This window comes from Aestuariivirga sp. (genome assembly GCF_047600585.1).
Taxonomy (GTDB): Bacteria; Pseudomonadota; Alphaproteobacteria; order Rhizobiales; family Aestuariivirgaceae; genus Aestuariivirga.
The window spans coordinates 3,154,875-3,902,500 of the sequence record NZ_JASGKP010000001.1 but is presented as its reverse complement, the minus strand read 5'-3'; the positions used below and the strand labels follow the sequence as shown (position 1 = coordinate 3,902,500).

At 63.6% G+C, this 747,626-nt stretch carries 714 protein-coding genes, 8 tRNA genes, 13 pseudogenes and 1 riboswitch (2 of these 736 cut by a window edge); of the genes and pseudogenes, 347 read left to right on the top strand and 388 right to left on the bottom strand.

All coding sequences use genetic code 11. The features are described 5' to 3' along the window. Positions 1 to 714, top strand: the 3' end of a protein-coding gene (locus QM801_RS19195) for a M23 family metallopeptidase (RefSeq protein ID WP_415020812.1). The gene continues 924 nt to the left of window position 1, outside the view; the window shows 714 of its 1,638 coding nt (coding positions 925-1,638); its start codon lies beyond the left edge, outside the window; the stop codon is at positions 712 to 714. A gap of 107 nt (positions 715 to 821) precedes the next feature. On the opposite strand, the gene QM801_RS19190 is transcribed toward QM801_RS19195, so the two are convergent. Next, positions 822 to 1,187 (bottom strand): MmcQ/YjbR family DNA-binding protein, encoded by a 366-nt coding sequence (locus tag QM801_RS19190; RefSeq protein ID WP_415020811.1) that lies wholly within the window; start codon positions 1,185 to 1,187, stop codon positions 822 to 824. 76 nt (positions 1,188 to 1,263) lie between these two features. Between QM801_RS19190 and QM801_RS19185 the strand changes: the two genes are divergently transcribed. Then, entirely contained in the window at positions 1,264 to 2,010 is a 747-nt protein-coding gene (locus QM801_RS19185; protein ID WP_415020810.1) for a hypothetical protein, read from the top strand. Here QM801_RS19185 and clpB read toward each other — a convergent pair. After that, positions 2,007 to 4,625 carry an ATP-dependent chaperone ClpB gene (clpB, locus tag QM801_RS19180; RefSeq protein WP_415020809.1) on the bottom strand — a complete coding sequence of 873 codons (2,619 nt, stop codon included), beginning with the start codon at positions 4,623 to 4,625 and terminating at the stop codon, positions 2,007 to 2,009. The genes QM801_RS19185 and clpB overlap by 4 nt on opposite strands. 213 nt (positions 4,626 to 4,838) lie before the next feature. On the opposite strand from clpB, the gene QM801_RS19175 reads away from it, so the two are divergent. After that, a complete protein-coding gene (locus tag QM801_RS19175) occupies positions 4,839 to 5,648 on the top strand; it encodes a formate/nitrite transporter family protein (RefSeq protein ID WP_415020808.1) in 810 nt (269 codons plus the stop codon). Between the two features lie 15 nt (positions 5,649 to 5,663). On the opposite strand, the gene QM801_RS19170 is transcribed toward QM801_RS19175, so the two are convergent. The 5 genes from QM801_RS19170 to QM801_RS19150 form a co-directional block, all read right to left on the bottom strand. Then, positions 5,664 to 6,554, bottom strand: a complete 891-nt coding sequence (locus QM801_RS19170) for a DUF4167 domain-containing protein (protein WP_415020807.1) — start codon at positions 6,552 to 6,554, stop codon at positions 5,664 to 5,666. 328 nt (positions 6,555 to 6,882) lie between these two features. Further along, positions 6,883 to 7,728, bottom strand: a complete 846-nt coding sequence (prmC, locus tag QM801_RS19165) for a peptide chain release factor N(5)-glutamine methyltransferase (RefSeq protein WP_415020806.1) — start codon at positions 7,726 to 7,728, stop codon at positions 6,883 to 6,885. Next, positions 7,715 to 8,791, bottom strand: a complete 1,077-nt coding sequence (gene prfA / locus QM801_RS19160; RefSeq protein WP_415020805.1) for a peptide chain release factor 1 — start codon at positions 8,789 to 8,791, stop codon at positions 7,715 to 7,717. The genes prmC and prfA overlap by 14 nt, the downstream gene beginning before the upstream one ends. A gap of 18 nt (positions 8,792 to 8,809) precedes the next feature. Then, positions 8,810 to 9,259 carry a D-aminoacyl-tRNA deacylase gene (gene dtd, locus QM801_RS19155; protein ID WP_415020804.1) on the bottom strand — a complete coding sequence of 150 codons (450 nt, stop codon included), beginning with the start codon at positions 9,257 to 9,259 and terminating at the stop codon, positions 8,810 to 8,812. Between the two features lie 13 nt (positions 9,260 to 9,272). Then, on the bottom strand, positions 9,273 to 10,481 hold the full coding sequence (locus QM801_RS19150) for a helix-turn-helix domain-containing protein (RefSeq protein WP_415020803.1): 1,209 nt from the start codon (positions 10,479 to 10,481) through the stop codon (positions 9,273 to 9,275). A gap of 194 nt (positions 10,482 to 10,675) precedes the next feature. Here QM801_RS19150 and QM801_RS19145 point away from each other — a divergent pair, with 194 nt between their 5' ends. Further along, a complete protein-coding gene (locus tag QM801_RS19145; RefSeq protein WP_415020802.1) occupies positions 10,676 to 11,107 on the top strand; it encodes a host attachment protein in 432 nt (143 codons plus the stop codon). 128 nt (positions 11,108 to 11,235) lie between these two features. On the opposite strand, the gene ptsP is transcribed toward QM801_RS19145, so the two are convergent. After that, positions 11,236 to 13,500 carry a phosphoenolpyruvate--protein phosphotransferase gene (ptsP, locus tag QM801_RS19140; RefSeq protein ID WP_415020801.1) on the bottom strand — a complete coding sequence of 755 codons (2,265 nt, stop codon included), beginning with the start codon at positions 13,498 to 13,500 and terminating at the stop codon, positions 11,236 to 11,238. A gap of 134 nt (positions 13,501 to 13,634) precedes the next feature. After that, a complete protein-coding gene (locus tag QM801_RS19135; RefSeq protein WP_415020800.1) occupies positions 13,635 to 14,888 on the bottom strand; it encodes an aspartate kinase in 1,254 nt (417 codons plus the stop codon). Positions 14,889 to 15,060: 172 nt separating this feature from the next. Here QM801_RS19135 and ubiG point away from each other — a divergent pair, with 172 nt between their 5' ends. Together ubiG and QM801_RS19125 are read left to right on the top strand one after the other, a co-directional pair. Beyond that, a complete protein-coding gene (ubiG, locus tag QM801_RS19130; RefSeq protein WP_415020799.1) occupies positions 15,061 to 15,843 on the top strand; it encodes a bifunctional 2-polyprenyl-6-hydroxyphenol methylase/3-demethylubiquinol 3-O-methyltransferase UbiG in 783 nt (260 codons plus the stop codon). Between the two features lie 66 nt (positions 15,844 to 15,909). Next, on the top strand, positions 15,910 to 16,710 hold the full coding sequence (locus tag QM801_RS19125; RefSeq protein WP_415020798.1) for a DUF305 domain-containing protein: 801 nt from the start codon (positions 15,910 to 15,912) through the stop codon (positions 16,708 to 16,710). Positions 16,711 to 16,768: 58 nt separating this feature from the next. Here the strand turns inward: QM801_RS19125 and QM801_RS19120 are convergent, their stop codons facing one another. Genes QM801_RS19120 through QM801_RS19100 form a run of 5 tightly spaced genes read right to left on the bottom strand, consistent with a single transcriptional unit; the run spans position 16,769 to position 19,124 of the window. Then, positions 16,769 to 17,212: a DUF1178 family protein gene (locus QM801_RS19120; RefSeq protein ID WP_415020797.1), complete on the bottom strand. Its 444-nt coding sequence runs from the start codon at positions 17,210 to 17,212 to the stop codon at positions 16,769 to 16,771. Positions 17,213 to 17,233: 21 nt separating this feature from the next. Further along, the gene (locus QM801_RS19115; protein ID WP_415020796.1) at positions 17,234 to 18,052 is read right to left on the bottom strand and encodes a carbon-nitrogen hydrolase family protein; all 819 of its coding nucleotides are present in this window, start codon (positions 18,050 to 18,052) and stop codon (positions 17,234 to 17,236) included. Next, on the bottom strand, positions 18,052 to 18,309 hold the full coding sequence (grxC, locus tag QM801_RS19110; RefSeq protein WP_415020795.1) for a glutaredoxin 3: 258 nt from the start codon (positions 18,307 to 18,309) through the stop codon (positions 18,052 to 18,054). Before grxC ends, QM801_RS19115 begins: the two co-directional genes overlap by 1 nt. A gap of 13 nt (positions 18,310 to 18,322) precedes the next feature. Beyond that, entirely contained in the window at positions 18,323 to 18,934 is a 612-nt protein-coding gene (locus tag QM801_RS19105; RefSeq protein WP_415020794.1) for a ComF family protein, read from the bottom strand. Positions 18,935 to 18,938: 4 nt separating this feature from the next. Beyond that, positions 18,939 to 19,124 (bottom strand): double zinc ribbon domain-containing protein, encoded by a 186-nt coding sequence (locus QM801_RS19100; protein ID WP_415020793.1) that lies wholly within the window; start codon positions 19,122 to 19,124, stop codon positions 18,939 to 18,941. On the opposite strand from QM801_RS19100, the gene QM801_RS19095 reads away from it, so the two are divergent. Then, entirely contained in the window at positions 19,123 to 19,968 is an 846-nt protein-coding gene (locus tag QM801_RS19095) for an SAM-dependent methyltransferase (RefSeq protein ID WP_415020792.1), read from the top strand. The two genes, QM801_RS19100 and QM801_RS19095, sit on opposite strands and share 2 nt — an antisense overlap. Here the strand turns inward: QM801_RS19095 and cobT are convergent. From cobT to QM801_RS19080, 3 genes are all read right to left on the bottom strand, one after another. Continuing rightward, on the bottom strand, positions 19,965 to 21,866 hold the full coding sequence (gene cobT / locus QM801_RS19090) for a cobaltochelatase subunit CobT (RefSeq protein ID WP_415020791.1): 1,902 nt from the start codon (positions 21,864 to 21,866) through the stop codon (positions 19,965 to 19,967). The two genes, QM801_RS19095 and cobT, sit on opposite strands and share 4 nt — an antisense overlap. A 14-nt stretch (positions 21,867 to 21,880) precedes the next feature. Further along, positions 21,881 to 22,873, bottom strand: a complete 993-nt coding sequence (gene cobS, locus QM801_RS19085) for a cobaltochelatase subunit CobS (protein WP_415020790.1) — start codon at positions 22,871 to 22,873, stop codon at positions 21,881 to 21,883. Between the two features lie 114 nt (positions 22,874 to 22,987). Beyond that, complete coding sequence (locus tag QM801_RS19080; RefSeq protein ID WP_415020789.1) at positions 22,988 to 23,587, bottom strand: J domain-containing protein; 600 nt, start codon at positions 23,585 to 23,587, stop codon at positions 22,988 to 22,990. A gap of 190 nt (positions 23,588 to 23,777) precedes the next feature. Between QM801_RS19080 and QM801_RS19075 the strand changes: the two genes are divergently transcribed. After that, entirely contained in the window at positions 23,778 to 24,023 is a 246-nt protein-coding gene (locus QM801_RS19075; protein ID WP_415020788.1) for a BolA family protein, read from the top strand. Here the strand turns inward: QM801_RS19075 and QM801_RS19070 are convergent. The 3 genes from QM801_RS19070 to QM801_RS19060 are packed head-to-tail and all read right to left on the bottom strand — an operon-like array spanning position 24,020 to position 27,047. After that, positions 24,020 to 25,318, bottom strand: a complete 1,299-nt coding sequence (locus tag QM801_RS19070) for an HlyC/CorC family transporter (protein WP_415020787.1) — start codon at positions 25,316 to 25,318, stop codon at positions 24,020 to 24,022. The two genes, QM801_RS19075 and QM801_RS19070, sit on opposite strands and share 4 nt — an antisense overlap. Continuing rightward, the gene (gene aroB, locus QM801_RS19065) at positions 25,315 to 26,436 is read right to left on the bottom strand and encodes a 3-dehydroquinate synthase (RefSeq protein ID WP_415020786.1); all 1,122 of its coding nucleotides are present in this window, start codon (positions 26,434 to 26,436) and stop codon (positions 25,315 to 25,317) included. The genes QM801_RS19070 and aroB overlap by 4 nt, the downstream gene beginning before the upstream one ends. Continuing rightward, on the bottom strand, positions 26,433 to 27,047 hold the full coding sequence (locus QM801_RS19060) for a shikimate kinase (protein ID WP_415020785.1): 615 nt from the start codon (positions 27,045 to 27,047) through the stop codon (positions 26,433 to 26,435). The genes aroB and QM801_RS19060 overlap by 4 nt, the downstream gene beginning before the upstream one ends. 149 nt (positions 27,048 to 27,196) lie before the next feature. Between QM801_RS19060 and QM801_RS19055 the strand changes: the two genes are divergently transcribed. Genes QM801_RS19055 through QM801_RS19045 form a run of 3 tightly spaced genes read left to right on the top strand, consistent with a single transcriptional unit; the run spans position 27,197 to position 29,295 of the window. After that, positions 27,197 to 27,343: a hypothetical protein gene (locus QM801_RS19055; protein WP_415020784.1), complete on the top strand. Its 147-nt coding sequence runs from the start codon at positions 27,197 to 27,199 to the stop codon at positions 27,341 to 27,343. Then, entirely contained in the window at positions 27,321 to 28,286 is a 966-nt protein-coding gene (locus QM801_RS19050) for a tyrosine recombinase (RefSeq protein ID WP_415020783.1), read from the top strand. The genes QM801_RS19055 and QM801_RS19050 overlap by 23 nt, the downstream gene beginning before the upstream one ends. Positions 28,287 to 28,341: 55 nt before the next feature. Next, positions 28,342 to 29,295 (top strand): acetyl-CoA carboxylase carboxyltransferase subunit alpha, encoded by a 954-nt coding sequence (locus tag QM801_RS19045; RefSeq protein WP_415020782.1) that lies wholly within the window; start codon positions 28,342 to 28,344, stop codon positions 29,293 to 29,295. Positions 29,296 to 29,307: 12 nt separating this feature from the next. Here QM801_RS19045 and QM801_RS19040 read toward each other — a convergent pair whose 3' ends face one another. Beyond that, positions 29,308 to 29,478 (bottom strand): Flp family type IVb pilin, encoded by a 171-nt coding sequence (locus QM801_RS19040; protein WP_415020781.1) that lies wholly within the window; start codon positions 29,476 to 29,478, stop codon positions 29,308 to 29,310. Positions 29,479 to 29,582: 104 nt separating this feature from the next. After that, the gene (locus QM801_RS19035) at positions 29,583 to 29,894 is read right to left on the bottom strand and encodes a Flp family type IVb pilin (RefSeq protein ID WP_415020780.1); all 312 of its coding nucleotides are present in this window, start codon (positions 29,892 to 29,894) and stop codon (positions 29,583 to 29,585) included. On the opposite strand from QM801_RS19035, the gene QM801_RS19030 reads away from it, so the two are divergent. Beyond that, the gene (locus QM801_RS19030; protein WP_415020779.1) at positions 29,887 to 31,374 is read left to right on the top strand and encodes a multicopper oxidase family protein; all 1,488 of its coding nucleotides are present in this window, start codon (positions 29,887 to 29,889) and stop codon (positions 31,372 to 31,374) included. The two genes, QM801_RS19035 and QM801_RS19030, sit on opposite strands and share 8 nt — an antisense overlap. On the opposite strand, the gene QM801_RS19025 is transcribed toward QM801_RS19030, so the two are convergent. Continuing rightward, the gene (locus tag QM801_RS19025; protein ID WP_415020778.1) at positions 31,359 to 32,051 is read right to left on the bottom strand and encodes an alpha/beta fold hydrolase; all 693 of its coding nucleotides are present in this window, start codon (positions 32,049 to 32,051) and stop codon (positions 31,359 to 31,361) included. The genes QM801_RS19030 and QM801_RS19025 overlap by 16 nt on opposite strands. A gap of 92 nt (positions 32,052 to 32,143) precedes the next feature. On the opposite strand from QM801_RS19025, the gene QM801_RS19020 reads away from it, so the two are divergent. Both QM801_RS19020 and QM801_RS19015 read left to right on the top strand, forming a co-directional pair. Continuing rightward, complete coding sequence (locus tag QM801_RS19020; RefSeq protein ID WP_415020777.1) at positions 32,144 to 33,136, top strand: hypothetical protein; 993 nt, start codon at positions 32,144 to 32,146, stop codon at positions 33,134 to 33,136. Beyond that, positions 33,136 to 34,128, top strand: a complete 993-nt coding sequence (locus tag QM801_RS19015; protein WP_415020776.1) for a carbohydrate kinase family protein — start codon at positions 33,136 to 33,138, stop codon at positions 34,126 to 34,128. Before QM801_RS19020 ends, QM801_RS19015 begins: the two co-directional genes overlap by 1 nt. A gap of 109 nt (positions 34,129 to 34,237) precedes the next feature. On the opposite strand, the gene QM801_RS19010 is transcribed toward QM801_RS19015, so the two are convergent. The 10 genes and pseudogenes from QM801_RS19010 to rimP form a co-directional block, all read right to left on the bottom strand. Beyond that, positions 34,238 to 34,636: a lysozyme inhibitor LprI family protein gene (locus QM801_RS19010; RefSeq protein ID WP_415020775.1), complete on the bottom strand. Its 399-nt coding sequence runs from the start codon at positions 34,634 to 34,636 to the stop codon at positions 34,238 to 34,240. Positions 34,637 to 34,888: 252 nt separating this feature from the next. After that, a pseudogene (pnp, locus tag QM801_RS19005) lies at positions 34,889 to 37,049 on the bottom strand (polyribonucleotide nucleotidyltransferase). A 240-nt stretch (positions 37,050 to 37,289) separates the two neighbouring features. Continuing rightward, positions 37,290 to 37,559, bottom strand: a complete 270-nt coding sequence (gene rpsO, locus QM801_RS19000; protein ID WP_415020774.1) for a 30S ribosomal protein S15 — start codon at positions 37,557 to 37,559, stop codon at positions 37,290 to 37,292. Positions 37,560 to 37,581: 22 nt separating this feature from the next. Continuing rightward, positions 37,582 to 38,598 (bottom strand): tRNA pseudouridine(55) synthase TruB, encoded by a 1,017-nt coding sequence (truB, locus tag QM801_RS18995; RefSeq protein WP_415020773.1) that lies wholly within the window; start codon positions 38,596 to 38,598, stop codon positions 37,582 to 37,584. After that, positions 38,599 to 38,982, bottom strand: a complete 384-nt coding sequence (gene rbfA / locus QM801_RS18990; protein ID WP_415020772.1) for a 30S ribosome-binding factor RbfA — start codon at positions 38,980 to 38,982, stop codon at positions 38,599 to 38,601. It lies immediately after the preceding gene. A gap of 109 nt (positions 38,983 to 39,091) precedes the next feature. Then, a complete protein-coding gene (gene fosX / locus QM801_RS18985) occupies positions 39,092 to 39,502 on the bottom strand; it encodes a FosX/FosE/FosI family fosfomycin resistance hydrolase (RefSeq protein ID WP_415020771.1) in 411 nt (136 codons plus the stop codon). 290 nt (positions 39,503 to 39,792) lie between these two features. Then, positions 39,793 to 42,387: a translation initiation factor IF-2 gene (infB, locus tag QM801_RS18980; protein WP_415020770.1), complete on the bottom strand. Its 2,595-nt coding sequence runs from the start codon at positions 42,385 to 42,387 to the stop codon at positions 39,793 to 39,795. Beyond that, entirely contained in the window at positions 42,384 to 43,001 is a 618-nt protein-coding gene (locus QM801_RS18975) for an RNA-binding protein (protein ID WP_415020952.1), read from the bottom strand. The genes infB and QM801_RS18975 overlap by 4 nt, the downstream gene beginning before the upstream one ends. Positions 43,002 to 43,018: 17 nt before the next feature. Further along, positions 43,019 to 44,623: a transcription termination factor NusA gene (gene nusA / locus QM801_RS18970; RefSeq protein ID WP_415020769.1), complete on the bottom strand. Its 1,605-nt coding sequence runs from the start codon at positions 44,621 to 44,623 to the stop codon at positions 43,019 to 43,021. After that, on the bottom strand, positions 44,616 to 45,251 hold the full coding sequence (rimP, locus tag QM801_RS18965; protein WP_415020768.1) for a ribosome maturation factor RimP: 636 nt from the start codon (positions 45,249 to 45,251) through the stop codon (positions 44,616 to 44,618). Before rimP ends, nusA begins: the two co-directional genes overlap by 8 nt. Positions 45,252 to 45,570: 319 nt before the next feature. Between rimP and QM801_RS18960 the strand changes: the two genes are divergently transcribed. After that, positions 45,571 to 45,759 (top strand): hypothetical protein, encoded by a 189-nt coding sequence (locus QM801_RS18960; protein ID WP_415020767.1) that lies wholly within the window; start codon positions 45,571 to 45,573, stop codon positions 45,757 to 45,759. A 76-nt stretch (positions 45,760 to 45,835) separates the two neighbouring features. Here QM801_RS18960 and QM801_RS18955 read toward each other — a convergent pair whose 3' ends face one another. Further along, positions 45,836 to 46,585, bottom strand: coding sequence for a sulfite exporter TauE/SafE family protein (locus QM801_RS18955; protein ID WP_415020766.1), 750 nt, complete (start codon positions 46,583 to 46,585; stop codon positions 45,836 to 45,838). 134 nt (positions 46,586 to 46,719) lie between these two features. Between QM801_RS18955 and QM801_RS18950 the strand changes: the two genes are divergently transcribed. Further along, the gene (locus QM801_RS18950; protein ID WP_415020765.1) at positions 46,720 to 48,546 is read left to right on the top strand and encodes an FAD-dependent oxidoreductase; all 1,827 of its coding nucleotides are present in this window, start codon (positions 46,720 to 46,722) and stop codon (positions 48,544 to 48,546) included. Here the strand turns inward: QM801_RS18950 and QM801_RS18945 are convergent. The 8 genes from QM801_RS18945 to speB (QM801_RS18910) form a co-directional block, all read right to left on the bottom strand. After that, positions 48,543 to 48,947 carry an NUDIX hydrolase gene (locus tag QM801_RS18945; protein WP_415020764.1) on the bottom strand — a complete coding sequence of 135 codons (405 nt, stop codon included), beginning with the start codon at positions 48,945 to 48,947 and terminating at the stop codon, positions 48,543 to 48,545. The genes QM801_RS18950 and QM801_RS18945 overlap by 4 nt on opposite strands. Positions 48,948 to 48,952: 5 nt before the next feature. Beyond that, a complete protein-coding gene (locus QM801_RS18940; RefSeq protein WP_415020763.1) occupies positions 48,953 to 49,954 on the bottom strand; it encodes an inorganic phosphate transporter in 1,002 nt (333 codons plus the stop codon). A gap of 13 nt (positions 49,955 to 49,967) precedes the next feature. Next, a complete protein-coding gene (locus tag QM801_RS18935; RefSeq protein ID WP_415020762.1) occupies positions 49,968 to 50,612 on the bottom strand; it encodes a DUF47 domain-containing protein in 645 nt (214 codons plus the stop codon). A gap of 81 nt (positions 50,613 to 50,693) precedes the next feature. Beyond that, positions 50,694 to 51,347: a tRNA (guanine(46)-N(7))-methyltransferase TrmB gene (trmB, locus tag QM801_RS18930; protein WP_415020761.1), complete on the bottom strand. Its 654-nt coding sequence runs from the start codon at positions 51,345 to 51,347 to the stop codon at positions 50,694 to 50,696. Next, entirely contained in the window at positions 51,344 to 52,534 is a 1,191-nt protein-coding gene (gene metK / locus QM801_RS18925) for a methionine adenosyltransferase (protein WP_415020760.1), read from the bottom strand. The genes trmB and metK overlap by 4 nt, the downstream gene beginning before the upstream one ends. A 154-nt stretch (positions 52,535 to 52,688) precedes the next feature. Further along, entirely contained in the window at positions 52,689 to 53,102 is a 414-nt protein-coding gene (locus QM801_RS18920; RefSeq protein ID WP_415020759.1) for a helix-turn-helix domain-containing protein, read from the bottom strand. Positions 53,103 to 53,302: 200 nt separating this feature from the next. Continuing rightward, positions 53,303 to 54,838 carry an apolipoprotein N-acyltransferase gene (lnt, locus tag QM801_RS18915; protein WP_415020758.1) on the bottom strand — a complete coding sequence of 512 codons (1,536 nt, stop codon included), beginning with the start codon at positions 54,836 to 54,838 and terminating at the stop codon, positions 53,303 to 53,305. Between the two features lie 193 nt (positions 54,839 to 55,031). Continuing rightward, positions 55,032 to 55,988 carry an agmatinase gene (gene speB, locus QM801_RS18910; protein ID WP_415020757.1) on the bottom strand — a complete coding sequence of 319 codons (957 nt, stop codon included), beginning with the start codon at positions 55,986 to 55,988 and terminating at the stop codon, positions 55,032 to 55,034. Positions 55,989 to 56,130: 142 nt separating this feature from the next. Here speB (QM801_RS18910) and QM801_RS18905 point away from each other — a divergent pair, with 142 nt between their 5' ends. The 12 genes and pseudogenes from QM801_RS18905 to cysN all read left to right on the top strand — a co-directional run bounded on the left by QM801_RS18905 (position 56,131) and on the right by cysN (position 73,852). Then, positions 56,131 to 57,249 (top strand): NAD(P)/FAD-dependent oxidoreductase, encoded by a 1,119-nt coding sequence (locus QM801_RS18905; RefSeq protein ID WP_415020756.1) that lies wholly within the window; start codon positions 56,131 to 56,133, stop codon positions 57,247 to 57,249. Further along, positions 57,246 to 58,817 (top strand): 5-guanidino-2-oxopentanoate decarboxylase, encoded by a 1,572-nt coding sequence (locus QM801_RS18900; RefSeq protein ID WP_415020755.1) that lies wholly within the window; start codon positions 57,246 to 57,248, stop codon positions 58,815 to 58,817. The genes QM801_RS18905 and QM801_RS18900 overlap by 4 nt, the downstream gene beginning before the upstream one ends. Continuing rightward, a complete protein-coding gene (locus QM801_RS18895; protein WP_415020754.1) occupies positions 58,817 to 59,485 on the top strand; it encodes an HAD family hydrolase in 669 nt (222 codons plus the stop codon). Before QM801_RS18900 ends, QM801_RS18895 begins: the two co-directional genes overlap by 1 nt. A gap of 73 nt (positions 59,486 to 59,558) precedes the next feature. After that, positions 59,559 to 63,032 (top strand): acyl-[ACP]--phospholipid O-acyltransferase, encoded by a 3,474-nt coding sequence (locus tag QM801_RS18890; protein WP_415020753.1) that lies wholly within the window; start codon positions 59,559 to 59,561, stop codon positions 63,030 to 63,032. Positions 63,033 to 63,090: 58 nt separating this feature from the next. Continuing rightward, positions 63,091 to 64,263 carry a pyridoxal phosphate-dependent aminotransferase gene (locus tag QM801_RS18885; protein WP_415020752.1) on the top strand — a complete coding sequence of 391 codons (1,173 nt, stop codon included), beginning with the start codon at positions 63,091 to 63,093 and terminating at the stop codon, positions 64,261 to 64,263. A gap of 89 nt (positions 64,264 to 64,352) precedes the next feature. Continuing rightward, positions 64,353 to 65,786 carry a histidine--tRNA ligase gene (gene hisS, locus QM801_RS18880; protein ID WP_415020751.1) on the top strand — a complete coding sequence of 478 codons (1,434 nt, stop codon included), beginning with the start codon at positions 64,353 to 64,355 and terminating at the stop codon, positions 65,784 to 65,786. Between the two features lie 2 nt (positions 65,787 to 65,788). Further along, positions 65,789 to 66,928, top strand: a complete 1,140-nt coding sequence (locus QM801_RS18875; RefSeq protein WP_415020750.1) for an ATP phosphoribosyltransferase regulatory subunit — start codon at positions 65,789 to 65,791, stop codon at positions 66,926 to 66,928. After that, on the top strand, positions 66,925 to 67,620 hold the full coding sequence (gene hisG, locus QM801_RS18870) for an ATP phosphoribosyltransferase (RefSeq protein WP_415020749.1): 696 nt from the start codon (positions 66,925 to 66,927) through the stop codon (positions 67,618 to 67,620). The genes QM801_RS18875 and hisG overlap by 4 nt, the downstream gene beginning before the upstream one ends. 297 nt (positions 67,621 to 67,917) lie before the next feature. After that, positions 67,918 to 69,138, top strand: a pseudogene (locus QM801_RS18865) (SulP family inorganic anion transporter); the annotation flags it as partial. A 93-nt stretch (positions 69,139 to 69,231) separates the two neighbouring features. Further along, positions 69,232 to 70,737: a lytic murein transglycosylase gene (locus QM801_RS18860; protein WP_415020748.1), complete on the top strand. Its 1,506-nt coding sequence runs from the start codon at positions 69,232 to 69,234 to the stop codon at positions 70,735 to 70,737. A 239-nt stretch (positions 70,738 to 70,976) separates the two neighbouring features. Further along, a complete protein-coding gene (gene cysD, locus QM801_RS18855) occupies positions 70,977 to 71,954 on the top strand; it encodes a sulfate adenylyltransferase subunit CysD (RefSeq protein ID WP_415020951.1) in 978 nt (325 codons plus the stop codon). After that, the gene (cysN, locus tag QM801_RS18850) at positions 71,954 to 73,852 is read left to right on the top strand and encodes a sulfate adenylyltransferase subunit CysN (RefSeq protein WP_415020747.1); all 1,899 of its coding nucleotides are present in this window, start codon (positions 71,954 to 71,956) and stop codon (positions 73,850 to 73,852) included. Before cysD ends, cysN begins: the two co-directional genes overlap by 1 nt. Before the next feature lie 71 nt (positions 73,853 to 73,923). Here the strand turns inward: cysN and QM801_RS18845 are convergent, their stop codons facing one another. From QM801_RS18845 to QM801_RS18825, 5 genes are all read right to left on the bottom strand, one after another. After that, positions 73,924 to 74,958 (bottom strand): extracellular solute-binding protein, encoded by a 1,035-nt coding sequence (locus QM801_RS18845; RefSeq protein ID WP_415020746.1) that lies wholly within the window; start codon positions 74,956 to 74,958, stop codon positions 73,924 to 73,926. Positions 74,959 to 74,980: 22 nt separating this feature from the next. Beyond that, a complete protein-coding gene (locus tag QM801_RS18840; RefSeq protein ID WP_415020745.1) occupies positions 74,981 to 75,790 on the bottom strand; it encodes an ABC transporter permease in 810 nt (269 codons plus the stop codon). Then, positions 75,780 to 76,706 carry an ABC transporter permease gene (locus QM801_RS18835; RefSeq protein ID WP_415020744.1) on the bottom strand — a complete coding sequence of 309 codons (927 nt, stop codon included), beginning with the start codon at positions 76,704 to 76,706 and terminating at the stop codon, positions 75,780 to 75,782. Before QM801_RS18835 ends, QM801_RS18840 begins: the two co-directional genes overlap by 11 nt. A 2-nt stretch (positions 76,707 to 76,708) precedes the next feature. Beyond that, a complete protein-coding gene (locus QM801_RS18830) occupies positions 76,709 to 77,806 on the bottom strand; it encodes an ABC transporter ATP-binding protein (RefSeq protein WP_415020743.1) in 1,098 nt (365 codons plus the stop codon). Positions 77,807 to 77,921: 115 nt separating this feature from the next. Further along, positions 77,922 to 78,665, bottom strand: coding sequence for an SDR family oxidoreductase (locus QM801_RS18825; protein WP_415020742.1), 744 nt, complete (start codon positions 78,663 to 78,665; stop codon positions 77,922 to 77,924). A 66-nt stretch (positions 78,666 to 78,731) separates the two neighbouring features. Between QM801_RS18825 and QM801_RS18820 the strand changes: the two genes are divergently transcribed. After that, positions 78,732 to 80,171, top strand: coding sequence for an amidase (locus QM801_RS18820; RefSeq protein WP_415020741.1), 1,440 nt, complete (start codon positions 78,732 to 78,734; stop codon positions 80,169 to 80,171). A gap of 105 nt (positions 80,172 to 80,276) precedes the next feature. On the opposite strand, the gene aguB is transcribed toward QM801_RS18820, so the two are convergent. The 3 genes from aguB to QM801_RS18805 are packed head-to-tail and all read right to left on the bottom strand — an operon-like array spanning position 80,277 to position 84,254. Then, complete coding sequence (gene aguB, locus QM801_RS18815) at positions 80,277 to 81,167, bottom strand: N-carbamoylputrescine amidase (RefSeq protein WP_415020740.1); 891 nt, start codon at positions 81,165 to 81,167, stop codon at positions 80,277 to 80,279. Continuing rightward, entirely contained in the window at positions 81,164 to 83,233 is a 2,070-nt protein-coding gene (locus tag QM801_RS18810; protein ID WP_415020739.1) for an FAD-dependent oxidoreductase, read from the bottom strand. Before QM801_RS18810 ends, aguB begins: the two co-directional genes overlap by 4 nt. After that, entirely contained in the window at positions 83,226 to 84,254 is a 1,029-nt protein-coding gene (locus tag QM801_RS18805) for a histone deacetylase family protein (protein ID WP_415020738.1), read from the bottom strand. The genes QM801_RS18810 and QM801_RS18805 overlap by 8 nt, the downstream gene beginning before the upstream one ends. A gap of 102 nt (positions 84,255 to 84,356) precedes the next feature. Between QM801_RS18805 and QM801_RS18800 the strand changes: the two genes are divergently transcribed. Then, positions 84,357 to 85,694, top strand: coding sequence for an NAD(P)/FAD-dependent oxidoreductase (locus QM801_RS18800; protein ID WP_415020737.1), 1,338 nt, complete (start codon positions 84,357 to 84,359; stop codon positions 85,692 to 85,694). Between the two features lie 287 nt (positions 85,695 to 85,981). Here the strand turns inward: QM801_RS18800 and QM801_RS18795 are convergent. The 4 genes and pseudogenes from QM801_RS18795 to QM801_RS18780 all read right to left on the bottom strand — a co-directional run. Further along, positions 85,982 to 86,326: pseudogene (locus QM801_RS18795) on the bottom strand (RidA family protein); the annotation flags it as partial. A gap of 31 nt (positions 86,327 to 86,357) precedes the next feature. After that, positions 86,358 to 87,821: a M20/M25/M40 family metallo-hydrolase gene (locus QM801_RS18790; protein WP_415020736.1), complete on the bottom strand. Its 1,464-nt coding sequence runs from the start codon at positions 87,819 to 87,821 to the stop codon at positions 86,358 to 86,360. 2 nt (positions 87,822 to 87,823) lie between these two features. Further along, the gene (locus QM801_RS18785; RefSeq protein ID WP_415020735.1) at positions 87,824 to 89,077 is read right to left on the bottom strand and encodes a M20 family metallo-hydrolase; all 1,254 of its coding nucleotides are present in this window, start codon (positions 89,075 to 89,077) and stop codon (positions 87,824 to 87,826) included. 103 nt (positions 89,078 to 89,180) lie between these two features. Then, entirely contained in the window at positions 89,181 to 90,245 is a 1,065-nt protein-coding gene (locus QM801_RS18780; protein WP_415020734.1) for an aldo/keto reductase, read from the bottom strand. 107 nt (positions 90,246 to 90,352) lie between these two features. On the opposite strand from QM801_RS18780, the gene QM801_RS18775 reads away from it, so the two are divergent. Then, complete coding sequence (locus tag QM801_RS18775) at positions 90,353 to 91,000, top strand: cyclic nucleotide-binding domain-containing protein (RefSeq protein WP_415020733.1); 648 nt, start codon at positions 90,353 to 90,355, stop codon at positions 90,998 to 91,000. Between the two features lie 16 nt (positions 91,001 to 91,016). Here QM801_RS18775 and QM801_RS18770 read toward each other — a convergent pair whose 3' ends face one another. After that, the gene (locus QM801_RS18770; protein WP_415020732.1) at positions 91,017 to 91,217 is read right to left on the bottom strand and encodes a DUF3329 domain-containing protein; all 201 of its coding nucleotides are present in this window, start codon (positions 91,215 to 91,217) and stop codon (positions 91,017 to 91,019) included. A gap of 108 nt (positions 91,218 to 91,325) precedes the next feature. On the opposite strand from QM801_RS18770, the gene QM801_RS18765 reads away from it, so the two are divergent. The 3 genes from QM801_RS18765 to QM801_RS18755 all read left to right on the top strand — a co-directional run bounded on the left by QM801_RS18765 (position 91,326) and on the right by QM801_RS18755 (position 92,828). After that, a complete protein-coding gene (locus tag QM801_RS18765) occupies positions 91,326 to 92,000 on the top strand; it encodes a dienelactone hydrolase family protein (RefSeq protein WP_415020731.1) in 675 nt (224 codons plus the stop codon). Between the two features lie 67 nt (positions 92,001 to 92,067). Beyond that, the gene (locus QM801_RS18760; protein WP_415020730.1) at positions 92,068 to 92,427 is read left to right on the top strand and encodes a c-type cytochrome; all 360 of its coding nucleotides are present in this window, start codon (positions 92,068 to 92,070) and stop codon (positions 92,425 to 92,427) included. Further along, on the top strand, positions 92,424 to 92,828 hold the full coding sequence (locus QM801_RS18755; RefSeq protein WP_415020729.1) for a c-type cytochrome: 405 nt from the start codon (positions 92,424 to 92,426) through the stop codon (positions 92,826 to 92,828). The genes QM801_RS18760 and QM801_RS18755 overlap by 4 nt, the downstream gene beginning before the upstream one ends. On the opposite strand, the gene QM801_RS18750 is transcribed toward QM801_RS18755, so the two are convergent. The 4 genes from QM801_RS18750 to QM801_RS18735 all read right to left on the bottom strand — a co-directional run bounded on the left by QM801_RS18750 (position 92,804) and on the right by QM801_RS18735 (position 98,037). Further along, a complete protein-coding gene (locus tag QM801_RS18750) occupies positions 92,804 to 93,514 on the bottom strand; it encodes a gamma-glutamylcyclotransferase (RefSeq protein WP_415020728.1) in 711 nt (236 codons plus the stop codon). The two genes, QM801_RS18755 and QM801_RS18750, sit on opposite strands and share 25 nt — an antisense overlap. Then, on the bottom strand, positions 93,511 to 94,587 hold the full coding sequence (locus tag QM801_RS18745) for a DUF4432 family protein (protein WP_415020727.1): 1,077 nt from the start codon (positions 94,585 to 94,587) through the stop codon (positions 93,511 to 93,513). The genes QM801_RS18750 and QM801_RS18745 overlap by 4 nt, the downstream gene beginning before the upstream one ends. Before the next feature lie 84 nt (positions 94,588 to 94,671). Continuing rightward, on the bottom strand, positions 94,672 to 95,964 hold the full coding sequence (gene rhaI, locus QM801_RS18740) for an L-rhamnose catabolism isomerase (protein ID WP_415020726.1): 1,293 nt from the start codon (positions 95,962 to 95,964) through the stop codon (positions 94,672 to 94,674). A 6-nt stretch (positions 95,965 to 95,970) separates the two neighbouring features. Next, positions 95,971 to 98,037, bottom strand: a complete 2,067-nt coding sequence (locus tag QM801_RS18735; RefSeq protein ID WP_415020725.1) for a bifunctional rhamnulose-1-phosphate aldolase/short-chain dehydrogenase — start codon at positions 98,035 to 98,037, stop codon at positions 95,971 to 95,973. A gap of 86 nt (positions 98,038 to 98,123) precedes the next feature. Here QM801_RS18735 and QM801_RS18730 point away from each other — a divergent pair, with 86 nt between their 5' ends. Together QM801_RS18730 and QM801_RS18725 are read left to right on the top strand one after the other, a co-directional pair. Beyond that, positions 98,124 to 98,987: a DeoR/GlpR family DNA-binding transcription regulator gene (locus QM801_RS18730; RefSeq protein ID WP_415020724.1), complete on the top strand. Its 864-nt coding sequence runs from the start codon at positions 98,124 to 98,126 to the stop codon at positions 98,985 to 98,987. 118 nt (positions 98,988 to 99,105) lie between these two features. Next, entirely contained in the window at positions 99,106 to 99,552 is a 447-nt protein-coding gene (locus QM801_RS18725; RefSeq protein WP_415020723.1) for a potassium channel family protein, read from the top strand. 12 nt (positions 99,553 to 99,564) lie between these two features. On the opposite strand, the gene QM801_RS18720 is transcribed toward QM801_RS18725, so the two are convergent. The 7 genes from QM801_RS18720 to QM801_RS18690 all read right to left on the bottom strand — a co-directional run bounded on the left by QM801_RS18720 (position 99,565) and on the right by QM801_RS18690 (position 105,433). Next, complete coding sequence (locus QM801_RS18720) at positions 99,565 to 99,858, bottom strand: Dabb family protein (protein WP_415020722.1); 294 nt, start codon at positions 99,856 to 99,858, stop codon at positions 99,565 to 99,567. A gap of 4 nt (positions 99,859 to 99,862) precedes the next feature. After that, positions 99,863 to 100,165, bottom strand: a complete 303-nt coding sequence (locus QM801_RS18715; RefSeq protein WP_415020721.1) for a Dabb family protein — start codon at positions 100,163 to 100,165, stop codon at positions 99,863 to 99,865. Further along, entirely contained in the window at positions 100,162 to 101,610 is a 1,449-nt protein-coding gene (gene hydA, locus QM801_RS18710) for a dihydropyrimidinase (RefSeq protein ID WP_415020720.1), read from the bottom strand. The genes QM801_RS18715 and hydA overlap by 4 nt, the downstream gene beginning before the upstream one ends. 242 nt (positions 101,611 to 101,852) lie before the next feature. Then, positions 101,853 to 102,848, bottom strand: coding sequence for an ABC transporter substrate-binding protein (locus QM801_RS18705; RefSeq protein WP_415020719.1), 996 nt, complete (start codon positions 102,846 to 102,848; stop codon positions 101,853 to 101,855). A gap of 51 nt (positions 102,849 to 102,899) precedes the next feature. Further along, on the bottom strand, positions 102,900 to 103,664 hold the full coding sequence (locus tag QM801_RS18700) for an ABC transporter permease (protein ID WP_415020718.1): 765 nt from the start codon (positions 103,662 to 103,664) through the stop codon (positions 102,900 to 102,902). Beyond that, positions 103,661 to 104,530 carry an ABC transporter permease gene (locus tag QM801_RS18695; RefSeq protein ID WP_415020717.1) on the bottom strand — a complete coding sequence of 290 codons (870 nt, stop codon included), beginning with the start codon at positions 104,528 to 104,530 and terminating at the stop codon, positions 103,661 to 103,663. The genes QM801_RS18700 and QM801_RS18695 overlap by 4 nt, the downstream gene beginning before the upstream one ends. 129 nt (positions 104,531 to 104,659) lie before the next feature. Continuing rightward, positions 104,660 to 105,433 (bottom strand): ABC transporter ATP-binding protein, encoded by a 774-nt coding sequence (locus tag QM801_RS18690; protein ID WP_415020716.1) that lies wholly within the window; start codon positions 105,431 to 105,433, stop codon positions 104,660 to 104,662. A gap of 85 nt (positions 105,434 to 105,518) precedes the next feature. Here QM801_RS18690 and QM801_RS18685 point away from each other — a divergent pair, with 85 nt between their 5' ends. Together QM801_RS18685 and QM801_RS18680 are read left to right on the top strand one after the other, a co-directional pair. Beyond that, positions 105,519 to 106,145: a TetR family transcriptional regulator C-terminal domain-containing protein gene (locus QM801_RS18685; RefSeq protein ID WP_415020715.1), complete on the top strand. Its 627-nt coding sequence runs from the start codon at positions 105,519 to 105,521 to the stop codon at positions 106,143 to 106,145. A 65-nt stretch (positions 106,146 to 106,210) separates the two neighbouring features. Next, a complete protein-coding gene (locus tag QM801_RS18680; RefSeq protein WP_415020714.1) occupies positions 106,211 to 106,990 on the top strand; it encodes a formyl transferase in 780 nt (259 codons plus the stop codon). Here QM801_RS18680 and QM801_RS18675 read toward each other — a convergent pair. Continuing rightward, positions 106,983 to 107,801 carry a polyphosphate kinase 2 family protein gene (locus QM801_RS18675; RefSeq protein ID WP_415020713.1) on the bottom strand — a complete coding sequence of 273 codons (819 nt, stop codon included), beginning with the start codon at positions 107,799 to 107,801 and terminating at the stop codon, positions 106,983 to 106,985. The two genes, QM801_RS18680 and QM801_RS18675, sit on opposite strands and share 8 nt — an antisense overlap. Before the next feature lie 143 nt (positions 107,802 to 107,944). On the opposite strand from QM801_RS18675, the gene QM801_RS18670 reads away from it, so the two are divergent. The 6 genes from QM801_RS18670 to iolB all read left to right on the top strand — a co-directional run bounded on the left by QM801_RS18670 (position 107,945) and on the right by iolB (position 115,888). Continuing rightward, positions 107,945 to 108,670 (top strand): TIGR00730 family Rossman fold protein, encoded by a 726-nt coding sequence (locus tag QM801_RS18670; protein WP_415020950.1) that lies wholly within the window; start codon positions 107,945 to 107,947, stop codon positions 108,668 to 108,670. Further along, entirely contained in the window at positions 108,670 to 110,331 is a 1,662-nt protein-coding gene (locus QM801_RS18665) for an MBL fold metallo-hydrolase (RefSeq protein ID WP_415020712.1), read from the top strand. The genes QM801_RS18670 and QM801_RS18665 overlap by 1 nt, the downstream gene beginning before the upstream one ends. 60 nt (positions 110,332 to 110,391) lie before the next feature. Beyond that, a complete protein-coding gene (locus tag QM801_RS18660) occupies positions 110,392 to 111,219 on the top strand; it encodes a MurR/RpiR family transcriptional regulator (protein ID WP_415020711.1) in 828 nt (275 codons plus the stop codon). Between the two features lie 77 nt (positions 111,220 to 111,296). Continuing rightward, positions 111,297 to 113,207, top strand: coding sequence for a bifunctional 5-dehydro-2-deoxygluconokinase/5-dehydro-2-deoxyphosphogluconate aldolase (locus QM801_RS18655; protein WP_415020710.1), 1,911 nt, complete (start codon positions 111,297 to 111,299; stop codon positions 113,205 to 113,207). A 12-nt stretch (positions 113,208 to 113,219) separates the two neighbouring features. Further along, positions 113,220 to 115,073 (top strand): 3D-(3,5/4)-trihydroxycyclohexane-1,2-dione acylhydrolase (decyclizing), encoded by a 1,854-nt coding sequence (gene iolD / locus QM801_RS18650; RefSeq protein ID WP_415020709.1) that lies wholly within the window; start codon positions 113,220 to 113,222, stop codon positions 115,071 to 115,073. A gap of 14 nt (positions 115,074 to 115,087) precedes the next feature. Further along, positions 115,088 to 115,888 (top strand): 5-deoxy-glucuronate isomerase, encoded by an 801-nt coding sequence (gene iolB / locus QM801_RS18645; protein ID WP_415020708.1) that lies wholly within the window; start codon positions 115,088 to 115,090, stop codon positions 115,886 to 115,888. A gap of 104 nt (positions 115,889 to 115,992) precedes the next feature. Here iolB and QM801_RS18640 read toward each other — a convergent pair whose 3' ends face one another. From QM801_RS18640 to QM801_RS18585, 12 genes are all read right to left on the bottom strand, one after another. Then, positions 115,993 to 116,763 (bottom strand): TIGR01459 family HAD-type hydrolase, encoded by a 771-nt coding sequence (locus QM801_RS18640; RefSeq protein ID WP_415020707.1) that lies wholly within the window; start codon positions 116,761 to 116,763, stop codon positions 115,993 to 115,995. After that, positions 116,753 to 118,021, bottom strand: coding sequence for an FGGY-family carbohydrate kinase (locus QM801_RS18635; RefSeq protein ID WP_415020706.1), 1,269 nt, complete (start codon positions 118,019 to 118,021; stop codon positions 116,753 to 116,755). The genes QM801_RS18640 and QM801_RS18635 overlap by 11 nt, the downstream gene beginning before the upstream one ends. A gap of 36 nt (positions 118,022 to 118,057) precedes the next feature. Continuing rightward, positions 118,058 to 119,074: a sugar-binding transcriptional regulator gene (locus tag QM801_RS18630; protein WP_415020705.1), complete on the bottom strand. Its 1,017-nt coding sequence runs from the start codon at positions 119,072 to 119,074 to the stop codon at positions 118,058 to 118,060. Between the two features lie 5 nt (positions 119,075 to 119,079). Next, positions 119,080 to 120,138, bottom strand: a complete 1,059-nt coding sequence (locus tag QM801_RS18625; RefSeq protein WP_415020704.1) for a hypothetical protein — start codon at positions 120,136 to 120,138, stop codon at positions 119,080 to 119,082. Beyond that, positions 120,135 to 121,187 carry an ABC transporter ATP-binding protein gene (locus QM801_RS18620; RefSeq protein WP_415020703.1) on the bottom strand — a complete coding sequence of 351 codons (1,053 nt, stop codon included), beginning with the start codon at positions 121,185 to 121,187 and terminating at the stop codon, positions 120,135 to 120,137. The genes QM801_RS18625 and QM801_RS18620 overlap by 4 nt, the downstream gene beginning before the upstream one ends. Positions 121,188 to 121,199: 12 nt before the next feature. After that, complete coding sequence (locus QM801_RS18615) at positions 121,200 to 122,558, bottom strand: iron-containing alcohol dehydrogenase (RefSeq protein ID WP_415020702.1); 1,359 nt, start codon at positions 122,556 to 122,558, stop codon at positions 121,200 to 121,202. Continuing rightward, entirely contained in the window at positions 122,558 to 124,081 is a 1,524-nt protein-coding gene (locus QM801_RS18610) for a xylulokinase (RefSeq protein WP_415020701.1), read from the bottom strand. The genes QM801_RS18615 and QM801_RS18610 overlap by 1 nt, the downstream gene beginning before the upstream one ends. Before the next feature lie 165 nt (positions 124,082 to 124,246). Further along, positions 124,247 to 125,761, bottom strand: a complete 1,515-nt coding sequence (locus QM801_RS18605) for an ABC transporter substrate-binding protein (RefSeq protein WP_415020700.1) — start codon at positions 125,759 to 125,761, stop codon at positions 124,247 to 124,249. 56 nt (positions 125,762 to 125,817) lie between these two features. Beyond that, positions 125,818 to 126,726 carry a carbohydrate ABC transporter permease gene (locus QM801_RS18600; RefSeq protein ID WP_415020699.1) on the bottom strand — a complete coding sequence of 303 codons (909 nt, stop codon included), beginning with the start codon at positions 126,724 to 126,726 and terminating at the stop codon, positions 125,818 to 125,820. Next, the gene (locus QM801_RS18595; RefSeq protein WP_415020698.1) at positions 126,726 to 127,538 is read right to left on the bottom strand and encodes a carbohydrate ABC transporter permease; all 813 of its coding nucleotides are present in this window, start codon (positions 127,536 to 127,538) and stop codon (positions 126,726 to 126,728) included. The genes QM801_RS18600 and QM801_RS18595 overlap by 1 nt, the downstream gene beginning before the upstream one ends. 293 nt (positions 127,539 to 127,831) lie before the next feature. Further along, positions 127,832 to 128,032 (bottom strand): hypothetical protein, encoded by a 201-nt coding sequence (locus QM801_RS18590; protein WP_415020697.1) that lies wholly within the window; start codon positions 128,030 to 128,032, stop codon positions 127,832 to 127,834. Between the two features lie 76 nt (positions 128,033 to 128,108). Next, positions 128,109 to 128,612, bottom strand: coding sequence for a class II aldolase/adducin family protein (locus tag QM801_RS18585; RefSeq protein WP_415020696.1), 504 nt, complete (start codon positions 128,610 to 128,612; stop codon positions 128,109 to 128,111). An 81-nt stretch (positions 128,613 to 128,693) separates the two neighbouring features. Here QM801_RS18585 and QM801_RS18580 point away from each other — a divergent pair, with 81 nt between their 5' ends. The 4 genes from QM801_RS18580 (at position 128,694) to QM801_RS18565 (ending at position 131,712) form a co-directional block, all read left to right on the top strand. Then, the gene (locus QM801_RS18580; RefSeq protein WP_415020695.1) at positions 128,694 to 130,091 is read left to right on the top strand and encodes an FGGY-family carbohydrate kinase; all 1,398 of its coding nucleotides are present in this window, start codon (positions 128,694 to 128,696) and stop codon (positions 130,089 to 130,091) included. A 118-nt stretch (positions 130,092 to 130,209) separates the two neighbouring features. Next, positions 130,210 to 130,611, top strand: a complete 402-nt coding sequence (locus QM801_RS18575) for a hypothetical protein (protein WP_415020694.1) — start codon at positions 130,210 to 130,212, stop codon at positions 130,609 to 130,611. A gap of 48 nt (positions 130,612 to 130,659) precedes the next feature. Beyond that, entirely contained in the window at positions 130,660 to 131,106 is a 447-nt protein-coding gene (locus tag QM801_RS18570) for a VOC family protein (RefSeq protein WP_415020693.1), read from the top strand. After that, positions 131,107 to 131,712 (top strand): GNAT family N-acetyltransferase, encoded by a 606-nt coding sequence (locus tag QM801_RS18565; protein WP_415020692.1) that lies wholly within the window; start codon positions 131,107 to 131,109, stop codon positions 131,710 to 131,712. A 178-nt stretch (positions 131,713 to 131,890) separates the two neighbouring features. Here the strand turns inward: QM801_RS18565 and QM801_RS18560 are convergent, their stop codons facing one another. The 8 genes from QM801_RS18560 to rsfS all read right to left on the bottom strand — a co-directional run bounded on the left by QM801_RS18560 (position 131,891) and on the right by rsfS (position 140,192). Next, positions 131,891 to 133,594 (bottom strand): DEAD/DEAH box helicase, encoded by a 1,704-nt coding sequence (locus tag QM801_RS18560; RefSeq protein ID WP_415020691.1) that lies wholly within the window; start codon positions 133,592 to 133,594, stop codon positions 131,891 to 131,893. 304 nt (positions 133,595 to 133,898) lie between these two features. Beyond that, on the bottom strand, positions 133,899 to 134,561 hold the full coding sequence (locus QM801_RS18555) for an HAD family hydrolase (protein ID WP_415020690.1): 663 nt from the start codon (positions 134,559 to 134,561) through the stop codon (positions 133,899 to 133,901). Beyond that, positions 134,558 to 135,061 carry an RNA pyrophosphohydrolase gene (locus QM801_RS18550; RefSeq protein ID WP_415020689.1) on the bottom strand — a complete coding sequence of 168 codons (504 nt, stop codon included), beginning with the start codon at positions 135,059 to 135,061 and terminating at the stop codon, positions 134,558 to 134,560. Before QM801_RS18550 ends, QM801_RS18555 begins: the two co-directional genes overlap by 4 nt. A gap of 26 nt (positions 135,062 to 135,087) precedes the next feature. Continuing rightward, positions 135,088 to 136,281, bottom strand: coding sequence for a divergent polysaccharide deacetylase family protein (locus tag QM801_RS18545; RefSeq protein ID WP_415020688.1), 1,194 nt, complete (start codon positions 136,279 to 136,281; stop codon positions 135,088 to 135,090). A 242-nt stretch (positions 136,282 to 136,523) separates the two neighbouring features. After that, on the bottom strand, positions 136,524 to 137,846 hold the full coding sequence (locus tag QM801_RS18540; RefSeq protein ID WP_415020687.1) for a S41 family peptidase: 1,323 nt from the start codon (positions 137,844 to 137,846) through the stop codon (positions 136,524 to 136,526). An 11-nt stretch (positions 137,847 to 137,857) separates the two neighbouring features. Further along, entirely contained in the window at positions 137,858 to 139,159 is a 1,302-nt protein-coding gene (locus QM801_RS18535) for a murein hydrolase activator EnvC family protein (protein WP_415020686.1), read from the bottom strand. 59 nt (positions 139,160 to 139,218) lie between these two features. Further along, entirely contained in the window at positions 139,219 to 139,701 is a 483-nt protein-coding gene (gene rlmH, locus QM801_RS18530) for a 23S rRNA (pseudouridine(1915)-N(3))-methyltransferase RlmH (protein WP_415020685.1), read from the bottom strand. An 8-nt stretch (positions 139,702 to 139,709) separates the two neighbouring features. Next, the gene (rsfS, locus tag QM801_RS18525) at positions 139,710 to 140,192 is read right to left on the bottom strand and encodes a ribosome silencing factor (RefSeq protein ID WP_415020684.1); all 483 of its coding nucleotides are present in this window, start codon (positions 140,190 to 140,192) and stop codon (positions 139,710 to 139,712) included. Between rsfS and QM801_RS18520 the strand changes: the two genes are divergently transcribed. Then, positions 140,149 to 140,460: a hypothetical protein gene (locus QM801_RS18520; protein WP_415020683.1), complete on the top strand. Its 312-nt coding sequence runs from the start codon at positions 140,149 to 140,151 to the stop codon at positions 140,458 to 140,460. The genes rsfS and QM801_RS18520 overlap by 44 nt on opposite strands. 33 nt (positions 140,461 to 140,493) lie before the next feature. On the opposite strand, the gene QM801_RS18515 is transcribed toward QM801_RS18520, so the two are convergent. Genes QM801_RS18515 through obgE form a run of 4 tightly spaced genes read right to left on the bottom strand, consistent with a single transcriptional unit; the run spans position 140,494 to position 144,512 of the window. After that, entirely contained in the window at positions 140,494 to 141,090 is a 597-nt protein-coding gene (locus tag QM801_RS18515) for a nicotinate-nucleotide adenylyltransferase (RefSeq protein ID WP_415020682.1), read from the bottom strand. Beyond that, positions 141,090 to 142,346, bottom strand: a complete 1,257-nt coding sequence (locus QM801_RS18510; protein ID WP_415020681.1) for a glutamate-5-semialdehyde dehydrogenase — start codon at positions 142,344 to 142,346, stop codon at positions 141,090 to 141,092. The genes QM801_RS18515 and QM801_RS18510 overlap by 1 nt, the downstream gene beginning before the upstream one ends. Further along, complete coding sequence (gene proB, locus QM801_RS18505; RefSeq protein WP_415020680.1) at positions 142,336 to 143,478, bottom strand: glutamate 5-kinase; 1,143 nt, start codon at positions 143,476 to 143,478, stop codon at positions 142,336 to 142,338. The genes QM801_RS18510 and proB overlap by 11 nt, the downstream gene beginning before the upstream one ends. Then, positions 143,466 to 144,512 (bottom strand): GTPase ObgE, encoded by a 1,047-nt coding sequence (gene obgE, locus QM801_RS18500; RefSeq protein WP_415020679.1) that lies wholly within the window; start codon positions 144,510 to 144,512, stop codon positions 143,466 to 143,468. The genes proB and obgE overlap by 13 nt, the downstream gene beginning before the upstream one ends. Positions 144,513 to 145,100: 588 nt before the next feature. Here obgE and QM801_RS18495 point away from each other — a divergent pair. Continuing rightward, positions 145,101 to 145,430 carry a lytic transglycosylase domain-containing protein gene (locus tag QM801_RS18495; protein ID WP_415020678.1) on the top strand — a complete coding sequence of 110 codons (330 nt, stop codon included), beginning with the start codon at positions 145,101 to 145,103 and terminating at the stop codon, positions 145,428 to 145,430. Between the two features lie 21 nt (positions 145,431 to 145,451). On the opposite strand, the gene QM801_RS18490 is transcribed toward QM801_RS18495, so the two are convergent. From QM801_RS18490 to rplU, 3 genes are all read right to left on the bottom strand, one after another. After that, positions 145,452 to 146,000 carry a GNAT family N-acetyltransferase gene (locus QM801_RS18490; RefSeq protein WP_415020677.1) on the bottom strand — a complete coding sequence of 183 codons (549 nt, stop codon included), beginning with the start codon at positions 145,998 to 146,000 and terminating at the stop codon, positions 145,452 to 145,454. A 90-nt stretch (positions 146,001 to 146,090) separates the two neighbouring features. Beyond that, positions 146,091 to 146,357, bottom strand: a complete 267-nt coding sequence (rpmA, locus tag QM801_RS18485) for a 50S ribosomal protein L27 (RefSeq protein ID WP_415020676.1) — start codon at positions 146,355 to 146,357, stop codon at positions 146,091 to 146,093. 19 nt (positions 146,358 to 146,376) lie between these two features. Next, entirely contained in the window at positions 146,377 to 147,021 is a 645-nt protein-coding gene (rplU, locus tag QM801_RS18480) for a 50S ribosomal protein L21 (RefSeq protein WP_415020675.1), read from the bottom strand. 257 nt (positions 147,022 to 147,278) lie between these two features. On the opposite strand from rplU, the gene QM801_RS18475 reads away from it, so the two are divergent. After that, complete coding sequence (locus tag QM801_RS18475; protein WP_415020674.1) at positions 147,279 to 148,196, top strand: hypothetical protein; 918 nt, start codon at positions 147,279 to 147,281, stop codon at positions 148,194 to 148,196. Positions 148,197 to 148,207: 11 nt separating this feature from the next. Here QM801_RS18475 and QM801_RS18470 read toward each other — a convergent pair whose 3' ends face one another. Next, on the bottom strand, positions 148,208 to 150,166 hold the full coding sequence (locus QM801_RS18470; protein ID WP_415020673.1) for a methylmalonyl-CoA mutase family protein: 1,959 nt from the start codon (positions 150,164 to 150,166) through the stop codon (positions 148,208 to 148,210). 88 nt (positions 150,167 to 150,254) lie between these two features. Next, on the bottom strand, positions 150,255 to 150,593 hold the full coding sequence (locus tag QM801_RS18465; protein WP_415020672.1) for a hypothetical protein: 339 nt from the start codon (positions 150,591 to 150,593) through the stop codon (positions 150,255 to 150,257). Positions 150,594 to 150,793: 200 nt separating this feature from the next. On the opposite strand from QM801_RS18465, the gene ccrA reads away from it, so the two are divergent. Then, complete coding sequence (gene ccrA, locus QM801_RS18460; protein ID WP_415020671.1) at positions 150,794 to 152,074, top strand: crotonyl-CoA carboxylase/reductase; 1,281 nt, start codon at positions 150,794 to 150,796, stop codon at positions 152,072 to 152,074. Positions 152,075 to 152,352: 278 nt separating this feature from the next. Here the strand turns inward: ccrA and QM801_RS18455 are convergent, their stop codons facing one another. Next, the gene (locus tag QM801_RS18455) at positions 152,353 to 153,255 is read right to left on the bottom strand and encodes a YihY/virulence factor BrkB family protein (protein WP_415020670.1); all 903 of its coding nucleotides are present in this window, start codon (positions 153,253 to 153,255) and stop codon (positions 152,353 to 152,355) included. 122 nt (positions 153,256 to 153,377) lie between these two features. Between QM801_RS18455 and QM801_RS18450 the strand changes: the two genes are divergently transcribed. Continuing rightward, entirely contained in the window at positions 153,378 to 154,274 is an 897-nt protein-coding gene (locus QM801_RS18450) for a DMT family transporter (RefSeq protein WP_415020669.1), read from the top strand. Here the strand turns inward: QM801_RS18450 and QM801_RS18445 are convergent. The 4 genes from QM801_RS18445 to QM801_RS18430 form a co-directional block, all read right to left on the bottom strand. Continuing rightward, positions 154,246 to 154,593: a YkvA family protein gene (locus tag QM801_RS18445; RefSeq protein WP_415020668.1), complete on the bottom strand. Its 348-nt coding sequence runs from the start codon at positions 154,591 to 154,593 to the stop codon at positions 154,246 to 154,248. The genes QM801_RS18450 and QM801_RS18445 overlap by 29 nt on opposite strands. Before the next feature lie 70 nt (positions 154,594 to 154,663). Next, positions 154,664 to 154,858 (bottom strand): twin transmembrane helix small protein, encoded by a 195-nt coding sequence (locus QM801_RS18440; RefSeq protein ID WP_415020667.1) that lies wholly within the window; start codon positions 154,856 to 154,858, stop codon positions 154,664 to 154,666. Between the two features lie 75 nt (positions 154,859 to 154,933). Beyond that, positions 154,934 to 155,761 (bottom strand): SDR family oxidoreductase, encoded by an 828-nt coding sequence (locus tag QM801_RS18435; RefSeq protein ID WP_415020666.1) that lies wholly within the window; start codon positions 155,759 to 155,761, stop codon positions 154,934 to 154,936. A gap of 157 nt (positions 155,762 to 155,918) precedes the next feature. Then, a complete protein-coding gene (locus QM801_RS18430; RefSeq protein ID WP_415020665.1) occupies positions 155,919 to 157,544 on the bottom strand; it encodes an acyl-CoA dehydrogenase family protein in 1,626 nt (541 codons plus the stop codon). 209 nt (positions 157,545 to 157,753) lie between these two features. Here QM801_RS18430 and QM801_RS18425 point away from each other — a divergent pair, with 209 nt between their 5' ends. The 5 genes from QM801_RS18425 (at position 157,754) to QM801_RS18405 (ending at position 162,112) form a co-directional block, all read left to right on the top strand. Beyond that, on the top strand, positions 157,754 to 158,260 hold the full coding sequence (locus QM801_RS18425) for an invasion associated locus B family protein (protein WP_415020664.1): 507 nt from the start codon (positions 157,754 to 157,756) through the stop codon (positions 158,258 to 158,260). An 8-nt stretch (positions 158,261 to 158,268) separates the two neighbouring features. Beyond that, on the top strand, positions 158,269 to 159,027 hold the full coding sequence (locus QM801_RS18420) for a phosphodiester glycosidase family protein (protein WP_415020663.1): 759 nt from the start codon (positions 158,269 to 158,271) through the stop codon (positions 159,025 to 159,027). 108 nt (positions 159,028 to 159,135) lie between these two features. Beyond that, on the top strand, positions 159,136 to 160,320 hold the full coding sequence (rlmN, locus tag QM801_RS18415) for a 23S rRNA (adenine(2503)-C(2))-methyltransferase RlmN (protein ID WP_415020662.1): 1,185 nt from the start codon (positions 159,136 to 159,138) through the stop codon (positions 160,318 to 160,320). A 96-nt stretch (positions 160,321 to 160,416) separates the two neighbouring features. Then, positions 160,417 to 160,719, top strand: a complete 303-nt coding sequence (locus QM801_RS18410; RefSeq protein ID WP_415020661.1) for an HdeA/HdeB family chaperone — start codon at positions 160,417 to 160,419, stop codon at positions 160,717 to 160,719. Positions 160,720 to 160,891: 172 nt separating this feature from the next. Continuing rightward, positions 160,892 to 162,112, top strand: a complete 1,221-nt coding sequence (locus QM801_RS18405; protein ID WP_415020660.1) for an argininosuccinate synthase — start codon at positions 160,892 to 160,894, stop codon at positions 162,110 to 162,112. A gap of 301 nt (positions 162,113 to 162,413) precedes the next feature. Here QM801_RS18405 and QM801_RS18400 read toward each other — a convergent pair whose 3' ends face one another. From QM801_RS18400 to QM801_RS18380, 5 genes are all read right to left on the bottom strand, one after another. Beyond that, positions 162,414 to 163,436 carry an ABC transporter permease gene (locus tag QM801_RS18400; protein WP_415020659.1) on the bottom strand — a complete coding sequence of 341 codons (1,023 nt, stop codon included), beginning with the start codon at positions 163,434 to 163,436 and terminating at the stop codon, positions 162,414 to 162,416. A gap of 13 nt (positions 163,437 to 163,449) precedes the next feature. Continuing rightward, positions 163,450 to 164,997 carry a sugar ABC transporter ATP-binding protein gene (locus tag QM801_RS18395; RefSeq protein ID WP_415020658.1) on the bottom strand — a complete coding sequence of 516 codons (1,548 nt, stop codon included), beginning with the start codon at positions 164,995 to 164,997 and terminating at the stop codon, positions 163,450 to 163,452. Positions 164,998 to 165,047: 50 nt separating this feature from the next. After that, positions 165,048 to 165,998, bottom strand: coding sequence for a substrate-binding domain-containing protein (locus QM801_RS18390; RefSeq protein WP_415020657.1), 951 nt, complete (start codon positions 165,996 to 165,998; stop codon positions 165,048 to 165,050). A gap of 343 nt (positions 165,999 to 166,341) precedes the next feature. After that, entirely contained in the window at positions 166,342 to 166,947 is a 606-nt protein-coding gene (locus tag QM801_RS18385) for a L,D-transpeptidase (RefSeq protein ID WP_415020656.1), read from the bottom strand. A 17-nt stretch (positions 166,948 to 166,964) separates the two neighbouring features. Next, positions 166,965 to 168,773, bottom strand: a complete 1,809-nt coding sequence (locus QM801_RS18380) for an IlvD/Edd family dehydratase (protein ID WP_415020655.1) — start codon at positions 168,771 to 168,773, stop codon at positions 166,965 to 166,967. Positions 168,774 to 168,925: 152 nt separating this feature from the next. On the opposite strand from QM801_RS18380, the gene QM801_RS18375 reads away from it, so the two are divergent. The 6 genes from QM801_RS18375 to QM801_RS18350 all read left to right on the top strand — a co-directional run bounded on the left by QM801_RS18375 (position 168,926) and on the right by QM801_RS18350 (position 175,465). Then, positions 168,926 to 170,446: an NAD(P)-dependent oxidoreductase gene (locus tag QM801_RS18375; protein ID WP_415020654.1), complete on the top strand. Its 1,521-nt coding sequence runs from the start codon at positions 168,926 to 168,928 to the stop codon at positions 170,444 to 170,446. 14 nt (positions 170,447 to 170,460) lie between these two features. Then, positions 170,461 to 171,771 (top strand): NAD-dependent dihydropyrimidine dehydrogenase subunit PreA, encoded by a 1,311-nt coding sequence (gene preA / locus QM801_RS18370; RefSeq protein WP_415020653.1) that lies wholly within the window; start codon positions 170,461 to 170,463, stop codon positions 171,769 to 171,771. Between the two features lie 270 nt (positions 171,772 to 172,041). After that, positions 172,042 to 172,872: a universal stress protein gene (locus QM801_RS18365; RefSeq protein ID WP_415020652.1), complete on the top strand. Its 831-nt coding sequence runs from the start codon at positions 172,042 to 172,044 to the stop codon at positions 172,870 to 172,872. A gap of 12 nt (positions 172,873 to 172,884) precedes the next feature. Then, positions 172,885 to 173,256 (top strand): hypothetical protein, encoded by a 372-nt coding sequence (locus tag QM801_RS18360; protein WP_415020651.1) that lies wholly within the window; start codon positions 172,885 to 172,887, stop codon positions 173,254 to 173,256. Positions 173,257 to 173,420: 164 nt separating this feature from the next. Then, positions 173,421 to 174,536: a 3-isopropylmalate dehydrogenase gene (gene leuB / locus QM801_RS18355; RefSeq protein WP_415020650.1), complete on the top strand. Its 1,116-nt coding sequence runs from the start codon at positions 173,421 to 173,423 to the stop codon at positions 174,534 to 174,536. Between the two features lie 11 nt (positions 174,537 to 174,547). Next, positions 174,548 to 175,465, top strand: coding sequence for an aldose epimerase family protein (locus QM801_RS18350; protein WP_415020649.1), 918 nt, complete (start codon positions 174,548 to 174,550; stop codon positions 175,463 to 175,465). Between the two features lie 167 nt (positions 175,466 to 175,632). Here the strand turns inward: QM801_RS18350 and QM801_RS18345 are convergent, their stop codons facing one another. Further along, positions 175,633 to 177,831, bottom strand: a complete 2,199-nt coding sequence (locus tag QM801_RS18345) for a primosomal protein N' (protein WP_415020648.1) — start codon at positions 177,829 to 177,831, stop codon at positions 175,633 to 175,635. A 36-nt stretch (positions 177,832 to 177,867) separates the two neighbouring features. Between QM801_RS18345 and pabB the strand changes: the two genes are divergently transcribed. From pabB to QM801_RS18310, 7 genes are read left to right on the top strand one after another with little or no spacing between them, the layout of a single operon-like run. Beyond that, complete coding sequence (pabB, locus tag QM801_RS18340) at positions 177,868 to 179,250, top strand: aminodeoxychorismate synthase component I (RefSeq protein WP_415020647.1); 1,383 nt, start codon at positions 177,868 to 177,870, stop codon at positions 179,248 to 179,250. After that, on the top strand, positions 179,247 to 179,804 hold the full coding sequence (locus QM801_RS18335) for an anthranilate synthase component II (RefSeq protein ID WP_415020646.1): 558 nt from the start codon (positions 179,247 to 179,249) through the stop codon (positions 179,802 to 179,804). The genes pabB and QM801_RS18335 overlap by 4 nt, the downstream gene beginning before the upstream one ends. Continuing rightward, positions 179,801 to 180,646, top strand: a complete 846-nt coding sequence (locus tag QM801_RS18330) for an aminotransferase class IV (RefSeq protein ID WP_415020645.1) — start codon at positions 179,801 to 179,803, stop codon at positions 180,644 to 180,646. Before QM801_RS18335 ends, QM801_RS18330 begins: the two co-directional genes overlap by 4 nt. Before the next feature lie 12 nt (positions 180,647 to 180,658). After that, positions 180,659 to 181,309, top strand: coding sequence for a fructose-6-phosphate aldolase (fsa, locus tag QM801_RS18325; RefSeq protein ID WP_415020644.1), 651 nt, complete (start codon positions 180,659 to 180,661; stop codon positions 181,307 to 181,309). Next, a complete protein-coding gene (locus tag QM801_RS18320; protein WP_415020643.1) occupies positions 181,306 to 181,623 on the top strand; it encodes an antibiotic biosynthesis monooxygenase family protein in 318 nt (105 codons plus the stop codon). Before fsa ends, QM801_RS18320 begins: the two co-directional genes overlap by 4 nt. A gap of 22 nt (positions 181,624 to 181,645) precedes the next feature. Continuing rightward, positions 181,646 to 182,572, top strand: a complete 927-nt coding sequence (locus QM801_RS18315) for a tyrosine recombinase XerC (protein WP_415020642.1) — start codon at positions 181,646 to 181,648, stop codon at positions 182,570 to 182,572. Positions 182,573 to 182,618: 46 nt separating this feature from the next. Further along, entirely contained in the window at positions 182,619 to 183,959 is a 1,341-nt protein-coding gene (locus QM801_RS18310; RefSeq protein WP_415020641.1) for an NAD(P)/FAD-dependent oxidoreductase, read from the top strand. Positions 183,960 to 183,965: 6 nt separating this feature from the next. Here the strand turns inward: QM801_RS18310 and QM801_RS18305 are convergent, their stop codons facing one another. From QM801_RS18305 to QM801_RS18225, 17 genes and pseudogenes are all read right to left on the bottom strand, one after another. Then, on the bottom strand, positions 183,966 to 184,364 hold the full coding sequence (locus tag QM801_RS18305; RefSeq protein WP_415020640.1) for a response regulator: 399 nt from the start codon (positions 184,362 to 184,364) through the stop codon (positions 183,966 to 183,968). Between the two features lie 105 nt (positions 184,365 to 184,469). Continuing rightward, a pseudogene (lpdA, locus tag QM801_RS18300) lies at positions 184,470 to 185,853 on the bottom strand (dihydrolipoyl dehydrogenase). A 12-nt stretch (positions 185,854 to 185,865) separates the two neighbouring features. Beyond that, a complete protein-coding gene (gene odhB / locus QM801_RS18295; protein ID WP_415020639.1) occupies positions 185,866 to 187,083 on the bottom strand; it encodes a 2-oxoglutarate dehydrogenase complex dihydrolipoyllysine-residue succinyltransferase in 1,218 nt (405 codons plus the stop codon). A 60-nt stretch (positions 187,084 to 187,143) separates the two neighbouring features. Then, a pseudogene (locus QM801_RS18290) lies at positions 187,144 to 190,129 on the bottom strand (2-oxoglutarate dehydrogenase E1 component). 181 nt (positions 190,130 to 190,310) lie between these two features. Further along, positions 190,311 to 191,189 carry a succinate--CoA ligase subunit alpha gene (gene sucD, locus QM801_RS18285; RefSeq protein ID WP_415020638.1) on the bottom strand — a complete coding sequence of 293 codons (879 nt, stop codon included), beginning with the start codon at positions 191,187 to 191,189 and terminating at the stop codon, positions 190,311 to 190,313. Then, positions 191,189 to 192,358 carry an ADP-forming succinate--CoA ligase subunit beta gene (gene sucC, locus QM801_RS18280; RefSeq protein ID WP_415020637.1) on the bottom strand — a complete coding sequence of 390 codons (1,170 nt, stop codon included), beginning with the start codon at positions 192,356 to 192,358 and terminating at the stop codon, positions 191,189 to 191,191. Before sucC ends, sucD begins: the two co-directional genes overlap by 1 nt. A gap of 136 nt (positions 192,359 to 192,494) precedes the next feature. Continuing rightward, positions 192,495 to 193,457: a malate dehydrogenase gene (gene mdh, locus QM801_RS18275; protein ID WP_415020636.1), complete on the bottom strand. Its 963-nt coding sequence runs from the start codon at positions 193,455 to 193,457 to the stop codon at positions 192,495 to 192,497. Positions 193,458 to 193,569: 112 nt separating this feature from the next. Continuing rightward, a complete protein-coding gene (gene zapE, locus QM801_RS18270) occupies positions 193,570 to 194,658 on the bottom strand; it encodes a cell division protein ZapE (protein WP_415020635.1) in 1,089 nt (362 codons plus the stop codon). A gap of 20 nt (positions 194,659 to 194,678) precedes the next feature. Continuing rightward, positions 194,679 to 195,917 carry a metalloprotease gene (locus tag QM801_RS18265; RefSeq protein WP_415020634.1) on the bottom strand — a complete coding sequence of 413 codons (1,239 nt, stop codon included), beginning with the start codon at positions 195,915 to 195,917 and terminating at the stop codon, positions 194,679 to 194,681. Positions 195,918 to 196,013: 96 nt separating this feature from the next. Beyond that, the gene (locus QM801_RS18260) at positions 196,014 to 196,778 is read right to left on the bottom strand and encodes an SDR family NAD(P)-dependent oxidoreductase (RefSeq protein WP_415020633.1); all 765 of its coding nucleotides are present in this window, start codon (positions 196,776 to 196,778) and stop codon (positions 196,014 to 196,016) included. Between the two features lie 82 nt (positions 196,779 to 196,860). Then, the gene (locus QM801_RS18255) at positions 196,861 to 197,274 is read right to left on the bottom strand and encodes a F0F1 ATP synthase subunit epsilon (protein ID WP_415020632.1); all 414 of its coding nucleotides are present in this window, start codon (positions 197,272 to 197,274) and stop codon (positions 196,861 to 196,863) included. 42 nt (positions 197,275 to 197,316) lie between these two features. Continuing rightward, entirely contained in the window at positions 197,317 to 198,774 is a 1,458-nt protein-coding gene (gene atpD / locus QM801_RS18250) for a F0F1 ATP synthase subunit beta (protein ID WP_415020631.1), read from the bottom strand. A 27-nt stretch (positions 198,775 to 198,801) separates the two neighbouring features. Continuing rightward, positions 198,802 to 199,680, bottom strand: coding sequence for a F0F1 ATP synthase subunit gamma (locus tag QM801_RS18245; protein ID WP_415020630.1), 879 nt, complete (start codon positions 199,678 to 199,680; stop codon positions 198,802 to 198,804). A gap of 14 nt (positions 199,681 to 199,694) precedes the next feature. Beyond that, the gene (gene atpA / locus QM801_RS18240; protein WP_415020629.1) at positions 199,695 to 201,224 is read right to left on the bottom strand and encodes a F0F1 ATP synthase subunit alpha; all 1,530 of its coding nucleotides are present in this window, start codon (positions 201,222 to 201,224) and stop codon (positions 199,695 to 199,697) included. Continuing rightward, complete coding sequence (locus tag QM801_RS18235) at positions 201,224 to 201,784, bottom strand: F0F1 ATP synthase subunit delta (protein WP_415020628.1); 561 nt, start codon at positions 201,782 to 201,784, stop codon at positions 201,224 to 201,226. The genes atpA and QM801_RS18235 overlap by 1 nt, the downstream gene beginning before the upstream one ends. 322 nt (positions 201,785 to 202,106) lie before the next feature. Beyond that, on the bottom strand, positions 202,107 to 202,274 hold the full coding sequence (locus QM801_RS18230; protein ID WP_415020627.1) for a hypothetical protein: 168 nt from the start codon (positions 202,272 to 202,274) through the stop codon (positions 202,107 to 202,109). Between the two features lie 24 nt (positions 202,275 to 202,298). Further along, on the bottom strand, positions 202,299 to 202,448 hold the full coding sequence (locus QM801_RS18225) for a DUF1127 domain-containing protein (protein WP_415020626.1): 150 nt from the start codon (positions 202,446 to 202,448) through the stop codon (positions 202,299 to 202,301). A 410-nt stretch (positions 202,449 to 202,858) separates the two neighbouring features. Here QM801_RS18225 and QM801_RS18220 point away from each other — a divergent pair, with 410 nt between their 5' ends. Together QM801_RS18220 and QM801_RS18215 are read left to right on the top strand one after the other, a co-directional pair. After that, complete coding sequence (locus QM801_RS18220; protein WP_415020625.1) at positions 202,859 to 204,439, top strand: gamma-glutamyltransferase family protein; 1,581 nt, start codon at positions 202,859 to 202,861, stop codon at positions 204,437 to 204,439. 162 nt (positions 204,440 to 204,601) lie between these two features. Beyond that, on the top strand, positions 204,602 to 206,839 hold the full coding sequence (locus tag QM801_RS18215) for an EAL domain-containing protein (RefSeq protein ID WP_415020624.1): 2,238 nt from the start codon (positions 204,602 to 204,604) through the stop codon (positions 206,837 to 206,839). Between the two features lie 21 nt (positions 206,840 to 206,860). Here the strand turns inward: QM801_RS18215 and phaR are convergent, their stop codons facing one another. After that, the gene (gene phaR, locus QM801_RS18210; protein ID WP_415020623.1) at positions 206,861 to 207,514 is read right to left on the bottom strand and encodes a polyhydroxyalkanoate synthesis repressor PhaR; all 654 of its coding nucleotides are present in this window, start codon (positions 207,512 to 207,514) and stop codon (positions 206,861 to 206,863) included. Between the two features lie 195 nt (positions 207,515 to 207,709). Here phaR and QM801_RS18205 point away from each other — a divergent pair, with 195 nt between their 5' ends. The 8 genes from QM801_RS18205 (at position 207,710) to QM801_RS18170 (ending at position 213,745) form a co-directional block, all read left to right on the top strand. Further along, positions 207,710 to 208,882 carry an acetyl-CoA C-acetyltransferase gene (locus tag QM801_RS18205; RefSeq protein WP_415020622.1) on the top strand — a complete coding sequence of 391 codons (1,173 nt, stop codon included), beginning with the start codon at positions 207,710 to 207,712 and terminating at the stop codon, positions 208,880 to 208,882. A gap of 246 nt (positions 208,883 to 209,128) precedes the next feature. Further along, positions 209,129 to 210,187: a hypothetical protein gene (locus tag QM801_RS18200; protein ID WP_415020621.1), complete on the top strand. Its 1,059-nt coding sequence runs from the start codon at positions 209,129 to 209,131 to the stop codon at positions 210,185 to 210,187. Positions 210,188 to 210,276: 89 nt separating this feature from the next. Continuing rightward, entirely contained in the window at positions 210,277 to 211,002 is a 726-nt protein-coding gene (locus QM801_RS18195; RefSeq protein WP_415020620.1) for a beta-ketoacyl-ACP reductase, read from the top strand. 18 nt (positions 211,003 to 211,020) lie between these two features. Further along, entirely contained in the window at positions 211,021 to 211,617 is a 597-nt protein-coding gene (ccmA, locus tag QM801_RS18190) for a heme ABC exporter ATP-binding protein CcmA (RefSeq protein WP_415020619.1), read from the top strand. Further along, complete coding sequence (gene ccmB / locus QM801_RS18185) at positions 211,617 to 212,279, top strand: heme exporter protein CcmB (RefSeq protein WP_415020618.1); 663 nt, start codon at positions 211,617 to 211,619, stop codon at positions 212,277 to 212,279. Before ccmA ends, ccmB begins: the two co-directional genes overlap by 1 nt. 23 nt (positions 212,280 to 212,302) lie before the next feature. Further along, the gene (locus QM801_RS18180) at positions 212,303 to 213,025 is read left to right on the top strand and encodes a heme ABC transporter permease (RefSeq protein ID WP_415020617.1); all 723 of its coding nucleotides are present in this window, start codon (positions 212,303 to 212,305) and stop codon (positions 213,023 to 213,025) included. Then, on the top strand, positions 213,025 to 213,174 hold the full coding sequence (gene ccmD, locus QM801_RS18175; protein WP_415020616.1) for a heme exporter protein CcmD: 150 nt from the start codon (positions 213,025 to 213,027) through the stop codon (positions 213,172 to 213,174). Before QM801_RS18180 ends, ccmD begins: the two co-directional genes overlap by 1 nt. Before the next feature lie 13 nt (positions 213,175 to 213,187). Beyond that, a complete protein-coding gene (locus QM801_RS18170; RefSeq protein ID WP_415020615.1) occupies positions 213,188 to 213,745 on the top strand; it encodes a DsbE family thiol:disulfide interchange protein in 558 nt (185 codons plus the stop codon). A 36-nt stretch (positions 213,746 to 213,781) separates the two neighbouring features. Here the strand turns inward: QM801_RS18170 and QM801_RS18165 are convergent, their stop codons facing one another. The 5 genes from QM801_RS18165 to dapF all read right to left on the bottom strand — a co-directional run bounded on the left by QM801_RS18165 (position 213,782) and on the right by dapF (position 218,792). Beyond that, the gene (locus QM801_RS18165; protein ID WP_415020614.1) at positions 213,782 to 214,225 is read right to left on the bottom strand and encodes a MarR family winged helix-turn-helix transcriptional regulator; all 444 of its coding nucleotides are present in this window, start codon (positions 214,223 to 214,225) and stop codon (positions 213,782 to 213,784) included. Between the two features lie 327 nt (positions 214,226 to 214,552). Further along, on the bottom strand, positions 214,553 to 215,161 hold the full coding sequence (locus QM801_RS18160; protein WP_415020613.1) for a septation protein A: 609 nt from the start codon (positions 215,159 to 215,161) through the stop codon (positions 214,553 to 214,555). 22 nt (positions 215,162 to 215,183) lie between these two features. Next, entirely contained in the window at positions 215,184 to 216,884 is a 1,701-nt protein-coding gene (gene ftsY / locus QM801_RS18155) for a signal recognition particle-docking protein FtsY (protein ID WP_415020612.1), read from the bottom strand. Further along, positions 216,881 to 218,149: a tRNA (N(6)-L-threonylcarbamoyladenosine(37)-C(2))-methylthiotransferase MtaB gene (gene mtaB, locus QM801_RS18150; protein WP_415020611.1), complete on the bottom strand. Its 1,269-nt coding sequence runs from the start codon at positions 218,147 to 218,149 to the stop codon at positions 216,881 to 216,883. The genes ftsY and mtaB overlap by 4 nt, the downstream gene beginning before the upstream one ends. A gap of 4 nt (positions 218,150 to 218,153) precedes the next feature. Continuing rightward, entirely contained in the window at positions 218,154 to 218,792 is a 639-nt protein-coding gene (dapF, locus tag QM801_RS18145; RefSeq protein WP_415020610.1) for a diaminopimelate epimerase, read from the bottom strand. Here dapF and QM801_RS18140 point away from each other — a divergent pair. The 4 genes from QM801_RS18140 (at position 218,761) to rplS (ending at position 220,811) form a co-directional block, all read left to right on the top strand. After that, on the top strand, positions 218,761 to 219,018 hold the full coding sequence (locus QM801_RS18140; RefSeq protein ID WP_415020609.1) for a hypothetical protein: 258 nt from the start codon (positions 218,761 to 218,763) through the stop codon (positions 219,016 to 219,018). The genes dapF and QM801_RS18140 overlap by 32 nt on opposite strands. 79 nt (positions 219,019 to 219,097) lie before the next feature. Continuing rightward, positions 219,098 to 219,607: a ribosome maturation factor RimM gene (rimM, locus tag QM801_RS18135; RefSeq protein ID WP_415020608.1), complete on the top strand. Its 510-nt coding sequence runs from the start codon at positions 219,098 to 219,100 to the stop codon at positions 219,605 to 219,607. Between the two features lie 5 nt (positions 219,608 to 219,612). Then, positions 219,613 to 220,317 (top strand): tRNA (guanosine(37)-N1)-methyltransferase TrmD, encoded by a 705-nt coding sequence (trmD, locus tag QM801_RS18130; RefSeq protein ID WP_415020607.1) that lies wholly within the window; start codon positions 219,613 to 219,615, stop codon positions 220,315 to 220,317. 77 nt (positions 220,318 to 220,394) lie between these two features. Further along, on the top strand, positions 220,395 to 220,811 hold the full coding sequence (gene rplS / locus QM801_RS18125; RefSeq protein WP_415020606.1) for a 50S ribosomal protein L19: 417 nt from the start codon (positions 220,395 to 220,397) through the stop codon (positions 220,809 to 220,811). Between the two features lie 67 nt (positions 220,812 to 220,878). On the opposite strand, the pseudogene QM801_RS18120 reads toward rplS, so the two are convergent. From QM801_RS18120 to QM801_RS18110, 3 genes and pseudogenes are all read right to left on the bottom strand, one after another. Then, a pseudogene (locus tag QM801_RS18120) lies at positions 220,879 to 221,814 on the bottom strand (bifunctional 5,10-methylenetetrahydrofolate dehydrogenase/5,10-methenyltetrahydrofolate cyclohydrolase). A 51-nt stretch (positions 221,815 to 221,865) separates the two neighbouring features. Continuing rightward, positions 221,866 to 222,633 carry a pyridoxal kinase gene (gene pdxY / locus QM801_RS18115; RefSeq protein ID WP_415020605.1) on the bottom strand — a complete coding sequence of 256 codons (768 nt, stop codon included), beginning with the start codon at positions 222,631 to 222,633 and terminating at the stop codon, positions 221,866 to 221,868. After that, a complete protein-coding gene (locus QM801_RS18110) occupies positions 222,633 to 223,802 on the bottom strand; it encodes an NAD(P)/FAD-dependent oxidoreductase (RefSeq protein WP_415020604.1) in 1,170 nt (389 codons plus the stop codon). The genes pdxY and QM801_RS18110 overlap by 1 nt, the downstream gene beginning before the upstream one ends. Before the next feature lie 111 nt (positions 223,803 to 223,913). Between QM801_RS18110 and QM801_RS18105 the strand changes: the two genes are divergently transcribed. Then, entirely contained in the window at positions 223,914 to 224,771 is an 858-nt protein-coding gene (locus tag QM801_RS18105) for an HpcH/HpaI aldolase/citrate lyase family protein (RefSeq protein WP_415020603.1), read from the top strand. Then, entirely contained in the window at positions 224,768 to 225,820 is a 1,053-nt protein-coding gene (locus tag QM801_RS18100; RefSeq protein ID WP_415020602.1) for a MaoC family dehydratase, read from the top strand. The genes QM801_RS18105 and QM801_RS18100 overlap by 4 nt, the downstream gene beginning before the upstream one ends. Here QM801_RS18100 and QM801_RS18095 read toward each other — a convergent pair. The 6 genes and pseudogenes from QM801_RS18095 to htpG form a co-directional block, all read right to left on the bottom strand. Beyond that, positions 225,817 to 226,764 carry an AEC family transporter gene (locus QM801_RS18095; protein ID WP_415020601.1) on the bottom strand — a complete coding sequence of 316 codons (948 nt, stop codon included), beginning with the start codon at positions 226,762 to 226,764 and terminating at the stop codon, positions 225,817 to 225,819. The two genes, QM801_RS18100 and QM801_RS18095, sit on opposite strands and share 4 nt — an antisense overlap. A gap of 46 nt (positions 226,765 to 226,810) precedes the next feature. Then, positions 226,811 to 227,416 carry a 3-isopropylmalate dehydratase small subunit gene (gene leuD, locus QM801_RS18090; protein WP_415020600.1) on the bottom strand — a complete coding sequence of 202 codons (606 nt, stop codon included), beginning with the start codon at positions 227,414 to 227,416 and terminating at the stop codon, positions 226,811 to 226,813. A gap of 11 nt (positions 227,417 to 227,427) precedes the next feature. Further along, positions 227,428 to 228,387, bottom strand: a complete 960-nt coding sequence (gene argC / locus QM801_RS18085) for an N-acetyl-gamma-glutamyl-phosphate reductase (protein WP_415020599.1) — start codon at positions 228,385 to 228,387, stop codon at positions 227,428 to 227,430. A 493-nt stretch (positions 228,388 to 228,880) separates the two neighbouring features. Further along, positions 228,881 to 230,291, bottom strand: a pseudogene (gene leuC / locus QM801_RS18080) (3-isopropylmalate dehydratase large subunit). Between the two features lie 170 nt (positions 230,292 to 230,461). Next, entirely contained in the window at positions 230,462 to 230,650 is a 189-nt protein-coding gene (locus QM801_RS18075) for a hypothetical protein (protein ID WP_415020598.1), read from the bottom strand. Between the two features lie 340 nt (positions 230,651 to 230,990). Then, positions 230,991 to 232,889, bottom strand: coding sequence for a molecular chaperone HtpG (gene htpG / locus QM801_RS18070; protein ID WP_415020597.1), 1,899 nt, complete (start codon positions 232,887 to 232,889; stop codon positions 230,991 to 230,993). Between the two features lie 366 nt (positions 232,890 to 233,255). Between htpG and QM801_RS18065 the strand changes: the two genes are divergently transcribed. Beyond that, complete coding sequence (locus QM801_RS18065) at positions 233,256 to 233,636, top strand: DUF2794 domain-containing protein (RefSeq protein WP_415020596.1); 381 nt, start codon at positions 233,256 to 233,258, stop codon at positions 233,634 to 233,636. Between the two features lie 97 nt (positions 233,637 to 233,733). Here the strand turns inward: QM801_RS18065 and QM801_RS18060 are convergent, their stop codons facing one another. The 4 genes from QM801_RS18060 to QM801_RS18045 all read right to left on the bottom strand — a co-directional run bounded on the left by QM801_RS18060 (position 233,734) and on the right by QM801_RS18045 (position 236,105). Further along, the gene (locus QM801_RS18060; RefSeq protein ID WP_415020595.1) at positions 233,734 to 234,462 is read right to left on the bottom strand and encodes a Bax inhibitor-1/YccA family protein; all 729 of its coding nucleotides are present in this window, start codon (positions 234,460 to 234,462) and stop codon (positions 233,734 to 233,736) included. Between the two features lie 105 nt (positions 234,463 to 234,567). Further along, positions 234,568 to 234,861 carry a 4a-hydroxytetrahydrobiopterin dehydratase gene (locus QM801_RS18055; protein ID WP_415020594.1) on the bottom strand — a complete coding sequence of 98 codons (294 nt, stop codon included), beginning with the start codon at positions 234,859 to 234,861 and terminating at the stop codon, positions 234,568 to 234,570. Next, positions 234,858 to 235,412, bottom strand: a complete 555-nt coding sequence (gene thpR / locus QM801_RS18050) for an RNA 2',3'-cyclic phosphodiesterase (RefSeq protein WP_415020593.1) — start codon at positions 235,410 to 235,412, stop codon at positions 234,858 to 234,860. Before thpR ends, QM801_RS18055 begins: the two co-directional genes overlap by 4 nt. A gap of 57 nt (positions 235,413 to 235,469) precedes the next feature. Further along, the gene (locus tag QM801_RS18045) at positions 235,470 to 236,105 is read right to left on the bottom strand and encodes an arylesterase (protein ID WP_415020949.1); all 636 of its coding nucleotides are present in this window, start codon (positions 236,103 to 236,105) and stop codon (positions 235,470 to 235,472) included. A 111-nt stretch (positions 236,106 to 236,216) separates the two neighbouring features. On the opposite strand from QM801_RS18045, the gene QM801_RS18040 reads away from it, so the two are divergent. From QM801_RS18040 to QM801_RS18020, 5 genes are all read left to right on the top strand, one after another. Continuing rightward, complete coding sequence (locus QM801_RS18040; protein ID WP_415020592.1) at positions 236,217 to 236,903, top strand: ABC transporter ATP-binding protein; 687 nt, start codon at positions 236,217 to 236,219, stop codon at positions 236,901 to 236,903. Further along, positions 236,900 to 239,422 (top strand): ABC transporter permease, encoded by a 2,523-nt coding sequence (locus tag QM801_RS18035; RefSeq protein ID WP_415020591.1) that lies wholly within the window; start codon positions 236,900 to 236,902, stop codon positions 239,420 to 239,422. Before QM801_RS18040 ends, QM801_RS18035 begins: the two co-directional genes overlap by 4 nt. Positions 239,423 to 239,445: 23 nt before the next feature. Then, positions 239,446 to 240,036: a cob(I)yrinic acid a,c-diamide adenosyltransferase gene (locus tag QM801_RS18030; protein ID WP_415020590.1), complete on the top strand. Its 591-nt coding sequence runs from the start codon at positions 239,446 to 239,448 to the stop codon at positions 240,034 to 240,036. Further along, entirely contained in the window at positions 240,033 to 240,632 is a 600-nt protein-coding gene (locus QM801_RS18025) for a LysE/ArgO family amino acid transporter (protein WP_415020589.1), read from the top strand. The genes QM801_RS18030 and QM801_RS18025 overlap by 4 nt, the downstream gene beginning before the upstream one ends. Before the next feature lie 75 nt (positions 240,633 to 240,707). Next, positions 240,708 to 241,394 (top strand): rhomboid family intramembrane serine protease, encoded by a 687-nt coding sequence (locus tag QM801_RS18020; RefSeq protein WP_415020588.1) that lies wholly within the window; start codon positions 240,708 to 240,710, stop codon positions 241,392 to 241,394. Here the strand turns inward: QM801_RS18020 and QM801_RS18015 are convergent. From QM801_RS18015 to ftsE, 5 genes are read right to left on the bottom strand one after another with little or no spacing between them, the layout of a single operon-like run. Continuing rightward, entirely contained in the window at positions 241,339 to 241,809 is a 471-nt protein-coding gene (locus tag QM801_RS18015) for a hypothetical protein (RefSeq protein WP_415020587.1), read from the bottom strand. The genes QM801_RS18020 and QM801_RS18015 overlap by 56 nt on opposite strands. Before the next feature lie 56 nt (positions 241,810 to 241,865). Further along, entirely contained in the window at positions 241,866 to 243,653 is a 1,788-nt protein-coding gene (locus tag QM801_RS18010) for an adenosylcobalamin-dependent ribonucleoside-diphosphate reductase (RefSeq protein ID WP_415020586.1), read from the bottom strand. Positions 243,654 to 243,698: 45 nt separating this feature from the next. Beyond that, positions 243,699 to 244,421, bottom strand: a complete 723-nt coding sequence (locus QM801_RS18005) for a lysophospholipid acyltransferase family protein (RefSeq protein WP_415020585.1) — start codon at positions 244,419 to 244,421, stop codon at positions 243,699 to 243,701. Further along, a complete protein-coding gene (locus QM801_RS18000; RefSeq protein WP_415020584.1) occupies positions 244,418 to 245,320 on the bottom strand; it encodes a cell division protein FtsX in 903 nt (300 codons plus the stop codon). The genes QM801_RS18005 and QM801_RS18000 overlap by 4 nt, the downstream gene beginning before the upstream one ends. 1 nt (position 245,321) lies before the next feature. Beyond that, positions 245,322 to 245,978 (bottom strand): cell division ATP-binding protein FtsE, encoded by a 657-nt coding sequence (ftsE, locus tag QM801_RS17995; RefSeq protein ID WP_415020583.1) that lies wholly within the window; start codon positions 245,976 to 245,978, stop codon positions 245,322 to 245,324. A 92-nt stretch (positions 245,979 to 246,070) separates the two neighbouring features. Here ftsE and QM801_RS17990 point away from each other — a divergent pair, with 92 nt between their 5' ends. Both QM801_RS17990 and hpt read left to right on the top strand, forming a co-directional pair. Further along, positions 246,071 to 246,781, top strand: coding sequence for a zinc-ribbon domain-containing protein (locus tag QM801_RS17990; protein WP_415020582.1), 711 nt, complete (start codon positions 246,071 to 246,073; stop codon positions 246,779 to 246,781). After that, positions 246,778 to 247,320, top strand: a complete 543-nt coding sequence (gene hpt / locus QM801_RS17985; protein ID WP_415020581.1) for a hypoxanthine phosphoribosyltransferase — start codon at positions 246,778 to 246,780, stop codon at positions 247,318 to 247,320. The genes QM801_RS17990 and hpt overlap by 4 nt, the downstream gene beginning before the upstream one ends. A 17-nt stretch (positions 247,321 to 247,337) precedes the next feature. Here the strand turns inward: hpt and QM801_RS17980 are convergent, their stop codons facing one another. The 4 genes from QM801_RS17980 to argH are packed head-to-tail and all read right to left on the bottom strand — an operon-like array spanning position 247,338 to position 252,713. Further along, positions 247,338 to 249,857, bottom strand: coding sequence for a TIGR02302 family protein (locus QM801_RS17980; RefSeq protein ID WP_415020580.1), 2,520 nt, complete (start codon positions 249,855 to 249,857; stop codon positions 247,338 to 247,340). A 52-nt stretch (positions 249,858 to 249,909) separates the two neighbouring features. Then, positions 249,910 to 251,178 carry a diaminopimelate decarboxylase gene (lysA, locus tag QM801_RS17975; RefSeq protein WP_415020579.1) on the bottom strand — a complete coding sequence of 423 codons (1,269 nt, stop codon included), beginning with the start codon at positions 251,176 to 251,178 and terminating at the stop codon, positions 249,910 to 249,912. Positions 251,179 to 251,188: 10 nt separating this feature from the next. Continuing rightward, the gene (lptM, locus tag QM801_RS17970) at positions 251,189 to 251,299 is read right to left on the bottom strand and encodes an LPS translocon maturation chaperone LptM (protein WP_415020578.1); all 111 of its coding nucleotides are present in this window, start codon (positions 251,297 to 251,299) and stop codon (positions 251,189 to 251,191) included. A 4-nt stretch (positions 251,300 to 251,303) separates the two neighbouring features. Beyond that, positions 251,304 to 252,713: an argininosuccinate lyase gene (argH, locus tag QM801_RS17965; RefSeq protein WP_415020577.1), complete on the bottom strand. Its 1,410-nt coding sequence runs from the start codon at positions 252,711 to 252,713 to the stop codon at positions 251,304 to 251,306. A gap of 33 nt (positions 252,714 to 252,746) precedes the next feature. Here argH and QM801_RS17960 point away from each other — a divergent pair, with 33 nt between their 5' ends. Continuing rightward, positions 252,747 to 253,379: a TlpA family protein disulfide reductase gene (locus QM801_RS17960; RefSeq protein ID WP_415020576.1), complete on the top strand. Its 633-nt coding sequence runs from the start codon at positions 252,747 to 252,749 to the stop codon at positions 253,377 to 253,379. Further along, positions 253,376 to 253,699 carry an MmcQ/YjbR family DNA-binding protein gene (locus QM801_RS17955; protein WP_415020575.1) on the top strand — a complete coding sequence of 108 codons (324 nt, stop codon included), beginning with the start codon at positions 253,376 to 253,378 and terminating at the stop codon, positions 253,697 to 253,699. Before QM801_RS17960 ends, QM801_RS17955 begins: the two co-directional genes overlap by 4 nt. Positions 253,700 to 253,715: 16 nt before the next feature. Here QM801_RS17955 and QM801_RS17950 read toward each other — a convergent pair whose 3' ends face one another. After that, a complete protein-coding gene (locus QM801_RS17950) occupies positions 253,716 to 254,591 on the bottom strand; it encodes a 3-hydroxybutyryl-CoA dehydrogenase (protein ID WP_415020574.1) in 876 nt (291 codons plus the stop codon). Positions 254,592 to 254,717: 126 nt separating this feature from the next. On the opposite strand from QM801_RS17950, the gene QM801_RS17945 reads away from it, so the two are divergent. Further along, complete coding sequence (locus QM801_RS17945; protein ID WP_415020573.1) at positions 254,718 to 255,896, top strand: MFS transporter; 1,179 nt, start codon at positions 254,718 to 254,720, stop codon at positions 255,894 to 255,896. Here the strand turns inward: QM801_RS17945 and QM801_RS17940 are convergent, their stop codons facing one another. The 7 genes from QM801_RS17940 to QM801_RS17910 all read right to left on the bottom strand — a co-directional run bounded on the left by QM801_RS17940 (position 255,897) and on the right by QM801_RS17910 (position 261,939). Continuing rightward, entirely contained in the window at positions 255,897 to 256,838 is a 942-nt protein-coding gene (locus QM801_RS17940; RefSeq protein ID WP_415020572.1) for an electron transfer flavoprotein subunit alpha/FixB family protein, read from the bottom strand. It abuts the gene before it with no gap. A 2-nt stretch (positions 256,839 to 256,840) separates the two neighbouring features. Further along, positions 256,841 to 257,587, bottom strand: coding sequence for an electron transfer flavoprotein subunit beta/FixA family protein (locus tag QM801_RS17935; protein WP_415020571.1), 747 nt, complete (start codon positions 257,585 to 257,587; stop codon positions 256,841 to 256,843). Positions 257,588 to 257,754: 167 nt separating this feature from the next. Then, a complete protein-coding gene (locus QM801_RS17930) occupies positions 257,755 to 258,282 on the bottom strand; it encodes a gamma-glutamylcyclotransferase (protein ID WP_415020570.1) in 528 nt (175 codons plus the stop codon). 11 nt (positions 258,283 to 258,293) lie between these two features. After that, on the bottom strand, positions 258,294 to 259,217 hold the full coding sequence (locus QM801_RS17925; RefSeq protein WP_415020569.1) for a prephenate/arogenate dehydrogenase family protein: 924 nt from the start codon (positions 259,215 to 259,217) through the stop codon (positions 258,294 to 258,296). Beyond that, entirely contained in the window at positions 259,214 to 260,308 is a 1,095-nt protein-coding gene (gene hisC, locus QM801_RS17920) for a histidinol-phosphate transaminase (protein ID WP_415020568.1), read from the bottom strand. The genes QM801_RS17925 and hisC overlap by 4 nt, the downstream gene beginning before the upstream one ends. A 5-nt stretch (positions 260,309 to 260,313) precedes the next feature. Then, a complete protein-coding gene (locus QM801_RS17915) occupies positions 260,314 to 261,108 on the bottom strand; it encodes a chorismate mutase (RefSeq protein WP_415020567.1) in 795 nt (264 codons plus the stop codon). Positions 261,109 to 261,177: 69 nt separating this feature from the next. Continuing rightward, positions 261,178 to 261,939: a class I SAM-dependent methyltransferase gene (locus tag QM801_RS17910; protein WP_415020566.1), complete on the bottom strand. Its 762-nt coding sequence runs from the start codon at positions 261,937 to 261,939 to the stop codon at positions 261,178 to 261,180. A gap of 78 nt (positions 261,940 to 262,017) precedes the next feature. On the opposite strand from QM801_RS17910, the gene gloB reads away from it, so the two are divergent. Next, positions 262,018 to 262,788: a hydroxyacylglutathione hydrolase gene (gene gloB / locus QM801_RS17905; protein ID WP_415020565.1), complete on the top strand. Its 771-nt coding sequence runs from the start codon at positions 262,018 to 262,020 to the stop codon at positions 262,786 to 262,788. Here the strand turns inward: gloB and QM801_RS17900 are convergent. Beyond that, positions 262,785 to 263,675: a DMT family transporter gene (locus tag QM801_RS17900; protein ID WP_415020564.1), complete on the bottom strand. Its 891-nt coding sequence runs from the start codon at positions 263,673 to 263,675 to the stop codon at positions 262,785 to 262,787. The genes gloB and QM801_RS17900 overlap by 4 nt on opposite strands. A gap of 76 nt (positions 263,676 to 263,751) precedes the next feature. Between QM801_RS17900 and QM801_RS17895 the strand changes: the two genes are divergently transcribed. Next, entirely contained in the window at positions 263,752 to 264,225 is a 474-nt protein-coding gene (locus tag QM801_RS17895; protein WP_415020563.1) for an MGMT family protein, read from the top strand. Here the strand turns inward: QM801_RS17895 and QM801_RS17890 are convergent. The 6 genes from QM801_RS17890 to mobB form a co-directional block, all read right to left on the bottom strand. Beyond that, a complete protein-coding gene (locus tag QM801_RS17890; protein WP_415020562.1) occupies positions 264,178 to 265,137 on the bottom strand; it encodes a DMT family transporter in 960 nt (319 codons plus the stop codon). The two genes, QM801_RS17895 and QM801_RS17890, sit on opposite strands and share 48 nt — an antisense overlap. 186 nt (positions 265,138 to 265,323) lie before the next feature. Further along, the gene (locus QM801_RS17885; protein ID WP_415020561.1) at positions 265,324 to 266,544 is read right to left on the bottom strand and encodes an MFS transporter; all 1,221 of its coding nucleotides are present in this window, start codon (positions 266,542 to 266,544) and stop codon (positions 265,324 to 265,326) included. Between the two features lie 158 nt (positions 266,545 to 266,702). Beyond that, complete coding sequence (locus QM801_RS17880) at positions 266,703 to 266,828, bottom strand: hypothetical protein (RefSeq protein ID WP_415020560.1); 126 nt, start codon at positions 266,826 to 266,828, stop codon at positions 266,703 to 266,705. A gap of 312 nt (positions 266,829 to 267,140) precedes the next feature. Continuing rightward, positions 267,141 to 269,657 (bottom strand): GcvT family protein, encoded by a 2,517-nt coding sequence (locus tag QM801_RS17875; RefSeq protein ID WP_415020559.1) that lies wholly within the window; start codon positions 269,655 to 269,657, stop codon positions 267,141 to 267,143. A 113-nt stretch (positions 269,658 to 269,770) separates the two neighbouring features. Then, entirely contained in the window at positions 269,771 to 270,307 is a 537-nt protein-coding gene (locus QM801_RS17870) for a DUF924 family protein (RefSeq protein WP_415020558.1), read from the bottom strand. Beyond that, the gene (mobB, locus tag QM801_RS17865) at positions 270,307 to 270,804 is read right to left on the bottom strand and encodes a molybdopterin-guanine dinucleotide biosynthesis protein B (protein ID WP_415020557.1); all 498 of its coding nucleotides are present in this window, start codon (positions 270,802 to 270,804) and stop codon (positions 270,307 to 270,309) included. Before mobB ends, QM801_RS17870 begins: the two co-directional genes overlap by 1 nt. A gap of 141 nt (positions 270,805 to 270,945) precedes the next feature. Here mobB and QM801_RS17860 point away from each other — a divergent pair, with 141 nt between their 5' ends. Further along, the gene (locus tag QM801_RS17860) at positions 270,946 to 271,815 is read left to right on the top strand and encodes a DMT family transporter (RefSeq protein WP_415020556.1); all 870 of its coding nucleotides are present in this window, start codon (positions 270,946 to 270,948) and stop codon (positions 271,813 to 271,815) included. Here the strand turns inward: QM801_RS17860 and mobA are convergent, their stop codons facing one another. Together mobA and QM801_RS17850 are read right to left on the bottom strand one after the other, a co-directional pair. After that, on the bottom strand, positions 271,816 to 272,403 hold the full coding sequence (mobA, locus tag QM801_RS17855) for a molybdenum cofactor guanylyltransferase MobA (RefSeq protein ID WP_415020555.1): 588 nt from the start codon (positions 272,401 to 272,403) through the stop codon (positions 271,816 to 271,818). It lies immediately after the preceding gene. A gap of 13 nt (positions 272,404 to 272,416) precedes the next feature. After that, positions 272,417 to 273,007, bottom strand: a complete 591-nt coding sequence (locus QM801_RS17850; RefSeq protein ID WP_415020554.1) for an MOSC domain-containing protein — start codon at positions 273,005 to 273,007, stop codon at positions 272,417 to 272,419. Positions 273,008 to 273,045: 38 nt separating this feature from the next. Here QM801_RS17850 and QM801_RS17845 point away from each other — a divergent pair, with 38 nt between their 5' ends. Beyond that, positions 273,046 to 273,288: a sulfurtransferase TusA family protein gene (locus QM801_RS17845; RefSeq protein WP_415020553.1), complete on the top strand. Its 243-nt coding sequence runs from the start codon at positions 273,046 to 273,048 to the stop codon at positions 273,286 to 273,288. Then, on the top strand, positions 273,285 to 274,163 hold the full coding sequence (locus QM801_RS17840) for a dimethylarginine dimethylaminohydrolase family protein (protein WP_415020552.1): 879 nt from the start codon (positions 273,285 to 273,287) through the stop codon (positions 274,161 to 274,163). The genes QM801_RS17845 and QM801_RS17840 overlap by 4 nt, the downstream gene beginning before the upstream one ends. A 54-nt stretch (positions 274,164 to 274,217) precedes the next feature. Here QM801_RS17840 and QM801_RS17835 read toward each other — a convergent pair whose 3' ends face one another. The 5 genes from QM801_RS17835 to QM801_RS17815 all read right to left on the bottom strand — a co-directional run bounded on the left by QM801_RS17835 (position 274,218) and on the right by QM801_RS17815 (position 278,315). Beyond that, positions 274,218 to 274,559 carry an arsenate reductase family protein gene (locus QM801_RS17835; protein ID WP_415020551.1) on the bottom strand — a complete coding sequence of 114 codons (342 nt, stop codon included), beginning with the start codon at positions 274,557 to 274,559 and terminating at the stop codon, positions 274,218 to 274,220. A gap of 38 nt (positions 274,560 to 274,597) precedes the next feature. Next, on the bottom strand, positions 274,598 to 275,725 hold the full coding sequence (locus QM801_RS17830) for a CobW family GTP-binding protein (RefSeq protein ID WP_415020550.1): 1,128 nt from the start codon (positions 275,723 to 275,725) through the stop codon (positions 274,598 to 274,600). Then, the gene (locus tag QM801_RS17825; protein ID WP_415020549.1) at positions 275,722 to 276,618 is read right to left on the bottom strand and encodes a DMT family transporter; all 897 of its coding nucleotides are present in this window, start codon (positions 276,616 to 276,618) and stop codon (positions 275,722 to 275,724) included. The genes QM801_RS17830 and QM801_RS17825 overlap by 4 nt, the downstream gene beginning before the upstream one ends. A gap of 7 nt (positions 276,619 to 276,625) precedes the next feature. Next, the gene (locus QM801_RS17820) at positions 276,626 to 278,149 is read right to left on the bottom strand and encodes a D-alanyl-D-alanine carboxypeptidase family protein (protein WP_415020548.1); all 1,524 of its coding nucleotides are present in this window, start codon (positions 278,147 to 278,149) and stop codon (positions 276,626 to 276,628) included. Between the two features lie 82 nt (positions 278,150 to 278,231). Next, a tRNA-Leu gene (locus QM801_RS17815) sits at positions 278,232 to 278,315 on the bottom strand. 73 nt (positions 278,316 to 278,388) lie between these two features. Between QM801_RS17815 and arfB the strand changes: the two genes are divergently transcribed. From arfB to QM801_RS17800, 3 genes are read left to right on the top strand one after another with little or no spacing between them, the layout of a single operon-like run. Beyond that, positions 278,389 to 278,811 (top strand): alternative ribosome rescue aminoacyl-tRNA hydrolase ArfB, encoded by a 423-nt coding sequence (arfB, locus tag QM801_RS17810; protein WP_415020547.1) that lies wholly within the window; start codon positions 278,389 to 278,391, stop codon positions 278,809 to 278,811. A 6-nt stretch (positions 278,812 to 278,817) separates the two neighbouring features. After that, positions 278,818 to 279,426 carry a YqaA family protein gene (locus QM801_RS17805; protein ID WP_415020546.1) on the top strand — a complete coding sequence of 203 codons (609 nt, stop codon included), beginning with the start codon at positions 278,818 to 278,820 and terminating at the stop codon, positions 279,424 to 279,426. Then, a complete protein-coding gene (locus tag QM801_RS17800; RefSeq protein WP_415020545.1) occupies positions 279,420 to 279,905 on the top strand; it encodes a disulfide bond formation protein B in 486 nt (161 codons plus the stop codon). Before QM801_RS17805 ends, QM801_RS17800 begins: the two co-directional genes overlap by 7 nt. A gap of 5 nt (positions 279,906 to 279,910) precedes the next feature. Here QM801_RS17800 and QM801_RS17795 read toward each other — a convergent pair whose 3' ends face one another. Together QM801_RS17795 and QM801_RS17790 are read right to left on the bottom strand one after the other, a co-directional pair. Beyond that, positions 279,911 to 280,471 (bottom strand): HNH endonuclease, encoded by a 561-nt coding sequence (locus QM801_RS17795; protein ID WP_415020544.1) that lies wholly within the window; start codon positions 280,469 to 280,471, stop codon positions 279,911 to 279,913. 107 nt (positions 280,472 to 280,578) lie between these two features. After that, positions 280,579 to 281,214: a DNA-3-methyladenine glycosylase family protein gene (locus tag QM801_RS17790; protein WP_415020543.1), complete on the bottom strand. Its 636-nt coding sequence runs from the start codon at positions 281,212 to 281,214 to the stop codon at positions 280,579 to 280,581. 48 nt (positions 281,215 to 281,262) lie between these two features. Here QM801_RS17790 and gluQRS point away from each other — a divergent pair, with 48 nt between their 5' ends. Continuing rightward, positions 281,263 to 282,084 (top strand): tRNA glutamyl-Q(34) synthetase GluQRS, encoded by an 822-nt coding sequence (gene gluQRS / locus QM801_RS17785; RefSeq protein WP_415020542.1) that lies wholly within the window; start codon positions 281,263 to 281,265, stop codon positions 282,082 to 282,084. 71 nt (positions 282,085 to 282,155) lie between these two features. Here gluQRS and QM801_RS17780 read toward each other — a convergent pair whose 3' ends face one another. Continuing rightward, positions 282,156 to 282,326: a DUF1674 domain-containing protein gene (locus QM801_RS17780; RefSeq protein WP_415020541.1), complete on the bottom strand. Its 171-nt coding sequence runs from the start codon at positions 282,324 to 282,326 to the stop codon at positions 282,156 to 282,158. A 67-nt stretch (positions 282,327 to 282,393) separates the two neighbouring features. On the opposite strand from QM801_RS17780, the gene htpX reads away from it, so the two are divergent. The 5 genes from htpX (at position 282,394) to QM801_RS17755 (ending at position 287,471) form a co-directional block, all read left to right on the top strand. Continuing rightward, positions 282,394 to 283,332 (top strand): zinc metalloprotease HtpX, encoded by a 939-nt coding sequence (htpX, locus tag QM801_RS17775; RefSeq protein ID WP_415020540.1) that lies wholly within the window; start codon positions 282,394 to 282,396, stop codon positions 283,330 to 283,332. 81 nt (positions 283,333 to 283,413) lie between these two features. Beyond that, positions 283,414 to 284,943 carry a hypothetical protein gene (locus QM801_RS17770; RefSeq protein ID WP_415020539.1) on the top strand — a complete coding sequence of 510 codons (1,530 nt, stop codon included), beginning with the start codon at positions 283,414 to 283,416 and terminating at the stop codon, positions 284,941 to 284,943. Positions 284,944 to 284,998: 55 nt separating this feature from the next. Beyond that, entirely contained in the window at positions 284,999 to 286,603 is a 1,605-nt protein-coding gene (gene purH, locus QM801_RS17765; protein WP_415020538.1) for a bifunctional phosphoribosylaminoimidazolecarboxamide formyltransferase/IMP cyclohydrolase, read from the top strand. Positions 286,604 to 286,708: 105 nt separating this feature from the next. Beyond that, positions 286,709 to 287,029, top strand: coding sequence for a heavy metal-binding domain-containing protein (locus QM801_RS17760; protein WP_415020537.1), 321 nt, complete (start codon positions 286,709 to 286,711; stop codon positions 287,027 to 287,029). A gap of 22 nt (positions 287,030 to 287,051) precedes the next feature. Then, positions 287,052 to 287,471, top strand: a complete 420-nt coding sequence (locus QM801_RS17755; protein WP_415020536.1) for an ACT domain-containing protein — start codon at positions 287,052 to 287,054, stop codon at positions 287,469 to 287,471. Between the two features lie 19 nt (positions 287,472 to 287,490). Here QM801_RS17755 and QM801_RS17750 read toward each other — a convergent pair. Continuing rightward, positions 287,491 to 287,565: transfer RNA gene (locus QM801_RS17750), tRNA-Gly, on the bottom strand. A 110-nt stretch (positions 287,566 to 287,675) separates the two neighbouring features. Here QM801_RS17750 and QM801_RS17745 point away from each other — a divergent pair. The 6 genes from QM801_RS17745 (at position 287,676) to QM801_RS17720 (ending at position 290,670) form a co-directional block, all read left to right on the top strand. Continuing rightward, entirely contained in the window at positions 287,676 to 288,179 is a 504-nt protein-coding gene (locus QM801_RS17745) for a prolyl-tRNA synthetase associated domain-containing protein (protein WP_415020535.1), read from the top strand. A 59-nt stretch (positions 288,180 to 288,238) separates the two neighbouring features. Next, positions 288,239 to 289,144 (top strand): thioredoxin, encoded by a 906-nt coding sequence (gene trxA, locus QM801_RS17740; RefSeq protein WP_415020534.1) that lies wholly within the window; start codon positions 288,239 to 288,241, stop codon positions 289,142 to 289,144. Positions 289,145 to 289,159: 15 nt separating this feature from the next. Continuing rightward, complete coding sequence (locus QM801_RS17735) at positions 289,160 to 289,810, top strand: LON peptidase substrate-binding domain-containing protein (RefSeq protein WP_415020533.1); 651 nt, start codon at positions 289,160 to 289,162, stop codon at positions 289,808 to 289,810. Then, complete coding sequence (locus QM801_RS17730; protein WP_415020532.1) at positions 289,807 to 289,989, top strand: Trm112 family protein; 183 nt, start codon at positions 289,807 to 289,809, stop codon at positions 289,987 to 289,989. The genes QM801_RS17735 and QM801_RS17730 overlap by 4 nt, the downstream gene beginning before the upstream one ends. Beyond that, on the top strand, positions 289,982 to 290,338 hold the full coding sequence (locus QM801_RS17725; protein WP_415020531.1) for a gamma-butyrobetaine hydroxylase-like domain-containing protein: 357 nt from the start codon (positions 289,982 to 289,984) through the stop codon (positions 290,336 to 290,338). The genes QM801_RS17730 and QM801_RS17725 overlap by 8 nt, the downstream gene beginning before the upstream one ends. A 122-nt stretch (positions 290,339 to 290,460) precedes the next feature. Next, on the top strand, positions 290,461 to 290,670 hold the full coding sequence (locus QM801_RS17720) for a hypothetical protein (RefSeq protein WP_415020530.1): 210 nt from the start codon (positions 290,461 to 290,463) through the stop codon (positions 290,668 to 290,670). 29 nt (positions 290,671 to 290,699) lie between these two features. Here the strand turns inward: QM801_RS17720 and QM801_RS17715 are convergent, their stop codons facing one another. Then, the gene (locus QM801_RS17715; RefSeq protein ID WP_415020529.1) at positions 290,700 to 291,959 is read right to left on the bottom strand and encodes a UbiH/UbiF/VisC/COQ6 family ubiquinone biosynthesis hydroxylase; all 1,260 of its coding nucleotides are present in this window, start codon (positions 291,957 to 291,959) and stop codon (positions 290,700 to 290,702) included. Between the two features lie 196 nt (positions 291,960 to 292,155). On the opposite strand from QM801_RS17715, the gene QM801_RS17710 reads away from it, so the two are divergent. The 5 genes from QM801_RS17710 (at position 292,156) to QM801_RS17690 (ending at position 298,376) form a co-directional block, all read left to right on the top strand. Further along, positions 292,156 to 292,494, top strand: a complete 339-nt coding sequence (locus QM801_RS17710; protein WP_415020528.1) for a P-II family nitrogen regulator — start codon at positions 292,156 to 292,158, stop codon at positions 292,492 to 292,494. A gap of 32 nt (positions 292,495 to 292,526) precedes the next feature. Further along, on the top strand, positions 292,527 to 294,065 hold the full coding sequence (locus tag QM801_RS17705; RefSeq protein ID WP_415020527.1) for an ammonium transporter: 1,539 nt from the start codon (positions 292,527 to 292,529) through the stop codon (positions 294,063 to 294,065). A gap of 167 nt (positions 294,066 to 294,232) precedes the next feature. Next, positions 294,233 to 296,716, top strand: a complete 2,484-nt coding sequence (locus tag QM801_RS17700; RefSeq protein ID WP_415020526.1) for a DNA translocase FtsK — start codon at positions 294,233 to 294,235, stop codon at positions 296,714 to 296,716. Between the two features lie 129 nt (positions 296,717 to 296,845). After that, positions 296,846 to 297,487 (top strand): LolA family protein, encoded by a 642-nt coding sequence (locus QM801_RS17695; RefSeq protein ID WP_415020525.1) that lies wholly within the window; start codon positions 296,846 to 296,848, stop codon positions 297,485 to 297,487. A gap of 85 nt (positions 297,488 to 297,572) precedes the next feature. After that, complete coding sequence (locus tag QM801_RS17690) at positions 297,573 to 298,376, top strand: exodeoxyribonuclease III (protein WP_415020524.1); 804 nt, start codon at positions 297,573 to 297,575, stop codon at positions 298,374 to 298,376. Positions 298,377 to 298,484: 108 nt separating this feature from the next. On the opposite strand, the gene QM801_RS17685 is transcribed toward QM801_RS17690, so the two are convergent. The 3 genes from QM801_RS17685 to QM801_RS17675 form a co-directional block, all read right to left on the bottom strand. Beyond that, a complete protein-coding gene (locus QM801_RS17685; protein ID WP_415020523.1) occupies positions 298,485 to 298,949 on the bottom strand; it encodes a cyclic nucleotide-binding domain-containing protein in 465 nt (154 codons plus the stop codon). Positions 298,950 to 299,125: 176 nt separating this feature from the next. Then, positions 299,126 to 299,812, bottom strand: coding sequence for a response regulator transcription factor (locus QM801_RS17680; protein ID WP_415020522.1), 687 nt, complete (start codon positions 299,810 to 299,812; stop codon positions 299,126 to 299,128). A gap of 112 nt (positions 299,813 to 299,924) precedes the next feature. After that, complete coding sequence (locus QM801_RS17675; protein WP_415020521.1) at positions 299,925 to 300,614, bottom strand: YggS family pyridoxal phosphate-dependent enzyme; 690 nt, start codon at positions 300,612 to 300,614, stop codon at positions 299,925 to 299,927. A gap of 94 nt (positions 300,615 to 300,708) precedes the next feature. On the opposite strand from QM801_RS17675, the gene leuS reads away from it, so the two are divergent. From leuS to holA, 3 genes are read left to right on the top strand one after another with little or no spacing between them, the layout of a single operon-like run. Continuing rightward, positions 300,709 to 303,315, top strand: a complete 2,607-nt coding sequence (gene leuS / locus QM801_RS17670) for a leucine--tRNA ligase (RefSeq protein WP_415020520.1) — start codon at positions 300,709 to 300,711, stop codon at positions 303,313 to 303,315. Continuing rightward, positions 303,303 to 303,806 (top strand): LPS assembly lipoprotein LptE, encoded by a 504-nt coding sequence (gene lptE, locus QM801_RS17665; protein ID WP_415020519.1) that lies wholly within the window; start codon positions 303,303 to 303,305, stop codon positions 303,804 to 303,806. Before leuS ends, lptE begins: the two co-directional genes overlap by 13 nt. A 9-nt stretch (positions 303,807 to 303,815) precedes the next feature. Next, positions 303,816 to 304,832, top strand: a complete 1,017-nt coding sequence (holA, locus tag QM801_RS17660; RefSeq protein WP_415020518.1) for a DNA polymerase III subunit delta — start codon at positions 303,816 to 303,818, stop codon at positions 304,830 to 304,832. A 21-nt stretch (positions 304,833 to 304,853) separates the two neighbouring features. Here holA and QM801_RS17655 read toward each other — a convergent pair whose 3' ends face one another. The 8 genes and pseudogenes from QM801_RS17655 to hemE form a co-directional block, all read right to left on the bottom strand. Then, a complete protein-coding gene (locus QM801_RS17655; RefSeq protein ID WP_415020517.1) occupies positions 304,854 to 305,711 on the bottom strand; it encodes a ParB/RepB/Spo0J family partition protein in 858 nt (285 codons plus the stop codon). A gap of 52 nt (positions 305,712 to 305,763) precedes the next feature. Further along, positions 305,764 to 306,597 carry a ParA family protein gene (locus tag QM801_RS17650; RefSeq protein ID WP_415020516.1) on the bottom strand — a complete coding sequence of 278 codons (834 nt, stop codon included), beginning with the start codon at positions 306,595 to 306,597 and terminating at the stop codon, positions 305,764 to 305,766. Beyond that, on the bottom strand, positions 306,557 to 307,222 hold the full coding sequence (gene rsmG, locus QM801_RS17645; protein ID WP_415020515.1) for a 16S rRNA (guanine(527)-N(7))-methyltransferase RsmG: 666 nt from the start codon (positions 307,220 to 307,222) through the stop codon (positions 306,557 to 306,559). The genes QM801_RS17650 and rsmG overlap by 41 nt, the downstream gene beginning before the upstream one ends. A gap of 9 nt (positions 307,223 to 307,231) precedes the next feature. Then, a complete protein-coding gene (gene mnmG / locus QM801_RS17640) occupies positions 307,232 to 309,097 on the bottom strand; it encodes a tRNA uridine-5-carboxymethylaminomethyl(34) synthesis enzyme MnmG (RefSeq protein WP_415020514.1) in 1,866 nt (621 codons plus the stop codon). Between the two features lie 75 nt (positions 309,098 to 309,172). Further along, the gene (gene mnmE / locus QM801_RS17635) at positions 309,173 to 310,498 is read right to left on the bottom strand and encodes a tRNA uridine-5-carboxymethylaminomethyl(34) synthesis GTPase MnmE (protein WP_415020513.1); all 1,326 of its coding nucleotides are present in this window, start codon (positions 310,496 to 310,498) and stop codon (positions 309,173 to 309,175) included. Positions 310,499 to 310,582: 84 nt separating this feature from the next. Further along, positions 310,583 to 311,867 (bottom strand): annotated as a pseudogene (rho, locus tag QM801_RS17630) (transcription termination factor Rho). Between the two features lie 158 nt (positions 311,868 to 312,025). Next, positions 312,026 to 312,454, bottom strand: coding sequence for a protoporphyrinogen oxidase HemJ (gene hemJ, locus QM801_RS17625; protein ID WP_415020512.1), 429 nt, complete (start codon positions 312,452 to 312,454; stop codon positions 312,026 to 312,028). Between the two features lie 5 nt (positions 312,455 to 312,459). Further along, the gene (gene hemE / locus QM801_RS17620; protein WP_415020511.1) at positions 312,460 to 313,494 is read right to left on the bottom strand and encodes a uroporphyrinogen decarboxylase; all 1,035 of its coding nucleotides are present in this window, start codon (positions 313,492 to 313,494) and stop codon (positions 312,460 to 312,462) included. Between the two features lie 366 nt (positions 313,495 to 313,860). Here hemE and QM801_RS17615 point away from each other — a divergent pair, with 366 nt between their 5' ends. From QM801_RS17615 to dnaQ, 4 genes are read left to right on the top strand one after another with little or no spacing between them, the layout of a single operon-like run. Next, positions 313,861 to 314,451 carry a Maf family protein gene (locus QM801_RS17615; protein WP_415020510.1) on the top strand — a complete coding sequence of 197 codons (591 nt, stop codon included), beginning with the start codon at positions 313,861 to 313,863 and terminating at the stop codon, positions 314,449 to 314,451. After that, positions 314,448 to 315,287, top strand: a complete 840-nt coding sequence (locus QM801_RS17610) for a shikimate dehydrogenase (protein WP_415020509.1) — start codon at positions 314,448 to 314,450, stop codon at positions 315,285 to 315,287. Before QM801_RS17615 ends, QM801_RS17610 begins: the two co-directional genes overlap by 4 nt. Continuing rightward, positions 315,284 to 315,880, top strand: a complete 597-nt coding sequence (coaE, locus tag QM801_RS17605; protein WP_415020508.1) for a dephospho-CoA kinase — start codon at positions 315,284 to 315,286, stop codon at positions 315,878 to 315,880. The genes QM801_RS17610 and coaE overlap by 4 nt, the downstream gene beginning before the upstream one ends. Beyond that, positions 315,877 to 316,593, top strand: coding sequence for a DNA polymerase III subunit epsilon (gene dnaQ / locus QM801_RS17600; RefSeq protein WP_415020507.1), 717 nt, complete (start codon positions 315,877 to 315,879; stop codon positions 316,591 to 316,593). Before coaE ends, dnaQ begins: the two co-directional genes overlap by 4 nt. A 16-nt stretch (positions 316,594 to 316,609) precedes the next feature. Here the strand turns inward: dnaQ and secB are convergent, their stop codons facing one another. Continuing rightward, entirely contained in the window at positions 316,610 to 317,200 is a 591-nt protein-coding gene (secB, locus tag QM801_RS17595; protein WP_415020506.1) for a protein-export chaperone SecB, read from the bottom strand. A gap of 242 nt (positions 317,201 to 317,442) precedes the next feature. Here secB and QM801_RS17590 point away from each other — a divergent pair, with 242 nt between their 5' ends. The 19 genes and pseudogenes from QM801_RS17590 to QM801_RS17500 all read left to right on the top strand — a co-directional run bounded on the left by QM801_RS17590 (position 317,443) and on the right by QM801_RS17500 (position 337,353). Beyond that, positions 317,443 to 318,135 (top strand): Tim44/TimA family putative adaptor protein, encoded by a 693-nt coding sequence (locus QM801_RS17590; protein ID WP_415020505.1) that lies wholly within the window; start codon positions 317,443 to 317,445, stop codon positions 318,133 to 318,135. Continuing rightward, positions 318,119 to 319,255 carry a murein transglycosylase A gene (locus tag QM801_RS17585; RefSeq protein ID WP_415020504.1) on the top strand — a complete coding sequence of 379 codons (1,137 nt, stop codon included), beginning with the start codon at positions 318,119 to 318,121 and terminating at the stop codon, positions 319,253 to 319,255. The genes QM801_RS17590 and QM801_RS17585 overlap by 17 nt, the downstream gene beginning before the upstream one ends. Then, positions 319,252 to 319,833 carry a Smr/MutS family protein gene (locus QM801_RS17580; RefSeq protein ID WP_415020503.1) on the top strand — a complete coding sequence of 194 codons (582 nt, stop codon included), beginning with the start codon at positions 319,252 to 319,254 and terminating at the stop codon, positions 319,831 to 319,833. Before QM801_RS17585 ends, QM801_RS17580 begins: the two co-directional genes overlap by 4 nt. Further along, positions 319,833 to 320,204, top strand: a complete 372-nt coding sequence (locus tag QM801_RS17575) for a helix-turn-helix domain-containing protein (RefSeq protein ID WP_415020502.1) — start codon at positions 319,833 to 319,835, stop codon at positions 320,202 to 320,204. The genes QM801_RS17580 and QM801_RS17575 overlap by 1 nt, the downstream gene beginning before the upstream one ends. A gap of 135 nt (positions 320,205 to 320,339) precedes the next feature. Further along, positions 320,340 to 321,593, top strand: coding sequence for an ROK family protein (locus QM801_RS17570; RefSeq protein WP_415020501.1), 1,254 nt, complete (start codon positions 320,340 to 320,342; stop codon positions 321,591 to 321,593). A 6-nt stretch (positions 321,594 to 321,599) separates the two neighbouring features. Further along, positions 321,600 to 322,547: a LysR family transcriptional regulator gene (locus QM801_RS17565; RefSeq protein ID WP_415020500.1), complete on the top strand. Its 948-nt coding sequence runs from the start codon at positions 321,600 to 321,602 to the stop codon at positions 322,545 to 322,547. Between the two features lie 87 nt (positions 322,548 to 322,634). Beyond that, positions 322,635 to 322,994, top strand: a complete 360-nt coding sequence (gene uraH / locus QM801_RS17560) for a hydroxyisourate hydrolase (RefSeq protein WP_415020499.1) — start codon at positions 322,635 to 322,637, stop codon at positions 322,992 to 322,994. 5 nt (positions 322,995 to 322,999) lie between these two features. Beyond that, on the top strand, positions 323,000 to 324,475 hold the full coding sequence (gene xdhA, locus QM801_RS17555) for a xanthine dehydrogenase small subunit (protein ID WP_415020498.1): 1,476 nt from the start codon (positions 323,000 to 323,002) through the stop codon (positions 324,473 to 324,475). After that, the gene (gene xdhB / locus QM801_RS17550; protein ID WP_415020497.1) at positions 324,472 to 326,826 is read left to right on the top strand and encodes a xanthine dehydrogenase molybdopterin binding subunit; all 2,355 of its coding nucleotides are present in this window, start codon (positions 324,472 to 324,474) and stop codon (positions 326,824 to 326,826) included. The genes xdhA and xdhB overlap by 4 nt, the downstream gene beginning before the upstream one ends. Further along, positions 326,823 to 327,671, top strand: a complete 849-nt coding sequence (xdhC, locus tag QM801_RS17545; protein WP_415020496.1) for a xanthine dehydrogenase accessory protein XdhC — start codon at positions 326,823 to 326,825, stop codon at positions 327,669 to 327,671. Before xdhB ends, xdhC begins: the two co-directional genes overlap by 4 nt. Further along, positions 327,668 to 329,225, top strand: a pseudogene (locus QM801_RS17540) (ABC transporter ATP-binding protein). The gene xdhC and the pseudogene QM801_RS17540 overlap by 4 nt, the downstream one beginning before the upstream one ends. After that, positions 329,215 to 330,288: an ABC transporter permease gene (locus QM801_RS17535; protein WP_415020495.1), complete on the top strand. Its 1,074-nt coding sequence runs from the start codon at positions 329,215 to 329,217 to the stop codon at positions 330,286 to 330,288. Before QM801_RS17540 ends, QM801_RS17535 begins: the two are co-directional and overlap by 11 nt. Before the next feature lie 3 nt (positions 330,289 to 330,291). Beyond that, positions 330,292 to 331,167, top strand: coding sequence for an ABC transporter permease (locus QM801_RS17530; protein ID WP_415020494.1), 876 nt, complete (start codon positions 330,292 to 330,294; stop codon positions 331,165 to 331,167). A 42-nt stretch (positions 331,168 to 331,209) separates the two neighbouring features. Beyond that, positions 331,210 to 332,277 (top strand): BMP family ABC transporter substrate-binding protein, encoded by a 1,068-nt coding sequence (locus tag QM801_RS17525; protein WP_415020493.1) that lies wholly within the window; start codon positions 331,210 to 331,212, stop codon positions 332,275 to 332,277. Between the two features lie 73 nt (positions 332,278 to 332,350). Next, complete coding sequence (locus tag QM801_RS17520; RefSeq protein ID WP_415020492.1) at positions 332,351 to 333,535, top strand: urate hydroxylase PuuD; 1,185 nt, start codon at positions 332,351 to 332,353, stop codon at positions 333,533 to 333,535. Next, complete coding sequence (gene uraD / locus QM801_RS17515; RefSeq protein ID WP_415020491.1) at positions 333,532 to 334,029, top strand: 2-oxo-4-hydroxy-4-carboxy-5-ureidoimidazoline decarboxylase; 498 nt, start codon at positions 333,532 to 333,534, stop codon at positions 334,027 to 334,029. Before QM801_RS17520 ends, uraD begins: the two co-directional genes overlap by 4 nt. After that, positions 334,026 to 335,315 carry a guanine deaminase gene (gene guaD / locus QM801_RS17510; protein WP_415020490.1) on the top strand — a complete coding sequence of 430 codons (1,290 nt, stop codon included), beginning with the start codon at positions 334,026 to 334,028 and terminating at the stop codon, positions 335,313 to 335,315. The genes uraD and guaD overlap by 4 nt, the downstream gene beginning before the upstream one ends. Then, positions 335,315 to 336,097, top strand: coding sequence for a hydroxypyruvate isomerase (gene hyi / locus QM801_RS17505; RefSeq protein ID WP_415020489.1), 783 nt, complete (start codon positions 335,315 to 335,317; stop codon positions 336,095 to 336,097). Before guaD ends, hyi begins: the two co-directional genes overlap by 1 nt. Further along, positions 336,094 to 337,353: a glycerate kinase type-2 family protein gene (locus tag QM801_RS17500; RefSeq protein WP_415020488.1), complete on the top strand. Its 1,260-nt coding sequence runs from the start codon at positions 336,094 to 336,096 to the stop codon at positions 337,351 to 337,353. The genes hyi and QM801_RS17500 overlap by 4 nt, the downstream gene beginning before the upstream one ends. Before the next feature lie 140 nt (positions 337,354 to 337,493). Here QM801_RS17500 and QM801_RS17495 read toward each other — a convergent pair whose 3' ends face one another. Further along, a complete protein-coding gene (locus tag QM801_RS17495) occupies positions 337,494 to 338,183 on the bottom strand; it encodes a GntR family transcriptional regulator (RefSeq protein WP_415020487.1) in 690 nt (229 codons plus the stop codon). Positions 338,184 to 338,282: 99 nt separating this feature from the next. Between QM801_RS17495 and QM801_RS17490 the strand changes: the two genes are divergently transcribed. The 10 genes from QM801_RS17490 (at position 338,283) to QM801_RS17445 (ending at position 348,399) form a co-directional block, all read left to right on the top strand. Beyond that, entirely contained in the window at positions 338,283 to 339,329 is a 1,047-nt protein-coding gene (locus tag QM801_RS17490) for a sugar phosphate isomerase/epimerase family protein (RefSeq protein ID WP_415020486.1), read from the top strand. Continuing rightward, on the top strand, positions 339,329 to 340,471 hold the full coding sequence (locus QM801_RS17485) for a Gfo/Idh/MocA family protein (RefSeq protein ID WP_415020485.1): 1,143 nt from the start codon (positions 339,329 to 339,331) through the stop codon (positions 340,469 to 340,471). The genes QM801_RS17490 and QM801_RS17485 overlap by 1 nt, the downstream gene beginning before the upstream one ends. Positions 340,472 to 340,541: 70 nt before the next feature. Then, on the top strand, positions 340,542 to 341,630 hold the full coding sequence (locus tag QM801_RS17480) for an ABC transporter ATP-binding protein (protein ID WP_415020484.1): 1,089 nt from the start codon (positions 340,542 to 340,544) through the stop codon (positions 341,628 to 341,630). A 49-nt stretch (positions 341,631 to 341,679) separates the two neighbouring features. Continuing rightward, positions 341,680 to 343,113, top strand: coding sequence for an extracellular solute-binding protein (locus QM801_RS17475; RefSeq protein WP_415020483.1), 1,434 nt, complete (start codon positions 341,680 to 341,682; stop codon positions 343,111 to 343,113). Between the two features lie 87 nt (positions 343,114 to 343,200). After that, on the top strand, positions 343,201 to 344,268 hold the full coding sequence (locus QM801_RS17470; protein ID WP_415020482.1) for a carbohydrate ABC transporter permease: 1,068 nt from the start codon (positions 343,201 to 343,203) through the stop codon (positions 344,266 to 344,268). After that, complete coding sequence (locus QM801_RS17465; RefSeq protein WP_415020481.1) at positions 344,268 to 345,215, top strand: carbohydrate ABC transporter permease; 948 nt, start codon at positions 344,268 to 344,270, stop codon at positions 345,213 to 345,215. The genes QM801_RS17470 and QM801_RS17465 overlap by 1 nt, the downstream gene beginning before the upstream one ends. Positions 345,216 to 345,218: 3 nt before the next feature. Beyond that, positions 345,219 to 346,307 carry an ABC transporter ATP-binding protein gene (locus QM801_RS17460; protein ID WP_415020480.1) on the top strand — a complete coding sequence of 363 codons (1,089 nt, stop codon included), beginning with the start codon at positions 345,219 to 345,221 and terminating at the stop codon, positions 346,305 to 346,307. Next, positions 346,304 to 346,750 carry a hypothetical protein gene (locus tag QM801_RS17455; RefSeq protein WP_415020479.1) on the top strand — a complete coding sequence of 149 codons (447 nt, stop codon included), beginning with the start codon at positions 346,304 to 346,306 and terminating at the stop codon, positions 346,748 to 346,750. The genes QM801_RS17460 and QM801_RS17455 overlap by 4 nt, the downstream gene beginning before the upstream one ends. Positions 346,751 to 346,753: 3 nt before the next feature. Continuing rightward, positions 346,754 to 347,710, top strand: coding sequence for a carbohydrate kinase family protein (locus QM801_RS17450; RefSeq protein ID WP_415020478.1), 957 nt, complete (start codon positions 346,754 to 346,756; stop codon positions 347,708 to 347,710). Then, complete coding sequence (locus QM801_RS17445; protein WP_415020477.1) at positions 347,707 to 348,399, top strand: SDR family NAD(P)-dependent oxidoreductase; 693 nt, start codon at positions 347,707 to 347,709, stop codon at positions 348,397 to 348,399. Before QM801_RS17450 ends, QM801_RS17445 begins: the two co-directional genes overlap by 4 nt. Positions 348,400 to 348,417: 18 nt before the next feature. Here the strand turns inward: QM801_RS17445 and QM801_RS17440 are convergent, their stop codons facing one another. Continuing rightward, a complete protein-coding gene (locus QM801_RS17440; RefSeq protein ID WP_415020476.1) occupies positions 348,418 to 349,215 on the bottom strand; it encodes an SDR family NAD(P)-dependent oxidoreductase in 798 nt (265 codons plus the stop codon). A gap of 87 nt (positions 349,216 to 349,302) precedes the next feature. Here QM801_RS17440 and xseA point away from each other — a divergent pair, with 87 nt between their 5' ends. Then, positions 349,303 to 350,736, top strand: a complete 1,434-nt coding sequence (gene xseA, locus QM801_RS17435; protein WP_415020475.1) for an exodeoxyribonuclease VII large subunit — start codon at positions 349,303 to 349,305, stop codon at positions 350,734 to 350,736. 29 nt (positions 350,737 to 350,765) lie between these two features. After that, the gene (locus QM801_RS17430; protein WP_415020474.1) at positions 350,766 to 350,990 is read left to right on the top strand and encodes a DUF2093 domain-containing protein; all 225 of its coding nucleotides are present in this window, start codon (positions 350,766 to 350,768) and stop codon (positions 350,988 to 350,990) included. A 28-nt stretch (positions 350,991 to 351,018) separates the two neighbouring features. Here the strand turns inward: QM801_RS17430 and QM801_RS17425 are convergent, their stop codons facing one another. Next, a complete protein-coding gene (locus tag QM801_RS17425; RefSeq protein ID WP_415020473.1) occupies positions 351,019 to 351,291 on the bottom strand; it encodes a hypothetical protein in 273 nt (90 codons plus the stop codon). Between the two features lie 179 nt (positions 351,292 to 351,470). Here QM801_RS17425 and QM801_RS17420 point away from each other — a divergent pair, with 179 nt between their 5' ends. The 3 genes from QM801_RS17420 (at position 351,471) to QM801_RS17410 (ending at position 354,900) form a co-directional block, all read left to right on the top strand. After that, positions 351,471 to 352,865 (top strand): class II 3-deoxy-7-phosphoheptulonate synthase, encoded by a 1,395-nt coding sequence (locus tag QM801_RS17420; RefSeq protein ID WP_415020472.1) that lies wholly within the window; start codon positions 351,471 to 351,473, stop codon positions 352,863 to 352,865. 149 nt (positions 352,866 to 353,014) lie between these two features. Continuing rightward, positions 353,015 to 354,154 (top strand): sterol desaturase family protein, encoded by a 1,140-nt coding sequence (locus QM801_RS17415; RefSeq protein WP_415020471.1) that lies wholly within the window; start codon positions 353,015 to 353,017, stop codon positions 354,152 to 354,154. Between the two features lie 56 nt (positions 354,155 to 354,210). Then, positions 354,211 to 354,900, top strand: coding sequence for a glutathione S-transferase N-terminal domain-containing protein (locus QM801_RS17410; protein WP_415020470.1), 690 nt, complete (start codon positions 354,211 to 354,213; stop codon positions 354,898 to 354,900). Between the two features lie 13 nt (positions 354,901 to 354,913). On the opposite strand, the gene QM801_RS17405 is transcribed toward QM801_RS17410, so the two are convergent. Continuing rightward, positions 354,914 to 355,837 carry a DMT family transporter gene (locus QM801_RS17405; protein ID WP_415020469.1) on the bottom strand — a complete coding sequence of 308 codons (924 nt, stop codon included), beginning with the start codon at positions 355,835 to 355,837 and terminating at the stop codon, positions 354,914 to 354,916. 250 nt (positions 355,838 to 356,087) lie between these two features. Between QM801_RS17405 and cysS the strand changes: the two genes are divergently transcribed. The 4 genes from cysS (at position 356,088) to rarD (ending at position 360,196) form a co-directional block, all read left to right on the top strand. Next, positions 356,088 to 357,452 (top strand): cysteine--tRNA ligase, encoded by a 1,365-nt coding sequence (cysS, locus tag QM801_RS17400; RefSeq protein WP_415020468.1) that lies wholly within the window; start codon positions 356,088 to 356,090, stop codon positions 357,450 to 357,452. Further along, on the top strand, positions 357,449 to 357,583 hold the full coding sequence (locus QM801_RS17395) for a hypothetical protein (RefSeq protein WP_415020467.1): 135 nt from the start codon (positions 357,449 to 357,451) through the stop codon (positions 357,581 to 357,583). The genes cysS and QM801_RS17395 overlap by 4 nt, the downstream gene beginning before the upstream one ends. Further along, on the top strand, positions 357,583 to 359,163 hold the full coding sequence (gene cimA, locus QM801_RS17390; RefSeq protein ID WP_415020466.1) for a citramalate synthase: 1,581 nt from the start codon (positions 357,583 to 357,585) through the stop codon (positions 359,161 to 359,163). The genes QM801_RS17395 and cimA overlap by 1 nt, the downstream gene beginning before the upstream one ends. A gap of 124 nt (positions 359,164 to 359,287) precedes the next feature. Continuing rightward, entirely contained in the window at positions 359,288 to 360,196 is a 909-nt protein-coding gene (gene rarD / locus QM801_RS17385; protein ID WP_415020465.1) for an EamA family transporter RarD, read from the top strand. Between the two features lie 3 nt (positions 360,197 to 360,199). On the opposite strand, the gene QM801_RS17380 is transcribed toward rarD, so the two are convergent. Then, complete coding sequence (locus QM801_RS17380; RefSeq protein ID WP_415020464.1) at positions 360,200 to 360,802, bottom strand: TIGR00730 family Rossman fold protein; 603 nt, start codon at positions 360,800 to 360,802, stop codon at positions 360,200 to 360,202. Between the two features lie 131 nt (positions 360,803 to 360,933). On the opposite strand from QM801_RS17380, the gene QM801_RS17375 reads away from it, so the two are divergent. The 5 genes from QM801_RS17375 to QM801_RS17355 all read left to right on the top strand — a co-directional run bounded on the left by QM801_RS17375 (position 360,934) and on the right by QM801_RS17355 (position 366,772). Beyond that, the gene (locus QM801_RS17375; RefSeq protein ID WP_415020463.1) at positions 360,934 to 362,400 is read left to right on the top strand and encodes a LysM peptidoglycan-binding domain-containing protein; all 1,467 of its coding nucleotides are present in this window, start codon (positions 360,934 to 360,936) and stop codon (positions 362,398 to 362,400) included. A gap of 34 nt (positions 362,401 to 362,434) precedes the next feature. Continuing rightward, on the top strand, positions 362,435 to 364,315 hold the full coding sequence (locus tag QM801_RS17370) for an ABCB family ABC transporter ATP-binding protein/permease (protein ID WP_415020948.1): 1,881 nt from the start codon (positions 362,435 to 362,437) through the stop codon (positions 364,313 to 364,315). A 355-nt stretch (positions 364,316 to 364,670) separates the two neighbouring features. Then, the gene (locus tag QM801_RS17365) at positions 364,671 to 365,108 is read left to right on the top strand and encodes a heavy metal-binding domain-containing protein (RefSeq protein ID WP_415020462.1); all 438 of its coding nucleotides are present in this window, start codon (positions 364,671 to 364,673) and stop codon (positions 365,106 to 365,108) included. Between the two features lie 111 nt (positions 365,109 to 365,219). Next, positions 365,220 to 365,924: a phosphatidylserine decarboxylase gene (locus tag QM801_RS17360; protein WP_415020461.1), complete on the top strand. Its 705-nt coding sequence runs from the start codon at positions 365,220 to 365,222 to the stop codon at positions 365,922 to 365,924. Then, positions 365,924 to 366,772 carry a CDP-alcohol phosphatidyltransferase family protein gene (locus QM801_RS17355; protein ID WP_415020460.1) on the top strand — a complete coding sequence of 283 codons (849 nt, stop codon included), beginning with the start codon at positions 365,924 to 365,926 and terminating at the stop codon, positions 366,770 to 366,772. The genes QM801_RS17360 and QM801_RS17355 overlap by 1 nt, the downstream gene beginning before the upstream one ends. Here QM801_RS17355 and QM801_RS17350 read toward each other — a convergent pair. Further along, positions 366,769 to 367,758 carry a Gfo/Idh/MocA family protein gene (locus QM801_RS17350; protein WP_415020459.1) on the bottom strand — a complete coding sequence of 330 codons (990 nt, stop codon included), beginning with the start codon at positions 367,756 to 367,758 and terminating at the stop codon, positions 366,769 to 366,771. The genes QM801_RS17355 and QM801_RS17350 overlap by 4 nt on opposite strands. 214 nt (positions 367,759 to 367,972) lie before the next feature. Here QM801_RS17350 and choX point away from each other — a divergent pair, with 214 nt between their 5' ends. The 4 genes and pseudogenes from choX (at position 367,973) to lepA (ending at position 373,040) form a co-directional block, all read left to right on the top strand. Further along, positions 367,973 to 368,908 (top strand): choline ABC transporter substrate-binding protein, encoded by a 936-nt coding sequence (gene choX / locus QM801_RS17345; protein WP_415020458.1) that lies wholly within the window; start codon positions 367,973 to 367,975, stop codon positions 368,906 to 368,908. 124 nt (positions 368,909 to 369,032) lie between these two features. Beyond that, positions 369,033 to 369,896 carry a choline ABC transporter permease subunit gene (gene choW / locus QM801_RS17340; protein ID WP_415020457.1) on the top strand — a complete coding sequence of 288 codons (864 nt, stop codon included), beginning with the start codon at positions 369,033 to 369,035 and terminating at the stop codon, positions 369,894 to 369,896. After that, positions 369,893 to 371,084, top strand: a pseudogene (choV, locus tag QM801_RS17335) (choline ABC transporter ATP-binding protein). The gene choW and the pseudogene choV overlap by 4 nt, the downstream one beginning before the upstream one ends. Positions 371,085 to 371,234: 150 nt before the next feature. Further along, positions 371,235 to 373,040 carry a translation elongation factor 4 gene (gene lepA / locus QM801_RS17330; protein WP_415020456.1) on the top strand — a complete coding sequence of 602 codons (1,806 nt, stop codon included), beginning with the start codon at positions 371,235 to 371,237 and terminating at the stop codon, positions 373,038 to 373,040. Here the strand turns inward: lepA and QM801_RS17325 are convergent. From QM801_RS17325 to msrA, 3 genes are read right to left on the bottom strand one after another with little or no spacing between them, the layout of a single operon-like run. Continuing rightward, positions 373,021 to 374,142, bottom strand: coding sequence for a phosphatase PAP2 family protein (locus QM801_RS17325; protein ID WP_415020455.1), 1,122 nt, complete (start codon positions 374,140 to 374,142; stop codon positions 373,021 to 373,023). The two genes, lepA and QM801_RS17325, sit on opposite strands and share 20 nt — an antisense overlap. Before the next feature lie 54 nt (positions 374,143 to 374,196). Beyond that, a complete protein-coding gene (locus QM801_RS17320; RefSeq protein WP_415020454.1) occupies positions 374,197 to 374,784 on the bottom strand; it encodes a MarR family winged helix-turn-helix transcriptional regulator in 588 nt (195 codons plus the stop codon). A gap of 38 nt (positions 374,785 to 374,822) precedes the next feature. Next, positions 374,823 to 375,473 carry a peptide-methionine (S)-S-oxide reductase MsrA gene (gene msrA, locus QM801_RS17315; RefSeq protein WP_415020453.1) on the bottom strand — a complete coding sequence of 217 codons (651 nt, stop codon included), beginning with the start codon at positions 375,471 to 375,473 and terminating at the stop codon, positions 374,823 to 374,825. 164 nt (positions 375,474 to 375,637) lie between these two features. On the opposite strand from msrA, the gene QM801_RS17310 reads away from it, so the two are divergent. The 5 genes from QM801_RS17310 (at position 375,638) to QM801_RS17290 (ending at position 377,934) form a co-directional block, all read left to right on the top strand. Further along, positions 375,638 to 375,727 (top strand) — tRNA-Ser (locus QM801_RS17310). 74 nt (positions 375,728 to 375,801) lie between these two features. Continuing rightward, entirely contained in the window at positions 375,802 to 376,119 is a 318-nt protein-coding gene (locus tag QM801_RS17305; RefSeq protein WP_415020452.1) for a hypothetical protein, read from the top strand. A 93-nt stretch (positions 376,120 to 376,212) separates the two neighbouring features. Further along, positions 376,213 to 376,827 (top strand): YdeI/OmpD-associated family protein, encoded by a 615-nt coding sequence (locus QM801_RS17300; protein ID WP_415020451.1) that lies wholly within the window; start codon positions 376,213 to 376,215, stop codon positions 376,825 to 376,827. Between the two features lie 110 nt (positions 376,828 to 376,937). Beyond that, on the top strand, positions 376,938 to 377,453 hold the full coding sequence (locus QM801_RS17295) for a ferritin-like domain-containing protein (RefSeq protein WP_415020450.1): 516 nt from the start codon (positions 376,938 to 376,940) through the stop codon (positions 377,451 to 377,453). Positions 377,454 to 377,532: 79 nt separating this feature from the next. Then, on the top strand, positions 377,533 to 377,934 hold the full coding sequence (locus QM801_RS17290; protein ID WP_415020449.1) for a low affinity iron permease family protein: 402 nt from the start codon (positions 377,533 to 377,535) through the stop codon (positions 377,932 to 377,934). 13 nt (positions 377,935 to 377,947) lie between these two features. On the opposite strand, the gene QM801_RS17285 is transcribed toward QM801_RS17290, so the two are convergent. Next, positions 377,948 to 378,151, bottom strand: a complete 204-nt coding sequence (locus QM801_RS17285) for a NepR family anti-sigma factor (RefSeq protein WP_415020448.1) — start codon at positions 378,149 to 378,151, stop codon at positions 377,948 to 377,950. A 178-nt stretch (positions 378,152 to 378,329) separates the two neighbouring features. Next, positions 378,330 to 379,655, bottom strand: a complete 1,326-nt coding sequence (locus QM801_RS17280; RefSeq protein WP_415020447.1) for a sensor histidine kinase — start codon at positions 379,653 to 379,655, stop codon at positions 378,330 to 378,332. Between the two features lie 339 nt (positions 379,656 to 379,994). On the opposite strand from QM801_RS17280, the gene QM801_RS17275 reads away from it, so the two are divergent. From QM801_RS17275 to speB (QM801_RS17220), 12 genes are all read left to right on the top strand, one after another. Continuing rightward, entirely contained in the window at positions 379,995 to 380,846 is an 852-nt protein-coding gene (locus tag QM801_RS17275) for a shikimate dehydrogenase family protein (RefSeq protein ID WP_415020446.1), read from the top strand. Between the two features lie 197 nt (positions 380,847 to 381,043). Beyond that, positions 381,044 to 382,621: a peptide ABC transporter substrate-binding protein gene (locus QM801_RS17270; RefSeq protein WP_415020445.1), complete on the top strand. Its 1,578-nt coding sequence runs from the start codon at positions 381,044 to 381,046 to the stop codon at positions 382,619 to 382,621. A gap of 58 nt (positions 382,622 to 382,679) precedes the next feature. Next, entirely contained in the window at positions 382,680 to 383,603 is a 924-nt protein-coding gene (locus QM801_RS17265; RefSeq protein ID WP_415020444.1) for an ABC transporter permease, read from the top strand. Next, entirely contained in the window at positions 383,596 to 384,714 is a 1,119-nt protein-coding gene (locus QM801_RS17260) for an ABC transporter permease subunit (RefSeq protein ID WP_415020443.1), read from the top strand. Before QM801_RS17265 ends, QM801_RS17260 begins: the two co-directional genes overlap by 8 nt. Before the next feature lies 1 nt (position 384,715). Beyond that, positions 384,716 to 386,320 (top strand): ABC transporter ATP-binding protein, encoded by a 1,605-nt coding sequence (locus QM801_RS17255; RefSeq protein ID WP_415020442.1) that lies wholly within the window; start codon positions 384,716 to 384,718, stop codon positions 386,318 to 386,320. Between the two features lie 435 nt (positions 386,321 to 386,755). Then, on the top strand, positions 386,756 to 388,141 hold the full coding sequence (locus tag QM801_RS17250; RefSeq protein WP_415020441.1) for an aspartate aminotransferase family protein: 1,386 nt from the start codon (positions 386,756 to 386,758) through the stop codon (positions 388,139 to 388,141). A 109-nt stretch (positions 388,142 to 388,250) separates the two neighbouring features. Then, positions 388,251 to 389,327, top strand: coding sequence for an ABC transporter substrate-binding protein (locus QM801_RS17245; RefSeq protein ID WP_415020440.1), 1,077 nt, complete (start codon positions 388,251 to 388,253; stop codon positions 389,325 to 389,327). Positions 389,328 to 389,395: 68 nt separating this feature from the next. Next, positions 389,396 to 391,699 carry an aminotransferase class III-fold pyridoxal phosphate-dependent enzyme gene (locus QM801_RS17240; RefSeq protein ID WP_415020439.1) on the top strand — a complete coding sequence of 768 codons (2,304 nt, stop codon included), beginning with the start codon at positions 389,396 to 389,398 and terminating at the stop codon, positions 391,697 to 391,699. A 69-nt stretch (positions 391,700 to 391,768) separates the two neighbouring features. Further along, a complete protein-coding gene (locus tag QM801_RS17235; RefSeq protein ID WP_415020438.1) occupies positions 391,769 to 392,653 on the top strand; it encodes an ABC transporter permease in 885 nt (294 codons plus the stop codon). After that, positions 392,653 to 393,498, top strand: a complete 846-nt coding sequence (locus tag QM801_RS17230) for an ABC transporter permease (protein WP_415020437.1) — start codon at positions 392,653 to 392,655, stop codon at positions 393,496 to 393,498. The genes QM801_RS17235 and QM801_RS17230 overlap by 1 nt, the downstream gene beginning before the upstream one ends. A 2-nt stretch (positions 393,499 to 393,500) precedes the next feature. Further along, positions 393,501 to 394,589 (top strand): ABC transporter ATP-binding protein, encoded by a 1,089-nt coding sequence (locus tag QM801_RS17225; protein WP_415020436.1) that lies wholly within the window; start codon positions 393,501 to 393,503, stop codon positions 394,587 to 394,589. Positions 394,590 to 394,629: 40 nt separating this feature from the next. Continuing rightward, positions 394,630 to 395,625, top strand: coding sequence for an agmatinase (gene speB / locus QM801_RS17220; RefSeq protein WP_415020435.1), 996 nt, complete (start codon positions 394,630 to 394,632; stop codon positions 395,623 to 395,625). Positions 395,626 to 395,628: 3 nt separating this feature from the next. Here speB (QM801_RS17220) and QM801_RS17215 read toward each other — a convergent pair whose 3' ends face one another. Together QM801_RS17215 and QM801_RS17210 are read right to left on the bottom strand one after the other, a co-directional pair. After that, positions 395,629 to 397,179 carry a GMC family oxidoreductase gene (locus QM801_RS17215; protein ID WP_415020434.1) on the bottom strand — a complete coding sequence of 517 codons (1,551 nt, stop codon included), beginning with the start codon at positions 397,177 to 397,179 and terminating at the stop codon, positions 395,629 to 395,631. A gap of 13 nt (positions 397,180 to 397,192) precedes the next feature. Then, positions 397,193 to 397,912, bottom strand: a complete 720-nt coding sequence (locus tag QM801_RS17210; protein WP_415020433.1) for a GntR family transcriptional regulator — start codon at positions 397,910 to 397,912, stop codon at positions 397,193 to 397,195. A 139-nt stretch (positions 397,913 to 398,051) separates the two neighbouring features. Between QM801_RS17210 and QM801_RS17205 the strand changes: the two genes are divergently transcribed. Together QM801_RS17205 and QM801_RS17200 are read left to right on the top strand one after the other, a co-directional pair. Beyond that, complete coding sequence (locus QM801_RS17205; RefSeq protein ID WP_415020432.1) at positions 398,052 to 399,164, top strand: iron-containing alcohol dehydrogenase; 1,113 nt, start codon at positions 398,052 to 398,054, stop codon at positions 399,162 to 399,164. 35 nt (positions 399,165 to 399,199) lie between these two features. Further along, positions 399,200 to 399,994, top strand: a complete 795-nt coding sequence (locus QM801_RS17200) for an SDR family NAD(P)-dependent oxidoreductase (protein WP_415020431.1) — start codon at positions 399,200 to 399,202, stop codon at positions 399,992 to 399,994. An 86-nt stretch (positions 399,995 to 400,080) separates the two neighbouring features. On the opposite strand, the gene QM801_RS17195 is transcribed toward QM801_RS17200, so the two are convergent. The 6 genes from QM801_RS17195 to speB (QM801_RS17170) form a co-directional block, all read right to left on the bottom strand. After that, a complete protein-coding gene (locus QM801_RS17195) occupies positions 400,081 to 401,106 on the bottom strand; it encodes an NAD(P)-dependent oxidoreductase (protein WP_415020430.1) in 1,026 nt (341 codons plus the stop codon). 310 nt (positions 401,107 to 401,416) lie between these two features. Then, positions 401,417 to 403,027 (bottom strand): GMC family oxidoreductase, encoded by a 1,611-nt coding sequence (locus QM801_RS17190; protein ID WP_415020429.1) that lies wholly within the window; start codon positions 403,025 to 403,027, stop codon positions 401,417 to 401,419. Positions 403,028 to 403,063: 36 nt separating this feature from the next. After that, positions 403,064 to 403,849: an ABC transporter ATP-binding protein gene (locus tag QM801_RS17185; RefSeq protein WP_415020428.1), complete on the bottom strand. Its 786-nt coding sequence runs from the start codon at positions 403,847 to 403,849 to the stop codon at positions 403,064 to 403,066. Positions 403,850 to 403,859: 10 nt separating this feature from the next. Beyond that, positions 403,860 to 404,687, bottom strand: a complete 828-nt coding sequence (locus tag QM801_RS17180) for an ABC transporter permease (protein ID WP_415020427.1) — start codon at positions 404,685 to 404,687, stop codon at positions 403,860 to 403,862. After that, positions 404,674 to 405,645: an ABC transporter substrate-binding protein gene (locus QM801_RS17175; RefSeq protein ID WP_415020426.1), complete on the bottom strand. Its 972-nt coding sequence runs from the start codon at positions 405,643 to 405,645 to the stop codon at positions 404,674 to 404,676. The genes QM801_RS17180 and QM801_RS17175 overlap by 14 nt, the downstream gene beginning before the upstream one ends. An 18-nt stretch (positions 405,646 to 405,663) precedes the next feature. Then, positions 405,664 to 406,629 carry an agmatinase gene (speB, locus tag QM801_RS17170; protein ID WP_415020425.1) on the bottom strand — a complete coding sequence of 322 codons (966 nt, stop codon included), beginning with the start codon at positions 406,627 to 406,629 and terminating at the stop codon, positions 405,664 to 405,666. A gap of 89 nt (positions 406,630 to 406,718) precedes the next feature. Here speB (QM801_RS17170) and QM801_RS17165 point away from each other — a divergent pair, with 89 nt between their 5' ends. Continuing rightward, positions 406,719 to 407,642 (top strand): LysR family transcriptional regulator, encoded by a 924-nt coding sequence (locus QM801_RS17165; RefSeq protein ID WP_415020424.1) that lies wholly within the window; start codon positions 406,719 to 406,721, stop codon positions 407,640 to 407,642. On the opposite strand, the gene speB (QM801_RS17160) is transcribed toward QM801_RS17165, so the two are convergent. The 7 genes from speB (QM801_RS17160) to QM801_RS17130 are packed head-to-tail and all read right to left on the bottom strand — an operon-like array spanning position 407,643 to position 413,431. Further along, positions 407,643 to 408,611, bottom strand: coding sequence for an agmatinase (gene speB, locus QM801_RS17160; protein WP_415020423.1), 969 nt, complete (start codon positions 408,609 to 408,611; stop codon positions 407,643 to 407,645). Beyond that, positions 408,608 to 409,384, bottom strand: a complete 777-nt coding sequence (locus QM801_RS17155) for a creatininase (protein ID WP_415020422.1) — start codon at positions 409,382 to 409,384, stop codon at positions 408,608 to 408,610. Before QM801_RS17155 ends, speB (QM801_RS17160) begins: the two co-directional genes overlap by 4 nt. A gap of 7 nt (positions 409,385 to 409,391) precedes the next feature. Further along, positions 409,392 to 410,099 (bottom strand): SDR family NAD(P)-dependent oxidoreductase, encoded by a 708-nt coding sequence (locus QM801_RS17150; protein WP_415020421.1) that lies wholly within the window; start codon positions 410,097 to 410,099, stop codon positions 409,392 to 409,394. After that, positions 410,093 to 410,848, bottom strand: coding sequence for an SDR family NAD(P)-dependent oxidoreductase (locus tag QM801_RS17145; RefSeq protein WP_415020420.1), 756 nt, complete (start codon positions 410,846 to 410,848; stop codon positions 410,093 to 410,095). Before QM801_RS17145 ends, QM801_RS17150 begins: the two co-directional genes overlap by 7 nt. Further along, positions 410,845 to 411,618, bottom strand: a complete 774-nt coding sequence (locus QM801_RS17140; protein WP_415020419.1) for an ABC transporter ATP-binding protein — start codon at positions 411,616 to 411,618, stop codon at positions 410,845 to 410,847. The genes QM801_RS17145 and QM801_RS17140 overlap by 4 nt, the downstream gene beginning before the upstream one ends. A 10-nt stretch (positions 411,619 to 411,628) precedes the next feature. After that, positions 411,629 to 412,411 carry an ABC transporter permease gene (locus tag QM801_RS17135; protein ID WP_415020418.1) on the bottom strand — a complete coding sequence of 261 codons (783 nt, stop codon included), beginning with the start codon at positions 412,409 to 412,411 and terminating at the stop codon, positions 411,629 to 411,631. Positions 412,412 to 412,414: 3 nt separating this feature from the next. Further along, positions 412,415 to 413,431, bottom strand: a complete 1,017-nt coding sequence (locus QM801_RS17130; RefSeq protein WP_415020417.1) for an ABC transporter substrate-binding protein — start codon at positions 413,429 to 413,431, stop codon at positions 412,415 to 412,417. 124 nt (positions 413,432 to 413,555) lie between these two features. On the opposite strand from QM801_RS17130, the gene QM801_RS17125 reads away from it, so the two are divergent. Beyond that, a complete protein-coding gene (locus QM801_RS17125; protein ID WP_415020416.1) occupies positions 413,556 to 414,455 on the top strand; it encodes a LysR family transcriptional regulator in 900 nt (299 codons plus the stop codon). A gap of 19 nt (positions 414,456 to 414,474) precedes the next feature. Continuing rightward, positions 414,475 to 415,374: a polysaccharide deacetylase family protein gene (locus QM801_RS17120; protein ID WP_415020415.1), complete on the top strand. Its 900-nt coding sequence runs from the start codon at positions 414,475 to 414,477 to the stop codon at positions 415,372 to 415,374. A 1-nt stretch (position 415,375) separates the two neighbouring features. Here QM801_RS17120 and QM801_RS17115 read toward each other — a convergent pair whose 3' ends face one another. The 6 genes from QM801_RS17115 to QM801_RS17090 all read right to left on the bottom strand — a co-directional run bounded on the left by QM801_RS17115 (position 415,376) and on the right by QM801_RS17090 (position 420,099). Further along, entirely contained in the window at positions 415,376 to 416,179 is an 804-nt protein-coding gene (locus QM801_RS17115; protein ID WP_415020414.1) for an RES family NAD+ phosphorylase, read from the bottom strand. Continuing rightward, positions 416,139 to 416,519, bottom strand: a complete 381-nt coding sequence (locus tag QM801_RS17110; protein WP_415020413.1) for an MbcA/ParS/Xre antitoxin family protein — start codon at positions 416,517 to 416,519, stop codon at positions 416,139 to 416,141. The genes QM801_RS17115 and QM801_RS17110 overlap by 41 nt, the downstream gene beginning before the upstream one ends. Before the next feature lie 130 nt (positions 416,520 to 416,649). After that, positions 416,650 to 417,168, bottom strand: coding sequence for a L,D-transpeptidase family protein (locus QM801_RS17105; RefSeq protein ID WP_415020412.1), 519 nt, complete (start codon positions 417,166 to 417,168; stop codon positions 416,650 to 416,652). A 108-nt stretch (positions 417,169 to 417,276) separates the two neighbouring features. Continuing rightward, on the bottom strand, positions 417,277 to 419,061 hold the full coding sequence (locus QM801_RS17100) for a putative bifunctional diguanylate cyclase/phosphodiesterase (protein ID WP_415020411.1): 1,785 nt from the start codon (positions 419,059 to 419,061) through the stop codon (positions 417,277 to 417,279). A 338-nt stretch (positions 419,062 to 419,399) separates the two neighbouring features. Further along, positions 419,400 to 419,475 (bottom strand) — tRNA-Ala (locus QM801_RS17095). Positions 419,476 to 419,676: 201 nt separating this feature from the next. After that, the gene (locus QM801_RS17090; RefSeq protein WP_415020410.1) at positions 419,677 to 420,099 is read right to left on the bottom strand and encodes a TIGR02300 family protein; all 423 of its coding nucleotides are present in this window, start codon (positions 420,097 to 420,099) and stop codon (positions 419,677 to 419,679) included. Between the two features lie 250 nt (positions 420,100 to 420,349). On the opposite strand from QM801_RS17090, the gene aroA reads away from it, so the two are divergent. The 13 genes from aroA (at position 420,350) to QM801_RS17025 (ending at position 433,331) form a co-directional block, all read left to right on the top strand. After that, positions 420,350 to 421,684 (top strand): 3-phosphoshikimate 1-carboxyvinyltransferase, encoded by a 1,335-nt coding sequence (aroA, locus tag QM801_RS17085; RefSeq protein ID WP_415020409.1) that lies wholly within the window; start codon positions 420,350 to 420,352, stop codon positions 421,682 to 421,684. Then, positions 421,681 to 422,304, top strand: coding sequence for a (d)CMP kinase (cmk, locus tag QM801_RS17080; protein WP_415020408.1), 624 nt, complete (start codon positions 421,681 to 421,683; stop codon positions 422,302 to 422,304). Before aroA ends, cmk begins: the two co-directional genes overlap by 4 nt. Before the next feature lie 528 nt (positions 422,305 to 422,832). Continuing rightward, positions 422,833 to 424,542 (top strand): 30S ribosomal protein S1, encoded by a 1,710-nt coding sequence (rpsA, locus tag QM801_RS17075; RefSeq protein WP_415020407.1) that lies wholly within the window; start codon positions 422,833 to 422,835, stop codon positions 424,540 to 424,542. 302 nt (positions 424,543 to 424,844) lie between these two features. After that, positions 424,845 to 425,789, top strand: a complete 945-nt coding sequence (gene sppA, locus QM801_RS17070) for a signal peptide peptidase SppA (protein ID WP_415020406.1) — start codon at positions 424,845 to 424,847, stop codon at positions 425,787 to 425,789. Positions 425,790 to 425,824: 35 nt separating this feature from the next. Continuing rightward, on the top strand, positions 425,825 to 426,112 hold the full coding sequence (locus QM801_RS17065; RefSeq protein WP_415020405.1) for an integration host factor subunit beta: 288 nt from the start codon (positions 425,825 to 425,827) through the stop codon (positions 426,110 to 426,112). A 53-nt stretch (positions 426,113 to 426,165) separates the two neighbouring features. Next, a complete protein-coding gene (locus tag QM801_RS17060) occupies positions 426,166 to 426,519 on the top strand; it encodes a LapA family protein (protein ID WP_415020404.1) in 354 nt (117 codons plus the stop codon). Further along, on the top strand, positions 426,516 to 427,436 hold the full coding sequence (locus tag QM801_RS17055; protein ID WP_415020403.1) for an ornithine cyclodeaminase family protein: 921 nt from the start codon (positions 426,516 to 426,518) through the stop codon (positions 427,434 to 427,436). Before QM801_RS17060 ends, QM801_RS17055 begins: the two co-directional genes overlap by 4 nt. 156 nt (positions 427,437 to 427,592) lie before the next feature. Then, positions 427,593 to 428,303 (top strand): orotidine-5'-phosphate decarboxylase, encoded by a 711-nt coding sequence (gene pyrF / locus QM801_RS17050; RefSeq protein ID WP_415020402.1) that lies wholly within the window; start codon positions 427,593 to 427,595, stop codon positions 428,301 to 428,303. After that, positions 428,300 to 428,950: a phosphoribosylanthranilate isomerase gene (locus tag QM801_RS17045; RefSeq protein ID WP_415020401.1), complete on the top strand. Its 651-nt coding sequence runs from the start codon at positions 428,300 to 428,302 to the stop codon at positions 428,948 to 428,950. Before pyrF ends, QM801_RS17045 begins: the two co-directional genes overlap by 4 nt. A 10-nt stretch (positions 428,951 to 428,960) precedes the next feature. Beyond that, on the top strand, positions 428,961 to 430,184 hold the full coding sequence (trpB, locus tag QM801_RS17040; RefSeq protein WP_415020400.1) for a tryptophan synthase subunit beta: 1,224 nt from the start codon (positions 428,961 to 428,963) through the stop codon (positions 430,182 to 430,184). A gap of 101 nt (positions 430,185 to 430,285) precedes the next feature. After that, a complete protein-coding gene (trpA, locus tag QM801_RS17035) occupies positions 430,286 to 431,104 on the top strand; it encodes a tryptophan synthase subunit alpha (protein WP_415020399.1) in 819 nt (272 codons plus the stop codon). Positions 431,105 to 431,108: 4 nt separating this feature from the next. Beyond that, the gene (accD, locus tag QM801_RS17030) at positions 431,109 to 431,996 is read left to right on the top strand and encodes an acetyl-CoA carboxylase, carboxyltransferase subunit beta (protein WP_415020398.1); all 888 of its coding nucleotides are present in this window, start codon (positions 431,109 to 431,111) and stop codon (positions 431,994 to 431,996) included. 6 nt (positions 431,997 to 432,002) lie between these two features. Continuing rightward, on the top strand, positions 432,003 to 433,331 hold the full coding sequence (locus QM801_RS17025; RefSeq protein WP_415020397.1) for a bifunctional folylpolyglutamate synthase/dihydrofolate synthase: 1,329 nt from the start codon (positions 432,003 to 432,005) through the stop codon (positions 433,329 to 433,331). 64 nt (positions 433,332 to 433,395) lie between these two features. Here QM801_RS17025 and trxA (QM801_RS17020) read toward each other — a convergent pair whose 3' ends face one another. The 7 genes from trxA (QM801_RS17020) to QM801_RS16990 form a co-directional block, all read right to left on the bottom strand. Beyond that, positions 433,396 to 433,716: a thioredoxin gene (trxA, locus tag QM801_RS17020; RefSeq protein ID WP_415020396.1), complete on the bottom strand. Its 321-nt coding sequence runs from the start codon at positions 433,714 to 433,716 to the stop codon at positions 433,396 to 433,398. Between the two features lie 57 nt (positions 433,717 to 433,773). Continuing rightward, on the bottom strand, positions 433,774 to 437,163 hold the full coding sequence (gene addA / locus QM801_RS17015) for a double-strand break repair helicase AddA (RefSeq protein ID WP_415020395.1): 3,390 nt from the start codon (positions 437,161 to 437,163) through the stop codon (positions 433,774 to 433,776). After that, on the bottom strand, positions 437,160 to 440,132 hold the full coding sequence (gene addB / locus QM801_RS17010) for a double-strand break repair protein AddB (protein WP_415020394.1): 2,973 nt from the start codon (positions 440,130 to 440,132) through the stop codon (positions 437,160 to 437,162). Before addB ends, addA begins: the two co-directional genes overlap by 4 nt. Positions 440,133 to 440,134: 2 nt before the next feature. Continuing rightward, positions 440,135 to 440,860, bottom strand: a complete 726-nt coding sequence (locus QM801_RS17005) for a nucleotidyltransferase family protein (protein WP_415020393.1) — start codon at positions 440,858 to 440,860, stop codon at positions 440,135 to 440,137. Continuing rightward, a complete protein-coding gene (gene tsaE, locus QM801_RS17000) occupies positions 440,857 to 442,359 on the bottom strand; it encodes a tRNA (adenosine(37)-N6)-threonylcarbamoyltransferase complex ATPase subunit type 1 TsaE (protein WP_415020392.1) in 1,503 nt (500 codons plus the stop codon). Before tsaE ends, QM801_RS17005 begins: the two co-directional genes overlap by 4 nt. A gap of 12 nt (positions 442,360 to 442,371) precedes the next feature. Beyond that, entirely contained in the window at positions 442,372 to 444,780 is a 2,409-nt protein-coding gene (locus tag QM801_RS16995; protein WP_415020391.1) for an ATP-binding protein, read from the bottom strand. Between the two features lie 201 nt (positions 444,781 to 444,981). Then, a complete protein-coding gene (locus tag QM801_RS16990; protein ID WP_415020390.1) occupies positions 444,982 to 446,547 on the bottom strand; it encodes a winged helix-turn-helix domain-containing protein in 1,566 nt (521 codons plus the stop codon). A gap of 82 nt (positions 446,548 to 446,629) precedes the next feature. On the opposite strand from QM801_RS16990, the gene QM801_RS16985 reads away from it, so the two are divergent. Continuing rightward, positions 446,630 to 446,857 carry a DUF1127 domain-containing protein gene (locus QM801_RS16985; RefSeq protein ID WP_415020389.1) on the top strand — a complete coding sequence of 76 codons (228 nt, stop codon included), beginning with the start codon at positions 446,630 to 446,632 and terminating at the stop codon, positions 446,855 to 446,857. A 59-nt stretch (positions 446,858 to 446,916) separates the two neighbouring features. On the opposite strand, the gene ahcY is transcribed toward QM801_RS16985, so the two are convergent. The 6 genes from ahcY to ubiE all read right to left on the bottom strand — a co-directional run bounded on the left by ahcY (position 446,917) and on the right by ubiE (position 453,168). After that, entirely contained in the window at positions 446,917 to 448,320 is a 1,404-nt protein-coding gene (ahcY, locus tag QM801_RS16980) for an adenosylhomocysteinase (protein WP_415020388.1), read from the bottom strand. Positions 448,321 to 448,402: 82 nt separating this feature from the next. Beyond that, the gene (locus QM801_RS16975; protein ID WP_415020387.1) at positions 448,403 to 449,215 is read right to left on the bottom strand and encodes a HesA/MoeB/ThiF family protein; all 813 of its coding nucleotides are present in this window, start codon (positions 449,213 to 449,215) and stop codon (positions 448,403 to 448,405) included. Then, positions 449,215 to 449,652, bottom strand: a complete 438-nt coding sequence (gene dut, locus QM801_RS16970) for a dUTP diphosphatase (protein WP_415020386.1) — start codon at positions 449,650 to 449,652, stop codon at positions 449,215 to 449,217. The genes QM801_RS16975 and dut overlap by 1 nt, the downstream gene beginning before the upstream one ends. Beyond that, on the bottom strand, positions 449,649 to 450,851 hold the full coding sequence (gene coaBC / locus QM801_RS16965; protein WP_415020947.1) for a bifunctional phosphopantothenoylcysteine decarboxylase/phosphopantothenate--cysteine ligase CoaBC: 1,203 nt from the start codon (positions 450,849 to 450,851) through the stop codon (positions 449,649 to 449,651). Before coaBC ends, dut begins: the two co-directional genes overlap by 4 nt. Next, positions 450,851 to 452,392 (bottom strand): 2-polyprenylphenol 6-hydroxylase, encoded by a 1,542-nt coding sequence (gene ubiB / locus QM801_RS16960; protein ID WP_415020385.1) that lies wholly within the window; start codon positions 452,390 to 452,392, stop codon positions 450,851 to 450,853. Before ubiB ends, coaBC begins: the two co-directional genes overlap by 1 nt. After that, positions 452,392 to 453,168 (bottom strand): bifunctional demethylmenaquinone methyltransferase/2-methoxy-6-polyprenyl-1,4-benzoquinol methylase UbiE, encoded by a 777-nt coding sequence (ubiE, locus tag QM801_RS16955; RefSeq protein WP_415020384.1) that lies wholly within the window; start codon positions 453,166 to 453,168, stop codon positions 452,392 to 452,394. Before ubiE ends, ubiB begins: the two co-directional genes overlap by 1 nt. Positions 453,169 to 453,251: 83 nt before the next feature. On the opposite strand from ubiE, the gene mutM reads away from it, so the two are divergent. Together mutM and QM801_RS16945 are read left to right on the top strand one after the other, a co-directional pair. Continuing rightward, a complete protein-coding gene (gene mutM / locus QM801_RS16950) occupies positions 453,252 to 454,133 on the top strand; it encodes a bifunctional DNA-formamidopyrimidine glycosylase/DNA-(apurinic or apyrimidinic site) lyase (protein ID WP_415020383.1) in 882 nt (293 codons plus the stop codon). An 8-nt stretch (positions 454,134 to 454,141) separates the two neighbouring features. Beyond that, positions 454,142 to 454,915, top strand: coding sequence for an enoyl-CoA hydratase-related protein (locus QM801_RS16945; protein ID WP_415020382.1), 774 nt, complete (start codon positions 454,142 to 454,144; stop codon positions 454,913 to 454,915). A 130-nt stretch (positions 454,916 to 455,045) separates the two neighbouring features. Here QM801_RS16945 and QM801_RS16940 read toward each other — a convergent pair whose 3' ends face one another. The 5 genes from QM801_RS16940 to mutS form a co-directional block, all read right to left on the bottom strand. Then, positions 455,046 to 455,600: a NifU family protein gene (locus QM801_RS16940; RefSeq protein WP_415020381.1), complete on the bottom strand. Its 555-nt coding sequence runs from the start codon at positions 455,598 to 455,600 to the stop codon at positions 455,046 to 455,048. A 69-nt stretch (positions 455,601 to 455,669) separates the two neighbouring features. Next, a complete protein-coding gene (gene trpS, locus QM801_RS16935) occupies positions 455,670 to 456,719 on the bottom strand; it encodes a tryptophan--tRNA ligase (protein WP_415020380.1) in 1,050 nt (349 codons plus the stop codon). 102 nt (positions 456,720 to 456,821) lie between these two features. Continuing rightward, positions 456,822 to 458,390 carry a murein biosynthesis integral membrane protein MurJ gene (gene murJ / locus QM801_RS16930; protein ID WP_415020379.1) on the bottom strand — a complete coding sequence of 523 codons (1,569 nt, stop codon included), beginning with the start codon at positions 458,388 to 458,390 and terminating at the stop codon, positions 456,822 to 456,824. A gap of 7 nt (positions 458,391 to 458,397) precedes the next feature. Continuing rightward, complete coding sequence (locus QM801_RS16925; RefSeq protein WP_415020378.1) at positions 458,398 to 461,139, bottom strand: [protein-PII] uridylyltransferase; 2,742 nt, start codon at positions 461,137 to 461,139, stop codon at positions 458,398 to 458,400. Beyond that, complete coding sequence (gene mutS, locus QM801_RS16920) at positions 461,136 to 463,862, bottom strand: DNA mismatch repair protein MutS (RefSeq protein ID WP_415020377.1); 2,727 nt, start codon at positions 463,860 to 463,862, stop codon at positions 461,136 to 461,138. Before mutS ends, QM801_RS16925 begins: the two co-directional genes overlap by 4 nt. Positions 463,863 to 464,014: 152 nt before the next feature. Between mutS and QM801_RS16915 the strand changes: the two genes are divergently transcribed. After that, the gene (locus tag QM801_RS16915) at positions 464,015 to 464,416 is read left to right on the top strand and encodes a type II toxin-antitoxin system PemK/MazF family toxin (RefSeq protein ID WP_415020376.1); all 402 of its coding nucleotides are present in this window, start codon (positions 464,015 to 464,017) and stop codon (positions 464,414 to 464,416) included. Between the two features lie 299 nt (positions 464,417 to 464,715). Next, positions 464,716 to 466,998, top strand: a complete 2,283-nt coding sequence (locus tag QM801_RS16910) for an NADP-dependent malic enzyme (RefSeq protein WP_415020375.1) — start codon at positions 464,716 to 464,718, stop codon at positions 466,996 to 466,998. A gap of 98 nt (positions 466,999 to 467,096) precedes the next feature. Here the strand turns inward: QM801_RS16910 and QM801_RS16905 are convergent, their stop codons facing one another. The 6 genes from QM801_RS16905 to QM801_RS16880 form a co-directional block, all read right to left on the bottom strand. Next, a complete protein-coding gene (locus tag QM801_RS16905; protein ID WP_415020374.1) occupies positions 467,097 to 467,912 on the bottom strand; it encodes a GNAT family N-acetyltransferase in 816 nt (271 codons plus the stop codon). A gap of 42 nt (positions 467,913 to 467,954) precedes the next feature. Further along, on the bottom strand, positions 467,955 to 469,775 hold the full coding sequence (locus tag QM801_RS16900) for an ATP-binding protein (RefSeq protein ID WP_415020373.1): 1,821 nt from the start codon (positions 469,773 to 469,775) through the stop codon (positions 467,955 to 467,957). Between the two features lie 126 nt (positions 469,776 to 469,901). Continuing rightward, on the bottom strand, positions 469,902 to 470,315 hold the full coding sequence (locus tag QM801_RS16895; RefSeq protein ID WP_415020372.1) for a DUF2000 domain-containing protein: 414 nt from the start codon (positions 470,313 to 470,315) through the stop codon (positions 469,902 to 469,904). A 69-nt stretch (positions 470,316 to 470,384) separates the two neighbouring features. After that, the gene (locus QM801_RS16890; protein ID WP_415020371.1) at positions 470,385 to 471,914 is read right to left on the bottom strand and encodes a YifB family Mg chelatase-like AAA ATPase; all 1,530 of its coding nucleotides are present in this window, start codon (positions 471,912 to 471,914) and stop codon (positions 470,385 to 470,387) included. A 202-nt stretch (positions 471,915 to 472,116) separates the two neighbouring features. After that, complete coding sequence (locus tag QM801_RS16885; protein WP_415020370.1) at positions 472,117 to 472,638, bottom strand: hypothetical protein; 522 nt, start codon at positions 472,636 to 472,638, stop codon at positions 472,117 to 472,119. Positions 472,639 to 472,687: 49 nt separating this feature from the next. Then, positions 472,688 to 472,960, bottom strand: coding sequence for a type II toxin-antitoxin system Phd/YefM family antitoxin (locus QM801_RS16880; RefSeq protein ID WP_415020369.1), 273 nt, complete (start codon positions 472,958 to 472,960; stop codon positions 472,688 to 472,690). A 702-nt stretch (positions 472,961 to 473,662) separates the two neighbouring features. Between QM801_RS16880 and QM801_RS16875 the strand changes: the two genes are divergently transcribed. From QM801_RS16875 to QM801_RS16855, 5 genes and pseudogenes are all read left to right on the top strand, one after another. Further along, positions 473,663 to 475,024, top strand: a complete 1,362-nt coding sequence (locus QM801_RS16875; RefSeq protein WP_415020368.1) for a pilus assembly protein TadG-related protein — start codon at positions 473,663 to 473,665, stop codon at positions 475,022 to 475,024. Between the two features lie 178 nt (positions 475,025 to 475,202). After that, a complete protein-coding gene (locus QM801_RS16870) occupies positions 475,203 to 475,655 on the top strand; it encodes a hypothetical protein (protein ID WP_415020367.1) in 453 nt (150 codons plus the stop codon). A gap of 27 nt (positions 475,656 to 475,682) precedes the next feature. Next, positions 475,683 to 476,045 carry a YciI family protein gene (locus QM801_RS16865; RefSeq protein ID WP_415020366.1) on the top strand — a complete coding sequence of 121 codons (363 nt, stop codon included), beginning with the start codon at positions 475,683 to 475,685 and terminating at the stop codon, positions 476,043 to 476,045. Further along, positions 476,042 to 476,224, top strand: a pseudogene (locus tag QM801_RS16860) (hypothetical protein); the annotation flags it as partial. The gene QM801_RS16865 and the pseudogene QM801_RS16860, both read left to right, overlap by 4 nt. A 424-nt stretch (positions 476,225 to 476,648) precedes the next feature. Further along, positions 476,649 to 477,278: a DUF6596 domain-containing protein gene (locus tag QM801_RS16855; RefSeq protein ID WP_415020365.1), complete on the top strand. Its 630-nt coding sequence runs from the start codon at positions 476,649 to 476,651 to the stop codon at positions 477,276 to 477,278. A 15-nt stretch (positions 477,279 to 477,293) separates the two neighbouring features. Here the strand turns inward: QM801_RS16855 and QM801_RS16850 are convergent, their stop codons facing one another. The 6 genes from QM801_RS16850 to xylB all read right to left on the bottom strand — a co-directional run bounded on the left by QM801_RS16850 (position 477,294) and on the right by xylB (position 482,482). Next, positions 477,294 to 477,989: a cyclic nucleotide-binding domain-containing protein gene (locus tag QM801_RS16850; RefSeq protein ID WP_415020364.1), complete on the bottom strand. Its 696-nt coding sequence runs from the start codon at positions 477,987 to 477,989 to the stop codon at positions 477,294 to 477,296. A 68-nt stretch (positions 477,990 to 478,057) separates the two neighbouring features. Continuing rightward, entirely contained in the window at positions 478,058 to 478,765 is a 708-nt protein-coding gene (locus QM801_RS16845; protein WP_415020363.1) for an HAD family hydrolase, read from the bottom strand. Continuing rightward, the gene (gene gshB, locus QM801_RS16840; RefSeq protein WP_415020362.1) at positions 478,762 to 479,700 is read right to left on the bottom strand and encodes a glutathione synthase; all 939 of its coding nucleotides are present in this window, start codon (positions 479,698 to 479,700) and stop codon (positions 478,762 to 478,764) included. Before gshB ends, QM801_RS16845 begins: the two co-directional genes overlap by 4 nt. 3 nt (positions 479,701 to 479,703) lie before the next feature. Continuing rightward, entirely contained in the window at positions 479,704 to 480,066 is a 363-nt protein-coding gene (locus QM801_RS16835; protein ID WP_415020361.1) for a YraN family protein, read from the bottom strand. Next, positions 480,063 to 480,956: a 16S rRNA (cytidine(1402)-2'-O)-methyltransferase gene (gene rsmI, locus QM801_RS16830; protein WP_415020360.1), complete on the bottom strand. Its 894-nt coding sequence runs from the start codon at positions 480,954 to 480,956 to the stop codon at positions 480,063 to 480,065. The genes QM801_RS16835 and rsmI overlap by 4 nt, the downstream gene beginning before the upstream one ends. A 59-nt stretch (positions 480,957 to 481,015) precedes the next feature. Continuing rightward, positions 481,016 to 482,482: a xylulokinase gene (gene xylB / locus QM801_RS16825; RefSeq protein WP_415020359.1), complete on the bottom strand. Its 1,467-nt coding sequence runs from the start codon at positions 482,480 to 482,482 to the stop codon at positions 481,016 to 481,018. A 167-nt stretch (positions 482,483 to 482,649) separates the two neighbouring features. On the opposite strand from xylB, the gene rpsT reads away from it, so the two are divergent. The 5 genes from rpsT (at position 482,650) to gyrB (ending at position 490,090) form a co-directional block, all read left to right on the top strand. Continuing rightward, positions 482,650 to 482,916 carry a 30S ribosomal protein S20 gene (gene rpsT, locus QM801_RS16820; protein ID WP_415020358.1) on the top strand — a complete coding sequence of 89 codons (267 nt, stop codon included), beginning with the start codon at positions 482,650 to 482,652 and terminating at the stop codon, positions 482,914 to 482,916. Positions 482,917 to 483,690: 774 nt separating this feature from the next. Beyond that, a complete protein-coding gene (dnaA, locus tag QM801_RS16815; RefSeq protein ID WP_415020357.1) occupies positions 483,691 to 485,142 on the top strand; it encodes a chromosomal replication initiator protein DnaA in 1,452 nt (483 codons plus the stop codon). 194 nt (positions 485,143 to 485,336) lie between these two features. Next, complete coding sequence (dnaN, locus tag QM801_RS16810; RefSeq protein ID WP_415020356.1) at positions 485,337 to 486,461, top strand: DNA polymerase III subunit beta; 1,125 nt, start codon at positions 485,337 to 485,339, stop codon at positions 486,459 to 486,461. A gap of 11 nt (positions 486,462 to 486,472) precedes the next feature. Continuing rightward, positions 486,473 to 487,615 (top strand): DNA replication/repair protein RecF, encoded by a 1,143-nt coding sequence (gene recF, locus QM801_RS16805; protein WP_415020355.1) that lies wholly within the window; start codon positions 486,473 to 486,475, stop codon positions 487,613 to 487,615. Positions 487,616 to 487,645: 30 nt separating this feature from the next. Then, positions 487,646 to 490,090: a DNA topoisomerase (ATP-hydrolyzing) subunit B gene (gene gyrB, locus QM801_RS16800; RefSeq protein WP_415020354.1), complete on the top strand. Its 2,445-nt coding sequence runs from the start codon at positions 487,646 to 487,648 to the stop codon at positions 490,088 to 490,090. Between the two features lie 113 nt (positions 490,091 to 490,203). Here gyrB and QM801_RS16795 read toward each other — a convergent pair whose 3' ends face one another. Together QM801_RS16795 and QM801_RS16790 are read right to left on the bottom strand one after the other, a co-directional pair. Continuing rightward, positions 490,204 to 492,231, bottom strand: coding sequence for a transglycosylase domain-containing protein (locus QM801_RS16795; RefSeq protein WP_415020353.1), 2,028 nt, complete (start codon positions 492,229 to 492,231; stop codon positions 490,204 to 490,206). Positions 492,232 to 492,579: 348 nt separating this feature from the next. Then, entirely contained in the window at positions 492,580 to 494,112 is a 1,533-nt protein-coding gene (locus QM801_RS16790) for a UxaA family hydrolase (RefSeq protein WP_415020352.1), read from the bottom strand. Between the two features lie 80 nt (positions 494,113 to 494,192). On the opposite strand from QM801_RS16790, the gene QM801_RS16785 reads away from it, so the two are divergent. Both QM801_RS16785 and QM801_RS16780 read left to right on the top strand, forming a co-directional pair. Continuing rightward, positions 494,193 to 495,221 (top strand): aldo/keto reductase, encoded by a 1,029-nt coding sequence (locus QM801_RS16785; RefSeq protein WP_415020351.1) that lies wholly within the window; start codon positions 494,193 to 494,195, stop codon positions 495,219 to 495,221. A gap of 10 nt (positions 495,222 to 495,231) precedes the next feature. Beyond that, entirely contained in the window at positions 495,232 to 496,053 is an 822-nt protein-coding gene (locus QM801_RS16780) for an amidohydrolase family protein (RefSeq protein WP_415020350.1), read from the top strand. A gap of 147 nt (positions 496,054 to 496,200) precedes the next feature. On the opposite strand, the gene QM801_RS16775 is transcribed toward QM801_RS16780, so the two are convergent. After that, complete coding sequence (locus QM801_RS16775; protein WP_415020349.1) at positions 496,201 to 497,202, bottom strand: DMT family transporter; 1,002 nt, start codon at positions 497,200 to 497,202, stop codon at positions 496,201 to 496,203. Between QM801_RS16775 and QM801_RS16770 the strand changes: the two genes are divergently transcribed. Then, positions 497,201 to 498,577, top strand: coding sequence for an L-serine ammonia-lyase (locus tag QM801_RS16770; protein ID WP_415020348.1), 1,377 nt, complete (start codon positions 497,201 to 497,203; stop codon positions 498,575 to 498,577). The genes QM801_RS16775 and QM801_RS16770 overlap by 2 nt on opposite strands. Before the next feature lie 230 nt (positions 498,578 to 498,807). On the opposite strand, the gene pgi is transcribed toward QM801_RS16770, so the two are convergent. Both pgi and QM801_RS16760 read right to left on the bottom strand, forming a co-directional pair. After that, positions 498,808 to 500,439, bottom strand: coding sequence for a glucose-6-phosphate isomerase (pgi, locus tag QM801_RS16765; RefSeq protein WP_415020347.1), 1,632 nt, complete (start codon positions 500,437 to 500,439; stop codon positions 498,808 to 498,810). Then, positions 500,436 to 501,659 carry a multidrug effflux MFS transporter gene (locus QM801_RS16760; protein ID WP_415020346.1) on the bottom strand — a complete coding sequence of 408 codons (1,224 nt, stop codon included), beginning with the start codon at positions 501,657 to 501,659 and terminating at the stop codon, positions 500,436 to 500,438. The genes pgi and QM801_RS16760 overlap by 4 nt, the downstream gene beginning before the upstream one ends. Positions 501,660 to 502,025: 366 nt before the next feature. Between QM801_RS16760 and rpmI the strand changes: the two genes are divergently transcribed. The 7 genes from rpmI (at position 502,026) to QM801_RS16725 (ending at position 509,707) form a co-directional block, all read left to right on the top strand. Then, the gene (gene rpmI / locus QM801_RS16755; RefSeq protein ID WP_415020345.1) at positions 502,026 to 502,229 is read left to right on the top strand and encodes a 50S ribosomal protein L35; all 204 of its coding nucleotides are present in this window, start codon (positions 502,026 to 502,028) and stop codon (positions 502,227 to 502,229) included. A gap of 15 nt (positions 502,230 to 502,244) precedes the next feature. Then, entirely contained in the window at positions 502,245 to 502,601 is a 357-nt protein-coding gene (gene rplT, locus QM801_RS16750) for a 50S ribosomal protein L20 (protein WP_415020344.1), read from the top strand. Between the two features lie 94 nt (positions 502,602 to 502,695). Beyond that, entirely contained in the window at positions 502,696 to 503,766 is a 1,071-nt protein-coding gene (gene pheS / locus QM801_RS16745) for a phenylalanine--tRNA ligase subunit alpha (protein WP_415020343.1), read from the top strand. Beyond that, complete coding sequence (gene pheT / locus QM801_RS16740; RefSeq protein ID WP_415020342.1) at positions 503,763 to 506,156, top strand: phenylalanine--tRNA ligase subunit beta; 2,394 nt, start codon at positions 503,763 to 503,765, stop codon at positions 506,154 to 506,156. Before pheS ends, pheT begins: the two co-directional genes overlap by 4 nt. Before the next feature lie 252 nt (positions 506,157 to 506,408). Then, positions 506,409 to 507,281, top strand: a complete 873-nt coding sequence (locus tag QM801_RS16735) for a carbohydrate ABC transporter permease (protein WP_415020341.1) — start codon at positions 506,409 to 506,411, stop codon at positions 507,279 to 507,281. Then, positions 507,278 to 508,099, top strand: coding sequence for a carbohydrate ABC transporter permease (locus QM801_RS16730; RefSeq protein WP_415020340.1), 822 nt, complete (start codon positions 507,278 to 507,280; stop codon positions 508,097 to 508,099). Before QM801_RS16735 ends, QM801_RS16730 begins: the two co-directional genes overlap by 4 nt. Positions 508,100 to 508,309: 210 nt before the next feature. Next, the gene (locus QM801_RS16725) at positions 508,310 to 509,707 is read left to right on the top strand and encodes an aspartate ammonia-lyase (protein WP_415020339.1); all 1,398 of its coding nucleotides are present in this window, start codon (positions 508,310 to 508,312) and stop codon (positions 509,705 to 509,707) included. Here the strand turns inward: QM801_RS16725 and QM801_RS16720 are convergent, their stop codons facing one another. From QM801_RS16720 to QM801_RS16695, 6 genes are all read right to left on the bottom strand, one after another. Beyond that, positions 509,708 to 510,661 carry a glutathione S-transferase family protein gene (locus QM801_RS16720; protein WP_415020338.1) on the bottom strand — a complete coding sequence of 318 codons (954 nt, stop codon included), beginning with the start codon at positions 510,659 to 510,661 and terminating at the stop codon, positions 509,708 to 509,710. Positions 510,662 to 510,667: 6 nt separating this feature from the next. After that, entirely contained in the window at positions 510,668 to 510,940 is a 273-nt protein-coding gene (locus tag QM801_RS16715) for an HPr family phosphocarrier protein (protein WP_415020337.1), read from the bottom strand. Between the two features lie 28 nt (positions 510,941 to 510,968). Next, positions 510,969 to 511,367: a PTS sugar transporter subunit IIA gene (locus QM801_RS16710; RefSeq protein WP_415020946.1), complete on the bottom strand. Its 399-nt coding sequence runs from the start codon at positions 511,365 to 511,367 to the stop codon at positions 510,969 to 510,971. 63 nt (positions 511,368 to 511,430) lie between these two features. Further along, positions 511,431 to 511,943, bottom strand: a complete 513-nt coding sequence (locus QM801_RS16705) for an HPr kinase/phosphorylase (protein ID WP_415020336.1) — start codon at positions 511,941 to 511,943, stop codon at positions 511,431 to 511,433. Then, on the bottom strand, positions 511,940 to 513,748 hold the full coding sequence (locus QM801_RS16700; protein ID WP_415020335.1) for a stimulus-sensing domain-containing protein: 1,809 nt from the start codon (positions 513,746 to 513,748) through the stop codon (positions 511,940 to 511,942). Before QM801_RS16700 ends, QM801_RS16705 begins: the two co-directional genes overlap by 4 nt. Positions 513,749 to 513,778: 30 nt before the next feature. After that, positions 513,779 to 514,477, bottom strand: a complete 699-nt coding sequence (locus tag QM801_RS16695) for a response regulator transcription factor (protein WP_415020945.1) — start codon at positions 514,475 to 514,477, stop codon at positions 513,779 to 513,781. Between the two features lie 105 nt (positions 514,478 to 514,582). Here QM801_RS16695 and QM801_RS16690 point away from each other — a divergent pair, with 105 nt between their 5' ends. Next, a complete protein-coding gene (locus QM801_RS16690; protein ID WP_415020334.1) occupies positions 514,583 to 515,053 on the top strand; it encodes a pyridoxamine 5'-phosphate oxidase family protein in 471 nt (156 codons plus the stop codon). A gap of 9 nt (positions 515,054 to 515,062) precedes the next feature. On the opposite strand, the gene QM801_RS16685 is transcribed toward QM801_RS16690, so the two are convergent. The 4 genes from QM801_RS16685 to QM801_RS16670 form a co-directional block, all read right to left on the bottom strand. Continuing rightward, complete coding sequence (locus tag QM801_RS16685; RefSeq protein ID WP_415020333.1) at positions 515,063 to 515,683, bottom strand: nucleoside triphosphate hydrolase; 621 nt, start codon at positions 515,681 to 515,683, stop codon at positions 515,063 to 515,065. A gap of 7 nt (positions 515,684 to 515,690) precedes the next feature. Then, the gene (locus QM801_RS16680; protein WP_415020332.1) at positions 515,691 to 516,509 is read right to left on the bottom strand and encodes an ATP-binding cassette domain-containing protein; all 819 of its coding nucleotides are present in this window, start codon (positions 516,507 to 516,509) and stop codon (positions 515,691 to 515,693) included. A 4-nt stretch (positions 516,510 to 516,513) separates the two neighbouring features. Further along, positions 516,514 to 517,572, bottom strand: a complete 1,059-nt coding sequence (locus QM801_RS16675) for an ABC transporter permease (RefSeq protein WP_415020331.1) — start codon at positions 517,570 to 517,572, stop codon at positions 516,514 to 516,516. Between the two features lie 226 nt (positions 517,573 to 517,798). Next, positions 517,799 to 518,827: a sugar ABC transporter substrate-binding protein gene (locus QM801_RS16670; RefSeq protein ID WP_415020944.1), complete on the bottom strand. Its 1,029-nt coding sequence runs from the start codon at positions 518,825 to 518,827 to the stop codon at positions 517,799 to 517,801. Positions 518,828 to 519,063: 236 nt separating this feature from the next. Here QM801_RS16670 and QM801_RS16665 point away from each other — a divergent pair, with 236 nt between their 5' ends. From QM801_RS16665 to QM801_RS16635, 7 genes are all read left to right on the top strand, one after another. Then, complete coding sequence (locus QM801_RS16665; RefSeq protein WP_415020330.1) at positions 519,064 to 520,347, top strand: ROK family transcriptional regulator; 1,284 nt, start codon at positions 519,064 to 519,066, stop codon at positions 520,345 to 520,347. A gap of 230 nt (positions 520,348 to 520,577) precedes the next feature. Beyond that, a complete protein-coding gene (gene tsaB, locus QM801_RS16660) occupies positions 520,578 to 521,675 on the top strand; it encodes a tRNA (adenosine(37)-N6)-threonylcarbamoyltransferase complex dimerization subunit type 1 TsaB (protein ID WP_415020329.1) in 1,098 nt (365 codons plus the stop codon). Between the two features lie 24 nt (positions 521,676 to 521,699). Further along, positions 521,700 to 522,464, top strand: a complete 765-nt coding sequence (locus QM801_RS16655; protein WP_415020328.1) for a lysophospholipid acyltransferase family protein — start codon at positions 521,700 to 521,702, stop codon at positions 522,462 to 522,464. Positions 522,465 to 522,485: 21 nt separating this feature from the next. Beyond that, positions 522,486 to 523,880: a tRNA (N6-isopentenyl adenosine(37)-C2)-methylthiotransferase MiaB gene (miaB, locus tag QM801_RS16650; RefSeq protein ID WP_415020327.1), complete on the top strand. Its 1,395-nt coding sequence runs from the start codon at positions 522,486 to 522,488 to the stop codon at positions 523,878 to 523,880. A 36-nt stretch (positions 523,881 to 523,916) separates the two neighbouring features. Continuing rightward, positions 523,917 to 524,969 (top strand): PhoH family protein, encoded by a 1,053-nt coding sequence (locus tag QM801_RS16645; protein WP_415020326.1) that lies wholly within the window; start codon positions 523,917 to 523,919, stop codon positions 524,967 to 524,969. Further along, complete coding sequence (gene ybeY / locus QM801_RS16640) at positions 524,966 to 525,430, top strand: rRNA maturation RNase YbeY (RefSeq protein WP_415020325.1); 465 nt, start codon at positions 524,966 to 524,968, stop codon at positions 525,428 to 525,430. Before QM801_RS16645 ends, ybeY begins: the two co-directional genes overlap by 4 nt. After that, on the top strand, positions 525,427 to 526,377 hold the full coding sequence (locus QM801_RS16635) for a hemolysin family protein (protein ID WP_415020324.1): 951 nt from the start codon (positions 525,427 to 525,429) through the stop codon (positions 526,375 to 526,377). Before ybeY ends, QM801_RS16635 begins: the two co-directional genes overlap by 4 nt. A gap of 9 nt (positions 526,378 to 526,386) precedes the next feature. On the opposite strand, the gene QM801_RS16630 is transcribed toward QM801_RS16635, so the two are convergent. After that, entirely contained in the window at positions 526,387 to 527,382 is a 996-nt protein-coding gene (locus QM801_RS16630) for an adenosine kinase (protein WP_415020323.1), read from the bottom strand. A 60-nt stretch (positions 527,383 to 527,442) separates the two neighbouring features. Between QM801_RS16630 and QM801_RS16625 the strand changes: the two genes are divergently transcribed. After that, complete coding sequence (locus QM801_RS16625) at positions 527,443 to 528,105, top strand: sulfate transporter family protein (RefSeq protein WP_415020322.1); 663 nt, start codon at positions 527,443 to 527,445, stop codon at positions 528,103 to 528,105. Here the strand turns inward: QM801_RS16625 and nth are convergent. Then, positions 528,077 to 528,775, bottom strand: a complete 699-nt coding sequence (gene nth, locus QM801_RS16620) for an endonuclease III (RefSeq protein WP_415020321.1) — start codon at positions 528,773 to 528,775, stop codon at positions 528,077 to 528,079. The two genes, QM801_RS16625 and nth, sit on opposite strands and share 29 nt — an antisense overlap. A 49-nt stretch (positions 528,776 to 528,824) precedes the next feature. Between nth and QM801_RS16615 the strand changes: the two genes are divergently transcribed. Together QM801_RS16615 and QM801_RS16610 are read left to right on the top strand one after the other, a co-directional pair. Further along, entirely contained in the window at positions 528,825 to 529,283 is a 459-nt protein-coding gene (locus tag QM801_RS16615; protein WP_415020320.1) for a DUF2244 domain-containing protein, read from the top strand. 65 nt (positions 529,284 to 529,348) lie between these two features. After that, positions 529,349 to 530,215 (top strand): methylated-DNA--[protein]-cysteine S-methyltransferase, encoded by an 867-nt coding sequence (locus tag QM801_RS16610; protein ID WP_415020319.1) that lies wholly within the window; start codon positions 529,349 to 529,351, stop codon positions 530,213 to 530,215. Here the strand turns inward: QM801_RS16610 and QM801_RS16605 are convergent, their stop codons facing one another. The 14 genes from QM801_RS16605 to QM801_RS16540 form a co-directional block, all read right to left on the bottom strand. After that, positions 530,216 to 530,836 (bottom strand): 2,3-bisphosphoglycerate-dependent phosphoglycerate mutase, encoded by a 621-nt coding sequence (locus tag QM801_RS16605; protein WP_415020318.1) that lies wholly within the window; start codon positions 530,834 to 530,836, stop codon positions 530,216 to 530,218. Positions 530,837 to 530,847: 11 nt separating this feature from the next. After that, a complete protein-coding gene (gene dapB / locus QM801_RS16600) occupies positions 530,848 to 531,654 on the bottom strand; it encodes a 4-hydroxy-tetrahydrodipicolinate reductase (RefSeq protein ID WP_415020317.1) in 807 nt (268 codons plus the stop codon). 43 nt (positions 531,655 to 531,697) lie between these two features. Beyond that, positions 531,698 to 532,654: a dipeptide ABC transporter ATP-binding protein gene (locus QM801_RS16595; RefSeq protein WP_415020316.1), complete on the bottom strand. Its 957-nt coding sequence runs from the start codon at positions 532,652 to 532,654 to the stop codon at positions 531,698 to 531,700. Beyond that, positions 532,651 to 533,616, bottom strand: coding sequence for an ABC transporter ATP-binding protein (locus QM801_RS16590; protein ID WP_415020315.1), 966 nt, complete (start codon positions 533,614 to 533,616; stop codon positions 532,651 to 532,653). Before QM801_RS16590 ends, QM801_RS16595 begins: the two co-directional genes overlap by 4 nt. A gap of 4 nt (positions 533,617 to 533,620) precedes the next feature. After that, positions 533,621 to 534,529 (bottom strand): ABC transporter permease subunit, encoded by a 909-nt coding sequence (locus tag QM801_RS16585; protein ID WP_415020314.1) that lies wholly within the window; start codon positions 534,527 to 534,529, stop codon positions 533,621 to 533,623. Continuing rightward, on the bottom strand, positions 534,519 to 535,532 hold the full coding sequence (locus QM801_RS16580; RefSeq protein WP_415020313.1) for an ABC transporter permease subunit: 1,014 nt from the start codon (positions 535,530 to 535,532) through the stop codon (positions 534,519 to 534,521). The genes QM801_RS16585 and QM801_RS16580 overlap by 11 nt, the downstream gene beginning before the upstream one ends. Positions 535,533 to 535,593: 61 nt before the next feature. Next, positions 535,594 to 537,192 (bottom strand): ABC transporter substrate-binding protein, encoded by a 1,599-nt coding sequence (locus QM801_RS16575; RefSeq protein WP_415020312.1) that lies wholly within the window; start codon positions 537,190 to 537,192, stop codon positions 535,594 to 535,596. A gap of 134 nt (positions 537,193 to 537,326) precedes the next feature. Then, positions 537,327 to 537,944 (bottom strand): urease accessory protein UreG, encoded by a 618-nt coding sequence (ureG, locus tag QM801_RS16570; protein WP_415020311.1) that lies wholly within the window; start codon positions 537,942 to 537,944, stop codon positions 537,327 to 537,329. Next, positions 537,941 to 538,603, bottom strand: coding sequence for an urease accessory protein UreF (locus QM801_RS16565; protein WP_415020310.1), 663 nt, complete (start codon positions 538,601 to 538,603; stop codon positions 537,941 to 537,943). Before QM801_RS16565 ends, ureG begins: the two co-directional genes overlap by 4 nt. Continuing rightward, complete coding sequence (locus tag QM801_RS16560; protein ID WP_415020309.1) at positions 538,593 to 539,069, bottom strand: urease accessory protein UreE; 477 nt, start codon at positions 539,067 to 539,069, stop codon at positions 538,593 to 538,595. The genes QM801_RS16565 and QM801_RS16560 overlap by 11 nt, the downstream gene beginning before the upstream one ends. After that, positions 539,069 to 540,775 (bottom strand): urease subunit alpha, encoded by a 1,707-nt coding sequence (gene ureC, locus QM801_RS16555; RefSeq protein WP_415020308.1) that lies wholly within the window; start codon positions 540,773 to 540,775, stop codon positions 539,069 to 539,071. Before ureC ends, QM801_RS16560 begins: the two co-directional genes overlap by 1 nt. Further along, positions 540,772 to 541,077, bottom strand: coding sequence for an urease subunit beta (locus QM801_RS16550; RefSeq protein WP_415020307.1), 306 nt, complete (start codon positions 541,075 to 541,077; stop codon positions 540,772 to 540,774). The genes ureC and QM801_RS16550 overlap by 4 nt, the downstream gene beginning before the upstream one ends. A gap of 9 nt (positions 541,078 to 541,086) precedes the next feature. Next, a complete protein-coding gene (locus tag QM801_RS16545) occupies positions 541,087 to 541,389 on the bottom strand; it encodes an urease subunit gamma (RefSeq protein ID WP_415020306.1) in 303 nt (100 codons plus the stop codon). 9 nt (positions 541,390 to 541,398) lie between these two features. Next, positions 541,399 to 542,184, bottom strand: a complete 786-nt coding sequence (locus QM801_RS16540) for an urease accessory protein UreD (protein WP_415020305.1) — start codon at positions 542,182 to 542,184, stop codon at positions 541,399 to 541,401. A gap of 296 nt (positions 542,185 to 542,480) precedes the next feature. On the opposite strand from QM801_RS16540, the gene QM801_RS16535 reads away from it, so the two are divergent. From QM801_RS16535 to QM801_RS16525, 3 genes are read left to right on the top strand one after another with little or no spacing between them, the layout of a single operon-like run. Beyond that, positions 542,481 to 544,055 carry a glucan biosynthesis protein G gene (locus QM801_RS16535; protein WP_415020304.1) on the top strand — a complete coding sequence of 525 codons (1,575 nt, stop codon included), beginning with the start codon at positions 542,481 to 542,483 and terminating at the stop codon, positions 544,053 to 544,055. After that, a complete protein-coding gene (mdoH, locus tag QM801_RS16530; RefSeq protein ID WP_415020303.1) occupies positions 544,028 to 545,911 on the top strand; it encodes a glucans biosynthesis glucosyltransferase MdoH in 1,884 nt (627 codons plus the stop codon). Before QM801_RS16535 ends, mdoH begins: the two co-directional genes overlap by 28 nt. A gap of 10 nt (positions 545,912 to 545,921) precedes the next feature. Then, on the top strand, positions 545,922 to 547,592 hold the full coding sequence (locus QM801_RS16525) for an LTA synthase family protein (RefSeq protein WP_415020302.1): 1,671 nt from the start codon (positions 545,922 to 545,924) through the stop codon (positions 547,590 to 547,592). 345 nt (positions 547,593 to 547,937) lie between these two features. On the opposite strand, the gene QM801_RS16520 is transcribed toward QM801_RS16525, so the two are convergent. Next, positions 547,938 to 548,249, bottom strand: a complete 312-nt coding sequence (locus QM801_RS16520) for a hypothetical protein (RefSeq protein WP_415020301.1) — start codon at positions 548,247 to 548,249, stop codon at positions 547,938 to 547,940. Positions 548,250 to 548,520: 271 nt separating this feature from the next. Here QM801_RS16520 and QM801_RS16515 point away from each other — a divergent pair, with 271 nt between their 5' ends. Beyond that, a complete protein-coding gene (locus tag QM801_RS16515) occupies positions 548,521 to 548,766 on the top strand; it encodes a hypothetical protein (protein WP_415020300.1) in 246 nt (81 codons plus the stop codon). A 123-nt stretch (positions 548,767 to 548,889) separates the two neighbouring features. Here the strand turns inward: QM801_RS16515 and rpsU are convergent, their stop codons facing one another. Both rpsU and QM801_RS16505 read right to left on the bottom strand, forming a co-directional pair. Continuing rightward, positions 548,890 to 549,195, bottom strand: coding sequence for a 30S ribosomal protein S21 (gene rpsU / locus QM801_RS16510; protein WP_415020299.1), 306 nt, complete (start codon positions 549,193 to 549,195; stop codon positions 548,890 to 548,892). A gap of 392 nt (positions 549,196 to 549,587) precedes the next feature. Then, positions 549,588 to 549,797, bottom strand: coding sequence for a cold-shock protein (locus tag QM801_RS16505; RefSeq protein ID WP_415020298.1), 210 nt, complete (start codon positions 549,795 to 549,797; stop codon positions 549,588 to 549,590). A 233-nt stretch (positions 549,798 to 550,030) separates the two neighbouring features. Between QM801_RS16505 and QM801_RS16500 the strand changes: the two genes are divergently transcribed. Both QM801_RS16500 and QM801_RS16495 read left to right on the top strand, forming a co-directional pair. Beyond that, entirely contained in the window at positions 550,031 to 550,549 is a 519-nt protein-coding gene (locus QM801_RS16500; protein ID WP_415020297.1) for a DUF1499 domain-containing protein, read from the top strand. A gap of 80 nt (positions 550,550 to 550,629) precedes the next feature. Further along, positions 550,630 to 551,967, top strand: a complete 1,338-nt coding sequence (locus tag QM801_RS16495) for a PQQ-dependent sugar dehydrogenase (protein WP_415020296.1) — start codon at positions 550,630 to 550,632, stop codon at positions 551,965 to 551,967. On the opposite strand, the gene QM801_RS16490 is transcribed toward QM801_RS16495, so the two are convergent. The 10 genes from QM801_RS16490 to QM801_RS16445 form a co-directional block, all read right to left on the bottom strand. Then, positions 551,952 to 552,461: an isoprenylcysteine carboxyl methyltransferase family protein gene (locus QM801_RS16490; RefSeq protein WP_415020295.1), complete on the bottom strand. Its 510-nt coding sequence runs from the start codon at positions 552,459 to 552,461 to the stop codon at positions 551,952 to 551,954. The two genes, QM801_RS16495 and QM801_RS16490, sit on opposite strands and share 16 nt — an antisense overlap. After that, a complete protein-coding gene (locus QM801_RS16485) occupies positions 552,458 to 553,510 on the bottom strand; it encodes a type III polyketide synthase (RefSeq protein WP_415020294.1) in 1,053 nt (350 codons plus the stop codon). The genes QM801_RS16490 and QM801_RS16485 overlap by 4 nt, the downstream gene beginning before the upstream one ends. Positions 553,511 to 553,649: 139 nt before the next feature. Continuing rightward, positions 553,650 to 554,285 (bottom strand): class I SAM-dependent methyltransferase, encoded by a 636-nt coding sequence (locus tag QM801_RS16480; RefSeq protein ID WP_415020293.1) that lies wholly within the window; start codon positions 554,283 to 554,285, stop codon positions 553,650 to 553,652. Positions 554,286 to 554,319: 34 nt separating this feature from the next. Continuing rightward, positions 554,320 to 554,976: a tetratricopeptide repeat protein gene (locus tag QM801_RS16475; RefSeq protein ID WP_415020292.1), complete on the bottom strand. Its 657-nt coding sequence runs from the start codon at positions 554,974 to 554,976 to the stop codon at positions 554,320 to 554,322. A 19-nt stretch (positions 554,977 to 554,995) separates the two neighbouring features. Continuing rightward, positions 554,996 to 555,760 (bottom strand): SDR family NAD(P)-dependent oxidoreductase, encoded by a 765-nt coding sequence (locus QM801_RS16470; protein WP_415020291.1) that lies wholly within the window; start codon positions 555,758 to 555,760, stop codon positions 554,996 to 554,998. Beyond that, positions 555,750 to 556,421: a TenA family transcriptional regulator gene (locus QM801_RS16465; protein ID WP_415020290.1), complete on the bottom strand. Its 672-nt coding sequence runs from the start codon at positions 556,419 to 556,421 to the stop codon at positions 555,750 to 555,752. Before QM801_RS16465 ends, QM801_RS16470 begins: the two co-directional genes overlap by 11 nt. Further along, a complete protein-coding gene (locus QM801_RS16460) occupies positions 556,418 to 557,878 on the bottom strand; it encodes an AMP-binding protein (protein WP_415020289.1) in 1,461 nt (486 codons plus the stop codon). Before QM801_RS16460 ends, QM801_RS16465 begins: the two co-directional genes overlap by 4 nt. Beyond that, entirely contained in the window at positions 557,878 to 558,552 is a 675-nt protein-coding gene (locus QM801_RS16455) for a thermostable hemolysin (protein ID WP_415020288.1), read from the bottom strand. The genes QM801_RS16460 and QM801_RS16455 overlap by 1 nt, the downstream gene beginning before the upstream one ends. 237 nt (positions 558,553 to 558,789) lie before the next feature. Further along, positions 558,790 to 559,842 carry a sensor histidine kinase gene (locus QM801_RS16450; protein WP_415020287.1) on the bottom strand — a complete coding sequence of 351 codons (1,053 nt, stop codon included), beginning with the start codon at positions 559,840 to 559,842 and terminating at the stop codon, positions 558,790 to 558,792. Between the two features lie 368 nt (positions 559,843 to 560,210). Then, on the bottom strand, positions 560,211 to 560,888 hold the full coding sequence (locus tag QM801_RS16445) for a response regulator transcription factor (protein ID WP_415020286.1): 678 nt from the start codon (positions 560,886 to 560,888) through the stop codon (positions 560,211 to 560,213). Between the two features lie 199 nt (positions 560,889 to 561,087). Here QM801_RS16445 and QM801_RS16440 point away from each other — a divergent pair, with 199 nt between their 5' ends. Then, positions 561,088 to 562,377, top strand: coding sequence for a sugar-transfer associated ATP-grasp domain-containing protein (locus QM801_RS16440; protein WP_415020285.1), 1,290 nt, complete (start codon positions 561,088 to 561,090; stop codon positions 562,375 to 562,377). Between the two features lie 84 nt (positions 562,378 to 562,461). On the opposite strand, the gene QM801_RS16435 is transcribed toward QM801_RS16440, so the two are convergent. The 9 genes from QM801_RS16435 to QM801_RS16395 form a co-directional block, all read right to left on the bottom strand. Then, positions 562,462 to 563,064 carry a hypothetical protein gene (locus tag QM801_RS16435; RefSeq protein WP_415020284.1) on the bottom strand — a complete coding sequence of 201 codons (603 nt, stop codon included), beginning with the start codon at positions 563,062 to 563,064 and terminating at the stop codon, positions 562,462 to 562,464. 99 nt (positions 563,065 to 563,163) lie between these two features. Continuing rightward, positions 563,164 to 564,228 carry a LacI family DNA-binding transcriptional regulator gene (locus QM801_RS16430; protein WP_415020283.1) on the bottom strand — a complete coding sequence of 355 codons (1,065 nt, stop codon included), beginning with the start codon at positions 564,226 to 564,228 and terminating at the stop codon, positions 563,164 to 563,166. A gap of 206 nt (positions 564,229 to 564,434) precedes the next feature. After that, the gene (locus tag QM801_RS16425) at positions 564,435 to 564,971 is read right to left on the bottom strand and encodes a cytochrome b (RefSeq protein WP_415020282.1); all 537 of its coding nucleotides are present in this window, start codon (positions 564,969 to 564,971) and stop codon (positions 564,435 to 564,437) included. Next, positions 564,968 to 565,438, bottom strand: coding sequence for a tetratricopeptide repeat protein (locus QM801_RS16420; RefSeq protein ID WP_415020281.1), 471 nt, complete (start codon positions 565,436 to 565,438; stop codon positions 564,968 to 564,970). The genes QM801_RS16425 and QM801_RS16420 overlap by 4 nt, the downstream gene beginning before the upstream one ends. 62 nt (positions 565,439 to 565,500) lie before the next feature. Next, positions 565,501 to 566,286, bottom strand: a complete 786-nt coding sequence (locus QM801_RS16415; protein ID WP_415020280.1) for a hypothetical protein — start codon at positions 566,284 to 566,286, stop codon at positions 565,501 to 565,503. 17 nt (positions 566,287 to 566,303) lie between these two features. Further along, entirely contained in the window at positions 566,304 to 567,869 is a 1,566-nt protein-coding gene (locus QM801_RS16410) for an ABC transporter permease (RefSeq protein WP_415020279.1), read from the bottom strand. A gap of 3 nt (positions 567,870 to 567,872) precedes the next feature. Next, positions 567,873 to 568,643 (bottom strand): ABC transporter ATP-binding protein, encoded by a 771-nt coding sequence (locus tag QM801_RS16405; protein WP_415020278.1) that lies wholly within the window; start codon positions 568,641 to 568,643, stop codon positions 567,873 to 567,875. Then, positions 568,643 to 569,617 (bottom strand): ABC transporter substrate-binding protein, encoded by a 975-nt coding sequence (locus QM801_RS16400; protein ID WP_415020277.1) that lies wholly within the window; start codon positions 569,615 to 569,617, stop codon positions 568,643 to 568,645. Before QM801_RS16400 ends, QM801_RS16405 begins: the two co-directional genes overlap by 1 nt. A 32-nt stretch (positions 569,618 to 569,649) precedes the next feature. Continuing rightward, a complete protein-coding gene (locus tag QM801_RS16395) occupies positions 569,650 to 570,387 on the bottom strand; it encodes a 5-formyltetrahydrofolate cyclo-ligase (RefSeq protein WP_415020276.1) in 738 nt (245 codons plus the stop codon). A gap of 107 nt (positions 570,388 to 570,494) precedes the next feature. Here QM801_RS16395 and QM801_RS16390 point away from each other — a divergent pair, with 107 nt between their 5' ends. Next, positions 570,495 to 571,343, top strand: a complete 849-nt coding sequence (locus tag QM801_RS16390) for a MurR/RpiR family transcriptional regulator (RefSeq protein ID WP_415020275.1) — start codon at positions 570,495 to 570,497, stop codon at positions 571,341 to 571,343. Between the two features lie 55 nt (positions 571,344 to 571,398). Here QM801_RS16390 and QM801_RS16385 read toward each other — a convergent pair. Next, positions 571,399 to 571,476, bottom strand: a tRNA-Arg gene (locus QM801_RS16385). A gap of 276 nt (positions 571,477 to 571,752) precedes the next feature. Here QM801_RS16385 and QM801_RS16380 point away from each other — a divergent pair. The 5 genes from QM801_RS16380 (at position 571,753) to QM801_RS16360 (ending at position 579,643) form a co-directional block, all read left to right on the top strand. Continuing rightward, entirely contained in the window at positions 571,753 to 572,850 is a 1,098-nt protein-coding gene (locus tag QM801_RS16380; RefSeq protein ID WP_415020274.1) for an acyltransferase family protein, read from the top strand. Next, positions 572,804 to 575,785, top strand: a complete 2,982-nt coding sequence (polA, locus tag QM801_RS16375) for a DNA polymerase I (protein WP_415020273.1) — start codon at positions 572,804 to 572,806, stop codon at positions 575,783 to 575,785. The genes QM801_RS16380 and polA overlap by 47 nt, the downstream gene beginning before the upstream one ends. 127 nt (positions 575,786 to 575,912) lie before the next feature. Then, the gene (locus QM801_RS16370; RefSeq protein WP_415020272.1) at positions 575,913 to 577,493 is read left to right on the top strand and encodes a phosphoenolpyruvate carboxykinase; all 1,581 of its coding nucleotides are present in this window, start codon (positions 575,913 to 575,915) and stop codon (positions 577,491 to 577,493) included. 99 nt (positions 577,494 to 577,592) lie between these two features. After that, on the top strand, positions 577,593 to 578,204 hold the full coding sequence (locus QM801_RS16365) for a TRAP transporter small permease subunit (RefSeq protein WP_415020271.1): 612 nt from the start codon (positions 577,593 to 577,595) through the stop codon (positions 578,202 to 578,204). After that, entirely contained in the window at positions 578,201 to 579,643 is a 1,443-nt protein-coding gene (locus QM801_RS16360; RefSeq protein ID WP_415020270.1) for a TRAP transporter large permease, read from the top strand. Before QM801_RS16365 ends, QM801_RS16360 begins: the two co-directional genes overlap by 4 nt. Positions 579,644 to 579,692: 49 nt before the next feature. Here the strand turns inward: QM801_RS16360 and QM801_RS16355 are convergent, their stop codons facing one another. After that, entirely contained in the window at positions 579,693 to 580,799 is a 1,107-nt protein-coding gene (locus QM801_RS16355) for a TRAP transporter substrate-binding protein (protein ID WP_415020269.1), read from the bottom strand. 146 nt (positions 580,800 to 580,945) lie between these two features. Beyond that, positions 580,946 to 581,515: a translation initiation factor IF-3 gene (gene infC / locus QM801_RS16350; protein WP_415020268.1), complete on the bottom strand. Its 570-nt coding sequence runs from the start codon at positions 581,513 to 581,515 to the stop codon at positions 580,946 to 580,948. Positions 581,516 to 581,626: 111 nt separating this feature from the next. Between infC and QM801_RS16345 the strand changes: the two genes are divergently transcribed. Beyond that, positions 581,627 to 582,424, top strand: coding sequence for an alpha/beta hydrolase (locus QM801_RS16345; protein ID WP_415020267.1), 798 nt, complete (start codon positions 581,627 to 581,629; stop codon positions 582,422 to 582,424). Here QM801_RS16345 and QM801_RS16340 read toward each other — a convergent pair. Genes QM801_RS16340 through QM801_RS16330 form a run of 3 tightly spaced genes read right to left on the bottom strand, consistent with a single transcriptional unit; the run spans position 582,399 to position 585,080 of the window. Then, entirely contained in the window at positions 582,399 to 583,283 is an 885-nt protein-coding gene (locus QM801_RS16340) for an SDR family oxidoreductase (protein WP_415020266.1), read from the bottom strand. The two genes, QM801_RS16345 and QM801_RS16340, sit on opposite strands and share 26 nt — an antisense overlap. Then, positions 583,280 to 584,413 carry a tRNA epoxyqueuosine(34) reductase QueG gene (gene queG / locus QM801_RS16335; RefSeq protein ID WP_415020265.1) on the bottom strand — a complete coding sequence of 378 codons (1,134 nt, stop codon included), beginning with the start codon at positions 584,411 to 584,413 and terminating at the stop codon, positions 583,280 to 583,282. The genes QM801_RS16340 and queG overlap by 4 nt, the downstream gene beginning before the upstream one ends. Next, the gene (locus QM801_RS16330; protein ID WP_415020264.1) at positions 584,394 to 585,080 is read right to left on the bottom strand and encodes a glutathione S-transferase family protein; all 687 of its coding nucleotides are present in this window, start codon (positions 585,078 to 585,080) and stop codon (positions 584,394 to 584,396) included. The genes queG and QM801_RS16330 overlap by 20 nt, the downstream gene beginning before the upstream one ends. Before the next feature lie 163 nt (positions 585,081 to 585,243). Here QM801_RS16330 and QM801_RS16325 point away from each other — a divergent pair, with 163 nt between their 5' ends. Beyond that, positions 585,244 to 586,074: an undecaprenyl-diphosphate phosphatase gene (locus QM801_RS16325; RefSeq protein WP_415020263.1), complete on the top strand. Its 831-nt coding sequence runs from the start codon at positions 585,244 to 585,246 to the stop codon at positions 586,072 to 586,074. Here QM801_RS16325 and QM801_RS16320 read toward each other — a convergent pair. Then, entirely contained in the window at positions 586,053 to 587,018 is a 966-nt protein-coding gene (locus QM801_RS16320) for a complex I NDUFA9 subunit family protein (protein WP_415020262.1), read from the bottom strand. The two genes, QM801_RS16325 and QM801_RS16320, sit on opposite strands and share 22 nt — an antisense overlap. Before the next feature lie 171 nt (positions 587,019 to 587,189). Here QM801_RS16320 and QM801_RS16315 point away from each other — a divergent pair. Both QM801_RS16315 and QM801_RS16310 read left to right on the top strand, forming a co-directional pair. Next, positions 587,190 to 587,274: transfer RNA gene (locus QM801_RS16315), tRNA-Leu, on the top strand. A gap of 327 nt (positions 587,275 to 587,601) precedes the next feature. Beyond that, the gene (locus QM801_RS16310) at positions 587,602 to 587,733 is read left to right on the top strand and encodes a hypothetical protein (RefSeq protein WP_415020261.1); all 132 of its coding nucleotides are present in this window, start codon (positions 587,602 to 587,604) and stop codon (positions 587,731 to 587,733) included. A gap of 7 nt (positions 587,734 to 587,740) precedes the next feature. Here QM801_RS16310 and QM801_RS16305 read toward each other — a convergent pair whose 3' ends face one another. After that, positions 587,741 to 588,379, bottom strand: coding sequence for a hypothetical protein (locus QM801_RS16305; RefSeq protein WP_415020260.1), 639 nt, complete (start codon positions 588,377 to 588,379; stop codon positions 587,741 to 587,743). A gap of 641 nt (positions 588,380 to 589,020) precedes the next feature. On the opposite strand from QM801_RS16305, the gene QM801_RS16300 reads away from it, so the two are divergent. The 6 genes and pseudogenes from QM801_RS16300 to ptsN all read left to right on the top strand — a co-directional run bounded on the left by QM801_RS16300 (position 589,021) and on the right by ptsN (position 593,824). Further along, complete coding sequence (locus tag QM801_RS16300) at positions 589,021 to 589,635, top strand: ribonuclease D (RefSeq protein WP_415020259.1); 615 nt, start codon at positions 589,021 to 589,023, stop codon at positions 589,633 to 589,635. Beyond that, complete coding sequence (gene lptC / locus QM801_RS16295) at positions 589,616 to 590,287, top strand: LPS export ABC transporter periplasmic protein LptC (protein ID WP_415020258.1); 672 nt, start codon at positions 589,616 to 589,618, stop codon at positions 590,285 to 590,287. Before QM801_RS16300 ends, lptC begins: the two co-directional genes overlap by 20 nt. After that, on the top strand, positions 590,284 to 590,766 hold the full coding sequence (locus QM801_RS16290; protein ID WP_415020257.1) for an LptA/OstA family protein: 483 nt from the start codon (positions 590,284 to 590,286) through the stop codon (positions 590,764 to 590,766). The genes lptC and QM801_RS16290 overlap by 4 nt, the downstream gene beginning before the upstream one ends. Positions 590,767 to 590,889: 123 nt before the next feature. Next, a pseudogene (gene lptB, locus QM801_RS16285) lies at positions 590,890 to 591,666 on the top strand (LPS export ABC transporter ATP-binding protein); the annotation flags it as partial. Positions 591,667 to 591,681: 15 nt separating this feature from the next. Then, on the top strand, positions 591,682 to 593,175 hold the full coding sequence (gene rpoN / locus QM801_RS16280) for an RNA polymerase factor sigma-54 (RefSeq protein ID WP_415020256.1): 1,494 nt from the start codon (positions 591,682 to 591,684) through the stop codon (positions 593,173 to 593,175). A gap of 181 nt (positions 593,176 to 593,356) precedes the next feature. Continuing rightward, positions 593,357 to 593,824, top strand: coding sequence for a PTS IIA-like nitrogen regulatory protein PtsN (gene ptsN, locus QM801_RS16275; protein ID WP_415020255.1), 468 nt, complete (start codon positions 593,357 to 593,359; stop codon positions 593,822 to 593,824). A gap of 293 nt (positions 593,825 to 594,117) precedes the next feature. On the opposite strand, the gene hrpB is transcribed toward ptsN, so the two are convergent. Together hrpB and QM801_RS16265 are read right to left on the bottom strand one after the other, a co-directional pair. Further along, positions 594,118 to 596,559: an ATP-dependent helicase HrpB gene (gene hrpB / locus QM801_RS16270; protein WP_415020254.1), complete on the bottom strand. Its 2,442-nt coding sequence runs from the start codon at positions 596,557 to 596,559 to the stop codon at positions 594,118 to 594,120. Positions 596,560 to 596,735: 176 nt separating this feature from the next. Continuing rightward, positions 596,736 to 597,659 carry a carbohydrate kinase family protein gene (locus QM801_RS16265; protein WP_415020253.1) on the bottom strand — a complete coding sequence of 308 codons (924 nt, stop codon included), beginning with the start codon at positions 597,657 to 597,659 and terminating at the stop codon, positions 596,736 to 596,738. 152 nt (positions 597,660 to 597,811) lie between these two features. Here QM801_RS16265 and zwf point away from each other — a divergent pair, with 152 nt between their 5' ends. Genes zwf through eda form a run of 4 tightly spaced genes read left to right on the top strand, consistent with a single transcriptional unit; the run spans position 597,812 to position 602,432 of the window. Beyond that, the gene (gene zwf, locus QM801_RS16260; protein ID WP_415020252.1) at positions 597,812 to 599,293 is read left to right on the top strand and encodes a glucose-6-phosphate dehydrogenase; all 1,482 of its coding nucleotides are present in this window, start codon (positions 597,812 to 597,814) and stop codon (positions 599,291 to 599,293) included. Beyond that, positions 599,290 to 599,946, top strand: coding sequence for a 6-phosphogluconolactonase (pgl, locus tag QM801_RS16255; protein ID WP_415020251.1), 657 nt, complete (start codon positions 599,290 to 599,292; stop codon positions 599,944 to 599,946). The genes zwf and pgl overlap by 4 nt, the downstream gene beginning before the upstream one ends. 21 nt (positions 599,947 to 599,967) lie before the next feature. Then, the gene (gene edd / locus QM801_RS16250; protein ID WP_415020250.1) at positions 599,968 to 601,788 is read left to right on the top strand and encodes a phosphogluconate dehydratase; all 1,821 of its coding nucleotides are present in this window, start codon (positions 599,968 to 599,970) and stop codon (positions 601,786 to 601,788) included. Continuing rightward, the gene (gene eda / locus QM801_RS16245) at positions 601,788 to 602,432 is read left to right on the top strand and encodes a bifunctional 4-hydroxy-2-oxoglutarate aldolase/2-dehydro-3-deoxy-phosphogluconate aldolase (RefSeq protein WP_415020249.1); all 645 of its coding nucleotides are present in this window, start codon (positions 601,788 to 601,790) and stop codon (positions 602,430 to 602,432) included. Before edd ends, eda begins: the two co-directional genes overlap by 1 nt. Positions 602,433 to 602,550: 118 nt before the next feature. Here the strand turns inward: eda and QM801_RS16240 are convergent, their stop codons facing one another. Together QM801_RS16240 and QM801_RS16235 are read right to left on the bottom strand one after the other, a co-directional pair. Further along, a complete protein-coding gene (locus QM801_RS16240) occupies positions 602,551 to 603,288 on the bottom strand; it encodes a DUF599 domain-containing protein (RefSeq protein ID WP_415020248.1) in 738 nt (245 codons plus the stop codon). 248 nt (positions 603,289 to 603,536) lie between these two features. Next, positions 603,537 to 605,108 (bottom strand): peptide chain release factor 3, encoded by a 1,572-nt coding sequence (locus QM801_RS16235; protein WP_415020943.1) that lies wholly within the window; start codon positions 605,106 to 605,108, stop codon positions 603,537 to 603,539. 118 nt (positions 605,109 to 605,226) lie between these two features. Between QM801_RS16235 and QM801_RS16230 the strand changes: the two genes are divergently transcribed. Genes QM801_RS16230 through QM801_RS16215 form a run of 4 tightly spaced genes read left to right on the top strand, consistent with a single transcriptional unit; the run spans position 605,227 to position 608,310 of the window. Then, a complete protein-coding gene (locus QM801_RS16230) occupies positions 605,227 to 606,180 on the top strand; it encodes a glucokinase (RefSeq protein ID WP_415020247.1) in 954 nt (317 codons plus the stop codon). After that, entirely contained in the window at positions 606,180 to 606,782 is a 603-nt protein-coding gene (gene pncA / locus QM801_RS16225) for a bifunctional nicotinamidase/pyrazinamidase (protein WP_415020246.1), read from the top strand. Before QM801_RS16230 ends, pncA begins: the two co-directional genes overlap by 1 nt. Further along, complete coding sequence (locus tag QM801_RS16220; protein WP_415020245.1) at positions 606,779 to 607,426, top strand: fumarylacetoacetate hydrolase family protein; 648 nt, start codon at positions 606,779 to 606,781, stop codon at positions 607,424 to 607,426. The genes pncA and QM801_RS16220 overlap by 4 nt, the downstream gene beginning before the upstream one ends. Next, positions 607,423 to 608,310, top strand: a complete 888-nt coding sequence (locus QM801_RS16215) for a DMT family transporter (RefSeq protein ID WP_415020244.1) — start codon at positions 607,423 to 607,425, stop codon at positions 608,308 to 608,310. Before QM801_RS16220 ends, QM801_RS16215 begins: the two co-directional genes overlap by 4 nt. A gap of 348 nt (positions 608,311 to 608,658) precedes the next feature. Here QM801_RS16215 and QM801_RS16210 read toward each other — a convergent pair whose 3' ends face one another. The 5 genes from QM801_RS16210 to QM801_RS16190 form a co-directional block, all read right to left on the bottom strand. Next, entirely contained in the window at positions 608,659 to 610,089 is a 1,431-nt protein-coding gene (locus tag QM801_RS16210) for an aldehyde dehydrogenase family protein (protein WP_415020243.1), read from the bottom strand. A 56-nt stretch (positions 610,090 to 610,145) separates the two neighbouring features. Continuing rightward, positions 610,146 to 610,988, bottom strand: coding sequence for an EamA family transporter (locus QM801_RS16205; protein ID WP_415020242.1), 843 nt, complete (start codon positions 610,986 to 610,988; stop codon positions 610,146 to 610,148). 137 nt (positions 610,989 to 611,125) lie between these two features. After that, positions 611,126 to 611,704: a TadE/TadG family type IV pilus assembly protein gene (locus tag QM801_RS16200; protein WP_415020241.1), complete on the bottom strand. Its 579-nt coding sequence runs from the start codon at positions 611,702 to 611,704 to the stop codon at positions 611,126 to 611,128. 13 nt (positions 611,705 to 611,717) lie between these two features. Further along, complete coding sequence (locus tag QM801_RS16195) at positions 611,718 to 612,227, bottom strand: TadE/TadG family type IV pilus assembly protein (protein ID WP_415020240.1); 510 nt, start codon at positions 612,225 to 612,227, stop codon at positions 611,718 to 611,720. A gap of 227 nt (positions 612,228 to 612,454) precedes the next feature. Beyond that, positions 612,455 to 612,946, bottom strand: a complete 492-nt coding sequence (locus QM801_RS16190; protein ID WP_415020239.1) for a pilus assembly protein N-terminal domain-containing protein — start codon at positions 612,944 to 612,946, stop codon at positions 612,455 to 612,457. A 435-nt stretch (positions 612,947 to 613,381) separates the two neighbouring features. Here QM801_RS16190 and QM801_RS16185 point away from each other — a divergent pair, with 435 nt between their 5' ends. The 8 genes from QM801_RS16185 (at position 613,382) to QM801_RS16150 (ending at position 621,842) form a co-directional block, all read left to right on the top strand. Then, complete coding sequence (locus QM801_RS16185) at positions 613,382 to 613,894, top strand: A24 family peptidase (protein WP_415020238.1); 513 nt, start codon at positions 613,382 to 613,384, stop codon at positions 613,892 to 613,894. Between the two features lie 121 nt (positions 613,895 to 614,015). Beyond that, positions 614,016 to 614,837 carry a Flp pilus assembly protein CpaB gene (gene cpaB, locus QM801_RS16180; protein WP_415020237.1) on the top strand — a complete coding sequence of 274 codons (822 nt, stop codon included), beginning with the start codon at positions 614,016 to 614,018 and terminating at the stop codon, positions 614,835 to 614,837. Between the two features lie 12 nt (positions 614,838 to 614,849). Continuing rightward, positions 614,850 to 616,289: a type II and III secretion system protein family protein gene (locus QM801_RS16175; RefSeq protein WP_415020236.1), complete on the top strand. Its 1,440-nt coding sequence runs from the start codon at positions 614,850 to 614,852 to the stop codon at positions 616,287 to 616,289. A gap of 26 nt (positions 616,290 to 616,315) precedes the next feature. After that, complete coding sequence (locus QM801_RS16170) at positions 616,316 to 616,972, top strand: CpaD family pilus assembly protein (RefSeq protein WP_415020235.1); 657 nt, start codon at positions 616,316 to 616,318, stop codon at positions 616,970 to 616,972. Between the two features lie 50 nt (positions 616,973 to 617,022). Next, positions 617,023 to 618,285, top strand: coding sequence for an AAA family ATPase (locus QM801_RS16165; RefSeq protein WP_415020234.1), 1,263 nt, complete (start codon positions 617,023 to 617,025; stop codon positions 618,283 to 618,285). Positions 618,286 to 618,304: 19 nt separating this feature from the next. Further along, a complete protein-coding gene (locus QM801_RS16160) occupies positions 618,305 to 619,822 on the top strand; it encodes a CpaF family protein (protein WP_415020233.1) in 1,518 nt (505 codons plus the stop codon). Positions 619,823 to 619,837: 15 nt separating this feature from the next. Beyond that, positions 619,838 to 620,839: a type II secretion system F family protein gene (locus QM801_RS16155; protein ID WP_415020232.1), complete on the top strand. Its 1,002-nt coding sequence runs from the start codon at positions 619,838 to 619,840 to the stop codon at positions 620,837 to 620,839. Between the two features lie 31 nt (positions 620,840 to 620,870). Next, complete coding sequence (locus tag QM801_RS16150) at positions 620,871 to 621,842, top strand: type II secretion system F family protein (RefSeq protein ID WP_415020231.1); 972 nt, start codon at positions 620,871 to 620,873, stop codon at positions 621,840 to 621,842. Here the strand turns inward: QM801_RS16150 and QM801_RS16145 are convergent. Further along, positions 621,820 to 622,905, bottom strand: coding sequence for a glycosyltransferase family 2 protein (locus QM801_RS16145; RefSeq protein WP_415020942.1), 1,086 nt, complete (start codon positions 622,903 to 622,905; stop codon positions 621,820 to 621,822). The two genes, QM801_RS16150 and QM801_RS16145, sit on opposite strands and share 23 nt — an antisense overlap. A 105-nt stretch (positions 622,906 to 623,010) precedes the next feature. Here QM801_RS16145 and QM801_RS16140 point away from each other — a divergent pair, with 105 nt between their 5' ends. After that, positions 623,011 to 623,712 (top strand): hypothetical protein, encoded by a 702-nt coding sequence (locus tag QM801_RS16140; RefSeq protein WP_415020959.1) that lies wholly within the window; start codon positions 623,011 to 623,013, stop codon positions 623,710 to 623,712. Here the strand turns inward: QM801_RS16140 and QM801_RS16135 are convergent. Continuing rightward, complete coding sequence (locus tag QM801_RS16135) at positions 623,639 to 623,896, bottom strand: DUF6471 domain-containing protein (protein WP_415020230.1); 258 nt, start codon at positions 623,894 to 623,896, stop codon at positions 623,639 to 623,641. The two genes, QM801_RS16140 and QM801_RS16135, sit on opposite strands and share 74 nt — an antisense overlap. 101 nt (positions 623,897 to 623,997) lie before the next feature. On the opposite strand from QM801_RS16135, the gene QM801_RS16130 reads away from it, so the two are divergent. Both QM801_RS16130 and QM801_RS16125 read left to right on the top strand, forming a co-directional pair. Next, complete coding sequence (locus QM801_RS16130) at positions 623,998 to 624,957, top strand: IS1595 family transposase (protein WP_415020941.1); 960 nt, start codon at positions 623,998 to 624,000, stop codon at positions 624,955 to 624,957. 321 nt (positions 624,958 to 625,278) lie between these two features. Then, on the top strand, positions 625,279 to 625,974 hold the full coding sequence (locus QM801_RS16125; protein ID WP_415020229.1) for a hypothetical protein: 696 nt from the start codon (positions 625,279 to 625,281) through the stop codon (positions 625,972 to 625,974). Here QM801_RS16125 and QM801_RS16120 read toward each other — a convergent pair. Both QM801_RS16120 and QM801_RS16115 read right to left on the bottom strand, forming a co-directional pair. After that, positions 625,943 to 626,371, bottom strand: coding sequence for a hypothetical protein (locus tag QM801_RS16120; RefSeq protein WP_415020228.1), 429 nt, complete (start codon positions 626,369 to 626,371; stop codon positions 625,943 to 625,945). The genes QM801_RS16125 and QM801_RS16120 overlap by 32 nt on opposite strands. A gap of 94 nt (positions 626,372 to 626,465) precedes the next feature. After that, positions 626,466 to 627,107 (bottom strand): hypothetical protein, encoded by a 642-nt coding sequence (locus QM801_RS16115; protein WP_415020227.1) that lies wholly within the window; start codon positions 627,105 to 627,107, stop codon positions 626,466 to 626,468. Positions 627,108 to 627,366: 259 nt separating this feature from the next. Between QM801_RS16115 and QM801_RS16110 the strand changes: the two genes are divergently transcribed. From QM801_RS16110 to QM801_RS16095, 4 genes are all read left to right on the top strand, one after another. After that, positions 627,367 to 628,248: a transporter substrate-binding domain-containing protein gene (locus QM801_RS16110; protein ID WP_415020226.1), complete on the top strand. Its 882-nt coding sequence runs from the start codon at positions 627,367 to 627,369 to the stop codon at positions 628,246 to 628,248. 37 nt (positions 628,249 to 628,285) lie between these two features. Next, positions 628,286 to 629,665, top strand: a complete 1,380-nt coding sequence (locus QM801_RS16105; RefSeq protein ID WP_415020225.1) for a leucyl aminopeptidase family protein — start codon at positions 628,286 to 628,288, stop codon at positions 629,663 to 629,665. Positions 629,666 to 629,733: 68 nt separating this feature from the next. Beyond that, complete coding sequence (locus QM801_RS16100) at positions 629,734 to 630,078, top strand: MarR family transcriptional regulator (protein ID WP_415020224.1); 345 nt, start codon at positions 629,734 to 629,736, stop codon at positions 630,076 to 630,078. Next, entirely contained in the window at positions 630,078 to 630,920 is an 843-nt protein-coding gene (locus QM801_RS16095; protein WP_415020223.1) for a C40 family peptidase, read from the top strand. Before QM801_RS16100 ends, QM801_RS16095 begins: the two co-directional genes overlap by 1 nt. Before the next feature lie 53 nt (positions 630,921 to 630,973). On the opposite strand, the gene QM801_RS16090 is transcribed toward QM801_RS16095, so the two are convergent. The 6 genes from QM801_RS16090 to QM801_RS16065 all read right to left on the bottom strand — a co-directional run bounded on the left by QM801_RS16090 (position 630,974) and on the right by QM801_RS16065 (position 638,262). Then, positions 630,974 to 631,921 (bottom strand): 2-hydroxyacid dehydrogenase, encoded by a 948-nt coding sequence (locus tag QM801_RS16090; RefSeq protein WP_415020222.1) that lies wholly within the window; start codon positions 631,919 to 631,921, stop codon positions 630,974 to 630,976. Then, complete coding sequence (locus tag QM801_RS16085) at positions 631,918 to 633,540, bottom strand: ABC transporter ATP-binding protein (RefSeq protein ID WP_415020221.1); 1,623 nt, start codon at positions 633,538 to 633,540, stop codon at positions 631,918 to 631,920. The genes QM801_RS16090 and QM801_RS16085 overlap by 4 nt, the downstream gene beginning before the upstream one ends. After that, positions 633,537 to 634,640 carry an ABC transporter permease gene (locus tag QM801_RS16080; protein ID WP_415020220.1) on the bottom strand — a complete coding sequence of 368 codons (1,104 nt, stop codon included), beginning with the start codon at positions 634,638 to 634,640 and terminating at the stop codon, positions 633,537 to 633,539. The genes QM801_RS16085 and QM801_RS16080 overlap by 4 nt, the downstream gene beginning before the upstream one ends. After that, positions 634,640 to 635,728: a microcin C ABC transporter permease YejB gene (locus QM801_RS16075; protein WP_415020219.1), complete on the bottom strand. Its 1,089-nt coding sequence runs from the start codon at positions 635,726 to 635,728 to the stop codon at positions 634,640 to 634,642. Before QM801_RS16075 ends, QM801_RS16080 begins: the two co-directional genes overlap by 1 nt. A 7-nt stretch (positions 635,729 to 635,735) precedes the next feature. Beyond that, the gene (locus QM801_RS16070) at positions 635,736 to 637,589 is read right to left on the bottom strand and encodes an extracellular solute-binding protein (protein ID WP_415020218.1); all 1,854 of its coding nucleotides are present in this window, start codon (positions 637,587 to 637,589) and stop codon (positions 635,736 to 635,738) included. A 118-nt stretch (positions 637,590 to 637,707) separates the two neighbouring features. Further along, complete coding sequence (locus QM801_RS16065; RefSeq protein WP_415020217.1) at positions 637,708 to 638,262, bottom strand: c-type cytochrome; 555 nt, start codon at positions 638,260 to 638,262, stop codon at positions 637,708 to 637,710. A gap of 111 nt (positions 638,263 to 638,373) precedes the next feature. Here QM801_RS16065 and QM801_RS16060 point away from each other — a divergent pair, with 111 nt between their 5' ends. Beyond that, a complete protein-coding gene (locus tag QM801_RS16060) occupies positions 638,374 to 639,120 on the top strand; it encodes a cytidylyltransferase domain-containing protein (RefSeq protein WP_415020216.1) in 747 nt (248 codons plus the stop codon). Continuing rightward, on the top strand, positions 639,117 to 639,983 hold the full coding sequence (locus QM801_RS16055; protein ID WP_415020215.1) for a prephenate dehydratase: 867 nt from the start codon (positions 639,117 to 639,119) through the stop codon (positions 639,981 to 639,983). The genes QM801_RS16060 and QM801_RS16055 overlap by 4 nt, the downstream gene beginning before the upstream one ends. On the opposite strand, the gene nudC is transcribed toward QM801_RS16055, so the two are convergent. Further along, positions 639,980 to 640,840, bottom strand: a complete 861-nt coding sequence (nudC, locus tag QM801_RS16050) for an NAD(+) diphosphatase (RefSeq protein ID WP_415020214.1) — start codon at positions 640,838 to 640,840, stop codon at positions 639,980 to 639,982. The genes QM801_RS16055 and nudC overlap by 4 nt on opposite strands. Before the next feature lie 173 nt (positions 640,841 to 641,013). On the opposite strand from nudC, the gene QM801_RS16045 reads away from it, so the two are divergent. Further along, positions 641,014 to 644,127 (top strand): hypothetical protein, encoded by a 3,114-nt coding sequence (locus QM801_RS16045; RefSeq protein WP_415020213.1) that lies wholly within the window; start codon positions 641,014 to 641,016, stop codon positions 644,125 to 644,127. A gap of 18 nt (positions 644,128 to 644,145) precedes the next feature. Here the strand turns inward: QM801_RS16045 and pdeM are convergent, their stop codons facing one another. Further along, complete coding sequence (pdeM, locus tag QM801_RS16040) at positions 644,146 to 644,826, bottom strand: ligase-associated DNA damage response endonuclease PdeM (RefSeq protein ID WP_415020212.1); 681 nt, start codon at positions 644,824 to 644,826, stop codon at positions 644,146 to 644,148. Then, positions 644,819 to 647,290 (bottom strand): ligase-associated DNA damage response DEXH box helicase, encoded by a 2,472-nt coding sequence (locus tag QM801_RS16035; RefSeq protein ID WP_415020211.1) that lies wholly within the window; start codon positions 647,288 to 647,290, stop codon positions 644,819 to 644,821. Before QM801_RS16035 ends, pdeM begins: the two co-directional genes overlap by 8 nt. 13 nt (positions 647,291 to 647,303) lie before the next feature. Between QM801_RS16035 and QM801_RS16030 the strand changes: the two genes are divergently transcribed. After that, positions 647,304 to 648,674 (top strand): MATE family efflux transporter, encoded by a 1,371-nt coding sequence (locus QM801_RS16030; RefSeq protein WP_415020210.1) that lies wholly within the window; start codon positions 647,304 to 647,306, stop codon positions 648,672 to 648,674. 155 nt (positions 648,675 to 648,829) lie between these two features. Here the strand turns inward: QM801_RS16030 and QM801_RS16025 are convergent, their stop codons facing one another. Beyond that, positions 648,830 to 649,243 carry a tellurite resistance TerB family protein gene (locus QM801_RS16025; RefSeq protein ID WP_415020209.1) on the bottom strand — a complete coding sequence of 138 codons (414 nt, stop codon included), beginning with the start codon at positions 649,241 to 649,243 and terminating at the stop codon, positions 648,830 to 648,832. 13 nt (positions 649,244 to 649,256) lie between these two features. Further along, on the bottom strand, positions 649,257 to 652,040 hold the full coding sequence (locus QM801_RS16020) for an ATP-dependent DNA helicase (RefSeq protein WP_415020208.1): 2,784 nt from the start codon (positions 652,038 to 652,040) through the stop codon (positions 649,257 to 649,259). An 84-nt stretch (positions 652,041 to 652,124) separates the two neighbouring features. Between QM801_RS16020 and QM801_RS16015 the strand changes: the two genes are divergently transcribed. After that, a complete protein-coding gene (locus QM801_RS16015; RefSeq protein WP_415020207.1) occupies positions 652,125 to 652,985 on the top strand; it encodes a dienelactone hydrolase family protein in 861 nt (286 codons plus the stop codon). 82 nt (positions 652,986 to 653,067) lie between these two features. Next, entirely contained in the window at positions 653,068 to 654,687 is a 1,620-nt protein-coding gene (locus QM801_RS16010) for a lysine--tRNA ligase (protein WP_415020206.1), read from the top strand. A 143-nt stretch (positions 654,688 to 654,830) separates the two neighbouring features. Here the strand turns inward: QM801_RS16010 and QM801_RS16005 are convergent, their stop codons facing one another. The 6 genes from QM801_RS16005 to QM801_RS15980 all read right to left on the bottom strand — a co-directional run bounded on the left by QM801_RS16005 (position 654,831) and on the right by QM801_RS15980 (position 658,076). Continuing rightward, complete coding sequence (locus tag QM801_RS16005; protein WP_415020205.1) at positions 654,831 to 655,256, bottom strand: low molecular weight phosphatase family protein; 426 nt, start codon at positions 655,254 to 655,256, stop codon at positions 654,831 to 654,833. A gap of 2 nt (positions 655,257 to 655,258) precedes the next feature. Continuing rightward, the gene (locus QM801_RS16000; protein WP_415020204.1) at positions 655,259 to 655,735 is read right to left on the bottom strand and encodes a UPF0262 family protein; all 477 of its coding nucleotides are present in this window, start codon (positions 655,733 to 655,735) and stop codon (positions 655,259 to 655,261) included. Then, positions 655,732 to 656,169, bottom strand: coding sequence for a DUF2948 family protein (locus tag QM801_RS15995; RefSeq protein ID WP_415020203.1), 438 nt, complete (start codon positions 656,167 to 656,169; stop codon positions 655,732 to 655,734). The genes QM801_RS16000 and QM801_RS15995 overlap by 4 nt, the downstream gene beginning before the upstream one ends. 4 nt (positions 656,170 to 656,173) lie before the next feature. Continuing rightward, entirely contained in the window at positions 656,174 to 657,463 is a 1,290-nt protein-coding gene (murA, locus tag QM801_RS15990) for a UDP-N-acetylglucosamine 1-carboxyvinyltransferase (protein ID WP_415020202.1), read from the bottom strand. Between the two features lie 138 nt (positions 657,464 to 657,601). Then, the gene (locus QM801_RS15985) at positions 657,602 to 657,934 is read right to left on the bottom strand and encodes a hypothetical protein (RefSeq protein WP_415020201.1); all 333 of its coding nucleotides are present in this window, start codon (positions 657,932 to 657,934) and stop codon (positions 657,602 to 657,604) included. Continuing rightward, a complete protein-coding gene (locus QM801_RS15980; RefSeq protein WP_415020200.1) occupies positions 657,918 to 658,076 on the bottom strand; it encodes a hypothetical protein in 159 nt (52 codons plus the stop codon). The genes QM801_RS15985 and QM801_RS15980 overlap by 17 nt, the downstream gene beginning before the upstream one ends. A 124-nt stretch (positions 658,077 to 658,200) precedes the next feature. Here QM801_RS15980 and QM801_RS15975 point away from each other — a divergent pair. The 3 genes from QM801_RS15975 to QM801_RS15965 all read left to right on the top strand — a co-directional run bounded on the left by QM801_RS15975 (position 658,201) and on the right by QM801_RS15965 (position 660,642). Continuing rightward, a tRNA-Thr gene (locus QM801_RS15975) sits at positions 658,201 to 658,275 on the top strand. Between the two features lie 370 nt (positions 658,276 to 658,645). Then, positions 658,646 to 660,343 (top strand): methyl-accepting chemotaxis protein, encoded by a 1,698-nt coding sequence (locus tag QM801_RS15970; protein WP_415020199.1) that lies wholly within the window; start codon positions 658,646 to 658,648, stop codon positions 660,341 to 660,343. A 113-nt stretch (positions 660,344 to 660,456) separates the two neighbouring features. After that, on the top strand, positions 660,457 to 660,642 hold the full coding sequence (locus tag QM801_RS15965) for a DUF1127 domain-containing protein (RefSeq protein WP_415020198.1): 186 nt from the start codon (positions 660,457 to 660,459) through the stop codon (positions 660,640 to 660,642). A 73-nt stretch (positions 660,643 to 660,715) separates the two neighbouring features. Here QM801_RS15965 and QM801_RS15960 read toward each other — a convergent pair whose 3' ends face one another. Continuing rightward, positions 660,716 to 661,531, bottom strand: a complete 816-nt coding sequence (locus QM801_RS15960) for an alpha/beta hydrolase (protein ID WP_415020197.1) — start codon at positions 661,529 to 661,531, stop codon at positions 660,716 to 660,718. Between the two features lie 8 nt (positions 661,532 to 661,539). Then, positions 661,540 to 662,571, bottom strand: a complete 1,032-nt coding sequence (locus tag QM801_RS15955) for a LacI family DNA-binding transcriptional regulator (RefSeq protein ID WP_415020196.1) — start codon at positions 662,569 to 662,571, stop codon at positions 661,540 to 661,542. Between the two features lie 267 nt (positions 662,572 to 662,838). Here QM801_RS15955 and QM801_RS15950 point away from each other — a divergent pair, with 267 nt between their 5' ends. The 6 genes from QM801_RS15950 to QM801_RS15925 all read left to right on the top strand — a co-directional run bounded on the left by QM801_RS15950 (position 662,839) and on the right by QM801_RS15925 (position 669,449). Next, positions 662,839 to 664,194 (top strand): ABC transporter substrate-binding protein, encoded by a 1,356-nt coding sequence (locus tag QM801_RS15950; protein WP_415020195.1) that lies wholly within the window; start codon positions 662,839 to 662,841, stop codon positions 664,192 to 664,194. Between the two features lie 227 nt (positions 664,195 to 664,421). Then, the gene (locus tag QM801_RS15945; RefSeq protein ID WP_415020194.1) at positions 664,422 to 665,438 is read left to right on the top strand and encodes a carbohydrate ABC transporter permease; all 1,017 of its coding nucleotides are present in this window, start codon (positions 664,422 to 664,424) and stop codon (positions 665,436 to 665,438) included. A gap of 1 nt (position 665,439) precedes the next feature. Then, positions 665,440 to 666,585: a carbohydrate ABC transporter permease gene (locus tag QM801_RS15940; RefSeq protein WP_415020193.1), complete on the top strand. Its 1,146-nt coding sequence runs from the start codon at positions 665,440 to 665,442 to the stop codon at positions 666,583 to 666,585. A gap of 1 nt (position 666,586) precedes the next feature. Continuing rightward, entirely contained in the window at positions 666,587 to 667,600 is a 1,014-nt protein-coding gene (locus tag QM801_RS15935) for an ABC transporter ATP-binding protein (protein WP_415020192.1), read from the top strand. Beyond that, on the top strand, positions 667,597 to 668,385 hold the full coding sequence (locus QM801_RS15930; RefSeq protein WP_415020191.1) for a ThuA domain-containing protein: 789 nt from the start codon (positions 667,597 to 667,599) through the stop codon (positions 668,383 to 668,385). The genes QM801_RS15935 and QM801_RS15930 overlap by 4 nt, the downstream gene beginning before the upstream one ends. A gap of 23 nt (positions 668,386 to 668,408) precedes the next feature. Continuing rightward, positions 668,409 to 669,449, top strand: a complete 1,041-nt coding sequence (locus QM801_RS15925; protein WP_415020940.1) for a Gfo/Idh/MocA family protein — start codon at positions 668,409 to 668,411, stop codon at positions 669,447 to 669,449. Between the two features lie 15 nt (positions 669,450 to 669,464). Here the strand turns inward: QM801_RS15925 and QM801_RS15920 are convergent, their stop codons facing one another. Genes QM801_RS15920 through QM801_RS15910 form a run of 3 tightly spaced genes read right to left on the bottom strand, consistent with a single transcriptional unit; the run spans position 669,465 to position 672,365 of the window. Further along, positions 669,465 to 670,070 carry a thermonuclease family protein gene (locus tag QM801_RS15920; protein WP_415020190.1) on the bottom strand — a complete coding sequence of 202 codons (606 nt, stop codon included), beginning with the start codon at positions 670,068 to 670,070 and terminating at the stop codon, positions 669,465 to 669,467. 7 nt (positions 670,071 to 670,077) lie between these two features. Further along, positions 670,078 to 670,530, bottom strand: coding sequence for a molybdenum cofactor biosynthesis protein MoaE (locus QM801_RS15915; RefSeq protein ID WP_415020189.1), 453 nt, complete (start codon positions 670,528 to 670,530; stop codon positions 670,078 to 670,080). Between the two features lie 5 nt (positions 670,531 to 670,535). Beyond that, positions 670,536 to 672,365 (bottom strand): AsmA-like C-terminal region-containing protein, encoded by a 1,830-nt coding sequence (locus QM801_RS15910; protein WP_415020188.1) that lies wholly within the window; start codon positions 672,363 to 672,365, stop codon positions 670,536 to 670,538. Positions 672,366 to 672,417: 52 nt separating this feature from the next. Between QM801_RS15910 and QM801_RS15905 the strand changes: the two genes are divergently transcribed. Next, complete coding sequence (locus QM801_RS15905; protein ID WP_415020187.1) at positions 672,418 to 674,412, top strand: acetoacetate--CoA ligase; 1,995 nt, start codon at positions 672,418 to 672,420, stop codon at positions 674,410 to 674,412. Here the strand turns inward: QM801_RS15905 and QM801_RS15900 are convergent. After that, complete coding sequence (locus QM801_RS15900; RefSeq protein ID WP_415020186.1) at positions 674,409 to 676,073, bottom strand: ABC transporter permease; 1,665 nt, start codon at positions 676,071 to 676,073, stop codon at positions 674,409 to 674,411. The two genes, QM801_RS15905 and QM801_RS15900, sit on opposite strands and share 4 nt — an antisense overlap. 15 nt (positions 676,074 to 676,088) lie before the next feature. Continuing rightward, positions 676,089 to 678,701, bottom strand: a complete 2,613-nt coding sequence (locus QM801_RS15895) for an ATP-binding protein (RefSeq protein ID WP_415020185.1) — start codon at positions 678,699 to 678,701, stop codon at positions 676,089 to 676,091. A 241-nt stretch (positions 678,702 to 678,942) separates the two neighbouring features. On the opposite strand from QM801_RS15895, the gene QM801_RS15890 reads away from it, so the two are divergent. Then, positions 678,943 to 679,368 (top strand): phasin family protein, encoded by a 426-nt coding sequence (locus tag QM801_RS15890; RefSeq protein WP_415020184.1) that lies wholly within the window; start codon positions 678,943 to 678,945, stop codon positions 679,366 to 679,368. 157 nt (positions 679,369 to 679,525) lie between these two features. Then, positions 679,526 to 679,602: transfer RNA gene (locus QM801_RS15885), tRNA-His, on the top strand. Positions 679,603 to 680,261: 659 nt separating this feature from the next. Here QM801_RS15885 and QM801_RS15880 read toward each other — a convergent pair. The 5 genes from QM801_RS15880 to QM801_RS15860 form a co-directional block, all read right to left on the bottom strand. Beyond that, entirely contained in the window at positions 680,262 to 680,987 is a 726-nt protein-coding gene (locus QM801_RS15880) for a Fic family protein (RefSeq protein ID WP_415020183.1), read from the bottom strand. Further along, positions 680,988 to 681,182, bottom strand: coding sequence for a hypothetical protein (locus tag QM801_RS15875; protein ID WP_415020182.1), 195 nt, complete (start codon positions 681,180 to 681,182; stop codon positions 680,988 to 680,990). Between the two features lie 154 nt (positions 681,183 to 681,336). Beyond that, positions 681,337 to 683,517: an ATP-binding protein gene (locus QM801_RS15870; protein ID WP_415020181.1), complete on the bottom strand. Its 2,181-nt coding sequence runs from the start codon at positions 683,515 to 683,517 to the stop codon at positions 681,337 to 681,339. Further along, entirely contained in the window at positions 683,510 to 683,821 is a 312-nt protein-coding gene (locus tag QM801_RS15865; RefSeq protein ID WP_415020180.1) for a hypothetical protein, read from the bottom strand. The genes QM801_RS15870 and QM801_RS15865 overlap by 8 nt, the downstream gene beginning before the upstream one ends. A 172-nt stretch (positions 683,822 to 683,993) precedes the next feature. After that, a complete protein-coding gene (locus QM801_RS15860) occupies positions 683,994 to 684,323 on the bottom strand; it encodes a twin-arginine translocation signal domain-containing protein (RefSeq protein ID WP_415020179.1) in 330 nt (109 codons plus the stop codon). Between the two features lie 898 nt (positions 684,324 to 685,221). Here QM801_RS15860 and QM801_RS15855 point away from each other — a divergent pair. Beyond that, positions 685,222 to 685,662, top strand: a complete 441-nt coding sequence (locus QM801_RS15855) for a hypothetical protein (RefSeq protein ID WP_415020958.1) — start codon at positions 685,222 to 685,224, stop codon at positions 685,660 to 685,662. Here QM801_RS15855 and QM801_RS15850 read toward each other — a convergent pair. Then, a complete protein-coding gene (locus QM801_RS15850; RefSeq protein ID WP_415020178.1) occupies positions 685,584 to 685,811 on the bottom strand; it encodes a helix-turn-helix transcriptional regulator in 228 nt (75 codons plus the stop codon). The genes QM801_RS15855 and QM801_RS15850 overlap by 79 nt on opposite strands. Positions 685,812 to 685,977: 166 nt before the next feature. Here QM801_RS15850 and QM801_RS15845 point away from each other — a divergent pair, with 166 nt between their 5' ends. Further along, positions 685,978 to 686,754 (top strand): DUF5131 family protein, encoded by a 777-nt coding sequence (locus tag QM801_RS15845; protein WP_415020177.1) that lies wholly within the window; start codon positions 685,978 to 685,980, stop codon positions 686,752 to 686,754. Between the two features lie 9 nt (positions 686,755 to 686,763). Next, a complete protein-coding gene (locus QM801_RS15840) occupies positions 686,764 to 688,014 on the top strand; it encodes a three-Cys-motif partner protein TcmP (RefSeq protein ID WP_415020176.1) in 1,251 nt (416 codons plus the stop codon). Between the two features lie 203 nt (positions 688,015 to 688,217). Here QM801_RS15840 and QM801_RS15835 read toward each other — a convergent pair whose 3' ends face one another. From QM801_RS15835 to QM801_RS15820, 4 genes are all read right to left on the bottom strand, one after another. After that, a complete protein-coding gene (locus QM801_RS15835; RefSeq protein ID WP_415020175.1) occupies positions 688,218 to 688,730 on the bottom strand; it encodes a hypothetical protein in 513 nt (170 codons plus the stop codon). A gap of 209 nt (positions 688,731 to 688,939) precedes the next feature. Next, the gene (locus QM801_RS15830; protein ID WP_415020174.1) at positions 688,940 to 689,230 is read right to left on the bottom strand and encodes a hypothetical protein; all 291 of its coding nucleotides are present in this window, start codon (positions 689,228 to 689,230) and stop codon (positions 688,940 to 688,942) included. A gap of 96 nt (positions 689,231 to 689,326) precedes the next feature. Beyond that, positions 689,327 to 689,917: a hypothetical protein gene (locus tag QM801_RS15825; RefSeq protein ID WP_415020173.1), complete on the bottom strand. Its 591-nt coding sequence runs from the start codon at positions 689,915 to 689,917 to the stop codon at positions 689,327 to 689,329. Between the two features lie 127 nt (positions 689,918 to 690,044). Next, complete coding sequence (locus QM801_RS15820) at positions 690,045 to 691,010, bottom strand: hypothetical protein (protein ID WP_415020172.1); 966 nt, start codon at positions 691,008 to 691,010, stop codon at positions 690,045 to 690,047. Positions 691,011 to 692,615: 1,605 nt separating this feature from the next. On the opposite strand from QM801_RS15820, the gene QM801_RS15815 reads away from it, so the two are divergent. Beyond that, positions 692,616 to 693,554, top strand: coding sequence for a hypothetical protein (locus QM801_RS15815; RefSeq protein WP_415020171.1), 939 nt, complete (start codon positions 692,616 to 692,618; stop codon positions 693,552 to 693,554). Positions 693,555 to 693,649: 95 nt separating this feature from the next. Here QM801_RS15815 and QM801_RS15810 read toward each other — a convergent pair whose 3' ends face one another. Together QM801_RS15810 and QM801_RS15805 are read right to left on the bottom strand one after the other, a co-directional pair. Further along, a complete protein-coding gene (locus QM801_RS15810) occupies positions 693,650 to 694,411 on the bottom strand; it encodes a hypothetical protein (protein WP_415020170.1) in 762 nt (253 codons plus the stop codon). Next, complete coding sequence (locus QM801_RS15805) at positions 694,408 to 695,607, bottom strand: tyrosine-type recombinase/integrase (protein ID WP_415020169.1); 1,200 nt, start codon at positions 695,605 to 695,607, stop codon at positions 694,408 to 694,410. The genes QM801_RS15810 and QM801_RS15805 overlap by 4 nt, the downstream gene beginning before the upstream one ends. A gap of 794 nt (positions 695,608 to 696,401) precedes the next feature. On the opposite strand from QM801_RS15805, the gene QM801_RS15800 reads away from it, so the two are divergent. Then, positions 696,402 to 696,806: a MucR family transcriptional regulator gene (locus tag QM801_RS15800; protein ID WP_415020168.1), complete on the top strand. Its 405-nt coding sequence runs from the start codon at positions 696,402 to 696,404 to the stop codon at positions 696,804 to 696,806. Positions 696,807 to 697,351: 545 nt separating this feature from the next. After that, positions 697,352 to 697,885 (top strand): hypothetical protein, encoded by a 534-nt coding sequence (locus tag QM801_RS15795; RefSeq protein WP_415020167.1) that lies wholly within the window; start codon positions 697,352 to 697,354, stop codon positions 697,883 to 697,885. Positions 697,886 to 697,993: 108 nt separating this feature from the next. Here the strand turns inward: QM801_RS15795 and QM801_RS15790 are convergent, their stop codons facing one another. Then, the gene (locus QM801_RS15790; protein ID WP_415020166.1) at positions 697,994 to 698,254 is read right to left on the bottom strand and encodes a helix-turn-helix domain-containing protein; all 261 of its coding nucleotides are present in this window, start codon (positions 698,252 to 698,254) and stop codon (positions 697,994 to 697,996) included. A gap of 98 nt (positions 698,255 to 698,352) precedes the next feature. Between QM801_RS15790 and QM801_RS15785 the strand changes: the two genes are divergently transcribed. Continuing rightward, positions 698,353 to 698,865 carry a DUF805 domain-containing protein gene (locus tag QM801_RS15785; RefSeq protein ID WP_415020165.1) on the top strand — a complete coding sequence of 171 codons (513 nt, stop codon included), beginning with the start codon at positions 698,353 to 698,355 and terminating at the stop codon, positions 698,863 to 698,865. A gap of 20 nt (positions 698,866 to 698,885) precedes the next feature. After that, positions 698,886 to 699,302, top strand: coding sequence for a superinfection immunity protein (locus tag QM801_RS15780; RefSeq protein WP_415020164.1), 417 nt, complete (start codon positions 698,886 to 698,888; stop codon positions 699,300 to 699,302). A 380-nt stretch (positions 699,303 to 699,682) separates the two neighbouring features. Here QM801_RS15780 and QM801_RS15775 read toward each other — a convergent pair whose 3' ends face one another. The 4 genes and pseudogenes from QM801_RS15775 to QM801_RS15760 all read right to left on the bottom strand — a co-directional run bounded on the left by QM801_RS15775 (position 699,683) and on the right by QM801_RS15760 (position 702,925). Then, positions 699,683 to 700,639, bottom strand: coding sequence for a FecCD family ABC transporter permease (locus QM801_RS15775; RefSeq protein WP_415020163.1), 957 nt, complete (start codon positions 700,637 to 700,639; stop codon positions 699,683 to 699,685). A gap of 110 nt (positions 700,640 to 700,749) precedes the next feature. Beyond that, positions 700,750 to 701,682 (bottom strand): ABC transporter substrate-binding protein, encoded by a 933-nt coding sequence (locus QM801_RS15770; RefSeq protein WP_415020939.1) that lies wholly within the window; start codon positions 701,680 to 701,682, stop codon positions 700,750 to 700,752. A gap of 20 nt (positions 701,683 to 701,702) precedes the next feature. After that, positions 701,703 to 702,431, bottom strand: a pseudogene (locus tag QM801_RS15765) (ABC transporter ATP-binding protein); the annotation flags it as partial. Between the two features lie 83 nt (positions 702,432 to 702,514). Next, positions 702,515 to 702,925 carry a DUF1636 family protein gene (locus tag QM801_RS15760; RefSeq protein ID WP_415020162.1) on the bottom strand — a complete coding sequence of 137 codons (411 nt, stop codon included), beginning with the start codon at positions 702,923 to 702,925 and terminating at the stop codon, positions 702,515 to 702,517. 109 nt (positions 702,926 to 703,034) lie between these two features. Continuing rightward, positions 703,035 to 703,251: riboswitch (cobalamin riboswitch) on the bottom strand. Positions 703,252 to 704,061: 810 nt separating this feature from the next. On the opposite strand from QM801_RS15760, the gene QM801_RS15755 reads away from it, so the two are divergent. Then, positions 704,062 to 704,337 (top strand): hypothetical protein, encoded by a 276-nt coding sequence (locus QM801_RS15755; protein WP_415020161.1) that lies wholly within the window; start codon positions 704,062 to 704,064, stop codon positions 704,335 to 704,337. A 225-nt stretch (positions 704,338 to 704,562) separates the two neighbouring features. Here the strand turns inward: QM801_RS15755 and QM801_RS15750 are convergent, their stop codons facing one another. After that, positions 704,563 to 704,916, bottom strand: a complete 354-nt coding sequence (locus QM801_RS15750) for a hypothetical protein (protein WP_415020160.1) — start codon at positions 704,914 to 704,916, stop codon at positions 704,563 to 704,565. Positions 704,917 to 705,007: 91 nt separating this feature from the next. Between QM801_RS15750 and QM801_RS15745 the strand changes: the two genes are divergently transcribed. The 3 genes from QM801_RS15745 to QM801_RS15735 all read left to right on the top strand — a co-directional run bounded on the left by QM801_RS15745 (position 705,008) and on the right by QM801_RS15735 (position 706,007). Continuing rightward, the gene (locus tag QM801_RS15745; RefSeq protein ID WP_415020159.1) at positions 705,008 to 705,409 is read left to right on the top strand and encodes a glyoxalase; all 402 of its coding nucleotides are present in this window, start codon (positions 705,008 to 705,010) and stop codon (positions 705,407 to 705,409) included. A 43-nt stretch (positions 705,410 to 705,452) separates the two neighbouring features. Then, positions 705,453 to 705,650 (top strand): hypothetical protein, encoded by a 198-nt coding sequence (locus tag QM801_RS15740; RefSeq protein WP_415020158.1) that lies wholly within the window; start codon positions 705,453 to 705,455, stop codon positions 705,648 to 705,650. An 81-nt stretch (positions 705,651 to 705,731) separates the two neighbouring features. Beyond that, positions 705,732 to 706,007: a hypothetical protein gene (locus tag QM801_RS15735; RefSeq protein ID WP_415020157.1), complete on the top strand. Its 276-nt coding sequence runs from the start codon at positions 705,732 to 705,734 to the stop codon at positions 706,005 to 706,007. Positions 706,008 to 706,298: 291 nt separating this feature from the next. On the opposite strand, the gene QM801_RS15730 is transcribed toward QM801_RS15735, so the two are convergent. From QM801_RS15730 to QM801_RS15700, 7 genes are all read right to left on the bottom strand, one after another. Continuing rightward, positions 706,299 to 706,556, bottom strand: coding sequence for a hypothetical protein (locus tag QM801_RS15730; RefSeq protein ID WP_415020156.1), 258 nt, complete (start codon positions 706,554 to 706,556; stop codon positions 706,299 to 706,301). A gap of 1,203 nt (positions 706,557 to 707,759) precedes the next feature. Continuing rightward, positions 707,760 to 709,388 (bottom strand): DUF927 domain-containing protein, encoded by a 1,629-nt coding sequence (locus QM801_RS15725; protein ID WP_415020155.1) that lies wholly within the window; start codon positions 709,386 to 709,388, stop codon positions 707,760 to 707,762. Positions 709,389 to 709,811: 423 nt separating this feature from the next. Then, on the bottom strand, positions 709,812 to 710,978 hold the full coding sequence (locus tag QM801_RS15720; protein WP_415020154.1) for a DUF927 domain-containing protein: 1,167 nt from the start codon (positions 710,976 to 710,978) through the stop codon (positions 709,812 to 709,814). Between the two features lie 258 nt (positions 710,979 to 711,236). Next, positions 711,237 to 711,962 (bottom strand): hypothetical protein, encoded by a 726-nt coding sequence (locus QM801_RS15715; protein ID WP_415020153.1) that lies wholly within the window; start codon positions 711,960 to 711,962, stop codon positions 711,237 to 711,239. Between the two features lie 1,117 nt (positions 711,963 to 713,079). Continuing rightward, complete coding sequence (locus tag QM801_RS15710; RefSeq protein WP_415020152.1) at positions 713,080 to 713,349, bottom strand: hypothetical protein; 270 nt, start codon at positions 713,347 to 713,349, stop codon at positions 713,080 to 713,082. Between the two features lie 374 nt (positions 713,350 to 713,723). Then, positions 713,724 to 714,017 (bottom strand): hypothetical protein, encoded by a 294-nt coding sequence (locus QM801_RS15705; protein ID WP_415020151.1) that lies wholly within the window; start codon positions 714,015 to 714,017, stop codon positions 713,724 to 713,726. Then, positions 714,017 to 714,142, bottom strand: coding sequence for a hypothetical protein (locus QM801_RS15700; RefSeq protein WP_415020150.1), 126 nt, complete (start codon positions 714,140 to 714,142; stop codon positions 714,017 to 714,019). The genes QM801_RS15705 and QM801_RS15700 overlap by 1 nt, the downstream gene beginning before the upstream one ends. Before the next feature lie 253 nt (positions 714,143 to 714,395). On the opposite strand from QM801_RS15700, the gene QM801_RS15695 reads away from it, so the two are divergent. Together QM801_RS15695 and QM801_RS15690 are read left to right on the top strand one after the other, a co-directional pair. Continuing rightward, positions 714,396 to 714,674 carry a hypothetical protein gene (locus QM801_RS15695; RefSeq protein ID WP_415020149.1) on the top strand — a complete coding sequence of 93 codons (279 nt, stop codon included), beginning with the start codon at positions 714,396 to 714,398 and terminating at the stop codon, positions 714,672 to 714,674. Between the two features lie 127 nt (positions 714,675 to 714,801). After that, positions 714,802 to 715,080, top strand: a complete 279-nt coding sequence (locus QM801_RS15690; RefSeq protein ID WP_415020148.1) for a hypothetical protein — start codon at positions 714,802 to 714,804, stop codon at positions 715,078 to 715,080. A 147-nt stretch (positions 715,081 to 715,227) separates the two neighbouring features. Here QM801_RS15690 and QM801_RS15685 read toward each other — a convergent pair whose 3' ends face one another. From QM801_RS15685 to QM801_RS15675, 3 genes are all read right to left on the bottom strand, one after another. Further along, positions 715,228 to 715,506: a hypothetical protein gene (locus tag QM801_RS15685; protein ID WP_415020147.1), complete on the bottom strand. Its 279-nt coding sequence runs from the start codon at positions 715,504 to 715,506 to the stop codon at positions 715,228 to 715,230. Between the two features lie 9 nt (positions 715,507 to 715,515). Then, the gene (locus QM801_RS15680; RefSeq protein WP_415020938.1) at positions 715,516 to 715,662 is read right to left on the bottom strand and encodes a ParB N-terminal domain-containing protein; all 147 of its coding nucleotides are present in this window, start codon (positions 715,660 to 715,662) and stop codon (positions 715,516 to 715,518) included. Positions 715,663 to 716,368: 706 nt separating this feature from the next. Then, a complete protein-coding gene (locus tag QM801_RS15675; RefSeq protein ID WP_415020146.1) occupies positions 716,369 to 717,661 on the bottom strand; it encodes a S1C family serine protease in 1,293 nt (430 codons plus the stop codon). 237 nt (positions 717,662 to 717,898) lie between these two features. Between QM801_RS15675 and QM801_RS15670 the strand changes: the two genes are divergently transcribed. From QM801_RS15670 to QM801_RS15640, 7 genes are all read left to right on the top strand, one after another. After that, on the top strand, positions 717,899 to 718,168 hold the full coding sequence (locus QM801_RS15670; RefSeq protein ID WP_415020145.1) for a Fic family protein: 270 nt from the start codon (positions 717,899 to 717,901) through the stop codon (positions 718,166 to 718,168). A 285-nt stretch (positions 718,169 to 718,453) separates the two neighbouring features. Beyond that, the gene (locus QM801_RS15665; RefSeq protein ID WP_415020144.1) at positions 718,454 to 719,662 is read left to right on the top strand and encodes a hypothetical protein; all 1,209 of its coding nucleotides are present in this window, start codon (positions 718,454 to 718,456) and stop codon (positions 719,660 to 719,662) included. A gap of 149 nt (positions 719,663 to 719,811) precedes the next feature. After that, positions 719,812 to 720,114, top strand: coding sequence for a type II toxin-antitoxin system MqsR family toxin (locus QM801_RS15660; RefSeq protein ID WP_415020143.1), 303 nt, complete (start codon positions 719,812 to 719,814; stop codon positions 720,112 to 720,114). Positions 720,115 to 720,116: 2 nt separating this feature from the next. Continuing rightward, positions 720,117 to 720,518, top strand: a complete 402-nt coding sequence (locus QM801_RS15655; RefSeq protein ID WP_415020142.1) for a type II toxin-antitoxin system MqsA family antitoxin — start codon at positions 720,117 to 720,119, stop codon at positions 720,516 to 720,518. 915 nt (positions 720,519 to 721,433) lie between these two features. Further along, positions 721,434 to 722,060: a tyrosine-type recombinase/integrase gene (locus QM801_RS15650; RefSeq protein WP_415020141.1), complete on the top strand. Its 627-nt coding sequence runs from the start codon at positions 721,434 to 721,436 to the stop codon at positions 722,058 to 722,060. Between the two features lie 232 nt (positions 722,061 to 722,292). Then, positions 722,293 to 722,553, top strand: a complete 261-nt coding sequence (locus QM801_RS15645) for a DUF3768 domain-containing protein (protein ID WP_415020140.1) — start codon at positions 722,293 to 722,295, stop codon at positions 722,551 to 722,553. 1 nt (position 722,554) lies between these two features. Next, complete coding sequence (locus QM801_RS15640) at positions 722,555 to 723,145, top strand: hypothetical protein (protein WP_415020139.1); 591 nt, start codon at positions 722,555 to 722,557, stop codon at positions 723,143 to 723,145. A gap of 435 nt (positions 723,146 to 723,580) precedes the next feature. On the opposite strand, the gene QM801_RS15635 is transcribed toward QM801_RS15640, so the two are convergent. Further along, positions 723,581 to 724,543: a hypothetical protein gene (locus QM801_RS15635; protein ID WP_415020138.1), complete on the bottom strand. Its 963-nt coding sequence runs from the start codon at positions 724,541 to 724,543 to the stop codon at positions 723,581 to 723,583. Positions 724,544 to 724,803: 260 nt separating this feature from the next. On the opposite strand from QM801_RS15635, the gene QM801_RS15630 reads away from it, so the two are divergent. The 3 genes from QM801_RS15630 to QM801_RS15620 all read left to right on the top strand — a co-directional run bounded on the left by QM801_RS15630 (position 724,804) and on the right by QM801_RS15620 (position 727,571). Further along, positions 724,804 to 725,382, top strand: coding sequence for a hypothetical protein (locus QM801_RS15630; protein ID WP_415020137.1), 579 nt, complete (start codon positions 724,804 to 724,806; stop codon positions 725,380 to 725,382). Further along, positions 725,375 to 726,469 (top strand): ImmA/IrrE family metallo-endopeptidase, encoded by a 1,095-nt coding sequence (locus QM801_RS15625; RefSeq protein ID WP_415020136.1) that lies wholly within the window; start codon positions 725,375 to 725,377, stop codon positions 726,467 to 726,469. Before QM801_RS15630 ends, QM801_RS15625 begins: the two co-directional genes overlap by 8 nt. A 544-nt stretch (positions 726,470 to 727,013) precedes the next feature. Beyond that, a complete protein-coding gene (locus tag QM801_RS15620) occupies positions 727,014 to 727,571 on the top strand; it encodes a hypothetical protein (protein WP_415020135.1) in 558 nt (185 codons plus the stop codon). A 393-nt stretch (positions 727,572 to 727,964) separates the two neighbouring features. Here QM801_RS15620 and gcvA read toward each other — a convergent pair whose 3' ends face one another. Next, positions 727,965 to 728,948: a transcriptional regulator GcvA gene (gene gcvA / locus QM801_RS15615; protein ID WP_415020134.1), complete on the bottom strand. Its 984-nt coding sequence runs from the start codon at positions 728,946 to 728,948 to the stop codon at positions 727,965 to 727,967. 167 nt (positions 728,949 to 729,115) lie between these two features. Here gcvA and QM801_RS15610 point away from each other — a divergent pair, with 167 nt between their 5' ends. From QM801_RS15610 to QM801_RS15580, 7 genes are all read left to right on the top strand, one after another. Beyond that, positions 729,116 to 729,970: a DMT family transporter gene (locus QM801_RS15610; protein ID WP_415020133.1), complete on the top strand. Its 855-nt coding sequence runs from the start codon at positions 729,116 to 729,118 to the stop codon at positions 729,968 to 729,970. Positions 729,971 to 730,294: 324 nt separating this feature from the next. Next, positions 730,295 to 735,664 (top strand): RHS repeat-associated core domain-containing protein, encoded by a 5,370-nt coding sequence (locus QM801_RS15605; RefSeq protein WP_415020132.1) that lies wholly within the window; start codon positions 730,295 to 730,297, stop codon positions 735,662 to 735,664. Between the two features lie 16 nt (positions 735,665 to 735,680). Next, positions 735,681 to 735,887: a hypothetical protein gene (locus tag QM801_RS15600; protein ID WP_415020131.1), complete on the top strand. Its 207-nt coding sequence runs from the start codon at positions 735,681 to 735,683 to the stop codon at positions 735,885 to 735,887. 376 nt (positions 735,888 to 736,263) lie between these two features. Beyond that, on the top strand, positions 736,264 to 736,494 hold the full coding sequence (locus QM801_RS15595; protein WP_415020130.1) for a hypothetical protein: 231 nt from the start codon (positions 736,264 to 736,266) through the stop codon (positions 736,492 to 736,494). Between the two features lie 594 nt (positions 736,495 to 737,088). Next, positions 737,089 to 737,400: a hypothetical protein gene (locus tag QM801_RS15590; protein ID WP_415020129.1), complete on the top strand. Its 312-nt coding sequence runs from the start codon at positions 737,089 to 737,091 to the stop codon at positions 737,398 to 737,400. Between the two features lie 465 nt (positions 737,401 to 737,865). Next, positions 737,866 to 738,234 (top strand): hypothetical protein, encoded by a 369-nt coding sequence (locus tag QM801_RS15585; protein WP_415020128.1) that lies wholly within the window; start codon positions 737,866 to 737,868, stop codon positions 738,232 to 738,234. Positions 738,235 to 738,388: 154 nt separating this feature from the next. Then, positions 738,389 to 738,844, top strand: coding sequence for a hypothetical protein (locus QM801_RS15580; RefSeq protein WP_415020127.1), 456 nt, complete (start codon positions 738,389 to 738,391; stop codon positions 738,842 to 738,844). A gap of 676 nt (positions 738,845 to 739,520) precedes the next feature. Here the strand turns inward: QM801_RS15580 and QM801_RS15575 are convergent. Beyond that, positions 739,521 to 739,877: a cupin domain-containing protein gene (locus QM801_RS15575; RefSeq protein ID WP_415020126.1), complete on the bottom strand. Its 357-nt coding sequence runs from the start codon at positions 739,875 to 739,877 to the stop codon at positions 739,521 to 739,523. A 363-nt stretch (positions 739,878 to 740,240) separates the two neighbouring features. On the opposite strand from QM801_RS15575, the gene QM801_RS15570 reads away from it, so the two are divergent. After that, positions 740,241 to 741,653, top strand: coding sequence for a pyridoxal phosphate-dependent decarboxylase family protein (locus QM801_RS15570; protein ID WP_415020125.1), 1,413 nt, complete (start codon positions 740,241 to 740,243; stop codon positions 741,651 to 741,653). An 80-nt stretch (positions 741,654 to 741,733) separates the two neighbouring features. Here the strand turns inward: QM801_RS15570 and QM801_RS15565 are convergent, their stop codons facing one another. Continuing rightward, positions 741,734 to 741,982, bottom strand: a complete 249-nt coding sequence (locus tag QM801_RS15565; RefSeq protein WP_415020124.1) for a hypothetical protein — start codon at positions 741,980 to 741,982, stop codon at positions 741,734 to 741,736. Between the two features lie 289 nt (positions 741,983 to 742,271). Beyond that, positions 742,272 to 742,658, bottom strand: coding sequence for a response regulator (locus QM801_RS15560; RefSeq protein WP_415020123.1), 387 nt, complete (start codon positions 742,656 to 742,658; stop codon positions 742,272 to 742,274). Positions 742,659 to 742,848: 190 nt separating this feature from the next. On the opposite strand from QM801_RS15560, the gene QM801_RS15555 reads away from it, so the two are divergent. Continuing rightward, complete coding sequence (locus QM801_RS15555; protein ID WP_415020122.1) at positions 742,849 to 743,574, top strand: Crp/Fnr family transcriptional regulator; 726 nt, start codon at positions 742,849 to 742,851, stop codon at positions 743,572 to 743,574. A gap of 104 nt (positions 743,575 to 743,678) precedes the next feature. On the opposite strand, the gene QM801_RS15550 is transcribed toward QM801_RS15555, so the two are convergent. Beyond that, a complete protein-coding gene (locus QM801_RS15550) occupies positions 743,679 to 743,963 on the bottom strand; it encodes a hypothetical protein (protein ID WP_415020957.1) in 285 nt (94 codons plus the stop codon). On the opposite strand from QM801_RS15550, the gene QM801_RS15545 reads away from it, so the two are divergent. Beyond that, a complete protein-coding gene (locus QM801_RS15545; protein WP_415020121.1) occupies positions 743,856 to 744,269 on the top strand; it encodes a ribbon-helix-helix protein, CopG family in 414 nt (137 codons plus the stop codon). The genes QM801_RS15550 and QM801_RS15545 overlap by 108 nt on opposite strands. 234 nt (positions 744,270 to 744,503) lie before the next feature. After that, positions 744,504 to 745,340: an outer membrane protein gene (locus QM801_RS15540; RefSeq protein WP_415020120.1), complete on the top strand. Its 837-nt coding sequence runs from the start codon at positions 744,504 to 744,506 to the stop codon at positions 745,338 to 745,340. 587 nt (positions 745,341 to 745,927) lie between these two features. On the opposite strand, the gene QM801_RS15535 is transcribed toward QM801_RS15540, so the two are convergent. The 3 genes from QM801_RS15535 to QM801_RS15525 all read right to left on the bottom strand — a co-directional run. Further along, on the bottom strand, positions 745,928 to 746,332 hold the full coding sequence (locus tag QM801_RS15535; protein WP_415020119.1) for a hypothetical protein: 405 nt from the start codon (positions 746,330 to 746,332) through the stop codon (positions 745,928 to 745,930). A 73-nt stretch (positions 746,333 to 746,405) separates the two neighbouring features. Next, positions 746,406 to 746,891, bottom strand: a complete 486-nt coding sequence (locus QM801_RS15530; protein ID WP_415020118.1) for a hypothetical protein — start codon at positions 746,889 to 746,891, stop codon at positions 746,406 to 746,408. A gap of 103 nt (positions 746,892 to 746,994) precedes the next feature. Beyond that, positions 746,995 to 747,626, bottom strand: partial view of a hypothetical protein gene (locus QM801_RS15525; RefSeq protein WP_415020117.1) — the 3' portion only. It continues 142 nt past the right edge of the window; the window shows 632 of its 774 coding nt (coding positions 143-774); its start codon lies off the right edge, out of view; the stop codon is at positions 746,995 to 746,997.

The following is a 747,626-nucleotide window of genomic DNA, read 5'->3' as shown; positions in this document are numbered from 1 at the left end:
GACGTCGACCTTCAGCGCCAGCTGCAGCCGTCCGATTCCTACGAGATGTTCTTCGGCAAGCCGCTCACCGGCTCCTCCAGCAAGCGCAAGGTTCTGCACTACGCCACCCTCACCTATGGCGGCAAAACCCAGACCTATTACCGCTTCACCACCTCGGATGGCCGCACCGACTACTACGATGAAAACGGCCGCAGCGCCTCGCGCGCCCTGTTGAAGACGCCGATTTCCGGTGCCCGCCTTACGTCTGGCTTCGGCATGCGCCGCCATCCGCTCCTCGGCTACTCCAAGATGCACACCGGCGTCGATTTCGGTGCGCCGTCGGGTACGCCGATCCGCTCCGCCGGTGCCGGCGTCGTCGATCTCGCGGGCCGCCACGGCGCCTACGGCATCGCCGTCGTGCTGAAGCATGGCGCCAAGTACAAGACGCTTTACGCCCACATGTCGCGCCTTGCTGCCGGCATCCGTCCGGGCGTCCCCGTCAACCAGGGGCAGATCATCGGCTACGTGGGCACCACCGGTCGCTCCACGGGTCCGCATCTCCACTACGAAGTCCGCGTGAGCGACCGTCCTGTGAACCCGACCACGATCAAGGCAACCGGTGGCCGCCAGCTGGCCGGCAAGGACCTCGAGAACTTCCGGGTGATCAAGGATCGCGTTGTTGCGATGATGCAGTCTGCGCCGTCCTCGGCACAGGTCGCCCAGGCCGGGCAATAACAGCGCATCGTGCGAGCAAGTGGACACCACTTGCGACGCGAAAGATGCGCAAGAAAGCTGGCGCAACTTTCCTCTCTCAAATCGTTCCGATTTGATCGTCCGTTGCGCTAAAGCTTCAGTTTTTCGCGCACGCCTTTGGGCAAGTTGGCCGCTGCCAGCCTGTGGCTTTCGCGGATGTAGTCGCACAACGCCGCATCATCGAGGCTGCGGGCATCCGTCCGCTGCAGCCACAGCATGCCGCGTGAGGCGAGATAGGGCGCAGGCCTCACCCCCGCCATCTCCTTCAACAGATCGAAGCTCATCTGCGAGCACTTGAACGTGACGTGCAGTGCCCCGCCTTCCTCTTCCGAGGCGATGGCGAAAACCTTGCCCTTGGCGCCACCCACCTTCCAGACATGCGCGCCGCCCCACTGCACCACGTAGAAGGTGTGCGGCAACCGCCCACAGAATTCATTGTAACGGGAAGTATTCATGATGGTCAGCAAAGGTGAAGCCAGTCATTCTGACAAGCAGAATTCAGCGGGACACGGGGCACACACGGGGCACATCATGACATCGCAACCGGGAATCTGGCTCAGCGCGTGGACCATCCTCCAGCGCAATCGCACCGCCGTGCTGGTCTATGTCGCCATCATGATGCTGCTTGGTTTTGCCCAGGAACACATGGGCGGCAGCAGCAGCCTCATTGTTGCACAAACGGTGACCGCCGCATGGCTCGCCATTCCGGCGCACCTGACCGTCCTGCGGAACATGGACGTGAGCCTCAGCCTGAAGGGCAGCGGCGCCGAGAAAGCCGTCATTCCCTTCGTCATGCGCGGGATCGGCCTCGGCCTTCTGGCAAGCGTGTTGCCGTTCCTTCTTCTGTTTGTGATGCTGGTCCAGTCTTATGACACCGCCCAGACGTTCCTCGTCTTCGGACTCGTTGCCGTTCTCACTTTCACTGTTGTCTTTGCGGTGTGGGGCACCATGCTGCCTGCAGCCGTGCTCAATGGCGACAAGCGCTTCACCCGTGCAGCGGGGCGCGCCTCGCACAGCTTCGGTTACGCCTTCCCGCGCCTCCTCGTCAGCTTTGGCGTGCTCTCCGCGGTCATGGTGGGTGCGATGATGTTTCTGGGGAAGTACATGCAGCCCGAGGGCACGTTCTTTCCGGCGGGCGGCGTTGATGCGGTCGCCATTTTCGCAGCCCTGCTCAACAACGTGATTGGCGCCTACCAGATCGCGATGACCGCCGTCATTCTCTCCCGCGCCTACATGATGGCGGAAGAAAAGACGGCGGCCCGGCCTGTCACGGCTTAGTGCAGCGTCACCACGTTGCTCGGCACGGCCACTTCGCCGTCGATCACCCCGTTGAGGGCGAGCTTGCCGTTGATCACGGTGACCTTCACTTCTTCGCCATCCTGCACGCGACCGGCAAGAATCGCCTCCGCCAGCGGGTCCTGCACCGCCTTCTGGATCACACGCTTCAGCGGGCGTGCGCCATAGGCCGGATCGTAACCCTTGTCGGCGAGCCAGTTGCGGGCTTCCTCCGACAGCGTGACGGTGATCTTGCGGTCGGCGAGCAGCTTCTGCAGGCGGCCGAGTTGAATGTCGACAATCGCCCCCATGTGCTGCCGCTTCAGACGGTGGAACAGGATGATCTCGTCGACGCGGTTCAGGAACTCGGGCCGGAAGGCGCGCTTCACCACCTCCAGCACTTCATCGCGCACCTCGTCCACGTCCTGCTCCTCCGCGAGACGCACCAGATGCTCCGACCCCAGGTTCGAGGTCATGATGATCAGCGTGTTCTTGAAGTCCACGGTGCGGCCCTGGCCATCGGTCAGGCGGCCGTCATCGAGCACCTGCAGCAGCACGTTGAACACGTCGGGATGCGCCTTCTCGATCTCGTCGAAGAGGACGACCTGATAGGGCCGCCGCCGCACCGCTTCGGTGAGAGCGCCGCCCTCGTCGTAGCCGACATAGCCCGGAGGAGCCCCGATCAGCCGCGAAACCGCGTGCTTCTCCATGTATTCCGACATGTCGATCCGCACCATGGCGTGTTCGTCGTCGAAGAGGAACGAGGCCAGCGCCTTGGTCAGTTCGGTCTTGCCCACGCCCGTGGGGCCGAGGAACATGAACGAGCCGATGGGCCGGTTCGGGTCCTGGAGGCCGGCCCGCGCGCGGCGCACTGCGGTTGCGACCGCCGCCACGGCGTCGGACTGTCCGACGACACGCTTCGCCAGCGCCAGTTCCATCTGCAAGAGCTTCTCGCGCTCGCCTTCCAGCATCTTGTCGACGGGAATGCCGGTCCAGCGTGACACCACCTGCGCGATGTGCTTGTCGGTCACGGCTTCTTCCACCAGCTTGTGGCCGGAGGCTTCTTCCGAGGCCTTCAGTTTCTTTTCCAGCTCCGGAATGCGCGAGTAGGCAAGCTCGCCTGCCTTGGCGAAATCGCCCTTGCGCTGTGCCTGCTCGAGCTGGGTGCGCGCCTGGTCGAGTTCGTCCTTGAGCTTCGAGGACGCAGCAAGCCGGTCCTTCTCCTCCTGCCACTTGCGGGTGAGGGTGGATGACTTCTCCTCGAGATCAGCCAGCTCCTTCTCGAGCTTGCCGAGCCGGTCCTTGGAGGCCGTGTCGTCTTCCTTCTTCAGCGCCTCGCGCTCGATCTGCAGCTGCATGATGCGGCGGTCGAACTCGTCCAGTTCTTCCGGCTTCGAATCAACCTGCATGCGGAGCCGCGACCCCGCCTCATCCATCAGGTCGATGGCCTTGTCGGGCAGGAAGCGGTCGGTGATGTAGCGGTTGGAGAGAACCGCAGAGGCCACGATCGCAGCATCGGTGATGCGCACGCCGTGATGCAGTTCGTACTTCTCCTTGATGCCGCGCAGGATGGAGATCGTATCCTCCACCGTCGGCTCGTCGACGAAGACGGGCTGGAAGCGGCGGGCAAGGGCTGCGTCCTTCTCCACATGCTTGCGGTATTCATCGAGCGTCGTAGCGCCCACGCAGTGCAGTTCGCCGCGCGCCAGCGCGGGCTTCAGCAGGTTCGAGGCATCCATGGCGCCATCGGCCTTGCCTGCACCCACCAGCGTATGCATTTCGTCGATGAAAAGGATGACGCCGCCTTCCGCAGAGGTCACCTCCGAGAGCACCGCCTTGAGGCGCTCTTCGAATTCACCGCGATACTTGGCGCCCGCGATGAGCGCGCCCATGTCGAGCGCAAGCAGCTTCTTGTCCTTCAGGCTTTCCGGCACGTCGCCCTTGATGATGCGGAGGGCGAGGCCTTCGGCAATCGCCGTCTTGCCCACACCGGGTTCGCCGATCAGCACGGGATTGTTCTTGGTGCGCCGCGACAGCACCTGGATGGTGCGGCGGATTTCCTCGTCGCGGCCGATGACCGGATCGAGCTTGCCCGCCTGTGCCGCCTCGGTGAGGTCGCGGGCATATTTCTTGAGGGCGTCATAGCCCTGCTCGGCCGACGCCGTGTCGGCGGTACGGCCCTTGCGGATGTCGTTGATCGCCTTGTTGAGGCCCTGGGCCGTCACGTTGGCGGTCTTGAGGGCCTTGGCGGCGTCGCTCTGCTCGAGCGCCAGCGCCTGCAGCAGGCGTTCCGCCGTCACGAAGGAATCGCCCGACTTCTCGGCGATCTTCTGGGCGGCGTCGAAGACGCGCGCCATTTCAGGGGCGAGATAGACCTGCCCGGCGCCACCGCCCGACACCTTGGGCTGGCGGGAGAGCGCAAGCTCGGTCTCCTTGAGGGCGAGGCGGGGATCGCCTCCCGCGGCGCGGATGAGGCCGGCGGCGAGGCCTTCCTCGTCGTCCAGCAGGACCTTCAGCAGATGTTCAGGGGTAAAGCGCTGGTGACCTTCCCGCAGCGCAAGGGATTGCGCGGATTGGATGAAGCCCCGCGACCGCTCCGTATATTTCTCGAAATCCATTCTGTACTCCTCCTCGGCACGCTTCCCCAAGGCCCCGAAGGCACCTTCAGAAACGCCGTCAACGGCTCAACTTGGGTCAGATATGGGGAGGGATTCTCCCCTGACAAGAACCCCGGAACACCCTGCGGCGGCATCGCGCGGGGGATTGACCCCAATCATGGAGCCACCGTCCTTACCCTCCTAAAATTGTGCCGACCTGAGGGAGTTTCCACCATGGCTGCCGATGCACCTGCCCCCGAACCCCGCCGCGACCCCACCGGCCTCGATGCCTTCCGCCCTGCCGAAGTGGCACGGCGGATCGAGGAGGCTGGCGTCACCAAGGCCGCCCTCCACGCCCAGCCCCTGGCCGTCCTCTCGGTCATGGCGGGGATCTTCATTGCGCTGGGGGCGGCAGCCTTCACCGCTGTGGTGACCGGCACTGACCTCGCTTACGGCCCCACGCGCCTCCTGGGCGGGCTCGTCTTTTCGCTCGGCCTCGTGCTGGTGGTGGTGGCGGGGGCCGAACTCTTCACCGGCAATGCCCTCGTGGTGCTCGCCTGGGTCGACCGCAAGATCTCGGGCGCGGGCCTGCTCCGCAACTGGGCCTTCTCCTTCATGGGCAATCTCGTGGGGGCAACGCTGATTGCCCTTCTTATGGGGGCAAGCGGCCTCTTCGCCGGACCCGTCGGCGAAACCGCGCGCAAGCTTGCGCTCGCCAAGGTGACAATCGGCATGCCGGAGGCGCTGGTGCGCGGCATCCTCTGCAACATGATGGTCTGCCTTGCGGTGTGGCTCACCTTTGCGGCGCGAAGTGTCACCGACAAGATCTTCGCCGTGCTGCTGCCCATCGCGGGCTTCGTGCTGATGGGCTACGAGCACTCGATCGCCAACATGTACCTGATTGCTGCGGGATACGCGGCGGGCGCGGATATCACGCTCGCCAGCTATCTCCACAATCTGGTTCCGGTCACGATCGGCAATATCATCGGTGGCGCGGGCGGTGTCGCCCTCACCTACCGGCTGGCCTATGGCCCACCGAAATGATGCGCTGAAAAAGTCTTACTCGTCGCCAGCCGCAGGTTCGTTGGGCGTCACGCCCTCTTCACCATAGCGCGGACGGCGGCCACGGGGACGGCGTTCACCGGCTCCGGCCTCACCCTCGGCAGCCTCGCTACCGTTGACGGCAGGCACCGGACGCTTGAGGAAAGACGGTGCTTCCCAATCCTTGGCGTTCTCGTCACCGGCGGCAGCTTCGCTGCGCTCGCGGCGGGGACGCTCCTGACGTTCTGATCGTTCGGCACGCTCGGGGCGTTCCGGGCGCTCGCTCTCGTCACCCGACGCTTCAGCGGCCTGGCCATTGCCCTCGCGCTGCTCCTGCCCATTGCGGTCTCCACGGCGCGGCCAGCGGTTGCGGAAGCGGTCACGGCCGCCGCCCTGCTGATCGCGGTTGCCCTGCTCGCGGTTGTCGCGCGGGCGGGCATTGCGCTGGCCCTGGTCGTCTCCGGCCGGTGCGGCCTCGCCTTCGGCGGCATGGGCTTCACCGGATGCTGGCGCGGCATCGGGCGCTTCTGCGCCGTCGGCGGCTTCGGCTGCATCCTCTTCGCCTTCGGTGCCGTCGAGATCTTCGACGTCCTCATCGAGGCGGCGCGAGAACTGGATCGGCTGTCCGGCCGGCTGGGCGGCGAGCCACAGACGGTAATAATGATCCGCATGCTGATAATAGCTCTCAGCCATCACACGGTCGCCGGCAGAGGCGGCATCGCGGGCGAGCTGCATGTATTTTTCGGCGATGGTCTGCGCGGTGCCGCGCAGCTTGACGTCCGGCCCGTTCGAATCGAGCACCCGGTTGCCGGGATTTCCACCACCGCCGCCACCGCCGCCTCCACCGCCACCATGGCGGCGATTACGGTTGCGGTTGCGATTCTTGAAATTGTTCTGTCCGGGTCTCATGTTCGGTCCTGGAACGACAGGCCTTCGTTTTCCCGTGGCGCGCGTATGCAACGTCCGGTTCCGGGAAGGGCGAGTCGAAAATCAAATAGACTGGGCAATCACGTTGTCCTGCGAGTGTTCCCTGCCACCGCCGTACGTGACCTCATCGGGCACATGCCATCGCCTGGTCTGTCTACACTGGGATACGGATTTCGCTGGTTTATGGGAGCAAAACCCGGCTCTTTCGGCTGAACAGTCTCAAAAGGCAGGGGGTACGGGAGTTAGATAGCGGAACCCCGTGGCGATTCCAAGGGCTTTCCGGGTCCTTTTCCCCGGACTGTCCGGAATTTCATGCGGGGAAGGTAAAGAGAAGTGCACGGACATGGCCGCCCAGGTCCCGCCGCTCCGCCCCCTGCCGGAAGCCCGCCGCGGCGAAGATCCGGGCCACATCGGGCCCCTGCCCGGCCCCGATTTCCACGATGATCCGGCCTTGGGGCGCAAGGTGGGGGGCGGCGGCCCCGGCAATCGCCCGGTAGCAGGAAAGCCCGTCTGCCCCGCCATCGAGCGCCAGCAGCGGGTCATGCTCCCGGACATCGGGCTCGAGCCCGGCGATCTCGGCGGTCGGGATATAGGGTGGGTTGGAGAGGATGAGGTCAAATTGCCCCGAGACGGGCGCGAACCATTCTCCCTGCAGAAGCGTGAGCCTCTCTGCCACACCGAGGCGGCGGGCATTCTCAGCCGTCACGGCCAGCGCCGTCTCCGAGAGATCGACGGCCACGCCCGTGGCCTCCGGCCATTCCGCAAGGAGCGTGACGATGAGCGCGCCGCTGCCGCTGCCCAGGTCCAGCACCCGGCGGGCGGGCTGTTCCAGAGCAACGTCAATCAGGGTTTCCGTATCGGCGCGGGGGTCCAGCACATCCGCCGTGACGTGGAACAACCGTCCGTAGAATTCCCGCTCGCCCAGGATCTTTGAGACAGGCTCATGCGCGAGGCGGCGCGAGAGCAGCGCCTCAAAGGCCGCGCGCTCTGCAACAGTGAGAGATCGCTCGCCCGCAAGGATCAATCCAGCATGATCGCACGCCAGCACGTGCTGCATGAGGAGCCGCGCATCCGTTGTGGCATCCGGAACATCGGCCGCCACCAGCCGCGCCCGCGCCGCAGCGAGTGCGGCGGCGATGGTCTCAGGTCCGGGCATCTTCGGCGGCCAAGAGTTCAGCCTGATGGTGTGAGATGAGCGCCGAGATCACTTCCTCGAGCGCCGGACCCTCGATGATCTCCGGCAGCTTGTAGAGCGTGAGGTTGATGCGATGGTCGGTGAGGCGTCCCTGCGGGAAGTTGTAGGTGCGGATGCGCTCCGAGCGGTCCCCCGAGCCCACCTGACCTTTTCGCGCCGCGCTGCGCTCGGAATCGATGCGCTCACGCTCGATCTCGTAGAGTCTCGCCCGCAGCAGCTTCATCGCCATGTTCTTGTTCTTGAGCTGCGACTTCTCCGTCTGCTGGGCCACCGAGATGCCGGTCGGAATGTGCGTCACGCGCACCGCACTGTCGGTGGTGTTCACCGACTGCCCGCCGGGGCCTGACGAGCGGTAGACATCGATGCGGAGGTCCTTATCCTCGATCTTGATGTCCACTTCCTCGGCTTCCGGCAGCACTGCGACGGTTGCGGCGGAGGTATGGATGCGGCCCTGCGTTTCCGTATCGGGCACGCGCTGCACCCGGTGCACGCCGGACTCGAACTTCAGTTTCGCATAGGCACCCGCGCCGTGAATGTTGGCGATGATTTCCTTGTAGCCGCCATGCTCGCCGTCGCTCGCTGAAATCACTTCCACCCGCCAGCCCTGGGCTGCGGCATAGCGCTGGTACATGCGGAAGAGATCGCCGGCAAAGATCGCGGCCTCGTCGCCGCCCGTGCCGGCGCGCACTTCAAGGATGACGTCGCGTTCGTCGGCAGCATCCTTGGGCAGCAGCATGAGCCGCATGGTGTGTTCGAGGTCGGTGATGCGGGCAATGAGCGAAGGGCGCTCGTCGCCCGCCATGGCGGCAAGCTCGCCACCCGCCGCAATCATTTCCTCGAGGCCCTTCAGTTCGTCATAGGCGCTGCGCAATTCCCGCGCTGCCTTGGCGGCGGGCTCCAGCTCGGCATAGTCCTTCGAGAGCTTCACAAAGGCTTCGCCGGTCGCCCCGCTCGACAGGCCGTGTTCCACGGCAGCGAAGCGTTCCAGGATGCGGTCGAGTTTTTCGAGGGGAAGAGAGGCCATGACGGGCGCTCTCTACAATCATCGGAGCGCCGTATCAAACCAGATCGTGACCGGCCCCTCGTTGACCAGCGCCACCTTCATGTCGGCCCCGAAAACGCCGCGCGCCACCGTCAGGCCCTCGCCTGCCATCGCCGCACAGAAGTGTTCGTAAAGCCTTTTTCCCGTGGCGGCGTCGGCAGCGGCCGAGAAGCCGGGGCGGTTACCGCTTTCACAGCCATTGGCGGCAAGGGTGAACTGGCTCACCGCCAGCACCGCCCCCTCCACCGCCGAAAGCGGCAGGTTCATCTTGCCCTGATCGTCGCGGAAAATGCGGCAGGCCGCGATCTTGCGGGCCAGCCACTGGGCCTCGGCCTCGCTGTCGCCCTGCATGGCGCAGACGAGCACGAGAAAACCCCGGCCGATTTCACCTGTGATGGCGCCATCGACGCTGACCCGCGCCTCCGACACCCGCTGCACGAGAGCGCGCATGGCGCGAGAAACCTCAACCCTTGGCGGCGAGCGCCTTCACATCGAGCGGTTCTGCGGCGAGCAGAGAGCCCGGCTGGCCCAGCACGCCCTTCTCCACGCCATCGATGGAATAGACGAGTGCGCCGCCATCCTGCGCGATGGCCACAAGACCCTCGCGGTTGGGCACGCGGTAGACATCGCCCGGATTGAGCATCTGGGTGGCGACGCGATTGCCCTGGCCGTCCTCGATCAGCAGCCAGATCGCCTTGGTGGCCTTGAGCACCACGTGCACCTTGTCGTCGGTGCTGCCGAACACCTTGCCGGTGCCGGAATTGGCGGTCGCAAGATCGACGGGCTTCGAGGTTGCGGAAACGGTTTCAGGCGCATCCGCACCATCCACCTGCTCGGCGATGAAGGCGCCGAGATCGCCGGTTTCATTGTTTTCGGTCGTACCCGGCACGGCTTCCGGCGCGGGGATGGCGGAGGCCGTCTGGTCACCATCGGCATCGGCGTCGGTCTCGCCCTGTCCGGCAACCGGTTGCTCCGAAGGTTCGGTCATGGCGATGGGACTGTCGGTCACCTTCACGTCAGCTGCCTCGGTGCCCGTGGTGGCAGTGGGCATGGGATCGCTGTTGGCGGCCATCTGCTCGAGGCCGGGCGCGGGTGCGCTGGTATCGCCGCTCCCCGAATACATGTAGCCGCCGCCTGCCAGCAAAAGCACGGCGATGACCGAAGCCACGATGCCGTTCCGTCCACCCGGAATCGTCGGCGGCGACGGCAGCTTGATCGCCTTGAAATCAATCGCCGGAATCTTGGGGAACTTGCCGAAGGGCAGGATCTTGGCACTCATCATCGGGCCGGGGTTGGCGGGATGGCGGCGTGGCGCCACTTCGGGGGGCGGCAGGAACGAAGCGTAGTGCTGCAGCAGCGGATCGGGATCGAAGCCGAGGAAATCCGCGTAGGCCGCGATCATTTCCAGCGCCTCGAGCCGCGGCGGCATGTGGGTCATGTCGCCGTATTCGATTGCTTCCACGTGATAGGGATGAATGCCGGTGCAGGCGCCGATGTCTTCCAGAGAGAGACCGCGCGACACACGCTCGCGCTCCAGATACCAGCCCGCTTCTCCCGCAGGATCGGTGAGGCCATCAGGCTTTTCGCGCGACATGACGGGCTGTTCGGCCAGCTGCTCCTCATCGTGTCCGGAAACGCCGCCGTTGATATCGTTCAAATAACGCTGATCCATGTTCACTCACCCACCCGTGCGGCCGGAGCCGCCCGTTTAACGTCTGACTAACCAATCTGCAGAATGGACCGGGAATGGTGAACATCGCCCTAACGCGGCCTGCCCATTGCCGAATTTAACCTTTGACATCGATCAATGCGGGAACCGGGCGGGGGGCCGAAAGTTCATCCGACACAACATGGAGACCTTCCCGAATGAGGGACGAAACCCGCAAGACCTGGATCGTCGTCGCCGACGGCGCCCATGCCCGCATCCTTCTCAACAGCCATCGCGACGAGGGCGTCAGCGAACTGCCGCTGGTCTCGAAGCATGATCCCCGCCTCGCCCATCACCATGGCGAACTCGCCGCCGGCGTTCACCACGAGGTGGTGCACAAGCCCAGTGACGAAAAGCGCGGCGAAGACAAATTCCTCTCGACGCTGGCCGCCACCGTGCAGACGGGCATCGCCCGCAAGGAGTGCGACCAGATCGTGCTGGTGGCGCCCGCGGTCGCCATGGGCGTGCTGCGCAAGGCACTGAACAAGGACAGCCACAAGCACATCGTGGCCGAGATCGTTCACGACTACACCCACCAGGACAATCCCACGGTGTGGAAGCACGTGAAGGAGAAGATGCCGCTGCAGTGAGCCGGCATCTCCCCCTGTAGCGAAAGCGGCCAGGGGGCCTTGCACCGCCCGGAGGGGAAGCGCCGGGCCTGTGTGCAAAAACCTCCCGCAGGGGGCTGCGGGAGGTTTGTCATTTTCAGATCACCGCTTCAGATGACGACGCCGTGGCGGTTGGCGAATTCGAGAAGATCGCCACGCAGCGAATGCAGCGGCGACTTGAGCAAGGGCTCCATGAAGGCCCAGAGCTTCTGCTGGTCGAGCGACCGGATCATCGCCTTCACCGGACCCACACCCGACGGCACCATGCTCATCGATGACAGCCCGATGCCGACAAGCCCCATGGCTTCGAGCGGACGGCCGCCCAGTTCACCGCAGAGCGTCACCTTCTTGCCGTGCTGGCGGCCCTTCTCGACGATGAGCCGCATGGCCGAGAGAGCCGCAGGCGACAGCGGATCATAGCGTCCGGCCAGCTTGGGGTTGCCGCGGTCCGAGGCGAAGAGGAACTGGACGAGGTCGTTCGAACCGATCGAGGCGAAGTCGACGAGCGGCAGCAGATGATCGAGCTGCCAGATGAGCGAGGGAATTTCGATCATCACGCCGATCTTCAGCGTCTTCGGCAGGTCGTGCCCGCGCTTCCTGAGATAATCGATCTCCTTGTCGACCGCGGCCTTGGCCTGCAGGTATTCGTCCACATCGGCGATCATCGGGAACATGATCTTCACGCTCTGGCCGGCACCCGCCATCAGCATCGCGCGAAGCTGCAGGCGCAGAAGTGCCGGACGGTCGAGCGCCATGCGGATGGAGCGCCAGCCCAGCGCCGGATTTTCTTCGCGCGGCTGGCGGAGATAGGGCAGCGTCTTGTCGGCGCCGATGTCGAGGGTGCGGAAGACGACGGGCTTGCCCTGCGCCTGCTCGAGGATCTGCTTGTAGTGCCGCACCTGCGAGGAGAGCCGCGGGAAGCGCTGCGCCATCATGAACTGCAGTTCGGTGCGGTAGAGGCCGACACCGGCCGCACCCGAATCATGGAGATGCGGCAGGTCAACGATCAGGCCGGCGTTGATGTTCAGCTCGACGGGGAAATTATCCTTGGTGATGGCGGGAAGATCGCGGAGTGCCGCATAGCGCGCCTGCTTGCGTGCATAGAAGCGCACCTTCTCGCCATAGGCCCGTTCCAGCTCCTGGCTCGGGCGCACGAAGACTTCGCCCGTACCGCCATCGACGATGATGTTGTCGCCGGGATCGACGAGATCGATCAGACCTTCGGCAAGGCCGATGCCGGGAATGCCGAGAGCGCGGGCCACGATGGCGACGTGGCTGGTCTTGCCGCCCTCCTCAAGGATGACACCGCGGATCTTGCTGCGGTCATAGTCGAGGAGTTCGGCGGGCCCCATGTTGCGGGCGACGATGATGGCGTTCTGCGGCAGATCGGTGCGGGACGCGGTCGCAACCGCGCCGGTGAGGATGCGCAGCAAACGGTTCGACAGGTCGTCGAGGTCGTGCATGCGCTCGCGCAGGTATTCGTCCTGCATGCGCATCATGCGGGCGCGGTTGTCGTTCTGCACGCGCTCCACCGCCGCTTCGGCGGTGAGGCCGGTCTGCACCGCATCGCGCAGGCGGTTCACCCAGCCCTTGTCATGGGCGAACATGCGGATCGTCTCGAGCACGTCGGAATAATCCGTGGCGCGCATGGCGTCCGAACCGTCGAGCAGTTCATCGACCTGCTCGCGAAGCTGCTGGATCGCGGTATCGAGGCGCTTCAGTTCGTGGGGAATGCTTTCGGCAATGAGATTGTGGATCTCGACGCGGGGCTCGTGCAGCACCACCTGACCGAGCGCAATGCCTTCCGCCAGGGTCTCGAAGCGGAGATTGTGGCTGCGCATGTGGGCGACGTCGATTGCCACCTCGCGCGCCACTTCTTGCAATTCGCCGGACGCGATCACTTCCGCCAGCACCATGGCGGTGGTCTGGAGCGCCTCTTCTTCCTCTTCGGAATAGTTGCGCTTGGTGCGGTTCTGCACGACGAGAACGCCGATCACGGCGCCGCCCCGCATCACCGGCACGCCGAGGAAGGACTGGTAGATTTCTTCGCCGGTTTCCGGGAGGTACTTGAACGAGGGATGGTTCTGTGCGTCGGAGAGGTTGAGGCCGATCGCCTGCTCGGCGATGACGCCGACCAGGCCTTCGCCCGTCTTCAGCTTCGACTTGTGGACCGATTCAGGCTTGAGGCCCTCTGAAGCATAGAGTTCCAGCACGTTGCCCGGCCGCATCACGTAGATCGAGCAGACCTCCGCCACCATGTTGGCGGCGATGATCATGACGATCTTGTCGAGTTTGACCTGCGCTGTCTCCGGCTCCGCCATCACTTCCCGGAGCCGTCTGAGGAGGACACGCGGGCCGAGTGTGGCACTGACCATGAGACGTGTCCTTTAGGGGCGCTTGTGCCGGTAACGCATGGCGCGGCGCACAAGCCCTGCGCGCGGCCATACCACGGCGACAGGCGTGACGGCCTGGCAGCGGACGGGCGGGAGCGGGCTGGCGCTGGTCATGCTTACTTCTTGTCCAATCCGTAGGCCTGATGCAAGGCCCGCACGGCAAGTTCCGTGTAGGCTTCGTCGATCAGCACGGAAACCTTGATTTCCGAGGTGGTGATGGCCTGGATGTTGATGCCCTTGTCAGCGAACGACTTGAACATCTTCGCCGCCACGCCGGCGTGGCTGCGCATGCCGATGCCGACGACCGAGACCTTGGCCACGTCAGCCGAGTGCACGACTTCCTCGTAGCCAACCTTGCCCTTCATCGCCGAGATCACCTCGATCGCCTTGCGCAGGTCCTTGCGGGCCAGCGTGAAGGTGATGTCGGTAAAGGCGCCGTCGGGCGAAAGGTTCTGCACGATCATGTCGACGCTGATGTCGGCCTCGGCGAGGGGGCCGAAGATGGCGGCGGAGACGCCGGGCTGGTCCTTGACGCGGCGGATCGAGACCTTGGCCTCGTCGCGCGAGTAGGCGATGCCGCTTACAACATGCTGTTCCACGATCTTGTCCTCATCGCAAACGATTGTTCCGGGGCCCGTTCCGTCGGGCTTGTTCTGGTTTGCCGAATCCGGCGGCTCGAAGGACGAGCGCACCTGCAGCGGCACCTTGTAGACCATGGCGAGTTCCACCGAGCGCGTCTGCAGGACCTTGGCGCCGAGCGAGGCCTGTTCCAGCATTTCCTCGTAGGAGATGCGGTCGAGCTTGCGGGCGGCGGTGACGATGCGCGGGTCGGCGGTATAGACGCCATCGACGTCGGTATAGATGTCACAGGCCGCATCGAGCGCTGCCGCCACGGCGACAGCCGAGGTGTCGGAGCCGCCACGGCCCAGTGTTGAAACGCGCTTGTCGGGGCCGATCCCTTGGAAGCCGGTGATCACGGCCACCTGGCCCTGCTCCATGCGCTTCAGGATTTCGTCGCCGTTGATATTGGTCATGCGGGCGGCGCCATGCACGCCGTCGGTTTCGATGGGGATCTGCCAGCCGGCCCAGGAGCGGGCCGGGATGCCCATGTCCTGGAGCACGATGGCGAGGAGGCCGGCGGTGATCTGCTCGCCGGTCGAAACGACCGCATCATATTCGCGGGCGTCATGCACGGCGGCGGCCTGGCGGCACCATTCGACGAGCTGGTTGGTGGTGCCGGCCATGGCCGAGACAACCACGGCGACATGGTTACCCGCCTTCACTTCCCGTTCCACGTGGCGGGCGACGTTGCGGATGCGGTCGATGTCCGCAACCGAGGTGCCCCCGAACTTCATCACCAAACGGCCCATGGGCCAAATCCCTCACATCTGGACGCTGCCTGAAATCCAATGCGATTTCGGCCCCTTATCTAGAGTGAAGCAGGGAATCCGCGGGCGCGTCGGGGCGTCTCATAGTGGACGCGACCGTGCGATGCAATATAACGGTCCTGAAATGGGCCCGAAAAGTTGGAGTAACGGCAAGATGACAATCGATACAGCAGGAAATTCCGGCACTTCCGCGCCCCATCAGCCCAGCCTGGACCCGGCCGAGGTCGAAAAGTTCTCCAAAATGGCCGCCGAATGGTGGAACCCCAAGGGCAAGTTCGGGGTGCTCCATGTCTTCAACCCGGTCCGTCTCGACTACATCAAGGAGCAGGTGACGGCCCGCCTCGGCCGTGACCCCCTCGCCCGCCAGCCCTTCGAGGGCCTCCGCATCCTCGACATCGGCTGCGGCGGCGGCCTCCTCTGCGAGCCCATGGCCCGGCTGGGCGCCCGGGTGGTGGGGGTCGATCCCTCCGAAAAGAACATCAAGACGGCGAGCGTCCACTCCCAGGAGATGGGCCTCGACATCGACTACCGGGTCGGCCTTGCAGAGGACCTGGCCCGGGCGGGTGAAACCTTCGACGTCATCCTCAACATGGAGGTGATCGAGCACGTCGCCGATCCCGCCGCCTACACCCAGGCCTGCGTCTCCATGCTGAAGCCCGGCGGGCTCATGTTCGTCGCCACCATCAACCGCACCGGCAAGGCCTTTGCGCTCGCCATCGTCGGCGCGGAATATGTGCTGGGCTGGCTCCCCAAGGGCACCCACCAGTGGGAGAAGTTCATCACCCCGGACGAATTGAAGGGCTGGCTCTCCGCCAACGGCGCCGTGGTGAAGGACGAAAGCGGCGTCTCCTATCATCCCCTCGCCAACACCTGGCGGCGCTCCCGCGACATGGGCGTCAACTACATGCTGGTGGCCGAGAAGCGCCCGGCCAACTGAAACCGGAACCGCAGGCAAAGCCTCGCGTTAGCCCCTTTCCAGACAGCTTTTGGAAAGGGCTTCGCCATGGCCAGAACAACGACGCGGCGCGCAACCAGGGCCGGTTCGAAACACGAATCCAAAATCTCCGGGCAATCGAGCGACCGCAAATCGATCACCGAGCGGCCAGAGGACCGGCCCAACATTTCCATCCTGCCGAAGCAGGATGAGGAGGAAGACCCCCGCACCGGCGCGGACGAACCCTTCCAGTCCCACACCGACACGCAAGGGGCAGGCGGCGGCCGCGATATGCGCCACCGCAGTGAAGGGCGTCACCGCAGCGAAGGTAAGCATCGCGTCACCGCGTCACCGGAGCTGAGCGAGGTTCACGCGCACACCCATCCTCCTGGCGCCGCTGAAGCGGACGCCATGGACGAGGGCCGCCCCTACCTGATGCTCATGGCAATGGCGGTGCTCTCCTTCATCGTCATGTACGGGCTGATGTATGCGATGGTGGACCGCAGCGACAACGTCTTCAACAGCTTCAACCAGGTCTACATGGCGGGGCTGATGGCGGCTCCCATGGTGGTGATCGAACTGCTGCTCATGGGCCGGATGTATCCCAGCCGCAACGCCAACATCATGCTCGGCATCGTGGCGGTGGTGATCATGCTGCTCTTCTGGTTTGCCATCCGCGGCCAGTGGGCGGTGGGCAACGAGCAGTTCCTGCGCTCGATGATTCCGCACCATGCCGGGGCCGTGCTGATGTGCCGGCAGGCGCCCGTCACCGACCAGCGCATCCAACAGCTCTGTCAGGAGATCATTGCCGGTCAGGAAAAGGAAATCGCCGAGATGAAGACGCTGCTGGCGGGCTCACCGCCACAGTAGCGAATTTCTGGCGCAACTTTTCTCTCTGAAATCGTTCCGATTTGATCGTTCGTTGCGCTCAATTCCGCTCTTCCGGCAGGCGCGGCAGGGGATGGACTTCGATCCCTTCTTCCAGAAGGGAACGGGCCTCGTCATGGGTGGCTTGACCGTAGATGCCGCGCTCTTCCGTCTCACCGTAATGGATCTTGCGGGCTTCCTCGGCAAAGCGGTCGCCGACATTCTCGGCATTTTCTTCCACGTGGCGCCGAAGCTCGCGCACCATGTGCATCATCTGCTGCAGGCGCGGATCCGCCGGCGCGGCGGCCACCATCGGCTGGGTGCCGGCCTTGCGGTTCGACTTGGCCGCGATGCGGGGCGCCATCAGCTGCTTCTCCACCTTGCTGGAGCCGCAGGTGGTGCATTCCACGAAGCCGCGCTTCGCCTGCGTCTCGAACGCCTCCGAGTCCGAGAACCAGCCGTCGAAGGCGTGGCCTTTGTCACAGATGAGATCGTAGCGGATCATGGCCGTTGAGGTAGCAATCGCTCAGATCGATTTCAAGGTGAAGTCCCGGGCGTTGCGAAGCGCCGGGATGCGCTGGCGGGCAAGCGCCACCTCTGCCGGGTTGACTTCCGCGGTGATGACGCAGGGCTCCGTGCCCGCCTCGGCGATCACCTCGCCCCAGGGCGTGATGGCGATCGAATGGCCATAGGTGGCCTTGCCGCCGTCATGCTCGCCACCCTGCGCGGCGGAGAGCACGAAGCTTCCGGTCTCGATGGCGCGGGCGCGCAGCAGCACATGCCAGTGGGCCTCGCCCGTGGGCACGGTGAAGGCGGCGGGATAGGTCAACACCTCGGCGCCGGCAGCGGCATAGGCATTGGCGAGGCGGGGAAAGCGCACGTCGTAGCAGATGCACAAGCCGAGCCTTGCCTCCGGAAGCTGCACCAGCACCGCCTCTTCGCCCGGCGCATAGGTGGCGGATTCCCGGTAGCTCTCGCCGTTCGGCAGGTCGATGTCGAAGAGATGGATCTTGTCGTAGCGCGCCATCACCTTGCCGTCGGGCCCAAAGAGCAGGCTACGGTTGGCAATGCGCCCGTCAGCCGCCTTCACCGCCACCGACCCCGCATGGAGGTGAATCCCGAATTCCTTGGCGAGGTCCGAGAATTTCGCCACCAGCGGATCATCGGTCTCGCTCCGGATCACCGCGCGAAGCCGCGCCTTGTCGGGCTCGAAGATGTTGGAGACTTCCGGCGTGAGCACGTAGGCAGCACCCGTCGCCGCCGCCTCGCGCACCAGCGCCTCGGCGTCCCTGACGTTGCGCGCCGGCTCGCGGCTTGACCGCATCTGGACGAGGGCAACCTTCATCACGAGGCCAGGAGAGGATCGAGCCTGCCTGCCGCATCGAGGGCATGAAGGTCATCGCAACCGCCCACATGGGTGTTGCCGATGAAGATCTGCGGCACCGTGCGGCGGCCATTGGCGCGGGCCGTCATGGTCTGGCGCAGGGCCGGGTCGCCGCTGACATCGACTTCAGTGAAGGCGGCATTCTTCTTGCGCAGCAATCCCTTGGCCATCTGGCAATAGGGGCAGAGCGGCGTGGTGTAGATGGTGATCTCGGGCATGGGTCTGGTTCCGTCAGCCCTCAATATGTAACTGCGCTGGCGTCAGCACAAGGGCGAAGCTCAGCACATCGACCCGCGCCGCCCCTGCCGCCTTGAGGACGGCGGCACAGGCTTCCACGGTGGCGCCCGTGGTGCGCACGTCGTCGATGAGGAGCACCGCCTTCCCTTCGATGGCAGGCCGCGTCTCGGGCGGCACGGCGAAGGCCCGCCGCACATTCTTCCGACGCTCCTCTGCCGTGAGTCCCACCTGCGAGCGTGTGGCTGACAGTCGGACGAGCACGTCATGCAGCATGGGCTTGCCGCTGTGGCGGGCGATGGCCTGGGCCAGCACCGCCGCCTGATTGAAGCGCCGCTTCCACAGCCGCCGGCCATGGAGCGGAACGGGCACCAGAGCATCACAACTGGCGATCAGCTTCCGCCCCGGACCGAGCATCATCCGCGCCATGGCATGGCCGGCCTCTGGCGCATCATTGTACTTGAGGCGGTGGACGAGATGGCGCGCCGTCTCGGTGAAGGCCACCGCCGCCCGCGCCCGGTCCCAGGCCGGAGGCTCCGCCATGGCGGCAGGCGAGAGGGCCCCCTCGCCCTGATCATATTCGAAGGGAATGCCCAGCGCCTCGCACACCGGTTCATCGATGAAGCTCAGAACTCCGCCAGCAGGCGAGGCAGAGCGTGGCGCCCGCCGTCACGTCGGTGGCGCAGGCCACGCACTTGGGCGGTGTCAGCCAGTCGACGAGGCCATGCCAGACGAGACCTGCAAGCGCACGCCCGCGCTGGCTGAGGGAGGGAATTTCCGCTATCGGCTCATCCGTCATGGACGGACCAAACCATATCTTCGATCGCGCTGTCCACGCGCGCCGGATCGCTGCCGCAACGGGCGAGGTAGCGGCACTGCTTGACCGCCACATCGCCGCGGAACTGGCAGAGCGCATGGCCGTGATCAACCGAAGCTTCGCCGAGACGGTGCTGATCGCGGCCCGGCCGGAGGCGGCTCTTCAGGTTCTGCATGAAGGTGGAAAATGTTTGAAAATCAGCACGCTGTCCCCTGCCCCTGACGACCGCGTGAACCTGCCCGAGGCCAGCATCGACTGCCTCGTCAGCCTCCTCGACCTGCAAACCATCAACGATGTGCCGGGCCACCTTGCGCAAGCCGCAACAGCCCTTCGTCCCGATGGTCTTGCCCTCTTCGCCTTCTTCGCCGGCGACACCCTGCGCGAGTTGCGCGAGGCCTGGCTTGCCGCCGAGAGCGAGGTGCTGCCCGGCGTCTCGCCCCGCGTGGCGCCGATGATCGATCTCCGTGAGGCGGGCGGCCTCCTGCAGCGGGCAGGCCTCGCGCTCCCCGTCGCCGACATGGACCGTGTGACGCTCCGCTACGACAATGCGCTCGCCCTCATGGCTGAAGTGAAGACGCTCGGCTTTGCCAATCCTCTTGCCGGGCGGAGCAGCGCCTTCACCTCGCGGCGTCTCCTGCAACGGGTGGCGGAGCGCTATGCCGAAGCGAATGCCGATGGCGATGGCCGGGTGCGGATGACACTCGAGGTCGCCTGGGCCATGGCATGGAAGCCGCACCCCTCGCAGCAGCAGCCGTTGAAGCCCGGCTCGGCCAAGATGCGGCTGGCAGATGCGCTCCGCATTCCGGAAGAAGACAAGAAGGATTAAGCGGCGCGGCGGCCCTTGGGTGCACCACGGGCAGGCTTGGGTGCACGGCGGCCCGGCTTCTGCGGCGTCACCTTGTCATCGAAGAGTTCGGCCAGCTTCTCGGTCATGGCACCGCCCAGCTCTTCCGCATCGACGATGGTGACGGCGCGCTTGTAGTAGCGCGTGACGTCGTGGCCGATGCCGATGGCAATGAGTTCGACGGGCGAGCGGCCCTCGATGTCGGTGATCACCTGGCGGAGATGGCGTTCGAGATAATTGCCGGAGTTGACCGACAGGGTGGAATCGTCAACCGGCGCGCCGTCCGAGATCACCATCAGGATGCGGCGCTGCTCGGGCCGCCCGAGCAGGCGGTTGTGGGCCCAGATCAGCGCCTCACCGTCGATGTTTTCCTTGAGCAGGCCCTCGCGCATCATCAGGCCGAGGTTGCGGCGCGCGCGCCGCCATGGCTCGTCGGCGGCCTTGTAGATGATGTGGCGGAGATCGTTGAGGCGGCCGGGATTGGCAGGCTTGCCGCCTGCGAGCCACTTCTCGCGCGACTGCCCGCCCTTCCAGGCCCGCGTGGTGAAGCCGAGGATCTCGGTCTTCACGCCGCAGCGTTCCAGCGTGCGGGCAAGGATGTCGGCGCAGGTGGCGGCAACCGTGATGGGGCGGCCGCGCATCGAGCCCGAATTGTCGAGCAGCAGCGTCACCACCGTATCGCGGAACTTGGTGTCCTTCTCGATCTTGAAGGAGAGCGGATGCATGGGGTCGATGATGACGCGCATCAGCTTCGCCGTGTCGAGCATGCCCTCTTCAAGGTCGAAGTCCCAGGAGCGGTTCTGCTGCGCCATCAGGCGCCGCTGCAGGCGGTTGGCGAGCCGCGCCACAACGCCCTGCAGGTTGGCAAGTTGCTTGTCGAGATAGGCGCGGAGCCGCGTCAGTTCCTCGGCATCGCACAGGTCTTCCGCTTCCACCGTCTCGTCATAGGTGTTGCAGTAGACCTTGTAGAAATCCTCGTTGGTGTTGGAGGAGAAGGGAAGCTGCGGGCGGAAAGGTTCCTCGCCGTCGGTGTTCTCGTCGGTCGTGTCGTCGTCGGGCTGCTCGTCGGTCTCGACCGACTGGGCCTCCATCTCGGCGGATTCGCTCTCGCCCTCGGCCTGCTCCATCTGCTCGGCCTGGGTTTCGCTTTCCTGCTCCTGGCCCTCCGGCGTCTCGTTGCGCTCGCCCGGATCCTCTTCGGCTTCCTGCTCTTCGTTGTCGTCGCCCTGGTCCGGGTCCTCGCCCAGTTCGTCGGCCATGTCGAGGGCCGAGATCAGCTCGCGCGAAAGCCTCGCGAAGGCCTGCTGATCGTTCAGCGCCTCCTTGAGATGATCGAGCTGGTCATGGGCCTTTTCCTCCACCCACGGGCGCCAGAGATCGACATAGCTCTTCACCGAGGGCGGCGGCGGTTCGCCCGTCAGGCGCTCGCGCAGGATCAGGCCCACCGCCTCTTCCAGCGGCGTGTCGCGCCGGTTGGTGGAGCGGTTGATGACGGTGCGGCTGTAGCGGTCGTCCAGCATCACGCCGAGGTTCTGCTTCACCCCCGGCATGGCATTGGCGCCGATCGCCTCGACGCGCGCCTGCTCCACCGCATCGAAGACGGCCCGCGCCGTCTTGCCCACCGGGCTGTAGCGGCTGTGGACGTTGTCGGCATGGTGCGAGAGGCGGAGCGCGAAACTGTCGGCAAGCCCGCGGGTGATCGAGATGTCGCGCGGCGTGGCGTTCTGGTTCACCTGCGGCAGGCGCGCCTTGTGGCCGGTGAGCGACGGCTGCTCGTTGCCGAAACTCACGTTGAGTTCCGGATCGAGCGCCATGGTCTTCATGGCGGTGCCGAGCACACCCTTGAAGCGTTCGGCGCGATCGTCCTTGCCTTGCGCCATCCCTCTCGTCCGGCTCAGGCGATGGCGAGGCGGGCTGCCGATTCCGGCAGCTCTTCGCCAAAGCAGCGCTGGTAGAATTCGGCGATGATCGGGCGCTCCAGCTCGTCACACTTGTTGAGGAAGGTGAGACGGAAGGCCATGCCGATGTCGCCGCCGAAAATCTCGGCGTTCTGGGCCCAGGTGATGACCGTGCGCGGGCTCATCACGGTGGAGACATCGCCCTGCATGAAGGCGTTGCGGGTGAGGTCGGCGACGCGCACCATGTTGGCCAGCGTCTTGCGGCCCTTCTCGGTATCGTAGGCCTTGCATTTGGCGAGCACGATGCCGACTTCCTGCACATGCGGCAGGTAGTTGAGCACGGTGACGACGGACCAGCGGTCCATCTGCGCCTGGTTGATCTGCTGGGTGCCGTGATAGAGGCCGGTCGTATCGCCGAGGCCCACCGTGTTCGCCGTGGCGAAGAGGCGGAAGGCGGGATGAGGACGGATCACGCGGCTCTGGTCGAGCAGCGTCAGTTTGCCCGAGGATTCGAGAATGCGCTGGATCACGAACATCACGTCGGGGCGGCCCGCGTCATATTCGTCGAAGACCAGTGCGACGTTGTGCTGGTAGGCCCAGGGCAGGATGCCTTCGCGGAATTCCGTGACCTGCTTGCCTTCCTTGAGGACGATGGCGTCCTTGCCGATGAGATCGATACGGCTGATGTGACTGTCGAGGTTGATGCGGATGCACGGCCAGTTGAGGCGCGCCGCCACCTGCTCGATGTGGGTGGACTTGCCGGTGCCGTGATAGCCCGTCACCATGACGCGGCGGTTGTGGGCAAAGCCCGCGAGGATCGCCAGCGTGGTTTCCTTGTTGAAGAGGTAGTCCGGATCGAGGTCCGGCACGTGCTCGCTGGTGTCGCTGTAGGCGGGCACCATCATGTTCGATTCAAATCCGAACACCTGCGAGACGGACACCGTCTTGTCGGGGTTGCCGGGCGTGGCGCCATTGCTATTCGCGGTCATCTACTGCTCACTCAGTCACAGGGGCTTTTCGGGCGGGAACCCGGATCAGGCCCAATTGCTACGTCCATTCGGGGAATGCAACGCCTTGTAGAGGCAAGACGGCGATCCGGCAAGTCAGCAGAAGCCGCTGGCCCTAAGCGTGTCGTAGGCGTGGATCACGGCCTTGAGGGTGTCCTCGTTGGCGCGGCTGCCGTTGTTTGCGTCGGGGTGAAGACGCTTCACCAGCAGCTTGTACTTCGCCTTTGCATCTTCCGGCGTGGCGTTTTCATCGAGACCGAGGGTCTGCAGGGCCTGCAATTCGTTGCGCTTCAGGCCACGGCCCAATTTTTGTTCAGCGGGCTTGCGCTGGGCCCGGCCGAGGAGTTCCAGCGGGTCCTCGAAGCGGCGGGCGGTGCCGCGGGTGGAGCCCGCACGGGCATGGGCATTTTGACCCAGCTTCCAGGTGGGGCGGTCGCCCAACTGGGCGGCGCGCTGGTAGTCGGAGATCGAGCCATCCGACATGCCGGCGAAATAGTTGTAGGTCTTGTTGTACTCCTGCACGTGCGCCGTGCAGTAGTTGTGATACTGCCCCTCCGCGCCGCGGCCCTTGGGCGCCTTGTGGCGCGCAGGCTTCTCGCAGCCCGGCCATTCGCACTTGGCCTCGGCCTTGGGCTCGGGCTTCGAGCCGCGGGGCGTGATCCTGATCTTGTCGAAGTACTTTGAATCGAGTTTCATGAGTCGGATATACGCACTGAAAACATGATGGATGATGGAGCGCAGGCTTTTAGCCTATCGCGGATGAAAATGCGAAGCCTTTCGGGAAAAAACTGTCAGAGGCGAAAGGCTGGCGGCAATCACCATCAGGTCGTGTCATTTGAAAGGAAGTGTTAAGGTGGAGAACGCATTGGGCCCCGTCGGAAAACGCATGGCGGAAAAGCTTGAACGGGCACTTTCGCCCCAGAGCCTCGAGGTCATCGATGAAAGCCATCACCACGCCGGGCATTCCGGAAGCCGCCCCGACGGCGAGAGCCATTTCCGCATCCGCATTTCAGCGACCGCGCTCGACGGCCTCTCCCGCGTCAACCAGCACCGCAAGGTGAACGAAGTGCTGGCCGACGAACTGAAGACGCGCGTCCACGCCCTTGCGATCGAAGTCGCGAAAACAAGCTAGCCGGAAGACTCCTCGCTGCCCTCCGCCGGCGCCTCGAGCTTCGTCACCCGGATCGAGGTGAGCTGCTGGCGCTTCTTCTTCAGGATCTCGAAGCGGAAGCCATGGAAGCTGAAGGTCTGGCCGACAGCCGGGATCATGCGCGCCTCGTGGATGACGAGACCCGCCAGCGTCGTTGCCTCATCGTCTGGCAGGCTCCACTCGAAGGCGCGGTTGAGGTCGCGGAGCGGAACCGCACCATCGACGATGAAGGAGCCGTCCTTGCTCTTGCGAACGCCGGTTGCCACAGCATCGAACTCGTCTTTGATGTCGCCCACGATTTCCTCGATGATGTCTTCCAGCGTCACGAGGCCCTGCACTTCGCCGTACTCGTCCACCACGATCGCAAAGTGGCTCTTGCGGCGGAGGAAGGCGTTGAGCTGGTCTTCAAGAGGCCGCGTGTCGGGCACGAACCACGGGTCCGAGATCACGTCGTCGAGCTTCACCTTGCCGAGGTCGCCCTGCGCCTTCTGGATTTCGGCGAAGAGCGACTTCGCATGCAGCACGCCGATGATGTTGTCGGGCTTGTCCTTCCACACGGGAATGCGGGTGTGGCCGCTTTTGATCACGTCATCGATGATGTCCTTCAGCGGTTCACTCGCATCGAGCGTCACCATCTTGGTGCGGTGGATCATCACGTCCATGACCTCGAGGTCCTTGAGGTCGAGGATGCCACCCAGCATGTCCTTGTCGGTCTTCACAAGGGTTTCGTCCTTGTGGTGAATCTCGATGGCGCCGCGCAGTTCATCATGGGCCGAGAGGATGTTCTTGCTCTCGTCCACGTTGGCACCCAGCACCTTGAGGGTGAACTTCACGATCACCTCGACCGAAATCACGATCGGGCCGAGCACCGCCGAGATGAAGCGCATCAACGGCGCAACGAAGAGGGCCGTGCGCTCGGGATAGGTGATGGCATAGGTCTTGGGCATCACCTCCGCGAAGATCAGGATGACGACCGTCATGATGGCGGAGGCGATCACCGCACCGCTGTCGCCGAAGACCTTGATGAGGGCGGCGGTTGCCACCGCAGACGAGGTGATGTTGGCGAGGTTGTTGCCGAGGAGCAGCGCACCGATCAGGCGTTCCGGCGCTTCCATGAGCGAAAGCGCGGTGCGGGCCCGCTTGCTGCCGCGCTTTTCGATTTCGTTCAGCCGCGCGCGCGAGGCGGCGGTCAGGCCGGTCTCGGCACCAGAGAAGAAGGCTGCGACGATGATCAGGAGAAAGATGGAGATAAGGGCGTAGCCGATGTCACCACTCATGTGCGGTTTCGATCCTCTTCAAGAAAAGCAAGCACGTCCGCATCGGGCACGTCCTTCGCGATGAAGGCCTCGCCGATGCCACGCACCAGGATGAAGGTGAGCCTGCCGGCCACCGCCTTCTTGTCCTGGCGCATGAGTTCGAGAAGTCCGGCGGGCGGGGGAAGTTCGCCCGGAATGTCTGATGTATGGGTGGGAAGGCCGGCCGCCTTGAGATGGGCCGCCACGCGTGACGCAAGCTGCGGGGCGCACAGGCCCTGCTTCTCCGAGAAACGGAAGGCCTGCACCATGCCTACCGCCACCGATTCCCCGTGCAGCAGCCGCTGCGAATAACCGGTTGCGGCTTCGAGCGCATGGCCGAAGGTGTGACCAAGGTTGAGGAGCGCGCGGACACCCGTTTCGGTTTCATCCTCCGCCACGATCCTCGCCTTCATCCGGCAGCTCACCGCCACCGCTTCGGCAATCGTGGCGAGATCGCCGTCGAACAGCTTGCCGACGTTCTTGTCGAGCCAGTCGAAGAAGGCGCGGTCGCCGAGAAGGCCATACTTCGCCACTTCGGCATAGCCTGCCGCAAGCTCGCGCCGCGGCAGCGTCTTGAGAAGTCCGAGGTCGGCGAGAACGAGCTGCGGCTGGTGGAAGGCACCGATCAGGTTCTTGCCATAGGGCGAGTTGATGCCGGTCTTGCCGCCTACGGAGGAATCGACCTGGGCGAGAAGCGTCGTCGGGATCTGGATGAAGTTCACACCGCGCCGCAGGATGGCGGCAGCAAAGCCCGCAAGATCGCCGATCACCCCGCCGCCGAAGGCGATGATGGTGTCGCGGCGTTCGACGCCCGCGGCCAGCAGCCGGTCGCACAACTCGGCCAGCGTGGCGTAGCTCTTGCTCTTCTCGCCCGCAGGCAAGACGACGGCATCGCTGGAGACGCCCGCCTTGGAGAGCGAGCCCTGCAGGCTGTCGAGATGATGGCGGGCCACGTTCTCGTCGGTCACGATCACCGTGTGCGGCCGCTTCAGGTGCGGCTTCACGAGATCGCCGGCGCGGGCGAGTAGCCCGTCACCGATAAGGATGTCGTAGGACCGGTCGCCGAGGGCAACCGGAACGGTCTGGTGGGTCGTGCTCATGTCCTGTCCGCGCCGTTTCCGGTGCGTCCGTTCTGTGATTTCTCCCGGGCCGCCTTCGATGCAATGGCGCGGAGAACCTCGTTCACCATCTGGGCGTGTTGCACATCGCGGCATTCCACCGTGACGTCGGCCTCGGCATAGACGGGGTAGCGCTCGTCGATGAGCTTCCGCATCACCGCTTCGGGGTCGGCGGTGCGGAGCAGCGGCCGGTCGTTTCGCTTCATCACCCGCTTCATCAGAAGGTCGAGGTCGGCCTTGAGCCAGATGCTGAGGCCACCCTCCTTGATGCGGGCGCGGGTTTCGGGATTCATGTAGGCACCGCCACCCGTCGCCAGAACCTGTTCGCCGTTTTCCATCAGGCGGGCGATCACCTTGCGCTCACCGTCGCGGAAATAGGCCTCGCCATGGTCGGCGAAGATGTCGGCGATGGACTTGCCGGCAGCGGCCTCGATCTCGTGATCGGCATCGACGAAGGAGAGCCCCATTTTTTCGGCAAGCCTGCGGCCAATGCTGGTCTTTCCCGCCCCCATCAGCCCGACGAGCACGATGGGCCGCCCGCCGAGAAAGCTTTTGGCGGTTTCGAGATCCCTGCTGGTTGAGCGTTTTGCCATGTTCGCCCGGCTCATAGCGCATCAGGCCGGGGATTGCATGGATTTTGAGGACCACCTTTTTTGGCACTTTTCAGGTGCAGGGGAAGAGCGATTCTGGCAAAAGCCCAACGCGGGGGCGCCATTCGTCCCAGATACCGGCCACTCAGCACGTGATTCCCGATTTTCTCAAGTTCATCCTCATCATCGCCGCCCTTGTGGGCGCCGTTTACGGCGGTGCACTTGCGCTTGCCACCTATCCGCCGGAACAGTCCGATGTGATCAGGCCCCTTCCCCATGAAAAGCTCAGGGCAGACTGAGCGGAAATCCGTTCCCGTCCTGGTCAGCCGCTTCCTCGAGATGATGGCGGCAGAGCGGGGCGCCGCCCAGAATTCGCTCGCCGCCTACCGCCGCGACCTCGAGGACTACATCGCGTCCCTCGCCCGGCAAAACGCCAAGGCCGAAACGGCCTCGACCGACCAGATCCGCGACTACCTCGCCGAGATCGAGGCAGACGGCCTCTCGCGCCGCACCGCCGCGCGCAGGCTCTCGGCCATCCGCCAGTTCCACGCCTTCCTGCTGAGCGAAGGCTTCAGCACCCACAACCCCGCCCAGATCGTCGAAAGTCCGAAGCCGCAGCGCATCCTGCCCGACGTTCTTTCGGCAGAAGAAATCACTGCCCTTGTCACCACCGCGGCGCAGGAGGCGCAGGCCGCAGAAGGAAAGCAGGCCTTCAAGGCCTGGCGGCTTCATGCCCTCGTCAGTCTCCTTGCGGCCACCGGCCTTCGCGTCTCGGAACTCCTCGCACTGACACGCCGTCAGCTCGCCGCAGAACCGGAGGTGCTGACCATCCGCGGCAAAGGCGGGCGCGAGCGCCTTGTTCCTGTGTCGCCGCAGGCGCGGGCCGTGCTCAACCGGTATCTCGCCCTTCTCGCGTCTCGCGAAGACGGCGGCAAGGCCGCCTTCCCGTCCCATGGCAAGTCGGGCGTGCTCTCGCGCCAGCATTTCGCGCTGGAACTGAAGGCCCTGGCGGCACGGGCGGGTATTGCCGCCTCGCGCATCTCGCCCCACGTGCTCCGCCACGGCTTTGCCACCCGCCTTCTCGACCACGGCGCCGACCTGCGCGCCGTGCAGCAGATGCTCGGTCATGCGGACATTTCCACAACACAGGTCTATACCCATGTACAGGCTTCGCGGCTGACGCGGGCGGTTGAAGATTTTCACCCCCTGGCGCGCGCCAAGGGGCGGACGAAGACACGTTGACTTTGGGCGGCCACCCCGCCAGTAACATCGCCACAGACAGGTTCAGAGGTTGATCTTGAAGGCATTTCTCGATTTCGAGGCCCCCGTTGCCGAACTTGAGGGCAAAATTGCCGAATTGCGGGCGCTGGCCCAAGGCGATGCCTCCATGTCGATTGCCGACGAGGTCAAGTCTCTCGAGAAGAAGGCCGCCAAGAACCTCGCCGACATCTATGCCGCGCTCGAGCCGTGGCAGAAGTCGCAAGTTGCGCGCCATCCCGAACGCCCCCACGCACTCGACTACATCGACAAGCTGATCACCGATTTCGTGCCGCTCGCCGGCGACCGCAAATTCGCCGAGGACGAGGCGATCGTGGGCGGCCTCGGCCGCTTCCGTGGCCGGCCGTGCGTGGTGATCGGCCAGGAGAAGGGCAACGACACCCAGAGTCGCCTCCGCCACAACTGGGGCATGGCCAAGCCGGAAGGCTACCGCAAGGCGGTGCGCCTGATGGAAACCGCCGACCGCTTCGGCCTTCCTGTGATCACGCTGGTCGATACCTCCGGCGCCTACCCCGGCGTTGACGCCGAGGAGCGCGGCCAGGCGGAAGCCATTGCCCGCTCAACCGACTGCTGCCTGTCGCTCGGCGTGCCGCTTGTCTCGCTGGTGATCGGCGAAGGCGGTTCCGGCGGCGCCATCGCCATCGCGACCGGAAATTCGGTGCTGATGATGGAACACGCGATCTACAGCGTGATCTCGCCGGAAGGGGCAGCCTCGATCCTGTGGCGAGACGCGGGCCGCGCGAAGGATGCTGCGGCGGCGCTCAAGATCACCGCGCAGGACCTGAAGAAGCTCGGCGTCATTGATGAAATCGTGCCGGAGCCGCTGGGTGGCGCCCACCGCAATCCGGACGCGGCCGTTGCCGCCGGCGGTGATGCCATTGCGCGGGCGTTGCAGGCGCTGGAAGGTGTGTCGGCGGAAGTGCTGCGCACGCAGCGGCGCGAGAAATTCCTGGGGATCGGGCGCGGGCTGTAAGGCGCTTCGCCTTTAGCTGTTGATGGCGCTGATCAGGTCTTCCATCTGTGTCTGGAAGGCGGATGTCACGTAATAGAAACCGGGAATGAGCGCCAGCGTGAGGGCGCTTGCAATGACAACGTATTCCACTGCGGTGGCACCGGACTGGTCATCCAGATAACGCTTCCAGGTATTCTTCAACATGCCCTGCTCTCCCAGCGGTCGATCCCGCCTCATTACGGAAAAGCAATAATCATGAACCCACTGCACCTTCGTTAAAGACATGACTAAAATTACATGTCCGCCGATCAGTTGCCCAGCACGAAGCTGGTGATGAAGGACAACTGATCCGCAACGGCCGAGGAAACATAGTAAAAGCCGGGAATGATGGCGGTGGTGAGTGCTGCAGCGATGATAACATATTCAACCGCTTGGGCGCCTTCGACGTCCTGCCAGAATGCCTTCAAACGGTCCGCATGAATGATGTTCACTGTGTTTCCCCAAGGTGATTCCCACACCCCGGGAGTGTAGTCCTGAACCGCTTCCCGTTTGGTTAATGCAGCAATCCGCCACATCGCCCGGTTGAGTTTTATGATGAAGGGTTTCCAGAAGATGAACAAGAATCCTTACCAGCCGAGCCGCCGGACCCTGCTGAAAGGGGCCGCCGCGTTAACCTCAAGCGCAATCCTTCCCGATGCCGTGTCCCGGCCCTCGATTGCCGCAGCACCACCCCTCAAACTGCGCGTCGATACCCGCACCCTCGAGGTCAAGGGCAAGGCCGCCAAGGTCTTCGGCATCTTCAACGAGGCGGGCGGCCACGGGGTCAACAAGGTCTTTGACGGCCGCTTCGCCGTGGAACTCACGAATGCCCTTGATATCGAGACCATGGTGCACTGGCACGGGCTGGCGCCCCCCATCACCATGGACGGCACCCCCATGCTCTCGGGCCCACCGCTCAAGCCGGGCGAGACGGTGACCTATGATTTCCCCACCCGCGTCGCCGGCACCCACTGGATGCATTCCCATGTGGGGCTCCAGGAACAGCAGCTGCTGGCAGCCCCGCTCATCATCCGGGAAAGCGCCACGCCCCTCGTCGACGAGCAGGAGCACGTGGTGATGCTGCATGACTTTACCTTCCGCTCGCCCGAGGACATCCTCGCCGAACTGAAGGGCGGGGGCGGCGCCCACGCAGCCCACAGCATGGCGGGTGGAAACATGGCCGGCATGGATCACAGCAAGATGGACCACAGCCAGATGCAGATGGGCGGCGGCATGGGCATGGGCGGCGCCATGACCAACGACATCGTCTTCGATGCCTTCCTCGCCAATGACCGCACGCTCGATGATCCGGAAGTGGTGCGCGCCGAAAAGGGCGGACTGTTCCGTCTCCGCGTGATCAACGCCAGCGCCGCCAGCAACATGTGGATCGACCTCGGCGAGATATCGGGCGAACTGATCGCGGTCGACGGACAGTCGATCCACCCGCACCGGGCCAGCCGCTTCCCCATCGCCATCGCGCAACGCGCCGACATCCGGCTGCAATTGCCGAAGGCAAGCGGCGCCTGGCCGGTGCTCTTCAAGACGGAAGGATCAACCGGGCAATCCGGCATCATTCTCGTCGCGGGCGATGGTGCCGTTGCGAAGCTCAACGATCAGGGCGAGATGCAGCCAGCGATCGGCCTCGAGATGGAGGCGCAGCTTCGCGCCATGGGCAAGATTTCCGACACCGCCGTCTCGCGCGTCGAGATGCTGATGCTCACGGGCGGCGGCAGCGACTATGCCTGGGGCCTCAACGGCATGTCATCGATGCACGACGTGCTCTTCAGCGTGCGCGAGGGCGAGCGCTACCAGGTGATGTTCCACAACATGACGGGCATGGCGCACCCCATGCATCTGCACGGGCATTACTTCAAGGTGGTCAACATCAACGGCACGGCGATCGACGGCGCGCTCCGCGACACGGTGCTGGTGCCGGTTGACGGCATGGTGACGATCCAGTTCGACGCCGACAACCCCGGCACCTGGGCTTTCCACTGCCACCATCTCTATCACATGAACGCCGGGATGATGGGCGCAATCGCCTATCAGAACGCGGCCTGAAGCCAGCGCACCAGGGCAGCCGCCGCCGCATCGGGATATTCAAGCGTGGGGAAATGCCCGCACTCGGCCAGCTCGACATAAGTGCCCTTCTGCACGGCCTCGGCAATGCGGCGGCCATCGGCGGCGGGGCTGAACTGGTCGTGCACGCCCCACAGGCAGAGGACCGGGCAGGCGATGCCGGGAAGCTCCGGCCAGCGGTCCACCCGGTGGGCAAGCGCATCGGACTGCCGCGCCAACGACTCCGCCCCCATGTCCCGGCCCATGTGGATGAAGGCCTCCCGCGTCTCGGGCCCGCGCGGCCCCGGCATGTGCGAGATCATGTTGCCCATCTCGGCCAGCACCTGCTCCATCTCGCCTGCACGGATGCGCGTTGAGCGGCGAAGACCCGCGGCCTGATCGGCGACAGGCCCTGCCCCCGATCCGATGATCACCAGGCCTTCGACACGCTGCGGTGCAGCAAGCGTCACCTCCAGCGCCAGCCGTCCGCCCATGGAGGTGCCGAGCACGATGAAGGTATCCGGCGCTGCAGCAAGAAGTCCCGCCACCATTTTCTCGTAGCGGTCTTCGGTCGCCACATGCACTCGCTCATCCACATGAGCGGAGAGAGCCGGAGCGAGCGGCGCATAGAGGCCGCCGTCACATCCGAAGGCGGGGACCATGACCAGTGTTTTGCGCATACGGAAAGACCACCTCTGTCACTTGCGTGGGCCGCACTGTGCCGCCATAAACGCCTCACGCGCAACCCTGCAAACGAGGCCCCAGCACTGCCATGGCGAAATCCCTTGATGTCAAACTGAAGAAGATCACCTCGGGTAAGTACAGCCCCAAGGATTTCATCGTGGCCGATGCCAAGGATCCGGAAATGTCCGCGGGCATTTCCTCGCCCGGCCCCAGGGACCTGTCGGACGAGAGCAAGGGCTTCCACAACGTGGGCCACTTCAGACAGGCGGTGATCGATGTGGTGAAGCAGGGCGTGGTCGACATCATGCTCGTCGCCGCATCCTCGCTGGAAGCCATCGCGGCGAAGGGCGTCTTCACCAAGTCGCATGTGACGCCGGCGATCCGCGCCAATGATGCGACCGACATCTGGCGCGCCCGCCACGCCAACTACCACAAGGAATTCGCCCGCCCCTTCCGCACCGCGAACCTGGCGCTGTGCAAGAAGTTCTCCGACCTCGGCCTCTACTCGGTGACCTTCAACAACGACCTCTCGGCCGACTACGCCCATCTCGAGGCCTACAACGACTTCCGCGCCGAGGCGACGAAGCTGAAGTTCCGCCACTTCCTCGAGGTGTTCAATCCGAACGCGCCGAAGAACCTCTCCCCCGAGCAGATCCCGGCCTTCGTCAACGACAACATCCTGCGCTGCATCGCCGGCATGACCAAGGCCGAGCGCCCCATCTTCCTGAAGATGCCGTTCAACGGCCGCAAGGCGATGGAAGAACTCGCCGCCTATGACACCGAACTCGTGGTCGGCGTGCTCGGGGGTTCCGGCGGCACCACGCGCGACTGTTTCGAACTTCTCCACCAGTCGGAAAAGTCGGGGGCGCGCGTCTCGCTCTTCGGCCGCAAGATCAAGCTGGCCGAAAGCCCGCTCGACCTCCTCTCGCTCTTCCGCCCCGTGGTGGAACGCGCCCTCACGCCTGAGGAAGCCGTGAAGAAGTATCACTCCATTCTCAAGGACAAGAAGCTTGCGCCCGTGCGTTCGCTCGAGGATGACCAGAAGATCACCGAGAGCGTTCTCGAAGGCTATCGCAAGTAATGCGTTCAGGCGTCATCCTCGCGGGGACCTCGGTCCTCGACATCGTTCACATGATCGAACGCTGGCCCGACGAGGAGCAGATCGCCTTCATCCGCAACACGATCCATGCGCCGGGCGGCCCGCCCCACAATGCGGCCGCCGGCCTCGTCAAGCTGGGGGCCGCCTTCCCCGTCACCATGATCTGCCTTGTGGGCGATGATGCAGCGGGTGACACCTTCATCGCCAAGGCGGCGGAACACGGCCTCGACACCAAGCACATCATCCGCGTGCCGGGCGTGCCCACCGACTGCACCTTCGTCATGACCTCGATCGCCACGGGGCGCCGCACCTTCTTCGTGCTGCCCGGCGTCAACGCCACCATGACGCCCGATCAGGTGATGCCGCCCCATGATGAGGCGAAGATCTTCTATCTGGGCTCGCCCGGCATTTCCGTTTCCATGGATGCGGCAGATGGCTGGCGCACGGTGCTGAAAGCCGCGCGTTCCCGCGGCTACAAGACGGCAATGGAGCTGTGCCCCGTGCCGGCGGACCTGCAGCGCGAGCGCACAAGGCCCTGCCTGCCGCTTCTCGACTATTTCGTCATCAATGACAGCGAAGCAGAAGCGGTCTCGGGCGTGGCCGTCACGGAGAACGGCCGCTTCGATCGCAAGGCCGCCGAGAAGGCCTGCCGCACGCTCCTCGAGATGGGTGTCAAGGACCTCGCCTGCGTCCATCATCCGGAGGGCGCCGTTGCGGTCGCTGCATCGGGAGAAAGCCTGTTCGCGCCCTCGGTGAAGGTGCCGCAGGGCGAGATCGTGGGCACGGTGGGGGCGGGCGATGCCTTCTATGCCGGCATGCTCTATGGCCTGCATGAAGACTGGCCGCTGGCGAAATGCCTGGCGCTGGCCAATGCCTCCGCCGCCACCTCGCTTCATTCGGCGACGACCTCATCCTCCATTCGTCCGTGGGCGGAATGTCTCGCCTATGCCGAGGCGAAGGGGTTGCGGCACTAACCACAATGCCGTCATGCCCGCGCAGGCGGGCACCCAGCTTCGAGTGATCCTGATCTTGCAAGAAGAAGCTGGGCCCCCGCCTTCGCGGGGGTGACGTGAGCGAAAAACTCTACTGCTCCTGCCCGTCCTTCAGCGCTTTCACCCGCTCTTCCGTGAGCTTGGCGAGGCAGGCATTTATCAGCATCGGCTCCATCGAACCGCCATGGGCATAGAAGCCCTGCCAGGTGCACTCGGCGTCACGATAGGCAAGCCAGGCCCGCTGCGAGGCCATCAGCGCGTCGAGATACTCGTGCGTGCCGTTACCGACATTCGCGTCGTCCTCCTGTGCCGCCTTCTTGATCTCGGGCCAGAGCGCATTCAGTTCCTTGTCGGCCTTGTCGAAATCCACGCCCGCACAATAGGTCATGGAGGACTGGTCCTGCGGATCGGTGCAGTCGGGCTTGTCCTCCTGCGCAAAGGCAGGCGTGATGAGCGGGACGAGCAGGACGGCAGTGAGGATGAGGCGCATGGGGGACTCCGGAGGGATTGGGCGTATGGAGGATAGCGAAACTCCGCGATTCTGCATCTTCGTCATTCCATCCAAGCGGCACTTTGTGCCGCGCGAGATGGAACCCAGCTTATGTTTGCCGTCCTGAAAGCGGGGTTCCATCTGTCGTGGCGCACGCGCCACTCCGATGGAATGACGGGTTTGCGAACACACAAAAAACGCGGGCGCTGTGGGCACCCGCGTTCACCTTGCTTAGCCTATTCGTAGTCCGGCTCAGTCGCCGGTCTTCTCGTCGCCGCCGTCGGCGTCACCGCCGCCCTGCTTTTTCGAGAGGTCTTCGCCGGTTGCCTGGTCGACGACCTTCATGGAGAGGCGGATTCTTGCCGCGGTTGTCCATGCCGAGGAACTTGACCTTGACCATCTGGCCTTCCGACACGACGTCGGAAACCTTCTGGACCCGCTGCGGCGCCAGTTCCGAGACGTGCACGAGGCCGTCGCGGGCGCCGAAGAAGTTCACGAAGGCGCCGAATTCCATGATCTTCACGACCTTGCCTTCGTAGATCTCGCCCACTTCCGGCTCGGAGACGATGGACTTGATCCACTTGAGCGCGGCGGTGATCGCCGCACCCGACGAGGAGGCGACCTTGACGGTGCCGTCGTCCTGGATGTCGATCTTGGCGCCGGTCTTTTCCACGATTTCGCGGATGACCTTGCCGCCGGTGCCGATCACTTCGCGGATCTTGTCGGTGGGGATCTTGATCTGCTCGATGCGCGGCGCATGTTCACCAAGGCCCGGGCGCGCCTTTTCTAGCGCTTCCGACATCTTGGTGAGGATGTGCATGCGGCCTTCCTTGGCCTGGAACAGGGCGACACGCATGATCTCTTCGGTGATGCCGGTGATCTTGATGTCCATCTGCAGCGAGGTCACGCCTTCCGAGGTGCCGGCGACCTTGAAGTCCATGTCGCCGAGGTGGTCTTCGTCACCCAGGATGTCCGAGAGGACGGCGAAACGGTCGCCTTCCTTGATCAGGCCCATGGCGATGCCGGCGCAGGGCGCCTTCATCGGCACGCCCGCATCCATGAGGGCGAGCGAGGAGCCGCACACCGTGGCCATGGAGGACGAGCCGTTCGACTCGGTGATCTCCGAGACGACGCGGATGGTGTAGGGGAAGTCTTCCGGCTTCGGCAGCAGCGGATTGATGGCGCGCCAGGCGAGCTTGCCGTGGCCGATTTCGCGGCGGCCGGTGGCGCCCATGCGGCCCACTTCACCCACCGAGAAGGGCGGGAAGTTGTAGTGCAGCATGAACTTGCCCTTCTGCAGGCCGTCGAGCGAGTCGATGTACTGCTCGTCCTCGCCGGTGCCGAGCGTGGTCACGACCAGCGCCTGGGTTTCACCGCGGGTGAAAAGCGCCGAGCCGTGGGTGCGCGGCAGAACCGAGGTTTCGGCGATGATCGGACGCACCGTCTTGGTGTCGCGGCCGTCGATGCGCTTGCCGGTGTCGAGGATGTTGTTGCGGACGATGTCGGCTTCGAGCTGCTTGAACTGCTCGCCCACCGCCTGCTCGCTCGGGGAATTCGGGTCTTCCTTGTTGACGAGGGCGGCCTTCACGGCGTCCTTCGCCTTGGCGACGGCGTCCTGGCGGTCTTCCTTCTTGGCGATGGCATAGGCCTTGCGGAGGTCGGCTTCGGCCTGCGCCTTGACCTTGGCATAGACGGCCGAACGGTCGGGCGGGTTGAAGTCACGCGGCTCGCGCGAGGAGCGCTCGGCCAAACGGATGATGGCGTCGATCACCGGCTGGAAGCCGCGGTGGCCGAACATCACGGCCTCGAGCATCACGTCTTCCGGCAGTTCCTTGGCTTCCGATTCCACCATCAGAACGGCGTCCTGGGTGCCGGCGACCACGAGATCGAGGGCCGAGGCCTTCTGCTGTTCGATGGTCGGGTTCAGCACGAACTGGCCGTCGATGTAGCCCACGCGGGCGGCACCGATGGGGCCGAGGAAGGGAATGCCCGACAGGGTGAGGGCAGCGGACGAGGCCACCATGGCGGCGATGTCGCTGTCGTTCTCGAGGTCATAGGAGAGAACCGTGGCGATCACCTGCGTCTCGAGGCGGAAGCCATCGGGGAAGAGCGGGCGGATCGGGCGGTCGATGAGGCGCGACACGAGGGTTTCGCGTTCCGTCGGGCGGCCTTCGCGCTTGAAGTAGCCACCGGGGATCTTGCCCGCGGCGTAGGTCTTTTCCTGGTAGTTGACGGTGAGCGGGAAGAAATCGATTCCCGGCTTTTCGCTGCGCGCCGCAACGGCGGTGGCGAGAACGGTGGTTTCACCGATGGTGACGAGAACGGCCCCGTCGGCCTGGCGGGCGATGCGGCCCGTTTCCATGCGGAGCGGCTTGCCGCCCCAATCCAATTCTTCAACGTCGATGTTGAACATCGTCTGTCCTTTTCAATCGTCCTTCGCCGCCACTTTTTCAGCACCGATCATCTGGACGGCATCCCCTTTGGACTTTTCGCGAAGCGGGCCCCATTGCCCATTCGCTTGGCGGGGACGCGGGCGGCTGTTCGGTGTCCGCCCGCTCATGCGTAGAAACGTCTTCCCGGTGGGGAAGCTCGCGGGTGGGGCTGGCCCCACCCGAACTGTCCCTCCCGTTACGCCGGGAGGGTACAAACCTGTTTAGCGGCGGATATCGAGCTTCTTGATGAGAGCCTGATAGCGGCCTTCGTCCTTCTTCTTGAGGTAGTCGAGCAGGCCACGGCGTGCCGACACCATCTTGAGCAGGCCACGGCGGGAATGGTTATCCTTCTTGTGGCTCTTGAAGTGATCCGTCAGCGCGTTGATGCGCTCGGTGAGGATGGCCACCTGGACCTCGGGCGAGCCCGTGTCGTTGGCAGTGGTGGCATGTTCCTTGATGAGCGCGGTCTTGCGCTCGGCAGTGATCGTCATTCGGTCATCTCCTGAATGGACTTTAAAGATTGAACAGTCGCTTCGGCTTCAGCGATCCCTGCTCCAGCGAGCACAGGCCGAGGGGCTGACCCCCGTGTTTCACCAAAACCACCTCCGCCGCCGGGAGACCTTCGGTCCCACGCAACACAACCGGTTGGCCATGTCTGAGGCGTTGCGCATCCTGATCCATCACGGCCAGTGCCGGGATGCCGTCCAGCACGGTCTCGATGGGGCGTAGGATGTGCGCGAGGCGTCTTTCGCCGGGGGCGGATTGGCATACTTCCGCAAGCTTTTCCAGCGAAATCATGTCGGCCTCGCGGAATGGCCCCACCGCCAGTCGCCGCAACATCACCACATGGCCGAGCCAGCCCAGGGCCCGGCCGAGGTCGCGGGCAAGCGACCGGACGTAGGTTCCCTTGCCGCAGACGACCTCAAAGGTGGTCTGGGACGGGCTGGGCCAGCCCAGCACCGTGAGGCGGTCGATCTGCACCGTGCGGGCCTCCAGCGAGACCTCCTCGCCGGCCCGGGCCAGATCGTAGGCACGCTCGCCATCCACTTTGATGGCCGAGTAGGCGGGAGGCTTTTGCTGCACCGCACCATGAAAGGCCGCCAGGCTTTGCTGCAGCTTATGCTGCATTGCAGCAATTTCCACGTTGCGCGGTAAGAGACTGTTTTCGTTGCCGAGAACGAATTCGTTTGAAGTCGCTACGATCTGGCCTTCCAGATCATCGGTGGAGGTTTCGGCACCCCACTGCACCGTAAACTGATAGGTTTTCGTGCCATCCATGGCCCACTGGATGGTCTTGGTGGCTTCTCCAAGCGCAATCGGGAGAAGACCGGAGGCCAGCGGATCGAGCGTACCGCCATGGCCCGCCTTCTCGGCGTTGAGCAGCCAGCGGACCTTGCCGAGCGCCTGGGTGGAGGAGAGGCCAAGGGGCTTGTCCAGCACGATCCAGCCGTGAATGGCCTCTTTCTTCCGCTTTGTCTGCTTCGGCGGCCGGGGCTGACCGGTGCCGGCGGGAGGCGTCTCGCCCGCCACCTACTTCTTCTCCAGGTCCTGCGCCACGTGGGGAGAGTGGAGGATATTGTCGATCTTGCTGGCGTAATCGAGGGAAGTATCGATTCGAAACCGGAGTTGTGGCATGAACTTCATGTCGAGCTTGGGCGCCAGAAGACCGCGAATGTAGTTCTGGTTGCGGGTGCAGGCGTGCAGCACCTTGCGTTCCTCGCCCACCACCAGCGGCCGGACGAAGGCGGTGGCGATCTTCAGGTCGGGCGACATCTGCACCTCGACCACGCTGAACTTCAGCCGTTCCAGCTCCGGGTCCCCCGTTTCGCCCCGCATGAAGACATCCGCCAGGGCATGGCGGATCAACTCTCCGGCGCGGAGCATGCGTTGGGACGGGGCAGAGGAATGGGGCATGAAAGGTCCAATACGGTGTTTCAGGTGACCTTAGGCGCTTGCTGCGTGGCCCGCCAGCCCTTCCGGCACGGCAGTGAAGTTCAGATTGCGCGACCCGAACTTTCCACCGTCAAGATGGGTCCGCCTTATAGCGCGCCAGACGCGCCTCCAGCGTGCCGGTATGGAGCTCGAAGAGGTGGTTGTCCTCGTCATGGAAATAGAGGGACTGACCTTCCCCCGCCACCCGTGGCCGGGGCGGGCGCATCTCAAGGCCGAGGCGGGTAATCGCTCCCTTCGCCCGCACCAGGTGCTCCTCCGAGACCTTGAAAGCCACATGATTGTAGCTTCGGGTGGGCAGGCTCTCGCCCTCCATGATGGCGATCCACAGGCCCCCCGCCACGAAGAACTTCTCCCGCGAGGTGGAGAAGGTGCGATCGCCCGAGGAATAGACCTCCCGCCCGCCCAGCACCTCGGTGATGATCCGGCCCATGCGGTCCAGATCCCGGACGATGAACGTCAGATGTGAAAGCCCCTCGATCATGGGGAGAGATTAGCGACGTAAGACAATTGGACAAGGCTCACATCTTAACTGTCACCCCCGCGAAGGCGGGGGCCCAGCTTCCCTGGTTGCGCAAGTGATCCAACAAAGCTGGATTCCGGCTCGCGCGCGACATCTCGCGTGCGCTCGATCAAGGCGCACGTCCGGAATGACGGACGTTTGTTACATCCCCCTGCGCGGCCATGACGGGATCGAGGGGAGTAGCCAGTGATTCCCCAAAAACAAAAAGGCCGGGCGTGAACCCGGCCTTCTGAACTCGATTGCCGCAGCGCTTATTCCAGCGTGCGCGCCACCTTCTCCACGCGGAAGCATTCGATGATGTCGTCCTTGCGCATGTCCTGGTAGTTCTCGAAGGCCATGCCGCATTCCTGGCCCGAGACCACTTCGCGCACTTCGTCCTTGAAGCGCTTGAGGGTGGAGAGCGTGCCTTCGTGGATGACGACGTTGTCGCGGATGAGACGCACCTTGGCGCCGCGTTCCACCTTGCCTTCGGTGACGAGGCAGCCGGCCACCTTGCCGACCTTGGTGATGTTGAACACCTCGAGGATCCGGGCGTTGCCGATGAAGGTTTCGCGCAGTTCGGGCGCGAGCTTGCCGGCCATCGCCGCCTTGATGTCGTCCACCAGGTCATAGATGATGTTGTAGTAGCGGATCTCGATGCCCTGCTGCTGGGCCGCATCGCGGGCCTGGCCATTGGCGCGGACGTTGAAGCCCAGCACCACGGCACCCGACGCAGCAGCCAGCGCGATATCGCTTTCCGAGATACCGCCCACCGCATAGTGCACCACGCGGGCGCGGATCTCGTCGTTGCCGACCTTTTCCAGCGCCTGCACGATCGCCTCGGCGGAACCCTGCACGTCGGCCTTGACGAGGATAGGGAATTCCTTGCGGCCCGCCTGCGCCATCTGGCTCATCATGCTTTCGAGCGAGGCACGCGCCACCGCCGCACCGCGCTTCTCGCGGCGCTGACGCTCGCGGTAGTCGGTGATTTCGCGGGCGCGGGCTTCCGTCGGCACCACGTCGAAGCGGTCACCCGCTTCCGGCGCCGAGTTGAGGCCCAGCACTTCGACGGGAACCGAAGGACCCGCCGACTTGAGCTGTTCGCCCTTCTCGTTGACGAGCGCACGCACACGGCCCCAGGAGGAGCCGGCAACGAAGATGTCGCCATGCTTGAGGGTGCCGCGCTGCACGAGCACGGTCGCCACGGGCCCACGGCCCTTGTCGAGCTGGGCTTCGATGACGAGGCCCGAGGCTTCGCGGTCCGGATTGGCCTTGAGGTCGAGCACTTCGGCCTGCAGCAGGATGGTTTCCAGCAGCTTGTCGAGATTGGTGCCCTTGAGCGCCGAGACTTCCACGTCGAGCACGTCGCCGCCCATGCTTTCCACCACGATGTCGTGCTGCAGCAGGTCGGTACGGACGCGCGTCGGATTGACGTTCGGCTTGTCCATCTTGTTGATGGCTACGATGATCGGCACTTCCGCCGCCTTGGCGTGGTTGATCGATTCCACCGTCTGCGGCATCACGCCGTCGTCGGCGGCGACCACCAGAATGGCGATGTCGGTTGCCTTGGCGCCACGCGCACGCATCGAGGTGAAGGCCTCGTGGCCGGGCGTGTCGATGAAGGTGATGAGGCCGCGCGGCGTCGACACCTGATAGGCGCCGATGTGCTGGGTGATGCCGCCCGCTTCACCCGAGACCACGTTGGTCTTGCGGATGGCATCGAGCAGCGAGGTCTTGCCGTGGTCGACGTGACCCATGATGGTGACGACCGGCGGACGCGGCTGGAGCGACTCGGCGCTGTCGGTGTCGGCATCGAGGCCTTCCACCACGTCGGCTTCCGAGACGCGCTTCACCTTGTGACCCATTTCCTCGGCGATGAGCTGGGCTGTGTCGGCATCGATCACGTCGTTGATCGTGTGCATCTGGCCTTGCTTCATCAGGAACTTGATGATGTCGACGGCGCGTTCGGCCATGCGGTTCGACAGTTCCTGGATGGTGATCGCTTCCGGAATGATGATTTCGCGCGAGGCCTTTTCGGTCGGCATCTGGAAGCCGTGCGCCTTGTTCTTCAGGCGCTCGGTGCGGCGCCGGAAGGCGGCGATCGAACGGCCACGATCGGTCTCGTCCTCGTCCATCGCATTCGAGACGGTGAGGCGGCCGCGGTTTTCCTTCTTGACGATGTCGGCCTTGGTGCGGGTCGGCACGGCCACCGGCTTGACCGGGGCGCGGGCGGCAACACTGCCGGGGCGGGAGGCCGCAGGACGCGGACCACCACCCGAAGACGGACGGCGGCGGCTGCCTTCATCCTCGTCATCGTCATCGCGCGTGGCCGTCTTCGGAGCCAGCTTCTTGGCGGCTTCCTCGGCCTTGCGGCGGCCCTGCTCTTCGGCCTGGTGACGGGCTTCTTCCTCGGCCTTGCGCTTAGCGGCAGCCTCGCGCTCGACCTTGTCACGCTCGTCCTGGACCTTGCGGCGGACCAGTTCTTCTTCCTGGCGCTTGCGCTCGTCTGCTTCGCGGACGCGGGCATCGGCCAGCGCCTTCTCGCGCGCTTCGCGCTCGTCGGTCGTGAGGGTGCGGAGCACCACGCCCGAGCGCGAGGCCTGCTGCGGCGCCGGACGCTGCGTCTGCGACGGCGTCGGGGTCACACGCGGCTGCTGCTGGAAGGCGGGCTTTGCTTCAGGCGCGGGTGCAGCCGGCTTGTCATCGCCGAACCGCTTGCGCTTCGTCTCCACGACAACGGTCTTGGTGCGGCCATGGGAGAAGCTCTGCTTCACCCGCGACTGCTCCACCGCAGGGCGCTTGAGCGTCAGCGTACCGCCGGGCCTGTTGCCTCCGGGCTTGTCCTTGTTATCCGTTGTATCGTTCATCTCTCGTCTTCTGACCCAAAAACCTTGAAATCCAAACCGTCGTAACGCGCAAGCCGCGTCACGTGAAAAAGCAGCCGCTTCGCCAAACCGCCCTCAGCCACGGCAGCGTGTACCACATTTGCGCGCCCAAAAGCCAAATCCAAATCGTCCGTGGTCAGGAAATCGCAGACCACTGTCCGCTCCCCGCGCAGGCGGTTCAACTTGGCGCTGCCGTCGCTGCCCGCACCCGCGGCATGGAACAGCAGCCGGACCGGCCCCCGGCGCAGGGCTTCCTCGACCTTGAAGAAGCCGGAGAGCGCCTCGCCGGCCTTGCGGGCGAGCGACAGATGCGACACCACCTGCTGCCGGAGCAGCACGCCAAGCCTGTCGGCAAGCTCCGGAGCCGCCTTCGTCTGAGCCTTAAAGCCCCGCGAAAACAATCCCTTGGCCGCAGCCTCGGTCACCGTCGCGCGGGCCGCCTTCACCCACACCCCCCGGCCCGGCAGCTTGCGCTGCAAGTCCGGCACGGCCTCGCCATCGGGCGAGCGGACGAAGCGCACGAGCTCTGCCTCATCCATGACCGCGCGGGTCACGATGCACATGCGCTCGGGCATGTCGTCCTCAGCCGTTACCAGCGTGTCGGGGTCTGTACTCAGGCGGTCTGCTCCGTTTCCGTTTCTTCCCTGGCCTCTTCGGCAACCGGCGCCTCGATCCAGCCGAGCTGGACGCGGGCCTGAAGGATCAGGGCCTCGGCCTCGGCCGACGTGACGCCGTAATCCGAGAGGTAGCCCTTGTGCTTCACGGTCTCGCCGTTCTTGCGTTCGTTCCAGCCGGTGAGCTCGTCGGTGGCGAGATCGGCGAAGTCTTCCAGCGACTTGACGCCGGCTTCACCGAGGGCCACCACCATGCGCGGGCTCAGGCCCTCGAACTGGGCCAGGTCGTCGGCAACGCCGAGCGCCTTCCGCTTTTCTTCCATTTCGGCCGCTTCCCGCTCCAGGAACACCTTGGCGCGGTTCTGCAACTCTTCCGCCGTCTGGTCGTCGAGACCTTCGATCGAGGCGATCTCGCGCGGTTCGACAAGGGCCAGTTCCTCGACCTCGGCAAATCCTTCCGAGGCGAGCAGCTGCGCCAGCGTCTCGTCCACGTCGAGGGCATCGACGAAGAGCTTGGTGCGGGCGGCGAATTCCTTCTGGCGGCGTTCCGATTCCTCGGCTTCCGTCATGATGTCGATGTCCCAGCCGGTGAGCTGCGAGGCGAGGCGCACGTTCTGGCCGCGGCGGCCGATGGCGAGCGAGAGCTGCTCGTCCGGCACCACGACCTCGATGCGCTCGGCTTCCTCGTCGAGCACGACCTTCGAGACTTCCGCAGGCGCCAGCGCGTTCACCACGAAGGTGGCGACATCCGGCGACCACTGGATGATGTCGATCTTCTCGCCCTGCAGTTCGTTCACAACGGCCTGCACACGCGAGCCGCGCATGCCGACGCAGGCGCCAACCGGATCGATGGAGCCGTCCTTGGAGCGCACGCCGATCTTGGCGCGCGAACCCGGATCACGGGCCACCGAGACGACATCGACGACGCCGTCATAGATTTCCGGCACTTCCTGGCCGAAGAGCTTGGCCATGAACTGCGGATGCGTGCGCGACAGGAAGATCTGCGGACCCCGCTGCTCGCGGCGCACGTCGTAGATATAGGCACGAATGCGGTCGCCAGGCCTGAATGTTTCGCGGGGCAGGGTTTCGTCACGGCGGACGATGCCTTCGCCACGGCCGAGGTCGACGATGACGTTGCCGTATTCGGCGCGCTTCACCACACCGTTGATGATGTCGCCGATGCGGTCCTTGAATTCCTCGTAGACGCGGTCGCGCTCGGCATCGCGCACCTTCTGCACGATCACCTGCTTCGCCGACTGCGCGGCGATGCGGCCGAACTCGATGGGCGGCAGGGCTTCGGCGATGAAGTCGCCCACCTGCGCGGCCGGGTTGCGCTTGGCGGCGTCGGTGATCGAGATCTGCGTGGCGTCATTCTCCACCACTTCAGCCACCTGCAGCAGGCGGTTGAGGCGGGTTTCGCCGGTGCGCGGATCGATCTCGGCGCGGATGTCGTTCTCGAGGCCGTAACGCTGCTTGGCGGCGCGGGTCATGGCTTCTTCCATGGCCTCCAGCACGATCCGCTTGTCGATCGACTTTTCGCGCGCCACGGCATCCGCGATCTGCAGAAGTTCCAGCCGGTTGGCGCTGACAGCAGTGTTAGCCATTGTCGTTTCCTTCTTCTTCGTCGTCCTCGGTCTCGAGGGGGTTGATCTCGCCGTCGAAGTCGGAGGCATCCGCAACGGCATTGGGGTTGGACTTGAGGCGGGCCTTCGCCGCCTCGATGAGTTCGTCGGTGAGCGTGAGCTTGGCCTCGCCGATGTCGGCGAAGGGAACGCCGATCAACACGGGTTCCTTGTTGGCGCCTTCCGGATTCTCGATGAAGAGGCGCACCTCGCCGTCGGAGTAACCTTCGAGCTCGCCCTTGAAGCGCTTGCGGCCCGCCTGCGGCACGGCCATTTCGAGCTTCACTTCATGGCCGGCCCAGTCTTCGAAATCCTGGGCACGCACCAGCGGACGGTCGATGCCGGGCGACGACACCTCGAGATGATAGCGGCCGCTCATCACGTCGTTCACGTCGAGCACCGGCGAGAAGGCGCGGCTGAACTTTTCGCAGTCGTCGATAGTGAAGGTGCCGTCGGGGCGCTCGGCCATCACCTGCACCGTTCCGCCGATCAGCTTCACGCGCACCAGCCGGAAGCCCATGCCGTCGAGCACGGGTTCGGCCAGCGCCGCGATGCGCGCGGCGGGTCCCGTTTCACGGGCCAATCGGGTGCTGGGCAGGGCGTCGGTCATGCGGTCCTTCTGAGGTCCCTTTCGGGCAATAAAAAAAGCGGGCCCCTTTCGGGACCCACTCCCAATTCCGGTTTCCCGGGTCTGATGAGTGAATTCTTGGGCGTTGCCATAGTCCTTTTGCCCGGAAAGAGCAAGCAGAAAGGGGGTTTTGGACCTAGCGGCCCCCGTCCCGGCAGCGGCCCTCTCCTGACAAATGGTCAGTGACACTTTGCCCTCGCCCATCTCGCATATGCGAGATTGATCATTTCGCACATGCGAGATACATAGACTTTCGTGTAAGGACAGGCGCTTGCGATCAGCTCCGTCCGAACGGAGAAAGATGATGTTGCACAAGAAATACCGCAAAATGGCCGAACCCAACCAAGGCCACACCTACAGCGTGCATAACCACGGCAAGTCCGGGAAAGTGCACCAGTGGCTGCTGTGCCGCGACAGCGACGTGTTCGACCGCCACCTGGTGGACGAGACCGAGCTCAACGACCCCAAGCTGTGGCAGTGGCTGGAATAGTCCGGTCTACGGGACATGAGTACGTATGTGACAGGGCGCTTCGACGCCCTGTTTGCTTTTGGGGCTAGCCCCACACTTAACCCCAGACTGGCAGGCTGAGAACGAGCGAGAGGGCGATGAGCCCGAGGCAGATCTTGCGGAAGGTCTCGTGCGAGGCAAGGCGGAAGATCCGGCTGCCGATCCACAGACCGACCGCGAAGAACGGCACAAGCAGGATGGCGAGCTTCAGGATCGTGAGGGTGAGCAGCTTCCCCACCAGATAGCTCACGAAGGCGATCAGGGTGGAGAAGACGAAGTAGAGAATGGTAGAGGCGCGCATCTCGCGGTGATCGTGATTGCCGCCCAGCCAATAGGCGACGACCGGCGGCCCCGCGAGCTGGGCAAGCCCGCCGAAGAGACCCGACATCGCGCCCACGCCCACGGTGACACCGCCATGGGGCTTCCCCGCATAGCGCCAGCCCGAGACGAGCAGCACCAGCATCAGCGTCACGATGATGGTGATGAGCCAGCGCAACACGGCGGGATCACCGGCGGAGAGCGCGTAGGTGCCGAGCGGTATGCCGATCAGCCCGCCCACCGCCATCAGGCCCACCTCTTTCTTGCGGGCCTTCTCCCACGCGGACCAGATCAGCGGGAAGGCAACGAAGCCATCGGTGAGCAGGAGAAGCGGTGCGGCCGCCTGCGGTCCCAGCAGGCGCGAGGCGAAAGGCACGAAGATCAGCGCCGCGCCGAATCCGGAAAACCCGCGCGCCATGCCGGCGACGAAAGCCGTCACGGCAAGGAGCGCAAAGAGCGTAAGGGAAACCTCGGGCAGGACAGCGGCCATCTCGGCCAAGGCTCTTGGGCGCGCCCCGCCTCTTCCGTCAAGCACCACAGGCCCCACGCACATCAACCCAGCGCTTTTCATCCTGGGTTGCACAGGCTAGCGTTGCGCTCACGGGGCTCGGGGAACGTTGTGTGATGCGCGTCAAAAGCGTGATTGTGGTGGGTGCTGGCCTGGCGGGACTGGCCGCTGCCCGCGCCCTGGTGGCAGCAGGCGTGACGGTGACGGTGCTCGAGGCCCGCGACAGGCCGGGCGGCCGGGTCTGGACCGAAGATGGCATCGACCTCGGCGCCCACTGGATTCACGGCACCGACGGCAACCCCATGACCTCCATCTGCCGCGAGCTTGGCGTGCCCACCATCTTCGTAGGCGGCGACAGCAGCTACACCGGCGGCTGGGAAGACCTCGCGCTGCACAGGCATGGCAGCAGCCTCTCCGCCGATCGCAAGGAGGCGAGCATCGCGCTCATGGACGAAGTGCATGATGCCATGGATGCCCTGCGCCGGTCGATCCTGCTCGATGGCGGCGAAGACATGAGCCTCGGCGAAGCGGCGGCGCGCGTGATGCAGGAGATGGCGATCGATCCCGAACTTGCCCATGACGTGGACTGGCACCAGGAACTGGTGGCGCGCGACGATGCGGGCGCAGGTGCCGAGCAGATCTCGTTCCTGCACTGGGACGAGGGCTATGAAGTTTATGGCCCCGGCGACAGCCTGATTGCGGGCGGCAGCGGCAGCCTGATCAACAAGCTGGCCGAAGGCCTCGACATCCGCCTCTCGACTCCCGTCTCGCGCATCGCCCACGGCAACGGGCGTGCCGACGTGACGGCGGGCGGCGCTCACTTCACGGCCGATGCCGTGATCGTCACGGTGCCGCTCGGCGTCCTGAAGTCGGGCATGATCGGCTTCGATCCGCCGCTGCCACGGCGCAAGCAGCAGGCGATCGAACGGCTGGGCGTCGGCTCCCTCACCAAGATCATCGTGCATTTCGAAGCACCCTTCTGGCCGCAGAACCAGTATGTCTTCGCCAACATGCCGGTGGCGAAGCCTTTCGGGCCCACCGCCATCATCAACATGTGGAAAAGCCACAGGCGGCCCATTCTCGTGATGCTCTATGGCGGGGCATTGGGCCGCGCCCTCGAGCGCGAGAGCGACGCGGGCGTGCGCGAGATTGCGATGGCAGCGCTCCGCAACGTCTTCGGTGACGCCGTGACCGAACCCTCCCGCATAGAGACCACCACGTGGGAGAGCGACCCCTACTCCGCAGGCGCCTACATGTACCTGCCGCCCGGCGTCACATCCGAGGAACTGGACGTGATCGCCGAGCCGGTGGACGGGCGGCTGTTCTTTGCGGGCGAACACACGCTCCGCATCCATTGGGCCACCATGCAGTCGGGTTATCATTCGGGCCTGCGCGAGGCGGCGCGCCTCACAGACGATCCCTCGATCCTGCCCAACCGCCGCTTCACCGAGACACGGCGCTGGCGCGAGCAACTGAAGCGCGTCGAACGCCTCTTCAACGCGGCCCACAAATCCCTCGACGCCGGTGAACTCGACTCGCGTCTGGACATGATGCTGCGCAGCCCGGTGTTCGAGACGATTCCGGCGCAGGACCTGCGCGTGCTGGCCGCCCTCTTCACCCGCCGCCATCTCGCCGCGGGGGAAACCCTGTGCGAGGCGGGCGATCCCGCAAGTTCTGTCTTCGCCATCATGTCGGGTGGGCTCGATGTGATCCTGCCGCAGCAGACGAAACCCATCGCCCGCAAGACGCGGGGCGACGTGGCGGGCGAATACGGCCTCTTCCTGCCGCGCCGCTCGGCGACGCTCCGCGCCACGACGGAGACGGACGTGCTCGAACTCGACTACGGCAAGTTCCGCAAGTTCCTGATGGTCTTCCCGGAGTCCATGATGGTGCTGTTCGGCCAGGCGGTGCGCCAGGGGCACGACAGGTCCGGGCAGTCCTAGCCCGTGAAGGTGCTGAGGATGTCCTTGAGGCCGGGCTCTGCCACGCGCAGCATGGCGTCATGGGGCGAGAACCAGCTCCGTTCCCGCTCCTTCGCCTCCGGCCACGACTTGAGCTTCCTCACCACCTCGAGCGCATAGACTGTGACAGTGACGGGCAGCACTTCCTTCTTGCCGCGCTTCTCATAGAAATACTGGCCGATGGGTTCGCGCCGCATGCGGCCCTCGACGCCCGCCTCCTCGAAGGCTTCGCGGCGGGCGGCATTGAAGTCGGCAAGGCCTTCCATCGGCCAGCCCTTGGGTATGACCCAGCGCCGCGTTTCCCGCGAGGTGACGAGCAGCACCTCGACCGCGCCCTTGCGCTTGCGCCAGCACAGCGCCGCGATCTGCTGCAGGGGCGCCATCTCCGTCACAGGAAGAGCGCCGAGATGTGGTAGAAGACGGCCGCAAGAAGTGCGGCGGCGGGAAGGGTGATCACCCAGGCCCAGACGATGTTCGAAGCAACACCCCAGCGCACCGAGCTTGCGCGCCGCGCCGTGCCGGCGCCCACGATGGCGCCCGTGATGGTGTGGGTCGTCGAGACGGGAACGCCGAGATAGGTGGCGGCAAAGAGCGTGAGCGCGCCCGCCGTGTTGGCGCAGGCGCCCTGCATCGGAGAAAGCTTGGTGATCCTCGATCCCATCGTATGCACAATGCGCCATCCACCCATCATTGTTCCGAGCCCCATGACCACATAGCACGAGAGCACTGCCCATTCAGGAACGATGAACTCCTTGTACACACCGTTCGAGTAAAGCAGCACGGCAATGATCCCTGCCGTCTTCTGCGCGTCATTGCTGCCGTGGCCGAGGGAATAGAGCGCTGCGGCCACAAGCTGAAGCTTGCGCATCACCCCTTCCGCCCACAGAGGATTGGCGCGCACGAAGAGCCAGCTCATCAGGATCATCAGCAGGATGGCGAGAACGAAACCGGTGAAGGGCGAGAGCGCGATGGCATAGATGGTCTTGGAGAGCCCGCTCCACACGATGCTGCTGAAGCCCGCCTTTGAGACGCCGGCACCCACGATGCCGCCAACGAGCGCATGCGACGACGATGACGGGATGCCGCCCCACCAGGTGATCAGGTTCCAGGCGATGGCGCCCGCCAGCGCACCGCAGACCACCGCATTGTCGATGAGGTCGGGCGCGACGATCCCCTTGCCGATCGTTGCCGCCACGTGGGATTCGAAGATGAAATAGGCGGCGAAGTTGAAGAAGCCGGCGAAGAGCACGGCATGGAACGGCTTCAGCACGCGGGTCGAGACCACCGTGGCGATGGCGTTGGCGCTGTCGTGCATGCCGTTGATGAAGTCGAAGAAGAGCGCCACGAAGATCAGGAAGATCAGCGTCGCGTTGAGGGCGCTCAGGTCCATGGATCGGCGCTCCTCAGGCGTGCTCGATGACGATGTCGCTCATCACGTGGGCAACATCCTCGAAGCGGTCGCACACCTTCTCGAGGTGGTCATAGAGTTCCGAGCCGATGACGAAGGCGAGCGGGTCCTGCTTGGCGCGGCCCATGAAGAGGGCGCGCAGGCCCTCGTCGTTCAACTGGTCGGACTGTTCCTCGATCTTGGTGATCTCGCCGGTGAGGGCATGGAGGCGCGACGAGTTCTGCGCCACGTTGCGGATGAGCGGCAGCGCTTCGGCAGTGAGCTTGGCGAGAAGGATGACGCGGTCCGCCATCGCCCGCATGTTGGGCTCGAACTGCCGCACGTCATAGAGCATCACCACCTTGCCGGTCTTGTTCATCTGGTCGATGGCGTCGTCGAGGGTGGAGGAGAGCGCCTTGATGTCGCTGCGGTCGAAGGGCGTGATGAAGGCGCGGCGGATCGCCTGCATCACCTCGTAGGAGATGTGATCGGCTTCCTCTTCCTGGCGCGAGAGAATGGCACAGTTGTCTGCGGTGGCATCGCCGCCGTCCAGCACCTTGCGGAGCGACTGGGCGGCCTCCATGGCCTTCGCCGCCTGGGCTTCGAAGAGATCGAAGAACTTCTCTTCCTTCGGCATGAGGGACTTGATGAAGTGGAACATGGCCGGGCTCCGGTCGTGACAATTGGATGACAGTGATATGACAGGCCGGAGAAGCGCCCGAAAGGGCCGATTTGCCGCGATTCACCGCTTTCTGAAGGTGAGGTAGGCAGGTGTGCGCCCTTCCCGCAGGGCCTTGGCCTCGTAGCGGGTCTGCACCCAGTTTTCGTACGGCTGGGCGGGATCGCCCTCTTCGCCGAAGCCACCGTGGGCCGTCGCGTGTTCGCGCGTCCACGCCACATAGTCGGGAATGTCGCTGGCGAAGAGGAACAGGCCACCGTCCTGCAGCAGGCGATGGAACTGGGCGAGCGTGGCAGCGCTGACGAAGCGGCGCTTCTTCTGCCGCTCCTTGGGCCAGGGATCGGGATAGAGGAGATAGATGCGCTCGAGCGAGCGGTCCGGGAGCGCTTCCAGCAGGTCTCGGGCATCACCATAGAAGACGCGCACATTGGCGGCCTTCTGGTCTTCGAGATGGGCGAGGAGCTTGGCGACACCGTTGAGAAAGGCCTCCGCGCCGATGAACGACATCTCGGGATGAAGCGCCGCCTGATGGGCGAGGTGCTCGCCGCCGCCGAAACCGATCTCCAGCCAGCGCCGTTCGCCGAGGCCCGCGAGCGGCTCGGCCAGATCGAGCGCGACGGTGGGCAGGAAACTTTCCATCAGCCCGGAATGACGGCGGCGCAAGGGTTTCCCCTTGCGCCGTCCGTAGAACAGGAACTTCGGCGTGGGTGAGGTCACTTCACCGCCGCTTTGAGCTGCTTCACTAGGTCGGTGCGCTCCCAGGAGAAGCCGCCGTCCTTTTCCGGCTTGCGGCCGAAGTGGCCGTAAGCAGCGGTGCGCGCATAGATCGGGCGGTTGAGGTCGAGATGCTTGCGGATGCCGCGGGGCGACAGGTCCATCACCTTGCGGATCGCCTTCTCGAGCTTCTCTTCCTTCACCTTGCCGGTGCCGTGGGTGTCGACATAGACCGAGAGCGGCTGCGACACGCCGATGGCATAGGACAGCTGAATCGTGCAGCGCGAAGCGAGCTTCGCGGCCACGATGTTCTTGGCGAGGTAGCGCGCCGCGTAAGCCGCGGAGCGGTCGACCTTGGTCGGGTCCTTGCCGGAGAAGGCGCCGCCGCCGTGGGGCGCCGCACCGCCGTAAGTGTCGACGATGATCTTGCGGCCGGTGAGACCGCAGTCGCCATCGGGGCCGCCGATATAGAACTTGCCGGTGGGGTTCACGTGCCAGACCGTGTCCTTGGTGATCCAGCCCTTGGGCAGGGCCTTCTTCACATAGGGCTTCACCAGCTCAAGAACGTCCTTCGAAGTCATCGATTCATCGAGGTGCTGGTGCGACACCACGATCTGCGTGGCGGCGACGGGCTTGCCGTTCTTGTATTGCACCGAGACCTGGCTCTTGGAGTCCGGGCCCAGGCGCTTTTCACCCTTGTGGCGGGCTTCGGCGAGAAGCTGCAGAATGCGCTGCGAATAATAGAGAGGCGCAGGGAGAAGGTCGGGCGTTTCATCGCAGGCATAGCCGAACATGATGCCCTGGTCGCCGGCACCCTCATCCTTGTCGGAGGTGGAGTCGACGCCGACCGCGATGTCGGCCGACTGGCCGTGCAGCAGGATCTCGACCTTGGCGGTGTTCCAGTGGAAGCCGTTCTGCTCGTAGCCGATGTCCTTGATCGCCTGGCGGGCGGTGGCTTCGATCTTCTCCTTCGTCACCGAGGAGGGGCCGCGGTATTCGCCGGCGATGACCACGCGGTTGGTGGTGGCAAGGGTTTCGCAGGCGACGCGCACCTGCCACGGGTCCATGCCCTGGGCCAGCGCCTCGCGGAAGAACAGGTCCACCACTTCGTCGGAGATGCGGTCGCACACCTTGTCCGGGTGACCTTCAGACACAGCTTCACTGGTAAAGACAAAGTTCTTGCGCGCCATCAGCGACCCCTTCCAAGCGACATAAAGATATCTTTATGTGTATCGGGATGCGTTAATGGCAGCACTGCCGCACAGGGTCAAGTGCGAAGGGGCCGCATCGGTTAAGATGGGCCCCTGCGCAGAGTCAAAGCTGCCTTGAGATATTCTGAGCTGTCTAGACAGCCGGTTCCTTGCTGTCCGCCACCTGGCGGGCCAGTGCCGCGATCAGCTTGCGCTTCTGCGGGCTGTTGGCGTCACGGAAGGCCTTGGCGAGCTGGATGCCTTCGACGGTCATGAGCGAGGTCATGAATTCGTCCGGCTGCCCGCCCTCCTTCATGCCGCCTTCCGCACCTTCGAGCCCCGGAAGACCCTCGAAGAAGAAGTTGATCGGCACGCCAAGCGTCTTCGCGGCGTAGAACAGGCGGCTTGCGCTGATCCTGTTCGCACCTTTTTCGTATTTCTGGACTTGCTGGAAAGTAATTCCCAGCAATTCCCCAAGTCGTTCCTGACTCATGTTGATCAGTTGACGGCGCATTCGGATGCGTGTGCCGACATGAACGTCGATGTAGTTCGGATCGCGTCTAGCCATTCCCTCAGACCCTTGCCCCCAGTCTGATGCGTTTTAACTCAGGCCCTTAGCTATTCCCAGCAATGGCAAGGGGCCTGATCAATGATTGGCCTCAAATAAGCCAAGTCGTGAGATGGAACAATCAGAAATCTGTCCGGAGATACAAAATTCGCCAGAAAGTATATTTGCATGTCACCAATCCAGATTTGATAATCGGCCCATTAAATCCACACTTTTCGCAGCGACAACAACACGACACCGATGAGCAGGCACAGGGCCAGATCACCGATACGTGCATAGAGCGTCACTGCAAGCGGCAGTGGTACGAGGTGATCAACGACGCCACGCGAGAGAAGTTCCGTGCGCGCAACAATTTTTCCGAGCGGGTCGATAACCGCCGAAATTCCGGTGTTTGCCGCCCTGACGAGGGGCAGGCCCTGCTCGATCGTCCGGAGCCTGGCCTGGGCCAGATGCTGGTAAGGCCCGGTGGAACGGCCAAACCAGCCATCATTGGTGACGTTCACGATGAGGTCCGGACGCTCTTCGGCGATGAGGCGATTGGGAAAAATCACTTCGTAGCAAATGAGGGGAGCAACGAGGCCGAGCCCCGGCACCGGCAGGTTGTGGGGCCCCCGGCCCGCGGTGAAGCTCTCCGGCAGGGAAACAACTTTGCGGAAGCCGAGACGCGTCAGCAGGTCCTCCCAGGGGAGAAACTCGCCGCCCGGCACCAGCCGCCACTTGTCATAGCGGCCTGACACCTCACCCTGTGCGTTCACTGCGACAACGCTTGTGTAATAGGAGTCGTTGCCGTTTGCGCCCCGGTCGCGGCGAATCGCACCCGCCAGCAGCGTGCGTCCCGGGCTGAGCATGGCGCCCACCTGAGAGAGGGCGGTGCGGTCCTCATCGAGCAGGAAGGGCACCGAGGACTCGGGCCAGACCACCAGGCTGACGCCTGCTTCCGTGGCCCCGGCCGAAGACAGATCCATCAGTGAACGGAAGATCGCGTCGGCATTGTCGGAGCGCCACTTGTCGTCCTGCGAGATGTTGGGCTGGACGAGGCGGACCTTCACGCTTCCGTTGAGAAGGGTGGGGTTCTGCCCGATCCGCCACAGGCCCCAGACTTCCGCCGCAGGCAGGCAGAGCAGCACGGCGAGGGCGGCAAGGCTGACCCTTCGCTCCCGGCGCCAGCCGCACCAGAGCAGCGCCGGCAATGCTGCCCAGACAAGCACGAGAAGCGTGAGCCCGTTCATGCCGACGAGGCTGGCAAGTTGCGCCACGGCACCCATGCCGTCCGCCGCGAGGCCGGGCACCGCCCAGGGAAAGCCGGTGAGGAGATGTCCGCGCAACCACTCAGCGACCGCAATCAGGAGAAGGGCCGCAAGCCAGCGCGGCGCCACGGCACGCGGCACGCGCATCGCCAGCGCCGAGGCGATCCCCCAGTAGCCCGCCATGAAGAGGGCAAGGCCGCCCACCGCGAAGGGCATCATCCAGATGTCGGCGGGATTGATGAAAAAGGCAAAGGCGATCCAGTGGAAGGCGGCGACGAAATAGCCGAAGCCGAAGACGAGCCCACTCAGGAAGCCCCTGCCCCAGCGGCCTTGCGGAAGGGTTTCGATCCGCCAGAGATAGACGGGCAGCGTCAGCGCCAGCACCCACCACTGGCCGATGGGCGGGAGGGCAAGGCCCGAGAGCAGGCCCGCCACGAAGAGCAGGAGCACGTGCGGCTGCCGACGCAAGCCTGGGGTGTCAGCGTTCATGGGCTTCCCCTTGGCGGGGAATCAGGGCGCGGGCAAGGGTGGCCGATCACCTTCTATCCGTCATTCCATGCGAGTGACGCGGAACGCGTCGCGAGACATGGAACCCCGCTTTGGCAATGTGAAGCTGGGTTCCATCTCGCGCAGCACTATCGTGCTGCTTGGATGGAATGACGGCAGATACATTTTCCTCACGTCACTTCCGCTTCGCCACGGCCTCCGCCATGTTGCAGAGGATCTCGAACATCATCACGGCACCGGCATAGGCGGTGATGCCGGACGGATCGAAGGGCGGCGAGACTTCCACCACGTCGGCGCCGACGATGTTCACGCCGCGAAGCCCGCGCAGCATCTGCTGGGCCTGGAAGGTGGTGAAGCCGCCGATCTCCGGCGTGCCGGTGCCCGGTGCATAGACCGGATCGAGCATGTCGATGTCGAAGCTGACATAGGTCTCGCCGTCGCCCGCCACGCGGCGCGCCTCTTCCATCACCTTCGTGGGGCCAAGCTCCATCGCCTCTTCGATGCGCATGATGCGGACACCCATCTTCTCGCCCCACTGGAAATCGTCGAGATCATACATCGAGCCGCGCAGGCCGATCTGGATGACGCGCTTGGGATCGAGCAGGCCCTCCTCGATGGCGCGGCGGAAAGGCGTGCCGTGGGTGTATTTGAAGCCGCCGAAATAGCTGTCGTAGAGATCGGTGTGGGCATCGAAGTGGATCATGCCGACGGGCTTCTTCTTGGCCACGGCGCGCAGCACCGGCAGCGAGCAGAGGTGATCGCCGCCGGCCGAGAGCGGGCGGATGCCTTGCGCGATGAGGGCGGCATAATAGTTCTCCACCCGCTTGAGCGTGTCGTCGACGCTTGCCGGGTTCACCGAACAGTCGCCGAGGTCGGCGATGTTGGCGAGCTTGTAGGGCACCACATGGGTGGTCTGGTGCATGGGCCGCACCATGGAGGACTGGTCGCGCATCTGGCGGGGGCCATGGCGGGGGCCCGGGCGGTTGGTGGTGCCGCCATCCCAGGGAATGCCGACGACGCCGATATCGATCCCCTTTGCCGCGTCCGCCGCCACATGGGGCAGGCGGAAGAAGGTGGCAATGCCGCCGAAGCGGGGCGTGACGAGACCGGATACGGGATGGTTGTTGGACATGAAGTTCTCCTCTGTCCCGAGGCTACCATGGCCGGGCGAGGGTGCAACGGCCAGCCCGGACCATTAAGATTGACCATAAATCCTAGGCACATGGCGAGAGCCGCATTGCCCAATCCGCGGCAGGTGATCTAGGCTTGTTTTCATGAAGAGCTACGACATCATCGTGATCGGCGCCGGGATCGCGGGCGCCTCGGTGGCGGCCCATCTCGCCGCCACGCGCCGTGTCGCGGTGCTCGAAATGGAAAACCGCCCGGGCTTCCACAGCACAGGCCGCTCGGCCGCGAGCTATGAACCCAACTACGGGCCACCCGCCATGCTGGCCCTGACGCGGGCGAGTGAGAGCTTCTTTCGCGAGCCGCCCAAGGGCTTTGCCGAAGCGCCCCTGCTCACCTCACGGGAATCCCTCTTCCTCGTCACCGAAGGCCAGGAGGAGGCCTGCGAAAAACTGATCGCCAAGGCGAACGAACTTGGTGAATTGTCGGAGCGGGCGGCGCGTGAAATTTTTCCCGTGCTGCGGCCGGGACATGCGAAGCGCGTGCTCCTCGATCCCAACACCGGCGACCTCGATGTCGACCTCATTCACAGCGGTTACCTCCGCCTGCTGCGCGAGCGCGGCGGACAGGTCTTCACCGATCATGAAGTGAAGGGCCTCCTCTACCGCGACTGGAAATGGCAGGTGGCGACGCCGCACGGCATCTATACGAGCCCGATGATCGTCAACGCCGCAGGCGCCTGGGCCGACACGATCGCAAAGCTGGGCGGAGTGGCGCCGATCGGCCTGCAGCCGAAGCGCCGGTCGATCGGCGTGGTGCCGGTCACCGGCCATGACGACCTCGAGGACTGGCCGCTCGTCACCGATGCGGGCGAGACCTGGTACTGCAAGCCGCAGAGCGGCAAGCTGATCGTGTCGTCCGCCGATGCCACGCCCGTCGACCCGCATGACGCCTACGCCGACGATATGGCGATTGCGACCGGCATCGACCGCCTGATGCAGGCGACGACGCTTACCGTCGACCGGCTCCATCACAGCTGGGGCGGATTGCGCAGTTTCGTGCGTGACGGGCAGCCGGTTGTCGGTTTTGCGCCAGACCAAGAGGGTTTCTTCTGGCTTGCTGGACAGGGTGGATATGGCATCCAGTCGTCTCCGGCCCTGTCGGAGACGGCGGCATCGCTGATCCTCGGCACTCCCCTGCCCGACAGCGTGGTGGCGCAGGGACTGGACATCAAGGACATTTCCCCAAGGCGGCTGACCCACTCATGAGCAAAAGACCCGAACTCTCCGCAGGCGAAGCGTTGGTGAGCCTGCTGGAGGCCTATGGCGTCGATACGATCTTCGGCATTCCCGGCGTGCACAACATCGAGATGTACCGCGCGCTGCCGCGCTCCGGCATCCGCCACATCCTCACCCGCCACGAACAGGGCGCAGGCTTCATGGCCGATGGCTACGCCCGCGCCAGCGGCAAGCCCGGCGTCTGCTTCACCATCACCGGACCCGGCCTCACCAACATCCTGACACCGATGGGACAGGCGTGGTCCGACAGCTCGAATGTGCTCGTTGTCTCGTCCGCCCTCGACATGAAGGACTCCGGCCAGGGCCGCGGCCGGCTGCACGAGATGATCAGCCAGTTCAACGCCGCCTCAGCCGTGACGGCAACGGCGATGCGCGCCTATACGCCGAAGGACATCCGTGACGGCGTGGCCCGCGCCTTCTCCGGCTTTGCCTCGGCCAGGCCCCGCCCCGCCTATCTCGAAATCCCGCTCGATCTCCTCTCCGAACCCGCAGGCGAGGGCTGGACGGCGCGCCGCGCCGCCGCCCGCGCCCATCATGCCGAGGCGCAGATCAGCGAAGCCATTGCCATGCTCAAGGCGGCGCGCGATCCCTTCATCATTCTGGGCGGCGGCGCCCTCGATGGCGGCCGTGCCGCCGTGCAGATTGCCGAAGCCCTGGGTGCACCCATCATCACCACGACAGCGGGCAAGGGTGCGGTGCCTGCCGATCATCCCCTCTGTTGGGGCTACCGCATGGGCCACCCTGCTGTGCAGGAGATGCTGAAGGCCTCCGATTGCGTGCTCGCCGCCGGAACGGAACTCTCGGAAACCGATTTCTGGAACAGCGACTGCATTCTCGAGAACCTGATCCGCATCGACATCGACCCCGCCTCCCTGATGCGGCCCCATGCGGCACGGCTTGCAATCCTCGCCGATGCCGCCCCGGCGCTTGCGGCCATTGCGGCGGGCTTCAGCGGAAAGAAGACGACCAAGCAAAGTGCTCCGCCCACGGATGATTCACCCCTCCGCCAGATGCTGGCCAAGGTGCTGACCGTGATCCGTGACAGCCTGCCCGCCGAAACGGTGATCGCTTCCGACATGACGCAGATCGCCTATGCCGCAAACGAGATCTTCCCCGTCTCGCTGCCCCGCACATGGATTCATCCTGTCGGCTTCGGCACGCTGGGGTTTGCGCTGCCCGCTGCCATCGGTGCGAAGATCGCCGTGGGCGAGACACCCGTTGCCGCACTCGCCGGCGACTATGGCCTGCAATACACGCTCAATGAGCTTGGCACCGGGGTCGAACACAGGCTGCCGCTGCCCATTCTGCTCTGGAACAATGATGCGCTGGGCCAGATCCGCGACAACATGGCGGACAACGGCATCCAGCCCAATGCGGTGACGTTGCTCAACCCGGACTTCATGGCGCTGGCGAAAGCCTACGGCGCGCGCGCCGAACGGCCGGAATCCCTTGCAGCACTTGCGAAGGCCATTGCTGCGGCCCTCAAGGCTGATGTCCCCACGGTCATCGAGATGACGCCGCGGATGAGCGGGCTCTGATGACGGACCGCGCCGTCATCTTCGATGTTGATGGCGTTCTCCTGGAACTGACGGCGGCGGAAGAAGACCTCTTCTTCGAAGCCTTTGCGGACTGGGGCGATCCCGCCAGTCTCTCCCGCGACTGGAACAGCTACCGCATCCGCAACGACGACAACATCGTCGGCGAGATCATGGAACGCTGGCGCATTCCGCCGGCGGAGAAACCGCTTCTGATCAACCGCTATCACCGTGCGCTTGGCAGCGCACTCGCCGCGGGCACGCTCACCAGTCCGGCGGTTGCGGGCGCGCACGATCTCGTCCACGCATTGCAGGGCCAAGCCCGCCTCGGCATTGCCACCGCAAACTTTCGCGAAGCCGCCTGCCTGCGCCTTGCCGCCGCCGGATTGTGGGATCTTGTCGCCGGCCTCGCCCAAGGTGCCGATGGCGGCGGCCACAAGCACGAGATCCTCGCCCGCGCCATCGCCGCGTCAGGCCTTCCCGCCTCACGCATCATCTATGTCGGCGACAACCTCAACGACCTGGAGGCAGGCGTGCGGAACGGCGTCCACTTCATCGGCTTCTCCACCTCGCCCGAACGGCGCAGGCAACTGGCCGCCGCCGGAGCCCCCCGCGTCAGCGCCCATCATCCTGAAACCCTTGCCTTCATTCGCGCCGCTTTGAGTGCTTGACCCTGCCACTCCCCCGTGAGATTCGGAGAAAAAAGCCCGGTCAACGGCTCACCACGGCAATTCGGAGGATGGAATGGCGGCCCACAGCCAGTTTGCACTGTTGAAGACCAGGCGCTTCCTGCCGCTTTTCGTCACCCAGGCGATGAGCGCCTTCAATGACAACGTCTTTCGCTATGCGCTCTCCATTCTCTTCATCACCACGCTGGGCAAGGAACAGGGCGGCTTCCTCAACACCATTTCGGCGGCCCTCTTCATCCTGCCCTTCTTCCTGTTCTCGGCCTTTGCAGGCCAGCTTGCCGACAAGTTCGACAAGGCCTTCGTGGCGCGGCGGGTGCGCTTCGCCGAAATCTTCATCGTGGCGCTCTCGGCCTATTCGCTGTTCTCGGGACATGTGCACCTGCAGCAGTTCTGCGTCTTCCTCGCGGGCTGCCAGGCCGCCTTCTTCGGCCCGATCAAATACGGCATCCTGCCCCAGCACCTGACCAAGGACGAGTTGCTCGGCGGCAACGGCATGGTGGAAATGGCGACCTTCATCGCCATCCTGCTCGGCACCATCTTCGGCTCGATCGTCATCAACACCGAAGGCGGCCATACCTGGGTCGCCGCCATGATGATCGGCATCGGCATCGTCTCCTACTTCACCGCCCTGCAGATTCCGCCCGCACCCTCGGCCCAGCCCGACCTGAAGCTCAACTGGAACATTTTCGGCGAGACCTGGAACGTCATCAAGCTGGCCCGCCGCAAGCCCGAAGTCTTCCAGTCGATCCTCGGCGTCTCGTGGTTCTGGTTCCTCGGCGTCGTCTTCGTCACGCAGATTCCGCTCTTCACCTTCGACAGCCTGAAGGGCTCGGAGACGGCGGCCTCGCTCATCTTCGCGCTGTTCTCGATCGGCATCGCCGTGGGCTCGGTCTTCTGCAACAAGCTCCTGGGCGGCAAGGTGAGCGTGCGCTTCGTGCCGATTGCCGCCTTCCTGATGAGCGTCTTCATGGTGGAACTCTATTTCGCCGCCGGCAGCACCCAGCGCGCGCTGGGCGACGCGATTGCATCGGGTGCCGTTCCAACCACCACGACGGCGTCAGGCGACAAGGTGATGGGCCTCGGCGCCATGCTCGGCCACTGGCAGGCCTGGCGCGTGCTCTTCGACCTTGCGGCCATCGCCTTCCTCGCCGGTCTCTACGTGGTGCCGCTCTTCGCGGTGATGCAGTCGCGCACCGCGTATTATCTCCGCGCCCGCATCGTCGGCGCCAACAACATCATCAATGCCATCTTCATGATTGTGGCAACAGTGCTCTCGGGCGTGCTGCTGGCGGCGGGACTTTCCGCCCGCGGCCTCTTCCTCACGCTCGGCATCGCCAACTTCATCGCAGCACTTTATGTGGTGCGCATCCTGCCGCACGAGGCACTCGCCGGCATTGCCCGCAGCCTCTTCCGCCTGCTCTACCGCGTGGAAGTGAAGGGGATCGAGAACCTCACCGCCAAGGGCCGCCGCTCGCTCATCGTCGCCAACCACACCTCCTTCCTCGATGGCCCGCTGCTTTCCGCCTTCCTCCCCGAGCGCGCCGGCTTTGCCATCAATACCCAGATGGCAAAGCGCTGGTGGGTGAAGCCCGCCTTCGCCCTCTTCGACCTCTGCCCCATCGATCCCGCCAATGCCATGGCGCTCCGCAGCCTCGTCGACATGATGCGGCGGGGACGCCGCGTGGTGATCTTCCCCGAAGGCCGCATCACGGTGACGGGCGGCCTCATGAAGATCTACGAAGGCCCCGCCGCCGTGGCGCAGATGGCGCGGGGACACGTCATCCCCGTGCGCATCGACGGCGCCCACCTCACGCCCTTCTCGCGGCTTGCGGGCAAGCTGCCCACCGTGCTCTTCCCCAAGATCACCATCACCTTCATGCCGCCCATCCAGTGGAAGGCGCCGGAGAACCTGAAGGGGGCGGCACTCCGCGAATATCAGGCCGAGCATCTCTACGACGTGATGACGGACTCGCAGTTCAAGACCGCCCCCATCAACGAGACACTGTGGCAATCCCTGCTCGATGCCCGCAAGCTCTTCGGCGGCAACAGCCGGATCCTCGAAGACATCCAGCGCACGCCCATCACCTATAACCGCATCATCCTCGGCGGCTTCCTGCTCGGCCGCAAGATCGCGAGCCTCACGCCCGGCGAAAAGAACGTGGGCGTGCTGCTGCCCAATGCCACGGCAACCGCCGTCACCATCTTCGCGGTGCAGGCTTCGGGCCGCGTGCCCGCCATGCTGAACTTCTCCACGGGCGCGGTGAACATGGCGGCGGCCTGCATGGCCGCAGAGGTGCGCACCATCCTCACCTCGCGCAAGTTCATCGAGGCGGGCGAGATGGAGGCTGATCTCAAGCTGCTCGCCGAGCGCTGCAAGATCGTCTTCCTCGAAGACCTACGCGAGACCGTGACGAGCGGCGACAAGATCAAGGCCCTCATCGACAAGACCTTCCCCGTCGCAACGCTCAAGGCCATGGGCGCCGCGCAGGATCCGAACAGCCCCGCCGTCATCCTTTTCACCTCGGGCTCGGAAGGCGTGCCCAAGGGCGTCGTGCTCTCCCATCGCAACATCAATTCCAACCGCCTGCAGGCGGCGGCGCGCATCGCCTTCACGCCGGAAGACCTGGTGTTCAATGCGCTTCCCGTCTTCCACGCCTTCGGGCTTACCGGCGGGCTGATGCTGCCGCTGCTCTCGGGCATCTACACCTTCATGTATCCCTCGCCGCTCCACTACAAGATCATTCCCGAGATGTGTTACGACACCGGCGCCACCGTGATCTTCGGCACCGATACCTTCCTCTCGGGCTATGCCAAGAACGCCCACCCCTACGACTTCTACAGGATGCGCCTCGTGGTGGCGGGGGCCGAGCGCCTGCGCCCCGAAACGCGCGAGATCTGGATGAACCGCTTCGGCCTCCGCATCCTCGAAGGCTATGGCGCCACCGAATGCGCGCCCGTCGTCTCCGTGAATACGCCAATGCACTACCGCGCCGGCTCGGTGGGCCGCCTCCTCGACGGCATGGACTACAGGCTGGAGGACGTGCCCGGCATCGAAGGCGGCGGACGCCTGCACGTGAAGGGCCCCAACGTCATGCTGGGCTATCTCCGCGCCGACAATCCGGGCGTGCTCGAAGCCCCGCCCAACGGGTGGTACGATACCGGCGACATCGTCTCGGTGGACGAGCGCCGCTTCATCACCATCCTCGGCCGCGCCAAGCGCTTCTGCAAGATCGGCGGCGAGATGGTGTCGCTCAACGCCATCGAGACAAAGCTGCTCGAGCTTTATCCCGATCAGGCCCACGCCGTCGTCGCCGTGCCGGACAAGAAGAAGGGCGAGCAGCTCGTCATGTTCACCACGCTCGCCGCACCCGACCGCAAGGAGATCGCCACGGGGTTCAAGAAGCTCGGCCTTGCCGAACTGATGATCCCCAAGACCATCTTCAGCCTCGAAAGCCTGCCCATCCTGGGCTCCGGCAAGGTTGACTACGTCACCATCAACCGCATGGCGCGGGAGCGCGTTCCGGAATAGCAGCCCTGCCCGGCTGCTGTTGAAGGCGCACGGGGTTCCGTGTATCCCGCCCGGCATCATGCGTTATGCCTCCACCGTCGACCGTCTGTCCGATCTCGGCTCCGCCAAGTGGGCCGTCCACATTGCCGGGCGCCAGCGCGCCGCCAAGGGCGAGAAGCTGATCTTCCTGTCGATCGGCGAACCCGACCTGCCGCCGCCGAAGGCGATCATCGACGTGGCCGACCGGCAGATGCGGGCGGGCCGCCTGCGCTATTCGGCAGGCCGCGGTGAGCTGCATCTGCGTGAGGCACTGGCCCGCCACTACACGAAGCAGACCGGCCGCAGCATCGCCGCCGACCAGTTCCTCTTCCTGCCGGGCACGCAAGCGGCCTTGGCGTGCGCCTTCATGGCGATCATCGAACCGGGTGACGAGGTGCTGCTGCTCGATCCCTATTACGCGACCTACGAGGCCGTGGTGACCGCACCCGGCGGCGTGCCCGTTCCGGTGCCGCTTGATCCCGACCGCGGCTTCCACCCCGACATCTCCGCCATCGAAAAGGCCGTGACCCCGAAGACCAAGGCGATCCTGCTCAATTCGCCGTCGAACCCCACGGGGGCCGTCTTCAGCCGCGCCGAGAACCTGGCCATCGGCGAGATCGCCAAGCGCCATGACCTGTGGATGGTCTCGGACGAGGTCTATGCCTCGATGATCCACGGTAACCACAGCTTCCACTCCCCGTTCTTCGAAACGGACCTCGAGGAGCGCACCATCGTCGTCTCCTCGATTTCCAAGTCCCACGCGCTGCCGGGCTTCCGCGCCGGCTGGGTGGCGGGCTCGGCCGATTTCTGCAATCACCTGCTGCCCGTCTCCGAGACGCTGCTCTTCGGCTGCCAGCCCTTCCTCGAGGATGCCACGGCCTTTGCCCTCGACACCCATTTCGACGAGACGGATGCCATGAAGCAGGCCTATCTCGCCCGCGCCAAGGTGCTGATGACCGGTGTCGCCGGGGCCAAGGGGGTCACCACCCACCTGCCCGAAGGCGGCATGTTCCTCATGCTGGACGTGCGTGGCACAGGGCTTACGGGCGAGGCCTTCGCCCGCCGCCTGCTGGACGAGGAGGCGGTCGTCACCATGCCGGGCGAGAGCTTCGGCGCGCGCGGCGCAGGCCATTGCCGGGTGGCGTTAACCGTCGACGAGGCCACCATGGCCGAGGCCGCCCGCCGCATCACCGCCCTTGCCAGCCGCCTGTGACGGCTGCACTGGTCAAATCCGCCCACCTTCGTTAAGAGCCGGGCAGAACCCGGTCGCGGCTTTTGCCCGCACCTGACGATGAGTGAACGATGAGCAAGGAAATCCGCCCGAAAGCCCGCGTGGCCAAGGGGTTTCGCGATGTCGGCCCGGACGAGATCCGCGGCCTCCGCAGCATGCTGGCGACGATCCAGCAGGTGTACGAAGCCTATGGCTTCGAACCGGTTGAACAGCCCTTCATCGAATACACCGATGCCCTGGGCAAGTTCCTGCCCGATCAGGACCGCCCCAACGCGGGTGTCTTCTCCTTCCAGGATGAAGACGAGCAGTGGCTGTCGCTGCGCTACGACCTCACCGCACCGCTCGCCCGCTATGTGGCGGAGAACACGCAAGGGCAACTGCCCACACCCTATCGCAGCTATCGCAACGGCTGGGTCTTCCGCAACGAGAAGCCCGGCCCCGGCCGCTTCCGCCAGTTCATGCAGTTCGACGCCGACACGGTGGGCTCGGCCTCACCTGCCGCAGACGCTGAAGTCTGCATGATGGCCGCCGACACCATGGAAGCCCTCGGCATCGCCCGCGGGCAGTACGTGATGAAGTTCAACAGCCGCAAGCTGCTCGACGGCTTTACCGAAACCTTTGCCATCGGCGATGACGTGAAGCTCACTTGGCTCCGCGCCCTCGACAAGCTCGACCGTCTCGGCAGGGAGGGCGTGGCCCTGCTGCTGGGTGCAGGCCGCAAGGATGAATCGGGCGACTTCACCAAGGGTGCGGGCCTCTCCGACAAGCAGATCGAGGCGAGCCTTGCCTTTGCAACGGCAACCGAACTCGACTCTCGCTTCGTGAGCGGCAGCAAGGCGGGCGAGGAAGGCCTCGCGGACCTGCAGGCCATGGAAGCGCTGTTCAAGGCGGCAGGCTACGGCAAGGACCGGGTGCGCTACGACTCGTCCGTGGTGCGCGGCCTCGAATATTACACTGGCCCGGTCTTCGAATGCGAATTGCTGATGGAGACGAAGGACGAGGACGGCAGGACCGTCCGCTTTGGCTCGGTGGGTGGCGGCGGCCGCTATGACGATCTCGTCGCCCGCTTCACCGGACAGAAGGTGCCGGCAACCGGCTTCTCGATCGGCGTGTCGCGTCTCTATTCCGCCCTCAAGCTTGTGGGCAAGGCGGGTGAAGCGGCGGTACAGGCCCCCGTCGTCGTGCTCGTCATGGACAAGGACCGCCAGGCCGATTACTGGCGCATGGTGATGACGCTGCGTGCGGCCGGCATCCGCGCCGAAATGTACATGGGCACCGCCGGCATGAAGGCGCAGATGAAATATGCCGACAAGCGCGGCAGCCCGCTCGTTGTCATTCAGGGCACGGATGAAAAGGCCAGGGGCGAAGTGCAGATCAAGGATCTGCGGCTCGGCGCCGAACTGGCCGAGACCGCCTCGCGCGAGGAATATGCAAGCCAGCGCCTGGCGCAGCAGTCGGTGCCGGAAGCGGAACTCGTTGCCGCCGTGAAGAAGGCGCTGGCCTGAGCATGGCGGGGCGCTCCTCCGCGGAACGCGAGGCGCTGGCCCGCCAGAACGCCGCCATCATGGCAGTGTTCGAACGCGCGGGCTTTGATCACATCGCCCCCGACATCATCCAGCCCGCCGACATCTTCCTCGAGCGCTCGGGCGAAGACATCCGTGCACGGACCTTCGTGTTCAGCGATCCCGACGGCAATGAACTCTGCCTCAGGCCAGACCTCACCGTGCCCGCCTGCCGTTATCACCTGAGCCACGCCGGCAACACGGCAGCAGAAGCGCGCTATTGCTATCTCGGCACTGCCTTCCGCTTTCCCGACGAACTGCTGAGCCCACAGGAGTTCAACCAGGCCGGTATCGAATGGTTCGGCGACCGCAATCCGGTCGAGGCGGAAGCCCGCGTGATGAAGCTTGCGATTGCCGCGCTCGAAGCCGCAGGCCTCTCCAAGCTCAAGATCACCATGGGCGATCTCGGCCTCTTCAACGCGCTGATCAACAGCATGGAAATGCCGGAGCGCTGGCGCCGCCGCTTGAAGCACCAGTTCTGGCGCCCCACCGCCTTCCGCGCCCTGTTGGAACGTTTTGCCAAACCTTCTGCGGTGAAACGCACCGCCATCTCCGAACATGTCGATGCCATCGCGGGCACGGATGCGGACGAGGCGGTGAGCGCCCGCATTGCAGCCCTCGGCCTGCCGCTCGTCACCGACCGCAGCGTCTCCGAAATCGCAGCGCGCCTCTCTGAGAAACTCGCCGACCGGTCCGAAACGCCGCTCGCCGCCGACATGGTGCGGGTGATCGAACGCTATCTCGCCATCGAAGGCAGCGTCACCGACGTTGCATCGGAACTGGCGAAGCTTCCGGCCTCGCCCGCCTTCGACGGCGCCCGCCGCTGGTTCGAGGAGCGCATCGCCGCACTGGAAGACCAGGGCCTCAACCCCCGCCGCTTCCACTTCAGCGCCAACTTCGGCCGCGAACTCGAATACTACACCGGCCTCGTCTTCCAGGTCGAAGTGGAGGCCCGCAACGCCCCGCTCGTGGTGGGGGGCGGCGGCCGCTACAACGACCTTCTGCAGGATCTGGGCGCCACCACACGCGTGCCCGCGGTGGGCTGCGCCATTCACACCGAGCGTGTGAAGGCGGTGCTGGCATGAGCGCGCCCGTCCTCACGCTTGGCATTCCCTCCAAAGGCCGCTTGATGGAATCAACCGCCGAGGTGTTCGCCAAGGCGGGTCTTCCCATCGAGCGCGTCGGCAATGACCGCGGCTATCGCGGCCGCCTTGCCGGGATCGATGGCGTCGAGGTCGCCTATCTCTCCGCCTCCGAAATTGCCGGACAGCTGCGCGACGGCAAGATCAGCCTTGGTGTCACGGGCGAAGACCTGCTCCGCGAAAACATTCCGCCCACGGATGATTGCGCCACGGTTCCGCTCCGCCTCGGCTTCGGTCCAGCCAATGTCGTGGTCGCCGTGCCCGAATGCTGGCTCGATGTTGCCGCCATGGCCGACCTCGAAGAGGTGGCCGAGCAGTTCTACCGCAGCCACGGCCGCCGCATCCGGGTTGCCACCAAGTATGTCCATCTCACCCGCCGCTGGTTCGCCGCCCATGGCGTGACGGGATACCGGATCGTCGACAGTTCCGGGGCGACCGAGGGGGCCCCCGCGGCGGGACTGGCCGAACTCATTGTCGACATCACCACTACGGGTTCGACCCTCAAGGCCAATCACCTGCGCATCCTCGATGACGGCATTATCCTCGAATCCTGCGCCGTTCTTGCCGCGAGGCGGGAGGCGGCGGCGGATTCTCGCGTTCAGGTTTTAATCCGGGCCTTGTCCAAAGCCCTTTGAGGCGAAGTCCGCGCGAAACTGCGCGTTGAAATTGAATCTGTTACATATTCCGGCTATAGGCAGGCTTCCACGGGGGCGTGGATTTGCGGAGTCTTGGCTTGAGGCCGGCGCGCCGTGAGTTCGTGCTGGCAGTTCATCGGCATCGCCCCCGGTTCGATGACCTCGCCTTTGGCATGGTCTCGGGCTTGGCTGGTCTTGGGCGGGAGCGGTGCGAAAGTGCCGCTCCCGTAATCCGGGCAAAGTCCTCCCCTGCCGTGGTATGAAGAAACGACTCACTCCTCCACGGCGCCGCCCACCATGCAGTTTCCCTTTACGCCCAAACTCGTGACCCAGCTCCGCGAGGGGTACTCGCTTGCCTTTTTCCGCAAGGATGCGCTGGCCGGTCTCACCGTCGCCATCGTCGCCCTGCCGCTCTCCATGGCGATTGCCATCGCCTCCCACGCTCCGCCGGCGGCGGGCCTGTTCACCGCCATCGTCGGCGGTTTCCTCATTTCAGCGCTGGGCGGCAGCCGTTTCCAGATCGGCGGCCCGGCAGGCGCCTTCATCGTGCTCGTCTCTTCGATCATCGATAAATACGGGATGGACGGCCTGATGATCGCCACCATGATGGCAGGCCTCATCATGATCGTGGCGGGTGTCTTGCGCCTGGGCACGCTGGTGCGCCACGTGCCCCATGCGGTGACGGTGGGCTTCACCGCCGGCATCGCCGTCATCATCTTTGCAAGCCAGATCCACGACCTCTTCGGCCTGACATTGTCCGGGCCGGAACCGGGCGACCTGCTGCACAAGCTCGAAACGCTGTGGGGCGCGCGGGCCACGCTGAACCTGCCCGCCATGCTGCTGGCGGCGGGAACCATCGTCATCATTTCGGCGATCCGCGCCTACCGGCCGCTCTGGCCGTCACTGCTCATTGCCGTGGTCGTTGCCTCCTTCGTGGCCTGGGCTTTCCACCTGCCGGTTGAAACCATCGGCTCGCGCTTCGGCGGCATTCCCTCCACCCTGCCCTTGCCCACCCTTCCTGCCATCAGCCTCGAGAAGGTGATCGCCCTCATTCCGAGCGCGCTTTCCCTTGCCGTGCTGGGCAGTATCGAGAGCCTGCTCTCCGCCGTCGTCGCCGACAGCATGACGGGCCGCATGCACCGCTCTAATGCCGAACTCGTCGCGCAAGGTGTGGCCAATACCGTGACCCCCCTTTTCGGTGGCATCACCGTGACCGGCACCATCGCCCGCACCGCCACCAACGTGAAGGCGGGCGCCCACGGCCCCATCTCGGGCATGATGCACGCTCTCTATGTGTTGCTCTTCATGCTGGTGGCCGCACCGCTCATGAGCCTCATTCCCCTTTCGGCACTGGCCGGCATCCTGGCGCTCGTCGCCTGGAACATGGTGGAAAAGAAGGAGATCATGAAGCTCGGCCACTGGGCGCCGCTCGCCGTGCTGCTGGTCACCTTCCTCATCACCATCTTCCGCGACCTGATCGAGGGCATTGCCGCAGGCATCATCCTCTCGCTCCTGCTCAACTGGATCCTCAAGCAGAGGAAACCTTGATCTTGCCACGCCTTCCCGGTAGCCCTGCGCGGGCGGGGGATTGAGAAAAGGATTCGGCCGGCCATGCGCTTTGTCATTGCAAGTCTCGCCTTTGCCCTCTCGGCTTCGGCCGCGGCGGCGGAAACCTGCGGCAACACCGCCGACGGCTTCAAGCCCTTCATCCAGCAGATGAAGCAGGAGGCGGCGGCAGCGGGCGTGAGCAAGCGCTCCATCGCCGTGCTCGACACCGTGACCTACGACACTGCCATCATCAAGCGCGACCGCGGCCAGTCGATCTTCTCCGACAGCTTCCTCACCTTCCAGAAGAAGATGATCTCGGCGGGCCGCCTTGCCCGCGCCAAGAGCCAGATCGAGAAATACCAGGATGTCTTCGACCGGGTGCAGAAGCAGTATGGCGTGCCGCCGCCCGTGATCGCCGCCTTCTGGGCGCTGGAAACCGATTTCGGCGCGGTGACGGGTGACTTCCCGACTATCCAGTCGATCGCCACGCTGGCCTGGGACTGCCGCCGCCCCGAGAAGTTCCGGCCGCAACTCATCGCCTCGTTGCAGCTTCTCGACAAGGGCGACCTGACGCTCGCGGAGTTCAAGGGCGCCTGGGCGGGTGAAATCGGCCAGACCCAGTTCATGGCCTATGACTACAACGAAAGCGCGGTCGACTATGACGGTGACGGCAAGCGCGACCTGCGCAACTCCGTGCCGGACGTGATCGCCTCCACCGCCAACCTGTTGCGCAAGCACGGCTGGGAACCCAACCAGCCGTGGATCCAGGAAGTGAAGGTGCCAGCCCAGCTTCCGTGGAAGGAAGCGGACATCGCCATCAAGCATCCGCGCAGCCAGTGGGCGAAGTGGGGTGTGACGGCGGTCTCGGGCAATCCGATCAAGGCTGACACGATGGAAGCCTCGCTGCTGCTCCCCATGGGGCGGAACGGCCCGGCCTTCCTCGCCTACCACAACTTCACCAAGGCCTATCTCAAGTGGAACGAGAGCCTGGTCTACTCGCTGACAGCAGCCTATCTCGCCACCCGCATCGCGGGCGCTCCGCCGGTGAGCCCGGGCCGGGCACCGGTGAACCACCCCACCTACGAGAAGATCGTGGAACTGCAGACCAAGCTTGAAGGCCTGGGCTATGACGTGGGCAAACTCGACGGCAAGATCGGCAAGGGCACCCGCCTTGCGGTGAAGGACCAGCAGATGAAGCTGAACCTGCCGGCCGACTCCTATCCCAGCGTCGAGGTGATCGCCGCCATCCTGAAGAGCAACGTGCACGGCCACCTGCCGCCGGAAGCAACCCAGCCCGACAGCGACATGGATCAGGACCAGGAGACCCAGCAGCAGCCGGTCCAGCCGGTCCAGCAACCGGTGCAGAAGCCGAAGCCCCTGAAGCCGGCAAAGCAGGCGGTTCAGCCCGAACCGCCCCAGGAGCCGGAACAGCTTGAAACCTCCGACGGTTCGACCCTGCCGGACCTGCCGGCGGAAGGCCCGATTCCTTCCAAGAAGACGAAGAAAAAGGCCGTGATCCTGCCGGAATCGGCTGATCAGGGCACTTCGGAAGGAGATAGCCTATACTGACGCCCTTGCCGGGAACATGAATAGGATTTAACCTTGACGAGAAATGCTCGTGACGCCAAAAGAGCGGCATGGACACCATCGCGCAAACCTTCCTGACCGAGATCGAGCGTCATCTCGTTCAGAAAAACATGGATGCCTCGACCTTCGGCAAGCTGGCCCTGGGCGATCCCAGTTTCATTTTCGACCTGCGCAAGGGCCGCTCGCCCTCGACCCGCACCATGGACAAGGTGCGTGCCTTCATGGCCGCGGCCAAGGCTGACGCAGCTCCGGCCCCTGCGCCAGAAACAAGTGCGGCAGAGAAGCTGATCACCTCGCCGGAGCGGCTCAGCCATCTCGAGCGCCTCGAGGCGGAATCGATCCACATCATCCGCGAAGTGGCGGCCGAATGCGAAAAACCGGTGATGCTCTATTCCATCGGCAAGGACTCGGCGGTGATGCTGCACCTCGCCATGAAGGCTTTCTACCCGGCCAAGCCGCCCTTCCCCCTGATGCATGTCGATACCCGCTGGAAGTTCCGCGAGATGTACGCCATGCGCGATGCGATCCCGAAGAAACTCGGTCTCGACCTCATCGTGCACATCAACCCGGAAGGGATCGAGAAGGACATCAATCCCTTCGACCACGGCTCGGCGCTGCACACCCACATCATGAAGACCGAGGGCCTGAAGCAGGCGCTCGACAAGCACGGCTTCGATGCCGCCTTCGGTGGCGCGCGCCGCGACGAAGAGAAGTCCCGCGCCAAGGAGCGCATCTTCTCCTTCCGCGACAGCAAGCACCGCTGGGACCCGAAGAACCAGCGCCCGGAGCTGTGGAACATCTACAACGCCCGCAAGAACAAGGGCGAGTCGATCCGGGTCTTCCCGCTCTCGAACTGGACCGAACTCGACATCTGGCAATACATCCACCGCGAGAAGATCGAGATCGTGCCGCTCTACTTCGCCAAGGAGCGCCCGATCGTCTGGCGCGACGGCCAGATCATCATGGTCGATGACGAGCGCATGCGCCTTCTTCCCGGTGAAACGCCGGAGATGCGCAAGGTGCGCTTCCGCACGCTGGGCTGCTATCCGCTCACCGGCGGCATCGACAGCACCGCCGAAACCCTTCTCGACATCATCGAGGAGATGCTGGTGACCACCTCTTCCGAGCGCCAGGGCCGCGTCATCGACAAGGATGCCTCCGCCTCAATGGAGAAGAAGAAGCAGGAGGGCTATTTCTGATGTCACGCTTCATCGAGTTTTCCGGCGGCGACGTCGAAGCCTATCTCAATGCCCAGGAGCGCAAGGACATGCTGCGCTTCATCACATGCGGTTCGGTGGATGACGGCAAGTCCACGCTGATCGGCCGCCTGCTCTATGAATCGAAGATGCTCTTCGAGGACCAGCTCTCGGCGCTGGAAGCCGATTCCAAGAAACTGGGCACGCAGGGCGGCAATCTCGACTTCGCCCTTCTGGTGGATGGTCTCGCCGCCGAACGCGAACAGGGCATCACCATCGACGTGGCCTACCGCGCCTTCACCACCGCGAAGCGCAAGTTCATCGTCGCCGACACGCCCGGCCACGAGCAATACACCCGCAACATGGCGACGGGTGCATCGACGGCCGAACTTGCCATCATCCTCATCGATGCGCGGAAGGGGGTACTCACCCAGACGCGCCGCCACACCTACATCTGCACCCTCCTCGGCATCCGCAAGCTCGTCGTCTGCGTCAACAAGATGGACCTCGTGAACTATTCGCGCGAGACCTTCGAGGCAATCGAGGCCGACTACCGCGCCTTCGCGAAGTCGGTAGGCGCGAACGACATCACCGTCATTCCTGCGTCCGCCCTCGCCGGTGACAACATCATCGACCGCTCCTCCAAGATGCCGTGGTACCAGGGCCCGACACTGATGGCCCATCTCGAGACGGTGCCAGTGGGCGAAGACCTGCGCGACCTTCCCTTCCGCCTGCCGGTGCAGTGGGTGTCGCGTCCCAACCAGAATTTTCGCGGCTTCGCCGGGACGATTGCCTCCGGCACCGTGAAGCCCGGCGACACGCTGAAGGTTCTGCCCTCGGGCCGCCAATCCGTGGTGAAGCGCATCGTCACCGCTGACGGCGATCTTGCCAACGGCATTCCCGACCAGGCCGTCACCATCACGCTGGCCGACGAGATCGACGTGAGCCGCGGCGACGTGCTCTGCGCCGCGGGCGAACCTGCCGAAGTCTCGGACCAGTTTGAGGTGCAGGTGCTGTGGATGGGCGACCAGGAGATGCTGCCGGGCCGGCCCTACATCATCAAGGCAGGCACCAAGACCATCACCGGCACGCTCGACAAGCTCAAGTACAAGGTGAACGTCAACACCATGGAGCACGTGGCGGCAACCACGCTGACGCTGAACGAGATCGCGGTCTGCGCGCTCGAACTCGATGCGGCCATCGCCTTTGCGCCCTATTCGCAGAACCGGGCGCTTGGGTCCTTCATCATCATCGACCGCTTCACCAATGCCACGGTGGGCATGGGGCTCGTCCATTTCGCGCTCCGCCGCGCCTCCAACATCCACTGGCAGGCGACGGACGTGAACAAGGACTCCCGTGGCCAGCTTCTCAAGCAGAAGCCGGCGGTGCTGTGGTTCACCGGGCTGTCGGGTGCGGGCAAGTCGACGATCGCCAACATGGTGGAGAAGAAGCTCCACGCCGATGGCCACCTCACCTATCTGCTCGACGGCGACAACATCCGTCATGGCCTCAACCGCGACCTCGGCTTCACCGACGCCGACCGGGTGGAGAACATCCGCCGCGTCACCGAAGTGGCGCGCCTCATGGCGGATGCGGGCCTGATCGTGCTCGTCTCCTTCATCTCTCCCTTCCGGGCAGAACGCCTGATGGCGCGCGAGCGGATCGGTGACGGGGAGTTCGTGGAAGTCTTCGTCGATACCTCGCTTGCGGAGGCCGAGAAGCGCGACGTGAAGGGCCTCTATGCCAAGGCCCGTCGCGGCGAACTCAAGAACTTCACAGGCATCTCCTCGCCCTACGAAGCGCCGGAAAATCCTGAACTGCGCATCGATACGGCGAAAACGAGCCCCGCTGATGCGGCCTCGGACATCGTCACCTATCTCAAGCGCACCGGCCGGCTTTGAGCCTCTCCGGCACATGAAAAACCCCGCGACAGCCTTCGCCATCGCGGGGTTTTCCTTTCGGTGAGCGCTGATTACTTCAGCACGTCGGTCCAGATCTTGGTGTAGATGTCGTTCACTTCCGGCGGGCAGGGCAGCATGAATTCGCCCACCTTGAACTGCTCCGCCGTCGGGTGGATTTCGGGCGCGTCCTGCAGGTCCTTGTCCATGAACTTGTCCGAACCCTTGATGCCGTTGGCATACTTGGCGAAGTTCGAGATCATCGCGGCGTTCTCGGGTGCCATGATGAAGTTCTGGAAGAGCTTGGCGTTATCCACGTTCTTCGCATCCTTCAGGACGGCGACGCTGTCCATGAAGAAGGGGAAGCCTTCCTTGGGGAAGCCGAAGGTCACTTCCGGGTTCTGCAGGCGGGCGCGCAGCATGGCGCCGTTCCAGTAGTAGACGGCACTGTATTCGCGCGACGCCATCTTTTCGTGGGCGCTGTAGTCCATGGCGAGCCACTTCGGCTTGGCTTCCTTCAGCTTGTCATGCACCTTCTTGAGGAACTCCTTGTCGTCGGTGCACCACTTGCCGCCAAGGTAACGGATGGTGGCGTAGATCACGTCGTTCATTTCCGGCGCGACGTTGATCTTGCCCTGCAGCTCCGGCGGCGGATCGAGGAAGATGGCGGAGGTGTTCGGATCGCCCGAATAGACCGTCTTGTTGACGCCGATGCCGGTCAGGCCCCACTGCCACGGAACCGAGTAGTGGCGGCCCGGATCCCATTCGACGTTGACCCAGCGTTCGTCGACGTTCTTGAAGTTCTCCATCTGGTCGGGACGGGTCTCGAGGAGAAGGCCTTCCTTGATCCAGATCGGCATGAAGTTGGCGGACGGCACCACGATGTCGAAGCCATGGCCGCCGGCGCGGACCTTGGCGAGTGCCGTGTCATTGGAGTCATAATCGGTGATGGTGACCTTCACCTTGTAGGTGTCTTCGAACTTCTTGATCATCTCGGGGCTGGTGTAGTCGCCCCAGTTGAAGATGTTCAGTTCGCCATCGGCGAGGGCCGCTCCTGCACTCAGCAGCAGCGCGGCGCCGGCGATGGCCGCTTTCAACAGTTTTTTCATCAGAATCCTCCTTGGGGGTTACTCAGGTTTTCTTGCGGTTGACGATGTAGAACAGGGTGACGAGCAGCACCGAGAGCGCCAGGAACACCGTGGCGATGGCGTTGATCTCGGGCGTCACGACGCGGCGCAGCTGGCCAAGCATGTAGGTGGGCAGCGTCTCCTGCCCGCCGGACTTGACGAATTCGGTGATGACCACGTCGTCGAGCGAGATGACGAAAGAGAGCATGAAACCGGCGATGATGCCGGGGACGAGCAGCGGCAGCGTGACCCGGCGGAAGGCCTGCCACGGCGTGGCGTAGAGATCGGCGGCGGCGCGCTCCAGCGTCAGGTCCATGTTTTCAAGGCGCGCCCGGATCGGCAGATAGGCGAAGGGAATGCAGAAGGCCGTATGGGCGAGCACGAGGTAGCCGATGCCGCTGTAGCCCGTCCACACCTTGAAGCGCGAGAAGACGATGAGCAGCGACACGGCGGTGACGATCTCCGGCACCATCAGGGGCTGGTTGATCATCGCGTACTTGAAGGTGAGGCCGCGGTAGGGCGGCGTGCGGGTGGTGGCAATCGCCGCCATCGCCGCGACCACGGTTGCCACCGTCGAAGCGATGGTGGCGATGAAGAGCGAGCGGAAGGCTGCCTCCTGCACCGTGTCGTTCTGCCAGGCCGACTGGAACCAGCGCAGGGACAGACCTTCCCAGATGGCGATGTTTTCGCCTGCATTGAAGGCATAGACGACGAGCACGGCAATCGGCAGGTAGAGCAAGAAGAAACAGATCAGCGCCACCGTGCCGAAACCGGGTTGCGCCTTCACGTCAAAGGTGCGGAGCCTAGTGGCCATGGCCGCTCCCCTGCTGGCTGGCGTTGCGCACATAGACGAGGAGCGCCACGGTGACGATGATGAGCAGCGTGATCGACAGCGCCGCCCCGAGCGGCCAGTTCTTGCCCTGGCCGAACTGCAGGTCGATGAGGTTGCCGAGCATCAGGTTCTTGCCGCCGCCCAGCACGCGCGGCGTGACATAGGCGCCGAGCGACGGGATGAAGACGAGGATCGAACCCGCCACGATGCCGGGCTTCACCAGCGGAATGATCACCCTTCGCAACACCTGGAAGCGCCCGGCATAGAGATCGTAGCCCGCCTCGACGAGACGGAAGTCGATCTTCTCCATGCTGGCATAGAGCGGCAGCACCATGAGCGGCAGGTAGACATAGACCATGCCGAAGAAGATCGCCCAGTCGGTGTACATGATCTGGATCGGCTTATCGATCAGCCCGCTCCACACCAGCAGCGTGTTGATCACGCCCTCGTTGCGGATCACCTCCTGCATGGCGAAGGTGCGGATGAGGATGTTGGTCCAGAACGGAATGGTGATCATGAAGACGAGCAGATCACGCTTCTTGGGCGGCTGGATGGAAATGTAATAGGCGGTGGGAAAGCCGATCAGCAAGGTGAGCAGCGTGGTGATCAGCGACAGCTTCACCGAGCGCCAGAGGATTTCCACGTGTGCCTGGGCGAGACCAACGGAGTCATCGAAGATGTCGCGCTCGAAGAAGACGCTGAACCAGCCGTCACCGGAGAACTGCCAGTACTTCACGTCGCCATAGTCACCCTTCACCATGAGCGAGAAGAGCAGCACGACGAAGAGCGGACCCACGGCGGCGATGAAAAGGATCACCAGCGCAGGCGTCGTCAGCCACCAGCGGGTGCGGATATCGGCACGGCGGGCCTCTTCGGCAATGCGGGCGGCGTCCGACATCGTCAATCCTTCAGCATGCGCGGCGTGCCCGCGGCAATGGCGATGCCGGCCTTCTCGCCGGGCTTGTGCTCCTCGCCCGCAAGCGAGGCATTCTGCTGGCGCACGATGAAGGCCGAGCCATCGGCGAGCTTGAGATGGATGTGCGTGTCGGTGCCGAAATAGACGACGTTTTCGACGACGCCGGAAATGTCGCCCTTGCCGGGTGCGACGAGCGTGGCATTCTCCGGGCGAACGACAAGTGTGACGCTGCCGCCCTTGGGCGCGCCGGTTTCCGGCACGTCGGCGGAGAGCGATCCGCCCGCCGCAAGATCGACCTTCGCCTTGCCGGCCTTCTCGGAGGCGACCGTGCCCACAAGGAAATTGGTCTCGCCGATGAAGTTGGCGACGAAGCGGTCGGCAGGCCGCATGTAGATGTCGTGCGGCGCGCCCACCTGCAGGATCTTGCCCTTGCTCATCACCGCGATGCGGTCTGACATGGTGAGGGCTTCTTCCTGGTCGTGGGTGACGAAGATGAAGGTGATGCCGGTGTCGTGCTGCAGGCGCTTCAGTTCGATCTGCATGTCCTTGCGGAGCTTGTAGTCAAGCGCCGAAAGCGGCTCGTCGAGGAGCAGCACCTTGGGCCGCGGCGCCAGCGCACGGGCGAGCGCCACGCGCTGCTGCTGGCCGCCCGAGATCTGCGAGGTGCGGCGGTCCTTCAGGTCTTCCATGCGCACGAGCTTCAGCATCTCGCTCACGCGCTTCGCCGTCTCGTCCTTGGGCTTCCCCAGCATCTCAAGACCGAACGCGATGTTCTGCCCCACGGTCATGTGCGGGAAGAGCGCATAGTTCTGGAAGACGGTGTTCACCGGTCGCTTGTAGGGCGGCAGCAGCGCGATGTTCTCGCCATGGAGCAGGATCTCGCCCTCGGTCGGGAAATCGAAGCCGGCGATGAGGCGGAGCAGCGTGGTCTTGCCGCAGCCCGATGGCCCCAGCAGGGTGAAGAACTCGTTCTCCCGGATGGCGACGGAGACATTGTCGAGGGCGCGGACCTCGTCCTGTCCTGCCCCCCTGAACACCTTGCTGACGCCCCGCGCATCGATTGCGCTTGCTGCTGAAGCCAAGATCAACGTCTCCCCTGGGTGCCTTCCTTCTGCAGCGTGGAGCTGCGCGGGCACCTCTGAAGACGCGATACTAGGCAGGAAACGAGAGGCTTGCCAATGGGTTCAGTTGTCCAACCTAGACAGACCAGCCGCCATCGATGTTGATCGCCTGGCCGGTGATGAAAGCACTCTCATCGCTTGCCAGATAAACGACCAATGCGGCGATTTCTTCGGCACGGCCCAGGCGGCCCATGGGCTGGCGGGAGACGAAGGCCTTGTGCGCCGCCTCATAGTCCCCCGTGGCGCGCATCCGGTCATGGAGCGAGGGGGTGTCGACGGTGCCGGGGCAGATGGCATTCACGCGGATGCCCTTGGCGAGGTAATCCGCCGCCATGGCCTTGGTCATGCCGATCACGGCGGCCTTGCTGGTGCCGTAGAGGAAGCGGTTGGGCACGCCCTTCACCGAGGAGGCGAGCGACGCCATGTTGATGACCGAAGCCGAGCCGCGCTCCAGCCAGCGCGGCGTGAAGGCGCGCATCATGCGGTAGTGGGCGCGCACGTTCAGCTCGAAGGCGAAGTCCCAGTCCTTGTCCACAACGTCCAGGATGGTGCCGGCATGGACATAGCCGGAGCAGTTGAAGAGCACGTCCGGGGCATAGACCTTGGCGGCGAGCGCATCGATCTCCGCCTGTTTGGTGACGTCGAGCTTGTGGATGCTGATGGCGGGGGATTCCTTCGCCAGCGCCTCGAGGGCGGCCATGTTGATGTCGGTGGCGATCACTTTGGCGCCCTCCGCCACCATGGCCAGCACGGTGGCGCGACCGATGCCCTGCGCCGCCGATGTGATCAGTGCCGTCTTCCCTGCGAGTCTTCCGCCCATGGACTTTGTTCCCTTGAAATGGTGATCTCGTCTCTAGCCAATTCCCGGGAAGCCTGTCCACTGCACATGTCCGACGACGATCTCTGCTACCTCTCCGCCAGCGAGGCCCTTGGCCTCTTCCGCAAGCGGTCCCTCAAGCCCTCCGAGCTGCTGGCCGCCCTCCACAAGCGGGCCGCCAAGGTGAACCCGGCCATCAACTGCTTCGCCGACCAGTACTGGGACGAGGCGATGGAGAAGGCAAAGGCGGCGGATGCCGCCTATGCAAAGCGGGGCGGCAGGGTGCGGCCGCTCGAGGGCGTGCCGCTTGCGGTGAAGGATGCCCAGCGGGTGAAGGGGAAGCGCACCACCCACGGCTCGCTGATCTTCATGGATGCCCCGCCCGACGCGCATTCCGACCCCATGATCGAGCGGCTGGAGAAGGCGGGCGCCATCATCTTCGCCCGCACCACGACTCCCGAATTCTGCCTGACCGGCGTCACCCATTCCCGCGCCTGGGGCATCACCCGCAACCCTTGGGCCCCGGACTGGGGACCGGGCGGCTCCTCCGGCGGCTCGGGCGCAGCCCTTGCGGCGGGGCTCACGACGCTCGCGACCGGCACCGACATCGGCGGCTCCATCCGCATTCCGGCGGGATGCTGCGGCGTTGTCGGCTTCAAGCCGCCCCATGGCCGCAACCCGGATGGTCCCCCTGCCAACTTCGACCGCTTCAACCATTGCGGACCGATGACCCGCAGCCTCGCCGATGCAGCGCTCATGCAATCGCTGACGGCGGGCCCGCATCCCCTCGATCACGATTCCCTCCGCGGCACGGCGAAGCTGCCCACCAAGGCCGCCAGCATCAAGGGCATGAAGATCGCCTACTCGCTCGACTTCGGCTACGTGAACCTGGACGCCGACGTGCGCCGCAACACGCTTCTTGCCATCGATCACTTCCGTGACCTCGGCGCCACCGTCGAGGAAGCCGATCTCGGCTGGTCGGCGGAGACCGACAGCGACTGCCTGCACTGGTACAACATGATGCACTTCGGGCGGCAGACGGCGTGGCATGCGAAGACCCACGCCCACCTGATGAGCGACTATGCGGTGAGGATGGCGGAAGCGGTGAACCGCAATTCCACGCTCGACGATGTACACAGGCCCTGGCAGCGGTCCCACATCAATTATCAGACGCTGGGGCCGGTGCTGGCGAAATACGACGTCCTCATCTGCCCCACCAACAATGTGCCGAGCGTGAAGGCGGATCATGATCCGTGGGACATGAACTTCACCGTGAACGGCCGGAAGGCCGATCCGGAATACGGCTGGGTGATGACCCATCCCTTCAACATGCTGCACAACTGCCCGGTCCTGTCGCTGCCCTCGGGCTTTGCGGCCACGGGCGTGCCGACGGGGATCCAGATCGTCGGCCGCACCTGGGATGACGCGCGCGTCTTCAAGGTGGGCCTCGCCTACGAGAAGGCAGTGGGCGGCTGGTACGGCGACAGGAAGAAGCGTCCTAAGTTCTAGCGCAACGGACGATCAAATCGGAACGATTTGAGAGAGGAAAGTTGCGCCAGATGTTTTGACGCATCTTTCGCTTCACAAGTGGATGCCACTTGCTCGCACGATGCGTTAACTTACGGCTGCACTCTTCACTCGCCCATCAAGCGTCATCAGCGCGCCGTACATCTCGGGCCGCCGGTCACGGAACAGGCCCCACGTGCGGCGCAAGCCCTGCACCTCGTCCATGTCGAAGCTGTGCACGCGGATGCCCTCTTCGCTGCGGTCCATCTCCTGCACTTTCTCGCCCTGATAGTCGGCAATGAAGGACCGGCCATAGAAGATGTCGTGGCGGCCATCGGGCGCCACTTCCTTGCCGATACGGTTGGAAGCCAGGAGCGGCATGATGTTGGCGGCGGCGTGGCCGCGCATCACGTTCTGCCAGTGGGTCGATGAATCATAGGTGGGATTCGGCGGCTCAGAGCCGATCGCCGTGGGATAGAGCAGGATTTCCGCCCCCATCAGCGCCATGGCGCGGGCCGTTTCGGGGAACCACTGGTCCCAGCAGATGGCGAGGCCCACCTTGCCTGCCGCTGTCTCCCACACCTTGAAGCCCGTGTCGCCCGGCGAGAAATAGAACTTCTCCTGATAGCCGCGGCCATCGGGAATGTGGGTCTTGCGGTAGAAGCCGAGCTGCCGGCCATCAGCATCGACGATCACCGTGGTGTTGTAGTGGGCGGTATTGGCGCGCTCGAAGACGCTGACCGGAAGCACCACGCTCAGTTCCCTCGCGAGCGCCGCAAAGCGCTTCACCGTACGGTGACGGTCAAGCTCGTCGGCACCTTCGAAGAACTTGGCATGCTGCTCGATGCAGAAATAATCGCCATCGAAAAGCTCCTGAAGCAGGATGAGCTTTGCGCCCGCCTTCGCCGCCTGGCGCACCAGCGTCTCTGCGGCATCGCAGTTCTTGGCCCAGTCGTGGCGCGACGCCATCTGGGTGATGGCGACGGTGAGGTGTCTCATGTCAGGATCTCCGCAATTTCACGCCGGAAGGGCAATTGGTCGCCGCGCTCCGGTTCATCAAGCTCTTCGGCATAGCGATGCCCCGCATAGGTGGACCAGGCAATGGCCGATGAGGGCGCTTCCGCATCACCGATTGCCTTGACGCTTTCGATCCCATTGTCGGCCCAGGCAGCAGTGACGGCGCGAAGATCATGCAGCAGGCCGTCGACCGGCAGGCGCGACGTCACCATCAACACGGCATCACAGGCGACGCGTTCCTCGCGGCCCGTGTAGGTGCAGGCAATCACCGCCTCGCCCACACCAGCCGAGACCAGCGCGCGGGTCACCTGCACGTCCACACCGTGGTCGAGCAGACGCTTCTGGATGAAGCCCTGCTCCAGCGTGTTGGTCGCCCATTCCGAGACCTTCACCGAGGGCGTGACCAGCGTCACGGTGCAGCCCATCTTGAGCAGCGCCTCGGCCATCACGCCACCCATGTAATAGTGGTCGTCGTCATAGATCAGCACGTGCCCCGACGCCTTCTCACCCGCCATGATGTCATCCGGCGTCAGCACGCGCACGCCCGCGGCAATAGGCACGGGCCGGAGATGGAAGCGCGCCGCCGCATCGCGCCGCCACAGCGATCCTGTCGCCACGCAGACATGCTGCGCCCCGAAGGCCAGCACGTCTTCCGCCGTCAGCTTGGAGTCGCGGTAGAGTTCGACATTGGTCATCTTGCCGATCTGGCCCATGCGGTAGTCGCGCACGCGGGCCCAGGCGGAGAGGCCGGGCAGTTTCGATTCCAGCGTAACGCGGCCACCTACCTCCTTGCGGGCTTCGGCCAGCACCACCTCATAGCCGCGCAGGCCCAGACGGTGGGCCGCCGACAGCCCGGCCGGACCGGAGCCCACCACCAGCACCTTCTTGGCCGGTGCCGTCTTCCGCATGCGTTCCGGATGCCAGCCCTTGCGCCACTCTTCCATGAAGGAGGAATTCTGCGTGCAGCGGGAGAGACCCATGGTCATGTCGCCGGTGACGCAGATGTTGCAGCCGATGCATTCGCGGATGTCCTCGATCCGGCCTTCGTCGATCTTCTTCGGCAGGAACGGGTCGGCAATCGACGGGCGGGCCGCGCCGATGAAGTCGAGAAGGCCCTGCTTCACCTGCCGCACCATCTGGTCGGCGCTGGTGAAGCGCCCGACGCCGACGACGGGCTTCGGCGTCAACTGCTTCAGCCCGCGGATCAGGTCTTCCTGGGCCGCCTCTTCCTTGAAGCGCGAGGTGCCGGAGCAGGCCTCCCAGGTGCCGTGGGCGAAATCCCAGATGTCGGGAAGCTCGGCATGCATGGCGACGAGTTCGCGGAGTTCCGCATTGGTGAAGCCGTCCGGCCCTGCCATCTCGTCAAGCGAGAGGCGCACCGCAATGGCGCAAGTATCGCCCACTTCGTCGCGCGCATCGGCCACGAGTTCGGCCAGGAGCCGGGCGCGGTTCTTCAGCGACCCGCCATATTCATCCGTCCGCTGATTGATGCGTGGCGAAAGGAAGTGCTGGATGACACCGAAGCCATGGGCGCCATAGAGGCAGAGGATGTCGAAGCCCGCCCGCTTTGCCCGGCGGTAGGACTGGCGGTGCCATTCCCTCAGATTGCGGATGTCCTCCTTGTCCATGGCGCGGGCCTGCACCGGATCGCTGGTGAAGGTGAGGATCGGCATGTTGACGGGCGCCATCGGCACTTCACGGGTGTAGAGATTGGGGCCGTTGACGCCGGGATAGGCGAGTTCGACACCGGCCAGCGCCCCATGCTCGTGAATGGCATCCGCCATCTTCACAAAGGAGGGCATGTCCTTCTCCTCCCACAGGCGCAGTTCGATGAAGGGCGTGATCTCCGAGGTGTGGTGGATTTCCACCTGCTCGGTGAAGATGACGCCCCAGCCCCCTTCCGATTTCACCCGCCGCATTTCCGCAACCGCAGAGGGATCGCGGTAGCCGCCGCCGTTGCAGTGGGGTACTTGGTAGAAGCGGTTCTTGGCGGTGAGCGGCCCGAGCTTCACGGGCTCGAAGAGAATGTCGTAGCGCGGGTCACGCATTCTCGTAGCCTTCCAGCACATTGACGGTGTTGACGCCGATCGCCTCGATGGCATAGCCGCCCTCCATCACGAAGAGCGTGGGCAGCTTGAGCTTGGCGATGGCCTGGCCCGTCCGGGTGAAGTCCTCGCTCGTCAGCCTGAAGAAGCTGATCGGATCATCTTTGAAGGCATCGACGCCCAGCGAGACCACCAGCACATCGGGCTTGTAGGACTTGATCTGGCCGAGGGCCTTGCGAAGTGCGGAACCCCACTTGTCGAAGCCGGTGCCGGGGCCCATGGCATAGTTGAAGTTGAAGCCCTCGCCCTTCCCTGCGCCCGTCTCGTCCTTGTAGCCGAGGAAGTGCGGGTAGCAGTCCTCGGGATTTCCGTGCAGCGAACAGAACAGCACGTCGGCACGGTCGTAGAAAATGTCCTGCGTGCCGTTGCCGTGATGGAAGTCGACATCGAGGATCGCCACCCGCGCCGCCCCCTGGTCGCGGAAGGCCTGGGCGGCGATGGCGGCATTGTTGAGGAAGCAGTAGCCGCCATAGAGATCATCATGGGCATGATGGCCCGGCGGGCGGCAGAGCGCAAAGGCCGCGGCCGCCCCACCCGCCACGATTTTCTGGGCGGTGAGCGCCACCGATGCCGAAGCACAGGCCGCTTCCCAAGTGCCGCCGGTGATCGCCGTTTCGACCGAATGGATGTAGTAGCCCACCTTGCCGTCGATCCAGCGGGGGATGCGCTGCTGCAGCGAGCGGTTGGGAATGGCGGTGGGCAGGATCTCGCCGCGGTAGCCCGCCTTCTGCCACTCCGCCCAGGCGGTGCTGAGAAAATCGAGATAGCCCGCATCATGGACGCGCTTCACCGCCTTCATGTGGAGCTTTCCGGGCGGCACGATGTCGGTCATCTTGCGGCGTTTCAGTTCGCGGAGGACATATTCCATGCGCGAGGGCCGCTCGAAGGGCGTCACCAGTTCGCCGCCATAGACCTCCCCTTGCGGGAAGTGCTTGCGGTGGTCTTCGGAAAAAACAATGCGCATGAAGGGTCTCCTGCGGGCCAGACTGTCAAACTTTCCGGGGCAGATCAATTCCAGCACCGTGCCGCACTTGGAACCACGCGCCGGGCGTGGCATGGAGCGGTGATGCAGCTTGTTCACCCCGACGCCCTTCATTTCGAAACCCCCGTTGAAAGCTATTGGGAGGCCTCTGCCGATCCGCTGGGGCTGGAGCTTCCGGCTTTCGCAGGCGAACAGTCCTGCGAGGTGGCGGTGATCGGCGGCGGCTTCACCGGCCTCTCCGCGGCCCTCGAACTGGCCGAGCGCGGTGTGGATGTCCGGCTTCTCGAAGCGGGCCACATCGGCTGGGGCGCCTCCGGGCGGAACGGCGGCTTCGCCTGCATCGGTTCGCACAAGCTGCCCTACAGCAGCATGATCAGCCGCTACGGTCTTGAGGCCACCATCGCCTACTACAACGCCATGAAGGAGAGCGTGGCGCTTGTGGCCGACAATGCGGAGCGCCACGGCATCGACATCTGGAAGACGGTCTCGGGCGAGGTGACGCTCGCCCACCTGCCCAACCGCATGGACGAGTTCCGCGACGACCAGCGCTTCTACCGCGACACCTTCGGCGAGGAGAACGAGGTGCTCTCGCGCGGCGATCTCGTGGAGCGCGGCCTGGCCGGCCCTGAATTCCACGGCGGCCTGATGGGGCCCGTGGGCTTCGGCGTTCATCCCCTCAACTATGTGCGGGGGCTCGCCCGCGCCGCCCACAAGGCAGGGGCAAAGCTCCATCCCCGCTCGCGTCTCATCCGCTGGGAAGAGACCGGGAGCAGCCACCGCCTCACCACGGCGGGCGGAACGCTCACGGCAAAGCGCGTCATCGTCTGCACCAACGGCTATACGCCGGAGGATGTGTCACCCCGCCATGCCGGCCACCTGCTGCCGGCGCTCTCCAGCATCATCGTGACACGGCCGCTCACCCCGGATGAACTCAAGGCGCAGGGCTGGACCACCGAGACGCTGGCCTATGACAGCCGCATCCTGCTCCACTACTTCCGCCTGCTGCCGGGCGGGCGTTTCCTCTTCGGCGGGCGGGGCGGCACGGACTCCTCCGCAGCCGCCGCTGCCGACTACAAGGCCAGCATGATCGCCACCTTCCACCGCCTCTTCCCGGCCTGGAAGACGGCGGAGATCACCCATTTCTGGCGGGGCTTCGTCTGTCTTGCCAATGACCGGGTGCCCTATGTCGGGCCGCTCGACGAGAAGAAGACGGTGTGGACCGCACTCGCCTATCACGGCAACGGTGTCGCCATGGGCTCGTGGAGCGGCCGTGCGGTGGCCCGCATGGTGCTTGATGAGAAAGTGCAGGCGTCGCTTCCCGCCGTCGTCACCCGCAGGCTGGCGCAGTTCCCGCTGCCCGCCTTCCGCCCACTCTACCTCAAGGGCGCCTATCTCTGGTACGGCCTCAAGGACAGCCGCTGACAGCAAAAAGGCCCGGCTGATGACCGGGCCTTTGCATATCGGGATGTTGCAAGTGGATGACGCCACCCTCATCCGCCCTTCGGGCACCTTCTCCCGCCAGCGGGAGAAGGCCCCCACATCGCCCTCTCCCCTCCGGGGAGAGGGTCCGCGAAAGCGGGGGTGAGGGGCTACTGAAGTTACTTGCGCCCAGACTTCTTTGCAGACTTCTTCGCGGTCTTCTTCACGGCCTTCTTGGCCGACTTTTTCGCGGGGCGCGAGGCCTTGGCGGCGCTGCCCTTCCCGAGGATTGCCGCTTCAACCATGATCTCCACATCGAGGCCGGGGGCCGCGAGCTTCGATTCCACCGTGGCGCGGGCCGGCGTCTGGCCAGGAACGACCCACTTGTCCCACTCGGTGTTCATCTCGGCCCAGGTGCCGATGTCGGTGAGCCAGATGTTGGCCTTGACGATGTTGGTCTTGCTGGTGCCCGCCTGCTTCAGCGTCTCGTCGATCTGGGCGAGAATGTCGGCCGTCTGTTCGGCCACCGACTTGCCGGCGGCTTTATCGGCAACGAAGCCTGCGAGATAGGCCATGCCGTTGTGGATGACGGCGGCGCTCATGCGCTTGCCGGGTTCGATACGCTTCAATGCCATGTGTTCGTTCTCCTGAATGACAGGAGCGCCTCTAGCCAACTTTGCTGACCGCTTCAATCACAGACAGCAGAACGCGCGGCAGTGTGTCGAAGGCATAGGGTGCATGCAGGCGCTCGAGCTTCGTGTGGTAGTCGCGGCCCCAGGGCCCGATGTTGATGCAAGGATAGCCGCCTGCCTCCGGCATCGTGAAACCAGACCCCCAGATGGGCGTGTTCGCGGCCACGGGGGCAAGGTCGCCTGCGGCCTCGCCGAAGAAGCTCATGTCGGAAATGCCGGCGAAGTAGTTGACCTCGGCGAGGCCATGGGCGCGCACCGCGGCGGAGATCGCCGCCCGCACCGGCCCCTCGCGCAGCATGACGGCGGGATAGGGAATCGAGGCAAAGCCGAGGATGACCGCCGGACCCTTGATACCGTTCTCCTCCACGATCCTCTGGAAGGCGAGGCGCGACTGATCCGGCAGGGAGAGGGTGTGATCGGTGGCAAGCTTCGGCTTGGGGAAATCCGCCGCCATGTGAAGCGCAATCCGGTGGCCGGTGCGCGCTTCGGCATCGGCAATCGCCGTGGCCGCAAGCTCCCGGGCGATCAACAGCACATCGGCCCCGCTCTGGCGGTGCTGCATGGTGTTCCAGTAGGCGAAGGCGGAGGATGGCGTGGTGACGTTGTAGCCCTGCTTGCCATCCTTGGCGAAGAGCGTGGCGGGAGGTGCCGCCTTCTCCTGTCCCGTCTCTTCCGAGAGGCGGGGAGAGAGTTCGATGGCACGCACCAGTTCGGCCATCACATAGGCGGCGTTGACGCCATCCTGCGGATAACCGGCATGGGCGGGCTTTCCCTCCACATGGGCGCAGAGCAGCTGCTTGCCGATCGACCCATAGGTGACGATCCGCCCGGTGGAGCCATCGCCTTGGTCGGAAATGGAATCGAGATTGATGACGAGCGCAATGTCGAGTTCGTAGGTTGCCGCCGCCTGCTTCAGTTGCGGAATGGCGGCACGTGCCCCCGCCGAGCGTTCTTCCTCGTCCGGCACGGCGAGGAAGAGAAGGCTCGCCTCGCCGTCATAGGCCTCCATGGCAGCAAGGCCCGCCGCAAGACCCGCCTTCATGTCGAGAAGGCCGCGGCCCGGCAGGAAATCGCCGCCTTCGAGATCGGCAAGGGCCAGCGCATTCTCGCCGCTCCGGCGCAAGTCCGCGATGAGGGCAGGCGCAAGACGCCCGCTGTCGAGCGCCAGCGGCTGGAGCGCGCCGTAATCACCCGTCGTCACCGTGTCGAAGTGTCCGGTGAGCACGATGGTGCGGCGGCTCCGCCCGCGCTTCAGGGCGAAGAAGGTGCTGCGTCCGAAGGGATCATCGGGGATGGCCGCCACCCGCGCCGCATCGAAACCCGTCAGATATTCGTGAAGACGCTCGGGAAAGGCCGCCTCGTCTGCCGTCCCCGTGACCGACGGCCATGACGTGAAGAGCAGCGCCAGTTCCCGGGCGCGCGCGGCTGGATCGGCCATTCTCAGCCCAGTGTCGCGTCGTGGGCGAGCACGGCGTTGAGCAGCACCTGTGCGCCCGCACCGCATTCTTCCAGCGTGGTCGATTCCGCCTCGTTGTGGGAAATGCCGCCGAGGCAGGGCACGAAGATCATGGTGGTGGGTGTGACACGCGCGATATAGGCCGCGTCATGGCCGGCACCCGAGGCCATCTCGCGGGACTTGTAGCCCGCCTGGTCCGCCCCCTGCTGCACGCACTTGATCAGTTCGGGCGCGAACTTCACCGCCGGCGATTTCCAGATGCGCTTTTCCTCGAGCTCGAGGTTGAGCTCGGCGGCGATCTTCGGCAGCGCCTCCTGATAGGCCTTCTCCATCTTGTCGAGGACCGTCTCGTCGGGGTGGCGGAGGTCGACGGTGAAGAACACCTCGCCCGGCACCACGTTGCGGCTGTTAGGGCGGTTCTCGATGAGGCCCACCGAGGCCACACCCGGAAGGTTGGCCATGCCGACCTGATGGATCGCCTCGATCATGCGCGAGGCTCCGAGCAGCGCGTTCTTGCGCAGGCCCATGGGGGTTGCTCCGGTATGGCTTTCCTGGCCGCGCACCGTCACCTCGTACCAGCGCATGCCCTGCACGCCCGTGACGACGCCGATCATCTTGTTCTCGGCTTCGAGAATGGGCCCCTGCTCGATGTGCAGTTCGAACATCGATCCGAACTTGATGGCGCCCGCCTTGTGCTTGCCCTTGTAGCCGATGCGCTCCAGCTCATCGCCGAGCTTGATGCCCTGACGGTCCTCGCGGCTGTAGGCGAACTCCGGCGTGAAGACGCCGGCATAGACGCCTGAACACAGCATGGCGGGGGCAAAGCGCGAGCCCTCCTCGTTGGTCCAGTTCACGATCATGATCGGCGCGTTGCTCTCGTAGCCCATGTCCACCATGGTGCGGAGCGCCTCGAGCGGGCCCAGCACGCCGAGCACGCCGTCGAACTTGCCGCCGGTGGGCTGGGTATCGAGATGCGACCCCATGGCGATGGGGAGAAGGTCCTTGCGCTTGCCGGGGCGGGTCGCAAACATGTTGCCGACCTCGTCCACCTCGACGGTACAGCCCAGGGCCTCGCACTGCGCCTTGAACCAGTCGCGGACCTTCTTGTCCTCATCCGAAACGGTAAGCCGCTTGATCCCGCCCTTGGGCGTGCCGCCGAACTTCGCCGTTTCCATCAGCGTGTCCCAGAGCCGGGCCGGATTGATGGTGAGGTTGGTCTTCGGCGCGGTGGCGGACATGGCAACGGTGCTCCCAAACTTTTGAACGTTTGGTCAAGAATAGGCTTGGGAGTACCGGCCCCGTCAAGGGCCCGTCAGGGCCCCGCAGAGAAGCGCGGTTGCGTCACATGCGCGGCTTCATCGCCGCCACATGGGGCGCCATCAGCGTGAGGTCTGCCGGGCCGAGGCGCGAGGCGGCGTTGAGCTGATGCCAGTAGGGATAGATCAGCGGCTGCAAGCTCACGTCGTCCAGCATCTTGCGCTCTTCCGTCGTCAGCACCAGCGAGGCGGCGGCGAGGTTGTCCTTGAGCTGGGCCTCGTTGCGGGCGCCGAGAATGATGTTGCACACGCCCGGACGGCCCGAGAGCCAGGACAGCGCCACCTGCGCGCCCGAGACGCCGCGGCCATCGGCGATCTTCACGATGGTGTCGATGATGCGGTAGAGGCGCTCCTCGTCGCGGATGGGCGGCTCGCCCCAGTCGTTGACGTGGCGGGACAGTTCGGGCGTCACGCCCTTGCGGAACTTGCCCGAGAGCAGGCCGCCCGCGATGGGGCTCCAGACCTGCACGCCCATGCCCTGGTCCGTGGAAATGGGAATGAGCTCGTATTCGGCGTCGCGGGCTTCCAGCGTGTAGTGGATCTGCTGCACCACGAACTTTTCGAAGTTGTGGCGGTCGGCCGCCATCATGCACTTCATTACGTGCCAGCCCGAGAAGTTGGAGCAGCCGATGTAGCGGACCTTGCCGTCCTTCACGAGGCGGTCGAGGGCGGCCATGGATTCATCGACGGGCGTCATGCCGTCCCATTCATGGAGATAGTAGATGTCGATGTGGTCGCGGCCGAGACGCTTCAAGCTCGCTTCGCACTGCTCGATGATGTGGAAGCGGGAGTTGCCCTGCTCGTTCGGTCCCTTGCCCATGGGGAAGCGCACCTTGGTGCCCACCAGCACCTGGTTGGACTTGCCCTTGAGGGCCTGGCCCAGGTTCTCTTCCGACTTGCCGGTGGTGTAGACATTGGCGGTGTCGATGAGGTTCACGCCGTGGTCGATGGCGATATCCACCATGCGGGCCCCGTCCTTGACCGTGACGGTGCCGATCTTGCCGAACATGCCTTCGCTGGAAAAATGCATGGTGCCCAGCGAATGCAGCGACACTTTCAGGCCCGATCGGCCAAGCGAACGATATTCCATGGTATTATCCTCCCGAATTTTCCGCTATCAGGCCATGGGAGGGGAAGATGGTCAACAACATTTCGCGCAAACGCATGATGCGCAAACGCAGGATTTGCTGAATAAATATGCCGACGCTCGCCCCCTCGGACTATCTGGTCCACCTCGCCGCCATCTCGACGCTGATCTGCTACCTCTTCCGCGACCAGATCAAGTTGCGCTTCTTCGCAGCCCTCGGCGATGCGCTGCTGACCGGCTACTATTACTTCGCCTTCGACAAGCCCTTGTGGAACGGGCTCGTCTGGACCGTGGCGAACGTCATCATCAACGTCACCATGATCATCATCCTGCTGCGCGAGCACCGGATGTCGCTCCTCACCGACCACGAGATGACACTGTTCCGCTGCCTCGAGACGCTCACCCCCGGCCAGTTCCGCAAGTTGCTCAAGATCGCGACATGGCATGAATCGGAAGACCCGGTGCAGCTCACCGAAGAGGGCGCCGCCCTGAACAAGCTCTACTACGTGCTCGACGGCAACATCACCATCGGCAAGCAGGGCCGGGTGATTGAACGTGAGCCGAAGATGTTCATCGGCGAGATCGCCTTCCTGCGCGACAAGGCGGCGAGCGCCACGGTGATGACGGCCTCGAAATCGCTCTACGTGTCATGGGACCAGGCCGAACTGCGGGCCCTCCTCAAGAAGAACGAGGACCTGAAGAACGCCATGTCCTCGCTCCTCACCACCGACATGGCCGACAAGGTGGCGCGCGCCTGAGGATCATGCCTCAAACTCAGGCAGCAGGCGGCGGCGGTTCCTTCCAGGCGATGAGGAAGACCCAGAGCGAATAGAGAAGGAAGCCCGCCGCAATCACCATCCACATGGCGTTGCCGCTCCACAGGACCTCGAAGGCGGTCCAGCCGCCGGCCACGGCAATGATGGCAAGGCGCCGCCACAGCGGCCGGTAAAAGGGATGATCCGGGACTTCAAGCATCCGTACCTTGTTTCACGAGCATGTGTTGGGCGCAAGCCGATTGAAGCCTTGCCTCGCCGCAAGGGCGGTGCAAGAACCACACTCGCAAGTGGTTCAGGAGAGTTCATCATGGGTACATCGATCACGTTCAAGCGCGCCGACGGCAAGGACACGGAAGGCTATCTTGCCAAGGCGGGACGCGATCATGCCCCCGGCATCATCGTCATCCAGGAATGGTGGGGCCTGCAGGACCAGATCAAGGGCATGTGCGACCGCCTTGCCCGCGCCGGCTACGAGGCGCTCGCCCCCGATCTCTATGGCGGCGTGACCGTCCCCTATCATGACAGCCAGAAGGCCAACCGCGAGATGTCGTCCCTCGACTTCCTCGATGCGGTGGACAACATCGTGCGCGGTGCCGCCGCCTATCTTTCCCAGAGCGGCGCCAAGGTGGGCCTCACCGGCTTCTGCCTCGGCGGTGCGGTCACCGTGATCGGGGCGGTGCGCGTGCCCGAGATTGCCGCCGCCTGCTGCTTCTATGGCGTGCCGCCGCGGGAAGCCGCGAAGCCCGAGGACATCAAGATCCCCTTCCAGGGGCATTTCGCCACCAAGGATGACTGGTGCACCCCCGAAGTGGTGGGCGCGCTGGAAAGCGACCTGAAGAAATCCAAGGCCAGGTGGGAGCTGTTCCGCTACGACGCCGACCACGCCTTCATGAACGAGCAGCGCACCGTGCACGACCGCGCCGCCGCCGAACTGGCCTGGGGCCGGATGCTCTCCTTCTGGCGGAGCCACCTGGGCGGCTGAGCCCACCTATCTATCCCCGTTGATTTGCATCAAGGTCCCCGTGTGCGGCTTGCGCTAGCCATGGGACATGAGAAGCCATGTTGTCCTCGTCCTGGCGGTGAGTCTGGGTTTTTCCTCCCCGGTGGTTTTGGCCGCTGACCTGCCATCATCCTCCATCGCGGCACCGGGCGCGCTTGCCGCAGAAGGCAAGGCGCTGCTCGATGCCAATTGCAGCCGCTGCCATGCCACCGGACAGACCGGCAGCAGCCCCTTCGTCAAGGCGCCGCCCTTCCGCAACGTGATGCGGATCTATGGCGCCGATTCCCTGCAGGAGGCCCTGGCCGAGGGCCTGATCACCGGCCACCCCGCCATGCCGGAGTTCGTGTTCCCGCCGGACCAGGTGGGGGCCATCGTCACCTATCTGCACACGCTGGAAGATCAACCATGACCCATGTGACCCTTCCCCGCCTCATGGGCGGCGCGATTGTTGCCGCCGCCGGCCTCGCCCTTCTCGCCTCCAGCGCCTGGGGCGCGGACGCCGCCCTGATCGCCAAGGGCAAGCGCCTCGCCGAAGCCAATTGCGCCGTGTGTCATGCGATCGGCCCCGAGGGCGCGAGCAAGCTTGCCGCCGCCATCCCCTTCCGCGACATGGCCCTCGACTTCGACCAGAGCGAACTCGAGGATGCCCTCAATGAAGGCGTTCCAACCGAACATCCCGCCATGCCCGACTGGCAGATGACCCCGGACCAGGCGGCAGCCCTTGCGGCTTTCATCATCAGCCTCACGCCGGCGGGCGCAAAAAAGACGGAACTCGAAACGCCCGCTCAGGGCACCGTGGCGAACCCGTAGAGCGCCTCGATCTCGTGGGCGACCTTCTCCTGCAAGGTCCACAGGCCATCGTCATGGATGCCGAGCTGCTCGAGATGCAGGACCGTGTTGTAGAGATATTCGGCGCCTGATCCCCAGTGCCCGCAGGCCCGCGCCAGCCCTTGCGCCACTTCGTCCAGCGGCCGGTCCTGCACATAGGAATCAAGATGGGCGGGGGCCGCATAGAAGGCGAGCGCCTGCAGCGGACCGTCTTCCGTCTCGACATCGATCCAGCGCACCGCCTCGAGGGCGCTCTTGCGGCTGATCTCGCGGCGGAGCAGCTTTTCCATCACATCGACGATGCCCTCTGCGGGAAGACGCAGCACAACACCTTCGCAGGTTCCGCCCCTATCCAGGCACATCATGTAACCCGGCTGCTCGACGGTGGCACGATAGCGCCTGATCTGCATGGAGAAGGCGCGGTGCCAGCCCTGCGCCGTTGCCCGCTTCATGTCTTCGTGGGGCACTTCCGGCTTCCAGATCAGCGAGCCGTAGGCGAAGAGCCAGACAGGCTTGTCCGTGCGCCCCGTCAACAGGCGTTCTGCGGCGGGGCGGAAATCGGCGTCCGTCATGGGCTCGACCGACGCGAGGGGACCTGCATCCGCCACCTCGCGGTGGCAGAGCTTCACGTGCTCCGCGGTGAGCCGCATGATCCGCCCGCTGTTCATCCCGTGATCGCCGCGATCTCCTTGATGACGTGATCGGTCTCGGCCTTGCCGAGAGTGCCGAGATGCATGTCGACACGCCAGGTGGCGCCGCCTGCGAGCGAGACATAAAGCCCCTTCTTCTTTTCGGCCGCGTAGCCTTCCACTTCGGAGGTCGAGGGGAAAGCCATGCCGATCGCATCCTGGTCGGGCGTGCGGCAGATCCAGCGGATGCACTGGCTGCATTGCTCAGGCCGGTAGCGCATGTAGTCGGAGGTGCCGTCCGGACGGCGGAGCAGCGCATGGGCAAAGCCGTCCTTGCCGGCCTTCATGTCGATGGTCATCGCCACTTCCGGATCGAATTTCAGGTCGGGCCGCAGCACGTGATGAAGTGCCGGCTTCTCCGCCAGCTCCTCGAGAAACTCCTTGTAGCCGGGGGCAGGCGTGATGTGGGCGGGGATCGACTTCCGCACCCGCACACTCGTCTTGTTGGCAGGGGCCGAATAGAAGAGCTCGCCATTGTCCACCGGCCTGAAGTTGGCATGGGCCAGATACATCAGGTCCATCGGCGTCTTCTTCAGGTTCTCCACCGAGAGCGAGATGTCGAGCATCGTCGAATTCGCACCCATCACATGGGTGGAGGTGGCGAGATAGTGATAGGAGAAGGCGACGGTGTATTCATAGCTGCCGACGATGGCGCAGGTGCCCTTCTCCTCGTCGATCACCACCCAGCCCTTCTGGAACGGCGCGTTGGGAAGCTCGCCATGCAAGGGATGACGGTCGGTCGGCCCCGGCGCGCCGATGGCGGTTGCGCCGCAGTGGATGAAGAAGGCGCCATAGGTTTCGAGGTAGGGCACATCCGGCACCGGCTCCTCGAACATGGACTTCATGGTGAGGTCGCGGCCATCGAAGATGCTGCGCCAGATCTGGTGGCCCTTGAAGGGCAGCACGATGATCTCGCCCCGCCGGTTGCGGACCCGGAGTGCTGCAATGCCGCTGTCATAGCGGAAGGTGGAGAGGGTGAAGCCGGCCGCCTCGGCAAGCGGACGCTCCTTTTCGCCGAAGTGGACGGAGGCAAGATCGATACGGACAGGCATGGGCGGCAGGTTCCTCAAGGCAAGGGGATGCAATGATTGGCACGGGCCATGGGTATTGCCAAGGTCCGGGCCCTGAGTACGGATTTAGACGATACCTGAGGAAGACCCCTGCACCGCCGGACGTTCCTTTGCCTTGGCGGCGCGGTAGCCGGAGGCGCGATAGGCCTCGATCGGCGCCAGTGCCCCGCCCTTCCGAAACCGGGCCTCGGCAAGGATCGGCGAAACGTCGGTCGTGTAGGCCTGCTTCAGCATGCGGTGGCCGGCCATCACGTCGTTGGCGCCCTGCGCGTCCGCCAGCGCCGTGCGGTTGACGAGCGAGGCCTGCACATAGGCGCGCACGATCTCCATCGCAGACGACATCAGGCTTTCGATCGGGTCGGTGACGTTGTGCGACTGGTCGATCATGTAGGCGGGGGCGAAGTCCTTCGCCTTCCGCATCTCCGCATCGACGAGTTCGTTGAAGACGAGGAACAGGCGGAAGGGATCGATGGCGCCGGAGTCGAGATCGTCATCGCCATACTTTGAATCGTTGAAATGGAAGCCGGCCAGCTTGCCCACATGGATGAGCCGCGCCACGATCTGTTCGATGTTGGTGTTGGGCGCGTGATGGCCGAGATCGACGAGGCACTTCGCCTGCGGGCCCAGATGCTGGGCCGCCATCAGGCTTGAGCCCCAGTCGGAGATTACGGTGGAATAGAAGGCGGGCTCGTACATCTTGTGTTCGAGGAACATCAGCCAGTTCTTGGGTAGCGCCGAATAGATCTGCTCGCAGGCCTGGAGATAATTCTCGAACATCTTCGCGAGGTTCTGCTGGCCCGGAAAATTGGTGCCATCGCCGATCCACACGGTGAGTGCCGTCGAGCCCAGCTTCTGGCCGATCTCGATGCATTCGAGATTGTGCTCGATCGCCTGCTGGCGCGTCGCCTTCTGGGCATGCGAGAGCGAACCATACTTGTATGACAGGCTCTGGTCCTTCTGGTCCTGGAAGGTGTTGGAGTTCACCGCATCGAAGCCGAGGGAATACTGTGCCGCCTCCTGGCGGAGCGCGTTGTAGTCCGAGACCTTGTCCCACGGGAAATGCGGCGACACCGCTCCCGTGGCACGTGTGAGCTGGTGGATGACGCCGCAATCCTCGAGCTTGTCGTGGATATGGCGGGGCTCGCCCGGGCCCGGGAAACGGGCGAAACGCGTTCCGCCCGTGCCCACGCCCCATGTCGGAACCGCGACCTGATAGGCCATGGCCCGTTCCGTCATGGTTTCGATGGCGATGCCCCGCCGCTCCAGTTGCCGCCCGAGGTGGGCATAGTCTTCCTTGTGGGCCGCGAGAGCCTTGGCATTCTCCGAAGCCAGCTGATCAGCCGAAATGGCAAAGCTCATGGGCGTTTACCGCGTGAAGGACGCGAGATGACCCGCGTCGACGTTGAGGATGTTGCCGGTGGACTTGGCGGAGGCATCGGAGGCGAACCAGTAGACCGCCTCGGCGATGTCCTCCGGATAGACCGAGCGCTGGAGGAGCGAACGCTTGCGGTAATGATCGTCCAGTTCCTCGGGCTTGATGCCCAGCGACTGGGCGCGGCTCAGGCGGAAGCCCTCCGACATGATCTTGGAGCCGCGCAGTACCGCATCGGGATTGACCGTGTTGACGCGGATGCCGAGCGGCGCGCCTTCCGCCGCAAGCACGCGGGCGAGATGGATTTCCGCCGCCTTCATCGCGCCATAGGCCGACGTGCCGGGCGAGGCCACCATGCCGTTCTTTGAGGCGATGTAGATCATCGAGCCCGCATTCTTCTGGCGCTTGAGGATGCGGAAGCCTTCGCGGCCGACGAGGAAATAGCCGGTGCCGAGAATGGCCATCTGCTTGTTCCAGACATCGAGCGTGGTCTCGTCGGCGGGCATCGGGATAGCGATGCCGGCGTTGTTGACGACGATGTCGAGGCCGCCGAAGCGGAGCACGGTGTCGGTGAAGCCCTTGATGACCGCCTCTTCCTTCGTCACGTCCATGTTGACGGTGAAGACGTTGTCCTTGCCGAAGCGCTTGCCGAGGGCAGCACTGACCTCCTTCATGCCGTCATCGTTGATATCGGCGATGGTGACGCAAGCCCCTTCCGAGAGCAGCTTCTCAACGATGGCAAGGCCAATGCCGCTGGCACCACCGGTCACCAGCGCGATGCGCCCCTGCAGGGATTTGGGCTTGGGCATACGCTGCAGCTTGGCTTCCTCGAGGAGCCAGTATTCGATGTTGAAGGCCTCCTGTTCGGGAAGACCACGATACTTCGACACGCCATTGGCGCCGCGCATCACGTTGATGGCGTTCACGTAGAACTCGGCGGCGATGCGGGCCGTCGCCTTGTCCTTGGCGAAGGACAGCATGCCGACCTTCGGCACCAGATAGATGACCGCGTTGGCATCGCGGATCGCAGGCGAGTCCGGATGCTTGCAGCGCTCGTAATAGGCGGCGTAGTCCTTGCGGTAGCCTTCGAGCAGGTGATCGAGCGCCGCGCCATCGGCATCATGCGGCACGATCAGCGGCTTGATCTTGGTGCGGAGGAAATGGTCGGGGCAGGATGTGCCAAGCGGCGCCAGTTCACCCAGCTGTTTCGAATTCACGAACTCCAGAACTTCCGGCGCATCGGTGAAGTGCCCGGCCTTGTATTCGCCCTTGCTGATCCGGCCCCGGATTTCGGGCAGGAGCCGCAGTGCCGTTGCCTTGCGCTCGTCGGCGGAAAGCGATGACACCGCCTCGCCGCCAAAGACCGGGCGCTTCACGTTCTTGTCGAGCCAGGTGGCCGCCTTGTTGATGATGCGGAGCGTCGTCTCGTAGGACTCCTTCGCCGTCTTGCCCCAGGTGAAGAGGCCGTGGGCGCCCAGCACCACGCCCACGAGCTTCGGGTTTGCCGCCGCCATGGCGCCGAGCTTGATGCCGAGATCGATGCCGGGGCGCTGCCACGGCAGGTAGCCCATCTCGTCGCCGAAGATTTCGCGGGTGAGCTTTTCGGAGTCGGCAGAGGCTGCAATGGCGATCACCGCATCAGAGTGCACATGGTCCACATGCGGCCACGGCACATAGCCGTGCAGGCAGGTGTCGATCGATGGCGCGCGCGGATTGAGATTGAAGATGCAGTGGTTGAGGGCGTGCACCATCGCGTCTTCCTGGTCGAGGCTCTTGTAGAGCGACTTCAGGGACTCGAGCTTGTCCATGTAGAGGGTGGCGAAGCCATCGAGCTTCATCGAACCCAGGTCGCCGCCTGAACCCTTCACCCAGAGAACGGTCACGTCCTTGCCCGTCAGCGGGTCCTTGTGGGTGACCTTGGCGGAGGTGTTGCCGCCGCCGAAGTTTGTGATGCGGAGATCGGCACCGAGGAGGTTGGACCGGTACAGAAGTTTGCCCGGCTCATCGAGAGACTTCGCGTGGGCATCGTCCCATTGGGACTGCAGGAGGATGTTGCTCATGCCAAAACCATAGGCAAGGCATTCGCTCAGGGTCAATCAACAATCGTCACTGCATGTGCGATATTGCGCTGCAATGACGTTTTGCGATGCAATATGAGCGAAAATGCGTTGACGATTTTGAGCGAACCTGCCTACCGTTCCCGCCCATGCATGAGCGCGAACGATGGCAGTTGATCCTCACCCAGGTGCGTAGCCGCGGGGTCATGCGCTTGCGCGAGCTTGCCGCCATGACCGGCGCTTCGCCTGCCACGCTCCGCCGCGACGTCACCAAGCTCGAGGAGATGGGCCAGATCCGCCGCATCCACGGCGGCATCGAAGTGGTGGAGGCGAACCAGCAGTCGCATCTCACCGCCCGGCCCTTCGACGTGGCGCAGAACCTCAACACCGCGAAGAAGCGCGCGCTCGCCCGCGAGGCCGCCAATCTCTGCATCGACGGCGAGTCGATCATCATCAACGCGGGTTCCACCACCTTCTTCATGGCGGAATACCTGCGCGAGCGCCGCCTGCAGATCCTCACCAACTCCTTCCCCATCGCCCAGGAGCTGATCGGCACCAGCGGCAACCGCATCGTGCTGCCGGGCGGCGAGGTCTACCGCGAGCAGGGCATCATCCTCTCGCCCTTCGACGAGGACGCGATCCAGCACTTCACCGCGTCGCGCATGTTCATGAGCTGCCACGCCATCGGCCAGATGGGCATCATCGAGGGCGATCCGCTCATCGCCCGCGCCGAGGCCAAGATGCTGACGCGCGCCGAGCAGCTCGTCGTGCTCGCGGATTCCACCAAGTTCGAGACCCGCGGCAGCATGGTGCTGTGCCAGCTCTCCCAGGTCCATACCCTGATCACCGACCAGGATGCGCCACCCGCCATGCTCGACATGCTGCGCGGCAAGGGCGTCAACGTGATCATCGCCAGCGACGACGGCGAGGCGAAATCGCGCAGCGCTGCCTAACGCATCGTGCGAGCAAGTGGAATCCACTTGCGAAGCGAAAGATGCGTCAAGCCAATATCTGATCATCCGTTGCGCTAGGTCAATTTCCGGCAGGCCCGTGCTCGGCTAACCTTTCCCGATGCACGGCCTCTTTCTCAACCTCGTCACGGCGACGGTCATGATGACCTGGACGGTCTCCGTCCATTTCTTCGGCATCGTCGCCCTGCTCCGCCTCCTCAGCGCCCACAGCCACCATGTGGACGGCTACTCGGAGGTGCTGCGCCAGATCATGCTGCTGATCTTCGCCGTGCTGGGGATCGTCGCCCTGCACACGATCGAGATCTGGTCCTATGCGCTGGTCTACATCGCGGTGGGCGCCCTCAAGGGCTTCGAGCCCGCGCTCTACTTCTCCACCGTGAGCTTCACCACGCTGGGCTTCGGCGACATCGTGCTTGATCCCGCCTGGCGCATCCTCAGCGCCATCGAGGGAGCAAACGGCCTCATCCTCTTCGGCTGGTCGACAGCCTTCCTCATTTCGCTGATGCGCAAGCTCCGCGCCCTCGAGCACGACTGGCTGGAACGCTGAGGGGTTTTCCGCTCAGGGCAGCCGCACCGTGTCGTGCTCCATGAAGGCGGCCACTTCCGGCAGCCAGCGCGTCTGTACGAAGGCGACATGATCGGGATGGATGTTGTAGCCCTCGTAGGCCGCCTGATCGGCGAAGACCATGGAGATGGCATAGTCGAAGTCGTTCTTCGGGCTTACCTCGCGGGCAATCTCGAACTGCTCCACACCCGGAATGTCGCGAAGCTTTGCAAGCGCGGCGAGGAAGCTCTTCTCCTCCGCCGAACCCTTGGGATGCTTCAGCCTGAAAAGGGCGGCGTGGCGGATCATCGCGTCACTCCATTTCCCAATCGACGACGGTGACGCCGTTGATGCCGCCCTCGGCGGCGGCCACGATCAGGGCGCCCACCTTCTGGTGTTCGGGGTGGGGCAGATAGGCATCGCGCGCGGCGGCATCCTTGAAGTCCACGGTGAAGCCGTGAGTGTTGCTCCGCTGCAATCCCTCCGGACTGCAATCCGTGCCCGCCGTCACAGCCGTGATGCCGTCGATCTTGCCCTTGAGCCCACGCAAGGCGGCGAAGATCGGGCGCACATCCGTGCCCGGCTTGAAGCGCACAAAAACCGCGTGACGGATCACGGTGTCACCTCGATGCGCTTCACGCCCTGCGGCTGGGTGATGCCCTTCCAGATGGTCATTGCCTGATGTACGGGCGGATTTGGCTTGCGCGGCACGAAGTCACCATCGCCCGCCTTGGCGCGCATGTCGCCCTGCTCATAGGCCACCTTGCCGCGCGAAATCACGGTGCGGGCAACGCCGGTGCACTCGTAGCCTTCGAAGACATTGTACTCGATGCGGCTGAACTGCTTCTTCGCCGTGATCTTGTGGGTGGCCTTCGGGTCCCAGATCACCACGTCGGCATCGGCGCCGGCGCGCACCGCACCCTTGCGCGGATACATGTTGAGGATCTTGGCGATGTTGGTGGAGGTGGCGGCGACGAACTCTTCCTTGGTGAGGCGGCCGGTGTTGACGCCCGCCGTCCACAGCACGCGCATGCGGTCTTCAAGGCCGCCCGTGCCGTTCGGAATCTGCGTGAAGTTCTTGAGGCCCATGCGCTTCTGTGCACGGGTGAAGGTGGCATGATCGGTGGCAACGACCGAGAGCGTGCCCGACTGCAGACCCGCCCAGAGTGAATCCTGATGCTTCTTGTTGCGGAAGGGCGGGCTCATCACCCGGCCCGCCGCATGGTCCCAGTCCTTGTTCTGGTATTCGCTGTCGTCGAGCACCAGATACTGCACCAGCGGCTCGCCATAGACACGCTGCCCCGCCTGCTTGGCGCGGCGGATGGCGTCATGGGTCTGCTCGCAGGAGACATGCACGATGTAAAGCGGCACGCCCGCCATGTCGGCGATCATGATGGCGCGGTTGGCGGCTTCGCCCTCCACCTCCGGCGGGCGCGAATAGCTGTGGCCTTCGGGACCGGTGACACCGCGGGCGAGCAGATCGGCCTGCATGCGGGCGACGACATCGCCATTCTCGGCATGGACGAGCGGCAGCGCGCCCAATTGCGCGCAGCGCTTGAACGAGTTGTACATCTCGTCGTCGTTCACCATCAGCGCGCCCTTGTAGGCCATGAAGTGCTTGAAGGTGTTGATGCCGTAGGTCTTCACCACGGTTTCCATCTCGTCATGCACCATGGGCGACCACTGGGTGATGGCCATGTGGAAGGAATAGTCGGCAGCCGCCTTCTCGCTCTTGTGGCGCCAGGCCTGATAGGCCTTGAGCAGGCTTTCGCCGGGCGACGGCAGGCAGAAGTCCACCGTCATCGTGGTGCCGCCGGCGAGGCCCGCCATGGTGCCGCTCTCGAAGTCGTCGGCGCTCGAGGTGCCCATGAAGGGCATGTCCATGTGGGTGTGCGGGTCGATGCCGCCGGGCAGGATATAGCAGCCGCCGGCGTCGATCACGGTATCGCCCGAAAGCCCTTCGCCCACCGCAACGATATGCCCGTCCTTGATCAGCACGTCGGCGCGCTCGGAAAGATCGGCATTCACAACGGTTCCGCCGCGGATGAGGGTGGTGGCCATGGCTTGTCCTCCGGAAATTTTTTTGACCAATTGGATAAAGCAGAGATTGGACCGGAATTTTGCGCGCGTCCAGAGGCGGGGAGATGGAGATGCTCCCGAACTCTCCATGGCCGGGCTTGACCCGGCCATCCAGACTTTGTTGTCGAAACTGGATGCCCGGCTCAGGGCCGGGCATGGAGAGTGTTTGAAACAAAAACGGCGCCCCCGAAGGAGCGCCGCAATCACGTCAGCCGCGTGGCTGGTTACATGCCCTTGGCCTTGTCCATCACCGCGGTCGTCCAGGCGCCTTCCGGCTTCTTGGTGATGACGGGGGCTTCACCGCCGGCCGAGAGCAGCGTCTCCACCGTGCGGTCGGCGGCAGCGGTATCGAGCGTGCCGTCAGAGCCTTCGGTGAGCTTCGAGATTTCGCTCATCATGCGCTTCTGGTGTTCGATGGCGGCCGCACCCGTGGCGTCCGAGTCCACCACGATCTGGGCGGCTTCGTCGTTGTTGGCGCGGGCATAGTCCCAGCCCTTCATGGAGGCCTTCACGAACTTCGCCATGGTTTCGACGAAGGCCGGATCCTTGAGCTTGTCTTCCATGACATAGAGGCCGTCTTCGAGGGTGGCGACACCCTGGTCCTCATACTTGAAGGTGACGAGCTGGTCGGCGGGAATGCCGGCGTCGATCACCTGCCAGTATTCGTTGTAGGTCATGGTGGAGATGCAGTCGGCCTGCTTCTGGATCAGCGGGTCGACGTTGAAGCCCTGCTTGATCACCTTCACGCCGCCGGCGGAACCGTCGGTCTTGTAGCCGAGCTTGGCCATCCAGGCCATGAAGGGATACTCGTTGCCGAAGAACCAGACGCCGAGCGTCTTGTCCTTGAAGTCGGTCGGCGCCTTGATGCCGGTCTCGGCGCGGCAGGTGAGCATCATGCCCGAGCGCTTGAAGGGCTGGGCGATGTTGACGACCGGCTGGCCCTTCTCGCGGGTGGCGAGAGCGGACGGCATCCAGTCGACGACGACATCAGCGCCACCGCCAGCCAGCACCTGCTGCGGGTTCACGTCGGGGCCGCCCGGCTTGATCGTCACGTCAAGGCCGGCATCCTTGTAGAAGCCCTTGGCCTGGGCCACGAAGTAGCCGGCGAACTGGGCCTGCGTCACCCACTTGAGCTGGATCGTCACCGCCTCGGCATGGGCGGCAAGCGAGGCCGTCATCATGCCAACCGCGGCGACGGCACCGAGCAGATATTTCTTCATGTGTATAACTCCCTGTTTTTCAAAATTATTCTCTACTTCACACAGACCGTCCTACGTGCGGTAGGAAGGATGCCAGAATGTCACCGCCCGCTCGGCCAGAACGAGCAATGCATAAAAGATGGAACCGGTCAGCGCCGCAACGGCAATCTCAGCCCAGACCAGATCGAGGCTCATGCTGCCAAATCCCGTCTGCATGCGAAAGCCCATGCCGGCGATGCGGGTGCCGAAGAACTCGGCCACGATGGCACCAATCATCGCGAGTGTCGAATTGATCTTGAGGGCGTTGAAGATGAAGGGCATGGCGGCGGGCAGCCGGAGCGACAGCAGCGCTTGCGCCCACGAGGCGTTGTAGGACCGCATCAGGTCGCGCTCCAGATGCGACGAGGCCTGAAGCCCGGCGATGGCATTCACCAGCATGGGGAAGAAGGTCATGATCACCACGACCGCGATGTTGGGGGCAACGCCCGTCCCGAACCACATCACCATGATGGGCGCAACGCCGACGAGCGGCAGCACCGAGAAGAAATTGCCGAGCGGCAGGAGGCCGCGCTCGAGGAAGGAGAAGCGGTCGCAGAGCAGCGCCACCGCAAGGCCGGCACCACAGCCGATGATCCATCCGGGGATCACCGCCTGCAGCACCGTCTTGAAGAAGTCGTAGGCGAGAAGCGGCACCTCGCCGCCGATCTTGGCGCCGATCACCGAGGGGGCCGGCAGCAGCACCTGCGGAATGGGAATGGCGCGGCAGGCGACCTCCCAGGCCACCAGCATGAAGATGCCGAGGAGCGCCGGCGCCAGAAGATCGCGAAGCCCCTTCACGCGCGCACTCCCATGCGGGCGAGAGTCTTCCGTTCGATGTAGCCCACGAGCCAGACGAGGATCGCCGCCATGGCCGAACCCGCCACCAGCGCCGACCAGATCATCATGGTGAGGCCGTTGTAGGAGCCGACGAGAAGACGCGCGCCGATGCCGGCGATGGCGCCCGTCGGCAGTTCACCGACGATGGCGCCGGTGAGCGCAATGGCAATGGCGATCTTGAGCGAGGTGAAGAGATAGGGCACCGAGGCGGGCAGGCGCAGCTTCCACAGGGTTTCGGCGGCCGAGGCATTGTAGGTCCGCATCAGGTCCCGGTGGATGATGTCGGGCGACATCAGTCCCTTCACCATGCCGATCGTCACCGGGAAGAAGCAGAGATAGGTAGAGATCAGCGCCTTGGGCAGAAGCCCGGTGAAGCCCATGGCCCCCAGCACCACGATGATCATCGGCGCGATGGCGAGAATGGGAATGGTCTGCGAGGCGATGATCCACGGCATCAGCGCCTTGGAGAGGAGCTTCGAATGGACGATGAGGATGGCAAGGCCGATCCCCAGCACCGTGCCGAAGAAGAAGCCGACCAGCGTCGAGGAGAGCGTCACCCAGCAATGGTAGAGCAGCGACTTCACCTTCCACGGCGCGATCATGAAGACGGTGTTCCACAGTTCGACGATGATCTGGTGCGGTGCCGGGATCACGGGCCGCGGATGGTTCCAGCTTTCCATCAGCGTCGCGGCAAGCCCGCCGCCTGCGGCATCGATCTTGGCCTGGGCGACCACGGCATTCATCGGGATGCAGGCGAGATACCACACCACCACCAGCACGAGGCAGACGACGAGAACGGGAATGGTTTGGCCCTTGCGTCCGGTCATGCGGGGGCACCTTCATCCACTTTACCGAACGTCACCCCCGCGAAGGCGGGGGCCCAGCTTGAAGCACCTGTATTGCCCTCAAGACAGCTGGTTGCCCGCCTGCGCGGGCATGACGGGATCCCGTGAAACTCAATCCTCATAGCTGTGCCCCGCCTTCAGGCCTTCGCGCACTCTGTGCGCCAGCTTCAGGAACTCCGGCGCCTCGCGGAAATCGAGCGTACGTTCGCGCGGCAGCTTGGTCTCGATGACATCAATGATGCGCCCAGGACGCGGGCTCATTACCACGATCTTGGTGGAGAGGAACACCGCTTCCGGAATCGAGTGGGTGACGAACACCACGGTCTTCTGCGTGCGGGCCCACAGATCGAGAAGCTGCTGGTTGAGCTTGTCGCGGACGATCTCGTCCAGCGCACCGAAGGGCTCGTCCATGAGAAGGAGCTTGGGATCGAAGGCGAGCGCGCGGGCAATCGAGACGCGCTGCTGCATGCCGCCTGAGAGCTGCCAGGGGAACTTCTTCTCGAAGCCGCCGAGATTGACGAGATCGAGATTGCGCTTCACCCGTTCGGCCGCGTCACCCAGCCCCATGATCTCGAGCGGCAATGCCACGTTCTTTTCCACCGTGCGCCAGGGAAACAGTCCCGGCGCCTGAAACACGTAGCCATAGGCCCGCGCCAGGCGGGCCTGCTGCGGCGACAGGCCGTTCACCGTGATGGAGCCGGAGGTGGCTTGCTCGAGATCGGCAATCACCCGGAGAAGGGTGGTCTTGCCGCAACCGGAGGGACCGATGAAGGAGACGAAGTCGCCGTCCTCAACCGTGAGATTGACCTTCGACAGGGCATAGACCGGGCTGTCCGCCGTCTGGAAGGTCAGGCTGAGGTCTCGCGCCTCGATCACGGCTGCCACGGAAGTCTCCCCGAATGATTATTCTTGTTGCAGGAAAGGCTAACCGGACTTGACCATTTGATCAAGATTTATCAGGCTATCCACCATGCCCAAGGCGCAGGCAAAAGCTGAACGGAAAACCCGCATCCAGTCCCAGAATGAGGAGATCATTCTCGACGCGGCCCTCGAGGTGTTTTCGGCCTATGGCTACCGGGGCGGCACCATCGACCAGATCGCCGCCCGCTGCGGGCTCTCCAAGCCCAACCTGCTCTATTACTTCCGCCGCAAGGACGACATCTACAAGGCGGTGCTCGAACGCACTCTCGCCGACTGGCTGGAACCCCTGCGCAGCCTCGATCCCGCAGCCGATCCGGTTGCCGAACTCGGCCGCTACATTTCGGCAAAGCTCGACCTCACCTTCGAGCGCCCGGCCGCCTCGCGTCTCTTCGCCAACGAGATCCTGCATGGCGCGCCCCATGTGGCCCGCTTCCTCAAGGGGCCGCTCAAGGAACTGGTGGAGGCCAAGGCCCTGGTGATCCGCCGCTGGGTGGCGGAGGGCAAGCTCCGCCCCGTCGATGCCACGCATTTCATCTTCGCCATCTGGGCGGTGACGCAGCACTATGCCGACTTTGCCGTGCAGGTGGAGGCGATCACCGGAACCCCTGACCGCGAGCGCGTGCGCCGTGCCGTGCTCGACATTCTGCTGGCGGGTATCGCCCCGGGAAGTGGTTAACCCAAAACGCGTGTTTGGCGCTGCCATTAACGCTTCCTTGCCTCACTGCAACTATGAAGGGTGCGATGGCGCCTAATCCACCCTCTCCGCGGCTTCTGCTGATCGGCAGCGACAACCCGACCACCTGGATCGTCTACAACAGGCTGGTGCGGGAGTTCGGCATTTTCGATGCGGTGATCGAAAACACGATTGGCCGCCGCGCCCTGATCCGCAACCGCGTGCGCAAGCTCGGCTGGGCGGCGGTACTCTCGCAGATGGCCTTCATCGCGCTCATACGCCCGCTGCTGCGCCGAAGTGCTGCGGACCGCGCGCGCGAAATCTGCCGCATCAACACCATGGAAATCCACGAGCCACTGACCCAGGCGATCCGGCGCGTGGACAACATCAACAGTGCGGACGCGGTGAGCCTCATCACCGCCGCGAAGCCCGACGTGGTGATCGTCAACGGCACGCGCATCCTCAAGCGTCACGTGCTCGAAAGCACCAGCGCCACCTTCATCAATACGCACCAGGGCATCACACCCACCTACCGCGGCGCCCATGGCGGCTACTGGGCGCTCTACCAGAATGACCCCGGGCGCTGCGGTGTCACGCTCCATCTCGTCGACCAGGGAATCGATACCGGCAACATCATCGCCCAGGCGCTGATCACGCCCGGCCCGCGCGACAGCTACGTCACCTATCCCTACCTTCAGATTGCCGCGGCCCTTCCGCTTCTCGTGCGCGCCATCCGTGACTGCGCGGCAGGCACGCTCCAGACCAGCAAGGCCGAAGGCCCCTCGGCGGTGTGGTATCACCCCGGCTTCTTCCAATACATCCGCGCCCGTTTCCGCGGCGTCAGGTGATCTGGATCGTCTTCGGGTCCCAGTCCTTGGGCTGCGGGTACTGCGGGTTCATGTCTTCCAGCGTTTCCCGCACGATCTTCGAGATGATGGCATTGCGCACCCAGTTGCGGTCGGCCGGCACCACATGCCACGGCGCATGCGCGGTGGAGCAGCGGTTGAGGGCAATCTCGTAGGCTTCGGCATACTTGTCCCACAGCGCCCGGTCGGCGAGGTCGCCCGGATTGAACTTCCAGCGCTTGGTCTCGTCGCTCACCCGTTCTTCCAGGCGCTGCTTCTGCTCGTCCTTCGAGATGTGCAGCATGAACTTCAGGATGCGCGTGCCGTTGTCGCTCAGCATCTTCTCGAAGGCGTTGATCTCGTCATAGCGGCGCTCCACTGCCTCAGGGGGAGCGAAGCCCCTCACCTTCACCACCAGCACGTCTTCGTAGTGCGAGCGGTTGAAGATGCCGATGATACCCCGGGGCGGCGCCACCTGATGCACGCGCCAGAGATAGTCCTGGGCGAGTTCCGGCGGCGTCGGTGCCTTGAAGGAACTGACACGCACGCCGATCGGCCCGCAGGTGTTGAAGACCGCGCGCACCGTACCGTCCTTGCCGGAACAGTCGATGCCCTGGAGGATGACCAGCAGGGCCCGCTTGCCTTCGGCGTAGAGCTTGTCCTGCAGGGCGTCGATCGCCTCGGAATCCTTGGCGGTAGCCGCCTTGGTTTCGTCCTTGTCGGAAAAGGGATCGGTGGCCCGGGGATCAACCGAGGAAAGCTTGAAGGATTTGCCGGGGGTCACCCGGAAGCGGTCTGCGAAGGATTTTGCCATGGGGGTCAACTCTGTTCTGCAATTGGGGCAACTCCGTGCCCGCGCCTGCCCTTGATTGAAAGCACCCTTTCCGGCAAGCCTCAAGTGAGCACAAATCAGGTGAAGGAACGCCCCTCGTGACCCACCCGTCCAACCTGCCGCAGATGAAGAGCGCGGCCTATCGCCTGCCGGCGATGGACATCGAATTCCTGCTGGGTGACACGACCCGCGGAATCCGCTTCCAGCTGGAATACCAGAAGGCGGAAGAAAGCCTGCGCACCTGGGGCGTGGAAACGACCGTGGTGGTCTTCGGCTCGGCCCGGGTGAAGCCCGGCGCGGCAGATGGCTGGTATGACGGCGCCCGCGCCTTCGGCCGCATCTGCTCGGAAAAGGGCGGCGCCAAGCACAGGGCAAAGCCCCTCTACAACGTCATCGCAACGGGCGGCGGACCCGGCATCATGGAAGCCGCCAACCGCGGCGCCCATGACGCGGGCGCGCCATCGATCGGCTACAACATCACGCTGCCCATGGAGCAGGAACCCAACGCCTACTCCACCCCGGACCTGACCTTCCGCTTCCATTACTTCGCCATGCGCAAGATGCACTTTGCCATGCGCGCCGCCGCCCTCGTGGTCTTCCCCGGCGGCTTCGGAACCATGGACGAATTGTTCGAACTCCTCACCCTGCGGCAGACCGGCAAGATGACCAAGCCGCTTCCGGTCATTCTCTATGACTCCAAGTTCTGGAAACGCACCATCAACTTCCAGAGCTTCGTCGATGCCGGCCTCGTCAGTGCCCGTGACCTCGACCTCTTCACCTTTGCCGACACGCCGGAGCAGGCATGGGAGGAACTCCTCACCGCCGGCCTTCCCATCCCCAAGGACCTGTGATGCTGAAACTCTCCTTCCATGGCGCCGCCCGCACCGTCACCGGCTCCAACTACCTGATCCAGACGGAGACCGCGCGCGTGCTCATCGACTGCGGCATGTTCCAGGGCGCCAAGACGGAAACCGAGCTGAACTACCGGGCCTTTCCCTACGACACCAGGTCGATCACGGCGCTCGTTCTCACCCACGCCCACATCGATCACACCGGCCTCGTGCCGAAGCTGGTGAAGCACGGCTACACAGGTCCGATCCACGCCAGCGAAGGCACCCGCGATCTCTGCGCGATCATGCTGCCCGATTCCGGCTTCATCCAGGAAACCGAAGTGAAGCGCCTGAACGAGCGCAACGCCAAGCGCGGCCTTCCCGAGGTGGAGCCGATCTACACCATGGATGACGCGCTCGCCGCCATGAACCAGTTCACCACCCACCGCATGGAGGAATGGTTCTCGCCGGCTGCCGGCATCCGCATGCGCTACTGGAATGCGGGCCACCTGCTCGGCTCCTGTTCCATCGAAGTCGAAGTGGAGCAGGCCAACGCCAAGCCCACCCGCATTCTCTTCTCGGGCGACATCGGCCCCGACAACAAGCTCCTCGAACATGATCCGGAAGCGCCCACCGGCTTCGACTTCGTCATCTGTGAATCGACCTATGGCGGGCGCGACCGCTTCGAGCGCGAACCGGAAAAGCGCCTGCAGCTTCTCGCCAAGGAAGTGAGCGACGCGGCCGAGCGCGGCGGCGTGCTGCTCATCCCGTCCTTCGCCGTGGAACGTACGCAGGAGGTGGTGACCGATCTCGTCACCGTGATGGAGCGGGGCCTTGCGCCGAAGGCGAACATCTTCATCGACTCGCCGCTGGCCAACAAGGCGACCGCCGTCTTCCGCAAGCACGCCGAAGATCTGGAAGGAGGTGCCGCACTGGCGCGGGCCTTCGCGTCACCCTACGTGAAGTCGACCGAGAGCGTGGAAGACTCGAAGGCGCTGAACCGCTTTGCCGGCTTCCACATCGTCATTGCCGCTTCAGGCATGGCGGAGGCAGGCCGCATCCGCCATCACCTGCGCAACCGCCTGTGGCAGCGCTCGACCACCGTGCTGCTTGTGGGCTTCCAGGCCAAGGGCTCGCTGGGCTCGCTGCTCGAGGAAGGTGCGAAGCAGGTGACGATCATGGGCGACCAGATCCGCGTCGCCGCCACCATCCGCCGCATCGAGGACTATTCGGGCCACGCCGATGGTCCGGAACTCGTCAAATGGATCAAGAACCGCCTGCCCGTGGGCCGCACCATCTTCCTCACCCACGGCGAAGAGGAGGCACAGGTTGCGCTCGCCGAAGACATCCGCGGCCTTGTTGCGGATGACTGCATCGTGCGGCCGCGGCTCGATGACGTCTACGATCTCACCGGCACCTCTTGCGCCCTCCTCGCCGAGGAGACGAAGCCGCGCATCGATCCCACCAGTGTGGCCAAGCTCGACTGGAACAACGACCTTCAGTCCCTGATCCTCGACATCGGCGAGGAACTGAAGGGTGCGGCCGACGCCAAGTCGAAGGCGGTGATCATCCGCCGTCTCCGCCGTGCGCTGGCCGAAGAGAACGGCGCGCCCGCCAACGGCCAGACCACGCAGAAGCCGGCCGTCGGACGACAGGGGAAGCCTTCGTCCATCGACGAATGACAATGGAACATCCGTTCCAAAATCATTGCCGGAGATTGCCAATCGTGGTTGTCTCCCGCCATGACCGACGTCGAGACCCCCCGTGACTTCACCGCCCTCAGGAGCCTGATCGTCGAGCGCGCCGCGGCCTTCCCGCGCCGCCTCACCCAGGTTGCGACCTACGCCCTCGAGAACCCCGACGACATCGCCTTCGGCACCGTCGCCTCGATTGCCCAGGCCGCCGACGTGCAGCCTTCCACCCTGGTGCGCTTTGCCCAAAGCCTCGGCTACCAGGGCTTCAGCGAATTGCAGGAGGTGTTCCAGTCGCGGCTCCGTGAACGCGTGCTGAACTATGACGAGCGCATCGGGCAACTGCGCGAGCACACCCGCAATTCCGGCAAGGCCGGGCTCGTCTTCGATGGCGTGGTGGGTGCTGCCGAACAATCCCTCGGGCGCCTGCGCGAAAGGCTCGATCCGGCGCAGCTCGATGCCGCCACCGACATGCTCGCTGCGGCCGAGACGATCTACCTTATCGGACTCCGCCGCTCCTTCCCGATCTCGAGCTACATGGCTTATGCCTTCGGCAAGCTCGACATCCGCAACGTGCTGGTCGATGGACTGGGCGGACTCGCCGCCGAGCAGGCGAGCTTCGCCACCCCGAAGGACGTGGTGCTGGCGGTGAGCTTCACGCCCTATGCCAGCGAGACCGTGGCGCTGGTGAAACAGATTTCCGCCCGCGGCGTGCCCGTTCTGGCGATCACCGACTCGCCCCTTTCGCCGCTCGCCTCGCTCGCCCGGCTCTGGTTCGAGGTACAGGAGGCGAATTTCGAGGGCTTCCGCTCCATGACCGCCACGCTCACGCTGGCCACCACCCTCACCGTCGCCACCGCCGAGCGCCGGGCGAAATAGAACAAACGTTCCGCTTGACTTTCATGTGGAATTAATGTTTCGTTCCCCGAAAGCCTGAACCTCCGGAGTTTTTCACCATGGCAGCGCAGCCGGCAGCCCTCGATGTCATCACCATGGGCCGTTGCTCCATCGATCTCTATGGCCAGCAGATCGGTTCGCGCCTCGAGGACATCGGCTCCTTCGCCAAGTCGGTGGGGGGCTCGCCCACCAACATCGCCATCGGCACGGCGCGCCTCGGTCTCCGCTCCGGCCTCATCACCCGCGTGGGCGATGAACAGATGGGCCGCTTCGTGCTGGAGCAGATGGGGCGCGAAGGCGTCTCGACCCGCGGCATCAAGACCGATCCCGCCCGCCTCACCTCGCTCGTGCTGCTTGCCGTCGAAAGCGACAAGGCCTTCCCGCTCATCTTCTATCGCGATAATTGCGCCGACAGCGCGCTCTGCGAGGACGATGTAAACGAGGATTTCATCCGCGATGCGGGCGCCCTCCTCGTCACCGGCACGCACTTCGCCCGCGAGGTGAACGACAAGGCGCAGCGCAAGGCCATGGCCATTGCCAAGAAGCATGGCCGCCGCATCATCATCGACATCGACTACCGCCCGAACCTCTGGGGCCTTGCCGGCCATGGCGCCGGCGAGGAACGCTACATCAAGTCCGACAAGGTGACAGCGCATCTGCAATCGATCCTCGCCGATTGCGATCTCATCGTCGGCACCGAAGAGGAAGTGCACATTGCGGGCGGCACCGAGAACACCCTCGAGGCGCTGCGCGCCATCCGCAGGATCTCGAAGGGCGTCATCGTGCTGAAGCGCGGCCCCATGGGCTGTGTCGTCTACCCGAACGACATTCCCGCCAAGCTCGAGGACGGCATCGTCGGCAAGGGCTTTCCCATCGAGGTCTATAATGTGCTGGGCGCGGGCGATGCCTTCATGTCCGGCTTCCTGCGGGGCTGGCTGAAGAATGAACCCTATGAAATCTGCGCGACCTGGGCCAATGCCTGCGGCGCCTTCGCCGTCTCGCGGCTGCTCTGCTCGCCCGAGTACGTGACCTGGGAAGAGCTGCAGTATTTCCTCAAGAATGGCTCGCCGCACAAGGCGCTGCGCAAGGACGAGACGCTGAACCACATCCATCACGCCACGACGCGGCGCACGCAATGGCCGAAGCTGCTCGCCTTCGCCATCGACCACCGCAAGCAGCTGGAAGAGATGGCGGATGCCGCGGGAGCCCCGCGCGAGCGGATCGCACCCTTCAAGCGCCTCGCCATGCAGGCGCTGGGCAAGGTGGCGGACGGCAAGCCGGGCTTCGGCACGCTGCTCGATGACACCTATGGCCGCGAGGCCATGTTCGATGCGGCGAAGCTCGGCCTCTGGGTGGGGCGTCCGCTGGAAAAGCCGGGCTCGCGCCCACTCGAATTCGAACACACGCAGGATGTGGGCTCGCGCCTCGTCGACTGGCCGGTCGACCACTGCATCAAGTGCCTCGCCTTCTATCACCCCGATGATCCGCCGGAGCTGAAGCAGCAGCAGCTTGCCAAGTACCGCCAACTTTACGAGGCCGCCCGCAAGGTGGGCCGCGAACTGCTGATCGAGATCATCGCCGGCAAGAACGGCAGCCTCGACCGCCACACCATCGCGCGCGCCATGCAGGAGATCTATGATCTTGGCATCAAGCCCGATTGGTGGAAGCTCGAACCGCAGGCGGAGCCCGCCGCCTGGGACGAGATCGGCAAAACAATCGACCGCAACGATCCCCATTGCCGCGGCATCGTGCTGCTCGGCCTCGATGCCCCGGAAGAGGAGCTCGCCAAGGGCTTCGCTGCCGTGGCGGAGAAGCGCCACGTCAAGGGCTTCGCGGTGGGCCGCACCATTTTCAGCGAGGCCGCCCGCGGCTGGTTTGCGGGCACCCTCGACGACAGCAAGGCCGTCAGCATGATGGCAGATAAATTCGGCAAACTCGTGCGCATCTGGAACGATGCGCGGACCGCCTAAAGGACAGAACCGATGAGCAAGACCATTCGCCTCACCACCGCACAAGCCCTCACCCTTTTCCTCACCCGCCAGATGACCATGATCGACAGCCGGAAGACGCCGCTCTTCGCCGGTGTCTGGGCGATCTTCGGACACGGCAACGTGGCGGGCCTCGGCGAGGCGCTCTATCAGGTGCGCGAGCAGCTTCCCACCTACCGTGGCCAGAACGAGCAGAGCATGGCGCTCTCGGCCATCGCCTATGCCAAGGCCTCGAACCGCCGCCGCATCATGGCGGCGACCACATCGATCGGCCCCGGCGCCCTCAACATGGTGACCGCCGCTGCCGTGGCGCATGTTGACCGCCTGCCCGTGCTGCTTCTCCCCGGTGACGTGTTCGCAGGCCGCAGGCCCGACCCCGTGCTGCAGCAGGTCGAAGATTTCGGCGACGGCACGGTGAGCGTCAACGACGCCTTCAAGCCGGTGTCACGCTACTTCGACCGCATCATGCGGCCCGAGCAACTGATCCCCGCGCTCAACCGCACCATGTCGGTGCTGACCGATCCCGCCGAATGCGGCCCCGTGACGCTCTCCCTCTGCCAGGACACCCAGGCCGAAGCCTTCGACTATCCGGAAGCCTTCTTCGCCGAACGCGTCTGGTCCTTCCGCCGCCCGCGCCCCGACGAGACGGAACTCGATGCGGCCGTCACCGCCCTCAAGGCGGCGAAGAAGCCGGTGATCATTGCCGGTGGCGGCGTCAACTTCTCGGAAGCAAACGCAACACTTGCCGCCTTCGCCGAGCGTCACGGCATTCCCGTGGTCGAGACGCAAGCCGGCAAATCATCGCTCCCCTTCCTCAACGAATTGAACATGGGGGCGGTGGGCGTCACAGGTACGGCTGCCTCCAACACCGTGAGCGAGGACTCCGACCTCATTCTCGCCGTGGGCACCCGGCTTCAGGATTTCACTACCGCCTCGTGGACGCTGTTCCAGAACCGGGCCAAGACCATCATCGGCCTCAACACGCAAGTTTTCGACGCCACCAAGCACCAGGCCCTGCCGCTGGTGGCCGATGCCCGCGTCGGCCTCGAGGAACTCTCCGCCAATCTCGGCAAGTGGGCGGCCCCCGCCGACTGGACGGCAAAGGCGAAGAAGGCCCGCGCCGACTGGATCACGGTGGCCGACACCTACACCGCCGCCAGCAATGTGGAGCGGCCCTCGGACGCCCAGGTGATCGGCGCGGTGCAGCGGGCGCTCGGCCGCGACGTCATCGGCATGTGCGCCTCGGGCGGCCTGCCGGGCGAGATGCACAAGCTGTGGCAGGCCTCCTTCCCCGGCTCCTACCACATGGAATACGGCTTCTCCTGCATGGGCTACGAGATCGCAGGCGGGCTCGGCATCAAGATGGCCCGCCCCGACAAGGAGGTCGTCGTCATGGTGGGCGACGGCTCCTACATGATGATGAACTCGGAACTCGTCACCGCCGTGATGCTCGGCCAGAAGATCACCGTCGTCCTTCTCGACAACCGCGGCTTCGGCTGCATCAACCGCCTGCAGCATGCAACGGGCGGCGAACGCTTCAACAATCTCTATGACTACAACGTGAAGCAGGAAGTGGCCCCGGCCATCGACTTTGCCGCCCATGCCCGCAGCATGGGTGCGGTTGCCATGAAGGTGAAGTCGCTCGCCGAACTGGAGACTGCCCTCAAGGACACCCGCAGCAGCAAGCAGGTCACCGTGATCGTCATCGACACCGACCCCATGATGTCGACCGATGCGGGCGGCGCCTGGTGGGATGTGGGCGTGCCGGAAGTTTCGACGCGGTCCACCGTCCTTGACGCCAACGCCAAATGGGCCGAAGCACGCGGCAAGCAGACACTCGGATACTGACCAAAGGCCACATCATGCCCTCCAAGCTTCTCGTCAAACCCGCCCGCAAATCCGGCAAGGTGATCTCGATCACGCCCAAGACGGCGAAATGGAAATATGTCGGCCACGATGTCTGGCGGCTTGCGCCCGGCAAGAGCGCCAAGGGCGTGGAAGCGGCGCGGGAAACCTGCATCGTCTTCATCTCCGGCAAGGGCGAGGTGAAGGTGGACGGCAAGAGCCTCGGCGTCATCGGCGAGCGCATGAACGTCTTCGAAGGGAAGCCGTGGAGCGTCTACGTGCCGGCGGGCGGCAAATGGTCGGTGAAGGCGGAGACGGAGTGCGTCATCAACATCTGCACCGCGCCCGCCAAGAAAGGCGGCGAGGCTTTCATCATCGATCCGGCCACGCTCTCGATCGAAACACGCGGCAGCGGCACCAACACGCGCTACGTCTGCAACATCCTGCCCGAGCAGGACAAGCGGGCCCAGAGCCTGCTGGTGGTCGAGGTGATCACGCCCAACGGCTCCACCTCATCCTACCCCTCGCACAAGCACGACAAGAACAACCTGCCGCACGAGTCCCTGCTGGAAGAGACCTACTACCACCGGCTCAATCCGCCGCAGGGCTTCGCCTTCCAGCGCGTCTACACAGACGACCGCAAGCTGGACGAGGCCATGGCGGTGGAGGACGGCGACATCACCATGGTGCCCAAGGGCTATCACCCCTGCGCCACCATCCACGGCTACGACCTCTATTACCTCAATGTGATGGCAGGTCCGGTGCGCACCTGGAAGTTCCATAACCAGAAGGAACACGAGTGGCTGCTGAAGAGGTAAAGGACCCCTCATGCTGAGGTGCATTGCGAAGCAATGCCTCGAAGCATGCGTGGGTGAATTGCCCTTCGAGGCTCGGCTGCGCCTCGCACCTCAGGGTGAAGTAATCACCACCCGAAATCGGTCGCGATGAAATCGGGCGCGGGGTGAAGCTCCGGCTCATCCACCCCGGCACTCACGCCCTGCTGCACGAGCAGCGTTGAAAGCCCTGCGGCGCGGCCCCCCGCCACATCGTGTTCGGCGCTGTCGCCGATGCAGAGCACCCGCTTGGGATGGCCCAGGATTTCGAGAGAATGCCGGTAGATGCCGGGATGGGGCTTGCCGATCCACGTCACCTTGCCGCCCATCGATTCATAGAGCGCCGCGATGGCGCCGGGTGCCGGCTGCAGGCCAGAGGGCGTGATCATCCACTTGTCGGGATTGCAGCAGAAGGCAGGGAGCGACACGCCTTCGAACATGGCGCGATACTGATCGAGCGAGACCCGCGGCGCATTGGAGCCGAGAATCAGCATCACCTCCGCCTCCTGCGGGCTGGCAACGAAGCGGATGGGATCAAATGCGTAGTCCTCGCCATCCTTGCCCACGAGCCATGCCGTCTTCACATCGAGCGCCTGGAAGGCGACCTCGCCCGAGCTGACGCAGGCGAGAAAATGATCGCGCGGGATTCCCATGCGCACCACGCGGCGTGTGTTCGGGGCAGCGCGCTTGCCCGAATTGGTCATGACGATGACGGGAATCTTCAGGGCATGAAGTTCGGCCAGCGCCTTGGCGGCACCGGGATAGAGGTTCTGGCCGTCGTGGATCACGCCGAACTGGTCGATCAGCATGGCATCGAAGTCGCGCGCGATCTCGGAGAGGCCGCTGATCCTACGCGTCATGGCCGATGCCCCGCCATGCCAGCCGCGCCGTGCCCATGGCGGCATGCTCGCTCTCCGGCTCCTTCGCCGGAACGCCGAGCGCCCGGAGACGCATCATGGTCCACTTCTCGTTCGCGGCTCCGCCACCGACACTGCGGATCGAGGCAAGCGGCGAAGCGCCAAGCTCCGCCAGCTTGCGATAGGCCAGGGCCTCCACCGCGGCGATGCCCTCGAGCAGGCCTTGCAGGAAGAGATGATCCTGCGGCGGGCGGGGCGTGAGGCGCGGCGCGAAGGCGGGATCGTTGATGGGGAAGCGCTCACCCGGGCGCGACAGGGGATAATAGTCGAGGCCCGTCGGCACAGCCGGGTCCATGAGGGCGGTGAGCCGCGCGATCTCCTCACGATTGAAGAAAGAGGCGAGCACGCCGCCCCCGGTGTTCGAGGCGCCGCCCGCCAGCCACTGGTCGCCGATGCGATGGCTGTAGATGCCGAACTGCGGCGCGAAGACGGGCGTGGCCGAGAGTACCTTGATGGTGAGCGTGGTGCCCAGCGACGAGACGCCATCGCCTGCATCGCGCGCCCCGCTCGCAAGGAAGGCGGCACAGCCATCCGTGGTGCCGGCGACGACGGCGACATCCGCGGGCAAACCGAACTGCTTTGCCATCGCGGGCAGGATCGCGCCGACATGGGCCCCCGCAGGCACTACCTTGGGAAAGCGCGAGACATCGAAGCCGGTGCCGGCAATCCACGCGGGCCAGGTGCGCTGCACCGGATCGTAGCCCGACTTCAGCGCGTTGTTTTCATCCGAAACGTCGAAGCGGCCACACAACTTGCCCACAAGCCAATCCGCCTGGTGGAGGATGCGGGGCGCCTTCGCTTCCATCATCAGGGCGCGGGCGAGCGGCGAGGTCGAGCCCAGTGCCGCCGTCTCGGCCGGCGCCACCTGCTGGATCGCCTTCACCGCAGCGGCCTCGGCCACGTCGTTGTACATGGAGGCAAGGCCGAGCGGCGCGCCATCCACATCGCAGGGCAGGATCGTGCCCGAGGTGCCGTCGATGGCAAGCGAGAGCACCCGCAGGCCATCCAGCTTCAATCCGGCAAAGGCCGCGACAAGCGCCTCCCACCAGATCGCCGAATCCTGCAGGGCACGCCCGAAATCCACGAGCGGTGCCGCCATGGCCGCCTGCGACATGGCGAGCAGCGCGCCATCGCGTCCGCGCGCCGCGATGCGCACGCCGGATGTGCCGATATCGATGCCGAGTGCCGCGTCCTGGGTCATGTCCACATCCGCATACGAAGAAGGTTTACAAGACGATCATTTGAAGGCGAGCAGCTGGGCTGCCGTGGCCTCGTCGGTCAACAGGCGGTTGGCATAGCCCGCCACAAGCGCCCCGTGAATGACGCCCACCTTGGCCTTGCCGCCGGAGACGAGAATGGTGTCGGGCACGGTCTTCAGGTGAAGCGGCGGCAAGCCCACGGCGCGGGAATTGAGGGGATGGTCGATCACCTCGCCTGCGGTATTGATCCAGTGCGAGCAGAGGTCGCCCACCGCACCCGCCGCCCGCAGGCTCTGCGCTTCCTCCTCGGTGATCAGGTTGAGCGCCGTCATGGTGTTGGCATTGGCAAGGTCACCCACCGACAGGAAGGCGAGATCGACATTGCAGCCGCGCTCGAAGACTTCGCGCAACATCGGCTGCTTCATCAGGATGTCGCGGCTTTCGGCCGAGTCGGTGAAGGCTGGTCCGGCGAAGTAATAGCACTGGCCGCCGACGATATCGGCGAGATGCGAGGCGGTTTCATGGGGGTTCACTGCGGAGGACTGGGTGAGTCCGCCGATCAGCGAGACAACCGAGAGCCTGCGGTAGGAATGCCGCGGCACCGAGGCGAGCGACAGGCGCAGGGTGCGGCCCCAGCCCACGCCCACCGACATGCCATCGTGGAGATGCTGCGAGAGATAATGCCCCGCTGCCGCCGCGATCACATGGCGGAGCTGGCTTGCCTCCGCAGGCGGCGGAACGACGACCGCATCCTTGAGACCGTAGCGCGCCACCAGCGCATGCTCGAAGGCGACACACGAAGCGAGCCGGCCCGTCACCTGGATCTGAACGAGGCCCTGCTCGCGGGCCTGGGCAAGAAGGCGGTTCACCCGCTGGCGGGTCAGGCCCAGCTTCTTGGCGATCTGCGCCTGGGTGCTGTTGCCGATGAAATAGAGCCAGGCGGCGCGGGTGGCGAGCTGCTCCTCGCGGTCGGCTTCGCGGAGGTCGCTCCCAATGTCCGGTGTCGAGGCCCGATGGCCTGTGCCGGCAACTGACTCTGGGAGGCCTTCTGTCATCAGCATCAATTCATGTGGAACGTGGACCAGGGCGGATCGAGCGGGGTGTTGTTGGTGAGACAATCGAGAAGGGCCGAGGTGAGCGGCACACGCTGTTGGGAGAGCGTGCCTGCTTTCATCATGGCGCGGAGCGACGTTGCCACCGAGCGGCCGAGTTCGGCGCCTTCGATCGTATCCTCGCGCATCGGGCCGGCCTTGACCTCGCCATAGGTGAGGCCACGGCCCAGATGATTGCCGAGGCGGGAATTGCGGCCGGCCTGACAGGTGACATAGAGATCGCCCGTGCCCGGCATGCCCCAGACGCTCTCGGCGCCACCGCCGAGGGCCCGCGTCAGTTCCATCATCTCGCGCACCGCCTGGTCGAAGAGGATGGCGGCGGCATTGTTGTTGCGGGCCTTGTTCTCGGACTCGGGCAGAACCTCGAGCTTGCCGTGGGCCCAGCCCACCGAGATGGCGAAGAAGTTCTTGAAGGCGGCACAGACCTCGACCCCGATCATGTCGGTGGAGACGCGGGGGTGATAGTACTCGGTGACGAAGTTCTCGGCGAAGAACTGCGCCAGCTTCGGATCACGCGAGACGATGACGGTGCCCGTCTGCCGCCTGACGGCAAGTTCGCCCGCAATGCAGGGACCGCCGATCGCCGCCACGGGAACCTTGAAGCCGAGGCGCTTTTCCAGCGCTGCCTGCACCACATCCGGGAAGGCCGCAAGCGTTGCTTCCTGTGGCGACATGCCCTTGGTGATCATGATCACCGGAATGGGTTTCTTCAGCACGCCCGCGAGCTTGTCGATTGCCCACTCAACACCCGCCGAGGCAACGCCGAGCAGGATGAAATCCGTATCGTCCCCCACCGCCTTGCCGAAGTCCTCGTGATGGAAGGCGGCAATGCCCTTGGGCAGCGTCACGTTGAGCTTGGGATGAAGACCCGTCGCGGCCACACTGTCGATGATGGCGCGGTCGATATGGGTGCCGACGAGGCGCACCCTCATGCCACGGTCGGCGAAGGGCAGAACCATCGCCGAACCCATGACTCCGGCGCCGAGAATGGTGGCAGTGAGGCTCACAGCACCTTGCCCGTGTCAGCATCGAAGAGGTGGACGCGGTCGAGGCGGGGTGCCAGACCCACCATCTCGCCGCGCTTCAGCTCGGCACGGCTCCGCAGCACGGCGCAGACTTCTTCTTCGCCGAGATCGCCATAGAGATGGAGCTCAGGCCCGGTGGGCTCCGTGACCGAGAGCATGATGTCGAAACCCTTGCCGAGTTCGAGATCTTCGGGGCGGATGCCGTAGACGACCTCCTGCCCTTCCTTAGCGCGGGCATCCTTGGGTGGCAGCGGCAGGCGCGCACCATTGGCGGCAACGACGGCACCCTTGTTCACCTTGCCCTTGATCAGGTTCATGGCGGGAGAGCCGATGAACGAAGCGACGAACAGATTGGCGGGATGATCGTAGACCTCCAGCGGCGAGCCTTCCTGCTCGATGATGCCGTCCCGCAGGATGACGATCTTGTCGGCCATGGTCATGGCCTCGATCTGGTCGTGCGTCACGTAGACGGTCGTGGTCTTCAGGCGCTCGTGCAGTTCCTTGATCTCGGTGCGCATCTGCACGCGCAGCTTGGCGTCGAGGTTGGAGAGCGGCTCGTCGAAGAGGAAGACGGACGGATTGCGCACGATGGCGCGGCCCATGGCGACGCGCTGGCGCTGGCCGCCCGAAAGCTCGCGCGGGAAGCGGGCCATGTAGGGCTCGAGGTTGAGGATCTTCGCGGCCCAGGCGGTCTTCTCGTCGATCTCGCTCTGCGGGCGCTTGGCCAGCTTGAGCGAGAAGCTCATGTTGTCCTTCACGTTCATGTGGGCATAGAGCGCGTAGTTCTGGAAGACCATGGCGATGTCACGGTCCTTCGGATGCTCGTCGTTCACCCGGCGGCCGCCGATCTCGATATCGCCCGAGGTGATCGATTCAAGGCCGGCGATCGAGCGGAGCAGCGTGGACTTGCCGCAGCCCGAAGGCCCCAGCAGAACGACGAAGCTGCCGTCGGGAATGTCGAGGTCGACCCCATGGATCACCTCCACGGCACCGTAGTTCTTCCGGATGTTGCGTAATGTGACTGATGCCATTGGTTGCGGTCCCTACTGCGGATCGTGAGAGAGGAATTCGTCGAGGAGGCCTGCATCATCCGCAAGGTCGAGGAAGGACCAGCGGTTGCGGATGTCACGGGCGTGTTTCATGGCCTCGCGCCACAAGGGCAGCGGCAGGCCGAGTTCGGTTGCGGAAGTGGGGCCGCCCGCCTCGCGCATCATGCGGGTGAGCTCCTCGGGCGCGATCATCATCGCCTTCAGCTCCTCGCGAAGCTGGGGCCAGAGGTCGGAAATGCGGCGGTTGAAGGCGGCGGCCCTCGTCTCGTCGAAGGATTTCTTCTTCGCTTCGGAGAACATCATGCGGCCGATGCTCTCGCCATAGCGGCGGACGAAATCGGTTTCGGAAATCTGCGTCGGCTTGATCTGCGGCGCCTTGTCGAGGGAGAGCATGAATTGATGCAGGCGGGCGAGCGTGATCGAGGCAACACCCACCTGCTGGCCATGGGTCGTGCCGGGATGGGCCTTGCCGGCGAACATGTCGATCCAGTGGGAGATCTGGTGCTCGCCCATGGAGCCCGAATGCGACGAACCCACGATGTTGTTGCCGAAGCTTGCCAGCACCAGCACACGGTAGAGATAGCCATTGGCCTCGATCGATCCCGCGCGATAGCCGGGCGCAGTCTTGATCATCAGTTCCTCGTCCTTTTCCACGTGGAAGAGGTCGAAGGGTGTTTGCGTATAGGCGGTGTCGAGCAGGCGGTGCGAGGCCCACCAATCCACCTGCGCCACGGGGCGCACGATGGAATCGCCGAAGCCTGCAGCCGGAAGCCACGGCGGGGCAGCGGCGTTGACGGCGAGATCGACGAAGACGGCGCGCGGCGCATGAGCCGAGACGCTGGTCTTGTAGCCGTTGGCGAGCGTCACCGAGGCGGTGCCGGCGCCATAGCCGTTCATCGAACCCGCTGTCGCGAAGCTTACGTATTTGCGGCCATCCTTGAAGGTGGCGTATTTCACCGTGTCGGAGAGCGAGCCCGAGCCCACAACGACGCAGCCGTCACAGTGGCGCGTCTTCTCCTGCATCAGCGCGATCGTCGGCTCGTCACAGTGGGTGTCGCCGGGGAAGACGATTTCCTCGACGCTGGCCCAGCCGCGCAATTCCTTGGCGACGCGGCGGCCCATGGCCTCGACCGTGTTGGTGTCGGAGACCACCGCAAGCTTGCGGCCGATGTTCATGGGAGCGACGAGATCAGCGGCTCCGCCATCGAGGCTTTCCTCGATGCGGATCGTCTCGAACGGCACCTCGCAACGCTTGCCCGTGGCGGGATCACGCCATGCGCCGGAGATGACCTCGCGGATCAGGCTGTTCCAGTCGGTCTTGCCGGTCAGGGATTTTGGCGGCGCAGCGTTCATCAGCCCTGCCTCCGGGCAAAGTCCTGCAGCTTCGCGTTCCAGCCCGAGACCTGCGGCCAGAGTTCCTGATAGATCGAGAGAAGCTCGGCATAGGCCTTCGATTCCTTCGTCCGTGGACGGAAGGTCTTGGTGGGCTTGCCGCTCATCGCCGCCGCAGCGGCAGGCAGGGTCTTGTACCAGCCGGCACCCTTGGCCGCCGCCATCGCGGCACCGAGCGCGGAGGCTTCCGGCGTTTCCAGGCGCTTCACGTCACGGCCCGAGGCATCGGCCACGATCTGGCACCAGAGGTCGGATTTGGAGCCGCCGCCCACGATGGCGAAGTGGTCGATGGGGCTCGTCACCGCCGCCACGCGGTTGGTCATCATCGCCTGTTCAAGTGCGATGCCTTCCATGAGGGCGCGATAGAGGTCTGCACGGGTGTGGCTGCCGGAAAGGCCGGCAAAGATGCCGCGGCCATCGGTATCCCAATAGGGCGTCATGATGCCGGAGAAGTAGGGCAGCAACACGAGCCCGCGCGAGCCGATGGGCACGGCCTTCGCTTCCGTTTCAAGCTCGGCAAGGATCTTCGGGTTCTTGGCCGGGTTCTGGTGGAAGACGCGCTCGACGAGCCAGGTCACCAGATAGGTGCCGGTGCGGATTGCGGTTTCATAGGAGAAGCCCGTCTCGCCCACGGCGGCGAGGCTGCGGAAGGAGAGATCGACGGCGTAGTCCTCACCATAGCTGCCGGAGACGGCGGCCGTGCCGAGATTGAGATAGGCGCGGCCCTTGAGGAAGGTGTTGGCACCGGCGCCGGCACATTGTCCGTCGCCACCGCCCGCCACCACGGGCGTTCCCGCCTTGAGGCCGGTGCGCTTGGCGGTCTCTGCCGTCACGAGGCCCATGACGTCGCCCGAAGGCACGAGCACAGGCAGCATGTCGCGGCGGATCTTGCTCGCCGCCATGATGGTCTCGGACCAGTCATAGGTGCGGGCATCGAGAAGCCCCATGGGGCTGGCCGAGGAAACGGAGGTCTTCCATTCGCCTGTGAGGAAATGGGCAATAACGCCATGCACCTCGGCGGTCTTCACCGTCTTGCTCCACACCTTGGGCTCATGCTTCGAGAACCAGCGGCAGCGGGTGCGGCAGGGTGTGACGTCGTTGGGAATGCCGGAGATGTCGTGCAGGCGGTCTGCGCCCACTTCGGCGGCAATCTCCTTCACCTCCACATGGGCGCGTTCGTCGAGCCAGAGCGTGCCGGGGCGGAGCGCGCGGCCTGCCGCATCGAACTGGGCAAAGCTTTCGCGCTGGTTGGAGATCGAGACCGCGGCGATGCGGTCCTTTGAAATCTTCTTGGTCAGTTGCTTGAGCGCGGTCGCGACAGAGCCCGTCCAGTCCGCCACGTCCTGCTCGAACCAGCCCATCTTGGGGTTGGAGAGCGGCACACCGGCGCGGCCTTCCGCGACAATGCGGCCGCGCTTGTCAAAGGCGATGGCCTTTGTCGCGGTCGTGGACTGGTCGATACCGATGACGAGATCGGGCTTCATGGGTCTTTCGGGTCCGGGTCAGGTTGCGCGTCACGCGGGGCTTGCGCCGCCGTGCACGCGATGGATGGATCGCATGATGACCGGCAAAGGACCGGGGGCGGTATCCTTGCGCCAGTGCAGGAGAAACCTTCCCCCTTGCGGGGGAAGGTTCCGTTTGTGCGTGTCTTAGAGGCCTGCTTCCGCGACCGCTGCGTCGATTGCCGAGGCAATCGTGTCCATGCACTTCTTGGCGTCGCCGCCGAAGTCCTGGCCCGTGAGCAGCTTGCCGAGGTTCACCGGGATCTCGTTGTTCGAGAAACCGGCCCACAGCGGCATGTCGGGTTCGGACGCCATGTCGTTGTCGATGATTTCCTTCACGACAGGCAGGTGGCGCGTCGTGCCGGGGCCGACAACTTCCTTGGCCTTCACGCGCGGATCGGCGAAGGACGACAGGCGCATCGGGGCGAAACCGCCGCCCAGCGTGCAACGCGTCATGATGTCCTTCGAACAGGCCCACTGCATGAAGATCCAGGCGGCGTCGAGGTTCTTGGAGTACTTCGACAGGCCGAGGATCGAACCGCCCTGGTGACCGGCATTCGGGATTTCACCGAAACCGGCTTCCGCAGGCGTGCGGTACTTCGGACCGCGGATCGGGCGCTTGGCTTCCCAGAGGCCCTTGACCTTCGAGTCGGCAGCATCCCAGCCGGGGAAGAACTCGTCCCAGGAGTTGATGAGGGCGACCTGGCCGGACGCGCCCATCTGCCACTGGCCGTCCCACGTCGAGTTGGTGGACTCGGGCGGAGCGTTCTTGAGCAGTTCCTGGTAGTACTGGAGGCCGGCGATGCCGGCTTCGTCGTTGCCCTTGAACTTCTTGTCGGGTCCGAAGATCGAGCCGCCGGCGTTCCAGACCACCTGGGTCCAGTCGCATTCCAGCGAGTAGTGGCCCGACTTGGCCTGGAGGCCCGTGCCGTACATGCCGTTGGCCTTTTCGGCTTCCGTGATCAGCTTCACCGCAGCCATGAATTCTTCCGGCGTGTTCGGCGGAGCGATCTTGTGCTTTTCCAGGATGTCCTTGCGGTACATCGTGGTCATGATCGGAATGTCGAAGGGAATGCCGGCCCAGTGGCCGTCATACATGGCAAGGCCTTCGACCAGCGGCTTGGAGAAGTCGTCCCAGTCCATGCCGGGCATGGCGAGGTCGGGCTTGTCCTTGTAGTAGGCGATCGGATCGACGGTGTCCTGGGCGAAGGTGGCAACCCACGACTGGTCGAGATAGTAGAGGTCGTAGGAACCGAGCTGGCCCTGCACGTCCTGGGTCGCCTTGGCGAGCACCTGTTCGAGCGGAACGATTTCGATTTCGACTTCGATGCCGGTGGCTTCGGTGAATTCACCCTTCAGCTTGTCGAGCACGACGGTCGGCGGCGTTGCTTCCGAGGTGTAGCGGATCTTGGTGCCCTTGAACGGGCCCGAGACGTCCTTCAGCCACTTGGTGATGTCGGCATCCTGCGCCATGGCTTCTTCGCCGAGCGTGATGCCGCGGTCGCGGCGCACGTTGCCGAGAAGGCCGAGGTTGAAGGCCGAGAAGCCGACGCCGGCCATCGCGGTCTTCTTCAGGAAGTCGCGCTTCGAGATGCGGCGGGCTGCGAAGTCACGCGCAGCGTCCGCAATGAAGGTCTTCTTGTCGTGATCTCTAAAACTCATGAATTTCCTCCCATTCAGTCTAGAGCAGTGGTTCAGTTCAGGTTCTCGTTCAGGGCCTACTCTTTCAGGGATCCAAGAGTGAGGCCGCGAACCAGATGGCGTTGCACCAGCAGGATGAAGATGAAGCTCGGAATGACGGCGGCTGTGCCCAGCGCCGTGATGAAGCCCCACTCGTTGCCGGTGGAAGTGACGAAGGTCTGGATCTTGACGGGGATGGCGCGGATCTGCGTCGTCAGGAAGAGCGACAGCAGGAATTCCGTCCAGGCGAAGATGAAGCAGAGCACGGCGGCGGCGGCGACACCGCCCTTCACCATGGGCAGCACCACCTTCGAGAAGCTCTGCCAGCGGGTGGCGCCGTCGATCATGGCGGCCTGGTCGACGTCATGCGGCACGTCGTCGAAGAACGACTTGAGCAGCAGAAGCGCAATCGGCAGGTTCATCAGCGCGTAAATGAGGATGATGCCGACATAGCCCAGAACGAGGTTCTGGTTGTCGCGCATGCCGAGCCCGGCATAGATCGTCACCATGGGAACGAGAATTGCGATGGGCGGCATGAAGCGCTGGCCCAGCACCCAGTTGAGGAAGGAATCGCGGCCCCTGAAGCGCATGCGCGAGAGCGCATAGGCGGCGAGCACCGCCACGATCATGGTGATCGCCGTCGAGCCCACCGAGATGATGATGGAATCGAGAATGGACTGGCGCGAGTCATAGGAACTGGAACCGGCGACACCCATGCCGAGGCCATCGTCGATCGCGAGCTGCGAGCGCGACATGCCGAAAAGCGTCACGCCGTAGTTGATCAGCGTCGGCTTGAAGTCGAACCAGACGACACGGTCCTTGTCGAAGACCGCCGAGATCGGCTTGATCGAGGTGAGCGCCCACCAGAAGATGGGGAACATGAAGAGGCCGGTGACCAGGATGGCCGCCGCATCGCGAACGAACTGCCAGCGCTTCGAGAGTTCCATCAGAGCTTCACCTTGAAGATGCGCATGAACGCCGTGGAGGCGATGATCACGAGAATGAGGGTGAGGAGCGAAATCGTGGAGGCGTAGGGGAAGTCGGCATTGCCGAAATAGATGCGCCCCGCATAGCTGGTCATGGTTTCTGTGGCCGTGCCGGGACCTGAGTCCGTCATCACCTTCACGTAGTCGAAGGCGCGCATCAGGTCGATGCCGCGGATCAGCACGGCGATGGCGATCACCTTGCTCATCATCGGCAGGGTCAGCTTGAAGAAGGCCTGCACCGGCGTCGCGCCGTCGATGGCCGCCGCCTCGAAGGGTTCCTTCGGCAGCGAGCGAAGTCCGGCCAACATGATCAGCACCATGAAGGGCGTCCACTGCCAGATTTCGGCGAGGAGCACGCCGGCCATGGCGGTGGAGGAATCGCCCAGGATCGGGAAGCCCGGCGGAATGAAGCCGAGGGCGACGAGCCCGCGGGCCAGCACCCCGAAGGAGCCGTTCAGCATCAGGAGGAACATCATCGCCGTGACCGAGGGCGGGATCACCAGCGGCAGGGTCATGAGGGCGCGCATCAGGGCATAGCCCTTGCGGTCGGAATCGAGCAGCAGCGCGATCAGCATGCCGAGCACGAGCTGGAAGAAGAGCGCGATGCCAGTATACATCAGCGTGTTGAAGAGGGCGTTCCAGACGCGCTCGTCGAGGAACACCTTGCCCCAGTTGAAGTCGGGCGCGAAGATGAGCTTACGGGTGGCGGCGTTCTTCTTGTAGAGCGAGGTCTCCACCGCCTTGTAGAGCGGGTAGAGGCCGAACACGACCATCAGCGCCCCGGCCGGAAAGAGCCAGGGGAAAGGATGTTCACTTGTCAGCCAACGTGGCAACCACGGGCGCCTTGCTGATGCCGCCTGCCCCACTCCCATGTCCTTCCTGTTATCATTGGAGCCGGTATCGAGACCGGCCCTGAACTTTTGTAAAGTTGAAATTACATTTGTATTGGGGACACTAGAATCGCCCGCTCGCGCCTGTCAACATGTCGGCCGAAAGTGATCTCGCACTGCAACAGGCTGGCGCGATCATGTGCGGGTGCGGTGACGCACCGGCGACGAAAAGAGCCTCAGAAAACCTTGGCCTTCTTCTTTTTCTCGGGCTTCTTCTTGTCCGCCTTCGGGGCGCTCTCTTCGGTTGCATCGCCACGCTTCACCGGCATCATCACCGCCAGCTGTGCCGGGTCGACGCCCTCGAGGTCCTTCGCCTGCTTGCCGTAGCTCTTGAAGCGCTTCAGCACGCTCGCCATCTGCCCATCGTCCAGCAGCACCGGCTTTCCGGCGAGAAGCGCCGCCCAGTACTGGTGGCAGTTGGTCTCGATCTCGCCCGCCAGCCACAGCGCCTTTTCAAGATTGGGCCCGAAGCAGAATCTGGCCGTGATTGGCGAGCAGGCAGGCGTTCCGCCCCTCCATCGCCTTCAGCATCACCACGGAGAGTTCGGGCGTGCCGAACTCGGCATATTCCGAACAGCGGAGGCTGGGCCCGCCAGTGACGCCGATCATGTAGTGGAAGGCGGGCACGTCCTTGCGCAGACAGGCGAGCGTGGTGGCATAGGTCGAGTGCGTGTGCACGATGGCCTTGGCTTCCGGCCGGTGCTTGTAGATGTCGAGATGCATGCGCCACTCGGTCGAGGGCAGGAAGTCGCCGCGGTAACCGCCGTCGAGGTCCATCTCCACCACGTGATGGGGCTTCATCTTCTTGTAGGGAATGCCGGAGGAGGTGATGAGGAAGCCCTCCTCCGTGCGGACGCTGACATTGCCTGAGGTGCCCTGGTTGATGCCCTCGGCATTCATGGCGAGGCAGGTCTCGATCACCTCCCGGCGCAGGTCCTTGTACTTGAGCTTGCTCATCGACATCTCCCGATCACTGCGGCATTGCTAACCGTGTGGCTGCCGTTGCGTCCAGAGCCACTGTCTGCATAAGTTGCGCGCATGAGCAAGAACCAACAAGAAGAAACGCCGCGCGGCATCGCCGTGGTCGATGTGGGCTACACCAATTCCAAGGTCATTCTTTATGATTCCGCGCTCAAGGTGGTGAGCGAACGGAAGCGCGTCAGCCCGCACCATCAGGGCAGGCACTATCGCGAAATCGATACGGGCCCCATCATCGCCTTCGCCGCCCAGGCGCTGCGCGAACTTGATGCCATCCTGCCCGTCGACAGGATCGTGACCTCGGCCCATGGCGCCTGCATCGTCAGCCTCGATGCCGCCGGAAAGCCCGCAGTGCCGGTGATGGACTACATGTCGGAGCCGCCGCGCGACATCGAAGCCGCGTACCACGCGCAGATGCCGGGCTTCGAGGAAAGCTACTCGCCGCCGCTTCCCATGGCGCTCCTCCACGGCATGCAGCTTTACTGGCAGCAGACCGTGTTGCCGGACGACTTTGCCCGCGCCACCACCATCCTGCCCCTCATGCAATATGTGGGCTTTGCGCTCGGCGGCCGCGCCGTCACCGAAGTCTCCTCCATGTCGTGCCAGTCCCACCTCGTCGACATGCGGACGGGTGGTCCCTCCAGCCTTGCCCGCAAACTCGGGTGGGACACACGCTATGCGCCCCTCGCCAAGGCGTGGGAGGTCATCGGCAGGCTGTCATCCGATCTTCGCGGCACGGACTTCCGCGGGCGGGGCGAGATCCTCGCGGGCGTGCATGATTCAAACGCCAACCTGCTCCGCTATCTCGCAGGCGGGCGCGAACACTTCACGCTGCTGTCGACCGGCACATGGATCATCGGCTTCGACACCGATGCCGACATCACGAAACTCAACCCCGCGCGCGACATCGTCGCCAACAAGAATGTCTTCGGCAAGACGATCGCCAGCTGCCGCTTCTTCGGCGGCAAGGAATTCGAACTCGTGTCCGAGGGCGCAAGCGCCGCGCCATCGCTCGACCTCGCCCGCGAGATGGTGGCGGCAGGCGTGATGGCGCTTCCCTCCTTCAGTGATACGGGCGGCCCCATGCCGGGCACAGGATTGAAGGGCCGCATCACCGGCCCCTTCACCGAGACGCCCGAGGCCCGCACCACCATCGCCTCGCTCTATTGCGCCCTGATGGTGGCGGAATCCCTCGATGCCATTGCCTCTGCCCACGACGTGATCGTCGATGGCCCGTTCTCGCAGAACGAGGTTTTTCTCTCGCTCCTTGCCGCCCTCCGGCCTGGCCAACGTGTGTTGGCCTCGGAGGAGCGTGACGGCACCGCCGCCGGCGCCGCCTGCCTCGCCCTCATGCCTGACGGCGCGCTTCCCCACATCGACATCTCCATGCGCACGCCCCGGCCCGCCGACATTCCCGGCTTCGCGGCCTATCAGAAGCGCTGGCGGGAGATGAGTTGACCCCGCCCTTCTCCAGGACCGGGCCTGACCCCGCCATCCCGTGGGACGACTCTTAACACCTTCGCAATCTCCTGGGCGCACACTCGTGGTCTTGAGTGCGTGAGTAAGGAGGTGCGTTGTGGCCTTCGATAGCGTTTGCGGCGTGGAAATCGTCTGCTGCCCGCCCCTGGCGGCCGGAGGCCTTGCGGTTGCCATCCGGGCCCGCGGCAATGTGCCGGTGAGGGTCGGCGCCTCCTGCATGTTCGAACTCACCCCCGGCGACATCCTGGAAAGCTGGCAATCCGCCTGCAGTCTCAAGTCCGAAGTGGCGGGTGCCATGGTGGCCGAGCTCGCCCACCGCCTCTGCGGCGAACTCGATGAATGCGAGGGCGAGGAAATCCATCTCGCCAGCGAAGCCGCCGCCTGTCTCTTCCTGGCCATCCGCCACCGCAACCTGCCGCTCGAGGATACGCTCCGCGGCTGCCGCATCACCTTCGACGACCGCCGCCGCGCCGAGGTTGTGGAATACCTCACCGCCTGACGACTGGTCTGGACCGGGCGGCTTTCCCCGTGGTCTAGTCCCGCGATCATGGCTTCATCAGACGACACGCCGATGTCCGGCGCAGACTACGGCCGCACCCTCAAGGGCGTGGGCTTCAACATCATCGTGAACGACGTTTCGAAGGCGGTGCACTTCGTGACCGAAGTGCTTGGCGCCACGGTGTTTTTCCGCACCGATGTGTTCGCCGCCATGCGCCTGCATGGCTCCGACTTCATGTTCCACGTGCCGGCGAGCTATCGCGGCAACGAGCTCCATTCCACCCTCGTCAGCGATGCGCCGCGCGGTGTCGGCATCGAGCTGCGCTGCTACCACGTCGATCCGGACGAGGCGGAGGCGAAGGCGCGGGCCCACGGCTATACGGTTCTCGCAGGTTCGCTCGACAAGCCCCACGGCTTGCGCGAATGCATGCTTCTCGACGATGATGGCTACGTGTGGATCCCCTCACGCCATCTGCCGAAAGAAACGAAAGCCTGAATGCCAATTCTTGATCTGCCCAACGGTTACTACGAGCTGCCGCCGGGAAAGCTCGCCAATGTGGTGACCTGTCTTGAAATGAAGGCGAAACCGCACCGGGCCCTGCAGCCCTTCCCGGCGGAGCTGCGTCTGAAGCGCTTCGCCGCCGGAGACCTCGAGGGTCATCGCGCCCTCTTCCGCGCCGTGGGCAGCGACCTGATGTGGTTCTCGCGCCTCATCATGAAGGATCAGGACCTCGCCGCCATCCTCGCCAATCCGGCAATCGAATCCTTTGCCCTCATGCAGGGCAGCGACACGCTGGGCATGCTCGAGCTCAATTTCTCAGACCTGCCCAACTGCGAACTGGCCTTTTACGGGCTTGTGCCGGAGGCGATCGGTCAGGGCTTCGGCCGCGTGCTGATGGATGAGGCGATCCGCCGCGCCTGGGCGAAACCGATCGAGCGGTTCTGGGTGCACACCTGCACCTTCGATTCACCGCTCGCCCTTCCCTTCTACATCCGCTCGGGCTTCACGCCCTACTTGCGCATGGTGGAAGTGCACGACGACCCGCGCCTCCTCGGCAAGCTTGCCATGGATGCGAGCCCGCAGGTGCCGGTTCTGGGGTGAAATCTCTCAGCCACCCGTATCGTCACCACTAGCGAAGGCGGGGGCCCAGCTTCCTTGTTCGCGCGCAACCCTTGCTTCGAGGCATTGCTGCGCAATGCACCTCAGCATGAGGGAGACTTAATCCCTCACCCTGAGGTGCCGCGAAGCGGCCTCGAAGGGTGCGATCCCGTGTACGCGCTTACGGTGTGTTGCCGCGGCCGATGGCCTTCATCCAGTTGCCGCCGGACGACGGCTGCTGGCCGCCATGGCTCGCCGCATGAGACTTCCCGTGGGACTTTCCGTGCGCCGGCTTGCCGCCCTTGAAGGGGCGTTGCTGCGGCCGCGCACTCTTGCCGCCCTCACCTTGCGAACGCTCACCATGCGGGCGGTCACCACGCGGACGATCACCATGGGGGCGGTCACCATGCGGGCGATCCTTGCGCGGACGCTCATGATGCGGACGCTCCACCGGACCTGCCTCGCGGCGCGGCTGCTCGGCCATTGCGGGAGCCGCGTCACGCTTGGCGAACTGCGACTGGTCGATGGGCTGGGTCGGCATCCACTCGCGCTTGCCTTGACCATTGTGCGGCTTGCGCGGGCCACCACGATGGTCGCCGCGGCGTTCGCCGCGCTGTTCTCCACGCTGTTCGCCACCCTGGCCACGATGCGGCTTCTTGGCGGACTTCGGCATGTGACGGCCGCCGCCCGACTTCCGCGGCGTGTCGCCCATGGGCGACCAGCCGTGGCCGGGGGCAAGTTCGGTGATGCCCTGAATGCCGAGTTCGTGCTGCATCAGCGGCACGGGCTGGCGGATGGTGCGCTCGATGTCGCGCAGCAGGCCGCGCTCTTCCGGGGTGCAGAAAGCGATGGCTTCACCGGCAGCGCCGGCACGCGCGGTGCGGCCGATACGGTGGACATAGGATTCCGGCACGAAGGGCAGGTCATAGTTGAAGACGTGGGACACGCCGTCGACATCGATGCCGCGGGCGGCGATGTCGGTGGCAACCAGTGCAACGACCTTGCCGTTCTTGAAGCCGGCGAGCGCGCGCTCGCGGTTGTTCTGGCTCTTGTTGCCGTGGATGGCGGCGGATTCGATGCCGTCCTTGCTCAGGGCCTTCACCACCTTGTCGGCACCATGCTTGGTGCGGGTGAAGACGAGGGCGCGGGTGATCTGCGGGTTGCTGAGCAGCGCCGAGAGCAGTTTCACCTTGTTGCCGGGCTCGACGTGAATGACCGACTGCGTCACGCGTTCGGCGGTCGTTGCAACGGGCGTGATCTCGACGCGGGCCGGATCGGAAAGGAGATTGGCGGCAAGACCTGCGATCTCCTTCGGCATGGTGGCCGAGAAGAACAGGTTCTGGCGCTTCTTCGGCAGCATGCCGGTGATCTTGCGGATGGCATGGATGAAGCCCAGGTCGAGCATCTGGTCCACTTCATCGAGCACGAAGATCTCGACCTTCGAGAGGGTCAGCGCCTTGCGTTCGATCAGGTCGACGAGGCGGCCGGGAGTGGCCACCATGATGTCGACGCCGTTCCGCGCCGCATCGATCTGGCGCCCGATGCCGACGCCGCCGAAGACGACGGTGCGCGAGAGCTTGAGGTTCTTGCCGTAGACCTTGAAGCTCTCGAGGATCTGCGAGGACAGCTCGCGGGTGGGCGCGAGAATCAGGGCACGGCAGGTGCCGCGCTCGGGCTTGCGGTTTTCACGCGAGAGGATTTCGAGGATCGGAAGGGCGAAGGCGGCGGTCTTGCCGGTGCCGGTCTGGGCGATGCCGAGAAGGTCGCGGCCGGCGAGGAGATGGGGAATGGATTGCGCCTGGATCGGCGTCGGCGTCTCATAGCCCTCCGCCTTTACCGCCTTGAGAATGGGCGCGGAGAGATTGAGCGAGTCAAAAGTTGTCAAAGCAATGGTCTTTCAAAGTCCGGAAGCAAGAGGGGACTGAGCGCGCCGCTGCATCCGGGCACGGGCACGCTCGTGACAGTCCCACGTGAAAGGAGTGTTGGTGAAAATCCTGCAGGGCCGAACGGCAGCTTTGAAAAGCGCCTCACGTCATTCTGATAATGGCCGCAATGAAGCAGGTGGGCAGCATATGGATGTTGCGGCGCAAAAAGTCAAATGAATACTTCGGGATCACCCTCATCCGCCCTTCGGGCACCTTCTCCCGCAGGCGGGAGAAGGCAACGTCCTTTAAGGGGTTCAGGGAGACTTAACCAAACTTCGTGATCAGTCCCGTAAGCTGCGCCATGTCGTCAAACACCGCCGTGGCGCCCAGTTCCACGAGCTTGAGGGCATGCTCGCTCCGGTGCACCTGCGACCCGGTGAAGCCGAAGGTGACGCAGCCCGCCGCAACCGCCGCTGCAACGCCGGTGACGCTGTCCTCGACCACGGCGCATTGGCCGGGGGCGAAACCGGCCCGCTCCGCCGCCAGCAGATAGATGTCGGGGGCGGGCTTGCCGTTCTTCACATCCTCGAAGGTGGTCATGCGCTCGCCGAAGTGCTGCTTGATGCCCACGATCGAAAGGGCCTCCATGGCCCGGGCGCGGGGACCATTGGTGCCGATGCTCTTCGGCAGGGTGATGGCGGCAAGCGCCTCGCGCACCCCGGCGATGGGCTTGAGCTCTTTCCGGTAGACCTCCAGCATCAGCACGTCTTTCCGCGCCTCGAGATCGGTGGGGAGTGGCTGTCCGGTCTGGGCCTCCACCTCGCTCACCATGGCGGCGAAGGTCTTGCCCACGAAGCGCTGGTGCATCTCGCCTTCCGAGATGTGGACACCGTTCTCGGCGAGCAGCCGGCGGTCGATCTCCATGGAGATTTCCTCGCTGTCGATCAGAACCCCGTCGCAGTCGAAAATGATATGCCTGATGGTCATCGGCCGAGATGCCTGAGCGCCTTGATGACCTCGACGTAGACCTCGCGCTTGAACGGCACCACCAGCTCCAGCACCTCGTCCATGGTCGCCCATTTCCACAGGTCGAACTCCTGCTTGTGGCCCGGCGGCTTGAGGTTGATCTCGCTGTCCTCGCCCAGGAAGCGGCAGGCGAACCACTTCTGCTTCTGGCCGCGGTACTTGCCGTTCCAGCTCTTGCCGATCAGGTTCTCCGGCAGGTCATAGGTAAACCAGCCCGGCGCTTCGGCAATCACTTCGGCCGAGGTGACGCTGGTTTCCTCGGCCAGTTCGCGGAGCGCCGTTGCGGCGGGGTCCTCGCCGTCGTCGATGCCGCCCTGGGGCATCTGCCACCATTTGCCCACGCCGTCGTCGTTCTGCTTCTCGAAGCGGCGGCCGATCCATACCAGCCCGTCCTTGTTGATCAGCATCACGCCCACGCAGGGGCGATAGGCCGTGATCTCCGGGGCCTTGTTCTTCGCCATGGTCGTTCAGGTCCGTCTTTAAAGGTCTATCCCAGACGGCCCTGGAAACTGGCCGTCACCGGCACCAGGATGATGCCGCGGTCATTGGCCTCTTTGGCCCAGTCCTTGAGCGTGTCAATGGTGATCTCGAGGCCGGAGCCCGTACCCACGGCGATGCCGTTGGCCTTTGCCTCTTCTTCCAGCATGTTCAAGGCGTTGCTGATCGCCTGCGGCGAGGGGTCGGCGTCGATCACGGTCTTGGCCCGCTGGACCTGCAGGTTGGCCGCCTTGGCGGCCCCTTCGGTGGCGGAGAGGGCAAGCGAGCCATCCTCGAGGAAGAGGAGGCCGCGGGACTTGAGTTCCGCGAACATGGGCTTCAGCGCCTTGGGCATGGAGAGGAAGCGCCCGCCCATGTAGTTGACCACCCCGGCATAGCCGGCAAAGCGGCTCATCAGCCAGCGCATGGAATCGATGTTCTCGGCGTCGCTGGCATCCCCCAGCAGGGTCTTGGGCCCGGGGTTGCTGGCGGGATAGCCGATGGGTTCGAGCGGGATCTGCAGGAAGATCTCATGCCCCCCGGCGCGGGCCGCATTCACCTGCTCCTGCAGGTCGGCGCCGTAGGGTGCGAAGGCGAGCGTCACCTCGCCCGGCAGTTCCCGGATCGCCCGCTGCGTCAGCTTCTTGTTGAGGCCAAGACCACCCAGCAGAATGGCGATCTTCGGCTGGTCGGAGTGGATGTCGTTGAGCGAGGCGGTGCGGGCATAGACCTTGGAGGGCTTGTCGCCCGTCTTCGAGATGCGGGGCAATTGCCCCCAGGTCGAGACCTCGGTCACGGCATCGATGGGGGCGGGCGCCAGCGAGCGCCGCGGCTGCACGATGATGGTGTCGTCGCTCTTCACGAACTGCTGTTCGGAGGCATCCTCCGAGGGGGGCGGCTGGGCCTGGGCGGCCGGGTCATTGGGGTCGATGTCGGGGACGGCGGCGTCCGCCACCTCCTCATTCCCCGCCGCAGGGGCGGGATCGGTGGAGGCGGTCTTGATCTCTTCGGCGGCCGGAATGGTGAGGCTCACCACCGGCTCGCCGGCGAAGGGCATGGGCTGGCGGATGGCCCAGCCGCCCCCTGCCAGGAAGACCCCGGCGGTCAGGACATAGGCGGTGGCAAGCAGGCTCGGCCGCTTCGCCCACAGGCGTTGGCTCAGGCTCTTCTTGCGCAAGGGCTGCTTCAGTTCGTCGCGAAACATGGGATAGGCCGTCAGGACTCGATTCGTGAAAGCCCACTTTGCCGTCCCAACCGTTAACGCGTTGTTAACCACGCCGGGATCGGTCCAAGCGCAACTGAGACGTGGCCTGAAGAGTGGGTCACAACCCCAAGGAATCGCCCGATTTAGATCGATCCAAGGATCGGCTTGAAAGAGCTGAAAAAGAAGGCCGGGTTGCCCCGGCCCTCCTGGAATTTCGCGCGGACGCCGAACCGGCGCGGGCGTCAGTTCGCCTGCTTGGTCTTGTCGTCGTCCTTCTTCTCCGGCGGCTTGACGTTGGTCACGACCTTCACGCCATGGAGGAAGTCGATGGCCGCCTTGAGCTGCACGTCCTTGGTCTTGTCGTCGGGTACATAGACCGACGAGCCGCCGCCCTCATCGCCACCCTCAGTATTGGAGAGGTGGCCGCGCAGGCCCGCTTCGCCTTCCGACGAGACGTTCTTGCCCTGCAGTTCCGGCGGCAGCGGTTCCTCGATCACGATATCCGCGTCGATGCCCTTGGCCTGGATGGAGCGGCCCGAGGGCGTATAGTAGCGCTGGGTCGTCAGGCGGATGGCGCCCTCATTGCCGAGCGGGATGATGGTCTGCACCGAGCCCTTGCCGAAGGACCGCGTGCCGATCAGCGTGGCACGGTGGTGGTCCTGCAGGGCGCCGGCGACGATTTCAGACGCCGAGGCCGAGCCACCGTTGATCAGCACGACGAGCGGCTTGCCGTTGGTGAGGTCACCCTTCTGGGCGGAGTGGCGTTCGATTTCCTCGGGGTTGCGGCCGCGGGTCGAGACGATCTCGCCGCGCTCCAGGAATGCATCCGACACCGAGACCGCCTGGAGCAGCAGGCCGCCCGGGTTGTTGCGGAGGTCGAGGATGTAGCCCTTGGACTTGCCGTCGGTCTTCTTCTCGATGTCCTCGATCGCCTTCTTGAGGCCGACGTCCGACTGCTCGGTGAAGGAGCTCATGCGGATCAGGCCCACGTCATTGTCCTCGAGCGACCACTTGACCGATTCCATCTTGATGATGTCGCGGGTGATGGTGACGTCGAAGGGGTCCTGCTTGCCGCGCAGGATGGTGAGGGTGACGGGCGTGCCGACAGCACCGCGCATCTTGTCCACTGCTTCATTGAGGGTGAGGCCCTGCACGTCCTTCTTGTCGATGCCGACGATCAGGTCGTTGGCGAGGATGCCCGCCTTGGAGGCGGGCGTGCCGTCATAGGGCGACATCACCTTGACCACGCCGTTTTCCATGGTGACCTCGATGCCGAGACCGCCGAATTCGCCCTTGGTTTTGACGTTCATGTCCTCGAAGGACTGGGCGTCCATGTAGCTGGAGTGCGGATCGAGCGACATCAGCATGCCGTTGATCGCCGCCTCGATCATCTTCTTCTCGTCGGGCTCTTCCACATAGTCGGAGCGGACGCGGTCATAGACGTCGCCGAACAGGTTGAGCAGTTTGTAGGTCTCGGCATTGGAGGCCGCGTCGGCCGCATTGAAGGCCTGCATCAGCACGATGCCGGACACGGCACCTGCAAGCACCAAACCAAAAGTCTTCATTCGTGACGCCTTCATCTCATCGCCTCTTTGCCGCCGGTGCGCCACCATGGGGATGGGTCAACCGGCTCGTTTCGCTTGCGGAACTCCACATATAGCACGGGAGAAGCCGCCTGTGTTAAATCTGCTGCCAATGCCATGTGCGCAGGTTTGTCGCCCATGAAGCCCACGGGCTCTCCTGCGCGGACAGTCTGGCCCTGGGCAGCTGTAATCTCGTGCATCCCGGCCAATAGCACAAGATACCCGTCACCGGGATTTATGATCACAACTTGGTCATAACTGTGGAAGGTGCCGGCAAAGGCAATCGTTCCATCGGCCGGGCTGAGGACCTGGGCCTTGGGCTGGGCGGCGAGGAAAATGCCCGCCGTCTTGCCATCGAGCCCGTTGTCGGCCCCGAACCCCTTCCAGAGCTTGCCTTCGACCGGATAATCCAGTTGTCCCAAGGCCTTGGCAAAGATCACGGGCGGTTTCGCCGCGCGCGCCGCATCAGCCTCCGCCTGGACCCGTGCCGCCTCTTCCCGGGCGAGGCGTTCGGCCTCTGCCTTGGCCCGGGCGTCGGCCTCTGCCTGCTGGCGGCGAGCCTCGTCGGCCTTTTCCCGCTCCACGACTGCGACAAGGTCCTGCAGGGTGCGGGCCTCGGCGGCGAGCGAATCGGACTTGGCCTTCTCGGTGGAGAGGGCTGCGGCGATCTCCTCGGCCGCCTTCTGGCGGTCGCTCACCACCATGGCCATCTCGCCCCGGGTACGCTCAAGGGCTGATAGCGCGTCGGCGCTCCGCTGCTTTTCCGCCTGGAGGGCCTGCTTGATCGTCTCCACGTCGGCGAGCGCCTGCTTCAATTCTTCCATGTCATGGCGGAGGTCAGGAATGACCGCCCCGAACATCATGGCGCCGCGCAGCGCCGTCAGCACATCCCCCGGCGAGACCACGAGGGCGGGCGGCGGGTTCTGTTCCAGCCGTTGCAGCCCGGCCAGGAGCTTCGACAGCGAATCCCGCTTCTGGGCGAGCGCCAGAAGTGCCTTGGCATTGTCGGCCTGCAGCTTGTCGAGGCGGGCATCGGTCTTGGCCAGCGCCTCCTCCTGGGTGCGGGCCTTGGCGGCGAGTTCGACGAGCTTGGCGGACGCCTCCTCCTGGGCCCGGATCGCCTCCACCATGCGGCGCACGAGGGCGGCCTGGGCCTCCTTGGCGGCGGCCAGCTGGGCTTCGAGGGCGGCCAGATCCTGCGCCGGGTCACCCTCGGCCTGCGCCGCCATGCTCCCAAGCGAAAGCCCTGCGGCAAGCGCAGCGGCAAGCATGAGGTGGCGCGGCAGGGTGAGCATCAGGAGCGGGTCGGCGGCAGCCTCTTGAACAGTGAACGGGCGAAAGCCCGAGGCAGGGCTCAGGCGCGATGATAGGGATGATTAACCAGAATGGTGACCGCCCGGTAAATTTGCTCGAGAAGCATCACCCGGACCATCCGGTGGGGCCAGGTCATCGGCCCGAAACTGATTGTTTTCAATGCTTTGGAACGGGTTTCGGAAATGTGTCCGTCGGGCCCGCCGATCATCAGGGTGAGCTGCCGGGCACCCCGGCCCGCCTCGGCGGCCAGCAATTTGGCGAATGCCTCGCTGGCGAGCGCCTCGCCCCGCTCGTCCAGCACCAGCACCGGCGCGCCCTCCGGCACAACCGACCAGAGATGCTTCGCCTCTTCCTGCTGCCGCAGCTTCACGTCGCGGGCGCGGGATTCCGCCCAGTCATGGATGGCAAGGCCGGTGAAGCCTGCCTTGCGGCCAAGCCCGAGGATGCGCTGCTCATACTCCGCCGCGAGATCCTTCTCCGGTCCCGATTTCAAGTGCCCGATGGCGGCGATTGCGATCTTCACGGCCGGTCTCAGACCGGCGCGTGCTCGGACCAGAGCTTTTCGAGATTGTAGAAGCTGCGCACTTCCGGACGGAAGACATGGACCATCACGTCACCCGCATCGACCAGCACCCAGTCGCACTGGGGCATGCCCTCGACGCGCAGGTTCTTCTTGCCCATCTGCTCCAGCCGCTCGACCACCTGGTCGGCGATGGCGCTGACGTGGCGGTTGGAGCGGCCCGAGGCCACCACCATCACGTCGGCAACGGACGACTTCTTCGAGACGTCGATCGTCACCACCTGCTCGGCCTTGCTGTCATCGAGCTGCTTCAGCACTTCCATGACGAGCGGCGGCCACTGCGGCGCGGGCGCCGCCACTGTGGCGGCAACCGCCTGCTTCGGTGCGGCCTTGACGGCGGCCGGTTTCTTCGCGACGGCCTTCTTCGCTGGAGCCTTCTTGGCAGGCGTCTTGGCGACGGCCTTTGCGGCGGGTTTCTTCGGTGCCGCCTTCACGCTCTTCTTCGCGGCAGGCTTGGCCGATGTCTTTTTGGCAGCAGTTTTGACAACGGCCTTCTTCGCAACCGCGGCCTTTGCTTTTGCCTTTGTCTTGGAGGGGGCCTTCACCACTGTCTTTGCCTTGGGCTTTGCCTTGGGCCTTGCCGTCTTTTTGGCGGCAGGCTTGGCAGACTTGGTGACTTTCTTCGCGGCAGGCTTGGCGGATTTTTTCGCCTTGGCTGCGCTCTTCTTCGCTGGCTTTTTCAGAGTGGTGATCCCTTTGTGATGGCGGTCAATCTAGACCCGCGCGCAGGCGCGTTCAAGAACGCTTGCGGCGGTTGCGGATGGCCGTCGAACTCTCATTTCGCAACGGCATGGTGACAAAACAGAAGGCGGGCGGCGGGCGGAGCGGCAGCGAGGCCGCCAGATGCTGCGGCACCCGGCAACTGGCATAGCGCGTGGCGGCCGGGCTCTGCAGGGCGCGGATGGAATAGCCGGGCCGGGCCAGCACGGCCACGGGCACACTCTCCATGATATCGGTCCAGTGATGCCAGCGGTGCAGGTTGGCGAGGCTGTCGGCCCCCATGATCCAGACGAAGTGACCGCGCTTGAATGCGCCCTTCAGCGCCTCCAGCGTCTGCGCGGTGTAGCGGGTGTGGATCTGCTCCTCGAGATCGGTGACGATGAAGCGGGGATGGCGCGCGATGCGGCGCGTGTAGGCGAGCCGCTTGCCGTAGTCGTCCGTCTCCTTCGGATCCTTGAGCGGGTTCTGCGGCGAGACCAGCCACCACACCCAGTCGAGCTGCAGGCGATGCAGCGCATAGAGCGCCACCATGTAGTGGCCGCGGTGCGCCGGGTTGAACGAGCCTCCGAAGAGGCCGATCCGCTGGCCGTCACCGAAGGGTGGCAGCTTCATCACTGCGGCCGGATCTGGCCATGCCCGCGCACCTGGTACTTGAAGGTGGTGAGCTGTTCCACGCCAACGGGCCCGCGCGCATGCAGTTTGCCCGTGGCGATGCCGATTTCCGCACCGAAGCCGAATTCGCCGCCATCGGCGAATTGCGTCGAGGCATTGTGAAGCACGATCGCGGAATCGACCGTGCGGAGGAATTTCTCCGCCGTGGCGGCATTGCCGGTGACGATCGAGTCGGTGTGCTGTGAGCCGTACTTTGCGATGTGGGCCATGGCCTCGTCCACGCCGTCGACGACGCGCACCGAGACGATGGCGTCGAGATATTCGGTGGACCAGTCCTCTTCGCTTGCGGGCTTCACACCCGCCGCGGCGGCCTGCGTCGCGGCGTCGCCGCGCACCTCGCAACCGGCATTCATCAGGGCACGGATGATCGGTGTCAGTGCCGTTCCGGCAATCGCCTTGTCGACGAGAATGGTTTCGGCGGATCCGCACACGCCAGTGCGCCGCATCTTGGCATTGAGCACGATCTTCTCCGCCATGGCGGGATCGGCATCGCGGTCGACAAAAACGTGGCAGATGCCTTCGAGATGGCTGAAGACGGGGACACGCGCATCGGCCTGCACGCGGGCCACGAGGTTTTTGCCGCCACGCGGCACGATGAGGTCGACGGTCCCGCCAAGCCCTGCAAGCATCTCGCCCACCGCAGCGCGGTCCGCCGTCGGCACCATCTGGATGGCGGCGGAATCGATCCCCGCTTCCGCGAGGCCTTCGGCGAGGCAGGCCACGATGGCGCGCGAGCTTTCGACGCTGTCGGAGCCGCCGCGCAGGATGGCGGCATTGCCCGACTTGAGGCAGAGCCCGCCCGCATCTGCGGTGACGTTGGGGCGGCTTTCATAGATGATGCCGATGACGCCGATGGGTACCGAGACCCGCGAAATCTCGAGACCGTTGGGCCTCGTCCAGCGTGACAGCACGCGGCCCACGGGATCGGGCAGCGCGGCAATCTCCTCAAGCCCCTTGGCAATGCCCTCGAGACGGTCGGGCGTCAGGCGCAGGCGGTCAACGAGCGACGGCTTCAACTGCTTTTCCGCTGCCACGGCCAGATCCCTGGCATTGGCCGAGATGATGGCATTGGCACTGCGGCGGATGGCAGAGGCCATGGCGGCGAGCGCCCGGTTCTTCTGCTCGGTCGAGGCGAGCGCCAGGGCGGCGGCAGCGCGCCGCGCCCGTTCGCCCAGCGCCTTCATCTCACTGTCCATCGGCAGTCCCCGTCATCATCACGAGATCATCCCTGTGGATCAATTCGTCCCGTCCTGCAAGACCGAGTTCCTTCTCGATCTCGGAGGACTTGCGCCCCTTGATGCGCTGCGCGTCCGCGCTGTCATAGGCGACGAGGCCGCGGGCAATCTCCTGCCCGTCGGCGCCGACCACGCTCACCGTGTCACCACGAGAGAACGAGCCGCTGATTGCCTTGACGCCGGCAGGCAGCAGGCTCTTGCCGCGGATGAGGGCCGCACGCGCACCGTCGTCGATGGTGAGGCGGCCTGTCGGCTGCAGCGTGCCCGCGATCCAGCGCTTGCGCGATTGCAGCGGTGTCGCTTCCGCCAGGAACCAGGTGACGCGCTCGCCGGCACGGATGCGGCGCAAGGGATGTTCCACGTGGCCCGAGGCGATGACCATGTTGCAACCGGCACCGAGCGCGATCTTCGCCGCATCGATCTTGGTGATCATGCCGCCCGAGCCCACGCCCGAAACAGGCTTTCCCGCCATCGCCTCGATCTCGGGCGTAATGGCGCGCACTTCCGGAATGAACTCTGCCCCCTTGCGGTTGGGCGGGGCCGAATAGAGGCCGTCGATGTCGGAGAGAAGCACGAGGCAATCCGCCGACATCATGGAGGCGACGCGGGCGGCAAGGCGGTCATTGTCGCCGTAGCGGATTTCGGTCGTCGCCACCGTATCGTTCTCGTTGATCACCGGCACGGCACCTTGGGCAAGGAGCGTGCCCAGCGTGGCGCGGCCGTTCAGATAGCGGCGGCGCTCTTCCGTGTCGTGCAGCGTCACCAGCACCTGTGCGGCGACGATGTTGCGGGTGCGGAGCGCCTCGGCCCAGGCCTGCGCCAGCGCGATCTGCCCCACGGCAGCTGCGGCCTGCTTCTGCGGCAGTTCGAGCTTGCCCTTGGGGAGGCCCAGCGTGCGGCGCCCGAGCGCAATCGCGCCCGAGGAAACGAGAATGACTTCGGCCCCGCTCACCCGCAGGTCGGCGATGTCGTCGACCAGCGACGACAGCCATGAGGCTTTCAGGGTTCCGGATTTTTCATCGACGAGAAGGGCCGAGCCAACCTTGACGACAATCCGGCGGGCTTTCTCCAGCCGGGTCTTCATGGCCGCCACTCACCCGTTGATACCTTTTCCGGGTCCGGGGTTGCGGCAATCTGCTTGGCCTTGGCGATCACCGTCATCAGCGCCCGCATGGCCTCGTCGATGCCGCGCTGGCCGGCGGCAGAAATGGCGAGCGGCGTCTTCTTCGTCTTGGTCTTGAAGGCCTTGAGCTTCTTCTCCAGCGTCTTCGCATCGATGGCGTCGGTCTTGTTGAAGACGATGACCTCGGGCTTCTTCGCCAGTTCCTTGCTGTAGGACTTCAGTTCCTCGCGCACCGTATTGTAGTCGGCGGCGGGATCTTCCGAGGTGACGTCGATCAGGTGGAGAAGGACGATGCAGCGCTCGATGTGGCCGAGGAAGCGGGTGCCGAGGCCTGCGCCTTCGCTCGCCCCTTCGATCAGCCCGGGAATGTCGGCGAGCACGAAACTGTTGCCGTCGCTGCGGACGACGCCGAGCTGCGGGTGGAGCGTGGTGAAGGGATAATCCGCGATCTTGGGGCGGGCCGCCGAAACGACAGAAAGGAGCGTCGACTTACCGGCATTGGGAAGGCCGATGATGCCGGCGTCGGCAATGAGCTTGAGGCGGAGCCAGACCCAGCGCTCCTCCCCCGGCAGGCCGGGATTGGCGTGGCGGGGCGAGCGGTTGGTGGACGACTTGAAGTGGTGGTTGCCGAAGCCGCCATTGCCGCCCTTGGCGATCATGGCCCGCTGGCCGGGTTCCGTCAGGTCGGCGAGCAGGATCTCGCGCTCCTCGTCATAGACCTGGGTGCCGACGGGTACCTTGAGGACGATATCCTCGGACGAGGCGCCCGCCCGTAGGCGGCCCATGCCGTGGCCCGCCGTGCGGACCTTGAAATGCTGCTGGTAGCGGTAGTCGATGAGGGTGTTGAGGTCGCGCGCGGCCTCCACCCAGACATCGCCGCCATGGCCGCCATCGCCGCCGTCGGGACCGCCCATCTCGATGAACTTCTCGCGGCGGAACGAGACGGAACCGGCGCCACCGTCGCCCGCCTTCACATAGATCTTGGCTTCATCGAGAAATTTCATGAGCGGGCTCATAGCGCATCGCATGCGCAGTTGGAATCAATCCGGCGAGAAAAGATGGCGGATCATTAAGGAGAGCAGGAACGCGCGCCAGACGGCGGTCCTGACCCCGGGGCGGCCCCGCGACACATTTGCCCGGGGGAATCGTACCCCCCAAAAGCCAAGGGCTCCTTGGTCCAGGGACTGTCCGGAAGGGGACTCGCGCCCGGAATGGCTCCTGCCAGGCGTTGAAAAGGCAGGTTTTTAACCGGATTAACGCTCTGTTTACCAAGATGTTGCATCGCAGCAACAATGTGAAACGAAGGTAGTTCCGGGGGTTAGGTCCTTATTGTCGTCACATTTGGACAATGTAAACACTCCCATTCACCACAGCGTCGGCCTGACACGTCGTCATCTTACAGAAGGATGATGCTCTGTTAGTCCGGCATAAGCCTGAAGGGGGCCTAATACATGAATAAGTACTTCAAGTCTGCTGTTGTCGCGTCTGCGCTTTTCTTGCCTGTACTTGCAATGACTGCGTCGGCAGCGTGCCTGAAAGGAAAAGCCTGCGCTAAGGAAAAGTTAAGCCCGAAGAGCGCCGAGATCGTCGAGATGATCAAGGCCGTCGCGCCGGCCCACGGCGTTCCCACCTGGTTTGCGCTCCGCATTGCCAAGGTCGAATCCAACTACAATCCGCGCGCCCGCGGCACGCATGGTGAACTGGGCCTTTACCAATTGAAGTGCTCCACCGCCCGCGAGGTGGGCTTCCGCGGCAACTGCTCCACCCTGCTCAATCCCACCGTCAACATCGAATACGGCCTGAAGCACCTCTCGCTCGCCATCCAGAAGTCGAACGGCGACCTGCGGATGGCCGCCTCCAAGCACAATGGCGGCCTCGGCCGCACCCGGCTCGTCGCCTCCTACGTCGCCAAGGTATTCTGACGAACGGAGTTCGCCCCGGCTTCAGGGCCGGCGGCTGGCCTGCCAACGGGCCCGTGACAGGCTGAGGTTTGTCACGGGAACTTCCCTCCCTTGCGCCTTCGAGAAGCTGCTGCAGGGACCCACCACCTCAAACCCCAGCTTTTCCAGGATCCGCGCCGAGGCGGCATTGCCGTTGTGGTAGCAGGAGACAAGCCTGTCGTGTCCGGCGCGGAGAAAGGCATCGTCCACCATGGCGCGGCCGGCCTCGCTGCCGATCCCCCGGCCCCAGACCCGCTGGGAATACCAGTAGCCCAGCTCGGCATCGCCCTTCTCCTCGCTCCATTCATAGGAAATGACGCCGACGAGTTCGCCCGGATGGGCCTTCTCCTCGACCGCCGCAACCCGCGATCGATTGTTGAGGGTGCCAACGAAGCGCACGAAATCCAGGGCGTCATCGAGGTGGTAGGGATGGGGAATGCGCGCCGTGTTCCGGACGATGGCAAAATCATTCATTTCCCGCAGCAACACGGGAACGTCGCTTTCGGCGACGGGGCGGAGGGTGAGCCGTGCGGTTTCCAGGGGTCCGGCCATGGTCGTCTCCAAACGAAAGGGGAGCGGATGGTGTCCCATCTGCTCCCCTGATGCAACGCCGGAGGACCGGCCATGCGGATGCTTCCTGCCTTATTCGGCGGCCTTGGGCGCGATCACCGAGACAACCTGCTTGTTGTCCTTGGTGCCGCGGAATTCCACCGTGCCGGCGACGCGGGCGAAGATGGTGTGGTCACGGCCCATGCCGACGCCCGTTCCGGGGTGCCACTTGGTGCCGCGCTGGCGAAGGATGATGTTGCCGGGAATGGCCTGCTCACCGCCGAACAGCTTGACGCCGAGACGGCGGCCAGCGGTATCGCGGCCGTTGCGGGATGAACCGCCTGCTTTCTTGTGTGCCATGGTTCAGAACTCCTCTCGGTTACTCGGCCCGGGCGCGGTCGGTCTTGGCGCGGGGCGGCTTGCCGGCCAAGAGCTCCTTGGCCTGCTCGATCCATTCTTCACGGGCCACGCGGCCCTTCTGCTTCAGGTGCGCTTCGACCTTCTCGACATCCGCCGCCGACATGTTGGCGATGGCGGCGAAGGTGTTGAAGCCCAGTTCGCGCAGGCCCTTCTCCATCTTGGGGCCAACGCCGCCAATGAGGGAGATGTCGTCGGACTTGCCGTCACCGGCAGGCGCGGCAAGCGTCTGGGCAGCCGGAGCGGCCTCGGCCTTCTTTTCCGCCTTGGGCTTGGCAGCCGCCGGCTTGGCGCCGCCCGTCAGGATCTCGGTGATGGTCACCGAGGTGAGGAGCTGGCGATGGCCGTTGCGGCGGCGGTAGTGCTTGCGGCGGCGCTTCTTGAAAATATAGACGGTGTCGGACTTTTCCTGCTTGGCGATTTCCGCCACCACCGTGGCGCCGGCCACGAAGGGCGCGCCGATCTCGACCGTGCCGCCGTTGCCGACCATGAGCACGTCCGTGAACGTGACCTGATCGCCGGCCGCGCCGTCGAGCTTTTCAATGCTGATCTTGTCGTTGGCGGCAACGCGATACTGCTTGCCGCCCGTCTTGATGACTGCGTACATTCTCTTCCTTCTTTCCCGCGCCGGACGGAGCCGCTTCTTAACCCTATGGAAAAGCGGTCTTTTTTCAAATTGCTTCGGTGAGAAGCCGGGTACCCTGGGGCAGCGCCATATGTTTTGGCGGCCGGAAAGCCGCCAAACGTGGGGGCTTACTGACGAATTGCCGGGAAAAAGTCAAGCGGCAGGGCGTTGGGGAATCCGTCCGGCTTGCGCCCGCCGGGCGTTGTGGCTTGAATGCGCCACCCCGGAGTTATGAGTCGATGATCCACCGCCTGCTGATCCTGCTCGTCGCGGCACTTGTCCTTGCCGCTCCCGCCGCCCTGGCGGGAACGGGCAAGACCTCCACCAACAGCCCGGCCGTGGTGATCGGCCCGTCCGAGCCCCCGATGCAGGTGCTGATCGTCCAGGGAACGGGCGACTGCAGCAGCGCCTGCCCGCAGTGGATCGCGGCGCAAGGGGAAATCACCGCGGCAAGCCCCGGACGCTTCGCCAAGGTCCTGCGCCAGATGGGCAAGCGCAAGCTTCCCGTGATCCTCAATTCGCCGGGCGGCTCGATCGCTGCCTCCCTCGAAATCGGCCGGATGATCCGCAAGGCGGGGCTTGATGTCGCCATCGGCCGCACCAGCATCCTGGGCTGCCCGCCGCTGGCCGCCTCCTGCAAGAAGGCCAAGGCCCGCGATGGCGTCTACGTGGGCATCGCCTCCACCGCCGTGTCCTATTGCAATTCCGCCTGTCATCTCGTGCTGGCGGCGGGCACCCAGCGGCTGGTGCCGCCGGGAAGCTCGGTCGGCGTCCACCAGGCCCGCACCGTCTGGAACCGCGAGGTGGTGACCTACCGGGAGCGCTACCGCATCGTGGCCGGCGAGAAGCAGGTGATCGACCGCAAGGTGGTGAGCCGCAAGCCCGCCAAGCCCAAGATCACCTACGGCTACGACAAGTCGCTCCGCCGCACTCTCACCTCCTATTACAAGACCATGGGGATCGACCCCGCGGTTCTGGCCGAAGCCGAGAAGGCCTCCTTCAAGGACATCAATTTTCTGAACGCGGCAGAACTCGACCGCCTGCGCCTCCGGACCAGCGGCGCGGGGCTGGGCACGCTGGTGGGCAAGGGCCGTTGCCAGAAATCGCCGCTCCCCGCCAACTGCCAGGCAAGTGCCGTGAGTGCGGTCACGCAATAACTCAAGACACTTTAGGGCAAGGCATTGCGCTCGACGAGGCCGACGAGCCCGTCCATGATCCGGTTCAGGTCATAGTCCTTGGGCGTGTAGACGGCGGCGACGCCCAGCTGCTTCAGCACATGGGCATCCTCCTCCGGGATGATGCCGCCCACCACGACGGGCGCGGAAATGTTCCGTGCACGGAGCTTCTGCATCACCTCGCGGACCAGGGGCACATGGCTGCCGGAGAGGATCGAGAGGCCGAGAATGTGGACGCGGTCGGCTTCCGCCTTGGCCACCAGTTCATCCGGCGTCATGCGAATGCCGTCGTAGACGACCGCAAGGCCGATGTCGGCGGCGCGGGTAGCGATCTGTTCCGCACCATTGGAATGGCCGTCGAGGCCGGGCTTGCCGACGAGGAAACGGGGTTGCGTGCCAAGCACCTGCGCGAGCTTCGCCACACGGCCGCGAAGTGCTTCAAGTGAACCTTGAGCAGCCTCGCTGCTGCTGAGGCTGACACCCGTGGGCGCACGGAACTCGCCGAAGACGGCGCGCAACGTCTGGCCCCATTCGCCCGTGGTGACGCCGGCCTTTGCGCAGGCAATCGACGGCTCCATGATGTTGCGGCCGGCCTTCGCCGCCTCCTTCAATGCGGCCAGCGTGCGTTCGACGGCCCCTGCATCGCGCCTGGCGCGCCACGCCTTCAGGCGTTCGATCTGGCCGAACTCCACATCGTCCTTCACCGTCATGATGGCATTGCCGGCGGCAAGCGGCGACGGCTCTCCGCTGGTGAAGACGTTGACGCCAACGACTTTCGTCTCGCCCGACTCGATGGCGCGCAGCCGCGCCGTGTTGGAGGCGACCAGTTCCTCCTTCATGTAGGCGAGGCCCTTGAGCGAGGCGGCGCCCCCGAGAGATGACACCTTCGCCATCTCGGCACGGGCGGCCGTCTTCAATTCATCCACCTTCGCGGAGATCACCGCACTGCCATCGAAAATGTCGTCATGCTCCAGCAGGTCGGTTTCGAAGGCCATGATCTGCTGCATGCGAAGCGACCACTGCTGGTCGAAGGGCCGCGGCAGGCCGAGCGCCTCGTTCCAGGCGGGCAGTTGCACGGCGCGGGCCCGCGCCTTCTTGGACAGCACCACGCCCAGCATCTCGATCAGGATGCGGTAGACGTTGTTCTCCGGCTGCTGCTCGGTGAGGCCGAGGGAATTGACCTGCACGCCGTAGCGGAAGCGGCGGAACTTCTCGTCGGTCACGCCATAGCGCTCACGCAGCAGATCGTCCCAGAGATCGACGAAGGCGCGCATCTTGGAGAGTTCGGTGATGAAGCGGATACCGGCATTGACGAAGAAGGAGATGCGGCTCGCCACGATCGGAAAGACCGATGCAGCAATGTCGGGCGAGGCTTTGCAGGCGTCGAGCACGGCGGTTGCGGTCGCAAGCGCGAAGCCCAGTTCCTGCGCCGGCGTCGCCCCTGCTTCCTGCAGGTGATAGGAGCAGATGTTGACCGGATTGAACTTCGGCATCTCCTGCGTGGCAAAGGAAATGGTGTCGACGGTCAACCGCAGCGACGCCTCCGGCGGGAAGACGTAGGTGCCGCGGGCGAGGTACTCCTTGATGATGTCGTTCTGGGTGGTGCCCTGCAGCTTTGCGCGCGGCGCGCCCTGCTCTTCCGCCACCGCCACATAGAGTGCCATCAGCCACGCCGCCGTGGCATTGATGGTCATGGAGGTATTCATCTCGGCCAGCGGGATGCCGTCGAAGAGGGTGCGCATGTCGCCGATGTGGGAGATGGGAACGCCCACCTTCCCCACCTCGCCCGCCGCCCGCGGATCATCGCTGTCATAGCCCGTTTGCGTCGGCAGGTCGAAGGCGACCGAGAGGCCGGTCTGGCCCTTGGAGAGATTGGTGCGGAACAGGCGGTTGGACTCCTCCGCCGTGGAGTGGCCCGCATAGGTGCGCATCAGCCAGGGTTGGTCAGCCATGGAGAGACCGGTTCTTTTGCATTGCAACAGGGAAGCATGGCCCCTGCCGCGCTGCAACTCCACTTTGGTGCAGCCTGGCCCGATGCCCCTAGGGCAGGTTGTCGCCCGAGGGGCGGTATCCGAAGATGAGGAAGAGCAGATAGGCCATCACCAGCTGCCCCGGGATCGCCAGCACGATGCCACGCTGGAAGGGCCCCGTGTCAGGCAGCACCACCTCCCGGCTCATGCCGTTGCTGTAGAGCCCCGCTGCGAAGAGCATGACCACGGTCACGCCTGTCAGGATGCGGTTGTCCCGCCTGAGCAGGCCGGTCACCACGAAGCTGCTGACGGCGGTCAGGAGACAATTGCCGATCAGCACGGTGGCCGATGGCGACCATGTTTCCGCAAACGGAAACAAGGCCGCGTAAGCCTCGAAAAGAAAAGTCACAGAACCGCCCCCGGTTACATGGTGGGACAGGCCGGTTTCCCGGTTGCCATCCCAAGAATGAGTAGACCGGGGTTGACCGGCGCGGTCAAGATGCCGCGCGAGGGTGGTCCGCACGGACCATGGACTAATGGTGCAATGCAAAATAGTCTCGGGGCGGACTAGACTGTCCCTCCGACCCACCGACCTGCACAGAGGACGCCATGACCGCAGCCCTACACAAGCTCTCTCCCGCCACGGGCAAGTCTGTCTATGCGGTGGGCGAGATCCCGCCGCTTGGCCATGTGCCGGAAAAAATGCACGCCTGGTGCATCCGCCAGGAGCGCCACGGTTCGCCCGACACCGCCATGCAGGTGGAAGAGGTGCCGACCTGGGCGATCGGCGAAGACGAGTGCCTCATCCTGGTGATGGCGGCGGGCGTCAATTACAACGGCGTGTGGGCCGCCCTCGGCAAACCCATCTCGCCCATCGACGGCCACAAGAACCCCTATCACATCGCCGGCTCCGACGCGTCGGGCGTTGTCTATGCCGTGGGCTCCAAGGTGAAGCGCTGGAAGGTGGGCGACGAGATCGTCGTCCACTGCAACCAGGATGACGGCGACGATGAGGAGTGCAATGGCGGCGACCCCATGTTCTCGCCTTCGCAGCGGATCTGGGGCTACGAGACGCCGGACGGGTCCTTCGCGCAGTTCGCCCGCGTGCAGGCGCGCCAGCTTCTGCCCAAGCCGAAGCACCTCACGTGGGAGGAGAGCGCCTGCTACATGCTCACCCTCGCCACCGCCTACCGCATGCTCTTCGGCCACCGCCCGCATGTGCTGAGCGCAGGCCAGAGCGTGCTCGTGTGGGGCGCCTCGGGCGGGCTTGGTTCCATGGCGGTGCAGCTCGCTGCAACGACGGGTGCGAACGCCATCGGCGTTGTATCCGAAGAGGACAAGCGCGACTTCGTGCTGGGCCTGGGCGCACGCGGCGTCATCAACCGCAAGGACTTCAAGTGCTGGGGCGCCATGCCCCAGGTGGGCACGCCGGAATACAATGCCTGGGTCAAGGAAGCGCGCGAGTTTGGCAAGGCGATCTGGAACATCACCGGCAAGGGCAACAACGTCGACATGGTCTTCGAGCATCCGGGCGAATCGACCTTCCCGGTCTCGGTGCTGATGACCAAGCGCGGCGGCATGGTGGTGATCTGTGCGGGCACCACGGGCTTCAATCTCACCATGGATGCGCGTTACCTCTGGATGCACCAGAAGCGGGTGCAGGGTTCGCACTTCGCCAACCTCATGCAGGCCTCGGCGGCGAACCGCCTGGTGGAGGCGCAGCGCATCGATCCCTGCATGTCGGAGGTCTATGCCTGGAACGACATTCCGCTCGCCCACATGAAGATGTGGAAGAACGAGCACCGCCCCGGCAACATGGCGGTGCTGGTCTCGGCGCCGCGCACCGGCCTCAAGAACTTCGACGACACGGTGGAAGCCGCGGGCGGGTGAGATGATTGCGTGGCGCATGCTTCGAGGCCGCTGCGCGGCACCTCAGCATGAGGGTGTCGTATGCACCTCATCCTGAGGTGCGAGGCGGAGCCGAGCCTCGAAGGATGCGCAACACTATTTTCCTTTCCGTCACCCCCGCGAAGGCGGGGGCCCAGCTTCCTTCATTCGTATACGTGTTCCGCCAAAGCTGGATTCCGGCTCGCGCGCGGCATCTCGCTTTCGCTCGATCAAGGCGCGCGTCCGGAATGACGGTACACAAAAACGGAGTGAGCGCCCCCTCACTCCCTGAGATCAGGCTTGTCGGGGACGGAGTTCAGTTCCGAGAGGAGATGCAGCACGCGGTTCACCTCGCCGCCGAGGATCAGCACCAGTGCGGCGAGATAGAGAAAGAACATCGCCGCGAACAACCCCGACAGCGAGGCATACGTCGAGGTGAAGGTGTGGAACTGCAGCAGCCACCAGGAGAAGCCGAAGGCGAGCGCGCCCCACACCACAACGGTCAGCAGCACGCCGGGCAGGATGCGGAGGAACGGCATGCGCTTGGCCGGCAGCACCACGTGAGCCGCCATCACGCCGATGAAGAGCACCAGCAACGCGAGGGGAATTCGCATCTGCTGCAGGGACTCGAACTTCGCCGCGATGGCGATGCCATGGCCCGCCGCATAGCGGAGGGCGAGCGGCAGGAGCACGATGAGAACCGAAAAGGCGACGAACAGGACCGCCGCCGCGACGACGAAGACGATGTCGATGAGATAGACATACCAGGCGGGCCGGCGGTCCTTCAGGTCATAGGCGCGGTTGAGCCCGACGCGGACCGAGTCCACCCCCGCCATTGCGCTCCAGATCGTCAGTAGTGCGGCGATGCTCAAGAGGTCGGCGCGCGGCACGGTGAGGATCGAGGTGATTTCGCCAGAGAGCGGCTTCACCAGCGCATCCGGCACCACGTCGATGAGGAAGGTGACCGCCGTGCGGGCCTGGTCCTCGGTGCCGATGAAGCCGGCAAAGGCGGTGAGGAAAATGAGGAAGGGAAAGATCGAGAACAGGGTGCGGAAGGCGATGTTGCCGGCCAGCGGCACGGCCTCGTCCGCGAAGAGACGCCGGAAGGTCTTGGCGACGAGGCGGAGCGGGCTCAACCCCGCAATGCCGCCGCTGCCGTGCCGGGGAGACTGTTCTTCGGTCATCTCAAACACTTATCCCATAGGAAGGCGGCCTTGAAAACGGGTCGCATGGCAGCAATGCACAAGCCTGTTTCGGTCACTGCGGTTGTGGCGTTTTGGCGGAAGGCAAGGCAATGCTGCCGGCCATGCCAGTCCGGTTCACCCGCCTCATCGTCACCGCCGCCCCTGCCCTCTTCGTCGTCATGTGGGCGACGGGCTTCATCGCGGCGCGGCTGGCCGCACCCCATGTGGAACCCTTCACCTTCCTCGCCATCCGCTTTCCCATTGCGGCCGCCCTCTTCGCCCTGATCGCCGTGGCCTCGAAGGCGCCATGGCCCTCGCCCCGCCTTGCGCTCCATGCCGGTGTGACGGGGGCACTCATCCACGCCGTCTATCTCTCCACCATATTCTGGGCGGTGGCGCACGGATTGCCGGCCGGTGTCTCGGCGCTGATCGTGGGCTTGCAGCCGCTCCTCACCGCCTTCATAGCCTCGGGCTTCGTGGGCGAGGAGATCGCGCCCCGCCACTGGTTCGGCCTCATCGTCGGGCTCATTGGCGTGGGCCTCGTGATCTCGCCCAAGCTTTCGCTTGCCTCGATCGACGGCATCACGCCGGCAACGACGCTCGCCTGCCTCGGCGGCACGGCGGCCATCGCCTTCGGCACGGTATACCAGAAGCGCTTCGCCACCGGCCTTCACATCGCAAGCGGCGGGGTGTGGCAATATGTGGGAGCTTCGCTCGTCATGTTCGCCGCCGTGGCGCTGTTCGAGGACGGCCGCTTCGACGGCACCTTCAATGCCTGGTTCGCGCTGGCCTGGTCGGTGCTGGTGCTGTCGCTGGGAGCGATCTCGCTCCTCATGCTGCTCATTCGCCAGGGCGAGGTCGCCAAGGTCTCGAGCCTGATGTTCCTCGTTCCCGCTGTTGTGGCGCTGATGGCCTACGGCCTCTTCGACGAGACGCTCAATCTCGTGCAGATCCTCGGCATGGCGGTCTGTGCCGCCGCCGTGATCATTGTCAACCGGCGGCGACAGGCGGCGTCCTGAGTTCATCAAGCGCGGCCTTGGCGCGGTCGCGGTGGGCCTGGGTGATGTGGCTGCGGACGAGGCCGATGGCGCCCATCAGGACGGCCATGTCGTCGGTGAAGCCAAGCGCAAGAATGACATCGGGGATCACGTCGAAGGGCATGATGAAATAGGCAAGCGCGCCAAAGAGCGTGGCCTTCACCTTGAAGGGCGTGGCCGCATCGGTTGCGCAATACCAGGCGGCGAGCAGCTCATCGGCAAAGGGTATGCGCGCCACGTTGCGCGTCAGCTTCGGCCAGAAGCCTTCACGGACCAGGGTTTCGGTGCGGTCGTCAGACATGTCTCTGCCCTCCCCGTTGCGAGAGGACTCACAGATGGGAAGACCGGCGCGGATTTCAAGAGCCGGGCGATCAGGGGCCGCGGTGGGTGAGCCAGAGCACGCCCATGAGGATGACGATGGCGGCAAACTGCAGGATGACGCGCCAGCGCATGAACGACTGCGAACGGTTGGGCGAGCCACCCCGCATCATGTTGGAAAGGCCGAGGACAAGCACCACGGCAACCGCGGCGACGGCAACGTAACTCAGGGCATTGGCAGCAAACATGGCGTCTCCTTAGCCGATCCGGCGCGGCGGGGAAAGGAATTGGAAAGGCACAACTCCGTGAAGGCAGGCAGGGCCTCAGCTGTTCCGCTCGGCGAAGCGGTCGAGCAGGCCCGACGGCAGGATGCGCCGCATGAAGGCCGCCACATGGGTGGGTATGGTGACATAATAGTGGGCCCGGGGGTTGGGCTTCTCCAGCGCCAGGATGAGCTTGGCGAGCACCGCTTCGGGCGGCAGCTTGAACTTGCCGGTGCCGCCTTTGTCGAGGCGGCGGCGCTGCTTCTCGAAATCCGCCTTGTAGTGCGAATGGGTCATGTCGATGTTCTTCTCGAAGGCGGCGCGCGCATTCTTCACGAACATGCTGCTGATCGGACCCGGATTGATGGTCACCACCTTGATGCCGCTGCCGCGGAGTTCCAGCCGCATCGTATCGGTGAGGCCTTCGAGCGCGAACTTCGAGGCGTTGTAGGGCCCGCGGTACTTGAGGGCGAGGATTCCAAGCACCGACGAGCATTGCACGATCCGGCCCTCGCCCGCTTTCCGCATCATCGGCAGCACGGCGCGGGTGAGCTGGTGCCAGCCGAAAAAATTCGCCGCGAACTGTTCCTCGAGCACGGCGCGCGGCACGTCTTCCACCGCACCAGGCTGGCCGTAGGCCCCGTTGTTGAAAAGCGCATAAAGGCTGCCGCCGGTGCGCTTCGTCACCTCGGCAACGCAAGCCTCGACGCTCTCGGGGAAGCGGTAGTCGAGGGCAATGGCCTCGAGGCCTTCGCTTTCGAGACGCTTGAGATCGGCCTCGCTTCGCGCCGTGGCGAAGACGCGGTAGCCGCGCTGCTTCAGCCCGTGGGCGCAGGTGTAGCCGATGCCGGTGGAGCAACCGGTGATGAGAATCGTCTTCTGGGTCATGGCGGATGTTTAGGAGGGATGGCGAAGGGAGACAATTGCGCGCGTGGCGCATGCTTCGAGGCCGCTCCGCGGCACCTCAGCATGAGGAATGAATTATCCCCTCACCCTGAGGTGCGCGGGCCGCGCCCGCGCCTCGAACGGTGGGGGGCGGGTGTGATCAATTCGACCCGTCCAGCAGCCGCTTCGCGATCACCTGCGCCTGGATTTCGGCGGCACCTTCGAAGATGTTGAGGATGCGGGCGTCACACAGCACGCGGCTGATCTGGTATTCGAGCGCGAAGCCGTTGCCGCCGTGGATCTGCACGGCGTTGTCGGCATTGGCCCAGGCGACGCGCGCGGCCAGCAGCTTGGCCATGCCCGCTTCCACGTCACAGCGCTTGCCCTCGTCCTTTGCCGCGGCGGCGCGATAGGTGAGAAGACGGGCGCCGTGGGTTTCCGCCGCCATCAACGCCAGCTTGTCGGCGACGCGTGGGAACTGCACGATCGGCTTGCCGAACTGCACGCGGTCCTGCGCGTATTTCAGGCCGAGATCGAGCGCGTTCTGCGCCACGCCCACGGCGCGTGCTGCGGTCTGGATGCGGGCGCTCTCGAAGGTCTGCATCAGCTGCTTGAAGCCCTGCCCTTCCACCCCGCCCAGAAGATTTCCGGCCTTCACCTCGAAATCCTCGAAGCGGATCTCGAACTCCTTCATGCCGCGATAGCCCAGCACCTCGATCTCGCCGCCGGTCATGCCCTTGGCAGGGAAGGGCTCGGCATCACTGCCGCGCGGCTTTTCGGCGAGGAACATGGAGAGGCCCTTGTAGCCCGGTTCATTCGCATTGGTGCGGGCGAGCAGCATCATCAGGTCGGCGCGCACGGGATGCGTGATCCAGGTCTTGTTGCCGGTCACCTTGTAGACGTCGCCCTCGCGCACGGCGCGCGTCTTGAGTGATCCGAGATCAGAGCCCGTGTTGGGTTCGGTGAAGACGGCCGTCGTCAGAATCTCGCCCGAGGCGATGCGCGGCAGCCAGTGGCGCTTCTGCTCTTCGGTGCCGCCGCAGAGAATGAGCTCGCTCGCGATCTCGGCCCGCGTACCAAGCGAGCCCACGGCGATCCAGCCGCGCGACAGTTCTTCCGAGACGACGCACATGGACTGCTTGGAGAGCGCCAAGCCGCCATGTTCTTCCGGCAGGGTGAGCGCGAAGACACCAAGCTCTGCCAGTTCCGCAATGATCTCGAGCGGCACATAGGCGTTGCTGCGGTGCCAGCCGTGGGCATGGGGCGCCACCTTGTCGGCAACGAAGCGGTTCATCGACTGGCGCATGTCCTCAAGCGCGGGGTCGAGGCCGGAGGAGCCAAGGATGTCGGCGGCGGCCTTGGCCCGCAGCGCCTCCGTTACTTCGGTCCGCCGCTCCGCCGTGTTGCCGTTCCTGAAAAGCGCAAGCCCGCGAATCGCCGTGAGCGAGGCCTCCGACAGGCCCAGCTCGTGGGGGCGGATCGTCTCCTGCTGGTTGAGCGGAATGCCGCCTGCAATCTGGCTGAGGTAATCCCCCGCCAGAACTGCGGCGAGCGCCTGGTCGGCCGCCGTCCAGGCGCTGCCGAGCTGTTCGGCATGGGCCGCAAGCGCGGCAAAGGTTTCGGCATAGGTGGCAAGCCAGGAGATGCCGTGGGCGAGGTGCTGCTCGCGGTCGAAGGCCTCCGCGCTGCGGTCGCCCGCCAGCTTCACCCGGAGATGCGCAATCGCCTGCGGAACGAGTTCGGCCACCCGCGCATGGGCCTCGTGAAGGTCGCTGGCAATCGTCACACCTGTTCTCCCGGTCTGTTTCCTGAAACGGAAAGGCTATGACGGCGGATGCTGCGCCGCAACATCACCTTTGGTCGCCCCTCGGGCGGGGGCCGCAGGGGGCTCGCATCCACAGGCTGCCGCATTTGGGCCGGAATTTTCCGCTCTAGGCAACATATCCCGCCGTTACACCCTGTTAACGGTTCGGATCATATGGTTAACGGATGAAGATGCGCGGCGTTTTTCCAGCTTTCTTGATCGTGCTCGGCCTCTCCTCGGCGGCCCTGGCGCAATCTGCAGACGAACCGAAGAAGCTCGGCAGCTTCAAGGACTGGCAGGCCTTTACCTACAAGGCGCCGGACTCCAAGGTCTGCTTCGCCTTCTCGGAGCCCAAGAGCTCCAAGTCCACCCGCGAGGCCAAGCGCGGGCCCATCCGCTTCATCGTCACCAACTATCCCGGCCGCAAGGTGCAGGGCCAGATCTCGACCATCATCGGCTATCCCTTCAAGGACGGCTCCACCGTGCAGCTCGTCATCGACGACAAGGAGTTCACCCTCTACCCCGTGGGTGACACCGCCTGGGCCGAAAAAGACGATGCCGACATCGTCGCCGCCATGAAGGACGGCAAGACGCTCAAGGTCTCGGGTACCAGCTGGAAGGGCACCCAGACCACCGACAGCTATTCGCTGGCGGGCATTTCCGCTGCGATCGACGAGATCGACAGCGCCTGCAAGTAGGGCCTGCGATGACGGCGCGGCGGCGTCTTCTCGGTCTTCTCCTTGTTCCCCTGCTGGCACTGCTGGCGCCGGTCTCCTCCGGCCATGCCGAAGCCTCCTGCTCCACCGAGGAACATGAGGGCCGCAGCTACGACGTCTGCCGCTTCGATCCCGCCACGCAACCGCTCGAACTCTTCAACCTGAACGACAACGGCGAGCCCATCGGCACCTTCTCGGCGCTCGCGGCAAAGCTGGCGGGCGACGGCAAGCGACTCACCTTTGCCATGAACGCCGGCATGTTCGACGACAAGCTGCACCCCATCGGGCTCTACGTGGAGCGTGGCCAGACCCTGAAGAAGCTGAACCGGCGGAACGGCTTCGGCAACTTCCACCTGAAGCCCAACGGCGTCTTCTTCATCGAGGACGGCAAGGCGGCAGTGATGGACTCCGAGAGCTTCGCCAAGTCAGGCGTGAAGCCCGACTTCGCCACCCAATCCGGCCCCATGCTGGTGATCAACGGCAAGATCCATCCGAAATTCTCGCCAACCGGGACCTCGGCCAAGGTCAGGAACGGCGTGGGTGTCACGCCCTCGGGCGAGGTGGTTTTCGCCCTCTCGGAGACGGCCGTCACCTTCCACCAGTTCGCAAGCTTCTTCCGCGACGGGCTGGGCACGCCGAACGCGCTCTTCCTCGACGGCACCATTTCGAGCCTCTACTCCACCGACCTCCGCCGCAACGACGGCTTCCTGCCGCTCGGCCCCATGGTGGGCGTTTACGAAGAGAAGTGAAGGTTTTACGGCGGATTTGATTTTGTGCCCGCAAGGGGCTAACTCCCGGCCAATCCCCGGACGCATCTGTATTTCATTCGTCCCAACCCCATTTCTTTCCGATCCATCATGCCGACGCTCATTGCCAACCTGCCGGAACGCTATATCCAGAACGACATGCGGCCCTCGCTTGCAGGGCTGACGCGCGACCAGCTGATGGAGATGCTGGCGCGCGTGGGCGTGCCGGAGAAGCAGCGCAAGATGCGGGCAAACCAGCTCTTCCACTGGATCTACCACAAGGGCGTCACCTCGTTTTCGGCGATGACCAACATCGCCCGCGAACTCCGCGAAAAGCTGGACGAGGCCTTCCAGATCGCCCGGCCCGAGATCGTCACCGAACAGAAGTCCTCCGACGGCACGATGAAGTGGCTGCTGCGGCTTGCCCCCGATGCCCGCGGCCAGCGTCACGAGATCGAGACCGTCTATATCCCCGAGGAAGACCGCGGCACACTCTGCATCTCCTCCCAGGTCGGCTGCACGCTCACCTGCACCTTCTGCCATACCGGCACGCAGACGCTGGTCCGCAACCTGACCGCCGAGGAGATCGTGGGCCAGATCATGCTCGCCCGCGACCGCATCAAGGACTGGCCGGATGACCTTGCCGCCAATCCGGCACCACCCTCCTCCGGCCGCTACATCACCAACGTGGTGCTGATGGGAATGGGCGAACCCCTCTACAATTTCGACAACGTGAAGCAGGCCATGGAACTGGCGAGCGACGGCGAGGGCCTGTCGCTCTCCAAGCGGCGCATCACGCTTTCGACCTCCGGCGTGGTGCCCGAGATTGCCCGTGCCGGTGACGAGATCGGCACCATGCTGGCGATCTCGCTCCACGCCACGACCGACGAGATCCGCAACAAGCTCGTTCCCCTCAACAAGAAGTATCCGCTGGCGGAATTGCTCGAGGCCTGCCGCAACTATCCCGGGGTCTCGAATGCGCGGCGCATCACCTTCGAATACGTGATGCTGAAGGGCGTGAACGATTCCAGGGACGACGCCAAACGGCTGGTGAAATTGCTGGCCGGCATTCCCGCCAAGATCAACCTCATTCCCTTCAATCCCTGGCCCGGCACGCAATATGAATGCTCGGACTGGGAGACGATCGAGAGCTTCGCCGAGATCGTGAACCGGGCGGGCTATGCGAGCCCGGTGCGCACTCCCCGCGGTCGGGACATCATGGCCGCCTGCGGCCAGCTCAAGAGCGAAAGCCAGAAGATGCGGGCCAAGGAGCGGCTGGCGGCGGGTCTGGCGTAAGCGATCTGTTCACCGCGGCGCCAAGGACCCCATACCCAAATCACTTCAAGTATGATCTAGGGTTGTGCCGTTAAGGCAACACAAAGGACCCCCCGAATGTTCAAGACGATGGCGATGGCTGCGGCCCTCCTCGCGCTCGCGGCACTTCCCGCCAAGGCGGAAGTGATCGACCTCTCCACCATCAAGTGCTCGGATCTCGCCAAGATGAGCGACGATGAAGGCAGCTACCTGATGATCTGGCTGCACGGCTATTACGGCGGCAAGGCCGGCGACACCACCATGGACACCGACTCCTTCGCCGAATCCGGCAAGGCGATCGGTGAGGCCTGCGCCCAGTCCCCCGAACTCGGCCTGATGACCGTCATCAACCAGATCGAACAGGACGGCGAAAGCCAGTAACCCCCGGTTCAGGGCAAGCAAGACCCCCTCGCGCCACGGACGATCAAATCAGAACGATTTGAGAGAGGAAAGTTGCGCCAGAGAGAGTGATCTTGCCTGCCCTTTTTGGCCCGTGTAAGGCCCATTCTCGAAGCGTCCCCCGGCCCTTGCGGGGGACCATCCGGGAAACATCATGTCCAAGCAGAAGATCAACAAGGTCGTGCTCGCCTATTCCGGCGGCCTCGACACCTCCATCATCCTGAAGTGGCTCCAGACCGAGTACAACGCCGAAGTGGTGACCTTCACCGCCGACCTCGGCCAGGGCGGCGAACTCGAGCCCGCCCGCAAGAAGGCGGAGATGCAGGGGATCAAGGAAATCTTCATCGAGGACCTGCGCGAAGAATTCATCCGCGACTTCGTCTTCCCGATGTTCCGCGCCAATGCCGTGTACGAGGGCGTCTACCTGCTCGGCACGTCGATTGCCCGTCCGCTCATCGCCAAGCGCCTGATCGAAATTGCCGAGAAGACCGGCGCCGATGCCATTTCCCACGGCGCCACCGGCAAGGGCAATGACCAGGTGCGCTTCGAGCTCACGGCCTACGCCCTCAACCCCGACATCAAGATCATCGCGCCCTGGCGCGAATGGGCCTTCAAGAGCCGCACCGACCTGATCGAGTTCGCGGAGAAGCACCGAATCCAGGTGGCGAAGGACAAGCGCGGCGAGGCCCCCTTCTCGGTCGACGCCAATCTTCTGCACTCGTCATCCGAAGGAAAGGTGCTCGAGGATCCATGGATCGAGCCGCCGCCCTACGTCTATCAGCGCACCATCGCGCCGGAGGATGCGCCCGACACGCCGACCTACATCGAGATCAGCTTCAAGAACGGTGACCCCGTGGCGATCAACGGCAAGGCCATGTCGCCCGCCACGCTGTTCACCGAACTGAACCGCCTCGGCCATGACAACGGCATCGGCCGTCTCGACCTCGTGGAGAACCGTTTCGTCGGCATGAAGTCGCGCGGTGTGTACGAAACACCGGGCGGCACCATCCTGGCAACGGCGCACCGCGCCATGGAGTCGATCACGCTCGACCGTGAGGCAGCGCATCTCAAGGACTCGCTGATGCCGCGCTATGCCGAGCTCGTCTACTACGGTTTCTGGTTTGCGCCCGAGCGCGAGATGCTGCAGTCCCTCATCGACAAGAGCCAGGAGCATGTGGAGGGCGATGTGCGCCTCAAGCTCTACAAGGGCAATGTCATCGTGGTGGGCCGCCGCTCGCCCAAGTCGCTCTACAAGAACGATCTCGTGACCTTCGAGGACGACCGCGGCGCCTATGATCAGAAGGACGCCGCCGGCTTCATCCGTCTGAACGCGCTCCGCCTGCGCACGCTCGCCGCCCGGAAAAGGAATACGTGAGACCGATCATCTGATCGTCAAATAAAGTCTCTCCATGGCCGGGCCACACCCTCATGCTGAGGTGCATTGCGACAGCAATGCCTCGAAGCATGAGTCGCGTGGCGCACCCTTCGAGGCCGCTCCGCGGCACCTCAGGGTGAGGAATGCCAGGAGTGGGTGAGGGACTCACGCCTTCCACGTCACGCTCCTCCCGGTCGTCATTCCGGACGCAGCACCTGATCGAGCGCACGCGAGATGTCGCGCGCGAGCCGGAATCCAGCTTTGGTTGATCACGTGTTGAAAGTGGAACCTGCGCGCCCGCCTACCCGCGCTTCCGTCGCGACTTGGCAAAGGTATCGAACGCGACCGCGAGCACGATGATCACACCGATGATGATCTGCTGCACGTAGCTCGAGACGTTCATCAGCACGAGGCCGTTGAGCAGCACGCCGATGAGGAGCGAGCCCACCACCGTGCCGAAGATGGTGCCGGCACCCCCGAACAGGCTGGTGCCGCCAATCACCACGGAGGCAATCACGGTCAACTCATAGCCCGTGCCCGCCACGGCTTCCGCCGAGTTCAATCGCGCCGCCAGCACGAAGGCGCCGAGGCCTGCAAAGAAGCCCATGATCACATAGACGCTGCAGATGATGCCGTTGACGTTGAGGCCCGACAGCCGGGCCGCTTCCGGATTTCCGCCCACCGCATAGACGCGCCGCCCGAAGCGGGTGTAGCGGAGCACGATGTGGGCGATGATCGCCGCCACGAGGAAGATGATGACGGGCACCGGCACCGGGCCGATCTTGCCCTGGCCCCACCAGGTGAAGGCCTTGTCGAAGCCGCTGATCGGGCCGCCTGCGGCGAAGAGCAGTGCAGCCCCGCGGAACACCGACATGCCGCCCAGTGTCACGACGAAGGGCGGCACCTTGAGCCGCGTGATGGAATAGCCCTGGATGTAGCCGCCGATGAGGCCGACGGCGATCGCCGCCAGTGCCGCCAGCGGCCAGCCGTAACCCACGGCATCGTCGCCCACGGTGAAGCGGTCCTGCATGCCGCCCTTTGCGACGGCCGCAGCGACGAGGCCCGCGAAGGCGAGGAGCGAACCCACGGAAAGATCGATGCCGGCAGTGAGAATCACGAACGTCATGCCGATCGCCAGAAGCCCGGTGATCGACACCTGACGCATGACGTTGAAGAGGTTGATCGACGACATGAAGCGCGGCTCGACGATGGCGAAGACCGCCATCAGCACCAGCAGGAAGATGAGCGGCGCAAAGCGGGCGATGAAGCCGAAGGCGTCGAATGAGGTGTCCGTCGCGGGGGCGGGTGAGCCGGTGGTCGACATCGGGTATTCTCTCCTAGGCCGCTTTGGGCGTGGACATGGTCATGAGCGTCATCAGCTGTTCCTGCGTGGCGCCCGGCCCCGGCACATCTCCGGTGACGCGGCCCTCGCGCATGGTGACGATGCGGTCGGCAAGGGACAACACCTCCGGCAATTCGGAGGAAATGACAATCACCGCGATGCCTTCCCTTGCCATTTCGATGAGCAGATTGTGGACCTCGACCTTGGCGCCGACATCGATGCCGCGCGTCGGTTCGTCGACGATGAGCACATTGGGGCGGAGCGCCAGCCAGCGCGCCAGCACCACCTTCTGCTGGTTGCCGCCCGAGAGGTTCCCGACGAGCTGTTCGCCCGAGGTCATGCGGATGTTGAGCTTGCGGCGGTAGTCTTCAACGAGGGCCGCTTCCTTGCTCGAACTGATGAAGGGACCCCAGCCGCTGATCTGGTCGTGGGCCGCCATGGAGAGATTGGTGCGGATGGCAAGCCCGAGGAACAGCGCCTGCTGCTTGCGGTCTTCCGGCACAAGGCCGATGCCTTGTGCAATCGCATCCGAAGGGCTGGCGATGCGAACAGGTTTGCCGCCCACGAAAACCTCGCCCGAATCGAGCGGATCGGCGCCGAAGATGGCGCGGGCGGATTCGGTGCGGCCGGCACCGACAAGGCCGGCAAGGCCGAGGATCTCGCCCTTGTGAACCTTGAAGGCGACATCGTGGAGTTCGATGGCGCTGGCGTCGGTGGCCTTGCGGCGGCGGTTGAGGCCCTTCACCTCAAGCGCCACCTCGCTCTGCGCGAAGCTGCCCTGACGGTGGGCGAGAAGGCCCACGTCGCGGCCCACCATCATGCGGATGATGCCTTCGATCGAGGTTTCGGCGACGCGGCCGTCACCCGCATTGCGGCCATCGCGCAGCACGGTGTAACGGTCGCAGATCTCGAAGACCTCTTCGAGGCGGTGGGTGACGAAGATCGTTGAAATGCCTTCCGCCTTGAGGCCGCGCACGATGGTGAAGAGCTTCTCCACCTCCGAGCGGCTCAGTGCCGAGGTGGGCTCATCCATGACGATGATGCGCGACTTCATGGAAAGGGCACGGGCGATTTCCACCATCTGCTGCTCGGCGACTGCAAGATCGCGCACCCGGGTGCCCGGATCGCGGTCGAGGCCGATCCGCTTCGAGATCTTGCGGGTCTCCTCTTCCATCAGGCTGTGATTGACGAAGAAGCGCGAGCCCAGCTCGCGGCCCACGAAGACATTCTCCGCAATCGACATGTCGGGGGCGAGGGTGAATTCCTGGTAGATGGTGACGATGCCCGCCCGCTGCGCATCCTGCGGCGTGGCGAAGACGGTGTCCCTGCCATCGAGCGCGATGGTGCCGGTATCGGGGGCCTGCGCGCCCGAGAGGATTTTCAGCAGCGTGGATTTGCCGGCCCCGTTCTCGCCGAGGAAGGCGTGGATTTCGGCGGGCCCCACCGCGAAGTTCACGTTCTCAAGCGCCTTCACGCCCGGAAAGGACTTCGAGATGCCCGTCATCTGGAGAAGGGGCGCGGCTGCGTGCGGCTCTGTCTGCATCAAAGTGAGAGGCCGGAGGATTGCTCCTCCGGCCATGATCGCGTATCGCGTTACTTCACTTCGCCGAGGCGTTCGGCGATGTTCAGGTTGTCCTTGGTCACGGCAACCGGCGTGAGCAGGATCACCTTCTCGGCCGGCTTGGTGCCGTCCTTGAGGAAGCTGGTCAGCGTCTGCACGCCAAGCGAGCTCTGCTTGCCGGGGAACTGCTCGATCGTTGCCGTGAGGCCGCCGTCACGCACCTGGGCCAGGGCTTCCGGCAGGGCATCGAAGCCGATGATGGCAATGCTCGAGAGGTTGCGGGCCTTCACCGCTTCCATGGCGCCAAGCGCCATGTCGTCGTTGGCGGCGACGATCACCTTCGGCGGTTCGGCAAGGCCGGAGAGGGCCGCTTCGGTGACCGAGAGGCCCTTGTCGCGGGCGAAGCCTGCGGTCTGCTCGAAGACGATCTTGTACTTGGCATCGCCGTCAAGCACGTTGTGCAGGCCCTTGTTGCGGTCGATGGCGGGTGAAGCGCCGGACTGGCCCTGCAGGTTCACGATGGTGGCGCCATCGGGGAACATCTGCTTGATCAGGTTGCCCTGGGCTTCGCCGCCCTTGACGTTGTCGGCGCCGATGTGGGCGAGAATGCCGTCAACCGAAGGCACGCGGCGGTCAACCGTGACAACAGGAATGCCGGCTTCCACGGCCTGCTGAAGCGCGGGCGCCATGGCGTCCACTTCATTGGGGCTGATCACGATCCCCTTCACGCCCTGGGCAATCGCCGCTTCGATGTCGGCGGTCTGCTTGGGCGACGAGACCTGGCCGTCGCTTTCCACGGGCTCATAGCCCTGGGCGCTGATCTCGGCCTTGAAGGCGTTCATCATGTGCACGAAGAAGGGGAAGCTCAGACCCGGCACCGAGGCCAGGATCTTGTCGGCAGCGAGTGCGGTGCCTGCCCCGCCCACGAGCGAGAGAGCAGCAACACCGGCAAAAAGGGTACGGCGAGTAAGACGCGTCATCATAGTGGTTCCTCCCAGGGCCATTCGGCCAATTTGTTACGCCAGACTATTCGGCATGCGGAACATGCGCAAACTGTTATATCAGTTAAAGAGTGGCATGTGTATGGCTGACATGCACGATACACAGCGCAGGAAAATGAGCGATCATGCAGCGCAGCATCGGATGTGCGGTGCGAAAGCTGGGGAGGTCGGTTGCTGGCAGCTATCGCTTCACCCTCCCCCTTGCGGGGAGGGTTGGGGTGGGGGTCTGGTGGTCTCACAGGAATGATTTGTACTGAGCGCAGATGATGAACGCACAGCGCAACCCCCGCCCTTGATCCCTCGCCGCAAGGGGGAGGGAGATGAGTCACCGCACATAAACGCGCGCGCCCACGGGCACGCTGCCGTAGAGCTCGAAGACATCTTCATTCAGCATGCGGAAGCAGCCGGATGACGCCGCCTTGCCGATCGACCATGGTTCATTGGTGCCGTGAATGCGGAAGAGTGTGTCGCGGCCGTCGCGATAGAGATAGAGCGCGCGTGCACCCAGCGGATTTTCCGGCCCGCCCTTCACCTGCACCGGCAGCTTCGGATTGCGTGCGCGCATGTTGGCGGTCGGAGTCCACGTGGGCCATTTCGCCTTGCGGCCCACCACCGTGGTGCCTGTCCAGCCCACGCCTTCGCGGCCAACGGCAATGCCGAAGCGGATCGCCTTGCCGTTCCCTTGAATGGAATAGAGATGACGGTCCTTCACCGAGACGACGACGGAGCCCGTCTCCTCCGGCCCGCTCCAGCGCACGTCGCGGCGGCGGAACTCCGGCGGAATGCGCTCGAGGTTCATGAGCTGGATGTCGAAGGGCTGCTCGGGAATGATCCCGATCACCCATTCGGCCTCGTCGATGTCCTTGCGGGCGAATGCGGCGCGCGGAACCAGAAGGCCCGCCGCGCCTGCGATGAACAACCGCCGCTTCATCCGGCCCGGCAGCGGCGTCAGTGATTGTCGCGCGGCACCGGGTGAACCTTGGCCACCCGCTGGAACTTCACCGCGCCCTTCATCACCATGCCGTGGGAGAGCTGGTCCACTTCCTTGCGGAAGATTTCCTGCCACGGGGTTTGTGATTCCGGCACCTTGTAGCCGCCATTCTTCTCCAGTTCGGCGCGGCGCTTCGCAATCTCTTCGTCGCTCACCAGCATGTTGCAGTCGCCGGTGTTGAGGTCGATGCGCACCCGGTCGCCGTTCTTCAGAATGGCAAGACCACCGCCTGCTGCCGCTTCCGGCGAGGCATTGAGGATGGAGGGCGAGCCCGAGGTGCCGGACTGGCGGCCGTCACCGACACACGGCAACGAGCGCACGCCCTTCTCGAGCAGATAGTTCGGCGCGCGCATGTTCACGACTTCCGCCGCGCCCGGATAGCCGAGCGGGCCCACGCCGCGGATGAAGAGGATGGTGTTCTCGTCCACACCAAGCTTCTTGTCGTCGATGTTGGCGTGATAGTCCTCCGGCCCGTCGAAGACGATGGCCTTGGCCTCGAAGGCATTCGGGTCCTTCGGGTTGGAGAGATAGCGCTGGCGGAATTCTTCCGAGATCACGCTCGTCTTCATGATGGCGCTGTCGAAGAGATTGCCCTTCAGCATCTTGAAGCCGGCAGTCTTCTTGAGCGGGTCGTTGAACTCGCGGATGACTTTGCGGTTCCACGAGAACTTGCCCTTGCAGTTCTCGCCGATGGTCTTGCCGTTGGCGGTGATGCAGTCCTCGTGGATCTTGCCCGCCTTGATCAGTTCGGCCACGACGGCAGGAACACCGCCCGCACGGTGGAAGTCCTCGCCCAGGTATTCACCGGCCGGCTGCAGGTTGACGAGAAGCGGCAGGTCGTAGCCCTCCTTCTCCCAGTCGATCACGTCGAGCTCGAGGCCGAGGTGGCGGGCGATGGCGTTCAGGTGGTTGGGCGCATTGGTGGAGCCACCGATCGCGGTGTTGACGCGGATCGCATTCTCGAAGGCCTTGCGCGTCATGATCTTGGAGGGGGTGAGGTCTTCGTGCACCATCTCGACGATGCGCTTGCCGGTTTCGAAGGCCATCTGCCCGCGCTCGCGGTAGGGCGCGGGGATCACGGCGTTGCCCGGCAGCGACATGCCGAGCGCCTCGGCGAGGGAGTTCATGGTCGAGGCCGTGCCCATGGTGTTGCAATAGCCGGTCGATGGCGCCGAGGAGGCGACGAGATCGACGAAGCCGTTGTAGTCGATCTCGCCCGTGGCCAGCTTCTCACGCGCCAGCCAGACGATGGTGCCGGAGCCGGTGCGCTGGCCCTTGTAGTCGCCGTTCAGCATCGGGCCGGAGGAGAGCGCGATCGCGGGGATGTCGACGGTCGCGGCCGCCATCAGGCAGGCGGGCGTGGTCTTGTCGCAGCCGATGGTCAGCACCACGCCATCGAGCGGATAGCCGTGCAGCACTTCGACGAGCGAGAGATAGGCGAGGTTGCGGTCGATGGAGGCGGTGGGGCGCTTGCCCGTTTCCTGGATGGGATGAATGGGGAATTCGAGCGGGATGCCGCCCGCCGCCGTGATGCCGTCGCGCACACGGCGCACCCAGTCCACATGGGCGCGGTTGCAGGGCGACAGGTCGGAGCCGGTCTGGGCGATGCCGATGATCGGCTTGCCGCCCTGAAGTTCACCTTGCGTGAAGCCGTAGTTGAGATAGCGTTCGATGTAGAGGGCCGTCATGTCGGCGTTGGCAGGGTTGTCAAACCAGGCCTGCGAACGGAACTTCATCTTGGACGGGGTCTTCGGGGTGCTGCTCATATGGGCCTCTGGTGAAAAACTGGGCAAGAATTGTCATACAATAGATAAGCGGGAGAGGGGCGGTCCGTCCACCTGTTTTGAAAATTTGACCATTTGAACAAAATCTGTCATCGTCCGCGATAATCAAAAAATGTCTCACGGAGGAGACGCAGATGGCTGTGAAGAAGAAAGCCACCGCAAAGCTGCCGGCGAAGGTCATCAGGAAGGCCGTCGCCGCCGCCGTCAAGGCGGTGAAAGGCAAGGCTGCCGCCAAGCCTTCGGCGGCCCACGGCAAGACCCCACCCAAGGGTGCCGCCAAGGCCCCGGCAAAAGCCGCGAAGCCCGCCGTTCCCCCTCCGAAAAAACTCAAGCCTGCCGACGTCCGGCCCGGACGCCTGAGCCCCGCGGCCTATGCCGAGAATTTCTCCGATCTCCATCCCCGCTTCAGCGACCACGAGGCGCTGGTCGAGGCCGATCGCTGCTTCTTCTGCCACGATGCGCCGTGCCAGACCGCCTGCCCCACCTCGATCGACATTCCCCTCTTCATCCGTGAAATCCAGGCGGGCCACCCGAAGTCGGCAGCGAAGACCATCTTCGACCAGAACATCTTCGGCGGCATGTGCGCCCGCGTGTGTCCCACCGAGACGCTGTGCGAAGAGGTCTGCGTGCGCAACACCTCGGAAGGCAAGCCCGTCAAGATCGGCATGCTGCAGCGCTACGCCACCGATGCGGCGATGACCGAGCGCAAGCATCCCTATGGCCGCGCCCGCCCCACCGGCAAGAAGGTGGCGGTGGTGGGTGCAGGGCCCGCGGGCCTCGCCTGCGCCCATCGCCTCGCCATGCGCGGCCATGACGTCACCGTCTTCGAGGCCCGCGAGAAGGCAGGCGGCCTCAATGAGTATGGCATCGCCGCCTACAAGAGCGTCGATGACTTCGCCCAGCGCGAGGTGGACTTCATCCTCTCGATCGGCGGCATCACCATCGAGCACGGCAAGTCGCTCGGCAAGGAACTCTCGCTCAGTGAGTTGCAATCGCAGTTCGATGCCGTCTTCCTCGGCATGGGCATGCAGGGCGTGAATGCGCTCGGCACCCGCGACGAGAATGCGAAGGGGATCGAGGACGCGGTCGACTACATCGCCGAACTCCGCCAGGCGAAGGACCTCGCCAAGCTTCCCGTGGGCCGCAAGGTGCTGGTGATCGGCGGCGGCATGACGGCAATCGACGTCGCCGTGCAGTCGAAGCTTTTGGGCGCGGAAGAGGTGACCATCCTCTACCGCCGCGGCCAGGAGCACATGAAGGCGAGCCGCTACGAACAGGAACTGGCCCAGACCCGCGGCGTCAAGATCAGGCATTGGGTGGCGCCCAAGAAGGTCGTCACGGCCGATGGCGAAGTGCGCGGCCTCGTCTGCGAATACACCAGGGACGCGGGCGGCAAGCTTGCCAGCACCGGCGAGACCTTCACGCTTGATGCCGACATGATCTTCAAGGCGATTGGCCAGAGCTTCATCGACGTCATGGGCGGCCAGCTTGCCCTCGAGAGCGGCAAGCTTCAGGTCGACGCCGACCGCCGCACCACCGTGCGCGGCATCTGGGCGGGTGGCGACTGCGCCGCGGGCGGCAAGGACCTCACTGTCGCCGCCGTCGACGATGGCCGCCGCGCCGCCGAATCCATCCACGCATTCCTGAGCGCCTGAGGGAGGACTGACCCATGGCTGACCTTCGCACCACGTTCCTTGGCATCAAGTCGCCGAACCCGTTCTGGCTCGCATCCGCGCCGCCCACCGACAAGGAATACAACGTCGTCCGCGCCTTCAAGGCGGGCTGGGGCGGTGTCGTGTGGAAGACGCTGGGCGAGGACGGCCCGCCCATCGTCAACGTCAACGGCCCGCGCTACGGCGCCATCCACGGCCCCGACCGCCGCCTGCTCGGCCTCAACAACATCGAGCTCATCACCGACCGTCCGCTCGAAGTGAACCTCCGCGAGATCAAGAAGGTGAAGCGCGAATGGCCCGACCGCGCCATGATCGTCTCGCTCATGGTCCCCTGCGAGGAAGAGCCGTGGAAGAAAATCCTGAAGCGCGTCGAGGAAACAGATGCCGACGGCGTTGAACTGAACTTCGGCTGCCCCCACGGCATGAGCGAACGCGGCATGGGTGCCGCCGTGGGCCAGGTTCCGGAATACATCGAGATGGTGGCCCGCTGGTGCAAGCAGCACAGCCGCATGCCCGTGATCGTCAAGCTCACCCCCAACATCACCGACATCCGCTATCCGGCCCGCGCCGCACTGCGCGGCGGCGCCGATGCGGTGTCGCTCATCAACACCATCTCCTCCATCGTCTCGGTCGACCTCGACAACTTTGCGCCGATGCCGACGATTGACGGCAAGGGTTCGCACGGCGGCTATTGCGGCCCGGCAGTGAAGCCCATCGCCCTCAACATGGTGGCGGAAATTGCCCGCGATGCGGAAACCCGCGGCCTTCCCATTTCGGCAATCGGCGGCGTCACCACCTGGCGCGATGCGGCGGAATTCATCGCCATGTCGGCTGGCACGGTGCAGGTCTGCACCGCGGCCATGACCTATGGCTTCCGCATCGTCGAGGAAATGAAGTCGGGGCTTGCCCGCTGGATGGACGAGAAGGGCTACCGCACCATCGACGACTTCCGCGGCCGCGCCGTGCCCAACGTCACGGACTGGCAGTATCTCAACCTCAACTATGTCGCCAAGGCGAAGATCGACCAGGACCTCTGCATCAAGTGCGGCCGCTGCTATGCCGCCTGCGAGGACACCTCGCACCAGGCGATCATGAAGGAGAAGGACGGCAAGCGCCACTTCGAGGTCATGGACAACGAGTGCGTGGCCTGCAACCTCTGCGTCGAGGTCTGCCCGGTCGAGAACTGCATCACCATGGTGCGGCAGACGAGCGGTGTCGATCCGCGCACCGAGAAGCCGATCTCGCCCGACTACGCCAACTGGACGACGCACCCCAACAACCCCATGGCCCGCAAGGCGGCGGAGTAGCCGGTCGCCGGCTTCCATTCGGGCGCCGCACTCCAGGGTTGAATCGGATCAGAGGCTCTCACGCCGTTCGGTGGCGGGGGCATGTGTATGCATGTCAGGGTAAGGCTGGGCACCGGGAACAACGAAAGGCCAGAGTTGTTCTGCAAGGAGTGCCCTGACGCCGGAGATTGAAGAGGGGCTGCGGCATAAGCACCCCGGCCCTTGCTCCAGATCAAGGCGCCCGCACATCTGAAGAGGGACATTCCAGCCAGTTCCCCAAGGAGGACTCCCATGGCTTACAAGACCATTCTTCTTTGCCTCACCGAGATCGACCGGATGACCGAGCTTCTCGCGGCAGGCCGCAAGCTTGGTGTCGACCATGACGCCCATGTGACGGGCCTCTACATCATTCCCGGCATCCAGGTGTATCCCAACGCCGGCCTTGCCGCGGTGCCCGATGTCTATGACGGCAACCGCAAGCACTATCTCGCCAACAAGGCCGAGGTGAAAGGCAAGTTCGAAGAGGCGATGAAACAGGACGGCCTCAGCTACGCCTTCCAGGAGGTGGACGCCACGACGCCGCTGCTCTCCTCCTCGGTTGTCGAGCAGTGCCGCAGCGCCGATCTTGTGGTGATCTCGGCGGTGAACCCGGATGAATCGCTCGGCGCCGAATATGATTTCGTGCAGCGCGTGGTGATGGCCGCGGGCCGCCCGGTGCTGATCCTGCCGCGCACCGGCAGCGCTGACCTCAGCTACACCGAAGCGATCGTGGGCTGGGACGGGGGCCGCGAAGCCGCCCGCGCCGCCTTCGATGCCGTGCCGCTTCTGAAGAAGGCGAAGCGCGTGCAGCTTGCCCGGGTTGATGAAGCGCCGCGCGGCCAGCTCGGCGGCGCCGACATCGCCGAGGGCCTCGCCCGCCACAAGATCAAGGTCGAGATCCTGAGCGTGTCGTCCGATGGCATGAATGCCGGCGCAACCCTTTTGCGGGCCGCCAATGACCAGGGCGCAGGCCTGCTCGTCATGGGCGCCTATGGCCACAGCCGCTTCACCGAATTCGTCTTCGGCGGTGCGACGCGGCACGTGATCCATCACCTCGACCGGCCCGTGCTGATGTCGCACTGAGGAGGCCCGGACATGTCTCTGTCGAAGATCAGGCTGGAACTGGCCCGCTGCAAGGAATACCCGGACGGCGCGCACGACATCGGCTATGAATTCGCCGCTCCCCTCAAGGCTGACGGCCACATCGATGCGGAGGGCTGGGCCAAGAACCGCGACCATTGCCGGGTGCGCCGCTTCCGCCCCGGCGAGGCGGACGACATCGGCCACCTCGTGCACAAGCGCGGCGGCAGCTGGGCCTTCCACTACGACATCCATTCCGACGCGGAGGAGGACGAGGCAGGCTACCGCTTCGCCGACCATGCCTTCCGCCCGGGAGAATATGTCTCGGTCCGGGAGGACGACGAACTGATCGCCTACAAGGTGGTGCAGGTCTTCAAGGTGGCCTAGCGCATCGGGCGAGCAAGTGGGCACCACTTGCGACGCGAAAGATGCGCAAAAAGCTCGGGCGAGCACGTGGGCACCACGTGCCGCCTGATGCCACGGCTTGTCAGCGGGCGCGGAACCCGCTACCTCAGCCCGCGAAATCAACCCCTTTCGCGATCGGAACGACCATGGCCTCCTATAATCTCTTCTATCTCCCCGGTGACGGCATCGGCCCTGAGGTCATGGCCGAAGTGAAGAAGATCGTCGCCTGGATGAATGCCCAGGGCATCGCCAAATTCGAGACCGACCAGGGCCTCGTCGGCGGCTCGGCCTATGACGCCCACGGCAAGGCCATTTCCGAAGACCACATGGCCAAGGCCCAGGCCGCCGATGCCGTGCTCTTCGGCGCGGTGGGCGGCCCCAAGTGGGACAAGGTGCCCTATGACGTCCGCCCCGAGGCGGGCCTCCTCCGCCTCCGCAAGGACCTCGGCCTCTTCGCAAACTTGCGCCCCGCCATCTGCTATCCCGCCCTTGCCGACGCCTCCTCGCTCAAGAAGAACGTGGTCGAGGGCCTCGACATCCTGATCGTCCGCGAACTCACGGGCGGCGTCTACTTCGGCGAACCCAAGACCATCACCGACCTCGGCAACGGCCAGAAGCGCGGCATCGACACGCAGGTCTATGACACCTTCGAGATCGAGCGCATCGCCCGCGTCGCCTTCGACCTCGCCAAGACCCGCCGCAACAAGGTCTCCTCCGCCGAGAAGCGCAACGTCATGAAGACGGGCGTGCTCTGGAACGAGGTCGTCACCCGCGTGCACAAGGACGAGTATGCCTCCGTGCAGCTCGAGCATGTGCTCGCCGACAACTGCGCCATGCAGCTCGTCCGCTGGCCGAAGCAGTATGACGTGATCGTCACCGACAACCTGTTCGGCGACGTGCTCTCCGACGTGGCAGCGATGCTCACGGGCTCGCTCGGCATGCTGCCGTCGGCCTCGCTCGGTGCGCCCGATGCCAAGACCAAGCGCCGCAAGTCGCTCTATGAGCCGGTGCACGGCTCCGCCCCGGACATCGCCGGCACGGGGGCTGCGAACCCCATCGCCATGATCGCGAGCTTCGGCATGGCGCTCCGCTATTCGCTGGGCCTGGGCGAGTGGGCCGACAAGCTCGATGCCGCCATCTCCGCCGTACTGGCCGATGGGCTGCGCACCAAGGACATCGCCAGCGACACCGCACCCGCCAATGCCTCGACCACGCAAATGGGCGACGCCATCCTCAAGGCCCTGCAGGCCAAGGCCAAGTAAAGACCGCGATCATGATCACCCTCACCTCCCCCGGCATCAGCGTCTCCCTTCATCCCGTGGGAGCGCGCATCGCCTCCTGCGTGGTCGATGGGGTGGAGACCGCCTTCGGTTCCGGGCGCGAGGGCTCGGTCCTCTCGGGCGACATCTATGCGGGCGCCATCTGCGGCCGTCATGCCGGCCGGATCACCAACGCCGCAGTGCCGATCGACGGCAGAGTCGTTCAACTCACGCCGAACATGGGACCGCACCAGCTCCATGGCGGCGACACCGGCTTCCATTGCCGCCGCTGGGATCACATGATCGAGGGCAACAAGGTGGGCTTCTACCTGAAGTCGGCGGACGGCGAGGAAGGCTTCCCCGGCATGCTCGACGTGAAGGCCTCCTACGCGCTGGTGGGAAAGACCCTGTCGCTCACGATCGAGGCGCGCACCTCGAAGCCGACTGTCTGCAACCTCACCAACCATGCCTACTGGAACCTGGCCGGTGGAGGCTCCGTGCTGGGCCACGAACTGCAGGTGATGGGCGAACGCTACTTCCCGCTCGATGAAACACTGCTACCCCTGGGCCGCATCGAACCCACCGCGGGCACCGGATTCGATTTCCGCAAGCTCCGCGTGATCGGTGAGGACCATGATTTCTGCACCCTGCTCTCGGGCCCACGCGGCGAGATGAAGCACGGCCTCACGCTCCGCGATCCCGCCTCGGGCCGCCGCATGGAGGTGTGGACCACGGAAGGCTGCATGCAGACCTACACTGCGATTCATTGGCAGCCCGGCTTCATCGGGCATATGGGGCCGCTCCAGCGCTCCGAGGCCTTCGCCATCGAACCGCAGAACGTGGCCGATGCGCCCAACAATCCGGCTTTCCCCTCGTCCATCCTGCGGCCCGGCGAACTCTACCGCAACCACATGGAATGGCGGTTCAACTGAGCCCAGAGCGACGCTGCGCACCCTTCGAGGCCGCTTCGCGGCACCTCAGGGTGAGGTGACAAGATACGTCTGTTTCTCCTCATGCTGAGGTGCTTTGCGGCACGCAAAGCCTCGAAGCATGCGGGCGTGACAATTCCCTGACCTCCTCCCCGCAAGGGGGAGGGAAACTAAAGAAAGTTATACGGATCGACGTCGATCTGCAGCGCGAGCGAGCCCTTGACCTTCACGTCCTGCAGCCAGAGCCGCAGGAAGGCCTGGATGTCCACCTCGCGCCCCGCCTTTACCAGCAGCCGCCAGCGGTGACGGCCCCGCACCACCGCGATGGGGGCAACTGCAGGACCCAGAACCTGAACATCGTCCGTAGGCGGAATATTCCGCGCCAGTGACTTGGCGAAGCGCTCCGCCGACGGGCCATCTGTATCCGAGATGATGAGCGCCGCAAGCCGGCCATAGGGCGGCAATGCCGCGCCCTGCCGGATGATCTTCTCCTGCGAGTAATAGGCATCGCGGTCGCCGCTCGCCAGCGCCCGCATCAGGGCGTGGTCGGGCGAATAGGTCTGCACGAAGGCGCGGCCCGGCCGTTCGCCGCGCCCGGCGCGGCCTGCCACCTGCGCCAAGAGCGCCCAGGTGCGCTCCCCGGCGCGGGGGTCCGACGACTCGAGCGCAAGATCCGCATCAACCACGCCTACGCAGGTGAGGTGAGGGAAGTGATGGCCCTTGGCCACAAGCTGCGTGCCGATGACGAGGTTGAACACGCCATCCGCCACATCGCGCAGGACATCGCGGAGCAGCACGCCGCGGGTGATGTCGCTCGAGAGAATGGCAAGCCGCGCCTCGGGGAAATGCCGCGCCGCTTCCTCGGCAAGACGTTCCACGCCGGGGCCCACGGGCACCAGCTTTCCCTCCGTGCCGCATTTGGGACAGGCATTGGGCACCGGCTCCTGATGGCCGCAGTGATGACACTGCATCAGGCGACGGAAGCGGTGCTCCACCATCGACGCGGCACAATTCGGGCAATCGAGATGATGCCCGCAGGCGCGGCAGAGCGTGAGCGGAGCATAGCCCCGGCGGTTGAGGAAGAGCAGCGCCTGCTCGCCCGCCTCCAGCGCCGTCTTCACCTCCATGAGCAGCGGCTCCGACAGCCACGAGCCTGACGGCACGGCAGCGGCGCGCATGTCGATGAGCTTGATCTCCGGCAGTTCCGGGCGGCCATGACGGTCGCGCAGCTTGACGCTGGCGTAGCGCCCGCGATCCACATTGACGAGGCTTTCGAGCGAGGGCGTGGCGGAGGAGAGCACCACCGCAAACTTCGCCAGCGCGCCATAGAGCACCGCCATGTCGCGGGCGTGATAGGTGACGCCCTCATCCTGCTTGTAGGCGCCTTCGTGTTCTTCATCGACGACGATGAGGCCGAGATTGGCCCAGGGCAGGAACAGCGCCGAGCGCGCGCCCACGACGATCTTCGCCGTGCCGTCGGCAACACCGCGCCAGGTGCGTTCGCGCTCGCGCGGGCGCAGGTCCGAGTGCCAGCCCGCAGGCTCGACCCCGAAGCGCCGTTCGACGCGGGCGAGGAAGGGGGCAGTGAGCGCGATCTCCGGGAGCAGCAGCAGCACCTGCCGCCCCTGGCGCAGCGCCTGCGCCATGGCCTCGAAATAGACTTCCGTCTTGCCCGATCCCGTGACGCCATCGAGCAGCGTCACGCTGTGCTTGTCCTCGCGCACCGCCGCCTTCAAGGCATCAGCGGCAATGGCCTGGTCGGGGGTGAGCGCGAAGGCTTCCGCCTCCGGATCAGGTTGCGCGAAGGGGCGAAGCGCAGGAAGCGCCACCGCCTGCAGCGCGCCATCCTTGGCCATGGCTTTCACGACCGAGGTGCCAACGCCGGCGGCCTGTGCCAGTTCGCTGGCGGGCAGGGGGAAGCCGTCTTGCAGGATTTCGAGCACGCGCTGGCGTTGCGGCGTCATCCGCTTGGGTGCTGATCCCGTGGCGCGATAGGCCACCTGCTCGCGCGGCGCTTCGAGGGCGGCGGGCACCCTGAGCACCATGCGCAGCACATTGCCGATGGGCTCGAGATAATAGTCGGCCAGCCAGGAAATGAACTTGCGGTGCGTCTCCGGCAGGGGCGGCGCATCGAAGCGGTGGCTCACGTCACGCATGCGGAGGTTGGTGGGCACGGCGGGCCGCACCTCCCAGACCACGCCGATGTAGCTGCGGGGTCCGAGCGGCACCTCCACATAGTCGCCGGGCGACAGGTGCATGCCCTTCGGCACGCCGTAGCTGTAGGCCGAGGCCAGCGCCAGCGGCAGCAGCACTTCGGCAACCTCGGCGGGGGTGGCGTGCGAGTCAGGCATGGGGGCAGGAATAGACATGGCGGCGGCCTGCTTCCAGCCTTATATCCGGAGGCGATGACGGATGCCGCGCCCCGCCCCGCCCTGCCCTTCGTCCGCGAGATCATCTATGCGGAACCCTTCGCCATGGCGCGGCGGCTGAAGGCGGGCGAACGCCCGGCCCGGGCCCTCACACTTCTCGAAAGCGTGCAACGCCACGAGCATCTCGGGCGCTATTCCTTCCTCGCCTGCGACCCGGCGCAAACCCTCGTGGTGGAGAACGGCATCGCCATACTCGATGGCGAGCGGCAGTCAGTAGAGCCCTTCCCGCTGTTGCAGCGCCTCATCGGCCAGCGCCCGCGCGCCCATGTGGCGGGGCTTCCGCCTTTCCAGGGCGGCTGGGCCGGATACATTTCGTATGACTATGGCCGCCACCTCGAACCCAAGGCGAAGATTCCGGCCTTCCCGCCCCTCTGCCCCGACATGGTGTTCCACCGCTTCGACACCGTGATTGCGACAGACCACCTGCAGGAGCGGGCCTGGATCATCTCGGCGACCGCGGGCGAGGCCGACGACATCGAAGCACGGCTGAAGCAGAAGCAGGCGGCCCTCGGCCCCGCATCCGTACCGGGCCTTGGCCCCGAGATCAGCCGCGCCCGCCATGAGGAGAACGTGCGCCGCACGGTCGATTACATTCTTGCCGGCGACATCTTCCAGGCCAACATCACCCAGAGCTTCAGCGCCCCCGAACCGGAGGGCTTCGATCCGCTTGCCCTCTACGGCCGCCTGCGCGAACGCAACCCCGCCACCTTCGCCACGCTTCTCGACTATGACGGCATCAAGGTGATTTCGTCTTCGCCCGAGCGCCTCGTGCGCTTCGATGGCCGCATCGCCGAGGCGCGGCCGATCAAGGGCACGCGCCGCCGCGATCCCGATCCCACCCGCGACCAGGGCCTGATGATCGAGCTTCAGGCCTCGCGCAAGGACCGCGCCGAGAACGTCATGATCGTCGACCTGCTGCGGAACGATCTCTCCCGCGTGTCGAAACCCGGAACGGTGCATGTGCCCGTGCTTTGCGGCCTCGAGACCTATGCCAATGTCCATCACCTCGTCTCGGTGGTGCAGGGCGAGTTGCAGGCGGGAAAGAGCGTGGCCGATCTTCTCTCCGCCGTCTTCCCCGGCGGTTCGATCACCGGCGCGCCCAAGATCAGGGCCATGGAAGTGATCGCCGAACTGGAGGAGCGCCCGCGCGGCGTCTATTGCGGTTCGATCGGCTATATCGGCTTCAACGGCCATTGCGACTTCAACATCGCCATCCGCACCGTGGAAGTGGCGGGCGGCATGGTGCGCGTGCAAGGGGGCGGCGGCATCACCGCGCGCTCGCAGGCGACCGCCGAATACGAGGAGAGCCTCACCAAGATCGCGCGTCTGCGCGAGGCAGTGGCGGAGGGCGTGTCATGATCCTCATCGTCGACAACTACGACAGCTTCGTCCACAACGTCGCCCGCTACTTCGAGGAGCTGGGCGAGCGCACGCTGATCCGCCGCAACGACGAGGTGCGTGACGCCGACCTCAAGGCGAAGGCGATCGTCATCTCGCCCGGCCCCTGCGCACCGCAGCAGGCGGGACAATCGATCGACATCGTGCGGGAGTTCTCGGGCCGCCTGCCCATCCTCGGCATCTGCCTCGGGCATCAGGTGATCGGCGAGGTCTTCGGCGATGTGGTGAAGCGGGCGAAGCGGCCGATGCACGGCGACAGTTCCGACATCAGCCATGATGGCACCGGCGTCTTCGCCGGCCTGCCCCAGGGCTTCAGCGCCGGGCGCTATCACTCCCTCATCGTCGAACCGCGCGAAGGCTCGCCGCTTGTGGTCACGGCCACCAGCGACGACGGCGAGGTGATGGGCCTCCGCCACAAGGACCATCCCACCCATGGCGTGCAGTTCCACCCGGAATCGATCCTCACCGAACACGGCTACGACATGCTGCGCAATTTCCTCAAGGTGACGGCATGAGCTTCGTCTGGTCCGACGGCGCGCTGCACCAGCACGAGACGATTTCCGTCTCGCCCAAGAACCGCGGCCTCACGCTGGGCGACGGGCTTTTTGAAACGATCCTCGCGGTCAACCGCGTGGCCCTGTGGCGCGAGGAACATCTGGCGCGGCTCAAGGGCTCGGCGCAGGTGCTGGGCCTTGGCTTTCCGGCAGACGAGATCACGCAAGCTCTCGATGCCCTGCTCGCAGCGGGCGGCGAGAACCCCCATGTGCTGCGCCTCACCCTCACGCGGGGTGCCACCGCACGCGGGCTTGGCGGCGCCAGCAAGGAGCCGGTGGTCATCGCCAGCCTCGATCCCTTCGACACGCGGCTCATCGGGCAGCCTGCGACGCTCGTCACCTCCAAGTTGCGGCGCAGCACGAGCAGCATCGCCGCCACCCACAAGACCCTGAGCTATGCCGACAACATCGCCGCCGCGCGCGAAGCGGAGGCAGCGGGTGCCGACGATGCGCTGCTGCTCAACACCGATGGCCATGTGGCCTGCACCACCATCGCCAACATTTTCGTTGTGAAGGGGAAGCGCCTGATTACCCCTGCCCGCAGCGAGGCGATCCTGCCCGGCATCATGCGCGGGGTTTTGCTTGCGGAGGCCAAGGCCCTCGGCTTCACGGCGGAGGAAACAACCATTGCGCCGCGTGAGCTTCAAGACGCCGATGCAGTGTTCCTCACCAATTCGCTCCGCCTCGTTCGCCCCGTCACCCGGATCGACGGAACGCCCGTCGCCAGTGGCGCGGCCAATCCCATCCTCGATCATCTCAGCGGCCTTGCCGCCCACATCTGCCAACGCACCATCCTGTCCTGAAGGAGACCACCCATGAAATTCTTTGCCGACACCGCCGACATCGCCGAACTCAAGGCCTGCCATGACATGGGCCTCGTCGATGGCGTGACAACCAATCCCTCGATCATCGCCAAGTCGGGCCGCAAGATCAAAGAGGTGATCGCCGAGATCTGCGGCTTCGTCGATGGTCCGGTCTCCGCCGAGGTTGCCGCCCTCGACTATGACGGCATGATCCGCGAAGGCACCGAACTCAGCGCCATCGCCAAGAACGTGGCGGTAAAGGTGCCGCTGACGCCTGCCGGCCTCAAGGCCTGCCGCCACTTCCGGGAGAAGGACATCATGGTCAACGTGACGCTCTGTTTCTCGGCAAACCAGGCTCTGCTCGCAGCCAAGGCGGGCGCCACCTTCATTTCGCCCTTCGTCGGCCGCCTCGACGACATCGGCCTTCCGGGCATGGACCTGATCGGCGAGATCCGCACCATCTATGACAACTACGGCTTCGACACGAACATCCTCGCCGCCTCCATGCGCACCGTGAACCACATCAAGGAAGCAGCCCTGATCGGCGCCGACTATGCGACCGCGCCGCCTGCCGTGCTGAAGGCGCTCTATGCCCACCCGCTGACCGACAAGGGGATCGAGAGCTTCCTCGCCGACTGGAAGAAGTCGGGGCAGTCGATTTGATCACCGAGCACGCCATCCTCACGGTGAAGGCGGGGCAATCCCGCGCCTTCGTCGCAGCGATGCGCGAGGCGGAACCGCTGATCGCGGCAACGCCGGGATTTCTCGGGATAGAGGTGCTGCCCTGCATCGAGACGCCGGACCGTTTCCTGCTGCTCGTCCGCTGGGAGAGTGTGGAGGCCCATGAACAGGGCTTCCGCGGATCGGAGCGCTATCTCCGCTGGAAGGCCCTGCTCCATTCCTTCTATGAGCCCTTTCCGCTGGTGCAGCACTACGGGCCTTCCCTGCTGGCGGAGCCCGTAACCTCCCGGCAATAATGTCTTGTTAACGGTGGTGGCCATGGACCTCGCCTCCTTCCAGCTTGCTCCCGATGCCGCCGAGGTGGCGCGGAAATGGCTGCAGTCGCTTGCCTCGGAAAAGCGCCTCGCCCTCAAGTCGCGGGAGGCCTATGGCCGCGACCTCAGCCAGTTCGCCGCCTTCCTGCAGGACCATGCCGAGGCGCTCGCCGACACGGCGGCACTCGCGAAACTGACGATCGCCGACTTCCGCGCCTTCCTCGCCAGCCGCAAGGGCGGCGGCATTTCCAGCCGCTCGATCGCCCGGCAGGTTTCGGCGCTGCGCTCCTTCTTCCGCTTTGCCGAGCGGAACGGTCATTTCGTCAATCCGGCCTATGTCTCGCTCCGGAGCCCGAAGCTGCCCCATGCCATCCCCCGCCCCTTGCCGGAAGAGGCCGCCCGGGAGACGGCGGAGGTCTCGCTCACTTTTGCCGCGGGCTGGGTGGGCCTCCGGGACCGGGCCGTGCTGCTGCTGCTCTACGCCTGCGGTCTCCGCATTTCCGAGGCCCTCGCCCTCACCCCTGACGCCATGACAGCCAATCCCATGGTGGTGAAGGGCAAGGGCGGGAAGGAACGCCTCGTGCCCGTGATCGAAGACGCCCGCGCCGCCGTCGCTGCCTATCTCGCTGCCTGCCCCTTTGACCTTGCGGCGGATGAACCCATGTTCCGGGGCGAAAAGGGCGGGCCCCTCTCGCCCCGTATCGTGCAGTTGCTCATGGAGAAGTTGCGGGGCGCCCTGTCGCTCCCCGATACGGCCACACCGCACGCGCTCCGCCACAGCTTCGCCTCCCATCTTCTGGGCAATGGCGCCGACCTCCGCGTCATCCAGGAGCTGATGGGCCATGCCTCGCTGTCGACCACGCAGGTCTATACCGACGTGAACCGCGCGCATTTGCTGCAGCAGTACCGCAAGGCTTTTCCCCAAGGCTGAAGGCCCCTGCGCTTGCCCGCCCCGGGCGCTTGCTTTACCAAGCCTCATGGCCGGCCAGCTCCCTTCCCTCGACCTCGTCACCCCCAACGATACCCTTCCTGAAAAGGCCGATGCGGTTGTCGTGGGCGGCGGCGTCATCGGGGTGATGACGGCGCTCGAACTCTCCGAACGCGGGCTTCTGGTGGCGGTGATCGAGAAGGGCGAAATCGCCTGCGAGCAATCGAGCCGGAACTGGGGCTGGTGCCGCCAGATGGGCCGCGACCCGCGCGAACTGCCGCTCATTCAGGTCGCCATGGAGAAGTGGCGGAAGATGAACGAGCGTGTCGGCGCCGAAACCGGCTTCCGCCAGTGCGGCATCCTCTACATGAGCGACACTGACGAGAACTTCGCCCAGAAGGAAGCCTGGTTCCGCAACAACGCCGTGCCCTACAAGCTGAACACCAAACTCGTCTCCACCAAGGAGGTGGCAGCGCTGGCTCCCGGCAGCCTCCGGACCTGGCGGGGCGGCATGTTCACGCCCGATGACGGCCGCGCCGAACCCTTCCTTGCCGTGCCCGCCATGGCGCGCGCCCTGCAGGCGCGGGGCGGCGTGGTCATGACCAACTGTGCGGCCCGCGGCATCGAGAAGACGGCGGGGCGCGTGTCCGGCCTCGTCACCGAAAAAGGCACCATCCGCACCGACACGGTGATCATCGCCGGCGGCTACTGGACGCGCGCCTTCCTGCGCAATGCGGGCGTCTCCTTCCCGCAGCTGGGCGTGGTCAACTCGGTGATGCGCACGGCACCCCGCGAAGCGGGCCTTCGCCACACGATCTCGGGCGCGCAATATGCCGTGCGCCGCCGCATCGATGGCGGCTACACCATCACCCACAACCATCTCTCGGTCGCCGAACTCACGCCCGGACACTTCCGCCAGATGAAGAAGTTCTGGCCGCTCCTCAGCCTCGAGCACAAGGGCGTGAAGGTCCGCTTCGGCACCCGCTTCTTCCGCGAGATGATCATGCGCAAGCACTGGCGGCTCGACGAGATCTCGCCCTTCGAGCGCTGGCGCGTGCTCAATCCCAAGCCCTACAAGGGCATTCTCAAGGAAGCTCTCGAGGCCCTGCAGCGGGACTATCCCGCCTTTCAGGGCATCGAAGTGGTGGAGCGCTGGGCCGGCATGATCGATGCCACGCCGGACGCCGTGCCGGTGATCGACAAGATCGAGAAGATCCCCGGCCTCTTCGTGGCCTCGGGCTTTTCGGGCCATGGCTTCGGGCTGGGCCCGGGGGCCGGCAAGCTGATGGCGGAGATCGTCACGGGCGAAACGCCCTGCGTTGATCCCAAGCCGTTCCGCCAGGGGCGTTTCGGCTGGTTCACCAGGGCGAACCCGTCAACCGGATTGTAGGGCAGATCAGGCGGCGGCGCGGGCCGAGTATTCGAGCGCGCGCTCGACCGTGTTGAGCAGCTCCTGCGGCTGCACCGGCTTGCGCATGAATTCGAAGACCTTGAGGCCAAGGGCACGAAGCTGGGTCGAGCGTTCCACGTCGGCCGTCACCATCACGATCGCTGCATTGGAGCCCATGGCCTGCAGCGTTTCGACGACATCAAGGCCGTTCTTCACGCTGCCGAGGCGGAAGTCGAACACGCCCACGGCGAATTTCTGGTCGACGGCGAATTCGACAGCACTTTCAGGGTCTGCAAAACCCTTCACCTTGTAGCCGACGTCGGCGAGGAGCTCGGCAACGCTGGTCAGAAGATCAACGTCGTCGTCGAGCACCATCACATCGACATTTCTTGCGTCACCGGACATGGAGCCATCCCTCTTATCTTTGTTAAGAGGTGTTTTAGGCAAATCCGATTGCTGCGGCCTGAATCAGAAGCGTAAAAATTGAGCGACCGCGAAAGCCATGGTTTCTCAACTGTGAATGGCCCGTCCCGCCACGGCGAGTGCGGCCTCTTTCACGGCCTCGGCCAGCGTCGGATGGGCATGGCAGGTGCGGGCGAGGTCTTCCGCCGAACCGCCGAACTCCATCAGAACCGCCACTTCATGGATCAATTCACCCGCCTGGGGCCCGACGATATGGCAGCCCAGCACCCGGTCGGTCGCGGCATCGGCCAGGATCTTCACGAAACCGTCGGTGGTCTGGTTGGCCTTGGCACGGCCATTGGCGAGGAAGAGGAACTTGCCCGCCTTGTAGGCCACGCCTGCAGACTTCAATTCGTCCTCGGTCTTGCCGACGCTGGCCACCTCCGGCGAAGTGTAGACCACGCCCGGAATGACGTCATAGTTCACGTGGCCCGCCTGGCCGGCAAGCAGTTCGGCAATGGCGATGCCCTCGTCCTCGGCCTTGTGGGCAAGCATCGGCCCGCGCACCACGTCGCCGATCGCATAGACACCCGGCAGCGAGGTGGCGAAATGAGCGTCAACGACAATGCGGCCGCGCTCGTCGAGGGCAATGCCGGCCTCCTTTGCACCGAGGCCTTCGGTGAAGGGCACGCGACCGATGGCGACGAGCACCACATCGGCAGACAGCGTATCAGCGGTGCCACCCTGCGCCGGTTCGACGGTGAGCGAGACACCCGCGGCAGACGTTGCAGCACCCGTGACCTTCTGGCCGAGCTTGAACGCAAAGCCCTGCTTTTCGAGCAGGCGCTGGAAGGCCTTCGCCACTTCGCTGTCCATGCCGGGCAGGATGCGGTCGAGATATTCGATCACCGTCACCTTGGACCCGAGGCGGGCATAGACCGAGCCCAGTTCGAGGCCGATGACGCCCGCACCGATCACCACGAGGTGGCCGGGAATCTTCTCGAGTGTGAGCGCGCCCGTGGAGGTGACGATCTGCTTCTCGTCGATCGCAACGCCGCGCAGCTTGGCGGATTCCGAACCCGTGGCGATGACGATGGACGTCGCCTCATGCAGCTTGCCGTGGACCTCGACCTTGCCGGCGCCCACGATCTTCGCGGTGCCGCGGATGACCTCGACCTTGTTCTTCTTGAACAGGAAGTCGATGCCCTTTGTGTTGCCGTCGATGGCTTCCTGCTTGAACTTCATCATCTGGGCGAAGTCGACCTTCGTCTCGGCGATGAGCCCCATCTTGGCGAAGCTGTGCTTCGAACTCGGCCAGAAGCTCGGTGGCATGGAGCAGCGCCTTCGACGGAATGCAGCCGACGTTGAGGCAGGTGCCGCCGTGGGTGGCGCGCTTCTCGATCACTGCGACCTTGAGGCCGAGCTGTGCGGCGCGGATGGCGCAGACGTATCCGCCCGGGCCTGTTCCGATGACGATGAGATCATGTGCCATGGGTGCGTGACCTCACAGATCCAGGATGGCGCGCTGCGGGTCTTCGAGCGCTTCCTTGATGCGCACCAGGAAGGTGACGGCTTCCTTGCCGTCGACGATGCGGTGATCGTAGGAGAGCGCGAGGTACATCATCGGGCGGATCACCACCTGGCCGTTCACGGCGATGGGGCGGTCCTGGATCTTGTGCATGCCGAGGATGCCCGACTGCGGCGCGTTGAGGATCGGCGTCGACATCAGCGAGCCGTAGATGCCGCCGTTCGAGATGGTGAAGGTGCCGCCCTGCATGTCGGCGATCTGCAACTGGCCGTCGCGCGCCTTCTTGCCGTAGTCGGCGATGGTCTTCTCGATCCCGGCGAAGGAGAGCATGTCGCAGTTGCGCACCACCGGAACGACGAGGCCCTTGTCGGTGCCCACTGCCACGCCCACGTGGTAGTAGTTCTTGTAGACGATGTCCTCGCCGTCGATCTCGGCGTTGACGGCGGGAATTTCCTTGAGCGCCTGCACCGCAGCCTTCACGAAGAAGCTCATGAAGCCGAGCTTCACGCCGTGCTTCTTTTCAAACACGTCCTTGTACTGGTTGCGGAGCGCCATCACAGCGGTCATGTCGACCTCGTTGAAGGTCGTAAGCATGGCGGCGGTGTTCTGCGCTTCCTTGAGGCGGCGCGCGATGGTGGCGCGCAGGCGCGTCATCTTCACCCGTTCCTCGGTCCCGGCGGGCGCAGGCGGCACGGCAGGAATGGCAAGCGCCGGAGCAGGTGCCGGAGCGGCGGCAGGTGCGGCAGGCTTTGCCACGTAAGCAGCCACATCGGCCTTGGTCAGGCGGCCGTCACGGCCTGTGCCCGCCACATCGGCAGGATTGACGTTGGCCTCGGTCACGGCCTTGCGCACGGCAGGCGAGAGCGGCTGGTCCGCGGCCTTGGCGGCCGGCGGAAGAGCAAGCGTCGGCGCAGGCGCTGCAGGCTTCGCGGGCGATGCTGAGGCGGCACCGGCGGCCCCTTCGGCAATCGAGCCCAGGAGTGCGCCCACCGCGACAGTGCTGCCTGCTTCGGCGAGGATCTTCTCGAGCTTGCCGGAGACGGGTGCCGGAACCTCGACCGCGACCTTGTCGGTCTCGAGTTCGACGAGCGGCTCGTCTGCCTTCACGGCGTCGCCTTCCTTCTTCAGCCACTTGGCAATTGTTGCCTCGACGACGCTCTCGCCGAGGGTTGGAACCTTGATGTCAGTGCTCATGGGTGTTGCTTTCGAAACGGATCAATCTGGAGAATGCGTGGAAACGCTACGCGGAACGGCTCAGGAGAGGGCTTCGTCGAGGAACATCTTCAGTTCCTTGAGATGCCGGCTCATCAGGCCCGTGGCGGTGGCGGCGGATGCCGCGCGGCCGACATAGCGGGGCCTGGTGTTCTTCGCCTTGATGAACTCGAGCACGCGCTCGATGCCGGGCTGCACGAAGGTCCAGGCGCCCATGTTCTGGGGTTCTTCCTGGCACCAGATGAACTCGGCCTTCTTGAAGCGTGACAGTTCCTGGGCGAGCGCCCGGTGCGGCCACGGATAGAGCTGCTCGACGCGCAGGATGTAGACGTCGTCGATGCCGCGCTTCTCGCGCTCCTCGTAGAGATCGTAATAGACCTTGCCCGAGCAGAGCACGACGCGGCGGATCTTGTCGTCCTTCTGCAGCTTGATCTTCTCGTTAGGCAGGATCTCGTGCGTCATCCCAGAGGATGCGGTGGAAGGTGGTGCCCTCGCCCATGTCCTCAAGGCGCGAGGTCGCCCGCTTGTGGCGGAGGATCGACTTCGGCGTCATGATGATGAGCGGCTTGCGGAAGTCGCGCTTCAGCTGGCGGCGGAGGATGTGGAAGTAGTTGGACGGCGTGGTGCAGTTCGCCACCTGCATGTTGTCTTCCGCGCACATCTGCAGGAAGCGCTCGAGGCGGGCGGAGGAATGTTCAGGCCCCTGCCCCTCGTAGCCGTGCGGCAGCAGGCAGACGAGGCCCGACATGCGCAGCCACTTGCGTTCGGAGGACGAGATGAACTGGTCGAAGACCACCTGCGCGCCGTTGGCGAAGTCGCCGAACTGCGCCTCCCAGAGCACGAGCGCATTGGGCTCGGCCAGCGAGTAGCCATATTCGAAGCCCAGGACCGCCTCTTCCGAGAGCATGGAGTTGATCGCCTCGATCTTGATCTCCTGGTCCTTCTTCAGGTGGTTGAGCGGCGTGTAGCGCTTCTCCGTCACCTGATCGACCAGCACCGCGTGGCGCTGCGAGAAGGTGCCGCGCTGCACGTCCTGGCCCGAGAGGCGGATCTTGTAGCCGTCGTCCAGCAGCGTGCCGAAGGACAGGCTTTCGGCCATGGCCCAGTCGATGCCCGCACCATCCTCGATCATCTTGCGGCGGGCATCGAGCACGCGCTGCATGGTCTTGTGGGCGGTGAAGCTCTTGGGGATCTTGGTAAGCTTCATGCCGATGTCGCGCAGGCGGTCGACCGCAACGCCGGTGGCGCCGCGGCGCTCGTCGTCGGCGGCAGAGGCCGTCTTGATGCCGGCCCAGCGACCATCGAGCCAGTCGGCCTTGTTCGACTTGTAGGAGGTGGCGACCGCCATGGCGTCTTCCAGACGCTTGCGGTAGTCGGCCTTCATCGCCTCGAATTCATCCGCCGTGATCACACCTTCAGCAACGAGGCGCTCGCCATAGAGCGCCACCACCGTGCGGTGGCCGGAGATGCGCTTGTACATCAGGGGCTGGGTGAAGGCGGGTTCGTCCGTTTCGTTGTGGCCGAAGCGGCGGTAGCAGAACATGTCGATGACGACAGGCTTCTTGAACTTCTGCCGGAATTCGGTGGCGACCTTGGCGGCAAACACCACTGCTTCCGGATCATCGCCATTGGCATGGAAGATGGGCGCGTCGATCATCTTGGCGATGTCGGACGGGTACGGCGACGAGCGCGACCAGATGGGCGAGGTGGTGAAGCCGATCTGGTTGTTGACGATGAAGTGCAGCGAGCCGCCGGAGCGGTGGCCCTTCAGGCCCGAAAGGCCGAAGCATTCGGCGATGACGCCCTGGCCGGCGAAGGCCGCGTCACCATGGATGAGGAGCGGCAGCACCGAGGTGCGGGTCTTGTCGCCGCGCTGGTCCTGCTTGGCGCGGGCCTTGCCGAGCACCACGGGATCGACGATCTCGAGATGGGACGGGTTGGCAGTAAGCGAGAGGTGAACCGTGTTGCCGTCGAAGGCGCGGTCCGACGACGAGCCCAGGTGGTACTTCACGTCGCCCGAGCCTTCCACTTCGTCGGGCGTGCTGGAGCCGCCCTGGAACTCGTGGAAGATCGCGGAGAAGGGCTTCGCCATCACGTTGGCGAGCACGTTGAGGCGGCCGCGGTGGGCCATGCCGAGCACGATCTCGCGCACGCCGAGATTGCCGCCGCGCTTGATGATCTGCTCGAGCGCCGGAATCATGCTTTCGCCGCCGTCGAGGCCGAAGCGCTTGGTGCCGGTGTACTTGACGTTGAGGAAGGTCTCGAAGCCTTCCGCCTCGATGAGCTTGTTGAGGATCGCCTTCTTGCCCTGCGGCGTGAAGGTGATTTCCTTGTCCGGGCCTTCGATGCGCTGCTGCAGCCAGCTCTTCTGTTCGGCATCGGTGATGTGCATGAACTCGACGCCGAGCGTGCCGCAATAGGTGCGCTTCAGGATGTCGACGATCTGGCGCATGGTGGCGCTTTCGAGCCCCAGCACGTTGTCGAGGAAGATCGGACGGTCGAGATCGTTGGGGCCGAAGCCGTAGGTGGCGGGATCGAGTTCCGGATGCTGTTCCGGATCCTTGAGCTTGAGCGGATCGAGATCGGCGGCGAAGTGGCCACGGATGCGGTAGGCGCGGATCATCATCAGCGCCTTGACGCTGTCGTTGGTGGCGCGCTTCACATCGTCGGCGGAGGGGCCGGCCGAAACGGGGGCGGCAGCAGGGGCCGGGGCGGCGGGCTTGGCACCCTCACCCTTCAGCTTGGCGGCAACCTTGGGGGCGAGATGCTGTTCGAGGGCGACCCAGTTGCCGTCGAGGGCGGCGGTGCGTTCATCGACCGGCTTCGGCGGCCAGTCGGCGCGGGCCCAGGAGGGGCTGTGCGGCTTCGCCTGGCCATCGGCCATGTTGGCAAAAAAATTCCGCCAGTGGGCGTCCACGGCGGCGGGGTCCTTCAGATACCTGGCGTAGAGAGCCTCGATGAATTGGGCGTTTCCGCCATAGAGGAACGAGGTTTCCTCAAAAGCCGCGGTGGCTTCCGTCTTGTTCATGTCGTACGTCCCGTCTGGTTTCCGCGGGGATTGGCTTCATTGCCAACATGCCGGGGGGCGCAATCGCCCGTAACCTGTTCACTGAACACTTACCTATATGGCCCCCGCGGAGATGGTTTTCCATGGGGTCCGGCGGAAGTTACGCCTCCGCCGGTTACAATTCCATTGCAAAATGGTCGAATTATTTCCGCTTCAGCTTTTTCATCAGGGTTTCGCCCAGGAGGGCGGGCGAATCCGAAACGGCAATTCCGGCCCGCTTCATGGCATCCACCTTGGACCCTGCGTCACCCTTGCCACCGGAAATGATGGCGCCGGCATGGCCCATGCGGCGGCCGGGAGGGGCGGTGCGGCCGGCGATGAAGCCCGCCATGGGCTTCTTCACCTTGTTCTTGCGGAGGAATTCGGCCGCTTCTTCCTCGGCCGAGCCGCCGATCTCGCCGATCATGATGATCGACTCGGTCTTGGGATCGGCAAGGAACATCTCGAGCACGTCGATGAACTCGGTGCCCTTCACGGGGTCGCCGCCGATACCGACGGCGGTCGTCTGGCCGAGGCCGAGGCGGGTGGTCTGGAACACCGCTTCATAGGTCAGGGTGCCGGAGCGCGAGACGACGCCCACCTTGCCCTTCTTGAAGATGTTGCCGGGCATGATGCCGATCTTGCATTCGCCGGGGGTGAGGACGCCTGGGCAGTTCGGGCCGATGAGGCGCGACTTCGAGCCCGAGAGCGCCCGCTTCACCTTCACCATGTCGGCAACCGGAATGCCCTCGGTGATGCAGACGATGAGGGGGATTTCCGCCGAGATGGCCTCGAGGATCGAGTCGGCTGCAAACGGCGGCGGCACGTAGATCACGGAGGCATCCGCACCGGTGGCCTCGCGGGCTTCCGAAACGGTGTCGTAGACGGGAAGGCCCAGGTGCTTGATGCCGCCCTTCCCCGGTGTGACACCCGCCACCATCTGGGTTCCGTAGGCAATCGCCTGTTCGGTGTGGAAGGTGCCGTTGTTGCCGGTGATGCCCTGGCAAATGACCTTGGTCTTCTTGTTGACGAGAATGGACATCAGGCAGCTTCCTTCACGGCTTTCACGATCTTCTTGGCGGCGTCGTTGAGGTCATCGGCGGGGATGACGTTGAGGCCGGAGCGCTTGATGATGTCCTTGCCCAGGTCGACGTTGGTGCCTTCGAGGCGGACGACGAGCGGCACCTTGAGGCCCACTTCCTTCACCGCGGCGATGACGCCTTCGGCGATCACGTCACACTTCATGATGCCACCGAAGATGTTGACGAGGATGCCCTTCACCCGCGGATCGGCGGTAATGATCTTGAACGCCGCGGCCACCTTCTCCTTGGTGGCGCCGCCGCCCACGTCGAGGAAGTTGGCGGGTTCGGAGCCGTAAAGCTTGATGATGTCCATGGTCGCCATGGCGAGGCCGGCGCCGTTCACCATGCAGCCGATGGAACCATCGAGCGCCACGTAGGAGAGGTCGTACTTCGAGGCCTCGATTTCCTTCGGGTCCTCTTCCGTGAGGTCGCGCAGCTCGAGGATCTCGGGATGACGGTAGAGCGCGTTCGAATCGAAGTTCACCTTGGCATCGAGGCAGACGAGATTGCCATCCTTGGTGATGACCAGCGGGTTGATCTCGAGCAGGCTCATGTCCTTCTCGACGAAGGCCTTGTAGAGGCCGCCCGCCATCTTCGCCATCTGCTTGGCCTGATTGGCATCGAGCTTCAGCGCCTTGGCCATGCGGCGGGTGTGGTGCGGCATGAGGCCGGTCGCCGGATCAACATGCACGGTCGTGATCTTTTCGGGCGTGGCGTGGGCCACTTCCTCGATATTCATGCCGCCTTCGGTGGAGACGATGAAGGCCACCTGCGAGGTGGCGCGGTCGACGAGGATCGAGAGATAGAGTTCCTTGGCGATTGCCGTGCCTTCCTCGATGTAGAGGCGCTGCACCAGCTTGCCGGCGGGGCCGGTCTGGTGGGTGACGAGGGTCATGCCCAGCATGCGCTCGGCTTCCTTCTTCACTTCGTCCACCGACTTCACCACCTTGACGCCGCCGCCCTTGCCGCGGCCACCGGCGTGGATCTGCGCCTTCACCACCCAGACGGGGCCGGGCTGCGCCTGTGCCGCCTTCACCGCTTCATCGACGCTGAAGGCCGGAGCCCCCTTGCCGGTGGGCACGCCGAACTGGCGGAGGATATCCTTGGCCTGATATTCGTGAATGTTCATTCTCTCTCCTCTTCACCTCCCCCTTGCGGGGAGGTCGAAAATCGCTCTCGCGATTTTCGGGTGGGGGTATCCAGTTCAGCGCGACCCCCACCCCGGCCCTCCCCGCAGGGGGGAGGGGGAGGAAGAGGCCGAATGACTACTTCAGTTCCGGCGCCAGCGTCTTCGCTGCATCCATGAGGCCATGGACCGCCGCGACCGACTTGTTGAAGCCCGCCTTGTCTTCTTCCGTAAGGGCGACTTCGACGATGCGCTCCACACCCTTCTCGCCGATCACTACGGGCACGCCCACATAGGTGTCCTTCACGCCGTACTGGCCATCGAGATAGGCCGCGCACGGCAGGACGCGCTTGTAATCCTTGAGATAGCTCTCGGCCATGGCGATGGCCGAGGAGGCGGGCGCATAATAGGCCGAGCCGGTCTTGAGCAGGTTCACCACTTCGGCGCCGCCGTCACGGGTGCGCTGCACGATCTTGGCGATCTTCTCCTCGGTGCTCCAGCCCATCTTGATGAGGTCGGGCACAGGGATGCCGGCAACGGTGGAATAACGGACGAGCGGCACCATGGTGTCGCCGTGGCCGCCGAGCACGAAGGCCGTCACGTCCTTCACCGAGACGTTGAACTCCTCGGCGAGGAAGTGGCGGAAGCGGGCGGAGTCGAGAACGCCCGCCATGCCGATCAGCTTGTGCTTGGGGAGGCCCGAGAACTTCTGCAGGGCCCAGACCATCACGTCGAGCGGGTTGGTGATGCAGATGACGAAGGCATTGGGGGCATGGGCCTTGATGCCCTCGCCCACCGCCTTCATGACCTTGAGGTTGATGCCGACGAGGTCATCGCGGCTCATGCCGGGCTTGCGCGGCACGCCGGCGGTGACGATGCAGACATCGGCGCCTGCGATCGCTTCATAACCGTTGGTGCCGGAGAGCTTGGCGTCGAAGCCTTCCACCGGACCCGACTGCGAGAGGTCGAGCGCCTTGCCCTGCGGCAGGCCTTCGGCGATGTCGAAGATAGTGATGTCGCCCAACTCGCGGAGTGCTGCGAGGTGCGCCAGCGTACCCCCAATCATGCCACCACCGATCAATGCGATTTTCTTGCGCGCCATGGATACCTCTCTCTCGCCGCTCTTTCGCGGCATATTGCAGTGCGAAATCGGCATCTCTCTAATCCCCTTAGGCCGGGTGGGCAAGGGCGGGAAATCCGACTTTGGGTGAGACTCACGTTTCGACGAGGGTTGCCCCCCACCAGGACGATGCCTGCATTTCCTTGAGCCGGCTTATCGTCCGGGCGCTTTCGAAGGCATGCTGGTTCTTGGGAAAGATCGCCTCGGGCGGACCGTCGGCCAGGGCGACGAGACGCACATGGGCATCGTAGAAGGTGTCGATCATCAGGATGAAACGCTTGGTCTCGTTCCGCTGCGAGGCCTTGAGACGGGGCAGGCCGGAAACGAACACCGTGCTGTAGGCCTTGGATATTGCAAGATAATCGGGCGGGCCCAGAGGCTCCACGCAGAGTTCGGCAAAGGTGAAGGCGGCGCAGCCATGGGCGGCCTTGGGAACGGTGAGCTTGCGCCCCAGCACCTCCAGCGTCTCGGGCCTGCCTTGCGCATTGTCGGTCAGGTCCTTCCACAGCGTGTTGAAGAGCACGCGGTTCTCCGCCGTGGCGGGATGGAGGAAGGTTTCCCGCGCGCGGATGCGGCCGAGCCGGTAATCGGTTGTCGACTCCAGCGACACCACTTCAAGCGTTTCGCGCAGACGTGCAATGAACGGCAGGAAGAGGTCGCGGTTGAGGCCATCCTTGTAGAGGCCTTCGGGCGGCAGGTTCGAGGTCGTGACCATGATGACGCCGCGGGCATAGAGCGCCTCGTAGAGCCTGCCGATGATCATGGCGTCGGCGATGTCGACGATCTGCATCTCGTCGAGGCAGAGAAGCCGGGCACTCGCCGCCCATTCGTCGGCGATGCGGTTGATCACATCCTCGCCGCCCAGGCGCTGGCGCTGCCCGTGCACGTCCTGCATGAAGGCATGGAAGTGGATGCGCCGCTTCGGCCAGTTCTGCACGCTGTCATAGAAGAGGTCCATCAGCATGGTCTTGCCGCGCCCCACTTCGCCGAAGATGTAGAGGCCGCGGGGGGCCGGCAAGGCCGACTTGCGGAAGAGCCTGCCCAACAGCGTGGGCTTCAGCGGCGGCGAGGTGTTGAGCGCCACCGAGAGCGCCGAGAGCCGCTCCAGCACCTTCATCTGCGCCGGATCGGACTTCAGCGTGCCGTCCTTCAGTTTGTCGCGATAATGCTTGGTGAGGGGCATGGCCCAAGGCCGCTAGATTGTCAGGAGCCCAATTGCAAGAGGCTGGCGTAGGCGAGGAAATACTTGAACAGCGTCATGTAGGCGGCCGTCATCGAGACATAGGCGAAGAAGGTGATGACGATCTGCAGGCGGCTGAGCTGCTCCAGCCCCACGTCGATGCGGCGCTGGCGGATGTTGGCGAGAATGGCGATGCCGCCGAAAAGCACCAGCACGAACTGGTGCATGTAGAGCCCGGCTCCACCGATGAGCGCGCCCACGAACATAAGGCCGAAGCGGGCCCATGATCCCATCACGCGGGAGAGCACCGAGCGCAGAGCCACGCCGCCATCGAGCGGTTCGGCGGGCAGCAGGTTGAAGATGTTGAGGCCGACGACGATCAGCCCGAAGAGGGCGACATACGGATTGGGCTCGCTGCCGAGCATCGCCGGGATGAGGCAGAGAAGGGCGAGGATGGTGGAGAAGCCCGGCCCCATGAGCGCGGCGAAGACCGACTGGCCCTGACTGTGGAACGGCAGGCGCGGCAGGGCCACGGCACCGAGGAAGGGCAGGAAAATCATGCGTCCCCAGGGCTGGCCCATCAGGCGGTAGGCGAGGAGATGGCCGAACTCGTGCACGAAGAGGGCGACGAGCAGCATCAGCGCGGCGCGCCAGCCGAGGAAGAGGCCGAAGGCCCCCATGGAGATGATGCCGGTGCCCAGCGCCACGCCGGCGGAGATGAGGAGATAGGGCTTCTCGTCGGGCTTGCCGGTTTCGACAAGGCCCTTGATGCGGAAGATGCCGCCCCAGAGATCGGCGCGGGCGAGGATCTGCGCGAGCAGCGGCCGCTGCCCCCACTCATAGGTCATCGAGAGGCGGGTGCCGCCTTCTTCCTCTTCGAGCGTATAGCGCTGCACCAGAAGTTCGTTGGCGGTGGAGCGGCCTTCGAGGCCCTCGCGGCGGAGGATGAGCAATGTGGGTGGCACCCGCTCGTCGATCGAGAACAGGGCCTCGCCCTTCTGCTGCGCGCCGGTCGTCAGCGTCGTCGTGTAGGTCTTGCGGAAGATGCGCGCGGCGGGGTCGATGAGCTTCGCCTCGACCACGGTCGAGCCCCAGCGGTCGATCTTGCCGTCCTTGAGGTCGATCACGTCGAAGACGGTCTTGAGCGGCGCGCGGATGAAGAGGTTGACCTTGGGTGTCACCCGGTGGCGCAAGCCCAGCAGCGCCAGCAGCACCAGGATGAGAGGAATTTCGGGGCCCGCGGAGGTCAGGAAGGAATACATGGAAGCCGGAGGCTAACCAGCGAGGCGTTAAGGATTCGAGAAGGGGCAAAACCGTGGGATGCGGGCGGCGGCGCGCGCAACCGCCCTCCCCTCCTCTCAGTTAGGAATGCGTTGCGTCGCCGTGCCATCGACGACCACGTTGGCACCCGCCACGAAGCTCGCCCGCGGGCTCGAGAGGAAGACCGCCACATCGGCGATCTCCTGGGGCGTCGCCATGCGCCCCATGGGATTGAAGGCGATGGTGTCGGCGAACTGCTTGGGATCGTTGATCTTCACCTTGTCCCAGAAGCCGCCTTCGAAGTAGGTGGTGCCTGGCGAGACGATGTTGGCGCGGATGTTCTTCTTCGCCACGTGGCGGGCGAGCGACTTCACGTAGAAGAAGAGTGCGGCCTTCATGGTGCCGTAGGAGACACCGTCGTAGCCATAATCCTCCGAACCCGAGATCGACGAGATGGCGATGATTGAACCTGCTCCCGCCTTCTCCAGAAAGGGGATCGCCGCCTCCGCCGCATTGCGCGTGTGCAGGAGATCGGTGCGGTAGGCGGCATCGAAGTCGGCGACGGAATCTCCCGATGACAGCGCGCTCGTATTGGCGACGATGCCGTCGAGGCCCTTCATCTTCGCTGCCGCATCGCGGATGAAGGATTGCAGCGCGTCAGTGTCGGTCACATCGAGGGCGCGGCCGAAGGCCTTCACACCCTTCGCCTCAAGGGCGTGCACCGTCTCGGCCACCGCATCCACGCTTCGCGCACAGAGCGAGACGTTGGCGCCTTCCGCCGCGAAGGTTTCGGCAATGGCACGGCCGATGCCGCGAGTACCGCCCGTCACGAGGAAGTGCTTGCCGGCGAGGTGAAGGTCCATGATCGAATTCCTGAAATGAAAAAGGCCAGCGCGAAGGCTGGCCTTTCAATCGGTCTTTGGCAAGCTCATCTCGCCCGATGCGTCAGAGAGAGGCCTGCAGCGCCTTCAGGTGATCCAGCGTTTCAGCGGCCTTGGCGCGGGCGGCGTCGGTCTTGGCGTCGGCCACGTCCTCTTCCGCATTCTTGATCTGCTGGGCAATCGCCGCCTGATCGAGGTCGGCAAGGGCAATCGCCGTTTCGGCCAGGACCGTGAGGCCCTTGGCGTTCACTTCGGCAAAGCCGCCGCGCACGAAGATCTTGTCGGTGCCGCCATCCTTCTGGATCGAGACGACGCCCGGCTTCAGGGTGGAGAGCACCGGCGCATGACCCGGCAGAATGGTCATTTCGCCTTCCGCGCCCGGAATCTGCACGGACACCACGTCGCCTGAAAACAGGAGACGGGCGGGAGAGACGAGTTCGAAATGCAGGGCCATGGGGTTCGCTTTCTGTTGGACCATCCCCGCAGGCGAACCTGCGGGGACGAGCCTTCAATCACTTGATTAGGCGGCGTCGGCGGCGAGCTTCTTCGCCTTGGCAACCGCGTCCTCGATGGTGCCCACCATGTAGAAGGCGGGTTCGGGGAGATGGTCGTATTCGCCGTTGGCGATGCCCTTGAAGCCCTTGATCGTGTCTTCGAGCTTCACCTGCACGCCGGGCGAGCCGGTGAACACGGCAGCCACGTCGAAGGGCTGCGACATGAAGCGCTCGATCTTGCGGGCGCGGGCCACGGTGAGCTTGTCCTCTTCGGACAGTTCATCCATGCCGAGAATGGCGATGATGTCCTGGAGCGCCTTGTAGCGCTGCAGGATCGACTGCACCTGGCGGGCCACCTGGTAGTGCTCCTCGCCGACCACGGCGGGCTGCAGCATGCGGCTCGTCGAGTCGAGCGGGTCCACCGCCGGATAGATGCCCTTTTCGGCAATCGAACGCGACAGCACGGTGGTGGCGTCCAAGTGGGCGAAGGAAGTTGCAGGGGCCGGGTCGGTCAAGTCGTCGGCGGGCACGTAAATGGCCTGCACCGAGGTGATCGAGCCCTTGGTGGTGGTGGTGATGCGCTCCTGCAGGGCGCCCATGTCGGTGGCGAGCGTCGGCTGATAACCCACGGCCGAGGGAATGCGGCCGAGAAGGGCCGACACTTCCGAACCCGCCTGGGTGAAGCGGAAGATGTTGTCGACGAAGAAGAGCACGTCCTGGCCCTGGTCGCGGAAGTGTTCGGCAACCGTGAGGCCGGTGAGCGCAACGCGGGCGCGGGCACCCGGCGGTTCGTTCATCTGGCCGAACACGAGGGCGCACTTCGACTTGACGTTCGGATCGGGATTGTGCGGATCGGCGTTCACCTTGGATTCGATGAACTCGTGATAGAGGTCGTTGCCTTCACGGGTGCGCTCGCCGACGCCGGCAAACACCGAGTAACCGCCGTGCGTCTTGGCGACGTTGTTGATGAGCTCCTGAATGAGCACGGTCTTGCCCACGCCGGCGCCGCCGAAGAGGCCGATCTTGCCGCCCTTGGCGTAGGGCGCGAGAAGGTCGACGACCTTGATGCCGGTGACGAGGATTTCGGCTTCCGTCGACTGCTCGGCGAATTCGGGAGCGGGCGCGTGGATCGGGCGGCGGCTCTTGGTCTTCACCGGGCCTGCTTCGTCGATCGACTCGCCGATCACGTTCATGATGCGGCCGAGGGTTTCGTCACCCACCGGAACGGTGATGGGCGAGCCCGTGTCCTTCACGGCCTGGCCGCGGACGAGACCTTCGGTCGAGTCCATGGCGATGGTGCGCACGGTGTTTTCGCCGAGGTGCTGCGCCACTTCGAGGATCAGGCGGTTGCCGCCGTTGTCGGTCTCGAGGGCGTTGAGGATTTCCGGAAGCGGGCCGTCAAAGGCCACGTCGACGACGGCACCCGTGACCTGCGCGATGCGGCCGGTGGCACCGGCGGTGGAGGAAGCTGCTTTCTTGGCCATGACTGTCTGTCCTGTGCTTGAGTTTCGTCAGAGCGCTTCCGCGCCCGAGATGATTTCGATGAGTTCCTTGGTGATCTGCGCCTGGCGCTGGCGGTTGTACTTGATCGACAGCTTGTTGATCATGTCACCGGCGTTGCGCGTGGCGTTGTCCATGGCGCTCATGCGCGCGCCCTGTTCGGAGGCGGCATTTTCGAGAAGGCCACGGAAGATCTGCACCGCGATGTTGCGCGGCAGGAGGTCGTCGAGGATGACGCCCTCTTCCGGCTCGGCTTCGTACACCGCACCACCCAGGTCCGGCGTCTTCGTCGTGTCGATCTGCGCCGGGATGAGGCGGAGTGCGGTGGGCTTCTGGGCGATCACCGACTTGAACTCGGAGAAGAACAGGGTCGCCACGTCGAACTCGCCCGCTTCATACATGGCGAGCACGCGCTCGGCCACGCTGGTGGCGTTCTCGAAGGAGAGCGCTTTGACGCCGCGGAAGTCGATGGCCTCGACGATGTAGCGGCCATAGAGGCGCTTCAGGGCATCGTTGCCCTTCTTGCCCACCGTCATGATCTTGACGGTCTTGCCCTCGCGGATCAGGCGGTCGGCATGCTCGCGGGCGAGCTTGACGATCGAGGAGTTGAAGCCGCCGCAGAGTCCGCGCTCGGCCGTTGCGATGACGAGGAGATGCACGTCATCCTTGCCGGTGCCGGCGAGGAGTGCGGGCGCGCCCGCCTGGCCTTCCATCGCGGAGGCGAGGTTCGACAGCACCACCGCCATGCGTTCGGCATAGGGGCGGGCGGCGACGGCCGCTTCCTGGGCACGGCGCAGTTTCGCCGCGGCCACCATCTGCATGGCCTTGGTGATCTTGCGTGTCGCCTTCACCGAGGCGATGCGGTTGCGTAAGTCCTTGAGACTTGGCATCGGAGCCCCTGAGCTTAGGCGAAGGACTTGGCGAAGGCGTCAACCGCCGCCTTGAGCTTCGGCATGGTGGCATCCGAGATCGCCTTCTCCGTGCGGATGGCGTCGAGCACGTCGGCGTGCTTGTCGCGCATGGTGCGGAGCAGGCCGTCCTCGAAGGCGCGGACCTTGTTGACCGGCAGGCTGTCGAGGTGGCCGTTCACGCCGGCGTAGATCGAGACAACCTGCTCTTCCATCTTGAGCGGCGAGAACTGCGACTGCTTGAGCAGTTCGGTCAGGCGCGAACCGCGATTCAAGAGCTTCTGCGTGGCGGCGTCGAGGTCCGAGCCGAACTGTGCGAAGGCGGCCATTTCACGGTACTGGGCGAGCTCGCCCTTGATCTTGCCGGCCACCTGCTTCATCGCCTTGGTCTGCGCTGCAGAACCCACGCGCGACACCGAGAGGCCGACGTTCACGGCCGGACGGATGCCCTGATAGAAGAGATCGGTTTCAAGGAAGATCTGGCCGTCGGTGATCGAGATCACGTTGGTCGGAATGTAGGCCGACACGTCGTTGGCCTGGGTTTCGATGACCGGAAGGGCGGTGAGCGAACCGGCGCCATTGTCGTCGTTGAGCTTGGCGGCGCGCTCGAGCAGGCGGGAGTGGAGATAGAACACGTCGCCCGGATAGGCTTCGCGGCCCGGCGGGCGGCGGAGCAGCAGCGACATCTGGCGGTAGGCCACGGCCTGCTTCGAGAGATCGTCATAGGCGATGAGGGCGTGCATGCCGTTGTCGCGGAAGTATTCGCCGATCGCACAGCCGGCGAAGGGCGCGAGGTACTGCATCGGCGCCGGATCGGAAGCGGTGGCTGCCACGATCACCGAGTATTCGAGGGCGCCGTTGTCTTCCAGCACCTTCACGAACTGTGCCACCGTCGAGCGCTTCTGGCCGCAGGCGACGTAGACGCAGTAGAGCTTGTCCTTCTCGGGACCGGCAATGTGGATGGGCTTCTGGTTGAGGATGGCGTCGAGGATGATGGCGGTCTTGCCGGTCTGGCGGTCGCCGATCACGAGTTCGCGCTGGCCGCGGCCGATGGGGATCAGCGCGTCGATGGCCTTGAGGCCGGTCGACATGGGCTCATGCACCGACTTGCGCGGAATGATGCCGGGGGCCTTCACGTCGACGCGGGCGCGGGCCTTGGCCTTGATCGGGCCCTTGCCGTCGATGGGGTTGCCGAGCGGATCGACGACGCGGCCGAGCATTTCCTTGCCGATCGGGATTTCCACGATGGCGCCGGTACGCTTGACGGTGTCGCCTTCCTTGATGTCGCGGTCGGAACCGAAGACCACGACGCCGACGTTGTCGGCTTCAAGGTTGAGGGCCATGCCCTTGATCCCGTTTGCGAACTCGACCATCTCGCCGGCCTGGACGTTGTCGAGGCCATAGACGCGGGCAATGCCGTCGCCGACGGAGAGAACCTGGCCGATCTCGGCCACTTCGGCTTCCTTGCCGAAGTCCTTGATCTGCTTCTTGAGGATGGAGGAAATTTCGGCGGCGCGGATATCCATTACTGGGTCCCCTTCATGGCGGCTTTGAGTGAATTGAGTTTGGTGCGGAGCGAGTTGTCCATCATCCGGCTCCCCACCTTGACGATGAGGCCACCGAGGATGGCGGGATCAACCTTGGCGTCGATCGCCACGTCGGATCCGGTTGCGGCCTTGAGCGCCGCCTTGAGATCGGCAAGCTGCTTGGCCGAAAGCTTTTCGGCAGAGGTCACTTCCGCCGTCGCCTCGCCCTTCGACTGGGAGACGAGGGTGTTGAAGGCCGAGATGGCGGAGGGCACCGCGGCGAGGCGGCGGTTGCCGCCCATCACCTTGAGGAAGTTGAGGGCAAGACCCTTGATGCCGGCCTTGGCGGCAATCGCTTCGATGGCGGCGGTCTGGTCTTCCGACTTGAAGACGGGCGAGCGCATCAGGCGCTGCAGGTCTTCCGATTCATCGATGAGGCCCTGGAAGGAAGAGAGGGCGGAGGCCACGTCGGCCACTGCCTTGTGTTCGGTTGCGAGGTCAAACAGGGCTCGGGCGTAACGGCCTGCAACACCGGACTGGGACTGATCTGTCGTTGCCACGATCGATCTTTCAACTGCGACGCCGGACACGCCCGGAAGCGGAGTCCTAAGTCATTGAAATGGATGGGAAGCACTTTGCACAAGGCAAAACGCTGCGATGCGGGATGTTCCCGCCGCGCGGCGGAGCTAACACATGCCACCGAGACTCGCAACACTGATTCGAGCAGTGTTTTTTGCGATTTTTGGCTGAGCTTGCAGGCGCGGTGCGAATCGCCGCGGCACACGGCAACGCGCCGGGCAAGGAGGATACCGCAAAAGGGAGGGGCCCGCCGCCGCTTGCGCGAACGACGAGCCCCGGGAGGAACTTGTCAGTGGCGAGGCCTTACTTGAAGGCCTTCACCCGGGCCACGCGGCCCATCTGGTAGCGCTTGGCGCCGATGTCCAAGAGATCGGCATCCGAAAGTGTGTCGAGTTCCGACCGGATGGCCTGGTAGCCCTTGAAGCGGGCCCGGCGTTCCAGCAGGCGTCCGATATAGGTCAGGCTGCCCATGGGCGGCTGTCTCCGTTGAATGGGTTAGCGGGCGGCTTCGCGGGCAACGCGCTGAATGTCGGCGCGGGCGATGCCCAGGTCAGCCAGTTCGCGGTTGGTGAGAGCGTTGAGCTCGCTGACGGTGCGGCTGTAACGCTTCCAGGCGGTGATGCGGGTCTTGAGGACTTCAAACATTTTGATCTCCTGATATCTGCTCCGGACGGTTCCGGGTGGTCTCTTCGTTTTCTTTCGACGATCGGAAGATATGTGCAATGCAGCAAAAAGAGAAATGCAAAATACGCATAGCGCGCATGATGTCAAAATTCTCAATCTTCATAAAGCGGTAATAAATATCCGGAGCGATCCGGCGAATTTTGACGGGAGAAATCACCCGAAAGAGCGAAAGAATCAGTCATACATGAGCGATTTTGGGCGAAATGCGTCACCCAAACGTCACAAGACATACTGCTAATGCATATCACTGAGGCAGATCGCCTGCTCTTTGGGCATTTCCTGCTGCGTTGCAGCATACGCAGGCCCAAAACCACCGGATTGGACCCATCAATGCAACTTGCGGCACCACCGCTGACAGATAATGTCCCGGCATGATGCGCGATTTCACCTTCCCCGGCCGGTCCACGGCCTTTGGCCGGACGGCCATGGCGGCCACCTCCTCGCCCCAGGCGACGCTCGCCGCCATCGATGTGCTGCGCCAGGGCGGCAATGCCGTCGATGCGGCGATCACGGCGTCCGCAGTGCTCTGTGTCACCGAACCCCACATGACCGGCATCGGCGGCGACTGCTTCGCCATCATCGCAACGCCGGAAGGCAAGATCCTCGGCCTCAACGGGGCCGGCCGCAGCGCCTTTGCGGCAACACCGGACTGGCTCAGCCAATCGGGCCTCAGCCGAATCGAACCGCACTCCGTCCACGCCGTCACCGTGCCCGGCGCCATCGATGCCTGGGACGAACTCCTGCGCTCGCACGGCACCTGGTCGCTGGGGAAATGTCTGGAACCCGCCATCGCACTTGCGGAGTCAGGTGTTGCCACCATGCCGCGCGTTGCCCGCGACTGGCCGGAACACGAAGCGCTGCTCAAGGCCGATCCCGGCGGGCGGCAGCACTATCTTCTCGACGGACGCGTGCCCCGCATGGGCGACGTCATGACCTATCCGGCACTCGCGGCAACACTCCGCCACATCGCCAGGGAAGGCCGCGACGGCTTCTATACCGGCCCCGTCGCGCAGGACATGGTGGAGACGCTGCGGGCGCGCGGCAGTCTTCTCACGCTCGAGGATTTCGCCGCCACCCAGTGCGACTGGGTGAAGCCCGTCTCCACACATTTCAACGGGCGGCGCATCTACGAGATCCCGCCCTCGGGGCAGGGCCTCACCGTGCTCATCACCCTCAACATCCTCAAGTGCTTCGGCCTCGCCGCCCTTGATCCCAACGGACCCCAGCGCCGCCATCTCGAGATCGAGGCGCTGAAGCGTGCCTGGGTGCTGCGCAACCGCCACATCGCAGACCCCGAACATGCCGAGGTGCCGGTGGAGGAGCTGCTCAGCGAGACGACAGCGAAGCGCCTTGCTGCCTCGATCGATCCCAACGCCGCCTCCGACATGCGCGTGGTGATGCCGCCCTCCGACACCGTCTATCTCTCGGTCGTCGACAGCGAACGCCGCTGCATTTCCTTCATCAACTCCATCTACTGGGGCTTCGGCTCCGGCATCGTCACGGAGAAGAGCGGCATCACGCTGCAGAACCGGGGTGCGGGCTTCTCCTGCGATCCCGCCCATCCCAATGTCATTGCGCCCGCCAAGCGGCCGCTCCACACCATCATTCCCGCCATGGCAACGGAAGGCGGCAAGCCCGAGATGGTCTTCGGCGTGATGGGTGGCGACTTCCAGCCCATGGGCCACGTCAACATGGTGGTGAACCGCTATATCTATGGCATGGACCCGCAACAGGCCCTCGACCTGCCGCGCTGCGTGCCAACGGGCACTGATGTGGCGGTAGAGACCGCCCTGCCCGACAGCGTGGTGAGCGATCTCCGCGCCCGCGGCCACAGCATCGTTCCGGCGGACGAGCCCCTGGGCGGCGGCCAGATCATTGCCCTCGACCATGCCCGCGGCATTCTCTCGGGCGGCTCCGATCCGCGCAAGGACGGCTTTGCCATGGGTCTCTGAGAGGGTTTGATTTCCCCCGCAAAATCCCGGGGGTTAACGCACGTTCACCATGATCCTTCTGCAAAAATTTACGGTCCCGCTTTAGCTTGCCTTGAGGATCGGGAAGAGCGGACCTGACGTGCCGCAGGCTCCCGGTGGGCAGGAAAGACGGCGAACAGATCCATGACAGAAGCTTCAGGCATGACCATGCCCAGCGCCTTTGGCGAGGCGGGCACAGATGTGAATGCCACATTGACCCCGCAGACGGCGGACAGCATTGCCCTTGCCATCGCCGCGGCAGGCGACGTCACCTATCACTGGGACATGAAGACGGATGTTCTCACCTGGGGCCTTGGCGCCGAGAGTATCCTGAAGCGGCCTGCAGACATGCTGGCGAACGGCAAGCATTTCGCCGCACTGCTTGACCCGGACAATCTCACCAGCCGCTACGAGGCGATCAGCAACAGCGCGGCCGCGGACGAAGGCACGGGCGTTGCCTATCACATCGAGTACCAGCTGAAGGCCGATTCGGTGCTCGGCCTTCCTGCCATGTGGATCGAGGACCGCGGCCGCTGGTTCGCCGGAGCCGACGGCCGTCCTGCCCATGCGGTGGGTATCGTTCGCACCGTCGACGAGCGCCACAGCCGCGACCAGATGCTAAGCACGCTCTCGCACACCGATCCGCTCACCGGCATGATGAACCGCACCCGCCTCGATGAGGCGCTGGAAGAGGCAATCGGCAGCGCCCGCGACAGTGAGACGACCTGCGCCTTCGCGGTGGCCGCGATCCGCAACCTCGATGTGGTGAACGAAGCCTATGGCTTCGAGGTGGCCGATGAAGTGATCGCCGCCCTCTCGCAGCGCCTGCGCGGCGTCACCCGCACGGGCGACGGCATTGCCCGCTACTCCGGCAACAAGTTCGGCTTCATCCTCAACAACTGCAACGGGGCCGACCTTCCCGTCGCCATCGAACGCTTCCTCAACGTGGCGCGCGACAGCGTGATCGAGACCTCGCATGGTCCGGTCTGGGCCCTGCTCTCGATGGGTGCCGTGCTGCTGCCCGTCCACGCCGACTCGAGTGCTGGTGCCCGCGCCCTCGCTGAAGAGGCGCTGTCGTCTGCGCTCCGTCTCTCGAGCGACAGCTTTGTCGTTCACATGCCGTCCGAGAAGGTGAACACGGCACGCATGGTGAATGCACGGTGCGCCGCAGAGATCGTCGAGTGCCTGCGATCCAACAAGTTCCACCTCGCCTTCCAGCCGCTGATCGATGCCCAGAGCGGCCGCGTCGTCTGCCACGAAGCGCTGCTCCGCATGCGCGATACATCAGGCGAAGTCGTGACTGCGGGCCATCTCGTACCCGTGGCCGAGCGCCTCGGCCTCATCCGCCTTGTCGACCGCGCCGTGGTGCAGATGGCGCTCGAAACCCTGCACCGTCATGAAGAGGCGAACCTCTCCATCAATCTCTCCGCCACCACCGCCAACGATCCGCGCTGGAACACCCAGATCATCGAGATGATCGAGATGGCCGGTGCGGTGGCGAAGCGACTGACCATCGAGATCACCGAGACGACGGCGCTCACCGATCTCACCTCGGCGCTCGCCTTCCTCGAGCGCCTGCGCACCACCGGCTGCTGTGTCGCGATCGACGATTTCGGCGCGGGCTTCACCTCGTTCCGCAACCTGCGTGACCTGCCCATCGACGTGATCAAGCTTGACGGCAGCTATTGCAGCAACCTCGCGAAGGATCCGGAGAACGTCTACTTCGCCCGCACCCTGATCGAGATGGCGCACCACTTCGGCATCCGCACCGTGGCGGAATGGGTGGAGACGGAATCGGATGCGGAGATCCTGAAGAGCCTCGGCATCGACTTCCTGCAGGGCAACTACCTCGGCCTGCCGGAAGCGGAAATGCCCTGGACCGAGACCGCCGCCGCCGCCTTCAGCTTCCATGAGCCGGTGATAGCCGCGGCCACCGCGCCTGCCGTGCCACCTGAGCCGCTGGTCAGCGAAGCCGTTGCCGAAGCGGTGGATGAAGAGGTTCCCGAAGAGTCAGATGAAGGCACCAGTGAACAGGTGGACGAGATCACCGAAGACCTTCTGATGGAACTGGCCGCCGCCTTCCTGCAGGGCACGGATGATGCCGATGGCGAACAACAGGATCCCGAGAGCACTTCCGATGAAGAGCTTCCGGATGAAGCGGAGCTTTCTTCTGGGCCCGCGAGCGAAGCGAGCGTTGAGCCGATGAGCGAGGAAACGCTGAGCGAAGACGATCCCGAAATCGCCGCCCTCGAGGACGAGGTGGATGGCAGCCTGATGCGGCTGCGCGCCGCCCTTGATCACCTGACCCTGCAGATCACCACCCCCGATGACGTGGGCGATGCCGGAAACGAAAACGGCGAGGACGTTCGCCTCGCCGGTTGATCGGATGAAGGCGACACTCGCCTAGCGGTTGAGCTGGTCGATCTTGTCCTGCATCGCAGCAAGCTGGTCCTTGAGCGACTGCAATTCGTCCTTGCTCGGGCCGGAGCTGCTCGCTGCCGCGGCAGGCTTGTCGGCGGGGCGCGAGGTACCGGCAAAGGGATTGGGGAAGCCCGCGGGCATGTTGGCGCCGAAGGGCGTGAACATCTTCAGCGAATCCTGGAAGAGCTGCATGTTGCGCTTGGCTGCGTCTTCCATGGCCTTGAAGGCATCGCCGCCGAAGGCATCCATCATCTGCTTGCGGACCTTGTCCTGCTCCTTCATCAGGTTGCCGAGCGAGAATTCCAGATAGCCCGGAACCATGCCCTGCATGCTGTCGCCGTAGAAGCGGATGAGCTGGCGGAGGAAATTGATCGGCAGCAGGTTGTTGTCGCCCTTGTTCTCTTCCTCGAAGATGATCTGGGTGAGCACCGAACGGGTGATGTCCTCGCCGCTCTTGGCGTCGTAGACGATGAAGTCGGCGCCCTCCTTCACCATGCGGGCAAGGTCTTCCAGCGTGACATAGGTCGAAGTCGCCGTGTTGTAGAGGCGGCGGTTGGCGTATTTCTTGATGACGGTAGCGTTCCGGGACTGCTCTGGCTTCGCCTGGCCGGCAGTGGAGGCGGTTTCGTCGGTCACTTGTTTACTCTCCAAAACACGTGAGTCTGACCCGTCGGACGCCGGGCCTTGCACTGCGAAAAAATCTGCTCTCCGCACCGCACAATTGCAAGTGCAAAAAAGAAGGACTTGCCTAACCGAGTCCTATGTCGCATTGCAGCAAACGCCTTTGAGATGCCATATAAGTCCATACCCCGCCGCCATCAGGAGATCGTCATGTCAGACGTCGTCATCGTATCCGCCGCCCGCACCCCCATCGGCTCCTTCAACGGAGCACTGGCCACGCTCACCGGCGCACAGCTCGGCACCATCGCACTCAAGGCCGCCCTTGAGCGCGCCGGCGTTTCGCCCGAGGAAGTGAATGAAGTGATCCTCGGCCAGGTGCTCACCGCCGCCCAGGGCCAGAACCCCGCCCGCCAGGCCGCAATCCACGCGGGCATTCCCAACACGGCAACGGCTTGGGGCCTCAACCAGGTCTGCGGCTCGGGTCTCCGCGCCGTGGCCCTTGGCGCCCAGCAGATCGCCGACGGCTCGGCCCGCATCGTCGCCGCCGGCGGCCAGGAAAGCATGTCGAAGTCGGCCCACGCCGCCCACCTCCGCGACGGCGTGAAGATGGGCGACTGGAACTTCATCGACACCATGATCAAGGACGGGTTGTGGGATGCCTTCAACGGTTACCACATGGGCACGACCGCCGAGAACGTCGCCAAGCAGTGGCAGATCACCCGCGAGCAGCAGGATGCCTTCGCGGTCGCCTCGCAGAACAAGGCCGAGGCCGCCCAGGCCGCCGGCAAGTTCAAGGAGGAGATCATTCCCGTCACCATCTCCACCCGCAAGGGCGACGTGGTGGTGGCCGATGACGAGTACATCAAGAAGGGTGTGACGCTGGAGTCGGTGGCGAAGCTCCGCCCCGCCTTCTCGAAGGATGGCAGCGTCACCGCCGCCAACGCCTCCGGCATCAACGATGGTGCCGCCGTGCTCATCCTCATGTCGGCGGCCGATGCGGCGAAGCGCGGCCTCACCCCGCTTGCCCGCATCGCCTCCGTGGCAACGGCCGGTGTTGATCCCGCCATCATGGGTTCGGGCCCCATCCCCGCCTCGAAGCTTGCGCTCCAGAAGGCGGGCTGGAAGGCCTCCGATCTCGATTTCGTGGAAGCGAACGAAGCCTTCGCCGCCCAGGCCTGTGCGGTGAACAAGGACATGGGCTGGGACACCGCCAAGGTGAACGTCAACGGCGGCGCCATCGCGCTCGGCCATCCGATCGGCGCCTCGGGTGCCCGCGTCCTCACCACGCTGCTGCACGAGATGAAGCGCAGCAACGCCAAGAAGGGCCTCACCACGCTCTGCATCGGCGGCGGCATGGGCATCGCCATGTGCGTCGAGCGCTAGCGCAACGGACGATCAAATCGGAACGATTTGAGAGAGGAAAGTTGCGCCAGATATTTGTTTGCGCATCTTTCGCGTCACAAGTGGTGCCCAGTTGCTCGCACGATGCGTTAAGCGTCACCACAGGCTGAAACAGGCACGCCCGTCCGGACCGCTCCGGGCGGGCGTTTTCGTGTCCGCTTGCAGGCGGCGCCCGATTGGACCAATCCTCCGTCCCGGAGAACACCTGACGGGGGAGCCGGAGACACCATGCAGGACAAGGACCTGATTGCCATCCGCGATGCCGGATTGATCGATACGCCGCAGTTCGACGCCATCTCGGCCTTCTTGCAGGCGCGCAACGCGACGGCCGCAGCCGCTCCCCGCTTCGATCTCACCCACGTCCTCTGGTATGCGGGCACGCTCATCGTCATGGGGGCGATGGGCCTTTTCACCACCGAGGCCTTCAACCGCATGGGCGGACTGGCGCTGATGATCTGCGGCCTCGCCTACATGGCGGCCTTCGCGGTCGCAGGCCATCTGCTGTGGAACCGGCCCGGCCTTCGCACCCCCGGCGGACTTGCCTGGGCCGTCGCCGTGGCGATGGTGCCGCTCGCTGTCTATGGCCTGCAGGACTGGTTGCAGCTGTGGGACTACGCCCAGGGCGACCCCGGGCAATACAAGAACTTCTTTCCCTACGTGCACGGAAGCTGGCTCTACATGGAACTGGCAACCGCACTCGCCGCCTTCGCCGTTGTGCATTTCTATCGCTTTCCCTTTATCCTGATGGGTGCCGCCGTGGCGCTGTGGTTCATGTCCATGGACCTCGCCATGTGGTTCACCCGCTCGCCCGATGCCTACATCGAAGACTTCGACATCCGCCGCACGGTGTCGATCTGGTTCGGTCTTGCCGTGATGCTCCTCTCATGGATTGCAGACCTTCGCCGCAAGGGCCGCGCCGACATGACCTTTTGGCTTCACCTCGCAGGTGCCGCCGCCTTCTGGGGCGGGCTCAGCATGGGGAACGGCGCCACCCAGGTGGAGAAGGCACTCTACTGCCTCATCAACGTCGGGCTTCTCGGCTACAGCCTGTTCATCGGGCGGCGCATCTATGCGGTGTTCGGGGCGCTCGGCATTTCCATCTATCTCGGCTACCTCGCTTCCGATGTCTTCCAGGATGCCATTCTCTTCTCCTTCGCCCTATCGGCAATCGGCATCGCGGTGATCGCGGCGGGACTCTTCACCCACCGCCACCGGGCCGCCCTTCAGCGCTGGTTCGAAGACGTCCTGCCCGAGGGCCTGCGCCGCCTCCGCCCCGAGACGGCATAACCGAGACGGCATAACCGAATTGACTATGGCCAGTGGCTCATGGCACCGCTATGGGTCATGACAACCAGACAATAACAGGGAGGATGTTCATGTCTCGCGTCGCATTGGTCACCGGAGGCTCCCGCGGAATCGGGGCCGCCATCTCGAAGGCCCTCAAGGCAGCGGGCTGCAAGGTGGCCGCCAGCTATGCCGGCAACGACGAAGCGGCCCAGGCCTTCAAGGCCGAGACCGGCATTCCCGTCTACAAGTGGGACGTGGCCAGTGCGGAAGCTTGTGCCGCCGGCATCAAGCAGGTCGAGGCCGACCTCGGCCCTATCGACATTCTCGTCAACAATGCCGGCATCACCAAGGATGCCATGTTCCACAAGATGACGCTGGAACAGTGGCAGGCGGTGATCAACACCAACCTCAACTCGCTCTTCAACATGACGCACCCCGTGTGGGGCGGCATGCGCGACCGCGGCTTCGGCCGCATCATCTGCATCTCCTCCATCAACGGCCAGAAGGGCCAGATGGGACAGGCCAATTATTCCGCCGCCAAGGCGGGCGAGATCGGCTTCGTCAAGGCGCTGGCCCAGGAAGGCGCAGCAAAGAATATCACCGTCAACGCCATCTGCCCGGGCTACATCGGCACCGACATGGTGAAGGCGGTTCCCGAGAAGGTGATGAACGAGCGCATCCTGCCCTTCATTCCCGTGGGCCGCGTCGGCGAACCGGAAGAAATCGCCCGCGCCGTGGCCTTCCTTGCCGCCGATGACGCAGGCTTCATCACCGGCGCCACGCTCTCGGTGAACGGTGGACAATACATGATCTGAGGGGCTAAAACCGCCCGCATGAAACTCCAGGCCAACGCGCTCGCTTGTGAAAGAAACGGGCGCGTTGTCTTTTCCGGATTGTCCTTCGAAGTTGCCGCCGGAGAATATGCCGAACTGCGCGGCCCCAATGGTGCCGGCAAGTCGTCGCTGCTCCGCCTCATCGCCGGCCTCGTGCCCTCGCTCTCCGGTACGCTTCAGCTCACGCCGCCCGGCGACAAGACGGTTCCCCAGCTCTGTCATTATGTCGGCCATCACGACGCCCTCAAGAACGTCATGACGGTGCGCGAGAACATCGCCTTCTGGTCGGTGATGCTGGGCGGCGGTGACGCCACGGCAGCACTCGCCCCCTTCCGCATGGAGCGCCTCGCCGATGATCCGGTGCAGCTTCTCTCCGCCGGGCAGCGGCGGCGTCTTTCGCTCTCGCGTCTTCTTGCGGCACAGCGCCCGGTCTGGCTTCTCGACGAACCGATGACGGCGCTCGATGCGGACTCGCAGAAGACACTCTCCGGCATCGTCGACCGTCATCTCGAAACGGGCGGCATCGTCCTCGCCGCCATCCATGGCGAGGGCCTGCGCAAGCCCGATCACGTCATCTCTCTGGCGGGAGCGGCCTGATGAGCTTCACCACGCTTCTTCGCCGCGATCTTGCGCTGATGTTCCGCCAGGGCGGCAGCCTCGGAGCGGCGCTCTCCTTCATGCTCGCCTTCGTCGTCATGATCCCGCTGGCGCTTGGCCCCGATCAGGCAACGCTCGGCCGCCTTGCGCCCGGGCTTATCTGGCTTGCCCTGCTGCTTGCCGTGCTGCTCACGACCGAGCGCATGTTTCAGCAGGACCATGACGACGGCTCGCTTGATCTTCTCGCCATGGGCGACCTGCCGCTCGAACTCGCCTGCCTCGCCAAGGCGCTGGCCCACTGGCTGTCGGTGAGCCTGCCGCTCGCCGTGCTTGCCGCCCCCGTCGGCATTCTCCTCAATCTCGATACGGGCCGCATCCTGCCCGTCATGCTCGCCATGGTGACAGGCTCGCTCGCCCTCTCGCTGCTGGCGTCCGTAGCGGGGGCTGTCACCGCGGGCCTGCGCCGCGGCGGGCTGGTGGTTCCGCTCCTCGTCCTTCCCCTCTATGTGCCGGTGCTGATCTTCGGCATTGCCGCCTCGACCGGCGACCTCGGCCCTTCCGGCAGCCTGCCGTCACTGCTTGTCCTCTCGGCCATCGCGCTCATTGCACTGGTGATTCAGCCCTGGGCTGCGGCTGCGGCGCTGAGGGCCTATTTTCGCTAGAATTTAGGAGCTAAGAGGACGCCATGCAGATCCTCGCCAATCCCAACCTCTTCATGCGCATTGCCCGCAAGGTCATTCCCTGGGCCTGGGCGCTCACCATCCTCTGCCTCGGGGCCGGCCTCTATCTCGGCCTCCTCGACAGCCCGGCCGACTACCAGCAGGGCGAAACGGTGCGCATCATGTATGTGCATGTGCCCGCCGCCTGGATGGCGCTCTTCGTCTATGTGATGATGGCGGTGGCAAGCGCCATGGCGCTGGTCTTCCGCCACCCCCTCGCCGATGCCGCCGCCAAGGCCGCTGCACCCATGGGGGCCGCCTTCTGCTTCCTCTCGCTCGCCACGGGGTCGATCTGGGGCAAGCCCATGTGGGGCACCTGGTGGGTGTGGGATGCCCGCCTCACCTCCATGTTTGTGCTGATGCTGCTCTATCTCGGCTATCTCGCGGTGTGGAAGGCCTTTGACGATCCGCACCGGGCCGCAGGCCTCGCCCGCGTGGTGGCGCTCGTTGGCGTCATCAACATTCCCATCGTGAAATTCTCCGTCGACTGGTGGAACACGCTGCACCAGCCGGCCAGCGTGGTGAAGATGGGCGGACCCTCGATCGATTCCTCCATGCTCTGGCCGCTGCTCCTCATGGCGCTGGGCTACACCTTCTTCTTCATCGCCCTTCACCTCGTCGCCATCGGCAACGAGATCACCGCCCGCAAGATCCGCACCGCGCGGCTCAAGGCCATCGGAGCGCACTGATGCTGGACGTGACCTCGCCCCACTTCGGCTACGTGCTGGCCTCCTACGTGCTTTCGGCGGCCGTGCTCATCGGCCTCGTGGTCTGGACCTTCATGAAGAAGCGCCGCCTCGAATCGGAAGCGAGCCGCTTCACCTCCCCCGACGAATGAACGGACGCGTGAAATGAACCGCCGCAGCATTCTCGTTCTCCTGCCCGTGATCTTCTTCGCAGGCCTTGCCGTGCTCTTCTACAAGGGTCTCTCGGGCGATCCTTCGACGCTGCCCTCGGCGCTCATCAACAAGCCGGTGCCCGCCTTCTCGCTGGCCGCCATCGACCAGCTCGGCGTGCCCGGCCTTTCGGACGCGGAACTGAAATCAGGCCAGGTGCATGTTGTGAACATCTGGGCCTCGTGGTGCGTGCCCTGCCGCGAGGAACATCCCGTGCTGATGGAACTCGCCAAGCGCAGCGACATCCGCCTCGTCGGCATCAACAACAAGGACGAGCCCGACAATGCCCGCCGCTTCCTCGGCGCGCTGGGCCTGCCCTTCGCCGCGGTGGGCGCAGACCGTGACGGCCGCGTCACCATCGACTGGGGCGGCTATGGCGTGCCCGAGACCTTCATCGTCGATGGCAAGGGCATCATCCGCAACAAGCACGTGGGTCCGCTCACGCTTGACGACATCAAGCCCGGCGGCAGCTTTGCCGTGAAGCTCGAGGCCGCGCAGAAGCCGCTGCCCTGAGGGCGGCGAAAAAACTGAAATCTGACGTGAGAGAAATTACGCCGGACGGCGCTTGAGCTTGACCTTGGTGGGGGCGGGCTTCTCCGCCTCCTCGTCATCGAGACGGTCCATCTCGGCTGCGAGCAACGAGAGATTGTCGATGAGGTTCTTGCGCTCGGAGGCGGGGAAGAGCTGCAGCAGTTTCTTGTCCACGTCTTCCGCACCCGACTGCGCAAGCTTAAGGGATTTCTTCCCGAGCGGCGTGAGCTTGATCGAATTGGTGCGCGCATCTTCCTTGGTGCGGCGGCGCTGCACGTAGCCCTGGGCCATCAGGCGGGCCACGAGATCGGCGAGTGTCGAACGGTCGATGCCGGTGATCTTCACGAGTTCGGTCTGGCTCTTGCCCTCGTGGGTGTCGACGGCGGACAGAACCGTGAACTGACGGTGCGTGAGGCCGGACTTGCCCGCCTCTTCCATGTAGCAGTGAACCGAATACTGCACGGCACGCTTCAACAGATGAGAGAAAGACCGCGCAAATGTTTTTGCGTCTTTGCTGCCCGACATCGGTATCCCTTTATCCCGCCACAACCCGCCGGCTTCTTGTGCCTCAAGCCCGGCCTGCTGTGTTGTCTCGATAGGTGGAGCAGCTGGGCCGCCCCAAGTGTTGCTCTTCGTGTTGCTCGTTCAATCCGGCGCGTGTCCTAGCTTCCCGCTCGTTGCCCCGCAAGAGGAAAGACAATGGCGCACGCGCTTTTGTCAGGCAGACTTTCGCTCCGATGGCGGATGAATTACAAGTCTTGACTCTTGGCCGCAAAAGTGTGCAGCCGATCATCCGTCAACGGATGGTTTCTCCCCGGAGGGCGTTTGCCCCGGTGTTTCGCCACTGGTTCCGGCAGCATCATCCTGCGGCATGTGGCGCGCCACGAACGGCGCATTCGCCAGCGCAAACACGAGTGTCAGGCCCATCAGCCCGAAAACCTTGAAGGTCACCCACTGGTCGGTGGTCACGCTCCGCCACACAACCTCGTTGAGAATCGCGAGGAAGGCAAAGAAGAAACCCCAGCGCAGACTCAGTTTGCGCCACGCCGTGTCGGGAAGTGTCAGGGCCTCGCCCATCACGTCCTTGATGAAGTGTCGTCCAAATGCAACACCTCCCAAAAGAAGCACGGCGAAGATGGCATTCACCAGCGTCACCTTCACCTTGATGAACACTTCGTCATGAAGGTAGAGGGTGAGGCCACCAAACACGCCCACCAGGATCGCGGTCGCAAGCGGCACCTTCGCCACCTTGCCGGTGGAAAGATACGTGTACAGAAGAACCGCCAGCGTCAGCGCCATGAACACGCCGGTGGCCCAGAAGATGCCCGCCTTCCAGTTCACTGCAAAAAAGACGAGCAGCGGCGCGAATTCGAGAAACTGCTTCCTGCCCTGGCTCATGCGTGGCTCAATCCGAAAATCCTCAACCGCCGTTCAGGCCGGCGATGGCCTCGGCAAATGCCTCTGCATCGAAAGGCTGGAGGTCGTCAATCGATTCGCCGACACCGATTGCATGGATGGGCAGCTTGAAGCGTTCCGCAATCGCCACGAGGATGCCACCGCGGGCCGTGCCGTCCAACTTGGTCATGATCAGGCCGGTGACGCCAGCAACCTTGGTGAAGGCGTCCGCCTGGGCGAGCGCATTCTGCCCCGTCGTGGCATCGAGCACCAGCAGCACCGCATGCGGTGCAGCGGCGTCGTACTTCTTGATGACGCGCACCACCTTGTCGAGCTCGTCCATCAGGTAGGTCTTGTTGTGAAGGCGTCCCGCCGTGTCGATGAAGACAATGTCGGTGCCGTCCTCCTTCGCGGACTTCATGGCATCGAAGGCGAGGCCTGCGGCATCCGACCCCGGCGGGCGCGAAATGGTCTCGGCGCCGATTCGCTCGCCCCACACCTTGAGTTGGTCGATGGCCGCCGCGCGGAAGGTGTCGCAGGCCGCGAACTTCACCTTGAAGCCTTCGCGCGCCGCGATGGCGCCGAGCTTGCCGATGGTGGTGGTCTTGCCGGAGCCGTTCACGCCGACCACGAGAATCACATAGGGCTTCTCGCTGCCGAAGTTGAACGGCACTTCGACGGGCTTGAGCACGCCCGCCACTTCGCTGGCGAGGATGCGCTTCACCTCTTCCGGATCGATCTCCTTGTCGTAGCGCCCCTGCGAGACCGCCTTGATGATGCGCTCGGAGACGGCGACACCGAGATCCGCCTGGATCAGCGTGTCCTCGAGATCCTGCAGCGTGCTGGCATCGAGCTTGCGCTTGGTGAAGATCGCCGAGATCGATCCGGTGATCGACTTCGATGACTTGGACAGACCGTCACGGAGACGCGAGAACCAGCCGCCACGCTGCTCCGGTGCGGACGCGGCAACAGGTGCCGGTGCAGGCGGGGGCGGTGGTGGGGGCGCAACCGGCTCGGGTGCAACGGGTTCAGGCGGCGCAACGGCAACCGGCTCCGGAAGAGGCGCGGGTGTAGGCTCGGGCTCAACGACGACAGGCGGTGGCGGCGGCGCTGGAGGCGGCGGCTCGACCGTCTCGGCAGCAGGCTTGGCCTTCGGTTCCGGTACAGGGGGCGGCGGAGGAGGAACAGGCTTTGCCGCCTTTTCCTTCGCGGGCGCCTTCGCCGGTGCGGGCGCAGGCTTCACGTCGGTCTTCGCAGCCTTGCCTTTCGCGGGCGGAGGCGGAGGTGGCGGCGGCGGTTCGGCCTTCTTTGCAGCAGGCTTCGCCTCGGCCTTGGCCGGTGCTTTCGCCGCAGGCTTTGCCTCCGGCTTCGTCTCTTTCTTCGCCGCAGGCTTCGGCGGAGGAGGTGGCGGTGGCGGTTCAGCCTTCTTCGCCTTCACCGGTTCCTTCGCAGCCGGCTTCTCCTTCGGCGCCGGAGCAGCCTTCGGAGGCGGAGGCGGTGGTGGCGGATCAACTTCCTCGATCACCTCCACAACAGGTGGAGGCGGCGGAGGGGGCGGCGGCGCCTCGGCAACGACGACAGGCTCCGGTTCCGGCAGCGGTTCCGGTTCCGGTGCAGGCGGCGCGTCTGGTTCCGGCGCGGGAAGGGCTTTCGCCTCTTCGGCGGGCGGCGGCGCGTCACCGCGGCCGGTGATGCGGTTGAAGAGTTTCTTGAAGAAGCCGCTCATGCTGCCAATCCTGCCGCGGGTCCGGTGACCACCTGCAAGCCGTCATCATTGGCGGCGGTCACCACGGCGCGCACGATGGCGCCCGGCGTCATCTGCTGGGTGAAATGGGCAAGCGCGAACTGCGGCGTGCGGCCGAGCTTCGGCGTCTCCACCAGCACGTCATGGGCCTCGCCCACCTGGCGGGCGAGGAAGGCCTTGAGCCGCTCCGCCCCCGTCTCGCGCAGCAGTGCGGCACGGCGCTTGACGATCTGCTGCTCGAGGAGCGGCATGCGCGCCGCCGGCGTGCCGGGCCGCGGCGAGAACGGAAAGACATGCAGGAAGGTGAGGCCGCATTCATCGATGATGCGGAGCGAGTTCTCGAACATCTCGTCCGTCTCGGTGGGGAAGCCCGCGATGATGTCGGCGCCGAAGACGATGTCGGGGCGGCGGCGGCGCAGGTCGGTGCAGAAGCGGATCGAGTCTTCGCGGGCGTGACGCCGCTTCATCCGCTTCAGGATCATGTTGTCGCCCGACTGCAGCGAGAGATGGAGATGCGGCATCACCCGCTGCTCGCTCGCCAGGATATCCATCAGCTCGTCATCCGCCTCGATCGAATCGATGGATGAGAGGCGGAGGCGGCGGAGATCAGGAACGCCAGAGAGAATGCGCGAGAGAAGGTGACCAAGCCGCGGGGCGCCGTCGAGGTCAGCCCCCCAGCTCGTCAGATCAACGCCCGAGAGCACCACTTCGTTGTGGCCCTCGGCGACGAGACGGCGCACCTGCTCGACGGCAGCAGTCACGGGCACGGAGCGGGAATTGCCACGCCCGAAGGGAATGATGCAGAAGGTGCAGCGGTGGTCGCAGCCGTTCTGCACCTGGGCGAAGGCGCGGGTGCGCCCGGTCAGCCGGGCGATCACCGGCACATGGGCTTCCTTCACCTGCATGATGTCGGAGACATCGACGCGCGGCGCATTGCTGCCCTTGAGCCAGCTCGTGGCCTTCAGCTTTTCCTCGTTGCCGAGAACGCGCGTCACCTCCGGCATGGCGGCGAAGGTCTCGGCCTCCGTCTGCGCGGCACAGCCGGTGACGATGATTTCGGCGTCCGGGTTTTCCTTGCGCGCCTTGCGGATCGCCTGGCGCGCCTGGCGCGTCGCCTCGGCTGTCACGGCACAGGTGTTGAAGACGATGGCGTTCGTCACACCCGCCTTCTCGGCATGGCCGCGCATGATCTCGGATTCGAACGTGTTGAGGCGGCAGCCGAAGGTCTCGATGCGGACGTCGCTCATGGCCTTACCCCAGGAGCCCGGCGGGCAGCACACCCTCGTATTCATATTCGACCGGGCCGGTCATCAGCACGTGACCGTTCTCCTCGTTCACCGCCATGAAGAGATCGCCACCCGGCAGGGTGATGCGGCACTTCGAGTCGATCAGGCGCAGACGATGTCCCGCCGCCATGGTGGCGCAGGCGGCCGTGCCGCAGGCCTTGGTGAGGCCGGCACCGCGCTCCCACACCTTGAGGATGACGTGATCGCGCGAAACGACCTGGGCCAGTTCCACATTGGTGCGCTCGGGGAAGAGCGGATGATGCTCGATCATCGGCCCCACCTTGGCGAGATCGACGACATCGAGATCATTGACCCAGAAGATGCAGTGGGGATTGCCGACATTGACGACCGACGGCGAGTGCAGCAGCGGCTTGTCGATGGGGCCGATCTGCAATTCGATGTGGCGCGTGTCGGCGAAGGCTTCCGAGAGCGGAATCTCCTTCCAGCCGAAGCGCGGCTTGCCCTGGTCGATGGTCACCATCATCGGCCCTGCCCGCTTCGCCGAAAGGAAGCCGCCGCGCGTATCGATGGTGACGCTGTCGCTCTTGCGCTCGCCCATGACGATGTCGGCGATGCAGCGCGAGGCATTGCCGCAGGATTGCACCTCGCCCCCTTCCGCATTCCAGAATCCGCATCTTCACGTCGGCGATGGGCGACTGTTCCATGACGATGAGCTGGTCACAGCCCACGCCCTTCTTGCGGTCGGCGATGGCGCGCGCCTGGTCGTCGCTGATCGCCAGCGGCTCGCCGCGCGCATCGATCACGACAAAGTCGTTGCCAAGACCGTTCATTTTGCGGAACGGAACGGCCGGGGCGGCAACAGGGTTTGACAAGACGCTGGACATGGCCCGCCTTATATGGGGAAAGAGCCCGCGAATCCAATTGTTCTGAGACCGGACCAGCACTCACATGACCGCACCCATCCTGATCGGCCGCATCCTCGGCGCCCACGGCATCCGGGGCGCGGTGAAGCTCAGGAGCTTCGCCGCCGAGCCCGCCGCCATTGCCCGCTACAGGCCGTTAACCACGGCGGACGGACGCGCGATCGAGATCCTGCGGGTGAAGCCCGCCGCCGACGCCTTCATCGCCGACCTCAAGGACGTGCGCGACCGCAACCAGGCCGAGGCGCTGGCCGGAACCGACCTCTATGTGGCGCGCGAGGCGTTGCCCGCGCCCGCGGAAGGCGAAATCTATCTCGCCGACCTCGTGGGCAAGCCCGTCCACGCCGGGGAGAAGGCGATTGGTACTGTGGCCGGCATCCAGAACTATGGCGCAGGCGACCTCCTCGAACTCGACTCGGGCGAACTGATCCCCGTCGCCTTCGTCACTTCTGCCGGCGATGTGGTGAGTGTCGACCTGCCCGAGGGCTTCCTCGATCCTGCCGACGAGAGCCAGCGCGGCCAGAACGGAAGGCCCTGACGGCCATGCCTTTTGCCGCAACCCTCCTCACGCTCTTTCCCGCCATGTTTCCGGGGCCCTTGGGCCTGTCGTTGGCCGGGCGTGCGCTGAAAGAGGGCCTGTGGAGCCTTGAGGCCCGCGACATCCGCGACTTTGCCACCGACCGGCACCGCACCGTGGACGATCACCCGGCAGGGGGCGGGGTGGGCATGGTGCTGAAGCCCGATATTCTCGCTGCCGCCATCGACGGCACGCCCCACGTGGGCCCCCGGCTTCTCATGTCGCCCCGGGGCGAACCGCTGACCCAGGCTCTTGTGGCCGAACTGGCGGCAGGTCCGGGTGCCCTCATCGTCTGCGGCCGCTTCGAGGGGGTAGACCAGCGGGTGATCGAGCGCCGCACCCTGCGGGAGGTCTCGGTCGGCGATTATATCCTCTCGGGCGGCGAGCCGGCCGCCCTTGTCCTCCTCGATGCCGTGGTCCGGCTGCTGCCGGGCGTCATGGGGAAACTGGAGAGTGCGGCGGAGGAAAGTTTTTCCGATGGCCTCCTCGAACACCCCCACTATACCAAGCCCAATCTCTGGGAAGATACTGAAATTCCTGAGATTCTTCTCTCCGGCGACCACAAGGCCATCGCTGCCTGGAAGCGCCGGCAGCGGGAGGACCTGACCCGCCGCCGCCGCCCCGACCTGTGGGCGAGGCTGCAGGCGAAAAACGAGCGGGGAGAAGGTTGACTTTTCCACAGACTCCGAACTAGAAGCCCCACCGAAACGGCGTTCACACCGGTGTCCGCCCGGAAAGGTATTCAAACATGAACATTATCGCGCAGCTCGAAGCCGAGCAGATGGCCACCATTGCCGCCAAGCGCCAGCTCCCGGATTTCGATTCCGGTGACACGGTGATCGTCAACGTGAAGGTGATCGAAGGCGAACGCACCCGCGTGCAGGCCTATGAAGGCGTCGTGATCGCCCGTTCGGGTGGCGGCCTCAACGAGAACTTCACCGTCCGCAAGCTCTCCTATGGCGAAGGCGTGGAACGTGTGTTCCCGGTCTACTCGCCGATGATCGACTCGGTGAAGGTCGTGCGCCGCGGCAAGGTCCGCCGCGCCAAGCTCTATTACCTCAAGGGCCGCACCGGCAAGTCGGCCCGCATCGTGGAAGACCAGCGCCAGGCCTTCGCCGACGCGGCCCAGGAAGCCAAGGCTGAAAAGGCCGAAGCCAAGGCATAAGCCTTCCTCTGCGAACAGAATCACAAAGGCCGGCCCTTGCGCCGGCCTTTTTCGTTTCAACCTGCCATCAAACCACCGGCGCGATGCCGACGATGCCCTTGGTGCTTCCGTATTCGCGGGCATAGTGCTCGGCCTGGGTGCGCGCCGCCGTGAGGGCATTGCGCATCAGGATCGAGACCGTGACCGGCCCCACCCCGCCCGGCACCGGCGTGATCCAGCCTGCCACCTCGGCGCAGGGATCGTAGTCGACGTCACCCACTGTGATCATCTTGCCCGCCTCCTCGATCTGGTTGATGCCGATGTCGATCACCGCGGCACCGGGCTTGATCATGGCCGAGGTGATGAAGCGCGGCTTTCCCACCGCGATGAACACCGCATCAGCGGCGCGCGAATGGATGGCGAGGTTGCGCGTCATGTGGTGGCAGACGGTGACGGTCGCCCCTTCCGCCAGCAGCAGGAAGGCGATGGGCTTGCCGACAATTTCCGAGTGGCCGATCACCACCGCATTAAGGCCCTCGAGCTGCAGCCCCGTGCGCTTCAGGAGTTCGACCGAGGCGGCGGCGGTGCAGGGGGCAAGCGCGGTGTCACGGTAGACGATGTTGCCGATCGAGGCGGGATGCATGCCCTCCACGTCCTTCAGCGGATGGATCGCCGACTGCAGTTCCTTGATGTTGAGATGCTTCGGCACCGGGCGCTGGATGATGATGCCGGTGACGCGGGGGTCGGTATTGAGCGCCTGGACGATGCCGGTCATCTCGATGGGAGAGATGCTGGCAGGAAGCGTGCGCTGCTCGAAGAGGATGCCGGCCCGCTCGGCGCCGCGGGCCTGGTTGCGGACATAGAGATTGATCGCCGGCACATCGCCGATGGTGATCTAGACGAGTTTGGTGGGCCAGCCATCCTTCGCCAGGGCTTCGACACCCGCGCGTACGCTGGAGAGAATTTCATCGGCCACGGGCTTGCCCAGAAGGGCGTTGTGGCGGTGGCCTGAAGCGGTTGGCATGGAGAGACTGATCCTTGTTGGGATGCCCCGTGCCAAACCCCGTTTCTGCAATCAAGTGTTTTGCAGCACCGCGGTGCCGCTTCTTGCAATCACGCTGTCCAGACGCTGCATCGCCTCGTCGAAGGCCTTCTCCGCCGGCATGAGGAGGCGTGCGGCGAGATAGGCCCCGGCCAGATAATCGCCCGTTCCGTGCGGCACCTGCGGCTTCTTCTCCGACGTTTTGCCATGCACCCCCGACGCCGTGACGAGGAGCGTGTCGAGATGGTTTCCGGCAGCGGGAACGGAGGTGACGATCACCTCGGCAGGAGCAAGCCGCCGCGCCGCCGCAACGGCCGCCTCACGGTCGGTGATGGCCGCGCTCCCTGCAAGCCAGGCCAGTTCGAAACAATTGGGCGTCATGATCGTGGCCAGGGGCAGAAGCTGATCGCGGATCGCAACCGCAATCTCCTCCGCCACATAGAGCCGGCCATCGTCGCCCATGACCGGATCGACCAGCACGAGGAGCGACGGGTTCTTCGCCTTCAGCGCGGTGATGATCCGGGCCGCCGTGGCCACCTGGGCCACCCCTGCAAAGTAGCCCGTAAGCACCCCGTCACAATCGTCCAAACCGCCTTTTTCCTCAACCGATTCAATGAGGTTGGCAAAGACCTTTGGATCGATCCAATTGGCCACGGGGCGGCCGTGGCCGGGATGGTGCGAGAGCACTACGGTCGGCACCTGCAGCACCTCGTGGCCCTTCTGCTGCAGGGCGGGCACCGCCGCGGTATTGCCCACCGGCCCCCACACCACCTGCGACGACAGCGAGAGGACCTTGGCCATCAGAAGATGTTCTTTTCGAAAAGCGGTTCCTTGCGGAGCAGGCGCTCGTAGCCCATGCGGGTGAGATCGATCGTGCGGAAGCCGCCATGGATGATGAGTTCGGCGATGGCGTTGCCTGTGGCAGGCCCCTGCTGGATGCCGTGGCCGGAGAAACCGTTGCCGAAGTAGAAGTTCGGGATCCCGGGATGGCGGCCGATGATGCCGTTGTGGTCGAACCAGTTGTAGTCGTAGTGGCCGACCCAGTTCCCCACCATCTTCACCGCCTCGAAGACGGGAACGCGCGCGGCGAGCGATGGCCACACCTTTTCCTCGAACCAGCTCTCGTCCATGAGCCAGTCTTTCACGGCGGGCTCTTCCTCTTCGCTGGGCGTGAAGCCCCAGATGAAGTTGCGGCCCTCGGGGCGGAAGTATTCGCCCGTGACGTCGAAGGTGAGCGGACCCTTCCGCATCTCCTCCGGTGCGGCGGGACAGTCCACCACATAGACGTAGCGCTTGGCGGGCGAGACGGGGAGCTCGATCCCGGCCATGGCGGCAAGTGCCCCTGCCCCCGCACCCGCCGCATTGACGAGCGCGCCCACCGTGTACTCTTCGTCATTGGCAAGGGTGATGCCGGTGACCATGCCGTTGGCTTTCACGCCCGTCACCGCCTGCGGCACCAGCTTCACGTCGCGGGCCACCGCCGCCTTGCGGACAAGCGTCATCAGCGAATAGGGATCGAACCAGCCCTCGTTCCGGGGCCCGAAGGAGCCCGCGGCGATGCCGTCGAAGTTGATCCACGGAAAGCGCTTCGCCAACTCGTCGCCCGAGAAGATCACCGTGTCGGCGCCCATCGAGACCTGCAGCGCCCGGTTCTCCTCCAGCACGGGCACGCCGCGCTCGGTGGCCAGCACGAGGTAGCCCTGCTCCTTGAAGCCGATGTCGGCATCGGCCCCGAATTCCTGCTTGAGGTTGCGGATGAGCGCGAGGCCGAACTGCGAGAGGCGGATGTTCTCCGGCGTAGAGAACTGTTGGCGGATGCCGCCCCAGGAGAGGGCCGAGCAGGAGTGCTTAAAGCTCGTGTCCTGCTCGAAGATCGCGATCGATCCGGTAAAGCCGTTCTTGCGCAGGTAGTAGGCGGTGGAACTGCCGACGATCCCGCCGCCGGCGATGGCAACATCAACATGGGTCATGCCCTGTCCTATGGCATGGCGGAGCCTTCGCACTCAAGCGAAGGCGCTGACACGGCTCCTGTGACAAAAGTCTGCTTTTCCTGTTGCACTGCAAAAGCTAGCCTTCCCGCCATGACCAGCCCCAGCTTCCGCCCCCGCCGCAGCGTGCTCTACATGCCGGGCGGCAATGCCCGCGCCCTTGAAAAGGCGAAGACCCTTGCCGTCGATGCAGTGATCCTCGACCTTGAGGATTCGGTGGCGCCCGACGCCAAGGCCGAGGCCCGCGCCACGGCCTGTGCGGCCGTCACGGCCGGAGGCTATGGCGGCCGCGAGGTGGTGCTGCGGGTGAATGGCCTCGACACCCCCTGGGGCAAGGCCGACATGGCCGCAGCCGTGGCGGCCCGGCCCGACGCCATTCTGGTGCCCAAGGTCTCGAGTGCCAGCGACGTGGCCCATGCGGCGAGCCTCGCCCATGGCATTCCCCTCTGGGTGATGATCGAGACACCGCTCTCCATCCTCAACGCCCGCGACATTGCCGCCGCCGCCCAGTCCTCCACCATGGTCTGCTTCGTCCTCGGCACCAACGACCTCGTCAAGGACACCCGCATGCGGACGGGGAAAGAGCGGCTGGCCCTTCTCCCTGCCCTGTCGCAGGCGGTGCTCGCCGCCCGCGCCTTCGGCCTCGACTGCATCGACGGCGTCTACAACGACTTCAGGGACGAGGCGGGCTTTGCGGCGGAATGCGAACAGGGCGTGCTGCTCGGCATGGATGGAAAGACCCTCATTCATCCCGCGCAGGTTGAGGCCTGCAACCGCATCTTCTCGCCGTCCGACGCCGAGATTGCAGCGGCACGGAAGGTGATTGCGGCATTTGCCTTACCGGAGAACGGCAGCAAGGGTGTGATCACCGTCGACGGACGCATGGTGGAGCGCCTCCATCTCGCCATGGCGGAACGCACGGATGCCATCGCAAGGGCCATGACCGCATGAGCAGCAAGACCAACCCCGGCAACTTCTTCGAAGACTTCCAGATCGGACAGGTGCTGCGCCACGCCACGCCACGCACGGTGACCACAGGCGACGTCGCGCTCTACACCGCGCTCTACGGCTCGCGCTTCGCCGTGCAGTCGGCCGACAGCTTTGCCAAGTCGGTGGGCTACAGCAGCGCCCCCGTCGATGATCTCCTCATCTTCCACATCATCTTCGGCAAGTCGGTGCCGGATGTCTCGCTCAATGCGGTTGCCAATCTCGGTTACGCCGAGTGCCGCTTCCTCCGCCCGGTGTTTCCCGGCGAGTCACTCTATGCCATCAGCGAGGTGATCGGCCGCAAGGAAAACTCCAACGGCAAGACGGGTGTCGTCTATGTCCGCACCCGCGGCTTCAATCAGGACGATGCGGAGGTGCTGAACTTCGTGCGCTGGGTGATGGTGCGGAAGCGCGATGAAACCTCGCCGGCGCCCGAACCCGTTGTGCCGGAGCTTGCCGCAAGCGTGCCGGTGACCGCGCTCGGGCTTGCCGCACCGCTCATCCCCACGCAGTTCTGGAACCGCCATCTCTCCGGCTCGCCGCACCGCTTCGATGATTATGGTGTCGGTGAAAAGATCGACCACGCCGACGGCATGACGGTGGAGGAGGCCGAGCACCAGCTTGCGACACGGCTGTACCAGAACACCGCCAAGGTCCACTTCAACCAGCACGCGGAATCCGCCGGCCGCTTCGGCCGCCGCCTGATCTATGGCGGGCATGTGATGTCGATTGCCCGTGCGCTGTCCTTCAACGGTCTCGGCAATGCCTTCCACATCGCCGCCATCAACGGCGGACGTCACGTGGCGCCGCTCTTCGCTGGCGGCACCGTCTATGCCTGGTCGGAGATTCTCGAAGCCTCGGTGCTGCCGCAGCGCGCCGATGTGGGCGCACTCCGCATCCGCACCCGCGCAACGTGCGATCTTCCGTGTACGGAGTTTCCCGTGGCGGACGGCGCACCGGGCCAGCCCGGTGTCATCCTCGATCTCGACTACTGGGCGCTGATTCCGATCTAAATATACTCGGCATCCATCAGCCAGAGCAGGATCGATGCGCTGATGGCGGCAAGCCCGGTGCCGAGCGCCACCGCGCCCGAGACGGCAGGCACGCTCTCCTCGTTGCGCTGGGCGAAGAGGAAGGCATTCGCGCCCGTGGGCATGGAGGCGAAGAGAACCGCCACCTTGATCCACAGCGGCGGCAGCGTCACCGCGTGGCGGGCAAGCAGGAACACCGCAACCGGCATCAGCACCATCTTGATCGCGAGCAACGCGAACATGCCGCTCCACGATCCCTTCAGCGAATAGCCGGCGAGCGATATGCCGAGCGCCACCAGCGCCGTGGGCACGCTCGCATCCGCCAGCATGTCGAGCATCCGCGTGGCGATGGGGTGAAGGCCAAGCCCGAGGAAATGCCAGAGGCCACCCGCGAGAAGGCCGAGGATGATGGCGTTGGTGGCCAGCATCCAGCCCAGTTCGCGGCCCGTCTTCACGATGGAGAAATTGCCGCTGTGCCGCCCGATCTCGCGGTGAAGCGTGGCTGCCGTCCACAGGATCGGCGCATGAATCGATAGGATGAGGCCGAGCGGCACGGCGATCTGCTGGCCGAAATGGGCCAGCGCCAATGGCGTGCCGAGCAGCGCCAGATTGCCGAAGCCCGCCGCCATGGAGGCTGCCGCACCGCCGCTGGGCGAGAGAGCGGGAATGACCCGCGAGACAAGTGCTGCCGCGATCCAGGCGAGCGCGAGGCCACCGAAGAAGGCGATCCACAGGCTCCAGGGCGCGGCTTCCGCCGCCGACATGGTGGCGACCGTCTGGAACAGGAAGGCCGGAATGGCGAGATTGAAGACGAAGAGCGAGATGCCGCGGCCCGCCACCTGATCGATGATGCGCGCCTTGGCCAGCGCATATCCGATGAGGATCATGCCGAAGACCGGAAGCACCGTCGTCAGGATGGCATTCATCCGTGCTGCGGTCTCCGCGGCCTCAGGCGCTCGCCGTCATCGCAGCTCACAGCCAGGAGTGGCTCGCCGCCGCCTTCTTCTCGTAGGCGTCGATGCTCGACACCTTCTCGAGGGTGAGGCCGATGTCATCGAGGCCGTTGAGCAGGCAGTGCTTGCGGTGGGCGTCGATGTTGAACTTGACCACGCCGCCATCTGGGCCCCGGATCTCCTGCTTCGGCAGGTCGATGGTGAGCGTCGCGTTGCTGCCGCGCTCGGCGTCGTCCATCAGCTTCTTCAGGTCGTCAGGCGAGACGACGATGGGCAGGATGCCGTTCTTGAAGCAGTTGTTGTAGAAGATGTCGGCGAAGCTGGTGGAGATCACGCAGCGGATGCCGAAGTCGAGGAGCGCCCAGGGCGCGTGCTCGCGCGACGAGCCGCAACCGAAGTTGTCGCCCGCCACCAGCACCTCGGCCTTGCGGTAGGCCGGCTTGTTGAGCACGAAGTCCGGCAGTTCCTTGCCGTCCTGGGTGTAGCGCATCTCGAAGAACAGCGACTTGCCGAGGCCGGTGCGCTTGATCGTCTTGAGGAACTGCTTGGGGATGATCATGTCGGTGTCGATGTTGACGATGTTGAGCGGAGCGGCAACACCGGTGAGCACGTCGAATTTCTGCATGAGCTTTGTCCTTACGAAGCGAGATTGACAGCGGCACCCTCGTCGGCGCCGATCATGAGGTTGAGATTCTGCACGGCGGCACCCGAGGCGCCCTTGCCGAGATTGTCGTAGATCGCCATCAGCACCACGTGGCCGCGGGCGTCGTTGCCGAAGACATGAAGGCGCATGGCATTGGTGTTGTTGAGCACCTGCGGATCGATGTGCGGGCCCTTCTCGGCGCCATCGAGTGGCGCCACCGTGACGAAGCGCGCGCCCTCGAACCAGCGCGCAATCGTCTCGTGGATCGCCTTCACCGTGGTGCCGGCCTTGAGCTGCGAGAGATGAAGGGGCAGCGTCGTCAGCATGCCCTGCGCATAGTTGCTGACCACGGGCTGGAACAGCACGTCGTGGGCCACACCCGTGTAGTGCTTCATCTCCGGCAGGTGCTTGTGATTGAAGCCGAGCGCATAGGGCGCATGGCGCGAGGCCACGTCACCCTTCGCCTCGTACTCCTCGATCATCTTCTTGCCGCCGCCCGTGTAGCCGGAGACGCCGCCGTAGGAGAGCGGTGTCCCGCGGTCGAGCAGGCCTGCCGCGATGAGCGGCTTCACCAGCGCGATCAACCCCTGCGGCCAGCAACCCGGATTGGCGACACGGCTGGCACTGGCGATGCGTGAGCGCTGCTCGCGGTCCATCTCCGGGAAGCCATAGGCCCAGGCGGGATTGACGCGGAAAGCGGTCGAGGCATCGATCACCCGCGTGCGCGAGGCCGTGTCGATGAGCGAGACCGCTTCCACCGCCGCCTCGTCGGGCAGGCAGAGGATCGCCACATCGGCGGAATTGAGAAGCTCACGGCGGGCGGAGGCATCCTTGCGGCGCTCCGGCGCAATCGACAGCAGCTCGAGATCCGTGCGGCCCTTCAGCCGGTCACGGATCTGCAGGCCGGTGGTGCCGGCCTCGCCATCGATGAAAATGGTGGGTTTTGCGCTCATGCTGCGGGGCTCTTAAAAGCAAAGCCACCGCGTTTCAACGGCATTCACGGAAGAGGGGGCCATTCCCCGGAATGGCAGCCAGACCCGGAAAGCGAAGCAGAGATTATTCGCAGACGGTGGTGGTGCAGCCGGGACGGTATTCGTCCATGGCCTGGACGGTGGTGAAGGCTGCCATGGCGCCCGCCATGAGGGTCAGCATCACAAGTCCGATCAATACGCGACGAAGAAATTTGGCGTCCGCCGATACAGTGGTATTCAAGATAGTTCCCCTAATTACACGTGCCGGCACCCCGCTGCCGAATCGACGTTTATCGCCCGTCGGTGTCTTTACCGTAAAGACACCATTAGGCAAGCATTAACGTGCCGTCACTGAATGGGACATGAACGGACAACATATTCCGCAAGTTCCCGGAGTTCCGGACAAGATTCCGGCGTTGTCCGGAGCGGCCGTTCAGGAGAATCACCCGCGCGGCGTGCGGTCACGCGGGCCCCGTCAGCCCAGACTGCGGACGTCCACGAAGCGCCCGGCGAGGGCGGCGGCAGCAGCCATCTGCGGGCTCACCAGGTGGGTGCGCCCCTTGTAGCCCTGGCGGCCCTCGAAGTTGCGGTTCGAGGTGGAGGCGCAGCGCTGGCCCGGCTTGAGCTGGTCCGGGTTCATGCCGAGGCACATGGAGCAGCCCGGCTCGCGCCATTCGAAACCGGCCGCCTTGAAGATCCTGTCGAGGCCCTCGGCTTCCGCCTGTTCCTTCACGAGGCCGGAGCCTGGAACGATCATGGCATAGGCGAGGTTGCCGGCGATGCGCTTGCCTTCGACGATCTTGGCGACGTTGCGCAGGTCCTCGATGCGGCCGTTGGTGCACGAACCGATCCAGACGACGTCGAGGGGAACCTCGGTCATCTTCTGTCCGGGCTTCAGGCCCATGTATTCGAGCGCGCGCCACTTGGACTGGCGCTTGCCTTCATCGGCGATGGCATCCGGGTTGGGGATCGCGGCGGTGATCGCCATCACGTCCTCGGGGCTCGTGCCCCACGAGACGATGGGCGGCAGGTTGGCGCCGTCGAGGGTCACCACGCGGTCGAAATGCGCGCCGTCATCGGTGCGGAGCGAGTCCCAATAGCGCATGGCCTTGTCCCATTCGGCACCCTTCGGCGCGCGGGGGCGGTCCTTGAGATAGGCGAAGGCCTTCTCGTCAGGCGCGATCATGCCGGCGCGGGCGCCGCCTTCGATGGTCATGTTGCAGACCGTCATGCGGCCTTCCATGGAGAGGTCGCGGATCGCCTCGCCGGTGAACTCGATCACCGAGCCGGTGCCGCCCGCCGTGCCGATTTCGCCGATGATGGCGAGGATGATGTCCTTGGCGGTGGAGTGCTTCGGCAGCTTGCCGGTCACGTCCACCTTCATGTTCTTGGCCTTTTTCTGGATCAGCGTCTGGGTGGCGAGCACGTGCTCCACCTCCGAGGTGCCGATGCCGTGGGCCAGCGCCCCGAAGGCACCATGGGTCGAGGTGTGGCTGTCGCCGCAGACGATGGTCGTGCCCGGCAGGGTGAAGCCCTGCTCGGGGCCCACCACGTGGACGATGCCCTGGCGCTTGTCGCGCTCGTGGAAGTAGTCGATGCCGAAGTCCTTGGCGTTCTGGGCGAGGGTTTCGACCTGGATGCGGCTTTCCTCTTCGGCGATGCCCTTGGTGCGGTCGGTCGTCGGCACGTTGTGGTCGACGACAGCGAGCGTCTTCTCGGGGTGGCGCACCTTGCGGCCGGTCATGCGCAGGCCCTCGAAGGCCTGCGGGCTCGTCACTTCATGGACGAGGTGGCGGTCGATGTAGAGGAGGCAGGTTCCGTCGTCGGCCTGGTGGACGACGTGGTCGTCCCAGAATCTTGTCATAAAGGGTGCGGGCCTTGCTCATCGGAGATCCTGTCGTGTTGCATCCGCCACTGGAGATGGCCGGAAAATCTGGCCGCTATGTAGCGCTTTGGGGGCCGGAGTCAAAGCCCCCGGTTGTCCCCGCCTCGCGACCCCCGGCCCCCCGGAACGCATGGCTCGGGCAGGCGGCGGGAGGCAGATGAGCGGCGGGCGTCACAGGGGAAAGCTCCGGTTCTGGCTGATGAACAGATTTGCCCGCTCCCGGGCCAGCCGCACCTCGCGGCGCATCCGCTGCAGTTCCCGGATTTCCTCTTGGGTAAGGCTCCGGAAGGCCGGATCGTCCTCCGCTCTGGTCTTGAATTTGAGACTGACCACCAGCCAGTCGAAGATGGAAAAAGTCATGATGAGTCCTCGCCTCCGGCACAGCTTCACGAGGCCATGCCGGGCAAAAGGGGGCGGACGGCGCGCAATGGTGAAGGCGCGCGCAGAAGCCCGTTGCAGATGAATTCAGTGATGGAAGGAAAGGCGCCTCAGGCGCGTCATACGCAAAATCCGCTCAAGGCCCACCGGCCTGAACGGGCCGGGGATCAGCGTCGCGTAAAGAATTTCTCCATGATCTGATCTCCCGTGGTTGTGGCGTGGAGCGCTTTCACTACAGAAGATTCGCGTGAAGCAGAACAGGGTGCGGAAAAAATCCCCACCCTGTTGCACGATGGTCACGGACAATTTGTATGGATAGGCTTCAGCCGAAGGCTTTCTGCATCACATCCGCCATGCGCCTCGCGAAGGAGGCAGGGTCCGCCACCGGCTCGCCCTCCAGCACCTGCGCCTGGTCGAGCAGGAGATGGGCTGCATCCTGAACGGAGTCCGGACCCTTCTTTGCAACCAGCTTGGCGAGCGCCTTCACGAGACCATGCCCGGCATTCACCTCGAGCACGGGGGCACTCAGGCTCACGCCCGAATCCTTCTGGCGGGCGAGCAGGCGTTCGAGCGTGCGGTCCATCAGACCATCTGCAACGAGACACACCGCGCTGTCGGTCAAACGCTTCGAGACGCGCACGTCGCTCACCTTGTCGCCGAGCGCGAGCCGCACCGCCGCGACAAGCGTCAGGATCGCGGCACTCGTTTCCGGTTCCTTTTCCTTCTCGTCGGCAGGCTTGATCTTGTCGAGATCGGCAACACCCTGCGTCACCGACTTGAAGGGCTTGCCATCGAAGCCCAGCGCAGTCCGCACCCAGAAGGAATCGACGGGATCGGTGAGCAGCAGCACCTCGATGCCGCGCGCCTTGTAGCCTTCGAGCTGCGGCGAAGCCGCAGCCTTGGCGGCATCTTCGGCTGTGAGATAGTAGATCGCCGTCTGGTTTTCCTTGAGCCCCGCCACATAGTCACGCAGCGTCACGTTCTCGCCCTTGGTCGAACGGAAGCGCGCGATTTCGAAGAGCTGGTCGCGCCGCTCCATGTCCTCGTAGAGGCCTTCCTTGATGACGGGCGCAAAGGTCTCCCAGATCTTCGCGAAATTCGCGGCATCTGTTTCAGCGCACTTCTTCAGTTCCGAGAGCACGCGGTTCGTCACCGCCTTGCGGATCGCTGCCACGTCGGGATTGTTCTGCAGCATCTCGCGCGAGAGGTTGAGCGGCATGTCGGCGGAATCGATGACGCCGCGCACGAAGCGCAGGTAGGGCGGCAGCAGGTGCGCGTCGTCGGCGATGAAGACGCGCCGCACATAGAGCCGCTGTTTGCCCTTGCGCTCGGGATCATAGAGATCGAAGGGCTTCTCGCCCGGCACGTAGAGAAGAACGTTGTATTCCTGCCGTCCCTCGGCGCGGTAGTGGATGGTGAGCGCTGGCGGGCCCGCAGTATGCGCAAGGCTGTCGAAGAATTCCTTGTGCTGCTCCGGCGTCACATCCGCCTTGCTGCGCATCCAGATGGCGCTGCCCGAATTGATCTGGCGCGGCTCACCCTCGCCCGCAAGACGGATCGGATGCACGATGTGGTCGGAGTAGTTTCGCACCACGCTCTCGATCTTCCATGGCTCGAGATAGTCGAGGGCATCTTCCTTGAGGTGGAGAACGATGCGCGTGCCCCGGGCCACGGACTCGCCCTTCGGCACGGCATCGACGGTGTAGGTGCCGAGACCGTCGGAGCGCCAGACATGCGCCTCCTTCGCGCCTGCGGGCCGCGAGAAGACCTCGACCTTGTCGGCCACCATGAAGGCCGAATAGAAGCCGACGCCGAACTGGCCGATGAGTTCAGGCGCATCGGTGGCGCCGTACTCCTTGGCGCCCTTCATGAAGGCTTCGGTGCCGGATCGTGCGATGGTGCCGAGGTTGGAGGCGAGATCATCCGCCGACATGCCGATGCCGGTGTCGGTGAGGGTGATGGTCTTCTTCTCCGTGTCGGGCGTGATGGTGATGGAGAGGTCGGGCTCACCCTCCAGCAGTTCCGGTGAGGCGATGGCCTCGTAGCGCAGCTTGTCCAGCGCGTCGGAGGAATTGGAGATGAGTTCGCGCAGGAACACGTCCCGGTCGGAATAGACCGAGTGCACCATGAGCCTGAGGATTTTCGCGACCTCGGCCTGGAACGCCTGGGGTTCGCCCGTCTTTGCCTTGATCTTGCTGCGTGTCCTGGATGCCGTCGCCATCGGATGCCCCTTCCGTGACGTCCATATCGGCAGAGCCTGCGGAGGCGTCAAGGGGAGCGGTGGATAGTGCGTCCCCGCCACCTCAGCAAAAAAAAGCGGCCGCTGTGGGCCGCTTGCTAAGACTCAAGTACTCAACTCACAAAAAGAGTTGGGGGCCCGGCCGGATCTTACGCGGATCCCGGAGGGGCTGGGGGGCTGAAACCGGGGCTCCATCCAGCCGGGCTATCGAGGCAACGATTGTCTTATCAACTCTCACTTTGGCGCGGGCATGATGCAATTAGGGCGAAAAAGAGGATTTGCATTTTGCCTTGCCAAGCCGATCAAGGCACAGCACTATGACGGGCACGTGAAATCGGGAGATAACCCGTGGATCTGGAAGCAAGTGTCGAAGCTCGAACGCGGGAATCCGAGGAGGCGACAGTCCTTCGTTTTCCCGCCAAGCCCAGCCCGAAGCCGGTCGCCTTCGACAGGCACGAACTCACGGAAATCCTTAATCTTTACGGCCGCCACGTGGCCGAGGGCGAATGGCGCGACTACGCCATGGAGTTCAGCCGGGACGCCGCCAGCTTCTCGATTTTCCGGAGAAGCTCCGAACAGCCTCTCTACCGCATCGTCAAGACCCCGGCGCTCGCCCGCAAGCAGGGCATGTATGCCGTGGTGGCCCAGGGCGGCCTCATCCTGAAACGCGGCCATGAGCTCGCCCAGGTGCTGCGCGTGCTGGTGAAGAAACCGAAGCTCGCGACCTGACCCCACAGCATCGAGCGCGTGGACTTCCCTCCGCGCTTCTCCCAACAAAAAACCCCGGTGTCGCCACCGGGGTTTCGGTTGAAGCCGTCTCTTGTCTCTAGTTGCGGTTGCCCATCAGGCGGAGCAGCGAGAGGAAGAGGTTGATGAAGTCGAGGTAGAGGCTGAGCGCGCCCATGATGGCCTTCTGGCCCATCACCAGGGTGCTGTCGCTCTCCAGGTACATCTCCTTGATCTTCTGGGTGTCGTAGGCGGTGAGGCCGGTGAACACCAGGACGCCGATCGCCGAGAGCACGAAGCTCATGGCACTGCTCTGCAGGAAGATGTTGACGATGCCGGCGATGATCAGGCCGATCAGGCCCATGAACAGGAACGTGCCGAAACCGGTGAGGTCACGCTTGGTGGTGTAGCCGTAGAGGCTCACGGCACCGAAGGTGGCCGCGGTCACGAGGAAGACCTGCGTCAGGCTTTGCGCGGTATAGATCAGGCCGAGCGAGCCGAGGCTCACGCCCATCAGCGCGGCATAGCCCCAGAAGGCGAGCTGGGCTGCACCGAGGCTCAGGCGCTGGATGCCGAACGAAAGCAGCATCACCAGCACGAGGGGGGCGAAGATCACCGCCCACTTGAGCGGGCTCACGAAGATCATGGTGCCGAAGGGCGTCAGCTGCCCCGCTGCATCCACCGCCGCATGATAGGTGCCATAGGCGGCAAGACCCGTCATCGCGAGACCGGCGCCCATGTAGTTGTAAACACGCAGCATGTAGGAGCGCAGACCCTGGTCTACGGCAGCCTCGGTGCGGGCTTGTGATGGATAGCGAAGTTCAGCCATGTTTCCCTCCAGAAATTGTGCCCATCATATGGGAACGCCGATTGTGGCGGTCAAGTTACCGGGTTGTAAGGTTAGCGCGAAAGCTGTGACAGCCCGGCTTAGGTCTCAAGTCTTTGCAATCTCGTCCATTTTCTTCGCCAGCGCAATATCGAGCTGGGTCAGGCCCTGGGCCGAGTGGGTGGTGAGCGTCACCTCCACCCGGCCGTAGACGTTGCTCCACTCCGGGTGGTGGTCCATCTTCTCGGCCACCAGGGCGGCCTCCGTCATGAAGGCAAAGGCGGAGCGGAAGTTCTTGAATCTGAAGCTTTTGGTGATGGCATCGCGGCCCGGCACGTCGTGCCAGTCGTCCAGCTCCTGCACCGCCTTGATGCGGGCTGCTCCCTGCAGGCGTTCACTCATACATAGGCCTCCATGGGGCTGCGCAGGGCATAGGATTCCTCGATGCCGTAGGGGCCGCCGCCCTTCAGCGGCCGTGACGAGAAGAGCACGAAGCGTTTCACCTTGAAGGTGGCGCTGCGGTAGAGGCTGTGGACCTCGATCCAGCGCTGCAGGGCCCGGGGCTCCGGGTCCTTGAGGCGGGCGAGGGTCACGTGCGGCACGAAGCGGCGCGGTTCCGCCGGTAGGCCGAGGATCTGGCAGAGCCGCTCATGCAGGTCATGCAGCCGTTTCAGCTCGGCATTGTCCTCCACCCCGGCATAGATCGAGTGGGGCTTGTTGCCGCCGAAGAGGCCCACCCCCTTGAGTGTGAGCAGGAAGGGCTGGACCTGGATGCTGTCGAGGCCATGGGCGATCTCCCGGGCAAGCCCGGTGTCGATATCGCCGATGAAGCGCAGGGTGAGGTGATATTGCGAGGGATCCATCCAGCGTGCACCCGGCACGCCCCCTTGCATGATCTGCAGGTCCAGTGCCACGTCGTCTGGCACGTCGAGTCCGGTGAAGAGGCGCGGCATGGTTCCCTCCGTCTCTTTCTGAAAACGAAGGCTAGCGCGATTCGGTGCCAAGCCAAGTTATTTTTTTGCCATGGCAATAAGGGCTTCCACCTGGGGCATCATGCGGGCGACGATCACGTCGACGCCCGCCGCGGTAGGATGCATGCCGTCCTGCTGGTTCAGCTTGGGGTCGGCCGCCACGCCATCGAGGAAGAAGGGATAGAGAAGCACCCCCTCCTGCCCTGCAAACTGCGCATAGATCGCCTCGAAATTTTTTCCGTAGTCGGGCCCGAGGTTGGGCGGCGAACGCATGCCTGCGACGAGCACGGGCAGTTTCTTTGCCTGCAGCTTGCCCACGATCTCCTTGAGCGCCGCCCCGGCCTGCGCCGGATCGAGGCCGCGGAGCGCGTCATTGGCGCCCAGTTCCACGATCACCGCCTTCACGTCGTCGGTGAGCGACCAGTCGAGGCGGGCCGCCCCCTGCACCGCCGTATCGCCGGAAACCCCGGCATTGATCACCTTCACGTCAAGGCCCTTGGCCTTGAGCGCCTGTTCCAGCTTCGCCGGGAAGGCCTCGTTCTGCTCGAGGCCGAGGCCTGCCGTCAGGCTGTCGCCCAGCGCCAGGATGGTGAGCGGTTCTCCCGCAGCGCGGGCGGGCGTGGCCGCCAGGGCCAGAACAAGCGGCAGTGCGGCGAGAAACGAGCGGCGAAACATCGGCATGGGCATGGCGAACCATGTGGGGCGAATCACCGTAACCTGCAAGTCCTGCTCGCAATTTCGCAGCGCACAACCTATCTCCCGTTTTTCTCCGGACCGGACCTGCTGATGACCACTCCCCAATCCCCCGTGCTTGCCCTCCGCGATGTTCACCTCACCCTCTCCTCCCGGGCGGGCGAGGTCCACATCCTGCACGGCGTCAACCTCGCCGTGGGGCCGGGCGAGGCGGTGGGGATCGTCGGCCCCTCGGGCTCGGGCAAGACCTCGCTTCTCATGGTGATGTCGGGGCTGGAGCCCGCCACCAGCGGCACGGTGACGCTTGCGGGCGAATCACTGTCAGGCAAATCGGAAGAAGAGCTCGCCCGCATCCGCCGCGAGACGGTGGGCATCGTCTTCCAGTCCTTTCATCTCATCCCCACGCTCACCGCGATCGAGAACGTGGCGATCCCCATGGAGTTCCGCGGACTGAGCGATGCCACGGCGCGCGCCACCGAGGCGCTGAAGCGCGTCGGCCTTTCGCACCGCCTCGATCACTATCCGGGCCAGCTCTCGGGCGGTGAACAGCAGCGCGTGGCGATTGCGCGCGCGCTCGCCGCGGGCGCCAAGGTGCTGCTCGCCGACGAGCCCACCGGCAACCTCGACCAGGACACCGGCAACGCCATCATCGATCTCCTCTTCGACCTGAAGACACGCGAGGGCGCGACACTTCTCCTCGTCACCCACGACCGCAGCCTTGCCGCCCGCTGCGGCCGCATCATCGAGGTGCGCGACGGCAAGGTGAGCGAAGGCGCATGATCGCTCCCCTCCTCTGGCTTCGCTATGCGGCGAAGAACCTGCGCTCCGGCCTCAAGGGCTTCTGGATCTATCTCTCCTGCCTGACGCTGGGCGTGGCGGCGATTGCCATCGTCGGCAGTCTTGTCGCTGCGGTCGACCGCGGCCTCACCGAGCAGGGGCAGCCGCTGCTGGGCGGCGATGTGGAGTTCTCGCTCATTCATCGCGAGGCCAATGCGAACGAGCAGGGCTTCATGGCGTCCAAGGGCACGCTCAGCCGCATCGCCACGCTGCGCGGCATGGCCATGGGCAAGGAGCAATCGACGCTGGTCGAGATCAAGGCGGTGGACAAGGCCTATCCGCTCTATGGGACGCTCGGTCTCGAACCCGGCGGAGAATCCGATCCGCTGGCGGTGAAGAACGGGGTTTATGGCATCGCTGCCGATCCTCTGCTGCTGGGCCGTCTCGGCCTCAAGCTGGGTGACGACATCAAGATCGGCAGCAGCAATTTCCGCCTCGCCGCGGTGATTGCCAACGAGCCTGACCGCATCTCCGACGGCTTCGTGCTCGGCCCACGCGTGCTGATGAGTCATGAGGCCTTGCAGACGACGGGCCTCATCCAGCCCGGCAGCCTCATCACCTGGCGCTATCGCGTCAAGCTTACGGGCGATACGTCACTTGCCGCAGCCAAGGCGGTGGTGAGTGATGCCGAGAAGAGTTATCCCGACGCCGGCTGGCGCGTGCGCGCCCGTGACAATGCCGCGCAAGGGGCGGAGCGCTTCGCCGAACGCCTCGGCTATTTCATGTCGCTCGTCGGCATCGCCGCACTGGTGATCGGTGGCGCGGGCATCGCCAATGCTGTTTCCGCCTTCATCACGCGGCAGACCTCCTCCATCGCCACGCTGAAATGCATCGGCATCTCCAACCGCAACGTGACGGGCCTGTTCCTCACCGAGATCATCCTCGTGGGATTGATCGGCATCGCCATCGCGCTTGGCATTGGTGCGGCCGCGCCCTTCGTGATGAAGGCACTGTTCGGTGACGTGCTGCCCCTGCCGCTGGCCACGAGCATTTCATGGCAGCCGCTTTTCTTCGCGGCGCTTCTCGGATTGCTCGTGACGCTTGCAGCGGCGAGCCTGCCGCTCGCCCGCATTGGCCGCATCCAGGGTGCGGCCCTCTTCCGCTCGAGCGTGGTTGACACCGGTGGACGTCCCTCGCTCAAGGGCCTCGCCGTCACGGCGGCGCTGATGCTGACCACTGCGCTCGTCATCCTCGCCAATTTCCCGGACGTGCGCGTGACGGGCTATTATCTCCTCGGCCTCGTCGGTGCCTTCATCCTGCTGGCAGGTCTCGCCTGGCTCCTGATGCGGATCGTCGCCAGCCTGCCGCGCCCGCGCAACATCTACATCCGGCATGCTCTCCTCGCGCTGCACCGCCCCGGCGCATCGGCGGTGTCGGTCATCCTCGCGCTGGGTCTTGGCCTCACGTTGTTCGTCGCGCTTGCGCTCACAGACCGCACCATCTCCAAAGAGTTGCGATCGGGCCTCCCGCAGAAGGCTCCGTCCTTCTTCGTGCTCGACGTGCAGAACAGCGAACTCCCTGCCTTCCGCGAGATGGCGCTCAAGGAACCGGGCGTCACCGCCGTCAACAACGCGCCCATGCTGCGCGGCCGCATCACCGCGGTGAACGGCGTGCCGGCCGATCAGGTGAAGGTGGCGCCCGATGCCGCCTGGGCGCTGCGGGGCGACCGCGGCCTCACCTATTCCGAAACCGTGCCGGAAGGCTCGACGCTGGTGGCCGGCGACTGGTGGCCGAAGGACTATGATGGGAGCCCCCGCGTCTCCGTCGTCGACGACATCGCCAAGGGACTTGCTCTCAAGCTCGGCGACAGGATCACCGTCAACGTGCTCGGCCGCGAGATCACCGCCGAGGTCACGAGCTTCCGCCAGGTGAACTGGCGGAGCATGGGCATCAACTTCGTCATGGTCTTCTCGCCCAATACGCTGAAGGCCGCACCTCACAGCCACGTCGTCACGATCGAGATGTCGGGCGGTGACGAGGCCCGTTTCCTCAACGACATGGCCCGCGCCTTCCCCTCCGCCACGGCGGTGCGGGTGAAGGATGCGCTTGCCACGGTGAGTGACCTGCTCGCCCGCATGCTGGCGGCCGTGCGCGGCGCCAATGTGCTCACGCTTCTCACCGGCGTGCTGGTGCTCTCGGGCGCGCTGGCCGCAAGCCTTGCCGCCCGCAGCTACGAGGCGGTGGTGCTCAAGACCTATGGCGCGACGCGCCGGCAGCTGCTCCTCGCCTTTATGCTGGAGTACGGGCTCCTCGGACTGGTGGCCGCCCTCTTCGGCATGATCGTGGGCTCGCTGGGGGCGTGGTATCTCTCCTCCTTCATCCTCGAGCTCGGCTTTGCCTTCTCCTGGCCCATCGCCGTTGCAACCGCCCTCCTTGCCATGGTGCTCACCGTGGGCGCTGGATTGGCCGTGACGGCGCGGGCCCTCTCGGTGAAGCCATCGGCGCATTTGCGCAACGAGTGACGAGCGGCTAACAGGTCCCCATCATGGTTGTTCTGAACAAGATCTACACACGCACCGGCGACGCGGGCGAGACCGCCCTCGGCTCGGGCGAGCGCGTCTCCAAGGCCAATCTCCGCATCGCCGCCTATGGCACCGTGGACGAGGCCAACTCCACCCTCGGCATCGTGCGTCTGCATACGGCCGCTCCCGAGCTGGCCCGCCTCGATGCGGTGCTGCTTCGCATCCAGAACGAGCTCTTCGATCTCGGCGCCGATCTGTGCGTGCCCGACCGCGGCGAACCCCTTCCCTATGAACCGCTGCGCATGACCGCCCAGCAGGCAACGCGTCTGGAAGAGGAGATCGACACGCTCAACGCCGATCTCGACCCGCTCCGCTCTTTCGTGCTGCCGGGCGGACATCCGGCTGCGGCCTATCTCCATCTCGCCCGCACCATCGCCCGGCGCGCCGAGCGCCAGATCGTGGCGCTCAAGGCGCAGGGTGGCGAGCATGTGAACGAACACGCCGTCACCTACATCAACCGCCTCTCCGACTTCCTCTTCGTTGCCAGCCGCTGGGTGAACGCCAAGTCGGGTGCGGGCGACATTCTCTGGGTGCCCGGAAAAACCCGTTCATGATCTCGGCCCTCGTGGCCGGGCTGCTGCTCGGCGGAAGCCTGATCGTGGCGATCGGGGCGCAGAACGCCTTTGTCATCCGGCAGGGTGCGGTCGGCCATCACATCTTTTGGATCTGCCTCTTCTGTGCCGCAAGTGATGCGGCCCTGATCTGGGCCGGTGTCTATGGGCTCGGCGCCGTCATTGCCGCGGTGCCCGCCTTCATCACCGTCATGACCTGGGGCGGTGCGGCCTTCCTCGCGTGGTACGGCATCGTGGCCCTGCGCCGCGCCCTCAATCCCGTGGCCATGGGGGTGGACGGCGGCGAGGCCAAGAGCCTCGCAGCCGCACTCGCAACCTGTGCCGCCTTCACCTGGCTCAACCCGCACGTCTATCTCGACACAGTGATCCTGGTGGGCTCGATCGCCAATGCGCGGCCTCCCGGCGAGCAGGTGCCCTTCGCGGCGGGTGCGTCGCTCGCCTCGCTGGCCTGGTTCTTCGTCATCGGCTACGGCGCCCGGGCGCTTGGCCCCTGGCTCGCCTCACCCAAGGTCTGGCGGGTGATCGATGGCGTGATCGCCCTGATCATGTTCGCACTCGCCCTCAAGCTCGTCACCTGAGGCGCATCAACCACTGGCCTCAGCCCTGCGGCAGGAACACTTGTCTTGCCCGGACACTGGGGCTAACGCTGGCTGATGCTGGTGCCCCTCAAAGACGACAACCCGTTGCAGGTGATCCGCTTTCAGGGCGTGGTGGCCGGGATCGTCGCCGCCAACATCATCATCTTTCTCGTCACGGGTGCGGTCGCCAAGCCGGAGTTCTCCTCCGCCATCGCCGCGTCGTGGGGCGTGGTGCCGGTCGAACTCTTCAGCCCCGCCATGCATGTGCCGCTCTCGCTCGAGCCGGTGCCGGAGCCGGTCACCCTGATCACCTACATGTTCCTGCACGGCGGCTGGCTGCACCTTCTCTTCAACATGGCCTTCCTCTGGGTCTTTGCCGACAACATCGAGGATGCCTTCGGGCACCTGGGCTTCCTGATCTTCTATCTGCTCTGCGGCATCTCGGCGGGGCTGATCCATGCCATCATGCTGCCGACGAGCCAGCTGCCGGTGATCGGCGCCTCGGGCGCGGTCTCAGGGGTGCTCGGCGCCTATGTGCTGCTCTTCCCGCGGGCACGGCTCTGGGTCTTCTTCTACCTGCCTATTCCCTTCCGCATTCCGGCGATCATCGTGCTCGGACTGTGGTTCCTGCTGCAGATCCTCGGCGTCTTCACGCCCGTCGTGGAGGGTCAGATGGTGGCCTGGTGGGCCCACATCGGCGGCTTCCTCACAGGGCTGCTGCTGACCATGGTGCTGCGCTCGCGCCTGCTGGTGCGGACATGAAGGCGGGGATCGCCACCTCGCTCCGCTGAACCTCCGGCTGCGGCACGCAGGCCTCGTCGTCCGAGAGCATGGCATCGCGGAGATCGGCAAGCACATCCTCGGCATCGATCGCCGTCTTGGCGAGGAGATGGACGTGGATCTCGTCGATCCCGAGCCGCGCCACATGGGCCGCCTCGCTGCTCATCAGCACGCCGTCCCAGAATTGCGTGAAGCGCCCGACCGCCATGGCGATCCGCATCTTTCCCTTGCGCCTCACCGCCACGTAGATGGCGCCCGGCAGCGGCGGACAGCAGTCCGGCTCATAGACGGAGTGGATGTATTTCCGTCCCGAGGCCCCGTGCCAGTACCAGAAGCGGTCCTGCAGACCGGGGTCGGACGGAAGTTCGGCAGAGATGGGTGAACCGTGAATCAGCATGAGAACAAAAGTAGAACATTCGAACGGTTCCGTCAAGAGGTCCGTCCGGTCTGGCGTTACCCGCAGACGGCGAAGCCGCAGCTGAGGCAGGTGGTGCAGCCTTCCCGCGCCGTCATGTCGAAGCTGCCGCAGGAGGGGCACGACTTGTCCTCCTCCGTGCGGGCGGAGAGGATCGAGCCCGTCACCGCATTGGGCCGGAATGTGGTGCAGCCCTTGAGGCCGAGACGGTAGGCCTCCTCATAAACGCTTCGGAAATCCGCAAACGGCAGGTCCTCCGGCACGTTGATGGTCTTGGAGATCGAACTGTCCACGTGCGCCTGGGCCGCCGCCTGCATGGCGAGGTGTTCGGCCGGTGTCAGGTCATTGGCGGTGACGAGGGCTGCGGGCCGCGGCGCTTCACCCTTTGTTTCACGCCACAGCCGCCAGGCATGGTCTTCCATGCGGATCGTGCGGTGCGAGCCGTCGGCCTCGAGGATGCGCCGGTCATAGGAGAGCGAGAAGATCGGCTCCACCCCGCTCGAGACATTGCCGGCAATGAGCGAGATCGTGCCCGTAGGCGCAATGGAGGTGAGGAGCCCGTTCCGCAATCCCTTCCGCGCAATGAGATCGCGTTGGGCGGGCGAGAGCGAACGGCCGTACGGTGTTGCGAGATAGGCCTCCTTGTCGAAGAGCGGGAAGGCGCCCTTCTCCTCGGCGAGTGCCGCACTCGCTTCCACGGCCGCATCCTTGATCGCCTTCATCCACGTGCCGGTGGCGCCAACCGCATCAGGCGCACCATAGCGGAGGCCGCACATGAAGAGCGCATCCGCGAGGCCGGTGACGCCGAGGCCCAGCCGCCGCTTGTTGAGCGCTTCGGCCCGCTGTTGCGGCAGCGGATAGTTCGAGACATCGACGACATTGTCGAGGAAGCGGATGGCCGTCTGCACCGCTGCCTTCAGCTTGTCGAGATCGAGGTGCGCATTCGCACCGAAGGCGCCTTCCACGAAGCGCGTGAGATTGAGCGAGCCCAGGAGGCATGCGCCATAGGGCGGCAGCGGCTGCTCGCCGCACGGATTGGTGCAGGAGATCGTCTCGCAATAGGCGAGCGGATTGAGGCGGTTGATGCGGTCAATGAAGATCACGCCGGGCTCGGCCACGTCATAGGTGGCGCGCATGATCCGGTCCCACAGGCCGCGGGCCTTCAGTGTACGGACGGTTTCGCCGGCGAAGACGAGCGGCCAGTCCGCATCGTCCGCAACAGCCTTCATGAAGGCATCGGTCACCAGCACCGAGAGATTGAAGTTGCGCAGGCGGCGCGGATCGCGCTTCGCCTCGATGAAGTCTTCGATGTCGGGATGGTCGCAGCGGAGCGTGCCCATCATGGCGCCGCGCCGCGCGCCCGCCGACATGATGGTGCGGCACATGGCATCCCACACATCCATGAAGGAGAGCGGCCCCGAGGCATCCGCCCCCACACCACGGACGATCGCGCCCTTGGGCCGCAGCGTCGAAAAGTCGTGGCCGATGCCGCCGCCCTGCTGCAGGGTCTGCGCCGCCTGCTTCAATCCGTCGAAAATGCCGGGAATGGAATCGCTGATCTCGCCCATCACGAAGCAGTTGAAGAGCGTCACTTCGCGGGCGCTGCCGGCCCCCGCCAGGATGCGGCCTGCGGGAAGGAAGGCGAAGTCGTTCATCCGGGCGAGGAAGCGGCTCTCCCAAGCATCGCGCACGGCCCCGGGCTCCGCCGCCGCCACGGCCTTCGCCACCCGGGCAAAGCTGTCGGCAATGCGGGTCTCGCCCTCATGGCGGTACTTCAGTGACCAGATGTCGGCGGCCACGTCATGATCTGGCAGGCGCTGCAGCATGATCCACAATGTATGGTGCCGTGGCGGCCGAGTCCAGAAAATGTTCTAGTTTTGTTTCCTTGCCTCCGCCACCAGCGCCCGGGTGGAGGTTTCGATCTTCTGTTCCAGTTCCGCCTGGAACTGCTTCCGCGGCAGGCCGGGCGGAATGGGCGGCAGGAACTCGATGATGATGGTGCCGGGAAGCCGCAGGAACTTCCGCCTCGGCCAGAACACCCCGGCATTGAGGCCGAACGGCACGCAGGGCACGTCGAGCGCGCCATAGAGGGCCGCCGCCCCCGGCTTGTAGTCGGGCGGATCATCGGGCGCCTTGCGCGTGCCCTCGGGCATGATCACCACCTGGCGGCCCCGCGCCACTTCTTCTTTCGCCCGCGCAACGAGCTTCTTCAGCGCCGCCGTGCCCGCCGAACGCTCGACCGAAATCATCCGGAACTTGAGCGCGAACCAGCCGAAGAGCGGGATCAATGTCAGCTCGCGCTTCAGCACCATGCAGGGGTCAGGCAGCAACGGCAGGATGGCGAAGGTCTCCCAGAAGGATTGATGCTTGCCTGCGATGAGGGCGCCCCCCGCTGGAAGATGTTCCGCGCCCCGCACCTCCATCTTCGTTCCCGCGATCACCCGCAGCAGCCACACCGAAGTCTTTGCCCAGAGCTGCAGGCCCCGGATCGCCCAGATGCGCGGACAGACGAAGAGCCACGATCCCAGCACCAGGAAGAGCACGAGGTTCACATAGAAGACGACATTGAAGACAAGTGACCGGACCGCGGTCATGGCAGGGTTCTCAGCATCCTGAGCAGTGTAATGCGCGAGGTGACGAGCGCAAGCAAGGTGGCGACGATGGGCACCGCGAGCAGCGCCACAGGCACCACCCACACCCGCGCCCCCGGCAGGTAGAAGAGCGAGCGCGTGGCGGAGGCGAGGCCGTCGGCCTGCGGCAGCCCGGCATTGCCGAGAATGAAGAAGCTGAGGAGCGCCAGCAGCACCCCAAGCCCGCCTGCCCACAGCCCCGTGGCAAGGAAGCGCCGGTTGATGGCCCGCGCGATATAGGCATCCTCGGCACCCACGAGATGCAGCACGTCCACCGTCTGGCGGTTGGCATCGAGCACGGCGCGGGTGGCGAAGATCACCATGGCCACCGCCGAGCCGCTGATCAGGAGAAGGATCAGGACCGACAATGCGGTGAGCGTGCCCGCCATGCGCGTGAGTTCGTCTTCCCAGCGGCGGTGGGTGTCGAGGCTTACCCCCGGCGAGAGCGCCGTCAGGTCGGCGGCGAGGGTTTCGAAATCGGGCGGCTTCACCGGATCGACGCCCACACGGATGATGCGCGGCACCGGCAGCGCATCGAGGCCTTCCGAGCCCAGCCATGGTTCCAGCAATTTCTCCGCCGCCTTGCGGCCGATGTCTTCGGCCCCGGTCACGCCGGGCGTCTGCTTGAGGAGCGAGATCACCGCGCTCACGTCGGCGTCGATGTCGCGGGCCTCGATCTCGCGCACCTGCACGGTCACCTCCTGGGAGAGGCCGCGGGCCCAGTTGTCGACCGCCCGGTCGATGAGGATGAGCGCGCCGATCGCCAGGCAGGCGAGGTAGCACATCACCGCCATGGTGGCGGTCATGGTGCGGAGGCTGGCCGCCTCCTTCGGGATCACCGGACCTGGTCTGCGCTCGGCCATGTCAGAGCGTCCTCAGGGTGCCGTCCTGCAGGTGCAGCACGGGGGCGCGCACCTGCTTGAACAGGCCCTGGTCATGGGTGGCAAGAAGAACGGTGGTGCCCAGCCGGTTCAGCTCGGCGAAGAGATGGATGAGGCGGCGCGCCAGCACCGGATCGACGTTGCCGGTGGGCTCGTCGGCCAGTAGCAGCTCGGGCTTGGCGATGACGGCCCGCGCGATGGCGGCGCGCTGCTTCTCGCCGCCCGAAAGCACCGGCGGATAGGCGTAAGCCTGCTTCTTGAGGCCCACCCAGTCGAGCAGGTCCATGACGTCGCGGGAATAGTCCGACGGCCCCTGCCCCTGCACCCGCAAGGGCAGCGCCACATTGTCGAAGGTGGTGAGATGGTCGAGCAGGCGGAACTCCTGGAAGACCACGCCCACCCGGCGGCGGACGGGCGGCAGGGCAGGCCGCGGCAGACGGGTCACGTCCTGTCCGAAGAGATGGATGCGCCCCGCCGTGGGCCTAAGCGCCAGAAAGAGGAGACGGAGCAGCGTCGTCTTGCCCGCCCCCGAAGGCCCGGTGAGGAAGGCGAAGGCGCCCCGCTGCAGCCGGAAGCTGACCTCGCGCAGGATTTCCTGCCCGCGGCCATATCGGAAGCCTACGTTGTCCAACTCCAGCATGGGGTTCTTTTGCCAGTCCGCTGCTTAACCGCGCGTTAACCGTAAACACAGGATATCTGAGCCTCAAAACTTGCCGAAACCATGCCGAAACGATGATCGTCCACTGCCCCCACTGTTCCACCCGCCACGTCATGCCGGAGGCCCGCCTCTCCGGCGGATCGGTCGCGATCTCCTGCAAGACCTGCGGCCATCACTGGACCGAGGTGGAGACGATCGACGTGGTGGAAGTGCCCTCGCGCAACGTGCCGCGCGTGATCGACAACGGCGACATGCCGGAGCTTGAGGCCCGCCGCCTCGCCGAGATCGCCCGCGAGGCCGAGCGCCATTTCCGCGAGGCGCGCGCCAAACGCCAGCGCAGCCTCCGCAACTGGGCAGCCTATGCCGTCTTCTTCTTCGCTCCCATCACCGCCGCCCTCATGTTCCCCGAACAAGTGGTCGCCGCCGCCCCCGTCACCATCAAGGCCTACCAGAAGCTCGGCTTCGACGTGAACATCTACGGCCTCGAACTCCGCCGCATCGAGCGCCAGCACGCCATCGTCAACGGCACCCGCGTGCTCTCCATCAAGGGCGATATCGTCAATGTCAGCGACGATGCCCGCAAGCTGCCCTGGCTCCGCTTCGCGCTTGAGGACGACAGCGGCAAGGAGCTTTACAGCTGGACGCTGGACACCTCCTCCCGCCCCCTGCGCGCCGGCGAATCGACCGGCTTCACCACCCGGGTGCAGGCCCCGCCCGAGACATCCACACACCTCAAAATCCGTTTTGCAAAGGCAGATGAAATCGGCTCAAATGGCGGATCATGAGCCTTACGATCGACGGGCATCGCATCGATGTCCTTTTCTCCGAATCCGATATCCGCGCCCGCATCAATGAACTGGCCGGCGATATCGCCGCCCGCAAGCCGCACCGCCTCCTCGTCGTGCCGGTGCTCAAGGGCAGCTTCATCTTCGCCGCCGACCTGATCCGCGCCATGCACCACGCAGGGCTTTCGCCCGAGGTGGATTTCATGATCCTCGCCAGCTACCGCGAGGGCACCCGCTCCTCCGGCAAGGTCGACGTGCTGCGCGACATCGAATCCCTCGTGCAGGACCGCGACGTGCTGCTGGTCGACGACATTCTGGAATCGGGCCGGACCCTCGCCTTCGCGAAGGACCTGCTCTCGGCACGCGGCGCGCGCAACGTGATGAGCTGCGTGCTTCTCAACAAGCCGGGCCACCTTGCCGCCAACATCGGCGCCGACTTCGCCGGCTTCAACTGCCCCGATCTTTTCGTCGTGGGCTACGGCATGGACATGGCGCACCAGTTCCGCGAACTGCCCTTCGTCGGTCACGTGGTGAAATGACCTGATCCGGCAACGGATCAGTAGAGGCCGCGCAGCAACCGTTCGATGTAGCCACGCTCGCTGTCGGTGAGGCCCTGCTCGTTCGACTTGGCGCGTAGCGTCTCGAGGATCTCGCGGGCCCGCTTCATCGCCTGCTCGTTGGGCAGGATGTCCTGGTCGGGCCCGTCATCGGGATTGCGGGTGGCACGCGGGCGGCCCAGCGGATCGTCCCGCCCGCCACGGCCCTCGCCGTCGCGGGCATCGCTCTCGGCCTGGCCCTGGCCGTTCTCACGCATCTGTTGAGCCAGCTTGCCCGCCCCCTTGCGGAGCTTGTCGAGCGCTTCGCCCTGTTCACGGAGCGCGCCGTCACGGTCGTTGTTGCGGAGCGCGTCCTCGGCGTTCTTCATGGAGCGGCCGGCGTCGCCCAGTTCACCCGGAAGCTGGCCGAGGCCCTTGCCCATCAGGCCATCGAGCATCTGCTGCAGGCTCTGCTGGCGGTCGGCAAGGCCGCCCATGCCGTTCCCCGGCTGGCGTCCGCGATTGCCTTCCTCGCCCTGCTCACCCTGCTGGCCCATCTGGCCCTGGTCGCCCTCCTGGCCTTCGCCCGGCTGGCGCATGGTGTCGTCCATCAGCCCCTGCTGCTTCTTCATCATGTCGTTGAGCTGATCCATCATCTCGTTCATGCCGTCATCGCCCTGGGCCTGATCGCTCATGCCGGGCTGCATGTTCTGGAGCATGCGGTCGAGTTGATTGAGAAGCTGCTCGGCCATTTCGCGCGAGCCGTTCTTGGCCATGTTCTCCAGCGCATCGAGCATCTTCTGCAGGTCCTGCTGGGTCATGCTGCGGCCCTGCTGGCCGGGGGGCGGGCGCTGCAGCGTGCCGTCGCGCATGCGGCGCTCGGCTTCCTTGCGCATCGCCTCCATGTAGCGGTCCATGGCGTCGCGCATCTTGTTCATGAGTTCGGTGATGCGCTCCTTGGGCGCACCATCCTGAAGGGCCTTCTCCAGCTCCTTCTTCAGCGCCTGCAATTCGCTCTTGGCATCCTGCAGCGATCCCTCGTCGATGGCGACGGCCACATCCCACAGGCCCTGCACCACATACTTCACGTCGTCATAGCCCGAGGCATTGCGAAGTCGCGAGGCCAGCATGGAGACCGCGAGCACATCGCCGCTCCGCTCGATGAGGCCATCGGGATAGAGCATCAGCGTGTCGAGTGCCTCGCCGATCTCCTGCACCTTCTCGGGATACATGATGAGCTGCTTGCGCTGCTCAATGATCGCCTGCGCCATGGGCTTCACGAACTGCCGCTCCGGCAGCTTGAAGGAGACAACCGGGCTCTGCCCTTCCTGGCCTGCACCATCCTTGGCGGTGAGGGTGAGATTGACGCGCAGCCCCGCCCACGGATGCGAAGCGAGATCATGCGTCGTCTTGCCCTGCTCTTCGCGGGCGTTGGGGCGGCGCAGGGTGAACTTGAGCTGGGGCGGATCGAAGAGGAAGACGCCGTTGCTCTCGAAGCCGATGCCGCCATCCTGTTCGTCGGCAAGCTCGATGGTGCCTGCCACAGAGGCCACACCGTAATCATCCTTGGCGAGCCACTCCGTCACCAGCGTGCCGCCGAGGTCGGGCTCGGGCGGCTTGGTGAGTGCGATGGTGGGCGGCGCATCGGGAATGACTGCGAGGGGATATTGCGCCAGTTCCTTGTCACCGTCGCGCACCACGATGGTGACCGGACGGGTGAGCTTGTACTCCGCCGCGAGCACACCAGCCGCCGGGGCCGAGATCCGCGGCGTAGCATCAGCGAGCGGTTTCCCGGTGCTGTCGAGAAGCTGCAGCTTCGGCTCCTTGGCGCCCGAGACGCGGAGCGTGAAGAGCGACTGGTCCGGCACGGCAAGGCCGTCGGCACTGGCGAGGCGCTCCTGCATGGAGGGTGCGGAGAGGAGAAGCGGCGGCTTCCCCGTGTAGCCCGGCGGCTTCAGCCAGGCATCGAGGGTGAGCGGAACGGGGGCGGCGGCGGGCGCCACCTGCGCTGCATCGCGGATGTTCGAGGTGAGCGAGCCCGGCCCGAGGATCAGGGCAACCGCCGCGAGCAGCAGCACGGGCACACGGAGCGCCATGGGATCGAATTTGGCCCAGGTCGAGCGGGGCGGCGAAAGCCTGATCTTGTCGAGGGCAAGGAGCTGGCGGCGCTGGTGCTCTTCCCAGACGGCATCGCTCAGGGGATCGAGGATTTCAGGGGCGAGCGTGTCACTCGCCGCCGAGAGCGGCCGGTGACCGACCGCCGAAGCCCGCTCCATGCGGCGCATGGCCTCCAGCCGACGCGGCCAGACCAGGCGGAACAAGCCCCGGAGGGAAAACAGGAATCCGGCCCCCAGAAGCCCGGCGAGGACGAGGCGGGGAATGACCGGCAGGCTCGCCAGAAGGCCCGAGGCCACCACCGCAACGGCAAGACCCGCCGACAGGATCGGGCCGTTCAGGGCCGCCCACACACGCTCCCAGAGCATGGCGATCTGCTGCAGGGCAACCTTGCGGGAAAGACGGGTCGGGCGGGCGTCTGTCATGGGTTCCGCCTATTAGCACAGAAGGGCGAAAGAATGTCTCAACAGAAGGTGATCATTCCTGCCACGCCGCGAGGCGGTCGAGGCCTATCAGCTCTTCGTAACTCTGGCGCGGACGGATCACTGCGAAACGGTCGCCCTTGACCAGAACCTCGGGCACCAAGGGCCGCGAATTGTAGGTGCCGGCCTGCACCGCGCCATAGGCGCCTGCCGTCATGATCGCCATCAGGTCGCCCGCATCGAAGGCGGGGAGACGCCGCTGGCGGGCGAAGAAATCGCCCGACTCGCAAATGCCGCCCACCACATCGGCCTCCACATGCTCGCCATCGGCCTTGGCCTTCTCCACCGGAATGATGTCGTGATGGGCATCGTACAGCGTCGGGCGGATGAGATCGTTCATGGCGCCGTCCTGGATGACGAAGCTCCGCGCCTCGGTGTCCTTGCGGTAGATGACGCGGGTGACGAGGATGCCGGCGTTGCCGACGAACATGCGGCCGGGCTCCAGCACCAGCTTGAGGCCCAAGGGCCCCAGCACGCGCTTGCACATGGCACCATATTCATCCGGGTGCGGAGGAATGTCGTTGTCGCCGCGGTAGGGCACCCCCAGGCCGCCGCCCAGATCGAGATGGCGGATCGAATGTCCCTCGCCCAGCAGCTTGCGGGCGAGTTCGGCCATCAGCGTGTAGGCCTTCTCGAAGGGCGCAAGCTCGGTGATCTGGCTGCCGATGTGCATATCGATGCCGGAGACGTCGATCGAGGGCAGGCTTGCCGCGCGGGCATAGACCTTGGAGGCGCGGAGATAGGGAATGCCGAACTTGTTGTCGGCCTTGCCTGTCGTGATCTTGGCGTGGGTCTTGGCGTCCACATCCGGATTGACGCGGATCGAAACGCTGGCGCGCTGCCCCACCCGCGTCGCCACGGTGGAGAGCAGTTCCAGTTCCGGTTCGGATTCGACGTTGAAGCAGGCGATGCCTTCCTTGAGCGCCAGCGCCATTTCGCGCGCCGTCTTGGCAACGCCCGAGAAGACGATCTTGCGGGCGGGAACCCCGGCCGCGAGCGCACGGCGCAATTCTCCTTCGCTCACCACGTCCATCCCGGCGCCCATCGCCGCCATGGTCTTGATCACGGCCTGGTTGGAGTTCGCCTTCATGGCGTAGCAGATCATGTGGTCGGTGCCTTCGAAGGCCTTGTCCATGACCTGATAGTGCCGCTCCAGCGTGGCGGTGGAGTAGCAGTAGAAGGGCGTTCCCACCTCCTCGGCAATGACGCGGAGGTCCACGTCCTCGGCATGGAGGAAGCCGTTACGGTAGGCGAAATGATGCATCGGAGAGAACTTACTGCTGGGATGAGCTGGGCGGTGCTTCCGGATCGCCGCGCACGCCGCAGGCCGCGAGCGACGAGGCAATCAGGAGGGCGGCAAGCACCTGTTTGAGCACGGTGATCATGGCCTTAGCGGTCCTTCACTTGTTTCAGCCACTGTACAGCAGCTTTGCGGACGTTGCGAGGGGCAGTGCCGCCGAAGCTCGTGCGGCTCGCGACCGAGGCCTCGACGGTGAGAACCTTGAAGACATCGCGGCTGATCCGCGCCTCCACCGACTGCAGGTCGGCCAGCGCCAGCTCATCGAGGCGGACACCCTTCTTCTCGGCCAGCGCCACGATCCGCCCCGTCACGTGGTGGGCTTCGCGGAACGGCATCTTGAGGGTCCGCACCAGCCAGTCGGCGAGGTCGGTGGCGGTGGAATAGCCGGTCATCGCCGCAGCCCGCATGGCGGCGGCATCGGGTTCGAGGTCGCGCACCATGCCCGCCATGGCGGCAAGGGCCAGCGCCAGCGCGTCGAAGGCATCGAAGGCCGGTTCCTTGTCCTCCTGCATGTCCTTGGAATAGGCGAGCGGCAGGCCCTTCATGACAACGGCCAGCGCCATGAAGGCGCCGAGGATGCGGCCCGGCTTGGCACGCACCAGTTCGGCGGCATCGGGGTTGCGCTTCTGCGGCATGATCGAGGAGCCGGTGGTGAACTTGTCGGTGAGCTTGACGAAGCGGAACTGCGCCGTCGTCCACAGCACGATCTCCTCCGCCATGCGCGAGAGCGTGACCGCACAGATCGAACAGGCGGCAAGCACTTCGAGCACGTAGTCGCGTGACGACACCGCATCGAGGGAATTGCGCATTGGACCGGAGAAGCCCAGCGCCTTTGCGGTCGCCTTGCGGTCGATCGGGTAGGGCGTGCCGGCGAGCGCGGCGGCTCCGAGCGGCGACTCGTTGAGGCGGGCGCGGGCATCGCGCAGTCGGCCGCGGTCACGCGAGAGCATTTCCACATAGGCGAGGCAGTGGTGCCCGAAGGTGATGGGCTGCGCCACCTGCAGATGGGTGAAGCCCGGCATCACCGTTGCGGCATGGGCCTCGGCCTTTTCGGCAAGCGCCGTCATGAGGTCGGTGACGGCCGCATCGAGCGCATCGACGACATCGCGCACATAGAGACGCATGTCGGTCGCCACCTGGTCGTTGCGCGAGCGGGCCGTGTGCAGGCGTCCGGCCGGTTCGCCGATCACTTCCTTCAGGCGCGACTCCACGTTCATGTGGATGTCCTCGAGCGCCGCCGAGAAGGAGAACTGGCCGGCCGCGATCTCGGACTTCACCTGTTCGAGTCCCTTGGCGATTGCGGCTTCGTCCGCCTTCGAAATGATGCCTTGGGCGGCAAGCATGGCGGCATGCGCCTTCGAGCCCGCGATGTCCTGGCCATAGAGGCGCTTGTCGAAGCCGATGGAGGCATTGATCTCGGCCATGATGGCGGCGGGCCCGCTGGCGAAGCGGCCACCCCACATGCTATTCGAGGCGTTCGACCCTTTGGACTTGGTCATCATTTTTCCCAGTTTTCACGCGAGCCGGACCCCATGAGTACCTCGAACATGACGAAGCCCTTTGCCACGGTGCCCCTGGTGCTCGTGATCCTGCTCATTGCTGCTGGGCTTTACTGGTTCAATGGCAGCACTGGCAAGGTGGAAAGCCCCGCCCCGGCGGCGGCCACGGCCGAAACGGCGGGCACCCCCGGGCTCAAGGCGCTCGCCACCGGACCTTTGGCAGCCCTTCTGGTCCATGAGCCCGCCAAGGAGATCCCGCCGTTTACCTTCAGGAATGCGGAGGGGAAGGAGATTTCGCTCGCCGATTTCAAGGGCCGGACGGTGCTCCTGAACCTCTGGGCCACCTGGTGCGCCCCCTGCCGCAAGGAAATGCCCGACCTTGCCAAACTCCAGAAGGAGATGGGCGGACCGGGCTTCGAGGTGGTGGCCCTGAGCCTTGACCGCAAGGGGGCGGAAGCCTCCTCCGCCTTCCTCAAGGAAACGGGCGCCGACAACCTTGCGCTCTATACCGACCAGGAGAGCAAGGCGCTCGCCGCCGTGAATGCATTGGGCCTTCCCGCCACGCTCCTCGTCACCAGGGACGGCAAGGAAGCAGCCCGCCTGCTCGGCCCCGCCGACTGGTCGTCGGATGAGGCGAAGGCGATCATCCGTGAACTGATGAAATGACCGCTGCCCGCTTCCGTGCACTCGCTCTTGCCCTGCCGGAAGCAGAAGAGAGTTCCCACTTCGGCAAGGCCGACTTCCGGGTGCGGAAGCACATCTTCGCGGGCTTCAATGCGGATGGCCGCGCCTATGTGAAGCTGACGCCCGAACAGCAGGAGATGCTCATCGCCACAGAGCCCAAGATGATCGCGCCCATTCCCGGCGGCTGGGGCCGCAAGGGGTGGACCCTCATCGATCAGGAGAGGGCGGATGAAGCGCTGATGCGGAGCACGCTCCGCATGGCGTGGGCGAACGTGGCGCCGAAATCGCTGCAGAAAGAATGATCGCCCGGCACGCGCCTCAGCGCGTCGGCACAGGCTTCTCGCCGCGATAGTCGTAGAAGCCCCGCTTGCTCTTGCGGCCAAGCCAGCCTGCCTCGACATACTTCACCAGCAGCGGACAGGGGCGATACTTGGAGTCCGAAAGCCCGTCGTGCAGCACCTGCATGATCGAGAGGCAGGTATCGAGGCCGATGAAGTCGGCCAATTGCAACGGCCCCATGGGATGATGCGCGCCAAGCCGCATGGCGGTGTCAATCGCCTCGACGCCGGCCACGCCTTCATAGAGCGTGTAGATCGCCTCGTTGATCATCGGCAGCAGGATGCGGTTGACGATGAAGGCGGGGAAGTCTTCCGAAACGGCGGTCGTCTTGCCGAGCGAGACGGCAAATTCCTTCACCGCACGGAAGGTCTCGTCGCCCGTGGCAATGCCGCGGATCAGTTCCACGAGTTCCATCACCGGAACCGGGTTCATGAAGTGGACGCCGATGAAGCGCTCCGGACGGTCGGTGACGGCGGCAAGGCGGGTGATCGAGATCGACGAGGTGTTGGTGCCGAGGATCGCATCCGCCTTCACGTGCGGACAGAGGTTCTCGAAGATCTTCTTCTTCACCTCTTCGTTCTCGGTGGCGGATTCGATGACGAGGTCGTGGTCGCCGAAGCCGGCGAAGCTGTCGATGGGGGTGATGCGGGCGAGGGCGGCGTTCTTCGCCTCTTCGCTCACCTTGCCCGACTTCACCTGGCGGTTGATGTTGTTGCTGACGGTGGTGAGCCCGGCCTCGATGCGCTCACGGGTGATGTCGTTGAGGCCGACTTCAAATCCGGCCAGCGCACAGACATGGGCGATGCCTGACCCCATCTGCCCGGCGCCGATGACACCGATCTTTTTGATTTTCATCTTGGTTTCTTGGTCAAATCCATTCACAAGTGAGGCGGAAGCCTAAACGGCTGAGGGGCGCACCGCAAGCGCCTTTCGCGCCTGCGAGATCATGCCACAAGACCACGCCCCACAAGACCACACCATATGAGCCAAACCCTGTCCCCTCCGCCCGCCGCGCATCCGCGCGCGACGCTCTGGACCCTGCTTGCCGGAAATTTCATCATCGGCACCGGCGTGTTGCTGCCGGCGGGTTTGCTCAATGCCATCTCCGGTGACCTTGCCATCACGCCCGCCACCGCCGGGCTGCTGATGCTGGTGGGTGGCGTGGTCGTCGCCGTCTCGGCTCCCTTGGTGGCAGGGTTCACCAGCGGCATCGATCGCAGGCTGCTGCTCACCCTGTCACTCATGCTTTATGCCGCGGGCCATCTCGCCTCGGCGCTTGCCCCCGATTTCACGCTGCTTGTGGTTGTGCGCGCCCTCACCGTGCTGGGGGCGGCCGTCTTCACGCCCCAGGCGGCAGCAACCGCGGGCCTGCTCGTGCCCGTTCAGCGGCGGGCGGGCGCCATCGCCTTCATCTTCATCGGCTGGTCTGCGGCGAGCGTCGCCGGCATTCCGCTCGGCAGCTATTTCGCCGCACTCACCAGCTGGCGCGCCGTCTTCGCGGGCATGGGAATCGCCTGCGCCCTCGCGGCGGCACTCGTGTGGATCACCCTGCCCCGCGGCCTCTTCGTGCAGCCGCTCACGTCCGCCGCCTGGAAACACGCCTTCACCACGCCCGCCCTCCTCGTCGTGCTGCTGGTGACGCTCTTCTCCATGTCCGGGCAGATGACGGTCTTCGCCTATATCGCACCCGTCATGCGCGATGTCTTCGCGGCAGGCCCTGAGCAGGTGGCGATTGCCTTCGCCGTCTCCGGCATTGCGGGGGTGATCGGCAACGCCATCGCGGCCCGCACCGTGGCGCACCTCGGCATCGACCGGGTGATCGCCATCGCCGTGGGCCTGCTCATCGCAGGGCTTGCCATCTTCGCCGCAAGCTTCGGGCACTATCTCGTGGCGCTGATCGGTGTTGCGCTGTGGGGGCTGGGCTCGTTCTCGTCCAACTCGCTCCAGCAGAGCAGGCTCGTCGCCATCGCGCCATCGCTTGCGGCGGCGACCGTCGCCCTCAACACCTCGATCGTCTATGTCGGACAGGCGGTGGGTGCCGGACTGGGCGGATGGTTCGTCTCGAAAGCAATCACGCCGTCCATTGCGTGGACGGCGTGTGCCTTGACGGTTGCAGCCTTGCTCGCGTCAATCCTGGCAACCAGGATGACGAAGCGCTGATTACTTGCCGAGCTTGCCGAGTTCGGCTTCGAGTTCGGGAACGGCGGCAAAGAGATCGGCCACCAGTCCGTAGTCGGCGACCTGGAAGATCGGCGCTTCCTCGTCCTTGTTGATGGCAACGATGATCTTCGAGTCCTTCATGCCGGCGAGATGCTGGATGGCGCCCGAGATGCCGACGGCGATGTAGAGATCGGGGGCGACGACCTTGCCGGTCTGGCCCACCTGATAGTCGTTCGGCACATAGCCCGCATCGACGGCGGCGCGCGACGCACCCACGGCGGCGTTGAGCTTCTTGGCGACCGCATCGAGCATCTTGAAGTTGTCGCCGTTCTGCATGCCGCGTCCGCCCGAGACCACGATCTTGGCCGAGGTCAGTTCCGGACGGTCAGACTTGGTGAGGTTCTCGCTCATGTAGGACGAGAGGCCCGGATCGGCAGCGGCGTTCACCTTGTCGATCGAAGCCGAACCGCCCGTGCCCGTCGCGGCGAAGGAGGCGGTGCGCACCGTCACGATCTTCTTGGCATCGGTCGACTGCACCGTCTGCACGGCGTTGCCGGCATAGATGAGGCGTACGAAGGTGTCGGCCGACTTCACTTCGGAAATGTCCGAAATCTGCATCACGTCGAGGAGGGCAGCCACGCGCGGCATGTAGTTCTTGCCGTTGGTGGTGGCGGGCGCCACGATGTGGTCATAGGCGCCGGCAAGCGACACGATGGTCGCGGCCATGGGTTCCGCCACCGGGCGTTCCAGCGAAGCGCTTTCGGCATGCAGCACCTTCTTGACGCCCGCGAGCTTGGCAGCTTCGGCGGCAGCGCCGTCGGCCTTGTTGCCGGCGACCAGTACATGCACGTCGCCGCCCATCTGGGCAGCGGCGGTGAGCGCCTTGTGGGTTGCGTCCTTGAGGCTCTTGTTGTCGTGTTCGGCGATGAGAAGAACGGCCATGATCAGATTGCTCCTGCGTCCTTGAGCTTGCCGACGAGTTCGGCAACCGATTTCACTTTCACACCGGCCTGGCGCTTCGGCGGATCTTCCGTTTTCACGACCTTGAGGCGGTGGCTGGGGTTGACGCCGAAGTCGGCCGGCGTCTTTTCATCGAGCGGCTTCTTCTTCGCCTTCATGATGTTGGGGAGCGACGCATAGCGCGGCTGGTTGAGGCGGAGGTCGGTCGTCACGATGAGCGGCATCTTGACCTTGAGGGTCTGGAGGCCACCGTCGATCTCGCGGGTGATCGTTGCTTCGCCCGCACCGGGCTCGAGCTTCGAGGTGGCGGTGGCCTGCGGCCAGCCGAGGAGCGCGGCCAGCATCTGGCCGGTCTGGTTGGCGTCGTCGTCGATCGCCTGCTTGCCGAGGATAACGATCTCCGGCTTCTCGGCTTCGACCACACCCTTCAGGATCTTGGCGACCGAGAGCGGCTCAACATAATCATCGTGCTTCACGAGGATGGCGCGGTCGGCACCCATGGCCAGCGCCGTGCGCAGGGTTTCCTGTGCCTGCGCCGGGCCGATCGACACGGCCACCACTTCCGTGGCCTTGCCCGCTTCCTTGAGGCGGACGGCTTCCTCGACGCCAATTTCGTCGAAGGGATTCATCGACATCTTGACGTTGGCCAGTTCCACGCCCGAACCATCGGCCTTGACGCGGATCTTGACGTTGTAATCGACGACGCGCTTGACCGCGACGAGCACTTTCATGGTCTACCTCATGGGGAAAGGCTGAAAAAAGTGGCCGGACCCTAGTTTCGCGACCGCCCCGAGTCAATTCCGCGAACGGCGTCAGTGTCCTGATTGCGACGTTTTATCCGTGAAAAAAGGTCAGCGCCGGTGAGGCCCATGCTGCGCGCCCGAGTGAGGGGCGCTGCTCAGTCGCCGAGCAGGGCAACAATCCTCTCCAGCGCCGGGTCGGTTATGCCAAGGTCCTTCAGATGGGCATGGGTATTGCGGACATAGTCGGTGTTGAGTCCGGCCACACCGGCCCCCTGGCGGACCAGCTTGGCGATCTCCTCATCGCCAAGCCCGCAGGCGCATTGGGAATGCCGCCTGTCCACCACATAGGTGAGGGCCTTCACCTTTCGGCCATCAGCCAGTGTGACGTCCTTGAAAAGCTCGCGGTAGACCATGGTCACCTGCTCGCGGGCCTTGAGATACTCCCACGTCTGCGGCCAGTCCTTCGCCGCGACACCGAAGCCCATGCCGATGCAGGAGCCGCCGCGGTCGAGGCCGAAGACGAGGCCCGGCTTTTCCGGCTGTCCCCGGTAGTGGAAGGAATAGACGCAGAGCTTGCGATGGAACCCGGCAAGGCGCGCAAGACCCGACTGCACGAAGGGAAAGCCCGGGTTCCACATCAGCGAGCCGTAGCCGAAAACCCAGTGCGCCGCCTCCTCCGCCATTCCCTGCCGCCTCAGCCTTTCCGCGCGGGATCGCGTCCGAAGTTGGGGGCGGCGGTATCCTGCCCGGCGGCAATGATGCCGCGGCGGATCTCGCGGGCGCGGGAAAAGAGTGTGAACAGCGTCTCGCCGTCGCCCCAGCGGATCGCCCGCTGCAGCACCGCAAGTTCCTCGGTGAAACGGCCGAGCATTTCCAGCACCGCTTCCTTGTTGTTGAGGAAGACGTCGCGCCACATGGTGGGGTCTGACGAGGCGATGCGGGTGAGATCGCGGAAGCCGCCGGCCGAGAACTTGATCACTTCCGATTGCGTCACTTCCTCGAGGTCGGCGGCCGTCGCCACCGAATTGTAGGCGATGAGATGGGGGAGGTGACTGGTCATGGCGAGCACGAGGTCGTGATGCTCGACGCCCATGATCTCGACCTTGGCGCCGAAGCCCTTCCAGAAGTCCTCGAGCGCGGTGATGGGCGGCTGCGGCGTGCCCTCGACAGGCGTGAGAATGGTCCAGCGGTTCTGGAACAGTTCGGCGAAGCCCGAGCGCGGACCCGACTGCTCGGTGCCGGCGATGGGGTGTCCCGGAATGAAGTGGGCGTGGGCGGGCACATGCGGGCCCACGTCACGGACGATGGCGCCCTTCACCGAGCCTACGTCGGTGATGATGGCACCGGGTTCGACCACATGCTTGATCGCCGCCGCGAGCGCACCGCAGGCGCCGACGGGCACGCAGAGAATGATGAGGTCCGCGCCCTTCACCGCCTCCGCCGGATCGGCATGCAGCGTATCGGCAAGCTTCAATTCGGCTGCGATCTTCAGCGTCTCGGCGCTCTTGGCATGGCCGCTGATCGTCTTGGCCCCACCATAGGCGCGGATCGCGTGCGAGAGCGACGAGCCGATCAGGCCAAGGCCGAGGAGCGCGACTTTTTCAAAGGGCTTGCTCACGACATGAAGTCCTTCAGCGCGGCCACCACGGCATGGTTCGCCTCTTCATCGCCCACGGTGAGGCGAAGCGCACCGGGCAGGCCATAGGCATCCATGCGGCGGGCGACGATGCCGTGTTCGAGCAGGTAGGCATCGGCGGCATGGGCATTGCGGTGCGGCGGAAAATTGAGAAGGAGGAAATTGCCGACACTCGGCGTCACGGTGATTCCGAGCTTGGCGAGTGCCGCCGCAAGCCATGGCAGCCACTTCGCGTTGTGGTCGATCGCGCTTTCCACGAAAGCCTGGTCTTCCATGGCGGCAACGCCTGCGGCAATCGCCCCCGATGTCACGTTGAAGGGACCGCGGATGCGGTTCAGCACGTCGACCACGTGCGCCGGGCCATAGAGCCAGCCCAGACGCAAGGCGGCGAGACCGAAGATCTTCGAGAAGGTCCGCGTCATGACAACGTTCTCGTGCTCGCTCACCAGCGCGACACCCGACTCGTAGTCGTTGTTGCGCACGAACTCGGCATAGGCCGCATCGAGCACCAGCAGCACGTGCGAGGGAAGTGCCGCATGCAGGCGCTTCACTTCGCTGAAGGGAATGTAGGTGCCCGTCGGGTTGTTGGGATTGGCGAGGAAGACCATGCGCGTCCTGGGCGTCACGGCCCTGATCATCGCGTCGACGTCGGTGGTCTGGTTCCTCTCGGGTGCCACCACCGCCTTCGCGCCGTTGGAGGCGATGGCGATGGGATACACGAGGAAGCCGTACTGGCTGTAGACCGCCTCGTCGCCCTCGCCGAGATAGGCATGCGCCAGAAGCTGCAACAGTTCATCGGACCCTGCCCCGCAGACGATGCGATCAGCCGCGAGGCCATAGCGCGCGGCAATCGCGGCCCGGAGTGCGGTGGCGCTGCCGTCGGGGTAGCGTTCCAGATGATCGGCCGTGGCACGATAGGCGGCAATCGCCTTCGGGCTCGCGCCCAAGGGCGACTCGTTCGATGAAAGCTTGTGGATCTTCGTGCCCTTGGCCGAGCTCTTGCCCGGCACATAGGCCTCGATCTCCAGGATGCCGGGGCGGGGTTGCGGCCGCCCGGGTGCTGCAGTGGTCATGGATGTCAAACCTCGATGGCGGACGCATAGCGCCCGGCGACCCTGAGGCCAAGTCCGGGGTTTGAGCGGGCGGTGCCGACAAGCGGGGTTTCATGCTCCGAATACCAGCCGGCCAGCGCCGAAAGCCTGTAGGGACCGGCCTTGAGCTGCCAGATCGGCTGGGGGGAGAAGTCCCGCGGCAAATTGCCCTTTGTAATCAAGAGGGTCTCATCCTCGCCCGTGGCCGGGGTGGGAGCCACCCCCAGCACCAGCAGCCTGGGCATGGCGCCCTCGCTCACCGCCGGAAGGCCGGCAATGACCGAAGCCCGCCCGGCCGCCCCTTCCACGAAGGGCTCGACCCAGTCGGATTCGGTCTCGACGATGCAGATGTCGGAGGGATTGGCGTTCACCTGCATCATGGCCTGGCCGGGGTCGCGCCACTCCTCTACCGGGAAGCGGCCGAAGTGGTCGCGGATGCGCAGGCGGTGGCCGATGGTCTGCGCCGTCTTGCGGCTGACGTGCACGGTGATGACGCCCTGCATGAGCGTCGCCTCGGTGACGATGGTGCGCCAAAGACGCACCAGAAGCTGGGGGTCGGCCTGGTCCCGCGCCGCGATCAGGCGGCGGAGGATCTGCATCTCCCGCACCGGGCGGAGCGGCGAGCCCTGCCCCGCGGGCTCATTGGCCTTGGCGGCGATCACGCCATCCACAAGCGAGATGCGCTTTTCCAGCAGTTCGAGCAATCCGTCATCGACGATGTCGATGGCGCGGCGCACATCATCCAGGCTTGGCGTTTGGGACAACTCGGAAGGTGCTGACATCTGTGACTCGAACTGTGTGACAGAACAGTAACCCACGCACCCGCCAGTGGGAACAGGCATTTATTGCCCTCAAGGAGGACTGCCCTCGTCTCCGCCCGCACTCCGGCGGAGGGGCTGCGGTGACGGCAGCAGCACCGGCCGCAGCCGCGGCACGAAGCGGCGCGCCCGCTTGCCCGACGAGAAGGCATAGACCTGCTTCATCGCCTCGACGACGATGACGCCGGCAAAGCGCCCGAGCACACGGGCGCTCACGGTCTCGACACTGCGCGCCGCCTTGAGAACCGAGGCGCCACCGAAGGGCGGCAGCATCAACGCTTCCTTCGACCACGTCACCGAGAAGCGCGCCTCCTTCAGAAGAGCGAGAAGCTGGGCCCGCGAGAAGGGCTGGCCGTGGCCGAAGGGCGAACGCTCCGAGGACGACCACAATCCGCGGCGGTTCGGCACCACGAGATAAAGCCGCCCTTGCGGCGCCAGCACCCGCCAGATTTCATGCAGCATGTCGAGCGGGCTGTCGGCAAGTTCGAGTCCGTGCACGACGACGGCGTGATCGACGACACTTTCGAGGAGCGGCAGCTCGCGCTCGTCCACAAGGGCGGCGCGGTTGTCCTCGCCTTCGGGCCAGTGCAGCACGCCCTGCCGCGCCATCATGAAGGAGAAGCTCACCGCGTCCGTGGGCACCGCGTTTTCGAAATAGGGATGCGCGAAGCCGAGCCCCATGACAGTCTGTCCGGCATGGATGCGCAGCCTGGGCTGCAGCGCAGAGCGGATCAGGCCGGCGGCCGACTGGCCCAGCGCCCCCTGATAGAACTCGCGGAGATCAATGACATCCATGGTTACAATCTAAACGTTCGGAAAGAAAATTGCAGCCCTTGCCCTTGCCAAACGACAATCATGGTATAGGGAGCGCCCATGTCCAATCTCGATGTCCATCAATTCATCTGCCGCGACGACAACTACGGTGTTCTCGTCCACGACAGCCGCACCGGCACGACGATCTCGATCGACGCGCCCGACGCCAACGCCATCGCCGACAACCTGAAGAAGCGGGGCTGGCAGCTCACCCACATCCTCACCACCCACCACCACGAGGACCACATCGCCGGCAACCTTGCGCTCAAGGAGATGTTCGGCTGCCGCATCATCGGCCCCGAGGCGGAGAAGGCGAAGATCCCCGGCATCATGCAGACGGTGAAGGGCGGCGACGTGCTGCAGCTTGCCCACCGTCCAGTGAAGGTGTTCGATTGTCCCGGCCACACGCTGGGCCATGTCGCCTATCACTTCTCCGACGACTACCTGCTCTTCGCCGCCGACACACTGTTCTCGCTGGGCTGCGGCCGCGTCTTCGAAGGCACCATGGAGCAGATGCATACGTCTGTGAACCAGTTCCGCACCCTGCAGCCGATGACCTCGGTCTATTGCGGACACGAGTACACCGAAGCCAATGCGAAGTTCGCGCTCACCATCGAACCGGGCAACCGCGACCTGCAGCGCCGTGCGATCGAAGTGAAGTCCCTGCGCGAACAGGGCAAGATGACCTGCCCCACCACCATCGGCGAAGAACTGAAGACCAATCCCTACCTGCGCTGCGCCTCGCCCGAGATCCGCAAGGTGCTGGGGATGGAGAACGCGACCGATGCGCAGGTCTTCGCGGAGATCCGCGAGCGCAAGAACAGGTTCTAACCTTCCGTTTTCGGACTCCTCTTCCGGAAGATCATGTCCTTGGCGGCGATCACCGCACCGAGCGTGATGAGCAGGCACGCGGCCACGATCGACCAGTGGAAGGCGACCATGCCCGCCGCCGCCAGCACCAGTGTGGAGAGCAACGGCGACGCATACGATGCCGCTCCCAGCACCATGATGTCGCCTCGCTTCACGCCCACGTCCCAGGTGTAGAAGGCCAAGCCCACAGGCCCGAGGCCAAGCCCGAGGATGGCCAGCCACTGGCCGATGGTCTCGGGCCACACGGTCTCTTCCAGCGCGAGATGGCAGAGGGCGGAGAGAAGTGCCGTTACGAGGCAGTAGCCCGCCACCACGTCGGTCGGCACCGCCGCCACGCGGCGTGACAGGACGGAATAGCCCGACCAGATGAAGGCGCAGGCGAAGGCGAGCAGATGGCCCTTGCCGAACTGCCCCATCATGGTGGCGATGTCGCCGCGGCTGATCACCAGCACCGCGCCCGCAAGCCCCAATACAACACCAATGAAATGATGCAGCCGGAGGCGCTCGCCTGGCAGCAGCGCCGAGAAGATGACGAGGAAGAGCGGCCAGAGATAGGCGATGAGGCTGACCTCCACCGCAGGGGCGGCACGGATCGCCGAGAAGTACACATAATGATAGCCGAAGAGGCCAAGCACCCCGAGCGCCCAGACCTGCCAGGGCTGCCTGAGGCTCTTTGCGGCGCCCGGCCGAAAAGCCCACGAGACGAGACCGAGCCCGCCACCGATCAGGAAGGTGATGGCCGCCAGCTGGAAGGGCGGCATGGTGCCGGAGCGGGCCGAGAGCATGGCAAGCATCGCCCACATGAGAACGGCGGTGAAGCCGGTCAGTGTTGCGGTTGTCTTGCCCATGGTTCACAGTTCCTGCTGACACGTCCTGACAGCAGCAGGCGCACAAGCTCTGCCGCAGGACGTGGGAGATCAAGCCATGGCGATGTCAGCAATCGAAAAACTGCGCAAGCCCCAGGAGGCGAAAATCGTGCATCCAATGCCCGCACGGGTGGCCCATTGGGCACCGCCCGGCGGCAGCATGGTGATCTCGACGCCATCGGAAATCGATGAGCTGGTGCGGGCAATCCCCAAGGGAAAACTTGCGACCGTCAACACGCTGCGGGACGCACTGGCGCGGCGCCACGGCACCTCCATTGCCTGCCCGGTGACGACCGGCATCTTCCTCAGCATCGCCGCGCGCGCCGCCGCCGAGATCGAGGAGATGGGCGGCAAGCGCGTGACGCCGTGGTGGCGTGTGCTGAAGTCCGATGGTACGCTCAATCCGAAGATGCCGGGCGGCATCGCCGAACAGAAGAAGCGCCTGCGCGATGAAGGTCACAGCGTTGTGGCGAAGGGCAAGAGCTCATTCACCGTGACTGGCTTTGACACGAAGCTGGCGCGGCTCGGCTAAGGCTGCAGCTTTTTCACTGCGCGCCTTCAGCCACTGGCCACCGAAGATCGAGATCAGCACGGCAAGCACGATCACCCCACCGCCCATGAAGGAGGAGGCTTCCGGTTCCTCGCCCACGAAGAGCCACGGCCAGAGCGGATTGATGACCGCGTCGAGCATGGCGATGAGGGCAAGCGTGACGGCAGGCACGGAGCGCGCCCCCTTGATGTAGAAGATGAGCGGGATCGAGAGCTGCAGCGGCCCCATCATCGCAAGCAGCATCATCTCGCGCATCGAGACATTGAAGCCGCCGCCCGGATGGTCTGCGGTGAAGCCGAGAAAGCCCGCCGCGAAAAAGCAGACGAAGCCGCCCACACAGATGGCGGGCGTCATGTCGACGCCGCGGTAACGCCGGAGCGCCAGCGTCTGTCCCGCAAAGGTCATGGGCACGAGGATGGAGATGAAGATGCCAATTGCATTGCCGCCCTCGATCTTCGACCAGGCGATGATGCCGACACCGACCATGGCGAGCGCTGCGGCGATCCAGGCGGCGAGGCCGGGCCGCTCACCCGTCACCCACGGGCTGAGGAGTCCGGTGAAGATGGGGGACGAGGCGCCGATCACCGAGACGGTGGCGGTGCTGACGAGGGTGAGAGACGTCACGTAGAGGGTGGAGCCTGCGGCGAAGAAGCCGGCCGAGAAGAGCATGGCGGGCCAAGGAATGACGCGGAAGCGCTGCGGCAGGTCGCGGCCATAGACGATCACGAGGTAGCAGAGCAGAACGACGGACATCCAGTAGCCGCGCCAGCAGTTGAGCTGCCAGCCGTCCAGCCCCGGCATCAGCCGCACGAAAAGCCCGGAGAGCGACCAGCCGAGTGTCGCCAGCAGCACGAAGACGACGCCCTGCCCATAGCTCTGTTGCCGTGATTCCATGGGCTCTCTTAACACGTTTGCCGTGTGGGGAATGACAGCAATGCGGGGGGGATTTGTGGCACCACGCTCAGCCCCATGCTTCGAGGCCGCTGCGCGGCACCTCAGCATGAGGAACGTTTCTTTCACCCTCACCCTCAGGAGCGAGGCCGCGCCGAGCCTCAAAAGGTGCGCCGCGCACAGCAACTCTCAGTCGGCCCTCTGTTTTTCCGAGTGGCTGTTGAGGTAGCTTCTATTTGAATAAATAAGGAGAATAGCGAACGTCATTATTGGAATTGAAAGAAGATAGAAGAAATCTCCCCTCTCATCTGCGCCATAAAGATTGAATGTGGTAAGAACAAACAATCCCGCGAGATCGTCAGACAAGTAACACAACGCGGCAAAGCGCCCCCGAAACGAGTCGCTGCACTTTTCGTATACTTCTGTTTCAAGTGAGTTGGTGATGACAGGATTCGAGAAAGTAAATACCATGAAGAAGGCGATGAATGATGAAATGGAATCTGAAACCCACAGACCTATAAATCCCACTGCCATTATCGCTTGGCCTACAACGAGGCGAGTACCGCTGTTTAAGCGATCTGCGAAACGCTGTGCTAAACCAAGATGGCTGATCACCGAGCCCAGACTTGCAAATAGCCAAAAACTTGAAGCGTTTACGACATCGTATCCGAAGCGCCCCAGCAAAACTGCATAAGAAATTATAACGGTTGGGACTGTGTAGGAGGCGGTTAGGGCATAGAGAGAGATTATTAGTCGCCTTTCGCGCGTCCAAAAATCTCGTTTTGCAATTTCTGTATACCCACCACTCCAGCCGACCCTTCCATGATTAGTTCGGTCGGGGTCATGAATCCAGAACAGCGCAATAATCGGAATAACAGAGAACAACGCATCCACATAGAGGGCGTTGAATGCAAGCACTTTGTAAATGACAGGCCCAATCGAGAACCCGATCGCTTTCGCAGAGATATTCCAAATTCCTCTTTGAGCAAGAGATCGTGCCAGGTTGTCCGCGGTAGCGTTGAGTATGTCCTTGATCCACAAACCAAGAATTGAGCCATTCAGCGAGCCAATCAGTGCACTGCTGAAACTGACCGCGTAGAACAGATAGATTGTGTTTGCTGACCCGATCCCTGCAAGAGCTAAAGTCAATGATGCGTCGGCAATCAAACAGACAATGACAACACTCTTCCTCTGAAAGTGATCTGCTACTGTCCCTCCTATGAGCGTGAAGAGTGCGCTCGCTGTGACTGACGCGATGAACAATACAGGTATATTGGACAAATCACTGGTTTCGCTCGCTAACAAATAGGGAAGTCCGGACCAGGTCATGCCGGCACCAATGTTGGTAATTGGCAGCACGAACGTTACAAGTAGATTGTCGTAACGACTATAAACTTGAGTGTGGGCCATTACCGTCGGGCTCTCACAGAGCATCCATCGTTTAGTGGGATGTCTGGAGAAAAAGCTGTTGGTACAGCTGGAATACTTCGAACAAATGCGCAAATCACTTTGCGCCGCAGAGTGTAATCACCTCTTGCTGGCTGTTTCGCAGTAGTGATGTCTTATCTTTAGACAGTTTGGCTTGCTGGAAATGAAACGATTGGCCGCACGAACAGCCCGGAGAGCGACCAGCCGAGTGTGGCCAGCAGCACGAAGACGACGCCCTGCCCATAGCTCTGTTGCCGTGATTCCATGGGCTCTCTTAACACGTTTGCCGTGTGGGGAATGACAGCAATGCGGGGGATAACGCACCACGCACCGCCAGTCTCAGTCGTCATTCCGGACGCAGCGCCTTGATCGAGCGTCAGCGAGATGTCGCGCGCGAGCCGGAATCCAGCTTTGGCGGATCACCCATGCACCCAAAGAAAGCTGGGCCCCCGCCTTCGCGGGGGTGACGGGGGTGGAAAGGTCTCTCCATGCCCGGCCTTGAGCCGGGCATCCAGACTCGCGAGTACCACTGGATGGCCGGGTCAAGCCCGGCCACGGAGAATGAAAGAGGCGCGGGCCTACCCCCTCAGCTTCACGTTCTCCGGATCATAGGGGCTTTCGGCGATGACCGTGGTCTTGAACAGCTTGCCCAGGATCTTGATCTCGAGTTCCGTGCCGAGTGCGGCATGTTCCGGCTTCACCATGGCGAGCGCCAAAGACTTGTTCACGCGGAAGCCGAAGCCGCCGTTGGTGGCGCGGCCCGCAAGCTTGCCCTTGGCATAGACGGGTTCGGAACCGCGCGCATCGGACTCGCCATCGCCCACACCATGCACTTCCATGGTGACGAAGTTCCAGGCGAGGCCCTTCTCGCGGCCCGCCACCAGCGCATCACGGCCGATGAACTGGCCCTTGTTGGGATGGACGAAGCGGTCGAGGCCCGATTCATAGGCCGAGTATTCGATCGACAGTTCACGCGGCACGAGGCGGTAGCTCTTCTCGATCGACAACGACGACATGGCCTTGATGCCATAGGGGCGGATGCCGAATTCCTTGCCCGCCTCCATGAGGAGGTCGAAGAGTGCGACCTGCTGCTCGATCGGATGATGGAACTCGTAGCCGAGCTCGCCCACGAAGTTGACGCGGAGGCAGTGCGTCGACACGGGACCCACGCTGATCTGCTGGCCCGAGAGCCAGGGGAAGGCCTCGTTGGAGAGATCGGTCGAGGTGAGCTTCTGCAGGAGCTTGCGCGAATTGGGACCGGCGATCACGAGCACGCCCAGACGCGTGGTGATCGGGTTCAGGCGCACCGAGCCATCGGTGGGGCAGAGCTTTTGCAGGTAGTCGTGGTCGTGACGCTCGTAGGCGCCGGCCGAGACGAGATAGAAGCGGCCGGGCTGCCATTCATAGACCGTGAACTCGGCCCGCACGCCGCCCTTCGGCGTCAGCAGATGACAGAGCGCGATGCGGCCCTGCTTCTTGGGGATCTTGTTGGCGAGGATCGACTCCAGCCACTCCCGCGCCTTTGGTCCCGAGACTTCCATCTTGGCGAAGGCCGACATGTCCTGCAGGCCGACGCTATCCATGACCGCGCGGCATTCCTCGCCCACGAAGCGGAAATAATTGGAGCGGCGGAAGGACCACTTCTCCTTGATCTTGCCGTCATCCGCGGCGGGCGCATGATTGTGGTTGGTGAGCACGTCGGGCGAAGCAAGCTCGGCGTCCGTGAGGCCATAGCCCTTGGGCGCGAACCAGCCCGGGCGTTCCCAGCCATAGACCGAGCCGAACACCGCACCCAGCTCCTTCATCCGGCCGTAGCACGGCGTGGTCTTGAGCGGGCGGGCCGCCGAGCGCTCTTCATCCGGATAGTGGGGCGTGAAGACGTTGGCGTAGGCTTCCTCGTTCTTGATCTTGAGATAGCCCTTGGAGGCGTAGGGACCGAAGCGGCGCGGATCGACGCCCATCATGTCGATGGTGGGTTCGCCGTCGACGATCCATTCGGCCAGCTGCCAGCCGGCGCCACCTGCCGCGGTGACACCGAAGGAGTGGCCCTCGTTCAGCCAGAAATTCCTGAGGCCCCAGGCCGGTCCGATGATCGGCGAGCCGTCGGGCGTATAGGCGATGGCACCGTTGTAGACCTTCTTGATGCCCACTTCGCCGAAGGCGGGAACGCGCGTGATGGCGGTCTCGATGTGGGGCGCAAGGCGGTCGAGGTCCTCGTTGAAGAGTTCGTATTCGCTCTCGTCGGAAGGCCCATCCATGTAGCAGCAGGGCGCGCCCTTCTCGTAGGGCCCGAGCAGCAGGCCGCCGTTCTCCTCGCGCATGTACCAGGAGGAATCGGCCTCGCGCAGCACGCCCATTTCGGGCAGGCCCTTGGCCTGGCGCTCCTTGATGAGTGGGTGCGGCTCGGTGACGATGTACTGGTGCTCGACGGGGATCACCGGAATGTCGAGGCCGACCATGGCGCCGGTCTTGCGGGCGAAGTTGCCGGAGCAGGAGATCACGTGCTCGGCGACGATCTCGCCCTTGTCGGTGGTCACCACCCACTTGCCGTCGGCGCGCTGGCTGATCGCCGTCACGGTGGTGTTGCGGTAGATCTCGGCGCCGCGCGAGCGCGCGCCCTTGGCCAGCGCCTGGGTGAGGTCGGCGGGCTGGATGTAGCCGTCATCGGGATGCTGGATGGCGCCGAGCAGGCCTTCGGTTTCGCAGAGCGGCCAGATTTCCTTGACCTGCTCAGGCGTCAGCAGGTTCACCTTGACGCCGATCGTTTCGGCGACACCGGCGTAATACATGAACTCGTCCCAGCGGTCCTTGGTGCGGGCGAGACGGATGTTCGAGACCTGGCGGAAGCCAACATGCTGGCCGGTTTCCTTTTCCAGCTCCTGGTAGAAGCGGACGGAGTATTTGTGGATCTGCCCCACCGAGTAGGAAAGATTGAAGAGCGGCAGCAGGCCCGCGGCATGCCAGGTCGACCCGGAGGTCAGTTCCTTGCGCTCGATCAGGACGACATCGCTCCACCCCTTCTTGGCCAGATGGTAAAGCGTGGAGACGCCGACGACGCCGCCTCCGATGACGACTGCGCGTGCTTCTGTCTTCATGTGGGAAGTTCCTGAAAGAGGGGTGGTTCAATTCTCCTCACAATAGTGAGGAAAACTCAACCCCCTTTGGGAACAAGCGACAGGCGGAGGCGGATTGCGACACGACCCGGGATTCAACCCGCGAAGCCGCCGGCCTTGAGGAAGGCGATTTCCGCCGGGGTGGAGGGCCGCCCGAGAACGGGGTTGCGGTGGGGGAAGCGCCCGAAGCGGGCGATGATGTCGAGATGGACCTTCGCCCAGTGGGCCATGTCGCCAAGCCCCATGGTGGTGAAGAGCGCCACCGCCCGGTACTGGCAATCGAGGTCTTCGGCATGTTCGAAAGGCATCACGAACCACTGCGCCCGGGGTGGCGGCATGCGCATGTGGAAGCCCTTCGCCACGGAGGCCTTGGCGAGCGCCAGCGCCCGGCCATCGGCAGCGAAGGCGAGCGGCGAGCCGCGGTTGATGTTGCGCGAGACCTGGTCGAGCAGGATGACAAGGGCGAGCGCCCCTTCGGGTGTTTCGGCCCAGTGATCAAAGGCGCCCTGCCGCGCCTCCGCAAGCGCTGCGCCGAAGCGGATGCGCAGCATCCCGTCGAAGCCCGCATCCTTGGTGAACCAGCGGTCCTCGCCGGCCTCGAACCAGGTGCGCGTGACGGTTTCGGGCTGCATCAGAGTTTCATATGCCCGATCACGAAGTTTGCAAGGGCCGCGACATCGTCCCGGTCGAAGACGGGAACGGGCGCACCGTCGATTGTTCCCGTCGCGGCGATGGCAACGACCGTGGGATCGTCGCCCGCCAGCGCCGGATGATCGAGATCGAGGTTCCGCACCTCGATCTTGTCGTGGCTGTCGCGCTTGTAGCCTTCGACGATGACGAGGTCGCAGGGCCTGAGACGGCCGAGCACATCGGCGAGCGACGGCTCCGCCTCGCCGCGGAGTTCGTGGATGATCGCCGTGCGGTCGCGGCTGATCACCGCCACTTCGCTGGCCCCCGCCTTGCGGTGGCGGAAGGAGTCGCGCCCCTCGTGATCGATGTCGAAGGAATGGTGGGCATGCTTCACGGTGGAGATGCGATACCCCTGCCCCGTGAGGTGGCGGACCAGCTTCTCCACCAGCGTGGTCTTGCCGGAATTCTTGAACCCGGCGACCCCGATCACCTTCTGCATCGTCCCGTTTCCTGCCTCTGCCATGACTTCCGGTGATGCCTCTATCACAAATGCGCGTTTGATCGAGTCCCCGCCTTTGCCTAAGCCTGCCGCCTTCGGAGACAGGCCTTCAGAGACGGACCAGTGCCAGCAGCCCCACACGTGAAATACCCTGCGGTGCAACTGGCGCTGGCGCTGGCCGTCAGCGCCTCGGTCGGCGCCTTCGCCCACGAGGCGGGCCTTGACGCCATGACCACGGTGTTCTGGCGCTGCGCCTTCGGGGCGCTGTTTCTCTTTTGCTGGAGCCTCGCCTTCGGCCACCTGAGGTGGCAGCAGATGAGCCGCGGCAACCTTGGCTGGGCGGTGCTGGCGGGGGCCTTCCTGGCACTCTGCTGGGTCTGCCTCTTCAGCGCCTTCGGCATGACCTCGATTGCCACCGCCACCCTCGTCTTCCAGAGCTATCCCTTCATCCTCGTGATCGCGGGCGCCATCGTCTGGCGCGACCGGGTGAGCCGCGACCAGATCCTCTGGATGGTGATGGCCTTTGCCGGCGTGGCGCTGGCGAGCGGCGCACTGGGTGGCCAGCATGAGGAAAGCTCCGCCTGGCTCCTGGGCCTGGTGCTGACGCTGGTCTCGGCCGCCGCCTATGTGGTGACGACCATGATCACGCGGGCGATCCGCAACCAGCGCCCGGAAGTGACCATGATGATGCAGGCGGCGACGGGCGCGGTGCTTCTCGCGGGCTTCGCCAATTTCCATCAGGATGTGGGGGCCGCCTCCTGGGGCTGGCTCATCGGCATGGGCGTGATCCACACCGGCCTCGTGATGGTGGCGATGTATGCCACCTTCCCGCTGCTCGCCACACCGGTGATCGCCATCATGAACTTCGTCTATCCCGCCGTCGTCATCCTCATCGACTGGCTCGTCTATGACAAGCTGCTCTCGCCCTGGCAGTTCGTGGGCGTGGCGCTGATCGCGGGGGCAACACTCGGCCTGAACCTGAAATGGAAGCTGCTTCCGGCCGTAACCTGATCAGCAGGCGTGCGCTTCGGCGGCCGCGAGGTCTTCCGGGGTGTTGATGTTGAGAAAGGGATCGACCGCATCGGCGGACCACTCCGCCGTTTCAACCGCGAAGACCTCGGCGAGATCCATCACGCGGCGGAGCTTGCCGTCCTTCAGCATGGCCTCGAGCGGTGTCGCGATGGCAACCGACCACAAGCCGGTGAGGTGATGCACTTGACCACCACTCATGGCGACAGCGGCACCCGTGGCGGCACCCGCATCGGAGAGACGCCTGACCAGATTGAGCGGCAGGAAGGGCGTGTCGGACGGCACCGTCAGCACCGCCTCGAAGCCATGGGCCTCGCCATGCTTCAGCGCCGCATGAAGGCCGGCGAGCGGTGTTCCGAGATCGAGCGCGTCGGCGATCACGGTGCGGTTCAAAGCCGCGAATCGTGTGAGGTCGCCATTGGCATTGATGATGATCTCGTTCACCTGCGGCGCAATGCGCGACATCACCCGCTCGATGAGGCTCACCCCTGCCAGCGGCAGGAAGGCCTTCTCTTCGCCGCCCATGCGGCTCGAGCGGCCGCCCGCAATCACTGCACCCAACACACGCATGGAAACGCTTCACTCACACCACTGGCATGTGAGGATAAGGCCTGTTGGGCGGAATCCAAACCGTCATTTCATCACCTTCCTTAACGCTGCCCTCGCGCTCGACCCAGGCGGTCACGCCGCGCTTGTGCATGGCGGCGGGCACCACCTTGAACTGAACCTCCGGATGATGCTTCGCCACCACGTCGGCAATCTGCTTGCACGGCAGGTTCTCCATGTCGACCACCAGCACCGCGCCCGAGGGAAACTGCAATCGCGTCGACGGCAGCAGCAGGGTGAAGTCCGGCACGCCCGAGATCACCATGTTGGCGCCGAACCAGCCGGGATCGATCGCCGGAATGCCGAGCGCCTTTGCCGTGGCCTCAAGTTCCTCCACCGAGAGGATCGTCACCTGCCGCACGTTGCGGATGGGGGTGTTGCGCTTGTAGAGCTGCAGCGTGCGGCTGTCGGAGGCGCGCGTCTCGCCGCCATGGCAATCGCCGTCAGGGCCCGCAAAGGTGAGTTGCACCTCGCCCGTCTCCGCCTTCTCGAACCCCTTGTCGCGCGAGGCCCGCTGCAACAGCTTCTCCACCCGCCCGGGCTTCGGCAACTTGGTCAATAACGGCATATGGCATCTCCCTCCCATTGGCACTATACGAAGCGCCCATGAGCGACAACCACCCGGAACGCGAGACGCGGCTGGACGTGACGGGCCTTCTCTGCCCGCTGCCGGTGCTGAAGGCGCGCAAGCGGCTGGAGGCCATGGCCTCGGGCAGCGTGCTCAGCGTTGTCGCCACCGACCCCATGTCGGCCATCGACATGCCCCACTTCTGCACCGAGCAGGGCCATGTGCTGCTCTCGCAGGAGCAGCAGGGCGACACCCTTCATTTCAGGATCAGACGCAAATGACTTACGATTTCGGCCAGTTCAACAATTGGGGCACATTGAAGAAGGTGGCGGTGCGCGGCCCCGCCCAGGCCTTCCAGTCGGACGCCAAGATCGATGCGGAGTGGAAGGACCTCAACTTCCATTCCCGCCCCGACCTCGCCAAGGCGCTGAAGGAATTCGAGGCGGTGGAGAAGATCCTCGCCGCCACGGGCGCCGAGGTGATCAAGCTGCCCGCGGGGCCCGGCCTCACCCTCGATTCACTCTATACCCATGATGCACTCGTCGTGACCCCCAACGGCCTCGTGAAGCCGCGCATGGGCAAGCCCCAGCGCCGCAAGGAGGCGGAGGTGAACGGCAGCCATCTCGAGAGCCTGGGCTTCCCCATCGCCGGCGAGATCGACGGCGACGGCAAGCTGGAAGGGGGCGACCTTGTCTGGCTGGACCGCCACACGCTGATCGCCGGCGTCGGCTACCGCACCAATGTGGAAGGCGTGATGCAGCTGCAGGAGCTTGCGGGCGGCGACGTGGAGGTCCTGTGGTTCGACATGCCCCACTACAAGGGCCGGAGCGACGTCTTCCACCTCATGTCGGTGCTGAGCCCGCTCGACCACGACCTTGCGGTCGTCTACCTGCCGCTCATGCCGGTGCGGCTCGTCGAACTGCTCGAATCCCGCGGCATCGGTTTCGTCCATGTGCCGGACGAGGAGTTCGACACCATGGGCTGCAACGTGCTGGCGCTCGGCCCCCGCCACGCCATGATGGTGGACGGCAACCCCGAAACCCATCACCGCATGCGCGAGGCGGGCGTGAAGGTCGAGGTGATCAGCGGCGCCGACATCTGCCGCAAGGGCGAAGGCGGCCCCACCTGCATGACGAGGCCCCTCGTGAGAGGGTAATTTCTTTGAGCAACTTTCGCGTCGCAAGTGCGGGGCACTTGCTCGCCCGTTGCTCTAGAACAACGCTTTCACCTTGTCGGAGAAGCCGACGGTGACGCTGCCGTCGTCATGCTCGATGAGCGGGCGGCGGATGAGCGAGGGATGCTTGACGGCGAGCGCCACGGCTTTGGCCTCGGTCAGGTCCTCGGTCTCGGACTTTGGAAGCCCACGCCAGGTGTAGCCGGCGCGGTTGATCATCTTCTCCCAGCCGCCCAGCGCCTTGGACCAGCCGGCCACTTGCGTCTTGGTGGGCGGCGTCTCACTGTGGTCGGTGAACACCACCTTCACCTTCTTGGCGCCGAGATAGTCGAGCGCCTTCTGGCAGGTCGAACACTTCTTCAATCCGTAGGCTTTCATCGGGGTCCTCGCAGCGGGAGATCAGGAAGGATGTGGGATCAGGAGAGGGAGAGGGTCTTGTCGGTTTTACTGGCTCCGCCCGTCACCGGATCAGTGAAGGCCCGGAACAATTCCTCGATCGCCTTCTTCTCGATGTCCTTGACGATGAAGACAAGCCGGGTCTGCCGCTGCGGGTCGGGCCAATGATCAAGCCTCACCGGCGGATGGAGCACATGCTGCACCCCGTGCAGCACGACCGGCCGCTCCGGATCGTCCGAGAGCTTGATGATGCCCTTCATGCGCAGCAGGTTCGGGCCGTGATAGGAGGTGAGGAGTTCGAGGAAGAGCTCCAGCGCCTGCGGGCTGATGGGGTTGTCGTCGGTGAATGCAAATGAGCGGATGTGCTCGTCATGGCGGGAGACATCGTGAAGATGCCCGTGACCATGCCCGGTCCCGTGACCGTCATGGTGATGCTGGTGGCCATGGGAGGCGCGCTCCGCCCGCTGGACCTGTTCGAGCGAGAGCCAGGCCTTCACGTCCGGTGACTTGCCCGAAGGATCATAGACGCCGGTGTTGAAGAGGCGTTCCGCAGTCGCCTCGCCGCGATGGGTGGTGAGAAGGCGCGCACCGGGCGCAAGCTTCCGCACCCGCGCGATGATGGCGAAGAGCATGTCCTCGCCCGGCTTGCCCACGAGCAGATCGAGCTTGGTGAGGACGATGCGGTCGGCAACCGCCACCTGCTTCACCGCCTCCGGATGAGCGTCCAGCGTGGCCATGCCGTTCAAGCCGTCGGCCACGGTGATCACGCCTTCGAGGCGGAGGTGCGCGACCAGCAGCGGCTCCATCATCAGCACGTGCAGGATGGGCGCAGGGTCGGCGAGGCCCGTCGTCTCGATGACGATGCGGTCGAAGGCCTTGAGGGTGCCGGCATCTCGCCGCGCCAGAAGATCGGCAAGGGTATCGATGAGGTCACCGCGGATGGTGCAGCACAGGCAGCCGGAAGACAGCTCCACCACGTTCTCGTCGGACTTCTCCACCAGCAGGTGATCGATCCCCACCTCGCCGAACTCGTTGATGATAACGCAGGCATTGGCCAGCATCGGGTCCTTGAGGAGGCCGTTGAGCAGCGTGGTCTTGCCCGAGCCGAGGAAGCCCGTGAGCACGGAAACGGGAAGCGGTGTCGTCATGCCGGCTCCTTTTCCGGAAGAAATCCGGAGATGACAAGGGCGGCAAAGACCATGGCGCCGCCCACCCATTGGGCAAGCGCCATCGTCTCGCCCAGAACCCATACGGCGATGATGGTGGAAACGATGGGTTCCAGGTTGAAATATGGCGCAACGACCGAGGAGGGCGCGGCCCGGACCGACGACATATGGAAGAAATAGCCACCGAGGTAGGTGAAGGAGACCAGCGCCACCGCCATGTACGCATTGGGGCCGAGGCCGGCGCCGCCCGACAGGAGGTGAAGTTCGCCGCCGAAGCCCAGCGCCAGCCCCAGGATCACCGGCCAGATCGCAATATGGACGAGGCTGCCGAAGGCGGCGGGTGTCAGATGGCGTGACAGCATCCGCCCCGAGAAGAACTGCATCATGCAGCCCACCGCCGCACCGAAGGCAAGGAGCAGGCCGATGAGACTGATGTTCTCGAAGGCGGGCCCCACCGCCACCACCAGACCCGCAAAGCCAAGAAGGGCAACGCCGATGCGGGCGAGACCCGGCGCACGGCCTTCGGCCAGCGGGGCCGCCAGCACGATCAGCACCGGGAAGAGATAGAAGACGATGACCGAGAGCGTCACCGGCAGGAACTGCACCGAAGCGAGGTAGCAGGCCGAGACCATGAGCGTCGCCATGCACTGATAGAGGAAGACCGGCCAGGCGGCACGGCTGAGGCGGAAGCTTTCGCCGCGCACCAGCGCCACGAGGCCAAGCCCGATCGCCACCACGGTGGTTCGGCTCAGCACCGATTCAAGCGCAGGCACGCCGTTGAGAAAAGCCATGCGGGCGAAGTTCGGTACCGCGCCATAGATCGAGGCGGCAGCAAGGGCGAGCAGCACGCCCGTCAGATGGGCCGGCTTCAGCATGAGAGCATCAATGACCGATCCGGCGAACCGGCTTCTGCTCCGAGTCAGCACCCTGCTCGATGGATGTCTGCGCCGCCTCGGCCGCCTTCTTCGCCTTGGCGACCATGGCGATCTTGTCCATCAGCACCGCGGGCAGCACGTCGCAATGTGCGCCATCCTGCTTGTACTGGGCGCAGACGGTGGCGCTCTTGCCCTGGTCGAGGCCCCAGATCACCGGCGAATAGCCGCTGTTGTCGGGGAGCTCGATGACGCCCGCCTTGCCGCCGGCGGTGAGGCCCGCGGGGCTGAGGGCACGGCCGCGGAGCGCCATCTGCGCCTTGTCGGCGGAATCATAGGTGCCGAAGGAGGCGGCCCATCCGGCAAGCTCCGCCCCATCCTGCACAGTGACGAGCGGCTTGCTGCGGCAGACCGTGCCGGTCATGTCGACGGGCACGATGGCGCCCTGCGGCAGGTTCGGCACGTCAGCCACCTTGCGCCGGGGTGCGGGCGGCATGTCGAAGCCTTCCTCCAGCATGGCGCGGGCGGCGGCGGCGCGGGCCGCACTGTTCTTCATGCCCATGACCACGGCGATGAGGCGGCGGCCGTTGCGCGTGGCCGAGGCGACGAGGTTGAAGCCCGAGGCGCAGACGAAGCCCGTCTTCATGCCATCGGCTTCCGGCATGGTGCGGATCAGGATGTTGCGGTTGGGCAGGCGCTTCTTGCCCACCTCGACGAAGGGCTGGATGAAGTACTTCTGGTACTCCGGGAACTCGTTGATGATGACAGCGGCAAGCACCGCGAGATCGCGCGCGCTCGAGACGTGGCGCGGATCGAAGAGACCGTTGGGATTCTGGAAATGCGAGGCGGTGAGGCCGAGGCGCCTGGCGTTGGCGTTCATCTCGTCGGCAAAGGCGGCGATGGTTCCGTCGGCGCCTTCGGCGAGGACATAGGCCATGTCATTGGCAGAGTAGACGAGCAGCGCCTGCAGCGCGAAGTCGACGCTCACCGTCTTGCCCACCGGTACGCCGATCTTGCTCGGCTCCTGCGAGTTGGCGAGTTCCGACACGGTGAGCTGCTGGTCCGGCTTCATCAATCCGGCGCGCAGCTTCTGGAAGATGATGTAGCTCGTCATCAGCTTGGTGAGGGAAGCGGGATAGTAGGGCTCGCCCGAGCGGCCTTCCATCAGCACCTCGCCCGAGCGGGCGTCGATCATGATGAAGGGGCCCTTGGGTTCGACCTTTGCCGGAGGCTGGGCCTTGGCGTCGCTTTTCTTGTCGGCATTCGCGGCATCGGCGGCGTCTTCCGGATCTTCGGGGTCCGCCGGCTTCTGGACCGCCTTGGCCTTGCCCTTGTCCTTCGCTGTCTTTGTCTTGTTGTCTTTCGCCGTGTCCTTCGCCTTCTCCTTCGTCTTGGCCTTGGTCTTGGCCTTGACGGGGGGCGGAGGCGTCTGCGCCTGGCCGGTGGCGGCCGCATCGCTCACCTGGGCGAATGCGGGCGTGAACATCAGCAACAGCGAGAGCAGAATGAAAGCGAGCTTCTTCACGAACGACATACCTGGCCTTCGGCACCACGGTGCCAGACGATCCCCACGGAGGATTGCAACACGTCAATCCGGACTCGTCAAGGAACAGGAGTGGTGCCCGTGGAGGGACTTGAACCCCCACACCTTTCGGTAGCGGATTTTGAGTCCGCCGCGTCTACCATTCCACCACACGGGCATTCACGCGAGCGCAACCTCTAAAGCGTGAGGGCTTGCGCCGTCAACCGGAAAGGGGCTTAAGGCTGGTTCCCATGATCTTCATCACGCCCTCCCTCGTCATTGATCCGGCTGACCTCAGCTGGAGCTTCATGCGGGCTTCGGGTCCGGGCGGACAGAACGTCAACAAGGTGGCGACCGCCGTCGAGCTGCGCTTCAACGTCGAGGCCGCGGCCCTGCCCGACGACATGCGCGTGCGCCTCCGCAGCCTTGCCGGACGGCAGCTCACGCAAGGAGGCGAACTGGTGATCACCGCGCAGGAGCACCGCTCGCAGGAACGGAACCGCGAGGATGCCCTTCACAAGCTGGTGAGCCTCCTGCGCAAGGCCGCCATCAGGCCGCGCAAGCGTATTGCCACCAAGGCGACAAAGGCGTCAAAACTGCGCCGCCTCGAATCGAAGGCGCGCCGCTCCGACGTCAAGAAGAAGCGGCGTTCAAAACCCGGACTGGATGATTGACGGCCCATGCTGCGCGCCCTCTATGACTGGACACTCTCGCTGGCCTCGCGCAAATCCGCGGAAGCCTGGCTCGCCGTGATCGCCTTCGTGGAAAGCTCCGTCTTCCTCGTCCCGGCCGATGTGCTCTTTTTGCCCATGGCGCTGGCGCGGCCGAAACTTGCCTATCGCTTTGCACTGATCGCAACGCTTGCCTCCACGCTGGGCGGCATCGCCGGCTATTTCATCGGCTACTTCGCCTATGAGGCCTTCGCCAAGCCGGTGCTGGCCTTCTACGGCAAGCTCGAAGCCTTCGAGGCGCTGAAGAACTGCGCCAGCGAGGACACGCTGGTGATGCTGCTCGTCACCTCGGGCCTCGCCCATTTGCCGCCGATCAAGGTGGTAACCATCCTCGCAGGTGTTGCGCAGGTGAGCTTCGTCTTCTTCCTGCTCTCCTGCGTGATCGCCCGCGGTGCCCGCTTCTTCGCTCTCGCCTGGGCGCTGCAACGCTATGGCGAGGGCATCAAGACCTTCATCGAGAAGCGCCTCGGTCTTCTCGCCGGCATTGCGGCAGCGGTGCTCATTGGACTCTATCTCGCGGTCAAGTATCTTGCCGCCTCAGGAACCACCACATGCTGACACTCTCGCCCCGCGCCACCAGTCTTCTCATCGCCATCGGCGCCTTCCTGCTGATCGCGGGCGCATGGATCTTCGAATACTACGGCTACCTGCCGTGCGAGCTCTGCCTGCTGCAGCGCTACGCCTATTACGTGGGCGTGCCGCTTGCGCTCGTCATCTTCTTCTGGAACCCGAGCTGGATCCGCGCCGCCCTTGCGGTGATGGCATTGCTCTGGCTTGCAAGCGCCGTCTTTGGCTTCTGGCACGCGGGCATCGAATGGGGCTGGTGGGAAGGACCCGTCACCTGTTCAGGCGGCGGCGATCTCGGTGTGGGCGGAGGCCTCGGCCTTCCCGATCTCACCAAGCGCGCGGTGAAGTGCAACGAAGCGGCGATCCGCATTCTCGGATTGTCGCTCGCCGGATGGAATGCGGTATTCTCGCTCGCCTTCGCGGTGCTGGCCTTCCGCGCAGCGCGCGCGCCCTTCGTTCCCAACCGCTGATCCGTTCACGGATCGAGTTCGGTATCCCAGTAGAGATAGTCGAGCCAGCTGTCGTGCAGGTAGTTGGGCGGGAACAGGCGGCCGTTGCTGTGCAGGTCGTTGACGCTGGGGCAGCGCGGCTTGTGGGCCGGGAACATGCCGGCCTCGTGCGGCAGCAAGCCACCCTTGGCGAGATTGCACGAGGCGCAGGCCGCGACCACGTTGTCCCACGTCGTCTGCCCGCCCTTCGAGCGCGGGATCACGTGATCGAAAGTGAGGTCATCGCCCGAGCCGCAGTACTGGCATTCGAAGCGGTCGCGCAGGAAGACATTGAACCGCGTGAAGGCAGGCGAGCGTGCCGGCTTCACATAGGTCTTGAGCGAGACGACCGAAGGCAGACGGAACTCGAGCGAAGGACTGCGCACCACCCGGTCATATTCCGAGACGATGTTGACGCGGTCCATGAACACGGCCTTGAGCGTGTCCTGCCAGCTCCACAGGGACAAGGGATAGTAGCTCAATGGCCGGTAATCGGCATTGAGGACAAGGGCAGGACAGGCTTCCGGCGCGATGGGCGCGTGATACAAGGTCAGTCTCCACCTGCTGTCTTGGCAGCGACTCCTACTATATATTGCGTGACAGCCCTGTGAAGAGGGCCCGTTAACAATGCTTTCCGCTTCCGGATGTGGGCGTTTCAGCTCGCCTGTTCAAGGCCGCGGAGACCCCGGTAGTGCGACCAGAGAAGCCGGGCCGCGACCGCCCGCCAGGGCGCGAAATCCTCTCCCAGTTTCCGCATCGCCGTGTGGTCGGGCGTCTGCCCGCGCGCCAAAAGATCGCCCGCCGCATGACGGAGCGCGAGATCGCCCCAGGGCCAGATATCGGCCCGCTGCAGCGCCGCCAGAAGATAGATGTCCGCCGTCCATGGCCCGACACCGGGCAATGAAATCAAGTGTTTGCGCGCCTCTTCGTCACTCGCTGCGCTGATGGCCTCGAATAAATCAGGAGAGGTGAGATATTCCCGCGCAATGCCGTGAAAGCTCTTGGCCTTCGCCCCCGAGAGGCCGAGCGCCCTCAACTCCGCATGCGAAATCGCAAGCACCGTCTCGGCCGTGAAGGGCCGCAGCCGCTCGGCCAGCCGGAGCCAGATCGCGTGCGCTGCCTTGAGCGAGAGGAATTGCTCGGTGACGATATGAAGCAGGCTCTCGAAGCCGGGCGTCATGGCGCGAAGCGACGGCAGGCCGTGGCGCGCCACCACGTTTTCGAAGCGTGGTTCGGCGCGGCAGAGGGCGGCCACCGCGTGGGGCATGATCTCGTCGCTGAGGATGAGCATGGGGAGAAAGGTTTGACGGATGCCCTCTCCCTTCGCAAGAAGGAGCCCATGCAGCCACCCGTTTTCCGCTTTGCCCCGAGCCCCAATGGCAGGCTTCACCTGGGGCATGCCTATTCCGCCCTGCTCAACGAAAGACTGGCGCGCGAAGCCGGCGGCCGCCTCCTTCTCCGCATCGAGGACATCGACCGCGAACGCTGCACGCCGGAAAACATCCGCGCGGCCATCGATGATCTCGCCTGGCTCGGTATCAGCTTTGAAACGCCTGTGCTCCATCAATCGCGCCGCATGGCCGCCTATCGCGAGGCCATCGTGACACTGATGGAGATGAACCTCCTCTATGTCTGCACCTGCACGCGGAAAGACCTCGCGGCCTTCGCCGATTCGCATCCGGACGCTCCGCGCGATCCCGAGGGACAGCCGCTCTATCCCGGCACCTGCCGCCGCGTGGCGCACATGTTCTCCGCCGACTCGGCGCTGCGGCTGCGCATGAGCGAGGCCATCGCCCGCACCGGGCCGCTCACATGGAACGAGAAGGGCGAGAGTATCTCAGCCCATCCCGAGCGCTGGGGTGATGTCATCATCGCGCGCAAGGGGATCGGCACCAGCTATCATCTCTCGGTGGTGATCGACGACGCCTTCCAGGATGTCACCGATGTGGTGCGCGGCGACGACCTGCGCGAACAGACGGCGATCCACCGCGTGCTGCAAACGCTGCTCGGTCTCCCCGCGCCGCGCTATCACCACCATGATCTCATCCGGCACGACACGGGCCGCAAGCTCGCCAAGTCGAAGGGCGATGAAAGCCTTGCCGACCTCCGGGCTGCAGGTGCCACGGCGCAGGAGATCCGCACGCTCCTCGGCTTCGGCTGATTGAGATTTTTGGCGCATCTTGCGCGTCGCAACCGTGACCACTTGCTCGCACGATGCGCCAGAAATCGAAATCAGAAATCCGAAGTAATGCCCTTCTTCTCCCAGTCGCCGTAGCGGGTGGGTTCGGGGCCGCGCGGACCGCCCTGTTCCGGCGGCAGCGGCTTCGCCTTCTGTTCCTTGCGCCGGGCTTCCGCCTCGGCAAGGGCGCGCCGGGCTTCGGGGGTGAGGGTGCGTTCTGTCATTCTTGCAAACTCTGGTGTTGCTCACCATTTAGGCCTCGAAACCACACTCTGAAAGAGGCGTCTGTCCATGAACCAGATGAAGACCGGGCTGCTGATGGCGGCGATGACCGCCCTCTTTCTGGCCATCGGCTATCTGCTCGGCCGCGAGACCGGCATGGTGATGGCGCTGGGCTTTGCCGTGATGACGAACCTCTTCGCCTACTGGAACGCCGACAAGATGGTGCTCTCCATGGCGGGTGCGCGGGAAGTGTCGGAGCGCGAGAGCCCGGAGTTCCATGCCATGGTCGCGCGGCTCGCGCAGAATGCCGGGCTGCCCATGCCCAAGGTCTACATCATCGAGCAGGACCAGCCCAACGCCTTTGCCACCGGCCGCAACCCGGAGAATGCCGCCGTGGCGGCGACGACCGGTCTTCTCCAGCGCCTCTCCCGCGACGAGGTGGAAGGCGTGATGGCACATGAGCTCGCCCACGTGAAGAACCGCGACACGCTGATCATGGCGATGACCGCCACCATCTCGGGCGCCATCGGCATGCTCGCCAATTTCGGCTTCCTCTTCGGCAGCCGCGACCGCAACGCGCCGGGCGGCGCCATCGGCCAGATCCTGCTCATCGTGCTCGCTCCCCTGGCCGCCATGATCGTGCAGATGGCGATCAGCCGCACCCGCGAATATGGCGCCGACCGGGGTGGTGCCGAAATCTCCGGCAAGCCGCTGGCGCTCGCCTCGGCGCTCCGGCGCATTGCCTCGGGTGCGCAGGCCATTCGCAACGAGGAGGCGGAGGCCAACCCCGCCATCGCCCATCTCTTCATCATCAACCCGCTGGCCGGGACGGGGATCGATTCCCTCTTCTCCACCCATCCCAATACGGACAGCCGCATCGCCGCCCTCGAGGCCATGGCGGCGGAACCGGGCTTTGCCGGGGCTGCGGCACAGGGCCGCTCCACCCGCGGTCCCTGGCAGGTTGAGGAGAACCCGGCGGATGCAACCCGGAAAGGACCCTGGGGATAAGCCCGAAAGCGGCCACCCCGTTAGCACTTCATTAACCAGCTTCGGCGGAAGCTTGGCCCTGCCCCGAACCCGTTGGACCTCATGACTGACCGCGCCTCATCGCTGTTCAGAACGGTGCTGCATCCCGTTCTGTCGTCGTTCCGCCTTCGCGGGGCGGGCAGCACCCTGCCGGTGACGGTGCACCACGCCGTGCCCGCGGTGAGCCTGAGCGGCCTCATTCTGGCGAGGCCCCAGCACGGCGCCGACTTCAATGCCCAGCTTGCAGGCGCCCAGTTCGCCGAGGCCATGTATGGCGGCATCTACGAATTCGCGGGCGAGCGTGTCGACGCCCTGCCCGATGCCGTCTTCTCCTGTGCGGCGCCCAGCAAGGAATGGCGTGCCGCCCTCCTCCGCATGGAATGGCTGTCGCGCTTCCGGGCCAGCGGCCGTCCGGTGCATGGCCTCTTCGCGCTCCGCCTGCTTGCCGCCTGGATGAAGGCGAATCCTCAGGGCGCCACGCCGGCCGACCAGATCGCCACGCTTTTCAGCCTTGCCGTCGATGCCCCCGCCATTGCAGCGGAGCAGAGCCCGGCGGCGATTGCGCTGGCCACCTCCTGCATCCTCCGCGCCCAGACGCCGGTCCAGAAGATCAAGCCCGCGACTCCGGACGAGGCCTTTGCCCGCACGTCGGCGCTGCTCGCCGCGCACCTCGCCACGCGGCGCAGCGATGCCCAGCGCGCCCGCCTCGTGCAGGAGCTGGGTGATGCGCTCTCCGCCCTGCTCCACGCCGACGGCAGCCTGAGGAGCGGCAGCATCGACGACCTCTGCCGTCTCGACGGCCGTCTCTGGACCCTGACCGACGGCCTCACCCGTGCGGGCGATGGCGTGCCCGCTTCGCTCTCGACGCTCGGTGCCAGCATCGCCAGCTATCTCGCCCTCATCACCCGGGCCGATGGCACGCTGGCCTTTGCCGATGCACCCGATCTCGCAGCGCCTGCCGGCACCCTGCCCCTGCAGGGCAGCGCCCTTGCCGCCGATGCAGGCCATGCCCGCCTCTCCGGCGGACAGACGCTGCTTCATGTGGGGCTCTGGACCAAAACGAAGACCTTGCCGCTTCGCATGGAAATGAGCGACGGCGGCCGCGCCCTGCTCTGGCTTGAACAGAAGTCCCGCCGCACTGGCAGTGGCCTCACGCCCGTCCTCCATTGTGCGCCGGGCGGCACGCTGCTCGAACAGCAGGGCGAGACCGGCCCCGCGGACGGCAGCCATCTCGCCCTCTTCCTCTCGGGCGACGGTTCGGACATCCGCCTCGAGGACCGTGCCGCACCCCGCGACGGCGGCAGCTACCGCCTGCATGTGCCGGAGACGGCCAAGCTCTCGACCACCCACAACGGCACCGGCGCCATGATCGTGCCCGCCACGGGCCAGCCCTGGCAGGTGCTGGTCAGGGGCGGCAGCATCCAGGTGGAACAGGGCGCCTTCCTGATCACCGCCGGGCCTGACGACGGCCATCCCCTGAACTTTGCCCTGAAGCGGGTCGCCAAGACCGAACGCGCCGTCCCTCCCCGCGCCACGGCCGAGAAGCCCGTGAAAGGCCGCCCGCGTCCGCCGGGAAATCCACGGCTACTTTAGAACTCCGCGCACTTTGCAATTCCGGTGGGCGGGTGCATTCGCTATGAGCCGGGCCATGACCCATGCCATGACCAACGCCACGCTCCGCCCCGTCGCCCGCGCCCTGCTCTCCGTCTCCGACAAGACCGGCCTCATCGACTTTGCCACCGCCCTCAGCAAGCGCGGCATTGCGCTCCTCTCGACAGGTGGCACGGCCAAGGCGCTGCGCGAGGCAGGACTCACGGTGCGTGACGTCTCCGAGGAAACGGGCTTTCCCGAAATCATGGATGGCCGGGTGAAGACTCTGCATCCCGCCATTCACGGCGGGCTCCTCAGCGTGCGCGGCAATGCGGTGCACGAGAAGGCCCAGGCCGACAACAACATCCGCAACATCGATCTCCTCGTCGTCAACCTCTATCCCTTCGAGCAGACAGTGGCGCGCAAGGCCGGAGCCGAGGAGACGATCGAGAACATCGACGTGGGCGGCCCAGCGATGATCCGCGCTGCCGCCAAGAACCACGATGGCGTGGCGGTGGTCACCGATCCTGCCGACTATGCCGCGGTGCTTGCCGATCTCGAGGCCAACAATGGCGCCACGACACTGGCGCTCCGCACCGCACTCGCCGCCAAGGCCTTCGCCCGCACCGCGAGCTATGATGCAGCGATTGCCGCGTGGTTCCAGCAACAGGCGGGCAACACGCTGCCCGCCCGCGTCATCACCGCGGGCACGCGCGAACTGGCGCTCCGCTATGGCGAGAACCCGCATCAGGAAGCGGCCCTCTACCGCAGCAATGACGGGCGCGTGGGCCTGCTTGATGCGAAACAGGTGCAGGGCAAGGAGCTCTCCTACAACAACATCAACGATGCCGATGCGGCACTTGAATGCGTCGCGGAGTTTTCCGGCACCGCACCCGCCTGCGTGATCGTGAAGCATGCGAACCCCTGCGGCGTGGCCGTGGGCGGCACATTGGCGGAGGCCTACGCGAAGGCGCTCGCCTGCGATCCCGTCAGCGCCTTCGGCGGCATCATCGCCCTCAATCATCCGCTCGATGCAGCGACCGCAAAGGCGATCAGCGCCATCTTCACCGAAGTGATCCTGGCGCCGGGCGCAAGCGATGAGGCGCTGCAGATCATGGCGGCGAAGAAGAACCTCCGCCTCCTGCTACTGCCGGGCATGCCCGATGCCAAGGCGCAGGCGCGCATCGTCAAGTCGATCGCGGGCGGCCTTCTGGTGCAGACGCGTGATGCAACCGCCCTCGACGAGATCACGCCGAAGGTGGTGAGCAAGCGCGCGCCCACGGAGGGCGAACTCGCCGATCTCCGCTTCGCCTGGCGCGTGGCGAAGCATGTGAAGTCGAATGCCATCGTCTTTGCGAAAGACGGCGCCACGGTGGGCGTGGGTGCGGGACAGATGTCGCGCATCGATTCCACCCGCATCGCGGTCAGCAAGTCTCTCGATGCGGCGAAGGCCATGGGCGGCGACACACCGCTGGTGCAGGGCGCGGTGCTGGCGTCGGACGCCTTCTTCCCCTTTGCCGACGGCATCGAGGCCGCAGCCGATGCCGGCGCCACCGCCATCATCCAGCCCGGCGGCTCGATCAAGGACGAGGATGTGATCAAGGCGGCGGATGCCCGCGGCCTCGCCATGATCTTCACGGGCCAGCGCCACTTCCGGCATTGAAATAAACACCGTCATGCTGAGCTGCCTTGCGGCAGCAAGGCCTCGCAGCATCTTGATTCCCGCCGCACCCTCACCACATGCTCTTCCGCAAACAGGGAGTGCATCATGCTTGTGACCACCACCAACACCGTCGAAGGCCGCCGCATCGTCGAGTACAAGGGACTGGTGGCGGGCGAGGCCATCCTCGGCGCCAACCTCTTCCGCGATCTCTTCGCCTCGATCCGTGATATCGTGGGTGGCCGCTCCGGCTCCTACGAGAAGGTGCTGAACGATGCCCGCCAGACGGCGGTGGCGGAGATGACCGACAAGGCGGCACGGCTGGGTGCCGATGCGGTGATCGGCGTCGACATCGATTACGAGACCGTCGGCACCAACGGCTCCATGCTGATGGTCACGGCTTGCGGCACCGCGGTGAAGCTGGGATAGTCCGCCGCCTTGAGGAGGCGGCATGGTCACCACGGTCGAAAGTGCAAGCGACATGATCCGCGGCATGAACCCGGTGCTGCAGCCGGGACGCTTCGTGTTCTGGTCCAGTGCCGACGGCGAACCGCCCGCCTCTCTTCGCGACGCCGCGCTTGCCACGTTCCGCGAGACGGAAGGTCTGTCCCTTCTTTTGCACGAGGACGACGCGGTGAAAGCCGGCCTCGGCGCCAGCGCGCCGATGCGGCAGATCACCATGAAGGTCTATTCCTCGCTCACCGGTGTCGGCCTCACCGCGGCCGTCGCCACGGCGCTTGCAGCCGAGGGCATCGCCTGCAACGTCATCGCCGCCACGCTGCATGATCACATCTTTGTGCCGGCGGAAGATGCCGAGCGCGCCATGGCCGTGCTGGCGCGGCTGCAGGCGGCAGCCGCTTCACGTTCATGATTTCGTCTGTGAGAGAAAATGGAGCGGGCGACGCGAATCGAACGCGCGACCCTAACCTTGGCAAGGTTATGCTCTACCCCTGAGCTACGCCCGCTTAAGCGACCCGGTGCGACGGTGATAGGCATCGGGCGGGCGTCTTATTGCCTAAGCCGATTGCAAATGCAATAGCGTCGTTCGCGATTGTAAGAAAAGGGATAATGACCGATGCCGGCCACGCGCCAGGAGCTTTTCGACCTCTTCGGAAAGCTCGGAATCACAACGAAAACCGCCGAACATCCCCCCGTCTTCACCGTCGAGGAGGCCAAGAAGGTCCACGACGGCATTCCCGGCGGCCACTGCAAGAACCTCTTCTGCAAGGATGAAAAGGGCGCCCTCTGGCTGATCGTGGCCCTGGAGGATTCCGTCATCAACCTGAAGGCGGCCCCCGCCAGGATCGGCTCCAAGCGCCTCACCTTCGGCAAGCCCGACCTGCTGATGGAGATCCTCGGCGTGGAACCGGGCTCGGTGACACCCTTCGGCCTCATCAATGACAGGGAGCTACGCACCAATGTCATCCTTGATGCCCGGATGATGAAGGAGGAGATGCTGAACTTCCATCCCCTGCAGAACACCGCGACCACCACCATCGCCGCTGCCGACCTCGTCACCTTCATCAAGGCGCTGGGCCACAACCCCAGGGTTGTCGAGGTCAGTGATCCCTTGCCGTAAGGCGGCAGAACGCCCAGATTAATGGTGATCTCCCTTTTTCCAGACTTGGAACCCATCCCATGAGCATGACCCTCGACAGCAAAGGCCCGGCCAACAGCGCCGTGAAGGATGCAACCGACGCCAGTTTCATGGCCGACGTGATCGAAGCCTCCAAGGAAACGCCGGTGATCGTCGATTTCTGGGCCCCGTGGTGCGGCCCCTGCCGCCAGCTTGGCCCGGCGATCGAGAAGGTGGTGAAGGAGCAGCAGGGCAAGGTGCGCCTCGTCAAGATCAACATCGACGAGAACCCCACCTATGCGGGCCAGCTTCGCGTGCAGTCGATCCCCGCCGTCTTCGCCTTCGTGGACGGGCGCCCGGTCGACGGCTTCATGGGTGCGCTTCCCGAAAGCCAGATCCGCCAGTTCGTTGGCCGCCTCGGCAAGATGGGCGGGCTCGCCGAGCAGATCGCCTCGGCGCTGGCCATGGCGCGCGCCGCCGTGGCCCAGAAGGAATATGAGACCGCCCTCGACATCACCGGACAGATTCTCCAGGCCGATCCGACCCAGGCCGAGGCCTATGCCCTGCAGGCCCAGGCGCTGATGGACTCGAACGAGCTGGAAACCGCCGCGGCCACCCTCGCCGCCGTTCCCGCCGACAAGGCCAATGATCCGCTGATCGTCAGCGCCAAGGCCTCGCTCGACCTGCTGATGAACCCCGTCGATACCTCGGGGCTTGCAACCCTCGAAGCCGCTGTGGCGGCAAACCCGGCCGACTTCGCGTCACGCCTCGAACTCGCGGTGCTTTACAATGGCGCCGGCCGCCGGGCTGACGCCACCGACCAGCTGATCGCCATCATCCGCAAGGACCGCGGCTGGAACGATGAAGCGGCGCGCAAGCAACTCGTGCAATTTTTCGAGGCCTGGGGCCCGAAAGACGAATACACCCTGCAAGGCCGCCGGAAGCTTTCGTCCGTATTGTTTGCGTAACAGTCAGAGGTCCTGATGCCGCGCTACACATCCGTTGATGATCTGCCCGTCGTCATTCCGGTCTTTCCGCTGTCGGGAGCGCTCCTCCTGCCGCGTACGGAATTGCCGCTCAACATTTTCGAACCGCGCTATCTCGCCATGGTCGAGCAGGCGATGGCGAGTCACCGTTTGATCGGCATGATCCAGCCGGTGCCGGAGGACAATGGCCCCCTGCCCGAACTCACGCAGGTGGGCTGTGTGGGCCGCATCAGCTCCTACACCGAAGCGGATGACAACCGCCTCGTCATCTCGCTCACCGGCATCTGCCGCTTCACCGTGGTGCGCGAACTGCCGGTCGTCACGCCCTACCGCCAGGTGGAGGCGGACTACCGCGGTTTCGCCGCCGATCTTCTCACCGACAACAACACCCGCAGTGTTGACCGCGCCGCGGTGATCAAGGCCTTCCGGCAATATCTCGAGGCCAACAACATGAGCGCCAACTGGAGCGAGGTGGAGCAGATCCCGACCGAGCTTCTGGTGAACACGCTCTCGCAGCTCGCTCCCTACCCTGCCCCCGAGAAGCAGGCGCTGCTGGAAGCGAGCGACCTGCAGGCCCGCGCCGACATGCTGATCGCGCTCACGGAGCTTGCGCTCTCGGGCGGCACCAAGGGTGCGCGCCTGCAATGAGTGCAACAGCCGATCCGAAACTGCTGGAGCGCCTCGTCTGCCCGGTGACCAAGATGCCGCTCGTCTATGATGCGGAGAAGCAGGAGCTGGTCTCGCGCGCCGCGGGCCTTGCCTATCCAATCCGCGACGGCATTCCGATCATGCTCGCCGAAGAGGCGCGGGACATCAACCGTGAGTGAGGCACCCTGGCCCACCGAGATCCGCGTGCGCAACGAAGGCACGGTGCTTGCCGTCACCTTCGACACGAGCGAGGCGGGCGAGGTGAGTGCGGAACTCCTGCGCGTCGAAAGCCCGAGTGCGGAAGTGAAGGGCCATGGCCCGGGACAGGAGACGCTCGTCTGGGGCAAGCGCAAGGTGAAGATCGCGCGCATTGAAGCGATCGGCAACTACGCCATCCGCCCCATCTTCGACGATGGCCATTCCACCGGCATCTTCACCTGGCCCTACCTGCTCAAGCTGCTGCGCGAGAAGGACACGCTCTTCACCGCCTACGAGGCGAAGCTGAAGGCGGCGGGGCTGTCGCGGTAGAATTCTTTCATCGTCATTCCATGCGAGCGATGCAGAGGCATCGCGAGACATGGAACCCAGCTTCTTTTCTCCGTTTACGTCATCCGCCAAAGCTGGATTCCGGCTCGCGCGCGACATCTCGCATGCGCTCGATCAAGGCGCGCGTCCGGAATGACGGAGTGAAAATATCTCTGAAGGATGATTGGTTGAAAGCGTTGCTTTCTTTTTCAACCGTCACCCCCGCGAAGGCGGGGGCCCAGCTTCCTTTGTTCGCGAATGTAGTCGCAAAAGCTGGATTCCGGCTCGCGCGCGACATCTCGCATGCGCTCGATCAAGGCGCGCGTCCGGAATGACGGAGTGAGTGATACTGAGGATCGTCTCCTCACATCCCCCGCATCAGCTTCGGCAGTGTGCCCACCATGCCGGCGGCTTCTTCCATCAGCGCGCGCTTCACGCCGGGCATCTTGTCGACGAGGCGCAAGCCCGTCTGGCGCAGCAGGCCGAGCAGCGGCCAGTCATTGACGAAGAGCGCATTCATGCCCTCCATCGCAAGGATGGTGGAGGCGATGTCGAAGCGCCGCCACTGGCTGTAGCGCTCGAGCACCGCAGGCCCGCCATGATCCTCGCCGCGCAGCATGGCTTCCGACACGCAGTCGGCAAGTGCGGCCACATCCTTGAAGCCGAGATTGAGGCCGAGCCCCGCGAGCGGATGAATGATGTGCGCGGCATCGCCCACAAGCGCGGTGCGCGGACCGGTGATCGCCCGCGCCACGTGACGCTTCAGCGGGTAGGCCTGACGCCTGCCTTCGAGCGTGATGCGGCCGAGGTGGCTGCCCACCTTTTCATTGAGTGCTTCAGTGAAGGCCGCATCATCAAGCGCCATCAGCCGTGCTGCATCCTCGGGCGAGGTGCCCCAGACGATCGAAGCGCGGTTTCCCGGAAGCGGCAGGAGCGCGAAGACGCCCGTCGCCGAGAAGTGTTCCTCCGCCCGGTTGCCGTGGGGCAGTTCGTGCGCCATCGCGAAGGTGAGGGCGACCTGGTTGTCGTCATGGCCATCGATGGCGATGCCGAGATCGTTGCGCACGAAGGAATTGCGCCCGTCGGCGCCGATGAGAAGAAGGGCGCGGGCGCTGCTGCCGTCGGCGAGATGCACTTCGGCGAAACCCGGCGTGCGGGTAATGGCGGTGATGGTGACGCCGCCGCGGATCTCGATCCCCGGCACGGTGTCGATCTTCCCGATGAAGGCCTCGGCGATCCAGCGGTTCTCGGTCATCGTGGCCGCGGCCTTGCCCTCGCCGTCGGCGAGGAAGGAAAGGAGGGCAGGGCGGGTGTCGAGGCTGCCCTTGCCGTCGGTGACGACGATGTGGCTCATCTCGGCGCAGTGGGGGGCGAGGGCTGGCCACACGCCCAGGCCCTTGAAGACATTCTGGGTGGCGCGGGTGAGGGCGGAGCCACGGGTATCCATCGCCGCTGCGGCGAGGTTGCGGGGGTCACGGGCATCGACGAGGAGCACCCGGGCCGGGGGCCGGGCTTGCGGACCCGCCAGCGCCAAGGCCATGGCGAGGCCGTTGGGACCGCCACCGACGATGATCACGTCATGGGAGGAGGGGGGCGATGAGGCAGATGAAGGGCCGTCCGTCATGGCGCGCCTCCTGATGAAGAATTAGGCAAAGATGAATTTTTGCACAGATTACAGGCACCATCTCCGGGGTCCATCTGGACTGTTAAAAAATCCTTAAGTGATTTCATGAGCTTGCGATCTACCTGTTCTGGCACGAGTCTTGATTTGGAGAGTCCGGTCGAACAACAGGGGCATACCCGGAAAGGGCTCTCTTCACATGAAATATATCGTCGCAATCATCAAACCCTTCAAGCTCGAGGAGGTGCGCGAAGCGCTGGGCGCCCTTGGCATCCAGGGCATCACCGTCACGGAAGTGAAGGGCCATGGCCGCCAGCGTGGCCACACGGAATTCTACCGTGGTGCTGAATATGCCGTGAGCTTCGTGCCGAAGATCAAGATCGAGGTGGCGGTGGACAATTCCCTCGCCGACCGCGTGATCGAGGCCATCCAGATCGCCGCCCAGACCGGCCAGATCGGCGATGGCAAGATCTTCATGCTGCCGCTCGAACTCGCCGTGCGCGTGCGCACCGGCGAAACCGGCGCCTCCGCCCTCTGACGCTCTCGCATTTTCTGAAAGGAAATCTTCGCATGTCTCTGAAGGACACTCTGAAACGGCCGCTCGCGGCCCTGGCGGGAGGTGCCCTGCTGGCGGCCTTGTTGCCCGCCACCAACGCCTTCGCTGCCGCCTCGGTCAACAAGGGCGACACCACCTGGATGCTGGTCGCCACTTCGCTGGTCGTCTTCATGACGGTGCCGGGCCTCGCCATGTTCTACGGCGGCCTCGTCCGCAGCAAGAACGTCCTCTCGGTGCTGATGCAGGTCTTCGTCGTCTTCAGCCTGCTCGCCATTCTCTGGGTGATCTACGGCTACTCGCTGGCCTTCACCAACGGCAACGCCTTCATCGGCGGCTTCGACAAGGCCTTCCTGAATGGCGTCACCATCTCCTCGATGGCGGCCACCTTCTCGAAGGAAACCTATATCCCTGAGTTCACCTATCTCGGCTTCCAGCTGACCTTCGCGGCGATCACGCCCGCCCTCATCATCGGCGCCTTCGCCGAGCGCATGAAGTTCTCGGCCGTGCTCATCTTCATGGTGATCTGGTTCACCTTCTCCTACCTGCCCATGGCCCACATGGTCTGGTGGTGGGCGGGCCCGGACTGCTACACGCTGAGCCCCGACGCCATCGACACGGTGAAGGCCTGCGTGGGTGAAGCCGCCGCAACCGACTTCCTCGCCAAGCTTGCCGCCGCAGCCGATGATGCCGCCAAGGCCACCGTGCTCGCCGACTACGCCTCGGCAGTGAATGCCTCGAACGGCTTCCTCTTCAACAAGGGCGCCCTCGACTTCGCCGGCGGCTCCGTCGTGCACATCAACGCCGGTGTGGCGGGCCTCGTCTGCGCCCTCATGCTCGGCAAGCGCCTCGGCCTCGGCAAGGAATCCATGGCCCCGCACAACCTCACGGTTGCCGGCATCGGCACGGGCATGCTCCTTCTCGGCTGGTTCGGCTTCAACGCCGGCTCCAACCTGGAAGCGAACGGCCTCACCGCTCTCGTCATCCTGAACTCGATCCTCGGTGCCGCCGCCGCCACCCTCACCTGGTGTCTGGGTGAATGGGTGACCCGCCGCCACGCCTCCTTCCTCGGCGCGGCTTCGGGCATGGTTGCGGGCCTCGTGGCCATCACGCCGGCCTGCGGCTGGGTGGGCCCGATGTCGGCGATCGTGATCGGCGCTCTGGCCGGCATCATCTGCCTCACGGCGGTGGTCTGGCTCAAGGCCAAGCTCGGCTATGACGATGCCCTCGACGTCTTCGGCGTCCACGGCATCGGCGGCATCGCCGGCGCACTCCTCACCGGCATCTTCGTCAACCCGAACTGGTCTGGCGGCTGGCAGGGCATGGGCGTCACCGACTACCTCGCCACCGATACCTCGTCCAAGATCGCTGAATACTCCCTCAGCGCACAGATGACCGCCCAGATCTATGGCGTGGTCGTGGCCGTGGTGCTCTCGGCGGTGGTCAGCTTCGTCGCCTGCCTGATCTGCAAGTTCACCGTCGGCCTCCGTGTCGACGAGCAGGACGAGCGTCAGGGTCTCGACATCACGAGCCACAACGAGCGCGCGTACAACTAAGACTTTTCCTCCTGACAGCTGCGACCCCCGCCCTCCGGGCGGGGGTTTTTTTGTCGCGGGACTGGCCCCTGCACCCCGCCATTTACGGCCCCTTAACCCTGGCTTGCCATTGTGGCCGTTAACCATTTGTTATGCCGGCGCGTCAGCGTCCGGGCAGGGATCAAGCCATGGCCGTCCAAGACCACTACGACACCGACGACAGCGCCATTCCGGCGGCTCTCCGCCGCTTCGTCCGGAATCGCGCCTACGAGCTCTCGGGCCTCATCGTGCTGGGCAGCGTGACACTCGCCGGACTGTCGCTTGCCTCGTGGTCATCGGCCGATCCCTCCTTCAATCATGCGACCGACGCCGCCCCCGGCAACTGGCTCGGCTATCCCGGCGCCGTCGTCGCCGATCTTCTCGCCCAGCACCTCGGCCTTGCGAGCCTCGCCCTTCTCTTCATTCCACTCGCGTGGGTCTACCGCCTCTTCAGCCACGAGACCCTGAACAACTTCAAGATGGCGATCCTGAGCTGGATCCTCGCCGTGGTGGGCGGGGCCCTTCTCGCCTCGGTGCTGCCGCCGCCCGCCGCCTGGCCGCTTGCCGGCGGCATGGGCGGGCAGGTGGGCGACAGCCTCGCCAATCTCCTCGTCGGCACGCTGGCGATCGGCCTCAAGCCTGTCTTCGCCGAGATGATCTCCTTCCTCGCAGGCGTTGGCCTTCTCGCCTGGTTCGGCCTCCGTGCCATGGGCTTGACCGGCCAACACACCCGCGAAGGGGTGAATGCCTCGGGCCGTCTTCTCGGCCGCACCGCGACGTTGGGCTGGGGCGCCGCCCTCACCGGTGCAGGCGCCGTGACAGCCGGCGCAGGCTTCCTCTCGCGCCTCTGGCAGCAGCGCCAGGAGCGCCGCGCCGCGCAAGCCCAGGGTGACGATGAGGATGGCGACATCCTCACCCGCCTTGCACCTGCCCGCGGCCTGATGAAGGGCAAGCGCAAGATCGAACCCACGCTTCTCGACGACGAGGGCCGTGACGAGGAGCCGGGCGACGAGGAAGAACCGGACGAAGACGAGGACGCCGAGGAGGATGAAGACGAGGAGCCCGTGCGTCCTGCGAAGGCGGCGGCGAAGCCCAAGGCCAAGCGCAAGTCGGCCGATGAGTTCGAACTTCCCGACCTCGATCTCCTGAGCGAGCCGAAGAAGCCGAGCAAGCAGAACGAAGTGTCGGCAGAGGTGCTCGAGGACAATGCCCGCACCCTCGAGGGCGTGCTCGACGATTTCGGCGTGAAGGGCCAGATCATCGACGTGAAGCCCGGCCCCGTCGTGACGCTCTATGAACTCGAGCCTGCGCCCGGCATCAAGTCGTCGCGCGTCATCAGCCTTGCCGACGATATCGCCCGCTCGATGAGCGCCATCTCGGCCCGCGTCGCCGTGGTGCAGGGCCGCAACGCCATCGGCATCGAACTGCCCAACGCCAAGCGCGAAACCGTCTATCTCCGCGAGATGTTTGCCGCGCCCAACTTCACGGGCAGCACGGCGAACCTCGTGGTGGCGCTCGGCAAGAACATCGGCGGCGAGCCGATCTACGCCGATCTCGCCCGCATGCCGCATCTTCTGATCGCCGGCACCACCGGCTCGGGCAAGTCGGTCGGCATCAACACCATGATCCTGTCGCTGCTCTACCGCCTGCCGCCCGACCGCTGCAAGCTGATCATGATCGATCCGAAGATGCTGGAATTGTCCGTGTACGAAGGAATTCCGCACCTGCTCGCGCCCGTCGTCACCGATCCGCGCAAGGCGGTGGTCGCCCTCAAGTGGGCGGTGCGCGAGATGGAAGAGCGCTACAAGAAGATGTCGAAGGTCGGCGTGCGGAACATCGACGGCTTCAACACCCGCGTCGCCCAGATGATCGAGAAGGGCGAGAAGCTGTCGCGCACCGTGCAGACCGGCTTCGACCAGGAAACCGGCCAGCCCATCTTCGAGCAGGAGGAGATGGAAACCGCACCCATGCCCTACATCGTCGTCATCATCGACGAAATGGCCGACCTGATGATGGTGGCGGGCAAGGACATCGAAGGCGCGGTGCAGCGCCTGGCCCAGATGGCGCGTGCCGCCGGCATCCACGTGATCATGGCGACCCAGCGCCCCTCGGTCGACGTCATCACCGGCACCATCAAGGCGAACTTCCCCACCCGCATTTCCTTCCAGGTCACCTCCAAGATCGACAGCCGCACCATCCTGGGCGAGCAGGGCGCCGAACAGCTCCTCGGCCAGGGCGACATGCTCTACATGGCGGGCGGCGGGCGCATCTCGCGCCTGCATGGTCCCTTCGTCTCCGACGCCGAAGTGGAGGCGATCGTCCGCCACCTCAAGTCGCAGGGCGCACCCGACTATGTGGATGCCGTCACCGAGGAGCCGGAAGAGGGCTTCGGTGAGCCGGGCGCCATGGGGTCCGAAGGCGGCGGTTCGGGCGATGACCTCTATGATCAGGCCGTGGCCGTGGTGCTGCGCGACAAGAAGGTCTCCACCAGCTATATCCAGCGCCGCCTGCAGGTGGGCTACAACAAGGCCGCAAGCCTCATCGAACGGATGGAGCAGGAGGGCCTGATTTCGGCCGCCAATGCCACCGGCAAGCGCGAGATCCTGGTGCCGGGCGACAGCGCCCGCGTCTGATGAGGGTTCAGCCGGGGCCAACCCGGAACCGGAGGGCTTGCGTATGACCTCCCGGATCACTGTCCAAGGCCACAAAAGGGCCTGTTTGTCTGCGTATCCCGATTTCCATTCCAACACCGGATTCCCCACATGCTGAAATTCCTGAGATTCATCCTTGCCTCGATCATGCTCGCGGGCCTTGCCGCCGGCAGCGTCCGCGCGGCCCAGAGCGAAGAGCCGATCACCCTCACCGACGACCAGCGCGCCGCCATCGCCAAGGTCAACGACTACATCAACAGCTTCCAGACGCTGCGCGGCGACTTCGTGCAGACGAGCGACAAGGGCCAGTCTGTCAAGGGCGTCGTGATGGTGAGCAAGCCCGGCAAGATCCGCTTCGACTATGCCCCGCCGAGCCCGCTCCTCATCGTCTCCGACGGCAAGTGGCTGACCATCAAGAACAAGGTCAAGGAGCGTGGCGACCAGGTGCCGCTCAAGGCCACGCCGCTCCGCCTCATCGTGGCGCCCAAGATCGATCTCCTGAGCGAGACCGCCGTGCTCTCTGTCGATGAAGCCGACGGCATCACCTCGATTGCACTCGCCGACAAGAAGGACCGCATGGGCGGCTACATCGTGCTCATGTACGACAACCAGAAGAACGAGCTGCAGCAGTGGATCATTGTCGACGGCAAGGGCCGCCGCACCACCGTGCAGTTCGCCAACCTGGAGAAGGATGTCGAACTGAACGAGAAGCTCTTCCTCGAAACCATCAAGCGCAAGGAAGTGCGGAACTGAGCGCAAGTGGAGCGGTTATCAACCGCTTCGTGGCACAGGCACTTCCCCGTTTGAATTTCAGCAGGGCCCATGGCATGTGAGTGCCATGGGCTTTTCTGTTGCAACCTGGAACATCAATTCGGTCCGTCTCCGGATCGATCTCGTGCACCGCTTCCTCAAGGAACATGAGCCGGACGTGCTCTGCCTGCAGGAGACGAAGTGCCCGCAAGGTCAGTTTCCGTCGGGGCGGCTGCGGGCGCTGGGCTACGAGCACATCGCCGAGTTCGGCCAGAAGGGCTATCACGGTGTGGCCATCGTCTCGCGCATTCCCTTTACCGAGCAGGCCTCCCATGATTTCTGCGCCAAGGGCGATTGCCGCCACGTCAGCGTGAGGCTGAACACGCCCGCGCCCACCGTGGTGCACAACTTCTACATTCCCGCAGGCGGCGACGAGCCCGATCCTGCCATCAACGAGAAATTCGCCCACAAGCTCTCCTTCCTCGACGAGCTCAAGAGCTGGACCACCAGCAAGGCAAGGCCCGATGGCCACGAGGCGATCCTGGTGGGCGATCTCAACATTGCTCCGTTGACGGAGGATGTCTGGTCGCACAAGGACCTGCTGAAGGTGGTGAGCCACACGCCCATCGAATGCGAGGCCCTGCTCGGGATCCAGAAGGCGGGCGGCTGGCACGACGTGATGCGCAAGCACGTGCCGCCATCGGAGAAGCTCTATACGTGGTGGAGCTATCGCGCCAAGGACTGGCTTGCCGCCGACCGGGGCCGCAGGCTCGACCATGTCTGGACATCGGAGAAGCTGGCGGAACGCAGCACCGGAATCCAGGTGCTGAAGGAGGCACGCGGCTGGCAACAGCCCTCGGACCACGTTCCGGTCATCGCGAGGTTTTCATAGCGCATCGGCCGAGCAAGTGGGTACCACTTGCGACGCGGAAGATGCGCCATAAATGAATCGCACATCGGGCGAGCAAGTGGGCACCACTTGCGACGCGGAAGATGCGCATCACAATTCATTAAAGTTGCGGATCTTGACGAGAAGGCCGCGCACCTTGTCGAGTTCCTTCACCGATCCGTCGAGCCGGCGCGAGATCGAGTGCAGCACCGAGCGGCCGAAGTCGGGATATTCGTCGGCGACGCGGAGGAAGAGCGAGTTGTCGATCCGCGCCGCAGTGACGGAGTCGTTGGCAATCGCCGTCACCGAATAGAGCGCGCCGCTGATCATCGCCATTTCGCCGAGGAACGAGCCGGGCTGGGCGACACCAAGCTCGATCTCGCCCTGCATGACACGCGCGTGCCCCGACATGATGAAGTAGGCTGAGGTGGCCTTCTTGCCCTGGGCGATGATGGGTTCACCCGGCAGGAAGGTCTGCCGCTCGGCAGCGAAGGCCATGACCTGAAGGGGAACGGTATCGCAATCCCGGAAGAGGGGAATTTGGCGCAGGCTCTCGGCATCGGCCCTGACACTCATGGCCGATTCGCCTTCTTTGCCCGTCCCGGCAGCCCGCCCAACATGATCCCCCTTTGCCCGCATGGGCCCGATTTGGCAAGGACGCCCCCTGCCCGAAAGCCGGGATGGTCCACATGGTTCCGCAGTTTTTCAGGGGTTTTCCGGTGTTTTATGAGCTGCGGGGTCCGCTCAGGCGCTTAAGGAAGAAGGCGGTAGCCGCCACCCTCGGTCACCAGGATCTCCGCGTGCGACGGGTCGCGTTCGATTTTCTGGCGCAGGCGGTAGATGTGCGTCTCCAGCGTGTGGGTGGAGACGCCCGCGTTGTAGCCCCAGACATCCTGCAGCAGGGTGTCGCGGCTGACGCTGGTCTCACCCGCCCGGTAGAGGAATTTGATGATCGCCGTTTCCTTCTCGGTGAGCCTGATCTTCTTGCCCGCCTCGGTGAGGAGCAGCTTCGAGGCCGGCTTGAAGGTGTAGGGCCCCACCCGGTAGACCGCATCCTCGCTGTGTTCGTGGCTTCTGAGTTGCGCCCGTACGCGGGCGAGCAGCACCGCAAAGCGGAAGGGCTTCACCACATAGTCGTTGGCGCCCGCATCGAGACCGAGGATGGTGTCGGATTCCGAGCCTTGCGCGGTGAGCATGATCACCGGGCTCTTCATGCCGTTGCGGCGCATGATCTTGCAGGCCTCGCGGCCATCCATGTCGGGCAGGTTGACGTCGAGGATGACGAGATCGACAGCGTCGGCCTTCAGCGCCTTGATGCCGGCGGTGGCGGTTTCCGCCTGGCTCACCTCGAACTCGTCGTGCAGCGAGAACTGGTCGGCCAGCGTGTCGCGCAGCGCATCGTCGTCATCGACGATCAGGATTTTCTTCTTGGCAGACATGAAAGGTCCTCTCGGGCTCATCCGCTCTTGCTGGGGCGGGGGTCACAGGGCAACACAAGACTTTGTGAAGAAAATGATACCACATCTTCACGGCCACGCGAGGCGGACGGCATTAACCCTGGGCAGGTGCCAGCGGGGGCCTTGCCCCGAAGATGGCCGAGCCCACCCGCACCGCGGTGGCTCCTTCGGCAATCGCCACGGCATAATCCGAACTCATGCCCATGGAGAGACCGGCAAGACCGTTTGCCTTCGCGAGGTTGGCGAGCATGCGGAAATGCGGGGCAGGGTCCTCATCGACCGGCGGTATGCACATCAGCCCTGCGAAGGTGAGGCCATGCTCCCTGGCTGATGCGGCGATGAAGCCCGCGACCTGGTCCGGTGCCAGCCCTGCCTTCTGCGGCTCGAGACCGGTGTTCACCTGCACGAGGAGCTTCGGTGACTTGTTCTGCCGCGCCATCTCCTTGGCAAGTGCTGCGGCAAGGCGGGGACGGTCCACCGTCTGGATCACGTCGAAGAGAGCAACAGCTTCCGCCACCTTGTTGGTCTGGAGGGGGCCGATGAGATGGAGTTCGATTCCCGGAAAGCGCTCTTTCAGCGCCGGCCACTTGCCCTTGGCTTCCTGCACCCGGTTCTCGCCGTAGATGCGGTGGCCCTCCTCCAGCACGGGGAGGATCGCGTCGGCGTCGTGGGTCTTAGTGACCGCGACGAGGGCGACATCCCCGGGATCGCGCCCGGCGCGGCGGCAGGCCTCTGCCATGTCGGCACGCACGGAACGGTAGGCGGAGAGGACGGGGTGAGACATTTGCGGCCTTATGGCCACGCTTGCGAGGCTTGGCAAGGACTGGTAGCAGCCTCGCAACCACCTGATTTCCGGCCTTTCCGAACAGAGCCCATTCATGTCCGCAAGCATCGAACGCTACAACCACCGCACCACCGAACCGAAGTGGCAGGCCCACTGGACCGAGGCCCGAAGCTTCGAGGCGAAGGAGGATACCTCCCGGCCCAAGTACTACGTCCTCGAGATGTTCCCCTACCCCTCGGGCCGCATCCACATGGGCCATGTGCGGAACTACACCATGGGCGACGTGATCGCCCGCTTCCGCCGCGCCGCAGGCTACAACGTGCTCCATCCCATGGGCTGGGATGCCTTCGGCATGCCGGCCGAGAATGCCGCCATCGAGCGCGGCGTCCACCCCAAGTCGTGGACCTACGAAAACATCGCCACCATGCGGAAGCAGCTCAAGTCCATGGGCCTGTCGCTGGACTGGTCGCGCGAGTTCGCCACCTGCGACCCCGACTACTACCGCCACGAACAGGCGATGTTCATCGACTTCATGGAGAAGGGCCTGGTCGAGCGGAAGTCCTCCAAGGTGAACTGGGATCCGGTCGACCACACGGTGCTCGCCAACGAGCAGGTGATCGACGGGCGCGGCTGGCGCTCAGGTGCGCTTGTCGAGCAGCGCGAGCTCTCGCAATGGTTCCTCAAGATCACGTCCTACTCGCAGGACCTGCTCGATTCCCTTGACCGCCTCGACAAGTGGCCGGACAAGGTGCGGCTGATGCAGCGCAACTGGATCGGCCGCTCGGAGGGCCTTTCGGTGCGCTGGGTGCTGGAGGGAGGGCCGGCCGGCCATACCGAGCTCGAGATCTACACCACCCGGCCCGACACGCTGTTCGGCGCCTCCTTCATGGCGATTGCGGCGGATCATCCGCTGGCCAAGGCCGCCTCCGAAAACAATCCCGAACTTGCAGCCTTCTGCGAGCAGTGCCGCCGCATGGGCACCTCGGTTGCGGCAATTGAAACGGCCGAGAAGATGGGCTTCAACACCGGCCTTTTCGCCCGCCACCCGCTCGACCCGAACTGGAAGGTGCCGGTCTACGTGGCGAACTTCATCCTCATGGACTATGGCACAGGCGCCATCTTCGGCTGCCCGGCGCACGACCAGCGCGACCTCGACTTCGCCCGCAAGTATGGCCTGCCCGTCATACAGGTTGTTCAGCCCACGGACGAAAAAATGGTGGCCCAGACGGCGAAGGATATCGCTGAGGGCACCGCCTATGATGGCGACGGCGTGATGATCAATTCGCACTTCCTCAACGGACTTGCGCCGGAAGCCGCTTTCAACGCGGTGGCTGCGAAGCTGGAAAAGGAAAACCTCGGCAACCGCCCTGTGGCGGCGCGCAAGGTGAACTTCCGCCTGCGTGACTGGGGTGTGTCGCGCCAGCGCTACTGGGGCTGCCCCATTCCGGTTATCCACTGCGAGACCTGCGGCATCGTTCCCGTGCCGAAGACGGACCTGCCGGTCCGCCTGCCGGAGGACGTGAGCTTCGACAAGCCGGGCAATCCGCTTGCCCACCATCCCACCTGGAAGCATGTGAACTGCCCCACCTGCGGCGGCAAGGCGACGCGCGAGACCGATACCTTCGACACCTTCATCGATTCCTCCTGGTACTACGCCCGCTTCTGCTCGCCCCATGCCAACGTGCCGGTTGATGCGGCGGCGGCGAAATACTGGATGGGTGTGGACCAGTACATCGGCGGCATCGAGCACGCCATTCTCCACCTGCTCTATTCGCGCTTCTATTCGCGCGCCATGCAGGCGACGGGGCACCTCCACATGGACGAGCCCTTCTCCTCGCTGTTCACGCAGGGCATGGTGGTGCATGAAACCTACAAGACGGAGGGCGGCGAATGGGTGCTGCCGTCTGATGCAACCAAGACCGACGCGGGCTGGGTGCATGTGAAGACGGGCGAGCCCCTCATCCTCGGCGGCATCGAGAAGATGTCCAAGTCAAAGAAGAACGTGGTCGACCCCGACACCATCATCGAGTCCTACGGCGCCGACACGGCCCGCTGGTTCATGCTCTCCGACACGCCGCCCGAGCGCGACATCGAATGGACGGACGCTGGTGCCGCCGGCGCCTGGCGCTTCACCCAGCGTCTCTGGCGCATGGTCAACGAAACGGCGGAGCTGGGTGCCACGGGCGCTCATGACGCCACGGGCCTGGCCCTCCGCCAGACGGCCCACCGCAGCATTGCCGCGGTCACCGACGATCTCTCCAACCTCCGCTTCAACCGCGCGATTGCCCGCCTCTATGAACTGGCCAATGCCGTTGGTGCCACGCTGCAGAAGACAGACCGGACATCCGGTGAGACGGCGGCGCTGCGCGAGGCGGTCGAAGCCCTCGTCCTGCTCTTTGCCCCGATGATGCCGCACCTTGCCGAGGAATGCTGGCAGGTGCTGGGGCATACGGTTCCAGTGGTCGATACCCCGTGGCCCAAGGCCGACCCGGCCCTCACCGCCCTCAACGAGGTGACCATCGCCATCCAGGTGAACGGCAAGCGCCGTGACGAGATCAAGGTGCCGAAGGGGGCGACACGGGAGGTTTTGGAGCCTATGGTTCTGGCACTTGAGTCGGTGACGCGGGCCCTTGACGGGAAGCCCGTGAGCAAGTTCATTGTCGTTCCAGACAGGATTGTGAACATCGTATGCGCCAACTAGCCGCCATCGCCCTGGCTGCCGTCCTGAGCCTCGTGCTCGCCGGCTGCGGATACCGTCCGCTGTACGGCACCGTGGCCGGCAGCAACAACGGAACCGTGGTGCAGAAGCTGGCCGACATCTCGATCGAGGAACAGCCGACCCGCGCCGGCCAGCTTGTGCGCAACGAACTGATCTCCACCATGGGTGGCGGCGGCAGCCACTATCTCCTCAAGCTCACGCTGAACGAGAACAACAACGCCGTCGCCTCGATCAAGAACACCCTGGTGAAGCGCCACCGTTACACCATCAACATCGGCTACCAGCTGATCGACAGCTCGACCGGCAAGCAGGTTGCGGGCGGGCGCAGCTTCAGCAACACCGACTTTGACGAGATCCGCGAGCCGGTGGCCGACATGCAGGCCTTCGAGAATGCCCGCGAGCGCGCAGCCCGGGAAGTGGCGCAGGACCTCCGCATCCGCCTGTCGGCCTTCTTCGCCTCCAAGAACAGCTGAGTCTCCGCCATGACCGCTGTCCGCGAGGCTGAGCTTGCATCCGCCTTGAAGCGGGGTGGGACTGCCTTGCGCGGCGTCCTCGTCTATGGTGGCGATGAGGTGCGGGTCGCAGGCGTGGTCGACCAGGTCGTAAAGACGATTGCCGCCCCCGAGGATGTGACGCGGCTTCCGGCAGCGACACTCCGCAGCGATCCCGTTCTGCTCGATGATGCGCTGCGCTCCCAATCTTTCCTCGGGGGACGCCAGCTTGTGCTGGTGAGCGAGGTGACCGACGTGCAGGCCAAGCTCATCGAGCCTGCCCTGTCGCTGCCGGCGCCTGCCAATTTTCTCGTGCTCTCGGCCGGAAGCCTTGGCAAGTCGTCGGCTCTGCGCAGCCTCTGCGAGGGGGCCAGCGATTTCCTCTGTGTGCCCGTCTACGAGGACCGCCCCGCCGACATTCTCGATCTGGTGACGAAGCGCCTTGCCGCGGCGGGCTTCCGTTTCGGAGACGAAGCGGCCGAGCGCTTCATGGCACTGTGCGGCACCGACCGGGCACTCGCCCTCAACGAGGCGGAGAAGCTGTCGCTCTACTGCATGGGCCAGACGGAGATTTCGGAAGCTGATGTGATCGCCTGCTGCGGCGACCAGGCGAGTTACGGTCTGGACGGTGCCATCGACGCGGTTCTGGCTGGCGATTCACTCGCCGCCGACCGCATGCTCCATTCCCTTGATGACAGTGACTGTCGCGCCGTGCTGCCCATTCTCGCAAGCCACGTGTCGCGGCTCTCGACCTTGCGCATCGATGCTGACAGGCTGGGCGGCATTGAAGCCGCACTCAGGACCGCCAAGCCGCCTGTGTTCTTTGGCCGCAAGCAGGCCTTTTCCCAGCAGCTCAAGGCGCTGGACAGCGATGCCGTGCTCAGAGTGCAGTCGGCGGTGGAGAAGGCCGTCGAGGACTCGCGGCGCTTCCCGGATCTCGCCAACGGCATCGTCAGCCGCCTGTTCTTCTCGCTTGCGGCGGAAGCGCGGCGCGGCCTGCGGGGTTGATCATCCGTAGACGGATCAATTTCAGCCGCGGGTGAGGCGGCGGAAAACCTCGTCGAGCTGGTCGAAGTTCTTGTAGGTGATGACGAGCTGGCCGCCTTCGCCCTTGTGGTTGAGCGAGACGTTCAGGCCGAGCGCATCGCGGATCGCCTTTTCCATGGCGCGGGTATCGGCATCCTTCTCGGCGCTGCCGCCCTTCTTGCCCTTGGTCGTCTTGGTGCGTGTCAGGTCTTCCGCCTGGCGCACCGTCATGCCGAGCTTGATGATCTTCTCGGCCAGTTCCTGCGGGCTGTCGGTGGCGACAAGGGTGCGGGCGTGGCCGGCCGAGAGCGTTCCGGTTTCGATCAAGGTCAGCACCGAGTCGGGCAGCGTCTGCAGGCGGAGCGTGTTGGCGATGTGGCTGCGGCTCTTGCCGATCGAATCGGCGAGCTGCTGCTGAGTGTAGCCGTACTGGTCGATGAGCTGCTTGTAGGCGCGCGCCTCTTCCAGCGGATTGAGATCGGCACGCTGGACGTTTTCGATGAGGGCGATTTCCAGCGTCTCGCGGTCGTCGAGATCGCGCACCAGCACCGGCACGTCATGGATCGAAGCACGCTGCGCCGCGCGCCAGCGCCGTTCGCCGGCGACGATCTCGTACATGCCGCCCGTTGCCGGACGCACCACGATCGGCTGCAGCAGACCCTTCTCGCGCAGCGACTTCGCCAGCGTCTCGAGGTCTTCCTCGGCGAAGTGCTTGCGCGGGTTCAGCGGGTTCGCCTTGATCATGTCGATCGGCACATGCTTCAGGCTGCGCACATCGGCGACGACGGCGTCCTCGGAGACATCGTCTCCGATCAGTGCTGCAAGTCCCCGGCCCAGCCGCCGCTTTTGAGCCTGTGTCATAGGTATTCGTTCCTTTTATATCTTTTTATTCTAGAGCGCCTGTAGATGCCCTTCAGGCGGCCCGCAGATCGCGCTCGCGGCGAATCACTTCCGACGCCAGCTTGATGTAGGCCTGGGAGCCGACGCAGTCGTGATCGTAGAGCAGCACGGGGCGGCCGTAGGACGGCGCTTCCGAAACGCGAACATTGCGCGGAATGACCGTGTCGTAAACCTTTTCGCCGAGCACGCTGCGCACGTCCTGCGCCACCTGCTCCGAGAGCGAATTGCGGCGGTCGAACATGGTCAGCACCACGCCCTGAATGATGAGCTTCGAATTCAGCGTCGCCTTCACGCGCTCCACCGTCTTGAGGAGCTGGCTCAGGCCCTCCAGCGCGAAGAACTCGCACTGCAGCGGCACCAGGATAGCGTCAGCCGCGGCCAGCGAATTGATGGTGAGAAGGTTGAGGGAGGGCGGGCAGTCCACCAGGATGTAGGAGTAATTCCGGCCGGCCTCGGTCATGCGCTTGATCGCGTCCTGCAGGCGGTAGGTCTTGCGCTCGAACTCGGCCAGCTCCAGCTCCGCACCCAGAAGGTCGATCGTTGCGGGGGCGCAATGAAGATTGGGGATGCCCGAATCCTTGATCACGTCGGCCAATTCGGCCTCGCCGATCAGGACATGGTAGGACGACTTCTGCTGCGCCGGGTGCTTGATGCCAAGCCCGGTGCTGGCATTGCCCTGGGGGTCGAGGTCGATCACCAGAACCTTCTCGCCCACGGCGGCGAGCGCCGTGCCGAGGTTGATGGCGGTGGTCGTCTTGCCGACGCCGCCCTTCTGGTTTGCAATGGCTAGAATGCGGGGACGGGACTCAGTCTGAGCCTCGGGTTTCGACAGGTTCTGTTGGGACACGGTGGGCCTCCTCAACCTCCAGAATGACAGCTCGCGAATCGGTCAAACTTCGGTGTGCATCAAACCGGATTCTCCAAGATTTTGCGGCTTGGGTCAATTCGGTGTCGATATCTTGTCCCTTGTGGAAAAGCCCCCGGGCGCCCGACGCGAGGAAGGGCTCGGCCCAGGCGAGAAGCGTCTCGAGGGGTGCCAAGGCGCGGGCCGTCACCACCTGTACCACCGGACGCACCTGATTCGGCACCTCTTCGAGGCGGGTGAGATGGACCGTCCCTCTGGCCCCGCACTGGCGCAGCGCCTCGCGCAGGAAGGCCGCCTTCTTGCCGTTCGATTCGTAGAGGTGCGCCTCCGCCCCGGAGGCGATGGCAAGCGGAAGGGCCGGAAAGCCGCTGCCCGAGCCCAGGTCGGCAAAGGCGGTGGTGCCGGCGGGCAGGAGGTGGAGCAGCTGCAGGCTGTCCAGCACGTGGCGTTCCCAGATTTCCGGAATGGAGCCGGGCGAGATCAGGTTGATGCGCTGCTGCCAGGTGAGGAGGAGGTCCACGAAGGCTTCGACCCTGGTCCATGATTCACGTGAAACATTGAGCCCAAGGGCGGCCTCCCGGGCCTGGTCACGGGTCATGGCGGCCATGGGAGAGCCCTACCCGGCCTTGCGGTCAGACCGCCTGGCAATACCGGCAAGCACCGTGGTCAGGGCGGCGGGCGTCATGCCGTCCACCCGGAGCGCCTGCCCCACAGTCGCCGGGCGGACCCGGGTCAGCTTCTGGCGGAGCTCCATCGAGAGCCCGGGAAGGGCGTGGTAGTCGAGGTCGGCCGGGATGGCCTCCTGGTCACCCTCACGGAAGCGCTCGATCTCCCGGCGCTGGCGGTCGGCATAGCCGGCATAGAGGGCATCCGCCTCGAGGGCAGTGCGCACGTGGGCGGGCAGGCCCTTCAGGTCGGGCCAGATGTCAGCCAACCGGTCGAGGGTGACCTCCGGCATGGCGAGAAGCTGGAAGGCGGTACGGGTCTGGCCATCCTGGTTGACCTTGAGCCCGGCCTTGAGGGCGGCGGCCGAAGTGAGGGCGAGCGACTGCATCAGGGCGCGGCCTGCCGTGATCGCGTCCATGCGGGCTGTGAAGGCCCTCTCGCGGGCGGGGCCTACCAGCCCGAGGGCGAGGCCCTTGGCGGTCAGGCGCTCGTCGGCATTATCGGCGCGGAGGCTGAGGCGGTATTCCGCCCGGCTGGTGAACATACGGTAGGGTTCGCTCACCCCCCGGGTGACGAGATCGTCGACCATGACGCCGAGGTAGCCGTCGGCCCGGTCGAAGTGGGCGGGTTCACCGCCCGAGGCCGTGCGGGCGGCATTGAGGCCGGCGATCAGGCCCTGTGCCGCCGCCTCCTCATAGCCCGTGGTGCCGTTGATCTGCCCCGCCAGGAAGAGCCCGGGAAGGCGCTTTACGGCAAGGGCGTGGGTCAGCTCCCGGGGGTCCACATGGTCATACTCGATGGCATAGCCGGGGCGAATGATGCGGACATCCGCGAGGCCGGGCAGGGTGCGGATGAAGGCATCCTGGACATCCTCAGGCAACGAGGTCGAGATGCCGTTGGGGTAGACCGTATCGTCGTCGAGCCCTTCCGGCTCGAGGAAGACCTGGTGGGACTCCTTGTCGGCAAAGCGGTGGATCTTGTCCTCGATCGAGGGGCAGTAGCGCGGACCCACCCCGGAGATCTGGCCGCTGTAGAGGGGCGAGCGGGCGATGTTGCTGGCGATGATCCGGTGGGTCTCGGCCGTGGTGTGGGTGATGTGGCAGGAGATCTGGGGGGTGGTGATCGCCGTGGTCAGGAAGGAGAAGGGCTCGGGCGGATCGTCGCCCTGCTGCTCTTCCAGCATCTCCCAGCGGATGGTCTTGCCGTCGAGGCGGGCAGGCGTACCGGTCTTGAGGCGGCCCATCTGCAGGCCGAGGGCGGCAAGCTGTTCCGAGAGCCCACGGGCCGGAGCCTCACCGACACGGCCAGCCGGGATCTTCTGTTCACCGATGTGGATGAGGCCGTTCAGGAAGGTCCCGGTGGTCAGCACCACGGCGACGGCGGAGAGCACGCGGCCATCCTCGAGTGTTACACCGGCGACCCGGCCGTCCCGGATGACGAGGCCATGGGCAGCCCCTTCGACGACCGAGAGATTGTCCTGCGCCGTGATCGCGGCCTGCATGGCGTTGCGGTAGAGCTTCCGGTCAGCCTGGGCGCGTGGGCCGCGCACCGCCGGGCCCTTCGAGCGGTTGAGCATGCGGAACTGGATTCCGGCGGCATCGGCGACGCGTCCCATGAGACCGTCGAGGGCATCGATCTCGCGGACGAGATGACCCTTGCCCAAACCACCGATGGCAGGATTGCACGACATCTCGCCCACCGTCGCGAAGCGGTGGGTGAGCAGCGCCGTCACGGCACCTGCACGCGCCGAAGCCGCCGCCGCTTCGCAGCCGGCATGGCCGCCACCGATCACGATCACATCAAAGCCGTTCGTCATGGGTCCCGTCGAGTCTGATCCGTTTACGGAGGATTAACCAGCCAAGCAAAACGGGCTTGCGTTTCACGTGAAACACTACTTGCCGATACAGAAGGCGCTAAAGATTTCCCCGAGCAGGTCTTCAACATCCACGCGGCCCGTGACACCCGAAAGTGCCGCGGCAGCCTTTCGCATATCTTCCGCGATGAACTCAAGGCCCCGGCCATCCTGAGCGATGGCATGGTGAAGATGGGAGAGCGCCGTTTCGACCGCCTTGCGATGACGCTCCCGCACCACCACCGCATCCTCGCCAAGGTCGTTGCGCCTGCGAATCGAATCCTCCAGCGCCTCCCTGAAGGCGGCGAGCCCTTCGCCCGACTTGACCGAGAGCGGCCATACCCCGGACTCCCCCGTCACACGTGAATCAGCAGGCGCAAGGTCGACCTTGCTCAACACCCGGAAGTCGGGCCGGCGGGGCGGCTCTTCCATCGTCACAGCATCCACCGCCTCCATCCAGACGAGGATGTCGGCATCATCGACGGCACGCAGCGTCCGCTTCATGCCTTCCTGTTCGATGACGTCGGTCGTGCCGCGATGGAGGCCCGCGGTATCGGAGATGAGGATGGGCAGACCCGCCATGACGAGGAAGGACTCGACCACGTCGCGCGTCGTGCCAGCGATGGGCGAGACGATGGCCGCTTCGCGTCCACTCAGCCAGTTGAGGAGGGAGGACTTGCCGGCATTGGGAGGACCGGCGAGCACCACGCGCACGCCGCGCCGCACTTGCGCGGCGCGATCCGCCTGGGCCAGCGCCGCGGTGAAATCCGTGATCAAAGTCTGCATCACTGCGCGAGAGTCATCGGCGGCGCGCAGCGCCACGTCATCCTCTTCGGAGAAGTCGATCGCTGCTTCGATGAGGGCGAGCGCCCGCACCAGTTCGCTGCGCCACGTCTCGTAGCGCTGGCTGGCGTCACCCAGAAACTGCCGCATGGCGAGACGGCGCTGCGTCTCCGATTCAGCCTCGAGCACATCGGCAAGACCTTCGACCTGCAGGAGGTCGAGCTTGCCGTTGCGGAAGGCGCGCCGGGTGAAGGCGCCACGCTCGGCGAGGGCGAAGCCCTCGGCACGGCCGAGCATCTTGAGGGCGGTGGAGACGATGGCTGGAGAGCCGTGAAGGTGGAGTTCGGCCATGTCCTCGCCGGTTGCCGTTCCGGGTCCGGGAAGCCAGAGTACGAGGGCCTCATCGAGGATGCTGCCGTCCTCCTGCGCGAGGCGTCGGAGGGCGGCGCGGCGGGGTTCAGGCGGCGTCGCGCCGAACACGCCGAAGACCTCTCCGGCCTTCGGGCCGCTGACACGGACGACCGCCACTCCGGCCCTACCCGGGCCGGATGACAGCGCAAAAATGGTGGTGTCCTGATTCATTTCGGATTCGAATCGATACTATCCCGAACCCGCGGCGGCCCCGGCGAGGCCCTTCCGCCCGAGGCCTCAGCCTCAGGCGTTTCCTCACGCATTCATGGAATCGAAGAAGTCGCTGTTGCCCTTGGTCTGGCGGAGCTTGTCGAGCAGGAACTCGATGGCATCCACCGTGCCCATGGGGTTGAGGATGCGGCGGAGCACGTAGGTCTTCTTGAGGGTGTCCGCCTTGACCAGCAGCTCTTCCTTGCGGGTGCCGGAGCGGAGGATATCGATCGACGGGAAGACGCGCTTGTCGGCCACCTTGCGGTCAAGGATGATTTCCGAGTTGCCGGTGCCCTTGAACTCTTCGAAGATCACTTCGTCCATGCGGCTGCCGGTGTCGATCAGTGCGGTGGCGATGATGGTGAGCGAGCCACCCTGTTCGATGTTGCGGGCGGCACCGAAGAAGCGCTTCGGGCGCTGCAGGGCGTTGGCATCCACACCGCCGGTCAGCACCTTGCCGGAGGACGGCACCACGGTGTTGTAGGCGCGGCCCAGGCGGGTGATCGAGTTCGAGCAGGATGACCACATCGCGGCCATGCTCGACGAGGCGCTTCGCCTTCTCGATCACCATTTCGGCGACCTGGACGTGGCGCGAGGCCGGCTCGTCGAAGGTGGAGGAAATGACCTCTCCCTTCACCGAGCGCTGCATGTCGGTCACTTCTTCGGGACGCTCGTCGATGAGGAGGACGATCAGGTAGCACTCCGGGTGATTGGTGGTGATGGAGTGGGCGATGTTCTGGAGGAGCACGGTCTTGCCGGTGCGCGGAGGAGCGACGATCAGGCCGCGCTGGCCCTTGCCGAGCGGCGCCACGATGTCGATGACGCGGGGCGAGAAGTCCTTGCGGGTCGGATCGGCGATTTCCATTTCCAGGCGCTCGTCCGGATAAAGCGGCGTCAGGTTGTCGAAATGCACCTTGTGGCGGACCTTTTCCGGGTCCTCGAAATTGATCGTGTTCACCTTGACGAGGGCGAAGTAGCGCTCGCCATCCTTCGGGCTGCGGATCTGGCCTTCGACGGTGTCACCGGTCTTGACGCCGAACTTCCGGATCTGGCTGGGGCTCACGTAGATGTCGTCGGGGCCGGGGAGGTAATTGGCCTCTGCCGAGCGCAGGAAGCCGAAGCCGTCCTGCAGCACTTCGACCACGCCTTCGCCGATGATCTCGACGGTGCGGGCGGCAAGGTTCTTGAGGATTGCAAACATGAGCTCCTGCTTGCGCAGCGAGCTGGCATTCTCGACCTCGAGCTCTTCGGCGAGGCTCACAAGCTCTGCAGCCGACTTGCGCTTCAATTCGGAGAGCTTGATCTCCTTAAGGTCACTGATACTGGTCATTCCATCAACTTGAAAATAGGGCCGGGATCAGCAGACGGGCGTCGCAACAACCGGCGAAGGGGGAGGGGTGCTGCCGAACGGCAGTGACGCTCATGTAGCAGTTCGGACGGAAAATGAAAAGCCCCAACCGCGTGCAAGCGAAGCGGGCGCCACACGCCTCAGGAGAAGGGCCGCACGATCACCGCAATGACGATGACGATCAGCAGCACCGTCGGGATCTCGTTGATGATCCGGAAGTAGCGCGACGGCTTCACGCGCAGTCCGTCACGGAACTCCCGCACATGGCGCTCGAGCAGGCCGTGGAAGGCCAGCATGCAGACCACCGCCGTCACCTTGATCGCGAACCACGGCTCCGACAGCGACAACGCAAGCACATGCCAAAGGCCGAGGCCGGTGATGAGGACAACCACGAGGGCCGGCCGCATGATGGCCTTCAGCAGGCGCCGTTCCATGACGAGGAAGGTCTGGTCGGTCTCGCTGCCCACCGGCTTGTCGGCGTGATAGACGAAGAGCCGGGGCAGGTAGAACAGCCCGGCCATCCAGGAAATCACCGCCAGGATATGGATGACCTTCAGCCAGAGATACATGGACGTCAGGCCCTACCGTCGGTCTTGCGGATGGCGTCAAGAAGTGCCGTCACGTGCTCCGGCGGAGTGTGCTGCAGGATGCCATGGCCAAGATTGAAGACGTGGCGCGCCATGGGCACTTCGCGGCAGATCGCTTCCGTGCCCGCAATCATGTCTGCGCCGCCCGCCATCAGGCGTTCAGGGGCCAGGTTGCCCTGCACGGCAACACCGGTGGGGAGTTCCTTCAGAACGTCCGACAGCCTCGTGTCCTGTTCGACGCTCACCGCATTGGCGTGGGTGGCGCGGGCGAGTGCCGCATGACCCGTCCCGATGCCGCGGCCGAAGACGATGATGGGCAGACCGGGGAAGACTTTCCGTACGCCATCAACGACACGGGCAATCGGCTCATGCACCCAGCGGGCCCGCAGGCCCTCCGGCAGATCGCCAGCCCAGCTGTCGAAGATCTGCAGGACTTCCGCACCCGCCTTCACCTGCCCGACCAGGTAGTCGATCGAGGTCTCGACCAGACGGTCAACGAGACGCACGAACCACGGCTCCGCCTTCGCCGCCGCCGCCAGTGCGACTGCGCGGTCAGACCCGCGGCCCTCGATCATGTAGCTCGCCACTGTCCACGGCGCGCCGCAGAAACCGATCAGCGTCACGTGCGGCGCCAGCCCTGCCTTCACCTTGCCGAGGGTTTCATAGACGCGCTCGAACTGCCAGGCGCCCTTCGCATCGGAGAGGGCATTCACCTCGTCCATGTTGCGCACGAGAGAGAGAACCGGCCCTTCGTTCTCGACGAACTTCAGGTCAGACCCCATGGCATGCGGCACGACCAGAATATCGGCGAAGACGATGGAGGCATCGAAGTCGTACCGGCGCAAGGGCTGCAGAGTCACCTCCGCTGCCAGGTCGGGCTTGTAGCACAGATCAAGGAACGACCCCGCCTCCTGACGCACCGCCCGGTATTCGGCGAGATAACGTCCGGCCTGTCTCATCAGCCATACCGGCCTCCTCTCGGGAGTCTTGCCGGTCAATACATCCAGGAGCGCTTTGCCCACGTCGTCTTCCTTAAGAAAGAGTTAATTCTTCTGATGAGTCTGTTGGCCTGTGGGAATCCGGGATAACGGGGAGAAAAGCAAGCGGGGATGACAAATTAACCCATCGTTAAGGCTTTTGGCGCGCTTTCCCGCCGTTTCCATTCTCAACACCCCAAACACTCCCATCCACCGCCCTCTCCGGATTCAGCCGCCGGCCCCGGGTTTTCCCCAGAGCCGCCCGCACCCGTCCCGGACTTACCCACGCTCACAATCCCCAGCACTGTGGAGAACATCGCCCGGCTATATATAATGTGTCGAGCGGTCGCTGCCTTGCGCCAGGACAAGGGCCATTTCCACCGTGCACCGGCTGGTCTAGACCTTGCCGTCATGAGCATGATCATCCTCGCCTCCCAGAGCAAGGCCCGCCGCGCATTGCTGACAAGGGCCGGGGTGAACTTCACAGCCCTCTCGCCCGACTATGACGAGGATGCCGCCAAGCGCCAGAACCCGGGATTGGACGGCACTGCCTTGGCGAGCCTCCTCGCGACGGGGAAGGCCACCGCCGCTTCCCTGCAGCATACTGACGCGGCGGTGATCGGCGCCGACCAGACCCTCTCCTGCGACGGCCGTCTCTACGACAAGCCGGGAAGCCGGAGCGCCGCGCGCCAACAGCTTCTTGATCTGCGCGGCAAGACCCATGTGCTGGCTTCGGCGGTGGCCCTTGTCCGCGGCGGCACTCTCCTCTGGTCCACCGTTGAGGAGGCCCGGATCACCTTCCGGACCTTTTCAGAGGCCGCCCTCGACAGCTATCTTGACGAAGCAGGGGAAGACATTCTCTTTTCTGTCGGGGCCTATCACTATGAGGGGATCGGCCTCCGGCTGATGGAAAGCGTTGAGGGCAGCGATCACGTGATCCTCGGCCTTCCCGTCCTGCCGCTTCTCGCGTGTCTTCGTGTCAAGGGTTTCATTGCGCCATGATCAAGGCCTGTGTCATCGGTTTCCCCATCAAGCATTCGCGCTCGCCCATGATCCATGGCCACTGGCTGAAGCGGTTCGGCATCGAGGGCGAGTATGGCCGCGTCGAAGTGCGGCCCGAGGAGCTCCGTGAATTCCTCGGCACATTGCCGGAGCGTGGATACGCCGGCTGCAACATCACGCTGCCGCACAAGGAGCCCGCCTGCAATTACGTGCAGAACCTCGATGACCGCGGCCAGCGCACCGGCTCGATCAACACCGTCTATGTCCGCGACGGCCAGACCTTCGCGACCTCGACCGACGGCGAAGGCTTCGTCGAAAACATTCTCTGGCGCCTGCCCGGCTTCAGTTTTGCAGGCAAGACGGCGCTCATTCTCGGCGCGGGCGGCACCTCGCGCGCCCTCATCGACGAGATGCTGCGGCGCGGGCTGGCCCGCGTGCTGCTCGCCAACCGCACGCCCGAGAAGGCGGAGAAAATCGCCAAGGCCTTCCCCGGCAAGGTGACGACGGTGGCGCTCGCCCAACTTGACAAGAGCCTGGCCGAAACCGACCTGCTCATCAACGCCACCTCGGCCGGTGTGGCCGATGCCGCCAAGATCAGCGTGCCCTTCGCCAAGCTGAAACAGGACGCGGTGGTGACCGACGTGAACTACGTGCCGCTCGTCACACCCTTCCTGCAGGAGGCGAAGGCGCATGGTCACCCGATCGTGCCCGGCCTCGGCATGCTGCTGCATCAGGCGGTGCCGGGCTTTGCCCTGTGGTTCGGCAAGCGCCCCGTGGTGGATGAAGATCTCTACCGCCTGATCGCCCGCGACATCGATCCCGGATATGCGGGATGATCGTCATCGGCCTCACCGGCGGCATCGCCATGGGAAAGTCCGAAGTGGCGAAGGTCTTCGTGAGCGAGGGAATTCCGGTTTTCGATTCCGACCGCGAGGTGCACAGGCTCTATGACAGCAAGGAAGGCGCTGATCTTCTCGCGGCTCTCGCACCTTCTGCCGTGAGTGACGGCAAGGTTGACCGCACGGCGCTCAGTGCCCTGGTGCTTGCCGATCCGGCGCTGCTTGCGAAACTCGAAGCACTCGTCCATGCCGAAATCCGCACCCGCCGCCAGGCCTTCATCGCCGCGGAAAAATCAAAGGGCACGGAGATGGTGGTGCTGGATGTGCCGCTTCTTCTCGAAACGGGTGGCGACAGGGATGTGGATGTGACGGTGGTGGTCTCGGCCGGCGAAGAGATCCAGCGCCGCCGGGCACTCGCCCGCCCCGGCATGACCGAGGAAAAGCTCGCGCTCGTTCTGAAGCGGCAGATGGCGGATGCGGAAAAGCGCCGCCGCGCCCATCACCTCATCGAAACAACGGGGACAATCGAGGAGTTGCGGGCGCGCGTGCTTGCAGTCATCGCGCAAATCCGCAAAGAGAAGCGATCATGAGCCGCGAAATCATTCTCGATACGGAAACGACAGGCATCTCCCCGGCGGAGGGCCATCGCATCGTCGAGATCGGCGCCATCGAACTTCTGAACCATGTGCCCACCGGCCGCACCTTCCATGTCTACATCAATCCCGAACGTGACATGCCGAAGGAGGCGGAGGCGGTGCACGGGCTCTCGTCTGCCTTCCTCAAGGACAAGCCGGTGTTCAAGACGATCGCGCAGGAGTTCATCGACTTCGTGAGCGATGCGGTGCTGGTCATCCACAACGCCAGCTTCGACATGGGCTTCATCAATGCCGAGCTCTCCTACCTCGACCGTCCGCCGATCGACATGGGCCAGGTCGTGGACACCCTCGCCATCGCGCGGCGCAAGCACCCCATGGCCTCGAACAGTCTCGATGCACTCTGCAAGCGCTACGGCATCGATAACAGCAAGCGCACCAAGCACGGCGCACTGCTCGATGCCGAACTTCTCGCCGATGTCTATATCGAGCTTCTGGGCGGGCGGCAGACGGCGCTCAATCTGGTGGGCAGCGGACAGGTGACGGAACGCATTTCCGTCTCGGTGACGGCGATCACCAACGCGGTTCAGCCGCGGCCGGCAGCGCTCGCGCCCCGCCTCAGCGAGGCGGAACGCCAGGCCCATCAGGCTCTGGTGGAAAGCCTGGGGCCGTCGGCGCTCTGGGCCGACGCGCCGAAGACCCTGCAGTAGATCAGATCGGAAGAGATCAGGCCGAGGTGGCAGCCTGCTGCTTCATCCGCTGCTGATACATCGAGGCGAAGTCGATGGGGTCCAGCATGAGCGGCGGGAAGCCGCCGTTCCGCGTGGCGTCCGCCATGATCTGGCGGGCGAAGGGGAAAAGCATGCGCGGGCATTCGATCAGCACGGCCGCCTGCACCACGTTCTTGGGGAAGTTCTCGAGGCGGAAGATGCCAGCATATAGAAGCTCGGCCGCGAAGACCACGTGGCCGCCGCCCGTCGCCTTGGCATCAAGGTGAAGCTCCACCTCGAACTCGGTGGGCGACAGGTTGCGGGCATTGACGTTGACCGCGATGTTGATGTCGGGCTGGCTCGACTGGGGGGCGAGCGACGCCGGCGCATTGGGGTTCTCGAAGCTGAGGTCCTTCAGGTACTGGCCGAGGATCTTGAAGGTGGGCGTGGTGCCCGGTGCTGGTTCCGGCGCAGTCAAGGGTGCGGAAGGGGCCGCAACCCGGGGTTCGGCCGCTTCCGCCGCCTTGGCGGGGCTACCGTTCGATTTTGCTGCCGGTTTTGCCGCGGCCTTCGCCGCCGGCTTTGCTGTCTTGGTTACCTTTGCCATAGCCTCGTCTCCTCGCCGCAGTCGCCGGCCTAGCCGGGAATCACCCGCCAGCTAACATGAAGGTGTGCGGCCTGCAATGACGAGACGCAAGGTGCATCAGCCGGGCAGGAGCGGTGGAACGCAAAAAAATGCCGCCGTGACGGCCCCATTTCCGGCCAGCTTGGGGTCGATGCTTTGGACTTTGATTGCGGCGCTCAAGTTTCTATATGTGGACTTTGGCATCTGCTGGCATTTGGACCTTGATGAACTCGCTCTTTGATCCGCTGAACCTGATCCTCCTCGCCATCGCCGTGGTGGTGTTCTGGAAGCTGCGCTCCGTGCTGGGCACGCGCACCGGGCTGGAACGCCCGCCGGCGGAACCCGTGGTGCTGAAACCGCGCACCGCTCCCGGCCCCCAGGCCGAGACCTCGCCGCCCCTGGGTGTTGACGACCGCGAACCGCCGAAGCCGGTCTGGCACGGCCATGCCGAGGAGGGCTCAGCGACCGCCAAGGCCCTCGAGGCGATTGCCCAGAAGTCACCCGACTTCAAGGTCGGCCCCTTCATTGAAGGCGCGAAGGTTGCCTATGAGATGGTGCTGCAGGCCTATGCCGACGGCAACAAGCAGGCGCTGAAGCCGCTGCTCGGACCGGATGTGATGCAATCCTTCTCGGCCGCCATCGACCGCCGCAAGGCGGAGGGCTCGCGCTTCGTCTTCCAGTTCGTGGGCGTGAATACCGCGACGCTGACCCGCGCCGATCTCACCGGCCGCACCGCCAGCCTCACGCTCCGCTTCCGCAGCCAGATGATCCAGGGCGTGGTCTCCCGCGATGGCGAGACCGTGGAGGGCGACGACAAGGCGATCCGCGAGGTCGAGGACATCTGGACCTTCGAGCGCGACGTGACGAGCCGCGATCCCAACTGGACACTGGTCGCAACCGATGACGACATCGGCTGATGAGGCATCGTCGGCTGCGCTGAAGCGGGTTCGCCTCGAACCGGTTTCCTTTTCATCCCTGCACGGCATCGACAAGGACGATCTCGGCGCAAGCCTCGCCGCGTTCCGGCGTCAGGCCCGCGAGATCATCGAAGGTGGTGCCGGCTTCTCGCGGCTCGTGCTCTTCGGCGGCCGCCGCGACGACTGGCTGCCCACATGCAACGCAGCCCTTGCGGCCACGGATGCGCACCCATTTTTCGCCAGCCACTTCCAGCCCTACCGGGTTCACGCCTACGACCGGCCGGACGGTCTCTTCACCGGCTACTATGAACCGGAAGCAGACGGCAGCCGCGAGGCGCGTGCCGGCTACGATGTTCCGGTCTACCGCAAGCCTGATGATCTCGTGCCCTTCACGGAAGCGGAAGAACAGAAGACGGGATTGAAGTACGGCCGCCGCGTGAAAGGTGTTGCCGCCCCCTACATCACCCGGCGCGAGATTGAAGAAGGCGCGCTCAAGGGCCGCGGTCTTGAGCTCTGCTATCTCAGGAGCTGGGTCGATGCCTTCTTCATCCACATCCAGGGATCGGGCCGCGTGCGCCTTCCCGATGGCACGTCGCTCCGCCTTTCCTATGCGGCGAAGAGCGGGCTTCCCTACACCAGCATCGGTGCCGTTCTCGCCGAGCGCGGCGTCATCGCCCGCGAAGCAATGTCGATGCAGGCACTGCGCACGTGGATGGCGGCGCATCCGCAGGACGCGCGCAAGCTCATGTGGGAGAACCGCTCCTTCGTCTTCTTCCGCGAGATCGCCGTCGAGGATGAGACACTGGGCGCGGTGGGTGCCGCGCGCGTTCATCTGACGCCGCACCGCTCCATGGCGGTCGACCGCGCCAACTGGATGTTTGGCACGCCCTTCTGGATCGAGACGCACTATCCGCCAGAAGCAAAGCGCAAGGATCACGGGCTGTCGCGCCTGATGATCGCGCAGGACACGGGCTCGGCGATCAAGGGTTTCGTGCGTGGCGATTTCTACTGGGGCTGGGGCAGCGAGGCGGAGCTGATCGCCGGCCACATGAAAAGCCCGGGCCGCATGACCGCACTGCTCCCCCATGCGGTGGCCGCCTCACTGGGGCTGCCGCGATGAAACGTCCGCACACCGATCTTGCCGATCACGCCCTGTGGGACGAGGTGAAGCGCACCATCACGCCCCTGAAGACGCCGCGCCCCACGCCGCAGCCGCCGGGTGTTGCGGCGAAGGCATCGCATGCCAGTCACACCAGCCATGCAGTGTCCCATGCGCCCCGCATGGAGCACCGGCAGGCGTCATCGCCGCCGCCGCTTGCCGCCTTCGACCGCCGCACCGCGCAGAAGCTGTCGCGCGGGCAGGTGGAGCCCGATGCGCGGATCGATCTGCACGGCCACGGCCTCGAAGTGGCGCGCATGCAGCTCTATCATTTCCTCGAGCGCGAGCGGCGCAACGGCAGCCGCCTCGTGCTGGTGATCACGGGGAAGGGTGCGTCGCCCTTCGCCCGCCACACGCTGCACGGCACCGGCTTCTTCCATGCGCCCGAGCGCGAAGGCCGGCTCCGGCGCGAGGTGCCGATGTGGCTCAACGAGCATGTCTTCCGCGAACATGTTTCGGGATTGCAGCCGGCGCATCCGCGCCACGGCGGCGGCGGGGCCTATTATCTCCGCCTGCGCCGCAGGCCGGAGCACGGCTGATGACGCCCTTCGGCGTCAAGCTCCGGGAACTGCGCGAGGCGCGCGGCGTCTCGCTCGCCGACATGGCAGCCGAACTCGGCATTTCGAGCGCCTATCTCTCGGCCCTCGAACACGGCAAGCGCGGGCGGCCCTCCTGGTACCTCATCCAGCGCATCATCGCCTACTTCAACATCATCTGGGACGATGCCGAACAGCTCCTCGGGCTGGCCCGCATCAGTCACCCCCGGGTGACCATCGACACCTCCGGCCTCGACCCCCGCGCCACGGAATTTGCCAACCGGCTGGCGCTGGCTATCAAGGACCTCGACCGGGACGCGCTGGACGATCTCATGCGGGTGCTCGACGCCCGCCGCCGCAAGCCGCCGGGCTGACAACCGCTCGCCGGACTGCTTTCTTTTGTTCCCCAAAATTAATCTTGCGCAAATTTAGGTCTTGGCACAGCATATGAACGAAGCCGCGTCCCATAAGAAAAACAGGCGGCCGGGAGGAAGTGGCCGAGGCAGACCATGGCAGAAAAGGCCGACAGTGAGCTTGTCCGGCGGCAAAACCGCCTGCTCGTGCTGGGCGCGCTCCGCCAGCACGGCGCATCGGCGCGCGTCGATCTCGGACGCCTGACCGGGTTGTCCCCCGCCTCCATCACCACCATCTGCGCCCAGCTCATCAGCGAAGGTATCATCAGCGAGGAAAGCCTGCCGGTCGTCACCCCGCCCTCGGGCAAGCGCGGGCGGCCCACGGTGCGGCTTGCCCTCAATCCCGGCGCGGCACTGGTGCTGGCGGTCAAGATCTCCATCGACGACGTGATGATCGTCCTCACCGATTTCCGCGGCGAGACGCTGGCCCGCACCGAAGTCCGCCTGCCCACCTATGACGCGGGCCGCGACCGCTTCGGTGCGGCGCTCGCCGACGAGATCGCCGCCTTCCTCGCCACCCAGGAGATCGCCCCCCGGCGGATTTCCAGGATCGGGGTCGCCATCCAGGGCCTCGCCGACAGCCGCAGCGGCTCCATCGTCTGGTCGCCCGCCTTCAAGGAGGGCGACATTCCCGTGGCGCACGCACTGGAAGAACGCTTCGCCGTTCCCTGCTTCGTCGCCAACGATGCCAACATGATTGCCGAGGGCCTCGTCTCCGCCGACCGGGTTCGTTACGGGGGAGTCACGGCTGCCATCTTCACCGGCTATGGCGTCGGCATGGGTGTCATCATCAACGGCGAGGTCTTCCACGGCGCCACCGGGGCTGCCGCCGAGTTCGGCCACATGAACCACATTCCCGATGGCGCGCTCTGCCGTTGCGGCCGCAAGGGCTGCGTCGAGGCCTATGTGGCGGACTACGGCATCCTCCGCCATTACATGGGCGAAACGGAGAAGGAGGCGCCACGCTCCGCCGTCTCGGAAGCGACCATGATCGGCCTCCACCAGAAGGCCAAGGCGGGAGATGCGAAGGCCCGCGCCGCCTTCGAACTGGCAGGCGCTGCCCTGGGCTATGGCATCGGCCGTGTCATCTCCATCCTGAACCCCGACCGCATCGTGCTGGCGGGGCCCGGACTGCAAACCTCCGAACTGATGGAACAGGCCATGCGCGAGGCGCTGGAGAAAAGCGTGGTCGAGGTGCTGCGCCGCGACGTTGCGCTGGAGCAGGTCCGTTTCAGTGACGACATGATCATCCGCGGCACCGTCGATGCATTGTTGCGCATCATCGACCGCGACGTATTTGCGATAGCAACACCGCAGGCCGCAAGCCTGCTTGCCGCGCAGGCAGGCTAGCGGGCGATGCAGAAGAGCGACGACTTCCTGGCCGCAGGTTGCCGCTACTTCCTTCTGGTGGCCGAGGCGGGCTCCGTGCGCGCCGCCGCCCGGCAGGCGAACACCGCCGCCTCCGCCATCAGCCGCCAGATCGCACTTCTCGAGGCAAGCCTCGGCATCGCGCTTTTCGAACGCAGCGGCCGCACCCTGCGACTGGCACCTGCCGGCGAAGAACTGCGCCGGGCGCTGACCTCGTCCGCCCTCCTTCACGAGCAGGCGCTGGACCGCCTCAACGCGCTGCGCGGTCTCAAGAGCGGCAAGGTCCGGATCGCCACGGTGGAAAGCGTTTCGGGCGCGCTGCTGCCGCGCATCCTCGATGACTTCGCGACGCGCCATCCCGGCCTTCAGCTTGCGGTCACGGTGGCGGGCTCCGATGCAGTCACCGAACTCGTCCGCGACAATGCCGCCGATGTGGGCTTCACCTTCAATCCCACAAGCTTCGAAGGCCTCGGCATCGCCCACACGCAGGACATGCCACTGGGCGCCATCGTCACGCCGCAGCATCCGCTGGCGAAGCTGGCGCGCGTGACGCTGAAGGATTGCCTCGCCCATCCTGTGGCCTGGCCCGCCCGCGGCCTCAGCCTGCGGAGCCTGCTCGATCCCGTGGCCCGGCGGCAGAAGCTGCTGGTGAAGCCCGCGATCGAATGCAATTCCCTCCGCGTCATGGCAAGCCTTGCGGCGCGCGGCCTCTGCGTTGCCTTCCAGACGCCGATCGGAATCGAGCAGGAACTGAGCGACCGCCGCCTGCGTTTCATTCCATTGGCCGACCGCAACATTCCGCCCGACCGGATGATGCTGGTGCACCGCCCCGGACTCGACGGCCATGCCGCGGCCACGGCCTTTCTCGAACACGCCCGCACCCGCATGGAGAAGCTTTTCGCTGTGCCAAAAAATCGAACAGTGCGTGGCAAATAATTGGGCTGTCTGGAACAGTGACAGCGTGATAACATCTGCCGGAAATTCCGGCGCGAAGACCGGAGAGAAAACCGGGGAAGGAGTTCCATGGTGACGAAGGGCCGTCTCACGACACACGTGCTGGACACGCATCTGGGCCGTCCGGCCGCAGGCCTCATCATCGAGCTGTGGAACGTGGCGGGCGAGCCGCAGAAGCTCGTGACCACGGTCACCAATGCCGATGGCCGCGTCGACCAGCCCCTCCTCCAGGGCGAAAACCTGAAGACCGGCCTTTATGAACTCCGCTTCCGCGCCGGGGAATACCTGCACAGCACCGGGGCGGCGCTGCCGAGCCCGCCCTTCTTCGACGTGATCCCCATCCGCTTCGGCATCTCCAACGTGGACCAGCACTATCATGTGCCGCTCTTGCTCTCGGCCCACGGCTACGCCACCTACCGGGGGAGCTGAGAGCGATGGCACAGGGCGCAATCCGCTTCCTGAGGCGCGGTGTCGTGGTCGAACACCGGATCGCGAATCCGATGCAGACGGTGCTCGACTATCTCCGCCTCGACCTCCGCCACAAGGGCACCAAGGAAGGCTGCAACGAGGGCGATTGCGGCGCCTGCACCGTGGCGATCGGACGCCTGCGTGGCGGCAAGGTGCAGTACGAGCCCGCCAATGCCTGCATCATGCTGGTGGCGCATTTGCACGGCTGCGAGCTGGTGACGGTGGATGACCTCGCGGTTGACGGCAAGCTCCATCCCGTGCAGCAGGCCATGGTCGATCATCACGGCTCGCAATGCGGCTTCTGCACCCCGGGTTTCGTCATGTCGCTCTTCGCCCTCTATCACGAGGAGGGAAAGCCGAACCGCCAGCAGATCGTCGACCAGCTGGCCGGCAATCTCTGCCGCTGCACCGGCTACCGCCCGATCATCGCCGCTGCCTCCGACGCCTGCCGCGGCGACGCCAAGGACCTGTGGGCGAGTGCCGCTGCCGACATCGCCGCCGAACTGAAGACGCTCAACGACGGCAGCGATGTCTTCTGCGGCACGGGTGACAGCTTCGCTGCCGTTCCCGCCAAGGCCGAGACGCTGCTCGATCTCTGCGCCAAGCATCCCGACGCCACCATCGTCGCAGGCGCAACCGATGTGGGCCTCTGGATCACCAAGCAGATGCGGAGCCTGCCCAAGCTCATCTTCACCGGCAAGGTGGAGGCGCTGCATGCGATCACCGACCGGGTGGCGACGCTCTCGCTCGGCAGCGCCGTCACCTATGCAGAGGCAGAGCGCCAGCTGGCCGCCATCGCCCCCGACATGGGCGAGGTGCTGCGCCGCATCGGTTCGAAGCAGGTGCGGAGTTCGGGCACCATCGGCGGCAACATCGCCAACGGCTCGCCCATCGGCGACATGCCCCCCATGCTGATCGCGCTCGGCACCCGCATCATGCTGAAGAAGGGCGACGAACAGCGCGACCTCTTCCTCGAGGATTATTTCATCGACTACGGCAAGCAGGACCGGAAGCCGGGCGAACTGCTGTGGCGGATCGACATTCCGAAGCTCAAGAGCAACGAGCGCTTCTTCGCCCACAAGCTCTCGAAACGCTTCGACCAGGACATCTCCGCCGTGATGGCGGCCTTCAAGTTCGTGATCTCGGGCCGCACCATCGCATCTGCCACGCTGGCCTTCGGCGGCATGGCCGCGACACCGAAGCGGGCGAAGAAGACGGAAGCGGCGATCAAGGACCTCAAGCTCGATGCACCCGAGACCTGGGAGGCCGCCGTCGCGACCTTGGCGCAGGACTTCAAGCCGCTCACCGACATGAGGGCCTCTGCCGCCTACCGCCTCGAGACGGCGCAGGCATTGCTCCTCAAGGCGCTGCATGAACTCGTCGGCGAAAAGCCGGCCTCGCTCCGGGTGCTGGCGCCCGCCGGCAAGGAGGCCTGGACATGACCTCGCCCGATGCCGCCAAGACGGCGAAGAAGACCGCAAAGAAGACAGCCCCCGCTGAACCCACGGAAGCGGTGGTCGGCAAGGCCTTCGCCCATGACAGCGCGGCGCTGCATGTGTCGGGCCGTGCCATCTACATCGACGACATGGCGGAGCCGGAAGGCCTTCTCCATGTGGCGCCCGGCTTTCACAAGGATGCCGCCTGTGGCCGCATCCGCTCGGTCGATCTCTCCGCGGTCGAGGCTTATCCGGGCGTGGTCAGGGTTCTCACGGCGAAGGACATTCCCGGCCGCAATGATTGCAGTCCGTCCCTGGGTGGCGATCCCATCCTCGCCGATGGCGAGATCATCTTCCACGGCCAGGTGATCTTCGCCGTGGTGGCGGAAAGCCGCGAGGCTGCCCGCCGTGCGGCGCGGCTCGCAAGGATCGACATCGCGGCGGAGAAGCCGGTTGTCACGGCGGATGATGCCATCCGCGCCGGAACAGAAGACGTGCTGCCGGAATACACCTTCACCCGCAAGGATGCCGGCCAGGCGATTGCCGCTTCGAGCCACAGCCTGCTCGATTCCTTCCTCATCGGCGGACAGGAACATTTCTATCTCGAAGGCCAGGTCTCGATGGCGCTGCCCGAGGAAAACGGCGGCATGCTCGTGCATTGCTCGACCCAGCATCCGACCGAAGTGCAGCACTGCGTTGCCCACATGCTCCATGTGGACGACGCGCTCGTCACCTGCGAGTGCCGCCGCATGGGCGGCGGCTTCGGCGGCAAGGAAAGCCAGGCGGCACAATGGGCCTGCCTTGCGGCGCTTGCGGCGCATGTCACGGGCCGCCCCGCCAAGTGCCGCCTCGACCGTGACGACGACATGATCATGACCGGCAAGCGCCACGACTTCCGCGTCAGTTCGGAAGCGGGTTTCGACGATGACGGCCGCCTCACCGCCGTCAACGTGGAGTTCGACAGCCGTTGCGGCTGCTCCGCTGATCTCAGCATGGGCGTCAATGACCGCACCATGTTCCATGCCGACAACGCCTATTTCTATCCGGCACTGCGCATCCATTCCCGCCGCCTGCGCACCAACACGGTTTCGAACACCGCCTTCCGCGGCTTCGGCGGCCCGCAGGGCATGGTCTTCGCCGAACGGATGATGGAGACGATCGCGCTCCGTACGGGCCGCGATGCACTCGATGTGCGCAAGCGCAATTTCTACACCCGCCACCGGGATACCACACCCTATGGCCAGCAGGTGACGGACAACATCCTGCCCGAGATCGTGGGCGAGCTTGAACGTACCTCCGACTATCGCGCCAGGCGCGAACGCATCACCGCCTACAATGCGGCAAGCCGTGTTCTGAAGAAGGGCCTTTCGCTCACGCCCGTCAAGTTCGGCATCTCCTTCACCCTCACCCATCTCAACCAGGCGGCAGCCCTGGTGCTGGCCTATACAGACGGTTCGGTGCAGCTCAACCACGGTGGCACGGAAATGGGGCAGGGCCTCTACACCAAGGTGGCGCAGGTGGTGGCGGAGACCTTCGGCATCGGCCTCGACAAGGTCAGGATCTGCGCCACGTCGACGGGCAAGGTGCCGAACACCTCGCCCACCGCCGCCTCGTCGGGCACCGACTTGAACGGCATGGCGGCAAAGCGCGCGGCGGAAGAAATCCGCGACACCATCTCGAACCTGCTCGCCCGCGACTGGCGCATTCCCAAGGCCAAGCTCGTCTTCCGCGACGGGCAGGTGTCGGGCGGCACGAAGAGCATCACCTTCGCCGAAGCCTGCTCGCGCGCCCATCAAGCGCGGCTGCCGCTCTCGGCCACCGGCTACTACGCCACGCCCGAAATTCACTGGGACCGCGCCAAGGCCACGGGCCGCCCCTTCCTCTATTTCGCCTATGGCGCCTCGTGCAGCGAAGTCACCATCGACACCATGACGGGCGAGATGCGGGTCGACCGCGTCGACATTCTCCACGATGTCGGCAAGTCGCTGAACCCGGCGATCGACATGGGCCAGGTGGAAGGCGCCTTCGTGCAGGGCATGGGCTGGCTCACCACCGAAGAGCTTGTGTTCGACGACAAGGGCAGGCTCCGCACCCACGCGCCCTCCACCTACAAGATCCCCTGCGCCTCCGACCTGCCGGAAGAGTTCAACGTCGCCCTCTATGAATCCAAGGGCAACAAGGAAGACACGATCTACCGCTCCAAGGCGGTGGGCGAGCCGCCGCTGATGCTAGGCATCTCGGTGTGGACGGCGATCTTCAATGCGGTCGCAAGCCTGGGTGGCAACGCCATCCCGGCGCTCGATACACCGGCGACACCGGAAGCCATCCTCCACGCCATCAAGAGTGTGCGCGCATGAGCCTCGCCGCCCGCGCCCGTACGCTGCTTCGCCAGGGCATCCCGGCGGCGCTGGTGCGCGTCGGCACCGTCAAGGGCTCGGCGCCCCGCGAAGAAGGGGCGGCGATGCTGGTGACGGCAGACGGCATCGCAGGCTCGATCGGTGGCGGCACGCTGGAATGGAAGGCCATGGCCGAGGCGCAGCGCCTGCTGCGCGCGGGTGGTGCGCGGAGTGTCATGCGCTACGCATTGGGCCCCGACCTCGGGCAATGCTGCGGCGGCAACGTCGAGATCATCACCGAGGTTCTGACAAACGCGCTTCTCGCCGAGCTGGAGGCGGAGGGCCAGAGGGGCCGCAGACTCTATCTCTTTGGCGCAGGCCATGTGGGCCGGGCGCTGGTGCTGGTGCTGGCGCAGACAAATTTCGACATCGTCTGGTGCGATCCCCGTCCCAATGCATTCCCGGGCGCGGTGCCCGGCAACGTGACGCTGCGGGGCGACGATGATCCTCCTGCCATCCTCGCCGAAGCGCCGCCCGGATCGCTGGTGCTGATCATGAGTCATTCCCACGCGCTCGATCTTGCCGTCACGGATGCAAGCCTGCGCAACCCCAACATCGCCGAGACGGGCCTCATCGGCAGCGCCAGCAAGCGCGCCCGCTTCGAGCGCCGCCTGCGGGACACGGGCATTCCCGCGGACAGGATCAGCGCCCTCATCTGTCCCATCGGCATCGGCGGCATCCGCTCCAAGCGGCCCGAGGCCATCGCCATATCCACAGCCGCCCAGCTCATCGCACTGGACGAGCGCCTTGCATCGGGGGCAGCATCAGATCCCATGATCCACCAGCCGGGCCGCGCCGCATCATGACAGACGCCACCGCCACGCCGCTTCTCGAGGCCCGCAACATCGTCAAGACCTTCGGCACGCTGAAGGCCAATGACGACGTGAACCTGACCATCATGCCGGGCGAGATCCACGCCTTCCTCGGCGAGAACGGGGCGGGCAAGTCCACCCTCGTGAAGATGATCTACGGCGCGCTACAGCCCACCTCCGGGCAGTTCTTCTGGAAGGGCCGCCACGTCATCCCCACCAGCCCGTCGGTGGCCCGCCATCTCGGCATCGGGATGGTGTTCCAGCACTTCTCGCTCTTCGACAGTCTGAGTGTGGCCGAGAACATTGCGCTTGCCATGCCGGGGCCCCACGACATCGCCGCCCTCTCGGAGCGGATCAGCAAGGTCTCGGGCTCCTACGGCCTTCCCATCTCGCCCACGGCGATCGTCGGCGACCTCTCGGTGGGTGAACGCCAGCGCATCGAGATCATCCGCTGCCTGCTGCAGGAGCCGCAGCTTCTGATCATGGACGAGCCGACATCAGTGCTCACACCGCAGGAGGCGGACCAGCTTTTCGTGGTGCTGAAGCGCCTCGCCTCGGAAGGCTGCTCGGTGCTCTACATCAGCCACCGCCTCGAGGAGGTGAAGGCGCTGTGCGACACGGCCACCATCCTCCGCCACGGCAAGGTCGTGGCCCATGTCGATCCGCGGAAGGAAACGGCGGCAAGCCTCGCCCGCCTGATGGTGGGCGGAGACATCCACGCCATCAAGCCCCGCGCCAGTGCCGCGAAGGGAAAGGAGGTGAAGCCCCGCCTCGAACTGCGCAATCTCTCGCTTGCGGCAGACGGCGCTTTCGGCGTGGCGCTGCAGGATATCTCGCTTGCGGTTGCGGCAGGCGAAGTGGTGGCGATTGCCGGTGTCGCCGGAAACGGCCAGGGCGAATTCTTCGATGCCGTCTCGGGCGAGAGGCCCGTGGCATCCGGCATGGTGCTGCTCGACGGCCAGCCACTGGGGCAGGCCTCGATCACGGCGCGGCGCAAGGCGGGTGCCGCCTTCGTGCCGGAGGAACGCCTCGGCCATGGTGCCGTGCCGACGATGACGCTCTCCCTCAACATGATCCTCTCGCGCCATGCGGTCGACAAGGATCTCGGTCTCGTCGGGCGTGCTGAAGCCCGATGGCGCCAAGGCTGCCGCCGAACGCATCATCAAGAGCTTCGACGTGCGCAAGGGCAAGCCCGACCCGGAGGCCCGCGCGCTTTCGGGCGGCAACCTGCAGAAATACGTGGTGGGCCGCGAACTCGAACTGAAGCCGAAGCTGCTCGTCATCAACCAGCCCACCTGGGGCGTGGATGCAGGTGCCGCCGCGGCAATCCGCCAGGCGCTCATCGACCTCGCTCAATCGGGCTCCGCCGTGCTGGTGATCAGCCAGGACCTCGACGAGATCTTCGAGATCGCCGACCGCATCGCCGTCATATCGCGCGGACAACTCTCGCCGGCGCGTCCCGCCCAGGAGATGACGCGCGAGGAGATCGGCCTGCTCATGGCCGGCGCACACGAAACCAAGAGGGAAGGGACGCATCATGCGGCTTGAGAAACGTCCCGAACGTTCGGCTGGGATGGCGCTTGCATCGCCTTTCATCGCCCTTGCGCTTACGGTCATCACCGCCGCCATCATCTTCGCGCTGCGCGGCAACAATCCCTTCGTGGCACTCTATGTCTATTTCATCGAACCACTCACCGCCATGTGGTCGATCGAGCAGCTTCTGGTCAAGGCCTCGCCCCTGATCCTGATCGGTGCCGGGCTCTCGGTCTGCTACCGCGCCAATGTCTGGAACATCGGTGCGGAAGGCCAGCTCACGGCCGGCGCCATTCTTGCAGGCGCCATCCCCGTCTTCCTGCCGGGCTGGCAATCGCCGCTCACCCTCATCGTCATGGTGGCGCTCGGCGTCTTGGGCGGCATGCTCTGGGCGGCGATCCCCGCCTTTCTCAGGAACCGCTTCAACGCCAACGAGATCCTCACCTCGCTGATGCTGGTCTATGTGGTGCAGCTGCTGCTCGACTATCTGGTGCGCGGGCCGTGGCGCGATCCGCAGGGCTTCAACTTCCCGAAGTCGGTCACCTTCGACGGCTGGCAGCTTCTGCCCTACCTGACAAGCGGCATTCACCTGGGTGTGCTCATCGCCTTCATCGTGGCGCTGGTCCTGGGCTATGTCGTCTCGCGCACCCTCAAGGGCTACGAGATCACGGTGACGGGCCTCTCCACCCGGGCCGCCCGCTTCTCCGGCTTTTCGGAAAAGCGCACGGTGATGTTCTGCATGATGCTCTCGGGTGGGCTTGCGGGCCTTGCCGGCGTCTTCGAGATTTCCTCCGTGGTCGGACAATTGCAGCCGCAGATCTCGCCGGGCTACGGTTTCGCCGCCATCATCGTCGCCTTCCTCGGCCGCCTCAATCCGGTGGGCGTGATCTTTGCAGGCCTGCTCTTGGCACTCTCCTACATCGGCGGCGAGGCGGTGCAGACCGCACTTCAGATCCCCGACAAGATCACCCGCGTGATCCAGGGCATCCTGCTCTTCTACATTCTCGCCTGCGATACCCTCATCACCTACCGCATCGTGTCGTCGGCGTCGTCCGCCGCAAAGACGGCGAGGGCCTGAGCGATGGATCTTCTCCTCACCCTTCCCATCATCATCATGACGGCGGCCACGCCGCTCCTTCTCGCCGCCCTCGGCGAAATGGTGACGGAGCGTTCCGGCGTCCTCAACCTCGGCGTCGAGGGGATGATGGTCATGGGCGCCGTCGCCGGCTTTGGCGGGGCCTTTGCCACGGGCAACCCATGGGTGGGCGTCATCGCCTCCATCCTGGCCGGCATGGCCATGTCGCTGCTCTTCGGCTTCCTCACCCTGACGCTGCTGGCGAACCAGGTGGCGACGGGCCTCGCCCTCACCCTCCTTGGTCTCGGCCTCTCCGCCCTCATCGGCGAAAGCTTTGTTGGCCAGCCCGGCGTCAAGCTTCCGGCCATCGGCGGCATCGATCCGCTGGTGCCCTTCTCCATCCTCATGGTGGGGCTCGTCAGCTGGTTCCTTTTCCGAACCAAGATGGGTCTCGTCATCCGCGCCGTCGGCAACAGCCACGCTTCGGCCCATGCGCTGGGCTACAACGTCATCGCGGTCCGCTACCTCAGCGTCCTTTTCGGCGGCGCCATGAGCGGGCTCGCCGGGGGTTATCTCTCCCTCGTCTATACGCCCCAGTGGGTGGAGAACATGACCTCCGGCCGGGGCTGGATCGCCTTGGCGCTCGTCGTCTTCGCCTCCTGGCTGCCGCTCCGGATTCTGGCAGGAGCCTATCTTTTCGGCACGATTTCGATCCTCTCGTTCGTTTTGCAGGCACAAGGTCTGGGAATCCCCTCGCAATTCCTCTCCAGTCTGCCCTATCTTGGAACCATCCTGGCACTGGTGGTGATCTCGGGGAACAAGGCCCTGACACGGCGCAACACGCCGGCCTCCCTCGGGCAGCCCTTCGTGCCGGACCGCTGAGAAAAACATGACCAACCAAAACTTCTTCAGGGAGCTACACAGATGAAGAAACTACTGATGGCCGCGGCAGCCGCCGCCCTGATGCTGGGCGCAGCGTCCGCCTCCGCATCGGCCGAAGCCCTCAAGGCCTGCTGGGTCTACGTCGGCCCGATCGGTGACTACGGCTATTCCTACCAGCATCACCAGGGCCTTCTCGCCGTGCAGAAGGAATTCGGCGACAAGGTTGAAACCGCCTATGCCGAAAACGTCTCGGAAGCCGATTCCGAAAAGACCTTCGAGCGCTTCGCCCGCGAAGGCTGCAAGATCATCTTCGGCACCTCCTTCGGCTTCATGGAGCCGATGCTGAAGGTGGCCAAGAAGTTCCCCGACGTGAAGTTCGAACACGCCACCGGCTACAAGACCGCGCCGAACATGGGCACCTACAACGCCAAGTTCCACGAAGGCCGCTACGTCATCGGCCAGATCGCCGCCAAGATGTCGAAGACCGGCGTTGCCGGCTACATCGTCTCCTTCCCGATCCCGGAAGTGATCTCCGGCATCAACGCCTTCATGCTGGGCGCGCAGAGCGTGAACCCCAACTTCAAGGTGAAGATCGTCTGGGCCAACACCTGGTTCGATCCCGCCAAGGAAGCCGACGCCGCCAAGGTTCTCCTGAGCCAGGGCGCCGACATCACCGTGCAGCACACCGACTCGGCTGCCCCGCTGCAGGTCGCCCAGGAACAGGGCAAGCTCGGCTTCGGCCAGGCCTCCGACCAGTACAAGTTCGCCCCCAAGGCGCAGCTCACCGCCATCGTCGACAACTGGGCGCCGCACTACATCGAGGCCGTGAAGGCCGTGATGGACGGCACCTGGAAGCCGCAGCAGGTCTGGGAAGGCATGGAGAACGGCACCGTCTCCATGGCACCCTACACCAACATGCCGGATGACGTGGCCAAGATGGCCACCGAAACCGCAGCCGCCATCGCCTCGGGCAAGCTCAATCCCTTCACTGGCCCCATCACCAAGCAGGATGGCACGGTCGTGGGCGAAGCAGGCAAGCCGCTGGCCGATGGTGATATCCTCGGCATGAACTGGTACGTGAAGGGCGTGGACGACAAGCTCCCGCAGTAAGAGAACGTGAACGACACATGCCGGGTGGCGTCCTGTCACCCGGCATTTTCATGAGACGGAAAAGAGAACAGGCTTGATCGATCCATTTCTCGCGGACTGGCTGAACCTGCTCCTGCGCTGGGGCCACCTGATCGCCGGCATCGCCTGGATCGGCACGTCGTTCTATTTCATCGCCCTCGATTTCTCGCTGCAGAAACGTGACGGGCTCCCCGCCGGTGTGGGCGGCGAAGCCTGGGAAGTGCACGGTGGCGGCTTCTACCACGTGCAGAAATATCTCTCCGCCCCGCCCTCACTGCCGGATCATCTCACCTGGTTCAAGTGGGAGGCCTACCTCACCTGGGTCACGGGCTTCCTGCTCCTGATCGTGCAGTACTACCTCAATGCCGAGAGCTTCCTGATCGATCCCGGCGTGATGCCGCTCACCAGCCTGCAGGCGATCGGCATCTCGGTGGCGTCGCTCGTGGGCGGCTGGATCGTCTACGACCAGCTCTGCCGCCACCTCGCGCTCAAGCATCCGACACTGCTCATCCTCTGCGTCATTCTGCTTGTCGGCATCGCAGCCTATGGCTTCACCCATGTCTTCTCGGGGCGCGGCGCCTTCATCCATGTGGGCGCCTTCATCGGCACAACCATGGCGGCCAATGTCTTCATGGTGATCATTCCCAACCAGCGGAAGATCGTGGCGGCGCTCATGCGCGGCGAGAAGCCCGACCCGCGCTATGGCGCCATGGGCAAGCAGAGGAGCCTGCACAACACCTATCTCACGCTGCCCGTGCTGCTGATGATGGTGTCGAACCACTACGCCTTCCTCACCGGCCATCCGCAGAGCTGGATCCTGATCCTGCTCATCGTGGTGGGCGGCGCCTCGCTCCGCCACTTCCTGGTGCGCACCGAGGTGGGCGACGAGCAGCGCGAGATCGCCTGGCTCCTGCCGGTGATCGGTGCGGTGCTTTCGGTGGCGCTGCTGATGACGACACCGGCGGCAAGGCCCGCCTTCACCGGCGAGGTGTCGGACGCGGAGGCCCTCGGCATTGCGCAAACGCGCTGCGTCGCCTGTCATGCCGCGAAGCCCGCCGACACCACCTTCAGCGAACCGCCCAAGGGCGTGATCCTCGACAGCCTCGACAACCTCCGCCGTCACAAGGCAATGATCCTCATCCAGGCCGTCAACAACAACGCCATGCCGCTCGGCAACAAGACAGGCATGCTGGCGGAAGAGCGCGCCAAGCTCGGCGCCTGGCTGGCGAAGCAGCCATGATGACGCTGGCCACCGTGAACGCGATGACGCCTGCGGACTTCGTGGCTGCCTTCGGCGACGTGGCCGAACACTCGCCCTGGGTGGCGGAACAGGCAGCCCTGTCACGGCCCTACCCGTCGCGCGAGGCGATGGTGGCGGCCTTCGAGACGGCGTTGCGCGGAGCGGACCAGCCGGCACAGCTCGCCCTCATTCGCGCCCATCCTGATCTGGCCACGCGGGCGAAGCTGACGGATGATTCCACCCGCGAGCAGAAGGGCGCGGGCCTCGATACGCTGAGCGATGCCGAGTTCAGCCGCTTCACCGCCCTCAACACCCGCTACAAGGAGCGCTTCGGCTTTCCCTTCATCTTCGCGGTGAAGGGTGCGACCAAGCACCAGATCCTGGCGAGTTTCGAGGCGCGGGTCGAAAACAGCAAGGACGATGAATTCGCCATGGCGCTGACACAGGTGTTGCGCATCTTCCGCTTCCGTATCGAAGACAGGGTGTCGGCATGAAGAAGGTGATCCGCGGCGAGGTCGTGTCCTTCGGCGAGGACCTGCGCGTGGCGTTGCATTTCGAAAAGGGCGCCGTGGCCGTGGACGAGCGCGGCCGCATCGGCTGGGTGGGCGAGGCCGCGAAGCTTCCCGAAGGCTGGCGCAGTGCACCGGTCGAGGATCACGGCAGCAAGCTGGTGCTGCCGGGCTTCATCGACGCGCACATCCATTTCCCGCAGTACCGGATGCTGGCCGCGCCCGGAAAAGACCTGCTCGATTGGCTCCGCCGCTTCACCTTCCCCGAAGAGGCGCGCTATGCCGATGCGGGCTATGCGGCGGCGGCGGCTGAGGCGTTTCTTTCGCGCCTCTTTTCCCACGGCACCACGGCGGCGCTGGCTTTCTGCTCCGTGCACAAGGCCTGCGCCGAAGCGCTCTTCACTGCGGCAACCTCCGCCAACATGGCCCTCGTCACCGGCAAGACCATGATGGACCGCAACGCCATTCCCGCCGTGCAGGACACGCCCGAAACCGGCGCGCGTGAAAGCGAAGAGCTCTATCACGTCTGGCACGGCAAGGGCCGCAACCGCTATGCCGTCACACCGCGCTTCGCCATCACCTCGAGCGAGGCGCAGCTGAAGCTGAGCGGCGAACTTCTGGCGAGCCTGCCCGGCGCGTTGATGCAGACGCACATCTCGGAAAGCGCGGGCGAGATCGCCTTCGTGAAGGAGCTCTTCCCCACATCGAAGGACTACACCGATGTCTATGACCGCTTCGGCCTGCTGGGGCCGCGCAGCATCTTCGCCCATGGCATTCACCTGAACGAGCGCGAGGCGAAGCGCTTCTCGGAGTCGGGCTCGAGCGTCATCCATTGCCCGACATCGAACACCTTCCTGGGTTCGGGCCTCATGTCCATGCCCTACCTGCGAGACAGGGCGCGGCCCGTGTCACTCGGCATTGCAACGGACGTGGGCGGCGGCACCAGCTACTCCATGCTGCAGACCATGGGCGAGACCTACAAGGTGCAGATGCTGAACGGCTACAAGCCGCAGGCCGCCGAACTCTTCGCCATGGCGACGATCGGCAATGCCCACCGCCTGCACATCGCCACTGACACGGGTTCGCTTGACAGTGGAAAGTTCGCCGACGTGGTCGTGCTCGATCCCGAGGCCACACCGGTTCTCAAGGCGCGGCACGCCCTCTCCCAGAGTCTCGAAGACGTGCTCTTTGCGTTGATGATCCTGGGCGATGACCGCGCCGTTGCCGCCACCTATGTGGCGGGTGCCTGCCGCCACGGGAGGACCGGGTAGTGCCGAAGTTCTCTGCCAATCTCTCGACGATGTTCCAGGAACATTCCTTCCTCGACCGCTTCGCCGCAGCGAAGACGGCGGGCTTCGATGCTGTCGAATTCCAGTTCCCCTATGCCTTCCCCGTGGCCGATGTCGTATCGCGGGTCGAGGCGCTGGGGCTCGAGGTCATTCTCTTCAACCTGCCGCCCGGCGACTTCGCCAAAGGTGAGCGCGGCATCGCCTGCCTGCCCGGGCGCGAGGCGGAATTCCGGGACGGGATTGACCTTGCCCTCAGCTATGCCCTGCCGCTTCGCTGCAAGACGCTGAACTGCCTCGCGGGGCTTCTGCCTGAGACGGTGGCGCGGGATGAGGCGCGCCGCACGCTCCTTGCCAATCTCGCGACGGCCGCGGAGCGCCTCAGCGCGAACGGCATCCAGCTGGTGATCGAACCCATCAACGCTTACGACATGCCGCGCTTCTTCGTGAACCGCAGCAGCGAGGCGCTCGCCCTCATGGATGAACTCAGGCCCCATGACGTGAAGCTGCAATATGATGTCTATCACATGCAGCGCATGGAAGGAGAGCTGATGAACACGCTCACCCGCCTTCTGCCGCGCATCGGCCATATCCAGATTGCCGACAACCCGGGCCGCCACGAGCCGGGCACGGGCGAGATCAACTTCCCCGCCATTTTCCGCCATCTCGATGCCATCGGCTACACGGGATTTGTGGGCTGCGAATACACGCCGAAGGCCGGAACGGTTGACGGCCTCGTTTGGCGCGAACAGATGGGCCTTGCATGACCGATCCGAAGACCTTCCTCCGCGCGCTCTTCGATTCTGCCGTCGATGCCGCCCTGCCGGAAAAATCCGTGCCGCGCTTTCTCCCCGAAAAGCCGAAGGGCCGCACCATCGTCATCGGCACGGGCAAGGCCTCCGCCGCCATGGCGAAGGTGTTCGAGGAGCAGTGGCAGGGTCCGCTCGAAGGGCTGATCGTCACCCGCTACGGCCACGCCGTGCCGACGAAGCACATCCGCATCGTCGAGGCCGCGCATCCCGTTCCGGATGCAGCCGGCGAAAAGGGTGCAGCGGAAATGCTGCAGCTGGTGCAGGGCCTGACGAAGGATGATCTCGTGGTGGCGCTGATGTCGGGCGGCGGCTCGGCCCTTCTCAGCCTTGCCGCCGAAGGTGTCTCCGCCGAGGACAAGCGCGCCGTCAACCGCGCGCTGCTGAAGTCGGGCGCACCCATCCAGGAGATGAACTGCGTGCGCAAGCATCTCTCGCGCATCAAGGGCGGGCGGCTGGCAGCAGCGGCATTTCCGGCGCGGGTCGAAACGCTGGTGATCTCGGATGTGCCGGGCGACGATGTCTCGGCAGTGGCCTCCGGGCCGACGGTGCCCGATCCCACCACCTATGCCGAGGCGCGGAACATTCTCGCCAAGTACAATGTCACGGTGCCGGACTCGGTGCGCCGCCATCTGGAAGCGGCACCCGACGAAACCCCGAAGCCGGGTGACCCGCGCCTTGCCCATGCGCGCACGCAACTCATCGCCTCGCCGCAGACTTCGCTTGAGGCCGCGGCCGCCGTGGCGCGGAAGCACGGCATCACGCCACTCATTCTTGGTGATGCACTCGAAGGCGAGGCGCGCGACGTGGGCTTCGTCATGGCAGGGATCGCGCGCCAGGTGCAGCGCTTCGGCCAACCGGTGCAGCGCCCGTGTGTGCTGATCTCGGGCGGCGAGACCACGGTGACGGTGCGGGGAAGTGGCGTCGGCGGGCGCAACGTGGAATTCCTGCTGGCGCTGGCGATCAAGCTTGCGGGTGCCGAGGGTATCCATGCCCTTGCCGCCGATACCGACGGTGTGGATGGTGCCGTCGATGTAGCGGGTGCCATGATCACGCCCGACACGCTGGCGCGGGCCCGGGCGCACGGCATCGATCCCTGGGAGTCGCTCGCCAACAATGACGCGCACACGTTCTTCAAGGCGCTCGGCAATCAGGTGGTGACAGGTCCCACCCTCACCAACGTCAACGACTTCCGCGCCGTGCTGGTGGTGTGAAGGGGAACCTTCACCGATGTCCCAATAATCGTCATTCCATAAAATCTCTCCATGCCCGGCCTTGAGCCGGGCATCCAGTTCAGCGTGACGTGACCACTGGATGGCCGGGTCAAGCCCGGCCATGGAGAAAAATCTGAGCCCTACCGGCTCTTGATCTCGCCCGCCTCGTGCGCCCGCATGGTGCTGGAGAAGGCTGCTTCGAGATGGTCCGCCATGGCGCGGCGGGCCCGCTCGGCGTCATGACTATTCAGTGCACGGATGATGTTGCGGTGCTGCTCCAGCGTCGCCTCGCCCTGGCCCTGGCGCGGCAGCATCACATGGCGGCAGCGGTCGAGCTGCGCCTTCGAGATGTCGATCGCCCGCCACAGCCGGTCGAGGTTGCTGATGTCGGCGATGTAGCGGTGGAACCTGTCGTCGGTGGCAATGGCCTCGGCGAAGCGCCGCCGCTCGATGGCGCGGGCATGCTGCAGCAGGAGATCATTGAGCGCATCGGCATGGGCCTCGGTCATGCGCTGGGCTGCCTGTGCCGCACTCTCCATTTCAAGGGCGCGGCGGATGAGGAAGGCCTGTTCCACCTCGGCCCGGTCGATGTGGGTCGCGCGCGTGCCCGACTGTGCCACAACATCCACCAGGTGCTCGTCGCTCAGCTTCTTGACCGCTTCCCGCACGGGTGTGCGCGAGACGTTCAGGCTGGCGGCGATGGACTTCTCGTCCAGCACGTCACCGGGGGCGATTTTTCCGGTCAGGATCAACTGGCGCACGAGATCGTAGATCTGCTCGCGCAGTGGGCGAGAGCGGTCGAGGCGGCTGGCATCAAGCTCGTGGGCCATGCTGGCATACTAATATAACAGTTCTGGACAGCAACGGGAAAAACTGCGAAGTTCACCGCCAACACAAGAAAAAACACGGACTGATCCAGGGAGGGGAATATGGCAGCCAACAATTTTCCCAAGCTGCACAATGCGATGTGGCCGGGGCTCGTGGGCAAGGGCCCGGATTCGGAGCCCGGCATCGAGCTCGACACGCTGCTCGATCTCACCGCCAAGGCCGAGGTGAACGGCGTCAAGTTCGACGGCGTCGACATCTTCCATGTGGGCCCGCACACCAACATCGATTGCGACGATGACGAGATCAAGCGCCTCGCCGACAAGGTGGCGAAGCGCAACCTCGCGATCGGCTCGATCGTGGCGCCGGTCTGGCCGCCGGTGGGCGGCGGTTCCGCCATGGGCTCGACCGCCGACCGCAAGAAGTTCGTCGAGAACGTGCGCAAGTCCTGCAATCTCGGCAAGCGCCTGCGCGAACTGGGTGTGCGCCATTACGGCGTGATCCGTATCGACTCAGCCAGCAGCCCCGGCGACTGGGCCAAGGACCCCGCCGGCAACACCAAGAAGATCGCCAAGACCTTCCGCGAGGCCTGCTCCGTCGCCTCTGACTATGGCGAGCGTCTCGCCGCCGAAGGCGAGATCTGCTGGGGCGGCATGCATTCCTGGAAGGACATGATCAATACGCTGGAGGAGACCAACCGCCCCCAGACCATCGGCTTCCAGGCCGACATGGCCCACACGCTTCTCTATACGATGGGCTACAACGCTCCGAAGTCGCGGCTCCTTCCCGCCAAGTTCGACTGGAAGAGCAAGACCACCCTCGATGAAGCGCTGAAGAAGATGACCGACGCGCTCCGCCCCTGGACCATCGACTTCCACGTCGCCCAGAACGACGGCACGGTGAAGGGTCTCGGCTATCACGACAAGACCGGCCGCCACTGCATGGTCACCGACAAGAACGGCAAGCTCGATATCGTCAAGCACGCAGGCTACTGGCTGCGCGACCGCGACGGCGAACTGATGAAGGCCTTCCGCCACATCTGCTGGGACGGCTGCATGTTCCCCAACGAGGTGATGCTGAAGCAGCAGACCTGGAACGACATTCTCGCCACCATGGTCAAGGTGCGCGACAAGCACGGATGGGTGGCGTGATGGCCAAGAAGAAACTCAATGTCGGCATGGTGGGCTACGGCTTCATGGGCCGCGCCCATTCCAACGCCTTCTCGCAGGTCGGCCACTTCTTCGACCTGCCCTACCAGCCTGTGCTCAAGGCGGCCTGCGCCCGCAACGCCGACAACCTGAAGAAATTCGCCGACCAGTGGGGCTATGAGTCGACCGAGAACGACTGGCGGAAGCTGATCGAGCGCAAGGACATCGACCTGATCGACATCGCCGCCTCGAACGACATGCATCTCGAGATCGCCACCGCTGCGGCCGCGGCGGGCAAGATGGTGATGTGCGAGAAGCCGCTCGGCCGCAACGCCGCCGAATCCCGCAAGATGGTGGATGCGGTCGAGAAGGCGAAGGTGCCGAACATGGTCTGGTACAATTACCGCCGTGTGCCCGCCGTCACCCTCGCCAAGCAGATCATCGACGAGGGCCGCCTCGGCAAGATCTTCCACTACCGCGCCAAGTTCCTGCAGGACTGGACCATCTCCGCCGACCTGCCGCAGGGCGGCCAGGGTCTATGGCGCCTTGACGTGAACGTGGCGGGCTCCGGTGTCACGGGCGACCTCCTCGCCCACTGCATCGACACCGCCATGTGGTTGAACGGCGGCATCGACAAGGTCATCGGCATGACCGAGACCTTCATCAAGGAGCGCCAGCACAACCTCACCGGCAAGAAAGAGCCCGTCGGCATCGACGATGCCAGCCTCTTCCTCGCCCGCTTCGACAACGGCTCCCTCGCCAACTTCGAGGCCACACGCTACGCGCGCGGCCACAAGGCGCTCTACACCCTTGAAATCAATGGTGAGAAGGCCTCCATCTTCTGGGACCTGCACGACCTCCACCGCCTGCAGTATTTCGATCACCGTGACGAAGGCCGCACCCGCGGCTGGCGATCGATCCACATCACCGACGGCGATCACCCCTACATGTCAAAGTGGTGGGTGCCCGGCCTGCAGATCGGCTACGAGCATTCCTTCACCCACCAGGTGGCGGATTTCCTCGAGGCACTCGACAAGGGCCAGTCGGCCGCGCCCACCTTCCGCGATGCACTCGCAACCGATCTTGTGACAGATGCCGTGCTCAAATCTGCAGCATCCGGCCGCTGGGAGAGTGCGAAGGGGTAATGTATGAATAAACATGCACTTGCAAGATGGCCTGTCTGCGCTAGTCTCCCCGCGCCAACGAGGATGGACCATGCCGTCAAGCAGTAATGCCGCCCTTTCTCTGACCGGTGTCAGCAAGCACTACGGCAAGGTGCGTGCGCTCGAAGACCTGTCCTTCGAAGTGCAGGAAGGCAAGTTCTTCGTGCTCTTCGGACCAAGCTCGGTGGGCAAGACCACGACGCTGCGGATGATCGCGGGCCTCGTGCGGCCCGACAAGGGCAGCGTCCACATCTTCGGCCGCGACAAGACCGATGCGGAGATCGCCGGCCGCGGCGTCTCGATGGTGTTCCAGTCCTTCGCGCTCTATCCCCATCTCACCGTCTACCAGAACTTCGCCTATCCCCTGATCGAGGAGAAGGTGGCGAAGGAGGAGATCGACAAGCGCGTGCGCGAAACCGCGGCGATGCTGAAGCTCGACAAGAAGATCGACCGCAAGCCCAACACCCTCTCGGGCGGCGAGCAGCAGCGCGTGGCGCTGGGCCGTTCGCTCATCCGCCGGCCGAAGATCCTGCTCCTCGACGAGCCGCTCACCAACCTCGACGCCAAGCTCCGCCACGACATGCGCGCGGAACTGAAGCGCCTGCACCGCCAGTTCGGCCTCACCATCGTCTATGCCACGCCCGATGAACTCGAAGCCCTCTCCATGGGCGAGGAGATCGCCGTGATGCGCGATGGCGGCGTCGTCCAGACCGGCACGCCCGACGAACTCTACGAGGCGCCGCGCGACATGTATGTGGCGGGCAAGATCGGCTCGCCCCACATGAACATGATCAAGGGCCGCACCGCCAAGGACAAGACCGCGGTGGAATCGAGCTTCGGCCCGGTGTCGCTCGCCCGCAAGATCGCCGCCGATGCGGGCGAGGAAGCCGTGCTCGGCATCCGCCCCAGCGACATCCGCTTTGCGGCCAAGGGCGAAAAGGGACTCGACGTCAACATCACCATGCTCGAACCCCTGGGCGACGTCACCGTCGTCTCGGTGGAGGCGGGCCACGAAACGCTGCGCATGCTGCTGCCGGAGTCGATCGCCACGGGGCTCGCCCCCGGGCAGAATGCGTCCATCTATCTCGACCCAAAAAAATTCCATGTCTTCCGCGCTTCCAGCGGCCAGGCCATCGCCTGACGCGGGACGCCAGAAGGAAAAAAACGGTAACGCAAGGGAGGAAACCTAGATGACCGTGATGACGAAGATGAAAGCCTTCGCGACGGCGGCCGGATTTGCCGCCACGCTGATGGTGGGAGGGGCCTCCATGGCCACTGCCGACGAAGTGACGCTGACAATGGCGGTGCCGGACTGGCCTCCGACCCGCATCATGAAGAAGTTCTTCGACGAGCAGTACAAGCCGAAGTCCGGCAACACAGTGAAGCTCGACGTGGACTTCATTCCGTGGCCCGACTTCTATACCCGTGTCAACGCCTCGCTGACCTCGGGTGAACAGAAGTACAACTTCATCGTGTCGGACTCGCAGTGGCTGGGCGCCTTCGTGGAAGGCGGCTACTTCCGCAAGATCAACGACCTTCTGGAAGCCGATCCGGACTTCATGGCGACCTTCAAGTCGATCCATCCGAATCCGCTGAATGCCTATTCGACCTATCCCCACAAGTCGCAGAACTACTACGGCTTCCCGCAGTTCCCCGACGTGCTGGTGAACTACGGCCGCAAGGACATCCTCTGCAACGAGGAAGAGCAGAAGAACTTCCAGGCGAAGTACAACAAGAAGCTGCCCTGCACGGGTGAAGAGCTCGACGCGATGACGTGGGATGACTTCCGCAACGTCGGCGAATTCTTCATGCGCAAGAAGGGCGACATGCTGGCCGGCAAGCCTGCCGAGGACGATTTCTACGGAATCGCCTTCCAGGCCGGCAAGGGCTACGACTTCTCGTCCATGCAGATCAACGGCTTCATCTGGCAGATGGGCGGCGACATCTGGGACGAAACCAAGGCTCCCAAGGGCCAGGCTGAAGGCGTGGTGAACTCTCCGACCGCCGTCAAGGCGCTGGAGAAGTACCTCGACATGATCCAGTTCATGCCGCCGGTGGCCAAGACCGGCACCATGGACATCTTCAAGTCCGACGAACTGTTCCGCGAAGGCAAGGTCGCGATGAACATCGACTGGATCGGCCTCGGCGAAGCCTCGCTCGACCCGAAGACCTCCAAGGTCTCCGACAAGCTGGTCTTCGGCCAGATGCCGGGCACCATGGGTCCGGATGGCAAGATGATCCGCTGGTCGAACATCGGTGGCCAGCCCTTCGTGCTGACGACCTGGACGACCGACGCGCAGATCAAGGAAGCCGTCGAATTCGTGAAGTGGTGGCTCTCGCCCGAGATCCAGCACCAGTTCGCTGCCGGTGGCGGCCAGTCGGCCATCAAGTCGGTGTATGAAGATCCGAAGTACGTGACCTACCGTCCGTGGAATCGTGCCTGGGCTCCCCAGCTCGACTGGCAGAAGGACGTCTGGCACGTGCCGCAGTTCTTCGAACTCCTGACCCAGCAGCAGGACCAGTTCGACCTCGCCATCACCGGCAAGCAGGATGCAAAGACGACCTTGGACAACATCGCCAAGTTCCAGCAGAACCTGCTCAAGGAAGCCGGCCTGATCGAGTGATCTGACGAACCAACATGATGCGCGGAGCGCACAAGGCTCCGCGCATCTTTTATCCAACACCTCACTGAACGGCAGCTTCGCGGACCCATGACGGACACGACGGTACGAACTCTTCCTGCGCCTGCGTCTCTCTTCAGGCCTTCCGCCGACAACTGGAAGCTGGCGATCCTCGCCGGCGTTGTCGTGACGGTGCTTGCGACGCTCACGCTCCCCGCCAAGGCCGCCTTCTGGGTTGTGGGTGCGGCTGCCGCAATGATCGCCGCCGCCTTCGTGGTGAATGCCTACCGCCGCCGCTACTACGGCGGCCTCCTGGTGGCGCCCGCCATCGCCGTTCTCTTCGTGATGAACATCTTTCCGCTGCTCTGGTCGCTCGGTCTCTCCTTCTTCGCCTACCAGTCGAACCAGCAGACGATCCGTTTCGTGGGCCTGCAGAACTACGTGAAGGTGCTCACCAACGAGCTTGCCGCCGCCGACAACTGGCATGCCCTCATCAACACCGCCATGTTCGTGGTCTTCACCGTGTCGGCCCAGATGGTGGTGGGCTTCCTGCTCGCCATGCTCTTCGCCAAGCAGTTTCCGCTCCGGCGCTACCTGCTCATCCTCGTGCTCACGCCCATGATGCTCTCGGTCGTGGCCTCGGGCGTGTTCTTCACCTATTATTATGACCCGACCTTCGGCATCCTCTCCTACGTGATGAACAACCTCACCGGCCAGCAGTTCATCCTCATGGACAACAAGGTGGGTGCAGTGGCTGGCATCGTCTTTGCCGACGCCTGGATGTGGTCGCCCTTCGTCATGCTGCTGGTGCTCGCCGGCCTCGTTTCGGTGCCCAAGTATCTCTACGAGGCCGCGGCCATCGACCGCGTCTCGTCGTGGCGGCAGTTCTGGACCATCACCTTCCCCTATATCCGCGGCCTCCTCATGCTGGCGCTGCTCTTCCGCACCATCGAGGCCTTCAAGCTCGCCGACCTCGTGATCCTTCTCACCAAGGGCGGCAACGACACCATGACGATCTCCTATCACCTCATCCGCATTGCCAACGAGCAGAACAAGACGAGCGAAGGTGCAGCCATCTCCTACGTCATGCTCTTCATGGTGATCGTGCTCACCAACCTCTACCTCTATCTGGCCAACCGCCGCAGCCAGGGAACCTGATGATGTCGAATTTCACGACCTTCCTTCAGAACATCGGACTTGCCCGCAAGGGCGGCATCGAGAATGCCGGCTGGGGCCGCACCCTCGTGGTGGCCATCGTCTCGTTCATCTACTTCCTGCCGGTGCTGATGATCATCTTCACCGCCTTCAAGCCGCAGGATGCCGCCCTCTCCGTGCCGCCGACGCTCTCGCCCACCTCGCTCTTCGGCCTGATCCCCGACCAGTTCGTCTTCACGCCCACGCTTGAAAACTTCGGCTCGGTGTTCTCGCGCGTGATGACGGCAGGCGGCCAGCCGGAAGCCACCGGCTTCGACCGCTTCTTCTTCAACTCGATCGTGATCTCCTCGGTCTCGGTGCTGCTGGCGCTCGTGATCGGCACGCTCGCCTCCTACGGCTTCTCGCGCTATCCCCTGAAGGGCAACGACACCTACCTCTTCATCATCCTCACCACCCGCATGCTGCCGGCCATCGTCGTCATCATCCCGGTGATCTTGATGTTCCGTGTCGTCGGCCTCTCGGGCTCCTACCTCGGCATCATCCTGCTCTACACCGCCTTCAACCTCGCCTTCACCATCTGGATGATGAAGAGCTTCTTCGACGAGCTTTCGACCGACGTGGAAGACGCCGCGCGCATCGACGGATCATCGGAAACCAAGGTCTTCTTCAAGATCTGCCTGCCGCAGGTGGTGGCCGGCCTTGCCGCTACCTTTGTCTTCGGCCTCATCCTCACCTGGAACGAGTTCCTCTTCGCGCTCCTCCTCACCGGTGTCGACACCCGCACCGTGCCGGTCGCCATGAACCAGGCCGTCTCTTCGGGCGGCCGCGGCACCGACTGGACGCTGCTCGCCTCCATCGAAACCCTCTTCCTCATTCCCGTCTTCCTCGTGACCTTCTTCCTGCAGGGCCACCTGCTGCGTGGCGTCACGTTCGGCACAGTGAAGCGCTAAGACATGTCCACGATTGAAATCCGAAACGTCTCCAAGAAGTTCGGCGAGTTCCAGGCCGTCAAGGACGCCGACCTTTCGGTCAAGGCGGGCGAAGTGGTCTGTCTCCTCGGCCCCTCGGGCTGCGGCAAGACCACCACGCTCCGCATGATCGCCGGCCTCGAAAGCGCCACCTCGGGCGACGTGCTGATCGCCGGCCAGCGCATGAACGAGCTTCCGCCGGAAAAGCGCGACATCGCCATGGTGTTCCAGTTCTACGCGCTCTATCCCGCCCTCACGGTGGGCGAGAACATCGCCATGCCGCTTCACTATGAAGGCATTTCGCCCACCGAAAAGAAGGCCCGCGTCGGCATGGTGGCGGACATCCTCCACCTCACCGGCGTGCTCGACCGTCTTCCCGGCCACATCTCGGAAGGCGAGAAGCAGCGCGTCGCCGTGGCCCGCGCCATCGTGCGCGATCCCAACTGCTTCCTCTTCGACGAGCCGCTCTCGCGCCTCGATGTGGAACTCCGCCACTCCATGCGCGGCCAGATCAAGGGCGTGCTCTCCAATCTCTCCAAGGCAACGGTGATCGTCACCCACGACCAGCTCGAGGCCCTCACCATGGCCGACCGCATCGCCATCATGCGCGACGGAGTGATCGAGCAGGTGGGCACGCCGCATGAGGTCTTCGCCAAGCCGGCCAATGTCTTCGTGGCAAGCTTCATCGGCACGCCGCAGATGAACCTGGTGGAGGCCGACCTCCGCGCCGTGAAGGACGGCAAGGCTGAACTCACCTTCGATGACGCGCCGCTCGCCATCTCGGTCAATCCGGCGGTGTCCTCGCTCAAGCCCTCGAAGGTGACGATCGGCATCCGCCCGCGCGCCTTCACCCCGGTCAGCAAGGCGGGCAAGACCACCATCACGGCCATGGCCGAACTGATCGAGCCCATGGGTGCCGAAACCCTGATTCACGCCCGCACCAAGACGGGCAGCGACATCCGCGTGGTGGTGCCGCGAGAGAAGAAGGTGAAAATGGGCGAAGTCCTGCATCTCGAACCCGATGCGGCCCAGACCCATGTCTTTGCCGACGGCGGAAAGGCGGTGCGGGCATGAGCATGAACAGCGACAACAGCGGCATGAGCGGCCAGTCGGCACTCCGCCTCGAATTCTTCATCATCGGGCTCGGCATCCTCGCCCTGCTGATGATCTTCCAGCCCTTCTCGATCACACTCTTCACCCTCGGCTGCATCGTCGTTGTGGTGGCGGGGCTGGTCAACAACCTCCTGCCCCTGGCGCAGCCCGGCGTGCAGCCCCGTTCGGTCATCACGGTGGCCATGGTCGTCGCCATGATCTTCTGCATCGTGCTGCTGGTGGCGATCTTCTCGGCGTCTCTCTACGGCATCTTCTTCCTGAAGCCGCCCGATCCGAACACCACCGCGGGCAAGGTGCAGCTCGCCGCCACCCCCTGGTACATGCACAGCTTCACCTGGACCATCGCGGTGATCGCGGCGGTGCTGGCGGGCCTCATCACGGTGCGGTCCGGCAAGAAGGCCTGAGCGATGGCGGCCGCGTCACGTCATGACGTCTCGGTCATCGGGCTCTACATCCTCGACATCCTCGGCCGCCCGGTGACGCGCATCCCCGAGCGGGGTGGCGTGGACTTCATCGAGGAAATCAGGCTCACCGTCGCGGGCACCGCAGGCGGCACCGTCATCGACACAGCCAAGCTCGGCCTCAGGAGCCTTGCCGTGGGTGCCGTGGGCGACGATGAAAAGGCCGATTGGGTGCTGATGACCATGCAGAAGCACGGCATCGACACCTCGATGATGCAGCGGATCACGGGCGTGCCCACCTCCGCCACCATCCTCAACATCCGCCCCAATGGCGAGCGCCCGGCGCTCCATGTGCGCGGCGCCTCCGATCACTTCGATGTCACGCGCGAGATGTATGACCGCGTCTTCGATGCGCCGATCATCCATCTGGGTGGCACGGGGCTGCTGAAGAAGCTCGATGGTGCGGCAAGCCTCCGCCTCCTCAAGGAAGCGAAGGCGCGCGGCCGTACCGTCACCTTCGATCTCATTGCCGCCAATGCCGAGACGGCGAAGATGGTGCTGCCCCTTCTCCCTTACATCGACTACTTCATGCCCTCGATCGAGGAGGCGAAGGAAATGTCCGGCCTCGCCACGGCCGAGGACTGCGCCCGCTACTATCTCGACCACGGTGCGAAGGCCTGCGTCTTCACCCTGGGCGGCGATGGCGCCTTCTATGCCGACAGCAGCGGCACGCGTCTCAGCCAGAAAGCCTTCGACATCGATGTCATCGACACCACGGGCTGCGGCGATGCCTTCGATGCCGGCATGATCGCCGCGCTTCATCACGGGATGGACACAGAGACGGCGCTCCGCTTCGCCCAGGCCACGGCCGGCCTCGTCGCCACCGGACTGGGTTCGGACGCTGGAATCAGGTCATTCGAACACACGCGCAACGCCATGAAGAGCTGGAAGGTGAAATCATGAGATTCAAGAACCGCCGCGCCATCGTCACGGGTGGCCTGTCAGGCATCGGCGAAGCCGTCGCCAAGCGCATCACGGCAGAAGGTGGCGCCGTCGCCGTGTGGGACATCAACGGCGGCATCAAGGTCGACATCTCCGACTATGCCTCGGTGGAGGCGGCCCTTGCCGAAACGGTGAAACAGATCGGCGGCGTCGATATCCTGGTGAACAGTGCGGGCATCACCGGCCCTACCGTGCCGGTCGACGGCTTCCCGCTCGATGGCTGGCTCAAGACCATGGCGGTCAATCTCAACGGCACCTTCTTCACCAACCGCGCCGTGCTGCCGCACATGATCCAACAGAACTACGGCCGCATCGTCAACATCGCCTCGATCGCCGGCAAGGAGGGCAATCCCAATGCGTCGGCCTACTCCGCCTCGAAGGCGGGGGTGATCGGCTTCACCAAGTCGCTCGCCAAGGAAACGGCAAAGTACAACATCACCGTGAACAGCGTGACGCCCGCCGCGGTGCGGACACCGATCTTCGAGCAGATGCCGCAGACCCACATCGACTTCATGCTCTCGAAAATCCCCAAGGGCCGCTTCGGCACGGTGGACGAAAACGCGAGCCTGATCTGCTGGCTCGCCTCGGAGGAGTGCTCCTTCTCGACCGGCGCCGTCTTCGACATCTCGGGCGGCCGCGCCACGTACTAGCGCAACGAACGGCAGGGATCAGACGGCGGTGTAGCCGCCGTCGATCAGGATATCCTGGCCGTTGACGAGGTCACTTGCCGATGAGGCGAGGAAGAGGATCATGTCGGCCACTTCCACCGGCTTGCCGAAGCGTGCGGCAGGAATCTTCGCCTTCATCGGATCGCCCTTGGCGGGGTCACCCCAGACCTGCTCGCCCATGGGGGTGAGGATGACCGTGGGGCAGACCGAATTGATCTGGATGTTGTGCTTCGCCCACTCCACCGTCATCACCTTGGTGAGCATGTTGAGGCCGCCCTTGGAGGCCGCATAGGCGCCGTGCGCCTCGAGGCCGACGACACCCGCCTGCGACGAGATGTTGATGATCTTGCCGCGCTTCTGCCTGATCATCGCCGGCACCACCGTGCGGGCCACGAGGAAGGGGGCGCGCAGGTTCACCGCCATGGTCTTGTCCCAGTCATCGACCGAGGCATCAACCAGCGGATCGATGAGGGCGATGCCCGCATTGTTCACGAGAATGTCGACGGTGCCGAATTCCTTGAGCGCGCGCTGGGCGGCAATCACGGGGTCGGTGGTGCTCGCCATGTCGGCGCTGATCGTCAGGCACTTGCGGCCCGCTGCCTTCACGGCTGCCTCAACCTCTTTCAGGCCGGCGGCATCGCGGCCCACGGCGGCGATGTCGGCACCGGCATCGGCCAGCACCTTGCAGGTCTCGAGGCCGATGCCCTTCGTGGCGCCCGTCACAAGCGCCACGCGGCCTGCGAGGCTGAAGCGCTTCTCCCAATTGCTCATCGTCTTCTCCTTGGTCTTGTTGGACACGAGTTTCAGTCAGCCACCGCTCCGGGTCAACTCCTTCCCCGCCATGGCTTTATTGTGCGGGCGCTTTGCCGCTGGTAAACCCGGCCCATGGCCCCCATCCCCGACCACGATCCCGAAACAGGCGAGATCCGCGAGGGCGCGGGCAATCTCGTCGAGTATTCCGTCACCGACATTTCCCATGCCCTCAAGCGCAGCATCGAGGAACGCTTCGGCCATGTGCGGGTCAGGGGCGAGATCTCGGGCTTCCGGGGTGCGCACTCTTCCGGACATTGCTATTTCTCGATCAAGGATGAAGGCGCCAAGCTCGATGCGGTGATCTGGCGCGGCAGCTTCCAGCGCCTGCGCAGCAAGTTGCAGGAAGGGCTGGAGGTGATCGTCACCGGAAAGCTCACCTCCTATCCCGGCAAGTCCTCCTACCAGATCATCGTCGAGGCAGTGGAGCCCGCCGGCGTGGGCGCGCTCATGGCGCTCCTTGAGGAGCGACGGAAGAAACTCGCCGCCGAAGGCCTGTTCGACCAGGACCGGAAACGGCCACTGCCCTACCTGCCGCAGGTGATCGGCGTCATCACCTCGCCCACCGGCGCGGTGATCCGTGACATTCTCCACCGTCTTCGCGACCGCTTCCCGCGCCATGTCATCGTCTGGCCGGTGCGCGTCCAGGGCGAGACGGCGGCGGCGGAAGTGGTGACAGCCCTCAGGGGCTTCAACGCCATGGCGGAGAAACCCGATGTGCTCATCGTCGCCCGCGGCGGCGGCTCGCTGGAAGACCTCTGGCCCTTCAATGACGAGGCGATCGTCCGCGCCGTGGCGGCGAGCAGCATTCCCGTGATCTCCGCCATCGGCCACGAAACCGATACGACGCTCATCGATCACGTGGCGGACTGGCGCGCGCCCACACCCACCGCCGCAGCGGAAAAGGCCGTGCCGGTCCGCGCCGATCTCGTTGCCGAACTGTCTTCACTCGAGGCCCGCCGCGCCCGCGCCATTGCCCGCGTGCTCGCCGAGCGCAAGCTCCGGGTCGATGCCGCAGCCCGGGCGCTGCCATCGCCGGATGACGTGATGGCGATCGTCCGCCAGCGCCTCGATGCCATCGGCCAGCGCCTGCCGGCGGGGTTGAAGTCGAACCTGCAGCGCCATGCGGTGGCGCTTGCCAACCAGCGCGGGCGGCTGTCGCTCCGCCGGGTGCAGGACCGGGTCGTTGATCTCACCCGCCGCATCACCGATCTGGGCGAGCGGCAGAAGCGCGCCGTGGCCCAGTCGCTCACCCGCCGGAAGGACCGTTTCGCGAGCGAATCGAAGCTCTTGCAGTCTCTCAGCTATCGCTCCGTCCTGGCCCGCGGCTTTGCCGTGATCCGGGGTCCGGACGGAGCACCGCTCCATCAGGCGGCGGCGGTGAAACCCGCCATGCGGCTTGCAATCGAGTTTGCCGACGGCGAGGTGCAGGCCGTGGCCGAAGGCCCGAAAGCCGATGCGGCAGGAAAAGCCAAGGGCAAGGGTCCCGGGCAAGGGTCCCTCTTTTAACTGCCCGCACCCCGCGCTATGGAACCCTGATGAACCGCCTCGAACCCCTGTTGCCGCCCCGCAAGGAGGCCAAGCTGCGCTATCTCGACCACGAGTTCGAGATCCTGCAGGAGGGCGAATTCGTGCGCTGCCTGGTGACGGGCGATCCCATCCGGCTCGACAATCTGCGCTACTGGTCGATCGAGAAGCAGGGCCCCTACAAGTCGGCCCGCGAGGCCTTCGCCGACTACCTCAAGAAAGTGACGTCGGATTAACCATCGCCGGAGAAACCACCCGGCGGGCTCAGGTCATCAGCTTGTGGGCGGCGGCCGTGATGACCCCGTAGACCTGGTCGTGGAAGACCACCGCGAGGTTGGCGCAAAGCAGGATTAGCTGAACGATTTCAACCGTCTGGCGGCGCATCTTGTGCTTGGCCGTGGCATTCCGGAGAATGAAGAAGACGAGGAACAGGGTGTTGACGGCGAGAAGCTGCAGCGCCAGCGGCGGATTCCCCGTGGCGAGGATCCGGTAGAGGCCGTCCCAGTCGGCTGCCCAAAACTGATTGATGAAATTCACGTTCGTGACCCAGAACTCTGAAACGCGCTGCCGTCCTCGAGCCTAGTCCTGAACAATTAAAGAGTTATTGCGCGGAAGCCCCGCTTGAGCGCATGGTCCGGCTCTTTGGCTGGACGTTGTGCCACTGGTGTTCCCTGTTGCGCCGCGATATAAGCCCGGCCTCGTTTGGAGTAGTTTCGATGAAGACCGCATGGACCCCCGACAGCTGGCGCAAATTCCCCGTCGTCCAGATGCCGGATTATCCCGACCAGGAAAAACTGAAGACGGTGGAAACCCGCCTTGCCGGATTCCCCCCGCTGGTTTTTGCCGGTGAGGCCCGCAAGCTCAAGAAGTCGCTGGCCCGCGTTGCCGAAGGCCGCGGCTTCCTGCTCCAGGGCGGCGATTGCGCCGAGAGCTTCGCGGAGCATTCCGCCGACAACATCCGCGACTTCTTCCGCGTCTTCCTGCAGATGGCCGTGGTCCTCACCTTCGCCGGCAAGCAGCCCGTGGTGAAGGTGGGCCGCATCGCCGGCCAGTTCGCCAAGCCGCGTTCCACCCCCACCGAGGTGATCGACGGCGTCGAGTATCCCATTTACCGCGGCGACATCGTCAACGCGCCGGAAGCCACCATGGAAGGCCGCGTGCCCGATCCCGAGCGCCAGATCATGGCCTACCGCCAGTCGGCGGCCACCATGAACCTGCTGCGCGCCTTCGCGCAGGGCGGCTACGCCAACCTCGAGAACGTCCACAAGTGGACGCTGGGCTTCCTCAAGGACTCGCCCGCCTTCGAGCAGTATCAGGATCTCGCCGACCGCATTTCCGAAACCCTGGGCTTCATGCGCGCCTGCGGCATCACCGCGGAAACGGCACCGCAGCTCCGCGCCACGGATTTCTACACCAGCCATGAGGCGCTGCTTCTCGGCTACGAGCAGGCGCTCACCCGCGTCGACTCGACGAGCGGCGACTGGTACGCCACGTCCGGCCACATGCTGTGGATCGGTGACCGCACCCGCCAGCCGGACCATGCCCACATCGAGTTCTGCCGCGGCGTGAAGAACCCGATCGGCCTCAAGTGCGGTCCCTCGCTCAAGGCCGACGAACTGATCCGCCTCATCGATCTGCTAAATCCGCAGAACGAGCCGGGCCGCCTCACCCTCATCGGCCGCTTCGGCGCCGACAAGGTGGAGAAGCACCTCCCCGACATGGTCCGCGCCGTGAAGCGTGAAGGCCGCGTGGTGGTGTGGTCCTGCGACCCGATGCACGGCAACACCATCAAGAGCACGAGCGGCTACAAGACCCGGCCCTTCGATGCCATCCTCAAGGAAGTGCGCGGCTTCATGGCCGTGCACCGCGCCGAAGGCACCCATGCCGGCGGCATCCATGTGGAGATGACCGGCAAGGACGTGACTGAATGCACGGGTGGGCTCCGCGCGCTCCGCGACGAGGACCTGAACGACCGCTACCACACCTTCTGCGATCCCCGCCTCAATGCGGCTCAGGCGCTGGAACTGTCGTTCCTCGTCGCCGAGGAGATCAAGAAGGAACTGGCGCTCCGCCCCCGTCTCGACGACGACGCGGTGGAAGCCGCCGAGTAGGCACTGGCATACCGGATGTATCAAAGGGCGGTCCCGGGGGGCCGCCCTTTTTCGTGGACGGGGATGTGAAGATTTTCAGGCTGGAACAGCATGGGCCTCAGGCGCCATAAAGCGCCGGGGCGAATCCGTTGTGATCTGGGGAGAACAGCATGTCGGTTCGGAAGAAGCTGCGCGAGGAACTGGAAGCACCACCGGAGCTCCGCCGCTTCGGCAGCGGCTGGCTGGCGGGCACGCTGGCACTGGCTTTTTCGCTGGGGGCTCTCGGCGGCGTTCTGATCCTGCGCCAGCCCGCCCTGCTCGGCATGCCGGAACTTGCCATGCTGCGGGATGGGGCTGCCCTCAAGCCCATCCTCATTCTCGTCATGCTCGCGGCTTTCTTTCTCGGCTGCCTCAGCCTTGCGCTCCGCCCCAACATGGTGCTGGGCGGGCTTGCGATCGTCATCACGCTTGTGGCCTCGCTCTGGGCTGCCGCCCCGCAGGTGGGTGACATCACCGGCGGCCGTCACATCTTCTTCGGCCTCGACTTCTTCATCATCAACGTGATCTTCGGCGGCGTACTCTTCATTCCGCTGGAGCGGCTCTTCTCGCAGGTGAAGGGCCAGCCCGTCTTCCGCACCGAATGGCGCGAGGACCTCTTCTACTATTTCGTCTCCTCCATGCTGGTGCAGATCCTCACCTTCACCACGCTCGCGCCCTCGACGGCGCTTGTCGCCACCGGGTGGTTCGACCAGATGCGCCAGTGGATCGACAACCTGCCCTTCCTCGTGCAGGTGCTCGCCATCATGGTGATCACCGATTTCATCCAGTACTGGGTGCACCGCGCCTTCCACCGCGTGCCCTTCCTCTGGGGCTTCCATGCGGTGCATCACTCGGCCAAGGCGATGGACTGGATCGCGGGGGCGCGCATGCACTTCCTCGAGATCATCGTGCTCCGCGCGGCCACCGCAACGCCCGCCTTCGTGCTCGGCTTCTCGCCCATGGCGCTGCAGACCTACCTGCTCATCGTCTATGTCTACTCCACCTTCGTGCACGCCAACCTGAGCTGGAAACTCCCCTTCGTGGAGAAGCTGCTGGTGACGCCGCGCTTCCACCACTGGCATCACGGCATCGAGAAGGAGGCGATCGACGTCAACTTCGCCATCCACTTCCCGCTCTACGACAAGCTCTTCGGCACCTACCACATGCCGGAGGACCGCTGGCCGAAAGGCTATGGCATCGGCGGCCACCCCGTACCCAACGGCTACTGGAAGCAGTTCCTCTATCCCTTCCGCCGCTCGCGCGGGGCTTGAACGGCGCCGCCCCCGTGCATAAATGAAGGTGGCGATGTTACAATTCTGGAGCAGACATGATTGACCTTCATTACTGGCCGACGCCGAACGGCCACAAGATCACGATTTTCCTCGAGGAAGCAGGCCTTCCCTACACCATCCACCGGGTCGACATCGGCAAGGGCGACCAGTTCAAGCCGGACTTCCTGAAGATCGCCCCCAACAACCGCATGCCGGCGATCGTCGATCATGATCCGGCAGGAGGCGGTGCGCCCATCAGCGTCTTCGAGTCGGGCGCCATCCTCCAGTACCTCGCCGAGAAGACCGGCAAGTTCCTGCCCAAGGACATCCGCGGCCGTGCGGAAGTAATGCAGTGGCTCTTCTGGCAGATGGGCGGCCTCGGCCCCATGGCCGGACAGAACGGCCACTTCAACATCTACGCGCCCGAGAAGGTGCCCTATGCCATGGAGCGCTATACCAAGGAGACCTCGCGTCTCTATGGCGTGCTCAACAAGCGCCTCGCCGACCGCCCCTTCGTGGCGGGTGACTATTCCATCGCCGACATGGCGTCCTATCCCTGGATTGTTCCATACGAACAGCACAAGCAGGATCTCGCGCAGTTCCCGCACCTGAAGCGCTGGTTCGAAGCGATCAAGGCAAGGCCAGCGGTGGTGAAGGCCTATGCGCTGGCGGGCGAACGCAAGCCCATGACCGACGAGGAACGCAAGGTGCTCTTCGGCCAGGATGCCTCCACCGTCCGCGCCTGATTGACCGGACGGGTTACGGCGTCGGCGCAAACTCTGCCGCGGTGGATTTTCCGCCGCGGCGGAATTCCCCGAGGATGTGCGAGAACAGCGCCACGAGAACGATCCCGCCACCCACCAGTGTCATGGTGGCGGGTGTCTCATTCATGAAGAGCCACACCCAGAAGGGCGTGAAGGGCACTTCGAGGGCCGCGAGCAGTGTCGCCTCGGCGGCGGGAATGCGCTTCGTCCCGAAGGTATAGAAGATGAGACCCGCCGCATTCTGGCAGGTGCCGAAGGCGGCACAGAGCAGAAGGTCGTGCTGGGAGATCTGCAAGGGTGACGCCCAGCTCAGGCAGAAGAGCGAGCAAAGCCACGCCGAAAGCGCCATGGCCGGCAGCATCGGCAGGTCGCGGTGGCCGCGCATGATCACCGAGAAGATGGCCATGCAGAGCGTCATCAGGATGGCCAGTACCTTGCCGGTGAGTGAACCTCCCCAGGAGCCGTCGAGCGCCGAACCCAGCAGCATCGCGATGACACCCGCCAGCGCCACGAGGCTGGCGATGATGGTGGAGCGGGAGGTCCGCTCGCCGATGAGCAGGAAGGCGACGCCGGCGGTGACGAAGGGCACGGTGGCATAGATCACCATGGCGTCCGCCACGCTGCCGTAGCGGATGGAGCCGATCCCCGTCACCATGCCGCCCGCCGAGAGCACGGCGACGATCAGGCCGGGCACCCCCATGCGCAGGAACTGGCGGACGGCGCCGCCCTTCTCGATCAGCAGGAAGACCAGGAATATGGCGGAGCCTGAGAAAATCCCCCGCCAGAACAACATGGTCATCAGGTCGGCGGAGATGAGCCGGGTGAAGACGCCGGCCGACGACCAGCTGAGCGCCGCCATCCCTGTCAGGATCAGGCCGAGGCGGTGGGAAGACGGGTTGTGGGAGGCGGCCGTGGTCACGATCGCCGCACGCTATCAGGGCGTTAACCCGCCGCCATCCCGGAAACGGCATGGCAACCCTGGAAAAGCGCCGCACTTGACGGCACGGGGGCCTTTCGCGCATGTAATCGCCCCATGACCACCGCCCGCCAGCCTGCCGTTAACATTTGCGGCATTATTATCTGCACCTAGCGTTCATCCCGCTGGCTCGGCGCCGCTTGTCTCACCCCTAAGCAAAGCGATCCCGGAGCCGGCCTCCGAAAGATCGATCATGACCCTCCGCATCTACAACACGCTCTCCCGGACCAAGGAAGACTTCCGTCCCTTGGATCCTGCGAACGTGCGCATGTATGTCTGCGGCCCTACGGTCTATGACTTCGCCCACATCGGCAATGCCCGGCCCGCGATCGTCTTCGACGTGCTCTTCCGCCTGCTCCGCCATCTCTATGGCGAGGCCCACGTCACCTATGTCCGCAACATCACCGACGTCGATGACAAGATCAATGCGCGGGCGCTCCGTGACTATCCGGGCGTGCCCCTGAACGACGCCATCCGCCGCGTGACCGAGACCACCTACCAGCAGTACCAGAAGGACGTGACGGCCTTGGGGTGCCTTCCGCCCACGGTGCAGCCGCGGGCCACCGAGCACATCAAGGGCATGACCGAAATGATCAGTACACTGATCAAGCGTGGCCATGCCTATGAGGCGGCGGGCGAGGTGCTGTTCGACGTCGCCTCCATGCCGGACTATGGCCGCCTCTCCCAGCGCAAGCTCGAGGACCAGCAGGCGGGTGCGCGCATCGCGGTTGACGCCCACAAGAAGAACCCCGGCGACTTCGTGTTGTGGAAGCAGTCGACGCCGGACGAACCCGGCTGGGACAGCCCCTGGGGCCGTGGCCGTCCGGGATGGCACATCGAATGCTCGGTCATGAGCAAGGCGCATCTGGGTGAGGTCTTCGACATCCACGGCGGCGGCCTCGACCTCATCTTCCCGCACCACGAGAACGAGATCGCGCAATCGCGCTGCGCCCATGGCACGGATGTCATGGCGCGCTACTGGATGCACAACGGCTTCCTGCAGGTGGAAGGCCAGAAGATGTCGAAGAGCCTCGGCAACTTCACCACCATCGCCGAGGTGCTGGCGCAATGGCCGGGCGCGGTTGCCCGCTACAACATGCTGCGCACCCACTACCGCCAGCCCATCGACTGGACGGTGGCAAGCCTCGAGGACAGCCAGAAGGTGCTGCGCGACTGGAAGCAGGGCGTGGAGGGTGTTGCGGCTGCCGCTCCCGATGCCGAATGCGTCGAAGCATTGTCTGATGATCTCAACACCCACGCCGCCTTCACGCGCCTTCACGCACTGGCCAAGGCGGGTGAATGGGCCGCTCTCAAGGGCTCGCTGCTCCTGATCGGACTCGATCTCGATGCCGCGAACCTCGGCGAAGAGAAACCGGTTGCCGTTGACGAGGTGAAGGTGAACACGCTCGTTGCGGCCCGTCTCGAGGCGCGCAAGGCGAAGAACTTTGCCGAGAGCGACCGCATCCGCGACGAACTTCTCGCGCTTGGAATCCTGATCAAGGACGTGAAGGACAAGGCGACGGGCGAGATCAAGACCGAATGGGAGGTGCGGCGATGACCGAACCCGAAAAGAAATCCTGGCAGGAGAGCCTGCCGTTTCCGGCGCACTGGCTGGGCTACATCGCGATCAAGGTGATCGTGCTCGCCCTCGTTGTCTATGTGGCGCTCAAGTACAAGGGACTGGTGTGATGGCCCGCGAACGGCTCTATCTCTTTGACACCACGCTGCGCGACGGCCAGCAGACGCCGGGCGTCGATTTCTCCGTCGAGGACAAGCTCCTCGTCATGGCGATGCTTGACCGCCTCGGCGTGGACTACATCGAGGGCGGCTATGCCGGCGGCAATCCCACCGACAACGCGCTCTTTGCCGAACCGCGCCAGACCAAGGCCACCTTCACCGCCTTCGGCATGACCAAGCGGGCAGGGCGCTCGGCCTCCAACGATCCGGGCTTCCAGGCGATCATCAACGCCAAGGCCAAGGCCGCCTGCTTTGTCGCCAAGTCGTGGGACTATCATGTCCGCGTGGCGCTGGGCTGCAGCAACGAGGAGAACCTCGAGACGATCCGCGACAGCGTCACCGCCGCCCGCGCCGCCGGCAAGGAAGTGCTGGTGGACTGCGAACACTTCTTCGACGGCTACAAGGCAAACCCGGCCTATGCCACCGCCTGCGCCAAGACTGCGTTTGAAGCGGGCGCGCGTTGGGTGGTGCTCTGCGATACCAACGGCGGCACGCTGCCGGCGGAGGTATCCGACATCGTCCGTACAATGACGAAAACCGTGCCGGGCAGCCACCTCGGCATCCACGCCCACAACGACACCGAACAGGCGGTCGCCAATTCGCTCGCCGCCGTCGATGCCGGCGTGCGCCAGATCCAGGGCACGTTGAACGGCATCGGCGAGCGCTGCGGCAATGCCAATCTCGTCTCGCTGATCGGCACGCTTGCGACCAAGCCGCACTACAGGGAGCGTTTCGAAACGGGTGTCGATGCGGCGCGCCTGCAGGAATTGACTGCCGTGGCGCGCGGCTTCGATGAATTGCTCAACCGCTCGCCCAATGCGCAGGCGCCCTATGTGGGCAAGAGCGCCTTTGCCACCAAGGCCGGCATCCATGCCTCGGCGCTGGCCAAGGAGCCCGAGACCTACGAGCACGTGCCGCCTGACGTGGTCGGCAACCGCCGCCGCATTCTCGTCTCCGACCAGGCCGGCAAGTCCAATCTGATCGCCGAACTGAACCGCATCGGCATCGAGGTGGCGAAGGACGACACGCGCCTCGATACGCTTCTCCGCGACGTGAAGGAGCGTGAGGCGCAGGGCTATGCCTATGACGGGGCGGATGCCTCCTTCGAGCTTCTCGCCCGCCGGGCGCTGGGCACCGTGCCGCACTATTTCGACGTGCTTTCCTTCCGCACCTCGGTCGAACGCTTCGACGGCGAGATGCACACCGAAGCCGTGGTCAAGGTGAAGGTGGGGAACGAGACCTATCTCAACGCGGGCGAGGGCAACGGCCCGGTGAACGCCCTCGACGTGGCGCTGCGCAAGGACCTCGGCAAGTTCCAGAAGCACATCGCCGACATGGAACTCGTCGACTTCAAGGTCCGTATCCTCAATGGCGGCACGGGAGCCACCACCCGGGTCCTGATCGAAAGCCGCGACGGCAAGGGCAACCGCTGGTTCACCCTCGGCGTCTCGCCCAACATCGTGGAAGCCTCCTTCCAGGCCCTGCTCGATGCCATCATCTACAAGCTGCAGCGCGACGGGGTAAGCCCGTAACTCATCGGGCGAGCAATCAGATTGATCGTCCGTTGCGCGAGGGACTGCTCCCTTGCAAAAATGCCGCGCAGCCATGCGCCACCCCCGAATTGAACCGCGGCGGGGGCAGGGCTAGAGCGGCGCCATGCAAGGCCTGAGCGAATCCCAGAAGGGCATCCTGTATTGTGTCATCGCCCACCTCTTCTGGGGCGGGATGGCGCCCTATTTCGGCTTCCTGCGCCATGTCCATGTCATGGAGATCGCCGTCAACCGCGGCCTCTGGTCGGTGCCCATCGCCGCCGTCATCGTCTGGTGGCTGGGGCAGTGGGGCGACATTGCCCGCATCTTCCGCAACCCCCGGCACTTGGGCATCCTGGCGCTGACCAGCGCCATCATCGTCTTCAACTGGGGCTTCTATGTCTGGTCCATTGAAGTGGGCCGGGCGCTGGAATCGAGCCTTGGCTATTTTATCAACCCGCTCCTCAATGTGATCGCAGGCTATCTCTTCCTGCACGAGCGCTTCACCCGCGCCCAGGTGGTGGCGATTGCGCTCGCGGCGCTTGGCGTTATCATCCAGACGGTGGCAACCGGCGTCTTTCCGTGGCTGGGCCTCATGCTGGGCACGAGCTTCTGCATCTACGGGCTCCTCCGCAAGGTGGTGCCGGTGGGGGCCACGCAGGGCTTTCTCGTCGAGGTGCTCCTGATCGCGCCACCCCTCATGGTGGTGGAATACTGGCTCTTCCAGACCGGCAAGGCCTCCTTCGGCTCCAGCATCGGAACGACGCTGATGCTGATCGGCTGCGGCGGCCTCACGGCAGGGGCGCTGCTTTTCTTCGCCGAGTCCCTGAAGCGCATCCGCTATTCGACCGCCGGCATCCTGCAATACATCTCGCCGTCGCTCGTCTTCCTCACCGCCGTCTTCATGTTCGGCGAACACATGGACCGCTGGAAGCTGCTTTCCTTCGCCTTCATCTGGGTGGCGTTGGCGATCTATTCCTTCTCGGCGATCCGTGCGGAAGCGCGGAGGACTGCCGAGATTCCCGCGACAGTCTGAGGGTTACAGCTTGTCCTTGAGGATGGCGACGGGCGGCTTGTCCTTCGTCATGGCAAGCCGCATCTCGTAGGCCGGAATCACCTCCGCTGCCGTCTTCACCACATCGAGCTTCACCTCGAAGCCGGGGCGGATGAAGCCGTTTCCGGTCATGTCGGCGAACATCCGGGTGAGCGGCGACCAGAAGTTCAGGATGTCCACGAGGATCACCGGCCGGGCATGCTGCTGGAGCTGCGCCCAGGTCAGGATCTCGGCCAGTTCCTCGAGCGTGCCGATGCCGCCCGGCAGCGCCACGAAGCCGGTGGAGCGTTCGAACATCCCCATCTTGCGCTCATGCATGGTGCGGGTGACGATGAGTTCGCTCACCCCCTCCAGCATGCGCTCCTTGGAGACGAGGAAATCGGGGATGATGCCGGTCACGTGGCCGCCTGAGTCGCGCACCGCGCGGGCCACTTCGCCCATCAGGCCAAGGCTGCCGCCGCCATAGACAAGGCCGATTCCCTGTGCTGCCATGGCCTGCCCCAAAAGCCTCGCCCCTTCGGCATATTCCGGCCTGTTTCCCGTGGAAGAGCCGCAATAGACGCACAGGCGGTGCTTGGGTGGAGTCATCTTGGTCCTCTGATTCTTTGCAATCTCAAATGTGAGGGCTTATTAGGACCTAGAGTGGTGACGATCTAGCGGGAAACACCGGTTCGCCCGCCGGGTGGTCGAGGGGCGAAGATTTGGCAGGAAGTGCGGCAATGACGAAAAATACGCCAATTTTGATTTTCACGGGGCTTGCGGTGGCCGCAGCCGGCGTTCTGATTGCCGTGATGACCGGCAACTACCCCGGCGCGCCCGGAAAAGAGCCGCCGGTGGCCGAGGCCCCGGCGACGACCCAGCCCGCGACCCCGCCCACAAACCCGCCCGCCGCCGAGGCTCCGGCCCAGAACAATCAGAGCGCGGCAACTGAAACGCCTGCCGCCCCGGCACAACCCCAGGCTGAAACTCAGCCTGAAACTCAGCCTGAAACTCAGGCTGAAACCCCTGCCGCCGCTCCGGCCCAGAATAGCCAAACCGCCGCCACCGAGACCCCGGCCCAGCCGGCGACAGAGGCTCAGCCTCAGGAGCAAACTCAGGCCCAGACCCAGACCGAAAGCCAGCCCGCGGCCCAGCCGCAGCAGCAGGCCTCGGCCACTCCCGAGGCAGGCACGGCACCCGCCCAGGCACCGGTTTCGGCCACCAATAACAATGCCGACGCCAACGCCAATCCCGATGCGCCGTCCTTCGACACGGTCAACGTCATGCCCACGGGCGAAGCCGTGGTGGCGGGACGTGGCAAGCCCGGCAGCGATGTCGTCCTGAAGTTCGACGGCGTCGAGGTGGGCCGCGCCACCGCAACCGCCGACGGCAGCTTTGCCATCATCCCGGAGAAGCCGCTCCCCATCGGGGCAGGCCAGCTCACGCTTGAAAGCAGCGTCGGCGGCCAGACGCTGATCTCCCAGGACCAGATCGCCATCGTGGTGAAGCGCGACAAGTCGCCCGCCCTCGTGGCCAAGGTTGACAGCGCTTCCGCCGCCCCCACCAAGATCGTGCAGGCCCCTGCCGCCGCCTCCGCCGATGCGGGCGGCGTGGCCAAGGACGTCCAGCTCTCCGCCGTCGACTACGACAGCGAAGGCAACATCGTCTTCCAGGGCCGGGTGACGCCTGGCGGCACGGTGCGCTTCTATGTCGACAACCAGCTTGCGGGCGACGTGAAGTCCGACGAGCAGGGCAACTGGCTCTTCAAGGGCACTGCGCCCATCGCGCCCGGCAAGCACATGCTGCGCGCCGACGAGATCGACGCCACCGGCAAGGTGATCAGCCGCGCCGAACTGCCCTTCCTCCGCGAGGAAGCCAACAAGGTGATCGCCGCCAACGAGGCGAACGGAACGACCGCTGCCGGACAGCCTGCCGCCACCACCACGGCGGAACAGCCTGCCGCCACTGCTCCCGTTCAGCAGCAGACGGCCTCGGCCAGCGAGAGCAGCTCCACCGTCTCCATGAGCGCGGCACCGGGCCAGCCGTCGCGCATCGTCATCCAGCCCGGCAACAATCTCTGGCGCATCTCGCGCGAGGTCTACGGCAAGGGCCGCATGTTCACCGTGATCTGGGAAGCCAACCGCGACCAGATCAAGAATCCCAATCGAATCTATCCGGGCCAGATTCTCGCGGCCCCCAAGAGCTGACGCTGCCCCCGGCAGCGATTGAACCATGAGACGCATGACGGCCACGCCCGCCGACGGGCAAGCTGCTGACGCCAGTCAGTGGCAAACCATGAAGCATCTGATGCCCTATCTCTGGCCGGTGGGGCGCATGGATCTCAAGATCCGCGTTGTGATCGCCATGCTGCTGCTGGTGGCCTCCAAGCTCGTGACGGTGGTGACGCCCTACGCCTTCAAGGCCGCAACCGATGCCCTCACTGCCAAGTCGGGCGTGGAGGTGGCGCTGCTCTCGGTGCCGATCTTCATGGTGCTGGCCTATGGCGTGGGCCGTATCCTCATGGTGGTCTTCGCCCAGATGCGCGATGCCATCTTCTCGAAGGTGGGCCAGCGCGCGGTGCGCCAGCTCTCCAACGAAACCTTCCGCCACCTGCACCAGCTCTCGCTCTCCTTCCATCTCGGCCGCCGCACCGGCGCGCTCTCGCGCATCATCTCGCGCGGCATCAACGGGGTGGATTCGGTCCTGCGCTTCGCCCTTTTCAATACTTTCCCGACAGCGCTCGAGATTGCGCTGGTTTGCGGCGTCATCTCGTATTCCTTCGGGCATCTCTATGTCTGGGTCGTCGTTGCCACGGTGATTGCCTACATCGGCTTCACCTATTGGGCCACGGAACGCCGCATCGGCATCCGCCGCACCATGAACGAGGCCGACAACGATGCCGGCACCAAGGCGATCGACAGCCTGCTCAACTTCGAGACGGTGAAGTACTTCGGCAACGAACGCCACGAGGCCGACCGCTACGACGTCGCCATGGCGCGCTACGAGAAGGCCGCGGTCAAGACCTGGGTGTCGCTGGCCGTGCTCAACGCCGGGCAGGCGATCATCTATTCCATCGGCCTCACCCTCGTCATGGTGATGGCGGCGCGCGAGATCCTCGCTGGCACGCTGACCATCGGCGACTTCGTCATGGTGAACGCGCTGATGATCCAACTCTACATGCCGCTCAACTTCATCGGCTCCTCCTACCGCGAGATCAAGCAGGGCCTCATCGATGTCGAAGGCATGTTCTCGATCCTGCGCGAGAACACCGCGATTGCCGACCGCCCCGGCGCCAAGACCTTTGTGCCCGGCAAGGGCGAGATCGTCTTCGATGACGTGCGCTTCGCCTATGACGAAGAGCGCCCCATCCTGCGCGGCATCTCCTTCACCGTGCCCGCCGGCAAGACGGTGGCCATCGTCGGTCCCTCAGGGGCGGGCAAGTCGACGATCTCGCGCCTCATCTTCCGCTTCTACGACGTCACCTCGGGGCGCATCAGCATCGACGGGCAGGACATCCAGGGCGTGACCCAGGAAAGCCTGCGCCGTGCGCTCGGCATGGTGCCGCAGGACACCGTGCTCTTCAACGACACCATCCGCTACAACATTGCCTATGGCCGCCCCGGCGCCAGCACTGCCGAAATCGAAGAGGCGGCCCGCCTTGCCCAGATCCACGACTTCGTCATGTCGCTGCCCCAGGGCTACGACACGGTGGTGGGCGAGCGCGGCCTCAAGCTCTCGGGCGGCGAGAAGCAGCGCGTCTCGATTGCCCGCACCATTCTCAAGGGGCCGCCGATCCTCGTCCTCGACGAGGCGACCTCGGCCCTCGACACCTTCACCGAGCAGGAAATACAGGTTGCGCTGAAGCAGGTCTCGCGCGACCGCACCACCGTGGTGATCGCGCACCGCCTTTCCACCGTCATCGATGCCGACGAGATCATCGTGCTCGACAAGGGCGTGATCGCCGAGCGCGGCACCCACAGCGGCCTCCTGCGCAAGAAGGGCCTCTATGCCGCCATGTGGAACCGCCAGCGCGAGGCCGACGAAGCGCGCCGCAAGCTCGCAGAGAACCTCGACCTGCGCGGCCCCACGGCCGAGCAACTGGCGCTGCAGACCCATACGTAAGCCACCTTTTTGCCGTCACGGCCCACGCATGTGGGCCGCGAGTCTTGGATCACAGCCTCCTGCTGATTGCGCTTTCGGCAAAGACTCATCCTCCACATGCGTGGAGGATGACGGTCTTCCCGGGTGTTACGGTAAACACCCCCTGAATCAAGATTTGCGAAACCACGCAGGCGAGGCGGCTGTTAACGCTGCCTTTCGGAATCCCCACCAAATTGCTGAAAATTCGAATCAATTTACGCTTGTTTACGGCTTCGGGCGCATCTTCTCCCCATCAGCACGGAGAAACGTGCACCACTCAGGCTCCAAGCCCCTGATCGAAAGGGGCAGGCGCCGACACAGAATTCGGGGAAGTCAAATGCGAGTATCAACTCTGGAGACAATTGCCGGGCGTCAGGTGGACGAGACCCTCGGCGTGGTCCGCGGCACCATCGTCTGGTCGCGCGGCCTCAAGAAGTTCAGCCGCGGCGGCATTCGCGCGGTCGAATACATGACGACGGCCGACGTGGCCGAGGGCCTGAACAAGGCCCGTGAAGACGCCGAGAAGGCACTGGTCCTTCAGGCCGAAGCCATGGGCGCCGATGCCATCGTCGGCATGCGCTTCGAAATCGTGGAGATGGGTGCCGGCCTCTTTTCGGCCAGCGCCATGGGCACCGCAGTAAAGACCTCGGCGACTGCACCCGCCGCTGCTCCGGTCCCGGTTCTGCCGGTCATCCAGCCGGCCCTGCTGCCTGCAATGGCCGCCGCCAACGATGCCGGCGCGGTCATCCTGCCCTTCCGCCGCATGGCCGGTTGAAGGCTTCAAGATTTCCTCTTTCCAAGGGGGCACGACGAAGCTGCCGCACGGCCGGGGGCCCTGCGGCAGTTTCTTTTATTTTCACCCCACATGCTGTAAGGGGCGCGGATCATGAACATTGTCACAAGCATCACCACTTCGCTCGCGCCCGTTCACCGGGAAGGTTACCCCTTCGTGCTCGGCGCCGCCGCCATCACTCTCGTCCTTTTCCTCGTGGGCTGGAACCCGGCCGCCTGGGTGGGCGTGGTCTTCACCCTGTGGTGCGCCTATTTCTTCCGCGATCCCGAGCGGGTGACGCCGCTGCGAAAGGGCCTTGTCATCTCGCCCGCCGACGGCCGCATCAGCTCCATCTCCACCGTCATCCCGCCGCCCGAGCTTGACCTGCCGCGCGAACCGCATGTGCGCATCTCGGTCTTCATGAACGTCTTCGACGTGCACGTGAACCGCAGTCCGCTGGAGGCCCGCCTCACCCGCATCGCCTATGTCCCGGGCGCCTTCCTCAACGCCGAACTCGACAAGGCGAGCGAGGACAACGAACGCCAGGCCCTCACCCTCGAGCTTGATGACGGCACGCGCATCGGCGTCGTGCAGATCGCGGGCCTCATCGCCCGCCGTATCGTCAAGTTCGTGGACGAAGGCGAGCGCCTCAACGTGGGCCAGCGCTTCGGTCTGATCCGCTTCGGCAGCCGCGTCGATGTCTTCCTGCCCACCACGGTGAAGCCGCTCGCCTGTCTCGGCCAGCGCGCCATCGCCGGTGAAACCGTGCTGGCCGATCTCACCGCGACCGAAGCCCAGCGCGAGGGACGCAAGAGCTGATGCAGGGCAACGAGCCGCATCACCCGCCGCCCGCACGGAGCTTCCGGCCCGTGCCGGTGCGCTTCCTCCTGCCCAATCTCATCACGCTGCTGGCGCTGTGCAGCGGCGTCACGGCCATCCGCCTCGCCGTCGAAGGGCGCTATCAGGTGGCGGTTGCGGCAGTCATTCTCGCCTGCGTGCTCGACGCCATCGACGGCCGTCTTGCCCGCCTTCTCAAGGGCACCTCTCGCTTCGGCGCCGAACTCGATTCGCTGGCCGACTTCGTCAACTTCGGTGTGGCGCCCGCCATCCTCATCTATGTCTGGTCGCTCAATGCCATGAAGCCTGCGGGCTGGATCGTGGCGCTCATGCTGTCCATGGCCTGCGCGCTCCGCCTCGCCCGCTTCAACGTGGCGCTGGAAGACCCGAACAAGCCGGCCTTTGCGAACGCCTATTTCACCGGCATCCCTGCGCCTGCGGGTGCGGGCCTCGCCATGGCGCCCATGTATCTGGGCTTCCTCGACATCGTGCCCGACGGCCACACCGTGGCAAAGCCCGTCGCCATCTACATCGTGGCGATCGCCGTGCTGATGGTGAGCCGCGTTCCCACCTTCTCGGGCAAGTCGGTCACCCAGGTGCCGCGCGAGCTGGTGCTGCCCATCCTTGCGGCGGGCGCGCTCTTCGTCGTCTGCCTCATCACCTTCCCGTGGGAAACCATGGTGCTGTCGGCGGCCGTCTATGTGGCGCTCCTGCCGGTCGGTGCAGCAAGCTACTACCGGCAGAAGCGCAAACTGCAGGCCCAGCTCCAGACCCAGTCTGCGTCAGCGGCCGAAAGCCAGCCGCCGGGCGAGTCGCCGCCTCAGGGTTAGACCTTCTCCCACTTGCCGGTCTTGCCGGCCTTGAAGAAGGCATCGATGATCTTCATGCTCTGGATCGCATCCTCGATGCCCCAGACATGCTTCTCTTCCTTGCGGATGACGCGGCCGAAGGCTTCCGCCTCGAGCATGTACTGGTCTGTGACCGGCAGCGAGACCCATTCCCCCACATTCATGTCCATGCCCTGCACGAAGATGCGGTTCGGCTTGTCGGGCGGCGCATTGAAGGGAATCTCCACCTCGATGCGGCCCTTGGTGCCCATGATCTGCACCCGCTGGAAGGGAGCAAGCTGGGTCGAGACGGTGAAGCTCAGGTGGCGGCCCTTGCCAAAGTCGGCGAGGCCGCCCACCAGACGGTCGGTCTTGAACTTGGGATCGTAGTCGATCGTCGCGGCAACCCGCGTCGGCTCCGCCCCGAAGATATAGCGCGACACGGTGATGGGATAGCAGCCGATGTCGAGCAGGCCACCGCCGCCGATGTCCGCCATGTTGCGCACGTTCGCGGCATCGCGGTTGAAGTAGCTGAACATCACCTGGATCGCCCGCACCTCGCCGATCTCGCCCGCCTTGACGCGGCGGCGCGCCTCGAGCCACTGCAGCGCGTGGCGCACCATGAAGGCTTCCGCCACGATGATCTTCTTCGGGATCTTGCGGAGCTTCGTTGCCTCCTTGGCCGTGATGGCGATGGGCTTCTCGCACAGCACGTGCTTTCCCGCCTTGGCTGCAGCGAGCGTCAGCGGCACGTGCAGGTGGTTCGGCAGGGGATTGTAGACAGCGTCAATATCCGGGTCCGCCAGCATCTCCTCATAGGAGCCGTAAGCCTTTGGAATCCCCAGCTTCGCCGCCCAGGTTTTGGCGGTGGAGAGTTTCCGGGACGAAATCGCCGCCACCTCCAGCTCGCTGCTCTTCAGCATGCCGGGAATGACCTTGGCCACGCCGATATTCGCCGTGGAAATGATGCCCCACCTGATCTTCTTCATCCTGTTTCTCCCTGTGGCCCCGGTTGTCTGCCCGGTTCTTCCGTGCGGTCGCTGTTATGGCCGATTGCGGCGTCAAGGTTAAGCGTCGTTCCGGGCCTCTGGAAAGGCGCATCTTACCTTGACGCTCCGCCCCCGCAGGGTCTTACATCGGCACATCAGGTCCGCGGAGAGCCGCGGCCCCAAGAAACAAGAAATTTACAGGGAGTTACAAATCATGAACTTTGCCAAGTCATTGCTGGCCGCCGCCGGATTCGTGGCTGTTTTCGCCTCGAACGCCCAGGCGGGCGATGCCGACAGCTGCAAGGCCGTGCGCTTTGCCGACGTGGGCTGGACCGACATCCAGGTGATCACCGGCATCGCCTCCTCGCTCTTCGATGCGCTGGGCTACCAGTCGGAAGTGAAGACGCTGTCGGTGCCGGTCACCTACGCCTCGCTCAAGAACAAGGACATCGACGTCTTCCTCGGCAACTGGATGCCCTCCATGACCGCCGACGTGAAGCCCTACTTCGACGACAAGTCGGTGGAGCAGCTGCAGCCGCCGAACCTTGAAGGCGCGGGCTACGGCATCGTCGTGCCGCAATACGTGGCCGACGCCGGCATCAAGTCGATCTCCGACCTCGCCGCCAACAAGGACAAGTTCGGCGGCAAGTTCTACGGCATCGAATCCGGCAACGACGGCAACCGCATCATCTCGACGATCATCGGCGACGCCAAGAACAACCTCGCCGGCTGGGAACTGGTTGAAAGTTCGGAAGCAGGCATGCTGACCGAAGCCGAGAAGGCGATGAAGAACAACGAGTGGATCCTCTTCCTCGGCTGGACGCCGCACCCGGTCATGGGTGAGATGAAGATCGCCTATCTCGACGGCGTGGGTGATTACGGCTTCGGCCCCGCCAAGGTCTACACCAACGTCCGCGCCGGCTACCTCAACGAATGCCCGAACGCCGGCAAGCTCGTCTCCAACCTCCGCTTCAACCTGAAGATGGAAGGCGAGATGATGGCCCCCGTGCTGAAGGACGGCAAGGATCCGAAGGAAGTGGCGCTTGAGTGGATCAAGGCCAATCCCGATTCCATCAACGCCTGGCTCGAGGGTGTCACCACCATCGACGGTGGCGACGCCAAGGCCGCAGCCCAGGCGCTGCTGAAGTAATCCCGGACAACAAACGGCGCGGACATCCTCCGCGCCGTTTCCGTCTTCAGGCCTGCAACCACAGGCCGATTCTTCCGACGGGGCACGTCTTCACAGATCATGTCTTAGGTGGGCGCGAGGGGCCATGAACGATCCCATTTCTCTCTGGATCGCCGACAAGGCGAACAAGATTCCGGTGGGTCCTCTGGGGAAGGACCTGATCGATTTCGTCATCACCTGGTTCGAGTGGCTGTTCGATGCCCTGAAGAACGGGCTGAACGCGCTGGTCGAAGGCACGACCTGGATCCTGCTCCAGTGCCCGCCGATCGTGCTGGCGCTGCTCCTCACCGCCGCCGCCTGGTTCATGCAGAAATCCAAGGTGCTCACCGTCGGCGTCCTCCTCGGCCTGCTCTTCATCCTCAATCAGGGCCTGTGGAAGGAAACGGTGCAGACGCTGGTGCTGGTGCTTTATTCGACGGCACTTTCCATGGCGGTCGGCGTGCCGCTCGGCATCTGGGCCGCCCACAAGCCGCGGGTCTGGCAGACGTTGCAGCCGGTCCTCGACCTGATGCAGACCATGCCCACCTTCGTCTATCTCATTCCCATCCTCATCCTCTTCGGGCTTGGTGCCGCCCCTGCCCTCATCGTCACCATCATCTTCGCCATGCCTGCGCCCGTGCGCATGACCTATCTCGGCATCACCTCGATCCCGCGGCCGATGATCGAGGCGGGTGAAAGCTTCGGCGCCACCAAGCGGCAGCTGCTGTGGAAGGTGGAACTGCCGGCGGCGCTGCCCACCATCATGGCGGGCCTCACCCAGTGCATCATGCTCTCGCTCTCGATGGTGGTGATCGCCACCCTGATCGGCGCGCCATCGCTCGGCAATCCGGTCAACCGCGCGCTCAACAACCGCAACATTCCGCTCGGCATTGAGGCGGGCCTCGCGATCGTCGTGCTGGCGATCATCCTCGACCGTGTCCTCGCCGTGAAGCATGGAGGCCGCAAATGACAACCGCGGTCGAATTCCGGAACGTTGACATCATCTTCGGCGACAAGACCGCGACGGCCTTGTCGATGCTCGATGCGGGCAAGAGCCGCGCCGACATTCTCGCCGCAACGGGCTCGGTGCTGGGTGCGGCAGGCGCCAGCCTGCAGGTGCGCGAAGGCGAGATCAGCGTGCTCATGGGTCTCTCGGGCTCGGGCAAGTCGACGCTGCTCCGCGCCGTCAACGGCCTCAACAAGGTGACGCGCGGCGAAGTGCTGGTGAACCACAAGGGCCGCATGGTCGATGTGGTCTCGTGTTCGGCGGAAGAACTGCGCGATGTCCGCCAGCATGCGGTGGCCATGGTCTTCCAGCAGTTCGCGCTGCTCCCCTGGCGCACCGTGGCCGAGAACGCGGGCTTCGGTCTTGAACTGGCGGGCGTACCGGATGAGGAGCGCAAGGCCCGCGTCGACAAGCAGCTGAAGCTTGTCGGCCTCGAGAACTGGGCCGGCAAATACGTGCACGAACTGTCGGGCGGCATGCAGCAGCGCGTCGGCCTTGCCCGCGCCTTTGCGACGGAAGCGCCGATCCTGCTCATGGACGAGCCCTTCTCAGCGCTCGATCCGCTGATCCGCACCAAGCTGCAGGACGAGCTGCTGCAATTGCAGAAGGAACTGAAGAAGACCATCGTCTTCGTCAGCCATGACCTCGAAGAAGCCCTCAAGCTCGGCAACACCATCACCATCATGGAGGGCGGCCGCATCGTCCAGTCGGGCCGGCCCGAGGACATCGTGCTCCGACCCGCCAACGACTATGTGCGCGACTTTATTGCCAATGTGAACCCGCTCTCGGTGCTGACCGCCTGGAACGTGATGCGGGCAACCCACGAACTCGCCACCGACAAGGGCGGCTGGATTCTGGCTCGACCGCCGCAAGACCACCCGCTTCAAGCTGGGGCCGGACAACCGCGTCACCGTGGTGGAGCGCGACGGCGGCCCCGCAAGCTGGATTTCCTGCGCCGAGGCGGACAAGGCCTTCGACCCCAAGACCAGGCCCGTGTTCTGGGCCACGCCCGGCACCTCGCTCAAAACCGTCATGCTGGCCATGCACCGCTCGGAAACGGCCCCCGTTGCCCTCTTCAACGAGGACAACACCTTTGCCGGCGCCATCGGCGTCAGCGACGTGCTGCAGGCGGTGCTGAAACGCCAGGATTAGGGCCTTAACCCTGTCCGGACCGCCGGAACCTGCACCCGGGGCCGCAGCCTGCCGGGTTTGCTTGATTCCGCGGGCTTACCCTGCCAAAGAGCGCGCAACGGCAGGTTCACCGGTTCGCCCGGCCCCTGCGACCCGGCAGATTCCTGAGACATGACCATCGATCCTTCCCTCATCCGCAATTTTTCCATTGTCGCCCACATCGACCACGGCAAGTCCACGCTGGCAGACCGCCTGATCCAGCTGACCGGCGCCGTGTCCGACCGTGAGATGCAGGACCAGATCCTCGACTCGATGGAACTGGAACGGGAACGCGGCATCACCATCAAGGCCAACACCGTCCGCCTCGACTACAAGGCCAAGGACGGCAAGACCTATGTGCTGAACCTGATCGACACCCCCGGGCACGTGGACTTCGCCTACGAAGTGTCGCGCTCGCTCGCCGCCTGCGAAGGCGCCCTGCTGGTGGTCGACGCTTCGCAAGGGGTGGAAGCCCAGACGCTCGCCAACGTCTATCAGGCGATCAATGCCAATCTCGAGATCGTGCCCGTCCTCAACAAGGTCGACCTGCCCGCCGCCGAGCCCGAGCGCATCAAGCAGCAGATCGAGGACGTGATCGGCATCGACGCCTCCGAATCAGTGCTGATCTCGGCCAAGACCGGCCTTGGCGTGCCGGACGTGCTGGAGGCGATCGTCACCCGCCTGCCGCCGCCCAAGGGCAATGCGGATGCGCCGCTCAAGGCCCTGCTCGTCGATTCCTGGTACGACCCCTACCTCGGCGTCGTCGTGCTCGTGCGCATCAAGGACGGCGTGCTCAAGAAGGGCATGAAGGTCAAGATGATGGGAACGGGCGGGCTCTATACCATCGAGCGCGTCGGCGTCTCGCGCCCCAAGAAGGAAACCGTGGCCGAACTGGGCCCGGGCGAGATCGGCTTCTTCACCGCCGCCATCAAGGAAGTGGCCGACACGCGCGTCGGCGACACCATCACCGAAGAGAAGAACCCCACTGCCGAACCACTGCCGGACTTCAAGGAAGCCCAGTCGGTGGTCTTCGCCGGCTTCTTCCCCGTCGATGCCTCGGAGTTCGAGGACCTGCGCGATGCAATGGGCAAGCTCCGCCTCAATGACGCAAGCTTCACCTATGAGATGGAAACCTCGGCGGCACTGGGCTTCGGCTTCCGCTGCGGCTTCCTCGGCCTCCTTCATCTCGAAATCATCCGTGAACGGATCGAACGCGAGTTCAACGTCGAGATCATCACCACCGCGCCGTCGGTCATCTACAAGATCAACATGCGCGACGGCACCCAGATCAGCATGCACAATCCCGCCGACATGCCGGATGTCTCGCTGATCGAATCCATGGAAGAGCCGTGGATCGAGGCGACGATCTTCGTGCCGGACGAATTCCTCGGGTCTGTCCTGAAGCTCTGCACCGACCGCCGCGGCCGCCAGAAGCAGCTCACCTATGCCGGTGCCCGCGCCATGGTGGTCTATGAGCTGCCGCTCAACGAAGTGGTGTTCGATTTCTACGACCGCCTCAAGTCGGTGTCGCGCGGCTATGCCAGCTTCGATTACAAGATGACCGACTACGAGGAGGCCGATCTCGTCAAGCTCAGCATCCTCGTCAACACCGAGCCGGTGGACGCGCTCTCCATGGTGGTGCACCGCTCGCGCGCCGAGCAGCGTGGCCGCGTCATGTGCGAGAAGCTGAAGGAGCTGATTCCGCGCCACATGTTCCAGATCCCCGTGCAGGCGGCGATCGGCGGCAAGATCGTGGCGCGCGAGACGATCTCGGCCATGCGCAAGGACGTGACCGCCAAGTGCTACGGCGGCGACATCTCGCGCAAACGCAAGCTTCTCGACAAGCAAAAGGAAGGCAAGAAGAAGATGCGGCAGTTCGGCAAGGTCGACATCCCGCAGGAAGCCTTCATCTCCGCCCTTAAGATGGACGAGAACTGAGTTCCGCCTTTTCTTCGGCAGGCGCGAGCTTGCCGGCCATCCACCAGCAGAGAAGCGCGATCACGGCACCGGCATAGCCGTCGACGGCATAGTGCCAGCCGAGCACGACCGAACCCATGAGGATGAGAAGCGCAAAGGGCCCGGTGAACCACACGGCCCAGCGCTTTCCCCAGGCCCTGGCCTGCAGGATGAAGAGCACGCTTGTCGCCACATGGAGCGACGGCATGGCGGAGACGCCCTCCACTTCGCCGTGGCCCGCAAGATGGCTCTGCCACAGGGTCTCCTGTGTCGGCACCGCCCAGATGGGATAGATGTCATTCGCCGCCTTCAGCGTGGCGAGCAGATCGGCATAGGGGTTCACGCCTGCAACGGTGAAGCCGTAGAAGCAGGGACCTGCCGAGGAAAACACCGTGCCCAGCACGCAGGTGCCCAAAAGCCACAGGCTCAGATAGGCGATGAGGTAGCGCTGGCGCAGGCGTGAATCCGTCTTGGCATAGCCGAACCAGAAGAAGCAGAAGAGCAGGACGACGAACCAGAGATTATAGCTGACGTTGATGAAGAAGAGCGCCGCGGGCGAACCGACGAGCGGCATCAGCCAGTCATGAGGCAGCGTGCCGCCGTGGATGAGCTTGTCCGTCTCCATCAGTGTCTGGTCCCAGGAGAAGGGCACGGCGAGCGGGATCGATTTCTTGATGGCGATGAAGCCCACGAAAAAGATGCCGTTGGCGAGGAAGGCATGGAGCGCGTTGGCGATGCGGGTGGGCGCGAGGATGTCGGTCTGCAGGCGGTGGAGGAGCGCAATCGAGGGGCGGCCGTCATAGCCCGCACGCCACAGGCGCACGAGATCGAAGGCGAGCCAGGCGCCGATCAGCACGCCGAGGAAGAGCAGCGATGTGCCCGAGACGAGCGAGACGAGGCCATAGTTGACGGGGAGGCCCACGAGGCTGCACTCGATGATGCCCCAGACATAGGCGAGGGTGGCGATGGCATAGACGACGCGATGGCTGGTGAAGCCCGCCCGGACGGCGGCGGCGATGTCGCGGCCATAGTCGCCGAAGCGGATCAGTGAAACGCCGGATGGCTGCAGCGTGGTGACGGACATGGATGGCGCTCTCCCAGGGTGAGGGAGGCTAGACCGCCGCCTGTAAAAGCGGGGTTAAGCGCCTTTTTCCAATGTGAAGCTGGCGCAGAGCAGGTTCTGCTCGGTGCTGTCGAGCGGGGCCTTGTCGATCCGGCAGGCGGGCCCGCCGTCCTGTTCCGCCCGGTGGGCACAGCCCTCGCAGGTGCCGAAGCGGGCGGCCTTCTGGCGGTCGATTTCATGCCCCAGCAGTTCCGAAAGGCCGCGGGCGAAGCGGCGCCTCGTCTTGCCACCGAGGCCATCCAGGTCACGGGCCAGCGCCTGCAGAGGGTCGGAAACAAGCTTGGCCCGTCCCGCCTCGGTCAGGTCGAGCAGCACCTGGCGCTCGTCCACCGCACTGGTGCGGCGGGTGACGAGGCCCTTCCTGGTGAGGGTGAGCAGGCTCTGGGAGACGGTGCCCTTGGTGGTGCCGAGATAGCGCGCCACCGCCCCCGGCGACCGCGACAGGCGGTTGGCCCGGGCGAGGTAGCGCAGCACCTCCCACTGGGCGGGAACCAGCCCTCCCGCATGGCCCGCCTGCCGGAGCAGGCGGCCGAGCCGCTCCAGCCGCGTGGCGATCTCAAGGGCCGGAGGGCTGTCGTCGTCGTCGCTGTCGTCCCTGGCCATCGTGCAAAGTCAGTCCCGGATGTGGGTGGCGGCGGGCCTCAGGCGGTGATTCCCGTGCCGATGGGGCAACTGACACCCGTGCCGCCCAAACCGCAATAGCCCGCGGGGTTCTTGGCCAGGTATTGCTGGTGGTAGGTCTCGGCGAAGTAGAAGGGGCCGGCCGGGGCCAGCTCCGTGGTGATCGCGCCATGGCCCTTTTCGGCCAGCGCCTTCTGGTACATGGCTTTTGACGCGCGGATGACGGGCTCGTCGGCAGGGTCGGTCCAGTAGATGGCCGAGCGGTATTGCGTGCCCACGTCATTGCCCTGGCGCATGCCCTGAGTGGGGTCATGGGCCTCCCAGAAGACCTTGAGCAGGGCCTCGAGGGTGACCTGCTTCGGGTCATAGACCACCAGCACCGACTCGGCATGGCCGGTGGCGCCAGAGCAGACCTCCTCATAGGTGGGATTGGGGGTGAAGCCGCCGGCATTGCCGACCGCCGTCACCCACACGCCCGGCACCTGCCAGAACTTGCGCTCCGCCCCCCAGTAGCAGCCGAGGGCGAAGATCACCGTCCGGCTGCCCGCCGGATAGGGGCCCTTGAGGGCATGGCCGGAGACGAAATGCTTCTCCGCCGTTGGGATGGCCTCGGCCCGGCCCGGCAGGGCGGCGGCCTTTTCGATCATCTCTGCCTTGCGCTTGAAGAACATGGGGTCTTTCTCCTTCTGTCTGACGGAATAGCATATGGGGCGAGGGGACAGAAATGGCCATGGGCCGGCGCATCAAAGCCTTTGGCCGAAAACGCACTTTCCCTTGAGGAGGGCGTGAACAACCCTTGAACCTTTCGAATCCCCGGCTATAAGCCTCCGCGAACGGAAGGGTGGCCGAGTGGTTTAAGGCGCACGCCTGGAACGCGTGTTTACGTGAAAGCGTAACGAGGGTTCGAATCCCTCCTCTTCCGCCATCTCCACATTGCTATGATTTGCCATGCCTTCCCTTCCCGTCTATCAAAGTTTCTGGGGGTATCGGAGGATGGCAATGACTCGTTTTCGGCTGGCGGCAGTGTCCCTGTCGCTTCTTTCCAGTCTGGTGATGGCTGCCCCGGCGGCGCACGCCTTCTGCGGCGTGATCCAGGAAACCGCCAAGTCCAAGGATCCCTCCAAGGCCTCCAAGCAGGCAAGCAAGCTCGCACAGCGCAAGGTCAAGGCGCTGCGCAAGCAATACGGCGCCAAGCTGGTGCTCGATCAGCGCACCGCCAGCTGCCTCGGCGGCGCGCTTGCCATCGATGCCAACGGCAATCAAGTTGTGGGCCCCGCCACCTGCACCGTCACCGTTCCCTTCTGTGTGAACCCGTAGTGACCTGACCTCCGCCCCCGGGCGTCGTCGGCTTTCTTGTCCGGCACCCGCGCGGCGTGCAAGGATGGCGCATGTTCGCGAAGGACGTGAGACATGGCCAAGACAACTCTTCCCGCCAACGCCATCCATCCCGAAACGCTTGCGGACTTGCGCGGCTGGCTCTCACGCAATCATGAAAAGGCTGAGGGCACGTGGCTCGTGTTGTGGAAGAAGGAGAGCGGAAAGGTCCGCCTCGACTACGGTGAACTGGTCGAAGAGCTGCTCTGCTTCGGCTGGATCGACAGCAAGCCGGGCAAGCTCGACGCGCATCGTTCGATGCTGTGGATCGCGCCCCGCAAGGCAGGCACCAACTGGTCGAAGCTGAACAAGGAACGGGTTGAGGCCGCGATCGCCTCAGGCCGCATGACCGCCGCAGGTCTCGCGAAGGTGAAGGCGGCGCAGAAGGACGGCACATGGACAGCGCTTGATGCAGTGGAGGCGCTGGAGCTTCCCGCTGATCTCGTTGCGGCCTTCCGCAAGCACAAGACCGCCGCAACCCATTTCGACGCCTTTCCGCGCTCGGTGAAGCGCAGCATCCTCGAATGGATTGCGAATGCAAAGACGGCGGAGACCCGCGCCAGGCGCATTGCCGAAACAGCCGAACGCGCCGCCGTCAACGAGCGGGCAAACCAGTGGCGGCAACCGAAGGCCGCAAAGGCAAAGACCTGATCCCTGCGATTGTTTCCTTCCGGACACTTCCCGGTTCGCCGCGTCCTTCCATGGAACCAATGGAGGTCACGGGAATTTGAGGCCCACGCACTTCAACGAAGGAGACACCCATGGCCCTCGCCACACTCGACGCCCTGTTCGAAGACATGCTGCGTGACGTCTACTACGCAGAGAAGAAGCTCACCAAGATCCTGCCCAAGATGGCGAAGAAGGCGGCAACGCCCGCGCTCGCCGAAGCCTTCACCGATCATGCAGCGGAAACCGAAGGCCAGGTGGAGCGTCTCGAGAACGTCTTCGAACTTCTCGGCAAGACGCCGCGCGCCAAGAAGTGCGAAGCGCTCGAGGGCCTCGCGGCTGAAGGCGACCACATCATGGAAGAGGCCGAAACGGATGCGATCATGGATGTGGGCCTCATCGCCAGCGCCCAGGCCGTCGAGCACTACGAAATCGCCCGCTACGGCACGCTCATCGCCTGGGCCAATGAACTCGGCCTCACCAAGGCGGTGACGCTGCTCGAGCAGACCCTCGAGGAAGAGAAGGCCGCCGACGAGAAGCTCACCGGTCTTGCGGAAGATGCCAATCCCACGGCCGAGAAGAAGGACCAGTCGGCCGAGGAAGCCGCCTGAGACGTGTTTGACGGCGTGTTGAAGAACTGAACCGCCGGGAGGATCTTCGCATCCTCCCGGCTCCCATGGACACACAGGGATGAACTTCGAAAAGGCGTTTGCGCAGGTCGCTGCGCGGATCTCGCGGCTCGCCGGCACCTCGACAGCCTTCTGTGCAGCCGCCGCGGCGATCGTCATCTGGGCCGTGCTCGGCCCGGTCTTCCACTATTCGCAGCAATGGCAGTTGGTGGTGAACACCGGCACCACCATCGTCACCTTCCTCATGGTCTTCGTCATTCAGAACAGCCAGAACCGCGATGGCCTGGCGCTGCAGATCAAGCTCGATGAGATCATCCGCGCCATCGGGCGCGCCCAGAACATCTACCTCGATCTCGAGAACCGCTCGCAGGAGGAACTGGACGAGATCAAGAGCCAGTTCGAAGCCCTGGCCGCAAAGGCGCGCGCGCGGCAGATGAACGCGCACATGGATGTACCAAAGTGACAGGGAGGCGGCGTCAGCACCGCTCCTGTTCGTCGCCGTTCCGGGTGGCGTGGTCGAGCCGCGTCAGCAGATCGCGGAAGTGCGACGGCATCGGTTCTGTCAGAACCTCGTCATAGAAGGTCCTGAGCCGCGTGCCGATGTAGAGGCTGGCACTCCGGGCTGCCCGCCCGCGGGGTCCCCGTCTCCGCGCGGGGTTTTTCTGCTCCTGGTTTTTCATCTGTTCACCACCGTTCCTGAGAACAGAATCAATTTGAAATCACGGGGTTCCGGGGTGCGGCGCTTTTCCACCGCGAAACTCGGCAAACGTGCTTAATGATCCCTTGCGCGTGCAACATGCAGGCCAGGGATGTGGAGCGGCTGCCACCCCTTCATCTGGTGGTTGAAGCGGCCGCCGCTCACGCTCCGGCACAGTGCTGAAAGTGGCGCCCCAGCGGCACAGTCAGCGACCAGCGCACTCCGTCGTCGCGCACCTCATACTCCGATTGCCCGTCCAGCGCCTGGGCGGTGAGATCCTTCAGCACCCGCGCGCCGAAGCCGGTGCCGGCAAAGGGCTGGGCGGTGGTGCTGGCAGTGGAACAGTTCTCGCTCCAGAGAATCTCGAGCGTGTCGCCCGACACGGTCCAGCCCACGCCGATCCGGGCGTCGCCCGCCGTGAAGGCGCCGTACTTGATCGAATTGGTGATGAGCTCGTAGAGCGCGATCGAGAGATACTGCGCGCCCGTTTCGCTCACCCGGATGGGAACGCCCTTGATGTCGATCCGCGACGAGAGACCAAAGATGTCGGCCTGTGCGGCGACGATGGCCGAGAGCGGATTGTCCTGGGCATTTCCCACCGCCTCCTGCGAGCGGGCAAGCCCCACCATGCGGTGACGGAACAGGCTTTCGAATTCCGTGATCGACCCTGATTGCTTGTAGACCTCGCGGGCAATCGAATTGATCACCGCGAACTGGTTGCGTGTCCGGTGCACCAGCTCGCGGAAGAGGAAGTGGATCTTTTCCTCTGCCAGCTTCCGCTCGGTGATGTCGATGGTGAGGCCGACGTAATTCTCGGCATCGATCTGCACCCGGTGATTGATGAGCCAGATCCAGCTCCCGTCCGCCCGGCGCAGGCGGTATTCATCGCTGGGCTTCGGTTCGAGGCCGCGCGACATCAACTGCCGCGCTTCCGTCATCTTCGCCCGGTCGTCGTCGTGGACCATGGCGAAGAATTCGGATTCGGTCGGCACGGAGTCGGAATAGGGCAGGCCCACCAGCTCGTAGAAGGTCCTGTCCCACTGCATTTTCGATTGCGTGATGTTCCATGTGGCGGCGCGGCCCGCCTTGAGCGACAGCCCGAGCTTGGCGCGCTCCAGCCGCAATTGCGCCTGTTCCCGCTCGAGACGGCGAATGGCTTCGTCGAGCAGGTGGATGATGAAGAGGATGGTGCCGCCCACCATGATGAAGACGAAGACCGAGACGGTCTGGGTGGTGAAGGTCGATGGCGGCGGTGGGTTGAAGACGAAATAGGCGCTCGCCACCGTGCCGAGCAGGAGGGCCACGAGGCCGACACCACGGCCGCCCAGGAAGGCACCTACGATCACGGCGGGAATGAAGATGGCAAGGGTGGGAAGGTTGGGGAGCAGCAGTTTCAGCACAACCGCCGCAGCCATGAGTCCGCCCGCCACGGCAAGCCCGATGAGCGGGCTCCGTTCAAGCCATCTCCGGCGTCTGGCTATCCACATCTGCACGCCGCCTGTATCTCAGTCGGTCTTCGGGTGATCCTCGGCAACACTCTGTCCTTGCAAGTCACGGGGTTCTGTCGCGCCCGGCGGGCGGCAGTGTTGCCGGACCCTTCAAGGCGTCTGGCGGTCTCGTCCCGTGAGTCCAGGGACGTTGTGGACCCTATCACCGGATCGCGGCGACTCACCAGCAAATCCTGAGGCAGGCGCCGGCCACCGGCCATGTCTCTGACGCACCACCCGTCTGGCGCGAGTGCCGCGCAGCGCTGCACGCAACCAGACTTCCGGTGGACCTGTTTTCGACCTATCGTCGGCCGAGCGGGGTGAGGAGAGGAGCGACACATGGCAGAACGGTCATTCCGGGCAGAGCTCGTCGGCTCCTTTTCGAAAGGCGCGGAGGGCAATCCGACAGTCGCCATGATCGAGGCCGCCTTCCGCCACCACGGGCTGAACTGGCGCTACATCAATTGCGAGGTTGAACCGGACAATCTGGGTGACGCGGTGAAGGGCGCCCGCGCCATGGGCTGGCGCGGCTTCAACTGCTCCATCCCCCACAAGGTTGCGGTAATCCCCCATCTCGATGGCCTCGGCGAAAGTGCGGCGATCATCGGTGCGGTCAACTGTGCGGTGGCGCGCGACGGCAAATTCATCGGCGAGAACACCGACGGCAAGGGCTTCCTCACCTCGCTCCGCGCGGTGACGGATCCGGCGGGACGGTCGGTTGTCATGTTCGGGGCAGGTGGAGCCGCCCGTGCCATCGGCGTCGAACTGGCGCTGGCCGGGGCGCGGAGCATCACGGTGGTCAACCGCTCGCCGGAGCGGGGAGCACCACTTGTTGACCTGCTCAACGGAAAGACGAAGGCGAAGGCCGAACTGGTGATCTGGAACGGCACTTACGCCATTCCCTCCGGCACGGGCATCGTCGTCAACGCCACTTCGATCGGTCTCGGCAACGGTCATGTGCCGCTCGACATCGACGTGGCCTCACTGCGGCCCGGCATGGTCGTCTGCGACGTGATCGTCGATCCGCCGGACACGCGCTTCCTGCGGGATGCGAAGGCGCGAGGGTGCACCGTGGTTGACGGCCTCGGCATGCTCGTCAACCAGGGTGTCATCGGCCTCAAGTACTGGACCGGCCTCGATGTCGATCCCGCCAGCATGCGGCAGGCGCTGGTGGAGATCTTCGGGCGTTAGATCCGAAAGTACGCTTCCGTCCTCGGGTGCTGCAACCGGAAGGCTGTGGCCGCGTTTCCAGCACACCGGGTCCATCACCAAGGACGGTTTCACCTTTGGTTCCCAAGGGGGTGACAGTCTTTTCACCTGTGCTAGGCTCGTGTCCATGAAGGCCGGGGCGTTCACCCGGCCAAGCGTGAATACTGGGAGCACACGTCATGAAACACTTCAGCTTCAAATCCCTTTTGGCGGGCGCGGCCATCCTCGCCATCACCGCCACCGGCGCCTTTGCCGAAGTCGTCTTCAACCGCGGCAACTCGGCCGATCCGGAATCGCTCGACCCGCACAAGACCTCCACCGTCTATGAAGCCAACATCCTGCGTGATCTCTTCACCGGCCTCATGGCCCAGGACGCCAAGGCCAATGTCATCCCCGGTGCGGCCGAAAGCTACACCATGTCGCCTGACGGCAAGGTTTACACCTTCAAGCTCCGCGCCGACGGCAAATGGTCGGACGGCACGCCCGTCACAGCGAATGACTTCGTCTATTCCTGGCAACGCCTCGTCAACAAGGACACGGCCGCCGAGTATGCCTACATGCTCGCCCCCGTGGTGAACGCCGAGGACATCACCGCCGGCAAGAAGAAGCCGGAGGAACTGGGCGTGAAGGCGATCGATGACCTGACCTTCGAAGTCACGCTCAATGCGCCCACGCCCTATTTCCTCGAGATGCTGACCCATCAGGCCACCTATGCCATCAGCAAGGCCAACGTCGAGAAGTTCGGCGCCGACTTCATCAAGCCCGGCAATCTCGTCTCGAACGGCGCCTACATGCTGGCCGAGTTCGTCCCCAACGATCATGTCAAGCTCGTCAAGAACCCCACCTTCTTCGATGCCGCCAACGTGCAGATCGACACCGTCAACTTCATCCCGACGGAAGACCGCTCCACCGCCATGAAGCGCCTCGAGGCGGGCGAGCTCGATTCCAATGACGACATCCCCACCGAGCAGCTTGCCGAGCTCAAGACGAAGTTCGGCGACCAGGTGCGCATCGGGCCCTATCTCGGCACCTATTATTATGTCTTCAAGACCGACAAGGAGCCGTGGAAGAACGTCAAGCTCCGCCACGCCATCTCCATGGCGATCGACCGCGACTATCTGGCCGAGAAGGTTTGGCAGAACACCATGGTGCCGGCCTATTCGCTGGTGCCGCCCGGCATCAGCGGCTACGAGGCCCAGCCCACGGATTACGCAGAGAAGACCCAGCTCGACCGCGAGGACGACGCCAAGAAGATTCTCACGGAACTGGGTTATACGCCCGAGAAGCCGCTGAAGATGGAGATCCGCTACAACACATCGGAGAACCACAAGAACACCGCGGTGGCGATCCAGGAACAGTTGAAGCCGCTCGGCGTCGAAGTCTCGCTGGTCAACACCGACACCAAGACGCACTACGGCTTCCTCGAGCAGAAGGGTGACTTCGACATCGCCCGCGGCGGCTGGATCGCCGACTACAAGGACCCCGGCAACTTCCTCGATCTCTGCAAGACGGGTGCGGGCAACAACTACGCCCAGTATTCCAACCCGGACTATGACAAGCTCCTCGCCGAGGCGGCCAAGGGCGGTGACGACCGGATGAAGAAGCTGGAGGAAGCAGAGGCCATGGGTGTGGCCCGTGACCTGTGCTTCGTGCCGCTCCTCTTCTACAGCTACCACACCATCGTTTCGTCCAAGCTCTCGGGCTGGGAAGACAACGTGATGGACGTCCATCCCACGCGCTTCATCAAGAAGAACTGATCCGACATGACAGTGTCCGCTCCGGCCACGGCCGGGGCGGATGCCTTGAGTTCTTCTCATGCTGCGCTACGCACTCCGCCGCCTGCTCACCGCCATCCCGACGCTCTTCGTGATCGTCACGATCTCGTTCTTCCTCATCCGCGTGGCGCCGGGCGGCCCCTTCAATCAGGAGAAGGGCCTCAATCCCGTCATCAAGGCCAATCTCGAACGCCAGTTCGGCCTCGACCTTCCACTGTGGAAGCAGTACCTCAACTATCTCGGCAACCTGCTGCGCGGTGATTTCGGCCCGAGCTACAACCTGCCGGACTTCACTGTGGGCGAGCTCTTCCGCACCGGGCTCCCCGTCTCGATCCAGCTTGGCACGTCCGCCCTCATCCTCGCTCTTGTCTTTGGCAGCATCCTCGGCATCATCGCCGCGCTGAACCAGAACCGCGCGGGCGACTATGCCGTCGTCGCCACGGCCACCGCCGGCAGCACCATCCCCACCTTCGTGATCGCGCCGCTCTTCCAGTTGTTCTTTGCCCTCACCCTGAAATGGGTACCGGTCGGCGGCTGGGGCGATGGCGCCTTCGTCAACAAGGTGGGCCCCGTCCTCACCCTCATGCTGCCGCAGCTTGCCATCGTCGCCCGCCTGATGCGCGGCTCGATGATCGAGTCGCTCCGCGCCCATCACATCCGCACCGCCCGCGCCATGGGCCTCTCGGATTATTCCGTCATCGTCCGCCATGCCATGCGGGGGGCACTGCTGCCGATTGTCTCCTATGCGGGCCCAGCCGCGGCCTCGCTCCTCACCGGCTCCCTCATCGTCGAATACATCTTCTCGATCCCGGGCGTGGGACGCTACTTCGTCGATGCAGCCCTCAACCGCGACTACACGCTTGTCATGGGCACGGTGGTGGTGATCGCCATCTTCACGCTTCTCTTCAACCTGATCGTCGACCTGCTCTATGCCGTGGTCGATCCGCGGGTGCGCTATGACTGATGCCACCCGTGCGCAGCCCGTGGCCGGGCGGTCCCTCTGGGCCGATGCCAGGGCCCGCCTCCTCCGCAACAGGGCGGCGATGGTGAGCCTCGTCTATCTCGTGCTCATGGCCATCACCTGCATCTTCGGGCCCATGCTGGCCCCCAACGATCCCACCACCATCCATGCCGACTATACCCGCGTGCCGCCGTCACTTTCGACCTATCCCAAGGCCGATGCCGTGGAAGCGGCTCTCAAGGATGTGCTCCGCCGCGCCCGCCTCGACGTGGTCTCGTGGTCGCAGGCAGGCGAAACGGTGACGGTGCGGATCCGCTCCAGCAAGCCCATCGACCCTCGCACCACCCGCTATCTCGACCGCTCCGACGCCTTCGAGAATAGCGCCATCACCGAAACATCAGCCGACGGCCTCGAAGCCACCATGACGGCCAACGTCAAGCAGACCTATTTCTACTTCGGCACCGACAGCAATGGCCGAGACCTCCTGCAGCGTACCCTGATTGCGGGACGCGTCTCGCTCTCGATCGGTCTCCTCGCCGGCGTCGTCGCTGTGGTGATCGGCGTGCTCTATGGCGCCACCGCAGGACTCATGGGCGGCAAGACGGATGAAGTGATGATGCGCATCGTCGACATCCTGTATTCGCTGCCCTTCATCTTCTTCGTCATCATGCTGGTCGTCTTCTTCGGCCGGAATTTCGTGCTCATGTTCCTTGCCGTGGGTGCGGTGCTCTGGCTCGACATGGCGCGCATCGTGCGGGGCCAGGCGCTTTCGCTCAAGCGTCAGGAATATGTCCAGGCGGCGGAGGCGCTCGGAGTCACCCGTTGGGGCATCCTCATCCGTCACGTGGTACCAAATCTCCTGGGGCCCGTCGTCATCTACATGACGCTGCTTGTGCCGCAGGTGATCATCCTCGAAAGCTTCCTCTCCTATCTCGGCCTCGGCGTGCAGGAACCGCTCTCCAGCTGGGGTGTGCTCATCTCGCAAGGGGCGAAGAGCATTCCCGGCGCCCAGTGGCTGCTCATCTTCCCGTCGCTCTTCCTCACCTCCACGCTCTTCGCGCTGAACTTCATCGGCGACGGCCTGCGTGATGCGCTCGATCCGAAGGACCGCTGAGATGGCGGATGATGTCCTCGCCCTCAGGGACGTGGCGGTGCGCTTCCATACGCTCGACGGCATCGTCGATGCGGTGAAGGATGTCTCCCTCACGGTGAAGCCGGGCGAGACGCTGGCCATCGTGGGCGAGTCCGGCTCCGGCAAGAGCCAGCTGATGATGGCGGTGATGGGCCTTCTCGCCGGAAACGGCGAGGCGAAGGGCGAGGCGCTCTTCGATGGCCGCAACCTTCTCACCCTGCCGCGCGCCGAGCTGAACACCATTCGCGGCCGCCGCATCACCATGATCTTCCAGGAGCCGATGACCTCGCTCGATCCGCTCTACACGGTGGGAAGCCAGTTGATCGAGCCGATCATGCAGCACCAGGGCCTTTCGGCGGAAGCCGCCCGCGCCCGTGCGATCGAGATGCTGGAGCTGGTGAAGATCCCCGATGCGGCCCGCCGCATGGGCTCCTATCCGCACGAGATGTCGGGCGGGCAGCGCCAGCGCGTGATGATCGCCATGGCCCTCGCCAACGATCCCGAACTTCTCATCGCTGATGAGCCCACGACCGCGCTCGACGTCACCATCCAGGCGGAGATCCTCGATCTCATGGCCGACCTGCAGAAGCGCCTCGGCATGGCGATGATCTTCATCACCCATGATCTCAACATCGTGCGCCGCATCGCCCACCGCGTGGTGGTGATGCGCCGGGGCGAGGTGGTGGAGGAAGGGAAGACCGCCTCCCTCTTCGCCGCACCCAAGCGTGACTACACGCGCGCGCTGCTCAACGCAGAGCCCACCGGGCGGAAGGAACCCGTGGCGAAGGATGCCCCCGCCATTCTCTCGGGCACCGGCGTGCGGGTGAGCTTTCATTTCGGCGGCGGCCTCCTCACCGGGCCTGCCCTCACGCTGCGCGCCGTGGACCGGGTTTCGCTCTCGCTCCGCGAGGGGCAGACCATCGGCATCGTCGGTGAATCCGGGTCGGGCAAATCCACGCTGGCGCGTGCTCTCTTGCGGCTTCTGCCGAGTGAAGGCGCCATCTCCTTCCAGGGCCGCAACATCAGCGGCCTCGGCGTGCAGGAGATGCGCCCCTTGCGGAAGCAGTTGCAGATCGTGCTGCAGGATCCCTTCGGCTCCTTGAGTCCGCGCATGACGGCGGGGCAGATCATCACCGAGGGGCTACTGGTGCATCAACCCGGCCTGTCAGGCGCAGAGCGGGACCGGGCCGCCGCCCGCGCGCTGGAAGAGGTGCAGATCGATCCGGCCTTGCGCAACCGCTATCCGCACGAGTTCTCCGGCGGGCAGCGCCAGCGCATCGCCATCGCCCGCGCCATCATCCTCAAGCCGAAGGTGGTGGTGCTGGACGAGCCCACCTCGGCCCTCGACCGGCAGGTGCAGAAGCAGATCGTCGACCTCCTGCGCGACCTGCAGAAGGCGAACGGCCTCTCCTATCTCTTCATCAGTCATGATCTCGCGGTGGTGCGCGCCATGGCCGACCACATCATGGTGATGAAGGATGGCCGTCTCGTTGAGGAGGGGACACCCGACGAGGTGATGGACCATCCGTGCGATCCCTATACCCGCCGCCTGATGGCCGCGGCCTTTTCCGAACACCCTCAATCCTGATCCGGCCAGAATTGCAGGGCGGGCTAGCGCGCCCTCTCCTACCGCCGTCATTCCATCCAAGCAGCACGACAGTGCTGCGCGAGATGGAACCCCGCTTCCGTTTGCCAAAGCTGGGTTCCATGTCTCGCGACGCAAGCGTCGCTCGCATGGAATGACGTTGTTGATTGTGTCTCTCCATGCCCTGCCGTGGAGACAGCGGCACAGTCACGGCCGCCTGTTTGACTCTCCCACCCGGCGCATGCCAAAAGATCGCCATGTGCTTTCACCTGACAGCATCGGGCGAGGTCATCCCGCTCCTCTCGCGCACCGCCAAGACGGATGTCCTGGTCAATTGCGCACGCATTGGTTTCAAGCCGTAAGCTTCTGTTCCTGAAACATAATTCCGCGCCTCCTGAGGTGCGGCATCAGCCATTTCAAGACCGGAGTCGCATTCAAATGACCGTTCACCAGAAGAACCTCAACATCGAGGAAATCGTCAAGGCGGATATCGCCCATCATTTTCATCCGTTCACGGATCACAAGTCCTTCCACGCCGCCGGTGGCCCGCGCGTCATCACCCATGGCGACGGCGTCTACATTTGGGACGGAAAGGGCAACAAGATCCTCGATGGCATGTCGGGCCTGTGGTGCGTGAACATCGGCTATGGCCGCAAGGAATTGGCCGAGGTTGCCTACCGGCAGATGCTCGATCTCCCCTACTACAACACCTTCTTCAAGACGACGACGGTGCCGGCCACCGAGCTTGCCAGCAAGATCTCTTCGCTCCTCCCCAGGCGCTTCCAGCACATCTTCTTCACCAACTCGGGCTCGGAAGGAAACGACACCATCGTCCGCTGGGTGCGCCACTACTGGAAGGTGATGGGCAAGCCCTATCGCCAGCACATCATCGGGCGTCGCCGCGGCTATCACGGTTCCACCTGGGTGGCGGCCAATCTCGGCGGCATGGTCGGCATGCACGAGCAGGGCGGCACCCAGCTTCCGGGCTTCCACCACATCCAGCAGCCCTATTGGTATGACTTCGGCGGCGACAAGACGCCGGAGGAATTCGGCCTCGAGGCTGCCGCCGAACTGGAAAAGAAGATCCTCGAACTGGGGCCCGACAACGTTGCCGCCTTCATCGGCGAACCCATCCAGGGTGCCGCCGGCGTGCTCATTCCGCCCTCGACCTACTGGCCGGAAGTGCAGAAGATCTGCCGCAAGTACGGCATCCTGATCATCTCCGACGAAGTGATCTGCGGCTTCGGGCGCACCGGTAAATGGTTCGGCTTCGAGCAGTTCGGCTACCAGCCCGACATCATCAACATGGCCAAGGGCCTGTCGTCCGGTTATCTGCCCATTGGCGCGATCGCCTTCTCGGAAGAGCTGATCAAGCCCTTCTTCGACAAGGGTGGGGAGTTCTACCACGGCATGACCTATGACGGTCACCCCGTCGCCTCCGCCGTGGCGCTCAAGAACATCGAGATCATCCAGAACGAGAAGCTGGTCGAGCGGGTCGCCGAATTGGCGCCGCATTTCAACGCGATGCTGAAGAAACTGGAGGACCATCCGATCGTCGGCGAAACCCGCAGCGTAGGCCTGATTGGCGCACTCGAACTCACCCGCAACAAGGCGAAGCGCGAGCGCTTCAACGAGTCCGGGCGCGTGGGCACCATCTGCCGGGATCACTGCTTCAACGCTGGCCTGATCATGCGGGCCTGCTGGGACACCATGGTTCTGGCACCGCCCTTCTGCATTACCGAGAAGGAGATCGACGAGATCGGCAAGCTGGCGCGGCAGGCATTGGACAAGACCTATGCCGACGTGAAAGCGGAGGTTGCATAGACGACGAGAATACCGGGCCAGGCGTGTTTTGCACCCTGGCCCAAAAATTGCTTAGGTTCCGGCGAGACCCGGCACCTGAATCACGGAAGACCACCACGGAGGGCGAACCATGAAGACCATTCTTTCCTATTCCACCCTGAACCGCCGCAAGCTGCTGCGCGGCAGCGGCGCGCTGTTCGCAGGCCTGACGCTGCTGCCCTACAAGGCCATGTCGGAGGAAGAGAAGAAGCTCAGCTTCTACAACTACGACACCTACATCGGCGAACACACGCTGGCTGATTTCCAGGCCGCCACCGGCATCGAGGTGAAGATGGACCTCTTCGCCGACGGTGACGAGCTCTTCACCAAGCTCAAGGCCGGCAATCCCGGCTATGACGTGATCATTCCCACCAACGACAAGGTGGAGCGCATGATCAAGGCCAACATGCTGGTGCCGCTCGATCACGGCAAGATCCCCAATATCGCCAACATCGACCCGATCTTCATGGACGCCACCTTCGATCCGGGCCGCAAGTTTTCGCTTCCCTACATGTGGGGCACGGTGGGCATCGGCTACCGCAAGTCCAAGGTGGCGGATGCCTCCTCCTGGAAGGTCATGCTGGATGACCCGACCTATGCCGGCCGCATCGCTTCCCTCGGCGACCAGGAGCACAACATCGGCATCGCCCTCAAGTATCTGGGCTATGGCTACAACTCCACCAACATCGACGAATTGAACAAGGCCAAGGACCTGCTCATCTCCGCCAAGAAGGGCATCAAGAAGTATGCCGACGACAACGGCCAGGACCTACTTGCACAGGGCGAAGTCGATCTCACCATGGAGTACAACGGCGACATCGCCCAGGTGATGGCGGAAGACGACGACATCACCTACGTGGTGCCGAAGGAAGGCTCCAACGTTTGGCAGGATACGATTGCCATTGCCGCGGGCGCGCCCCATCCGGAGAACGCCCACGCCTTCATCAACTTCATCTTCGACAAGGATGCCGGCAAGCACATCGCCGAGACGATCCAGTACGCCACCCCCAACAAGGCGGCGCGCGAAATCATGGATGAAGCCTACCAGAACAATCCCGCCATCTTCCCGCCCCAGGACATTCTCGGCAAATGCGAATATGCCTCCTATCTGGGCGAGGAAGCACTGAAGGTGCGTGACGAGATCTGGACGTCGATCCAGGCGGCCTGATGGGCCCCACTGACTGACACTCCCGCGGAGGCGTGATGAGCGCCTCCGCTTTTTTGTGCGAGAGACGAATGCCGCTGCCGCCACCGCCCCACCTGCCGCTTGATGTGATCCGCAGCTTTGTGACGGAGAGCTTCGAGCTCACCGGCGATTGGCATCGTCTTGATGGTGAGCGCGACCAGAACCACCGCCTCGTGACGGCGGCGGGTTCTTTTGTGGTGAAGGTCTGCAGTCCGAGCGAAGGCGAGGCGCTTGCCGAGGCGCAGGCGCAGGCGCTGCGCCACATCGCCGAAACGGCACCGGGGCTGCCGGTGCCGCAGGTGCAGATCGCAAAGACAGGCACCGCCGTTCCGGTGCTGCAGCATGGCGGTGAGACCTATCCTGTGCTGGTGCTGAGCTGGCTCGAGGGTGAGGTGATTGCGGAAAGCGAACTCACGCCGCGCCAGTACGAAGCCTGGGGCGCCATGATCGGTCGCCTCACCCATGCGCTCCGCGGCTTCGGTTCCGCCTTCATCACCGGCCGCCAACTCGCCTGGAATACGGCGCGCTTCGCCGAGGCGGGATTCACGCTGGATAAAGTTCCGCCGGACGCAGGTGCTCTGCTCCGCCCGGTGATCGCGGAGTTCGAAGCTTCTGTTGTTGCACGGCTCAAGCACATGCCGCACCAGATCATCCATGGCGACGTGCATCCCTACAATACGCTTCTTGCGGGTGACGGCACGATCGGCGGCATCATCGACTTCGGCGACATGATCCACGCGCCGCGCCTGCTCGATCTTTCCAACGCCATCGGCGATTGCCTCGTGCCGGGTCATGATTTCGCCGCCACCATCACGGGTCTGGTCAAGGGCTTCCTCGCCCATGTGATGCTCGAGGAGGACGAGATCGATCTTCTCCTGCCGCTGGCGAAGATGCGTCTCGTCACCAGCTATCTTGTTGCCCAGTCCCGCGGCCATGGTGCTGGCGGCCTGACGCCGCAGATCACGGCACTCGCTGCCATCAGCCTCGATGTGCTGAAGGCGTTGCAGGCGCGCGATTTCAGTGACGTGGTGTTGCAGGCGGCAGGACGCGCTCGTCCGCAAGGGGCGAGCGATGCCCACATCATGGCGCGCCGCATCGCTGCCATGGGGCCGAAGCCGCTCCTCTTCTACGAGACGCCGCTGCACATGGTGCGGGGCGAGGGCGTGTGGCTCACCGCCAGCGACGGGCGGCGCTATCTCGATTGCTACAACAACGTGCCCCATGTGGGCCACGCCCACCCGCACGTGGCCGAGGCGGTGGCGCGGCAGCTCCGCATCCTCAACACCAACACGCGCTATCTCACCGACGAGTCGATTGCCTATGCCGAGCGCCTCAAGGCCACGCTCAATCCCTCCCTCGATACGGTGATCTTCGTCAATTCCGGCAGCGAGGCGAACGACGTGGCCTGGCGCATGGCCAATGCCTTCACCGGCCACCGCGGCGCGCTCTGTATGGATTTCGCCTATCACGGCGTGACGCTCATGACCGACATGGTCTCGCCCTCCAACTATCCGCCGGGCAAGTGGCACATGCCGCTCGTCCGCCAGATGGAGGCGCCCGACCGTTATCGCGGCCCTTTCGGTCACGATCATCCGGATGCAGCGAGTGCCTATTGCGCGATGATCGATCCCCTGATCGATGATCTGCAGGAGCAAGGCCACGGCGTCTCGATCGGCATCATCGACTCCGCCTTCATGACCAACGGCTTCGTCGATGCGCCCAAGGGCTATGTGCAGCAGATGATGGCGCGCATCCGCAAGGCCGGCGGACTCTTCATCGCGGATGAAGTGCAGTCGGGCTTCGGCCGCATGGGCACGCACATGTGGGGCCACCAGCACCACGGCATCGTTCCCGACTTCGTCACCATCGGCAAGCCCGCGGGCAACGGCTATCCCATCGGCGTTGTCATCACCCGGTCAGAGATCCTCGACAGGTTCGTCTCGGAAACAGGTCCGTTCTTCTCCACCTTCGGCGGCGGCAATGCTGCCTGCGCGGCGGGGATGGCCGTGCTCGACGTGATGGAGCGGGAAAGCCTGCAGGCCAACAGCCTGTCGACCGGCAATCATCTGCGCGCCGGCTTGCGGAAGCTGATGGAGAAACACGCCATCATCGGCGACGTCCGGGGATCGGGACTGGCCACCGGTGTGGAGTTCGTGCGCGACCGGAGGACCAAGGAACCGGCCGCGGCCGAGACGAAGCGTGCGGTGAACCGCCTGAAGGACGAGGGGGTTCTGGTCGGTACGGATGGCAAATTGGGCAACGTGATGAAAATACGCCCGCCCCTTGCCTTCTCAAAAGCCGAGGCAGATCTTGCACTTGCCGCTCTGGCACGGGTTCTGGAGGCAATCGGCTGAACTTGCGGGGCGGCAAAAAATCGGGTTAAAACCAAAAGAAAAAACAAAAGGCGAGGGGAACAGGGCATCTTGGAAGACTGGAAAAGCAACGGCCGCACCTTCTGGACGCTGGGCACGCCTGCCACCCTCTGGCTCGTCATCTTCTTTCTCGCACCACTCGCCTACCTCCTGGTGCTCTCCTTTTCCAGCAAGGCGGTGATCGACGGTCAGGTCTCGGTCAACGATTACACCTACCTCACCGGCATCGATAACTACGTCCGCTCCATCAATCCCGACATCATCTCCATATTCATCCGGACCCTGTGGTGGAGCGCGCTTGCCACCATCGCCTGCCTGCTGGTGGGCTACCCCATCGCCTTTGCCATCTGCTTCATGCCGGAGCGCTGGCGGCCGCTTGCCCTGCTGCTGATCGTGCTGCCCTTCTGGATCAACCTGCTGATCCGCACCTATGCGCTGAAAACCGTGCTGGGCGCGCGCGGCATCGTCGGTGCCTCTCTCAACGCCATCACCGGAATCTTCGGTTATCAGGTCGACATCATCGGCACCACGCCCGCCGTGATCTTCGGCCTCGTCTACGTCTTCCTGCCCTTCATGATCCTGCCGCTCTATTCGACGATCGAGCGCCTCGACAAGAGTTACCTCGAGGCCAGCCTCGATCTTGGCGCCTCGCAGCTCCAGACCTTCATGAAGGTGACGCTGCCGCTCACCATGCCGGGTATCGTGACGGGCCTCATCCTCGTCTTCATTCCCTGCCTCGGCATGTTCCTCATCTCCGACGAGCTGGGCGGCACCACCTCCTGGATGATCGGCAACGTCATCCAGTCGCAGTTCGGACCTTCAAATGACTGGCCCTTCGGCTCGGCTCTCTCCTTCGTGCTGATGCTGCTCACCATTATCGTGCTGGTGATCCAGTGGTACGTCCAGAACCACTCCAAGGGCGTGGGAGCCTCGTGATGGCGGAGCAGATGAAACCGGGCGTGGGCCCCCTCGAATACGGCCGCCGCCGCTGGCTGCAGGTGCTCTTCGGGCTCACCCTCGTGGTGCTCTACCTGCCGATTGCGGTACTGATCGCCTTCTCCTTCAACCAGCAGAACCGCGGTGGCGTGTGGAAGGGCTTCACCCTCGAGAACTATCCCAAGGCCTGGCACAACCAGTCGATCTACGACGCCATGGTGAACTCGCTGACCATCGCCTTCGTCACCACGCTGATCGCCACCGTCATCGGCACCATGGTGGCAGTGATGATGTGGCGCTTCCGCTTCCCCATCAAGCCCGCCTACGAGGCGGCCATGGGCCTTCCCATCGTCATCCCCGAAATCTGCATGGGCGTGGCGCTGCTCCTCTTCTTCAACAGCACCGGCATCATGGGCTTCTTCAGCGCCATGATCTGGCCCTTCAATCTTTCCACCATCATCATCGCCCACATCGCCTTCTGCTTCCCCTTCGTGGCCATCGTGGTGCGCTCGCGTCTCGTCGGCTTCAACAAGCAGCTCGAGGAGGCCTCGCGCGATCTCGGCGCCAACGAATGGCAGACGTTCTGGCAGATCCTCGTACCCTTCATGAAGCCGGGCATCATCGCCGGCGCGCTTCTCGCCTTCACGCTGTCGCTCGACGACTTCGTCATCACCTTCTTCACCGCCGGGCCGGAAACGGTCACCTTCCCGGTGAAGATCTACTCCATGGTCAAAACCGGCGTGAAATACGAAGTGAACGCCGCCTCGACCATCCTCATCTTCATCACCATCCTCGCCACAGTGCTTGCCATGAAACTGCAAGCGCCCGAAAAGTCAGGTCATTGATCATGGCAGATCCCATCGTCTCCGTTCGCAACGTGTCGCGCCGCTATCCCGGCGGCGTGACGGCTGTCGACAATGTCTCCGTCGACATCATGCCGAACGAGTTCTTCGCGCTGCTGGGCCCCTCCGGCTGCGGCAAGACCACGCTGCTCCGCATGATCTCCGGGCTCGATACGCCCACCGAAGGCCAGATCTTCATCGGCGGCGAGGACATGGCGCTCACCCCGCCCAACAAGCGGCCCACCAACATGGTGTTCCAGTCCTATGCGGTGTTCCCGCACATGACGGTGGAGCAGAACGTCGCCTACGGCCTGAAGGTCACGGGCGTTCCCGCCGACGAGATCAAGCGCCGTGTCGCCGAAGGCCTCGAGCAGGTGAAGCTCTCGCACCTGGCCGACCGCAAGCCCGACCAGATGTCGGGCGGCCAGCGTCAGCGCGTGGCGCTGGCCCGCGCGCTGGTGAAACGCCCGAAGGTGCTTCTCCTCGACGAACCGCTCTCCGCCCTCGACGCCAAGCTCCGTGACGACATGCGGCTCGAACTCACGCGCCTGCAGCAGGAGGTGGGCATCACCTTCATCATCGTCACCCACGACCAGGACGAGGCGCTCTCCATGGCGACCCGTATCGCGGTGATGGAGAAGGGTGCCATCAAGCAGCTGGCCACGCCGGAAGAACTCTACGAGCACCCGACCTCGCGCTTCGTCGCCGACTTCATCGGCAAGGTGAACCTGTTCGAGGCGAACGTCATCTCGCAGAAGGGCAAGGCCATCGTCTGCAACGCCAAGGGCCTGGGCAAGATCAACCTCAGCTCCGACAAGGAGTGCGGCAAGGACGTGACCATCGCGGTGCGCCCGGAGAAGCTCAAGCTCTCCAAGGCGGCGCCCAAGGCCGATGGCCTCATCAAGGCCGAGGCGCGGGTGCGCGACGTTGCCTATTACGGCGACTGGAGCGAAGTCGTGGTCGAGCTGAACAACGGACAGATGGTTTCGGTCAATGTGCAGAACGAACGGCGCGACGTGAACGCCAGCGTCACGCGGGGCGAGAAGACCTATGTCTCGTGGAGCCCGAGCGACAGCCTGGTGCTGACCGAATAGCAGCCCCACACTTCCGACACCTCACTGAAGGAGCCAGAACATGGCACTTGAAATGGACAAGCTTGGGCGCGTGCCCGGCGACGATGCCTTCCGCCGCACCGACCTGAAGGGCACGACCTGGGAACCGACCTATGCCGGCGCTCTCTCCTTCATGCGCCGCAAGTATTCACGCGACCTCACGGGCGTGGATATCGCCGTGACGGGCGTGCCCTTCGATCAGGCGGTGTCACACCGTCCCGGTACGCGCTTTGGGCCCGAGGGCATCCGCCGCGCCTCGGCCGAAAATGCCTGGGGCCCGTTCTGGCCCTGGAACTTCGATCCCTTCGAGACGCTGGCCGTGGTCGACTACGGCGACTGCTTCTTCGACTGGGGCAAGAAAGAAGATTTCCCGACGACGCTGGAAAACCATGCGGCGGGCATTCTTGCGGCAGGCTCGGAACTGGTGACGCTGGGTGGCGATCACTACATCTCCTATCCGCTGCTCAAGGCCCATGCGAAGAAGCACGGGCCGCTGGCGCTTATCCACTTCGATGCCCATCGCGACGTCGAGGTCGACAACGGCGGCCGCATCGATCACGGCACCATGTTCGGCTATGCCGTGCGCGAAGGCCTGATCGATCCCCGCAAGTCGGTGCAGATCGGCATCCGCACCACCTTCGTGGGCGAGACCACCATGGGCTTCCGCATCGTCTATGCCGACGAGGTGCATGACTCGACTGCGGATCAGCTGGCCAAGATCATCACCGACAAGGTGGGCAAGTCAAAAGCCTACCTCACCTTCGACATCGATTGCCTCGATCCCTCGGCAGCCCCCGGAACCGGCACGCCCATTCCGGGCGGCCTCACCTATCATCAGGCGGCCTCGGTCATCCGCCGCCTGAAGGACGTGAACTTCGTCGGCATGGACATGGTGGAAGTGTCACCGCCCTACGACCATTCCGATCTGACGTCAGCCGCGGCGGCAAGCCTGATCATGGAATATCTCTGCCTCCGCGCCTGGCAGCGCGGTGCGCGAGCCGAGCCAATGCCAGAGTAATTCCTAAGCGGCGTTCTTCTTCGCGGGCGTCACCTTCACCACATCCTTGAGGATGTGTTCGGCGGTGCGCACCGCCTGGGCCGCGATGGTGAGCGACGGGTTCACCGCCGTTGAGGACGGCAGGAACGAGGCATCGACCACGTAAAGATTGTCCACGTCCCAGGCGCGGCAGAAGGGATCGAGCACCGAGGTGGCCGGGTCCTTGCCGAAGCGGGCCGTGCCGCACTGGTGCATGGCGACCTTGATGTCCATCTTCTGGGTGATGATGATGGGATAGCCGAGTTCGCGCATGATCCGGCTCCAGTGCTTCACCAGTTCGCCGTGGGACTTGAGATTGTTGGCGGTGTAGGCGAGCCTGATCTTGCCGTCGCTGTCGATGCTGACGCGGTTGTTGGGGTCCGGCAGGTCCTCCGACATGATCCACCAGTCGACGCTGCGGGTGGCGAACCAGTCCATCAGCCATTCGGGGATGCCCCGCATGTTGGCGGTGAGCATGCCGCCCTGCAGCTTGCCCAGGCCCTGCACGTTGCCGAGCGGATAGGGCTTCACGCTGTTGGCGAGATAGAAATCATTGATGCAGAGCGACTTCTGGAAGACGACAGTGTTCTTCTTGAAGGGGTTCACCGCCATCATCGCGGTGTTGTTGTGGGCCATGTAGTTGCGGCCAAGCTGATCCGAAGAATTGTTGCCGAGTCCCTTGGGGTGCTTTGCATTGGCCGAGCGCAGCAGCAGGGCGGCGGAATTGATGGCGCCCGCACTCGAGATGAAGAGATCGCCGTTGACGATTTTCTTCTGGCCATCCTGTTCGATCTCGACGCCCGTCACCTTGCGGCCGCTGTCGTCGGTGATCAGGCGGTGCACCAGGGATTTCAGCACGAGATCGACATTGCCGGTCTCGATGGCCGGATCAACCATGCGCACTTCGGCATCGTTCTTGGCGCCGAGCTTGCAGGCGAAGCCGTCGCAGGTCTTGCAGCGGATGCACTTGCCGCCGGGGTGATAGTCGACGGCGACAGGAAGCGGGAAGGGCCGCAGGCCTTTGGACCGCAGCTTGGCATCGATCGCCTGTATTTCGGGATCGTGGCCCACGGCAGGATAGGGCATGGGGCCGGAGCGCGGCGGCTCGCAGGGGTCGAGGCCGGCGGTGCCGTGGGTGCCGAAGAGTTGCTCGGCCACATCATAGTAGGGTGCAAGTTCGGCATAGGAGATGGGCCAGGCAGGAGCCACGCCCTCTTCATGCTGCAGGTCCTGGAAGTCCTCGACGCGGAAGCGCAGCGTGGCGGTGCCGAAGAACTTGGAGTTGCCGCCCACATAATAATAGGTGGACGGATTGAACTCGATCCCGTCCTTGTCGCGCCAGGTCTCCTTCGTCGCATAGCGGCGTTCGTGGAAGACGACCTTGACGCTCCAGTTGTCGGCCTCGCGGGGAAGGCGCGTGCCGCGCTCAATCACCAGCACCTTGGCGCCGGCCTTGGCGAGCATGTTTGCCATGGCGCCGCCGCCCACGCCGGCTCCGATGATGATGGCATCATATGACTTCTGGATCGTATCCATTGTGACCTCTGTCCTATCCTGTCCGCAGCCGTGCTGAACGCGGTGCCGTGTCGTCGCGGAAATATGTCGTGCTGTCCCGATGCATGGCGGCCATCACGGCGAATGAGCTGTCGAGATGAATGCGCATGGCCAGTTCCGCCTGCATGGCATTGCCGCGCTGGAGCGCATGGGCGATGGCGGCATGCTGTTCCGTCACCTCGGCAAGGTGGCCCGGCACCGGGGCGCTCAACTGCCGCATGCGGTCGAGATGAACCTTGGCGAGGTTGATGAATTTCCAGATGCGGGGGTAACCGGAGATGCGGGCGATCTGGCCATGGAAGGCGTCATCCTCCTCAAGATAATCCTCAAGCCGGTTCTCGGCGAGGATCACCCGCATGCGGGCAATGCTGGCGAGGAGGGAGGCACCATCCTGTTCGGTGACGAGTTCGGCGGCCCGGCGCACGCTCTCCACTTCCAGCGCCCGCCGCAGCACGAAGCCTTCCTCGGCCACCGTGAAGGAAATCCGGCTGACCCACGTTCCGGAATGGGGCAGGATGTCCACCAGGTCCTCCTCGGCGAGGCGCTGCAGGGCCTCGCGGACGGGTGTCCGGGAGACGTCGAAGCGTTCGGCGATGTCCTTTTCCTGCACCGCAGCACCCGGCGGCAATTCGAGGCGCACGATCGCCCGGCGCAGATACTCATATATCTGTTCGGCCTTGGCTGGCGCTCGCTCTGCTGGGACTTGACCCGACATTCCGCTTTCCGATGGAAAATACCTTGGCCACTCAATCGCAATTGACAGAGGGCCCGCTTTCAGTGCCTAATAACTCATATATTGGTTTTCGAGACAAGCGTTTTCAGGACAGGGGCCGTGATCCCTGCAAGGTTTGCCCATGAGCACGATCAGTTACCTCACCCGCATCGAATTCGGCGAAGGGCAGATTTCGCGCCTGCAGGAGCTTCTGGACGTACTCAACGTGAAGCGCCCGCTTATCGCCACCGACAAGGGGCTGGTGGCGACGGGTCTGGTCGCCAAGGTCGCAGGCCTCCTCAAGGAGAAGCCGGCCATCTTCGACGGTACTCCGGCAAATCCCACCGAAGAGGCGGTGCTCAACGCCCACAAGGCCTATCGCGACAATGGCTGCGACGGCATCATCGGGCTGGGTGGCGGTTCGGCGCTTGATCTTGCCAAGGGCGTGCGCCTGCTCACCGGCCACGACGGGCCGCTGGCACAGTATACGCTCGTTGCCGGCGGCCTCTCGCGCATCCATGGCCGCATCTGCCCGATGATCGCGGTGCCCACCACCTCGGGCACGGGCTCGGAGGTGGGGCGTGCCGCCGTCATCATCACGGCGGAGGGCCGCAAGCTCGGCATCATCTCGCCCCACATGCTGCCGTCGATTGCGATCTGCGATCCCGAACTCACCTATGGCCTGCCTGCAGGCCTCACGGCGGCCACAGGCATGGATGCGATTTCGCACTGCCTCGAAACCTACATGGCGCCCTCCTTCAACCCGCCCGCTGATGCCATCGCCATGGACGGGCTGATGCGCGGCTGGCGCTCGCTCCGCGCCGCCGTCGCGGACGGCAAGAATGAAGCCGCCCGCAACGACATGATGATGTGCGCACTTGAAGGAGCCATGGCCTTCCAGAAGGGTCTGGGTGCGGTTCATGCCCTCACCCATCCGCTGGGCGCCATCCGCTCGCTCAATCTCCATCACGGCACGCTCAATGCCGTTCTGATGCCCGCCGTGTTGCGCTTCAACCGCCAGGCCATCGGCAAGAAGTGGGAGGCGCTCGAAGCCTTCTTCAAGGCGCCGCCCGACAAGGCGATCGAGGGCCTGAACCAGGACATCGGCATTCCCTCTGGCCTCACCGCGCTGGGTGTCACAGATGAAATGATGAAGCAGGTCTCGGAAGAGGCCCTCAAGGACCACTGTCATGCGACCAACCCCCGCATTGCCACGGCGGCCGATTACCTTGCCATCATGCGCGCGGCAGCGTGAAACGATAACAACAAACGCGAATTTGGGAGACGTCCATGTCTGACATCGAGAAGTACAGGAAGATCTTCGACCTCACCGGCAAGAAGGCCATCGTCACCGGCGGCTCCCGTGGCATCGGCAAGGCGCTGGCGGAAGGCCTCGCCGCGCATGGCGCCGACGTGGCGATCGTGGTCAAGAACACGGTGGAGCGCGGTGAAGCCGTGGCCAAGGACATCCGTGCTGCAGGCCGCGATGCCTTCGTGATCAAGGCGGACGTTGCCAACGAGGCCGACGTGAAGCGCATGACCGAAGAGGTCATGAAGCGCTGGGGCCGCATCGACATTCTCGTCAACAATGCCGGCATCATCTTCCCCGGCAACATCGAGACCTACCAGCTGCAGGACTTCCGCAACACCATGTCGGTGAACCTCGACGGCGTCTTCCTCGTCTCGCGCGAAGTGGGCCAGCACATGATCAAGCAGAAGTCGGGCTCGATCATCACCATCGGGTCCATGTCGGGCTACATCATCAACTGGCCCTTCCGCCACACCGCCTACAACGTCTCGAAGGCAGGCGTGCACCAGCTCACCAAGGGCATGGCGGTGGAGTGGGCCGAACACGGCATCCGCGTCAACGCCATCGCCCCGGGCTACATCCGCACCGAACTCACCGACGAGGTGATGAAGGAACATCCGGACGTGGTGAACAACGAATGGGCCAAGGCCGCAGTGCAGAACCGTATCGGCTCGGTGGATGAACTGGTGGGCGCCACCGTCTATCTCGCCTCGGACTCCGCGAGCTTCACCACCGGCGAAGTGATCGTCATCGACGGCGGCCTGACGCTGCGCTGAGCTTCTTACGCATCTTTCGCTTCGCAAGTGGTGTCCACTTGCTCGCCCGATGCGCTCGCGCAACGGACGAGCTGCTCTTACGAAAGTTACGTCATCTCCACGGGCTTGCTGCGGAAGCGCTTCACCGTTTCCGGCAGCGCCTTGCGGCAGACCACGGGCGGCAGTCCCTTGAGGATCAGCTCCGCATCGGCCACCGCCTGGCGGCCGATGTCGAACAGCGCATCCGGCATGCCGCCGGTGCGGTGGGCCGAGAGCAGCAGGCCTTCCACCTCCCGCACCGGATCATCCTTGGCCACGGGTTCGACAGGGAACACGTCGGTTGCCGCACGGAAGCGGCCGTGCTTCACGAGGTCGATGAAGGCGGCGAAGTCGACAACCGCCGCACGGCTCATCAGCAGGAAGGCGGCGTCCGGGCGGATGAGTTCCAGTTGCCTGCGGCCGAGGAAGCCCTGGTTCTCCGAGGTGACGCCGGCAAAAACCAGAATGATGCGGCAGGTGCGCAGCAGCTCTTCCAGCGGCAGCGGCTTCACGCCGGCCTTCTTCAGCACATAGTCGGGCACCCAGGGATCATGCACGCTGATGTCGCACTTGAACGGCTGCACCAGCCGGTGGAACGAGCGCGCCAGGTCGCCATAGCCGATGAGGCCCATGCTCTCGCCGAACAGGCTGAAGCTCCCCACATTGCCATCAAGGCCATAGGCATCGCGGCCGTGCCGGAAGTCGCGGTCGGCGCGGGTGATGCCGCGGGCCAGATCGATCGCCATGCCGAGGGCCGATTCCGCCACCGCATCGGCAAAGGCGGAGCCGGGGGTCAGCACATGAATACCGTTGGCGAAGCAGTAGTCATAGTCGATGGCGTCGGTGAAGTTGGTTTCAACGTCGATGATGGCGCGCAGCTTCTTCGCCTTCATCAGGCGCTCGCGCGGCAGCTTCGTCTGGCCCATGATGATGCTGGCCTCGGGCAGATGCCGCTCCACCATCTCGTCCGGCATGCGGGAGGTTTCGTGGATCACGAGGTCAGCGAGTGACTCGAGTTTCGCCCGGGTGGGCGGGTCGCAGATCAGCTCCAGCGTGCGCGGCAGCGGATCGACGAGGATGAGCGGGCGGGTCATGGCGGGTATCCTTTGCGGCCACATTATGGGTCGGCGGGCTTGCCTTGCAACCGGCGAAATCAACGGAAAAAGCTCTGGACGCGGCACGTTGCAGCCTCTGCGCGCGGCCACTATGCCGCATGACATTCAGTCCGGACGGGAGGCCATGGTTACTGCGCGTTAACCATGAGTGCCTATGCTTCAGTCACCCGGGCAAGCGCTGCGTATCGCACTCGCCCGCAAGTCTGGTGGCGTAAGAAGGGGTCATTCGCGGGATGTACCGCGAGCGGAATGAAAATCCGCAACCAACCTTCTGCTCCGGCCACACCCTTCAGCCATTCAGCACCATGTCTGCCGCCTTCTCGGCGATCATGATCGTGGGCGCATTGGTGTTGGCGCCTACCAGCAGGGGCATCACCGAGGCATCGACGACGCGGATGCCCTCAAGCCCGTGCACCTTCAGCTTCGCATCCACCACGGCCTTGTTGTCGCTCCCCATCTTGCAGGTGCCCACCGGGTGGTAATGCGAGGAGATGAACTTGCTCATGAAGCCGTCGATGTCCGCGTCTGTGGTGCAGGCGGGGCCGGGATCAACCTCCTCACCGCGGAATTCATCGAAGGCGCGTTGCGCGTGGAGTTCGCGGGCGAGGCGGAAGGCATAGCGGTTGAGCGCCTGGTCAGCCCGCGTGGAGAGATAGTTGTGGACGATCCGCGGCGCATCCAGCGGATTGGTGGACCGCAATGTCACCGACCCGCGGGATTCCGGCCGTAATCCGCACCAGTGAATGTTGTAGCCGTGGAAGGTGGGCAGATAGGTGGCCGAGCCGTTGGGGTTCATGGCGTTGGGCACGAGATAGTACTGGATGTCCGGCCTCTCGAGTGCGGGGTCGCTGCGCAGGAAGGCCATGGCATTCATCGGGAAGACCGAGAGCGGGCCGCGGCCCGCCAGCACATATTGTGCGGCGGCGACGGCAAGCTTCGCCGGGTTCCGCATGTTGTAGTAGGTGACCGGCTTCAGGCATTTGTGCTGCACGTAGGAGCCCACATGATCCTGCAGGTTCTTGCCAACACCCGGCAGGGCGAAGCGCACATCGATGCCGATGGAGGACAGCTCCGTGGGATCGCCGACGCCTGAGAGCATGAGAAGCTGCGGCGACTGGTAGGCGCCCGCCGAGAGAATGAGCTCGCGCTCGGCCCGCACCGTCAGGCGTTCGCCATTGCGGTCAACATCAACACCCACCGCACGCCGCCCCTCGAAGAGAATGCGCAGCGTGCGCGAATGCGTCCACACCGTCAGGTTCTTGCGGCGCATGGCGGGCCAGAGATAGGCCCGCGCCGCCGAACAGCGCATGGGGAAGCGGTGCGTGTGCGTATACTGGGTGTAGACGAAGCCTTCCTGGTCCTCGCCGTTGTAGTCGGGATTGAAGCGGTAGCCCGCCTGCCGGCCTGCCTCGATGAAGGCCTTGAACAGGCCATTGTTGTAGCGCCCGAAGGCGGTACGGAGCGGCCCGCCCTTGCCGCGGAGATCGCTCTCCTCGCCCTTCCAGTTCTCGGCCTTCTTGAAATAGGGCTTCACGCTCTCCCAGTCCCAGCCTTCGTTGCCGAGCTGGCGCCATTCATCGTAGTCGCGGTGATGGCCCCGGCAATAGACTTGGCCGTTGATGGACGAGCTGCCGCCCAGCACGCGGCCGCGGGGCAGCGGCACCTGATATCCGCCAAGCTGCGCTTCCGGTTCCGACTTGAACTGCCAGTCGACACTGCTGCCCACCATGAAGATCTCGCCCGTCGGCATGTGGATCATCGGGTTCCAGTCGCGCGGGCCCACCTCGATGAGCAGCACCCTGTTCTCCGGCTTTTCGCTGAGACGGGCCGCCATGACGCTGCCTGCCGAGCCGCCACCGACGACGATGAAGTCAAAACGAGAGTCCGATCCGGAAGACATGATCCACCTGATTGATTGCGTGAACGGGAGTTGTGTCTAGGCTGCCGTCGAGAGTGCCTTGTGCACTTCGGCGTGGAGATTGTGCTGGATCCTTCGCTTGAGGTCGACAAAGGCGGGTTCGGTCGAAAGTTCGTAGCTGCGCGGGTGGGTGAAATCGACGGGGATGGTGTCGATGATCCGGCCGGGCCGCGCCGACATCACGTAGACGACTTCACCGAGATAGAGTGCTTCGTCGATGTCGTGGGTGACGAAGAGAATGGTCTTGTGTTCCTTCTCCCAGATGCCGAGCAGCAACTGCTGCATGACCACGCGGGTCTGGCTGTCGAGGGCCCCGAAGGGCTCGTCCATCAGGATCACTTCCGGATCATTGGCGAGCGAGCGGGCAATCGCCACGCGCTGCTTCATGCCGCCCGAGAGCTGGTTGGGATAGGCATTCTCGAAGTTGGAAAGTCCCACGGCATTGACATAGTGCCGGGCCCGCTCGGTGATCTCGCGCTGCGGCTTCCCCTGCAGCGAGAGGCCGAACTCCACGTTCTTGAGCACGGTGAGCCAGGGAAAGAGCGAGTAGTTCTGGAACACCATGCCCCGCTCCTTGGCGGGCCCGTGGATCACCTTGCCGTCGAGCTTGCAGTCGCCTGTCGTGGGATCGCGCAGTCCTGCAATGATGTCGAGCAGGCTCGACTTGCCGCAGCCCGAGGGGCCGACGATCACCGCAAACTGCTTGTCGGGGATCTTCATGGAGAGGTTGTTGAGCGCGATCACTGGCGTGGCGCCCGCGGTGTTGAAGTGGAGGCTCAGGTTTTCGACTGTGACGGTGCCCATGTCCGTGTCCTCACCGTGACCGCGCCCAGGGGAGGAGCGCATGCTTCAGACGCTTGAAGATTTCATCCGTCACCAGCCCGAGGAAGCCGATCACCAGGATCGCGACGAAGATCACGTCAGCGTGGAGGCCGCGCATGGCCTGCATGCTCATGTAGCCAAGGCCGGAACTGGAGGCGACGAGTTCGGCGACGACGAGATAGGTCCAGGCCCAGCCCATGGTGACGCGCAGCGTGTCGATGACGCCAGGGAGCGTGGCAGGCAGCAGCACGCGCATGACGATCTGCCGCTTCTTCGCGCCCAATGTGTAGGCGGCATTGAAGAGTTCGTTTGGCACCTGGGCCGAGACATCGGCGAACATGACCAGCTGCTGGAAGAAGGTGCCGATGAAGATGACGGCGATCTTCTCCTCGATGCCGATGCCGATCCACAGGATGAGGAGCGGGATCATCGAGGTGACGGGCAGGTAGCGGGTGAAGTTGACGACAGGCTCGAGAGCGGCCTGCACCACGCGGAAGCTGCCCATCATGATGCCGAGCGGAATGGCGATGATGGAGGAGAGGAAAAAGCCGAGATTGATGACGACGAGACTCGACCATGCATTGCGGAGGAGCGAGCCGTCCATCAGCGTCGTCCAGAAGGCCTTCGCCACCTGGTGCGGCGGTGGACAGAAGGTGGTGTCCACCAGGCCGCCATAGGTGATGAGACACCAGAAGGCGAAGATCGCCAGCGTCACCAGCGTGCTGACGCCGATGCTGAGGCCTTGCGAGATCTCCCGCCGGGGCGTGGCGAGCGTCGAGAAGAGACTGCGCCCGCCCGCCATGGCCTCAGCCCCCGACATAACCGTAGTCGATCATGTCTTCGGGCTTCACATCGACCTGGATGCGGCCGAAGGACTTCCACACATCGAGTGCGGTGCCGAGCGTCTTGGTGATCTGGCCCGGTGCCTCCTTGGTACCGAAGAAGGCGAGGTTCTTGTCCTTGTCGAGGTACTCGATGCCGGAGAGGGTTTCGGCGAAGACCTTGGGATCGTTCAGCCAGCCGCCCACGCCCTTGGCCATGATCTCGTTGGCCTCATCGGGATGCTGCTTGGCGAAGTCGAGCGCCTTGTACCAGGCGCGCACGAAGCCCTTCACGTCGGCCGACTTGTCCTTCAGCGTGGCATCGGTTGCCGCCACCACGTCGGTGATGAGGCCCGGCTTGTCGGCGCTCGAGAGCAGCAGATGGCCATGCTCCGACTTGGCGCCCTGGCTCAGCGCCGGCTCCCAGGTGACGGCGGCATCCACCTGCTTGGCGGCGAAGGCAACGCCTGCGTCAGTGGCCGCCATGTTCACAGGCTCGATATCGGCCTGGCTCATGCCGGCATCCTTGAGCAGCGCATTGAGGAAGAACTGCGAGACCGAGCCTTCCTCGAAGGCCACCTTCTTGCCCTTCAGGTCCTCGATCTTGGTGATGTCCTTGTTGGCGGCAATGCCGTCACCGCCCTTGGAGTTGTCAACGGCGAGGACATAATGAACGCCGATCCCCGGCTTCATGTAGATGGGGAATTCATCGACAGTGGAGGCGACGAGGTCGAGCTGGCCGGCCATCAGGGCGCCCATCTTGATGGGCGTGTCTTCCATGATGACGAGTTCCACATCCACGCCCTCGTCCTTGAAGAAGCCCTTGTCGCGGGCGATGTAGAAGGGGCCGTATCCCACCCAGGTGGAGTGACCGAGCTTGAGCGAGCCCGCATCAGCGGCGGAGGCCATGGCCATGACGGACGCGGCCAGGGCAAGGAGCTTCAGTGTCTTCATCATGGAAATTTCCTCCGGTTGTTATGGGCGCAAGCTGCGCTGGTGCATGATTCGTCCGATGAAATTGAGAAGCACCTGCGCGGCGAGAATGGCTGTGGTGCCGGTGTGATCGTAGTCGGGCGCCACCTCGACGAGATCGATGCCCACGACGGGACCGCGCTTGGCGAGTCCGGCGAGCAGTTCGAGGATCTCGTAATAGAGGAAGCCGCCGTGGCTCGGCGTGCCCGTGCCGGGTGCGATCGAGGGATCGAAGCCGTCGATGTCGATGGTCACGTAGTAGCGCTTGCCTGCGGGAATGCGGGCCAGCACCTGCTCCACCCCGAGCTTGCGGAATTGCCGGACCGAGAGGATGTCGGAGCCCATGCGGCGGGCGTCTTCATAGCCTTCGCGCGCCGTTGACGAGACATTGCGGATGCCGATCTGCGTCAGGCCCGTCACATAGGGCTTCTCGGCGGCGCGGCGGAGCGGGCTGCCGTGGCCGAAGCGCACGCCGTGGCGTTCGTCGACGAAGTCGAGATGCGCATCGACCTGCACCACGTGGATCGGCTCTTGCCCGCTGAAGGCGGCGATGCAGGGAATGTTGATGGAGTGATCGCCGCCCAGCACCACGGGAAGGGCACCCGCCGCCAGCATCTTGCGCACGCCATGTTCGATGTTGGCGTGGGACTTGATCGTGTCGGTGTGGACGATGTCGGCATCACCGATGTCGACCATGCGCACCTGCCCGGCGGGGAGATAGGTGACGTCGTCCTCGTGGTCATAGGCACCGGCGTGACCGAAGGAGAAAAGAGTTGAGGCTTCGCGGATGGCGCGGGGTCCGAAGCGGGCGCCGGAGCGCCATTGCGTGCCGAAGTCATAGGGCGCGCCCATGATGGCCACATCGGCCTCGATCCTGTCCCAGTCGAGTGCGAGCGGCGACTTGCCGAAGGTGGAGATGCCGACAAAGGGCAGATTGAGGCGTCCCGCCTCGTATCCGTGCGCGTTCATACCAAATTCCCTCTGTTCCGAACGCTATGGAGGATTGAACCCCCATAAAATCTCTTTGTTTCATGCGACACTATGATATTTCTCATTGTATGCGCCCGAAGAGCTGGCAGTTCAATTTTTCACCAACCGACCTCCGCCTTCTGAGGGTGTTCCAGGCGGTGGTCCGGCACGAGGGCTTTGCCGCCGCCCAGGATGCCCTGGGCCTCTCGGCGGGGACGATCAGCAATCACATCAATCACCTCGAGGCGCGCTTCGGCGTCCGTCTCTGCGAGCGGGGCCGGAAGGGCTTCTCGCTCACGCCCGATGGCGCCCGCATTCACGAGGCCGCCGAAAACCTGCTGCGCTCGGTCGAACATTTCGCCGGCACCGTGGGCTCGGTGCGGGGCGAGCTGTCGGGCACGGTGCACTTGGGCACGGTCGATGCCATGCACACCAATGTGGAGGCGTCGCTCGACCGGGCCATCGCCCAGTTCAGCAGCGTGGCGCCCAAGGTGATGCTGCATGTGGAGATCGCCTCGCCGCAGGACCTGATGCAGCGCCTGCTTGACGGGCGCCACTCCCTCATCATCACGCCCATTGAAGCAGTGCACCCGTCCGTCATCGCGCGCGCCCTCTTCCGGGAGGAGCAGCGGCTCTACTGCGGCCGCGGCCATCCGCTGTTCGATGCGGATCATGTCACCATGGAGCAGTTGCGCTCCTATCCCTATGCAGGCCGCACCTACATGCAGTCGGGCAGTCACCTCCGCGATCAGGCCTTCGACTGGCGGGCCATGACCTCGCACATGGAAGCCCTCGCCATCCTCATCAAGTCGGGACGCTTCCTCGGCTACCTGCCGGAACACTTCGCCCGCGCCTTCGTGCAGCAGGGCGAGATGAAGACGCTGCTGCCGGAGGAAGCGACACACTTCGACAGCTTCTTCCTTGCTCATCGCCGCGATGAGCGGAACCGCGCGGCGATGGTGCTGGCGGAATGCCTTGTGGGTGCAATGACGGTGGCGGAGCCGAAGGCCTGATCAGCTCTTCCGCCGCTTGCCGATCATGTCGGCCATCACGCAGAGGAGTTCGAACATGATGGTGGCGCCTGCAAGCGCCGTCATGTTGCCGACATCGAAGGGCGGCGCCACTTCCACCACATCCGCACCGATGATGTTCACCCCCGGCAGAAGCCGCACCATCTCCTGCGCCTCGCGCGTAGTGAAGCCGCCGATCTCGGGCGTGCCCGTGCCCGGCGCCATGGAGGGGTCGATGCTGTCGATGTCGAAGGTGACATAGGTGGGCCCGGTGCCGGCAATGCGGCGCGCCTCTTCCATCACGCTTGCGGCACCGCGGCGCACGAACTCTTCCATGTAGATGATGCGGATGCCCTGGGCGCGGGCCCAGTCGTGTTCGCCCGGATCATAGACCGAGCCGCGGATGCCGATCTGCACCACGCGCTTGGGATCGAGAACACCTTCCTCGATGGCGCGGCGGAAGGGCGTGCCGTGGGTGTAGGGGTTGTCGCCGAAATAGGTGTCGTTGGTGTCGGAATGGGCATCGAAGTGAATCATGCCGATGGGGCCGGCTTGAGACTTCCGCAGCGCGCGCAGGACCGGAAGCGTGGTGAGGTGATCGCCACCGACGGAGAGCGGCAGTGCGCCGGCGGCCACGATCTTGGCCATGCCGGTCTCGATGCGCTGGAGACCGTTCAGCAGATTGATGGGGTTGACCGAGAGATCGCCCACATCGGCGATGTTGGCGGCATCGAAGGGAACGACACCCGAAACATGATGGGCGCGGCGCATCAGGCTCGTCATGCTGCGCACTTCACGGGGGCCGTGGCGGGCGCCGGCGCGGTTCGTGGTGCCGCCATCCCACGGAATGCCGACGAGGGCGATATCGAGCCCCTCCGCCGAGGTGACGGGGGGAAGGCGCATGAAGGTGGCCTGCCCGGCAAAGCGCGGCACTTCAGCCGCATCAACGGGCTGGTGGAAGGTCTTGGTCATTGTGCGAAAAACTCACGGTTCACGATGTCAACGATGCCGTCCTCGCAGTCCTTGAGCAGCCATTCGCCTTTCTCGGCGGAAGAGCCCTCGGTGAGCGAGAGAACGCCCGACGCCGGCACCTCTGCGGGCGGCTTCGGATAGCGGTCATAGGGCAGGAAGGACGCGGGGCCGTCGTGCAGCGCCTGGGAGAGATCGACGAGTTCAGGGCGGAGCGCCAGCATCATCGAAGTCTCGAGGACGCTTGCATGTTCAAGTTCGATGCCGGGGTAGCCGTTGGGGAAGACGCGGGCGAGGGTCGCGGGCCGGATCATCTCCCAGTGATCGATGCGGATGATCCTGAGGTCGCCGCAGCGGTCACGGCCGATGGCATCGAGCGCCAGTTCGATCCCCTCGATGGTGGGCCAGACATTCTCGTAGTGGCCATTCACCGTGACGATGCGGCGGACTTTCTGCCGGTAGAGATCGCAGAGAATGTCGCGCACGAGGAGCGAGAAGGTATTGGCGGTGATGTTGAGGGTACCCGGAAAGGCAGGCCCGCCACCGGTGCGGGGCTGCGAACGGTTGCCATAGGCAAGTGCGGGAAGCACGAGCCCGCCCACCCGCTTCGCTGCCCGGACCGCCATGGAGGTGGGCAGCACCACATCGGTGTTGAGCGCCATGTGGCGGCCGTGCTGTTCGGTTGCCCCCAGCGGCAGGAAAACGGGAGCACCGTCGCGCACGCGGGCCTCGGCCACGGGCCACGGAAGTTCGGCATAGAAGACGGACTCACTCATTCTGGCCTCACGTCATCGCCGCGCCGCCATTGGCGCCCAGGCATTGGCCGGTGAAGAAGGTGGCGGTGGGGCCGGCCAGGAAGACAACGGCGGCTGCCACTTCCTCGGGCTTTCCGATGCGGCCCATGGGATTGTTGTTCTCGAGCGCCTTCTGCTCTGCCGTCATGCTGTCATAGGCGAGAAGTGGCGTGTCGGTCGGTCCCGGCGCCACTGCATTGACGAGAATGCGTGGCGACAGTTCCCGCGCCCAGGCCCGCGTGAGACCAAGAACGGCGGCCTTCGTTGCGCAATAGACGGAGGCACCCTGCCGCCCGAGATAGGCAAGCTCCGAGGCGATACTGATGATGCGCCCGCCCTCGGGCAGATGCGGCAGCACCTCGCGGGCGACGAGGATGAAGCCCTTGATGTTCACCGCCAGCATCCTGTCGATGTGGTCGGACGTGACCTTGGACAGCGGCACCTCCTGCAGGATACCGGCATTGTTGAGGAGGATGTCGCAACCGCCCAGCCGCTCCACCGCCGCTGCAACGGCCTTCACCACATCCGTCTCGCGGGTGACGTCGCAGGCGAGGATGGGGAACTCCTTCGCCGAGGCCGCAAGATCGAGGCCTACGACGTCCGCCCCTGCATCCTTGAGCGCGAGCGCGCTGGCGCGGCCGATGCCGCTCGCTGCGCCCGTGACGATGGCTTTCTTGCCGGCAAGCGTCTTCACCATGGCACTTCTCCGCGGTCCACACCGATCGATTGTCCTGTCATGTTCCGCGCCAGATCGGAGGCAAGGAAGAGATAGGCACCCGCCACGTCAGGCGGCTCCATCAGCCCGGGCAGGGCCTGGGCGCCGACAATGCGGTCGAGCAGCACGTCTTCCGGAACATCCTGATCGTTGGACATGCGTTTCAATGACCGCATGGACGCTTCCGTCCGCACCCAGCCGGGGCACACCGCATTGACGCGGATGCCGCGAGGTCCGAGTTCCTTGGCCCAGGTCTTGGTGAGGCCGATGACGGCATGCTTCGACGCCACATAGGCACCGAAGCCCGCCTCCGCCGAGCGGCTCCAGATCGACGCGGTGTTGATGATGGCGCCACCTGCACTCATCACCTTCAGCGCCTGGGTGGTGACCAGCGAGGTGCCGATGATGTTGATCTCGATGATGCGGCGGAAGTTGGCGGTGGTCTCGTCGCCGTCGTCGGTCACGGGTGTAAAGAGCTCAAGCCCTGCGTTGTTGATCAGCACGTCGATGTGGGCAATGCCGGCCAGGGCAGCCACAACCTGTGCCTTGTCGACGATATCGCAGACGGCTCCGGTTCCCCCCAGTCCCTGGGCGCGGGCGGTCACCGCCTCGTCATTGGCAATGAGATGAAGCTGTGCGCCGGCCCCGGCAAAGGCCTGGGCAATGCCAAGCCCAATGCCGCGGCTGGCGCCGGTGATGACGACGCTCTTTCCCTTGATGGAAGAGATCACAGGTGAAGCTCCGTTTCCGTGCGGATCTTGTGCAGCACGTCGTTGCGCAAATTGAAGAAGGCCTGCGTTTCCCGCGCCTCCAGCGTGCGTTCACTGCCGAGGATGGCCGCGACATCGATGTCGTGCAGGATGCGGGCGGGCCGTGCCGAAAAGAGAATGATGCGGTCGGCAAGGAAGACAGCTTCCTCCACGTCATGGGTGACGAAGATGATCGTCTTCGCCTCTTCCTTCTGGATCTGGCGGAGTTCCACCTGCAACCGCTCGCGGGTGAGGGCATCGAGCGCGCCGAAGGGTTCGTCCATCAGCAGCACATCGGGGCCTGCGGCAAGGCTGCGGGCAATCGCCACGCGCTGGCGCATGCCGCCCGAAATGCGGTTGGGATAGGACTTGGCAAAATCCTCAAGCCGGATGAGGCGAAGATAGTGCTTCACGCGCTCGGCCTTCTGGGCGGCGGTGAGATCATCCCGGTAGTGCATGCCGAAGGCGATGTTGCCCTCGACCGTCAGCCACGGAAACGACGAGTAGGACTGGAACACCATGCCGCGGCGGCGGTCAGGCCCCGATACGGGTTCACCACCGAGGCGGATGGTGCCGGCGGTGGGCAGATCAAGCCCGCCCACCATGCGCATCAGCGTGGTCTTGCCGCAGCCCGAGGGCCCGAGGAAGACGACGAGGGAATTGCGCTCGATCGCAAGGTTCGTCTCCGAGACGACGGGAACGCCACCGAACTGCTTGGTGATGGTCTCGAGGCTGAGATAGGGCTGCGCCATCCGGTCCGCCTCAGAGATACTTGAACATGCGGCGGTGGAGCATGCGGAGCAACTGGTCGGTGACGAGGCCGATGATGCCGATCACCACGACACCCGCCATCACCTCCGGCGTCTTCACATAGCGGCGCGCCGACCAGATAACGAAGCCGAGGCCTGAATCCGCCGCGACGATTTCGGCGAGCACGAGGTAGGTCCAGCACCAGCCCAGGGTGATGCGGAGATTGTCGACAAGGGTGGGGCCCATGGCGCGCAACGCCACGTCGGTGAGCACATTGCGGGGCTTTGCGCCCAGCGTGAAGGCCACCTCGACATATTCATGGGGAACGCGGCGCATGTCGTCCGCCACCAGCAGGACGAGCTGGAAGAAAGTGCCGAGCCAGAGCAGGAAGATCTTGGTTGTTTCGCCGACGCCGAACCAGATGATGGAGAGCGGCACAAGCGCCGGCACGGGCAGGTAGCGGATGAAGTCGATGGTGGGTTCGAGCGAGGCCCCCACCACCCGGTAGCTGCTCATCAGGATGCCGATGGGAATGGCCATGGCTGCGGCAATGGCGAAGGCCAGCAGCACGCGGAAGGTAGAGACCATGGCGTGCCAGAGCAGCGACTGCTGCGTCGACATCGTCCACATGGCAGAGATGACGGCGCTCGGCGCCGGCAGGAATTGCGGCGCGACAAGACCGGCCCGCGCCACGAGTTCCCAGAGCAGCAGGAGGCCTGCCGCCATCGCGCCGCCGAGGAGAAGGTCCGCCTTGGCGGAACTCTTCCCCCGGAATGCCAGCAGGTCAGCCCACATGGCTTAAGGCGTGACGGTGTTGATGACCGAGTTGTCGATCTGCTGGTTGGAATCGAGCTTGTTGTCGGCAGCACCGTTGTCGAGGTTGAGCTGCATCACCTCGTCGAAGATGTCATGCAGCTTGCCGCGCGCGCCCGCCTTGCCGAGATAGGCCTGCGCATCGCTGAGCGAGGTATAGGCGAGGCTCGTCGCCAGCGTGTCCTTCACGTCCTGCGCCGTCAGGCCGAAGTGGCCCGCCGCCATCTCGGCATACTTGTCGGGCTCGGCCTTGCTGTAGTCGACCGCCTTGTAGATGCACTTGAGGAAGCTCGCGTACTTCTTCGGGTTCGCGGCGAGGTCGTCCTTGCGGGCGGTGATCACGTCGATGATGATGCCGGGATAGTCCTTGGAGGAGAGCAGCACCTTGGCGCCGGGGCGGGTGGAGCTCTTCACCGCCTGCGTCATGAACGGCTCATAGGTGGCAACCGCGGCAATCGAGGTATCGGCGAAGACGGCGCCCGTATCGGCTGTCGCGATATCCTTCACCTGCAGGTCGGAGAGCTTCAGCCCCTGCTTCTTGAGTTCAAGCTGCAGCAGCAGGCGGGCCGGGATGTTGGGCTCGGCAGCCACGGTCTTGCCCTTGAGGTCGGCAACCGACTTGATGGCCTCATCGGCAATGACACCGTCGCCACCCACCGATTCATCGATGGTGCCGATGATCACGCCGGGCGTGTTGGCGTCGCGCGGGCGGCCCTGGTGTTCACCCACCGTGCGCATGTCGACTTCGATGTCGCCACGGGCGTAAGCCGCCAGAACATTGGTGCGGTCGTCCTCGAACTTGTAGTCCACTTCGAGGCCTTCCTCCTTGAAGCAGCCGAGGTCATTGGCGACATGCACAGGGGCAAAGCCGAGCCATGTGGGCGCGAGCATGCGGATGGTCTCGGCCGATGACGCAGGTCCCGCCCAGGCGGTTGCCGCCAGCAACAGGGCCGCAGCCCCCTTCACAACAGTCGGAAAAGTCGGGGTTTTGCGCGTCGTCATGAGGTCCTCCGGGGGTGTGTTTTCTTCTTTGACGGAAGAGTGGAACGTTTTTACATTCACTTCCATCTGCTTTTTTGGATTGTTACATTGAAATCCGTCAATGTAGGAACCGGGGGTCCCCGCCATGCGCCGCCTCGACAACATCGATCTCCGGCTGCTGCGCGTCTTCGTGGTGCTGGTGGATGCCAACGGCTTTTCCGAGGCGCAGATCACCCTCAACCTCTCGCAGTCGACCCTCAGCACCCATCTCGCCGAGCTGGAAAAGCGTGTGGGCGCCAAGCTTTGCCTGCGCGGGCGGCACAAGTTCCGCCTCACCGACGTGGGCCAGGCGACCTATGACGCGGCCCGCAAGCTCTTCGCCGACATCGACGATTTCCAGAGCCGCATTTCCGCCGTGAGCCGCGGCATCACCGGGCGGCTGAAGGTTGGCGCGCCGGAAGGCGTCTTCACCAGTCCCCACCTCGGCATGCGGAAAATCATTGCGCGCCTCATGAAGCCCGACTTTGATATCTTCGTGGACCTTGTTCTCGGCACGCCTTCCGAACTCGAACAGCGCCTCGCTGACGGCGACCGGGACATCGTGCTCGGTCCCCTGACCCAGAAGATCGACGGCATCGTCTACCGTCCCTATTACAACGAACCGCACTATCTCTATTGCGGCAAGGGCCATCCGCTCTTCACCCGCCGCGACGCCACCATCACCCAGGAGGTGATCGACGCCACCCGCTTCTCGGTGCGCGGCTACCGCCAGTTCGATGATCTCTTCCGTGTCGGCCATCCGCGCGCCGCAGCCTCCATCATGCAGATGGAGGCGCAGCTCATGATGATCCTCTCCGGCCACTTCATCGGCTTCCTGCCCGATCACTATGCCGACCGCTGGGTGAAGGACGGCATGATGCGGGCGATCAAGCCCCGCACCTATACCTTCCGCTCGCTCCACAACATCGCCTTCCGCAAGAGCGACGCCGAACGTCCCGTCATCAGGGCCTTCCTCGAATGTCTGCCGAAATCCGCATTGCAATGAGTCTCCAAAGGACAAGACCATGATCAAGAATCCCGTGCCCTGGCCCAACGGAGCGAAAGTGGCCTGCGCCATCACCTTCGACATGGATGCCGACAGCCTTGTCCATCTCGAGCACCCGAAGGATTCCTACAAGCGGGTCTCGACCATCTCGATGCTGAAGTACGGGCCCGAGGTGGGCGTGCCTCGCATTCTCAAGAGCTACCGCCGTTACGGCCTGAAGCAGACCTTCTTCGTGCCGGCCTGGTGCATCGAGCAATATCCGCGCGCGGTCGAAGCGATGGTGCGCGATGGCCATGAGGTGGGCTTCCACGGCTACATCCACGAGGCGCCCAATTCCCTGTCGCGGAGCGATGAACAATACTGGATGCAGCGCTCCATCGCGGCGATCGTGAAGCACACCGGTCAGCGCCCGCGCGGCAACCGCTCGCCGCTCTATAACTTCTCGGAGAACACCGCCGACCTTCTGGTGGAAGAGGGCTTTCTCTATGATTCGTCCCTTATGGGCGACGACGTGCCCTACATCCTGCAAACCAAGAAGGGTGAGGTGGTGGAGCTTCCGGCCAACTGGGCCACCGACGACTGGCCGCCCTATGTGCATTCCATCGATCTCAATTATGTCATGCAGATCGTCTCGCCGGAGCGCGCCATGGAAGGTTTCATGGCCGAGTTCGAAGCCATGCGGCAGGCGGGTGGCGGCTTGTGGATCGGCATCTGGCATCCCTTCGTGAGCGGCCGCCTGTCGCGCTGGCTCCGGGTCGAGAAGATGATCGAGCACATGCTGGGCACAGGTGAAGTCTGGTTCGCCACGCTGGAAGAGATCGCGCTCCATATCCAGTCTTGCCGCAAGGCGGGCACCTACACCCCGCGCATCGACCATCTGCCCTACTACCCCGGCGAGGTGAACCCGAAGCGGACGTGACTCATCTGCGCGTGCCGCGCGGCCGCGTGAAACGCGTGCCCCGCTCCCACGTCATCCCGGCAAGGCGTGGATCATCTGCAAAGGTGTTGCGCCCGAATTCCACCGACTGCGATGGAAATTCGCAGAGCGCCTGCACGCCGTTGTCGCTGAGGTGAACCCGCCAGGTCTGGGTGTTGACGGGGTCGCGCTTGGCGAAGGCAGCACAGGAGAGGACGGCCACATTGCAGCCCTTCTGCGGATCGCGCACCGACTGATAGCGGATCACCTCGCTGCCTGCCGCACGCGCGGCATCGGCGAGCGTCTGGCAATGACTGTAGTCCTGATGCTGAAGCCAGAACGCCGCGTCGCGTGAGAGCGGTTCGAGGGTGAGATCAAGCCCCGCCTTGCTGTCGAGGGCTGCGGAGAAGGCCGTATACTCCGCCGCATTGGAAGGCCATGGTGTTTCGGGTGACTCCGCGAAGAAGAGCAGGCGGTAGAACGCCATTTCCGCGACCGCCGTGGTCACCTGTTCTGCCGCATAGAAGACGCCTGGCGTATGCCCGGCGCGCCGGAAGCGCGACCCTCGGGGATAGGCCGCACCATAGCGGAAGGGTGTTGAAAGCAGGAAATGCAGGTGGCTGCACTCCGCCGGAATGGAGGGCTTCGACTCCTCGATCAGCTCCTCCAGCAGCGCCTGCTCAGCAAGGCTGTCGGTAAGCTTCAGCGTCGAATAGCGGTGCTGCGCTTCCACGATGCGCCAGCATGGGCCGGCATAGGGGTGAAGCTCAGACGAGAGCCCGCCGGGCGTCCAGGTAGGCGATGACATCGATGAGCCCGCTCACGCTTTGAATCTTGTCCAGGGGTTTGCCGTTGAGCGCCGTGTTGGAATGGCTGAGCCAGCTGGCCGCCACCTGATCTTCGCCGCCCACGATGGCATCAAGAGAGCGGTAGAGGCGGACGAACAGGAGGGCGAGCTCGAAGGGCTTGGTTCCGGGCTGAAGCTGGAAGTCCCCCCGCTTCATGCGCGACAGGGTCGCCTCGCTGACACCAATAACGCCAGCGAGTATCCGGGCCGAGAGCTGAAGCTGTTCGCCGGCCCGCACCACCGCCTTGGTGACGACGGGGCCCTTTTCGGGGAGGCTGGACGGGGTGGGATGGTTGAACATGGTCTCGATCCTTGGAAAGCAATATATGATGATCTTTCCACAGAAAGCAAGAAATGGATCGATCCAAATCCGCGCCAGTGCGGGATTTGGACGCACAAAGCCTTGAAAAATCGGGACTATTATTAAAAAATCAGCGCTCTCGGCGGAAGCACAGGCTGGTGCCGGGCCGCGCATGGGCCAGAAGCTGCAACAGATCGCCCAGGGCGAGGGCCGCACAGCCCGCCGTCGGGCCATAGTCCGGCTTGGCAATGTGCAGGAAGATGGCGCTGCCCTTCCCCGGCGCCACGGGATCGTCGTTGTACCCGAGAACCCCGATCACGTCGTAGACATGGTCGTCGCGCCACAGCTCCTCGTGGCTTGCCGCGAAGGGGAGGCGAACCTGCTGGTTGTAAAGCGGGTGAGCGGCATCGTCGCACCAGCCATCGTGCCTTTCGATCGGGATGCAGGAAAAATGCGGTGACGGCGGCGCCACCCGGTCGGCACGATAATAGACCTTGCGAAGCGGCCAGCAGCCTTCCGGGCTCGCACCATCGCCCTCGCGCTTCTCTGCGGCAGAAACGACACCGCTCCGGCCCACGGAACAGCGCCAGCGCATTTCACCCAGCGCCGCCTGCCACCCGTCTCCCTGCTTCAGGACAATGATGTTCATCCCGTCTCCTGCGCAATCACTGCCTGTTGCAGCAACCGAAGCACCCGCAGCATCGCACGGCCATCTTCAATCGGCAAAGAGAACCCGGTCGATGGAGAGAGCCGCGTCTCAGCCCTTGGCAGATAGAGGCGCGCGCGGGGCCGCACGTTCGTCAACCGGGTGCGCACCGGCGAGTCTTTCCACCGCAAGGTCGGCGATGATGTCGGCGAAGGGCTTCGGCTTGGAGAAGAGATAGCCCTGGACGTAGCCGCAGCCTTCGGCGAGCAGCGTCGCGGCCTGGGCTTCGGTCTCGATGCCTTCGGCGACGACGTCGATGCCGATGTCACGGGCGATGCCGATGATGCCGCGGATGATGGCGAGATTGACCGGCTTCGTGCCGATGCCGGAGACGAATGAGCTGTCGATCTTGATCTCGGCGAAGGCATAGCGCTGGAGGTAGCTCAGCGAGCTGTAGCCGGTGCCGAAATCATCAAGCGCGAAGGTCACGCCCAGCCCCTGCAGTTCGGTGATGACCCGCGAGGCGATGGCCTCGCTGCTCAGGATCGCCGTCTCGGTGATCTCGAGGACGAGGCGATGGGGCGCGAGCGACGTCTCCGCCAGGGCCTTTTTGACCGATTGCACGATGCCGGCGGAGCGGAGCTGCGTGGGAGAAATATTGACGGAGACCCGCACGTCATCGGGCAGGGCGGCGGCCTGGCGGCAGGCCCGCCCGATCGCCCATTCGCCCAGGGCCACCATCAGGCCTGCATCTTCGGCCATCGGAATGAATTCGCTGGGCGGCAACAGTCCGCGCCGCGGGTGGTTCCAGCGCATCAGCGCCTCGTAGCCCACGATCCGGCGAGATTTCAGGGCGAGGATCGGCTGATAGAAAAGCTCAAGCGCATCCGAGGCAATCGCGGCATTCAGCTCCGCTTCGAGATCCTTGCGGCGCTGGTGGCCGGCCCGCATGAAGGCGTTGAAGACGCAGAAGTCGTTCTTGCCGCTCTTCTTGACCTCGTAGAGAGCGAGGTCCGCAAGCGTGAGGAGTTCCTTGGCGTCAAGCGTATGCTCCGGGCAGAGCGCGGCGCCGACACTTGCACCGATCACCATGGGGTGACCTTCGATGTCGATGGGCTGGCGCATGGCCTCGACCACGCAAGCAGCGATCCGCGCAATATCGAGGTCGGGCGGAAGCTCCGGCAGGAGGACGGCAAATTCGTCACCGCCGAGGCGCGCCACGGTGGCATTGTACTTGCGTGTCGCCGTCTTCAGCCGCTCGGCCGCCGTCCGCAGCACGATGTCGCCGGCGCTGTGGCCCATCAGGTCGTTGACCTCCTTGAACCTGTCGAGGTCGATGGTGAGGAGGGCCGTTCGCGTGGAGGTGTGCGTGACGACATCGTCCAAGGTCTTCATGAACATGAGGCGGCTGGCAGCGCCCGTCAGTGCATCTGTATTGGCGTGGCGTTCGATCTCCGCCATCGCCACCACGCGTTCCGTGGCGTCCTGGATCGTGCCTTCGATGAACAGGGGCCGCCCGTCCTTGTCGCGCACGTACCAGGCATTCTCCGTGATCCACGCCCGCTCGCGGGTGCGGTGGCGATAGACTTCGGAAACAAGGTCGCGGACGAAACCCTGCGTATCCATGAGATGCTGGAAGTAGCGAGGGCGGTCCGGGTCCACATACCAGCTGCCGCCATGGCGCGTGACCGCTGCGAGGTGCTCCTCTTCACTGTTGTAGCCGTTGAAGGTGTAGAGGGCGGGATTGGCGCGGACGGGCGTGCCATCCAGACGGTCGCGATAGATGCCGCAGACGGCGTTTTCGAACAGGCTCAGATATTCTTCGACAGCCTGCGAATGTGAGGACTCGCGCTCTGGCGTGCCTGGGCCGGCCGCGCTCGCGCGGGCGTGCGGCATCAATGCGTCCGAAGGCGCCCGGCCGCCAACTCCATCGCCAGCTTTCGAAGGCGGAAGACCTTTCATGTCCCGGTCATCCCTTCGGAAGCGGTGTTACCCGCAATATTCATATGCTCAGCTCGAATTCCGTGCCGGGCATTCTTCCACGGCTGTCCTTTCGGCCGGCTTAACATCGACCTCGTGGCCGCTGTTTCATTCAATGTGACGAAGGGGAGAAAACGCCACCAGACTTACGTGATTGAACTTCGTAAAATTGCCCGCGGGAGTTGATCGTGCGTGTACGGAGGAATCTCCGCGCGTGGCGCGCTTGTCCGGCCTATGGAGATGAGGGAGGTGGATGGTGGAGCCAGGCGGAATCGAACCGCCGACCTCTTGCATGCCATGCAAGCGCTCTCCCAACTGAGCTATGACCCCGTTACCGGTCCATCCAGAAAAAGCAGTCCGGCATGAAAGGCTGGGAATGGGACCCCGCCGCCGCTGCCTGTCGGCCTCCGGGGAAACCCCGGCTGCCGTTGCGGGCCTTGCCATAGTTGGCCTTCGCCCGTTGATCAAGCAAAACTTTCGGTGCGGGTGCCCCGGCTGCAATGCCCCGGGGCCCGCACCGCAGAACACGGTTTACGTCTCGTCTTCGTCTTCCTTGCCGCCGCCTTCGATGAGGCCGTCCATGTTGCCGCCTTCCTCTTCTTCTTCGACCAGGAAGGTATCGTCCTCTTCGGCTTCGTCGTCGCCGCCCTCTTCACCGAGATCCACGTCCTCGATGCCGGCGGTCTCGTCGTCGTCCTTGCTGTCCTCCTCGACCTCCTCGAGGCTGACCAGCTCGACGTCACCCGTATCCTGATCCTCCGTCTCCTCCTTCTCGCGCGGCTTGGCGACAGGAGCAGGCGCAGCACCCGGGAAATCACCCTTGGAGGGCAGGATCGCCTGGGCGATGAAGGAGGTGCCGCACTTCGGGCAGGTGATCGGCTCCTTCAGCAAATCGTAGAAACGGGCAGCGCAGGAAGGGCAAGTGCGCTTGGTGCCAAGTTCGGCGTTGACCACTTAAGTGTCCTCTTCAGAAACAATGTGTGAGGGAAATTGGCGCGCCTCATGCCATGGGCTGGCGCAATTGTCAAAAGCCCCGTTCCGCCGGGAATTCATGGGGGAATCGCGGGAACTCCCCGGGGGAAACACGGGGTTTCCGGCACCCCGGCGGCGCAGGACCGCCCTGCCCGGTTGCCTGCGTGACAGCAGGCCCCCCGGCGTGTAGGAGACGGACGCAATCAACCTGAAGCGAAATCCAGACGGCGCCATGTCCCACGCAGATCAACCCCTTCCCCTTCTTTCCCGCAAGGCCGGCGGCCTTTCGGGCACGGTCCGTGTGCCGGGCGACAAGTCCATGTCCCACCGCTCCCTCATGTTCGGGGCCGTGGCCGAGGGCGAAACCCGCATCACCGGCCTCCTGGAAGCCGAGGACGTGATCAACACCGCCAAGGCCATGGCGGCGCTGGGCGCCCAGGTGCTGCGTGATGACCACGGCACGTGGCATGTGAAGGGCGTGGGCGTGGGCGGCCTCACCTCGCCCGCCCAGCCGCTCGATTTCGGCAATTCCGGCACCGGGGTCCGCCTTGCCATGGGGCTGATGGCGTCGACACCGCTCACTGCCCGCTGTGTGGGCGATGCTTCGCTCTCCCGCCGCCCCATGGGCCGGGTCACCAAGCCCCTTTCCCAGTTCGGCACCCGCTTCGAGACGAGCGAGGGCGACCGCCTGCCGCTCACCATTCATGGCGCGGCCGAGGCGAAGCCCGTCACCTACACGCTGCCTGTCGCCTCCGCCCAGGTGAAATCGGCGGTGCTGCTCGCCGGCCTCAACACGCCGGGCGTGACCACCGTGATCGAACCCGTCGCCACCCGCGACCACACCGAGCGCATGCTCACCTCCTTCGGCGCGAAGATTTCCGTCAGCCAGAAGGATGGTGCCCGCCACATCAGCATCGAGGGCCGCCACGCCCTCAAGGCGCAGGACCTCGCCATTCCGGGCGATCCGTCGTCGGCTGCCTTCCCCATGGTGGCCGCCCTCATCACGCCCGGCTCCGAGATCGTGATCGAGAACATCATGCTCAATCCCACCCGCACCGGCCTCTTCGTGACGCTGGAGGAGATGGGCGCCTCGATAGTGTATGAGAACCGCCGCCAGGCGGGCGGCGAGGACGTGGCCGACATCCGCGTCAAGGCCTCGCGCCTCAAGGGCGTACGCGTGCCCAAGGACCGCGCCCCCTCGATGATCGACGAATATCCCATCCTGTCGGTCGCAGCCTCCTTCGCGGAAGGCACGACCCGCATGGAAGGGCTGGAGGAACTGCGCGTCAAGGAGAGCGACCGCCTCGCCGCCGTTGAAGCAGGGCTTCAGGCGAACGGCGTCATGACCGCCTCGGGACCGGACTGGCTCGAGGTGCATGGCGGCGGTGCGCCGGGCGGCGGCACGGTTGTCACCCACATGGATCATCGCATCGCCATGTCATTCCTGGTGATGGGCTTGGCCTCTCGCATCCACACAAGCGTCGACGACAGCCGCTTCATTGCCACAAGCTTCCCCGGCTTCACCGATCTGATGAACCGCATGGGCGCAAGGATCGAAGCGAAATGATGATCGCCGTCGATGGTCCGTCGGCGGCGGGGAAGGGCACGCTCGCCCGCGGGATCGCCCGTGCGCTGGGCTATCATTTCCTCGATACGGGTTCGCTCTACCGGGCCGTGGGCCTGATGATGATCAGGCACGGCAAGGCGCTGGAAGATGCTGATTCTGCAGCTCATTTTGCAGCGACGCTGGATGTGGACAAGATCGCCGATCACGAGTTGCGGAACGAGCGCGTGGCGGAGGCAGCCTCGCGCATATCCGCCTATCCGCAGGTGCGCAAGAACCTGCTCGAGTTCCAGCGCGCCTTCGCGCGGAAGGCGCCAGGTGCCGTGCTCGATGGCCGCGACATCGGCACGGTCGTCTGTCCCGATGCGGACCTGAAGTTCTTCGTGACGGCGGCAACAGACGTGCGGGCGCGGCGCCGCTTCGATGAACTGCGCGGGCAGGGTGTAGCCACGACCTACGAGGCGGTGCTCGCCGACGTGATGGCCCGCGACGAGCGCGATGCCACGCGCACCACCGCCCCCACCGCCATGGCCGATGATGCGATCATGATCGACACCTCCGAACTCACCGCCGAGGAAGTGCTGAAGGCGGTGCTCGAGGTGGTGAAGGACGCGCGGGGCTAGGGTCAGTTCAAACGTGTCCGTCACCGCTAACGAAGGCGGGGACCCGGCTTCTTTGTTCGAGGGTGAAATCCGCCAAAGCTGGATTCCGGCTCGCGCGCGACATCTCGCTTTCGCTCGATTGAAGCGCGCGTCCGGAATGACGGGATAGGCAGTGATGCGCGCGCGACCGCGATCGCCTTCTCCCGCTGGCGGGAGAAGGTGCCCGAAGGGCGGATGAGGGTGGTTTCCGCGGCCTATCCATAGAGACAGCCCCCTTGCCCTCCACCCCCGCATGGGCTATGTGCCCGCCATCTCGAGGCCGGTGAAAACCGGATGAACCGGGGTGAAAGGCCCGAAAAAGCCTTCCACCCCATGATTGTTTTGGACCGGTCAGTTGCGTGCGCCTCGACGTGCAGTTGCCCTCCGGAACGCCCCTAACCCAGACCTGCCGGCATTTTTGACCGCGCTGACATAAAAGCGCCCCGCCCGCAGGTGAAGCATTCCCCACTCCATTCAAAATCCGTGGCCTGCTTCGAAAGGTACTGACCTATGGCGAAATCCGCCGTTTCCATGAACCCCACCCGTGATGACTTCATGTCTCTCCTCGAGGAGAGCTATTCCGACCGCCCGGTTGCCGAAGGCCAGGTCGTGAAGGGCCGGGTTCTGGCCATTGAAAAGGACAACGTCATCATCGACGTCGGCCTCAAGACCGAAGGCCGCGTGGCCCTCAAGGAATTCTCCCAGCCCGGCAAGGACATTGTCATCAAGCCCGGCGACACCGTTGAAGTCTATCTCGAGCGCATCGAAAACGCCCTGGGCGAAGCCGTGCTCTCGCGCGACAAGGCCCGCCGCGAGGAAGCCTGGACGCGCCTCGAGGAAATGTCGAACAAGAACGAGCGCGTCGAAGGCGTCATCTTCGGCCGCGTCAAGGGCGGCTTCACCGTCGACCTCGGCGGCGCCGTGGCCTTCCTTCCCGGCTCGCAGGTGGACGTGCGTCCGATCCGCGACGTGGGTCCGCTCATGCACGTGGCCCAGCCCTTCCAGATCCTCAAGATGGACCGCCGCCGTGGCAACATCGTTGTCTCGCGCCGCGCCATCATGGAAGAGACCCGCGCCGAGCAGCGTTCCGAACTCGTCCAGAACCTCGCCGAAGGCCAGGTAGTGGATGGCGTCGTCAAGAACATCACCGACTATGGTGCGTTCGTTGACCTGGGCGGCATCGACGGCCTGCTGCACGTCACCGACATCGCCTGGAAGCGCGTGAACCATCCCTCGGATGTGCTCTCCGTCGGCCAGACCGTGAAGGTGCAGATCGTCCGCATCAACCCCGAGACGCAGCGCATCTCGCTCGGCATGAAGCAGCTCGACAAGGATCCGTGGGATATCGTCATCGAACGCTACCCCGTCGGCACCAAGGTCAAGGGCAAGGTCACCAACATCACCGACTACGGCGCCTTCGTTGAACTCGAAGACGGCATTGAAGGCCTCGTGCACGTGTCGGAAATGTCGTGGACGAAGAAGAACGTCCACCCCGGCAAGATCCTTTCCACCTCGGAAGAAGTGGACGTGCAGGTGCTCGAGATCGACGCTGCCAAGCGCCGCATCTCGCTCGGCCTCAAGCAGGTCCAGCAGAACCCGTGGGAGAGCTTCTCCGCCCGCCATCCGAAGGGATCGGTCGTGGAAGGCGAAGTGAAGAACATGACCGAGTTCGGCCTCTTCGTGGGCCTCGACGGCGACGTCGACGGCATGGTCCATCTCTCCGACCTCGACTGGAAGCGCTCCGGCGAGGAAGCGATCAAGGACTACAAGAAGGGCGACCGCATCCAGGCCGTCGTTCTCGACGTGGACAAGGAAAAGGAGCGCATCTCGCTTGGTGTCAAGCAGCTTGGCTCCGATCCGATCAAGTCGGCCGGCACCATGAAGAAGGGCGACAAGGTCACCTGCGAAGTGCTCAAGGTTGAAGACGGCGGCCTCGAAGTGAAGATCGCCGGCACCGACCTCACGGCCTACGCCAAGCGCGCCGACCTCGCCCGCGACCGCGGCGAACAGCGCCCCGAGCGTTTCGCCGTCGGCGAGAAGTTCGACGCGCTCATCACCGTGTTCGACGCCAAGGCCCGCAAGGTCAACGTCTCGATCAAGGCGCTGGAAATCGCCGACGAGCGCGAGGCCGTTGCACAGTATGGTTCTTCCGACTCGGGCGCCTCGCTGGGCGACATTCTCCAGGCTGCTCTGAAGCGCAAGGACGAAGAGAAGGAATAAGTCCTTCTTTCTGAAAGACATCGAACGGCCGGATGCGAAAGCCTCCGGCCGTTTTTTTGTGGGGTGTCCTGCATCCTCGAGCCGTCCTCACAAGGTCCGTCATTCCGGACGCGCGCCTTGATCGAGCGCACGCGAGATGTCGCGCGCGAGCCGGAATCCAGCTTTGCTTCATCACGCGCTGACACGTCGAAGCTGGGCCCCCGCCTTCGCGGGGGTGACGAGGAAAGGAGCGGGGGTGATGGCGAAAGAGTCACCATGATTACCCTTTCCCTCCGCGTGCCCGGAGCAGTACACTCGCCCCCATGACAGCCCAGGACATCGACCACATCATCAACCACATCAGCCTGCGCAAGAGCCGCCGCCGCTGGCGCTGGATCGCCATCATTCTCTTCGTGATCGGACTCATTGCGCTCATCGCCAATCTCGCGGGCACCGGCCTGCCGGAGCGCGAGCATGTGGCCCGCATCCGCATCGACGGCCTGATCACCGGCGACCAGGCGAGCATCGACCTGCTGCAGAGGGTGACGAAGGACGACAAGGCGAAGGCGGTAATCCTCCGCATCGACAGCCCCGGCGGCACGACCGCAGGCTCCGAAGCGCTCTATGACGAGATCCGCGCCATGAGTGCGAAGAAGCCGGTCGTCGCCGTCATGGATACTGTGGCGGCCTCGGGCGGCTACATCGCCGCCATCGCCGCCGACCACATCGTGGCGCGCGGCAACACCATCACGGGATCGATCGGCGTGATCTTCACCTTCCCCGAGGTGTCGCGCCTCCTCAACACCGTGGGCGTGACGGTGGAGGAGCTGAAGTCGGGCGACCTCAAGGCCGAACCCTCGCCCTACAAGCCGGTCTCGGAGAAGGCCCGGGCCTATTCCATGACGCTGGTCGAGGACGGCTTCCGCTGGTTCAAGGGCCTGGTGGTGGACCGCCGCAAGCTGGACGCCGCGAAGGTGGACGCCCTTGCCGATGGCCGGGTCTTCACCGGGCGGCAGGCCAAGGCGGAAGGCCTGATCGATGAATTGGGCGGCGAGGAAGCGGCCCTGACCTGGCTCAAGACGGAAAAGAAGCTGCCGGAGGCGATCGAGGTCCTCGACCGGAGGCCGCCCAAGCCCGTTTCGGAGGAGCTTTTCGGGGTCTCAATCGGCAGCCGGGCGCTGGATTGGCTGGGCTTCCCCCATATCGCCCAAATGGCCGAGCGGGCAAAGCTTGACGGCTTGCTCGTGCTTTGGCACCCTGCACTTTGAAATAAGTGCAGCCGTCTCAGCAGCTTGAGGTCCCCATGATCAAGTCAGAGCTCGTCCAGAAGATCGCCGACAAGAATCCGCACCTCTACCACCGTGACGTGGAGCGGATCGTCAATCGCATCCTCGACGAGGTGATTGCCGCCCTGCGCGACGGCTCGCGGGTCGAACTCCGCGGCTTCGGTGCCTTCTCGGTGAAATCGCGCGAGGGCCGCCTTGGCCGCAACCCGCGCACCGGCGAGGCGGTCGACGTGGTGCCGAAGCGCGTGCCCTTCTTCAAGACGGGCAAGGAACTGCGGGTTCGCATGAACAGCAAGGCCGGCTGATACCGGCCGCCACACGGCCTCTCAAAAGGCCGTAAAACAAGGACTTGAAGCCGTTGCGCCGTTTCTTCCGTTGGCTGGTGGGTGTGCCCGTCGCGGCTTTCGTCATCGCCTTCGCGGTGGCGAACCGCCAGTGGGTGACGCTGTCGCTCGATCCCTTCTCGCGCGATGCGCCCTTCGCCTCGATCGACATGCCGCTCTGGCTGCTGCTCTTCATCGGCGGCTTCATCGGTCTTCTGGTGGGCTGGTTCGGCAGCTGGCTGGCGCAGGGCAAGTGGCGCAAGGCGGCGCGCGACTCGCGGAGCGAGGTGGCACAATTGCAGCGCGAGCTGGCTGACCTCCGCACCAGCAACCAGCGCATCGCGCCACCCTCCAACGATGCCACGATCTTCCCCGGCGGACTGATATGAAATGGATTGATTCGGCCGGGGTCGCCCGGCTCGCGGACTATGCGGGCCTCGTCGCGGCCCTGCGCGAGGGCTTCCGGGCGGCGATCGAAACCCCCGTCCGCCATCACCACGACACGGGGCCCGCAACGACGCTCCTCCTCATGCCGGCCTGGTCGAAGGACTGGACCGGCCTCAAGACCGTGACGGTGAAGACCGACAATGCCGCCAAGGGCCTTCCCACCATCCAGGGCAGCTATCTCCTGATCGACAACGCGACGGGTGCGCCCGTGGCGATGATGGAGGGCGGCGAACTCACCCGCCGCCGCACCGCTGCGGCCTCGGCGCTGGCAGCGGATTATCTGGCGCGCAAGGATGCCAGCGTGATGGCGGTCTTCGGGGCAGGTGCGCTCGCACTGCATTTCGTCCGCGCCCATCGGGCGGTGCGCGGCATCACCAAAGTGCATGTGGTGAACCGCAGTCGGGACAAGGCGGAGGCACTGGTTGCGGCACTGAAGGCCGAGGGCTTTGCAGCACAGGTGAGTGCGGCGGAGCAGGCGGTGCGCTCAGCCGATATCGTCTCCTGCGTCACGGGATCGACCGAGGCGCTGGTAAAGGGCGCGTGGCTGAAACCCGGCACCCATGTGGATCTGGCGGGCGCGTTTCGTCCCACCATGCGCGAGACCGATGCCGAAACCGTGGGCCGTGCGACAGTCTATGTCGACACCCATGAAGGTGCGAAGGCGGAAGCGGGCGATCTCATCCAGGCGGAGCATGAGGGAACGTTCTCGTTTGCGCGGGTCGCTGGCGATCTTGCGGCACTGTGCAAGGGCGAGGTGAAGGGCCGCCGCGAGGCTGGCGAGATCACGCTGTTCAAGTCCTGTGGCACGGCGCTCGAAGATCTCGCCGCCGCGGTGATGGTGTACCAGCGCGCAGGGTGAGGACATAAAGTTCCCCTCATGCTGAGGCGCATTGCGTAGCAATGCCTCGAAGCATGCGGTCAGAAAGCTGGGCCCCCGCCTTCGCGGGGGTGACGTAACGTGGCAGATCGCCCACCCCATTTGCGCTTGTCCTGATTTGCCGCTAGGGCGGGGGCCATGACCCGCACCATGACGCATCCGAACCCCATCTGTGTCGCCGTCGACACGCCCGATCTCGCCAAGGCGCTGGCGCTTGTCACGGCGCTCCGCGACAGCGTGGGCTATGTGAAGCTCGGCATGGAGTTCTTCTATGCGCAAGGGGCGGCGGGCTACAGCGCGGTGGCCAAGGCGGGAATTCCTGTCTTCCTCGACCTCAAGCTGCATGACATTCCGAACACAGTGGAACAGGGCCTGCGCTCGCTCATGGCGCTTGCGCCTGCGCCCGCCATCATCAACATCCATGCCACGGGCGGCCTCGAGATGATGCAGGCAGCGCGCAAGGCCGTGCCTGCTTCCACAAAGCTCATCGCCGTCACCATTCTCACCAGCCTCTCCAACGACAACATCTGGGCGGCGGGGCTCGATCCCGCCCGCGATACGGCGGATCATGCCCTCAACCTCGCGCGCCTCACCAAACAGGCAGGCCTCGACGGCATCGTCTGCTCGCCGCTCGATCTTGCAGGCGTGCGCGCGGCACTGGGCCCTGATTTCCTCACCGTGGTGCCGGGCATCCGCCCCGCCGACACCGCCGCCAACGACCAGAAGCGCATCGCGACACCGGCCTCGGCCATTGCGGCGGGGGCCGACATCCTGGTGATCGGCCGCGCCATCACGGGGGCTGCCGATCCTGCTGCCGCGGCGCGTGCCATCCTCGCGAGCCTGGCATGAGCGTTGCCGTCAAGATCTGCGGGCTCTCGACGCCCGAGACGCTGGCTGCGGCGCTTGAATCGGGTGCCGATTACGTGGGATTCGTGTTCTTTCCGAAAAGCCCGCGCCATGTGACGCTCGAACAGGCTGCGGCCCTCGCAGCCCAGGCCCGCGGCAAGGCGAAGATCGTGGCCCTCACGGTTGATGCCGATGATGCGCTGCTCGCCGCCATTGCCAGCACGGTGAAGCCCGACCTGATCCAGGCCCATGGGTCCGAGACGTCGGAGCGCATCGCCGCGATCAAGGCGCTGACCGGGGTTGGCGTGATGAAGGCGCTCAAGGTGGCAGGGCCTGAGGATATCGCCGCCGCCAAGGACTATGCCGCGGTGGCCGACCTGCTGCTGTTCGACGCCAAGGCGCCCGCCTCCCTCAAGGATGCGCTGCCGGGCGGGAACGGCCTCAGCTTCGACTGGTCGCTGCTGGCCGACGGCAGAGGCGGGCACCGTTTCATGCTGTCGGGGGGGCTGACCCCTGAGAATGTCGCCGAGGCCGTCCGGGTGACGGGCGCGCGCCTGGTGGACGTCTCCTCCGGGGTCGAATCCACCCCCGGAATCAAGGACCCCGAACGCATCCGGAAATTCATTGAGGCCGTAAAGTCCTCAGGCTAGACCATTTTCCATGACCCAGGCACCCGCACCCAATTCCTTCCGCACCGGCCCCGACGAGAAGGGCCTCTTCGGCATCTATGGCGGCCGCTTTGTCGCCGAAACCCTGATGCCGCTCATCCTCGAGCTGGAGCAGGCCTACCGCGACGCCAAGGCGGATCCTTCCTTCCAGCAGGAGCTGAACAGCTTCCTCACCCATTTCGTGGGCCGGCCCTCGCCGCTCTATTACGCCGAGCGCCTGACCGAGCACCTGGGCGGGGCCAAGATCTACTTCAAGCGCGAAGACCTGAACCATACGGGCGCCCACAAGATCAACAACGTGCTGGGCCAGATCATGCTCGCCCGCCGCATGGGCAAGAAGCGCATCATCGCCGAGACCGGGGCGGGCCAGCATGGCGTCGCCACCGCAACGGCCTGCGCCCGCTTCGGGCTGAAGTGCGTTGTCTACATGGGCGAGGTCGACATCGAGCGGCAGAAGCCCAACGTCTTCCGCATGAAGCTGCTGGGCGCCGAAGTGGTCCCGGCGCTCTCCGGCTCGCGCACCCTGAAGGATGCGCTTAATGAGGCGCTGCGCGACTGGGTGGCAAACGTCGAGGACACCTTCTACTGCATCGGCACGGTGGCGGGCCCGCATCCTTATCCGGAGATGGTGCGCGACTTCCAGTGCGTCATCGGCGATGAAACCAAGAAGCAGATGCTGGCCCAGGAAGGCCGCCTGCCGGACTCGCTCGTCGCCTCGATCGGCGGCGGCTCCAATGCCATGGGCCTGTTCCATCCCTTCCTCGATGACACGTCGGTCGAGATCTTCGGCGTGGAGGCGGCAGGCCTCGGCCTCAAGACCAAGACGAAGCATGCGGCGTCGATCACCGGCGGCAAGCCCGGCGTGCTGCACGGCAACCGCACCTATCTCCTCATGGACGACGACGGCCAGATCGTTGAAGGCCATTCCATCTCGGCCGGCCTCGACTATCCCGGCATCGGCCCGGAACATGCCTGGCTCAACGACATCGGCCGGGTGAAGTACGTCTCCGCCACCGACCAGGAAGCCCTCGAGGCCTTCCAGCTCTGCTCGGCGCTCGAAGGCATCATTCCGGCGCTCGAGCCTGCCCACGCCATCGCCTACGCCATGAAGGTCGCCCCCAAGCTGCCGAAGGACCACCTGATGGTGATCAACATGTCCGGCCGCGGCGACAAGGACATCTTCACCGTGGCGGACATTCTGGGGGTCAAGCTCTGAGGCCGGACAAGGCCGGCGCGGTGCGCAATGACCGAATTGAAATCCACCGCCTGTTTGACATGCGTCAGCAAGGCTCGCAAAGTTTCCAAGAAGACTGAACCATGACGACACGCATCGACAGCAAGTTTGCAGCCCTGAAGAAGGAAGGCCGCTCCGCCCTCGTCACCTTCATCACGGCGGGCGACCCGGACTACAAGACCTCGCTCAAGATCATCGCGGGCCTGCCCAAGGCGGGCGCCGACGTGATCGAGTTCGGCATGCCCTTCACCGATCCCATGGCCGATGGCCCGGCGATCCAGGCGGGCGGTCTGCGCGCCCTCAAGTCCGGCGCCACCATGAAAACCACGCTCTCCCTGCTGAAGGATTTCCGCAAGGCTGATGACACCACGCCGGTGGTGCTCATGGGCTACTACAATCCGATCTATGTCTATGGCGTCGAGAAGTTCCTGAAGGATGCGAAGGCCGCCGGCGCCGATGGCCTGATCGTGGTCGATCTGCCGCCGGAGGAAGATGACGAGCTCTGCCTTCCCGCCCTGAATGCGGGCCTCAACTTCATCCGCCTGACGACGCCGACCACCGATGATGCGCGCGCGCCTGCGGTGTTCAAGAACACCAGCGGCTTCGTCTATTATGTCTCGGTGCTCGGCATCACCGGCACCAAGGCGCCCGACCTCAAGAGCGTGAAGGCCAACGTGAAGCGGCTGAAGAAGCACACCAAGCTCCCCATCTGCGTGGGCTTCGGCGTCAAGACGGCGGAACAGGCCAAGGCGATTGCCGCCGATGCCGATGGCGTGGTGGTGGGTTCGGCACTCGTCTCCGCCGTGGCCGACAGCCTGACCAAGACCGGCAAGGCCACGCCCAAGACGGCGGAGACCGTGCACAAGCTGGTGAAGAAGATCGCCAAGGGCGTGAGGAGCTGACGGCATGAACTGGATCAAGAACTTCGTCCGCCCCAAGATCCGCTCGCTGCTGGGCCAGAAGCGCGACACGCCGGAGAACATGTGGATCAAGGATCCCGAGTCCGGCCAGATGGTGTTCTACCGCGACCTCGAGGCGAACCAGTTCGTCTTTCCGGGGTCGGGCCACCATCACCGCATGCCGGCCGAGGCCCGCATGAAGCAGGTCTTCGACGGCGGCGAATGGGAGAAGATCACTTTCCCCAGCGTGAGCGTCGATCCGCTCAAGTTCCGCGACGAGCGCAAATATGCCGACCGCCTGAAGGAGGCCAAGGCCAAGACCGAGACGGAGGATTCCGTCCGCGCCGGTTTCGGCAAGGTCGATGGCCTCGACATGGTCGTCATGGTGCAGGACATGAGCTTCATCGGCGGCTCGCTCGGCATGGCGGCAGGTGAGGCGATCATCGCCTCCATGCGCTACGCCGTGCAGAAGAAGTGCCCCTGCGTGATCTTCGTCGCCTCGGGCGGTGCGCGCATGCAGGAAGGCATTCTCTCGCTGATGCAGATGCCGCGCACGACGATTGCCGTGCAGGAACTGCGCGCCGCTGGCCTGCCCTACATCGTGGTCCTCACCAACCCGACGACGGGTGGCGTCACTGCTTCCTATGCGATGCTGGGTGACGTGCATCTCGCCGAACCCAACGCCCTCATCGGCTTTGCCGGACAGCGGGTGATCGAGCAGACCATCCGGGAGAAGCTGCCGGAAGGCTTCCAGCGCTCGGAATATCTCAAGGACCACGGCATGGTCGATCTCGTCGTCCACCGCCACGAGATGAAGGCCACGATCTCGCGCATCGCCCGCATCCTGATGAAGGCGCCGGTGCCGCTGACCCAGACGGCCCTCGTTCCGGCGTAAGCCCAGATGGCGGTGAGCGATGCCATCCTGACGCGGCTTCTTTCGCTGCATCCCAAGATCATTGACCTGTCGCTCGACAGGATGGAGCGCCTGCTGGCGTTGCTCGGCAATCCCGAGCGCAAGCTGCCGCCCGTCATCCATGTGGCCGGCACCAACGGCAAGGGCTCCACCGTCGCATTCTGCCGCGCCATCATGGAGGCAGCGGGCCTCACCGTGCATTGCTACACCTCGCCCCATCTCGTGCGCTTCCACGAGCGCATCCGCCTTGCGGGAGAACTGATCAGCGAAGAACATCTCAATGCGTTGCTCGAGGAATGCGAGCGCGCCAATGGCGGCGAGCCCATCACCTTCTTCGAGATCACCACGGCGGCGGCCTTCCTCGCCTTCTCGCGGGTGAAGGCGGATTATCTCATCCTGGAGGTGGGACTGGGTGGCAGGCTCGATGCCACCAACATGATCGACCGGCCGAAGGTGACGGCCATCACCTCCATCGGTCTTGATCACCAGCAGTTCCTTGGCGAGACGATCGAGGAGATCGCCCGCGAGAAGGCGGGCATCCTGAAGCGCGGCGTACCCGCCGTGATCGGCCGCATGCCGGAGGCCGCCCGCGGCGCCATCGAGGCGGTGGCGGAAAAGGTTGCGGCACCGCTCGCCATCGCCGGTCAGGACTGGGATTGCTTCGTGCAGCATGGACGCCTTGTCTTCCAGGATGGCGATGGGCTTCTCGATCTGCCGCTTCCGGCCCTCAAGGGCGCGCACCAGACCGGCAATGCCGGCAATGCCATCGCGGTGATGCGGATGCTGAAGGACCCGCGCATCGGCGAGGCGGAGATCGGCAAGGGCCTCACCAGTGCGGCGTGGCCGGCGCGATTGCAGCGCCTCAAGGGCGGCGCACTTTCAGGGCTGTTGCCAACGGGTGCGGAACTCTGGCTCGACGGCGGACACAATGCCGATGCGGGCGTGGTGCTGGCAGAGTCGCTTGGTGAGATGCACGCGCGGGATCATCGCCCGCTGGTGCTGATCTGGGGCATGCTCAACACCAAGGATGCCAGCCAGTTCTTCCGCCCGCTGGCAAAGCTCGCTCCGCAGGTGATCACGCTTACCATTCCGGGTGAACCCAATGCCATTCCGGCGGAGGCCTTGGCCGAGACGGCGCGCGCGCTCGGCGTGGCGGCGGAGACGGCACAGGGTGTTGAAAATGCCATGAGGCAGGCCGCATCACACGGTCCTGCCTCACGGGTCCTAATCTGTGGGTCACTCTATCTCGCCGGCCATGTGCTGGCGGCGGAAGAGGAAACGCCCATGTCCGAGGTGAGTGGCGCAGCGCGCCGCTGACCAGATATTTGTTCTTGACGCCTCTTTCGCTTCGCAAGTGGAATCCACTTGCTCGCACGATGCGTTAGATCGACTGTTCGATCCAGCTCTGCAGCGCGCCCTTGGGCGCCGCACCCACCTTGGTGGAGGCAACCTTGCCGCCCTTGAACACCATGAGGGTGGGAATGCCGCGCACGCCGTACTTGGAGGGCGTCTGGGGATTTTCGTCGATGTTGATCTTCACGATCTTGGCCTTGGGGCCGAGCGAGGCCGCGATCTCTTCGAGCGACGGGCCGATCATCTTGCAGGGGCCGCACCACTCCGCCCAGAAATCGACGACCACGGGCGTATCGGACTTGATGACATCCGCATCGAAGGACGCGTCGGTGACTTTGATCGTGGCCATGGCCTTTGAACTCCGGTTGGTGGGTCGCGTGACAGGTAGTGATGCGCGGGGCCGCGGTCAAGGCAGAGCTGCGGCCCGCTCCCGACGCAAACCGTCGAGAACGCGGGAAAGCGCTGTTTCTGAAAGATTTTCGACCGTCATATCCTGCGTCCACAGCAGGGCTGCCGTGACTTTCCGCCGGGGGAAGGCCTCCGCCAGCAGGACGGCATACTGGGCCATCTGGCGGATATGCGACTCATGCGCCGGCCCGCCGCGGCGGCCGGTCTTGAAGTCGAGGAGCCAGATTTCGTCGCCCGTGATGCGCAGCCGGTCGAGGCGGCCCTGCACCGGGCCGATGCCCGCGAGCGTGCCGGCAATCGCGGCCTCGCTGCGGGCACCTTCGGCAAAGAAGCCGGAGGTGGCGGGCGCGGTGAGAATGCCATGAAGCGCGGGTGCAAGGCCGGGGTCCAGCTTCTGGCGGACGAGGCGGCGGGCGATCACCTCCACCGTGTCTCCGGCGGCACTCAGTTCCAGGACGCGATGAAGGGCGGTGCCGATCCGCGCCGCCTCACGGTCGAAGACCATGCTGCTGCGGGCGGCCACCCGGGTGACCGATTCGAAGGCGGTGGCCCCTGCTGTGGCGGGAGCGGGCGTGGTGGCCCAGGCGGGAAGCGAGGCCGCAGGGCTACGGTTTTCGGAGGACTCTTCCGTCGTCCACTGCGGCTCGTCACCGTGGCGCCGGACGGGATTGTCGAACAACGGATCGTCGACGTTGCGCAACGCCTGTGATTGCGCAAAGGCGCGCTCCACCAGATCGTACCAGCTCTCTTCCGGAACCTTGGATTTTCCCTGCCCCAGGACACCGCCGATATAGAGTTCGTCACGGGCGCGGGTCATGGCGACATAGAGCAGGCGCTTGCGCTCATCGAGGCCACGGTCGGCGATCACATCCTTCCACGAGTCGACGATGGCGGGCTTGATGGCGGTGGGCGCATCGAAGAAGGGGAGGACGAGGTTTTTCTCCGTGTACGGAACACCAAGCAGGGACAGCGTATCGCGCGGGTTCTGGTCGGCGGCATCGGGCAGGATGACGATATTGCCCTCGAGGCCCTTGGCGCCATGCACGGTCATGATCCGCACTTCGCCGGCGGGGCCTTCGAGTTCGCGCTTCACATCCTCGTCACGGGCGCCAAACCAGTGCAGGAAGGCGGCAAGCGAGGTGCCGTGGTCGCGCTCGAAGGCGAGCGCCGCATCGAGCAGCATAGCCGTGGCATCGAGTGCTTCATCGCCAAGGCGGGCGGCGATGGCCGCGCGCGCCGTGTTGAGCACGCGGGCGAGGAAGGCGTGCGGCCCTGTGACGGGGGCGAGTGCCATTTGCTCCGCGAGGAAGGCGCGCGTTTCGGCATGGGCGCCGGAGGCCGCGAGTGCGCTCCAGAGGCTGCCGCTCCGTCCTGCGGCGAGTGCGACGAGATCATCATCATCAAGAGGCTGCGGCACCAGCGGGCTCTTGAGGACGGCGGCGAGCGAGAGATCATCGGCGGGCAGGAGGCAGGCCTGCGCCAGCGCCATCAGGTCCTTGACCGCAAGACTGTCCTGCAGCTTGAGGCGGTCTGCGCCCGCTACGGGAATGCCCTCGGCGCGCAAGGCGGCGAGCAGCGCATCGAAGAGGGCGCCGCGCTTCTGCAGCAGGATGAGAATGTCGCCCGCCTGCACGGCACGGTTCTGCGATGGCAGCAGGCGCTTGCCGATCCAGTCCCTGATCTTGGCGGCGATAGTGCGGGCGAGAATGACGCGGGGCGAATCCGCCGCGACGCGGTCAACCGGCGCCTGCCATGGGTCCGGCTCGCCTGCATCGGCGGGTTTGATGAGCGGCCAGAGCTCGAAGATGCCATCGCCCCCGTCCTTCCGGCTGGCGGCGTGGCCTCCGTCGCGTTCGTCCTGGCGCAAGCCTTTCGTGGCGGGCGCATCCTTGCCGAACACCGTGTCCACCATCTTCAGGACGGCGGGCAGGCTGCGGTAGGAGACGGTGAGGTTGATTTCGAGGAGGGGCTTCCCGGTGGCGGGCACGTTGCCGCGGAAGATGTCACGCGCCGCCGCGAAGGCATCGGTGTCGGCGCCCTGGAAGCTGTAGATCGACTGCTTGATGTCGCCGACGACGAAGATGCTGCGCGTCACCGGTCGCGACTGGCCTTCGCCCGAGAAAAACTCCTCGGCGAGCGCGGTGATGATCTTCCACTGTGCGGGACTCGTGTCCTGTGCCTCGTCGACGAGGATGTGCGAGAGCCCGGCATCAAGCTTGTAGAGCACCCAGCGGGCGGCGGCATTGTCCTGCAGCAGGCGGCTCGTCTGCACGATAAGGTCATCGAAGTCGTAGAGGCCGCGCTCCTGCTTCAGGGAGCGGAAACGCGCGCTGATGCGCGTGAGCAGACGGAACAGCGCCTCGGTCGCTTCAACCTTGCGGGACAACGCATGCAAGGTCACGAGGCGAATGACCTCCTCGCATTCCGCGTCGAACCAGGCGCAGATATCGGCGAAGGCGGCACGGGTATCGTTGGAGAAAAGACCCCGTTCGTTCGGAAGTCCCTTCGACGTGAACAGTTCGCCTGTCAGCACTTCAATGAGCGAGTTGACATCCTCCGACTTGTGAATGCGGTCGAAGATCACGCTCGCATTCTTCTTGTAGTATGGCGCGACACCCTCAAGCGCCAGCGCTGCGGAGCGATAGCGGGAGCGGTCGCGGCTGAAGATCACCTCTTCCACCTCAATCGTCGTGGCATGTGGAGCAACACCGGTGAGCTGCCGCAGGACAAGGGCAATCTCGTCCGGCATCACCCGGCCATCGACCGCCGCCGCAAAAGGCGACGTGGCAGCGAGGAGCTTGCGCGCCAATCCTTCGAGCGCATCGACGGTGACCTGACCGCCGTCCAGCAATTCGAGATCATCGTCTTCCGCCGCTTCGGCAAGGGCAAGGTTGCGGGCTTCGGTGAGAAGCTGCTGCCGGTCGGTATCGTCCATCACGCGGAAGCCGGGAGCCAGACCGGACTCGGCGGGAAACAGCTGCAGCAGCTTTTCGCAGAAGGCGTGGATGGTCTGGATCTTGAGGCCGCCCGGCGTTTCGATCGAGATGGCGAAGAGCCGGCGGGCGCGGGCGAGGTCTTGGGGCGTGACGTGGTCGAGCCCAAGCTGCTGCAGTTCCGCGGTGAGTTGATCGTCGTCACAGGCGATCCACGAGGCGAGCAGGCGGAAAAGCCGGATCGACATTTCCGCCGCTGCCGCCTTGGTGAAGGTGAGACAGAGGATGCTCTGCGGCGCATTGCCGGCGAGCAGCAGGCGCACCACGCGGTTGACCAGCACATGGGTCTTGCCCGAGCCGGCATTCGCCATCACCCAGACGGAACGCGCGGGATCAGCCGCCTGAAGCTGTTCGCTGGTGGGGCTCACCTTGCGGCGGGGTGCAGTGCTGCTCATGCGCCGCCCCGCGACCATTCGGCAAAGCGCGAGAGATGGTCATAGTCGGAAACGTCATCCTCCCGATACATGACGGCACGCGGGACGTAGCCCTGTGTTTCTGCGCGGTAGCGGGCGAGGAGCGTTTTCAGTCCTGCAAGGTGACGGAGTGGTGTCGCCTTGACGTCGACCGGTGTCTGTCCGCTGCGGAGCGATGTGACTTTCACAGGCGGATTTCCGCCGCTCGCCTTGATGTAGACGAGGTCGCTCGCCTCCTCGGGCAGGCCGTCGCCGAAGCCCTGCTCGCGCAGTATCGCCGCCTCCAGCGTGAGCTGCGGGTTGAGGCCCGCCTCCACCTGCTTGGCCGAGGGCACCGTGCCGGTCTTGTAGTCGATGAGGCGGGCGGTGCGGTCAGCCATCACGTCGATGCGGTCGGCGCGGGCCCGCAACTTGTGTTCAACGCCATCGATCATGAAGGCGATGCGGCCATCGCGCTCGACAAGACTGGCGGCAAGCTCTTTGCAGAGCGCCGCATCGTCGGCGATGAAGGCCTCGGCCATGCGGCGGAAGCGCGGCCACCAGAAGTGGCGGACGTCCGGATGCGAGAGATAAGGCGCGAAGACCTGCTCACCTGCCGCGATGAGGGCCGGAAGCGTGCGGTCGCCGCCCGAGACATAGCGGGCGAGCGCATCATGGAAGAGCGTGCCGCGCAGCGCCGGATCGGCCTCGCCGCCCAGTGGTTCGAGCGGCTCGAGTGTCAGCACCCGGCGGGCGAAGACGGCGTAAGGGTCGCGGATCAGCTTCTCGATTTCGGTGACGGAGAAGGACACGGGCCGCAAGGCGACGGGCGGTGCAGGCCGCGGCATGGCCACGGGCCGCGCGGGGCTTGATGCGTCAAGGGCGCGGGCGAGCGCCACCGCCTCCTGTGCAAGCTGGGCCTCGGGCGCGATGCCGGCCTTCTCCATCAGGGCGCGCAGTCGCAGGATCCAGCGCGACGGCATGAGGGGTGCCGTGCCGGCGCGCTTCGACCATGTCAGCACCACGTTTGGATGCAGCATGCCTTGTGCGAGGTCGTGGGCGGTCATGCCGATTTCGCGCTCCGGTTCGGCAAGGCCGACGCTGCGCCGCATGGTGCGGTTCACCCAGGGGCCGGGATCGGTGGCGGCGGGCCAGATGGTCTCGTTGAGGCCGGCGAGCACCACGAGATCGGCATCGATCATGCGTGCTTCGGCGAGACCGTAGATTGAAAGACGCGTGCCGTCGCGGCGCTGCGGGCGCAGGGTCTCCTGACGGAGCGCCCAGACGATGCTGGAGAGCGCCCGGCGGAAGCTGCACAGGGGATGGCGGGAGGACTCCTGCCGCAGGCTTTCGAAGACCTCATCGAGGACCGGGCCGGTGTGATAGTCATCGTCATCGGGTGCGAGTGCCGCCAGCACACCCACCAGCGTATCGACATGATCGGCAAGCGGTGCTTCGTCCCCGGCCGTGAGCGGCGTCAGCGCAGCGGCAAGGCGCTGCACGAATTCGCCAAGGCTATCCCATGCCGCCTCATCCATGGCATCGACGAGACGCGGCAGATGGCGGTTGCGTTTTGCCTCCTCGCGCACCCGCGTGAAGGTTTCCAGCATGTCGGCGGGCGAGGTGGGCGGCAGGCCCTGGCGCAGCACTGCAACTTCGAACTGCTGGGCGAGACGCCGCGCCTCCGCCACCTCAAGACCGAGCGTGACGGATGGATGGGCGAGCAGCGCCACGAGGGCAGCTGGCGTGAAGCCGTCCTCGACGCAATCGATGACGAGCTTGCACAGTTGCGCGCGGCCGAAACGGATCAGCGGTTCGCCGCCCGAGTCGTCGATCATGACATTCCAGCGCAGCAGTTCCGCCGCCACCATCTGGGCAAGGTCGCGGTCGGGCGTCACGAGGGCGGCGTGCTGGTCCTTGTGCTCCAGCACTTCGCGGAAGAGAAGCGCAATGGCGCGGGCCTCATGCTGGCGGTCGGGGGCCTCCATCAGGCGAAGACCATCGCGCGCCGCATCGATCACAGTGCGTGGCAGGCTGGCCTCCCCCGCCCAGAGTTCTGTCGTCTCGGCAGGGCGCATCATCTCGCGCACCAGCATCTGGCGCGGCGTCTCTTCGGCGAAGGGTTTCACGTCCTTGCGCTCGACCTCGAGTGCGGAGATCAGAAGACGGAGCGCATATTGCGGATGGTTGGGGCCGACCGCATCCCAGGCCGCGGCATCCAGCGCAAGATCAAGTCCGGGCAGGATCACCGCACCTTGCGGGTGGTTGGCGATGGCCTTGAGCAGATCACGGGTGGCAGGGTTCGAACCGGTTGAGCCTGCTGCGATGATGGGGCCTGTCTCGCCACCTTCGGCGATGCGTTTCGCCTCAAGGCGGAGAAGACGGTTGCGCCGTTCGGACGGGCCGATGCGGTTCTCTGCCGCAAGCCGCGCCGGCATCTGTTCCTGCACAAGGGCGAGGAGCGAGAGGATGGACTGGCGGTGCTGGGCGAGGTCGAGCCCTTCGAAGACGCGGGCGAGCGGTGCGGTCACCTCCTCGGTTTCAAGCTGCGAGACGAGATCGGAAAGGGATTGCGCAAGGCCGAGCGCCTGGCTCCGCGAGGCCAGCACATCCGCGGCAAGATCGAGTTGGGGATTGGCGAGAGCCCATTCATCGACGAGGGCCAGCATGAGGAAGAGCTGGCCCATGCGCGGCAGCGCCTCGGGCAGGCCTTCATCGGGGAACACATCGTCGAGCAGGTCTTCGTCCGTATCGCCGATGGGCCGCACCTTGGGCAGCAGCATGGCCTTTTGACCGGAGAGATCGAACAGGCGCCTTTCCAGCGTGCGCGCCGCACGCCGCGTCGGCACGAGGATGGTCCAGCGCGACAGGTCATGATCGCCTGGGGCAAGCGGGAAACCCGCAAGAACCTTGCGTGCCAGAGCCTCGATCAGTCCGGCACCACAGGTCCAGACATTCGGCTGTGGCCGCATCTTCAGCTGTTCCGTTTCAACCAGTCCTCGGCCTCGCCGATCGCTTCAGGAGTGCCAACATGAAGCCAATGGCCGGCATGGGCAAGACCGAAGAGGCGCCCCTCTTGAATCGCCCGATCCCATAAAAGGTTCATTGAAAAAGCACCCGAGGGCGCATTTGCAAAAAGGCGGGGATGGACGACGTAGCCGCCGATGTAGGCGAGCGCCTTGCCCGTTGGTGCGGCCTTCGCACGGAGGAGCCGGCCATCATTGCCGATGACGAAATCGCCCTTGCCGTCATAGCCGGTGGTGTGGGCAGGGTCGCAGAGGAGCAGCAGGCAATCCATCGCCGCATCGTCCCACGCCGCGCGCAGGCGCGTGAGGGCGGGCGTGCCCCGGTCGATCCAGAAGCTGTCGCTGTTGAGGACGAAGAAGGGATCTGGCCCGAGCAGGGGCAGCGCGCGGGCAATGCCGCCGCCGGTATCGAGAATGGCATCGCGCTCGTCGGAGACGCGCGTCGCGGGCGCGGTGACGGTGGCGCACCAGGCTTCGATCTGGTCCGCCAGATAGTGCGCGTTGACGACGGCGCGGGAGACGTTTGCGGCGCGCAGGCGGTCAAAGCCGTGGGCGATGATGGGCTGGCCCGCCACGGGGATGAGCGGCTTCGGCGTGGTGTTGGTGAGGGGCCGCATGCGGGTGCCGAAGCCCGCGGCCAGCACCATGGCGGTGTGGGCGATGTTTTCGGTCATCCCTTCACCACCAGGGCTTCCGGCAGGTGTTCGAGATACCACTGCCGCAAGGGGAGAAGGGCGGGATGTTCGAGATTGCGGGCAAGGGCGCGTGAGACGCGCGGCATGTGGCGGAGATAGCCGTGCTTGCCGTCGCGCTTCGAGAGGCGCGCGAAGATGCCGAGGATCTTGGTGGCGCGCTGTGCGCCCAGCACGGCATAGGCGGTGAGGAAGGCGTCGCGGTCGAAGGCGGCATCGCTCGTGCGGAGCGCAAGATAGTGCTCGACGGTGCGGGCGGCGAGCCCATCGGGAATGTCGACGCGTGCATCCTGCGTCATGGAGACGAGATCATAGGCGCCGTGGCCCATGACGGCATCCTGCGTGTCGATGAGGCCGACGCGCTGGAGGCCCTCGCGCTCGGGGATCCAGAGCAGATTGGGCGAATGATAGTCGCGCAGCACCCATTGCGGGCGCGTCGGTTGCGCGAGCGGAATGAGCTTTGACCAGATGGCGGCGAAACTGTCGTTGACGCCGGCGGGTGCCGCCTTGCCGTGGAGATAGGGCCAGAACCATGAGGGCAGGAGATCAGCCTCGATCAGAAGCGCGTCCGCATCATAGGGTGCCACATGGTGCGAGATGCCATCGCCCGCCGGCACATGGGCCGGCCAGTCGTGGCGCGCCATGTCGGCCAGCACCTCGGCTGCGGCGAGCATGGGTTCGGTCATGTCCTCGCCTGCGAGCAGCATCCTGCCATAGACGCGTGACCCGAGATTCTCGATCAGGGCAAGGCCCCTCTTCAGGTCGGCCTTCATGATGCGGGGCGCGCTATAGCCGCGATCGGCCAGCACGGTGTTCACCGCCACGACGGCGGGCAGGCCCTCGGCGAGGTGCGCAATCGCACTGTAGGGCTTGCCGTTTTTCACGGGCGGTCCGTCGGGCCGTGTCGGCATGTCCATGAGGATGGGTCTGCTGCCGTCGGCGGTGCCGAGCCATTCGTAGCGGCGGGATGAAGCGTCACCCTCGAGGAAATTGCGGCTGGCGGAGAGGCCCGCGACGAAGCTCTCGATCTCGGCATCGCGCGCCAGCGCCTTCACCCACGCACCCTCCGGCGTGATGGCGATCGTGCGGCTTTCGCCCGTGCCGGAAAAGCTCAGGCGGAGACTGTCGGGGGTAAGCCCTGCGGGCAGTTTCTCCGGCCACTCGACGAGACCGGCACCGGACTGCAGCAGATCGGCGAGGCCCAGCTCTTCCGCTTCATCGGCAGGCTGCAGGCGGTAGAGATCCGCATGGAAGACGGGAAGCCGCGCCTCCTCGTAGGACTGGACGAGGGTGAAGGTGGGGCTCGGAATGTCGAAGTCGGTCCGCCCGCCCGCCAGGGCGCGGATGAAAGCGCGGGCGAAGGTGGACTTGCCGCTGCCGAGATCGCCCGAGAGGAGGATGAGGAAGCCCGGCCTCACCCAGAGGGAGAGGCGGTGGGCCAGGGCTTCCGTTTCGGCAGGACTGTGGGTCGTGACCATCATGGGGCGAAAAAATCAGGCGGCCCGCTGGGTGGACTTGCGTTGCGGGCCTTCGATGGGGAGAGAACACACCACCGTGGTGCCGTGGTCAATCTTGGAAACCAGCGAGACCCGGCCGCCGTGGAGCTCGGTGAAGCTCTTGACCAGCGAGAGGCCGAGGCCGGGGCCGCGGTGGCTGTCGGGGGCGGGCTTGGACTGGAAGCGCTCGAAGGCCTTGTTCTGGAACTCCACGTCCATGCCGCGGCCGGTGTCGGCCACCCAGATCTGCACCATCTCCTTGGCGCGGCGGGCGCCCATGGTGATCTTGGCGCCCGGCTGCGAGAAGCCGATGGCGTTGGAGAGGAGGTGGCCGATCACCTGTTCGAGGCGGGCGGCATCGCCCCTGATCTCCGGCACGTTGGCGGCAACCTCGATGGAGATGGTCTGGTTGCGCCGCTCCAGCGCCGGCATGACGCGGGTGGTCGCGTTCTCGAGAAGCTGCATCACGTCGATGGTGCCGACCTTCAGTTCCATGGCGCCGGCATCGATGGCGGAGAGGTCGATGATCGCATCGATGATGGTGGTGAGGTCGCCGGCGCTGCGGCGGATGTCGAGCACGTATTCGCGCTGCTTGGAACTGAGGCTGCCCGCAATGCCGGCATCGAGCGCCTCGGCAAAGCCCGAGATGCTGGTGAGCGGCGTGCGGATTTCATACGACACGCTGGAGAGGAAGGTGGTCTTCAGGCGGTCGGCGGCTTCCAGTGCCTCGGTGCGGTCACGCAGCGCCTGCTCGGCGCGGACCGAGTCGGTCACATCGGCGAAGGTGATGAGGGCGTGGCCGTCCGGCAGCGGCACGGCGCGGAAGCTGAGATAGAAATCGCCATGGCGGAAGCGGCCCTCGGCGCGCTTGCGCGAGCCTTCGAGCCCGGTGATGCCGTAGCGGATGTCGACCCAGGCGGCGCGCGCCTCGGGTTCGAGGTTGGGCAGGCGCGAGAATTCGTCGACGTGCGAGCGGGAGGCGGCGGCCACTTTCCACAAGCGCTCGAAGGCGGGGTTGGCGAGGCGCAGGTTGCCGTCGCTGCCGAAGAGCGCCACCGACTCGGCAAGATTGTCGAGGGTTTCGCGCTGGGTGTCGAAGAGCTCGTTCACGCGGCTTTCGAGCTGGTGTTCCTTGGTAAGGTTTTCGTAGAGATAGGTGACGCCGCCGAAGGGATGCTGCTCGCAGATGACCATGAGTGAACGGCCGTCGGGCAGGTACCAGTAGTTCTCGCGCACTTCGAGGGTGGTGTAGGAGGAGAGCTGCTTCTCCTTCCACTCGCGGTAGTTCGCCTGCTCGGGCAAGAGCCGCTGGGCCCGCAGGCGGTCGAGGATCTCGCCGTCGAGCGGCTGGCCCTCCAGCCATTTGGCATCGAGACCCCAGAGCTTCGCATAGGCCTGGTTGAAGAACCGCAGGCGCTGGTCCGGCCCGAAGATGGCGATCGCCGTGTCGAGCTTGTCGAGGGTGGAGGTGTGGGCGCGGATGTGGCGGTCCAATTCCTTCTCGGCATTCTCGAGGGACGTCACATCGATGGCGAAGCCCGCGACACCACCATCGACCGGCATCTGGTGGACGTTGTAGGCGCGGCGGTTGCCCTGCTGGATGGCGTGGACGCGGCCCAGCAGATACTTCGACGGATCGGCCCGCGTGGTGTCGATATCGGACGCCTTCATCAGGCTGGTGGCGCGCTGGGCGGATTCGAAACTCGTTGCTTCCACGGCGGCGACATAGGCCTGGTTGGCCCAGGCGAGGATGCCGTCCTTGCCGTGGATCCAGGCGGGGAAGGGTGCAGAATCGAGGATGGAGGAGAGGCGTTCCACCTGCTTCCCCAGCTTCGAGGCGTCGAAGGCGAGTTCTGTCATCTGGCGGCGGTCGCCGACGAGGGGGCGGATGCGGAGCGTCGCCAGCCCGCCTGCAGCGCGGCCGTCAGCCTCGAGGAGTTCGCCCTTCAGCGTCTTGATGCCGATGTTGAAGGCCCGGCCGGAATCACGCAGCTCCCGCAGCGACTCGGCGAGGTGGGTGTTGGAATCGCGCTCCAGCCAGTCGGCGAAGGCGAGGATCTCATTGCTCTGGGTCGGTACCTGGGCGGTGCCGCGCATGTTGTTGATGAGGCGCTCGGGCTTGGCTTCGCCGCTCCGCCAGATCACCAGCACCTGCGGTTCGGAGAGAAGCGAGACTTCCGCCTCGTTGAGGAGAAGTTCGAGATCGGCGATGCGCTCACGGGAGTGAGCGAGATGGGTGCGGAAGCGGAGCGCGGCGAAGATCGAAAAGCCGGCGGTGAGGACGAGGCCCGTCGCCACCATGGCGGCGGCGGTAAGGCTGCCCGCGCTCAGTTGCACGAGCGGCGCGGCAAGGGCCTTGGGTGCGGCGGCCATGAGCGCAAGGAACGGCAGGCCTGCGTGACGCACGCAAGCCTTGCCCAATATCCTTCCGTCCCTCAGAGACACGAATGCTCCTCCGCCCGCCCCGACCGAATACGCGAATCACAAAATCACCTGGAATGACCCGGTATAGACAGAAACCCCCCGCGAGGTGAATCCACCACGGCCGAGTCAGATCGTAGCGGCGGCTGAGTGTGACACTGCGGACTCACTTGCGCGGAACAGCTCTCAATTGCCGGGAAAACCTGCCTTGCGAAGGCCGTCGAGCACGTGTTGGGCAAGGGCGCGGTCGGCGTAGGGCAGCGTGGCTGCCGCGGCTGCGAGCGAGAAGTGAGGCAGGAGTGCCCTGAGTGCGGCGGCGGCGGCCGCCATGCCGTCATCATCGCCGAGCCAGGCACACGCGGCTGTCCATTGCTGCAACAGGTGGGCATTGGGGAAGGGCAGGCGCCGGTAGATCGCAAGTGCTCCCGTGTAATCCTTGCGGTCGAAGAGAATTCCGGCCCGCACCGCCTGGAACCACTGCGGCGCAAAGGGGTCCTGTGCCGTCGCAGCATCGATCTCGCGGAGCGCCTCGTCGCTGCGGCCGGCGTAGCGGAGCCAGTTGGCAAAATCGCCGCGCACATGGATGTTGGCGGGGTTCAACTGCATGGCGCGGCGGAGATGCGGTTCCGCCTCGGCGAGATGGCCGTTCCATTGCAGCGCAAGCGCCATGCCCCAGTGGGCGGCGTCGTTGCGCTCGTCCGAGCGGAGCGCGAGGCGTCCGGACTCGAGCGCCCCTGCCCGCGGAACCGGATCGGCGGTGAGTGCAAAGGTGAGGGCCTGCGCGATGGCATGCCAGCCATGGGCCTCGGCGGAAGTCGGATCGCGCCGCGTGGCCTCCTGGAAGAAGGGCAATGCCTCCGACTCGCGGTGCTGGTTGCACAGGGCGCGGCCCTGCAGCAGGCAGTCATAGGCCGACCAGCTTGTCATCGGTTTCTGCCGCGCCTCGTCAGCGCCCGCGGTGACAAGGCGCTCGTCGAGGGCCGCGGCGATCGAGGTCACCACTTCGTCCTGGATCGCAAAGACATCATCGCGTGCGCGGTCGAAGTGGTCGGCCCACAGCGTCACGAGCGTGAAACCCGCGCGGACGGCGAGCAAGCGCGCAGTGATGCGGATGCGATCTCCCGCAAAGCGCACACTGCCGTCGACGATATGGGTGACGCCGAGCAGGCTCGCCGCCTTGTCCGGCTCCGTGCTCGGGGCGAGGCTGCCGGTGACATGCTGCCCGGTCACGGTGAGGGAGGAAAAGCGCGCGAGCGCGGTGATGATGTCCTCGGTGATGCCGGCGGAGAGATAGTCCTGCTCCGGCTTGCCGCCCAGATTGCGGAAGGGCAGCACGGCAATGCGGGGACGGCCTTCCTCCGCCGGGACCGTAGGTGCCGTGGCATCCGATGCCGGCGGTGGGGCGGGCGCGTCGAACAGGTAGCCCCGGCGCGGCAGGGTGCGGATCAGGTGTTCGCCCGTGCTGCCGAGGACGATCCGGATGTCACGGATGCACTGGGTGAGGGAATCCTCGGTCACGGTGACGTCGTTCCAGACGGCATCGAGAAGCTCGTCCTTGGAGAGGACGCGGCCACTGTTGCGGGCGAGAAAACACAGGAGTGCGAAGGACTTGGGGCGAAGTTCGAGGGCAACGCCGTTTCGGCTCAGAAGCCCCCGGCCGGTATCGAGCGTAAAGCCCGCGAAGTGAAACGGCCCCTCTCCGGCTTTAGCGGCCGGGTGTCCTGAGGGAGGAAGGCTTTCACCAGATTTCACCAGAGCTTCATCCCGTTTTCAGGACCTCGTCGCGGCTTCGGGCGATGGTGCCCTCACAGCAACCCGAACGGAGGAAACCACAATGTTCCAGACAATCCTAGCCCCGCAGGTCCGCAGTGCCCGTCCGGCCTCGTCCGTGCTTTCTCGCCTTGATGCCCTGTGGACGGGCTGGCAGGCCCGCCGGGCTGAACGGCAGGTGGTCAAGCACCTGCGCGGCTTCGATCCCCACCTCGCCAAGGATATTGGTCTCGACAGGGAAGCGCTGTGGCAGCTTCGCCCGGAACTGCGCTGCGCCGTGGAGAGCGAATGATCAAAAGAAAAAGGGCGGCATCGCTGCCGCCCTGCTGATCCTGATCCGGAGCGTGCCGCTCAGTAGCGGTACTGCTCGGTCTTGTAAGGGCCTTCCGGCGTCACGCCGATGTAGGCGGCCTGGTCCGGCTTGAGCTGCGTGAGCTTCACGCCCAGCTTCTCGAGATGGAGGCGCGCCACCTTCTCGTCGAGGTGCTTGGGCAGCACGTAGACTTCGTTCTTGTACTTGCCGGTGCTGCGGTTGGTGTAGAGCTCGATCTGCGCCAGCGTCTGGTTGGTGAACGACGCCGACATCACGAAGCTGGGGTGACCGGTGGCGTTGCCAAGGTTGACGAGGCGGCCTTCCGAGAGAAGGACGATGCGGTTGCCCTTGGGGAACTTGATGAGGTCCACCTGCGGCTTGATGTTCACCCAGGGGAAGTTCTTCAGTTCGGCGACCTGGATCTCGTTGTCGAAGTGGCCGATGTTGCAGACGATGGCCATGTCCTTCATCTGCTTCATGTCGTCGAGCGTGATCACGTCCTTGTTGCCGGTGGCGGTCACGTAGATGTCGGCGGTGCCGAGGGTGTCCTGCAGGGTCTGCACGGCGAAGCCGTCCATGGAGGCCTGCAGCGCGCAGATCGGATCGACTTCGGTGACGATGACGCGGGCGCCGGCACCGCGCAGCGATGCAGCAGAGCCCTTGCCCACGTCGCCATAGCCGCAGACCACGGCGATCTTGCCGGCCATCATCACGTCGGTGCCGCGGCGGATGGCGTCCACCAGCGATTCCTTGCAGCCGTACTTGTTGTCGAACTTCGACTTGGTGACGCTGTCGTTGACGTTGATCGCGGGGAAGGGCAGCTCGCCCTTCTTCTGCATGTCATAGAGGCGGTGCACGCCGGTCGTGGTTTCTTCCGAGACGCCGATGATCGCCTTGCGCTGCTTCTCGAACCAGCCGGGCTGGTTCTTGATGCGCTCCTTGATCTCGGCGAAGAGGCATTCCTCTTCCTCGCTCTTGGGGTGCGCGATGAGGGCCGGATTCTTCTCGGCCTTCTCGCCCAGCAGCACGTAGAGCGTGGCATCGCCGCCGTCATCGAGGATCATGTTGGAGGGCTGGCCATCGGGCCAGTCGAAGATGCGGGCGGTATATTCCCAGTAGTCGCGCAGGCTCTCGCCTTTCACGGCGAAGACCGGCGTGCCGCCCGCAGCGATGGCGGCGGCGGCGTGGTCCTGGGTGGAGAAGATGTTGCACGAGGCCCAGCGCACGTCGGCGCCCAGCGCCTTCAGCGTCTCGATGAGCACGGCGGTCTGGATGGTCATGTGCAGCGAGCCCGAAATGCGCGCGCCCTTGAGCGGCTGGGCCTTTGCGAATTCGGCGCGGGTGGACATCAGGCCGGGCATCTCGACCTCGGCCATCTCGATTTCCTTGCGGCCCCAATCAGCCAACTTGATGTCGGCAACAACGTAGTCGTGCTTGCTCATGCTCTGTCCTTCTCTGTTGGCGGCTTTCTAGCAACGGAGAAGAAGGGCGGCAAGATCAATATAAAGATATCTTTATGTAGCTTTAATCCCGGTAGTTCGCCGGGTCCAAACTCTTGATCGACGGGGATTTTCCGGTGAGCGGGTTCTCCGGATTCCAGGCGAGCTTCGTTTCGAAGAAGCGGGCCCAGAGCGCGTCGTACATGAGTATGCGGCCCGCAAGCCCTTCGCCGATGCCGAGAAGCTCCTTGATCACCTCCATGGCCTGCAGCGACCCCACGATGCCGGGGAGTGCGCCCATGACGCCTGCTTCCTCGCAGGCCGGGAAGGAACCGCGCGGCGGCAGCTCGCCCACGAAGCAGCGGTAGGTGGGGTAGGGCGTGCCGTCGGGCGCCTTCTCAAAGGGTTTGAAGGTGGAGATCTGTCCATCGAACTGGCCGACCGCGGCGGACACAAGCACCTTCCTCGCGAAGAAGGCGGCATCGCTCACCATGAAGCGGGTGGGGAAGTTGTCGCAGCCATCGGCGACGATGTCATACCCAGCCATGAGGGACAGCGCGTTTTCCGGCGTGATGCGCGTCTGGTGCTGCTCCACCACCACCTGGGGATTGATGGCGGCGATCTGGCGCGCCGCACTCGCGGTCTTGGCGAGGCCGACGCGCTCGGTTGTGTGAATGACCTGCCGCTGCAGGTTCGAAAGCGACACGGTGTCGTGATCGACGATGCCAATGCGGCCCACGCCCGCGGCAGCAAGATAGAGCAGCATGGGCGCGCCCAGTCCGCCTGCGCCGATCACCAGCACGGAGGAAGCCTTCAGCCTGTTCTGTCCCGGTCCGCCCACCTCCGGCAGCACGATGTGCCGGGCATAGCGTTCGATCTCGTCGTCAGTGAGCGGCATCAGGACCTCCCGCTGGAGCCGAACCCGCCTGTGCCGCGCGCCGTCTCGTCGAGGGCATCGACTTCCACCAGTTCGACCTGTTCCACCCGCGCAATGATCATCTGGGCAATGCGCTCACCCCGCGCCACGACAAAATCCGTTTGCCCATGATTGATGAGCGGCACCTGGATCTCACCGCGATAATCGGCGTCGATCGTTCCGGGTGCGTTGAGGACGGTGACGCCATGCTTGACCGCAAGGCCGGAGCGCGGCCGCACCTGCGCCTCGTAGCCTTCGGGCAGGGCAATGGCGAGACCAGTGGGCACCAGCGCCCGCTCGCCGGGCTTCAGCGTGAAGGCGGCGGCGGCGCGAAGGTCGAGACCGGCTGATCCGGCGGTGGCATAGGACGGCAGCGGCAGATCAGCGCCGTTCGCGGTGCGGAGAACGCGGAGCTTCACAGCCGTTCCGCCAGCGCCGTCATCAGGCGCATTGCGACCTCGTCCTTGGAGAGACGGGGCCAGCTCTCCACACCCCTGGCCGAGACGAGATGAACGGTGTTGGCATCGCTGCCGAAGACATTGCCCTTGGCGCTCACGTCATTGGCAACGATGAGGTCGCAGCCCTTGCGGGCGAGCTTGGCCTGCGCGTGCTCGATCACCTTTTCCGTTTCGGCAGCGAATCCGACGACGAGGCGGGGACGATGGTCCTTGCGCGTGGCGATGGTTCTGAGGATGTCGGGGTTCTCGGCAAAGGCCAGCGACGGCGTGGTGCCGTCTGAATTCTTCTTGAGCTTCTCGCCCGCAACACTGACGACGCGCCAGTCGGCAACCGCGGCGGTGAAGATGGCGATGTCGGCAGGAAGCGCTGCATCAACGGCGGTGAGCATGGCCTGCGCCGTCATGGCCGGGATAAGCGTGACACCGGCGGGCGGCGGCAGGGAAACAGGGCCGCTCACGAGGGTGACACGCGCGCCAAGCTTTGCCGCCGCAGTCGCGATGGCATAGCCCTGCTTGCCGGAGGAGTGATTGGAGATGTAGCGGACGGGATCGATGGGCTCGCGTGTGGGGCCCGCCGTCACCAGCACGTGCTTGTCCGCAAGCGGCTTCGCAGCGGGATGGAGCAGCATCTCGATGGCGTTGGCGATGTCCTCGGGCTCGGCCATGCGCCCCGGTCCGAATTCGCCGCAGGCCATTTCACCATCCGTGGGGCCGACGAAGCGGATGCCGTCATTCGTCAGTGTACGGACATTACGCTGGGTGGCGGCATGCTGCCACATCCGCACGTTCATGGCGGGTGCCGCCAGCACCGGTTTGTCGGTGGCGAGAAGCGCCGTCGAAGCCAGGTCATTGGCAAGGCCGGTCGCCATCTTGGCGAGGAGATCGGCGGTCGCAGGCGCCACCACCAGAAGATCGGCGGCGCGCGAGAGTTCGATGTGGCCCATCTCGACCTCATCTGTGAGGGAGAAGAGATCGCCATAGACCTTGTTGCCGGAGAGGCTTGCCACCGAGAGCGGCGTGACGAATTCGCCCGCCGACTTGGTCATGATGGCGGTGACGCCGATCCCCCGCTTCTTCAGCGTGCGGATCAGCTCCAGCGACTTGTAGGCGGCGATGCCGCCACCGATGATGAGCAGGATGGAGCGCGTCATAGCGGTCATCATAGCACCTGTATCAGCAGGGTGGCGAAGAAGATGGTGCCGAACAGGATCGCCGCCAATTGCCAGGGCGCCATTCCGGCCACGGTTTCCTCGCCGCGCTGTTCCTCGGCCAGTTTCGCCGCCGCCAGCACCTGCATGGCCTTGTGGCTTTCCTCGAGAAGCTGCGGCAGCTGCAGGGCGAGGCGGGCGAAATCGCGGATGCTCTCGCCTGCTTCCTCGAGCTTGCCGATGGGGCCGAGCGTACGCTCAATCCAGCCGCGCACCACGGGTTCTGCGGTCTTCCACATGTTGAGATTGGGATTGAGGGTGCGGGCAACACCTTCCACCACCACCATGGTCTTCTGGAGGAGGAGTAGCTGCGGCTGCGTCTGCATGTCGAACTGTTCGGTCACCTCGAAGAGCTGGGTGAGGAGGCGGGCCATGGAAATCTGGTCGGCGGGAAGGCCGAGGATGGGTTCGCCGATCGCCCTGAGCGCCTGGGCGAAATTGTCCACGTCCTGATGCATGGGCACATAGCCCGCATCGAAGTGCACCTGCGCCACGCGCTTGTAGTTGCGGGTGATGAAGCCGTGCAGGATTTCGGCGAGGAAGAGACGTTCCTTGGGGGCAAGGCGGCCCATGATGCCGAAGTCGAGGGCGACGAGTTGCCCTGATGCATCCACCATCAGGTTGCCCTGGTGCATGTCGGCGTGGAAGAAGCCGTCGCGGATGGCATGGCGGAGGAAGCTCTGGATCACCGTGTCGCCGAGCCCGATGAGATCGAAGCCCTGGCGGCGCAGCGACTCCACATCAGCCATGGGCGTGCCGTCGATCCATTCGGTTGTCAGCACGCGGCGCGATGTCGTGGCCCAGTCGACGGTAGGCAGGCGGAAGCCGGGATCGTCCTTCGTGTTCTCGCGCATCTCTGCGATGGCCGAGGCTTCCATGCGGAGATCAAGCTCGAGTTTCATCGACTGCTCGAGCATGGCAACGGCGGCAACGGGGCGGAGGCGCTTTCCTTCCGCCGAGAAGCCTTCCATCAGGCGCGCGGCAAAGCCGAAGCTTTCGATGTCGGCAGCGAAACGTTTCTCCACGCCGGGGCGGAGGATCTTCACGGCTACGGTGCGCCCGTCATGGGTAACGGCCTTGTGGACCTGCGCCACCGAGGCGGCGGCGAGCGGCTCGCTGAAGGAGGCGAAGAAATGTTCGACCGGATGGCCAAGCTCCGACAGGATCTCGGCGCGGGCCTGCTCCATGCTGAAGGGTGGCAGCTTGTCCTGCAGCACCTTCAGTTCGAAGGCGCGCTTGGCACCGATCATGTCGGGACGCGTGGCAAGGAACTGGCCGAGCTTGATGTAGCTGGGCCCGAGCGCCGAGAGCGCGCTCGAGATGCGGTTGGCCTGGTTTGGCGCGTCGCTGCGGCCCCATTGTGCGAGCCCCAGGCCCTTGCGGGCAAGCCACGGCAATTGCGCCGTCTGCTCGGGCGGCAGCAGCGCACCGTAGCGGGCCAGCGTCAGGCCGGCCCGCATCAGGCGGAAACTGTTGGTGACGGCTGTCGCCATCAGATGCGCCAGCCCGAATGGATGGCGGCAATGCCGCCCGTGAGATTGCGGAAGGTGACGCGCTGGAATCCTGCCGCCGTGATCATGTCGGCGAATTCCTGCTGCTTCGGGAAGGTGCGGATCGACTCGACGAGATAGCGGTAGGGCTGGCCGTCGCCCGTCACCACCTTGCCCACGGCGGGAATGACGGTGAAGGAATAGGCGTCATAGGCCTTCTGCATCATCTCCACATCCATGTGGGAGAACTCGAGACAGAGGAAACGGCCGCCGGGCTTGAGCACGCGATAGGCCTCGCGCAACGCCTTCTCGATCGAGGGCACGTTCCGGATGCCGAAGGCGATGGTGTAGCAGTCGAAACTCCTGTCGGGGAAGGCGAGTGCCTCGGCATTGCCGACGGTGAAGTCCACCTTGCCGGCGAAGCCCTCGCGCTCGGCGCGAAGCTTTCCTTCCGCCACCATCTCGGGCGAGATGTCGGCAATGGTGACGCGGGTGTTGGCGCCGCCTGCGGTGACGATGCGGAAGGCGATGTCGCCCGTGCCGCCGGCCACGTCGAGGCCGTGGAACGGGGTTGCACCCTTGGGCGGGTTCACCATGGCCACGAAGTCGTCCTTCCACAGCCGGTGGATGCCCGCCGACATGAGGTCGTTCATCTGGTCGTAGCGGGCGGCGGACTTGGCGAAGACGTCGTTCACCAGCCCCTGCTTTTCACCCTTTTCCACGGTGCGGAAGCCGAAGGCGGTCTCGTTGCGTCCAGTCGTGTCAGCAGTGTCGGTCATGGGTCATCCTCGGGGCTTACATAGGGTAAAGAGCCCTAAACTTCTATTGCAACCGGGACGCAGGCCCCGATATGGCTAACGCCATGCCGGAATTGCCAGAAGTGGAAACCGTGAGACGGGGCCTGGAGCCTGCCCTGGTGGGCCGGACCGTGACCCGGCTCGAGCTGCGCCGCCCCGACCTGCGCTTCCCCTTTCCCCCGGATTTCCGGGCCCGGATCGAGGGCGCACGGGTGGAACGGCTGGAGCGCCGTGCCAAGTACATCCTCGCTGCAACCGACAGGGGTGACACCCTCATCCTGCACCTCGGCATGACCGGGCGGTTTACCATCTTCCGGGCCGATGGCCGGGTGGGCGTGCCGGGCGAGTTCTACGACACCTCCGCCGCCGCGGGCACCGCCGACGGCCCCCATGACCACGTGGTCTTCGCCCTCGATGACGGCACCCGCATCGTCTACTCGGACCACCGCCGCTTCGGCATGATGGACCTGGAGCGGCCGGGCGAGAGCCACCCCATGCTGGCGGAGCTCGGCGTCGAACCCCTCGGCAATGAACTGAACGGCGATTATCTGCGCGCCGCCTTCACGGGGAAGTCGGCACCCCTCAAGGCCGCCCTTCTCGACCAGCGCATCATCGCCGGGCTGGGCAACATCTATGTCTGCGAGGCGCTGTTCCGGGCGAGGCTCTCGCCCAAGCGCAAGGCGGGGACGATTGCGAAACGGAATGACCCCCGCGCCGATGATCTCGTCCGCCACATCCGCGACATCCTTGCAGAAGCGATCCTGGCGGGCGGCTCCACGCTGCAGGACTACCGCTCGGCCGAGGGTACCAAAGGCGAATTCCAGCAGCGCTTTTTGGTCTATGACCGCGAGGGCGAGCCGTGCCAAAACACGGGCTGCACCGCCAAGGTGAAGCGCATCGTGCAATCGGGCCGCTCCACCTTCTATTGTCCATCCTGCCAGCGCTGAAAGAGATCATGAGCGACGAAACGATCATCACGGAAACCCGCGGCAAGGTCGGCATCATCACCCTGAACCGGCCCAAGGCGCTCAATGCGCTGAACGGCCAACTCATCACCGAAATGAATGCGGCACTCGACCGTTTCGACGCCGATTCGAAGATTGCGGTGATCATCCTCACCGGCAGCGACAAGGCCTTTGCGGCAGGCGCCGACATCCGCGAGATGAAGGACAAGACCTTCGCCCAGGTGACGGAAGAGGATTTCCTCCGCGACTGGGATCACATCACACGGATCCGCAAGCCCATCATCGCGGCGGTGGCGGGCTATGCGCTGGGTGGCGGCTTCGAGTTCGCGCTCGCTTGCGATTTCATCATCGCGGCTGAAACGGCGAAGTTCGCGCTTCCGGAAGTGACGCTCGGCATCATTCCGGGCGGCGGCGGCACGCAGCGCCTCGCCCTTGCGGTGGGGAAGGCGAAGGCGATGGAGATGATCCTGACGGGCCGCATGATGGACGTGGCCGAGGCCGAGCGTCTCGGCATCGTGGCGCGGGTGGTTGCGGCAGAGAAGCTGATGGAGGAAACGCTTGCGGTGGCGGAGAAGATCGCGTCGCTGTCGCAGCCGGTCATTGCGTCCGCGAAGCGCGCGGTGAATGCCGCCTTCGACAGGCCTTTGGGCGAAGGCCTCGCCTTCGAACGCAAGTCGATCCACGCGCTCTTCGCGCTCGACGACCAGACGGAAGGCATGACGGCCTTTCTCGAAAAGCGGAAACCTGTGTTCAGGGACAGGTGATCACTCTGTAAGTTTCTCGGTGGCGCATGCTTCGAGGCATTGCTGCGCAATGCACCTCAGCATGAGGAAGAAAACAACCTCACCCTGAGGTGCCGCGCGAGCGGCCTCGAAGGGTGCGTGTGTTACGTCCTCACACCTGGCGGACTTCCGTCACCGTCGGCACGAAGTGGCGGAGCAGGTTTTCGATGCCGTGCTTCAGCGTGGCGGTCGACGACGGGCAGCCGGCGCAGGAGCCCTTCATGTTGAGATAGACGATGCCGTCCTTGAATCCCTTGAAGGTGATGTCGCCGCCATCCTGGGCGACGGCGGGGCGGACCCGGCTGTCGAGCAGGTCCTTGATGGTCTTCACGGTGTCGCCCGCGCCTTCATCGAAGAACTCGTCTTCGCTGGCGGCGGTGGGGGCACCGGCAAGCACCGGCGCGCCCGACATGTAGTGGTCCATGATGGCGCCGAGCACGGCGGGCTTGAGCTGCTGCCATTCCGCATCCTTGCGCGAGACAGTCACGAAGTCATGGCCCAGGAACACGCCCGAGACACCCTTGATGCCGAAGAGCTTGCTGGCGAGCGGCGATTCCCCCGCTTCCGCTTCCGAGCGGTAGTCGCGGGTCGATCCCGGCAGCACGGGCTTCCCCGGAATGAACTTCAGGGTGGCGGGATTCGGGGTGGCTTCGGTCTGAATGAACATGTGTGAGTCCTCTCGCCCGTTATATAACGGACTCTGGAACGGTTTTAAAGTAAAACCCGATTGCGTTTGTCAGGAAACGACAAAACCCATGATCCTGCGCACATCACGCATCACAGGTTGTGCAATGGCCCGGGCCCGTTCGGAGCCGTCCTTCAGCACCGCTTCCACATAGCCGGGGTCGGCGAGAAGCCGGTTCATCTCGCCCGCGATGGGAGCAAGCTTGAGGACGGCGAGTTCCGCGAGCGCATTCTTGAAGGCGGAGAACTGCCCGCCGCCGAACTCCGCCAGCACTTCGGGCACAGCCTTGCCGGCGAGTGCGGCATAGATGCCCACCAGGTTCTCGGCCTCGGGCCGGCCCTTGAGCCCTTCCGGATCGGAGGGCAGGCCGTCGGCATCGGTCTTGGCCTTGCGGATCTTCTTGGCGATGTCGTCGGCGGAATCGGTGAGGTTGATGCGCGAGAGATCGGAGGGGTCCGACTTCGACATCTTCTTGGTACCGTCCCGCAGCGACATGACGCGGGTGGCCGGACCCTGGATCACCGGATCGGTGATCGGGAAGAAGGCCTCGCCATGGCCGTCCGCGGCAATCGCCTCGGCAAAGTCGAGGTTGAACTTCTGGGCGATGTCGCGGGTAAGTTCGAGGTGCTGCTTCTGGTCCTCGCCCACCGGCACGTGGGTGGCCTTGTAGATGAGGATGTCGGCGGCCATCAGCACGGGATAATCGTAGAGGCCGACCGAGGCGCGCTCCTTGTCCTTGCCCGCCTTCTCCTTGAACTGGGTCATGCGGTCGAGCCAGCCGAGGCGGGCGACGCAGTTGAACACCCAGGCCAGCTCGGCGTGCTCGGCCACCTGCGACTGGTTGAAGATGATCGACTTCTTGGGGTCGAGGCCGCAGGCGATGTAGGCGGCGGTGACATCGAGGATCGCCTTGCGGAGAACCTGGGGTCCGCCCCAGACCGATACGGCCTGCGTGATGGCGTGGAGATCGACGACGCAATAGAGCGTCTCGTGGGTCTCCTGCATCTTGATCCAGTTCAGCATCGCGCCAAGGTAGTTGCCGAGGTGGAGATTGCCGGTGGGCTGCATGCCCGAAAGGACGCGGGGGCTGAACGTGCTCATGGTGTGGACCCTTGATTGAGGTGCTTTGCAGACAGGCGCATCTTGGACAATGCACCCCGCAACGGAGCGCCTGATAGCGAAGGCCCGCCGCTCTGAAAAGGATTATTTGCTGGCGCCGCCGCCCGGATTTTTCAGTTCCGAGAGGCGGAAGGCGCCGGTGAGATGGGCCGTGCCGAAATAGCTGACGAGGCCCACGGCAAGGAGAACGAGAAGCCCCCACAGCGCCGCAAGGAAGCCTGCGCGCTCGGCGTAGTTGGCGGCCAGCGGATAGGCGAGCAGCGCCCAGAGCAGCCCCGACATGACGGCAACCGAGAGCAGGATGCGCGGCAACCGCGCGATGAAGCGGGCGTCCGCCTCGTAGAAGCCGCGGCGCACCGCCGTGAAGATGAGGGCCAGCGCATTCACCCAGGCGGCGATCGAAGACGCAAGCGCGATCCCCACATGCTCGAGCGACCGCGAGAGGATGAGCGAGAGCGCGATGTTCACCGCCACCGTCGCCATGGCGAAGTACATGGGCGTGCGCGTGTCCTCGCGGGCATAGAAGCTGGGCTGGAACACCTTGGTCAGGGTGAAGGCGGGAAGGCCGACTGCGAAGGCGGCGAGTGCGGGCATCACGTGCAGCGTCGCCTCGCGGGTGAAGGCGCCATGCTCATAGACCACATGCAGGATGGGGCGGCCGATGACGATCAGGGCAAGGGCCGCGGGCAGCGTGAGGAAGAGTGCGGCCTCCAGCGAGCGGTTCTGCACGTCGCGCGCGCCCGCATCGTCACCCGCCCGCAGCTTTCGCGAGAGGGTGGGCAGCAGCACGACGCCGATCGCGACACCGATGACGCCGAGTGGCAGCTGGAACAGGCGGTCGGCATAGTAGAGCGCCGACGCTCCGCCCGCGAAGGCGGTGGCAAGGCTCGTCGCCACCGCGAGATTGATCTGGGTGACGCCGCCCGAGATGATGCCGGGCACGGATTTCATCAACAGCAGTTTCACGTCGGGCGTGAGGCGCGGCAGCTTCGGCCAGACGGGTGCGCCTGCCCGCGCCGCGGCAAACATCAGAAGCGCCAACTGTGCGACACCGGCCACCGTCACGGCCCAGGCCTGAAGCCTACCGCCTTCGGGCGTGTTGCCAAGCCCCATCCACCAGCCCGCGAGGTTGAAGGCGATCATGCAGATGTTGAGGAGGATGGGGGCCGCCGCTGCGGCAGTGAAGCGGCCGAGGCTGTTCAGAACGCCGCCCAGAAGGGCGGTGAGCGACATGAAGCCGAGATAGGGAAAGCAGATGCGGGTGAGTTCGATGCCGAGGTCGCGGGTGGCGGGCTCGTCCGAGAAGCCCTGCGCAAAGAGCGGGAAGATCCACGGCATGAAGGCCATGGCGGCGCCGCAGAAGATCAGCATCCAGAAGGCCATGACGGAGAGCGCATCCTGGGAAAAGACGAAGGCCTTCTCCGCGCCCTCGCCCTCGTGCTTGCGGCTGAAGATGGGCACGAAGGCGTTGTTGAAGGCACCTTCGGCAAAGAGCGCGCGGAAGAGATTGGGCAGGCGTTGCGCCACCACGAAGGCATCCGCCACCCAGCCGGTGCCGAAGGTGAAGGCGATCAGCTGGTCGCGGATGAAGCCGAGAAGGCGTGAGGCGAGGGTGAGGCTGCCGACCCGTCCTGCGGATTTGAGAAGCGACATGGCCGCCTCACGTCCCGGTCTTGAGCGTGCCCGTCTCGGGCGCCAGCACCTGCATCAGGCGCTTCTCGATCTGGGCGTGGCGGGTGGGGTTCTCGATCTTCGCCCCCGTGAGATCGGTCACGTAGAAAACGTCGACCGCCTTCTCGCCGAAGGTGGTGACATGGGCCGAGGCGATGTTGAGGTTGAGGTGGAACAGCGCCTCGGTGAGGCCCTGCAGGAGGCCCACACGGTCGAGACCGTTGATCTCGATCACCGTCTGGCGGTTCGATGACGTATTGTCGATGATGACGCGGGGCGGCACCGAGAAGGCCTTCACCCGTTCGGTAAGGCCGGGGACATTCTGCAGCACGTCCTTGAGGCGGAGCTGGCCGCGGAGCGTGCGGGCGATGGTATCGGCGACGCGCGCACCACGGCGGTTCTCGTCCTCGTCCATCTTGAACTCGCGGCGGAGCAGGATGGTGTCGAGCGCCATGCCGTCTGTGGTGGTGAAGATCTGCGCCCCGATGATGTTGGCGTTAGCCGCCGCACAGGCACCGGTGATGAGGGCGAGAAGCCGCGGATGGTCCGGCGCATAGACGGTGAGTTCGGTCACCGCCGTGAAGGCGTCGCTCCGCACTTCGGTGATCACGTCGCGCGCCGGGGCCTTGTCGATGAGCGCCTGATGACGCAGCTGCTGGTCGAGCGGCACGTTGAGCCAATAGGCGTCGTAGTGGCGGGCGGCCTCGCGCTGCTTGCGCTTGTCGCTCCAGTCCGGGAACTTTGAGAGGAATTCGTTTTGCGCGGCAAGCACGCGGTCCTTGCGGGACGAGGCGGCATGGCCGCCGGTCAGCACCGGTTCCGCCTCGGCAAAAAGCGTGCGCAGCAGTTGCCCCTTCCAGCCGTTCCACACGCCGGGGCCTACCGCACGGATGTCGGCGACGGTGAGGATCAGGAGCAGCTTCAGCCGCTCCGGGCTCTGCACGATCGAGGTGAAGTCGAGAATGGTCTTGAAGTCGTTGAGGTCGCGCATCTGCGCGGTCTCGCTCATCAGCAGGTGATGGCGTATGAGCCACGCCACCGTCTCTGTTTCGGCAGGGTCGAGGCCGAGGCGCGGGCAGACGGCAAGGGCGATGCGCTCGCCCGCGATGGAGTGATCCTCGTCGCGGCCCTTGGCGATGTCATGGAAGAGGGCGGCCACATACAGCGCACGGCGCGACGTCAGTGTGGGGAAGAGCTTCACCGAGAGCGGATGATCGCCCGAGAGCGTACCCGTCTCGATCTGGCGGAGCACGCCCACGGTGCGGATCAGGTGCTCATCCACGGTGTAGTGGTGGTACATGTTGAACTGCATCATCGCCACGACCTTGCCGAAGTCGGGGATGAAGCGGCCGAGAACGCCCGCCTCGTTCATCAGGCGGAGGATCGATTCGGGATCGTTCGATTCGGTGAGGATCGAGAGGAACAGCGCATTGGCTTCGCGGTTGTTGCGCAAGCCCTCGTCGATGAGGCGAAGCGAGGCGCGGATGCGCTTCAGCGCATCGGGATGGATTTCCAGTGTCTCGCTGGCCGAGACCTTGAAGATACGGATGAGGTTGACCGGATCCTTGGCGAAGACGTCGTCGCTGCTGATCGTCAGGCGAAGCCCGTCGATGGCGAAGGCCTTGCCGAGGCTCTTCTCGCGCGGGCGCGGCATCAGCTTGCCGATCATGCGGGTGAGGGAACGCGGTTCCTTCAGGTGCTGGGCTTCGAGGCTGGCGCAGAAGATGCGGGTGAGGTCGCCCACCTCCTTGGCATAGAGGAAGTAGTGCTTCATGAAGCGCTCTTCGCGCATCAGGCCGCCGTGGGCCTTGTAGCCCATGCGCTCGGCGAGTTCGCCCTGGCGGTCGAAGGAGAGCTTGTCCTCGCCGCGCTTGGCGATGAAGTGGAGGTGGCAGCGCACCGCCCAGAGAAAATCCTCGGCCTTCTGGAAGCGCTTCAGGTCATCATGCGAGAAGGCGCCCTTCTCGGCGAGCTGGCTTGGTGAGTTGGCATCGAAGATGAACTTGGCGATCCAGAACAGGGTGTGGAGGTCGCGAAGCCCACCCTTGCCGTCCTTGAGGTCGGGCTCGACGGCATAGCGGCTCTCGCCCGACTTGATGTGGCGCTGGTCGCGCTCGGCCAGCTTCTCGGTGACGAAGCGGCGCGCCTCCTTCTGCAGGATGCCGGTGCGGTACTGCGACTGCAGCTCGGAGAAGAGATGGCTGTCGCCGCAGATGAAGCGGGCTTCCAGCACCGCCGTCATGATGGTGTTGTCGGTCTTGGCGAGGCGCACGCAATCGGAGACGGTGCGGGTGGCGTGGCCCACCTTCTGGCGCGCGTCCCACAGGGCATAGAGCAGGAACTCCACCACCTCGCCCACCCGGCGGTCCTCGATCGAGGGGGTGAGGAAGAGAAGGTCGATGTCCGAGCCCGGGGCCAGCGTGCCGCGGCCATAGCCGCCCACGGCGACGACCGCGAGGGGAAGCTGCCCCGACTTGAAGACGTCGAGACGGGCGAAGTCGAAGAGGGCGCGGATGATGGCGTCCTCGCCCTCCGAGAGGAAGATGGCGCAGCCGGTGCCGTGGCCATCGCGCAGCAGGCGCTTTTCGGCCTCGGCGCGAAGCTCGTTCAGGCACTCGCGGATCAGCTTCGAGGACGCGGTGCGGATGACGAGCGGCGTCTGCCCCGGGGTCGCCAGCAGGGCCTTGAGCTTGTCCGGAAAGGCGAGGAGGGGCAGGAAGGAGGTGGTCATGTCTCGCCGCCGTCTTTGCCCGAAAGGGCCTTCAATTCATAGAGCAAATTGAGCGCCTCCCGGGCCGAGACCTGGTCCGGATCGAGGCCGGCCAGCCGGAGCCGCAGGGCGTCCGGGGCCCGTTCGGCGGTGGGCGGGGCCATGGCCCTCACCGAGAAGAGCGGCAGGTCGTCGGCGAAATGCCCGGCGGGCTTTTCGTCGCGCTGCTGTTCCAGATGCTTCAGCACCTCGAAGGCCCGCGCGATCACGGGTTGGGGCAGGCCTGCGAGCTTCGCCGCCTGGATGCCGTAGGAACGGTCGGCCGCGCCCTTCACCACGTCATGGAGGAAGATGATCTCGCCCTTCCATTCCTTCACCGCCATGGTGCGGGCAGCGAGGCTGGCAAGCGTTCCGGTGAGGGCGTTCAGTTCGTGATAATGGGTGGCGAAGAGGGCGCGGCAGCGGTTCTCCTCGTGCAGGTATTCAAGTGCGGCCCACGCAATGGAGAGGCCGTCGAAGGTGGCGGTGCCGCGGCCGATCTCGTCGAGGATGACGAAGGAGCGCGGCGTGGCCTGGTTGAGGATCGCGGCCGTCTCGACCATCTCCACCATGAAGGTGGAGCGGCCGCGCGCAAGATCATCCGCCGCACCCACCCGGCTGAACAGGCGGTCGATGACGCCGATGTGGGCGGATTGCGCTGGCACGAAACTGCCCATCTGGGCGAGGATGGCGATCAGCGCATTCTGGCGAAGGAAGGTGGATTTGCCCGCCATGTTGGGGCCGGTGAGAAGCCGAATCCGCTCGTGCGCGCCGCCCAGCGCGCAGTCGTTGGGCGTGAAGCGGGTCTCGCCGGCGCGGGCGAGGGCTGCCTCGACCACCGGATGCCGCCCGCCCTTGATGTCGAAGGCGGCGGAGGTGTCGACGCTGGGGCGCACGTAGTTCTCGCGCGCCGCAAGTTCGGCCAGTGCAGCAAGGCAATCGAGCGAGGCGAGGGCGGCGGCACAGTTCGAGACGGCATCGCGGGCCTCGAGAATGGCGCGGGCGAAATCCTGGAAGAAGGAGAGCTCGATCGCAAGCGCGCGCTCCGAGGCACCGGCGATCTTCTGTTCCAGTTCCATCAGTTCGGGGGTCGAATAGCGCATGGCCCCCGCCATGCTCTGGCGGTGCTGGAATTTGACCGGAAGCTCCGCGCCCTGCATGGCGTCCGCCTGCTGGGCATTCACCTCGATGAAATAGCCGAGGATGTTGTTGTGCTTGATGCGGAGCGTGCGCAGGCCCGTCATCTCGGCGTAACGCGCTTGCAGCGCCGCGATCACCTGGCGGGTGTCATCGCGGAGTGCCCTCTGCTCGTCGAGGTCGGGCGAGAAGCCCGCGGCGATGAAACCGCCATCGCGGGCGAGATGGGGAAGCTCGGCGGCAAGGGCCTTCGCAAGCGTGTCGGCAAGCGCGAAGGGTGCGGCACCGATGGTGCCGGCATCTGCGGTGATAATGGCCGGGAGTTCGCCATGGCCCGCCAGCCGCTCCGCAATGGCGCGGGCCGCCATCAGGCCGTCGCGCATCATGGCGAGGTCACGGGGCCCGCCGCGGTTGGCGGAGAGGCGGGCGAGTGCGCGCTCCATGTCGGGCATCGCGGCCAGCGCCTGGCGCAAGCCCTGGCGCAAAGCTTCCGCCGCGACGAGCGCCTCCACGCCATCGAGCCGGGCCGCAATGGCGGCAGGATCGGCGAGCGGCTGGCCGAGCAGTGCCGCAAGACGGCGGCGGCCGCTGGCCGTCACGGTGCGGTCGACGGTGGCGAGAAGGCTGCCTTGCCGTTCGCCCGAGAGTGTGCGGGTGAGTTCAAGATTGGCGCGCGTCGCCGCATCGATGAGAAGCCCTTGCGCCGGATTGTCCTGTCGCGGCGGGCGCAGGTGCGGCATCTGCCCAACTTGCGTGATGCGGATGTAGTCGATGAGGGCGCCAAGCGCTGCCGTCTCGGCGCGCGCGAAGGCACCGAAGCCCGAGAGGCTCTGCACCGCGAAATGCTGGGCGAGGCGGTGTTCCGCCGCACTGCTGTCGAAGCGGCTTAAAGGCAGAGGCGAAAGTGCGGCCCCGCATTCCTTCGCGAGCCGTCCGATGAGCGGATCATCGAGCGCGCTGTCGGCGATGATGAGTTCGCTTGCGGCGATGCGCGAAAGATCGGAGGCAAGCCGCGCCCGGTCGCTCACCGTGACGCAGAGGTCGCCCGTCGAGATGTCGCACCAGGCGAGTGCCAGCTCGTCCGTGCCCTTGAGCCAGGCGAGTGCCGCGAGGTGATTGACGCTCCCCGTGTCGAGCAGCGTCTCCTCGGTGATGGTGCCGGGGGTGATGAGGCGGATGACGTCGCGCTTCACGACAGACTTGGAGCCGCGTTTCTTCGCTTCCGCCGGGTCTTCCATCTGCTCGCAGATCGCCACCTTGTGGCCGTGGCGGATCAGCTTCTGCAGGTAATGGTCGACGGCGTGGACGGGGACGCCGCACATGGGAATGTCCTCGCCCAGGTGCTTGCCCCGCTTGGTGAGCGCAATCCCCAGCGTGGCGGCGGCGGCTTCGGCATCGGAGAAGAACATCTCGTAGAAGTCGCCCATGCGGTAGAACAGCAGGCTGCCGGGATGGGCTTTCTTGATTTCGAGATACTGCGCCATCATCGGCGTGGCACGGTCGGCGGCGGCGGAGGCCTGCTCCGCCCTGGCTTCAGCCTCTTTTCCGTCCTGTGACAGCCCGTGCATGGGCCTGCCTTATCCCATCACGCCTGCAATTGGAAACGGGCGGAGTGATGTGCCTGAGGTTGTTCACAAATACCGCCATAAGCGGGCCTCGTTCCTTTATTGGCGGAGTTGCAAACAAGCTGCCAGCCTTTCCTTGGCGAGGGGAAACGGGCTTGATCATCACTGTGCATCCACAGCCGGGTACGGTGGTCAGGGTGGACCTGTCAGAAGGTTTCCGGCCACCGGAGATGGTGAAAAGAAGGCCTGCGATCATAGTCTCGCCTCCTGTTACCGGGCGGAAGCAGATGTGCACCATTGTGCCCCTCAGTACGACCCCTCCCAATCCTGCGCTCTTGCATCACATGGAAATCACCTTCGATCCGCCGTTGCCAGAACCCTACGCCAGTCCCCGGATGTGGCTGAAGGGCGACATCATTCTTACCGTAGCTTTCCATCGGTTGAGATTTCTGTTCCGCCGGGACAGGCAGGGAAGGCGGGTTCAGGATCCGCGAGTCCTGGACCCCGACGTCTTCGAGCGGGTCAAGCAATGTGTGCGTCATGGCGTTGGCTTGTGACTTGATTGCATCCGCCGCCTCCAGTACATATCAATTGTCGCCGGTCACTCCGGCACTTCAGTCCGGCGTTAGCTGGCCATCGGAACCGTGATGCATGCAATCCGGTTTCGATGTCTGTGGAAGCCCCGCCCTGCGGGGCTTTCTGCTTTTCGAGGCTCATCTGCCATGCCGTGTAAGCGGCATTAACCACACACCCCGCTTCGACTTATGGCGTGGGTCTGGGCCACCGTTCCGCCCTTGAGCGGCACCCGTTCCCTCTCTAGGCTGGCGCTTCTTTCAGCAGGACGCCGCAGCCCATCATGACCACCCCTCCCCGCCGCCTTCCCAAGCGCCCCACCATTTCCGACGAAGAGGCGCTGCAGTTCCACCAGAGGGGAAAACCCGGCAAGCTCGAGATCAATCCGACCAAGCCCATGGCGACGCAGCGCGACCTGTCGCTGGCCTACAGCCCCGGCGTGGCCGTGCCGGTGCGGCGGATCGCCGAAGACCCGTCCACGGCTTACGACTACACCACCAAGGGCAACCTCGTGGCGGTGATCTCGAACGGCACCGCCATCCTGGGTCTCGGTGACCTGGGCGCGCTCGCCTCGAAGCCGGTGATGGAAGGCAAGTCCGTGCTCTTCAAGCGCTTCGCCGACGTGGATTCGATCGACCTCGAAGTCGATACCAAGGACGTCGACCAGTTCATCGGCGCGGTGCGCTATCTCGGCCCCTCCTTCGGCGGCATCAACCTCGAGGACATCAAGGCGCCCGACTGCTTCGTCATCGAACAGCGCCTGCGCGAACTCATGGACATTCCCGTCTTCCATGACGACCAGCACGGCACCGCAATCATCGCCACCGCCGCCCTCATCAATGCGCTGCAGCTCACCGGGCGCTCGCTCAAGGATTTCCGCCTCGTCTGCAATGGCGCAGGGGCTGCGGCCATCGCCTGCGTCGAACTGGTGAAGTCATTGGGCGTGCCGGGGCAGAACGTCATCCTCTGCGACTCCAAGGGTGTCGTCTACAAGGGCCGCACCGATGGTATGAACCAGTGGAAGTCGGCGCATGCCGTCGATACGCCGCTCCGCACCCTGGCCGATGCGATGAATGGCGCGGACGTCTTCTTCGGCCTCTCGATTGCGGGCTCGCTCACACCCGAGATGGTGAAGAGCATGGCCAAGGACCCGATCATCTTCGCGATGGCCAATCCCGATCCGGAGATCACGCCCGAGGATGCCCACAAGGTGCGGAGCGACGTCATCATGGCGACGGGCCGTTCGGACTATCCCAACCAGGTGAACAACGTTCTTGGCTTCCCTTACATCTTCCGCGGCGCGCTCGACGTGCGGGCCCGCACCATCAACGAGGAGATGAAGGTGGCGGCCTCGCGTGCGCTCGCCGAACTCGCCCGCGAGGACGTGCCCGATGAAGTGGCCGCGGCCTATCACGGCTCGCGCCTCACCTTCGGGCGTGAATACCTGATCCCGGTGCCCTTCGATCCGCGCCTCATCTCGCGCATTCCCGTCGCCGTGGCGCGCGCCGCCATGGAAACGGGCGTTGCCCGCCACCACATCGCCGACCTCGAGGCCTATGCGGCCCAGCTCTCGGCCCGCCTCGATCCCATCGCCGGCACGTTACAGAACGTCTTCAGCTACGTGCGCAGCAAGCCCAAGCGCATGGTCTTCGCCGAGGGCGAGGAAGACCGCATGATCCGCGCCGCCAACTCCTATGCCTCGGCGGGATTGGGTGCTGCGATCCTCATCGGCCGCGAAGAGGTGATCGCCGACACGTTGAAGAGTGCGGGCATCGAACTCAACGACAACGTCGAAATTCTGAACGCGCGCCTCTCTCACCGCAACATCGACTACGCCAACTTCCTCTATGGCCGCCTACAGCGCGACGGCCTGCTCTATCGCGACTGCCAGCGCCTTGCGAATCAGGACCGCAACGTCTTCGGCGCCTGCATGGTGGCGATGGGCGATGCCGATGCCATGGTGACGGGCCTGACCCGCAACTATTCGCAGGCCCTCGATAACGTGCGCATGGTGCTGGACGTGCGCGAGGGCCACCGCCCCATCGGCGTCTCCATGGCGCTGGTGCGCGGCCGCACCGTGTTCATCGCCGATACTTCGGTGCTCGAACTGCCGACGGCGGAAGAACTCGCCGACATCGCTCAGGAAGCGGCAGGTGTCGCCCGCAAGTTCGGCTACGAGCCGCGCGTGGCACTGCTCTCCTACTCCACCTTCGGCTATCCCAAGGGCGAGCGCGCCACCTATGTGAAGGAGGCGGTCGAAATCCTGGCGCGCCGCGGCGCGGATTTCGAGTTCGACGGCGAGATGGCGGCCGACGTGGCGCTCTCCCGTGAGGCGATGGCGCTCTATCCCTTCTGCCGCCTCACCGGCCCTGCCAACGTGCTGGTGATGCCGGCGGCGCATTCGGCCTCGATCTCGACCAAGATGCTGCAGCAATTGGGCGGCGTCACGGTGATCGGGCCATTGCTCACCGGCATTTCAGGATCGGTGCAGATCGCCTCCATGTCGGCGACGACCAACGACATCGTCAACCTTGCGGCGATTGCGGCGTTTGATTTGAACTGGTGAGGCACACCCTTCGAGGCTCGGCTTCGCCTCGCACCTCAGGGTGAGGATATCAGCAATCCCTCATGCTGAGGTGCATTGCGCAGCAATGCCTCGAAGCATCACCCCGCGGGCGCGCCGAAGTGGGCGAAATAGCGCGGATTGATGGCGGCAACCGGCAGCAGGATCAGCACGTCGGTCGAGTTGAAGGCGTGGTCGATGACGGCACCCTCGCCCACGTGGCAGCCGAGCCGCACATAACCCTTGATGAGGGGCGGCAGCGCCCGCATGGCGTTCCGCGCATCGATGGCGTCCAGCGGCTTGCGGCGCATTTCCACATAGCGGTCGGGAAGCGCCGCGACACGCCAGTCATCCGGCGCTGCCGCCTTGTGGGCGAGGAAGGTGAGCGCCTCGGCGTGATCGTCAGGATTGGTGCCGTCGAAACTGGCGCAGCCCATCATCACGTCGATGCGATGCTTGCGCACATAATTCCAGATCCCCTGCCAGAGCAGTTCGGCCACCGGCTGGTCGCGCATGTCGGCGCGCACGCAGGAGCGTCCGAGCTCGAGGAAGGAGAGACCCTGCTTGCGCTCGAGAAGCGGTGCCAGGTCATATTCGGCCGAGGTATAGAAGCCGTTCACCTGCCCTGCCGCATCCTCCCGGATCAGGCGGTAGGTGCCGACGAGATCGCCGCCATCGATGGCGAAGGCGGGGTCGCCCGCCTCGCCCTTCCGCACCACCATGAGGTGATCGCACACCGCGTCATAGCGGTCGGCGTCGCGGCCCTGGGGATTGGCGGCCGTCTGGGCCGTGCCTTCCTCCATGAAGACACGGTGGCGCAACCGCTGGGCCGCCGCCACATCGTCGGCGGAGCGGGCAAGCCTGGCGGCAAAGCCGCTCTTTTCAGCGAGAATCGTCTCGGCAACACTCTGGAGCATGGGGGCAAGATTATCCGGAACCGTGACGGTTCGGTAACGCAATCACGCCGCAGGGGCAAGCGCGAGGCGGGCGACGCAGTTCTCGAGGTCGTGGCGGTCGAAGGGCTTGGCGAGGTGGCCGTCCATGCCGGCGGCGGCACAGGCCTCAACCGCTTCGGGGCGCGTGTTGGCGGTGAGCGCGAGAATGGGCAGGCGGCGCGCGCTGGCCCCCTTCTGCGTTTCCGCAGCACGGATCAGGCGGGCGGTCTCGGGGCCGCTCAGGCCCGGCATTTCCATGTCGAGGAGAAGGATGTCGAAGGCGGTCTGGCTGTTGATCGCCTCGATCGCCGCAGCGCCCGAGGAGACGGCCGTCACCTTGTGACCCGCCTTCTCGAGAATGGTGCGGGCGATGACCGTGTTGACCGGCGTGTCGTCGGCGAGGAGCACGTTGAGTGTGCGGCCGCTGCCGGCCCGCGTGGTGATGGTGCGGAGCTGTGCCGCGGCGGTGCGGATGAAGGCGCTGTCGCGCGAGGTCAGTTGTTCGACGAGCGTCGAGCAGCGCACCGGGCGCATGAGATAGCCGGTGAGCGGCGGGGTGAGGAGATGGCGGAGCTGGCGGCGCTCGTCGGGCGAGAGCAGGATCCAGATCTGCGGTACCGGGCGGCCCTGGCGCGCCATGCGGCGGGCGGCCTCGAGAAGGTCGGGGCCTGACGCCGCATCGCAGATGATGGGATCGATGCTGTTGGTGAGCAGCGCCCTGGCGTCGCTCTCGGCGGCTGCAGGAGCAATCGTTGCCCCCTGCGCCTGCAGCTGGCGGGCGAAATGATCGGCGACAAATCCGGAGGAGAGGCTGAGGCGGAAGCGGCGGCCGGCGAGCGCATTGCCGGCCCGGAGCGGTGCGGTGGCATCGAGCATGTGCGGCAGCACCACGGTGAGCGCGGTGCCCTTGCCCTTGGTGCTTTCGGCACTGATGCTGCCACCCAGCCCTTCGGCAATGCGGCGGCTGATGGTGAGGCCAAGCCCGGTGCCGCCATAGCGGCGCGTCGTCTCGGCATTGGCTTGGGTATAGGGGCGGAAGACCCGCTGCAATTCATCCGGCGTCATGCCGATGCCGGTGTCTGAGACGGTGAAGACGAGATCATCGCCGGAGCCGCGGGCGACCGCGATGGCAACGCCGCCCTGCTCGGTGAACTTGATGGCATTGCCGGCAAGATTGAAGAGGATCTGGCGGAGCCGCATGTCGTCGCCCCGCACCATCTGCGGCACATCAGCCGCGAAGAGCGAGACGATCTCTATTCCCTTGGCGTGCGCACGGGGCGCCAGCAGCTCAGTCACGTTCTCGACGAGGGCGACGATGTCGACGGGCGCATACTTGTCCTTGCTCAGCGCCTCGGACTTTGCGCCATCGAGGATTTCATCGATGATCGAGAGCAGGATGCGGCCCGAGGCATGGGCGGTGCCGGCGTAGTTTTTCTGTTCGGGGGTGAGTTCGCTTTCAAGGAGCAGGCCCAGCATGCCGATCACGCCATTGAGCGGCGTACGGATCTCGTGGCTCATGGTGGCGAGCAGGCGGGACTTTTCCTCCGCCAGTTCCTCGGCGGCGTTGCGCGCTTCCTGTTCAGCGGAAAGGCCGGACTTCAGCATCTTCATGCGCTCGAGGATTTCCTGGTTGAGCAGCACGTAGCAGATGACCGAGAAGGTGAAGGTGCCGACAATCAGCACGGTGGCCGCCACGAAGGGGCGATGGCCGAGGAAGTGGGCGACGAAGGCGATCAGCACCAGCGTCAGCAGGATCTCGAGGCTCCACACCGCAAAGAGCGCGCCCTTGCGCTTCTTGCTGGCGCGGCCGCGGGAGGCTTTTCGCTCGGGTGCCGGGGGGGTCATAACGGGCCGCTTTTAGGCCCATAAGCATTTCCAAGTGGTGACCCGATCAAAACACGGTAAAGTTTCGATAAATATTGAGAAAAATGGTGATTGGGCGGGGTTGAGCCAGCCCTGGAAGACCCCGTTTCAGCGCAGTAGCTTCAGGCTTCCGGTGAGGGAGCGCACCCATTTTTCAGGCCCCGCAAGTCCTACCCCTTCGATCACCTCATTCGCCAGATCCTTCTCCGGAAAGAGCGCCTGATAGTCGTCGAAGCCGTGGATCGCCCGGGCGAACTGCGGGAAGGCAACAACGGAAGCGCCCTCGGGCGGAGGCAGGGCCTTGAGAAGCAGGGCGCGCATGGCGTCGGGCGTCGCCTGCAGGATGGGCAGGGCGCGATTGGCGCTGTTGTGGATGCTGCGGCCCTGGGCATCGGTTAGGGCTGTGGCGGCAAGGGTGGGCCAGAGGGCTCCCAGCCCCACACCGATCACTGCGGAGGTGTTGGCGAGGAGGCCCGGCGGCAGGGTGGGATCGAGGATGATTGCGAGGCGGTCTGCGCTCATGGTGAACCTTTCGTTTGCGGAGGCGCACTTTGCCGCAAGGGGCCGCCGTCTGAAAGGCCTCGCGCTTTCTCAGGCGGCGCGAAGTCCTGCCGGACGCTGGCGGTAGCTCAGGGCCTCGGCGATGTGAATGCGGCTAATCCGGTCCGCGTGGGCGAGGTCGGCGATGGTGCGGGCCACGCGCAGCACGCGGTGATAACCCCGGGCCGAAAGCTGCCTGGCGTCCGCCGCGTCCCGGATGAGGGCGGTGCCGGGGGCATCGAGGGCGGCGATCTCTTCGAGCAACTTTCCGTCGGCCTCGGCATTGCTGCGGAGGTTGGGTCGCCCCAGCGACTGGAAACGACGGGCCTGGGTTTCGCGCGCGGCCGCAACACGGGCGGCGACATCGGCACTCGTCTCCTTGGGCGGGGGCAGGGTGAGGTCAGCAGCGCGCACCGCCTGCAGTTCGATCTGCAGGTCCATGCGGTCGAGGAGCGGGCCCGAGAGCCGCGCCTGATAATCCGCCGCACAGCGGGGGCCGAGACGGCAGAGCTGGCCCGGCTCGCCCGCAAGCCCGCATTTGCAGGGGTTCATGGCGGCGACCAGCTGGAAGCGGGCGGGGTAGGTGACGTGATGGTTGGCCCGCGCCACGACAGTCGTTCCCGTCTCCATCGGCTGGCGCAGGCTTTCGAGCGCGCGCGGCTGGAACTCCGGCAATTCGTCGAGGAAAAGAACGCCATGATGGGCAAGCGCCATCTCGCCCGGCCGGGCCCGCTGGCCGCCGCCCACCAAAGCCGGCATGGAGGCGGAGTGATGCGGCGCGCGGAAGGGCCGCGCCAGCGAAAGTTCGCCGTCGCGCAATTCGCCCGAGAGCGAGGCGATCATCGAGACCTCCAGCATTTCGCGCGCCTGCATGGGCGGCAGGATCGAGGGCAGGCGCTGCGCCAGCATCGACTTCCCCGCACCGGGTGGCCCCACCATCAGCAGATGATGGCCGCCCGCTGCCGCCACCTCGAGGGCACGCTTTGCCGCCTCCTGTCCCTTGATGTCGGAGAGGTCGGGCAGGTCCGGCGCCTTCTGCTGCAGGCGGGGCGCGGGGCGGCGAAGCGCCTGCGTGCCCTTCACATGATTGAGAAGCTGGATCAGCGTTTCGGGTGCGAGGATCGCCACCTCTTCCCCGGCCCAGGCCGCTTCGGCACCCGACGCCTTGGGACAGATGAGGCCGAGGCCTTTTGCGTGCGCGGTCATGGCGGCGGGAAGCGCGCCGGAAACGGGGAGCAGGCTGCCATCAAGCGCAAGCTCGCCCATCACTGCGTGGGCGTCGAGAAAGTCGGGCGGGATCACCCCCATGGCGGACAGCAGGGCAAGCGCGATCGGCAGATCATAGTGGCTTCCTTCCTTCGGCAGATCGGCGGGCGAGAGATTGACCACGAGGCGCTTCCCCGGCAGCGCCAGGCCGATGGCATGGAAGGCGGCGCGCACGCGCTCGCGGCTTTCCGCCACGGCCTTGTCCGGGAGACCGACGACGGTGAAGGCCGTCTGCTCGGAGACGAACTGCGCCTGGCAGTCGACGATCACGCCCTCCACGCCCTGGAAGGCGATGGTTGCCACCCGCGCTGTCATGATGCCCCTCGCCCCCGCGTTGACTGATCAAACCGTGAACATTCGGAAGTATTGGCTTATGGGCAAATGTGTGAACTCCCTCGAACCCTTTGAGCTTACTCAGCCCTTTTGAGCGGCCAGCGAGAACGCGCCTCTCGGAAGGCAACTCCATCTCTCATATTCAGAGGGACGCCTGACATTTTGGTCAGACTCTACAGTGTGGTCAGCTCAGAATTGCCCGGTAGAAATCCGAAATGGGCAACTCCCTTTGTCTCGCGATGCTGTAAATGAAGTGATGCGTTTCGCCGAAGATTTTTGCGACGAAGATCAGAAGCTTGTCCTTTAGTCCGACAGTGTAAGAAAGGTGATCACCATGTGTGCATTCGACTCGTTTGTGAGAATGGAAATTGTGACGATCGAAGTCACCTCTTCTCACCTCAGTGTTGTCCAGTACCTTGACCAAGAAAATTGAGCTTCCGCTGGTCCCCACCAACAGCGTGACTTGTTCCCGTATGACTGCGCCATGCTTTTCGGGAGATTGAAATTTAGTGAAATCGAACAAAGGCTTTAAAACGTGCTCTGATCGCTCAGCCCCTAGTCGAACCAATTTCATCAATGGAGTGAACAGTGATCTGAGACCGGCGCGGTTCAACTTCTCAATTTCGTCGGCAACGTGTTCCCCAAACTCGATAAGCCCGCAGTTTCGAACCTGCGCAATTTTTTTCCTCATGGCATCCGAATTCATGTCTCACTGAACTCCCCGTTGTCGCCTGATCGAGATCTTTGTTGCCCCGTTAATCGTCCCTGTTTTCCATCTGCCGATAGATATCCTCCAGCTTGTTATTCTCCTTAAGCCAGTCCAGTACCTTCAATTCTCCCATAGGAACCACTGCAGCGATCGGCTTGCTGTGAGCAGTAATCACCACCTTTTCTTTTTGAAGTTGAACCAGATCCATCAGAGTAGAGAACTGCGCACGCGCTTCACTTGACGCCACGGATTTGTGAGTTTGCGGCAAATCAGCGGCCTTGGACTTCGAAATATCCGACAGGGAAATTTGATTGCTCATTGTGCACTCTCATATGATTACTTAACAGCTATATATGCCCATTCGCACAAAACAGTCAATTAGATTTTAATTGACAAAAAGATATATTTCGCATAATTGTACAAATTATACGATTGGGAGGTTCTGATGACGGTGGTCCGCACAATTCTGGCACTCCTGCTTGCCTATCACGCTAGCGGCCAATTCTCCGATTGCATTACTATCCAGCAATACGCCCAGAGGTTTCATGACATTGGAGAATTTTCTCAGATCGCAACGTTGTTGGTTTTTCCATATGCAGCATATGAGTTGCGATCCGTTCTCATGCCCATTTTCGATCTCTTGAAGCCTCTAGCAACACCAATTACTCACGTGGTTCGAAGCTTTTTTGATCCCAGAATTTGATCCCACCCTTCGGGCTTTTGAGCCCGAACGGCCAAGGTCGCTTTGCCGCGCCACGAACCACAGGATCACACACAAAAACCTCTCCGCTTGCTGACCTTGCAGCAAACAAACGCAAGTATTCGCTCATGGGCAAATGAGAATTCGGCAGTCCTTCCGTGATCTCTCAAATTCAATTCAAAGTGTTGGAAAATACATGACTCATTTTTTTCAGGTTGTGCGGGATGGGGAATTGTTCAGATGCGAGGCCCCCCAATGAACACACCCAACAAGTCCAAACTGATTTCCAAATTGTCCCGGAGCAAGGAAGGAAGCACCAGCGTGGTGTTTTCGATCTGCCTCTTCTCCGTCGTGCTGGCCTGCGGCTCGGCCATCGATTTCGTGCGCTGGCAGAATGCCAAGACGGAAGCCGCCGCCATCGCCGATGCCGCGGCCCTCGCGGCGGTGAGCGCCACCGGTGTCTCCGAAAGCCAGATGAAGGCGATCGCTGCCAACTCGGTGAAGGAGAACAGCACCGCACTCGATCTCGAATTCTCCGGCCAGCCGAAGTTCTCCTACGATGCGGCCAAGACCGAGTTTACCGTGGAGCTGAACGGCAAGATCCCCACCTCGCTCATGTCCCTTGCCGGAATTTCGAATGTCGATGTCGCGGTGCGCGCGGTTGCTGTGCGCCCTTCCATTCCGCCCGTCGAGATGGTGCTGGCGCTTGATACCACCGGCTCCATGGCGGATGCGAAGATCACCGCCCTCAAGTCTGCCGCGGCGAGCATGGTGACCAGTGTGCTCAAGAACAAGGACGCCAAGATCGGCATCGTGCCCTTCGCCAATTATGTGAACGTCGGTGTGGGCCGCCGCAACGACCGCTACTTCGACGTGCCCGCCGACTACGTGGCGCAGTCGTCCTCCTGCTCCACCACCTATCCCGAAAAGAAGGGTTGCAGCATCGTCACCACCACCGGCACCTGCAGCAGCACCAACGACGGCGTCACCAAGAAATATGCCTGCACCAGCAGCAAGGAAGTGTGCCAGTCCTGGGGACCGGCGGTGAAAAGCTGCAAGAACGTGAACACGGCCTACAAGTTCTCGGGCTGTGTCGGCTCGCGCGACGAGGACTACCGCGCCCGCATCGATGTGGAGGTGAAGCGCTACCCCGGCTTCCTCAACACCAGCTGTGCGGCGGAAATCCTCGATCTCACCACCAGTGCGTCGGCGGCGCAGGCCAAGATCAATGCCCTCACCGCCTCGGGCGAGACCTATCTGCCTGCGGGCCTCACCTGGGGCTGGAACATGCTCAATTCCGCCGAGCCGCTCACCGCGGCGGAAGATTCCGAAAAATTCGCGGCGAAGGGTGGCCTCAAGGTTCTGGTGCTGATGACCGACGGCGCCACCACACTGGCCCCCAGCACGCGGTCGGCGGGCACGCATGTCCTCGCCTCCTCCTCGGTCTACAAGTCCGTCAGCTATTCCCAGGCGCTGTCGGCGGAGCTCTGCACCAACATCAAGGCCGACGGCATCGAGATCTATACCGTGCAGTTCGACGTCGCCGACAAGGACCTGCAGAAGCTCCTGACCGATTGCGCCTCGGCGGCGGACAAGGCCTACCAGGCAGCCGATGCGAAGGAACTGGCCTTCGCTTTCGAGGATATCCTGAACGACATCGCCGAGGTGCGGATCGCCCGCTGATCCTCCTGATTTGCCAAGAAGCAAGGGGCTGCGGTCATCTCCTGCCCACGGAGGTGACCCGGCCCCGGAATTTTTTTTGAATCTTTTTTCAAGGTCGTGTCGAAATCAGCAGGGGCCGGGTGTCACTGGTCCGGAAGGCGCGATGGCGTGACCTTCCGGACAGAAAGGGAAGACACCTATGAGTATCACTGAAACGGCCGGCAGCGGCCCCCTCTTCGGCAAGATCATCGGCGCTGCGGCGCTCGCCGGCCTCGCCTGGAACATCTTCGGCATCGTGCAGTTCGTGGGCAGCGTGCGGGCCACGCCGGAAAGCCTCCTGGCCTCGGGGCTCACCCCGGAACAGGCGCAGGTCATGACCGGCTATCCCCTGTGGATGACCGCCGCCTTCGCCATCGGCGTCTTCGGCGGGGCGATCGGCAGCGGACTTCTGCTCCTCCGCCATGGGCTGGCGCGCGCCGTGCTCGGCGTCTCGCTGGCGGCCTATGTGGCGCTGTGGACGGGTGACGCAATCCATGGTGTTTTCGCCGCCATGGGCCTGCCGCAAATCCTCATCCTCTCCACCGTCGTAGCCATTGCAGCCGGTTTGTTCTGGCTCAGCCTGCGCCCCGCAACCTCTCACCGCGCCGCCTGAGCCGCGCCCACCACAGGAGTAACACCCATGCAATTCATGATGATCCTCACCGAAACCCAGGAAGACCTTGACCGCCGCGTGAGCCCCGCCACCGCCCAGGAATACTGGGCCGGCTGGAACGTATTCGTCACCGCCATGGCGAAGTCCGGCGTGGTGGTGAGCGGCGAAGGCCTGCAGACTCCCAATACCGCCACCACGCTCCGCGTCCGCGACGGCAAGCGCATCGTCCAGGACGGTCCCTTCGCCGACTCGAAGGAGCAGCTTGGCGGCTTCTACATCATCGAGGTCGCAAATCTCGATGAGGCGCTGAGCTTGGCTGCCAAGGCGCCCTCGGCCCACACCGCGGCGGTCGAGATCCGCCCCGTTCTGGTGATGAACCCGCCGAAGTGAGCGGCACCGCCCACGCTGCGCGCCGGGCTGCCGAACAGGCGGCCCGGGCCAGCTATGGCCGCCTCGTGGCCTTTCTCGCCGCCCGCGACAACGACATTGCCGCCGCCGAAGATGCGCTCTCCGAGGCGCTGGTGAGTGCCTTGTCGCGCTGGCCGGAAGACGGCATCCCGCACAATCCGGAGGGCTGGCTGATGACCGTGGCACGGAACCGCCGCCTCAACCAATACCGGGCGCAGAAGCTGCGCCGCGAAGCCGAGCCGGAACTTGCGCTGCTGCACGAGGGAGGAGATGAATCGGAGCCTGCCGCATTTCCGGACCGACGCCTGCAGCTCATGTTCGCCTGCTGCCATCCCGCCATCGATGCCGCCGCCCGTGCCCCCCTCATCCTGCAGGTGGTGCTCGGCTTCGATGCGGCCACAATCGCGCGCTCCTTCCTCGTCGATGCGAAGGCAATGTCGCAACGCCTTGTGCGGGCAAAGTCGCGGGTGCGCGATGCCGGCATCGGCTTCAGCCTGCCGTCGCTTGCCGACATGCCGGAGCGCCTTGCCGATGTGCTCGATGCGATCTATGCCGCCTTCGGGCAGGACTGGGACGCGATAGAAAATGCCCCTGCGGCGGAGAGTTCTGACGGCGGAGGCGATCTGGCTGGCGCGGCTTCTGGTGCAGCTGCTGCCGGAAGAGCCGGAGGCCAAGGGCCTGCTCGCGCTCATGCTCTATTGCGAGGCGAGGCGCCGTGCGCGGCGCGATGCCGAAGGCGGCTTCGTGCCCCTGAGCCGCCAGGATGCGAGGCTGTGGGACAGGCCGATGATCATCGAGGCGGAAGCACTGCTCACGCATGCGGCGCGGATGGGGCAGTTCGGCCGCTACCAGTGCGAAGCGGCGATCCAGTCGGTCCACATCCAGCGGCCCATCACGGGGCGGATCAACCATCAGGGCCTGCTCGTGCTGTATGATCTGCTTGTCGCCCATACCGACAGCATCGCCGCGCGCATCAGCCGGGCCGTGGTGGTGGCGGACTCAGGCAAGCCTGCGCAGGCAGCAGCCGATCTCGAGGCCATCGATGCCACGAAGGTTGCCGGCCATCAGCCCTGGTGGGTGGCGCGGGCTCATGTGGCGGCCTTGCTGGACGACAGGGAGAAGGCGCGCGCCGCGCTCGTCACCGCAATCGGTTTGACGGCCGACCCGGCGGTGCGCCGGCATCTCGAAGGCTTGCGGGCCGCGCTCGCGTCCTAGACGCATGAAGCGTCCTCACCCCGCCTTTTTTACCGCCGCCTTCGTCACTTCGCCGAGGAAGCCGCTCGCGGCGATTTTCTGCGCCATCTTGCGGTTCATGGCGAGGTTGAGGGCGGTGCCGAGGTCGGGCTTCGCCTCCATCAGCGCCTTCAACTCGCGGGCATTCCAGACGAAGTAGGGCGTGCCGGGCGCGATGGTCACGGTGGCGGAGGCGGGCTGCGAGAGAAGGAAGGCGATCTCGCCGATGAAGGTGTCGGACGGTATGACGGCGCGGTTGCCCTTCTTCTCGATCTCGATCTCCCGCTCCAGCACGAAATAAAGCTCGTCGAGCGGCTTGTCCTCCACGGTAATGGCGAGATGCGAGACGGCGATCTGCTCCCGCGCCGCCGCCAGCAGCTTGCGGAACTGCCCCGGCGAGACTTCCTTCAGCAGGTCGAACAGCCGCTTCTCGGTGCGGCTCAGGCGGAAGTGCATGCGGTCGGAGAGGATGGCGAGGATCATGCCCGCGTTCACCAGCATGAACATGGCGCTCCAGAAGATGCCGCCCCACAGCGGCACCTCGGGCGCAAAATAGAAGTAGAGGACGTAGACGATGTCGCCCACGATGATCAGTCCACGGAGGGCCAGCTGGTTGCGGAAGAGGAAGCCGGCGAGATAGAGGAGCGCGCCGACATGGACGATGTTGTCGCTGATCAGGAGCTTGTCGAACATGGGGAGGCCGTGGTGCGCATGGAAGGCGGGATGCTGTCATACGTCTCCCGACATGGGAAGACGGAAAATCAGCCGCCCTGTTCCAGTTTGTCCGCCACCTCGGCCACGCCGCGGATGTCATCGACGGCGAAGAAGCGCGGCGTATCAACCGGCACCTCTTCGTGCTCGTGCTCCCATAGGATGTCGAAGGGCACATAGACGCCATAGCCGCCCGCCTGGATCATCGGCAGCACATCGGAGCGCACCGAGTTTCCCGCCATCAGCGTGCGCTCGGCCCGCCCGCCGTGGCGGGTGCAGAGGCGGCGGTAGGTCTCGGGCTTCTTGTCGGAGACGATCTCCACGCCCTCGAAGAGATGGGCGAGCCCCGAGGCCAGCACCTTGCGCTCCTGATGGTACAGGTCGCCCTTGGTGACGAGCAGCAGGCGGTGGCTCTTGTGCAGCCGTTCCAGCGTTTCGGTCACATGGGGCAGAAGCTCGATCTCGTGATCGAGCATGGTGCGGCCCATGGCGATGAGTTTCGAGATCGTCGCGGCATCGACACTGCCCGAGGTGATCTCGATGGCCGTCTCGATCATCGAGAGGGTGAAGCTCTTCACCCCATAACCATAGAGGCTGATGTTGCGCTGTTCCGCCTGGCCGAGGCGGCGTGCACCTTCGTCCGGCGGCAGCACATGCGAGAACATGTTGCCGAAGGCCTTCTCCGCCGCATCGAAGTGGATGAGGTTGTGCCAGAGCGTGTCGTCGGCATCGAAGGCGATGAGGTCGAGGTGGCTCACCGCCTGGCCTCGATGGCATCCCAGATCAGGCTCGCAATATCGGCACCACCGAAGCGCTTCACCTGGCGGATGCCGGTGGGCGAGGTGACGTTAATCTCGGTCATGTAGTCGCCGATCACGTCGATGCCCGTGAAGATGAGCCCGCGCTTCTTCAGTTCCGGCCCCAGCGCCTCGCAGATCTCGTGCTCGCGCTTGGTGATACCGGTGGGCACGGCCTGGCCGCCTGCATGCATGTTGGAGCGGTGGTCATGCTCGGCCGGCACGCGGTTGATGGCGCCCGCCACCTTGCCGTCGACAAGGATGATGCGCTTGTCGCCCTTCCGCACCTCGGGGAGATAGCGCTGGGCGATGATCGGCTCCTTGAAGAGCTGGCCGAACATCTCGAGCAGCGAGGAGAAATTCTGGTCGCCCTCGTGGGTCTTGAAGATGCCGGCGCCGCCGTTGCCGTAGAGCGGCTTCAGGATGACGTCGCCATGGGCGCGGCGGAAGGCGTTGAGCTCGTTCCAGTCGCGGGTGATGAGGGTGGGCGGCATGAATTCGGCAAAGCGCAGGATGAAGAGCTTCTCGGGCGCATTGCGCACTTCCGCCGGGTCATTCACTACCAGCGTCCTGGGGTGGATCTGCTCGAGCAGATGGGTGGCGGTGATGTAGCCCATGTCGAAGGGCGGATCCTGCCGCATGAGGATGACGTCGCTCTTGGCGAGGTCGGTGGTGCGGCGTTCGCCCAGGGTGAAGTGGTTGCCCTTCTCGTCGCGCACGGTGACGGGCTCGCCCGCCGCGAAGAGGGAGTTGTCGCGCCAGGCCAGCGCGTTCACATGATAGTGGAACAGGCTGTGGCCGCGGCGCTGGGCCTCCAGCATCAGGGCGAAGGTGGAATCTCCCGTGATGTCGATCGAGCTGATGGGGTCCATCTGGACCGCAACGGAAAGTCCCATGGTTCAGCGGTCTCCGTAGAATGCGTTTTCAATATGCCGGGGGCGAAGGTTAGAAGAGACGGTGACGATGTCAAACCGGCAGTGGCTGGCGGCCGCGCGGGCATCGCGGGCCATCCATGCCGCCGCCGCAGCACTGATCCGTTTCGATTGTTTTGATGTGACCGCGATCACCGCATCGTCGTGGGCACTCCGGGCTTTGACCTCGATGAAGGCGGTGGTGCCGCCCTTGCGCATGACGAGATCGATCTCGCCACTCCCGCACTTGAAGCGCCGGGCGAGCAGGCGATAGCCCTTGAGGCGGAGGAACCAGAGCGCCACCGTCTCGGCCATATGGCCGCGCCGCTCCGCCTGCTGGCGCGGGTTCACGGGCGGCTGCCCTTGAGCTTGAGGATGCGGGCGAAGGCTTCATCGCGGGGAAGCCCGGTGAGCTTCGAAACCTGCTGCGCCGCCTTTCCGGCGGGCAGGTTGGCGGCGGCATCGGCGATGATGCGGGCGATCTGGGCGTCGTCGAGTGCAGCCTCCGCGGCGGGCTTGCCTCCGATCACCACGACGCATTCGCCCTTGATCGTCTCGCGGGCCGTGAGCGTGGCATGCACCTCCGCCGCCGTGCCGCGCACGATCTCTTCGTGCAGCTTGGTGAGTTCACGCGCCACCGCCACGGGCCGTGCGGCATCGCGCGCCGCGATGTCGGCGAGGCAATCGGACAGTCTGTGCGGGCTTTCATAGGCGACGACGGTGTGGGGAAATTCCATCAGATCATCGAGGGCGTGGCGGCGCTCGCTGTCGGCAGAGGGCAGGAAGCCCGCGAAGTGGAAGCTGTCGGTGGCGAGGCCCGAGAGCTGCACCGCAGCCAGCACCGCATTGGCGCCGGGCAATGAGGTCACCGGCACGCCCGCCGCGGCACAAGCCTTCACCAGCCGGTAGCCCGGATCGGAGATGAGCGGCATGCCTGCATCGCTCACCACGGCGATGGCCTTCCCTGCCTCGATGTCGGCGATGATGCCGGGGGCCAGCGCCGTCTCATTGTGTTCGTGCAAGGCCTTCAACGGCACGCGAAGGCCATAGCGCTCCATCAGGCGGAGCGTGATCCGCGTGTCTTCACAATAGATGGTATCGGCGGCGGCGAGCGTTTCGAGCCCGCGCAGCGTCACGTCCCCGAGATTGCCGATGGGCGTGGCGACGAGATAGAGCCCGGGCGCAAGCGAGGGCGCGGTGAAGGCGTGGGCGCCGATATGGAAGCGCTTCTCCGCCGTCATCTCATGTGCCCGCTCGATTTCATGAGCCGGGCATAGAAGGGCGGGCGCTCAGGTGCAAGTCAGCGGATCGGGCGCAGCGCCTGGTAAAGGGCGCGGTACTTGGGCAGCAGATCGGTGAAGCGGGCCTGCCACGTGGGATTGGGGTCGACCACGCTGCTGCGCGCAGGCTTGGTATAGACGGCGGCGTCGGCCTCGCCGGTCAGCGCCTGCCGCGCCAGCCGGGCGACACCGAGTGCGCCGCCCGTCTCGCTCGCCGGAATGAGGGAGAGGCTGCGCCCCAGCGCCGAGGCAATCATCCCTGCCCACAGCCTGCTCTTGAAGCCGCCGCCCACCGCATAGAGCACATGGGGCACGGTGCCGCTGCGGGTCAGAACGTCGTAGCTGTCGGCCAGCGAAAGCGCGATCCCCTCCAGCGTGGCGCGCAGTAAGTCGGCGCGCGTGGTGCTGGCGTCCAGTCCCATGAAGGCGGCGCGCATGGCGGGATCGTCGTTGGGGGTGCGCTCGCCGGTGAGATAGGGAAGGAAGAGCAGTCGGGAAGGCCGGGCCATGCCCTTCTCCACCTGCTTCAGAAGCGTGGTGATCTTCTCTTCGGGTGCGAAAAGCTCCGCCGCCCAGGCAAGCGGCGAGGCGCCATTCAGCATCGCTGCCATCTGGAACCACAGGCCCGGCAGGGCATGAGCAAAGGCGTGAATATTCTGCGCAGGCGCCGGCACATGGGCACGCTTGCTCACGAAGATCTGCGCCGCCGTGCCGAGCGAGATGACGCCGTCGCCTTCTTCGACGAGACCGAGGCCGAGCGTATTGGCGGCGGCGTCGCCGGTGCCGGTGACGACCGCGATGCCGGAGGGGAGGCCAAGCGCCTTGGCGGCAACGGGCATGAGGGGGCCCACGATCTCGTTCCCCTCGCGGATCGCCGGCAGTTGCCTCAGCGCCACCCCGCAGGCGGCGGCGATCTCCGGGCACCACTGCCGCTTCGCCACATCGAGGAGCCACATGCCGGAGGCATCGACGGGATCGGTGGCGAAGGCGCCCGTCAGCCGGAAGCGGAGGTAGTCCTTGGGCGAGAGCACCACGTCGGCCACTGCCAGCACCCCGGGTTCATACGCCTTCAGCCACAGGAGCTTGGGGGCGGTGAAGCCTGCCATGGCGCGCACCCCGGCGACGCCCGCATGGGCGGGAAGCTGTGCATTGAGGGCTTTTGCCTCGGCGGTGGCCCGCCCGTCATTATGAAGGATGCAGGGGCGGAGTGGTTTGCCGTCCTTGAGGAGCACCGCCCCGTGCATGTGGCCTGAGAGCCCGATCCCCGAAATCTGCCGCCACTCCCCCGGGTGGCGGGCGGCCAGGGCCTTGCAGGCGCTGGCGAGCGCCATCCACCAGTCGGCAGGGGCCTGTTCCGACCACAGGGGCCGGGGCCTCCGGGTGGGGACGGGGGCGGAGGCGGCGCCGATCACCCGGCGGCCGTCGCTGAGCACGGCCTTGAGCGCCGTGGTGCCCAGATCGACGCCCAAAACCCTGATCCTGCTCATTTGCTTACTCTAAACAAGTCCGGGCCAATCCCGCAATTGACGGCGGCGGGGCTTCATGCCTATAAGCCCGCCATTCCGAAAGCCGCTGCCGCGCCAGGAGGGTCTTGAAAGGTCCCGTGGTTCGGATGCGGCCATTTCCGTTTGAACACATGAAGCAGGATTGATCCATGGCCAACACTTCCTCCGCCAAGAAGGCAACCCGCGTTGCCGGCCGGCGCACCACCATCAACAAGAACCGCATTTCCGCGGTTCGCACCGCCGTGCGCAAGGTGGAAGAAGCCGTGACCGCCGGCAAGAAGGCCGACGCGGAAGCCGCCCTCAAGGCCGCTGCCCCGGCGCTGGCCCGTGGCGCCCAGAAGGGCGTCATGCACAAGAACGCCGCCTCGCGGAAGATTTCGCGCCTCACCAAGCGCATCAAGGCCATGCAGGCCTGATCCGGGCCTGATCCAAGCCACCCGGTTCTTTCCCGGTAGAATCCGCCGTGGGCCTCCCACGGCGGATTTTTTTGTCCGACAATTGGCCCTCAGGGGCCGCCGAGTCCGGGTACTGATCTTCCGGGAACGGACAGATGTTAAACAAAAAATTAAGTCAGATCATCGGCTTGACTTCTTACAACCGGGGCATGCGCGGAATCGCCGGGAAAGCGCCCGATCCGGGGGGCAGGGCGGCAATTTGGCCTTCGCCGCTGTGGCATTTTTGCCGCTAAGTGATTCAATCCCTTGAATCAATCACTTGGGGAAGGACCCTGGGACGCTCCCGGGCCTCCGGGGGCGGACGGCACTGTTCCGTATACGGACGAATCAATGATTCCGTTTGCGCCGCCCGAAAGCGCTTTTGTAAGTTCTCCACAGGATGGCAGGGCAGAAGAAGAACAAACCTGCGCGTCCGGAGGCCTGGCTGGCCTTAAGGCAGGGAGTTGTGGGGTTGTAGTAGAAAGCAAGTGAGCGGCGACGGTCACCCTGAGGCGGGGTGCCCGGCAGTAATGCGCCCCTTGGCGCGAAGACAGAACTGAACGTTGTGTGGTTGGTTGAGTGAACCATCAGGTGCGAGCATCTGGAGGGGCCTTTGCTCGGCCATGCAACAAAAAGACGGCGGCAAAAGAGAATATCATGACAGGCGGACAGGCAGCGGAACGCATGGAAGGCAACGGGATGGGGAGGCAAACGGCCCATCAGGCAACGGGGCAATCTTCCGGGCAGAATTCCTCAATGGCGCAGGCCCTTCTCCGGGAGACCTGGACCCGGGTGGCGCAGCGCCTCCGGGCGGAGCTGGGGGATGATCTCTTCACCTCCTGGTTCGGCCGCATGGAGCCGGAAAGCTTCGTGGAGGGCACGCTCATTGCCTCGGTGCCCACCCGCTTCCTCAAGAGCTGGATCGAGAACCACTATATCGCCAAGCTCACCAAGATCGCCGGTGCGGAATTCGACGGCCTGAAACAGGTGCAGGTGCGGGTGCGGGTACAAGGCACCGCAGCCCAGTCACCCACCGTGCCGCGCGCCGTGGTCTCGGCCCCGCGCCATTCGGGCGAGACGCGCTCCGGTGAAACACCGAGCCTGCAGCCCATGGCGAGCTTTATGCCGCAGGCGGCGGAGGCGGCCCTCTCGCGTGCCACGGTGATCGACGAGAGCCAGACCTTCGACAGCTTCATGGTGGGGCAATCGAACCAGCTGGCCCATGCCGCGGCGATGCGCGTGGCGAGTGCGGCACAGGGCATGCCCGTGGGCTTCAACCCGCTCTACATCCATGCGGGCGCAGGGCTCGGCAAGACCCACCTTCTCAACGCCATCGCCCAGCGCGTGCGCGAGACGCAGCCGCTCCGCAAGGTCATGGTGATGACCGCCGAGCGCTTCATGTACACCTTCATCCATGCGGTGAGGCAGCGCGACACCCTTTCCTTCAAGGACCAGTTCCAGTCGGTGGACGTGCTCCTGATCGACGATTTCCAGTTCCTCCAGGGCAAGGCGATCCAGCAGGAATTCTGCCACGCCTTCAACTCGCTCGTGGACCAGCGCCGCCAGGTGGTGGTGGCGGCCGACGTGCCGCCGGCCCAGCTCGACACGGTGGACCAGCGCATGCGCTCGCGCCTGATGGGCGGGCTTGTGGTCGACATCGAGTCTCCCGACCAGGAACTCCGCCGCAAGATCCTCTCGGTCCGCCGCGACATCCTCGTTGCCCGTGATCCGGCGGCGATGGTGAGCGACGAGATCCTTGAACTCGTTGCCGACCGCGTGACCGGCGGCGGCCGCGAGCTTGAAGGGGCGCTCAACCGCATCGTCGCCTTCCAGCAGTTCAACAACCAGGCGATCACCCTCGACCTCGCCTCCATGGTGCTGCGCGATGCCGCTGCCCAGGGCCAGGACCAGGGCCGCATCAAGATCGACGACATCCTCAAGGTGGTGGGACGGCACTACAACGTCTCCAAGAACGACCTGCTCTCGCCGCGCCGCGCCCGCAACGTGGTGGTGCCGCGGCAGATCGGCATGTATCTGGCGAAGAAGCTGACAAGCCGCAGCCTGCCGGAGATCGGCCGCCGCTTCGGGGGCCGCGACCATTCCACCGTGCTTCATGCGGTGCGCAAGATCGACGACATGATGCGGGCCGACGAGAAGCTGGCCAAGGATTTGGCCCAGCTCATCCGCCTGATCGAACAGGGGGCTTGAGGGGTTTCCTCTCCGCCAGCGCGCGCGACGGTCATTTCATCGGGGAGGCCACCCCACCCTCTCCCCTCCGGGGGAGAGGGGACGTCCGGGGCCTCGCGAATTGATCTCAAAAGCCGCGAAAAACATTGAAAAACACCAGCATCCGCGCCATTGTCGCTGGCCCCTGACAACTCTTTTCGGACGATCCGGCGATCATGCGCGTTACCATTGAACGGTCTGCTTTTCTCAAAGCCCTGAACCACGTGCAGAGTGTGGTGGAGCGCCGCAACACCATTCCGATCCTGTCGAACGTGCTGGTGCAGTCCGACAAGGACAAGGTGCGCCTCACCGCCACAGACCTCGATATCGAAATCGTCGAGACCGTGCCGGCCGAGACGGCGCGCAACGGGGCGGCCACCGTGCCCGCCCACATGCTCTACGACATCGTGCGCAAGCTGCCCGATGGCGCCCAGCTCGAACTCGAGCAGGGGCCGGATGCGGGCCGCGTCAACATCAAGGCCGGGCGCTCGCGCTTCCAGCTGCAGGCCCTGCCGCCGGAAGATTTTCCCGATCTCTCGTCCGGTGAACTCGGCAACAGCTTCACCGTCTCCTCGGGCGAGCTTCGCCGCCTGATCGAGAAGACGCGCTTTGCCATCTCCACCGAAGAGACGCGCTACTACCTGAACGGCATCTACCTGCACCAGGCGAAGGAACATGTCTCGGGTGCGGCCATGCTGCGCGCCGTCGCCACTGATGGTCACCGCCTTGCCCAGTCGCAGGTGGCGCTGCCGGAAGGGGCCTCGGGCATGCCGGGCATCATCGTGCCGCGCAAGACCGTGCTGGAAGTGGTCAAGCTCATCGAGGGCGACGACACCGAGGTGCAGGTCTCGCTTTCCTCGTCGAAGATCCGCTTCGCTGCGGGCAATCTCGTGCTCACCTCGAAGCTGATCGACGGTACCTTCCCCGACTACGAGCGCGTCATTCCGCGCAACCACGACAAGACGCTCGAGGTCGATGCAAAGTCATTCTCCGATGCGGTCGACCGTGTCTCCACCATCTCTCTCGAAAAGAGCCGTGCGGTGAAGCTGATGCTGGCCGAGGGCCGCATGACGCTTGTGGTCAACAATCCGGATTCGGGTTCGGCCGAAGAGGAAGTGGCGGTGGACTACACCAAGGATCCGCTCGAGATCGGCTTCAACTCGCGCTACCTGCTCGACGTGGCGGGCCAGATCACGGCGGACTCCATGCGCTTTGAACTGCAGGATGCGGGCTCCCCCACCGTGGTGCGTGATCCCAAGGACGAACAGTCGCTCTATGTGCTGATGCCCATGCGGGTGTAAGCAGGAGGCCTATGGCCAGCACTTCCGCCGTCAGGCGGCTCACCCTCACGGATTTCCGCAACTACGCTCACCTCCGGGTGGAGCTGTCGCGTCCGCTCGTGGCGCTGGCGGGGGCGAATGGCGCGGGCAAAACCAATCTTCTTGAAGCGGTCTCGCTGCTCGTGCCCGGACGGGGCCTGCGTGGCGTCGAGTTTCCCGCTCTCGCCCGTCAGGGCGGTTCGGGGCAATGGGCTGTGGCGGCCACGATCGAGACGCCCGATGGCGAACGCGAGGTCGGCACCGGCTGGCGTCCCAACGACGACGGCGAGGCGGCGAGCACCCGCGCCGTGATGATCGACGGTCTGCAGCAGAAGTCCGCAGGGAGCCTTGCCGACATCCTCCGCATGGTCTGGCTCACGCCTGCCATGGACCGGCTGTTCCAGGGCCCACCCGGCGACCGCAGGCGTTTCCTCGACCGCATGGTGGTGCTCTTCGATGCGGGGCATGCGAGCCGTGTGAACGCCTTCGAGAAGCTGATGCGCGAGCGGAACGCACTTCTTGCCGAACCCAATCCGGATGGGGCCTGGCTTTCAAGCCTCGAGGTGCAGATGGCCGAGAGTGCGGTTGCCGTTTCGGCCGCACGCCTCGCGGCGATCAGCACGCTCGCCCGCCACGTGGCGCAGTCGGAGCATCACGGGCCCTTTCCCTGGGCCGCCCTCTCGATCACGGGTGCGATGGAAGACCTGGTGATGCAGCATCCCGCCGTCGAGGCCGAGGACATCTACCGCCGCGACCTCGCGCGTGGGCGATCTGCCGACCGGGCTGCAGGCCGTGCGCTTGCCGGACCGCACCGCAGCGACCTGCACGTAGTCCACGGACCCAAGGCCATGCCCGCCGAATTCTGCTCCACGGGCGAGCAGAAAGCCCTCCTCATCGGCCTCATCCTGGCCCAGGCGAGGGCCGCCAAAAGCCTCTTCGGGGCGAGCCCGATGCTGCTTCTTGACGAAATCGCCGCCCACCTCGATCCGGCCCGCCGGGAGGCCCTCTTCCGGCTCCTGGAAACCCTTGGATCTCAAGTGTTTATGACTGGCACGGAGGCCTCACTTTTTGATGGCGCAGGGGCCTCCGCAGTGGTGTATCTGGTAGACGGCGGGCAGCTCTCCGAATCACGCTGAGAGATCATTTTGCGCCGCCCCTGACGGGCCATGGCAAACGACGACAACGAGCAGAAACCAAACGCGGAATATGGTGCGGAATCGATCAAGGTCCTGAAGGGCCTCGATGCGGTGCGCAAGCGCCCCGGCATGTACATCGGCGACACCGATGATGGCTCGGGCCTGCATCACATGGTCTACGAAGTGGTCGACAACGCCATCGACGAAGCCCTCGCCGGGCACGCGACACTGGTCACCGTGACGCTCAATGCCGATGGCTCCGCCACGGTCACCGACAACGGCCGCGGCATTCCCACCGACATCAAGAAGGACGACGACCACGAGCCCAAGCGCTCGGCGGCGGAAATCGTCATGACCGAGCTTCATGCCGGCGGCAAGTTCGACCAGAATTCCTACAAGGTCTCGGGCGGCCTGCATGGCGTGGGCGTCTCGGTGGTGAACGCGCTCTCGACCAAGCTCGAGCTCACCATTCACCGCAACGGCAAAACCCACAGCATGAGCTTCACCCATGGCGTGCCCGATGCACCCTTGCGCGTGGTGGGCGACAGCGAGGGCAAGCGCGGTACGGAAGTGACCTTCCATCCCTCGCATGAGACCTTCACCAAGACAGAATTCGATTTCGCCACGCTGGAACACCGCCTGCGCGAACTCGCCTTCCTGAATTCCGGCGTGCGCATCACCTTGACCGACAAGCGCGGCGTTGAGCCCGTGGTGGTCGAACTCTTCTACGAGGGCGGCATCTCCGCCTTCGTGCGCTACCTCGACCGCACCAAGCAGGCGCTGATCAAGGAGCCCATCTACATCAAGGGCGACCGCGACGGCATCACGGTGGAATGCGCATTGTGGTGGAACGACAGCTATCACGAGAGCGTCTTCTGCTTCACCAACAACATTCCGCAGCGCGACGGCGGCACGCATCTTGCGGGCTTCCGCGGCGCGCTCACCCGCGTCATCAACAACTATGCGAGCGACTCCGGCATCGCCAAGAAGGAAAAGGTCCAGCTCACCGGCGACGATGCGCGCGAAGGCATGACCTGCGTGCTCTCGGTGAAGGTGCCCGATCCCAAGTTCTCCTCGCAGACGAAGGACAAGCTCGTCTCGTCGGAAGTGCGCCCCGTGGTCGAAAGCTACGTCAACGATGCGCTGGGCTCGTGGTTCGAGGAACATCCGGGTGACGCCCGCGCCATCGTGCAGAAGATCGTCGAAGCCGCAGCGGCCCGTGAAGCCGCCCGCAAGGCCCGCGAACTCACCCGCCGCAAGGGTGCGCTTGATATCTCGTCGCTCCCCGGCAAGCTTGCCGACTGCCAGGAGCGCGATCCCGCCCGCTGCGAACTCTTCATCGTCGAGGGCGACTCGGCCGGCGGCTCCGCCAAGCAGGCCCGCAACCGCGACAACCAGGCGGTGCTCCCCTTGCGCGGCAAGATCCTCAACGTCGAGCGCGCCCGCTTCGACAAGATGCTCTCCTCTGCGGAAATCGGCACGCTCATCACCGCGCTCGGCACCGGCATCGGCCGCGAGGAATTCAACATCGAGAAGCTGCGCTATCACAAGATCATCGTGATGACCGACGCCGACGTGGACGGCGCCCACATCCGCACGCTGCTCCTCACCTTCTTCTACCGGCAGATGCCGGAGCTGATCGAGCGCGGCCACCTCTTCATCGCCCAGCCGCCCCTCTACAAGATCAAGCGCGGCACCTCCGAACAGTACCTGAAGGACAACAAGGCGCTGGAAGACAATCTCATCGACCAGGGCCTCGACGGTGTGAAGCTGGTGCTGGGGAACGGCAGCGAACGGGCCGGCGCCGACCTGCGCGCCATCGTCGACGAGGCACTCGCCATGCGCAGCATCATCGACGGCCTGCACTCGCGCTATCCCACCCTGGTGATCGAGCAGGCGGCCATTGCAGGCGCCCTCAATCCGGAGGTGCTCGCCGACAAGGCCAATGCCGAAGCCGCCGCGGCCTATGTGGCGCGCCGCCTCGACATTCTCTCGGACGAGACCGAGCGCGGCTGGAGCGGCGTCATCGCCGGCGACGGCGGGCTTGTCTTCTCGCGCGAACTGCGCGGCGTGAAGGAAAGCTGGCACATCGACAACAAGCTGATCAGTTCGGCCGATGCCATGCGCCTCGACCGCAAGACGCCGCATCTGCAGGAGGTCTATGCCCACCCGGCGAAGCTCAAGCGCAAGGATTCCGAGAGCGCCATCAACGGCCCGCTAGGCCTTCTCGATGCGATCTTCATCGCCGGCCGCAAGGGCGTGTCGCTGCAGCGCTACAAGGGCCTGGGCGAGATGAACCCGGAACAGCTCTGGGAAACGACCCTCGATCCCAACGTGCGCTCGCTCCTGCGCGTCAAGGTCTCGGAGATCGACCAGGCCGACGATCTCTTCACCAAGCTCATGGGCGATGTGGTGGAGCCGCGCCGCGACTTCATCCGCGAGAATGCCCTGAACGTCGCCAACCTCGACGTTTGATCACAGCGCATCGTGCGAGCAAGTGGGCACCACTTGCGACGCGAAAGATGCGCCAAGGAATTTCTGGCGCAACTTTCCTCTCTCAAATCGTTCCGATTTGATCGTCCGTTGCGCTAGTAGAGAGTGCCGTCCTTGCGCGGGCGGCGCTCGATGATCGGCGGGTCGTTCTCGCCGATGCCGAAGATGCGGGCGAAGAGGCCGCGCTTGCGCTTCCGCGGCTGGGCTTCCGGCACGTCTTCCTCGTTGGAGAGCTGCGGATCGTTCTCCATGGCGTCAGACGGCGTCTGGTCGGCGTAGACCGGTTCGTCGGTCTGCGGCGCCTGCATCTCGCCCGGCAGCACACGGGGCTCGAGGCCCTTGTGGGCTTCTTCCATCACGTCCTTCCAGACGAGCGCGGGAAGCGAGCCGCCGGTGACCTTCTTGGTGGGCGAGTTGTCGTCGTTGCCCATCCACACGCCGGTCACGTAGTAGGGCGTGAAGCCGATGAACCAGGCGTCGCGGTAATCCTGGCTGGTGCCGGTCTTGCCGCCGATGTCGAGGTTGCCGAATTCCGCCTTGGTGGCGGTGCCCTCGCGCACCACGGCGCGGAGCAGGATGTTCATGGCGCCGAGATCGTTGTTGTTGATCACCTGGCCCAGGCCATCGCCCTGGCGCTGGTACAGCACCTTACCGCTCTTCGTGTAGATGCGCGTCACCACGTAGGGTTCGACCGCATAGCCGCCGTTGGCGAAGGGGACGAAGGCGGAGGTGAGTTCGAGTGGCGTCACTTCCGAGGTGCCGAGCGCCAGCGTGGCGTCGGTGCCAAGCTGCGAGACGATGCCGAGCCGGTGCGCCACGGCGGCAATGGCGGCGGGCGTCACCGCCTGTCCGAGGCGGGCCGCCACCGTGTTGATCGAGAGCGCGAAGGCGGTCTCAAGCGTCACCGGGCCGAGATAGCGCTGGGTGTAGTTCTCGGGTGTCCAGTTGCCGATGCGGATGGGCTCGTCCACCTCGACCGTTTCAGGCCTGTAGCCCGCCTCGATGGCGGCGAGATAGACGAAGGTCTTGAAGGCCGAGCCGGGCTGGCGTTTCGCCTTCACGGCGCGGTTGAACTGGCTCTTCTTGTAGGAACGGCCCCCGACGAGGGCCTTCACGCCGCCCGTGGCATCGAGCATGACGAGGGCGCCTTCGCTGACGTTGAGCTTCTTGCCGTTGTCGGCGAGGCGCTTCCGCAGGCTCGCTTCCGCCTTCAGCTGCAGCACGGTGTCGAGGCTCGTCTCGACGACCAGCGATTCCTTCGTGTCCTTGGTGAAGAGCGGCAGCTGGTCGACGATCCAGTCCACCGCATATTGCGTGGCGGGCACATAGTCGGCGGGCGTGGTGTTGGTGGCGGAGGCAAGCGCCTGCTGGCGGTCGGCCTCGCTGATATACCCTTCCTCCACCATCTTCTGCAGCACCAGCGTGGCGCGCTGGCGTGCCTCCTCGGGGTTCTTGGCGGGATTGTAGCTGGAGGGCGCCTTGAGAAGGCCGGCCAGTGTTGCCGCCTCCATGATCGTCAGCTCTTCCGGACCCTTGTTGTAGAAAGCTCGCGAGGCCTTGTCGATGCCGTTGGCGCCGCCACCGAAGTAGACACGGTTCATGTAGAGCTGGAGGATTTCATCCTTTGAGAACTTGGTCTCGAGCCAGACCGCCAGCACCGCTTCCTGGAGCTTGCGGTTGAGCGTGCGCTCGGGCGAGAGGAAGAGGTTCTTGGCCAGCTGCTGGGTGAGGGTGGAACCGCCCTGCGACATGCGCCCGCCGCGCAGGTTGGTGAGCATGGCACGGCCAAGGCCCCAGGGGTCGATGCCGTGATGGCTGTAGAAGCGCCGGTCTTCAATCGCGATGATGGCGTTCGGCACGTAGTCGGGCAGGGCCTCGATGTTGACGCTGTCGCCGAAGAAGGTGCCGCGCTGGGCGAGTTCCGTGCCGTCGGAGGCGAGGATCAGGATGCCGGGCTCGCGCTCGGGGATCTGGAAGACGCCGTTCTGGGCCAGCGTGAACCAGACGAAGGCGAAGGTGGCGACACCGGCTGCCGCCGCCCAGAAGCCCAGCGCCAGGATGAAGCGGACGAGCCAGCCGAGCAGGCTCCGCCGCCGTTTCCGGCGGGGAGGTTCGGCGCGCATCCCGCGCCCGTTCGCAAACAGTTGTGGCTCCTGCCGTCCACGTCGCTGCGATTGTGCGGCCTTCTTCTTCTGGCCGCCAAACAAGCCCATTTCTCAACTCGCCCCGTTGATTGGACATGGCTCGAACCCCGCTGGGCCGGGCCTGTCGCCCCCTGCAAATGACGGCAAATCATGGGTAAATCAAGGCTGGTGAGAGGGGGGCTCTCAGCTTGGATGAACCCAATGGCGCGCGAGATGGTGAACGGCAAAACCAACCTCCATGGCCGGGCCTGACCCGGCCATCCAGAGCTTCATCAGCTTGTGGAAGTGGATGCCCGGCTCAAGGCCGGGCATGGAGAGAAAGAGAGATCACATCACCGCGCCGATGTACCACGGCACGTATTCGTTCTCGCCGTAGCCCAGTTCTTCCGACTTGGTCTTCTGGCCCGAGGCCGTCTTGAGCATCAGATCGAAAATCTGCTTGCCCTTCTCTTCCAGCGGCACGCCCTCGATCACGTCGCCGCAGTTGATGTCCATGTCGTCGATCATGCGGGTGTAGATGTCGGTGTTGGTGGCGAGCTTGATCGAGGGGCAGGGCTTGTTGCCATAGGCGCTGCCGCGGCCCGTGGTGAAGCACATGAGGTTCGCGCCGCCCGCCACCTGGCCTGTGGCGCCCACCGGATCGTAGCCGGGCGTGTCCATGAAGACGAAGCCCTTGGTGGTGACCGGCTCGGCATAATTGTAAACCGCCTGCATGGTGGTGGTGCCGCCCTTCGCCGCCGCACCCAGCGACTTCTCGAGGATGGTGGTGAGGCCACCCAGCTTGTTGCCGGGCGAGGGGTTGTTGTTCATCTCCATGTTGTTGCGGCGGGTATAGTCTTCCCACCACTTGATGATGCCGACGAGCTTCTCGCCCACCTCTTTTGTCGCCGCACGGCGGGTGAGCAGGTGCTCGGCGCCATAGATCTCGGGCGTCTCCGAGAGAATGCCGGTGCCACCATGGCGGACGAGGATGTCGACCGCAGCGCCCAGCGCCGGATTGGCCGTGATGCCGGAATAGCCGTCGGAGCCGCCGCACTGCAGCGCCACCACGAGATCGGAGGCCAGGCAGGTCTCGCGCTTCACGTCGTTCACGGCCTTGAGCATCTCGCGCACATAGGACACACCGCGCTCCACTGTCTTCTTGGTGCCGCCCGTTTCCTGGATGGTCATGGTGCGGAAAAGCTCGTTCTCCTCCACCTTGTAGGCTTCCTTGAAGCGCGGAATCTGGAAGCCCTCGCAGCCCAGGCCCACCATCATCACGCCGCCCATGTTGGGGTTCGTGGCATAGCCCCAGGCGGTGCGCTTGAAGGTATCGAAGATCACGCCGCGGTAATCGATGACGCAGCCGTTGTCCTGGGTCAGCGCCACGATGCCGTCGATGTTGGGATAGTCGTTCAGCATGCCGGAGCGTTCGACCTCGCGGGCGATGTGGGCGGCGACCGTGGCCGAGCAGTTCACGCTGGTCATGATGCCGATGTAGTTCCGCGTGCCCACCTTGCCGTTCTTGCGGCGGTAGCCCTGGAAGGTGGCGCGCTGGTTTTCCGGCAGGATCTCTTCCTTCTTCGCGGCTTGCGCGAAGGCGTAGTCGTGGGCGAGTTCACCCATCACCACGTTGTGCTCGTGCACCCAGTCGCCCCTGGCGATGTCGCTCTTGGCAAAGCCGATGATCTGCCCGAACTTGCGGATGGGCTGGCGATTGGCGATGGGCTCGGCGGCGATCTTGTGGCCGCGCATGACCTTGGCCGTGGCGGTGAGGCCGTCGACGGTTTCGCCCTTCTCGATGATCCGGGTCGCCACCAGCACATTGTCGGTGGCGTGCAGGCGGAGGAGGGAGGTGGTGGGCCGGGTCGCTTTATCCATGGTGACTTGGTTCCGCAAACTGATATAACAGTTCAATAGGCCCGGGAGGGGCCAAAAACAACCCGTCAGAAGGGCTAAGAATGAAAAAGAAGACGTTCCGTGCGCCATCGGGCGCCACGCTGGCCTTTACCGAACTCGGCTTTGGCTGTGCCCCATTGGGCAATCTTTACAAGGCGGTGAGCGACAAGGACGCCACCGCCACACTGGAGGCGGCCTGGAAAGCGGGCATCCGCTACTACGACACCGCCCCCCTTTATGGCCTCGGCCTCTCCGAAACCCGTCTCAACGCCTTCCTGCGCGGACGGAAGAGGAGCGACTACCTCCTCTCCACCAAGATCGGCCGTGTCCTGCACGTCTGCCCGCCCGGGGAGCGCACCGGCATCGGCAAGTTCTTCAACACGCCGTCGCGCAAGGAGGAGTATGACTACACCTATGACGGCGTCTACCGTTCGCTGGAAGCCTCCTTCGAACGGCTGGGCATCGACTCGATCGACATCCTCTTCGCCCATGACCTCGACATCTTCACCCATGGCTCGGCGGAGAAGCGCGACCACTACATGAAGATCCTCTTCGACTCCGGCTTCAAGGCGTTGCGCAAGCTCCGTGACGAAAGCGTGGTGAGGGCGATTGGTGCGGGCATCAACGAGGTTGACGCCTGCGAAATGCTGGCGCGCGGCGGCGACTTCGATCTCTTCCTGCTCGCCGGCCGCTACACGCTGCTGGAACAGGAGGGGGCGCTCAATTCACTTTTGCCGCTGCTCGAAGAACGCGGCATCGGCATCGTGCTGGGCGGGCCTTACAACTCCGGCATTCTTGCCACGGGTGCGAAGCCCGGCGCGCGCTACAACTATGATCCCGCTCCGAGGGCGATCCTCGAGCGGGTGAAGAAGATCGAGGCGGTGTGCAAGGCCCACAAGGTGAAGCTGCCCGAAGCGGCGCTGCGCTTCCCGCTCACCCATCCGACCGTCGTGTCGGTGATCCCGGGTGCGGTGAGCCCGAAGGAAGTGGCCCTCAACGTCAAGACCATGAGCGCCAAGCTGCCCAAGGGCCTGTGGAAGGACCTCAAGGCGCAAGGCCTCATCGATACCCGTGCCCCGACCCCCAAGTGAGTGATTGCAGATGAAGATCGATTCCCACCAGCATTTCTGGCACCCCGCCCGCGGCGACTACTACTGGATGGAAGGCGAAGGCGCGAAGCCCATCCGCCGTCCCATCGGGCCAGACCACATGCGCCCGCTGCTCAAGGCCGCCGGCATCGACAAGACGGTGCTGGTGCAGGCCGCCCCCACCGTCGTTGAAACCGAATACATGCTGGGCATTGCCGACGCGACCGACTTCGTCGCCAAGGTCGTGGGCTGGATCGACTTCGAGCAGAAGTCCGATCTCAAGCATCTCGAGCGGCTGGCGAAGCATCCGAAGTTCTCAGGCGTCCGGCCGATGATCCAGGACCTGCCCGATCCGGAATGGATGCACCGCAAGGACATCCAGTGGGCCTATGATGCCATCACCGATCTCGATCTCACCTTCGATGCACTGGGCTATGCGCATCATGTGGAGCCGTTCCAGCGCCTCTTCGATGCGCGGCCCAAGATGCGGATCGTCATCGACCACTGCATGAAGCCGGTGATCCGCGAGGGCAAGTTCGACGACTGGGCCAGGGGCATGGAGAAGATCGCGCGGACGACGCCGGTGTTCTGCAAGGTCTCGGGCCTTGCCACCGAAGCAAAGCCCGGCTGGACGGTGGAGACGCTGAAGCCCTATGCGCGCCATGTGATCGACTGCTTCGGACCGGAGCGGGTGATGTGGGGGTCTGACTGGCCGGTGCTGGAACTGAACGGCAGCTATCCCGCCTGGCATGGGGCAGCAACGGAGATCGTGGGTGCATCAGGTGCAGCACAGATCTTCGGCGGCACTGCGGCGAAGTTCTACAGGATCGGGTGAGGGCGTCGCTCACAATGGTGATGGGATGTGGCGCGTGGCGCATCCTTCGAGGCTCGGCTGCGCCTCGCTCCTCAGGATGAGGGTTACTCTTCTCACCTCACCCTGAGGTGCCGCGAGAGCGGCCTCGAAGGGTGCGCGCGCGTCATCTCACCCCTTCGGCCAGCCCAGCGCCAGGATGCCGGTGGCCACAAGAAAAATCCCCAGCCACTGCCCCTTGGTCACCTTCTCGCCCAGGAACACCATGGCGACGAGCACCGAGAGCCCGCCATAGGCCGAGATCCCCATGGCGGCGAATTCCTTCTCGGGGAAATGCCCCGCCGCATTGACCGCAGTGACGGCGCCCGCATCGAGCGCCGCCATGAAGAAGATGCCGATGAAGCTCTTGCCCGAGATGCGCGCCTGCATCCGCGCATCGCGCAGCATCAGGGGCACCAGGAGCAGGGCCGCGGGAAAACGCGACACGAAGGTGGTCTCGACCTCGCCCATGGCGACGGCCGCCGTCTGGCCCAGGATCACAGCGGCGGCGAAACCCACATTGGCCGCGAGCATTGCAAGGGCGGCATAGAGCACATCATTGGGGCCGCGCGGCTTGGCCTCATCCTCGCCGCCGCTGCTCGCGCCCACGATCACCGCGCCGATGATGACCAGTGCCACGCCCATCCATTCCACGTGCGTCGGCACCAGCCCGTGGATGAGGCCCCACAGCACCACGAGGGCGGGATAGCCCGCCGTCATCGGCCCCACGATGGCGACGGGGGCGAGGCTGAAGGCCTTGAAGAGGCCGCCCAGCGCCAACGCATAGACGCAGCCCAAGAGCGCCGCATAGCCCACGGCCCAAGCAGGTGCCTCCCAGATCACGCCCCGCCAGAGCACGATGGGGAGAACCAGCGCCGCGCCCACAAGGCAGACAAGGAAGGCCATGCGGAACGGCCCCACGCGCCCGGCATGGAAGCGGGCAAGACAGTCATGAACGGACCAGCAGAGAGCGGCGGCGAGGCCGAAGGACAGGGCAAGCATGGGCCGGACACTGGCATCGCCCCTGATGCGGCGCAACACGGGGCGGCGCAGGCGGGCCATGCCGCAATCGGACCTCAGGCTGGCCGGAATGGATGGGAAATCCCCTGATCCTGTGGCAGAACCGGGGATCATGTTTCTCTCCGTCTTCGACCTCTACAAGATCGGCATCGGGCCATCGTCCTCGCACACCGTGGGGCCCATGGTGGCGGCGCGGCGCTTCCTCGATAGCCTGAAAGATGTGGCGCTGCCCGAAGGGTCGCGGCTGCGGGTGAGCCTGCACGGCTCGCTCGCCTTCACGGGCAAGGGCCACGGCACCGACCGCGCCGTGATCCTCGGCCTTGCCGGCGAAACGCCGGACGGCATTGACCCTGACAACGTGGCGAGCATCCTCGCCCGCATGGCGGCGGAGAAGGCCGTGCGCCTTGCCGATGGCCGCACCATTGCCTTCGATCCCGCGACAGACGTGATCTTTGATTTCGGCCCGGCGCTCAAGGGCCATGCCAACGGCATGATCATGCATGTGGAGGCAGGTTCGACGACCATTGCCATCGAGACCTTCTATTCGATCGGCGGCGGCTTCGTGCAGACGGAAGCGGAGCGCTCCTCCTCGGTGGCGAAGGGCGACACGCCGCCCGCCAACGTGCCGTTTCCGTTTTCCAACGCGGCGGAGATGCTGGCCATGGGGCAGCGCGCCGGCAAGACCATCGCCGAGATGAAGCGCGCCAACGAGGAAGTGGTGCACGGGGCTACGCTCGACGAGAAGCTCGACCGTGTCTGGAACGTGATGAACGCCTGCATGCAGCGCGGCCTTGCCCAGCAGGGCATCCTGCCGGGCGGGCTCAGTGTGAAGCGCCGTGCGGCGGATGTGCTCGCGAAGCTCCGCGCCGAACAGGGCGGCAATGCCATCCAGCCCCATCGCGTCATGGATTTTCTCTCGGTCTATGCCATGGCGGTGAACGAGGAGAATGCCGCGGGCGGCAAGGTGGTGACCGCCCCCACCAATGGTGCCGCGGGCGTCATCCCCGCCGTCATCCGCTATTATCTCGATCATTGTGTCGGGGCCGATGCGAAGGGCGTGCACACCTTCCTCCTGGCGTCTGCCGCGGTGGGCGGCATCATCAAGCACAATGCCTCGATCTCGGGCGCGGAAGTGGGCTGCCAGGGCGAAGTGGGCTCGGCCTCGGCCATGGCGGCGGCGGGCCTCTGTGCCGCACTCGGTGGCACCAACGCGCAGGTGGAGAATGCCGCCGAGATCGCACTCGAACATCACCTCGGCATGACCTGCGATCCGGTGGGCGGCCTCGTGCAGGTGCCCTGCATCGAGCGCAACGCCTTCGGCGCGGTGAAAGCTGTCACTGCGGCTTCACTCGCACTGCGTGGCGATGGCACCCATCTCGTGCATCTTGATACCTGCATCGAGACCATGCGCCAGACCGGCCTCGACATGAGCGAGCGCTACAAGGAAACCTCAACGGGCGGCCTCGCCGTGAACGTGGTGGAGTGCTGAGGGCACAAATTACATCATGGCCGCGCCTTCGCGCTTTTGTTCCTTCTCCATGCCCGGCCATGGAGAGGTGAGGACAAGCGCAACTCTCCGCCTTCGTCACTCTCGATACTTCAAATCACGTCATGCCCGCGCAGGCGGGCACCCAGCTTTGCCGGATCACGTGCGCGAAAGAAGAAGCTGGGCCCCCGCCTTCGCGGGGGTGACGGAGGAGGAGATGCGAGATCTCGCGCCTACTTCAACCCATGGAGATGCGCGACCAATCCCGCTGTCGATGAATCGAGGCCCGCCGTGTCGGACTTGCCTTCGACGACGGGCTGCAAGCCTGTCGCCAGTTCCTTGCCCAGTTCCACGCCCCACTGGTCGAAGGCGTTGATACCCCACACCGCCGCTTCCACGAAGACGCGGTGCTCATAGAGCGCGATGAGGCGCCCGAGCGTGTTGGGATCGAGCTTGCGGTAGGCGATGGTGATCGACGGGCGGTTGCCCTCGAAGACACGGTGCGGCGCCAGTCGCTTGGCCTCCGGCTTGCTCTTCCCCATGGCGAGCAGCTGCGCCTCCGCTTCCTTCAGCGTGCGCCCCTTCATCAGCGCCTGCGACTGCGCCAGGCAATTGGCGACAAGAAGATCGTGATGCACCTTGATCCCCACCTCATGGGGCTCGGCGGCAATCAGGAACTCCACCGGGATCACGTCGGTGCCCTGGTGCAGCAACTGGAAGAAGGCGTGCTGGCCGTTGGTGCCGGGCTCGCCCCAGACGATGGGGCCCGTCGCCTCGCGCACCGTCTTGCCATCCAGCGTCACGCGCTTGCCGTTCGATTCCATGTCGAGCTGCTGCAGATAGGCGGGGAAGCGCGAGAGGCGCTGGTCGTAGGGAATGATGGCGCGCGAGGGATGGCCGCAGGCATTGCGGTGCCACACGCCGAGAAGCCCGAGCAGCATGGGCAGGTTGCGATTGACTGGAGCCGCGAGGAAATGCTGGTCCATGGCATGGGCGCCCGCCAGCATGTCCATGAAGTTGCGCGGGCCAATGGCGATCATCAGCGAGAGCCCGATCGCCGACCACAGCGAATAGCGTCCGCCCACCCAGTCCCAGAAGCCGAAGGTGCGGTTCTCGGCAATGCCGAAGGCCTTCACCTTGTCGAGGGCGGTGGAGATGGCGGCGAAGTGGTCGCCCACCGCCGCCTCGCCGAGCTTCTCCACGAGCCAGCCCCGCGCCGTGCGGGCATTCGTCATGGTCTCGATGGTGGTGAAGGTCTTGGAGGCGACGAGGAAGAGCGTGGTCTCGGGATTGAGATCTTTCAAGGTGTCGGCGATGTGGGCGCCATCCACGTTGGAGACGAAGTGGGCGCGCGGGCCATCGTGATAGGGCGACAGCGCCAGCGTGGCCATGACGGGCCCCAGGTCCGAGCCCCCGATGCCGATGTTGACGACATCGGTGATCTTGCCCGCCACATGCTTCTGCCGCACCTCCACGGCGAAGCGCGCCATCTCCTCCAGCACGTCGTGCACGTCATGCACCACGTTGTGGCCGCCGACGAAGACAAGCTCGCTCTTCGGGCGGCGGAGGGCGGTGTGGAGCACGGCGCGGCCCTCGGTCGTGTTGATCACGTCGCCCCGCATCATGCGGTGAACCTGCCCCGGCACGTCCGCTGCCTTGGCGAGGGCGGAGAGCAGCTTCATGGTCTTGGCCGTCACCCGGCACTTGGAATAGTCGAGCAGAAGGTCGTCGAGCGCCACGGAGAACTCGCTGAAGCGGCTGGCCTGGCCCTTCTTTCCCGGAGCGAAAGCCTTGCGCATGTCGGGAAGCCCGTCGCGGGCATGGGCCTTGAGTTCGGCGAGCACGGTCTTCGTGGCAGGTGTCATGTCACTCTCTCCTTGCCTCCTGCATGACGCCTTGTTCCGAAAAAGACAATGGCACCCGCTGTCACGGAGAGAACCACGAAACCCGCCGCCAGGGGAACGGGCGTGCCGTCATAGAGCTGGCCGATCACCGTGCCGAGGGCCGCCCCGATCACCATCTGCAGGAAGCCCTGGGTGGAGGCGGCAGTGCCGGCCACCGCACCCAGCGGCTCCATGGCAAGCGCGCCGAAGTTCGACATGATGAAGTTGAAGGCGAAGAACATGCCACTCATGATCAGGAAGAAGACGATGACGGGCAGCAGCTTCACGAGCCCGAGGACGAGCATCAGCGCGCCCAAACCTGCAAAAATGGCAAGGGCCCGGTGCGAGAGCTTGCGCATGCCGAAGCGCATCACCGCCTGCGAGTTCATGAAGCCGCCCAACGCCGCCACAGCGCCGCCCGCTGCGAAGAAGGCGGGGAACCACACGCCCATGCCGTAGTGGTCCACATAGATCTGCTGCGAGGAGGTGAGGAAGCCCATCAGCGCGCCGAAGAGGAGCGCCGTGCCCATGATGTAGGCGAGCGCCACACCGTTCGAGAAGACGATGCCGAAGCCTTCGATGATGGCGACCGGCGTGAAGGCGCGGCGGTTCTCGGGCGCCAGCGTTTCCGGAAGCCGCAGGAACACCCACAGGGCCACCAGTGCGCCGAAGCCGGCCATGAAGCCGAACAGGCCCTGCCACGGCATGATGGTGAGCAGGAACTGGCCGAGGGCCGGCGCAAAGATGGGGGACGCCATCATCACCATGAAGACGAGCGAAAGCGTCTTGGCCATCTCGTCGCCGACGAAAAGGTCGCGCACCAGGGCGATGGCGATGACGGCGGAGGCTGCCGCGCCCGCGCCTTGCAGGAAGCGCAGCGCCACGAGGGTGTTGAAGTCGGTGACGAAATAGGCAGACGCCGCCGCGAGCACATAGACGGCGAGACCAACCAGCAGCGGGTTCCGCCGCCCGAAGCGGTCGGCCAGCGGCCCGAAGACAAGCTGCAGCACCCCGAAGCCGATCATGTAGGCGGGGATGACGAGCTGGCGGCGGTTCTCGTCCGCCTCGCCCAGCGCCTGTCCGATCTCCTGCAGGCCGGGCAGCATGATGTCGATCGCAAAGGCGTTGATGGCGATCATCGCGGCGAGAAGGGCAATGAGTTCGATGCGGCCGGGGCCGCCGGGGGCAAGCTTGGTGGTCATCGGGAGGTTCCTTGTGGCCCCGCCGGAAGAATCAGGGGCCTTGCGGGGGGACGGGGCCTATAGCCTCTCGGGGCAGGAGCTGGAATGTACCGGAGGTGGTGGTGAATGATATGAACCTCCCAAATCACGTCATGCCCGCGCAGGCGGGCACCCAGCTTTGGCGGATGACGCACGCGGGAGATGAAGCTGGGCCCCCGCCTTCGCGGGGGTGACGGTTCTTTCTCTCCCGCCCCCCGCCCTTGCCTTTCCGGGCCAATTCTGCTTTATCCCCGGCCATCTCACTGAAAAGTTGAGGTTCCTCAATCGCCTGGCCGTGTAAGGGCTGCCATGGCGGTTTTTCGTAATGTTCTGAAAGGATTGAACAAAATGCCCAAGATGAAGACCAAGTCTTCGGCCAAGAAGCGGTTCAAGTTCACCGCTTCCGGCAAGGTGAAGGCAGGTGCCGCCGGCAAGCGCCACGGCATGATCAAGCGCACCAACAAGCAGATCCGCAACCAGCGTGGCACCATGGTGCTTGCTCCGGGTGATGAACGCCTGGTCAAGATCCACATGCCCTACGCCGCGAAGTAAGGGGAGGCTCGTCACATGCCACGCGCAAAAGGCGGCGTCGTTGCCCGCCGCTCCCACAAGAAGGTCCTGGCCCGCGCCAAGGGCTACTTCTCCCGCCGCAAGAACATCTTCCGCGTTGCCGTGCAGGCCGTCGAGAAGGCGGAACAATACGCCTACATCGGCCGCCGCCAGAAGAAGCGCAACTTCCGCGCCCTCTGGATCCAGCGCATCAACGCCGGCACCCGCGAACTCGGCCTGACCTACGGCCGATTTATCAACGGCCTCGACAAGGCCGGCATCGAAGTGGACCGCAAGGTCCTCGCCGATCTCGCAGTGCATGACAAGGCCGCCTTTGCCGCCCTCGTGGACAAGGCAAAGGCCGCTCTCGCGTAAGTTCGAACAACTTACCAAACGTCATTCACCGGGCCTTGAGCGGGAGAGCAATCTCCCATACTCAGGGCCCGGTTTTGTTTTGAGGACACGAACGATGTCGCTGGACACCCTGGAGCGCGAAACCCTCGCGCAGGTCAACGCCGCTGCCGACGAGGCGGCCCTTGAGGCGGTGCGCGTTGCAGCACTTGGCAAGAAGGGCTCGATCTCCGAGCAGATGAAGGGCCTGGGCGCCCTGTCGCCCGAGGAGCGCAAGAGCTTCGGTGCGGCCCTCAACCTGCTCAAGGACAAGGTGACGGAAGCAATCGCCACCCGCAAGACGGCGCTGGCCGACAGGGCGCTGAACGAACGTCTCGCCCGCGAGACGATTGACGTGACGCTGCCGGTGCGTGGCGAACTGAAGGGAACGATCCATCCCGTCAACCAGGTGTGGGAAGAGATCGTGCAGATCTTCGGCGACCTCGGCTTCGCCGTGGCCGAGGGCCCGCACATCGAGGACGACTTCCATAACTTCGACGCCCTCAACATGCCGCCGGAACATCCGGCGCGGCAGGAACACGACACCTTCTATTTCCACGAGAAGCCGGACGGTTCGCGCCTCGTGCTCCGCACCCATACGAGCCCGGTGCAGATCCGCACCATGAAGACGCAGGCCCCGCCCATCCGCATCATCGCGCCCGGCCGCACCTTCCGCTCCGACAGCGACATGACCCACACGCCCATGTTCAACCAGGTCGAGGGCCTCGTCATCGACGAGACCACCCACATGGGTCATCTCAAGTGGGTGCTGCATGAATTCTGCAAGGCCTTCTTCGAGGTGAACGAGGTGAAGATGCGCTTCCGTGCCTCGCACTTCCCCTTCACCGAACCCTCCATGGAAGTGGACATCCAGTGCTCGTGGAAAGACGGTCAGGTGAAGATCGGCGAGGGTGACTCCTGGCTCGAGATCCTCGGCTCCGGCATGGTGCACCCGAACGTGATCCGCGCCGGCGGGCTTGATCCCGCCAAGGTGCAGGGCTTCGCCTTCGGCATGGGCATCGACCGCGTTGCCATGCTGAAGTACGGCATCCCCGACCTGCGGGCCTTCTTCGACTCGGACCTGCGCTGGCTCCGCCACTACGGCTTCCGCTCTCTCAACGTGCCGACCCTGGCCGGAGGACTGTCATGAAATTCACCCTCTCCTGGCTCAAGGATTATCTCGACACCACCGCCAGCGTCGACGAGATCGCCGCTGGCCTGCTCGGCATCGGCCTCGAAGTGGAAGAGGTGAGCGACAAGACCAAGGCGCTGGGCGCCTTCACGGTTGCCTACGTGCAGAAGGCCGAGAAGCATCCCAATGCCGACAAGCTCAAGCTCTGCGTGGTCGAGACGAAGGACGGCGTGAAGCAGGTGGTCTGCGGTGCGCCCAACGCCCGCACCGGCATGAAGGCAATCATCGCGCTCCCCGGCGTCACCATTCCGGTGACAGGGGCGGTGTTCGCGCCCGCCACCATCCGTGGTGTGGAATCCCAGGCCATGATGTGTTCCGAGCGTGAGCTGATGCTCTCCGATGAACACGACGGCATCATCGACGTGCCGGGCGACTGGCCGGTGGGCACGCCCGCCGCACAGGCCCTCGGCCTCGACGATCCCATGTTCTATGTCAAGGTGACGGCGAACCGCCCCGATGCGCTCGGCATCTACGGCATCGCCCGCGACCTCGCCGCCAAGGGCCTCGGCACGCTGAAGCCGCTGAATACACCGGCGGTTAAGGGCACGTTCGACTCGCCCATCACGGTGGCGCTCGACTTCCCCAAGGGTGACGAGAAGGCCTGCCCGCTCTTCGTCGGCCGCTATATCCGCGGCGTGAAGAACGGCCCGTCGCCCGCCTGGCTGCAGCAGCGGCTGAAGGCAATCGGCCTCCGCCCCATCTCGGCGCTCGTCGACATCACCAACTACATCACCTTCGCCCATGCCCGGCCGCTGCATGTCTTCGATGCGAAGAAGGTGCATGGCAACATCACCGCCCGCTTCGCCCGGGACGGCGAAACGATCGAGGCACTGGACAACAAGAGCTACACGCTCGCCCCCGGCATGACCGTGATCGCAGACGAGCAAGGCCCCGAGGCCGTGGGCGGCATCATCGGCGGCATTCCGTCGTCCTGCACCGACGAGACGACCGACGTCTTCCTGGAAGCCGCCTATTTCGATCCGGTGCGCACGGCGGCCACGGGCCGCAAGCTCGGCATCAACTCGGATGCGCGCTACCGCTTCGAACGCGGCATCGACCCGGCCTTCACGCCGGTGGGCGCCGAAATCGCCACGCAGATGATCCTCGATCTCTGCGGCGGCGAGGCCTCCAACCTCGTGATCGCCGGCAAGGTGCCGGAGACAAAGCGCACCTACACGCTGCGCAAGACGCGGGTGAAGCAGCTGGGCGGGCTTGATTGTCCGTGGGCGGATCAATTGAAGATCCTCCGCGCGCTTGGCTTCGGCGTGACCGAAGCAGCGGGAGGCGCCTCCTGCATTCCGCCCTCGTGGCGCCCGGACGTGAACGGCGAAGCCGATCTCGTCGAGGAAATCTGCCGCATCGTCGGGCTCGAGAACTTTCCCTTTGCGGAAATGCCGCGGCCCAATGCGGTGGCGCGCCCCGTGCTCACGCCCCTGCAGCGGCGCATGCTAACGACCAGGCGCACGCTTGCGGCGCGCGGCTTCAACGAGGCGGTGACCTACGCTTTCCTGCCGCATTCTCTCGCCGAACTCTTCGGCGGCGGCCAGAAGGAATTGCAGTTGGCGAATGCCATCTCGTCGGAACTGACCGACATGCGGCCGTCGCTCCTTCCCAATCTTCTCGCGGCAGCGGCGCGCAACATCGCCCGCGGCCATGCCGGCTTTGCCATCTCGGAAGTGGGCCATGCCTATGCCGGTGACCAGGCCAAGGACGAAACGCTGCGGGCTGCCGGCATCCGCCAGGGCGAGGCCGTGTCGCGCCAGTGGCAGGGCGGCATGCGCCCCGTCGATGCCTTCGACGCCAAGGCCGATTGCCTTGCCGTGCTCGAAGCTTGCGGCATGGCAGCAAGCACCCTTCAAGTGGTGAACACCGCACCCGCCTGGTTCCATCCCGGACGCAGTGGCACCCTGCAGATGGGGCCGCAGAACAAGATCGCGTTCTTCGGTGAGATCCATCCGAAGGTCTTGGCCGAGATGGACGTGAAGGGCCCCGTGGCCGCCTTCGAGATCGTTCTCAACCTGATCCCGGCGCCCCGCCAGAAGGGCACCGCGAAGCCGGCGCTCGTGCTCTCCGACCTGATGAGCGTGTCGCGCGACTTCGCCTTCGTGGTGGACGAGAAGGTGCAGGCCGCCGAACTCGTGAAGGCGGCGCGCGGCGTCGACAAGGTGACGGTGACGGAGGCGCAGGTCTTCGACGTGTTCAAGCTCGCCGACGGCAAGACCTCGCTGGCGCTGGAAGTGACGTTGCAGCCCAAGGACAAGACCTTCACCGACGAGGAGATCGAGGCGCTTTCCGCGAAGATCGTCGCTGCGGTGACCAAGGCCACGGGCGGCACGCTGCGGGGGTAGATTTCTGCTGCGTCATTCCATCCAAGCGGCACGCCAGTGCCGCGCGAGATGGAACCCCGCTTTGGACGGGGCAAGGAAGCTGGGTTCCATGTCTCGCGATGCTTTTGCATCGCTCGCATGGAATGACGGACGGATTTGAGGAGTCCTGCGCCCCGCTCATGCCCGCCCGCGGCGGCGAAGGTTGAAATCAGCGGCCGGATCGCACAGGCTTGCCACAGCAATGACGATCGCAAAGCCCCAGACCCGCACCCGATGAAGCCGCACGATAATCGCGCCTGGCTTCTGATGCTGCCTGCCGGCGCGATCATGCTCATCGTGGGTGTGGTGCCGCTGATCTCGGTCTTCAACTATTCCTTCCACGACATCTTCTCTCTCCAGAACCTGCATTGGGTCGGCCTCGACTGGTACACGGAACTGATCCGCTCCGACCGCTTCTGGGGCAGCCTCGGCCGCAGCCTGCTGTTCTCCGGCATCGTGCTCTCGGTGCAGCTGCCGCTTGGCATCTGGATCGCGCTGGTGCTCACGCGCACGCCCCGCCTCCGCACGCCGGTGCTCATGCTGCTGGCCCTGCCGCTCGTGGTGCCGTGGAACATGATCCCCATCATGTGGCTCGATCTCATCAGCAAGACGGGCCTTGTCGGCTCCACGCTCACAAGCCTCGCCATACCCTTCGATCCGCGCTTCAACGCCCTCCATACCTGGCTCGTGCTGGTGGTGATGGATACTTGGCACTGGCTCGGCCTCGTGGTGATCCTCAGCTTCGCCGGGCTTTCCGGCATTCCCAACGACTACTACCGCGCCGCGTCGGTCGATGGTGCCTCGCGGCTTGCCGTCTTCCGCTACATCCAGTTGCCGAAGATCAGCGGCATTCTCTCGATTGCAATCCTGCTCCGCTTCGTCGACAGCTTCATGATCTACACCGAGGCCTTCCGCATCAATGCGGGCGGACCCAACCGCGCCACCACCTTCCTCACCCTCGACCTCGGCGAGGAGATCAACAGCTTCACCTATGGTGCTGCGGCGGCACGCTCGATGGTCTACTTCCTGCTCGTCATCACCGCCGCCTGGACCTTCCGCACCGTCATGGACCGGCGCAAGGGCGCGCTGCAGGACATCAACACATGAGCAGCATTCCCACCCCGGCAGGCGAACGGCGGGGCAGCCTCACCCCCATCCTGCTCTTCGCAGGCCTGGCGCTGTTCATCCTGCTCCCCTTCGCGCAATCGCTCATCACCAGCTTCATCTCGACCATGCCGCGTGACGGGATCCGCGAGGGCGAGGTGAGCCTGATCAACTACATCCATATCGCGACGGTGCCGGCACTGCGCGCCTCGATCCTCAATTCCACCTTCTACGTGTTGCTCAACGTGGTGCTCTGCCTCATCGGAGGCCTGCCCGCGGCCTATGCCTATTCGCGCTACAGCTTCACCGGCGACCGGCACTTCTTCTTCATGCTGCTGATCTTCCGGGTGACGCCGCCCGTGGTGCTGTCGCTGCCGATCTTCATTCTCTTTGCCCATCTCAACCTCGTCAACACGCCCGTCGGCATCGCCCTCGTCCATTGCCTCTTCAATATCCCGATTGCCATCTGGGTGTTGGAGAGCTTCATCTCGGCGGTGCCGCGCGAGCTTGACGAGACGGCCTTCCTCGACGGCTATTCCCTGCCGCGCTTCTTCGTCCGTCATCTCATCCCGGTGATCGCGCCGGGGATCGGTGTCACGGCGTTTTTCTGTTTCATCTTCTCCTGGGTGGAGGTGGTCTTCGCCCGCATCCTCACGGTCACGGCGGGCATGCCCATCACCATGGCGATCAATTCGCTGCTCGGCATCAGGCCCGATATGGGGCTTGTGATGGCGATGAACGTGGTCTCGCTGCTGCCCGGCCTTGCCATGATCTACTTCGTGCGCAACCACCTGGCCCGCGGCTTCGTGGTGCGGACGTAAGATCCTTATCGTCCGTCATTCCATCCAAGCGGTACGAACGTGCCGCGCGAGATGGAACCCCGCTTTGGTCAGCAAAAAGGAAGCTGGGTTCCATGTCTCGCGACGCTGTCGCATCGCTCGCATGGAATGACGGTGAGAGCCGGGGGGTGGGAAGCCGGCCCACGATGCGGTATCCTCCGCCCGCGTGCCGGGGGGCCGGAGATGAAGACCATGCCAGACCGCATCGAACATGATTCACTGGGTGACTGGGCCGTGCCGGCCGACGCCGACTACGGCGTCCACACCGCCCGCGCCGCTGCCAATTTCCCCATCACCGGCACGCTGCTCTGCCATTATCCCGAACTCATCATCGCACTCGCCATGACCAAGAAGGCGGCGGCCGAAGCCAATGCCGAACTGGGTGCGCTCGATCCGAAGATCGCCCGTGCCATCGCGAAGGCCTGCGACCGTCTCATCGCCGGCGAGAACCACGACAACTTCATCGTCGACATGGTGCAGGGCGGGGCCGGCACCTCCACCAACATGAATGCCAACGAGGTGATCGCCAACATGGCGCTCCGCGAACTGGGCGAGCCGCGCGGCCGCTATGACGTGGTGAACCCCAACGATCACGTCAATCTCTCGCAATCGACGAACGACGTGTATCCCACCGCCGTGCGCCTCACCATGCTGCGCGAGGTGCCCATGCTGGTGAAGTCGCAGGAGCTTCTGGTCGCCGCTTTCGAGGCCAAGGCCCGCGAATTCCACGACATCATCAAGGTGGGCCGCACCCAGCTCATGGATGCGGTGCCGATGCGCCTCGGCTCGGAGTTCAAGGCCTTCGCCGTGACCGTGGGCGAGGATATCGAGCGCCTGCGCGAATTCTCCTCGCTACTGCGCGAGGTGAACCTGGGCGGCACGGCAATCGGCACCGGCATCAACACGCCGCGCGACTATTCCCGCATCGTGATCGGCAGGCTCGCGGGGATCTCGGGCGTGCCCCTCGTTCCGGCGGGAGACCTCATCGAAGCCACCTCGGACATGGGCGCCTTCGTCACTTTCTCCGGCGTGCTGAAGCGCATCGCCGTGAAGCTCTCGAAGATCTGCAACGATCTCCGCCTGCTGAACAGCGGCCCGCGTGCAGGTCTCGGCGAAATCCGCTTGCCCGCCGTGCAGGCGGGCTCGTCGATCATGCCGGGCAAGGTCAATCCGGTGATCCCGGAAGTGGTGAACCAGATCGCCTATCAGGTGATCGGCAACGACCTAACGGTGACGCTCGGTGCGGAGGCAGGCCAGTTGCAGTTGAACGCCATGGAGCCCGTCATCGTCTTCAACATCCTGCAATCCATGCGCATGCTCTCGCGCGGCATGACGGTGCTGCGGGAAAAATGCATCGAGGGGATCGAGGCCGACGCCGAGCGCTGCCGCGAGCTGCTGGAGAATTCCCTCGTCGCCGTCACGGCCCTCAACCCCTACATCGGCTATGCCGAGGCCAGCCGTGTCGCCAAGACGGCGCTCTCTTCGAGAAGCAGCATCCGCGATGTCGTGCTGGCTGAAAAGCTGATGACGGAGGCGCAGCTGGCGCAGGCCTTCTCCAACGAGACGCTGCTCGGCCAGAAGGACCGCTGATCAGGCGAAGGGAAGCTCCGGCCCCACCGGCACGATGCCGTTGGGATTGAGCGACTTGATCGAGTAGTAGCCGCGCTTGATGTGGTCGATGTTCACCGTGGCGCGGATGCCGGGCAGCGCCATCACGTCCATGATGAAGCGCGAGAGGCGGGGGTAATCCGCAATCCGCCGCTTGTTGCACTTGAAGATGCCGTGATAGGCCGCATCAAAGCGCACCAGTGTCACGAAGAGGCGGATGTCGCTCTCTGTGAAGTGTGCGCCGAACAGGAAGGGGCCGTTCTCCGCCAGCTGCTGTTCCATGCGGTCCAGTGTGGCGAAGACCTCCGCATAGGCCTCTTCATAGGCCACCTGCGTGGTGGCAAAGCCGGCGCGGTAGACGCCGTTGTTGAGGCTGCCGTAGATCGCATCGTTCAGCGCATCGATGCGTGTGCGCAGGGCTTCCGGAGAAAGATCATGCCCGTTCTTCGCCAATCCGCCGAAGCCCGTATTGAGAATGCGCAGGATGTCGGCGCTCTCGTTGTTGACGATGGTGTTGCGGCTCTTGTCCCACAGCACCGGCACGGTGGCGCGGCCCGAGATGTGCGGGTCGGCCTTGGTGTAGATCTCGTGCATGTAGGTGGCGCCGCCCAGGTGATCAGGCGTGCTGCCGGGATAATCGCCGAAGCGCCAGCCCTGCGGCGTGAGGGCCGGCTCGACAACGGAAATGCTGATCACGTCCTCGAGGCCCTTGATGGCGCGCGCCATCAGCGTGCGGCTGGCCCAGGGGCAGATATAGGCGACATAGAGATGGTAGCGCCCGGCTTCGGCCTTGAAGCCTGCGTCGCCGGTCGGGCCGGCGCTGCCGTCCGGCGTCACCCAGTTGCGGAAGGTTGAGGTCTGGCGCACGAAGCCGCCCTTGGCGTCGGTCGCCTGCACGGGCTGCCAGTCGGCCACCCACTTTCCGTCAACCAGCATGAACCGTTACTCCTCGTCGAACTTGGCGTTGACGAGCGTCTCGAGTGCCGCGATGGCCGCCTCCGCATCGGGGCCCGAGGCTTCCACCTTGATCGAGGTTCCCATCGACGCCGCCAGCATCATCAATCCCATGATCGAGGTGGCGGGCACGGTCTGGCCATCCTTTGAGACGGTGATCTCGGCATTGAAGCCCTCGGCGCATTTCACGAACTTGGCCGAGGCCCGGGCGTGAAGCCCGCGCTGGTTGGTGATCGCCATCTCGCGCTGGAGTGTTGCCATTGGCCCCGCCTGCCCCTGCTTCCCCGTGTCAGTCCCCCAGCACCTGGCTGGCAATGTTGATGTACTTGCGCCCCGCATCCTGGGCGGCCGCCGCCGCCTTGTGCAGGTTGGTGTCGCGGCGCACCCGCGCCAGCTTCACCAGCATGGGCAGGTTGAGGCCCGCCACCACTTCGATGCGGCCCTCTTCCAGAAGCGAGATCGCCAGGTTGGAGGGCGTGCCGCCGAACATGTCGGTGAGGATGATGACGCCGTCCCCGCTATCGACGCGCTGGGCTGCTGCGGCAATGTCGGCGCGGCGGAGATCCATCTTGTCGTCGGGCCCGATGCAGATCGCCTCGATCTGATCCTGCCGGCCCACGACATGCTCCACGGCATGAATGAACTCCGAGGCGAGACGCCCGTGAGTGACCAGCACCAGACCGATCATGCGTCCTTCAGCCATTTCAGTTGTTTCATTGTCTGTCCAACACTTACGCGAAAGTGCCGCTCTTTACGCCTTTTGCCCCCCTCCGGGCAATGCCCCCGGTTGTGCCCAGATCCGGGCCGTCAGCACCGTCCGGATCATCGCCGGGGCGGCGGGCTGGGCCCGGTCCAGGGCCATGCGGGGCAGGCTGATGCCGGCAATTTCGGCCGTGAGCAGGCGTTCTTCCGGCATGCGCTCGAGGTCATGGCTGTCGCGCAGGTCGACGATCAGGGCCACGCGCGCAGAGGCAAGATGCGGAAGTGTCAGGATTCCTTGCCCCCGCAATTCCAGGAGTCCGGCGAGTGCGGCAGGCGCCGAGGCGCGCAATCCGCCGCCCTCCGGCGTGAGAAGGGTCTGGTCATCGGCCACAAGCCGCGCCCGGAGGGGAATATCGCCGCTCCCCAGCCCCGCCGCATCGATGAGGCGGAGCGCCAGTTCCGACTTGCCGCTTCCCGGCCTGCCACGAATGAGGATGCCGTGATCGGTGCCCGCCGCATCGCGAATCGCGACCGTGGTGGCGTGGATGTTGAAGGGCGTCATGACCGCGCCGGCGGTTCCCAGTCCGCCGCCAGCATCGGAATGCGCACGATGAAGCGGGCGCCGAGCACCGGGCGCGTACCGTCCGCGTTGGCGCGGCCCTGGCGGTTCTCGGCCCAGACGCGGCCCTTGTGGGCTTCGACGATCTGCCGTGAGATGGCGAGGCCGAGGCCCGAGTTCTTGCCGAAGCTCTGTTCGGGGCGGTCGGTGTAGAAGCGTTCGAAGACGCGCTCGAGATTCTCCGGGCGGATGCCGGGGCCCGAATCCTCCACGCGCACCTCGATGTCGCCGCCGCTGCGGCGGATGCGGACGAAGATCTTGGTGCCGGGCAGCGTGAAGGAGCGGGCGTTGTCGATGAGATTGCGGAAGACCTGCGAGAGGCGCGAGTCCTGGCCCAGCACGCGGTAGGCCATGTCCTGGCGGAGGCCCGGTCCCGGCGGCTGCACCACCAGCACGACTTCGGCATCGCCACTCTTCGCCGTTTCGTTGGCGAGGATGACGATGGCGCCCAAAAGCTTGGCGACGTCGACCGGCGTCGATTCACTGCGCGAAAGTTCCGCATCAAGCCGCGAGGCATCGGAGATGTCGGTGATCAGGCGGTCCATGCGCTTCACGTCATGCTTGACGATGTCGACGAGGCGCTGGCGCTGTTCGTCGGTCTTGACGAAGCTCAGGGTTTCGACCGCACTGCGGAGCGAGGTGAGCGGGTTCTTTAGTTCGTGGCTCACGTCGGCGGCGAAGGCCTCGATGGCATCGATACGTTTGTAGAGGGCGCCGGTCATGTCGCGGAGCGAGCCGGAGAGATGGCCGATCTCGTCACTGCGCCGCGTGAAGTCGGGAATCTCCACACGCGTGTTGACGCCGCGGCGCACCTTCTGGGCCGCGGCCGAGAGCAGGCGGATGGGCTTGGCGATGGTGGAAGCCAGCGCGATCGAGAGGAGAAGGGCAACGAGTGTCGCGAAGCCGAAGGTGAGCAGCACGATGCGGCGCTCGGCCCAGACGACGTTGTCGATCTCGCCGCCGCGGTTGGAGAGCACGAGTGCGCCCAGCACGGCGCGGAAGCGCTGCACCGGCACGGAGACGAGCACGATGATCTGGCCGTCCTCGTTGAGCCGGACGATGCTCACCGAAGCGCCATTCAAGGCGGCGGCCACTTCGGGCGCATCCTTGTTGCCGTCGAGGCCATACTCCGCGTGAACGGGATAGTCATAGCCGAAGACCCAGTCGAAGAGGCTGTTCCACCAGCGGGCAACGGCATTGGGCGGCGAGGTGTTGACGGGGCCTTCCGACTCGATCAGATCGCTGCCGCCCATGAGGAAGCGGCTGTCGACGATCAGGTTGCCGTCGGGATCGATGATTCGGGCGCGGTTGTTCGTGTTGGCGAGGAGACGCCGCAGCACCGGGCCTGCCTTTTCCGGATCAATGGGAAAGTCGAGGCCTTCCACCGGATTGATTTCGCTCTGGGCGTTTTCCGAGAAGTCGTCGAGGGAATCGGGCGTGATGACGATGTTGCCGGTGTCGGCGGAGGCGGAGCCTGCCACCGCGCCGGCGATGATCTGCGCCTGGGTGGTGAGGCTCTGCACCTTGGCGTCGATCAGGCCCTGGCGGAACTGGTTGAAGTAGAGAATGCCGAAGGCGAGGACGAAAAGCCCGAGGATGTTGATGAGGGCGATGCGGGCGGTGAGGCTGGTGGGGGCAAGGCGGCGGAGCAGCGGCGGACGCACCGCAGCCTCGGACAAGGCGTCGCTTTCCAGCGCCTCATCCGCGTCGCTGCGGTCCGTTTCGATGTCCTTCGGCTTGTCCAGCATGTCAGGCCCCACCCGGGCGGCAATGCCGGTTTACTGCTCCTTGAAGCGGTAGCCAACGCCGTACAGCGTTTCGATACCGTCGAAGCTTTCGTCGACCTGGTTGAACTTCTTGCGCAGGCGCTTGATGTGGCTGTCGATGGTGCGGTCGTCCACATAGACCTGGTCATCATAGGCCGCATCCATCAGCGCATCGCGGCTCTTGACGATGCCGGGGCGCTGGGCGAGCGACTGCAGGATGAGGAATTCGGTGACGGTGAGGGTCACGGGCTTGCCATCCCAGGTGCAGGAGTGGCGGTCCGGGTCCATCGAGAGCTTGCCGCGCTCGATCACCTTGTTGGCTTCCGGCACGGGAGCCGCACCATCGCGGGCGCCCGCACGGCGCAGCACCGCCTTGACGCGCTCGACCAGCAGGCGCTGCGAGAAGGGCTTCTTGATGAAATCGTCGGCCCCCATCTTGAGGCCGAAGAGCTCGTCGATCTCGTCGTCCTTGGAGGTGAGGAAGATCACCGGAAGGTCGGTCTTCTGGCGGATGCGGCGGAGAAGTTCCATGCCGTCCATGCGCGGCATCTTGATGTCGAAGATGGCGACATCGGGCGGATTGTCCATGAGGCCCTGAAGGGCGGCGGCGCCGTCGTTGTACTTCTGCACGGCATAGCCCTCGGCCTCCATGGTCATTCCCACGGAGGTCAGGATGTTGCGGTCATCATCGACCAAGGCAATCGTCGGCATCTTCTTGTTCATTCCTTTCGTAGCCTCCTGTCGCATAGGTATGAAAGTGGAACAAAATGTGGCACCTGATATAGATGCTCTGGCCTGAAATTGCGAGGTTTTTAGATGGAATCGCCGAAACGTGATGGAATGGCGGCAGCCCAGCGCCTGCTGCGGGCAGGGGGAACCGGTGCCCTTGCCGTGCTTGAACCGGGGGCAGGAAGTCCCATGGTGACAATGGTTAACACCGCGGTGGACAGTGGTCTCCGTCCCGTCATCCTGATCTCGAACCTGTCGCTGCACACCCGCTGCCTGATGGCGGACCCGCGCGCCAGCCTGATGCTACACGACATCTTCCCGGCGGACGGCGACCCGCAAACCGCCCTGCGTGTGACCCTTTCGGGGCGCTTTGAGAAGCTTGCCGAGCCGGAGGAAGAAGAGGCGGCGAAGGCCTTCCTGACGCGTCACCCCTATGCCGAACTCTATGCCGGCTTCGGGGACTTTGCCTTCTGGCGGCTGGCGGCGGAGCAGGCCCACATCGTGGCGGGCTTCGGCCGCGCCTATGACGTGCGCTTCGTGGACCTCGCGGCCCTCTGACTCAGGCGATCAATCCTGCCGCACCACCAGGTCGGCAGGGGCCCGGTGGGCGAGCACGTGGGCGATGTTGAGATCGTCGTTGGAGGCGATCCAGTTCCGCGCGTAGTCCATGTCGAAGCCGTGATCAAGCCAGCGCTGGATCAGGCGCTTGCGCAGTTCGTCATGCGGCACATCGATGAAGATGCTGAAATCGAAGAGCGGCCTCAGCCTGGTCCACGGCGCTTCATCGAGGAGGAGATAGTTGCCCTCGATGAGGATGAAGCGGGTGTCGCCGCGCACGATGTCGGCTGCGGCCCGCGACAGTTCCATGGTGCGGTCAAAGACCGGAATGGCGATGTCGGGTTCGCGGGCGCGGATGCGGCGGAGAAGATGCTCGAAGCCCGCCGCATCGAAGGTGAAGGGCGCACCCTTGCGCGGGCGGTGGCCGCGGGCGTTGAGCACCGCATCGTCGAAGTGATAGCCGTCCATGGGAACCACGACGGCACTCTCGCCCGCCGCGGTCAGACCCTTCTGCAGGTCATGCGCAGTGGTCGACTTGCCTGAGGCGGGCGGACCCGCAATCGCCACCATGAAGCGCTCATGGCCCTTGGCGCGCACCAGGATATCGGCCTGCAGGTCGGCAAGGTTCATCGAAGCGTCAGCCCAGAAGTTCCGGCGGCGGCGCCTTGGCGCCGGTCATCAGCGCCACCGCATCCGACATGCTGAAGTCCTTCGGATTGATGGTGCAGAGCCGCTTGCCGAGGCGGTGGATATGGATGCGGTCGCAGACCTCGAAGACATGCGGCATGTTGTGCGAGATGAGCACGATCGGAAGCCCGCGCTTCTTGACGTCGAGGATGAGTTCGAGCACGCGGCGCGATTCCTTGACGCCGAGCGCCGCAGTGGGTTCGTCCATGATCAGCACCTTGGTGCCGAAGGCAGCGGCACGCGCCACCGCCACGCCCTGGCGCTGGCCGCCCGACAGGGTTTCCACCGCCTGGCCGATGTTTTGAATGGTCATGAGGCCGAGTTCGGTGAGCTTTTGGCGCGCCACCTTCTCCATGGCGCCGCGGTCGAGCATGCGGAAGAGCGAGCCGAGGACGCCGGGCTTCCGCAGTTCGCGGCCGAGGAACATGTTGTCGGAGATGGAGAGGGCGGGCGAGAGCGCGAGGTTCTGGTAGACGGTCTCGATCCCCGCAAGGCGCGCATCCATCGGCGTGCGGAAGTGGAGCGTCTTGCCCTCGAGCCTGATCTCGCCTTCATCGGGCGTGACGGCACCGCAGATCGCCTTGATCAGGGTCGACTTGCCCGCACCGTTGTCGCCGATCACCCCCAGCACTTCGCCGGGGTAGAGATCGAAGTTGGCGTTGTCGAGGGCGGTGACGCGGCCATAGCGCTTGACCAGGCCACGGGTGGTGAGGATTGGCTCGCGGGCCGGTTCCTGTGCGGGTGCCTTTGCTGCTGCTGACTTTGCCATGGTCTTACCCCGCAACCTTTCTGATCCACTGGTCCACCGTCACGGCGGCGATGATGAGGACGCCGATGAGGAGGTAGGTCCACTGGGCGTCGGCGCCGAAGAGGCGCAGACCCAGCGAGAACACGCCCACGATGAGGGCGCCGAAGATCATGCCGAGGATCGAGCCGCGCCCGCCGAACAGCGAGATGCCGCCGATCACCACGGCGGTGATCGATTCGATGTTGGCGAATTCGCCCGAGGTGGGCGAGACCGAGCCGATGCGCCCGATCAGCACCCAGCCGGCCACGGCGCAGATGAAACCGGACAGCGTGTAGGTCATCACCAGCATCTTCTTCACCGGAACGCCGGCGAGATCGGCTGCGTCGGGATCGTCACCCACGGCATAAAGCCTTCGTCCCCAGGCGGTGTAATTGAGCACGTACCAGAGGAAGATGACGAGCAGCACCATGAAGACCACGCCCAGCGTGAAGACGGCGCCGCCCACTTTGATCTGCCCGCCGAAGAACTGGAGGAGCGGGGCTTGCGCCTCGATGTCCTGCCCGCGGATCGTCTCGTTCTTGGAATAGATGTACTTGATCGAGTTGTAGACCTGCCAGGTGCCCAGCGTAACGATGAAGGGCGGCAGGCGCATGTGCGCCACAAGCCAGCCGTTGATGAAGCCGCAGAGCGTGCCGCAGGCAAGCCCGCAGAGAATGGAAATGGGAACGGGAATGCCGTAGCGGAAGGTGAACTGGCCCATGATGACGGCCGAGAGCACCATGGTGGCGCCCACCGAGAGATCGATGCCGGCGGTGAGGATGACGAGCGTCTGCGCTGCACCCACGATGCCGACGATGGCGATCTGCTGGACGATGAGGGTGAGCGAATAGGCGTTGAAGAACTTGCCGCCCACCAGCACGCCGAAGGCGAGCACCGAGAGGATGAGGACGATCAGCGGCACGGCCGCGGGGCTGGAATGGAGGAAATGCTGGAAGCGCTTCAGCGCCGAATCCTGCTCCTCGAATGACGCGACGTTCTTGTCGCTCTTGTCGAGAACCTTCTCGAATTCCTGCGCAGTGGCCATGGTGTCCCCTCCCGAGAGATATGTGCCCGGTGCTTCCGCACTCTTGGCGCAACGGACGATCAAATCGGAACGATTTGAGAGTGGAAAGTTGCGCCAGATATTTAATTTGACGCATCTTTCGCGTCGCAAGGTGATTCCACTTGCTCGCACGATGCGTTATTATTCGAAGGGCGGCATCGAGGCCGCCCTCCGTCTCAGGTGATCATTGTCCGGAAACGCTGCGGGATCAACCCCAGCAGAGTTCGAGACCCTTCTTGGTGTCGATCGACTCGACGCCATCGACCGGGTTGTCGGTGATGAGCTTCACGCCGGTGTCGAAGAAGTTCTTGCCGTCGGTGGCCTTCGGCTTTTCGCCGGTGTCGGCGAACTTCTTGATCGCTTCCACGCCCAAGGCGGCCATCAGCAGCGGATACTGCTGCGAGGTGCCGCCGATGATGCCTTCGGCAACGTTCTTCACGCCCGGGCAGCCGCCGTCGACCGACATGATCAGGACCTGCTTTTCCTTGCCCACGGCCTTGAGGGCCTCATAGGCGCCGGCAGCGGCGGGTTCGTTGATCGTGTGGATCACGTTGATGTCCGGATTGATCTGGAGGAGGTTCTCCATGGCCTTGCGGCCGCCTTCCGGGTTGCCGTTGGTGTAGTCGTGGCCGACGATGCGCGGATCATCCTCGTCGCCGATCACGTTCGGGTCCTTGATGTCGATGCCGAAGCCCTTCATGAAGCCCTGGTCGCGGAGCACGTCCACGGTGACCTGCTTGGAGTTGATGTCGAGGAAGCCGATCTTGGCGTCCTTGGCGGCATCGCCCAGCTTGGCCTTGGCATAAGCACCGATCAGGAAGCCGGCCTGGAAGTTGTCGGTGGCCATGGTCTGGTCAGCGGCGTCGATGGGCTCAAGCGGCGTGTCGAGGGCGATCACGAGGATGCCGGCGTCGCGGGCCTTCTTGATCGAGGGCACGATGGCCTTGGTGTCGGAGGGGGTGATCAGGATGCCCTTGGCGCCATCGGCGATGCAGGTTTCGATCGCGGCCACCTGGCCTTCGTTGTCGCCGTCGTCCTTGCCGGCATAGGCCTTGAGGTCAACGCCGAGTTCGGCGGCCTTGGCCGTGGCACCTTCCTTCATCTTGACGAAGAAGGGGTTGGTGTCGGTCTTGGTGATGAGGCAGGCGCCGACGCCGGCGGCCTGGCCCGAAGTCGAGGCGAGAGCCAAGAGGCCAGCACCCAGCAGAGCAGTCTTCAACAGAGCTTTCACGTTCAGATCCTCCCATGAATACCCGCCAGTTTGCGGGCGAACGCTACAATGTGCGCGAGAGACCGGAGTCACCCGTGACGGGCCTTCGGCCTCTTGCACCGCCGACGATGATGGAATCGAACTTCACCTCCTGTCAATAAGTAAATCAGAATGATTTATTATTGACAGGCGGCCCGGCCTGCTGAATCCATAAGCAGACGGAGAAAACCGGAGACCGGAGACTGACGGGATTGACTGGGGACATGGGCGACATGCAGCCGGAGCGGGACATTCGCAGCGACAAGCCGGCCGCAACGGAGGGGAACCCCTTCGAGGCGGGGCCGGAGGCTGCCGCCGATTTCGGCCTGACCCGGCGCGGCACCACCCAGACCGGCGTGCGCATCTATCACGAGCGCCTCGCCCTCTCGCTGATCCGCACCCACGGCAATCTCTCGAAGGCGGAGATCGCGCGGCTCACTGGACTTTCGGCCCAGACCGTGTCGGTGATCGTGCGCGGGCTGGAGCGGGATCATCTGGTGCTGAAGGGAGAGTCGGTCAGGGGCCGTGTCGGCCAGCCCTCGCAGCCCTATTCGCTCAATCCGGACGGGGCCTTTGCGCTCGGCCTCAAGGTGGGCCGACGCTCGGGCGACCTGGTGCTCATCGATCTTGCCGGAAGGAAGCGCCACGCCGTCCACATTCCCTATCACTTCCCCACCCCCATGCAGTTTCTCGCCTATGCCCGCGCCGGTCTCGACGAGATCCTCGCCAGCCTGCCGCGCAATCTGCACAAGCGCATCGCCGGGCTCGGCATCGCCGCACCCTTCGAGCTGTGGAACTGGGGGAAGGAGATCGGCGCCCCCGACGAGGTGATGGATGCCTGGCGCGAGTTCAATCTCACCGCCGAGATCATGCAGCTCTGTGATTGGCCGGTCATGCCCTGCAATGATGCGACTGCGGCCTGCGCCGCCGAACTGCTCTTCGGCACCGGCCACCGCTACCGCGACTTCGCCTATCTCTACGTAGGCTACTTCGCGGGCGGCGGTCTCGTCATCAACGGCCAGCTCCATCAGGGCCCGACCGGCAATGCCGCTGCCTTCGGCTCGTTGCCGGTGCCGAAGCCGGGTGGCGGCAGCGAACAGCTCATTCACTCCGCCTCGCTCTACAAGCTGGAGCGCGCCCTCTTCGATGCCGGCAACGAGCCCGGCCTGATGTGGCGGCGGGGCGACGACTGGTCGGGTGCGGAAGCGCAAACCGGTCCGTGGATTGCGGGCGCCGCCCGCGGCCTCGCCTTCGCCACGGCAAGCATTGCCAGCGTGGTCGACTGTCCGGCGATCATCATTGACGGCGCCATGCCGCCCGCGATCCGCCACCGCCTCGTGGAGGCGACGCGGGCCGAGGCAAAGCTCCTCAACATGGACGGCATCACGCCCTTCGCCATCGAGGAGGGCACGATCGGCATCGACGCCCGCGCCCTGGGTGCAGCCAGCCTGCCGCTCTTCGCCAACTTCATGGCCGACCGGGACGTGCTGTTCAAAGAGAGTGCGTGAGTGTTCGCCCTCCCTCCATGGCCGGGCATGGAGAGAAAACATAGCCGTCACCCCCGCGAAGGCGGGGGCCCAGCTTTCTCCTGTATACCTGTGACCCGCCAAAGCTGGATTCCGGCTCGCGCGCGACATCTCGCTGACGCTCGATCAAGGCGCGCGTCCGGAATGACGGTTGAGGTTGAGGGTGGGTGGGCTTGCAGTCCCGGCCTCGCTGGGCTTAAGCCCGGCCCGGCATGATCATCCTCGCCCTCGACACCACCCTTGCCTCCTGTTCGGCGGCCCTCTTCGATGCGGGCGCTGGACGCATGCTCGCAGCCCGCCAGCTGCTCATGGACAAGGGCCATGCCGAGGCGATTGCGCCCCTGGTGCAGCGCTGCCTGCAGGAGGCGGGCGTGTGGCCGAGCAGCATCGCCCGCATCGCGGTCACAAACGGCCCCGGCACTTTCACCGGCCTGCGCATCGGCCTGTCGCTCGCCCACGGCATGGGACTGGCGCTGGGCTGTGACGTGGTCGGCCTCGATACGCTCACCGCCACCGCCGCCCCCTTCCTCGGAAAGGTGCGCGAGCTTATCGTCGTCCACCAGGCAGGTGCGACCGGCAAATTCTACGCCGGCCTGTTCCGCAACGGCACACTGGCGGGGCCGCTCAGCTTCGTTTCGCCCACGGAGGTGCTGGAGCTTGCCCCGGCAGGCGCCTCTATCATGGGCACCGGGGCCGACGCCATCACCGCGCTCGCGCCCCAGGCCTTCAAGCGGATCGAGGGCCATGATCTTCCGTGTGCAGAGGAATTCGTTGCCTTCGCCGCCGATCTTCCGGCCGCAAAGGGCCTCCCCGAACCGCTCTATCTCCGCGAACCTGACGCGAAACCGCAGGCCGCCTTCGTGGCGGAGACCATCCGGCTGGCGACCGCAGCGGACATTCCGGCGCTGACCCGCCTCCACCAGATGTGTTTCGACAAGGGCTGGAGCGAGGAGAGCCTGCGCCAGAGCATGACCACGCTCGGTGCGCTGACGCTGGTGGCAGAGCGCGACGGCGGCATCCGCGCCTTCGTCGTTGTGCGGGTGGTCGCGGGTGAGGCCGAGATCATCACCATTTGTACTGAACCGCACTTCCGTCGCAAGGCGCTTGCCGACAAGCTGCTGTCTGCACTCCGCGAGATGCTCCGTGCACAGAAGATCACGCGGCTCCATCTCGAGGTTGCCGCCGACAATGCCGCCGCACAAGCGCTCTATGCCCGCCAGGGCTTCGGCGAAGTGGGCCGCCGCAAGGGCTATTACGCCCGCGGCACCAGCCAGCCGTGCGACGCCATCCTGATGGCCGTCACGCCATGAAGGCCCACCCATGAGAACTGTGACATGAGGCACCTCCGGCCTCTCCTTCTGCTCATCGGGTTCGCGCTTCTCACCCTGCCGCTGATGCCGGTGCAGCAACTGCTGCTGTGGGCCTGGCCCCAGATGGCGGCGCGTTTGCCCCACTGGTATCACCGCCAGGCGGCGCGGCTTCTCGGCATCAACATCATCATCAAGGGCGAACGACCGGCGCCGGGCGCGGCCTTCATCGTCTCCAACCATGTCTCGTGGCTCGACATCATCGTCCTCTCGGCGGCAGCACCCGTGAGCTTCGTCGCCAAGCGGGAGGTGGCGAAGTGGCCCTTCTTCGGATCGCTCGCCCGCCTGCAGCGCACCGTCTTCGTCGACCGCGAACGCCGCCACACCACCGGCCGCGAGCGTGACGAAATCTCCGAGCGCCTGAAGGCGGGCGAGAAGATCGTGCTCTTTCCGGAAGGCACCTCGCACACGGGTCTTGCCGTGCTGCCCTTCCGCTCGTCCTATTTCGCCGCCGTGCACGACCCGCAAATCCCGGTGATCCCCGTGACGCTCGCCTATACCCGTCGCTGGGGCATGCCCTTCCTGCAGCGGGAGGTGGCGGCCTACGCCTGGTATGGCGACATGGACCTCGCCCCCCATCTCTGGAACGCCCTCGCCGAGGGGCCCCTCGACGTGGAGGTGATCTTCCACGGGGCGGAGACGCTGGCCCATGCCAAGGACCGGAAACGGCTCGCCGCCCATGCCGAAAACACCGTCCGGGCGGGGCTCGTCCATGCGCTTCACGGGCGCTGAAAAAGCCGCTATGCCCCGGCCATGAACGACATGTCGGCCATCGCCCTCACGGCAGAGACGGAAACGGCGCAGAAGAAGGTCTTCATCAGGACCTACGGCTGCCAGATGAATGTCTATGACTCGACCCGCATGGAGGCGATCCTGGCGGGCGAGGGCTATGCCCAGGCAGCAGCCCCCGAGGAGGCTGATCTCGTCATCCTCAACACCTGCCACATCCGCGAGAAGGCGGCGGAGAAGGTCTATTCCGAACTGGGCAAGATCCGCGCAATGAAGCGCGAGCGCGAAGGCGCGGGCCGGGACATGGTGATCGCGGTTGCCGGCTGCGTCGCCCAGGCCGAGGGCGAGGAGATCGCGAAGCGTGCGAAGGGTGTCGATCTCGTCTTCGGGCCACAGACCTTCCACCGCCTGCCCGAGTATCTGGCGCGCCACCGCGAGACGGGCCGCACCGTGGTCGAAACCGAATTCCCGGCGGAGGAGAAGTTCAAGGCGCTGACCGCGAAGGCATCACCGGGGACGGCGGTTGCAGCCTTCCTCACCGTACAGGAGGGCTGTGACAAGTTCTGCAGCTTTTGCGTGGTGCCCTATACCCGCGGCGCGGAATTCTCGCGGCCCATGGCGCAGGTGCTGGCGGAAGCCCGCGGGCTTGCAGGCCGGGGTGTGCGCGAGGTGACGCTGCTCGGCCAGAACGTCAATGCCTATCGCGGCGAAGCAGATGGCGGCACGGCCAGCCTCGCCCGGCTTGTCACGGAACTTTCATCTGTACCCGGCATTGAACGCATCAGGTACACGACCAGCCACCCCCGTGACATGAGTGATGACCTCATTGCTGCCCACGCCGAAAACCAGAAGCTCATGCCCTATCTGCACCTTCCCGTGCAGGCCGGCAGCAACCGCATCCTGAAGGCCATGAACCGCGGCCATACCGCCGAAGAGTATCTCGACCTGCTGGCGAAGGTCCGGGCCGCCCGCCCCGACATCGCCATCTCGGGCGATTTCATCGTGGGCTTCCCCGGGGAGACGGAGGCCGAATTCGAGGAGACGATGGCGCTGGTCCGGACGGTCGGTTACGCCTCCGCCTTCTCCTTCAAGTATTCACCCCGTCCGGGCACGCCCGCCGCCGAACGGCCGGACCAGTTGCCGGAGGACGTCAAGCTCGACCGCCTGCACCGCCTGCAGGCCCTGCTTCTTGACCAGCAGCAGGCCTTCAACAGGTCTTGCGTCGGGGGCACATTCCCTGTTTTGCTGGAAAAGCCCGGCCGCCGAGATGGCCAAATGATCGGACGCTCCCCATATCTGCAGAGCGTCCACATAGAAATCCCGGAGGGCGGACCCGGTTTCGGAGCCCTTGTGGAGTGCCGAATCGAAGGTGTTGGCCCCAACAGCCTTTCAGGCCAATATGTTCGCCAGACCGCGTGATTCTAGAATCTTGAGAGGAAACGGAGACAGAGACCTTTGAGCCAGACGATCAGCGCCCTTCATCCGCCGCGCCACTCCGCTACGCATCAGACTCAGTCTCCCTCTCATGGCCATCCGCCCGACGACAAGACCTACACGCTGACCTTTGAGGACAACCGGCTGCTCTCACTGCTCTTCGGCGAGCACGACGAGCATCTCGCCCTGATCGAGCACCGCCTCGGCGTGGCGATCACGCCGCGCGGCAACCGCGTGGCGATCCGTGGCGATGCCGCCAATGTGGAGAACGCCCGTTCGGTGCTGCTCTCGCTCTACGGCCGTGCCGGACGCGGCCTCGAGATCACCCGCGGCGAGGTGGATGGCGCCATCCGCATGGCCCGCGCCCAATCGGAAAAGGACGTGACCGAAGGCGCCGTGCGCACCCGCCGCAAGGCCGTCATCGCCCGCACGCCCACCCAGCGCACCTACATCGATGCAATCCGCAAGAACGAACTCGTCTTCGGCATCGGCCCCGCCGGTACCGGCAAGACCTATCTCGCGGTGGCCTGCGCCGCCGAGGCCCTCATGAACGGCGAGGTCGACCGCATCGTGCTGTCGCGCCCCGCCGTGGAAGCAGGCGAACGCCTCGGCTTCCTGCCCGGCGACATGAAGGAGAAGGTCGATCCCTATCTCCGCCCGCTCTATGACGCGCTCTACGACATGATGCCCCAGGCGCTGGTCGCCAAGGGCCTTGCCGAAAACCAGATCGAGATCGCGCCGCTCGCCTTCATGCGCGGCCGCACGCTCTCGTCAGCCTTCATCATTCTCGACGAAGCACAGAACACCACACCGCAGCAGATGAAGATGTTCCTCACCCGCCTGGGCGAAGGCAGCCGCATGGTGGTGACGGGCGACCCCACCCAGGTCGATCTTCCGAACAACGCCACCTCCGGCCTCTCGGACGCGCTGCACATTCTGAAGGGCGTGAAGGGCATCGAGCAGGTGGAGTTCAAGGCAGCGGACATCGTGCGCCACCAGCTCGTGGGCCGCATCGTCGGCGCCTACGACAAGGCAGCACAGAAGGCGCGTCCGCCCGCCCGACCTTCGAAATGACCCTTGCCATCGACATCGAGGACGAGGCCTGGGACACCCTCCCGGGCCTTTCCCGTCTTGCGGAGGAGGCCGCCGCCGCCGCCCTAGCTGGCCGGGGTGTGAACGGGGCCGTGACGCTGCTCTTCACCTCGGACGCCGAGATGCAGGCCCTCAACAAACAGTGGCGCGGCAAGGACAAGCCCACCAACGTTCTCTCCTTCCCGGCGGCAGGCGGAATGCCGGTTCCGGCCGGGGAAGACCCACCGCTCGGCGATATTGCGCTTGCTTTTCAGACAGTTGCGCGCGAAGCCGCGGAGCAGGGCAAAAGCCTGGCCCACCACACCAGCCATCTGATCGTGCATGGCGTGCTGCATCTTTTGGGCTATGATCACGAGGAAGACGGTGAGGCCGAGGAAATGGAAAACGAGGAACGCATGATCCTCGCCCGCCTCGGCATTGCCGACCCATACACGACACCATGAGCAACGAAAAACCATTCGAATCCAAACCCGGCATCCTGCAGAAGCTGCGCCGCCGGTTCCTCCGCACTGCCGATCTTCGCGAAAGCCTCGAGACCGTCATCGAAAGCCACGCCGAGCAATCGGGCGGGCCTGCCATGGCGGAAGATGCCCGCTCCATGCTGGGCAACCTCCTCGGCTTCTCCAACCTGCGCGTCGATGACCTGATGGTGCCGCGCGCCGACATCACCGCCCTCGACGAGACGGCGACGATGCGCGAACTGCTGGACAAGTTCACCGACGCCAACCATTCGCGCCTGCCGATCTACCGCGAGACGCTGGACGACGTCTCCGGCATGATCCACGTGAAGGACTTCCTCCACTGGCTCACCCACAAGGGCAAGAGCAAGCGGGTGAAGGGCAAGACGCCGGGCCTCTCACTGCCCGCCGACGAGCTGGCGACGACGATCAAGTCGCACGGCTCGCTCATCCGCGACGTGCTCTACGTTCCACCTTCCATGCCCGCCCCCGATCTTCTGGTGAAGATGAAGACCTCGCACATCCACATGGCGATCGTGGTCGACGAGTATGGCGGCAGCGACGGCATCGTCACCTTCGAGGACCTCGTGGAGGCGATCGTCGGCGACATTGCCGACGAGCACGACGATGACGATGAAGTGGCGATGATCGAGAAGCAGGACGAGAGCACCTGGATCGCCGATGCGCGCATCTCGATCTCGACCCTTGACCAGATGTTCAAGGTCGACCTGCTGCCGGCGGAAGAAGAGGACGAGGCGGACACGCTGGGCGGCCTGATCTTCGAGATGCATGGCCGCGTGCCCAACAAGGGCGAGGTGATCAAGCATCCCTCCGGCATGGAATTCGAGATCATGCAGAGTGACCCGCGCCGCGTGAAGAAGGTGAAGATCCTCTTCAAGCCACAGACCGAGACGGAAGAGGCGGGCGCCTAACTCAGCGTGTTAAAGTAATCCCGCCGCCGCGGCGTGGGCCTTGAGGTTGACCTCGGGCCGGGCGCCCACATGCGAGATCACTTCCGCTGCGGCAAGGCCGCCCAGTTCGGCGCAGCGCTTGAGCGGCATGTCGCGGGTGTAGCCGAAGAGGAAGCCCGCGGCGTAGAGATCGCCCGCACCTGTCACATCGATGACCTTCGCCACCCGATGGGCCGGAACCTCCACGGTTTCATTGCCGCGCACGATGACACTGCCCTTTTCCGAGCGGGTGAGCACGGCGACGGCGCAATCGCGGCGGATCGCCTCCATGGCGCCGTTGAAGTTCTGGGTCTGGTAGAGCGACTTGATCTCGGTCTCGTTGGCGAAGACGATGTCGATGCGCGAGCGGATGAGGTGCATGAAGTCGTCGCGGTGGCGCTCGACGCAGAAGGAATCGGAGAGCGTGACCGAGGTCAGGCGCTTGGCGGCCCGCGCAATGTCCGAGGCGCGGCGGAAGGCGTCCTTCGCCTCGGGGCGGTCGTAGAGATAGCCTTCCATGTAGGTGACGCGCGAGGCCTGCACGGTGGCCTCGTCGATGTCGGCGGCGGTGAGGTTCACGCAGGCGCCGAGATAGGTGTTCATGGTGCGCTCGGAATCGGGCGTCACCAGAATGAAGGAGCGGGCGGTGGCGGGACCGTCCGTTGCCGCCGCGGTGTCGAAGTGCACGCCCTGGGCCCGCATGTCATGGCGGTAGATGTCGCCCAGCTGGTCTTTCTTCACCTTGCCGAAATAGGCGGCGCGCCCGCCGAAGGAGGCGACGCCCGCCGCGGTGTTTCCGGCCGAGCCGCCCGAGACTTCCCGGGCCGGGCCCATGGCGGCATAGAGCTGTTCGGCCCGCGCCTCGTCGATCAGGTTCATGGAGCCCTTCACCAGCTTTTCGCGGGCGATGAAGCTGTCCTCCACCCGGGCGATCACGTCCACGATGGCATTTCCGATGGTGAGTACGTCGAAGCGGATGTCGGTCATGGCAGGATCGCTAGCCCGGATGGCTTGTACAAACAAGATGCAGTAACTAGGTGTGCGACCATGTTGAAAGCCGCCATCAGGGCCCTGGGCGACCTCACCTCGCCCGATTTCCGTTCCGTGCTCTGGAAGGCGATCGGGCTTTCCCTGCTGCTCTTCGCCTCGATCCTGGTGGGGGTGCAGCTCCTCTTCTATTTCCTGCAGTTCGTGCCTTGGCCGTGGCTGGAGACGACGCTGGCGATCGGCACCGGGCTCGGACTGCTGGTGGCTTTCTTCTTCCTCATGTCACCGGTGACGGCGATGTTCGCTGGCCTCTACCTCGACACGGTGGCCGAGAAGGTGGAGCGGAAGCACTATCCGCAAGGGCCCATCGGGCAGCCCCAGCCGACGTTGAAGTCGATCCGCCTTGCCCTGCAGTTCGGCCTTCTCGTGCTGGTGGTGAACATGCTTGCCCTGCCGCTGCTCTTCACCGGCGTGGGCGCCATCGCGCTCGTTCTGATCAACGCCTACCTGATCAGCCGGGAATATTTTGAAATGGCGGCGATGCGGGTGATGCCGGTGGAAGACGCCCGCGACCTTCGCCGCGAGAACGCCATGACGGTGCTGATCGCAGGCCTGCTGCCGGCGCTGCTGGCGCTCGTGCCCATCGTCAACCTGACGGTGCCGCTCTTCGCCACCTCCTACTTCGTCCATCTCTTCAGGCAGGTGCGGGTGTCTTCGGCGTAAAGGGGCAGAGGTCGGCCACGAGACAGCGCCAGCATTCGGGCTTCCGCGCCTTGCAGACATAGCGCCCGTGCAGGATGAGCCAGTGGTGGGCATGGCGGAGATAGGCGGGCGGCACCCGCTTCAGCAGCTTCTGTTCCACCTCGTCGACGGTCTTGCCGGGGGCAAGGCCCAGCCGGTTGCCGAGGCGGAAGAGGTGGGTATCAACCGCGATGGTGGGCTCGCCGAAGACTGCATTCAGCACCACGTTGGCGGTCTTGCGGCCCACACCGGGCAGCGCCTGCAGCGCCTCCCGGTCGTGCGGCACTTCGGAGCCATGCTGGTCCACCAGTTGCCGCGAAAGTGCGATCACGTTCTTCGCCTTGCCGCGGAAGAGGCCGATGGTCTTGATGTAGTCCGTCAGCTTTTCCTCGCCCAAGGCCAGCATCTTCTCCGGCGTGTCGGCCACCTGGAAGAGCGGCCCCGTGGCGCGGTTCACGCCCTCGTCGGTGGCCTGCGCCGACAGCACCACCGCCACCAGGAAGGTGAAGGGATTGACAGAGTGAAGCTCGCCTTTTGGTTCAGGATTGGCGCTTCGGAAGCGCGAGAACATGGCTTCCACAAGCTCCGGCGGCAGCGTCTTGCTGCGCTTCGGAGCCTTGTTTTTGGGCAGCTTTTTTGCGGGTTTCGTCATTTCGCCTCGGAGACTGGTCTGCCGCAGGAGTTTTGCGTATTCAATCCTCATGAGCAACACCGATCCCGCCAATTGGAGCATCACGCTCACCCCGCACCGCTCGCTCACCCGCCAGGGCTTCATCGCCGTGATGATCCTGATCGCGGCCCTGAACCTCGTCTGGGGCGTGGTCTTCTTCGCCATCGGCGCCTGGCCGGTCGTGGGCTTCGCGGGCCTCGACGTGCTGATCATGTGGTGGGCCTTCAAGCGCAACTTCGCCGACAGCGAGAAGGCGGAGCGGATCATTGCCGAGGGTGACGCCATCACCTTGAGGCGGATGACTCCCGCGGGCCACAGCGACGTGCAGTTCAACCGCCGCTGGCTGAAGGTGGAGTTGGAACAGGACGCCGAACGCGAACTGATCGGCCGGCTCTTCCTCCGTTCCCATGGCCAGTCCCACGAGATCGCGAGCTTCCTCGGCGCCGAGGAGCGCCTCAGCCTCGCCCAGGCGCTGCGCCGCGCCATCTGACCCATCCGTCCCGCGCGTCGGTTTTCGGGTGGCGGCGGGCCCATGGCGGGCATAGGTTCGCCGACATGACACACGAACACTCCTCACAGCTAGACGATTATGGCCGGGTGCGCGACGTGCTCGCCTATCTCACCGAAAACTGGCGCGACCAGCCCTCGCTCGAGGTGCTGGCGGCGCGGGCGAAGATGTCGCCCGAAATGCTGCAGCGCCTCTTCACCCGCTGGGCGGGCCTCTCGCCCAAGGCCTTCCTGCAGGCGATCACGCTCGATAATGCCCGCAGCATGCTGAAGGAGCGGGCCAGCATTCTCGACACCGCCCTTGATGTGGGCCTCTCGGGGCCGGGGCGGCTGCACGACCTCTTCGTCACCCACGAGGGCATGCCGCCTGGCGCCTACAAGGAGAAGGGGGCTGGCCTCACCATTTACTATGGCTTTCACCCTTCGCCCTTCGGCATGGCGCTCGTGATGGTCACGCCCTTCGGCCTCTGCGGCCTGGGCTTCGCCGATCCCGGCGAGGAGCGGAAGGCGCTCGCCGACATGACCGGCCGCTGGCCCAATGCTCAGTATACGGAGGATTCTGCCCTGACCGCGCCCTATGCCGCGCGCATCTTCGCGCCCGAAAAATGGCGCGACGGGCAACCCCTGCGCGTCACCATGATCGGAACGGACTTCGAGATCCGGGTGTGGGAGACGCTACTGAAGATCCCCACCGGCAAGGCCACCACTTATGGCGACATCGCTTCGGCCGTGGGCTCCCCCAAGGCGGCCCGTGCCGTGGGCGCTGCGGTCGGGCGCAATCCCATCTCCTTCGTGGTGCCGTGCCACCGCGTGCTCGGAAAGTCGGGCGACCTCACGGGCTATCACTGGGGGCTGACGCGGAAGCGCGCCATCCTCGGCTGGGAAGCGGGCCAGCTTGCCGGGGCCCGCGCCTGATCAGACGTGCAGGATCTCGACCGAGGCCGGCAGCGAATTGGCCTTGAGCTTGTAGACCACCGGAACACCCGTCTCGAGTTCGCGCTTGAGGATCTCCTCGGGCGTCAGACCCTCGATCGCCATGATCAGCGAGCGCAGCGAGTTGCCGTGGGCAGCGACCAGCACCGTCTTCCCGTCCAGCACATGGGGCTGGATCGTGTGGACGTAGTAGGGCAGCGAACGGGCCAGCGTGTCCTTCAGGCTTTCGCCGCCAGGCGGCGGCACGTCGAAGGAACGGCGCCAGATGTGCACCTGCTCCTCGCCCCACTTCTTGCGGGCATCATCCTTGTTGAGGCCGGTGAGATCGCCGTAGTGGCGCTCGTTCAGCGCCTGGTCGCGGGTTTCCGGCAGGCCCTTTTGGCCCAGCTCTTCCAGAATGAGGGCGAGGGTGTTCTGGGCGCGGCTAAGGGCGCTCGTGAAGCAGATGTCGAACTTCAGGCCCTTGGCCTTCAGGCGCTGCCCGGCGGCGCGGGCCTCGCCCACACCCTTTTCGGTCAGCGGCACATCCTTCCAGCCGGTGAAGAGGTTCTTCAGGTTCCATTCGCTCTGGCCGTGACGGACGAGCACCAGTGTTCCACTCATTGTCGGTATCCTCAGTTCAAACCCAAAACATCCATCATGGAATAAAGCCCGGGGGGCTTGCCGCCGGCCCAGAGTGCCGCCTTGACGGCGCCCCGCGCAAAGAGTTCGCGGCTCTCTGCCACGTGGCGCAGTTCCAGCCGTTCGCCATTGCCGGCGAAGATCACGGTGTGGTCACCGACCACGCTGCCGCCGCGCAAGGTGGCAAAGCCGATGTCGCCGGCATTGCGCGCCCCCGTATGCCCGTCGCGGACCCGCACCGAGCGGTCCTTCAAGGAAATCTCGCGGCCATCGGCGGCGGCCTTGCCGAGCAGCAGTGCCGTGCCCGAAGGCGCATCGATCTTCATGCGGTGATGCATCTCCAGCACTTCGATGTCGAAGTCCTCGCCCAGCGTCGCGGCGGCCTTCTTCACGAGGGCAGCGAGCAGATTGACGCCGAGCGAGAAGTTGCCGGTCTTGACGATGGTGGTCTTCGCCGCGGCAGCACGGATGAGGTCGTCGCCCGCCGCATCGATGCCGGTGGTGCCGATCACATGGATCTTCTTCTGTGCGGCGGTGAGGGCCACGAGCGAGAGCGTGGCCTTGGGAATGGTGAAATCGATGATGCCGTCAACACCTGCCAGCACAGCCGCAGGATCGTCGCTGATCGCAATGCCGAGCTTTCCTGCGCCGATCAGTTCGCCATAGTCGGCACCCACCTGGGGCGAACCCTTGGCTTCAAGGCCGCCCGCCAGCGTGCAGCCGTCCGTGGCGTGAACGAGGCGAGCAAGTTCGCGGCCCATGCGGCCTGCGGCTCCGGCGATGGCAAGTTTCAGTGTCATGCCGCCCGCTTAGCGAAATTCGGCGCGGGAGGAAACAGCTTCCTCAGACCACGTGGCAGGCAACAAGCTGGCCGCCCTTCTGTTCCAGGGCGGGCATCCGCTTGGAGCACATTTCCATGGCGTATTGGCAGCGGGTGCGGAAGGGGCAGCCCGAGGGCGGATTGAGCGGCGAGGGCAATTCGCCCTTGAGCACGATCCGCTCCTTCTTGCGGCCGGGGTCGGCGATGGGTGTGGCCGAGAGCAGGGCCTGGGTATAGGGATGCTTGGGATTGCGGAAGATCTGGTCGCGCGGGCCCTGCTCCACCACCTTGCCGAGATACATCACGACAACATCATCGGCGATGTGGCGGACGACCGAGAGATCGTGGCTGATGAAAACATAGGCGAGGTGCAGCCGCTCCTGCAGGTCGGCGAGCAGGTTCAGCACCTGCGCCTGGATCGAGAGGTCAAGCGCCGAGACCGGCTCGTCGAGGATGAGGATCTCCGGTTCCAGCATGAGGGCGCGGGCAATGGCGATGCGCTGGCGCTGGCCGCCGGAGAACATATGGGGGTAGCGATCGTAGTGCTCGGGGCGGAGGCCGACGAGGCTCATCATCTCGCGGGCCCGCGCGGTGCGTTCGGCGGACGAATAGCGGCCGTTCACCAGAAGCGGCTCTTCCAGCGCATGGCCGATCTTCTGGCGCGGATTGAGCGAGCCGTAGGGGTTCTGGAAGACGATCTGCACCTTCGGGCGGAGCGACTTCTTCACCTCGGGCTTGGCGCCCACCACCTCGGTTTCGCCGATGCGGAAGGAGCCCGACGTCGGCTCCTCGATCATGGTGAGAAGGCGGGCGAGGGTGGACTTGCCGCAGCCGGATTCACCGACGACGGCCAGCGTCTTGCCACGGGCCAGCGTGAAGCTCGCACCGTCCAGCGCCTTCAGCGTGGCAGGCTCGGCGAACATGCCCTTGCTCACGGCGTAGTGGCGGCGAAGGTCGCGGGCGACGAGAACCGTGCTCATGCGGCACCTGCCTTGCGGGGGGCGGCAAGCGGGAAGAAGCAGAGCACGCCGTCCTTGAGGGGCGGCGGCGTCTTGCACACGTCCTGGGCAAGCGAACAGCGGGGCGCGAAGAGACAGCCCGGCGGCCGGTCGAACTGCCCCGGCACGGTGCCCGCGATCGAGGGCAGGCGGCGGCCCTTGGCGCGCTCGGGCAGCGAGGCGAGGAGGGCGGCGGTGTAGGGGTGGCGCGGCGCGGTGAAGAGTCCGGCCACAGGCTGCTCCTCCACCTTCTGGCCGGCATAGTGGACGCTCACGCTCTCTGCCGTCTCCGCCACCACGCCCATGGAGTGGGTGATCAGGATCAGGGTGGTGCCGGTGTCCTTCTGCAGGCTGATGAGGAGATCGAGGATCTGCGCCTGGATGGTCACGTCGAGCGCCGTCGTCGGTTCGTCGGCGATGATGAGCTTGGGCTTGCAGGCGAGCGCCATGGCGATCATCACGCGCTGCGCCATGCCGCCCGAGAACTGGTGCGGGAAGGCATCAAGGCGAGACTCCGGTGCCGGGATGCCGACAGCGCGGAGAAGTTCGATCGAGCGGTCGCGGCGCTCGGCCTTGCCCATGCCGAGGTGGGTCTGCAGCGCCTCGCCCAGCTGGAAGCCCACCGTGAAGCAGGGGTTGAGGCTGGTCATCGGCTCCTGGAAGATCATCGTCATGTCCTTGCCGATGATCTTGCGGCGGGCCTCGTCGCTGATGGTCAGGAAGTCGTGGCCGTCGAAGGTGATCCGGTCGGCAGTGACGCGGGCCGTCTTCGGCAGAAGACCCATGACGGCGAGCATGGCGACCGACTTGCCGGAGCCGGACTCGCCCACGATGGCGTGGATGCGGCCCGCATCGACGGTGAGCGAGACGCCATCCACCGCCCGGAACCAGCCGGAGGAGGTGCGGAATTCGACGACGAGATTCTGGATGTCGAGAAGGGCCATGGCGTCAGCTCTTCCTCAGGCGGGGATCAAGCGCATCGCGGAGGCCGTCACCCATCAGGTTGATCGCCATCACGGTCACGAGGATGCAGAGGCCGGGGAAGGCCATGACCCAGGGATGCGAGAGCATGAGGTCACGGGTGTCGGCCAGCATGGCGCCCCATTCGGGCGTGGGCGGCTGGGCGCCGAGACCGAGGAAGCCGAGGCCCGCCGCTTCGAGGATGGCGTCCGAGACGCCAAGTGCGGCCTGCACGATGAGGGGCGCGAGGCAGTTGGGAAGCACGGTGACCGTCATCAGGCGGAAGGGACCGACGCCGGCCACCTTGGCGGCGGTCACGTAATCGCGGGTGAGTTCGGCGAGTGCGGAGGCGCGCACCAGCCTCACATAGCGCGGCAGGTAGACGATGGTGACGGCGACGATGGTGTTGGTGAGGCTCGGGCCGATGATGGCGATGATGAGGATCGCCAGCACCAGCGACGGGATCGCCATGATCAGGTCCATGATGCGGATGATGATCACGTCAACGAGGCCGCCGAACCAGGCGGCGGCAAGCCCGAGGCTCACGCCCACCGCCATCGACACGACCATGACCGAGAGGCCGATGAAGAGCGAGATGCGCGCTCCGTACATGAGGCGCGAGAGCATGTCGCGGCCCACCGCATCGGTGCCGAGCCAGAAGCGCCGGTCGGCGCCGTCCTTCCAGAAGGGCGGAAGCTTGGTGGCGCCCTTGAACTGCTCGACCGGATCATGCGGCGCCAGCAGCGGCGCCAGGACGGCGAGGACAACGACGAGCGTCACCACCATGAGGCCGATGACGGCGCCGCGGTTTTCGCTGAAGGCCGACCAGAAGGCGCGGAACGGCCCCGGCGGTTTCGCCTGCGTGGTGGTTGTCGTGATCAGGGCTTCACTTGCCATGGCGGATCCGCGGGTTGATGAGGCCGTAGAGCAGGTCCACGCCGAGATTGACGATGATGACGCAGGCGGCGATCAGCATGATGCCGCCCTGCAGGGCGGGATAGTCGCGGCGACCGATCGATTCGATCAGCCACTTGCCGACGCCCGGCCAGGAGAAGATAGTCTCGGTCAGAACCGCGCCCGCAAGCAGCGTGCCCACCTGCAGGCCGATCGAGGTGATGACCGGGATCAGCGCATTGCGGAGCGCATGAAGGCCGATGACGCGGCGGGCGGAAAGACCCTTGGCGCGGGCGGTGCGCACATAGTCTTCCTCCAGCACTTCCAGCATGGAGGAGCGCGTCATGCGGGCGATGACGGCGAGCGGCACGGTGCCGAGCACGATCGAGGGCAGGATCAGGTGATGCACCGCATCCCAGAAGGCGCCCTTCTGGCCGGAGAGAAGTGAATCGATGAGGGCAAAGCCGGTGACCGGCTGGTAATAGTACTTGATGAGGTCGACGCGGCCCGAGACGGGTGTCAGGCCCAGCGTGTTCGACATCACCAAAATGAGAATGAGGCCCCACCAGAAGATCGGCATGGAATAGCCGGTCAGCGCAACGCCCATCAGGGTCTGGTCATAGATGCCGCCGCGTCGCGCAGCGGCAAAGACGCCCGCCGGAATGCCGATCAGCGAGGCGAAGAGCATGGCGCAGATGGTGAGCTCGAGGGTCGCCGGAAAGAGGGTCACGAATTCATGCAGCACCGGCGTCTTGGAGACGATCGAGGTGCCGAAGTCGCCCTTCAGGATGCCGCCGGCATAATCGGCGAACTGCTTCCAGATGGGCTGGTCCAGTCCCATCTCGTGCAGCAGCTCGGCATGGCGTTCGGGCGTGATGCCGCGTTCGCCGCGGCGTGCTTCCACGGGATCACCCGGCACCAGACGGATCATCACGAAGGTGATGAACATCAGGGCCAGAAAGGTCGGGATGGTGAGCGCGAGGCGCTTGAGGAGGAAGCGGAACATCGGGTCTCGGAAGAGGAAGGGGCGGACCCCGCGAAGGATCCGCCCCGTTCACATGCTTGTCTTATTCAGCCACGTCAACGTCCTGGAACTCATGCGCGCCGAAGGGGCTGATCTTGTAGCCCGAGACGGACTTGCGCGTGGGTTCGAACACGGTGGAGTGGGCGATGTTGAGCCACATCACGTTGTCGTGGTGGATCTTCTGCATCTCCTGATAGATCTTGGTGCGCTCTGCCGTGTCGGTCAGGGTGCGCGCCTTCATCATGTCCTCGTTGAACTCCTTGACGCAGATCTTGGAGAGGTTCTGGGCGGCGGGCTTTCCGTCCTTGTCGCAGCCGGCAAGGAAGAAGAAGTTGTCCGGGTCGCCGTTGTCACCGGTCCAGCCGAGGAGGCCGAGCTGATGCTCGCCAGCCTGCAGGCGCTTGCGGTACTCACCCCACTCATACGACACCAGTGTCGCCGTGATGCCGACCTTGGCGAGATCTGCCTGCATCATTTCGGCCATGCGCTTGGCATTCGGATTGTAGGGACGCTGCACCGGCATCCACCAGAGATCGGTCTGGAGATTTTCGACGCCCGCCTTCTTCAGCAGTTCCTTGGCCTTCTCGGGGTTGTATTCCCAGTCCACCGTCTTGTCGTCATAGGACCACATGGTCGGCGGGATCGGGTTCTTCGCCTTCTGGCCGGCACCCTGATAGACTTCCTTCAGGATGGCGTCGCGGTCGATCGCCATGGCAATCGCCTCGCGCACTTCGAGCTTGTCGAAGGGCGGCTTCGTGGTGTTCATCGACAGGTAGCCGATGTTGAGGCCGGCCTGGGACATCAGGTTGATGTCCGGATCCTTGCCCATGGCGTCGAGGTCGGCCGGATTCGGCGCGATCATCACCTGGCATTCATTGGCCTTGAGCTTGGCGAAGCGGGCCGTCGGATCGGGGGTGATCGCGTAGATCAGGTCGTCGACCTTGGGCTTGCCCGCCCAGCCGTCGAAGGCCTTGTAACGGATCACGGCATCCTTCTGGTAGTCGACGAACTGGAAGGAGCCGGTGCCGACCGGGATCTGGTCGAACTGTTCGGGCGTGCCCTTCTTCATCAGGTAGTCGGCATATTCGGCCGAGTGGATGGTGGCGAAGTCCATGGCGAGGTTGGCAATGATCGGAGCGTTCGGCTCCTTCAGCTTCATCACCACGGTGAGGTCGTCGGTCTTGGTGATCGACTCGAGCAGGTCCGGCATGCCCATGTCGTTGAAGTAGTCGTAGGAGCCGCCCGAAACCTTCGCGTAGGGATGGTCCGGCTTCCACATGCGGTCGAAGGACCAGATCACGTCATCGGCGTTGAGGTCGCGGGTAGGGGTGAAGCCGTTCACGCCGGAGTGGAACTTGACGCCCTTGCGCAGCTTGAAGGTGATGGTCTTGCCGCCGTCGGTGATCTCATAGGACTCGGCGAGGGCCGGCTTCGGCTCGGTTGTGCCGGGCGCGAACTGGACAAGCTTGTTGTAGACCGGACGCGCCGCATCGAGCGACGTGCCCGTCGTGTTCATCGACGGGCTGAAGTTTTCCGGCGAACCTTCCGAACAATAGACCAGCGACTTGGCATTTGCCGCCGCCGATGCCGCCAGCACCGACGAGGCCAGCAAGGCGATCCGGAGCAGGTTTCGTGTTTTCATGTTATGTCTCCCTGATACAATCCGTACAAACGGACTGGGAGCGAGATAAGCAGCTTTTTGACCAAATGGAAAGTTGACGGGGAAAACCTTCGGGAAAACCGTCTCAGGCCGCGAGACCGCCCTGCTTTTCCCCCTCAGGCCGCAAGGCCGCCGTGCTTCTCAATGAAGCCCACCACCTCCGCGAGCCCCTTCTGGCGCAAGAGATCGGTGAAGACGAAGGGCCGTGCCCCCCGCACCTTGCGGCTGTCGGAATCCATGACGGAGAGATCGGCCATCACATAGGGGGCGAGGTCGGCCTTGTTGATGATGAGTAGGTCGGACCGGGTGATGGCGGGTCCGCCCTTGCGGGGGATCTTCTCGCCCTGGCAGACGGAAATCACATAGAGCGTGAGGTCGGCGAGTTCCGGCGAAAAGGTCGCGGCCAGGTTGTCTCCGCCGGATTCGATGAAGATGACATCGAGGTCGGGAAACTTCTTCACCATCTCGTCGATGGCGGCGAGGTTGATCGAGGCATCCTCGCGGATCGCCGTGTGCGGGCAACCGCCCGTCTCCACGCCCATGATGCGGTCTTCCGGCAGGGCCTGCAGCCGGTTGAGAATGAGGGCATCCTCCTTAGTATAGATGTCGTTGGTGATGGCGGCGACCGAGTAGCGCTCGCGCATCGCCTTGCAGAGCTTCTCGGTGAGGGTGGTCTTGCCGGAGCCGACAGGCCCGCCAATGCCGACGCGGAGAGGGCCGTTCTTGTTCTTCATGTGCGGAAGATCCGGGGTTGGAGCTGTTCGTGCTGCATCGCTGCAAGATCCGAGAGAATGGTGGCGGAGCCAAGATCATCAAGCGAGGCTGTCGCGGCGCGGCGGGCGACGGCTGAAATGACGGGCGAGAGGGTGCGCAGCACGGCAAGGCCATGGGTCTGTCCCAAGGGCACCAGTCGTACTGCAACGGAGACGAGTGCTGCGGCGAAGCCTTGCAGGAAGGCGACAAGCGCCATGTCGCGGGGAAGCCCGAAGTCGCGGCAGACTTTGCCGGCAGCAACGGGATAGGCGATGGCCGCATCGGATTTCTCCGCACCCGTCCACACCGCCGCGGCAATCGAGAAGGCGCGGCCAAGATGGGTCGTCTCGAGATAACGCTCGGCCGAGCCCGACAGCGCCAGTGCCGTTTCATTGAGAGAGCTCGGGTCCTCGTCCCAGCAGCGGGCGAAGAGAACGGCATCGTTCCAGCCGGAGCCGCGCTCGAGCAGATCGCCGATCCAGCGCGTCACGTCAGCCTCGCTTTTCAGACGGCCGTCGGCAATCGCCTGCTCGGTGCCATGGCTATAGGCGAAGCTGCCGATGGGGAAGGTGGGCGACATCCAGTTGAGCAGCAGCAGAAGCTGGCTCGCATCGGCGGTGAGCGGGTGATCAGGCGTCAAGGCTGAAGCCTCCCGGTGGAGCCGGCGCATGTGAATGGCTGTAGGCGCCGTGTTCGGGCGAGAAGGGTTCGACCACGTCGCTGACGCTGGCGCCCAGTTGTTCGAGCATGGCGCGGATCACGTGATCGGGGCGGATGAGGATGCGGTTCTCCTCGATCTGCGCTTCGAGATGGCGGTTGCCGATGTGCCAGGCGAGCTGCACCAGATGCGCGGCATCACGCGCCCTGACCTGCATCAGGTCCTCGTCGGCAGCGATAACCTCGACGAGACGGCCATCTTCAAGGGCGAGGCAATCCCGGTCGGCGAGCTTCACCGTGTGGGGCAGGTCGACCATCACCTCGTCACCATGCTGGAGCGTCAGGCGCTTGCGGCGCAGGTGCCGTTCGCCTGCATCCAGCACGACAATCTCCCACGGCTTCGCTGCCACCTCGGCAGCGCGCACGATACGGGTGGCGCGCAGCACCATCAGAACAGGAAGTAGCGCTGCGCCATGGGCAGAACCTTGGCGGGCTCGCAGACCAGCAACTCGCCGTCGGCCCTGACCTCGTAGGTTTCGGGATCGACCTCGATGTTGAGGATGGCGTTGTTGTGGATCATGTCCTTCTTGCCGATGCCGCTGCGGGTATTCTTCACCGCCACCATTTTCTTGGCGGTGCCGAGCTTCGCCTGCAGGCCGGCATCGATGGCCGCCTGGGAAACAAAGGTGATCGCCGAACTGGTACGGAGCTTGCCGAAGCTTGCGAACATCGGACGGTAGTGCACCGGCTGCGGCGTGGGGATCGACGCGTTGGGGTCGCCCATGGGGGCGGCCGCAATCGAACCGCCGAGCAGCACCATCTCCGGCTTCACGCCGAAGAAGGCAGGGTTCCAGATCACGATGTCGGCGCGCTTGCCCACTGCAATCGAACCCACCTCGTGGGACAGCCCGTGGGCGATGGCGGGATTGATCGTGTACTTGGCGACGTAGCGCTTGGCGCGGCCGTTGTCGTTGCCGCTGTCGCCTGCCAGGCTGCCGCGCTGCACCTTCATCTTGTGGGCGGTCTGCCAGCAGCGGATGATCACTTCGCCGACGCGCCCCATGGCCTGCGAGTCCGACGAGATCATCGAGAAGGCGCCGAGGTCGTGGAGAATGTCTTCGGCGGCGATCGTCTCCTTGCGGATGCGGCTTTCGGCGAAGGCGATGTCTTCCGGAATCTGCTGGGAAAGATGATGGCAGACCATCAGCATGTCGAGATGCTCGGCGATGGTGTTCACCGTGTAGGGCCGCGTCGGGTTGGTGGAGGAGGGCAGCACGTTGGGAAGTGATGCCACCTTGATGATGTCGGGGGCGTGGCCGCCGCCTGCACCCTCGGTGTGGAAGGTATGGATGGTGCGGCCCTTGAAGGCGGCAATCGTCGCTTCGACGAAGCCCGACTCATTCAAGGTGTCGGTGTGGATCGCCACCTGCACGTCCATGGCATCGGCAACCGCAAGGCAGCAGTCGATGGCGGCGGGCGTGGTGCCCCAGTCTTCATGAAGCTTGAGGCCGCAGGCACCGGCCAGAACCATTTCCTCCAACGGGGCGGCGAGCGAGGCATTGCCCTTGCCCATGAGGCCGAGGTTCATCGGGAAGGAGTCGGCCGCCTCGATCATCCGTTCGATGTGCCAGGCGCCGGTGCAGGTGGTGGCGAGCGTGCCGTGGGCCGGGCCCGTGCCGCCGCCCAGCATGGTGGTGATGCCGGAGTAGAGCGCTTCCTCGATCTGTTGCGGGGCGATGAAGTGGATGTGGGAGTCGATGCCACCCGCGGTGATGATCTTGCCTTCACCTGCGATGATCTCGGTCGAGGGGCCGATGATGATGGTGACGCCGGTCTGGGTGTCGGGGTTGCCGGCCTTGCCGATCGCCGCGATGCGGCCCTCCTTCAGGCCGATGTCGGCCTTGAAGATGCCGGCGTGATCGAGCACCAGCGCATTGGTGATGACGGTGTCCATGGCACCTTGCGCGCGGGTCGCCTGCGATTGGCCCATGCCGTCGCGGATCACCTTGCCGCCGCCGAACTTCACTTCCTCGCCATAGAGGGTGAAGTCCTTCTCCACTTCGATCACCAGTTCGGTGTCGGCAAGCCGCACCTTGTCGCCCACCGTGGGGCCGTACATCTGGGCGTAGGTCGTGCGCGAGATTTTTGCCATCACAGTGCTCCCATGATCTTCTGCTGGAAGCCGAACACCTTGCGGGCGCCCCCAAGCGGCACCAGCGTCACCTCGCGGGCCTGGCCGGGCTCGAAGCGGACCGCGGTGCCCGCCGCGATGTCGAGGCGGTGGCCGCGCGCCTTCTCGCGGTCGAAGCGCAGCGCCTCGTTGGTTTCGAAGAAATGATAGTGCGAGCCCACCTGCACCGGACGGTCGCCGGTGTTGGCCACCGTGAGGGTGATGCGGGGCAAGCCCTTGTTCAGTTCGATGTCGCCCTGAGGCGTGATCACTTCACCGGGAATCATTTTTTTGCCTCAGCGGATGGGATGGTGGACGGTGACGAGCTTGGTGCCGTCGGGGAAGGTGGCTTCCACCTGCACGTCGTGGATCATGTCGGCGACACCCTCCATGCAGTCGCCGCGCTTCACCACATGGGCGGCGGCTTCCATCAGGTCGGCGACGGCGCGGCCGTCGCGGGCGCCTTCCACCACATATTCGGTGATGAGGGCGATGGCTTCGGGATGATTGAGTTTCACGCCACGCTCCTTGCGGGAGCGCGCAACAATGGCGGCCATGGCCACCAGAAGCTTGTCCTTCTCACGGGGCGTGAGCTGCATATTTCATCCTCATAATGACCAAACTTTAGGCATGGCAGACGGCCCCACGCAGGCGGAAAGCACCGGGACCAGTGTTTTCCGCAGGGCAAGGCTGTCCTCTGCCACACACCTTGCAATGAGCTTGCCATTCCAGGCCGAGGCTCCGTCGCGAGGGCCGAGGAGGCCGCGCAGCCGGTCCAGCAGGCCTTCTGCGGCGGGCGAGGCGAGCAGCACCGTCGCCATCGCATGAACCCCTTCGAGGGTGGCGGGCGTGGCGGGAAGACCGGGGCCGAGGGCCAGGGCCTCGGCATGGAGCAGCGTTCCCTCCCGCCGCACTGACCAGCGGTCGCGGACATGCACGGCGTTGAGGCTTTCCCCCATGGCGCGGCGTCCGAAGACCATGGGCTCGACGGCGAGGAAGGTGGCATCGGCGGCGAGGTCGACGCTGATCTCGCGTTCGAGACTGGCACCATCGAAGAGGATGGTCTCCTGTGGCAGCCAGAACAGGCTGGCCCCCGCGTCCGCCGTCAGCCGGACCGACACGGAGGCCGGGGGGCCAATGGTGCGGTAGACCCGCTCGGCCGCCTGGGTCGTCAGCGCGAGGTGAGCGCCGTCGCCGGCCTCGCCCCGGATCTCGGCCCGGTCGCCGCCCGCAAGGCCGCCGGAGGTATTGATGAGGATCGCTTCCCGGCTGCCCCGCGGCAGGCGGCACTTCGCCGCGCCCTCCTCGCGCAGGATGGCGGGACCCTGCTGCTCTATGCGGACGTGGACCGATCCAAAAGCGCGCTCCGAGAGCAGGGCGTGGGGTGTTTCCATGGTCCAGAGGCTTAGCACCACAACTCACCATTGCCAGCAGGGTGAAGAGGCGGAATCTGGGGGAAATTGCGGCCTGCGGATTAACCTTGCCGCGCTTTCATGCAGCCGCCGTCTTTCTTGCCCGCATTTTCAACAATTCGCCTTTTTTCCGTGGTGCAAGCCCCGCGGGCAAGACACAAGCTCATGACGGTCTTGTGAAAATGCCGCTTTACAAAACCCACGCGCAGGCTCACTTGTGCGCCGCACCATTTCGACGATTACCGCCAACAACCAAGAAAAGACGCCCAGACCTCCCAATGGAAACGTCCCGCAGAGCCTTCCTGGCGCAGGCCACCCAACTCGCCGCCCTTGCTGCCGCCTTTGCGACGGGTGCCTTCCCGGTTTCCGCCTCGGCCGAGGACGAGAAGCTCTATGGTGCCTTCACGCCGTTTCGCGACGACTTCGTCCGCAACCTCGCCCACGACCTCGCCGCCAAGCCCTTCGTCGATGAAAAGATCGAGATGCCGGAAGGCTTCGATGTCAGCACCTACGACCAGTACCGCGACATCCGCTTCAATCCCGAGCGCGCCCTGTGGAAGGGCGAGGACCACAAGTTCTCGATCGACATGTTCCACTCCGGCTTCCTGTTCACCAGGCCGGTCGACATCCACGTGGTGCGCGACGGCGAACAGGCGAAGCTGAACTACGATCCCTCCCTCTTCATCTTCGGGCCGAAGGTGAAGCCGCCCGATGGCAAGACCGACCTGCACTATGCCGGCTTCCGCGTCCGCTTCCCGATCAACTCTCCGGATGTGAACGACGAGTTCCTCGTCTTCCAGGGCGCCTCCTACTTCCGCGCCGTCGGCAAGGGCCTGCTCTACGGCCTCTCGGCGCGCGGCCTTGCCGTCGACACGGGCCAGCCCTCGGGCGAGGAGTTCCCCTTCTTCAAGGCCTTCTGGATCCGCAAGCCGGAACCGCAGACGGGCATCATCGTGGTCGAGGCCCTGCTCGACAGCCCCTCGGTGACAGGCGCCTACCGCTTCTCGGTCAAGCCCGGCGAAGACACCCAGATGGACACGGAAGTGACCCTCTTCCCGCGCCGTGATCTGACCCATGTGGGCATCGCGCCCCTGACCAGCATGTTCCTCTTCAATGCCATCGGCCGCCCAGTGGAGGACTACCGCATCTCGGTGCATGATTCCGATGGCCTGATGATGCTCACCGGCACCGGCGAATGGCTGTGGCGCCCGCTCAACAATCCGAAGAAGCTGCAGGTCAGCGCCTTCCTCGACAAGAGCCCGCGCGGCTTCGGCCTGATGCAGCGCACCCGCCGCTACGAGGACTTCCTCGATCTCGAGTCGCGCTACGAGCGCCGCCCCAGCCTGTGGGTGGAACCGATCGGCGACTGGGGTGCGGGTTCGGTAAACCTCTTCGAGATCCCGACCGAGCTCGAGACCAACGACAACATCGTCGCCTACTGGCAGCCGAAGGACCCGCTGCTCGCGGGCGGCAGCTTCTCCTTCGTCTACCGCCTGCACTGGACCAGCGAATGGCCGGTGGAGGGACCCGCCCCCGTCGGCCTCGTCACCTATTCGGGCTCAGGCGTCGATTACGACTACACCGCGAACCCGCCCAAATATGACACCAACAAGCGCATGTACGTGATCGAATTCGACGGCGGGCCCGCTGCCGGCGAATTTTCTGCCGATGTGAGCGCGAGTGCGGGAACCATCAGCAAGGTTGTGGTTTATCAGAACGAGATCAACAAGCGCACGCGCCTGTCATTTGCCCACGACGCCACGGGCATTGATGCGGCCGAGCTGCGTGCCGTGCTGAAGCGCGGTGGCGTGGTGGCCGGAGAAACGTGGCTGTTCAGGTGGACAAGATCGTGAACCATACACCGCCCGAGTCACCGCTTGAGATGCCGGAGCAGAGCCTCACGGCATGGAACGCAGAAGATGCTGCCGCGGGCGAGCCGCGCAAGCCGTCGGCTGCGGTGCATCTGGCGCGTCTCTTCGTCTTCGGTCTCGCGGGCCTTCTCACGGCGGCCGGCACCTATGGCATGTACGAGGTCATCAGCCCCGTTGATGTGACCTGGCTGCAGGTTGTTTTTGCAGCTCTCTTTGCCCTCACCTTCACCTGGATCTCGTTTGCCTGCGCCAGCGCCATCGTCGGCTTCATCGTGCTCCTGCGCAATGACCTGCCCGAGATTCCGGCGGTGCCGCAGAAGGCCATGGGCCGCACCGCACTGCTCATGCCCGTCTACAACGAGAACCCGGAGGCGGTCTTCGCCGCCCTCGAGCGCATGGGGCGCAGCCTGATCTGGCAGGGCGCACAGCGCCACTTCGACATCTTCGTCCTCAGCGACACGCGCAAGGATGAGGTGGCCCTTCTCGAACAGGACTGCTTCAAGGGGTTGCGCAAGGCGCTCAACGGCGAAATGGGCGTCTACTACCGCCGCCGCGCCGACAACCATCACCGCAAGGCGGGCAACATCGCCGACTTCGTGAAGCGCTGGGGCAAGGCCTACGACCACATGATCGTGCTCGATGCCGACAGCGAGATGTCGGGCGAGATCCTCGTGTCGCTCGCCAGCGCCATGGCGGCCGATCCCAAGGCCGGCATCATCCAGTCGCTGCCGCTGCTGCGCAACCGCTGGACACCCTTTGCCCGCATGACGCAGTTTGCCGGACGGGTCTATGGCCCCGTGGTCGCAACGGGCCTTGCCGCCTGGCATGGCCGCGACGGCAATTACTGGGGCCACAACGCCGTCATCCGCACCCGCGCCTTCGCCGAGGCCGCAGGCCTTCCCGAACTCAAGGGCCGCAAGCCCTTCGGGGGCCATATCCTCAGCCACGACTTCATCGAGGCGGCCCTGATGCGCCGCGCCGGCTGGGCCGTCTACATGCTGCCACAGCTGCGCGGATCGTATGAGGAAACGCCGCCTTCGCTCATGGACATTGCCGCCCGCGACCGCCGCTGGGCCCAGGGCAACCTGCAGCACATGAAGATCGTCGGCGCCCGCGGCCTGCACTGGCTGAGCCGCGTGCATCTGATCCAGGGCATCATGTCCTATCTCGCCTCGCCGCTGTGGTTCCTGCTGCTCGTCGCCGGTATGGGCCTGGCGCTCGTGGCGCGCTATACCGAACCCAATTACTTCGGCGACGGCTTCTCGCTCTTCCCGGCCTGGCCCGTCTTCGATCCCGAGCTGGCGCTCCGGCTGCTCGCCGTCACCGGCTTCGTGCTCTATCTGCCGAAAGTCTTGGGCCTCATTCTCGCGCTCCGCGATCCCGAGATGCGCAAGGGCTGCGGTGGCACCATGGGCCTCATCAAGAGTGTCGCCACCGAGACTGCGCTTTCCATGCTGCTCTCGCCGGTCATGATGCTGGTGCAGTCGCGCTTCGTGCTCGATGTCTTCCTCGGCCGCGACTCCGGCTGGAACACCCAGAACCGCGACGACCAGGCCATTCCCTTCGCGGTGGCGCTCCGCCGCCATGCCGGCCATGCCGTGATCGGCATGATCTTCTGCGCCGCCAGCTTCGCCATTTCCTGGCCCACCTTCCTGTGGTTCCTGCCGATTGTTGCAGGCCTGATGCTCTCGCCGGTCGTGTCATGGGCCACGGGTCACCCCGGCTTCGGCCGCCGCCTGTGGCGCGCCAATGTCTTCGCCATTCCGGAAGAACCGCGCCCCGCCGGCATTGCGCTGGGCGAAGAAGCGCCTGTTGCCATCCTCCACCCGGCGGAATAACGACAGCTTCATGACACCCCCCGTTCCCGGCCGGGCGCCAGGCGCCCTGCTTGTTTTTCTGCGCCATCACCTCTGGAAATGGCTCTTTGCCTATGTCCTTCTGCTGGCGCTGATGGCGGCGCTGGGGCGCTGGACGCCGGAGTTCCTGGCGGGCCGCACCCTCTGGCATTTCATGGTCGCCCGCATGGTGGTGGCCTTCGTGATGCTGGGCGTCATTGCCTCGTTCATCCGCCTCGTCCCCGCAACTCTGCTGCTCGCTTCGATGCTGCTCGCCGTCGGCACCGTCTCGGCGATCAAGCGGGAGTCGACAGGCGAGCCCTTCCAGGTGAGCGATCTCTTCCTCACGAGCCAGACACCGGCGCTCTTCGGTTACGTGCACTGGTATCACTGGCTTGCAGGACTTGCCGTCATTCCGGCGCTCTATTTTGCGCTCCGCAATTTGCGCTTCAGGCTGTGGAGCCTTCCCGTGGCGGCGGTCTGCCTCGCGCTCCTCTCCACCTACCGTTTCGAAAGCGTGGTGAACTGGATCCACGACAATTCCTACTGGATCGGAGTCGAGAACCTCACCTTCAGCCAGGCCGAAAGCGAGCGCATGAACGGCCTCGCCACGCATCTCTACTTCTCGACTGCGGGTCTCCGCATCAAGACCTACAGCGATGCCGATGTGGCGGATGCCATGGCGGCCCTGCCGGTGAAGGACGTGCCGCAACCCCGCACGGCACCCGACCCCGACATCTTCATCATTCTTGGCGAGGCCTGGTGGCGTGATCCCTCCGATCCGCAAAGCCCGCTCGACCGCCTCAGGGACAAGGGCTTCAGCGAAGGCAAGATGGTGTCACCCGTCTACGGCGGCACCACGCCCAACTCCGAGTTCGAGGTGCTGACGTCGATTCCCGCGCACAGCTTCATGGCGGGGATCATTCCGTTCCAGCATTACGTGCAGTACTTCAGCGACCAGGCGAAGAGCCTGCCCCGCCTGCTTTCTGGCCGCGGCTACACAGCCCACGCCTATCACAACTTCGACCGCCGCTTCTGGCTCCGCGACCAGGTCTATCCGCGCTTCAACTTCGCCACCTTCGACAGCATGGATACGATGAAGCTGGTGAAGCAGGAGAACGGCTGGCCCAAGGATGACGGCCTCTATGCCAAGGTCACCGAGCGTCTCGACGCAACGCAGCCGCAGTTGCACTACATCGTCACGGTCGAGACACACGGTCCCTTTGCCAACGACAAGGCCCGCGATGTGATCGACGGCAAGGAGCATCCCGGCATCAGCGACTATCACGACCGGCTCACGGGCGCGGTCGAAAGCCTTGCGGCCTTCCGCGAAACGCTTGAGCAGCGCGGCAAGCCCTATGTGCTTTTCGTTTTCGGCGATCACCTGCCGGGTCTCCGCCTGCACCAGTGGAAGATGGGCTGGAAGTCAGAGCAGGATCCGCGCCTGCACGAGGTGCCGTTCCTGCTTGCGAGCAACAGCGAAGACATCGCAAGCCTGCGCAACAGGCTCGATACGCGGCCGCTCTTCTGCACGGCGCCGGTGATGGTGGATTGGCTGCGGCTCGGTGTCGACGACCGCTATCTCCGCCACATGGCGAAGATGTGCGACGAAGGCAGGGCACTGGGCTATGTGCCTCCGGAACCGGTGATCCAGAACCAGATCTTCACGAGCGCAGCGCCCTGACATCGATCGATGGGGGACGAATTCAGGACAGAAGGGGTGGGCCCCACCTCGGACGTGGGTGTCCGAAAGGCGCAAATGCCTACGAAGGGCGGGGCCCTGGGGTTGTAGTCACCACGAAGGGAAGCATTGCACGCCAAGCTTGCGTGAATCGGGTTCTGCACTGCGGAAGAGAGTGCTGCGGCGCAACCGAAGGAGGCAATGTCAAGAACTCCCGCCTGACGTCCTTGGAGAGGGACGCCTGACACGCGTCAGAAAAGACGGGAGCTCTTGCGCGGTTGCAGGAGCTTCAATGCGGGGAGAAGCTTGTACGGACCTTTCGGATGATCCCCCATTCGCGAATGGCTGTCAGTCCCGCTGCATCAACTGGTCGACAAGGCGGGCGATGGCTGTAGCCTCCACCCGGTCCGGGCTCGGGCCCGTCAATCCGAAGCGGGTGCGCAGGCGTTCGGCAAGACGGAGTGACCGCTTGCAGACGATGAGCGTGTTGATGAGCTTGAGGATGAGAACGTCGTTCTCGCTGAAGAAGAGCGCACCGTCATGGAGGAGCGGCTTCACCGCCCGGGCGGCAGTACAGACGGAAATGGTCGCCGCATCGAGACCCGAAAGCGCTTCCGCCTCCTCTCCCGAATAATATGTCAACGCGCCGATCTGATGCATGAAGTGCCGAGCCGCCACAGCCTGATTGCCGTGCTCTGATCAAAGAACGGGCGGGGCTTCGTGTCATGCCAAGAAGGCAATTCAAGTTGATTGAGGCTTCTCAATCTTGTTCAAATTAATCCTTTAAGAACAAAAGGCTGCCGGGCGATCTTAATAATGAACGGCCGAGATTTGCCCAAAATTCTAAACCATTTTTATCAGTTAAAGTTGTCTGCAAATTGAACCTGTGCGACGAGAGATGCGGGCGGGATTTTGGTGGATAGAGAGATGATTGGAACAAGACATCATGCGATTGATCGGTCGCGACCACATTGCCAAAGCCGTCGGGGCGACGCCCGACGACTTCTCCGCCAAACTGGAGGCGCTTTATAGCCTCGGGTTTCCCTTGCCGAAAACGGCTGACCGCAGCGAGTGGTCAGTGCTGGAGCTCCTCGACTGGATTACGGAGCGACAGGAACTGGCAGTCCAGTTCGTCTCCTACCTCGCACAATACATCGAAGACGGCGCGTCGACCTGAGACGCTGACCTCCAGGGCGGCACACGGGCTATGACGGCCCAGCCCCATCCCCCATATCCCGGCTGGCGTGCGCCCGGGATCGCTTTCTCAAAAACAGAATAACCCTGACGGCCTCACACGGCCTCACGCCGGCAGCTTGGCCGCCGGTGCAGCAGGCTGATCCTTGCCCTCGGTGGCAAACAGCGGCTTCCGCGCCGGCTTGCGGGGCTTCGGCTTCGGCATGGGCAACAGACCTTCGCGCTGCATCTTCTTGCGCGCCAGCTTGCGGGCCCGGCGGATCGATTCCGCCAGTTCACGCGTTCGCTTCTCCGACGGCTTCTCGTAGGCTTCCCGGGCGCGCAGTTCGCGCAGCAGGCCTTCGCGCTGCATCTTCTTCTTCAGCACCCTGAGGGCTTGATCCACATTGTTGTCCCTGACCATGATGCGCATCGGTTCAGTTCCTTTCCGTTGAAGCAGCGGTTTCGCGCTTGCTGCGGAGCAGCTGATAGCCGTTCTTGCGCACACCGGCTTCGAGCAGCGTGCGGGAGATGCCGTGGGGCGGAGTTCTGGTCCGGCCGCAGGACACCGAGTGCGGCCCAGGGCGAGAACTGTTCGGGAAGGCCGCCGCCATCCGCATGGCCGGTGAAGCAGTAAAGCCCCTTGGTCTTGCCGGAGGAGTAGTAGAACAGGTTTGAAGGCTCGTTCATTGCGTGATGCTCCCTGGTGGGCCGGCGGCACGATGCCGGCGGCAAGAAAAAAGCGCCGGCTTTGCAACCGGCGCCGCATTCACCCCGCCCGTGCCAGTACATCCGTGGCTCCGGGGCTGATGGGTGATTGATATGTCAGGCGGCCTTGAGGGCCGAGGCAGCGGCCTTGCCGGTGCGGCGGTCGTTGACCACGTCGAAGGTCAGCTTCTGGCCTTCCTTGAGGGTGGCCATGCCGGCGCTTTCAACGGCGCTGATGTGGACAAAAACGTCCTTGGAACCGTCGCCGGTTTCGATGAAGCCAAAGCCCTTCTGGGCGTTGAACCATTTCACTGTGCCTGTATGCATGTGCTGTATCCTTTGAGATGCAAGTATGTTCGTCCGCGAACGCGAGAGCGCCACGGAAGAGTCAGATCGATGTTCTGGAAAAGAAGAAGAAGCTAATACACTTGCATGAAGGAGTGCAGAGCCAAGCCAACCGGCCGAAACCCGATAGATGCCATATGGGCTTCAGCACGCGGCAATGCAAGCTCTTTCTCGTCCCGCGCGCCGGCGATATGATCCGTATCCGGAATATTCGAATGAAAACAGCTTCCACACTCCTCCTGATCCTTGCAGCACTTGCTGCTGCAGCAGTTGCCGCGTTCCTGCTCATGGGGCCAGCACGTGTCTGGCGCGTCTTCGGCGATCCTGATCTCGGTCCCATTGTCTTCGAGACGCTGCAGCGCCGCGCCACGCCCAACGATGCGCTCGCCTGTCCGCCCGCCACCTGCGCCGCCGCCGTGGACATCATATCGCCGCGCTTCGCCGCAACAGCGGCCGATCTCCGCATCGCCTTCGCGCGGGTGATGGCCACGGAAGAGCGGATTGAGACGGTGAGCCGCAATGATGACACGATGGAAGACCGCTACATCCAGCGGAGCAGGCTGATGGGCTTTCCCGACACGCTCAACGTGAAGTTCATTGATCTCGGCGGCGGCCAGTCGAGCATCGCCCTCTACTCGCGCTCGCAATTGGGCAGGGACGACCTCGGCGTGAACAAGGCCCGTCTCGCGCGGCTGCTGGCGAAACTCACGCAAGAAGTGAAGACCGTTCCCTGAGGCGCCCCTGAGACGACGCGGAACAACGGCGCAGCCGGCACGTTAGAGACCGATATCACTCTTCTGCCGGAGGCTATCCAATGCGCTCTCTGACCATTCCGTTTGTGCTGTGCACGTTTCTCGTTGCGCCCGCACTCGCCGTCGATGCCACCAAGACGGGCAAGGAGGCCTTCGGAAGCTGGAAGGACGATGCGCCCGGAACGATCCGCAAGATCATGCCCTCCGATCTGCCGGCTGCGCAGGAGCAGGAGGACCAGACAAACCCCGCTGCCGTCGTGGCGCGGCCCGACCATGTGCAGCCCAAGCTGCCGCCCGGCTTCCAGGCCGAACTGATCGCGCGTGACATCGAGAGCCCGCGCGCCATGCGGATTGCGCCCAACGGCGATCTCTTCGTCGCCGACAGCATGGCGAACCAGATCCGCATCTACCGCTTTGATGACAACGGCCGCGTGGCCGACTCCGGCATCTTCATTGAAGGCCTGAACCAGCCCTATGGCATTGCCTTCTATCCGCCAAACGACAAGCCCACCTACGTCTACATCGCCAACACCGACAGCGTGGTGCGCGTTCCCTACAAGGAGGGCGAACTGAAAACCACGGCGAAGCCGGAGGTGATCGTCGACAAGATTCCGTCCACGCATCACTGGACCCGCGACATCGTCTTCGCGCCGGACGGCAAGCGCTTCTATCTCAGCGTCGGCTCAGGCTCGAACATCGCGCTCGACATGTCGCCCCAGCCCATGGGCGGCAAGGATGCGGCCTCCTGGGACAAGGAGAATGGCCTCGGCGCCACGTGGGATACGGAAGAGGGCCGCGCTGACGTGCTCACCTATGATCCCGACGGCAAGAATCGGAAAATCTATGCAACCGGCTTGCGCAACTGTGCCGGCCTCACGCTCAATCCCGATACGGAGAAGCCGTGGTGCGTGGTGAATGAGCGCGATGGTCTCGGCCCCAACACGCCGTTCGAATATGCAACCGAGGTGAAGGATGGCGCCTTCTATGGCTGGCCCTGGTTCTACATTGGCCAGCATGAAGACACGCGCACCACCAGCAAGCGCCCGGACCTCGCCGACAAGGTGACGGTGCCCGACGTCGTCATGCAGGCGCATTCCGCTCCGCTCGGCATCGCCTTCTATGAAGGCAGCATGTTCCCGGCGGAGATGAAGGGCAGCGCCTTCGTCACCATGCACGGCTCGTGGAACCGCGGCGGGCGCACCGGCTACAAGGTTGTTCGGCTTCCCTTCGAGAACGGCAAGCCGACCGGCGCGTATATCGACTTCATGACCGGCTTCGTGCTGGGTGAAGAAGAGGTGTGGGGCCGCCCGGTAGGTGTTGCCGTCGCCAAGGATGGTTCGCTGCTGGTGAGTGAGGACGGCAACGGCACGATCTGGCGCGTAACCTACAAGGCGCCGTGAGCTGTCGAGACTTGCTGCAGCGCGCGTTGCTCCGTGCGGATGCGCACGGTGAGAACGAGCGCATTCAGCACGGTGAAGACGAGCGCCACGAGAGGCAGTGACAAGGCCAGCGGCAGCACCGGAATCTCGCCCACCACGATCATGTAGTTGGGGTGCGAGACGAAGCGGTAGGGCCCGCGCCGCACCAGCGTCTCCCCCGGTACGACGAGAATGCGCGTGGTCCAGCGAGCGCCAAGCGTGGCGAGTGTCCAGATGCGCCCCGCCTGCAACACGAGAAAGACTGCAAGCCAGACGAGATTGACGGGTTGGAAGGCGCCGTAGATCCACAGTGCCAGAAGCCAGGCCGCATGCAGCGCGACGATGGCGGGATAATGCGCGGCTCCCACCTCGACGGCGCCGCGCGCGAGGAGGCGTGCCGTATTGCGCCGCGCCAGCAGCAACTCCCCCGCCCGGCTGAGCGTCACAAGGGCGAGCAGCAGCATGGCGAAGGTCATGCCGCCCTCTGCAGTGAGACGCAGCTTGCGGTGAAGCCGGGGCCCATGGCGGTGAGGAGGTTGCGTCCCTCCAGTCCCGTCTTCAGCGTTCGCTCAAGAACAAAGAGAGCGGTGGGGGCAGACATGTTGCCGAAGTCGGCCAGCACCGCGCGTTCATGTTCGAGGGTGCCCTGGTTGAGCGTGAGGGCGCGCTCGAGCGCCGTGATCACCTTGGCACCGCCCGGATGGCAGACGAAGCGGTCGATGTCCGTGAGGGACAAATTCGCCGTGGCGAGGATCGCCTGCAATGCGGGCGCGATGTTGGCTTCGGCGAAGGGCGGAATGGCGCGGTCGAAGATCACGCCAAGCCCAGGATCATCTACGCTCCAGCCCATGATGTCGATGGTATCGGGCCAGGTGTATTGGCCGGACATTTCGATGGCCGCTTCTCCGCCCTCTCCGGCGCGCACCACGACAGCCGCCGCCCCATCGCTGAAGAGCGCGGTGGCGACGATGTTCTCCTTGGTGAGCTTGTCAAGGCGGAAGGCGATGGAACAGAGTTCGACGGCGACGAGCAGCACGGTGCTGCCGGGACGCGCCTTGGCGAGGCGCGAGGCGATGGAGAGGCCCGAGACGCCGCCCGCACAGCCGAGACCAAACACCGGTACGCGCTCAACCCCGGTCTTGAAACCCATGCGTGCCCCCACCTGCGCCTCGATGCTCGGCGTGGCAAGCCCGGTCGACGAGACGGTGACGATGGTGTCGACGTCTGCCGCCTTGATCCCTGCGCCATCGAGGGCCTTGCTGGCGGCGGCCACGAAGAGATCGCAGGCGCCTTGCAGGTAGACGCTGTTGCGCTCGGCCCAACCCATGGGCTGCACGTACCAGTCAAGCGGCCGCACCAGATGGCGGGTGAGGATGCCGGAGGTTTCGAACACTGCGGCGAGCCGCTCGAAATCGGCGAAGCGGGCGCTGAAGTGCTGGTGCGCCGCCATGGCGGCATCGCGCTGGCTGGTCTTGTACGGGGGCACGGCCGTGGCGACGGAAAGCAGCTTCACGGGAATTGACATCGGAAACATCCTTTCTCCGCAGCCGGTGTGCGGAGGGGTCTGGGAGAGGGCGGGAGAACAGGTAACGTATTGATCTGCGCCCCGGATCAGCAACCCGGGACTGAACCCGATGCTACCGGAACGCAACGCTTGCGGGGCATCACAACGGGGTGATGCGGTTGTGAGAATCCTTGCGGCGTCCCACGGCGATCAGGCCCTTCACGCCAAGCCCAGCATCGACGGAACGGATCTCGGCCGGGGCGAAACCGGCCTCGGAGAGGAGCGCGCGCAGATCCTCTTCATCGAAGGTGCGGTGGCTGTGCTCCCCGGCAAAGCGCCAGTTCTGCATGGAGTGGCGGTGGGTGGCATAGAGCACCAGCCGGCCCCCCGGCTTCAGCACCCGCCACACGTCGTCGAGGGCCCGGCCATCGCGCATGAAATAGGCGACGTTCACCGCAAGCACCGCATCGGCGCCGGCGTCGGGGAACGGCATGGCGCTGAAGTCTCCCACCTGCAACGTGAGGTGCCCTGCGGCGAGCGGCCCGCTGTTCAGGCTGGCCGCCTGGGCGATCATCACGGGCGAATGGTCGAGGCCTGCTGCCGTCACCTGCGGATGTGCCGCGAGCACGAGCTTCAGGGCGTGGCCCGGGCCGCAGCCGATCTCGATCACATGCTCTCCGGGCGCAGCAGCAAGAGCGTTCACCGCAAGCGCATTCACCCGGGCGTTCACCAGCCGCATGATCCGCCCGGTCACGCTGCCCCAAGGTCCGCGCGGATTCCGGAGTTGCGATCCCATCGCCTCCCAGAGCGCCTGTGTCACCGCAGACTGCTCAGTTGCTTTCGGCCTTGGCCAGCAGTTCCCGCATCACGCCGCGGCGGTGACGGTCCCACAGGGGGCGGTTGGGATCGACGGGCAGTGAAAGCGCATGCTTCAGGACGAGCCGGGCCGCCGCATATTCCTCCTGCGTCACCAGGAAGTCGGCATAGAAATAATTCGCATCCATGCCGTCGGGGGCAAGCTTCACCGCCTCTTCGAGAAGGGTGCGGGCCTTCTTCTTGTCGCCGAAGCCGATGGGGAAACCGGGAACGCGGTAATAGAGCACGCCGAGGCTGGTGGGCGCGCCGGCCGAAAGTGCGGACGGATCCTGCGCCAGTGCCTGTTCGAGAATGGCCTTGGCCGCCTTGGCATAGCCCATGGCATGCAGCATGCTGGCCATGCCCGCTTCTTCGCTGGTGGTGATGCCCTGCCAGATGAGCGGCTCCACCCGGCCCGGATATTTCTGAACGAGCGCGCCTGCTTCCTTGGCCAGTGCATCGATGTCGTCGAACTGGTTGGGCGCGCCGTTCTCCTCGAACTTGATGTGTTCCCACTTCAGCGCGATGTCGAGCACGTCCTTGTCCATGGCGGGATCGTTGGAGGACCAGGACGGCGTGGCCGCAAGCGCCAGTGCGCCGCAGGCCAGCAGGATTGCGAGATGTTTCCGCATGACGATAACTCCGTGAATGTCATTCCGATGAGAGAAGCTGCCGCGCCTTGGCGTTGGTGCCCCTGACACCGGCGGTGACCAGCGACGGGGCGATGCCGTGCAGGCGCATGAAAAGGGATTCCGGAAAGCCGGGACCCATGTCGCCACGCCCGCTTTCGATGATGGCGAGCAGCCGGTTGGCCACCGCCTGCGGATCGTCGAACTTGAAGCCGGCGACAGAGGCGAACTTGCGGATCCGTTCCGAGGCCATGGCGGTGCGGATGGCGCGCGGCACGGCGCAGGTGAAGGACACGCCGGAGCCTGCATTTTCCCGGCTGAGTGCCAGCGCCAGCGCAGCGAGTCCCGCCTTGGCGCTCGAGTAAGCGGCGAAGTGGGCAAAGGGTATGGACCCGAACACCGAGCCTGCAAAAATGATGTGGCCACTGCCGCGCGCCTTCATGCCGGGCAGCACGGCGCGGCTGAGGAGGGCGGGTGCGGCAAGGTTGATGTGGTAGCTGCGTAGGATGTCGGCCGGCGCCTGCTGGTCGAACAGGCCGAAGTATTGTTCGCCCGCAAGATGAACCAGGCTGTCGGCGCGGAGCGAGGACAAGGCGTCTGCTGCGGCGATGAGGCCGCGCTCCGTCGCAAAGTCGGCGGGCACATGGGCAAGCCGTGGTGCATCGGGTGGCGGCGTCCGCCCGAGAAGGGTCACATGTGCGCCGCGCGAGAGAAGGCCCTGCACGAGGGGCTGTCCGACGCCGCCCGTTCCACCCGTCACCACGATGCGCTTGCCGTCAAGCGGCATGGCTCAGGTGCTCCTTGTGGGGAATGGCGCGGAACATGTTGGCGAAGAGCACGAAGACGCGCCGCGCCACATGGATGATCGCGTCCTGGTCTTCCTTGCTCTCGATCCTGTTCATCAGGCTTTCGAAGAACTTCATGTGCTCGAGGTCGAGCGAGCCGTGGGAGGTGAGGTAGTGGAAGCAGTCGTCGCCGAGCTTCAGGGATTTCTGGATGGCTTCGGCGCCCTGGGTGGCCAGTTGCGTGCTTGTGCCTTCCAGCACGAAGACCATGCCGAAGAAGCCCACGGGATTGAAGCGGGCGATGTAATCGTAGACATAGGAGACCATGAATTCCGTGGCGAAGCGCGGCGGTGCTGCCTTGGCAAGCGCGGCGTTGCCGCCGGCGGCCTCGATGTCCTCGAGGATCCACAGCTCGTGACCCTTCTCTTCTTCGACATATTCGTCGAGGGCGGGAATGAGCCACTGCTGGCGGGGCGCGAGCCTGGCCTTGCAGGCTTCCATCAGCGGCACGGTGTGCTTCACGTGATGGTAGGCCTCCTGCAGATAGGCGAGATAGGTAGCAAGCGAGATATTGCCCTTGAGACCGTCGGTGATCTGCGGCGTCGCCATGAGATAGGCGCGCTCACCGGCCGTCTCCTGGGCCAGGCGTTGGAAGAATGTCATGCTGAAAGCTCCTGCGTCCTTGAAAGAGGTCCGATGCCATGGTCGGCATGGATGGCGTGCCGCTTCATGCGGCCGTTGGCGGTGGCCAATCCGTTCTGCACCGTGAAGGGTGCGGTGCGGCGCCAGTGAAGAAGGCGCGCATATTCCGGAAGACGGGCATTGGCGGTGGCAATGGCGGCGGCGATCATCTCGTCGGTCACCGTCTCGCTCATGGGCACGATGAGGGCGGACAATCCGGCGGCGCCATCGCCATGGACGAGGGCCTGACGGATCACCGGCTGCCCGCTCAGTTCGCGCTCGATCCATTCCGGCGAGATGTTGCGGCCATAGCTGGTGATGATCAGATTGGAGGTGCGGCCGATGATACTCACTGCGCCGGTTTCGTCGCAGTCGACAAGGTCGCCCGTGGCGAGAACGGAGGGTGGCCGTCCGCCACCCACATAGCCGAGGAAGACGGGATGTTCGATGAGAAGCTCGCCATCGGCAGCGATGACTGCGGAGACGTGCGGCAGGAAATGCCCGGCCCGTCCGGGTGAGGCCTTTCCGGGACGGTTGAGGGTGACGACCGAGCCCGCTTCACTGAGGCCATAACCTTCGTAGATGGGCAGTCCCGTTTCCCCAGCTTGCGCCAGCAGGCTCTGCGGCACGGCGGCACCACCCACGGCGAGGAATCGCATGTCCGGGAGCCGCTGCTGCGAGAGGCGAAGCGCCATCACGAGGCCACGCAGCAGCTCCGGCACGAGGATGGCGCTGCTCGCCTTCAGGGCGCGGAGCGCCTCTGCCATCTGCAGAAAATCCGGCGTGAAGGGTTTGGCAAAGCCGAGGCTTGCGAGCGACGGCGCGACATAGGTGCCGCCTGCGAGCAGGACGGCATAAAGCCCGGCGACATTCTCCAGCAACACGGCGAGTGGCAGCACCGCCACGTGGCGCGTTGCATGTTGCGCCCCCACCACGGTGCAGATCGATTGTGCTGTCTCTTCCAGCATCTCCTGCGAGAGGCAGACGCCCTTGGGCTCGCCGGTGGAGCCGGACGTGTAGGTGATCTTGGCGGTACCCTTGGGCAGGGAAACGGCGGGCGCCGGAAGCGGAACCACCGAGAGATTGATGCCGGCCACCGTTACGACCGTGGCCGCAGGGCCCGCTGCCACGAGCAGATGCCCCACGCCTGCCGACGAAAGGGCATGGCGGCGCTGCTCCTCCGAGAAGAACAGCGGCAGCGGCACATGCACCCGGCCGAGGTGCAACAGGGCAAGGTCGAGGATGATCCAGGCCGGAGAGTTGTCGAGGAGCGAGGCCACGGGTTGCGATCCCGGGCAGCGGCGTCCGATGGCCTCCGCCGTTTGCAGGATGGCCGCGTGGAGTTCGGCATAGGAAAGGGCGGAGCTGCCATCGGAAAGGGCGATGTGCGACCCCTCCGGGGCTACCTTGCGGGCGATGGCCTCCAGCACGGCGGACATCAGGCGAGCTCCTTCACCTGCGCCACGATGCTGTCGAGGACGCCGCTTCTCTTCGAGACATTGAGGGCCGTGGCGTTCAGCACTGCGGCTTCAAAGCAATGCGCGACCGGGGCTGCCAGCACCTGCGGGTCATCATCGTAGTAGCTGCCCCAGTTGCGGGTGGGGCCCGTCAGCCGCTCGGCACGCGCCGCTGCGAGGGTGGAGAGATCGAGGTCGAAGAGGCTGAAGATGCGGCGCAGGCGCCGCGTGCCCGTGACGGTGGCAACCGCAAAGCCCTTTTGTTGCATGTAGGCCGCCATGGCGGCAATCAGGTAGAGGGAGGCGCGATTGCTGAGAGACGCAAGGCTGCCAAGCTCCACGATCGCACTGCGCGGGTGACGCCCCAACCCAGCACCCGCGAGCACGTCTTCCACCGGCTGGTCGAGATACTGCTCGAGAAAGAGGGGCGCATCGGCGGCACGGCGGATGCCGACGGCCGACAGGAGGCCGCCGGTGCCGCTCTGAAGCGTGAGAAACTGCGGATAGTCGGGCACGATCCGCACGCCGAACTGCTCTTCATAGCGGCGCGCGATGAGATCCTGCGCTGCCCGGCGGTCCTTGTCGTCCGCCGTCAGAAGCCTGACCTGCAAGGCATCGGATGACGCCGTGCCCGCTGCCTTCCCCGCCTCAAGCAAACGCTGAACCGGAAATGAAAAGAGGTCTTCAATCAACCAATGATTGGTCTGTGCCAAAGCCAGCATCTGTGTCGCCTGTCGCCGTTTGCAAAGATCACGATGGTCACTCAATCGTGCCGGAATGCTGACAGCCACCTGACGAAAAAGACAACTTCGTCGATGCATCTCCGATGCACCATTGAAAACCCGCGTTTCCCGGGGAGATTCGCGCTTTATTAAATTTTGCTAAGCTCGCCGTCACGTCTCCGCCGGGATTGCGGGCGGCGATGCCTGCGCAAATACCTCCGAGAGGTTAGCGGCAGCGGGAAAGATCATGCTGATCCTGAGGCCGGGCGTGTTGTCGGCGAGGACCAGGCTGGCGCCATGAAGCTCGGCCACCGCCGCAACAAGCGCGAGCCCGAGGCCGTTGCCGGGCGTCGAGCGGCTGCGCTCCAGCCGGAAAAAGCGTTCGAGCACCTTGTCCCGCATGTCCGGGGGAATGCCGGGACCACTGTCGGCCACGGTGAGGCGGACGACACCCTGCTCCTCGCTGAGCGTCACCGCGATCTTCGCGTGTTCGGGCGTATGCTTGATGGCGTTTTCGACGAGATTGGCCGCCGCCTGCAGAAGCAGTTCGCCGTCGCCGTTGAGCATCACGCCGGCACCGACGTCGCCCACGAGGGTCTTCCGCTGGTCTTCCGCGACGGGGGCGTAGGCCGTGATCAGGCGCTGGACGATGTCGCTCATGTCCGTCGCCTGGAAGCCCGACTTGCGGCTGCCGCTGCCGATCTGCGAGATGCGGAGGAGCGCCGTGAAGGTGCCGAGGATCTGTTCGGTTTCGGTGATCGCAGCATCGATGGCGGCGCCATAGGCCTTTGCGTCTTCCGTTCCGGCGCGCGCGCCCTCAAGGCCCTGGCGCAGGCGGCTCAGCGGGCTGCGCAGGTCATGGGCGATGTTCGTCGTCACTTCCTTCAGCGACTCGAGAAGCTGCTGGTTGCTGTCGAACAGCCGGTTGAGATTGATGGAGAGCTGGTCGATCTCGTCTTCCTTGCCGCGCACCGGAATGCGCGCCTTCAGTTTTCCCGCCATGATCAGCTTGCTGGTGCGGTTGATGGCGTTGATCCGCCCGAGAAAGCCGCGGCTGAACGACATGCCCATCACGATCGAGAGGGCCAGCGCCAGAACCGAGGACCACATGAAGGTGGCGAAGATGGCCTCCTGCGTGTCCAGCACGCGGTAGGCATCCTGACCGACGAACAGAAAGCGGCCGTCGGCGAGGATCCGGCCCTGACCCCAGAATCTGGTGGTCATCGTCGTCTTCGCTGCCGGGCTGCGAGGTGGCGACGTCCTGCAACATGTACTGCTGCCAGTCGGGTGTTCGCGCGATGTCGTGAAGATCGCCCGCCAGCCGCGCCCCGGTCTGGTCGGTGAGCAGATAGTAGAGGCCATAGTCCTGACCCGACTTTGCCCGGTCGTTGATATCCCGGATGGCTGCCGGACCCGTATTACGGGCGGCTTCTTCCGCGGTCGACTGAAGCTCTTCCAGCACCTCCGCGCGAAACTGGTCGCGCAGCGCCGAGGTGAGCGCCACATAGGCAAAACTCAGGACGATGATGAAGCCCGCGGCGAGGATGGTGACATGCCAGGCTGTCAGCCGGAAGCTGGCCGTCTTGAAGAAACTAGTCATGGGCGCGCAGGCAATAGCCGGCACCGCGGATCGTCTTCAGCAAGTCCTGGCCGAAGCCGCGGTCGATCTTGCCGCGCAGGCGGCTGATGTGTGTTTCGACGATGCTGGTCTGCGGATCGAAATGGAAATCCCAGACGTTCTCCAGCAGCATGCTGCGGGTGACAACGCGCCCGTCGCTGCGCATGAGATACTCGAGGAGCCGGAACTCCTGCGGCTGAAGCTCGATGGTCTTGCCGGCCCGCGTCACGGTGCGGCGGATGAGATTCATCTCGAGGTCGCCCACCTGCAGGACCGTCTTCACGCCATTGATCGGAGGACGGCGCGAAAGCGCCTGGAGACGCGCGTTCAGCTCGGCAAAGGCAAAGGGCTTCACCAGATAATCGTCGGCGCCGGCATTGAGGCCTTCGACGCGGTCATCGATGCCGTCCATGGTGGTGAGGAAGATCGCGGGTGTCTGTATGCCGGCAGCCCGCAGCATCTTGACGATGGTCAATCCGTCATAGCCCGGAAGCATGCGGTCGATGATCAGGGCGTCGAAATCGCCGTCGGAGGCCAGCAACAGGCCATCCCTGCCGGTCGTTGCTTCGACCACGACGTGATTGTTCTGCCGAAGACCCTCCGCCACATACGCCTGCATGCGCAGATCGTCTTCGATCACGAGTATCTTCATCTCCGGAACGGCCCCGCATGCAAGTCCGGCAACGTCGCCGGTCAACAACTTAGGCCTGCAAACTGTGGCCAACTTGCGGAAGCGGAGCGGCAGCGCCGGATTACCTTTCTGTAAGGAAAGGCGTTCTTACAAAAGGGTATGCTGAAGACCACAGTGGGCGCGGACCGGCGTGGTGATGTGATGGGGAAGCGAGCCCATCATGAAACTCTCCGCCAAGCTGCCACCCCTTCCGCCACTTACCGGCGCTCTCTCCTCCGATACAGGCGCGGGCCGCAGTATGCGCGCGGCGGAGGCGACCGGCGAAAAGGCCAGGCGCCTCTTTGACGAGCTCAACCTCTTTCGTACCCCGCGCTATCCGCCGTGGCGGGTCGCCCGCTACCGTCCGTTCCAGCATGCCATCGCCCTGCTGGCGATGGTCTATCTCCTGCCGGTGGCGGGGCTGCCGGCGAGGCGGGTGACCGGGAAGCCGCTCATCGTCCAGGCTGCAGAGATGCTGCGGCTGTGGTTCCAGCAACGGGTCGATCCGCCCTCCTATTACGCGCAGGAACTCTACGAGACGGCGCGCATGCCGCTGGTGAAGGGGTATCTCACCCGCTTCGAGACCAAGAACGGTCTCTTCGCAAGCCTCAACCGGGCGCGGCCCTCGCCCTTCCAGCGCCACGAACTGAACGACAAGGACTTCTTCGCGGAGTTCTGTACCACGCAAGGCCTGCCGCATGCCCGCACGCTGGCGCGGATTTCGCCCGGCACCTGCGAATGGTTCCTTCCGCGCGAAGAGATCACCCATGATCTGTTCTGCAAGCCGCAGAAGGGACTCGGCGCCAAGGGCACGGCCGTGTTCCGTGCGGCAGGCCCGGACCAGTTCATCAACGAGGCGGGCGAGGTGATCACCTTGGCCGGAGTGGAGAAGGCCCTGCAGGGCATGGGCACCACCATGCTGGTGCAACGGCGGCTCACCAATCACCCGGCCATCGCAGACATGGCGCGCGACTCCCTCCTCACCGTCCGTGTCATCACCTGCCGCAACGAGCGTGACGAGCCGGAAGTGTGCCTTGCCATGCTGCGCCTGCTGGCCGTGCTGGAGCGCGACCGCAGCGATCTTCCCGATGGAGAATATGCAACCCCCATCCAGCTCGAGACCGGCGTGCTCGGCATGTTGGCGGGCGACGACATGAAGAGTTCACCTTTCCGGAGTGCCGTTCACCCTGCAACAGGACGCGTCATCGCCGGGCGTGTCCTGCCCGAATGGGACGCTGTGAAGGCTCTCGCGCTGAAGCTCCATGGGGCTCTTCCCCATCGCGTGGTGGTGGGATGGGACATTGCGGTGACGCCTGATGGGCCCGTCGTCCTGGAAGGCAATTCCAATTTCGATGTTATGTTCCTGCAGCGTGTGCAACATGTCCCCGCATCGGAAACACGTTTCGGAGAACTCCTCAGCTACCACCTCGAGGCGCTGGCACGGCAGCGGCGCGGCGGGGAAAAGGCCTGAGGATGATGATCGCCGGAGGTCTGTGGATGGGTTGTGACGGCCAGCCGTCGTCCACGGATCTCCGGTGATTGCCTTGCGGCCTTCTTAGCGGCGGCGTTCCTTGCGGTCCTCCACGGCGCGGATGGTGGAATAGAGAAGTTCGTCGGCAAGGCCTTGCGCTTCGTTGATGAGCTGCTCGGCCTGGGCCGCGAGTTCGGCGAGTGCCGCTTCAGACTGGGCAGCGGTGCGTCCCATCTGGCTGCTGACATGCTTGAGGAAGGCCTCGCTTGTCGCATCCGCTTCCGAAAGAACGTTCTCCGTCACCTTGTTCGACTGGATCGTGCTGTTGCGGACGTCATCGCCCAGCCTGTCGGCCATTTCCGCCATGGTGTTTCCCATGGAGGACCAGGCTGTGCGGATCCGGCCATGGGTGTCGGCGAGGGCCTCGAGATTGCCCTTGAGGGACTGGAGGCGGCGGGCATGATCGCTGGAGCGCGCCCGCAGCGCCTCGTCGAGGGCTGCATATTGTGCCTCGGTCTGCTGGTGGATCTCGTCGAACAGGTGCGACTGCAGCTGTGCCAGGATTTCGTCGGCCCGGGTCTGCCCTGCGGCAGGTGTCCCGGATTGACCCTTTCCGGCCGGCTTCTGGCCGCCGTTAACATTAACATTTGCGGTTTCAGAACCGCCCTTGATCGATTTGTCGCCCATTTGGAGCTCCTGCCGTTCCATCTGCAGGAGCTCGTGCAAGAGACTTGCCATGATACCAAGAGGTTGCGGGGCTGGTTAATCCGTGGACGGATGAACCCGTCAGACCCGGAGGGTGCGCCGGAGCGTGCTCAAGGGGGCAGGCCCCGTCGATTGACGCACGATGAAGCGGGGCGCCAGATACTGCTGGCGTCCGCGTTCCCCCGCCAGCACGAACTCCGCCGCGATGCGTCCCTTTTCAACGGGCTGGGAATCGAGTGTCGTGAGCGGCGGGTTGCACTGGGCGGCGGCGGGAATGTCGTTGTAGCCCACCACCGAGAGGTCGGCCGGCACACGGATCTCCCGCTGCTTCGCCTCCCGGATCACCGCAATGGCCTGCATCGCCGAAAAGGCAAAGATGGCGGTCACCTGCGGCGCCTCATCCAGAATGAGACCGGCGGCCGAGTCGTCCCATGGCTGGGCGTTCAGGATCGGCATGCTGTCGAGACTGAGGCCTGCCTCCTCCAGCGCTTCGGCGGCACCCCGCAGCTTCTCTTGGTCGATCTGCAGGCCGACCTTCGAGAGATCGCGGCCTGGACCCGGTGCGATGAGGTGGGTGGGCCCGCTGCCACGGATGAAGGAGATGAAGCCGAAGCGGCGATGCCCAAGATCGAGGAGATGCTTCACCGCCGCCTTTGCACCGGCATGGGCATCGATCAGCACGGCGTTGACCTCCGGCCCGGCATTGAAATCGACCACCGCGAAGGGGAGCTTGCGGCGGCGGGCTCCTTGCAGCTGTTCCATCTGACCGATGCGGCCGAAGATGAAGCCGTCGACCACGGCCGAGGCGACGCCGCTGATGCCGGGCGCATCGGGGAGCAGCACGATGCTGGCCCCCGCCTTATCACAGGCCTTGGCCACGCCCTGCAGGAACTGCACGAAGACAGGACTGCGCAGCGTGTCGGCGACACCCCATTGGCCGGGAACCACGACGCCCACCGCATTCACTTTGCCCGCGCGCAGCAGGCGGCCCTTGGGATCGGGCCCCGCATAGCCCAAAGCCTTCGCCGCCGCCTCCACCTGCGCACGAAGCTGCGGGCGGACGCGTTCGGGATTCGTGAAAACATTGGAGGCCGTGCTGCGGGATACGTTTGCGGCACGCGCCACGTCGATCAAGCGAACTGCCATGCGCCATCCGGAAGTTGCAATCTCGGGCGGTACTATACCACGGGGATTGGATCGATCCAAAAGGAATAAGCAATTGCTTAAGCCATTGTTATTACGACTTATTGTCTCGATCCAACGGCGCGCAGAGAGTTACTGAAGTATGTTCAAGCGTCTCAATCTGGCTCAGGTGCAGTATTGGCGCCATGCGTTGCGCAGCGAAAACGATCTCATGTGCGTGCCTTCAGCCAGTGGCGCACGGCACCAAGAGAGTGCAAGCCGACGAGAACGAGCAGCACTGTCGCGAGTGTTTCGTGCAGCTCCACCGTGAGCTCTTCCAGATAATGATCACGCGGCACCAGATGCGGCAGTGTGATGGAGAAGATGTGCACGTCGAAGCCGCCCGCGTTGGTATAGGCCCAGCCGCAGAGAGGAATGAGCACGAGCAAGGAGAGCAGCGCAAACTGCGTGAGACGGGCTGCGATGCGGATCCACAGGGGATCGTGCCGCAGGGTGTGCGGCCTGCCCCACAGGCGCCGCACGATGCGCAGGAGTGACAGCAGCAGCACGGTGATGCCGATCATCCGGTGCACATCGACCATCTCGTTCTGCAAAGGCCCGCGGCCGGGCAGGAACCAGGTCCAGGCCAGGGTGAAGGAGAGGATGATCAGGAGGACGGTGGTCCAGTGCAGAAGCCGCGAGGCGCGGCCGTAGTGATCCGGGCCATCGCGCCAGAGGAACACCGGGGCCGGCTCCGGCGCGGTCATTGCGTGGCGGCTGCCTTGTAGGCGGCGATGTCCTTCTTCAACTGGCTGTAGGCGCCGCAGCCGAAGAAGCAGAGTTCATCCAGCTGGCTGAGACGGGCTTCCGCATCCGGCAAATCCTTCTGCATCAGGTAGGCCTCTCCCAGATAAAGATTGGCCTCGAGATGTTTCGGATCGAATTCGAGCGCCACCTTCAACTTCTCGATGCCGAGCTCGATGTCGCCGGTCATGACATAGGCGTGGCCGAGATCGGCGAGGGTTTCGACCTCGTCGGGATAGCCGGCATTGCGGGCTTCAAGCAGCGGCACGGCCTTGTCCCACTTCCCGTCGGCCATGAACCCCTCGGCAGCAATGACATTCTCGCTCTTGTCGGAGGCCCCTTGCACGTGGCCGTAGGTATCGGCACGGGCCGGCAGGCTTGTGCCCGCGGCAAGGAAAAAGGCAAGCGCGCACCATCTGACTGCGGTCATCTCTGATGTTCCCGGACTGACACCACGGACGGCAGTCTGGCAAACAACCGCAGCGGGCACAATCATGGATCTTTGAGCGTGATGGTCCGGCCCGGAAGCAGGTCCTTTTGCATGGCGAGAAGTGCCTGATCGAGCGCCGCCATGCCGTCCGGCGGAGTGTCGGTGACCTGTTCGCCCAGAGTCTTCAGCCGCCGGTTCATGCCCTTGAAATCGGGGTGCGGGCCTGCAGTCGCTTCGGCATCGGCCTGCCCGAGCGCGAAGCGCGCGGTGTCGACCAGAAAATCGAGGTCATCGGGCGTGTTGCGGGAGAGCCCGTCGCGGATCAGCGCAAGGGCGAGGCCGGCGGTCATGGCCGCATCGAAGCGGACATGGGTCTTCAAGCGTCGCGCCTGTTCGATCCCGCGCAGATAGGCGCCCATGGCTTTCACCATCCGCTCGCCGGGCGGTGGCCCCGCAAACTCGTGCACGATCGCCGTGCTGATGAAGCCTTCCGGCATGGCGGGCCTGCGGTTGTCGTGCTCCCAGTCCTTGGTGAGCAGATCGGGGATGGGCGTGTCGAATGTGAGCCTCAGGGCAGGCCCCGACGGGCCATCGGCACCGTGGCACGCCACGCAGGTGATGTTGTCGTGCAGCGCGGCGCCACCGTAGAGATAGGGTGAATTGAAGGCGACGGCGCCAAGAAGCACGTTGCGTGTAACGATGAATGTGCCGTGGTCCGCGGGGGCAGGCGCAAGCCAGGCTTCCAGCCGTGTGGGTGCGATGGGTGTTTGGGCGGCGTGCGTGGCGGTGATGTCACAAGGCCCGGTCAGCGCAAGGGCCGCGAGCACGGCGGCGGCGCTGCGAAACACGGAACATCTCATCACCATTATTCCACCGTGGACATGCCCAGACGGCGGAGGACACGCCGCTCCGTGAAGATCACCATCTGGTAGAAGACGACAGCGATGATAACAGCTGTCACGGCCACGCTCCAGATCATGCCGTAGTCGAGATAGCCGCGGCTCTGGTTGAGCAGATTGCCCAGGCCCTTTCCGGTCGCCAGCCATTCCGCGATCATTACACCCAGCAGGGCGCGTGGCACGGCAAGGCGCAAGGCCGCGAACAAATAGGGCAGGGAGGCCGGAATGGCGACGAGCCGCAGTTCCTGCAGCTTGCCCGCACCATAGGCACGCGGCACCTCGAGGGCGGAGCGGGGCACCATCAGGATGCCCTGCGCAATCGTCACGAAGGACGGGAAGAAGGTGACCGAGATGGTGATCCACAGGGTGACCGCGGTGCCGCGCCCAAGCAGCAGCACAAGGAGCGGCGTCAGGGCGACGAGCGGCATGGTCTGCGTGACGAGCGCAACCGGCATGAGGCTTCGCCCCACGGCGGGCGCCACGTCAACAAGCAGCGCCAGCAGAAAGGCGAAGCACAGGCCGGCCAACAGTCCCACAAGCGTGATGGGAAGCGTCTCCATCAGGGCGGTGAGAAGACGGGACTGCGCACTCTCGGCGCTGCCCGCGAGGAAGAGGTAATCGACAAGTCCGGCCGGCGTCTTGGCGATCATCTCCGGCACGCCCAGCCCCTTGAGCAGCAGCCACCAGATCAACAGCGGGATGGCAACAGCGGCAAGGCCGAGCAGCATGCGCTGCGGGCCGGAAAGTGTGCCGGGTGCCGCAGGCGCGGAGGCCGGAATGGTGACGGCCCGGGATTCACCGATGATGCGGTTGCCGGCGAGCGCAAAGGCGGCATAGGCGAGGCCCGCGATCAGCGTTGCGGTGAGGCCGATGCCCCACAGGCGCGGCGGGTCGGCGCGCCCGAGCGAGCCCAGAAGATAGGTGCCGAGACCAAAGCGTCCGCCGCCGCCGAATTCCGCGAGGATGGCGCCAAGCACGGCGTTTGGTGCGGCAATGCGGAAGCCGCTGAGGATGGCGGGCAAGGCGCTGCGCAACTGCACCAGCCGCATCTCTGCCCAGCGGCTGCCGCCATAGGCGCGCACCACATCGAGGCTGCGCGCATCGGCTTGCGTGAGGCCGAGGACAGTGGCCGTCATGGTGGTGAAATAGCAGCCGAGTGCAGCAAGCACGATGCGGGGCGTCATGCCCGAGAGGGTGAGGACGAGGACGGGAGAGATGGCGATGGGCGGAAGCGCGAAGATGGCGATGTTGAAGCCGCGCGCCAGGCGGAGCGCCAGGGGAGAGAGGACGAAGAGAACGCCTGCCGCAATGGCGATGGCGTTGCCGACGAGAAAACCGAGGACGCTGGCCTGAAGTGTCGCCAGCACATGGGGCGGGTAGTCGGCCCGGTCAGCCCAGAGCTTGAGGAGGATGACGGACGGGGCAGGCAGGGCACCCGACGCCACGAGCTGGAAGCGCCCCGCCAACTCCCACACGCACAAGAGGATAAGAAGGTTGCGGAGCCAGACGGCACGGGTGAGGGCGCGCATCATCGCTCAGGCGCCATGCAGTGCGGTTGTCACCCGGTCCGTGAGCGCATGGAAGGCCGGGTCGGTGAAGAGCTCCTTCCGGCGGGGCCGCGCGAACGGCACGTCGATCACGCTGGTGATGCGCCCGGGGCGACTTTGCATGACGGCAATGCGGTCCGCCAGGAAGACGGCCTCATCGATGCCGTGGGTCACGAGAAGGGTCGTGGCCTTGCTCTCCGACCAGATGCGCTGCAGTTCGATGTTCATCTGCCGCCGCAGGATCTGGTCGAGCGCGCCGAAGGGTTCGTCGAGAAAGAGGATGCCGGGATGCGTGACAAGTGCGCGGGCAATCGACGCCCGCTGCCGCATTCCGCCGGAGAGTTCTCCCGGCAACGCCTTTTCGAATCCCTTGAGTCCGACAAGCGCGATCAGTTCCTGTATGCGGGCGGCGAAGGGGCCGCGCGGCTTTCCCAGCACGTCAAGCGGCAGGGCGATGTTGGCCTCCACGTTGCGCCAGGGCAACAGGGCCGCGTCCTGGAAGGCCACGCCCGTGTCGCCACTGGCGGTGGCTTGCCTGGGCGCGAGGCCGCCGATGCTGATCTCGCCGCGGTCCGGCTGCTCAAGGCCCAAAGCGAGACGCAGCAGGGTGGACTTGCCGCAGCCGGAAGGTCCGATGAGGGCCGTGAAGGAACCCGGTTCGCAGGCCAGCGCAACATCATCGAGCGCGGTGAAGCGTTCACCGCGCGCGACGAATGACTTGGAGACGTGCTGGAACCGGATGCTTCTGTCGCCAGCCATCAGACCTCGGCAAGCAGACTCGTGTCGAACATGTCCTTGGTGGCCTTGATGCCGACCTCGCTCAGTGCGGCGATGTTCTTCTCGATCGCTTCATCGCTCATGGAGAAGATGCCGGTTGCCGCTTCGATCAGGGGCTTCTGGGCATTGTTGAAGAAGACTTCGTTCTCCACCGTGCGGCCGGTGCCCTTGAACCACGTCTCGGCAAACTTGGGCGGATAGGCATTGGGGTCCTTGAAGTTTTCCTCCCAGCCCTTGCGGCTGGCGCGCAGCCACGCCACCAGTTCCTTGCGCTTGGCCTTGAGCGTGTCTTCGGTCACCACAACCGTGTCGTTGAAGATGGTGAAGCCGAAGTCATAGAGCAGGAATGACGTGGCCTCGGGGCCTGCCTGCTTGATGGTGTAGGGCACGTTGGTGGTGAAATCGAGCGAGGCATCGATCTCGCCCTTGATGAGGGGCGTGGGGTCGTAGGCGTAAGGCACGATGTTCACCTGGGCCTTGTCGATCTTGTTCAGCTTCAGCATCGCCTCGACCGAGATGACGTTAACGGGTGGCACGGCCAGCGTCTTGCCCACGAGATCCTGCGGCGTCTTGATCGGCTTCGAAGCGAGCGAGACGATGCCGATGGGGTTCTTCTGGTATTGCGTGCCGATAATCTTGAACTTGGCGCCCTGCTCCACAATCGCCTTCACGGTGGTGTCGGGCGTGGTGAGCGCAAGGTCGGCCTTGCCGGCAATGATGGAGGCTTCCGGAATGACGTCCGGCCCGCCGGGCAGATAGGTGAGATCGAGCCCCTCGGCCTTGTAGTATCCGTTGTCGATGGCGACGAAATAGCCGGTGAACTCAGCATCGTTGATCCACGCGGCCTGCATGGTGAGCGGCGAGGCGGCGAAGGCACTGCGGCCGGAGGCGAGCGTGGCGGCCGTGGCGGCAGCGCCCATCTTGAGGAAGGTGCGGCGGTCGAGAGCGAATGTCATGCGATCTATCCCTGTGAAGAGTGAGGTGTCAGTTATCCAATGCCCTTCATCCGCCGCAGCTCCTGCAGCGGCGGGGTGACGGCAATCTGTTCCGGCTCCAGCAACTCCCATTTAACGCCATGGGGCCGTTTGGCGCGCCGCTCCACCGCGATGTTTCGGGTTGGCGTGGCGATGTAGTCCACCAGAATGTCGGTGGCGCTCGGATGGAGCTTGTCTTCGACGACCTGCACGTCATGGACGATGGCGACAACGGGCGTTGCCTCGTCGACGATGCCGAGTTCCGTGAACATGCCCCATTCAAGATCGAAAAACCCGTGGCCCTTGCCGAAGCGCACGCCATCGCGCGAGACGGCCGATGCGCCGGTGACCATCAGGTCGAAGCGCCCGCGCCGGGCGATCTCCGCGAGCGAGATCGGCCGCGCGAAGTGTTCCATGCCGTCAAGCCAGGCGGCATAGAGTTCGGCCCCCTTGGGCACCATGCCGGGCTCGATGTAAAGAAAGCCGCGATAGATGCCGTAGGTCGACATCACGAAGGGAATGCCGGCCTCGATCATCCTGCGGCGCAGGTCGACGAGGCAGTTGTCCGGGGTGATGAAGGCGTACTTGCAGCTCTTGTAGGCGGGCATGCCGACGATGAGATCAGTGGCTTTCTCGGAGCCTTCGAAATCCGGGATCACTTCATTGAAGTTGAGGTGGAAGCGGGTGTCTGGCTTCGCGACATCCTGAAGCTTCGACCAAATGCGCTGGCGGATGATCTTGGAGGTTGACAAGAGACGCCTCGACTGTTTCACAGTTTCAGGTTATTGAAACGATGGTTTCACAATTTCTGGGGCTTGTCATCTGGAATCTTGGGGGGCAGGCCCGCTATTGAGAGGACATGTCCATCCGCCTCAGCCTGCGCATACAGGAACGCTTCGACAAGCTGTCTCCGGCAGAGCAGAAGCTTGCGCGCCTCATCCTTGAGCACAAGGACGACATCCTCACCTATTCGGCCACCGAGATGGCGGAAATGGCCGATGTCTCGAAGGCGACGGCGGCGCGGCTCTTCCGCAGCCTGGGCTATGCGGATTTCAACGAAGTGCGCGAGCAATCCCGCGAGGAAAGAAACCGCACAGAGCCCTACCGCTATTCGGTGACGGCGAAGAGCGAGAGCAAGTTCGGCAAGTCCATCGGCGCCCATCTCGATCTCGAGATCTCCAACCTCACACGCACCTTCGAGGAGCTGCGCTCTGACCGTCTGCGCCAGGCGGCCGAGATCATCCGTGAGGCGCCGAAGGTCTGGTATCTCGGGCTTGGTCCGGAGGAAGGCATCGCGCGCCATGGCCGCATCCTCATGTCGCGCCTGCGCCATGACGTGACACAGATCGGCCTGAACCAGTCATCCTGGGCGGAAGACCTGGCCATGACGGGCCCGCGTGACGCCTTTGTGGTGATATCGCTGAAGCCGCGCCCGCGCATCCTCCGGCCGATCCTGGAGTATGCGAAGACGACGCGCGTGAACACCATCATCCTGACCGACCAGACGAGCCTCGTGTGGGCCCAGAAACATGCGCGTGTGGTCTTGCCCTGTCATGTCAGCAGCCACGGGCTGGGGCCATCCTACACGTCGGTTGCGAGCGCCATCCGCCTCCTCGCCGTGGCCTTCGCCGAACGGGCCGGCGACCAGGCATCGGAACGCCTCGACCTCATCGCCGAAATCCACGAAGAGCTTGATGATACGGAGTAGTAGGGCCGGGGATCGTTGCCGAAGAGCAGGGTGTTGCCGCACACGTTCTACGGAATGGCGCACCCGACAGGATTCGAACCTGTGACCTCTGCCTTCGGAGGGCAGCGCTCTGATCCAGCTGAGCTACGGGTGCTTCGGCACCGTCTATAGCGGAGGGGTGGGGGCCCCGCAATCACCCTGCCGGAGGCGGCCCGACTTCCGCGTCCGGCCGCCCATCCGCCGCCTCTCCTCCTCCCAGTTAACGCTTTGCAAACCACGCTTCTCCGGAAATCCCGGGCTTAAACCGGCCTTTCCGGGTTGGGCATCAGTCTTGCTCCGCCCTGGCAGACGGGGTGGCCCTGTGCCGCCCCGGCACAGATTTTTGACCACTTCCTTGACGCCCACCCTTCAACCCCGGGACGGAACCACAATGACGGCCGAAGCCACACCGAAGATGCGCGTCGACTGGGTCGATTTCGCCAAGGGCATCTGCATCGTCCTCGTTGTCCTCATGCACTCCACCCTCGGCGTCGAGAAGGCCATGGGTGAAGCGGGCGCCCTCAACACCTTCATCCACTGGGCCCAGCCCTTCCGCATGCCCGACTTCTTCCTGATCTCGGGTCTCTTCCTCGCCCGCCGCATCGACACGCCCTGGCGCGACTACCTCGACAAGAAGGTCATCCACTTCCTCTATTTCTATCTCCTGTGGATGACGCTGCAGCTGCTCTTCAAGGGCCCCGGCATCTATGCCGAGCGCGGCCTCAATGGTCTCGCTTCCGAATACGCGCTTGCCTTCATCGAACCCTTCGGCACGCTGTGGTTCATCTACCTGCTGCCCATCTTCTTCGTGACAACGCGTCTGTTGCGCCCGCTCCCGCCGGTCCTCGTCTTTGTTGCTGCGGCCCTGCTCGAGATGTTCCGCCCCCATACGGGCTGGATCGTCATCGATGAATTCGCCGCGCGCTATGTCTATTTCTTCGCGGGCTACTGGCTCTCGGCCCAGGCGTTCCGCTTTGCCGCCGGCATGGACAGGCTGTCGACGCCGGCGCTCGTGTCCGCGCTGCTGATCTGGGGCTACGTGCACACGCTGGCCTACATGCATGATCTCGTGGCGGGCCCGGGCTACGGCATCGTCGCGGGCTTCATCGGCGTGGGCGCCGTAATCTCCGCAGGCGTGTTGCTCTCGCGTTTCCGCGCGGGCGAGGTGCTCCGCTATCTGGGCGAGAACTCCATCGTCGTCTACCTCGCCTTCTTCCTCTTCATGGCGACAACCCGCACGCTGGCGCTGAAGTTCGCGCCCGGACTGGGGCCAGACGTGATCTCGATCACCACCACGCTCGCAGGCGTCATCGGCCCGGTTGTGCTCTTCTGGCTCACCCGCAAGACGGCCTTGAGCTTCCTCTTCCGCCGCCCCGCCTGGGCGCGGCTGAAGCCGCCGCAGAAGCTGGAAACCCCCGCCAAGGTCTGGCACAGTGCCGGCCATGACCAGCAATTCGAAGTCTCCAGCGTCCGGTCTCAAGGCCGGTGACCATCTCTACCTGATCGACGGATCGGGTTACATCTTCCGCGCCTATCACGCCCTTCCGCCGTTGACGCGGAAGAGTGACGGCCTGCCCGTGGGCGCCGTTCAGGGCTTCTGCAACATGCTGTGGAAGCTGCTGAAGGAAACCAACAACGGCCACAAGCCCACCCATCTCGCGGTGATCTTCGACAAGTCGTCGAAGACGTTCCGCAACGACATCTATCCTGAGTACAAGGCCCACCGCCCGGAACCGCCGGCCGATCTCCGCCCGCAATTCTCGCTCATCAAGCAGGCGACGCGGGCCTTCAATGTGCCCGCCGTCGAGCAGGACAACTACGAGGCCGACGATCTCATCGCCACCTATGCGCGCCAGGCCTCAGAAGCAGGCGCCACCTGCCGCATCGTCTCCTCCGACAAGGACCTGATGCAGCTCGTGCGCGATGGCATCAGTCTCTACGACACTATGAAGGACAAGGAGATCGGGCCCGAACAGGTGCTCGAGAAGTTCGGCGTGACGCCCGACAAGGTGGTGGACGTGCAGGCGCTCGCCGGCGACAGCGTCGACAACGTGCCGGGCGTGCCGGGAATCGGCTTGAAGACGGGTGCGGAGCTCATCAACACCTATGGCTCGCTGGAAGCGCTGCTCGAGCGCGCCGCCGAGATCAAGCAGAACAAGCGCCGCGAGAACCTCATCCAGTATGCCGAGCAGGCGCGCATCTCGAAGCGCCTGGTCTGCCTCGACGACAAGGTGCCGGTGGAGGAGGACGTCGGAAGCTTCGCCGTGGATGTGCCCAAGGCCTCGCAGCTGATCGGCTTCCTCAAGGCGCTGGAGTTCACCACCTTCACCCGCAAGGTGGCAACCGAACTGCAGGCCGACATGGCGGCGATCGAGCCCATGCCGGTGGAAATCAATTTTTGGCCGCCGGAAGGCGGGCTGGATGTGCTTCCGCCGCAGCGGCGCGCAACGCCTGCGCCAGCGCCCGTGCAGGGCGAGATGCCGCTTGCGGCGTCGGCGCCGGCCGCACCTGCCTCTGCGCCTGCAACGGACGCAGGAGCGAGCGACGACATGGAGGCCTATCTCCGCGCCATTCCGGTCGATCACTCTGGTTATGAAACCGTGACCTCGCTTGAGCAATTGAAGGCGTGCATCGCCCAGGCGGAAGCGCAGGGCTATGTCTCCTTCGATACGGAAACGGATTCGCTCGATGCCATGCAGGCCAATCTTGCAGGCGTGTCGCTGGCGCTTGCACCCAATCGCGCCTGCTATGTACCGCTCAACCACAAGAGCATGGGCGAGGGACTGTTCGGCGGCGAGCGCCTGCAGAACCAGATCAGCGAGCAGGATGCATTGGCGCTGCTGGGGCCACTGCTGCAATCGCCATCCGTTCTCAAAATCGGCCAGAACCTCAAGTACGACATGCTGGTGATGAAGCAGCGCGGCATCGAGATCACGCCCATCGATGACACCATGCTGATGTCCTATGCCTTCGAGTCGGGCGATGTGGGCCACGGCATGGATGAACTGTCGCAGCGCCACCTCGGCCACAAGCCGATCAGCTACAAGGAGGTGGCGGGGTCCGGCAAGTCGCAGGTGACCTTCGACCGCGTGCCCGTTGACCGCGCCACACACTATGCCGCCGAGGATGCCGACATCACGCTCCGCCTGTGGATGCTGTTCCGCCAGAAGCTGCTGAAGGCGGGCAAGGTGACGGTCTATGAAACGCTGGAACGGCCGCTGGTGCCCGTTCTCCTCGCCATGGAGAACGAAGGCATCGTGGTGGACCGCCAGCTGCTGCAGCGGCTCTCTTCCGAATTTGCCGCCACGCAGGGCAAGATCGAAAGTGAAATCCACGGCCTCGCCGGTGGTCCCTTCAACATCGGCTCACCCAAGCAGTTGGGCGAGATCCTTTTCGGCAAGATGGGATTGGCGGGGGGCCGCAAGACGGCAACAGGCGCCTGGAGCACCGACAGCGACGTGCTGGAAGATCTCGCCGCGCAGGGCGTGGAACTCGCCACCCGCGTGCTCGACTGGCGGCAGCTTGCCAAGCTGCGCTCGACCTATACGGAGGCGCTGCCCAACTTCATCAATCCGAAGACGCAGCGTGTGCATACGAGCTACGCCATGGCCTCCACCTCGACGGGGCGGCTCTCCTCCACCGATCCGAACCTGCAGAACATCCCGATCCGCACCGAGGAAGGCCGCCGCATCCGCACCGCCTTCGTGCCGAAGCTCGGGCACCTGCTGCTGAGTGCGGACTATTCGCAGATCGAATTGCGCGTGCTCGCCCACGTGGCCGACATCCCGCAGTTGAAGAAGGCCTTCGCCGACGGCCTCGACATTCATGCGATGACGGCAAGCGAGATGTTCAACACGCCGATCCAGGGCATGGACCCCGCGGTGCGCCGCCGCGCCAAGGCGATCAACTTCGGCATCATCTACGGCATCTCGGCCTTCGGGCTTGCCAATCAGCTGTCGATCAGCCGCGAGGAGGCGGGCGACTACATCCGCACCTACTTCAAGCGCTTCCCCGGCATTCGCGACTACATGGATGCCACCAAGCAGCTGGCCCATGACCAGGGTTATGTGGAGACGATCTTCGGGCGGCGCTGCCACTTCCCGCGCATCAAGTCGCCCAACCCGTCGGAGCGCGCCTTCCTCGAGCGCGCCGCCATCAACGCGCCGATCCAGGGCTCGGCCGCCGACATCATCCGCCGCGCCATGATCCGCATGATGCCCGCCCTTGCGGCAGCAAACCTCAGGGCGAAGATGCTGCTTCAGGTGCATGATGAACTCGTTTTTGAAGTGCCATCGACGGAAGTGGAGGGAACCCTGCCGGTGGTTCGCGAGGTGATGGAGAAAGCGGCGGAACCTGCCGTCAAGTTGGCCGTTCCGTTGCAGGTGGATGCCCGGGCTGCAGGGAACTGGGATGAGGCTCATTGATGTTATGACATCTGAAAATGATGTTCGCTAACATTAACACATGATGTAATTACATCTTTACATCACTCATCGTTTCCCGCAGAGAGAGGGTGCCCCCGCCCATTCCTCTCTGATGGAGAACCGTGTCATGAACGCCCTCAACGAGCCCGTCATTCGTGCCGAACTCGCCAAGATCGGCCTGCGCTGGGCCAATTGCATCTCGTGGAATGCCGGGGTTGCCGAGCTGTACCAGCAGGCGATCGAGCGCGGCGAAGCCCGCGTCGCTGAAGGCGGCACGCTTTCGGTGATGACCGGGGCCCACACCGGCCGCAGCCCCAAGGACAAGTTCATCGTCCGCAATGCCGCAGCCAATGATTCGGTCTGGTGGGAGAACACCGCGGGCCTCAGCCAGGCCCAGTTCGACCAGATCAAGGCCGACATGCTGGCCCATGCCCGGCTCAAGTCTCTCTTCGTCCAGGACCTTCATGCCGGCGCTGATCCCGCGCACCGCCTCGAGACGCGGGTGATCACCGAGTTCGCCTGGCAGGCGCTGTTCATCCGCAACCTGCTGATCGTGCCCAAGGACGATTTCGCCAGCGCACCCGGCCTCACCATTCTCTGCCTCCCCACCTTCAAGGCCGATCCCGCCCGCCACGGCACCCGCAGCGACGTGGTGATCGCCCTCGACCTTGCCCAGCGCCTCGTCCTCATCGGCGGCACGCATTACGCGGGCGAGATCAAGAAGTCGGTCTTCACGGTGATGAACCACATCCTGCCCGAACAGGGCGTTCTCCCCATGCACTGCTCCGCCAACCTCGGCGCCATGGGCGACACCGCCGTCTTCTTCGGCCTCTCGGGCACCGGCAAGACGACGCTCTCCACCGATCCCGAACGCGCCCTCATCGGCGACGACGAGCACGGCTGGTCTGCGAACGGTGTCTTCAACATCGAGGGTGGCTGCTACGCCAAGGCGATCAATCTCTCCGCCACGGCAGAGCCGCAGATCCATGCCGCCGCCCACCGCGTCGGCAGTGTCCTCGAGAATGTCATCGTGGATGAAGACCACAGGCCCCACTTCGAGGACGGCAGCGTCACCGAGAACACCCGCGTGGCCTACGACATGGCCGCCATTCCGGGGGCGCGGCTCGATGGCCGCGGCACGATCCCCAAGACCATCATCATGCTGACGGCAGATGCGTTCGGCGTGCTGCCGCCCGTCGCAAAGCTCACGCCCGAACAGGCGATGGAGCACTTCATGGCCGGCTACACCGCCAAGGTGGCGGGCACCGAGCGCGGCGTGAAGGAACCGCAGGCCACCTTCTCGGCCTGCTTCGGACAGCCCTTCCTCACCCGCCATCCCCGCGACTATGGCCGGATGCTGAAGGAGCTCATCGCCAAGCACAATGTCGCCTGCTACCTCGTCAACACCGGCTGGACCGGCGGCGCCTATGGCGTGGGCAAGCGCATCCCCATCGACGTGACGCGCAAGATCGTCCGCGCCGCGCTCTCGGGCGCGCTCGCCGATGCGCCCACCCGCACCGACCCGCATTTCGGACTTGCCGTGCCGAAGCTTCTGGCCGGCGTGCCGGAGACGGTGCTCGATCCGGCCAAGGGCTGGGCCGACGCCAAGGCCTATGAGGCCACCGCGCAGAAGCTCGTCGGCATGTTCGCCGAGAACGCCAGGCGCTTTGCCGAAACCGGGGAAACCTCGCGCCACGCGGCGGAGTGAACAGCACCGCTTTGCTATTGCGAAGCGGCAGGAATTCGAGTGTCATCCCCTCCGAACGAGAGGCCTGTGAAGGGCCCGGTTTGAGAGGGGATCGCCCGAATGACCGGACTGCTGGCACTCAGCAGAACGCTTGACGCGCTGGCGCGATGGCTTGGCATCGTGGCGAACTGGCTCGTGCTCTTTGCCACGCTCGCCTGCGCCCTCGATGCCATTCTGCGTTATAGCGTCGGCGGACTGCTTGCGCTTGCGCATGCTACGGGCGGCGAAGGCGAGATCAGCAAATTCCTGTTCGGCCTCTACCGCGACAACTCCAACACGCTGCGCGACCTGCAACTGCTGATGTTCGCCGGCATGGTGATGCTGGGCTCGTCGTGGACGCTGAAGCTGAACGAACATGTGCGCGTCGACCTCCTCTACACCTCGGTCAGCGACAGGGCCCGTACCTGGATCGATCTCACCGGCACGCTGCTCTTCCTCGCGCCCTTCTGCATCATCATGATCTATTTCAGCTGGGGCTGGTTCCTGGAGTCGTTCCTCCAGAATGAAATGTCCCAGAATGCCGGCGGCCTGCCGCGCTGGCCGCTCAAGTTCTTCCTGCCTTTCGGCTTCTTCCTGATCCTGCTGCAGGGTATTTCCGAACTGATCAAGTGCATCCACTCGCTTGCAACCGGCCAGCGCCGGGAACATGCCTACGAGAAACCGGTGCAATGATCGCATTCATCACCCACAACATGGCCCCGCTGATGTTCGCAGGGCTCATCCTCTTCATGATCTACGGCTATCCGGCGGCCTTCTCGCTCGCCGCCGTCGGGCTGTTCTTCGGCTTCGTCGGCGTCGAACTCGGCCTGATCGCACCCAACTTCCTCGGCAACATCATCTTCCAGCTCGAAGGCGTGCTGCGGAACGATCTCCTGCTCGCCATTCCCTTCTTCACCCTGATGGGCGCCATCCTCGAGCGCAGCGGACTGGCCGAAGACCTGCTCGATGGCTTCGGGCAATTGTTCGGCGGCGTGCGCGGCGGTCTCTCCTACGCCGTCATTCTCGTGGGTGCCGTGCTGGGCGCCATCACCGGAACGGTGGCGGCCTCGGTGATCGCCATGGGGTTGATCTCGCTCCCCGTCATGATGCGCTACGGCTACAACATCCGCCATGCCACGGGCGTGATCGCCGCTTCGGGCACCATTACGCAGCTCATTCCGCCCTCCCTCGTGCTGGTGGTGCTGGCCGACCAGATGGGCGTGGACGTGGGCGAGATGTACAAGGGCGCCATGGGGCCGAGCGTGGTGCAGGTGCTGCTCTTCATGGCCTTCGTGCTGCTCGTCTCGATCATCCGCCCGGGCGATGTGCCGGCGCTTCCGCCGGAAGCCCGCACCATCCGCGGCTGGGCCCTGCTGAAGCGCTGCATCCGCGGCATGGTGCCGTCGCTCGCCCTCATCTTCCTGGTGCTGGGCACGATCTTCACCGGCTTTGCCACCGCCACGGAAGCAGGCGCCATGGGCGTGCTCGGCGCCTTTGCGCTCGCTGCCATGAACGGCAGGCTGAACCGCCATCTCGTCTGGAACGGCATGCAGACGACCATGCGCATCACCGCCATGGTGGTGCTGATCCTGATCGGGGCGCGCGTCTTCAGCCTCGTCTTCCAGGGCGTGGGCGGCAAGGAGTGGATCGAAGGCATGCTGACCTCGCTGCCGGGCGGGCAGGTGGGCTTCCTCATCGCCGTCAACATCTTCGTCTTCGTGATCGCCTTCTTCCTCGACTTCTTCGAGATCGCCTTCATCATCGTGCCGCTGCTGGCGCCGGTGGCGCAGGCGCTCGGCATCAATCTCGTCTGGTTCGGCGTGCTGCTGGGCGCCAACATGCAGACGAGCTTCATGCATCCGCCCTTCGGCTTTGCGCTCTTCTATCTGCGCGGCATTGCACCGGCGACGGTACGAAGCCGGGACATCTACTGGGGTGCGATCCCGTGGGTGATCCTGCAGTTGATGCTTGTGGGCATCCTCATTGCCTTCCCCGAGATCGTCACCGCCTTCCTCGACAAGGAACTGGTCATCGATCCCAACTTCGAGGTGATCGTGCCGCAGACGGAGCAGACGCTCGATCCGAATGCGCCACCGCCCATCGATCTCAACACGCCGCCACCCATCAATTGAAAAAGGCCCCGGAGACCGGGGCCTTTGCATGAAGCGATGGTCGGGAAGATCAGAGCGCCTTCTTGCGCTGCTGCCCCATCATGAAGGCGTCGAACTGGTATTCCGAGAACTGCGCCCAGAGATAGGCATCGCCGCGGAAGGCCATCATGGCGTCATGCAGCTTCTTGAAGGGGGCGTTGGTGGCGGAAATTTCCGCATAGGTTTCGTTCGCCGCCTTGAAGCAGGCTTCCATCACGTCCTGCGGGAAGGGGGCAAGCTTGGCGCCGGCGGCCGCAAGCTTCTTCAGCGCACCCGGGTTCACCGCATCATACTTCGCCAGCATGGAGGTGTTCGCGGCCTGGGCCGCAATCTTCACCACGTTCTGGTAGTTGGCGGGGAGTTCCGCCCACTTCGCCGAATTGGTCATGACGTGCAGCATGGCGCCGCCTTCCCACCAGCCGGGATAGTAGTAGTAGGGCGCCACCTTGTAGAAGCCGAGCTTCTCGTCATCGTAGGGGCCAACCCATTCGGCGGCGTCGATGGTTCCCTTTTCGAGCGCCTGATAGATTTCGCCGCCGGCGATCTGCTGCGGCACCACGCCGATCTTGGAGATAACCTTTCCGCCGAAGCCGCCGATGCGCATCTTCAGGCCCTGCAGGTCCGAGACGGACTTCAGCTCCTTGCGGAACCAGCCGCCCATCTGCGCACCGGTGTTGCCGCACGGATAGGCGACGAGGTTGTGGCCGGCGAGGAACTCGTTCACGAGGTCGATGCCGCCGCCAAAATACATCCAGGCATTCTGCTGGCGGGCATTAAGGCCGAAGGGCACCGCGGTGGCGAAGGCGAAGGCCGGGTCCTTGCCCCAGTAGTAGTAGGAGGCGGTGTGGCACATCTCCACCGTGCCATCACCCACCGCGTTTGCGGCTTCGAGGCCGGGAACGATTTCGTTGGCGGCGAAGACCTGGATCTGGAACTTGCCGTCGGTGGCGTCACTCACGTATTTCGCGAAAGTCTCTGCCGCGCCGTAGATGGTGTCGAGCGCCTTGGGAAAGCTCGAGGTCATGCGCCATTTGAGTTCGGGTGCTGATTGCGCAATGGCGGGCGCGGCAAGGGCCGCTGTGGCGCCGGCGGCAACGGTGCCGGTCTTTGCAAAGAAGGTGCGTCTGTTGAATGACATTCGGTTTCCTCCGGGATGGGCGTATTTGTTGTCGCCTCAGTGCCTGCAACTATGGCAAGGCGGGGAAACGGTTTCAACTGCGCAGGCACCATATGAAAAACAAAAGGGGCCCGAAGGCCCCTTGGAACGATGCGGGTGAAAAGGTCTCAGCCTTTGCCCTTCGGCGCCATGATCATGATGATCTGGCGGCCCTCGGGCTTCGGATCGAGTTCCACCTTCGCGATCTCCGCCATCTCGGCCTTCACGCGCAGCAGCAGCTTGTAGCCCAGGTCCTGGTGATCCATTTCGCGGCCGCGGAAGCGCAGCGTCACCTTCACCTTGTCGCCCTCTTCGAAGAAGCGCTTGGCCGCGCGCATCTTCACTTCATAGTCGTGATCGTCGATCATCGGGCGCAGCTTGATTTCCTTGATCTCGATGACGCGCTGCTTCTTGCGCGCCTCGGCGGCCTTCTTCTGCTCCTGGAAGCGGAACTTGCCGTAGTCGAGAATCTTGGCGACCGGCGGCTTCGCATCCGGCGAGATTTCCACGAGATCGAGTCCGGCCTCTTCCGCCATGATCAAGGCCTGCCGCGTGGGCACGACACCGACATTGGCTCCGTCTGCGCCGATCAGGCGCACCTCACGGGCATCAATGCGGTTGTTGATCTTGTGCTCCTCCTCTTTCTGAGGAACAGGGGCATTGCGGTTGAACGAAGGGCGGCGTGGGGGAAGGCTCAAGTGGTCGGTCTCTCCTGGTTGTGGTCCGCCGGGCCCGGCAAAGAGGTTTTGCGAATCCGGCGGCCATTGGTTAGCAAGGAAAAACGTTGAAATGAAGGGGTTTCAGCAGCCATGGGCCGCATCGCATTTGATGAGGATTTGAAGGGTTTCCGCCTGGCCTACATGAAGGACGGGGCGGCCGACGACATCGGCCCCTGCGGCTTCTTCTGGCTGGGCGGCTACAAGTCGGAAATGACGGGGACAAAGGCTGAAAATCTGGCAGACCTCGCCCGCGCCACCCGGCGGAACTTCTTCCGCTTCGACTACTCCGGCCATGGCCAGTCGGACGGGCTTTTCATCGACGGGACCATTTCGGACTGGCTGGAACAGGCCACCCACATGTTCCTCCGCCACACCCAGAACCCCCGGATCATCGTCGGCTCCAGCATGGGAGGCTGGCTCGCCCTGCTGCTGACCAGGCGCCTCCTGAAGGAGGACCCGCTGGCCGCCCGCCGCATCGCGGGTCTGGTGCTGATCGCGCCCGCCACCGACATGACCAAGGAACTGATGTGGGACGAGTTCGACCGGGATGCCCGGACCGCGCTCGTTGAGACCGGCGTTTTCCGCCGCCCCTCCGCCTACGGCGAGCCCTATCCCATCACGCTCCGCCTGCTGGAGGATGGCACCCAGCACCTGCTGCTGGAGGAGGGCATCAGCCTGCCCGTACCGGTGCGCATCCTGCAGGGAAGCGCCGACACCGACGTGCCGCCCGCCCATGCGGTCAAGACTTTCGAGGCCATCACCGCCACGGACCTGACCCTCTCCTTCATCAAGGATGGCGACCACCGCCTCTCCACCGCCGTGCAGCTCCGCATCATCCAGGAGACGGTGCTGCAGCTGGCGCTCAGGGCCGACGGGGTGCGCTACTGAGCGAGCCGCTGATGTGCCGGACCAGTTCGCCGAGGCCTTCCCGGTAGCTCGGGTAGAGGAAGCGGTAGCCAAGTTCGCTCTTCACCTTGCCGTTCGAGACCCGCTTCGAATCCGCATAGAAGCTTCGCGCCATGGGCGAGAGCTCCGCCTGCTCGAAGGGAATGTCTGGCGGCACGGGCTTGCCCAGAAGCGCAGCGGCATGTTCCACCACATCCTGCGGTGGGCGCGGCTCATCATCGGCGACATTGTAGGCGGTGCCCGGATGGGGCTTCGCCATGGAGGCGAGCAGGATGCCGGCAATGTCGTCGACGTGGATGCGGCTGAACACCTGGCCCTCCTTGATGATGCGCTTGGCGCTGCCGTCGAGGACGGTTTCCAGCTGGTTCCGCCCCGGCCCATAGATGCCGGCGAGGCGGAAGATGTGAAGCGGCAGGCCATGCCTCGCATGGAGATCGAGCCACGCCTCTTCGGCGCGCAAGCGGCGCCAGCCGCGCTCGGTGTTGGGGGTGAGCGGTGTCGCCTCGTCGATCCATGCGCCGCCATGATCGCCATAGACGCCCGTGGTGGAGAGATAGGCCGCCCAGGTGATGTGCCGCGCCTGTTCTGCCAATGACACACCGAAGCGCTGCAGCACCGGGTCACCTTCGGCCTCGGGCGGAACCGACGAGACGATGTGCGTCACATCAACCGGAAGCTCCGTGGACTGATTGAAATCGAGACGGCCGATGCCCTGCGCGCGCAGGGCCTCCGCACTTGCGGGCGAGCGGAAGCTGGCGCTGATCTTCCATTCGGCACGGTCAAGGCGGCGGACGAGGGCTGCGGCCGAGAAGCTGTAGCCGAAAAAGAGAATGTGCTTCATGCCTGCCATTCCCGCTGCACGTCTTCGTCGGTTTCAGTCTTCATCATGATCTCGCGTATCTGCCCGTGCTGGTCCGCTGGCGCAAGCGCCCCATGCGCCCAGACCGCCATGGCCCGCACGAGGGGTGAGGGATCGTGGAGACAGGCTGTGATGGCGGGCAGCAGGCTTGCATCACCGCTGTTGCCTGCCGCGATCAGGCAGTTGCGGAGGAAGCGGTCGCGGCCGATCCGCTTCACGGGCGAGCCCGAGAACAGGGCGCGGAAGCCCGCATCGTCGAGCCGCAACAGATCCGCGAGTGCAGGCGCCACGAGATCATCCCGCGCCGTGAGCTTCATCTCGGTGCAGGCGAGCGCAAACTTGTTCCACGGGCAGACTGCAAGGCAATCGTCGCAGCCGTAGATGCGGTTGCCCATGGGCTTGCGGAATTCCCGCGCGATATGGCCCTTGTGCTCGATCGTGAGGTAGGAAATGCAGCGCCGCGCATCGAGCTGGTAGGGCGCAGGGAAGGCCTTCGTCGGGCAAATGTCGAGGCAGGCGCGGCAGGTGCCGCAGTGATCCTGTTCGGCCTCATCGGGCGCAAGCGTCGCATCGGTGAGGATGGTGCCGATGAAGAACCAGTTGCCGGCCTCGCGCGAGACGAGATTGGTGTGCCGCCCCTGCCAGCCGAGGCCGGCCTGTGCTGCAAGCGGCTTTTCCATCAGCGGTGCGGTGTCGACGAAGATCTTCACCTCGGCGCCCGAGGCGCGGGCGAAATCCTGCGCCAGCCGCTTCAGCTTGCCCTTGAAGACGTCGTGATAGTCGCGGTTGAGCGCATAGACGGAGATGACGCCCACGGATTTTTCATCGAGCCGTGACATGGGATCGATCGCCGGCGTGTAGGGCTGGGCGAAGACGATCGCGGACTTTGCATCGCTCCACATGGCATCGGGCGAGGCCCGGCGCTCTGCCGTCTCCTCCAGCCAGTCCATGTCGCCCGCGTGCCCGGCCGCGATGAAGTGGTTGAGCCGAGCCGCAGTCTCATCGGGAAGGCGTGCGCGTGTCACGCGAAGAAGCGGCAGGCCTTCCGCGCTGGCACGGGTCCGCAGGCGAGAAAGCGCGCGGGTCAGCGTCTCAGAAGTCGAGCTCGGCATAATGCGCCGCCGGGGCCACGCCCGGAATCGTGTCGCCGAGGAGAACGCGGAAGGAGGGCCTCGACTTGATGCGGCTGTACCAGGTCTGCGCCACCGGATGGTCGGCCCAGTTGATTTCACCCAGATAGTCGATGGCCGAGATGTGGGCCGCCGCCGCGAGATCGGCGAGCGAGAGATCGTTGCCGGCAAGCCACGAGCGCTGTTCGGCGAGATAGCCGAGATAGTCGAGATGCGGCTTCAGCATCTGGAGACCTGCGCGCATGCGCTGCATGTCGGGCGAGCCGCGGCCATTGCCCGGTGCTGCCACGAAACGGCGGATCACCTTTTCGGTGAGCACGGGCTCTGTCACCTCGGCATAGAACTTGATGTCGAACCAGGCCACGAGGCGGCGCACCTCGGCGCGAGCAAGCGCGCTGCCCGGAACGAGCGGCCGCTCCTTGCCGAGGGTTTCCTCGAGGTATTCGGTGAGGGCCTCGGCCCCGGCAACGGATGCGCCGTTGTCCTCCACATAGACCGGCGACAGGCCCGCGGGGTTGAGATCAAGCAGGGTCTGCGATGGCTGCCACGGACGCTCCTCGATAAGCGTGGCGGCCACGCCGTATTCGGCGAGCGCCAGACGCATGCGGCGGCCCTGGGGGTCGAGTGTGAAGTGGTGCAGTTGCGGCATTGGTCCGATTATGGAGTCAAGAGGGGTTTGGCCCGTACAAAAATGTAACCGGGACAGGCCATTGCCCCCGCTTTTGGCCGCATTTATGACGTTTGTCCACGGGCGGCATGCGATTCGGGACCGGATGTCTGGGCCCTTTCGTTCTGGGGTGGGCGGCGACAACATGACAACTTCCGAGTTCCTGCAGATCATTGTCCTGGCCTTGATCCAGGGCATCACCGAATTCCTGCCCATCTCTTCCTCGGGCCATCTCATCCTCGTGCCCGCCATCACCGGCTGGCCGGACCAGGGCGTGCTCACCGACATGGTGACGAACGTGGGCTCGCTGCTTGCCGTGATCATCTATTTCTGGCGCGACGTGGTGGGCATGATGCGGGGCGCGCTCGATCTCGTGCAGCGGCGCACCACCGCCAACAGCCGTCTCGTCTTCCACGTGGTGATCGGCACCATTCCCATCGTGCTCGTCGGCCTCGTCATGAAGGTCACCCACCTCGACGACCACATCCGCAGCCCGCTTCTCGTGGCGGCGAATGCCATCGTCTTCGGCATCCTGCTCTATGCCGCGGATGCTTTCGGCCTGATGACGCGCATGATCAAAGACATGAACTGGGTCTCGGCCATCATCATCGGCGTGGCGCAGGCCTTTGCGCTTTCACCCGGCACCAGCCGCTCCGGCATCACCATGACGGCGGCCCGCGCGCTGGGCTTCAACCGCGTCGAGGCGGCGCGCTATTCCTTCCTGCTGTCGATCCCGGCAAATGGCGCGGCGTCGGCGCTGGTGATTGGTGATGCGCTGAAGAACGGTGAACCGATCAGCGGCCCGGTCATCATGACGGGCGTACTCACCTTCTTCGTGGCGCTGCTGGCAATCGCCTTCCTCATGCGCATCCTGCGCACGGTGAGCTTCCTGCCCTTCGTGATCTATCGCGTCGTGCTGGGGGGCGCGCTTCTGGGACTGATCGCCGCCGGCGTTCAGTTGGGAACGGTGAACTGACCTTCCTTGCGGAAGCGGTAAAGATAGGTCGGAACAATCGCCGAGAAGCTGCGCGGATTGATGCCGAGCCCCGGCAGGTCGCGGCCTTCCGCCTTGGCGGCAGCGCTCACCACATTGTCGGCACGCAGCAGATCCACCTGATCGGCAGTGATGGGCGCACCCGGCAGCCAGCCCAGAACCGTGCCCATGAGCTTTGCTGCACTCCACGGCAGCGGCACCAGCAGGCGCTTGCGCTGGGTCACGTCGAGCACATACTGGAACATGTCCTTGAGGGTGGAGACGGCAGGCCCGCCCAGCTCATAGGTCTTGCCCGTGCCCACGCCGCGGTCGATCAGGGTGGCGATGGCTTCCGCCACGTCGCCCACGAAGACGGGCTGCACCTTCACGTCGGGGCCAATCACCGGCAGCACCGGGGCGATGCGCACCATCGCGGCCATGCGGTTGAAGAAGCGGTCGTCGGCGCCGAAGACCACTGACGGCTGCACCACCATGGCGCCCGGAAAGATCTTGCTGATCGAGGCTTCGGCCTTGGCCTTGGCGCGGGCCGCGGCACTGGGCGAGTTTTCGCTGGCGCCGATGCCGGAGACCATCACCAGAAGCTGTGCGCCCGCCTGCTTGGCGGCCTTGGCAATCGCCTCCGAACCGAAGACGACGACGCCTTCGAAGGTCTGCGAGCCGGAGGCGGTATCGAGCCCCGTGGCGTTGACCACGGCATAAGCGCCTTCGCAGGCCGCCTGCACCGAGGCCGGGTAGCGCAGGTTCGCCTGCACGAGGGCGATCTGCCCCGGGGTGCCGAGCGGCAGCACGGCGCCCGCTAGGTCGGGGCGGCGGCAGGCCACGCGGATGCGGTAGCCGCGCTTGGCGAGGCTCTGGACCAACTGGCGGCCGATGAAGCCGGAACCGCCGAACACCGTGACGAGCGAATTGGAGGGAAGGGAAACCAAGGATGCGCCTCGTGATGGAAGGGGGTGAAATCGGCCGCCCTTTTAGCGATTTGCCTGCGCGTTGCAAAGACAAGACGTCGACGCAGTTGGGCCGCAGCGGGGCCGCACGGCAGCCTGAAAGCCTTGGTTGACAATATGCGTCAGGCCCGCGTAAGAGGCGCTCCGAAACTGGCCCAGATGGCGGAATTGGTAGACGCACTAGTTTCAGGTACTAGCGCTGAAAGGCGTGGAGGTTCGAGTCCTCTTCTGGGCACCAAACTTCAGACAAGGCATTGTCTGAGCGGATGGACAGGCAGGTGAATGGTCAGGTGAACACGGGGCCATTTGCTGGGCTGGTGCCGGGTCAAACCGCCCGACTGCCGATCGTCACGGTACATAGCCGCCAGATCGTTTGAGGAGAGCCGCTGACGGCCTTCTGGCAACCAAAATTCTCCAGGCAGACCTCAGGAATTGCCGTTGGCGACTCGTTTTGGGGCGCGGCGGCCACTCTATGCGGCCTCCCGCAGTCGCCTCGACAAGCGGGCCAGCGCATCCCCGCTGCACCCTGTAAGCGCCCGGATGGCCGCCCACCCATGCGGCGGAAATGGTCCCCTTCAATCCGCTGCTGTATGAGCCTCCTGCGGAACGGCCCAGCCAGGTCCATGGCCAACTGCGGTCCAACTACCAGCGTCAGGGCTTGAATCTGTCAAAGCACTTCAAGCCATTTCCAGGATAAGGGTCGATTATTTCTGCCGCGCCTCTCGAAGCGCCAGGGCCCGGTTCACCATCAACTGCCGTTTCTCGAAGTGGTCGGGCGCACGAAACAGGCCGTGCACCTGGCCGGGGTCGAGGTTTTTGCGGGGGACATCCATGCAGAAGTGTTTTCCTCCCGACAGCAGTGAAAGGGCGATGTCATCGCCGCGCTCAAACGGAGTCAGGCGCAGGATGTCGCCATTGGCCTGGGCCAGAAGCTCTTTGGAAAACAGCATGAACTGTCCGAGGACGATATCAACATCTCCAAAGGCCTTCTCTCTGGCGTATTGGCCGCCCTTCAGGTTGCGGCCCATAAATCCATGAATCCGGTGCGGTGCGGCCTGCTGCAGGCGATGCAGGGCAATAATATCTTCCGGGCGAAACAGAAGATCGTCATCATGAAACATGATGGTGTCGTTCTTCGCCATCATGGCCAGGCCCAGGCGGGCGTAGGCCTTGAAGTTGTGGCTGGAATTCACGGCAATGATGCTGGGATGCCGCAGCATGAGATCCGGATTGTTGTTCCAGACCAGAATTTCCGATACGATCCCCGTGGCTTCCAGCTGGCCGACAATCAGCGGAATGTTGTTGGGGCGCTTCCAGCTGAGCAGAACGGCAGTGACAGTCATGAGCGTTGATGCGGGCCAATCGACGGTAAGATCATGACCGAAGATCGGGATGAAGTGTGGGGTGAAATTCAGGCGTGACGGCCTTTGCCATGTGTCCCGCCGGCCTGCTCAGGTCATTGCGAAACCTGAAGACCCACTGGAAAGCGGAAGGGTCGCGTCCCGTGTCTCCTGCGCCCATGTGCCGGGCGCGCGCGGGATGTGGATTGATGAGATGGTGCAGGGCACGCACCTCCGAGGGAGGTTCATACCCCATGGGGAGCGCAGTCATGTGGCCGGAGTTGTTCAAAGTCGTTTCCGTGTCGGCGCCTCAGATGCGACGGGGTGAGCCCCTTGCGCGCAAGCACTTATTCATGAGGGCGAGATGCTACGTAAGCCATGGCTTTCAGTCAAGCCGCGGCCTTCAGCGTGGCGACAGGCCCGGTTTGGGCCAGCCACCACCGCTCAACCCCCTCAACTTGAAGCAGAATCCAGCCGGCTGGCAGCATCGTCCTGCCGCCCGGACCCCCGCTCCCGTGTGACACATTGAGTTGCAGGGGATTACCCTGTATGCGCATGTCCGGTTGACTGCGCCGCTGGTCCACCCCACCTGAGCGGCCATAATTCCGTTCATCCAGAGGCTTACTGAGGCTCGTGACCATACCATGGCTGTGAAACTGTACCGCGGAGACCTGCCTGCCGATTTCAAACCGGGTTCCGCGGTGGCGATCGACACGGAAACGCTCGGCCTCAATCCGCGCCGCGACCGCCTCTGCGTGGTGCAGATCTCGACCGGGGACGGCAATGCCCACATCATCCAGTTCGATGCCGGCGCCTATCAGGCCCCGCGCCTCAAGGCGCTGCTTGAGGATGCCGCCGTCCTCAAGATCTTCCATTTCGCCCGCTTCGATGTCGCCGTGCTCAAGCATTATCTCGGCGCCAACACGGCGCCCCTCTATTGCACCAAGATCGCCTCGAAGCTCGCCCGCACCTACACCGACAAGCACGGCCTCAAGGACGTGTTGCGCGAACTCCTCGGCATCGAGGCCAACAAGCAGCAGCAGAGCTCCGACTGGGGTTCGCATGTGCTGAGCGACGCCCAGAAGACCTATGCGGCGCAAGATGTCCTCTATCTTCACGAACTGAAATCCCGCCTCGACCAGATGCTCGAACGCGAAGGCCGCATGCATCTGGCCAAGGCCTGTTTCGATTTCATTCCTGTTCGCGCCGCACTCGATCTCGGCGGCTGGGGCGAAGAAGATGTCTTCTCCCACTCATGAGTATTATGCCGAGGTGAATCCGGTTTCGTCGCGCGAGTCCGCCCGCCGGGCCAACACCCGCGCCGGCCTGACGCGCTGGCTCTCCTACGTCATCCTCGCGGGTGCCGCGGGCCTTGGCCTCACCTTTGCGATCGAGCTCGGACTGTTCTCCGATTTCACCAGGAAGCCGGACACGCCCCTGGCCCCGGTCGAGAACCCGGCCCAGATCACCGGCGGGCCATCGAAGATCTCGGGCTTCGACAAGAACAAGCGGCCCTTCGAGATCACCGCCCAGAAGGGCGTACAGGACGCCACCGTCGACAGCCTCGTCCATCTCCAACAGGTGCACAGCAGCTTCGACAGGCAGGACGGCTCCAAGCTGTTCATCACCTCGAAGACGGCCGCCTATGAGACAGAGCAGAAGACGCTGGCGCTCCAGGGTGACGTGCTGTTCGACCAGGGCGACCGCTTCCGGGCACGCATGGAGAGCGCTGCCGTCGACATGGCGGACCAGTCGATGCAGTCGACCTCGCCGGTCAATGTCGACATCATCGGCGGTACCATCTCCGCCGACAGCCTGGCCATCACATCGAACGGCGACCGCATCATTTTCAGGGGTGGCGTCAAAGCCCACTTCGTGACACAAAAGAGCAAATCGGGAGACGGTAAATGAGAAAAGTCATCTTGATGCTGGCACTTGCAGCCTCCGCCGCGGCGATGCAGCCGCGCGTGGTTCTGGCCCAGCAGCAGACGGAAAGCGTCGATATCGAATCCAACGAGATGGAGATCATCGACGCCGACAAGCGCGCGGTCTTCCGCGGCAACGTCATCGCCAAGCGCACCAGCGAAACCATCCAGACGCCGGAGATGGTGGTCGACTACATCGAGGTGAAGCAGCCCGACGGCACCACCAAGTCGGAGGTCGACACCATGGACTGCAAGGGGCCGGTGACAATCACCACCGACACCCAGACCATCACCGGCGATCATGCCATCTTCCACATGCAGAAGAACGAGCTGATCGTCACCGGCAATGCGAAGGTGGTGCAGGGCAAGACGGTTCTGCGGGGTCCCGAACTGGTTGCCGATCTGAAGACCAAGCGCACGGTCATGAAGGGTGGGCGCGTCAAGGGCTCATTCGTGCCGCAATGAAATGCGGAATGATTTCAGGCCGTAAAGCGCAACTCTGATCCACTTCACGTAAAATTAAGATAAATGCTCCGTAATCACCAGGCGTCCAATACCGGAAATCCGGTTCGCCCCCGCCCCATGGCCCCGCGCAATGCGCCGGTGCCGCAAGGGCAGGGACGCGCCAGGATGACCGAACCGGCCGAGGGCCTGACCGCGACCATGCTCGCCAAGAGCTATCGCAACAGGCCCGTGGTGCGGGATGTGTCGGTTTCGGTGAGGCGTGGTGAGGCTGTTGGCCTGTTGGGCCCCAATGGCGCCGGCAAGACGACCGTGTTCTACATGATCACGGGTCTGATTGCCGCCGACAAGGGATCGATCAGGCTGGATGGCGAAGACATCACCCACCTGCCCATGTACCAACGGGCGCGGCTGGGCATCGGATATCTTCCCCAGGAAAGTTCGATCTTCCGTGGGCTGACCGTTGAACAGAATCTGCGCGCAGTGCTTGAACTTCACGAGAAGGACAAGAGGGCGCGCGAGCGTCAGTTGCGTGAGTTGTATGATGAGTTCTCAATCGCCCACCTCCGGCATTCGCCGGCTGTTGCGCTCTCTGGCGGAGAGCGTCGCCGGGTGGAAATCGCCCGAGCCCTCGCCGCAAAGCCCCAGTTCATGCTCCTCGACGAGCCGTTCGCAGGGATTGATCCCATTGCGATCGGTGATATTCGCGTCCTGGTGCGACAGCTTACCTCTCGGGGAATCGGGGTGCTTATTACGGATCACAACGTCCGAGAAACCCTCGAGCTCATCGACCGGGCGCTCATCATCCATGAGGGCCATGTCCTGACCGAAGGCAGCCCGCAACAGATCGTTAACGATCCCGACGTGCGCCGTTATTATCTTGGCGATTCCTTCAGCCTCTGATGGCAGGAGGGGCTGATGGGTCTTAGTCAAAAACTCGTTCTGAAGCAGGGCCAGTCCCCGGTGATGACGCCGCAGCTGCAGCAGGCGATCAAGCTTCTGCAGATGTCGTCGGTCGAGTTGCAGGCCTTCGTCGACGCCGAGCTTGAACGCAATCCCCTGCTCGAACGCGAGGAGGGTGCAGGCGAAGCGGTGGACGCCCGCGCCGAACAGACAGCCCCTGCCAGCCTCGATGAAGCCTTCACCGGACAGTCGGCTGCCCCCGAAGACATGGGCGGCGATGCCGAAGCACCCGAAGGCGCCTCCGCCCGCATGGCCGACGAGGCCTCCATGCCGCGCGATTCCGGCTGGGCCAGCCTGCGCTCTTCCGGACATCTCTCCTTCGACGGCGAGGACGGCGACTTCGCCGCCAATCTCTCAAGCGGCATCTCGCTTGCCGAACACCTCACCTCGCAGCTCAATCTCGAATTCACCGAGCCTGCCGACCTGATGATCGGCCAGCACCTGATCGGCATGCTGAATGAAGCGGGCTATCTCTCGGGCGATCCCGCCAGCCTCGGCGAGATCCTCAAGGCCACGCCCGAGCAGATCGAAACCGTTCTGGTGCGTCTTCGACGCTTCGAACCGGCCGGCGTCTTCGCCCGCGATCTGGCCGAGTGTCTGAAGCTGCAGCTCATCGATCAGGACCGGCTTGATCCCGCCATGGCGGCGCTGGTCGACAATCTTCCGCTGGTGGCCCGCCGCGATTTCAACGCCCTCAAGGCCAAGTGCGGCGTCACCATGGACGACCTGCAGGACATGCTGGCCGAACTGCGCTCGCTCAATCCCAAGCCCGGCCATGCCTTCGGCACCGAGCCCACCATGCCGGTCGTGCCCGATGTCTTCGTGCGGCCCTCGCCCGACGGCAACTGGATCGTCGAACTGAACAGCGAGACGCTGCCCCGCGTGCTCGTCAACAACCGCTACATGGCCACCGTCTCGCGCGGCGCGAAGAGCGAGGATGACCGCCTCTTCCTCGCCGGCTGTCATGCCCAGGCCGCCTGGCTGGTGAAGAGCCTGGAGCAGCGCGCCAAGACGGTGCTCAAGGTCGCCCGCGAAATCGTGCGGCAACAGGACGGTTTCCTCATCCACGGCGTGCAGCACCTGCGCCCGATCACACTCAAGATGGTGGCAGATGCCATCGAAATGCATGAATCGACGGTGAGCCGCGTCACCTCCAACAAGTATATCGCAACACCGCTCGGCACATATGAGATGAAGTATTTCTTCACCACGGCCATCGCGGCAGCCGACGGAGAGGGCGACGCGCACTCCGCCGAAAGCGTGCGCCACCGCATCCGGGACATGATCGCGCGCGAGTCTGCGGAGGCCATTCTCTCCGACGACGACATCGTGGCGGCATTGCGCGGAGAGGGCGTGGATATCGCCCGCCGGACCGTGGCCAAATACAGGGAATCGCTCGGGATTCTCTCATCCGTACAGCGCCGCCGTGAAGCCCGGCTGAAGGGTTGACTTGGGGCGCGCCCGCGCCTATCCAGCGCCCCATTGAATTGGACCGGCATGAGCCAAAATGGTGCAGTGCCAAACAAAAAAACTCTTCACAGGACGGCTTCGACACCATTGACGCGATTCATGATCGCGCCCATGTGTTGCGGCTGAGGCAGTCTTGTTTCGAACCGGAATTGCTGATCGAATGACTCTTGCAGACATCATCGACGCCCGCGCCGTTCTTCCCGCGGTGAAAGCCCAGAACAAGAAGCAGGTGTTGCAGGAGCTCTCCCAGGCGATGGCCGGACTCGTGGCCGCCGACAGCCGCGTGATCTTCGAGACACTGCACCGCCGCGAGAAACTGGGCTCCACCGGCCTCGGCCAGGGCATTGCCATTCCGCACGGCCGCCTGCCCAACATCACCCGCGTCTATGGCCTCTTCGCGCGCCTTGCCACGCCCATCGATTTCGACAGCGTCGACGGCCAGCCCGTTGATCTCGTCTTCGTGCTGCTGGCGCCCGACCATGCCGGCGCTGATCACTTGACGGCACTCGCCCGCATCTCGCGGCTGCTGCGCGAACCGGCGACCCTCACCAAGCTGCGCGGCACCGATACGGCGGAAGGCCTCTACGCCATCCTCACCGAACCCTCGGCGACCCAGTCGGCGGCGTAATTCCCTCGCGCACCGTCATGGCCCACGCATGTGGGCCACGAGTCTTTGAACACGGCATTCCGTCGCCGGAGCATGTAGCAAAGACTAGCCCTCCACATGCGTGGAGGGTGACAGAAGATGTATATGTTGTCCCGTCATTGGCGCATCCTTCGAGGCTCGGCTTCGCCTCGCACCTCAGGATGAGGATTCAATTCACCCTTCATGCTGAGGTGCATTGCGCAGCAATGCCTCGAAGCATGCGCAGCACGTTCGTGCTGCTTGGATGGAATGACGAGCGGTGGGGCGAATTCTTCCTACCTCAACCGTCGCGGTGCCACGGCCTGCGCCTCCAGCGGATTCTCTGGCCAGTAGTGCTTGGGATAGCGGCCGCGCATGTCCTTGCGCACGTCCGGATAGGCATTGGTCCAGAAGGTCTCGAGCGATTGCGTGACGGCCACGGGACGGCCCGCAGGCGAGAGCAATTCGATCCTGAGCTTCGCGCGCCCGCCCGCCACCTGCGGCGCGCTGTGCAGGCCGAACATCTCCTGCAACCGCACGCGCAACACCGGATCGCCATCGGTCTCGTAGTCGATGCGGTAGTGGCCGCCCGACGGCACCTCCATGCGCTGCGGCGCCAGCGTGTCGATCTGCGAGAGCAGCTGATAGGGCACGAGGCCGCGCAGGATGTTTGTCATGTCGAGGCGGGCGAGATCGGACTTGCGCACCATGCCGGCGAGATAGGGCGAGAGCCAGTCTTCCAATGTTGCGAGCAGCGTTGCATCCGAAAGATCGGGCCAGCCCGCATCGGGCATGGTGCGCGCGAGGAAGCGCACACGGTTGCGCAGGCTCTCCGCCGCCTCGCCCCAGGGAAGCGCCGAAAGACCAAGACTGCGCACGCCATCCACCATGCCCTGCGCCAGCACGGCGGGATCGGCCGACGGCAGTGCGCGCTCCTCCAGCACGACCGCACCGAGGCTCCGCCGCGTGCTGGCGACAACAGCATTCTGCCGGGAGTCCCATCCGGCGCGGGATTGCGTGATGATGAGATCGGCGAAGTGTTTCTCGATGTCGGCAAGCGTGATCACGCCCGCGAGAAACACCTTGGCATCGGCCTGCGCATTGTCGAGGAGCGCAATGGCAATGTGATCGGCCTTGGCGAGAGTGTCGTGTTCAGCGACCACGGCACCGCCGCCATTCGCCATGCGGAAGCGGTTCTGCCCACGGCGCTCGGCAATGCGGTCCGGATAGGCCAGCGCCAGCATCACGCCATGCGACAGGTCTGACGTATCCTCGCCGCAGCGCAGGAGATCGGTGATCTGTTTCGCCGACTGGCGGATGCGGTCGCGCGCGGCACCCCGCACGTGCAGAAGCCGCGCCTCGATGTCGGCGGTGGTGTCGCGGGGAAGACCATCGCGCTCGCTGATCATCGCGGCGGTCTCGGCAGCACTCTGGCCAGCGCCAAGTTCCGCTGCCTTCACCACCATGTGGGCAAGGCGGGGATGGAGCGGCAGGCGCACCATGGCGCGGCCGTGGGCGGTGATGGCGTGGGTGGCATCGACGGCACCCAACTGGCGGAGCAGATCCTGGGCCTGCGCGAAGGGCGCCTGTGGGGGTGCCTCGAGCCACGGCAGGCCATCGCGCGCGGTGACGCCCCAGTTCGCCATGTCGAGGGCGAGCGGCGCAAGATCGGCGACACGGATTTCCGGTTCATCATGGGCGGCGAGTGCCTTGGTTTCGGCTTCGGGCCAGAGACGGTAGCAATGGCCGGGACCGAGACGTCCGGCGCGGCCCTTGCGCTGTTCGGCGCTGGCCTGGCTCACGCGGATGGTTTCGAGCGCCGTCATGCCCGAAGCCGGATCGAAGCGCGGTGCGCGCTTGAGGCCGGTGTCGATCACCGCCTCGATCCCTTCGATGGTGAGCGAGGTTTCGGCAATGGTGGTGGCGAGCACGATCTTGCGGCGGCCTTCGTCGGGCTTGCGGATCGCCTCGTCCTGGTCGGCGAAGGAGAGCGCGCCATAAAGCGGGCGCACGTCTGTGTTGGCGGGAAGATCGACCTTGCCGAGGGCCTCCACGGTGCGGCGGATCTCCCCTTCACCGGGCAGGAACACGAGCAGGCTGCCCTTTACCTCGCGAAGGGCGCGGGCGATCGCCTTCACCGTGTCGTCGATCAGGCTGAAGCGCGTGGGGCGCTCGAGATGGGTGACGCCCACCGGAAACATGCGGCCGGTGGTCTGGATGAGCGGCGCATTGCCGAGATGCGTACACAGCGCTTCGGCATCGAGGGTGGCCGACATCACGAGCATCTTGAGGTCGGGCCTGAGGCCCCGCTGCACATCGAGCGTGAGGGCGAGGCCGAGGTCACCATCGAGGCTGCGCTCGTGGAATTCGTCGAAGATGACGAGGCCGGTGTCGGCAAGTTCCGGGTCCTGCTGCAGGCGGCGGGTGAGGATGCCTTCGGTGACCACCTCGATCCGGGTGCGGGCCGAGACCTTGCGTTCAAGGCGGACGGTATAGCCCACCGTGTCGCCGACGGTTTCACCGAGGGTCGCGGCCATGCGCCGGGCCGAGGCGCGGGCAGCGAGGCGGCGCGGTTCGAGCATGACGATCTTCTTGCCCGCAAGCCACGCTGCATCGCGAAGCGCCAGCGGCACGCGGGTGGTCTTGCCGGCGCCGGGCTCGGCCACCAGCACGGCTGCCGCATGGGCGGCGAGGCCGGCGGCAAGTTCGGGGACGACGCGGTCGACGGGAAAATCCATGGCGCGGGGCTTAGCAGGGTTCGGCTCCGGACCCAAAGGGGGGTGGCGTGAGGTCCGCGTGGCGCATCCTTCGAGGCTCGGCTTCGCCTCGCACCTCAGGATGAGGTTGTAGTTGCTCCTCATGCTGAGGTGCCGCGCAGCGGCCTCGAAGCATGTCGTGCGGTGATCTCGCCCGCTCAGCCCACTTCCTTCGCCCAGGGCGGGTTGGCGCCGGGGCGGGAAACGGTGACGGCAGCACAGGCCATGGCGAACTCGGCGGCGGCGCGGAGCTGCGCCTCGCTCAAGGACGCAATCGCCTTCTTGGAGAGCAGGCCATTGCGTTCGAGATGGCAGAGGAAGCCCGCCGTGAAGGTGTCGCCCGCACCCACCGTGTCGGCCACCTTCACCTTCGGTGCCGGCAGCGAGAGCGCGATGCCCTTGGCATAGACCTCCACGCCCTCCCCACCCCGGGTGACCGCGACAACCTTCGCGCCTGCCTTCAGCCACTTCTTCGCAGGGCCGGCGAAATCCGTCTTGCCGGTCATCCACTGCACGTCCTCGTCGGAAATCTTCACGATGTCGGCGAGCGCCATCATGCGGGCGAGACGGGCGAGATGCTTCTTGCGGTCCTTGATCTGCGAGGGGCGGATGTTGGGATCAATCGAGATGACGCGGGATTTGGCCTCGCGCTTCTGCAGCGCCTCGTAGGTGGTGCCCTCGGGCTCCGGAATGAGCGAGATCGAGCCGAAGTGGAGCGCCGCCACATCCTTGCCCAGCTTCGGCATGTCGGCCTTCACAAGATTGCGCCCGGCGGAGGCATCATCGATGAAGGAATAGCGGGCGTGGCCGTTCGAGAGCTTCACGAAGGCGAGCGTGGTGTGCTGCGGCTTCTTGCGGATGTACTTGAGGTTGACCTGGCTCTCGGTCAGGCCCTCGAGGATGCCGTCGCCGAAGAAGTCGGTGGAGATGCCGGCGAAGAAGCCGACCGGTACGCCAAGCCGCCCCAGCGCAATCGCGGTGTTGTAGACCGAGCCGCCGTTCACCGGCTGGTAGACCGCCGCACCATCCTTGCCCTCCCGGGGCAGGAAATCGATCAGTGCTTCGCCACAACAGAGAATCATGGTTGCTTGCCTCCCATCAGCCATGCGTTTTGCGCAATAAATCACTGTGAATGATTTATTGCCAGAAGAATTGATTGCGTCTAGGAAGCGTCACAGTCCTGAGGTACGTACCTCAAAATCCTTTCCCTCCAACGGCGAGACCCCATTCCCGCATGACAACCCGCATCATTCCCGTCGATGACTTCGACCTCGTGATCTTCGGCGCCACGGGCGACCTGTCGCAGCGCAAGCTGCTGCCCGCCCTGTTCCACCGCGACGAGCAGGGCCAGCTGCCGCCCGGCGCCTGCATTATCGGCACCTCGCGCAAGGCCATGAGCCACGACGACTTCCGGGCCTTTGCGGCCGAGGCGATTGCCTCCCACGTGAAGGCCTCCGAGGCGCCCAAGGAGGTGGTCGACCGCTTCCTCGCCCGCCTCCGCTACTATTCCGCCGAGGCCACCAAGGACGACGGCTGGATCGCCATCGACCAGGAACTCGCCGACCGCAAGGACGTGGTCCGCGTGTTCTACCTCGCCGTGGGGCCCGACCTCTTCGGCGCGATCTGCGAGCGGTTGGGCCAGCATGGCCTCGTCACGCCAAAGTCCCGCGTGGTGGTGGAGAAGCCGCTGGGCAAGTCGGGCGAATCCGCCGAGGCGCTCAACACCGTGATCGGCAAGGTCTTCCCCGAACCGGCGATCTACCGCATCGATCACTACCTCGGGAAGGAGACGGTGCAGAACCTGATGGCGCTGCGCTTCGCCAACGTGCTGTTCGAGCCCCTGTGGAACCACAACTACATCGACCACGTGCAGATCACCGTGGCGGAAACCCTCGGTGTCGAGGGCCGCGCCGGCTACTATGATACGGCAGGCGCCATGCGCGACATGGTGCAGAACCACATGCTGCAGCTTCTCTGCCTCACCGCCATGGAGCCGCCCTCGTGCCTCAATGCCGATGCGGTGCGCGATGAAAAGCTCAAGGTCCTGAAGGCGCTGAAGCCGATGACGGCCGAGCGCCTCGAGCATCACATCGTGCGCGGGCAATACCGCGCCGGGGCCTCGGAGTCGGGTCCGGTGCCGGGCTATCTCGAGGAACTGGGCAGTCCCACCTCCGAAACCGAAACCTTCGTCGCCCTCAAGGCCGAACTCCGCAGCTGGCGCTGGAACGGCACGCCCTTCTACCTCCGCACCGGAAAGCGTCTGCCCACCCGCGTTTCCGAAATCGTGGTGCAGTTCCGCAACATTCCCCACAACGTCTTCGAGGCGTCGGCAGGCCCGCCCATGCCCAACCGGCTGGTCATCCGCCTGCAGCCCAATGAGGGCGTGAAGCTCGACCTGATGATCAAGGACCCGGGGCCGGGCGGCATGCGCCTGCAGCAGGTGCCGGTGGACATGACCTTCCAGGAGGTCTTCAACGTGCGCAACCCCGACGCCTACGAGCGCCTGCTCATGGACGTGGTGCGCGGCAACCAGACGCTGTTCATGCGCCGCGACGAGGTGGATGCGGCCTGGGCATGGGTCGATCCCATCCTCGATTACTGGAAGCTCTCCCACGACATGCCGAAGCCCTACACGGCCGGCACCTGGGGTCCGGCCTCGGCCATCGCTCTCATCGAGCGGGACGGCCGCACCTGGCATGACGAGGGCCTGGCGTGATCGGCCAGCACAACACCTTCGAATCCCGCGAGGCGCTGGCGGAAGCGCTGGCGGCGCGGGTTGCGGCCGACCTGACGCGGGTGATTGCGGCGAAGGGGGAGGCGGTGCTTGCCGTTTCGGGTGGCACCACACCTGCACTCTTTCTCGCGGCCCTCTCCATGCAATCAACCGACTGGAGCCGGGTGGTGGTGACGCTGGTCGACGAGCGCCAGGTGCCGGAGGCCAATCCGCGCTCCAACGCTGCCCTCGTCCGCCGCCTGTTGCTGGCCGAGTCCGCCGCGAAGGCGCGCTTCGTGCCACTCTTCGAAAACGAATCGGAAGCGGCAAAGCTTGCCCTTGATGTCGTGGTGCTCGGCATGGGCGCGGACGGCCACACGGCCTCGTTCTTCCCGGGCGGTGATACGCTGGCTGAAGCGATTGATCCGTACACGGATAAATCCATCATCGCCATCTCGGCGCCGGGCTCGGGCGAGCCCCGCCTCACCTTCACGCTGCCCGCACTTCTGACCGCATCAAGCCTGTGCCTCCACATCGAAGGCCACGAGAAGATGACCGTGCTGCGCGCCGCCATCGCCGGCAGCGATCCGCTGGAAGTGCCCATCCGCGCCGTGCTTGCCGCGGCCAAACCCCTTGATCTTTACTGGTGCCCCTGAAGGCCAATCGGAGACCGTTCCATGTCCGTGACCTCAACCATCTCAGCCGTGACCGAGAAGCTGATCGCGCGCTCGAAACCGACGCGCCGCCGCTACCTCGACCGCATCGAGGCGGCGCAGATGAACCGCCCGGCCCGCAAGTCGCTGGGCTGTGCCAACATCGCGCACGGCTTTGCCGCCTGCGGCACTCATGACAAGCAGGCTCTGCGCTCGGGCGACGGGCCGAACCTCGCCATTGTCACCGCCTACAACGACATGCTCTCGGCGCATCAGCCCTTCGAGCGCTATCCTGACCTCATCCGCGAGGCGGCGCGTGCGGCGGGCGGCACGGCACAGGTGGCGGGCGGTGTTCCCGCCATGTGCGATGGCGTCACGCAAGGCGAAGCGGGGATGGAGCTGTCGCTCTTCTCGCGCGAGGTGATCGCGCTCTCGACCGCAGTCGCCCTGTCGCACCAGATGTTCGATGCCGCCGTCTATCTCGGTGTCTGCGACAAGATCGTGCCGGGGCTGGTGATCGGGGCGCTCGCCTTCGGGCATCTGCCGGCGGTGTTCATTCCGGCAGGGCCGATGCCGAGCGGCATGAGCAACGACGAGAAGGGCAAGATCCGCCAGGCCTATGCCGAGGGCAAGGTGAGCCGCGAGGAGCTGCTGGATGCCGAGGCGCGCTCCTATCACTCGCCGGGCACCTGCACCTTCTACGGCACCGCCAACTCCAACCAGATGCTGATGGAGATCATGGGGCTGCACCTGCCGGGAACGACCTTCCTCAACCCCGGCACGGAAATCCGCGACGAGGTAACCAAGGCGGCGGCGCGCCAGGCGCTGTCGATCACCGCACTCGGCAACCGATACACGCCCATGGGCAAGGTCTATGACGAGAAGTCGGTGGTGAACGGCGTGGTGGGCCTGCTCGCCACCGGCGGCTCCACAAATCATACGATGCACCTCATCGCCATGGCGGCGGCGGCGGGGATCGTGCTCACCTGGGATGATCTTGCCGAACTCTCGCAGGCCGTGCCGCTTCTGGCGCGCGTCTATCCCAACGGCAGCGACGACGTGAACCACTTCCACGCCGCGGGTGGCATGGGCGTGCTGATCCGCGAACTGTTGCAGGCGGGCCTCGTGCACAAGGACGTGACGACGGTCATGGGCACCGGCCTCGACGGCTATCTCGCCGCCCCCGTGCTGGAAAAGGGCACGCTCACCTGGAAGGAGGCGCCCAAGGCCACCGCCAATCCCAAGGTGCTGCGCGGCACGGCTGAGCCTTTCCAGCAGACGGGCGGGCTTGCGGTGCTCAAGGGCAACATCGGCACGGCGGTGATCAAGTGCTCGGCCATTCCCGCCGACCGCCATGTGGTGGAGGCCCCCGCCAAGGTGTTCCATTCGCAGGATGAACTGAAGGCCGCCTTCAAGGCGGGCGCGCTCAACGGCAATGTCATCGCGGTCGTCCGCTTCCAGGGCCCGAAGGCGAACGGCATGCCGGAACTTCACTCACTCACGCCATCGCTCAGCGTGTTGCAGAACCGTGGGCTGGTGGTGGGCCTCGTCACCGACGGGCGCATGTCGGGCGCCAGCGGCAAGGTGCCCGCCGCCATCCACGTGACACCGGAGGCGGCAGACGGCGGACCCATCGCCAAGATCCGCGACGGCGACATGATCCGCATCGATGCGGTGACGGGTACGCTCGAGGTGCTGGTGGACGCGGCGGAGTTTGCCGCGCGCCAACCCGCCACCGCCGATCTCTCCGGCAATGAAACGGGCGTGGGCCGCGAGCTGTTCTCGGCCTTCCGCCGCATCGTGGGCCGCGCCGACCAGGGCGCATCGATTTTCGAGGTGGCGTGATGCCGGACAGGAAGAAGCAGGCGCGGGTGGAACAGATCCTCAAGGCTGCCCCCGTGGTGCCGGTGATGGTGATCGACGAGGTGAAGCAGGCTGTGCCGCTGGCGAAGGCACTGGTGGCAGGCGGCCTGCCGGTGCTCGAGATCACGCTCCGCACCGCAACGGCGATGGACTCGATCCGCGCCATCATGGCCGAGGTCAAGGGTGCGATCGTCGGCGCCGGCACGGTGATGACGCCGGCCCAGCTGGAGATGGTGGCGAAGGCGGGCTGCGCCTTCGCGGTGTCGCCGGGCTCCTCGCCCAACCTGCTTGATGCCGCAGCCGAGGTGGAGATGCCACTCCTGCCGGGTGGTGTCACGGCCACCGAAGTGATGACGCTGCTCGAACGCGGCTACACTTTCCAGAAGTTCTTCCCGGCCGAACCGGCAGGCGGCGTGCCCTATCTCTCGTCGCTGTCGCAACCCATTCCGCAGGTGAAGTTCTGTCCCACGGGCGGAATCACCCCGGCGCTGGCGCCGACCTACCTCAAACTTGCGAATGTGATCACCCTCGGCGGCTCGTGGATGGCGCCCAAGGCGCTTGTATCGGCCGGTGACTGGGCGGGCATAGAAAAGCTTGCGCGTGAGGCTGCGGCGCTGAAAGGTTGACATTGCCCCCTCACCCCCGCGTTCCGCGGACCCTCTCCCCCGGGGGGCGAGGGCGATGATGATCTGCCTTCTCCCGCTAGCGGGAGAAGGTGCCCGCAGGGCGAATGAGGGTGGACTCCTACAGCTTCCCCTGCCGTTCCGCTTCCATCTCGAGGTCGTTCATCGCCACCACATAGCGTTCGATCGCAAGCGACTCGGTCGAGAAGCCCTGGCGGTAGAGAAGCAGCAGGCTCACCCCGATGGTGACGCCCATCGCCACATAGGGGCCGACGAAAAGGAAGAGCGCTGCGACCGCGAAGTAGTAGCCCCGGATGCCGTTGTTGAGGCTCTTCACCGCTTCGGTGAGGACGACCGCCGTCTGCGCCACCATCACGGTGCAGTGGGGCGTGCGCGCGTCGGCATTGTTGAGGCCGCCGATCATGGCGAGCGAATAGGCAAGCTTGCGGAGCGCATAGGTGAAGGAGAAGAAGCACACCGCCATGATCACCGTGAGGGTGGCGAAGTAGAGCGTGAAGACGGCGAGCGACATGGGCGGGAAGAAGCTCATGGTGGTGAGCGAGGCGTGCACGTGGTTGACGCTGGCCAGCGTGCCGACAAGGCCTGCGAGCAGGATCAGCGTGGCCGAACCGAAGAAGGCCATGCTGCTCGAGAGTTGCCCCAGCATGATCGCGTCGATCACGCGGTTCTCGCGCGGCGAATTGAGCAGCATGCGCATCCAGCGCAGACGGACGACGTGAAGCTGGGCATTGAGGGTGCCGCGTCCGAGGAGCGACAGAATGGGCCCATAGGCGCCCCACATGAAGAAGATCAGCAGCACCGCCGCCACGCGGGGAAAGTCGAGGTCATAGGGAATCATGCTGCACTCCTCCGGGCTCCCGGGAGAGGGTTATAGGGGCGGAATTTTCGCGCTGCCAAGCCCCGGGGGGCGGGACCCATTTTACCCTGCTCAGGAGGTACCCCAACAACCGTCATTCCATGCGAGCGGCGCGCCGCGCCGCGAGACATGGAACCCAGCTTTGTCTGAGGCAAAAGAAAGCGGGGTTCCATCTCGCGCAGCACTCCGTGCTGCTTGGATGGAATGACGATAGTAAGAGTGCGTCCGACCTACCCGTGGATTTCCTTGATCTTCTGGGCGGTGATGCCGGGGGCGCGTTCCAGCGTATAGTTGAGGTTGAAGGCGGAGGACGCCAGCAGCACCGGCGCACCGTCGAGATCATGCGCGATGGACGAGCGGTTGCCGTCGACGAACTGGTCCAGCATCTTCTTGTCGTCGCAGGCGATCCAGCGCAGCACCTCGAAGCGGGTGGTTTCGAAATCGACGGGCACGCCATATTCCTGATTGAGGCGGTCCTTCAGCACGTCGAGCTGCAGCGCACCCACCACGCCGACGATGGCGCCCGAGCCATCGAGCGGGGTGAACAGCTGCACCACGCCTTCCTCGGCCAGTTCTTCCAGCGCCGAGCGCAGCTTCTTCGCCTTCATGGGATCGCTGAGCTTGACGCGGCGGAGGATTTCCGGTGCGAAGCTCGGCACGCCTGTGAAGACGATCTCCTCGCCTTCGGTCAGCGTGTCGCCGATGCGCAGCACGCCATGGTTCGGAATGCCCACCACGTCGCCGGCGAAGGCCTCTTCGGCGAGCGAACGGTCCTGCGCAAAGAAGAACTGCGGGGCATTGAGGGCAAGCGACTTGCCGGTGCGCACGATGAGGGTGCGCATCCCGCGGTTGAGCTTGCCCGAGCAGACGCGCATGAAAGCGATGCGGTCGCGGTGGTTCGGGTCCATGTTGGCCTGGATCTTGAACACCACGCCGGTGAGTTTCTGTTCCACCGCCTTCACGTCGCGCTGGCGGGCGTGTTGGTCGCGGGGCGGCGGGGCATACTTGATCAGCGCCTCGAGCAGGTCGCGCACGCCGAAGTTCTTGATCGCCGAACCGAAGTAGACAGGCGAGAGATGGCCCTCGAGGAAGCCCTTGCGGTCGAAGCCTTGCGTCACCGAATGCACGAGTTCGATCTCGTCGCGGAAGTGCTGGTCGGCGCCGGGCGCGAGGAGGGCGGTGACGCGCGCATCGTCCGGGCCCGAGACCTCTTCGCCCTCGGGGGCGGAGTCGAGCTTGCGGATGCGGGGCTCGGTCAGGTCATAGGTGCCGGCGAAGGCCTTGCCGAGACCGATGGGCCAGACCATGGGCACGGCAGTGAGGGCGAGGCCCTTCTCGATCTCGTCGATGAGGTCGAGTGGCTCGCGGGTCTCGCGGTCGAGCTTGTTGATGAAGGTAATGATCGGGATGTCGCGCAGGCGGCAGATCTCGAAGAGCTTGCGGGTGCGGTCTTCGATGCCCTTGGCCCCGTCGATCACCATGACGGCGGCATCGACGGCGGTGAGGGTGCGGTAGGTGTCTTCCGAGAAGTCCTCGTGGCCGGGCGTGTCCAGCAGGTTGAAGACGCAGCCGCCGTATTCGAAGGTCATCACCGAGGTCACGACCGAGATGCCGCGCTGGCGTTCGATTGCCATCCAGTCGGAGCGGGTGCGGCGGCGGTCGCCCTTGGCGCGCACGTGGCCGGCAAGCTGGATGGCGCCACCGAAGAGCAGGAGCTTTTCGGTAAGCGTGGTCTTGCCCGCGTCGGGGTGCGAGATGATGGCGAAGGTGCGCCGGCGGGCGACCTCTTGGGGAATGGTCAGGGACACTGGGAAAACGCTTCTGTAACTGCTGCCGGGGGCTCTAGCCGAACGGGCTCCGGGCGTCCAGAGAGTTGCCCAAAAAGCCCCGCTGTGGCATGGGGGGCGGAAAGGCGTTTCCATGACACAACTGGCACTTCTCGGCGATATCGGCGGCACCAATTCCCGCTTCGGGCTGGTGGAACAGGGCACCATGGAGGTGCGCGATGTCGAGGTCCTGAAGAACGACAATTTCAGCGGCCTCGAGGCGGCAATTTCCCACTACGTGACGAAGCGCGGCATCCGGGAGCTGGCGGCAGCCGCCGTCGACGTGGCAGCCCCCGTGGACCGGGACGTAATCACCCTCACCAACCGCGACTGGACCTTCAGCGCCGAAAGCCTGCGGGAAGCCGCCAGGGCCCGGCGCTTCCGCCTGCTCAATGATTTCGAGGCACTGGCGTGGTCTCTCCCCCACATCGCGGCGGCGGACCTCGTGCAGATCGGCGGCACGCTGCCGGCCAAACCCCACGTGAAGGTGGTTCTGGGGCCGGGCACGGGGCTCGGCATGGCCGTGCTGGCGCCGCTCCCCAAGGGCGGCTGGATGCCCATTCCGGGCGAACTTGGCCACACCACGCTTCCCGTGGTCACCAACGAGGAACTGGCCCTCAAGGACAAGATCATGGGCCGCGACCGCTTCGCGGAGGCCGAGGACGTTCTGACGGGGCCGGGCCTTCTCTCGCTCTACCGGGCCGTGGCCGGAACCGCCGTGCACCAGACGCCGGAAGCGGTGCTGCAGGCGGCGCTTGCGGGTGGGGATGCTGCGGCGGAGAAGACGCTCGATCATTTCATGACCTTCCTTGCGCGCGCCTCCGGTGACGTCGGCATGGCGCTGCAGGCGCGGGGCGGGGTTTATCTTGCCGGCGGCATCGCGCCCTCGATCGCCGCCAAGCTGCAGCTTCCCAAGTACCGCGCCGTGTTCGAGGAGAAGGGCCGCATCGCCGAGGTGATGAAGCCCATTCCGTGGTTCGTGATCACCGACCGCTTCCCCGCCTTCAAGGGCTGTGCGGCAGCGCTGGCCGCCATGGAGACCGCCTGATGATCGACAACCGTGCCCTGCTGGTGATCGACGTGCAGAATGATTTCTGCCCGGCGGGCCGCTTGGCTGTTGCGGGCGGCAACGAGATCGTGCCGCTGGTCAACAGCCTCGCTCACGACTTCAATCACGTGGTGCTCACCCAGGACTGGCACCCCGCGGATCATTCCTCCTTCGCCTCGCAGCATGAAGGTGTTGCCCCCTTCAGCACCATCACCATGCCTTATGGCCCGCAGACGGTGTGGCCCGACCATTGCGTCATCGGCAGCGAGGGTGCGGCCTTCCATCCGCAGCTCGACGTGACGCGGGCCGAGCTCATCATCCGCAAGGGCTTCCGCAAGGCGATCGATTCCTACTCGGCCTTCTTCGAGAACGACCGCAAGACGCCCACCGGCCTTGCCGGCTACCTGCAGGAGCGTGGCCTCACCCGTCTCACCCTTGTGGGCCTCGCCTTCGATTATTGCGTGCGCTATTCCGCCGAAGACGCGAAGGCGCTGGGCTTCAGCGTGACGGTGATCGAGCGCGCCACCCGCGCCATCGACCTGAACGGCAGTGCTGACGCCACGCGCAAGAGCTTCTCCGCACGGGACATCATTCTCGCATGACACTCGTTTTCCCGGCCCAGGACCCCGTGACGCTCGCCGTCGCAGGCACGGCCAATCGCTTTCCCCTGCACCGCATCTATTGCGTGGGGCGGAACTACAACGAGCATGTGGTGGAGATGGGGGGCGTGGCCGGCCGCGAGCCGCCCTTCTTCTTTTCCAAGCCCAATGATGCCGCCGTGGGCAACGGCGTGTTTCCCTATCCGCCCATGTCGAAGGACGTGCACCACGAGGTGGAACTGGTGGTGGCGCTGGGACCGGGGCTCTCGATCTTCGGCTATGCCGTCGGCCTCGATTTCACCCGCCGCGACCTTCAGGCCGAAGCCAAGAAGCTGGGCCGCGCCTGGGACACCTCCAAGGCCTTCGACTTCTCCGCCCCCATGAGCCCTATCACCCCGCGCAGCGATGTGATGAAGAAAGGCGCCATCACGCTCGATGTGAACGGTACACGCCGCCAGACCGGTGACATCGCCGCCATGATCTGGGGCGTGGACGAGATCATCGCCGAACTCGGCCGCTACTTCATCCTCAAGCCCGGCGACGTGATCTTCACGGGAACGCCGGCAGGTGTATCTGCCGTGCAGAAGGGCGACCGCCTCCATGCCGCCATCGAAGGGGTTGGCACGTTCGACGTGACGGTGACGTGAGCGACAGGCTCAAGGCCATACTGCTGCTGATGGGGGCCATGGCATCGTTCACGCTGCTGGATACCTCCGCCAAGTATGCCTCGCAGAGCCTGCCCATCCTGGTGGGCGTGTTCTTCCGCTATGCGATTGCGCTCGTCTTTGCCGCCGTCATCGTCTGGCGGGCGGGCGGCGTTGCGCTTCTCGCCACGCGGCATCCCTATCTGCAGGTGACGCGCGGGCTGCTGCTGCTCGCCTCCACCATGTGCAACTTCACCGCCATGTCCTACCTGCAACTGGCACAGACGGCGGCGATCTTCTTCACCGTGCCGCTGCTGGTTTGCGCACTGTCGGTGCCGCTTCTCGGCGAGCATGTGGGGCTGCGCCGCTGGATTGCGGTGGCGATCGGTTTCCTTGGCGTGCTGGTGATCATGCGGCCCGGTACCATGAACTTCCACTGGGCCATGCTGGTGTCGCTCTCGAGCGCGCTGTTCGGCGCGCTCTACAACATCACCACGCGCAAGGTGGGTGGCGCCGATGCCACCCAGACCTCGCTCTTCTATGTGGGACTGGTTGGCGCACTGGGTGCGGCCCTGCCGCTCACCCGCGTCTGGCAGACGCCGCAGGGCTTCGAATGGCTGCTGATGCTGATGATGGGCGTGATGGGAACGCTTGGCCACTTCATGCTGATCAAGGCGCACCGCCTCGCACCTGCCTCGGCCATTGCGCCCTTCATCTACACCCAGATCATCTGGATGACGATCGCGGGCGCCGTGGTGTTCGGGCAGTTCCCCGATCACTGGACGCTGATCGGTGCGGTGATCGTGGTCGCAAGCGGCGTCTATGTCTTCGCCCGCGAGCGCAAGCTGGGCGGAACGACGGTCCAGGAAGTACTGCCGGAGGACTGACCTCCCCCACGGTCACCCCCGCGAAGGCGGGGGCCCAGCTTCCTTTTTTCGGATGCGTGATCAGGCAAAGCTGGATTCCGGCTCGCGCGCGACATCTCGCGTGCGCTCGATCGGGTGCTGCGTCCGGAATGACGGTGAACGGGAGCGTTGAAGGGAACGCGATCTATCGAACGTCATGGCCCACGCCCCTAAAACACGTCACCCCCGCGAAGGCGGGGGCCCAGCCTCTGTGTTTTGTGATCAGGCAAAGCTGGATTCCGGCTCGCGCGCGACATCTCGCTTGCGCTCGATCAAGGCGCGCGTCCGGAATGACGGGAGAGGGTTTAAGTGACGAGGTCGAAAGCGGTCTTACGCCAGTACGTAAGCCGTCTTCACCGACGTGTAGAACTCCGCGGCGTAGCGGCCCTGTTCGCGCGGGCCGAAGCTCGAGCCCTTCCGGCCGCCGAACGGCACGTGATAATCCACACCCGCCGTCGGCAGGTTCACCATCACCATGCCGGCCTGCGACTTCTTGCGGAAGTCGGTCGCGGCCTTGAGCGAGGTGGTGTAGATGCCCGATGACAGCCCGAAGTCCGTGTCGTTGGCCACCGCCAGCGCTTCGTCATAGCTGTCGACCTTGATCACCGAGGCAACGGGCCCGAACACTTCCTCGCGGTTGATGCGCATGTCGTTCTTCGTATTGATGATGAGCGCGGGCGAGAGGTAGTGGCCCTTGGTGTCGCGGTTGAGGCGCTCGCCACCCCAGGCGAGTTCGCCTTCCTTGCGGCCGATGTCGATGTACATTTCATCCTGCTTCAGCTGCGACTCGTCAACGACGGGGCCGACCTGCGTGCCGTCCTTCAGGGCGTGATCAACCTTCAGCGCCTTGATCGCCGTCACCACCTTCTCGACGAAGGCATCGTGGATCTTGCTCTCGACAATGAGGCGCGACGAGGCGGTGCAGCGCTGCCCGGTCTGGAAGAAAGCGCCGTCGACGGCACCTGCAACGGCGGCATCGAGATTGGCATCGTTGAGGACGACGAGCGGGTTCTTGCCGCCCATCTCGAGTTGGAACTTGGCGCCGCGGGCGGCACAGGCCTGGGCCACGCGGCCGCCCGTCTGCACCGAGCCGGTGAAGGAGATGGCGTTCACGTCGCGCGAGTTGAGCATGGCCTGGCCCACCACCGAGCCGCGCCCCATGACGAGGTTGAGCACGCCCTTGGGCAGGCCGGCGCGCTGGGCGATGTCGGTGAGGGCCCAGGCGCAGGCCGGCACGAGGTCGGCCGGCTTGAAGACCACCGTGTTGCCATAGGCAAGGGCGGGCGCCATCTTCCAGGCCGGAATGGCGATGGGGAAGTTCCACGGGCAGATGAGGCCGACGACACCCACCGGCTCGCGCGTGATGGTGATGTCGACGCCGGGCCGCACCGAGGGAACGGCAACGCCATCGACGCGCAGCGCTTCCTGGGCGAAGAACTTGAAGATCTGGGCGGCGCGCATGGTCTCGGCGACGCCGTTGGCGAGCGGCTTTCCTTCTTCGCGGGCGAGCAGGCGGCCGATCTCGTCCTTGCGGGCGAGAAGTTCGACGCCGATCGCTTCGAGAATGTCGGCGCGCTGCTGCGGCGTGGTGGCCGACCAGCCGGGAAGGGCGGCCTTCGCGGCGGCGATGGCGGCAAGCGTCTGGGCCGCATCGGCCTGGGCGTAGGTGCCCACCACATCGCTCACGTCGGAGGGGTTGATGTTGTCCTTGGCCGAAGCGCCCTCGATCCATTCACCGGCGATGTAATTCTTGTGCAGCATGTTCGAAATCCTTGTTCCTGAAAGAAATTAGAGAAGGGCGCTGCCCTCCGCAAGCATCAGCCGATGCGCAGCAGGATTGCGCCCGCGGCGATGAGGAGCGCCCCCAGAACGCGTTGCACCGTCAGGGTTTCCTTGAGCAGGCGGGCCGACATGACGAGCGCGAAGATGATGCTGGTCTCGCGCAGCGCTGCAACCGTGGCGATGGGCGCCTGCGCCATGGCCCAGATGACGATGGCATAGGCCAGCGACGAGGCCGCAGCCCCGGCGAGACCCTTCTTCCAGTGCGGCAACACCTGGGTGAGGATCACGGGGCCGCGCATCAAAAGACCGGTGACGAAGAGGAAGGCGCCATCGAGCACGAAGACGAGGCCGGCATAGGCGATGGGTGCGCCCGAGACGCGCCCGCCCAGTCCATCCACCACCGTGTAGACGGCGATGAAGACGGCGGTGCCGCCGGCAAAGAAGAGGGTGCGGCCATCGACCTTGGCGCGGCGGATGCCGGAGAGCCCGGCCATGAGGAGGCCGACAAGCAGCACCACGATGCCCACCGTAGCCAGCGGCGTGGGCACGTCATGCATGATGAGCGAGGTGCCGAGCAGGGTGAGGAAGGGGGCGCCACCACGGGCGAGCGGATAGACGAGCGAGAGATCGCCGGTCTGGTAGCTGCGGGCGAGGAAGAGGTTGTAGCCCGTGTGCAGCACGCCGGAGACCAGCGCATAGACGATGCTGACGCCGGTGGGCATGCCGAAGAAGATGAGCATCAGCACGCCGAAGATGCCCATGCCCGTCTGGATCAGGAAGAGGCCGAGGAAGCGGTCGATGTTGAGCTTGACCTGGACATTCCAGGCCGCGTGCAGGAACGCCGCGAAAAGGACGAGAAGAAAGACCGTTGTGCTCAAGACCGTGGCCGTCGGGGATGGGAGGCGGGGAAGGGAGGCGGGAAGGCCCGGAGGGTTAGGCCGTGTCGCCCCCCGGCGCAACAAAAAAGGCCCGGGCGCGGGCGCCGGGCCTTTCGATTGCCGGGAACTGGCTCAGCTCAGGTGCAGACGGCGCCACCCACGGCGGTCTGGTAGCAGGTGAGCTGCGAGGTGGAGCGCGGACGCACCATGATCGCCTGTTCCACCTTGAAGGTGGTGGCGCCCAGGAGCTTCTCGCCCAGGAAGGTGCCGATATAGGGCGTGTAGCGCATGCAGGAGATGGCCACGACCACGTCGTTGCTGGCGGTCATGAGCTGGCCGATCGCCGTGGTGTTGGGCGTCGTGGTGCACACCGGGCCCTGTGGGCTTTGGGTCTTCCAGATCTGGGTCACGTTCGTGCCCACCTTGCGGTAGCCGTAGACGGCAACCTTGATCTGGTTCGAGGGCGTGGGCGCCATCACCATGGCGGCGGCGTTGTAGTAGTCGTCGATCTGGGTCTTGAGGATGTTGGTGCGGTTCTGCGCCACGAGATCGGCGATCACGCTCGCGGAATAGGTGATCTTGCGGTTGAAGGAGATCATCGCCGTGAGGTCGATCATGCCGAAATAGAGGATGAGCAGGAACGGCATGATGATGGCGGTTTCGATCGCCGCCACGCCATTGTCGGCGCGGAAGAATGTGCGGAAGGTGCTGAGCATGGCCATTCCTCGCTTATGAACAGTTCGTGCCGGAGGGGAACGGCTCGTTCATGAACATGGCCACGCCGGCGATGCGGCGGATCTTGTCGTTGTTCACGTTGCCGAAGGCGCTCATGAAGGGCAGCACGATGTTCCAGTCATACGTCGCGATGACGGCGACCGGCACGGAGGGCCCGCCGCAGTCATAGGACGTGTAGGAGGGCTGCCCGCCGTAGGAGGTGCCGACATTGAGATAGGAGGGGATCGCCGCCTTGAGGGCTGCAAAGGTGGCGGCCGATTTGACGTAGACCTTGACCTTGCCGTTGCAGTCCATCGCCGCATTGGCGAGGCTGCAGATCTGCGTCTTGAAAGTGCCGGCGTTCATGCCGGCAAGCTGGGCCTGCCCGGTCCTGATCTTGCGGGCGGCTTCCTGCACGCTCGATTGCAGGACGTATTCGTTGTACAGCATGAGGCCGGTCTCGACGACCGCGCCCATGGCGAAGAAGAACACCGGCGCGACCATGGCGAATTCAATGGCCGTCACACCGCGGGTATTCTTCCAGAATTTCCTTGGTGAAAACCTCAGACCCATAACACCTTACTCCCCACGCCTCACGATCCGGAGGCTGTGCCGTCAGCTCACCCATATCACCGCGGCCTTTCAGCTTTTTGAACGCATTGTCTAAAATTTTACGTAACAGCCTGCGTCTGCAAAGAAAAAGGGGCCGTTCCGGCAGGAACAGCCCCTCGTATCCGTTAACCACGCCCGGCTCATTGCGGGGCGGGCGGCGCATCCGACTTGGCGGTATCCGTGCCCGTGGCGAGTTCGATCTTCTTCTTCGTCTGCTCGATGACCGCAGCAGAGAAGACCGGGGCATCGCCGATCTGCATCTCGGCCTCGCAGTAGGGTGCGCAGTTGTATGATTCGCGGGCGGTGCCTTTGAAGAGGGCCACGGTGTTCTCGGTCACGTGGGTGACGGAGACTTCGAAGCTCGCCACCTCGTTGCCCGACATGTCCATGATCATCATGTTGGTGGTGCCGAAGCTGCGGCCATGGACGAAGAGCTTGTTGCCCTCGACGGTGGCATCCGCAATCGTCGGGTTGCCGATCACGATCGAGCCCGGAAGCGACGGCAGCACGATGATCTGCGAGTGATCGGTTTCGAGAACGAGCTTCTCGGCGGCGCTTGCGCCGGTTGCAGGAAGCGCAAGGGCAAGTCCGGCGAGGGCGGCGGTCAGGATCAGTGTCGAACGAAGACGCATGCGGACAAACCTCTTGGCATGATGCTCAGGCGCATGGGGGCACCTGTCTTTCTCACCGAACCTTGCATGGGAATGGTGAATCTTCGGTTACCGGAGGGAGAGCGGTGCTTGTTCTCCTCGCGCAATCCTCTCCATCGTCATTCCATGCGAGCGATGCGGAAGCGTCGCGAGACATGGAACCCCGCTTCCTGGCAAACTCCAAAGCGGGGTTCCATCTCGCGCAGCGCATGGCGCTGCTTGGATGGAATGACGGCGCAAGAGAGCGCGCATCACATAATAAATGCGTGAGGCAGATCACCCGGGAAGTTCCTCCCCGCATTTCGAATCATCAAGGTTAACCGCGTCTTTACGCCTCGCGTGGGAGAGTAAGACTCACACAAGCAGTTCCGTCTCCGGGGCTGTTGCCTGCAAGCCAGCGCCCGACGGACCCGTTCAATGATTCATACGCTCTCGATTGCCCTGCTGCCGATCCTGATGATCACGGCCGCCATCAGCGACCTTGCCTCGTTCCGCATTCCCAACTGGCTGACGCTGGCAACCGCCGCTCTCTTCTTTCCCATGGCCTGGCTCACCGGCATGCCGCTTGCCGAGTTCGGCTGGCATCTGCTCGCCGGCCTCATTCTCTTTGCCGCGGGCTTCCTGCTCTTTTCATTTGGTCTCTTCGGCGGCGGCGACGCCAAGCTGATGGCCGCGGCAGGACTCTGGTTCGGCACCTCGCAGACGCTGCCCTTCCTTGTTGCCACCGTGCTCGCAGGCGGCGGGCTTGCCGCGGCAGTGGCCGTGTGGTCGCTGATCGTGACGATCTTCGAGATCCACGGGCCTGGTGATGATTCGCGTCTTACCAAGGCTGCAAAAAAGATCAGGCCGAAGCTTCCCTACGGCTTCGCGCTTGCAGTGGGCGCGATCGTTGCTTTTCCCCAAACATGGTGGGTGACGGGCGTCTCATGAGCATCGTTTCCAACATTATGGATAACATTAACCAATATTTTGCCATTCCGTCCGAAAGATGGTCGGCGAGTGAGCGTGTGCTCCGCGATGTCGCGTGGGCTCCACCTGTGAGGATCTTCTGATGAGTAAGATGCGCGTTGTGGTGTTGGCCGGTTCGATTGGTGCGGCCGTCGTTGCGGCCATGCTGGCCAAGGGCGTGATTGGCAAGAAGGCCGCTGCCCCCGCGCCGCAGATCATTTCCAAAGTCGAGACGACAGATGTGCTGGTCGCCGCCCGCGATATCCAGACGGGCGAAAAGCTGGCGGCCGGCAGCCTGATCTGGAAGGCCTGGCCCAAGGACAATGTCCTCGATCCGATGATCACGAAGGAAGAGATGCCGGATGCGGAAGAGAAGTACGCCGAGGCCCGCGCCTTCGTTCCGATGTTCGAAGGCGAAGTGATCAACGACAAGAAGATCGTCAAGCCCGGCGACGGCGGCTTCATCAGCGCCATCCTGCCCAAGGGCATGCGCGCCATCTCGGTGGCGGTGTCGCTGCGCTCCTCGGCGGGCGGCTTCATCCTCCCCAATGACCGCGTCGACGTGATCCTGACCAAGAAGATTCCGGGCCAGGGCCAGCTGGTGCGCAGCGAGACGGTGATCACCAATGTCCGCGTGCTCGCCATGGACCAGGTGTTCAAGAAGGTCCAGGAGGGCGACGAGGTTTCCATGAAGGAAGTGGAAACGGCAACCCTCGAGCTTCATCCCGAACAGGCCGAGATCCTGGCCAAGGTGGAATCGGAAGGTGAGCTTGCGCTCTCGCTCCGCTCCATCGCCGAAACCGATTCCAAGACCCTCGAAGAGGGGCCCGTCCTCGCAGAAAAGTACCGGAGCAACGGCGCGACCAAGTCGACCGATACGCTCTTCATCCGCGCGGGCATCGAAACCTACGCTACCAATCGCTGAGGCACACGCGTCATGTTCATGAACTTCAACACCTCGTTTCTCGCGCGCCCGGTGGCAAAGGCAGGATGGCTGCTGGCAGGCCTGATGACCGCAGCCGCACTGGCCATCTCCATTCAGGCCGCGACGGCGCCCCGTGCTCTCGCCACGGACCTCGATGCCGCCAATTCCAGCGACGGCCGCTTCGTCCGCATCGGCCTCAACAAGTCGGTGGTGGTGAAGCTTCCCGCCGATGCCCGTGACGTGATCGTCGGCAACCCGGAAATCGTCGATGCGGTGGTGCGCTCCAAGAACACCGCCTATCTCTTTGCCCGCAAGCCCGGCCAGACCAACATCTTCTTCTTCGACGCCAGCGGCCAGCAGATTCTCAACCTCGACCTCGAGGTGGCCCTCGACACGACTGCCATCAAGAAGCTGCTGCAGCGCTCGCTGCCCGGCACCAGGGTCACAGTCGACACCGTCAACAACAACGTCATTCTGGGCGGCACCGCCCGCAGCCAGCTCGAAGCCAAGACGGCCGTCGATCTCGCCACCCAGTTCGTGCAGTCCTCCTCGTTCTTCACCAGCGGCTCGAGCCTGATCAACACCATCAAGGTCGATGGCGAAGACCAGGTGACGCTGAAGGTGAAGGTGGTTGAAATCCGCCGCGACGTGCTGAAACAGCTCGGCATCAACTTCCAGGCCCTCATCAAGGCCGGCAGCTTCGCCTTCAACCTCTCAAACATGAATCCCTTCGCCAACCCGCTGATCAGCTCGGCCGGCGGCTATGCCGGCTCCTTCGCCAGCGGCGGCTCGAGCTTCGACAGCACCGTGCGCGCCATGGAATCCGATGGCCTGCTGCGCACCCTGGCCGAACCGAACCTGACCGCCATCACCGGTGCTGATGCCAAGTTCCTGGCGGGCGGCGAGTTCCCCTACTGCGTGGAATATGACCGCACTGCCGGCTCCTGCACCAGGTACGAGTACAAGGAATACGGCGTCAGCCTGAACTTCACGCCGACCGTGCTCGATGCCGGCCGCATCAACCTCAAGATCAAGACGGAAGTGAGCGAGTTCGCTCCCTCGGTCAGCGACACATCGATCCCCACCCTCAACAAGCGCACGGCTGAAACCGTCCTTGAAATGCCGAGCGGCGGTTCGATGATGATCGCCGGCCTGATCCGCAACACGACGAGCCAGACCATCAAGGGCACGCCAGGACTCAAGACCCTGCCGGTGCTGGGTGCTCTGTTCCGCAGCCGCGACTACGCGGCGAACGAAACCGAACTCGTCGTCATCGTGACGCCCTATCTGGTGCGCCCCACCGGAGAGAAGCAGCTCGCCTCGCCTGACGACGGCTACAACACCCCCACCGACCGCCAGACCATCCTGCTCGGCCGTCTGAACAAGGTCTACGGCGGCGGCAAGGCTCCTGATGGCACGTATCACGGCAATGTTGGCTTCATCGTCGAGTGAGCCGGGAAAGGTTTAGGAAAATGCGTATGTCTGTTCTGTCTCGGAAGTCCCTCACGCTGGTGGCGCTCGCTGCAAGCCTCGGCCTCGCCGGATGCGCGCGCGAAGATCTGGCGCTCGACGATGCCTATGTGCCGCTCTCGCCGGAAGAACGCTTCCCCATCGAGTACTCGCGCGGCCCCGTCACCATGGAAGTGGCCAGCGTGCATGGCGCGCTGCAGCCCAACCAGGTGATCGCGGTTGCCCGCTTCGCCCGCCAGTCGCAGTCAGGTGGCCAGTCGCCCATCGTGATCCGGCGGCCTGCCGGCGGCGGCGCCTCGGCCCGCGTGGCCAATGACGTGGCAAGTCTTGTCCTCCAGCAAGGCGTGCCACGCAGCATGATCCGCATGGCGACCTATCCGGCGCCGGCCTCGGCTCCCGTGCAGATCGGCTACGTCAAGGCGACGGCCCACAGCCCGGCCTGCGGCAACTGGACGATGGACTCGGCCCACTCCTACAGCAACGAGCAGATGCCGAACCACGGCTGCGCCGTTCAGAACAACCTCGCGGCCATGCTGGCCAATCCCTCTGATGCGGTCACACCCACAGCTGTGTCGCCCTCGCAGGCGGCAAGCGGCACCGCAGCCATCAAGAAAATCAGCAACGGTCAATCTTCTTCGGGCACGCCAAGCATCTTCGGCTTCTGATGAAGGTTAGGGCAAACGCTTAGCAACGGCGAAAATCTCAAGGCAACACCATGAACACCGCAATGCAGACCTCCCCGCAGATGGCCGCCCCCCACGATGAACTCGTGGCCCTCGTCCCGCGCGTCGACATCCACATCTTCTGTGAAACGCAGGAAACCGGCCAGGCGATCCAGGTGGCGAGCGGTGACCGCCGCATGTCCCGCGCCCACGTCACCATCCAGCTCGGCGGCATCGCTGCGGCGGTGCAGGTCTACCAGTCGCAGCCCACGCCCAACGTGCTCGTCGTCGAAACCCACGGCAGCCGCGACCAGGTGATGGCCGAACTCGCCCGCCTTGCCGAAGTCTGCCAGGCCACCACCAAGGTGGTGGTGATCGGCCACGTCAACGACGTCATCCTCTACCGCGAACTGGTGAAGGCCGGAATCAGCGAATACATGGTGGCGCCCGTCACCTCGGTGAGCTTCATCGAGGCGATCGCCAACCTCTTCAGCGACCCGAAGGCAGCGCCGCTGGGCCGCATCGTCTCCTTCGTCGGCGCCAAGGGTGGTGTCGGTTCCTCCACCATCGCCCACAACATCGGCTGGGCCCTGTCACAGCGCCAGAACATCGACACGATCATCACCGATCTCGACCTCGCCTTCGGCACCGCAGCCCTCAACTTCAACCAGGACGGTGCCGGCGGCATCATGGATGCGCTCGCCCAGCCCGACCGCGTCGACTCCACCCTGATCGACCGCCTCATGACCAAGCTCGGCAGCAAGCTCAGCCTGCTCAACGGTCCGAGCACCGTCGACCGTGACCTGTCGATCGAGGCCCATTCGGTCGAGACCATCCTCAACGTGGTGCGCTATTCCGCTCCGCTCGTCATCGTCGACGTGCCCAACATGTGGGCGCCGTGGATCAAGTACACGCTGCTCAATTCCGACGAGATCATCATCACCGCAACGCCGGAACTGCCGGCGTTGCGCAACGCCAAGAACCTCGTCGACATGCTCAAGGCGGCGCGCCCCAACGACAAGCCGCCGCGCCTCATCCTCAACCAGGTCGGCGTGCCGAAGCGCCCGGAGATTCCGGTGAACGACTTCGCCAAGGCGATCGGCATCCAGCCGTCGGCGGTGATCCCGCACGATCCGCAGAGCTTCGGCATGGCCCAGGGCAACGGCCAGATGGTCTTCGAAGTGGCGCCCAAGTCAAAGTCGGCGGAAGTGCTGGGTGATTTCGCCCGCAATCTCGCCGGTAACCAGAAGGCCACCGCCGACGTGAAGAAGTCCAGCAGCCTCCTCGCGAAGCTGCCCCTCTTCAAGAAGAAGTAATTCCAAAAGGACTTGACGCATGTTTGGCAAGAGACCCGAAAACTCCATTCCCCAGGGCGCGGCTCTTCCGCCGCCGCCGGGTGCCGCACCTGCGCCAGCCGCCGCCCAGGCGAACTTCGTTCCTGACGTGAAGCCGCAGCAGCAGCCGATGAGTTTCGGCGCGGGCGCCGGCGGGGCGCGCGCCACGCCTGCCCCCGCAGCACCGCCGCCGCGCGATGCCGGCAACCCGGACCATACGAAACGTTCGGAAAACTACTACGACATCAAGAGCACGATCTTCAACGCGCTCATCGACGCCATCGACCTCACCCAGCTCGCCCAGCTTGACCGCGACGCGGCACGCGACGAAATCCGCGACATCGTCAACGAGATCATCGCGCTGAAGGACGTCGTGATGTCGATTGCCGAGCAGGAAGAACTGCTCGAGGACATCTGCAACGACGTGCTGGGCTACGGCCCGCTGGAGCCGCTGCTCGCCCGCGACGACATCGCCGACATCATGGTGAACGGCGCCTCGACGGTGTTCATCGAAGTCGACGGCAAGATGCAGAAGACCGGCGTGCGCTTCCGCGACAACGCCCAGCTCCTCAACATCTGCCAGCGCATCGTGAGCCAGGTCGGCCGCCGCGTCGACGAAGCCTCGCCGATCTGCGACGCCCGTCTCCCCGACGGCTCGCGTGTCAACGTCATCGCCCCGCCGCTCGCCATCGACGGCTGCGCGCTGACCATTCGTAAGTTCAAAAAGGACCGTCTGAAGCTCCCCGACCTGGTGCGCTTCAAGTCGATCACGCCGGAAGGCGCCACCATCCTCGAGATCATCGGCCGCGTGCGCTGCAACGTGCTGATCTCCGGCGGCACGGGCTCCGGCAAGACCACCCTTCTCAACTGTCTCACCGGCTACATCGACCACGACGAACGCATCATCACCTGCGAAGATGCGGCCGAACTCCAGCTGCAGCAGCCGCACACGGTGCGCCTCGAAACCCGACCGCCGAACCTCGAAGGCGAAGGCGCCATCACCATGCGCGACCTCGTCAAGAACTGTCTGCGTATGCGTCCCGAGCGCATCATCGTCGGCGAAGTCCGCGGACCGGAAGCCTTCGACCTCCTGCAGGCGATGAACACCGGTCACGACGGTTCCATGGGAACGCTCCACGCCAACAGCCCGCGTGAAGCCATCTCGCGTCTCGAATCGATGATCACCATGGGCGGCTTCTCGCTGCCCTCGAAGACCATCAAGGAAATGATCTGCGGCTCGATCGACGTGATCGTGCAGGCCTCGCGTCTCCGCGACGGCTCGCGCAAGATCACCCATGTCACCGAAGTGGTGGGCATGGAAGGCGACGTGATCATCACCCAGGACCTCTTCGTCTACGAAATCGTCGGTGAAGACGCCAACGGCAAGATCATCGGCCGCCACCGTTCGACCGGCATCGCCCGCCCGCACTTCTGGGACCGCGCCCGCTACTACAGCGAAGAGCGCCGCCTCGCCGAAGCGCTGGAACGCGCCGAAGCCCGCGAAACCGGCAACATGTAAGGAAAGACTTCCGCAATGTTCGGAATGGAAATCACCGACCTGGCCTTCCTCTTCACCGTCGCCGTGGCGGTGGGCGGGTTGCTGATCGCCATCGTCTTCCCGATGATTTCCGGCAACAACGCTTCGCGCCGCGTTGAATCGATCGCCACAGGCAAGAAGGACTCGCGCGCTTCCTTCCGCTCGCGCTTCTCCGAAGACAGCAAGGACGTCCGCCGCCGCCAGATCCAGGAATCCCTGAACAAGCAGAACGAAGACCGCCTCAAGGCGAAGAAGAAGATCACGCTCGCAACCCTCATCGAACAGTCGGGCCTCGACATCTCGGTGCGCTTCTTCTGGGTGATGTCAGCCGTCTCGGGTGCCGTCTTCTTCATTGCGCCGCTGCTTGCGGGTGCGCCCGTCTATGCCGGTGCCGGTGCTGCCTTCGTGGGCTTCCTCGGCTTTCCGCGCTGGTTCCTCGGCTTCCTGCGCCGCCGCCGCCAGGAAGTGTTCCTCAACGACTTCGCTGACGCCATCGACGTCATGGTGCGCGGCCTCAAGGCCGGCCTTCCGGTGTCGGAAGCCATGAAGATCATCGCCACCGAATCCGGCCCGCCGGTCGGCCCCGAATTCGCCGAAGTGGTGGATGGCCAGCGCATCGGCATTTCCATCGACCAGGGCATCGAGCGCATGGTGGAGCGCATGCCGCTCGCGGAAGTCAACTTCCTCGCCATCGTCATGACCATCCAGTCGAAGACGGGCGGCAACCTCTCGGAAGCCCTGAGCAACCTCAGCCGCGTGCTGCGCGACCGCAAGAAGATGAAGAACAAGGTCCGCGCCGTGTCGCAGGAAGCCAAGTCTTCGGCCGCCATCATCGGCGCCCTGCCCTTCGTCATCATGGGCGGCCTCACCGTGCTCAACCCGACCTACCTGAACCCGATGTTCGACACCACCACCGGCAACATGCTGCTCGTCGGCAGCGGCACCTGGATGCTGATGGGCGTGCTCGTCATGCGCAAGATGATCAATTTCGAAATCTAATCCGGCTGCAAAGCGAAAAGAAGAACAAGACATGTTGCAACTGATCGCCTCGCTCCTCCAGGTCGAAACCATGATCACGCTGCTCGTGGCCCTGGCGGCCTTCGGCACGGTGATCACCATTGCCGCGCCCTATCTCGAGGGCGACAAGCTGCAGGGCCGCATCAAGGGTGTGACCGAGGAACGCGAACGCCTGCGCGCCCAGCTCAAGGCCTCGCTGTCGGGCGGCGAAGCGCGCCTGCGTGAAAAGCCGAAGGGCGGCATCTACCAGCAGCTCGTGGAAGCCCTGAACCTGAAGCAGGTGCTGGAAGGCGAAACCAGCCGCGAAATGCTGCGGCAGGCCGGCTACCGCGCCGAAAAACACCTCGTCACCTTCCTCGCCATGCGCGTGATCGTGCCGATCGTCGTCGCCATCATCACCTTCGTCTATGCCTCGACGGTGTTCGCCGACAAGGTCTCGCCCAACATGCGCGTGGCCGCCACCATCATCGCCCTCGTCGTCGGCTTCTACATCCCGGGTGTCGGTCTCAAGAACCTCATCCAGCGCCGCCAGGCCTCGATCAAGAAGGCCTGGTCCGACGCGCTCGACCTGCTGCTCATCTGCGTGGAATCCGGCATGGCGCTCGAGCCCTCGATGATGCGCGTCGCCAAGGAAATCGGCAGCCAGTCGGTGCCGCTCGCCGAAGAGCTGTCGCTCACCGTCGCCGAACTCTCCTATCTGCAGGACCGCCGCAAGGCCCTCGACAACCTCGGCCGCCGCACCGGCCTTGAAACGGTGAAGGCCGTCGTCACCTCGCTCATCCAGTCGGAACGCTATGGTACGCCACTTGGCACCGCACTCCGCGTGCTCGCCCAGGAAAATCGTGACGCCCGCATGTCGGATGCCGAAAAGAAGGCCGCCGCACTGCCGCCCAAGCTGACGGTTCCGATGATCCTGTTCTTCTTGCCCGTCATCTTCGTCGTCATCCTTGGCCCGTCGATCATCATGGTGATGAAGCTCGACTGAGAGCGGTTCCGTGCCGCTGCCGCCGCCCGTTCCCGGGCGCGGCGGGCCGGAGCAGTGACGAAAGGCCGTGTTCGGTCTTGTGCCAGTGGTGCGGGCGCACCAGGAAATCCCACAGCGCCAGCCACGCCGCCGGCGTCATCAGCAGCCAGTAGATTGGCATGGCGGCCAGCGTTGCATACCACCTGAAATAGCCCAGATCACGAAGCCCCCGGGCCGCGCAGGCCATGGAGGTGCAGTAGCCGAGCAGGAAGCTTGCCGCACTGAAGCCGGCGATGAGGGCCGAGAGGGGCCCGCGAAGTGAAGCGGCAAGCGCCGTGTGTCCAATCAGCCAGACGGCATCGGCAATCAGGAAGGGATAGAGCAGGGCGGTGGCGAAGACGCCAAGCGTCAGGCACTGGATGACGACAAAGCGCACCAACCCCACTTGGCGGAAGAGGATAACGGGTTGGCGCATCAGTACCAGCCAGGTGTGGAGGAATCCTTTGAGCCAGCGTTGCCGCTGGCGAAGCCAGTTCCAGAAGCGGGTGTTCGCTTCCTCGAAGGTGCGGCTGGCGAAGGCACCGGTCTCGTAGCCGAGGCGGGCGAAGCGGTAGCCGAGGTCGGCATCCTCGGTGACGTTGTAGGGATCCCATGCGCCTGCCGCGCGGAGTGCCGTCATGCGGAAATGGTTTGACGTGCCGCCGAGTGGCAGGGGAAGCCCGGCCTTGGCCAAGAAGGGCAGCACCACGTTGAAGAGCGCGGCATATTCTGCGGTGAATTGCCGGGTCATCCAGTTTTCGTTTGGGTTGTAGAAGGTGAGCACGGCCTGCAGGCAGGCAAGGCGGCTGTCACTGCTCGCGAAAATGGCGGCGGCATCCCGGAGCTGGCGCGGCTCGGGCACGTCCTCGCTGTCATATATGGTCAGCAGCTCACCCCGGGCAAAGGCGAGGGCATAGTTGAGGGCCCGCGGCTTGGTCTGTGGATGTCCGGCGGGTACGGTGATCACCTCGAAATGCGGTGGCAGCGCAAGCGCGCCCACGGCGCGGCGCATGGCCTCGTCCCGTTCCTCGAGGATGAGCTTGATGTCGAGGCGGTTCGGCGGATAGTGCCGGCCTTATGTATCAAGCGCACCAAGCGCCAGTCGTAGGGGGATACCAATGATGGTTATCCCCAGCGGGACTCCACTTTCATGCAAAAGTGGCGCAACTATAGTTTCATGCGCTTTATTAGATTACTTGCAGCTTGGCTCTGGGAACACTTGGGGACCATTTCCATGGTAATCGGGTGGATCGCAAGTTTCGGCGTTCCCGCCTGGTTTGCGTCAGCCACGGAGTGGCTTGGCAAATACGGACCTATAGCATGGGTTTCTGCGGGTTTTATTGGTGTACTAGTGTTTTCTATGGTTTGGCTTGTCGTTGCAGTGGCTCGGAAAATCTGGATAAACAGTACCGTCCACAAGAAGTTTTACGACAGTGCGGATCGCGTCAATCCGATGGAAACTTATTTTAGTCGGAAGCGCATCAAGCTGGAAGATTTACTCCCTCCCGGAAGCGGATTTGTGGAGGGAAAGACCTTTGAAGACTGTGAACTTATTGGGCCGCTAAATGTGCTTTCCATTGACAGCTTTTTAGAAAGCAACCGCTTTGAGTCAGTGGATCATATTGCAATTAGCCCATCCGCAAACGTACTAAATGCAAGGGTTTTTCATAAGTGTCACTTCAGACGGTGCAAGTTCTTTAACGTGTCTTTCTTGATTGCAGCTGAGTTTGTTGAACACGTGACGAATTGGGGTGGGACCAATTGGATAACGTTGCCACTCAATAAAGGTGATCCAGCTTTAACTCCTTCGCTTCCAGCGCCACCAGACACTGAATCAGAAAAGCCGCTGTAAAACCACCTCGGCTGATCTTATTGTTCAGGTTGCGCTCTGTCTCTTGGATTCCGCGAGCGGCCAGCTTCTCCGCCAATTGGGCGTATGTCACGCCTCGGCGTTTCAATTCGCCCTTGAGCAGGTTCTTTGCCCGTGTCTCGTATTCCACGGTCACGGGGCTATCTTTCCATGTTGCAGCGCACATAAATGGACCTCAAAATATCATCATATCTGATGATATATACCCTTGCATTCGGCTATACAAGTCTCTATATCCGGTTACATACATCACCGGATATGATGACAATGGCCCAACACTTCCTCCTCTCAGCCGCTTCCCGCACCCTGTCCCTCAAGGAAATCTACAAGGGCGGTGAGGAAGCCGCTTACCAGACCTTCCGCAAGGTCAGGTGGCCTGACACGGACGGCGCACCAGTCTGCTGCCGCTGTGGCTGTGTTGATGCCTACGAGATCAGCACCCGCCGCAAGTTCAAGTGCAAGGGCTGCAACTATCAATTCTCGGTCACGTCCGGGACCATCTTTGCCAGCCGCAAGATGGCCTTCACTGACCTGCTGGCCGCGATCTGCTTGGTCGTGAACGGGGCCAAGGGCATTTCCATGGTGCAGATGAGCCGCGATCTGGATTGCCAGTACAAGACGGCTTTCGTCCTGGCTCACAAGATCCGTGAAGCCATGGCCTCTGCTCGTCCTGCCGCTCCGTTGGAAGGCGAAGTGGAAGTGGACGGCATGTACCATGGCGGTTATGTCCGTCCCGCCAACCTCAAGGAAGATCGTGTGGACCGCCGCCTTGCTGAGAACCAAACGGGCAAGCGCCGCGTGGTCGTGGCCTTCCGTCAGCGCAAGGGCCGTACTCTGACATTCGTTGCCAAGCATGAAGCGGAAGGTGTCGAACTGGCAAAGCAGTACGTGTCGCGGATGGCTGTGATGCACGCTGACGAAGCCAGCCATTGGGACCACCTGCACGATGGCTGGCAGGTTGGCCGCGTTAACCATTCGGACGCCTATGCCACGCCGGAAAGCTGCACAAATCAGGTCGAAAGCTACTTCAGCCGCCTTCGCCGGATGATCCGGGGTCAGCATCACCACGTCTCGGGCAAGTATCTTGGGCAGTACGCCAACCACGCTGCTTGGCTTGAAGATCACCGCCGCCTGTCAAACGGCGAACTGGCGGGGCGTCTGGCCGCCCTGTCCATGCATCACCCCGTTAGCCGGTCATGGAAAGGCTATTGGCAGAAAAACGCTTGACAAATAGCGCTTTTATTGACAATCCCGGTCCAAGAGAAAGCTCGCGGTTTTTACTGCAGGCTAACCTATTGTTATAATGGCAGGTCAAGAAAATGGCAGTCGAAATTGTGGACGACTCCGCGCTCTCTGAGACAAAGATAATTGTCCGGGGTCCAGCCGTCACGGCTCTTGATAGCCGAAAAGAAGATAACAACCACTCCAAGTTGACCTATTCTAAACTCAAGCAGAATCTGTCTAGAGTTTCGCCGGGTCTTATGGAAAATCTTAAGAAACTGTCTTCTTACTCGGTCTGAGTAAGCCTTACATTCATCTGAGGTAATCGTGGCAGACTTTCCGTCTGACGAAGAAATTCGCGCGCGCGAAAATTTGCTTCGCGAGATAGCTGATGAACTTATTTCAACCGGAGTGATCTCTGACAAGGGGGTCATTTTCCGATCTAATTTGCTAAAGAGCGTTGCAGAAAGCTATTTTCTTCTGAATGACGCTTACAAGCGTTGGCGAATAGTGGATGGACACAGAACGCATCCAGCGAAAGCAGCTGCCCTCACCTGTTTGGTAATTGCTCGCCTTCAGCCTTTTCTCCCACGGGACCCTAACAACGCACGGACACTGCAACAGGCCCGAGCCAACGAAATATATGCCCTAGCTTGCGCAGGCGTTTTTCTCGGGACCGACCTAAAGGGTCATAGGATTGACGTCTATCTCCGTCTCACAGATGTGTTGGCGGCATACTCCTGTGAAACGATTGAACCATACATAGTGGACCGCAGCGTTGATAATAATCGGGAACTTTCCACCTACGAACTCAAGATACTTGAACAAGACAAGCTGCCAATAAACACGCTCATTACGATCTTTGAATTTGCTTCTGAGCCCCAGAACATAATTAAGAAGAAGAAGCGGCTGCCTACAAAAACCTCCACAGCCAGCAAAAAGGTCAAGAAATCCAAGACGGCGAAAAAAGCCAAAAAAGCGCCATCAAAGATCAAGGCAACGAAAAAGGGCGCCAAACGATAGCGCCCGCGACCTTTGCCGTCCGAGCGACCCTCCGGTCCCGCTCCCACCGCCGCATGATGTTGACAACCTTGTAGGCGATGGCCTTCCGGAGGTGGCGATCCTGTCCGTCCAAACCCTTCTCCCGGATCACGTAGGCCGCGATCTCCCGCGTGGAGATCGGTGCATTGGCCGTCTCAAGCGCCCGCTTGCATAGCTTGGGCAGCTCGTACCGGGGGAATAGCCGTGTCAGGTTCATGTAGGACTTGGGAAGCGGGCCTTCGCCCGAGAATACCGCCGTGGCGGCCAAGATGGCGGACAGGTCGCGCCTGGCTTGCTCCAAGGCGGTTTCCAGATGGGCGATGTAGCTTTCGATCTCCGCGCGCTTGGTGGCGAGGGTATTGAGTATTTGGGGTTGCATGATAAAAAGTCACCATCCTATGGGCCAATGGGATGGGTGGCGTCTCTGCGCCAAAATCCCACTCACACGCCGGGACGCCACCTTTAGACTTTTTTCAAGCTTTTGAATTGGTGCGCTTGATACATAAGGCCGGATAGTGCAGGTGGACAAGGCCGGTGATCAGTTGCTCAAGCACGGCCGTTTCCCGGAAGAGCGGCACCAGCACGGTGTAGACCGGAAGCGACTCGTCACGGAGCGGCGGCGCGCGGGCACTGACGGGACGGCTGCCGGAGAGAAGCGCAAAAAGCCGGATCGCTACCATCATGGCGAAGAGCGCGCCTGCCAGCAGGGTGAGGGCAACGAGGATCTTGACGGAGTCAAAATGGATGAGGGCGAGCCCGGCAGAAAGCGTGAGCGCGGTTGCCGCCACAGCTTCTTCCGGTGTGAGGCGGCGGAAGGCCGAAAGCTCGGCGGCATCCTCTGCCAGCGCGCGGGTGGCCTGATGCAGCAGCTCCGGTCCCAGCACGTGGCGCACGGCGGCATCGAACGCCGCGCCATCCACCACGGCAGAGACGTGCAGGCCAAGACGGCGGGCCCGGCGCAGGGCATGATCGTTGGCGGCGGCGTAGTGCGGGGCACCATCCCTCTCCGGCAGGGTGATGAGCTTGTGACGGAGGCACAGGCGCGTCTCCCGGCGGGAAAGCCGCTGCAGGGCGGCGGCCAGGGCCTCATCCGCCAGCACCGGCAGGTCTTGCACGACGGCAGGCTCCTGAAAGCTGTGTAAGGCGGGGGGTGGCGCACTGTTCCCGTGCTGCAAGCACGTGCAATCGCCCGGAGCTTGCTCTAGATTGCAACGACCGGAACCACCCCGCCCCTTCACCTCAGACGTGAGATCAAGTGTCTGCCATGCGCCTTTCCTTGCGTGCCCGCCGCCCAACCCAGCCTCCAGAAAGCCCAAGACATGCTGAAAACCGGGCTTCCTTGAAACCGGTCACAACCGAAGGGCGCATGTTGGGATGATTTCCGGCTTTTCCGCAAATACGCGGCGTCTTGGCGCCACGCTCGCCATGCTGCTGATTCTCGGCGCCCTGCCGGCCTCCGCCCAGGAGCAGCCCGAGGCCCCGGCGGTGGAGCAGATCCCCATTCCGCGCTTCCGCGCCATCGATGCCGATGCGCCCCATGCGGAGCGCACGCCGCTCCCCACCATCCGGCTTTTGGCCGAGCCCGACTTCGCGCCGTGGAGCTTCACCCTCGATGACGGCACGCTCGCCGGCATCTCGGTCGATCTTGCCCGCGCCGCCTGCACCGAGGCGGGCCTCACCTGCGAGATTTCGGCGACACCTTTCACCGGGCTTCTGCCTGCGCTCCTCAAAGGCGATGGCGATGCGATCATCTCGGGCCTCCGCCTCAACAACGATCTCATGACCAACATGGCGCTGACCCGCCCCTATTTCCGCTCCATGGGGCGCTTCATGATCCGCCGCGGCACGCAAGTGGCGGCCGCCGATCCGCGCTCCCTCGCGGGCCGCCGCGTGGGCGTGGTGGGCGGCACGGCGCACGAGGCTTTCCTCAAGGCGCACTACGACAAGTCGCAGCTGGTGGCGCAACCGGATGAAGCCACCATGTTCGAGGCACTGCGCACGGGTGCTCTTGACGTGGCCTTCGGCGACAGCCTCCACATGTCCTTCTGGATGAACAGCGACGGCGCCCGCAAGTGCTGTGCTGCACTGGGCGGAGCGGTGATCGACACCGAAACCTTCTCGCGCCCGCTCGTCTATGTGGTGCGGGCCGACAAGGCCGCGGTGCGCGACCGCTTCGACGAGGCTCTCGACAAGCTGGAAGAATCGGGCACCACCGCCAGCATCTTCGCCCGCTACCTCCCCGCGCCCGTATGGTGATTGGGCAGGCGCGGCCTCACTGAACAGGAACTCTCCCATGATCGATGCGCGAAAACTTCTCCTGCCGCCGGGTGGTGCTGCCACTCCCATCCATGTGGTGGCGAAGGCGGACTGGGCCTCCTTCAAGGCGGGCCTGGGCGAGGCGGCGCAGGGCTGGGCCAGGACCCACGCCTATGAGGCGGCCCCGCTCGCCCTTCTCGTCGTGCCCGGCAAGAAGGGTGGGGCCGAAGCGGTGATCGTCGGAGCACCCGCCGAGCGGGACGATCCCTTTGCGCTGGGTGCCATTGCGGCGCGCCTGCCGGAAGGCCGCTATGCCTTCGCCGACAAGAAGGCCGCCACACTCTCCGTGGCGCTGGGCTGGGCAGGCGAGCTCTACAAGTACGACCCCTTCCGCACCACCAAGGTGAAGATGGCGGAACTGGTGCTGCCCTCGAAGGCGCTGGCCGACGAGGCCGTGATGATCGCCAACACCATCTTCGCGGTGCGCGACCAGGTGAACACGCCTGCCAACCTCTTCGGCCCCGACGAACTGGAGCGCGATGCCCGCGCCCTTGCGAAATCCCACAAGGCGAAGATCACCGTGGTGAGCGGTGCCGCTCTCGAGAAGGGCTTCCCGCTCATCCATGCGGTGGGTGCGGCGTCCACCCGAAAACCCCGCCTCATCGACATCACCTGGGGCAAGGCGAGCGATCCGAAGGTGACGATCGTCGGCAAGGGCGTCGTCTTCGACACGGGCGGTCTCGACATAAAGCCGTCGTCCTCCATGCTGCTGATGAAGAAGGACATGGGCGGGGCTGCAAACGTGCTGGGCCTCGCCCGCCTCATCATGGAGGCGGGACTGAAGGTCAGGCTCCGCGTCCTTGTTCCTGCAGTTGAAAATGCCATCGCCGGCGATGCCTTCCGGCCGGGCGACATCTTCAAGTCGCGGAAGGGCCTGACGGTCGAGATCGGCAACACCGACGCCGAGGGCCGCCTCATTCTCGCCGATGCGCTGGCGCTCGCAGACGAGGAGAAGCCCGAACTGCTGCTCGACATGGCAACCCTCACGGGAGCGGCGCGCGTGGCGACCGGCCCGGACCTGCCGCCCTTCTTCACCGATGACGAGACGCTGGCCGCCGACCTCTCGCGCCATGCCTTCGCGGTCAATGATCCGCTCTGGCGGCTGCCCCTCTGGCGGGCCTATTTCAGCATGATCGAAACACCGCTCGCCGACCTCAACAATGCAGGGGCAGGCGGCTTCGCCGGGTCGATCACCGCGGCGCTGTTCCTCCGCCGCTTCGTCGAGGCGGCGAAGGCCTATGTGCACTTCGACATCTTCGCCTGGACACCGACGGCAAAGCCCGGACGCCCCAAGGGCGGCGAGGCGCAGGCGCTCCGGGCCGTCTTCGCACTCCTCAAAGAGCGCTACGGAAAGTGACTTGCAGGCCGGGGCCTTTTGGAGAATGATCCGGACCCGAAACAAACTGGTCCGGACCAGACTGGCCCATGCCCCACCGCCTCACCCCCGCCCAGAGCATGAAGCTCTGGCACGACGTGCACCTGGCGCTCGTCCATGATGACGAACCGGATCTCTCGGTGCGGCAGATGAGCGTGATGCTCACCGTCTATCTCGAAGCGCCGCCGCACACGGTGCGAGGCCTTGCCGCCAAGCTCAAGGTGACGAAGCCGGTGATCACACGGGCCCTCGACAGCATGGGCAAGCTCGGCCTCGTCAGCCGCCGCCGCGACGAGAAGGACAAGCGCAACGTGCTTGTTCAACGAACGGTAAAGGGTGTGCTTTATCTGGAACGGCTGGGTGACCTGATCGGACAGACTTCGGAAACCATGTGATGAGCACGCTCGACAAACGCCTGAACGCCTACCGTCCCGACCTCGCCGAGGTCTCGTTGCGGGGCCGAATCGAGGCCGAACGCTTCGTGGAGGGCCGCCCCATGCAGGTGGGCCGTGCCGTTGCTTCGCTCCGCCGCCAGCCCGATGACGCCGCCATGCAGCTGACCGAGGCGCTGCCGGGTGAACGGCTCACCGTCTTCGATGATGCCAACGGCTGGAGCTGGGTGAAGCTCGCCCGCGACGGCTACGTGGGCTACATCCGGTCGGCACTGCTGGAGGCACCGGGTGCCGCCGCGACCCACGAGGTGGTGACGCCCTCGACGTTCGTTTACCCCAAGGCCGATCTCAAGTCGCAGGATGCCGCCACCCTCCCCATGCTGGCGCGCGTCGCCGTCACCGGCACCGAGAAGGACTACAGCGCACTCGCGGGCGGCGGTTTCATCTTCACCAAACATCTCGCACCCGTGGGATCGGGCCGCGGCGACTTCGTGAGTGTGGCCGAACGCTTTCTCCATGCGCCCTACTACTGGGGCGGCAAGACCGCGCGCGGGCTCGATTGCTCGGGCCTCGTGCAGGTGTCGCTCCATGCGGTCGGTCACGATGCACCACGTGACAGCGACATGCAGGAACAGACGCTCGGCGCCGCGCTGAAAAAAGGCGAGGCCCTGCGCCGCGGTGATCTCGTGTTCTGGGATGGCCATGTCGGCATCATGACCGACAGCACCATGCTGCTGCATGCCAACGGCAGCGACATGCTCGTGGTGATCGAACCGCTGGCCGAGGCCGTGGCCCGTATCGAAGCCAAGGGCAAGCCCGTCACCAGCATCAAACGGCTGGGATAAAAGCTGCAAGATCAATGGGCTGTGGCGGAGCCGTCACAGAGGCTTGAAACGGGTCAATAGCCCCGCGCCCGGTCCACGAGGTTGGAGAGTTGTCCGGTCTTTTCGTAGACCGCGATCTGCTGTGCCACATACTGGCAAATGACGGCGGGATCGGAGTCGGCCGCGATGTGCGGGGTGAGCGTCACCTTGGGATGCGTCCAGAAGCGGCTCTCTTTCGGCAGCGGTTCGGTGCGGAAAACGTCGAGTGTCGCGGCATGGAGTTCGCCCGCATCGAGGGCGGCGAGAAGCTCGTCCTCGTTCTGCTGGCGGCCGCGGCCCGCATTGATCAGGATGGGCGCACCGAAGGGCCCGCTGCGGGCAAGCTTGCGGATGAGCGCGCGGTTGAGAATGCCGTCAGTCTCCGCCGTGGCGGGGAGGAGCGAGACCAGGACATCGGTGCGGGCGAGGAAGGTGTCGAGGCCGCCCGCGCCGGAATAGCACTGCACGCCCTCGATGTGTTTCGGCGTGCGGCTCCAGCCCGCCACCTTGAAGCCGAGCATGGCAAGCTTCGTGGCCGCATCCTGACCGAGGACACCAAGCCCCATGATGCCGACGCGAAGGCCGCTTGCCGCATGGGTCGGGAAACTGTCCCACAGGTGCCTTTTCTGGTTCTCGTCGAGGCGGCGCTGTTGGCGGTGGTGCATCAGCACATGGAGCACGATGTATTCCGTCATGCGCATGGTGAGGTCGGGATCGTTGACACGGACGATCGGCGTCTTCTCCGGCAGCGTCGGGTCCTTGAGGATGGCATCCACGCCTGCACCCAGCGAGAAGATCACCTTCAGGTTCACGAGCGACTTCACCACATTGGGAGGCGGCAGCCAGGCTGCCACGTAATCGATGGTGGCGGGATCGCCCATCTCCGGCCACACCCGCACATCCATGGCGGGGGCAGCCTTGCGCATTTCCGCAGCCCACTGCTGGCCATCCCATGTGGGTGTCACGAACAGAAACGAACTCATTGCTTCACGGCTCCTTCGCTGGCCTTGAGGTTGAGGGCGGCGGCGAGCAGCGCCTTGGTATAGGGGTCCTGCGGGCTCTCGAAAATCTGCTTCGCCGGCCCGCGCTCCACCACGGTGCCGTTCCTCAGCACGATCACCTCGTTGGCGAGCGCCCGCACCACCTTCAGATCATGGCTGATGAAGAGGAAGCCGAGGTTGTGCTTCTGTTGCAGATTGCGCAGGAGATCGACCACCTGCGCCTGCACCGACATGTCGAGGGCGGACGTAGGCTCGTCCAGCATGATGAAGCGCGGATCAAGCGCAAGGGCGCGCGCAATGGCGATGCGCTGGCGCTGGCCGCCCGAGAATTCGTGGGGGTAGCGGTCCATGGCGGCGGGATCGAGCCCTACCTCGGTGAGCGATTGCGCCACCCGCTCGCGCCGCTCATCGTCCGAGAGGGCAGGGTTCTGGATGCGCAGGCCTTCTTCCACGATCTGCACGATCGACATGCGCGGGCTCAGCGATCCGAACGGATCCTGGAAGACGATCTGCATGTCCTTGCGCAGCGGCCGCATCTCCTTGCTGTTCAGGCCGTCGATGCGGCGGCCCCGGAACAGGATTTCGCCCTTGGATGAAATGAGCCGGAGCATGGCAAGGCCCAGCGTGGTCTTGCCGGAACCGCTTTCGCCGACGATGGCCAGCGTCTGGCCCGCCTTCACCTGGCAATCGAGCCCATCCACCGCCTTGATGTGGCCGATGGTCTTGCGGAGGAAGCCGCGGCGGATGGGAAACCAGACCTTCAAGTTCTTCGCTTCCGCAATCACCTCGGCGTCGGGCTTCACGGGCGGCGGCGCACCTTTGGGCTCTGCCGCCAATAGCATCTTCGTGTAGGCGTGTTGCGGAGCGGCGAAGAGCGCCTTGGCCTCGCCCTGTTCCACCACCTTGCCCTTCTGCATGACGCAGACCTTGTCGGCCATGTGGCGCACGATGCCGAGATCATGGGTGATGAGGAGCAGCGCCATACCGAACTCGGCCTGCAGGTCCTTCAGCAGCTTGAGGATCTGCGCCTGCACCGTGACGTCGAGCGCCGTTGTCGGTTCGTCGGCGATCAGCAGTTCCGGCTTGTTGGCAAGGGCCATGGCGATCATCACGCGCTGGCGCTGGCCGCCCGAGAGCTGGTGCGGATAATCCTGCAGGCGGCCCTCGGGGTCGCGGATGCCGACCTTGCCGAGAAGCTCTACGATGCGGGCGCGGGCGGCGGGGCCGGTGAGGCCCTGATGGATGTCGAGGATCTCGCCGATCTGCCGCTCCACCGTGTGCAGCGGATTGAGCGAGGTCATCGGCTCCTGGAAGATCATGGTGATGTCGTTGCCGCGCACCCGGCGGAGCGCCGCATCATCCTTGGCGAGCAGGTTCTCGCCCTTGAACCGGATTTCGCCCGAGGGGTGCGAGGCGGCGGGATAGGCGAGCAGCTTCAGGATGGAAAGCGCGCTCACCGACTTGCCGGAGCCGCTTTCACCCACCAGCGCCAGCGTCTCGCCCTTGTTCACGGAGAAGGAGACGTGATCGACGGCGAGCGTCTCCACGCCGCCCTGGCGGAAGGCGACGGACAGGTCCTTCACCTCGAGGAGCGCCGTCATGCGAAGGTCTTCCGCGGATCGAGCGCATCACGCACCGCCTCGCCGATGAAGACGAGGAGGGTGAGCAGGATCGAGGTGACGAAAAAGGCGGTGAAGCCGAGCCACGGCGCAAAGAGGTTGTCCTTGCCCTGCTGCACCATTTCACCGAGCGAAGCGGAGCCGGGCGGCAGGCCGAAGCCCAGAAGATCAAGCGCCGTCAGCGTCGTCACCGAGCCCGAGAGGATGAAGGGCATGAAGGTGACGGTGGAGACAAGCGCATTGGGCAGCACGTGGCGCACCATGATCTGCAGGTCGCTGAGGCCCAGCGCCTTCGCGGCGCGCACATATTCGAAGTTGCGGGCGCGCAGGAATTCGGCGCGCACCACGCCCACAAGCCCGGTCCACGAGAACAGCGCGAGAATGAAGAGCAGCAGCCAGAAACTCGGCGTCACGAAGGCGGCAAGGATGATCAGCAGATAGAGTGTCGGCATCGACGACCAGATGTCGATGAAGCGCTGGAAGAGAAGGTCGGTCCAGCCGCCGAAGTAACCCTGCACCGCGCCCGCGGCGACGCCGATCACCGAGGAAATGAAGGTGAGGATGAGGCCGAAGGCAACCGAGATGCGGAAGCCGTAGATGAGGCGGGCGAGAACGTCGCGGCCCTGGTCGTCGGTGCCAAGCCAGTTCATGTTGCCGAAGACGCACTGCGGGTCTTCCGCCTGCAGCGGATACTTCGCACAGGCGAGGTCCTCGTGCATGAGGAAGGCCGGCCGCGAGGGCGCAGGCGACGGCAGTTCGCGGTTCACCGTGCCGTAGGAATAGCGGATCGGCGGCCAGACCATCCAGCCATTGGCATTGATCTCGTCGGCGTTGACGGGATCACGGAAATCCGTGACCGCGAGGAAGCCGCCGAACTTGCTCTCGGGATAATCGACAAGCAGCGGATAGAGCAGCTCGCCCTTGTAGGAGGCGATGATCGGCCTGTCGTTCGCGATGAAGGGCGCGAAGATCGACAGCACGAAGAGGATCATGAAGACGACGAAGGACCAGTAGCCCCGCTTGTTGCGGCGGAAGAGCTGCCAGCGCCGTTGGTTGAGCCGTGAGAGCTTGATGAGCGCCATCAGGTCTCCCGCGACTCGAAATCGATGCGGGGATCGATCCAAGTGTAGGTGAGGTCGCTGATCAGCGCCACGATGAGGCCAAGCAGTGTGAAGATGTAGAGATTGGCGAAGACGACAGGATAGTCCCGGTTCACCGCCGATTTCCAGGTGAGATAGCCGAGCCCGTCGAGCGAGAAGACGAATTCGATGAGGAGCGAGCCCGAGAAGAAGGCGGCAAGGAAGGCGCCGGGGAAGCCCGAGATCACCAGCAGCATGGCGTTGCGGAAGACGTGGCCATAGAGCACCTGCCGCTCGGTCAGGCCCTTGGCGCGCGCGGTCGTCACGTACTGCTTGCGGATTTCATCCAGGAAGGAGTTCTTGGTGAGAAGCGTCATGGTGGCGAAGCCGCTGATGCCGAGGGCAGTGAGCGGCAGCACGAGGTGCCAGGCATAGTCCTTGATCTTGCCCCACCAGGAGAGCTCGTTGAAATTGTCGGAGGTGAGGCCGCGGAGCGGGAAGATGTCCCAGTAGCTGCCGCCGGCAAAGAGCACGATCAGGATGATGGCGAAGATGAAGCTCGGGATGGCATATCCCACGATGATGACGGCGGACGTCCACACGTCGAAGGTGGAGCCGTCGTTCACCGCCTTCTTGATGCCGAGCGGAATGGACACGAGATAGGTGATGAGGGTGAGCCAGAGGCCGAGCGAGATCGATACCGGCATCTTCTCCTTGATCAGCTCGATCACGGTCTTGTCGGTGAAGTAGCTCTTGCCGAAGTCGAAGGTGGCGTAGTCCTTCACCAGCTTGAAAAATCGCTCGTGGGCGGGCTTGTCGAAGCCGAACTGCTTTTCCAGCGACTTGATGAACTCGGGATCGAGGCCCTGCGCGCCGCGGTACTTCGAGGTGACGCCGCCAGCGTCCTGATTCTGCAGCTCATTTCCGCCGCCGCCCAGGCGCGAATTGGCGTCACCCTGGTTGTCGAGCTGCGAGATGATCTGCTCGATGGGGCCGCCCGGCACGAACTGCACCACAACGAAGGTGAGCAGCATGACGCCGAGCAGCGTCGGGATCATCAGCAGCAGGCGTTTGAGGATATAGGCGCCCATCGAGGGGTCAGACCTTCTTCATCGTCGCGGCGGCCTCGGCGTCGAACCACCAGATGTCGGGATAGCCCGGCGAATAGCCCGGCATCTTGTCTGGATGCTTCACCCGCTTCCAGTAGGCGATCCAGTCGGCGGCCTTGAACCACATGGGAACGACATAGTGGTTCCACATCAGCACCCGGTCCATGGCGCGGCAGGCGGTGATGAGGGAGGCGCGGTCGGGCGCCGATACGATCTTGTCGATGAGCGCGTCAATGGCGGGGTTCTTGATGCCCACCTGGTTGCGGCTCTTCTTCTGGTCGGCGAATTCGCTGCCGAAGAACTCGCGCTGCTCGTTGCCGGGTGAAAGCGACTGGCCCCATGTTCCCACGATCATGTCGTAATCGAACTCCGCCTCGATGCGCTCGTTCTGCGCGGCATCGACGAGGCGGACATTGGCGTTGATGCCGAGGAGCGCAAGCTGCTCCACGTAAGGCAGCGCCACGCGCTGGAAGGCTTCGCTGTCGAGCGTGATGGTGAAGGCGAAGGTCTCGCCCTTGGCGTTCTTCAGCACCTGCCTGTTGCCGGATGTCTCGGCCTTCCAGCCGGCTTCGGCAAGCAGGCCTTGCGCGGCGCGCAGGTTCTTCCGCCGGTCCTGCGGGGTCTTGTTGCTGGGGCTCGTGTATTCGGTGGTGAAGACCTCGGACGGAACCTTGTCGCGCAAGGGTTCGAGAAGGGCGAGTTCCGCTTCCGACGGAAGGCCCTTTGCCTCGAGTTCGGAATTGTTGAAGTAGCTGCGGCTCCGCGTGTAGAGGCCATAGAAGAGGTTGGCGTTCGACCATTCGAAGTCGAAGGCGAGGTCAAGAGCACGGCGCACGCGAACGTCGGCGAAGAGCGGACGGCGGATGTTCATCACCCAGGCCTGCATGCCGGAGACGCCGAGGCGAGGGATTTCCTCGCGGATGACGCGGCCGTCCTTCGCGGCAGGAAAATCATAACCCGTCGCCCACTGCTTGGACGAGCTTTCCAACTGGATGTCGAACTGGTCGCCCTTGAAGGCCTCGAGCAGGATGTTGCGGTCCTGGTAGAACTGGGTCTCGATCTCGTCGAAATTGCTGTAGCCCGCGTTCACCGCCAGGTCCTTGCCCCAGTAGTTCTCGAAGCGCTTCACGTTGATCGAGAGGCCGGGGCGCACTGCGGCGATCTGGTAGGGGCCGGAGCCGAGAAGGGGTTCGAGCGTGTTGCTGGCAACGTCGCGCTGTTTGCCGCTGGCGTCCTTGCCTTCCCACCAGTGCTTGGGAAGCACCGGCAACTGCCCGGTGATCTGCGGCAGCTCGCGGTTGCCCTTCATCGAGAATGTGAAGGTCACCTCGTGGTCGCCGGTCTTCTCCACCGTGTCGACGTTCTTGTAGTAGGCGGCGTATTGCGTGCTGTTCTTCTTCAGCGACTGCATGGAGAAGATCACGTCTTCCGGCTTCACCGCTTCGCCGTCGTGGAAGCGCGCCTCCGGGCGCAGGCGATAGACGACACTGCCGTAATCCTCCGGGAACCAGACACTCTCTGCGAGGAGTCCGTATTCGCTCGACGGTTCATCGAGCGAGGGCTTCATCAGCGTTTCGTTGACGCCCGGATTGGCCGGGTCACCCTTCATCGTATAGGGATTGATGCTGTCGAAGCTGCCGAGGGCCGCAAGCCTCACCTTGCCGCCCTTGGGTGCAGCGGCGTTCACATAGCCGAAGGCGGTGAAGCCCGGCGCGTAGGCGAGTTTCTCGAACAGCGTGGTGCCGTGGCGGAAGACGCGGTCGTCGGCGAGGAGCGGGCTCGCAAAGGCTGGCGCAAAGGGTGCCACGGCGGAAAGCTGCAACAACTGCCTGCGCGTCAACATCTTCTGTGGCCGTCCTTTCGACATTGATTCGGGTCCTGTTTTACGCGGGTGCGGGCCCAAAAGAAAACACCGGCGGTTGCGCCGCCGGTGCGAAGAAAGAGGCCCAAATCTGGCTGAATCAAGGAGCCGGGAACGGCTTCGGCGAGTCCGACAGGGTGGCGAGATAGGCGATCAGGTTGGCGCGCTTGGCGTCGTTCTTGATGCCGCCGAAGCCCATCTTGGTGCCGGCGATGAACGCCTTCGGGCTGGTCAGGAAGGTGTTCAGGTGCTCGTAGGTCCAGTTCTGGCCGTCCTTCTCGGCGAAACCGGCCGAGTAGGTGTAGCCTTCATGCTTGCCCATCGGGCGCTCGACCACGTCCCAGAGGCCGGGGCCGGTCTTGTTGGTGTTGGCCTTGGAGAGATCGTGGCAGGCGGCACAGGCCTTGGCTTCGGCGGCGCCCTTGGTGGCATCGGCCGAGGCGAGAAGCGTGCCGATCGACTTCGCTTCCGCTGCGGGGGCCGCATCGTCACCGGCAGGCGGGGTGGCTTCAGCCACTTCAATGGCCATGCCCGGCTTGTCGGCCGAGGCCGGCGTGGGGTGGAAGATCACGCCCGTGACGGCCTCGAGGCCGAAGACGAACAGGGCTGTGCCCAGAACGGCGCCCGCGATCTTGTTGAAAGTCCAGCTGTCCATGCGATTCCCAAGTCCCTTTTGGTTCAGCCGCGACTAACTAATGCTTTGCCCCCGCCACCGCAATATCTATAACTCAACGCGCCACAATTTGCCGCGCCCCGGCCCAACCTGATGATAGAACAGCAAAATACGATCATCGTGATCCCCACACGGCTGGCCTCGCGCAACCTCCCGGGGAGGCCGTTGGCCGATATCTGGGGCGTGCCGCTGGTGGTTCATGTCTGGCGCCGGGCCATGGAGGCGAAGATCGGCCATGTGCTGGTGGCGGCCGCCGACCTGCCGATCGCCGAGGCGGTGAGGGCCCATGGCGGCGATGCCATCGTCACCGAGCGCGGCCACGCCACGGGCAGCGACCGGGTCGCCGCAGCCCTTTCCATGCGCGATCCGCAAGGCCGTTACAGCCATGTGGTCAATCTCGATGCAGGGCTTCCGGTGGTCGATCCCCTCTCGGTGCAGCGCTGCCTCGCCGGCCTCACCAACGAGACGGTGGACATCTCGACGGTGGCGGCGGCGCTTTCGGGGGCCGATGCGGTGCATGATCCCGCCATCGTCAAGGCGATCGCGCCCCTCGCCGAGCGCGAGGTGGCCTTCGCCCGGGATTTCCTGCGCGAGCCGCCCATCACCCAGCCGCCGCCCTTCTTTCAGCATGTCGGCATCTATGCCTATCGCCGGCCTGCACTCGACACCTTCGCCCGGCTGCCACCCTCACCACGGGAACGGCAGCTTGGCGTGGAAATGCTGCGGGCCCTCGACAACGGGCTCAAGGTGGCTGTCGTCAGGATCGACAACCTGCCGCTCCATGTGGCATCCCCTGCCGATCTCGAAGCCGCCCGCCTCGCCCTCAAGGAGAAGAAATGACCGACAAGATTGCCTATCAGGGCGAACCCGGCGCCAATTCCCACATCGCCTGCGTGGAGGCCTGCCCCAAGCATGAGCCCTTGCCCTGCCGTACCTTCGAGGACGCCTTCCAGGCCGTGCAGGACGGCACTGCCGCGCTCGCCATGATCCCCACCGACAACTCGGTTGCGGGCCGCGTCGCCGACATCCATCACCTGCTGCCCGCGTCCTCGCTCTCGATCGTGGGCGAACACTTCCTGCCGGTGCATCACCAGCTTCTGGTGGTGAAGGGCACCAAGGCCACCGACCTCAAGACCGTGCACAGCCATGTCCACGCACTGGGCCAGTGCCGCAAGGTGATCCGCGAGATGGGTTTGCAGGCGGTGGTCGCGGTCGACACCGCCGGTGCGGCGCGCGAGCTTTCGGAGATCAAGGACAAGACGAGGGGTGCAATCGCCACCCGCCTTGCAGGCGAGATCTATGGCCTCGACATTCTCCGCGCCGACATCGAGGACGAGGCCCACAACACCACTCGCTTCGTCATCCTCTCAAACCAGCGCAGCGACGCCGAGCAGGGCTCTGGCCCGGTGATGACCAGCTTTGTCTTCCGTGTACGGAACGTTCCTGCCGCCCTCTACAAGGCGATGGGCGGCTTCGCCACCAACGGCGTCAACATGACGAAGCTCGAATCCTACCAGCTCGAGGGACGCTTCGCCGCCACCCAGTTCTACGCCGAGATCGAGGGCCATCCGCAGGACCGCCCGGTGCGCCTCGCTCTCGAGGAACTGGCCTTCTTCTCGTCTTACATGCGCATCCTCGGCGTCTATCCCGCCAGCCCCTACCGCGCTGAAATCGCACGGAAACTGGCGGAACAGTCGGCCTAATCTTCAACCGCCGCCCGGATCAGGGTGTGGGCAATCGCGTAAGGGTGCGAGGCGTGGAAGCCTTGCGGGTGGGTGCGCGCCAGCATCTGCAGCACTTCGGCGCGCGGGAACCAGCGGGCATCCTCGATCTCCTTGGTGTCGACGGTGACTTTCGTGGTCGCCGCCTCGCCGATCAGGCCGATCATCAGCGATGACGGGAAGGGCCAGGGCTGACTCGCGATATAGCGGATGGCGCCCACCTCGATCCCTGATTCCTCGAAGACCTCGCGCCGGGCTGCCTGCTCGATGGTCTCTCCCGGTTCGACGAAACCGGCGAGCGCCGAATACATGCCCTGCGCCCACGCCGCCTGGCGTCCGAGCAGCACCTGTTCTCCGTGGGTGACGGCGATGATGACGACGGGGTCGGTGCGGGGAAAATGCTCGGCGTTGCAGGCCGCACAGGTGCGGCGGTAGCCGGCATCATGCATGGCGGTCTTGCTGCCGCAGTTGGCACAGAAGCCATGGCGCTCGTGCCAGTGCACGAGGCTCCGCGCCTGGGCGAGGATCGAGAGCGTGCCGTGGTCGACCACGCCCGCCAGCATCATGCCGCGGAGTGGCGAAAGCTGTGCCGTCTCGGGTGCGGGCGCCACGAACCACGGCGCGCCGGCGGGATCGAGGCCGAGAAAAATTTCGTCCGGCTGCGGTTCCGCCTGAAGCCTGCGGGGCAGGTCGCCGTCCGTTTCCACCTGGTCGCCGCGCACCCGGATGAGCACGCAATCGGCCCGCCTGCGGAGGGCGGCAAGCTCCTCCGGAACGGTCCGCACGTCGTGATTGCGGTTCAGGGGCGATGTCACATAGGCGGGCATGGAGGCGGGCATGGAGGGGCAATAGTCCTCGTCAACGGGTTGTTTTGATGTCCAATCGGCAAAAAAGATCAAACGCTTAACGTAATATTTACCAAGAAAGTTAACTTTCGCCATCAGAACACTGGGGTGGATGTGTGTCCGGACTGATTCTGGATTGCCCCCGGTCAGGGTCGGAGTGAGTGGCGATGAAGCCAGGATTGCCGTGGAGTGTGAAGGGGATTGAACCGGATGCGCGCGAGGCTGCCAAGCAGGCCGCACGCCGTTCGGGGATGACACTGGGCGAGTGGCTCAACAGCACCATCAAGGAACAGGCCGACGGCCGTGAAGCGGGCGACACCGAGGCCGAGGCTGCGGCCCCGCGTCTCCGTGCCCGTTCCGGCGCGTCCTCCGGCAGCTCCATCGACCGCGCCGCCGAGCGCCTTGAAGACATCGCCGAAAAGCTTGCCCGCCTGTCGCTTGGCGAACAGTCCACGGCTTCGCGTGTTGCCGCACCGAAGGCCGATGACGCCGTGGTCCAGCGCATCCTCCAGCGCGTCGAGCACAATGAACGCAACACCGTCGAAGCGCTCACCTCGGTCAACGAACGTCTCGCCGGCCTCAGCCGCCAGCTGAACGCGCCGCGCCCGCAGGGCCGCGTCGAGGAATCGCAGAGCTTCCAGGCCATGGAGAAGGCGGTGCGCGGCATCGTCGAGCACATGGAGACGAGCGAGAAGCGCAACCGCGAAACCTTCCGCACCCTGCAGGAACGCATCGCGCAACTGGGCAGCAAGGCGCAGTCCTCGCAGGACGATCACTTCGCCCGCCAGGCGCCTGCCCTGACAGCACTTGAATCGCGCATTGCCGATCTCGCCAAGCGCCTTGACCGCAGCGAGAACTCGACCTCGCACCAGACGCTCTCCGATCTCCTGCGCCGTGAGATTACCGATCTCGCCAAGCGCATCGACCAGGTGCGCGAGAACTCCGAGCATCTTGCGTCCAAGGCGCAGACCCAGGCCGTGCAGGCCAGCCAGCAGGAACTGCGGGCGATCGAGAACCGCATCCTCGGCCTCCTCAAGGAAGCCCAGACCTCGCTCTCCAGCCACTCTGCCGGTCCCGCTGAAATCCAGCGCATGCGCCACGAGATCGAGCGCCTCAACCGCCGCATCGACGAAGCCAACACGCGCTCGACGCCCGGACCTGAAGTGCTGGAACTCCGCAACGCCGTTGAACAGCTGTCGACCCGCGTGGCGCAGGGCCCCGATCTCCGCCCGCTGGCGGAAATGGACCGCCGCATCCTCGACATCACCCAGCGCCTCGAACAGACGCAGGCCGCAACCCGGTCGATGCCGCAGTTCGCCGAACTGGAAAGCCGCATCGCCGAACTCGACTACAAGTTCAGCGAAGCGATTGCCAATCGCGGCGCCGATCACTCCGCCGAAATCGAGGAACGTCTCGCCGAAGTCTCGGAGCGCCTGAGCCGCACCGAGCAGCAGCTGGGTTCGCTCGAGACGATCGAGCGCGCCGTGAACCAGCTCTTCGATACGATGGAGCAGCAGCGCAAGTGGACGGAAGAGGTGGCCGAGGGTGCTGCCAACCGCATGGCGCAGCAGTTCATGTCGGCTGGCCCGCAGCAGGTGACCCTTGCAGGATCGCCCGAGATCCAGGCGCTGGAGAGCGGCCTCACCGCCGTACGCACCGCCGCCGAGAGCGCCGACCAGCGCAACCAGGAAACCCTGGAAGCGGTCCACGACACGCTCGAACAGATCGTCAGCAAACTGGCCGAACTGGAAACCGCAACCATCGGGCAGCGCATCGCCGAGGCTGCGGCTCCGCAGGTCTACATGCAGCCGCCCATGGCGGAACCCGAGGCCCACATGCCGCTGCCGGGCAGTGCTGCCGACGTGGCCTCCAATCCCTTCGCCGACATCCACCCCGGCCACCAGCCGCCGGTGGAAAGCCACATGGCGCCGATCCAGCCTGCGCCTCAGGGCCTCGCCGAAGCGCCGTCCCTCAATCCCTTCGAGTCCCCTGCAAACACCAGCCCCTTCGCGGCGGCTCCGGCCCCCGAGACCGACGGGGCTGGTGACGACTACATCGCCGCCGCCCGCCGCGCCGCACAGGCCGCCTCGCAGCAGAAGTCGCTGCTGAGCGGCATCTCCCCCGGTGCAGCGAAGATGAGCGAGGAAAGCTCGCGGAAGCTCCTCAACCTCGGCTTCTTCAAGAAGAAGGCCAAGCCCGAAGCCAAGCCCGTGGGCATCGGCCTCAGCGGCGAGATCAAGCCGCCGCCCGGCTTCAAGGCCGCCAACAGCAACACCGAGAACAAGCGCCGCAAGCTGCTGCTGATGGGCCTCGTGCTCCTCGCCGCGGTCTCCGCCTTCACCTTCAACATGGTGGGCCGCAGCCACAAGGTGAAGCCACCGGTTGCCCCCGCCGCCATCGAGCAGCCGCTCAACCAGTCGAACAACGCCGTCACGCCGGTTCCGGCCCAGGCCCCGGCGCCGGCCCCTGCGCCCGCCGCTCCGGCCAAGGTGGCACCCGTCGAAAGCGGTGCCCTCGACACGGGCGACGCCGATCCCATCCTCACGGGCTCGCTGCCGCAAGGCATCGCAACGGCACCCATCTCGGCGCTGGTTGCAGGCGAAGCCGCTGCACCTGAGAATCTTCCGCCCGCCGAAGTGGGCACCATGGCGCTCCGCGAAGCCGCTTCGCTCGGTGACCCCAATGCGCAGTTCGTGATCGCCACCCGCTATCTCAATGGCGAGAAGGTGCAGCAGGATTACGAGAAGGCCGCCTACTGGTACGGCAAGGCCGCAGCCCAGGGCTCGGCCCCGGCGCAGTACCGCCTCGCCACCATGTATGAGCGTGGCCGCGGCGTCGCCAAGGACCTCAAGGCGGCTCTCGGCTGGTACGAGCGTTCGGCCAGCGCCGGCAACATCAAGTCGATGCACAATGCCGCCGTGATCGCCTCCAACGGTTCTGCCGGCCAGCCGGACTACAAGCGCGCCTTCAAGTGGTTCTCGCTTGCCGCATCACATGGCCTGAAGGACAGCCAGTTCAACCTCGCGGTTCTCCTCGAGCGCGGTCTCGGCACCGAAGCCAACAAGGCCGATGCCTGGTTCTGGTATTCGGTCGCGGCCCAGCAGAACGACGATGACGCCAAGGCCCGCGCCCAGAAGCTCGCCAAGGACCTGACGCCCACCGAAATGCTCGCGGCCAAGACGCGTCTTTCCTCGTGGATCCCCGACAAGGCGCCGGACGCCGCCAATGTGGTGGCGATCAGCAAGCAGGACTGGAACGTCCAGATGAGCGTGGGCGGCTAAGAGAGTTTCACGCGCGCGTCAGGAGACGCGGGCGAAGGGAAAACGGTACATCTTCTCGCGGGCCAGCAGATAGACGCTGGCCCGTTCCGTTTCGAGGAGGCCGTCGAAGGCCTGCCCCCGCACGCTGATCGCACCCGTGTAGGCGCCGAAGGCCGGGAGGATGATGCGGCGCGTATCGGCCACGAAGCACTTGCCGCGCACCAGGCGGCCGCGCTGGGCGATGCCCGCACCGGGATGAAGGTGGCCGGCGATCTCCGGCGTCTTCAGCCGCGCCGAGGGAATATGGCGCAGCGTGATCGGACCAAGCCGCGCTTCGGAGACATGCACGCCGCCGAGATTTTGTTTTGGATCGGGATCGTGATTGCCGGTGATCCAGATCGTCTCGCGTGCCGCGAAGAGGCGGGCGAGGCGCGTGAGCACACCCTCATCAAGAAGGCTGTGACCTTTGGCATCATGGAAGCTGTCGCCGAGGAGATAGATGCTGCGTGGCGCTGTCTCCGCCACCACCGCTTCAAGGGCAGCGAGCGTGAGCCCGGTATCGAAGGGCGGCACGGAAATGCCGCGGCGGGCCAGGGCAGCGCCCTGTTCAAGATGCAGGTCGGCCACAAGAAGAGCTGCAAGATCAGGGGCATAGAGCGCACCTGAAAGATGCGGCAGGAAGCTGAGCCCGGCGAGGCTGATGGGGTTGAGCTTAGACAAGCCGCTGGGCCTCATCCATGAGTTGCTCGGCAGCTTCGGCGAGAAGGGCATCATCCGCACTGCCTTGAATCGATTCGCGTCCGATCTCAAGCAGCACCGGAACGGCAAGCGGCGAGACGCGCTCGAGGTCGCGGTGCAGGATCTGGTTCTTGATGCGCTTGAGCAACTGGCCGAGACGGTGGATGTCGATCAGGCCTTCGGCGGCATCGTCCCAGGCGGCGCGGAGCAGCACGTGGTCGGGCTGGTGCGAGCGCAGCGCATCGTAGATGAGGTCGGTGTTCACGGTCATCTGGCGGGTGGTCTTCTCCTTGCCGGGAATGCGGCGCTCGATCAGCCCTGCGATGATGGCGACATTGCGGAAGGTGCGCTTCATCAGGTTGGATTCGGCGAGCCAGGCCTCAAGGTCGTCGCCCAGCATGTCCTCGTCGAAGAGGCGTGCAAGCGACAGCTTCCCTTGCGCGATCATCTCGCCCATGTCGCGCACCCCCCAGACCACGAGGGCATATTCCGAAGCGACGAATCCCAAGGGCCGCGCCCCCCAGCGTTCGAGGCGGCGGGTGAGCAGCATGCCAAGCGTCTGCTGGGCAAGGCGGCCTTCGAAGGGATAGCAGACCATGTAGAACTTGTCGGCGCGCGGGAAGGTCTCCACCAGCATCTGGTTCTCGGCCGGCAGCACGCTCGCCCAGCGCTGGGTCGAGAGCCAGTCACGCACTTGCGGCGGCAGAGATCCCCAGTGGGAGGGATCGGAGAGGATGCGCCGCACCCGCGAGGCGAGGAAGGTGGAGAGCGGGAACTTCCCACCCTGATAGCTGGGAATGCGGGGCTCGCGGCCGGGTGCGCGGGTCGCAAGTGCACCGAACTCGTCAATCCCCTCGTGGCGCAGCACCTGGCCCGCGAAAAGATAGGTATCGCCCACCGCAAGCTGGGCGATGAACCACTCCTCCAATTCACCCAGCACGAAGCCGCCGGTTGCCACGCGCTTCCCCATCACGGTGCGGATCTTGGCGATCCTCACCTTGATCATTTCGTCCTCGACGATGGTGCCGACGTTGAGGCGGTATTGCTGGCCGAGGCGCGGATGCGAGAGCCGCCACAGGCCATTGGGCTCGCGGCGGAGCTTGGCATAGCGCTCGTAGGATTTGAGGGCATAGCCGCCGGTTGCGACGTAATCGAGCGTCTGGTCGAAGAGGGCACGGGAAAGGTTGCGGTAGGTGAAGGCGCTGGTGACCTCGGCGAAGAGAGCATCCGCATCGAAGGGGCCCGCCACGGCCCGGCCCATGATGTGCTGGGCCAGCACGTCGAGCTTCAGCACCATGGGGTATTCGGTGTCCTGGGCGTTCTCGCGCACGGCTTCTACCGCGGCCTCGCATTCCAGCACCTCGAAGCGGTTGGAGGGAACGAGCAGCGCCTTGCTCGGCTCATCGAGGCGGTGGTTGGCGCGGCCGATGCGCTGCAGCATGCGGCTTGAGCCTTTGGGCGCCCCCACCTGCACCACGAGATCGACGTCGCCCCAGTCGATGCCGAGATCGAGGGTGGAGGTGGCGACGACGGCCTTGAGGCTGTTCGCCGCCATGGCCGCCTCCACCTTGCGGCGCTGGGTGACATCGAGCGAGCCGTGGTGGAGCGCGATCGGCAGGGTGTCGTCGTTCACGTCCCAGAGCTCCTTGAAGAGGAGCTCGGCCTGCGAGCGGGTGTTGACGAAGATCAGGCTCATGCGGTGGCGCTTCACCGCCTCGTAGATGTCCTTGACCGCATAGCGCGAGGAGTGCCCCGACCACGGCACGCGCTCCTCCGACTCGAGGATGTGGAGATCGGGCGGTGCGCCGGGCGCCCCGGTGATGAGCGGCACAGGCGTGGTACCCGCGGGCGCGAGCCAGGCGCGCAAGGCATCCGGATCGGCGACGGTGGCGGAGAGACCGAAGACGCGCACCGTTGGCGCATGGCTCCTCACCCGCGTGAGGGCGAGCGAGAGCAGCGCGCCCCGCTTCGAGGTCACGATGGCGTGGAGCTCGTCGATGATGATGCTGCGGAGATTGCGGAGAAGATGGGCCGCAGCCGGGTCAGCCACCATCAGCGAGACCTGTTCCGGCGTGGTGATGAGAATGTCGGGCGGGTGGGTGCGGATGCGGGTGCGCCGCGATTGCGGCGTGTCGCCGGTGCGGGTCTCGATGGTGACGGGGAGGCCCATCTCCTTCACCGGCACGTCGAGGTTGCGGGCGATATCGACGGCGAGCGCCTTCAAGGGCGAGATGTAGAGGGTGTGGATGCCGTCCGTCTCGTGCGGTTCGGCCAGTTCCTGCAGCGTGGTGAGGAAGCCCGCCAGCGTCTTGCCGCCGCCCGTGGGCGAGATGAGGAGAGCGGAGTGGCCGGCGAGGCCCTGGTCCAGCATGGCAAGCTGGTGCGGCCGCGGCGTCCATCCGCGGGACGAAAACCAGCCTTCGATCTTGTGGTGCAAGGCAGCCATGGGAAAGTGGAACTTGACGGAGGGAAGCCGCTCACGCAACCCGTCGCCGATGGCCCTTGCTCCCACCCAGAACATCACCCACACGGCGATCCTGCGGATTGCCGTACCGATCGTGCTTTCGAACATGTCGGAGCCGCTGATCGGCGTGGTCAACACGGCGGTGATGGGCCGCCTGCCGGGGCCGCATTATATCGGCGGCGTCGCCGTGGGGGCGCTGATCTTCGCCTTCCTGTTCTGGGGCTTCGGCTTCCTGCGGCTCTCGACCGGCGGCCTCTCGGCCCAGGCGACGGGCGCGGATGACAAGACGGAACTGGTGACGGTGCTGTTCCGCAGCCTGATCCTCGCCCTTGCCATCGGCCTCTGCCTCGTGGCGCTGGGGCCGTGGCTGGGGCCGCTCGCCGTCTCGCTGGTGGGCGGCAGCGACAAGGTCATGGCCGAGGCGCAGGTCTATTTCAGCTACCGCATCTGGGCCGCACCTGCCGCCCTCACCAACTTCGCCATCATGGGCTGGTTCATCGGACAGGGCCGCTCAACGACAGCCTTCATCGTGCAACTCTTCCTCAACCTCACCAACATGGGGCTGAGTGCGGCGCTGGTGCTGGGTGCAGGCTTCGCCACCGCGGGCGTCGGCATCGCCGTCGTCACGGCGGAGTATGCGGCGATGGCGCTCGGCCTCGCTCTCGCCCTCCGCCGACTTGCCGCGATGAAGCAGGTGCCGGACTGGGCCTACATCTTCCGCCGCGACCGCTTCATGGCGCTGATCACCGCCAACGGCGACATCATGATCCGCACGCTGTGCCTCGTTTTCGCCTTCGGCTGGTTCGTGTCGCGGGGCGCGAAGCAGGGGGATCTCATCGTTGCGACGAACGCCGTGGTGCTCAACCTCTTCGAGGTCTCGGCTTACATGATCGACGGCTTCGCCTATGCCGCCGAGGCGCTGGTGGGGCAGGCCATCGGGGCCCGGGCGCGTGAACGCTTCCGCCGCGCCGTGGGCCTCACCACTCTCTGGGCAGGCGTGCTGGGCGTGCTCTGCGCGCTTGTGATCCTCGTCTTCGGCCAGCCGCTGGCGGCCCTGATGACGGTCGATCCGCAGGTCCGCGAGACGGCCTCGCACTATCTCGGCTGGGCGGCGCTGGCGACGGTGGCCGGTACCGCCTGCTTCCAGCTCGACGGCATCTTCACCGGCGCCATGGCAACCCGCGAGATGCGCAACATGATGGTGCTGTCGCTCGCCGTCTACATGGGCGCGTGGTGGTGGCTGGAGCCGCATTACGGCAATCACGGGCTTTGGGCCGCGCTCAACATCTTCTTCATCGCCCGCGGCATCACCTTCATGGGCAGGCTTGGCGCAATCGAGAACCGGGTGTTCGGAGGGGCTTCCTGAACACGTCACCACTAGCGAAGGCGGGGGCCCAGCTTTTTCTTTCAAAACTCACATCGGCCAAAGCTGGATTCCGGCTCGCGCGCGACATCTCGCTCGCGCTCGATCAAGGCGCGCGTCCGGAATGACGATCGGAAGATTGGGACGCTTGAGGCCGACTACAGCGGCTGATACCGCGCAATCGCCGAGCGCTCGATCGCCGCCGTCGTGAGCTTGTCGAGGCCGAGACCGTCGCGCAGGATCGACAGGAAGCGCAGTTCCTCCTTGCCGACGGCAAGGTCGACCGCCGCCACTTCGACGGCAAGCGCATAGGCCGTCTCGCGGAGCCGCGCCGGCAACTGGTCCCGCACCAGCGCGATCACGGTCGCCATCCCGTCCTTCACCTGCAGCATGTCGCCGCATTCCTGCGCCACCGTGGCGAGGCGCGAGCGGTCGAAACCCTTGAACACCGGCAACGTGCGGACCAGAAGCTCGATCTCCGCCAGTTCCTCCGCCTTGATGACGCCTTCGACGCCGGACATCATCACCATTACGTAGATGAGGGCCTGTTCGCTTGAGATCGTGCCTGACATGGTCACTCCTGAATCACTTGCCCGGCGTTTTACAGAAGTCCCGGACCGCTTCAATGGCGTCAACAAGTCCCATGCGCTCGATGGCGAGGCCGGGCGGGAAGGCGGTGGCGAAGCGCGAGGCCAGCCGGGCATCCAGCATGACGAAGCAGCCGTGGTCCTGCTGCGAGCGGATCAGACGCCCGAAGGCCTGGCGGAGGCGCAGCCGCACCACCATGTCCATGTAGGCGTTGCCGCCGAAGGCGTCCTTGCGGGCCCGCTCGAGGATGGTGGGCGTGGGCCAGGGCACACGGTCCATGACGATGAGGCGGAGCGAATCCCCCGGCACGTCGACGCCGTCGCGCACCGCATCGGTGCCGAGCAGGCAGGCATCGCGCTCGGCCCGGAAGAGATCGACGAGCGTGCCCGTATCCATCGGGTCCACATGCTGGGCATAGAGCGGCAGGCCCTTCTCCGAGAGCGGTTTGGCGATGCGGCGGTGCACGGCGCGAAGCCGAGAGATCGCCGTGAAGAGGCCGAGCGCGCCGCCATGCACGGCGAGGAACAGTTCGCGGTAGGCGGCGGCGATCTGGTCCATGTTCTCGCGGTTGACGTCGTTCACCACGAGAATGCGCGCCATCTTCGGATAATCGAAGGGCGAGGCGAAGCTCTCGCGCTTGACCGGATAGGGAAGATGCACCGCACCCGTGCGCATCTCGGCATTCTGCCAGTCATCCGGCAATTCCGGCGGGCGGTCCTTCAGCGTGGCGGAGGTCACGATCACGCCATCGGCGGGGCGGAGCACGGCGAGCGCCAGCGGCTCGGTCGGGTCGACCCAGTGGGAATGAAGCCCGACGTCCATCTCGCGGCTGAAGGCCTGCTCCACGTCGAACCATTCGATCATCAGCGGGTCCTTGTCGCCGATGAGGCGGTTCAGCATCGTCACCCAGCCGCCCACCATCAGTTCGCCGCGCCGCCGCAGCGAGCGTGACAGGGCCTCGATCCGTCCGCGTTCGGCGGAGGCGAGTTCGGCCGCCTCGTCATCGAGCTTGTTGGCAAGTATTGTGGCAAGGCGCTGCATCGGGCGCTTGAGATCGATCAGTGCGGCGGCGAGCTGGCCCGAGGCTTCCGCCAGGCCTTCGATCAGCGGCTGGCAATCGGCTTCCAGGGTGTGGCCGGTCTCGGCCCCGTCGCGGGCCAGCACCTGTTGGCGCACCAGCGCGAAGAAGGTTTCGGCGGGGCCTTCGGGGCGCCCGTCCTGGATGCGGCGCATGAAGCCGGAGGAGGGCAGCGCATGGGCGGCGCGAAGCACTTCGTCGAGGGCCTGTTCGCCGCCATCGGCATCGGAGACGAGATCGCCGACACGCTCGGCAAGGCCACGGCCGCGGCGGCGGTCGTTCTCGGGGCCGCGCAGCCAGCGGCGAAGCTCCGCCGTCTCCATGGCGGTGAGGTGCGAGGAGAAAGCGGAATCGGCGGCATCGAAGAGATGATGTCCCTCGTCGAAGACGATGCGCTTGAGGCCGCCGGGCGCGGTCTCCTCTTCGCTGGTCGTGGCCTGCCCCAGGGCATAGTCCACCGCTGCCGCATGCATCACGAGCGCATGGTTGGCGATCACGAGTGAGGCCTTGCGGGCGGCGCGCAGGTTCTTCTCGATGAAGCAGCGCTTGTAGTGCGGGCAGGCAACATAGATGCATTCACCGCGCCGGTCGGTGAGGCCGAGGCCCTGCGGCGAGGGATGGCGCACGTGATCATCTCCGCCTTCGGGAAAGAGCGAGAGGATCCATGAGGGGAAATCGCCGCCGATCAGGTCGCCATCGCGGGTATGCCGCGCCCAGCGGGCGATGAGCGCGGCCAGCAGCGCCCCCCGCGTGCCGCCCGCCTGCAGGCGGCCAAAGGCTTCCTGCATGTTGAGGAGGCAGAGATAGTTCTCGCGGCCCTTGCGGATGACGATCTTCTCACGCCTCTCCTCGGGGTCAGGGAAGAGGCGCGCCGATTCCTGGTCGAGCTGGCGCTGCAGGTTCTTGGTGTAGGTCGAGAGCCACACGGGACTGGCATTCTTCTTGGCCCAGGCCCAGGCGGGTGCGAGGTAGCCCAGTGTCTTCCCCAGCCCCGTGCCCGCTTCCGAGATCAGGATGTTGTTGAAGGCCGCCGACTGCCGGGCGGCGAAAGCATGGAGCGACGTCTCGGCATAGGCGCGCTGCTGCTCGCGCGCTTCGGCGAAACTGCCGAGCGCATCGCGAAGCACGGTGAGCGCCTCGTCGCGGCTCACCTCGTCCTGACGGCCGGGTGGGCGCGGGCCTTCGTCTTCCCATTCATCGACACGGTCCCAGACATTGAGGCCCGTTGCGAAGGTGCCGACATCGAGCTTGGGATGGGCCTTGAGCAGGGCCGACATCACGTCCTTGGCCCAGGGCCAATTGGCGCGCGCGAGGAAGGTCGCCGTCTCGGCGGTTTCGCGCAGCAGCGGATAGCGCGGATCGGAGAGGCGGCGCAGCAGTTCGGCACGCACGGCAGTGATCGCCGTTTCGTCGTCATCTGCATCGACCATCAGCGCGCGGGCGAGTCCGCGCGGTGTCGGTACCGCTTGCCGTGCGGGGCAGACGAAGGCGAAGAGTTCGGCAATGTCGAAGTGTTTCTGCTCGAGGGCGGCGCGCACTTCGGCGCGGCGCGCGTCCGCGGCCTGGCCCAGCCGCTCGATCAGGAAGCCCGCGTGGCAGACAAGGTGCGGGCGCTCCGCCAACGCCTTGAGCGCAGCCGCGGGCTGGATCACTCGCCCGTTGCTTGCAGCGCCATGGCCCAATGCGGCCATAGCGGGAATCATGACGGAATTGTCATTCGGCATCGTCACCCATTTGCCCGATTCAAACGTAGAGTGAAAGCCGATGGCCAGAGGGAGTATGGGATCATGGACCAGAAGATCATCAACCTTTTCGACCGTTATACGCATGGCGGCATGTCGCGCCGGGATTTTCTCGACAAACTCGCACTGATGGCGGGCTCCACCGCCGCCGCCACGGCCATGCTCCCGCTCCTCGAAAACAACTACGCCCACGCCGCCATCGTGCCGGAGAACGACCCGCGCCTTGTCCTCACCGAAGGCGAGATCGCGCCGGGCATCAAGGGGCTTCTCGCCATTCCGAAGGATGCCAAGGGCAAGCTTCCGGCCGTACTCGTCATTCACGAGAACCGTGGCCTTAATCCGCACATCAAGGACGTGACCCGCCGCCTCGCGTTGGAGGGCTTCGTGGCTTTCGGTGCCGATTATCTGGCCCCTGCCGGCGGCACGCCCGCCGACGAGGAGAAGGCGCGCGAGATGATCGGCACCCTCAAGCCGGAAGACGTGCTCGCCTATTCGCAAGGCGCCATCAAGGCGCTCGCCGCCCATCCGCAGGCAAACGGCAAGGCGGGTGCGGTGGGCTTCTGCTGGGGCGGCGGCATGGTGAATGCGCTCGCCGTGGCCGATCCCACGCTCGCTGCCGGCGTGGCCTACTACGGCCGTCAGCCCGATGCGGCGGCGGTGCCCGCCATCAAGGCGCCGCTCCTCCTGCATTACGGCGGTCTCGACGAGCGCATCAACGCCGGCATTGCCGATTTCGAAAAGGCGCTGAAGGCCAACAACAAGGTTTTCGAACTTTACGTCTACGAGGGCGCCAACCACGCCTTCAACAACGACACCAACGCCGCCCGCTATGACAAGGCCGCCGCCGACCTTGCCTGGGGCCGCACGGTCGCCTTCCTCAAGGAGAATGTGGCCGGCACGGCGTGATCAGGCGGGCACACGCGACACGTTGACCTTGCGGGCGGCGCTCCGTAAAGGGCAGGACCTGCCTGTTTGAAAGATCCTCCCCATGCCCGTCTCTCCCGCCCTTCGCGCCGCCGCTCTCGACAGCAAGGCCTGGCCCTTTGAGGAAGCCCGCAAGATTCTCAAGCGGGTGGAGAAATCGGGCCAGAAGAACGTGCTGTTCGAGACGGGCTACGGCCCCTCGGGCCTGCCGCACATCGGCACCTTCGGCGAAGTGGCGCGCACCACCATGGTGCGCCGCGCCTTCGAACTGATGAGCGACCTGCCGACGCGTCTCTTGTGCTTCTCCGACGACATGGACGGGATGCGCAAGATTCCCGACAACGTGCCCGACAAAAAGTTCCTCGAGCCGCATCTGCAGCGCCCGCTCACCGTGGTGCCCAATCCTTTCGGAGGCAACTACGAGAGCTTCGGCCATCACAACAACGCCATGCTCCGGCGCTTCCTCGACACCTTCGGCTTCGACTACGAATTTGCGAGCGCCACCGAATACTACAAGGCGGGCCGCTTCGACGAGGTGCTGATCCGGGCGCTGGAGAAGTACAACGAGATCATGGCGGTGATGTTGCCCACCCTCGGTGAGGAGCGGCAGGCGACCTATTCGCCTTTCCTGCCCATCTCGCCCACCTCGGGCCGCGTGCTCTACGTGCCGCTCAAGGACGTGAACCCCAAGCAGGGCACGATCACGTTTGCGGATGAAGACGGTACCGACGTCACCCTCGACGTGCGCGGCGGCCGCACCAAGCTGCAGTGGAAGCCCGACTTCGGCATGCGCTGGGCGGCCCTCAACGTCGATTTCGAGATGTTCGGCAAGGACCACCAGACCAACGCGCCGATCTATGACCGGATCTGCGAGATCCTCGGCGGCAAGGCGCCGGAGCATTACGTCTACGAACTCTTCCTCGATGAGAACGGCCAGAAGATCTCGAAGTCGAAGGGCAACGGCCTTACCATCGACGAGTGGCTGACCTATGCCGACACGGAGTCCCTCGCCCTCTACATGTACAACAAGCCGCGCGAGGCGAAGAAGCTCTACTTCGACGTGATCCCGCGCGCCGTCGACGAATATGCCCAGTTCCTTGCCGCCTATCCCAAGCAGGCGGACGCCAAGGACAAGCTGATGAACCCGGTGTGGCACATCCACGGCGGCAAGCCGCCGGCGCCGGAGGCCGGCAACGTCACCTTCGCGCTGCTGCTCAATCTGGCGACGGTCGCCAACACCGAGGACAAGGCGGTGATGTGGGCCTTCATCCGCCGCTACATGCCGGAGCTGTCGCCTGAGACGAACCCGCGCCTCGACAAGCTGGTGGGTTACGCCATCCGCTACTACCAGGACTTCGTGAAGCCGGCGAAGCAGTACAAGCGCGCCGACGAGGGCGAGGCCAAGGCCTTGTCCGATCTCGCCGATGCCTTCGCAAGCCTGCCGGAGGGCGCAGTGCCGGAAGACATCCAGAAGGTCGTCTACGACGTGGGCCGCCGCGAGCCCTACACCACCACGCAGAAGGATGGCTCGGTGGGCGTGGCGCAGGCCTGGTTCAACCTGCTCTATCAGGTGCTGCTGGGCGAGGAGCGGGGACCGCGCTTCGGCTCCTTCGTGGCGCTCTACGGCATTGCCAACACCCGCGAATTGATCGCCAAGGCGCTGCGCGGGGAACTTGTGAAGTAGGGATCTCTCTCAGGCCGTCATTCCATGCGAGCAACGCCAAAGCGTTGCGAGACATGGAACCCCGCTACCCTTGTCCTCACAAAAAGCTGGGTTCCATCTCGCGCGGCGCGGCGCGCCGCTTGGATGGAATGACGGAAGATGGATTACCCGAACCGTTCCTTCAACCTCTTCTCCAGCCCGCGGCGCACCTCGCGGTAAGAGTCGAGAATCTGCTCGCGCGAGCCTTGTGCCGTCGAAGGATCAGGCGTCGGCCAGTACTCCACCTCGATCGCCATGGTCTTGGCCATTTCGCGGGCATAGGCATCGGCCTCGGGCGAAAGCGTGATGGCAAGATCGAAGGCGCTGTCGGCCAGATCGTCGATCGAATGCGGACGGTGGCGGGTGAGGTCGAGGCCCACCTCATCCATGATCAGCCCGACGAAGGGATCGGGATCGCCGGCACGGATGCCCGCCGACGCCACATAGGTCCTTGCGCCATGCGAGGCATGCATGAGGGCCGCCGCCATGGGCGAGCGGATGGCATTCTGCGTGCAGATGAAGAGAACGGCGGAGGGCAGCTTCTTGTCCATCTTCAGCCCCGCCACACCAGCGCGCAGATCAGCGTGAAGAGACGCCGCGCCGTATCCATGTCGGTGTCGACCTTGCCCTTGAGGCGCTCCATCAGGATCTCGCTGCCCTCGTTGTGAAGGCCGCGCCTGGCCATGTCGACGGTTTCGATCTGGGCGGGGGTGCCGAGCTTGATCGCCTCGTAGTAGCTGTCGCAGATCTGGAAGTAGTCCCTGACGATGCGGCGGAAGGGCGTGAGCGAAAGCCCGAAGGCCATCATCGGGCGCTGCGCCTCGTCGCGCACGTCGAGCACGAGGCGGCCCTCCTGGGTCGAGAGAATGAGGTGGTAGGGCCCGTTCATGCCGTTCGTGAGGGCGAAGCGGTTGTCCTCGATGAGGTCGTAGATCGCGGTGTTGCGCTCGTGCTCGGCCTCGGGCGAGGGGCCGCGGCCGATGCTGTCGTCAACCTCCACGGAAACGAGCCGGTTGGCAGGCGCACTCACGAGCCATGCTCCGGCGTGGCGTCGGTGGACCAGGCAGGCCCGAGATCATCGAGCGCCACGTCGATCACCTCGACATCGAGTGCGATCACATGACCGCCCGAGAAGGTCAGGGTGATGACCCCGCCCAGCTCTTCGGTGCCCGCCGTGGGCGTGAAGGTCGTGGGCGTGAAGGTGATGGCGAGCAGTGATAGGATGGTGAGCGCATCCGGTTCCTGCGGTCCCTGGCGGCGGACGCGGGTCACGCCGTTGAAGGTGAGGCCGGTGCGCCGCCGTTCCCTGGCCGGCAACTGGTCCCAGGCGAAGCGGTTGGCGACGAGCGCAAAGCGGCGCTGGCGCTTCAGGTATCCCACGTCGGCAAAGCGGATGACCGCATCCTGCATCTGGGCAGAGATGACGCCGAGGTCTTCCGCATCGAACGCCGTGAGATGCAGCAAGGCCCTATCCTGAAATGCGGGTCACGTCGGCCCCGCAGGCCTGGAGCTTCTCCTCCAGCGCCTCGAAGCCGCGGTCGAGATGGTACACACGGTGCAGCATGGTCTCGCCTTCCGCGGCAAGGCCAGCGATCACCAGCGTGGCCGAGGCGCGAAGATCGGTTGCCATCACGTCGGCGCCGGTGAGCTTCTTCACCCCGCGCACCTCCGCCATGTCGCCATGGAGGTGGATGTCGGCGCCGAGGCGGGCCAGTTCCTGCACGTGCATGAAGCGGTTTTCGAAGATGGTCTCGCGGATGTGCGAGGTACCCTGCGCCTTGGTCATCAGGCCCATGAACTGCGCCTGCAGGTCGGTGGGGAAGCCGGGATAGGGATCGGTCGTCACATCGACGGGGGCAAGGCCCGCACCATTGCGGCGCACACGGATGCCTTCGTTGGTGGTGTCGATGCTGACGCCCGCCTTCTGCATGGTGGCGAGCACCGATTCGAGATTGTCGGCGCGGGCACCCTTGAGCAGCACGTCACCGCCCGTCATGCCCGCCGCCATGGCATAGGTGCCGGCCTCAATGCGGTCGGCGATCACCGTGTGTTCGGTGCCATGCAGCGAGGTGACGCCGCTGATGCGGAGCGTGCGGGTGTGGATGCCTTCGATCTTCGCGCCCATCTTGACGAGGCATTCGGCCACGTCGCCGATCTCCGGCTCGGTTGCCGCATTCTCGATGATGGTGTCGCCGCGGGCGAGCACGGCCGCCATCAGGGCCGCATGGGTGGCGCCCACCGAAACCTTGGCGAAGGAGATGTGGCCGCCCTTGAGGCTGTTCTTCGCCTTGGCGATGACATAGCCGTTTTCGATCTCGCAGCTGGCGCCCAGGTTCTCCATGGCCTGGAGATGCATGTCCACGGGGCGCGTGCCGATGGCGCAGCCGCCGGGCAGCGACACCTTGGCCTCGCCGCAGCGGGCGATGAGCGGGCCCAGCACCCAGAAGGAGGCGCGCATCTTGGAGACGAGTTCGTAAGGGGCCGTTGTGTCGACGATGGTCTTGGCCGAGATCTTGAGCGTCTCGCCGGCAAGGCCGGACTGGCCCGCGCGCTTCCCCGCCGTCATGATGTCGACGCCGTGGTTGCCGAGAATCTTCTGCAGGCGGAGCACGTCCACCAGGCGCGGCACGTTGTGCAGCGTCACCGTTTCAGGGGTGAGCAACGGAATGATCATCAGCGGCAGGGCGGCATTCTTTGCGCCCGAAATGTCGATGGTGCCGTTGAGCTTGTTGCCGCCGCGGATGCGAATCCGATCCATGTAAAGCTGTTCCCTGAAAGGGCCCCGGGGGAATGGGGCCGACGCGTCCCGCTTGCGCTCGTTACAAGCATAAATGGCGGCTTTGGGGCAACCTTTATGTTGCGGATGCGAAAGGCTTTCTCGCAGCCGGTTGCGGACTCAGCTCGCCGACTCGAACAGGTTGCCGATCTTGCTGAAAATCCAGCCCAAAGCCACAAGGCCGAGGTCCAAGGGGGCAAGCGACAGGACGGCGAGGATTTTCGTGCCGGTGGACATCTCGGCTTCGGCCGGGGGCGGGCCAAGGAGCCAGAACAACAGGTCGCTGAGCTGCAGCGTGTTCCAGCCGTTTCCGCTGACCAATCCGAAGACCTCATACAGGAACACCCCGAAGCCGCCCAGGAAGCCCAGGATGGCAAGGCCGGTGAAGATCAGGCTGAGGATATTGAGCCCCTCGCTTGCCGCCGCGGCGGCCTTTTCAGTCTTTTCGCCCATCGCTTGTCTCCCCCGTTTGCCCCTGCGCCTCCTTGCGGCGCTTGATGTTGGCCTTGAGCGCCCGCGCCAGGCGGTCCTTGCGGGCCGACTTTTGCACCTCTTTGGCGGTTTTGGGCTGACCTATGTCAATCACCTTGCTCATGGCGGGCCATTCTGCGCCCGGAAATGCGCCTGTCAACGTTCTGAAAAGGGCGGGTTGCACTTGGGGTGCGGCTGTGGCATGGAGCGCGCGCGAACTTGGCTTGCCCCGGTTCCCTGGCGAAAAAGCTGCCGTAGCTCAGTGGTAGAGCACACCCTTGGTAAGGGTGAGGTCGAGAGTTCGATCCTCTCTGGCAGCACCAGCCGCTTTTCCGATCCTGCACTCACCCATGGCCTGATTTTCCTCCAGGACTCAGTCCGGATGCCCTGTGACTCATTTGTTCGTCAGGACAGCAAATGTGCCACTTGCCCGTGGTATGCTCAGTATACGGAAGATTTTGAATGATTATTCACGCAGCGAATGAAATCACTGCATTTTTGTCAGTGAACCAGCTGCAATTCCGTTGTCCTTCTAGAAAAAGGGACAGCAATCGAACGATGACATGACATCATTGATGCGCGAGTTATGTGAGGATTCCCTCATGTTTTGCAAGTTCCCGGCAAGTTGCATGGGGTAGCACCAAGCTGAGTTCACCCGCTTTCCTCCCAATCTTCCCACCCCGCAGGAACATCATGTCCCTCCCCAAGGTTTCGCGATTCTCGACAGGCGCAAAGATCCTGACATTGCAGATCGTGATCTGCATCCTGCTGCTGGCGTCCGGCCTCATCGTCTTCGACTATCTCGAGAAGGTGGCCACCGTGGAGGCGAACCTGCTGGAGGCTTCGCGCGCCAAGAGTACGCGCGCCGCACTTGATGGCGAACTCAAGGACCTGAAGTACAGCGTTGCCCAGGTGCAGCAGTTCCTTCAGGACATCTCGGCCACCCGCGGGCTCGATGGACTCGATGACGGCTTCGCCAATGCCGAGGAACATGCCAAGGCATTCAAGATGCATATCGACAAGGCCCGTACCCTTGCCCAGTCCCTCAGTGAAGCCGAAACACAGAAGGCGCTTGATGACGTCGAACAACAGTTCGCGCCCTATTATGAGGCCGGCAAGCGAATGGCCCAGGCCTATGTCGCTGTGGGGCCGCTCGGTGGCAACCGGATGATGGCCGACTTTGATGCGGTGGCTGAAAAGATGTCTGTGTCACTGGACACGGCGGTCGAAACCAACGCCAAGGTCCGCACCCGCATTGAATCGGAGGAGGCGGCGGCAGCCGAGAAGACCAAGGCCGACCAGACCTTCTTCCAGACGCTGATGGTGGCGTTCGGGGCCTTCACCATCGCCTGCGCCTTCGCGGCATCGCTCTTCACCGCGCTCCTCCAGCGGCAGGCCAGGCTGCAACAACAGCGCGCCGAAGAGCTGAACCGTCAGCAGACGGAAGAACGCGAAGCCCGCGCCAAGGAGGCCCATTTGGTGATCTCCAACCTGAGCGAAGGCCTGAACCGTCTCTCGAACGGCGACCTCTCGGCGCAGATTGCCACGCGCTTCCCGGGCGAGCTTGACCGGCTGCGCGCCCACTTCAACACCTCCATCCGCGCGCTCGCCGACACCATGGGCTCGGTGCTCGAGACAACCTCGCAGATCAAGGCCGGCACCTCCGAAATCGCCGATGCCTCGGGCGATCTTGCGCGCCGCACCGAAACCCAGGCGGCCAGCCTTGAGGAAACCGCCGCCACCATCAGCCAGCTCACCAACACGCTGAAGGAAACCGCCGAAAACTCCACGACCGCGAAACTTGCCGCCATCTCGGCCAAGGACGCGGCAATCGATGGCTCCACGGTTGTGAAGGAAGCCATGGTCTCCATGCGCGAAATCTCCGACAGCTCCGAGGAGATGAACAAGATCATCGGCGTGATCGAGGAACTGGCCTTCCAGACCAATCTGCTCGCCCTCAACGCCGGCGTGGAAGCGGCCCGTGCGGGCGATGCAGGCCGCGGCTTTGCCGTGGTTGCCACCGAGGTGCGCGCCCTCTCCGACCGCTCGGCCGCTGCCGCCAAGGACATCAAGGCGCTTCTCGACAACTCAAACGCCAAGGTGGAGCGCGGCGTGAAACTCGTGGCCGACGTGGGCGCCTCGCTCACCAAGATCACCGACAAGGTGGCAAGCGTTGCCGTCACCATCGAAGGCATCAACGCCACCGCCGTGGCGCAGGCCGACAGTCTGCGTGAAGTGAACCAGGCGGTCGATGAACTCGACAAGGTCACCCAGGCCAATGCCGCCATGGTGGAGCAGGCGACCGCCGCAACCTTCACGCTCAACCGCCAGACGGAGCAGCTGAACAGTGTCGTCGGGCGCTTCAAGACGGCCGGAGGTCAGGCCGCCTGAACCGAAAATGAACGCCGCCTTCAGGGGCCATCCAGCATCGCCGCACTAGAAGCGCCACCATTCAATCACCGGGCGCGGCAAACGCGCCCCGCCAACAGAATGGAATGACGACAATGACGACCCTTCATCTCAACGAGATCACCGCCCGCCAGAACCGCGCGCTCATCACCCGCCTGGTGTTCGGCCTGCAGGAAAACATCAAGCGCCGCGCCGCCCAGCGCGCCCTGCTGAAGCTCGATGACCGCATGCTCAAGGACATCGGCCTCAACCGCTCGTCGGTGATGACCGGCCGCTTCTGATCCGTCCAGGCTTCAACGCATCATTGGCGCATCTTCCGCGTCGCAAGTGGTGTCCACTTGCTCGCACGATGCGCTAGGGCGCAAACAGCTTCGTCAGCGTGCTCTCGGGATCGACAAGATCCTCGATCACGTCGAAGTGGTGGCGCTCGTCGGCGTGATGCCTGTCGATCTCCACCCCGAGCCCGTGCCAGACATTGGCCAGAAGATCGGTCTGGCGGATGAATTCCGGACGCTCCGCAGCCCCCACCCAGCACATCACTTTGTGGGTGAGACGGGGGCGGCGGAGTGCCGGGCTTTCGTTCCGCGCCTCAAGCTCGGTGAGCTTCAGCGTGTCGTTGAGGCGCGTGCGCATGAGCGGGCGGAGATCATGCAGCCCGCTGATCGAGATCACCTGCTGCAAACGTTCAAGGACCGTCTCGGGAAGCTGTGACGGTTCGCAGATCATGCGCGTGGCAAGGTGTCCGCCCGCCGAATGCCCGGCAAGGCGGATGGGTCCATCCACCTCTGCCGCAATCGCCGTGATGGCGCGGGCGATTTCCGAGGTGATGCCGCCTATGGTGACATCGGGTGCAAGCGTATAGCCCGGCATGGCAACGGCCCAGCCGCGGCGGAGCGCGCCTTCGGCCAGATGCGACCAATCGGATTTCATGAACTTCATCCAGTATCCGCCGTGGATGAAGATGGCGAGGCCCTTGGGCGTTCTGGCCGGACGGAAGAGATCGAAGCTGTTGCGCTCGCCCGCCCCGTAGGCCGTGGAATAGGTGGCGGTACAGCCCGGCGGCAGGTTCTCGCGGAAATGCTCGGCAGAGGCCGTCCAGCGGCCCGGCCAATCGCTGCCGTTCGGGATGTAGGCGCCGTTGGTATAGGCGTCGTCGAAGTCGGTGATCATGCCCCACTCTACTGGCGGGGAGCGGGCCCTGTCGAGGCACGAACCACAAGATCGACCGGCCACACCTCCTGCGGGAGAGGCTCGCCCGGGTTGCGCAGCATGTGGATGAGAAGCTCCACCACGCGCTTGCCCGCGGCACCGATCGACGACTGTGTGGTGGTGAGCGGCGGATCGAAGGATTCGGCCCGGAAGTCGGCCACGCGGTCGTCATGGGCGATGAGCGAGATGTCCTTGCCGACGGCAAGCCCGGCGCGGGCGGCGGCGCGCGTCACACCTGCCGCCTGGGCCATCGAAGAGCAGATGAAGGCAGTGGGCCGGTCGGTGAGGGGGAGCGCCAGCATGCGGGTTGCTTCTTCCTCGCCGTGGCGCTCGGTCATCATGGCCCCGCAGATTAGGGTGGGCGGCGGGATCAGTCCTTTCATCATCAGCGCTTCGCGGTAGCCGCTCTCGCGGTCGGCGGCATAGTTGAAGGCGGTGTCGCCGTTGATGAGGGCGATGGAACGGTGGCCGAGGTCGCAGAGCAGGCGCGTGGCCTGGAGGAAGGCGCCGCGGTTGTCGATATCAAGCGTCGCATAGGGCGCGGTGGCGCGGGTGCGGCCATGCAGGATGAAGGGCATCTTCAGCGAGCGCAAAAGATCAAGACGCGGATCGGCGAGCAGCGGGCTCGAGAGGATCATGGCATCGACGCGGGCCGAGCGCACCGCGCGGCGGTAGACGCTTTCCTCGGTCTGGGCGCCGCGCGCCATGGCGAGCGTGATGTCGTAGTCGAGATCGGAGGCCTGTTCGACACAGCAGCCGAGGAATTCGGTGAAGATGAGATCGCCCAGCATGTTGCGTTCGCGCGGGAAAACGAGGCCGAGCGTGCCCGACTGGCCGGTGGCGAGACGCCGCGCCGCCGCCGAGGGACGATAGCCATGCATCTCGGCTGCCGCGCGCACCCGCGAGCGGGTATCCTCCGAAACCTCGGGGTAGCCGTTCAAGGCCCGGCTGACCGTGGTTTGGGAGAGTTGCAGCAACTCTGAAAGCTCGCGGAGATTCATGGGCTTGAACTCTGTCATATTCCCAAAGCGCTTTCAATAGCCGACCTTTGCCGCGCTGCCGAAGAGCCATTTTGCAGGTGCGAATTGTGATACATTTCGTATTGCGCCGCACACTTATGGGCGTAATTGCTCAATTATACTGCAAAATTCCATTGACTCCCGCGGCAACTGCCGATAGTGAGGAATTATCCAAAGCGCTTTGGATTTTCTTCGAGACCAAGGCGCCCGGACCATAAAACGCAGAGTATCATCATGGGAGGAAATCTGATGAAATTGCGTCTGGCCTTGTCTGCTGCCCTGTTCGCCATGGCGGCCGCCACCTCGTCCTTCGCCGCTGATCTCAAGTACAAGCCCGGCGAGGGCCCGTTCCACTGGGACAATTTCGACGCCCTCAAGAAGGTCGACCTGAAGGGTGAAACGCTCACCATCTTCGGTCCCTGGCGCGGCGACGACGAAGCCCACATCCAGGTGGTGCTCGAATACTTCCGTCAGGCCACAGGTGCCGACGTCAAATACTCCTCGTCCGAAAACTACGAGCAGCAGGCGGTGATCGACACCGAAGCCGGCTCTCCCGCCAACATCACCATCCTGCCGCAGCCCGGTCTTCTCGCCGACCTTGCTGCCAAGGGGCATCTCGTGCCGCTCACTGCCGACGATGCCAAGTTCGTGACCGACAACTATGGCGCCGGCGCCTCGTGGGTGTCGCTCGGCACCTACAAGGGCAAGGACGGCGCGCCCGCCTTCTACGCCTTCCCCTACAAGGCCGACCTGAAGTCGCTGGTCTGGTACAGCCCGGAGAATTTCAAGGATGCGGGCTACAAGATTCCGCAGACCATGGAAGAGCTGATCGCCCTTTCCGACCAGATCGTGAAGGACGGCGGCAAGCCGTGGTGCATCGGCCTCGGTTCGGGCGGTGCCACGGGCTGGCCTGCCACCGACTGGGTCGAGGACATCATGCTCCGCACCCAGCCGCCGGAAGCCTATGACAAGTGGGTGACCAACGAGCTGAAGTTCGACTCGCCCGAAGTGGTGGCCGCGATCGACACCTTCGGCCAGTTCGCCAAGAACGATGCCTATGTGGATGGCGGTGCCGCGGGCGTGGCCTCGACCGACTTCCGCGACAGCCCCAAGGGTCTCTTCTCCTCGCCGCCCAAGTGCTACATGCACCGCCAGGCGTCCTTCATTCCCTCCTTCTTCCCGGAAGGAACGAAGGTGGGTGAAGATGCCGACTTCTTCTACTTCCCGCCCTACGCCTCCAAGCCCGAGCTTGGAAAGCCGGTGCTGGGTGCAGGCACGCTCTTCGCCATCACCAAGGACTCGAAGGCCGCGCGCGCCTTCATCGACTACCTGAAGATGCCGCTCTCGCATGAGGTCTTCATGAAGGACGGCGGCTTCCTCACCCCGCTCAAGTCGGTGAACCAGGATGCCTACATCAACGATGCGGCGCGCAAGCAGGGCGAGATTCTCTCGACCGCGACCACGTTCCGCTTCGATGGCTCCGACCTGATGCCCGGCAAGATCGGCGCCGGCGCGTTCTGGACCGGAATGGTGGACTTTGTCGGCGGCAAGTCCGCTGCCGACACCGGTGCCGCCATCCAGAAGGCCTGGGACGAGATCAAGTAATCCCATCGGGGTTCCACCGGCTGCGACCGGGGGCAGTCGGCGGGCCTTGAACGGTTCTGCTTTCGCGTTCCTCCCGAAAGCGCAGTGGAGACGGCCGGTCGTTCGGCTGGCCGTCTCCGGACCCGATGCTGACGCGTGATCCCACGAAACTGAATTCGACGTACTGACATACTCAGACGGCGCCGCTGCTGTTGCAGCGCAAGCTCCGTCCGCAGGGAGTGGCTGCCATGGCAATGCAATTGTTCTATGCCCTCTTCACCGTGCTCATCGGCGTGGGCGGCTGCCTCGCCTATTTCTGGGGCTCCAACGCCATCCTCGATGTGCTGCTGCCGGTGAACGCCAGCAACGACGACCGCTCCATCCGCAATCTCAAACTGCAATCATTGGTCCGCCCGTGGCTCTTCCTCTTCCCGGCGATGATCCTGCTCACCATCTATCTCATCTATCCGGTCTTCCAGACCATCTGGCTGTCCTTCCACGACAAGGCGGGCGACGCCTTCGTGGGCTTCGACAACTACCGCTGGGCCGTCAACGACACGGGCTTCCGCACCTCGATCTTCAACAACTTCCTCTGGCTCCTCGTGGTGCCCGCAGCCTGCACCTTCCTCGGTCTCGTCATCGCCGTCCTTACCGACCGCATCTTCTGGGGGCCCATTGCCAAGAGCTTCATCTTCCTCCCCATGGCCATCTCCTTCGTCGGCGCCTCGGTGATCTGGAAGTTCGTCTATGACTACCGCGGCGAAGGCCAGGAGCAGATCGGCATCCTCAATGCCATCGTCGAATGGTTCGGCGGCGCGCCGCAGGTGTGGATCTCCATGCCCTTCTGGAACAACTTCTTCCTGATGGTGATCCTCATCTGGATCCAGACCGGCTTTGCCACCGTCATCCTCGGCGCTGCCCTGCGCGGCGTGCCGGAAGACACCCTCGAGGCCGCGGTCATCGATGGTGCGGGTCCTTTCAAGATCTTCTGGCGCATCATGGTGCCGCAGATCATGCCGACGATCATCGTGGTGTGGACGACGATCACCGTGCTCGTCCTCAAGGTCTTCGACATCGTGCTCACCATGACCAACGGCCAGTGGGATACGCAGGTGCTCGCCAACCTGATGTTCGACTGGATGTTCCGCGGCGGCGGCGACTTCGGCCGTGGCGCGGCCATCGCCATCATCATCATGATCGCAGTGCTGCCGATCATGATCTGGAACATCCGCCAGGCCAACGCCGAGCGCAAGGGAGGTCACTGACATGCTGCAACGCATTCGCCTCGAGCCCTCGCGCTTTGCGCTTCATCTTGCGGTGCTCATCATCGTCGCCATGTGGACACTGCCGACCGCAGGCCTCCTCGTCTCCTCGCTCCGCGACAAGAACCTGATCGCCACCTCCGGCTGGTGGACGGCGCTGACGACAACGGTGCGCTCAGCCCAGACCCGCACCAAGGAGGCCTCCGCCCAGGTGGAGCAGGATGGCAAGTTCGTCATCTCCGGCAATCTCTTCGAGGGGGCAGAGGGCGGCACAGGCACGGTCACGGCCTTCGGCACCAAAGTGGCGAAGCCCGATGAATTCGCGCCGGGCGCCACCGCGGCTTACGACGATGGCCGCAGCCTCACCGTCAATGCCGACGGCGCCTACACCTACACGTCACCGGTCAAATTCGAAGACGGCAGGGGACAACGCGTCTTCTTCATGACCTCGGTGCCGCCCGCCTTCACCACCGAGAACTACGCCAACGTGCTGTTCTCGCAAGGGATCGGGCGGGCTTTCGTCAACTCCCTCACGGTCACCATTCCGGCGACCATCATCCCCATCCTGATTGCAGCCTTCGCCGCCTATGCGCTGGCCTGGATGAAGATCCCCGCACGCGGCTTCATGATCTCGGTGGTGGTGGGCCTCCTCGTCGTACCGCTGCAGATGTCGCTCATCCCGTTGCTCAAGCTCTACAACGCCACGGGCTTCCTTTCGAAGACCTATCTCGGCATCTGGCTGGCGCACACGGGCTTCGGCCTTCCCTTCGCCATCTACCTGCTGCGGAGCTACATCGCCGGCCTGCCGCGTGACCTGATCGAGTCAGCGCAGGTTGACGGCGCCAACGACTTCAAGATCTTCCGCCGCATCATCCTGCCGCTCTCCTTCCCGGCGCTCGCTTCCTTCGCCATCTTCCAGTTCCTCTGGGTGTGGAACGACCTTCTGGTGGCGATCGTCTTCCTCGGCACGGAGCCTGACAAGACGGTGCTGACCTACCAGCTCAACTCGCTGCTCGGCTCGCGCGGCGGCAACTGGGAAATCCTCACGGCATCGGCTTTCATCACCATCATCGTTCCGCTCATCGTGTTCTTCTCGCTGCAACGCTATTTCGTCCGCGGTCTCCTCGCGGGCTCGGTCAAGGGAGGCTGACATGGCCGACATCAAGCTCACCAACCTCAACAAGTCCTATGGTGCCGTCCACATCCTCAAGGATGTGAACCTCGACATCCGGTCGGGCGAGTTCGTGGTCTTCGTCGGCCCATCGGGCTGCGGCAAGTCCACCCTGCTGCGTTCGATCTGCGGCCTCGAGAGCATCACCTCGGGCACGCTGGAGATCGACCATGCCGTGGTGAACGAGGTGCCGCCCTCGAAGCGCGGCATCGCCATGGTGTTCCAGTCCTATGCGCTCTACCCGCACATGAGCGTCTACGAGAACATTTCCTTCGCGCTGGAAAACCAGGGCGTGCCCCGCGACGAGATCAAGACGCGGGTGGGCAAGGTGGCGGAAATGCTGCAGCTCACGCCTTACCTGACGCGCCTGCCGAAGGCGCTCTCGGGCGGCCAGCGCCAACGCGTCGCCATCGGCCGCGCCATCGTGCGTGGGGCGAAGGTCTTCCTCTTCGACGAGCCGCTCTCCAACCTCGATGCGGCCCTCCGCGTCGCCACCCGCATGGAGATCGCCAAGCTCAAGCGCGACATGCCGGAAACCACCATGATCTATGTCACCCACGATCAGGTGGAAGCGATGACGCTCGCCGACCGCATCGTGGTGCTGCAGGCGGGCCGGGTGGAGCAGGTGGGCACGCCCATGGAACTCTACGAGCGCCCCGGCAATCTCTTCGTCGCGGGCTTCATCGGCTCGCCGAAGATGAACTTCATCACCGGAGCGCCTGCGGAGAAGGCCAAGTGCAAGACGCTGGGCGTGCGCCCCGAACACCTGGACATTTCCACCAAGGCCGGTGCCGGCAGCATGGGCGGAAAAGTCGAGTATGCCGAAATTCTGGGCAGCGACAGTTTTATCTATGTGGCGACGGACCACGGGCTTATAACGGCCCGTGAAAATGGGCGCACCACCGTGAAGACCGGCGATACGGTCTACCTTACCCCCCAGGCGGGCCAAACGCACCGCTTCGATGACAACGGAAAGAGACTCGATTCCAAATGACCATCCGCACACTGATCTGGCATGAACACCGCCACGAGAAGAAGAACAAGCTCGTGGCCTCCCTCTATCCCGAAGGCATGCATGGCGCATTGAAGAAGGCCTTTGCCGGCGACAAGGATTTCGTCGTCGACCATGCGCTCCTCGATGATGACGCCGAACACGGCCTCTCGGAAAAGCGCCTCGCCGAAACCGACGTGCTGATCTGGTGGGGCCATGCCGCCCATGGCGACGTGAAGGACGAGATCGTCGAACGCGTGGCGAAGCGCGTCTATGAGGGCATGGGGCTGATCGTGCTCCACTCCGGCCACTACTCGAAGATCTTCAAGCGCCTGATGGGTACGCCGTGCTCGCTCAAGTGGCGCGAGGCGGGCGAGAAGGAACTGGTGTGGATCATCAATCCGAACCACCCCATCGCCGAGGGCCTGCCCGAGTGTATCAAGATCGAGCACGAGGAAATGTATGGCGAGCCCTTCTCCATTCCGGAGCCGCTCGAGACCGTCATGATCTCGCATTTCGAAGGCGGGGAAGTGTTCCGCTCCGGCGTCACCTATCGCCGCGGTGCCGGCAACGTCTTCTATTTCCGCCCGGGCCACGAAGCCTATCCCACCTACTACAACACGGATGTGCTGCGGGTGATCAAGAACGCCACGCGCTGGGCCTACAATCCTGCCAAGCCGTGGACCGGCATCCATCCCGCTCCCAACGTGCCCCATGACAAGGCGCCCTATCCGCTCGAGGTGAAGGGCCCGCGCCTGCACGAAGACGGCCAGGAAGGCTTCCGCTGAGAGTTGACGCCATGACAAAACCGATCCGACTTCTTGTTCTCGGAACAGGCGGCATGGCGAAGGCCCATGCCACGGCCTTTGCGCTCGATCCGCGCGTCGAGATGGTGGGCGCCTGCGACGTGGTGCCGGGCCGTGCCGCCGAATTCGCCAAGGGCTTCGGCATGGCGAAGAGCTTCGAGGATCTCGACGCAGCGATTGCCTGGGGCGGCTTCGATGCCGCCACCAACGTGACGCCCGATGCGATCCATCATCCCACCACCATGAAGCTGCTCGCCGCCGGCAAGCATGTGCTGTGCGAGAAGCCGCTGGCCGAGAACTACGCGCTCGCGAAGGAGATGTCGGACGCCGCGGAGAAGGCGGGCCTCATCAACATGGTGAACCTCACCTACCGCAACGTGGCGGCAATCCACGTGGCGCGGAAGCTTGTGACCGACGGCACGCTGGGCCGCATCCGCCATGTGGAGGCGAGCTACCGCCAGTCGTGGCTTGTGGGCAATCACTGGGGCGATTGGCGCACGCTCCCCATGTGGCTGTGGCGTCTTTCGGAAAAGCATGGCTCCAAGGGCGTGCTGGGTGACGTCGGCATCCACATCCTCGACTTCGCCAGCTTCGGCTGTGACGCCGAACTGGTGGCGATCCAGCCCCGCCTCAAGACCTTCCACAAGGCCGATGGCGACAAGATCGGCGAATATCCGCTCGATGCCAACGACAGCGCGGTGATGACGGTGGAGTTTTCCAACGGCGCGCTGGGCATCATCCAGGCCTCGCGCTTCATGACCGGCCACGACAACGAGCTTCACCTCCGCATCCACGGCGACAAGGGCGCGGTGGAAGTGAAGCACATGGAGGGCTGGACGGAGTTGCGCGCCTGCACGGGCGATGACGTGAACACCATGGCCTGGCGGCCGATCAAGCCGGAGCCAGTGGAGACGAACTACCGCCGCTTCATCAACGCCATCGCAGCGGGCAAGAACCTGACGCCGGATTTCCGCCACGCCGCCAACCTGCAGCGCGTGCTCGATCTCTGCTTCGACAATGACGGCAGCGGCCTCGTGAAGGTGTGAGTGAGGCTCTGAGCCTCACTCGTCCTTGATCTCGTCGCCGGGCGCACCGCCCATGTTGCCTTGGAGATTGCGGTTGCGATTGCGCCAGACGTCGGGCCTGTCAAAGCGCATGGCCCAGATGCCGCGCTTCGCCGCCTTCGCTTCAGCCTCGGCTCCGGCGATATTGTACGGATCGGTTCCAAGGTGTTTGGTATATGCGACCGCCCAGCCCTGCCGCACCATCTCGCGGTTGAGGTTGGTGCTTCCCGCCGTACACTCCGAGACTTCGCGGCGGTAGCGGTCATATTCCACAAGCGCGCAACGAACCTCGCCGTTCCGTGCGAGCCGGGTGAGGGCATCGCGCGCCATCTTTCCGCAGGGCACCGCCGCCCCGTCTGCCGTGGTGCAGGTCTGGCGGTATTCCGGCGCATCAATGCCATGCAGGCGGATCTCGCGCTTGCCGAGGCGGAAACTGTCGCCGTCGATGGCGTCGTAGCGACCGATGCGGGGCGGTTCTTCCGGATAACGCGTCTCGGGATTTGCGAACCACTCCGGATGCAGGCGGGCCAGCGTCACCAGCACAAGCACCAGCATGGCCACCGTCAGCCATTGCGCGGCAGCGCCGCGCAGCCCGTATCTCATGGATGGCTCATGTGCCGGACCAGCGCCGGGCCGCCACGTCGTCGGACTCGCGGGCATCGACCCAGCGCGGATCACCCTGGCCTTCTTCCAGCTTCCAGAAGGGCGCCTTGGTCTTCAACCAGTCCATCAGGAATTGGCAGGCGGCAAAGGCGGCCTCGCGGTGGGAGGAGGAGGTGAGTACCAGCACGATGTCCTCGCCCGGCAGCATGCGGCCATGGCGGTGGATGATCAGCACGTCATCGAGCGGCCAGCGGGCCCGCGCCTCGGCCTCGATACCGGCCAGCGCCTTCTCGGTCATGCCGGGATAGTGCTCCAGGGTCATGGCGGAAACGCCCTGTCCCTCGTTCCTGTCGCGCACCGTGCCCACGAAGAGCGCGGTGCCGCCCACATGGGTTTTCCCCGCCTTGAAGGCCGTGAGTTCACGCCCCGCATCGAACGGCTCTTGCTGTACCCGGATCATCGCGGTCAATCGCCCAGAAGTTTCTTCAGGGCCTTCTTGGCAGATTTCACGTCCTGTGCCGAGATGCCATCGGCACCCACCGCATCAAGCACACCCTCGACATCGACCTTGGCCGACATCTTCGGATTGTCCCACGGCCCCTTGACGCGGGCGGCAACGGGAAGCGGAAGCCCGCGCTCCGGCTTCACCGTGAGGTTGAGGGCGCGGCGGAGGAGATCGACATCGCCCGAGACCGACGCTGCGAGGCCCGCCGCCTCGATCTGTCCCTCCGAGAGCGTGGCGATGCCGTCGCTGAAGGCAGCGCTCGCCGTGGCGGAGGTGAGAGGTGTGACGGCGCCATCGGAAAGGCCCCAGCCCTGCGCCTCCTCCTTGCTCACGAGCCCTGCAAGCGAGGCAAGGTCAACGCCGTCGATGCTGCCGCCGGTGAGGGCAAGGGATGCGGTGCCGGCCAGCGTCGAGATCAGTTGCGCCGGATTGTTGCCAGTGGCCTTCAGGTCTGTCTGAAGATTGACGGGGCCCGAGAGAAAGTGGATGCCGAAGGCCTTGCCGAGGAAATCCTTGGCTTCGGCTCCGGCCACATCGAGCGCGACTGCGAGGCCCGTGTCCTGGCCCTGTTGCAGGGTGAGGTCGAGGCTGCCCTTGCCGGAGAAGAGCGCGCTGCTCTCCACGTGGGCCTGCAGCACGCCGTCTTTGAGTGTGGCCTTGAGGCTGGAGGGGCCCGCCGTCACGGCGCCCGCCATCAGGCTGTCGCTGGTGACGGAGAGGCTGGCGTCCGCCGCCTTCAGGTCGGCGAAGGGCAGGCGCTTCTCGCGCCAATCGGTGGTGAGGTCCGGCGGCGACGTGGTGCCGGGATCATCGCTGCCCGAATAGATGTTGAAGTTGACGGTGTTGAAGGTAAGCGTTGCGTCGAGCGCCGGGCGGGGGGCCGCGGCCTGCAGCGAAAGCTCGCCCTTGGCCTGCATATTGCCGAGCGCAAAGGCGAGGTTGCGGAACTGTGCCTTCGCCTGCGAGATGGAGACACCCGCATCGAGGCCGAGGGTGAGGCCGTCGGCGAGGCCCTCGAGGGGAACGCCCAGCCAGGAGAGGAAGCTCTGGGCATCGGTTGCTTCCGCCGAGACGCTGCCGTCAAACTGCATGTCGCCCACAAGCCTGAGGCGGCCCGACATGACAACCTGTCCGGCCTTGCTGTTGAGCGTGATGTCGGACGGGGAGCCGGGCTGGGCCAAGCGTCGCGTGTCATCCACGGTCAAGGCCAATTGCGTGGCAACACCGTTGAAGAGGCCGCGGAGATCACCTTCAAGCGTGCCGGTGTCGGCCTGGGTGAGTTCCCCGGTGATGTCGGTGACGGCAATGGCCAGATTGTGCTGCGGGTCGGAGGCCTTGATGGAACCGTTCTCGATGCTGATGGCGAGCGGCTTCACCGGCTTTTCCTTGGGGGCGGGCGCGGCCTGCGCGGCGGCATCGGTGATTTCGGCCGGGGTCTTGGTGTCGCTGGCCACGAAGGTGAAGACCGGATCGACCAGCTCGATGCGGCGGACGCTGCCGCCCACCAGCAGCCGGAGCGGCGAGGGCACGCGGATTTCCCCCACCACAAGCGAGGGCACGCCCTGGGCCGAGGTGCGGGTGAAGGTGACATTGTCGAGAGTGACGGCAAGACCGTCGGAAAATGACAGACCGGTTCCGCCATCCACGCTCATCGTCAGGCCATGGCGGGTCTGGGCCCGCTCGGCGAGGCGGGATTTGGCAAGCCCCGGCAGCAGGGTGAGCGCGCCTCCCGCCAGAACCACGGCAGCCAGAGGGACGCCAAGGAGCACATATCGCAAGGATCGCCGCATGCCCGCCTTATGCCGCACCCCTTGCGGCTCTTTCAAGGCAGGCGATATGAGCATGGCCACAGGATCAGCAGGACCCACATCACCCATGACCGCCAGCCCGCTTTGGACACCTTCGGACGACCGCCGTGCCGGCGCAAACCTGCGCCGCTTCGAGGCCTTTCTGGCGGGCCGCGCCGGAGCCGCCGCCCCCAAGGGCTTCCGCGCCGTGCAGGCCTATGCGCTGGCCCAGCCGGAACACTTCTGGGATGCCGTCTGGGATTTCTGCAAGGTGAAGGCGAGTGCCAAGGGCAAGCGGGTGATCGCCCATCCGGGGCGCATGCCGCATGCGGGATTCTTTCCCGAGGCGCTGCTGAACTATGCCGAGAACATTCTGGTCAAGGCGGATGACACGCCCGCCCTCGTCTTCCGCTCGGAAAACGGCACACGCCTCGAACTGAGCTGGCGGGAACTCAATGCCCAGGTCTCGGTGCTGCAGCAGGCGCTGGTCAAGCTCGGCGTCAAGAAGGGCGACCGTGTTGCCGCCGTCGTGCCCAACCATCCGGTGGCGATCGTCGGACTTCTCGCCTGCGCCTCGCTCGGCGCCATCTGGTCCTCCTGTTCGCCTGATTTCGGCGAGCGCGGCATTCTCGACCGCTTCGGCCAGATCGAGCCCAAGGTGATGCTCTGCTGCGACGGCTACTTCTATGGCGGCAAGACCTTCATGCTGGCCGACAAGATCACCACCGTGGTGCGGGCCATGCCTTCGGTCGCGAAGGTGATCGTCTTCGACTATGCCGGCAAGGCAAGTGAAGTGGCGAACGCCATTCCCCATGGCATCACACTGGCTGCTCTCACCCGTGGGGTTCTGGCGAAGCCCGTGACCTTCGCGCAGCTGCCCTTCGAGCATCCGCTTTACATTCTCTATTCCTCCGGCACGACCGGCATTCCGAAGTGCATCGTGCACGGTCACGGCGGCATCCTGCTCAAGCACCTCGTCGAGCACGTGCTGAACAGCGACGTGAAGGCGGGCGACCGCGTGTTCTATTTCTCCACCTGCGGCTGGATGATGTGGAACTGGCTGGTGAGCGGCCTTGCGGCGGGGGCGACGCTGCTGCTCTTCGACGGCTCTCCCTTCCACCCGTCCGAGCGCGTGCTCTTCGACTATGCCGAGGAAGAGGGCATGACCCACTTCGGCACTTCCGCCAAATACATCGACAGCCTGCGGAAGTCAGGCTTCCGCCCGAAGGATCACATGAAGCTCGCAACCTTGCGCAGTGTCATGTCAACGGGCTCGCCGCTGTCGGAAGATGGCTTCACCTTCATCTATGATGGCGTGAAGGACGACGTTCAGCTCGCCTCGATCTCGGGCGGCACCGACATCTGCGGCTGCTTCGTCGGCGGCAATCCGGATGAGCCTGTCTATGCGGGCGAGATCCAGGGTCCGATGCTGGGCGTGGCGGCGGATGTTTTCAACGATGAGGGCAAGCCCGTCACCGGCGAGAAGGGCGAACTTGTCTGCACGCTGCCTTTCCCCTCCATGCCCGTCATGTTCTGGAACGATCCATCGGGCGAGAAATACCACAACGCCTACTTCGCCCGCTTCAAGGGCCTGTGGTGCCATGGCGACTTCGCCGAGATCACGCCGCACAACGGCATGATCATCCATGGCCGCTCGGACGCCACGCTCAACCCCGGCGGGGTGCGGATCGGAACGGCGGAAATCTATGCCCAGGTGGAACGTGTGCCCGAAGTGCTGGAGGCGTTGGCCATCGGCCAGGACTGGCAGGGCGACGTGCGCGTAGTGCTTTTCGTGCGCCTGCGTCCCGGCATCAGCCTCACGCCCGAACTTGTGGCCACGTTGAAGAAGGCGATCCGCGAGGGTGCCTCACCCCGCCACGTGCCCGCCAAGATCATCGCCATTGCCGATATTCCCCGCACCAAGTCCGGCAAGATCACCGAGCTTGCGGTGCGCGAGGTGGTGCATGGCCGCCCCGTGAAGAACAAGGAGGCGCTGGCCAATCCGGAGGCGCTCGATCTCTACGCCGATCTCGCAGAGCTGAAGGACTAGTTCCCCGCATCCCGGAGATTGCGCGAGAGGATGAAGACCGGAATGAGGCCTGCCGCCGCAATCGAGAGCGCGGGCAGGGCCGCTTCCTCCAGTTGCCCGAGCGAGGCGCTGGTGAAGACGTAAGTGGCCAGCGTGTCGAAGTCGAAGGGCCGGAGCAGCAGTGTGGCCGGCAGTTCCTTCAGCGCATCGACGAAGACAAGCAGCATCGCCGTCACCAGCGAGGGGCGAAGCAGCGGCAGGTGGATTTCGCGGAACACGGCGAAGGGCCTGCGCCCGAGCGTGCGCGCCACCTGGTCGAGATGGGGCGAGATCTTCTCGAAGCCGGCATTGACCGTGCCCGTGGCGATGACGAGGAAGCGCGTCACATAGGCGAAGACCAGCGCCACCATGCTGCCCGAGAGGATGAGACCGGGCATCACGTCGAACATCGCCTTGGTGGCGTCATTGATGCGGGCATCGAGGAAGCCGAAGGGCACGATGATGCCGATCGCCAGCACCGTTCCCGGAAGCGCGTAGCCGAAGCTCGCAAAGCGGGTGATGCGGGAGAGGAGCGGGCTTTCGCTGTTGCGGGTGGCATGGCCGAAGAGCAGCGCTAGCAGCAGCGTTCCCGCACAGGCGAGGACGGCGAGCAGTAGCGAGTTCGCCATGGCCGAGAAGAAGGCCGTGTTGGGAAGATCGGCGAAGCGGCGCCAGCCATAGTGCAGCAGCAGGAACAGCGGCACGAGGAAGCCGAAGCCGATGGGGATGAAGAGCGCGAGGAAGGCGGCAATCGCGCGCAGGCCCCTGAGCTTGCGGCGCTGGATGGGCGAGTGGGTGCGCCCGCCGCGGGAGAGCGTGTCGCGGCTCCGCATCACCTGCTCGAAGCCGATGAGGACGGCAATCCCGGCGAGCAGCACGAAGGCGAGCTGCACCGCGGTTCCGAAGTCACCCTGCCCGAGCCAGGTGGAATAGATGCCATAGGTAAGGGTGTTGACGCCGAAGAACTGCACCGCACCGATGTCGTTCATCACCTCCATGACAACGAGCGAGGCGCCCACCGCGAAGGCAGGCCGTGCCTGCGGCAGCACGATCTGCAGGAAGGCCTGCCAGGGCGTGCGGCCGAGCGTGCGCGCCACATCGAGCTGCGACATGGGTTGGCGCATGAAGGCGGCGCGCGCCGACATGTAGACATACGGGTAAAGCGAGAAGGCGAGCACGAAGATGGCGCCGCCCAGCGAGCGGATTTCGGGAATCCAGCTTTCCGCCGGCGTCTGCCAGCCCATCAGCTTCCGCACCTCCGTCTGGAAGGGGCCGGAATAGGAGAAGTAGTCCACATAGGCGAAGGCGGTGATGTAGCCCGGCACGGCGAGCGGCAGGATCGCCGACCACTTCATCAGGTTTCGCCCCGGGAAGGAATAAAAGGTAACGAGCCAGGCCATGACCGCGCCCACCACGAGGGTGAGGGCTGCTACTCCTGCTGCGAGCAGCAGCGTCTGCATCAGCATGGAGGGGAGAACGGTGGAGAGAAGGGCGGGCCAGCCGCTGCCATCGGCCGTGGCGGCGAGGACGATGATTGCGGCGAGCGGCAGGAAAAGCGGCAGCGAGAGAATGAGAGCTGCGGCCTGCAGCGGCGTCAGCGCAAGCTTCGGGCCGTCACCCGACATGGCTTCCGATGCTGCCACCGCCGTCCGGGCCTCTTATTCCGCGAGTACGCGGGTGGCGGGGAAACGCACTTCCGCAAGCGTGCCCTGGCCGGGCTCGCTGGCGATCGTGAACTGGGCGCGGTTCGCTTCCACCAGCGCCTTGGAGAGCGGCAGGCCAAGGCCCGTGCCCTGCCGTTCGCGGGCAACCGATTCCACCCGCACATAAGGGCGGAGCGCTTCCTGCAACTGCGTGGCGTCCATGCCGATGCCGCTGTCCTTCACCCGCAGCACCACTTCACCCGTCTCTTCCATCAGGGCGGAGACGATCACCTGCCCGCCCGCATCGGTGTACTTGATGGCGTTCGAGACGAGATTGAGCAGCACCTGACGGAGCGCCCGGAGATCGGCGACGACGCGGGGCAGGGACGGAGAAAACGACTTGCGCACCACCACATTGGCGCGCGCCGCCTCTTCGCTCATCAGACGCAGCACGTGTTCGGCGGCGTCGACGACATTGACGGCGGTGAAATCAAGCTCGAGCTTGCCCGACTCCACCTTTGACAGATCGAGCAGATCGTTCACCAGTGCGAGCAGATGGGTGCCGCTGGCGTGAATGTCGTTGGCATAGGCGCGGTACTTGTCGTTCTTCAGTTCGCCGAAGCGCTCCAGGCGCATGACATCGGAGAAGCCGAGAATGGCATTGAGCGGCGTACGGATCTCGTGGCTGATGCCGGCGAGAAATTCCGACTTCTGGCGGCTCGCGCTTTCGGCGGCTTCCTTCGCCTCGCGCAGCTCCTGCTCGGTGCGCTTCCACTGGGTGATGTCGCGCACAACGGCGCAGAAGCTCGCCTGCGAGTGCGGCGATTGCAGCTTGCCCAGCGTGACGAAGAGCGGAACCGTGCCGCCCTGCTTGACGATGGCGGTGAATTCGCGCCCGTCATTGAAGACGCTGGCGAGACCGGGGCCGCGGAGTGCTGCGAGATAATCGCGCCAGGGCTTGCGGCCGTCGGAACTGAGCAGTTCGGCGAAGGGCCGGCCCACGACTTCGTCCTGACTCATGCCGAAGATCGCCTCGGCGCCGGCGCTGAAGCTGAGGATGCGGCCCTCGTCATCAAGGGCGATGATGCCGTCCGAGGCCACGTCGAGCATGGCCTTGAGCTCGGTCGTTTCCATCACCTGCTGGCTGACTGCAAGCGTTGGCGCAGGCTCGGGCTGCGGCGCAGCCGTGACCGTGGGCGCAGGCGCCGGAGGAGGCGGTGGCGGCGGTTCGGCGGCCACCACAGGAGCAGGTGGTGCAACGGGCGTGGGCGGCGGCACCGGCACAGGTGCGGGCGGTGGTGTTGCAACGACAACAGGCGCCGGTGCGGGCTTGGCCGGTTCCGGCTTCACGTATGGCGTCACGCTCCGCCGGATGACGATCTGCTCGGCAGGGCCGTTCACCCAAGGCACGCAGCCGTGGCTCACGTCGATGTCGATGCTCTCGCCGCCTGCAAGCGGCAGGCTGGTGCGCTTCGGCGCTTGCGCCACGGCCTTGAAATGTTGCCAGAGGCCGGTGTCGGACATGAGGCTTGCAGTCGAGTCATAGCCGAGCAGGGCCGCCGCCTTCGATGTTGCGAAGAGCGGGGCATCACCGCGGCCGATCATGATCGCCTCACCGGTCCGCTCGAAGGACTGGCGCACGGGTTCGGGCACGAAGGGCGCGGCCTTCCTGCCGGACGGGGGCGCCGCTGTGCCGCCACCCTTGGAAGAATTGTCCGTGGACGGAGCAAGTGTTGCTGCCGGAGGTGCTGCTTCAGGTGCTGGCTTCGGCGGGCGGGGCGGAGATGCGGGCTTGGGGGCCGCTTCGGCAACCGGTTCCGCATCCTTCTGGGTGCGCGCGGCCGATTGCCGTTCGATCGTATCCTGAAGCGACTTCGCAAGCTGGGCGAAGGCATCCTGCGCCGGAGTTGCGGCGGGGGCCGTGGCGGGTTGCCCTTGCAGGCTCCGCTCGAGGGCGCGGCGGTCGGTCACGTCTTCAAGGATGGCGCTCAACAGCTCCTGCCCCGGCAGGCGCGAGAGCGTGACGCGCACTTCACGCGCGCCGAGCTTGCAGGCCATGGCGAGGATGGCGCTGCCGACATTGGCGCGTTTCAATCCGGCGAACAGGGCTTCCGTCTTCTCCGGGGCGGCAAGCTCGGAAAGCTTGCGTGGGACGGACAGGTCCAGCATCTCGCCTGCGGCGGCATTGCCGTTCACGATCGTGCCGGCGGCATCGAGGATCAGCACGGCGACGGGCAGGTGAAGGAGCGTCGATTGCGCCACGTCACCCACGATTGCCGAAATTTTCTTGGGGGCAGGCTCGGCCACGACAAGCAGCCCCTGCCGGCCATCGGCCAGAAGATGAAGGCTGCACTGGACGGGCGCTTCCGTATCGCCATCGGGGAGCGGGAGGCGGGTCTGCCGGACCTGGCCGGGCTGGAGCCCTGCCACCTGTTCGCGGATCTCTTGCACGGCGGGGTCGAGGGGGTCGAAGGGACGGTCCACCAGATCGAAGACGCTCTCGCCGCCCAGGGCCGCAACCCCCGCGGCATTGGCCCAGACGATCCGCCCGCGCGCGGCATCCCACAGCCAGGCGGGGCTTGCGTCCTGCCGGAGGTCCTCAAGGGTGCGGGGGCGAAGGGTGCTCATAAACTCGATCTGCCAAACTGACCCGAAACCAACCGGGCCCCGGACGAACCGGGGCCAAAACCCCAGGAAGCCCGTCCAAGTCGTTGCAATAAATCAAGTTTGAGAGGCCGCGTCCACACTTCCTTAACCCTGTCCGCTGGCGATCTTTCAGGCAGCCGTATTGTGCGCTGCAAAATTCATGTTGCAATGCACAATAAACCTGCTATATGAAGGTCAATCCACCCATTGAGGAGTAAGAGTCATGAACGCCCGCAAGACCAAGACCCCCGTCGAACTCGCCACCGAATTCGTCACCGACTCGATCGACACCGCCAAGGCCACCTTCGGCGGCGAAGCGGGTCCGGCCAAGGAAAGCGTTGAAGCGCTGAGCGCCTCCGCCAAGGTTTACCAGGAGCGCCTCGCCGACCTGCAGGCCAAGTCGCTCTCCTATTTCGAAGCCAACACGAAGGCCTTTCTCGGCTTCTGGCGCGAAGCCGCCGGCGTGAAGTCGCCCGAGGCGCTGTTCGCGCTCCAGCAGGGCTTCTTCAAGAGCCAGTCGGAAGTGGCGCTCAAGCAGTTCCAGGACCTGAACGACGCCACCGTGGCGCTGGTCCGTGAAGCCGCTGCCCCGGTGCAGGACGGCCTCAAGAAGAGCTTCGCGGCCTTCCCCTTCCCGAAGGCAGCCTGAGCTTCGACTTTTGGTTTTTCCCGGCGGTCCTCCCTCCCGGACTGCCAACCTCAAGGCCCGATTTTTTCGGGCCTTTTCTTTGTCTCACCGCATGTTAACGGCCCCGCCATGCAAGTGTTTGCACTGGCGGGAATGTTGCGCTAGTGAAGCGCGCAGTGCAGCCTTAGCTCAGTTGGTTAGAGCACCAGATTGTGGATCTGGGGGTCCCCAGTTCAAGCCTGGGAGGCTGTACCATCTTTTCCCTTTCAAATTCAATAATATAGAGGCTGTTCCATCTTCGGTGTTCTCGCGCCCGCTTAAACGGAGAAGCATCGGGGAAGCAGCCTACAGAGTAATCGAACACTCTCGTACTCTTTCTCTTTCAATATTTATCCTATTAAAAAAAAGAAGGTGTCCAAGGCGTCCAAGGTGTCCGAAACCATCAAAAAATGGGCATCTTTTGAATTTCGCAAAGTGTCCACAGGTGCCCACAGGTGTCCAACTGCGGCCCGAAACCCCGCGCTGAGTTTTTCGCGGAGTGCAGCGACGGCGCCGGCAAGGTGTCCAAATTGGCTCGGGGCACGGCCTGGCGCCGACCACTAAAAAAAGCGGAATCCTTCGCACTCGAGATCCTGGAACGGCCGAACCGATCGCCCTGCAGCCACCGCATGAGCCATGCAAACAATGGGTATTCGGCAACCTGCAGTAGGCTCTTTAGGACTTTAGGCTGAGGCCATTCCCTGAGACTGGAGCGTGTACACGGTCCGAACTACCCGCGTACCGCAAGTGGCCCGGAAGAACCTATGCCCCCCCGGTCAAAGCGTGGCTCAAGTCGCCTTACCAGCTCTTGCGCTTGCAGTGACCGCCGCTTGGCGCAGAGAGAGGCGCGGGGGAGCGGGGTAAAGGCAGTAGTCTTATTCTTGGACAGCAGCGTCATTGTCGTCGGGTTCCCGCCGCGGGCGGATCTCTTCCGGATCGATGTTATTCTCCACGACAGGAGCTGCGGCAGCAGGCTCATCGACTTGAGGCTCATCCCTTACGCCGTTGAGCTGCTCATAAAGCAGACTGGCGACGAGGCCATGTAGGAGCCTGAGATCGGCATCTCCCGTAGCTTCGAAAGTTCGGTCAGCGACTTGAAGGGCGGCGACATAGTTGGCTCGTTCTCGCTTCAGAAGATCTGGTAGGATAGGTTCACCGGACAACCAGCCACCGGCCTTCACACAAAGCACGAACAGACAGGCGGCGCGGGCGGTCCGCCCATTGCCATTGATGAACGGGTGAATGTAGTTGAGACGCCACAGTACATAGCACGCGAGGAAAACAGGATCTGCCGTCTCCCAGGCTCTGTTGACCTGATTGATGAAGTCATCCATCTGAGCCTGGACGCGGTGAGGAGACGGAGGCCTGTACGCGCCGACTGTCACCTCGCAGGGACGGAACTCGCCTGCACTGGTGTGCAAACAGGCGATCGCATGGAAATTCAAGGCCTTCAAAAGATGCTGGGAAATAAAAGGGCGCTTCAACGCGAGTGAGGCTGCCACCGTTGATCGGAGGAAGTCGAATTGCCTCTCGCCATTAGATACTTCGAGATCCCGGTACGCGGGACTGTCCTCCCTGCCGGTGATCTCGAAGATTATCACTTACGCTGCCGACTTGCGGCCATCCTGCTTGTCCAGGACGGCACCCACGTAATCGCGAGTAACCGAACTCTCTTCATCAAAATTGGCCATGATGAAAGAGATTTTCTGTTGGCGGAGCTCTTCGGCGGTGAGGCTTTTCGATGCAGCTGACCTCATTTTCCTCAGCAGCTGATCATTCGTCTTCAGATTCGTCATGACGCGCTTCCCTGAAATAAAGGTCTGTTTTTGTTGATTAAAAACAGACCTTAGTGATACATGTTGAACTCGTCAACCCCACGCACCGTTCCAGGGAAATGCGATGAGAATTCCCCAAGCTGGAACAGAATCTTACCAAAAGATTAATTTTCCCCTACCTCCCAGCCTGGAGCTCCAATTCAGCCGGCGCAATGATCCGCACGAAGCGCTTCCCGGAGTGACCGAAATCGATCAGGAATCCTTGATCGCGGAGGACTTGAGCGACTCGCCGGATCTTCGAGCCGAGACCGGTTGGGCTCGCGGGCCAGCTCCTGGACTTGCGTAGCGCTTCGGGAGAGGCATCGTTGAGCATAGTCAGTAGCTCGGAGACACCACAATCCAAACTGCCCTTGTGCTTGGCAAGGTTGGCGATCGCCACCGCGACTGGATCGGCCTCATAAGTCGTCTCGGAGATCTCTCGACGGTTCTCTTGGTAGGCTGCGAAGGTGGATCCCTCCTTGAAACCAAGGCCAGGCTCGGTTGCCAACATCCACTTTGTAAAATCTGCCATGCGGGGAACTTCCGCAATCTTGACCTTGTCGACATTGCGAAGGCCGGCCGAGACACCGTCAAGCAGAGCCCCGAGGATCTCGGGCGCGGCCTTGTCAAAGTCCTTCCAGAACTCTTCTTCCGCTCTCCGTCTGCCGGCCGGCATTGCCTTGAGGAAGAGGGACACCGATCGATCTGCTAGATCCGGCCGGTTCGTGAGTGAGGGAATGCCATTGAGGATGATCGGCCTCTGCAGATAGAAGAATGTCTCGTCCTTGTCGCTGTGCAGGGTACGGGTGGAAAAGCCGCCACCAGTTGAAACCCGGCACAGTGCGTCGCTCAGCCATTCGGAAATGCTGGAGAGATTGTCGAGGGCAAGGACCCATGCGTTGTTTGCCATCACAAAGAGGTCCCGATCGTCGCCGGGCGCAGCGCGTAGTGGAGCGCCGTTCGGATCGGTCAGCGATCGCAGCACCTGCGTCAGGATGCTTTTGCCAGAGCCTTGCTCGCCATTGATGCAAAGAACCGGGTAGGGTCCTTTTGATCGGAGCGCCTGAACGGTCCACATGACCAACAGCTGGAACTCATCGTCACTCTCAAAATTGAAGAACCCCCTCAGAGCATCCACTGAGCCGCCCATAAGGGGCTCCGGCAGTGCGCGGATTGCGCTACCGCGGATGAACTTGCAGGGCGGATTGCTGATGACCTTCCATCCGAGCGACGTCACTTCGACGGCTCGCCAGGAGGCATCGCCAAGGTCGATGTAGATCTTCCCGCTGTGTTCCCCGACACGGCGCCAGGTGTCGTACTGCTGGCCATCGATCGAGGCTCGCGCTTCCAGCACGCGAAGGCTGTCCTCTAGCACCTGTGAGCTGATGGCGCCACCGGTGGCGCGGTATTGCTGGCCAGCGAGCCATCTCTTGAACTCCTTCGATCTGAGTGACCTGTTCTCGAAGTGGCCATTCACGGGAACACTTGCGAAGGCTTCACCGTCCTGATCAATCCAAAACTCGACATCAAGGCTGTCGAGGAGATCAATAGTCTCGGTCGACTGGCGGGGCCTCCGCCGCTTGGGCTCGTCATCTTCGGGCTTTTCATCGGCGGCGTCTGAAGACTCGCGATTGAGAACCTTGGCGCCATCGATCAGTGCCTTCAGGTGGTCCGGGCTGAAACCCTCCGCTTCCGCGTCGGCCGCATCCCAACCTTGTGCAACGCCGGCCGGCGGCGTGATTACCACCACCGAAATGGCCTTGGCCTTTCGGGCGAAGCGGGCAACTTGTTCCGCATAGTCTTTGCCGGCAGCATCGTTATCTGGCCAGATGGCCACGTCCCGCCCGGCCAGCGAGCTCCAGTCTGCCTTTGTGGCCGCCTTTGACCCTCCCGGGCTGGTGACCGTTACAAGGTCCGGCAGGAGCCTCTGGGCCGCGTCTGCAGCTTTTTCACCCTCACAGACTAGAACCGCCGGGAACGGAGAGACAGCGAGCTTCCTGAGCCCGTAGAGCGGGCGCGGCGCGGTCCAGGACTTGAACCTCCAGCTGGCGCCCGATCCGTCTGCCTTGCGGCAGTAGGTGAGCGGCAGGAACTCCTTTTCACCTTCCTCAGTGTCGAAGCGCCACACGAAGCCGAGGAGCTTCCCTGTGGCATCCAGGTACTGCCAGCTGCGGGACGGCTTGCCTCGTGAGTAGTGCTCAGCGGGAGGAGCGGGAGCTTCGTCAGGAACTGGTGAGATGACCTCCCAGGTATCCTGCTTCGCCTTAGAACGCGGAGGGTCATCGGCGGTATGGATCGGAGCGAAGGGGTCAGACATGTGGGTCCACTCCCAACATGTCCGACACCTTGAGGGCCGCCTCTCCTTGGCCGAGGTCGAAGAGGTAGGCCGCGAGCGAGACGAGATCACCACCACTCGCGCCGGCAGCGAAGTCACCCCACTTCCCGGTGTGGAGGTTGACCTTGAAGGATCCCCGGCGCTTGTCGCTGCGCCGCGGGTTCAGGGCTACCCATTCAGTGCCTTCGCGGCGGCCGTCTGGCAGCCATCGGACGAGGATGGAGTCTGCACTTGCGAGCGCTCGGGCATTGATCCGGGCGAAATCGATTTTGCGCGACGGCTTCATTTTGCACCCCGCGGATCGTGAGGAGCAGGACGGTGCACCGGGAGATGAGATGCAGTTGAATAACACCTGTTCGCTTGAAATTTTCGGGGGAGGCGGAGACTGAAGGCGCGGACAAGTCCGCGCCTCTCTCTCTGCTGGAAGCTCGCCCAGGTCCGTCGACGGGTGAGGCGCTTCATACCGTCACCCCATAACTGCGGCCGGTGGTGACGAGATAGTGGATGATCCTCTGTCGACGCTTTTGCCAGTCGGAGAGCTTCTTCCATGCGGCCAGCTGCTCGAAGACTTCATCGCGGTCGACCTCCAAATCTGGCGACTCGACCGTGAGATCAATGTGGAGATGAAGCGCCGGCACTCCTTCGAGCGTGGTCGCAAAAATCGTCATACCGCAGGATTCGACACGCGTGACGAATTCGGAGATTTCCGGTTCGTCTGCATGGGCGGGAACGGAAGCTACGGTGAGTGCACCGCAGCCGGCGACAAAGTCGCGGCGGGAGATATTCATGGGGAGTCCTCGTTGTCGAAGGGCTTTCTAAGGCCCGTTGCTCCAGGTGGCGGACCTGGAAGCCGGGGGTTAGAAACCTGCAACGAGACAGGCAGAGCGGTTTTAAGCGTGAGCTCTGGACATAGCGCTCTCCCCCGGCCATAAAGGACGGGTGTGGAGCGCCCGCCAAGGCGCTTCGCTGCGGCAACCGTGAAGGTTGCTCGCGTCAGCTCGAATGCGGCGCCAACCGCTTCCAGCTCTATCGTTGTCAGGGTTTCTAAGCCCGCTGACAACATGTTCTGATTTGCCCCCATCGTCAAGCGGGCCCTTCCGAGGGCCTGCTGTCTGCTGTCCACGGGCCTAGAAGTCTCGACACTCTGCCAAATGGCCTGCATATTTGCCGTCGCGAATCCCGGCTTCTCCAAGGACCGGTTTCGCCGCACAAGGTGCAGCCAAGTGCGAGATGGCACGGAACGGCGAACCACCGCCGGTTCGATTTCACGTTCATGGGGCACCCAGCTGCTCGAGGAAGTGAAACGGAAACCATGCATCGGGCAGGCTCCTTCGGGGGCCTGTTTCGCTTTATGGTTGCTGTTCTGCATGCATAAATCTCTCTCGACACGCATCCACGCACACTGCAGTTTCGAAGACGTCGGCCGTGCCCAAATCCGCGGTCGATTGCGTTTCTGGCAAGAACGCCGGCAGGCACCAGGAAACTCGCGTGTCTTGGCACTGCAGCTGATCCGGGCAGTAAAGCCTGCCGAGTGGATTCGAGGCGCCTCAGACGCCGGGCAGGCTCCTTCGGGAGCCTGCTTCGCTTTTGCGATGAGCTTCATTTCGGCCTCCGTTTGACCTTGGCCGGAGATATCCTCGCTGCCGCCATCCTGGACTGCTCAGCAATCCCGGCCGCCCGAATGAGATGCAGCTGTTCCTGCAGAAGCAGCGGCTCTCCGAAGGCGACCCGGAGGGCAAGGTTCTCCGTGTCCATATCTCTCGGCACGAGCTCGCACGCTCGTCTGTCGAGGTAGCTCTGGAACGTCAGGACAGGCCCTTCTCCGAAATTCGGACGGGACAACGGCCGAATGGCCTTCCGCAGATCGAATGCACCAGGCGTACAGAAACCGGTGACCAAGGCGCGGTGGAAAGCCCGAGCGGTGGCGCCAAGCTCGATGAGCTGACGCATCTCCTGAACCCGAAGGCGAGGACGCTGCTGCTTGCGAAATTCGGCGCTCAGGATGTCCCGCGCGCCGGGGCCGTGTCTCTCTCGTTTGGCTGGCGTCCTCACGCGGACCGTCCCATCTGGGAGGTGCTGGCAAACGCGCGCCTGTTGACCCAGTCGTCCAGATCGGACGGGCGATAGCGGACCAACCTGCCGGCCTTGATGAAGGTAGGTCCGTCCCCACGGAGACGCCAGTTGCGGAGGGAGGAGACAGTGAGATTGAGAACCTCGGCTGCCTGGTGCTCGTTCAGTAGCGAAGGCGCCGGAAAGGGAGTGATCTTTGTATGCATTTAGGCTTCCTCTGTGGAGCGCGTTCCTTGGGGATCGCTCGCCCCAGATGGCCGCACAGAGGTCGCCGGAGCAAATTGGATTATTCATGGAATTTTCCATGAAACCGGAAACCTCCAATAGCTGGCGAAAACTCCAGAAGATGATATTCTCAACGTAGGAGGCGCCATGGCCGAGACACAGATTGAGTGGACCGACTCCACTTGGAACCCAGTCGCTGGCTGCTCGATAGTCAGTGCTGGCTGCACAAACTGCTACGCCATGGAGATGGCAAAGCGTCTGCAGGCCATGGGGATACCCAAGTATCGCGGCCTTGTCCGCAGGAGCGGCAATAGAGCGGTTTGGAATGGGGTGGTCAGGGAAGATCGCGGTGCGCTCGGCATCCCAGACAGATGGAAAAAGCCTCGCAAAATCTTTGTGAACTCCATGAGCGATCTGTTCCACGAACGAGTTTCGGAGGCATTCATACGAGAAGTGTGGGACGTGATGGAGCGCACACCGCGTCACCACTACCAAATTTTGACGAAGCGCCCTGAACGAATGGCCGAGGTTGTCAATCGTCTCGGCCCGCCACTGGAAAATGTATGGCTCGGCACGAGCATTGAAAATGCAGAACATGTCGACCGCGCCGATGCGATCCGGCACGTCAGGGCCAAAATTCGCTTCATCTCGTTTGAGCCACTGATCGGGCCGGTCGGCGAAATCGATCTGCACGGCATTCACTGGGCAATAGTCGGTGGAGAGAGTGGCCGCCAGGCGCGTCCGATCCGCGAAGAGTGGATCGATGAGATTTATAACCAGTGCACTGATGCTGGCACTGCATTCTTCTTCAAACAGTGGGGAACTTGGGGCAAGGACAACAAAAAGCGATCGAAGAAAGCAAACGGACGAGAATACCGTGGCCGGACCTGGGACGAGATGCCCGGGTCGCACGCGGCGCCGTGAGATAATTCCATGGTCCGGGTCGATTATGATTGGTCCGGAGGCGCCGTTCTTGGCGAAGAATCCAAGGCAAAGCTAACGATCCTCCGGCAGTATTTCCGGGAGTACATCTCCATCCGATGCCAACATCCACGGCAATCGAAATTCAAGCTGGCCATAGTCGAAGGATTTTCTGGAGCAGGTCGATATAAAGACGGCACTCCGGGGTCGCCACTCATTTTTGTCGAAGAGCTGGTCAATGCAGCCCGAACACTCAATCTGGTGAGGAAGGCCAACGGATTCTCAGAGCTTCACATCGAATGTCTCATGATCTGCAACGATGCAGACTCTGTTGCCATTCAAATTCTCCGAGAGAATCTAGCGCCCCTATTGCTTGAGGCGGAGGAAATCAGAGACCAACTCGACCTGACTGTGAAGTACCACGATAAAAAGTTCGAGGAGATCTGCCCCTACCTCATTACCAGCCTTAAACACTACGGCTTCGAAAATGTCCTGTTCATACTGGATCAGTGCGGCCATAGCCAAGTGCAGGTAGAGAGCATTCGAGACATCATTGATGCGTTCAAGAACATCGAGATGTTCTACAACTTCTCGATCGACTCGTTTCTGGCTTTTCTGGACAAACGCGACGCGAAAAAACTGGCTGCGCAAACCGCCTTTCTCGGTCCGGACTTCGACATTAGGAGACTGAGTGAATCAACCCTAACTAACCAGCTATGGTTGGGTCTGGCGGAGAGACTTGTATTTGAAGTCTTTCATGGTTGTGCTCCGTATGTCAGCCCATTCTCTGTGCACAAGAACAAAGGATGGAGTTACTGGCTGCTCCATTTTGCGCAGAGCCCTAGAGCACGCGAGGTCTACAACGATATCCTGCACGCCAACGCTTCCTTGCAGGCTCATTTTGGTAGATCAGGTTTGAAGATGCTGACTTATGAAAAGCCAGAAGAAGGAAAGCTGTATCTTTTCGACGACGTCGGCAGGGCATCGGCTCTTGATCAACTCACAGATGATATACCCCGCTTGGTCTCTCGCTATGGGGACACTATTGGCGTTGCCGATTTCCGCCGGGTAATTTACGGGGAGACCCCCGCTCACAGTGACGACATTCGCGCAGCAATCATGAGGAGTCCTGATCTTCAGGTGATTACACCCCGCGGAAGCCGTCGGAGGAGCGCTTCCGGTATCGAGCCAGACGATATTCTCCAACTGCGACCTCAACGCAGTTTTCATAGGCTTATGCGCCCAAGAGATGAGGGGAATTGAATTCCATCTGCGACGCCAAACCGCATCACATGTTTAGGCTCTCAGATAACGCTCGAACTGGAGCGGGAGCATAGTCCGAACTACCCGCGAAGGCGGATTTGGCAGGAAGAACCTATGCCCCTGGGAACCACCAACACTCGCAAAAGAAAGCCTCTCCCCTTTATCGGGAAGAGGCTGCAGCAACGGCAGGAAACATTGCCCGATTAACGGCTGAGAATCCTTACTCTTCCTTCATCTTGCATCTTACGGAAGCAGAGATAGGCAGCCTCGCTGGAAAATTCCTTCCGCAGATTGGCATCGGTCGCCCACTCTTCCTTGTGCTTGTCGACACCAGTTTTCCAACAGACGGCTGGCGCAGCCACCTGCGCGGCGCCGGCTGATTGGTTCTCTTTCAGCAGGCGCTCCAATATCTCTTGCTCCATGCGGGCAGCTGCCTTTCCTTCAGCGATAAGTGCTGCGGCAGCAGCCGGATAACGTTCCTTCAGCTGCTGTACCGTGACCGGACCTGTCTCCTTCTCCAGCTCACGTCTCTTAACATCTGCTGAAGTGGTCGAAGATCCATCATTCTCCAAGTCACCCGAACAGGCCGCGGCGACAGCCATAAGCATACTTTGATTTGCCATCCGTGTTTTCCATTGCCGATTGAATAATGCGAAATCCCGAGCATCGTTTGGTCCCTCTTCACGCCGGCGTGCGCGCTTGAGGTATGTGGACAATTTAAAGGCTCTCGAAGACTTGTGTAGAAGGGCGGGGAAGCCACCTATCACGACTTCCCCGCTCCTCTCGTAAGAGCGCCACTGTCGCTGAGGCGCCCTTACCGCGAGTGAAGAAAACCTTGGCGGCCGGTCTCTTCACTCCTCTTCCCGCGTATCTGGCAGTGGGATGCGCCTACCCGCGGGAAAGATCTGCGTGGGCCGGTACCCGGTTACGTGGGGTTATAGTGCTTCCCAGGCACGGCAAAACGTGCGGTGCGTCGGTTCACGTTCTCATTCCACATCTGCGCGCCGAACCTGCGTCCGTCCTTGTGGCCGCGAAAGCTTGCATATGCACGGAAACTGCTGAACTCAGATCGAAGGTCACCGCTCTTGGCCCACTCCTCTGCATAGCGTGAAATATCCTTGCGACCATCCACGTCGACAGATTGCTCCTTTTGCGGGAGTCCTCCGATGAATGTGTTCACCAGATAGTCGACATCACTTGAATTGCTGCTGCTCATGGATCCTCCAAACAATTGATGAGATCACTAGAGCGGAATTCTGAGGGACGGTCAGGACTCCAATGGTCGCAAATTGGAGACTTCCGGCATTTAGGTCTAATGATCCTCGAGACTACCACCACTCAAAATGTGGTCGATGTAGGCCTCTTTCGTTGGGTATTTTTTCTGCATCTCTGGAGAACGTCTCCACTCCTCGTCCATTCCGAGTCTTGAACGCCGAAACGCGAGGAACTTCGAAAAGTCACCATCGAATGTGCGATGAAGGGCTTTCGACCGCTTGAACTTTTCAATAGCGTCCTCTTCGAACAACCGCGCTTCTGCATAGAATTCACTTACAATCTTTTTTAGCCAAGTATCACCCGGCATCGGCCTTCCATCATGCTCCAGTCTCAGCCTAAGCATCTCGACCATCGATGCTTGCACTGGAGGTAGTCCGTCAGGATCCCGTGTCATGATGTCGAGGAGGGCGGAGCGGCACCACTGGCGATCATGTGTGGGCTTTCGGCCTGCTGGCGACTTCGATTTCTTTTCCGCTGTCCGCTTCACGATCTTTATGAGGTGGTTCGCAATACGCAGGCACCCAGCGTCTTCGCTTGCGCGCCCCAATTTGATCCGCCGGTATCGTTCTATGAATTCGGCAAGCGCGAGCGCAAGCTGCGCTGCGTCGGATTCTTTCTGAGCGGTCATTTGTCGTCCTCGAGGTCTCATGGAGGAGTTGCTGACTTAAGACAGGGACTGAATGGAACCAGCAAGCAGTAGAGCTAACTTTGCCTCAGAATCAATTTTGAAAATTCTCGGATAATTCCAAAGTGCTTCAGCTTGCGCGAAGAGGCTTTACGCGCGAAACTTCTTCCCGCATCTGCTTTCTGGTGTTGAGCACATCGGTAAGCTCTTTCCCCAAACCATTGACCGCCCTACTTGGCCGTCCGGCAAATGAAGCAATGCACCGATGCCTCTCGATGGCGGTATCCCCAAGCTGCTCGACTTCCCTTTCGAAGCTTCGATCGTGCGGTGGACGGCCCGCAACCCACTTGCGAATATAGATTTTGTGGGTGTCTCTTTCATCATCCCAAGCCGGTAGGAAAGGATGAGCTACTGCCGTCGGCCTTGCGGCCGCTGTACCTCTGACGAGTGTGATGCTCGAGGCGAAGGGCTCCAGCTTCCCTCGGCAACTACGTTTGAGAGTGGATGCCTCAAGATCGATCGTGATATCTTCGCCATTCCAGATGTCGAAGCTTAGAACGACCTTCTTTCCTTTTGCGTCTTTTCCCTCCACCTTCACTTTACCACTTGCAACAAGGTCCACGAGCGACCGGAGCCGATCTGAGATCACCATCTGGACGGACGCAGGGATTATAGGGCGATCTGCTTTACTGCCTCCCGAGATGTCTGTCTCCAGCGACGCCTGTGTATCGGACCGAATGTTCCATGAAGTGAGCCGATGAATGCCAAGACCTCCATCTTTTCCACTCCGCAGAATAGCGTTTTGCGTTTCCGGGTCCCCGAGAATGAACTGGGAAAACACGTCGGCCAGGCGCCGGCCGTCTAACATTTCAGGAGCAGATGGCGCTAGCAGCAGCGGCACAAAACGAACTCCGTGCATGACAAGCTTTCCATCTGCAAACAGCTCATGCTTTTTGTCGTTGAATCGCCGGTTTTCATTCCAGAAGGCGGGCCGCACGGAAGTGGGGTGCGGAAGGCCGGAAGTCAAAAATCTTGCAGCGTCTTCTTGCGTGTCATGTCCGATCGCTACCAAGTTCGAGGATTTGAGATGCTGCAAAAGGATCTTTCGACTGGAATTTTCTCTGTTCTTCCGTATCTGCTCCCGTCTTCGCCATTCGCGCCGACCACTGTCCAACTCGTGCAATGAAAAGCTACCCCTGGGCGTGGGTCCAGGTCTCAGTGGAATTATGCCGTCGCCATCCCAACCGACTGTCCTAAACCACATCTCTGAGAATGTGAGGCCGTCTGCCGGCCAACAGACATAGGTAGGTTCCATTATTTTGCACTCTTCGCACTGCTTCCGCGTCTCGCTCGCGGGCTGATATGGACCGTGATCTCTGCGCTCGTCGCAGGTGGAAATTTCATGCCGAGGTTGGTTAGGGTCGAATGCACGGCCAGGATGCTTGAGCGATGTGCCGCGGGAAGGTCGTCACCTACCTCCATGCGAATGATTGTCGACAGCCCGACCCCGCACTCCAACGCCAGCCTTTTTGCGCTCCAACGGAGATATCCACGGGCCATCCTGATTTGTGCGCCGGTGATCATGATTGAGCAGACTTAATTCACTTGTGAACATGTTCAAGCCTTTTCGCGGCTTATGTGATCAAATCTCAACACCTCGGCAGGTAATGATCCGCTGCTTCGGTTCGGGCGACGCGACCATGTAGAGTGGATAATATTGACCGTGCAGCATTCAAGTGTTCAATCTGGATGCTTGAACCAGGTAATCATCAATGGACGCCGGCTCGTCAATTTTTGCGATCTCGTACACTGAAGTTTTGATTGCGGCGGCTGTTTTCGCCATTTTCACAGCTGCAGTCGCATACTCGAAAGGAAGGTCCGTTCTGGGCTGGTGCTTCTTGGGCTTCCTTTTTTCCCTCGTGGCCCTGATAGCGGTCGCAGCAATGCCTGCGCTTCCGGATCGCAAAGCCCGAAGAGCTAACGACAAGATAAACGTGGAGCCGACCATAAAGTGCAGGAGATGTGGGACTACTAATCCTGCGGCTTTTTACGTCTGCAAGAGGTGCGGTCAAAACCTGTGATGGGCACCTAAATCGTCAACCGTTGTCAACCTCGTCAACCCTGTCTGAAACGTTTCAAACTACTGAGGAGGCGGGGTCCGAATTACCCGAGCAGGCGAAGGGCGCCGGAAGTACCTAAGCCCCCCGGCATGCTCCTTCCGTCTCGGCGGGTCGGAGCGCTGGGAGAATGATTAGCTGCCCTGCCGAGGGTCGACGCTAGAATCGGGCCGCACCCACACAGGACCGGCAGTCGGTGTGTTCCTCGCCCCGCAGCGCCGGCACCTCCACCACCGCTGGATCATCGGCACCTCAACGTTGAGGGGGACCACGAACTCGTCAGGCTTCAGGTATTCCACAGTGCTGCAAGCCGTGCAGCCACACTCGACCAAGCGGCCGGCACGTGAGAGATCGGCGAGGGTGACGTGTGGAGACGGCATGCCGGGCTTTTGCTTTTTCACCGCAGGTGGAGTAAGAACACAGTCCCACAACGAGAATGGGCCCCCGGGTATAACCCAAGGAGCCCATTTGAGGAGTCGGCAACGAGGCAGACCCGCTCTGTGCAAACCCATGTAAAGCAATGATGGGTAGACGTGTCTAGCCCCGTTGGTCACCACATCAACCAACTGTAAAGGCTAGAAAATATGACATTTCCCATCTATCCAGTCACCACCCCCATCCAAGGCGAATTTGATCTCGACATTGTCGTCGAGGCCGAAGTCGATGGCGTAGGCATGGGCGTCCTTGCGGACGGATCTCCGTACCTCACCATCCGTGGACTCGCGCGCATGTGTGGTGTCGATCATACAACCTTGGTCAAGTTGACCAGCGAGTGGGGTGCACCTGCCCCAAAGTTGCGCGAGCAAAAGATTCGGGCACTTATCAAGGCCCAGGGGTTCGACGACACGGTATATTTCCACGCCGTGAAGAAGAACGGCACAATCCACCACGCCGTGCCCGCCCACGTCTGCATGGCGACACTCGAATATTACGCCTTCGAAGTAGCTACTCCCAACGAACATGCGCTCAACAGTTTCCGCACGCTCGCAAAGAAGGGCTTTTCGGATTTCGTTTATGCGCAGGTCGGCTACAATCCCGACGGCAAAGTCTCTCTGGCGTGGCAGCAGTTCCATGACCGCGTGAGCCTAGTCGCAAACGCAGTGCCACCCGGCTACTTCAGTATCTACCAAGAAATTGCCGGCATGATCGTCCCCATGATCAATGCAGGCATCAACGTTGGGCCACACATCGTGCCGGATATCAGCGTGGGGCAAAGGTGGTCAAAACACTGGGTTGCTGAGAACCTCGCCATTCTTCATGGCGAACGGATCAAGTATGAGCACGCCTATCCGGTGTATTTTCCCCAAGCCGTCTCGAACCCACAATCGCCTTACTGTTATCCTGACGAGGCATTGGGTGATTTCCGCCAGTGGTTCCGGGACAACTATTTGAAAAACCACTTGCCGCAGTATCTGATCTCTCAGGCAAAGATTGGAAAGATCAAGCCTGTGGTAGCGACCAAGGCAATTGAAGTGTTTAAAGCGAAATCGCTCACTTCACCCGTGGGCAGCAAGAGCAATTGACCGCGATTACAGTGTAACCACAAAAAGCCCCGCACCGGGCAAAGTCCGAATTACCCGTGGAGGCGAGAGGCGCCAGATGTACCTAAGCCCCCCACTTAACCAGAACCGGCGCCCGGTCCAGCTTTGCCGCGGTTTAAAAGGTGCGGATAGAACTCTTTGAACCACTCTCTCTTGGCAATGGCGAAGGTGCGCTGAGCTTCGAAGCCATGCTCCCAGGTCTTGGGAAATAACGCATCGAGCAGTTCTCCGATTTGAACCGCGAGGCGTCCCGCCTCGGTCAACGTCGCCTCTAACGTGCGAGCTACCATGAACGGACCAATGACCGCGTCCGCATCCTTTTGCGGTCTAAGCATATGGGCTGACTGCATTGAAGGATGGCCTGCAAGCTCAGAGAACATCACGTACTGCTTTTCCCGCTTCCGAGTTTTCAGTCCGTCACGATCATCTAGTGTCTTTCGTACCGCGGCAGGAGAGAACAACTGCTTCCTTACCTTCCTGTCTGCGATCCGCCATTGAGAGACGAGAGCACGATCGTGACTCAGCAAGTCGAGCAAAAAGAGGGTCTCCAATACATCTCGGAGGATCAGGGCACCGTTCTGAAAGTAGCCGGCCATCAACAGCTTTACGCTGGATCCAAAAGCATTGAAGAGCCGCAGTCCCAGAAGCTGGAAGACTTTGAAATCTTCGTCTTCATTCGGCAACTGCCGGAGTGTATCCGCCAGCAACATAGCAGCCTCGACGGCCTTGAGATGCAACTGTAGCCTGAGGTTGGGAGCAACCAGGTCAAGAGCATCCTGTCGCGTGCGCTCTTCTCCTTCGTGGAGCAGGGACAGGTTGAACGGAAGATAGGCCGTCACTGCTCGTCGCCCTCGATGCTTTTCGGATGAACGCCACCAAAGAGTTGAGAAGCAATTTCTCTCCCTACTCTGTCGCTGAGGGCACGAACAGGATCAGCATCATGATTGACGTAGCGGTTGGTCATGGCAATTGTCGTATGCCCGAGAAGGTCTCGCACAATGAAAGAACTCACGCCTGTGCGGCCGGCCATAGTACCTACCGTGTGCCTCAGGTCATGCAATCTGGCATCCTGTAGCTGGCACCGTTCGCGGATCTTCTGCCAGGTCTTTTCCATCGCTTCTTTCTGCAGCGGTCCGTCGCCAGCTCGGTTGGGAAAGATCCACTTCACCTTGCTGTGACGAGGCATGGCCTTCAGCAGTTCCATCGCATCGGCGCCGACCACTCGCCACTCCGGGCCCTTGCGGCCCTTGGGGCGGGGGAGATGGACCGCGCTGCGCTCTTCGCTGATATCTGCCCAAGTGAGGCTCGTGGCTTCACTCAGGCGAAGTCCGGTCAAGACCAACAGTCTGACCGCTTTGAGGGCTGGGAGGTATAACAAGCCCTCTTCCTGCATGTCGGAAAGACAAGCACCCAATCGCTTGAGCTCGTCGAGCGACAAAAACCTCTCTCTATGGACTTCAGGAAATTTCTTCACTCCTCGGCATGGGTTGGCTGCATCAGGACCGCGGGAGAAGGTGAAGGCAGCCATCAGCACAGCCAGAGCATGGTTCGCTTGCCTCGGTGTTTCGACAAGTTTCCGGTGAAAGCGCTCAATGTCAGTGCGATCGACGGACTTCGCCACGAGGGCGCCGATCCCGGGGATGATGACTTTGTCCATCAGGCGGCCGTACTCCGCAATGGTCTTCGGTCGGCAGTGTATGTTGACGTGGTCTTTGCGGAAGCGGTCCAGCATCTCCGTCACGGTTTCCGCCTGTCGTTCAGCCTTTCGGTCGGCCGAAGGATCCTTGCCAGACTTCACCTGCAGGAGGTTCTCCTGGGCGAGCCTACGAGCTTGCTCAGGCGTGAGCTCGAGCACGGTGCCAAGGGAAAGCCTACGTGTGCGACCGTTCACAGTGCGGTACTGGATAAACCATGTCTTCACACCCGAAGGTTTTACTCGGATCCCCAAGCCTCGCTGGTCCAAGTCCCAGTAGAAGGCTTCGACGACGCCGGTTGTGATGGCATCGATCGCCCGTTTCGTGAGCTTCACCTTCATAGACCGGGGTGCGCTCGGGCTGGACACCTTGGACACCTGTACACCTTTGGACACCTTTTCGGCCTTTTCTATATTGGGATATTTTTTGGACCCTTCCGGGTTTCCGGAAACCCTAGATAAACAGAAGCCGCGGCTCCAGGGAAGCACCGGGGAAGCACGGGGGAAGCATTCGAGATCGAAGTCCAGAGCGCTCGTTAGCAATACATAGCGAAGGAAGTCATTGAGATTGAGCGATTATTCGCAGCAAATGGCAGCCATTGGCAACCCGGAGCAAAGTTCAGGAACCAATTGTGGATCTGGGGGTCCCCAGTTCAAGCCTGGGAGGCTGTACCACTTAACTACATGATTTAGAAAAGTTTTTTCGAACGTGCTTTTTTGACTGACTGGCTTTCAGACCTCAAATAAGCACCATGTAAGCAAAGCTGGCATTGCGCACTGCATTCTAAACCGTGTCCTTGGGGCACCGCAAAATCAGCTGGTAAAAGAGTGGTTGCGTCCGGTGGCTGCCAAGGCCCAGACAACAAAAACACCCCCGCTCAAGCAATGCAAAGTTGCCGCTGCCGACATAAATAGCCGGCCCGTGAAGGGCCCCAATTTTATTCCATAATCTGCCGTCTTAGTAATGAGCTATCAAGCCGGTGGTCTTCGCAGTTCCTGTTTGGGACAGTGATCCGGCAGGTAGAGTCTCAAACATGCCGTCGCCAGGGAACAGAGAGGGCGAGCGGCTGTCGGATTTCCTTGACGGGTTGTAATCTGCAGTGAATTAATTCGCACCAGAAACTGGCGAGGTAGCCATGGACAGCTCAGTTATGACCCTCACAGCACAAATCGTCGCCTCCTACCTCAGTCGAAATGACATACCCAGATCGGAGTTGCCGCTGCTTATGTCAGATGTGCATCAAGCATTGTTGGTTGTGCAATCGGGTGGAATAGCCAGATCATCGCCAGATTTGACACCTAGGAAGTCCGAAATCAAAAGGTCCATCTTTCCAGAATATATCGTGTGTCTGGAAGATGGAAAAAGGTTCAAATCGCTGAGGCGCCATTTGCGCGATAAGTTTGGGCTCACCCCTGAACAATACCGTTTGAAATGGGGTTTGCCTTCTGATTATCCGATGACAGCACCGCGTTTTTCAGAGCTGCGGTCCAGTCTCGCAAAATCAATGGGATTGGGAGTTACGGGAAAGAGGAAGCGATAGGACCTTGCCTCGTCCGAACCAAGCCTGGAGACAGAGTGGGCATTTTGTACCTAGGGAAGCTCGTTGCACGAGTGTGTCACTAACCAATACTCCAAACATGTTAAAAGGTATCTTCTTGGCTGTTTCTCGTCATCAAAAATCATGTGGTCGCCATCAACTCGCTTTGTTTACGTCATTTCGATCTCTGCTTAAGAGCAATCAAAAAAAGCCCCGACGCACGCCGGGGCAAAGAAGCTTGGGGGAAAGAGAGTGTCACTTAGACTCTCCGCTGATAATCATGCATGGTGTCAGAAGTACTTGTCAATTGAGGTCTGAAACAACTCACGCAGTGCGCCTTCTACAGTGTCGAGCTCTTTCTCTGCGTTGCATAACGCAGGATATTTACCCAACTGCCTGTATGCGAACTTGTGGAGAGTGGGGGTTATCTGACCAATCCGATGTTGTCGCCCGACCAGGCAGCCCGGTTCACAAGCCACAACAGACTGCAATGAACGCAGCTGGTCTGAGTTGAGTCTTGTGAGCTCGCATTTTTTGCAGGCTATCAATTGAGCAAGCTGAAAACCAATCAGAGACTTATCGCCAAAATGGCAGACGTGCTTCTGGATTTCGAGAGTGAACTTCGTGACCTTGATCGTCAGCGTGGCGCGAAGAGAGCTTCAAAGAAGCAGAGAGAGGGGAGGCGGGTCTATAGTACCGGAAAGCATGGCCGGCGTATCGGCTCTGTGGGTGACAGATACAGCCAATATAAGGCGCTAGCAACTCTCTACGAAATTTTGCGCAGCGATGAGCGGTTTCGCAACGGATTAGACAACGATAGTTGGAGTAGTGAAAAAAGAAGCCTGACTCTCAAACGTTTTGCCCAATTGCGTAAGGTGGTGCGTCACGCCTTTAAGCTGGCATTTGGCGAATTTTATTCATCAAGACGGCAGAGAGCGCGTAGTTGGGCATCTGTGCTTCAACTCGCCTGGGAGGACTCTGTACCCGTTGAGGAACTGGAGATCTTTATTCTCCGGGCAGGTGGCATCCAGCGCATTTATAATATCTGTTCAAAAGATATTGCTACCTTTCACGACAGCTGACTTGTCAGTGCTATGCAAACGCGACTATCCGCTGAGAAAACTCAAAAGACTTGGTGTTCACTGAAACTCAATGAATACATTTGTTAGAGGCTGTCCTGGCAGGTTTATTCAGCGCTTTGGTTTACGTCCTGCACGAAGACGAAGTGGCGGGGGTTCTCCAACGGGTTTCCTGAAAAACTCAACTGCTGTAACGCTCAAAGCCTTGGCAAGCGCGTCAAGTGTATTAACAGTGACGTTTTCCATTCCCCGCTCGATACGGCCCACGTAAGCACGATCGATCATGGCCTCAAGCGCCAACTGTTCTTGTGAGATGTTCTTGCCCACCCGAATACGTCTCAGATTCCAAGCAATCATCTTGCGCGTGTCCATAGCGACTGAAGTCGCCATATATGGGCACTATAAATACACGGACTGTTGATCTCCTATTCTGGATGTGCCATTGCTACTGGCCAAAAGGGGAGGCGAACATGTTGCGGAGCTACTCCAAGGCGTTAAAAAAATACGCGGTGTTCCAGGGGAGGACCACCAGAGCAGAGTATTGGTGGTTTATGCTCACTTTGGTCTTCCTCCTTCTCCTGGGTTTGTTCATCGATGAAGCACTAGGATATCCTATCGACGGGCCAGTCCAACCAGTAACTGGACTCATTTGGCTGGTCCACTTGTTCCCTACATTGGCTATTCAGGCGAGGCGCCTGCATGACATTGGACGTACTGGATGGTGGCAGTTGCTTGCAGTCGTTCCCCTAGGACTCATCGTCCTGATCATTTTTTATGCTACCGCATCTGAGTCAGGTCCCAATATCTATGGACAGGTTCCAGCGGAAACTTCGTCAGCAGGTCGCCCCTCCCATAGTGCTGCACAAATTGCACCAGAAGTGGTTGACCAACTCGAAAAGATAGCCGCTCTCAAAGCATCTGGAGTTTTGGATCAGGAGGAGTTCCAGCGTCTCAAATCAACCTTGCTCGGTCAGAAATCGTAATATCGGTTACGGGGGCAAGGTTGAATAGTTCTGAAGCGAAGTTCCTCATAACATGGTACCTGGTCGGGGGGCTCATCTACTTCTTGCCAACGTTTGTGGGCATTGTGAGGGCGCACCCCAATCGTTGGGCTATAGCAGTTGTCAATCTCGCATTTGGAGCTACCATCATTGGCTGGTTCGGTGCCCTGATTTGGGCCCTGTCCGCAGTGCATAGGAGTTCCACTGGAAACCACGGTGGAGAAAGTGGTCTCAATCTTTTTGTAAATGACCCAGATTTGGTCCGAAAGCTCCCAAGCCTCGACGATAAACGTCAAGAATTGCATGACGTTTCTGACCTCCTTCTGCGCCTAAGGCGCTTGGTAGACAACGGTTCTCTTCTCGAAGAAGAGTTTCTATCGTTGAAGAAGTCGTTGCTGAACCGCGCACTTGGCGAATGAGTGATCCCAACGCCGAGCCTAGGGTAACTTGGGGATAGTGTTTAAACAACATGCACACAACAACGCTTTCTGACGGCGGTTTTTTTACACTTCATCTGTGAAAAACAGATCATCTACCTCTGCATTTTTCTGAAGCAATGCAATCAAAATACGCGAATAAGAGAACAACGCATCATGGATGACGAAGACGTGGTTTAGTTGCAGACTCACAAAAATACTTTGCATACCCTCAGTGACTGCATTCATAAGTGACAGGAGTGGTTGATCAAAGAAACGCTATTGGTGCTGTCGACCGCCGATGGAAATATGGATCAGAATGCCATTGTTGGTGATCCAATCCGACGCAAGACAACACTCACAGGAAACTGGCTTCATAAGCGCTAGTGTTTTCTCCGCAACACTACAATGAACATGACACCACCCACCAACCCAGTAATGACGCCGATAGGCATATCTTCAGGCCTAATGATGATGCGAGCGACGAGATCGGCGATGACCAAGCCAGTTGCTCCCAGAGAGGCAGCAACGGGCAGCACTCGATGATTGTCGCTGCCCACTAGAAGTCGCGTGATGTGTGGCACCATGAGTCCGACAAATCCGATGGCACCGGAGAACGCAACCATTACGCCCGTCAGCAACGCGGTCAGCGTAAACAATTCCAGGCGCAAGCGTTGAACCCGCAACCCCAACGATGTGGCAGTTTCATCTCCAAGGGCCAAACCATTCAATGAAGCCGCTTGGAACATCAGAACGACAAGGCCTCCAAAAAGGGCAAGCCCCGGGTAGGCCAAATGGCCCCACTGTGCGAGGCCGAGGCCGCCAAGCATCCAGAAAACGACCGTATGCTGCGCTCGGGGGTCCCCAAGGAAGATGAGAAGATTTGCGAGTGATGCGATCACGAAGGATACTGCCACCCCGGAGAGGACAAGGCGGTCCACCGTTGCGGAGGATGTCAGACGGGCCACCATCAGTACCAATGCAGTCGCGCCCAATGCTCCCGCAAAAGCGAAGAGAGGCACCGTGGTCGCACCAAATATCAGACCGGTATGGAGAAGCGCGAGGATCGCACCGAACGATGCCCCGGAAGAGACGCCCAGAAGATGCGGGTCGGCCAGCGGGTTTCTAGTGAGCGGCTGCAGGACTGCACCCACCAGCGCCAAACCTGCCCCGACAAACGCCGCCAGCAGGACTCGGGGCAAGCGCACATCCCAGATAATGCTCTCCTGACCTGCTGACCAAGTCGGCGCGATAAGCACGATTGACAGCTTGTTGAGGATGACCCCCCAGACCGTGGCGAGAGGAATGGTGGCTGCGCCAAGGGCGACGGCGAGCGTCATGGCGAAGAGTAGCGTCGTCAGAGACGCCAGTATGTTCAAGGAAAAACGGCTCAAGTTGCCCTCGGCGTGCACCGCAGCCCCATGGCATCACACAGGACGGCGATCAGTGGTCAGAACTTGTCGGGATGAAAAGCCTTGGCCAAAGTGACGATGGCTTCGATGTTGCGGGGTCCGGGTGTGGCTTCGACATATGGCAGAACAACGAAGCGGTCGTTCTTTACAGCGTCAATGTTCTTGAAGGCCGGGTTGTTCTTCATAAAGGCGATCTTCTGTTCAGCAGTCACCTGCCCATAGTTGACGATGATGACCACCTCGGGATTGCGTTCGACCACCGGTTCCCAGGACACCTCCACCCAACTTTTCGCAACATCGTCCATAATGTTTCTACCACCAGCAGCTTCGATCATGGCCGTCGGAATGCCGTATTCTCCTGAAGTGAATGGCTTGTCCTCGCCACTGTCATAGACGAAGACACGGGTTGGTGGATCAACATTCCCAAGCTGTGCAGTTATCTTGGCCAGATCGGCCTTGTATCCTTCGACAAGGGTCTTTGCACGGTCCTCGACTCGGAATATCTCTCCAAGGTTGAGGAGGTCAATGAACATGTCATCCATGGTCGGCTTATTCTTCGCCATGATATGAATGCAGCTCTCGGTCAACTCGTAGACCTTGATGTCGTGCTGCGCCATCGTTTCCGGCGTGACTTCACCTCCGACTTTCATGCCGTAGTTCCATCCCGCAAAATAGAAGTCCGCGTTGGCCCCTAGCAAGACCTCCTTGGTCGGATAGTCAGGTGAGAGTTCGGGCAGTTGCTTCACCCCTTCGCGCAGCTTCTCGTCTAGTGTCTTCCAGCCTGACACCCCGGTATACCCAACCATGCGGTCATTGAGCTTCAGTGCAAGCATCATCTCTGTCAAATTGACGTCGTTGGAAATTGCCCGCTTCGGCGTATCATCGAATGTGACGTCACGGTTGCAGCTTCGCACGGTTACTTGGTCAGCGAGAACCGGTTCGGCAGCGGCGAGTAGTATGGCTGTTATCATGATGGATCGTATGCGGTTGCTCATTGTTGCCTCTCCTGTCTTGCATTGCGGGGAAGTGAGAAAAAGAAATGAGGGCCGGGTCCGATCGACACGGTGTATTGGTTGGCCTGCACACCAAACGCGCGACTGATGGCCTCATTGGTGAGCACAATTGATGGCTTGCCCCAGTCAACAAGCTGTCCATCTGCCAGTATCGCGACCTTGTCGGCGAAATTCGCCGCATGATTGATATCATGCAGTGTCGTGATCACCGTGATTCCAAGGTCACGAACAAGCCTCAGGACTTCAAGCTGGTGACGAATGTCGAGATGGTTCGTCGGCTCGTCGAGGATCAGCAAGGTAGGGTCCTGAGCAAGGGCTCGTGCAACAAAAACTCTCTGCTTCTCACCACCTGAGAGACTGGAGAACAGTCGATCCCGGAAGCTGTTCATGCCGACATGCTCTAGAGCGTGGGCAATCTTCTCCGCATCAAGATCACTTGTTGCACTGACGAATGTGCTGTGAGGAATGCGTCCAGTTCGCACAATGTCAGCTACTGTGAACGGAAAGTCTGATGGCGTCTCCTGCAGGACGGCGGCCACCTTTCGCGCGACCTCCCTTGGCTTCATGCCCCAAATGTCACTACCGTCGAGTGTGATAGTACCTCGGGTTGGCTGGTTCATTCGGTAGAGACAGCGAAGCAGTGATGATTTGCCAGCGCCATTCGGCCCAATGATCGCAAGGCGTTCACCTGGTCTCACTGTGAAGCTAATGTCGCGGATGATGGGAGATGCACCTTGAGGACCCCAGGTAAGGTCTTCAACCCTCAAGGTAGAAGCTGAAGCGAGGTGGGTCATTGGATGGCGCCTCCACGCGGCACACATGCGATCACGGCGGCCGGAATTCTGGCCAACGTCTTGAAACGCAACTCTTGTGGGTGCTCACTGGCTTTGCTCATGCCGTCGCCACGCACCGCATATAGCCCTGCGAACTGAACGAGTGCTTCAACGTCGCAATCATCAGAAATGTCGCCAAACACGTAGGTGGCCTTGGCATCAGCGCGGAAAGCAACGGTGCATGGGCGACTACACCCCGCCAAACATGATGTCCCGCTCACCTGAAAATCATTTGCCAAAGCAGGACCAGCTGCAACCAGCGCTGCATTCAATTTTGCTATGAGATCGTATCCCGGCCTACATGTGAGGCCGGTGTGTCTGCATGTCGTGCAGACTATGATGATATGAGAGTATCCGCTGTGAGCCATGTGCTGCCTTCGGGGAACGAAGTGCGGTCAGTCATGGCGATCAGCTCACGCCAAGTCGGCGTGATCAATTTCATGAAGAACACAGTCATTTCGGATCACCCCGTCCGTTGAGTTGCGATAGTCCAACGGCAGGTCTCCTGGCTTGCGGTTCAAGTGGTTCCGGGCGTCTTCCCAGCCTGTCGGCCAGTGACATTTACCTGGAACCTTACCGCTCACAGTTGCGGGGGCAGCCACGGTTTCGGCCCCTAGTGGGTTGTCCTCACCGTATTCCCTATTAAGCCGTGGCCGTTGAAGCGGTCCACAGCGCCATTGTAAAATCGTTCTACCGGATGAAACTGTTCTGTGCAAGCGCCGGAAATCCGACTGAAACTCGTTTCCATCAAGTGTTGCTCAACGTAAGCCTTCTCAATTCCCTTAAGAACTGTCTTGAATGGCAAAACTACAATGACAGGAATATTGAAAGGTGAATTGGACGCCATACCGGCTAGATTGCGAATGAGGTGATCCCAAACGTAGTTACTAGAACGGCCCTCCGCCGAAAATAAGTGGACTGAGTTCAGTTGAGGATGAAAGAGTAAACCCAGAATACAAGAAAGTCTTTTGCATGAACACTGATTCAAAACTCCAACAATCCGAGTTTGGAAGCGGGCTTGTGATAGATTGTGGTTTTTCGAGAGATGATTGGATCACTTTGACATGGTAGGCGTCACAAGTTCCTTCCCCTGTACCACCCACCATTTTCCCCTATACTTCCGCTACTTATTTTCTGCCGCATTTCGTTTTACTGTATCTGGCTCCAGCTTCGCGGCCGGTGGTATCGGCGCCAACCTCCTCGCCGCTGGCGTCGGCCTCGCCGGCAGTCCCGCCCTCCCTGCGCTCAGCGCGCCGCCCAAGGTGTCGAACAATGGCGCCGACCAGAAACGCTCAGCCAGGCCGGCGTTACCTGCAACTCGGTCACTTTGGACAACCATCCCTTCATCTTGGGTTAACTGGGTTACTCGGCGCCGCACCTCGCGCCGGCCTACACGGCATGGGGCGCTTACAACACACAGGCCCACGTCGTCGTCGGAGTCCAGGGCCGCTGCATGATCGAAAACGTGTAACTGAACGGCCTGCCCATCGAACAGTTCGACGGTGTGGTCTATGAGACCGGGGAAGGAGCGGCCGGCGAGGCGGCGCTTTCGCTCTTCACCCGAACGGTCATCGAGCAGCGCGACGGCGTCACGCTTTCTTCGTTCCTGACCGAAGGCAACAGCAACAAGAGCGACACGCTGACCGATCAGGTCACTCCAGCCAATTTGTTTCCCCGGGGGCAATATTTCGAGACCGCGGGATCCTGGACGGTTGGGCTGCCGTCAAACGGAGGGGGCGTCGTCAACAATAGGGCCAAGCCGCAATTGCGTGTCGTTTAGCGCCGATCGCCCCAAAACTTTCAAAAAGTGCGGCGGTCAAACTACGAACTGAGACACGCCCCACTCCCTGGAAGTGGCCGCCCTTGCGGATCGGGTGCACAGTCTGTAGTTGTAGTTCTGTGACTGGCGCGTATCTGGTCTCACCGGGTGATTCCTGTCACCCGGCTCCAATGTCTACCTTGGAATGAACTCGCCCCGCCCGGGTCAACCGGCGCGGGGCTCTCTTTATTTGAGAGTGACGTCGAAGGCCCGCGCATTCAGGCCTTGCAGAAGTTCCATAGTCTCTTTGGTTGTGAGTTCTCGACCCAACCTCTTTGCTTCCGCTTGTGTCGCGGCGATCACGTCTGGAGCAGTCAAAGCCGCTACCAGCTTGAACTCAGCAAACCTCTCGACCAGGTTCAGTAGCTGTTCTGCATTGAGGGATCGTACCGAGAACCCCTCGATCTGCCTCAAGCCCTCCAGAGTCAGAGCATGGATCTCGGCCAGATTGCCACTGGCCGCCTTCATTGCCTTCGCCACTCCAAAGCTCAGCACGTCTGCTGACTTGAGGTTAGGGTCGTTCGATCTGTCGTCTGTCATCTGCTCATATAACCCTATTGTTTGAAAGCACGCTAGAGATACAGTCCAACTCTGACCGCCGGGCGCAAATCTGATCGAAGATGGAGAACGTATGCCCACCTCACCCACCGTTGGCGCCTTCGCCATCGTTCCGAGCAATGATCTGTTGGCCGCGCTGCCATTCTGGGAGCGCCTGGGCTTCTCTCGAACAGGCGGAGATGCCAAATACCACATCATGACGGGGTGGGGGTGCGAGGTGCACCTGACACAGGCTGGAACGGGTCCATGGAGTGTGCCGGCGGAGAGCAATCCCTTTGGGGTGTTCATTCGCACGCCGGATGTCGATGCGATCGCCGCCCGGGTCGATGACCTGATCATTCGCCCCGGAGGCGTCTTGCGACATCGTGAATGGGGCCTCTATGAGGTAGGCATCTCCGGCCCGGACGGCATGCTGGTCCGTATTGGCTGGCCATCTGAACTCGTGAAGGATAACAAGACAGAATCGACATACTGATCTGCACGATCCGTCGGGGCGTTGTGGAGGAGTGGCCGCCGAAATGAATAGGCTGAGAGATTGGTTTTCGTGGTGTGTCGTCGCAATCGTCCTGGGTGCGGCCGGTGGCATCTGTTTGGGCATCAGTGAGCTACTGAGCGAAACACTGGCGGGCGGGATGGCCTACTACGCCGGCGGAGCGATCCTCGCGCTGAGCCTGGTTGCAACGTACTTCGGCTGGAACATGTTTCTCGACGAGTAGTCGATTGAGGCTTATTTGCTGGGTCTTGGGCCCCACGAACGGTGTAAAAACTGAGCGAACGGAAGCTGACGGAAAAGTAGCATGAAGCAGGGCAAGGTCACTTTCTCAACCAGAATCCTGCGCAAGGAAGAGTTCTTGCCGCGCTATGTCGTTGTGAAGCCGGAGTATGTGAACGGCAGAACGCGCGCCTTTCAGGCTCAGGTCTTTCTGAACGATGCGGGTCCGTTCGTCCGCAACATCAGACCTTGGGGAAAAGGTTCGGATGTATTCTTCTTCAATTTGACGGCACCTCAGTGCACGAAGGCCGGGCTTGAAACAAATGATGAGTGTGTGGTCAGAATAATCCCGAAGGCCTAGTCTCCGTTGAAATGGCAGGCGAGCAGGTTTGCTCATAGTCTGCGACGTGGCATGTTTGGCGCCAGGATCCCCGGCAACGGGGAGGGGCGCGCTTCGTGAAATAGCTGCCCCCAGGTGTTTCACTGCAGGCGCGCCCTTTGCCGGTCATGCCATTTTCCTTTCCCGGTTCCGCTGCTGCGTGCTGCCGCCATCACCGGCAATTGGCCGGAGCACTGCAAAAGCGCAGGCATCGATCCGATGGCCGCAACACCCAAGAGTTGCATGAGAATGACCCAGGCATTTGCAGGCGATCTAGAGCGGCGGGTCGCGGGTCAGGTACGATTCCTTCCGTGCGCATGTGTCCATGATGTTGGCGGCGCGCTCCATGGCGCGTCTGACCATCCCGACCTCTTGCCGCGCATACCAGTGGATGACCGCACCGACCTTCACGACGTCGAGTTCGTGGCGCTCAGGCAACACCAGCTTGCTGACAGTGTCTGTACCGACGGAGATCGATCCGGTAGACATTGCAGGCAAGTTGGATATCGTTCCGTCGGCGTTGCAAGACATGGTCTGCTCAACATGGTCTGCTGAGCCCTGGCGCCGGGGATCAACAGGGCGGCGACGCACACCAGGCTGGCCGCAAAAGTGTTCCGCGCTCCGGATTCGCTCCGGAATGCAACGGATTGAGCCGAACCGAGCGGGAACGTACTGGCAACATTCGGCACGATGGGCTCAATTATTTCAATGGAATAGATTGAGGCACTTAGCTTGACATGGACAGGATCACAATCGCATGTCTGGCTTGCACATAGCCAGGAAGTCGACCGGCGTAGGTCGGTAGATAAGGGAAAGGGCTTCGTTCAGAGGCGGTGGTTTCTGTGCAAACATGTGATTTTCCTCCTGTATGCATAGAGACAGCTTGATTGTGATAGCGCAAACGTTCACGCCGAGAGACGCTTCAGATGCTGTCAATTTGTGTATCCGTCGCCGGATCGGGGGATCTGACCAACCGGCTTGAAACAAGAACACCCGTAAAGTCACCTCGTTCTCACAGAATGGATAAATGACTGCAATCGCCGGGTGCAGCGACGGCAGCGATCGATACGGCCCAGATGCCTTTGGACCTGCCGCAAGGCCGGGGCGGGTAGCGTTGAGCCTGGCAAGGCTTACGGGCCTCCCTTTGGCTCTTAGGCGCCCATCACGGCCCGATAGCTGCTCCGGTTGGACTCAGTAAAGGCGCCGCCGCGACCGCGCCCACGAAGGGAGGCCGGGCGGTGATCGAAGGAACCGGCCGCAGCCGCCTTTTCGGGACGAGTAAGACTTTGTCGAAGTCTCTCCTCACCCACACTAAATGATTGAGTAAACACGGTATGCAATCATAAATAGTTGTTCCCATGCTGAGTTAGCGTCTTTCACAATTTATTGAGCCACTTAAAGTCGGGGCCTCGGCTATTGGCGCGTAGAAGTCACATAGACCTTCGCAGACCTCGCGCCCTCGAATGCTCCGATTCAACCGGGTACCGTTGCGACAACGGCAATATTGGCATTCGCATCAGTTTTCGAAGGAGGGCTGAAGTACGATGCCCAACACTTCCCGTCGAAAATTGCGCCAACAAGCCTCAACGACGATAGCGGCGCACGACCGAACGCATCTCAATTCAAGAACGGATACACCGATCACAGAAAAGCACAACCGCGGCGATCAAATCACGAACTATCTCTTCAAACACAAAAAAGCGCGCCAAGTTACGAACCTGGCGCGCTTCGTAGTTATCCTATGAATGCTTTCAGTCTCTTCAAGTCAATTGCCACGAAACGACTGCGTGCTCCCGTTGCAGGATCCGCCTTGAGTATCGTATGTTTGCCGTCGGCATCCTTAAGCAACACCCCACTGTCGATCAGTATCGACCGCAATGCGTCACCTCTGCAACCTACCTGCTTACCGAGCTTCATCAAGTCTGTCTCCCAGATGCAAACTGTGTCGCGTTGTTTAAAGGTTGACATAAACCCGAGAGTTGTTGCGCGCCGCTTTGACGCCAAAGTCGGGTCCGAATTCATTCTCAGAAAAAGGTCCTCCTCGGCAACAACGCGGTGGAGATTGTGATGAACTGTCTTGCGATCAACATAAGAGCCGGAATTCTGCTTCATGTACCTCTCGTAACACCAAATGATGGAATCGTGACCGTTTTCCTCTGTCCAAGGAACCAACTCAAACTTTGCGGCAAGCGTAGCGGCAGCATACACATTCGCGAATTTTTCGAGAATACGAAGCTGAGCTCCAGACAGCCCGACGGAATAGTGGCCGAAAAATTCTTCCCGTCTGCGCGCGGCAATTTCAAAGCAATCGGCCTGAAGACTCGAGTCAGTCAACAACTTCAGCCAATGGTGGCCCACGCTGCCGCTATTCTTGCGACAGCCTTCCAGACAGTCGTTCAGAATTTCGTTGCGGTCCTCTGCCCTCAAGCTCTTCGCACCGTGCTCGAAGACTCCCCCATCTTCGCTCCTCTTGATTCTGAGATCGACAATTCGCACTCCTTTCGGACTGGCCTCTTTTCCCTTCTCGATCGCGCGGCGATTAGCCGAAGTGAGAATCGCACAGACCCACTTCATGTTCGGAAGAGAATCGCGCACTGCACGGGAGCGCGTACGACCTTTTCCCGACGCCACGTTAAAAACAAAACTTGCGAGATCCTCTGAAAGATTCTCTTCGTCAACAGGCATAAACAGCCCGTTGCGCGAGTTTAACTCCTCTTCACGCGCGCGGGGGGTCTGATTGAAATCCGGCATGTCGGCAGCTGACGAGGGACTTTCAAAGCACGTGTTGGCAATGGCCAGCAGCGACGACTTGCCAGACGAGGTGTCTGACCAAAGGTTCACCACAGGAACGTCGGTGATTTTCAGAACCCTGGCGAGCAAAGGGCCGCTTAGCGCATGCGACACGGCGAAAACCGCCGAATGCGAATAGCGCGTGAGCCTTCCCAACTCGAACTTCCACCGCTCCAACGAATTTTCTTTGACAAAAGGTTTGGTAGCGCTAAGAACGCGGGCGCGGTGGACAGGCCGCATAGTTGCAGAACCGTAAGTGCGGCACTTCAACACGAAGGTGTTCGTCGCGGCATGCCACCCCGTCATATCGGTTATAGCATACTCCTTGCAGTCCTGCATTGGCTTCACGATCGTTTCACTAATAAAATTCCGTGACGCTTCCTTTCCATCGGGAATTTTCACTCCGTGATTTCGGAGTTTGTCAGCAAGCACACCGGGTTTACCAATCTCGGCAGGATCGATCAGGAGGCGACTGTTCCGCATCGTGACGCTGTTGGAAATGCGTAGTACGATCTTGCTGCTGTTGTCGAATTCATCGACCGCAACAAACAATAGTTTGAGTTTGCAGTTCATGTGCAATCCTTCAAAATGTTAAGTTGATAGAGTGACCAGCCCAAGTAAGTGTGCTGATCGTTGTGGGTGGGCACAGAAAGGCCGTGACGAAAGATGCGAAGACAGGTTCACCAATGTGGTGAGTCACTGCGCGCCAAGATCAGGTCGTTTTGTGATGTCGGTGATTGACGGTGCGATGCAAAAGCCGATCGCCTCCTCCAACTTTCGGAAGGACAAGCGGCATTGAAATGCCATCGCACCTAAAAGGTCTTTACCCGGGCGATTTGGCAATCTGCGCAGGTCGGTGCCTATTTATTGCCAGAGTGGCAATTTCGAGCGCAGATCGCTATATGTCGACACTGCCAGACAGGGTGTACGATGCGTGGCGATGATAGCACCAGGTCACCGACGTCTGTGCCTCCTTGATTGTCCACGGCACAATTTTCAGATGCGCCGCGACGCTGCTGGTTGCGTACACCATTGCAATCGTTCGAGGATGCGAAACCGCGAAGAATTCGATCCGACACAATGTTCGTCAATGAACTGCTGCTTGAAAGCAACCGCTTTGGCAAACAGCTTCGCCTGCAGCTTAGGGTTGGTCAGGTTGCGCAACCAGGCATCGCCCACAGCTCCGGAGTGATCGCGACAAATGCGAAGTGCCTTCTGCAAAAGATCCGACGGACACGCGCGCATTTGATCCCCATTGTGGTAGAAGATTCCTCCTTCATGAGTTTGCAAAATGGGAAAATCGATACACCCAGAGAAAGGACCGCAGTCGCCATTCGCTCCGCGCGAAAGCGGTTCGCCAGCCGAAACGAGAACGGGCAGCAACCAATCTTCGACCCCGTCGTAAAAGCCAATGTTGCGGCGGCACCCGAGGTGAACGCGAGCACGAAATTTGCTCAAGGCCTCTCGCGAACCAAACTCATCGATGATGAAGACTCGTTCGTTAGAACGATCAAGGGCAATAGCCAGCTCACATGGCGAAGCTTGAAACGTCATGAGTTCCGGCCAATCGCCAGGCAAATTGTAGCAAGTGGCTGCCAATGCCAAAAGCGACGTCTTACCCGTGGCCGTGGTGGAATGAGGATTTACCGCTGTCACTCCCCAGAACCGGAATGCTTTTGCGAGCAACGGTCCACTCAAGACGTGCGAAATGGCGAAAACAGCCGAGTGCGAGAACTGCGTAAGTGCCGCTGCTCCGTTTTTCCATTTGGCCAGACTGCCCGGGCTGTACCTCCGCGCCATGTCTGCAAGACGCGCCTTGTGGATGGGCGAGGGCTTTGTGCCGCCATACGTACGGCGAGCAGAAACAAAGGCGCCAGACGAATGCCATCCCGCCTTGGTAGCCAACAGCCTCATCTCCATATGCGGCAAGCGTTGAAGAATGTGCCGATCGACAAATTCGCTTGCTGCATGGCGTTCCTCCGGAACGCTGACGCCATAGCAACGCAGCATGCCTGCAACGCGTTGGGGCTTATCGAGTTCGCTACGAATCAGAACCACTCGGCACACGCCGGAAGAATCATTGTCCCAAATATCGATAGCTACTGTGATTGAGGTGTCGCGCTCGTTGAATGCGACAAACCTCACTTTAAGAGATTTTCTCATAGACATATTCCAATTGATTGGGGTTTGAGTTGAAGGTGGGCAAGGTGATCGGTGATCAGATTTGATCACGAGATCACCTTTTCTCAGACTCAACACCTATGTGGGAGCTGCAACAATATGTTCCTCACTGCAGTGTAGAGCATATTGAGCTGTAAGCTCCTGGCGCTGAGATTGTGTTTTAAGATTTGGCCTATTTCTAGCTGTTCCAGCTCAACGGCAGTCATGTTGGTGGCTGGAGAGTGTGAATAGCAAACAGGCTTATTGAGTCTTTACCAGAACGTTGCCGTGACGGCGCAACCCAATGGTGATCAGTCTGTCTTGGTGAAGTGAGTCACTCATCTGTTCAGTCAACGTTCTCAAATCTGCACCTTTCAAAGAAGTAGGGAACGTATTGCGCCTTCCTTCCTTGTTGACATAGGAGTATCGCGCATTGAAGTCAGGCTTCATGGCGTACTTCGTGATGCCAACCAGCTCATAGACGTTCTTCGCCCGCAGTGGCCGCAGAACCTCATCCGTCTTTACCAGGCAAGCCCTCAACGCCATCCATTGAGTTTTGCTGAGGGGAGTTGTGATGAGCATCGCCTGGAATTGCCAATGATGTTTACCTGGATCCCACTGGTAGGTGTTGCGCGAAACATCAACGCCACCAATCCATAGTCGCGTACTCAGACCTGCCCGCTGGATAACGTTGCGGTAAGTTCGAGTGATCCGCTTCAGATCGATTGTCGAAAGAGTTTTGTCCGACGCTGTGGTGACGGCGATGATGATGGATACGCACTGCAGATCAGAAGAGCTGGCGAAGGTCTTTTTGCACCGCCTGACAAGCCAGCGCTGCATTGCTTTACCACAACACTTGCAAGGCAAACGCCCGCAGGGGTGACTGCTGTTGCAATTATGAAGTTCGCGAAACGCGCGCTGTTGCCTTGAGGCAAAAAGTTTGGGTGTGGGGTAGTATCTGGCCAGATCAATATTGGTGTTTCCCATCTATGCCTCCCGTGTCACAGTGCGGGAGAGTTCGTACGCTTTCACATCAGAAAGACGGTAGCGCACCATCCTTCCAATTTTCACGTAGACGCAGCCTACTCCTTTCCAACGTGCCTGTTGCAGCATGCGTGGCGTCACGTGCCACCTCGCTCCAAGTTGGTTTTCATCCAAAAAAACATCCGCATCTGAATTCTGCGAATGCTGAGTGATAGTCGTAGTCATGATATTTCTCATGCTTGAGTTACACGGACATCGAGTCCGCCACATGAGCGGGGCCCATGCCTAAGAGCTTTACCCGGGGGAATTTCGGTTCGCTTCTGAGTGGAACCAATTGCATGCAAATGACATGAAAAAACATGACAAGTAACTGATGGATTGCGAGCGTCCACTATTTGAATGAGCGTGCCGGGACCTAGAATTGGTGAGGAGCGCGTTTCAGCTCAATCAAATTCTGATCACTCGGTGAGTTCGAAGGTGCAGTGTTTCCTTGAAGAACAAAGTGAAGTGTAAAAACATGACACGAGTGAATAAAGCTGCGATCACCGATCACCTCTTTTGGCAGGTGAGAGCGCGGTTGGTGAAGGAATGGAAAGATGTTGTTTGGAGCTGGATCAAGTGATCGTGTGGAAGCGGGATGAGTTGGTGAAAACTATTGACCGCGAGCGTTTGATGCGTGGCAAATGAATTTGAATCTGGCCTGCTAGGTGTGCTCGAAAGAAGCAGCGACTTTGAAGAGGATCGAGGAAGGTGAGGAGCTGAGCCTAGGGCTGGGCTCATTGGCAAGAGACGCAATCAATATTTGGAGTCGGAGAAACTCTGTTGAAGAAGCTAAGGGGGATAAGCGTCTTGTTCCACCAGCAGGAGAAAAGGCCGATATCCACCATGACAGCGTCAGCTTTTGTTGAGTTAGGTGAGGCAGTCTTTCAGAAGGGAGTATGAAGAGGGTTTCCGATCATGCCGCCAGTGAGCGGCAACTCGATCAGCGGCATTACATCATTTCTGGGGTAACAAAATCACCAAAACTGGATTTGGTGTTTTGTTTGGGATCATCGCTGAGTCGAACCGCTCTGTTAAGAGCGCATCGAGTGCCGTTTGTGGGCCGATGACTGATTTGCGGTCAGATGGTTGATCGAATTTGACCGTCACAATACGTGTGGCACGCCTTTGAGTTGAGCGGCGAAGCCTTGAAAGCGGCGATGGCTTCATTGTCATCACGCTTCAGCGTTCGGGGTTCGGCGGCGGCACTGTTCATGCCTTCGACGAGCGCCCCCAATTTCGATCCGGTGACGTCGCCTGCCTGCTGGATGGTCGGGGCGGGATGGACGCGCGGATCAGGTGATGTGAAGGTGCCGAGCGGCACGAGTTCATGCCCCGCCCACTCCGCCATCCGGGCGTCACCCCCAGCTGCCCGGTTTTGGCCTCGAGGGTGGCGACTTGGTCGAGTCTGGGCGCTTGCTCCGGATCGTTGACTGAGCCCGTCTCGCAGATCTTCGATTGAGAAAAGCCCAACAGACCCGGCGGCGCAGTACGACGTCCGCCGGCGGTTTGAAGTTGGGGAGGAAATGCCCAAAAGGGCGGCAGGTGCGGCGCCGCTTGCTATCAGCGCCTCCCAGGGATCGACTGCCGCGGTCGCAGTCCGGGATTTGGCCCCACTATCTCTGAAACCTTGCGATGCGGATGGCCTTGACGCGCGTAAAGCGTGTGTTATTTCCATAAGAAAAAAAGACCAAAGGGTGGAAAATGGCGCAGTTGCTCGAGAAATCAGGCATTGGCCGCCTCTACTTGCGAACCGGGCAGAGCGTGGTTGTTTCGGTGACGCTCGACATTCGGAAGGTGGACGGCCTCGTAGTTGGACACGGCTTCATCCAGGCGGATCACGTCACTGAGACGCTGGTATTCGAGCACGGCGATTGTCCTGTCCTCGAAGTCGACGACCTCTCCATGCGGATCAGCATGGTGCGAGGCGGAGGCACCGGCCGCATTGAATTCAAGTCGATTGGAGCCATCAGTGGCCTGTAAACGGCAGGTACCAAAAGATCGCGTGGCGACTGACATCAGGCCAACTCCTCGACATCGACGACCTTGAGCATTCGCGCAACTTCCGTGAAATCAGTTGCAGGGAACCCGTGCGGAATGCCTTCCAGCACGATCCACAAGCGGCGATCGCTTTCGCCCGGCACGATGATTTTTCGCCTTGAGGCAATTACCGGATAGTGGACGGAAACCGTGGGCTGACTTTCTGTCCAATCGTGAAGCGATGACGCAAACGCCAGTCAGACAACATGACAGGCTCCCCATCAAAAAGGAGCGACAACGTGGCGCGTGCAATGCAGCAATGACTTTGATTTTGTCACGTTGCTGCGCAGCTTGGAGCGCTGTAACTTTGAAGCCGTGCCGCCGAGCCGGCGCACCTGCTACCCCCCGGAGGCGAGGATGACGACAGAAGAAATGGCCGCTCTTCTTGCAGACCTTCAGGTCAAGTGTGAACTCTACGAAACGATCTTGCTGGCGATGATGCTCAACCTCGCCCCGGAGACCGAGGACGCCGACCGGGCGACGATGCGCGTGATCCAGACCGTTACCGAGCAGTTTGCCGAAGAAATGCAGTTCCTACCCTCCCAGCGTAGGGTCGAAGCTGAGAAACGCATGCGGGCCCTCAAATCCTTCACCGAGAAGCTGCTGGTCAGCATTCCGATCGGCCAATCTCACTGACTCTTGAGCGGCCGATCCGGTTCCAGAGCGGCGTTAGAGAGAGCGTCTCAGACTTGGCAGGCAGATCGCCACCGGTTGCCGTCCGTTGCAGATTGTTGCAAGCTTCAGCCAATTGGATGCGAGAAAAATGACGAGCGACGTATTCGAATTGGCTGGCATGATCAACCTGACCATCCCCGCCAGGACAACCTTCCGTGCGGTTGGGCGCCTGGCGATCGCGGATCCAGACGTAGCCCCCAGCGGCACCGGGTTCATGATGGTTCCGGTCGACTATGCGACTGGAACCGTCGTCGAGATCACGCTTGCAGACCACCGCTTTCAGGCGTTCATCACCGAGATCGGTCAGTACACTACGCGCTTCATCATCACAGGCCGAATCAGGAATTCTGCGGTCAAAGCGTGCTGACATTTCAGGCGGCCTCCGATTTCATTGGACGCTCGATGCCCTCAGGGTACTCCATGCCGTCAGGCCAATGGTAGGGAAACAGCGGACAGCCCTCTCAAGACGGTCGACTTTTGTGTCTCCGCCTTCCTTTAGGGATCAGTACAGAGATCAGCAGTTCTTGATGGCACGGGAGTTGATGAACCCCGGGATCCCGGATCCCTGCGCCTTTGCGAGAGAATAAAGTCCGGCCCGCAGGGCCTTTTCGCCATGCCGCTCCTGGACAATATTCAGTGTGTAGATGTTCATAGTCATCAGAGGCTTCTGCTTGGAGATCGGGATAGGATAAAGGAGTGCCCTGATGCCAGCAGCGGTGCAGGCCTTGTCCTCTGACACGGCCCAAGAGACGCCAGCGGCGCGTGCCGCCTTTAACAACCCCAGCTGCGTCATGGGCCTGACTTATCCGTTGACCGCCGCGAATACCGATGCCGCCTCCTCGGCCTGGGCATCGACGATCGCACACGGCACACGCTCGTAGCCGAGTGACAGGGCGGCGGCCGCCCGATGCTGACCATTGATGCTGGCGCTTTTCTTACCCATCTGGATTACGATCGGGGTTGAGAACTTTCACGAGGAAAACCCCTCGGCGATCAAGCGCACGTTCTGCTCGCTGCGCGCCGTGATCTCGCGCTGATAGGTATCGTCAACGACAATTGAGGAAGCGGCCAGACACTCCAGTTACGGCGGCTTGCCCAGCCGCGTCTTCGGAGTCGCGACGGCGATGCGCGATAAAAACTTCGTGGCGTCACTCCACAGCCCCTGGCATGGCTCCAGCTATTAGAGGAATTGCCGTGGCGAACCGCACCGCAGCGGCGGGACATGCCATTGGCGCCATCGATCGGAAACCTGCAGTGATGAGGGCGAAGACCCGCGAAGCTGACGCGCGCCCATCGATTGAGATAGCTTTCCCAGAAACAGGCGTTCATGTTCACTGCGCCCGCACGGCAGAGGTGAGCTGGAAGGCCGTCATCAGATCACGTCACCGCAGACACTTCAGGTCCGAGAATTTTTCGCTACCTTGGCGCTCATCTTTCAGCCCTCGCTCAGGATGGGATTTAGGATTTCTGGTTTTTACGCACGGTGAAGAATGGTGATGGATACCTCAGCGAGTTTGCATTGGGAGCCAGTTATCAACGTGGTTCGCGATGTGGGTATTGGGCATTTAAAGCGCCATGGCGCGAGTAGGAATGCGGAACAGACGGATATTTGATGACATGTGTCGGAATCGCAATTCTCCCAAATGTGCAAATGTTCATTTGGCCTGATTGCATAAGATCTGAACGGTGAATAGTTGCGCCTTTTCAGCGACAGCAGAAGCATCCAGTGTCTGAGCATCAGAATTTGACCCGTAACCCACAGAATGAGCATCCATGAAGTTTTGCGCGACGTTCCCCTTGATCGCAAAATTGACATTTTGAGGAAGGGCTCCAGTAGCTGAAGCAAATGCAATCTCGTTCAATTTTGCGTTCACCACACCAATAACGTTGCCAGAGCTGTCTAGGAGTGGACCGCCACTGTTTCCGGGTTGAATGGGCGCGGATATCTGTAGGAGCCTGGCATCGTCCCCGATTCCTGCGAGCGAACTTACTGTTCCCACCACGAAGTTTCCTGAAGAGGATAGGGTACCTGTGAGCGGAAACCCAAATACCGCCACAGACTCACCTAGACGCGGTCGGGTTGGTCGGAATTGAGCAATTGCATTTGGTCGCCAGGTGACAGTCGGCCTCACCACCGCAAGGTCGTTTTGCACATCAGTTGCCATAACGTTGGCAGACATTGGCAGTTGGCCAGCTTGGCCTAGTTGCAGCGTTTTGCAGCCTTGGACCACATGGAAGTTGGTAAGGACATCGCCAGATGCTGTGACAATGATACCGGTGCCTGAGGACGAAGCATCTTTATTGTCTCGAGGAGGGCTGGCTGCCGTTGATGCGGTTTCCTTTTCACTTGCCGCTTGGCTGTCATTTCCTGCACTCGGCTGTTGAGACGGAGAAACTGGTACAGGCGTTCTATTGACATCTACGCAGCTCACCAGATCTGCGAGCATTCCGGATGATCCACCCAGATCAAACCCGTACTTTTCACCGCGAAAGAAAATCTCCATGGTGTGCGCGCGTCGAAATTCACCTACTGAATCGTCTTCCGGCATATCGACGTATATAGTTGTACCGTCAGGGGACATCTTGCTTGGAATCTGGTGCCATTTTCCTCCATCGAACCGGTAGTTCATGGAGCTTACATTTGGCGGCAACCCTCTGGATTTTGTAAACCCCAATACCCAATTGTATTGTTTTGTGACGGCAACAATCAATCCAAAGCCATTCCTGAATTCCGCAGATGCGGCGCAGTGCGTGAACTCATCCGTGACTTCGTCTGTGTAAACCCCGCCGTGCCAGGAATAACTATCAAAAGTTTTGATTTCCCTCGACCAGGCCGAATTGACCTGGTGGAGAAGCGTGACTGCAAAAAAGGTGAGAACCCCTCGCATCGCCAGCTGTAAAATGTTGTTCGCCATATGTGCTGTTGAACATACATCTTCAGATGTCAAGGTATGCGCATCTTGGCAGATCAAAGGCGGCAAATCTCTCAACTTGCTTGTTTGAGCGACATATTCCCGTTTGTGTACAACCCGTCACCAGCCGAACGACGATCGTTGGCACGGGAACGGAGGCGCTACTGAAACTCTGTCTCTCGTGGACGCTGTGACCAGTAAAGGGCCGTCCGCCGATCGCTAAAAACGAGTGAATGGTCCCGCCGCTGACACTATCCCCGGATCCGCGATCCCGTGGGGGCAACCACTTCTGTTCCGCTGAAGACATTGAATGCAAAATGGAGGAAAGGATTGCGACACGGTCCACATTGCTCCAGGCACCAACAGCCGAGTACTTGCACAAGGCGCTGCAGAATTTTGGAGGAACTGAATGCCATCCATCCATTCAGGCAGGGAAACGGCCGCTCCCAATTCTTTCCATGTCTTTTGTTGGAGCACAGGCTGGGTACGCGTCCCGTCCTGGGAAGTTCTGAAGCTGATGGTCTGTTCAACCTTCATGGCTGATACTAGGCAGGGGTAGTAGGACTGATCAACTTCTCTGTTGCAAGGTAAAAATGCGAGAGCGCTGTGTCTCAGAGAGTGTGATCCTTGAACTGGTTGGCCGATGCTTGCGAGACATTCTGATGAAAAAGGGCAATGGTTGTCCAAATGAAGTCATTTGGTGTGATCGCAATACGAAATGTTTCCTAGATTGCCCAACATGTGTCGGAATTCCACTAATGCCACATGGCTTTGGGACCTCGCTTGGGTCAAAATTGCGCTTTCGCTTGCAGAGTGTGGGCATATATAGTGCTGGTGATGAGCAGCTCAAATCCACTGGAAAGTGACCCATTCTTTGCCCTTAACCATGATTCAGAATGGAATGCCTGTGTAGGCAGTCAAGGAGAACAAGAGAACTACATTGATGGCTATTTGGAATCTGCTGTTGCGCTTGCTGAAACCGTCATTGCCAAAAAGCTCTATGGTCAGCGTGATACCCTGGTCCTTCCCATTCTTTACACTGCTCGTCATGGGATTGAACTGGCGCTAAAATACGTCACAGAAAAGTTGGTCAGCGCTGGGATTATATCGCGTGGAACCCTGAAGAGGAATCACAACATCAAGGCGTATCTGGCCCACCTGCAAGGGAGCAACATTGGAGATGAACAGATCAGAAATGCGCTGGCTGCGCTCATCCCGTTCGTGGAGAGCCTTTCCAGAGTTGACGCAGATGGCCAGCAATTGCGCTATCATGAGACGCGTGACCACAGGCGAAGTATGGAGGGGGTGGCCCTGGTCAACTTCCAGGTGGTGCTGAAGAGCCTGCATGCCTTGAAGGACATATTGGATGGATTGCAGTATCGCACGCGAGACTTTGTTTACGAGCGGCGCGCCGGCACGGTGACCTCAAGGTGTTCACGTGCTGATTTGCTTGAAATAGCAATGATTCTACCGCGAAGGGAGTTATGGAGAAGCGAGGCGTTTACCGATGCCAAGGACGTCATTCAGAAACGCTTCCACTTGAGCAACAAAGCGTTTTCCAACGCATTGGATAAAGTGCAGGAGAACAGAGAAATGCGCGTTGTCCTGCAAATGGACACGCCCCTCGCGTACCTTTCTGATGATGATCTCATCAAGTTAGCAGAGTTGTGGAGACACCTCCATCCACCCAGAGAGCAGGAGGAGGGGGAATTCACAATCTATACTAGCTTTGGCAACGCTGAAGAGATGATGAAAAGTCGGGATATCCTGAAGTCAGTGATAGACCAACTTGAAAAAGCGCTTTCTGTTCAACAGCTGGCAGAATTGGAAGTCATGTTTTACCTGGGAAGGGACAACTGGTTTGTGGAGATTTATGAAGTGGAGATTGAAAAAAGAGCTGCGCTGAAGACGGAAGGTAAGGACAGACGGGAGAAGATGCGCCACCTCTTGCTCAAAACCAACTTTCTGAGCTGCATAACTGTTGCTGTTGCGCGTTTGGGAAGACGAACCCTTTCGGAAAAACTGATGAAGATGTGAGACCAAATTGAGTTTGTCACACCTGGGACACTGCTCAAAAAAGCACTAACAGCATTGACGTTTCTCTACCCACGCATGCACCACAACCTGTGAATGCTGCCAAATTAACCTACTTGACAAACTAACCAAATAGGTTATGTTGATGTGAAATGGAAAAGTTCAAGCCCCATTACAGTCTGGCCAAGGTTTGTGAACTGATTGCTGCTGGAAAGGTGCGGGCCACGGCAACTGCTTTTGGCGGTGCCTTGGAGCTTGGAATTGAGTCCCTGGAAGGAATGTGCGCGGTGATATTGGGTCTCACGCAGGGCAACTTTTATAAGAGCATGACGACGCGGTGTGACCATACCATATGGCAGGATGTCTATCATGCGCAAACCAAATCAGGGGATCAAGCCTATATAAAGCTGACTGTGATAGAAGACGTTTTGATCGTCTCTTTTAAGGAGTTGTGACCATGAAATGTCCATGCTGCGGAGGCGCTGAACTCCTCAATGATACGCGGGATCTGTCATATAGTTACAAGGGTGAATCCACGACAATCCCTGAAATTACTGGCCAGTTTTGCCCATCCTGTGGTGAGGTCATCCTGAACAGGGAATACGGTGACAGGTACAGTGAAGCGGTGGCTTCATTCCAGCGCCAGATCAATTCTGCCTATGTAGATCCAAGTTATATTGCAAAGGTGCGCAAAAAGTTGGATTTGGATCAGCGACAAGCAGCTGAGCTGTTTGGGGGTGGAGTGAACGCTTTCTCACGCTATGAAAATGGCAAGACAAAGCCACCACTCTCATTGGTAAAATTACTAAAGTTGCTTGAACGTCACCCAGATCTGCTCAATGAAATAAAGGCTGCCTAGTTCCAATAGGAATGTATTTGGGGAATAAACCAGTCAGCGCCGCCGCACAGTGAACAGCCTATGAAATGCAACAGATTGAGCTGCAATGCAGCTTGAGATTCCCAGCAGGATCGGGCCAGAAGAGCTAGCGTTGGCGTTTGATGTTTCCTCAAAAGATTGCGGTTGCCAGGTTTCCCGAGAGCTTCGCATCTGATTATGAGAGAATCATAAGCGATCGTTACTGTCTCCTTCCTACTGGAACAAATCAGAGGTCCCTCCCAGATTCCTCTCCGTGTTGCCGCGCCCTCCCGTAGCCTACGAGCATCGAGCCGGCGAGAAGTCTTCGTGTTCAAAAGGTCGATAACAGTCTTTCAGCCTTTTGTAAGCTCAGCGACTTCTGCAGTGTGAACCATCTCTTCACAGGTTGGGCGCCTCTTGAGCAATGACACTTGCTGTCCTTTGCCTTCAGACTAAACGACCTGAAATGCCAGGAGCTAGCTTCAGGGATTTAGTGTGATCTAACTGAGATAGTTGTGCTCAGTTGCCTTGCGTTCATGTCCAGTGGCAATGAGCGGGATCTATGCAGACAGAGGCCCCACTCTGCTGCCGTTCCAGCTCAAATTTTGATTTGAAAATGATCGCCTCTGTCGGAAATCATGACGTAGAAGAACAGGCCGCAATAGCGCATGCGGTTCGCTTTGGGCGGATCACCATGCTGGCGTAACGCCTCTGTGATTGTCAGATAATTCGACGTCATTCTTAGCAGCTTAGAGCGTTTGCTACGCTTTTGTCTGGAAGCGGTAATGCACCGGTTGGATCTGGAGATTAAAGGTCTTCAAAAGCCCTTATTTATCTATCTAATTGAAAATATTGACAAAATAATGATTTTGTGATATTTTGTAGAGGCATAAGGGCTGTCCCCAGGTCACCTCTGAGATGACCAACTTGTGGCAATCCTGCGCTTCAACCTCAAAAAAGGATATCAATATGATTGGCCAACCTGCAAAGGTTTTGGCGCCAGCAGACGTGCGCGCATTGCTGCACAAGGCGTCTCAAGGGCGTTACCCCCAACGAAACAAAGTCATGGTTCTGCTCAGCGTGAAGGCGGGGCTGCGTGCTTGTGAGATCTCCAGACTGACCTGGTCCATGGTTCTGGACAGTCAAGGAAAAGTAGCAGAGGTTTTGGAACTGCCAGCACGGGCCGCAAAGAAGGGAAGTGGCAGACGCGTTCCCCTCCATCCAGACCTCAAAAAAGCACTGGAAGTATTGCTCAAGACTTCTTCAGTTGACGGTCCTGTGGTGCTATCAGAACGCAGGAAACCCATGTCAGCCAAAGTGGTGGTTAACTGGTTCAAGCTACAATTCCGGGCATTGGGGCTGGAGGGGTGTTCTTCCCACTCCGGCCGCCGGACCTTTGTGACGCTTGCTGCGAGGCTTGTGCATAAGGCTGGTGGCTCCCTTCGGGACGTCCAGGAGCTAGTAGGCCATAGGTCGATTAAGACCACGCAGAGCTACATTGAAGGCAGCTCCGACGCACAGCGCCGGCTGATTCGCGCACTCTAATAGATGCGCCAATCCAAGACCCCCTGACGGGTCTCTTATTCCTCATCCAACTCAAAATCTGACTGAAAGGAACTTTGCCATGTGCGCGAAGAACGATGACGCATGTCCAAATGGAACCAATGATTTTCCCCCACTCCCATTAGCCACGCCAGGCGATGAACTTGAAACCCGGGATACGGCCTCAATCCAGCGTCTGAACGACTGTCTTCGAAAGACAGGGCAGGGAGGTCAGGTGTTGATCACGGATGGCATCCTCGAGCGCGGGTTGGAGTTTGCCCGCAAAGCGGTGGAGCAGGTGGCCGCCTTCGACAGCTTCTCGGAAGACAATGACCCCTGGGGCGAACACGATTGCGCGGGCCTCGAGGTCGATGGTCAAAGAGTCCTCTGGAAGATCGACTACTACGACCGCCGGATGGAGTTCCTGTCCCCAAACCCGGCGGATCCCAAGGTCACCTGCCGGGTCCTCACCATCATGCTGTCTTCGGAGTACTAAGATGGCACCCAGGGCCAGAACAAGACGATCGCACCCCGCACCGTTCAAGCAGGGCAGGCTGGACAGCCTTTGCGGTCTCTATGCCAGCGTCAACGCCATGCGCTTTGCCTGTCACACGGAAGGCATCACCACCAAAATCTCCTGGAATGAGGTGTTCCGGATCATGGTGGAGCAGATCGACGCCAGGTGGCGGCTAGCCGATGTCTTGACCGAGGGAACGGACAGCCCGGAGATCCAGCTCTGCTTCAGGGCAGCAGCTGTCTATCTCAAGAAGCGCCATGGGATCATCCTCCGAGTGACCTGGCCATGGTCCAAGAGAAAGGTGCTGAACCCGGCGACGGCGCTGCAGCAACTCGCTCAACGCCTGGAACGTGGTAACGCACTGTTCTTTGGCTATGACGGCCACAAGGAGTCTCATTGGACGGTCGTGATAGGAGTCACCCGAACCCACGTGATTCTGATGAACAGCTGCTATGGCCCCACCATGATGCTGTCAGACTTTGCCTTCCATCCAGAAGGGCACTTAGCGAGGCATCAGACCTATGTACTCAGCGCCTGGTCAGCGGCCTTAATCAACATCTCCAGATTGTGAAATAGAGGGAGGGGCAATCCCTCCCTCAACCCTTGCCACCTGCAGTTCCCTCTTTTGGGCCAGCACTGCCGAGTTCGGTTTGCATAGCCCCCAGAGTATTGATTTGATTTGGGCCCAGAAATTGTATTCAGAAACTCTAGAATTTGCATTTTCAGAGAGGCATACCCAAATGAGTGATGTATGGACTCATGAATTGAAGCAATGCTTGGCCATCGTCCTCCGTGCGATCGTAAGGTCAATTCGAGCAAACGACGCTTCTAGCCCGTTGGAAACCTATGACGTCTGTGTTTTGACCTATTCGCGGCTAGGTCAAGCATAGGGGGAGGGGGACCAGACCATTGCCCGTTAGGATTGCCACCTCTTTCATATGGGTTCCAAAAATCCTGTCCGGAACAACGCATTTTGCCGGTAAGACCGTCTGCGTTGAGAAAACTTCTATGTCTCCTTGGGCAGTTGGTTCTCAAAAATCTTTCTTGGCCGAGGTGCTGACTTCTCCAATAGTTCAAGTGTTGCGACCGTAGGGTTGCTCACAACATTGCGCTTTGGTCCCTTTGTGGCGAATACTTGCCCGCAATGCTCACAGGTATGGTCTGAGTGCGGCGTGTGAGCGAGCTTTCCTAAATCAAAATGCGGTTTGGTACATTCGGGACAGCTCAGAGCTACCACCCGATCTGACAAGTGAGGAAGCGACAGCTGTGCCATTAGTAAGCGCAGCTGATGTTCATCGATTTTATGTCCATCGATTGTCAAGTCATCAAAAGTTTCATCGATGCAGGGCCGCTCAGGATTGTCTGAGTAGCAGTGAACATGAATGCCTTCTTCCTCCGACTTCTGCGCTGTCCAAAGAATTGCTGGATTCGACCCCCACAGCTCAATACCAAGCACGTACTGACTTTGCTCAATATTGATTGAGCGATGGGGGCGATGGGTGATCGGTGGTTTGTCAAACCCAGCATACTGCCGAACACTCACTAGCGGATTCCCCACACCAACCGCTGCCGCGCTAAAGTGTCGCCCACAACCAGAGCAAAGGTGTCTTTTGTGAGGGTTGACGGCAAAAAAGTCGCGGTCGAGATGGTTGTGGCCGCAGTGAGAACAGAGAACCTCTGACATTTCGTAGCCAAAAACCTGACTCGCCATATAGTACACTGCTTCTTCTTGCCCTAGTAGAAGCTTCTTTTTTTCGAAGAGGTTGGGCGCGAGTTCAATCCGAACAGCCCGAAAAGTTGAGTCAATCTCCTTTGGGCTGTCTGCTGTCGCCCGCGCATGCACATGAATACCTAGGTCGCTAAAGTTGTGCGCCGCAGTAGAGTATACAGGAGGGACTGCTCCCCAAAGGCCAATTCCCCCAGGATACTTTCTGGGATCGACATCGAGGATTTCCTCTTCCGCTGGCATCTCGATATGGCTCCGCCTGCAATGTGGTGCCTTTCCACCCCTCTTCGCGGTGGCGTCTGCCATGTGTTCGAGACACCAGAAACGTTGCCGTCCATCCCGCCTTCGCCCCCGATCAACGATATGACAGTTCGTACTTGCCATGCGTTCCTCTTTCGTTCATAACCCTCTTTTTACTGAATCCGAAGTCAAACTCAAGATAAGTTGGCCTTTGAACATCAACTACAGGTCAGAGACCTTAAGAGAATTTTCAAGAGGGAGAGATGAGTTCAGTAATATATATCACAGGACGAGGTGCTGATCCTGGGGCTGGACGCTTTCTAGGTGATCCTACCTTTAAGCCAATTGCTTCCCTCGGTGCCTGCATGCCCAACGTTAGACGCATGGTTCAAAAGGGTGACTGGATTTTCGTCATTAGCGGCAAGACCGTTTCACTACCTCAATACATAATCGGCGGCATAAAAGTTGCTGAAAAAATCACCGCTCTTGAAGCTTTTGAAAGGTACCCCAGCAATCGGCTGCGCCTAGACGATGATGGGCGGGTTATCGGAAACATCCCAGTAGATGCGAATGGTGTAAAACATCCGTTGGACGGGCATCGCGAAAATGGGTTCGAACGCCGAGCCCTGAACTTTATTGTTGGGGGCCAATCTATCCACTTCGATAAGCCAAGAGAAATCGAAAGGTCTCGCGAAGAAACCCTGAGAGTTTTGGCGGAGTTGAAAAACAAGCAGGGCAATCGCCCGATCGACATTATCGGAAGGTTCTCGAAAGTAGAGGACGAAAAGTTGTCCTCAATCCTTAACTGGATGAAGAAAGTCAAAGAAGACACTCATGGCTAGCTTGGCGGCCAGCTTATCAAAGTTGGTCAGGGACTATGACTGGCTTGCTAAGAGAACCGGAATTGGTGTCGAACGGCTCAAGGCCCTGGGCGAAGGAGCGGAACCGAAGATTTCTGAAGCGAAGGCTATTGCATCGGTACTGAAGCTTTCACTTCCGGCCTTACTCGATGCAGGAAAAATGTCTCTTCAGGCCGAAATTCGCTATCGAGGCGCAAGGTTCCTACCGACGGCCGCAGCTGAAGCACGTATTCTCAGCATAGTTGAGCTCTTTCGACGACATGAAGGGCTTCTGCCTAACACCAGGTCCTTACCAGTTTTCTCAGAACCTAGGACACTTCTTGATTTGGAGATAGTGAGCCAATCCGTTCGAGAAAAAATAGTACCACAAAAAGACTATCAAGGAGACCCGCTTCCCGACTTAGTTTCCAGATTAGATGAGGCCAAGCTCGTACATGTTGTGAGATTGAAGAATCTGGCCATCCACGGAGCGGCATTAAAGCTTGGCAATTCGCCAATCATCTTTGTGGCTTCGCAATACCTTCCAAGGTCATTGTTCTCAGTCGCTCATGAGTTAGGCCACCTGATATTTGGCCACGTAGAAGCTGAGCGTCCCATCTTAGACGCTGATACTGTGGGGAGCTTTGGAAACTCAAAAGAAGAATCTGCGTGTGACAGTTTTGCTTCAGCGCTTTTGATTCCTGCAACGACTCTCAGTATATTCTTGCGAACCTTGCGCTCTCAGCTTGGCTCGCAGAATGATACAATTGGAAGCACCGAGGTGCTCTATGTGAGTCACTTTTTTGCGACTAGCTTTCTTGTTGCTGCATTTCGCTTTGAACAGCTCGACATACTTCCAAGAGGGAGCGCTATAGCTCTTGATCGACAAATAAAAGAGGATCATGGATCGGCCGAGGCCTTCTCGCAAAAGGTCGTTTTGCCGCCTCGACAACCCATCGATTTGCCCGTGATTTCGTCATCTCTTCGGAAATCTATGAGAGCCGCTGTTGAAGGCGGAGATCTATCCATAGGTTATCTTGCGGACGCTTTCGGACTTTCTACATATGAGATGCGGGGCGCACTTGCTTGACATAACGGTAGACGCCAGCTCCATAATTAACGCCATCAACTGCATGAGATATGCAGAGGTGTTTAGTGGGCACAATTCTACGCCAAAGATCACTCCCGAAGTCCGCCGAGAGACAAGAAAAGCTGTCCCTCCAGAAGTCGGTTGCGATCAGCTAATTGAACTCGGATTGCTAGAGCCTGAAGCGGAATTGGTCACACTTGACGAGCTTCAAGCATTCATGAGCCAACATCGATTGGGCGCAGGAGAATCCGAAACAATATTGTCTTGCAATATCACAGGACGAACTGTTTGTTGCGATGATCGTAGGGCAAGAAAGATTACAAAGAATCTCCTCGGCGAAAACAGGCTCACCGGGATAATTGGCTTGCTTCGCTGTTCTATAGACGCAGGGCATATTACACGAGAAGAAGCAATCGTGGCGTATGAACAAGCCAGAGCAGCTGGTGGCTATCTGCCGGTTCTGAATCCTGATACACACTTTGGCCCCGCCGGAGCTTGATGTTCCTTTGACCGCACAACACGCCCAGATACATCGAGACGTATCATGACTCGCAAGGTCGGTGATGTAATCCTAAGCGATGAACTCAAGATGCGCTGGGCCTGGGGGGAACTTCATTCCGAGCGCAATTCAAAATGGTATTCGCGAAAAGGTGGGGAAGCCGCTCGACTGCTAGATTTGGCTCGCGGCGGGTTCGAGTTTGAGAAGCTCACAGCGGTGGAAAAGTCCGCATTGAAATCCTTTGTAGACGAGCGCATGAGACGGGAGATTCCCCCCGTACCAGATGGTATAGCATTCAAATATTGCGAATGGACAAAGCCGCAACTGGGCAGTTGTCTTGTTATCCCTAATTTGGGTGGTGGCCAGAATATACCCTACACTGATTTCATCGTGCAGGAACCACGCGCCCCTATCGACACGGACCCTCGGCATGTGGCGCGAAATTCTGGCTCGCGGAACAAAGGGTACATACCGCAAGAACCTGGCGTGGCCATCCTTGTGCCCAATCGTGGCACCGTACTGGTGGATGGTTACACTCGCAGTGTTGTCTTCTGGGACCTCGGAAAAGACGGAGACACTTACCCCGTCTGGGTACAGGTATAGGTGGCCGCCTTTTTCTGAGCTGCTCGTACAAGCCACAATTGAAAGGAAGCCTATCTTCCTCAATGCCCTGATTTGCTTAGCGATTGAATTTAGAAGTGAGAATCTGCGAGACCCGGAGCGGAAGGTAATAGTCGCCTTGGGTCCGCACACCGCCCTCCATTGCCGGCATCGAGTTAGGAATAGCGCCCCCCGAAAGCACTGGCTGAACTAGCAGTCTTGCAGGCCACACTGAAATTCACATTCGGCAGTCGATTGTCAGGCTTGCCGGTTTCGATTTCGATGTAACATTAGAGGCACTCAAGTCACTCAAGACTGCTGATGTCAGAGGACTTTGCTCTGCGATCCTGCTTCTTTCGTGGTCATATTCTAACTTGATTGTGTGCCATCAGGTTGCTACAGCACGACAAATTTCCTAAGAAGTAAGTTGCTGAAGAAAAAGGAAATGTTGGATGTCAGGCTAGAGTTCGATCCTCTCTGGCAGCACCAGCCGTCCCTCAAGCATCTCAACTGGCGAATCCACCTAAATGCTTGCACCTTCGGGTGATCTTGATTGCCGGTCCTGTAGACGAGATCGTATCCCCATTCGACATCCAGTCTTGAGGAGGGAAAGAGAGAAACGAGCCGGCCTTCCCTCAAGTCTTTAGCCACAAGCACGCTGCGCCCGAGCGCAACGCCTTCGCCACGGATGGCCGCATCGATCGACATGCTGCCATGCGTGAAGCCGGGGCCCCGCGACGTGGGATAGGGAAGCTTCATCATCGCGAACCATCGCTCCCATGTCGTGGTCATGCCGATCTCGTGGATGAGGCGGCACCGGGACAAATCGGCGGGAGCCAGAAGTCCGCCCATGCTGTTGCGGTAGTCGGGTGAACACACGGGAGAGACCGTTTCATTCATGAAGCGCTCCGCAGATCCCGATGGGTAGAGGCCGTTACCATAGCGCAAAGCCACGTCGACATGACCATCCGAGAAGTCGAGGGGTGCATCAGTCACTTCAAGGTGCACGTCGAACTCGGGATGTTGAGCCATGAGCCGGTGCAGCCGATGCGTCAGCCACTTGCTTGCAAACGAGACGCCGGAGCTGATGACAAGCCGTCCCGTGTCGTTCTTGCGGCGGATGTTCTCTGCTTCCCGGGACAGTTCGGACAACAGCCGTGTGACCGTGCCGAACAAGGCCGCACCCGGCTCGGTGAGTTCGATCTTCCGCGTCAAGCGCCGGAACAGCTCGGTTCCAAGATTGGCTTCAAGTGCCTTGATCTGGCGGCTCACGGCTCCATGGGTGAGGTGCAACTCCTCTGCAGCCAGGGTCATGCTCAGCCGTCGCGCCGTGGCTTCGAAGGCGCGGAGGGTTTGAAGAGGCGGGAGCTGATCGGACATGCGTGAATTCTAGTCACGTATAACGTGAAAAGGAATAGTTTGTACGCTGGTCTTTCAGCGGTCTAGCTATGAGCAAAGCGCACGCATTATTCGCAAGTGAGATGACACAGAGCCCGACCCTTTCTGCACCGCCCTCATCATCCCTTTCAGCCAAGAGTGCTGGAGCAATGCTGCTGCTGGCGGGGATGTGGGGGCTTTCAATTCCCATCACCAAGTTCGGTCTCGGGACCATCCCGCCAATGACATTCACGGCCCTGCGCTTTATGGTGGCTGTGCCGCTCTTCATGTTTCTCGCACGAAGGGAACTGCGGGTTTCTCAGAAGGCCATTCCCGGCATCATCGGTCTTGGCGTGATGGGGATCACGCTGGGAAATGTCGCCCAGTCCTTCGGAGTGCAGGAATCCTCCGCCTCGGTGGCGACCATCCTTTCAGCAACCATTCCGATCTTCATGGTGATCTTGGCGGCAATCCGGCTGAAGCAACCCGTTACGCCTCTTCAGTGGGGTGGTCTCATTGCGGCCTTCCTCGGGATTGCGCTCGTAGCCATTGGGAGTGACGCAGGGGCTGGCGACATGTCGAAGACAACACCCTCGGGTATTCTCTGGATGCTCGTTTCCGCAGTCGGTATCGCCAAATACTACATCTGGAGCAAAGAGCTCTCCGACAGGTACGGCCTGATGCCGGTGGCCGCGTGGAACATGTTGGTGGGGCTCGTCACCGTTTTGCCTTTGGCGGGATGGGAGCTTGTGGATCACCCGGTTCAGATCACCTTCGAAGCACTGGCAGCAATTACATATCTCGGCGTGATGGTGACGGTGGCCGGTTTGATCCTGTGGCTCTACCTTCTCAAGATCGTGCCCGCACGTATCGCTGCGAGCGTCCAGTATCTTCAGCCCATCATCGGGATCAGCGTCAGCGCCATGCTCTTTGGAGATAGGCTCGGACTCATGTTTGGGGCTGGCGTCGGGCTGGTGCTCATCGGGCTCGGGTTTGCCGCGACCGGTCGCCGCTCCATGGCGTGAAAGTGCAGCAGCGCACTGTGACAGCAGCTGCACTACCCTTCCCTGTAAGTAGCCGAATTCGCTTTTTGAGCCCTGCGCAGCAGCGTTAGTGAGCATTTCGAAGAAGTGAACCCGAGAACGCGGGGTGGCTCCCATCTTCCTTTCCACAATCAAGAGCGGCACTATTTTTTTGCTTCTGAGTAAGTCAGTGAAGACATTCGAATTTGATGATGGACAAGCAAGATCCCCAGAGCCTGATTGGGTATCAATCTGCAAATTGTCTTGCATGTAATTCTGATTTGCATAGTATTCGTCAGCACGGCGCATTGATTTGGGAGTTGTTCCATGTCTCTTGCTTGTGCAGCGCGCCAAAACCTTCTTGTTATTGTTGCATGTTTTTCTGTGTTATTAGCGGACATGACAATGTCCACTCAGCACGCGCAGGCAGGCTATTGGCAAGGAACCCATTGCGGAGCCATTGGCGGTGAGTTCGATGGCACTCGTACTGCACAGTCCGATATGAAGTGTACGTGGCCTTCCTCAGCCGACGCATCGTTTTGTCGGGGTCACCGCTCTTGCTACAGCATTGGAAACAACGCTGTATGCGTGGCCCATCCCACAGATGATTTCCAATGTGGGGGAGCAGCACTCCTTCACTGCAATGAGAAGGAATCAAAAGTTCAGGGTGGTACTGCATGCTTGATTGTGGACCGGCAGAGGGTTCATCAGACGTGTCAAAGCGGGGGAGCATTATCAACTGCCAATCCAGTTGATGTGGGGTCCGGGATAAAAACTCAGAGATTTGATGACTGGACCTCAGGAGGCATCAGTCCTTTGAGGTTAAGTCGGCTTTACAACAGCCAGTTCATGACAGTTGCCGCGCCGCTTCGTACGATGATGGGGACGGGTTGGCGGACGAACTTCGATGGATATGGTGCCTATGATTTGTCTGGCGGGTTTACTTCTCCCACCCAAGCTTCCAACGGCGATCTCCTGCACTTCATACTTCCAGATGCTATGGAGTATCATTTCCGACTTGTAAGCGGGGTTTGGAAGAACACTTTGCCAAGGCCCCATGCCACATCAGATGCAATCATTTATTGGGATCGATATCGCACCGACGTCGACATTGCGATCAGCGTTGCGGCTGGCCGTGTGGAATTGCGAATGGAGGATGGTACCGTCTATGCTTTCGATGATGACGGAAAGCTTATCGAAATTCGGAGTATTTCCGGATTCTCTCAGTATCTGACTTACGATGGAGTATTCCTAACGACTGTGAGGGACAGCCTGGGCCGCTCCCTTTCTTTCGAGTATGAGACAAGCCCGAGCCGGGAGAAGCTGGTTCGAAAGATCACGACCAGCGATGGCAAGATCTTCTCTTATAAGTATCTTGATCCCGAATCCGGATTGACTACGGATAGCCCGGTAGCACCGTTTGTACAGGACCAAGACTGGACACTGTGGACGGCTACGTTTCCAGATAGCACGCCTGGCACAGACCTTGATAACCCAAAGCAAGTCTTTAGTTATGCGACGGTAACGGGGTGGGATGGCACGCTTTGGCAGGCAATCTTGAACAGGCATCCACTTGCTGGAATTACCGACGAAAAGGGTGTGGCCTTTGCCTCTTGGACATACGACACTATTGGTCGCGTATTGACCAGCAAGCATATTGGCGGGGAAGACAGCTACACCTTCTCCTATGATGACACGCTGGGCAAGACCACAGTGACCAATCCGCTAGGGAAGGTGACGACTTATTCCTATACGAAGATGCTCGGTCAAATCAGACTATTGCAAAACGTCGACGGAATTGCGTCAACCAACTGTGTAGCGAGCAACACCAGCTATGCTTACGACACAAACGGCTTCCGCACACAAATGACCGACGCGGAAAGCCGCGTCACGAAGTGGACGCGTAACACACGTGGTCTTCCCCTCACAATGACAGAAGGGTTTGGAACGGCTGACGCCCGAACCACGTCATTCACCTGGGATGCCACGAAGCCCTTGGCCACTCAGGTTGTTGCTCCGGGCCTGACAACAAATCTCACCTACAATACTGACGGCCAAATGTCTCAGCTGAGCCAAGTGGACACCACGACAACTACCTTCCCCTATTCAACCAATGGACAGACGAGAACGACTAACTTCGGATATACCTCCCTCTCCCAACCGTCACCCCCTGCAGTGGGCCCTACATCAGGTGCGCTGTCAGATGTTACGCTGACCGTTCTCAACCCCGATGCGTCTGGTGGCACCGCGAATTGGACCAATTCTCTGGGAGCACTCGGTACCAAGACCACGGGTGCCTGTGCAGCGTCGGCTTGCTTTACCGGTGGGACGTCAGCCCAAACAATCGCATACCAGAACATTGCTGTACCTGTAGGGAATACTGCAGAAGTTGATGCGGGAAAGCGGGCTGTCACGCTTCAATGGAGCCAGGCTGCCAATGGAGTGACCGAAGATGCAGCGGCCATGCGGGTGGTGTTCCTGGACGGATCAGGAAACACGTTAGGCTCTGGACCATCTGCTATCATCATTCTGAAGAATTGGACGCAAAGAGCCCTTCAATATCCTGTCCCCGCCAACACGCGCACCATTCGCCTGGTCATGATGATGAACAGGTATGTTGGGTCTGCCAACGATGGCTACGTCGACAATATCGCCGTCAAGCTCATTGCAGATGGATCGGCTGCGGCCCTGCCATACCTCCGGATAACAAACCCAGACGCTGAGAGCTCGGGCATCACGGGCTGGACTGCGGAGAATGGCACAGTCGGAAAGGTGACGGCAGCTCCTTGCAATTTCTTCCCCTGCTTTGGTGAGACGACCCGAAACGCCGACAGTGTTGTCCAGACGATTGATATTCCCTCCGACCGCGTCTCTGAAATCGACAACAGTGCTCGGCGGATCGAGGTCGGGTGGATCGAGACCACCAAGTCAAGCATTTCGGTTGCAGCCGTCGAGGTGACCTTCCTTGACGCGTCCGGTGCGGTCCTGACCAACGGAACCACGAATACCGTGGGCCAGACATCTCAGGACGTCTGGCAGCAGCGCGTGTCGGCCTATGACGTCCCCGTTGGCACCCGAAAGATCAAGGTTCGCCTGAATTTCCCCTCAGCTGCCAACCTGATGAGCAGTCAGGCTTTCCTGACTGGTGTGACCACGCGGCTGATCGGCAGGCTTCCCGCACCCGCGGCAGTCAATCTGCTGACCTCGGTCGATGGGCCATTGGCAGGTACTGGGGACACGGTATCCTATGCATATGACGGGCATGGCAACCTCACCCAGGTCACCGACGAGGTGGGGAATGTGACGCAGGTTATTGCATTGACGTCGAATGGCTTGCCCGCGACGATCAGAGATCCCAATGGCGTCGATACCACGCTGGCCTACAACGCGCGCGATTGGCTCACGACAATCACGGTCAATCCAGGGGCCAGCCAAGCCGTGACGACCATCGACTATGATGCCATTGGTCAGGTGACCAAGATCACGGAGCCAGACGGGGCATATCTCCAGTATGCTTACAGCGATGCCCGGCGCTTGACGTCAGTCACCAACAATCTCGGTGAAGTCGTTGAGTATGGCTACAACGCCAATGGCGATATGACATCGAGCACGACCAAGACGGTGTCGGGTGGAACGATCACCCGGCAGATGACGATGGCCTATGACGAGCTCGGCCGGCTCATGAAGTCAATTGGTGCAAGCAGCCAAGAGACTGTTTACTCCTATGACCGGACGGACCTTCGCATCCAGATCAAGGATCCTCGGACGAACCTCTACGGCTATGCGTACGACAGCCTGCAAAGGCTGATCCGGGAAACCAACCAAGAAAGTGCCCAGGTCAACCTGACGCGCAACGGCCGGGATGACATCACGGCCTATCAGGACCCCCGCACGATCACGACCGATTATGTGCGGAATGGCTTTGGCGATGCCATCCAGGAAGCTTCTCCTGACGCGGGAACCACGGTGTTTGTCTATGATGCAAGGGGCTTGGTGACCCAGAAGACGGACGGTCGTGGGGTCGTAACCAACCTGACCTACGACAATGCTGGGCGGCTGCTCACCGAGACCTATCCTGCCGCAACAGCACAAAACGTCACCTATACCTATGACAGCGTGGCAGGTGGCAACAAGGGCAAGGGTCGACTGACCTCCGTGACCGATCAATCTGGCTCAACCGCCATGGTCTACGACTCATTGGGACGGGTGATCACCGATACCCGCGTGATTGGGGGCCAGACCTACATCACGTCCTATCAATACAATGCAGCTGGCCGTGTCTCTCAGATTACCTATCCGTCGGGACGGATCGTCATTGTAGGACGCAACAGCGTGGGGCAGGTGACGAGCGTCACCACCAAGCAGAACTCTGGCGCGACCGCTGTTGACGTGGCAACCAGTCTTACTTGGAAACCGCAGAGTGATCTGTTGGCCTCCCTGACCCATGGCAATGGCCTGGTGACCACGGCCAGCTATGATCAGGACTACCGTATCAGCCAGTTGCAGCTCAAGGATGGGGCGACACTGATTAGCGGCTACGCCTATGCCTATGGTGACAACCTCAACTTGACTGGAATCACAGATCAGGTCACCGCAGCCAATAGCAACACACTGACGTACACACTTGCCAACCGGCTGGCCTCTGCCAGTGGCGTGTGGGGCTCCAACAGCTTCAGCTATGACTCAGTCGGCAACAGGCTGACGGATGTGACGACGACAGCTAACCGTGTGGCAACCTACGCCAGCACGTCCAATCGTCTGTCGAGCATGACGGAGAATGGCGCAGCCTTCAGGAGCTATACCTCTGACGGTGCAGGGAACACCCTGACCGAGAGCCGTCCTGGAGAGAGCTTTAGTTACACCTACAACAAGCGAAACCGGCTGATGGAAGTGATCCGCAACAGCGTCAGCTACGCCACCTATGGCTACAATGCCTTCGAACAGATGACATCGAGGACGACGTCTGCTCCGGGTGGACCGTCAGGGACGGTGAACTACATCTATGACTTGGACGGCCATCTCATTGCCGAAGCAGATGCGGCAACGGGTGCGACGGTCAGGGACTACATCTGGCTTCCCGCCAACGACAACGGCAACCCTGCGCCCGGTGGTGCTCTGTCCAGCGATCTCAACATCGCAGGTGCTGCAAACGACAACAGCCCCCCAGATCTGCCTTTGGCCGTTGCGGAAGGTTCTAATCTGTATCAGGTGCATGCTGACCATCTGGGGCGCCCCATCCGCATGACCGATGGGAGCAAGTCCACAGTCTGGCAGGCCACTTGGAGGCCGTGGGGCGAAGCGTACGCCCTCTCAGGCACGAAGGCCCTGAATCTCCGTTTCCCTGGCCAGTACTTCCAGATTGAGACAGGTCTGCATTACAACTGGCACCGCCACTACGACCCCGTCACCGGTCGCTACACACAGCCTGACCCCCTTGGGTTTGTTGATGGGCCGAGCATTTATGCGTATAGTTTCAATTCACCAATAGTGAAAATAGATCGGGATGGCCTTTCCACTTACCCATTTTCGCCGAGGCCGACCGAGCTCCCAAACTTCACTCCCTATCCACAATCTTGTGAAACTGACCGGGAGCGTCGAGATAGGTGTTTTGAGGAATGCCAGCACTTAATGCATCTTGACCACGGAAATGTGTATCGGGGCTGTTTCAGACGCTGCATGGGTCAACCACTTGGGTAGTGAGAGGGACAAAAAGATGGACATTCAACTTGCAAAATCAGCCAAAGAGAAATGTCTTCTGGCTATTGCTCAACTCCACTCCATCTTAGCGGAAGAAAACGCGTGGGATGAGCCAAATTTAAGAGAATTGAAACGAGGTATTGGCCTGGCAATAGGAAGCATTGAAGTCGATACACTCTCAGTTATCTATGCAAAGTTTCCCGAGTTAGACGATCTGAAATAGGTGAAATGCCAGAAGCATTCCACAAAGTTAAGGTCGACTCTAAGGACATCTCTCGTCTTTTGCGCTCCGAAGGATAAATGCCGCTAGCGCATTGGCCTCTACATAATTTGCCGTCAGGACTACATCTGGCTTCCCACCAACGACAACGGCAACCCGGCTGCTGGTGGCGCTCTCTCGGATCTCGCCGTAGCAGCTGCGGCCAATACGTTCAGTGCCGATTGGCGGCTATGGCCCAGTTCAATTCGGGTGGTTTCAAGAGTATCGGTTAGATTTGGGTCCAATTTTCCAGTCTGGAACACTTAAAGTTGAAGTTCTTCAAGAGTATACCCAACTGGTGCATGTTCATTGGGCCGCCTGAGTATGATATCCTTTAGTGATGGTCCACACTGCCTCCGTTGATAAGCAGAAGCCAAAAAGGCGTCCCAACCGGGCAGAGGCACGGGCGCTGAAGGCTGCCGAAATGGCGGTTTACCTGAGGCACGCATCTCGGAAGGCGCAGAAGGGCATCGAGCCCAACGATAGGCGAACGGACCCTGAGTTCGAACGCAAGCTGAAGCACATGTCACCTGAAGAGTTCTTCCTCCTCCAGCAGGACGATGAGGATTGATTGGTGCGAGTTAGCGGTGAGTGAGGCGCTTCTGCACTAGTCTTCGCTCTCCAAGGTTCCACCAGTCTGGCCTCCGGACTTGTCATCCTCAAAGGTCCAAGCTAGCCACCCGCAGCGCTCCCAGTTCTCCAACATCCTGACCATCTGGGGCACTCGAACTTTGCGGTGGACCTCTACTGCCAAGACGTGCGGCTGCATACTCTGCACAATACCCTCTTGCCCCAGGATGCCGCTCAAGTGATCTACTCGTTCCGGGGAAATATGCGGACGGAAAGTCACTACGAACGTTGTCATGCATTGCCTCCACCCATCATGATCGTAGCCTACTACGTTCCAAGTTAGATGACATATTGCTAATCGGGTCCCATCTGGGTGGCATGGGGGAACGCGTCCATTGCCCCAACGTTTTCCCGGCTCTCTCACGACCGCTCCAAAATATGCTGTCCGGAAAGTGATGCAGTCCGGCTATACTCAAAAGACTCGATCTCTTCTCCGGCCAAGCAAGGCACGGTCCTGATTGCAGCCAACGGCACTTCCTACCCTTAGGCAAAAGGATTAGTCTTTGCGGAACATTCTCTGCGAGGCTCGCTCACGATGGCGGAAGTTGTTCTCTTGAATTTTCCTATGTCATTGCTTGGCGTTTGGCGCTCGGAAGAAGACGATGGGAGGACCGAATACGATATTCAAATCCGAGGTGGTCAGCTTTTTGTAAACGCCAAGGACTTCGTGGATGGTGAGCCATATGTGGTGACAAACGTATCTTACGACGCTCAACGAATTGAGTTCGATACCTTGATGCCGTCCACTTCTCGTGCCGGACACATTGTCCTCACTGCCCTCAGCACTCGTGACCGGGCGCACATTCAATTCACTTTTACTGATGTCACCTACATCACTCGCATCTAGCAGCAAGCAACCAGCCGATTGTCTCTGAGGGGATCTAGGTCGCCGGAAGGGGACGAACAATTGAGCTACTCATTGCTGACTATGGGTCCCATCTGGGTGCATGGGGGAAAGCGTCCATTGCCCCAACGTTTTCCCAGGTCTCTCATGTCCGCTCGGAAAATTTTCCACCGGGAAAGTGCTGCGGTCCGGGGCTGGGGGCGTCCTTGTGCTGCGTGAGGAGGAGAATGTGAGGAGGAGCGTGAGGAGGAGTGGCTCAGCGACCCCTCACTAAACTATTGAAATCACGCCAATCCCAAGAGGTTTTGAGAGTTGGCTGGGGGACTAGGATACTGTGTTCTGTTGAGTGGAAAAACATGCTGTGGTTCACGCATGACAAACGACGCAACACGCACAAGACCCAAGCGACGCCCAAAGACAACTATAACTCAGGCGCATACAGCGGAAGATACGGGAGGAACTCAGCATATGTCGTCGGACGACGCCGAGCTTATCCTAGCCTCATGGTCTAGGGTGGGGAAGGACAAAGCCGTCGGCTACCTTCCATTGCGGACGGTTGAGAAGATTCTGAATCTGGATCGAAGGTGGATCGAAAGCTACTGCACTGAGCGCGGCCTGCAGTTTAAGGTCTTTGGTCAGGATGAAACTTGTATACAGAGTGGGGCTGTCTACATCTGGTCGGAGCAACAGCTGAACTTGCTACTGGGTAAACATCACCTTCACCGCGATGCCCATCTGAGCACAAACGAATTCATCTCTCTCATCGCAAAGCGGTGGTTCACCGAAAACGATGATATGATGTCGCTGATCAGGGCGGCTTTTGCAGACGAGGATTAGTCTATGCCCGGCTGAGTACGGCTAGGGAAAGCTTCGCGGCCCAGAACTGGCAATGTCGCAGCGTGGTGTGCTGTCAAACCGAACAACAGTGCGAACTCGTCTGGGCTGACCAATCACTAGAGTCCAACTATCTGGACCATCAAATGGAGGTGTGATGAAGACGGTCAATGGAAACAAAAACACCTGGATTCGAGTTAGGCTAACACATGCACTAACTGGCCAGTCCATGACCTTTGATGCCACAGAACCGAAGCTCAAAACAACGTACTCAAAGATTGCTCGAAAAGCGATCACTGTCGTGACGTGCAAGACTGTCTATCGCTCTGGTAAGCGGCGCAGCAGTGAGGTGTTGGTATCGTCAAGTACGCTCGGTCTGGTCTCACAACTCCTAGCTCGCATTCAGAAGATGGTGCCAGAGGACGAATTGCAAGACTGGACCGACGAACGTGGAGTTGTTTTTTGGGTCCTTGCACCAAAGGCCGCGCCAATATCTTTGGGCTTCCCCCTCTACCGCAAAATTTGTTCCATGGTTGACAGCAAGGAGGAGCAGTATGCTCTCAGCATTGCAAAGCGCAGAACCAAAGACACGCGTCGATCTGCAATACGATAACACGACACACTTGCCTCAATGAGTGGTGCATAGGGAGGGTTGGCATGAAGCTGCTTAGCCGCACAGTCATTTGGCTACGGCTCCGGCTGGGAGATGTAGGGGCGATTTTGCTCGCATTTGTGATGTTGGCGGCCACATTCGCAGCTTTGTTGGTTGTCCCGATGGGTATGCGGTCATTTGGGTTTGGACCGGAATGGGGCTGTATCTGGCCGGGCAAAGGCGAGCCGATATGCGTCAAACCTGAGGAGAAGAACTGATCGTGTCTGACCTTCACCTCTGGAAAGTGCTACATCAAACTGCTACATCAGGCTTCGACGGGCCCTTATGCAAGTCGTTGTAACAGTTGGGAGAGCGCGGCGTTCGCAATGCCGAGGTCAGGGGTTCGATCCCCCTTCGCTTGTCTCTAAACTTCCAATTGCCAGCGAGCGGACCAAGTTTTTCATTTCACACTTTACTTCTTCACCAGGCTCAAAATACTTAGTTCAGACCATGTGGCACTAGTGGGGATTGGCCACATGTTGCTCCACATTGAACCAATACCCACCCCAGCCATTGAGAGACGAGGGGTTCAAACCCATGACGACCGCACAAACTCGCAATTCCCGACACATCTAATTTGAACATCAATAGCTGCTTATGCTCTTGCGACTACATGGCGTGGCTACGCCGCATAGAGCTATTTGGGTTGGCCGGGCGAGGTCAAGAAGTCTGTGCGACTCGGCGTGAAGCTATCTATCAACCGCCCTTGGGAAAGTGCCTTCACGCCGTGGATAAGGCGTGAAGGTACGATGTATACGTCACCCTCCTTAAGCACGGCGGAGTGACCATCAATCGTCACTTCGAAGGTGCCCTCCGCCACGTAACTTGACTGGACGTGGGGATGAGAATGCAGCCAGCCTTCGCCGCCAGCTTCAAATGCAAACTCGACCACCATGAGCTCCTCGGTGTGGGCAACGACGCGACGTCTGTTGCCTTCAGGAGTGGTCATCCATTCGCCGTCCGTGGCTCGCGCAAAAAGAGATTGCATCATCAAAGCTCGTCCCAATCAGTCACCACCGCAAATCGGATGGAGGCTCACGAGTACGCTACCAGCGGTTGGGCGGGGGTTGTATGAAAATTTCTCGTCGTAGTCCTCCCTTAGCAACTGATTTCGCGCCTGGAGCAGTTTAACAGGTTTGATCGCCACTTACACGTCACGGTGCAGCTGTCATGAAAACATCGGTCTCCATGTATTCCGACAGCTAGGGCAGAAAGACTTCACCAGCGGAAAAAACGCGAAGTTGCAGAACACGCGGGGGCTCTACGGCCCCCCAATTGCGGCCAAATTCCAAGGTGTGAGAACTTCTGTTGATCCCGTGCTATCACGTATCCGCAAAACTGCGTTTTGAGGTGTGATATGTCGCCTGACGAAATCAAAAGTATCTTTGCACTTGCCGCCCACCGCGCCAGCCGCTTTCGAATCTCTTTGCCCGATTGGCCGCACAGTCCAATGCAATCCTATGGAGCATGCGTTGAGGACTTTGACGGACCTCTGCCGGAGGATGCGGTCAATGCTATCGCGGCCCTGGAAGAACTTGCCGAAAAGGCCGAGAAGGGCCTGCAGATGTCCACGGGCAATCGATTTCACGGCTGGGTAATTGGTAGTTCCCACGTTGTGGGAGCTGCGGCTGACATGATGACAAGTGCCTGGGGTCAGAACACGGGAAATCACATTGCAGCACCGTCAGCCTCCGCGGCTGAAACCGTAGCGGCAAAATGGATCCTGGAGCTGCTTCAGCTTCCCGCCCAGTCGTCTGTCGGCTTTGTCACTGGCGCTACTGTCGCAAATTTTGTGTGTCTCGCGGCCGCGCGAGGAGAGGTTCTGCGCCGCGCCGGGTGGGATGTTGAAGCACAGGGCCTATTTGGCGCGCCTCCGATCACCGTTTTAATCGGTGACGACGCCCATACTACAGTCTTTTCCGCGCTCTCATTTCTGGGCCTTGGTAGAGAACGCGTTTTGCGTGTGACTACCAATTCTCAAGGTGCGATATGTGCCACGGACTTTATCAAGGCTGTGTCCAAAGTTTCTGGTCCCTTGATCGTGGTTCTTCAGGCGGGTCAGATCAACACCGGTGCCTTCGACCCATTTGACGAAATAATACCGCGGGCCAAGAAAAAAGGTGCGTGGGTGCACGTTGACGGTGCTTTCGGTTTATGGGCGCGAACCAGCTCGTCAAAAGAAAGCTTGGCCACGGGCCTTGAAGACGCCGACAGCTGGGCAACGGATGGTCATAAATGGTTGCAAACGCCATACGACAGCGGCTTTGCGATCGTGAGAGATGAGTTGGCCCACCGTCGGGCCATGACCATTGCTGCAAGTTATCTTCCGAGAACGGTGGAGGGTGAACGGGATCCAAGCCACTATGTGCCTGAGCTTTCACGGCGTGCCCGCGGGTTTGCCGTGTGGGCAATGATTAAGGCACTCGGCCGCGCCGGCATTGATTCCATGATTAATCGGCACTGTGCAGTCGCTCAAATGATGGCCGAAAAGCTCACCGAAGAATATGGAATCAAGATCCTCAACGATGTTGTCCTCAATCAGGTGATTGTTCGCTTCGGTTCCGATCTCTCCGATGAGGATGGTGACCATCTCACGCGGAATGTCATCGCGAGGATACAGGAGGATGGGGAGTGTTTTGCAGGTGGCGCCGTCTGGCGTGGTCGGCAGGTGATGCGCATTTCCGTAATTGGCTTTGGTACCGATTCACAGGAAGGCGCACGCAGCGTTAGCGCTATCGTGAATGCCTACCGGGCAGTGCGCAGCCCGTAATCTATGTGGAATGCTGGCATCTTCAGGCTCAGATGCACCGATTAATTTGAATCTGCTGGGTGCCTTATCAGGCCCACACATCATAAGGCGTAGATGTAGGCAGTGCTAACGCCATGCGTCTTGGCCAGGTCGGCAACTGATGCACCCTTCTTGCGCTCAGCCTTCAGCATCTTTCTGAACGCCACCAACTCCTTGCCGCTTCTTCTGATACGCTTAATCCGGGATGCCGGCTTTGGTCTTGCAGCCCTCTTTGCTGAACCGGCCATCAGCTTTTCTGCCAAGGCAATGATTTTCTTGAGCTTGGAAAGGTCGTGTTTGTTGAGGGGCATCAGATGTTCCACTTTGAGAGATAGGAGGTCTCACTTACTCCAGTGATGACGAGATGGAAGGGCAATTTTTTCAGCTATGTTGCAGCAGCAATGGTACCCATATCTCTAGCAGGCAGCGAGTTGGCAGTGTTACCTGTGGTGAGTTGAGCACAGGTGGTGATCCATTTCTGTTTGCTTGGCCATTCTGAGTTCAATGGACCTTACCCAAGCTGATCCGATTTTGATGCTGATCGTGCTATCCGAGTCGGTGAATGCAAGGCTGTCGGCAATGATTGTTCACTGACAGGGTTTAAGGCAGAGAAAGCTGATTGAGCGACAACGCCAAGTCTTCAATAGAAAATGGCTTCCGCAAGAACGGTTGTACCTTGAGTGCGGAGGGAATTGGCCCTGTGTCGATGTAGCCTGTAGAAACGATGAAAGGCGCTCCTTTTGAACGTAACGCCTCCGCCACAGGCGCAGACGTGCCATTTCTCAGACTGACGTCCAGAATTGCTAGATCATAGGCATCAATCGTCGCAAGTGCGCGCTCGACAGTTCCCACCAGAGTAATCGTAGTGAACCCGAGTTGCCTCAACATGTGTTCGAGGTCGATGGCAATGAGTGGCTCGTCCTCCAGCACCAAAACCGAGTAGTGGCGAGGCTCAAATCGCAACTTTTTCGACAGGTCGGTCTCCAAGCGTTACGTTGTTCAGTAAAATGATCGCGGCGCCTGTGCCCGAGGAGATATGCTAGCCGTGCTCGGAAGCCCTCGTCTAGGTTGTAGTCTTTTAAAAGGTGGCGCCCGCTCTGTCTGTGCACTTGTGCATATTCGCAACCTAAAATTTACGCTAGGGTTGCAACCTCTTACACCATAGTGGGGAACGGCAATGGACCGTCAAAGCAGCGGCAGCGGCCTGCTTGATGCACTTCGAAGCGACGATTTTGCACTCATTCAGCGGCATCTCATGAACGAGACGCGCGAAACCGCAGATATACTCTATGTGCCCGGAGACCACGTTGGAAAAGTCTACTTCCCCCTTGGCCCAAGCCTGGTTTCCTTTCTCGTAACAAACACCGACGGTGCAGACGTCGAGACTATCCTTGTTGGCCGAGAGGGTGCGGTGGGGGGTATTGTGAGTGCTGGCCATCTTCCAGCTTACTGTCAGATCACCGTAAAATTTGGTGGCCCATTCTTGACCGCACCAATTGATGCGTTGGAGGCTGCAAAGGACAGGTCTGCTTCCTTCGACCGGCTGTTCACTCGGTATGCAGATTGTCTAATGGCGCAAATGTTTCAATCCACCGCTTGCAATGCGATACATAGCGTTGAGGAACGTGCCGCGAAGTGGATTCTTGCGGCAATGGATCGGACCGGTGACAACATTGTCCCGCTCAGACAAGATGAGCTTGGCTCGATGCTTGGCGTAGGTCGCAGTTATGTCAGCCGCGTTCTGAATAAGTTCAAGGAAGACGGGATTCTCACCGTGTCCCGCGGGCGCTTGACCATTGCCGACAAACACGCCTTGGCTGGAGCATCGTGCAATTGCAATCGCAGCGTAAGAATTCACTTCGATACTGTGCTCAAAGGCGTCTATCCAAACTCAGATCGCTGAATAGCCTTCACTTGCGTCGCCTTGCGCGTGGTCGAACATAAAAGGTGTGAAGTGGGGCGGTCCAGTGAGAGCCGCCACTCCAAGACAATGCCACCGTCAGGCAGTCAAGCGGCCAATTTGCGGTCCTCCGCATCTTCGGCCTCATGGCGTTCACCCGCCTTGAAAGGCATAGACTGAACCGAGGCGTCGGCACTCTCAACGAGCCGTGCGGCCGCAAAGATGAGCACGGAGATTTCCTTTTGCGAAATGCTCGGTGTGTTTCTTAGGTCGTTGTGCTGTTCATGAAGCGCGTTGAGAATGGCGCTGGCAATGCTGAGCTTCATCGATGCGTCATCGATGAGGTTGGTTTCTTCAAAGAGGCCTTTGGTGATATTGTGTCCGGTAGCCATGATGCAAGGGTCCTTTGCGTTGTGGTTAGGGCCGGATTGGAAGTTCGCGCTTCCGTCCGGCCTGTTATTGTGCTAGCACGGTTCAATATTAGTGGCAAGAGAAATGTGCTAGCACAGATGAAAAATGTTGAGCGGAAGAGGCCCGGCCCGAAACCTACTGGCAAGGGCGAGCAAGTGGTGGTTCGGATTCAGCCTGACCTGATGGGCGCGCTGGACAAGCATGTTGAGGCAACGGAGGCGGAGAGCCGGGCTGCCGCAATCCGGGAAGTGCTGGCTGGATATTTCAAGCGGAAAGGCATTCTGTAGAGCGGCTGTCGGGGCCAGCCCAAGGAACGTGTAAGATGGCCGTGCACGCATCGAAGAAAAGGTAGAGCTGTGTTGCTTTTCTGACACACTTTCGATTTGCGCTTAGTAATTGATTTTGCTGGCAAAGCCAGAAACATGTGCAGCACTTACGATTTTGCTGGGTAGTTTTTTCTACTAGAATCCTAACGTTGGTTCATGCTTTTTTAAAAGATGTTCAACGCTTAGGAGTCGGCCATGTCAAAGTTGCTAGCGGGTATTTTGCTTTCTTCATTGGCAATCGCAGCGCTGAATGCGCCGTTGCGCGCCGCAGATGTGGCTCCTTCGGATCCGGGCCATGGGTACATCCAGTTAAATGGCACGTACGCCTTTGGCGACGTTGGGTCAGGAATTGAAAGCACTAACATTATAACGCCCGGAGACTTCAAGACAGGCGACGGAGTGTGGGCTAGCGCCTACTTCGGCTATGTGACGCCTTACGGCTGGGATTGGCGTGTAGGGGTCGGAGGTGCTGACCTGTCGCAAGGGAAACTCCGCGGGACCGGGAACAACCGATTTGGTGTCGATGATGCAAAGATGCTGAACTTTGACGCTGATATTGGTTATCAGATGGGAAGCGGTGATATCAACTTCCGGCCATCTCTGGGAATAAGGTACTTGGGATGGGACCAGGATCAAGGATACCATCCAGATAGTCCTCTTGGCTGCTGTGGCTTGTCGTCTGGTTTTGATGGCTTTGGGCCCAAACTTGGATTTGATGCCGCAGTTCCGATGTCTGGTGGCGTTAGTCTCGTTGGTGGTGCGGAAGCTTCAGTGTTGTTCGGCAACATCGATCACGACGCTGGAACCTCCTACAGTGACCCCAAAGGTTCGAAAAATAGGACTGCGTATACATACGGTGGATACGCTGGGATCGACTGGGCCATTAACAATCAACTCACAATTGGTGCCCGTTACAATCTGATGGTGCTGGACGGAACATCATTCCGCAAGGCAAACCTTTTCACTTCTCCTTCTGGACGTGGTGAGAACGTGCTTCACGGTCCGTCGATCAATGTGATGTTTGCATTTTAGTTGAGCGAGCATAATTTCCGGAAGAGATGTTGAGGTGTACGGGGACGCGGTATAGCGGACCGGAACATTCACATTCGTGGGCCAGCAATTCTCTTGCCGACGTCAGCCTTCTAGTCGTTTTGCACTCCATGCGAACGTGAGTTGATTGTCCTGTTCGCCAGCTTGACTTCCCTAACGAGAGCCGAAATTTCCTGCCGAACCATCTTGGCGGTGTTGAACCTGTTGATGTCCATGCCTCTGGTGTACGCCGGAGCCGGTGCTAGAGCGGAGGATGCGGCCCCTCCAAAGGCCTATTGTTCCGCGGGTTTCAGCCAACCAGCCCGTCTGAGTGAAGGCGAACAGGAAGGCAATCCGGTCTACATCCTGAAAATTGGCAACGAGACAGAAGTACTGGGATGGGGCGGCAGCGTCGGTACGGGGTTGCCTGGGATGGTCGTTGGGTCCTCCAAAGGTGGAGAGGCCGAGGTCGTGTACACTGTAGACTTGGAGGAGGCCGTTGATCCCGCGAAACCTACCTCGATACATCTAATACTTTTTCGAGATAGAGTGTTCTGGCCCTGTCGAGACTAAGTGACTACAAAAACGGCTTAGCTAACTCTCGGTAAGCTGTCGCTTGGCAAAACTACAATCCCAGCGCTGGCTGCTTTTGCTAGGTCCTCTGAAAGCGTACGCACTTTCCCAGCAGTCAGTTTTACGCCCTTTTTGAGCAAGCGTCGTGAGACGGTGTCGGCGTTGACCCAGCCACCAGTCTCAGCATTTTTAAGTTCCGAAAGATACGCACTCAGACCCGGACTAAAGGTGTCCTCAAAATGGGCAATAAGATGCTTCAAGCGATCGTACTCTTGGAGAATGGGGCTTACAATTTCGAATCCTGCCGCAACCTCGCTGTTGCCGTTAAAGTGCATCTCCTCGACGACAACTCCCAGTTCTCGTGGGGGGACTGTTGAGACGTAGAACTCCCAAACCTCCTGAACCTCAAAGAAGTTCTTCAAGAATCTGATGCAACTCTGAATCATGCCCGCTGTGATGGTGAGTAGATGAACCTCAATGCTCAAATCATGAGGTCTATGAGAATCCCTTAAGAACTTTGAGCCAACTGACATCCCGAATGAAAAGGATCTCGTTTTCTGGTCTATCGAAACTTTGACCAAAGAACTTTGTGCGAGCCCAATCGTCATTCTCGATTGGCAGCAGGTTCAGGTCCACGTGATAAGGTTGCCAAGTCAGCGCCAGGTTCCCTTTCGCAGTTATCTCCACATAGGTTGAGATGTGCGGGCGATAAGGTTGGTGGCTCCTTAGGAGCGCTTCGAAGTTCAGTCTTCGAAAATCAAAGACTGAAATGAGGCCATTTGTGGCCATGAGACCAACTGACTGCGAAATACCCCCAAGGATTGACTGCTGGTAGGGTGGAAGGTCGCTCTCTCTCAGACCGACCTTTGCCAGTTGCTCTCGCAGATATCCAAGCTGGTTTGCAGGTTCGGCGTAGTGCTCAAAGAAAAGCGGCGCGACAATTCGCTTATGATCTACGGCAATCGAAGCGCGCTTAGCCATCTGCGCCAACCTTGGTAAGGACGGAGAAACCTAGGCTACATGCAATGCTCGGAAGTGGTCAATTCTCGGATTCTTGCCTCCTTATATCCCCTAATTGCGCTCTCTATTGAATAACAATGACAAGTTCAATTGGCACAACCTGCATGTCCTTGTCAGCAAGGATCAGAAGGGCAAGCTTCCCGGTAGTCCCTCCACTGTCAGTGCTGACATCTGTCTCAGCGAGAATGATCCTTGACAATTCCTTACGGTGCTTAAGCAGATAAGCCTTTTGCGGCTCGTAGTCCTTGTATCGTGCGTAGGAGTAGAAGGCTTTCACAGCTTCAGTGTCTTTAGCTACAATCCTGTAGTTTCCCTTGCGACGCTGGAGTTCGCTGAGCAATACCTCGTCTGAAGGAAGTGAATCGTACTTCGCTGCAATAAGGCGCTCCGGATAGAACAGCGGATCATAGCTGGCATCCTTTGCAATTGACCGGAAGTAAGTGAACCACTTGAAACTCTTCTCTTCAAGTTGGCTCGTCAGTTTCTGACTACGAACAGACCGGACCGTTTGTTTGAACCATGAAGACACGTCCGACGCACCCGGAGCCAAGCATGCTGACGGCAGCGCTATTGCGGGTCTGAAATCTTCAGTATCGTCTTCAACTCGTACCTCACCGCCCAAAGCCTTCGAGCAATCCCGAAGTTTCTGCTCGATTGCGGCAATATCTGACTTGCTGGGAGCGTTTGGTTCCGCAT

Excerpts from the sequence above, each read along its gene's own strand:
- QM801_RS16265 (WP_415020253.1), bottom strand. The coding sequence starts at position 597,659 with ATGATTCTCTGTTGTGGCGAAGCACTGATCGATTTCCTGCCCCGGGAG.
- QM801_RS16540 (WP_415020305.1), bottom strand. The coding sequence starts at position 542,184 with ATGGAAACACCCCACGCCCTGCTCTCGGAGCGCGCTTTTGGATCGGTC.
- ccmB (WP_415020618.1), top strand. The coding sequence starts at position 211,617 with ATGAGCTTCACCACGCTTCTTCGCCGCGATCTTGCGCTGATGTTCCGC.
- QM801_RS16310 (WP_415020261.1), top strand. The coding sequence starts at position 587,602 with ATGGTCCCCTTCAATCCGCTGCTGTATGAGCCTCCTGCGGAACGGCCC.
- QM801_RS15540 (WP_415020120.1), top strand. The coding sequence starts at position 744,504 with ATGTCAAAGTTGCTAGCGGGTATTTTGCTTTCTTCATTGGCAATCGCA.
- QM801_RS17895 (WP_415020563.1), top strand. The coding sequence starts at position 263,752 with ATGGCGATGTCAGCAATCGAAAAACTGCGCAAGCCCCAGGAGGCGAAA.
- rpsT (WP_415020358.1), top strand. The coding sequence starts at position 482,650 with ATGGCCAACACTTCCTCCGCCAAGAAGGCAACCCGCGTTGCCGGCCGG.
- QM801_RS15695 (WP_415020149.1), top strand. The coding sequence starts at position 714,396 with ATGACGACAGAAGAAATGGCCGCTCTTCTTGCAGACCTTCAGGTCAAG.
- QM801_RS17275 (WP_415020446.1), top strand. The coding sequence starts at position 379,995 with ATGGCAGAACGGTCATTCCGGGCAGAGCTCGTCGGCTCCTTTTCGAAA.
- rlmN (WP_415020662.1), top strand. The coding sequence starts at position 159,136 with ATGCCGACGCTCATTGCCAACCTGCCGGAACGCTATATCCAGAACGAC.
- QM801_RS15860 (WP_415020179.1), bottom strand. The coding sequence starts at position 684,323 with ATGAATATCTCCCGCCGCGACTTTGTCGCCGGCTGCGGTGCACTCACC.
- QM801_RS17675 (WP_415020521.1), bottom strand. The coding sequence starts at position 300,614 with ATGTCTCACCCCGTCCTCTCCGCCTACCGTTCCGTGCGTGCCGACATG.
- QM801_RS17805 (WP_415020546.1), top strand. The coding sequence starts at position 278,818 with ATGCTGCGCGCCCTCTATGACTGGACACTCTCGCTGGCCTCGCGCAAA.
- QM801_RS15895 (WP_415020185.1), bottom strand. The coding sequence starts at position 678,701 with ATGAGCACCCTTCGCCCCCGCACCCTTGAGGACCTCCGGCAGGACGCA.
- QM801_RS16150 (WP_415020231.1), top strand. The coding sequence starts at position 620,871 with ATGTTGCAACTGATCGCCTCGCTCCTCCAGGTCGAAACCATGATCACG.
- QM801_RS18095 (WP_415020601.1), bottom strand. The coding sequence starts at position 226,764 with ATGAATGCCATCCTGACGACGGTGCTTCCGGTCTTCGGCATGATCCTC.
- QM801_RS19025 (WP_415020778.1), bottom strand. The coding sequence starts at position 32,051 with ATGCGCAAAACACTGGTCATGGTCCCCGCCTTCGGATGTGACGGCGGC.
- QM801_RS16535 (WP_415020304.1), top strand. The coding sequence starts at position 542,481 with ATGGAAACGTCCCGCAGAGCCTTCCTGGCGCAGGCCACCCAACTCGCC.
- QM801_RS15610 (WP_415020133.1), top strand. The coding sequence starts at position 729,116 with ATGCTGCTGCTGGCGGGGATGTGGGGGCTTTCAATTCCCATCACCAAG.
- cysD (WP_415020951.1), top strand. The coding sequence starts at position 70,977 with ATGGCCGCGGCCAAGGCTGACGCAGCTCCGGCCCCTGCGCCAGAAACA.
- QM801_RS17130 (WP_415020417.1), bottom strand. The coding sequence starts at position 413,431 with ATGACGACGCGCAAAACCCCGACTTTTCCGACTGTTGTGAAGGGGGCT.
- QM801_RS16200 (WP_415020241.1), bottom strand. The coding sequence starts at position 611,704 with ATGCTCAGCACCTTCCGCACATTCTTCCGCGCCGACAATGGCGTGGCG.
- QM801_RS17460 (WP_415020480.1), top strand. The coding sequence starts at position 345,219 with ATGTCCACGATTGAAATCCGAAACGTCTCCAAGAAGTTCGGCGAGTTC.
- QM801_RS17500 (WP_415020488.1), top strand. The coding sequence starts at position 336,094 with ATGACCGATCCGAAGACCTTCCTCCGCGCGCTCTTCGATTCTGCCGTC.
- QM801_RS18600 (WP_415020699.1), bottom strand. The coding sequence starts at position 126,726 with ATGGAACTCTCGAAGCGCTGGCAGTTCGTTCGCGATGCGGCGGCCATC.
- dtd (WP_415020804.1), bottom strand. The coding sequence starts at position 9,259 with ATGCGCGCTCTCGTGCAGCGGGTGTCGGAGGCGCGGGTCAGCGTCGAT.
- QM801_RS16780 (WP_415020350.1), top strand. The coding sequence starts at position 495,232 with ATGAAGATCGATTCCCACCAGCATTTCTGGCACCCCGCCCGCGGCGAC.
- QM801_RS15850 (WP_415020178.1), bottom strand. The coding sequence starts at position 685,811 with ATGCATACAAAGATCACTCCCTTTCCGGCGCCTTCGCTACTGAACGAG.
- QM801_RS17840 (WP_415020552.1), top strand. The coding sequence starts at position 273,285 with ATGACTTACGATTTCGGCCAGTTCAACAATTGGGGCACATTGAAGAAG.
- QM801_RS17770 (WP_415020539.1), top strand. The coding sequence starts at position 283,414 with ATGACTGACCGCGCCTCATCGCTGTTCAGAACGGTGCTGCATCCCGTT.
- pdxY (WP_415020605.1), bottom strand. The coding sequence starts at position 222,633 with ATGGCCAAGGTCCTCTCGCTGTCGTCGCAGGTGGTGTGGGGGCCGGTG.
- QM801_RS16005 (WP_415020205.1), bottom strand. The coding sequence starts at position 655,256 with ATGGACAAGAAGCTGCCCTCCGCCGTTCTCTTCATCTGCACGCAGAAT.
- QM801_RS18535 (WP_415020686.1), bottom strand. The coding sequence starts at position 139,159 with ATGCTCACCCTGCCGCGCCACCTCATGCTTGCCGCTGCGCTTGCCGCA.
- rpsU (WP_415020299.1), bottom strand. The coding sequence starts at position 549,195 with ATGCGCATCATGGTCAGGGACAACAATGTGGATCAAGCCCTCAGGGTG.
- QM801_RS15845 (WP_415020177.1), top strand. The coding sequence starts at position 685,978 with ATGGCCGAGACACAGATTGAGTGGACCGACTCCACTTGGAACCCAGTC.
- QM801_RS18060 (WP_415020595.1), bottom strand. The coding sequence starts at position 234,462 with ATGGCTGAACTTCGCTATCCATCACAAGCCCGCACCGAGGCTGCCGTA.
- QM801_RS15685 (WP_415020147.1), bottom strand. The coding sequence starts at position 715,506 with ATGACGCAGCTGGGGTTGTTAAAGGCGGCACGCGCCGCTGGCGTCTCT.
- QM801_RS16770 (WP_415020348.1), top strand. The coding sequence starts at position 497,201 with ATGTTTCTCTCCGTCTTCGACCTCTACAAGATCGGCATCGGGCCATCG.
- QM801_RS18000 (WP_415020584.1), bottom strand. The coding sequence starts at position 245,320 with ATGGCCGAGCGCAGACCAGGTCCGGTGATCCCGAAGGAGGCGGCCAGC.
- polA (WP_415020273.1), top strand. The coding sequence starts at position 572,804 with ATGACCAGCAATTCGAAGTCTCCAGCGTCCGGTCTCAAGGCCGGTGAC.
- QM801_RS17960 (WP_415020576.1), top strand. The coding sequence starts at position 252,747 with ATGAGTACCTCGAACATGACGAAGCCCTTTGCCACGGTGCCCCTGGTG.
- QM801_RS17355 (WP_415020460.1), top strand. The coding sequence starts at position 365,924 with ATGCAGGGCAACGAGCCGCATCACCCGCCGCCCGCACGGAGCTTCCGG.
- QM801_RS18420 (WP_415020663.1), top strand. The coding sequence starts at position 158,269 with ATGACGGCGCGGCGGCGTCTTCTCGGTCTTCTCCTTGTTCCCCTGCTG.
- QM801_RS17410 (WP_415020470.1), top strand. The coding sequence starts at position 354,211 with ATGATTGACCTTCATTACTGGCCGACGCCGAACGGCCACAAGATCACG.
- QM801_RS19060 (WP_415020785.1), bottom strand. The coding sequence starts at position 27,047 with ATGGCAAAACGCTCAACCAGCAGGGATCTCGAAACCGCCAAAAGCTTT.
- QM801_RS15705 (WP_415020151.1), bottom strand. The coding sequence starts at position 714,017 with ATGTCAGTCGCCACGCGATCTTTTGGTACCTGCCGTTTACAGGCCACT.
- QM801_RS15775 (WP_415020163.1), bottom strand. The coding sequence starts at position 700,639 with ATGACGCTCGCCGTCGCCCTTGGCGCAGCCACCATTCCTCTCGCCACG.
- QM801_RS17215 (WP_415020434.1), bottom strand. The coding sequence starts at position 397,179 with ATGGATACGATCCAGAAGTCATATGATGCCATCATCATCGGAGCCGGC.
- nudC (WP_415020214.1), bottom strand. The coding sequence starts at position 640,840 with ATGCCCGCCTCCATGCCCGCCTATGTGACATCGCCCCTGAACCGCAAT.
- QM801_RS16175 (WP_415020236.1), top strand. The coding sequence starts at position 614,850 with ATGTTCATGAACTTCAACACCTCGTTTCTCGCGCGCCCGGTGGCAAAG.
- QM801_RS17100 (WP_415020411.1), bottom strand. The coding sequence starts at position 419,061 with ATGCCGCACGCCCGCGCGAGCGCGGCCGGCCCAGGCACGCCAGAGCGC.
- QM801_RS18805 (WP_415020738.1), bottom strand. The coding sequence starts at position 84,254 with ATGCGCATTGTTTTTTCCGAAGACCACCGCAAGCACTTCCCGCAAGGG.
- QM801_RS18540 (WP_415020687.1), bottom strand. The coding sequence starts at position 137,846 with ATGAAGACTTTTGGTTTGGTGCTTGCAGGTGCCGTGTCCGGCATCGTG.
- QM801_RS17945 (WP_415020573.1), top strand. The coding sequence starts at position 254,718 with ATGAGCCAAACCCTGTCCCCTCCGCCCGCCGCGCATCCGCGCGCGACG.
- trmD (WP_415020607.1), top strand. The coding sequence starts at position 219,613 with ATGCCTTTTGCCGCAACCCTCCTCACGCTCTTTCCCGCCATGTTTCCG.
- QM801_RS16470 (WP_415020291.1), bottom strand. The coding sequence starts at position 555,760 with ATGCCGCTTGACGGCAAGCGCATCGTGGTGACGGGTGGAACGGGCGGC.
- QM801_RS16160 (WP_415020233.1), top strand. The coding sequence starts at position 618,305 with ATGTTTGGCAAGAGACCCGAAAACTCCATTCCCCAGGGCGCGGCTCTT.
- QM801_RS17690 (WP_415020524.1), top strand. The coding sequence starts at position 297,573 with ATGGGCTTTTCTGTTGCAACCTGGAACATCAATTCGGTCCGTCTCCGG.
- QM801_RS15630 (WP_415020137.1), top strand. The coding sequence starts at position 724,804 with ATGAGTTCAGTAATATATATCACAGGACGAGGTGCTGATCCTGGGGCT.
- QM801_RS16445 (WP_415020286.1), bottom strand. The coding sequence starts at position 560,888 with ATGAAGATACTCGTGATCGAAGACGATCTGCGCATGCAGGCGTATGTG.
- QM801_RS17530 (WP_415020494.1), top strand. The coding sequence starts at position 330,292 with ATGGATCTTCTCCTCACCCTTCCCATCATCATCATGACGGCGGCCACG.
- QM801_RS16400 (WP_415020277.1), bottom strand. The coding sequence starts at position 569,617 with ATGACATTCGCTCTCGACCGCCGCACCTTCCTCAAGATGGGCGCTGCC.
- QM801_RS16080 (WP_415020220.1), bottom strand. The coding sequence starts at position 634,640 with ATGGCGCTCATCAAGCTCTCACGGCTCAACCAACGGCGCTGGCAGCTC.
- QM801_RS18305 (WP_415020640.1), bottom strand. The coding sequence starts at position 184,364 with ATGTCCGGTGACGCAAGAAATGTCGATGTGATGGTGCTCGACGACGAC.
- QM801_RS17190 (WP_415020429.1), bottom strand. The coding sequence starts at position 403,027 with ATGTCTTCCGGATCGGACTCTCGTTTTGACTTCATCGTCGTCGGTGGC.
- QM801_RS18655 (WP_415020710.1), top strand. The coding sequence starts at position 111,297 with ATGGCAGCGCAGCCGGCAGCCCTCGATGTCATCACCATGGGCCGTTGC.
- QM801_RS17185 (WP_415020428.1), bottom strand. The coding sequence starts at position 403,849 with ATGGGCACCGTCACAGTCGAAAACCTGAGCCTCCACTTCAACACCGCG.
- QM801_RS18425 (WP_415020664.1), top strand. The coding sequence starts at position 157,754 with ATGCGCGGCGTTTTTCCAGCTTTCTTGATCGTGCTCGGCCTCTCCTCG.
- QM801_RS18675 (WP_415020713.1), bottom strand. The coding sequence starts at position 107,801 with ATGGCAAAATCCTTCGCAGACCGCTTCCGGGTGACCCCCGGCAAATCC.
- QM801_RS17320 (WP_415020454.1), bottom strand. The coding sequence starts at position 374,784 with ATGGCCAGGGACGACAGCGACGACGACGACAGCCCTCCGGCCCTTGAG.
- QM801_RS17735 (WP_415020533.1), top strand. The coding sequence starts at position 289,160 with ATGCCGCGCTACACATCCGTTGATGATCTGCCCGTCGTCATTCCGGTC.
- QM801_RS17575 (WP_415020502.1), top strand. The coding sequence starts at position 319,833 with ATGACGCCCTTCGGCGTCAAGCTCCGGGAACTGCGCGAGGCGCGCGGC.
- QM801_RS17055 (WP_415020403.1), top strand. The coding sequence starts at position 426,516 with ATGAAATGGATTGATTCGGCCGGGGTCGCCCGGCTCGCGGACTATGCG.
- QM801_RS16785 (WP_415020351.1), top strand. The coding sequence starts at position 494,193 with ATGAAAAAGAAGACGTTCCGTGCGCCATCGGGCGCCACGCTGGCCTTT.
- QM801_RS19050 (WP_415020783.1), top strand. The coding sequence starts at position 27,321 with ATGAAAAGCTCAGGGCAGACTGAGCGGAAATCCGTTCCCGTCCTGGTC.
- QM801_RS17445 (WP_415020477.1), top strand. The coding sequence starts at position 347,707 with ATGAGATTCAAGAACCGCCGCGCCATCGTCACGGGTGGCCTGTCAGGC.
- prfA (WP_415020805.1), bottom strand. The coding sequence starts at position 8,791 with ATGGCCTCTCTTCCCCTCGAAAAACTCGACCGCATCCTGGAACGCTTC.
- QM801_RS16390 (WP_415020275.1), top strand. The coding sequence starts at position 570,495 with ATGTCCATCCGCCTCAGCCTGCGCATACAGGAACGCTTCGACAAGCTG.
- QM801_RS15710 (WP_415020152.1), bottom strand. The coding sequence starts at position 713,349 with ATGGCGGAGTGGGCGGGGCATGAACTCGTGCCGCTCGGCACCTTCACA.
- QM801_RS17270 (WP_415020445.1), top strand. The coding sequence starts at position 381,044 with ATGAAACACTTCAGCTTCAAATCCCTTTTGGCGGGCGCGGCCATCCTC.
- arfB (WP_415020547.1), top strand. The coding sequence starts at position 278,389 with ATGATCTTCATCACGCCCTCCCTCGTCATTGATCCGGCTGACCTCAGC.
- QM801_RS15870 (WP_415020181.1), bottom strand. The coding sequence starts at position 683,517 with ATGTCTGACCCCTTCGCTCCGATCCATACCGCCGATGACCCTCCGCGT.
- QM801_RS16685 (WP_415020333.1), bottom strand. The coding sequence starts at position 515,683 with ATGAACCTTGCCGACCTGCAGGCCGATATCCTGGTGCGCGCCAAGGGC.
- speB (WP_415020435.1), top strand. The coding sequence starts at position 394,630 with ATGGCACTTGAAATGGACAAGCTTGGGCGCGTGCCCGGCGACGATGCC.
- QM801_RS16635 (WP_415020324.1), top strand. The coding sequence starts at position 525,427 with ATGAGCAACGAAAAACCATTCGAATCCAAACCCGGCATCCTGCAGAAG.
- QM801_RS18375 (WP_415020654.1), top strand. The coding sequence starts at position 168,926 with ATGGCTGTGAAGAAGAAAGCCACCGCAAAGCTGCCGGCGAAGGTCATC.
- QM801_RS16460 (WP_415020289.1), bottom strand. The coding sequence starts at position 557,878 with ATGTCCGCCGTGCTGGAGGCCATCGCCCGCAAGGTAGCCCCGGAGGGG.
- QM801_RS15790 (WP_415020166.1), bottom strand. The coding sequence starts at position 698,254 with ATGGACACGCGCAAGATGATTGCTTGGAATCTGAGACGTATTCGGGTG.
- QM801_RS18635 (WP_415020706.1), bottom strand. The coding sequence starts at position 118,021 with ATGACCCAGGACGCGGCACTCGGCATCGATATCGGCACATCCGGCGTG.
- QM801_RS17655 (WP_415020517.1), bottom strand. The coding sequence starts at position 305,711 with ATGACACAGGCTCAAAAGCGGCGGCTGGGCCGGGGACTTGCAGCACTG.
- QM801_RS18725 (WP_415020723.1), top strand. The coding sequence starts at position 99,106 with ATGCACGGCCTCTTTCTCAACCTCGTCACGGCGACGGTCATGATGACC.
- QM801_RS18685 (WP_415020715.1), top strand. The coding sequence starts at position 105,519 with ATGCCCAAGGCGCAGGCAAAAGCTGAACGGAAAACCCGCATCCAGTCC.
- QM801_RS18610 (WP_415020701.1), bottom strand. The coding sequence starts at position 124,081 with ATGAAGCCCGATCTCGTCATCGGTATCGACCAGTCCACGACCGCGACA.
- QM801_RS15930 (WP_415020191.1), top strand. The coding sequence starts at position 667,597 with ATGACCATCCGCACACTGATCTGGCATGAACACCGCCACGAGAAGAAG.
- QM801_RS15875 (WP_415020182.1), bottom strand. The coding sequence starts at position 681,182 with ATGACGAATCTGAAGACGAATGATCAGCTGCTGAGGAAAATGAGGTCA.
- QM801_RS16940 (WP_415020381.1), bottom strand. The coding sequence starts at position 455,600 with ATGTTCATTCAGACCGAAGCCACCCCGAATCCCGCCACCCTGAAGTTC.
- eda (WP_415020249.1), top strand. The coding sequence starts at position 601,788 with ATGCCGGACAGGAAGAAGCAGGCGCGGGTGGAACAGATCCTCAAGGCT.
- murA (WP_415020202.1), bottom strand. The coding sequence starts at position 657,463 with ATGGATCGGATTCGCATCCGCGGCGGCAACAAGCTCAACGGCACCATC.
- QM801_RS15770 (WP_415020939.1), bottom strand. The coding sequence starts at position 701,682 with ATGATAACAGCCATACTACTCGCCGCTGCCGAACCGGTTCTCGCTGAC.
- addA (WP_415020395.1), bottom strand. The coding sequence starts at position 437,163 with ATGAGCAGCACTGCACCCCGCCGCAAGGTGAGCCCCACCAGCGAACAG.
- QM801_RS17005 (WP_415020393.1), bottom strand. The coding sequence starts at position 440,860 with ATGACCGAAAACATCGCCCACACCGCCATGGTGCTGGCCGCGGGCTTC.
- QM801_RS18585 (WP_415020696.1), bottom strand. The coding sequence starts at position 128,612 with ATGAGCAAGCTCAAGTACAAGGACCTGCGCCGGGAGGTGATCGAGACC.
- tsaB (WP_415020329.1), top strand. The coding sequence starts at position 520,578 with ATGATCATCCTCGCCCTCGACACCACCCTTGCCTCCTGTTCGGCGGCC.
- QM801_RS16190 (WP_415020239.1), bottom strand. The coding sequence starts at position 612,946 with ATGCGTCTTCGTTCGACACTGATCCTGACCGCCGCCCTCGCCGGACTT.
- QM801_RS16025 (WP_415020209.1), bottom strand. The coding sequence starts at position 649,243 with ATGTCAGGCACGATCTCAAGCGAACAGGCCCTCATCTACGTAATGGTG.
- QM801_RS16170 (WP_415020235.1), top strand. The coding sequence starts at position 616,316 with ATGTCTGTTCTGTCTCGGAAGTCCCTCACGCTGGTGGCGCTCGCTGCA.
- QM801_RS16550 (WP_415020307.1), bottom strand. The coding sequence starts at position 541,077 with ATGATTCCCGGTGAAGTGATCACGCCTCAGGGCGACATCGAACTGAAC.
- QM801_RS17730 (WP_415020532.1), top strand. The coding sequence starts at position 289,807 with ATGAGTGCAACAGCCGATCCGAAACTGCTGGAGCGCCTCGTCTGCCCG.
- QM801_RS16870 (WP_415020367.1), top strand. The coding sequence starts at position 475,203 with ATGAGTATCACTGAAACGGCCGGCAGCGGCCCCCTCTTCGGCAAGATC.
- QM801_RS18170 (WP_415020615.1), top strand. The coding sequence starts at position 213,188 with ATGAACCGCCGCAGCATTCTCGTTCTCCTGCCCGTGATCTTCTTCGCA.
- ureG (WP_415020311.1), bottom strand. The coding sequence starts at position 537,944 with ATGAAGAACAAGAACGGCCCTCTCCGCGTCGGCATTGGCGGGCCTGTC.
- QM801_RS18035 (WP_415020591.1), top strand. The coding sequence starts at position 236,900 with ATGATCGCTCCCCTCCTCTGGCTTCGCTATGCGGCGAAGAACCTGCGC.
- pgi (WP_415020347.1), bottom strand. The coding sequence starts at position 500,439 with ATGACACCTGCCACGAAGACCGTGCTCGCCGAACTCAAGGCCCATGCC.
- leuB (WP_415020650.1), top strand. The coding sequence starts at position 173,421 with ATGGCCTCCTATAATCTCTTCTATCTCCCCGGTGACGGCATCGGCCCT.
- QM801_RS17470 (WP_415020482.1), top strand. The coding sequence starts at position 343,201 with ATGACGGACACGACGGTACGAACTCTTCCTGCGCCTGCGTCTCTCTTC.
- gyrB (WP_415020354.1), top strand. The coding sequence starts at position 487,646 with ATGGCAAACGACGACAACGAGCAGAAACCAAACGCGGAATATGGTGCG.
- QM801_RS15690 (WP_415020148.1), top strand. The coding sequence starts at position 714,802 with ATGACGAGCGACGTATTCGAATTGGCTGGCATGATCAACCTGACCATC.
- QM801_RS17250 (WP_415020441.1), top strand. The coding sequence starts at position 386,756 with ATGACCGTTCACCAGAAGAACCTCAACATCGAGGAAATCGTCAAGGCG.
- QM801_RS19095 (WP_415020792.1), top strand. The coding sequence starts at position 19,123 with ATGGACGGACCAAACCATATCTTCGATCGCGCTGTCCACGCGCGCCGG.
- QM801_RS19075 (WP_415020788.1), top strand. The coding sequence starts at position 23,778 with ATGGCGGAAAAGCTTGAACGGGCACTTTCGCCCCAGAGCCTCGAGGTC.
- QM801_RS15840 (WP_415020176.1), top strand. The coding sequence starts at position 686,764 with ATGGTCCGGGTCGATTATGATTGGTCCGGAGGCGCCGTTCTTGGCGAA.
- speB (WP_415020757.1), bottom strand. The coding sequence starts at position 55,988 with ATGTCCAACAACCATCCCGTATCCGGTCTCGTCACGCCCCGCTTCGGC.
- QM801_RS18020 (WP_415020588.1), top strand. The coding sequence starts at position 240,708 with ATGCTGGTGCCCCTCAAAGACGACAACCCGTTGCAGGTGATCCGCTTT.
- QM801_RS16710 (WP_415020946.1), bottom strand. The coding sequence starts at position 511,367 with ATGATCGGTCTGGTGCTGGTCACTCACGGGCGTCTCGCCTCGGAGTTC.
- QM801_RS17695 (WP_415020525.1), top strand. The coding sequence starts at position 296,846 with ATGCTGAAATTCCTGAGATTCATCCTTGCCTCGATCATGCTCGCGGGC.
- QM801_RS17295 (WP_415020450.1), top strand. The coding sequence starts at position 376,938 with ATGGCCCTCGCCACACTCGACGCCCTGTTCGAAGACATGCTGCGTGAC.
- QM801_RS17285 (WP_415020448.1), bottom strand. The coding sequence starts at position 378,151 with ATGAAAAACCAGGAGCAGAAAAACCCCGCGCGGAGACGGGGACCCCGC.
- QM801_RS16760 (WP_415020346.1), bottom strand. The coding sequence starts at position 501,659 with ATGACCACCAAGCTTGCCCCCGGCGGCCCCGGCCGCATCGAACTCATT.
- QM801_RS15635 (WP_415020138.1), bottom strand. The coding sequence starts at position 724,543 with ATGCCAGCGGAAGAGGAAATCCTCGATGTCGATCCCAGAAAGTATCCT.
- QM801_RS18400 (WP_415020659.1), bottom strand. The coding sequence starts at position 163,436 with ATGTCGACCACCGGCTCACCCGCCCCCGCGACGGACACCTCATTCGAC.
- QM801_RS18660 (WP_415020711.1), top strand. The coding sequence starts at position 110,392 with ATGACCGACGTCGAGACCCCCCGTGACTTCACCGCCCTCAGGAGCCTG.
- QM801_RS16725 (WP_415020339.1), top strand. The coding sequence starts at position 508,310 with ATGCCAGACCGCATCGAACATGATTCACTGGGTGACTGGGCCGTGCCG.
- QM801_RS15865 (WP_415020180.1), bottom strand. The coding sequence starts at position 683,821 with ATGAAGCCGTCGCGCAAAATCGATTTCGCCCGGATCAATGCCCGAGCG.
- QM801_RS16140 (WP_415020959.1), top strand. The coding sequence starts at position 623,011 with ATGCAAAAGTGGCGCAACTATAGTTTCATGCGCTTTATTAGATTACTT.
- QM801_RS17105 (WP_415020412.1), bottom strand. The coding sequence starts at position 417,168 with ATGAACATCATTGTCCTGAAGCAGGGAGACGGGTGGCAGGCGGCGCTG.
- QM801_RS16230 (WP_415020247.1), top strand. The coding sequence starts at position 605,227 with ATGACACAACTGGCACTTCTCGGCGATATCGGCGGCACCAATTCCCGC.
- mdh (WP_415020636.1), bottom strand. The coding sequence starts at position 193,457 with ATGGCGCGCAAGAAAATCGCATTGATCGGTGGTGGCATGATTGGGGGT.
- gcvA (WP_415020134.1), bottom strand. The coding sequence starts at position 728,948 with ATGTCCGATCAGCTCCCGCCTCTTCAAACCCTCCGCGCCTTCGAAGCC.
- lysA (WP_415020579.1), bottom strand. The coding sequence starts at position 251,178 with ATGCATCATTTCGCCTACCGTAACGGCTTCCTCCATGCCGAGGACGTG.
- QM801_RS16020 (WP_415020208.1), bottom strand. The coding sequence starts at position 652,040 with ATGATTCCCGCTATGGCCGCATTGGGCCATGGCGCTGCAAGCAACGGG.
- QM801_RS17760 (WP_415020537.1), top strand. The coding sequence starts at position 286,709 with ATGCTTGTGACCACCACCAACACCGTCGAAGGCCGCCGCATCGTCGAG.
- ftsY (WP_415020612.1), bottom strand. The coding sequence starts at position 216,884 with ATGAGCGGCTTCTTCAAGAAACTCTTCAACCGCATCACCGGCCGCGGT.
- QM801_RS18350 (WP_415020649.1), top strand. The coding sequence starts at position 174,548 with ATGATCACCCTCACCTCCCCCGGCATCAGCGTCTCCCTTCATCCCGTG.
- QM801_RS15530 (WP_415020118.1), bottom strand. The coding sequence starts at position 746,891 with ATGGCTAAGCGCGCTTCGATTGCCGTAGATCATAAGCGAATTGTCGCG.
- QM801_RS18045 (WP_415020949.1), bottom strand. The coding sequence starts at position 236,105 with ATGTTTCGCCGCTCGTTTCTCGCCGCACTGCCGCTTGTTCTGGCCCTG.
- QM801_RS16305 (WP_415020260.1), bottom strand. The coding sequence starts at position 588,379 with ATGACTGTCACTGCCGTTCTGCTCAGCTGGAAGCGCCCCAACAACATT.
- QM801_RS15650 (WP_415020141.1), top strand. The coding sequence starts at position 721,434 with ATGACCAACTTGTGGCAATCCTGCGCTTCAACCTCAAAAAAGGATATC.
- thpR (WP_415020593.1), bottom strand. The coding sequence starts at position 235,412 with ATGCCGCGCCTCTTCACCGGACTCGACGTGCCAGACGACGTGGCACTG.
- QM801_RS17360 (WP_415020461.1), top strand. The coding sequence starts at position 365,220 with ATGAACATTGTCACAAGCATCACCACTTCGCTCGCGCCCGTTCACCGG.
- QM801_RS17430 (WP_415020474.1), top strand. The coding sequence starts at position 350,766 with ATGAACCGCCTCGAACCCCTGTTGCCGCCCCGCAAGGAGGCCAAGCTG.
- miaB (WP_415020327.1), top strand. The coding sequence starts at position 522,486 with ATGAACGACATGTCGGCCATCGCCCTCACGGCAGAGACGGAAACGGCG.
- QM801_RS18750 (WP_415020728.1), bottom strand. The coding sequence starts at position 93,514 with ATGAACAGCGGGCGGATCATGCGGCTCACCGCGGAGCACGTGAAGCTC.
- QM801_RS16435 (WP_415020284.1), bottom strand. The coding sequence starts at position 563,064 with ATGGGCGACAAATCGATCAAGGGCGGTTCTGAAACCGCAAATGTTAAT.
- QM801_RS18770 (WP_415020732.1), bottom strand. The coding sequence starts at position 91,217 with ATGCTTGAAGTCCCGGATCATCCCTTTTACCGGCCGCTGTGGCGGCGC.
- zapE (WP_415020635.1), bottom strand. The coding sequence starts at position 194,658 with ATGCCCCTCACCAAGCATTATCGCGACAAACTGAAGGACGGCACGCTG.
- QM801_RS16345 (WP_415020267.1), top strand. The coding sequence starts at position 581,627 with ATGGGCCGCATCGCATTTGATGAGGATTTGAAGGGTTTCCGCCTGGCC.
- QM801_RS17590 (WP_415020505.1), top strand. The coding sequence starts at position 317,443 with ATGAACTCGCTCTTTGATCCGCTGAACCTGATCCTCCTCGCCATCGCC.
- QM801_RS18030 (WP_415020590.1), top strand. The coding sequence starts at position 239,446 with ATGGTTGTTCTGAACAAGATCTACACACGCACCGGCGACGCGGGCGAG.
- QM801_RS18330 (WP_415020645.1), top strand. The coding sequence starts at position 179,801 with ATGAGCTTCGTCTGGTCCGACGGCGCGCTGCACCAGCACGAGACGATT.
- leuS (WP_415020520.1), top strand. The coding sequence starts at position 300,709 with ATGTCCGCAAGCATCGAACGCTACAACCACCGCACCACCGAACCGAAG.
- QM801_RS18105 (WP_415020603.1), top strand. The coding sequence starts at position 223,914 with ATGACCAGCCCCAGCTTCCGCCCCCGCCGCAGCGTGCTCTACATGCCG.
- QM801_RS15970 (WP_415020199.1), top strand. The coding sequence starts at position 658,646 with ATGTCCCTCCCCAAGGTTTCGCGATTCTCGACAGGCGCAAAGATCCTG.
- QM801_RS17395 (WP_415020467.1), top strand. The coding sequence starts at position 357,449 with ATGACCGAACCCGAAAAGAAATCCTGGCAGGAGAGCCTGCCGTTTCCG.
- QM801_RS18790 (WP_415020736.1), bottom strand. The coding sequence starts at position 87,821 with ATGGCCGATCCAGCCGCGCGCGCCCGGGAACTGGCGCTGCTCTTCACG.
- QM801_RS17715 (WP_415020529.1), bottom strand. The coding sequence starts at position 291,959 with ATGACGGACGGCCCTTCATCTGCCTCATCGCCCCCCTCCTCCCATGAC.
- prmC (WP_415020806.1), bottom strand. The coding sequence starts at position 7,728 with ATGCCCGGACCTGAGACCATCGCCGCCGCACTCGCTGCGGCGCGGGCG.
- QM801_RS18380 (WP_415020655.1), bottom strand. The coding sequence starts at position 168,773 with ATGAGCAGCACCCCGAAGACCCCGTCCAAGATGAAGTTCCGTTCGCAG.
- QM801_RS17290 (WP_415020449.1), top strand. The coding sequence starts at position 377,533 with ATGAACTTCGAAAAGGCGTTTGCGCAGGTCGCTGCGCGGATCTCGCGG.
- QM801_RS16945 (WP_415020382.1), top strand. The coding sequence starts at position 454,142 with ATGAGCGACGAAACGATCATCACGGAAACCCGCGGCAAGGTCGGCATC.
- QM801_RS16370 (WP_415020272.1), top strand. The coding sequence starts at position 575,913 with ATGAACGCCCTCAACGAGCCCGTCATTCGTGCCGAACTCGCCAAGATC.
- QM801_RS17155 (WP_415020422.1), bottom strand. The coding sequence starts at position 409,384 with ATGAGTGAGTCCGTCTTCTATGCCGAACTTCCGTGGCCCGTGGCCGAG.
- QM801_RS17300 (WP_415020451.1), top strand. The coding sequence starts at position 376,213 with ATGGCCAAGACAACTCTTCCCGCCAACGCCATCCATCCCGAAACGCTT.
- mobA (WP_415020555.1), bottom strand. The coding sequence starts at position 272,403 with ATGCGTGTGTTGGGTGCAGTGATTGCGGGCGGCCGCTCGAGCCGCATG.
- QM801_RS18780 (WP_415020734.1), bottom strand. The coding sequence starts at position 90,245 with ATGGAATATCGTTCGCTTGGCCGATCGGGCCTGAAAGTGTCGCTGCAT.
- atpD (WP_415020631.1), bottom strand. The coding sequence starts at position 198,774 with ATGGCCAAGAAAGCAGCTTCCTCCACCGCCGGTGCCACCGGCCGCATC.
- aroA (WP_415020409.1), top strand. The coding sequence starts at position 420,350 with ATGTCCCACGCAGATCAACCCCTTCCCCTTCTTTCCCGCAAGGCCGGC.
- QM801_RS16045 (WP_415020213.1), top strand. The coding sequence starts at position 641,014 with ATGAAGCCAGGATTGCCGTGGAGTGTGAAGGGGATTGAACCGGATGCG.
- QM801_RS18945 (WP_415020764.1), bottom strand. The coding sequence starts at position 48,947 with ATGGCGCCCCTGCAGCAGATCGCGGCGCTGTGCTGGCGCAAGCGCAAG.
- QM801_RS16905 (WP_415020374.1), bottom strand. The coding sequence starts at position 467,912 with ATGCTCCAGAGTGTTGCCGAGACGATTCTCGCTGAAAAGAGCGGCTTT.
- QM801_RS17485 (WP_415020485.1), top strand. The coding sequence starts at position 339,329 with ATGGCCAAGAAGAAACTCAATGTCGGCATGGTGGGCTACGGCTTCATG.
- QM801_RS16300 (WP_415020259.1), top strand. The coding sequence starts at position 589,021 with ATGGCTGTGAAACTGTACCGCGGAGACCTGCCTGCCGATTTCAAACCG.
- QM801_RS15960 (WP_415020197.1), bottom strand. The coding sequence starts at position 661,531 with ATGATCACCGACTTCGACGACGCCTATACCAACGGCGCCTACATCCCG.
- QM801_RS16690 (WP_415020334.1), top strand. The coding sequence starts at position 514,583 with ATGGAATCGCCGAAACGTGATGGAATGGCGGCAGCCCAGCGCCTGCTG.
- QM801_RS18555 (WP_415020690.1), bottom strand. The coding sequence starts at position 134,561 with ATGACCATCAGGCATATCATTTTCGACTGCGACGGGGTTCTGATCGAC.
- ybeY (WP_415020325.1), top strand. The coding sequence starts at position 524,966 with ATGACCCTTGCCATCGACATCGAGGACGAGGCCTGGGACACCCTCCCG.
- QM801_RS17225 (WP_415020436.1), top strand. The coding sequence starts at position 393,501 with ATGGCAGATCCCATCGTCTCCGTTCGCAACGTGTCGCGCCGCTATCCC.
- QM801_RS19030 (WP_415020779.1), top strand. The coding sequence starts at position 29,887 with ATGAACAAGAATCCTTACCAGCCGAGCCGCCGGACCCTGCTGAAAGGG.
- QM801_RS18705 (WP_415020719.1), bottom strand. The coding sequence starts at position 102,848 with ATGAAGAAATATCTGCTCGGTGCCGTCGCCGCGGTTGGCATGATGACG.
- lptC (WP_415020258.1), top strand. The coding sequence starts at position 589,616 with ATGTCTTCTCCCACTCATGAGTATTATGCCGAGGTGAATCCGGTTTCG.
- QM801_RS18075 (WP_415020598.1), bottom strand. The coding sequence starts at position 230,650 with ATGACTTTTTCCATCTTCGACTGGCTGGTGGTCAGTCTCAAATTCAAG.
- QM801_RS18230 (WP_415020627.1), bottom strand. The coding sequence starts at position 202,274 with ATGGGCAGCCTGACCTATATCGGACGCCTGCTGGAACGCCGGGCCCGC.
- QM801_RS16630 (WP_415020323.1), bottom strand. The coding sequence starts at position 527,382 with ATGACCGACATCCGCTTCGACGTACTCACCATCGGAAATGCCATCGTG.
- infB (WP_415020770.1), bottom strand. The coding sequence starts at position 42,387 with ATGAACGATACAACGGATAACAAGGACAAGCCCGGAGGCAACAGGCCC.
- QM801_RS15660 (WP_415020143.1), top strand. The coding sequence starts at position 719,812 with ATGGAAAAGTTCAAGCCCCATTACAGTCTGGCCAAGGTTTGTGAACTG.
- hisS (WP_415020751.1), top strand. The coding sequence starts at position 64,353 with ATGAGCAAGGAAATCCGCCCGAAAGCCCGCGTGGCCAAGGGGTTTCGC.
- QM801_RS18395 (WP_415020658.1), bottom strand. The coding sequence starts at position 164,997 with ATGCAGACAGAGCCGCACGCAGCCGCGCCCCTTCTCCAGATGACGGGC.
- QM801_RS18720 (WP_415020722.1), bottom strand. The coding sequence starts at position 99,858 with ATGATCCGCCACGCCGCCCTTTTCAGGCTGAAGCATCCCAAGGGTTCG.
- QM801_RS15855 (WP_415020958.1), top strand. The coding sequence starts at position 685,222 with ATGCAGCTGTTCCTGCAGAAGCAGCGGCTCTCCGAAGGCGACCCGGAG.
- xdhA (WP_415020498.1), top strand. The coding sequence starts at position 323,000 with ATGGCACAGGGCGCAATCCGCTTCCTGAGGCGCGGTGTCGTGGTCGAA.
- QM801_RS18800 (WP_415020737.1), top strand. The coding sequence starts at position 84,357 with ATGCAGCTTGTTCACCCCGACGCCCTTCATTTCGAAACCCCCGTTGAA.
- lptM (WP_415020578.1), bottom strand. The coding sequence starts at position 251,299 with ATGATCACCGTGCTCAAACAGGTGCTTGCCGCCCTCCTGATTGCCTCG.
- odhB (WP_415020639.1), bottom strand. The coding sequence starts at position 187,083 with ATGAGCACTGACATCAAGGTTCCAACCCTCGGCGAGAGCGTCGTCGAG.
- QM801_RS18820 (WP_415020741.1), top strand. The coding sequence starts at position 78,732 with ATGTCCGACGACGATCTCTGCTACCTCTCCGCCAGCGAGGCCCTTGGC.
- ftsE (WP_415020583.1), bottom strand. The coding sequence starts at position 245,978 with ATGCTGGAGTTGGACAACGTAGGCTTCCGATATGGCCGCGGGCAGGAA.
- ptsP (WP_415020801.1), bottom strand. The coding sequence starts at position 13,500 with ATGGTCAGTGCCACACTCGGCCCGCGTGTCCTCCTCAGACGGCTCCGG.
- QM801_RS18385 (WP_415020656.1), bottom strand. The coding sequence starts at position 166,947 with ATGAAGCGGCGGTTGTTCATCGCAGGCGCGGCGGGCCTTCTGGTTCCG.
- QM801_RS18200 (WP_415020621.1), top strand. The coding sequence starts at position 209,129 with ATGCAGGACAAGGACCTGATTGCCATCCGCGATGCCGGATTGATCGAT.
- QM801_RS18920 (WP_415020759.1), bottom strand. The coding sequence starts at position 53,102 with ATGGCTAGACGCGATCCGAACTACATCGACGTTCATGTCGGCACACGC.
- QM801_RS16855 (WP_415020365.1), top strand. The coding sequence starts at position 476,649 with ATGCCCCTGCGGCGGAGAGTTCTGACGGCGGAGGCGATCTGGCTGGCG.
- QM801_RS18745 (WP_415020727.1), bottom strand. The coding sequence starts at position 94,587 with ATGCCTGTCCGTATCGATCTTGCCTCCGTCCACTTCGGCGAAAAGGAG.
- QM801_RS16085 (WP_415020221.1), bottom strand. The coding sequence starts at position 633,540 with ATGACGGCGCTCCTCGAGGTGAAGGACCTGTCCGTCGCCTTCCGCCAG.
- QM801_RS18860 (WP_415020748.1), top strand. The coding sequence starts at position 69,232 with ATGCGCTTTGTCATTGCAAGTCTCGCCTTTGCCCTCTCGGCTTCGGCC.
- rarD (WP_415020465.1), top strand. The coding sequence starts at position 359,288 with ATGCAAGGCCTGAGCGAATCCCAGAAGGGCATCCTGTATTGTGTCATC.
- rplT (WP_415020344.1), top strand. The coding sequence starts at position 502,245 with ATGCCACGCGCAAAAGGCGGCGTCGTTGCCCGCCGCTCCCACAAGAAG.
- QM801_RS19150 (WP_415020803.1), bottom strand. The coding sequence starts at position 10,481 with ATGGATCAGCGTTATTTGAACGATATCAACGGCGGCGTTTCCGGACAC.
- QM801_RS18875 (WP_415020750.1), top strand. The coding sequence starts at position 65,789 with ATGGCGGGGCGCTCCTCCGCGGAACGCGAGGCGCTGGCCCGCCAGAAC.
- QM801_RS16325 (WP_415020263.1), top strand. The coding sequence starts at position 585,244 with ATGACAACTTCCGAGTTCCTGCAGATCATTGTCCTGGCCTTGATCCAG.
- hrpB (WP_415020254.1), bottom strand. The coding sequence starts at position 596,559 with ATGGATTTTCCCGTCGACCGCGTCGTCCCCGAACTTGCCGCCGGCCTC.
- QM801_RS18015 (WP_415020587.1), bottom strand. The coding sequence starts at position 241,809 with ATGCTGATTCACGGTTCACCCATCTCTGCCGAACTTCCGTCCGACCCC.
- QM801_RS18905 (WP_415020756.1), top strand. The coding sequence starts at position 56,131 with ATGAAGAGCTACGACATCATCGTGATCGGCGCCGGGATCGCGGGCGCC.
- QM801_RS15915 (WP_415020189.1), bottom strand. The coding sequence starts at position 670,530 with ATGATCCGGGTACAGCAAGAGCCGTTCGATGCGGGGCGTGAACTCACG.
- tsaE (WP_415020392.1), bottom strand. The coding sequence starts at position 442,359 with ATGATGGTCACGACCCACAGTCCTGCCGAAACGGAAGCCCTGGCCCAC.
- QM801_RS18025 (WP_415020589.1), top strand. The coding sequence starts at position 240,033 with ATGATCTCGGCCCTCGTGGCCGGGCTGCTGCTCGGCGGAAGCCTGATC.
- QM801_RS18845 (WP_415020746.1), bottom strand. The coding sequence starts at position 74,958 with ATGAAAAAACTGTTGAAAGCGGCCATCGCCGGCGCCGCGCTGCTGCTG.
- QM801_RS16095 (WP_415020223.1), top strand. The coding sequence starts at position 630,078 with ATGAGCACGCTCGACAAACGCCTGAACGCCTACCGTCCCGACCTCGCC.
- QM801_RS17350 (WP_415020459.1), bottom strand. The coding sequence starts at position 367,758 with ATGAAGAAGATCAGGTGGGGCATCATTTCCACGGCGAATATCGGCGTG.
- QM801_RS18260 (WP_415020633.1), bottom strand. The coding sequence starts at position 196,778 with ATGGACCTTCACCTCGCCGGCAAGCACTTCCTCGTGACGGGCGGTACT.
- QM801_RS16420 (WP_415020281.1), bottom strand. The coding sequence starts at position 565,438 with ATGACCGCAGTCAGATGGTGCGCGCTTGCCTTTTTCCTTGCCGCGGGC.
- nth (WP_415020321.1), bottom strand. The coding sequence starts at position 528,775 with ATGACGAAACCCGCAAAAAAGCTGCCCAAAAACAAGGCTCCGAAGCGC.
- cpaB (WP_415020237.1), top strand. The coding sequence starts at position 614,016 with ATGAGTAAGATGCGCGTTGTGGTGTTGGCCGGTTCGATTGGTGCGGCC.
- QM801_RS18940 (WP_415020763.1), bottom strand. The coding sequence starts at position 49,954 with ATGGACCTGAGCGCCCTCAACGCGACGCTGATCTTCCTGATCTTCGTG.
- QM801_RS18195 (WP_415020620.1), top strand. The coding sequence starts at position 210,277 with ATGTCTCGCGTCGCATTGGTCACCGGAGGCTCCCGCGGAATCGGGGCC.
- QM801_RS17900 (WP_415020564.1), bottom strand. The coding sequence starts at position 263,675 with ATGGGCAAGACAACCGCAACACTGACCGGCTTCACCGCCGTTCTCATG.
- sucC (WP_415020637.1), bottom strand. The coding sequence starts at position 192,358 with ATGAACATTCACGAATATCAGGCCAAGGATATCCTCCGCCAGTTCGGC.
- QM801_RS16010 (WP_415020206.1), top strand. The coding sequence starts at position 653,068 with ATGCCCGTCTCTCCCGCCCTTCGCGCCGCCGCTCTCGACAGCAAGGCC.
- QM801_RS19170 (WP_415020807.1), bottom strand. The coding sequence starts at position 6,554 with ATGAGACCCGGACAGAACAATTTCAAGAATCGCAACCGCAACCGTAAT.
- QM801_RS18495 (WP_415020678.1), top strand. The coding sequence starts at position 145,101 with ATGATCAAGGCCGTCGCGCCGGCCCACGGCGTTCCCACCTGGTTTGCG.
- QM801_RS16590 (WP_415020315.1), bottom strand. The coding sequence starts at position 533,616 with ATGGCCCTTCTCGACATCCAGAATCTCGTCGTCGAATTCCGCACCTCC.
- secB (WP_415020506.1), bottom strand. The coding sequence starts at position 317,200 with ATGGCAAAGGTAACCAAGACAGCAAAGCCGGCGGCGAAGGCCGCGGCA.
- QM801_RS17065 (WP_415020405.1), top strand. The coding sequence starts at position 425,825 with ATGATCAAGTCAGAGCTCGTCCAGAAGATCGCCGACAAGAATCCGCAC.
- preA (WP_415020653.1), top strand. The coding sequence starts at position 170,461 with ATGGCTGACCTTCGCACCACGTTCCTTGGCATCAAGTCGCCGAACCCG.
- lnt (WP_415020758.1), bottom strand. The coding sequence starts at position 54,838 with ATGAACGCTGACACCCCAGGCTTGCGTCGGCAGCCGCACGTGCTCCTG.
- QM801_RS16120 (WP_415020228.1), bottom strand. The coding sequence starts at position 626,371 with ATGCAACCCCAAATACTCAATACCCTCGCCACCAAGCGCGCGGAGATC.
- QM801_RS16975 (WP_415020387.1), bottom strand. The coding sequence starts at position 449,215 with ATGCCGCTCACTGACGACGAGATCGAACGCTATGCCCGGCACATCGTG.
- gloB (WP_415020565.1), top strand. The coding sequence starts at position 262,018 with ATGTCCAATCTCGATGTCCATCAATTCATCTGCCGCGACGACAACTAC.
- choW (WP_415020457.1), top strand. The coding sequence starts at position 369,033 with ATGAACGATCCCATTTCTCTCTGGATCGCCGACAAGGCGAACAAGATT.
- QM801_RS16580 (WP_415020313.1), bottom strand. The coding sequence starts at position 535,532 with ATGTTCCGCTTCCTCCTCAAGCGCCTCGCGCTCACCATCCCGACCTTT.
- QM801_RS18935 (WP_415020762.1), bottom strand. The coding sequence starts at position 50,612 with ATGTTCCACTTCATCAAGTCCCTCATGCCGAAGGAAGAGAAGTTCTTC.
- QM801_RS17455 (WP_415020479.1), top strand. The coding sequence starts at position 346,304 with ATGAGCATGAACAGCGACAACAGCGGCATGAGCGGCCAGTCGGCACTC.
- atpA (WP_415020629.1), bottom strand. The coding sequence starts at position 201,224 with ATGGATATCCGCGCCGCCGAAATTTCCTCCATCCTCAAGAAGCAGATC.
- QM801_RS16880 (WP_415020369.1), bottom strand. The coding sequence starts at position 472,960 with ATGAGCAATCAAATTTCCCTGTCGGATATTTCGAAGTCCAAGGCCGCT.
- QM801_RS17115 (WP_415020414.1), bottom strand. The coding sequence starts at position 416,179 with ATGTCATCGCCTACCTGGACGCCCGGCGGGCTCTCGTCTGAGCTTCAC.
- QM801_RS17180 (WP_415020427.1), bottom strand. The coding sequence starts at position 404,687 with ATGTCGGGGGCTGAGGCCATGGCGGGCGGGCGCAGTCTCTTCTCGACG.
- nusA (WP_415020769.1), bottom strand. The coding sequence starts at position 44,623 with ATGGCTAACACTGCTGTCAGCGCCAACCGGCTGGAACTTCTGCAGATC.
- QM801_RS16560 (WP_415020309.1), bottom strand. The coding sequence starts at position 539,069 with ATGGTGCTGCGCGCCACCCGTATCGTGCGCGCTGCCGAGGTGGCAGCG.
- QM801_RS18825 (WP_415020742.1), bottom strand. The coding sequence starts at position 78,665 with ATGGGCGGAAGACTCGCAGGGAAGACGGCACTGATCACATCGGCGGCG.
- rpmA (WP_415020676.1), bottom strand. The coding sequence starts at position 146,357 with ATGGCACACAAGAAAGCAGGCGGTTCATCCCGCAACGGCCGCGATACC.
- QM801_RS16355 (WP_415020269.1), bottom strand. The coding sequence starts at position 580,799 with ATGTCATTCAACAGACGCACCTTCTTTGCAAAGACCGGCACCGTTGCC.
- QM801_RS15940 (WP_415020193.1), top strand. The coding sequence starts at position 665,440 with ATGCTGCAACGCATTCGCCTCGAGCCCTCGCGCTTTGCGCTTCATCTT.
- QM801_RS16850 (WP_415020364.1), bottom strand. The coding sequence starts at position 477,989 with ATGTTCGACAAGCTCCTGATCAGCGACAACATCGTCCATGTCGGCGCG.
- QM801_RS16500 (WP_415020297.1), top strand. The coding sequence starts at position 550,031 with ATGAAAACAGCTTCCACACTCCTCCTGATCCTTGCAGCACTTGCTGCT.
- rimM (WP_415020608.1), top strand. The coding sequence starts at position 219,098 with ATGACCGCACCCATCCTGATCGGCCGCATCCTCGGCGCCCACGGCATC.
- gshB (WP_415020362.1), bottom strand. The coding sequence starts at position 479,700 with ATGGGACTTTCCGTTGCGGTCCAGATGGACCCCATCAGCTCGATCGAC.
- QM801_RS15905 (WP_415020187.1), top strand. The coding sequence starts at position 672,418 with ATGGCCACAGGATCAGCAGGACCCACATCACCCATGACCGCCAGCCCG.
- QM801_RS16155 (WP_415020232.1), top strand. The coding sequence starts at position 619,838 with ATGTTCGGAATGGAAATCACCGACCTGGCCTTCCTCTTCACCGTCGCC.
- recF (WP_415020355.1), top strand. The coding sequence starts at position 486,473 with ATGGCCAGCACTTCCGCCGTCAGGCGGCTCACCCTCACGGATTTCCGC.
- QM801_RS18760 (WP_415020730.1), top strand. The coding sequence starts at position 92,068 with ATGAGAAGCCATGTTGTCCTCGTCCTGGCGGTGAGTCTGGGTTTTTCC.
- dnaN (WP_415020356.1), top strand. The coding sequence starts at position 485,337 with ATGCGCGTTACCATTGAACGGTCTGCTTTTCTCAAAGCCCTGAACCAC.
- leuD (WP_415020600.1), bottom strand. The coding sequence starts at position 227,416 with ATGCAGAAATTCGACGTGCTCACCGGTGTTGCCGCTCCGCTCAACATC.
- QM801_RS17610 (WP_415020509.1), top strand. The coding sequence starts at position 314,448 with ATGATCAAGGCCTGTGTCATCGGTTTCCCCATCAAGCATTCGCGCTCG.
- QM801_RS18055 (WP_415020594.1), bottom strand. The coding sequence starts at position 234,861 with ATGAGTGAACGCCTGCAGGGAGCAGCCCGCATCAAGGCGGTGCAGGAG.
- QM801_RS18310 (WP_415020641.1), top strand. The coding sequence starts at position 182,619 with ATGGCCGGCCAGCTCCCTTCCCTCGACCTCGTCACCCCCAACGATACC.
- coaE (WP_415020508.1), top strand. The coding sequence starts at position 315,284 with ATGATCGTCATCGGCCTCACCGGCGGCATCGCCATGGGAAAGTCCGAA.
- QM801_RS15600 (WP_415020131.1), top strand. The coding sequence starts at position 735,681 with ATGGACATTCAACTTGCAAAATCAGCCAAAGAGAAATGTCTTCTGGCT.
- QM801_RS17990 (WP_415020582.1), top strand. The coding sequence starts at position 246,071 with ATGATCGTCCACTGCCCCCACTGTTCCACCCGCCACGTCATGCCGGAG.
- QM801_RS15730 (WP_415020156.1), bottom strand. The coding sequence starts at position 706,556 with ATGTCTTGCAACGCCGACGGAACGATATCCAACTTGCCTGCAATGTCT.
- QM801_RS17260 (WP_415020443.1), top strand. The coding sequence starts at position 383,596 with ATGACTGATGCCACCCGTGCGCAGCCCGTGGCCGGGCGGTCCCTCTGG.
- QM801_RS18545 (WP_415020688.1), bottom strand. The coding sequence starts at position 136,281 with ATGTTTCGCGACGAACTGAAGCAGCCCTTGCGCAAGAAGAGCCTGAGC.
- QM801_RS16985 (WP_415020389.1), top strand. The coding sequence starts at position 446,630 with ATGTTCCAGACAATCCTAGCCCCGCAGGTCCGCAGTGCCCGTCCGGCC.
- QM801_RS18510 (WP_415020681.1), bottom strand. The coding sequence starts at position 142,346 with ATGGACAGTGAGATGAAGGCGCTGGGCGAACGGGCGCGGCGCGCTGCC.
- QM801_RS17525 (WP_415020493.1), top strand. The coding sequence starts at position 331,210 with ATGAAGAAACTACTGATGGCCGCGGCAGCCGCCGCCCTGATGCTGGGC.
- ptsN (WP_415020255.1), top strand. The coding sequence starts at position 593,357 with ATGACTCTTGCAGACATCATCGACGCCCGCGCCGTTCTTCCCGCGGTG.
- ubiE (WP_415020384.1), bottom strand. The coding sequence starts at position 453,168 with ATGACCGACACTGCTGACACGACTGGACGCAACGAGACCGCCTTCGGC.
- edd (WP_415020250.1), top strand. The coding sequence starts at position 599,968 with ATGTCCGTGACCTCAACCATCTCAGCCGTGACCGAGAAGCTGATCGCG.
- trpB (WP_415020400.1), top strand. The coding sequence starts at position 428,961 with ATGACCCAGGCACCCGCACCCAATTCCTTCCGCACCGGCCCCGACGAG.
- QM801_RS15720 (WP_415020154.1), bottom strand. The coding sequence starts at position 710,978 with ATGAGAAAATCTCTTAAAGTGAGGTTTGTCGCATTCAACGAGCGCGAC.
- QM801_RS18470 (WP_415020673.1), bottom strand. The coding sequence starts at position 150,166 with ATGGCTGACCAACCCTGGCTGATGCGCACCTATGCGGGCCACTCCACG.
- QM801_RS16465 (WP_415020290.1), bottom strand. The coding sequence starts at position 556,421 with ATGACATTCTTCCAACGCCTGGCCCAGGAGACGGCCGGTGAGCGCGCC.
- QM801_RS18640 (WP_415020707.1), bottom strand. The coding sequence starts at position 116,763 with ATGACGCGTAGGATCAGCGGCCTCTCCGAGATCGCGCGCGACTTCGAT.
- QM801_RS17025 (WP_415020397.1), top strand. The coding sequence starts at position 432,003 with ATGGCGGTGAGCGATGCCATCCTGACGCGGCTTCTTTCGCTGCATCCC.
- QM801_RS15800 (WP_415020168.1), top strand. The coding sequence starts at position 696,402 with ATGGACAGCTCAGTTATGACCCTCACAGCACAAATCGTCGCCTCCTAC.
- QM801_RS15985 (WP_415020201.1), bottom strand. The coding sequence starts at position 657,934 with ATGGGCGAAAAGACTGAAAAGGCCGCCGCGGCGGCAAGCGAGGGGCTC.
- QM801_RS18440 (WP_415020667.1), bottom strand. The coding sequence starts at position 154,858 with ATGTTTGCTGCCAATGCCCTGAGTTACGTTGCCGTCGCCGCGGTTGCC.
- QM801_RS18950 (WP_415020765.1), top strand. The coding sequence starts at position 46,720 with ATGCGCGTCAAAAGCGTGATTGTGGTGGGTGCTGGCCTGGCGGGACTG.
- QM801_RS18765 (WP_415020731.1), top strand. The coding sequence starts at position 91,326 with ATGGGTACATCGATCACGTTCAAGCGCGCCGACGGCAAGGACACGGAA.
- argC (WP_415020599.1), bottom strand. The coding sequence starts at position 228,387 with ATGAGCGCAAAACCCACCATTTTCATCGATGGCGAGGCCGGCACCACC.
- QM801_RS16430 (WP_415020283.1), bottom strand. The coding sequence starts at position 564,228 with ATGGCAGTTCGCTTGATCGACGTGGCGCGTGCCGCAAACGTATCCCGC.
- QM801_RS16065 (WP_415020217.1), bottom strand. The coding sequence starts at position 638,262 with ATGGACAGCTGGACTTTCAACAAGATCGCGGGCGCCGTTCTGGGCACA.
- gluQRS (WP_415020542.1), top strand. The coding sequence starts at position 281,263 with ATGCAGCCACCCGTTTTCCGCTTTGCCCCGAGCCCCAATGGCAGGCTT.
- rsmG (WP_415020515.1), bottom strand. The coding sequence starts at position 307,222 with ATGGCCGCCATGACCCGTGACCAGGCCCGGGAGGCCGCCCTTGGGCTC.
- QM801_RS15890 (WP_415020184.1), top strand. The coding sequence starts at position 678,943 with ATGAACGCCCGCAAGACCAAGACCCCCGTCGAACTCGCCACCGAATTC.
- QM801_RS19040 (WP_415020781.1), bottom strand. The coding sequence starts at position 29,478 with ATGTTGAAGAATACCTGGAAGCGTTATCTGGATGACCAGTCCGGTGCC.
- QM801_RS18570 (WP_415020693.1), top strand. The coding sequence starts at position 130,660 with ATGGCTTCATCAGACGACACGCCGATGTCCGGCGCAGACTACGGCCGC.
- QM801_RS16575 (WP_415020312.1), bottom strand. The coding sequence starts at position 537,192 with ATGAAAACACGAAACCTGCTCCGGATCGCCTTGCTGGCCTCGTCGGTG.
- QM801_RS16625 (WP_415020322.1), top strand. The coding sequence starts at position 527,443 with ATGTTGAAAGCCGCCATCAGGGCCCTGGGCGACCTCACCTCGCCCGAT.
- QM801_RS18225 (WP_415020626.1), bottom strand. The coding sequence starts at position 202,448 with ATGTTTGAAGTCCTCAAGACCCGCATCACCGCCTGGAAGCGTTACAGC.
- QM801_RS17950 (WP_415020574.1), bottom strand. The coding sequence starts at position 254,591 with ATGAAAATCAAAAAGATCGGTGTCATCGGCGCCGGGCAGATGGGGTCA.
- QM801_RS18455 (WP_415020670.1), bottom strand. The coding sequence starts at position 153,255 with ATGACCGAAGAACAGTCTCCCCGGCACGGCAGCGGCGGCATTGCGGGG.
- QM801_RS15785 (WP_415020165.1), top strand. The coding sequence starts at position 698,353 with ATGTTGCGGAGCTACTCCAAGGCGTTAAAAAAATACGCGGTGTTCCAG.
- iolB (WP_415020708.1), top strand. The coding sequence starts at position 115,088 with ATGCCCTCCAAGCTTCTCGTCAAACCCGCCCGCAAATCCGGCAAGGTG.
- QM801_RS18895 (WP_415020754.1), top strand. The coding sequence starts at position 58,817 with ATGACGGACCGCGCCGTCATCTTCGATGTTGATGGCGTTCTCCTGGAA.
- QM801_RS15655 (WP_415020142.1), top strand. The coding sequence starts at position 720,117 with ATGAAATGTCCATGCTGCGGAGGCGCTGAACTCCTCAATGATACGCGG.
- QM801_RS15760 (WP_415020162.1), bottom strand. The coding sequence starts at position 702,925 with ATGGCTCACAGCGGATACTCTCATATCATCATAGTCTGCACGACATGC.
- aroB (WP_415020786.1), bottom strand. The coding sequence starts at position 26,436 with ATGAGCACGACCCACCAGACCGTTCCGGTTGCCCTCGGCGACCGGTCC.
- QM801_RS18835 (WP_415020744.1), bottom strand. The coding sequence starts at position 76,706 with ATGTCGGACGCCGCCCGCATTGCCGAAGAGGCCCGCCGTGCCGATATC.
- obgE (WP_415020679.1), bottom strand. The coding sequence starts at position 144,512 with ATGAAATTTCTCGATGAAGCCAAGATCTATGTGAAGGCGGGCGACGGT.
- QM801_RS16410 (WP_415020279.1), bottom strand. The coding sequence starts at position 567,869 with ATGATGCGCGCCCTCACCCGTGCCGTCTGGCTCCGCAACCTTCTTATC.
- QM801_RS18785 (WP_415020735.1), bottom strand. The coding sequence starts at position 89,077 with ATGTCCGCCACCGCGCCGAAGACCAACCTCACCATCAATCCGGCCCGG.
- trxA (WP_415020396.1), bottom strand. The coding sequence starts at position 433,716 with ATGGCCACGATCAAAGTCACCGACGCGTCCTTCGATGCGGATGTCATC.
- QM801_RS15805 (WP_415020169.1), bottom strand. The coding sequence starts at position 695,607 with ATGAAGGTGAAGCTCACGAAACGGGCGATCGATGCCATCACAACCGGC.
- QM801_RS16705 (WP_415020336.1), bottom strand. The coding sequence starts at position 511,943 with ATGACGCCCTTCAACATCCACGCCACCACGGTCGCGATTCGCGATGCG.
- QM801_RS18580 (WP_415020695.1), top strand. The coding sequence starts at position 128,694 with ATGAGCAAGAACCAACAAGAAGAAACGCCGCGCGGCATCGCCGTGGTC.
- QM801_RS18110 (WP_415020604.1), bottom strand. The coding sequence starts at position 223,802 with ATGACCCATGTTGATGTTGCCATCGCCGGCGGCGGGATCGTCGGCAGT.
- QM801_RS17710 (WP_415020528.1), top strand. The coding sequence starts at position 292,156 with ATGAAATATATCGTCGCAATCATCAAACCCTTCAAGCTCGAGGAGGTG.
- QM801_RS15625 (WP_415020136.1), top strand. The coding sequence starts at position 725,375 with ATGGCTAGCTTGGCGGCCAGCTTATCAAAGTTGGTCAGGGACTATGAC.
- QM801_RS17535 (WP_415020495.1), top strand. The coding sequence starts at position 329,215 with ATGCGGCTTGAGAAACGTCCCGAACGTTCGGCTGGGATGGCGCTTGCA.
- QM801_RS18550 (WP_415020689.1), bottom strand. The coding sequence starts at position 135,061 with ATGGCGAAGAACAAGGCCCCGGAGATCACGGCCTATCGCCCCTGCGTG.
- QM801_RS16380 (WP_415020274.1), top strand. The coding sequence starts at position 571,753 with ATGACGGCCGAAGCCACACCGAAGATGCGCGTCGACTGGGTCGATTTC.
- QM801_RS18755 (WP_415020729.1), top strand. The coding sequence starts at position 92,424 with ATGACCCATGTGACCCTTCCCCGCCTCATGGGCGGCGCGATTGTTGCC.
- QM801_RS18735 (WP_415020725.1), bottom strand. The coding sequence starts at position 98,037 with ATGAGCAACATCCTCCTGCAGTCCCAATGGGACGATGCCCACGCGAAG.
- QM801_RS17885 (WP_415020561.1), bottom strand. The coding sequence starts at position 266,544 with ATGGCCCACACTCAAGTTTATAGTCGTTACGACAATCTACTTGTAACG.
- mnmG (WP_415020514.1), bottom strand. The coding sequence starts at position 309,097 with ATGACGAACGGCTTTGATGTGATCGTGATCGGTGGCGGCCATGCCGGC.
- mutM (WP_415020383.1), top strand. The coding sequence starts at position 453,252 with ATGCCGGAATTGCCAGAAGTGGAAACCGTGAGACGGGGCCTGGAGCCT.
- QM801_RS15830 (WP_415020174.1), bottom strand. The coding sequence starts at position 689,230 with ATGAGCAGCAGCAATTCAAGTGATGTCGACTATCTGGTGAACACATTC.
- QM801_RS19100 (WP_415020793.1), bottom strand. The coding sequence starts at position 19,124 with ATGACGGATGAGCCGATAGCGGAAATTCCCTCCCTCAGCCAGCGCGGG.
- pyrF (WP_415020402.1), top strand. The coding sequence starts at position 427,593 with ATGACCCGCACCATGACGCATCCGAACCCCATCTGTGTCGCCGTCGAC.
- QM801_RS17480 (WP_415020484.1), top strand. The coding sequence starts at position 340,542 with ATGCCGTCAAGCAGTAATGCCGCCCTTTCTCTGACCGGTGTCAGCAAG.
- QM801_RS18960 (WP_415020767.1), top strand. The coding sequence starts at position 45,571 with ATGATGTTGCACAAGAAATACCGCAAAATGGCCGAACCCAACCAAGGC.
- QM801_RS15580 (WP_415020127.1), top strand. The coding sequence starts at position 738,389 with ATGAAGACGGTCAATGGAAACAAAAACACCTGGATTCGAGTTAGGCTA.
- QM801_RS18475 (WP_415020674.1), top strand. The coding sequence starts at position 147,279 with ATGATCCACCGCCTGCTGATCCTGCTCGTCGCGGCACTTGTCCTTGCC.
- QM801_RS17265 (WP_415020444.1), top strand. The coding sequence starts at position 382,680 with ATGCTGCGCTACGCACTCCGCCGCCTGCTCACCGCCATCCCGACGCTC.
- QM801_RS16480 (WP_415020293.1), bottom strand. The coding sequence starts at position 554,285 with ATGGGATCGCAACTCCGGAATCCGCGCGGACCTTGGGGCAGCGTGACC.
- QM801_RS18695 (WP_415020717.1), bottom strand. The coding sequence starts at position 104,530 with ATGACCGGACGCAAGGGCCAAACCATTCCCGTTCTCGTCGTCTGCCTC.
- QM801_RS16585 (WP_415020314.1), bottom strand. The coding sequence starts at position 534,529 with ATGGCAAGTGAAGCCCTGATCACGACAACCACCACGCAGGCGAAACCG.
- QM801_RS17120 (WP_415020415.1), top strand. The coding sequence starts at position 414,475 with ATGATCAAGAATCCCGTGCCCTGGCCCAACGGAGCGAAAGTGGCCTGC.
- ccmA (WP_415020619.1), top strand. The coding sequence starts at position 211,021 with ATGAAACTCCAGGCCAACGCGCTCGCTTGTGAAAGAAACGGGCGCGTT.
- QM801_RS18205 (WP_415020622.1), top strand. The coding sequence starts at position 207,710 with ATGTCAGACGTCGTCATCGTATCCGCCGCCCGCACCCCCATCGGCTCC.
- QM801_RS17835 (WP_415020551.1), bottom strand. The coding sequence starts at position 274,559 with ATGAAAGCCTACGGATTGAAGAAGTGTTCGACCTGCCAGAAGGCGCTC.
- QM801_RS16775 (WP_415020349.1), bottom strand. The coding sequence starts at position 497,202 with ATGATCCCCGGTTCTGCCACAGGATCAGGGGATTTCCCATCCATTCCG.
- QM801_RS17150 (WP_415020421.1), bottom strand. The coding sequence starts at position 410,099 with ATGGTGAAGACGCTTGCCGGCAAGAAAGCCATCGTCACGGGCGCAGCG.
- uraH (WP_415020499.1), top strand. The coding sequence starts at position 322,635 with ATGGTGACGAAGGGCCGTCTCACGACACACGTGCTGGACACGCATCTG.
- xseA (WP_415020475.1), top strand. The coding sequence starts at position 349,303 with ATGGCCCCCATCCCCGACCACGATCCCGAAACAGGCGAGATCCGCGAG.
- rimP (WP_415020768.1), bottom strand. The coding sequence starts at position 45,251 with ATGACCGACGCCCTGCCCAGCACCCGATTGGCCCGTGAAACGGGACCC.
- hemJ (WP_415020512.1), bottom strand. The coding sequence starts at position 312,454 with ATGTATCTCTGGCTGAAGGTCATCCATATCCTGGCGGTGATTTCCTGG.
- QM801_RS17125 (WP_415020416.1), top strand. The coding sequence starts at position 413,556 with ATGCGCCGCCTCGACAACATCGATCTCCGGCTGCTGCGCGTCTTCGTG.
- QM801_RS17465 (WP_415020481.1), top strand. The coding sequence starts at position 344,268 with ATGATGTCGAATTTCACGACCTTCCTTCAGAACATCGGACTTGCCCGC.
- QM801_RS17930 (WP_415020570.1), bottom strand. The coding sequence starts at position 258,282 with ATGGCGGAGGAGGCGGCGCACTGGGTTTTCGGCTACGGCTCGCTGATG.
- QM801_RS18955 (WP_415020766.1), bottom strand. The coding sequence starts at position 46,585 with ATGGCCGCTGTCCTGCCCGAGGTTTCCCTTACGCTCTTTGCGCTCCTT.
- rpsO (WP_415020774.1), bottom strand. The coding sequence starts at position 37,559 with ATGACGATCACTGCCGAGCGCAAGACCGCGCTCATCAAGGAACATGCC.
- QM801_RS15640 (WP_415020139.1), top strand. The coding sequence starts at position 722,555 with ATGGCACCCAGGGCCAGAACAAGACGATCGCACCCCGCACCGTTCAAG.
- QM801_RS16525 (WP_415020302.1), top strand. The coding sequence starts at position 545,922 with ATGACACCCCCCGTTCCCGGCCGGGCGCCAGGCGCCCTGCTTGTTTTT.
- QM801_RS18515 (WP_415020682.1), bottom strand. The coding sequence starts at position 141,090 with ATGAAGCTGCCACCCTTCGGTGACGGCCAGCGGATCGGCCTCTTCGGA.
- htpX (WP_415020540.1), top strand. The coding sequence starts at position 282,394 with ATGAACCAGATGAAGACCGGGCTGCTGATGGCGGCGATGACCGCCCTC.
- QM801_RS17165 (WP_415020424.1), top strand. The coding sequence starts at position 406,719 with ATGCGCCCGAAGAGCTGGCAGTTCAATTTTTCACCAACCGACCTCCGC.
- QM801_RS18100 (WP_415020602.1), top strand. The coding sequence starts at position 224,768 with ATGAGCAGCAAGACCAACCCCGGCAACTTCTTCGAAGACTTCCAGATC.
- QM801_RS17915 (WP_415020567.1), bottom strand. The coding sequence starts at position 261,108 with ATGTCAGCACCTTCCGAGTTGTCCCAAACGCCAAGCCTGGATGATGTG.
- fsa (WP_415020644.1), top strand. The coding sequence starts at position 180,659 with ATGAAATTCTTTGCCGACACCGCCGACATCGCCGAACTCAAGGCCTGC.
- QM801_RS16055 (WP_415020215.1), top strand. The coding sequence starts at position 639,117 with ATGACCGACAAGATTGCCTATCAGGGCGAACCCGGCGCCAATTCCCAC.
- QM801_RS17420 (WP_415020472.1), top strand. The coding sequence starts at position 351,471 with ATGAAGACCGCATGGACCCCCGACAGCTGGCGCAAATTCCCCGTCGTC.
- QM801_RS17370 (WP_415020948.1), top strand. The coding sequence starts at position 362,435 with ATGACGGCCACGCCCGCCGACGGGCAAGCTGCTGACGCCAGTCAGTGG.
- QM801_RS18885 (WP_415020752.1), top strand. The coding sequence starts at position 63,091 with ATGCGTTATGCCTCCACCGTCGACCGTCTGTCCGATCTCGGCTCCGCC.
- QM801_RS15950 (WP_415020195.1), top strand. The coding sequence starts at position 662,839 with ATGAAATTGCGTCTGGCCTTGTCTGCTGCCCTGTTCGCCATGGCGGCC.
- QM801_RS15825 (WP_415020173.1), bottom strand. The coding sequence starts at position 689,917 with ATGACCGCTCAGAAAGAATCCGACGCAGCGCAGCTTGCGCTCGCGCTT.
- queG (WP_415020265.1), bottom strand. The coding sequence starts at position 584,413 with ATGCCGAGCTCGACTTCTGAGACGCTGACCCGCGCGCTTTCTCGCCTG.
- QM801_RS18220 (WP_415020625.1), top strand. The coding sequence starts at position 202,859 with ATGATGCGCGATTTCACCTTCCCCGGCCGGTCCACGGCCTTTGGCCGG.
- rpsA (WP_415020407.1), top strand. The coding sequence starts at position 422,833 with ATGGCGAAATCCGCCGTTTCCATGAACCCCACCCGTGATGACTTCATG.
- QM801_RS16015 (WP_415020207.1), top strand. The coding sequence starts at position 652,125 with ATGGACCAGAAGATCATCAACCTTTTCGACCGTTATACGCATGGCGGC.
- hydA (WP_415020720.1), bottom strand. The coding sequence starts at position 101,610 with ATGGCCACCACCCTCATCCGCGGCGGAACCGTTGTGAATGCCGATCTT.
- QM801_RS16595 (WP_415020316.1), bottom strand. The coding sequence starts at position 532,654 with ATGAGCACGGTTCTCGTCGCCCGCGACCTTCGCCGCCACTACGCCGTG.
- QM801_RS16505 (WP_415020298.1), bottom strand. The coding sequence starts at position 549,797 with ATGCATACAGGCACAGTGAAATGGTTCAACGCCCAGAAGGGCTTTGGC.
- QM801_RS19120 (WP_415020797.1), bottom strand. The coding sequence starts at position 17,212 with ATGATCCGCTACGATCTCATCTGTGACAAAGGCCACGCCTTCGACGGC.
- QM801_RS17850 (WP_415020554.1), bottom strand. The coding sequence starts at position 273,007 with ATGCCGTTATTGACCAAGTTGCCGAAGCCCGGGCGGGTGGAGAAGCTG.
- QM801_RS18680 (WP_415020714.1), top strand. The coding sequence starts at position 106,211 with ATGGCGCCTAATCCACCCTCTCCGCGGCTTCTGCTGATCGGCAGCGAC.
- QM801_RS17615 (WP_415020510.1), top strand. The coding sequence starts at position 313,861 with ATGAGCATGATCATCCTCGCCTCCCAGAGCAAGGCCCGCCGCGCATTG.
- coaBC (WP_415020947.1), bottom strand. The coding sequence starts at position 450,851 with ATGACCGCTATGACGCGCTCCATCCTGCTCATCATCGGTGGCGGCATC.
- holA (WP_415020518.1), top strand. The coding sequence starts at position 303,816 with ATGACCGCTGTCCGCGAGGCTGAGCTTGCATCCGCCTTGAAGCGGGGT.
- QM801_RS15725 (WP_415020155.1), bottom strand. The coding sequence starts at position 709,388 with ATGAACTGCAAACTCAAACTATTGTTTGTTGCGGTCGATGAATTCGAC.
- clpB (WP_415020809.1), bottom strand. The coding sequence starts at position 4,625 with ATGGATTTCGAGAAATATACGGAGCGGTCGCGGGGCTTCATCCAATCC.
- QM801_RS18410 (WP_415020661.1), top strand. The coding sequence starts at position 160,417 with ATGTTCAAGACGATGGCGATGGCTGCGGCCCTCCTCGCGCTCGCGGCA.
- QM801_RS16035 (WP_415020211.1), bottom strand. The coding sequence starts at position 647,290 with ATGGCTGCCTTGCACCACAAGATCGAAGGCTGGTTTTCGTCCCGCGGA.
- mnmE (WP_415020513.1), bottom strand. The coding sequence starts at position 310,498 with ATGAATCAGGACACCACCATTTTTGCGCTGTCATCCGGCCCGGGTAGG.
- QM801_RS18670 (WP_415020950.1), top strand. The coding sequence starts at position 107,945 with ATGAAGAGCGCGGCCTATCGCCTGCCGGCGATGGACATCGAATTCCTG.
- QM801_RS18215 (WP_415020624.1), top strand. The coding sequence starts at position 204,602 with ATGACAGAAGCTTCAGGCATGACCATGCCCAGCGCCTTTGGCGAGGCG.
- QM801_RS17800 (WP_415020545.1), top strand. The coding sequence starts at position 279,420 with ATGCTGACACTCTCGCCCCGCGCCACCAGTCTTCTCATCGCCATCGGC.
- cobS (WP_415020790.1), bottom strand. The coding sequence starts at position 22,873 with ATGACCGCGAATAGCAATGGCGCCACGCCCGGCAACCCCGACAAGACG.
- zwf (WP_415020252.1), top strand. The coding sequence starts at position 597,812 with ATGACAACCCGCATCATTCCCGTCGATGACTTCGACCTCGTGATCTTC.
- QM801_RS17450 (WP_415020478.1), top strand. The coding sequence starts at position 346,754 with ATGGCGGCCGCGTCACGTCATGACGTCTCGGTCATCGGGCTCTACATC.
- QM801_RS16185 (WP_415020238.1), top strand. The coding sequence starts at position 613,382 with ATGATTCATACGCTCTCGATTGCCCTGCTGCCGATCCTGATGATCACG.
- ccrA (WP_415020671.1), top strand. The coding sequence starts at position 150,794 with ATGACCGCAGCCCTACACAAGCTCTCTCCCGCCACGGGCAAGTCTGTC.
- QM801_RS17255 (WP_415020442.1), top strand. The coding sequence starts at position 384,716 with ATGGCGGATGATGTCCTCGCCCTCAGGGACGTGGCGGTGCGCTTCCAT.
- QM801_RS17240 (WP_415020439.1), top strand. The coding sequence starts at position 389,396 with ATGCCGCTGCCGCCACCGCCCCACCTGCCGCTTGATGTGATCCGCAGC.
- QM801_RS17205 (WP_415020432.1), top strand. The coding sequence starts at position 398,052 with ATGAGCACGATCAGTTACCTCACCCGCATCGAATTCGGCGAAGGGCAG.
- hisG (WP_415020749.1), top strand. The coding sequence starts at position 66,925 with ATGAGCGCGCCCGTCCTCACGCTTGGCATTCCCTCCAAAGGCCGCTTG.
- QM801_RS19175 (WP_415020808.1), top strand. The coding sequence starts at position 4,839 with ATGGCTGCCGATGCACCTGCCCCCGAACCCCGCCGCGACCCCACCGGC.
- QM801_RS17380 (WP_415020464.1), bottom strand. The coding sequence starts at position 360,802 with ATGACTCCACCCAAGCACCGCCTGTGCGTCTATTGCGGCTCTTCCACG.
- QM801_RS17365 (WP_415020462.1), top strand. The coding sequence starts at position 364,671 with ATGCGAGTATCAACTCTGGAGACAATTGCCGGGCGTCAGGTGGACGAG.
- QM801_RS16210 (WP_415020243.1), bottom strand. The coding sequence starts at position 610,089 with ATGCTGCACAAGAATTACATCGCCGGTGAATGGATCGAGGGCGCTTCG.
- dnaA (WP_415020357.1), top strand. The coding sequence starts at position 483,691 with ATGGCGCAGGCCCTTCTCCGGGAGACCTGGACCCGGGTGGCGCAGCGC.
- QM801_RS18445 (WP_415020668.1), bottom strand. The coding sequence starts at position 154,593 with ATGTCTGACGACCGCACCGAAACCCTGGTCCGTGAAGGCTTCTGGCCG.
- QM801_RS15740 (WP_415020158.1), top strand. The coding sequence starts at position 705,453 with ATGAATAGGCTGAGAGATTGGTTTTCGTGGTGTGTCGTCGCAATCGTC.
- QM801_RS16735 (WP_415020341.1), top strand. The coding sequence starts at position 506,409 with ATGAAGCCGCACGATAATCGCGCCTGGCTTCTGATGCTGCCTGCCGGC.
- QM801_RS17045 (WP_415020401.1), top strand. The coding sequence starts at position 428,300 with ATGAGCGTTGCCGTCAAGATCTGCGGGCTCTCGACGCCCGAGACGCTG.
- QM801_RS16885 (WP_415020370.1), bottom strand. The coding sequence starts at position 472,638 with ATGAATTCGGATGCCATGAGGAAAAAAATTGCGCAGGTTCGAAACTGC.
- trxA (WP_415020534.1), top strand. The coding sequence starts at position 288,239 with ATGAGCATGACCCTCGACAGCAAAGGCCCGGCCAACAGCGCCGTGAAG.
- pheS (WP_415020343.1), top strand. The coding sequence starts at position 502,696 with ATGTCGCTGGACACCCTGGAGCGCGAAACCCTCGCGCAGGTCAACGCC.
- QM801_RS15565 (WP_415020124.1), bottom strand. The coding sequence starts at position 741,982 with ATGCCCCTCAACAAACACGACCTTTCCAAGCTCAAGAAAATCATTGCC.
- cysN (WP_415020747.1), top strand. The coding sequence starts at position 71,954 with ATGTCACGCTTCATCGAGTTTTCCGGCGGCGACGTCGAAGCCTATCTC.
- QM801_RS18810 (WP_415020739.1), bottom strand. The coding sequence starts at position 83,233 with ATGCGTGACCCGCGCTACGACATTCTCTTCGAGCCCGTGAAGCTCGGG.
- QM801_RS18490 (WP_415020677.1), bottom strand. The coding sequence starts at position 146,000 with ATGGCCGGACCCCTGGAAACCGCACGGCTCACCCTCCGCCCCGTCGCC.
- QM801_RS16485 (WP_415020294.1), bottom strand. The coding sequence starts at position 553,510 with ATGTCAATTCCCGTGAAGCTGCTTTCCGTCGCCACGGCCGTGCCCCCG.
- xdhB (WP_415020497.1), top strand. The coding sequence starts at position 324,472 with ATGACCTCGCCCGATGCCGCCAAGACGGCGAAGAAGACCGCAAAGAAG.
- QM801_RS18265 (WP_415020634.1), bottom strand. The coding sequence starts at position 195,917 with ATGTATTCCTTCCTGACCTCCGCGGGCCCCGAAATTCCTCTCATCCTG.
- QM801_RS16075 (WP_415020219.1), bottom strand. The coding sequence starts at position 635,728 with ATGGGCGCCTATATCCTCAAACGCCTGCTGCTGATGATCCCGACGCTG.
- mtaB (WP_415020611.1), bottom strand. The coding sequence starts at position 218,149 with ATGAGCGACGTCCGCATCGAGACCTTCGGCTGCCGCCTCAACACGTTC.
- QM801_RS19010 (WP_415020775.1), bottom strand. The coding sequence starts at position 34,636 with ATGCGCCTCATCCTCACTGCCGTCCTGCTCGTCCCGCTCATCACGCCT.
- QM801_RS18435 (WP_415020666.1), bottom strand. The coding sequence starts at position 155,761 with ATGACCCAGAAGACGATTCTCATCACCGGTTGCTCCACCGGCATCGGC.
- QM801_RS17490 (WP_415020486.1), top strand. The coding sequence starts at position 338,283 with ATGGCAGCCAACAATTTTCCCAAGCTGCACAATGCGATGTGGCCGGGG.
- QM801_RS16790 (WP_415020352.1), bottom strand. The coding sequence starts at position 494,112 with ATGGATAAAGCGACCCGGCCCACCACCTCCCTCCTCCGCCTGCACGCC.
- QM801_RS15590 (WP_415020129.1), top strand. The coding sequence starts at position 737,089 with ATGGCGGAAGTTGTTCTCTTGAATTTTCCTATGTCATTGCTTGGCGTT.
- addB (WP_415020394.1), bottom strand. The coding sequence starts at position 440,132 with ATGCGGCCACAGCCGAATGTCTGGACCTGTGGTGCCGGACTGATCGAG.
- QM801_RS17680 (WP_415020522.1), bottom strand. The coding sequence starts at position 299,812 with ATGTCTGCCAAGAAGAAAATCCTGATCGTCGATGACGACGATGCGCTG.
- QM801_RS18005 (WP_415020585.1), bottom strand. The coding sequence starts at position 244,421 with ATGACCGCGGTCCGGTCACTTGTCTTCAATGTCGTCTTCTATGTGAAC.
- xylB (WP_415020359.1), bottom strand. The coding sequence starts at position 482,482 with ATGAGCAGGATCAGGGTTTTGGGCGTCGATCTGGGCACCACGGCGCTC.
- QM801_RS17705 (WP_415020527.1), top strand. The coding sequence starts at position 292,527 with ATGTCTCTGAAGGACACTCTGAAACGGCCGCTCGCGGCCCTGGCGGGA.
- QM801_RS19070 (WP_415020787.1), bottom strand. The coding sequence starts at position 25,318 with ATGAGTGGTGACATCGGCTACGCCCTTATCTCCATCTTTCTCCTGATC.
- QM801_RS18565 (WP_415020692.1), top strand. The coding sequence starts at position 131,107 with ATGCCAATTCTTGATCTGCCCAACGGTTACTACGAGCTGCCGCCGGGA.
- QM801_RS17230 (WP_415020437.1), top strand. The coding sequence starts at position 392,653 with ATGGCGGAGCAGATGAAACCGGGCGTGGGCCCCCTCGAATACGGCCGC.
- QM801_RS19125 (WP_415020798.1), top strand. The coding sequence starts at position 15,910 with ATGGCCAGAACAACGACGCGGCGCGCAACCAGGGCCGGTTCGAAACAC.
- QM801_RS17565 (WP_415020500.1), top strand. The coding sequence starts at position 321,600 with ATGCAGAAGAGCGACGACTTCCTGGCCGCAGGTTGCCGCTACTTCCTT.
- cobT (WP_415020791.1), bottom strand. The coding sequence starts at position 21,866 with ATGGCGCAAGGCAAGGACGATCGCGCCGAACGCTTCAAGGGTGTGCTC.
- dapB (WP_415020317.1), bottom strand. The coding sequence starts at position 531,654 with ATGACACTGAAACTTGCCATCGCCGGAGCCGCAGGCCGCATGGGCCGC.
- QM801_RS16890 (WP_415020371.1), bottom strand. The coding sequence starts at position 471,914 with ATGACAGCGCGGGTGGCAACCATCGCCTTCCAGGGCGTGGAGGGCGTG.
- QM801_RS18595 (WP_415020698.1), bottom strand. The coding sequence starts at position 127,538 with ATGGTCGTGTTCGGCCTCTACCCGCTCTACAAGGCGGTGGAGACCTCG.
- QM801_RS17880 (WP_415020560.1), bottom strand. The coding sequence starts at position 266,828 with ATGGAATCACGGCAACAGAGCTATGGGCAGGGCGTCGTCTTCGTGCTG.
- QM801_RS17210 (WP_415020433.1), bottom strand. The coding sequence starts at position 397,912 with ATGTCGGGTCAAGTCCCAGCAGAGCGAGCGCCAGCCAAGGCCGAACAG.
- QM801_RS19185 (WP_415020810.1), top strand. The coding sequence starts at position 1,264 with ATGACATCGCAACCGGGAATCTGGCTCAGCGCGTGGACCATCCTCCAG.
- QM801_RS17935 (WP_415020571.1), bottom strand. The coding sequence starts at position 257,587 with ATGAAAGTGCTCGTCGCGGTCAAGCGCGTCGTCGATTACAACGTCAAG.
- QM801_RS17325 (WP_415020455.1), bottom strand. The coding sequence starts at position 374,142 with ATGTCCGTCACCACGCTGCAGCCATCCGGCGTTTCACTGATCCGCTTC.
- msrA (WP_415020453.1), bottom strand. The coding sequence starts at position 375,473 with ATGTTCTTCAAGCGCAAGGCAGAGATGATCGAAAAGGCCGCCGCCCTG.
- QM801_RS15620 (WP_415020135.1), top strand. The coding sequence starts at position 727,014 with ATGACTCGCAAGGTCGGTGATGTAATCCTAAGCGATGAACTCAAGATG.
- uraD (WP_415020491.1), top strand. The coding sequence starts at position 333,532 with ATGATGACGCTGGCCACCGTGAACGCGATGACGCCTGCGGACTTCGTG.
- QM801_RS18365 (WP_415020652.1), top strand. The coding sequence starts at position 172,042 with ATGGCTTACAAGACCATTCTTCTTTGCCTCACCGAGATCGACCGGATG.
- QM801_RS17140 (WP_415020419.1), bottom strand. The coding sequence starts at position 411,618 with ATGGCGCAGCCCTATCTCAGCCTCGAGACCATCACCAAGCAGTTCGGT.
- QM801_RS17820 (WP_415020548.1), bottom strand. The coding sequence starts at position 278,149 with ATGTCGTTCGTGAAGAAGCTCGCTTTCATTCTGCTCTCGCTGTTGCTG.
- QM801_RS16475 (WP_415020292.1), bottom strand. The coding sequence starts at position 554,976 with ATGCGGAAACATCTCGCAATCCTGCTGGCCTGCGGCGCACTGGCGCTT.
- lptE (WP_415020519.1), top strand. The coding sequence starts at position 303,303 with ATGCGCCAACTAGCCGCCATCGCCCTGGCTGCCGTCCTGAGCCTCGTG.
- QM801_RS18665 (WP_415020712.1), top strand. The coding sequence starts at position 108,670 with ATGCTGAAACTCTCCTTCCATGGCGCCGCCCGCACCGTCACCGGCTCC.
- QM801_RS16110 (WP_415020226.1), top strand. The coding sequence starts at position 627,367 with ATGATTTCCGGCTTTTCCGCAAATACGCGGCGTCTTGGCGCCACGCTC.
- QM801_RS17870 (WP_415020558.1), bottom strand. The coding sequence starts at position 270,307 with ATGCAGCCCGAAACCGTCACGCGCACCTGGTTCGAGGCCGGCGAGGAC.
- iolD (WP_415020709.1), top strand. The coding sequence starts at position 113,220 with ATGAGCAAGACCATTCGCCTCACCACCGCACAAGCCCTCACCCTTTTC.
- QM801_RS15935 (WP_415020192.1), top strand. The coding sequence starts at position 666,587 with ATGGCCGACATCAAGCTCACCAACCTCAACAAGTCCTATGGTGCCGTC.
- QM801_RS15715 (WP_415020153.1), bottom strand. The coding sequence starts at position 711,962 with ATGGGAAACACCAATATTGATCTGGCCAGATACTACCCCACACCCAAA.
- QM801_RS16105 (WP_415020225.1), top strand. The coding sequence starts at position 628,286 with ATGATCGATGCGCGAAAACTTCTCCTGCCGCCGGGTGGTGCTGCCACT.
- ahcY (WP_415020388.1), bottom strand. The coding sequence starts at position 448,320 with ATGAGCAAGCACGACTACGTTGTTGCCGACATCAAGTTGGCTGATTGG.
- QM801_RS16545 (WP_415020306.1), bottom strand. The coding sequence starts at position 541,389 with ATGCAGCTCACGCCCCGTGAGAAGGACAAGCTTCTGGTGGCCATGGCC.
- QM801_RS17755 (WP_415020536.1), top strand. The coding sequence starts at position 287,052 with ATGGTCACCACGGTCGAAAGTGCAAGCGACATGATCCGCGGCATGAAC.
- QM801_RS16720 (WP_415020338.1), bottom strand. The coding sequence starts at position 510,661 with ATGCTGGTTGACGGAAAGTGGGTGGCCGACTGGCAGCCCGTGCAGGCG.
- QM801_RS17845 (WP_415020553.1), top strand. The coding sequence starts at position 273,046 with ATGAGCGACAACCACCCGGAACGCGAGACGCGGCTGGACGTGACGGGC.
- metK (WP_415020760.1), bottom strand. The coding sequence starts at position 52,534 with ATGGCGCGCAAGAACTTTGTCTTTACCAGTGAAGCTGTGTCTGAAGGT.
- pncA (WP_415020246.1), top strand. The coding sequence starts at position 606,180 with ATGATCGACAACCGTGCCCTGCTGGTGATCGACGTGCAGAATGATTTC.
- aguB (WP_415020740.1), bottom strand. The coding sequence starts at position 81,167 with ATGAGACACCTCACCGTCGCCATCACCCAGATGGCGTCGCGCCACGAC.
- QM801_RS16090 (WP_415020222.1), bottom strand. The coding sequence starts at position 631,921 with ATGAGTTCGTTTCTGTTCGTGACACCCACATGGGATGGCCAGCAGTGG.
- QM801_RS16340 (WP_415020266.1), bottom strand. The coding sequence starts at position 583,283 with ATGAAGCACATTCTCTTTTTCGGCTACAGCTTCTCGGCCGCAGCCCTC.
- QM801_RS18180 (WP_415020617.1), top strand. The coding sequence starts at position 212,303 with ATGCAGATCCTCGCCAATCCCAACCTCTTCATGCGCATTGCCCGCAAG.
- QM801_RS15605 (WP_415020132.1), top strand. The coding sequence starts at position 730,295 with ATGTCTCTTGCTTGTGCAGCGCGCCAAAACCTTCTTGTTATTGTTGCA.
- fosX (WP_415020771.1), bottom strand. The coding sequence starts at position 39,502 with ATGATCGAGGGGCTTTCACATCTGACGTTCATCGTCCGGGATCTGGAC.
- QM801_RS19135 (WP_415020800.1), bottom strand. The coding sequence starts at position 14,888 with ATGGGCCGTTTGGTGATGAAGTTCGGGGGCACCTCGGTTGCGGACATC.
- cimA (WP_415020466.1), top strand. The coding sequence starts at position 357,583 with ATGGCCCGCGAACGGCTCTATCTCTTTGACACCACGCTGCGCGACGGC.
- QM801_RS15570 (WP_415020125.1), top strand. The coding sequence starts at position 740,241 with ATGTCGCCTGACGAAATCAAAAGTATCTTTGCACTTGCCGCCCACCGC.
- QM801_RS17685 (WP_415020523.1), bottom strand. The coding sequence starts at position 298,949 with ATGAGTGTCAGGGCCGATGCCGAGAGCCTGCGCCAAATTCCCCTCTTC.
- QM801_RS16895 (WP_415020372.1), bottom strand. The coding sequence starts at position 470,315 with ATGAGCGCAGACCGCCTCGCAATCATCCTCGATCCCACCCTGCCGCCG.
- QM801_RS16680 (WP_415020332.1), bottom strand. The coding sequence starts at position 516,509 with ATGGCAAAGTCAGCAGCAGCAAAGGCACCCGCACAGGAACCGGCCCGC.
- QM801_RS16495 (WP_415020296.1), top strand. The coding sequence starts at position 550,630 with ATGCGCTCTCTGACCATTCCGTTTGTGCTGTGCACGTTTCTCGTTGCG.
- QM801_RS18140 (WP_415020609.1), top strand. The coding sequence starts at position 218,761 with ATGCAGCGCGAGGCATTGCCGCAGGATTGCACCTCGCCCCCTTCCGCA.
- QM801_RS17790 (WP_415020543.1), bottom strand. The coding sequence starts at position 281,214 with ATGCTCATCCTCAGCGACGAGATCATGCCCCACGCGGTGGCCGCCCTC.
- QM801_RS18010 (WP_415020586.1), bottom strand. The coding sequence starts at position 243,653 with ATGCTGCAGCGCCTGCCAGATCATGACGTGGCCGCCGACATCTGGTCA.
- QM801_RS16675 (WP_415020331.1), bottom strand. The coding sequence starts at position 517,572 with ATGGCCACTGCGCAGGAATTCGAGAAGGTTCTCGACAAGAGCGACAAG.
- rplS (WP_415020606.1), top strand. The coding sequence starts at position 220,395 with ATGAACATTATCGCGCAGCTCGAAGCCGAGCAGATGGCCACCATTGCC.
- trpS (WP_415020380.1), bottom strand. The coding sequence starts at position 456,719 with ATGAGCACGTTCAGCCCCCGCGTCCTTTCGGGCATGCAGCCCACCGGC.
- rpoN (WP_415020256.1), top strand. The coding sequence starts at position 591,682 with ATGGGTCTTAGTCAAAAACTCGTTCTGAAGCAGGGCCAGTCCCCGGTG.
- htpG (WP_415020597.1), bottom strand. The coding sequence starts at position 232,889 with ATGGCGACGGCATCCAGGACACGCAGCAAGATCAAGGCAAAGACGGGC.
- rhaI (WP_415020726.1), bottom strand. The coding sequence starts at position 95,964 with ATGAGCTTTGCCATTTCGGCTGATCAGCTGGCTTCGGAGAATGCCAAG.
- speB (WP_415020425.1), bottom strand. The coding sequence starts at position 406,629 with ATGAACGCGCACGGATACGAGGCGGGACGCCTCAATCTGCCCTTTGTC.
- QM801_RS17245 (WP_415020440.1), top strand. The coding sequence starts at position 388,251 with ATGAAGACCATTCTTTCCTATTCCACCCTGAACCGCCGCAAGCTGCTG.
- QM801_RS19015 (WP_415020776.1), top strand. The coding sequence starts at position 33,136 with ATGCGTTCAGGCGTCATCCTCGCGGGGACCTCGGTCCTCGACATCGTT.
- speB (WP_415020423.1), bottom strand. The coding sequence starts at position 408,611 with ATGACCAAGACCTTCCACCAGCCCGTTGATGCGGCTGAAGTGCCGCGC.
- QM801_RS18405 (WP_415020660.1), top strand. The coding sequence starts at position 160,892 with ATGTCCAAGCAGAAGATCAACAAGGTCGTGCTCGCCTATTCCGGCGGC.
- QM801_RS16615 (WP_415020320.1), top strand. The coding sequence starts at position 528,825 with ATGAGCAACACCGATCCCGCCAATTGGAGCATCACGCTCACCCCGCAC.
- QM801_RS15945 (WP_415020194.1), top strand. The coding sequence starts at position 664,422 with ATGGCAATGCAATTGTTCTATGCCCTCTTCACCGTGCTCATCGGCGTG.
- QM801_RS18345 (WP_415020648.1), bottom strand. The coding sequence starts at position 177,831 with ATGTCTATTCCTGCCCCCATGCCTGACTCGCACGCCACCCCCGCCGAG.
- QM801_RS17910 (WP_415020566.1), bottom strand. The coding sequence starts at position 261,939 with ATGGATGTCATTGATCTCCGCGAGTTCTATCAGGGGGCGCTGGGCCAG.
- QM801_RS17580 (WP_415020503.1), top strand. The coding sequence starts at position 319,252 with ATGAAACGTCCGCACACCGATCTTGCCGATCACGCCCTGTGGGACGAG.
- rplU (WP_415020675.1), bottom strand. The coding sequence starts at position 147,021 with ATGTACGCAGTCATCAAGACGGGCGGCAAGCAGTATCGCGTTGCCGCC.
- QM801_RS16440 (WP_415020285.1), top strand. The coding sequence starts at position 561,088 with ATGAAACTCTCCGCCAAGCTGCCACCCCTTCCGCCACTTACCGGCGCT.
- QM801_RS17830 (WP_415020550.1), bottom strand. The coding sequence starts at position 275,725 with ATGACGACACCGCTTCCCGTTTCCGTGCTCACGGGCTTCCTCGGCTCG.
- QM801_RS15980 (WP_415020200.1), bottom strand. The coding sequence starts at position 658,076 with ATGAGCAAGGTGATTGACATAGGTCAGCCCAAAACCGCCAAAGAGGTG.
- QM801_RS17110 (WP_415020413.1), bottom strand. The coding sequence starts at position 416,519 with ATGTTCAACCATCCCACCCCGTCCAGCCTCCCCGAAAAGGGCCCCGTC.
- grxC (WP_415020795.1), bottom strand. The coding sequence starts at position 18,309 with ATGCCCGAGATCACCATCTACACCACGCCGCTCTGCCCCTATTGCCAG.
- cmk (WP_415020408.1), top strand. The coding sequence starts at position 421,681 with ATGATGATCGCCGTCGATGGTCCGTCGGCGGCGGGGAAGGGCACGCTC.
- QM801_RS16070 (WP_415020218.1), bottom strand. The coding sequence starts at position 637,589 with ATGTTGACGCGCAGGCAGTTGTTGCAGCTTTCCGCCGTGGCACCCTTT.
- ubiG (WP_415020799.1), top strand. The coding sequence starts at position 15,061 with ATGACAATCGATACAGCAGGAAATTCCGGCACTTCCGCGCCCCATCAG.
- QM801_RS18450 (WP_415020669.1), top strand. The coding sequence starts at position 153,378 with ATGCCAGTCCGGTTCACCCGCCTCATCGTCACCGCCGCCCCTGCCCTC.
- QM801_RS18890 (WP_415020753.1), top strand. The coding sequence starts at position 59,559 with ATGGCGGCCCACAGCCAGTTTGCACTGTTGAAGACCAGGCGCTTCCTG.
- QM801_RS18900 (WP_415020755.1), top strand. The coding sequence starts at position 57,246 with ATGAGCAAAAGACCCGAACTCTCCGCAGGCGAAGCGTTGGTGAGCCTG.
- QM801_RS16715 (WP_415020337.1), bottom strand. The coding sequence starts at position 510,940 with ATGGCAACACTCCAGCGCGAGATGGCGATCACCAACCAGCGCGGGCTT.
- QM801_RS17745 (WP_415020535.1), top strand. The coding sequence starts at position 287,676 with ATGCCGGCCACGCGCCAGGAGCTTTTCGACCTCTTCGGAAAGCTCGGA.
- QM801_RS17195 (WP_415020430.1), bottom strand. The coding sequence starts at position 401,106 with ATGACCCGCCCGCTCATCCTCGTCGATCCGCTGCCGCGCACGCTGGAG.
- QM801_RS17980 (WP_415020580.1), bottom strand. The coding sequence starts at position 249,857 with ATGACAGACGCCCGCCCGACCCGTCTTTCCCGCAAGGTTGCCCTGCAG.
- QM801_RS16450 (WP_415020287.1), bottom strand. The coding sequence starts at position 559,842 with ATGACCACCAGATTCTGGGGTCAGGGCCGGATCCTCGCCGACGGCCGC.
- QM801_RS16925 (WP_415020378.1), bottom strand. The coding sequence starts at position 461,139 with ATGACCACCTCCTTCCTGCCCCTCCTCGCCTTTCCGGACAAGCTCAAG.
- QM801_RS18335 (WP_415020646.1), top strand. The coding sequence starts at position 179,247 with ATGATCCTCATCGTCGACAACTACGACAGCTTCGTCCACAACGTCGCC.
- argH (WP_415020577.1), bottom strand. The coding sequence starts at position 252,713 with ATGACCAAGTCCAAAGGGTCGAACGCCTCGAATAGCATGTGGGGTGGC.
- QM801_RS16360 (WP_415020270.1), top strand. The coding sequence starts at position 578,201 with ATGATCGCATTCATCACCCACAACATGGCCCCGCTGATGTTCGCAGGG.
- murJ (WP_415020379.1), bottom strand. The coding sequence starts at position 458,390 with ATGTCGCTTCTCAAATCCGCAGGACGGGTCGGCAGCCTCACCCTCGCC.
- QM801_RS16900 (WP_415020373.1), bottom strand. The coding sequence starts at position 469,775 with ATGACCCCCCCGGCACCCGAGCGAAAAGCCTCCCGCGGCCGCGCCAGC.
- QM801_RS19020 (WP_415020777.1), top strand. The coding sequence starts at position 32,144 with ATGGCGAAATCCCTTGATGTCAAACTGAAGAAGATCACCTCGGGTAAG.
- QM801_RS18255 (WP_415020632.1), bottom strand. The coding sequence starts at position 197,274 with ATGGTCCAACAGAAAGCGAACCCCATGGCCCTGCATTTCGAACTCGTC.
- QM801_RS15955 (WP_415020196.1), bottom strand. The coding sequence starts at position 662,571 with ATGAATCTCCGCGAGCTTTCAGAGTTGCTGCAACTCTCCCAAACCACG.
- QM801_RS16520 (WP_415020301.1), bottom strand. The coding sequence starts at position 548,249 with ATGCATCAGATCGGCGCGTTGACATATTATTCGGGAGAGGAGGCGGAA.
- choX (WP_415020458.1), top strand. The coding sequence starts at position 367,973 with ATGAACTTTGCCAAGTCATTGCTGGCCGCCGCCGGATTCGTGGCTGTT.
- QM801_RS18605 (WP_415020700.1), bottom strand. The coding sequence starts at position 125,761 with ATGAGTTTTAGAGATCACGACAAGAAGACCTTCATTGCGGACGCTGCG.
- QM801_RS15910 (WP_415020188.1), bottom strand. The coding sequence starts at position 672,365 with ATGCGGCGATCCTTGCGATATGTGCTCCTTGGCGTCCCTCTGGCTGCC.
- QM801_RS17825 (WP_415020549.1), bottom strand. The coding sequence starts at position 276,618 with ATGCTGAAGCCGGCCCATCTGACGGGCGTGCTGCTCGCCCTTGCTGCC.
- QM801_RS16605 (WP_415020318.1), bottom strand. The coding sequence starts at position 530,836 with ATGAGTGGAACACTGGTGCTCGTCCGTCACGGCCAGAGCGAATGGAAC.
- QM801_RS16865 (WP_415020366.1), top strand. The coding sequence starts at position 475,683 with ATGCAATTCATGATGATCCTCACCGAAACCCAGGAAGACCTTGACCGC.
- mutS (WP_415020377.1), bottom strand. The coding sequence starts at position 463,862 with ATGCACGGGCTGTCACAGGACGGAAAAGAGGCTGAAGCCAGGGCGGAG.
- QM801_RS16910 (WP_415020375.1), top strand. The coding sequence starts at position 464,716 with ATGACCACCCCTCCCCGCCGCCTTCCCAAGCGCCCCACCATTTCCGAC.
- QM801_RS18730 (WP_415020724.1), top strand. The coding sequence starts at position 98,124 with ATGCAATATGAGCGAAAATGCGTTGACGATTTTGAGCGAACCTGCCTA.
- QM801_RS16135 (WP_415020230.1), bottom strand. The coding sequence starts at position 623,896 with ATGTGCGCTGCAACATGGAAAGATAGCCCCGTGACCGTGGAATACGAG.
- guaD (WP_415020490.1), top strand. The coding sequence starts at position 334,026 with ATGAAGAAGGTGATCCGCGGCGAGGTCGTGTCCTTCGGCGAGGACCTG.
- QM801_RS18390 (WP_415020657.1), bottom strand. The coding sequence starts at position 165,998 with ATGATGACGCGTCTTACTCGCCGTACCCTTTTTGCCGGTGTTGCTGCT.
- sppA (WP_415020406.1), top strand. The coding sequence starts at position 424,845 with ATGACAGCCCAGGACATCGACCACATCATCAACCACATCAGCCTGCGC.
- dnaQ (WP_415020507.1), top strand. The coding sequence starts at position 315,877 with ATGAGCCGCGAAATCATTCTCGATACGGAAACGACAGGCATCTCCCCG.
- QM801_RS16655 (WP_415020328.1), top strand. The coding sequence starts at position 521,700 with ATGAGGCACCTCCGGCCTCTCCTTCTGCTCATCGGGTTCGCGCTTCTC.
- QM801_RS15735 (WP_415020157.1), top strand. The coding sequence starts at position 705,732 with ATGAAGCAGGGCAAGGTCACTTTCTCAACCAGAATCCTGCGCAAGGAA.
- QM801_RS16365 (WP_415020271.1), top strand. The coding sequence starts at position 577,593 with ATGACCGGACTGCTGGCACTCAGCAGAACGCTTGACGCGCTGGCGCGA.
- QM801_RS17475 (WP_415020483.1), top strand. The coding sequence starts at position 341,680 with ATGACCGTGATGACGAAGATGAAAGCCTTCGCGACGGCGGCCGGATTT.
- QM801_RS16490 (WP_415020295.1), bottom strand. The coding sequence starts at position 552,461 with ATGACCTTCGCCATGCTGCTGCTCGCCCTTGTGACGCTCAGCCGGGCG.
- QM801_RS19145 (WP_415020802.1), top strand. The coding sequence starts at position 10,676 with ATGAGGGACGAAACCCGCAAGACCTGGATCGTCGTCGCCGACGGCGCC.
- QM801_RS17135 (WP_415020418.1), bottom strand. The coding sequence starts at position 412,411 with ATGTGGGCTGACCTGCTGGCATTCCGGGGGAAGAGTTCCGCCAAGGCG.
- QM801_RS18840 (WP_415020745.1), bottom strand. The coding sequence starts at position 75,790 with ATGGCCACTAGGCTCCGCACCTTTGACGTGAAGGCGCAACCCGGTTTC.
- QM801_RS17280 (WP_415020447.1), bottom strand. The coding sequence starts at position 379,655 with ATGTGGATAGCCAGACGCCGGAGATGGCTTGAACGGAGCCCGCTCATC.
- QM801_RS17875 (WP_415020559.1), bottom strand. The coding sequence starts at position 269,657 with ATGAAGACAGAAGCACGCGCAGTCGTCATCGGAGGCGGCGTCGTCGGC.
- QM801_RS17375 (WP_415020463.1), top strand. The coding sequence starts at position 360,934 with ATGACGAAAAATACGCCAATTTTGATTTTCACGGGGCTTGCGGTGGCC.
- QM801_RS15585 (WP_415020128.1), top strand. The coding sequence starts at position 737,866 with ATGTCGTCGGACGACGCCGAGCTTATCCTAGCCTCATGGTCTAGGGTG.
- QM801_RS17570 (WP_415020501.1), top strand. The coding sequence starts at position 320,340 with ATGGCAGAAAAGGCCGACAGTGAGCTTGTCCGGCGGCAAAACCGCCTG.
- QM801_RS16290 (WP_415020257.1), top strand. The coding sequence starts at position 590,284 with ATGAGAAAAGTCATCTTGATGCTGGCACTTGCAGCCTCCGCCGCGGCG.
- QM801_RS17175 (WP_415020426.1), bottom strand. The coding sequence starts at position 405,645 with ATGATGAAGACACTGAAGCTCCTTGCCCTGGCCGCGTCCGTCATGGCC.
- QM801_RS18245 (WP_415020630.1), bottom strand. The coding sequence starts at position 199,680 with ATGCCAAGTCTCAAGGACTTACGCAACCGCATCGCCTCGGTGAAGGCG.
- QM801_RS15745 (WP_415020159.1), top strand. The coding sequence starts at position 705,008 with ATGCCCACCTCACCCACCGTTGGCGCCTTCGCCATCGTTCCGAGCAAT.
- QM801_RS17200 (WP_415020431.1), top strand. The coding sequence starts at position 399,200 with ATGTCTGACATCGAGAAGTACAGGAAGATCTTCGACCTCACCGGCAAG.
- QM801_RS17780 (WP_415020541.1), bottom strand. The coding sequence starts at position 282,326 with ATGACAGAACGCACCCTCACCCCCGAAGCCCGGCGCGCCCTTGCCGAG.
- QM801_RS15815 (WP_415020171.1), top strand. The coding sequence starts at position 692,616 with ATGACATTTCCCATCTATCCAGTCACCACCCCCATCCAAGGCGAATTT.
- QM801_RS15750 (WP_415020160.1), bottom strand. The coding sequence starts at position 704,916 with ATGACAGACGACAGATCGAACGACCCTAACCTCAAGTCAGCAGACGTG.
- QM801_RS17940 (WP_415020572.1), bottom strand. The coding sequence starts at position 256,838 with ATGGCCGTTCTTCTCATCGCCGAACACGACAACAAGAGCCTCAAGGAC.
- QM801_RS16610 (WP_415020319.1), top strand. The coding sequence starts at position 529,349 with ATGACACACGAACACTCCTCACAGCTAGACGATTATGGCCGGGTGCGC.
- QM801_RS15550 (WP_415020957.1), bottom strand. The coding sequence starts at position 743,963 with ATGGCTACCGGACACAATATCACCAAAGGCCTCTTTGAAGAAACCAAC.
- QM801_RS17415 (WP_415020471.1), top strand. The coding sequence starts at position 353,015 with ATGTCGGTTCGGAAGAAGCTGCGCGAGGAACTGGAAGCACCACCGGAG.
- sucD (WP_415020638.1), bottom strand. The coding sequence starts at position 191,189 with ATGTCCATTCTCGTCAACAAGAAGACCAAGGTCATTTGCCAGGGCATC.
- QM801_RS18040 (WP_415020592.1), top strand. The coding sequence starts at position 236,217 with ATGACCACTCCCCAATCCCCCGTGCTTGCCCTCCGCGATGTTCACCTC.
- trpA (WP_415020399.1), top strand. The coding sequence starts at position 430,286 with ATGACGACACGCATCGACAGCAAGTTTGCAGCCCTGAAGAAGGAAGGC.
- QM801_RS16665 (WP_415020330.1), top strand. The coding sequence starts at position 519,064 with ATGGGCGACATGCAGCCGGAGCGGGACATTCGCAGCGACAAGCCGGCC.
- QM801_RS15920 (WP_415020190.1), bottom strand. The coding sequence starts at position 670,070 with ATGAGATACGGGCTGCGCGGCGCTGCCGCGCAATGGCTGACGGTGGCC.
- QM801_RS18630 (WP_415020705.1), bottom strand. The coding sequence starts at position 119,074 with ATGACAGAAGGCCTCCCAGAGTCAGTTGCCGGCACAGGCCATCGGGCC.
- QM801_RS15965 (WP_415020198.1), top strand. The coding sequence starts at position 660,457 with ATGACGACCCTTCATCTCAACGAGATCACCGCCCGCCAGAACCGCGCG.
- QM801_RS15545 (WP_415020121.1), top strand. The coding sequence starts at position 743,856 with ATGAAGCGCGTTGAGAATGGCGCTGGCAATGCTGAGCTTCATCGATGC.
- QM801_RS16130 (WP_415020941.1), top strand. The coding sequence starts at position 623,998 with ATGGCCCAACACTTCCTCCTCTCAGCCGCTTCCCGCACCCTGTCCCTC.
- mobB (WP_415020557.1), bottom strand. The coding sequence starts at position 270,804 with ATGCAGAAGGTGATCGGGGTCGCCGGGTTCAAGAATTCCGGCAAGACC.
- QM801_RS17700 (WP_415020526.1), top strand. The coding sequence starts at position 294,233 with ATGGCCGTCCAAGACCACTACGACACCGACGACAGCGCCATTCCGGCG.
- QM801_RS16060 (WP_415020216.1), top strand. The coding sequence starts at position 638,374 with ATGATAGAACAGCAAAATACGATCATCGTGATCCCCACACGGCTGGCC.
- QM801_RS16240 (WP_415020248.1), bottom strand. The coding sequence starts at position 603,288 with ATGATTCCCTATGACCTCGACTTTCCCCGCGTGGCGGCGGTGCTGCTG.
- QM801_RS17720 (WP_415020530.1), top strand. The coding sequence starts at position 290,461 with ATGCGCTCGATCAAGGCGCGCGTCCGGAATGACGGAGTGAAAATATCT.
- accD (WP_415020398.1), top strand. The coding sequence starts at position 431,109 with ATGAACTGGATCAAGAACTTCGTCCGCCCCAAGATCCGCTCGCTGCTG.
- rbfA (WP_415020772.1), bottom strand. The coding sequence starts at position 38,982 with ATGCCCCATTCCTCTGCCCCGTCCCAACGCATGCTCCGCGCCGGAGAG.
- QM801_RS17495 (WP_415020487.1), bottom strand. The coding sequence starts at position 338,183 with ATGGCCCACGAGCTTGATGCCAGCCGCCTCGACCGCTCTCGCCCACTG.
- QM801_RS16795 (WP_415020353.1), bottom strand. The coding sequence starts at position 492,231 with ATGCGCGCCGAACCTCCCCGCCGGAAACGGCGGCGGAGCCTGCTCGGC.
- QM801_RS17955 (WP_415020575.1), top strand. The coding sequence starts at position 253,376 with ATGACCGCTGCCCGCTTCCGTGCACTCGCTCTTGCCCTGCCGGAAGCA.
- QM801_RS17585 (WP_415020504.1), top strand. The coding sequence starts at position 318,119 with ATGACGACATCGGCTGATGAGGCATCGTCGGCTGCGCTGAAGCGGGTT.
- QM801_RS18615 (WP_415020702.1), bottom strand. The coding sequence starts at position 122,558 with ATGAACGCTGCGCCGCCAAAATCCCTGACCGGCAAGACCGACTGGAAC.
- rpmI (WP_415020345.1), top strand. The coding sequence starts at position 502,026 with ATGCCCAAGATGAAGACCAAGTCTTCGGCCAAGAAGCGGTTCAAGTTC.
- pabB (WP_415020647.1), top strand. The coding sequence starts at position 177,868 with ATGACGGATGCCGCGCCCCGCCCCGCCCTGCCCTTCGTCCGCGAGATC.
- rsmI (WP_415020360.1), bottom strand. The coding sequence starts at position 480,956 with ATGACGGCGGAGAAGCGCTTCCATATCGGCGCCCACGCCTTCACCGCG.
- QM801_RS15555 (WP_415020122.1), top strand. The coding sequence starts at position 742,849 with ATGGACCGTCAAAGCAGCGGCAGCGGCCTGCTTGATGCACTTCGAAGC.
- QM801_RS18620 (WP_415020703.1), bottom strand. The coding sequence starts at position 121,187 with ATGGCATCAGTCACATTACGCAACATCCGGAAGAACTACGGTGCCGTG.
- QM801_RS16405 (WP_415020278.1), bottom strand. The coding sequence starts at position 568,643 with ATGGCTGGCGACAGAAGCATCCGGTTCCAGCACGTCTCCAAGTCATTC.
- xdhC (WP_415020496.1), top strand. The coding sequence starts at position 326,823 with ATGAGCCTCGCCGCCCGCGCCCGTACGCTGCTTCGCCAGGGCATCCCG.
- QM801_RS17305 (WP_415020452.1), top strand. The coding sequence starts at position 375,802 with ATGACTCGTTTTCGGCTGGCGGCAGTGTCCCTGTCGCTTCTTTCCAGT.
- pheT (WP_415020342.1), top strand. The coding sequence starts at position 503,763 with ATGAAATTCACCCTCTCCTGGCTCAAGGATTATCTCGACACCACCGCC.
- QM801_RS16330 (WP_415020264.1), bottom strand. The coding sequence starts at position 585,080 with ATGCCGCAACTGCACCACTTCACACTCGACCCCCAGGGCCGCCGCATG.
- QM801_RS17890 (WP_415020562.1), bottom strand. The coding sequence starts at position 265,137 with ATGGAATCACGGCAACAGAGCTATGGGCAGGGCGTCGTCTTCGTGCTG.
- QM801_RS16165 (WP_415020234.1), top strand. The coding sequence starts at position 617,023 with ATGAACACCGCAATGCAGACCTCCCCGCAGATGGCCGCCCCCCACGAT.
- QM801_RS16425 (WP_415020282.1), bottom strand. The coding sequence starts at position 564,971 with ATGACCGCGCCGGAGCCGGCCCCGGTGTTCCTCTGGCGCGATGGCCCG.
- QM801_RS19115 (WP_415020796.1), bottom strand. The coding sequence starts at position 18,052 with ATGAAGGTTGCCCTCGTCCAGATGCGGTCAAGCCGCGAGCCGGCGCGC.
- QM801_RS18160 (WP_415020613.1), bottom strand. The coding sequence starts at position 215,161 with ATGAGCCAGGGCAGGAAGCAGTTTCTCGAATTCGCGCCGCTGCTCGTC.
- purH (WP_415020538.1), top strand. The coding sequence starts at position 284,999 with ATGACCCATGCCATGACCAACGCCACGCTCCGCCCCGTCGCCCGCGCC.
- ubiB (WP_415020385.1), bottom strand. The coding sequence starts at position 452,392 with ATGGCGACAGCCGTCACCAACAGTTTCCGCCTGATGCGGGCCGGCCTG.
- lepA (WP_415020456.1), top strand. The coding sequence starts at position 371,235 with ATGACCATCGATCCTTCCCTCATCCGCAATTTTTCCATTGTCGCCCAC.
- ccmD (WP_415020616.1), top strand. The coding sequence starts at position 213,025 with ATGCTGGACGTGACCTCGCCCCACTTCGGCTACGTGCTGGCCTCCTAC.
- QM801_RS19190 (WP_415020811.1), bottom strand. The coding sequence starts at position 1,187 with ATGAATACTTCCCGTTACAATGAATTCTGTGGGCGGTTGCCGCACACC.
- QM801_RS16695 (WP_415020945.1), bottom strand. The coding sequence starts at position 514,477 with ATGCCGACGATTGCCTTGGTCGATGATGACCGCAACATCCTGACCTCC.
- QM801_RS15595 (WP_415020130.1), top strand. The coding sequence starts at position 736,264 with ATGGTCCACACTGCCTCCGTTGATAAGCAGAAGCCAAAAAGGCGTCCC.
- QM801_RS18315 (WP_415020642.1), top strand. The coding sequence starts at position 181,646 with ATGGACCTCGCCTCCTTCCAGCTTGCTCCCGATGCCGCCGAGGTGGCG.
- hpt (WP_415020581.1), top strand. The coding sequence starts at position 246,778 with ATGAGCCTTACGATCGACGGGCATCGCATCGATGTCCTTTTCTCCGAA.
- cysS (WP_415020468.1), top strand. The coding sequence starts at position 356,088 with ATGACCCTCCGCATCTACAACACGCTCTCCCGGACCAAGGAAGACTTC.
- hisC (WP_415020568.1), bottom strand. The coding sequence starts at position 260,308 with ATGACCACTGCAGCACCCGGGCGGCCGCAACCCCGCCCCGGCATCCTG.
- QM801_RS16730 (WP_415020340.1), top strand. The coding sequence starts at position 507,278 with ATGAGCAGCATTCCCACCCCGGCAGGCGAACGGCGGGGCAGCCTCACC.
- QM801_RS19080 (WP_415020789.1), bottom strand. The coding sequence starts at position 23,587 with ATGAAACTCGATTCAAAGTACTTCGACAAGATCAGGATCACGCCCCGC.
- QM801_RS18775 (WP_415020733.1), top strand. The coding sequence starts at position 90,353 with ATGCCGACGCTCGCCCCCTCGGACTATCTGGTCCACCTCGCCGCCATC.
- QM801_RS18360 (WP_415020651.1), top strand. The coding sequence starts at position 172,885 with ATGTCTCTGTCGAAGATCAGGCTGGAACTGGCCCGCTGCAAGGAATAC.
- QM801_RS16220 (WP_415020245.1), top strand. The coding sequence starts at position 606,779 with ATGACACTCGTTTTCCCGGCCCAGGACCCCGTGACGCTCGCCGTCGCA.
- QM801_RS16100 (WP_415020224.1), top strand. The coding sequence starts at position 629,734 with ATGCCCCACCGCCTCACCCCCGCCCAGAGCATGAAGCTCTGGCACGAC.
- QM801_RS16700 (WP_415020335.1), bottom strand. The coding sequence starts at position 513,748 with ATGCTGGACAAGCCGAAGGACATCGAAACGGACCGCAGCGACGCGGAT.